Origin of the sequence: Burkholderia sp. 22PA0106 (assembly GCF_047497155.1) — a bacterium.
Lineage (GTDB): Bacteria > Pseudomonadota > Gammaproteobacteria > Burkholderiales > Burkholderiaceae > Burkholderia.
On record NZ_CP163163.1, the window covers coordinates 627,329 to 1,545,494 of the forward strand.

784 protein-coding genes, 9 tRNA genes, 18 pseudogenes and 3 riboswitches (2 of these 814 cut by a window edge) are annotated in these 918,166 nt (G+C 66.2%); of the genes and pseudogenes, 504 read left to right on the forward strand and 307 right to left on the reverse strand.

The annotated features are described in order from the left end of the window. The 5 genes from hpnI to bamE all read left to right on the forward strand — a co-directional run. Positions 1-555, forward strand: the 3' portion of a protein-coding gene (gene hpnI, locus AB4850_RS17770; protein WP_414444327.1) for a bacteriohopanetetrol glucosamine biosynthesis glycosyltransferase HpnI. The gene continues 618 nt to the left of window position 1, outside the view; only the last 555 of its 1,173 coding nucleotides appear in the window; its start codon lies off the left edge, out of view; it ends in the stop codon at positions 553-555. A gap of 190 nt (positions 556-745) precedes the next feature. Beyond that, a complete protein-coding gene (gene hpnJ / locus AB4850_RS17775) occupies positions 746-2,167 on the forward strand; it encodes a hopanoid biosynthesis associated radical SAM protein HpnJ (protein WP_414445540.1) in 1,422 nt (473 codons plus the stop codon). 38 nt (positions 2,168-2,205) lie between these two features. After that, positions 2,206-3,084, forward strand: coding sequence for a hopanoid biosynthesis-associated protein HpnK (hpnK, locus tag AB4850_RS17780; protein WP_414444328.1), 879 nt, complete (start codon positions 2,206-2,208; stop codon positions 3,082-3,084). Next, entirely contained in the window at positions 3,081-4,190 is a 1,110-nt protein-coding gene (locus AB4850_RS17785; protein ID WP_414444329.1) for an HpnL family protein, read from the forward strand. Before hpnK ends, AB4850_RS17785 begins: the two co-directional genes overlap by 4 nt. Before the next feature lie 91 nt (positions 4,191-4,281). Next, positions 4,282-4,854, forward strand: coding sequence for an outer membrane protein assembly factor BamE (gene bamE / locus AB4850_RS17790; protein ID WP_414444330.1), 573 nt, complete (start codon positions 4,282-4,284; stop codon positions 4,852-4,854). Between the two features lie 138 nt (positions 4,855-4,992). Here the strand turns inward: bamE and acnB are convergent, their stop codons facing one another. Beyond that, on the reverse strand, positions 4,993-7,578 hold the full coding sequence (gene acnB, locus AB4850_RS17795; protein WP_414444331.1) for a bifunctional aconitate hydratase 2/2-methylisocitrate dehydratase: 2,586 nt from the start codon (positions 7,576-7,578) through the stop codon (positions 4,993-4,995). A 445-nt stretch (positions 7,579-8,023) separates the two neighbouring features. Here acnB and AB4850_RS17800 point away from each other — a divergent pair, with 445 nt between their 5' ends. The 11 genes from AB4850_RS17800 (at position 8,024) to AB4850_RS17850 (ending at position 19,661) form a co-directional block, all read left to right on the forward strand. Further along, entirely contained in the window at positions 8,024-8,713 is a 690-nt protein-coding gene (locus tag AB4850_RS17800; protein WP_414444332.1) for an ABC transporter permease, read from the forward strand. Continuing rightward, positions 8,710-9,423: an ABC transporter permease gene (locus tag AB4850_RS17805; protein WP_414444333.1), complete on the forward strand. Its 714-nt coding sequence runs from the start codon at positions 8,710-8,712 to the stop codon at positions 9,421-9,423. The genes AB4850_RS17800 and AB4850_RS17805 overlap by 4 nt, the downstream gene beginning before the upstream one ends. A 26-nt stretch (positions 9,424-9,449) precedes the next feature. Next, positions 9,450-10,244 carry an ABC transporter ATP-binding protein gene (locus AB4850_RS17810; RefSeq protein WP_414444334.1) on the forward strand — a complete coding sequence of 265 codons (795 nt, stop codon included), beginning with the start codon at positions 9,450-9,452 and terminating at the stop codon, positions 10,242-10,244. A gap of 1 nt (position 10,245) precedes the next feature. Then, positions 10,246-11,289 (forward strand): GlxA family transcriptional regulator, encoded by a 1,044-nt coding sequence (locus AB4850_RS17815; RefSeq protein WP_414444335.1) that lies wholly within the window; start codon positions 10,246-10,248, stop codon positions 11,287-11,289. Between the two features lie 192 nt (positions 11,290-11,481). Further along, positions 11,482-12,705: an aspartate aminotransferase family protein gene (locus AB4850_RS17820; protein ID WP_414444336.1), complete on the forward strand. Its 1,224-nt coding sequence runs from the start codon at positions 11,482-11,484 to the stop codon at positions 12,703-12,705. Positions 12,706-12,743: 38 nt separating this feature from the next. Beyond that, entirely contained in the window at positions 12,744-13,829 is a 1,086-nt protein-coding gene (gene aruF, locus AB4850_RS17825) for an arginine/ornithine succinyltransferase subunit alpha (protein ID WP_414444337.1), read from the forward strand. Beyond that, positions 13,826-14,860, forward strand: coding sequence for an arginine N-succinyltransferase (gene astA / locus AB4850_RS17830; protein WP_414444338.1), 1,035 nt, complete (start codon positions 13,826-13,828; stop codon positions 14,858-14,860). Before aruF ends, astA begins: the two co-directional genes overlap by 4 nt. A 3-nt stretch (positions 14,861-14,863) precedes the next feature. Continuing rightward, complete coding sequence (gene astD, locus AB4850_RS17835) at positions 14,864-16,327, forward strand: succinylglutamate-semialdehyde dehydrogenase (RefSeq protein WP_414444339.1); 1,464 nt, start codon at positions 14,864-14,866, stop codon at positions 16,325-16,327. 13 nt (positions 16,328-16,340) lie between these two features. After that, complete coding sequence (astB, locus tag AB4850_RS17840; protein WP_414444340.1) at positions 16,341-17,693, forward strand: N-succinylarginine dihydrolase; 1,353 nt, start codon at positions 16,341-16,343, stop codon at positions 17,691-17,693. Further along, positions 17,677-18,747, forward strand: coding sequence for a succinylglutamate desuccinylase (gene astE, locus AB4850_RS17845; RefSeq protein ID WP_414444341.1), 1,071 nt, complete (start codon positions 17,677-17,679; stop codon positions 18,745-18,747). The genes astB and astE overlap by 17 nt, the downstream gene beginning before the upstream one ends. Before the next feature lie 116 nt (positions 18,748-18,863). Next, positions 18,864-19,661 (forward strand): ABC transporter substrate-binding protein, encoded by a 798-nt coding sequence (locus AB4850_RS17850; RefSeq protein WP_414444342.1) that lies wholly within the window; start codon positions 18,864-18,866, stop codon positions 19,659-19,661. Positions 19,662-19,758: 97 nt separating this feature from the next. On the opposite strand, the gene AB4850_RS17855 is transcribed toward AB4850_RS17850, so the two are convergent. Both AB4850_RS17855 and cdpA read right to left on the reverse strand, forming a co-directional pair. After that, positions 19,759-21,291: an HDOD domain-containing protein gene (locus tag AB4850_RS17855; RefSeq protein WP_414444343.1), complete on the reverse strand. Its 1,533-nt coding sequence runs from the start codon at positions 21,289-21,291 to the stop codon at positions 19,759-19,761. A gap of 21 nt (positions 21,292-21,312) precedes the next feature. Then, positions 21,313-23,064, reverse strand: a complete 1,752-nt coding sequence (gene cdpA / locus AB4850_RS17860) for a cyclic di-GMP phosphodiesterase CdpA (RefSeq protein ID WP_414444344.1) — start codon at positions 23,062-23,064, stop codon at positions 21,313-21,315. Positions 23,065-23,344: 280 nt separating this feature from the next. On the opposite strand from cdpA, the gene AB4850_RS17865 reads away from it, so the two are divergent. After that, positions 23,345-23,893, forward strand: coding sequence for a peroxiredoxin (locus AB4850_RS17865; RefSeq protein WP_414444345.1), 549 nt, complete (start codon positions 23,345-23,347; stop codon positions 23,891-23,893). Between the two features lie 93 nt (positions 23,894-23,986). Here AB4850_RS17865 and AB4850_RS17870 read toward each other — a convergent pair whose 3' ends face one another. The 8 genes from AB4850_RS17870 to AB4850_RS17905 form a co-directional block, all read right to left on the reverse strand. Continuing rightward, complete coding sequence (locus AB4850_RS17870) at positions 23,987-24,616, reverse strand: NAD(P)H-binding protein (RefSeq protein ID WP_414444346.1); 630 nt, start codon at positions 24,614-24,616, stop codon at positions 23,987-23,989. Positions 24,617-24,916: 300 nt separating this feature from the next. Continuing rightward, complete coding sequence (locus AB4850_RS17875) at positions 24,917-28,234, reverse strand: efflux RND transporter permease subunit (RefSeq protein ID WP_414444347.1); 3,318 nt, start codon at positions 28,232-28,234, stop codon at positions 24,917-24,919. A gap of 3 nt (positions 28,235-28,237) precedes the next feature. Continuing rightward, a complete protein-coding gene (locus tag AB4850_RS17880) occupies positions 28,238-31,366 on the reverse strand; it encodes an MdtB/MuxB family multidrug efflux RND transporter permease subunit (RefSeq protein ID WP_414444348.1) in 3,129 nt (1,042 codons plus the stop codon). A gap of 22 nt (positions 31,367-31,388) precedes the next feature. Continuing rightward, the gene (locus tag AB4850_RS17885; RefSeq protein ID WP_414444349.1) at positions 31,389-32,750 is read right to left on the reverse strand and encodes an MdtA/MuxA family multidrug efflux RND transporter periplasmic adaptor subunit; all 1,362 of its coding nucleotides are present in this window, start codon (positions 32,748-32,750) and stop codon (positions 31,389-31,391) included. A gap of 294 nt (positions 32,751-33,044) precedes the next feature. Then, positions 33,045-33,857 (reverse strand): IclR family transcriptional regulator, encoded by an 813-nt coding sequence (locus AB4850_RS17890; protein WP_414445541.1) that lies wholly within the window; start codon positions 33,855-33,857, stop codon positions 33,045-33,047. 614 nt (positions 33,858-34,471) lie between these two features. Further along, a complete protein-coding gene (locus AB4850_RS17895) occupies positions 34,472-36,448 on the reverse strand; it encodes a PhoX family protein (protein WP_414444350.1) in 1,977 nt (658 codons plus the stop codon). Between the two features lie 419 nt (positions 36,449-36,867). Then, positions 36,868-37,689, reverse strand: a complete 822-nt coding sequence (locus tag AB4850_RS17900) for an SIR2 family NAD-dependent protein deacylase (protein ID WP_414444351.1) — start codon at positions 37,687-37,689, stop codon at positions 36,868-36,870. Between the two features lie 24 nt (positions 37,690-37,713). Continuing rightward, positions 37,714-38,571, reverse strand: coding sequence for a LysR substrate-binding domain-containing protein (locus tag AB4850_RS17905; RefSeq protein ID WP_414444352.1), 858 nt, complete (start codon positions 38,569-38,571; stop codon positions 37,714-37,716). Between the two features lie 74 nt (positions 38,572-38,645). On the opposite strand from AB4850_RS17905, the gene AB4850_RS17910 reads away from it, so the two are divergent. Continuing rightward, on the forward strand, positions 38,646-39,584 hold the full coding sequence (locus AB4850_RS17910) for a DMT family transporter (RefSeq protein WP_414444353.1): 939 nt from the start codon (positions 38,646-38,648) through the stop codon (positions 39,582-39,584). A gap of 24 nt (positions 39,585-39,608) precedes the next feature. Here the strand turns inward: AB4850_RS17910 and AB4850_RS17915 are convergent, their stop codons facing one another. Both AB4850_RS17915 and AB4850_RS17920 read right to left on the reverse strand, forming a co-directional pair. Beyond that, complete coding sequence (locus tag AB4850_RS17915; protein WP_414444354.1) at positions 39,609-40,802, reverse strand: ammonium transporter; 1,194 nt, start codon at positions 40,800-40,802, stop codon at positions 39,609-39,611. Between the two features lie 251 nt (positions 40,803-41,053). Beyond that, complete coding sequence (locus tag AB4850_RS17920) at positions 41,054-41,389, reverse strand: hypothetical protein (protein WP_414444355.1); 336 nt, start codon at positions 41,387-41,389, stop codon at positions 41,054-41,056. A 190-nt stretch (positions 41,390-41,579) separates the two neighbouring features. Between AB4850_RS17920 and AB4850_RS17925 the strand changes: the two genes are divergently transcribed. The 3 genes from AB4850_RS17925 to AB4850_RS17935 all read left to right on the forward strand — a co-directional run bounded on the left by AB4850_RS17925 (position 41,580) and on the right by AB4850_RS17935 (position 42,919). Continuing rightward, positions 41,580-42,068, forward strand: coding sequence for a hypothetical protein (locus tag AB4850_RS17925; RefSeq protein WP_414444356.1), 489 nt, complete (start codon positions 41,580-41,582; stop codon positions 42,066-42,068). A 129-nt stretch (positions 42,069-42,197) separates the two neighbouring features. Continuing rightward, positions 42,198-42,668 (forward strand): Lrp/AsnC family transcriptional regulator, encoded by a 471-nt coding sequence (locus AB4850_RS17930; protein WP_414444357.1) that lies wholly within the window; start codon positions 42,198-42,200, stop codon positions 42,666-42,668. A gap of 35 nt (positions 42,669-42,703) precedes the next feature. Beyond that, positions 42,704-42,919 (forward strand): hypothetical protein, encoded by a 216-nt coding sequence (locus AB4850_RS17935; RefSeq protein WP_414444358.1) that lies wholly within the window; start codon positions 42,704-42,706, stop codon positions 42,917-42,919. A 40-nt stretch (positions 42,920-42,959) separates the two neighbouring features. On the opposite strand, the gene AB4850_RS17940 is transcribed toward AB4850_RS17935, so the two are convergent. After that, a complete protein-coding gene (locus AB4850_RS17940) occupies positions 42,960-45,257 on the reverse strand; it encodes an FUSC family protein (protein WP_414444359.1) in 2,298 nt (765 codons plus the stop codon). Between the two features lie 162 nt (positions 45,258-45,419). On the opposite strand from AB4850_RS17940, the gene recC reads away from it, so the two are divergent. From recC to arfB, 4 genes are read left to right on the forward strand one after another with little or no spacing between them, the layout of a single operon-like run. Further along, entirely contained in the window at positions 45,420-48,779 is a 3,360-nt protein-coding gene (gene recC / locus AB4850_RS17945; RefSeq protein WP_414444360.1) for an exodeoxyribonuclease V subunit gamma, read from the forward strand. Continuing rightward, positions 48,776-52,510: an exodeoxyribonuclease V subunit beta gene (gene recB, locus AB4850_RS17950; protein ID WP_414444361.1), complete on the forward strand. Its 3,735-nt coding sequence runs from the start codon at positions 48,776-48,778 to the stop codon at positions 52,508-52,510. The genes recC and recB overlap by 4 nt, the downstream gene beginning before the upstream one ends. Beyond that, the gene (locus tag AB4850_RS17955) at positions 52,507-54,840 is read left to right on the forward strand and encodes an AAA family ATPase (protein WP_414444362.1); all 2,334 of its coding nucleotides are present in this window, start codon (positions 52,507-52,509) and stop codon (positions 54,838-54,840) included. Before recB ends, AB4850_RS17955 begins: the two co-directional genes overlap by 4 nt. Continuing rightward, entirely contained in the window at positions 54,837-55,238 is a 402-nt protein-coding gene (arfB, locus tag AB4850_RS17960; RefSeq protein WP_414444363.1) for an alternative ribosome rescue aminoacyl-tRNA hydrolase ArfB, read from the forward strand. The genes AB4850_RS17955 and arfB overlap by 4 nt, the downstream gene beginning before the upstream one ends. 51 nt (positions 55,239-55,289) lie before the next feature. Here arfB and AB4850_RS17965 read toward each other — a convergent pair whose 3' ends face one another. From AB4850_RS17965 to AB4850_RS17990, 6 genes are all read right to left on the reverse strand, one after another. After that, complete coding sequence (locus AB4850_RS17965) at positions 55,290-56,621, reverse strand: EAL domain-containing protein (protein ID WP_414444364.1); 1,332 nt, start codon at positions 56,619-56,621, stop codon at positions 55,290-55,292. 500 nt (positions 56,622-57,121) lie between these two features. Continuing rightward, the gene (locus tag AB4850_RS17970; protein ID WP_414444365.1) at positions 57,122-58,057 is read right to left on the reverse strand and encodes a DMT family transporter; all 936 of its coding nucleotides are present in this window, start codon (positions 58,055-58,057) and stop codon (positions 57,122-57,124) included. A gap of 243 nt (positions 58,058-58,300) precedes the next feature. Further along, entirely contained in the window at positions 58,301-58,657 is a 357-nt protein-coding gene (locus tag AB4850_RS17975; RefSeq protein ID WP_414444366.1) for a hypothetical protein, read from the reverse strand. A 141-nt stretch (positions 58,658-58,798) separates the two neighbouring features. After that, on the reverse strand, positions 58,799-59,011 hold the full coding sequence (locus tag AB4850_RS17980) for a glycine zipper 2TM domain-containing protein (protein ID WP_414444367.1): 213 nt from the start codon (positions 59,009-59,011) through the stop codon (positions 58,799-58,801). Between the two features lie 235 nt (positions 59,012-59,246). After that, the gene (gene thiC / locus AB4850_RS17985; protein ID WP_414444368.1) at positions 59,247-61,178 is read right to left on the reverse strand and encodes a phosphomethylpyrimidine synthase ThiC; all 1,932 of its coding nucleotides are present in this window, start codon (positions 61,176-61,178) and stop codon (positions 59,247-59,249) included. 73 nt (positions 61,179-61,251) lie between these two features. Beyond that, a riboswitch (TPP riboswitch) is annotated at positions 61,252-61,375 on the reverse strand. A gap of 421 nt (positions 61,376-61,796) precedes the next feature. Beyond that, on the reverse strand, positions 61,797-61,979 hold the full coding sequence (locus AB4850_RS17990) for a hypothetical protein (protein ID WP_414444369.1): 183 nt from the start codon (positions 61,977-61,979) through the stop codon (positions 61,797-61,799). Here AB4850_RS17990 and AB4850_RS17995 point away from each other — a divergent pair. Next, on the forward strand, positions 61,978-62,913 hold the full coding sequence (locus tag AB4850_RS17995) for an EamA family transporter (protein WP_414444370.1): 936 nt from the start codon (positions 61,978-61,980) through the stop codon (positions 62,911-62,913). The genes AB4850_RS17990 and AB4850_RS17995 overlap by 2 nt on opposite strands. A 314-nt stretch (positions 62,914-63,227) precedes the next feature. Here AB4850_RS17995 and AB4850_RS18000 read toward each other — a convergent pair whose 3' ends face one another. The 7 genes from AB4850_RS18000 to AB4850_RS18030 all read right to left on the reverse strand — a co-directional run bounded on the left by AB4850_RS18000 (position 63,228) and on the right by AB4850_RS18030 (position 70,808). Beyond that, a complete protein-coding gene (locus AB4850_RS18000; RefSeq protein ID WP_414444371.1) occupies positions 63,228-64,433 on the reverse strand; it encodes an MFS transporter in 1,206 nt (401 codons plus the stop codon). A 294-nt stretch (positions 64,434-64,727) separates the two neighbouring features. Then, positions 64,728-65,552: a phosphodiesterase gene (locus tag AB4850_RS18005; RefSeq protein ID WP_414444372.1), complete on the reverse strand. Its 825-nt coding sequence runs from the start codon at positions 65,550-65,552 to the stop codon at positions 64,728-64,730. A 29-nt stretch (positions 65,553-65,581) separates the two neighbouring features. Beyond that, positions 65,582-66,616, reverse strand: coding sequence for an ABC transporter ATP-binding protein (locus AB4850_RS18010; protein ID WP_414444373.1), 1,035 nt, complete (start codon positions 66,614-66,616; stop codon positions 65,582-65,584). A gap of 32 nt (positions 66,617-66,648) precedes the next feature. Next, positions 66,649-67,584 (reverse strand): ABC transporter permease, encoded by a 936-nt coding sequence (locus AB4850_RS18015; protein ID WP_414444374.1) that lies wholly within the window; start codon positions 67,582-67,584, stop codon positions 66,649-66,651. Further along, positions 67,581-68,402: an ABC transporter permease gene (locus tag AB4850_RS18020; RefSeq protein ID WP_414444375.1), complete on the reverse strand. Its 822-nt coding sequence runs from the start codon at positions 68,400-68,402 to the stop codon at positions 67,581-67,583. The genes AB4850_RS18015 and AB4850_RS18020 overlap by 4 nt, the downstream gene beginning before the upstream one ends. 22 nt (positions 68,403-68,424) lie before the next feature. Next, positions 68,425-69,483 carry an ABC transporter substrate-binding protein gene (locus tag AB4850_RS18025; RefSeq protein WP_414444376.1) on the reverse strand — a complete coding sequence of 353 codons (1,059 nt, stop codon included), beginning with the start codon at positions 69,481-69,483 and terminating at the stop codon, positions 68,425-68,427. 212 nt (positions 69,484-69,695) lie between these two features. Next, positions 69,696-70,808 (reverse strand): substrate-binding domain-containing protein, encoded by a 1,113-nt coding sequence (locus tag AB4850_RS18030; RefSeq protein ID WP_414444377.1) that lies wholly within the window; start codon positions 70,806-70,808, stop codon positions 69,696-69,698. A gap of 711 nt (positions 70,809-71,519) precedes the next feature. On the opposite strand from AB4850_RS18030, the gene AB4850_RS18035 reads away from it, so the two are divergent. The 3 genes from AB4850_RS18035 to AB4850_RS18045 all read left to right on the forward strand — a co-directional run bounded on the left by AB4850_RS18035 (position 71,520) and on the right by AB4850_RS18045 (position 73,646). Then, complete coding sequence (locus tag AB4850_RS18035; protein WP_414444378.1) at positions 71,520-72,722, forward strand: tyrosine-type recombinase/integrase; 1,203 nt, start codon at positions 71,520-71,522, stop codon at positions 72,720-72,722. Positions 72,723-72,801: 79 nt separating this feature from the next. Next, a complete protein-coding gene (locus AB4850_RS18040; protein WP_414444379.1) occupies positions 72,802-73,113 on the forward strand; it encodes a hypothetical protein in 312 nt (103 codons plus the stop codon). Between the two features lie 77 nt (positions 73,114-73,190). Beyond that, the gene (locus AB4850_RS18045; protein ID WP_414444380.1) at positions 73,191-73,646 is read left to right on the forward strand and encodes a hypothetical protein; all 456 of its coding nucleotides are present in this window, start codon (positions 73,191-73,193) and stop codon (positions 73,644-73,646) included. Positions 73,647-73,755: 109 nt separating this feature from the next. Here the strand turns inward: AB4850_RS18045 and AB4850_RS18050 are convergent. The 4 genes and pseudogenes from AB4850_RS18050 to AB4850_RS18065 all read right to left on the reverse strand — a co-directional run. After that, positions 73,756-74,337 (reverse strand): annotated as a pseudogene (locus AB4850_RS18050) (IS5 family transposase); the annotation flags it as partial. A gap of 542 nt (positions 74,338-74,879) precedes the next feature. Continuing rightward, positions 74,880-75,623, reverse strand: coding sequence for a cupin domain-containing protein (locus tag AB4850_RS18055; RefSeq protein ID WP_414445542.1), 744 nt, complete (start codon positions 75,621-75,623; stop codon positions 74,880-74,882). Next, positions 75,612-76,193 (reverse strand): annotated as a pseudogene (locus AB4850_RS18060) (integrase core domain-containing protein); the annotation flags it as partial. The pseudogene AB4850_RS18060 and the gene AB4850_RS18055, both read right to left, overlap by 12 nt. 16 nt (positions 76,194-76,209) lie before the next feature. After that, positions 76,210-77,091 carry a LysR family transcriptional regulator gene (locus AB4850_RS18065; protein WP_414444381.1) on the reverse strand — a complete coding sequence of 294 codons (882 nt, stop codon included), beginning with the start codon at positions 77,089-77,091 and terminating at the stop codon, positions 76,210-76,212. A gap of 106 nt (positions 77,092-77,197) precedes the next feature. Here AB4850_RS18065 and AB4850_RS18070 point away from each other — a divergent pair, with 106 nt between their 5' ends. From AB4850_RS18070 to AB4850_RS18100, 7 genes and pseudogenes are all read left to right on the forward strand, one after another. After that, positions 77,198-77,650 (forward strand): MaoC family dehydratase, encoded by a 453-nt coding sequence (locus AB4850_RS18070; RefSeq protein WP_414444382.1) that lies wholly within the window; start codon positions 77,198-77,200, stop codon positions 77,648-77,650. Further along, positions 77,647-78,522, forward strand: a complete 876-nt coding sequence (locus tag AB4850_RS18075; protein ID WP_414444383.1) for an HpcH/HpaI aldolase/citrate lyase family protein — start codon at positions 77,647-77,649, stop codon at positions 78,520-78,522. The genes AB4850_RS18070 and AB4850_RS18075 overlap by 4 nt, the downstream gene beginning before the upstream one ends. Beyond that, the gene (locus AB4850_RS18080) at positions 78,519-78,911 is read left to right on the forward strand and encodes a cupin domain-containing protein (protein WP_414444384.1); all 393 of its coding nucleotides are present in this window, start codon (positions 78,519-78,521) and stop codon (positions 78,909-78,911) included. Before AB4850_RS18075 ends, AB4850_RS18080 begins: the two co-directional genes overlap by 4 nt. Before the next feature lie 80 nt (positions 78,912-78,991). After that, positions 78,992-80,290: a CitMHS family transporter gene (locus AB4850_RS18085; RefSeq protein WP_414444385.1), complete on the forward strand. Its 1,299-nt coding sequence runs from the start codon at positions 78,992-78,994 to the stop codon at positions 80,288-80,290. 29 nt (positions 80,291-80,319) lie between these two features. Next, positions 80,320-81,483 (forward strand): CaiB/BaiF CoA transferase family protein, encoded by a 1,164-nt coding sequence (locus AB4850_RS18090; protein ID WP_414444386.1) that lies wholly within the window; start codon positions 80,320-80,322, stop codon positions 81,481-81,483. 41 nt (positions 81,484-81,524) lie between these two features. Further along, positions 81,525-82,424, forward strand: a complete 900-nt coding sequence (locus AB4850_RS18095) for an alpha/beta hydrolase (RefSeq protein WP_414444387.1) — start codon at positions 81,525-81,527, stop codon at positions 82,422-82,424. A gap of 226 nt (positions 82,425-82,650) precedes the next feature. After that, positions 82,651-83,476, forward strand: a pseudogene (locus AB4850_RS18100) (IS5 family transposase). A gap of 59 nt (positions 83,477-83,535) precedes the next feature. Here AB4850_RS18100 and AB4850_RS18105 read toward each other — a convergent pair. The 3 genes from AB4850_RS18105 to AB4850_RS18115 form a co-directional block, all read right to left on the reverse strand. Further along, on the reverse strand, positions 83,536-84,588 hold the full coding sequence (locus tag AB4850_RS18105) for a GGDEF domain-containing protein (RefSeq protein WP_414444388.1): 1,053 nt from the start codon (positions 84,586-84,588) through the stop codon (positions 83,536-83,538). Positions 84,589-84,721: 133 nt separating this feature from the next. Continuing rightward, positions 84,722-84,847: a hypothetical protein gene (locus AB4850_RS18110; RefSeq protein ID WP_414444389.1), complete on the reverse strand. Its 126-nt coding sequence runs from the start codon at positions 84,845-84,847 to the stop codon at positions 84,722-84,724. 190 nt (positions 84,848-85,037) lie between these two features. Further along, the gene (locus AB4850_RS18115) at positions 85,038-85,631 is read right to left on the reverse strand and encodes a TetR/AcrR family transcriptional regulator (RefSeq protein WP_414444390.1); all 594 of its coding nucleotides are present in this window, start codon (positions 85,629-85,631) and stop codon (positions 85,038-85,040) included. Between the two features lie 281 nt (positions 85,632-85,912). Between AB4850_RS18115 and AB4850_RS18120 the strand changes: the two genes are divergently transcribed. The 3 genes from AB4850_RS18120 to AB4850_RS18130 all read left to right on the forward strand — a co-directional run bounded on the left by AB4850_RS18120 (position 85,913) and on the right by AB4850_RS18130 (position 88,071). Next, on the forward strand, positions 85,913-86,743 hold the full coding sequence (locus AB4850_RS18120) for an oxidoreductase (RefSeq protein WP_414444391.1): 831 nt from the start codon (positions 85,913-85,915) through the stop codon (positions 86,741-86,743). 76 nt (positions 86,744-86,819) lie between these two features. Next, positions 86,820-87,404 (forward strand): YceI family protein, encoded by a 585-nt coding sequence (locus AB4850_RS18125; RefSeq protein WP_414444392.1) that lies wholly within the window; start codon positions 86,820-86,822, stop codon positions 87,402-87,404. A 34-nt stretch (positions 87,405-87,438) separates the two neighbouring features. Next, the gene (locus AB4850_RS18130; RefSeq protein ID WP_414444393.1) at positions 87,439-88,071 is read left to right on the forward strand and encodes an NAD(P)H-binding protein; all 633 of its coding nucleotides are present in this window, start codon (positions 87,439-87,441) and stop codon (positions 88,069-88,071) included. Positions 88,072-88,074: 3 nt separating this feature from the next. Here the strand turns inward: AB4850_RS18130 and AB4850_RS18135 are convergent, their stop codons facing one another. After that, positions 88,075-89,046: a LysR family transcriptional regulator gene (locus AB4850_RS18135; protein WP_414444394.1), complete on the reverse strand. Its 972-nt coding sequence runs from the start codon at positions 89,044-89,046 to the stop codon at positions 88,075-88,077. Positions 89,047-89,175: 129 nt separating this feature from the next. On the opposite strand from AB4850_RS18135, the gene AB4850_RS18140 reads away from it, so the two are divergent. Continuing rightward, entirely contained in the window at positions 89,176-89,922 is a 747-nt protein-coding gene (locus AB4850_RS18140) for an SDR family oxidoreductase (protein ID WP_414444395.1), read from the forward strand. A gap of 170 nt (positions 89,923-90,092) precedes the next feature. Here the strand turns inward: AB4850_RS18140 and AB4850_RS18145 are convergent, their stop codons facing one another. Together AB4850_RS18145 and AB4850_RS18150 are read right to left on the reverse strand one after the other, a co-directional pair. Beyond that, a complete protein-coding gene (locus AB4850_RS18145; protein ID WP_414444396.1) occupies positions 90,093-90,530 on the reverse strand; it encodes a GlcG/HbpS family heme-binding protein in 438 nt (145 codons plus the stop codon). Positions 90,531-90,628: 98 nt separating this feature from the next. Further along, the gene (locus AB4850_RS18150) at positions 90,629-91,642 is read right to left on the reverse strand and encodes a zinc-binding alcohol dehydrogenase family protein (RefSeq protein ID WP_414444397.1); all 1,014 of its coding nucleotides are present in this window, start codon (positions 91,640-91,642) and stop codon (positions 90,629-90,631) included. A 151-nt stretch (positions 91,643-91,793) separates the two neighbouring features. Here AB4850_RS18150 and AB4850_RS18155 point away from each other — a divergent pair, with 151 nt between their 5' ends. From AB4850_RS18155 to AB4850_RS18225, 15 genes are all read left to right on the forward strand, one after another. Next, entirely contained in the window at positions 91,794-92,717 is a 924-nt protein-coding gene (locus AB4850_RS18155) for a LysR substrate-binding domain-containing protein (RefSeq protein WP_414444398.1), read from the forward strand. A 122-nt stretch (positions 92,718-92,839) separates the two neighbouring features. Beyond that, on the forward strand, positions 92,840-93,754 hold the full coding sequence (gene kdgD / locus AB4850_RS18160; RefSeq protein ID WP_414444399.1) for a 5-dehydro-4-deoxyglucarate dehydratase: 915 nt from the start codon (positions 92,840-92,842) through the stop codon (positions 93,752-93,754). 20 nt (positions 93,755-93,774) lie between these two features. Beyond that, on the forward strand, positions 93,775-95,334 hold the full coding sequence (locus AB4850_RS18165; RefSeq protein ID WP_414444400.1) for an aldehyde dehydrogenase (NADP(+)): 1,560 nt from the start codon (positions 93,775-93,777) through the stop codon (positions 95,332-95,334). Between the two features lie 292 nt (positions 95,335-95,626). Continuing rightward, positions 95,627-96,943, forward strand: a complete 1,317-nt coding sequence (locus AB4850_RS18170; protein ID WP_414444401.1) for an MFS transporter — start codon at positions 95,627-95,629, stop codon at positions 96,941-96,943. A gap of 59 nt (positions 96,944-97,002) precedes the next feature. Next, a complete protein-coding gene (locus AB4850_RS18175) occupies positions 97,003-98,238 on the forward strand; it encodes an LVIVD repeat-containing protein (protein ID WP_414444402.1) in 1,236 nt (411 codons plus the stop codon). Next, positions 98,238-98,933, forward strand: coding sequence for a GntR family transcriptional regulator (locus AB4850_RS18180; RefSeq protein WP_414444403.1), 696 nt, complete (start codon positions 98,238-98,240; stop codon positions 98,931-98,933). The genes AB4850_RS18175 and AB4850_RS18180 overlap by 1 nt, the downstream gene beginning before the upstream one ends. Before the next feature lie 77 nt (positions 98,934-99,010). Then, positions 99,011-99,757 carry an SDR family oxidoreductase gene (locus AB4850_RS18185; RefSeq protein WP_414444404.1) on the forward strand — a complete coding sequence of 249 codons (747 nt, stop codon included), beginning with the start codon at positions 99,011-99,013 and terminating at the stop codon, positions 99,755-99,757. A 203-nt stretch (positions 99,758-99,960) separates the two neighbouring features. Further along, positions 99,961-101,127 carry a porin gene (locus AB4850_RS18190; protein ID WP_414444405.1) on the forward strand — a complete coding sequence of 389 codons (1,167 nt, stop codon included), beginning with the start codon at positions 99,961-99,963 and terminating at the stop codon, positions 101,125-101,127. 28 nt (positions 101,128-101,155) lie between these two features. Further along, positions 101,156-102,010 (forward strand): fumarylacetoacetate hydrolase family protein, encoded by an 855-nt coding sequence (locus AB4850_RS18195; protein ID WP_414444406.1) that lies wholly within the window; start codon positions 101,156-101,158, stop codon positions 102,008-102,010. Positions 102,011-102,107: 97 nt separating this feature from the next. After that, the gene (locus tag AB4850_RS18200) at positions 102,108-103,028 is read left to right on the forward strand and encodes a LysR substrate-binding domain-containing protein (RefSeq protein ID WP_414444407.1); all 921 of its coding nucleotides are present in this window, start codon (positions 102,108-102,110) and stop codon (positions 103,026-103,028) included. A gap of 66 nt (positions 103,029-103,094) precedes the next feature. After that, entirely contained in the window at positions 103,095-103,541 is a 447-nt protein-coding gene (locus AB4850_RS18205; protein WP_414444408.1) for a GlcG/HbpS family heme-binding protein, read from the forward strand. Positions 103,542-103,675: 134 nt separating this feature from the next. Next, positions 103,676-104,779 carry an amidohydrolase family protein gene (locus tag AB4850_RS18210; protein WP_414444409.1) on the forward strand — a complete coding sequence of 368 codons (1,104 nt, stop codon included), beginning with the start codon at positions 103,676-103,678 and terminating at the stop codon, positions 104,777-104,779. 396 nt (positions 104,780-105,175) lie between these two features. Further along, the gene (locus AB4850_RS18215; RefSeq protein WP_414444410.1) at positions 105,176-106,426 is read left to right on the forward strand and encodes a flavin-dependent oxidoreductase; all 1,251 of its coding nucleotides are present in this window, start codon (positions 105,176-105,178) and stop codon (positions 106,424-106,426) included. A 13-nt stretch (positions 106,427-106,439) separates the two neighbouring features. Beyond that, entirely contained in the window at positions 106,440-107,210 is a 771-nt protein-coding gene (locus tag AB4850_RS18220; RefSeq protein WP_414444411.1) for a hypothetical protein, read from the forward strand. After that, positions 107,207-107,572 carry a RidA family protein gene (locus AB4850_RS18225; RefSeq protein WP_414444412.1) on the forward strand — a complete coding sequence of 122 codons (366 nt, stop codon included), beginning with the start codon at positions 107,207-107,209 and terminating at the stop codon, positions 107,570-107,572. The genes AB4850_RS18220 and AB4850_RS18225 overlap by 4 nt, the downstream gene beginning before the upstream one ends. Before the next feature lie 68 nt (positions 107,573-107,640). On the opposite strand, the gene AB4850_RS18230 is transcribed toward AB4850_RS18225, so the two are convergent. Continuing rightward, entirely contained in the window at positions 107,641-108,126 is a 486-nt protein-coding gene (locus AB4850_RS18230) for a DoxX family protein (protein WP_414444413.1), read from the reverse strand. 394 nt (positions 108,127-108,520) lie between these two features. On the opposite strand from AB4850_RS18230, the gene AB4850_RS18235 reads away from it, so the two are divergent. The 3 genes from AB4850_RS18235 to AB4850_RS18245 are packed head-to-tail and all read left to right on the forward strand — an operon-like array spanning position 108,521 to position 110,987. Beyond that, entirely contained in the window at positions 108,521-108,733 is a 213-nt protein-coding gene (locus tag AB4850_RS18235) for a hypothetical protein (protein ID WP_414444414.1), read from the forward strand. After that, positions 108,721-109,206, forward strand: a complete 486-nt coding sequence (locus AB4850_RS18240) for a hypothetical protein (RefSeq protein WP_414444415.1) — start codon at positions 108,721-108,723, stop codon at positions 109,204-109,206. The genes AB4850_RS18235 and AB4850_RS18240 overlap by 13 nt, the downstream gene beginning before the upstream one ends. Continuing rightward, positions 109,203-110,987 carry a YadA family autotransporter adhesin gene (locus AB4850_RS18245; RefSeq protein ID WP_414444416.1) on the forward strand — a complete coding sequence of 595 codons (1,785 nt, stop codon included), beginning with the start codon at positions 109,203-109,205 and terminating at the stop codon, positions 110,985-110,987. Before AB4850_RS18240 ends, AB4850_RS18245 begins: the two co-directional genes overlap by 4 nt. A 101-nt stretch (positions 110,988-111,088) precedes the next feature. Here the strand turns inward: AB4850_RS18245 and AB4850_RS18250 are convergent, their stop codons facing one another. Both AB4850_RS18250 and AB4850_RS18255 read right to left on the reverse strand, forming a co-directional pair. Continuing rightward, positions 111,089-111,568, reverse strand: a complete 480-nt coding sequence (locus tag AB4850_RS18250) for a hypothetical protein (RefSeq protein ID WP_414444417.1) — start codon at positions 111,566-111,568, stop codon at positions 111,089-111,091. Between the two features lie 114 nt (positions 111,569-111,682). Continuing rightward, positions 111,683-112,246 (reverse strand): annotated as a pseudogene (locus AB4850_RS18255) (methyl-accepting chemotaxis protein); the annotation flags it as partial. A gap of 38 nt (positions 112,247-112,284) precedes the next feature. Between AB4850_RS18255 and AB4850_RS18260 the strand changes: the two are divergent. From AB4850_RS18260 to pelG, 10 genes and pseudogenes are all read left to right on the forward strand, one after another. Next, positions 112,285-113,250 (forward strand): annotated as a pseudogene (locus AB4850_RS18260) (LysR family transcriptional regulator). Between the two features lie 332 nt (positions 113,251-113,582). After that, entirely contained in the window at positions 113,583-115,547 is a 1,965-nt protein-coding gene (locus tag AB4850_RS18265; protein ID WP_414444418.1) for an acyltransferase family protein, read from the forward strand. A gap of 76 nt (positions 115,548-115,623) precedes the next feature. Next, entirely contained in the window at positions 115,624-116,055 is a 432-nt protein-coding gene (locus AB4850_RS18270) for a hypothetical protein (protein ID WP_414444419.1), read from the forward strand. Positions 116,056-116,560: 505 nt separating this feature from the next. Continuing rightward, positions 116,561-119,386, forward strand: a complete 2,826-nt coding sequence (locus tag AB4850_RS18275) for a sugar ABC transporter (RefSeq protein WP_414444420.1) — start codon at positions 116,561-116,563, stop codon at positions 119,384-119,386. After that, positions 119,376-123,341 (forward strand): tetratricopeptide repeat protein, encoded by a 3,966-nt coding sequence (locus tag AB4850_RS18280; protein WP_414444421.1) that lies wholly within the window; start codon positions 119,376-119,378, stop codon positions 123,339-123,341. The genes AB4850_RS18275 and AB4850_RS18280 overlap by 11 nt, the downstream gene beginning before the upstream one ends. Positions 123,342-123,414: 73 nt before the next feature. After that, positions 123,415-123,957, forward strand: coding sequence for a penicillin-binding protein activator LpoB (locus AB4850_RS18285; protein ID WP_414444422.1), 543 nt, complete (start codon positions 123,415-123,417; stop codon positions 123,955-123,957). A gap of 58 nt (positions 123,958-124,015) precedes the next feature. Next, complete coding sequence (locus tag AB4850_RS18290; RefSeq protein ID WP_414444423.1) at positions 124,016-125,425, forward strand: PelD GGDEF domain-containing protein; 1,410 nt, start codon at positions 124,016-124,018, stop codon at positions 125,423-125,425. Continuing rightward, positions 125,418-126,449 (forward strand): tetratricopeptide repeat protein, encoded by a 1,032-nt coding sequence (locus AB4850_RS18295; RefSeq protein WP_414444424.1) that lies wholly within the window; start codon positions 125,418-125,420, stop codon positions 126,447-126,449. Before AB4850_RS18290 ends, AB4850_RS18295 begins: the two co-directional genes overlap by 8 nt. Further along, positions 126,446-128,086 (forward strand): GT4 family glycosyltransferase PelF, encoded by a 1,641-nt coding sequence (gene pelF, locus AB4850_RS18300; RefSeq protein WP_414444425.1) that lies wholly within the window; start codon positions 126,446-126,448, stop codon positions 128,084-128,086. The genes AB4850_RS18295 and pelF overlap by 4 nt, the downstream gene beginning before the upstream one ends. Continuing rightward, a complete protein-coding gene (gene pelG, locus AB4850_RS18305; RefSeq protein WP_414444426.1) occupies positions 128,086-129,459 on the forward strand; it encodes an exopolysaccharide Pel transporter PelG in 1,374 nt (457 codons plus the stop codon). Before pelF ends, pelG begins: the two co-directional genes overlap by 1 nt. A gap of 45 nt (positions 129,460-129,504) precedes the next feature. Here pelG and AB4850_RS18310 read toward each other — a convergent pair whose 3' ends face one another. Continuing rightward, positions 129,505-131,157 carry a bifunctional aspartate transaminase/aspartate 4-decarboxylase gene (locus AB4850_RS18310; RefSeq protein ID WP_414444427.1) on the reverse strand — a complete coding sequence of 551 codons (1,653 nt, stop codon included), beginning with the start codon at positions 131,155-131,157 and terminating at the stop codon, positions 129,505-129,507. A gap of 89 nt (positions 131,158-131,246) precedes the next feature. Beyond that, complete coding sequence (aspT, locus tag AB4850_RS18315) at positions 131,247-132,938, reverse strand: aspartate-alanine antiporter (protein WP_414444428.1); 1,692 nt, start codon at positions 132,936-132,938, stop codon at positions 131,247-131,249. A gap of 569 nt (positions 132,939-133,507) precedes the next feature. Here aspT and AB4850_RS18320 point away from each other — a divergent pair. Beyond that, positions 133,508-134,119, forward strand: coding sequence for a PolC-type DNA polymerase III (locus AB4850_RS18320; RefSeq protein WP_414444429.1), 612 nt, complete (start codon positions 133,508-133,510; stop codon positions 134,117-134,119). 23 nt (positions 134,120-134,142) lie between these two features. Here the strand turns inward: AB4850_RS18320 and AB4850_RS18325 are convergent, their stop codons facing one another. The 3 genes from AB4850_RS18325 to AB4850_RS18335 form a co-directional block, all read right to left on the reverse strand. Further along, positions 134,143-134,637, reverse strand: a complete 495-nt coding sequence (locus AB4850_RS18325; RefSeq protein WP_414444430.1) for a hypothetical protein — start codon at positions 134,635-134,637, stop codon at positions 134,143-134,145. Positions 134,638-134,710: 73 nt separating this feature from the next. Then, positions 134,711-136,477: a tannase/feruloyl esterase family alpha/beta hydrolase gene (locus AB4850_RS18330; RefSeq protein WP_414444431.1), complete on the reverse strand. Its 1,767-nt coding sequence runs from the start codon at positions 136,475-136,477 to the stop codon at positions 134,711-134,713. Between the two features lie 115 nt (positions 136,478-136,592). Further along, entirely contained in the window at positions 136,593-137,306 is a 714-nt protein-coding gene (locus AB4850_RS18335) for a GntR family transcriptional regulator (protein WP_414444432.1), read from the reverse strand. A 158-nt stretch (positions 137,307-137,464) separates the two neighbouring features. Here AB4850_RS18335 and AB4850_RS18340 point away from each other — a divergent pair, with 158 nt between their 5' ends. From AB4850_RS18340 to AB4850_RS18350, 3 genes are all read left to right on the forward strand, one after another. Beyond that, a complete protein-coding gene (locus tag AB4850_RS18340) occupies positions 137,465-138,526 on the forward strand; it encodes a proline racemase family protein (RefSeq protein ID WP_414444433.1) in 1,062 nt (353 codons plus the stop codon). A 144-nt stretch (positions 138,527-138,670) separates the two neighbouring features. Beyond that, positions 138,671-139,786, forward strand: coding sequence for a branched-chain amino acid ABC transporter substrate-binding protein (locus AB4850_RS18345; RefSeq protein ID WP_414444434.1), 1,116 nt, complete (start codon positions 138,671-138,673; stop codon positions 139,784-139,786). 233 nt (positions 139,787-140,019) lie between these two features. Further along, positions 140,020-141,132, forward strand: coding sequence for a porin (locus tag AB4850_RS18350; RefSeq protein ID WP_414444435.1), 1,113 nt, complete (start codon positions 140,020-140,022; stop codon positions 141,130-141,132). 1 nt (position 141,133) lies between these two features. Here the strand turns inward: AB4850_RS18350 and AB4850_RS18355 are convergent, their stop codons facing one another. The 3 genes from AB4850_RS18355 to AB4850_RS18365 form a co-directional block, all read right to left on the reverse strand. Next, the gene (locus AB4850_RS18355) at positions 141,134-142,078 is read right to left on the reverse strand and encodes an ornithine cyclodeaminase family protein (protein WP_414444436.1); all 945 of its coding nucleotides are present in this window, start codon (positions 142,076-142,078) and stop codon (positions 141,134-141,136) included. A 40-nt stretch (positions 142,079-142,118) separates the two neighbouring features. After that, positions 142,119-143,567 carry a short-chain fatty acid transporter gene (locus AB4850_RS18360; RefSeq protein ID WP_414444437.1) on the reverse strand — a complete coding sequence of 483 codons (1,449 nt, stop codon included), beginning with the start codon at positions 143,565-143,567 and terminating at the stop codon, positions 142,119-142,121. Between the two features lie 81 nt (positions 143,568-143,648). Next, positions 143,649-147,071 (reverse strand): molybdopterin-dependent oxidoreductase, encoded by a 3,423-nt coding sequence (locus AB4850_RS18365; RefSeq protein WP_414444438.1) that lies wholly within the window; start codon positions 147,069-147,071, stop codon positions 143,649-143,651. A 93-nt stretch (positions 147,072-147,164) separates the two neighbouring features. Here AB4850_RS18365 and AB4850_RS18370 point away from each other — a divergent pair, with 93 nt between their 5' ends. The 4 genes from AB4850_RS18370 to AB4850_RS18385 all read left to right on the forward strand — a co-directional run bounded on the left by AB4850_RS18370 (position 147,165) and on the right by AB4850_RS18385 (position 151,446). After that, on the forward strand, positions 147,165-148,076 hold the full coding sequence (locus tag AB4850_RS18370) for a LysR family transcriptional regulator (RefSeq protein WP_414444439.1): 912 nt from the start codon (positions 147,165-147,167) through the stop codon (positions 148,074-148,076). Positions 148,077-148,158: 82 nt separating this feature from the next. Next, positions 148,159-148,851, forward strand: a complete 693-nt coding sequence (locus tag AB4850_RS18375; RefSeq protein WP_414444440.1) for a hypothetical protein — start codon at positions 148,159-148,161, stop codon at positions 148,849-148,851. Between the two features lie 428 nt (positions 148,852-149,279). Continuing rightward, positions 149,280-150,167: a M48 family metallopeptidase gene (locus AB4850_RS18380; RefSeq protein WP_414444441.1), complete on the forward strand. Its 888-nt coding sequence runs from the start codon at positions 149,280-149,282 to the stop codon at positions 150,165-150,167. A gap of 55 nt (positions 150,168-150,222) precedes the next feature. Continuing rightward, on the forward strand, positions 150,223-151,446 hold the full coding sequence (locus AB4850_RS18385; protein WP_414444442.1) for an aspartyl protease family protein: 1,224 nt from the start codon (positions 150,223-150,225) through the stop codon (positions 151,444-151,446). Between the two features lie 30 nt (positions 151,447-151,476). On the opposite strand, the gene AB4850_RS18390 is transcribed toward AB4850_RS18385, so the two are convergent. Then, positions 151,477-152,844, reverse strand: a complete 1,368-nt coding sequence (locus AB4850_RS18390; protein WP_414444443.1) for an LLM class flavin-dependent oxidoreductase — start codon at positions 152,842-152,844, stop codon at positions 151,477-151,479. A gap of 190 nt (positions 152,845-153,034) precedes the next feature. Between AB4850_RS18390 and AB4850_RS18395 the strand changes: the two genes are divergently transcribed. Together AB4850_RS18395 and AB4850_RS18400 are read left to right on the forward strand one after the other, a co-directional pair. Then, positions 153,035-154,399: an MFS transporter gene (locus AB4850_RS18395; RefSeq protein WP_414444444.1), complete on the forward strand. Its 1,365-nt coding sequence runs from the start codon at positions 153,035-153,037 to the stop codon at positions 154,397-154,399. 28 nt (positions 154,400-154,427) lie between these two features. After that, complete coding sequence (locus tag AB4850_RS18400) at positions 154,428-155,045, forward strand: carboxymuconolactone decarboxylase family protein (protein ID WP_414444445.1); 618 nt, start codon at positions 154,428-154,430, stop codon at positions 155,043-155,045. Positions 155,046-155,073: 28 nt separating this feature from the next. Here the strand turns inward: AB4850_RS18400 and AB4850_RS18405 are convergent, their stop codons facing one another. Continuing rightward, entirely contained in the window at positions 155,074-155,979 is a 906-nt protein-coding gene (locus tag AB4850_RS18405) for a LysR family transcriptional regulator (protein WP_414444446.1), read from the reverse strand. A gap of 124 nt (positions 155,980-156,103) precedes the next feature. Between AB4850_RS18405 and AB4850_RS18410 the strand changes: the two genes are divergently transcribed. From AB4850_RS18410 to AB4850_RS18455, 10 genes are all read left to right on the forward strand, one after another. Further along, complete coding sequence (locus AB4850_RS18410) at positions 156,104-157,003, forward strand: amidohydrolase family protein (RefSeq protein WP_414444447.1); 900 nt, start codon at positions 156,104-156,106, stop codon at positions 157,001-157,003. Positions 157,004-157,259: 256 nt separating this feature from the next. After that, the gene (locus AB4850_RS18415; protein WP_414444448.1) at positions 157,260-157,481 is read left to right on the forward strand and encodes a tautomerase family protein; all 222 of its coding nucleotides are present in this window, start codon (positions 157,260-157,262) and stop codon (positions 157,479-157,481) included. Continuing rightward, positions 157,478-158,296 carry a 2-keto-4-pentenoate hydratase gene (locus tag AB4850_RS18420; protein ID WP_414444449.1) on the forward strand — a complete coding sequence of 273 codons (819 nt, stop codon included), beginning with the start codon at positions 157,478-157,480 and terminating at the stop codon, positions 158,294-158,296. Before AB4850_RS18415 ends, AB4850_RS18420 begins: the two co-directional genes overlap by 4 nt. Beyond that, entirely contained in the window at positions 158,293-159,060 is a 768-nt protein-coding gene (locus AB4850_RS18425) for a 2-keto-4-pentenoate hydratase (protein ID WP_414444450.1), read from the forward strand. The genes AB4850_RS18420 and AB4850_RS18425 overlap by 4 nt, the downstream gene beginning before the upstream one ends. Positions 159,061-159,116: 56 nt before the next feature. Then, positions 159,117-160,079 carry an acetaldehyde dehydrogenase (acetylating) gene (locus AB4850_RS18430; protein WP_414445543.1) on the forward strand — a complete coding sequence of 321 codons (963 nt, stop codon included), beginning with the start codon at positions 159,117-159,119 and terminating at the stop codon, positions 160,077-160,079. Then, a complete protein-coding gene (dmpG, locus tag AB4850_RS18435; protein ID WP_414444451.1) occupies positions 160,076-161,119 on the forward strand; it encodes a 4-hydroxy-2-oxovalerate aldolase in 1,044 nt (347 codons plus the stop codon). The genes AB4850_RS18430 and dmpG overlap by 4 nt, the downstream gene beginning before the upstream one ends. Positions 161,120-161,383: 264 nt before the next feature. Further along, positions 161,384-161,578 (forward strand): hypothetical protein, encoded by a 195-nt coding sequence (locus AB4850_RS18440; protein ID WP_414444452.1) that lies wholly within the window; start codon positions 161,384-161,386, stop codon positions 161,576-161,578. 3 nt (positions 161,579-161,581) lie between these two features. Continuing rightward, the gene (locus AB4850_RS18445; RefSeq protein WP_414444453.1) at positions 161,582-162,883 is read left to right on the forward strand and encodes an ATP-grasp domain-containing protein; all 1,302 of its coding nucleotides are present in this window, start codon (positions 161,582-161,584) and stop codon (positions 162,881-162,883) included. Then, entirely contained in the window at positions 162,880-163,977 is a 1,098-nt protein-coding gene (gene serC, locus AB4850_RS18450; protein ID WP_414444454.1) for a 3-phosphoserine/phosphohydroxythreonine transaminase, read from the forward strand. The genes AB4850_RS18445 and serC overlap by 4 nt, the downstream gene beginning before the upstream one ends. Before the next feature lie 235 nt (positions 163,978-164,212). Beyond that, the gene (locus AB4850_RS18455; RefSeq protein WP_414444455.1) at positions 164,213-164,656 is read left to right on the forward strand and encodes a GNAT family N-acetyltransferase; all 444 of its coding nucleotides are present in this window, start codon (positions 164,213-164,215) and stop codon (positions 164,654-164,656) included. A gap of 45 nt (positions 164,657-164,701) precedes the next feature. Here the strand turns inward: AB4850_RS18455 and AB4850_RS18460 are convergent, their stop codons facing one another. From AB4850_RS18460 to AB4850_RS18470, 3 genes are all read right to left on the reverse strand, one after another. Then, positions 164,702-166,123, reverse strand: a complete 1,422-nt coding sequence (locus AB4850_RS18460; RefSeq protein ID WP_414445544.1) for a glycosyltransferase family 2 protein — start codon at positions 166,121-166,123, stop codon at positions 164,702-164,704. Between the two features lie 110 nt (positions 166,124-166,233). Next, the gene (locus AB4850_RS18465; protein WP_414444456.1) at positions 166,234-166,839 is read right to left on the reverse strand and encodes a cytochrome b; all 606 of its coding nucleotides are present in this window, start codon (positions 166,837-166,839) and stop codon (positions 166,234-166,236) included. 78 nt (positions 166,840-166,917) lie between these two features. Beyond that, complete coding sequence (locus tag AB4850_RS18470) at positions 166,918-167,364, reverse strand: CHRD domain-containing protein (RefSeq protein ID WP_414444457.1); 447 nt, start codon at positions 167,362-167,364, stop codon at positions 166,918-166,920. Positions 167,365-167,681: 317 nt separating this feature from the next. Here AB4850_RS18470 and AB4850_RS18475 point away from each other — a divergent pair, with 317 nt between their 5' ends. Beyond that, entirely contained in the window at positions 167,682-168,257 is a 576-nt protein-coding gene (locus AB4850_RS18475) for a DUF3455 domain-containing protein (RefSeq protein WP_414444458.1), read from the forward strand. 360 nt (positions 168,258-168,617) lie between these two features. Here the strand turns inward: AB4850_RS18475 and AB4850_RS18480 are convergent, their stop codons facing one another. Further along, a complete protein-coding gene (locus tag AB4850_RS18480) occupies positions 168,618-169,025 on the reverse strand; it encodes a PRC-barrel domain-containing protein (RefSeq protein ID WP_414444459.1) in 408 nt (135 codons plus the stop codon). A gap of 278 nt (positions 169,026-169,303) precedes the next feature. Here AB4850_RS18480 and AB4850_RS18485 point away from each other — a divergent pair, with 278 nt between their 5' ends. Beyond that, positions 169,304-169,960: a TetR/AcrR family transcriptional regulator gene (locus AB4850_RS18485; protein WP_414444460.1), complete on the forward strand. Its 657-nt coding sequence runs from the start codon at positions 169,304-169,306 to the stop codon at positions 169,958-169,960. A 194-nt stretch (positions 169,961-170,154) separates the two neighbouring features. Next, positions 170,155-170,562, forward strand: coding sequence for a VOC family protein (locus AB4850_RS18490; RefSeq protein WP_414444461.1), 408 nt, complete (start codon positions 170,155-170,157; stop codon positions 170,560-170,562). A 92-nt stretch (positions 170,563-170,654) separates the two neighbouring features. Here AB4850_RS18490 and yghU (AB4850_RS18495) read toward each other — a convergent pair whose 3' ends face one another. After that, the gene (yghU, locus tag AB4850_RS18495; RefSeq protein WP_414444462.1) at positions 170,655-171,536 is read right to left on the reverse strand and encodes a glutathione-dependent disulfide-bond oxidoreductase; all 882 of its coding nucleotides are present in this window, start codon (positions 171,534-171,536) and stop codon (positions 170,655-170,657) included. A 568-nt stretch (positions 171,537-172,104) separates the two neighbouring features. Here yghU (AB4850_RS18495) and AB4850_RS18500 point away from each other — a divergent pair. Further along, entirely contained in the window at positions 172,105-173,118 is a 1,014-nt protein-coding gene (locus AB4850_RS18500) for a zinc-dependent alcohol dehydrogenase family protein (protein WP_414444463.1), read from the forward strand. 132 nt (positions 173,119-173,250) lie between these two features. Here AB4850_RS18500 and AB4850_RS18505 read toward each other — a convergent pair whose 3' ends face one another. Then, positions 173,251-174,762 carry a CoA-acylating methylmalonate-semialdehyde dehydrogenase gene (locus AB4850_RS18505; protein ID WP_414444464.1) on the reverse strand — a complete coding sequence of 504 codons (1,512 nt, stop codon included), beginning with the start codon at positions 174,760-174,762 and terminating at the stop codon, positions 173,251-173,253. Positions 174,763-174,884: 122 nt separating this feature from the next. Here AB4850_RS18505 and AB4850_RS18510 point away from each other — a divergent pair. Next, positions 174,885-175,817: pseudogene (locus tag AB4850_RS18510) on the forward strand (LysR family transcriptional regulator); the annotation flags it as partial. 294 nt (positions 175,818-176,111) lie between these two features. Here AB4850_RS18510 and AB4850_RS18515 read toward each other — a convergent pair. Further along, positions 176,112-178,658 (reverse strand): mechanosensitive ion channel family protein, encoded by a 2,547-nt coding sequence (locus tag AB4850_RS18515; RefSeq protein WP_414444465.1) that lies wholly within the window; start codon positions 178,656-178,658, stop codon positions 176,112-176,114. A gap of 411 nt (positions 178,659-179,069) precedes the next feature. Here AB4850_RS18515 and AB4850_RS18520 point away from each other — a divergent pair, with 411 nt between their 5' ends. Further along, positions 179,070-180,002 carry a hydroxymethylglutaryl-CoA lyase gene (locus tag AB4850_RS18520; protein ID WP_414445545.1) on the forward strand — a complete coding sequence of 311 codons (933 nt, stop codon included), beginning with the start codon at positions 179,070-179,072 and terminating at the stop codon, positions 180,000-180,002. A 19-nt stretch (positions 180,003-180,021) separates the two neighbouring features. On the opposite strand, the gene AB4850_RS18525 is transcribed toward AB4850_RS18520, so the two are convergent. The 6 genes from AB4850_RS18525 to AB4850_RS18550 form a co-directional block, all read right to left on the reverse strand. Next, the gene (locus AB4850_RS18525; protein ID WP_414444466.1) at positions 180,022-180,834 is read right to left on the reverse strand and encodes a putative hydro-lyase; all 813 of its coding nucleotides are present in this window, start codon (positions 180,832-180,834) and stop codon (positions 180,022-180,024) included. Positions 180,835-180,870: 36 nt separating this feature from the next. Continuing rightward, positions 180,871-182,202, reverse strand: a complete 1,332-nt coding sequence (locus AB4850_RS18530) for an MFS transporter (RefSeq protein WP_414444467.1) — start codon at positions 182,200-182,202, stop codon at positions 180,871-180,873. Between the two features lie 69 nt (positions 182,203-182,271). Continuing rightward, the gene (locus AB4850_RS18535) at positions 182,272-183,066 is read right to left on the reverse strand and encodes a LamB/YcsF family protein (protein WP_414444468.1); all 795 of its coding nucleotides are present in this window, start codon (positions 183,064-183,066) and stop codon (positions 182,272-182,274) included. Further along, positions 183,056-184,006 (reverse strand): biotin-dependent carboxyltransferase family protein, encoded by a 951-nt coding sequence (locus tag AB4850_RS18540; RefSeq protein WP_414444469.1) that lies wholly within the window; start codon positions 184,004-184,006, stop codon positions 183,056-183,058. The genes AB4850_RS18535 and AB4850_RS18540 overlap by 11 nt, the downstream gene beginning before the upstream one ends. Continuing rightward, positions 184,003-184,818, reverse strand: a complete 816-nt coding sequence (gene pxpB / locus AB4850_RS18545) for a 5-oxoprolinase subunit PxpB (protein ID WP_414444470.1) — start codon at positions 184,816-184,818, stop codon at positions 184,003-184,005. Before pxpB ends, AB4850_RS18540 begins: the two co-directional genes overlap by 4 nt. A 59-nt stretch (positions 184,819-184,877) precedes the next feature. Continuing rightward, entirely contained in the window at positions 184,878-185,312 is a 435-nt protein-coding gene (locus AB4850_RS18550) for a VOC family protein (RefSeq protein ID WP_414444471.1), read from the reverse strand. Positions 185,313-185,463: 151 nt separating this feature from the next. On the opposite strand from AB4850_RS18550, the gene AB4850_RS18555 reads away from it, so the two are divergent. Then, entirely contained in the window at positions 185,464-186,333 is an 870-nt protein-coding gene (locus tag AB4850_RS18555; RefSeq protein ID WP_414444472.1) for a LysR family transcriptional regulator, read from the forward strand. Between the two features lie 212 nt (positions 186,334-186,545). Then, positions 186,546-186,872, forward strand: coding sequence for a DUF4148 domain-containing protein (locus tag AB4850_RS18560; protein ID WP_414444473.1), 327 nt, complete (start codon positions 186,546-186,548; stop codon positions 186,870-186,872). 233 nt (positions 186,873-187,105) lie between these two features. On the opposite strand, the gene AB4850_RS18565 is transcribed toward AB4850_RS18560, so the two are convergent. Further along, positions 187,106-188,413, reverse strand: coding sequence for an MFS transporter (locus AB4850_RS18565; RefSeq protein WP_414444474.1), 1,308 nt, complete (start codon positions 188,411-188,413; stop codon positions 187,106-187,108). 497 nt (positions 188,414-188,910) lie between these two features. Between AB4850_RS18565 and AB4850_RS18570 the strand changes: the two genes are divergently transcribed. Then, a complete protein-coding gene (locus tag AB4850_RS18570) occupies positions 188,911-189,354 on the forward strand; it encodes a MarR family winged helix-turn-helix transcriptional regulator (protein WP_414444475.1) in 444 nt (147 codons plus the stop codon). Positions 189,355-189,372: 18 nt separating this feature from the next. On the opposite strand, the gene AB4850_RS18575 is transcribed toward AB4850_RS18570, so the two are convergent. From AB4850_RS18575 to AB4850_RS18595, 5 genes are all read right to left on the reverse strand, one after another. Then, positions 189,373-191,652: a molybdopterin cofactor-binding domain-containing protein gene (locus AB4850_RS18575; RefSeq protein WP_414444476.1), complete on the reverse strand. Its 2,280-nt coding sequence runs from the start codon at positions 191,650-191,652 to the stop codon at positions 189,373-189,375. Between the two features lie 82 nt (positions 191,653-191,734). Then, positions 191,735-192,415, reverse strand: coding sequence for an isochorismatase family protein (locus AB4850_RS18580; RefSeq protein WP_414444477.1), 681 nt, complete (start codon positions 192,413-192,415; stop codon positions 191,735-191,737). Positions 192,416-192,440: 25 nt separating this feature from the next. Further along, entirely contained in the window at positions 192,441-193,481 is a 1,041-nt protein-coding gene (locus tag AB4850_RS18585; protein WP_414444478.1) for a 2,5-dihydroxypyridine 5,6-dioxygenase, read from the reverse strand. 47 nt (positions 193,482-193,528) lie between these two features. Then, positions 193,529-194,365, reverse strand: a complete 837-nt coding sequence (locus AB4850_RS18590; protein WP_414444479.1) for an alpha/beta hydrolase — start codon at positions 194,363-194,365, stop codon at positions 193,529-193,531. 11 nt (positions 194,366-194,376) lie between these two features. Then, positions 194,377-195,129 carry an Asp/Glu racemase gene (locus tag AB4850_RS18595; protein ID WP_414444480.1) on the reverse strand — a complete coding sequence of 251 codons (753 nt, stop codon included), beginning with the start codon at positions 195,127-195,129 and terminating at the stop codon, positions 194,377-194,379. A 288-nt stretch (positions 195,130-195,417) separates the two neighbouring features. Between AB4850_RS18595 and AB4850_RS18600 the strand changes: the two genes are divergently transcribed. From AB4850_RS18600 to AB4850_RS18655, 12 genes are all read left to right on the forward strand, one after another. Continuing rightward, entirely contained in the window at positions 195,418-196,569 is a 1,152-nt protein-coding gene (locus AB4850_RS18600) for an FAD-dependent monooxygenase (RefSeq protein ID WP_414444481.1), read from the forward strand. Positions 196,570-196,693: 124 nt separating this feature from the next. Continuing rightward, positions 196,694-197,197 (forward strand): (2Fe-2S)-binding protein, encoded by a 504-nt coding sequence (locus AB4850_RS18605; protein WP_414444482.1) that lies wholly within the window; start codon positions 196,694-196,696, stop codon positions 197,195-197,197. Further along, entirely contained in the window at positions 197,187-199,667 is a 2,481-nt protein-coding gene (locus AB4850_RS18610; RefSeq protein WP_414444483.1) for a c-type cytochrome, read from the forward strand. Before AB4850_RS18605 ends, AB4850_RS18610 begins: the two co-directional genes overlap by 11 nt. An 80-nt stretch (positions 199,668-199,747) precedes the next feature. Further along, complete coding sequence (locus tag AB4850_RS18615; protein ID WP_414445546.1) at positions 199,748-200,728, forward strand: XdhC family protein; 981 nt, start codon at positions 199,748-199,750, stop codon at positions 200,726-200,728. Between the two features lie 110 nt (positions 200,729-200,838). Beyond that, positions 200,839-201,111, forward strand: coding sequence for a hypothetical protein (locus AB4850_RS18620; RefSeq protein ID WP_414444484.1), 273 nt, complete (start codon positions 200,839-200,841; stop codon positions 201,109-201,111). A 115-nt stretch (positions 201,112-201,226) separates the two neighbouring features. Then, positions 201,227-202,540 (forward strand): Nramp family divalent metal transporter, encoded by a 1,314-nt coding sequence (locus tag AB4850_RS18625; protein WP_414444485.1) that lies wholly within the window; start codon positions 201,227-201,229, stop codon positions 202,538-202,540. Positions 202,541-202,673: 133 nt separating this feature from the next. Further along, the gene (locus AB4850_RS18630) at positions 202,674-203,669 is read left to right on the forward strand and encodes an alpha/beta hydrolase (RefSeq protein WP_414444486.1); all 996 of its coding nucleotides are present in this window, start codon (positions 202,674-202,676) and stop codon (positions 203,667-203,669) included. 125 nt (positions 203,670-203,794) lie between these two features. Further along, a complete protein-coding gene (locus AB4850_RS18635; RefSeq protein ID WP_414444487.1) occupies positions 203,795-204,181 on the forward strand; it encodes a Fur family transcriptional regulator in 387 nt (128 codons plus the stop codon). Between the two features lie 131 nt (positions 204,182-204,312). Further along, positions 204,313-204,933, forward strand: coding sequence for a 6-pyruvoyl trahydropterin synthase family protein (locus tag AB4850_RS18640; RefSeq protein WP_414445547.1), 621 nt, complete (start codon positions 204,313-204,315; stop codon positions 204,931-204,933). Next, positions 204,930-205,490 (forward strand): carbonate dehydratase, encoded by a 561-nt coding sequence (locus AB4850_RS18645; protein WP_414444488.1) that lies wholly within the window; start codon positions 204,930-204,932, stop codon positions 205,488-205,490. The genes AB4850_RS18640 and AB4850_RS18645 overlap by 4 nt, the downstream gene beginning before the upstream one ends. Next, the gene (locus tag AB4850_RS18650) at positions 205,480-206,928 is read left to right on the forward strand and encodes a dihydroorotase (protein ID WP_414444489.1); all 1,449 of its coding nucleotides are present in this window, start codon (positions 205,480-205,482) and stop codon (positions 206,926-206,928) included. Before AB4850_RS18645 ends, AB4850_RS18650 begins: the two co-directional genes overlap by 11 nt. 226 nt (positions 206,929-207,154) lie before the next feature. Continuing rightward, positions 207,155-208,276: an NAD(P)/FAD-dependent oxidoreductase gene (locus tag AB4850_RS18655; RefSeq protein ID WP_414444490.1), complete on the forward strand. Its 1,122-nt coding sequence runs from the start codon at positions 207,155-207,157 to the stop codon at positions 208,274-208,276. A 54-nt stretch (positions 208,277-208,330) separates the two neighbouring features. On the opposite strand, the gene AB4850_RS18660 is transcribed toward AB4850_RS18655, so the two are convergent. The 4 genes from AB4850_RS18660 to AB4850_RS18675 all read right to left on the reverse strand — a co-directional run bounded on the left by AB4850_RS18660 (position 208,331) and on the right by AB4850_RS18675 (position 212,254). After that, positions 208,331-209,605, reverse strand: a complete 1,275-nt coding sequence (locus AB4850_RS18660; protein ID WP_414444491.1) for a citrate synthase — start codon at positions 209,603-209,605, stop codon at positions 208,331-208,333. A gap of 47 nt (positions 209,606-209,652) precedes the next feature. Beyond that, positions 209,653-210,045, reverse strand: coding sequence for a VOC family protein (locus AB4850_RS18665; RefSeq protein ID WP_414444492.1), 393 nt, complete (start codon positions 210,043-210,045; stop codon positions 209,653-209,655). A 46-nt stretch (positions 210,046-210,091) separates the two neighbouring features. Then, positions 210,092-211,378 (reverse strand): MFS transporter, encoded by a 1,287-nt coding sequence (locus tag AB4850_RS18670; RefSeq protein ID WP_414445548.1) that lies wholly within the window; start codon positions 211,376-211,378, stop codon positions 210,092-210,094. Positions 211,379-211,483: 105 nt separating this feature from the next. Continuing rightward, positions 211,484-212,254 carry an SDR family oxidoreductase gene (locus AB4850_RS18675; protein ID WP_414444493.1) on the reverse strand — a complete coding sequence of 257 codons (771 nt, stop codon included), beginning with the start codon at positions 212,252-212,254 and terminating at the stop codon, positions 211,484-211,486. A 290-nt stretch (positions 212,255-212,544) separates the two neighbouring features. Between AB4850_RS18675 and AB4850_RS18680 the strand changes: the two genes are divergently transcribed. Next, entirely contained in the window at positions 212,545-213,507 is a 963-nt protein-coding gene (locus AB4850_RS18680) for a 2-hydroxyacid dehydrogenase (RefSeq protein ID WP_414444494.1), read from the forward strand. Positions 213,508-213,543: 36 nt separating this feature from the next. Here the strand turns inward: AB4850_RS18680 and AB4850_RS18685 are convergent, their stop codons facing one another. Continuing rightward, positions 213,544-214,503 (reverse strand): LysR family transcriptional regulator, encoded by a 960-nt coding sequence (locus AB4850_RS18685; RefSeq protein WP_414444495.1) that lies wholly within the window; start codon positions 214,501-214,503, stop codon positions 213,544-213,546. 98 nt (positions 214,504-214,601) lie between these two features. On the opposite strand from AB4850_RS18685, the gene AB4850_RS18690 reads away from it, so the two are divergent. Together AB4850_RS18690 and dctA are read left to right on the forward strand one after the other, a co-directional pair. Beyond that, positions 214,602-215,768, forward strand: coding sequence for a mandelate racemase/muconate lactonizing enzyme family protein (locus AB4850_RS18690; protein WP_414444496.1), 1,167 nt, complete (start codon positions 214,602-214,604; stop codon positions 215,766-215,768). Positions 215,769-215,948: 180 nt separating this feature from the next. Further along, the gene (dctA, locus tag AB4850_RS18695; RefSeq protein WP_414444497.1) at positions 215,949-217,310 is read left to right on the forward strand and encodes a C4-dicarboxylate transporter DctA; all 1,362 of its coding nucleotides are present in this window, start codon (positions 215,949-215,951) and stop codon (positions 217,308-217,310) included. A 22-nt stretch (positions 217,311-217,332) separates the two neighbouring features. Here dctA and AB4850_RS18700 read toward each other — a convergent pair whose 3' ends face one another. Both AB4850_RS18700 and AB4850_RS18705 read right to left on the reverse strand, forming a co-directional pair. Further along, positions 217,333-218,280: a hypothetical protein gene (locus tag AB4850_RS18700; protein ID WP_414444498.1), complete on the reverse strand. Its 948-nt coding sequence runs from the start codon at positions 218,278-218,280 to the stop codon at positions 217,333-217,335. Between the two features lie 100 nt (positions 218,281-218,380). Continuing rightward, complete coding sequence (locus AB4850_RS18705; protein ID WP_414444499.1) at positions 218,381-218,857, reverse strand: OsmC family protein; 477 nt, start codon at positions 218,855-218,857, stop codon at positions 218,381-218,383. Positions 218,858-218,963: 106 nt separating this feature from the next. Here AB4850_RS18705 and AB4850_RS18710 point away from each other — a divergent pair, with 106 nt between their 5' ends. Further along, entirely contained in the window at positions 218,964-219,605 is a 642-nt protein-coding gene (locus tag AB4850_RS18710) for a GntR family transcriptional regulator (protein ID WP_414444500.1), read from the forward strand. A 105-nt stretch (positions 219,606-219,710) separates the two neighbouring features. Here the strand turns inward: AB4850_RS18710 and AB4850_RS18715 are convergent, their stop codons facing one another. From AB4850_RS18715 to AB4850_RS18760, 10 genes are all read right to left on the reverse strand, one after another. Further along, complete coding sequence (locus AB4850_RS18715) at positions 219,711-220,889, reverse strand: MFS transporter (protein WP_414444501.1); 1,179 nt, start codon at positions 220,887-220,889, stop codon at positions 219,711-219,713. A 265-nt stretch (positions 220,890-221,154) separates the two neighbouring features. Then, the gene (locus AB4850_RS18720; RefSeq protein ID WP_414444502.1) at positions 221,155-221,592 is read right to left on the reverse strand and encodes a hypothetical protein; all 438 of its coding nucleotides are present in this window, start codon (positions 221,590-221,592) and stop codon (positions 221,155-221,157) included. Between the two features lie 108 nt (positions 221,593-221,700). After that, on the reverse strand, positions 221,701-222,726 hold the full coding sequence (gene zapE / locus AB4850_RS18725; protein WP_414444503.1) for a cell division protein ZapE: 1,026 nt from the start codon (positions 222,724-222,726) through the stop codon (positions 221,701-221,703). A gap of 144 nt (positions 222,727-222,870) precedes the next feature. After that, positions 222,871-223,698, reverse strand: a complete 828-nt coding sequence (locus tag AB4850_RS18730; protein ID WP_414444504.1) for an ABC transporter permease — start codon at positions 223,696-223,698, stop codon at positions 222,871-222,873. A gap of 19 nt (positions 223,699-223,717) precedes the next feature. Beyond that, entirely contained in the window at positions 223,718-224,977 is a 1,260-nt protein-coding gene (locus tag AB4850_RS18735) for an ABC transporter permease (protein ID WP_414444505.1), read from the reverse strand. 88 nt (positions 224,978-225,065) lie between these two features. Continuing rightward, positions 225,066-226,139 (reverse strand): ABC transporter substrate-binding protein, encoded by a 1,074-nt coding sequence (locus AB4850_RS18740; protein WP_414444506.1) that lies wholly within the window; start codon positions 226,137-226,139, stop codon positions 225,066-225,068. Then, positions 226,139-227,326, reverse strand: coding sequence for an ABC transporter ATP-binding protein (locus AB4850_RS18745; RefSeq protein ID WP_414444507.1), 1,188 nt, complete (start codon positions 227,324-227,326; stop codon positions 226,139-226,141). Before AB4850_RS18745 ends, AB4850_RS18740 begins: the two co-directional genes overlap by 1 nt. Before the next feature lie 80 nt (positions 227,327-227,406). Continuing rightward, on the reverse strand, positions 227,407-228,561 hold the full coding sequence (locus tag AB4850_RS18750; RefSeq protein WP_414444508.1) for an aromatic ring-hydroxylating oxygenase subunit alpha: 1,155 nt from the start codon (positions 228,559-228,561) through the stop codon (positions 227,407-227,409). A 101-nt stretch (positions 228,562-228,662) separates the two neighbouring features. Continuing rightward, entirely contained in the window at positions 228,663-229,601 is a 939-nt protein-coding gene (locus tag AB4850_RS18755) for a LysR family transcriptional regulator (protein WP_414444509.1), read from the reverse strand. A 175-nt stretch (positions 229,602-229,776) separates the two neighbouring features. Further along, positions 229,777-230,571: a phytanoyl-CoA dioxygenase family protein gene (locus tag AB4850_RS18760; protein ID WP_414444510.1), complete on the reverse strand. Its 795-nt coding sequence runs from the start codon at positions 230,569-230,571 to the stop codon at positions 229,777-229,779. A 71-nt stretch (positions 230,572-230,642) separates the two neighbouring features. Here AB4850_RS18760 and AB4850_RS18765 point away from each other — a divergent pair, with 71 nt between their 5' ends. The 7 genes from AB4850_RS18765 (at position 230,643) to AB4850_RS18795 (ending at position 236,534) form a co-directional block, all read left to right on the forward strand. Further along, a complete protein-coding gene (locus AB4850_RS18765; protein WP_414444511.1) occupies positions 230,643-231,674 on the forward strand; it encodes a LysR family transcriptional regulator in 1,032 nt (343 codons plus the stop codon). Between the two features lie 136 nt (positions 231,675-231,810). Next, positions 231,811-232,638 (forward strand): transporter substrate-binding domain-containing protein, encoded by an 828-nt coding sequence (locus tag AB4850_RS18770; RefSeq protein WP_414444512.1) that lies wholly within the window; start codon positions 231,811-231,813, stop codon positions 232,636-232,638. 19 nt (positions 232,639-232,657) lie between these two features. Further along, positions 232,658-233,308 carry an amino acid ABC transporter permease gene (locus tag AB4850_RS18775; RefSeq protein ID WP_414444513.1) on the forward strand — a complete coding sequence of 217 codons (651 nt, stop codon included), beginning with the start codon at positions 232,658-232,660 and terminating at the stop codon, positions 233,306-233,308. Positions 233,309-233,347: 39 nt separating this feature from the next. Further along, positions 233,348-234,010, forward strand: coding sequence for an amino acid ABC transporter permease (locus tag AB4850_RS18780; RefSeq protein ID WP_414444514.1), 663 nt, complete (start codon positions 233,348-233,350; stop codon positions 234,008-234,010). Positions 234,011-234,024: 14 nt separating this feature from the next. Further along, positions 234,025-234,888 carry an amino acid ABC transporter ATP-binding protein gene (locus AB4850_RS18785; RefSeq protein ID WP_414444515.1) on the forward strand — a complete coding sequence of 288 codons (864 nt, stop codon included), beginning with the start codon at positions 234,025-234,027 and terminating at the stop codon, positions 234,886-234,888. Between the two features lie 70 nt (positions 234,889-234,958). Continuing rightward, the gene (locus AB4850_RS18790) at positions 234,959-235,681 is read left to right on the forward strand and encodes a class II aldolase and adducin N-terminal domain-containing protein (RefSeq protein ID WP_414444516.1); all 723 of its coding nucleotides are present in this window, start codon (positions 234,959-234,961) and stop codon (positions 235,679-235,681) included. Positions 235,682-235,853: 172 nt separating this feature from the next. Continuing rightward, positions 235,854-236,534, forward strand: a complete 681-nt coding sequence (locus tag AB4850_RS18795; protein ID WP_414444517.1) for a flavin reductase family protein — start codon at positions 235,854-235,856, stop codon at positions 236,532-236,534. A 21-nt stretch (positions 236,535-236,555) separates the two neighbouring features. On the opposite strand, the gene AB4850_RS18800 is transcribed toward AB4850_RS18795, so the two are convergent. The 3 genes from AB4850_RS18800 to AB4850_RS18810 all read right to left on the reverse strand — a co-directional run bounded on the left by AB4850_RS18800 (position 236,556) and on the right by AB4850_RS18810 (position 239,395). Further along, positions 236,556-236,924 (reverse strand): NUDIX hydrolase, encoded by a 369-nt coding sequence (locus AB4850_RS18800; protein ID WP_414444518.1) that lies wholly within the window; start codon positions 236,922-236,924, stop codon positions 236,556-236,558. Between the two features lie 127 nt (positions 236,925-237,051). Then, positions 237,052-237,735 (reverse strand): HAD family hydrolase, encoded by a 684-nt coding sequence (locus AB4850_RS18805; protein ID WP_414444519.1) that lies wholly within the window; start codon positions 237,733-237,735, stop codon positions 237,052-237,054. A gap of 403 nt (positions 237,736-238,138) precedes the next feature. Then, positions 238,139-239,395 (reverse strand): MFS transporter, encoded by a 1,257-nt coding sequence (locus AB4850_RS18810; protein ID WP_414444520.1) that lies wholly within the window; start codon positions 239,393-239,395, stop codon positions 238,139-238,141. Between the two features lie 146 nt (positions 239,396-239,541). Here AB4850_RS18810 and AB4850_RS18815 point away from each other — a divergent pair, with 146 nt between their 5' ends. After that, the gene (locus AB4850_RS18815) at positions 239,542-240,414 is read left to right on the forward strand and encodes a LysR family transcriptional regulator (RefSeq protein ID WP_414444521.1); all 873 of its coding nucleotides are present in this window, start codon (positions 239,542-239,544) and stop codon (positions 240,412-240,414) included. Between the two features lie 257 nt (positions 240,415-240,671). Here the strand turns inward: AB4850_RS18815 and AB4850_RS18820 are convergent, their stop codons facing one another. Continuing rightward, complete coding sequence (locus AB4850_RS18820; protein WP_414444522.1) at positions 240,672-241,247, reverse strand: flavin reductase family protein; 576 nt, start codon at positions 241,245-241,247, stop codon at positions 240,672-240,674. 715 nt (positions 241,248-241,962) lie between these two features. On the opposite strand from AB4850_RS18820, the gene AB4850_RS18825 reads away from it, so the two are divergent. The 5 genes from AB4850_RS18825 (at position 241,963) to AB4850_RS18845 (ending at position 264,127) form a co-directional block, all read left to right on the forward strand. Continuing rightward, positions 241,963-242,550, forward strand: a complete 588-nt coding sequence (locus AB4850_RS18825) for a VOC family protein (protein WP_414444523.1) — start codon at positions 241,963-241,965, stop codon at positions 242,548-242,550. 120 nt (positions 242,551-242,670) lie between these two features. After that, the gene (pabB, locus tag AB4850_RS18830) at positions 242,671-244,263 is read left to right on the forward strand and encodes an aminodeoxychorismate synthase component I (protein ID WP_414444524.1); all 1,593 of its coding nucleotides are present in this window, start codon (positions 242,671-242,673) and stop codon (positions 244,261-244,263) included. A gap of 141 nt (positions 244,264-244,404) precedes the next feature. Then, a complete protein-coding gene (locus tag AB4850_RS18835) occupies positions 244,405-261,603 on the forward strand; it encodes an amino acid adenylation domain-containing protein (RefSeq protein ID WP_414444525.1) in 17,199 nt (5,732 codons plus the stop codon). Beyond that, positions 261,600-262,826, forward strand: coding sequence for a cupin-like domain-containing protein (locus AB4850_RS18840; protein ID WP_414444526.1), 1,227 nt, complete (start codon positions 261,600-261,602; stop codon positions 262,824-262,826). Before AB4850_RS18835 ends, AB4850_RS18840 begins: the two co-directional genes overlap by 4 nt. After that, the gene (locus AB4850_RS18845; protein WP_414444527.1) at positions 262,823-264,127 is read left to right on the forward strand and encodes an MFS transporter; all 1,305 of its coding nucleotides are present in this window, start codon (positions 262,823-262,825) and stop codon (positions 264,125-264,127) included. Before AB4850_RS18840 ends, AB4850_RS18845 begins: the two co-directional genes overlap by 4 nt. A gap of 196 nt (positions 264,128-264,323) precedes the next feature. On the opposite strand, the gene AB4850_RS18850 is transcribed toward AB4850_RS18845, so the two are convergent. Further along, a complete protein-coding gene (locus tag AB4850_RS18850; RefSeq protein ID WP_414444528.1) occupies positions 264,324-265,493 on the reverse strand; it encodes an alpha-hydroxy-acid oxidizing protein in 1,170 nt (389 codons plus the stop codon). A gap of 420 nt (positions 265,494-265,913) precedes the next feature. Between AB4850_RS18850 and AB4850_RS18855 the strand changes: the two genes are divergently transcribed. The 3 genes from AB4850_RS18855 to AB4850_RS18865 all read left to right on the forward strand — a co-directional run bounded on the left by AB4850_RS18855 (position 265,914) and on the right by AB4850_RS18865 (position 268,310). Next, on the forward strand, positions 265,914-267,191 hold the full coding sequence (locus tag AB4850_RS18855; protein ID WP_414444529.1) for a PLP-dependent aminotransferase family protein: 1,278 nt from the start codon (positions 265,914-265,916) through the stop codon (positions 267,189-267,191). A gap of 96 nt (positions 267,192-267,287) precedes the next feature. Continuing rightward, a complete protein-coding gene (locus AB4850_RS18860) occupies positions 267,288-267,884 on the forward strand; it encodes an anthranilate synthase component II (protein WP_414444530.1) in 597 nt (198 codons plus the stop codon). 93 nt (positions 267,885-267,977) lie between these two features. Then, positions 267,978-268,310 carry a DUF2322 family protein gene (locus tag AB4850_RS18865; RefSeq protein WP_414444531.1) on the forward strand — a complete coding sequence of 111 codons (333 nt, stop codon included), beginning with the start codon at positions 267,978-267,980 and terminating at the stop codon, positions 268,308-268,310. Positions 268,311-268,542: 232 nt separating this feature from the next. Here the strand turns inward: AB4850_RS18865 and AB4850_RS18870 are convergent, their stop codons facing one another. Continuing rightward, complete coding sequence (locus AB4850_RS18870) at positions 268,543-269,283, reverse strand: HAD family hydrolase (RefSeq protein ID WP_414444532.1); 741 nt, start codon at positions 269,281-269,283, stop codon at positions 268,543-268,545. Positions 269,284-269,762: 479 nt separating this feature from the next. On the opposite strand from AB4850_RS18870, the gene AB4850_RS18875 reads away from it, so the two are divergent. Continuing rightward, a complete protein-coding gene (locus tag AB4850_RS18875) occupies positions 269,763-270,956 on the forward strand; it encodes an MFS transporter (protein WP_414444533.1) in 1,194 nt (397 codons plus the stop codon). A gap of 178 nt (positions 270,957-271,134) precedes the next feature. Here the strand turns inward: AB4850_RS18875 and AB4850_RS18880 are convergent, their stop codons facing one another. The 3 genes from AB4850_RS18880 to AB4850_RS18890 form a co-directional block, all read right to left on the reverse strand. Beyond that, complete coding sequence (locus AB4850_RS18880; protein ID WP_414444534.1) at positions 271,135-272,766, reverse strand: DUF2242 domain-containing protein; 1,632 nt, start codon at positions 272,764-272,766, stop codon at positions 271,135-271,137. 206 nt (positions 272,767-272,972) lie between these two features. Continuing rightward, a complete protein-coding gene (locus AB4850_RS18885) occupies positions 272,973-273,398 on the reverse strand; it encodes an Hsp20/alpha crystallin family protein (protein WP_414444535.1) in 426 nt (141 codons plus the stop codon). A 21-nt stretch (positions 273,399-273,419) separates the two neighbouring features. After that, positions 273,420-273,914, reverse strand: coding sequence for an Hsp20/alpha crystallin family protein (locus AB4850_RS18890; protein WP_414444536.1), 495 nt, complete (start codon positions 273,912-273,914; stop codon positions 273,420-273,422). 535 nt (positions 273,915-274,449) lie between these two features. On the opposite strand from AB4850_RS18890, the gene AB4850_RS18895 reads away from it, so the two are divergent. Together AB4850_RS18895 and AB4850_RS18900 are read left to right on the forward strand one after the other, a co-directional pair. Continuing rightward, entirely contained in the window at positions 274,450-276,315 is a 1,866-nt protein-coding gene (locus AB4850_RS18895; protein WP_414444537.1) for a phosphoenolpyruvate carboxykinase (GTP), read from the forward strand. Positions 276,316-276,496: 181 nt separating this feature from the next. After that, a complete protein-coding gene (locus AB4850_RS18900) occupies positions 276,497-277,417 on the forward strand; it encodes a 3-hydroxyacyl-CoA dehydrogenase NAD-binding domain-containing protein (protein ID WP_414444538.1) in 921 nt (306 codons plus the stop codon). Positions 277,418-277,471: 54 nt separating this feature from the next. Here the strand turns inward: AB4850_RS18900 and AB4850_RS18905 are convergent, their stop codons facing one another. Further along, positions 277,472-278,320 carry a LysR family transcriptional regulator gene (locus AB4850_RS18905; protein WP_414444539.1) on the reverse strand — a complete coding sequence of 283 codons (849 nt, stop codon included), beginning with the start codon at positions 278,318-278,320 and terminating at the stop codon, positions 277,472-277,474. Between the two features lie 199 nt (positions 278,321-278,519). Here AB4850_RS18905 and mdcA point away from each other — a divergent pair, with 199 nt between their 5' ends. From mdcA to AB4850_RS18960, 11 genes are all read left to right on the forward strand, one after another. Continuing rightward, complete coding sequence (gene mdcA / locus AB4850_RS18910) at positions 278,520-280,166, forward strand: malonate decarboxylase subunit alpha (protein WP_414444540.1); 1,647 nt, start codon at positions 278,520-278,522, stop codon at positions 280,164-280,166. A gap of 77 nt (positions 280,167-280,243) precedes the next feature. Further along, positions 280,244-280,561: a malonate decarboxylase acyl carrier protein gene (gene mdcC / locus AB4850_RS18915; protein WP_414444541.1), complete on the forward strand. Its 318-nt coding sequence runs from the start codon at positions 280,244-280,246 to the stop codon at positions 280,559-280,561. Next, positions 280,558-281,481, forward strand: a complete 924-nt coding sequence (locus AB4850_RS18920) for a biotin-independent malonate decarboxylase subunit beta (RefSeq protein ID WP_414444542.1) — start codon at positions 280,558-280,560, stop codon at positions 281,479-281,481. Before mdcC ends, AB4850_RS18920 begins: the two co-directional genes overlap by 4 nt. Continuing rightward, complete coding sequence (gene mdcE, locus AB4850_RS18925) at positions 281,468-282,184, forward strand: biotin-independent malonate decarboxylase subunit gamma (protein ID WP_414444543.1); 717 nt, start codon at positions 281,468-281,470, stop codon at positions 282,182-282,184. The genes AB4850_RS18920 and mdcE overlap by 14 nt, the downstream gene beginning before the upstream one ends. Next, positions 282,159-282,896 (forward strand): malonate decarboxylase holo-[acyl-carrier-protein] synthase, encoded by a 738-nt coding sequence (gene mdcG, locus AB4850_RS18930; RefSeq protein ID WP_414444544.1) that lies wholly within the window; start codon positions 282,159-282,161, stop codon positions 282,894-282,896. Before mdcE ends, mdcG begins: the two co-directional genes overlap by 26 nt. Continuing rightward, positions 282,893-283,759, forward strand: coding sequence for a triphosphoribosyl-dephospho-CoA synthase MdcB (mdcB, locus tag AB4850_RS18935; RefSeq protein ID WP_414444545.1), 867 nt, complete (start codon positions 282,893-282,895; stop codon positions 283,757-283,759). Before mdcG ends, mdcB begins: the two co-directional genes overlap by 4 nt. Beyond that, positions 283,756-284,688, forward strand: coding sequence for a malonate decarboxylase subunit epsilon (mdcH, locus tag AB4850_RS18940; protein ID WP_414444546.1), 933 nt, complete (start codon positions 283,756-283,758; stop codon positions 284,686-284,688). Before mdcB ends, mdcH begins: the two co-directional genes overlap by 4 nt. A gap of 183 nt (positions 284,689-284,871) precedes the next feature. Next, complete coding sequence (locus AB4850_RS18945; RefSeq protein WP_414444547.1) at positions 284,872-285,435, forward strand: hypothetical protein; 564 nt, start codon at positions 284,872-284,874, stop codon at positions 285,433-285,435. A gap of 93 nt (positions 285,436-285,528) precedes the next feature. Beyond that, positions 285,529-286,383 (forward strand): alpha/beta fold hydrolase, encoded by an 855-nt coding sequence (locus tag AB4850_RS18950; RefSeq protein ID WP_414444548.1) that lies wholly within the window; start codon positions 285,529-285,531, stop codon positions 286,381-286,383. A 99-nt stretch (positions 286,384-286,482) separates the two neighbouring features. Next, positions 286,483-287,112 (forward strand): glutathione S-transferase family protein, encoded by a 630-nt coding sequence (locus AB4850_RS18955; RefSeq protein ID WP_414444549.1) that lies wholly within the window; start codon positions 286,483-286,485, stop codon positions 287,110-287,112. 141 nt (positions 287,113-287,253) lie between these two features. Next, positions 287,254-287,460 (forward strand): hypothetical protein, encoded by a 207-nt coding sequence (locus AB4850_RS18960; RefSeq protein ID WP_206127117.1) that lies wholly within the window; start codon positions 287,254-287,256, stop codon positions 287,458-287,460. 171 nt (positions 287,461-287,631) lie between these two features. On the opposite strand, the gene proP is transcribed toward AB4850_RS18960, so the two are convergent. Beyond that, on the reverse strand, positions 287,632-289,113 hold the full coding sequence (gene proP, locus AB4850_RS18965) for a glycine betaine/L-proline transporter ProP (protein WP_414444550.1): 1,482 nt from the start codon (positions 289,111-289,113) through the stop codon (positions 287,632-287,634). Between the two features lie 595 nt (positions 289,114-289,708). Between proP and AB4850_RS18970 the strand changes: the two genes are divergently transcribed. Further along, positions 289,709-290,041 carry a YnfA family protein gene (locus AB4850_RS18970; RefSeq protein WP_414444551.1) on the forward strand — a complete coding sequence of 111 codons (333 nt, stop codon included), beginning with the start codon at positions 289,709-289,711 and terminating at the stop codon, positions 290,039-290,041. 22 nt (positions 290,042-290,063) lie between these two features. On the opposite strand, the gene dnaQ is transcribed toward AB4850_RS18970, so the two are convergent. From dnaQ to AB4850_RS18985, 3 genes are all read right to left on the reverse strand, one after another. Then, the gene (dnaQ, locus tag AB4850_RS18975; RefSeq protein ID WP_414444552.1) at positions 290,064-290,795 is read right to left on the reverse strand and encodes a DNA polymerase III subunit epsilon; all 732 of its coding nucleotides are present in this window, start codon (positions 290,793-290,795) and stop codon (positions 290,064-290,066) included. 80 nt (positions 290,796-290,875) lie between these two features. Further along, a complete protein-coding gene (gene rnhA, locus AB4850_RS18980) occupies positions 290,876-291,325 on the reverse strand; it encodes a ribonuclease HI (RefSeq protein ID WP_414444553.1) in 450 nt (149 codons plus the stop codon). After that, positions 291,322-292,134, reverse strand: coding sequence for a class I SAM-dependent methyltransferase (locus AB4850_RS18985; RefSeq protein ID WP_414444554.1), 813 nt, complete (start codon positions 292,132-292,134; stop codon positions 291,322-291,324). Before AB4850_RS18985 ends, rnhA begins: the two co-directional genes overlap by 4 nt. Before the next feature lie 19 nt (positions 292,135-292,153). Here AB4850_RS18985 and gloB point away from each other — a divergent pair, with 19 nt between their 5' ends. The 8 genes from gloB (at position 292,154) to AB4850_RS19025 (ending at position 302,804) form a co-directional block, all read left to right on the forward strand. After that, complete coding sequence (gene gloB / locus AB4850_RS18990; protein WP_414444555.1) at positions 292,154-292,960, forward strand: hydroxyacylglutathione hydrolase; 807 nt, start codon at positions 292,154-292,156, stop codon at positions 292,958-292,960. A gap of 295 nt (positions 292,961-293,255) precedes the next feature. Continuing rightward, entirely contained in the window at positions 293,256-294,827 is a 1,572-nt protein-coding gene (locus tag AB4850_RS18995; protein ID WP_414444556.1) for a transglycosylase SLT domain-containing protein, read from the forward strand. A gap of 144 nt (positions 294,828-294,971) precedes the next feature. Then, a complete protein-coding gene (locus AB4850_RS19000; RefSeq protein ID WP_414444557.1) occupies positions 294,972-296,219 on the forward strand; it encodes an MFS transporter in 1,248 nt (415 codons plus the stop codon). 341 nt (positions 296,220-296,560) lie between these two features. Continuing rightward, a complete protein-coding gene (gene carA, locus AB4850_RS19005; RefSeq protein WP_414444558.1) occupies positions 296,561-297,706 on the forward strand; it encodes a glutamine-hydrolyzing carbamoyl-phosphate synthase small subunit in 1,146 nt (381 codons plus the stop codon). A gap of 23 nt (positions 297,707-297,729) precedes the next feature. Next, positions 297,730-298,407: a leucine efflux protein LeuE gene (leuE, locus tag AB4850_RS19010; RefSeq protein WP_414444559.1), complete on the forward strand. Its 678-nt coding sequence runs from the start codon at positions 297,730-297,732 to the stop codon at positions 298,405-298,407. Between the two features lie 51 nt (positions 298,408-298,458). Beyond that, complete coding sequence (gene carB / locus AB4850_RS19015) at positions 298,459-301,713, forward strand: carbamoyl-phosphate synthase large subunit (protein WP_414444560.1); 3,255 nt, start codon at positions 298,459-298,461, stop codon at positions 301,711-301,713. A gap of 117 nt (positions 301,714-301,830) precedes the next feature. Beyond that, a complete protein-coding gene (greA, locus tag AB4850_RS19020; protein ID WP_414444561.1) occupies positions 301,831-302,307 on the forward strand; it encodes a transcription elongation factor GreA in 477 nt (158 codons plus the stop codon). A gap of 14 nt (positions 302,308-302,321) precedes the next feature. Further along, positions 302,322-302,804, forward strand: a complete 483-nt coding sequence (locus tag AB4850_RS19025; RefSeq protein WP_414444562.1) for a DUF4149 domain-containing protein — start codon at positions 302,322-302,324, stop codon at positions 302,802-302,804. Between the two features lie 101 nt (positions 302,805-302,905). On the opposite strand, the gene AB4850_RS19030 is transcribed toward AB4850_RS19025, so the two are convergent. Then, the gene (locus tag AB4850_RS19030; protein ID WP_414445549.1) at positions 302,906-303,454 is read right to left on the reverse strand and encodes a YhbY family RNA-binding protein; all 549 of its coding nucleotides are present in this window, start codon (positions 303,452-303,454) and stop codon (positions 302,906-302,908) included. Between the two features lie 226 nt (positions 303,455-303,680). Between AB4850_RS19030 and AB4850_RS19035 the strand changes: the two genes are divergently transcribed. From AB4850_RS19035 to phoR, 11 genes are all read left to right on the forward strand, one after another. Then, positions 303,681-304,343 (forward strand): RlmE family RNA methyltransferase, encoded by a 663-nt coding sequence (locus tag AB4850_RS19035; RefSeq protein WP_414445550.1) that lies wholly within the window; start codon positions 303,681-303,683, stop codon positions 304,341-304,343. Between the two features lie 168 nt (positions 304,344-304,511). Then, positions 304,512-306,401 (forward strand): ATP-dependent zinc metalloprotease FtsH, encoded by a 1,890-nt coding sequence (ftsH, locus tag AB4850_RS19040; RefSeq protein WP_414444563.1) that lies wholly within the window; start codon positions 304,512-304,514, stop codon positions 306,399-306,401. Between the two features lie 155 nt (positions 306,402-306,556). Further along, positions 306,557-307,363, forward strand: a complete 807-nt coding sequence (folP, locus tag AB4850_RS19045) for a dihydropteroate synthase (RefSeq protein WP_414445551.1) — start codon at positions 306,557-306,559, stop codon at positions 307,361-307,363. 24 nt (positions 307,364-307,387) lie between these two features. After that, complete coding sequence (gene glmM / locus AB4850_RS19050; RefSeq protein ID WP_414444564.1) at positions 307,388-308,743, forward strand: phosphoglucosamine mutase; 1,356 nt, start codon at positions 307,388-307,390, stop codon at positions 308,741-308,743. A gap of 562 nt (positions 308,744-309,305) precedes the next feature. After that, the gene (gene pstS / locus AB4850_RS19055; protein WP_414444565.1) at positions 309,306-310,337 is read left to right on the forward strand and encodes a phosphate ABC transporter substrate-binding protein PstS; all 1,032 of its coding nucleotides are present in this window, start codon (positions 309,306-309,308) and stop codon (positions 310,335-310,337) included. A 112-nt stretch (positions 310,338-310,449) separates the two neighbouring features. Beyond that, positions 310,450-311,430 (forward strand): phosphate ABC transporter permease PstC, encoded by a 981-nt coding sequence (pstC, locus tag AB4850_RS19060; protein ID WP_414444566.1) that lies wholly within the window; start codon positions 310,450-310,452, stop codon positions 311,428-311,430. After that, a complete protein-coding gene (pstA, locus tag AB4850_RS19065) occupies positions 311,427-312,323 on the forward strand; it encodes a phosphate ABC transporter permease PstA (protein WP_414444567.1) in 897 nt (298 codons plus the stop codon). The genes pstC and pstA overlap by 4 nt, the downstream gene beginning before the upstream one ends. A 15-nt stretch (positions 312,324-312,338) precedes the next feature. Further along, positions 312,339-313,187, forward strand: a complete 849-nt coding sequence (gene pstB / locus AB4850_RS19070) for a phosphate ABC transporter ATP-binding protein PstB (protein ID WP_414444568.1) — start codon at positions 312,339-312,341, stop codon at positions 313,185-313,187. A 16-nt stretch (positions 313,188-313,203) separates the two neighbouring features. After that, on the forward strand, positions 313,204-313,908 hold the full coding sequence (gene phoU / locus AB4850_RS19075; RefSeq protein ID WP_414444569.1) for a phosphate signaling complex protein PhoU: 705 nt from the start codon (positions 313,204-313,206) through the stop codon (positions 313,906-313,908). Positions 313,909-313,939: 31 nt separating this feature from the next. Continuing rightward, a complete protein-coding gene (gene phoB, locus AB4850_RS19080; RefSeq protein WP_206127137.1) occupies positions 313,940-314,641 on the forward strand; it encodes a phosphate regulon transcriptional regulator PhoB in 702 nt (233 codons plus the stop codon). A gap of 78 nt (positions 314,642-314,719) precedes the next feature. Beyond that, entirely contained in the window at positions 314,720-316,033 is a 1,314-nt protein-coding gene (phoR, locus tag AB4850_RS19085) for a phosphate regulon sensor histidine kinase PhoR (RefSeq protein WP_414444570.1), read from the forward strand. Positions 316,034-316,145: 112 nt separating this feature from the next. Here the strand turns inward: phoR and ppk1 are convergent, their stop codons facing one another. After that, on the reverse strand, positions 316,146-318,209 hold the full coding sequence (gene ppk1, locus AB4850_RS19090) for a polyphosphate kinase 1 (RefSeq protein ID WP_414444571.1): 2,064 nt from the start codon (positions 318,207-318,209) through the stop codon (positions 316,146-316,148). A gap of 19 nt (positions 318,210-318,228) precedes the next feature. Beyond that, the gene (locus AB4850_RS19095; protein WP_414444572.1) at positions 318,229-318,504 is read right to left on the reverse strand and encodes a hypothetical protein; all 276 of its coding nucleotides are present in this window, start codon (positions 318,502-318,504) and stop codon (positions 318,229-318,231) included. Positions 318,505-318,552: 48 nt separating this feature from the next. On the opposite strand from AB4850_RS19095, the gene ppx reads away from it, so the two are divergent. Then, positions 318,553-320,067, forward strand: coding sequence for an exopolyphosphatase (gene ppx, locus AB4850_RS19100; protein WP_414444573.1), 1,515 nt, complete (start codon positions 318,553-318,555; stop codon positions 320,065-320,067). 93 nt (positions 320,068-320,160) lie between these two features. Here the strand turns inward: ppx and AB4850_RS19105 are convergent, their stop codons facing one another. From AB4850_RS19105 to AB4850_RS19120, 4 genes are all read right to left on the reverse strand, one after another. Further along, positions 320,161-320,601: a hypothetical protein gene (locus tag AB4850_RS19105; RefSeq protein WP_414444574.1), complete on the reverse strand. Its 441-nt coding sequence runs from the start codon at positions 320,599-320,601 to the stop codon at positions 320,161-320,163. 214 nt (positions 320,602-320,815) lie between these two features. After that, entirely contained in the window at positions 320,816-321,262 is a 447-nt protein-coding gene (locus AB4850_RS19110; protein ID WP_414444575.1) for a hypothetical protein, read from the reverse strand. A 29-nt stretch (positions 321,263-321,291) separates the two neighbouring features. Continuing rightward, entirely contained in the window at positions 321,292-323,100 is a 1,809-nt protein-coding gene (locus tag AB4850_RS19115) for a S10 family serine carboxypeptidase-like protein (RefSeq protein WP_414444576.1), read from the reverse strand. 484 nt (positions 323,101-323,584) lie between these two features. Then, entirely contained in the window at positions 323,585-323,905 is a 321-nt protein-coding gene (locus AB4850_RS19120) for a hypothetical protein (RefSeq protein WP_414444577.1), read from the reverse strand. 183 nt (positions 323,906-324,088) lie between these two features. On the opposite strand from AB4850_RS19120, the gene AB4850_RS19125 reads away from it, so the two are divergent. The 3 genes from AB4850_RS19125 to AB4850_RS19135 all read left to right on the forward strand — a co-directional run bounded on the left by AB4850_RS19125 (position 324,089) and on the right by AB4850_RS19135 (position 325,844). Then, positions 324,089-324,385: a hypothetical protein gene (locus AB4850_RS19125; protein ID WP_414444578.1), complete on the forward strand. Its 297-nt coding sequence runs from the start codon at positions 324,089-324,091 to the stop codon at positions 324,383-324,385. A gap of 73 nt (positions 324,386-324,458) precedes the next feature. Beyond that, entirely contained in the window at positions 324,459-324,794 is a 336-nt protein-coding gene (locus tag AB4850_RS19130) for a chemotaxis protein (protein WP_414444579.1), read from the forward strand. Between the two features lie 141 nt (positions 324,795-324,935). Continuing rightward, positions 324,936-325,844 carry a BON domain-containing protein gene (locus tag AB4850_RS19135; protein WP_414444580.1) on the forward strand — a complete coding sequence of 303 codons (909 nt, stop codon included), beginning with the start codon at positions 324,936-324,938 and terminating at the stop codon, positions 325,842-325,844. Between the two features lie 19 nt (positions 325,845-325,863). Here AB4850_RS19135 and AB4850_RS19140 read toward each other — a convergent pair whose 3' ends face one another. After that, entirely contained in the window at positions 325,864-326,847 is a 984-nt protein-coding gene (locus tag AB4850_RS19140; protein ID WP_414444581.1) for a sigma-54 interaction domain-containing protein, read from the reverse strand. A 387-nt stretch (positions 326,848-327,234) separates the two neighbouring features. On the opposite strand from AB4850_RS19140, the gene AB4850_RS19145 reads away from it, so the two are divergent. The 4 genes from AB4850_RS19145 to AB4850_RS19160 all read left to right on the forward strand — a co-directional run bounded on the left by AB4850_RS19145 (position 327,235) and on the right by AB4850_RS19160 (position 332,366). After that, positions 327,235-328,629, forward strand: a complete 1,395-nt coding sequence (locus AB4850_RS19145) for a sigma-54-dependent transcriptional regulator (RefSeq protein WP_414444582.1) — start codon at positions 327,235-327,237, stop codon at positions 328,627-328,629. A gap of 106 nt (positions 328,630-328,735) precedes the next feature. Beyond that, a complete protein-coding gene (locus tag AB4850_RS19150; protein WP_414444583.1) occupies positions 328,736-331,084 on the forward strand; it encodes a PAS domain-containing protein in 2,349 nt (782 codons plus the stop codon). A 204-nt stretch (positions 331,085-331,288) separates the two neighbouring features. Then, positions 331,289-331,696, forward strand: coding sequence for a BON domain-containing protein (locus tag AB4850_RS19155; protein ID WP_414444584.1), 408 nt, complete (start codon positions 331,289-331,291; stop codon positions 331,694-331,696). 49 nt (positions 331,697-331,745) lie between these two features. Then, a complete protein-coding gene (locus AB4850_RS19160; protein WP_414444585.1) occupies positions 331,746-332,366 on the forward strand; it encodes a DUF4142 domain-containing protein in 621 nt (206 codons plus the stop codon). An 86-nt stretch (positions 332,367-332,452) separates the two neighbouring features. Here AB4850_RS19160 and AB4850_RS19165 read toward each other — a convergent pair whose 3' ends face one another. Continuing rightward, positions 332,453-332,971: a PRC-barrel domain-containing protein gene (locus AB4850_RS19165; protein ID WP_414445552.1), complete on the reverse strand. Its 519-nt coding sequence runs from the start codon at positions 332,969-332,971 to the stop codon at positions 332,453-332,455. Between the two features lie 42 nt (positions 332,972-333,013). Further along, positions 333,014-333,244, reverse strand: a complete 231-nt coding sequence (locus AB4850_RS19170) for a hypothetical protein (protein WP_414444586.1) — start codon at positions 333,242-333,244, stop codon at positions 333,014-333,016. Positions 333,245-333,983: 739 nt separating this feature from the next. Here AB4850_RS19170 and AB4850_RS19175 point away from each other — a divergent pair. Continuing rightward, positions 333,984-334,841 carry a MipA/OmpV family protein gene (locus AB4850_RS19175; RefSeq protein WP_414445553.1) on the forward strand — a complete coding sequence of 286 codons (858 nt, stop codon included), beginning with the start codon at positions 333,984-333,986 and terminating at the stop codon, positions 334,839-334,841. Positions 334,842-334,943: 102 nt separating this feature from the next. After that, positions 334,944-335,474 (forward strand): DUF3005 domain-containing protein, encoded by a 531-nt coding sequence (locus tag AB4850_RS19180; protein ID WP_414444587.1) that lies wholly within the window; start codon positions 334,944-334,946, stop codon positions 335,472-335,474. A 73-nt stretch (positions 335,475-335,547) separates the two neighbouring features. Here the strand turns inward: AB4850_RS19180 and AB4850_RS19185 are convergent, their stop codons facing one another. Next, entirely contained in the window at positions 335,548-336,318 is a 771-nt protein-coding gene (locus AB4850_RS19185; RefSeq protein ID WP_414444588.1) for a DUF4397 domain-containing protein, read from the reverse strand. Positions 336,319-336,729: 411 nt separating this feature from the next. Between AB4850_RS19185 and AB4850_RS19190 the strand changes: the two genes are divergently transcribed. The 3 genes from AB4850_RS19190 (at position 336,730) to AB4850_RS19200 (ending at position 338,662) form a co-directional block, all read left to right on the forward strand. Then, positions 336,730-338,184, forward strand: coding sequence for an RNA polymerase factor sigma-54 (locus tag AB4850_RS19190; protein ID WP_414444589.1), 1,455 nt, complete (start codon positions 336,730-336,732; stop codon positions 338,182-338,184). 76 nt (positions 338,185-338,260) lie between these two features. Then, positions 338,261-338,449 (forward strand): DUF3008 family protein, encoded by a 189-nt coding sequence (locus tag AB4850_RS19195; protein ID WP_414445554.1) that lies wholly within the window; start codon positions 338,261-338,263, stop codon positions 338,447-338,449. Positions 338,450-338,500: 51 nt separating this feature from the next. Beyond that, a complete protein-coding gene (locus AB4850_RS19200) occupies positions 338,501-338,662 on the forward strand; it encodes a DUF1328 family protein (protein WP_013697398.1) in 162 nt (53 codons plus the stop codon). Positions 338,663-338,750: 88 nt separating this feature from the next. Here the strand turns inward: AB4850_RS19200 and AB4850_RS19205 are convergent, their stop codons facing one another. The 5 genes from AB4850_RS19205 to AB4850_RS19225 all read right to left on the reverse strand — a co-directional run bounded on the left by AB4850_RS19205 (position 338,751) and on the right by AB4850_RS19225 (position 343,758). After that, positions 338,751-339,362 (reverse strand): superoxide dismutase, encoded by a 612-nt coding sequence (locus AB4850_RS19205; protein ID WP_414444590.1) that lies wholly within the window; start codon positions 339,360-339,362, stop codon positions 338,751-338,753. A gap of 63 nt (positions 339,363-339,425) precedes the next feature. After that, the gene (locus tag AB4850_RS19210) at positions 339,426-339,902 is read right to left on the reverse strand and encodes a hypothetical protein (RefSeq protein WP_414444591.1); all 477 of its coding nucleotides are present in this window, start codon (positions 339,900-339,902) and stop codon (positions 339,426-339,428) included. A 160-nt stretch (positions 339,903-340,062) separates the two neighbouring features. Continuing rightward, positions 340,063-340,965, reverse strand: a complete 903-nt coding sequence (gene yghU / locus AB4850_RS19215; RefSeq protein WP_414444592.1) for a glutathione-dependent disulfide-bond oxidoreductase — start codon at positions 340,963-340,965, stop codon at positions 340,063-340,065. A 56-nt stretch (positions 340,966-341,021) separates the two neighbouring features. Continuing rightward, positions 341,022-343,109: a pyridoxamine 5'-phosphate oxidase family protein gene (locus AB4850_RS19220; RefSeq protein ID WP_414444593.1), complete on the reverse strand. Its 2,088-nt coding sequence runs from the start codon at positions 343,107-343,109 to the stop codon at positions 341,022-341,024. A gap of 31 nt (positions 343,110-343,140) precedes the next feature. Beyond that, positions 343,141-343,758, reverse strand: a complete 618-nt coding sequence (locus AB4850_RS19225) for a glutathione S-transferase family protein (protein WP_414444594.1) — start codon at positions 343,756-343,758, stop codon at positions 343,141-343,143. Between the two features lie 236 nt (positions 343,759-343,994). On the opposite strand from AB4850_RS19225, the gene AB4850_RS19230 reads away from it, so the two are divergent. Together AB4850_RS19230 and AB4850_RS19235 are read left to right on the forward strand one after the other, a co-directional pair. After that, positions 343,995-344,876: a LysR family transcriptional regulator gene (locus AB4850_RS19230; RefSeq protein WP_414444595.1), complete on the forward strand. Its 882-nt coding sequence runs from the start codon at positions 343,995-343,997 to the stop codon at positions 344,874-344,876. A 159-nt stretch (positions 344,877-345,035) separates the two neighbouring features. After that, positions 345,036-345,782: a glucose 1-dehydrogenase gene (locus tag AB4850_RS19235; protein ID WP_414444596.1), complete on the forward strand. Its 747-nt coding sequence runs from the start codon at positions 345,036-345,038 to the stop codon at positions 345,780-345,782. Between the two features lie 219 nt (positions 345,783-346,001). Here the strand turns inward: AB4850_RS19235 and AB4850_RS19240 are convergent, their stop codons facing one another. Next, positions 346,002-346,643: a TetR/AcrR family transcriptional regulator gene (locus AB4850_RS19240; protein ID WP_414444597.1), complete on the reverse strand. Its 642-nt coding sequence runs from the start codon at positions 346,641-346,643 to the stop codon at positions 346,002-346,004. Between the two features lie 71 nt (positions 346,644-346,714). Between AB4850_RS19240 and AB4850_RS19245 the strand changes: the two genes are divergently transcribed. Next, positions 346,715-347,446, forward strand: coding sequence for an SDR family oxidoreductase (locus AB4850_RS19245; protein ID WP_414444598.1), 732 nt, complete (start codon positions 346,715-346,717; stop codon positions 347,444-347,446). Between the two features lie 67 nt (positions 347,447-347,513). Here AB4850_RS19245 and AB4850_RS19250 read toward each other — a convergent pair whose 3' ends face one another. Together AB4850_RS19250 and AB4850_RS19255 are read right to left on the reverse strand one after the other, a co-directional pair. Next, the gene (locus AB4850_RS19250; protein WP_414444599.1) at positions 347,514-347,930 is read right to left on the reverse strand and encodes a hypothetical protein; all 417 of its coding nucleotides are present in this window, start codon (positions 347,928-347,930) and stop codon (positions 347,514-347,516) included. A gap of 97 nt (positions 347,931-348,027) precedes the next feature. Beyond that, positions 348,028-348,945, reverse strand: coding sequence for a LysR family transcriptional regulator (locus AB4850_RS19255; protein WP_414444600.1), 918 nt, complete (start codon positions 348,943-348,945; stop codon positions 348,028-348,030). Positions 348,946-349,076: 131 nt separating this feature from the next. Here AB4850_RS19255 and AB4850_RS19260 point away from each other — a divergent pair, with 131 nt between their 5' ends. From AB4850_RS19260 to AB4850_RS19290, 7 genes are all read left to right on the forward strand, one after another. Further along, positions 349,077-350,162, forward strand: coding sequence for a 12-oxophytodienoate reductase (locus AB4850_RS19260; RefSeq protein ID WP_414444601.1), 1,086 nt, complete (start codon positions 349,077-349,079; stop codon positions 350,160-350,162). Between the two features lie 106 nt (positions 350,163-350,268). Further along, positions 350,269-350,988, forward strand: coding sequence for a FadR/GntR family transcriptional regulator (locus tag AB4850_RS19265; protein ID WP_414444602.1), 720 nt, complete (start codon positions 350,269-350,271; stop codon positions 350,986-350,988). A gap of 116 nt (positions 350,989-351,104) precedes the next feature. Continuing rightward, positions 351,105-351,872: an SDR family oxidoreductase gene (locus tag AB4850_RS19270; protein WP_414444603.1), complete on the forward strand. Its 768-nt coding sequence runs from the start codon at positions 351,105-351,107 to the stop codon at positions 351,870-351,872. Positions 351,873-351,948: 76 nt separating this feature from the next. After that, entirely contained in the window at positions 351,949-353,241 is a 1,293-nt protein-coding gene (locus AB4850_RS19275; protein WP_414444604.1) for an MFS transporter, read from the forward strand. A 52-nt stretch (positions 353,242-353,293) separates the two neighbouring features. Further along, entirely contained in the window at positions 353,294-354,541 is a 1,248-nt protein-coding gene (locus AB4850_RS19280) for an enolase C-terminal domain-like protein (RefSeq protein ID WP_414444605.1), read from the forward strand. 162 nt (positions 354,542-354,703) lie between these two features. Continuing rightward, a complete protein-coding gene (locus AB4850_RS19285) occupies positions 354,704-355,135 on the forward strand; it encodes a hypothetical protein (protein WP_414444606.1) in 432 nt (143 codons plus the stop codon). A gap of 519 nt (positions 355,136-355,654) precedes the next feature. Next, positions 355,655-355,867, forward strand: coding sequence for a hypothetical protein (locus AB4850_RS19290; protein WP_414445555.1), 213 nt, complete (start codon positions 355,655-355,657; stop codon positions 355,865-355,867). Between the two features lie 65 nt (positions 355,868-355,932). Here the strand turns inward: AB4850_RS19290 and AB4850_RS19295 are convergent, their stop codons facing one another. The 4 genes from AB4850_RS19295 to AB4850_RS19310 form a co-directional block, all read right to left on the reverse strand. Beyond that, the gene (locus tag AB4850_RS19295; RefSeq protein WP_414444607.1) at positions 355,933-356,736 is read right to left on the reverse strand and encodes a transglutaminase-like domain-containing protein; all 804 of its coding nucleotides are present in this window, start codon (positions 356,734-356,736) and stop codon (positions 355,933-355,935) included. Between the two features lie 64 nt (positions 356,737-356,800). Next, positions 356,801-357,037 carry a hypothetical protein gene (locus AB4850_RS19300; RefSeq protein WP_414445556.1) on the reverse strand — a complete coding sequence of 79 codons (237 nt, stop codon included), beginning with the start codon at positions 357,035-357,037 and terminating at the stop codon, positions 356,801-356,803. Between the two features lie 126 nt (positions 357,038-357,163). Further along, the gene (locus AB4850_RS19305; protein ID WP_414444608.1) at positions 357,164-357,883 is read right to left on the reverse strand and encodes a Crp/Fnr family transcriptional regulator; all 720 of its coding nucleotides are present in this window, start codon (positions 357,881-357,883) and stop codon (positions 357,164-357,166) included. A 222-nt stretch (positions 357,884-358,105) separates the two neighbouring features. Beyond that, positions 358,106-358,414, reverse strand: a complete 309-nt coding sequence (locus AB4850_RS19310) for a hypothetical protein (protein ID WP_414444609.1) — start codon at positions 358,412-358,414, stop codon at positions 358,106-358,108. Positions 358,415-358,695: 281 nt separating this feature from the next. On the opposite strand from AB4850_RS19310, the gene AB4850_RS19315 reads away from it, so the two are divergent. Beyond that, complete coding sequence (locus tag AB4850_RS19315; protein WP_414444610.1) at positions 358,696-359,637, forward strand: Crp/Fnr family transcriptional regulator; 942 nt, start codon at positions 358,696-358,698, stop codon at positions 359,635-359,637. 62 nt (positions 359,638-359,699) lie between these two features. On the opposite strand, the gene AB4850_RS19320 is transcribed toward AB4850_RS19315, so the two are convergent. Then, positions 359,700-360,173, reverse strand: a complete 474-nt coding sequence (locus AB4850_RS19320) for a PRC-barrel domain-containing protein (protein WP_414444611.1) — start codon at positions 360,171-360,173, stop codon at positions 359,700-359,702. A 1,286-nt stretch (positions 360,174-361,459) separates the two neighbouring features. Between AB4850_RS19320 and AB4850_RS19325 the strand changes: the two genes are divergently transcribed. Continuing rightward, positions 361,460-362,872, forward strand: a complete 1,413-nt coding sequence (locus AB4850_RS19325; protein ID WP_414444612.1) for a sigma 54-interacting transcriptional regulator — start codon at positions 361,460-361,462, stop codon at positions 362,870-362,872. Positions 362,873-362,926: 54 nt separating this feature from the next. Here AB4850_RS19325 and arsH read toward each other — a convergent pair whose 3' ends face one another. Genes arsH through AB4850_RS19345 form a run of 4 tightly spaced genes read right to left on the reverse strand, consistent with a single transcriptional unit; the run spans position 362,927 to position 365,543 of the window. Continuing rightward, positions 362,927-363,676, reverse strand: a complete 750-nt coding sequence (gene arsH, locus AB4850_RS19330) for an arsenical resistance protein ArsH (RefSeq protein ID WP_414444613.1) — start codon at positions 363,674-363,676, stop codon at positions 362,927-362,929. After that, positions 363,642-364,076: an arsenate reductase (glutaredoxin) gene (arsC, locus tag AB4850_RS19335; RefSeq protein WP_414444614.1), complete on the reverse strand. Its 435-nt coding sequence runs from the start codon at positions 364,074-364,076 to the stop codon at positions 363,642-363,644. The genes arsH and arsC overlap by 35 nt, the downstream gene beginning before the upstream one ends. A gap of 20 nt (positions 364,077-364,096) precedes the next feature. After that, complete coding sequence (gene arsB / locus AB4850_RS19340; protein WP_414444615.1) at positions 364,097-365,167, reverse strand: ACR3 family arsenite efflux transporter; 1,071 nt, start codon at positions 365,165-365,167, stop codon at positions 364,097-364,099. A gap of 52 nt (positions 365,168-365,219) precedes the next feature. Beyond that, entirely contained in the window at positions 365,220-365,543 is a 324-nt protein-coding gene (locus AB4850_RS19345) for an ArsR/SmtB family transcription factor (RefSeq protein ID WP_414444616.1), read from the reverse strand. 41 nt (positions 365,544-365,584) lie between these two features. Between AB4850_RS19345 and AB4850_RS19350 the strand changes: the two genes are divergently transcribed. After that, on the forward strand, positions 365,585-365,722 hold the full coding sequence (locus tag AB4850_RS19350) for a hypothetical protein (RefSeq protein ID WP_414444617.1): 138 nt from the start codon (positions 365,585-365,587) through the stop codon (positions 365,720-365,722). A gap of 182 nt (positions 365,723-365,904) precedes the next feature. Here the strand turns inward: AB4850_RS19350 and AB4850_RS19355 are convergent, their stop codons facing one another. The 3 genes from AB4850_RS19355 to AB4850_RS19365 all read right to left on the reverse strand — a co-directional run bounded on the left by AB4850_RS19355 (position 365,905) and on the right by AB4850_RS19365 (position 369,489). Next, the gene (locus tag AB4850_RS19355; protein WP_414444618.1) at positions 365,905-366,123 is read right to left on the reverse strand and encodes a hypothetical protein; all 219 of its coding nucleotides are present in this window, start codon (positions 366,121-366,123) and stop codon (positions 365,905-365,907) included. Between the two features lie 550 nt (positions 366,124-366,673). Continuing rightward, a complete protein-coding gene (locus AB4850_RS19360) occupies positions 366,674-367,030 on the reverse strand; it encodes a hypothetical protein (protein WP_414444619.1) in 357 nt (118 codons plus the stop codon). Between the two features lie 1,595 nt (positions 367,031-368,625). Next, positions 368,626-369,489: a DUF1983 domain-containing protein gene (locus tag AB4850_RS19365; protein WP_414445557.1), complete on the reverse strand. Its 864-nt coding sequence runs from the start codon at positions 369,487-369,489 to the stop codon at positions 368,626-368,628. Between the two features lie 371 nt (positions 369,490-369,860). Here AB4850_RS19365 and AB4850_RS19370 point away from each other — a divergent pair, with 371 nt between their 5' ends. The 7 genes from AB4850_RS19370 to AB4850_RS19400 all read left to right on the forward strand — a co-directional run bounded on the left by AB4850_RS19370 (position 369,861) and on the right by AB4850_RS19400 (position 374,934). Further along, on the forward strand, positions 369,861-370,091 hold the full coding sequence (locus AB4850_RS19370) for a hypothetical protein (protein WP_414444620.1): 231 nt from the start codon (positions 369,861-369,863) through the stop codon (positions 370,089-370,091). Positions 370,092-370,218: 127 nt separating this feature from the next. Next, on the forward strand, positions 370,219-370,650 hold the full coding sequence (locus AB4850_RS19375; RefSeq protein ID WP_414444621.1) for a dATP/dGTP diphosphohydrolase domain-containing protein: 432 nt from the start codon (positions 370,219-370,221) through the stop codon (positions 370,648-370,650). Between the two features lie 14 nt (positions 370,651-370,664). Continuing rightward, the gene (locus AB4850_RS19380) at positions 370,665-370,838 is read left to right on the forward strand and encodes a hypothetical protein (protein WP_414444622.1); all 174 of its coding nucleotides are present in this window, start codon (positions 370,665-370,667) and stop codon (positions 370,836-370,838) included. 419 nt (positions 370,839-371,257) lie between these two features. After that, a complete protein-coding gene (locus AB4850_RS19385; RefSeq protein ID WP_414444623.1) occupies positions 371,258-372,262 on the forward strand; it encodes a hypothetical protein in 1,005 nt (334 codons plus the stop codon). After that, complete coding sequence (locus AB4850_RS19390; protein WP_414444624.1) at positions 372,255-373,580, forward strand: DNA-directed RNA polymerase; 1,326 nt, start codon at positions 372,255-372,257, stop codon at positions 373,578-373,580. Before AB4850_RS19385 ends, AB4850_RS19390 begins: the two co-directional genes overlap by 8 nt. Before the next feature lie 898 nt (positions 373,581-374,478). Continuing rightward, complete coding sequence (locus AB4850_RS19395; RefSeq protein WP_414444625.1) at positions 374,479-374,643, forward strand: hypothetical protein; 165 nt, start codon at positions 374,479-374,481, stop codon at positions 374,641-374,643. A 105-nt stretch (positions 374,644-374,748) separates the two neighbouring features. Next, positions 374,749-374,934, forward strand: a complete 186-nt coding sequence (locus AB4850_RS19400) for a hypothetical protein (protein ID WP_414444626.1) — start codon at positions 374,749-374,751, stop codon at positions 374,932-374,934. Between the two features lie 46 nt (positions 374,935-374,980). Here AB4850_RS19400 and AB4850_RS19405 read toward each other — a convergent pair whose 3' ends face one another. From AB4850_RS19405 to AB4850_RS19420, 4 genes are all read right to left on the reverse strand, one after another. Next, a complete protein-coding gene (locus tag AB4850_RS19405) occupies positions 374,981-375,568 on the reverse strand; it encodes a hypothetical protein (RefSeq protein WP_414444627.1) in 588 nt (195 codons plus the stop codon). A 72-nt stretch (positions 375,569-375,640) separates the two neighbouring features. After that, entirely contained in the window at positions 375,641-376,087 is a 447-nt protein-coding gene (locus tag AB4850_RS19410; RefSeq protein WP_414444628.1) for a lysozyme, read from the reverse strand. Between the two features lie 107 nt (positions 376,088-376,194). Continuing rightward, positions 376,195-377,661 (reverse strand): DUF6538 domain-containing protein, encoded by a 1,467-nt coding sequence (locus AB4850_RS19415; protein WP_414444629.1) that lies wholly within the window; start codon positions 377,659-377,661, stop codon positions 376,195-376,197. A 102-nt stretch (positions 377,662-377,763) separates the two neighbouring features. Further along, positions 377,764-377,840 (reverse strand) — tRNA-Pro (locus AB4850_RS19420). Positions 377,841-377,949: 109 nt separating this feature from the next. On the opposite strand from AB4850_RS19420, the gene AB4850_RS19425 reads away from it, so the two are divergent. The 3 genes from AB4850_RS19425 (at position 377,950) to AB4850_RS19435 (ending at position 379,822) form a co-directional block, all read left to right on the forward strand. Further along, the gene (locus AB4850_RS19425) at positions 377,950-378,408 is read left to right on the forward strand and encodes a SixA phosphatase family protein (RefSeq protein WP_414444630.1); all 459 of its coding nucleotides are present in this window, start codon (positions 377,950-377,952) and stop codon (positions 378,406-378,408) included. A 161-nt stretch (positions 378,409-378,569) separates the two neighbouring features. Then, complete coding sequence (locus AB4850_RS19430; protein ID WP_414444631.1) at positions 378,570-379,388, forward strand: GNAT family N-acetyltransferase; 819 nt, start codon at positions 378,570-378,572, stop codon at positions 379,386-379,388. Between the two features lie 221 nt (positions 379,389-379,609). After that, positions 379,610-379,822 carry a hypothetical protein gene (locus AB4850_RS19435; protein ID WP_414444632.1) on the forward strand — a complete coding sequence of 71 codons (213 nt, stop codon included), beginning with the start codon at positions 379,610-379,612 and terminating at the stop codon, positions 379,820-379,822. Positions 379,823-379,837: 15 nt separating this feature from the next. Here AB4850_RS19435 and AB4850_RS19440 read toward each other — a convergent pair whose 3' ends face one another. From AB4850_RS19440 to AB4850_RS19460, 5 genes are all read right to left on the reverse strand, one after another. Further along, complete coding sequence (locus tag AB4850_RS19440; RefSeq protein WP_414444633.1) at positions 379,838-381,220, reverse strand: MATE family efflux transporter; 1,383 nt, start codon at positions 381,218-381,220, stop codon at positions 379,838-379,840. Between the two features lie 10 nt (positions 381,221-381,230). After that, positions 381,231-381,554, reverse strand: coding sequence for a DUF2288 domain-containing protein (locus tag AB4850_RS19445; protein ID WP_414444634.1), 324 nt, complete (start codon positions 381,552-381,554; stop codon positions 381,231-381,233). A 156-nt stretch (positions 381,555-381,710) separates the two neighbouring features. Continuing rightward, the gene (locus AB4850_RS19450) at positions 381,711-383,321 is read right to left on the reverse strand and encodes an acyl-CoA synthetase (protein WP_414444635.1); all 1,611 of its coding nucleotides are present in this window, start codon (positions 383,319-383,321) and stop codon (positions 381,711-381,713) included. A 350-nt stretch (positions 383,322-383,671) separates the two neighbouring features. After that, positions 383,672-384,370, reverse strand: coding sequence for a peptidoglycan DD-metalloendopeptidase family protein (locus AB4850_RS19455; protein WP_414444636.1), 699 nt, complete (start codon positions 384,368-384,370; stop codon positions 383,672-383,674). 215 nt (positions 384,371-384,585) lie between these two features. Further along, positions 384,586-385,494 (reverse strand): aldose epimerase, encoded by a 909-nt coding sequence (locus AB4850_RS19460; RefSeq protein ID WP_414444637.1) that lies wholly within the window; start codon positions 385,492-385,494, stop codon positions 384,586-384,588. A 568-nt stretch (positions 385,495-386,062) separates the two neighbouring features. On the opposite strand from AB4850_RS19460, the gene AB4850_RS19465 reads away from it, so the two are divergent. The 7 genes from AB4850_RS19465 (at position 386,063) to AB4850_RS19495 (ending at position 392,412) form a co-directional block, all read left to right on the forward strand. Continuing rightward, a complete protein-coding gene (locus tag AB4850_RS19465; protein ID WP_414444638.1) occupies positions 386,063-386,893 on the forward strand; it encodes an undecaprenyl-diphosphate phosphatase in 831 nt (276 codons plus the stop codon). Between the two features lie 216 nt (positions 386,894-387,109). Further along, positions 387,110-387,186: transfer RNA gene (locus AB4850_RS19470), tRNA-Arg, on the forward strand. Between the two features lie 302 nt (positions 387,187-387,488). Continuing rightward, complete coding sequence (locus tag AB4850_RS19475) at positions 387,489-388,469, forward strand: hypothetical protein (RefSeq protein ID WP_414444639.1); 981 nt, start codon at positions 387,489-387,491, stop codon at positions 388,467-388,469. A gap of 145 nt (positions 388,470-388,614) precedes the next feature. Beyond that, positions 388,615-388,899, forward strand: a complete 285-nt coding sequence (locus AB4850_RS19480; RefSeq protein ID WP_414444640.1) for a hypothetical protein — start codon at positions 388,615-388,617, stop codon at positions 388,897-388,899. A gap of 154 nt (positions 388,900-389,053) precedes the next feature. Continuing rightward, the gene (locus tag AB4850_RS19485; RefSeq protein ID WP_414444641.1) at positions 389,054-390,508 is read left to right on the forward strand and encodes a DUF3987 domain-containing protein; all 1,455 of its coding nucleotides are present in this window, start codon (positions 389,054-389,056) and stop codon (positions 390,506-390,508) included. Positions 390,509-390,694: 186 nt separating this feature from the next. Next, a complete protein-coding gene (locus AB4850_RS19490; protein ID WP_414444642.1) occupies positions 390,695-392,005 on the forward strand; it encodes an inovirus-type Gp2 protein in 1,311 nt (436 codons plus the stop codon). 89 nt (positions 392,006-392,094) lie between these two features. Continuing rightward, complete coding sequence (locus tag AB4850_RS19495) at positions 392,095-392,412, forward strand: hypothetical protein (RefSeq protein ID WP_414444643.1); 318 nt, start codon at positions 392,095-392,097, stop codon at positions 392,410-392,412. Here the strand turns inward: AB4850_RS19495 and AB4850_RS19500 are convergent. From AB4850_RS19500 to AB4850_RS19515, 4 genes are all read right to left on the reverse strand, one after another. Then, complete coding sequence (locus AB4850_RS19500; RefSeq protein WP_414444644.1) at positions 392,403-392,786, reverse strand: hypothetical protein; 384 nt, start codon at positions 392,784-392,786, stop codon at positions 392,403-392,405. The genes AB4850_RS19495 and AB4850_RS19500 overlap by 10 nt on opposite strands. Before the next feature lie 97 nt (positions 392,787-392,883). Next, positions 392,884-394,263, reverse strand: a complete 1,380-nt coding sequence (locus AB4850_RS19505; protein WP_414444645.1) for a helix-turn-helix domain-containing protein — start codon at positions 394,261-394,263, stop codon at positions 392,884-392,886. Positions 394,264-394,620: 357 nt separating this feature from the next. Beyond that, entirely contained in the window at positions 394,621-395,457 is an 837-nt protein-coding gene (locus AB4850_RS19510) for a hypothetical protein (RefSeq protein WP_414444646.1), read from the reverse strand. Between the two features lie 155 nt (positions 395,458-395,612). Beyond that, positions 395,613-396,977: a hypothetical protein gene (locus tag AB4850_RS19515; protein WP_414444647.1), complete on the reverse strand. Its 1,365-nt coding sequence runs from the start codon at positions 396,975-396,977 to the stop codon at positions 395,613-395,615. A 222-nt stretch (positions 396,978-397,199) separates the two neighbouring features. Between AB4850_RS19515 and AB4850_RS19520 the strand changes: the two genes are divergently transcribed. Further along, positions 397,200-397,541: a helix-turn-helix domain-containing protein gene (locus tag AB4850_RS19520; RefSeq protein ID WP_414445558.1), complete on the forward strand. Its 342-nt coding sequence runs from the start codon at positions 397,200-397,202 to the stop codon at positions 397,539-397,541. Here AB4850_RS19520 and AB4850_RS19525 read toward each other — a convergent pair. From AB4850_RS19525 to AB4850_RS19565, 9 genes are all read right to left on the reverse strand, one after another. Beyond that, positions 397,519-398,157, reverse strand: a complete 639-nt coding sequence (locus AB4850_RS19525; RefSeq protein WP_414444648.1) for a hypothetical protein — start codon at positions 398,155-398,157, stop codon at positions 397,519-397,521. The two genes, AB4850_RS19520 and AB4850_RS19525, sit on opposite strands and share 23 nt — an antisense overlap. Then, positions 398,157-398,450 carry a hypothetical protein gene (locus tag AB4850_RS19530; RefSeq protein ID WP_414444649.1) on the reverse strand — a complete coding sequence of 98 codons (294 nt, stop codon included), beginning with the start codon at positions 398,448-398,450 and terminating at the stop codon, positions 398,157-398,159. Before AB4850_RS19530 ends, AB4850_RS19525 begins: the two co-directional genes overlap by 1 nt. After that, entirely contained in the window at positions 398,447-398,830 is a 384-nt protein-coding gene (locus AB4850_RS19535) for a hypothetical protein (RefSeq protein ID WP_414444650.1), read from the reverse strand. The genes AB4850_RS19530 and AB4850_RS19535 overlap by 4 nt, the downstream gene beginning before the upstream one ends. A gap of 109 nt (positions 398,831-398,939) precedes the next feature. Then, positions 398,940-399,749, reverse strand: coding sequence for a DUF4942 domain-containing protein (locus AB4850_RS19540; RefSeq protein WP_414444651.1), 810 nt, complete (start codon positions 399,747-399,749; stop codon positions 398,940-398,942). Positions 399,750-399,820: 71 nt separating this feature from the next. Continuing rightward, a complete protein-coding gene (locus AB4850_RS19545; RefSeq protein ID WP_414444652.1) occupies positions 399,821-400,729 on the reverse strand; it encodes a hypothetical protein in 909 nt (302 codons plus the stop codon). Further along, positions 400,726-401,652, reverse strand: a complete 927-nt coding sequence (locus tag AB4850_RS19550; protein WP_414444653.1) for a phage capsid protein — start codon at positions 401,650-401,652, stop codon at positions 400,726-400,728. Before AB4850_RS19550 ends, AB4850_RS19545 begins: the two co-directional genes overlap by 4 nt. Positions 401,653-401,687: 35 nt before the next feature. Continuing rightward, complete coding sequence (locus AB4850_RS19555; RefSeq protein ID WP_414444654.1) at positions 401,688-402,683, reverse strand: YqaJ viral recombinase family protein; 996 nt, start codon at positions 402,681-402,683, stop codon at positions 401,688-401,690. A gap of 72 nt (positions 402,684-402,755) precedes the next feature. Next, positions 402,756-403,721, reverse strand: coding sequence for a DUF932 domain-containing protein (locus tag AB4850_RS19560; protein ID WP_414444655.1), 966 nt, complete (start codon positions 403,719-403,721; stop codon positions 402,756-402,758). A gap of 100 nt (positions 403,722-403,821) precedes the next feature. Next, positions 403,822-404,163, reverse strand: coding sequence for a hypothetical protein (locus AB4850_RS19565; RefSeq protein WP_414444656.1), 342 nt, complete (start codon positions 404,161-404,163; stop codon positions 403,822-403,824). Between the two features lie 1,066 nt (positions 404,164-405,229). Between AB4850_RS19565 and AB4850_RS19570 the strand changes: the two genes are divergently transcribed. From AB4850_RS19570 to AB4850_RS19580, 3 genes are read left to right on the forward strand one after another with little or no spacing between them, the layout of a single operon-like run. After that, positions 405,230-408,181 (forward strand): type VI secretion system Vgr family protein, encoded by a 2,952-nt coding sequence (locus AB4850_RS19570; RefSeq protein WP_414444657.1) that lies wholly within the window; start codon positions 405,230-405,232, stop codon positions 408,179-408,181. Then, a complete protein-coding gene (locus tag AB4850_RS19575) occupies positions 408,181-410,628 on the forward strand; it encodes a phospholipase D-like domain-containing protein (RefSeq protein WP_414444658.1) in 2,448 nt (815 codons plus the stop codon). Before AB4850_RS19570 ends, AB4850_RS19575 begins: the two co-directional genes overlap by 1 nt. After that, positions 410,628-411,650 (forward strand): T6SS immunity protein Tli4 family protein, encoded by a 1,023-nt coding sequence (locus AB4850_RS19580; protein WP_414444659.1) that lies wholly within the window; start codon positions 410,628-410,630, stop codon positions 411,648-411,650. Before AB4850_RS19575 ends, AB4850_RS19580 begins: the two co-directional genes overlap by 1 nt. Before the next feature lie 171 nt (positions 411,651-411,821). Here the strand turns inward: AB4850_RS19580 and AB4850_RS19585 are convergent, their stop codons facing one another. After that, the gene (locus tag AB4850_RS19585; RefSeq protein WP_414444660.1) at positions 411,822-412,469 is read right to left on the reverse strand and encodes an ATP-binding protein; all 648 of its coding nucleotides are present in this window, start codon (positions 412,467-412,469) and stop codon (positions 411,822-411,824) included. A gap of 229 nt (positions 412,470-412,698) precedes the next feature. Here AB4850_RS19585 and AB4850_RS19590 point away from each other — a divergent pair, with 229 nt between their 5' ends. Then, positions 412,699-413,739 carry an HNH endonuclease gene (locus AB4850_RS19590; RefSeq protein WP_414444661.1) on the forward strand — a complete coding sequence of 347 codons (1,041 nt, stop codon included), beginning with the start codon at positions 412,699-412,701 and terminating at the stop codon, positions 413,737-413,739. Positions 413,740-413,998: 259 nt separating this feature from the next. On the opposite strand, the gene AB4850_RS19595 is transcribed toward AB4850_RS19590, so the two are convergent. From AB4850_RS19595 to AB4850_RS19605, 3 genes are all read right to left on the reverse strand, one after another. Next, positions 413,999-415,948 carry a Z1 domain-containing protein gene (locus tag AB4850_RS19595; RefSeq protein WP_414444662.1) on the reverse strand — a complete coding sequence of 650 codons (1,950 nt, stop codon included), beginning with the start codon at positions 415,946-415,948 and terminating at the stop codon, positions 413,999-414,001. Further along, entirely contained in the window at positions 415,945-416,385 is a 441-nt protein-coding gene (locus AB4850_RS19600) for a hypothetical protein (protein ID WP_414444663.1), read from the reverse strand. Before AB4850_RS19600 ends, AB4850_RS19595 begins: the two co-directional genes overlap by 4 nt. 321 nt (positions 416,386-416,706) lie before the next feature. Beyond that, positions 416,707-417,438, reverse strand: coding sequence for a hypothetical protein (locus AB4850_RS19605; protein ID WP_414444664.1), 732 nt, complete (start codon positions 417,436-417,438; stop codon positions 416,707-416,709). A gap of 862 nt (positions 417,439-418,300) precedes the next feature. Here AB4850_RS19605 and AB4850_RS19610 point away from each other — a divergent pair. The 4 genes from AB4850_RS19610 to AB4850_RS19625 are packed head-to-tail and all read left to right on the forward strand — an operon-like array spanning position 418,301 to position 424,915. After that, positions 418,301-419,374, forward strand: coding sequence for a DNA cytosine methyltransferase (locus AB4850_RS19610; protein WP_414444665.1), 1,074 nt, complete (start codon positions 418,301-418,303; stop codon positions 419,372-419,374). Positions 419,375-419,390: 16 nt separating this feature from the next. Further along, positions 419,391-422,417: an ATP-binding protein gene (locus AB4850_RS19615; RefSeq protein ID WP_414444666.1), complete on the forward strand. Its 3,027-nt coding sequence runs from the start codon at positions 419,391-419,393 to the stop codon at positions 422,415-422,417. Then, complete coding sequence (locus tag AB4850_RS19620; RefSeq protein ID WP_414444667.1) at positions 422,410-424,488, forward strand: response regulator receiver domain; 2,079 nt, start codon at positions 422,410-422,412, stop codon at positions 424,486-424,488. Before AB4850_RS19615 ends, AB4850_RS19620 begins: the two co-directional genes overlap by 8 nt. Positions 424,489-424,495: 7 nt before the next feature. Then, on the forward strand, positions 424,496-424,915 hold the full coding sequence (locus tag AB4850_RS19625) for a very short patch repair endonuclease (protein ID WP_414444668.1): 420 nt from the start codon (positions 424,496-424,498) through the stop codon (positions 424,913-424,915). 586 nt (positions 424,916-425,501) lie between these two features. On the opposite strand, the gene AB4850_RS19630 is transcribed toward AB4850_RS19625, so the two are convergent. The 3 genes from AB4850_RS19630 to AB4850_RS19640 all read right to left on the reverse strand — a co-directional run bounded on the left by AB4850_RS19630 (position 425,502) and on the right by AB4850_RS19640 (position 428,822). Continuing rightward, on the reverse strand, positions 425,502-426,893 hold the full coding sequence (locus AB4850_RS19630; protein ID WP_414444669.1) for a tyrosine-type recombinase/integrase: 1,392 nt from the start codon (positions 426,891-426,893) through the stop codon (positions 425,502-425,504). Positions 426,894-427,122: 229 nt separating this feature from the next. Continuing rightward, positions 427,123-427,269, reverse strand: a complete 147-nt coding sequence (locus tag AB4850_RS19635; RefSeq protein WP_414445688.1) for a hypothetical protein — start codon at positions 427,267-427,269, stop codon at positions 427,123-427,125. Positions 427,270-427,457: 188 nt separating this feature from the next. Beyond that, a complete protein-coding gene (locus AB4850_RS19640; RefSeq protein WP_414444670.1) occupies positions 427,458-428,822 on the reverse strand; it encodes a hypothetical protein in 1,365 nt (454 codons plus the stop codon). A gap of 607 nt (positions 428,823-429,429) precedes the next feature. On the opposite strand from AB4850_RS19640, the gene AB4850_RS19645 reads away from it, so the two are divergent. The 4 genes from AB4850_RS19645 (at position 429,430) to AB4850_RS19660 (ending at position 436,228) form a co-directional block, all read left to right on the forward strand. Beyond that, positions 429,430-430,698 carry a DUF3443 family protein gene (locus AB4850_RS19645; protein WP_414444671.1) on the forward strand — a complete coding sequence of 423 codons (1,269 nt, stop codon included), beginning with the start codon at positions 429,430-429,432 and terminating at the stop codon, positions 430,696-430,698. Positions 430,699-430,790: 92 nt separating this feature from the next. Next, positions 430,791-430,982, forward strand: coding sequence for a hypothetical protein (locus tag AB4850_RS19650; protein ID WP_414444672.1), 192 nt, complete (start codon positions 430,791-430,793; stop codon positions 430,980-430,982). 29 nt (positions 430,983-431,011) lie between these two features. Beyond that, positions 431,012-433,195, forward strand: a complete 2,184-nt coding sequence (locus AB4850_RS19655) for a phosphocholine-specific phospholipase C (protein WP_414444673.1) — start codon at positions 431,012-431,014, stop codon at positions 433,193-433,195. Between the two features lie 477 nt (positions 433,196-433,672). After that, a complete protein-coding gene (locus tag AB4850_RS19660; RefSeq protein WP_414444674.1) occupies positions 433,673-436,228 on the forward strand; it encodes a di-heme oxidoredictase family protein in 2,556 nt (851 codons plus the stop codon). An 86-nt stretch (positions 436,229-436,314) separates the two neighbouring features. Here the strand turns inward: AB4850_RS19660 and AB4850_RS19665 are convergent. After that, positions 436,315-437,079: pseudogene (locus tag AB4850_RS19665) on the reverse strand (sodium:solute symporter); the annotation flags it as partial. A gap of 12 nt (positions 437,080-437,091) precedes the next feature. On the opposite strand from AB4850_RS19665, the gene AB4850_RS19670 reads away from it, so the two are divergent. From AB4850_RS19670 to AB4850_RS19700, 7 genes and pseudogenes are all read left to right on the forward strand, one after another. Continuing rightward, on the forward strand, positions 437,092-437,322 hold the full coding sequence (locus AB4850_RS19670; protein ID WP_414444675.1) for a cupin domain-containing protein: 231 nt from the start codon (positions 437,092-437,094) through the stop codon (positions 437,320-437,322). A 141-nt stretch (positions 437,323-437,463) separates the two neighbouring features. Further along, entirely contained in the window at positions 437,464-437,748 is a 285-nt protein-coding gene (locus tag AB4850_RS19675) for a hypothetical protein (protein WP_414444676.1), read from the forward strand. A 785-nt stretch (positions 437,749-438,533) separates the two neighbouring features. Further along, complete coding sequence (locus AB4850_RS19680) at positions 438,534-439,991, forward strand: PLP-dependent aminotransferase family protein (protein WP_414444677.1); 1,458 nt, start codon at positions 438,534-438,536, stop codon at positions 439,989-439,991. A 24-nt stretch (positions 439,992-440,015) separates the two neighbouring features. Next, positions 440,016-440,144 (forward strand): annotated as a pseudogene (locus AB4850_RS19685) (transposase); the annotation flags it as partial. Positions 440,145-440,179: 35 nt separating this feature from the next. Further along, positions 440,180-440,308, forward strand: a pseudogene (locus tag AB4850_RS19690) (IS3 family transposase); the annotation flags it as partial. A gap of 63 nt (positions 440,309-440,371) precedes the next feature. After that, positions 440,372-440,686: a transposase gene (locus tag AB4850_RS19695; protein WP_414445559.1), complete on the forward strand. Its 315-nt coding sequence runs from the start codon at positions 440,372-440,374 to the stop codon at positions 440,684-440,686. Beyond that, positions 440,683-441,504 (forward strand): IS3 family transposase, encoded by an 822-nt coding sequence (locus AB4850_RS19700; RefSeq protein WP_414444678.1) that lies wholly within the window; start codon positions 440,683-440,685, stop codon positions 441,502-441,504. The genes AB4850_RS19695 and AB4850_RS19700 overlap by 4 nt, the downstream gene beginning before the upstream one ends. Positions 441,505-441,649: 145 nt before the next feature. Here AB4850_RS19700 and AB4850_RS19705 read toward each other — a convergent pair whose 3' ends face one another. Both AB4850_RS19705 and AB4850_RS19710 read right to left on the reverse strand, forming a co-directional pair. After that, a complete protein-coding gene (locus tag AB4850_RS19705) occupies positions 441,650-442,012 on the reverse strand; it encodes a hypothetical protein (protein ID WP_414445560.1) in 363 nt (120 codons plus the stop codon). Positions 442,013-442,325: 313 nt separating this feature from the next. Then, positions 442,326-443,180, reverse strand: a complete 855-nt coding sequence (locus AB4850_RS19710; protein WP_414444679.1) for an NAD(P)H-binding protein — start codon at positions 443,178-443,180, stop codon at positions 442,326-442,328. 189 nt (positions 443,181-443,369) lie between these two features. On the opposite strand from AB4850_RS19710, the gene AB4850_RS19715 reads away from it, so the two are divergent. Then, a complete protein-coding gene (locus AB4850_RS19715; RefSeq protein ID WP_414444680.1) occupies positions 443,370-443,786 on the forward strand; it encodes a winged helix-turn-helix transcriptional regulator in 417 nt (138 codons plus the stop codon). 229 nt (positions 443,787-444,015) lie between these two features. Here AB4850_RS19715 and AB4850_RS19720 read toward each other — a convergent pair. Further along, positions 444,016-445,115, reverse strand: a protein-coding gene (locus AB4850_RS19720; RefSeq protein WP_414444681.1) for an IS3 family transposase whose coding sequence is annotated in 2 segments (ribosomal slippage) — positions 444,016-444,863 and positions 444,863-445,115 — 1,101 coding nt in all. Because the reading frame shifts where the segments join, the coding sequence is not laid out codon by codon here. Between the two features lie 75 nt (positions 445,116-445,190). Next, positions 445,191-445,661: an AAA family ATPase gene (locus tag AB4850_RS19725; RefSeq protein WP_414444682.1), complete on the reverse strand. Its 471-nt coding sequence runs from the start codon at positions 445,659-445,661 to the stop codon at positions 445,191-445,193. Here AB4850_RS19725 and AB4850_RS19730 point away from each other — a divergent pair. Then, a complete protein-coding gene (locus AB4850_RS19730) occupies positions 445,648-445,890 on the forward strand; it encodes a hypothetical protein (RefSeq protein ID WP_414444683.1) in 243 nt (80 codons plus the stop codon). The genes AB4850_RS19725 and AB4850_RS19730 overlap by 14 nt on opposite strands. 45 nt (positions 445,891-445,935) lie before the next feature. Here AB4850_RS19730 and AB4850_RS19735 read toward each other — a convergent pair whose 3' ends face one another. From AB4850_RS19735 to AB4850_RS19745, 3 genes are read right to left on the reverse strand one after another with little or no spacing between them, the layout of a single operon-like run. Then, on the reverse strand, positions 445,936-446,766 hold the full coding sequence (locus AB4850_RS19735; RefSeq protein ID WP_414444684.1) for an oxidoreductase: 831 nt from the start codon (positions 446,764-446,766) through the stop codon (positions 445,936-445,938). Between the two features lie 15 nt (positions 446,767-446,781). Beyond that, entirely contained in the window at positions 446,782-447,783 is a 1,002-nt protein-coding gene (locus tag AB4850_RS19740; protein WP_414444685.1) for an alpha/beta hydrolase, read from the reverse strand. Positions 447,784-447,837: 54 nt separating this feature from the next. Then, positions 447,838-448,152, reverse strand: a complete 315-nt coding sequence (locus AB4850_RS19745; protein WP_414444686.1) for an EthD family reductase — start codon at positions 448,150-448,152, stop codon at positions 447,838-447,840. A gap of 107 nt (positions 448,153-448,259) precedes the next feature. Between AB4850_RS19745 and AB4850_RS19750 the strand changes: the two genes are divergently transcribed. Beyond that, on the forward strand, positions 448,260-449,129 hold the full coding sequence (locus AB4850_RS19750) for a LysR family transcriptional regulator (protein ID WP_414444687.1): 870 nt from the start codon (positions 448,260-448,262) through the stop codon (positions 449,127-449,129). Between the two features lie 122 nt (positions 449,130-449,251). Here AB4850_RS19750 and AB4850_RS19755 read toward each other — a convergent pair whose 3' ends face one another. The 5 genes and pseudogenes from AB4850_RS19755 to AB4850_RS19775 all read right to left on the reverse strand — a co-directional run bounded on the left by AB4850_RS19755 (position 449,252) and on the right by AB4850_RS19775 (position 453,239). Continuing rightward, on the reverse strand, positions 449,252-449,935 hold the full coding sequence (locus AB4850_RS19755) for a M24 family metallopeptidase (protein ID WP_414444688.1): 684 nt from the start codon (positions 449,933-449,935) through the stop codon (positions 449,252-449,254). A gap of 41 nt (positions 449,936-449,976) precedes the next feature. Then, the gene (locus AB4850_RS19760) at positions 449,977-451,032 is read right to left on the reverse strand and encodes an FAD-binding oxidoreductase (RefSeq protein WP_414444689.1); all 1,056 of its coding nucleotides are present in this window, start codon (positions 451,030-451,032) and stop codon (positions 449,977-449,979) included. A gap of 151 nt (positions 451,033-451,183) precedes the next feature. Then, positions 451,184-452,089 (reverse strand): LysR family transcriptional regulator, encoded by a 906-nt coding sequence (locus tag AB4850_RS19765; RefSeq protein WP_414444690.1) that lies wholly within the window; start codon positions 452,087-452,089, stop codon positions 451,184-451,186. 146 nt (positions 452,090-452,235) lie between these two features. Next, positions 452,236-452,550 (reverse strand): annotated as a pseudogene (locus AB4850_RS19770) (MFS transporter); the annotation flags it as partial. A gap of 71 nt (positions 452,551-452,621) precedes the next feature. Next, entirely contained in the window at positions 452,622-453,239 is a 618-nt protein-coding gene (locus tag AB4850_RS19775) for an amino acid synthesis family protein (protein ID WP_414444691.1), read from the reverse strand. Between the two features lie 330 nt (positions 453,240-453,569). On the opposite strand from AB4850_RS19775, the gene AB4850_RS19780 reads away from it, so the two are divergent. Beyond that, a complete protein-coding gene (locus AB4850_RS19780; RefSeq protein ID WP_414444692.1) occupies positions 453,570-454,349 on the forward strand; it encodes an SDR family oxidoreductase in 780 nt (259 codons plus the stop codon). Positions 454,350-454,433: 84 nt separating this feature from the next. On the opposite strand, the gene AB4850_RS19785 is transcribed toward AB4850_RS19780, so the two are convergent. Both AB4850_RS19785 and AB4850_RS19790 read right to left on the reverse strand, forming a co-directional pair. After that, positions 454,434-455,933 (reverse strand): MmgE/PrpD family protein, encoded by a 1,500-nt coding sequence (locus tag AB4850_RS19785; protein ID WP_414444693.1) that lies wholly within the window; start codon positions 455,931-455,933, stop codon positions 454,434-454,436. Positions 455,934-455,962: 29 nt separating this feature from the next. Beyond that, positions 455,963-456,544, reverse strand: a complete 582-nt coding sequence (locus AB4850_RS19790; RefSeq protein WP_414444694.1) for an MmgE/PrpD family protein — start codon at positions 456,542-456,544, stop codon at positions 455,963-455,965. 130 nt (positions 456,545-456,674) lie between these two features. On the opposite strand from AB4850_RS19790, the gene AB4850_RS19795 reads away from it, so the two are divergent. The 5 genes from AB4850_RS19795 (at position 456,675) to AB4850_RS19815 (ending at position 461,836) form a co-directional block, all read left to right on the forward strand. Continuing rightward, complete coding sequence (locus tag AB4850_RS19795; protein ID WP_414444695.1) at positions 456,675-457,388, forward strand: GntR family transcriptional regulator; 714 nt, start codon at positions 456,675-456,677, stop codon at positions 457,386-457,388. Positions 457,389-457,483: 95 nt separating this feature from the next. After that, complete coding sequence (locus AB4850_RS19800; protein WP_414444696.1) at positions 457,484-457,948, forward strand: response regulator; 465 nt, start codon at positions 457,484-457,486, stop codon at positions 457,946-457,948. A 131-nt stretch (positions 457,949-458,079) separates the two neighbouring features. Then, a complete protein-coding gene (gene kaiC / locus AB4850_RS19805; protein ID WP_414444697.1) occupies positions 458,080-459,756 on the forward strand; it encodes a circadian clock protein KaiC in 1,677 nt (558 codons plus the stop codon). Between the two features lie 156 nt (positions 459,757-459,912). Beyond that, entirely contained in the window at positions 459,913-460,191 is a 279-nt protein-coding gene (locus tag AB4850_RS19810; RefSeq protein ID WP_414444698.1) for a circadian clock KaiB family protein, read from the forward strand. Continuing rightward, positions 460,184-461,836 carry a response regulator gene (locus AB4850_RS19815; protein ID WP_414444699.1) on the forward strand — a complete coding sequence of 551 codons (1,653 nt, stop codon included), beginning with the start codon at positions 460,184-460,186 and terminating at the stop codon, positions 461,834-461,836. The genes AB4850_RS19810 and AB4850_RS19815 overlap by 8 nt, the downstream gene beginning before the upstream one ends. Before the next feature lie 53 nt (positions 461,837-461,889). Here AB4850_RS19815 and AB4850_RS19820 read toward each other — a convergent pair whose 3' ends face one another. Continuing rightward, on the reverse strand, positions 461,890-462,792 hold the full coding sequence (locus AB4850_RS19820; protein WP_414444700.1) for an SDR family oxidoreductase: 903 nt from the start codon (positions 462,790-462,792) through the stop codon (positions 461,890-461,892). A gap of 420 nt (positions 462,793-463,212) precedes the next feature. Between AB4850_RS19820 and AB4850_RS19825 the strand changes: the two genes are divergently transcribed. Continuing rightward, positions 463,213-463,488 (forward strand): hypothetical protein, encoded by a 276-nt coding sequence (locus AB4850_RS19825; RefSeq protein WP_414444701.1) that lies wholly within the window; start codon positions 463,213-463,215, stop codon positions 463,486-463,488. Between the two features lie 111 nt (positions 463,489-463,599). Here AB4850_RS19825 and AB4850_RS19830 read toward each other — a convergent pair whose 3' ends face one another. Together AB4850_RS19830 and AB4850_RS19835 are read right to left on the reverse strand one after the other, a co-directional pair. Next, entirely contained in the window at positions 463,600-465,927 is a 2,328-nt protein-coding gene (locus AB4850_RS19830; RefSeq protein WP_414444702.1) for an FdhF/YdeP family oxidoreductase, read from the reverse strand. Positions 465,928-465,959: 32 nt separating this feature from the next. Beyond that, positions 465,960-467,045, reverse strand: a complete 1,086-nt coding sequence (locus AB4850_RS19835) for a catalase family protein (protein ID WP_414444703.1) — start codon at positions 467,043-467,045, stop codon at positions 465,960-465,962. A 305-nt stretch (positions 467,046-467,350) separates the two neighbouring features. Here AB4850_RS19835 and AB4850_RS19840 point away from each other — a divergent pair, with 305 nt between their 5' ends. Further along, entirely contained in the window at positions 467,351-468,502 is a 1,152-nt protein-coding gene (locus AB4850_RS19840) for a DNA topoisomerase IB (RefSeq protein ID WP_414445561.1), read from the forward strand. Between the two features lie 195 nt (positions 468,503-468,697). Then, positions 468,698-469,396, forward strand: coding sequence for a YoaK family protein (locus AB4850_RS19845; protein WP_414445562.1), 699 nt, complete (start codon positions 468,698-468,700; stop codon positions 469,394-469,396). 128 nt (positions 469,397-469,524) lie between these two features. Here AB4850_RS19845 and AB4850_RS19850 read toward each other — a convergent pair whose 3' ends face one another. Then, on the reverse strand, positions 469,525-470,211 hold the full coding sequence (locus AB4850_RS19850) for a GntR family transcriptional regulator (RefSeq protein WP_414444704.1): 687 nt from the start codon (positions 470,209-470,211) through the stop codon (positions 469,525-469,527). Positions 470,212-470,399: 188 nt separating this feature from the next. Here AB4850_RS19850 and AB4850_RS19855 point away from each other — a divergent pair, with 188 nt between their 5' ends. The 14 genes from AB4850_RS19855 (at position 470,400) to AB4850_RS19920 (ending at position 486,406) form a co-directional block, all read left to right on the forward strand. Continuing rightward, entirely contained in the window at positions 470,400-471,737 is a 1,338-nt protein-coding gene (locus AB4850_RS19855; protein ID WP_414444705.1) for an MFS transporter, read from the forward strand. A 74-nt stretch (positions 471,738-471,811) separates the two neighbouring features. Further along, positions 471,812-473,008, forward strand: a complete 1,197-nt coding sequence (locus tag AB4850_RS19860; RefSeq protein ID WP_414444706.1) for a mandelate racemase/muconate lactonizing enzyme family protein — start codon at positions 471,812-471,814, stop codon at positions 473,006-473,008. Between the two features lie 136 nt (positions 473,009-473,144). Beyond that, positions 473,145-474,350: a porin gene (locus tag AB4850_RS19865; RefSeq protein WP_414444707.1), complete on the forward strand. Its 1,206-nt coding sequence runs from the start codon at positions 473,145-473,147 to the stop codon at positions 474,348-474,350. Positions 474,351-474,978: 628 nt separating this feature from the next. Next, the gene (locus tag AB4850_RS19870) at positions 474,979-475,365 is read left to right on the forward strand and encodes a hypothetical protein (RefSeq protein ID WP_414444708.1); all 387 of its coding nucleotides are present in this window, start codon (positions 474,979-474,981) and stop codon (positions 475,363-475,365) included. Positions 475,366-475,388: 23 nt separating this feature from the next. Further along, on the forward strand, positions 475,389-476,888 hold the full coding sequence (gene mqo, locus AB4850_RS19875; RefSeq protein ID WP_414444709.1) for a malate dehydrogenase (quinone): 1,500 nt from the start codon (positions 475,389-475,391) through the stop codon (positions 476,886-476,888). A 225-nt stretch (positions 476,889-477,113) separates the two neighbouring features. Further along, a complete protein-coding gene (locus AB4850_RS19880) occupies positions 477,114-478,526 on the forward strand; it encodes a cytochrome ubiquinol oxidase subunit I (RefSeq protein WP_414444710.1) in 1,413 nt (470 codons plus the stop codon). After that, positions 478,523-479,512 (forward strand): cytochrome d ubiquinol oxidase subunit II, encoded by a 990-nt coding sequence (gene cydB / locus AB4850_RS19885; protein ID WP_414444711.1) that lies wholly within the window; start codon positions 478,523-478,525, stop codon positions 479,510-479,512. The genes AB4850_RS19880 and cydB overlap by 4 nt, the downstream gene beginning before the upstream one ends. A gap of 25 nt (positions 479,513-479,537) precedes the next feature. After that, entirely contained in the window at positions 479,538-480,998 is a 1,461-nt protein-coding gene (gene fumC, locus AB4850_RS19890; RefSeq protein ID WP_414444712.1) for a class II fumarate hydratase, read from the forward strand. A gap of 76 nt (positions 480,999-481,074) precedes the next feature. After that, complete coding sequence (locus AB4850_RS19895; RefSeq protein ID WP_414444713.1) at positions 481,075-482,415, forward strand: sensor histidine kinase; 1,341 nt, start codon at positions 481,075-481,077, stop codon at positions 482,413-482,415. A 56-nt stretch (positions 482,416-482,471) separates the two neighbouring features. After that, positions 482,472-483,161, forward strand: a complete 690-nt coding sequence (locus AB4850_RS19900; RefSeq protein ID WP_414445563.1) for a response regulator transcription factor — start codon at positions 482,472-482,474, stop codon at positions 483,159-483,161. Between the two features lie 991 nt (positions 483,162-484,152). Continuing rightward, positions 484,153-484,644: a hypothetical protein gene (locus AB4850_RS19905; protein WP_414444714.1), complete on the forward strand. Its 492-nt coding sequence runs from the start codon at positions 484,153-484,155 to the stop codon at positions 484,642-484,644. Positions 484,645-484,838: 194 nt separating this feature from the next. After that, entirely contained in the window at positions 484,839-485,246 is a 408-nt protein-coding gene (locus tag AB4850_RS19910; protein WP_414444715.1) for a hypothetical protein, read from the forward strand. A gap of 221 nt (positions 485,247-485,467) precedes the next feature. Continuing rightward, positions 485,468-486,028: a hypothetical protein gene (locus AB4850_RS19915; RefSeq protein WP_414444716.1), complete on the forward strand. Its 561-nt coding sequence runs from the start codon at positions 485,468-485,470 to the stop codon at positions 486,026-486,028. A gap of 21 nt (positions 486,029-486,049) precedes the next feature. Further along, a complete protein-coding gene (locus AB4850_RS19920) occupies positions 486,050-486,406 on the forward strand; it encodes a BON domain-containing protein (protein ID WP_414444717.1) in 357 nt (118 codons plus the stop codon). A 120-nt stretch (positions 486,407-486,526) separates the two neighbouring features. Here the strand turns inward: AB4850_RS19920 and AB4850_RS19925 are convergent. The 3 pseudogenes from AB4850_RS19925 to AB4850_RS19935 form a co-directional block, all read right to left on the reverse strand. Further along, positions 486,527-486,799 (reverse strand): annotated as a pseudogene (locus tag AB4850_RS19925) (OmpA family protein); the annotation flags it as partial. 113 nt (positions 486,800-486,912) lie between these two features. Continuing rightward, positions 486,913-489,879 (reverse strand): annotated as a pseudogene (locus AB4850_RS19930) (YadA-like family protein); the annotation flags it as partial. A 150-nt stretch (positions 489,880-490,029) separates the two neighbouring features. Then, a pseudogene (locus AB4850_RS19935) lies at positions 490,030-490,551 on the reverse strand (ESPR-type extended signal peptide-containing protein); the annotation flags it as partial. Positions 490,552-491,370: 819 nt separating this feature from the next. Here AB4850_RS19935 and AB4850_RS19940 point away from each other — a divergent pair. Both AB4850_RS19940 and AB4850_RS19945 read left to right on the forward strand, forming a co-directional pair. Further along, positions 491,371-491,901 carry a TlpA family protein disulfide reductase gene (locus AB4850_RS19940; RefSeq protein ID WP_414444718.1) on the forward strand — a complete coding sequence of 177 codons (531 nt, stop codon included), beginning with the start codon at positions 491,371-491,373 and terminating at the stop codon, positions 491,899-491,901. Between the two features lie 101 nt (positions 491,902-492,002). Continuing rightward, positions 492,003-492,779, forward strand: a complete 777-nt coding sequence (locus AB4850_RS19945) for a substrate-binding domain-containing protein (protein ID WP_414444719.1) — start codon at positions 492,003-492,005, stop codon at positions 492,777-492,779. Between the two features lie 103 nt (positions 492,780-492,882). Here the strand turns inward: AB4850_RS19945 and AB4850_RS19950 are convergent, their stop codons facing one another. The 3 genes from AB4850_RS19950 to AB4850_RS19960 form a co-directional block, all read right to left on the reverse strand. Continuing rightward, positions 492,883-493,791, reverse strand: coding sequence for a LysR family transcriptional regulator (locus tag AB4850_RS19950; RefSeq protein WP_414444720.1), 909 nt, complete (start codon positions 493,789-493,791; stop codon positions 492,883-492,885). A 238-nt stretch (positions 493,792-494,029) separates the two neighbouring features. Then, a complete protein-coding gene (locus AB4850_RS19955) occupies positions 494,030-495,058 on the reverse strand; it encodes a methionine synthase (RefSeq protein ID WP_414444721.1) in 1,029 nt (342 codons plus the stop codon). A gap of 30 nt (positions 495,059-495,088) precedes the next feature. After that, entirely contained in the window at positions 495,089-496,081 is a 993-nt protein-coding gene (locus AB4850_RS19960; RefSeq protein WP_414444722.1) for a DUF1852 domain-containing protein, read from the reverse strand. Positions 496,082-496,345: 264 nt separating this feature from the next. Here AB4850_RS19960 and AB4850_RS19965 point away from each other — a divergent pair, with 264 nt between their 5' ends. The 6 genes from AB4850_RS19965 (at position 496,346) to AB4850_RS19990 (ending at position 503,939) form a co-directional block, all read left to right on the forward strand. Next, positions 496,346-497,836, forward strand: coding sequence for a sensor histidine kinase (locus AB4850_RS19965; RefSeq protein ID WP_414444723.1), 1,491 nt, complete (start codon positions 496,346-496,348; stop codon positions 497,834-497,836). Then, complete coding sequence (locus tag AB4850_RS19970; protein ID WP_414444724.1) at positions 497,821-499,200, forward strand: sigma-54-dependent transcriptional regulator; 1,380 nt, start codon at positions 497,821-497,823, stop codon at positions 499,198-499,200. Before AB4850_RS19965 ends, AB4850_RS19970 begins: the two co-directional genes overlap by 16 nt. A gap of 149 nt (positions 499,201-499,349) precedes the next feature. After that, on the forward strand, positions 499,350-500,201 hold the full coding sequence (locus tag AB4850_RS19975) for a hypothetical protein (protein ID WP_414444725.1): 852 nt from the start codon (positions 499,350-499,352) through the stop codon (positions 500,199-500,201). Positions 500,202-500,268: 67 nt separating this feature from the next. Next, positions 500,269-500,859 carry a hypothetical protein gene (locus AB4850_RS19980; protein WP_414444726.1) on the forward strand — a complete coding sequence of 197 codons (591 nt, stop codon included), beginning with the start codon at positions 500,269-500,271 and terminating at the stop codon, positions 500,857-500,859. Between the two features lie 113 nt (positions 500,860-500,972). Next, positions 500,973-502,208 carry an MFS transporter gene (locus AB4850_RS19985; RefSeq protein ID WP_414444727.1) on the forward strand — a complete coding sequence of 412 codons (1,236 nt, stop codon included), beginning with the start codon at positions 500,973-500,975 and terminating at the stop codon, positions 502,206-502,208. Positions 502,209-502,427: 219 nt separating this feature from the next. Continuing rightward, positions 502,428-503,939, forward strand: coding sequence for a diguanylate cyclase (locus tag AB4850_RS19990; protein WP_414444728.1), 1,512 nt, complete (start codon positions 502,428-502,430; stop codon positions 503,937-503,939). 39 nt (positions 503,940-503,978) lie between these two features. On the opposite strand, the gene AB4850_RS19995 is transcribed toward AB4850_RS19990, so the two are convergent. Then, on the reverse strand, positions 503,979-505,871 hold the full coding sequence (locus tag AB4850_RS19995; RefSeq protein ID WP_414444729.1) for a methyl-accepting chemotaxis protein: 1,893 nt from the start codon (positions 505,869-505,871) through the stop codon (positions 503,979-503,981). A 444-nt stretch (positions 505,872-506,315) separates the two neighbouring features. Further along, entirely contained in the window at positions 506,316-507,767 is a 1,452-nt protein-coding gene (locus tag AB4850_RS20000) for a PLP-dependent aminotransferase family protein (protein ID WP_414444730.1), read from the reverse strand. Between the two features lie 169 nt (positions 507,768-507,936). Between AB4850_RS20000 and AB4850_RS20005 the strand changes: the two genes are divergently transcribed. The 8 genes from AB4850_RS20005 to AB4850_RS20040 all read left to right on the forward strand — a co-directional run bounded on the left by AB4850_RS20005 (position 507,937) and on the right by AB4850_RS20040 (position 514,736). Further along, positions 507,937-508,350 (forward strand): RidA family protein, encoded by a 414-nt coding sequence (locus AB4850_RS20005; protein ID WP_414444731.1) that lies wholly within the window; start codon positions 507,937-507,939, stop codon positions 508,348-508,350. A 15-nt stretch (positions 508,351-508,365) separates the two neighbouring features. Further along, positions 508,366-509,196, forward strand: a complete 831-nt coding sequence (locus AB4850_RS20010; RefSeq protein WP_414444732.1) for a transporter substrate-binding domain-containing protein — start codon at positions 508,366-508,368, stop codon at positions 509,194-509,196. Positions 509,197-509,253: 57 nt separating this feature from the next. Further along, complete coding sequence (locus tag AB4850_RS20015; protein ID WP_414444733.1) at positions 509,254-509,907, forward strand: amino acid ABC transporter permease; 654 nt, start codon at positions 509,254-509,256, stop codon at positions 509,905-509,907. Then, positions 509,904-510,551: an amino acid ABC transporter permease gene (locus AB4850_RS20020; RefSeq protein ID WP_414444734.1), complete on the forward strand. Its 648-nt coding sequence runs from the start codon at positions 509,904-509,906 to the stop codon at positions 510,549-510,551. Before AB4850_RS20015 ends, AB4850_RS20020 begins: the two co-directional genes overlap by 4 nt. Positions 510,552-510,553: 2 nt before the next feature. Continuing rightward, the gene (locus tag AB4850_RS20025) at positions 510,554-511,330 is read left to right on the forward strand and encodes an amino acid ABC transporter ATP-binding protein (protein ID WP_414444735.1); all 777 of its coding nucleotides are present in this window, start codon (positions 510,554-510,556) and stop codon (positions 511,328-511,330) included. A gap of 93 nt (positions 511,331-511,423) precedes the next feature. Further along, a complete protein-coding gene (locus tag AB4850_RS20030; protein ID WP_414445564.1) occupies positions 511,424-512,977 on the forward strand; it encodes a gamma-glutamyltransferase family protein in 1,554 nt (517 codons plus the stop codon). A 171-nt stretch (positions 512,978-513,148) separates the two neighbouring features. Beyond that, complete coding sequence (locus AB4850_RS20035) at positions 513,149-513,784, forward strand: YbhB/YbcL family Raf kinase inhibitor-like protein (RefSeq protein ID WP_414444736.1); 636 nt, start codon at positions 513,149-513,151, stop codon at positions 513,782-513,784. Between the two features lie 22 nt (positions 513,785-513,806). After that, complete coding sequence (locus AB4850_RS20040) at positions 513,807-514,736, forward strand: helix-turn-helix transcriptional regulator (protein WP_414444737.1); 930 nt, start codon at positions 513,807-513,809, stop codon at positions 514,734-514,736. Positions 514,737-514,765: 29 nt separating this feature from the next. On the opposite strand, the gene AB4850_RS20045 is transcribed toward AB4850_RS20040, so the two are convergent. Further along, positions 514,766-515,659: a LysR family transcriptional regulator gene (locus AB4850_RS20045; protein WP_414444738.1), complete on the reverse strand. Its 894-nt coding sequence runs from the start codon at positions 515,657-515,659 to the stop codon at positions 514,766-514,768. A gap of 105 nt (positions 515,660-515,764) precedes the next feature. Between AB4850_RS20045 and AB4850_RS20050 the strand changes: the two genes are divergently transcribed. Further along, on the forward strand, positions 515,765-516,172 hold the full coding sequence (locus AB4850_RS20050; protein WP_414444739.1) for a DoxX family protein: 408 nt from the start codon (positions 515,765-515,767) through the stop codon (positions 516,170-516,172). A 147-nt stretch (positions 516,173-516,319) separates the two neighbouring features. Here the strand turns inward: AB4850_RS20050 and AB4850_RS20055 are convergent, their stop codons facing one another. The 5 genes from AB4850_RS20055 to metC form a co-directional block, all read right to left on the reverse strand. After that, positions 516,320-517,489 carry a porin gene (locus AB4850_RS20055; RefSeq protein ID WP_414444740.1) on the reverse strand — a complete coding sequence of 390 codons (1,170 nt, stop codon included), beginning with the start codon at positions 517,487-517,489 and terminating at the stop codon, positions 516,320-516,322. A gap of 166 nt (positions 517,490-517,655) precedes the next feature. Next, positions 517,656-518,426 (reverse strand): amino acid ABC transporter ATP-binding protein, encoded by a 771-nt coding sequence (locus AB4850_RS20060; protein ID WP_414444741.1) that lies wholly within the window; start codon positions 518,424-518,426, stop codon positions 517,656-517,658. Then, positions 518,423-519,073, reverse strand: coding sequence for an amino acid ABC transporter permease (locus AB4850_RS20065; protein ID WP_414444742.1), 651 nt, complete (start codon positions 519,071-519,073; stop codon positions 518,423-518,425). Before AB4850_RS20065 ends, AB4850_RS20060 begins: the two co-directional genes overlap by 4 nt. Positions 519,074-519,076: 3 nt before the next feature. After that, on the reverse strand, positions 519,077-519,913 hold the full coding sequence (locus tag AB4850_RS20070) for an ABC transporter substrate-binding protein (protein ID WP_414444743.1): 837 nt from the start codon (positions 519,911-519,913) through the stop codon (positions 519,077-519,079). A gap of 41 nt (positions 519,914-519,954) precedes the next feature. After that, positions 519,955-521,127, reverse strand: coding sequence for a cystathionine beta-lyase (gene metC / locus AB4850_RS20075; protein WP_414444744.1), 1,173 nt, complete (start codon positions 521,125-521,127; stop codon positions 519,955-519,957). A 102-nt stretch (positions 521,128-521,229) separates the two neighbouring features. Here metC and AB4850_RS20080 point away from each other — a divergent pair, with 102 nt between their 5' ends. Continuing rightward, positions 521,230-522,177 carry a LysR substrate-binding domain-containing protein gene (locus AB4850_RS20080; RefSeq protein ID WP_414445565.1) on the forward strand — a complete coding sequence of 316 codons (948 nt, stop codon included), beginning with the start codon at positions 521,230-521,232 and terminating at the stop codon, positions 522,175-522,177. A gap of 20 nt (positions 522,178-522,197) precedes the next feature. Here AB4850_RS20080 and AB4850_RS20085 read toward each other — a convergent pair whose 3' ends face one another. Then, positions 522,198-523,175 (reverse strand): alpha/beta fold hydrolase, encoded by a 978-nt coding sequence (locus tag AB4850_RS20085; RefSeq protein ID WP_414444745.1) that lies wholly within the window; start codon positions 523,173-523,175, stop codon positions 522,198-522,200. Between the two features lie 111 nt (positions 523,176-523,286). Here AB4850_RS20085 and AB4850_RS20090 point away from each other — a divergent pair, with 111 nt between their 5' ends. Beyond that, positions 523,287-523,709 (forward strand): RrF2 family transcriptional regulator, encoded by a 423-nt coding sequence (locus AB4850_RS20090; protein WP_414444746.1) that lies wholly within the window; start codon positions 523,287-523,289, stop codon positions 523,707-523,709. 159 nt (positions 523,710-523,868) lie between these two features. Here the strand turns inward: AB4850_RS20090 and AB4850_RS20095 are convergent, their stop codons facing one another. Further along, positions 523,869-524,555 (reverse strand): GntR family transcriptional regulator, encoded by a 687-nt coding sequence (locus tag AB4850_RS20095; RefSeq protein WP_414444747.1) that lies wholly within the window; start codon positions 524,553-524,555, stop codon positions 523,869-523,871. A gap of 135 nt (positions 524,556-524,690) precedes the next feature. Here AB4850_RS20095 and AB4850_RS20100 point away from each other — a divergent pair, with 135 nt between their 5' ends. From AB4850_RS20100 to AB4850_RS20110, 3 genes are read left to right on the forward strand one after another with little or no spacing between them, the layout of a single operon-like run. After that, positions 524,691-526,070 (forward strand): MFS transporter, encoded by a 1,380-nt coding sequence (locus tag AB4850_RS20100; protein WP_414444748.1) that lies wholly within the window; start codon positions 524,691-524,693, stop codon positions 526,068-526,070. Beyond that, positions 526,067-526,456 (forward strand): carboxymuconolactone decarboxylase family protein, encoded by a 390-nt coding sequence (locus AB4850_RS20105; RefSeq protein ID WP_414444749.1) that lies wholly within the window; start codon positions 526,067-526,069, stop codon positions 526,454-526,456. Before AB4850_RS20100 ends, AB4850_RS20105 begins: the two co-directional genes overlap by 4 nt. Continuing rightward, on the forward strand, positions 526,453-527,364 hold the full coding sequence (locus AB4850_RS20110; protein ID WP_414444750.1) for an NAD(P)-dependent oxidoreductase: 912 nt from the start codon (positions 526,453-526,455) through the stop codon (positions 527,362-527,364). Before AB4850_RS20105 ends, AB4850_RS20110 begins: the two co-directional genes overlap by 4 nt. A gap of 21 nt (positions 527,365-527,385) precedes the next feature. Here AB4850_RS20110 and AB4850_RS20115 read toward each other — a convergent pair whose 3' ends face one another. Further along, positions 527,386-527,511: a hypothetical protein gene (locus AB4850_RS20115; protein WP_414444751.1), complete on the reverse strand. Its 126-nt coding sequence runs from the start codon at positions 527,509-527,511 to the stop codon at positions 527,386-527,388. Positions 527,512-527,650: 139 nt separating this feature from the next. Between AB4850_RS20115 and AB4850_RS20120 the strand changes: the two genes are divergently transcribed. Next, positions 527,651-527,989: a hypothetical protein gene (locus AB4850_RS20120; RefSeq protein ID WP_414444752.1), complete on the forward strand. Its 339-nt coding sequence runs from the start codon at positions 527,651-527,653 to the stop codon at positions 527,987-527,989. 97 nt (positions 527,990-528,086) lie between these two features. On the opposite strand, the gene AB4850_RS20125 is transcribed toward AB4850_RS20120, so the two are convergent. Then, complete coding sequence (locus tag AB4850_RS20125; protein ID WP_414444753.1) at positions 528,087-528,482, reverse strand: MerR family transcriptional regulator; 396 nt, start codon at positions 528,480-528,482, stop codon at positions 528,087-528,089. An 87-nt stretch (positions 528,483-528,569) separates the two neighbouring features. On the opposite strand from AB4850_RS20125, the gene AB4850_RS20130 reads away from it, so the two are divergent. Beyond that, complete coding sequence (locus tag AB4850_RS20130; RefSeq protein WP_414444754.1) at positions 528,570-529,478, forward strand: alpha/beta fold hydrolase; 909 nt, start codon at positions 528,570-528,572, stop codon at positions 529,476-529,478. Positions 529,479-529,586: 108 nt separating this feature from the next. Here the strand turns inward: AB4850_RS20130 and AB4850_RS20135 are convergent, their stop codons facing one another. Then, entirely contained in the window at positions 529,587-530,846 is a 1,260-nt protein-coding gene (locus AB4850_RS20135; RefSeq protein ID WP_414444755.1) for an MFS transporter, read from the reverse strand. 141 nt (positions 530,847-530,987) lie between these two features. Beyond that, on the reverse strand, positions 530,988-531,155 hold the full coding sequence (locus AB4850_RS20140) for a hypothetical protein (protein WP_414444756.1): 168 nt from the start codon (positions 531,153-531,155) through the stop codon (positions 530,988-530,990). Between the two features lie 206 nt (positions 531,156-531,361). On the opposite strand from AB4850_RS20140, the gene AB4850_RS20145 reads away from it, so the two are divergent. Next, complete coding sequence (locus tag AB4850_RS20145; RefSeq protein WP_414444757.1) at positions 531,362-532,150, forward strand: HAD-IIB family hydrolase; 789 nt, start codon at positions 531,362-531,364, stop codon at positions 532,148-532,150. On the opposite strand, the gene AB4850_RS20150 is transcribed toward AB4850_RS20145, so the two are convergent. The 3 genes from AB4850_RS20150 to AB4850_RS20160 all read right to left on the reverse strand — a co-directional run bounded on the left by AB4850_RS20150 (position 532,147) and on the right by AB4850_RS20160 (position 536,689). Further along, the gene (locus AB4850_RS20150; RefSeq protein ID WP_414444758.1) at positions 532,147-532,647 is read right to left on the reverse strand and encodes a DUF2591 domain-containing protein; all 501 of its coding nucleotides are present in this window, start codon (positions 532,645-532,647) and stop codon (positions 532,147-532,149) included. The two genes, AB4850_RS20145 and AB4850_RS20150, sit on opposite strands and share 4 nt — an antisense overlap. A gap of 100 nt (positions 532,648-532,747) precedes the next feature. Then, positions 532,748-535,549, reverse strand: coding sequence for a DNA ligase D (gene ligD, locus AB4850_RS20155; RefSeq protein WP_414444759.1), 2,802 nt, complete (start codon positions 535,547-535,549; stop codon positions 532,748-532,750). A gap of 24 nt (positions 535,550-535,573) precedes the next feature. Then, complete coding sequence (locus tag AB4850_RS20160) at positions 535,574-536,689, reverse strand: Ku protein (RefSeq protein ID WP_414444760.1); 1,116 nt, start codon at positions 536,687-536,689, stop codon at positions 535,574-535,576. A gap of 633 nt (positions 536,690-537,322) precedes the next feature. Between AB4850_RS20160 and AB4850_RS20165 the strand changes: the two genes are divergently transcribed. The 6 genes from AB4850_RS20165 to AB4850_RS20190 all read left to right on the forward strand — a co-directional run bounded on the left by AB4850_RS20165 (position 537,323) and on the right by AB4850_RS20190 (position 546,686). Then, complete coding sequence (locus AB4850_RS20165) at positions 537,323-540,901, forward strand: response regulator (RefSeq protein WP_414444761.1); 3,579 nt, start codon at positions 537,323-537,325, stop codon at positions 540,899-540,901. Between the two features lie 16 nt (positions 540,902-540,917). Further along, the gene (locus AB4850_RS20170) at positions 540,918-541,808 is read left to right on the forward strand and encodes a CheR family methyltransferase (protein ID WP_414444762.1); all 891 of its coding nucleotides are present in this window, start codon (positions 540,918-540,920) and stop codon (positions 541,806-541,808) included. After that, positions 541,808-542,419 (forward strand): chemotaxis protein CheB, encoded by a 612-nt coding sequence (locus AB4850_RS20175; RefSeq protein WP_414444763.1) that lies wholly within the window; start codon positions 541,808-541,810, stop codon positions 542,417-542,419. Before AB4850_RS20170 ends, AB4850_RS20175 begins: the two co-directional genes overlap by 1 nt. Continuing rightward, positions 542,419-543,546 carry a response regulator gene (locus AB4850_RS20180; RefSeq protein WP_414444764.1) on the forward strand — a complete coding sequence of 376 codons (1,128 nt, stop codon included), beginning with the start codon at positions 542,419-542,421 and terminating at the stop codon, positions 543,544-543,546. Before AB4850_RS20175 ends, AB4850_RS20180 begins: the two co-directional genes overlap by 1 nt. A 19-nt stretch (positions 543,547-543,565) precedes the next feature. Beyond that, a complete protein-coding gene (locus tag AB4850_RS20185) occupies positions 543,566-545,959 on the forward strand; it encodes a PAS domain S-box protein (protein ID WP_414444765.1) in 2,394 nt (797 codons plus the stop codon). A 190-nt stretch (positions 545,960-546,149) separates the two neighbouring features. After that, entirely contained in the window at positions 546,150-546,686 is a 537-nt protein-coding gene (locus tag AB4850_RS20190; protein ID WP_414444766.1) for a type 1 glutamine amidotransferase domain-containing protein, read from the forward strand. A 32-nt stretch (positions 546,687-546,718) separates the two neighbouring features. Here the strand turns inward: AB4850_RS20190 and AB4850_RS20195 are convergent, their stop codons facing one another. Then, positions 546,719-547,525, reverse strand: a complete 807-nt coding sequence (locus tag AB4850_RS20195) for a hypothetical protein (protein ID WP_414444767.1) — start codon at positions 547,523-547,525, stop codon at positions 546,719-546,721. Here AB4850_RS20195 and AB4850_RS20200 point away from each other — a divergent pair. Then, on the forward strand, positions 547,488-547,886 hold the full coding sequence (locus AB4850_RS20200; protein ID WP_414444768.1) for a VOC family protein: 399 nt from the start codon (positions 547,488-547,490) through the stop codon (positions 547,884-547,886). The genes AB4850_RS20195 and AB4850_RS20200 overlap by 38 nt on opposite strands. A 23-nt stretch (positions 547,887-547,909) precedes the next feature. Here AB4850_RS20200 and AB4850_RS20205 read toward each other — a convergent pair whose 3' ends face one another. Next, a complete protein-coding gene (locus AB4850_RS20205; RefSeq protein ID WP_414445566.1) occupies positions 547,910-548,260 on the reverse strand; it encodes a winged helix-turn-helix transcriptional regulator in 351 nt (116 codons plus the stop codon). An 83-nt stretch (positions 548,261-548,343) separates the two neighbouring features. On the opposite strand from AB4850_RS20205, the gene AB4850_RS20210 reads away from it, so the two are divergent. Beyond that, positions 548,344-549,159: an SDR family NAD(P)-dependent oxidoreductase gene (locus tag AB4850_RS20210; protein ID WP_414444769.1), complete on the forward strand. Its 816-nt coding sequence runs from the start codon at positions 548,344-548,346 to the stop codon at positions 549,157-549,159. A 44-nt stretch (positions 549,160-549,203) separates the two neighbouring features. Here AB4850_RS20210 and AB4850_RS20215 read toward each other — a convergent pair whose 3' ends face one another. Next, entirely contained in the window at positions 549,204-550,181 is a 978-nt protein-coding gene (locus AB4850_RS20215) for a GlxA family transcriptional regulator (protein ID WP_414444770.1), read from the reverse strand. Positions 550,182-550,258: 77 nt separating this feature from the next. On the opposite strand from AB4850_RS20215, the gene AB4850_RS20220 reads away from it, so the two are divergent. Then, the gene (locus tag AB4850_RS20220) at positions 550,259-551,104 is read left to right on the forward strand and encodes a DJ-1/PfpI family protein (protein ID WP_414444771.1); all 846 of its coding nucleotides are present in this window, start codon (positions 550,259-550,261) and stop codon (positions 551,102-551,104) included. Positions 551,105-551,257: 153 nt separating this feature from the next. Next, positions 551,258-552,433 (forward strand): porin, encoded by a 1,176-nt coding sequence (locus AB4850_RS20225; protein ID WP_414444772.1) that lies wholly within the window; start codon positions 551,258-551,260, stop codon positions 552,431-552,433. Between the two features lie 24 nt (positions 552,434-552,457). Here the strand turns inward: AB4850_RS20225 and AB4850_RS20230 are convergent, their stop codons facing one another. Then, positions 552,458-553,402 carry a LysR family transcriptional regulator gene (locus AB4850_RS20230; protein ID WP_414444773.1) on the reverse strand — a complete coding sequence of 315 codons (945 nt, stop codon included), beginning with the start codon at positions 553,400-553,402 and terminating at the stop codon, positions 552,458-552,460. Between the two features lie 242 nt (positions 553,403-553,644). Between AB4850_RS20230 and AB4850_RS20235 the strand changes: the two genes are divergently transcribed. Further along, positions 553,645-554,955, forward strand: a complete 1,311-nt coding sequence (locus AB4850_RS20235) for an MFS transporter (protein WP_414444774.1) — start codon at positions 553,645-553,647, stop codon at positions 554,953-554,955. Further along, on the forward strand, positions 554,952-556,160 hold the full coding sequence (locus tag AB4850_RS20240) for a M20 aminoacylase family protein (protein ID WP_414444775.1): 1,209 nt from the start codon (positions 554,952-554,954) through the stop codon (positions 556,158-556,160). Before AB4850_RS20235 ends, AB4850_RS20240 begins: the two co-directional genes overlap by 4 nt. A gap of 69 nt (positions 556,161-556,229) precedes the next feature. Here the strand turns inward: AB4850_RS20240 and AB4850_RS20245 are convergent, their stop codons facing one another. The 3 genes from AB4850_RS20245 to AB4850_RS20255 form a co-directional block, all read right to left on the reverse strand. After that, entirely contained in the window at positions 556,230-556,811 is a 582-nt protein-coding gene (locus AB4850_RS20245) for a hypothetical protein (RefSeq protein WP_414444776.1), read from the reverse strand. Positions 556,812-556,871: 60 nt separating this feature from the next. Further along, positions 556,872-557,390 (reverse strand): hypothetical protein, encoded by a 519-nt coding sequence (locus tag AB4850_RS20250; protein ID WP_414444777.1) that lies wholly within the window; start codon positions 557,388-557,390, stop codon positions 556,872-556,874. 265 nt (positions 557,391-557,655) lie between these two features. Next, positions 557,656-558,081, reverse strand: coding sequence for a hypothetical protein (locus AB4850_RS20255; protein WP_414444778.1), 426 nt, complete (start codon positions 558,079-558,081; stop codon positions 557,656-557,658). Positions 558,082-558,132: 51 nt separating this feature from the next. Between AB4850_RS20255 and AB4850_RS20260 the strand changes: the two genes are divergently transcribed. Genes AB4850_RS20260 through AB4850_RS20280 form a run of 5 tightly spaced genes read left to right on the forward strand, consistent with a single transcriptional unit; the run spans position 558,133 to position 565,807 of the window. Next, the gene (locus tag AB4850_RS20260; protein WP_414444779.1) at positions 558,133-560,520 is read left to right on the forward strand and encodes a poly-beta-1,6 N-acetyl-D-glucosamine export porin PgaA; all 2,388 of its coding nucleotides are present in this window, start codon (positions 558,133-558,135) and stop codon (positions 560,518-560,520) included. A 29-nt stretch (positions 560,521-560,549) separates the two neighbouring features. After that, positions 560,550-562,634 carry a poly-beta-1,6-N-acetyl-D-glucosamine N-deacetylase PgaB gene (gene pgaB / locus AB4850_RS20265; RefSeq protein ID WP_414444780.1) on the forward strand — a complete coding sequence of 695 codons (2,085 nt, stop codon included), beginning with the start codon at positions 560,550-560,552 and terminating at the stop codon, positions 562,632-562,634. After that, complete coding sequence (pgaC, locus tag AB4850_RS20270; RefSeq protein WP_414444781.1) at positions 562,631-563,884, forward strand: poly-beta-1,6-N-acetyl-D-glucosamine synthase; 1,254 nt, start codon at positions 562,631-562,633, stop codon at positions 563,882-563,884. The genes pgaB and pgaC overlap by 4 nt, the downstream gene beginning before the upstream one ends. After that, a complete protein-coding gene (locus AB4850_RS20275; RefSeq protein WP_414444782.1) occupies positions 563,877-564,437 on the forward strand; it encodes a Biofilm PGA synthesis auxiliary protein PgaD in 561 nt (186 codons plus the stop codon). The genes pgaC and AB4850_RS20275 overlap by 8 nt, the downstream gene beginning before the upstream one ends. Positions 564,438-564,454: 17 nt before the next feature. Continuing rightward, on the forward strand, positions 564,455-565,807 hold the full coding sequence (locus AB4850_RS20280; protein WP_414444783.1) for a hypothetical protein: 1,353 nt from the start codon (positions 564,455-564,457) through the stop codon (positions 565,805-565,807). 168 nt (positions 565,808-565,975) lie between these two features. Here the strand turns inward: AB4850_RS20280 and AB4850_RS20285 are convergent. Then, positions 565,976-567,031, reverse strand: a pseudogene (locus AB4850_RS20285) (TolB family protein); the annotation flags it as partial. A 554-nt stretch (positions 567,032-567,585) separates the two neighbouring features. Between AB4850_RS20285 and panS the strand changes: the two are divergent. Beyond that, positions 567,586-568,512, forward strand: a complete 927-nt coding sequence (panS, locus tag AB4850_RS20290; RefSeq protein WP_414444784.1) for a ketopantoate/pantoate/pantothenate transporter PanS — start codon at positions 567,586-567,588, stop codon at positions 568,510-568,512. A 38-nt stretch (positions 568,513-568,550) separates the two neighbouring features. On the opposite strand, the gene AB4850_RS20295 is transcribed toward panS, so the two are convergent. Then, a complete protein-coding gene (locus AB4850_RS20295; protein ID WP_414444785.1) occupies positions 568,551-569,432 on the reverse strand; it encodes a LysR substrate-binding domain-containing protein in 882 nt (293 codons plus the stop codon). A 144-nt stretch (positions 569,433-569,576) separates the two neighbouring features. Between AB4850_RS20295 and AB4850_RS20300 the strand changes: the two genes are divergently transcribed. The 26 genes from AB4850_RS20300 to AB4850_RS20425 all read left to right on the forward strand — a co-directional run bounded on the left by AB4850_RS20300 (position 569,577) and on the right by AB4850_RS20425 (position 595,871). Continuing rightward, positions 569,577-570,713 carry a muconate/chloromuconate family cycloisomerase gene (locus AB4850_RS20300; protein WP_414444786.1) on the forward strand — a complete coding sequence of 379 codons (1,137 nt, stop codon included), beginning with the start codon at positions 569,577-569,579 and terminating at the stop codon, positions 570,711-570,713. Positions 570,714-570,744: 31 nt separating this feature from the next. Further along, complete coding sequence (gene catC, locus AB4850_RS20305; protein ID WP_414444787.1) at positions 570,745-571,035, forward strand: muconolactone Delta-isomerase; 291 nt, start codon at positions 570,745-570,747, stop codon at positions 571,033-571,035. A 64-nt stretch (positions 571,036-571,099) separates the two neighbouring features. Then, positions 571,100-572,047, forward strand: a complete 948-nt coding sequence (catA, locus tag AB4850_RS20310; RefSeq protein ID WP_414444788.1) for a catechol 1,2-dioxygenase — start codon at positions 571,100-571,102, stop codon at positions 572,045-572,047. Between the two features lie 375 nt (positions 572,048-572,422). Continuing rightward, positions 572,423-573,583, forward strand: coding sequence for a porin (locus AB4850_RS20315; protein WP_414444789.1), 1,161 nt, complete (start codon positions 572,423-572,425; stop codon positions 573,581-573,583). 23 nt (positions 573,584-573,606) lie between these two features. Then, entirely contained in the window at positions 573,607-574,554 is a 948-nt protein-coding gene (locus AB4850_RS20320) for an extracellular solute-binding protein (RefSeq protein ID WP_414444790.1), read from the forward strand. A gap of 25 nt (positions 574,555-574,579) precedes the next feature. After that, positions 574,580-575,398, forward strand: a complete 819-nt coding sequence (locus AB4850_RS20325) for a molybdate ABC transporter permease subunit (protein ID WP_414444791.1) — start codon at positions 574,580-574,582, stop codon at positions 575,396-575,398. A gap of 103 nt (positions 575,399-575,501) precedes the next feature. Next, positions 575,502-577,088: a methyl-accepting chemotaxis protein gene (locus AB4850_RS20330; RefSeq protein ID WP_414444792.1), complete on the forward strand. Its 1,587-nt coding sequence runs from the start codon at positions 575,502-575,504 to the stop codon at positions 577,086-577,088. 337 nt (positions 577,089-577,425) lie between these two features. After that, positions 577,426-578,358, forward strand: coding sequence for a hypothetical protein (locus AB4850_RS20335; RefSeq protein WP_414444793.1), 933 nt, complete (start codon positions 577,426-577,428; stop codon positions 578,356-578,358). Positions 578,359-578,903: 545 nt separating this feature from the next. Next, positions 578,904-579,614, forward strand: a complete 711-nt coding sequence (locus tag AB4850_RS20340; RefSeq protein WP_414445567.1) for a beta-ketoacyl synthase chain length factor — start codon at positions 578,904-578,906, stop codon at positions 579,612-579,614. Then, the gene (locus AB4850_RS20345; RefSeq protein WP_414444794.1) at positions 579,598-580,389 is read left to right on the forward strand and encodes a lysophospholipid acyltransferase family protein; all 792 of its coding nucleotides are present in this window, start codon (positions 579,598-579,600) and stop codon (positions 580,387-580,389) included. The genes AB4850_RS20340 and AB4850_RS20345 overlap by 17 nt, the downstream gene beginning before the upstream one ends. Next, positions 580,364-580,663: an acyl carrier protein gene (locus AB4850_RS20350; RefSeq protein ID WP_414444795.1), complete on the forward strand. Its 300-nt coding sequence runs from the start codon at positions 580,364-580,366 to the stop codon at positions 580,661-580,663. The genes AB4850_RS20345 and AB4850_RS20350 overlap by 26 nt, the downstream gene beginning before the upstream one ends. Before the next feature lie 3 nt (positions 580,664-580,666). Next, on the forward strand, positions 580,667-580,918 hold the full coding sequence (locus AB4850_RS20355) for an acyl carrier protein (RefSeq protein WP_414444796.1): 252 nt from the start codon (positions 580,667-580,669) through the stop codon (positions 580,916-580,918). Further along, a complete protein-coding gene (locus AB4850_RS20360) occupies positions 580,915-581,550 on the forward strand; it encodes a hypothetical protein (protein WP_414444797.1) in 636 nt (211 codons plus the stop codon). Before AB4850_RS20355 ends, AB4850_RS20360 begins: the two co-directional genes overlap by 4 nt. Then, the gene (locus AB4850_RS20365; protein ID WP_414444798.1) at positions 581,547-583,301 is read left to right on the forward strand and encodes an AMP-binding protein; all 1,755 of its coding nucleotides are present in this window, start codon (positions 581,547-581,549) and stop codon (positions 583,299-583,301) included. The genes AB4850_RS20360 and AB4850_RS20365 overlap by 4 nt, the downstream gene beginning before the upstream one ends. Beyond that, positions 583,298-585,004, forward strand: a complete 1,707-nt coding sequence (locus AB4850_RS20370; RefSeq protein ID WP_414444799.1) for a glycosyltransferase family 2 protein — start codon at positions 583,298-583,300, stop codon at positions 585,002-585,004. Before AB4850_RS20365 ends, AB4850_RS20370 begins: the two co-directional genes overlap by 4 nt. Next, positions 584,991-586,562, forward strand: a complete 1,572-nt coding sequence (locus AB4850_RS20375; protein ID WP_414444800.1) for an HAL/PAL/TAL family ammonia-lyase — start codon at positions 584,991-584,993, stop codon at positions 586,560-586,562. The genes AB4850_RS20370 and AB4850_RS20375 overlap by 14 nt, the downstream gene beginning before the upstream one ends. Next, the gene (locus AB4850_RS20380; RefSeq protein WP_414444801.1) at positions 586,559-586,987 is read left to right on the forward strand and encodes an acyl-CoA thioesterase; all 429 of its coding nucleotides are present in this window, start codon (positions 586,559-586,561) and stop codon (positions 586,985-586,987) included. Before AB4850_RS20375 ends, AB4850_RS20380 begins: the two co-directional genes overlap by 4 nt. Continuing rightward, a complete protein-coding gene (locus AB4850_RS20385) occupies positions 586,978-587,652 on the forward strand; it encodes an outer membrane lipoprotein carrier protein LolA (RefSeq protein ID WP_414444802.1) in 675 nt (224 codons plus the stop codon). Before AB4850_RS20380 ends, AB4850_RS20385 begins: the two co-directional genes overlap by 10 nt. After that, positions 587,652-590,063: an MMPL family transporter gene (locus tag AB4850_RS20390; RefSeq protein WP_414444803.1), complete on the forward strand. Its 2,412-nt coding sequence runs from the start codon at positions 587,652-587,654 to the stop codon at positions 590,061-590,063. The genes AB4850_RS20385 and AB4850_RS20390 overlap by 1 nt, the downstream gene beginning before the upstream one ends. Continuing rightward, the gene (locus AB4850_RS20395) at positions 590,060-591,262 is read left to right on the forward strand and encodes a beta-ketoacyl-[acyl-carrier-protein] synthase family protein (RefSeq protein ID WP_414444804.1); all 1,203 of its coding nucleotides are present in this window, start codon (positions 590,060-590,062) and stop codon (positions 591,260-591,262) included. The genes AB4850_RS20390 and AB4850_RS20395 overlap by 4 nt, the downstream gene beginning before the upstream one ends. 1 nt (position 591,263) lies before the next feature. Beyond that, complete coding sequence (locus tag AB4850_RS20400; RefSeq protein WP_414444805.1) at positions 591,264-591,761, forward strand: beta-hydroxyacyl-ACP dehydratase; 498 nt, start codon at positions 591,264-591,266, stop codon at positions 591,759-591,761. Continuing rightward, on the forward strand, positions 591,758-592,483 hold the full coding sequence (locus AB4850_RS20405) for a 3-ketoacyl-ACP reductase FabG2 (protein ID WP_414444806.1): 726 nt from the start codon (positions 591,758-591,760) through the stop codon (positions 592,481-592,483). The genes AB4850_RS20400 and AB4850_RS20405 overlap by 4 nt, the downstream gene beginning before the upstream one ends. Next, positions 592,483-593,715, forward strand: coding sequence for a beta-ketoacyl-ACP synthase (locus tag AB4850_RS20410; RefSeq protein WP_414444807.1), 1,233 nt, complete (start codon positions 592,483-592,485; stop codon positions 593,713-593,715). Before AB4850_RS20405 ends, AB4850_RS20410 begins: the two co-directional genes overlap by 1 nt. Beyond that, positions 593,712-594,959, forward strand: coding sequence for a beta-ketoacyl synthase N-terminal-like domain-containing protein (locus AB4850_RS20415; protein ID WP_414444808.1), 1,248 nt, complete (start codon positions 593,712-593,714; stop codon positions 594,957-594,959). The genes AB4850_RS20410 and AB4850_RS20415 overlap by 4 nt, the downstream gene beginning before the upstream one ends. 39 nt (positions 594,960-594,998) lie before the next feature. Further along, positions 594,999-595,424: a signal peptidase gene (locus AB4850_RS20420; RefSeq protein ID WP_414444809.1), complete on the forward strand. Its 426-nt coding sequence runs from the start codon at positions 594,999-595,001 to the stop codon at positions 595,422-595,424. A 12-nt stretch (positions 595,425-595,436) separates the two neighbouring features. Then, on the forward strand, positions 595,437-595,871 hold the full coding sequence (locus AB4850_RS20425; RefSeq protein WP_414444810.1) for an excinuclease ABC subunit A: 435 nt from the start codon (positions 595,437-595,439) through the stop codon (positions 595,869-595,871). 63 nt (positions 595,872-595,934) lie between these two features. Here AB4850_RS20425 and AB4850_RS20430 read toward each other — a convergent pair whose 3' ends face one another. Next, on the reverse strand, positions 595,935-596,654 hold the full coding sequence (locus AB4850_RS20430) for a class I SAM-dependent methyltransferase (protein WP_414444811.1): 720 nt from the start codon (positions 596,652-596,654) through the stop codon (positions 595,935-595,937). Positions 596,655-596,765: 111 nt separating this feature from the next. Between AB4850_RS20430 and AB4850_RS20435 the strand changes: the two genes are divergently transcribed. Beyond that, entirely contained in the window at positions 596,766-598,019 is a 1,254-nt protein-coding gene (locus tag AB4850_RS20435; RefSeq protein ID WP_414444812.1) for an NAD(P)/FAD-dependent oxidoreductase, read from the forward strand. A 52-nt stretch (positions 598,020-598,071) separates the two neighbouring features. Here AB4850_RS20435 and AB4850_RS20440 read toward each other — a convergent pair whose 3' ends face one another. Next, a complete protein-coding gene (locus AB4850_RS20440; RefSeq protein WP_414444813.1) occupies positions 598,072-598,248 on the reverse strand; it encodes a DUF1328 family protein in 177 nt (58 codons plus the stop codon). Positions 598,249-598,528: 280 nt separating this feature from the next. Between AB4850_RS20440 and AB4850_RS20445 the strand changes: the two genes are divergently transcribed. After that, positions 598,529-599,089, forward strand: coding sequence for a lipocalin family protein (locus tag AB4850_RS20445; protein WP_414444814.1), 561 nt, complete (start codon positions 598,529-598,531; stop codon positions 599,087-599,089). Between the two features lie 94 nt (positions 599,090-599,183). Then, entirely contained in the window at positions 599,184-599,999 is an 816-nt protein-coding gene (locus AB4850_RS20450) for an alpha/beta hydrolase (protein ID WP_414444815.1), read from the forward strand. Positions 600,000-600,037: 38 nt separating this feature from the next. On the opposite strand, the gene AB4850_RS20455 is transcribed toward AB4850_RS20450, so the two are convergent. The 4 genes from AB4850_RS20455 to AB4850_RS20470 all read right to left on the reverse strand — a co-directional run bounded on the left by AB4850_RS20455 (position 600,038) and on the right by AB4850_RS20470 (position 603,656). After that, positions 600,038-600,832, reverse strand: coding sequence for a sulfite exporter TauE/SafE family protein (locus AB4850_RS20455; protein WP_414444816.1), 795 nt, complete (start codon positions 600,830-600,832; stop codon positions 600,038-600,040). A gap of 83 nt (positions 600,833-600,915) precedes the next feature. Next, entirely contained in the window at positions 600,916-601,461 is a 546-nt protein-coding gene (locus tag AB4850_RS20460) for an OsmC family protein (protein WP_414444817.1), read from the reverse strand. Between the two features lie 188 nt (positions 601,462-601,649). After that, positions 601,650-602,369: an MBL fold metallo-hydrolase gene (locus tag AB4850_RS20465; protein ID WP_414444818.1), complete on the reverse strand. Its 720-nt coding sequence runs from the start codon at positions 602,367-602,369 to the stop codon at positions 601,650-601,652. 384 nt (positions 602,370-602,753) lie between these two features. Then, on the reverse strand, positions 602,754-603,656 hold the full coding sequence (locus AB4850_RS20470; RefSeq protein ID WP_414444819.1) for a LysR family transcriptional regulator: 903 nt from the start codon (positions 603,654-603,656) through the stop codon (positions 602,754-602,756). A 101-nt stretch (positions 603,657-603,757) separates the two neighbouring features. On the opposite strand from AB4850_RS20470, the gene AB4850_RS20475 reads away from it, so the two are divergent. The 6 genes from AB4850_RS20475 (at position 603,758) to AB4850_RS20500 (ending at position 610,607) form a co-directional block, all read left to right on the forward strand. After that, entirely contained in the window at positions 603,758-605,449 is a 1,692-nt protein-coding gene (locus AB4850_RS20475) for an FAD-dependent monooxygenase (RefSeq protein ID WP_414444820.1), read from the forward strand. A 155-nt stretch (positions 605,450-605,604) separates the two neighbouring features. Continuing rightward, on the forward strand, positions 605,605-606,963 hold the full coding sequence (locus tag AB4850_RS20480) for an MFS transporter (RefSeq protein WP_414444821.1): 1,359 nt from the start codon (positions 605,605-605,607) through the stop codon (positions 606,961-606,963). A 40-nt stretch (positions 606,964-607,003) separates the two neighbouring features. Beyond that, positions 607,004-607,861 carry a fumarylacetoacetate hydrolase family protein gene (locus tag AB4850_RS20485; protein ID WP_414444822.1) on the forward strand — a complete coding sequence of 286 codons (858 nt, stop codon included), beginning with the start codon at positions 607,004-607,006 and terminating at the stop codon, positions 607,859-607,861. A 22-nt stretch (positions 607,862-607,883) separates the two neighbouring features. Then, a complete protein-coding gene (locus AB4850_RS20490; protein WP_414444823.1) occupies positions 607,884-608,816 on the forward strand; it encodes a VOC family protein in 933 nt (310 codons plus the stop codon). 85 nt (positions 608,817-608,901) lie between these two features. Beyond that, complete coding sequence (locus AB4850_RS20495) at positions 608,902-610,038, forward strand: porin (RefSeq protein ID WP_414444824.1); 1,137 nt, start codon at positions 608,902-608,904, stop codon at positions 610,036-610,038. Between the two features lie 146 nt (positions 610,039-610,184). Continuing rightward, positions 610,185-610,607 carry a TerB family tellurite resistance protein gene (locus tag AB4850_RS20500; RefSeq protein WP_414444825.1) on the forward strand — a complete coding sequence of 141 codons (423 nt, stop codon included), beginning with the start codon at positions 610,185-610,187 and terminating at the stop codon, positions 610,605-610,607. Between the two features lie 34 nt (positions 610,608-610,641). Here the strand turns inward: AB4850_RS20500 and AB4850_RS20505 are convergent, their stop codons facing one another. Then, positions 610,642-611,361: a GntR family transcriptional regulator gene (locus AB4850_RS20505; protein ID WP_414444826.1), complete on the reverse strand. Its 720-nt coding sequence runs from the start codon at positions 611,359-611,361 to the stop codon at positions 610,642-610,644. Between the two features lie 173 nt (positions 611,362-611,534). Between AB4850_RS20505 and AB4850_RS20510 the strand changes: the two genes are divergently transcribed. From AB4850_RS20510 to AB4850_RS20540, 7 genes are all read left to right on the forward strand, one after another. After that, a complete protein-coding gene (locus tag AB4850_RS20510; RefSeq protein ID WP_414444827.1) occupies positions 611,535-612,749 on the forward strand; it encodes a pyridoxal-phosphate-dependent aminotransferase family protein in 1,215 nt (404 codons plus the stop codon). 141 nt (positions 612,750-612,890) lie between these two features. Continuing rightward, the gene (locus tag AB4850_RS20515; RefSeq protein WP_414444828.1) at positions 612,891-614,174 is read left to right on the forward strand and encodes an MFS transporter; all 1,284 of its coding nucleotides are present in this window, start codon (positions 612,891-612,893) and stop codon (positions 614,172-614,174) included. A 60-nt stretch (positions 614,175-614,234) separates the two neighbouring features. Further along, positions 614,235-615,023 carry a 2-keto-4-pentenoate hydratase gene (locus AB4850_RS20520; protein ID WP_414444829.1) on the forward strand — a complete coding sequence of 263 codons (789 nt, stop codon included), beginning with the start codon at positions 614,235-614,237 and terminating at the stop codon, positions 615,021-615,023. A 188-nt stretch (positions 615,024-615,211) separates the two neighbouring features. After that, positions 615,212-616,762 carry a methyl-accepting chemotaxis protein gene (locus tag AB4850_RS20525; protein WP_414444830.1) on the forward strand — a complete coding sequence of 517 codons (1,551 nt, stop codon included), beginning with the start codon at positions 615,212-615,214 and terminating at the stop codon, positions 616,760-616,762. Between the two features lie 116 nt (positions 616,763-616,878). Further along, entirely contained in the window at positions 616,879-617,613 is a 735-nt protein-coding gene (locus AB4850_RS20530) for a gluconate 2-dehydrogenase subunit 3 family protein (RefSeq protein WP_414444831.1), read from the forward strand. A gap of 2 nt (positions 617,614-617,615) precedes the next feature. Then, positions 617,616-619,397, forward strand: a complete 1,782-nt coding sequence (locus AB4850_RS20535; protein ID WP_414444832.1) for a GMC family oxidoreductase — start codon at positions 617,616-617,618, stop codon at positions 619,395-619,397. Positions 619,398-619,411: 14 nt separating this feature from the next. After that, the gene (locus AB4850_RS20540; protein ID WP_414444833.1) at positions 619,412-620,710 is read left to right on the forward strand and encodes a c-type cytochrome; all 1,299 of its coding nucleotides are present in this window, start codon (positions 619,412-619,414) and stop codon (positions 620,708-620,710) included. A gap of 83 nt (positions 620,711-620,793) precedes the next feature. On the opposite strand, the gene AB4850_RS20545 is transcribed toward AB4850_RS20540, so the two are convergent. Beyond that, on the reverse strand, positions 620,794-621,879 hold the full coding sequence (locus AB4850_RS20545; RefSeq protein ID WP_414444834.1) for an acyltransferase family protein: 1,086 nt from the start codon (positions 621,877-621,879) through the stop codon (positions 620,794-620,796). Positions 621,880-622,128: 249 nt separating this feature from the next. Here AB4850_RS20545 and AB4850_RS20550 point away from each other — a divergent pair, with 249 nt between their 5' ends. Beyond that, a complete protein-coding gene (locus AB4850_RS20550) occupies positions 622,129-624,090 on the forward strand; it encodes a methyl-accepting chemotaxis protein (RefSeq protein ID WP_414444835.1) in 1,962 nt (653 codons plus the stop codon). A gap of 35 nt (positions 624,091-624,125) precedes the next feature. Here the strand turns inward: AB4850_RS20550 and AB4850_RS20555 are convergent, their stop codons facing one another. Continuing rightward, positions 624,126-624,854, reverse strand: a complete 729-nt coding sequence (locus tag AB4850_RS20555) for a GntR family transcriptional regulator (protein ID WP_414444836.1) — start codon at positions 624,852-624,854, stop codon at positions 624,126-624,128. Between the two features lie 173 nt (positions 624,855-625,027). Between AB4850_RS20555 and AB4850_RS20560 the strand changes: the two genes are divergently transcribed. The 4 genes from AB4850_RS20560 to AB4850_RS20575 all read left to right on the forward strand — a co-directional run bounded on the left by AB4850_RS20560 (position 625,028) and on the right by AB4850_RS20575 (position 630,419). Further along, positions 625,028-626,368 (forward strand): MFS transporter, encoded by a 1,341-nt coding sequence (locus AB4850_RS20560; RefSeq protein ID WP_414444837.1) that lies wholly within the window; start codon positions 625,028-625,030, stop codon positions 626,366-626,368. A 48-nt stretch (positions 626,369-626,416) separates the two neighbouring features. Then, positions 626,417-627,691, forward strand: a complete 1,275-nt coding sequence (locus AB4850_RS20565; RefSeq protein ID WP_414444838.1) for a glucarate dehydratase family protein — start codon at positions 626,417-626,419, stop codon at positions 627,689-627,691. 260 nt (positions 627,692-627,951) lie between these two features. Then, positions 627,952-629,094, forward strand: a complete 1,143-nt coding sequence (locus AB4850_RS20570; protein ID WP_414444839.1) for a mandelate racemase/muconate lactonizing enzyme family protein — start codon at positions 627,952-627,954, stop codon at positions 629,092-629,094. Between the two features lie 38 nt (positions 629,095-629,132). Further along, entirely contained in the window at positions 629,133-630,419 is a 1,287-nt protein-coding gene (locus AB4850_RS20575; RefSeq protein WP_414444840.1) for an MFS transporter, read from the forward strand. Positions 630,420-630,453: 34 nt separating this feature from the next. Here the strand turns inward: AB4850_RS20575 and AB4850_RS20580 are convergent, their stop codons facing one another. Both AB4850_RS20580 and AB4850_RS20585 read right to left on the reverse strand, forming a co-directional pair. Continuing rightward, on the reverse strand, positions 630,454-631,263 hold the full coding sequence (locus tag AB4850_RS20580; protein ID WP_414444841.1) for a TlpA family protein disulfide reductase: 810 nt from the start codon (positions 631,261-631,263) through the stop codon (positions 630,454-630,456). A gap of 42 nt (positions 631,264-631,305) precedes the next feature. Next, complete coding sequence (locus tag AB4850_RS20585; protein ID WP_414444842.1) at positions 631,306-631,701, reverse strand: GNAT family N-acetyltransferase; 396 nt, start codon at positions 631,699-631,701, stop codon at positions 631,306-631,308. 208 nt (positions 631,702-631,909) lie between these two features. On the opposite strand from AB4850_RS20585, the gene AB4850_RS20590 reads away from it, so the two are divergent. From AB4850_RS20590 to AB4850_RS20605, 4 genes are all read left to right on the forward strand, one after another. Further along, on the forward strand, positions 631,910-632,572 hold the full coding sequence (locus tag AB4850_RS20590) for a GntR family transcriptional regulator (RefSeq protein WP_414444843.1): 663 nt from the start codon (positions 631,910-631,912) through the stop codon (positions 632,570-632,572). Further along, positions 632,556-633,803 carry a dicarboxylate/amino acid:cation symporter gene (locus AB4850_RS20595; protein WP_414444844.1) on the forward strand — a complete coding sequence of 416 codons (1,248 nt, stop codon included), beginning with the start codon at positions 632,556-632,558 and terminating at the stop codon, positions 633,801-633,803. Before AB4850_RS20590 ends, AB4850_RS20595 begins: the two co-directional genes overlap by 17 nt. Positions 633,804-634,000: 197 nt before the next feature. Next, a complete protein-coding gene (locus AB4850_RS20600; protein ID WP_414444845.1) occupies positions 634,001-634,834 on the forward strand; it encodes an autoinducer binding domain-containing protein in 834 nt (277 codons plus the stop codon). A gap of 610 nt (positions 634,835-635,444) precedes the next feature. Next, the gene (locus tag AB4850_RS20605) at positions 635,445-635,771 is read left to right on the forward strand and encodes a hypothetical protein (protein ID WP_414444846.1); all 327 of its coding nucleotides are present in this window, start codon (positions 635,445-635,447) and stop codon (positions 635,769-635,771) included. 85 nt (positions 635,772-635,856) lie between these two features. Here AB4850_RS20605 and AB4850_RS20610 read toward each other — a convergent pair whose 3' ends face one another. Continuing rightward, complete coding sequence (locus tag AB4850_RS20610; RefSeq protein ID WP_414444847.1) at positions 635,857-636,999, reverse strand: TDT family transporter; 1,143 nt, start codon at positions 636,997-636,999, stop codon at positions 635,857-635,859. Positions 637,000-637,228: 229 nt separating this feature from the next. Here AB4850_RS20610 and AB4850_RS20615 point away from each other — a divergent pair, with 229 nt between their 5' ends. From AB4850_RS20615 to AB4850_RS20635, 5 genes are all read left to right on the forward strand, one after another. Further along, on the forward strand, positions 637,229-638,161 hold the full coding sequence (locus AB4850_RS20615) for a LysR family transcriptional regulator (protein ID WP_414444848.1): 933 nt from the start codon (positions 637,229-637,231) through the stop codon (positions 638,159-638,161). A gap of 359 nt (positions 638,162-638,520) precedes the next feature. After that, complete coding sequence (locus tag AB4850_RS20620) at positions 638,521-638,877, forward strand: DUF4148 domain-containing protein (protein ID WP_414444849.1); 357 nt, start codon at positions 638,521-638,523, stop codon at positions 638,875-638,877. A gap of 95 nt (positions 638,878-638,972) precedes the next feature. Next, positions 638,973-639,764, forward strand: coding sequence for a response regulator transcription factor (locus AB4850_RS20625; RefSeq protein ID WP_414444850.1), 792 nt, complete (start codon positions 638,973-638,975; stop codon positions 639,762-639,764). A 426-nt stretch (positions 639,765-640,190) separates the two neighbouring features. Beyond that, complete coding sequence (locus AB4850_RS20630) at positions 640,191-641,669, forward strand: catalase (protein ID WP_414445568.1); 1,479 nt, start codon at positions 640,191-640,193, stop codon at positions 641,667-641,669. 115 nt (positions 641,670-641,784) lie between these two features. Further along, entirely contained in the window at positions 641,785-642,396 is a 612-nt protein-coding gene (locus AB4850_RS20635) for an ankyrin repeat domain-containing protein (protein ID WP_414444851.1), read from the forward strand. 88 nt (positions 642,397-642,484) lie between these two features. On the opposite strand, the gene AB4850_RS20640 is transcribed toward AB4850_RS20635, so the two are convergent. Further along, positions 642,485-643,690: an MFS transporter gene (locus AB4850_RS20640; RefSeq protein ID WP_414444852.1), complete on the reverse strand. Its 1,206-nt coding sequence runs from the start codon at positions 643,688-643,690 to the stop codon at positions 642,485-642,487. A 111-nt stretch (positions 643,691-643,801) separates the two neighbouring features. Between AB4850_RS20640 and AB4850_RS20645 the strand changes: the two genes are divergently transcribed. Then, entirely contained in the window at positions 643,802-644,791 is a 990-nt protein-coding gene (locus tag AB4850_RS20645) for an AraC family transcriptional regulator (RefSeq protein ID WP_414444853.1), read from the forward strand. 13 nt (positions 644,792-644,804) lie between these two features. On the opposite strand, the gene AB4850_RS20650 is transcribed toward AB4850_RS20645, so the two are convergent. Next, the gene (locus AB4850_RS20650; protein WP_414444854.1) at positions 644,805-645,722 is read right to left on the reverse strand and encodes a LysR family transcriptional regulator; all 918 of its coding nucleotides are present in this window, start codon (positions 645,720-645,722) and stop codon (positions 644,805-644,807) included. A 109-nt stretch (positions 645,723-645,831) separates the two neighbouring features. Between AB4850_RS20650 and AB4850_RS20655 the strand changes: the two genes are divergently transcribed. Then, positions 645,832-646,224 (forward strand): tautomerase family protein, encoded by a 393-nt coding sequence (locus AB4850_RS20655; protein ID WP_414444855.1) that lies wholly within the window; start codon positions 645,832-645,834, stop codon positions 646,222-646,224. Positions 646,225-646,399: 175 nt separating this feature from the next. Continuing rightward, entirely contained in the window at positions 646,400-647,443 is a 1,044-nt protein-coding gene (gene mgrA, locus AB4850_RS20660) for an L-glyceraldehyde 3-phosphate reductase (RefSeq protein WP_414444856.1), read from the forward strand. A gap of 78 nt (positions 647,444-647,521) precedes the next feature. Here mgrA and AB4850_RS20665 read toward each other — a convergent pair whose 3' ends face one another. Beyond that, on the reverse strand, positions 647,522-648,100 hold the full coding sequence (locus tag AB4850_RS20665) for a class I SAM-dependent methyltransferase (protein WP_414444857.1): 579 nt from the start codon (positions 648,098-648,100) through the stop codon (positions 647,522-647,524). Between the two features lie 454 nt (positions 648,101-648,554). Between AB4850_RS20665 and AB4850_RS20670 the strand changes: the two genes are divergently transcribed. From AB4850_RS20670 to AB4850_RS20715, 10 genes are all read left to right on the forward strand, one after another. Beyond that, entirely contained in the window at positions 648,555-651,752 is a 3,198-nt protein-coding gene (locus AB4850_RS20670) for a type VI secretion system Vgr family protein (RefSeq protein WP_414444858.1), read from the forward strand. Positions 651,753-651,818: 66 nt separating this feature from the next. Next, positions 651,819-656,513, forward strand: a complete 4,695-nt coding sequence (locus AB4850_RS20675) for an RHS repeat-associated core domain-containing protein (protein WP_414444859.1) — start codon at positions 651,819-651,821, stop codon at positions 656,511-656,513. Beyond that, positions 656,503-656,901, forward strand: a complete 399-nt coding sequence (locus tag AB4850_RS20680; RefSeq protein ID WP_414444860.1) for an SMI1/KNR4 family protein — start codon at positions 656,503-656,505, stop codon at positions 656,899-656,901. Before AB4850_RS20675 ends, AB4850_RS20680 begins: the two co-directional genes overlap by 11 nt. A gap of 631 nt (positions 656,902-657,532) precedes the next feature. Further along, on the forward strand, positions 657,533-657,904 hold the full coding sequence (locus tag AB4850_RS20685; protein WP_414444861.1) for a hypothetical protein: 372 nt from the start codon (positions 657,533-657,535) through the stop codon (positions 657,902-657,904). A gap of 314 nt (positions 657,905-658,218) precedes the next feature. Continuing rightward, complete coding sequence (locus tag AB4850_RS20690; RefSeq protein WP_414444862.1) at positions 658,219-658,422, forward strand: hypothetical protein; 204 nt, start codon at positions 658,219-658,221, stop codon at positions 658,420-658,422. A 363-nt stretch (positions 658,423-658,785) separates the two neighbouring features. Continuing rightward, positions 658,786-659,241: a hypothetical protein gene (locus tag AB4850_RS20695; protein ID WP_414444863.1), complete on the forward strand. Its 456-nt coding sequence runs from the start codon at positions 658,786-658,788 to the stop codon at positions 659,239-659,241. 390 nt (positions 659,242-659,631) lie between these two features. Continuing rightward, positions 659,632-660,063: an SMI1/KNR4 family protein gene (locus tag AB4850_RS20700; RefSeq protein ID WP_414444864.1), complete on the forward strand. Its 432-nt coding sequence runs from the start codon at positions 659,632-659,634 to the stop codon at positions 660,061-660,063. Between the two features lie 167 nt (positions 660,064-660,230). Further along, on the forward strand, positions 660,231-660,572 hold the full coding sequence (locus AB4850_RS20705; protein WP_414444865.1) for a hypothetical protein: 342 nt from the start codon (positions 660,231-660,233) through the stop codon (positions 660,570-660,572). 498 nt (positions 660,573-661,070) lie between these two features. After that, positions 661,071-661,499, forward strand: coding sequence for an SMI1/KNR4 family protein (locus tag AB4850_RS20710; protein ID WP_414444866.1), 429 nt, complete (start codon positions 661,071-661,073; stop codon positions 661,497-661,499). Between the two features lie 452 nt (positions 661,500-661,951). Further along, positions 661,952-662,407, forward strand: coding sequence for a nuclear transport factor 2 family protein (locus AB4850_RS20715; protein ID WP_414444867.1), 456 nt, complete (start codon positions 661,952-661,954; stop codon positions 662,405-662,407). Between the two features lie 115 nt (positions 662,408-662,522). On the opposite strand, the gene AB4850_RS20720 is transcribed toward AB4850_RS20715, so the two are convergent. Then, positions 662,523-663,782 carry an MFS transporter gene (locus AB4850_RS20720; RefSeq protein ID WP_414445569.1) on the reverse strand — a complete coding sequence of 420 codons (1,260 nt, stop codon included), beginning with the start codon at positions 663,780-663,782 and terminating at the stop codon, positions 662,523-662,525. Positions 663,783-663,890: 108 nt separating this feature from the next. Further along, complete coding sequence (locus tag AB4850_RS20725) at positions 663,891-664,928, reverse strand: ABC transporter substrate-binding protein (RefSeq protein ID WP_414444868.1); 1,038 nt, start codon at positions 664,926-664,928, stop codon at positions 663,891-663,893. A 133-nt stretch (positions 664,929-665,061) separates the two neighbouring features. Between AB4850_RS20725 and AB4850_RS20730 the strand changes: the two genes are divergently transcribed. Together AB4850_RS20730 and AB4850_RS20735 are read left to right on the forward strand one after the other, a co-directional pair. Then, positions 665,062-665,727: a response regulator transcription factor gene (locus tag AB4850_RS20730; protein WP_414444869.1), complete on the forward strand. Its 666-nt coding sequence runs from the start codon at positions 665,062-665,064 to the stop codon at positions 665,725-665,727. Continuing rightward, positions 665,714-667,105 (forward strand): sensor histidine kinase, encoded by a 1,392-nt coding sequence (locus AB4850_RS20735; protein ID WP_414444870.1) that lies wholly within the window; start codon positions 665,714-665,716, stop codon positions 667,103-667,105. Before AB4850_RS20730 ends, AB4850_RS20735 begins: the two co-directional genes overlap by 14 nt. Before the next feature lie 85 nt (positions 667,106-667,190). Here the strand turns inward: AB4850_RS20735 and AB4850_RS20740 are convergent, their stop codons facing one another. Then, positions 667,191-668,807 (reverse strand): acid phosphatase, encoded by a 1,617-nt coding sequence (locus tag AB4850_RS20740; protein WP_414444871.1) that lies wholly within the window; start codon positions 668,805-668,807, stop codon positions 667,191-667,193. A 201-nt stretch (positions 668,808-669,008) separates the two neighbouring features. Between AB4850_RS20740 and AB4850_RS20745 the strand changes: the two genes are divergently transcribed. After that, positions 669,009-670,415, forward strand: a complete 1,407-nt coding sequence (locus AB4850_RS20745) for a cytochrome-c peroxidase (RefSeq protein ID WP_414444872.1) — start codon at positions 669,009-669,011, stop codon at positions 670,413-670,415. 109 nt (positions 670,416-670,524) lie between these two features. Continuing rightward, positions 670,525-671,028: an NUDIX hydrolase gene (locus AB4850_RS20750; protein ID WP_414444873.1), complete on the forward strand. Its 504-nt coding sequence runs from the start codon at positions 670,525-670,527 to the stop codon at positions 671,026-671,028. Between the two features lie 86 nt (positions 671,029-671,114). On the opposite strand, the gene AB4850_RS20755 is transcribed toward AB4850_RS20750, so the two are convergent. Beyond that, complete coding sequence (locus AB4850_RS20755; RefSeq protein WP_414444874.1) at positions 671,115-672,833, reverse strand: glutamine--tRNA ligase/YqeY domain fusion protein; 1,719 nt, start codon at positions 672,831-672,833, stop codon at positions 671,115-671,117. Between the two features lie 226 nt (positions 672,834-673,059). Between AB4850_RS20755 and AB4850_RS20760 the strand changes: the two genes are divergently transcribed. Next, on the forward strand, positions 673,060-673,269 hold the full coding sequence (locus AB4850_RS20760) for an ornithine acetyltransferase (RefSeq protein ID WP_414445570.1): 210 nt from the start codon (positions 673,060-673,062) through the stop codon (positions 673,267-673,269). A 417-nt stretch (positions 673,270-673,686) separates the two neighbouring features. Here the strand turns inward: AB4850_RS20760 and AB4850_RS20765 are convergent, their stop codons facing one another. Next, complete coding sequence (locus AB4850_RS20765; RefSeq protein ID WP_414444875.1) at positions 673,687-674,907, reverse strand: CaiB/BaiF CoA transferase family protein; 1,221 nt, start codon at positions 674,905-674,907, stop codon at positions 673,687-673,689. 293 nt (positions 674,908-675,200) lie between these two features. On the opposite strand from AB4850_RS20765, the gene alaS reads away from it, so the two are divergent. After that, a complete protein-coding gene (gene alaS, locus AB4850_RS20770) occupies positions 675,201-677,825 on the forward strand; it encodes an alanine--tRNA ligase (protein ID WP_414444876.1) in 2,625 nt (874 codons plus the stop codon). Between the two features lie 125 nt (positions 677,826-677,950). Here alaS and AB4850_RS20775 read toward each other — a convergent pair whose 3' ends face one another. Further along, a complete protein-coding gene (locus tag AB4850_RS20775; protein ID WP_414444877.1) occupies positions 677,951-678,895 on the reverse strand; it encodes a LysR family transcriptional regulator in 945 nt (314 codons plus the stop codon). A 132-nt stretch (positions 678,896-679,027) separates the two neighbouring features. On the opposite strand from AB4850_RS20775, the gene AB4850_RS20780 reads away from it, so the two are divergent. Continuing rightward, positions 679,028-680,446, forward strand: coding sequence for an aldehyde dehydrogenase family protein (locus AB4850_RS20780; protein ID WP_414444878.1), 1,419 nt, complete (start codon positions 679,028-679,030; stop codon positions 680,444-680,446). A 101-nt stretch (positions 680,447-680,547) separates the two neighbouring features. Here the strand turns inward: AB4850_RS20780 and AB4850_RS20785 are convergent, their stop codons facing one another. Both AB4850_RS20785 and AB4850_RS20790 read right to left on the reverse strand, forming a co-directional pair. Beyond that, positions 680,548-681,621, reverse strand: a complete 1,074-nt coding sequence (locus tag AB4850_RS20785) for an aldose epimerase family protein (RefSeq protein WP_414444879.1) — start codon at positions 681,619-681,621, stop codon at positions 680,548-680,550. Further along, positions 681,618-682,841, reverse strand: coding sequence for a XylR family transcriptional regulator (locus tag AB4850_RS20790; protein WP_414444880.1), 1,224 nt, complete (start codon positions 682,839-682,841; stop codon positions 681,618-681,620). Before AB4850_RS20790 ends, AB4850_RS20785 begins: the two co-directional genes overlap by 4 nt. A 303-nt stretch (positions 682,842-683,144) precedes the next feature. On the opposite strand from AB4850_RS20790, the gene xylF reads away from it, so the two are divergent. The 5 genes from xylF to AB4850_RS20815 all read left to right on the forward strand — a co-directional run bounded on the left by xylF (position 683,145) and on the right by AB4850_RS20815 (position 688,827). Then, positions 683,145-684,173, forward strand: a complete 1,029-nt coding sequence (gene xylF / locus AB4850_RS20795) for a D-xylose ABC transporter substrate-binding protein (protein ID WP_414444881.1) — start codon at positions 683,145-683,147, stop codon at positions 684,171-684,173. Positions 684,174-684,286: 113 nt separating this feature from the next. Continuing rightward, positions 684,287-685,861, forward strand: coding sequence for a D-xylose ABC transporter ATP-binding protein (gene xylG / locus AB4850_RS20800; protein WP_414444882.1), 1,575 nt, complete (start codon positions 684,287-684,289; stop codon positions 685,859-685,861). Continuing rightward, positions 685,858-687,060, forward strand: a complete 1,203-nt coding sequence (locus AB4850_RS20805) for a sugar ABC transporter permease (RefSeq protein ID WP_414444883.1) — start codon at positions 685,858-685,860, stop codon at positions 687,058-687,060. The genes xylG and AB4850_RS20805 overlap by 4 nt, the downstream gene beginning before the upstream one ends. Before the next feature lie 97 nt (positions 687,061-687,157). After that, positions 687,158-687,925: an SDR family NAD(P)-dependent oxidoreductase gene (locus AB4850_RS20810; protein WP_414444884.1), complete on the forward strand. Its 768-nt coding sequence runs from the start codon at positions 687,158-687,160 to the stop codon at positions 687,923-687,925. Then, positions 687,922-688,827 carry an SMP-30/gluconolactonase/LRE family protein gene (locus AB4850_RS20815; protein ID WP_414444885.1) on the forward strand — a complete coding sequence of 302 codons (906 nt, stop codon included), beginning with the start codon at positions 687,922-687,924 and terminating at the stop codon, positions 688,825-688,827. Before AB4850_RS20810 ends, AB4850_RS20815 begins: the two co-directional genes overlap by 4 nt. A 319-nt stretch (positions 688,828-689,146) precedes the next feature. Here AB4850_RS20815 and AB4850_RS20820 read toward each other — a convergent pair whose 3' ends face one another. Then, positions 689,147-690,115: a LysR family transcriptional regulator gene (locus tag AB4850_RS20820; RefSeq protein WP_414444886.1), complete on the reverse strand. Its 969-nt coding sequence runs from the start codon at positions 690,113-690,115 to the stop codon at positions 689,147-689,149. A 121-nt stretch (positions 690,116-690,236) separates the two neighbouring features. Here AB4850_RS20820 and AB4850_RS20825 point away from each other — a divergent pair, with 121 nt between their 5' ends. Further along, positions 690,237-691,820, forward strand: coding sequence for a YbfB/YjiJ family MFS transporter (locus AB4850_RS20825; RefSeq protein ID WP_414444887.1), 1,584 nt, complete (start codon positions 690,237-690,239; stop codon positions 691,818-691,820). 149 nt (positions 691,821-691,969) lie between these two features. Further along, entirely contained in the window at positions 691,970-692,506 is a 537-nt protein-coding gene (locus AB4850_RS20830; protein WP_414444888.1) for an NUDIX domain-containing protein, read from the forward strand. 30 nt (positions 692,507-692,536) lie between these two features. Here the strand turns inward: AB4850_RS20830 and AB4850_RS20835 are convergent, their stop codons facing one another. Beyond that, a complete protein-coding gene (locus AB4850_RS20835) occupies positions 692,537-692,875 on the reverse strand; it encodes a YbjQ family protein (protein ID WP_414444889.1) in 339 nt (112 codons plus the stop codon). Between the two features lie 330 nt (positions 692,876-693,205). Here AB4850_RS20835 and AB4850_RS20840 point away from each other — a divergent pair, with 330 nt between their 5' ends. Continuing rightward, the gene (locus AB4850_RS20840) at positions 693,206-693,643 is read left to right on the forward strand and encodes an acyl-CoA thioesterase (RefSeq protein ID WP_414444890.1); all 438 of its coding nucleotides are present in this window, start codon (positions 693,206-693,208) and stop codon (positions 693,641-693,643) included. A 40-nt stretch (positions 693,644-693,683) separates the two neighbouring features. On the opposite strand, the gene AB4850_RS20845 is transcribed toward AB4850_RS20840, so the two are convergent. The 8 genes from AB4850_RS20845 to AB4850_RS20880 all read right to left on the reverse strand — a co-directional run bounded on the left by AB4850_RS20845 (position 693,684) and on the right by AB4850_RS20880 (position 702,898). Further along, on the reverse strand, positions 693,684-693,824 hold the full coding sequence (locus AB4850_RS20845) for a hypothetical protein (RefSeq protein ID WP_414444891.1): 141 nt from the start codon (positions 693,822-693,824) through the stop codon (positions 693,684-693,686). Between the two features lie 151 nt (positions 693,825-693,975). Next, positions 693,976-694,824 (reverse strand): 5-deoxy-glucuronate isomerase, encoded by an 849-nt coding sequence (gene iolB, locus AB4850_RS20850; protein ID WP_414444892.1) that lies wholly within the window; start codon positions 694,822-694,824, stop codon positions 693,976-693,978. Positions 694,825-694,835: 11 nt separating this feature from the next. Beyond that, on the reverse strand, positions 694,836-695,756 hold the full coding sequence (gene iolE, locus AB4850_RS20855) for a myo-inosose-2 dehydratase (RefSeq protein ID WP_414444893.1): 921 nt from the start codon (positions 695,754-695,756) through the stop codon (positions 694,836-694,838). After that, positions 695,753-697,744: a 3D-(3,5/4)-trihydroxycyclohexane-1,2-dione acylhydrolase (decyclizing) gene (gene iolD, locus AB4850_RS20860; RefSeq protein WP_414444894.1), complete on the reverse strand. Its 1,992-nt coding sequence runs from the start codon at positions 697,742-697,744 to the stop codon at positions 695,753-695,755. Before iolD ends, iolE begins: the two co-directional genes overlap by 4 nt. 11 nt (positions 697,745-697,755) lie before the next feature. After that, complete coding sequence (locus AB4850_RS20865; protein WP_414444895.1) at positions 697,756-699,732, reverse strand: bifunctional 5-dehydro-2-deoxygluconokinase/5-dehydro-2-deoxyphosphogluconate aldolase; 1,977 nt, start codon at positions 699,730-699,732, stop codon at positions 697,756-697,758. 12 nt (positions 699,733-699,744) lie between these two features. Then, positions 699,745-700,554: an ATP-binding cassette domain-containing protein gene (locus AB4850_RS20870; RefSeq protein ID WP_414444896.1), complete on the reverse strand. Its 810-nt coding sequence runs from the start codon at positions 700,552-700,554 to the stop codon at positions 699,745-699,747. Positions 700,555-700,566: 12 nt separating this feature from the next. Next, positions 700,567-701,712 carry an ABC transporter permease gene (locus AB4850_RS20875; RefSeq protein ID WP_414444897.1) on the reverse strand — a complete coding sequence of 382 codons (1,146 nt, stop codon included), beginning with the start codon at positions 701,710-701,712 and terminating at the stop codon, positions 700,567-700,569. 109 nt (positions 701,713-701,821) lie between these two features. Then, on the reverse strand, positions 701,822-702,898 hold the full coding sequence (locus AB4850_RS20880) for a sugar ABC transporter substrate-binding protein (protein WP_414444898.1): 1,077 nt from the start codon (positions 702,896-702,898) through the stop codon (positions 701,822-701,824). A 194-nt stretch (positions 702,899-703,092) separates the two neighbouring features. On the opposite strand from AB4850_RS20880, the gene AB4850_RS20885 reads away from it, so the two are divergent. From AB4850_RS20885 to AB4850_RS20925, 9 genes are all read left to right on the forward strand, one after another. Next, on the forward strand, positions 703,093-703,971 hold the full coding sequence (locus AB4850_RS20885) for a MurR/RpiR family transcriptional regulator (RefSeq protein WP_414444899.1): 879 nt from the start codon (positions 703,093-703,095) through the stop codon (positions 703,969-703,971). Beyond that, a complete protein-coding gene (iolG, locus tag AB4850_RS20890) occupies positions 703,964-704,983 on the forward strand; it encodes an inositol 2-dehydrogenase (protein ID WP_414444900.1) in 1,020 nt (339 codons plus the stop codon). Before AB4850_RS20885 ends, iolG begins: the two co-directional genes overlap by 8 nt. 11 nt (positions 704,984-704,994) lie before the next feature. Next, complete coding sequence (locus AB4850_RS20895; protein ID WP_414444901.1) at positions 704,995-706,032, forward strand: Gfo/Idh/MocA family oxidoreductase; 1,038 nt, start codon at positions 704,995-704,997, stop codon at positions 706,030-706,032. Positions 706,033-706,167: 135 nt separating this feature from the next. Next, on the forward strand, positions 706,168-706,395 hold the full coding sequence (locus AB4850_RS20900) for a sulfurtransferase TusA family protein (RefSeq protein ID WP_414444902.1): 228 nt from the start codon (positions 706,168-706,170) through the stop codon (positions 706,393-706,395). 485 nt (positions 706,396-706,880) lie between these two features. After that, positions 706,881-707,336, forward strand: a complete 456-nt coding sequence (locus AB4850_RS20905) for a hypothetical protein (protein ID WP_414444903.1) — start codon at positions 706,881-706,883, stop codon at positions 707,334-707,336. Between the two features lie 206 nt (positions 707,337-707,542). Beyond that, positions 707,543-708,247 (forward strand): response regulator transcription factor, encoded by a 705-nt coding sequence (locus AB4850_RS20910; protein ID WP_414444904.1) that lies wholly within the window; start codon positions 707,543-707,545, stop codon positions 708,245-708,247. Further along, entirely contained in the window at positions 708,244-709,620 is a 1,377-nt protein-coding gene (locus tag AB4850_RS20915; protein ID WP_414444905.1) for a FecR domain-containing protein, read from the forward strand. The genes AB4850_RS20910 and AB4850_RS20915 overlap by 4 nt, the downstream gene beginning before the upstream one ends. Positions 709,621-709,668: 48 nt before the next feature. Then, positions 709,669-712,050 (forward strand): CHASE2 domain-containing protein, encoded by a 2,382-nt coding sequence (locus AB4850_RS20920; RefSeq protein WP_414445571.1) that lies wholly within the window; start codon positions 709,669-709,671, stop codon positions 712,048-712,050. A gap of 55 nt (positions 712,051-712,105) precedes the next feature. Next, positions 712,106-712,750 carry a DUF4136 domain-containing protein gene (locus AB4850_RS20925; RefSeq protein WP_414444906.1) on the forward strand — a complete coding sequence of 215 codons (645 nt, stop codon included), beginning with the start codon at positions 712,106-712,108 and terminating at the stop codon, positions 712,748-712,750. Between the two features lie 87 nt (positions 712,751-712,837). On the opposite strand, the gene galU is transcribed toward AB4850_RS20925, so the two are convergent. Together galU and AB4850_RS20935 are read right to left on the reverse strand one after the other, a co-directional pair. Then, a complete protein-coding gene (galU, locus tag AB4850_RS20930) occupies positions 712,838-713,719 on the reverse strand; it encodes a UTP--glucose-1-phosphate uridylyltransferase GalU (RefSeq protein WP_414444907.1) in 882 nt (293 codons plus the stop codon). 88 nt (positions 713,720-713,807) lie between these two features. Next, positions 713,808-716,678 (reverse strand): valine--tRNA ligase, encoded by a 2,871-nt coding sequence (locus AB4850_RS20935; protein ID WP_414444908.1) that lies wholly within the window; start codon positions 716,676-716,678, stop codon positions 713,808-713,810. Positions 716,679-716,888: 210 nt separating this feature from the next. Between AB4850_RS20935 and AB4850_RS20940 the strand changes: the two genes are divergently transcribed. Continuing rightward, positions 716,889-719,270, forward strand: a complete 2,382-nt coding sequence (locus AB4850_RS20940; protein WP_414444909.1) for a UvrD-helicase domain-containing protein — start codon at positions 716,889-716,891, stop codon at positions 719,268-719,270. Between the two features lie 2 nt (positions 719,271-719,272). Then, entirely contained in the window at positions 719,273-720,106 is an 834-nt protein-coding gene (locus tag AB4850_RS20945; RefSeq protein WP_414444910.1) for a 5'-methylthioadenosine/adenosylhomocysteine nucleosidase, read from the forward strand. Positions 720,107-720,192: 86 nt separating this feature from the next. Here AB4850_RS20945 and AB4850_RS20950 read toward each other — a convergent pair whose 3' ends face one another. Next, entirely contained in the window at positions 720,193-721,446 is a 1,254-nt protein-coding gene (locus tag AB4850_RS20950; protein ID WP_414444911.1) for an MFS transporter, read from the reverse strand. Between the two features lie 346 nt (positions 721,447-721,792). Here AB4850_RS20950 and AB4850_RS20955 point away from each other — a divergent pair, with 346 nt between their 5' ends. Then, positions 721,793-723,451 (forward strand): methyl-accepting chemotaxis protein, encoded by a 1,659-nt coding sequence (locus AB4850_RS20955; protein ID WP_414444912.1) that lies wholly within the window; start codon positions 721,793-721,795, stop codon positions 723,449-723,451. A 409-nt stretch (positions 723,452-723,860) separates the two neighbouring features. Then, complete coding sequence (locus tag AB4850_RS20960; RefSeq protein ID WP_414444913.1) at positions 723,861-725,474, forward strand: ABC-F family ATP-binding cassette domain-containing protein; 1,614 nt, start codon at positions 723,861-723,863, stop codon at positions 725,472-725,474. 338 nt (positions 725,475-725,812) lie between these two features. On the opposite strand, the gene AB4850_RS20965 is transcribed toward AB4850_RS20960, so the two are convergent. Genes AB4850_RS20965 through AB4850_RS20980 form a run of 4 tightly spaced genes read right to left on the reverse strand, consistent with a single transcriptional unit; the run spans position 725,813 to position 730,758 of the window. Then, the gene (locus AB4850_RS20965; RefSeq protein ID WP_414444914.1) at positions 725,813-726,730 is read right to left on the reverse strand and encodes an efflux RND transporter periplasmic adaptor subunit; all 918 of its coding nucleotides are present in this window, start codon (positions 726,728-726,730) and stop codon (positions 725,813-725,815) included. 13 nt (positions 726,731-726,743) lie between these two features. Further along, entirely contained in the window at positions 726,744-726,947 is a 204-nt protein-coding gene (locus AB4850_RS20970) for a DUF1656 domain-containing protein (RefSeq protein WP_206129043.1), read from the reverse strand. Then, positions 726,944-729,151, reverse strand: coding sequence for an FUSC family protein (locus AB4850_RS20975; protein WP_414444915.1), 2,208 nt, complete (start codon positions 729,149-729,151; stop codon positions 726,944-726,946). The genes AB4850_RS20970 and AB4850_RS20975 overlap by 4 nt, the downstream gene beginning before the upstream one ends. An 11-nt stretch (positions 729,152-729,162) precedes the next feature. Further along, the gene (locus AB4850_RS20980) at positions 729,163-730,758 is read right to left on the reverse strand and encodes an efflux transporter outer membrane subunit (protein WP_414444916.1); all 1,596 of its coding nucleotides are present in this window, start codon (positions 730,756-730,758) and stop codon (positions 729,163-729,165) included. A 218-nt stretch (positions 730,759-730,976) separates the two neighbouring features. On the opposite strand from AB4850_RS20980, the gene AB4850_RS20985 reads away from it, so the two are divergent. Both AB4850_RS20985 and AB4850_RS20990 read left to right on the forward strand, forming a co-directional pair. Continuing rightward, the gene (locus AB4850_RS20985) at positions 730,977-731,918 is read left to right on the forward strand and encodes a LysR family transcriptional regulator (RefSeq protein WP_414444917.1); all 942 of its coding nucleotides are present in this window, start codon (positions 730,977-730,979) and stop codon (positions 731,916-731,918) included. Between the two features lie 122 nt (positions 731,919-732,040). Continuing rightward, entirely contained in the window at positions 732,041-732,199 is a 159-nt protein-coding gene (locus AB4850_RS20990) for a hypothetical protein (protein ID WP_414444918.1), read from the forward strand. 170 nt (positions 732,200-732,369) lie between these two features. Here the strand turns inward: AB4850_RS20990 and AB4850_RS20995 are convergent, their stop codons facing one another. From AB4850_RS20995 to wrbA, 4 genes are read right to left on the reverse strand one after another with little or no spacing between them, the layout of a single operon-like run. Continuing rightward, a complete protein-coding gene (locus tag AB4850_RS20995; RefSeq protein WP_414445572.1) occupies positions 732,370-733,251 on the reverse strand; it encodes a metallophosphoesterase in 882 nt (293 codons plus the stop codon). Between the two features lie 55 nt (positions 733,252-733,306). Beyond that, on the reverse strand, positions 733,307-734,728 hold the full coding sequence (locus AB4850_RS21000) for an FAD-binding oxidoreductase (RefSeq protein WP_414444919.1): 1,422 nt from the start codon (positions 734,726-734,728) through the stop codon (positions 733,307-733,309). A gap of 20 nt (positions 734,729-734,748) precedes the next feature. Continuing rightward, entirely contained in the window at positions 734,749-735,240 is a 492-nt protein-coding gene (locus AB4850_RS21005; protein WP_414444920.1) for a DUF2069 domain-containing protein, read from the reverse strand. After that, positions 735,240-735,845, reverse strand: a complete 606-nt coding sequence (gene wrbA, locus AB4850_RS21010; RefSeq protein WP_414444921.1) for an NAD(P)H:quinone oxidoreductase — start codon at positions 735,843-735,845, stop codon at positions 735,240-735,242. The genes AB4850_RS21005 and wrbA overlap by 1 nt, the downstream gene beginning before the upstream one ends. 81 nt (positions 735,846-735,926) lie before the next feature. Between wrbA and AB4850_RS21015 the strand changes: the two genes are divergently transcribed. Then, positions 735,927-737,264 carry a YihY family inner membrane protein gene (locus AB4850_RS21015; RefSeq protein ID WP_414444922.1) on the forward strand — a complete coding sequence of 446 codons (1,338 nt, stop codon included), beginning with the start codon at positions 735,927-735,929 and terminating at the stop codon, positions 737,262-737,264. Between the two features lie 33 nt (positions 737,265-737,297). Here AB4850_RS21015 and AB4850_RS21020 read toward each other — a convergent pair whose 3' ends face one another. Then, positions 737,298-737,618 (reverse strand): Mpo1-like protein, encoded by a 321-nt coding sequence (locus AB4850_RS21020; RefSeq protein ID WP_414444923.1) that lies wholly within the window; start codon positions 737,616-737,618, stop codon positions 737,298-737,300. 201 nt (positions 737,619-737,819) lie between these two features. Here AB4850_RS21020 and AB4850_RS21025 point away from each other — a divergent pair, with 201 nt between their 5' ends. From AB4850_RS21025 to aroC, 3 genes are all read left to right on the forward strand, one after another. Beyond that, on the forward strand, positions 737,820-738,290 hold the full coding sequence (locus AB4850_RS21025) for a CBS domain-containing protein (RefSeq protein ID WP_414444924.1): 471 nt from the start codon (positions 737,820-737,822) through the stop codon (positions 738,288-738,290). 166 nt (positions 738,291-738,456) lie between these two features. Beyond that, positions 738,457-740,391 (forward strand): MFS transporter, encoded by a 1,935-nt coding sequence (locus AB4850_RS21030; protein ID WP_414444925.1) that lies wholly within the window; start codon positions 738,457-738,459, stop codon positions 740,389-740,391. A gap of 105 nt (positions 740,392-740,496) precedes the next feature. Next, on the forward strand, positions 740,497-741,597 hold the full coding sequence (aroC, locus tag AB4850_RS21035; protein WP_414444926.1) for a chorismate synthase: 1,101 nt from the start codon (positions 740,497-740,499) through the stop codon (positions 741,595-741,597). 87 nt (positions 741,598-741,684) lie between these two features. On the opposite strand, the gene AB4850_RS21040 is transcribed toward aroC, so the two are convergent. Further along, positions 741,685-743,358, reverse strand: a complete 1,674-nt coding sequence (locus AB4850_RS21040) for an electron transfer flavoprotein-ubiquinone oxidoreductase (RefSeq protein WP_414444927.1) — start codon at positions 743,356-743,358, stop codon at positions 741,685-741,687. A 170-nt stretch (positions 743,359-743,528) separates the two neighbouring features. On the opposite strand from AB4850_RS21040, the gene AB4850_RS21045 reads away from it, so the two are divergent. Continuing rightward, positions 743,529-744,305, forward strand: coding sequence for an SDR family oxidoreductase (locus AB4850_RS21045; RefSeq protein WP_414444928.1), 777 nt, complete (start codon positions 743,529-743,531; stop codon positions 744,303-744,305). 27 nt (positions 744,306-744,332) lie between these two features. Next, a complete protein-coding gene (locus AB4850_RS21050; protein WP_414444929.1) occupies positions 744,333-744,764 on the forward strand; it encodes an acyl-CoA thioesterase in 432 nt (143 codons plus the stop codon). Positions 744,765-744,804: 40 nt separating this feature from the next. On the opposite strand, the gene AB4850_RS21055 is transcribed toward AB4850_RS21050, so the two are convergent. After that, entirely contained in the window at positions 744,805-745,350 is a 546-nt protein-coding gene (locus tag AB4850_RS21055; RefSeq protein ID WP_414444930.1) for a LuxR C-terminal-related transcriptional regulator, read from the reverse strand. 220 nt (positions 745,351-745,570) lie between these two features. Between AB4850_RS21055 and AB4850_RS21060 the strand changes: the two genes are divergently transcribed. From AB4850_RS21060 to AB4850_RS21125, 14 genes and pseudogenes are all read left to right on the forward strand, one after another. After that, a complete protein-coding gene (locus AB4850_RS21060; protein WP_414444931.1) occupies positions 745,571-746,275 on the forward strand; it encodes a CoA transferase subunit A in 705 nt (234 codons plus the stop codon). Position 746,276: 1 nt separating this feature from the next. Next, on the forward strand, positions 746,277-746,918 hold the full coding sequence (locus AB4850_RS21065; RefSeq protein ID WP_414444932.1) for a CoA transferase subunit B: 642 nt from the start codon (positions 746,277-746,279) through the stop codon (positions 746,916-746,918). 179 nt (positions 746,919-747,097) lie between these two features. Next, positions 747,098-748,101 (forward strand): annotated as a pseudogene (locus AB4850_RS21070) (alpha/beta fold hydrolase); the annotation flags it as partial. An 81-nt stretch (positions 748,102-748,182) separates the two neighbouring features. Next, entirely contained in the window at positions 748,183-748,536 is a 354-nt protein-coding gene (locus AB4850_RS21075) for a RidA family protein (protein WP_414444933.1), read from the forward strand. Positions 748,537-748,572: 36 nt separating this feature from the next. Next, positions 748,573-750,807, forward strand: a complete 2,235-nt coding sequence (locus AB4850_RS21080; protein ID WP_414444934.1) for a RelA/SpoT family protein — start codon at positions 748,573-748,575, stop codon at positions 750,805-750,807. Positions 750,808-750,886: 79 nt separating this feature from the next. Next, positions 750,887-750,963: transfer RNA gene (locus AB4850_RS21085), tRNA-Val, on the forward strand. Between the two features lie 248 nt (positions 750,964-751,211). Beyond that, on the forward strand, positions 751,212-753,119 hold the full coding sequence (gene thrS / locus AB4850_RS21090) for a threonine--tRNA ligase (protein ID WP_414444935.1): 1,908 nt from the start codon (positions 751,212-751,214) through the stop codon (positions 753,117-753,119). 49 nt (positions 753,120-753,168) lie between these two features. After that, positions 753,169-753,693, forward strand: coding sequence for a translation initiation factor IF-3 (gene infC, locus AB4850_RS21095; RefSeq protein ID WP_414445573.1), 525 nt, complete (start codon positions 753,169-753,171; stop codon positions 753,691-753,693). A 191-nt stretch (positions 753,694-753,884) separates the two neighbouring features. Beyond that, positions 753,885-754,082 (forward strand): 50S ribosomal protein L35, encoded by a 198-nt coding sequence (rpmI, locus tag AB4850_RS21100; RefSeq protein ID WP_006052501.1) that lies wholly within the window; start codon positions 753,885-753,887, stop codon positions 754,080-754,082. Positions 754,083-754,111: 29 nt separating this feature from the next. Next, a complete protein-coding gene (gene rplT / locus AB4850_RS21105; RefSeq protein ID WP_004192938.1) occupies positions 754,112-754,471 on the forward strand; it encodes a 50S ribosomal protein L20 in 360 nt (119 codons plus the stop codon). A 148-nt stretch (positions 754,472-754,619) separates the two neighbouring features. After that, a complete protein-coding gene (gene pheS, locus AB4850_RS21110) occupies positions 754,620-755,633 on the forward strand; it encodes a phenylalanine--tRNA ligase subunit alpha (protein WP_206127167.1) in 1,014 nt (337 codons plus the stop codon). A gap of 75 nt (positions 755,634-755,708) precedes the next feature. Next, positions 755,709-758,138 (forward strand): phenylalanine--tRNA ligase subunit beta, encoded by a 2,430-nt coding sequence (gene pheT, locus AB4850_RS21115; protein WP_414444936.1) that lies wholly within the window; start codon positions 755,709-755,711, stop codon positions 758,136-758,138. 87 nt (positions 758,139-758,225) lie between these two features. Continuing rightward, positions 758,226-758,615: an integration host factor subunit alpha gene (locus AB4850_RS21120; protein ID WP_414444937.1), complete on the forward strand. Its 390-nt coding sequence runs from the start codon at positions 758,226-758,228 to the stop codon at positions 758,613-758,615. A gap of 58 nt (positions 758,616-758,673) precedes the next feature. Continuing rightward, the gene (locus AB4850_RS21125) at positions 758,674-759,081 is read left to right on the forward strand and encodes a MerR family transcriptional regulator (RefSeq protein ID WP_414444938.1); all 408 of its coding nucleotides are present in this window, start codon (positions 758,674-758,676) and stop codon (positions 759,079-759,081) included. A 91-nt stretch (positions 759,082-759,172) separates the two neighbouring features. Here the strand turns inward: AB4850_RS21125 and AB4850_RS21130 are convergent, their stop codons facing one another. After that, entirely contained in the window at positions 759,173-761,350 is a 2,178-nt protein-coding gene (locus tag AB4850_RS21130) for a hypothetical protein (RefSeq protein WP_414444939.1), read from the reverse strand. A gap of 425 nt (positions 761,351-761,775) precedes the next feature. Here AB4850_RS21130 and AB4850_RS21135 point away from each other — a divergent pair, with 425 nt between their 5' ends. The 3 genes from AB4850_RS21135 to bamC all read left to right on the forward strand — a co-directional run bounded on the left by AB4850_RS21135 (position 761,776) and on the right by bamC (position 763,581). Next, positions 761,776-761,952, forward strand: a complete 177-nt coding sequence (locus tag AB4850_RS21135; RefSeq protein WP_414444940.1) for a Flp family type IVb pilin — start codon at positions 761,776-761,778, stop codon at positions 761,950-761,952. Positions 761,953-762,089: 137 nt separating this feature from the next. After that, positions 762,090-762,166: transfer RNA gene (locus AB4850_RS21140), tRNA-Pro, on the forward strand. A gap of 212 nt (positions 762,167-762,378) precedes the next feature. Beyond that, entirely contained in the window at positions 762,379-763,581 is a 1,203-nt protein-coding gene (bamC, locus tag AB4850_RS21145) for an outer membrane protein assembly factor BamC (protein ID WP_414444941.1), read from the forward strand. 738 nt (positions 763,582-764,319) lie between these two features. On the opposite strand, the gene AB4850_RS21150 is transcribed toward bamC, so the two are convergent. The 3 genes from AB4850_RS21150 to AB4850_RS21160 form a co-directional block, all read right to left on the reverse strand. Then, positions 764,320-764,574, reverse strand: a complete 255-nt coding sequence (locus tag AB4850_RS21150; protein WP_414444942.1) for a DNA-binding protein — start codon at positions 764,572-764,574, stop codon at positions 764,320-764,322. A gap of 157 nt (positions 764,575-764,731) precedes the next feature. Next, the gene (locus AB4850_RS21155) at positions 764,732-764,989 is read right to left on the reverse strand and encodes a hypothetical protein (protein WP_414444943.1); all 258 of its coding nucleotides are present in this window, start codon (positions 764,987-764,989) and stop codon (positions 764,732-764,734) included. A gap of 241 nt (positions 764,990-765,230) precedes the next feature. Further along, positions 765,231-765,944 (reverse strand): YdcF family protein, encoded by a 714-nt coding sequence (locus tag AB4850_RS21160; RefSeq protein ID WP_414444944.1) that lies wholly within the window; start codon positions 765,942-765,944, stop codon positions 765,231-765,233. A gap of 203 nt (positions 765,945-766,147) precedes the next feature. On the opposite strand from AB4850_RS21160, the gene AB4850_RS21165 reads away from it, so the two are divergent. Further along, positions 766,148-766,465, forward strand: coding sequence for a hypothetical protein (locus AB4850_RS21165; RefSeq protein ID WP_414444945.1), 318 nt, complete (start codon positions 766,148-766,150; stop codon positions 766,463-766,465). A 780-nt stretch (positions 766,466-767,245) separates the two neighbouring features. Here AB4850_RS21165 and AB4850_RS21170 read toward each other — a convergent pair. Next, a pseudogene (locus AB4850_RS21170) lies at positions 767,246-767,495 on the reverse strand (transposase); the annotation flags it as partial. A 399-nt stretch (positions 767,496-767,894) separates the two neighbouring features. Between AB4850_RS21170 and AB4850_RS21175 the strand changes: the two are divergent. From AB4850_RS21175 to truB, 9 genes are all read left to right on the forward strand, one after another. After that, a complete protein-coding gene (locus AB4850_RS21175) occupies positions 767,895-768,797 on the forward strand; it encodes a LysR substrate-binding domain-containing protein (protein WP_414444946.1) in 903 nt (300 codons plus the stop codon). 64 nt (positions 768,798-768,861) lie between these two features. Beyond that, the gene (locus AB4850_RS21180) at positions 768,862-770,052 is read left to right on the forward strand and encodes a pyridoxal phosphate-dependent aminotransferase (protein ID WP_414444947.1); all 1,191 of its coding nucleotides are present in this window, start codon (positions 768,862-768,864) and stop codon (positions 770,050-770,052) included. Between the two features lie 288 nt (positions 770,053-770,340). Then, positions 770,341-771,330: an SMC-Scp complex subunit ScpB gene (scpB, locus tag AB4850_RS21185; protein WP_414444948.1), complete on the forward strand. Its 990-nt coding sequence runs from the start codon at positions 770,341-770,343 to the stop codon at positions 771,328-771,330. Positions 771,331-771,392: 62 nt separating this feature from the next. Next, on the forward strand, positions 771,393-773,147 hold the full coding sequence (gene rluB, locus AB4850_RS21190) for a 23S rRNA pseudouridine(2605) synthase RluB (RefSeq protein ID WP_414444949.1): 1,755 nt from the start codon (positions 771,393-771,395) through the stop codon (positions 773,145-773,147). Between the two features lie 296 nt (positions 773,148-773,443). Then, complete coding sequence (gene rimP / locus AB4850_RS21195; RefSeq protein ID WP_414444950.1) at positions 773,444-773,905, forward strand: ribosome maturation factor RimP; 462 nt, start codon at positions 773,444-773,446, stop codon at positions 773,903-773,905. After that, complete coding sequence (gene nusA, locus AB4850_RS21200) at positions 773,902-775,377, forward strand: transcription termination factor NusA (protein WP_414444951.1); 1,476 nt, start codon at positions 773,902-773,904, stop codon at positions 775,375-775,377. The genes rimP and nusA overlap by 4 nt, the downstream gene beginning before the upstream one ends. Positions 775,378-775,470: 93 nt before the next feature. Then, positions 775,471-778,437, forward strand: coding sequence for a translation initiation factor IF-2 (gene infB, locus AB4850_RS21205; RefSeq protein WP_414444952.1), 2,967 nt, complete (start codon positions 775,471-775,473; stop codon positions 778,435-778,437). 110 nt (positions 778,438-778,547) lie between these two features. Continuing rightward, positions 778,548-778,916, forward strand: a complete 369-nt coding sequence (gene rbfA / locus AB4850_RS21210; protein ID WP_414444953.1) for a 30S ribosome-binding factor RbfA — start codon at positions 778,548-778,550, stop codon at positions 778,914-778,916. A gap of 27 nt (positions 778,917-778,943) precedes the next feature. Further along, the gene (truB, locus tag AB4850_RS21215) at positions 778,944-779,885 is read left to right on the forward strand and encodes a tRNA pseudouridine(55) synthase TruB (RefSeq protein WP_414444954.1); all 942 of its coding nucleotides are present in this window, start codon (positions 778,944-778,946) and stop codon (positions 779,883-779,885) included. 102 nt (positions 779,886-779,987) lie between these two features. Here the strand turns inward: truB and AB4850_RS21220 are convergent, their stop codons facing one another. The 4 genes from AB4850_RS21220 to AB4850_RS21235 all read right to left on the reverse strand — a co-directional run bounded on the left by AB4850_RS21220 (position 779,988) and on the right by AB4850_RS21235 (position 784,954). After that, a complete protein-coding gene (locus tag AB4850_RS21220; protein ID WP_414444955.1) occupies positions 779,988-781,550 on the reverse strand; it encodes a DHA2 family efflux MFS transporter permease subunit in 1,563 nt (520 codons plus the stop codon). A 13-nt stretch (positions 781,551-781,563) separates the two neighbouring features. Beyond that, positions 781,564-782,799 carry an efflux RND transporter periplasmic adaptor subunit gene (locus AB4850_RS21225; RefSeq protein ID WP_414444956.1) on the reverse strand — a complete coding sequence of 412 codons (1,236 nt, stop codon included), beginning with the start codon at positions 782,797-782,799 and terminating at the stop codon, positions 781,564-781,566. Between the two features lie 61 nt (positions 782,800-782,860). Further along, entirely contained in the window at positions 782,861-784,378 is a 1,518-nt protein-coding gene (locus tag AB4850_RS21230; RefSeq protein ID WP_414444957.1) for an efflux transporter outer membrane subunit, read from the reverse strand. 51 nt (positions 784,379-784,429) lie between these two features. Further along, entirely contained in the window at positions 784,430-784,954 is a 525-nt protein-coding gene (locus AB4850_RS21235) for a MarR family winged helix-turn-helix transcriptional regulator (protein ID WP_414444958.1), read from the reverse strand. A 326-nt stretch (positions 784,955-785,280) separates the two neighbouring features. Between AB4850_RS21235 and typA the strand changes: the two genes are divergently transcribed. The 6 genes from typA (at position 785,281) to AB4850_RS21265 (ending at position 795,029) form a co-directional block, all read left to right on the forward strand. Continuing rightward, positions 785,281-787,101 (forward strand): translational GTPase TypA, encoded by a 1,821-nt coding sequence (gene typA / locus AB4850_RS21240; RefSeq protein WP_414444959.1) that lies wholly within the window; start codon positions 785,281-785,283, stop codon positions 787,099-787,101. A 323-nt stretch (positions 787,102-787,424) separates the two neighbouring features. Then, entirely contained in the window at positions 787,425-790,295 is a 2,871-nt protein-coding gene (locus tag AB4850_RS21245) for a 2-oxoglutarate dehydrogenase E1 component (RefSeq protein ID WP_414444960.1), read from the forward strand. 135 nt (positions 790,296-790,430) lie between these two features. Beyond that, the gene (gene odhB, locus AB4850_RS21250; protein ID WP_414444961.1) at positions 790,431-791,702 is read left to right on the forward strand and encodes a 2-oxoglutarate dehydrogenase complex dihydrolipoyllysine-residue succinyltransferase; all 1,272 of its coding nucleotides are present in this window, start codon (positions 790,431-790,433) and stop codon (positions 791,700-791,702) included. 86 nt (positions 791,703-791,788) lie between these two features. After that, positions 791,789-793,219, forward strand: coding sequence for a dihydrolipoyl dehydrogenase (gene lpdA, locus AB4850_RS21255; RefSeq protein WP_414444962.1), 1,431 nt, complete (start codon positions 791,789-791,791; stop codon positions 793,217-793,219). Positions 793,220-793,341: 122 nt separating this feature from the next. Beyond that, on the forward strand, positions 793,342-794,439 hold the full coding sequence (zapE, locus tag AB4850_RS21260; protein ID WP_414444963.1) for a cell division protein ZapE: 1,098 nt from the start codon (positions 793,342-793,344) through the stop codon (positions 794,437-794,439). A gap of 134 nt (positions 794,440-794,573) precedes the next feature. Further along, positions 794,574-795,029, forward strand: a complete 456-nt coding sequence (locus AB4850_RS21265; protein ID WP_414444964.1) for a transposase — start codon at positions 794,574-794,576, stop codon at positions 795,027-795,029. A gap of 74 nt (positions 795,030-795,103) precedes the next feature. Here the strand turns inward: AB4850_RS21265 and AB4850_RS21270 are convergent, their stop codons facing one another. The 4 genes from AB4850_RS21270 to AB4850_RS21285 all read right to left on the reverse strand — a co-directional run bounded on the left by AB4850_RS21270 (position 795,104) and on the right by AB4850_RS21285 (position 800,765). Further along, the gene (locus tag AB4850_RS21270) at positions 795,104-795,565 is read right to left on the reverse strand and encodes a DUF2147 domain-containing protein (protein ID WP_414444965.1); all 462 of its coding nucleotides are present in this window, start codon (positions 795,563-795,565) and stop codon (positions 795,104-795,106) included. Positions 795,566-795,755: 190 nt separating this feature from the next. Further along, positions 795,756-797,438 (reverse strand): ShlB/FhaC/HecB family hemolysin secretion/activation protein, encoded by a 1,683-nt coding sequence (locus AB4850_RS21275; RefSeq protein WP_414444966.1) that lies wholly within the window; start codon positions 797,436-797,438, stop codon positions 795,756-795,758. 133 nt (positions 797,439-797,571) lie between these two features. Further along, positions 797,572-798,918 (reverse strand): collagen-like triple helix repeat-containing protein, encoded by a 1,347-nt coding sequence (locus tag AB4850_RS21280; protein WP_414444967.1) that lies wholly within the window; start codon positions 798,916-798,918, stop codon positions 797,572-797,574. A gap of 38 nt (positions 798,919-798,956) precedes the next feature. Further along, the gene (locus AB4850_RS21285; RefSeq protein ID WP_414444968.1) at positions 798,957-800,765 is read right to left on the reverse strand and encodes a collagen-like triple helix repeat-containing protein; all 1,809 of its coding nucleotides are present in this window, start codon (positions 800,763-800,765) and stop codon (positions 798,957-798,959) included. Between the two features lie 643 nt (positions 800,766-801,408). Here AB4850_RS21285 and AB4850_RS21290 point away from each other — a divergent pair. The 15 genes and pseudogenes from AB4850_RS21290 to AB4850_RS21360 all read left to right on the forward strand — a co-directional run bounded on the left by AB4850_RS21290 (position 801,409) and on the right by AB4850_RS21360 (position 815,462). After that, the gene (locus tag AB4850_RS21290) at positions 801,409-801,579 is read left to right on the forward strand and encodes a Flp family type IVb pilin (RefSeq protein ID WP_414444969.1); all 171 of its coding nucleotides are present in this window, start codon (positions 801,409-801,411) and stop codon (positions 801,577-801,579) included. 100 nt (positions 801,580-801,679) lie between these two features. Further along, a complete protein-coding gene (locus AB4850_RS21295; protein ID WP_414444970.1) occupies positions 801,680-802,180 on the forward strand; it encodes a prepilin peptidase in 501 nt (166 codons plus the stop codon). After that, positions 802,177-802,647, forward strand: coding sequence for a TadE/TadG family type IV pilus assembly protein (locus AB4850_RS21300; protein WP_414444971.1), 471 nt, complete (start codon positions 802,177-802,179; stop codon positions 802,645-802,647). Before AB4850_RS21295 ends, AB4850_RS21300 begins: the two co-directional genes overlap by 4 nt. 100 nt (positions 802,648-802,747) lie before the next feature. Beyond that, on the forward strand, positions 802,748-803,689 hold the full coding sequence (cpaB, locus tag AB4850_RS21305) for a Flp pilus assembly protein CpaB (RefSeq protein WP_414444972.1): 942 nt from the start codon (positions 802,748-802,750) through the stop codon (positions 803,687-803,689). 67 nt (positions 803,690-803,756) lie between these two features. After that, positions 803,757-804,035: pseudogene (locus tag AB4850_RS21310) on the forward strand (pilus assembly protein N-terminal domain-containing protein); the annotation flags it as partial. Between the two features lie 120 nt (positions 804,036-804,155). Further along, a pseudogene (locus tag AB4850_RS21315) lies at positions 804,156-805,214 on the forward strand (type II and III secretion system protein family protein); the annotation flags it as partial. A 75-nt stretch (positions 805,215-805,289) separates the two neighbouring features. After that, the gene (locus AB4850_RS21320) at positions 805,290-806,558 is read left to right on the forward strand and encodes a fimbrial protein (RefSeq protein WP_414444973.1); all 1,269 of its coding nucleotides are present in this window, start codon (positions 805,290-805,292) and stop codon (positions 806,556-806,558) included. A 5-nt stretch (positions 806,559-806,563) separates the two neighbouring features. Beyond that, the gene (locus AB4850_RS21325) at positions 806,564-807,907 is read left to right on the forward strand and encodes a CpaF family protein (RefSeq protein WP_414444974.1); all 1,344 of its coding nucleotides are present in this window, start codon (positions 806,564-806,566) and stop codon (positions 807,905-807,907) included. After that, positions 807,900-808,892 (forward strand): type II secretion system F family protein, encoded by a 993-nt coding sequence (locus AB4850_RS21330; RefSeq protein ID WP_414444975.1) that lies wholly within the window; start codon positions 807,900-807,902, stop codon positions 808,890-808,892. Before AB4850_RS21325 ends, AB4850_RS21330 begins: the two co-directional genes overlap by 8 nt. 8 nt (positions 808,893-808,900) lie before the next feature. Continuing rightward, positions 808,901-809,890, forward strand: coding sequence for a type II secretion system F family protein (locus tag AB4850_RS21335; protein WP_414444976.1), 990 nt, complete (start codon positions 808,901-808,903; stop codon positions 809,888-809,890). A 28-nt stretch (positions 809,891-809,918) separates the two neighbouring features. After that, the gene (locus AB4850_RS21340) at positions 809,919-810,770 is read left to right on the forward strand and encodes a pilus assembly protein (protein WP_414444977.1); all 852 of its coding nucleotides are present in this window, start codon (positions 809,919-809,921) and stop codon (positions 810,768-810,770) included. A gap of 23 nt (positions 810,771-810,793) precedes the next feature. Continuing rightward, positions 810,794-811,399 carry a DUF3613 domain-containing protein gene (locus AB4850_RS21345; protein ID WP_414444978.1) on the forward strand — a complete coding sequence of 202 codons (606 nt, stop codon included), beginning with the start codon at positions 810,794-810,796 and terminating at the stop codon, positions 811,397-811,399. Positions 811,400-811,413: 14 nt separating this feature from the next. Continuing rightward, a complete protein-coding gene (locus AB4850_RS21350) occupies positions 811,414-813,267 on the forward strand; it encodes a TadG family pilus assembly protein (RefSeq protein WP_414444979.1) in 1,854 nt (617 codons plus the stop codon). A 19-nt stretch (positions 813,268-813,286) separates the two neighbouring features. Beyond that, complete coding sequence (locus AB4850_RS21355) at positions 813,287-814,684, forward strand: sigma 54-interacting transcriptional regulator (RefSeq protein WP_414444980.1); 1,398 nt, start codon at positions 813,287-813,289, stop codon at positions 814,682-814,684. A 49-nt stretch (positions 814,685-814,733) separates the two neighbouring features. Further along, positions 814,734-815,462 carry a DUF2968 domain-containing protein gene (locus AB4850_RS21360; RefSeq protein ID WP_414445574.1) on the forward strand — a complete coding sequence of 243 codons (729 nt, stop codon included), beginning with the start codon at positions 814,734-814,736 and terminating at the stop codon, positions 815,460-815,462. Between the two features lie 56 nt (positions 815,463-815,518). Here AB4850_RS21360 and hfq read toward each other — a convergent pair whose 3' ends face one another. From hfq to AB4850_RS21385, 5 genes are all read right to left on the reverse strand, one after another. Then, complete coding sequence (hfq, locus tag AB4850_RS21365; protein ID WP_414444981.1) at positions 815,519-816,088, reverse strand: RNA chaperone Hfq; 570 nt, start codon at positions 816,086-816,088, stop codon at positions 815,519-815,521. A 318-nt stretch (positions 816,089-816,406) separates the two neighbouring features. Further along, entirely contained in the window at positions 816,407-817,336 is a 930-nt protein-coding gene (locus AB4850_RS21370; RefSeq protein ID WP_414444982.1) for a DUF1571 domain-containing protein, read from the reverse strand. Positions 817,337-817,368: 32 nt separating this feature from the next. Beyond that, complete coding sequence (locus AB4850_RS21375; protein WP_414444983.1) at positions 817,369-819,123, reverse strand: AMP-binding protein; 1,755 nt, start codon at positions 819,121-819,123, stop codon at positions 817,369-817,371. Positions 819,124-819,228: 105 nt separating this feature from the next. After that, positions 819,229-820,026: a TetR/AcrR family transcriptional regulator gene (locus AB4850_RS21380; RefSeq protein ID WP_414444984.1), complete on the reverse strand. Its 798-nt coding sequence runs from the start codon at positions 820,024-820,026 to the stop codon at positions 819,229-819,231. 213 nt (positions 820,027-820,239) lie between these two features. Beyond that, complete coding sequence (locus AB4850_RS21385; RefSeq protein ID WP_414444985.1) at positions 820,240-821,460, reverse strand: MFS transporter; 1,221 nt, start codon at positions 821,458-821,460, stop codon at positions 820,240-820,242. A gap of 341 nt (positions 821,461-821,801) precedes the next feature. On the opposite strand from AB4850_RS21385, the gene AB4850_RS21390 reads away from it, so the two are divergent. Together AB4850_RS21390 and AB4850_RS21395 are read left to right on the forward strand one after the other, a co-directional pair. Then, positions 821,802-822,428, forward strand: coding sequence for a ParB-like protein (locus AB4850_RS21390; RefSeq protein ID WP_414444986.1), 627 nt, complete (start codon positions 821,802-821,804; stop codon positions 822,426-822,428). Position 822,429: 1 nt separating this feature from the next. Next, positions 822,430-824,181: a SulP family inorganic anion transporter gene (locus tag AB4850_RS21395; protein ID WP_414444987.1), complete on the forward strand. Its 1,752-nt coding sequence runs from the start codon at positions 822,430-822,432 to the stop codon at positions 824,179-824,181. A gap of 67 nt (positions 824,182-824,248) precedes the next feature. On the opposite strand, the gene AB4850_RS21400 is transcribed toward AB4850_RS21395, so the two are convergent. Further along, positions 824,249-824,335 (reverse strand) — tRNA-Leu (locus AB4850_RS21400). Positions 824,336-824,531: 196 nt separating this feature from the next. Further along, positions 824,532-824,618 (reverse strand) — tRNA-Leu (locus AB4850_RS21405). A gap of 236 nt (positions 824,619-824,854) precedes the next feature. Here AB4850_RS21405 and AB4850_RS21410 point away from each other — a divergent pair. The 13 genes from AB4850_RS21410 to AB4850_RS21470 all read left to right on the forward strand — a co-directional run bounded on the left by AB4850_RS21410 (position 824,855) and on the right by AB4850_RS21470 (position 837,240). After that, on the forward strand, positions 824,855-825,922 hold the full coding sequence (locus AB4850_RS21410; protein ID WP_414444988.1) for an NAD(P)H-dependent flavin oxidoreductase: 1,068 nt from the start codon (positions 824,855-824,857) through the stop codon (positions 825,920-825,922). 139 nt (positions 825,923-826,061) lie between these two features. Then, the gene (locus AB4850_RS21415) at positions 826,062-826,433 is read left to right on the forward strand and encodes a hypothetical protein (protein ID WP_414444989.1); all 372 of its coding nucleotides are present in this window, start codon (positions 826,062-826,064) and stop codon (positions 826,431-826,433) included. Between the two features lie 35 nt (positions 826,434-826,468). Then, positions 826,469-826,861 (forward strand): hypothetical protein, encoded by a 393-nt coding sequence (locus AB4850_RS21420; protein WP_414444990.1) that lies wholly within the window; start codon positions 826,469-826,471, stop codon positions 826,859-826,861. Positions 826,862-827,214: 353 nt separating this feature from the next. Then, positions 827,215-827,754, forward strand: coding sequence for a diacylglycerol kinase (locus tag AB4850_RS21425; protein ID WP_414444991.1), 540 nt, complete (start codon positions 827,215-827,217; stop codon positions 827,752-827,754). A 12-nt stretch (positions 827,755-827,766) separates the two neighbouring features. Continuing rightward, positions 827,767-828,612, forward strand: a complete 846-nt coding sequence (locus tag AB4850_RS21430; RefSeq protein WP_414444992.1) for a hypothetical protein — start codon at positions 827,767-827,769, stop codon at positions 828,610-828,612. 37 nt (positions 828,613-828,649) lie between these two features. Further along, complete coding sequence (locus tag AB4850_RS21435) at positions 828,650-829,414, forward strand: hypothetical protein (RefSeq protein WP_414444993.1); 765 nt, start codon at positions 828,650-828,652, stop codon at positions 829,412-829,414. A 48-nt stretch (positions 829,415-829,462) separates the two neighbouring features. Continuing rightward, complete coding sequence (locus AB4850_RS21440; RefSeq protein WP_414444994.1) at positions 829,463-830,218, forward strand: aspartyl/asparaginyl beta-hydroxylase domain-containing protein; 756 nt, start codon at positions 829,463-829,465, stop codon at positions 830,216-830,218. A gap of 493 nt (positions 830,219-830,711) precedes the next feature. Beyond that, positions 830,712-832,595 carry a fatty acyl-AMP ligase gene (locus tag AB4850_RS21445; RefSeq protein ID WP_414444995.1) on the forward strand — a complete coding sequence of 628 codons (1,884 nt, stop codon included), beginning with the start codon at positions 830,712-830,714 and terminating at the stop codon, positions 832,593-832,595. Continuing rightward, on the forward strand, positions 832,592-833,572 hold the full coding sequence (locus AB4850_RS21450; protein WP_414444996.1) for an NAD-dependent epimerase/dehydratase family protein: 981 nt from the start codon (positions 832,592-832,594) through the stop codon (positions 833,570-833,572). The genes AB4850_RS21445 and AB4850_RS21450 overlap by 4 nt, the downstream gene beginning before the upstream one ends. Next, entirely contained in the window at positions 833,572-833,820 is a 249-nt protein-coding gene (locus AB4850_RS21455) for an acyl carrier protein (protein ID WP_414444997.1), read from the forward strand. Before AB4850_RS21450 ends, AB4850_RS21455 begins: the two co-directional genes overlap by 1 nt. Then, entirely contained in the window at positions 833,817-835,004 is a 1,188-nt protein-coding gene (gene spt, locus AB4850_RS21460) for a serine palmitoyltransferase (RefSeq protein ID WP_414444998.1), read from the forward strand. The genes AB4850_RS21455 and spt overlap by 4 nt, the downstream gene beginning before the upstream one ends. Beyond that, on the forward strand, positions 835,001-836,401 hold the full coding sequence (locus AB4850_RS21465) for a lipopolysaccharide biosynthesis protein (protein ID WP_414444999.1): 1,401 nt from the start codon (positions 835,001-835,003) through the stop codon (positions 836,399-836,401). Before spt ends, AB4850_RS21465 begins: the two co-directional genes overlap by 4 nt. Then, positions 836,398-837,240 (forward strand): hypothetical protein, encoded by an 843-nt coding sequence (locus AB4850_RS21470; RefSeq protein ID WP_414445000.1) that lies wholly within the window; start codon positions 836,398-836,400, stop codon positions 837,238-837,240. The genes AB4850_RS21465 and AB4850_RS21470 overlap by 4 nt, the downstream gene beginning before the upstream one ends. Before the next feature lie 42 nt (positions 837,241-837,282). Here AB4850_RS21470 and AB4850_RS21475 read toward each other — a convergent pair whose 3' ends face one another. The 7 genes from AB4850_RS21475 to AB4850_RS21505 form a co-directional block, all read right to left on the reverse strand. After that, positions 837,283-838,791 carry an efflux transporter outer membrane subunit gene (locus AB4850_RS21475; protein ID WP_414445001.1) on the reverse strand — a complete coding sequence of 503 codons (1,509 nt, stop codon included), beginning with the start codon at positions 838,789-838,791 and terminating at the stop codon, positions 837,283-837,285. Further along, positions 838,722-841,844: an efflux RND transporter permease subunit gene (locus AB4850_RS21480; protein ID WP_414445002.1), complete on the reverse strand. Its 3,123-nt coding sequence runs from the start codon at positions 841,842-841,844 to the stop codon at positions 838,722-838,724. Before AB4850_RS21480 ends, AB4850_RS21475 begins: the two co-directional genes overlap by 70 nt. A gap of 10 nt (positions 841,845-841,854) precedes the next feature. Then, positions 841,855-844,989, reverse strand: a complete 3,135-nt coding sequence (locus tag AB4850_RS21485; protein WP_414445003.1) for an efflux RND transporter permease subunit — start codon at positions 844,987-844,989, stop codon at positions 841,855-841,857. After that, a complete protein-coding gene (locus AB4850_RS21490) occupies positions 844,986-846,293 on the reverse strand; it encodes an efflux RND transporter periplasmic adaptor subunit (RefSeq protein WP_414445004.1) in 1,308 nt (435 codons plus the stop codon). The genes AB4850_RS21485 and AB4850_RS21490 overlap by 4 nt, the downstream gene beginning before the upstream one ends. 2 nt (positions 846,294-846,295) lie before the next feature. Further along, a complete protein-coding gene (locus AB4850_RS21495) occupies positions 846,296-847,438 on the reverse strand; it encodes a dATP pyrophosphohydrolase (RefSeq protein ID WP_414445005.1) in 1,143 nt (380 codons plus the stop codon). Continuing rightward, positions 847,435-848,190: a hypothetical protein gene (locus AB4850_RS21500; protein ID WP_414445006.1), complete on the reverse strand. Its 756-nt coding sequence runs from the start codon at positions 848,188-848,190 to the stop codon at positions 847,435-847,437. Before AB4850_RS21500 ends, AB4850_RS21495 begins: the two co-directional genes overlap by 4 nt. Before the next feature lie 1,021 nt (positions 848,191-849,211). Further along, positions 849,212-849,298: transfer RNA gene (locus AB4850_RS21505), tRNA-Leu, on the reverse strand. Between the two features lie 222 nt (positions 849,299-849,520). Here AB4850_RS21505 and rnr point away from each other — a divergent pair. The 6 genes from rnr to AB4850_RS21535 all read left to right on the forward strand — a co-directional run bounded on the left by rnr (position 849,521) and on the right by AB4850_RS21535 (position 856,831). After that, on the forward strand, positions 849,521-851,992 hold the full coding sequence (rnr, locus tag AB4850_RS21510) for a ribonuclease R (RefSeq protein WP_414445007.1): 2,472 nt from the start codon (positions 849,521-849,523) through the stop codon (positions 851,990-851,992). 155 nt (positions 851,993-852,147) lie between these two features. Further along, positions 852,148-852,897, forward strand: a complete 750-nt coding sequence (rlmB, locus tag AB4850_RS21515; RefSeq protein ID WP_414445008.1) for a 23S rRNA (guanosine(2251)-2'-O)-methyltransferase RlmB — start codon at positions 852,148-852,150, stop codon at positions 852,895-852,897. 83 nt (positions 852,898-852,980) lie between these two features. Beyond that, a complete protein-coding gene (locus AB4850_RS21520) occupies positions 852,981-853,826 on the forward strand; it encodes an N-acetylmuramoyl-L-alanine amidase (protein ID WP_414445575.1) in 846 nt (281 codons plus the stop codon). A gap of 138 nt (positions 853,827-853,964) precedes the next feature. After that, positions 853,965-854,660, forward strand: a complete 696-nt coding sequence (rpiA, locus tag AB4850_RS21525) for a ribose-5-phosphate isomerase RpiA (protein ID WP_414445009.1) — start codon at positions 853,965-853,967, stop codon at positions 854,658-854,660. 341 nt (positions 854,661-855,001) lie between these two features. Further along, positions 855,002-855,715 (forward strand): FadR/GntR family transcriptional regulator, encoded by a 714-nt coding sequence (locus tag AB4850_RS21530; protein WP_414445010.1) that lies wholly within the window; start codon positions 855,002-855,004, stop codon positions 855,713-855,715. A gap of 126 nt (positions 855,716-855,841) precedes the next feature. Further along, positions 855,842-856,831, forward strand: coding sequence for a Gfo/Idh/MocA family protein (locus AB4850_RS21535; protein WP_414445011.1), 990 nt, complete (start codon positions 855,842-855,844; stop codon positions 856,829-856,831). Between the two features lie 48 nt (positions 856,832-856,879). Here the strand turns inward: AB4850_RS21535 and AB4850_RS21540 are convergent, their stop codons facing one another. The 7 genes from AB4850_RS21540 to AB4850_RS21570 all read right to left on the reverse strand — a co-directional run bounded on the left by AB4850_RS21540 (position 856,880) and on the right by AB4850_RS21570 (position 862,486). Further along, a complete protein-coding gene (locus AB4850_RS21540) occupies positions 856,880-857,539 on the reverse strand; it encodes an amino acid ABC transporter permease (RefSeq protein ID WP_414445012.1) in 660 nt (219 codons plus the stop codon). Between the two features lie 122 nt (positions 857,540-857,661). Further along, positions 857,662-858,456, reverse strand: coding sequence for a cystine ABC transporter substrate-binding protein (locus AB4850_RS21545; protein WP_414445013.1), 795 nt, complete (start codon positions 858,454-858,456; stop codon positions 857,662-857,664). A 111-nt stretch (positions 858,457-858,567) separates the two neighbouring features. Then, positions 858,568-859,596, reverse strand: coding sequence for a quinone-dependent dihydroorotate dehydrogenase (locus AB4850_RS21550; protein ID WP_414445014.1), 1,029 nt, complete (start codon positions 859,594-859,596; stop codon positions 858,568-858,570). A 135-nt stretch (positions 859,597-859,731) separates the two neighbouring features. Then, a complete protein-coding gene (locus tag AB4850_RS21555) occupies positions 859,732-860,583 on the reverse strand; it encodes an arginyltransferase (RefSeq protein WP_414445015.1) in 852 nt (283 codons plus the stop codon). Positions 860,584-860,883: 300 nt separating this feature from the next. Beyond that, on the reverse strand, positions 860,884-861,627 hold the full coding sequence (gene aat, locus AB4850_RS21560) for a leucyl/phenylalanyl-tRNA--protein transferase (protein WP_414445016.1): 744 nt from the start codon (positions 861,625-861,627) through the stop codon (positions 860,884-860,886). Between the two features lie 9 nt (positions 861,628-861,636). After that, positions 861,637-862,182 (reverse strand): NUDIX hydrolase, encoded by a 546-nt coding sequence (locus AB4850_RS21565; RefSeq protein ID WP_414445017.1) that lies wholly within the window; start codon positions 862,180-862,182, stop codon positions 861,637-861,639. Positions 862,183-862,409: 227 nt separating this feature from the next. Further along, positions 862,410-862,486: transfer RNA gene (locus AB4850_RS21570), tRNA-Met, on the reverse strand. Positions 862,487-862,635: 149 nt separating this feature from the next. Here AB4850_RS21570 and AB4850_RS21575 point away from each other — a divergent pair. Both AB4850_RS21575 and AB4850_RS21580 read left to right on the forward strand, forming a co-directional pair. Further along, the gene (locus AB4850_RS21575) at positions 862,636-863,133 is read left to right on the forward strand and encodes a heme-degrading domain-containing protein (protein WP_414445018.1); all 498 of its coding nucleotides are present in this window, start codon (positions 862,636-862,638) and stop codon (positions 863,131-863,133) included. A 5-nt stretch (positions 863,134-863,138) separates the two neighbouring features. Continuing rightward, the gene (locus tag AB4850_RS21580; RefSeq protein ID WP_206125903.1) at positions 863,139-863,477 is read left to right on the forward strand and encodes a DMT family transporter; all 339 of its coding nucleotides are present in this window, start codon (positions 863,139-863,141) and stop codon (positions 863,475-863,477) included. 53 nt (positions 863,478-863,530) lie between these two features. Here AB4850_RS21580 and AB4850_RS21585 read toward each other — a convergent pair whose 3' ends face one another. Next, on the reverse strand, positions 863,531-863,959 hold the full coding sequence (locus AB4850_RS21585; protein ID WP_414445576.1) for a hypothetical protein: 429 nt from the start codon (positions 863,957-863,959) through the stop codon (positions 863,531-863,533). Between the two features lie 368 nt (positions 863,960-864,327). Between AB4850_RS21585 and ssuD the strand changes: the two genes are divergently transcribed. The 8 genes from ssuD (at position 864,328) to AB4850_RS21625 (ending at position 873,023) form a co-directional block, all read left to right on the forward strand. Next, on the forward strand, positions 864,328-865,485 hold the full coding sequence (gene ssuD / locus AB4850_RS21590; RefSeq protein WP_414445019.1) for an FMNH2-dependent alkanesulfonate monooxygenase: 1,158 nt from the start codon (positions 864,328-864,330) through the stop codon (positions 865,483-865,485). Between the two features lie 14 nt (positions 865,486-865,499). After that, positions 865,500-866,315 carry an aliphatic sulfonate ABC transporter permease SsuC gene (gene ssuC / locus AB4850_RS21595; protein WP_414445020.1) on the forward strand — a complete coding sequence of 272 codons (816 nt, stop codon included), beginning with the start codon at positions 865,500-865,502 and terminating at the stop codon, positions 866,313-866,315. Then, positions 866,312-867,301, forward strand: coding sequence for an ATP-binding cassette domain-containing protein (locus AB4850_RS21600; RefSeq protein ID WP_414445021.1), 990 nt, complete (start codon positions 866,312-866,314; stop codon positions 867,299-867,301). Before ssuC ends, AB4850_RS21600 begins: the two co-directional genes overlap by 4 nt. A 45-nt stretch (positions 867,302-867,346) precedes the next feature. Beyond that, positions 867,347-867,562, forward strand: a complete 216-nt coding sequence (locus AB4850_RS21605) for a TOBE domain-containing protein (RefSeq protein ID WP_013697841.1) — start codon at positions 867,347-867,349, stop codon at positions 867,560-867,562. 143 nt (positions 867,563-867,705) lie between these two features. Beyond that, positions 867,706-867,903, forward strand: coding sequence for a hypothetical protein (locus tag AB4850_RS21610; protein WP_414445022.1), 198 nt, complete (start codon positions 867,706-867,708; stop codon positions 867,901-867,903). Between the two features lie 38 nt (positions 867,904-867,941). Further along, positions 867,942-868,202: a hypothetical protein gene (locus AB4850_RS21615; RefSeq protein ID WP_414445023.1), complete on the forward strand. Its 261-nt coding sequence runs from the start codon at positions 867,942-867,944 to the stop codon at positions 868,200-868,202. A gap of 954 nt (positions 868,203-869,156) precedes the next feature. Continuing rightward, positions 869,157-871,208 carry a hypothetical protein gene (locus AB4850_RS21620; protein ID WP_414445024.1) on the forward strand — a complete coding sequence of 684 codons (2,052 nt, stop codon included), beginning with the start codon at positions 869,157-869,159 and terminating at the stop codon, positions 871,206-871,208. A gap of 75 nt (positions 871,209-871,283) precedes the next feature. Then, a complete protein-coding gene (locus AB4850_RS21625) occupies positions 871,284-873,023 on the forward strand; it encodes a hypothetical protein (protein ID WP_414445025.1) in 1,740 nt (579 codons plus the stop codon). 121 nt (positions 873,024-873,144) lie between these two features. On the opposite strand, the gene AB4850_RS21630 is transcribed toward AB4850_RS21625, so the two are convergent. The 3 genes from AB4850_RS21630 to AB4850_RS21640 all read right to left on the reverse strand — a co-directional run bounded on the left by AB4850_RS21630 (position 873,145) and on the right by AB4850_RS21640 (position 875,599). After that, a tRNA-His gene (locus AB4850_RS21630) sits at positions 873,145-873,220 on the reverse strand. Positions 873,221-873,315: 95 nt separating this feature from the next. Continuing rightward, the gene (dusA, locus tag AB4850_RS21635; RefSeq protein WP_414445026.1) at positions 873,316-874,305 is read right to left on the reverse strand and encodes a tRNA dihydrouridine(20/20a) synthase DusA; all 990 of its coding nucleotides are present in this window, start codon (positions 874,303-874,305) and stop codon (positions 873,316-873,318) included. A gap of 319 nt (positions 874,306-874,624) precedes the next feature. Continuing rightward, positions 874,625-875,599: an AraC family transcriptional regulator gene (locus AB4850_RS21640; protein ID WP_414445027.1), complete on the reverse strand. Its 975-nt coding sequence runs from the start codon at positions 875,597-875,599 to the stop codon at positions 874,625-874,627. A 93-nt stretch (positions 875,600-875,692) separates the two neighbouring features. Between AB4850_RS21640 and AB4850_RS21645 the strand changes: the two genes are divergently transcribed. Continuing rightward, positions 875,693-876,526, forward strand: coding sequence for an oxidoreductase (locus AB4850_RS21645; RefSeq protein ID WP_414445028.1), 834 nt, complete (start codon positions 875,693-875,695; stop codon positions 876,524-876,526). A 143-nt stretch (positions 876,527-876,669) separates the two neighbouring features. Here the strand turns inward: AB4850_RS21645 and AB4850_RS21650 are convergent, their stop codons facing one another. Together AB4850_RS21650 and AB4850_RS21655 are read right to left on the reverse strand one after the other, a co-directional pair. Further along, positions 876,670-876,981, reverse strand: coding sequence for a hypothetical protein (locus tag AB4850_RS21650; protein WP_414445029.1), 312 nt, complete (start codon positions 876,979-876,981; stop codon positions 876,670-876,672). Beyond that, complete coding sequence (locus AB4850_RS21655; protein ID WP_414445030.1) at positions 876,978-877,454, reverse strand: winged helix-turn-helix transcriptional regulator; 477 nt, start codon at positions 877,452-877,454, stop codon at positions 876,978-876,980. Before AB4850_RS21655 ends, AB4850_RS21650 begins: the two co-directional genes overlap by 4 nt. A 176-nt stretch (positions 877,455-877,630) precedes the next feature. On the opposite strand from AB4850_RS21655, the gene AB4850_RS21660 reads away from it, so the two are divergent. The 4 genes from AB4850_RS21660 (at position 877,631) to AB4850_RS21675 (ending at position 880,878) form a co-directional block, all read left to right on the forward strand. After that, positions 877,631-878,068, forward strand: coding sequence for a PaaI family thioesterase (locus AB4850_RS21660; protein WP_414445031.1), 438 nt, complete (start codon positions 877,631-877,633; stop codon positions 878,066-878,068). Positions 878,069-878,199: 131 nt separating this feature from the next. After that, positions 878,200-879,087, forward strand: a complete 888-nt coding sequence (locus AB4850_RS21665; protein ID WP_414445032.1) for a neutral zinc metallopeptidase — start codon at positions 878,200-878,202, stop codon at positions 879,085-879,087. 221 nt (positions 879,088-879,308) lie between these two features. Then, a complete protein-coding gene (locus AB4850_RS21670; RefSeq protein ID WP_414445033.1) occupies positions 879,309-880,376 on the forward strand; it encodes a permease in 1,068 nt (355 codons plus the stop codon). Between the two features lie 79 nt (positions 880,377-880,455). After that, positions 880,456-880,878, forward strand: a complete 423-nt coding sequence (locus AB4850_RS21675) for a hypothetical protein (RefSeq protein WP_414445034.1) — start codon at positions 880,456-880,458, stop codon at positions 880,876-880,878. A 122-nt stretch (positions 880,879-881,000) separates the two neighbouring features. Here AB4850_RS21675 and AB4850_RS21680 read toward each other — a convergent pair whose 3' ends face one another. Together AB4850_RS21680 and nodI are read right to left on the reverse strand one after the other, a co-directional pair. After that, on the reverse strand, positions 881,001-881,837 hold the full coding sequence (locus AB4850_RS21680) for an ABC transporter permease (protein ID WP_414445035.1): 837 nt from the start codon (positions 881,835-881,837) through the stop codon (positions 881,001-881,003). Between the two features lie 6 nt (positions 881,838-881,843). After that, a complete protein-coding gene (gene nodI / locus AB4850_RS21685) occupies positions 881,844-882,758 on the reverse strand; it encodes a nodulation factor ABC transporter ATP-binding protein NodI (RefSeq protein WP_414445036.1) in 915 nt (304 codons plus the stop codon). A 218-nt stretch (positions 882,759-882,976) separates the two neighbouring features. On the opposite strand from nodI, the gene AB4850_RS21690 reads away from it, so the two are divergent. Further along, entirely contained in the window at positions 882,977-883,474 is a 498-nt protein-coding gene (locus tag AB4850_RS21690) for a universal stress protein (protein ID WP_414445037.1), read from the forward strand. An 87-nt stretch (positions 883,475-883,561) separates the two neighbouring features. On the opposite strand, the gene AB4850_RS21695 is transcribed toward AB4850_RS21690, so the two are convergent. From AB4850_RS21695 to lexA, 3 genes are read right to left on the reverse strand one after another with little or no spacing between them, the layout of a single operon-like run. Next, positions 883,562-884,200: a DUF2939 domain-containing protein gene (locus AB4850_RS21695; protein ID WP_414445038.1), complete on the reverse strand. Its 639-nt coding sequence runs from the start codon at positions 884,198-884,200 to the stop codon at positions 883,562-883,564. 39 nt (positions 884,201-884,239) lie between these two features. Further along, positions 884,240-884,563 (reverse strand): hypothetical protein, encoded by a 324-nt coding sequence (locus AB4850_RS21700; protein ID WP_414445039.1) that lies wholly within the window; start codon positions 884,561-884,563, stop codon positions 884,240-884,242. 42 nt (positions 884,564-884,605) lie between these two features. Continuing rightward, positions 884,606-885,253, reverse strand: coding sequence for a transcriptional repressor LexA (gene lexA / locus AB4850_RS21705; protein WP_414445040.1), 648 nt, complete (start codon positions 885,251-885,253; stop codon positions 884,606-884,608). Positions 885,254-885,524: 271 nt separating this feature from the next. On the opposite strand from lexA, the gene AB4850_RS21710 reads away from it, so the two are divergent. The 15 genes from AB4850_RS21710 (at position 885,525) to AB4850_RS21780 (ending at position 906,163) form a co-directional block, all read left to right on the forward strand. Then, the gene (locus AB4850_RS21710) at positions 885,525-886,559 is read left to right on the forward strand and encodes a sulfate ABC transporter substrate-binding protein (protein ID WP_414445041.1); all 1,035 of its coding nucleotides are present in this window, start codon (positions 885,525-885,527) and stop codon (positions 886,557-886,559) included. Between the two features lie 184 nt (positions 886,560-886,743). Continuing rightward, positions 886,744-887,637 (forward strand): sulfate ABC transporter permease subunit CysT, encoded by an 894-nt coding sequence (cysT, locus tag AB4850_RS21715; protein WP_414445042.1) that lies wholly within the window; start codon positions 886,744-886,746, stop codon positions 887,635-887,637. Beyond that, positions 887,634-888,560, forward strand: a complete 927-nt coding sequence (gene cysW, locus AB4850_RS21720; protein ID WP_414445043.1) for a sulfate ABC transporter permease subunit CysW — start codon at positions 887,634-887,636, stop codon at positions 888,558-888,560. Before cysT ends, cysW begins: the two co-directional genes overlap by 4 nt. Before the next feature lie 13 nt (positions 888,561-888,573). Further along, complete coding sequence (locus AB4850_RS21725; RefSeq protein ID WP_414445044.1) at positions 888,574-889,635, forward strand: sulfate/molybdate ABC transporter ATP-binding protein; 1,062 nt, start codon at positions 888,574-888,576, stop codon at positions 889,633-889,635. Between the two features lie 90 nt (positions 889,636-889,725). After that, positions 889,726-890,655: a CysB family HTH-type transcriptional regulator gene (locus AB4850_RS21730; protein WP_414445045.1), complete on the forward strand. Its 930-nt coding sequence runs from the start codon at positions 889,726-889,728 to the stop codon at positions 890,653-890,655. Between the two features lie 369 nt (positions 890,656-891,024). Beyond that, the gene (locus tag AB4850_RS21735) at positions 891,025-891,981 is read left to right on the forward strand and encodes a sugar ABC transporter substrate-binding protein (RefSeq protein ID WP_414445046.1); all 957 of its coding nucleotides are present in this window, start codon (positions 891,025-891,027) and stop codon (positions 891,979-891,981) included. Between the two features lie 9 nt (positions 891,982-891,990). After that, a complete protein-coding gene (locus tag AB4850_RS21740; protein ID WP_414445047.1) occupies positions 891,991-893,616 on the forward strand; it encodes a sugar ABC transporter ATP-binding protein in 1,626 nt (541 codons plus the stop codon). After that, the gene (locus tag AB4850_RS21745; protein ID WP_414445048.1) at positions 893,613-894,653 is read left to right on the forward strand and encodes an ABC transporter permease; all 1,041 of its coding nucleotides are present in this window, start codon (positions 893,613-893,615) and stop codon (positions 894,651-894,653) included. Before AB4850_RS21740 ends, AB4850_RS21745 begins: the two co-directional genes overlap by 4 nt. Before the next feature lie 25 nt (positions 894,654-894,678). Beyond that, positions 894,679-895,785 (forward strand): LacI family DNA-binding transcriptional regulator, encoded by a 1,107-nt coding sequence (locus tag AB4850_RS21750; RefSeq protein ID WP_414445049.1) that lies wholly within the window; start codon positions 894,679-894,681, stop codon positions 895,783-895,785. Then, positions 895,782-896,723: a ribokinase gene (rbsK, locus tag AB4850_RS21755; RefSeq protein ID WP_414445050.1), complete on the forward strand. Its 942-nt coding sequence runs from the start codon at positions 895,782-895,784 to the stop codon at positions 896,721-896,723. The genes AB4850_RS21750 and rbsK overlap by 4 nt, the downstream gene beginning before the upstream one ends. A gap of 880 nt (positions 896,724-897,603) precedes the next feature. After that, on the forward strand, positions 897,604-899,526 hold the full coding sequence (locus AB4850_RS21760) for a PrkA family serine protein kinase (RefSeq protein WP_414445051.1): 1,923 nt from the start codon (positions 897,604-897,606) through the stop codon (positions 899,524-899,526). A 114-nt stretch (positions 899,527-899,640) separates the two neighbouring features. Beyond that, positions 899,641-900,906, forward strand: a complete 1,266-nt coding sequence (locus tag AB4850_RS21765) for a YeaH/YhbH family protein (RefSeq protein WP_414445052.1) — start codon at positions 899,641-899,643, stop codon at positions 900,904-900,906. A 6-nt stretch (positions 900,907-900,912) separates the two neighbouring features. After that, the gene (locus AB4850_RS21770; RefSeq protein WP_414445053.1) at positions 900,913-902,592 is read left to right on the forward strand and encodes a SpoVR family protein; all 1,680 of its coding nucleotides are present in this window, start codon (positions 900,913-900,915) and stop codon (positions 902,590-902,592) included. A 166-nt stretch (positions 902,593-902,758) separates the two neighbouring features. After that, positions 902,759-904,579 carry a DUF4153 domain-containing protein gene (locus AB4850_RS21775; RefSeq protein ID WP_414445054.1) on the forward strand — a complete coding sequence of 607 codons (1,821 nt, stop codon included), beginning with the start codon at positions 902,759-902,761 and terminating at the stop codon, positions 904,577-904,579. A gap of 276 nt (positions 904,580-904,855) precedes the next feature. Then, a complete protein-coding gene (locus AB4850_RS21780) occupies positions 904,856-906,163 on the forward strand; it encodes an MFS family transporter (RefSeq protein WP_414445055.1) in 1,308 nt (435 codons plus the stop codon). 208 nt (positions 906,164-906,371) lie between these two features. On the opposite strand, the gene AB4850_RS21785 is transcribed toward AB4850_RS21780, so the two are convergent. Then, a complete protein-coding gene (locus AB4850_RS21785) occupies positions 906,372-907,676 on the reverse strand; it encodes a M23 family metallopeptidase (RefSeq protein WP_414445056.1) in 1,305 nt (434 codons plus the stop codon). Positions 907,677-908,153: 477 nt separating this feature from the next. On the opposite strand from AB4850_RS21785, the gene AB4850_RS21790 reads away from it, so the two are divergent. Next, the gene (locus AB4850_RS21790; protein WP_414445057.1) at positions 908,154-908,777 is read left to right on the forward strand and encodes an RNA polymerase factor sigma-70; all 624 of its coding nucleotides are present in this window, start codon (positions 908,154-908,156) and stop codon (positions 908,775-908,777) included. A gap of 85 nt (positions 908,778-908,862) precedes the next feature. Here AB4850_RS21790 and AB4850_RS21795 read toward each other — a convergent pair whose 3' ends face one another. From AB4850_RS21795 to AB4850_RS21805, 3 genes are read right to left on the reverse strand one after another with little or no spacing between them, the layout of a single operon-like run. Further along, on the reverse strand, positions 908,863-910,170 hold the full coding sequence (locus AB4850_RS21795; protein ID WP_414445577.1) for a cobyrinate a,c-diamide synthase: 1,308 nt from the start codon (positions 910,168-910,170) through the stop codon (positions 908,863-908,865). A gap of 14 nt (positions 910,171-910,184) precedes the next feature. Next, the gene (gene cobO / locus AB4850_RS21800) at positions 910,185-910,787 is read right to left on the reverse strand and encodes a cob(I)yrinic acid a,c-diamide adenosyltransferase (protein WP_414445058.1); all 603 of its coding nucleotides are present in this window, start codon (positions 910,785-910,787) and stop codon (positions 910,185-910,187) included. Positions 910,788-910,842: 55 nt separating this feature from the next. Further along, positions 910,843-911,346, reverse strand: a complete 504-nt coding sequence (locus tag AB4850_RS21805) for a cobalamin biosynthesis protein (protein ID WP_414445059.1) — start codon at positions 911,344-911,346, stop codon at positions 910,843-910,845. A 79-nt stretch (positions 911,347-911,425) separates the two neighbouring features. Beyond that, positions 911,426-911,651, reverse strand: a riboswitch (cobalamin riboswitch). A gap of 461 nt (positions 911,652-912,112) precedes the next feature. After that, a riboswitch (cobalamin riboswitch) is annotated at positions 912,113-912,381 on the forward strand. A 176-nt stretch (positions 912,382-912,557) separates the two neighbouring features. Between AB4850_RS21805 and cobW the strand changes: the two genes are divergently transcribed. The 3 genes in view from cobW to AB4850_RS21820 are tightly spaced (at most 16 nt apart) and all read left to right on the forward strand, a layout consistent with a single transcriptional unit that may run on beyond the window. After that, positions 912,558-913,628, forward strand: coding sequence for a cobalamin biosynthesis protein CobW (gene cobW, locus AB4850_RS21810; protein ID WP_414445060.1), 1,071 nt, complete (start codon positions 912,558-912,560; stop codon positions 913,626-913,628). A gap of 16 nt (positions 913,629-913,644) precedes the next feature. Continuing rightward, positions 913,645-917,517: a cobaltochelatase subunit CobN gene (cobN, locus tag AB4850_RS21815; RefSeq protein WP_414445061.1), complete on the forward strand. Its 3,873-nt coding sequence runs from the start codon at positions 913,645-913,647 to the stop codon at positions 917,515-917,517. Continuing rightward, positions 917,514-918,166: the 5' portion of an ATP-binding protein gene (locus AB4850_RS21820; protein WP_414445062.1), read on the forward strand. It continues 415 nt past the right edge of the window; only the first 653 of its 1,068 coding nucleotides appear in the window; the start codon lies at positions 917,514-917,516; its stop codon lies off the right edge, out of view. Before cobN ends, AB4850_RS21820 begins: the two co-directional genes overlap by 4 nt.

A 918,166-nucleotide genomic window follows, 5' to 3' on the forward strand; every position in this document is an offset into this window, starting at 1 on the left:
ACGCTGGCGCTCACGCGCGACACGCTCGAACGGATCGGCGGGCTGGCCGCGCTGAAGGACGAGCTGGCCGACGACTACTGGCTGGCCGCGCTGCCGCGCCGTCACGGGCGGCGCACCGCGCTGTCCGAGGTCAACGTGGTGACCGACGTGACCGAGTCGGGTCTCGTCGGGCTGTGGCGGCGCGAGACGCGCTGGCTGCGCACCATCCGCTCGTTGAAGCCGGCGGGCTTCGCGAGCCTGATCGTCACGTTCACGGTGCCGTGGCTGGCGGTGGGCGCGCATCTGGCGGCGCGGCTCGACGGCACGTTCACGGGCGCCGTCGCGGTGGCGGTGGTGACTTGCGGCGCCGTGGCGCGGCTCGCGATGCATGCGCGCGGTTCGGCGTCGCGGGGCGTGTTCTGGCGCGGGTTGCCGCTCGTGCCGGTGCGCGACACGCTGCTGCTGCTCGAATGGTTCGCGGCCGCGTTCGGCTCGCACGTGCACTGGCGCGGCGCGCGGATCACGGTGGCAGGCGCCGGGCGCGCCACGATGGTGGAGGGCGGCGACGGACGATGACACGGGCGGGCATGCGGTGCGGTTCGATCGCGCCCGCACCGCATGCCGGACGCCATGGCGCCGCCCGCGTTCGCGCGGGCGGCGGATCGACGAGGATCGACACACAAGGGCGCGCGAGCCGGCCGGCGTCGTGCGGGTTGAACGAACATTGATCGTATCGAGACGAATCATGCAAGCACATGTTGCCCCGCTGAAAACCCTGTTCCTGCAAGCGCCGTCGTATGACGGCTTCGACGGCGGCGCCGGCTCGCGTTATCAGGCCAAGCGCGAAATCCGCTCGTTCTGGTATCCGACCTGGCTCGCGCAGCCCGCCGCGCTGGTGCCCGGCAGCCGCGTGCTCGATGCGCCGGCCGATGAACTATCGGTGGAAGACACGCTGAAGATCGCCGTCGAATACGACCTGGTGATCATCCATACCAGCACGCCGTCGTTTCCCACCGACGCGACCTTCGCGCAGGACCTCAAGCAGCGCAAGCCGTCGGTGCTGGTGGGCATGGTCGGCGCGAAGGTGGCCGTCGATCCGCACAACTCGCTGACGGCCTCGGACGCGATCGATTTCGTCTGTCGCGAGGAGTTCGACTACACGTGCCGCGACGTGGCGGATCGCAAGCCGTTCAGCGAGATCCTAGGCCTCAGCTATCGCGCCGCCGACGGCTCGATCGAGCACAACGGCCCGCGCCCGATGATCGAGGAGATGGACGAGCTGCCGTTCGTCGCGCCCGTCTACAAGCGCGACCTGAAGATCGGCAACTATTTCATCGGATACCTGAATTACCCGTACGTCTCGATCTACACGGGCCGCGGCTGCCGCTCGAAATGCACGTTCTGCCTGTGGCCGCAAACGGTGGGCGGCCACCGCTACCGCGTGCGCTCGGTCGAGAACGTGCTGGCCGAGGTGAAGTGGATTCGCGACAACATGCCCGAAGTGAAGGAGATCATGTTCGACGACGATACCTTCACCGACTTCAAGCCGCGCGTGGAGGAAATCGCGCGCGGCCTCGGCAAGCTCGGCGTGACGTGGTCGTGCAACGCGAAGGCCAACGTGCCGTACGACACGCTGAAGGTCATGAAGGAGAACGGCCTGCGCCTGCTGCTGGTGGGCTACGAATCGGGCGACGACCAGATCCTGCTGAACATCAAGAAGGGCCTGCGCACCGACATCGCGCGCCGCTTCAACGAGGATTGCAGGAAGCTCGGCATCAAGATTCACGGCACGTTCATCCTGGGCCTGCCGGGCGAAACCAAGGACACGATCAAGAAGACGATCGAATACGCCAAGGAAATCAACCCGCACACCATTCAGGTGTCGCTGGCCGCGCCGTATCCAGGCACGAAGCTTTATGAGCAGGCCATCGAAAACGGCTGGATGGAAGAGAACAAGACCATCAACCTGGTCAGCAAGGCGGGCGTGCAACTGGCCGCGATCGGCTATCCGCACTTGTCGAAGGACGACATCTATCACGAGCTCGAACACTTCTACCGGGCGTTTTATTTCCGGCCGTCGAAGATCTGGGAGATCGTGAGCGAGATGCTGACGAGCTGGGACATGATGAAACGCCGTTTGCGCGAGGGCGTAGAATTCTTCCGTTTTCTGCGGGCACACGAGGCTTGAACGGAGTGAAGGAAGGAAGTTCGGGAAGGGCGCTGATCATGACGGCCGACGATTTCGGTCTGCATCCGCGCGTCAATGCCGCCGTCGAGCGCGCGCATCGCGATGGCGTGCTCGCGGCGGCCAGTTTGATGGTGGCCGCGCCGGCCGCGCGCGATGCGGTGGAACGCGCGCGGCGTTTGCCGTCGCTCGCGGTGGGCCTGCATCTGGTGCTGGCCGACGGCGCGGCGATGTTGCCGCCGGGCGAGATTCCGGCGCTGGTCGGGCCGGACGGCCGCTTCGGCGGCGCGATGGCGCGCGACGGCTGCCGGTTCTTTTTCCTGCCGTGGGTGCGCGCGCAACTGCGCCGCGAGATCCGCGCGCAATTCGAGGCGTTCGCCGCGACCGGGCTGGTGCTCGATCACGTCAACGCGCACAAGCATTTCCATCTGCATCCCACCGTGCTGGCGATGATCGTCGAGATCGGGCGCGACTACGGCTTGCGCGCCGTGCGGCTGCCGTTCGAGCGCGGTGCGCCGGCCTGGCTGCGGCCGTGGATCGCGCTGGTGCGCGCGCGGCTCGACCGCGCCGGGCTGGCGCATAACGACTACGTGGTCGGCATCGCGCAGACCGGGCGGATGGACGAGCGCGTGCTGCTCGACGCGATCGCCGCGATGCCGGCGCGCGGCGTGGGCGAGCTGTACTGCCATCCGGCCGAGGCCGATGTGGAGGCGGGCGATGCGCCGGTCACGGCGTCGATGCGCGGCTACCGGCCGGCGGCCGAACTCGATGCGCTGCTGTCGCCGCGCGTGGCGGCCGCGCTGGCCGAGGCAGGTGTCGCACGCGGCGGGTTCGCGGCCGTGTTCGGCGGCGCGGGCACGCTGCGCGGCATCGATGCGGGCGGCGCGCATGCCGCCCCGGCAGCGGGTGCGACACGATGATCAAATGGATTCGCCGGCTCGGCTGGCCGGTTGGTATCGCGCTGTTGCTCGTGACGGTCGTGCATCAGGGCTTCGGCGACGTGATGCGCATCATCGGCCGCGCCGGCTTCGTCCTGCTCTGGCTCGTGCCGTTCCATCTGGTTCCGCTGCTGCTCGACGCGCAGGCCTGGCGCCTGCTGCTCGATCGCCGTGCGCCGCTGCCGTTTCTGTGGTGGATCGCCACCATCCGCGAGGCCGTGAACCGGCTGTTGCCGACGGTGGGCGTGGGCGGCGAGATCGTCGGCATCCGGCTCGCGCGCTGGAAGGTGCCCGATGCGAGCTTCGTGACGGCCTCGGTGATCGTCGAGGTGCTGATCACCGTCAGCGTGCAGTACGCGTTCTCTGCCATCGGCCTGGTCATGCTGCTGGCGCTGACCGACACGGGCGGGGGCGGCAGCGCGCGGACCATCGCGCTGGCGCTGCTGCTGTCGCTGCCGATTCCGGCCGTGTGCTTCGTGCTGTTGCGGCGCGGCGGGATCTTCCACACCATCGAACGCTTCGCGGGCAAGCTGCTCGGCGATACCAGCGCGCTGCTGCAAGGCATCGACGGCAAGCGGCTCGATGCCGACATCACCGGCCTGCTCGAGCGCACCGGGCTGCTGGCGCGCGCGTTTCTGCTGCAACTGATCGCCTACATCATCGGCGCGCTGGAAATCTACTGGGCGCTCGAATTGCTCGGCCATCGCGTGCCGGTGGGCGGCGCGATCGCGATCGAGGCGATGATCCAGGCGGTGCGGCACGCGGCGTTCATGGTGCCGGGCGGGGTAGGCGTGCAGGAGGGCACCATCGTCGTGCTGGCGCAGTTGTTCGGCGTCGATCGCGAGACGGCGTTTTCGCTGGCGCTGGTGCGGCGCGCGCGCGAGCTGCTGTTCGGCGGGCTGGCGCTGGCGTCGTGGCAGATCGTCGAGATCGGCGTGACGCGGCGCGAGCTGCGTGAATCGAAGCACGAGGCGAACGCGCCGCAAGCCGGCGAGGATGACGATCAAGGCGGCAACCGGCCCGCCGCGGCGGAGCCGGGCGCATCCCGCGCGCAGCGCGAGCAAAACCGCGAGCCCGAGACGCGCTAACCGCTACCAACCCGATTTGTGAACAGTGCGCAGACGCGCGTATGCTTCCACGGTGCCCAGTTCGGTGCGTTCGCGCGCATCCGTGTTCCCCATGATTGCATCTGTTTTCCGGCCGGCGCGGCCATGGCTGGTGGCCGCAACCGTCGCCGCGACCTGTCTGCTCGGCGGCTGCGACAACCGCCAGGAGGACGCCGTCGTGCATCGACTCAAGCAACTGTTCCGCTCGATCCAGCCCGCGCCGCTGCTGCTGCGCAAGCTGAAGGCCGGCGTCTCGACCGAGGACGAGGTGCGCGCGCAGCTCGGCAAGCCCGAAACCGAGCGCCAGAACCTCGACGGCTCGAAGCGCCTCGAATACCCGCGCGGGCCGATGGGCGACGAAACCTACATGGTCGACATCGACCGCAACGGCCTGTATCTCGGCGCGACGCAGGTGCTGACGGCCGACACCTTCGCGATGATCCGCCCCGGCATGACGCAGGATCAGGTCCGCCAACTGCTCGGCAAGCCGACCGAGGTGGCGCGCTACCCGCTCAAGCCCGAAACGGTATGGAGCTGGCGCTGGCGCGAGGACGGCGTCAACCAGGATGCGTTCTACAACGTGCATTTCGGCGACGACGGGCTGGTGACGACCACCTCGCGCTCGGACCTGATGCGGGGGCGGTAGGGCGGGGGCAGGCACGGCCTGCCTTGCCACCGGTTACCGGCCGCCCAATGAAAAATGGCGCCGCGGGTTCACACCCGCGGCGCCATTTTTATCGACGCGATGCTGCGGCGGGTCGCCCCGCCGCCGCCCGACGTGCCGTCAAGCCTTGACGGTGTCGGCCACTTCCTTGAAATCTTCGATCTGGTCGAAGTTCATGTACTGGTAGATCTTGTCGCTGTTGGCCGTCAGCACGCCCATGTCGGCCATGTACTCTTCCTTGGTCGGGATCTTGCCCAGACGCGAGCAGATCGCGGCCAGTTCCGCCGAGCCCAGATACACGTTGGTGTTCTTGCCCAGACGGTTCGGGAAGTTGCGGGTGGAGGTGGACATCACGGTCGCGCCTTCGCGCACCTGGGCCTGGTTGCCCATGCACAGCGAGCAGCCCGGCATTTCGGTGCGCGCGCCGGCCGTGCCGAACACGCCGTAGTGGCCTTCCTCGGTCAGTTGCTTCTGGTCCATCTTGGTCGGCGGGGCGACCCACAGCTTGACCGGAATGTCGCGCTTGCCTTCGAGCAGCTTCGACGCCGCGCGGAAGTGACCGATGTTGGTCATGCACGAACCGATGAACACTTCGTCGATCTTCGCACCGGCCACGTCCGACAGCGTCTTCACGTCGTCCGGATCGTTCGGGCAGGCCACGATCGGCTCGTGGATGTCGGCCAGATCGATTTCGATGACGGCCGCGTATTCGGCGTCCGCATCCGGTTGCAGCAGTTGCGGGTCGGCCAGCCATTGCTGCATGGCGTCGATGCGGCGTTGCAGGCTGCGCGGGTCCTGGTAACCCTCGGCGATCATCCACTTCAACAGCGTGACGTTGCTGTTGAGATACTCGATGATCGGTTCCTTGTTCAGGTGCACCGAGCAACCGGCGGCCGAGCGCTCGGCCGAGGCGTCCGACAGCTCGAATGCCTGCTCGACCTTCAGGTCCGGCAGCCCTTCGATTTCCAGGATGCGGCCCGAGAAGATGTTCTTCTTGCCTTGCTTGGCGACGGTCAGCGTGCCGGCCTTGATCGCGTACAGCGGGATGGCGTTGACCAGGTCGCGCAGCGTGACGCCCGGCTGCATCTTGCCCTTGAAGCGGACCAGCACCGATTCCGGCATGTCCAGCGGCATCGTGCCGGTGGCGGCCGCGAAGGCCACCAGGCCCGAACCGGCCGGGAAGCTGATGCCGATCGGGAAGCGGGTGTGCGAATCGCCGCCGGTGCCGACGGTGTCGGGCAGCAGCATGCGGTTCAGCCAGGAGTGGATCACGCCGTCGCCCGGACGCAGCGCGATGCCGCCGCGCGTGCTGATGAAGTTCGGCAGGGTTTGGTGCGTCTTGACGTCGACCGGCTTCGGATAGGCGGCCGTGTGGCAGAACGACTGCATGACGAGATCGGACGAGAAGCCCAGGCAGGCCAGGTCCTTCAGTTCGTCGCGCGTCATCGGGCCGGTGGTGTCCTGCGAGCCGACCGAGGTCATCTTCGGTTCGCAGTACGTGCCCGGGCGCACGCCCTGGCCTTCCGGCAGGCCGCAGGCGCGGCCGACCATCTTCTGCGCGAGCGAGAAACCCTTGCCGCTGTCGGCCGGCTGTTGCGGCAGGCGGAACAGGGTGGACGGGGCCAGGCCCAGCGCTTCACGCGCCTTGGCCGTCAGGCCGCGGCCGATGATCAGCGGAATGCGGCCGCCGGCGCGCACTTCGTCGAACAGCACGTCGGACTTGACGGTGAATTCGGCGATCACGGCGCCGTTCTTCAGGGCCTTGCCGTCGTACGGGCGCAGTTCGACCACGTCGCCCATTTCCATCTGCGACACGTCGAGTTCGATCGGCAGCGCGCCGGCGTCTTCCATCGTGTTGTAGAAGATCGGAGCGATCTTGCCGCCGAGACACACGCCGCCGAAACGCTTGTTCGGCACGAACGGGATGTCTTCGCCCGTGAACCACAGCACCGAGTTGGTGGCCGACTTGCGCGAGGAGCCGGTGCCGACCACGTCGCCCACGTAGGCGACCAGGTGACCCTTTTCCTTCAGCGATTCGATGAACTTGACCGGGCCGCGCTTGCCGTCTTCTTCCGGCGTGATGCCGGGGCGCGCGTTCTTCAGCATCGCCAGCGCGTGCATCGGGATGTCCGGGCGGGTGGTGGCGTCCGGCGCCGGGGACAGATCGTCGGTATTGGTTTCGCCGGTGACCTTGAAGACCGTGATGGTCAGGCTTTCCGGCACTTCCGGGCGGCTCGTGAACCATTCGGCGTCGGCCCAGCTTTGCAGCACGGCCTTGGCGTGAACGTTGCCCTGGTCGGCCAACTCCTTCACGTCATGAAACTGGTCGAACATCAGCAGGGTTTTCTTCAGCGCGTCGGCGGCGGTGGCGGCCACGGCTTCATCGGCGAGCAGCTCGATCAGCGGCTGGATGTTGTAGCCGCCCAGCATCGTGCCGAGCAGCTCGGTGGCGCGCTCGCGCGAGATCAGCGGGCTGGCGGTCTCGCCCTTGGCCACGGCGGCCAGGAAGCCGGCCTTCACGCGGGCGGCTTCGTCCACGCCGGCGGGCACGCGGTAGGTGATCAGTTCGACGAGGGTTTGCTCTTCGCCTGCGGGCGGGTTCGCCAGCAGTTCCACCAGTTCGGCGGTTTGCTTGGCGGTCAGCGGCAGGGGGGGGATACCGAGCGCGGCGCGTTCGGCTACGTGAGCACGAAAGTTTTCTAGCATGGGGGGACCTGCTGATAGGGCGTTTCAGGGCGAAGGCCTCTTTCAGGCGCTCCGAGGCTGCTACGGGTGCTGCTTCGCCCGGGATTCTAGTCGTTAACCGCTTTTGCGTCAAACGTCTTATATCTTATATAAGAGTTGAGGGTGAAGACGCGTCCCCATTCCCCGGCCGGCCGGCTTTGCCGGCCCCGTGCTATCGAAAAAGCGACCCGAAACGTGCAAAAACGCACCGCCCGCATCCGGCCCCGAGCCTGACAGGTGGCTTGCCGGGAAGGCGTGAGCCCCGGCGTCGCGGGGCGTTGCGCGATGCGTCGGGCATCGTGGTGCGATGTTGCGTTGCAGCATGGTGCCTGGCCCCGGTTTGTGGCTGTTTTTTTCGCCTGCAACCATCCGCTCCACTCGAACGCCGCCCGCCGGCTTCCCAACCGACCCACTTCAGGAGACGCGCGTGTTCCTCTACGGATTCGGCCCCCTCATCTGGGCGGGCACCGTGCAGACGATCGAGCTGTCGGTGCTGTCGCTCGCCGCCGCCGTGGTGCTGGGCCTGCTCGGCGCGCTCGCCAAGCTGTCGCCGCAGCGCGGCCTGCGCGCGCTCGGCACCGGCTACACCACGCTGATCCGCTCGGTGCCCGACCTGGTGCTGATGCTGCTGCTGTTCTACAGCATCCAGATCTGGCTCAACGACATCACCGATCTGCTCGGCTGGGACCAGATCGACATCGATCCGTTCGTGGCCGGCGTGCTGACGCTCGGCTTCATCTACGGCGCGTATTTCACCGAGACGTTTCGCGGCGCGTTTCTGTCGGTGCCGCGCGGCCAGCTCGAAGCGGGCGCGGCCTACGGCATGAGCGGGGTGCGCGTGTTCGCGCGAATCCTGTTTCCGCAGATGATGCGCTTCGCGCTGCCCGGCATCGGCAACAACTGGCAGGTGCTGGTGAAGGCCACCGCGCTGGTGTCGATCATCGGCCTGGCCGACGTGGTCAAGGCCGCGCAGGACGCCGGCAAGAGCACGTTCAACATGTTCTTCTTCATCCTCGTCGCGGCGCTGATCTATCTGGCGATCACGACGCTGTCCAACCTCGTGCTGCGGTATCTGGAGCGGCGCTATTCGACCGGCGTGAGGCACGCGGAACTATGATCGAGATCATCCAGGAGTTCGGCCGCGCGTTTCTGTACTGGGATGGGCAGCGCCTGTCGGGCCTGGCGGTCACGCTGTGGCTGCTGACGGCGTCGGTGGGCATCGGCTTCGTGTGCGCGATTCCGCTCGCGGTGGCGCGCGTCTCGCGCAAGCGCTGGGTGTCGATGCCGGTGCGCGCCTATACCTACGTGTTTCGCGGCACGCCGCTCTACGTGCAGTTGCTGCTGATCTACACGGGCATGTACAGCCTCGAATTCGTGCGCGCGCATTCGCTGCTCGATGCGTTCTTCCGCAGCGGCTTCCATTGCGCGATCCTGGCCTTCGCATTGAACACCTGCGCCTACACCACCGAGATCTTCGCGGGCGCGATTCGCGCCACGGCGCACGGCGAGGTGGAGGCGGCGCGCGCCTACGGCATGAGCCCGTTCACCGCCTACCGCCGCGTGATCCTGCCCTCGGCGCTGCGCCGCGCGTTGCCGCTGTACAGCAACGAGGTGATCCTGATGCTGCACGCCACCACGGTGGCGTTCACCGCCACGGTGCCCGACATCCTCAAGGTGGCGCGCGACGCGAACTCGGCCACCTACATGGCGTTCCAGTCGTTCGGGATCGCCGCCCTGATCTATCTTGCGGTATCGTTCGCACTCGTCGCGGCGTTTCGCCGGGCCGAGCGCCACTGGCTCGCGTATCTCGCGGCCGGACGTCATTGATTCGTATCCATTCCGGGAGACGCCAGTTGGCCGACATCACCCCGCCGAACCCCGCCAGCAAGCTCGCGGCCATCGATATCTACAAGCGCTACGGCGACAACGAAGTGCTGAAGGGCGTCTCGCTCGACGCGAAAGCGGGCGACGTGATCAGCATCATCGGCGCCAGCGGCTCGGGCAAGAGCACCTTCCTGCGCTGCATCAATTTCCTCGAACGGCCGAACGCGGGCCAGATCATCGTCGACGGCGAAACGGTCCGCACCAAGGCCGATAAAAGCGGTGCGCTCGACGTGGCCGATCCGAAGCAACTGCAGCGGATTCGCACCAAGCTCGCGATGGTGTTCCAGCACTTCAATTTGTGGGCGCACATGAACGTGCTGGAGAACGTCATGGAAGCGCCCGTGCACGTGCTCGGGCTGTCCAAGCGCGAGGCCGAGGCGCGCGCTCGCGAGTACCTGGAAAAAGTCGGCTTGCAGCCGCGCGTCGAGAAGCAATATCCGTCGCATCTGTCGGGCGGCCAGCAGCAGCGCGTGGCGATCGCCCGCGCGCTGGCGATGCATCCCGACGTCATGCTGTTCGACGAACCGACCTCGGCGCTCGATCCGGAACTGGTGGGCGAAGTGCTGAAGGTCATGCAGAAGCTGGCCGAGGAAGGCCGCACCATGATCGTGGTCACGCACGAAATGGGCTTCGCGCGCAACGTGTCGAACCACGTGATGTTCCTGCATCAGGGCCGCACCGAGGAGCAGGGCCATCCCGCCGAGGTGCTGGCGCGCCCGCAGAGCGAACGCCTGCGCCAGTTCCTGTCCGGCAGCCTCAAGTAAGGTGGCGGCGATCGGCCGCGCGGGCGGCGCCGCGCGCACGACGCAGGTGGCGATCGTCGCGTTGCCGCCGGTGTCGATGTCGGGCGTCGGCCCGATCGTCGATGCGCTGGCGCTGGCCAACGAGATCGAAGGGCGCGCGCTGTACCGCTGGCAGGTGTGTTCGTGGGACGGCAAGCCGGTGCCGCTCGCGGGCGGCGCGCAGTGGCCGGCCGATGCGGCGTTCAACGACGCGATCGCCTGCGACTGGCTGATCGTGCACAGCGAGCGCTTCCAGCAATTCGCCGACTACCGCCTGTTCCTCGCCAGCCTCGCGCGCGTGGGCCAGCGCACGCCGCTCGTCACGGGCATTCATCACGGCGTGTGGTGGCTCGCGATGGCGGGGCAACTGGCCGGCTATCGCGTGGCGGTGAACTGGGAAACCTATCAGCAGTTCGCCGAGCAGTTCGAGCGCACCATCGTCACCCAGCAGATCTTCGAAATCGACCGCGATCGCGCGACCTGCGCGGGCGGCCAGGCCAGCCTCGATTTCATGCTGGCGATGATCGGCCGCGATCACGGCCCGGCGCTGCCCGAGCGGATCGCCGACGCGCTCGGCTGCGCCGCGCCGAGAAGCGCCGAGACACGCCAGCGGATTCCGTTCGTGACCGCGCCGGGCGAGCGCCATCCGCGCCTGAACGATGCGCTGCAACTGATGGAAGCGAACGTCGAGGACCCGCTCACCACCGACGAGATCGCCGAGCTGGTGGGCATCTCGCGGCGCCAGCTCGAACGGCTGTTCCGCCAGTATCTCGGCGCGATGCCGTCGAAGTATTACCTGAACCTGCGGCTGCTGAAGGCGCGCACGCAATTGCAGCGCACCAGCAAATCGGTGGTGCAGGTGAGCCTTGCCTGCGGCTTTTCATCGGCCGCGCATTTCTCGAATGCCTACCGCGAACGCTTCGGCGTGACGCCGCGCGAGGATCGCCGCGCGTGGCTCGAAAAGCAGCACGGCGGCACGAGCGAACCGCGCGCGGGCGCGCTGGTCGAACGCGACGACGATCGGTGAGCGCGCCCGTGAATGCACCGTGACCGCATCGTGAATACGCGCGCCGGCACGGCGAGCGAACTGCGTTCCCGCTCTCCGCGCGTTTCGCGATGCGCAACCGGCCAAGCCGATAGAACCCGTCGCAAATGCGCAAGACGTCTCGCGCCCCGTTGCCTACACTGAACCCTGTGATTGCCGAACCAAGGAACCGCCATGACCCGCGATAACGTGACCCGACAGACTTTCGATGACGTGATGGTGCCGGTGTTTTCGCCGGCCGCTTTCGTACCCGACCGCGGCGAAGGCTCGCGCGTGTGGGACACCGCCGGCAAGGAGTACGTCGATTTCGCGGGCGGCATCGCGGTGACGGCGCTCGGCCACGGCCACCCCGAAGTGCTGAAGGTGTTCGAGGAGCAGGGCCGCAAGCTCTGGCACATCGGCAACGGCTACACCAACGAGCCGGTGCTGCGCCTCGCGAAGCGCCTCGAAAGCCTGACCTTCGCCGATCGCGCGTTCTTCGCGAACTCGGGCGCGGAAGCGAACGAGGCCGCGCTGAAGCTCGCGCGCCGCGTGGCGTTCGACCGCTTCGGCGCCGATAAATACGAAATTCTCTCGTTCGCGCAGTCGTTCCACGGCCGCACGTTCTTTACCGTCAGCGTGGGCGGCCAGCCGAAGTATTCGGACGGTTTCGGCCCGCGCCCCGAAGGCATCCGCCATCTGCCGTACAACGACATCGAAGCGGCCCGGGCCGCGATCGGCCCGCGCACCTGCGCGGTGATCGTCGAGCCGGTGCAGGGCGAGGGCGGCGTGATCCCGGCCGATCCGGCGTTCCTGAAAGCGCTGCGCGAAGCGTGCGACGCGCACGGCGCGCTGTTGATCTTCGACGAGGTGCAGACCGGCGTGGGCCGCACCGGCCACTTCTACGCCTACATGGATACCGGCGTCACGCCCGACATCCTGACCACCGCCAAGGCGCTCGGCAACGGCTTCCCGATCGGCGCGATGCTGACCACCACCGAGCTGGCCGAGCATTTCAAGGTGGGCGTGCACGGCACCACCTACGGCGGCAATCCGCTGGCCTCGGCGATCGCCGACAAGGTGGTGGAACTGGTCAGCAATCCCGAGCTGCTGGCCGGCGTGCACGAGCGCGGCGAGCGCATTCGGGCCACGCTGGCCGCGCTCGATGCGAAGCACGGCGGCCTGTTCCGCGAGGTCCGCGGCAAGGGCCTGCTGATCGGCGCCGAACTGACCGAGGCCTTCGACGGCCGCGCCAAGGATTTCGTCAACGCGGCCGCCGCGCACGGCGTGATCATGCTGATCGCCGGCCCGAACGTGCTGCGCTTCGTGCCGTCGCTGGTGATTCCGCTCGACGTGCTCGACGAAGGCCTCGCGCGCTTCTCGCGCGCGGTCGACGAAGTGGTCGGCGCGAGCCGCTGACCCCACCCGCCCGGCCCACCCCGCTCACAGGAACGACGATGCTATTCGTACGCCCCGGCAGGCTTGCCGACCTCGACGCGCTGGCGCAGATGGCCCGCACCGCGCGGCCGGTGCTGCACTCGCTGCCGCACGACCGCCGCGCGCTGGAAGCGCGCGTGGCACTGTCCGAGGATTCGTTTCGCGCCGACGCCGATTTCCCCGGCGAGGAGTTCTACCTGTTCGTGCTGGAAGACAGCGAGACGGGGCGCCTGCTCGGCACGGCCAGCATCGTCGCCGCGGCCGGCTATTCGGAGCCGTTCTACGCGTTCCGCAACGACGCGCTGATCCACGCCTCGCGCGAGCTGCATGTGAACCGCAAGATCCACGCGCTGACCATGTCGCACGAGCTGACCGGCAAGAGCCGGCTGGGCGGCTTCTATGTCGACCCGGCGCTGCGCGGCGATGCCGCCGCGCACCTGGTGTCGCGCGCCCGCATGATGTACATCGCCGCGAGCCGCCGCCGCTTCACGCCGGAAGTGTTCTCGCTGCTGCTCGGCGTGACCGACGAGCACGGTGCGTCGCCGTTCTGGGAAGCGGTGGGCCGCAAGTTCTTCCATCGCGATTTCGCCGATATCGAAGTGGAATCGGGCGGCCGCAGCCGCACGTTCATCGCCGAGGTGATGCCGGTGTATCCGATCTACGTGCCGCTGCTGCCCGAGGCGGCGCAGCGCGTGCTCGGCGAGCCGAACGAACACGGCCTGCTCGCCTACGACATCCATCTCGAAGAAGGTTTCGAGCCGGACCGCTACGTCGATATCTTCGATGCCGGCCCGGTGCTGACCGCGCAAGTCGATCGCACCGCCTGCGTCACGCACAACGTCGCGCGCACGGTGCGCAACGCGGCCGGCGCGGCGGCGGGCGCCACGCACTTGGTGGCGGCCGGCGAGGGCGAGGCGTTTCGCTGCGTGCTGGTCGACCTGCCCGATGCCGCAACGGCCCACGCGATGGAGGCGCCGCTCGACGCCGCCGCGCGCGCCGCGCTCGGCGTGGTGGACGGCGGCTCGGTGCGCTGCGTGCCGCTGCATCGCCGCGACGAGGCCACTTCAACCCACGGGGCCACCCCGCTTTCGGGAGACCCGCGATGATCGTGGTTCGCGTGGTACAGACAGGCGACGTCGATGCGCTGGTGGCGCTCGCGCAGGAAACCGGCCCGGGCCTGACCACCTTCAAGCCGGACCGCGACGCGCTCGCGGCGCGCGTCGAACGCGCGCGCCGCACGCTCGACGGCACCGCCACGGCCGCCGAGGCCGGCTACTTCTTCGTGATGGAAGACACCGCCAGCGGCGACATCGCCGGCGTGTGCGGGATCGAAACCGAGGTCGGGCTCGCGCAGCCGTTCTACAACTACCGCGTGGCTACCGTGGTGCACGCGAGCCAGGATCTCGGCGTGTGGACCCGCATGTCGCTGCTGAACATCTCGCACGACCTGACCGGCTATGCCGAAGTCTGCTCGCTGTTCCTGAGCCCGCGCTATCGCACGGCCGGCGTGGGCGGGCTGCTGTCGCGCTCGCGCTTCATGTTCATCGCGCAGTTCCGCGAGCGCTTTCCCGAGCGGATCTGCGCCGAGCTGCGCGGCCATTTCGACGAGGCCGGCAGCTCGCCGTTCTGGCGCGCGGTGGGTTCGCACTTCTATCAGATCGATTTCAACGCCGCCGATTACCTGAGCTCGCACGGCCGCAAATCGTTCCTGGCCGAGCTGATGCCGCGCTTTCCCGTGTATGTCGATTTGCTGCCGCAGGACGCGCAGGATTGCATCGGCCTCACGCACCGCGACACGCTGCCGGCCCGCAAGATGCTCGAAGCCGAAGGCCTGCGCTACCAGAACCACGTCGATATCTTCGACGCCGGCCCGGTGCTCGAATGCCACGTGTCCGACCTGCGCACGGTGCGCGACAGCATCGTGGTGCCGGTCGAGATCGGCGAACCTGCGGCGGCGGCGGAAGGCGGCCCGCGCGCGCTCGTGTCGAATACCTCGCTCGCCGATTTTCGCGTCGGCGCGGCGCCGGGCGCGGTGGCCGACGGCCGCTTCGTGCTGAGCGCCGCCGACGCCCGCGCGCTCGACGTTGCGGCAGGCGATCCGGTGCGCGTCTACGCGCTGAAATCCCAACCGAGATAACACATGTCCGAACTCTTCATCGATGGCGACTGGGTCGCCGGCAGCGGCCCCGAATTCGCCTCGCGCAACCCCGGCACCGGCGAGACCGTCTGGCGCGGCGCGAGCGCCTCGGAGGCCGATGTCGGCTGGGCCGTCGCCAGCGCGCGCCGCGCGTTCGCCGACTGGTCGGCGCTCGCGCTCGACGCGCGCATCGCGATCGTCCAGCGCTTCGCCGCGATCCTCGAGGAGCGCAAGGAAGCGCTGGCCGCCGCGATCGGCCGCGAAACCGGCAAGCCGCTCTGGGAAGCGCGCACCGAAGTCGCGACGATGGCCAACAAGGTCGCGATCTCGATCACGGCCTATCACGAGCGCACCGGCGAGAAACGCACGCCGATGGCCGACGGCACCGCCGTGCTGCGGCACCGCCCGCACGGCGTGGTGGCCGTGTTCGGCCCGTACAACTTCCCCGGCCATCTGCCGAACGGGCATATCGTGCCGGCGCTGATCGCCGGCAACACGGTGGTGTTCAAGCCGTCCGAGCTGGCGCCGGGCGTGGCGCGCGCCACCGTCGAGGCCTGGCGCGACGCCGGGCTGCCGGCCGGCGTGCTGAACCTGGTGCAGGGCGAGAAGGACACCGGCGTGGCGCTCGCCAACCACCGCCAAATCGACGGCCTGTTCTTCACCGGCAGCTCCGACACCGGCACGCTGCTGCACCGCCAGTTCGGCGGCCGGCCCGAGATCGTGCTGGCGCTGGAGATGGGCGGCAACAATCCGCTGGTGGTGGGCGAGGTGGCCGATCTCGACGCGGCCGTCCATCACGCGATCCAGTCGGCGTTTTTGTCGGCGGGCCAGCGCTGCACCTGCGCGCGCCGGATCTTCGTGGCCGACAACGCGCAGGGCGACCGCTTCCTCGCGCGCTTCGCCGAGGTCACGGCCGCGATCCGCGCCGATCGCTACGACGCCGATCCGCAGCCGTTCATGGGCGCGGTGATCTCGGCGCGCGCGGCGGCGCGGCTGGTCGAGGCGCAAACGGCGCTGCTCGCGGCCGGCGCGCGGCCGGTGATCGCGATGGCGCAGCGCGACGCGGCGCTCGGCTTCGTCAATGCCGCGATCCTCGACGTGACCGAGGTGCGCGACCTGCCGGATACCGAATATTTCGGCCCGCTCGCGCAGGTGATCCGCTACCGCAGCTTCGACGAGGCGATCGCGCTGGCCAATGACACCGCCTACGGCCTGTCGGCCGGGCTGCTGTCCGACGATGCCGGTGCGTGGGCGCATTTCCAGCGCAGCATCCGCGCCGGCATCGTGAACTGGAACCGGCCGACCAACGGCGCATCGTCGGCCGCGCCGTTCGGCGGCGCGGGGCGCTCGGGCAACCACCGGCCGAGCGCGTTCTACGCGGCCGATTACTGCGCGTATCCGATGGCCTCGGTCGAGAGCGAGCAACTGCAGATGCCGGCGAGCCTGTCGCCCGGCCTCCATTTCTGAGCGGACAGCAACGATGAACGCAACGCGCAACGCCATCGAGGCGAATTTCGACGGGCTGGTCGGCCCGACCCACAACTACGCGGGCCTGTCGTTCGGCAACGTGGCCTCGCTGAACAACGAGAAATCGGCGGCCAACCCGAAGGCGGCGGCCAAGCAGGGGCTGCGCAAGATGAAGCAGCTCGCCGATCTCGGCTTCGCGCAGGGCGTGCTGCCGCCGCAGGAGCGGCCCTCGCTGCGCCTGCTGCGCGAGCTGGGCTTCTCGGGCAAGGACGCCGACGTGATCGCCAAGGCCGCCAAGGAAGCGCCCGAACTGCTGGCGGCGGCCAGCTCGGCCTCGGCCATGTGGACGGCCAACGCCGCCACCGTCAGCCCGTCGGCCGACACCGGCGATGGGCGCGTGCACTTCACGCCGGCCAACCTGTGCAGCAAGCTGCACCGCGCGATCGAGCATGTCGCCACGCAGCGCACGCTCGCGACGATCTTCGCCGACGAATCGCGCTTCATGGTGCACGACGCGCTGCCGGGCACCCCGGCGCTCGGTGATGAAGGCGCGGCCAATCACACGCGGTTTTGCGCCGGCTACGGCGAGCCGGGCGTGGAGTTCTTCGTCTATGGGCGCAGCGAGTACCGGCGCGGGCCGGAGCCGAAGCGCTTCCCGGCCCGGCAGACCTTCGAGGCGAGCCGCGCGGTCGCGCAGCGTCACGGCCTGGCCGACGCGGCCACCGTCTACGCGCTGCAGAACCCCGACGTGATCGATGCCGGCGTGTTCCACAACGACGTGATCGCGGTCGGCAACCGCGACACGCTGTTCTGCCACGAACTGGCGTTCGCCGAGCGTCACACCGTGTACGACGCGCTGACGGCCGCGCTGGCCGAGCGCGGCGCGCGCCTGAACGTGATCGAGGTGCCCGATGCGGCGGTCGGCGTGAGCGATGCGGTCGGCTCGTATCTGTTCAACAGCCAGTTGCTGACGCGCGCCGACGGCGCGCAGGTGCTGGTGGTGCCGCAGGAGTGCCTGGAGAACGAGCGCGTGGCGCGCTATCTCGAGGCGCTGGAGGGCGGCAACGGCCCGATTCGCGAGGTCAAGGTGTTCGACCTGCGCGAGAGCATGAAGAACGGCGGCGGCCCGGCCTGCCTGCGCCTGCGCGTGGTGCTGACCGAGGCGGAGCGGGCGGCGGTGGGCGCGAACGTCTGGATCGACGACGCGCTGTTCGCCTCGCTCGACGCGTGGATCGAAAAGCACTACCGTGACCGGCTCGCGCCGGCCGATCTGACCGATCCGGTGCTGCTCGACGAATCGCGCACGGCGCTCGACGAACTGACGCAAATCCTCAAACTCGGCTCGCTCTATGACTTCCAGCGCTGATCGCGGCGGCGCGCCCGCCTGGCTCGACGATTTCCTGGCGTTCACGCTGGCGGGCGGCGAGCCCGACGAGCGCGAGGGCGTGTGCGCGGACGGCATGATCCGCTTCGCGTGGCGCGGCGAGGGCCTGCTCGAACTGGCGCCCGAGGTGCTGTGCATGTCGGCGGCCAGCACGCCGGCCTGCGTGCTGGTGTCGGCCGGCGTGCACGGCAACGAAACCGCGCCGATCGAGCTGGTATCGGCGCTGGTGCGCGACCTGACGCGCGGCGCGCTGCCGCTCGCCTCGCGGCTGCTGGTGGTGCTCGGCCATCCGGGCGCGATGCGCGCCGGCACGCGTTACCTCGACGACGACCTGAACCGCCTGTTCAACGGCCGCCACGCGCAGCGCGCGGACAGCCGCGACGCCCCGCGCGCCGCGGTGCTGGAGGCGGCCGCGCAGCGCTTCTTCGAGGGCGCGCCGGCGGTGCGGCAGGCGCGCTGGCATCTCGACCTGCATACGGCGATCCGCGCCTCGGCGTTCGAGCGTTTCGCGCTGCTGCCGCATATCGGCGAGCCGCCCGCGCGCGCCATGATCGACTGGCTGGGCCGCGCCGAAATCGCCGCGGTGCTGCTGCATACCGAGCAGGGCAACACCTATTCGCAGTTCACGGCCAGCGCCTGCGGGGCGCTCGCCTGCACGCTCGAACTGGGCAAGGCGCGGCCGTTCGGCCAGAACGACCTGGCGCGGTTCGCCGCGGCCGATGCCGCCGTGCGCGGGCTGGTGTCGGGCACCGCGTTCGCGGCGCACGAGGTGCCGCCGGCGCCGCCGCGCATCTTCACGGTGATCGGCCAGATCACCAAGCAGAGCGAGGCGTTCGAGCTGTTCGTGGCGAACGACGTGCCGAACTTCACGCCGCTGCCGCGCGACACGCTGGTGGCGCGCGACGGCAGCTACCGCTACCAGGTGTCGCACGACGAGGAGCGGATCGTGTTTCCGAACCCGTCGGTCAAGCCGGGCCTGCGCGCGGGGCTGATGGTGGTGGATACCACCACGGCCACGCTGGCCGCGCTCGACTAGACAAGTTGGTGCCGTGTTCGCGCGCGGCGTTACAATCGCGGCCTCGCGGCCTGGTGGTGTTGCCGGCCGCGCCGTTTGCTGAACAATCCATCCCGACTACCGAGGAGAACCTTTCGATGAAGTTGAACTGGCGAAACATGGCCGCATGCGCGGTGGCGACGGCCGCCGCGATGTCCACCCTGTCCGGCGCGCACGCCGCGGAACTCAAGCAGATCCGTTTCGGCGTCGAGGCCTCGTACGCGCCGTTCGAGTACAAGACGCCGGACGGCAAGCTGGCCGGCTTCGACGTCGACGTCGGCAACGCGGTGTGCGCCAAGTTGAAGGTCAAGTGCGTGTGGGTCGAGAACGATTTCGACGGCCTGATCCCGGCCTTGCAGGCACGCAAGTTCGACGCGATCAATTCGGACATGACGATCACCGACCAGCGCAAGAAGGCCGTGGCCTTCACCGATCCGATCTATTCGATCCCGAACCAGTTGATCGCCAAGCAGGGCAGCGGCCTGCTGCCGACGCCGGCTTCGCTGAAGGGCAAGCGCGTGGGCGTGCTGCAGGGCACGATCCAGGAGTCGTACGCGAAGGCGCGCTGGGCGCCGGCCGGCGTGGAAGTGGTGCCCTATCAAACCCAGGATCTGGCCTACGAAGACCTGAAGTCCGGCCGCCTCGATGCGACGTTCCAGGATTCCGAAGCCGCCGCCAAGGGCTTCCTGTCGAAGCCGCAGGGCGCGGGCTTCGCGTTCGCCGGCGATCACGTGGTGGACGCGCAGATCCTCGGTTCGGGCGTGGGCTTCGGCATGCGCAAGAACGACGCCGACCTGTTGACCGCGGTCAACGGCGCACTGAAGGCGCTGAAGGCCGACGGCACGATCGACACCCTGGCGAAGAAGTATTTCAGCGTGCCGGTGGTGTTGAAGTAACGCCGGTGTAGCGACGAGTACCGACGATAAAAAACCGGCCGCACCCGCAAGGGGGCGGCCGGTTTTTTCATGGCCCGGCTTGGCGCGGTGCGCGCGCTCAGTGCGATTCGGTCTCGGGCGGCGCGAAGAAGCGCGCCAGTTCGGCGCCCATGCTGTTGAGCACGGCCATCTCGCGATGCGCGATGCGTTGCGTCTGCTGCGAGCCCGACCAGTCGCCGTACAGCAGCGCGACGCAATGCTCGCCGCTGCGCACCGGCAGCAGCACGAAGCCGTGCACGTCGTGGAACGCGTCGCGATACCAGGCCGGCAGGCGGCGCAGCATCTTCGGATCGCGCGCGTCCTCGATGAAGATGCCGACCGAGTTCGAGATCGCGAGATGGAACACGTCCGGCTCGAAGGTCTCGTGGAAACGCAGCCGGCCGAGCGCCGTTTCGATGCCGTGGCCGAAGCCGAGCCGGGCGATGAAGGTGCCGTCGTCGCCGCGCACGAACATCACGGTGCGGCTCAGGCGCAGGCCGGCCAGCACGCTTTCGGAGGCCAGCGCGAGCACCGGCTCGCGGCGATGTTCGGGCGGCAGCGCGCGCAGGTCGGCCAGGCCCGAATCGAGCGTGGCCTGCGGTTCGGACGCGGCGCGTTCGAGCGCGGCCGCGTTGCTGCGCAGCGCGATGATCTCGCGCAGCACGGTGTCGCTGGTTTCGTCGTGGGTCAGTTCGCGCGCGATCTTGACAAGCGCGTCCGATTCGATGCCGAGCGCGGTGCCGAAGCGGTGCGCGAGCGTGGTCAGGCGCGTGTCGCGCAGCGTCGGCGTGACGCCGGGCGCGGTCATCGCGGCGGCCACCTCGGTGGCGCATTCGCTGACGGCGCGCAGCCAGCGCACGCGTTCGGCGTCGCCTTCGTCGCCGGGGCTGTCCGGAATCACCGGCGCGCGGGCGGCTTCGGGCTCGTCGGCATCCTCGTCGTGCTCGGACGGCGCGGGCGCGATGCTGAAGCGGATCACGTCGGGCAGCCGCCAGCGCACGGCGGCCTCGCGGGCGATCTCGTCGAAGCTCACGCCGAGCACGTCGAGGCAGGCGGCGGCCTCGTCGCAGCCTTGCTTGGCGGCGCGGTGGCGGATCGCCTCCCATTCGCCGTCGAGATAATTGACCACCAGCAGCTTGCCGACCTGCCGCATCAGCGTGCAGACCACGGCTTCCTCGCCGGCGCGCAGGTCGGCGTCCTCGGTCAGACGGCGCGCGACGCAGCCCGACAGCAGCGCACGGTTCAGTTCGAGCCGGGCGTCGATGCGCTGCGAGGCGCCCTGATGGAAGTGGTCGACCAGCTTCAGGCCCACCACCAGATGGCCGACCGCATCGATCCCGAGCACCATCAGGGCGCGCGTGACGGTCGTGATGTTGCCGCCAAAGGCGATATACATCGCCGAATTGGCCAGCCGGATTACCTTCTGCGTCAACGCGAAGTCCGACAGCACGACGCGCACCAGCGCCGAGAAGTCGAGATTGTCGTTATCGATCGCGGCCATGGTGGCGCGCAGCGAATCCGACAGCATCGGAAAATCGCCGCGGTCGTTCATGCGCGCCCACAGCTTGTCGAGCAGCGCCGCTTTCGGCAGGTGTTCGGTCAATGTCGTCATACGATTAAAAACGCTCGGCCGTCAGGCCGGTTCGCGCAGGTAAAGCAGCCGATCCTCGAAACGCTGCGCCAGTTCGTCGGACGGCAGCGCCCGGCAGACGAGCCAACCCTGAATGTGATCGCAGCCCATCTCGGTCAGCAACTCACGTTGCGCCTCGGTTTCGACGCCTTCGGCCACCAGTTCGAGATCGAGCGTTTGCGCAAGTCCAACGACGGCCGATACAATCGCGCGATCGTTGCGCGACGTCAATAGATTTTCTACGAAACTCCGGTCGATCTTCAAGCGAGCCAGTGGGAAACGTTGCAGATAGGCGAGGCTCGAGTAGCCGGTGCCGAAATCGTCCACCGCGAAACGGATGCCGAGCGAGGCGATTTCCTCCAGCAGCGTCTTGGCGCCGACCGGGTCGTGCATCAGCAGGCTTTCCGTGATTTCCAGCACGATCCGCTGCGGGCTGATGCCGGTCAGCGCCACTGCCTCGCGCACGCTCTGCACGAAGCGCGGGTCGCGGAACTGCTGCGGCGACACGTTCACGGCCACGTATTCGAGCACCAGGCCTTGATCGTCCCAGGCCACGATCTGCATGCAGGCGGCTTTCAGCACCCAGTTGCCGAGGTAATGAATCAGCCCGATCGATTCGGCCAACGGGATGAACGTGGACGGCGGCACCAGGCCCAGCACCGGGTGCTGCCAGCGAATCAGCGCCTCGACGCCGGCCACAGCGCCGGTACGGCTTTCGGTGATCGGCTGGAAGTGCAGCGAGAATTCGCCGTTGCGCACGCCGTCGTACAGATCCGATTCGAGCTTGAGGCGTTCGGCGTCGGTCGGGTCGGCCGCGCTCTGGTGGAACGCCAGCGTGTTGCCGCCGAGCGATTTCGCCTGGGTCAGCGCGTGATCGGCGCGGCGCAGCAGCGGGCTGTGATGCTGGGCGTGGCTGCGCAGGCCGGCCAGCGAGCGCTCGTCCGGATACAGCGCGATGCCGACGCTGGCCGACAGATGCACCGATTGGCCGTCATAGCGGTAGGGCGGCTGGATCGCGGCCTGCAAACGCCGCGCCAACGTTTGCGCTTGGTCCTGAGCCAGCGCCCGGTTCGTCGAACTGAACACGATCGCGAACTTGTCGCTGGCCACGCGGGCCAGTTTCTCGTCGCCGGTGATCGCGGCCTTCAGGCGCTGGGCGGTGTCGCGCAGCAGCGTATCGCCGGCGTCGTAGCCCAGCCCGCGGTTGATCCGCTGGTAATCGTCGAGATCGAGCAGCAGCAGGGCGGCGCAGGTGCCATGCTCGTCGGCCACGCGTTGCGCCTCGATCAGGCCCGGGATCAGCGCCGACAGGTTGTCGAGCCCCGTCATCGGATCGTGGTGCATCTCGTAGGTCAGCCGCGCCTCGATCGCGCGCCAGGCCGACACGTCGAATGCCGCGATCGCATAGCCGTCCACACCCGCATGGCGGCTGCGCACCGCGCGCAGTTCCACGTCGAGCGGATAGGTCAGCGACTTGACGATGCACACCGTCGCTTTCTCCACATGGCCGGTTTGCTGCGCGCGGGCAAGCAGCGCATCGAGCGTCGCGGTATCCTGCTCGGCAATCAGATCGCGAAGCGTCAGCGTGTGCAGGTAGTCGCGGTGATAGCCGATGAAACGCAGGCTGGCGTCCGAGACGTAAAGGAATCGCAGGTCGCGATCGAGATGGGCAAGAAAATCGACCGGACCGACGGTCTGTTCGAGCCAATTGCGGACGGTATCGTCGTCCCGTGGTGCGTTGGCGCGCGACGGCATCAACGCGCCGCTGGACCACGCAAGTCGGCGCAGTGCGCGGAGGGCGTGATGCCAGGCGCTCTTCCGAGGCGACGTGTTCCTGATGGCTTCCATGTTTCTCGCTGGCTGGGTGAGGCTGGAACCCCGTGGTTCCGTTGCAATAACGGCTAACGGTACGGATTCTTTAGCGAGTCTGCGGTACGGATTTGTCTACCGCCCCATTTCACTTGCCGGAATGTTTGGCGAGTGGATCGGGGCGAATTCGGGAACATCTTGGACTTTATTGAAAATGAGGAACGAAATGAAGCGGAAAATTCTCTCGACCATCGCGGTGGCCGCGCTGGCGATGCACACGCTGGCGGCGCACGCCGTGCTGAAGGCCGGCGATGCCGCGCCGGACTTCAAGACCGAGGCGTCGCTGGGCGGCAAGACCTACTCCTATTCGCTCGACGAGCAGCTGAAGAAAGGCCCGGTGGTGTTGTATTTCTACCCGGCCGCGTTCACCACCGGCTGCACCATCGAGGCCCATGCGTTCGCCGATGCGGTCGATGACTACAAGAAATACGGCGCGACCGTGATCGGCGTGTCGGCCGACAAGATCGACACGCTGAAGAAGTTTTCGGTCAGCGAATGCCGCAGCAAATTCCCGGTGGCGGCCGATCCGGACGCGAAGATCATCCGCGAATACGATGCGAAGCTGCCGGCCGTCGATCGCGCGAACCGTGTGTCCTATGTGATTTCACCGGAAGGCAAGGTGCTCTACGAGTACACCAGCATGTCGCCGGACAAGCACGTCGAGAACACCATGAACGCCGTCAAGGCCTGGGCGGCGGCGCACAAGACGCAGTAAGCGCGCCGGCTTTTTCGACTCGCGCTGGAAACGACAACGGCGGCCGATTCGGCCGCCGTTTTTCGTGGCGATGGCCCCCGGGCGGGGGCGGCGTCAGGTGCGCAGCGCCTGTTCGATCGCGACGCCGCCGCCGACGAAGCCGATGGTCTTGCGCGAGATGCCGAGCTTGATCGCCTCGATGGCGGCCCAGGCCACGTCCTGGCGCGCCACCGGCGTGGCGTCGTCCTGCCAGCGGTCGGTCAGGGCGATCTTGCCGACGCCCGGGTCATCCGACAGCGGGCCGGGGCGCAGGATCACGTAATCGACGCCCGAGGCCGCCACCCGGTCGTCGCCCTCGCGCTTCATGCGCGAGTAGTGGGCGAGCGCGGCGGGGCCGCTGTCGGGCTGGTAGGCGGTCAGCGAGCTGATCACCACGAGCTTCTGCAGGTTGTGCGCGCGGGCGTATTCGGCTGCGCGGCCGGCCGCGTCGCGGTCGATCGCGGCTTCCTGCGCCTCGCCTTCCGATTCGGCCGAACCGGCCGCGAAGATCGCATGCGACACGCCGCGAAACGCGGCCGAGAAATCCGTGTTCAGGTCCGCCACCACGACGCGCGCGCCCGGCATCGTGAAATCGGGCCGGCGCGCGAGCGCCGTCAGTTCGAAATCCCGCTGCTTGAGCAGCAGGTCCGCGAGCGCATGGCCGGTCCGGCCGCTGGCGCCGATCAGCAATACCTTCATCGACATGGAACCGCTCCTTGGATGACGCTGCACCGGCGGGCCCAGCCGGCCGGTGCGGGATTGACCAGTGTATGCCGATTTCGTACCCGGCCGCAGGGGGGCGGCATGTATCGGCCGATCGGCCGGATGTGACGCAGGGCAAGGCCGGATCGTTTGCCATCTTACAGAATGCCGACGAACAATCGACGGCGATCGCGCGCAGCTTCGGGAAAAACGCGGCGCGGCAAGCCCGAAACGGCGACGGGCCGGGCATCGATTGCCCGGCCCGTCGCCGTTGCCGCCCGAACTGCGTGGGAGCGTTCGCGTTTATTCGCTCGCGCCGGCCGGTTGCGGCGGCGGGTTGCGCCGCGCGCGGCGCCGTTCGGCCGCCAGGCGGACCCGGTCCATGTACAGATACACCACCGGCGTCGTGTAGAGCGTCAGCACCTGCGAGACGATCAGCCCGCCGACGATCGCGATGCCGAGCGGGGCGCGCAGCTCGGCGCCGTCGCCGTGCCCGAAGGCCAGCGGCAGCGCGCCGAGCAGCGCGGCCATGGTGGTCATCATGATCGGCCGGAAGCGCAGCCGGCACGCCTCGTAGATCGCGTCGAACGACGATTTGCCCTGGCGCGACGCCTCGATCGCGAAGTCCACCATCATGATCGCGTTCTTCTTGACGATGCCGATCAGCAGGATCACGCCGATCAGCCCGATGATGCCGAACTCGGTCTTGAACAGCAGCAGCCCGAGCAGCGCGCCCACCCCGGCCGACGGCAGCGTCGACAGGATGGTGATCGGGTGAATGTAGCTCTCGTACAGCATGCCGAGCACGATGTAGATCGCGGCGATCGCGGCGGCGATCAGCAGCAGCTGATCCTGCAGCGCCTGCTGGAACGCCTGCGCGGTGCCCTGGAAGCTGCCGGTGATGGTGGCCGGCATGCCCAGCTCGGCCATGGTCTGGTAGATCACGCGGGTGGCATCCGACAGCGCCACGCCGGGCGGCAGGTTGAACGCGATGGTGGTCGCCACGAACAGGCCCTGGTGGCTGACCGACAGCGGCGTGGTGGCCGGCCCGAAGCTGGCGATCGACGACAGCGGCACCATGGTCGATTTCGAGGTGGACACCGCCGCGCCCGACGACGCGCTCGACTTGCCGGTGGAGGCGATCGAGTTCAGCGCCGCGTTGCGGGCCGAATCGGAGGCGATCGCCGCGGCGCTGGTGGTGCTGGCGCCCGCCGTGCCGGTGCCGGCGCTGCTGCTGGTGCTCGCCGTGAACGTGCCCGCCGCCGCGTTGGTGGTGGCCGCGCCGTTGGCGGTGCCGCCGGTGGTGCTGACGTACACCTGCTTGAGCATCTCCGGGTCCTGCCAGTACTTCGGCGCGACCTCCATCACCACGTGATACTGGTTCAGCGGGTTGTAGATGGTCGACACCTGGCGCTGGCCGAACGCGTCGTACAGCGTGTTGTCGATCTGCGCGGGCTGGATGCCGAAGCGCGCGGCGGTGGCGCGGTCGATGGTGACCATCGATTCGAGGCCGCCCTGCTGCTGGTCGGAGTTGACGTCGGCCAGCTCGGGCCGCTTCTGCAGCGCCTCGGTCAGCTTTGGCCCCCACTGGTACAGCTCGGCCGTCGAATCGCCGAACAGCGTGAACTGGTATTGCGCGTTCGACTGGCGCCCGCCCACGCGCAAGTCCTGCGCAGCTTGCAGGAAGGTGCGCGCCCCGGCCACGCGCGCGAGCCGCGGCCGCAGCCTGGCGATCACCTGGTCGGCCGACAGCTTGCGGCCCGGCTTGTCCTTCAGCGTGATGAACATGAAGCCCGCGTTGGTCGCGCGCCCGCCGCTGAAGCCGGCCACCGTCGCGACGTCCGGATCGGACTGCACGATCTGCATCATCTCGGTGAACTTGACCTTCATCGCCTGGAACGAGGTGGACTGGTCGGCCTGGATGCCGCCGATCAGCATGCCGGTGTCCTGCTGCGGGAAGAAGCCCTTGGGGATCTTCACGTAGAGCAGCACGTTCAGCGCGACGGTGGCCACCAGCGACAGCACGATGATGCGCGGATGGCGCAGCGCCCACACCACCGAGCCGTCGTAGCCGCGCTGCAAGCGCCCGAAGCCGCGTTCGAGCCAGCGGCCGACGCGGCCTTCCTCGCGCTTGGCGGTTTCGTTCGGCGGCAGCAGCCGCGCGCACATCATCGGCGTGAGCGTGAGCGAGACCAGCAGCGACACGAAGATCGCCAGCGACAGCGTCAGCGCGAATTCGCGGAACAGCCGGCCGATGATGCCGCTCATCAGCAGGATCGGCAGGAACACGGCCACCAGCGAGAGGCTGATCGACAGCACCGTGAAGCCCACCTCGCGCGCGCCGTCGAGCGCGGCCTGCATCGGCGTCTTGCCGTTCTCGATGTGGCGCGAGATGTTCTCCAGCACCACGATCGCGTCGTCCACCACGAAGCCGGTGGCCACGATCAGCGCCATCAGCGAGAGGTTGTCGATCGAGAAGCCGAGCAGGTACATCGCGCCGAACGTGCCGATGATCGAGATCGGCACCGCCACGCTCGGGATCAGCGTGGCGCGCCAGTTGCGCAGGAACAGGAACACCACCATCACCACCAGGCCCACCGCGATCAGCAGCGTGTGCTCGGTGTCGGTCAGCGAGGCGCGGATGGTGCGCGAGCGGTCCATCACCGGCGCCACGTTGATGTCGGCCGGCATGCCCGAGGTCAGTTGCGGCAGCGAGGCCTTGACGCGGTCCACCGCGTCGATGATGTTCGCGCCCGGCGAGCGATAGAGGATCACCAGCACCGCGCGCCGGCCGTTGGCCAGGCCGATGTTGCGCAGATCCTCGACCGAATCCACCACGCTGCCCACGTCGTCGAGCCGCACCGCGGCGCTGTTGCGGTAGGCCACCACCAGGTCCTTGTACTGCGACGCCTGCGAGGCCTGGTCGTTGGTGTAGAGCTGGTAGTGGTTCGGGCCGAATTCGATGGCGCCCTTCGGGCTGTTCGCGTTGGCCGAGGACAGCGCCGCGCGCACGTCCTCCAGGCCGATGCCGTAGTGGAACAGCGCCTGCGGCTCCAGCTCGATGCGCACCGCCGGGTTGGCCGAGCCGGACACGTCCACCTCGCCGATCCCCTCGATCTGCGAGAGCGCCTGCTGCAGCACGGTGGAGGCCGAATCGTAGAGCTTGGCGGGCGAGGCCGTGTCGGAGGTCACGGCCAGCACCATGATCGGCGAATCGGCCGGGTTGACCTTCTTGTAGGTGGGGTTGCTCTTGAGGCTGGCCGGCAGGTCGGCGCGGGCCGCGTTGATGGCGGCCTGCACGTCGCGCGCGGCGCCGTCGATGTCGCGGTCCAGCCCGAACTGCAGGATGATCCGCGCGGTGCCGACCGAGCTGGTCGAGGTCATCTCGGTGACATCGGCGATCGAGCCGAGATGGCGCTCCAGCGGGCTGGTCACGCTGGTCGCGACCGTATCGGGGCTCGCGCCCGGCAGCGACGCGGACACCGAAATGGTCGGGAAATCCACCTGCGGCAGCGGCGAGACGGGCAGCTTCGCGAACGCGAACAGGCCCGACAGCGCGATCCCGAGCGCGAGCAGCGTGGTCGCGATCGGGCGGTGGATGAAGAGGCGCGACAGGTTCATCGGTTACGCGCCCGTGCCGTTGTTGCCGGAAGTGTCGCCCGTGGCCGGCCGGCGGCGCTCGAAGGCGCGGCGCACGCGGCGCGCCAGCGAATCGAAGCCGAGGTAGATCACCGGCGTGGTGAACAGCGTCAGCACCTGCGAGACGATCAGGCCGCCGGCGATCGCGATGCCGAGCGGCTTGCGCAGCTCGGAGCCCGCGCCCGAGCCGACGATCAGCGGCAGCGCGCCGAGCAGCGCGGCCAGCGTGGTCATCAGGATCGGCCGGAAGCGCAGCAGGCAGGCCTGGTAGATCGCCTCGCGCGGCGACTTGCCCTCCACGCGTTCGGCCTCCAGCGCGAAGTCGATCATCATGATCGCGTTCTTCTTGACGATGCCGATCAGCAGCACGATGCCGATGATGCCGATGATGTCCAGATCGTGCCCGGTGACGATCAGCGCGAGCAGCGCGCCCACCCCGGCCGACGGCAGCGTCGACAGAATGGTGATCGGGTGGATGTAGCTCTCGTAGAGCACGCCGAGCACGATGTACATCGTCACGATCGCGGCCAGGATCAGGAACAGCTGGTTCGACAGCGACGACTGGAACGCCAGCGCGGCGCCCTGGAAGCGCGTCTGGAACGAGGCGGGCAGGCCGATCGCCTTCTCGGCCGCCTCGATCGCCTTGACGCCCTCGCCGAGCGAGGCGCCCTGCGCGAGATTGAACGACACCGTCGCGGCCGGGAACTGGCCGAGGTGGGTGACGAGCAGCGGCGCGGCGCGTTCGTGGAACGTGGCGATCGACGACAGCGGCACCTGGCCGCCGCCCGCCGACGGCAGGTAGATGCCGTTCAGCGAATCGGCGTAGTGCTGCATCTGCGGCTCGGCCTCGAGAATCACGCGGTACTGGTTCGACTGCGTGAAGATGGTCGAGACGATGCGCTGGCCGTACGCGTCGTACAGCGCGTTGTCGACGGTGGCCGGCGTGATGCCGAAGCGCGCGGCGGTGGCGCGATCGATCTCGACGTACACCGACTTGCCGTTGGCCTGCAGATCGGTGGCCACGTCGGCCAGTGAAGGCTCCTGCTGGAGCTGGCGCATCAGCTTCGGCACCCAGGTCGCGAAGTCGTCCGGGTTTGGGCTGGTCAGCAGGAACTGGTACTGGGTCGGGCTGACCGTGGAGTCGATCGTCAGATCCTGCACCGGCTGCATGTAGAGCGCGATGCCGGGCAGGTTCGACACCTGCTTTTGCAGGTCGCGGATGATCTGCGTGGCCGAGTCGCTGCGGTCGTCGCGGTTCTTCAGGTTGATCAGCATCCGCCCGCTGTTGAGCGTGATGTTCGAGCCGTCCACGCCGATGAACGAGGTCAGGCCGTCCACGTTCGGGTTCTTGAGGATCTGCGCGGCCAGCGCCTGCTGGCGCTCGGCCATCGAGCCGTACGACACGGCCTGCGGCGCCTGGGTGATGGCCTGGATCACGCCGGTGTCCTGCACCGGGAAGAAACCCTTCGGAATGAACACGTAGAGCAGGGCGGTCAGCGCCAGCGTGAGCACCGCCACCACCAGGGTGGACGCCTGGCGCTCGAGCACCCAGCGCAGCGCCGTGCCGTAGCGCGCGATCACCTTGTCGATCACCTTGTGCACGCGCGTCTCGAAGCGGTGCTCGCCCATCGGCGGCGTGTGGCGCAGCAGCTTCGCGCACATCATCGGCACCAGCGTGAGCGACACCACCGCCGAGATCACGATGGTCACCGCCAGCGTGATCGCGAACTCGTGGAACAGCCGGCCCACCACGTCGCCCATGAACAGCAGCGGGATCAGCACCGCGATCAGCGACACCGTCAGCGAGATGATGGTGAAGCCGATCTGCCGCGAGCCCTTCAGCGCGGCTTCCAGCGGCCCTTCGCCTTCCTCCACGTAGCGCGCGATGTTCTCGATCATGACGATCGCATCGTCCACCACGAAGCCGGTGGCGATGGTCAGCGCCATCAGCGAGAGGTTGTTCAGCGAGAAGCCGGCCATGTACATCACGGCCAGCGTGCCGATCAGCGACAGCGGCACCGACAGGCTCGGGATGATGGTGGCGTAGATGTTGGCCAGGAACAGGTACATCACCAGCACCACCAGCACCACCGCCAGCGCCAGTTCGAACTGCACGTCGCGCACGGCGGCGCGGATCATGGTGGTGCGGTCGGTGACGATCTGCACGTCGAGCGAGGCGGGCAGCGTTTCCTGGAGCTTGGGCAGGATCTGCTTGATCGCGTCGACCGTCTGGATCACGTTCGCACCGGGCTGGCGCTGCACGTTGACGATGATGGCCGGTTCCGAATCCACCCAGGCGCCGAGCTTGGTGTTCTCGGTGCCGGCGATCACCTTCGCTACGTCGGTCAGCATCACCGGGCGGCCGTTCTTGTAGGCCACCACGGCGGTGTTGTACTGATCGGCGCTGGTCAGCTGATCGTTGGCGTTGATCGTGTAGGCGCGCGTCGGGCCGTCGAAGTTGCCCTTCGGCGTGTTGACGTTCAGGTTCGAGATGGTGGTGCGCAGGTCGTCGAGGTTCAGCCCGTATTGCGCGAGCGCGAGCGGGTTGGCCTGAATCCGCACGGCCGGCCGGTTGCCGCCCGACAGGCTCACCAGGCCCACGCCCGACACCTGCGAAATTTTCATCGCGAGGCGCGTGTCGGTCAGGTCCTGCACCTGCGAGAGCGGCAGCGTTTTCGAGGTGATCGCGAGCGTGAGGATGGGCGCGTCGGCCGGGTTGACCTTGGCGTAGATCGGCGGCGCGGGCAGGTCCGACGGCAGCAGGTTGCCGGCCGCGTTGATGGCGGCCTGCACTTCCTGCTCGGCGATGTCGAGCGGCAGGTCGAGGCTGAACTGCAGCGTGATGACCGAGGCGCCCGCCGAGCTTTGCGAGGACATCTGGTTCAGCGACGGCATCTGCCCGAACTGGCGCTCCAGCGGCGCGGTGACCGAGGAGGTCATCACCTCGGGGCTCGCACCGGGGTAGAACGTCTGCACCTGGATGGTCGGGTAATCGACCTCGGGCAGCGCGGCCAGCGGCAGGAAGCGCAGCGAAACCAGGCCGGCCAGCATGATCGCCGCCATCAGCAAGGCGGTGCCGACCGGGCGAAGAATGAATAGACGGGATGGATTCATCGATCAGGCGTGGTCTTGGGCATCATTGCGCGGCGGATTGGGATGCGCCGTGATGGCGGTGGCCATGGGCGCCGGACGCGCCGGAGGCGCCGTGGGCATGCGCGCCCGATGCGCCCGATGCGGCGGCGGCGCCCGATGCACCTTGCGGATGCGCGGCCGGAATCGTGATCTTCGCGCCTTCGCGCAGGCGATCGACGCCGTCCGTCACCACGCGCTCGCCCACCTGCACGCCCTGGGCGATGCTGGTGCGTTCGCCGTCCACCGGGCCGGGCTTGACCTTGCGGACCGTGACGGTGTTGTCCGGCTTGACGATATAGACGAACTGGCCGATCGAGCCGGTCTGCACGGCGGCGGTCGGCACGATCACGGCGTCGCGCAGGGTGTCGACCAGCAGCCGCGTGTTGACGAACTGATTCGGGAACAGCAGGTTGTTCTTGTTGGCGAACGTGGCGCGCAGCTTCACGGTGCCGGTGGTGGTGTCCACCTGGTTGTCGAGCGTTTCGAGCGAACCGGCTTCCAGCGGCACCGTGTTGTTGCGGTTGTAGGCCGTGACCGACAGCGTCTGGCCCGCGTTGACCTGCTTGAGGATCTGCGGAAGGTTGTCTTCCGAGGTGGTGAACAGCACGCTCATCGGCTGCAACTGCGTGATCACGACGAGGCCGTTGGTGTCGCCGGACGTCACGTAGTTGCCCGCATCGACCTGGCGCAGGCCCACCCGGCCCGACACCGGCGCCGTGATGCGTGCGTAGGTCAGGTTCAGCTTGGCCGAATCGATCGAGGCCTGGTCGGTCTTGACGGTGCCTTCGTATTGCTTGACCAGCGAGGCTTGCGTGTCGGTTTGCTGCTTAGAGATCGAATCCTGCGCGAGCAGCGTTTGATAGCGCTGCAGGTCGAGCCGCGCGGTGGCGAGCAGCGCCTGGTCGCGGGCGAGCGTGCCCTGGGCGGTTTCGAGCGAGACCTGGTAGGGGCGCGGGTCGATCTGCGCGAGCAGGTCGCCCTTCTTGACCATCTGGCCTTCGGTGAAATTCACCGATTGCAGATAGCCGGAGAGCTGGGTCTTGACCGTCACGTTGGCCAGCGGGGTGACGGTGCCGAGCGCGGACAGCACGATCGGCATTTCGCCGCGGGTGGCGGTGGCCACCTGCACCGGCTGCGGCTGGTTGGCGAAATCGGCCGGGCCGCCGTGACGGCGGCCTCCCGTCTGGCCTGCGGCCTGGCCGTTGGCGGGCGCGTCGGCCTTCTTCCACGGATGCCACCACAGCAGCGCGCCGCCGATCACGACGAGCGCGGCCACCCCGATCGCGATCGGACGGCGCTTGCGCGGCGCCGGATCATGCGGCGGAGGAGCGGGGGAGCGAGGCGTTTGGGATTCCGGATTGTTCATGTTCGATCTGACTGACGCTGGCGTGAGCGGGCGTGGGAGGCGCCGCGCGAGACCCGCCGCCGGGGCGGGCCGCTGGGACGGCGAAAGAGCGGAGCGCCCATGCGGGCGCGAGGTTGCATGATGCTACGTGCGACCCGGGCGATCGTCTAGCGAACTTTCTTTCAACGGTTTACTGGGGTAACCACTTGTATATCGCGATGACCCGCCGGTGACGTGCCGATGACGTGTGCGTGACGATTCGACGGTCGCGCCGGCCGGCCGCTCGCCGTGATCGGCCCGGCCCCGGCAGGCCGGCTAGCGGCGCGGGGCCACCGATCCGCCGATCTCGCGGGCGATCCTGGCGACGCACTCGAGCAGGGCCGGCACGGCGGTCTCGAGCAGCGCCTCGGCCGAATGCTGCATGGCCGCGCCGCCGCAGTTGACCGCGTAGCACTGGCCCGACGGGCCGACGAAGCCGGCCGCCACCGCGTTCAGCCCGTCGCGCCATTCGCCGATTGCGATCGCATAGCCGTTGCGCCGGGTGTCGTCGAGCGCGGCGTCGAGCCGGGCCTGCGCCAGCGGCCAGTCGTCGCCATGCGCGGTCTGCAGGGCGACCACCAGCTCGCGGCGCTCGCTGTCCTGCAGCGCGGCCAGGTAGGCGCGGCCCACCGCGGTGCGGACGATGTCCATCCGCGAGCCCACTTCGAGCCGCGTGACGAGCACCGCCGAGCGCGGCCGGATCACGTCGATCGCGACCATGTCGAGCCGATCGCGCACCGCAAGGTGAACCGACAGCGAGGTACGCTCGGCCAGTTCGATCAGGAACGGTCGCGAGCGGGCGCGGATATCGAAGTTGCGCAGGTAGCCGTTGCTTAGTTCGAGCACGGACGCGGTCAGCACGAAGCGTTCGCTGTCGGGCAGCCGAAACAGGAAGCCGGCGCCCACGAGGGTGGCGGTGATGCGCGAGACGGTCGGTTTGGGAATACCTGTTATTTCTGTCAGTTCGCGGTTGCTGACCGGTGCATCGGCGGCGGCCACGCAACGCAATACGGCGAGCCCTCTGGCGAGCGCCGAAATCTCATCCGTCGAGGATTCGCGATCTTTCGCGGCGCTTGCCGCGTTATTCATTGTCGACACGAAGGCCTCTCACTTTTCTGAAACAAAATTTCATATTTGCAGAAATAGTACGACAATTATCGAATCGTGCATGTTTTACCGACAACGTATCATGCGATGACAGAGTGTCGGATGTCCCCGGTTTTGAAGGGTTTTCTCCCAAGCTTGTGTCGCAAAATTCACAATTGCGCCGTATTTTTCTCTTGACTTGGGATCGGGAAACGGAAAAAATGTGCCTGAATTTCGAAACAACGTTTCGTCAGTTTTACCGATAACGATGTTTCGATGCAGTCTCTCAGGTTCTAGCACGGCCCTCGGAATGGCTAGAACTTTTTAAGCGCCACGGTCACCCGTGGCGCTTTTTTTTTGCTTCATTAATCCGGCCCCATTTGTTCAAATAGTGGGATTTTTGCCGAAAAATGGCGGCCCGGATGCGTTAAACGTCGCCTGTCTGATATGCCAGCTTAACCCGGGCCGCTCGGGGCCGGACCGGGGGGCGCCCGCAGGCGGCCGCCATGCCGGGCGCGGCGCCATAAAAAAACGCGCTGCAGGGAAGGGCAGCGCGTGCAGAAAACGGCCCGAAGGCCGTGACGGATGAAACCGGATTTCGCGAAGCGCGGCGGCCCTCAGGCCTTGGCGAGCTTGATGCCGGTGGCTTCGGCGGTCAGGTAGCCGACGCTGGCGCCGAACCGATCCTTGAAGTTGGCGCGCACCAGCGGGTCGAGCGTGGCCTTGACCTTGTCGTGCAGCGGCGATTCCCAATCGCCGACGTGCTGGAAGTTGCTCATGATGTAGGTCCAGCCGTTGATCTCGTCCACCGCGTGCAGGCCGGTGGATTCCGCGCCGGACGGGCAAGACAGCACGCGCGACAGCGTCTTGGTGTCGACGTTGTAGGCCCACAGGAAGTTGTTGACGTGCATCCCGGAATCCTCGCCGATGAACAGCGTGCGCAGCTTTTCCGAGAACTTCAGGTTGTCCGGGTTGGCGATCCGGTCGGCATTGGCCGTGTTGCCGAGCGCGTCGGCCGTGGCCAGATCCTCGCCCACCAGCGCCGCCGGGGCGCTCATGTCGACCGGCACCCAGGCGCTGTCGATCGCCGTGCCCGAGGTGTCGCTCTGGCCGCCCTTCAGGTTCAGCGCGTAGACGGCGCCCGCCGAGATCTTCTTGTCCACCGCCACGTCGCGCGACACCGCGTTGCCCTTGACCATCGAGGTCTCGATGCGCGACATCGCCGTGTACACCACCTTGTCCTTCGCGTTGACGGTGGTGCCTTCGAGCTTGGTGAAGCCCATGCTGGCGCCGATCAGCGCCGCGTAGCGGTGCGTTTCCAGGAACGCGGCCGCTTTTTCCATGCCCGGCTTGATGCGGATCCAGTTGAACTTGCCGCTGAAGTGGATCTTCGTGTACGACGCGTCGCCCGGATCGGCGGTGGCCAGATCCATGATGTCGCTCGCCTTCAGCGTGTTGGCCAGCGCCTCGATCTCGGCGCTCGTCGCGTGGCCGATGCGCAGCCAGCTCAGCGTGGCCGCGCCCGCGCCGGCCGAGGCGGTTTGCGTCCACTTCGCCACGTAGAGCGTGCCGGCCGACAGGTCCGCGGCCTTGTCGGCGATGAACATGAACAGGCCGCCGTTGGTGGCGTCGTCGCCCATCATCACCGTGCGCTGGTCCGGCATCACCTGGATCAGCTCGTGCGAGATCCGGCCGAGGCAGTAGTGCTTCCTGATCGAGCCGGTGCCGTCCGGGTTGACCGTCACTTCCGGCAGGTGGCCGTAGTGGTAGGGGTTGGCGGTCGTCGTGCTGCCGAACGTGTTCTGGCTGTACGCCAGGAATTGCGCGTCGGTGGCGGCCACGGTGGCGTCCGGCTCGTATTCCTCGCTCGACAGGTGGGTGTTCCACGGCGACAGGCTCGCGCCGCAGGTGATCCACAGGCCATGCGCCTTCGAGGTGTCGACGTTGTGGTACTTGACCAGCGTCAGCGCGCCGGTGGCGGCGTCCTGGTCGAGCGTCAGCACGGCGATCGGCGAGGGCAGGCGGCCGTAGGTCGAATCGCCGTTCTGGTTGCGCGTGGTGTATTCGAACTGCACCACCGCGAACACCGGCTTGCCTTTCACGCCGGCCACGCTGGCGTTGGCCAGCGTCAGCAGCGAACTGCCGTCCGGGCAATCCGAGTAGAACTGGCGTTCGCTGCCGGCCTTCGAGGTATCGATGATCGGCTGATTGTTGATGTCGTAGTAGCCGCCCGCGAGGATCGTGCCGCCGCTGCCGTTCGGCACCCGATCGCCGGTCGCGAAGAACGGCTTGTAGGCCAGCTTGTAGTTTCGCGCGCTGCCGTCGGAGAACGACACCGACAGCGTCGAACCCACCGTGGTGGTCGCCATCGCGGCCGGATCGGCCAGCGTGGGCGCGGCCATCGAGGCGAACGTCGCCGCCGCGAAGCTGGCTGCGGGGGCGTTGCCGGCGCCGCCCGTCGTCGGGCCGTTGTCGTCGTCGCCGCCGCAGCCGCTGAGCAGGGCGGGGAGCGCGAGGCCGCCGAGCGGCAGCATCGGCGCGCCGACGAGGATCTTCAGCGCCTGGCGGCGGGAGGTTTTGGGCTGCGCGGTCATGGGTGTCCGGTTCTCGTGTGGGGTCGATGTGGGGCGCTTCCGGGTCTTCCGTTACGGATTGGAAGATTGATGGAAGGTTTTTGTAATACGAGGCGGAGTGTAGGCGGGGTGTGTGAAAGTTTTTTGAATGCTTGTTGTTTGTGTTTTGGAATATTTGATTTGACGAGGGGAGAGCGGAGGGGGCGGCTTTGGCGTCGAGGGATGGAGCGCTGGATTCCGGCGAGCGCGACGGCGAACATCGTCCGGTTGGCGAGCTCGGCGCGGTTGTCTTGCCTGGCGGCGCGATGCGGGACGAGCGGTGGCGACAGGTGTGTCGGGGTGATCGCACGCGCTTCGAGCGAGGCGGCTTGCCTCGCCTCGCCGCGTGGCGCGGCGCGATGCGAGGCAGGGGGGCGGGCCGATTCGCGCCGCCGTTGCGCTCAGCCGTTCAGCCTCTCGTCGATCCGCCGCAGCGTCTCGGCCGCGCCGCCGGCAATCCCGATGCCGTGTTTCGCCGCGATCATCGGTTCGCGCGGGTTGATGCGAATCACGCGCGGGCCGTGGCGTTCGCTGAAACGGCGCACCGTCGGCAGCGCGCCGCCCGCGCCCAGTTTGACCACCACCCGCCTCTCGACCCGTTCGAGCCAGCGCGCGAGGCGCTGCGCTTGCCGGGCGGTGTCGCGTTCGAGCCAGTTCCCGTCACCGAACATCAGGATGTTGGGCCGCGCCAGCGCGCCGCAGTGCGGGCAGCGCGGCATCGCGTTCGTCAGCAGGCAGCGTTCCGTATCGACCTCCGGCGCGAACGCATCGGCCGGCCAGATCGCGCCGGTGCACGCGTCCATGCATTGCAGCCGGTGGATCGTGCCGTGGCATTCGACGACGCGTTCGGCGCCGAAGCCGGCTTGCTGGAATTGGCCGTCCACGTTGCTGGTGAACACGAACGCGCCGTGTGCCATCGCCGCGCCCCAATCGCGCAGCAGCCCGAACCCGGCGTGCGGCACGGTGGCCCGGTACAGCGCCAGCCGGTGCCCGTAGAAGCCCCAGCTCAAGCGCGGCTCGCTCGCGAAGCCGGCCGGGTTCGCGATCGCCTCGAACGCCGTGCCGTGCAGCGCCGGATACGCGCGCCAGAAGCCTTCCGTGCCGCGAAAGTCGGGCAGGCCCGAATCCACGCCCATGCCCGCGCCGGCCGTGACGAGCAGGCCGTCGGCCGCGCGAATCCAATCGGCCGCCTGCGCGATGAGGGTGTCGTCGTCGTGATTCATCGGGCTCTCCTGATCAGCGGAACGTCATAGCCGGAACTGCTGGCGGAAGGTGGCGGCCAGCAGATCGATCGCTTCGCCGGCTTGCTCGCGGCCGGCCGGATCGCGCATCAGCACCACTTCGTGATCGCCGATCGGCGGCAGCGCATCGAGCACGCGCATGCGGCCGGTGACGCGCGCGCGATCGACCAGCGTCACGCCGAGCCCCGATTCGACGCAGGCCTGGATCGCCTGGCTCGACGGGCTTTCGATGATCACGCGCCACGGCGTGCCGGCCTGCTTGAGCGCGGTCATGATCGCCGCGCGGTACGGGCACGGCTCGGCATAGAGCGCCAACGGCAGCGGCTGCGCGGGATCGACCGCGAACCCGCTGCCGGCCACCCACACCGGCGTGGTGACGGTCAGCACGTCGGCCGGCCGCACCGACTGGATCGGCTGCACCACCAAGGCCAGGTCGAGCTGGCCGCGCGCCACCCGCTCGCGCAGCTCGAAACTCGGCGCGGTGCGGATTTCGAGCACCACGTTCGGCCAGCTTGCCGAGAAGCCCGGCAGCAGATCGCGGATCACGTGGGCCGCGTATTCGTCGGGCACGCCGAGCACGATGCGCGCGGCCACCGTGCGGCCGCGAATCTCATCCAGCACGCGATCGTGGGCGCTGAGCAGTTCGCCGGTGCGCGACAGCAACCGCTTGCCGAGCGCCGTCAGCGTGACGCGCTGGTTGTCGCGTTCGAGCAGCCGGCCGCCGGCCACCGCTTCGAGCCGCTGGATATGGATGCTGACCGCCGCCGGGCTCTTGTGCACGAATTCCGCCGCCGCGCGGAACTTGCCGAGGCGCGCCACCGCGTGGAAGGTGCGCAGCAGTTCGATGTCGAGGATGCTGTCCATGATTCCGGTTTATTGAACGACTCGGCCAGTATATTTTGATTTTCGAATCCACGCGCGACGCTTAGGCTGGGTGCATGACTTCGACCCGATCCCCCTGCGCCGCCGCGAGCGTGCCTTCCGTCCCGCCACCGGCCGCGTTTCTGCTTCCGTTGCCGCTGCTCGAATGCCTGATGGTGGTGGCGTGGAGTTCGGGCTTCGTCGGCATCCGCTTTTCGGCCGATTACGCGCCCGTTTATCTGGTGGTGTTCTGGCGCTGCATCGCGTTGTCGATCGGCTTGTTCGGTTTCGTTGCGCGCGAGATCCGCGCGGCGTCGCGAGCGGCGCTGCTGCGCGAGGCCGCGATCGGCGCGCTGGCGATGGCCGGCTACCTGGCCGGCGTGGCGAAGGGGATCGAGCTGGGCGTGTCGGCGGGGCTGTCGGCGCTGATTGCCGATCTGTTGCCGATCGGCACCGTGCTGATTGCCACGTTCGTGCTGCGGGAACGCAGTTCGGGCCGGGTGTGGGCGGGCTTGGCGCTCGGGCTGGCCGGCGTGTCGATGGTGAGCCGCGACACGTTCCGGGTGGGCGCTGCGCCCGTCTGGGCGCTCGGCTTGCCGGTGGCCGGCATGGTGTCGCTGGCGGCGGCGGGCATCTGGCGCAAGCGGCTGTCCGCCGCCGCGCATGCGCCGTCGTTGAGCCCGATGGCCGCGTTGTGGGTGCACGGCGTGGTGACCGCGCTGATCTTCGCCGTGTTGCAGGGCGCGCGCGGCAGCCTGATGCCGGTGGCGAGCGCCGGCTTCGCGGCCGGCGTGGCGTGGACGGCGATCTTCTCGACGCTCGGCGGCTACGGGCTGTATTGGGCCTGCTTGCGGCGCGCGTCGCCGGCGCGGGTGTCGAGCGTGCTGTTCCTGAGCCCGTCGGTCACGCTGGTGTGGGCGTGGGGGATGTTCCACGAGCCGCTGACCTGGCGGATGTTGCTCGGGACGTTCGTGGCCGGGGCGGGGGTGGTGTTGATCGCGCGGCGTGGGAGGTAACGGTGGGCTGCCCCGTACCCCCGCTCAATCCCGTTCGGGCGTGGCCGTAATGCGATGGATCGACAGGTCGGCGCCGTCGAATTCGGCTTCCCGGTCGAGCCGCAGCCCGATGGTCGCCTTCAGCGCGCCATAGACGATCGTGCCGCCAACCAGCGCCACCGCGATGCCGCCGACCGTGCCGAACAACTGCGACACGAACGACACGCCGCCGAGGCCGCCCAGCGCCGGCTGGCCGAACACGCCGGCCGCGATGCCGCCGAGCGCGCCGCACAGGCCGTGCAGCGGCCAGACGCCGAGCACGTCGTCGATGCGCCAGCGGTTCTGCACGCACGTGAACATCACCACTAACAGCGCGCCGGCCGCGGCGCCGGTGGCGAGCGCGCCGAGCGGATGCATCACGTCGGAGCCGGCGCACACGGCCACCAGCCCGGCGAGCGGCCCGTTATAGGTGAAGCCCGGATCGTTGCGGCCCGCGAGCCAGGCGGCCAGCGTGCCGCCGACCATCGCCATCAGCGAATTGACGGCCACCAGGCCGCTGATCTTGTCGAGCGTCTGCGCGCTCATCACGTTGAAGCCGAACCAGCCCACCGCCAGCACCCACGCGCCGAGCGCGAGGAACGGGATGTTCGAGGGCGGGTGCGCGGCGATCCGGCCGTCCTTCGAATAGCGGCCCTGGCGCGCGCCGAGCAGTAGCACGGCCGGCAGCGCGATCCAGCCGCCGAACGCATGCACCACCACCGAGCCGGCGAAATCGTGGAACGGCGCGCCGAACGCGTGCGTCAGCCAATCCTGGATGCCGAAGCGGTCGTTCCAGGCAATGCCTTCGAAGAACGGATAGATCAACCCGACGATCACCGAGGTGGCGATCAACTGCGGGTTGAACTTGGCGCGCTCGGCGATGCCGCCCGACACGATCGCCGGGATCGCCGCCGCGAACGTCAGCAGGAAGAAGAAGCGCACCAGCGCATAGCCGTTGTGCCGGGCCAGCGTGCCGATGTCGTCGAAGAACTCGATGCCGTAGGCGATCGTGTAGCCGATGAAGAAATACGCGATCGTCGACACCGAGAAGTCGACGAGGATCTTCACCAGCGCGTTGACCTGATTCTTCTTGCGCACCGTGCCCAGTTCGAGGAACGCGAAGCCGGCGTGCATCGCCAGCACCATGGCTGCACCGAGAAGGAGAAATAAGGTGTCGGTGGCCGATTTGAGACTGTCCATCCTGTTGCCCGTGTTTGCGCGAAAAGGGGGCATTTGAGCAAGATTCGGGCCAATCAGGGGAATCAATGCGTGAATTCGGTGCGAAACCGCACCGGATCGGGGTGCCGGGGGGGTGCTGGCTTTACGATCGATGCGTGAGGCGGGCGAATTCTTCCGGCTGCACGTACGTGGTGCCGGCGAATGGATTGTGGTGGTGCGTGTGTGCCGCTAAATGGTGCGTGCGTTGGTGTGTACGGCAGGGGCGCCGGCGCTCAATGCGCCGAGAAAATGCGCCGCGGGCGCAGCAGCCGCCAGCCGCAGCACGCGCAGCCGAGCGAGAGCGCGATGCAGGTCACGGCGATCAGCAGCAACGGTGCCGGCGGCAGGTCGAACGGGGCGCTCCAGCCGAACGGCGCGATCATGCCTTGCGCGACGATCACGCTGGCGATCCAGCCGCCGATCACCGCCAGCACGAGCCACAGCGTGGCGTGCCGCCGCCGTCGCCGCTCGGTGGCATCGGGTGAGCGCCGATGCACATGCCGGCAAAACGAGAGCGTCGCGCCGAGCGTGACGAGCAACACGATCAGCCAATCGAGTTCATTGATCATGGAAACGACCGCCGCACAAATTCATGGTGCGATCGACTATAGGTAGCGCACCGCGGGCCGCCTATGGGTTCAATCCGAAAGATTGTCCGATTTGTCTGAAAGGGAATGTAATCCTGACGTGGCGCTAGCTCGCCGCCGTCGTATCATCGCGATTCCCGCATCGAGAGGGCGCGTTGTCGCGCCAACCAACATGAAGCATCCCTTTCGGTTTTCCTTCCTTGCCCCGGTTCGTCATGCCGCGCCCCGGCGCAGCAGCCTGACGGCGATCGCCGCCGCCGCCCTGGCGGCCGGCATGCTGGCCGGTTGCGACAAGCCGGCGGACTCGAACGCGTCGACGCCGGATCACGCAGCTAGCGCCGTGGCCGATGCGGCCGCCCACGCGGCCAAGAAGCTCGATCAGGCCGCCAGCTTTGTGGACAGCCAGATCGCCGCCGCCAAGGCCGGCGTGGCGTCGGCCGCTTCGGCCGTGCCGCCCGTGTCGGCCAGCGACGTGGCGTCGGCCGCGCAAGCGCATTTGAAGAGCGCCGCCGCGAACGCGTTCGGGCTGGCCGCCTCGGCCGCCGGCACCGGCCTCGAATCGGCCGGCCGCAAGCTCCAGCAATGGAGCCGGGATAACGCGCCTGCGTCGTCTTCCTCGTCCACTTCGTCGTCCGATACCGAGAAGTCGGCGAACAACTGAGGTTCTGGCAAACGCGCCGCGTACGTATTTATCCCGGTCGACGTTGCCAATAAAGTTTTCATAATGTTCCCCGTATAGTATTCGGCGTAGAAAAATTTTCTACGCCAACAAGACCAACAGGAACGGGGAATGGACCATATCGATCGCAAGTTGCTGGAACTGCTGCAAGCCGACTCGACGCTGCCGATCGCCGAACTGGCCCAGAAGGTGAATCTGTCGCAAACCCCATGCTGGAAGCGGATTCAGCGGCTCAAGGATACGGGCGCGATCCGTGCCCAGGTGGCGTTGTGCGATGCGCGCAAGCTCGGCGTCGGCACCACGGTGTTCGTCGCGGTGCGCACCAATCAGCACACCGAGGAATGGGCGCGCACCTTCATGCAGGTGGTGTGTGATATCCCGGAAGTGGTCGAGGTGTACCGCATGAGCGGCGAAACCGATTACCTGCTGCGCGTGGTGGTGGCCGACATTGCCGATTACGATCGCGTCTACAAGCATCTGATCCGCGCCGTGCCGCTGTTCGACGTCAGTTCCTCGTTCGCGATGGAGCAGATCAAGTACTCGACGGCGCTGCCGGTGCGCAGCGGCACCGCAGCCGTATGAGCCCGTATAGGCCGGTATAGGCAAACAGGCAGGCCATGAACCAGCAGCCCAGGAAGAACCCGGTACGCGGCGTGTCCGTGATGATCGTCGTGATCGTGCTCGCGGTGATCGGCGTGGTGCTCTACAACGCGATCTCGGAGAAGCGGGCGTACGACACGGCGCATGGGGGCGAGGCGGCTTCCGGCGAGGCGGCATCGGCCGTGGCGGCTTCCGCGTCCGTGGCGTCGGCCGCATCCGGCGCAGGCAACTGAGCGCCGCGCCGCCGGGCAGGTACGTCGGAGGCTCGGCCGATCAGGCCGGCAACCGGATCACGCTCGCATCCTTGCGGATCAGCAGCGACGACGCCAGCATCTGCTTGCACTGGTGCGCCAGCACCTTGAGGTCGTGCGTCAGCTCGGTGCCGACCTGGTTCGACTTCTCCGCCTCCACCACCATCGAATCGAGATCGCGCGTGAGCTGCCTGGTCAGCTCGCCCTGATTGCCGGGCGGCGCCACGCCGGCTTCGGCCTGTTCGAGGTTCTCGCGCACCTGGGCCAACCCGTTCTGCAGCGCCGCGTAGGTGTCGGGCGCGCTGTCGCCGGTGGCGTTGCGCAGCAGCGGCGCGGCGGCGGTGATCTGCGCGCCGAGCACGTGCGCCTGCACCAGCAGGTCGTTCAGCTCGGGCACGAAGCGTTGCTGGGCCTTCGGTTCGAGCATCATGCGCTGGAATGCCTGGCCGAGATTGGCGAACGCGATATGCACGTTCTTGCGCGCGAGCCGATACGGATAATCGCTTTCGAGCGGCGAGGCCTTCGGGTTTTCCGCCGCGCTCGCCACCGCCTGCACCACCGCCGCGCCGTCGACCGCCGCCACCGATGGCGCATCCTGCGCCTTGCCGCTCCCGGCCCGCCAGGCTGCCTCGAAATACTTGCGCGTGTTGCCCAGCACGTCGTCCACCAGCTTGCCCATCGCGCGGTATTCCCAGTAAGGGAACAGGCGGCTCGCGGCGATCGCGATCATGCAGCCCACCACGGTGTCGATCATGCGTTCGCCGATGATGCGCATGCCGCCCGGCGCGAGCAGATGGAACATCAGCAGCACGTAGGACGACGTGAACACCACGCTGGCCGCGTAGTTGAACAGCAGCAGGCTGTAGCTCATCACCATCGAGCCGAACATGATCGCGATCAGCAGCGGCGGCGATTTCACCGTGTAGATCAGCGCGATGCTGATCGCGCAGCCGAGCAGGGTGCCGACGATCCGCTGCGCGTTGCGCTGCTTGGTCAGCGAATAGCCGGGCTTCAGGATGATGATGGTGGTCATCACGATCCAGTAGGCGTTGGTCAGCGGCAGCAGGCGGCCGAGCCAGAACGCCACCGCGACGGCCCCCGTCACGCGCAGCGCATGGCGAAAGCTCGGCGAGCCGAAATTGAGGTTCGAGAAGATCAGCATCGGCGAGAGCCGGCGGCGCTGCAGGAAGCGCGCGAGGGTCTGGTCGATCTTCAGCTCGGTTTGCGCGACGTCCGGCGTGGCGGCCAGCGTGCGCCGCATCTTGTCGATCAGGCGCGTGGCGCTCCAGATGCGCCGGAACGTGGCCAGCACGGCCGCATAGGCTTCCGGGTTGGTTTCCGGGAAGTTCTTCTTGCGCATCAGCTCGATCTCGTATTCGATCGCGCGCAGTTCGGCCTTCACGCTGGTGCGGGTTTGCGGCGCGCGGTTCTGCAGCACGGCGAGGCCCACCGTTTCGAGATCGGCGGCCGCCTTGCGGATCAGGTCGCGATAGAACAGCAGCATGTCCGATTCGCCGAACGTGCTGCGCACGAGCGGGTAATCGGTATGGGCGCCGACGAACATCTCGTGCAGGTCGACGCTGTTGATGAACAGGTTGAACATCAGCGTGCGGGCGCGGTCGAGCTTGCCGCCGCGCAGCTTCGGCAGGTTGCGCAGCACGATGTCGCGCGCGGTTTCCTGCGATTCGACGGCCGCCACCTGCTTGACGACGAGGTTGCGGTAGCACTCGTCGAGATCGGCTTCGAGATCGTAGAAATCGGCGCGCGCGAGCAGGTAGCCGGCCAGCGCGAACAGGCTGTCGGCCAGCGCCTGCTGCTCGATGCGGCGCGCCTGCCAGCGCGACACGAGCGTGGCCCAGTAGGTGTACCAGAGGCCGCCGGCGAGAATCCAAGCGGCGTTGATCAGCGCCTCCATGGGCGTGAAACTTTCCTCCAGTGTCATCACCATCATGAACAGCGTGGCGAAGCTGATTTGCGGCCAGCGGTTGCCATACACCACGATCAGCGACAGCACGAACGTGAGCGGCACGATGGTCAGCCACAGCGCGAAGATGTTCGGCGTGGCGAGGCCCGTGGCCAGCGCCGACAGGAAGCCGATCACGCTGCACGCGAGCATTTCGTTGTGCTTGTACTTGAGCGGGCCGGGCATGTCGACCACGCAGGCGCCGAGCGCACCGGTGGCGATCGTGAAGCCGAGATCGCGATCGTTGAACACGATCAGGCACAGCACCGCCGGCAACGACACGCCGACGGCGATCCGCAGGCCGCCGAAGAAATACTGGCTGTACAGGAACTTCTTGATTTCGATCGAATAGCGCATCGAGGACAGTTGGCGAACAGCGCGGGCAGGCGGACGAGTCTATCGTATTTCGTCGCCCCGAAAAGCTGGCTGTTTGGCCGAATATCCGTGCGGCGGTGCGTTTGTTATCCTTGGCGCTTCCTGCGTGGCCCACGGCCGCGTACCGTCACCGCCGCCGCCCGCATGCTCCACCTCTTTTTCTCGAACCGTCACGAAACGCTGGCCGATGCGCTGATCGACCATCTCGCGTCGCATCCCGGCGCGGCGGGGCCGTGGGCCGCGCAGCAGGTGATCGTGCCGAGCGCTGCGCTGCGCCGGCGGCTCGAACTCGATATCGCCGCGCGGCACGGCATTTGCGCGAACGTCCAGTTCAACTATCTCGCGCAATGGCTGTGGGCGCAGATCGGCCAGGTGCTGCACGTGCCGCCGCGCTCGCCGTTCGCGCCCGACCGGCTCGTCTGGCGGTGTTACCGGCTGCTGTCGAGCCGCGCGGAGCAGGGCGGCGAGGCCGCGCCGTGGCTCGCCTCGCCGCGCCTCGCCGCCTATCTCGCGGCGGCGGATGCGCCGATGCGCTACGAGCTGTCCCATCGGCTCGCCTCGGTATTCGATCATTACCTGACGTACCGGCCCGAGTGGCTGGCGGCCTGGCGCGACGGCGGCTCGATCTTCGCATTGGAAGGCACGCCTTCGCGTGGCGCCGAGGCCGCGCGCGACGACGAGCACTGGCAGGCCGCGCTGTGGCGCGCGCTGGTGGCCGAGCTGGCCGACGACGGCGAGCCGCCCGCGCATCGCTTCCTGCGCGAGGCGCCGTCGCTCGCGCCCGACGCGCGCACGCTGGCCGCCTGGCCCGACGCCGTCAGCGTGTTCGCGCTGCCCACCATGCCGCCGCTGCACGTGGCGCTGCTGCGCGAGCTGTCGCGCTGGATCGACGTGCGGATCTACGCGCTCAATCCGTGCCGTGAATTCTGGTTCGACATCGTCACGCAGGCGCGCGCCGAATCGCTCGACGCGGCGGGTCAACTCGATTACCAGCAGGTCGGCCATCCGTTGCTGGCCGAATGGGGCCGCCAGACGCAGGCGCAACTGCACATGCTGCACGAGCTGACCGAATCGGCCGCCGCCACCGATGCGTCGCGCTTCGAGGCGTTCGAGGCCGACAGCTGGCTCGCGCGCATCCAGAACGCGATGCTCGACCTGCGCCCCGAGGCCGAACTGGGGCCGCCGCCGGCCGCGCGCGGCATCGAGGTGCATGTCTGCCACAGCCTCGCGCGCCAGCTCGAAGTGCTGCACGACCGGTTGCTGGCCGCGTTCGCCGAGGATCCGACGCTCGCGCCGTCCGACGTGGTGGTGGCCGTCGCCGATCTGGCCGCGGCCGGCCCGCTGATCGACGCCGTGTTCGGCACCGCCGCCTCGCAGGAGGCCGCGCGCGTGCCGTATCGCATTACCGGGTTGCCGCCGTCGCAGGCCAACCCGGTGGCGCGCGTGCTGCTCGACTGGCTCGCGTTGCCCGAGCGCGAGGTGGGCGCGCCCGAGCTGATCGAATGGTTGCGCGTGGATGCGGTGGCCGCGCGCTACGGCATCGACGCGGCCGCGCTCGAAACCGTGCAGACCTGGCTCGCGGCAGCGGGCGCGCGGCGCGGGCTGGCGGCAGCCGAGCCGCGGCCCGGCACGGTGGCCGATCCGGCCGTGCCGGTGCAGCGTCACACCTTCGCCGATGCGCTGGCGCGGCTCTTTCTCGGCTATGCGATGCCGGACGGCGCGGCGCCGGTCGGCGCGTATCTGCCGATCGACGGCCCCGAGGGCGGCGAGGCCGAACTGCTCGGCCGGCTCGCGCGCTTCACCGACGATCTCGACTGGTTCGCCGGCCGAATCGCGGCCGAGGCGACGCCCGGCGAATGGAGCGAGATTTTCGCCGACGCGCTCGCGCGCTTCTTCGATTCGGGCGCGGCGTGGTCCGATGCGCTGTCGGGCGTGCGCGACGCGCTCGACGCGTTGCTGGCCACCATCCGCGAGGGTGCGCAGGACCTGCCGATGCCGGCCGCCGTGGTGCGCGCCGGGTTCGCCGCCGCGCTCGACGATCCGGCGCGCGGCGGGGTGCCGTGGGGCGGCGTCACGTTCTCGTCGCTGACCAGCCTGCGCGGCCTGCCGTATCGCATGGTGTGCCTGGTCGGCATGGACGACGGCGTGCTGCCGAGCCTCGCGCGCGCCGACGAGTTCGACCTGATGGCGGTGTTCGCCAAGCTCGGCGACCGCCAGCGCCGCGACGACGAGCGCAACCTGTTCCTCGACCTGCTGCTGGCCGCGCGTGACCGGCTGGTGGTGACCTACACGGGCCGCAGCATTCGCGACAACGCGCCGCTGCCGCCGGCCGCGCTCGTCGACGAGCTGCTCGACTACGTGGCCGAGGTCACGGCCGGCCCCGATGCCGCGCCGGCCGATATCGAGGCGGCGCGGCGCGCGTTCGTGACCGAGCATCCGCTGCAGCCGTTCTCGGCCGATTACTTCGAGCGCGGTGGCAGGCTCTATTCCTACGATGCCGAGCGTGCGGCGCTGGCCGGGCAACTGGCGCGCGGCGAGAGCCGCGAGGCGCCGCCGTTCTTCGCCGCGCCGTTGCCGGCCGAAGCCGATGCGCCGGTGGCGTTCGGCGATTTCGAGCGCTTCTGGCGGCACCCGGCGCGCGCGTTGCTGCGCGACCGGCTCGGCGTGGCGCTGTTCGACGCGCAGGCCGAATTGATCGACAGCGAGCCGTTCGCGCTCGACTACGCGGGCAGCGACGCACTGGCCGCGCGCGTGCTGCCGCTGTTCGTCGAAACCGAAGGCGCGAGCGTGGCCGAACTGGCGCGGCGCGTGGCCGACGCCAGCCCCGAGATGCCGGGCGGCGCGACCGGCGCGGTCTGGCGCGAGCAGGCGCTCGGCGGCCTGGAGCGGCTCGCCTGCAATGTGCGGCAGGCGCTCGAAGGCGGCGCCGAGCGGCGGCCGTTCGCGCTCGACATCGCGCCGGCCTGGCCTGACGGCGAACTGCCGTGGTTCGGGCCGTTCGACGCCGGGCTGGCCGCCGACGCACAGGCCCGCCCGCTCGCACTGCACGGCACGCTGAACCGGCTCACGCCGCTGGGTCAGGTCATCTATCGCTACGCACGGCCCGGGGCGCGCGATCATCTGTCCGCGTGGCTCGCGCATCTCGTCTATTGCGCGATCGATCCGGGCGGCCCGCGCCGTACGCTCTGGTTCGGCAGCGGCGAAGGCTTCGAATTCGCGCCGGTGGCCGATCCGCATAAGCATCTCGCGCCGCTGGCCGCGCTGTTTCGCGCCGGCCGTCGCATGCCGCTGCGCTTCTTTCCGAAGAGCGCCTGGGCGCTCGTGTCGGACGGCGAATCGAAGGCGGCCGGTGTCTGGATCAACGAGCGTGTGGCCAGCGAAGCCGACGACGCCGCGCTCGCCACCGCCTGGCGTGGCGCGAACCTCTCGCTCGACGCGCCGTTCCCGGCGCTCGCGCATCTCGTTTTCGATCCGCTCGTCGAGCATTTGAGGAGCGGCGCATGACGCAGCACGCCATCGCTTCCGTGCCCGCGGCGCAGGAACTCGACGTATTCGCCTGCGCGCTGGCGGGCGTCAACCAGATCGAGGCGTCGGCCGGCACCGGCAAGACCTGGAACATCTGCGCGCTGTACGTGCGGCTGCTGCTCGAACACGACCTGAACGCCGACCAGATCCTCGTCGTCACGTTCACCAAGGCGGCCACGGCCGAGTTGCACGAGCGGATTCGCGGCCGTCTCGCGCAGTTGGCCTATGCGCTCGAATGCGACGACGACGGCGGCGATCCGTTCATCGCGAAGCTGTTCGCCACCACGCTCGGGCCGGGCAGCGAGATCGATCGCGAGTTGGCCGGCAAGCGGATCAACCGCGCGTTGCGCGCGTTCGATCAGGCGGCGATCCACACGATTCACGCGTTCTGCCAGCGCGCCTTGCAGGAAGCGCCGTTCGCAGCGGCCATGCCGTTCGCGTTCGAGATGGAGGCCGACGATGCCGCGCTGCGCTTCGAGCTGGCCGCCGATTACTGGCGCACGCGCGTCGAGCCGGCCGCGGCCGCGCAGGCGGGTTTTGCCGCGTGGCTGGTGGCGAATCGCGCCGGACCGGACGCGCTCGACGCGCAACTGGCGCGGCGGCTCAAGAAGCCGCTGGCCGCGCTGCGCTTCGACGGGCTGCCCGATCCACAGGCCGACGCCGCCGATGCCGACACGGCGCTGCGCGCGGCCCATGCCGCGGCTGCTTCGTTCTGGCAGGCCGAGCGTGCGGCCATCGCGCAAACGCTCGATGTTGCGCAGGCCTCGCTGAACCAGCGCTCTCACAAGCCCGAAGCTGTGGCCGACGCGCTGGCCGCCTGGGCCGCGTATTTCGGGGCGATGCCCGAAGCCGGCGCAGCGCCGCCCGCGCCGCTGACGAAGCCGGCGCTCAAGCTCACGCGCACGGCGCTGGAGAAGGCAACCAAGAAGGGCGGCGCGACGCCCGCGCATCCGTTCTTCGACGCGGCCGAGGCGCTGGAGTTGGCGCTCGCGGCGGCCGAGACCGCGCAGCGCGCCCGTTGGCTCGCGCTGATCGCCGACTGGCTGGCCGAGGCACCCGCGCGGCTCACGGAAAAAAAGCGCACGCGCCGCGTGGTGTCGTTCGACGATCTGCTCGCGAACCTGCATCACGCGCTGGTCGCGCATCCGTGGCTGGCCGATACGCTGCGCCACCGTTATCCGGCCGCGCTGATCGACGAATTCCAGGATACCGATCCGCTGCAGTTCGAGATCTTCGACACGATCTTCGCGCCGGCTGGCCCGCTGTTCCTGGTGGGCGATCCGAAGCAGGCGATCTACAGCTTCCGAGCCGCCGACCTGCATACCTATCTGGCCGCGCGCGAGCGGGCCAGCGCGCGCTACACGCTGGCTGTCAATCAGCGTTCGACGCCGGCCGTGGTCGATGCCTGCAACCGTGTGTTCATGGCGAACCCGCGCGCGTTCGTGCTCGATGGCCTCGATTACGAGCCGGTGCGTGCCGGGGAGCGTCGCCGTGCGCCGTTTTTCGACGACGCCGATCCGCAGGCGGGCGCCGGCGATTTCCGGATCTGGACGCTGCCTGAGGGCGACGACGCGCTGTCCAAGCGCGATGCGCAGCGGCACGCCGCGCAGGCTTGCGCCGCCGAGATCGCGCGGCTCATGCGCGGCGCGCGCGACGGGTCGGTGCGGCTCGGCGAGGCGGCGTTGACGCCGGCCAATATCGCGGTGCTGGTGCAGACGCACCGGCAGGGCAGCCTCGTCAAGCGGATGCTGGCCGCGTGGGGCATCGGCAGCGTCGAGCTGGCGCAGGCCTCGGTGTTCGCCACGCTCGATGCCGAACAACTCGAACGCGTGCTGGCCGCGATCGACGCGCCCGGCGACCTGCGCCGCTTGCGCGCCGCGCTCGCCACCGACTGGTTCGGCATGGACGCGTCCGCACTGTGGCGGCTCGAACAGGGCGAGGCCGGCGAGGCCGATGCCGACGCGATGAGCTGGGTCGAGCGCTTCTCGCGCTACCGGCTGATCTGGCGCGAGCGCGGCTTCGCCGTGATGTGGCGCAGCTTCGCGCGCGAACTGCGGATCGCCGAGCGGCTGATCGGCGGCGCGGACGGCGAGCGGCGCGTGACCGACGTCAACCATCTGGCCGAATTGACGCAGGCGCGCGCCTCGGCGCAGCCCGGCATCGCGCCGACGCTGCGCTGGCTGGCCGCGCAGCGCGCGGTCGGCGGGGGCGGCGAGGATGCCCAACTGCGGCTCGAATCGGATCGCAACCTCGTGCAGATCGTCACCGTGCACAAGTCGAAGGGGCTCGAATACGCGGTGGTGTTCTGCCCGTTCCTCAACGACGGCCGCCTGCACGAGCCGCGCGAGGAAGCGCTGCCCGATGCGCGCGAGTATCACGACGACACCGGCGCGGCCGTGCTGCATTACGGCTGCGACGAGGCGGCCACCGAGATGGCGGCGGCGCAGGCGCGCCGCGAGCAGGCCGCCGAGCGCGCGCGGCTGGTGTACGTGGCGCTGACGCGGGCTGTTTACCGCTGCTATCTGGTGGCCGGTGTCTATCAGTCGGCCCGCTCGACCAAGGAGGCGCGCCGCAGCGTGCTGAACTGGCTCGTGGCCGGCGCCGGCTACGGCTTCGATGCGTGGCTCGAGAAGCCGCCCGAACCGGAAGAACTGTCGCAGCGCTGGGCCGAACTGGCGAGCGGGCCGATCTCGATCGCACCGTTGCCGGTGGTGTCGTCGCGCTCGCCGCTCGCGGCCGGGCACGATGCCGAACGGCTCGGCGGCGCGCGGCAGGCGGCGCGCTTCCTGCGCGACGCGTGGCGGATCGCGAGCTTCAGTTCGCTGACGGCGTCGCTGGCGCGCGAGCAGGAGGGCATCGCCACGGTGCCCGACGAGGCGTTGCGGCCCGATCACGATGCGCTCGCGGCGGCCGTCGCCCTCACGCCGCGCATCGACGCCGGCGTGGGGGCAACGGCAGCCACGCCGCCCGAGCCCGACGATATCGTCGCGTTCCCGCGCGGCGCGGCGGCCGGCGAATGCCTGCACCTGCTGTTCGAATTGAGCGATTTCGGCGCGCCGGCGGGTTGGCCCGAGGCGGCCCGGCGCGCGCTGCACGAGCGGCCCGTCGAAGCCGAGCCGGAACTGGCGAAACGGCTTCCCGCGATGATGCTGCGCATGGTGGCCGACGTGGTCGCCACCGAACTGGTACCGGGCCTGCGGCTCGATGCGATCGATCCGGCGCGGCGGCTCAACGAAATGGAATTCCTGTTCCCGGCCGTGTCGCTCGATTTCGCCGCGCTGCGTGCGCTGCTCGTCGCGCACGGCCATCCCGACGTCGCGCTCGAAGCGGGCACGCTGGCCGGTTTCTTCAAGGGCTTCATCGACATGATCGTCGAGCACGACGGCCGGTTCTGGATCGTCGACTGGAAATCGAACCACCTCGGCGCGACGGCCGACGCCTACGGGCCGGCCGCGCTCGACGCGGCGATGGCCGATCACGCGTATCACCTGCAGGCGCTGCTCTATACGGTCGCGCTGCATCGCTATCTGCGCGTGCGCTTGCGCGGCTATGACTACGACACGCATATGGCGGGATATCTGTATTTGTTCGTGCGCGGCGTGCGGCCGGGCTGGGTCAGCGGTGGGCTGGCAGCCGGCGTGCATGCGCGGCGGCCGTCGCGCGAACTCGTCGAGGCGCTCGACGCGCTGATGGGCAAGGAGCGCGCATGAAGGACCTGACCGAACCGTTCGGCTTCGTCGGCGGGCTGGCCGAGCGGCTGCCCGAGCCGGCCGATTTCGGGCTGGCGCTGGCCGAGGGCTTCGCGCGCCGGATCGGGATGCTGTCGCGGCGGCTCGGCGCGTCGTCCGATGCGGCGCGCTGGGCCGCGCGCGCGGCGTTCGCGGCCAGCCGGGCGACCGCGGCCGGGCACGTCTGCATTTCGCTCGGCGCGCTCGCGCAGCGCTACGACACCACGCTCGATGCGGTGCGCGACGAACTGGCCGCGAGCGGCGTGGCCGCGTTCGGCCGCGCCGCGCCGGGCGCCGATTGTCCGCTCGTGATCGATCCGGAAGGGCGGCTCTATCTGGCGCGCTATTTCGATTACGAGACGCGTCTGGCCGATGCGCTCGTGCTGCATGCGCGGGCCGGCGCGGCGGATGCCCCGGCGGGCGGGGCGGGCACCGAGCCGCAAGCGCTGCGTGCGAGCCTCGACCGCTTTTTCGCCGCGCCGCGCGCGGGCGAGATCGACTGGCAGCGCGTGGCGGCCGTGGTGGCGCTGGGCGGGCGCGTGACGATCGTCAGCGGCGGCCCCGGCACCGGCAAGACCACCACCGTGGTGGGCGTGATCGCCTGCCTCCTGGAGATGCAGCCGGCGCTGCGCATCGCGCTGGCCGCGCCCACCGGCAAGGCCGCGCAGCGCATGCAGGAAGCGTTGCACGCGCGCGCCTCGAACCTGCCGCCGGAGCTGGCCGCGCGCCTGCCGCAAACCTCGTTCACGCTGCACCGGCTGCTCGGCTGGCTGCCCGGCGGGCGCTTTCGCCATCATCGCGACAATCCGCTGCCGTACGACCTCGTCGTGATCGACGAGGCGTCGATGATCGACGTCGCGCTGGCCGCGCATCTGTTCGACGCGCTGGCGCCGGGCGCGCGGCTGGTGCTGCTCGGCGACAAGGATCAGCTTGCCGCCGTCGAGGCCGGCGCGGTGTTTGCCGAATTGAGCGCGCGGCCGGCGTTCAGCGCGGCCGGTTGCGAGCGGATCGCGGCGGTGCTCGGCGTCAGCGCGGCGGAGTTCGTCGCGGCGTTGCCGGGCGAGGCGAGCAAGCCGGATTGGGCGAACGATTCGGTGGCGCAGGCTGCCGTGCCGGTGCGTCGTGTCGCGGCGCGCAAGGCGGCCGATGCGGCGGTGGTCGACAAGCCGGCGCAAGGCTCGTTGTTCGATTTCGACGACGATGTGGTTGCTTCCGCTGCCGAAGCGCCACGTCCCGACCTGCCGGATACGGACACCGTGTTCTCCGGCGCGCCGCTCGACGCGTGGATCGAACCGGCGGAACTGTCGTGGCTCGATACGTGGCAGATCGACGAGGCGCATCCGGGGGCGTCCGGAGCGATGCGCAGCGAGCCGGTGCCTGAGGCCGGACTCGAACCGGCCACGCTGCAACACGCGCATCGAACCGCGCTATCCCCCCTCGCCGACAGCGTCGTCTGGCTCGAACGCAACTACCGCTTCGGCCTCGATTCTCCGATTGGCCGCCTGTCGCTGGCGATTCGCCGTGGCGATGCGCAGGCCGCGCTCGACACGCTCTCGACCGACGCCGATGCCGCCGCGCGTTTCGACGCCGACGGCGGCGACGCACTCGCCGCCGCCACGCTCGACCGTCTCGCGGCCGGGTTTGCCGCTTACGGCGACAGCCTGGGCGACGCGCTCGCCGCCGCCGAGCCGGACCCGCTGCCGCTGTTCGACGCGCTGAACCGCTTTCGCGTGTTGTGCGCGACGCGCAGCGGCGCACGCGGTGCCGACGAGATCAACCAGCGGCTGGCCGCTCTCGTACGCCGCCGCGTGCGCGTGCCGCTCGCGGTCGGTGCGCACTGGTTCGCGGGGCGGCCCGTGATGGTCACGCGCAACGATTACGCGCTCGGCCTGTTCAATGGCGACATCGGCATCGCGCTGCCCGACCCGCGCGGCGCGTTGCGCGTGTGGTTCCGTGGCGCGGACGGCGAGTTGCGCGCCGTCTCGCCGGCCGCGCTGCCGCCGCACGATACGGCGTTCGCGTTGACGGTCCACAAGTCGCAAGGCTCGGAATTCGACGAGGCGGCGCTGGTGTTGCCGGCCGCGTTCGGGCGGGTGCTGTCGCGCGAGCTGGTCTATACCGCGATCACGCGGGCGCGCCAGCGCGTGCAGGTGATCGGGCCGCGCGCCGTGCTGGCGCAGGCGATCGCCACCCGCACCCAGCGCGATTCGGGCCTGGCCGCGCGCATGGCCGACGCGGCCGCGCGCTTCACGCAGGCCGGCTTTGCGCAGGCCGGCACGCGCGAACCCGTCGACGAGGAGGCGCCGCGATGATCCGCTATACGCTCGATCCGGCCGAGATCGAACTGTCGGCCGTACGTGCCCAGGGCGCGGGCGGGCAGAACGTCAACAAGGTGTCGAGCGCGATTCATCTGCGTTTCGACATCCGTGCCTCGTCGCTGCCCGACATTCTCAAGGAGCGCCTGCTTGCGCTGTCCGATCAGCGCATCACGCGCGACGGCGTGGTGGTGCTGAAGTCGCAGGAATACCGCACGCAGGAACAGAACCGCGTCGCGGCGCTGGCGCGGCTCGATGCGCTGATCGCGGACGTGGCCGTGGTGCGTCGCGCGCGCATCGCCACGCGCCCGACGCGCGGCTCGAAGGAGCGGCGGCTCGACGCCAAGAGCCGGCGCGGCGCGGTGAAGGCGGGCAGGGGGAAGGTCAGCGATTGAGGGCGGGACGCGCAGCAGCGGCGGGGCGATGCGCCGCCGCCGGCATGCCGCTTAGTGGGGCTTGCCGGAACTGAGCGCGTCGACGGTTTCGTGAAGGCCGCCGTGATCGGGCACGAACTCCGCGCAGACCACCACGCGCACCGGGCCGTCCGGCGGCACCGGCACTGCCACGGCGGCGGTCCAGGCGTCGCGGCCGGCCGTCAGCGAGTGGTGCGGGCCGGCCACGATCACGCGGCCCGGCGTTTCCACGGCGCGTTGCCAGACGGGCAGCCGCGACCAGTTGCTGCCGATTTCGGGAAACAGCGGCGCGAGGCGCGCGGCCTGGGTGGGCGACACGGCGCCCGGCGGAGTGATCGACGGCGCCGGTTGCACGCCGTTCTCGTCGGTCACGAACACATGCCGGATCGCGTGCATGGCCAGCAGCGGTTCGGCCGCGGCCGACAGGTCGCCATTGCCGAGATAGGTGTGCGCGGCGTCCAGCAGGCGGTTTTCGAGTTCCTCGTAACCGGGGCCGGCCGCGAGCGCGCGTTGCGAACGTTCGGCGCGCCGCTCGGCATGGCGCTGCCAGGCCGCGTCGACGCATTGCGTGCCGCCGTGGCTCGCCCGTTCGAGCGAGCCGTCGGGCAGGCCGAACAGGAAGCCCTGCACGAAATCCACGTCGGCATCCATCATCACCTGCAGCGCCTGCTCGGTTTCGATGCCCTCGGCCAGCACCAGCGCGCCGGCCTGATGCAGCATCGTGACGAGGTGGCGGATGTTGCGTCGCGCGTCGCCGGGCTGCTGCGCGCGCTCGACGAGCGAGCGGTCGAGCTTGACGATGTCGGGGCGCGCCTGCCAGACCCGGTCGAAATTCGAGAAGCCGGTGCCGAAATCGTCGACGGCGATCAGGAAGTCGCGGTGCTGGATGCGGTCGATGGTGCGCGCCAGCGCGGCTTCGTCGCGCACCGGCTGCTCGGTCACCTCGAGCACCACGCGGGTGGGCGGCAGCGCGAAGTGCGCGCACAGCTCGTCGATCGATTCGCGTTGCGCGCTGCCCGAATCGAGCATCTGCGGCATCACGTTGAGGAACAGCCAGCCCTGGCCGGTATCCTGCGCGGCGAAATTCGCGGCGTGCAGGCAGCGCGTCATGCGGTCGAGCAGCGGGGCGTCGTTGCGGGTGTGGGCGAGCGCGAACAGTGCTTCGGGTTCGAGCGATTCGTCGGGCGAGGCATGGGCGCGGACCAGCGCTTCGTGGCCGACGATGCGGCGGTGCGTGATCGACAGGATCGGCTGGAACACGCTGCTCAGGCGCATGCCGCGATAGTTCGCGCACCAGCCGCCGGCGCCGTCTGAAACGAGCAGGCTGACGAGATGTTCAAGCGTCAGTTCGGCGGACGGTGGCATTGCGCGTAGCTTCGGTGAGGCGGACGCGGTGCGATCCGGAGGGGATCGTCGGCGCACCGCACGGTGTCGTATGAAACGTCGGAATAGGCTTGCGGCGCGCTCGAATAGTGGGTTTCCCTGATCTGCGGCGGCTCGCGCTCACGTACTCTACACCGAATGAATGACCACGGAAAATGCCGTACGCCCCGAATTGTGACAGGATTCGCACGGCCCTCGGTACGGTCCCGCACGGCCGAAATCGAGGAGCCTCTGGAATTCGTCGGATTCGCCGCACGCAAACGATTGGAGTGGCGCCGAATCGGCTGAAATGCGCCGGGATGCTGCCGCAGGGCCGGCTCGGATGGCCGATGGCGAGCGTGGTGCGCCGCCGACAGGTGGGGCGCGAAAAGACGACTTTCCAGATCGATGCCGATGGTGACGCCCGCGGCGGTGATGCCGGCGTGCCGAACCGGCCGAAACTGTCAGCCGACGCAACCCTCCCCGCATCCCCCTCGCGCCGCTTACCCCAACGGATCGCGCGCCGGCCCGAACCCCGGAATCCGCTTGATCGCGCCGGTGGCGAGCGCGGTGCCGAGCAGCACGACCGCGCAGCCGGCCAGCATCATCGGCGCGACGATCTCGCCGAGAAACAGCGCGCCCCACAGGATGCCGAAGATCGGGATCACGAACGTCACCGTGATCGCGCGCGACGGGCCGACCTTGGCGATCAGGTAGAAGAAGATCAGATAGGCCACGCCCGTGCACAGGATGCCGAGCGCCACCACCGCGCCCCAGGCCTGCGCCGACGCGGGCGCGGCCGGCCACGAGGCGAGCGCGAACGGCACCAGCAGGAACGTCGCGCCGGTCATGGTGCCGGTGGCGTTCAGCAGCGGATCGACGCCGGACAGCTTGCGCTTGGTGTAGTTGGCCGCGATGCCGTACAGCAGCGTCGCGCCGAGCGCGGCGGCCGCGGCCAGCAGCGTGGCCGAGGCGTTCGCGCCACCCGTCGCGCCGTCCGGCGCGAACACCTGATCGCCGACCAGCAGCAGCACCCCGCCGAAGCCGATCACCAGCCCAAGCGTGCGCGGTGCCGACAGCCGCTCGCCGAGCCACAGATAGGCAACCAGCGCGGCCCACAGCGGCGCCGTCGCGTTGATGACCGAGGTGATGCCGGCCTGCAGCGTCAGTTCGGCGAACGCGAACAGGCAGAACGGCGCGGCCGAATTGAGCAGGCCGCACACCAGCAGCGGCCAGGCGTGGCGGTGCAGCGTGCGCCAGACGGTAGCCGGGCCGAGCCGCACGAGCGCGAGCACGATCAGGAACAGCGCGCCGAAGCCGACCCGCAGCACCATCAGCGGCGCCACCCCGAATTCGGCGACGCCGACGCGAATGAACAGGAACGACGCGCCCCAGAGCGAGGCGAGCAGGAGCAACAGCGAGAGTTGGCGGGTGGACATGGCGTGGTGGGCAGTGAGCGAGGAATGCGAGGCAGGGTAGCCCCGCCCGCGCGCCCGATGTTACACGCCGGGATGAAACGGCAAGAAGCGGAAAATGATGCGAACGAGCTGGCCGTCAGTGCGCGATGTCACCATCCGGCCGGATCGGCCCTGTCGGAATCCTTGCGCGCGCAGCGATCGGCGGCACGCGCACGACTGCCGAGGCGTCGTCTCGAAGACGGACAAACCCGCCTGCGCCGACGATCAACGCCGGCCGTGCCAACCGCCGCCCCAACCTCGCCCGCCCCAGCCCCGTCCACCCCAACCGCCTCCGAACCCGAAGCCGAGCGAGATCGACGGCGCCCAGAAGCCCGAATAGGCCGGGTAGTAGGCCGGGGCCGGATAGGCGGGGTAGTAGGCCGGATAGGCCGGTGCGACATATGCAGGGGCAGGCGCGACAACGGGCGCCGGATAGGTCGAAGCCGGCGCGGCGATCGGCGCAGCTTCGGTCTGCACCGGTGCGGCAGCGTAATAGCCGCCCGGATAGTAGCCGTACGGGTAATAGCAGCCGGCGAGGGAAACGGTGGCGAGGCCGGCGGCGACAAGGATGCGGGTTTTCATGGCGAGCCTCCGCACGGAGGCGTCCTGGTCGAAGAAAGATAACCGGAGCTTAGGCCTGTGAAAGATGAAACGTTGTGTGAAACGGTAACGGCAGATTTCATCCTGCGCCGAAAACAGGCCGCTTCACACAGCGCCCCGGCGTTACTTGCCGACCTGGTTGCCGATCAGGCCACCGGCGGCTGCGCCGCCCAAGGTCGACAGCGCGCTGCCGCCGATTGCTGCGCCCGCCACACCACCCACGCCGGCGCCGATCGCGGTGTCGCGTTGGCGCGTGCTCATCGAATCGCAGGCCGACAGGCTTGCGATGGTGGCGATCAGGATGGCGCCGATGCCGGCTCGTCGAATCGCGTTCATGGCTGTGTCCTCGCAGAAGGGAAGGGTCGGGGCGCGCGGTGCGTCGATGCAGGCATGTGGCTCACCGGTAGTTCGCATTCGCGCGCGACATTACCAATCTAGGCGAGCGCGCCCGACCTTGCTGTAAGGACTTGTTAAGCCGTTTTGTCCGGCGTAATCAAATGTATCGCGGCGGGCACGCGGCTTGCACTGGCCTGTTGAAAGGCCGTGCGACCCTGGCCCGCCGCGAACCGCCTTACTGGCGGTGATAGATCTCGGCGCCGGTCTTCACGAACTCGACGGCCTTGACCTCCATCCCCTTCTTCAGCGCCTCGTTTTCCGTCAGGCCCTGCTTGGCCGCGAAGTCGCGCACGTCCTGCGTGATCTTCATCGAGCAGAAGTGCGGGCCGCACATCGAGCAGAAGTGCGCGACCTTGGCCGAATCCTTCGGCAGCGTCTCGTCGTGGAATTCGCGCGCCTTGTCCGGATCGAGGCCGATGTTGAACTGGTCTTCCCAGCGGAACTCGAAGCGCGCCTTCGACAGCGCGTTGTCGCGCACCTGCGCGCCCGGGTGCCCCTTGGCCAGATCGGCCGCGTGCGCCGCGAGCTTGTACGTGATGATCCCTTCCTTCACGTCGGCCTTGTTCGGCAGCCCGAGGTGTTCCTTCGGCGTGACGTAGCAGAGCATCGCCGTGCCGAACCAGCCGATCATCGCCGCGCCGATGCCCGACGTGATGTGGTCGTAGCCCGGCGCGATGTCGGTCGTCAGCGGCCCGAGCGTGTAGAACGGCGCTTCGTCGCACCATTCGAGCTGCAGGTCCATGTTTTCCTTGATCAACTGCATCGGCACGTGGCCCGGGCCTTCGATCATCACCTGCACGTCGTGCTTCCAGGCGATCTGCGTCAGTTCGCCGAGCGTCTTCAGTTCGCCGAGCTGCGCTTCGTCGTTCGCGTCGTAGATCGAGCCGGGGCGCAGGCCGTCGCCGAGCGAGAAGCTCACGTCGTAGGCTTTCATGATTTCGCAGATGTCCTCGAAGTGCTCGTACAGGAAGCTCTCCTTGTGATGCGCGAGACACCACTTCGCCATGATCGAGCCGCCGCGCGACACGATGCCGGTCATCCGGTTGGCCGTCAGCGGCACGTATTGCAGGCGCACGCCGGCGTGGATCGTGAAGTAATCCACGCCTTGCTCGGCCTGCTCGATCAGCGTGTCGCGGAAGATTTCCCAGGTCAGGTCCTCGGCCTTGCCGTTGACCTTTTCCAGCGCCTGGTAGATCGGCACCGTGCCGATCGGCACCGGGCTGTTGCGGATGATCCACTCGCGCGTTTCGTGGATGTGCTTGCCGGTCGACAGATCCATCACCGTGTCGCCGCCCCAGCGGATCGCCCACGTCATCTTGTCGACTTCCTCGCCGATCGACGACGTGACGGCCGAATTGCCGATGTTCGCGTTGATCTTCACGAGGAAGTTGCGGCCGATGATCATCGGCTCCGATTCCGGGTGGTTGATGTTGGCGGGAATGATCGCGCGGCCGCGTGCGATCTCGTCGCGCACGAATTCCGGCGTGATCTCGGTCAGCGCCTGCTCGCCGAACGCGGCGGCGCCGAACGCCTGGCCACGGTGCTGGCGGCCCATCATGGCGGCCAGCTTGGCGCCGTTCGGGCCGCTCGTCTTCAGGCTTTCGAGATATTCGGCGCGGCGCTGGTTCTCGCGGATCGCGATGTATTCCATTTCCGGCGTGATGATGCCCTGGCGCGCGTAGTGCATCTGCGTGACGTTCCTGCCGGCCGCGGCGCGGCGCGGGTTGCGGTGCAGGCCGGGGAAGCGCAGCTCGGCGGTGGCCGGGTCGGCCGCGCGCTCGAGGCCGTATTCGCTCGACAGGCCGTCGAGCGTTTCGGTGTCGCCGCGCGCCTCGATCCAGCCCTGGCGCAGCGCCGGCAGGCCCGAGCGGATGTCGATGGTGGCGTCCGGGTCCGTGTACGGGCCGGACGTGTCGTACACGTAGATCGGCGGATTCTTCTCGCCGCCGAAGCCGGTCGGGGTGTCGGCCTGCGTGATCTCGCGCATCGGCACGCGGATGTCCGGCTGCGAGCCGGTCACGTAGACCTTGCGCGAATTCGGCAGCGGAGCGACGGCGGCGGCGTCGACGCGGGCGTCGGCGGACAGGAACTTCGGATTGGCATTCATGCGTTCATCTCCTGATGTGGGGCGCTAAGCAGGAGACGAAATAGGCGGCAGGCTGGCCGGAAGGACGACGGATGGCGCAAGCCCGTACGCTTCCCTGCGCTGGCATTATCCAGATCAGGTTCAAAGGGTATTTCTCACCCGCGAAGCGCGAAATCCCGAACGCCGGACCGCGCAACGCAGGACCCCCGCGTTAGCAGGCCGAACGATACACCTGGACGGCCGAGGTTTCAACCGGTCGGGATACCGATTGCCTCCGTGGCAGGCCATCGAGGCAGGCCCCTGGCCGCTGGCAGCCGCAAATGGCCGGAAAACGCCGGGGGCGATTCGGCGCCGGCGGTGCGGCGTTGGCGGTGGGCGTCGTGGGTTGGCGCTGTCTGGCGCTGTCGTTTGGCGGCTGATTCCGGTCGTTTGACGGCAACTGCCGGGCGGCTGTGTCGCGCCGAAACGTCAGCGCCGCGCATTTCCTGATTGACCCCGAATTTCGTTCGTGGCGTTCATGCATAATGCTTTCGACGCGCTGCCGGTCGCAGCGCTCCCGCGCTGCCGGGCCAGTTCGACTTCCTTCGGTTCCGTTCTCGACGACATGCCGTCCCGCCTGTTTTTCCCTGCCGCTCCGGCTCATTGCCGGCCGCGTGCGCACGCTCGTTCCCTTCGTTCCGATCGTTTTGCGGCGCCGCTCGCCGAGGCCCCGGCCGCGCCGTCGGTGCCGCCCGCGTCCGGCGCGCCTCGACCTTGTTTCGCGTCGTCGTCCGTCGCCTCGTCGTCCGCGCCGATCGCCACGTCCGCGTCGAGCTGAACCATGACCCCGTTCGATCGACTGCTCGCCCTCGCGGGGCGTATCCGCTTCCGTCTGCCCGAAAGCCGCGGCGGGCGCGTCGCGCTGGCTCTCGCGTTCATCTATTTCGTGTGGGGTTCCACGTATCTGGCGCTCCATATCGCGCTGGAGGCGTTCCCGCCGTTGCTGCTGTCGGGGATGCGCAACGGCATCGCCGGCATCGGCCTGTTCGTGTTCGCGATGCGCCGCAAGCCGGCGATGCCGTCGCTGATCGAGGTTCGCAACGCGGCGATCGTCGGCACCATGCTGGTGGCCGCGTCGTCGGGGCTGATCGCGCTCGGCATGCGCACCGTCAGCAGCGGCTCGGCGGCCGTGATGGTGGCCACCGTGCCGCTGTTCGCCACCGTGATCGCCGCGATCGCCGGGCGTGCGGTCGCGCGCGGCGAGTGGGTGGCCGTCGGGCTCGGCATGGTCGGCATCGTGATCCTCAATTCGGGCGGCCCGTCCACGCCGGGCTCGACGCTCGGCAGCATCTCGGTGCTGTGCGGCGGGCTGTTCTGGGCGGGCGGCGTGCATTTGTCGAGCCGGCTCAAGCTGCCGTCGGACCTGTTCCTCTCGACCGCGCTGCAGATCGGGCTGGGCGGGCTGGCGTCGTCGACCGCGGCGTTCTTCCTCGGCGAGCGCAGCGTGCATTTCGCCGCGCTGCCGACGCTCGCGTTCCTGTACCTGATGATCTTCGGCACGATGATCGCGTATGTGGCGTACGGCTACCTGATCCGCAACACCAGCCCGGTGCTGGCGAGCAGTTGCATGTACGTGAATCCGATCGTCGCCGTGGCGCTCGGCGCGCTGCTGCTCGGCGAGCCGGTGACGACCGCCACGGTGATCGCCACGCTGGCGATTCTCGGCAGCGTGGGCTTGTCGTTCGTCTGCGATCCGGCGCGCAAGCCGGCGCGGTGAGGTGAGGGGGCTGCCGGCCGGTGGGGCGGTGGCGTGCGTGCGGGGAGCCGTGCGTGACCGGGGGCGGGCGCAGGGCGTGTTGCGCCGCCAGCGCAGATAGTGTCCGCAGCGCTCTATCCGAACCGCTTGCGCCCGTGGTATCCGCAGTGCTTCATCCGAACCGCTTGCGCCCGTGGTGTCCGCAGCGCTCTATCCGAACCGCTTGCGCCCGTGGTGTCCGCAGCGCTTCATCCGAACCGCTTGCGCCCATGGTGTCCGCAGCGCTCCATCTGCACCGCTCGCGTCCGTCATGCCCGCGTCGCTCTATCCGCGCCTCAATCCGTATGCCGCGCGCCGCGATGATGTATCGCGCCGGCCAGCACCGCGAACGCCAGCCCGACCGCGCACACGCCGCTCCAGCCGGCCAGGTGCCATGCCTCCACGCCGGCCGACGAGCCGAGCGCCCCGCCGATGAAGTAGCAGACCATGTAGACCGTGTTGACGCGGCTGCGCGCCTCGGGCTTCAGCGCGTAGATGCGCGATTGGTTCGAGATCTGCGCGGCCTGCACGCCCACGTCGAGCACGATCACGCCGATCACCAGGCCGATCAGGCTGCTCGCCGACACGGCAAAGATCCCGAACGACACCGCCACCAGCCAGATCGACAGCGTGATGACCGCGCGCGGCCCGCGCCGATCGGCCGACTTGCCCGCATAGGGCGCGGCCAGCGCGCCCGCCGCGCCGACGATGCCGAACAGGCCCGCGATCTGCGGCCCGTAGTGGAACGGCGCGCCGGCCAGCAGCAGCGTGAGCGCGGGCCAGAACGCGCTGAACGCGCCGAACATCGCCGCGCCGGTGGCTGCCGCGTAGCGCAGCCCGCGCAGCTCCACGGCCAGATGCCAGAGCGAGGCCAGCAACTGCGGATAGCGCAGCGTCGAGGTGGGCGTGCTGCGCGGCAGGCGCAGCAGCACCGCCACGGCCACCGCCATCAAGGCCACCACCGACGCCACGAACACCGCGCGCCAGCCCAGGTATTCGCCGATGAAGCCGGCCGCCGTGCGCGCCAGCAGGATCCCCATCAGCAGCCCGCTCATCACGGTGCCGACCGCCGCGCCGCGCTCGGCCGGCGGCGCGATCTCGGCCGCGAACGGCACGGCCTGCTGGGCGATGGTGCCGAGCACGCCGATCGCCAGGCTGGCCGCGGCCAGCACCGGCAGCGCGGGTGCCGCGGCGGCCACCAGCAGCGCGACCGACAGGCCCGCGATCTGCAGCAGGATCAGCTTGCGGCGGTCGAAGCGGTCGCCGAGCGGTGCGAGCAGCAGCATGCCGGCCGCGTAGCCGAGCTGGGTGGCGGTCGGCACCACGCCGATCCAGTTGGCGTCGGCGGGGAACGCGTTGCGCAGCGCGCCGAGCAGCGGCTGGTTGTAGTAGATGTTGGCGACCGATACGCCCGCGATGGTCGCGAGCAGGAGCAGCAGGCCGCGCGAGTAGTGGCGGTGGGCGTCGGACGGCGAAGCGGCGGAGCGGGACGAGCTGGACATGGCGAGAGCGGATCGAAGCGTGGCGGCGCCGGGGCGATGAGACGCCGTGCGCGCAAAGCATGCATGCGCGCCGGCCCGGCCGGCAAAGGCTGCCGATCATACCGGAGCGGCATGAACTCTGCCGACGCGGCGATTTGGCTGCGCGGTGGCGTTGCGCGCCTTCCGGACCGGCGCCTTCCGGACCGGCGCCTTCCGGCGCCGCGCTGCAACGCGCCGAGACGCCGAGACGCCGAGACGCCGAAACGCCGAAACGCCGAAACGCCGAGACGCCGAGACGCCGAAGCCCCCCACGCGTCAGTCGATCAGCGCCCCCGCCGCGTCGTAGAACGGGTGCGGCCCATCACTCTCCTCGACATAGACATGATGGGTAACCAGCCCCTCGGCCGGATCGTAGCGATGCACGGCAAAGGCCGGCGGCTCGATCGCGAACGCGGCCGCGGCGTCGCGGCGCAGGTCGAACGCCACCTGATGGGCCGGCGCGGGCACCGTCGACGCGATGGTGCCGCCGAAGCGCGCGAACAGCGTGCGATGCACGTGCCCGCACAACACACGCTCGACGTTGGCGTGGCGACGCAGCAGCGCGTCGAGGCGGCGCGACGCGTCGGGGTCGAGCCGTTGGCGATCCATGTGATCGATGCCCGAGGCGAACGGCGGATGATGCAGCGCGACGATCACCGGGCGCCGCGCGGCCGCGTCGAGTTCGTCGGCGAGCCAGCCGAGCCGCGCCGGGCACAGCGTGCCGCCGCTCACGCCGGGCGTCTGCGAATCGAGCGCGATCAGGCGCAGCGGGCCGAGATCGAGCGCGTACTGCACGAATTCACCGCCCTGCAGTTCGGCGCGCTCGTCGAACACGCGCCGCAGCGCGCCGCGTTCGTCGTGATTGCCGATCAGCAGGTAATACGGAATTTCGAGCGGCGCGAGCAGCCGTTTGAGGTGCTGGTATTCCTCGTCGTGACCGAAATCGGTCAGGTCGCCGGTGATGAGCACGGCGTCGGGGCGCGGTGCGAGCGCGTTCAGGCGCGCGATGGTGCGCGCGAGGCTGGCCGCGGTATCGACGCGACGGTAGGCGAGCGCGCCCGGGCGCTTGATGTGCAGGTCGCTGATCTGGGCGAGCAGCATGGTGGGTCCTGGGGTGTGGCGAAGTGGAATCAGGGGAGTGCGATCAGGCCTTCGGCGGCGATCGTCAGGCCGACGGCCGTGCCGCGCGCGAGCGCGATGCGCCCGGGCACGTCGATCACGAGCGCGTCGGGCGCGGCGTGTTCGATGGTCAGCCGGGTGCGTTCGCCGAGAAACGCGCAGGCCGCCACCATCCCGCGCAGATGCGTGGCGGGATCGTCGGGATCGGACAGTCGAGCGTCTTCTGGGCGGAAAAACAGTTCGGCCGCCGGGCGAACGCCGGGCACCGCGCCGCCGGCCGTGTGCAGCGCGCCGTCGCGCCAAACGCCCGCGAGCCGGTTCAGCGTGCCGATGAACTGCGCGACCGTGCGGTTGGCCGGCTGGTAGTAGATCTCGCGCGGCGTGCCGATCTGCTCGATGCGGCCCGCGCCCATCACCACGATGCGGTCGCCCAGCTCCATCGCCTCGGCCTGATCGTGCGTCACGTAGACGGTCGTCACGCCCAGCTCGCGCAGCAACGCGTTCATGTCGCGGCGCAGCGTGTCGCGCAGCTTCGCGTCGAGCGCCGTCAGGGGCTCGTCAAGCAGCAGCACGCGCGGACGCACCGCCAGTGCGCGGGCCAGCGCGACGCGCTGGCGCTGGCCGCCCGACAGCTCGGTCACCGGCTTTTCGGCGTGCGCGGTCAGTTGCATCATCGCCAGCAACTCGTCGACGCGCACGCGCAGCGTGGCCGAATCGGTGCGGCGGATCTTCAGGCCGTAGCCGACGTTGCCGCGCACCGACAGGTTCGGGAACAGCGCGTAGTTCTGGAACACCATGCCCACCTGGCGGCGCTCGATCGGCAGCGCGGTCACGTCCTCGTCGCCGAACGCGATCGTGCCGCCCGCGTCGGGCGTGTCGAGGCCGGCGATCAGGCGCAGCGTGGTGGTCTTGCCGCAACCGGACGGGCCGAGCAGCACCACGGTCTCGCCCGCGCCGATCGCCAGGTCGAGCGGTTCGAGCACGCGCGTGGCGCGGAAGGTCTTGGCGCAGCGCGTCAGCGTGACGGGGATCGAATCGAGCTTCATCGGCGGGCAGGGCAGGGGAGCATGGGTTGCATTCAGGCGGACGGCTCGCGCGCGGCCTCGGCGGGCGATCGGGCCGATGCGCTCGACGCGTCGCCCACGCGCGTGCCGGTCGCATCGACGCCGAGCCATTGCATCGCCACCAGCAGCGGCAGCGTCATCAGCAGGAACAGGATCGTGTAGGCGCTGCCGACCTCGATGCGCAACGACGCGTAGGTATCGGCCAGCCCGACCGGCAGCGTCTTGGTGTCGGGCGTGTGCAGCATCCAGGTCAGGTTGAATTCGCCGATCGACAGCGTCAGCACGGCCAGCGCGCCGGCCACGATGCCGGGGCGCAGGTTCGGCAGCACGATGGTCGCGAAGCGCGTCGGGAACGATGCGCCGAGGCTGGCCGCGCCTTCCTCCAGCGTGCGCAGGTCGGCGCGCGCGGCCACCGCCGCCACGGCGCGCACCATGAACGGCAGCGTGAACACCACGTGCCCGGCGACGATGAACCACAGGCTGGTGCGGAACGCCGTGAAGCCGCCGTACACGCCCAGCAGCGCCAGCGCCGACGCCAGCCCCGGCAGCGCGACCGGCAGCACCAGCGCTTCCTCGACCAGCCGCGCCGCGCGATGGCGGCTGCGCGCCAGCGCGTAGGCGGCCGGCACGCCGGTGGCGAGCGTGACGGCCAGCGTGGCCGCCGCCACTTCGAGCGAGAGGAACACCGAGTCGTGATACTGCGTCCACACCTGGCCGAGCCAGCGCAGCGTGAGGCCGCTCGAGGGGCCGCGCAAATAATTGACGGTCAACCCGGCCAGCACCGACATCGCCACCGGCACCAGCAGGAACGCGCACAGCGCGAGCGTGACGGCCCATTGCGCACCGGCCGCTACGGCACGGCCCGACGGCAGATGCGGCAGATGCGGCAGACGCGGCAGCCGCCGTCCGAGACGTGCCGCCGAATGTTGCGTGGGTCGCGGCGCGTTCATGCCGCCGCCGCCGTCTGGCCGGTCAGGCTGCGCGCCACGGCCAGCACCGCCCACGTCACCAGGCCGAGCACGATCGACAGGCCCGCCGCCGTCGCCACGTTCGCGTTCAGCGTGAACTCGGTGTAGATCGTCATCGGCAGCACGTCGAGCTCGGTGGCCAGCGTGAACGCCGTGCCGAACGCGCCCATCGAGGTGGCGAAGCAGATCGCGCCCGAGGCGATCAGGCCCGGCGCGAGCGCCGGCAGCACGATGTCGATGAACACGCGCCACGGCGACGCGCCGAGCGAGCGCGCCGCTTCCTCCAGCGACGGATCGAGCTTCGAGGCCGCCGCGATCACCGTGACGATCACGCGCGGAATCGAGAAATACAGGTAGCCGACGAACAGGCCCGCCACCGAATAGGCGAACACCCACCGGTCGCCGGTCAGCCTGGCCGACAGCACGCCGATCAGGCCTTGCCGCCCGGCCAGCATGATCACCATGAAGCCCACCACCACGCCCGGAAACGCCAGCGGGAAGGTCAGCAGCGCGACCAGCAGGCGCTTGCCGGCGAAGCGGCGGCGCGCGAGCAGCAGGCCCGACGCGGTGGCCAGCGCCAGCGTCAGCGCCGTGACCGCAGCCGACAGCGCGACCGTCGAGGCCAGGCTCGTCATGTAGCGCGCGTCGCCGAGCAGCGCCAGGTAGGTGGCCACCAGATCGTCGCCGGCCGACACGCGCGCGAGCACCGCCATCGGCAGCAGCCAGAACGCCGCGAACACCGCGAGCGCCGGGGCGACCAGCGCGATGCGCCAGCCAGCGGGGAACGTGAGATCGCGCATCGTGTGGCCTCGCTCCGCCCGCTTACCGCAGCGCCTGCAGGTACTGCTGGCCGAACGCCTGCTGGCCCGCCGCCAGCTTGTTCAGATCGACCTTTTTCGCGCGTGCGTAGTCGCTCGCCGGCAGGAATTTCGCGGCGGCCGCCGCGCTGATCGTCTGCGCGCGCACCGGGCGCACGTAGGCGTCGGCCCATTGCTTCTGGCCGTCGTCGGACAGCACGAAATCGAGCACCTTCCGGGCGTTCGCCGCGTGCGGCGCGTTCTTCACCAGGCTCATCACGTAGGGCACCGTGATCGTGCCTTCGGCCGGGATCACGAACGCCACGTTGGCGCGGTCCTTGTATTCGGCGCGATAGGCGTCGAAATCGTAGTCGATCAGGATCGGGATCTCGCCCGACAGCACGCGCGCATAGGACGTCTGCTTCGGCACGATCGGCCGGTTCGCCTTGAGCTTGCGGAACCAGTCGAGCGCGGGCGCGAAGTTGTCGAACGAGCCGCCGAGCGCCTGATTGACCGCCACCGCGCCCACGTAGCCGACGAACGCGCTGGACGGATCGAGATAGCCGACCATCCCCTTGTACTCGGGCTTGAGCAGGTCGGCCCACGAGCGCGGCACCGGCCGGCCGTCGAGCGCGTCCTTGTTGACGAAGAAGCCGAGCGTGCCCGAATGGATCGCGAACCAGTAGCCTTGCGGATCTTTCATGTCGGCGGGGATCTGATCCCAGTGCGCCGGCTTGTACGGCTCGACCAGGCCCCGGGCCTTGGCCTGCATCGCGGCCGACACGCCGAGGTACACCACGTCCGCCACCGGGCTTTTCTGTTCCGCGAGCAGTTGTGCGAGCGCCTGGCCCGAGTTCTTGTTGTCGGCCGGCACGCGAATGCCCGTCTTCTGCCGGATCACCGCGATCTGCGCCGCCCAGTCGGCCCATTCGGGCGGGCAGTTGTAGCAGATCGCGGTGTCGTCGTCGCGCGCGGCGGCCGGTGTGATCGCAGCCAGCGAACCGAGCGCGGCCAGGGCCGCCAGCGCGCAAGCGGCGCGGCGCAGCGCGGTCGACAGCGCGCGCGGGAAGCGTGGGCGAAACATCAAGCAAGTCTCCTGACGGGGGCGAGGGCGTCGGTATGCCGGGCGACATGCGCTGCCGGGAATGGGGCAGCGGGCGGTACGTGCCGCGCGCTCGATGCGTGGCGCTGGCGGGCGCCGCCGTGTGCCGGGACCGATCCGATCGGTATGGATACCGAAGCGAAACGGCGGCGCGAATCGGGCAGGCGAGGCAGGGGGAACATGGCGCTGCGGCCTCAGGCGTCCGGCGCGGCGCCGAGCTTGCCGACGTTGGCGCCGGCGTTCGCTTCGGCGTTCGTTTCGGCGTTCGTTTCGGCGGCGCGGCGCGGCAATCGCGCCGCCGGCGTGCCGGGCAGCGTGGCGATCGAGCCGCCGTCGCGCAGCGTGTGCGGCAGCGTGAGCGCCGGCTTCTCGTGGGTATTGCCGGCCAGCCGTTCGGCCAGCCGCCGCCAGGCCGAGCGCCCGATCTCGCGGTTCGGCGAGGCGACGCTCGCCAGCGACGGCGCGAGCAGTTCGCCGATCGCCAGGCCGTCGAAGCCGAGCACCGAGAAATCGTCGGGCACGCTGAAATTCGCGCCGCGCAGGCCGCGCATGACCACCATCGCGAGCAGGTCGTTGCTGCAGAAAATCGCGGTCGGGCGCGTGGCTTCCGAGGTCAGGTGCGCGAGCACCGCGTCGGGCAGGACCGGCGCGTTGAAATCCACCTCGAGCACCGGCAGCGGCGTCAGGCCGTGATCGGCGAGCGCCTGCGTGTAGCCGAGGTGGCGCTGCTTGGCGCGATCCGACGCCGACAGCGAGCCGGCCAGCATCAGCACGCGGCGATGGCCGCGCGCGATCAGCCGGCTCACGCCGTCGTAGGCCGCGAGCCGGTTGTCCACCGCCACCGACGGGCGGTGCGGCGTGTCGTTGTGCATCAGCACGTAGAGCTGGCCATCCGCGTCGAGCGCATCGAGCAGCGGGTGGGCGTGTGCGTCCGCGACCGTCAGGATCAGCCCTTCGACGCGCTGCGAGCGCAGCGTTTCGATCGCATGCCGTTCGCGCGCCGTGTCATACTCCGTGCTCATCACGATCAGCTTGAAGCCGGCCTGCGAGGCGAGTTCGTCCAGCCCTTGCAGGCACTCCGCGAACACCGGGTTCGCGAGCGTCGGCAACATCACCCCCACCAACTGCGTGCGTTCGCTGCGCAACTGGCGGCCAAGCGGGTTCGGGCGGAATTGCAGCGTGTCGATCGCTGCCCGGATGGTCGCCAGCGTGCCGGGGCTGACGGTGTGCGGCGCATTGATCGCGCGGGACACCGTCGCGATCGAAAAACCGGACAGGGCTGCCACATCCTTGATGGTCGAAGTCATGGAATCTCGCGGATGTAAACGTTTACATTTCAATTATCGGCAGCGATTGTGACGCTTCCGTGACGGTTGGCCGATCCTTGCGCGCTGTTGTTTTTGCGCTGCGGCATGGATGGCGGCAGAGCGCTGCGAAGTCGTGCCGGACCAGTGGTAGAATGCGGACCGCCCTTTCAGCCGGGGTGATGAAATTGGTAGACATAGCGGACTTAAATGATTGAGTGCCCGGTCGGAAACGGCTGGTGCAGAACCCCTCAAATTCGGTGAAACCCCTGGCGCGCAACGGTGTGCCGAGGCAACGCCGAGCCAAGCCCGATTGTCGCGTGCGCGACGCTCGGGAAGGTGTAGAGACTAGACGGGGGGCGCCTAAGGTCACGCGTGCGGGTTACGCGCGCAGACGACGGCGAAGGCATAGTCCAGCGCACGAACGGCCGCGTCAAGCGTAGCCGGCTTTGAAAGAAGCAGTGTGACGAAAATCCGCCGCCTTTATTGGCTTGCCGGTTCGAGTCCGGTCCCCGGCACCAGATCGCAGTTCGATGTGCGTCGATGAAGTTCAGAAACCCGTGAAAGCGTCAGGCTTCACGGGTTTTTTTATTCCGGCGACATCCAGTCCCGTCCGTGCAAATCCGGGGGCATCAGGGGGCACTTCCGGGGGAACATCGTTCGTCTACCTATGCCCCCGTCGTAAAATGCCCCCATAGGGCTGGAAGGTGCTTTATGCCGTTGACAGACATCGCTATCCGCAAGGCGGCCCCGCGCGAGAAGTCGTATCGCCTCGCTGACAGTGGAGGGATGTATTTGGAGATTTCTCCTGCGGGCGGAAAGTACTGGCGGCTGAAGTATCGATTTGCGCAGAAAGAAAAGCGGCTCGCGTTGGGCGTGTATCCCGATGTGTCACTGGCGGCGGCGCGTGAAAAAAGGGATGAGGCCCGAAAGAAGCTCGCCGCAGGCGTGGACCCAGGGGAGGCCAAAAAGGCGGACAAGCGCGCGGCGGTATTAGCGGCTTCTAACTCGTTCGAATCCGTCGCTCGAGGCTACATGAACGAGCGTAAGCCGTATGTCACTGAGGGCTCATGGGCCAAAACGATGTCTCGTTTCGAGAAGGACGTCTTCCCCTGGATCGGTAAGCGGCCGATATCTGAGCTCACTCCCCCCGAGATCTTGCAGGTCCTGAAACGAATTGATAGCCGAGGTGCACGGTTTACTGCTCATCGTGTTCGAGGGGAGATTGGGCGTGCATGTCGGTATGGGATCAAGGAAGGGTATTGCACGACCGACCCGGCTCGTGATCTTGTTGGCGCAATTCCGCCAGCACAGACGACCCACTTTGCGTCTATCACTGAACCGCGCAAGGTGGCGGATATGCTACGAGCGTTTGATGGCTTCTCAGGCACATTCCCTGTCCTGTGTGCGCTCAAGCTTGCTCCCCTGCTATTCACTCGACCTGGCGAGTTGCGCAAGGCTGAGTGGGCGCAGTTCGATCTGGACAAGGGCGAGTGGCGATATCTCGTCACGAAGACCAAGACGGAGCATCTGGTCCCGTTGGCTCGCCAAGCTGTTCAGATTTTGCAAGAGCTTCGCGCGCTCACAGGTCATAGTCGATATGTGTTTCCGGGTGCGCGATCGGCCTCGCGCCCAATGAGCGATGCTGCCGTGAATGCGGCGTTGCGGAGGTTAGGCTATGACACACGAACCGAAATCACCGGACACGGTTTTCGCGCGATGGCGCGAACAATTCTTCATGAAGAATTGGAGCAAAAGCCAGAGGTAATCGAGCATCAGCTAGCGCACTCCGTTCCCGATAACCTTGGCAAAGCGTACAACCGAACGAAATTCATCAAGGAGCGAAGAGCAATGATGCAGAAGTGGGCTGATTATTTGGAAAAAATCAAGGCAGATACCGGTGCGCAAACCAAATGACTTGATGTTGAAGTATTAGTGCCTCGAAGTTATCCCATTTTGGAATGGAGAGGTGCAGACCTAACGAGGCGTGGTTGACATGATAGAAAAGAAGCCAGCATTTTTATTGGAAGCGGAAAGGAAGTTAAAAAGCATTGGAGATTTTATAAAGAAATTTGGTGGGGGGAAGTTAAAATTCACTGTTGAAGTGTATAGAAATGAAAAAGACGAGCCACTTGTTGTAGTAATGGAGGCCTCGCGACATAAAAGTGGCGAATTTAATATACGGCATAAACCAATAAAACGTATCGGCCCTCTTGATTCAAATGTCGATCTGTTGGAAAAGTTAAAACTATTGAAGCGTCCGTCCAAGCTTACATTTCACAAAATTCTCTCGACGAAGATTGGCTAGACTGGATCGATAGCCTAAGAAAGGTCATGAAATCCGGTTGTTCAACTGAATACCTAGAGTACCGAAGTCCAATTTCCATGCGTGCCATCATGTCGTACGGATATGACGCGCATTTCTTTGCACCGATCATGGCGATGGCCCATGTCATTGAGGGAACCGAGGCCTTGGAGCGGAATGACTTGGAACAGGCATCTCACAGCGTTGATCGCGGTGTCTATTGGTCGTCTGACGAGATGTTCATTCCTGAGCCGGCGAAGCGTTTCTCCGCGCGTGCGGGTACGGGTGGGAGCGGCAAAGCCGCACGGTATGAACCTGTAATAAACAAGGTCGCTGAGCTTCTAAATGAATTTCGGTCGGAGATGCCGAACTCTCAAAGTCGGATCATTAATGCCATTGCGAACAAGCTAACGAGGGAGCATGCCGAACTCGTTGAAAGTTGCGGTCTCACAACAGGAAATCTCGAGAAGACGATCAGGGGCTGGTTGAAAAAGATGCCCGAGCGATTTGGAAATCTAATCGAGCCAAAAAAGTAGATCGCCCGGATCTCGTGCCGTATAACCCCTCATATGAGGGGATTTTTATGTCTTGGCGTTGATCCTGTAACCCAGGACGCAGCGTCACGCTAGAGCGTGTTATGCACTTTCAAAAATACTGGACAGCGCGAGCGAGCATCAACGAGACAAAGACGACGAAGTGCAAGCCAGCCAGGGTTTCGGGCAGACGCTCGTAATCACGCGCCAGCCTGCGAAAGCGATTGAGCCAGCCGAAGCTGCGTTCGACCACCCAGCGTCGTGGCAAAAGCACGAAGCCTTTCTTCGCCTCGGGTAGCTTGACGACCTGCAACTCGATGCCTTCGGCGCTCGCGGCGGCCGCCGCATCCTTGCCGGTGTAGCCTTGGTCCGCGGAAGCGAGTTTCACCGTTTTGCCCGTCGCTTGCTGGACTTGTTGCGCTAGTTCCTGAACCTGAGCGCGCTCTTGCTCGTCGGCCAGTGTGATGTAGACGGCTAACAGATGTCCCAATGTGTCGACAGCGATATGCGTTTTGCTGCCACGCTTGCGTTAGTAGCCGTCGTATCCTGCGCGCGGACCGCTCTCGCATGTGGATTGAAGCGTGTGCCCGTCGAGAATGACGGCGCTGGGCTGGCCCTCACGCGCTTGCGCCACGCGAATGATCGAGCGCAAATCGTCGGTCATCACTTCAAAACACCCGGCGCGAAGCCATCGCCATGTAGAAAGGGGCCGTCTAGGGGGATTGATGGACGGCTTTCGGTTGCGGATTCAACCCGTTGATGCAACACAAACGCTCAACTTCGATTTCCCGTATAGCGGGGGCGCCACTGCGACACTGAAGTTACGAAAGCACCCCCGATTCGGAACGGACGTTATCTTGTCCGTGAGTAAAGGCCAATTCGTATGCCAAGTCGATAGCTGCAGCGTGTTGGTCCGATTCGATGACAAACAGCCGCAGCGCTTTACCGCGACTCAACCAGCAGACTATAGCTCTACGACTCTTTTTATCTCCCCCGCACGCTCCTTCATTGCGAGCACGCGCAAGGCAAATCGTATAGTCGTAGAAGCAGCCTTCTATCAGGAAGGTAATCGCCCAATGATCTTTCCAGTCGAAGAACTGAACTGGAAGAACTGAAACAGACGACGTATGACCAACCGAAAGAAGACATGGGCGCGCGGACGAGTACCAGGCCCATTTTAATTGTCGGTCGGTGCGACCGCTTCATCGCTGCCGTTCCGAACGTACCGAGTGACGGTCAGTAGATTGCGTACACTTTCCGTACCGGCTCGATGATGTCCCACCGCCCGGTCCATCCAGGCGGCAAGATAACGAAATTACCCGCGCCAATTTCGACCACCTCGCCCGATGCGTGGTCTGTCAGGTTGGCACGCCCTGAGACGATGTACGTGAATTCGGTGTCGGTCCGATCAGGGACGGTAGCAAATGGGCGCCGAGGAGAAGAGCGACGTCGATCGCAATCCATGCTGCGCGCTCGGACGTTCCAGCGCCGCGCTCGACGCCCGCGATGACCGACACGGCAGCGGATGTGCCTGAGGCGAGTAGCGCGACGCACGAAGCGAGAATTCGAATGGAGATCGCTGAGGTCTGGTTGGATGCCTGCGAAGCAGGGTAAGTCGGAATAGTCATGTCGGGCCTCTCTCGCGGTTGACACCCGCGCCCCGTCGCCAAACGGGGTGTGCGGGCCAACAGAGCAGGGTTGGCGAACCGGCAGAAAGGCACCGCAAACCGGCGGACGCGAACGTCCCCCCGCGCTGAAGCCCGCCCGTGGTAGGCGTACGACGACATCGACATGACAAACGCCGCTAACGCGGCTACGCGCGGTTCCTGAACAGGTTGAGGTTGCCTCGCAAATTCGGACAACAGGATAAGTGGATCGGCCGAGACCGGAGCCGGAGTTAATGCAGGCAAAGGAACCGAGGATATTGGAGTTGACTCCGTACAGCGGACACGCCATCACACTAAGGATTTCTGAACCCATCGAGCGCCGGAACTCGCGAGGCGAACGGTATTTCAGCGCGCTATGGGGATGCTTCTCGTTGTAATGCTCGAACGCGATGGCCAGGTTGCGTGCAGCAGTCACTGCGTCCGGCTTTGGCATGAAGGCGACGTAGTCGCGCTTCATTGTCTTCACGAAGCTCTCGGCCATTCCGTAGCTTTGTGGGCTGCACGCCGGCGTGGTCAATGGCTTCAGGCCGATGGTCACCGCGAACTGGCGCATATCGTCGGTCGCGTAGCCTGAACCGTTGTCGCTCAGCTACTCGATTTCAGACGGCGTATGCAGCGCATTCCCAAACCGATTTTCCACTGCGACCAGCATCACGTCAGGCACGATGTCGCCGCCGTGGCCTGCAGTGGTTGCTGCCCAACTCATCGCTTCAAGGTCACAGCAATCGAGCGCGAACGTCACGCGCAGTGGCTCGCCGTTGTCGCAGCGGAACTCGAAGCCGTCCGAGCATCATCGCTGATTGCTACGTGCGACGGCGACCTTGCCGTCGTGTCGACGTTGAGGACGAGGTGAAATCGCTCGACGCTGCATCAGCAAGCCTGCAGGCTCGATCTTCCTCCTATGCGAGCATCGACAGCATCGAACATACCGCGCCGGATACGACATCCGGCCGCCAGGCCGCCGCCACCTTGAGTTCGAGATGCTCGGACTTGTCGGACAGATCCCGGTATACCACGCCCGGATGCGGGCTGCTGCGCACTTGCGCCGGCAGCAACGCGACGCCGAGCCCAGTGGCCACGAGGCTGACCATGCTCGACATCTGCCACGCTTCCAGCACGATCCGCGGGCTGAATCCCGCCTTTTCGCAGGCGAGCAGAAATTTCGCGTGCAGGCTCGGGATCTTGTCGGCGGGGAAGATCATGAAGGCATCGTCGGCCAGATCCTTGAGCCGCAAGGTTTTCGCGTTCGCGAGCCGATGATCCTGCGGCAGCACCGCGATGAACCGCTCGGTTGCGATGGTGCGCATGGCCATGTCGGCCGCGTTGTTGAGCGGCAGCCGGACGATGCCGAGATCGATTTTCTGGGCGCGAAGGCTCTCGATCTGCTCGGTCGAGGTCAGCTCGCGCAGATCGATGTGGATCGACGGAAACCGCACGCGGAAATCGCGCAGGATGCGCGGCAACAGCGCGTAACTCACGGATCCGACGAAACCCACCGTCAACGTGCCGGTCACCCCTTGATCGGCGCGCCGCGCCGCATCGATCGCCCGCTGCCCGCGCGCCAGCAGCTCGCGAGCCTCCTCGAGAACCACCGCCCCCGCCGGCGTCAGCGCGACGAAGTGCTTGTTCCGGCTCAGCAGCGGCACGCCGACCAGTTCCTCCAGATTCTTGATGGCCTGGCTGAGCGGCGGCTGCGCCATATGCAGCCGGATCGCGGCCTTTCCGAAGTGCAATTCCTCCGCAACCGCGACGAACTGGACGAGCAAGCGAGGAGGAATCATGGTGAGACGTTTTGCATATCAAAGTGTCAAGTTTATATATTGGACGAGTTTCACGGCTTGATCCACTCTTGCGGCTGATACGAATGACGATAGCGCGGGAGACGAGATGGCAGGACTTTTTTTCGAAGAGTTCGAGGTTGGCAGGACGTTCGAGCACGGATGGTCGAGAACCGTCACGGAATCGGACAACATGCTATTTAGCTGCCTGACGCTGAACGTCCAGCCGCTGCACATCGACGCCGAATTCGCGTCGAAGACGGAGTTCGGCAAGCCGCTGGTCAACAGCCTGTTCACGCTGGGCTTGCTCATCGGCATCACCGTCAACGACACGACCCTGGGAACGACGGTGGCCAACCTCGGTTTGCGCGAGGTGACGTTTCCCGCACCCGTGTTCCACGGCGACACGGTGCGCGCCCGCACGACCGTGCGCGCCGTTCGGCCGAGCCAGTCGCGCCCGAACGCAGGCCTGGTCGAGTTCGAACACGTCGCCACGAAACAGACAGGCGAGATCGTCTGCACCTGTACGCGAACGGCCGTGATGCTTCGGCGGGTGGCATGATTCGCTCGCTGCTGTTCGTGCCGGCCGACAGCCCGCGCAAGCTGGAGAAGTCGCTTGGCAGCGCGGCGGATGCGCTGATCTTCGATCTCGAGGATGCGGTCGCGCCGGGCAACAAGGCCGAAGCGAGAGCGTGTCTCGCGGCGTTTCTCGCCGAGACGCGCCACGCCGTCGGCAAGCGCGTCTTCGTGCGCGTCAACGACCTGACGACCGGCCTGACGCTGGATGATCTGGCCGCGACGATGCCGTTTCGCCCCGATGGCTACGTGCTGCCCAAAAGCCGCGGCGGCGACGACGTGCGAACGCTGGCGCTGTATCTGGATGCGTTCGAGAAAGCCTGCCCGGGCGCATCGGGCACGACCGAAATCATCGCGATCGCTACCGAAACCGCCACGTCGGTATTCGGCCTGAATAGCTATCGGAACGCGTCGCCGCGCTTGTCCGGCCTGATGTGGGGCGCGGAGGATCTGTCGGCCGACCTGGGCGCGCGGACCGCGCATGTCGATGGGCAATGGCTGCCCGCGTTCGAGCTCGCCCGTTCGATGTGCCTGTTCGCCGCCGCCCACGCGGGCGTGACAGCGATCGACACCGTGCCCACGGAAATCCGCAACGCCGATGCGTTGCGCGCGGAATCGGAGCGCGCGCGGCGCGACGGCTTTACTGCGAAAGCGGCGATTCATCCGGCACAGCTTACCGTGATCAACGCGGCGTTTTCGCCGTCGGCGGAAGAACAGGCGTGGGCCACGCGGGTGTTGGACGCGTTCCAGTCCGGCGACGGCGTGGCCACGCTCGACGGCCGCATGCTCGACCGCCCCCATCTCAAGCTCGCGACGCGCATCCTGGCTGCGAGCGCCATGCAAGGAGTCTCGCCATGACCGACAAACGATACTTTGTTCGACTGAACGATATCGAGGGATATCACCCCGCCAACCACGTCGGCACGCTGAACCGGCGCCTGATCGGCCCCGAAACGGTCGGCGCGAAACAGCTCGAAATGCTGCACGGAACGATCGAGAAAGATAAGGGCGCCTTGCCGCATGCGCATCCGGGCATCGAGCAGGTCTGCTATGTGCTCGAAGGCCGCGCGATCGCCGAAGTCGACGGCCAGCGCGCTGAACTCGGCCCCGGCGATTGCTGCTACTTTCCGGCCGATGCGATGCACGTGTTCACGGTCGTCAGCGACGAGCCCGCGAAAATCCTCGTGATCTATTCGCCGCCCTACGAAGAAAATCCGGCGCGCGTGATCCGTCCGGCAAGCGCCTGATCGCCTGGCGCACCGCACCTCGATACGACGCCGGCCTCGCCGCTTGCTGCTCGATATAAAAAGCACTGGAAGGAGACACCATGCTTGCGTTGACTGGCGTCATAGCCGTACTCACGCTGTTCACCCTGATTCTGACGAAACGGATGTCGCCGCTCGCCGCGCTGATCACCGTGCCGATCGTGGCCGCGCTCGTCAGCGGGTTCGGTTTTCAGACCGCGAAGTTCGTCGTGAAAGGCGTCGAGAGCGTGTCCTCGGTGGTCGGCATGTTCGTGTTCGCGATCGTGTTCTTCGGGATCGTTACCGACGCCGGCATGCTCGATCCCATCATCACGCGGATTCTGCGCATGATGCGCGGGCGGCCCACGCACATCCTGATGGGCACGGCGCTGCTCGCGCTGCTGATCCATCTCGACGGCTCCGGCGCGGTGTGCTTTCTGATCACGATTCCCGCAATGCTGCCCGTGTACGAACGCATGAAGATGGACAAGCGGCTGCTGACCTGCATGGCCGCGCTGGCGGCCGGCGTCAACTTTCTGCCTTGGACGGGCGTGATGATCCGGGCGTCGGTGGCGCTGCATATCCCCGCCACCGAGATTTTCCAGCCGATCATCGCGGTGCAGGGCGTCGGCCTGATCTTCGTGTTCGTCACCGCGTATCTGCTCGGGAAACGGGAAGAGCGCCGGCTCGGGCTGGTGTTCGACGGCACGGCGTTCGAGATGCCGAAGCGCGAGCTGACCGACGAGGAACGGGCGCTGCGCCGCCCGGCGATGTTCTGGCCGAACCTGCTGCTGACCGTCGCCGTCATGGCCGTGATGATCAGCGGCAAGGTGGAGCCGGTCGTGATGTTCATGATCGGCACCGTCGTCGCGCTGTTCCTGAACTATCCGGACGTCGACGAGCAGCGCCGCCGCATCGACGCCCACGCGAAAGCGGCGCTGATGATGGCGAGCGTGTTGCTGGCCGCCGGCGCGTTCACGGGCATCATGACCGGCACCGGCATGCTCAAGGCGATGGCGAACGCCGCGGTGCAGTTCATTCCGGCCGGCCACGCGGGGCACATTCCGTTCGCGATGGGCCTGATCTCGATGCCGCTCAGCCTGATCTTCGACCCCGATTCGTTTTACTTCGGGATCCTGCCGGTCATCGCCGACGCCGCGCAGCAACTGGGCGTGGCGCCGATCCAGGTCGCGCAGGCCGCGTTGCTCGGGCAGATGACCACCGGCTTTCCCGTCAGCCCGCTGACGCCGGCCACGTTCCTGCTGGTCGGGCTCGCGGGCATCGAGCTGTCGGAGCATCAAAAATTCGCCATTCCGTTTCTGTTCGCGGCCACGGTGGTGATGACGCTCGCCTGCGTCGTGCTTGGCGTGTTTCCGCTCTAGAACGGTGTCCCAGGAACGAAGGAAACAACATGAAGACAATGTTTGACGATGAAGGGCCGCGCGCGACCGGGCCGCTTGCCGGGGTTCGCATAGTGGACATGACGTCGGTGGGGATGGGCCCGTACGCCACGCAGATCCTCGGCGACATGGGCGCGACGGTCGTCAAGGTTGAATCGCCCGAAGGCGACGTGTTTCGCCATACTGCACCCGCGCGCCATCCCGCGATGGGCGCGGCGTTCCTCAATCTGAACCGGAACAAGCGCGTGATCCGGCTCGACCTGAAGGCGGAAGCCGATCTGGCGACGCTCAAGGCGCTGATCGGCGCCGCCGACGTGTTCGTGTCGAACGTGCGCCCGAAATCCTTGCGGCAGCTCGGCCTCGACCATGCGTCGCTGCAGCAGGCGAACCCGCGGCTGATCTATTGCGGTGCCTACGGTTATTCGGAGGTAGGGCCTTACGCCGGCCGGCCCGCGTTCGACGACATCATCCAGGCGCAATGCGGATTGGCGGCGTTTCAGGGCGCCAACCATCACGACACGCCGCAATACGTGAACACGATCATTGCGGACAAGGTCGCGGGGCTCACGATCGCCTACGCGATTCCGATGGCGCTGTACGAACGCGAGCGTTCGGGGGCGGGGCAGGCGATCGAGGTGCCGATGTTCGAGACGCTCGTGTCGTTCGTCGCGGTCGAGCAACTGGCCGGGAAGACGTTCGTTCCGTCGGTGGGTGATTCGGGCTATGCGCGCGTGATGTCGCCGCATCGCCGCCCGTACCGGACGCTCGACGGCTACATCGCGCTGCTTCCTTACACCACCGCGCAGTGGCAACGGTTCTTCACGCTGGCCGGGCAGCCGGAACTGGCGGACGAGCCGAAGTTCTCGAATGCCGTCAAGCGAAGCGAAAACATCGATGTGTTGTACGCGGCTCTCGCCGACATCGTCGCGACACGGACTACGGCGGAATGGCTGGCCTTGCTCGAGAAGGTGGACGTTCCGCATGCCGAGATCGCAAAATTCGACGATCTGATTGATGACGTTCATCTGAACGCGACCGGGATGATCTACGAATACGAGCATCCAACGGAAGGGCGACTGCGCGGAATCGGCATTCCCACGCGGTTCTCGCGGACGCCGGGGAACATACGGAGTGCCGCTGAACCGTTGCACGCCGAGAACGACGCGGACTTGTAGACCAGTTTTAGGCACAAAACCATACACTGAAGGAGGCTCAAATGAGCAGAGAACAGCGCCGCGCGATCGATGCGATGTTGCGAAAGGCACCGCAGGATTTCAATCTTCTGCCGGTGGAGCAAATGCGGGAAGGTTTTGCCCGACTAATGGGCAGGTTCCCTGTTTCCGACGAGGTCACGCAGGTGCCCATCGAACTCGCCGGCCGCCCGGCCGTGCTGGTCGAGCCGAAATCCGGCGCGCGCCCGGGGACGATTCTGTATTTTCATGGTGGCTCGTTTTCGCTCGGTTCACCGCAGACGGCGATGAGCTTGACCGCCGAACTCGTGCGACGTACCGGCGTGAGGGCGATGTCGATCGACTATCGGCTTGCGCCCGAGCATCCGTTTCCCGCAGGCATCGAGGATTGCCTCTCTGCTTATCGGAGTTTGTTGGATGATGGCGCCGATGCGGCTTCGATCGTGTTTGCGGGAGATTCGGCGGGAGGCGGCCTGGTCGTGACGACCAGCTTGAGCGCGCGCGACGCTGGGTTGCCGCTACCGGCCGCGCTCATCGCGTTTTCGCCGGGCTTGGACCACACCCGGTCAGGCGCGACCATGATCAGCAAGTCAGGCATTGATCCATTGCTGACGCGTGAAGGCGTGGAACACACGGGCGCCTTATACCTTTCGGGCCAAAACCCCGAGATTTCGTTACTCGCGCCGGCCGTTCATGCCGATCTGAGCGGCTTGCCGCCGGTTTTGCTTCAAGTCGGCACGAATGAAATTCTGCTCGATGATTCCGTGCGATTCGCGGCACGGGCCCGCGATGCCGAGGTCGATGTGATTCTCGACGTTACCGCTGATGTGCCGCACGTTTTCCAGATGTTTACCGGTATGCTCGACGAGGCCGGTTACGCGCTCGACCGGGCAGCACTTTTTATTGTGCAGCACCTCGCGGAGTAAGTTCGGTAGCCCATCGATGCACAGATCGTGCACGCGCATAGCCGTGTATTACGCGCAGTTAGAGATCACCGCATGGGTGTCGCAATCTACTGGCATGAGCAGGCAACACCCGTGCGCGTTCTGGCCCGCTACGCAACTTAGAAGCTGTTGCGAAATTAGGTTTTGGGTCTGTTAACTTTTCCGACTTGGTGTTAACTTTCTGTCTTGTTTTGCCCGACAGGAAGCGATGCCGAAAGAACTGATAGACGACGAATTGTGGTCACTCATCGAACCGCTGCTGCCGGTGCGAGCACCACGCAATCGCCAGTATGCAGGCCGCAAACCGACACCCGACCGCGCGGTGCTGGCAGGCATTGTGTTCGTGTTGCGCTCGGGCATTGCGTGGAATCTACTCCCGCAAGAAATGGGATGTGGTTCAGGCACGGCTTGCTGGCGACGGCTTGCTGGCGACGGCTCGTGGCGTGGCAACAGGCCGGCGTCTGGCAACGCATCCACGAAACGTTGCTGGCCGAGTTGCGTCGCCGTGGCGAAATCGACCTCTCGCGTGCGCTCGTCGATAGCTCATCGATCCGCGCCGTACTGGCGGGAAAAAAACCGGCCCGAATCCCACGGACCGGCGCAAGCTCGGCAGCAAACACCACCTCATCGTCGACGCGCAAGGCATCCCGCTCGCGGTCATCCTGAGTGCAGCAAACCGTCACGACATTACCCAGCTTGATGCGCTGGTCGATGCCATTCCACACATCAGGGGCAAGCGGGGACGTCCGCTGCGCAAGCCGCAAATCATACAAGGCGACCGGGGCTACAGTTCTGAGCCCCATCGGCAGCGCTTGCGTGAGCGCGGCATCACGCCGATGCTCGCAAAAATCGGCGCGCCACATGGCAGTGGACTGGGAAAAACACGTTGGCCAGTGGAGCATTCGATTGCCTGGTTGCACTCGTTTCGACGGCTCAAAATTCGTTATGAACGCTACGCTCATGTACACGAGGCCTTTATGTCTTTGGCTTGTGCCTTGATTTGCTGGACACGTCTCAAATCTCTGGATAACTAATTTCGCAACAGCTTCTAAAGCGTTGCGCTACTCGAGGGCGGGGGAACGTCGCGTCGGCATCAACGCGACTGAAGCTTGAACCCTTCGCCACCGATGCCCGCCCGATCCACTGCCGCGATGCGGTTGCGTCCCTGATCCTTGGCCTGATAAAGCTGCGCATCCGCCAAGTTGATGAACGCCGTGACGTCGATGTTTTCGGTCGGCACCACGGTGGCGACCCCGAAGCTCGCGGTGACGCGCTGCTGGTGCGGCGAGCGCAGATGCGCGATGGATTCCTCCGCGATCAGCGTGCGGCAGCGCTCCGCGATACGCACGGCGTCGTCGGCGTGGGTGTCGGCGAGCACGAGCGCGAATTCCTCGCCACCAAACCGGCCCAGGAACGCGTTCGGGCCGGCGGCTTCGCCGAGCACGCGCGCCAGGCGCTTCAGGCATTCGTCGCCTTGCAGGTGGCCGTAATAATCGTTGTACGACTTGAAGAAATCGATGTCGATCATCACGAGCGAGAGCGGCTTTCTCGATGTCGCGGCGCTCGCCCATTCGCGCGCCACGACCGTGTCGAACATGCGACGGTTGCCGATCCCGGTCAAGCTGTCGGACAACGAGAGGCGCTCCAGCTCGCGCTGGAGTTCCGCGACTTTTTCCTCGGTACGCTTGCGCTCGCTGATGTCGAACATGAAGCCGATCAGCGCGTCGACGTCGCCATTCTCCTTGCGCACGACGTGAACCACGTCGCGAATCCATACGTAGCCGCCGTCCGCGGTCAGCGCGCGATAGTCCGCCTCGTGATCCGCGCCCGCTTGCGACTGCGCGACGCAAAAATTCACCACGGCGTCGCGGTCTTCCGGATGCATGCGCGCGGCCCAGTCCTCCACCGTTTTCCATGTGGACGGCGCGTAGCCGAGCAGCTTTTCGATCTGCGGGCCGATGTACGCGAACTGCATCGTCGCCCAGTCGATCTTCCAGGGGATCGCCCGGGTCGACTCGAGCAGCGTGCGATACACGGCGGGGTTGTCCTCGCCGGGCTGGCTTCCGGGCGAGGCAAGGCTCTCTTCGTGGCGCAGAAATGCAGCTTGAAGCGGGCTGCCGGCCGGGTCTTTCTCTTCGTGGCTCATTGTGATCGTTCAATACCGTGAAAATATTTTATCGGCCGGTACGGCGCTGCCTTGAATGGCCGCGGCCCGTGCAGGGAAGGCTGCTTCGATACGCTTTGCACGAAAGCCAGGTGCCCGGCCGGTCGGGAGGAGGTCAGTCACTGTCGGTGCCGCGCATGTTGCCATCGCGTTCGGGATCGGGGGCGATCAAGACATGGCACAACTCGTCGAATTCCTTATCGCTAATTGATTTGACGATTTCAACCGTGATTTCTTTCATGGCTAGCCTCCGATCGGTACTCTCGCAGGTGCCACAGCAATGACGGCGTAACGAGCCGATGGGTCGGGGGGAGGTCACACGGGGAATGTCGTTCAGCCGATTGCTTGATCGGCGACCAATGTCCGCCGCTGATCAACACACCAGTCTGGGCATCCTGGCTACCGAGATTCGCCGAGTTCGGAGCACGCCTTCACTGCTCAGCGAGAAGATCGAACGCCTCGTCGATGTAGTGTGTCAACGGATGTGCCGCTTCATCCCGCCGCCAGTTCTCCTTGGCGAACCTGAGCGTACCCATCGCCATCATCGCGGTCAGGCGCAAGGCCGGCCGCCGGGCCGGATCGGGCCATCGTTCGTACATCGCCTCGGCCAGCACCTCCTCCAACTGAACGTGAAGCGCTTCCTTGCGTAGCCGAAGCGTTTCAATCGACCGCAAGATGCGATCCGCCATGACGGATTCCTTGGTCTCATACATTGAGGCCAGGATCAGGAAGGTCTTCCGGGCGGCGTCGATCGGCCGCTGCTTCGGTGATTGCTCCAGGAAAGTCGGGCGCAGAAGGCGCGGGATATTGCCGCTCTCATGCGCCAGCAGGACATCCTCTTTCGACTTCAAATAGGAGAAGAACGTGCGCCGCGAGATGCCCGATGCCGCCGCAATGGCATCGAGCGTCGTCGCCTCGTAGCCGTTTTCCACGAAGAGCCTGAGCCCCGTTCGGGCGATCAGATCGAGGGTCAACTGACGCTTGCGTTCACGCAGGTCGTTCTGGATGTTATCTATGTCAATCATCGTTGTCACTCTGACAGCCGCCGAGATACGGCATTGTCTAATCGGTACGCGAGCTTTCCGCCCACCGGATTATGCCGTAGCCACCCCCCGCCGCTCTGGCGCGGATCGCTGACGAACGAACAGGTGTCGCAACGACGGCCGCCAGGCCGCACGAACGCCACTGACGTCCGAAGCGCGTCGCCACGCCCGGATGCCGTTCCTCGGAGGGTCGATTGCCCTTGACGAATTTGCACTCAGTGCATATATTGCACTGAGTGCAAATTTATTGCGGAGTCGATAACATGGCGTCGTCGAAGGTTTGGTTCATCACGGGGACATCGAGCGGATTTGGCCGTGTCTGGGCGGAGGCTGCGCTGCAACGCGGCGATAGGGTGGTTGCCACGGCACGCGACGTGGGGGCGCTCGATGAGCTCGTCAAGGCTCATGGCAATGCGATTCTGGTGCTGCCGCTCGACGTGACGAATCGCGATGCGGTGTTTGCAGCGGTCGGTCAGGCACATCGGCATTTCGGGCGTCTGGACGTCATCGTCAGCAACGCCGGCTATGGCTACATGGGCGCCATCGAGGAGTTGGAAGCCGAGCAGGCCAAAGCCAGCTTCGACACCAATGTGTTTGGCACGCTATGGGTCATTCAGGCCGCGCTGCCGATCTTGCGGGCACAGCGCAGCGGGCATCTCCTGACGGTGTCGAGCATCGGCGGCGTGATCGCTTTCCCGACGGGGGGCACGTACACCGCCACCAAATTTGCCGTCGAGGCCATCTCGGAAGCACTCGCGGCCGAAGTGGCTGCATTCGGTATCAAAGTCACGATCCTGGAACCAGGCCACTTCACCACCGGGTTTCGCGCAGCGGTGCAATCCCCGCCGGCCATCGACGTCTACAACCCCATCCGCCAGGCCATACGCTCGTCGTTCAAACCCGAGGATTTTGGCGATCCGGCGGCCACCGCCGCGGCGATCTTCAAAGCCGTGGACGCGGATGAACCTCCGCTTCGCCTGGTGCTCGGCTCGACGACGATCGCGAAGTTCAAGGCGGCCTACCAGGCGCGCCTCGGCAACTGGGACAAATGGGAAGCCGTATCCAACTCGGCGCAAGGCACGCTGCACGCGTAATCAAGCCGTTCCGGAACGTTCGATCGAAGCCTTGAACGCCGTTCCGAATTCCAATTCATTGAAACGATCCACCGCCATGCCCCTCTCGCTCAAGCCGCTTTTTGCGGCGGCCCTGATCAGCGCCGCGCCGTTTGCTTCCGCGTTCGCGGCCGACACCTATGCCCTCGACCCGGCCCATACGCAGGCGATCTTCACGATCGACCATCTCGGCTTCTCGACCATCACAGGCTCGGTTCACGAGCTTGAAGGCACGCTGCTGCTGGACACGGCGAAGCCGGAACACAGCACGGTCGCGGTGACCCTGGGCGCGGACAGCGTCGACACGGGCTTTGCCGCGCGCGACAAGGTGTTGCAGGGGCCGATGTTCTTCAACGTCGCACGGTTTTCAACAATGACGTTCAAGAGCACGCACATCGAGATGACGAGCGCCAAGACGGCGGACATCCAGGGCGACTTCACCTTGCTCGGGATCACCAGGCCGCTGGTCCTCAAGACCACGTTCAATCGACGGGCGCAGGATACGAACGGAACGAACGTCTACAAGGCCGGCTTTACCGCAACCACGACGATCAAACGTTCCGATTTCGGCATGAAGGCCTATGTGCCCGAGGTGGGCGATGAGGTGCGCGTCACCATCAACTTCGAGGGAATCAAGCAATAATCCGGCGATGCTTGCCGACTGGGAGGGACCGAAGATGAAACTGCTGCTGCTGGGCGCGACAGGATTGGTGGGAAGCCGAACCTTGACGCTGGCGCTGGCCAACCCGGCGTTTTCCGAGGTGATTGCGCCAACCCGGCGAGCGTTGACGCCGCATGACAAACTGGTGAACCCGGTCGGGCCGCGCCTGGAGGCGCTGGTTCCAACGCTCATGTCGCATCGGCCCGACGCGGTGATCTGCGCATTGGGAACGACCCAGGCAAAAGCCGGTTCGAAGCAGGCGTTTCGTCATGTCGATCACGCACTGCCCGTCGCCATCGGCGAAGCCGCGCATGCGGCTGGCGTGAAGACCTACGCGATCGTCACTGCCATGGGCGCATCGGCGAATTCCATGAGCTTCTACTACCGGACCAAAGGCGAGGTCGAGAGGGACATCCGGAACATCGGATTCCAATCGCTCACGATCTGCCGCCCCAGCCTGATTGGCGGCGCGCGACATGAAGCAAGGCGTGCCGAGCAAGCCGCGCTGACACTGTTTCGATTTCTCGCCCCGATCCTGCCGAAAAAGCTTCGGGTCAATCCAGCCGAGGCGATCGCGGCTTCGTTGCTCGATGCCGTCATCGCGGCAAAGAGCGGATGTCGCTGGATCCCTGCCGAAGCGATGAGCTGAATCTCATCGTCGCCGCGATTTTCCTCGGCCTTTCGCTTCCAGCGTGGCCAGTTCCTTTGCATCCAGGACGTATTCGTTCGATCCGGCCAGCCGCTCCACGGTCAGATCGACAAACGCACGAACGCGTGACGGCTGCGCCGTCCGGCTGCCGTAGTAGACGTGAACGCCCATGTGGTCCGTGACATGGTCCACCAGCAGCGGCACCAACTGCCCCGATCGAATCAACGGCGCCGCCGACAACCCGGACAACAAGCCGATGACATGACCCGCGAGCACCGCTTCGGTCTCGAGCTGGGCGTCGTTGGTCGAGAGCGTAGGGGAGAGGTCATGGGAGATCACTTCCCCACCCACCTTGAGAAGCCAGGGCAGCACGCGGCCGCTTCCGGGGTGCCGGAACACGCTGCATCGGTGCGAGGCCAGTTGCTCGATCGAATCGGGCGCGCCGTGCCTCGCCAGATAGGCAGGGGCCGCGCAAACAATGAGCTGCATGGCGAACAGTCGGCGAACGGCCACGCCATCCTCGGGCGCCGAGCCAATCCGGAAGCCGACATCGGCCCGGTCCTGCACCCAGTTGCCGATGCGGTCGTCGAGTTTGATGTCCGGCTCGACGTCGGGGTGGCGGTGACAGAACGCGTCGACCAGGGGCCACAGCAGCGGCAGGAACGAGTATCGGGGCGCGACGATGCGCAACGGGCCGGCAATCTCGTCCTTGGCGGTGCGAATCCGATCGACCACACGTTCCAATGCCATCAATGCCGGTTGAGCGGCCTCGAGGAACTGCTGCCCTTCGTAGGTCAGTGCAATGCTGCGGGTCGTTCGATGGAGCAGGCGCACGCCGAGGCGCTCCTCGAGGTTCGCGAGCGACTGGCTCGCGGCTTGCGGACTGATGCCTTGCGCGGCGGCAGCGCGCCGGATGCTGCCGAGTTCGATCGCCTTCGAAAAGGTCTCGATGGCGCGAAAGTCGATGAGGGACATGGGGTGCTTCCTGAAAGGTGTCGGCGGGCAGTGTCAACTTTAACTTGATAATGGATCAACACGTACACGGCTAGTGCTTTGACAATGCGCTCTCCACAATGGGGCCTCACCGATCAACAGGAGCGTTCCATGAGCGACAACATCCAGGGCAAGGTCATCGTCATCACGGGTGCCAGCAGCGGTCTCGGCGAGGCGGCGGCGCGCCTCTTGAGCGCGCGGGGCGCGCACGTCGTGCTCGGCGCGCGGCGTGCCGAGCGTCTGCAGGCATTGGCCGAAGCGTTGAATCATCCGCAACACCGCGCGCTGGCCGTTGCCGCCGACGTCACCGTGCGCGACGACGTCAAGCGTCTCGTCGACACGGCGGTGGACGCATTCGGGCGCATCGACGTAATGATCAACAACGCGGGGCTCATGCCGCTTTCGCCGCTGGAACGACTGAAGGTCGATGACTGGGATCAAATGATCGACGTCAATCTGAAGGGCGTGCTGTACGGTGTCGCGGCGGCGCTGCCGCACATGCAGCGCCAGAAGGGCGGACAGTTCGTCAACGTGGCGTCGGTAGCCGGCCACAAGGTGATGGTCAACGGGGCTGTCTACAGCGCGACCAAGCACGCCGTGCGGGCGCTGTCCGAAGGGCTCCGGCAGGAGACGAAACCCTGGAATATCCGCACCACCATCGTGTCGCCGGGCGCGGTGGACAGCGAGTTGAAGGGCAGCGTGACCGAGCCGGACATCGCGCAAGGCATGCGCGACTTCTATCAGGCCCATGCCATCTCGGCCGATTCCTTCGCGCGTGCGGTGGCCTTTGCCATCGAGCAACCCGCCGATGTCGACGTGAACGAGATCGTGTTCCGGCCAACCCGTCAGATTCCCTGACCAGGCCCCGCTGGGCCGGCCAGCTTTTCATCGGCATCTTCGAGCCATCGTTTACGGTTTGCAGCACCCGCCGAGAGACGCCGCTCGCCGTTGCATCGGCAGGGCATGCGAGCGCATCACGCGGTGAATGCGCTGGCCGTCGAGCGGTGCCGGTCCCGCCGCGCGACGGATTACGCCGTTGCGTACCCGAGCGCCTGCAACGCGACGATGCACGCTTCGCGATCCTGCGCATGGTTGCCGCCCGAAATGCCGAGGCCGCCGATCAGCTTGCCATCGATCGAGATGGGAAACCCGCCACCCACCGGCGTCAGTCGCGGACGATGCTGAAGATAGGCCGCACCCGGCTCTTTCAATACCTCGATCCAGACGTTCGTGTCGATGCCGAACGTGGCGGCGGTCCATGCCTTGTCGATGGCAATGTCGGCAGCCAGAAACGAGCTATTGTCGGTGCGCTCGAACGCACGAAGGTGGCCGGCCGGATCGGTGATCGCGATGGCCGGCTCGAAGCCGATCGCCTCGGACGCCTTGCGTGCGGCGTCGATCAGCGCGGCAGCGGCTTCGCGCGTGATCACGGAGGTGGTGAAGAACGGAGGGGGCGTGGTGGTCATGTCGAGCCTTGCGAGGTGAGGGACGATGACGCATCGAGCGATGCCGCTCGATGCGCGGTGGTGTGTCGAACGCGTTGAACGAGAAGCCGCGCCGCGCATCAGCGCGCGGCGAGCACGGCCTTGCCGATCATGCCGCCGGTTTCCACCCAGGCATGCGCCTGCTTGAGGCCGGCGGCGTCGATGCCGTCGATGCGGCGCGTCATGGTGTGCTTCAGATCGCCGCGATCGACGAGTTCCGCAACCCGGCGAAGCAGCGCGTGCTGACGCGCGAGCGTGGCGGTTCCGAAGATCGAGCGCGTGAACATCAATTCCCAGTGGATCGAAATCGATTTGGACTTGAACGCCCGGATGTCGAGGCTGTCCGGATCGTCGATCAGCGCAAACTTGCCTTCGGGGCGAAGCACGCCGGCGATCTGTTTCAGATAGCTCGCGCTGTCGTTCAGCCCCACCACGTAACTCACCTCGTCGATCCCGAACGCCTTCAATTGCGGCGCCCAGTCTTGCTGATGATCAAGCACGTGGTGCGCGCCCTGGGCGCGTACCCAGTCGCGGCTGGCGTCGCGCGATGCGGTGCCGATCACCGTCAGCCCGGTCAACTGCCGAGCGAGTTGGGTGAGGATCGAACCCACTCCGCCGGCCGCGCCGACGATCAGCAGCACGCCGTTCTCGGTGGGATCGGCGGCATGCGCCTGAAGGCGGTCGAACAGCAGTTCCCATGCGGTGATCGCGGTCAGCGGCAGCGAGGCGGCTTCGGCGAAATCGAGCGTGGCCGGCATCGGGCCGACGATGCGCTCGTCGACCGCCTGCAGCTCGCTGTTGCTGCCGGGCCGCGTGATGTCGCCGGCGTACCAGACGCGATCGCCCGGTTTGAAGCGCGTGGCGAGCGGGCCGGCGGCGCGAACGATGCCCGCCGCGTCCCATCCGATCACGCGAGCGGCCCCTTCGGGCACATCGCCGCGCTGGCGAATCTTGGTATCGACCGGGTTGACGGACACGGCTTTGACTTCCACGAGGAGGTCGTGGTCGCGCAGCGCCGGTGTGGGCAACGTGATGTCTTCCAGCGCTTGCGGGTGCTCGATGGGATGGTTCTGGTAGAAGCCGACAGCTTTCATGAAAATATCCTGCGAATAGGGGCGGGCAACGTGAAAGCCTTGACTGGCAAGGCTTTCAGCGTCATTGGGTGATGTCGGGTTTGATGGTATCGTTGGCGGATATTCGGAAAAACACCCGAAATGACCAAATACTTTCGTTAATTCGACGAAAATGATTCGCCTCGACGACGTTCAGATTTTTGTCCATACGGCCGAGCTGGGCAGCTTTTCGGAAGCGGCGCGGCAGCTCAATATCGCGCCCGGCCATGCGAGCGCATGCGTGCAGCGGCTGGAAAAAGCGCTGAATGCGCGCTTGTTCACGCGCTCGACGCGCAGCATGCAACTGTCCGATGCCGGCGAACGTTATCTGCCGCACGCGCGCTCGATGCTCGGTGCGCAGATGCAGGGCGAACAGGCCTTGTCGACCGGGCGCGCGGTATTGAGCGGCCCGTTGCGCGTGTCGGCGTCGTCCGACTTCGGCCGCAACCTGTTGCTGCCATGGCTGGATGAATTCCAGCATCGGCATCCTGGGCTCTCGTTGCAGGTGCGCATCAGCGACCGTTCGGTGGACCTCGTGCGGCAGCCGCTGGATATCGCGATCCGCTACGGCGCGTTGCCGGATTCGTCGCTGCTGGCGATGTCGCTGGTGGACGGCAATCGCCGTGCGCTGTGCGCGGCGCCGTCGTATATCGCGCGTCACGGCAAGCCGGCGAACGTCGAGGATTTGCGGCGGCACAATTGCCTGCGCTTCGTGTGGAGCGAGCAGGTGCATGAACGGTGGCGGTTCACGCTGCCGGGTGGCGATCGCACCGTGGCCGTGACGGGCAACCGCATCAGCGACGATGCCGACGCCGTGCGGCGCTGGGCGATTGCCGGGGAAGGCCTGATCTACAAGTCGCGACTGGATTTGATTCCCGATCTGGCGGCCGGCCGCTTGGTCGAACTGCTGCCGCATGACCACTGCGAGCCGTCGCCCTTGCATCTGCTGTGCGCGCATCGCGCGCAACTGACCCCGGTCATCACGCAACTGCACGGTTTCCTGCGGCAGCGGTGTGCGGTGTTGCGCGATAGTCATCCGGTGCTCGGCGCAGGGTGAGCCGCGCCGGGCGACGTCGGTCGATGCGTGATCCAGTAAAGGTATCAATCCATTCAGTGATTGAAATGTACGGGCATCGATAATCTTTCTAAAGTCGTCTTCATTATCACGGAGACGGCACCATGACCCGATATACCCACCAGGAACTGCGCGACACCTTGAGCGCAGGCCTGCTTTCCTTTCCGATCACGCATTTCACCCCCGACTACGCATTCGACGAAGACGCGTATCGCGCGAACCTCGAATGGCTGTCCCGTTACCCGGTGGCCGGGCTTTTCGCTGCCGGCGGCACCGGCGAATTCTTCTCGCTGACCGCCGCCGAGGTCGATCGGGTCGTGCGGGCCGCGGTCGAAACGGTTGACGGCAAGGTGCCGATCATCGCGCCGGCGGGCGGCGGCACGGCTCAGGCGATCGAGCATGCGCAGGCAGCGCAGGCGGCCGGCGCCGACGGCATCCTGCTGTTCCCTCCGTATCTGACCGAATGCGATGCCGCCGGCGTCGCCGCGCATGTGATCCGCGTGTGCGAGTCGACTCGCCTGGGCGTGATCGTCTACAGCCGCGCGAACGCGATGCTCGACGATGTGGCCGTCGCGCAGATCCTCGAGCGGTGCCCGAACCTGATCGGCTACAAGGACGGCGTGGGCGACATCGACCGGATGACGCGCGTCTACAACCGCTTTGGCGATCGCCTGACCTATATCGGTGGCCTCCCGACCGCCGAGACCTATGCGCTGCCGTATCTGGAGATGGGCGTCACGACTTACTCGTCGGCGATCTTCAACTTCCTGCCGGAATGGGCGTTGAGCTTCTACGCCGCCGTGCGCGCCCGCGATCACGCGTTCATTCAGCGCGAACTGCACGATTTTGTGCTGCCCTATACGCTGATCCGCAATCGCCGGGCCGGCTATGCCGTGTCGATCGTGAAGGCGGGCATGACGGCGGTCGGCCGCTCCGCCGGCCCGGTGCGCACGCCGCTTGCGGATCTCAAGGAAGACGAACTCGCGTTGCTCAAGAACCTGATCGGGGCGCGTCGGTGATGCGGGCGCTGACAGGCAGCATGTTGATCGGCGCCGACGCCGTACGCGGCGAGACCGGCGAGCATCGCGCGACCGATCCGGCCAACGGCGCGGTGCTCGAACCGGCCTACGGGCTGGCCGGGAAGGCCGAGGTGGAGCAGGCCTGCGCACTGGCGTGGCAGGCGTTCGACGTCTATCGCGAGACGACGTTGCAGCAGCGCAGTGCGTTTCTGCAGGCCTGCGCCGACGAGATCGATGCGCTGGGCGACTCGCTGATCGAGCGCGCGATGCAGGAAACCGGCTTGCCGCGCGGGCGGCTCGAAGGCGAGCGCGCACGCACAACGGCGCAACTGCGCCTTTTCGCCGATGTCGTGCTCGACGGCGGCTGGCTGGAGGCGCGCCTCGATCCGGCGCTCCCGGCGCGTACGCCGCAGCCGCGCAGCGACTTGCGCCAGCGTCACATTCCGATCGGGCCGGTGGCGGTATTCGGCGCAAGCAATTTCCCGTTGGCGTTCTCGGTGGCGGGCGGCGATACGGCGTCCGCGCTGGCGGCCGGCTGCCCGGTGATCGTGAAGGCGCACAACGCGCATCCGGGCACGGCGGAATGGGTGGGCGGCGCGATTGGGCGTGCGGTGCAACGCACCGGCATGCCGGCCGGAACGTTTTCGATGCTGTTCGGCTCGGGCCGTCAGGTCGGCACCGCCCTGGTGGCCGACCCGCGCATCAAGGCCGTCGGATTCACGGGCTCGCGCAGCGGGGGAGTCGCGCTGATGAAGGTGGCGGCGGCCCGTGCCGAGCCGATTCCGGTCTACGCGGAAATGAGCAGCATCAATCCCGTTTATCTGCTGCCCGGCGCGTTGCGCACGCGCGCGGATGCGCTCGGGCAAGCGTTCGCCGCGTCGCTGACGCTCGGCGCCGGCCAGTTCTGCACCAATCCCGGCCTGCTGCTGGCGGTGGCGTCGCCCGATCTGGAGCGCTTTGTCGCGACGGCTGCCGCCGCGCTCTCGGGCAGCGCCGCGCAAGTGATGCTGACGCCCGATATCAGTTCCGCCTACGACGCCGGCGTGGCCGCGCTGCTGGAGCATCCGGCGGTCACCGTCCTGGCGCGGGGGCTGCCCGGCAGCGGGCCGAACCGATGCCGCGCCACGTGGTTCGCGACCGACGCCGACGCCTTCCTCGGCAGCGACGCGTTGCAGGCGGAAGTCTTCGGTGCGTCGTCCCTGCTGGTTCGCTGTCGCGACATCGCACAGCTCGTGGCGCTGACCGAGCAGTTGGACGGCCAGCTCACCGCGACGTTGCAGATGGACCCGGACGACACCGGGATCGCCCGTTTGCTGGTGCCGGTGCTCGAACGCAAGGCCGGCCGGCTGCTCGCGAACGGCTGGCCGACCGGCGTCGAAGTCTGCCATGCGATGGTGCACGGCGGCCCGTATCCGGCGACCTCCGACAGCCGAAGCACATCGGTCGGCTCGCTGGCGATCCGGCGCTTTCTGCGCCCGCTCTGTTACCAGGATTTCCCTGCCGAGCTGCTGCCGGCGGCGCTTGCCGACGACAACCCGCTCCAGCTTCGCCGGCTGGTCGACGGCCAGACGCACCGCTAGTTCACCGCCACCATCCGGGCGGCCCGCGTGGCCGCTCGCCGGGCCGCCATGCCTTGCGGGGTGGCCCGGTCCGGCCTGTTTCGCCGCGTTTCGCGGCACGCAACCGATCGTCCAATCAACAGAGGGAGGCGGTGAAGCACACGCAAAATTGAAAATATATTTTGTACTGTTGATGTTTACGATGATATATTTTTTAACTAAATACCGAGCAATATATAAATATAGACGCATGTCCACGATCATCGAATCGTCGGCCGCGGGCAGCCGGTATTGGCAGAGAAGAGAGGAGACAATGAGAACAGTTGACGCTTTTGTTTCGGACACGCTGGACTCGGCCGCGATCACGCCGACGCACGTCAAGGTGATCGCGCTCGTCGCGGCCGGCTACTGCCTGGATGTCATTGACTATGCAATTTTCGGTTCCTTCATTCCCGACATGCTGCACCAGCATTTCGCCACGCAGGCCCAGCTCGGCTGGGTCGGGGGTGCGCAGTTGTTCGGGCTGGCGATCGGCACGTTCGCGCAGGGCCAGTTCACCGACCGGTTCGGCCGCAAGGCCGTGTATCAGTTCAATCTGCTGCTGTTCGGCCTGGCAACCATCGCCAGCGCACTGGCGCCCAGCGTGATGTGGCTGATCCTGGCGCGCTTCGTATCGGGGCTCGGGCTGGGGGCGGAGCAGCCGCTGGCGTTCACCTATGCGGGTGAGTACGCGCCGAAGGACATCCGTGGCCGGATTCTCGCCCTGGTGCACTTCATCGGCGGCGCGCTGGTCTGGCCGCTGGCGTTTCTCGTCACGCTGTACTTCCGCGAGTCGATCGGCTGGCGGGGGATCTGGGGGGCGATCGGCGTGGCGGCGCTGGTGCTGTTCGTGCTGCGTTTCGCGCTGCCCGAATCGCCGCGCTGGCTCGCCGCGAAGGGGCGTGGCCGCGAGGCGCTGGCGATCCTGAAGAAGATGGGGCTCGGCGAACCGGCCGAAGAGCTGGCCGACGTGGCGCACGACACGAAGGCCGACCCGTTCGTGATGGTGTGGAAGAACTACCGGGTGCGCCTGCTGGCCGCGATGGTCTGCTTCAGCGCGTTCTTTTGCGTGACGATCGGCCTCGGCACCTGGTTGCCGAACATCATGAACAGCCAGGGCTTCACGATCACGAAATCGCTGTCGTACACGTTCGGCATGACGCTGGCCGCACCGTTCGCGAGCCTGTTCATGATGTTTGCGCTCGACCGGTTCGGGCGCCGCCGCACGGCCTTCATCACGTTCCTGTGCTCGGGGGTGTTCGCGGTGGCGTTCGCCAATGCGGGCACCAATCTGCAGTTGATGGCGGCCGGTTTCCTGATGATCTTTTTCTACCAGGTGGGCGGCAACACGATGCAGATCTTCGCGTCCGAGGTGTTCCCCACCCAGGCGCGTGCGTCGGGCTTCGGCATGGCCGCGGGCATCGGACGTCTCGCGACCGCGGGGTTCGTGCCGGCGCTGCCGCTGATCCAGCACGGGTTCGGCCTCGGGGCGGTGTTCGGCTGCATCGCCGGCTTGATGGTGATCGCGGCGTCGGGGCTGCATCTGATCGGGCCGGAGACGCGCCAGCGCTCGCTCGCGGAGATCGCCTGAATGCCGTTGAACCGCACGCCGCGGATGTTCTGTTCCAGTGACTTGACGAGAGGTTGACGATGCATCCCATTTCCCGTTCTTCGAACGTGACCTTCCTGGGCCACACCGATCAGGGCAAGCGCCCGGACGGCGTTCAGATCATGGTGGATCGCGGCCATGCCTATATCGGCCACATGTTCAGCGACGGCATTTCGGTGATCGACGTCGGCAATCCGAAAGCGCCGAAGCCGGTCAACTTCATCGCCTGTGCGAAGAACACGCGTGCGCATCATCTGCAACTGCATGACGGCCTGCTGCTGGCGGTCAACAGCGCGAACGTGTGGGCGCTGCAGCAATACAAGAGCCAGGACGACTATTTCACGAATGCGATCGACGACAGCTTCACGCGTCGAGAACGGCCGTTCGAGGCGGGGCTGCGGATTTACGATGTCGGCTCGGACCCGGCCAACCCGCGTGAAATCGGCTTCTGCCCGGTGGGCGGCATCGGCCTGCATCGGCTCTGGTGGACGGGCGGGCGCTACGCCTACGCGTCCGCGCATCTGAGCGGCTACTCGGATTTCGTGCTGGCGATCTTCGACGTGGCCGACCCGACCAAGCCGACGCTCGCCGGCCATTGGGCGCTGCCGGGCATGCATCGCGATGGCGACGAAACCCCGGCCTGGCCCCCGGGCAAGCGTTGGGCGCTGCATCACGCGATTCCCGCCGACGGCAAGCTGTACGGCGCGTGGCGCGACGGCGGGCTGACGATCCACGATCTGTCCGATCCGGTGGCGCCGAAGCTGCTCAATCACACGGTGATGTCGCCGCCGTTCGCGGGCGGCACCCATACGCCGCTGCCGTTGCCGGGGCGCGGGCTGGCGATCATCGCCGACGAGGCGATGAGCTCGAACTGCGCCGCGGGGCTGGCGCATACGTGGGTGTTCGACGTGCGCGAACCGGGCCGGCCGATCTCGATCGCCACGCTGCCGCAGCCGGAGGAACTGAACTACTGCGCGGTCGGCGGCAAGTTCGGCCCGCACAACCTTCACGAGAACCGCCCCGGCGCGTTTCAGAGCGAAAACCTGATCTTCGCGACTTGGCATAATGCTGGCGTTCGCGTGTTCGATATTTCCAATGCTTTCAGGCCGCGCGAGGTCGGGCATATCGTGCCGGGCGCGCCGCTCGAGGTGGTGGACATCCGGCCGGGCGCGGTGCAGGTCACGCAGTCCGCCGACGTGTTCGTCGACCGCAACGGGCTGATGTACATCACCGACACGAATGCAGGCCTGACCATCGCGCAGTTCGAGGATATTTGATGTTGCCTTCGCAAAGTTCCAAACCCGCCACCAGTTTCACCCGCACGAGCGCCGTCTATCGGGTGCTCCGGCAGGACATTCTGTGCGGCAAGCTGACCCCGTCGGCCAAGCTCCTGATCGACGAGATCAGCCAGCGTTACGGCGTGACCAGCACGCCGATACGCGAGGCGCTGAATCAGCTCGTGATCGAGGGCTTCGTGCAGAAGGTGGACCAGAAGGGATTTTTCGTGGCACAGGTATCGCGGCGCGAACTGGTCGAGCTGACCAACACGCGCTGCTGGGTCGAGACCGTCGCGCTGCGCGAGGCGCTGGCCCACCGGACGATGAAATGGGAAGAGCAACTGATCCTGGCCGGGCATCGGCTTTCACGAACCGATCGCTCGGCCAATTCGGAAGTGTTCGAGGAGAACGCGCCGTGGGAAGACACGCACAAGCAGTTTCACATGGCGCTGCTCGCCACGTGCCCGTCGCGCTGGTTGCTGGATTTCTGTTCGCTGATGACCGACCACGCGGCGCGCTACCGCTTTTTGTCGATGAGCCTCGCTTATCCGGCACGTGACGTCACGAACGAGCACAAGGCCTTGATCGACGCGGCAATCGACGGGCCGCCGCAAGGTGCGATCGACATGCTGGTGGCGCATTACCGTGCGACGGCCGACATCATCCTGCAATCGAATCTCGATTTGCCGGAGTAGACGAAGCAATGCCGGCCGGGTGCTTCGACCCGGCCGGCAACCCTGACAACGCAATTGACAAACGATAGGAAATTAGGATGACGAAGCGAATTGCCATTGTGACCGGTGCCGGCAGCGGCGTGGGCCGGGCCGTTGCCACCGCACTGCTGCAGGACGGCTATGCCGTCGCGTTGGCCGGCCGCCGGCGCGACGCCCTGGAGGAGACCGCCAGCCTGGCCGGCGGCGAAAGCCTGGTGGTGCCGACCGACGTGTCCCGGCCCGATGAGGTGCAGGCGTTGTTCGACCAGGTCGCATCGACCTACGGCCGCCTCGACGTGCTGTTCAACAACGCCGGCACCGGCTCTCCCGCGACGAATTTCGGCGACGTGACGTTCGAGCAGTGGACCAAGGTGATCGACGTGAACATCCACGGGATGTTTCTGTGCGCGAACGCCGCGTTCCGCATGATGCGGGATCAATCGCCGCGCGGCGGCCGGATCATCAACAACGGTTCGCTGTCGGCAACCGTCGCGCGCCCCGGCTCGGCGCCCTATACCACGTCCAAGCATGCGGTGACGGGGCTGACCAAGGTGATCGGGCTGGACGGCCGCAAGTTCGACATCGTCAGCTCGCAGGTCGACATCGGCAACGCCGCCACGCCGATGACGGCCCGCATGGCCAACGGCGTGCTGCAACCGAACGGCACCACCGCCGTCGAGCCCACGATGGATGCGGCGAACGTCGGCAACACGGTCTTGTTGATCGCCAACATGAGCCTGGATGCCAACGTGCCGTTCGTCACGGTGATGGCGTCGCAGATGCCGTCGTTCCTCGGCCGCGGCTGAGTCGAGCTTGAGTCGGGACGCGGCGGCGATGCCGCGTTCCGGCATGACGTGACGTGATGGGCGCGACGAACCTGCCGCGGAAAAATCGAAATAAAAGTTAGGAGTGCAATGTTTCAGGCGATGTAACGACGATACGACAACTAGGAGGAGACAAGCAATGCGCAAGACAATCTGGATTTCGGCGTGTGCGTTCCTGATGGCCGATGGCCGATGGCGCGTATGCGCAAAGCTCGGTGACGCTCTACGGCATCGTGGATAACGGCATCGGCTATCAGAGCAGTGCCACCACGCTCGGTTCCACCAGCGGTGGCCGTTCGCTCGTCAAGATGACGACCGGGGTGTTTGCTGCCGATCGCGTCGGCTTCAAGGGCAGCGAGGACCTGGGCGGCCAGACGCGGGCGATCTTCACGCTGGAGCAGGGGTTCAATGGCGCGAACGGCGCCGAGTCGACGGCCGGGCTCGCGTTCAACCGGCTCGCGTTCGTGGGCTTGACCAACCCCAGATACGGCACCGTCACGGCGGGGCGCGAATATTCGGCGTACTACACGATGCTGCAGCCGTACAGCCCGGAGCCGCGGCTGACCGGTTACTACGCGGCGCATCCCGGCGACATCGACGGCACCGATACCGATTATCACGAGAACAACGCGATCGTCTACACGTCGCCGAATTACCGCGGGCTGACCTTCAGCGGCGAGTATTCGTTCGGCGGGGTAGCGGGCAGCACCAACGCGGGCTCGGCCTGGAGTGCCGGCGCGCAATATGTCAACGGCCCGATCGGGATCGCGGCGGCGTTCTGGCGCATCAACAATGCAACGCCCGGCGGCGGTGCGTGGAGCCCGTCGTCGGCCACCTCGAACAACGGCGCCCAGATCGGCGTCTCGGCGATCAACGTCGGCTACCAGACCGCTCAGGCCCAGCAGCGGGTGGCCGTCGCGGGCGGCTATGCGTTCAATCAGGCGTGGGACGTGTCGTTCATGTATTCGAACACGCAGTACATTCCCGGCACGCATTCGTCATTCACCGATACCGCCATCTTCAACACGGTCGGTGCGGTGCTTCACTACAAGCCGTCGGCCGTGGTGGATCTGACGGCGGGCTATGCCTACACGCGCGCGACCACGGCCAATCGCATCGCGTCCGCCGCGCGATATCAGCAGATCAATTTCTCCGAGGTCTACCAGTTGTCGGTACGCACCTCGCTGTACGCGCTGGAGGGATTCCAGCGCGCGAGCGGTCAGACGCTCGGCATCAACGGCGCGGGCGACATCGTCAATGCGGTCGCTTCGATCGGCGACGGTGCCAACGCCCAGCCGGCGTCGTCGCGCAGCCAGATCGTGGCCGGCGTCGGGCTGATGCACCGGTTCTGATTCAAGCGGATATTTCAAGGACATTCTCATGAAGATCATCAGTTTCAAGCGCGCAGGAATCGAATCATTCGGTGTACTGATCGAATCGGGCATCATCGACCTGGCGCCGCACGCATCGAAGGTCGGCGCGACGCTCAGGCAGGCGCTGTTGCGGGGCAGCCTCGCCGAAATCGGCGAGATCGCCGTGCGTTCGCAGGCCGATTTCGGCATCGGCGACATCGCGTTTCTGCCCGTGATTCCCGACCCGCAAAAGATCCTGTGCATCGGCATCAACTACGTCGCGCACGTGAGGGAAACGGGCAAGGCAATTCCCGACAAGCCGACCATCTTCACCCGTTTCGCCGATTCGCAAACGGCGCACAACGCGGCGATCGTGCGCCCGCGCGTTTCGGAAAAACTCGATTACGAGGGCGAGCTGGCGGTGGTGATCGGCCGCCCGGCACGGCATGTCAGTGCGAAAACGGCGCTCGATTACGTCGCGGGCTACGCCTGCTACAACGACGGCAGCGTACGCGACTGGCAACGTCATGCCAGCCAACTGACGCCCGGCAAGAATTTTCCGGGTACCGGCGGCTTCGGCCCGTGGCTCGTGACGGCCGACGAGCTGGGCGACCCGTCGGCGCTGACCGTGACGACGCGATTGAACGATGCAGTCGTCCAGCACGCGCCGACCGACGATCTGATCTTCGATATTCCTGCACTGATCGAATACATCAGCACCTTTACGCCGCTCGCGCCGGGCGACGTGATCGTCACCGGCACGACCGGCGGCGTCGGTGCGTACCGGCAGCCGCCGCTGTGGATGAAACCGGGCGACGTCGTCGAGGTCGAGATCTCGAAGATCGGCATCCTGCGCAACACGATCGTCGACGAGCCGATCTGACCGTGTGCGCAGCGGCATCCGTCGTGCGGGGCGATTCCGTGTGCCACCGGCGTTGCGCACCTGCGTGCGAGGGTGGCGAGGGAAAAGGAGAGTGACTGTGTTCGATCTGACCCAACTGCGCTGTTTCGTGACGGTGGCCGAGGAGTTGCATTTCGGCCGCGCCGCGTTGCGGCTGCACATGACGCAGCCGCCGCTCAGCCGGCATATTCAGTTGATCGAGCATGAGATCGGCACGGCGCTTTTCAACCGGACCAACCGGACCGTGAGCCTGACCTGCGCCGGACGCAGCCTGCTCCCGGAGGCGCGAACGATCCTGCGGCTCGCCGAACGGGCGCGTTCGGCGGCACTGCGCACCGGCTTGGGTGAGGCGGGCCGCATCACGATCGGTTTTACCGCCACCGCCGGTTACGAATTCCTGCCGGAGATGCTGGGGTGCCTGCGGCTCGGCTTGCCGGACGTCGATCTCGAGCTGCGCGAGATGGTCAGCCGCGCGCAGGTGGATGCCCTCGACAACGGCCAGCTCGACATCGGCCTGCTGCGGCAGTTGCCCGCCGATCACGACGACATGCGAAGCCTCTGCGTCGCGCGCGAATCGCTGGTGGCGGCGTTGCCGCTCGATCATCCGCTTGCCCGGCGCGACGCGCTGCATCTGCGCGATTTCGACGGGCGGACGATGGTGATGTATGCGCCCGACGATGCGAAGTATTTCCACGATCTCGTTCGTCACGTGTTCGCGCATACCGGTGCAATGCCTGTCTATCGTCAGCACGTGAGCCAGGTCCTGTCGATGCTGGCCGTGGTGCGATCCGGCCTGGGCGCCGCGCTGGTGCCGGAAACGGCGAGCCATCTGTCGTACGAGGGCGTCGTGTTTCGCGAGGTCGCCGGCATCGACCCGGTCCGCTCGGTGGAGCTGCATCTCGCATGGAAGGCGGGGAACGACAACCCGGCGCTTCACAAGGCGATGCCGTTGATCAGGCGGATCGATTTGCGCACGCAGGCTGTTGCGTTGCAGGCCTGAAGGGACGAGCGGCCGTTGCGCTGAACGTATCGATGGGAGGATTCAATGAAGCGATTGGCATCGGTCATGGCCTGGGCCGTGATGGCATGCGCTCCGGCGGCTAACGCGCAGTTTGTCGACACCCCCGTGCTCACGCTGGCCGGCGCGCAGGGGTTGATCGACGCTGCGTTGGCCTATGCGCACGATCACCATTGGCGTCAGTCGATCGCGGTGATCGACGCCGGGGGCAACCTGATGTGCTTCGTGCGCATGGACGACGCGCAACTGGCCGGCGTGAAGATGGCGCTGGGCAAGGCGAAGACGGCGCTGTTGTTCCAGGAGCCGAGCAAGGGCTTTGCCGACCGGGTCGCGGCGGGCCGCCTGAATGTGCTTGCGCTGCCCGACATGGTGCCCGCCGATGGCGGCTTGCTGCTCGTTCACGACGGCAGGATCGTCGGCGCGATCGGCGTCAGCGGTGCGGCGCCCGAGCAGGATGGGCAGACCGCGGCGAACGCGGCGGCGTCGTTGCGATAGGGCGTCGGTGCGCGTGCGGCATGAGGCCGGGTTGCCGCCGGCTGCACGACAGGAACCCGGCCGGCGCGTCGCATGCCGGCGAACGTGAGCGCGGGCAACGACCCGCATCGAAACAACAAGACTGGAGACACACGATGTTGAAGAAATGGTCGAGACTCGATCTGCAACCGGCCGCGCCGCCCTGCGGCTGCGGGCTGCCCCATCCTCATTCCCATTCCGGTGCGAGCCGGCGCGGCTTCCTGGGCGCGGCGGCGGCGCTCGGCATGGGGCTCGCGCTGGGCCGCCACGCCTGGGCACAGCCGGCGCAGGCGTTGCGCATCATCGACGTGCATCACCATTACACGTCGCCGGCGCTGCTGGCGATGATGCGGGGGCGGCGCACCCACCAGGCCTTCAACGAAGGCTGGACCGTGCAGAAATCGCTCGATGCGATGGATGCCGGCGGCGTCCGGATGGCGATTGTCTCCACCAGCGATCCCGGCATCTTCTTCGGCGATTTCGATCAGGCCAAGGCGCTCGCCCGCGATTGCAACGAGTTTCAGGCGCGCATGGCGGCCGATCACCCGGGCCGCTTCGGCATGTTCACCACGTTGCCGCTTCCCGATATCGACGCGACGCTTGCCGAGATCGCGTATGGCCTCGATACCCTGAAGGCGCAGGGCGTGGGCATGATGACGAGCTACGGCGACAAGTATCTGGGCGATCCGGTCTTCACGCCCGTGATGGAGGAATTGAACCGGCGCCGCGCGACGGTGTTCGTCCATCCGCTTCAGCCGGCATGCTGCACGAACGTGGTGCCCAAGGTGCCGGATGTTGTGGTCGAGTACGGCACGGAAACGTCGCGCACGGTGGCAAGCTTGCTGATGAATCACGTGACCATTCGTTATCCGAACATTCGCTTCATCTTTTCGCACGGTGGCGGTGACGTACCGTATCTGACGTTTCGATTCGCGCGCATGGTCTCGGGCGATCCGGTTTTGATGAAAGCGGAGCCGGCCGGTGCGGTTGCGTTGATTCGGAAGCTCTACTTCGATACGGCACAGGCGTGGAATCAGTACACGCTGCCGTCCTTGATGGCGTTGATGCCGAGCGATCGGATCCTGTTCGGCTCGGATTTCCCGGCGGCGTCGCCGCTGGATACGGCGAACGGGCTGAAGGCGTCGAACATGAGCGCGGCGCAATTCGAGAAGATCGGATGGGAGAATGCCTTGGGCATTCTTGCCAATGTCAAAGCCTGAGTGGCTTCGGCCTGCTGGAAAAACGTCGGCCTGAACATGCCTAGGCCGACGGCCGATCTCCCTGAGCGGTGAACGGCATGGCTTTCGTGTTCGCTCGAACCCGAAGGCCGAATTCTCTGCCCTCCAACCTGGCCCTCTCCTCGGTCAGGGCCGCCGTCCTGCCTGCGCCACGGCCGCAAGCCCGCGTTTGCGCCCCGGCCATGCCGAGCGAGCCGCGACGATATGCCGATTCCGTTCTGACGGCAGCCTCCCATCTTCTCTGTATTCCAGACCTTCAGTCATCCTGACTTAACCGATTGCTCATATCAGACGCGCTATTTGTCAATGGTTTTTTGATGTCGGTCACGTAAACTTCCTGCCTATTACAGACAAGCCGGATATCGGAGGAGCAGGCAGATGAAAGTCATCGTCGTAGGCGGTGGAATCGGTGGGCTCACGACAGCCTTGAGCCTGCAGGCCGCCGGCCTCGAGGCGCAAGTCTTCGAGGCCACGTCGAATATCGCGGCGTTGGGTTTGGGCATGCACCTGCAACCCGATGCCGTGCGCGAGCTGACCGAGCTGGGCCTGGATCGGGCACTGGACTCGCAAGCCGTGGCGATCGAGGAACTGGCGTTCTATACCAAGCGCGGCCAGCGCATCTGGACCGAGCCGCGCGGCCGCCTGGCCGGCTACCGCTGGCCGCAATACGCGATCAACCGCGGCACGCTGCAGATGATCCTGCTCGATGCGGTCGAAAGCCGCCTGGGCCGTGACGCGGTGCATACCGGCCATCGCCTGGCGTCGTTCGAACAGGACGAGACCGGCGTGACCGCCCGCTTCGTCGACAGCCAGACCGGGGCGCCGCGCGGGTCCGCCCGGGGCGACGTGCTGATCGGCGCCGACGGTGTCCACTCGGTGGTTCGCCGGCACTTCTATCCGGATCAGCCGCTGCAATTCGGCGGGCAGCTGATGTGGCGATGCGCCGTGCCGGCGAATCCGTTCCTCACCGGCAAGACCATGATCATCGCCGGCCACCGCAACCAGAAGCTGGTGTGCTATCCGATGCTGAACCTGCCCGACGGGCGCGTGATGCTCAACTGGATCACCGAGCTCGGCCAGAGCGGCGACGGGCCGCCGCGCGAGGAGTGGAACCGCAAGGTCGACAAGGCCCGCTTCGCACATGCGTTCGACTCCTGGCGTTTCGACTGGCTGGATGTGCCCGGCCTGATCGCGTCCGGTGTCGATGTCTTCGAATTCCCGAAGGTGGATCGCTGGACCTTCGAGCGCGTCTCGCTGGTCGGCGACGCAGCCCATCCGATGCACCCGGTGGGTTCGCAGGCCGGCTCGCAGGCGGTGGTGGACGCACGTTCGCTGGCGTTCCATCTCGCCACCTGCCGCAACGATCTGCAGGAGGGCCTGCGCCGCTACGAAGCGGAGCGTCTGCCGCCGATGCGCGAGATCGCCACCCAGAACCGGACCCTCGGGCCGGAACTGGTGATGGACCTCGCCGAAGAGCGCGCGCCGCAGGGCTTCACCGACATTCATGACGTGATCGGCGCAACGGAGCTGAAGGAGCGGGCGGATGCGTTCAAGCGCCTGGCCGGCTTCGCGGTCGAGGCGCTGAACCAGCGGGCGTCCTATACCCCCGAGCGCGATGCGGTTCGTTGAGGAGCGCGCCACGATGAATCGAGCGACCGATCTGGCCTATGTGCGTTACCAGGTCACCGACCTGGTGCGAATGGAAGCATTCCTGACCGATTTCGGCATGGTGCCGGCCTTGCCCTGCGACGGCAGCCGGCTGCTGATGCGCGGCAGCGGCGATGCCCCCTATATCTACGAAGCCGTGCTGGGCGACACCTGCCGCTTTCTCGGCGCCGGCTTGCGCGTGGCATCGCACGAGGATCTGGCGCGCCTGTCCGCGCTGCCCGGCTCCAGCGCCATCGAGCCGGTAGGCGAGGTGCCTGACGGCGGCGAACGGGTGCGCATGCGCATGCCCGATGGTTTCGAGATCGACGCGCTGCACGGCGGCGCGGCGCACGGCCGGCCCAGCGAGGCGGCCGACCTCGGCTTCAACAGCGCCCGTCACAAGGCGCGCAGGAACCAGGCCGTGCGCGTGGCGCGCGAGGCCTGGGTCGATCATCACTGCATGCCGGTGCTCGGCACGCCCGAGCCGGGGGTGCACCACTGCTCGTTCGAGATGGATGGCCTGGACGCCGTGATGTGCGCCCACGACTTCCTGATGGAACGCGGCTACACCCTGGACTGCGGCGTGGGGCGCCACCTGTTGGGCAGCCAGATTTTCGATTACTGGCGCGATCCCTTCGGATTCCGAATCGAACACTACACCGACGGCGATGTCGTCAATCACGCTCACCAACCCAGCGTCTTCGCCGGTACGGCGGACGAGACAACCCAGTGGTGCGCCAAGCCGCCCAAGGATTTCTTCGAATGACGATTCAACGCATCACCAGCGCCGAGGTGACCGAGCCGGCGCCGCACACCTGGTCGAACTGCCTGAAGGTCGGCGACACGGTCTACGTGGCCGGCCTGACCGCCCGGGACAAGCAGCTGAAGCCGGTCGGCGGCGGCGAATACGAGCAGTCCCGGCTGATCTTCGAGCGCATCCGGCATCTGGTGCTCGCCGCGGGCGGCAGCACGAGCGACGTGGTGAAGATCAACATCTACATGACCCGCATCGGCGCTGCGGCGGGCACGTCGCAGTGCCCGCGACGCAACGGCAGGGTCGAGCGCGCGATCCGTACCATTGACCGGGTTCAGTCCTGCAACCGCTCGGCGGGCGCATCGATCGCCTAGAACGGGACCCCGGCTCGGGCACTCGCGTTAGCGGCTCGGCCGGCCGGTGGTATTGAAGGACGGGGCCTTCATTCAACTCCCCGCTTACGCCAAAAGCGTCCATCCACGGAGTAGGGCCCGCCGCCACGCGCGGCAACGTAAGCGGCTAGCATGCCCATCAGCACGGGATACTCGATGCCGCGATCGAGCCAGGGCCATGTCGGCCCGAGCGCCAGGCAGATCCCGATCATTTCAGCGCAGAAGAGCAGGGCCGCCGCGCGCGTGTACAGCCCAACGGCGAGCAGCAGCGCGCCTGCGGTTTCCTGCAGCATGATCAGGTCGGCGATCTGCGGCGCGAATGGCAAGCCGAGAACGTGGTGGATCAGGTGGATCGACGCCGCCATCGGATCGCTCATCGAGCCATGCGAACTGTTGAGCGCCTTGGGCAAGCCATGCGTGAAAAGAATCAGGCCGAATGCCACGCGCAGCATGGCATAGGCCGGAACCTCGTACCTTTCATGACGGCTGTTCGAATCCGTTTTTCTTCCGGGGAACGAAGAGGGGGTTGGCTTCATGATTCGCCCTGTTGGGTATTGGCCGATTCAAGGTGGAGGAGGTGGCTTCGGGGGAAGTGGCCGGTGAATTGTTTAGTTTTCCCGACGATCGATCAAGTTTGCGAAACGGATAGCTGAATTCAACCGCGCTCAATAATTCATTCCGGAAACCTGTCGAGCCCGCATATTCCTAAATGGGCGATAAATATCTTTGTTAATTATGCGCTAATGATGGATTTGCGAGCGAAATACCATCCGCGAAAACCCGGTGATCGAGCCTCGGCGTGATCAATCGCAATCTAATAAATCCGGCGTCTTTACACCTGACATTGCCCGGGTCAGAATCCGCACCCGAATTCGAAGACTGAAAGAGAGAGCAATATGCCGTATCTCTCTTCGTGGCTATGGAATATGAATGTCGAGAAACAGGCAAGTCTGGCGAGATGTGTTGGGCCGCTTTTGTTTTTTGCTCGCTGCTGTCGAAGTCGATCAAAGTATTTCGCAACTCCATTTTTTATTTAATCACCATAACGAGATGGTTGTGCTGAATGGGGCGGGCGTTGATGTATTGGGTCGCTGGTGTGCATGGTGGGCCGGCGACTCCATGCTGGGCAAGTGGGAAGACTGAAAGTTCATAAAACAATTTACGGAGTGAATACGGTGTGCAATTCAGATAAGAAAATTACGCATCTCATCATCGACGCGCAATCATCAATACAAGCTAAAGACGAAAAATGCGCCCGTCGCATGGCGCGGGGAACGAAGCAGATTGGCGCGGCCGCCTGTCTCGCCGTGTCGGGCGTGCTTTCCGGTTACGGGTCCGCTGCCATGGCCGCTGGGCCTGCGTTTATGGGCTACGAATACAACGGCGCGGATTACTGCGTAAATGCGGGCGCCACGAGCTTCGCTTCGGGCTGCTCTCTTTGGAGTTCCAACGTTACCGGTTTTACCGGCAGCGACATTGCCTATTTGAGTGGCAGCGCCGCAGTCACGGCCGGGGGGTATGGGCAGGCACCAATAATGCCGGTCTCTGGTACGGCGCGGGGCCCACCGGCGGTGGCGCGGGCACGTCCCGGTTCTATGTCGACAGCGCCGGCGTGACGATGCAGGGTGGGGCGATCAACCTGATTTCCAGCACCGGCGTCAATGTGGCCAATCAGAAGGTCCTCAACGTGGCGCCCGGCACGATTTCGGCAACCAGCACGGACGCCATCAGCGGATCGCAACTGTTCGCCACCATCAACGGCTCGGGCACCAAGTACTTTCGTGCCGAGTCGGCGGGAGCCGGCAGCCAGGCGACGGGTACGGACAGTGTCGCCATCGGTCCGCTTGCGGTTGCGGCCGGAGCAGGCAGCCTGGCCGCCGGGAACGGCGCACAGGCTCAAACGGCCGACGCGCTTGCACTGGGAGCCCAATCGGGCGTGTCCGTCGCCGGCGGCGTTGCGATCGGCTCGGGCTCGGTGTCCGATCGCGCGATCGCCCCTGGCGCAGGTTCGATCTCAGCCGGCATCCAGTCGGTGCCGTTCAACACGTCCGATGGCACGCTGCTCGGCGCCGTTTCGTTCGGGAGCGCAAGCGGCAGCACCTACCGGCAACTCACCCATGTCGCTGACGGCACGCAGGCGCACGATGCCGTGACGGTCAGGCAGTTGACCGGCGCATTGCAGTCGTTTGTCGTTACGCCGATGCAGTACTTCCATGTGAATTCGACGGCCGCAGACTCGCTGGCAGTCGGCGATCAATCGGTCGCCGTCGGGCCGACAACTGTCGTGAACGGAAGCAGCGGCGTCGGCATCGGCAATGGCGCCATCGTGGGGCAGCAGGCCACGGGCGGCGTAGCCATCGGTGAGGCTGCAAACTCGGGGGATGCCGATGCGATCGCGTTGGGCAGTGGCGCGAATGCAAATGGCGCCCAGTCCATTGCCCAGGGCGCCAACGCGAGTGCGGGCATGGCGGGCAGCGTGGCGATCGGTTCGGGCGCAACGAGCAGCGCGGCCGATGCGCTCGCGCTGGGTTCCGGCTCCAGCGCCACGTTGGCGAATAGCGTAGCCATCGGCGCGGGTTCGCGGACGACAGTCGGTGCCTTGACCAGCTACATCGCTTACGGGTTGAGCAGTCCGCAATCGTCGGTCGGCGAGGTCAACCTCGGCAATCGCCAGCTCACCGGGCTCGCGGCAGGCAGCCAGGGGACCGATGCGGTAAACGTGTCGCAATTGGAGGCCGTGCAGAGCCAGTTGACCACGTTGATACAGGACTCCACCGGTAAAGGCGGAAGTTTCAATTCCAGCCCGGCGGAGGGTGCCGGCGCGGCGACCGGTTCGAATTCCTCCGCGGGGGGCGCGAATGCCGTTGCGTCCGGGCCGGGCAGTACGGCGGTGGGCAACGACTCGCAAGCGTCCGGCAACAGGGCGACGGCGATCGGGAGCGGCGCCACGTCGAGCGGCAGCAACTCGGTGGCGTTGGGCGCCGGCAGCAATGACGGCGGGCGTGCGGACGTGGTGTCGGTGGGCGCCTCCGCGAGCAGCACCCGACAGATCGTCAACGTGGGCGCCGGTACCGCACCCACCGATGCAGTCAACGTGCAACAGCTGAACTCGGCCGTCTCCCAGGCAAACAGCTACACGGATAATCGGATTCGAGGGCTGCGCCGTGATGCGGATGGCGGCACGGCGAGTGCGATGGCGGTTGCAGGCCTGCCCCAGCCCTCCCGGCCGGGCATGAGCATGGTGTCCATTGCGGGCAGCGTTTATCGAAGCCAGTCAGGGCAGGCAATCGGCATCTCCACCATCTCGGAGAACAATCACTGGATCTACAAGGCCGCTGTCACGACCAATACACGCAGCGACTATGGCGCCGTCGTCGGTGCGGGGTATCAGTGGTAAGCAACGCAGTTGCGGCTGAACCGTGACCGTGCCCTCTCGGAGGGAGCGGTGATCATGGAGCAAGGCCCGCCGCCGCAACGGCGGGCATGATGCGGCCGCTTCTATTCGCCCGAGAACCTGGCCAGCAGCAGCCCGTTGATGACAAAAAACGCGGTATGCGCAAAGGCGAAATAGAGCATGCCGGGCACCGAGATCACGCGGCTTCCGGCAATGCCCTGTCCGATCGAGGGCAGGATGATCAGCGCATTGGCGAGCCAGACCGCGGCCGCATAGAGAAGGCTCTTGAGGATCGGCCGTACGGCCGGTCTGGCGTTGAATTGCACGTTGAGTTGCGCGTAAAGGAGCGCCATCGCGATGCCGACGACAACGTGAAAGGCCTGCTGAAAAAGCCAATTCCCCGATAACCCGTTCCCCGGTACATGCTGCGTCCGGTTCAATAACGTGAGCAAACCGCCGCGAGCGGTAACGAGGCCGAAACTGTCGGCGACAGCCAACAGCGCGACGTTGATCATGATCGCGATGGTGCCCGCGGCCAGGGCGGCAATGAATGAGCGATACGGCGTAAAGCGGGATGGCGACATGGTGCGAGCCTTTCACGGTGTTGGGCGCGGTCGGTCCGACACGCTCGCACGGTAAACACCGGCAGTCCCGCTTTATTCCCCGATCGATGAATTGCCCTGGCGCCGCGTGCCGCGTCAGGCATCGGGCAGGCTGAACTCGCCGACCCAGTCCGACAGCCCATGCGCCTGCTCGTTCAAGGTCGCGGAAGCCGCGGCGGATTCCTCGACGAGCGCCTTCATGGCGTCGCCCGCGGCCGAGATGCGCTCCGACCCGGCCGACACCGTCGCCTCCGACCGGGAAATGAGCCGCTTGATGTCCTGCGCGGCGCTGCTGCAGCGTTGCGCGAGCGTGCGCACTTCCCCGGCCACCACGGCAAAGCCGCGGCAGTGTTCACCGGCGCGCGCGGCTTCCACGGCCGCATTCAGCGCGAGGATATTGGTTTGAAACGCGATGCCGTCGATCACGGCGATGATCTCGATGATTTTCGACGAGGAGGCGGCGATGTCCTGCATCGTCTCCACCGCGCTGTGGACCACGAGCCCGCCACGCGTTGCCGCGTCGCTGGCCGATTCGGCCAGGCGGCGCGCGGCCTCGGCTGCCGACGCGGAATTCTTCACGCTGGCCGTCACCTGCGTCAGCGAAGCCGAGATTTCAAATTGATACTGAAGGCCTTGCGCATGGCTTTCGGATCGCCATGAACGCGCTTCCACGGAAGGGAATGGACCATGCCCATCACATGCCCATCAACGACTTCAGTCGCTCGCGACGCTCGCGAAGGCCGTGGAACTCGGCAGCACCCGTCAGGCTGCGCTGGCCCAGGGCGTCACGCCCCAGGCGGCCAGTCAAACCATCGCGCAGCTGGAGCAGCGTCTCGGGGTGCGCCTGTTGCACCGGACGACGCAACCCTTTCGCCGACGGAGGAGGGGCAACGCTTGCTGGAACACGCTGGCCGCCCTGGCCGCGCTGGAAAGCGCCTTGATGCTGGCGCGGGAGTCGAAGGAAGAGATTGCCGGCCCGCTGCGCATCGCCGGGCCGAAATCCTCGTTCGGCCCGATCCTCATGCCGCTACTCGATGCGTTCTGTCGTGCGCATCCCGGCATCCGGCCCGACGTCCAGCTCGATGACGCGATCGGCGATTGGGTGCTGGATCGCGTCGATGTCGGCTTCCGGTTCGGCGCATCGGCCAGGGAAGGCGTGATCGGCCGGCAGTTGTTTCCGATCCAGATGATCGTGTGCGCAACGCCCGGCTACTTGAAGGCGCATGGCGCGCCGTCCACGCTCGACGATCTGGCGGCGCATCGCTGCAGCGTGTTTCGGCATCCGGTGACGGACAAGGCGTCGCCCTGGTATCGACGGTGGACGGCAAGCTCGAACATCGTCACCTGTCGCCCACGTTCGCGATGAACGATACCGATCTGGAAGTGCGGGCCGTGCTGTCGGGCCAGGTCATCGGGCAACTCGCCAATTTTCTGGCTACGGCCCATATTCGGGCAGGGCGGCTGGTGCCGGTTCTGCTTCGGCACGTGCGCGCGCACACCGGCTGCATCTGTATTACGGAAATCGAAACGCGATGCCCCGACGCGTGCGCGCGTTTCTCGATCTCGCGTTCGAGCGGCGGCATGATTGCCGTGATTACGTGCTGGCTGACAAAGAGCTTGCGCGATTTGGGGAGCGGCCGAAGCGGTCGCGACTATCTCCGTAAAAGCGTTCCGAGGATTGCTGACGGCCGTCATTCAGCAAGGTGTCATGGCAAGGAAATCACCAGTCGGCCCAGGCGAGCAATCGAATGGCGCTTGGCATACATCAATCGACGCAGGACGATTCAGCGTTGCTCATCGCCGCGACGCGATAAAAAATGATTTGAGGCCGCGATTCGGAAAATCGGCTTGTATCGCTGTCGCGAAGTTTTCAATTCTTGCGATGAAAATTCGACGACACGATGTGAAGTGCTCGGTAATGCGCGGATAGAATGTCGCCTCCTGCCGGGGGCGGGAGCCCGAGACCACGGGCTTGTATATAAAGCGCATAAAAAAAATGAACGTCGGTTCCCGCCATGCCGCGCCTGAGTCGGCGCACAGCTTCGCCTTGAAGTACCGCCCTGACATCGACGGATTGCGTGCGGTGGCCGTCACACTGGTCGTACTGTTCCACGCGTTTCCGTCCGCACTGAAAGGCGGCTTCGCGGGCGTCGATATTTTCTTCGTCATCTCGGGCTTCCTGATCGGCAACATCATTCTGTCCGAATTGGCCGCTGGCTCGTTCAGCCTGGCCGGTTTCTATGCGCGGCGCGTAAAGAGAATCTTCCCGGCCTTGCTGTTGGTCCTGATAGGGTGTTTCGCGTTCGGCTGGTTCGAGTTGCTGGCCGACGACTTCAAGCTGCTCGGCGCGCAGATCGCCGGCGGTGCAGCCTTCGTCTCGAACTTTGTCCTCTGGCACCAGGCTGGCTACTTCGACACGCTGTCGGAGAAAAAGCCGCTCCTGCACCTTTGGTCGCTTGCGATCGAGGAACAGTTCTATCTGGTATGGCCGCTGATCCTGATGCTGATTCACCGGCTGCGTCGCAGCGCCGGCCAGGCGATTGCCGCGGTTTGGGTGCTGTCGTTCGGATATAACGTCTTGACCGTGCAGCATGACGATGTCGCGGCGTTCTACTCGCCTCTGAGCCGCTTCTGGGAACTGATGACGGGCTGCGCCCTGGCGTGGCTCACGGCCGATGGGCAAGGCCGGCTCACGCGTTCCAACGAGCTTGCATCGTGGTCGGGCGCAGCGCTGATCGGTGCTGCCGTGCTGCTGCTCGACGATGCGAAGCCGTTTCCCGGCTGGTGGGCGCTCCTGCCGACACTCGGCGCGGCCCTGGTGATCGCCGGTGGCCCGTCCACGGTGCTCAACCGCGGCCTGTCGCGCCGCGCCGTCGTCTGGGTGGGCCTGATCAGCTATCCGCTGTACCTCTGGCACTGGCCGCTGCTGGCCTTCGCTCGCATCATGGCAGCCGGTGTGCCGTCGTGGCCGTTGCGCGCCGGCATGGTGGTGCTGGCCGTCGTGCTCGCGGCATTGACCACGTTCGCCATCGAGCGTCCGATTCGTCGCATGAAGTTGCGCGGTGCGTGGCATGTACTGGTGCTCTGCGTGCTGATCGCCGGTATCGGCGTGGCGGGTTATCTGGCGTACAAACGTGACGGCATGGGCTTCCGAATGTCCACCATGGCGAACCGGTTCACCTCGACGGATTTCGACATGAAGACGGCGTGGCGCGAGCATTCGTGTTTCCTCGAGGGCGACGACAAGAGCGTATTCCCAGCAGCATGCGACGGACACGGCAAGGGGCCGCTCGTGGTGCTCTGGGGCGATTCCTTCGCTGCCGCTCTTTATCCGGGCCTGGTTGACCTCCAGCGGCACTATCGATACCAGCTGGCCCAATACACTGCGTCCGGTTGCCCGCCATTGCTGCCCGGCGACGCCGATCACGCCCGTTGCGCCGAGGTGCACAAGCTGTCGATCGAGGCGATCCGGCGCGGCAAGCCTGACCTTGTGATCCTCGACGCAAACTGGACCGCGTCGGATCTGTTGAAGATTCCGGCCACGGTGACCGTGCTGCGCGCGGCCGGCGTGCGCCATATCGTCCTGGTGGGCTCGGTGCCGCATTGGCAGGACTCGCTGCCGAACGTCTATTGGGCCTATTGGCGCGCAAACGGGCACGCGATATTGCCGGCGCGATCGAAGTTCGCCCTGCAGCCGAACTTCGACATCGTGAATGCGCAGGTACGTGCGGTGGCGGCCGAGACGGGTGTCGGTTTCGCCGACTCGTTCGACGCGATGTGCAACGAGCGGGGCTGTGATACCCGCGTCGGTGAGGGGAAGGGAGAGATTTCGGCGTTCGACACCGGGCACCTGACGCTGGGTGGCGCGGTGATGATGATCAACGCAGTGGCCGGGCAACTGTTGATTCCGTCGATCGCGGCAACGATTACACCGGGTGGCGCGCAATCTTCGAGAGGCTGACAGTCAGGCGAGGATAACGTAGAACTGCAACAATACGCGGGCTCGCGTCAATGCGATTGATTCATGCGGAGTCGGCATGCATTTCCGAGAAACTGGCGGTCTCGGCGTGCTCTGGAAGCGATCGGAAAGCCTCGGTCGTTCACTCATCCTGGCAATCGACGAGGGCCGTTCGCGGCAATACATGACAAGGAAAACCTTGAAGCTGATCACCATGCTCGGCGCGCTTGCAATCGTGTCCGCGACGACCGCGGCACATGCCGAGAGTCTTGCGGCGATCACCGGACTTAACGACGACTATTTACGATATGTAGGCAGCGTCGGTGGAACAAACCTCGTATCCGATTTGGGTGGACCACGCTGCAGTCGATTTGGACTGGGTGCTCCTGAAGACCTGAATCTGGTGACATCTTTCTCGCTGGGGTCAGACGACGATGCAACCAGTGCGATCAGCGTCAAAACCGCGCCGTTTTCTCGTCCCAGGTCGCCGATGGCTTTGCCTCGCTGCTGACCACAAGGCGAGATCGGCGCGATAGGCAAGCACCTTGGCGATGTCATCCGCATGCGCTGCCGGAGCGACACGCCCAATCCTGAGCGGATCGTCGCTGCATAGATTGGGCAATCCCACACCATGATTATGTATTGGCTAACAAATAGCTTTCGAGATGCGCGTTTCGATCGAAGCGTCCGCGAGATTGAACCGATATATGCCGGCGCCAAAACGAGACTATCGGGACAGATCAATTCGTCTAGGGAGAAAACCAGAAAACGTTTGCGGGAATTCCAATATGTGGTTTAAAAAAACCAATCAATCCGTATCCGTTGGAATTAAGCCCCAATCGACGCATGAACGAAGAAATACTGCGTAAGATTTGGTGAATCAAGTTAAAATCCGCGCCGTTTCATCGATGCGACGCCGTGGCAACGGCAGCCTGTCGCAGCGATTTCCCGCTTCGAACACTCGCGAACCCAGAATGACATTGCGCTTTCATGCGCGGTGCAATCCGAAGACCTGCATGCGAAATCAAACCGACCTGTCGGGCGCTGCATTGTGCGCGCCGTGGCGGCAGTGGAACGCGCAACGCCGCGCCGTGTCGCGTGCGTTGTGTATCGGCCTGTCGTGGCTGCTCATTGGTGCGATCAATGCGCCCACTCGGGCGATCGCCCAGTCGGCCCCCGCGCGCGTCGAAATGCCGGCGGCAGCGCAGCCGCTCCCGGCCGCCGGTGATACGGCCACCACCCACCGTCCCAATCTGGCCTTCTACTTCGGCGCCAATCCGCCGGTCGACGCCTTGCAGGCCTTCGACGCGGTGGTGGTGGACCCCGCGCGCGGTTTCGATCCGCTGGCCCATCCGCTCGCGCACACGCTGTGGATGGCGCGCACCACGGCCGAGGCCGGCGAAGCGCCGGCGCAGTTCGTGGCACGCGCCATCGAGCCGTTGTGGCAGCGTGGCTATCGCGGCTTTCTGCTCGACTCGCCGGAAGCGCTCGCCGCCGTCGCCGCGATTCGCGCGGCGCACCCCGACGCGCGGCTCGTTGCCGGCGGCCCGGATGCCTTGCAGGCCGCCATGCCCATCGCGCGGGAACTCTACGCGGTGGTCGGCGATTCGCTGGTGCATGGCCTGAACGAGACCGGCGCGTTCCCGCTCGATGTACCGCCCGCGCTGCGCGACAGCCGCGCGGCGGCCGCCCGCGCGTTCACCGCGCAAACCGGGGTGCCGGTGGTGTCGATCGAATCCTGCGCGCGCACCGATCGCACCTGCGCGCGCCAGACCGCCGAAACGGTGCTGGCGCTCGGCGTCGAGCCGTACGTGACGAGCCCCGCGCGCGACATCGTGGGCATCGGCGCGATCGAGGTGCTGCCGCGCAAGATCCTCGTGGTGCAGGATCACAACCCGAAGCAGCCGCTCGACGGCAGCATCGGCGTGCGCGATCTCGCCACGCCGCTGAACTATCTCGGCTACGACGTGCAATACGCGGATTTCGCCTCCGGCCTGCCGAACGACATCACGCCCGACCGTTACGCGGGGGTGGTGGTGTGGCTGCAGGGCACGGGCGTGCCGAACACGCGCGCCTGGGAGCGCTGGATCGCCGCGCGCGTGGTCGACCACGTGCCGGTGGCGTTCCTCGACCAGCTCGGCTTCGATCCGGCCGGCCCGCTCGGGGCGGGGCTGGGCCTGCAGACGGTGGCCGGGCCGTTCTCGGGGCCGGTGAACGTGATCGCCCGCGATCCGATGATCGGTTTCGAAATCAATCCCCGCAACGACCCGCGCGACTTGCTCGGCGTGCACGTCGGCGCGACGGGCCATGCACTGCTGCGCCTCGGCGTGAACGGTGGCGAGCTGGACCCGGTGGCGATCCTGCCGTGGGGCGGCTACGCGCTCGCGCCGTACACGGTGGTGTCGCTCGACGGTGTGGAGATGGAGCGCTGGGCGATCCAGCCGATGTCGTTCCTGAGCGCCGCGCTGCGGCTGCCGGCGCTGCCGTCGCCGAGCGTGACCACCGAAAACGGCCGCCGCCTGCTGATGACGCACGTGGATGGCGACGGTTTCGCGTCGCGCACCGAGTTTCCCGGCCCGGACTATTCGGGCGAGGCGCTCTACGAGCAGATCTTCTCGCGCTACAAGATCCCGATGACGCTGTCGGTGATCGAGGGCGAGGTCGGCCCGGCCGGGCTGTATCCGAAGATCTCGCCTCGGCTCGAAGAGATCGCGCGCAAGATGTTCGCGCTGCCGTGGGTCGAGATCGGTACGCACACCTACTCGCACCCGTTCCAGTGGGAAGACGTGGACGGCAGCACCGGCGCGAAGGTCGATCGCGGCGGCGGCGACGCGGCGTTCTCGCTGAACATCCCGGGCTACAAGTTCAATATCGACCGCGAGATCACCGGCTCGATCGACTACATCAACGCGAAGCTCGCGCCGCAGGACAAGAAGGTGGTGGTGCTGCAATGGTCGGGCGACTGCCAGCCGCCCGGCATCGTGGTGCGCAAGGTGTACGAGGCCGGCGTCTACAACTTCAACGGCGGCGACACGGTGATCACGCGCTCGCAGCCGACCTGGACGGCGATCGCGCCGATCGGCGTCGACAAGGGACCGGACGCGTATCAGGTCTACGCGCCGAACCAGGACGAGAACGTCTACACCAACGATTGGCAAGGCCCGTTCTACGGCTTCGACCGCGTGCTCGAAACCTTCTCGATGACCGACAGCCCGCTGCGCTTCAAGCCGATCGACATCTACTACCACATGTACAGCGGCACCAAGGTGGCGTCGCTGCGCTCGCTCGACAAGATTTTCGCGGCCGTGCTGAAGCAGCCGCTGTTGCCGGTGCACGTGACCGACTACATCCGCAAGGTGCTCGACTGGCACACCTTCGCGGTGGCGCGCCAGACCGGCACGCGCGACGGCTGGCTGGTGCGCGGCAACGGCATGGTGCGCGAGCTGCACTGGGCCGGCAGCGAGGTGCCCGACCTCGCGCACGCCTCGGGCGTGACCGGCTATGCGCCCGGCCCCGACGGCAACTACCTCCACATCGACGACGGCGCCGCGCGCTTCACGCTTGCGCCGGCCGCCGCAGCCGCAGCGCCGCAACGCCCCTACATCGCGGTGGCCAACGGCTTCGTGCGGCACTTCCGGGTGACGCCGCACGGCCTCGCGTTCGAATTCGGCGGCTACTACCAGCCGTTCGTCGAACTGGCGAACGCGCAGCGTTGCAGCGTGCGGGTCGTCGGCCAGCCGGTCGCGACGCACGCGGACGGCGCGCTGCTGCGCTTCGACACGACCGGCGTGGCCGGTTCGCGCGTCACGTATCAAGCCGTCGAGATCGATTGTGGCCGCTGACCGCCCGCGCATCGCCCCGCCGTGGCTCGTGCTGCTGCTGGCGGCGGGGGCGGTGGCGATCCTCTATACGGCGTGGCCGCGCGAAGCGCTGCGCGAGCGGATCGCCTCGACTGCCGGCCCGAGCGAACTGGGCGTGGCGTATCAGGAGGCCTGGCTGCGCGTGCAGCCCGACAACGTCGAGCTGCTCAAGACGCTCGGCGAGCAATACGAGCAACTGGGCCGTCGTGAGGATGCCGAACGGATCGCCATGCGCATGGACGCGCAGCCCGACGCGCGCCTGCATCGCGCGGCCACGCTGCTGCGCCTGAACGTGGACGAGCAGCAGGCGTTTGCGTTCCCGCCCGGCGATCCGCGCCGCGCCAGCGCGATCGCCTCGCTGCGGGCCCGGCTCGCGGCGGTGGCGGGCGATGCCTGGGACACCGACGAACTCATCGTGCTGGCCCGCAACGCGGCCGCGCTCGACTTGCCGGCGCTGGCCGCGCAGTTCTACGAGCGCCTGGTGCGGCAGGACGCGCCGAACCGTCGGCGCTGGAATGCCGAGGTCGCGAAGTACGGCTTGTGGGGCGGCGATTACCGGCGCGCGGCGGCGGCGTGGTTCAGCCTGCAGGCCGATGCGACGACGCGCGCCGAACAGCGCCGCTGCTTCATCGCGGGCGTGGCCGCGCTGCGCGCCGGCAATCATCTGAACGAGGCGCTGGCCGCCGCTCAAGCGCACCTCGGCGGCCTCGCCGACGATCGCGACACGTTGATCGTGCTGCTCAATCTGGCTCGGGCCGCGCAGCGTCCCGATCTCGTCGATCAATACGCGAAGACGCTGCTCGGCTTGTCCGGGCAGCAAGTGGGCCGCGCGGACGTGGGCCGGATCGAGCGCGCCGCGCTGCGGGTTGCGTCGATGCAAGCGACAACGTCGCGCCGTACGCACGCGGCGGCGTTCCTCTACATGGACGGCCCGGTCGGCGAGGGCTGGCCGCGTGCGCGGCGCATCGCGACGCGGGCGGGCGAGGTGCGGATCGTGCGGGTTGCGGCCACCACTGGGCAGGCACCGGCCGACGGCGGTGCTGCCACCGCACCCGCCGCCAGCCGCGCCTCCGACGATCTGCCGAGCCTGCTCTACCAGTCGTTCCTCGAATCGAACGACCTCGCCAACGCGCAGAAGGTCGCCACCGATCAAGTGGCGAAGACTCCGCATTCGGCGCTGTGGCTCAAGCGTCTCGCGCAGGTCGCCGAATGGAACAACGCGCCGCTGCTCGCGCTGCATACGTGGCTCGGCTACGCGCAGGCGTCGAACGATCCGTCCGGCTGGTCCAATGTGCTGCGCCTCGCGCCGATGCTGCACGACGATGCCAGCTACGTCGTGGCGCTCGTGCATGCGTCGGATGCGGCGCCGAACGACATGCGGCTGGTCGATACCACCACCGCCACATTCGAGCGGCTCGGCCGGCCCGAGGACGCGCTGGCCTTCCTGCACGCGCGCCTGCGCACCGCCGGCAGCCACGCGCTTGACGAACGCATGGCGCTGCTCGCCGAGCGCGCCGGCCACGACGACGAGGCGCTCGGCATCTGGCGCAAGCTCCAACAGGCGGAACCGGGCAACACGTCCTACGCGCTGCACGGCGCGAGCATCCTGTATCGCCAGGGCCAGTACGCCCCGGCGCTCGCGATGCTGCAGGCCGCGCAGCCGGGCGCGGCCGACGCCGATACGCAGTTCTGGCGCAACGAGGCGCAGCTCGCGCGCCTGCTGCAACAGGACGGCATCGCCGACGCGGCCTACCGGCATCTGCTGGCCAGCGGCGTGGCGACTCCGGACGACCTGAGCGCGATGACGTACTTCTACGATCCGTACCCGCTCGACGCGGGGCGCACCTCGCAGCTTCAGTTCGAGCGCGATCACACGATGCGCGCGTTGCAGGAAGCGATCTACTACTACACGCTGGCGCGCGCGATGGATCGCGTCGATGCGCTGCTCAAGAGCCTCTCGCCGGAGGATCGCGCGCGCGCCGAACAATCGCCGGGCGTGCTCGGCGCGCGTGCGGAGTTTTACCGCGAAACCGGCGCGCCGCTGGCCGCGCTCGCCGACCTGCGCCGCGCGGTCGATCTGCCGGGCGCGACCGACGACGTGCGCGCCGCGCTGATCTGGACGCTGGTGGATTACGGCAGCGACGCCGAGCTGCGCAACATGATGGTCGCGTGGCGCTCGCGCGCGTTGCAGGACAGCGCGCTGTGGGGGCCGTTCGCGGCGGCCGAGATGCGCATGAACCGGCCGGCCGCCGCGCTCGATCTGCTGCGGCGGCAGGGCGCGTCGATGTCGCGCGATCCGCTGTGGCTGCTCACGCTCGCCGAAGCGCACGAGGATGCCGGCGACCCGGACCTGGCGTGGTCGATCCGCCGCAAGGTCTGGCTGCAGATGGCGCAGGACGTGAAGGCCGAGACGGCGGGCGGCGGCGCGGCGCGCGCGCTGCGGGCACGCCGCGCCGGGCAGGACCCCGAGCGGCGCGACGAGCTGCGGGGCCGCCGCGTGCTGCTGGCCGACATCTTCGAGAACGGCGACGCGGCGGCGGCCTTGCTCGGCCAGTTGCTGAAAGACGACGGCGGCGCCGACACCATGGCCGCGACGCGCCGCACGCTGCTGGGCGACACGCCCGGCTTGCCGCCCGAACCGGCCAGCCATGCGCTGGACCAGGCGGCGGCCGCGCGTCTGCGCTCGGCGGTGGCGATCGATGTGGCGATCGCCTCGGCGCTGTCCCACGACGCCAGCCCGCTCGCGACGCGCTGGCTGGCGCGGCAATACGCGAGCCGCCTCGCGCGCCCGGCCGATTCGCAACTGACGCTCGCGCTGGCCGAGGGCGACACCGCCACCATGCAGCGGCTCGTCGACCAGCGCGGCTCGCGGCTGCCGATCGACGGCCGCATCGACGCGCTGCTCGCGCTCGACCGCCCCGGCGAAGCCGAGCAGCTCGCGTTCGACGGCCTGGCCGGCGCGCCGCGCAACGCCTTGCTGCACGAGCGCCTGGTCGATACCGCGATGGCGTGGCCGCAATCGCTCAGTACGGGCGTCGAAAGCCAGGTCGAGCATCCGCTCGATACCGTCGAGCATCGGATCGGCGGCAGCGTGAAGATCGGCGACAACCTGATGGTGGGCGTGACCGCGCTGGAGCGCTTCCAGCGCAGCGCCGATCAAACCCAGTTGGTGAACGTGCCGGGCGTGGACCGCTCGGTCGATGTCCACCTGCGCCGCCAGACGCGCAACACCGCGGTGCAGTTGACGCTGGGGCGGCGCGAGGGCCTCGACAGTTTCAACACGGTCAGCGTGTCGGGCGAGCTCGGCCGCAATTCGCCGGTAGGGCTGACGGGCAGCATCGGACGCAACCAGCGGGCCACCGAATCGCAGTTGCTGTCGGTGGGCGGCATGAAGGACAACCTGATCGGCGGCGCGCGCTGGACCCTCTCTCAGCGCCTGCTGGTGACGGGCAGCGTGGAGGCGGACCGCTTCTACAGCCAGGCGCGCAATTTTCTGGGCAGCGGCGTGCTGACCTCGGGCGAAATCGAATACAAGCTGCGCCTGGATTACCCGGATTTCACGCTGCGACTGAGCGGTGCGCGCGGCCGATACTCGGCCACCGGCACCGCGGACCCGTTGCTCGCGCGGCTGTCGCCGGCCGCGCTCGGGCCGTTGACCGCCGCCGGCGCGATGCCGCCGACCTATGCGCAGTACGGGCTCTCGTTCGGCTTCGGCACCGATCTGCTCGATCGCTACACGCATCGCTGGCGGCCGTTCCTCGATATCGGCATCGTGCACGATTCGGTGCAGGGCTGGGGGCCGCAGATCACGGCGGGCGCCGCCGGCAGCGTGTTCGGCGGCGATCACGCGGTGTTCTATCTGGAGCGCGAAAGCGTGTCCCAGGCCGGCTCGGAACCGGTGACGGTGATCGGCGGGCGCTACAGCTGGTTCTATTGACGCGTGCGCCGGCCTGGGCCGTGCGCGCCGAACGAATGACGACATGAAACGAAGGAGCAGGGCAATGAGTGGAATGGAACGAAGCAAGCGGGCCCTCTCGTGGTGCGCGGCGGCGGCCACGGCAACGCTGCTGCTGGCGGGCTGCGGCACGCTGAAGGGTACCGCCGCGCCGGCCTTGCAGGCACACGATGCGGTGGCGGTCGGGGCGATCGCGAACTACACCGAAACGCCGTCGGCCGGCCAGAGCGCGGCGTCGATCGCGGCCAACGTGCTGCGCGCCGACGGCCTCGCGGACGTGCGCTTCGCGCCGGACGACGCGGGTTCGAGCGCGCTGTTCGACACCGCGCAGCGCAGCGACGGCCAGCAGAAGCTGGCGTGGGCGCAGTCGCAGCAAATTCGCTACGTGCTGTCCGGCTCGGTCGAGGAATGGCGCTATAAAACCGGCGTGGACGGCGAGCCGGTGGTCGGCCTCACGTTCGAGCTGACCGACGTGAACACCGGCAAGGTGGTCTGGAGCGCCACCGGCACGCGCAACGGCTGGAGCCGTTCGAGCCTCGCGGGCGTGGCCACCGGGCTGATCGCGAAGGTGCTCGCGCCGCTCGCGCCGCGCCGTTGAGGCCGGGTGCGCCACGCGTTCGCCCTCGCGCTTCCGAACTCATGAAAAGGAACCGGCCGTGAATCCCGCCGCGATGCAATCCGCCGCCGACGCGTCGAAGACGCGCAGCTCCAACGCGCTGGGCCGTCTCGGCCCGATGCGCCGGTTTATCGCGCCGGCCGTCGCGCGGCCGTTCGCGATCGTCGAGGCCGCCGGGTTCGTCGCGCTGGTGCTGGCCGTGAGCCGCCTGTGTTCGCCGCACGATCCGCTGCTGTTGCAGGCGGGTTTTCCGTGGTTGTGGTTCGCGCCGATGATCGTCGCGCTGCGCTACGGCACGCTGCTCGGGCTGTTCGGCGGCGCGCTGATGGTGGCCGCCTGGAAGCTCGGCTATCCGCCGGGCGCGCCGTGGCCCGTGATGATGTTCGCGGGCGGCCTGCTGCAGACGGTGATCGCCGGCCATTTCGGCGACACCTGGGGCCATCGGGCGCGGCGCGCCTCGACCATCAACGACTATCTGAACGAACGGCTTGTCGCGATCACCAACAGCCACTACCTGATGCGCCTGTCGCACGAACGGCTCGAAAAGGATCTGCTGTCGAAGCCCACCACGCTGCGCGACTCGATCACCGAACTGCGGCGCCTGTCGGTCAGCGCCGAGCCGCGAGGCCCGGCCGAGGCCCCCGCGCCGCTGCGCGCGCTGCCGTCGGTGGCGGGGATGCTCGAATTCGTGGCGCAGGTGTGCCAGATCGAGATCGGCGCGGTGTTTCCGGTGCGCGACGACCGGCCCGCGACCGAGGCGGTGGCGCATGTCGGCGACGCGTTCTCGCTGGTCGCGAGCGACGATCTGGTGCTGCACGCGCTGCGCACCAGGAGCGTCGCGCACTTGCGCGGCGAAAGCGCCGACATCGCGCAAACCGATTACCTGGTGTGCGCGCCGCTGGTGAGCGCCGACGGCGAGGTGATCGCGCTGCTGGTGGTGCGGCGCATGCCGTTCCTGTCGCTGAACTTCGACAGCCTGCAACTGCTGCTGGTGCTGCTCGCGTATTACGCCGACGGCGTCGAGCATGCGAGCGTGGTGCGCGGCATTCTCGCCGACGTGCCGGGCTGCCCGTACGACTTCGCGCTCGATCTCGGCCGCCTCTCGCGCTTGCAGCGCGACGCGGGCATTGCGTCGTCGCTGGTGGCGCTGGCGTTTCCGCGCGGCGAGGAGGGCGATTCGCTGTTCGAGCACGTGCTGCGCCGCCGCCGCGCGCTCGACCTGATGTGGCCGCTGCAGACCGCCTCGCATTCGGTGCTGGTGAACCTGATGCCGGCCACCGATACGACCGGCGTCGACGGCTACCTGGCGCGGATCGAAAACAGTCTCGACGCGCAGTTCGGGCTCGACATGGAACGCGCGCATATCGGCGTGCACACGCTGCACCTGGGCGCGCTCGAACCGGGCGCGGCCTTGCAGCGCCTGCTCAAGCGCAGCGGCGCCGATGTCTAAGCCCGCCGCCTTCGTCTCCCTGGTCGCCTTCCTCGCAGGCGTGCTGCGCGCGCTGGCTTGCCTGCTGGTGGAGGCGCTCGCCTGGTGGGCGTGCGAGCGGGCCGGCGCGCACCTCGATCCGTTCCTGGCCGGCCTCGCGTTGCAGGCGCTCGCCGCCGCCGTGCAGGCCTGGCTGCTGCGCCCGATCCTGCCGGCGCGCTACCGCGAGCCGCGCCGCGCGACGCTCTGGCTGCTGTGGGCGCTGCTGATGTTCATGCCGCTCGCGGGCGGCCTGCTGGTGCTCGCGAGTTGCGCCTGGGCGGCGTGGTTTCCGGCCGAGCGCGAGAACGACCGGCTCGCCGAGGTGGGCCGCCCCGAGTTCATCACGCATCTGGTGTCGCGCGTCGCGCACGGCGGCGGCGCGCGCTTGCAGGCACGGCTCGTCAACACGCAGGTGTCGTCCACCGACCGGCTGACCGCGCTGGTCGCGATCCAGAGCATGCCGACCCGCACCACCGGCAGCCTGCTGCGCGAATTGCTGGCCGATCCGGTGGAGGACGTGCGGCTGATCGCGTACGGCACGCTCGATCATGCCGAGAACGAGATCATGCAGAAGATCTACGCGATGGGGCAGGCGCTTGCGAAAGCCGCAACGGATGCCGAGCGCTACGCGCTGAACCGGCAGCTTGCCGAACTGTATTTCGAACTGATCTACCAGAGCCTGGTGCAAGGCGCCGTGTACCGGCACACGCTGGCGCAGGCCGAACGGTACGCGCGCGCCGCGCTCGAGGTGGACGAGCGCGATGCCGCGCTGTGGCTGATCCTCGGCCGTCTCGCGCTCGCCGAGGGCCGCCCCGACGATGCGGGCGTGGCGATGGCGCGCGCGCTCGAACTCGGTTTTCCACGCGAGCGCCTGACGCCGTGGCTCGCCGAGGTCGCGTTCCTGCGCGGCGATTACGCGCTCACGCGCGAGCTGCTCGCCTCGCTCGGCAACGCCGCGGTGCTGCCGACGCTCAAACCGATTGTCACCTACTGGTCCCGATGAATCCGTCCCTGAACCGGCGCGCCGCCGAAGCCGATGTCTGCCTGCTGCTGGAGGGCACGTTCCCGTTCGTGCGCGGCGGCGTGTCGAGCTGGGTCAACGAGATGCTGCGCGCGTATCCGCACCTGCGCTTCGCCGTGGTGTTCATCGGCAGCCGCGAGGAGGATTACCAGGGCGCCGCGTACGCGCTGCCCGACAACGTCGTGCATTTCGAGGCGCATTACCTGTACGCGACGGCCGCCGGCGTCGAGCACAAGCCGCGCGAGGTCGCGGGCGACCCGGCCGCGTTCGCGCAATCGGCGCGGCTGCACGAAGCGCTGCGCGGCGCGAACGGCCGGCAGGGCGCGGGCGGCGACAGCAGCACGAGCGTGGCCGCGTTGATGGCGCAGATGGCGCCCACGCTCGGCGCGCACGGCACGCTCAACGAGAAGCAGTTCTCGACCAGCCGCGCCGCCTGGGATTTCATCGTCGATCAGTACGAGCGGCACTGCACGGACCCGTCGTTTACCGATTACTTCTGGACCGTGCGGATCATGCACAAGCCGCTGTGGCAACTGGCGAACGTGGCCGAGCAATTGCCGCCGGCGCGCGTGTATCACACGGTGTCCACCGGTTACGCCGGCTTTCTCGGCACGCTGCTGCACTACCGCAGCGGGCGGCCGCTGCTGGTGTCCGAACACGGTATCTATACGAAGGAACGCAAGATCGATCTGTTGCAGAGCCAGTGGATTCGCGACAATCGCGGCGCGTTCGAGCGCGACATCTCGCGCATCAGCTACTTCCGCGAGCTGTGGGTGCGCTTCTTCGAGGCGCTCGGCCGGCTCGCATACGACGCCGCCGACGAGATCGTCGCGCTGTACGAAGCGAACCGGCTGCGCCAGATCGCCGACGGCGCGCCCGCCGCGAAAACCCGCAGCATTCCCAACGGTGTCGATGTGGCGGCGCTGGCGCCGCTGGTCGAGCGACGCATCGACGGCCCGCGCCGCGTGGTCGCGCTGATCGGCCGGGTGGTGCCGATCAAGGACATCAAGACCTTCATTCGCGCGATGTTCGTCGCGTCGCACAGCATGCCGGACATCGAAGGCTGGATCGTCGGCCCGGAGGAGGAAGATCCGGCCTACGCGCTCGAATGCCGCGCGCTGGTCGAGAGCCTGGGGCTGGCCTCGCGCGTGAAGTTTCTCGGCTTTCAGCGCATCGATGCGGTGCTGCCGAAGGTCGATCTGATCGCGCTGTCGTCGATCAGCGAGGCCTTGCCGCTGGTGGTGCTGGAGGGCTTCGCGGCCGGGGTGCCGTCGATCACCACCGATGTCGGCTCGTGCCGCCAGCTGATCGAGGGCTACGGCGACGAGGATCGCGCGCTCGGCAGCGCCGGCGCGGTCGTGCCGATCGCCGATCCGGCGCAATTCGCGCGGGCCGCGCTGGCGCTGCTCGATGACGACACGCGCTGGCGCGCCGCGCAGCAGGCCGGCCTCGCGCGGGTGCGCCGCTACTACACCAAGGCGCAGATGACGGAGCGCTACGCCGCGCTCTACACCCAGCTCGCCGCCGCGCCCGATGCACGGCCGGCGGCGGGCGCGGCGGACGCAATGGGCGGCTGCCCGGTGCCGCATGGCGCCAAGCCCGCGAAGGAGAGCCGCTGATGGCCGGGATCGGTTTCGAGTTGCGCAAGATCCTGCGCAAGGACAGCTTGTTCGGCGCCGCGCGCGCCTATGCGTACGCGGGCCTGATCAGCTCGGGGCCGCTGATTTTGTCGATCTTCGGCATCCTGCTGATCGGCGTGATGAGCCTGGCGGTGGTGATCCCGAAGTTCGCGATCGTGCAGTTCCAGGTGTCGGTCACCTACCTGATCGCCTTGAGCCTGATCCTCACGGGGCCGTTGCAGCTCGCGTTCACGCGCTTCATCTCGGATCGCCTGTTCGAGAAGCGCGACGATCTCGTGCTGTCGAACTACAACGGCGTGGTGCTGGTGACGACGCTGGCCGCCGGGCTGTTCGCCAGCGTCGCGATGGCGCTCGGCTTTCGCGGCGAGACGCTCGCGTATCGCGTGCTGATGGTGGTGGGCTTCGTGGTGTTGAGCAACATCTGGATCTCGGTGATCTTCCTGTCGAGCGTCAAGCAGTACCGGCAGATTCTCTACACGTTCATGGCCGGCTACGGCTGCACGGTCGGGTTCGCGCTGTTGCTGAACCGGCACGGGCTGGCGGGCCTGCTAGGCGGTTTCGTCGCCGGGCACGTGGTGCTGCTCGCCGGCCTGTCGGGGCTGATCTACCGCGGCTATCGCGGCGGCCGGCTGATCTCGTTCGAGGCGTTCGACCGGCGCTTCGCGTATCCGTCGCTCGCGATGGTCGGTTTTCTGTTCAACCTGGGCGTGTGGATCGACAAGTTCATGTTCTGGTATTCGGCCGGCACCAGCGCGCCGGTGATCGGGCCGCTGCGCGCGTCGGTGATCTACGACATGCCGGTGTTCATCGCCTACGTGTGCGTGATGCCGGGCATGGCGGCGTTCCTGGTGCGTATCGAAACCGATTTCGTCGAGTACTACGATGCGTTCTACGACGCGGTGCGCAAGGGCGCGACGCTGCGCCATATCAACGACATGCGCGACATGATGGTGAGCAGCGTGCGCTCGGGCCTGTACGAGATCGTCAAGATCCAGGCGATCGTGCTGCTGCTGATCGTGGCGTTCGGCAGCAACCTGCTGCAGGCGCTGCACATTTCCACGCTCTACATGCCGCTGCTGACGGTCGACGCGATCGCGGCCAGCCTGCAGGTGGTGCTGCTCGGCCTGCTGAACGTGTTCTTCTATCTCGATGCGCGCGGCACGGTGCTGCGCCTGTGCGCGGCCTTCGCGCTGCTGAACGGGGTGCTCACCTGGGTCACGCTGCAGATGAGCCCGAACGCGTACGGCTACGGTTTCGCGGCCACCTTGCTGGTGCTCGTGGTGGTGGCGGTGCTGGTGCTCGACCGCAAGTTCTCGCGGCTCGAATACGAAACCTACATGCTGCACAACTGAGCGCGGGGCGGGTGAGGCCCGCCGCCGCGCGCGCGTGCGCCGCGCTTACTTGACCTTCCCGCTATCGAGCTTCTTGCCGGTATCGGCGTTGAAGCGCTCGACGTATTCCTCGATCAGCTTGCGCAGCGCGCGGCCGATCTGGCGATAGTCGGATTCGTTCAGGTTCGCGAGCGACACGCGCCCCGACGGGTGCGCGGTGCCGAAGCCGCGCCCCGGCAGCAGCACCACGCGCGCGTCGCTGGCGAGCCGGAACAGCAGATCCGACGGCTCGGTGTTCTTGAACAGCCAATCCACGAACTCGCGGCCGAACGCCTGCTCGCCGAGGAATTCGAGGTCGAGGATGGTGTAGTAGTCCACCTGGTTCGGATCGTCGTCGGCGAACGAAATGCCCACTTCCTCGTACAGCGCGCGCTTGCGGCTGCGGATCAGGCGCTTCAGCGCGTTCTTGTACGCGTCGGGCGTATCCATCAGCGAGAACAGCGAGAACAGCACCATCTGCACCTGCTGCGGCGTCGACAGGCCCGCCGTGTGATTGAGCGCCACGGTGCGGCTGTCGGCCACCAGCCGGTCGATGAACTTGAGCGAATCGGGGTCGGTCGTGATCGATTCGTAGCGCGTGTGCAGCTCGCGCTTGACCGCCTTCGGCAGTTCGCCGATCAGGCGATCGAGCACGTTGTCGCGATGCGTGGCGATGGTGCCTAGCCGCCAGCCGGTCGCGCCGAAATACTTCGAGTACGAATACACGAGGATCGTGTTCTTCGGCGCGAGCGCGAACAGGGAGACGAAATCGTCGGCGAAGGTGCCGTACACGTCGTCGGTCAGCAGGATCAGGTCGGGCCGCGCCTCGACGATTTCCGCGAGGTAGCGCAGGCTCTCGTCGCTGATCTTCACCGAGGGCGGATTGCTCGGGTTGACGAGGAAGAACGCCTTCACCTTCGGGTCGCGCAGCTTGTCGAGTTCCGCGTTCGAGTATTGCCAGTTGTTCTCGACCGACGCATCGAGATGCACGACGTTCAACTGGTAATCGTTGAGCTTCGGAATCTCGATGTACGGCGTGAAGATCGGCATGCCCAGCGCGATCGTGTCGCCGGGCTGGATCAGCCGGTTTTCGCGCATCGTGTTGAAGATGTAGGTCATCGCGGCGGTGCCGCCTTCCACCGCGAACACGTCGAACTCGCCCACGAACGGATGCTTGCCGATCATCTCGCGGCGCAGATACTGCCCGACGATCTGCTCGGACAAACTCAGCATGCGGTCCGGCACCGGGTAGTTCGAGCCGAGGATGCCCTCGCACATCTCGTACAGGAAATCGCTGGCGGACAGGCCGAGCTGATCGCGCACGTACGACACCGCGCCGCGCAGGAAGCCGATGCCGGGCTTGTCCTTTTCCTCGCGCAGAAACAGTTCGAAGCGCTCCACGATGCCGTCGCGCTGCGGAAAGCCGCCCACGCCCTCCGGCATGTAGGCGAACGAGCGCTCGGATTCGCGCATCGCGAACAGGCCGAGCTGCCAGAAGCCGTGACGCGGAATGGTGGCGAGGAAGTTCGGGTTGCCGCGCCCGGCGTTGAGCATCGCGGTGTTGGCGGGGCGTTCGACGGCGGCGCCGCCGGCCGCCTTGATCAGTTCGTCCTTCAGTTCGAACGGGCTCAGTGCCGCGAGCTTTGCCCGGTCGTCGGATTTGCGCTTGTCTTTGGCCATGATAAGGACTCCATCGTGAGTGGTCGCTCGTGGTTGCTTCGGTAGCGGCCGGCGCGACACACGTTGCGGGATGATGAAAACCGGATGCGCTATACCAGCCCCACCACCAGCGGGCCGAGCAGCGTCAGCAGCACGTTCGCCACGGCATAGGTGATGGCGAACGGCACGGTGGGCACGGCGCTTTCGGCCTTGTCGAGAATCCCGCCGAAGGCCGGGTTCGCGCTGCGCGAGCCGCTCAGCGCGCCGGCCAGGATCGCCGCGTTGCGGTAGCGCAGCACGTAGCGGCCGAACAGCATGGTCAGCAGCAGCGGGAACAGCGTGACGAACACGCCGAGCAGGAAGATCGTCACGCCGCTTTCCTTCACGGTGGCCACGGCGCGCAGCCCCGAATTGAGCCCGACCACCGCGACGAACACGGCCAGCCCGAAATCCTGCAGCAGCCGCGACGCGGCCGACGGCATCACGCCGTACATCGGATGCTTGCCGCGCATCCAGCCGAACAGCAGCCCCGCGAGCAGGCAGCCGCCGCCGGAGCCGAGCGTGAGCGGCACGCCGCCCACGTTCGCGACGATCAGCCCGAGCAGCAGCCCCACCACCAGGCCCACGCTCATGTAGATGAAATCGGTCTTGTTGGTGTAGGGCAGTTCGTAGCCGGCCGCATCGACGGCGCGCTTGGTGTCGCCCGGCGAGCCGTAGAAGGTCACGACGTCGCCGTGCAGCAGCGCCGTGTCGGGCAGCAACGGCAGAGGCTGGCCCGCGCGCGTGACGGCCGAGACGAACACGCCGTGGCGCAGCTCGCGGTCGACGTTGGCGCGCACCGCGGCGATCGTGGTGTGATTCATGCCGCGGCGCGTGAACACGCATTGGCGCGTCTGCATCACCACGCCGAAGCCGTCGGCGTCGGCGCCGGCCAGTTCGTCGCCGATGGTGCCGGCCGCATCGATGATGCCCTCGCGCCGGCCCACCAGCAGCACCACGTCGCCGGCTTGCAGCGCGAGGTCCGGCCGCGGTTCGAGCGCCTTGCCGTCGCGCCGGATCTTCTCGATGGTGAGCAGATCGCGATGCGCCACTTCGATCGCCTGCACGGTGCGCCCGGCGGCGGCGCGCACGCGATACACCCGGCCGACCAGTTCGGGCAGCGCGGCCACCTGGCCGGCAGCGGGGGCGGCGTGGCCGCCGGCCAGCTCGCGCTCGGCGTCGAGCGCGGCCTCGCGCAGGCCCTGGCCCATGAATTTCGGCAGCACGTTCACGCATACGATGATCGCGCCGAGCGAGCCGAACACGTAGGTCACGGCGTAGCCGATCGCGACATCGGCCTGCATCGATTTGACCTGATCGGCCGGCAGGCCGAGCCGCGCGATCGCGTCGCCGGCCGTGCCGATGATCGCCGATTGCGTGAGCGCCCCGCCGGCCAGCCCCGCCGCGAGCCCCTTGTTCAGATGGAACAGCTTCGCGCACACCAGCACGGTCAGCAGCGCCGACACGGCCAGGAACAGCGCCATCGCGATCTCTCGCAGCGAATTGCGGTTCAGCGAATTGAAGAAGCCGGGCCCGGAGTCGTAGCCCACCGCGTAGATGAATACCGCGAACATCACGGACTTGATGCCGTCGTCCACGGTCACGCCGGCCTGGCTGATCATCACGGCGGCAAGCAGGGAGCCGCCCACGCCGCCGAGCTGGAACTTGCCGAAATTGATCTGCCCGACGAAGTAGCCGACGGCCAGCGAAAGGAATAATGCGATCTCGGGAGATTTTTGAAAAATGTCGTGTAACCAAGTCATCGGAACCTCGCGTGCTTGAAATAATTACCAGAACATTCGATGTTTCGCCGGTTGCGGCATTGACGGGTTGCTGACGCAGGATAGCCGTAAATCGGGAGCGGTTTATTGCCGATTCGCTTTCGTGAAGCCTTGGATTTCAGGGCGGCTGCCCAAGCGTCGCGGGCATTCGCAAGTCGTTGCAGTAAAACGAGAAAAATAATGTGCGCCAGGCCGCTTGGCGAATCAAGTTTCAGGAATGCGCCGATATCGATTTTTCTTTGAATGATGCGTTTATCGAGATGACAGTTTGAATTGCTGAAACAGTGAGTGGCGTATGCGCCGTTACTCTCGGATTTTGCATGACACGTTTGCACCGGGAATCGCGCAGGCAGGTCGGCGGCATTGGCGGATTGAAACGGTGAGCGCGCTTCGCTCGGGCGCGAACGGCGCGCGCGCCGGCACCGGTGCGACCGATTCGCCTGCCGGCCAGGATGAGCAGGCAGCCAGGCATCAATTTGCTATCCTCCACGGGGTTCGTTTTTCGCGACCCGCCGCCGCCCCGCTCAACCCCGCCGTCTCAGCCAGGAACCATGCAAACCGTAGCCGTCCTCGACTTCGAAACCACCGGCCTGTCCCCCGCCCAGGGCGACCGCGCCACCGAAATCGCCGTGATCCTGTTGCGCGACGGCGAGATCGTCGACCGCTACCAGAGCCTGATGAACGCCGGGCGGCGCATTCCGTCCGACGTGGTCGCGCTCACCGGCATCACGAACGACATGATCGCGTCGGCCCCACCGGTGGCCACCGTCATGCGCGAGGCGGCGGCGTTCGTCGGCCGCCATCCCGTGGTGGCCCACAACGCGGCGTTCGACCGGCGCTTCTGGCAATCGGAGCTCGAGCAACTCGGCGAGTCGTCGGCGCACGAATTCGCCTGCACGCTGCTGGTGTCGCGGCGCATCTATCCGCACGCGCAAAGCCACCGGCTGTCGAATCTGGCCGACATGCTGCGCCTGCCGAAAACGGGCCGCGCCCACCGGGCGATGGTCGATGCGGAAATGGCGGGGCATTTGTGGTGCCGTCTGCAACGCGACATGGCGCAGACCTACGGGCTCAGTCGCGTCGATCACGCGCTGATGGCGCGCTTGCAGAAAACCAGCAAGGCGAATGTCGCGACGTTTCTGGGGACGATGGGCGGGCGTTGAGGTGGTTGGGGCGGTTGGGGCGCTTATCCTCGCACCCGCGCGTTCGCGTTTCCCATCCGTCGCGACAGCCGCCATGCGAACGTCATGCCCGCCTCGACGAAATAAAGCAGTGCGAGGCCGCCAAACACGAACACGATCAGGTCGAGCGGGCTGAACTCGTGTCCGCCATGACGCCGCACGATATCGCTGATCTCGGCATACGAGAGCGGGCTGATCGCGAACAGCCCGCCGATCAGGCAGAACAGCGTCTTGACGATGCCGCGCCGGGTCGAGCGCCACGGTGGAACCAGCGCGCGGCACAGCCCGACGCAGCCCGAGGTGGCCGTCACGAGCGCGGCGACCGATATCACGCAAGGTCCGATCCCATCGTCGCCGGTCGAGCGCAACGCACCGACCAACGTGTAGCCCGCGAAGATCCACACGCAGACCAGCAGCAGCGCCGACGGCAAGCTGCCGCCCATGCCATACAGGCAGCCCCGGGCGAAGATCACTAAATCGTGCACGTCTCGACGTGTCATGCCCGCTGGCCTCGGATTCATTTTTTCGTTATTCAAGCCGACCGAATCGCGTCGGCGGCGTCCCGCGCGCGCCTCACGACATCGCGCACACGAAACTGCTCGCCCGGTTCACATTGCCCCGGCCGACGTAACGCGGAAACCCCGGATACCGGCACAGCGGCCGGGTTCGGCCGTTGGTGGCCGGCAGGATGTCGGTGGCGAGCAGCGTTTCCGGCGAGATGTCGTGCGACACCCAGCGGTCGAGCGCGCCGAGCATGTCCACCGACGGGATGAACACGCCGTTGCCGTGCTGAAAGCCGGGCGCCATGTAGAAGCGCATGAACCCGTCCACGCGCGCCTGCCCGTAGCGCGCGACCAGCCCGTCGTAATAGGCGATCGTCTGGTTCGGGCTGATCACCTCGTCGGCCAGCCCCTGCATGGTGATCAGCTTGCCGCCGCGCGCGATGAAGCGCGACAGGTCCGGGTTCATCGCGCCGATCGTCTTCGACAGCGACACGAGCCGCGCCTGGTAGCGCCCCGGGCGCATGACGTCGAACTGGAACGCGTCGAAGGCGGTGTCGCGCGTGACGAAGTAGCGGATATACGCGTCGCCCTGCGCATACAGGTAGCCGTTCTCGTGGAACTCGGGATTCGATTGCGGATGCGGCGAGTGTGCCAGCCCGAGCCCGCTCGTGAAGCGGGTGCCCTGGAACACGTTGTAGCCGCGATAGCCGCCGACGTTCCAGGCGAGCGGGTAGGGCAGGCGCAGCCCGTCGCGCAGCAGTTCGAGCGTCGCGAGCTGCGGCTCGGTCAGGCAGCCGCCGCTGGCGCTCGCGCCGTGCGCCGTGGTGCCGGAACTGGCGACGATCCCGCTCGCCAGCGGCGCGGCGGTGGCCGACGCGGCCGAAGCCGCTGCCACCGCCGACGCAGGCTGCGCCGGGCAGCGCAGCGAATCGATGATCTCGGGCTCGCGGGTGCGGCACGCTTCGACATCGCTGACGATGCCGTCGGCCACGCCGTCGAGCGCATCGCACACCTGCAGCGTGCGTTCGTACACGCGCTCCAGCAGCCGGGGCGGCACGAAGCCGCCCGGCCTGCGGTATTCGGCATGGCCGAGCGCCACGCCCATCAGGCGCACGCCGGTGAAGTTCAGCGCGGGCGCGTTGGCGATCACGCCGTCGTAGTCGTCGGGGTAGCGCTGGATCACCGTGTAGGCCTCGCGCCCGCCGGTGGAGCCGCCCGCGAAGTACATCCTGTCGGGCGAGCGGCCGTAGCCGCGCACGATCAGCGCGCGCGCCACGTCGTGCACCTTCTTCAGGTGCGCGTAGCCGAAGTTGGTGACGGCCTCGTCGAGCAGGCCGAAGGTACCTTCGCCGGGGTTGCCGATATGGCCGGAATCGTCGCCGAACGTGGCGTAGCCCTGCGCGAGCGGGGCGATGTCGGGCGAGAACGGCGTCGGGCCGGTGCCGGTCACCACCACGCCGTTGTAGCCGCCACCGCCGAATTGCAGCGCGCGGCGGTTCCAGCGCGCGGGCAGGTTCAACTCGAAGCGGATGTCGGGCGTGCCGGCCGTGGTCGCGCGGATCACGCCGGTCAGCCGGCAATAGTCGCCATCCTGGTTGCCGACGGCGGTCGCGCCGATCGGCGTGGCGGTCTGCACGATCGCGCCGTCGGTCGGCAGCCCGATCCCGCTGGCGGGAATCTGCACGCCGGCCAGGTCGAGGCAATGGCGCGGCTGGGGAGGCTGAGGGGCGAGGTGCTGCGCGGCCGCGGAGGAACTGGCGGCGAGCGTCGCGGCGGCGAGGGCGAGTGCGAAGACGATCCGATGAGCGGGGCGCGGGCGCGCCGGATGCTGGTTCATTGCCGCGGACACGGGTTGGTGAGGGAGCGAGGCGTCAATATGACATAGATCAGGGCCAGATTCGACCGCCCGAGGCAGGCGCTGTGGCGCGCGTGCATCGCCCGCTCGCGACTGCCTAGCGCTTCTGCCCGCGCGGCTCCAGCAGGCCGCTGGCCACTTCCACGATCTGCTGCATGGCGCGCTGCAGGTGTTCGCGCAGCAACACGGCGCCGCGCCGCGCATCGCGCGCGCGGCTCAGTTCGATCATTTCGAGGTGCTCGCTGCGGGTGTTCTCGCGGATCGGCACGTTGACCACCTGGAACCGGAAGTAGCGCTCGTTCAGGTCGTTCAGCCGGCGCAGCGTGTCGATGGCCAGGTCCAGCCCGGACGGCGCGTAGAGCGTTTCGTGGAAGCGCCAGTTGAGCTGCCCCCAGGTGGTTTCGGTGGCGTGGTCCATCTCGTCGACGATCGCGCTCGCGGCGGCGTAGGTGGTTTCGTCGGAATGCGCCATCGCGCGCGAGAAGATCCACGGTTCGAGCCGGATGCGGATCTCGAAGGTTTCGCGCACCTCGTCGGCCGAAATCCCGCACACATACGCGCCCTTGTGCGGAAAGATCGTCACGAAACCCTCGCCCTGCAGCCGCGTGATCGCCTCGCGCACCGGCACGCGGCTGATGCCGAGCTCGTCGGCCAGCGCCTCCTGGCGCAGCGGGTCGCCCGGCGCGAGTTCGCCGCGCAGGATCTTGCCACGGATGATTTCCACCGCCTGCTCGACGATGGTGGTACGGACCAGCTTGCCGGAAGCGGCGGGGGACGTGGCGGCGCCACGGCGATCGGAAAGGTCTTGCATACGGATGGGGGAGCCTTGAATTCAGACGAAATCATGCCATAGCACCCGGTGCTTGACAGTAAAAATCGACTACAGCATATTGGATACAATAGTCAGTGTTCGATATCCGAGGCGATCGGCGCCTGGTCGAGCGCTGTCAGTCAGTGAGGAATTCCGTCATGCGTTGGAACAGGACATTCACGGTGGTCAACTGCCACGCCGAGGGCGAGGTGGGCAACGTCGTCACGGGCGGCGTGTTCGACGTGCCGGGCGCGACCATGTTCGAGAAGATGATGTACCTGGAGGAGCACCGCGACGACATCCGCCGCATCGCGCTGTTCGAGCCGCGCGGCTCGGCCAACCAGAGCGTGAACATCATCCTGCCGGCCACCGACCCGCGCGCGCAGATGGGCTACGTGATCGCCGAATCGACCGAATACCCGGCGATGTCCGGCTCGAACACGATGTGCGTGGTCACCGTTTTGCTCGAAACCGGCATCCTGCCGATGGTCGAGCCGGTCACGGAGCTGGTGCTCGAAGCGCCGGCCGGCCTGATCTCGGTGCGCTGCGAGTGTTCGGGCGGCAAGGTCACCAAGGTCGAGTTCACGAACCAGCCGGCGTTCGCCAACCATCTGGACGCGATGATCGAGGTGCCCGGCGTGGGCACGCTGAAGGTGGACGTGGGCTACGGCGGCATGACCTATGTGATCGTCGATGCCGAGGCGCTCGGCTTCGGCGTGACGCCCGACGAGGCGCGCGAATTGTGCGAACTGGGCCAGATCATCAAGTCGTCGGCGGCCGAGCAACTGCCTTCGCCGCACCCGCTCAATCCGCTGATCAAGGGCATCACGCAGACCGAATTCGTCATGCCGCTGCGCCGCGAGAACGGCGTGCTGACCTCGCGCAACACGGTGATCGTGTCGCCGGGCCGCTGCGACCGCTCGCCGTGCGGCACCGGCACCTCGGCGCGGCTCGCGGTGATACACGCGAAAGGGCAGATCGCGGTGGGCGAGACGTTCGTGCACGAGTCGATCATCGGCTCGCGCTTCGAGAGCCGCGTCGAATCCACCACCGTGCTCGGCGACGTGCCGGCGGTGGTGCCGGTGGTGTCGGGGCAGGCCTGGATCAGCGCGATCTCGCAGGTCGGCGTGGACCCGACCGACCGCTTCCAGACCGGCTTCACGCTGTCGGACACCTGGCTGGAGGCGGTGGACGACAAGCTGATCAAGTCCCGCAAGTAAGCCGTACCGCAACGCCGCTCGCGGCGTTGCTCCAGGCGATGTGTTCAGACGATTTGATCAGGAATACGAATGGACGGCGCGCGTTGGCGCCGGCAGTGCCCGCTTTCCCCGACAACCCGATGGCATTCACCCGCAGGACAGGACATGAAAACACTTACCCGCTTGGTTGCAGCATGTGGTCTTTTCGCGGTATCCGTGGCGGCGCTGGCCGACACCACCGTGACGCTCGGCCTGTCCGGCCCGCTGACCGGCGCGCAGGCCGGCAGCGGCAAGGATAACGAGAACGGCGCGAAGCTCGCGATCGCCGATCTGAACGCCAAGGGCCTAACGGTCGGCGGCCAGAAGGTGCACCTCGTGCTCGATTCGGAAGACGACCAGGGCGACCCGAAGGTCGGCGTGCAGATCGCGCAGAAGCTGGCCGACAGCCATGCGCTCGCGATCCTCGGGCCGAACAACTCGGGCGTGGCGATTCCGGCCGCGCGCATCTATCAGTCGGCCGGCGTCGCGATCCTGCCGGTGGCGTCCAATCCGGCGCTGACGGCGCAGGGCTACAACACGGTGTTCCGGATCGGCGCGAGCGATGCGCAACTCGGCAGCTCGATGGCCGATTTCGCGCAGGACAAGCTGAAGGCCAAGAAAGTGGCCGTGATCGACGATCGCACCGCGTACGGGCAGGGCATCGCGCAGGAGTTCATCACCGAGGCGAAGCGGATCGGCCTGACGGTGGTGGCGCGCGAGTACACGAACTCGAACGCCGTCGATTTCCGCGCGATCCTGACCAAGCTCAAGGAGCAGGCGCCGGAAGCGATCTTCTACGGCGGCTACGCGGCGCAGGCCGGCCCGATGCTCAAGCAGATGCGTTCGGCCGCGGTGTCGTCGAAGCTGCTCGGCGGCGACGGCATCTGCTCGGCCGAACTGGCGCAACTGGCCGGCGACATGTCCGCCAACGCGTTCTGCGCGCAAGGCGGCTCGTCGATCGAGAAGACCCCGGCCGGGCACGCGTTCGTCGAGCGCTACAAGGCCAGCTATCACACCGAGATGCTGGTGTACGCGTCGAACTTCTACGACGGCGTGATGATGATCGCCAAGGCGATGGAGGCCACCGGCACCACCACCGATCGCGAGAAGATCCGCGCGTATCTGGCCGGCATCAGTTACGACGGCATCGCCGGGCATTACGCGTTCGATGCGAACGGCAACCTGAAGGGTGCGCCTACCACCGTCTACACGTTCCGCAACAACCAGCTCACGCCGTATTGATGACGTAGTGGCATGACCCTGCCGCGACGTCACGCAATCGTCACGAAACCGCGCCGGTTCTTGACGATTTCTTGAGGACCCCAAAAATAGAATGCGACTGCGAAGACAAATCATTCTTGATGGCGGTGAGCGAGATGGCGGCAGGGGAAGCGGGAATCGAACGAGGCGCGCCCACGCGCCCGGTGCGGAAACAGTTCGGATGGCGTAGCAAATGGTTTTCGAACCGCCTGTTGATGGCGGGCGCGTGTTCCGCCGGGTGCATGGCGGCGCATGCGCAGAGCAGCGTCACGCTGTTCGGCGTGGTGACGGCGGGCGTGTCGTATACGAGCAATGCCGGCGGCAAGTCGCTCGTGCGCGAAACCAGCGGCGATCTGCAAGGCAGCCATTGGGGCTTCGTCGGCAGCGAGCCGTTGAGCGAATCGACGCGGGCGATCTTCCGGCTCGTCAACGGCTTCAACACCGGCACCGGCGCGGCCACACAGAACAACCGCCTGTTCGGCTATGAATCGTGGGTCGGCCTGGCGGACCGGCGCGCGGGCACGCTCACGGTGGGCCGCCAATACGATTCGGTGGTCGATTTCCTCGCGCCGATCCACAAGCCGGTGGTCGACAACCTGGCCGCGCACGTGTTCGACAACGACAACCTGAACCACGGTTTTCGCGTCAACAACGCCGTGAAGTACAGCTACGGTTCGATGGACACCTGGAAAGTCAGTGCGTTGTACGGTTTCTCGAACGACGCCGGCGCGGCGGCCAACGATCGCGTGGCCAGCGTCGGCGCGGCCTGGAACCTCGGCAGCGTGCGGGTGGCCGCGGCCTGGCTGCGGCTCGACACCGATGCCGGCCCGGCCAACGCCGACGGCGCGGTCACGCTGAGCGACCGCACGTTCGTGGCGCAGCGGCAGAGCATCTACGGCGTCGGCGCGCGTTGGCGTGCCGGGCGCGCCACCGTCGACGCGCTCTGGACGCATTCGCAGTTCGATCACCTGCAAACCATCAACGGCATCGGCTCGCTCGGCATCGCCACCGGCGACGCGAGCGCGCATTTCGACAACTTCGAGCTGAACGCGCAATACCGCTTCACGGCGGCCTTGAGCACCACGCTCGCGCTGACCTACACGGCCGCGCAGATCACCAGCAAGGCGCAGACGCACCGGCCGAACTGGTTCGAGCCGTCGCTGCTGGTCGACTACAACCTGTCGAAGCTGACCGACGTTTACGCCAGCGTGCTGTATCAGCATGCGCACGATGGCGGTTCCGGGCTGACGGCCGACATCAACCGGCAGCCGCTGGCCTCGGGCAACACGCAGATGGTGATCGCGGCGGGCTTGCGCGAACGGTTCTGAATCAGGCAGCGGCCGGCGCGTGGCGCGCATAGACCAGCGCCGCCGCCGCCAGATCCTCCAGCGCCGTGCCCACCGCCTTGAACACGGTGCGCTCGGCCGCGTTCGCGCGTCCTTGCGCTTGCCCACGGCACAGCGTTTCCAGCGTCGGCCATTGTTCTGGATTCCCGATCACCTTGCGTTCGAGCGGCCCGAGCAGGTCGCCCGATTTCTGGAATGCCTCGGGCGTATCGACGAACAGGCTGGCCTGCGCGAAGCAGGCGTCGTCGGCCTCGCGCATGGCCGGCGTGAAGCTGCCGATCAGGTCGAGATGCGAGCCCGGCGCGAGCCATTCGCCGCGCACCACCGGTTCGGTGGCGAGCGTCGCGCAGGTGACCACGTCGGCGCGCGCGACGCTGGCCGGCAGGTCGTCCACCACGCGCGCCGCGAAGCCCAGCGCGTTCAGGTGCGCGACGAGCCGCGCCGAGGCGGCCGGCACCGCATCCCACACGTCCACTTCATGAATCGGCAGCACTGCGCGGTACGCTTCCGGCACCAGGCTGCCGACGCGCCCCGCGCCGAGCAGCGTCATGCGCGTGGCGTCCGGCCGCGCGAGATAGCCGGCCGCCAGCGCCGAGGCCGCCGCGGTGCGGCGCGAGGTGATCTCGTTGCCGTCGAGTTGCGCGAGCGGCGCGCCGGTGCGGCCGTCGTACAGCACGTAGGTCGAATGCAGGCCCGGCAGGCCGAGCGCGGCATTGCCCGGGAACACGTTGACCGTCTTGATGCCCAGATAGCCGCCGTCCTGCCAGGCCGGCATGATCAGCACGGTGCCGTCGCCGCCCTCGGCGGCGATCTTGTGGTTGTGGCGCAGCGGCACGTGGCAGCCGGCCACGAACATCGCGCGCAACGCGTCGATCAGCTCGGGGAAGGGCAGCGCATCGCGCGTGGCGATCGAGTCGAGAATTTTCATGGTTGTGGACGTTCGGAAGTTCGGAAATTCGAATCGGGTTTCAGGGCATCACGGGCGGGTGGTAAGCGAGCGTCGGCGCGAGCACCCACAACATGAACACCACCAGCGGCACGTGCACGATCAGTTGCGTGAACGTGAAGCCGACCACGTCCTTGGCGCGCAGGCCGAGCACGCCGAGCAGCGGCAGCATCCAGAACGGGTTGATCAGGTTCGGCAGCGCCTCGGCCGCGTTGTAGACGGTGACGGACCAGCCGAGGTGCACCTGCAGCGCCTTGGCCGCCTCGATCACGTAGGGCGCCTCGATGATCCACTTGCCGCCGCCCGACGGCACGAAGAAGCCGAGCACGGCCGAATACACGCCCATTACGGCGGGAAACGACGCCTGCGACGAGATCGCCACGAAGAAGTGCGCGAGATGTTCCGACAGCGGCAGCCCGCCCGGCGCGGCGGCCTTGGTCAGGATGAACGCGATGCCGCCGTACAGCGGAAACTGGATCAGCACGCCGGCCGTGGACGGCACCGCCTTCGACACCGCGTTCAGGAAGCGGCGCGGCCGCCAGTTCAGCAGCATGCCGAGCAGGATGAACACGAAGTTGTAGGTGTTCAGGTTCGAGATCGCCAGCAGCGGGTTCTTCGTCGTGAACTCGTGGCCGACCCACACCAGGCCGAGCAGCACGATCAGGATCGTCACGAGCGGGCTGTATTCGAGCCATTCGCCGGGGCGGCCCGGTTTTTCGAGGTGGGTATCGATGTCGTCGAGCGACACGCCCAGGTCCTGCGCCGTGCGTGCGCGCTCGCCGACCGGTGCGGACCACGCCGCGATCAGCAGCGAGACGATCGTCAGCGCGGCCACCATCAGCATCGATTGCGGCAGGAAGATCGTTTCGGAGAACGGAATGACGCCGGTGATGGCGAGCAGCGTTTTCGGCAGGCTGTCGGGGTTCGCCTGCAATTGCGCGGCGGCCGAGCTGAGGCCGAGCGCCCAGGTCGCGCCCATGCCGAGGTAGGCGGCCGCGCCGGCCGCGCGGTAATCCATGCGCAGGCCGGTGCGGCGCGCCAGCGCGCGGGCCAGCAGGCCGCTGAACACCAGGCTGATCGCCCAGTTGAACAGCGAGGTGCCGATGCTGACGAACGCCACGAACATCACCGCGCCGCGCGCCGTGCGCGGCAGTTGCGCGAGCCGCGCGATCACCTTCGAGGCCGGCGGGGACACCGCCACCACGTAGCCGGAGATCGCCACCACGGCCATCTGCATCGTGAACGGGATCAGGCTCCAGAAGCCGTCGCCGAACGCGATGCCCACCCGCTGGGCCGGCGCGCCGACCGCCAGCGCGCCCAGCGCGACGACGATCACGGCGATCGCCGCGAAGATATACGCATCGGGGAACCAGCGTTCGGCCCAGCGCGTGACGCGCGCGGCCAGCCGTTCCAGCGTGTTGCCGTGGGCCGTGGCGGCCTCGGGCGGTGTGGCTCGTGCGAGCTTGTCCATGGTGAATTCCCCCTTGCGTGGTTTTGGCTGTGTGGTTGCGGCGGTGCGGTTATTTAGTGCTTCGGTGCTCCGGTGGCGTGCTTACGCCTCCAGAACCAGATCCGACAGCGGGATCGCCTGGCAGGCGAAGCACATGTCGGGTTCGTCGGGCGCGTGCCCCGACAGGTGATCGGTGCTGCCGCGCGCCACCCGCACCGCGCAGCTTTCGCACTGGCCGACGCGGCAGCCGCTGGGCAGCGCCACGCCGAGGCCTTCGGCGAACGCCAGCAGGCTGCCGTGCGCGGGCGTCCAGCGCGCGCTGCGGTTCGAGCGCGCGAACGTGATCGTGAAGCTCTGCGAAGCATCGCCGCGCGGCATGGCCGGCGAGCGGAACGCTTCCTTGAAGATGTCGAACGCGGGCACGCCGCGTGCGGTGAGGCCGTCGATGATCGCGCTCATCATCGGCTCGGGGCCGCACAGGTAGAAGCGCGCGCGGCGCTCGATCAGCGCGGCGTCCACCACGCCGGCGTCCAGATAGCCGGTGCGTTGATAGTCGATACCGGCGATGTCGATGACGGGCCGCGGATGCGCGTAGCAATCGATCACGCGCAGCGTGGGCAGCGCCTCGCGCAACGCGTCGATGCGCTGCCGGAACGCATGCGCCGCGCCGTGGCGGTTCGCGTAGAACAGCCACACCTCGGGCAGGGCGCGCCGCGCGCCGGCCTGCGCCAGCGATTCCAGATACGACACGAACGGCGTGATGCCGATGCCGCCGGCGAACAGCACCACCGGCTGGCGCGAATGCAGCGGCAGCACGAACGTGCCGCCGGGCGCGCGCAACTGCACGGCGTCGCCCTCGGCGAGCGCGCGATGAATATGGCTCGACATCGCGCCGCGTTCCTGGTGGCGCACCGAGATCGTGTAGCTGCGGCGGCCCGCCTGTTGCGCCGCGCCGACCAGCGAATAGGCGCGCGTCGTGCCGCGTTCGCCGAGCCCGGCGACGTGCACGGTGACGTGCTGCCCCGGCCGGTAGTCGGGCAGCGCGCCGCCGTCGCGCGCGGCCAACGTCACGCTGCGCACGCCTTCGGCTTCGTCGTGCAGGTGCGTCACCACGAAATCGCGCCAGCCGCTCCACGCGCGGCGCTCGCGCTCGAACGCCGGATCGGCTTGCAGGTCGCAGGCCAGCGCGCGCATCGGCATCGAGCCGGACAGCGGATCGTATTGCCGGCCCGACACCAGGTTGCTGAAGTTGCTGTTGAGCGGGCCGCGCGCGTCGAAGCCCGCGTAGCCGAGTTCGTCGCAGGCCTGCCACCAGCCGTATTCGGCGATCAGCACGTCGTCGGCCAGCGCCGGCTCCACGCGCGCGACGAAGCGCGCCGCGCCGTGCTCGGTGCGCAGCACCACCCAGTCGTCGTTGACGATGCCCTTGCGCGCGGCCAGCGTGGCGCTGATCTCGACCAGCGGATAGGGCGCGCGCTTGCGCAGGCGCGTCACGCCGCGATGCTGGCTGTGGCAGTAATAGCCGTTCTTGGTCGAGGTCAGCACGTACGGGTAGGCCTCGCGATCCAGGCGTGCCCCGGCGGCGAGCCCGGCCGGTGGCACGTAGGCCGGCACGGGCGGATAGCCGTGACGCAGCAGCTTCTCCGAATACAGCTCCACGCGCAGCGTTTCGGTGCGAAAGCCGCGCGGCCCGTCGGCGCCCGGCTGCGCGTATTGCCGTTCGCGCTGCGCGAGCGGGCGCGCGATGCCTTCGGGGTGTGCGCGCAGCGTCGCCACGTCGAGGCCGAGCGGCGCGAGCATGTGGTTCCAGCCGGCCTCGATGCTGCCGCCGAAGAACGCCTCGCCCATGCCGAGCCGCGTGGCCAGCGCGAACACGATGTCGTAGTCGGCTCGGCTTTCGCCGCGCGGCGCGACCATGCGCTGGCGCAGTTGCACCAGTTCCACCGCGCGCTCGTCGATCTCGAAGCCGATCCGCAGGCCCTCGCGTTCCCACGGTGTGTTGATCGGCAGGAAGATGTCGGCGTAGCGCGACGACGGCGTTTCGTACAGATCGCAGTGCACATGAAATTCGAGCTGGCTCAGCGCCGCGTGGGCCGTTTGCGCGTCGGGCTGCGACACCAGCAGGTTGGTGCCGAACGCGAACAGCGCGCGCACCTTGTACGGCTCGCCGTCGAGCATCGCGCGATACATGTCGCGCGCGGTCACCCAGCCCTGCGCGGGCGGGCCGAGCGGGCGCTCGTCGAGGCCCAGCGCCTTGGCGCGCTGTTGCGGCGGGCACAGCGCATAGGTGCTGACCGCGTTCGACGGCTGCTTGACGTACTCGCGGTTCGCGCCGCGCCGGTCGAACGCGCCGGTCAGCGCGTAGAGCGTGGCGATGGCGCGCTCGGTCTGCGTCGCGTTGGTGTGCTGGCCCACGCCCGACCACGCGTGATAGGCGATGCGGGCGCCCGGCGCGAGCAGCGCGGCGGCGCGTTCGAGCGCGTCGGGCGGCACGCCGGTGAGCGCCTCGACATGCTCGGGCGTGAACGCGTCGAGCGCGCGCGCATAGCAGGCGAAGGCCGGCTCGCACGGGATCGACGCCACCGCGTAGGTGCCGTCGAGCGCGAAATCGGCCGGCGTGGTGGCGGCTTCCTCGCCGAGCGCTTCGGCGCGGCCTTGCCTGGCGTTCCAGATCAGATGGCGGTTGGCCGCCGCGTGCGGATCGAGATCGCGCTCGCGCAGGAACCGGCCGGTGTCGCGGCGCACCAGCAGCGGCGCGTTGGTCCAGGTGCGCACGAACGCGTCGTCGTAGGCGCCGCTGGCGATCAGTTGCCGCGCGATGCCCATCGCCAGCGCCGCGTCGGTGCCCGGTTGCACGCGCAGCCACACGTCGGCCTCGCGGGCCAGCGCGGTCGGGCGCGGGTCGACCACGATCAGCTTCGCGCCGTTGCGGCGGCCCGCGGCGATCGCGTCGGCCTGCGCGAGCCAGGTATTGGCCGGGTTGGTGCCCCACAGCAGGATCACCTCCGCGTGCCGGTAATCGGCGGTGGGCATGCCGCAGCCGAACGTGAACGCGTGCGCCACGTCCTTGTGCCAGTTGCAGATTTCCGTCGCGTAGCAGATATTCGGGCTGCCGTACGACCAGATGAAGCGCTCGACCCAGTCGATGCTGTCGCTCATCGGCGTGCCGCTCGGGGTGGTCACGCCGAACGCCACCGATTCCGCGCCGTGCTCGCGGCGCAGGCTGCCGAGCCTGTCGGCGATCGCGTCGAGCGCCTCGTCCCAGCCGATCCGCACCCAGCCGGGGTCGGCCGCATCCTTCGGGGCGGTGCGGCGCATCGGATGCAGCACGCGGTGCGGGCTGTGCACCAGTTCCGGCGCGGATTTGCCTTTCAGGCACATCGCGTGGCCGGTGGGGTGCTCGCGGTCGGGGCGAACTTCGGTCAACTGATCGCCGCGCACGACGTTGATCGTGCCGCAGCGCGACCGGCAGAGCGTGCAGTAGCCCTTCTTTTCCTGCGTGGGAGGTGCGGTATCGGGTTCCATGCGACGATCCTACGAAACCACAAACGCCGCCAAATTCATCTTTTTGATCCGGCAATATCGTTTTTTTCAATATCTCGACGCCGGGAGCGCGCCATGCCGAGACAGATCACGCTGCGCCAGATCGACTACTTCGTATCGGTGGCCGATACCGGGCAGATCTCGCAATCGTCGAACCTGTGCAACGTCTCGCAGTCGTCGATGACGATCGCCCTGCAGAACCTGGAGGACGCGGTGGGCGTGCCGCTGCTGTCGCGCCACGCCAAGGGCGTGCGCCTGACCGATGCCGGCATGCGCTTCCTGCGCCACGTGCAGCAGGCCCGCCAGTCGGTCGACGAAGCCGTGGTGGCGGCGCAGGAGGAACCGGGGCAGATCGCCGGCCTGGCGCGGATCGGCATGACGGAAACCATTTCTGCCTATCTATTGCCGGCCATCATGTCGGTCGTCACGCGCCGGTTCCGCAACCTCCAGGTGGAGGTGGTCGAACGCGACCGGGAGACCATCGAACAGCAATTAATCGAAGGAGAACTGGACGCGGCGCTGTTGCTGGTGTCGAATACGGCTCTCCACGACGATTTGAAGGGCGAGACGATGATCCGCTCGCCGCGCCGCCTGTGGACGCCGCCCGACCACCCGCTGCTCGAAGCGCAGCGCGTCACGCTCGAAGATGTCGCCCAAGAGAATTTCCTGCTGCTCGACATGGACGAGCACGTCCAGACGGTTGCCCGCTATTGGGGCAAGTTCGGCGTCGCGCCGCGCGTGCGGATGCAGAGCAAGTCGATCGAGGCCGTGCGCAGCCTGGTGGCGCTCGGCGAGGGCGTGACGATCCTGTCGGACCTGGTCTACCGGCCGTGGTCGCTGGAAGGCAGCCGCATCAGCCGGCGCGACCTGAGCGTCGAGGTGCCGACCATGGATGTCGGCGCGGTGTGGCGTCGCGACGCCGTGCCGAGCCGCCAGGTGCGGGTGCTGCTGGATCTGTTCCGCTCGTGGAAACGAACCGGCCCATAGGCTTGTGCGGATGGCCGCCGGGCCGGGCAGGGTGCATCATGTCGGTCTGTGTACCGGTATCGAACGATTGAATTGACGAAAGATGAAGAAAGCAAAACCCAAACTGACTCGCCAGGATGCCGAACGCCTTTTTGCCGGGCTGCCGGGCGCCGGCCTGAGCACCGGCACCGGCACGCGTTCGGCGAGCAAGCCGGTCAACCCGTTTGGCCCGAGCCCGATGTCCACCAACCCGCTCACGCCGGTTCAGCGGCCTGACGACGAAAGCCGCCTCTGGAAGGACAACCTGATCACGCTGCCGATCGCGATCGAATTGCCGGCCGGCTATACGTCGGTGTCGCAGGTGCATGCCGCGATCGTGCGCGCCTGGCGCGTGCGGTGGGTGCGCGAGGCCGGGCACGAGGTGGTGGCCGAGTTCCCCGAGGGCTGGAAAGCCGTGCGCCCGCCCTCCGGCCCGATCGAGCTGCGCGATGCGTCGAACGCCGTGCGCGCCGTGTACGGCTGGTCCGAGGATGCCGAGGTACGCATTTTCACGCGCTACCAGGTCGAAACCCAGTCGAACAGTTCGAGCGGCATGGGCAGCCTGCTGATTCGCGACCGCGCGACCGGCAAGATCCTCGAACGCTCGTCGATCTGGTCGGCCATGACCGGCAACCGGCACCCCGAGTGGCAGCGCCTGTCGGGCTGGCTCGCCGAGCATTTCCCGCAACACCGCGATCCGTTCCGCTACTGGGACGATTGCGAAGCCGGCGCGGCCGAGAGCACCCAGCCGGCCTGATTCTCTCCGGCGTTGCCGGACAACCCATGGCTTGAAACGCCCGAGGCATTGCCGGCCTGCGGGTTTCCTATTGCCGGTGTCGATGCACCGGGATGACGGGCTTGCCGTATCCGCTTGTGTGCCCTCGACAATTACGCTGTAATAGCGCGCATTCCGATTTGTGCCGCGATTCAGCGTCACCGGATTATCAGAAAATCAAACGAATCGCATGCGTCCGGAACCGGCCTGTTGCCGGGCACATGAAATTTCGATGAAACAGCGCGGCGCGTTCAATCAAGCACGGATCGCCGCTCGGGGGTAGTCCGGAATCCGCTCGCCCATACGGGACGGGCTCTCCCGCGCGCGTGGGATCGATATCGGATCGATATCGGGCCGATGCTTCGCGTCGTTCGCTGTCTGTAAAACAGCCTGGAACCTGGAGAGAACCGATGTCGAAGCTTGCCAATCAATTCCGTAACAAGCGCGAGAAGCCGTATCACTGGGCGATGCTGATCTGCGGCGTGTTGTTATGGTTTGCCATTTACGTATCCGTCGTCGCGGCGATGGACAGTCCGAAACACCGGGCCTTCGCGGTGATGTTCGTGCAATACGCGATCATGTTCGGCATTTTCCATTGGCTGGCCGGTGCCGCGTATCGCGCCACCGCCTACGGCAACATGGTGCTGATCGGCCCGAAGCAGTTTCCGCGCTTGCACGCGATGGTGGTGGAGGCCTCGGAGGCGATCGGCCTGGCCGTGCCGCCCGAAACCTTCATCTACAACTCGAACGGCGTGTTCAATGCGTTCGCGCGGCGGCTGTTCGGCGGCGGGCGGTATGTGTTCCTGACGTCGGCCCTCGTGGAAGCGAACGACGACGCGCAGGTGCGCTTCGTGATCGGACATGAAATCGGCCATCACGCGGCCGGCCACCTGAACCCGTGGCTCAACATGATCAAGCTGCCGGCCCACCTGGTGCCGTTCCTCGGCAAGGCCTATTCGCGCTCGCGCGAATATACGTGCGACCGGATCGGCACCTATCTGGCGAAGGATGCGGCTTCCTCGCGCAGCGCGTTGCAGATGCTCGGCTGCGGCTGCCGCCGCCTGAACGCCGAGATGGATTGCGAGGCGTTCATCGCGCAGGAGCGGATGGTGCCGCCGATATTCGGCTTCCTGACCGAAATCAACCGTTCGCATCCGCGTTTGACGCGCCGGGTCGCCGCCATCAACGCCGATGTTGCCGGCCGAGGTTATGCCGCGGCTTCACGGCAAACGCGAGCGCAGGCCTCTGCCGGGTTCGATCGCGAGCCGTCGCTCCATGCCGGCCACGACACGCTCTAAAATCGCCCCATCTCGTCCACCGACGACACACTGCTGGAACTGAAGGAGGCGCGCCATGCGGTCGACTCGAGTCACCCGGACTTCCCACCGTCGCGCGTCGCGCGCATTCGCAGGCATTACGCTCATGTGCGCGGTCGGGCTTTTCGCGGCGGGGTGCGGCGAACACGCCGACCCGCAGCGCGACGCCACGACGCCCGCGCTGAGCGTGCGGTTCAAGGCGAACAGCGGGTTCGTCGTGCCCGTCTCGATCGCGGGAAAAACCTATAACTTTCTCGTCGACACTGGCGCAAGCTTTACGTTTATCGACAACGGGCTCGCTCAGTCGATCACACGACACGCGAGCGACGATCAGATTCCGATCGTGTTCCGGAAGTCGATACTGGAGAAAGGCCTGGGGACGGCGGACGGCGTGCTTGCCCCGGAGCGCATTCAGCTATGGCAGCCGCTGCCAATCAGGCTGGGCAACTACGAGGTGTCGGGCAACTATCCGTGGATCGGTCACGATCTATCGTTGGCGTCGGAGGCAGCCGGCATACGGCTCGATGGCATTGTCGGCATGGAAATCTTTCGCCAGCTGACTTGGCTGGCCGATAACCGCAGCGGCATATTGACGGTCTGGCGCCAGCCACCGGCCGGCGAGCGCTTCGCCCATTGCGTTCCCTACGAGGATAGCTTCGGCCGGGCGCCCGGTGTAAGGGTCGACTTTCACGATGATTGGATGATTTTCATGTTCGATACCGGCGCAACGCATTCGATCGTGTCCGGGCCGACGCTTGCGAACTTGGCGAACCACAAGGCCGTTACGTCTCTTGGCGACGTCATGTCGTCGACCGTTACGGCGGGCGGCCGTTCCCAGTTGAGCGATCACTTCGTGAACAAGCTGTTATTCGACGATCAGCCCATTGGCAGTCTGCGCGTCAACCAAGGCAACGAAAACATGCTCGGCATGAATTTCCTCGAGCGGTTTGATCGTTATATGTTTGTACCGAGCACGATGGAATTCTGCTACGACGCAAGCCACTTCACCCAAGATGAGCCGCAACCGTTGCGCGACATCGCGATCCGTTTTATCAACGGGCATGTCGAATTGTTTTACAACGAACCGAAGCAACTTGGCCGTTACGGCCTCGAGAATGGTGACGTCCTCGTTGAAATCAACGGCAAACGCGTTGAGGCAGCGGCGATCGAAGATGCGCGTGGCCAATTGAGCACCACCCCCGCAGGCTCGCTCAACATGACGATCGAGCGAAATGGCTTGCGCCGCACCGTCAAAATTTGACGGACGCGAGGCTTGGGTGGACCGCCCGCGCTATCGCGCCACGCGGTAGCTCGCACCCACATGCGGCGCGCTCAGGCGCGCCGAACCGCCCAGCAGCTTTTCGCGCAGCGTGCCCGCTTCATAGCGCGTCTTGTAGGCGCCGCGCCGCTGCAACTCGGGCACCAGCCAGCGAACCACATCCTCGAACGTGCGCGGCGACTCGACCCAGGCCAGGTTGAAGCCGTCGAGGTCCGCGTCCTCGGCCAGCGCCTGCAGTTCGTCGGCCACCTGCGCCGCATCGCCCACCACCACCGCGCCGCGCCCGCCGATCGCGACGAACTCCACCGCGTCGCGCACGGTCCAGACCTTCTCCGGATCGAGCTTGCTGAACGACGCCAGCGCCGATTGGCCGGCATCGGTATCGACATAGGCCAGCGTGTCGTCGGGGCGGTAGCGCGACAGATCGATGCCGGTCCAGCCCGACAGCAGCGCCAGCGCGCCTTCGTGATCGGCGCGGGCGCGACAGGCGGCGTGGCGCGCCTGCGCCAGCTCGGCGGTTTCGTCGACGATGACCGTCAGCATGGCGAACAATTTCGCGCTGTCGGGCGCGCGGCCGGCATCGGCCAGCGCCTGCCGGGCGGCCCGCGCGGAGGCCTGCAGGCCCTTGCGGGTGGGCGCGCCCAGAAAGATGCACTCGGCGTGCTCGGCCGCGAAGCGCGTGCCGCGCGCCGAGCCGCCGGCCTGGAACAGCAACGGCGTGCGTTGCGGCGACGGCTCGCACTGGAACACGCCCTCGCTGCGGAAATGCGGGCCGTCGTGGCGGATCGCATGAATGCGCGACGGGTCCGCATACACGCCGCGCTCGCGATCGCGTTGCACCGCGCCGTCTTCCCAACTGCCTTCCCAGAGCTGGTAGCACACCGACATGAATTCGTCGGCGCGCTCGTAGCGCGCGTCGTGCGCGCGCAGTGCGTCCTGGCCGAGATTGCGCGCCCCGCTTTGCAGATACGAGGTGACGATGTTCCAGGCCACCCGGCCCCGGCTCAAATGGTCGAGCGTGGTGAAGCGGCGCGCGAGCAGGTACGGCGATTCGTAGGCCACCGATACCGTCAGGCCGAAGCCGAGGTGCTCGGTGGCGTGCGCGAGCAGCGGGATCAGCACGGCCGGATCGTTCATCGGCACCTGCGCGGCCGAGCGCAGCGCGGCTTGCGGGCCGTCGCCGAACACGTCGTACACGCCGATCACGTCGCCGAGGAACAGGCCGTCGAACAGGCCCGCTTCGAGCGTCTTGGCGATCTCCACCCAATACGCGGTGTCGAGATAGCCGAACGAGGCATCGGCCTCGGCGGTCCATTGCCCCGGCGCGAGATGCGCCACGCAGTTCATCATGAAGGCGTTGAAGCGGAGTTGACGTGGCATCGCGGAAAGCGCCCGTGGCTGGCTGGAAAACCAGCGATTCTAGGCGGCGGCGCGCGCCGCCGACATCGCCGGTTCGGCATATCGTTATCGCCGCGAAACTGCAAAGCAAAGCAGAAATTATCGTTAGGTTGACGAAAGTTTCGATGCTTTACTGGCCGGCTTTTCCTGTCTCCTGCCGCCCGGCCGAATCATGTCGACTCCCTCCGCCACCTCGCGCAGCCCGAAATCGGGCGCCGCGCGCGTCGGCTTTGCCGCGTTCATCGGCACCACCATCGAGTGGTACGACTTCTATATCTACAGCACCGCGTCGGCGCTGATCTTCAGTCATGCATTCTTTCCGCCCAGCACCAACCCGCTGGCGGGCATCCTCGGCGCGTTCGCGGCCTACGGCGTGGGCTTTTTCGCGCGGCCGGTGGGCGCGGTGATCGCCGGCCACTTCGGCGACCGCATCGGCCGCAAGCGCGTGCTGGTGTTCTCGCTGGTGCTGATGGGCGTGGCCACGGTGCTGACCGGGCTGCTGCCGACCTACGCCACGGCGGGCCTGCTGGCCACCGTGCTGCTGGTCGCGCTGCGGCTGCTGCAAGGCATCGCCACCGGCGCGGAGTGGGGTGGGGCGTCGCTGTTGTCGGTCGAACATGCCAGCGCACGCACGCGCGGGCTGCTCGGTTCGTTCACGCAGGTCGGCTCGGCCGCCGGCATGTTGCTCGCGTCGGGCACCTTCCTGGGCGTGCGCGCGTGGCTCGCGCCCGAGGCGTTCTCCGACTGGGGCTGGCGCCTGCCGTTCCTGTTCAGCGTGGTGCTGGTGGCGGTGGGGATCTTCGTGCGCACGCGCATTCGCGAGCCGGAGCCGTTTCTCGCCGCGCAGGCCGAAGGCCGGCTCAAGCGCCTGCCGGTGGCGGAAGTGTTTCGCCATCATCGCCGCGCGCTGCTGGTCACGATCGGCCTGCGGCTGCTGCAGCCGGCCATGTACGCGATCGTCACCACCTATGCGATCAGCTATCTGAACCTCAAGCGCAACGGCGCCTCGTATGCGCTCGGCGCGGTGATCGTGGGCTCGGCGGTGGCGATCGTCGCCACGCCGCTGTGGGCCGCGCTGTCGGACCGGGTCGGCCGCCGACGGCCCGCGATCTGGGCGGTGGTGGGCATTTCGCTGCTGGTCTGGCCGTTCTTCTGGTTCCTCGATCACGGCGACCTGCGTTATCTGCCGCTGGTGTTCGCGATCGAGCTGGCCGTGTTCGACGCCGCGATCTACGCACCGGGCGCGGCCTGGTTCGCGGAACAGTTTCCGGTGGAGGTGCGCTACAGCGGCATCTCGCTCGGCTACCAGATCGGCACGCTGATCTCGGGCGGCCTGACGCCGTTCGTGGCGGCGGCGCTGCTGGCTGTGGGCGGCGGCTCGCCGTGGCTGATTTGCGCCTATATTTCAGCGTTGGGCGTGTTGAGCCTGGTCGCGGTGCTGGCTGCGGCGGACCCGGCCCGGCGCGCGGCGGGTGGTGGTGCGGGTAGTGACGCAGCGCCGGTTCGCGGCGAGGCCACGCTGGCCGGCCCGCGTTGATTCCCCTTTCCAACAGGACTTGTTGATCATGAGCGGTTCACGCCTGCATGACGAAGAAGCGCGGATTCTCGGCGCGCTCGAACGGCAGCACGCCGGCCCGAAGGCGTTTCGCGCGATGTCGGCGCCGGTGTGGCGCGCGGGGCAACTGTCGGAGAAGGACAAGCATCTGGTGGCTGTCGCGATCGCGCAGGTCACGCGCTGCGCGTTCTGCATCGAGCATCATGCGGCGCTCGCGCGGCGCTGCGGTGCGAATGAACAGGAAGCGCTGGCGGTCAGCTACCTGAGCGCCGCGCTCGAATCGCTGGGCGACGCGGCCGTGTCGCTCGATGGCGGCCAACTCGCGATCGAAGACGAAGCGGCGCTGCGCGGCAGCGACATCGCCCGCGCGCGCCTGCGTTTCGCGCAGGCCGTGTTCGATACCGAAGCATTGACGCCGGGGCTGGTGTGGGTGGCCGCCGCCGCTGCGGCCTACACGCAATCGAACGAGCCGCGCCGGCAGGTTTTCCACGATGCCGCGCTGGCCACGCCCGGCAACGCTGCGGCGCTCGACGAAGCCTATGCGATCGCCGTCGTGCTGCGCGCGGGCGCGGTGTACGCGCACACGTTGCACGTGGTGGACGCGTTTCGCGAGCCGGGCGCGGCCTGACGCTGAGCCCGGCACCGCCCGGCGGCGCTCAATACGCCACGCGCATGCTGCGCGTGCGCGTGCGCCGGATCAGGTCGAGAAACGCGAGCAGGATCGGCGAACTTTCCTGCTTGCGGTACAGGCAGCTCAATTCGATGTCGCGCAACTGGCTCGACTGCAACGGCCGATAGACCACCCCGGGCAGGCGCAGGTTGGCCGCCGATTCGGTCGTCACGCACACGCCGAAGCGGCTCGACACGAACGCGATGCACGTCACCACGTCCTCCACCTCCTGCTCGACGCGCAGCGCGACGCCCTCGGTGCGAAACGCCGCCGCCACCTCTTGCGCGAGGCCGTGCACGGGCGCGTTCGGGTAGAGGATCATCGGTTCGCCATCGAGGTCGCGCAGCGTGATGCGCTTTTTCGCGCACAGCGGATGGCCTTCGTACAGCGCCACCAGGAATTTCTCGCGCTGCACCCAATCCACGCCGATATCGGGTTCGTCGGGCACCAGCCGGTTGAAGCCGATCGTGATGCGCCGCTCGCGCAGCGCGGCGATCTGCTCGGCTTTCGACAGGTTGCGGATGCTGATCTTCACGTTCGGCCGCTCGGCATGGAATTCGGCGAGCAGGCGCGGAATGACGTTGAGGATGCCTGAACTGAAGATGCCCACGTCGAGGCTGCCCACGTAGCCCTGGCCGGCCAGCCGCGTGCGCTCCTCGGCGCGGCGCGACAGCGACAGGATGTTCGGCACCTCGGCCAGCAGCGCGTGGCCGGCCTCGGTCAGCTCCGCGCCCTTGGTGGTGCGAACGAACAGCGGCGCGCCGATTTCCTCCTCCAGCGCGCGAATGTGCCGCGTCAGCGGCGGTTGCGCCATATGCAGCTTCTCGGCGGCCCGGCTGAAATTCAGCTCCTCGGCCAGCGCCAGAAAGTAGCGCATCTGCTTGATTTCCATCCCGCCTCCTTGCACGCGGCCGATACCATTGCGGTATCGCTTTGCCGTTTTGCCGTATTGAAACGCAAGATCGGGGCGGCGGCAAGCCGGCTGCGCCGAGCGGCTTCCGTATACGATGAGCGCCATGCCGCCCACCCGCGCCGGGGCGCTTGCGCCCCCGGTTTTCCTTCCCCGAGCTTGCCTGCCCGACACGATGAACCTGTTCGACGAACTGAAAATCGATTGCCATAACCACGTTTTCGATCCGCGGCGCTTCCCGTATTCGCCCACCACGCCGTACCGGCCGAGCCAGCAGGAGATCGGCACCGCCGCGCAGTTCACGCGCGTGCTCGATGCATGCGGCGTGCGCCACGCGCTGCTGGTCGGCCCGACCAGCGGCTACCGCACCGACAACCGCTGCATGCTCGACGCGATCGCGCACGGCGGCGGCCGCTTCAAGGGCGTGGCGGTGGTGGAGAACGACATCGCGCCCGGCGCGCTGCTCGCGCTGCGTGATGCGGGGGTGGTGGGCGTGGCGTTCAATCCGGCGCTCGAAGGGCTGGGGGTGTTCGACGATGCCGGCGCGCTGTTCGCGATGCTGGCCGATCATGGCCTGTTCGCGCAGATCCAGGTGGCCGGCGATCAGTTGCCGCACCTGCTGCCGCTGATCGAAGCGACGCGTGCACGCGTGCTGATCGATCATTGCGGCCGCCCCGACGTGGCGCACGGCGTCGGCCAGCCCGCGTTCCAGGCCTTGCTGCGGCTTGCGGAAACGGGCCGCGTGACGGTGAAATTGTCAGGTATGCAGAAGTTTTCGCAGCTTTCGCATCCGTATCAGGATGCGCACGCGTATCTGTTCGCGCTGCTCGACGCATTCGGCCCGGAACAGTGCGTGTGGGGCTCGGACTGGCCGTTCCTGCGCGCGCCCGAGCGGATGGACTACGCGCCGCTGCTGGCGCTGTTCGGCGAACTGGTGCCGGACGCGGCCGTGCGCCGCCGGATTCTGTGGGACACGCCGCGCCGGCTGTTCGGCTTCGGGGAATGAAGCCATACGTATCTGGTATGGATTCGTTAAAAATGGGTATTGGACGGTATCCAAGCCCGCCACATATGATGCGTTCCATCGAGACGGCACGCCCGCCGGCCGCCGTTCTACATGGAGACCCGCATGCGCATCGGCAATCAACAGGACGTCACGCGCGCCGTGCTCGCGCCGGGTTCGATCGTGCGCTTGCCGCCGACCCACACCGCCGTCTGACCGATTTCCACTCATTCCCCCCGCTGTCGAACCGAGACCCATCATGCCGATTGTTCATATCTCCCTCATCGAGGGCCGCGACGAGGCCGCCATCAAGGCCTGCGTGAAGGCCGTCGCCCAGACCGTGCACGCAACGCTGGGCGCGCCGCTCGACACCATCCGCGTGTACGCCACCACCACGCCCGCCAGCTTCTGGGCCGTCGGCGGCCAGACCAAGGACGAAATGCCTGCGCCGAAGCCCGACGTTCAGGAGAACGGACAATGACGCCCGAGGCGATCCGCCAGGCCGCCGACGCGCTGGCCGACGCCGCCCGCACGCGGCGCGCGATCGCGCCGCTGCGCGAGACGTTCGAGGGGCTGTCGATCGACGACGCCTATGCGATCCAGCGCGTCAACACCGAGCGCCGCCTGGCCGAAGGCCGCCGCCTGGTCGGCTGCAAGATCGGCCTGACCTCGGTGGCGGTGCAGAAGCAACTGGGCGTGGATCAGCCCGATTTCGGCATGCTGTTCGACGATTTCGGCTTCGGCGACGGCGAACCGATTCCGGCGACGATCCTGATGCAGCCGAAGATCGAAGCGGAAATCGCGTTCGTGATCGGCCGCGACATCGCCGTGGACAACCCCGGCCAGCTCGACGTGCTCGATGCGATCGACTACGCGCTGCCGGCGCTCGAAATCGTCGGCAGCCGCATCGCCGACTGGAACATCCGCATCGCCGACACGATCGCCGACAACGCATCGTCGTCGGCCTACGTGCTCGGCACCCGCCCGCGCAAGCTGTCCGAATTCGACCTGCGCCTCTGCGGCATGGCGATGGAGCGCCGCGGCGAGCCGGTGTCGGTGGGCGCGGGCGCGGCCTGCCTCGGCAACCCGATCAACGCGGTGGTGTGGCTCGCGCGCACGATGGCGCGGCTCGGCACGCCGCTGAAGGCCGGCGACCTGGTGCTGTCGGGCGCGCTTGGGCCGATGGTGCCGGTTGCGCCGGGCGACATCTTCGAGGCGCGCATCAACGGGCTCGGCGCGGTGCGCGCCGTGTTCGAATCCGATTCCACCGCATCCGCGAGCGAGGCCCGCCAATGAGCCAGATCACCGAATACGCGAGCCTGCTCGACGACGCCGCGCGCGAGGCGCGCGAGATCGAGCAGTTCGACACCGCCCACCGCCTGTCGCTCGACGACGCGTATCGCATCCAGGCCGCCTCGATCGAGCGCCGCCTCGCACGCGGCGAGCGCCGGGTCGGCGTGAAGATGGGCTTCACGAGCCGCGCGAAGATGGTGCAGATGGGGCTGTCCGACGTGATCTGGGGCCGCCTGACCTCGGCCATGCAGATCGAGGAGGGCACCGCGATCGATTTCTCGCGCTTCGTGCACCCGCGCGTCGAGCCGGAAATCGCGTTCGTGCTCAAGCACGCGCTCGACGGCGACGTGACCGGCCCGCAGGCGCTGGCTGCTGTCGAGGCGATTGCGCCCGCGCTCGAAATCATCGATTCGCGCTACCGCGATTTCAAGTTCACGTTGCCCGAGGTGATCGCCGACAACGCGTCGTCGAGCGGTTTCGTGATCGGCGCGTGGCGCGATCCGAAAACGGATTTCAGCAACCTGGGCCTGACGCTCAACATCGACGGCCGCGTGGTGCAGGTCGGCTCGACCGCCGCGCTGCTCGGCCATCCGCTGCGCTCGCTGGTGGCCGCCGCGCGCCTGTCGGCGCAGGCCGGCGAGCCGCTGCAGGCCGGCTGGATCGTGATGGCGGGCGGCGCGACGCCGGCCGAGTGGATCGCACCGGGGCAATACGTGTCGGTCGAGATGGAGCAGCTCGGCAGCGCCGGGTTCCATGTGAAGCGTTGAATGCGATGCCGGCGGTGGCGAAAGAAAGGCCGGCCGCCGGCGAACGGGAGTGAATGATGAATCGCAAGGTGAAAGTGGCCATCATCGGGCCGGGCAATATCGGCACGGACTTGATGATCAAGGTGATGCGCAACAGCCGGCACCTCGAAATGGGCGCGATGGTGGGCGTCGATCCGAACTCGGACGGCCTCGCGCGCGCGGCCCGGCTGGGCGTGCCGACCACGGCGAAGGGCCTCGACGGGCTGCTCAGGCTCGACGTGTTCGCGCAGATCGACGTGGTGTTCGACGCCACCTCGGCAGGCGCCCATGCTCGGCATGACGAAGTATTGCAGGCGCACGGCGTGCAGGTGATCGACCTGACGCCGGCCGCGATCGGCCCGTACGTGATTCCGGCGATCAACCTCGAAGCCGAGAACGCGTCGAACATGAACATGGTGACGTGCGGCGGGCAGGCCACGATCCCGATCGTGGCGGCCGTGTCGCAGGTGGCGAAGGTGCATTACGCGGAGATCGTCGCGTCGATTTCGAGCAAGTCGGCCGGCCCCGGCACGCGCGCCAATATCGACGAGTTCACCGAAACCACCCGCGCCGCGATCGAGAAGCTCGGCGGCGCGGCGCGCGGCAAGGCGGTGATCGTGCTGAACCCGGCCGAGCCGCCGCTGATCATGCGCGATACGGTGTTCGTGCTGTCCGAGGCGGCCGACACGGCGCGCATCGAGCAGAGCATCACCGAGATGGTGGCGCGCGTGCAGGCCTACGTGCCCGGTTATCGCCTGAAGCAGCGCGTGCAGTTCGACACGATCCCGGCCGACCAGCCGCTCAACGTGCCGGGCCTCGGGCTGCGGCACGGCATCAAGACCTCGGTGTTCCTCGAAGTGGAGGGCGCCGCCCATTACCTGCCGTCGTACGCCGGCAACCTGGACATCATGACCTCGGCCGCGCTCGCGTGCGGCGACATGATGGCCCGCCGCCGGATCGAAGCCGGCATCTCGCGTGCACTGAAGGAGACCGCGCAATGAGCGTCAGCGACCGCAAGCTTTATATCTCGGACGTCACGCTGCGCGACGGCAGCCACGCGATCCGCCATCAGTACAGCCTCGAGAACGTGCGCGCGATCGCCGCCGCGCTCGACGCGGCCGGTGTGGACAGCCTCGAAGTGGCGCACGGCGACGGCCTCGAAGGCTCCAGCTTCAACTACGGCTTCGGCGCGCACAGCGACGTGGAATGGATCGCGGCGGCGGCCGAGAGCGTGACGCGCGCGAAGATCGCCACGCTGCTGCTGCCCGGCATCGGCACCACGCACGACCTGCGCAATGCCTACGACGCCGGCGCGCGCGTGGTACGCGTGGCCACGCACTGCACCGAGGCCGACGTGTCGCGCCAGCATCTCGAATACGCGCGCGAGCTGGGCATGGATTCGGTCGGATTCCTGATGATGAGCCACATGACCACGCCGCAGAAGCTGGCCGCGCAGGCCAAGCTGATGGAAAGCTACGGCGCGAGCTGCGTGTACGTGGTCGATTCGGGCGGCGCGCTCGGCATGAACGACGTGCGCGAGCGGTTCCGCGCGTTCAAGGACGTGCTGAAACCTGAAACGCAAACCGGCATCCACGCTCACCACAACCTGAGCCTCGGCGTGGCGAACTCGATCGTGGCGGTGGAGGAAGGTTGCGACCGCATCGATGCGAGCCTGGCCGGGATGGGCGCGGGTGCCGGCAACGCGCCGCTGGAGGTGTTCGTGGCGGCGGCCGCGCGGCTCGGCTGGAATCACGGCTGCGATTTGTACGGCCTGATGGACGCGGCCGACGACCTGGTGCGGCCGTTGCAGGATCGCCCGGTGCGGGTCGATCGCGAGACGCTCGCACTCGGCTATGCCGGCGTGTATTCGAGCTTCCTGCGCCATGCCGAGGTGGCCGCCGCGAAGTACGGCCTGAAGACGGTCGATATCCTCGTCGAGCTGGGCCGCCGCAAGATGGTGGGCGGCCAGGAGGACATGATCGTCGACGTCGCGCTCGACCTGTGTGCGCGTGCCGAGGCCGAGGCGCATGCGCCGGTATGACCGCCGCATGACGCATCCCGTGTAAGACACGATTGCGCAAATCTTCCTGCGAATTTTTCTGTTGTAACGCCGAAGTTAAGCATCCGTTAAGCCCCGCCCCCGCATGCTGGTCGCCGACCGGAGCGGGGCACTCGCGCCACGCCGCGCACGCCTCCCCGCCCGGATTTCAGCACACGGTGCCCGGCTCGCCGCCGCGCGCCGGGCCGTCTCATGGGGAATTGCCGGATGTCGAATGTGCCTCTCAAACCGGCGCGTCGCGGCGCGTTGACGCTGGTTGCCGGCCGGCGCGATGCCGGGTGCCGCGCCGCGCACCGGATCGCGCGCCTTGTGCAGGACGATCCACCGCCTGCCATGCCTGATATGCCTGATGCGGCGTTGCCGCCGCGCTGGTTCGAGGAATGGATCGGTTATGTCGGCGACCGCGCCGACGTGGCGCCGTCGCCGAAGCGGAGCGGCTGAACGATGGCGCCGAACCTCGAAGATGCCACCGAGGGCGCGGGCGAGCCGTACCGCCCGCTCGGGCTGGCAGAGCTGTTGCGCGCGGCCGGGCAGGGGCTGGACCTCACGCCGCTCGGCGCGCAACTGGTCCGCTATCTGGAGACCCGCGACGAGCCCGATGCGCTGCTCGAACTCGCGCTCGTGCTCGAACTGAAGTACCAGCCCGAGGCGGCCGCGCAGGTGCAGCAACTGGCGCTCGCGAATCGTCAGCACTACGTGCTGCCGCGCGCCGCGTCGCCCGGTGCGCCGCGCCTGCTGGTGCTGAAGACGCCCGGCGACCTGATCGCCAACACGCCGTTCGAATGCCTGATCGAGCGGGCCGATCTGCACGTGGACGTGCTGTACGTGGACGACGCGCTGCCGCTGCCCGCCGCGTTGCCGCCGCATGACGTGCTGCTGGTGGCCGCCTGCGCGTCGGACGCCAACGCGCCGCGCCTCGCGCGCATGGCGGCGCTGGCCGCGCGCAGCCCGCGCCCGCTGATCAACGCGCCGCAGCGCATCGGCTCGACCGCGCGCGAGGCGGCGTTCGCGCTGCTCGGCGATCAGCCCGGCATCCGCATGGCCGAGACGGTGCGCGTGCCGCGCGAACGGCTGGCCGAGGCCGCGCGAGACGGTGCGCCGGTGGCCGGCCTGAACGCCGCCTATCCGCTGATCGTGCGGCCGGTGGGCTCGCACGCGGGGCGCGGGCTGGTGCGCATCGATGCGCCGGCCGACTTCGACGCGTATCTGCAAGCTATGGCGGACGAGGCGTTCTATGTCGCGCCGTTCGTCGACTACCGCAGCGACGACGGCCTCTACCGCAAGTACCGGATCGTGATGTGCGATGGCGTGCCGCTCGTGTGCCACATGGGGATTTCGTCGCACTGGATCGTCCATTACCCGTACGCGGAAATGGCCGGCGACACGTCGCGGCGCGACGAGGAAGCGCATTGCTTCGCCAGCTTCGATGCCGATTTCGCGGTGCGCCACCGCGAGGCGTTCGCGCGCATCGCGGTGCGCACCGGCCTCGATTACGTGGGCCTCGATTGCGCCGAGACGCGCGACGGCGCGCTGCTGATCTTCGAGACGGCCACCGCGATGGTGGTGCACGACATCGACGATCCCGCGCTGTACCCGTACAAGCTGCCGCAGATGCAGCGCGTGTTCGACGCGTTCCTCGCCATGATCACACGGCGCGCGGCCTTGGCCGATGCCGACGGTTTCATCGGTTCTCCTGACGTTCCCGAATCTCCAGAATCTCCCGAATCTCCTGACGCACGAGCATGACGAATCCCAACGCCCTCAATTTTTCCGGCGGCCCCGGCGCGCTGCCCGAGGTGGTGCTGGCCCAGACGCGCGACGCGATCGTCGCGCTGCCCGACACCGGCCTGTCGATCCTCGGCACCAGCCATCGCTCCGAATGGTTTCGCGCGCTGCTGCTGGAGGCCGAACGCAACCTGCGCGAGCTGCTGGGGCTGTCCGACGACTACGCCCTGACGTTCCAGCAGGGCGGCAGCAGCCTGCAGTTCGCGATGATCCCGATGAACTTCGCCACGCCCGACCATGCGCCGCCCGAATACGTGGTGTCCGGCTACTGGAGCCGCCGCGCCGCGCGCGATGCCGCCAGCGTCGGCCCGGCCACGGTGGCGTGGGACGGCGAGGCGCGCGGCTTCGTCGATCTGCCCGACCTGCGCGCGCTCGCGCCCGATCCGCACGCGGCCTATCTGCACTACGTGTCGAACGAGACGGTGGAGGGTTTGCAGTTCGACGCGCTCGATACCGAACTGGCGGTGCCGGTGATCGCCGACATGTCGTCGGATTTTTTGTCCGCGCCGCTGCGCATGGATCGCTACGCGATGCTCTACGCGCATGCGCAGAAGAACCTCGGCCCGTCGGGCGTGACGGTGGCGATCGTGCACCGCTCGCTGCTGGCGCGCGTGCCGGCCAGGCTGCCGGCGATGCTCGACCATCGCATCCATGTGGCGCACGGCTCGAACTACAACACGCCGCCGGTGTTCGCGATCTACGTGCTGACGCTGGTGTCGCGCTGGCTGCGCGACGAGGTGGGCGGGCTGGCGGCGATGGGCGAGATCAACGCGCGCAAGTCGGCGCGGCTGTTCGCGACGCTCGACGCGCTCGGCGACGCCGTGTCGATCCACGCCGCGCCGCGCTGGCGCTCGCACATGAACGTGGCGTTCTCGTTCAAGGACGCCTGGATGGACGACGCGTTCGTGGATTACGCGGGGCGCTACGGGATCGTCGGGCTGGACGGGCACCGCTCGATCGGCGGGCTGCGCGCGTCGCTCTACAACGCGGTGACGGAGGAGGCGGTCGAGACCTTGTGCGAGGCGCTGCTGACGTTCGGGCGCACGCGGCTTTGAGCGGGTAGGGGCGTGGTGACAGTGCAAGCGGCGTAAGCGACGTTGCCGCCTCGGGGTGAGGCGTTATCGAATCGAAACGGATGCCGTGGCGTCGGCATGCCGCGCGAGCCGGTGCATGAGCGGGCCGGGCGTGGCAGTATGAGCGCGCCTCGCATTCATCGCGATGACACGACCGAGCCCAGGCGCCGCGATGCGGCAGCCGGGCCGTCCCACCGTTCGACGCCATCTCATCCGCATGACATCGCAATCCGCTTACACGATCCGGCTGGCCGACGGCCAGCACGACGCCGCGCGCGCCTGGCTCGCGCAACACCTGAACCAGTACAACGACGCGCAATCGGGCCAGCCCGACAACACCCCGCTCGACCTGATCGTGACCGACCCGGCCACCGGTGCGGTGCTCGGCGGCCTGACCGGCCGCACCTCGCTCGGCGTGCTGTTCATCGACATGTTCTATCTGTCCGAGCCGTTGCGCCGGGGCGGCGTGGGCAGCGAACTGCTGCGGCAGGCGCAGGCCGAGGCGCGCCGGCGCGGCTGCGAGCACGCGGTGCTCTACACCATCTCGTTCCAGGCGCCGCGCTTCTACGAGAAGCACGGCTTCACGGTGTTCGGGGAGATCCCGTGCCAGCCGGCCGGGGTGTCGCGCTACTTCATGCGCAAGGCGCTGCGCGACGAATGAGGCTTGAGGCGTGAGGCGTGAAGCCCGCGTCGCGCAGGGGAGGGCTTACTTCTTGTCGCCCACCAGCCCGGTGCGCTCCTGCACGCCCCAATGGCGGTTGCCGCGCAGGAAGTAGAGCCAGCCGAGCGCGGCGCCGGCATGGCGCAGCACCTGGAAGCTGAACGGTTCGAACACCGAAGCGACGAACGCGATCGCGAGGCTCGACTGTTCGCGGTAGCCGGTCCAGCGCCGATACAGATGGATCGACCACAGGTGGAACGCGAAATCGATCGCGATCTTCGCGCCGATCACGCCCGAGATCGACAGCGCGGTGTGGAAGCGGTGCTCGCAGAGGAACACCAGCAGCAGCGCGATCGCGGTCAGGCCGTAGATCGGCTGCAGCGTGTCGAGCGCCTTGACCGGCAGCATCAGCAGGCCGAGCTGGCCGTAGCGGCGGTTGCCGGTCATGTCGCGGTTCCAGTACTGCGTCTGCAGGAAGCCCGCGAACCAGCGGCGGCGCTGACGCAGGAACGCGCGCAGCGTGCCCGGCGCATCGGTGTGTGCGTGGGCGTCGCCGATCACGCGCACCCGCCAGGTTTCGCCCTGCTCGACGGCGTAGCGGCGCAGCCGGTGAATCAGTTCGTAATCCTCGACAAGACATTCGCCGTCGAAGCCGCCCACCTTCAGCACCGCGTCGCGGCGGAAGCACGCGAACGCACCCGAGATCAGCAGCAGGCTGTCGGCGCGCATCCACGCGAAGCGCGACATGAAGTTGCGGATGTACTCGTAGGTCTGGAACCACTGGAAGAAGCGGCCCGACAGATCGCGCGCGCAGATCGGCGTCAGGATGCCGGTGGCGGCCACCAGCTCAGGCTCGGCCACGAACGCGCGACGCATCGCGGCGCAGGCGTCGGGCGCGAGCCGCGTGTCGGCGTCCACCGTCAGCACGGCGTCGGTCTCCACATGCAGCAGCGCGGCGTTCAGCGCGGCGGCCTTGCCGCCGTGCGGCACGCGCAGCCAGCGCAAGGTGGGATACAGCGTGCTCGGCGCACTCAGTTCGCCGTCGGGCGCCTGCACGAGGCCGTATTGCTGGGTCAGCACGGCGATGGTGTCGTCGGTCGAGCCGTCGTCGGCGAACACGATCTGGTGCAGCGGCTCGGTCTGGCCGAACAGGCCGTCGAGCGTGACCTTGATGACGGGCGCTTCGTTGTAGGCGGCCACCACCACGCCGAGCGTGGGCTGCGGCTGGCCCGGGACGGGCTGCGCCGGCGCATGCACGGCCGACAGCTTGCCGGCCAGCGGCCAGATCTTGACCGCCACGAACGCGAGCAGCAGCGTGTCGTAGATCACATACGCGATGCCGACCGACCAGGACACCAGGCCCGGCAGCAGCGCGCGCGTGATCAGCAGGATCCACACCGCCATCGCGCCGCCGTGGATCAGCACGCTGATCAGGGTGGTGCCGCGCGGCGTGAGGCGCGGCGACATGCGGGTGCGGGCCAGGTCGAGCGCCTCGCGCGCGGCGGCCGTCACGGCGCGTGCGGCGGCGGCGCGGGCCGACGCGCTCTTGGCGACGGTCAGGGCAGACGAGGGCGTGCTCACGGCAGCATCCGGCGCAGGACCGATTCGCGATCGAACAGCTCGTGCTTGAGCGCGCCGAGCACATGCATCGCCAGCACCACGTAGAGCGCGTAGGCGGCCCAGGTGTGCATCGTGCCGAACAGCCCGTGCAGATAGTTCTTCAGGTCGGGCTGCAGGTTCTCGATGAAGCCCAGGCGGAACCACGGGATCACGTAGTACAGCGACATCGGGTGGGTGGCCGCGCCGTCCCAGGCCGAATCATGAAGCCAGCCGGTGATCGGCATCGCGAACATCAGCACGTACAGCAGGATGTGCGCGAGGTGCGCGGCGCGCAGCTCCCAGCGGCGGAACCAGCCCGGCAGCGCGGGCGGGCGGTGCGACACGCGCCACAGCACGCGCAGGATCGCCAGGCCGAGCACCGTGATGCCGATCGACTTGTGGATGTCGATGGCCGGGCGCACCCAGCCGTCGGGCATCCAGTCGGCGCTGATGGCGATCGCGACGTTGCAGAGGATGCCGAGCGCGATCAGCCAGTGCAGCGCCATCGCGGTGCGCGTGTAGCGCGGCACGCTGGGCGAGGCTTCGACGGCCGGGCTGGCGGAGGACGGAGCGCGTGAATTCATGGGTGAGGCTCTGGTGAAGAGGGTCGTAGCGCGCCCGCCGCCCGCATCGAAGCGGGCGGCGGCCGGGAATGCCGATGATCAGGACTTGCTGGTGGCGACCTGGCCGCGAATTTCGCCGCCCGGGTTCTTGGCCGTGTGCACGTTGAAGTACCAGCGGCCGGCCAGCAGGTCGGCTTCCTGCGCCGGGGTCAGCGTGGCGTGGCCTTCGATCGGGCTCGGCAGATCCTTGGTGGCGATCGGGATCACCACGCCGGCGTTCTTGCCGACCGGCGCCGGGCCGTGGAAGTGGGCCATCGTGGCCGGGCCGGTCAGGTCCGAATAGTCGACGTGCCAGGTCAGTTGCTTCGAATCGGTGTCGTAGCTGCCCATCAGCATGCCGTGGCCGTCGCTCTGCTTCGGCGGCACTTCGGTGGCGGCGGCCAGATCGGCGTGGACTTGCAGCGTTTCGGCCTGGGCCGACAGCGAGGCGGCCAGGCCGAGGGACAGCGCGGCGATCGTCAGGGCACGGCGGGAGATCAGTTTCATGGCGGTTTCGTCAGGTCGTATGCGTTGAAGAGTGGCGGTCGTCATCGTCGTCCGCTCCCTTGCTTAACGCATGGGGGTGGGGGCTTATTCCATCGGAATGCAAAAAAATCATCGAACCGTTCGCATGACGAATCGTCAGCAATGGAAAGCACTTCGTAAGTGCTTCGCCACCAGGCCAGCCGCCATGCGCGCACATGATACGCGCGGCGCCGCACGGCTGCATAAGCTGTACGGAAGATGGAATAGCGAGGGGGGCTCAGGCGTTCTGGAAGGGCAGGCTGGCTCCCACCATTCATTTACAACGACGAGGTTTTTCCATGTGGCATTCGATGGCAGCTCAGGTAGCGGTGCGGGGGCGTGCGGCGCGCTTCGCGATGGCGTTCGCGGCGCTGGCGGCGCTCGGCGCGTGTGCGGCGCCGCAATCCGGGGGGCAGGGCGCATCGGTCGCGCCGGTGGCGGCGGCGCCCGCTTCGCTCGAACCGCCGGGCGGCGGCGCGCCGGCGCTGACGCTGTTGGCGTCGGGCGTGCAGATCTATGCCTGCGAGTTCGACGCGCAGCATCGGCTGGGCTGGGTGTTCAAGCGGCCGGCGGCCACGCTCTACGACGCGAGCGGCCAGGCGCGCGTGCAGCACGGCGCGGGGCCGTCGTGGGCGGCGGCGGATGGCAGCCGGATCGTCGGCCGCGTGCTGGCGCAGCAGCCGTCGGCCACGCCGGGCAGCATCCCGCAACTGCTGCTGGAAACGCACGACACGGGCGGCGCGGGCCTGCTGGCCGGGGTGCGCCATGTGCAGCGGCTTGCCACGGTGGGCGGCGCGATGCCGGCCGCGCCGTGCGCGACCGAGCATCAGGAAGGCAGCACGCCGTATCTGGCGCGGTATGCGTTCTATCGATGAGCCTTGCGGGCGGGGGCGCTGAGTCAGATGGAGGGCGATGGGCGGCGGCGCGCGACGGGCAGTCTGCGGTAGGCGATAGTCGGCTGGCGGTAGGCGGTAGACGACGGTGCGCGGCAGGCAGTACGGGTGGCCGGGCAGCAGGCGAGGGTGCGCGACGAGCGAGGGCAGCGGCACGCGACAGGCGATCAGCGTGGCCGGGCAGCAGGCGAGGGTGCGCGACGGGCGAGGGCCGCGGCACGCGACAGGCGGTAAGCGCGGCCGGGCAGCAGGCCGCTGTGCCTGGCAGGCGGCAGGCCGCGATGGGCGGTAGGCGGCAGGCGACGGGCGCGGCGCGCGATAGGCGCTCTGCCCGCCGCCGGTTCAGGCGCGCGAGCCGAAATGGCGCTCGATCGCCTGCGCCCAATCGCTGTCGCGAGCGGACGGCGAACGATCACGGTCGAACCCGGGCGCGTCGAACACGCGTTCGGCCGGCGCGTCGATGCTCAGGCCCTTGCCTTCGGTGTCCGCCGACATCAGCGACCAGGGCACGGCGATCAAGTGGTCGTGCCGATCGTCGGCCGTGGCGATCAGTGCGTGGGTGATGCGACCCTCGCCCAGATCGACGAGCAAGTCGCTCAGGTGGCCGACTGCGGTGCCGTCCGGCGCACTGATGCTTGCGCCTTCGAGCGTGTGGACGGCGAGCGGCAGCGCGCCGCTCGAATCGGTTTCGCGATAGCCGGCAAGCGGACCGCTGTGGGTGCCGGGCGTGGGGCTGGGCGTCGATTTCATGGGGAATCCTCCGTCAAGGGGGCGGATGACGTCGTCGTGGCGAGGTCATCCACCGAAGCGGAAAGGGGCCGGGGCAAGCCGGGCCGAGAGGTCGAACGCCCTGAAGGTGCGCAAGCCGCGTGCCGCGTCCCGGCGCATTGTGCGACGGGCCTGCGAGCGGGGCGGCGCGCGTTTTTACAAGGCGGCGAGGCTTTTGTACCTGGCCCTGGTTCGGGCGCATTTTCGGCCGCGCCCGCCTTTGTACAATGCGCGTGTCCCGACCTGTTCCCCGCCGCGCCATGACCGATCGCCAGCCCCGCCCCCGCCTGCAACCGCGCAAGACCCCGACCCAGCCGCGCGCAGCCGAAACGGTGGCCGCGATCGTCGAGGCCGCCGCGCAGGTGCTGGAGGCGCGCGGCCTGGACGGCTTCAACACCAATGCGGTGGCCGAGCGCGCGGGCGTCAGCATCGGTTCGCTCTACCAGTATTTCCCGGGCAAGGACGCGCTGACGGTGGCGCTGATGCAGCGCGAAACGCAGTGCTATCTCGACGAGATGGACGCCGCGCTGGCCGAGCCGGACGGCATCGCGGCGCTCGGCCTGCTGCTGGCCGCGACGGCGCGCCAGCAGTTGCAGCGGCCGAACCTGGCGCGGCTGCTCGACGAGCAGGAGGACAGCCCGGCGCTGCGCGATGCGGTGGAATGCGTCGGGCTGGAAGCGCCGATGACGACGATCCTGCGCCGCGTGCTGCCGGCGGGCGAGGGCGGGAGCCCCGGCGCGCTCGACCGTGCGGCGGCCGATCTCGGCGAGATCGTGCAGGCGCTGACCGATAGCGCCGGGGCGCGTGGCGAGCGCGATGTGGCGAGTTTGGAGCGGCGTTTGCGTGCGGCGGTGTTCGGGTATCTGCGCGAGCTGGATTTGATCGAGGGGCGGGGGAAAGCCGGGCGTGAAACCTGAAGCACGCCGCCGAATGTGAGCAAGCGCGAGGCCGACGAAGCGGCCCGGCGCATCAACGCGCCCTGCCGCGCGGGCCGCGCCACCCCGCCCGCCGCGCGCCGATGCGAGTAGCCGGCAACACGGGCCGGCTCGTATTCTGAACGGGTCGGCGGTACGGCATCGGGCCACCGCCATCGCACCCGCAAGGCATCGACATGACCGACGTGACCCGCAGCATGAAACTGAACCACCTGAGCTTTCCCTCGTCCGACACGGCCGCCACGGCGCGCTTTTTCGAGCGCTACCTCGGCTTCACGATCGCCGGCACCTGGGATCGCTCGTACATCCTCAAGCGCCCCGGCTTCGACGTCGTGATCGACGACGCCGGCGACGAAACGCTGGCCTGGCCGCGCAACTTCCACACCGGGTTCGAACTGCCCGACCTCGACGCCGTCGAGTCGCTCTACGCGCGGCTCAAGGGCGAGGGCGTGGCGATGGAGACGGCCGTGTTCAACAACGGCCGCGGTTCGCGCTTCTTCTGCCGCGCGCCGGGCGGCGTGATGTTCGAGCTGAACACGCGCGCCGATGCGTCGGACGAATATCGCGGCACGTTCGACGAGTAAGGCAGCAACGAAACCACGAAGCCATACGAAAGGGCGGCGCATCCGGCATCCGCCGATACACCGCCCTTGCTTCGTCATCCTGCCGTTCGTACTTAGCGCGTAACCGATTTAACCGGCGTGAACGGCGCGAAACGATCCAGATCTGCGCTGGCGTGGCGCTCATGCTGCTGGTCGGCCGGCTCGCCGCGCACGCTGTTCACGCGACGGCCGCGCTTGACGGCCGGCCGCTCGGCGATCTGCATGGCCCAGCGGCGCACGTGGGTGTATTCGACCACGTTGAGGAATTCGCCCGCACCGTACAACTCGCCGAGCGCGAGGCAGCCGTACCACGGCCAGATCGCGATGTCGGCGATCGAGTAGGCGTTGCCGGCGATATACGGGCGTTCGGCCAGCAACTGGTTCAGCACGTCGAGCTGGCGCTTGGTTTCCATCGTGAAGCGGTCGATCGGATATTCGAGCTTGTCGGGCGCATAGGCGTAGAAGTGGCCGAAGCCGCCGCCGAGGTACGGCGCCGAACCCATCTGCCAGAACAGCCAGTTCAGCGTTTCGGCGCGCGCGGCCGGTTCGCTCGGCACCAGCGCGCCGAACTTGTCGGCGAGGTAGAGCAGGATCGAGCCCGATTCGAACACGCGCACCGGCTGCGCGCCGCCGTGATCCACCAGCGCGGGAATCTTCGAGTTCGGATTGGCTTCGACAAAGCCGCTGCCGAACTGATCGCCGTCGCCGATGCGCACCAGCCAGGCGTCGTATTCGGCGCCCGTGTGGCCGAGCGCGAGCAGTTCTTCCAGCATCACGCCGATCTTCACGCCGTTCGGCGTGGCCAGCGAATAGAGTTGCAGCGGATGCGTGCCCACCGGCAGCGGCTTGTCGTGGGTCGCGCCCGCGACCGGGCGGTTGATGCTCGCGAAATGGCCGCCGGATGGCGCGCGCTGGGTCCAGACGGCCGGGGGAACGTAGACGGAATCCTGGCTCATGCAATCTTCTCCGAAAGAGGCGGCGGCAGCCCGCACGCATGGCGTGGGGCGGGTTGGTGGTGGCGGCGCGCGCGGCGAATCAGGCGGCGCGGGCGTTCCGCCGGGACCGTTACTGTAGTCAAGTTTCGGCAATCTCGCCGGAGGCGGCTGCGGGCCGCTACGGGGTGGAGGTCCGCCGCGTTCGATGGCGGCCGAGCAGCGTTTCGCGAGGCGGTTCATCATGTGCCCCTGGCCGCGCGCGGCGGCCGTGCGAATTTCAGCCGTGAATCGCGGTCGTGAACCGCGGTCGTGACTAGCAGTCGTGACTCGCAGCCGTGAACCGCGGTCGTGACTCGCAGCTGTGAACCGCAGCCGTGAACCGCAGCCGTGAACCGCATCAGCGATATACAGCGACGAATCACCGCTGCGATTCACCGCCATATTCCGCCTCCGCCGCGCGTGTTCCGTGACCCATCACAGGAACCCTCCGCATGCTTACGCTGCCTGCTTCGCTTCAATCGCGCGCCGCCTTGACGCCGCGTCCGCTCACCTCGCTCGTTCTCGGCGGCCGCCGCATCGGGAGGTTCGCATGAAGGCCGCCGTCCTGCGCGCACCGGGCGGGCTCGACCGCATCGAGATTCGCGACCTGCCCGATCCCGGCCAGCCGGGGCCCGGCCGGATTCGCGTCCGGCTGCACGCCACCTCGCTGAACTTCCACGATTTGATCGTCGCCAAGGGCGGCATGCCGGCCGACGACGGCCGCGTGCTGATGTCCGACGGCGCGGGCGTGGTGGAGGCGGTGGGCGAGGGCGTCGACGAATTCGCGCCGGGCGACGCCGTGGTGTCGCTGTTCTTCCCGCATTGGGCCGACGGCGCGGCGTTCGGCGCCGTGGGCAACTTCGCCGGCACGCCCGGCGACGGCGCGGACGGCTTCGCGACCGAGGTGGCGGTGCGCCCCGCGCAGGCCTTCACGCACGCGCCGCGCGGCTGGAGCCACGCCGAAAGCGCCACCATCACCACGGCCGGGCTGACCGCCTGGCGCGCGCTGGTGGGCGACGGCGCGCTGAAGGCCGGCGACACGGTGCTCACGCTCGGCACCGGCGGCGTGTCGATCGCCGCGCTGCAGATCGCCCGCGCGATGGGCGCGACCGTGATCGTCACGTCCTCGTCCGACCAGAAGCTGGCCCGCGCCAGCGCGCTCGGCGCGCATCACACCATCAACTACCGGCAGACGCCGGGCTGGGGCGCGGTGGCGCGCGAGCTGACCGGCGGGCGCGGCGTGGACCACGTGATCGAGCTGGGCGGCCCGGGCACGCTCGCGCAGTCGATCGACGCGGTGCGGGTGGGCGGCCATATCTCGCTGATCGGCGTGCTGACCTGCATGCAGGGCGAGGTGCCGACCGCCGCGCTGATGGCGAAGCAAGCGCGGCTGCAAGGGCTGATCGTCGGCAGCCGCCGCCAGCAGCAGGATTACGTGCGCGCGCTCGAACGCAACGCGATCCGCCCGGTGATCGACCGCAGCTTCGCGCTCGACGCGCTGGCCGAGGCGTTCCGCTGGCAGGAGCAGGGCGGGCATTTCGGCAAGATCGTCGCCGAGTGGTGATCTTTCCCGCGCCGGCGTCCGAGCCGATGCGGCGAACGTGAAAAAGCCGGCGATCGCGTGCTGCGATCGCCGGCTTTGTTCATGGCGGCATCACTGTGTGGCCGCCCCGATCGAGGCAGCCATGCGACGCGCTTACTTCGCGGTCGGCATCGCGAACTCCGCGCCCTTCTCGATGCTTTCGTTCCAGCGCTGCATGATCGACTTCTGGCGCGTGTAGAAGCGCACGCCTTCCTCGCCGTACGCATGCATGTCGCCGAACAGGCTGCGCTTCCAGCCGCCGAAGCCGTGCCAGGCCATCGGCACCGGGATCGGCACGTTGATGCCCACCATGCCCACTTCGATGCGGCGGCCGAATTCGCGCGCCACATGGCCGTCGCGCGTGTACACCGCCACGCCGTTGCCGAATTCGTGCGCGTTGATCAGGTCGATCGCCTCGCCGAGATCCTTCACGCGCACGCAGGCCAGCACCGGGCCGAAGATTTCTTCCTTGTAGATGCGCATTTCCGGCGTGACGTGGTCGAACAGCGTGCCGCCCGTGAAGAAGCCGTTTTCGTGGCCTTCGACCTGGTGACCGCGGCCGTCCACCACCAGCGTGGCGCCTTCCTCGACGCCCAGGCCGACATAGCCCTCGATGCGCTCCACGGCCTGACGCGTGACGATCGGGCCCATTTCGGATTCGGCGTTCATGCCGTTGCCGATCTTCAGCGCGCGGGCGCGTTCGGCCAGGCGCGGCACGATCTTGTCGGCCACGTCGCCCACCAGCACCGCCACCGAGATCGCCATGCAGCGCTCGCCGGCCGAGCCGTAGCCCGCGCCGATCAGGCCGTCGATGGCGGCGTCGAGATCCGCGTCGGGCATCACCACCATGTGGTTCTTCGCGCCGCCCAGCGCCTGCACGCGCTTGCCGTTCTTCGCGCCGGTTTCGTAAATGTAGTTGGCGATCGGCGTGGAGCCGACGAAGCTGACCGCCTTCACGTCGCGATGCTGGAGCAGCGCGTCGACCACTTCCTTGTCGCCCTGCACGACGTTGAACACGCCGTCCGGCAGGCCGGCTTCCTTGAACAGCGCGCCCATGAACAGCGAGGCCGACGGATCGCGCTCGCTCGGCTTCAGGATGAACGTGTTGCCGGCGGCGATCGCGACCGGGAACATCCAGCACGGCACCATGCACGGGAAGTTGAACGGCGTGATGCCGGCCACCACGCCGAGCGCCTGGCGGGTGGTCCAGTTGTCGATGCCGGTGGAGACCTGCTCGGTGTAGTCGCCCTTGAGCAGTTGCGGGATGCCGCAGGCGAATTCGATCACGTCGATGCCGCGCGAGACTTCGCCCTGCGCATCGCTGAACACCTTGCCGTGCTCGGCCACGATGATCGCGGCCAGCTCGTCGCGGCGCTGGTTCATCAGTTCGAGGAAGCGCAGCATGACGCGCGCGCGGCGGATTGCCGGCGTGTTGCTCCAGCCCGCGAACGCGCGCTTGGCCGATTCGACGGCCGCATCGACGTCGCGCGTGTCGCCCAGGCGCAGCGTGCGAGCCACCTCGCCGGTGGCCGGGTTGTAGACGGCCTGCGTGCGCGTGCCGTGGCTGGCGGTGCGCTGGCCGTCGATGAAGTGTTCGACGTCGGTGCGATCGGTGTACGGATTCATGGGCTCCTCCTGGGTGGATTGCCGGGCGTGGCCGGTCAGTGCTGTGCAGTGTAGGAGCCGCGCCGCCCGATGGATATACACTGCCGATGAAATCATTGTTTAAATTTCTGAACAATCACGCGATGAACATCGACCAAATCGAGAGCCTGTGGGCTCACCTGCACTGGCTCACGGTGCTGGCCGACCAGGGCAGCTACACGGGCGCGGCCGGGCGGCTCGGCGTCAGCAAGGCCGCGGTCAGCCTGAAGATCGCCGAGCTGGAGCGCGCCGCCGGCGTGCCGCTGGTGCAGCGCACCACGCGCAGCGTGCGGCTGACCGAGGCGGGGCTGCGCTTGGTGGAGGAAACCCGGCCGCTCTACGAACGCATCGCGCAGAGCTTCTCGGGCGTGCGCGACACGGCCGAGGTGGTGCGCGGCAGCCTGCGCGTGAGTGCGCCGGTGGCGCTGGCGCGCCAGCACCTGGCGCCGCGCCTGGCCGAATTCAGCCGCCGCCACCCGGAGGCGCGCGTGCAGCTCGACGTGTCGGACCGGCTCGTGTCGCTCGCCACCGAGGGCTTCGATCTGGCGATCCGCCACAGCGCCGCCGCGCCCGATACGCACGTGGCCTGGAAGCTGTGCCGCACGGTGTCGGTGCTGGTGGCCACGCCCGGTTATCTGGCGAAGCGCGGCGCGCCGGCCCGGCCCGAGGATCTGGTCGGGCACGATTGCCTCTATTACCCGCGCAGCCACGGGTCGACGGCCTGGAGCTTCGAGCGGGCCGGCACGCGCCGCACGCGCGCGGCGCGCGTCACCACGCCGATCGCCGGGCCGCTGTGTGCCAACAACAGCGAGGTGCTGCGCGATGCGGCGCTCGACGATCTCGGCATCGCGCTGCTGCCCGATTTCTCGGCCGTGGCCGCGCTGCGCGCCGGCACGCTGGTGCGCGTGCTGCCCGAGTGGCGGCCGGTGGGCGTGTTCGCCGAGCAATTGCTGGCGGTGCGTCCTTACGCGACGCATGTGCCGCGCGTGGTGACGGCGTTTGTCGCGTATCTGCGCGAGGCGTTCGCGCCGGGTTTCGGGGTGGAGGCGGAGGGGGAAGCGAGGGAGGGCCGGGACGCCAGGGAAGCGGAGGGCGACGCGAAGGGCGCCAAGGAGGCGAAGGGCCCCAAGGATGACGCGAAGAGCGCCAAGGAGGCAAAGGGCGCCAAGGCCGACGCCAAGGAAGGCAAGGAGGCCAGGAACGCGAAATACGCCAAACGCGCCGCCCCCCGTGCCTGAAATGGCGAGGGGCGCACCGCGATCCTGCGCGGTGCGCCCCTCAAGTTCGTTACCTCATCGTCAGGCCCCCGCTCCATCGCGGAGGCCGTCCGTTCAACTGCGCGTCGGCGGCGGCGCGTCGAGCGGCGAGCCGGCCGCCTGGCCCGATTCCTTGTCGGCGGGCGTGTCGGGATCGGCGTCGGGCGGAATCGCGCCGTCGTGCGATTCGCGCGTCAGCACGTTGCGCTGCGGGTTGGCGATGCGGATGCCGCGCTCGCGGAACGTCTCGGCGATGCGGCGGTTGAACTCGCGCTGCACGCCCCAGCGCGTGGTGTCCTTGCACTGGATCTGCCCCGACAGCGCGATCGACGCGCCGTCCACCGAATCGACGCCCCAATAGCTGAAGTCCGACAGGATGCCGTCCTTGTATTGCGGATCGACGCGCAACGCCGCGCCGATCTCCTTGAGCGTGGCCACGGCCGCGTCGAGATCCTCGCCGTACTGCACGCTGACCTTGACCGCCGCGTTGCCCAGCCCGCGATTGGTGTTGTTGACGGTGGATACCGAGCTGAACGGCACGGTGTGCAGCGAGCCGTCGCCGGCGCGCAACCGCACGGTGCGGATCGACAAATATTCCACCGTGCCCGACACGCCCGCCAGCGTGACCCAGTCGCCGACCTGCATGGCGTTTTCCATCAACAGGAAGATGCCGGTGATGAAATCCTGCACGAGCTTTTGCGAGCCGAAGCCGAGCGCCACGCCGAAGATGCTCGCGCCGGCCAGCAGCGGCCCGACGTTGACGCCCAGCTCGGACAGGCCGGTCAGCACCACCACCAGCAGGATCAGGATGAACAGCAGCGAGCGCAGCATCGGCAGCAGCGTGCGCAGGCGCGCGGCGCGCACCAGGTTGCCCTGCCGGGTCCAACTGTCGAGGCGGCGCTCGATGCCGATGTTGGCCGCCTCCCACACGAACAGCGCCACCACCGCCGCGATCGCGATCGTCACCAGCGCCGAGGCGAGCCGGTGGACGATGGTGCCCGATTCGAACGCGCGCAGCACCGGCACGCCCCAGATCTGCAGCAGCGCGATGATCGTCACGACGGCCACCACGCCCGAGACGATCTGGCGCAGCAGCGGGTAGTAGCGGTACGCATGGCGATGCACCACCGTGCCGCTGTCGGCGTCGCGCCGCTCGAACAGCCGGGCCAGCGCGCCGAACACCAGAATCGCGACGATCCGCATGCCGATCATGACCGCGATCGAGCGGCCGCCGAGCGAGATCAGGACGTGATAGCCGTTGTGCACGTCGAGCGCCCAGACGAACCACAGCGCCATCACCACGAACACCGTGACGGGCGCCCAGGCATCGGCCAGCGCGTTGCCGAGCAGCGCCAGCGACGGCTGCCCGGCGCAGTGCGCGCGAATCCGCGCGGCCACCGGCCGGCTGCATTGCAGGATCAGGATCGATACCATGACGTGGCCGATCAGCGCCACCGCCTTGAGCAGCGCCAGGTGCCCGGCCTCGCTGAGGCCGAAGCTCGCGGCGGTTTCCACCGCGGCCGCGCAGCCGCCCACCACCAGCCCGATCCGGCGAATCCAGTGCTGCGTGAACGCGGCCCAGCGATCGTCGATATGGAGCAGGCGCAGGTGCGGCGCATCGGGCTGGAAGAACAGCCGCGAGACGATCGCCACCATCCGGCAGATCACGTAGATGTCGATCAGCGAACTGACCGCATTGGCGGGCGGCGTGTCGTCGTCGGTCAGCGCCGACATCGTGAGCGTGGCCACGCCGACGAACACCAGCACCGGCACCGAGCGCAGCGCCAGGCTGATCAGCGCGCGCGGCATGCGGCGCAGCGCCGAACTGTGGCGCAGCGCGTGGCCGCGCCCTCGGCTGGCGTGGGCGATGTGCTGCGGGTCGAGCGAGGCGTTGGCGGCGGTGGCGGATACGTCCGCGTCGTTGGCGCCGAGCGCGGCGCGGTCCGCCTGCGCGCGCGCTTCGACGCGAGCCTCGGCCTGCGCCTCGGCGGCTGCGCCGGAGGCGTTCGAGGCCGCGGTGCTGTCGGCTTCGTCGTCGTGAGGGTCGTGGCCCGCGCGGCGTGCGGCGAGCGCGGCCAGCGCACGCCGCAGCAGCCGGCGCGCCAGCCATTCGACCGCGAGCGCCGGCAGCAGCGCCGCGAGGATCAGCTTCACGAAATCGAGGAATTCGGCGCGCTCGGTGCCGTGCGTGAGCTTGGCATGCCACCAGCTGCCGACCGAGCCGATGTCGAGCAGCGAATGCATCGAATCGCGCAGCGCGCCGCCGATCTGCGCGGCCCAATGTGCGCCCTGGCGCACCAGTTGCGACGCGAGGCCGTTGGTTTGCAGCGCCGCGGGCGTGGAGGCCGCGGCGGCGGCCGACGCGGCCGAACCGGCGCTGGCCGCCGATGCCGCACTGGCGGGCACGGGCGTGCTCAAGGCGCCGGCTGCCGCGATCGCGCGCAGCGTGGCTTCGAACTGCGTACGCTGATGCACGTTCTCGAGCACCGAAAGCGCTTGCTGGGCCTGCTGCGGGGTGAGCGGCGGCACGGCGTCCGAGTTTGCGGATGCCGGGGCAGGGGCGGCGGCATGGGCCGCCGAGACGACAATGGCGAGCAGCCAGCCGATCAGGATCTGTCGCATAGGGTGTGAATGGGGCACGCGGCACGGCGGCCCGTCTGGAAGGCGGTGGCAGGACGTTAACATGATTGCGTCCGGACCCGTTTGGTTCCGCACGCAGCGCGGGGCGTTCGGGCGGCCGGCGATGAAAGGAAATCGTCAGAATTGTCGAGCACGCGCGAGAACGCGCTTCGTTGCTTCGCTTCGCTGCCTTGCCCCGGCCGCTGTCACCATGACAGTGCGCCACTGTCGCCGCGAACCGTGCCTTGCCGCGCGGGCCGGGCCGGACGATAGTCGGTGCGCGGGGCCCGGCGCGCCCGCCGATGACCGACATGCCAACGACACGATCCGGAGGACGACACCATGCAACCCGACCATCCCCAACCGCGCGACTCAACCGCGCCCGGCGCACGCCGCGTGCCCGACGCAAGCGGCGTGCCGCTTCCGGCGCGCGTGAAGCTCGTCGAGGTCGGCCCGCGCGACGGCCTGCAGAACGAAGCCGCGTTCGTTGCGACCGCAACCAAGATCGGCCTGATCGAACGCCTGCTCGACGCGGGCGCCAGGCATATCGAGGCCGCCTCGTTCGTGTCGCCGAAATGGGTGCCGCAGATGGCCGACGGCGCGCAGGTGCTCGCTGGCGTGGCCAACGCGGCGGGCCGCGGCGATGCGGTGCTGTCGGCGCTGGTGCCGAACCTGCGCGGGCTGGAGGCGGCGCTGGCGGCGCGCTGCGACGAGGTGGCGGTGTTCGCGGCGGCGTCCGAAAGCTTCTCGCGGGCGAATATCCAGTGCAGCATCGCCGAGAGCCTCGCGCGCTTCGTGCCGGTGATCGAGCAGGCGCGGCAGGCCGGCGTGCCGGTGCGCGGCTACGTGTCGTGCGTGCTCGGCTGCCCGTACGAGGGCGAAGTGGCCCCGGCTCAGGTGGCCGCCGTGGCGGGCGAGCTGTACCGGATGGGCTGCCACGAGATCAGCCTCGGCGACACCGTCGGGCGCGGCACGCCGCTGGCCACCCGGCGCATGCTCGACGCCTGCGTGCGCGAGGTGCCGGTGGCCGCGCTGGCCGGGCACTTCCACGACACCTGGGGGATGGCGGTGGCGAACGTGTTCGCGGCGCTGCAGGCCGGGGTGGCCGTGTTCGACGCGTCGGTGTCGGGGATCGGCGGCTGCCCGTATTCGCCGGGCGTCACCGGCAACCTGGCGAGCGAGGACCTGGTTTATCTGTGCGATGGGCTGGGGATCGAAACCGGCATCGATCTGGGGCGGCTGGTGGCGGCCGGCGAAACCATCTCGGCCGCGCTCGGGCGGCCCGGCGTGTCGCGGGCCGCGCGGGCGTGGCAGGCGCGAAGCGCGGCGGCGGTGGCCTGCGCGTGAGGCGGGCGCCTGCGACCCGTCACACCAACCGCAACGCCTCCACGCGCGGATCGCACACCAGCATGTAGCCCGGCGCGTGCGTGATGCAGATCGACGGCCGCGCCTCGATCACGGCCGCCTGCGGCGTGACCCCGCAGCCCCAGAACACCGGCTGCTCGCCGGCGCGGATCTCGGTCGGTTCGCCCTCGTCGGGGCGGCTCACGTCGGCGATGCCGATCGCGGCCGGATCGCCGACATGGAGCGGCGCGCCGTGCGCGCCCGGCAGCTTCGCGCACACCTCGAACGCGATCGCGGTCTCCTCGGCCGTGTAGGGCCGCATCGACACCACGGTCGGCCCGCGAAACGGCCCGACCGGCACGGTCTGCAGCGCGCTGCGATACATCGGCACGACCTTGCGCTCGTCCACGTGGCGCACGCGCAGCCCGGCCTGTTCGAGCGCGAACTCGAACGACAGCGAACAGCCGATCACGAAGCCGACGAAATCGTCCTGCCACAGCGCGCGGATCTCGCGCGGCTCGTCCACCAGCACGCCGTCGCGCCAGACGCGATAGCGCGGCAGGTCGGTGCGCAGGTCGAGATCGGCGCCGAGCGCGGGCAGGTGCGGGTCGCCCGGCTCGGTCATGCCGATCAGCGGGCACGGCACGGGGTTGGCGCGGCAGTAGGCGGCGAAATCGTTCGCATAGGCGGCGGGCAGGATCACGAGGTTGCCCTGCGCGTGGCCCGGGGCCGCGCCGCTGGTGTTGCCGTCGTAGCCGGCGCGAAACGCCAGGCGCGCGCCGTGCGGCGTGTTCAGGGCCGCCTCGGGCGGGGGCGGGGAAGCGATCTCGGTCATGGTCTCCAGCCGGGTGGCGTCGAGGGGTGGGTCGGATCAGTCGAGCGCGGCGTTGGCCGTCTCGCGCATCGCCAGCAGCGCCACGCCGCCGATCAGCATCGCGCCCACCAGCAGGAACGCGGGCGACATCAGGTTGCCGGTCGCGCCGATCAGCGCGGTGGCGAGGTAGGGCGTCACGCCGCCGCCGAGCATCGCGCCGAAGTTGAAGCTGAACGCCATGCCGGTATAGCGCACCCGCGTCGGGAATTGTTCGGCGTAGGTCGGGTAGCCCACCGATTGCACGGCCGGCATGGGCAGCGCCACCACGAACATCGCGAGCGCGGCCAGCGCGAAGCTGTGCCGGTTCATCAGCACCATCATCGGGAAGATCAGCACCACGTAACCCACGAAGCCGGCGATCAGCACGCGGCGCCGCCCGATGCGGTCCGACAGCCCGCCCCACAGCGGCATCATGACGGCCATCGCCAGGCTGATGCAGGCCATCAGCGCGAACACGCTCACCTTGTCGTACTTGAGGTAGGTGGTCAGGTAGATGTTCATGAACACGAAGCCGACCCAGTAGCCCGCGTTCTGGCCGAACGAGATCAGGAATACCTTGAGCAGCGCCGCGCGATGCCGCGCGAACACCTCGGCGAGCGGCGCCTTGGCCGGCTCGTGGCGCGCGGCGGCCTGGCGGAACGCCACCGATTCGTCGACGCGCTTGCGGATCAGCGCCGACAGCAGCACGAACGGGATCGCCATCAGGAACGGAATGCGCCAGCCGCCCGCATGCATCTGCTCCGCGCCGACGAACGCGGTGGTCAGGCTGCAGACGATCGCGGCCAGCGCGCCGCCGATCGCCACGCCCACCGGCGTGAACGCGCCGTAGAAGCCGCGCCGGCCGCGCGGTGCGGATTCCGCCAGATAGGCCGCCGCGCCCGTCACTTCCGCGCCCGAGAAGAAGCCCTGCGCGAGCCGCGCCGCGAGCAGCGCGATGGGCGCGGCCACGCCGGCGGTGGCCGCGGTGGGCAGCAGGCCGACCGCCGCGGTGGCGACGCCCATCCCGATCACCGTCACCAGCAGCACGGCGCGCCGGCCGACGCGGTCGCCGAACCGGCCCAGCACGACGCCGCCGATCGGCCGCATCAGGAACGCGCTGCCGAAGATCGCGAGGATCGACAGCAGCGCGGCGGTGGGGTTGTCGGCCGGAAAGAACAGCGGGCCGATCAGCGCCGCCATGTAGCCGTACACACCGAATTCGTAGTATTCGATCGCCGTGCCGGCGGCCGCCGCCAGCGCGGCCTTGCGTGCGATCGCGCGGGCGGTGGCGCCGGATGCGTCCGGTTCCAGCGGCGCCGCCTGAAGCTCTGCCGTGCTTGCGTTCAACATCTGGACTCCTGATTAATGGCTGGCCGGCATGTCGGTATGCCGGCGTGGGGATCGAACGAAGCGATGAAACTAGTGCGTGATGGCGAGCGCGCCGTGAGGATCGAATGCCGGCGGCCGCACCGCGATGCCGGCCGCGTCGAGCGCGGCGCGAATCCGCTGCGCGAACGCGGCCGCGCCGGGCTGGTCGCCGTGGATGCAGAGCGTGTCGGGTTCGATCGGGATCGCCACGCCGTTCACGGAATGCACCACGCCGTCGTGCAGCATGCCGAACACCTGGCGGATCGCGGTGTCCGCATCGGTGATCAGCGCGCGCGGGTCGCCGCGCGGCGTCAGCGAGCCGTCGTCCTGGTAGGTGCGGTCGGCGAACACTTCCTGCGCGACGCGCAGGCCCGCGTCGCGCGCGGCGTCCACCATCACCGAGCCGGCCAGCGCGTAGAACACCAGCGCGGGGTCCACATCGCGCACCGCCGCGCAGATCGGCTCGGCGATCTCGCGGCGGCGCGCGGCGAGGTTGTAGAGCGCGCCGTGCGGCTTGACGTGCGCGAGCCGCGCGCCGGCCGCCTCGGCGAACGCCTTGACCGCGCCGACCTGGTAGACGGTGATCGCGTACAGCTCGTCGGCGCTCAATTGCATGTCGCGGCGGCCGAAGCCGGGCAGATCCGGGAAGCCCGGATGCGCGCCGATCGCCGCGCCGGCCGCGCGGGCCGCCTGCACGGTGCGCGCGATGGTGCGCGGGTCGCCGGCGTGGAAGCCGCAGGCGATATTGGCCGAGCTGACGTGCGGCAGCACCGCGGCGTCGTCGCCGAGCCGGTAGATGCCGAAGCTCTCGCCCAGGTCGCTGTTGAAATCGAGTTCAGTGCGCATGGCCTTGCTCCCAGGCGGCGAAGCCGCGTGCCTGCGCGAGCGCGAGGCGCTGCGCGTCGGCCAGTTCGATCCGCTCGAAACGCAGCGCCTCGCCGGGCGAGGCTTGCGCGAGGCGCGGCAGGTCGACCGCGCACACCTGCGCGATCTTCGGGTAACCGCCGGTGGTCTGGCGGTCGGCCATCAGCACGATCGGCTGGCCGTCGGGCGGCACCTGCACGGTGCCGAACGCGAGCGCTTCCGAGGCGGCCTCGAACGGCGCGGCCAGCGCGAGCGGCGCGCCTTCGAGCCGGTAGCCCATCCGATCCGATTGCGCGGACACGCGATAGGCGGTGCCGAGCAGGGTGGCGTGCGCGTCGCTGCTGAAGCGCGCCCATTCGCGGCCGGCCACGATCCGCAGCGGCTCGCCGGCCTCGCGCAGCACGCCGTCGGCGAACACCGGGCCGAAGCCGTCGCGTTCGCGGAACGACGGATAGCGTTCGCGCATCGCCAGCGTGTCGCCACGGCGCAGCGCGCGGCCGCGCAGGCCGCCGTAGCCGGCGCGCAGCGCGGTGCTGGCGCTGCCCATCGGCGTGGCCAGCGCGAAGCCGCCGCGCACCGCCAGATACGCGCGCACGCCGCTGCGGCGGCGCTCGAAGCCGAGCGTGCTGCCCACCGGCGCGACCGTCGCGCGATCGCGCGGCAGCGGTCGGTCGTCGAGCCAGGCATCGAGATCCGCGCCGCATACGGCGATCACCGCCGCACGATGAAAGCGCAGCGTCGGGCCGGTCAGCGTGATTTCGAGCGTGGCGTCGCCGGGCGCGTTGCCGACCAGCGCGTTGGCGAGCCGGTGCGCGTGTTCGTCCATCGCGCCGTTGGCCGGCACGCCGAGATGCTGGTAACCGGTGCGGCCGAGATCCTGAAAGCTGGACAGCGCGCCGGGGCGGATCACTTCGATCGTCATGCGGCTTTCCTCGGGGCGTGTTCGTTGGCAGCCCGAAACGTGTCTTCGTCGATCGGCACGAAGCGCACGCGGTCGCCGGCCGTGACGAGGCAGGGCGCGTCGCGCTCGGCGTCGAACAGCGCGAGCGGGGTGCGGCCGATCACGTTCCAACCGCCCGGCAGCATGGTCGGATAGATCACCGATTGCCGGTTGGCGAGACCCACCGAGCCGGACGCCACCGAGGTGCGCGGCGTCGCGCGCCGCGCCACCGCCAGCGCCGGATCGAACAGGCCGAGATACGGGTGGCCCGGCGCGAAGCCGAGCATCATGACGTCCACCAGCGTGTCGCTGTGCAGGCGAATCAGTTCGGATTCCGACAGGCCGCACGACTGCGCGACGCCCGCCAGATCGGGGCCGTGCAGGCCGCCGTAGCACACCGGAATCTCGACGATGCGGCTCGACGCGTTCGCGTGCCGCGCGGCATCGGCCGTGGCGTCGCCGCCTTGCCAGGCCGCGTCGAGGCACGCGCCGATCAGCCGCTCCACCACTGCGTACGGAGAGGCATCGGCGCGCTTGAACGGCACCCGTTCGAGCGCGTAATGGATGCCGACCGTGGCCATCGCCGGCACGATATCCACCACGAACGGCAGGCGCGCCTGCGCGATGGCCGCCGCCGCATGACGCGCGGCCAGATTGGCGCGGCGCAGGTCCGGCGCGTGCAGATCGACCATCAGCAGGCGCTCGCCCGAGGGCGCGAGCGTCCAGCGAACCTCGGTCAACGGCTCGGCGGCGGCCGGGGCGGGGCGATCGTCGTCGTCAGTGGGGCGGGTCATGGCAGCGGCCGGATGCGTGGGAAAACCGGCGAGGGCGCACCGCCCCCGCCGCGTCGCGCTTACTTGGCGAACAGCGATTCGATGTTCGCGAACGCCTTGAATTCGAGCGCGTTGCCCGACGGGTCGAGGAAGAACATGGTGGCCTGTTCGCCCACTTCGCCCTTGAAGCGCACGTGCGGCTCGATGATGAACTTCATGCCGGCGGCCTTCAGCTTGTCGGCCGCCGCTTCCCATTGCGCCATCGACAGCACGGCGCCGAAGTGGCGCACCGGCACGGCGTCGCCGTCCACCGCGCTGGTGTGGCGATGGCCGCATTCGTCGGGCGCGAGGTGGGCGACGATCTGGTGTCCGTAGAAATTGAAGTCCACCCATTCTGCCGAGCTGCGGCCTTCGGGGCAACCGAGCAGCTCGCCGTAGAACTCGCGCGCGCTGGCGATGCTGTGAACCGGGAACGCCAGATGGAACGGCGGCTGGGAAAGGGTCGTATCGCTCATGGCGTATTCCGTATCGAGCCAGTGGGGGAGCGTGCCGGCGGCGGATTCGCCAACCGTGTCACGCGGCATGAGAAACAGTCTAGGTATGACAAAATTCGCTGGAAAACGATATATTTTGTGACTTACCTAAAATTTTTTTGATCAATCGACCATGATTCGCGAGCTGAAAACCTTTCTTTCCGTGGTGCGCTACGGCACGTTCGCGCGCGCCGGTTCGCAGGTCGGGCTGACGCAATCGGCGGTCAGCGCGCAGATCCAGCGGCTGGAGGACGAACTCGGCTTCGCGCTGTTCGACCGCACCGGGCGCTCGGCCACGCTGAACGCGGCCGGACGGCGCACCGTGGAGCGCGCCGAGGAATTGCTGGCGGCCTACGCGCGGCTCGCCGACGAGGGCGGCGCCGAGCAGGACACCGGCTTGCTGCGGATCGGCGCGATCGCTTCGGCGCAGACGCTGCTGCTGGTGCAGGCCATCGCGCTGTTTCGCGAGCGCGCGCCGGGCTGGCGCGTGCGGGTGATCCCGGGCGTGTCGCTGAACCTGCTCGCGCAGGTCGATTCGGGCGAGGTGGACGGCGCGGTGCTGATCAAGCCGCCGTTCGCGCTGCCGGCCGAACTGCGCTGGCGCGCGCTGACGCAGGAGCCGTTCGCGCTGCTCGTGCCGCGCGCGCAGCGCCACGACGATTGGCGCGCCCTGCTCAAGAGCGAGCCGTTCGTGCGCTACGACCGCAATTCGTTCGGCGGGCGGCTGGTCGAGCGCTGGCTGCGCAAGCAGCGCATCAACGTGCAGGACGTGGTGGAACTCGACGAACTGCAGGCGATCGTCGAACTGGTGGGGCGTGGAGTAGGGGTGGCGCTGGTGCCGCAGGCCGCGGCGTTGCGGATTCCGAAGACGGTGGCGGTGCTGCCGCTCGACGGCGAGGTGCCGGCGCGCGAGATCGGCTACGTGGAACGCGCGGCGGGCGAGCGGCCGGCGGCGGTGACGACGTTCGCCGAATGCGTGGCGGCGGCCGCCGCCGATGCGTGATGGTCGAAAGCTTTGAAAGGGCGGCGCGTGCAATGGCTCGGGCCGATCGGGCTGGGAGCCTTACTACATCGGGCCTTGCGCTTTATTGTTCTGAATCGAGGAACTCTGTAATCACGATTTAGGTGTTAACCCTAGGGATCGACCGGCCTACACTTCGTCCATCGGTTGAGCAACACAGTCGACCGAATGCACAAACCCAGGAGGTATCGATCATGAAGAACCTTATTCAAGCTGTTGCCGTTGCCGCCGCGCTCGTCGTGCCCGTTGCTTCATTTGCCCAGGCCCAATCGAACGGCCCCGTGACGCGTGCCGAAGTGCGCGCCCAACTGGTGCAACTGGAAAAGGCCGGCTGGCGTCCCGGCGTCGGCGCCGATCCGAACTACCCGGACGACATCCAGGCCGCGGAACGCAAGGTCGCCGCGATGAACGGCGGCGACACGAGCGGCTACGGTGGCGTGAGCAACCGGGTTCAATCGGGCAGCCCGGCCGGCCGTGGCGTCTCGAAGGCGGACTGGAACGCGATGTACGCCCATCCGTAAGCGAAGCGGAATATGTCGCGGCAGGCGCTCCCCGATCGTTCAGTCATGCGAAATGATCGGGTTCGAGGCGCCGCGCGACGTGCGGTGAAAGGCGGTAACCGAAGTCCCCCGTTGTACCTGTCGTCCCTGTCGTTCCCGTAGCGAAACGGTGTAGTACGTGTGTGTGGTATCGGTGGTTGAAGTGAGAGTGTGTTGTGCGGGCGGCGAGCTTTCGCCGCCCGTTTTTTATTCGATCAGCGGTTCACGAGCTGCTTCGGATAGGCGAGCGCCAGCGCGCAGCCCACCAGCATGCAGACGGCGAAGCCGTACAGCCCGGCGCTTTGCGAATGGAACGTGTCGCGCAGCCAGCCGATGAAGTAGGTGCTGCCGAAGCCGCCCAGGTTCGCCAGCGAGCAGGCGAACGCGATGCCGCCCGCGGCCGCCGCGCCCTTCAGGAACATCGACGGCAGCGACCACACCACCGGCATCGCCGCCGCCGCACCGGCGTTGACGAGCGAGAACAGCACCAGCGTCATCAGCGTGCCGTGCGAGGACGACGCCGCGATCGCCAACGACACGGCCGCCACGGCGAACGGCACCACGATGTGCCAGCGGCGCTCGCGGGTGCGGTCCGAGCTGGCGCCGCAATACAGCGTCGCCAGCACGGCCGCCGCGTTCGGGATCACCATCAGCCAGCCGATTTGATAGGTGTCCTTCACGCCGGTGTCGCGCAGGATGGTCGGCAGCCAGAAGCTGACGGCATACAGGCCGAGCAGCACGCACAGGTCGATCATGCCGAGCGCCCAGACCTTCGGATCGGTGAAGGCGCGCGCCAGTGCATGGCTCTTGTTGCCTTCCGGATCGCTGTCGAGGTTCGCGCGCAGCGCCTGTTTCTCGCCGGTTTCGAGCCACGGCGTGGATTCGATCGTGTTCGGCAGCCAGCGCAGCACGGCGAAGCCGAGGATGATCGACGGCAGCGCTTCGAGCAGGAACAGCCACTGCCAGCCGCCCATGCCGTGCACGCCGTCGAACGAGCGCATGATCCAGCCCGAGATCGGGCTGCCGATCATGCTCGACAGCGGCAGGCCCACCATGAACAGCGCGACGATCCGCGCGCGGCGCGCGTCGGGATACCACTGCGTCAGATAGAGCAGCACGCCCGGCAGGAAGCCGGCCTCGGCCGCGCCGAGCAGGAAGCGCACGATGTAGAACTGCATCGGCGTGTGCACGAACAGCGTGGCGCCCGACAGGATGCCCCAGGTGATCATGATCCGCGCGATCCAGAGCTTGGCGCCCACGCGTTGCAGCACCAGATTGCTCGGGACTTCGAACAAAATGTAGCCCGCGAAGAACAGCCCCGCGCCGAGCCCGTAGATGCTGTCGCTGAACTTCAGCGCATCGAGCATCTGCAGCTTGGCGAGACCGATGTTGATGCGGTCCAGGTAGGCCGCGAAATAGCAGAGACAGAAGATCGTGACGAGGCGAATCGTGACCTTGCGGTAGAGCGCCGCGTGCTGCGCCGTGTCGGCCGACAAGGCCGCGTTCGGATGAGTGGTTGACATGGGACTGCCCCTGGTCGAATAGGTCGGGTTGGGTGGAAGCCGGTCGCCGCGGTCACTTGCGCGATGACGCCCGGATTCTGTATATCACGCCATTTAATGAGCGTACACACTACAAAATTGCCCGGCTTCGAGGTGCTCGTCGAAGCCGTTTCGGAAACGCTTGTCCGTCGCGGGATGCCCTGAATTGCTAGGTGTTTTCATCCATGCCGGAACGGTGCGGCGCGCACGGAAAGTGCCCATTCCGTTGCACTCCGATTGTGCGGTTACGCATGAAAATGAAGCGTGTACATCATGAATTGATGTGTGGGGAAATCATGCATCTTTCGTGCCTGCCCGCAGGTCGAAATACGGCGATCGCGCTGGCGCGGCTTGAAATGCGGCTCGGCGATGGGAGGTTTGATCGATTCGAAGTGGCGCGCCGGTTTGCCCGAAAATCCAAAAGTCGAGGGTGTACACTTGCCGTCTTTCGATTTCGGGCCTTCGGGCCGCTGCCGTTCATGTCGTCCTCCAAAGATTCGTATGACTTTCACGACCAGATCGGCCACCTGTTGCGGCGCGCGTATCAGCGTCATGTCGCGATTTTCCAGGAGGCGATTCCGGATTCCGACCTGACCGCGGCGCAGTTCGTCACGCTCTGCACGGTCAAGGAAAAGAAGGGCTGTTCGCTGAACGACATCGTCAAGACCACGGCGATCGATCAGGCGACCATCCGCGGCGTGGTGGAGCGGCTCAAGGCGCGTTCGCTGATCGAGGTGATGCCCGATCCGAGCGACGGCCGCAAGCTGATGGTGCGCGCGACCGCTTCGGGCTCGGCGCTGATCGATCGCACCGTGCCGTTCGCCAAGCAGGTGACCGAGCGCACCTACGGCGCGCTGAACGTGGGCGAGCGCGTCGCGCTGCAATACCTGCTCGACAAGATGCTGCAGGGCGACGCCGAATAAGCTTCGCGCCTTCTCGAATCAGCGCGCCGGCGTCGTTTCGGCCTCGATCAGGCGGCCCGCCGCGCGCAATCCTTCCCGTATCGTTTCCGCATTGAACGGCGGCGCGCAGAAGCGCACGCCGGTCGCGTCGTGGATCGCATTGGCGAGCGCGGCGGGGCCGGGCACCGACGCCGATTCGCCCGCGCCGAGCGGCGGCTCGCCCTGGCGCGGCATCAGCACCACGTCCACGGCCGGCAACTCGGGGAACGTCAGGATCGGATAGCTGGCCCATTCGCGCGTGGCCACCTTGCCGTCGACGAAGCGCACGCGCTCCTTCAGCGAGCGGCTCAACACCTGGATCACGTTGCCGTGGATCTGATGGCGCACGCCGTCGGGGTTGATCATCGTTCCGGTGTCCTGACCGACCGTGATGCGCTCCACGCGCACCTCGCCCGTCATGCGGTCCACCGTCAGGTCGACGATCCACGCCGACCACGCCGCGCCGAACCCGGGAAAGCGGCTGTGCACGTAACGTGCGTAGGCGATGCCGCGACCGTGCACGATGCGCTCGCCGGACGGCGCCGCATTGCGTGGCCGCGCCACCCAGCCCGCGCGCGTGGCGATCGCCTGCAGCAGTTCGGCCGCGCGCGTGTCGGACAGATGGCGCAGACGGAATTCGAGCGGATCGACGCCGGCCAGCGCCGCGCATTCGTCGGCGAACGCATCGTGCGCGAACGAGTTCGGCAGCGCGGACACCCCGCGAAACCACGACGAGCGCACCAGCGGCGCGAGATCCTCGCAAACGAAGCGGCGGTTCGGGCTGTCGTACGGCGACACGGCGGTGCGGTCGCCCATCTCGAACACGCGCGGCGTGGCCGGCACCGCGCCGGTCAGCAGCGAGGCCAGCAGCGGCGCGTCGTTCGACGGGTAGCGCGTGGTGAAGTCGTAGCCGAGCAGGCGGCCGTCGCGGCTCACGGTGCCCGTCACGTTCACCACCTGCCCGGTGCCCTTCGGTTCCCACAAATGTTCGTCGGCGCGCGTCAGTTGCACGCGCACCGGCCGGCCGGTGGCTTGCGACAGCAGCAGCGCGTCGCCGCACACGTCGTCGGCGCCGTTGCGGCCGTAGCAGCCGGCCGCTTCCATCCGCACGATGTCGATGTCGGCTTCGTCGCGGCCCGCCAGCGTGGCGAGGTCGTAGCGCAAGGTGACCGGGTTCTGCGTGCCGGACCACACGGTGATGCGGCCGTCGCCCGGCGCGCGATAGTCGGCCAGCGCGCACGACGGCCCGATCGAGCCGTGAAGCTGGTACGGCCACACATAGGTGCGCGACAGCGTGATCGTGTCGGCTTCGTTGCGTACGGCCTCGACGTCGCCTTCGTCGAGCAGCGGGCGGCGCGTGGCCGGCGCGGCGGCGATCGCCGCGCCTGGATCGCTCAACGAGGCCAGCGGCGGCAACGGGTGCCAGCGCGCGCGCAATTCGCGCGCCGCGCGGATTGCCTGCTCCTCGCGCTCGGCCACCACGCCCACGAAATCGCCGCGCGTCACGATGGCGACGATGCCGGGCAGGTGCGCGACCGATTCGCGCTCGACGCCGGCCAGCAGGCGGCCAACGAACGGGCCGCTGTCGAGGCCGCTGTAGGGCGGCCGGATCACGCGGCCGTGCAGCATGCCGGGCACGCGCATGTCGTGCACGAACGTCAGTTGGCCGGTGGCCTTGGCCGGCAAATCCACGCGCGGCGCCGAGCGGCCGATCACGCGATAGGTGGCGGGGTCCTTGACGGGGGTCTCGAGGTCGAGTTCGAGCGCGAGGCGCGCGCCGGCCACGAGTTCGGCGTAAGCGAGGCGCGGCGCGTCGGCATCGTTCGGATTGCCGACGAATACGAAGCCGCGGTCGGTATTCAGCGTGTCGAGCGGCGCATCGAGCCGCGCGGCCGCCAGTTCGAGCAGCTTGCGCCGCGCCTGCGCCGCGGCCGCGCGCAGCGGCGTGGCCGAGATCTGGATGGTGGCGCTGGCGATGGTCGGCCCCTGATTCGGCGTCGCGGCGGTGTGGCCGAGCTGCATCGAGACCTGGGCTGGAGCGAGATCGAGCTCTTCAGCCACGATCTGGCCGAGCGAGGTGCGGATGCCGGTGCCGAGATCGACGTGGCCGTTGAACGCGAGGACGCGCCCGTCGTCGAGCACGGCGACGAACACTTCCGGCACGTCGGGCGTGTAGGACGACAAGCTGCCGGGTTGGCCGGGGGCCGGCTTGACGGGCGGAGCGGGGCGGCGGATCACGGCCAGGCAGCCGTCGCGTGCGAGCAGTTCGGAACGGTTCACGGGCGCGGAGTCCGCTGAAGAGGGGAAAGGCGGCGGGCGCGTGCGCCCGCATCCGGCAATCTAGACGGCCAAAAACGGCCGGTCAACCGCGCGCGGCCTGGGCCGATTGGGCGGCCTGGGCGGCATCGATCGCGGCGATGGCGTCGTCGAGCGGCAGCACGGCCGCGTACTTCTGCGCCATGTCGAACAGGTTGGCCTCGTGCGGCGCGATCGCGCGGTCGCCCACGCAATCGGCGAGCACGAACGGCCGGAAGCCGAACGACATCGCATCCACCACGCTGGCGCGCACGCAGCCGCTGGTCACCGCGCCGGCCACCAGCAGCGTGCGCACCGCGCGCTGCGTGAGCCACGGCGCGAGCTGCGTGCCGAAGAACGCCGACGGCACCTGCTTGCGCACCACCAGTTCGCCGGCGGCCGGGGTCAGTTCCGGCACGATCTGGCTGTTCGGGTGATCCTCGTGCAGCGTGGCCATGCCGGGCACCTTCAGCGAGAACACGTTGTCGTCGCTGCCGTCGCTGGCGTAGACGATCCTGCTGTGCGCCACCGGCCAGCCGCGCGCGCGGGCGATCGCGAGCGCCTGCTCGGTGCGGGCAATCGCGGCCGGGATGTTGCCGCCGCCGAACGTGGCCGGATCGGCGAAGCCGACCACCAGGTCGACGATCAGCAGGCCGACGTTGCCGGCCGGCGCGAGCGGCGTGCCGAAACCCTGCTGGCGATAGACGCCGCTTTCGGCGTGATGCGACAGTTCAAGTGAGCTGGACATGCTTGGGAATCCTCGATAAAGCGGTTCAGGCGGCCGGGAACAGCACGCGGCCGTCGCGCACCACGACCTGATCGTCGAGCTGGACGGTGCAGTGGCGCAGCGGGATGTCGATATGGCAGGTGGTGGTGCGACTGCCGCCGCCCTCGTTGTTCGGCCCGAGCGAGAACAGGAAGTTGCCCTCGAACGCGCGCGCATCCATGCCGATGGTGGCCTCGCGGTCGTACAGGCCGAGCGTCGACCAGCGCGCGCGCGGCTGCAGGCCCCAGCCGATATGCGAGATCGCGTAGCCTTCGGGGTCCTTGAAGGTTTCCATGTAGTCGCGCAGCAGCGCGGCGTCCACGCCGCCTTCGATGCGCGTGGCGTAGCCGTTCTCCACGGTCAGCGCGATCGGTTCGGATACATAGTGCTTCTGCGGCAGCAGGATGTCGCCGCGGTCGATCACGATGGTGCCGTGCGCGGTGCGGTCGTTCGGGTAGGTCAGCGCGAAGCCGCTCGGCCAGTGATCCCAGCGGCCCGGCTCGTCGACGAAGCCGTATTCGGCGGTCGGCGGAAAATCGCCGAGCGGGCACACCAGCGCGGTGCCGGCCGGCGAGCTGACGCGCATCTCGCGCGACGCCGAGATTTTCGCGGCGGCGGCCAGCACGCGCGTGCGGTCGGCCTCGGTCGGCACCATGCGCATCAGCACCTCGGGCGGCTCGACCGCCAGCAGGATCTTGGTGCCCGATTTGAGGATGTCGTGTTGTTCGGGAGAGAACAGCAGCGTCATCAGGTCGAGCACCAGGTCGCTTTCCTTCAGCGCGGCGATCGCGGCGCGATTGCCGGTGAGCGGCGTGGTGCCGAGATAGGCCAGCGAATCGCGGCTGAACGCCTTGTCGCCGTTCACCGGCGGCAGGTCGAGGCGGTTCACGATCGCGCCCATCTGCTGCGTGGCGATCAGCGCGCATTGCAGCGTTTGCGGATGGGTGGCGGTACTGGTCAGGATTGTGACGGTCTGGCCCGCTTCGAGGCGGGACAGCGTCAGCACGTGTTTCCACGCGTCGATCAGTTGGGCGTCGTTAATCGGCATGGTCGGCTCCGTTGCAAGAGGTCGGGCGGTTCGGTGTCGTCGGGCGCTCAGGCGGTCGCCGCGAGCGGTGCGCCGAGGAAATCGCCGAAGGCCGCGTAGAAGCCGGCCGCGTTGTCCCACGGAATCATGTGGCCGGCGTCGGGCACGCGCACGTGGCCCATCGCCGGCGTGGCGCGTTGCAGCTCGGCCACGTCCTCGTCGCGCACCACGTCGCCGCGCTCGGCGGTGATCAGCAGCGACGGCACGCGCAGTTGCGCGGCGTCGGCGTGGAAATCATCGGTATGGAATCCTTCGTAAGAGGCCAGCATGGCGCGCTCGTCGCAGGTGTGCAGCCATTCGGCGCGCAAGCGGCGTTCCGCTTCGGTCCAGGTGGGGCAGAACGCGCGCATGCCTTCGGCGTCGGTGCCGGCGCGGGCCAGCGCCATCGAGTCGACGTACCACGGCAGCTTGCCCGGGTACTCACGGCGGCCCGGGCCTGACACGGGCGGATCGACCAGCACCACCGAGGCGAGGCCATGCTCGATATGCAGCGCGGCGCGCGCGGCGATGCGCGCGCCCATCGAATGGCCGACCAGCGCAAAGCGGTCCAGCTTCAGCGCGGCAGCCAGCGCCGCCACGTCGTGCGCCTGCGCGTCGAGGCTGTAGTCGAGCGTGTCGGAGGCCGACGACAGGCCGCGGCCGCGCACGTCGAGCACGTAGGTGTCGAAACGCGCGCCGAGCACTTCGCCGACGAAGCCCCAGGTGATCGCCGGGCTGGTGATGCCGGGAATCAGAATCACGGCCGGGCGGCCGGCGCGCTCGCCGGTGGCGCCGCCGTAGCGCAGGTAGTGCTGGCGGATGCCGTTGGCATGCACGTTCGCGCCATACAGGAAGGTCGAGGTCATCGCGGCTCCGTTCAGTAGGCGCCCGACAGCAGCGCGCCGGCGCCGGGCACGATCGGTTCGAGATCGAGTTCGCGCAGGATCGAATAGGTGGTGGCGATCGCGGCGGTGATCACCGGCTTGCCGGTCATCGCCTCGACCTTGGCCACGGCCGGCAGCGACGGCATCTGCACGCAGGCCGACAGCACGATCGCATCGGCGTCCTGATAGGGCAGCGACTTGACGATGTCGGGCAGGCGCGCCGGATCGTGGCGGCCCACGTCGAGGTTGTCGGGGATTTCGAGCGCGCGCCAGGCGATCACTTCGTAGCCCTCATTACTGATGTAGTCCACCACCAGTTCGGTCAACGGCTTCATGTAGGGCGCCACCACCACGATCTTCTTCGCGTCGATCACCTTCAGCGCGTCGACCAGCGCGCCCGCGCTGGTCAGCACCGGCGCCTGCGCGCCGTTCTCGGCGGTGTGACGCGTCAGGCGCTCCTGCGAGACGCGGTGATAGCCGTGGCCCATGGCCATGATCGCGACCAGGCACGCATAACCGAGCACGTCCACGCGTGCGTCGGACAGCTCGACGGCGCAGCGGTCCGATTCGGCGTCCATCGCGGCCAGTTCCTCCTTGACCACCTTCTTCATGCGCATCCGGCTCGAATGGAACGTGAAGCGCTCGGGGCGGATCGATTCGCGCAGCCGCAGCATCGCGGGAATTTCGGTTTCCATCGTGGTGTTCGAGCTCGGCACGATCTGGCCGATGCGGAAGGTTCGGGTCATCTTGGCTCCTTGGGCGTTGAGCGGCAGCGGCGCGGGGGCGGTTGCCGAAAGTGAAGCAAAGTCTAGCGTGTACGTTTGAATTTCACAACGTATCAAAAACCTTCCGAACCCCCGGGAAATCCCTTGTATGTAGCATGGATGTGCATTATTGGTGCGGGACATGCTGCGCGGCGGTGCCTGAAAATTTTCGCTTGTGCGAATATTTTGCAGTGTGTACGCTTGATTTAACCCTAACCCATCCGCCGCCGCGACGGTCCTGCCGCCGGCCACTCAGAACAGGAGATTCCGATGAAGCAACCCCGTATCGCGATCGTGGGCGCCGGCCTCGGCGGCACCGCCGCCGCCGCGCTGCTGCAACGCAGCGGCTATGACGTGAAGCTCTACGAGCAGGCGCCGTCGTTCTCGCGCCTCGGCGCGGGCATCCACCTCGGCCCGAACGTCATGAAGATCATGCGCAAGATCGGCTGCGAGAACGCCCTCGAAGCGATGGGTTCGCATCCCGATTTCTGGTACAGCCGCGACGGCATCACGGCCGAGGTCATGTCGCAAATCCCGCTCGGCGATTTCGCGCTGAAGACCTACGGCGCGAGCTACCTGACGGTGCACCGCGGCGATTTCCACGCACTGATGACGCAGGCCGTCACGCCGGGCACGATCGTGTTCGGCAAGAAGCTCACGACGATCGAGGACACCGGCAGCGACGTGCGCCTGACGTTCGACGACGGCACGGTCGAGACGGCCGACATCGCGATCGGCGCGGACGGCGTCAACTCGCGCCTGCGCGAGCACCTGCTCGGCGCCGAACCGCCGCGCTACACGGGCTACGTCGCGCACCGCGCCGTGTTCCCGGCCTCGCTGCTGAACAACAAGCCGTACGACATGTGCGTCAAGTGGTGGTCGGGCGACCGCCACATGATGGTCTACTACGTGACCGAAGCGCGTGACGAGTACTACTACGTAACCGGCGTGCCGCAGGCCGAGTGGCCGGCCGGCGTGTCGATGGTCGACAGCAGCCGCGACGAGATGCGCGAGGCGTTCGCCGGTTTCCACTCCGACATCCAGCATCTGATCGACGTGTCGCCGTCGATCACCAAATGGCCGCTGCTCGAACGCGATCCGCTGCCGCTGTGGAGCCGTGGCCGCCTGGTGCTGCTCGGCGACGCCTGCCATCCGATGAAGCCGCACATGGCGCAGGGCGCGGCGATGGCGATCGAGGATGCCGCGATGCTGGCGCGCTGCCTCGACGAAGTGGGCGTGGCCGATTACACCAACGCGTTCGCGCTGTACGAGGCGAACCGCGCCGCGCGCGCCTCGAAGGTGCAACTGGTGTCGCACAACAACACCTGGCTGCGTACCAACGAGGATCCGGCCTGGGTGTTCGGCTACGACGTGTTCGACGTGCCGCTCGAAGCGCCTGCCAAGGAAGCCGTGGCAAGCTGAACGGCACGGCTTCGCCCCGGCCGGAATTTCGGCGAGGTATAACGGCATCGCGCGGCCCGGCCGCGCGAGCTTGCCTGCCGGTTCGCGCCCGTCGCGCGCGTCGGCATCTTGAATCGGGTCAGTCATGTCGCATTCCGGCCAATCGGCGGGGCCGCTCGCGCTCCGCGTCAACGGCGACGAGCGCAGCGCGCCCGGCGCCGCACCCGATACGCCTCTCCTGCTGGTGCTGCGCAACGATTTCGAGCTGAACGGCCCGAAATACGGTTGCGGCCTCGGCCAGTGCGGCGCGTGCACGGTGCTGGTCGACGGGCAGGCCACGCGCTCGTGCGTGGTGCCGGCCGGCGCGGCCTGCGGCCGCGAGGTCGTCACGCTCGAAGGGCTCGGCACGGCCGAGGCTCCGCATCCGATCCAGCGCGCGTTCATCGACGAACAGGCGGCCCAGTGCGGCTACTGCCTGAACGGCATGATCATGAGCGCCAAGGCGCTGCTCGACCGCAATCCCGCCCCCGACGACGCGGCGATCCACGACGCGCTGCGCTTCAATCTGTGCCGCTGCGGCACCCATCTCGAGATCGTGCGGGCCGTGCATCGCGCGGCGCGCTATCTGCAACACGACCATGAACGGTGATCCGGCAGTCCGTCACGAAGGCGAGGGCGAGCACGAGGTGGCGAGCGTCGCCGGCCCGCGCCCGGCTGTCGCGAACCAAGCGTCGGCGCGTGCGTTGCCGCTCGTCTCGCATCGGCGCGCCGAATACGGCTGGCCGGCCGGCGATGGCCTGAGCGCGACGCTGTCGGTCGATGCGGGCCTGTCCGCGCAGGGCACGCTGGCGAGCTGGCAATACCGTGCACGGCTCGCGTCGGCCGATGGCGATGCGCGTTCGCGCCCGGTGCCGGCGAGCGGCACGGGCGAAGACGTGCCGCTGCCGTTCGTCTATCGTCATGCCGAGGCGCGCGTCGAGGTGGAAGACCCGGCGCGGCGGATTCCGGCCCATGCGCACGCGTTCGCGCGCGAATCGGGCGTGGACGAATGCGCGACCGAGTTGCACGTCGATCCGGTCGAACTGCGGCTGCGCCATCTCGATCCGGTTGGCGATGCCGGCGCGCACGAAGTGATCCGCATGGTGACCGAGCGTGCGCAATGGCAGGCGCCTGCGGCCACGTTGCCGGCATCGCCCTGGTTGCGCGGGCGCGGTTTTGCGTTCGACGGGAAACGACAGATCGCGTCGGGCGATGCCGATGTTTCAGATAACGAACTATCCAATCCGGTCCGCCCGCTCGATACACGCCCCGACTGGGCGGCCTGGGTCGTCGACATCGACGTGAACCCCATGACCGGCGACATCGCGCTGCGCCGCGTGGTGGCCGGGCAGGGTGCCGGGGAACCTGGCGCGGACGGCGCGCGCGGCGCGGGTTTGGCCGCCGCGCAGATCGAGGCGGCGGTCTCGCGCGTGCTCGGTGTGCGCCATACGGCGCGCAGTGCTTACGACGAAAGCGCGGCCGAAACGGCACTGGCTCACGAACTGGTAGCTGCACCAGCGGGTGAGGCCGACGTCTCGCAATTGGCAACCGAATTCGCCGCGTTGGACGACACCGAACGCGAGCGCGTCGAACGCGCCGCCGCGCCGGCCGCCGCGGCGATCGCCAACGCGCTCTACGACGCGACGGGCGTGCGCTTTCGCGCGCCGCCGTTCGATGCGCGCGCGGTTCGCGCGGCGCTGGCCACGCACGAGGGCTATCGCGCCGTGGTGAGCCGTCAACCGTCGGCGCAGGCGCGCTGGCGGCGCTGGCTCAAGGGCGGCGGCATCGGCGGCGTGGTGGGCGGCCTGATCGGCCTGGCCGGCGCGCTGCTGCCCGGCCCCGCGCCGATCGCGCCGATTCCGGCCGGCTCGGCTTCGGGCGCTCAGGTCTGGAGCGCCGACACGATCGAACGCGGGCGGCTGGTGGCGATCGCGGGCGATTGCGCCGTCTGCCACACCGCGCCCGGCGGGCGCACCAACGCGGGCGGCTTTCCGCTCGAAACGCCGTTCGGCACGATCTATTCGACCAACCTGACGCCCGATCCGGAAACCGGCATCGGTTCGTGGTCCTATCCGGCGTTCGCGCGCGCAATGCGCGAGGGCATCTCGCGCGACGGCCGCCATCTGTACCCGGCGTTCCCGTACACGGCGTTCGCCAAGCTCAGCGAGCCGGACTTGCTGGCGCTCTACGCGTATCTGATGTCGCAACCGGCCGTGAAGGCCGCGCCGCCGGCCACCCGGCTACCGTTCCCGATGAACCAGCGCCGCCTGGTGGCGGGCTGGAACTGGCTCTATCACGACGACGCGGCGTATGCGCCCGACCCGGCGCGCTCGGCGCAATGGAATCGCGGCAAGTATCTGGTGGATGGCGCGGGCCATTGCAGCGCCTGCCATTCGCCGCGCAATGCGCTCGGCGCGGAAAAGGGCGGCTTCGCGTATCTGACGGGCGGCAGCGCCGAGGGCTGGGACGCGCCCGCGCTGGTGGCCGCCTCGCACGCCGCGCCGGTGCCGTGGACGGAGGACGCGCTGTTCCGCTACCTGCGCACCGGCTTTTCGCCCGAGCACGGCGTGGCGGCCGGGCCGATGGCGCCGGTCGTGGCGGGCCTGGCCGAGCTGCCCGAGGGCGACGTGCGGGCGATGGCGCATTACCTCGCGTCGCTGTCGCCGCATGTGGACGACGCCACCGCCACGGCCGCCGCGGCCGCGGTGGCCTCGCGCGGCGCGGAAACGGTATCCACGCTCGGCATGGAGAACGGCCGGCGCACGTTCGAGGCGGCCTGCGCGGTCTGCCACGCCGAATCGGGCGGGGTGGGGCACTTCGGCGTGCGGCCGCTGATGGGGCTGAACACGAGCGTCAGCCACGCCAACCCCGACAACCTGCTGCGCGTGCTGCAGAACGGCATCGCGCAGCCGGCCACCGCCGCGCTCGGCTACATGCCCGGCTTCCGCGACGAATTCGACGACCGCCAGATGGCCGAACTCGCCGCCTACATCCGCAAGCGCTACGCGCCGGACCAACCGGCGTGGCGCGATCTCGAAGCGGCATCGGCGCGGATTCGCGCACAAGGAGCGGCACATTGAACGCGGCGGACCGGTTTCTCTCCACCGACGGCCGGGGCCACCACGACGGCACCGGCTGGCATGGTTCGGAGCGCGAAGTATTGGAGACGGCCGGCGCGTGGCGCGCGGCCGGCCATGCCGTGTGGCTCTACACGGTGGTGCGCACCTGGGGTTCGGCGCCGCGCCCGGTCGGCGCGATCATGGCGATGCGCGGTGACGGGCGGATCTGCGGTTCGGTGTCGGGCGGCTGCATCGAGGACGATCTCGCCGAATCGCTGCGCCGCGACGGGCCGCCCGGCCCGCTGCCGGGCGTGGTCGAATACGGCCTGAACGCCGACGACGCGCATCGCTTCGGGCTGCCGTGCGGCGGCACGCTGCGGCTGGTGCGCGAAACGCTCGGCCCGGCCAGCGGGTTCGACGCGCTGCTCGACGCATTGCGCGCCGGGCAGGTGGTGGCGCGCACGCTCGATCTGGCCAGCGGCCGCGCGACGCTGGCCGCGATCGACGGCGATGCCGCCGCGCCCGCGTTCGACGGCCGGCAACTGGTCGCGCCGTTCGGTCCGGCCTGGCGGCTGCTGCTGATCGGCGCGGGCGAACTGAGCCGCTACGTGGCCGCGATGGCGGTGCCGCTCGGCTATGCCGTCACGCTGTGCGACCCGCGCGACGATTACGCGACGCCGCCGCTGCCGGGCGTGTCGCGCGTGCGCACCATGCCCGACGACACCGTGCTGGCGATGCATCCCGACGCGCGCACCGCCGTGATCGCGCTGACCCACGATCCCAAGCTCGACGATCTCGCGCTGATCGAGGCGCTGCGCACGCCGGCCTTCTACGTGGGCGCGATCGGTTCGCGCCGCAACAGCGACGCGCGTCGCGAGCGGCTCAAGCTGTTCGATCTCGACGATGCGCAGCTTGCGCGGCTGCATGCGCCGGTCGGGCTTCACCTGGGCGGCAGCACGCCGCCCGAGATCGCCGTGTCGATCGTCGCCGACCTGACCGCACGCCGCCATCGCGTGCCGGTGGCCGGCTTGCGCGATGTCGAAGCGGGCAAGGCGGGGCAGGCGATGCTTCGGGATGCTTGAGGTTGACGGGGCCTTCCCTTTAAGCTCGATTTAATTCGGGATGCATAGCATGTGAGTCATGCGGCGCGCGACAGCGCGTCCCCCTTGGCCCACAGCAGCGGCGGTACGCCATGATCAAACAATTCGACTACCCACTCGGCGATGAAACGATTGCCCTGTGCGCCAGCTTCGGCGCCGGGCCGGGCTTGCAGCGCGTGCTCGTGAGCCGGGCCGATTCGATGGAAACGCTGGTGGTGCTCGACGCGCGCGGTTGGTCGGGCATCCTGAAGCTCGCCACCGAGACGCCCGAAGGCCTGCTCGACGACGCGATTCGCAAGGTCGGCAGCGAGCAACTGATCGAGCGCGCGATTCGCAGCCGCGCCGTGGTCGAAGCGCAACTCTAGCCGCCGCACCCGGCCGGGGCGAACGATCCCGGCCGGTTTTTTCCAGCCTCAGTACAATGCACCGGGTTCGCCGTGCCGTCTGGCCGGCGTGTGCGCCTCTTATCCTGCCGACCCGATGCCGCTGCCCACCATTCCGACCGCCCCGTTCTGTCCTGCCGAAGTGAAGGGCAGCATCACCATCGATGCGCGCGCCCCGTGGTTCGCGCGGCTGCGCCGCTTTTTCGGGCCGGGCCTGCTGGTGGCGATCGGCTATATGGACCCGGGCAACTGGGCCACCGACATCCAGGCCGGCTCGCAGTTCGGCTATTCGCTGCTGTGGGTGGTGGCGTTCTCCAGCCTCGCCGCGATCTTCCTGCAGATGCTGGCCGCCCGGCTCGGGCTGGTGGCGGGCCGCGATCTCGCGCAGATCAGCTACGAGCGCTACGGCCCGTTCGGCAAATGGCTGCAATGGGTCACGGCCGAAATCTCGATCATTGCCTGCGACATCGCCGAGGTGCTCGGCTGCGCGCTCGCGTTCAAGCTGCTGCTCGGCGTGCCGCTGGCCTGGGGCATCGTGCTGACGGCGCTCGACACGCTGATCGTGCTCGGCATGCAGGGCAAGGGCTTTCGCCAGATCGAGGCGATCGTGCTGGGCCTGATCGGCACCATGGCGTGCTGCTTCGTGGCGCAGGTGGCGATGGTGCCGACCGACTGGCACGCCGTGGCGGCCGGGTTGATCCCGGGCGATCCGGGCCACGACCGCAAGGATGCGATCGTGCTGGCGCTCGGCATCGTGGGCGCGACCATCATGCCGCACAACCTCTACCTGCATTCGTCGGTGGTGCAGACGCGCCGCGTGACGGGCGGCGCGCGCGGCCACGTGCTCGACACGCTCGCGATGGTGCGGGTGGATACCTGGTGCTCGCTGCTGGTGGCGATGTGCGTGAACGCGGCGATCCTGATCCTCGCGGGCGCGGCGTTCCATGCGGCAGGTCACACCGGCGTGGCCGACATCGAGCAGGCCTATCAACTGATCACGCCGCTGGTGGGCGGCGCCGCCGCGATGCTGTTCGGCGTCGCGCTGCTGGCCTCGGGGCAAAGCTCCACGCTGACCGGCACGATCGCCGGGCAGGTCATCATGGACGGCTTCCTGCACGTCAAGATCCCGTGCTACCAGCGCCGCCTGATCACGCGCGGGCTCGCGCTCGCACCGGCGCTGGCCGGCGTGCTGCTGCTCGGCGACGGCTCGGTCGGCAAGCTGCTGGTGTGGAGCCAGGTGCTGCTGAGCCTGCAATTGCCGTTCGCGATGTGGCCGCTGATCCGTTCGGTCAGCGACGCGAAGCTGATGCAGGGGTATGCGATCGGGTGGGGCGCGAAGCTGTTCGCATGGGCGCTGTTCGCCGTGATCTGCGGCACCAACCTGCTGCTCGTGACGGGCGTGGTCGGCTGAGCAAAGTGGTCCATCGGCCCGGGCGATATGTGGACCTTCGCGCCGGGCCGTGCTGCGTCGATCATGGCGGCGCGGCGGCTGCGTGCCTGCGGTTGCCGCTTTCGCCACCGCGCAGCACCGGAGCCTTGCCTCGATGTCCTCGTCCGCCTCTTCATCCGCTTCTTCGTCCGCTTCTTTGTCCGCTTATTCGCCGGATTCCTTGATCCGCCCCGACGTGGCCGCCTTCCTCGGCGGCCTGCACGGCGCCGCGCTGCAACCGGCCGGCCTCGACGCGCTGCGCGACGGCTACGCCGCCTCCAAATCGGTCACCGAATTGCCGGTCGGCACGCTGGCCGTGTTGCGCGAGGTCGCGATCCCGGGCCCGGCCGGCCCGATTCGCGCTTGCCTGTTCGACCGCCGCGCCGAGCGTGCGCCGGGGCCGCTGCTGGTGTTCTTCCACGGTGGCGGTTTCGTGATGGGCAGCGTGCAGACCCATGCGAGCCTGTGCGCCGAATTGGCACGCACGCTCGACCTGCCGGTGCTGTCGGTCGACTACCGGCTCGCGCCCGAGCATCCCTGGCCCGCTGCGCCCGACGACGCCGAGGCGGCCGCGCGCTGGGCCGCGGGCAGCCCGGCCGAACTGGGCCGCGAGGTGCGCGCTTTGCTGCTTGCCGGCGATAGCGCGGGCGGCAATCTCGCGATCGTGACGGCAATGCAATTGCGCGATCGGCCCGCAGCCGTGCCGGCGATTCTGCAATTGCTGTTCTATCCGCTGGCCGATCCGGGTCGCGTGACGGCGTCGCTCGACCGGTTCGGCGACGGCTATCTGCTGACGCGCGGCAGCCTCGCGTTTTCCGCCAACGCCTATCGGGCCGACCTGGCCGACGTGCGTGCCGCACCGATGCGCGGCGATCTGACCGGCATGCCGCCGGCCGTGGTGATGACGGCCGGCGCCGACCCGATCCGCGACGAAGGCCGCGCCTACGCCGCCGCGCTGGTGGAGGCGGGCGTGCCGGTGGCGTTTCGCGAGGCGGCGGGCAATATTCACGGTTTCGCGACGCTGCGGCAGGCGATCGGTTCATCGGCGGGCGACGTGGCGCAAGCGTTGGCGGCGGCGCGCGCCTTGATCGAGAGCCCGCCGACCACCTGAACCAAGATAAGGCATACGAAACGGTATGCCTCGACGCGCCGCTTTTTGCTTGTGAAATGATACGTTATATCGTAACATTTTCAGCCATCGAGACTCTGGCCGCATCCGGTCGCCCCTAATCCGCCATGTCGCTGACCCGGAAGCAGCAACTCGTCCTCGACGCCCTGCGGCGCGCCGGTACGCCGCTCGGCGCATACGCCTTGCTCGACCGGTTGCGCGAGGCGGGCTTCAACGCGCCGGCGCAGGTCTACCGGGCGCTGGCGCGGCTGGTCGAGGCGGGCGAGGTGAGCCGCCTCGAAACGCTGAACGCCTACCTGCCGCGTACGGCGGTGCGCGGCGATGCGGTCAGCGTGTTCACGATCTGCGAGCGCTGCAGCCGCATCGGCGAATACGCCGACGCATCGCTCGGCGAGCGCCTTGCGCACCTGACCGGCCGCCACGATTTCGTGCCGAGCCACGCGGCGATCGAGATTCGCGGGCGCTGCGTCGATTGCACGGCCGACGCGGACTGATTCGCGCCGCTTCCGATTCACCTTTTCTTGCCCGCTTTCATGTCGAACCTTGCGATGCCTACTGATTCGTTATGCGAATCATTTTCGACGTGTCGGCGTTTCGCTTCACCGGCCCCGACGTGGGAGCCCCGATGCTGATCCGCAAGCTGTTCCGCTTCGAGAACGCCCATATCGTGCGCGGCTGCACCACGCAGCGCTGCGCGACCTCGATTCACGGTCACTCGTATCGCGTCGAGCTGCTGCTGGAGGCGCACGCGTTCGACCGCGGCCAGATGGTTTATGACTTCGGCCTGCTCAAGGGCGGCGTGCGCGAACTGATCGACGGGTTCGATCACGCCATGACGCTCTGGCGCGGCGACGACCCCGATTACCTCGATACGATGCGCCGCCATTCGGCTCGTTGGGTGCTGCTGCCAGTGTCGCCGAGCGCCGAGCAGTTCTCGCGCGTGTTCTTCCTGCTGGTGGACGCGATGCTGGCCGCCACCGACATGGCCAACGGCGAGGCCGACGTGCGGCTGCACTCGGTGATCGTCCACGAGACCGATACCGGCTACGCGCAGTGCTTTCGCGACGACGCCCACAACTCCGCGATGGGGCCGATCGATCTTCGGGACATCGAATTTTCCGAGGCGGTGCGCGCCGAGTGGCGTGACCCGCAGTGGTTCGCCCGGCTGCTGCACGGCGAGCGCACCGCCAATCCGCCGCCGGCCGCGCCCCTTCATCGTTCGACATCGAGGCTTACGCAACCATGATCCGCAAGAACCCGCGCGGCGACCTGCCGCGCATCCACCCCGACGCCTTCGTCGATTCCACCGCCATCCTGTGCGGCCTCGTGATCGTCGAGGCGAACGTCTTCATCGGTCCGTATGCGGTGATTCGCGCCGACGAGATCGATGCGAACGGCGAGATCGAGCCGATCGTGATCGGTGCGCATTCGAATATTCAGGATGGCGTGGTGATTCACTCGAAGTCCGGCGCGCCGGTGCGGATCGGCGAGCGCACCTCGATCGCGCATCGAGCCATCGTGCACGGCCCGTGCGAGATCGGCAACGGCGTGTTCATCGGTTTCAACAGCGTGCTGTTCAATTGCGTGGTGGGCGACGGCTGCGTGGTGCGCTTCAACGCGGTGGTGGATGGCTGCAAGCTGCCGCCGTATTTCCATGTGCCGTCCACCGAGCGGATCGGCCCCGAGACCGATCTGGCCTCGTACCCGCAGGTCACGCCCGACGCGAGCGAGTTCTCCGAGGACGTGGCGCGCACCAACAACGCGCTGGTGCGCGGCTACAAGCAGATCCAGAATGAATTCTGACGTGACGTTGCTGCCCGCCGCGAAGCGGGCTCGCGCTACGCACGCATCGAGCGCGTCGAACGCCGTGGCCGAGCGCCGCGACATCGCCGAGCGCCTCGCGCGGCGCCATGCCGACCTGCTGATCGAGGGCGGCACGGTGCTGACGCCGAACGGCGCGGAACGCATCGACATCGCCTGCGTGGCCGGGCGCGTGGTGGCGCTCGGCGATCTCGCATCGAGCTGGCACGCCGACGACCGGCTCGCCGCCGGTGGCTTGCACGTGCTGCCTGGCGTGATCGACACGCAGGTGCATTTCCGCGACCCGGGCCTCACGCACAAGGAAACGCTGGAGGCCGGCACGCGCGGCGCGGTGCTCGGCGGCGTGACGGCCGTGTTCGAGATGCCGAACACGCAACCGCTGACGCTGGAGGCTTCCGACTTGCGCGACAAGCTCGAACTGGCGCGCGGCCGGGCCTGGTGCGATCACGCGTTCTATCTGGGCGGCTCGGCGATCAACGCCGAGCGGCTGGCCGTGCTCGAAACGCTGCCCGGCTGCGCGGGCATCAAGGTGTTCATGGGCAGCTCGTTCGGCAACCTGCTGGCCGACGACGATGCCGTGCTGCGCCGGATCGTGCGCAACGGCCGCCGCCGCATGGCGGTGCACGCGGAGGACGAAGCGCGGTTGCGCGCGCGGCGCGCGCTGGTCGAGGCCAGCGGCGACGTGCGCGATCATCCGCACTGGCGCGACCCCGAGAGCGCGCTGATGGCGACGCGCCGCGTGGTGGCGATGGCCGCCGAAACCGGCCGCAAGCTGCACGTGCTGCATGTGTCGACGGCCGAGGAGATGGCGTTTCTCGCGCAGCACAAGCGCCGCGTCAGCGTGGAGGTCACGCCGCATCATCTGACGCTCGAAGCGCCGGGCTGCTACGAGCGGCTCGGCACGCTCGCGCAGATGAACCCGCCGGTGCGCGACGCTTCGCATCGCGAAGCATTGTGGCAGGCGATCCGCGACGGCGTGGTGGACGTGATCGGCAGCGATCACGCGCCGCATACGCTGGAGGAAAAGGCGCGGCCGTATCCGGTTTCGCCGAGCGGCATGACCGGCGTGCAGACCTTGCTGCCGGTGATGCTCGATCACGTCGCGCACGCTCGCTTGAGCCTGCAGCGGCTCGTCGATCTGACCAGCGCCGGGCCGGCGCGACTGTTCGGCATCGAGGGCAAGGGGCGCATCGCGCTCGGCTACGACGCCGATTTCTCGATCGTCGATCTCGGTGCGCGCCGCACGATCCGCGACGACTGGATCGCCAGCATATCGGGCTGGACGCCGTACGACGGCATGGCGTGCCAGGGCTGGCCGGTCGCGCCGGTGCTGCGCGGCCAGCCCGTGATGCGCGACGAGATGTTGGTGGGCACGCCTGCGGGCCAGCCGCTCAAGTTCCTCGACCAGCACGCCGGCTGACCATCATGCCAGCCGGCGGGCGTCGCCTTTCAGGCGGCGCCCGTTTTTCCTTTCGCAGTGCTTTCCGTTTTTCGGCACGGCACCGAAGCACGGCGGTGCTGCGCTATCCTCCTGTCTGCCGATAACGAAATGCCGGCCCGGCCATCATGCCCGCGCCGCCCGCCCTGCCTGCGGGTGAGCGACGCGCAGGCGCGGGACGGAGCGGGACGAACCGGGAGCGGGCGGAATGACGGAGACGGTGGAGTGCGTCGTGATCGGCGCGGGCGTGGTGGGGCTGGCGGTAGCGCGCGCCTGCGCCGAACGCGGCTGGGAAACGGTGATCGTCGAGGCCGAGACGGCGATCGGCACCGGCACGAGTTCGCGCAACAGCGAGGTGATCCACGCGGGCATCTATTACCCGGCCGGATCGCTGAAGGCGCGGCTGTGCGTCGAAGGGCGGCGGTTGCTGTATGCGTATTGCGAGGCGCGGCAGGTGCCGTACCGCCGTTGCGGCAAGCTGATCGTCGCCACCCGCGACGCGCAGCGCGATGCGCTGGCCGCCGTCGAGGCGGCCGCGCGCGCCAACGGCGTGACCGATTTGCGCCGCATCGACGCCGCCGAAGCGCGCGCGCTCGAACCCGCGCTGCACTGCGTGGCCGCGCTCGAATCGCCGTCGACCGGCATCGTCGACAGCCATGCGCTGATGCTCGCGCTGCTCGGCGACGCCGAGCGCGCCGGCGCCGCGATCGCGTATTGCTCGCCGGTGATCGGCGGGCAGGTGCTGCACGATGGCGGCCACGCCGTGATCGAACTCGAAACCGGTGGCGCCGAACCGATGCGCCTGCGCGCGCGGCGCGTGATCAACGCGGCCGGCCTGTATGCGCAGGCCGTGGCCGGGGCGCTGCACGGCCTGCCACCCGCATCGATTCCGCGCGCGCGGTATGCCAAGGGCAACTATTACTCGCTGTCGGGGCGCGCGCCGTTCTCGCGGCTCATCTACCCGGTGCCGGAGCCGGGCGGCCTGGGCGTGCATCTGACGCTCGATCTGGCGAACCAGGCGCGTTTCGGGCCGGACGTCGAATGGATCGACACGATCGATTACCGCGTCGATCCGGGCCGCGCCGCGCGCTTCTACGAGGCGATCCGGCGCTACTGGCCGGCGCTGCCCGACGCCGCGCTGCAGCCGGCCTATTCGGGCATCCGGCCCAAGCTCGACGCGCCCGACGGCGGCAGCGCCGATTTCATGATCCAGTCGGCCCGCGAACACGGCGTGCCCGGCCTCGTCAATCTGTACGGGATCGAATCGCCGGGGCTGACTGCTTCGCTCGCGATCGCGGACGAGGTGCTGGCGCGGCTCGATGTGGCTTGATGCAGCGTGAGGTTGGTGCACCGGTTGCAAGGGCACCGAAGCAATCGCTTGCCCTCAGCCCGCCGTCTTCAGCTTGAACACGCGGTTCTTCTCCAGCGTGCCGGCCGTATAGGCCTTGTCGTCGACGGCGGCGGGGCGCAGGTGCTCGTCTTCCAGCGCCGGCCCCGTATAACGCCCGCGCGGCCGGATCACCTTGCCCACCCGCAACTGCTCGATGCAATGCGCGAGCAAGCCCACGCTGCGCGCGATCGAGAACAGCCCGAACGCGGCATCGGCCGGCAACTTCAGTTGTGCTGACAGAATCGCCAGCGCCACGTCGATGTTCGGCTTGAGGCCGGTCAGCGCCGTGACCTTGTCGATGAACGCGCCCAGTTCGCGCGGCGGATCGAGCCGGCTCAGGAGCGCTTCGGCGCGCGGGTCGCCGTCGGGGTAGAGATGATGGCCGAAGCCCGGCACCGGAATCGCCGAGCCGAGATGGTGGCCCACCACGTGTTCGGCGCCGAGCCGTTCGACGTCGTCGAACACGGCCCGCACGCGCCGCGACGCGTCGCCGTGCAGCGGGCCGGACAGCGTGGTCAACCCGGTCAGCAGGCAACCGGCCAGCGGCGCACCGGTGGATGCCGTGATGCGCGCGGCGAACGCCGAGCTGGTGATCTCGTGATCGGCCACCAGCACCATCGCGCGCCGGATCAGGTCGGCGCCGGCCGCGTCCTGGCCCCAGCCCGCCGCGAGCCGTTCGTGGGTCCGGCCCGATGCATTGCCATCGCCGCGCTTGGCATCGACGCGGGCATTAGCACTTGCGCCGAACGCCAGCGACACGATCGCCACCAGGCGCCCCGCCTCGGCGTGCAGCGCGCTGTCGAGGCGGCCCAGCGTCGAATGCCCGTTGGCGGCCAGCGCGGCCAGCGTGGTGAACGCGCAGCGCCGCCCGCGCTCGCCGTCCGGCAGCGCCGCATCGTCGAACGCGAACGACACGGCGGTCGGCGAATTCCACAGCAGCGCGGCGGCGTCTTCCAGCGTGGCGCTGTCGGCCAGTTGAATGCAGTCGCGGCCGCGATACCACGGCCGGCCGCGCGAGAACGTGGTCAGGCCGCTGTAGATGCACGGCTCCGCGCCGAAGATGGTGCCGGCCGCGAGCGCGGCGCGCTTGCGGCCGACCTGCTTCTTGCGGCACAGCGCGATCACGTCCTCGGCCCGGTACAGGCTGCGGCGCGGATCGTGCGGGTCCTGCATGACGGCGATGTTGCCGCGGCTCGCGTAGGCGTAGACGGTTTGCGCCCGCACGCCGAGTTGGCGGGTCGCTTCGGCGAGAGTGATCCAGTTCGACATGGCGGCGTGCAGAGGCTTGAGAGGATGCGCCCGACTATAGACCGCTCTCAGTCGAATGTCATTTCCGCCGGGCGGCGTTCGAGAATCTCCACCACGATCTGGCCCGGCGCCTTCACGAAGCAGCCGCGCACGCCGGCGCGTATCTGCTTGATCGGCTCGACGATCTCCGCGCCCTCGGCCAGCAGGTGCGCGAACGCGGCGTCCAGGTCATCCACCCGGACTCCGAAATGATCGATGCCCTCGCGCGCCGCGCCCGGTGCACCGCTGTCGGCCGGCGCTTGCGCGAGCTTGGTGATGAACAGGTTGATGTCGCCGAGGCGCAGGTCGACGCGGCCGGGGCGGCGCACGATCTCGGCGCTCAGGCAGCGCGCGAACCAGGCGGCGGTGGCTTCGGCGTCGGTGGACGCGAGCTGGAGGTGGTCCCACTTGAATTCGATCATGGTGCGGAGCAGGTCGTGAGAGTGACGATAGGGATCAGAGTCAGGATCAGAGTTCGATGCGCGAGAGCTTGCCGAGCAGCAGCGAGTACGACAGCGTGCCGAGCAGGCAGATCGCGCCCATCAGGTTCAGCGCCCAGAAGAAGTTGCCGGTGTGCTGCGTGACATAGCCGATCATCAGCGGCGTGGTGACGGCCGCGATATTGGCCGCGAGGCTGGTGATGCTGCTGGTCAGGCCTACATATTGTTTCGGCGCGATCTCGGACACCGCGGCCCACGACATCGAACCGATGCCCTGCGCGAAGAACGCCACGGTCAGGATCGCGATCACCACTTCGTTCGAATGCACGAAGTTGACCAGCGCGACCGAGGCGCCGAGGAACGTGCCGATCACGAGCGGGGCCTTGCGCGCGGCCGACATCGACACGCCGCGGCGAATGAAGAAATCCGACAGGAAGCCCGCGATCAGGATGCCGAGCGTCGCGCCGACGAACGGCAGCGCCTGGAACAAGCCCACCTTGATCATCGACATGTGGCGCTCTTCGACGAGGTAGGTCATGAACCAGGTCGTGAAGAACACCAGCAGCGTGTTGTTGCAGAACTTGCCGAGGCAGATCGCGAGGATCTGGCGGTAGCCGAGCAGGCGCAGCGCCATGCGCCAGTCGAAGCGCGTGCGCGGCGGCTGCGCGGTGCGGCCCTCGTTGATGTGTTGCAGTTCGGCCGCATTGACCGAGCCGTGCCGCGCCGGGTCGCGATAGAGGCGATACCAGATCGCGCTGAACAGGATGCCGAAGCCGCCCGTCACGAAGAACACGGCGCGCCAGCCGAAGGCCGTCGAGATCCACAGCAGCAGGCCCGCGAACAGCGGCGTGCCGATGTACTGGCCCATCACGTAGACGCTGGTGGCGAAGCCGCGCTCCTGCACCGGGAACCACAGCGTGACGGCGCGCGCGTTCGACGGAAACGCCGGCGCTTCGAGCGCGCCCATCGCCAGGCGCGCGCCGAGCAGCATCCGGTAGCCGTTCGAGAAGCCCTGCGTGAGCGTGGCGAGCGACCAGCCGAACAGCGACAGCGCATAGGCCACGCGCGAGCCGAGCACGTCGGCCAGGATGCCGGCCGGCAGCAGTGCGAACGAATAGGCCGCGCCGAACACGGCGAACAGTTCGCCCATCTGGATTCGCGTCATGCCGAGATCCTTCGAGAGCGCCGGCGCGACGATGCCGAGCGCGGAGCGATCGACGTAGTTGAGGATGGTGGCCACCAGCAACATCGAGAGGATCGAATAGCGGACCTTGGTGCGTTTCGCGGCGCTCGTGCGGCTGGCGTAGTCGTGCATCGCCACCGGTGCGTCCTCGGCTGTCTTCATGTCGTGTCTCCTGTTCGTGAGCCGGATCTTGTTGTCGTGGGTCCGGCTTTGAGGCTTGGCTTTGCTGCGCGCCGTTCAGCCGCGGCCGACGAACGGCATCGCGCTGGCCATGATCGTCATGTTCAGAATGTTCGCCTCGAGCGGCAGCTTCGCCATCTGCACCACGGCATCGGCCACGTGCACGACGTCGAGGCGCGGCTCGGGCGCGACGCGGCCGTCGGCCTGCAGCACGCCCTGGTTCATGCGCTCGGTCAGCGAGGTGGCCGCGTTGCCGATGTCGATCTGGCTGCAGGCGATGCGATACGGGCGGCCATCGAGCGCGAGCGACTTGGTGATGCCGAGCACCGCGTGCTTGGTGGCCGTGTAGGCGATCGTGTTCGGGCGCGGCGAGTGCGCCGAGATCGAGCCGTTGTTGATGATGCGCCCGCCCTGCGGGTCCTGCTGCTTCATCAGGCGCCACGCGGCGCGGGCGCACAGGAACACGCCCGTCAGGTTGGTGGCCAGCACGTCGTTCCAGAATTCGAGCGTGTAGTCGTCGAGCGGCACGGCGCCCGCGTTGCGGCCCGCATTGTTGAACAGCACGTCGAGGCGGCCGAATTCGGTGGCGATCGCGGCGAAGCTGCGCTCGACCGAGGCTTCGTTGGCCACGTCGGTGGGGAACGCCCGCGCCCGGCCGCCGGCCGCGTCGATCAATGCTTCGGTTTCCTGAAGGGCCTCGGCGCGGCGGCCCAGCAGGGCCACCGTGAAGCCGGCGCGGGCCAGCGCCACGGCGGCGGCCTGGCCGATGCCGGAGCCGGCGCCGGTGACGGCGGCGATACGGGGGCGGGCTTGCGTGTCTGGGTGCATGTGGCGATCTCGTCGATGGTCGGTAGGGACGAGAACAGAATTGCATCCGCCCGGAAGCACCGGCAATCTTGATTCTTCCAATCAACATGCTGCGGCTTGCCGGGGCGTGCCGTCATCAGGGTTTTCCTGAGCCTCGGGCCGGACGTGCAAGGCTTGCAGTCGGGCGGTGCCGCGCCACGGCGGGTTCCGTGCACGGCATGTCGCCCAGATGTTGATCGATAGAATCAACATTGACCTTCGCCGAACCGGCCTCGTAGGCTGTGCCCGGATTTCGACCAAAGGAAAACACCATGTCCGCCCAACCCAACCCGAAGCTGCTGGTTGCCCGCCGCGTGCCGGCCGCCGTGGCCGATCGCGCCCGCACCGAGTTCAACGCATTCGTGACCGACTCCGACATGGATGCCGCCTCGGTCGTCGATTTCTGCACCCGGTATCAGACGCCCGCCGTGCTGATCGGCAAGAAATCAGGATTGCAGAAGGAACACATCGACGCGCTGCCGCCGAGCGTGAAGATCATCGCCAACGCGAGCGCCGGTGTCGATCACATGGACGTGGCGGCGGCGCTCGCGCGCGGCATCGCCGTGAGCAACGCGCCCGACGCGCTGACCGAATGCACGGCCGATTTCGCGATGCTGCTGGTGCTGGCCGCGTGCCGGCGTGCATCGGAGTACGAACGGATCGTGCGGCAGGGCTGGGGCAAGTCGTTCGGCATGACCGAGATGCTCGGCATGCGCGTAAACGGCAAGACGCTCGGCGTGGCCGGCTTCGGCCGGATCGGCCGCGCGATGGCGAAACGCGCGCGCGGTTTCGGCATGCATATCGCCTACACCGACATGCGGCAGGCCGATGCGGCGGTGGAGGCGGGCGCGCAGTTCTATCCGAGCCTCGACGCGATGCTGCCGCATTGCGATGTGCTGACGCTGCACGTGCCGGGCGGCGGCGCGCCGCTGATGACGGCGCGCGAGTTCACGCTGCTGCCGAAGGGCGCGGTGTTCGTCAACGCGGCGCGTGGCGGGCTGGTGGACGAGGATGCGCTGTATGCGGCGCTCGTTTCGGGGCATCTGTTCGGCGCGGGGCTGGATGTGTACCACAACGAGCCGAACATCGACTCGCGCTTCGCCACGCTCGACAACGTGTTCCTGACCCCGCACATGGCCAGCGCCACGATCGAGACGCGCGACCAGATGGGCTACACCGCGCTCGACAACGTGGCCGCCGTGCTCGACGGCCGCGCCGCGCCGAACCGGCTGTAAGGACTTCCAAGCATCGGGATGGGCCGCGCGTGCGGCCTATTTCCGTTTGCGCGCCGGTTTCCTGGCCTCGGCGCGCATCTGCGCCAGTTCGATCGGCACGAACGGCGCCTGGAAGTGATCGACGAGGAAATCGATGAACGCGCGCGCCCGCGTGGTTTCGTTGCGCTGGCCCGGGTAGTAGACGTACAGATCGGCCGACGGCAGCACGAGCTCGGGCAGCACCAGTTGCAGGCGCCCGCTTTGCAGATACTTGGCCAGATCCCATTCCGAGCGGATCAGGATGCCGTGCCCGTCGAGCGCCCAGCGCAGCACGATGTCGCCGTCGTTGCTCGACAGCGAGCCGTTCACCTTCAGCGCTTCCAGATGGTCGTCCTGGATGAACTTCCACACGCCGTAGGCATCGTCGTTCTGGGTATGGATGATGCAACGGTGCGCGATCAGGTCTTCCTTGCGGGTGGGCGTGCCGCAGCGCTCCAGGTATTTGGGCGAGGCGCACAGAAAGCGCCGGTTGCTCATCAGCCGCCGCGCGCGCAGCCGGCTGTCGGGCAGCTCGCCGAAGCGGATCGCCATGTCGAAGCCGCCTTCCACCAGATCGACGGGGCGATCCGTCACCACGAACTGCACGTCCACGTGCGGATAGCGCTTGGCGAACTCCGAGACGAGCGGCGCGATGGTGGTACGCCCGAAGCCGAGCGTGGCGTTCACGCGCAGCCGCCCGTGCGGATCGGCCGGCGTGCCGGCGATCGCGTCCTCCATTTCGCGCACCTGATCGAGAATGCGCGCCGCGTAGCGCGCGTAGGTTTCGCCTTCCGGGGTCAGGCTCACGCTGCGCGTGGTGCGGTTCACGAGCCGCGCGCCGAGCCGCTCCTCGATGATGCCGAGCCGCTTGGTGGCGGCCGGCGGCGTCAGGCCCATCGAGCGTGCCGCGCCCGACAGGCTCCTGAGCTTGGCGAGCTGCACGAAGAACGCGAAATCGGAGGTGGAATCGGTTTTCACTTTCGGTGAATGATGAAATGAAACAGGGTGAATTCTAGCGCGGGATGGCGGCGCTATGATGCGTCGTCCGTTATTCGTGCCTGCCAGGAGACATCCGCATGAGAATCGTCGAAATCCGGGAAAAAACCGTCCCGATCAGCTCCCCCATTCGTAATGCCTACATCGATTTCAGCAAGATGACGCTGAGCCTGGTGGCGGTGGTGACCGACGTGATCCGCGACGGCAAGCCGGTGATCGGCTACGGCTTCAATTCGAACGGCCGCTACGGCCAGGGCACGCTGATGCGCGAGCGCTTCATTCCGCGCCTGCTCGAAGCCGATCCGGCCTCGCTCGTCAACGATGCCGGCGACAACCTCGATCCGCACAAGATCTGGGCCACGATGTTCCAGAACGAAAAGCCGGGCGGCCACGGCGAGCGCTCGGTGGCGATCGGTACGATCGACATGGCCGTGTGGGATGCGGTGGCGAAGATCGAAGGCAAGCCGCTGTTCCAGTTGCTGGCCGACCGCTACGGCAACGGCCAGCCGGATCGCAAGATCTTCGTGTACGCGGCCGGCGGCTATTACTACCCGGGCCAGGATCACGGCAAGCTCAAGGACGAGATGCGCAGCTATCTCGACCGCGGCTACACGGTGGTCAAGAAGAAGATCGGCGGCGCCTCGCTCGACGAAGACCTGCGCCGCATCGATTCGATCCTCAGCGTGCTCGGCGACGGCCAGAAGCTGGCGGTGGACGCCAACGGCCGCTTCGATCTCGACACCGCCGTGCAGTACGCCAAGGCGCTGTCGCAATACGACCTGTTCTGGTACGAGGAGCCGGGCGACCCGCTCGACTACGAGCTGCAGGCCACGCTGCGCAACTACTACGACAAGCCGATCGCCACCGGTGAAGACCTGTTCTCGATGCAGGATGCGCGCAACCTGATCCGCTACGGCGGCATGCGCGCCGACCGCGACTGGCTGCAATTCGACTGCGCGCTGAGCTACGGCCTGGTGGAATACCTGCGCACGCTGGAAATGCTCCATCAGCACGGCTGGTCGGCCAAGCGCTGCATCCCGCACGGCGGCCACCAGATGTCGCTGAACATCGCGGCCGGCCTCGGCCTCGGCGGCAACGAATCGTATCCGGACCTGTTCCAGCCTTACGGCGGCTTCCCCGACGGCGTCAAGGTCGACAACGGCTACATCACGATGCCGGACCTGCCGGGCATCGGCTTCGAAGGCAAGGCGGATCTGATCGTCGAGATGCGCAAGCTGGCCGAGTAAGCGCAGCCACCGGGCAAGCGCCGCGCGGCAAGCGCGGCGATTCATGCAGCACATCGCGAGGGGCGCGTCACGGTTGCGGCCCCTCGCGACGATAACAATACGAAAACAACACCAGCGGCGCACGGCGTCATCGCGCGTGTGCCCGACCCAGTCAGACGACGGCATGCCCAGGAGACAGCCATGCTCGTAACGAGAATCCGCAAGTCGCTATCGCGTTTGTATGTCCAGGTCCTGATCGGTATCGTTGCCGGCGTGATCGTGGGCCACTTCTATCCCGACATCGGCGCGCAATTGAAGCCGCTCGGCGACCTGTTCATCAAGCTGATCCGCATGGCGCTCGCGCCGATCATCTTCGCCTCGGTGGTGGTGGGCATCGCGCGCATGAACGACCTGCACGTGGCCGGGCGGGTCGGCGTGAAGGCGCTGCTCTATTTCGAGGTGGCCTCGACGTTTGCACTGCTGATCGGTCTGGTGGTGGTCAATGTCGTGAAGCCCGGCGCCGGCATGAACATCGATCCGGCGCAGCTCGACGCCGCCTCGATCGCCACCTACACCCACGCGGCGCAACAGCACGGCATGCTCGAATTCTTCATGAGCATCGTGCCGGGCAGCATCGTCGGCGCGTTCGCCAAGGGCGAAATCCTGCCGATCATCTTCTTCTCGGTGATCTTCGCGATCGCGCTGGCCAAGCTCGGCCCGCGCACCGCGCCGCTGGTCGACATGCTCGACATGTTCCTGCAGGGCATGTTCGGCGTGGTGCGGATCGTCATGGTGGCCGCGCCGATCGGTGCGTTCGGCGGCATGGCGTTCACCATCGGAAAATACGGCATCGGCACGCTGGCATCGTTCGGAGAACTGATGCTGTGCCTGTACCTCACCTCGATCCTGTTCGTCGCGCTGGGCCTCGGCCTCGTGATGCGGCTGTGCGGGCTGTCGCTCTGGAAATATCTCCGCTACATCAAGGACGAGCTGCTGATCACGCTCGGCACGGCCTCCACCGAGGCGGTGCTGCCGCAGATGCTGATGAAGATGGAGCGCCTGGGCTGCGCGCGGCCGGTGGTCGGCATGGTGCTGCCGACCGGCTATACGTTCAACGCGGACGGCACGGCGATCTACCTGACGATGGCCGCGCTGTTCGTCGCGCAGGCCATGAACATCCACCTGTCGCTCGGCGATCAGCTATTGGTGCTCGGCGTGCTGCTGCTGACCTCGAAGGGCTCGGCCGGGGTGGCCGGCGCGGGCTTCGTGGCGCTGGCCGCCACGCTGGCGACGATGCGGCAGATTCCCGTCACTGGGCTCGTGCTGCTGCTCGGCGTGGACCGTTTCCTGAACGAGGCGCGTGCCGTGACGAACCTGATCGGCAACGGCGTGGCGACGGTGGTGGTGGCGCGCTGGGAAGGCGCGCTCGATCTCGACCGGGCGCGCGCGGTGCTCGACCGGCGCTATCACGAGGAGCCCGAAGCATCGGCCGCCGAGCCGGGCGAAGCGGAAGCGGGGCGCGGCACGCCGGGTTTGCCGGCGGCGCATCACGGCGTGCATTGAGCGATGCCTCGCCGCGGCGCGGTCAGTGCGGCTTGCGGGCGAACGTGAAGCCGGTGCCGCCGCAGCACAGGCTGTCGCGCAGGAACACCTGGAAGGTCTTGCCGATCACGTCGTAGTTCACCGTCGCGAGCGCGACATCGTCGCCGTAGGCATTGAAGCTGCCCGACAGCGCGGGCAGCCAGTCGGGCCGGTCGCTGGCCAGCAGGTACAGATGCTCGTCGTGCACGGTGGCGGTGGGCGACAGGCCCTTGAGGTCGTCGGCCGCCGTGCCGCCGTGCGGCTTGCCGATGTCGTACTGCATGCCGGCGTCGCGGTACGGAATCGTCAGCACCGTCTTGCCGTCGACGTTCAGGCGCGTGGTGAGCGCGGCATCGACGGTGATCGTCATGCTGTCGAGGCGTTTGCGGTCCGCCGCCGTCAGCTTGACGGTGGAGAACTCGCGGCGCGCGTTCTCGATTCCCGAGACGTTCGACGTCCAGCCGCCTTTCACCCGCCAGGTATCCCACATGCTGTTGGCGCCGCCCGAGCCGCTGACGGTGTCGAGCGCATAGGTGCCGACCGCCTGTGTCAGCAGCTCGCGCTTCGAGCCGATCACGGTTTCGGCGGTTTGATGCGCGTTCACCGGCAGACGGCGCGCGCCGTCGGCCGAGGTCCAGGTGCCGTCGAACGTGCCGCCGTTCAGCTTGCCGGTGAACGTGCCGCTGCGCTTGCCCGAGGACGGCGTTTCGTCGAGTGTGAGGTTGCCCGCCGCGTCGATCTTGCCGTTCAGGTAGAGCTTGTTCTGCTTGCCCGCGTAGTGGTAGTTGCCGGTCAGCGTGCCGTCGACGTTCTTCAGATCCATCGTGAACGCGTAGCGGCCGCCGATATGGCCGGCCAGGGTCTTGTGGAAATACTGCGTGTCGGCGTGGGCCATCACGGAGAACGTGGCGGATGCGAGCAGGGCGGCGAGCGACGGGATCGGACGGAGCATGGCGGCAGGCGAAGGGAAGGAGCGGCGATTGTGACATGCGATGTGCGCCGTCGCGCCGCGCCGCTTCGCTTGCCGCTACCGGCTCGCGCTCATGCAGCGCTCACTGCGCCGCCACCTCGATCGTCGCCTCGCACCGGATCGGGAAATTGACCGAGTTCGCCACATAGCATTTTTCATGCGCCGCGTGATGCAGCGCATGCGCGCGTTCGGCATCGTCGCCGGCGCGGATCGTCACGCGCGGACGCAGCACGATTTCAGTGAAGCACCCTTGCTCGGGGCTGTCGAGCATCGTGCCTTCGGCGTCGTCCTCGTAGGCCAGCACGCGGATGCCGGCATCCGCGCACAAATGCAGATACCAGAGCTTGTGGCAGGCCGAGGCCGATGCGAGCAGCAGATCCTCCGGGTTCCAGCGCGCCGCGTCGCCGAGAAACGCCGCGTCGGCCGAGCCCGCGATCTCGGGCTTCGTGCCCGAGCGGATGGTGTGATCGCGGCCATAGTCGCGATAGCCCGAGGTGCCGCTGCCGCGATTGCCTGTCCACTGCACCGCCACGCGGTAATGGTGCTTGCCGTATGCCATCGAATCCTCCCGCCGGGTTGAAAAGCCATGGTGTCCGAATCGGCGTCATTGTGTCACCGGAATCCCATTTGGTATACCATTATTCCAAATTGAACCCGGAGCCAGGATGGAAGCGAAACTCGATTCGACCGCCGACGTGATCGCGGCGTCGCTGCGCGAACTGATCAACAGCGGCGAGCTGGCGAGCGGCGCGCGGCTGGTCGAGCGCGATCTGGCCGAGCGCTTCGGCATTAGCCGGATTCCGCTGCGCGAGGCCGTGCAGCAGCTCGAACACGAAGGGCTGGTGGAAAGTTTCCGCAATCGCGGCGCGGTAGTGCGCATGCTCGATGCGCACGACGTCGAGGAAATCTACGGGCTGCGCGTGCTGCTCGAAGGCGATGCGATCTTTCGCAGCGTCAAGCGCGCCGACGACGAAGCGCTGGCGCGTGCCGAGCTGGTGCACCGGCTGCTGGGCGAGGCCGGCAGCGCGCTGCGTCAGGGGGAGTTGAACCGCGAGTTCCACGAACTGCTGTATGCGGGCTGCGGCAACGGCCGCCAGTTGCAGGCGATCCGTGCACTGCGCGGCCAGGTCGAGCGCTACGAGCGCTTGCAGAACCGGCTGCTGGCCGAAACGCCGTCGTTCCAGGTGGAACACGAGGCGATTTTGCAGGCGTGCCGCGAGCGCAATGCGCGCGGCGCGCGCGCGATGACGGCTGCGCATCTCGAATCGGCCAAGGCGATCGTGTTGCGGGTGGTGGCGGCGTCCTGAACGCAGGCGGTAGCGAGTGAACAGGGCCGCCACCCGTTTCGTGCTGCGGGGTGATGGCGGTGTCCTGAACGCAGGCGGCTGCAAGCGAACGCAGCCGCCACCCGTTCATTCGACCGCCGCTTCCGTGGCGTCGCCCGAGCGCACCACGCGCGTGCGCATCATCGCGTTGCCGATCGCGCCGGCCGCCATGATCGCGGCGGTGGCGAAGAACGTCGAGCGCATGCCGTAATGGCCGCCGAAGTAGCCGCCCGCGAGCGGCCCGGCCACCTGCCCGACGTATTGCGACGAGGTGGAATAGCCGAGCATGGTGCCGGCCACGGCGGGCGGCGCGTTGTGGCGAATCACGCTGGCCACGCACGGCAGCAGGCCGCCGAGCGCGATGCCCATCGCGAAGCGCAACGCGACGAGCTGCCAGCCCTGCGTGACGAACGCCTGCGGAATCAGCAGCACGGCCGACGCCGCGAGGCAGCCGACGATCACGTTCCAATGGCCGATGCGGTCGGCCAGCTTGCCGAGCCGCGAGGCCGACAGGATGCTGCCGAGCGCCGCGCCCGACATCACGAGGCCGGCGACGAACGTGACCTGCTGCGCGGGCACCAGTTGCGCGACGTACACGGTGATGATCGGCTCGATCGACATGTTGGCCAGCATCAGCAGCGCGCCCGTGACGAGCATGGCCACCACCGGCCGTTTATCGGGCAGCGCGGCCCAGCCCGGCTTGTCGGCCGCGCCGCGCCCGGCCGCGGCGGGGCGGTCGCGCTTGATCAGGAACACGGTGGCGAGGAACGCCACGCCGATCGCCGCGCCGGAGAACTGGAACGTGGCGCGGATGCCGATCACCGACGGCAGCCAGCCGCCGAGCAGCGGGCCGGCGATGCTGCCGGCCATGATGCCGGACGACAGCACGCCGAGCGCCCAGCCGCAGCGCGCCTTCGGCGTTTGCGTGGCGACCAGCACGGTGGAGCCCGACGCATAGCCGCCCAGCAGCCCCACGGCCAGCCGCAACGCCACGAGCTGCCAGACGTCGTGCGCGATGCCCATCAGCGACATCACGATGGTCATGCCGAGGCTCGCGCGGATCAGCATCAGCTTGCGGCCGTAGCGGTCGGCGAGTCGGCCCCACAGTGGCGCGGTGAGCGCGGCTGTGAAGAACGTGGCGCCGTACGCCACGCCCGACCATTGGACGATCGCGGCCGGGTCGTGCACGCCGAGCTGCTCGACGTAGAGCGGCAGGAACGGCAGCAGCAGCGTCATCGAGACGATGGTGGTGAACGAGCCGAACACGCAGACGGCGAGATTGCGGCGCCAGTGCGCGTGGCCGTCTTCGGCGGGCGCCGGCGCGGCGGGGGAACGGAACGGCTCATCGCGGTGCCTCGGTATCGTGGGAGTCGGTGGACGTCGTGGCGGGCCGCCGCGGGTGGGCGGCGGCAACGCGCTGACGATCCTACGCCGCGTGGCGGCGCGCAAACAGACGTCCGGGGATACCGGTATCGGCACTACCTGCCTGCATGAAGGCGGGGTAGGGCCGACGAATGCAACGCGGGCCGCTTCAGTCGGCCATCTCCTCGTTCGCGCCGAGCAGCGCGGCGGCCACGCCGATCACGAACGGGGTGTCCTCGTCGTCGCTGCGCAGGTTGGCTTCGGCGTCGAGCGCTTCCTCGATGCCGCGCCGTGCGGCCAGCCGCGGCAGCGAGGCCAGCAGGGCCGGATCGTGGCGGGCGCGCAGGCCCGGATCGTTGAACGCACGCTCCTCGATGGCCAGCAGCATCGCCCAGCTCGGGCCGCGCAGCTCGCCGAACGGGCTGCCGCGACGCGGGCCGAACGCGCGGCGCGCGAGCGCGACGAGCACTTGCTGGAGATCCTGCGTGGCGCGATGGCGCAGGCGCAGCGATTCCATCTGCTCGAGTTCGTAATCGTCGACCAGCCAGTCGGAATCGGGGCGTGCGGCGGGTTGGCTGGCTTGGCTCAGGTCGGACATCGTCGTCATGAAAGCCCTCTTCGGGTGATCGGGTACTGTAAATATATACAGTCTTTTTGGCGCTTGCAATCGCGGACGCGATTTACCCGGCAAGCGTTGACGAAGATGGGGGCGGAGTCAGGCGTTCCGTGTGGCGCGCATTTCGCTGATGCGCGACCACATCCGTTCGATGCCGTGCACGTCGGGCCGCGCGCCGGTGCGCGGTTCGAAATCGGCGTCGTGCAGGAAGACCAGCAGGCCCTGGTGGTCGTAGACGATATCCACGAGCCAGACGAAGCGTTGCAGCACGGCGCGCGGCGTCTCGGCGTCGAGCGCGACGGCGTCGAGGATCAGCACGCGGTAGCGCGCGGCCAGGTCGAGGTAGTCGAGATGCGAGCGGGCTTGCGCGCAGAGCGCGTCGAAGTTGCACAGCAGCGTGTGCGTACCGGCCGCACGGGCCGCGAGCGGGCGGTTGGCGATCGGCACGATCGTGTCGCGCGCGGCGATCGCATCGCCGTGGCGGGCGAACAGCGCGGCGATGGTGGTGTCGTCGTGCGTGAATGCCGACGCAGCCGTTTCAGCCGCCGCCGCGCCCGCCGGCTCGCGCACGCGCCGGTAATCGACCGCGCCCTCGAACGGCAGCATCAGGCAGTGCGCGTTCAGCAGCGCGATGGTCGGCTCGAAGCGGTGGTGGAACTCGGGGTCGGGCAGCAGCCCGGCCGGCGGCTGGTTCGACGTGAACAGCAGATAGACGCGCCGCGCGATCGCCACCCGCAGCAGCGCGGCGAGGATCAGCGCGTCGGCGATGTCGTGCACGTGGAACTCGTCGAACCACAGCAGGCGGCTCTCGCCGAGCCATTGCGCGAGCACGTCCCCGAGCTTGTCGTCGGACGGCGGCGCGGCCACCAGCCGGCGGTTCACGTCGCGCAGGAATGCATGGAAATGGGTGCGCACGCGCGGGCCGGGCCACGCTTCATGGAACAGCGCGGCCAGCAGGCTCTTGCCGCGCCCCGGCGGGCCGTAGCAATACGCGCCGATGGTCGCCTCGGGCAGCCGGCCCGCGAGCAGCGCGTCGAGTTGCGCGGCGGCGGCCGACTGGTCGGCGTCGAGCGTCAGGCGGCGGCGGGCGAATTCGGCGGTGAGCCAGGCGGGCAGCGTCGGCATGAAGGTCGGCGGCCGCTCGGGCCGCACGCGTGTGGAAAACGGCCGACAGTCTGCCACAGCCGGCGCCGGCGAGGCCTGCTCGAAGCCACCGAAGCCACCGAAGCTTCCGCCGCCTCCGCCGTCCCCGAACCCTCCGGGCCTTGCTTACTCCACAGCCGCCGCCGCCGAAGCCCGCGCGCGCCCGTGCAGCCAGTTGATCGACGAGAACAGCGCGATCGCGAACACGATCAGCACGGTCGCCACGGCCAGGATCGACGGGTCGATCTGGTCGCGAATGCCGCTCCACATCTGGCGCGGCACGGTGCGCTGGTCGGGGCCGCCGATGAACAGGATCACGATCACCTCGTCGAACGAGGTGGCGAACGCGAACACGCCGCCGGTCGCCACGGCGGGCAGGATCAGCGGCAACGTCACGCGCCGGAACGTCACCCACGGCGGCGCACCGAGCCCGGCCGAGGCGCGCAGCAGGCTCTGGTCGAACGACAGCAGCGAGGCGGTCACGGTGATCACCACGAACGGCGTGCCGAGCGCCGCATGCGCGAGCACCACGCCGGTATAGGAATTGACCAGGCCGAGCGGCGCGAAGATCAGGTAGAAGCCGGCCGCCACCACCACGATCGGGATGATCATCGGCGAGATCAGCAACGGCATGATCAGCGAGCGCAGCGGAAAATTCTCGCGCGCCAGCCCGAGCGCGGCGAGCGTGCCCAGGCTGGTGGCGATCAGCGTCGAGACAATCCCGATGCCGATGCTGTTGGCGAACGCGCGCTGCCAGTCGGCGCTGCCGAAGGCCTGCGCGTACCAGCGCAGCGAGAAGCCCTCCATCGGGTACGAAAAGTAGGAGCCCGAATTGAACGAGAGCGGGATGATCACCAGGATCGGCGCGACCAGAAACGCCAGCACGAGCGCGCAATGCAGGCGCGTGCCGAGCTTCGCGAGTCGCACCGACGCAATGCTGTTGGTCAGTTGCACGAGGGGCCTCCGTGGGCGTTCAACCGAAGCGCAGCCGGTCGACGCCGACCAGCCGGTTGAAGATGAAATAGAACACCGCCGTGAAGATCACCAGGTAGGTCGACAGCGCGCCGGCCAGGCCCCAGTTCAGCAGGTCGTTGGTCTGCGAGGCGATCAACTGGCTGATCATCTCGTCGCCGGCCCCGCCGAGCAGCGCGGGCGTGATGTAGTAGCCGAGCGCCAGCACGAACACCAGGAAGCAGCCCGCGCCCACGCCGGGCAGCGTCTGCGGCATGTACACGCGCACGAACGCCACCACCGGATGCGCGCCGAGCGATTGCGCCGCGCGCAGGTAGATCGGCGGCACGCTTTTCATGACCGAATAGATCGCCAGGATCATGTAGGGCAGCAGCACGTGCGTCATGCCGATCAGCACGCCGGCGCGGTTGAAGATCAGTTGCAGCGGCGCGTCGATCAGATGCAGCGACAGCAGCACCTGATTGACCACGCCGCTCGGCTGCAGCAGCACGTACCAGGCGGTGGTGCGCACCAGCAGCGAAGTCCAGAACGGCACGATCACGAACAGCATCAGCCGGTTGCCCTGCTTCGGCGGCAGGTTCGCGAGCATCCACGCGACCGGGTAGGCGAGCAGCAGGCACAGCAGCGTGACGGTCGCGCTGATCGACACGGTGCGCAGGAACGCGGCGCGGTACACGGCGCTGTCGGCCGGTACGTGGGTGACGGCGCCCGACGGCGAGACCTGCGCGTCGATGCCGTTGAGCAGATAGTCGGGCGTCCAGGCGGAAGCGGCGCGCTTGAGCAGGCGCCAGGTCTCGGCTTGCCCCCAGCGTTCGTCGGCGTCGAGCAGCACCGGCTTCCATGCGGCAACCGTTTCGTTCTCCTTCACACGGCGCGCCGATTTCAGCAGCAGGCTGCGGAATTCCGGCTGATAGAAATTCATGCGCCGCGCCACTTCGCCGAGGCTGCCGCTCTCGGAGGCTGATTTCAACCCGGCCGCCAGCGCCGCGAAGGCCGGCTCGCCGGGCACGCCCTGGCCGTCCCAGCGGTCGAGCACCTGGGTGAGCGCGGGCATCGCGCGCGGCACCTCGGGGTTGCGCACGCCGCGCGCGAGCAGGATCGCGATCGGCGCGATGAAGGTGGCGAGCAGGAACACCAGCAGCGGCAGCGCGAGCAGCAGCGCCTGCAAGGCGGCCTTGCGGCGCGCCTGCCGGTATTTTTCGACGCGGCCGGCCGCGAGCGGGGCGCCGGCCGGTGTCATCGGCTGCGGGGATAGCTTCATGGTTGGGACTCCTGCGCGTCGCGCGACCAAACGAGACGAAATGGGACGAACCGCGACGCGCCGTGTTACATCGTCGGCAGAACCTCGCTTACTGCGTCAGCCAGACCTGGAAACGCTTGTTCAGCGCGTCGCCGTTGTCGGCCCAGAAGTTCGCGTCGATCTGCAGCGGGCGCTTGAAGTTGGCAGGCGCCGTCGGCATGTCGGCCAGCCGCTCCTTGTCGATCAGCGGCAGCGAATCCTTGCGCGGCGGCGCATAGGCGATGTACTTCGTCAGGTCCGCATAAGCCTTCGGCTGCGAGGAGAACACGATGAACTGCTTGGCCAGCGCCGCATGCTTGGCGCCCTTCGGCACCGCCCACCATTCGTAGTCGTACAACTGCGCGTCCCAGACGATCTTGAACGGCTTCTTGTCCTGATGCACGGCGCTGTCGATCCGGCCGTTGTAGGCCTGCACCATCGACACGGCGCCGTCCGCCAGCAACTGCGGCGCCTGCGCGCCGGCTTCCCACCAGACGATGCTCGACTTGATGGTGTCGAGTTTCTTGAACGCGCGATCGACGCCGGCCGGCGTGGCAAGCACCTTGTAGACATCCTTCGGCGCCACGCCGTCGGCGATCAGCGCCCATTCGAGCGTGACCTTCGGCGATTTGCGCAGGCCGCGCTTGCCGGGGAATTTCGTCAGGTCGAAGAAATCGGCGATGCTGGTCGGCGGCGTCTTCAGCTTGCTCGTGTCATAGGCATACACCGTCGACCACACCATCGCCGCGACCGCGCATTCGCGCAGCGAGCCGGGCAGGAAGTCGCTGGTCTTGCCGATCGTCTTGCTGTCGAACTTTTCGAGCAGGCCTTCGTCGCAGGCGTTGATCGCATCGTTGGTTTCCATGTCGATCAGATCCCAGGTCGGGTTCTTGGCCTGCTCCATCGCCTGCAGCTTGGCGAGGCCGCCGTCGTACGACTCGGTCGTGAACTGCGTGCCGGTCTTGGCCGTGAACGGCTCGAACCACGCGTGGCGCGCGGCCGATTCGTAGGCGCCGCCGAAGGTGACGACGGACAGCGTGTCGGCCGCGTGCGCCGGCACGGTGGCGAGCGCGGAAACGGCGGAAACGGCGACAGCGGCCGCCGCGGCGAGGCGGCTGCGGACAACGGTGCGTGTGGTTTTCATCAGTTGACTCCGGGAGCGAGGGGCAGGGCAGGGGAAGAAGACGGGGACGCGGCGGCGGCGTCGGCCACGGGCTGGCGCGGCGCGGCCGCGGCGGCCAGCACCTTGCAGTCGTCGCGGCGCCAGGCGATCGCGGCGGCGGAGCCGACCGGCGGCAGATCGACGAGCCGGGTGTTCGCCACCTTGACGACCAGCATCTGGCCGTCGGGCGTGCGCGCGTGAATCCGGTGGTGGTCGCCGCAATACACCACTTCGTGCACGTTCGCGAGCACCACGTTGGTATCGTCGGGCGGCGTGGCGAGCGTGGCCGCGTCGGCCAGCCGGGCGCGTTCGGGACGCAGCGCCAGCATCGCCGTGTCGCCGGCTTCGACGCCGCTGCCGCAGCGGCCGCGAATCGCGGTGCCGTCGGCCAGCGCAAGCGTGGCGAAGCCGCCGTCGATGGCGGCCACCCGGCCCGTCAGGCCGTTGTTCTCGCCGACGAAGTTCGCGACGAACGCGTTCTGGGCGTCTTCGTAGAGTTCGCTGGGCGAGGCGGCCTGCTGGATGCGGCCGTCGGAGAACACCGCGACGCGGTTCGACATCGTCAGCGCCTCGGCCTGATCGTGCGTGACGTAGACGATCGTCAGCGCCAGTTCGCGATGCAGCCGCATGATTTCGTACTGCATGGTTTCGCGCAGCCGCTTGTCGAGCGCGCCGAGCGGCTCGTCCATCAGCACCACGCTCGGCTCGAACACCAGCGCGCGCGCCAGCGCCACGCGCTGCTGCTGGCCGCCCGACAATTGCGCGGGCCGGCGCGCGGCCAGATGCGACAGCTCCACCATTTCGAGCGCGCGCAGCGTGCGCGCCTTCTGCTCGGCGCGGCCGACCTTGCGCACCGACAGCGGAAACGCCACGTTCTCCGCGATCGTCATGTGCGGAAACAGCGCGTAGTTCTGGAACACCATGCCGATGTCGCGCTGATGCGGCAGCTTGTCGTCGAGGCGGCGGCCGTCGAGCAGGATCGAGCCGTCGGTCGGCGTCTCGAAGCCGGCGAGCATCATCAGCGTGGTGGTCTTGCCGGAGCCGGACGGCCCGAGCAGCGCGACGAATTCGCCGCGCGCGATGTCGAGATCGAGCCCGTCCACCACGGATTGCAGGCCGTCGTAGGACTTGCTGACGCCGACGAACGAAATATAGGGTTGGCTGGCCATCGTCTGACTGTGAGGGCTGGACGGCCTCGCTTGCGCGCGGCCGGGGTTCATCGGGACGTCGTGTTTGCGGTGCCGCCGCTTCAGGCGGCCACGCGCGAGGCGAGGTAACGCGCGAAGTCGTAGTTCGGCCGTTCGAGGTGGCTCAGGTGGCCCGGCGCCGCGAGCGGTGCATGAACGCCGCGGAACACCGCTTCCACGCCGCGCCGGTCCTCGGCGTTCACTTCATCGAGCAGGGCCTTCAGCGTCGCCATGTATTCGCCGGCCTTCGGGTCGGCGATGAATTCCGGCGCGAGCCCGCCGCCGAAGCGGATCTGCACGCGATCCACGCCGAGCGGCTGCAACACCAGGTACCAGAAATAGCCGGGCGTCAGCGTGATCAGGTGGGTCGGGTAGATCGCCAGCAGCGCGGTGGTCTTGCGCCAGTGGCCTTCGAGCCGCGTGTTGTCGGGATGCGCGTTGCCGATCGGCAACGACGCTTCCTTGGTGATCCAGTGGTAGTTGAAGGCCGGCAGCCCCGGCGGACATTCCATTTCCTCGAGCTTCGAATGCGGCCCCACCGTGGCCCGATGCAGCATCGGCAGGTGGTAGCTCTCCATGAAGTTTTCCGCGAGGATCTTCCAGTTGGTGTCCCAGGTGTGCTCCTCGTAGAAGGTCTCGACGTAGGCGCTCATGTCGTAGTCGGCCACCAGCGCGTCGAGTTCCTTCAACTGCTCGGCCACGGCCGGCGCGTCGGCGTTCAGCGTCAGGTAGATCCAGCCCTGCCAGACCTCGCAGCGCACCGCCGGCAGCCGGTATTGATCCTTGCAGAAGCCGGGCTGGCGATCCATCAGCGGCGCGCCGCGCAGCGCGCCGTCGAGGTCGTAGTTCCAGGCGTGATAGGGGCAGACGATACGGCGCGTGTTGCCGCGCCCTTCGAGCAGCACCGACATCCGGTGCAGGCAGACGTTCGACATCGCGCGCAGCGTGCCGTCCTCGCCCCGCAGCACCGCCACCGGCTGGCCGCCGATGTCGGCCGTCAGATAGTCGCCCGGGTTCGGCAGCGCGCCGGCGCGGCCCACGCAGAGCCAGTCGTGACGGAAGATGGCTTCCTGCTCGCGGTCGAGAAAGGCCGGCGAGGTGTAGACGGCGGGCGGCATCGCGCGTGCGTCGCCGAACTCGCGCTCGCAGTTCGCGCGCAGGTTCCGGACGATCTCGTCGAGGCTGGACGGGCCGGGGGCGGGCGTGGTGCGGTTCATCTGACCTCCGAAGCGGCTGCGGCGCTATGCAATGGTCACGAATCTAACAAGTCAAATTGACAGCCAAAATATTCTTTTTGGATGTAACAGCCAGTTTTTTCCTATGCAGCGACGGGCACCTGGCCATGCAATTCGGGAATGCATTGTTCGCAGAACTGAGCGAAGCGCGTGATCAGCTGGCGCGGCTTCATGCTGCGCGACATGGCGATGCCGAGCGTGGTCGCCATCACGGTATCGCGGAAGGGACGGATCACGAAGGTGGCGCCGTCGACGGTGCTGGTCGAGCGCAGCGGAAAGTTCAGGATGCTGAAGCCGAGCCCGTTCGCCACCATCCCGCGCACCACTTCGGGTTGCGCCGAGCGGTAGGTCGGCACCGGGCGGCGGCCCAGCGGATCGAACAGCGCGGCGAAATACTCGCGGCTGTGCGGCAGGTCGAGCTGCACATAGGGCTCGTCGAGCAGGTCCGCCAGCGCGACCTGCCGGCCGCGCGCGAGCCGGTGCTGCGGCGGCAGCAGCGCATAGGGCGGCAGCGAGACGACCGGCGTGAAGGCGATGTCGTCGGTCAGATCGAGGCTGTAGGTCAGCGCGATGTCGAGCGTGCCGTCGGCCAGCGCGTTCAGCAGATCGTCCTGATGCGCCTCCGAGGTGCGAAAGCCGATGCCCGCGTTGTCGGCCACGAAGCGGCTCATGATCGCCGGCAGCACCGGCGGCGCGAGCGACACCAGGCAGCCGAGCGAAATGGTGCCCGACATGCCGCCATCCATCTCGCGCGCGGTGGTTTGCAGTTCCTCGGCATTCTTTAGAAGATTGCGCGCCTGCCCGAGCATGTCGCGGCCGGCGGGCGTCAGCGACAGGCCGCTCGCATGGTGGCGGATGAACAACTGCACGCCGAACGAGGCTTCGAGCTCGGCGATCGAGGTGGAGATCGACGGTTGCGAAATATGCAGTTGCCGTGCGGCGGCCGTAAACGACAGCATTTCGGCTGTCACGACGAAATAGCGCAACTGGCGCAGCGAATACCGCAACGAGATGGTTTCCATGACGCCGGCTCCGGTCGGACCACGATCTACGGGAAGAGGGTGCGCCGACCGTGCGGCGACAGCGTCATTCTGCATAGCCAAAAACCATGCGGTGCATATTTGAAATGTGTTTTCGTCCGGGAAGGCCGCGACGTACATTTTTTCGCGAGGCGGCCGGCATGACGGGCGGGCCGGTTCAGCCCACGAACGGAAACGCCTGTTCGGGCAGCGGGTCGCCATGCCTGAGCGTGGCCGCCAGTTCCGGATAGGGCGGCGAGGTTTCGCCGCCGCGCTCGACATACACGGCGTCGTCGCCGAGCCAGCGCCACGACACCACGCGCCGCGAGCGCTGCGACGACGCGTTGCCGGGTGCGCCGTGCACGGTATGGAAATCGAATGCGATCGCGTCGCCCGGCTCCAGATCCCAGCCGAGGATCGTGTAGGCGTCCCGATTGCCGTCGATGTCGGGCATCGGTTCGAGCCGCGCCGAATCGTGGTCGTAATCGACGCCGCTGAACTTGCGCGGCCGGAACAGCTTGCCCCAGCGGTGCGAGCCGGCGACGAACTCGACGCAGGTGTCGCGCGGCACCGGGTCGAGCGGAATCCACAGGCTGACCGACTGCGCGGCGCTCACACAGTAATACGGTTCGTCGTGATGCCAGGGCGTGATGCGCTCGGAACCGGCTTCCTTGACGAGCACGTGCTCATGGAAGATCCGCGCGCGGCGCGAGCCCATCAACGCGCGCGCCACGGCCGCCGCCGGGCCGGCCTCGACGAAGCGGCGGAACGGCGCGATGCGCTGCCAGTTGCAGTAATCGCCGAAGAAGCGGCCGTGCTCCCGGCCCGGCGAATAGTTGCGGAAATACGGGCCGGGCTCGCGCTCGTTCTGCGCGACGCCGTCGCGCAGCGTGTCGATCCAGTCGGAGAAGGCGCCGCGCACCACCACGGCGCCGTCGCGCGCAAAGGCCTGTCGGGTTTCATCGGTCAGCATGGGGTCGCTCCACAAGCGGGAAGGTGATCGGTGAGGCTGATCGTGGCACGGAACATTCGGGAGAAACGACGATGAAATTTATCCGCGATGACGAAGAAAATCATGGCTTGCCGATCGACGCCGCGGCCGGGCCCTGGGTGGCGGCCGGCGCCAAGTTCACGCTGCGCCAGCTCCGCTACTTCGTGGCGGCGGTCGAGCATGGCGGCGCCGCGCAGGCGTCGCGGCGGCTGTTCATCGCACAGCCGTCGATCGCCAGCGCGATTCGCGGGCTGGAGGAACGCTTCGGCGTGCAGCTGTGCATCCGCCATCACGCGCAGGGCATCACGCTGACGCCGGCCGGCGAGCGCTTTCATCGCGACGCGGTGGCGCTGCTGCGCAGCGTGCACGCGTTCGAGCAGAACGCGCTGGCCGGGCACGAACTGGCGGGCGGCGAGATCAGCGTGGCCTGCTACGAGCCGATGGCGCCGTGGCTGCTGCCGCGTTTGATCACCGGGTTTCGCGCGCGGCATCCGGGCGTGCGGTTCCGGATCGGCGACGGCGAACAGCCCGAGCTTGTCGAGGCCTTGCGCAAGGGCCGCTACGATCTCGCGATCGTCTACGATCAGGCGCTCGGCGACGATCTCGCGCGCACCCCGTTGCGCGCGAGCGGGCGGCCCTACGTGCTGCTCGCGGCCGATCATCCGCTCGCCGCCTGCCCCATGCTGACGCTCGCGCAACTGTGCGACGTGCCGATGATCCTGCTCGACGTCGAGCCGAGCCGCCGCTATTTCCTCGGCCTGTTCGAGGCGGCGGGGCTCGCGCCGACGGTGGCGTTCGCCTCGCCGTCGATCGAGATGGTGCGCGGCCTGGTCGGGCACGGCGCGGGCTTCGCGCTGCTCGTCACGCGTCCGGCCGCCGACCTCACCTACGACGGCCGGCGCGTGGTGGCCCGGCCGCTGGCCGGGCGTCTCGCGTCCACCACGATCGTGGCCGCGACGCTGGCCGGCGCGCCGCCCACGCCGCTCACGCAGGCCTTCATCGAGTACTGCGCGCAGGCGCTGGCCGGGCATGACGACGCGCCGCAAGGCGAGGGCGCCGCGCTGGCGAGCGTCGAGGCTGCATAGCCAAAAGCTTGCGCCTACATCGAAAAACCATATTTTTCTCGCGATATTGGCCGAATAAATTGGTCTCGCGGTCGACACGGGCCGGTGCCGGCGCACCGTGCCGCGGCCTTCGTCCAATTCATTCGGAGAGCGTCTCATGTTTCGTTTCAGTCATTGGAAATCGCTGTTGCTCGCGCTGACGCTGAGCGCCGGCGCCGTCGCCGCGCATGCCGACGATCTGCTGGCCCGCGTGAAGCAGCACGGCGAGCTGGTGGTCGGCACCGAGATGCAGTTCGCGCCGTTCGATTTTCTCGAGAACGGTCAGCAAGCCGGGTTCAACAAGGATCTGTTCGCCGAGGTCGGCAAGCTGATGGCCGTGAAGGTGCGCTTCGTCGATCTGCCGTGGGAGAGCGTGCTGCCGGGGCTCGACGCCGGCAAGTTCGACATGGTGGCGGGGCCGCTGACGGTGACCAAGGCGCGCATGGGCCGCTACGCGTTCACGCTGCCGATCGCCGACGGCACCGACGCGCTGCTCAAGCGCGCGGGTGACGGCAGCCTCGAGCAGTCCTCCGATATCGCCGGCAAGGTGGTGGGCGCGGGCAAGGGCAGCGCGCAGCTCGATCAGTTGAAGGCCTACGTGGCGACGCTGCCGAAACCGCCGACCGTGCGCGAGTACGTCGACAACAACCAGGCCTACGCGGATCTCGCCGCCGGGCGTCTCGCGGCCGTCGCGAATTCGCTGACCAACGTCGCCTATGTCGCCAAGCAGCGCCCGGCGATGTTCGCGGTGGTGCAGCCGGCCTTCGGCGCGAAGGTCTACTTCGCCTACTGCATGCGCAAGGATGCCGACAGCGCGCCGCTGAACGCCGCCTTCAACGCGGCGCTCGTCACGCTGAACCGGAACGGCACGCTCGCGGCGCTGCAGAAGAAGTGGTTCGGGGTGGCGGTGGACCTGCCCTCGACGATGCCGGCGCCGAGCTTCTGAGCGCGACGGGCGGGCCGCCATGTTCAGCCTGACCACCTTCCTCGCGGGGCTGCCGCTGCTGGCGCATGCGGCCCTGATGACGCTCGGCGTGTCGGCCGCCGGCCTCGTGCTCGGCTTCCTCATCGGGCTGGCCGTCTGCTGCGCGCGGCTCGCGCCGTGGGCCGCGCTGCGGATCGCGGGCACGGTATACGTGCGTGTTTTCCGTGGCGTGCCGTTGCTCGTGCAACTGTTGCTGGTGTTCTATCTGCTGCCGTTCGTCGGCATCAATGTGTCGCCGGGCGTGGCGGCGGTCAGCGCCGTCTCGCTGTGCGCGGCGTCCTACGTGGCCGAGATCCTGCGCGGCGGCTTCGAAAACCTGCCGTCGGGGCAGATCGAGGTCGCGCGCATGCTCGGCATGTCGGCCGCCGATCGTCTCTGGCGCATCCAGGTGCCGCAGGTGGTGCGTCTCACGCTGCCTTCGCTGACCAACGAGATGGTGCTGCTGATCAAGGCGTCCTCGCTGATTTCGGTGGTCGGCGTGGCCGAGATCACGCGCACCGCGCAGAACATCGCCGCGAGCACCTATCAGCCGCTGGAGGCCTATGCGGCCGCCGGCCTGATCTATTTCATCCTGTGCGGCGCGCTCGCGCTGGTCGCGCATGGCGCCGAGCGGCGCCTGCGCGCCGGCTGAACGCCGCGTCACGCCACCCCACGCCACGGAGGCTCGCGCATGTCGACGTTCGACCCCGCCGTCATCACCCACAACCTGCCGCAGATCGGCGGCGGCCTCGCGATCACGGTGGGCGCGTGGATCGCGAGCGTCGCGATCGGCCTGGCGCTCGGCTTCGCGGCGGCGCTCGCGCAGCAGCTCGGCGGGCGCGGCGCACGTGCCGCGATTCGTGTGTACATCGAATTGTTTCGCGGCACGCCGTTCCTCGTGCAACTGTTCCTGCTGTACTACGGCGGCCCGGCCTTCGGGCTCACGCTCGATCCGCTGCCGGCCGGCATCGCGAGCCTTGCGCTGTACGCGGGTGCGTATTTCACCGAGGCGTTCCGCTCGGGGTTCGCCGCGATTCCGCCAGGGCACCTGGAGGCCGCGGCCTGCCTGGGCCTGACGCGCTGGCAGGCGATCGTGCGGATTCAGTTGCCGCAGATGCTCGCGCTGATCCTGCCGGCGCTGACCAACCTGACGATCGTGCTGAGCAAGGAGACGGCGGTGCTGTCGATCGTCACGGTGCCCGAGCTGACCTTCGTGCTGACCGGCATCGGTTCGGCGAGCTTCGCGTTCGTCGAGACGCTGCTCGCGCTGTCGGTCTGTTATCTGTTGCTGGTCGAACTCGCGACGTGGGCCGGTGCGCTCGCCGAGCGGCGTATCGGCCGGATGTTCGCCTGACCCCGGAGGCACGCATGCGCGTACCCGATGATTCTTCTCCACCCGACGCAGCCGCGCCGCCGATCGCCGTCGACGGCCTGTACAAGCGCTTCGGCCACACCGACGTGCTGCGCGGCGTGGATCTGCGCATCGCGAAATCGGAAGTGGTCTGCATCGTCGGGCCGTCCGGTTCCGGCAAGAGCACGCTGCTGCGCTGCCTGGCCGGGCTCGAAACCTATGACCACGGCGCGGTGCGGATCGAGGGCGAGCTGCTCGGCTACACCGAACGCGACGGCGCGCGTGCCCGCGCCTCGCAGGCCGAGATCAACCGTGTGCGCCGCAACGTCGGGATGGTGTTCCAGCAGTTCAACCTGTGGCCGCACATGAGCGCGCTCGGCAACGTGCAGGAGGCGTTGCTGCGCGTGCGGCGCCTGTCGCGCGACGAGGCCGCGCGCCGCGCCGCCGCGATGCTCGAGATGGTCGGGCTGTCGCATCGTGCCGACGCGCGCCCGTCGAAGATGTCGGGCGGCCAGCAGCAGCGCGTGGCGATCGCGCGCGCGCTGGCGATGGAGCCGACCATCATGCTGTTCGACGAGCCGACTTCGGCGCTCGATCCCGAACTGGTGGGCGAGGTGCTGCAGGTGATGAAGCAGCTCGCGCGCGACGGCATGACGATGGCCGTCGTCACGCACGAGATGGGCTTCGCCGCGCAGATGGCCGACACCGTCGTGTTCATCGACCAGGGGCGCATCGCCGCGCAGGGCAATCCGCGCGAATTGTTCCGCCGCTCGGAGAACCCGCGGCTGCGCCAGTTCCTGCAGAACTACGTCGATCGCAATGCGTTCTGGTCCGGCGACGAGGCGGCGCCCGCTGTTGCGGCGGTTGCCGATGGCGCCTGAACAGCGCGGCGCCGGCTTCGGCGATTCCTCCGTTTGCCCCGATTTTCCCGATTTCACCGAGCCCCCCGTCATGACCGAAACCCAGCTCCGTATCGATCTCGCCGCCGCGTTCCGCTGCTTCGCCCGCCTGGGCATGCACGAGGCGGTGGCCAATCATTTCAGCGTCGCCGTCTCGGGCGACGGCCGCCGCTTCCTGATGAACCGCAAATGGCAGCATTTTTCGCGGATCAAGGCCAGCGACCTGGTGCTGCTCGACGCGGACGATCCGTCCTGCGTGGCCGACGGCAGCGTCGATCCCACGGCCTGGGCGATCCACGGCCAGTTGCACCAGCGGCTGCCGCAGGTGCGGGTGGCGATGCACCTGCATCCGATCTACGCCACCGCGATCGCGACGCTCGCCGATCCGACCATCCTGCCGATCGAGCAGAACACCGCGCGCTATTTCCGGCGCGTCGCGCTCGATACCTCGTTCTCGGGCATGGCCGATTCCGACGACGAGGGCGCGCGCCTGGTCGCGATGCTCGACGGCAAGTCGCGGCTGATGATGGGCAATCACGGCGTGCTGGTCACGGCCGAGACGATCGGCGAGGCGTTCGATGACCTGTACACGCTCGAACGCGCCTGCCAGATCCTCGTGAACGCCTATGCGACCGGCCGCCCGATCAACGTGCTGTCGGATGCGGTGGCGGAGCGCACGGCGCGCGACTGGGAAGGCATCCGCGATTTCTCGATCGCGCATTTCGAGGAGATGAAGAAGATCCTCGACGACGAATCGCCGTCCTACCGCGATTGAGGGCGACGGGCGAGGGGGCGAGAGGGCGGCCAGCGGACGTCGGGACGGAGACGGTGGCGGGCGCTGCAGGCCGGCGGCGATTCCGGTAGTGTTGCGGTCAACTGTGCGACGGCCATCCGGCCGCCGCCGATCTCATCGCCACCCGTCACCGTCATCCTTGCCAGGAGCTTCCGTGTCCGCCTCCGACGATTCCTACCACTATTACGAACCCGCCTCGGGCCACGGCCTCCCGCACGATCCGTTCAACGCGATCGTCGGGCCGCGCCCGATCGGCTGGATCTCCAGCGTCGACGCCGAGGGCCGCCCGAATCTCGCGCCGTACAGCTTCTTCAACGGCTTCAACTACCGCCCGCCGATCGTCGGCTTCGCCAGCCTCGGCTGGAAGGACAGCGTCGCCAATATCGACGCGACCGGCGAGTTCGTCTGGAACCTGACCACCCGCGCGCTCGTCGAGCAGATGAACATCAGCTGCGCGCCGCTGCCGCGCGGCGTGAGCGAGGCCGACGTGGCGCGGCTCGAACTGGCGCCGTCGCAGCGGGTGCGGGCGCCGCGCGTGGCGGCCAGCCCGGTGCATTTCGAATGCCGCAAGACGCAGATCGTGCGCCTGGCCGATGCGGCCGGCGGCGAGCTGGGCACCTGGCTGGTGCTGGGCGAGGTGGTGGCCGTGCATATCCGCCGCGAGCTGCTGCGCGACGGCGTGTATCGCACCGCCGAGGCACGGCCGGTGCTGCGCGCGGGCGGGCCGGGCGACTACGCGGTGATCGAGCCGGCCTCGATGTTCGAGCTGCTGCGCCCGCAGTCGCCCGAGGAAGCCGAGCAGATGGGCCAGGCGTTCGGGCACAGCGGCAATTGAGCGGCAACTGAGCGGGCGTGTTCAGCGCACCGACATCTTCTGCACGAGTTCGATGATCTTGCGGGTCGGCACGCTGACCGCGAGCGAGGCGAAGCGGGTGCGGCCGAACCAGCGCGCGCCGGTGATCTCGTTGCTGGCGATGGCCTTGCGGCCGCGCGGCACGTCGGCGATGAAGACGTGATGGCGCTTGTTCAGGCCGCCGAACTGGAACGCGTAGTGCAGCACCAGGCCGTCGAGATGGGTTTCCTCGTACAGCTCGCGGGCGGCGGCGTCCAGCGGGCTCTCGCCGGCGTGGATCGTGCCGCCGGGCAAGGCCCAGCGCGAACGCGGGCGGGTGACCAGCAGGATCTTGTTGGCGCGGCGGCACAAGACGGTGGCGCGTTCTTTCATCGTTATTCGTTCGGTCTGGCGACGGCAGCCGGCCGGGTGGAAGCGCCGGGTTGTTGCATGGCGCCGCTGCGTGTTGCGCGGCGGCGCGGGTATCGGTCAGCGGTCGGTGCGGGCTGCCGCGTGCGGCTTACTGAAACAGGTCGAGCACCGGCCAGCCGCGGGCGGCCGCCACGGCGCGCAGTGGTGCGTCCGGGTTGGTCGCGACGGGATCGGTGACCTGTTCCAGCAGCGGCAGGTCGTTGATCGAATCGCTGTAGAAATAACTGCGCGAGAACGTGTCGAGGCGGTGGCCGAGCGAATCGAGCCATTGCTCGGTGCGCGTGATCTTGCCTTCGCGGAACGACGGCACGCCGACCGGCGCACCCGTGTAGCGCGCGGCCGGGTCGCCGCCCTCGGTGGCCAGCTCGATCGCGAGCAGGTGTTCGAAGCCGAGCGCGCGGCCGATCGGTTCGGTCACGAACGCGTTCGAGGCCGTGACGATGCAGCACAGGTCGCCCGCGTCGCGGTGCTGCGCGATCAGGCGGCGCGCGGCCGGCAGGATCGCCGGCTCGATCACGTCGGCCATGTAGCGTGCGTGCCAGCCGTCGAGCTGTTCGCGCGAATGGCGGGCCAGCGGCGCGAGCGCGATGCGCAGGTAGCCGTCGAGATCGAGCGAGCCGGCCGCGTAGTCGCGATAGAGGCGATCGATCGAGGCCACGTGATCGGCCGCGCCTTCGATGCCTAGGCGCGCGAGAAAATGCGCCCACGACTGGTCACTGTCGAGCGGCAGCAGGGTGTGATCGAGATCGAACAGCGCGAGGTGACGGCTCATGGACTTCCTGACGACGAGGGCGGACGGCGCGGCAGGCAATGCTGCGGCGGCCCGTGACCGGGCGAGCCGAAAATCCTAACGACAAATGCCCGAATCGGCAAATCAGCAAATATCTGCAACCGGCCGTCATCCGCCTGTCATGGCGGTTTGGCGGGCCGGCACGTGGCGCTCGGCGGCACGCTGGTATTGGCGGTGTGGGATTTTGTGGCGTTTGGGCGGGCTGCGCGCTTGCGTTGGAACGTGGCGGCAGGTTTTTCGGTAACCGTTGTTTCAGCGCCGCAGATCGGCGGGTGGGTGGTGGCACGGCCGAAGCCGTTGCAGCAGCGGAAATGAAAATCGGGCACCGCATTCTCGATGCGCGTGCCCGATTTTCAGAGGATGTGGCCGGCGCGGCCAGCGGCGTTCAGCTCCGCGACGCGGCCCCGCCCGCCACGGCCGTCGCGCGCTGCGTGACGCGCGCCAGATACGCCACGCACAGCAGCGCGGCCGCCAGCAGCGCCAGCCCGTAGCCGGCCACCGCGTGCCAGCCGCCGTCCTGCCAGAACTGGCCGCCCCACGAGCCGAGCACGCTCGATCCGAGGTAATACGACAGCAGATACAGCGCCGACGCATAGCTCTTGCCGCCCTGCGCGAGCAGGCCCACCCAGCTGCTGGCCACCGAATGCGTGATGAAGAAGCCGATCGTCAGCAACGCGATGCCGACGATCACCACCGCCAGCGCACCGTCCAGCGTCAGCGCCACGCCCACCGCGCTGGTCAGCACGCCGCACACGATCACCGGCGCGCGGCCGAAGCGGTCGGCCAGCGCGCCGGCCGTCGACGAGGCCACGATGCCGAACACGTAGGCGCTGAAGATCAGGCCGGTGCGCGTGGCGTCGAGCGAGAACGGCGGGGCCATCAGGCGGAAGCCGGCGTAGTTGTAGACCGTGACGAACTCGCCCATCGCCAGGAAGCCGATCGCGAACACGGCCGGCAGCGCGACGTGCGCGAGCTGGCGTCGCCACTGCGCGACATGCTCGCCGAGCCGCACCCCGGCGCGCGGCGCGAAATGGCGCGAGGCCGGCAGCAGCAGTGCGAAGCCCACCGCCACGGCCAGATCGATCGCGCCGATCCATTGCATCGCGGCGCGCCACGACATGCAGTCGCTCAACACGCTCATGCCGACCCGGCCGATCATCCCGCCGAACGCCGTGCCGCCGACGTAAAGGCCCATCGACAGCCCGAGCCCGCGCGGCTGGATCTCCTCGGCCAGATAGGCCATCGCGGTGGCCGGCACGCCGCCCAGCACGAAGCCTTCGAGCGCACGCGCGACCAGCACGCCGGACCAGCTCGGCATCACGGCCGCCACCAGGTTCAGCACGGCGGCCAGCGCCATCGACACGAATATCAGCCGCCGCCGGCTCAGGCGTTCGGACAGCGCGCTGGCTGCCAGGATCGAGAACGCCAGGAAGCCGGTGGCCAGCGACAGCGCCAGCGAACTCTGCGCCGCGCCGATCGAGAAGCCTTGCGAGAACAGCGGCAGCAGCGGCTGCACGCAGTACAGCAGCGAGAACGTCGAGAAGCCGGCCAGGAACAGCGCGAGGCTGATGCGGCGGTATTCGGCGCTGCCGGGGGCGACGCGGGTGTCGGCGTCGGAGGGAAGGGCGGTGGCGGTATTCATGAGGCGGGACCGGGGACATGACGACAGCCTTGATTGTCCGCGTGGCTAGTTATACTGTCCAATATATGAAAAGGATCAAAGAAAGACGTTTCACAGATATCTCACCGTACCCCCTCGACCGCCTCGACCGCCAACCCGCACCGCCCATGGAACTCCGTCATCTCCGCTATTTCCTCGCGATCGCCGAGGAACTGAACGTCACGCGCGCGGCCGAGCGGCTCGGCATCGGCCAGCCGCCGCTCAGTCAGCAGATCCGCAATCTCGAACGCGAACTCGGCGTCGACCTGTTCCGGCGCACCGCGCATGGCGTGCTGCTGACCAGCGCCGGCGAGGCGTTTCGGGTGGAGGCGGTGCGCGTGCTGGAGGATGCCGCGCGCGCCCGGCGCGCGGCGCAGCAGGCCGGCAACGGTGAAACCGGCAGCCTGCGGCTCGGCTTCACGGCATCGGCCGTGTTCAACCCGGTGGTGCCGGCGTTGATCCAGCGGTTCAAGGCCGCCTACCCGGGCGTGGACGTGACGCTCGACGAGGCGAACTCGCCGAGCCTCGTGCGCCGCTTGCTCGACGAGCGGCTCGACGCCGTGTTCGTGCGGCCCGGCGCGGTGGCGGTGGCCGGCGTCGCGCTGCGGCCGTTCCCCGACGAGCCGATGAAGCTGGTGGTGCCCGCCACCCATGCGTTCGCGAAGCGGCGGCGCGTGGCGCTGGAGGCGCTGGCCGACGAGGCGTTCGTGCTGGTGCCCGGGCCGGCCGGCGCGACGCTCTATGCCGAGATCGTCGACGCGTGCCGACGCGCCGGCTTCGCGCCACGGCTCGCGCAGGAAGCGCCGCAAATCTCGTCGGTGATCAATCTGGTGGCGGCCGGGCTGGGGTTGTCGATCGTGCCGGCCGCGTTCGAGCAAGTGCGCGTGCAGGGCGTGCGCTATCTCGACATCGACGGCGTGCCGGCCGTCGCGCGCCTCGCGCTGGCCACGCGCGAACGCGAGCGCGAGGCGGTGGTCGCGAACCTGGTGGGCTTGCTGTAGGGCGGCGAGCGTCGCCGGCCGCATGCGCAGCGGCGTGGCGGTCTGGAGGGCCGGAGATTAGGCGGCGCGGAAGCCCGGAAGCCTGGAAGCCGGAAGCCGGAAGCCGGGAGACCCGGAGGCTCAGAGGCTCAGAGGCTCAGAGACGCGGAGGCTCGGAGGCTCGGAGACTCGGAAGCCCGGAAGCCCGGAAGCCCGGAAGCCCGGGGACCCGGCACACGGAAGCCCTTGGCGCCCGGAGGCGCCGCAGCTCGCCAGCGTCAGAGCGGCTGGGCTTGCGTGATGCCCGAGGCGCGCACGAATTTGCCCGCGCCCAGATGATGGATCGTGTGCAGCGCGGCGTTGGCGTCGTCGAAATGCCAGTGGCCGTTCGCGAACACGCGGCTGTCGGCGGCGGCCGAGACGACTTCGCAGAAGCAGGTGTCGTAGGCGTCCTCGGTGTGGCGCTCGGGGATCAGCCGGCATTCGAGCCAGGCCGCGCAGTTCGTTTCGATCACCGGCACGCCGAGCTCGGGGCCGGGGCGCGCATCGATGCCGTAGCGCGTGAACTTGTCCTCGTCGCGGCCGCTGGCGCTGCCCACCGCGAACGTCAGGTCGAGCGCGGCGAAGCCCGGGATCACGATGCCGAACACGCCGCTGGCCGCGATCAGCTCGCGCGTGAAGGTGTTCTTGTCGATCACCACGGCCAAGCGCGGCGGCGTGAATTCCACCGGCATCGACCACGCGGCGGCCATCACGTCGCGGCGCTCGCCGCTCAGGCTCGTGACGAGCACGGTGGGGCCGTGGTTCAGCAGGCGGCTGGCGTGGTCGAGCCGGACGGGAGCGAAATGGGTCATGTGAGGTGAGCGCGGTAGGGGGAGCGGAGGATTCTACCGGCGCGGCACGCGGCGCGCAGCAACCCGAACCCGCGGCCGGATTCGCGAATCGTCAGGTCCGGTTTATTCTCGCCCCGATTCCGGAATTCTTATTTTGATATGCGCTGAAAATGCTCATGAAAACTCAAGAAAAATGAGTAAAGCCGAGTGAATGTAAATGTCATGTTATTCAATTTCCCTCATTTGAAACGAGATGCTTCCGGAGTGGACAAGGCGCGCGCGCCGCACGGGCACGGCGTGGCGGCCGCGAGGGGTGCCTCGTTGCCCTGAGCGGCGCCTTGTCCCGCTTGGCGCAGCGCCGAACAATCGGCATCGACCCGGAGCGCGGAGCGGGTCGCGGGCAGGCGCGGCGGGCTCCCGATTCGACGCCGGCCGTCGTGTTGACAGTTCGAATTTGAAACGGTTGAATGCATCGCTAATGAAAATACGAGAGGGCAAGGATGTTCGCGAGAAAATCTTGTCGTTTGCGTTTTGTTTCATATCGAATTGGCAATTCGTCATTTGATAAGGGAATGAAACGCCGGATCGCGGCAGCCGCGCGTCTCGTTGTCCTCTTCTCTCCCGACCTGCATTTCCGGTCACCTCTTAGCCGCCACCCGCACCGGCTTACCACGCCGACGCAGGTATGCATTCGTGCGCGCCGATCGAGCGCGCTCCCGTTTCGCAGGACGCCCCTATGAATGCAGGTATTCCGCAATCCCTTCGCGCCGCTGCCTTGACCGCCGCCTCGACCGATCCGTCGACCGATTCGTCGACCGATCCATCCGCCCGCGACGCCGAACCGGCAGACCTTTCCTTTCAACGCATCGATCACATCGCGCTGGCCGTGCGCGATCTCGAGGACGGCATCCGCCTGTTCCGCGACGTGCTCGGCTTCGAGCTGAAGCAACGCCGCCACATCAAGGGCGCGCGCACCGGCATGGTGTCCGCCGAGATGGAGATGAACGGCATCCGCTTCGTGCTGTGCCAGGGCACCGAACCGGAGTCGCAGGTCTCGAAGCTGGTGGAGCACCACGGCGTGGGCATCGCGCACGTGGCGATGGAAGTGCGCGACGTGAGCGCGGCTGTGGACAGCCTGAAGGCGCGCGGCCTCGGCTTCGACACCAACGTGATCGAGGGCGGCGGCCTCACGCAGGCGTTCTCGTCGCGCTGCGCGAACACCGGCATGAGCTTCGAGCTGATCCGCCGCAATGGCGAGGCCGGTTTCGTCGAGGACAACGTGCAGGACCTGTTCGATCAGCTCGAGCAATCGGGCAAGTACTGATCGCACGCGCTCCCTCGCGTCTCGCTTCACCGTGATCGCGGCCTTCGACCGCGCCCGGCCTTCGCGCCGCGCGCGCGGCGGCGGCTGTTCCCTGTCAGCGGTACATCGAAAGGATTCATCATGGATCGCCTCCAGATCCAGTGCCGGGCGCTGGATATCTGCCCGGATGCGCTGCATGCGTTTGGCCGCGTGTTCCCGTCGTCGAAGAGCCGGTTCCTGTTCGAGAGCAGCGTGGTGGTGCCGGGTTTCTCGCGATTCACGTTCATGGGCGACGCGCACGGCCCGCTCGGCGAAACCGTCACCTACGATCTGGCCGCGCGCTCGGTCACCATCGAGCGCGCCGGCGGCACCGAGGTGGCGCAGGTCGACAGCCTGTTCGACTGGCTCAAGGCGCGGCTCGACGCGCACCGCATCGAGGCCGCCGCCGAGCTGCCGTTCGACTTCAACCTCGGCTACGCGGGCGTGTTCGGCTACGAGCTGAAGGGCGAGACCACCGGCTCGCGGGCGTGGCGCTCCGATACGCACGACGCGGCGTTCATCTTCGCCACGCGGCTGGTGGCGATCGACCATCTCGAACGCAAGACCTGGCTGCTGCACCTGAGCGGCGATGCCGAAGGGCGCGCGCAGGCCGACGCGTGGATCGAGCGCACCCAGGCCGCGCTCGAGGCGAGCGTCGAGCTGCCCGCTCCGGCCAGTTCGGCGGCTTTGGCGGCTTCGGCCGCGCGCAGCGAGAGCGCGCCGCGCCGCAAGCTCACGCTGGCCGAGGTCGAAGCATGGATCGCGAAGCACGCCGCGATGCGCCACGACCGGCCCACCTATATCGCGAAGATCCGCGAGGCGCTGGCCGAGATCGTCGACGGCGAGAGCTACGAGATCTGCATGACCAACCTGATCACCTTCGCGTTCGAGCACCCGGCCTTCGATCTGTACCGCACCATGCGCGAGCTGTCGCCGGCGCCGCACGCGGCCTATTTCGACATCGGCGGCTTCGCGCACGTGGGCGCGTCGCCCGAGCGCTTCCTCAGCGTCGATCGCCACGGCCATGCCGAGGCCAAGCCGATCAAGGGCACCCGCCCGCGCGGGCGCAATCCCGACGAAGACGCGGCGCTGATCGCCGAGCTGGCCGCCAGCGAGAAGGATCGCGCCGAGAACCTGATGATCGTGGATCTGCTGCGCAACGATCTCGGCCAGGTCAGCCGGATCGGCTCGGTGCACGTGCCGAAGCTGTTCGACGTGGAGACCTATTCGCACGTGCACCAACTGGTGTCGACCGTGCGCGGCACGCTGAAGGCGGGCGTGTCGGGCGTGGACTGCCTGCGCGCCGCGTTCCCCGGCGGCTCGATGACGGGCGCGCCGAAGCAACGCACGATGGAGATCATCGACCGGCTCGAAGGCGGCGCGCGCGGCATCTATTCGGGCGCGCTCGGCTGGTTCGGGCTGTCGGGCGCCTGCGATTTCAACATCGTGATCCGCTCGGTGACGCTGCATGGCGGGCGCGCGCAGCTCGGCGTGGGCGGCGCGATCACCGCGCTGTCCGACCCGGCCGAGGAATTCGACGAGACGATCGTCAAGGCGCGCGGCGTAATCGAGGCGGTGGAGCGCCTGGCGGCCGAGGACGCCGCGCTCGCCACGCAGGGCGTGGGCAAGCGCGCGACGCCGCCCGCGCAGCGGCCCGGCGCGACGCGCCGTTCCGCCGACGCCACCGCGCTCTGACGGCGGCCGGCGCAGCCTCGCGCGTCGTGTCCATCGGGCCTGACGTGCATGACGTGAACAACGCGCACGCGACAACATGAAACGCCGCGCGGCCGCTTCGTGCATCACGAACACGGCCGCGCGGCACGAAGGAGAGACAGCTTGAACCACACAGTCCTGCCGGGCGACAGCCTTCCGCTCACCGCCGCGCAACGCGAAATCTGGTTCGATCAGGCCGTGCACGGCGACGCGCCGGTCTACAAGATCGGCGGCTACACGCATATCGCGGGGCCGGTGGAGGTGGACCGGTTCGAGCGCGCGGTGAACCTGCTGGTGGCCCGGCACGACGCGCTGCGGCTCGTGCCGGTGACGGGGGCGCAGGTGAGTGCGGGGGCGGGTGAATCCGGCGGCCAATCCGGTGACGATGCCGACGGCGTGCCGCGCCAGGTGATCGCGCCGGTCATGACGGTGCGGGTGCCGCTGCACGATTTCTCCGGCGAGGCCGATCCGGCCGGCGCCGCGCGCGACTGGGCGCGGCAGTGTCTGGCCGAGCCGTTTCCGCTGGACGGCGGCGCGCCGCTGTTCCGCTTCGCGCTGGCGAAGATCGACGACGCGCGCTTCCTGTTCACGCTGAATTTCCATCACCTGATCGTCGACGGCTGGGCGATCGGCCTGCTGGTGGATTCGCTCGCGCGCATCTACACGGCGCTGTCGAACGGCGAGTCGCCCGATCTCGATGCGCCCTCGTATGCCGAGTTCGTCGAGCAGGACCGCGCGTTGCGCGACTCGCCGCAATTCGAGCGGCACCGCGCGTACTGGCTCGACAAGTACCGCACCACGCCCGATCCGCTGTTCGCGCCGCGTTTTCGCGAGCGCTACGCGGGCGGCGTCGCGCCGGCCGGGCATCACGCGCTGTGCCTGCCGCGCGCGTTCTACGAGCGGATCGAGGGCTTCGCGCGCGAGCACGCGTCCACGCCGTTCCACGTGATGCTGGGGCTGCTGACCGTGTATTTCGCGCGTACCGCGCAGCGCGACGATCTGGCGATCGGGCTGCCGATCCTGAACCGCTCGAACGCGCGGATGCGGCAGACGGCCGGCATGTTCACCGGCGTGAGCGCGGTGCGGCTGCAATTCGATCCGGCACTGCGCTTCGACGCGCTGCTGAAGGCGATCGCGCAGACGCTGAAGCAGGATTACCGCCACCAGCGCTTTCCGATCAGCGAACTGAATCGCGCGCTCGGCCTGTTGCAGGCGCAACGGGCCCAGGTGTTCGACATCTCGGTGTCGTACGAGCGCGACGATTACGACATGCGCTTCGGCGACGCGCCGGCGCAGGTTCACATGTTCTCGAACGGGCATGAGCAGTTGCCGCTGGCGCTGCATATCCGCGAGAACCGCTTCGACGAGAACGCGTGGGTGCATTTCATGTACAACCGCGCGTATTTCGAGGATGCCGACATCGAGGCGGTGGGCGCGCGTTTCTCGCATCTGCTCGAGCAGGTGCTGGAGGACGGGCAGATTCCGGTGGCGGCGCTGCAATTGCCGACGCCGGACGAGGTCGGGCAATTGGCGGCGTGGAACGACGCAGCGCAGCGGGCGGCGTTCGCGCAGGATGCGCCGATTCATCGCCTGTTCGAGGCGCGGGTGGCGGAGCGGCCCGAAGCGGTGGCGGTCGAGTTTGGGGCGCAGCGGCTGACTTACGCGGAGTTGAACGCGCGCGCGAACCGGCTCGCGCATGCGCTGATCGCGCAGGGCGTGCGGGTGGATGATCGCGTGGCGATCTGCGTGGAGCGCGGGCTCGGGATGCTGGTGGGGATTCTCGGCGTGCTGAAGGCGGGGGCGGGATATGTGCCGCTCGATCCGGCCTATCCGGCCGATCGACTCGCCTACACGCTGCGCGACAGCGCGCCGGTGGCGGTGCTGGTGCAGGCCGATACGCGCGATGTGCTGGTGGCGGTGGAAGCACCGGTCATCGATATCGACGTGGCGACGGCGGAAGGTGCCATCGACAACCCGGATGTTGCCGGTTTGAGCGCGGATAGCCTTGCCTATGTGATCTACACATCGGGCTCGACCGGTCAGCCGAAGGGCGTGATGATCGAGCATCGCAACGTCACGCGGTTGTTCTCGGCGACGGATGCCTGGTACGGGTTCGATCACACCGATACCTGGGCGTTGTTCCATTCGTTCGCGTTCGACTTTTCCATATGGGAAATATGGGGGGCGCTGCTGCACGGCGGACGCTTGGTGGTGGTGCCGAAACTGGTCAGCCGATCGCCGCAGGAATGCTATGCACTGCTGTGCGAAGCGTGCGTAACGGTACTGAACCAGACGCCGAGCGCGTTCCGTCAGTTGATCGCGGCGCAGGCGGAAAGCAATCGGACGCATCAACTTCGTTACGTCGTGTTTGGCGGCGAGGCGCTGGAAGTGGGCATGCTGCGCCCGTGGTACGACGACGCGCGCAATACGGCCTGCCAGCTTGTGAACATGTACGGCATCACCGAAACCACGGTGCACGTGACGTACTGGCCGCTGCAGGCGAACGGCGGCGGCACGCCCGCGAGCATCGGGCGGCCGATTCCGGATCTGTCCGCGTATGTGGTGGACGCGAACCTGAACCCGATGCCGATCGGCGTGCCGGGCGAGCTTTGCATCGGCGGTGCGGGCGTCGCACGTGGTTACCTGAATCAGCCGGAGTTGACGGCGAAGCGCTTCATCCGCAATCCGTTCGGCACGAACGAACGGGATCGCCTGTATCGCACGGGCGATCTCGCGCGGTTCTTGCCCGATGGCACGCTGGAATATCTCGGCCGGATCGACACACAGGTGAAGATTCGTGGCTTCCGGATCGAACTGGGTGAAATCGAATCGGCGCTGTCCGCGCTGGATGGCGTGCGTGAAGCGTTGGTCATCGCGCGCGAAGACGAACCGGGCGACAAGCGGCTGGTGGCCTACTACGTCATCGATCCGGACCAGACGCAAACCGATAGCGCCACGTTGCGTACCGGCCTGAGCCGCACGCTGCCGGACTTCATGCTGCCGTCCGCGTTCGTCGCGCTGGAGCGGTTCCCGCTGACGGCGAACGGCAAGGTGGATCGCGCCGCGCTGCCGAAGCCTGCGCAATCGGTCGATACGCGGCATTACGTGGCCCCCCGCACCTCGATCGAGGAACGTCTTGCGGCGATCTGGGCGCAGGTGCTGCGTCTGGATCAGGTCGGCATCCACGACAATTTCTTCGCGGCCGGTGGCGATTCGATTCGCGCCGTGTCGGTGCTGTCGAAGGCCAAGGCACAGGGGCTCGACTTCGCGCTGGTGGACCTGTTCACACAGCAGACGATCGCGAACCTCGCGCAAGCGCTCTCGACCGACGACGTGAGCGCCTCGCACGCCAGCGACGCGCTCACGCTTTCCGAAGCCGATCGTGCGCGCCTGCCAGCCGACATAGAGGATGCCTATCCGTTGACCTTCCTGCAGCGCGGGATGGTGTACCACAATCAGCAGGCATCGGAAAACGCGGCGCTCTATCACGACGTGTTCAGCTATCACTTCGAGGTGCCGGCCTGGAACGAAGCCGCGTTCCGTGCCGCGCTCGCGGCGCTGGTGGCACGCCATCCGGTGCTGCGCACGGCGTTCGATTTCGATCGTTTCGACGAACCGCTGCAACTCGTGCATGCCACGGGCGAGGTGCCGCTGACGGTGATCGATCAGTCCGCGCTCGAACCGGCGCAGCAGGACGCCGCGATCGACGCCTTCATCGAGGCCGAGCGCAAGACGCGCGTGGCGCTCGACGCCGCGCCGCTGCTGCGCGTGTTCGTGCACGTGCGGGGCGAGCGCGAGATCCAGTACACGCCGAGCTTCCACCACGCGATCCTCGACGGCTGGAGCGTGGCGTCGCTGAACACCGAACTGTTCGATACCTACCTGTCATTGCTGGCGGCCGAACCGGGCCAATTGCGCGTCGCGCCGCCACCGCTGGCACGCACGCCGCGCAGCGCGGTGGAGGCCGAGCGGAGCGCGCTGGCCTCGCCACGACACCGCGAATTCTGGCGGCGTTATCTGTCCGGCTATTCGTTCAGCGGCCTGCCGCCCGCCGAAGCGGGCGCCGGCCCCGATGCGGTGCGCCCGGAACTGAGCGTGGTGGTGAGCGAGGCGCTGCGCGGGAAGCTGCGCGGCGTGGCGAACGCGCTCGGCGTGCCGATGCGCAGCGTGCTGCTCGCGGCGCATTTGCGCGTGCTGGCGATGATCTCGGGCAAGACCGACGTGACCAGCGGCCTGGTGTCGAACGTGCGTCAAGAACAGGACGACGGCGAGAAGGTGCTGGGCCTGTTCCTGAACACGCTGCCGATGCGGCTCGACGTGGTGGCGTCGAGCTGGGCCGAACTGATCCGCAGCACGTTCCGCAGCGAACTCGAGGTGATCCGCCACCGTCACTATCCGTATTTCCAGCTTCAACTCGACAACGATCGCGCGGCGCTGTACGAGGTGGCGTTCAACTACGTGAACTTCCACGTCTACGAATCGCTGGCCCGCAACGAAGGCTTCGCGCTGCGCCGTTGGCACGGCTTCGAGGCGACCAATTTCGGCCTGCTCGTGAATTTCGCCGACATGGCGGACGGGCTCACGGTGGACGTGAAGATCGACCCGACGCGGCTGTCGCGCGAGCAGGGCGAGCGTGCGCTCGGTTACTACCTCGCGGCGCTCGATGCGATCGCGGCCGATGTGGAGGCCGCGCATGAGCGGGCGGATCTGCTGTCGGCGGCGGAGCGGCGGCAAGTGGTGGAGGCGTGGAATGCGGACGCGCGCGAGGCGGCGTTCGAGCAGGACGCGCCGATTCATCGCTTGTTCGAGGCGCGGGTGGCGGAGTGGCCCGAGGCGGTGGCGGTCGAATTCGGGGCGCAACGGCTGACTTACGCGGAGTTGAATGCGCGTGCGAACCGGCTCGCGCATGCGCTGATCGCGCAGGGCGTGCGGGTGGACGATCGCGTGGCGATCTGCGTGGAGCGCGGGCTGGGGATGCTGGTGGGGATTCTCGGCGTGCTGAAGGCGGGGGCAGGGTATGTGCCGCTCGATCCGGCCTATCCGGCCGATCGACTCGCCTACACGCTGCGCGACAGCGCGCCGGTGGCGGTGCTGGTGCAGGCTGATACGCGCGATGTGCTGGTGGCGGTGGAAGCACCGGTCATCGATATCGACGTGGCGACGGCGGAAGGTGCCATCGACAACCCCGATGTTGCCGGTTTGAGCGCGGATAGCCTTGCCTATGTGATTTACACATCGGGTTCGACCGGTCAGCCGAAGGGCGTGATGATCGAGCATCGCAACGTCACGCGGCTGTTCTCGGCGACCGATGCCTGGTACGGGTTCGACCACACCGATACCTGGGCGCTGTTCCATTCGTTCGCCTTCGACTTTTCCGTGTGGGAAATCTGGGGCGCGCTGCTGCACGGCGGGCGCTTGGTGGTGGTGCCGAAGCTGGTCAGCCGATCGCCGCAGGAATGCTATGCATTGCTTTGCGAAGCGGGCGTGACGGTGCTCAATCAGACGCCGAGTGCGTTCCGTCAATTGATTGCGGCACAGGCGGAAAGCGGGCAGACGCATCAACTTCGTTACGTCGTGTTTGGCGGCGAAGCGCTGGAAGTGGGCATGCTGCGTCCGTGGTACGACGACGCGCGCAACGCCGCCTGCCAACTCGTGAACATGTACGGCATCACCGAAACCACGGTGCACGTGACGTACTGGCCGCTGCAGGCGAACGGCGGCGGCACGCCCGCGAGCATCGGGCGACCGATTCCGGATCTGTCCGCGTACGTCGTGGACGCAAACCTGAACCCGATGCCGATCGGCGTGCCGGGCGAGCTTTGCATCGGCGGTGCGGGCGTCGCACGTGGCTACCTGAATCAGCCGGAGTTGACGGCGAAGCGCTTCATCCGCAATCCGTTCGGCACGAACGAACGGGATCGCCTGTATCGCACAGGCGATCTCGCGCGGTTCCTGCCGGACGGCACGCTGGAATACCTCGGACGAATCGACACGCAGGTAAAGATTCGTGGCTTCCGGATCGAACTGGGTGAAATCGAATCGGCGTTGTCGGCGCTGGATGGCGTGCGCGAAGCGCTGGTCATCGCGCGCGAAGACGAACCCGGCGACAAACGGCTGGTGGCCTACTACGTCATCGATCCGGACCAGGCACAAACCGACAGCACCGCATTGCGTACCGGCCTGAGCCGCACGCTTCCGGACTTCATGCTGCCGTCGGCGTTCGTCGCACTGGAGCGGTTCCCGCTGACGGCCAACGGCAAGGTGGATCGCGCCGCGCTGCCGAAGCCGGTGCAATCGGTCGATACGCGGCATTACGTGGCCCCCCGCACCTCGATCGAGGAACGTCTTGCGGCGATCTGGGCGCAGGTGCTGCGTCTGGATCAGGTCGGCATCCACGACAATTTCTTCGCGGCCGGTGGCGATTCGATTCGCGCCGTGTCGGTGCTGTCGAAGGCCAAGGCACAGGGGCTCGACTTCGCGCTGGTGGACCTGTTCACACAGCAGACGATCGCGAACCTCGCGCAAGCGCTGTCGACCGACGACGTGAGCGCCTCGCACGCCAGCGACGCGCTCGCACTCAGCGAAGCGGATCGCGCGCGGCTGCCGGCCGGCGTCGAGGATGCCTATCCGTTGACCTTCCTGCAACGCGGGATGGTGTATCACAACGAACAGGCGGCCGACGATGCGTCCGTCTACCACGACGTATTCAGCTATCGCTTCGGCGTGCCGGCCTGGAACGAAGCGGCATTCCGCGCCGCGCTCGCGGCGCTGGTGGCGCGCCATCCGGTGCTGCGCACGGCCTTCGATTTCGAGCGCTTCAGCGAGCCGATGCAACTGGTGTTCGCCACCGGCGAGGTGCCGCTCGCCACGATCGATCTCGGCATGCACGACGAAGCGGAGCAGGAACGCCGCATCGTCGAATTCGTGGAAGCCGAGCGCAAGACGCGCGTGGCGCTCGACGCCGCGCCATTGCTGCGCGTGTTCGTGCATGTGCGGGGCGAGCGCGAGATCCAGTACACGCCGAGCTTCCACCACGCGATCCTCGATGGCTGGAGCGTGGCGTCGCTGAACACCGAACTGTTCGACACCTACCTGTCGCTGCTGGCGGCCGAACCGGGCCAATTGCGCGCCGCGCCGCTGCCGCTGGCACGCACGCCGCGCAGCGCGGTGGAAGCCGAGCGCAGCGCGCTGGCCTCGCCGCGACACCGCGAATTCTGGCGGCGTTATCTGTCCGGCTACACGTTCAGCGCCTTGCCGCCGGCCGAGCCGGAGGGCGATCCGGCCGCGCCGAAGTTGCCGCTGATTGCAACGATCGACGAACCGGTGCGCGAGCGCCTGCGGGGCGTGGCCAATGCGCTCGGGGTGCCGATGCGCAGTGTGGTGCTTGCGGCGCACCTGCGCGTGCTCGCGATGATTGCGGGCAAGACCGACGTGATCAGCGGCCTGGTGTCGAACGTGCGCCAGGAGCAGGATGACGGCGAGAAGGTGCTGGGGCTGTTCCTGAACACGCTGCCGATGCGGCTCGACCTCGTGGCTTCGAGTTGGGCCGAACTGATCCGCAGCACGTTCCGCAGCGAACTCGAGGTGATTCGCCACCGCCACTACCCGTACTTCCAGCTTCAACTCGACAACGACCGCGCGGCGCTGTACGAGGTGGTGTTCAACTACGTGAACTTCCATGTGTACGAGGCGCTCGAGCGCAACGCGGGCTTCGAGGCCCGCGGCGGCCACGGCTTCGAGGCGACCAACTTCGCGCTCGGCGTGAACGTGTCGGACACGGCCGCCGCGCTCACCGTCGAACTGAAGATCGACGGCGCGCGGCTCGCGCCGGCCCAGGGCGCGCGCATCCTCGGCTATTACGTGGCGGCGCTCGATGCGATCGCCGCCGATCCGCAGGCCGATCACGCCCACGCCAGCTTGCTGTCCGCCGCCGAGCGCGACCAGTTGCTGCGAACGTGGAACGACACGGACGTGCTGTTCCCGCGCGAGGCCTGCCTGCACGAGCTGGTCGAGGCGCGCGTGGCCGAACGTCCCCACGCGATCGCGGTGGAGGACGCGCACGAGCAACTGAGCTACGCCGAGCTGAACGCGCGCGCCAACCGCCTCGCGCACCGGCTGCGTGCGCTGGGCGTGGCGCCCGACGATCGGGTGGCGCTGTGCCTCGAACGCAGTGCCTCGATCGTGGTGGCGATCCTGGCCGTGATGAAGGCCGGCGGCGCCTATGTGCCGCTCGATCCCGCCTATCCGGCCGAGCGGCTGGCCCACATGCTGGCCGACAGCGCGCCGGTGGCGGCGCTGACCGACAGCCGCTCGCGCGCGCGGCTCGCGGGCCTGCCCGACGCGGTGCCGGTGCTCGAACTCGACACGCTGGCCGCGCTGCGGGAGGACGACCCGGCCGGCAATGCGAACCTGCCCGCGCAGGCGGTCGGCCTGAGCGCTCGCCACCTGGCCTACGTGATCTACACCTCGGGCTCCACCGGCACGCCGAAGGGCGTGATGGTCGAGCATCGCGGCCTGGTGAATCTCGCGCAGGCGCAGATCGCCTGCTTCGGCGTGCAGCCCGACAGCCGCGTGCTGCAATTCGCGTCGGCCAGCTTCGACGCGAGCATCGCCGAGATCGTGATCGCGCTGTGCGCCGGCGCGGCCGTGCATGTCCCGCCCGACGCGATCCGTCACGACCGGGTCGCGTTGTGGCGCTATCTCGACGCGCACGCGATCACCCACGCCACCTTGCCGCCCGCGCTGCTGCAGGACGGCGAGGGCCTGCCCGAGATCGACGCGCGGCCCACGCTGGTGCTGGCCGGCGAGGCGCCCGGCGCGGCGCTGTTCCGCGCGCTGGCGGCCCGGGCCGTGCTGTTCAACGGCTACGGCCCGACCGAGAACACCGTGTGCGCGACCGTCTGGCCGTGCCCGCCCGACTTCGACGGCGACACGCCGCCGATCGGCCGCCCGGTGGGCAACGTGCGGCTCTATCTGCTCGACGCGCATGGCCAGCCGGCGCCGCTCGGCACCGAGGGCGAGCTGTATGTGGGCGGCGTGGGCGTGGCGCGCGGCTATCTGAACCGTCCCGAGTTGAGCGCGCAGCGCTTCCTGGCCGATCCGTTCCACGATGCGCCGGGCGCACGCATGTACCGCACCGGCGATCTCGCGCGCTACCGGGCCGACGGCTCGCTGATCTTCCTCGGCCGCAACGACGATCAGGTGAAGATCCGCGGCTTCCGGATCGAACTCGGCGAGATCGAGGCGCGGCTGGCCGAGCGCGACGACGTGCACGCGGTGGCGGTGATCGTGCGCGAGGACACGCCCGGCGATCGCCGCCTGGTGGCCTATTACGCCGGCCCGGCCAGCGTGGACGCGCTGCGCGCGCACGCGGCGGACCGGCTGCCGCGCCACATGGTGCCGGCCGCCTGGGTGGCGCTCGACGCGCTGCCGCTCACCGTGAACGGCAAGCTCGATCGCCGCGCGCTGCCGACGCCGGACGACTCCGCCTACGGCCGTCGCGACTATGCCGCGCCGCAGGGCGAGGCCGAACGCGCGCTGGCCGCCGCCTGGGCGGAAGTGCTCGGCGTGGCCGAGGTGAGCCGCCACGACAACTTCTTCGAGCTGGGCGGCCATTCGCTGCTGGCGGTGCGGCTGGTCGGCCGGCTGCGCGAGGCCGGGCTCGATACCGACATCCCGGCGCTGTTCGGCGCGCCCACGCTGGCCGATCTGGCCGCCACGCTGCGCGTGGCCGCCGAGTTCGAGATTGCGCCGAACCGGATTCCGGCCGGCGCGAGCCGGCTCGAGCCGTCGATGCTGAGCCTCGTGGACCTGACGCAGCGCGAGATCGACGCGATCGTGGCCGGCGTGCCGGGCGGCGCGGCGAACGTGCAGGACATCTATCCGCTCGCGCCGTTGCAGGAAGGCATGCTGTATCACCATCTGGCGCAGACCGTGGGCGACGCCTACCTGTCGCGCGTGCGCTTCGGCTTCGAGACGCGCGAGCATCTGCTGCGCTTCGCGGGCGCGTTGCAGGCCGCGGTGACGCGTCACGACGTGCTGCGCACCGGCATCGCCTGGGAAGGCCTGCGCGAGCCGGTGCAGGTGGTGCGGCGAGCGGCGACGCTGTCGGTCGAGGAAGTGGTGGATCTCGACCCGGCCGGCGACATCGGCGAGCAGTTGCAGCAGCGCCACGATCCGCGCCATTACCGCCTCGACCTGCGCCATGCGCCGCCGATGGCGGTGCGCTACGCGCACGATCCGGTCAACGGCAACTGGGTGCTGCTGCTGCTCACGCATCACATCGCGCTCGATCACACCGACATCGCGATCCTGCTGCGCGAGGTGGCGGCCTGGCTCGACGGCAGCTGGCACGCGCTGCCGCCGCCGCCGCCGTTCCGCGACCACGTGGCCCGCTCACGGCTGGCCGGGCGCGGCCCGGCCAGCGAGGCGTTTTTCCGCGAGATGCTCGGCGACATCGACGAGCCCACGCTGCCTTACGGCCTCGCCAACGTGGACGGCGAAACCGACGCGAACGGCGAACGCACGCCGGTGCGCACCGCCGCCGTGGAACTGGCGCCCGAGCTGGCCGCGCGGCTGCGCGAGCAGGCTCGCCAACTGGGCGTGAGCGTGGCGAGCCTGTTCCACCTCGCCTGGGGGCACGTGATCGGCAAGCTGTCCGGCCGCGAGGACGTGGTGTTCGGCACCGTGCTGCTTGGCCGCTGGCAGGGCGGCACGCGCGCCGAGCAGGTCATGGGGCTGTTCATCAACACGCTGCCGGTGCGTGTGGAGGCGGGCGCCGCCGGCGTGCGCGACGCGGCGCTGCGCACCCATCGCAGGCTGGCCGACCTGATGGGCCACGAACATGCGTCGCTGGCGTTCGCGCAGCGCTGCAGCGGCGTGGCCGCGCCCGCGCCGCTGTTCAGCGCGCTGCTGAACTTCCGTCACAGCGCGGACGGCACCGTGATCGACGGCGGCGCGATTCCGGGCTGGCAGGGCATCGACGTGGTCGACGGCGAGGAACGCACCCATTACCCGTGCGCACTGAGCGTGGACGATCTGGGCGAGGGCTTCCGCCTGACCGCGCAACTCGTCGCGCCGCACGATGCGGCGCGCGTGTGCGCCTATCTGGCGCGCAGCGTGGCCAGCCTGGTCGCCGCGCTCGACGACGCGCCGGCCACGCCGGTGCGCGAGCTGGCCTGGCTGCCCGAGGCGGAACGCCGGGAGCTGATCGAAGGCTGGAACGCGACCGACGCGGCGTGCCCTTTCGATATCGGCGTGCACACGCTGTTCGAGCAGCAGGCGGCGCGCACGCCGCACGCGCAGGCGCTGGCCGACGGCGCGCGCACGCTCGATTACGCCGGGCTCGACGCGCGCGCCAACCGGCTCGCGCGCCGGCTCGCCGCGCTCGGCGTGGCGCCGGGCGAGCGCGTGGCGATCCTGCTCGACCGCTCGATCGAGCTGGTGGTGGCGGAACTGGCCGTGCTGAAGTGCGGCGCGGTGTACGTGCCGCTCGACCGCAACGCGCCCGCCGATCGGCAGGCCTTCATGCTGGCCGATTGCGGCGCGCGCTGCCTGCTGACGCTGGGCGGTCAGGCGGTGCCCGAGGTGGCGCAGGTGCGGCGCATCGACCTGGACGCCGCATCGGCCGGGCACGAAGTCGAGCACGACAGCGCGCACGACAGCACACCGGCCCCGTCGCATCCGGGCGGCGGCGATCGTCCGGCCTACATCATGTACACCTCGGGATCGACCGGCACGCCGAAGGGCGTGATCATCGCGCATCGCGGCATCGCGCGGCTGGTGATCCACAACGGCTATGCGGAATTCGACGCGCGCGACCGCATCGCCTTCACGTCGAACCCGGCCTTCGACGCCAGCACGATGGAGGTGTGGAACGCGTTGCTGCACGGCGCGTGCCTCGTGATCGTGCAGCACGACGACCTGCTGCAGGCGCCGCGCCTCGCCGCGCTGCTCACGCGCGAGCGCGTGAGCGTGCTGCATCTGGTGGCGGGCCTCCTCAGCGCCTACGCCGACGCGCTCGCGCCGGTGTTCCCGGCGCTGCGCTACCTGCTCACCGGCGGCGACGCGGCCGACGTGCGGGCGGTGCGCCGCATCATGGAGCACGCCGCGCCGCAGCATCTGGTGCACTGCTACGGCCCGACCGAATCGACCACCTTCGCCACCACCTATCTGCTGCGCGCCGGCGCACCCGCGCCCGAGCGGCTGCCGATCGGCCGGCCGATCGCGAACACGCGCGTGTATCTGCTCGATGCGCACGGCGAACCGGTGCCGGCGGGCGTGCCCGGCGAGCTGTACGTGGGCGGCCAGGGCGTGGCGCTCGGCTATCTGAATCTCGACGCGCTGACGGCGGAGCGCTTCGTGCGCGACCCGTTCTCGGCCGATGCCGACGCTCGCCTGTACCGCACCGGCGACCTGGCGCGCTACCTGCCCGACGGCAACATCGAATACCTGGGCCGCAACGACAGCCAGGTGAAGATCCGCGGCTTCCGCGTGGAGCCGGGCGAGATCGAGGCACGGCTCGCCGCTTACGGGCTGCGCGACGCGGTGGTGATCGCCCGCGAGGATTCGCCGGGCGAGAAGCGGCTGGTGGCGTATCACCTGGCCGCCGACACCGATGCGCCGTGCGACGTCGAGGCGCTGCGCGCCTGCTTGCGCGAGAGCCTGCCCGACTACATGGTGCCGTCGGCCTACGTGGCGCTTGCCGCGCTGCCGCTGACCGCCAACGGCAAGCTCGACCGCCGCGCGCTGCCCGCGCCCGACACGGCCGCGTTCGGCGGGCGCGACTATGCCGCGCCCCAGGGCGAGGTGGAAGCGATGCTGGCCGCCATGTGGTGCGAACTGCTCGGCGTGGCGCAAGTGGGCCGCCATGACGATTTCTTCGCGCTCGGCGGGCATTCGCTGCTGGCCGTGCGCGTGATCGGCCGGCTGCGCGAGCGCTTCGGCGAGGCGGCCACGCTCGGCGCGCTGTTCGAGGCGCCGGGCCTGGCCGCGTTCGCGGCGCGTCTGGGTGAGGGCGCGAAATCGGGCGCGGCATCGGGCGGCGACGGGCGTGCCGTTGCCGCCGCGCGGTTCGCGCCGTCGGCATCCGCCGCCCGCCGCGCGGCCGGCGCGACGTTTCCGCTGTCCTACGTGCAGGAGCGGCTGTGGCTGATCCAGCAGCGCGACGGCGGCCGCGCCTACAACATGAACGGCGCGCTGGTGTTCGACGGGCCGCTCGCGCCGGCTTCGCTGCAGGCCGCGTTCGACGCGCTGGTGGCGCGCCACGAGACGCTGCGCACGCGTTTCGACATCGCGCCCGGCGCCGACTTGCCGGCGCAGTTCGTCGACGCGCCGTACGCGGTGGCGCTGCCGGTGCACGACCTCGACGAGGCCGCGCTGGCCGCCGCGCTCGATCGCCATGCCGGCATCGAGTTCGACCTGCAGCGCGGCCCGCTGCTCGACGTGCGCGTGCTGCGGCTCGCGCCGCAGCGGCATGTGGTGTCGATCGTGATGCATCACATCGTGTCGGACGGCTGGTCGCTCGGCGTGTTCGTGCGCGATCTGCGCGCGCTGTACCTGGCCGACCGCGCGGCGCGATCCGGCGCGGCCCCGGCCGATGCAAGGGGAGAGACAAGGAGCGAGGCACTCGCACCGCTGGCCGCGCACTATGCCGATTACGCCTGCTGGCAGCGCGAGCAGGATCTCGGCGCGCATCTCGCGTACTGGCGCGCGGCGCTCGACGGCCATCGCGAGCCGCTCGATCTCGCCGTGCCGGGCACCCCGGCCGACGCGGCGCACGGCCCGGCCGGCGTGCTGCGCCGCACGCTGCCGCCGGCGCTGGCTGCGCGGCTCGCGCAACTGGGCCGGCAGCGCGGCGTGAGCCTGTTCACGCTGTTCCTGGTGGCGCTCGCGGTGCTCCATCATCGCCAGAGCGGGCGCGAGGACCTCTGCATCGGCACCACCACGGCCGGCCGCGACGACCCGCTGCTCGAACCGCTGGTGGGCTTCTTCATCAACATCCTGCCGCTGCGGCTCGACCTGTCCGGCGAGCCGGACCTGGCCGCGCTGCTGGCGCAGGCCGGCCGCCGCGTGCTGGACGCGCTCGAACATCAGGCGCTGCCGTTCGAGCACATGCTCGCGGCCGTGCCGGCGCTGCGCCAGCAGGACGGCCGCTCGCCGGTGCCGGTCATGCTGCGCCACCAGAACGTGCCGCCGGTGGCCACCGACGACTGGGGCGACGGCCTGCGCATGACGGTGCAGCAGGAAGTGGTGAACCGCCAGGCGCAGTCGGATCTCGACCTGGAAATCTTCGGGGACGGCAACGGGCTCGAACTGGTGGCGAACTTCGACAGCCTGCGTTTCGATGCCACCCAGATCGGCTTCATGCTGACCGTGCTGGAGGAACTGCTCGAACGCATCGCCGACGCGCCCGACGCGCCGCTGGCCGCGCTGCGCGCGCCGACGCCGGCCGAGCGCGCACGGGTGGCGGCGAGCAACGATACCTGGGCCGGCTTCGAGACGGCCGACGTGAACACGCTGTTTGCGCGGCAGGTGGCGTTGCGGCCCGATGCTCTGGCCTGCATCTACGAGGACGGCGAAGGCGGGGAAGGGGCCAGCGCCAGCTTCGCCGAACTCGACCGCCTCGCCGATCGCATCGCCCACGCGCTGCGGCGCCGCGGCGTCGCGCCGGGCGCGCGCGTGGTGCTGCATTACCCGCGCTCGATCGATTTCGTCGCCGCGATCCTGGCCGTGTTCCGGCTGGGCGCGACCTACGTGCCGATCGATCCGGGCTATCCGGCCGCCTATGTGCGCCGCACACTCGACGACGCGCAGCCGGCCGCGATCGTGACCACCGCCGCGCTCGCGCCGTCGTTCGCCGATGCCGGCTGCGCACTGCTGCGACTCGACGTGGCGGTCGACCTGCGCGACGGCGACGCGGCGACGCCGGGCATGCCGGACCGCTTTTCGACCCGCTCTTCGACCCGCTCTTCGGCCAGCTTCCCGGCCCACGCCACGCAGCCCGACGATTTGGCCTACATCGCCTACACATCGGGCTCCACCGGCCAGCCGAAGGGCGTGATGGTGCCGCACCGGCAGGTGACGAACTGCCTGCAGGCGCTGTGGACGCGCACGCCGTTCGCGCCCGGCGAGGTGGTGGCCCAGAAGACCTCGATGTCCTTCGTGCCGTCGATCAAGGAAATGCTGTCGGGGCTGCTCGCGGGCGCGCCGCAGGTGATCTTCGCCGACGCGCTGGTAAAGGACGCCCCGGCCTTCGCGGCCGCGCTCGAACGGCACCGCGTGACGCGCCTGAACCTGGTGCCCTCGCATCTTGCCGCGCTGCTCGAACACGCGCCCCGGCTCGGCGCGCTGCGCCACGTCACGACCGCCGGCGAGCCGCTCGCGCGTCATCTGGCGGTGCGCTTCGCGGTGCGGCTGCCGAACGCGCGGCTGCACAACAATTACGGCTGCAGCGAGCTGAACGACATCACCTACAGCGAGGATCGCGCGCTGGCCGTGCATCATGCGGTCGCGCCGGCCGGCCGGCCGATCGCCAACTGCCGTGTGCACCTGCTCGACGCGCAACTCGCGCCGGTGCCGATCGGCGCGGTGGGGCAGATCTACGTGGAAGGGGCGTCGGTCGGCCCCGGCTACTGGAATCGCCCGGATCTCACCGCCGAGCGTTTCGTTCGCCATCCGGAAACCGGCGCGACGCTGCTGCGCACCGGCGACATTGGCCAGTGGCTGGCCGACGGCCAATTGCTGCACCTGGGCCGCGAGGATTTCCAGATCAAGGTGCGCGGCCAGCGCGTGGAGTTGCCGGCCGTGGAGCTCGAACTCGGCGCGCATCCGGGCGTGGCGGCCGCTGCCGCGATCGGGCGCGAGCTTGGTGCGGCGTCCGGCGACGTGCAACTGGTGGCGTTCTACGTGCCGCGCGCCGGCGTGGAAGTGGATGCCGGCAGCCTGCATGCGTGGCTCTCCGAGCGGTTGCCGGGGCCGCTGGTGCCGAGCCGTTTCGTGGCGCTCGCGGCCTTGCCGGCGCTGCCGAACGGCAAGCTCGACCGGCTCGCGCTGCGCGCGATCGATCCCGCCACGGTGGAGGCGGCGGGCGCGGTCGGTGTGGGCCAGGGCAGGCACGTCGCGCCCGAGGGCGAACTGGAGACACTGCTCGCCGAGATCTGGCGCGACACGCTGGGGCTCGCACGGGTGGGCCGCCACGACAATTTCTTCGCGATCGGCGGCCATTCGCTGATGGCGGCGCAGGTGGCGGCGCGCGCCGGTGAGCGCACCGGCGTGAAGCTGTCGGTGCGCAGCATCTTCGACACGCGCACGGTGCACAAGCTCGCGTTGCTGATCGAGGCGGCGCGCTCCGCGCCGCGCGAATTCGCCGGCCGCCAGTCGAACGACGCGCGCGAGGCCTGGGTGGCGTTTCACGCCGACGGCGGCGAACGCCCGCTGTTCCTCACGCACACGCTGCAGGGCTATTCCTGGTACTTCGAGCACCTGGCCTCTCACATCGACGCGTCGATTCCTGTTTACGGGCTGCCGCCGCTCGCGCTCGGCGAGGCGCAACCCCGCACGCTGGAGGCGATCGCGGCGCGCTTCGTCGGCCTGATGCGCGAGATCCAGCCGCGCGGCCCGTATCGCGTGGCGGGCTGGTCGTTCGGCGGCCTGATCGCCTACGAGATTGCCACCCAGATGCTCGCGCAGGGCGAGGAGATCGAGTTCCTCGGCGTGTTCGACACCACGCTGCCGCCGAACCTGCTCGGCCGGGCCGGTCATGCCGATCGTGCCGATGATGCCGACGCGCCGGCCGGCTTCGACGCGCAGCGCGTGGCGCTGGTCACGCTGTACGCGTTCGCGATGAACAACTTCACGGATTTCGATCCGTCCAGCATCGATTTCGAGGGCGCCGGCGACATCGACGCGCTGATCGACATGCTGGTGCGGGCGATCGAGGCGCGCCGCGAGGCGGGCCGGCCGCTCTGGCACCTGTCGTACGACACCGCGCGCGAGAACCGGCTGTTCCTCGAACGCCTGGTGGCGCACGGCGCGGCGATGGCCACCTGGCGGCCCCGCCGCGCGCCGGTGAAGCTGCACGTGTTCGCGGCCAGCGACGCGTCGCTCACGCCGCTCGAAGGCCACCACGCGCTGCCCGAGGCGCTCGGCTGGGAGGCCTTGATCGCGCGCGACGAGATCGAGGTGCTGCCCGTGCCGGGCAATCACGAAACCATCATCAAGCTGCATGCCGACGTGCTGGGCGAGGCGATCGGCGGCATTCTGAACCGCCGGCTCGCGTTGCTCGACGACGCGGCCGAACCCTATCGAGGAGAGACACGATGATCGCACGCGTGACGCGCGAGGCATTCACGAACGACGGCTGGCTGGCGCGCAACGAGCCCGTCATCATCACCGGCGCGCTCGACGACTGGCGCATCGACGAGCGCTGGACGCCCGAGGCGCTGGCCAATATCGCGCAGACGCGCCGCATCACGCTGAGCACGGCCGGCGACGGCCAGTACCGGCTCAAGCCGTCGCACGACATCCGCCGCTCGAACGCGTTCGAGAACACCGAGGTGGAGTTCGGCGTGGCGGCGCGGCGCATGCTCGACGCCGATGCCGACGAGCATGTGTACGTGATGCAGCAGCCGATTCCGCAGATGCTGCCCGAGCTGCTCGACAACCTGGTGGTGCCGGAATGGATCGCGTCGAGCCGGCCGATGATCAACCTGTGGTTCGGCCGGCGCACCTCGTCGCAACTGCATTTCGACTACTCGAACAACCTGTTCGCGCAGTTGTACGGCAGCAAGGAATTCGCGCTGTTCGCGCCGGACCAGACGCCGCGCCTGTATCCGTATCACCACGACGCGGCCACCGCGCACCTGTCCAACGTCGAGCCGGACCAGCCGGACCTGGCGGCGTATCCCGACTACGCGCGCGCCGAGGCGATCCGCTTCACGATCCATGCCGGCGAGCTGCTGTACATGCCGGTGTTCTGGTGGCACCACGTGCGCGCGCCGGAGGTATCGGTGTCGGTGAACTTCTGGTGGTATCCGTCGCTGGAGCAGATCCTCGGCGCGTCGAACGCCACGCGCGCGCTGCCGGGCTTCTATGCCGGCGACCGGCTCGCCGAGTTTCGGATGGGCTTTCTCGATCCGGCCGGGCTCGATTTCGCGGCGGCCAGCGCGCTGTTTCTCGAACGTGGCCGTAATTGGGGCGCGGGCCTGTTCGCGATCGCCGCGCTCGATGACTGGGGCCGACGGCACGCCGTGGGCGAGGCGGTTGGTGCAGCCGGCGCGGCCGACGCGGCCGACGCGCGCGCGCCCGGCAGCCGCCTGAGCCAGCTCGCCGAGGATCTGCAGCCGGTGCGCGCCGCGCTGCTGACCGATCCGGCGCTGTCGCCCGAGCGGCGCTCGGCGATCGTGGACAGCGCGGCGCTCTCGGCGCTGCTGGCCGAATCGCACGACGACGCGCGCATCGAGCCCGCGCGCGTCGCGGCGCTGCTCGACGCGCTGCGCGCCTGTGAGGGCGAGGGCGTGGGCCGTTCGCTCGCCGCCGCGTCATGAGCGTGCCGGAACTGACCGGTTCGGCGCGCGGCGGCGGCGGTTCGGGTGCCGCGTTCGGCTTCATCTTCGCCACCGCGGTGATGAACACGATCTCGTTCGGCATCGTGCTGCCGGTGCTGCCGAACCTGATCAAGCAGTTCTCCGGCGGCGACACCGCGCTCGCGACCGAGTGGAGCACGTTGTTCGGCGTGGTGTGGGGCGCGATGCAACTGGTCTGCGGGCCGCTGCTCGGCGCGCTGTCCGATCGCGTCGGGCGGCGGCCGGTGCTGCTGATTTCGCTGTTCGGGCTGGCCGTCGATTCCTTCGTGATGGCGCTCGCGCCGAACCTCGCGTGGCTGTTCGCCGGGCGCGTGCTGAACGGGCTGACCTCGTCGAGCCTCGCCACCGCGAACGCCTACGTGGCCGACGTCACACCGCCCGAGCAACGCGCGCGCGCGTTCGGCCGGATCGGCGCGGCGGTGAGCCTGGGCTTCCTGGCCGGGCCGGCGCTCGGCGGCCTGCTGGCCGGCATCGATCTGCGCCTGCCGTGCTACGTGGCCGGCGTGCTGTCGGCGCTCAATTTTTTGTACGGGCTCGCGATCCTGCCCGAATCGCTCGCGCCCGAGGCGCGCACGGCCCGCCTCGACCGGCGCAAGCTCAATCCGTTCGGCGCGCTCGCGTTCCTGAAGGCGCGCGGCGATCTGCTCGGGCTGGCGGCGCTCGCGGTGCTGTTCGCGCTGGCGTGGATGGTGGGGCCATCGATCTTCGTGCTGTACGGCGGCTATCGCTACGGCTGGACGCCGGCCGCGATCGGCCTCGTGATGATGGCGAGCGGCGGCCTCGGCACGCTGGTGCAGGTGGCGCTGGTGGGGCCGATCGTGAAGCGTGCCGGCGAGCGCGGCGCGCTGCTGATCGGCGCGGCGGCCGGCGCGCTCGGCTACCTGGGCTTCGGGCTCGCCTCGGCGGGCTGGGGCTACCTGCTGGCGATGCCCGTCTACGTGTTCTTCAACCTGTTCATGCCGGCGCTGCAGGCGCTGATGTCGCGTCGCGTGGACGAAGCCGGGCAGGGGCAGTTGCAGGGCGTGATGCAGGCCTTCGTGGGGCTCGCGTCGATCGTCGGGCCGCTGGTGTACGGGCTCGGTTTCGCGTGGTCGATCGGGCCGCGCGTGGCGCGGCCGATGCCGGGGCTCGCGTTCTTTCTGGCCGCCGCGTTGATGGCGGTGGCGTTCGCGGCGGCGTGGCGGGTGGCGCGCGGGGCGGGGCAGGGTATCGAGCAGGGCATCGATAGCGGCGAGCCGCGCGACACGATGCATGCCGGATAGCACGTCGATTTCGCGGTCTGCTCGATGGGCGCCGCGATCGCGCCGCTCGATGCCGCCGGCCCGGTGCCGGATGCGCTCGATCCGGCCGACGGGAGGCGAGCCTGGCAGGGACGATCGATTCGAATTCCGCTCTGCAAGCGTCGCTCGTGGCATGCGCGGCTCATGGCAAGCGCGGCTCATGACACGAGCCGCGCGCTCACGCGGCGGCGCTTGCCCCCGGCGCTTTCACATGCGCGGGCGACAGCTCGGCCACGCTCCGGCAGCCGAGCATCGCGAGCGTGCGGTCGATCTCGTCCTTGAGGATCGCGATCACGCGCGAGGCGCCGGCCTCGCCGGCCACGGCCAGCCCGTACAGCGTGGCGCGGCCGAGCAGCACGGCATCGGCGCCGAGCGCGAGCGCCTTCACCACGTCGGCGCCACGGCGGATGCCGCTGTCCATCAGCAGCGTGCCGCGCCCATCGACGTGCTCGCCGGCATCGCAGGCGCGGCGCGTGGCGGCGAGCACGTCGATGGGCGCGATCGCGTCGTCGAGCTGGCGCGCGCCGTGGTTCGACAGGATCACCCCGTCGGCGCCGAGTTCGAGGCAGGCGCGGGCATCGTCGGCGGCGAGGATGCCCTTCACGAGCAGGCGATGCGGCCAGCGATCGCGCAGGCGGCGCAGGTCCTGCCAGTTGAAGCTCGCATCCATCTGCCGCTTGAGCAGCGCGGCCTTCACCTCGACGCTCGCGCCGTCGTCGGCGCCCACGTTGGCCAGCGTCGGCACGCCGCCGTTGGCGAGCAGCGCGCACGACCAGCGCGGATGCAGCAGGCCGTCGAGCAGCACGCGCGGCGTGTAGCGCAGCGGCAGCGCGAAGCCGTTGCGCAGGTCGCGCTCGCGCTTGCCGTTCAGCGGCACGTCCACGGTCACCACCAGCGTGCGATAGCCGGCGCGGGCGGCGCGCTCGGCCAGGCTGTCGGCGAGCGCGCGATGCATCACGTAAAGCTGGAACCACGGCTCGCCGCCGGCCTCGCCGGCGAGCCGTTCGAGCGTGACGTTCGAGGCGGTGGACATCGCGAACGGCACGCCGGCCTGCGCCGCCGCGCGCGCCAGCGCGATGTCGCCGTCCGGCCAGATCAGGCCGTTCAGCCCGGTGGGCGCGATCACGAACGGCGCGGCCTGCGGCTTGCCGAACAGCGTGGTATCGAGCGTGCGCGTGCTGACATCGACGAGCCGGCGCGGCACGAAGGCGATGCGCGAAAACGCGTCGCGATTGCGATCGAGGCCACGCTCGTCCTCGGCGCCGCCATCGAGGTAGTCGAACACGCGGCGCGGCAGGCGGCGGCGGGCGAGGCGGCGAAAATCTTCGACGTTGACGGGATCGGGCATCGGCGGCAGGCGTGGTGGCGGCCCATGCGGCGCGACGACGAACGTGTCGCTCGGGCGGGGCGGGCGCGAAAGCGCACGAGTGTAAACGCTTTGCGCCTGCACGGGCGCGCCTGCGGCCGGCTCGCTTCGCATTGGCCGCCAATGCGAAGTGCGCGAACCGCCGGCGCGTGCGACTTAATCAAGAAAAATCAGCAAACGATTCATGGAGAAATGGCGGTGCTATCGTAGCCGCGATCGTCGATGGCCCGCGCCGGCAACGCCGCGCGCCGTCCCGCGAACACAATCATCGGGCGCCGCGCGAATGAAGCTCGGGCGGGGCGCACCGGGCACCGGACTCGTGATGGCGCGTCGCGGCGGGACACCCCTGTCGCGCACGCCCTGGCGCTGTCCCGGTCGCTGTCAGATACAGGAGAGAGGGCCTTGTCGACTCAAGCCAATGCCGGAGCCTCGCGGCTCGCGGTGATGAATTTCCTCAACGAAGCCGCCAACGATTATCCCGATGCGATTTCGTTCGCGTCGGGCCGGCCGGCCGAGCAGTTCTTCTCGCTGGAGGGCTGGCTCGCCTCCGTGCCCGACTATCAGGCGCACGTGGCGCGCGAGGCGGGCCGGGATCTCGCGTTCGCGGGCCGGCGCATCGCCCAATACGGCCGCACGGCCGGCATCATCAACGCCCTGGTGGCCGAGCAGCTGCGCGTGGACGAGGGCATCGACTGCGACCCGCAGCAGGTGATGGTGACGGCCGGTTGCCAGGAAGCGCTCGCGCTGATCGTGCCGGCGCTGTGCCGCGCGCCCGGCGACGTGATGCTCGCGCGCAATCCCACCTATATCGGCATCACCGGCGTGGCCGATTTCGCCGGCATCGAGATCGTGCCGGTGGCCTGCGCCGACGGCGAGCGCTGGGAGCAGGCGCTGGCGCGCACCGCGGCCGCGCTGCGCCGGGTGGGCAAGACCGCGCGCGGCTTCTATCTGACGCCCGATTTCGACAATCCCACCGGCACCGTGCTCAGCGAAGCCGAGCGGCGCTCGATCATCGCCGGCTGCATCGAGCACCGCATCGTGGCGCTCGAGGACAACCCCTACGGCATGTTCCGCTTCGACGGCGACGCGCCGCCGCTGATGACGTCGCTCGATCCGGCCGGCTGCGTGATCTATCTCGCCACCTATTCGAAGACGCTGTGCCCGGCCGTGCGCATCGGCGCGGCGGTGCTGCCGAAGCGGCTGTTCGGCGACGAGGCGGCGGCCGAGCGGTTGCGCGCCGAACTCGCCGAGCGCAAGAGCTTCGTCACCGTCAACACGAGCCAGGTCACGCAGGCGCTGGTGGGCGGCGTGCTGCTGCGCGAGGGCGGCAGCCTGCGCAGGCTCGTCGAGGCGCCGCGCGCGTTCTATCACCGCAATCGCGACACGCTGGTGGCGGCGCTCGAGGCGCGGCTCGGCGGGCGCGACGGCATCGCCTGGAATCGCCCCGACGGCGGCTTCTTCCTCGGGGTGACGCTGCCGTTCGATTTCGGCCAGCGCGAGACGGTGGAATGCGCGCGCGATCACGGCGTGATCGTGATGCCGATGACCTTCTTCTCTCTCGACGGCGGGTATCGCAACGCCGTGCGTCTTGCCTTCAGCAATGCCGAGCCGGCCGCGATCGAGGCCGGCGTGGAGCGCTTCGCGCGCTATCTCGACGCGAAGCTGCACGCCCCCGGCTGATCGGCCTCGCGCGGGCGCGCCCCGAGCGGGGGCGTCGCCGCGCGTGGCCGTGTCCCTTTCGTGTCCTTCACCACTCGTCTACAGGACCGTGCGCAGATGTGCCAGACCCTCATCATCGACAACTTCGATTCGTTCACCTACAACATCTTCCAGCAGATGGGCGAGGCCTGCGGCGTCGAACCGACCGTCGTGAAGAACACCGCGCGGCTCGACGAGATCGATTTCTCGCGTTATGACTGCATCATCGTGTCGCCCGGGCCGGGCACGCCGGCGGTGCCCGCCGATGTCGGCATCAGCGCGGACGTGATCCGCGACAGCACGCTGCCGCTGCTCGGCGTGTGCCTCGGCCATCAGTGCATGGCGCACGTGCACGGCATGGAGGTGGTGCACGCGCCCGAGCCGATGCACGGCCGGGTCAACGTGATCCGCCACGACGGGCGCGGCGTGTTCGCCGGCCTGCCCGAGGCGCTGTCGATCGTGCGCTATCACTCGCTGGTGGTGAAGGCGGTGCAGGAGCCGTTCGAGGCCTGCGCGTGGGGCGACGACGGCGTGATCCACGGCATCCGCCATCGCACGCGTCCGCTGCACGGCGTGCAGTTCCATCCGGAATCGATCTGCACCGAAGGCGGCATCGACCTGTTTCGCAACTTCCGCGACATCGCGCTGGCCCACAAGCGCAAGCAGGCCGCCTGAATCGCCGTCGATCGCGACATGCGCTGGCGCCCGGACCCGGGGGATCGGCTAAGATACGGCCCGCCCATCATTACCGAACCAGCGGAGTACGCCGTGATTCAACCGACCCCCGTCTTCAAGGACAACCTCGCGCAACTGCCGGCCATCGACGGCATCGAACGGATCGACCTCGTCGATGCCGGCGGCAGCGTCGTGTCGACGATCGAAAACAAGCCGGGCAAGCAAGGCTCGCTCGCGGTCTATCACTACCTGCAACAGGCGTTCGGCAAGCTCGACGCCGCGGCGGCCGAGCATGGCCTCGCGGTGTTCGGCGAGCACACGGCCGACGCGCGCAACCGGCCGGGTGCGCACCCGAACGTCGATCGTCTGCTGGAGGTGGCCGGCGGCGCGCCCGCGCTGCGCATCGATGTGATCGCCGCGGCCTGAGCGGCTGCGCGGCGCGAGGCTCGGCGGGTTTCAGCCTGACTGCCGAGCGCTTCGCGCCGTTTCGATTGCAGGGCTTCGGCCCGACCTCCGGGGGCTTTGCGCCGCCCCGGTTGCAGGGCTTCGTCCGGACCTCCGAGGGCTTGGCGCTCCCTCCGGGTTGTTTGGCCCTGCCGCCACGGCCCGTTGCGTGCCGCCCGCCGAGCGCGGCGGCCGTTCCCGCCCGAGGTTTCTCTTACGTTGCCGACCCGGCCGTGGCCGACGCCTCGCTCGCCGCGCCGAATTCGCCGTCGAGCCAGCGCTGCACCACGCCCGGCAGTTCCGTCATCCGTTCGAACGTCACATGCACGCCGATCGCGAGCAGCGCCGCGCGCCGTTCGTCGGGCGCGTGCGCGCTGCCGGTGAAGCCGAGCACCGTCATGCCGGCCGCGAGCGCGGCGCGCGCGCCGGTCACGCTGTCCTCGATCACGGCGCAGCCCGACGGCGGCACCTGCAAGGTGTCCGACGCGGCCAGGTAGACGTCGGGCGCCGGCTTCGGGCGCGCCACGCGCTCGCCTGTGAACAGGCGGCCGCCGAACACCTCGTCGAGGCCGACGCGCTTGACCACGCGCTCGACGTAATCGAGATCGCTGTTGCTCGCGCAGGCCAGCCGCAGCGCGATCGACTTGAGCGCCTCGACGGCACCCGGAATTTCGGGCGCGTGGGCCGCGTTGGTGCGGATGTCTTCGCGGATCGAATGGATTTCGTCCTCGCTGATGGTGCGGCCGAGCGTCTTGCCGGCCTCGGTCAGCACCACGGCGGTACGCATGCCGAGCAGCGGGCGGATCGCGTCGTGGACGCCTTCGACCTGCCAGAGCGCCTCCAGGCGTTCGATGACGATGCGCTCGGCAATCGCCTCGCTGTCGACGAGCACGCCGTCGCAATCGCTGATCAGGGCACGGTCCGCGCGCAGCGGGGAAGGGGTGGGGGCTTGCATGGGGTTCTCCTGCGGTAACCGGCCATGATACCGGCAAGGCCGTGCTGCCGGCTCGCCGGCTGCCGGCAGGTTCTTGTCCCGGCGCGACTTGGTCGGGAGATGGTGCATTGCACTAGATCATTTGCTCTTTTATAAATCAAAAGATCGTGTCTTGATTTTTGGATGAAATCGATGGTGTCGTGTCATCCGGAGCGCGAGGTGTCAGATTCGGCAATAAATCGATGTTTTTGCTGTAATGACGAATAAATAGGCCGATATACAGGTAATCAATGCGATTTCATCGCGTCCTGATCCCATCCGGCTCAAGCAATCGGCGTCAGAATTTGCACGATGAAAGTGCGTGATTCTTGACTGACAGTCAAGGCTCTTTCCCGGTTCGGCGGCTTTTTGCAGGGCAGCATTGCGGGCACACTGCGACCACGTCGAATAGCGGGTGCAGCCGGCCCGCGCTTTTATTGCGCCTTTACAGGACCGCCGTCATGAACGCTTCCTCCTCTCCCGCCGCGTCGGCGCCGAGCTCGACCTTGCCGCTGCTGGCGCTGGCCGTCGGCGCGTTCGGCATCGGCACCACCGAGTTTTCGCCGATGGGTCTGCTGCCGGTGATCGCCGACGGCGTCCACGTCTCGATTCCGAGCGCCGGCATGCTGATCAGCGCCTACGCGATCGGCGTGATGGTCGGCGCGCCGATCATGACGCTGCTGCTCGCGCGCGCCTCGCGCCGCACCGCGCTGGTGTTGCTGATGAGCATCTTCACGATCGGCAACCTGCTGTCGGCCATCGCGCCCGACTACACCACGCTGCTGCTCGCGCGGCTCGTGACCAGCCTGAACCACGGCGCGTTCTTCGGCATCGGCTCGGTGGTGGCGGCCTCGCTCGTGCCGCGCGAACGCCAGGCCAGCGCGGTGGCCACGATGTTCATGGGGCTCACCATCGCCAACGTCGGCGGCGTGCCGGCCGCCACCTGGCTCGGCCAGATGATCGGCTGGCGGATGTCGTTCGTCGCGACCTCCGGCCTCGGCGTGCTGGCCATGGCCGGGCTGCTCGCGGCGCTGCCGAAGGGCGAGGCTGGCCGCATGCCCGACGTGCGCGCCGAACTGGCCGTGCTGACGCGCCCGGTGGTGCTCGGCGCGATGGCCACCACGGTGCTCGGCGCGGGTTCGATGTTCACGCTCTACACCTATATCGCGCCGGCGCTCGAACACCTGACGCACGCGTCGCCGGGCTTCGTCACGGCGATGCTGGTGCTGATCGGCGTGGGCTTCTCGATCGGCAACGCGGCGGGCGGGCGGCTGGCCGACCGGTCGCTCGAAGGCAGCCTGATCGCGTTTCTGTTGTTGCTGATCGTGGTGATGGCGGCGTTCCCGGTGCTGGCCACGACGCAGGTGGGCGCGGCGCTGGCGCTGCTGGTCTGGGGCGCGGGCGCGTTCGCCGTGGTGCCGCCGCTGCAGATGCGCGTGATGCGCGCCGCGTCCGAAGCGCCGGGGCTGGCGGCGTCGGTCAATGTCGGCGCGTTCAATCTCGGCAATGCGCTCGGCGCGGCGGCCGGCGGCGCGGTGCTGTCGTCGGGGCTGGGGTATGCGGCCGTGTCGCTGGCGGGCTCTGGGATCGCGGCGCTCGGGCTGTTGCTGGTGCTGTCGCAGATGCGTCGCCGGCCGAGTCCGGCCGCTTGCTGAACGTGCTGGCTTGAGTATTGGCCCGCGTGCGGTGCGCCGCGCGTGAGACGAGGTTGCAGAGGGTTGGTTTGTTCTGCCCTGACGGCGGTGCGTGCTACGCGCCGCCGTTTTGCTTTTTGGCGCGGACGAGCGCGGGGCGAGGAGCGGGGAAGGCGCGAGGGCCGTGATGCAGGGGGGCTTACTGACCCGAGGCGGCGGAAGCGGGAGCGGCCGGGGCGGCGGTTGGTGCCGAGGCGGGAGCGGTCGAAGCGGCGGTCGCGGTTGAGGCAGCCGACGTGGTCGAAGCGGCGGCCGAGGTTGAGGCAGCAGACGTGGTTGAACCAGCGGCCGGGGTTGATGCGGCAGACGCGGAAGTGGCCGAAGCGGCAGCCGGTGCGGAAGCGGCTTGATTTGCGGTGGCGGGTGACGATGCGGCGCTGGCCGGGGCCGCGGCGGACGCGGCAACGGCCGCGCTGGGGCTCTGCGTCGGTGCCGAGGCTGCGTTGACGTTCGATGCGGCAGCGGCCGCCTGAGCAGGCGCGGCCGTGGCCGGTGCGGGGGTTGATGCCGCGGCGGTGGCAGCGGCAGGCGCCGATGCAGCAGTCGTGGCCGCGGTAGATGCCGATGCAGCGGCCGGAGCCGCTGCGGGTGCGGCAGCCGCCGCGCTCGACACAGGAGCCGGGTTGGCGCTCGGCGCGGCTGCGGGATGCGAAGCCACAACCGGCGCGGTCGTATTCGATGCTGCCGGTACAGCAGCGGCAGCCTTGACCGGCGCGGCCTGCGGTGCCGGCGCGTTGGCCGCGGCATGGCCGTTCGGAGCGATCGTTGTCGCGGCGCCCGGCGTCAGATTGACCTCGCCTTGCGTCGGCACGCCGGCCGCGCCGACCTGATTCGCTGCCGACGCGTTCATGCCCTGCGTAGCCGGCACGGCCGTGGCCTGCGCCGCGCCGCCGTTAGGCAGCGCGGACGTGCCCGTCGAGGCCACCACGGCCTGCGCGCCGGGCGCAACATTCGCGCCTGCGGCCGGCGCCGTCGGGGCCGCCGCCGCATGATTCGACGCTGCTGCCGCCGCAGGCACCAGCACAGCCTCGGGCGCTACCGACGAAGATGACGACGAAGAAGGCGAAGCGGACGGCGAAGCGGACGGCGAAGACGCCGGCCCCGTCGGCTCGGCCGGCGTGCGCATCTTGACCGGCCCGGTATCGCCCGGGCCACCCGTGCCCGGCGCCGGTTCCGGCAGCGGCGCGACCGGCTCCTGCTCGGCGGCCTTGGCCGCCGCCTTGCCGTGCTTGGCCGGATTGACCTTCAGGAAGTGATCGACGAGCTTGAAGAAGCGGTCGTAGAACACGCCGGCCGGAATCGTCTCGCTGGCGATCTTCACCATCGAATCGTCGCTCGACCCGATCGGCAAGGACAACGAACCGAGCACCGACAGGCCCACGCTGGCCGACGTGCTGGTCTTCTTGAGCGTGTAGCGATCCTGCACGGCGTTCACGTAGGCGATGCTCGAACCCGAATCGGGATCCGAATCGACGCAGACCACGTGAAATTCGATCACCACGTGCGAATCGCTGGCCGGCTGGAAGTTCTTGCTGCCGTCGACGGTGTCGGGCCGCGCCAGGTTGGTGGTGTAGCCCTGGCTCAGCAGCGCGCGGCGCGCGGCCTCGCAGGTGGCCGACGACGTGTCGTGGAAGGTGTGCGTGTACGGGCTGCTCGACGCGTCGAACTGCTCCTGCGTGTACAGCGGCTTGGGCGCGGACGAGCAGGCCGACAGCAAGGCCGTGGTCGCGAACGCGCAAGTCAGGGAAATCAGGCGAAGTCGAGTGTGCATGGCGTCGGGTAGTGGGAGGGACGCACCGGCCCGGCACCGCGCGATGCGACCCCGGGCCGCTTGCGTGACCGGCCGCTATTATAGTTTCCCCTGATGCCAGGCTGCATTTGCCGCGCGAACGCGCAGGCGGCGCAGACGAAAAACGACACACGAAAAAAATCCCGCCCAACCGGGGCGGGATCGTGCTGCATGGGCTGCGATATCGCTCAGGCCTGGCCCGTGGCGATCTCGATCTTGCGCGGCAGCGCTTCGGCGCGGCGCGGGATGCGCAGCGTCAGCACGCCGTCGCGCAGGTTCGCGTCGATGCGCGCGGTGTCGAAGTGCGGGCTGACCGCGAAGCTGCGCAGGTAGCGCGGCGTGCGCCGTTCGGCATGCTGCACGCGCAGGCCGGCCGTTTGCGGCAGATCGGCCTGGGCGTCGATGGTCAGGCGGCCGTCGTGCACGCGCACGTCGAGGCCCGCTTTCGCGACGCCGGGCAGGTCGGCCCACAGCGTGATGCCTTGCGCGTCCTCGGTGATATCCACCGACGGCGTGACGCTCGGGCCGCGGCGCGGCGTGTCGTGGGCGCCCGGTCGGGCCGGTGCGGTGGCGTCGGCGGCGGGGCGGTCGATGAGTTCGGGAGTGGTGGTCATGGCGATGGTCCTCGCAATCATTTACTGAACGTGAATCGAACGCGGCTGCGCGGCAGCGCGCTTCGCGATACGGATGTGCAGGCAGCCATTGTCGTAGCGCGCCTCGATGTTGCCGGCGTCGGCATTCGACGGCAGTTCCACCGCGCGGCGGAAGCGGCCGCTGAAGCGTTCGCGCGACAGCGGGCGAGCCGCTTCGGCTTGCGCGGTTCGGGCGGCAGGTTCCGCGCCAGATGATTCGGCATCCGAAACATTATTGGACGAAAAAGAAACGCCGGGCGATGCGGTGCTGCGTTCGCCGCTGATGGTCAGGAGTCCTTTGTCGATGGTCACGTCGAAATCGCCGGCCTGCATGCCCGGGGCGAAGGCGACGATCTCGATCGCATCGTCGTTCGCGCCGACGTTGATCGGCGGGAAGGTGTCGAAGCGGCTGCCGCGCGAGGCGGCGAAGCCCGACATCTGCCGTTGCAGCCGGTCGAGTTCGCCGAACAGGTCGGCGCCGAAGCGATACGTGGTCATGGTTCGAATCCTCTCGAAGATCGATCGGCATGGACGGTGCGCGAAGGGCGCGGGCCATGCGATGCGGGGTCAACCGGCGGTGCGGAACGCAACCGCCTCATGGCTCCACAAATAGGAACGTTGCGCACGAATTCAAGGGGGATTTTTCAAACCGATGCTTGCGGGTGCATCGATCGCCGGCGGCGTCCCAGCTGCCCGCTGGGGTCGCGCCCCGCTTCAGGGGCATCCCTATCGGGATCATCCCTAGCAGCGGCGTCGTGCCATCCCAAACTTTGGAATCGCGATGGTATGCTGCCCCACTCTCGAATACTGAGGTCTCGCATCGGCAATGCCGATTCCCGTGATCGTTGCAACTCCCGATATCCGTGAAGGTTTCGCCGCCGGCCGCGCTGCCGCGCCGCACCGAAACCCGCCTGCGCCAGCAGCGTCCCGCGATCGCGCGAGGCGTGCGATGCGCCGCGCCCCGCCGCGACCGCGCTGACGCGCAGGCCTCACGCACACCGTCTTCCTTTTCAACACCTATCCGGAGATTTCCATGACCCGAAACCAAGCGGTCGAGGCCACGCATTCCCTGTCGCTCGATGTGCCCGAGTACGTTCGCCATCGCGGCCTGATCGACTGGGTCGCGCGCATCGCGGCGCTGACCGAAGCCGACAAGGTGGTGTGGTGCGACGGCTCGCAGGAAGAATACGATCGCTTCTGCGAACAGATGGTCGCGCAGGGCACCATGATCCGGCTCAACCCGGCCAAGCGCCCGAACTCGTTTCTGGCGCTGTCCGATCCGTCGGACGTGGCACGCGTGGAAGATCGCACGTTCATTTGCAGCGAAGCGCGCGACGATGCCGGCCCGACCAACCATTGGGTCGCGCCGGCCGAGATGCGCGGCACGCTCGACGGCCTGTTCCGCGGCGCGATGCGCGGCCGCACGCTCTACGTCGTGCCGTTCTCGATGGGGCCGCTCGGCTCGCCGATCGCGCATATCGGCGTGGAGCTGTCCGACAGCCCGTACGTGGCCGTCAACATGCGGATCATGACGCGCATGGGCCGCGACGTGTATCGCGTGCTCGGCGAGGACGGCCATTTCGTGCCGTGCGTGCACAGCGTCGGCAAGCCGCTTGCGGCCGGCGAGGCCGACGTGCCGTGGCCGTGCAACGACACCAAGTACATCGTGCATTTCCCCGAAACGCGCGAGATCTGGAGCTACGGCTCGGGCTACGGCGGCAACGCGCTGCTCGGGAAAAAGTGCTTCGCACTCCGGATCGCCTCGACGATGGGCCGCGACGAAGGCTGGCTCGCCGAGCACATGCTGATCCTCGGCGTGACCGCGCCCGACGGCACCAAGCGCCATATCGCGGCGGCGTTCCCGTCGGCCTGCGGCAAGACCAACTTCGCGATGCTGATCCCGCCGGCCGGCTTCGACGGCTGGAAGGTCACGACGATCGGCGACGACATCGCCTGGATCAAGCCCGGCCAGGACGGCAAGCTCTACGCGATCAACCCGGAAGCCGGCTACTTCGGCGTCGCGCCGGGCACCGGCGAGAAGACCAACCCGAACGCGCTGGCCACGCTGCGCGAGAACGTGATCTTCACGAACGTCGCGCTGACCGACGACGGCGACGTCTGGTGGGAAGGCCTGACCGACACGCCGCCCGCGCATCTGCTCGACTGGCAGGGCCAGGACTGGACGCCCGCGATCGGCAAGGAAACCGGCCGCAAGGCCGCGCATCCGAACGCGCGCTTCACGGCGCCGGCCTCGCAATGCCCGTCGATCGACGCCGACTGGGACAACCCGGCCGGCGTGGCGATCGACGCGTTCGTGTTCGGCGGCCGCCGCTCGACCACGGTGCCGCTCGTGACCGAGGCGCGCGACTGGACCGAGGGCGTCTACATGGCCGCCACGATGGGCTCCGAAACCACCGCGGCCGCGGCCGGCAAGCAGGGCGTGGTGCGCCGCGATCCGTTCGCGATGCTGCCGTTCTGCGGCTACAACATGAGCGACTATTTCTCGCACTGGCTGAAGCTCGGCAGCCAGCTCGCAGCGTCGGGCGCGACGTTGCCGAAGATCTACTGCGTGAACTGGTTCCGCAAGGACGCCGACGGCCGCTTCGCGTGGCCCGGCTTCGGCGAGAACATGCGCGTGCTGAAGTGGATGCTGGAGCGCATCGATGGCCGGGGCGAGGGCGTCGAGCACGCGCTCGGCCTGACGCCGCGCTATCAGGACATCGACTGGGGCGGCATGGCGTTTTCGGCCGAACAGTTCGAGCAGGTGGCCTCGGTCGATCGCGACGCATGGCGCGAGGAACTGGCGCTGCACGACGAGCTGTTCGACAAGCTGAAGACGCGCCTGCCGCAGGCGCTGGCCGACACCAAGGCGGCCTTCGAGGCACGGCTCCAGGGCTGACCGGGTAGCAGGCTTGCCCGGATTCCCCTGAAAAAACGCCACGCGAACCCGGTTCGCGTGGCGTTTTTCATTGGCGCGGAGAATCGGCGGTCCGCCGCAGCCCAAGGCGATCCACAGCCGTTCGATGCGACAATCGTCGCCGTCATTCATTGAACGAATTCGCTACCGGAGACCGCATCCCATGGATATTCAACGCATTGCCGTCGTCGGCGCGGGCGTGATCGGCGCAAGCTGGACCGCCTTCTATCTCGATCAGGGCTTCGAGGTGGTCGTGACCGACCCCGCGCCCGACGCGGCCGAACGGCTCGACGTGGCGCTCGTGCGCTTCATGGGCGAGGCGCGGCTCGCGGCCTGCCGCGCCAAGCTGCGTTTCGTGGCCGATCTCGACGCCGCGCTCGACGGCGTGGATTTCGTGCAGGAAAACGGCCCCGAGCGGCTCGACGTCAAGCGCGAGCTGTATCGCCGCCTGGATGCGCGCCTGCCGGCCGAGGCGCTGGTCGCGTCGAGCTCGTCGGGCCTGCGCATGTCCGATATCCAGACCGCCTGCGAACGGCATCCCGAGCGCTGCCTGATCGCGCATCCGTTCAATCCCCCGCACCTGATTCCGCTCGTCGAGCTGGCCGGTGGCGAAGCCACCGCGCCCGAGGCGATCGCGCGCGCCAAGCGCTTCTACGACGGGCTCGGCAAGGTCACGATCGTGCTGAACAAGGAGATGCCCGGCCACGTGGCGAACCGGCTGGCCGCCGCGTTGTTCCGCGAGGTGTATCACCTGGTGGGCGAGGGCGTGGTCAGCGTGGCCGACGCCGACAAGGCCGTGTCCTGGGGGCCGGGCCTGCGCTGGGGGCTGATGGGGCAGGGCCTGACCTATCACCTGGGCGGCGGCGACGGCGGCATGGCGCATTTTCTCGACCATCTGTCGGGGCCGATCACGAGCTGGTGGGACGATCTCGGCGCGCCGGCGTTCAACGAGGACGTCGATCGCAAGCTGATCGAGGAACTGCGCGAGATCCAGGGCGCGCGCTCGATCGCCGAACTCGGCGCGGAGCGCGACCGGCTGCTGGTGGAATTGATCGAGGCGCGCCGGCGCAGCTTCCTGCCCTGATCGAAACCGAGCCCGCGCGCGAATGAAGGCAGGCCGTCGTAGCGACGGCCCGCCTCAGAACTCCGCCGCCGCCGCCACCAGCGTGGCTTCGAGCGCGAGCGTCGAACGCGACGCCGAGGCGGGCCGGTCGATCACGTATTCGAGGTCGCCGAGCGCGGGCAGGCCCGCTTCGAGCTTGGCCAGGCCCTGCGGGATCACATAGCCGGCGAACGCCGACACGCCCAGCCCGGCCGCCGCGGCCGCGCGCAGCGCCGCGATGCTGCTGCTCGATACGGCAATCCGATAGGGGCGGCCGATCGCGTTCAGGGTTTCGAGCACGCGCTGGCGCGACACGCTCGGCTCCGGGTGCAGCGCCAGCGGCAGCACCGGCTCGCGCCCGGTGATCGGCGAGGCCGGCCCGGTACACCAGTACAGCGGCTCGGTGCGGATCACGCGGCCGCGCCGGCTGCCGGCGATGCGCTTGGCGAACACCAGGTCGTGGCGGCCCTCGTCGAGCGCGTGGAACAGGTCGCCCGACAGCCCGGTGGTGATCTCCAGTTCGACTTCCGGGTTGCGCTGGATGAAGCTGACCAGCGCGGCGGGCAGGTGGGCCGACGCGAAATCCTCCGACATGCCGAGCCGCACCTTGCCCGACAGCGGCGGCCCGCACACCGACATCACCGCTTCGTCCATCAGTTCGAGAATTCGGCTCGCGTAGCGGTGCAGCGCGTCGCCGTTGGCGGACAGCCGCACGTTGCGCGTGTCGCGCTCGAACAGCGGCCGGTCGAGCAGCTCTTCGAGCCGCCGGATGTGCTGGCTGACGGTGGATTGCGAGAGATTGACGCGCTCGGACGCGGCGGTGAAGCTGCCGGTCTGGGCGACGGCGACGAAACTGCGCAGCAGTTCGGGCGATAACGAACGCATGGTGGAATCCAGATGAACGGCGGCAGCGGCGCGCGGGCGCGGCCCGGCTGGGCCGTCGCAGCAGTTTACGGCAAGACGCCCGAGGGCGGCGCGCGATCGATTGGCGCGGCCTCTGAGTGGCATTGGGCAACTTCATCAATGGCCCGCGCGGCGCGGCATACAATCGCCGGCACCGGATACGCATCGCAGGAGAGACGCAATGACGGGATGGAATCAGGCGCGGCAGGCCCGCGACGCACGCCTCGCGGCGGGCGCGCCGCTCGCGCGTGGCAAACGGGTGGCGGCCGAGGACGCGACGGCGCTGCTCGAAGCGGTGCTGCGCCCCGGGGACCGGGTCTGCCTCGAAGGCGACAACCAGAAGCAGGCGGACCTGCTGGCCACGGCGCTCGCCGAGGTGGACAGCGCGAAGATCCACGATCTGCACATGGTGCAATCGGGCGTCGTGCTGCCCGAGCACCTCGACGTGTTCGAGCGCGGCATCGCCCGGCGTCTCGACTACGCCTACTCGGGCCCGCAATCGCAGCGCATCGCCAAGCTGCTGTTCGGCGGGCGCATCGAGCTGGGCGCCGTGCACACTTACCTCGAACTGTTCGCGCGCTACTTCATCGATCTGACGCCGCAGGTCGCGCTGATCGCGGCCGTCAGCGCCGACGCCGACGGCAATCTCTACACCGGCCCGAACACCGAGGACACGCCCACCGTGGTGGAGGCCACCGCGTTCAAGGACGGCATCGTGATCGCCCAGGTCGATCGCATCGTCGATCGCGTGCCGCGCGTCGACATTCCGGGCGACCGCGTGCATTTCGTGGTGGAGGCCGGGCGGCCGTTCTTCGTCGAGCCGCTGTTCACGCGCGACCCGGCGGCGATCACCGAAACCCAGATCCTCACCGCGATGCTGGCGCTCAAGGGCATCTATCAGCCCTACGGCATCAAGCGCCTGAATCACGGCATCGGCTTCAACACGGCGGCGATCGAACTGCTGCTGCCGACCTACGGCGAACGCCTCGGCCTGAAGGGCAAGATCGGCACGCACTGGGCGCTCAATCCGCATCCCACGCTGATCCCGGCGATCGAATCGGGCTGGGTCGAACAGATCCACTGCTTCGGCTCCGAAGTCGGCATGGACAACTACATCCGCGCGCGCTCCGACATCTTTTTCACGGGTTCGGACGGCTCGCTGCGCTCGAACCGCGCGTTCTGCCAGACGGCCGGGCTCTACGCCTGCGACATGTTCATCGGCTCGACGCTGCAGATCGACCTGGCCGGCCATTCGTCCACCGTGACCGAGAGCCGCATCGCCGGCTTCGGCGGCGCGCCGAACATGGGCAGCGACGCACGCGGGCGCCGCCATTCGAGCGAGCCCTGGCTGAAGGCCGGCGCCGAGGCCGATCCGCACACGCCGGCCGCGCTGCGGCGCGGGCGCAAGCTGGTCGTGCAGATCGGCGAGACGTTCGGCGAGAAGAACGTGCCGATGTTCGTCGAGAAGCTCGACGCGCTGCGGCTGGCCGACAAGCTCTCGCTCGATCTCGCGCCGATCATGGTGTACGGCGACGACGTTACGCACGTGGTGACCGAGGAGGGCATCGCGAACCTGCTGCTGTGCCGCGACGCCGACGAGCGCGAGCATGCGATTCGCGGCGTGGCCGGCTATACGGACGTGGGCCGTGGCCGCGACCGCAAGATGGTCGAGCGGCTGCGCGAGCGCGGCGTGATCCGCCGCCCCGAGGATCTCGGCATCGATCCGCTCGATGCCGACCGCCGCCTGCTCGCGGCGCGCTCGGTGAAGGACCTCGTGCATTGGTCCGGCGGCCTGTATTCGCCGCCGTCACGCTTTCGCAACTGGTAAGCCCTGCCGCGCGGGGCGGCAGTCGAGCCCCCGTGCGCGTTTCGGCCGGCCCCGAGCGGGCTGGCGGGAGAGATCGAATGGAACAGCTCAACTATCTTCACACCGCGCGTGAACGTGCGGGCGGGGATGCGGCGTCGGCGCTGGTCGGCGTGGTCGCGTCCGGCAATCTCGAAGTGCTCGTCGAGCGTGTGCTGCCCGGCGCGGCCTGCGAGATCGATATTCAAACCGCCGCCACCGGCTTCGGCGAGGTGTGGCAGGCCGTGGTCGCCGATTTCGTCGAGCGGCGCTCGCCGGGCGGCCTGCGCTTCTCGATCAACGACGGCGGCGCGCGTCCCGATACGGTGGCGCTGCGGCTTGCCCAGGCGGTCAGGGCGATCGAGGGAGGCCAGCGATGAGCGGATTCGACCTCGCCACGGCCGGCGCGAGCTGGTACGAAGCCTCGGCGCGGCAACGCATCGACGGGCTCGTCGACGCCGGCAGCTTCACCGAATTCATCGGCCCGGCCGAGCGCGAAATGAGCCCGCACCTGCCGCTGTTCGCGCTGCCGCGCCAGTTCGACGACGGCATGATCGTCGGCCGCGCCGCGCTCGACGGCCGCGCCGTGCTGGTGGCCGCGCAGGAAGGCCGCTTCATGGGCGGCGCGTTCGGCGAGATCCACGGCGCGAAGCTCACCGGCCTGCTGCGCGCCGCGCGCGAATCGGCCACGCCCGTGCTGATCCTGTTCGATACCGGCGGCGTGCGTCTGCAGGAAGCCAATGCGGGTGAGCTGGCGATCGCCGAGGTGATGCGCGCGCTGGTCGATGCGCGCGAGGCCGGCGTGCCGGTGATCGGGCTGATCGGCGGTCGCGCCGGCTGCTACGGCGGCGGCGGCCTGCTCGCGGCGTGCTGCTCGGCGCTGGCGGTGTCGGAGCCGGGCCGCATCAGCGTGTCCGGGCCCGAGGTGATCGAAACGAATCGCGGCGTCGAGGAATTCGACTCGAAGGATCGCGCGCTGGTCTGGCGCACCATGGGCGGCAAGCATCGCCGGCTGATCGGCGGCGCCGAGCGCTTCGTCGACGACACGCTGCCGGCGTTCCGCGCCGCCGCGCTCGATTTGCTCGCGGTGCGCCACGGCTTCGACCTCGCGGTGCTCGATGCCGAGCAGACGCGGCTCGAAGCGCGCCTCGCGGCGTTCGGCGATTGCGCCGACGCACGCGACGTCTGGCGCCGGCTCGGGGCGACCGATGCCGAGGCCGACGCCATTCCCGCCATGCCCGGCGACGCCTTCGCCGCGCTGGCCGACCGCCTTCAGGAGACGCGCGATGACGCTCGATGAGATTCTCGGTTCCTTCGACCACGATGTCGCGGTGCGCGACGACGGCCTGCTGGCCGGCCGCGCCACCGTCGAAGACCGCACGGTGGACGTGATCGGCGTGTCGGGCGGCACGTTCGTCGGCGTGGACGAAGCCTTGTGGCTGTCGGCGCGCGTGCTCGATGTGGTGCGCCGTGGTGATCGCACGCCGATTCTCGTGCTGGTGGACAGCGCGAGCCAGCGCATGAGTCGCCGCGACGAATTGCTCGGCCTCAACGAATGCCTGTCGCATCTGGCCAAGAGCCTGATGCTGGCGAGCCTGCGCGGCCATCCGACCGTCGGCCTGCTGTATGGCGGCACGGCGGCCGGCGCGTTCATCGCGACCGCGCTCGCCACCCGCGTGCTGGTCGCGCTGCCGGGCGCGGAGCCGGCCGTGATGGATCTGCCGTCGATCTCGCGCGTCACCAAGCTGCCGCTCGACGTGCTGCAGGAGATGGCGAAGTCGACGGCCGTGTTCGCGCCGGGCCTCGACAATCTCGCGCAAACGGGCGCGGTCGATGCCGTGCTCGATCCGGCGCAGCCGCTCGGCGCGCAACTGGCGCCGTGGTTCGATACGCCGGCCGATCGCGCCGACGGCCGCGACCGCCTCGGCGCGGAACGCGGCGGCCGCCCGGCTGCCGCGCGTATCGCGCAACGCGTCCATGAACTCGCCCGCTCGGCCGGCTGAGGCCGGCTTGATCCGTCACAGCGTCGTGCGCGTCGCGCCCGATGCGTGGCGCGACGTGCTGGCGGCCCACCCGGCGCTGGCCGACGCGCCGCCCGTGGTGCGGGAGTGGGCCGCGCGCGGCTGGCCGCTGATGGTGCGGCGCGCCGGGCCGTGCGATGCCGGCGCGGCCGGCGTGCCGCTCGGCTTGCCGCTGCCGCCGTCGCTGGGCAAGCGCCGCATCGGCGTGGTGGTGCCCGAGTCGGCGATCGTCTCGGTCGAACCGCCACCTGCCGTTGCGCGGTTGCGCGAGGCCGCGCCGGCGCACTGGTGCGCCACGCTCGATCGGCTCGACGCGATCGCGCGGCGGCATCGCCTCGGTTGCCGCGCGTTCGGCAGCCTGGCCTGGCAGGCCCTGACGGGCCTGACCTATCTGTCTCCCGGTTCCGATCTCGATCTGCTGTTCGATGCGCCCATCGGCGCGGATGCCGAGGCGGCGCTCGCGGCGCTGCTCGACGATGTCGCGGCGCTGGCCGATGGTGCCGATGGCGCCGATAGCGGCGAGGCCCCGATGCGCATCGACGGCGAAGTGATTCGGGCCGACGGCGCGGGCGCCAACTGGCGCGAACTGCGTACGGCGCTGGCAGAGCGCGGCGAGATCGTCGCCAAGACCTCGGCCGGTGTGCTGCTGCTGTCGCCGCGCGAATTTCTCGACAGTGCGAGGGAGGCAGCATGATTCAGCCGATGCGGATGCCTGCGTTCGAAGCGAAGCCGTCGCCGCGCGAGGCCGCGGACGCGATTGCCGAATTCGCCGAGCATTGCCTGCGGCTCGAAGTGCGGACCTGGCCGAAACCCGGCCTCGTCAGCCATGTCGATCAGGGCAGTCACCACGACATGGATGCCGCCACGTTCGCGCGCAGCGCCGCCGCGATTCGCCCGTTCCTGGCCGAACTGGCGCGGGCCGGCGCGGCGCGGGCGGAGATGGCGGCGCTGCGCCGGATCGGCCTGCGCGCCGAGCACGCGATGCTGGCCGCCACCGGCGGTGTGAACACCCATCGCGGCGCGATCTTCGGGCTCGGCCTGCTGTGCGCGGCGGCGGGCTGGCGAGCGACCGCTGAACCGGTGCCGGCGCTCACGCTCGGCGCCTGCGTTGCCGCGCAATGGGGCGACGAGATCCTGGGCGGCCCGCGTCCGTCGGACAGCCACGGCGAGCGGGCGATCCGCCGCTACGGCGTCGGCGGCGCGCGCGGCGAGGCGGCCAACGGCTTTCCGGCTGTCTACGCGATCGGCGTGCCGGCCTTGCGCGCCGCGCGGGCGCTGCGCCCCGGCCACGCCGAGGCGGCGCGCGTGCAGGCCTGCTTCGCGCTGATCGCGGCGCTCGACGACACCAATCTGCTGCATCGCGGCGGCGAGGCCGGCCTGGCGTTCGCGCAGCAGGCCGCTCGGGATTTCCTGGCACGCGGCGGCGTGGGCGCCGACGACTGGCGCGAGCAGGCCGCCGCCGTGCATCGCGCGTTCGTCGCGCGGCGGCTGAGCCCCGGCGGCACGGCCGACCTGCTCGCGATGAGCCTGTTCGCCGATGGGCTCGATCCGCAATGACGCTCGCGCTCCTGTGCTCCGGCCAGGGTCATCAAGGCCCCGGCATGTTCGACCTGATCGGCGACGATCCGGCCGCTGCGCCGCTGTTCGCGCACGCGTCGCGCTGGTTCGGCGGCGATCCGCGCGCCTGGGTGCGCGAGGCCAGTGGCGATGCGCTGCGCGAGAACGGTGCGGCGCAGCGCCTGTGCACGCTGCATGCGCTGGCCGTGTACGCCCGGCTCGCGCCGCTGCTGCCTAGGCGGCGCTGCGTGGCCGGCTACAGCGTGGGCGAGATCGCCGCATGGCATGTGGCGGGCCGGTTCGACGCGCGCGATGCGCTCGACCTGATCGCCGCGCGCGCCGATGCAATGGATGCGGCAAGCGCGGGCAACGAAGGCATGCTGTTCGTGCGCGGCCTCCCGCGCGCGACGCTCGATGCCTTGTGCGCCGGGCACGACGCCGCGGTCGCGATCGTCAACCCCGGCGAGGCCTGCGTGCTGGCCGGCACCACCGAGGCGCTGGCCGCGCTGGCCGGCGAGGCGCAGGCGCATGGCGCCTCGCGCGTGGTCGAGGTGCCGGTGCGGATCGCTTCGCACACGCCACGGCTGGCCGCCGCCGTGCCGGTGTTTCGCGCCGCGCTCGGGCAGGCGAGCGTCGGGCGTGGCGCGGCCGGCACGCGGCTGTTCAGCGGCATCGACGGCGCCGTGGTGCTCGATGTGGGCGATGGCCTCGACAAGCTCGCGCGACAGATCGCCGAGCCGGTGGAGTGGGCCGCATGCCTCGCGGCCTGCGTCGAAGCCGGCGCAAGCGCGTTCCTCGAACTGGGGCCGGGCCGCGCATTGGCCGAGATGGCTGCCGGCGCGTATCCGGCGATTCCGGCGCGCAGCGTGGCCGATTTCCGCTCGTGGGACGGGCTGGCCGCGTGGCTGGCGAAGCTCGACGCGGCCTGAATTCCTCAAGAACGGCACGGTTCGCCCGCCTTCGATAATCCTCCGATCAATCTGACCAACGGCGCGTTTCGCGTCTGACCCAGCCGCGATTTTCCACGCGGCGAACGCGCGTTCGTCGCCGCCGCGCCACGCTTCTCAGAAACCACTTGCGGGGCCGATCGGCGTGACTACAATACGCGCCCGATGAGACCACACGCCTACCTGACCGCGCTGTCCTGCGCGGCGCTCGCCCTTGCTTCGCCAGCCGTTTTCGCGCTGCCCGCGCCCTTTGTCGGCGGGGAGGCGGGCGCCTATTTCGCGCATGTCGGTGACGCCTTCGGCGTGGCGGCCGAACTGGTGAACGGCGCACGCCGGCGCGTGCTGGTGGCCGGGTATGCCTCGGTGTCGCCGGCGCTGGCCTCGGCCTTGTGCGAGGCACGCCGGCGCGGCGTGGCGGTGCGCGTGGTGCTCGACCGCTCGGCGCCGGCCGCGCGCTACAGCGGCGCGGCGTTTCTGGCCGAATCGGGCATCGACGTGGCGTTCGCGCGCCGGGCCGGCGCGACGCGCACGCCGTTCATCGTGGCGGACGACGCCGTGGCGATCGACACCGCCGTCACGCCGCCCGCCCGCGGCCGCGGCCCATCCACCGCCGGTGATGGCGCCATGACCGTGCGTGCGCTGAACGTGTTTCGCGACGTGCCGCAACTGGCGCAGGCCTATACGCGTACGTTCTGGCAGTGGTATCGCGTGGCCGCCGGGGCGCGCTGACGCGTAACCCAAACACCTCAAACCGCGCAGCGATCGAGGTAGCGGCCCGCGTCGTTCGCTTGCACAATAGCCGCTTCCACGACGAGGCAGACGATGGCGATCACGGTCGAAACTCTCCAGTTCGCGGCGCGCGACGGACGACCGTTGACGGGCTCGCTCTATCTTCCCCACCTGAATCCTGAACGGGCGGTGCTGATCAACAGCGCGCTCGGCATGCCGCGCGTGCGCTACGACGCGTTCGCGCGCAGCCTGGCCGAAGCCGGGTTCGCGGTCCTCAGCTACGACAATCGCGGCATCGGCGGTTCGCGCACGGCGGTGGCCGACACCGATCGCGTGACGCTGCGCCAATGGGGCGAAGCCGATCTGCCCGCCGCGCTCGATTGCCTGGCCACCCACGCGCCCGCGGCGCGCCTGTTCGCGCTCGGCCATGCGACGGGCGGCCGCCTGCTGGGCCTCGCGCCGAACCTCGGGCGGCTGGCCGGCATCGCGACGGTGGCCGCCGGCACCGGCTATTGCGGCGATGCGCGTGGCGCGGCGGGCATCGCGCTTGCGTTCGCCACCTACGTGGCGTTGCCGCTGGCCGGCCGCTTCATGACGCGCGTGCCGGGGCGCCTGCTCGGCGCCGAAGCCGACGTGCCGGCCGGCATCGCGCTCGATTGCGCCGCCGGCGGGCGGGGGCCGGGCGGCCGCGTGGCGGCGGCGGGCCGGGAAATGCGCGCCGGCTTCGATGCCTATCGCGGCCCGCTGCTGGCCTATGCCGTCGAGGACGACCCGTTCGCGCCGCCCGCCGCCGTGGCCGCGCTGCACCGGCGCTTCACCGCCGCGGAGGTCGAATTCCGCACCCTCGCGCCGCACCCGGGCCAGCGCCCGATCGGCGCGGTCGGCTATTTCCGCGACGACAATCGCGCGCTTTGGCCGTCGCTGGCCGCCTGGTTCGGCGCACGCTGAACGGGCGGTGCGCCCTATCTCCTCACGATCGACGCTGGCGCGATGCGACGCGAGGCTGCTACAGTCGTCGGTCCCGCCCTCAACCAGAGTGAGTGTCAGATGAAGCTGATTGGAATGCTGGATTCCCCGTACGTTCGCCGCAGCGCCGTGTCGGCCAAGCTGCTCGGGCTGTCGTTCGAGCACCTGCCGCTGTCGGTGTTTCGTCATTTCGACCAGTTCAAGGCCGTGAACCCGGTCGTGAAAGCGCCGACGCTGCTGACCGACGACGGCACGATGGTGCTCGACTCGTCGCTCATCGTCGACTATCTCGATCACCTCGTCGAGCCGTCCAAACGGCTGATGCCCGACGACGCGGCCGCGCGGTTGCGCTCGATCGAACTGATCGGCCTCGCGCTCGTCGCCGCCGAAAAGACGGTGCAGGTGGTGTACGAGAACAACATGCGCCCCGACGAAAAGGTGCATCGGCCGTGGCTCGACCGCCTGGTCGAACAGGTCGACGCCGCTTACGGCGCGCTCGAGAAGCGCATTCTCGGCACCACCGGCTGGCTGCTCGGCGAGCGCATCACCCAGGCGGACGTGACGGTGGCCGTGGCGTGGCGCTTCACGCAGGCGGAGCGCGCCCACCAGCGCGATCTGGCGCCGTTCGATGCGCAGCGCTTCCCGACCATCGCCGCGCTGTCGGCGCGCGCCGAGCAACTGCCGGAGTTCGTCAGCACGCCGCCCGACTGAGCCGAGCGGGAGCGGCAAACCTAGGGTTGCCACCGATTGTTCGCGCAGGCAAACAACTGACTTCGTGTGCAGCCCATTTATCCGCGGGCTGCCGGTTCGTAGAATTCGTCGGGTCAGTTCATCGTCCCGTCGGAGCCCGTCATGCGAACCCTCATCGAAAATCGTCTGTATCACCCGTCCGTCGTGCTGCCGATGGTGTCGCTGATGCAACTGATGGTGACGCACGACTTCAACCTGAGCCAGGTCGGGTTCGTGGTGGCCGGGCGCGGGATGCGGGCCGTGGTCGAGCGTTCGCGCTCGTTCGTGACCTGCATGGCCTGCCGGCACGGCGGTTGCACGGCGCATTGAAGCGCGCCGCGTCACCCGGCGCCGGACACGCCCACACCCCCGCCTCGGCGGGGGTGTTCGTTTTTGGGCGCCCGGAAATGACAACGCCGCGCCGGCTCTGGCGAGCGGGCGCGGCGTCGGGAACGGCGGGGGGCTTGAGCCGGCTGAAGTGGCTCAAGTGGCCGAATTGGCTTAAGCGCGGGCCGCCGATACGCTATGGTAGGCGTCGTTGTTATCTTCTTCCGCCTGTTCGCGCAGTTCGCGAACCAGCGCATGCGCCTCGCGACGCGATGCCACGGCCGGCGGCGAACCGGCCAGCGGCTGGCGAGCCGTTTCCCGCAGGGCCAGCACCGAGATCGCACCGATCACGGCTGCGCCCATCAGGTAGTACGCCGGCATCATCGGGTTGCCGGTGCGTTCCACCAGCCAGGCCGCGACCAGCGGCGTCGTCCCGCCGAACAGCGACACCGAGATATTGAAGCCGATCGCGAGCGCGCCGAAGCGGATCTCGGTCGGGAACAGCGCCGGCAGCGCCGACGGCATCACGCCGCAGAAGCACGACAGCATCACGCCGAGGATCATCAGGCCACCGAACACCGGCAGCATCTCGCCCGTGCGGATCATCATCAGCGCGGGGATCGACAGCACCAGCAGGCCCACGCAACCGGCCAGCATGACCGGCTTGCGGCCGACCACGTCCGACAGGCGGCCTGCACCGATCGTCATCGGGATCATCAGCACCATGACCAGCAGCACCAGCGCCAGGCCGTGCGTTTCGTTGAAATGCAGCGTCGACGACAGGAAGCTCGGCAGATATGACAGCACCATGTAGTCGGTCACGTTGAAGATCAGCACGAGGCCCACGCACAGCAGCATCGCGTTGCGGTGCTTGACGAGCATGTCGAGGAATTTGACCTTCGGCATGGTCTTGTCCTGCGCCTCGCGCAGTTCGGCCTGACGCTTGAAGGCCGGGGTTTCCTCGAGCTTCATCCGGATATACAGGCCGATCAGACCGAGCGGGCCGGCCACCAGGAACGGCACGCGCCAGCCCCAGGAGGTCAGCGCGTCGTGCGGCAGCACGGCCGTGAGCAGCGTGACCACGCCCGCGCCGAGCACATAGCCGATCAGCGTGCCGCATTCCAGGAAGCTGCCCATGAAGCCGCGGCGCTTGTCGGTCGAGAATTCGGCGATGAAGGTGGCTGCGCCGCCGTATTCGCCGCCGGTCGAGAAGCCCTGCACGAGGCGGGCGACCAGCAGCAGGATCGGGGCCAGGATGCCGATCGAGTCGTAGCTCGGGATCAGGCCGATCGAGAACGTGCCGAGCGCCATCAGGATCATGGTCATGGCGAGCACGCGTTGGCGGCCGATGCGATCGCCGAGCGGGCCGAACACCATGCCGCCGATCGGGCGCACCACGAAGGCGGCCGCGAACGTGCCGAAGGTGGCCAGCAACTGCGCGGACGGGTTGCTCGACGGGAAGAACACCTGGCCGAGCGTGACGGCGATGTAGCTGTAGACGCCGAAGTCGAACCATTCCATCGCGTTGCCGATGGCCATGGCGCGCACGGCGCGTTTCAGCAGGGATTGATCGACGACGGTGATGTCGTTGACGGTGACGGGGGCGTCGCTGGACGACGCGGAGACAGCGGAAGGGCTGACGTGTGATGCAGTCAAGGTGAAGGCTCCTTTGACAGCGGACGATGCGCGTTGCCGGAAGGCGCGAGCATCGCCACGGTTTGCCGAGGAGCGCAGCGGCGTGGCAGCACGGAACGTCGGGCGCACGAAGACGCCGAGATCGGACGGGGCCGCGTGCGGCGCGCCAGTGGCCGCCGCGTCGATGCGCTCATGAGATTGCCGCCGGGCTGGCCTGACAAGGGGGACCGACGACGACCGGTGCGCGGCGTGGCGCCTGCGACCGGAAACGAACCCTGGAAAGGGCGCTGAAACGAAGCAGGTGGGCCGAAAATGGCTGCCTGCCCGTGATCGATATTTCGTGCGACGAGACGGTGGCGGGAGTTCCGCGAACGCTCGCTGCTCAAACAGAATGAACGAAATAGATAAATGAAAGAGTGGCTATAGTACCACGATCGCAGGAGATCGTGCAAATTGCCGCCCCAGCCCCGCCCGGTGGGGGATTGGCGGGAGATAATCCGGCCGGTGCCGGCACGGCGCTGGCGATGCGCGCGGGCGCGTTGCAGCGTTCGTTCCCGTTCGGTTTCCCCGTCAATGTCGGCCGCCGCGAGTGGCCCTCGAATCCGTTTCCCGACCCATGCCCGACCTGATCAAGATCGCCGGATTGTTCGTTCTCACCGCCCTCGCCGAGATCGTCGGCTGCTATCTGCCGTGGCAGGTGCTCAAGGAGGGGCGCAGCGCTTGGCTGCTGGTGCCCGCGGCGGTATCGCTGGCGCTGTTCGCGTGGCTGCTGACGCTGCATCCGTCGGCCGCGGGGCGGACTTACGCGGCCTACGGCGGCGTGTATATCGCGGTGGCGCTCGGCTGGCTGCGGGTGGTCGACGGCGTGCCGCTGACGCGCTGGGATGCAGCCGGCGCCGTGCTGGCGCTGGCCGGGATGGCGGTGATTGCGCTTCAGCCGCGCGGCTGAAGGCGGGCGAGGACGCGGCGGGTCAGGCCGCCGGCGTGGCCGGTTCGGCTTCCTTGCGCCAGACGCAGGTGCCCTTGACCGACTTGTCGAGCTCGTCGAGCTGAGTTTGGTGCGCGGCCAGTTCCTCGTCGCTGGCGGTCAGCACCGGCAGCGCGAGCGACGCCAGCGCGACGCGCGAGCCGCCGCCCGCGCCGCCTTCGTCGTCGCCATCGCCGAGCATGTCGATCACCAGGCTTTCCTGGCCGCGCGTCATCGCCAGATAGACCTCGGCCAGCAGCTCCGAGTCGAGCAGCGCGCCGTGCAGCGTGCGGTGCGCGTTGCTGATGCCGAAGCGGTCGCACAGCGCGTCGAGCGAATTGCGCTTGCCGGGGAACATCTGCTTGGCCTGCACCAGCGTGTCGATCACGCCGTCGCACTGCTTGAGCAGCGGCGGCAGCTTCAGGCGCTCGAATTCGGCGTCGAGAAAGCCGATGTCGAACGGCGCGTTATGGATGATCAGCTCGCCGCCGCGCACGAAATCGCAGATCGCGTTGGCGACTTCGGCGAATTTCGGCTTGTCGCTGAGGAATTCGGTGGTCAGGCCGTGCACGGCCAGCGCGCCCGGATCGCTGTCGCGCTCGGGGTTCACGTAGAAGTGCAGATTGTTGCCGGTCAGCCGGCGGTTCAGCATTTCCACGCAGCCGATTTCGATGATGCGGTCGCCGGTGCGGGCATTCAGGCCGGTGGTTTCGGTGTCGAGGATGATCTGGCGCATGTCGGTGATTCAGTGAGGCCGGCGCGCGGGCCGGCGGTAACGAAGACGAAGCGGCAGGGGAGCGCGGCGCGTGCCGCCGCTCAGGCCTGCTGCGAAAGCGAATCGACGCCGCGATTGGCGAGCGCGTCGGCGCGCTCGTTCTCGGCGTGGCCGGCGTGGCCCTTGACCCAGCGCCATTCGATCTCGTGGCCGGCGACCAGTTCGTCCAGCCGCTTCCAGAGATCGGCGTTCTTGACGGGCGTCTTGGCGGCCGTCACCCAGCCTTTTTTCTTCCAGCCGTGAATCCATTCGCTGATGCCTTTCTGCACATATTGCGAATCGGTATGCACGACCACCTGGCAGCGGCGCTTGAGCGCTTCGAGCGCCTTGATCACGGCGAGCAGCTCCATGCGGTTGTTGGTGGTGCCCGGCTCGCCGCCGAACAGTTCCTTTTCCTGGTCGCCGAAGCGCAGCAGGGCGCCCCAGCCGCCGGGGCCGGGGTTGCCCTTGCAGGCGCCGTCGGTATAGATATCGATCGTTTGCAACGTCATGAATGCTCTTGATGAGTGGTAGGGGCCGCGGCCGGTGCGAGCGCGGGCGCACGCGCCGGCTTGCGAACCCGGATCGGGCCGACCGGGCGAATCTCGCGCACCCGCTTGACGGCCGTGACCATGTAAACAGCGCCGAAAATCGGCCACCAGCGGTCGCCGGCCGCTTCCATGAAAGCGTAGCGCGACATCCACTTGTCGGTGACCAGCGGCGGGCGGTAGCAGCCGAAGCGGCCGCGCTCGATGTCGAAACCGAGCAGCTTCATCCAGTCCTTGAGGCGGATGAAGGCGATCGGATCGCGCGCGCCCGGCACGAACGGGCGTTTCGCGATGCGGCCGAACGATTGCCGCGCGCCCCACAGGCTCAATGAATTGAAGCCGGTGATCACGAGCCGGCCTTCCGGCATCAGCACGCGCTCGGCTTCGCGCAGCAGGCCGTGCGGATCGGCCGTGAATTCGAGCGTGTGCGGCATCACGATCAGATCGACGCTCTGCGATTCGAACGGCAGGTCGAGCAGGTCGCACCAGACGGTGCTGCGGCCGACCGGCGCATGATGCGGGCCGGGCGGGTCGCCGGCCCACGGAAAGCGGAACGGCGCGCTGGCGCCGCTGGCCGGATCGAGCACCAGCCCGCGGCCGGGCATGCGGTTCTCGCGCAGGGAATCGAGCTGGGGCAGGCCCAGCTGCAAGGCGTGGAAGCCGAACACGTCGGACACCACGCGGTCGAGCTGGGCCTGTTCCCACTCGAGCACGTAGCGGCCGGGCGGCGAAGCGCTCCAGGCGGGCCAGTCTATAATCGGACGGTCTGACATATCGATTGAGTGCGCGCCCATGAACGAGCTGGAATACGTGCCGGTACCGGCATTCGATGACAACTATATCTGGCTCGTGTCGGATGGCAGCGACGCGATCGCCGTCGATCCGGGCGACGCCGCCCCGGTGCGTCGGTATCTCGATGCGCGGGGCTGGCGGCTAGCCGCTATTCTACTCACCCACCATCATGCCGACCACGTCGGCGGCGTCGCCGCGCTGCTCGGCGACCCGAAGCAGGGCGGCCCGGTGCCCGTCTACGGCCCGGCCGGCGAGGACATCGCACAAGTCACGGTGCCGCTCGCGGGCGGCGCGCGCGTGACGATCGGCCGGCCGTCGCTCGAATTCACGGTGCTCGACGTGCCGGGCCACACGCGCGGCCACATCGCGTTTTACCAGGCCGCCGGCGCGGCGAACCGCGCGCCGCACCTGTTCTGCGGCGACACGCTGTTCTCGTGCGGCTGCGGCCGGCTGTTCGAGGGCACGCCGGCGCAGATGCTGGCCTCGCTCGACGCACTGGCCGCGCTGCCGGGCGAAACCCAGGTGCACTGCGCGCACGAATACACGCTCTCGAACATCCGCTTCGCGCTCGCGTGCGAGCCCGACAACGCGGCGCTGGCCGCCTGGCGCGACGACGCCCAGGCGCGCCGCGCGCGCGGCGTGCCCACGCTGCCCACCACCATCGCCCACGAGCGTGCCGTCAATCCGTTCCTGCGCGCCGACAGCCCGGCGATCGCCGCGACGCTCGAGGCCGAGCTGCACGAGGCGCCGGCCGACCGGCTGGCCGCCTTCACGATGATGCGCGAGTGGAAGAACCGCTTCCGCTGATCGTTCCGCTATCCGCTGCCGCTGTTCCCGACCCGTCTTCGCGCGGGGTTGCCGCCTCGCGAGGCCGGCGGCCCGCGCGCAACAATTCTCAATGTTTCGCTGGCGCGAACCGGCGCATGATCGGGCGAAGGCCATCAGAAACTACCTGATTCGACTCAGCCAATGCTCAAGCTGAATCTGGAGAATGCGCCCCAAATACCGGATTTATTGGCATTTTTCGGCGTTTTTATTGACGCGATGCTCGGGCCACCTTACTATCGCCTGCAATTTTCAGCCGTTGGAAGCCGAGATTTACATGCGATTTCTGATCAGTGCGATGTTGGTCCTGTTGCTGGCCGCTTGTGCGAGCCCCGGGCCTGACGTCCCCGCCGCCGCCGCCGCTTCCAATCCGCAGGCCGCCTCCGATTTTCTCCGCAAGTCCGCCACCTCGAAGGAAACCGTCGACGTCGACAAGCAGTCGGTCGGCGATCTGACGACCAAGGATTCCGATCTGTGGGCGCGCATTCGCCGTGGTTTCCAGATGCCGGACCTGCAGAGCGACCTCGTCGACATGCAGACCACCTGGTACACGGAGCGTCCCGACTACGTGCAGCGCATGACCGAGCGCTCGCAGAAGTACCTCTATCACATCGTCGAGGAGCTCGAGGCGCGCAACATGCCGACCGAGCTGGCGCTGCTGCCGTTCATCGAATCGGCGTACAACCCGCAGGCGCTGTCGGTGGCGAAGGCGGCCGGCATGTGGCAGTTCATTCCCGGCACGGGCCGCACCTACAACCTCAAGCAGAACATGTGGCAGGACGAGCGGCGCGACGTGCTGGCCTCGACCAGCGCGGCGCTCGATTATCTTTCGCGCCTGCATGACATGTTCGGCGACTGGTATCTGGCGCTGGCCGCGTACAACTGGGGCGAGGGCAACGTGCAGCGCGCGATCGCGCGCAACCAGGCGGCCGGCCTGCCGACCGACTATCAAAGCCTGCGCATGCCGAACGAGACGCGCAACTACGTGCCGAAGCTCCAGGCGGTCAAGAACATCATCGCGAATCCGCAGCAATACGGCCTGACGCTGCCCGATATTCCGAACCACCCGTATTTCGTGACGGTCACCACGTCGCACGACATCGACGTCAAGATGGCCGCCCAGTTGTCGGGCCTGTCGCTCGAGGAGTTCAAGGCGCTGAACCCGTCGTTCTCGAAGCCGGTGATCGTCGGCGCGACGCAGCCGCAAATCCTGCTGCCGTTCGACAACGCATCGCAGTTCGAGAAGGGCCTGAAGTCGTACGGCGGCCAGCTGTCGTCGTGGACCACCTACACGGTGACCGAGCGCGCACGCCCGGCGGCGATCGCCGAGAAGATCGGCGTGGACGCCGATACGCTGATGGCCGTCAACAAGATTCCGGCCGGCATGCGCCTGAAGCCCGGTTCGACGATCGTGGTGCCGCGCGCCGATGACGACGACGAGGACATCAGCGCCGATGTGGCCGAGAACGGCGCGCTGGCCATGGAGGCGGATGTGCCCGATACGCGCAAGATGCTGATCCGGGTGCGCCGCAAGCAGACGATGGCGTCGCTGGCCGGTCGCTACGGCGTGTCGGTCGGGCAGTTGCATGCCTGGAACCGCACGCGCCGCGACATGGTGATGCCGGGCCAGACCATGGTGCTGCATGTGCCGGTAGGCCGTGCGGTGCCGGCCGAGCCGGGGCCGGAGCGGATCGCCACTACGACGGGCGGCGCGCGCATCGAGCGCGCCAGCCTGCGCTCGGGCGGCAAGGTCGTGCGCCGCGCGCCGGTTAAGGCCGCCGCCAAGCAGCCGGTTCGCAGCAGCAAGCCGGCCGCCAAGTCCGCCTCGCGCAAAACCAACAAGAAATAACGCGAATCGGTCGCTGCGCGCGAGGGGCTTTCGCCCGATTCGCCGCGCGTCGCTTATGATCCCGCTCCCACGCCGTCACCGAGGTGACGGCGTTTTCGTTTGGCCTGGCCGTTCGCGAGCGCGGGCGGTGGTTTCGAGGTGCCTATGTCGTCCATCAAGCTGCGCGTGTTCGTGCTGTTCTCGCTCGGTTATTTCGTGTCCTATGTGTTTCGTGGCGTCAATCTCGGCTTCGCGCCGCTGATCACGCACGACCTCGGGCTGTCGGCCGCCGATCTCGGCCTGCTGACGAGCCTGTATTTCCTGGGTTTCGCCGGCGCGCAGATTCCGGCCGGCGTTCTGCTCGACCATTTCGGGCCGCGCCGCGTGACGGCGGCGATGCTGCTGTTCGCGGCGGCCGGCATCGGCGTGTTCGGTATGGCACACGGCATCGGGGCGATGATGGCCGGCCGGTTGCTGATCGGGGTGGGGGTGTCGGTCTGCCTGGGCGCTGCGTTCAAGGCGATCGCCGAGCAGTTCGCGCTGGCGCGCCTGCCGCTCGTCAACGGCTTCGTGATGGCGGTGGGCGGCTTCGGCGGCGTGGCGGTCGGCTCGCCGCTGGCCTGGACGCTCGGCTTCATGGGCTGGCGCGCCGTGTGCGCGGCGCTGGCGGTGTTCACCGTGGCGGTCGCGGCGCTGATCTGGCTCGGCGCGCCCGATGCGGCGCGCACCCACCGCCAGGCCAGCATCGCGAGCCAGTTCAAGGGCACCTGGCACATCCTGTGCAGCCCGGCGTTCTGGAAGATCGCGTCGTTCTCGGTGGTGACGCAGGGCGTGTTCTATGCGATGCAGTCGCTGTGGGTGGGCGCCTGGATGCGCGACGTGATGGGCTTCGCGCCGCACGAGGCGGCGGCGCTGGTTTCGGTGATCGGCCTCGCGATGATGGCCGGCAGCGTGGGCACCGGCGTGGCGGCGCGCTGGCTGGAAGGTCACGGCGTGTCGGTCTATGCGTTCTGCGGGATCGGCATGGGCTGCTTCGTGCTGACCCAGATCGCGATCATGCTCGGCGCGCCGCTGCCGGCGGTGGTGCTGTGGGCCGCCTACGGCGCGTTCGGCGGCATCGGCATCCTCAGCTACGCGATTCTGGCCGAGCATTTCCCCGTTCACTTGATCGGCCGTGCGAACACCACGCTGACGCTGGTGATCTTCGTGCTGATCTTCGGTTTCCAATTGGGGGTCGGCGCGGTGCTGTCGCAATGGCCGACGCAGGGCGGACATTACCCGCGCGCCGCCCATTTGGTGGCGTGGGGCGTGCTGGTGGTGCTGCAGATCGCCGGCGCGATCTGGTACGTATTGCCGGGGCAGCCGGGGCGGCCGGGGCGGGCGCGAACCGGCGTCGAACCGGGCGCATCGTGAGCCGGGGCGGGCAGGGCGGGTGTTCGGGGCGGCCTGTCAAACCCCTGTCACACAATGCCGGGTAAGTCAGATTTGAGATAGTCAGGGTTTCACGCTATAATTTGAAGGTTTGCGCAATTCAACCCCGCACCCTAGCGCCTACCTCCAAATCCCCGTCTTCCGCCGCCTGCCGCCCGGCACGCGACGCCGCCGAATGCAGCCCGCGCTTTTAGCCAGCGCGCGCGTTCCTGGCGCGTCTTCCGGGTGAGCCGAGCGAGCGCCGGCGACCGCCTCCCGAGAGGCGAACCGGCCAGCGGCAGGTCGACAGGTCGGCAGCAAGGGTGTCCCCCAAGGAGCCTCCCGTGTTGCCGTCTTTTTCTCCCGCTTTGCTCGCTCTCGCCGACGGCACGGTGTTTCGCGGTTATTCGATTGGCGCGCCCGGCCATACGATCGGCGAAGTCGTGTTCAATACCGCGATCACCGGCTATCAGGAAATCCTGACCGACCCGAGCTATGCGCGGCAGATCGTCACGCTTACCTATCCGCACATCGGTAATGTCGGCGTGAACCGCGAAGACGTCGAAGCCGCCAAGGTTCACGCAGCCGGCCTGATCATTCGCGACCTGCCGGTGCTCGCCTCGAACTTCCGCATGGACCAGACCCTCGACGCCTACCTGCGCGCCGAAGGCGTGGTCGCCATCGCCGGCATCGATACCCGCAAGCTGACCCGCGTGCTGCGCGACAAGGGCGCGCAGGGCGGCTGCATCCTGGCCGGTTCCGACGACGAAGCGAAGGCGATCGAGCTGGCGCGCTCGTTCCCGGGCCTGGCCGGCATGGATCTGGCCAAGGTCGTCTCGACCGATAAACCGTTCGCCTGGAAGCAGACCGAATGGCGCCTCGAAGGCGGCTACGGCGAGCAGACCGCGCCGCGCTACAAGGTCGTCGCATACGACTTCGGCGTGAAGTACAACATCCTGCGCATGCTGGCCGAACGCGGCTGCGACGTGACGGTGCTGCCGGCCCAGGCCAGCGCGGCCGACGCGCTCGCGCTGAATCCGGACGGCGTGTTCCTGTCGAACGGCCCCGGCGATCCGGAACCGTGCGACTACGCGATCGCGGCGACCAAGGCATTCATCGAGCGCGGCGTGCCGACCTTCGGCATCTGCCTCGGCCACCAGATCATGGGCCTCGCGGTCGGCGCCAAGACGCTGAAGATGAAAACCGGCCATCACGGCGCGAACCACCCGGTCAAGGATCTGACCGACGGCCGCGTGGTGATCACGTCGCAGAACCACGGCTTCGCGGTCGATGCCGATTCGCTGCCGGCCAACGCACGCGCCACCCACGTCTCGCTGTTCGACGGCACACTGCAAGGCTTCGAGCTGACCGACAAGCCGGCGTTCTGCTTCCAGGGCCACCCGGAAGCCTCGCCCGGCCCGCACGATATCGGCTACCTGTTCGATCGCTTCACGGCGTTGATGGACAAGGCCAAGGCGCACGGCGCCTGAGCGAAGAACGGAGACGGCGCATCATGTTCGGTCATGCACTCGGGATCACGGATTTCTGGACCTACGTCGTGGGCGTGGTGTTCATCATCCTGCTGCCCGGCCCGAATTCGATGTACGTGCTGTCGCTCGCGGCGCAGCGCGGGGTCAAGGCCGGCTATCGTGCCGCGTGCGGCGTGTTCGTCGGCGACACCGTCCTGATGGTGCTGTCGGCGGCCGGCGTCGCGTCGCTGCTGAAGGCCAACCCGCTGCTGTTCTCGGTCGTCAAGTACGGCGGCGCCGGTTATCTGTTCTACATCGGGTTCAACATGCTGCGCAGCGGCTGGCAGGCCTTGCGCGCCGCGCGCAACGGCACGCCCGTGGTCAACGCGCCGGCCGCCAACGCCCGCCCGGTGGACGGCGAACGGCCGTTCCGCAAGGCGCTGATCGTCAGCCTGCTGAACCCGAAGGCGATCCTGTTCTTCATTTCGTTCTTCATCCAGTTCGTCGATCCGACCTACCGGTATCCGGTGGTGTCGTTCGTCGTGCTGGGCGCGATCTCGCAGTTCGCGAGCTTTTTGTACCTGAGCACGCTGATCTTCGCGGGCGCGCGTCTTGCCGAACAGTTTCGCCGCCGCCGCAAGCTCGCGGCGGGCGCGGCGAGCGGCGTGGGCAGTCTGTTCATCGGCTTCGGCCTCAAGCTCGCCTTCGCGACGCTCCGATGACCGACTCTGCCGCCGCCACGCATTAACGATTACCTATTGAATATTCGAGCCATGCCAAAACGCACAGACATCAAGAGCATCCTCATCATCGGCGCCGGCCCGATCATCATCGGCCAGGCGTGCGAGTTCGACTACTCGGGCGCGCAGGCATGCAAGGCGCTGCGCGAGGAGGGCTACAAGGTCATCCTCGTCAACAGCAACCCGGCGACGATCATGACCGACCCGAACACGGCCGACGTCACGTACATCGAGCCGATCACGTGGGAAGTGGTGGAACGCATCATCGCCAAGGAGCGCCCGGACGCGATCCTGCCGACCATGGGCGGCCAGACCGCGCTGAACTGCGCGCTCGACCTGCACCACCACGGCGTGCTGGAAAAGTACTCGGTCGAGCTGATCGGCGCCTCGCCGGAAGCCATCGACAAGGCGGAAGACCGCCAGAAATTCAAGGACGCGATGACCAAGATCGGCCTCGGTTCGGCCAAGTCGGGCGTCGCGCATTCGATGGAAGAAGCGTTGCAGGTGCAGGCGGAAATCGCCGCGCTGACCGGCAGCAGCGGTTATCCGACCGTGATCCGTCCGTCTTTCACGCTGGGCGGTTCGGGCGGCGGCATCGCCTACAACCGCGAGGAATTCGAGGAAATCTGCAAGCGCGGCCTCGACCTCTCGCCCACCCGCGAGCTGCTGATCGAGGAATCGCTGCTCGGCTGGAAGGAATACGAGATGGAAGTGGTTCGCGACAGCGCGGACAACTGCATCATCGTCTGCTCGATCGAAAACCTCGACCCGATGGGCGTGCACACCGGCGACTCGATCACCGTCGCACCGGCCCAGACGCTGACCGACAAGGAATACCAGATCCTGCGTAACGCGTCGCTCGCGGTGCTGCGCGAGATCGGCGTCGACACCGGCGGCTCGAACGTCCAGTTCTCGATCAACCCGAAGGACGGCCGCATGGTCGTCATCGAAATGAACCCGCGCGTGTCGCGTTCGTCGGCGCTGGCCTCGAAGGCCACCGGCTTCCCGATCGCGAAGGTCGCGGCGAAGCTGGCGGTCGGCTACACGCTCGACGAGCTGAAGAACGAAATCACGGGCGGCCAGACGCCGGCCTCGTTCGAGCCGACGATCGACTACGTCGTCACGAAGATCCCGCGTTTCGCGTTCGAGAAGTTCCGCGAGGCCGATTCGCGCCTGACCACGCAGATGAAGTCGGTCGGCGAAGTGATGGCGATCGGCCGCACGTTCCAGGAGTCGTTCCAGAAGGCGCTGCGCGGCCTCGAAGTCGGCGTCGACGGCCTCGACGAGAAGACCACCGACCGCGACGAGATCGTCCGCGAGATCGGCGAGCCGGGCCCGGATCGGATCTGGTACGTCGGCGATGCGTTCCGCGTCGGCTTGACGGCCGAGCAGATCTTCGAGGAAACCGCGATCGACCCGTGGTTCCTGGCTCAGATCGAACAGATCATCCAGAAGGAAGCGGCGCTGCGCGGCCGCACGCTGGCCAGCCTGTCGAAGGAAGAGCTGTTCTTCGTGAAGCAGAGCGGCTTCTCGGACCGTCGCCTGGCAACCCTGCTCGGCGCCAGCGCGGCCGAGGTGCGTGCGCGCCGTCTCGAACTGAACGTGCGCCCGGTCTACAAGCGCGTGGATACCTGCGCGGCCGAGTTCGCCACCAAGACGGCCTACATGTACTCGACCTACGAGGAAGAGTGCGAGGCGCAGCCGACCAACAACAAGAAGATCATGGTGCTGGGCGGCGGCCCGAACCGGATCGGCCAGGGGATCGAGTTCGACTACTGCTGCGTGCACGCGGCGCTCGCGATGCGCGAGGACGGTTACGAAACCATCATGGTCAACTGCAACCCGGAAACCGTCTCGACCGACTACGACACGTCCGACCGCCTGTACTTCGAGCCGCTCACGCTCGAGGACGTGCTCGAAGTGGTCGACAAGGAAAAGCCGGTCGGCGTGATCGTGCAGTACGGCGGCCAGACGCCGCTGAAGCTCGCGCTCGATCTCGAAGCCGCGGGCGTGCCGATCGTCGGCACCTCGCCGGACATGATCGACGCCGCGGAAGATCGCGAGCGCTTCCAGAAGCTGCTGCAGGGCCTGGGCCTGCGCCAGCCGCCGAACCGCACCGCACGCGCCGAAGACGAAGCGCTCGCGCTGGCCGCCGAAATCGGCTACCCGCTGGTGGTGCGCCCGTCCTACGTGTTGGGTGGCCGCGCGATGGAAATCGTCCACGAGCCGCGCGACCTCGAACGCTACATGCGCGAGGCCGTCAAGGTGTCGCACGATTCGCCGGTGCTGCTCGACCGCTTCCTGAACGACGCGATCGAATGCGATGTCGATTGCATCTGCGACGGCGAAGCCGTGTTCATCGGCGGCGTGATGGAGCACATCGAACAGGCGGGTGTCCACTCGGGCGACTCGGCGTGTTCGCTGCCGCCGTACTCGCTGTCGCCGGAAACCGTGACCGAGCTGAAGCGTCAGACCGGCGCGATGGCCCGTGCGCTGAACGTGGTCGGCCTGATGAACGTGCAGTTCGCGATCCAGCAAGTGCCGCAGGCGGATGGCTCGAAGGAAGACGTCATCTACGTGCTCGAAGTGAACCCGCGCGCCTCGCGCACGGTGCCGTACGTGTCGAAGGCCACCAGCCTGCCGCTCGCGAAGATCGCGGCGCGCGCGATGGTCGGTCAGAAGCTGGCCGACCAGGGCGTGACGAAGGAAGTCGTGCCGCCGTACTTCAGCGTCAAGGAAGCGGTGTTCCCGTTCGTCAAGTTCCCGACCGTCGACCCGGTGCTCGGACCTGAAATGCGTTCGACCGGCGAAGTGATGGGCGTTGGCCAGACCTTCGGCGAAGCGCTGTTCAAGTCGCAGCTCGCGGCCGGTTCGCGTCTGCCGGAGTCGGGCACGGTGCTGCTGACCGTGATGGACGCCGACAAGCCGAAGGCCGTCGAAGTCGCACGCATGCTGCACGACCTCGGCTACCCGATCGTCGCCACGCGCGGCACGGCTGCCGCGATCGAGGCGGCCGGTGTGCCGGTCAAGGTCGTCAACAAGGTGAAGGACGGCCGTCCGCACATCGTCGACATGATCAAGAACGGCGAGATCGCGCTGGTGTTCACGACGGTCGACGAGACGCGCACGGCGATCGCCGATTCGCGTTCGATCCGCATGAGCGCGCAGGCGCAGAAGGTGACGTACTACACGACGATGTCGGGCGCGCGCGCCGCGGTCGAAGGTTTGCGCTACCTGAAGGACCTCGAAGTCTATGATTTACAAGGTCTTCACGCTCGCCTAAACTAAGTCGTCGGGTTTTCCCAGGCACTCACAGGCCGCGGTTAGGCGGCGTTTCCGGTTCACCGGAAATGCGCTTAATCGCGGTGATTTTTTTTACGCCCGTTTTTTGTTATTGAGCCGTTTATGAGCACCATTCCGTTGACCAAGCGTGGCGCCGAACAACTGCGCGAGGAGCTGCAGCGCCTGAAATCGGTCGAGCGTCCGTCCGTGATCAATTCGATCGCCGAGGCACGCGCGCAGGGCGATCTGTCCGAAAACGCCGAATACGACGCCGCGAAAGAAAAGCAGGGTTTCATCGAGGGTCGGATCGCCGATCTCGAGTCGAAGCTGTCGGCGGCGCAAGTCATCGACCCGTCCTTGCTCGACGCGGAAGGGCGCGTCGTGTTCGCGGCCACCGTCGAACTCGAAGATCTCAAATCGGGCGACACCGTCAAATATCAGATCGTCGGCGACGACGAAGCCGATATCGACCACGGCCTGATCTCCATCAGCTCGCCGATCGCGCGTGCCCTGATCGGCAAGTCGGAAGGTGACGTGGCTGCGGTGCAGGCCCCGAGCGGCGTGCGCGAGTACGAGATCATCTCGGTCAGCTACATCTGATCGGGGGCGCTTCGATGCGCAACGCGCCCCGATTGTTCCGTTTTCTCTCCACCGTCTGGGTCGGCAGCCTGCTGACGATCGGCTATGCGGTTGCGCCGGTGCTGTTCACCACGCTCGACCGCGTCGCGGCGGGCGGCGTGGCGGCACGCCTGTTCCGGATCGAGGGCCTGATCGGTGTGGTCTGTGGCGTCGTCATGCTGCTGATCGCGAACGCACGCGTGCGAGCGGGCGAGCGCAACTATCGCCGGCTGCGCGTGATCGTCGGCGCGATGCTGCTGTGCGTGCTGCTCGGGTATTTCGCGATCGAGCCGTTCATGGACGCGATGCGTCTGGCCGCGCAGGCGGCGGGCACCGATGTCGGCCATTCGGAATATGCAAGCCGCTTCGGCATGCTGCACGGCGTTTCGAGCCTGTTCTATCTGGTCGAAAGCGTGCTCGGTATCTGGCTGGTGTGGCGGCTGTCCGCAGCGGGCGAATCGCGTACCGCGGATGCCTGAATGCCGTGCAGGCGTTGGGATGCATGATGCTCCGCGCCTGACGGCACCGGCCGCCGGGCATGCCTTGCGGCTTGCTTGCCCGGCCGGGGGCTGCCCGATACTTACTTGTCGTTCTGGAACGGGCGCTTCGTGCTTTGCTGGCGCTTCTTGGCGCGCTTGACCGTACCACCCGCCGTTACGCGCTCGTTGCCGCGCACGACCACCTTGGTGGCTCGCGGCTTGCGAACCGGGCTGGCATCGGGCGAATGCTTGACGACCTTCACGACGCGCGGCGCGCGGCCACCCCGGCTTTCCGGCTCGCCGGCGGCGCGCTGCATCGCCGCTTCGCGAGCGCTCGGCGGCCCGCGGCGGCTGCGAGGCGGCGCCACTTCGGCCTGCTCGGGGCGCCAGATCACCAGCAGCTTGCCGATATGCTGGATCGGCGCGGCGTTCAGGCGGTCGCAAATTTCTTCGTAGATGGCGATGCGGGCGTCGCGTTCGTCGCCGAACACGCGGATCTTGATCAACTGGTGCGCGGCCAGGTGGACCTTGATCTCGGCCAGCACGGCGTCGGTCAGGCCTTCGGCGCCGATCAGCACGACGGGCTTCAGCGCGTGGGCTTGGGAACGCAGCGCGGAGCGCTCGACAGGGGAAAGCGAAAGGGCGGGCATCGGAACTCTTGAATCAATAGATCGGCGCGCCGCGTGAGCGCGCTCGAAAACCACGTAAAATCGCTGCGGGACCGCCATCGAGGCGTCTGCCGCGCGAACAAGACGCGTATTATCCGCCAAAAGCGCGAGCTGACGGAACCATTGCACGATCGACGCCATTCATTGGGTGCTTCGATCGGCGAACGGTCCCGGCTCTGTGGTATTTGGCCGACATTTTTCCTCCTGCATGGCAAAGAACCGATTCAACCATTCGTGGCTGCACGACCATATCAACGATCCGTACGTCAAGCTGGCGCAACGGGAAGGCTATCGCGCCCGCGCGGCCTACAAGCTCAAGGAAATCGACGAGCAGGACAAGCTGATCCGCCCCGGTCAGGTGATCGTCGACCTGGGTTCGACGCCGGGCAGCTGGAGCCAGTACGTGCGCAACAAGCTCGCGCAGGGCAAGCAGCGCGACGCCCAGCGTGACGGCGGGATCGACGGCACCATCATCGCGCTCGACATGCTGCCGATGGAGCCGATCGCCGACGTGCACTTCATCCAGGGCGATTTTCGCGAGGATGTGGTGCTGCACCAGCTCGAAGAAGTGCTGCAAGGCCGCGCCGTCGACCTTGTAATTTCGGACATGGCACCCAATCTGTCGGGCGTGGCGACTGCGGATGCGGCCCGGATCGAACACGTTTGCGATCTCGCGCTCGAATTCACACAGAACCATCTCAAACCGGATGGCGCCCTTTTGGTGAAATGCTTTCACGGCACGGGCTACAGCCAGATCGTCGAGAAGTTCAAGCATCAGTTTCGTACGGTTGCACCGCGCAAGCCGAAAGCCTCGCGCGATAAATCGTCGGAGACGTTTATTTTGGGTCGGCATCTGAAACATCCGCGCTGACGGATGCGGCAGGCGCCGCAGGCCAGCCGGGAGCCTTGCCGGTCATGGGATTTGCCTATCGAAGCGTTTGGCGAAGCTTATGGCGATGGGCTACGGACTGGATTAGAATGCCCCAGGAGCGCTGCAAGAAAAATGTAGGCGCTTGTCTATGAGTGAAGGAGTGGTGCTTTGAACAACAATATGTTATCGAAAGCGGCAGTGTGGCTCGTGATCGCACTGGTGCTGTTTACCGTGTTCAAGCAATTCGACAAGCCCCGCGTCCAGGAAGGTGTGTCGTATTCGCAGTTCATGGACGACGCCAAGGGCGGCAAGATCAAGAACGTGATCGTGCAAGGCCGCAACCTCACCGTCACTCCGGCAGAAGGCCAGAAATACCAGATCGTGTCGCCCGGCGACATCTGGATGGTCGGCGACCTGATGAAGTACGGCGTGCAGGTGAGCGGCAAGGCTGACGACGAACCGAACGCGCTGGTGTCCGCGCTGTATTACCTCGGGCCGACGCTGCTGATCATCGTTTTCTGGTTCTACATGATGAGGCAGATGCAGGGCGGCGGTAAGGGCGGGGCATTCTCCTTCGGCAAATCGCGCGCGCGTCTCATCGACGAGAACAACAACGCGGTGACCTTCTCCGACGTCGCGGGTTGCGACGAAGCGAAGGAAGAAGTGTCCGAGTTGGTCGACTTCCTGCGCGATCCCCAGAAATTCCAGAAGCTCGGTGGGCGCATTCCACGCGGCGTGCTGCTGGTCGGCCCGCCGGGTACCGGCAAGACCTTGCTCGCCCGCGCGATCGCCGGCGAGGCAAAGGTGCCGTTCTTCAGCATCTCGGGTTCGGATTTCGTTGAAATGTTCGTCGGTGTCGGCGCGGCACGTGTGCGCGACATGTTCGAGCAAGCCAAGAAGCACGCACCGTGTATCGTGTTCATCGACGAAATCGACGCGGTCGGCCGCCATCGTGGCGCCGGCATGGGCGGCGGCAACGACGAGCGCGAGCAGACGCTGAATCAGATGCTGGTCGAGATGGACGGCTTCGAGGCGAACTCGGGCGTGATCGTGGTGGCTGCAACGAACCGCTCCGACGTGCTCGACAAGGCGCTGCTGCGTCCGGGCCGTTTCGACCGCCAGGTGTATGTCGGCCTGCCGGACATTCGTGGCCGCGAGCAGATCATGCGCGTTCACCTGCGCAAGGTGCCGATCTCGAACGACGTCGACGCGGCCGTGCTGGCACGCGGCACGCCGGGCTTCTCGGGCGCCGATCTGGCGAACCTCGTCAACGAAGCGGCGCTGTTCGCCGCGCGTCGCGGCAAGCGCATCGTCGAAATGCAGGATTTCGAAGACGCCAAGGACAAGATCTTCATGGGCCCGGAGCGCAAGTCGGCCGTGATCCGCGAGGAATCTAAGCGTGCCACGGCTTACCACGAAGCGGGTCACGCCGTGGTGGCCAAGCTGTTGCCGAAGGCCGATCCGGTCCACAAGGTCACGATCATTCCGCGTGGCCGTGCGCTGGGCGTGACGTGGCAGTTGCCCGAGCACGACAACGAAACGTATTCGAAGGATTACCTGCTCGACCGTCTCGCGATCCTGTTCGGTGGCCGTGCGGCTGAAGAACTGTTCATGAACCTGATCAGCACCGGTGCATCGGACGACTTCAACAAGGCGACGCAAACGGCGCGCGCGATGGTCACGCGCTTCGGCATGACCGATGCGCTCGGGCCGATGGTGTATGCCGACGACGAAAACGAAGGCGGCCCGTTCGGCAAGGGCTTTACGCGTGCGATCTCGGAAGCGACGCAACAGAAGGTCGATTCCGAAATCCGCCGCGTGATCGACGAGCAGTACAAGCTCGCACACCGCCTGCTCGACGAGAACCGCGACAAGGTCGAGGCCATGACGGCCGCGCTGATGGAGTGGGAAACGATCGACGCCGATCAGATCAACGACATCATGGCGGGCCGCCCGCCGCGCTCGCCGAAGAGCAGCGGCAACGTGCCCCCGGCCAGCGATCCGTCGGGTGGCGCGGGTGCCGAAGTCAAGCCGGGTAGCGCGACTGCGCCGGCATAATCTCGAAACGAGATCTCATGAGCGGGCCGGTGTGATTCACACCGGCCCGTTTTGTTTCTGCTTCCGGATTTTTCGTGTTGACCGATATCGCTTCCATCGCGCCGCCGCCTTTGCAGTGCGGCCGTTTCACCCTGACGTTCGACCGCCCGCTCGTGATGGGCATCCTGAACGTCACCCCCGATTCCTTTTCCGATGGTGGCCGCTACGTGGCCCGCGACGCCGCGTTGCGCCAGGCCGAGCAGATGCTGGCCGATGGCGTCGATCTGATCGACATCGGGGGCGAATCGACACGCCCGGGCGCGCCGCCCGTGCCGCTCGACGAGGAACTGGCGCGTGTCGTGCCGATCGTCGAGGCGCTGCACGGCATGAACGTGCCGCTCTCGATCGACACCTACAAGCCCGACGTGATGCGCGCGACGCTGGCCGCCGGCGCGGACCTGATCAACGATATCTGGGGCTTCCGGCAGGCCGGTGCGATCGAGGCGGTGAAGGACAGCAACTGCGGGCTGTGCGTGATGCATATGCTCGGCGAGCCGCAGACGATGCAGATCGGCGAACCGGACTATCTTGACGTCGTCTCGGAGGTGAGACATTTTCTGACTGTGCGCGCCGCGGCATTCGTCGCGGCCGGGATCGCGCCGTCGCGGATCAGCGTTGATCCAGGGTTCGGGTTCGGCAAGGCGACGGTCGAGCACAATTACGCCTTGCTGGCGCGCTTGCCGGAAACGGCCCCCGTGCGGCCGGACGGGCAGCGTTACCCGGTGCTGGCCGGCATGTCGCGCAAATCGATGCTCGGCGCGCTGATCGGCAAGCCGCCCGCCGAGCGCGTGGCCGCGAGCGTGGCGGCGGCCGTGTGCGCCGCCGAGCGGGGAGCGGCCATCATTCGCGTCCACGACGTCGCCGCGACGGTGGATGCGCTGAAAATCTGGCGCGCCGTGCGCGAGGCGGCACGGCGCGCGTAAGTACACATAAGGAGGATTGCATTCATGGGACGTCGTTATTTCGGTACGGACGGCATTCGCGGCGAAGTCGGCCAAGGCCCGATCACCCCCGAATTCGTGCTGCGGCTCGGCTATGCGGCCGGCAAGGTGCTGGCGCGTTCGAACGCACGCAGCACGGCCGGCCGCCCGACGGTACTGATCGGCAAGGACACGCGTGTCTCGGGCTACATGCTCGAGGCGGCGCTCGAAGCGGGCTTCTCGGCGGCGGGTGTCGACGTGATGCTGGCCGGCCCGATGCCCACGCCGGGCGTCGCCTACCTGACGCGCGCGCTGCGCCTCGCCGCCGGCGTGGTGATCAGCGCTTCGCACAATCCGTATCACGACAACGGCATCAAGTTCTTCTCGGGCGACGGCAACAAGCTGCCCGATGAAACCGAAGCCGAAATCGAATCCTGGCTCGACAAGCCGCTGGCCTGCGAGCCGTCCGACGGCCTGGGCAAGGCACGCCGGCTCGACGACGCGAACGGCCGCTACATCGAGTTCTGCAAGAGCACGTTCCCGGCCTCGTACGACCTGCGCGGGCTCAAGCTGGTGGTCGATTGCGCGCACGGTGCGGCGTACCAGATCGCGCCGCACGTGTTCCACGAGCTGGGCGCGGATGTCGTGCCGATCGGCGTGAAGCCGAACGGCTTCAACATCAACGACAAGGTCGGCGCCACGGCGCCCGATGCGCTGATTGCCGCCGTCAAGGAAAACGGCGCGGATCTCGGCATTGCGCTCGACGGCGACGCCGACCGCCTGCTGGTGGTCGACTCCACCGGCCGCCTGTTCAATGGCGACGAGCTGCTCTACGTGCTGGTGCAGGATCGCATGGCCACCGACGGCAAGGTGCCGGGCGCGGTCGGCACGCTGATGACGAACCTGGCCGTGGAAGTGGCGCTGCAGAAGCTCGGCGTGCCGTTCGTGCGCGCGGCCGTCGGCGATCGTTACGTGCTCGAGCAATTGCGTGAACGCGGTTGGCAGCTCGGCGCGGAAGGCTCGGGCCACATCCTGTCGCTCGACCGTCATTCGACCGGCGACGGCATCGTCTCGGCGCTGCTGGTGCTGGCCGCGCTGACGCGCGGCGGCAAGACGCTGGCGCAACTGCTCGACGGCGTCGAGCTGTTCCCGCAAACACTGATCAACGTGCGCATGAAGGCCGGCGCGGACTGGAAGGGCGACGCCTCGATCCAGGCCGCGATTGCCAGGGCCGAGCGAGAGCTGGGTGAAAGCGGGCGCGTGCTGATCCGCGCCTCGGGCACCGAGCCGGTGCTGCGCGTGATGGTCGAGGCGCGCGGAGCCGCGGATGCGCAGCACCATGCCGAAACGATCGCCGCGGCGGTCCGGGCCGCGACGGCCTGACAGGCCAGTCGGACGAAAGGCAAGGGCGGCGCGGGGCGTCGCCCTTTATTATTGGTCCGACGGCGCACCGTGATGGCGCGCCACCTTGTCGCACGGCAGCGGATCGGATGCAGGCGCGTTGAGCTCTCCTCATTGCTCGGATGAAAACGTTTACCCGTGCGCGCCACGCCTTTGCCGTTCGATCCCGATTTTCTCCGTAATTGCCCGAAAAAATCGTTTGCATCGGCAAAAATCTTCCGTTTCGTGACATTTCGACTACTGTGGATGAGCGCTGCCGCTCGGGCCGGACGGCGTTGAACAATCGTGCCGTTCGATGCGCGATTTCGATGCATTCGCGGCATCGGCCCGCTCGACCTCCCTTCGCGAACCTCGCCGGGCAGCCGCCGCGAAGCCTTGCCGGATGGGACATCCGCGTCGAGGCCCGCCGGCCGGGCAGGGCGGCTCACAGCTTTCGGTCTGTCATGTTGCTGTCACATCAGGTTCATCAATTGTCACATTACTGTCATGGGTACCCCCTAATCTTCGCGGTGCCGTAGTCATCCGCTCACACACTGGAGGTCTCATGAAGTTGATGCAAACTGCGTTCGCTGGTCTGGCTGGCGCGCTCTTCGCTGTTGCCGCCCACGCAGCCGACATCACCGGCGCCGGCAGCACGTTCGCCGCACCGATTTACACGAAGTGGGCAGCCGAGTACAAGAACGCTGCCAACGCTCAGGTCAACTACCAAGGCATCGGTTCCTCGGGTGGCCTGAAGCAGATCATCGCCAAGACGGTCGACTTCGCAGGTTCGGACGCTCCGCTGAAGGACGACGAGCTGGCCAAGGAAGGCCTGTTCCAGTTCCCGACGGTCATCGGCGGCATTCTGCCGGTGGTGAACATCCCGGGCATCAAGGCAGGTGAAATCGTTCTGTCGGGCGAAGTGCTCGGCGACATCTACCTGGGCAAGATCAAGAAGTGGAACGACCCGGCCATCGTCGCGCTGAACCCGAAGGTCAAGCTGCCGGATCTGGACGTCGCCGTGGTTCGCCGCGCTGACGGTTCGGGCACCTCGTTCATCTGGACGAACTACCTGTCGAAGGTCAACGCCGAGTGGAAGTCGAAGATCGGCGAAGGCGCAACGGTCAACTGGCCGACGGGTACGGGCGGCAAGGGCAACGACGGCGTCGCGGCCTTCGTGCAACGCCTGCCGGGCTCGATCGGCTATGTCGAATCGGCCTACGCCACGAAGAACCACATGATCTACACCAACATCAAGAACGCGTCGGGTAACGTGGTGGCGCCGGATGCCAAGACGTTCGCCGCCGCCGCTGCCGGCGCGGAATGGACGAAGTCGTTCTACCAGATCCTGACGAACGAGCCGGGCAAGGACGCATGGCCGGTCGTCGGCGCAACGTTCGTGCTGCTGCACACGAAGCAGGACAAGCCGGAGCAAGGCGCGGAAGTGCTGAAGTTCTTCGACTGGTCGTTCAAGAACGGCGAAAAGGCTGCAACGGATCTCGACTACATCTCGCTGCCGAAGTCGGTGACGGATGAAATCCGCAAGCAATGGAAGGTGAAGGTGACCGACGCAGCCGGCAAGCCGGTCGCTCAGTAAGCTTCATTCGCAGCAAGCAAGTCGTGGTCGCGCCGTCCGGCATGTGTCGGGCGGCGCGGTGCAGTATCGGCGGGGCGGCATGCGCCGCCTGCCACTGAACAATCAGGCACCCATGTCCGACATTCCTCTCTCGTCACGTCCCGCCGCAGGCCAGATGCGCGCGCCGGGCCGGCTCGGCGATGTCATCTTCGGCGGTCTTGCGCGCATTGCCGCGATCGTGACCCTGCTGGTGCTCGGCGGCATCATCGTGTCGCTGCTCATCGCGTCGTTGCCGACTATCGAGAAGTTTGGCCTCAGTTTCCTCTGGCGGTCCGAATGGGACCCCAACGCCGATGTCTACGGCGCGCTCGTGCCGATCTACGGCACGATCGTCACGTCGATCATCGCCCTGTTGATCGCCGTGCCCGTCAGCTTCGGCATCGCCCTGTTTCTCACCGAACTCTCGCCCGTGTGGCTGCGCCGCCCGCTCGGCATCGCCATCGAATTGCTGGCCGCCATTCCGTCGATCGTGTACGGCATGTGGGGCCTGCTGGTGTTCGCGCCGATCTTCGCGGAATACTTCGAAGGCCCGCTCGGCAAGCTCGTGAAACCCATCCCGGGCCTCAACGCGATCTTCGCCGGTCCGGCGATCGGCATCGGCCTGCTCAGCGCCGGCGTGATCCTGGCGATCATGATCATCCCGTACATCGCCTCGGTGATGCGCGACGTGTTCGAGGTCACCCCGGTCCTGCTGAAGGAATCGGCGTACGGCATCGGCTGCACGACCTGGGAAGTGATGTGGAAGATCGTGCTGCCCTTCACCAAGACCGGCGTGATCGGCGGCGTGATGCTCGGCCTCGGCCGCGCGCTCGGCGAGACGATGGCCGTCACGTTCGTGATCGGCAACACCAACCTGCTCAACGATATTTCGCTGTTCTCGTCGGGCAACAGCATTACCTCGGCGCTCGCGAACGAATTCGCGGAAGCCGCACCGGGCCTGCATACGTCGGCACTGATGGAACTGGGCCTGATCCTGTTCGTGATCACCTTCGTCGTGCTGTCGGTTTCGAAACTGATGCTGCTGCGTCTCCAGAAGTCGGAAGGCAAGAAATGAGCGAACGCGTCCTGAACATGCCGGGCGGCCAGTCCGGCCCCGCACTCGAGGCGATGCGCACCAGGCTGCAGGCTCGCCGCAAGCGCACCAACGCCGTTGCATTGACCTTCTCGCTCGCCGCGATGGTGTTCGGTCTGGTGTGGCTGGTGTGGATTCTCTACACGACGCTGCGTCTCGGCATCGGCGGCCTGTCGATCGACCTGTTCACGCAGTCGACGCCGGCCCCGGATACCGACGGCGGCGGTCTTGCCAACGCCATCGTCGGCAGCCTGATGATGGTTGCCCTGGGTACGCTGGTGGGCACGCCGATCGGCGTGATGGCCGGTGTCTACCTGGCCGAATACGGCCAGAAGAACCTGCTGGCGAGCACGATGCGTTTCATCAACGACATCCTGCTGTCGGCGCCGTCGATCGTGATCGGCCTGTTCGTCTATGCCGTGGTGGTGGCGCCGACCGGCCGCTTCTCGGGCTGGGCGGGGGTGATCTCGCTGGCGCTGCTGCAAGTGCCGATCGTGATCCGCACCACCGAAAACATGCTGAACCTGGTGCCGATCGCGCTGCGCGAGGCCTCGTTCGCGCTCGGCACGCCGAAGTGGCGCATGGTGCTGACCATCACGCTGCGCGCGTCGATCGCCGGCATCATGACGGGCGTGCTGCTCGCGGTTGCACGGATCGCCGGCGAAACCGCGCCGCTGCTGTTCACGGCGCTGTCGAACCAGTTCTTCTCGCTCGACATGAGCCACCCGATCGCCAACCTGCCCGTCACGATCTACAAGTTCGCGATGAGCCCGTTTGCGCAGTGGCAATCGCTCGCCTGGGCGGGCGTCTTCCTGATCACGCTGGGCGTGCTGGGACTGAACATCCTGGCGCGCTCGATCTTCTCGAAAAAGTAACGGCGGAGCAATCCGATGAATATGGCAGAAAGCCACCTGAATCCGATCCAACTCGGCAAAGCGCCCGCCGGCGCCAGCGCAGCACCTGGCCAGAGCCCGCTTGCAGCGCCTGAAGCGAAGATCGAAGTCAACAATCTGAACTTCTTCTACAACAAGTTCCATGCGCTGAAGAACATCAACATGCGCATTCCGGAAGGCAAGGTGACCGCGTTCATCGGGCCGTCGGGCTGTGGCAAGTCCACCTTGCTGCGCACGTTCAACAAGATGTACGCGCTGTATCCGGAACAACGCGCCGAAGGCGCGATCGTGATGGACGGCGAGAACCTGCTCGAATCGAAGCAGGACATCTCGCTGCTGCGCGCGCGCATCGGCATGGTGTTCCAGAAGCCGACCCCGTTCCCGATGTCGATCTACGACAACATCGCGTTCGGCGTGAAGATGTTCGAGAAGCTCACGCGCTCGGAAATGGACGATCGCGTGGAGTGGGCGCTGACCAAGGCCGCGCTGTGGAACGAAGTGAAGGACAAGCTGGGCCAGAGCGGCTACGGCCTGTCGGGCGGCCAGCAGCAGCGCCTCTGTATCGCGCGCGGCATCGCGATCCGCCCGGAAGTGCTGCTGCTCGACGAGCCGTGCTCGGCGCTCGACCCGATCTCGACCGGCCGCATCGAAGAGCTGATCGCAGAGCTGAAGAGCGACTACACGGTCGTGATCGTCACGCACAACATGCAGCAGGCCGCACGTTGTTCGGACTACACAGCGTATATGTATCTGGGCGAGCTGATCGAATTCGGCGATACTGAAAAAATCTTCATCAAGCCGGCCCGCAAGGAAACGGAAGATTACATCACCGGCCGTTTCGGTTGATGACGGAGCAAGAACAATGACCGATAAGCATCTGTCGAGCCAATTCGACGCCGACCTGAACGCGGTGTCGTCGAAGGTTCTCGAAATGGGCGGCCTCGTCGAGGCGCAAATCACCGAGGCCATCCACGCCCTGAACGAATTCGACCGCGAAGCGGCCGAGCGCGTGATCGCCAACGAAGACATCCTGAATCAGATGGAAGTCGACATCGACGAAGAGTGCGGCAACATCATCGCGCGCCGCCAGCCGGCCGCGCGCGACCTGCGCCTGCTGATGTCGATTTCCAAGACCATCACCAATCTCGAGCGCGCCGGCGACGAAGCCGAAAAGATCGCCAAGCGCGTGCGCCGTCTCGCCGACGAGCCGATCGCGCGTGGCGTGAACATCGCCGAGATCAAGGTGTCGGGCGAAATGGCCGTGACGATCCTGCGCCGCGCGCTCGACGCGTTCGCGCGCCTCGACACGGTGGCCGCGGCCCAGATCGTCAAGGACGACAAGGAAATCGACCAGGAATTCCGCGCGTTCGTGCGCAAGCTCGTGTCGTACATGCAGGAAGATCCGCGCACGATCTCGGTCGGCCTCGACTTCCTGTTCATCGCCAAGGCGATCGAGCGCGTCGGCGACCACGCCAAGAACATCGCCGAATTCATCATCTACATCGTCAAGGGCACCGACGTGCGGCACAAGCCGCGCGACCTGCTCGACCGCGAAGCCAACAGTTAATCAGCCAGGATAAGGACGGATAGAGGTGCCGATGCCCAGCAACATTCTCGTCATCGAAGATGAGCCCGCGATTTCCGAACTCATTTCGGTGAACCTGCAACACGCGGGCCATTGTGCGATTCGCGCGTACAACGCGGAGCAGGCGCAAAACCTGATCAGCGACGTGCTGCCTGATCTGGTCCTGCTCGACTGGATGCTGCCGGGCAAATCGGGCATCGCGTTCGCGCGCGAACTTCGCAACAACGAGCGCACGAAGCACATCCCGATCATCATGCTGACCGCGCGCGGTGACGAGCAGGACAAGGTGCTGGGTCTCGAGATCGGCGCGGACGACTACGTCACCAAGCCGTTCTCGCCGAAGGAACTGATGGCGCGCATCAAGGCGGTGTTGCGCCGCCGCGCGCCGCAGCTCACCGAGGACGTGGTGTCGATCAACGGCCTGCGCCTCGACCCGGCTACGCACCGTGTCGCGGCCAGCGCCGAAGGCAACGAGATCAAGCTCGATCTCGGTCCGACCGAGTTCCGCCTGCTGCATTTCTTCATGACCCACCCCGAGCGCGTGCACAGCCGCACGCAACTGCTCGATCAGGTGTGGGGCGATCACGTATTCGTCGAGGAACGGACGGTGGACGTGCATATCAAGCGCCTGCGCGCGGCCCTCAAGCCGGCAGGGTGCGATGCTATGATCGAAACCGTTCGTGGCAGCGGCTACCGCCTCGCGAAACACGCTTGATGCAATGCGGCGCGCGATTCGGGCGATCGCCCGCGCGCCGCGGCCCGGCTCACTCCCGTTCTCTTTCGAGCGCCAACCATGAACATCATCTGGGCGCGCTTTCTGGTCTCGCTCGTCCTGCTCGCGCTGGTTTCCGCGCTGGCCGGCGCGCTGATCGGCATGCGCGCGGGTCTCGCGGTCGCGATCATCCTGCTGACCGCGCAGGCGTTCTTCAGCACCTTCCATACGCAGCGCCTCTGGCGCCTGCTCGACGCGCCGGTGTATGGCGAAGTGCCGAGCGCGCCGGGCATCTGGGGCGAAATCTACTACCGCCTGCACAAGCTCGCGAAGCAGTGGCATTCGCAGGTGCGTCAGGTCGAGCAGCAGCACTCGCGCTTCATCCAGGCGATCCAGGCTTCGCCGAACGGCGTGGCGATGCTCGACGACCACGACCAGATCGAATGGTGCAATGCGATCGCCGAGCTGCATTTCGGGCTCGATTCGAAGCGCGACCTGCGCCAGCACATCACGCATCTGGTTCGGCATCCTGATTTCGTGCGTTACCTCAATGCGCAGCATTACGACGAAATGCTTGTGATGCGCGGCATGGGCGAGGGGCGTCAGCACGTGATCGCGGTGCAGGTATTTCCGTACGGCGACAACCGCAAGCTGCTGCTGACGCAGGACATCACCGAGGTCGAACGCACCGACGCGATGCGCCGCGACTTCGTGGCCAATGTTTCGCACGAACTGAAGACGCCGCTGACGGTGCTGTCGGGCTTCCTCGAAACGCTGCGCGAGCTGCCGGTGTCGGAGGAAGAACGCGCGCGCTATCTCGACATGATGGAGCAGCAGGCGTCGCGCATGCGCAAGATCGTCACCGACCTGCTGGTGCTGGCCAAGCTCGAAGGCGAGGGCAAGCCGCCGACCGACAAGCCGGTCGACATGGACGACGTGCTCGGCCATCTCGAGGATGTCGCGCAATCGCTGTCGGCCGGCCATCACGAGATCTCGTTCGAGATCGACGAAGCGCTGACGGTGACGGGCGCGGAGACGGAAATCTTCAGCGCGCTCGGCAACCTCGTCACGAACGCGGTGCGCTACACGCCCGAGGGCGGCAAGATCCGCGTGTGCTGGCGGCGCGACGGCTCGCAGGCGGTGTTTTCGGTGAAGGACAGCGGGTTCGGGATTGCGGCGGAAGAGTTGCCGCGGCTGACCGAGCGTTTTTATCGCGTCGATCGCAGCCGTTCGCGCGATACCGGCGGCACGGGCCTGGGCCTCGCGATCGTCAAGCATGTGCTGCAACGCCACGACGGCCAGTTGTTGATCCAGAGCGAGGAAGGGCGCGGCAGCACGTTCACGGCGCGCTTTCCGGCGCAGCGCACGGTGGCGCGGCGGCGGCACGAAGTCTGAGCGCATTCGCAGGACAACGGATCGACACCGGTTGCCACCGCCATGAAAAATGCCACCCGCGAGGGTGGCATTTTCGTTCGAGCCCGACGCACGCCCTGGCGCGCTTCCGGCTTCAGCCGCCGAACTTCTCCAGCAGCCCGAGTTGCGCGCTGCGCGAGGTCTTGCCGGTGCGGCGGCGCTTGTAGTGGCCGTCGCTCTGCATCAGCCACGCCGATTGATTGTCGCCGAGCAGCACCGACAGCCCTTCGGCGATCACGCGACGCTTGAGCTTGCGATCGTGGATCGGGAACGCCACTTCGACGCGGCGGAACAGGTTGCGGTCCATCCAGTCGGCGCTCGACAGATAGACTTCCTCGGCGCCGCCCGCATGGAAGTAGTAGATGCGGTGATGTTCGAGGAAGCGGCCGATGATCGAGCGCACCGTGATGTTCTCCGACAGGCCCGGCACGCTGGGCTGCAACGCGCACACGCCGCGCACGATCAGATCGACCTTCACGCCGGCCTGCGAGGCCTCGTAAAGCTCGGCGATCACCGACGGTTCGAGCAGCGCGTTCATCTTCGCGACGATCCGCGCGCGCTTGCCGGCGCGCGCGTTGGCGATTTCGCGGCGGATGCCCTCGATCATCTTCGGATGCAGCGTGAACGGCGATTGCCACAGCTCGTGCAGCCGCAGCTCGCCGCCGATGCCGGTCAACTGCTGGAACACGTGATGGACGTCCTCGCAGATCCTCGGCTCGGCCGTCATCAGCCCGAAATCGGTATAGAGGCGCGCCGTGCGCGGATGGTAGTTGCCGGTGCCGAGGTGCACGTAGCGGCGCAGCAGGTTCTTGCCGCCGCGCTTCTCGCGGCGCACGATCAGCACCATCTTGGCGTGGCACTTGTGGCCGACCACCCCGTACACCACGTGCGCGCCCACGGCTTCGAGCCGCGACGCCCAGTTGATGTTGGTTTCCTCGTCGAAGCGCGCGAGCAGCTCCACCACCACCGTCACTTCCTTGCCGTTGCGCGCGGCTTCCATCAGCGCGTCCATCAGCGGCGAATCGGTGCCGGTGCGGTAGATGGTCTGCTTGATGGCGACCACGTTCGGATCGCGGGCGGCCTCCTGCAGCAGTTGCAGCACCGGCTGGAAGCTTTCGTACGGATGGTGCAGCAGGATGTCGGCGCGATCGATCGCCGCGAACATCGACGCCGCGTTCGTGACTTCGGCCGGCGTGGACGGCGTGTGCGGCACGAACTTCAGTTCGGGCAGATCGACCAGGTCGGGCAACTGCATCAGCCGCACCAGGTTGACGGGGCCGTTCACGCGGTAGCAATCGCGTTCGCTGAGGTCGCTCTCGTCGAGCAGGCGGCGCACGATGTGGGCGGGCGTGTCGGCCGACACTTCGAGCCGCACCGCGTTGCCGAGGTGGCGCGCGGGCAGTTCGCCCTGCAGCGCGACGCGCAGGTTGGTGATTTCGTCCTCGTCGACGAACAGCTCGCTGTTGCGCGTGATGCGGAACTGGTTGCAGCTCTTGACGACGAGCTTCGGGAACAGCTCGCCCACGAAGCGCTGCATCAGCGAACTGAGCAGCACGAAGCCGTGACGGAAGCCCGACAGCTCCTGCGGCATGCGCACCACGCGCGGCAGTGCGCGGGGCGCCTGCACGATGCCGAGCAGCGCCTGGCGGCCGAATGCGTCGCGGCCTTCGAGTTCGACCACGAAGTTCAGGCTCTTGTTGAGCACGCGCGGGAACGGGTGCGCCGGATCGAGCCCGATCGGCGTCAGCACCGGCAGCAGTTCGTCGAGGAAGTAGTTGCGGGCCCAGTCGAGCTGCGCCTCGCTCCAGCTGTCGGTGCCGTGAAAATGAATGCCTTCGGTTTCGAGCGCCGGGATGATGGTCTCGTGCAGCATCGCGTATTGCTTGTGGACCAGGCGTTGCGCGCGCTGCACCACCAGGTCGTACACATGCTGCAGCGACATGCCGTCGGGCGACGGTGCGCCCGGGTTGTCGCGCATCTGCTCCTGGAGCCCGGCCATGCGGACTTCGAAGAATTCGTCGAGGTTGCTGCTGGTGATGCAGATGAAACGCAGCCGTTCCAGCAGCGGAACGTGCGGATCGGCGGCTTGCGCGAGCACGCGCTCGTTGAAGCCGAGGATGCCCAGTTCACGGTTGAGCAGCGGGTAGCGGATGGACATCGGCAGCGTGGAGGGCTGGTCAGGTGCGGAGGGAAGGAAGGGGTGCTCGGAAATTCTCACGGTTTAATGACATATTGATGACGTATTTGACCTTCTTTTCGAATGATACGTCCTGGCATTCCATGATTTGATGACGTATTGATGACAATGCAGGATGGTTCAGCAAATAATACGTCGGCAATCGGCAAATCTCATCGTCTGTTTCAAACGAAACCATTCGCCGGCGCTGCAATTGCCTGCGATGATCCGACACCGCGGCGGCGACAGCATTTAAAATGCTGCGTTTGAATGTCATGGTTTGGCGTAGCGGCGGCTCGCCTGCCGAGAACGGAGCAACTACCCGATGGTCACATCCCCGCAACTACTCGCCGCCGTCGATCTCGGTTCGAACAGCTTCAGGCTGATTGTCGGCCGCGTCGAGGAAACGCCTGCGGGCAGCCAGATTTACCCGGTCGACGCCCTGCGCGAGCCGGTTCGCCTCGCGGCAGGCCTGTCGCGCGACAAGATGCTCGATCGCGCCTCGCAGGAGCGGGGCTGGGACGCGCTGAAGCGTTTCGGCGAACGCCTGCGCGATTTCCACCCCGATCACGTGCGCGCGGTGGCCACCAATACGCTGCGCGTCGCCAAGAATGCCGGCGAATTCCTGGTCGAGGCCGAAGCGGCGCTCGGCTTCCCGATCGAAGTGATCGCGGGCCGCGAGGAAGCGCGGCTGATCTACGCGGGCGCCGCGCACTCGGTGCCGGCCAATGCGGGCAAGCGGCTGGTGGTCGACATCGGCGGCGGCTCGACCGAATTCATCATCGGCCAGCACTACACGCCGATCGTCATGGAAAGCCTGTATATCGGCTGCGTCAGCCACAGCCGCCAGTTCTTCCCGGCCGGCAACGTCGACGAATACACCATGCGGCAGGCCGAACTGGCCGCCAAGCGCGAAATCCAGATCATCTCGGGCGAATACAAGAAGGCCGGCTGGGATCAGGCGATCGGCTCGTCGGGCACGGCGCGCGCGCTGGCCGAGCTGGTCGAGGGCAACGGCTTCAACGATGCCGGCATCACGCACGGCATCTCGCGCGGCGGGCTCGAACGCTTGAAGCGCGCGCTCATCAAGGCCGAGAACGTCAACCGCCTGAAGCTCGTCGCGCTGAAGCCCGATCGCATTCCGGTGCTGGCCGGCGGCCTGTCGATCATGCTCGCGGTGTTCGAGGAACTGGGCGTCGATTACGTGGACACCACCGACGGCGCGCTGCGGCTCGGCGTGCTGTACGACCTGCTCGGCCGGGCGCAGCACGAGGACATGCGCGCGGTGACGGTCGAGGGCTTCACGCGCCGCTATGGCGTCGATCGCGCCCAGGCCGACCGGATCGCCTCGCTGGCCACGAGTTTCTACGACCAGCTCGAACAGACCGAGGAACTCCGTCGCCCGGAAGATCGCACGTTCGTGGGCTGGGCCGCCGCGTTGCATGAAATCGGCCTGTCGATCTCGCACAGCGCCTATCACAAGCATTCGGCCTATATCGCCAGCAATGCCGACATGCCCGGCTTCTCGCGCACCGATCAGGCCCGCCTGGCGGCGCTGGTGCTCGGCCATGCGGGCAAGCTCGGCAAGCTCTCGCAGTCGCGCGACGTCGAATGGCCGCTGCTGTTCTGCCTGCGCCTCGCGGCGCTGCTGTGCCGTCGCCGAACCGATGCCGGCTTGCCCGAGATTTCGGTGTCGGACGCCAAGAAGGGCGGCTACGAGGTGCGGCTGCCGGGCAGTTGGGTCGAGCAGAACCCGTTGACCGACTACAGCCTGAGCCAGGAAGCGGCGGAGTGGGAGAAGGTCGGCATTCCGTATCGCGTGGTGTACACGGAGGCCTGAGCGCCGGGCGCGCAGTGCGCGTTCGATGAAAAAGCGGCTGCATGCGTCGGGCATGCAGCCGCTTTTTTCATGTGGCCGAGGCCAGCGCCGCGCTCAGGGCGTGCAGACGATGGCGGTCAGGAACGGGAATGCGGCCTTCACGGTGGCGGTGCTGCCGGCGGCGCGCACCTTGGCCTCGACACTGCTTTTCGAGCCGCGCACCACCACGCCGTAGCCCCATTGGTCGATCTGCGCGCCGTCGCCGTGCTGGAACAGCGGATCGTTCTCCTGGTAGCCGAGCACCACGTAGACCGAAAAGCCGTAGGCCGTCAGCGGGTGGACGGTATGGAATGCGTTCATCGAATTCGCCTCGACGTGCATCGGCTTGGTGTCGATGTCGCCGGCTTCGGCCAGCGGCGCGACGAATTTGTGGCCGTTCCACGAGCAATCGAGCGCAGCGTCGAGCGCTTTCGGCTCCGCGGCGAAGGTGGGCGAGGTGGCAGTCAGCAGGGCGGCGCAGGCTAGGCCGGCGGCCGCGAGGTGGTGTGCTTTCATACGGCGCAAGTCGGTGATGTTGTTGTTCTGGTGGCGAGAAAGCCGGTGCGCATGCAGCCGGCCCGCCGCAGCCGGTTGAGCCTGATCGCCGGCGCGGCGTGTTTCGATCATAGCGAAAACGCGACGGCGGCGCAGCGGTTTGCCGTTGCCTTGTGATGTGGCGCCCAGGCAGAGGCCGCGCGGCGCATGGCGGCCAGCTGCCGCCCTCTGCCGCCTATTGCGGCTCGCGTTGCAGATACTGCCGGACCTGTTGCAGGCTCACGCGCCCGCTGTGGGCTGTGTCGATCTGGTCGAAATGGCGCGCGATGAACGGCAGGCCGTTGGCCCGGGCCTGCGCCGCGGTGATCGTCCGGCCGTCCGACAGCGCGGCATTGGTGGCCAGGCTCGCGGCGAGCCGCGAGCGGGCCTGCCGGGCCAGATCGCTGCCGGTGGTGGCCGAGGCGGGCGCGGCAAGCGGCTGGCGCGGCCGGAACGGGCCATCGACGCCGCCTTGTAGCAGCGCCGGGGTGGACACGGCCTGCTGCGCGGCTGCGGCGGCGGGGCCGGCGGGCAGCGCCAGCGCGGGGGCCGCCACGACCGCCAAGGCCCGGGCCGCCAACGAAACGGCGCGGCCCAGTGCCGCGAATGACATACCGCGCGGAATCGGATGCGGATGGAGCATGGCGTGTCTCGTCGAGAAGGGGAGCGGCATCAGCGGGCCGCGATCGCGGTGTCCGAGGTTCGCGCGGCGGCCGGGCTTTCGTCGGGCCAGGGCGCGGGCAATTGCGCGAGCGACAGCGCGTTGGCGATCGGCCGGTTCGCGAAGAACGCGGCCAGATCGGCACGCAGGCGGGGCCGCGCGTCGTTGTCGAGATAGATCATGTGGCCGCCCGGGTAGAACGTCATCTGCAGGTTCGGCGCGATGCCGGGCACGGTCTGCAAGCGCGCGAGCTGGTTCTCGGTCAGGAAATACGGCGTGGCCAGGTCGTGATAGCCGTTGGCCGACAGCACCTTCAGCTGGGGATCGAGCTGGAGCGCGGCGAGCAGGTCCGGGATGGTGTCGGGCACGGCTTGCCCGGCGTGGCTGAAATCCCAGCCGTTGATGACGGCGTTGTTCAGCGTGGCGTAGGTCGCGTTCGGCGCCTGATAGCCGAGCTCGTTCGGCAACTGCGCGGCCAGCACGGTGGTGAACGGCTGCGAAACGAGGATGTCGGACGGGTCCGAATCCGCCTGCAGGCGCGGGTCGCCGCTCGGCAGGATCACGCGGCCGTCGTAGCGGCCGATGGTCGAGCCGGGCACCAGCGCGCGGCCGTAGAACTTCGTGCCGAAATACGCGCTCAGCGAGGCGAACGACAGCCTGGTTTGCGTCGACCATTGCGACAGCGTGTTGATGTCGGGGTAGGTCGGCGTGGGCACCAGCGACGTGCCGGCGAAGAAGAAGCTCGGGCCGTATTGCGCGAGCTGCGCGTATTGGGCGGTCGCGAAGGCCTGCATCTGCGACGCGAATTGCGCCGGGTCGGCCGGCGCGGGCGACACCTGGTTGAAATAGGCGGCCACCTGCGCGTAGCCGAGGAAGTAACCGATCATCCCGTCGGTCGCGGCCTTCAGCGCCAGCGACGCGCTGGCCGTGTTGCCGCCCGTGATCGCGTAGGTTTCGCCGGGGTCCGCGAAGTAATTGAGGATCGACGATTGCAGCACGATGCCGCTCAGGTTCACGCCGGCCGATTCGAGCGCCAGCGCCAGCATGTTGGTGCGCGGCGTGCCGTACGACTCGCCGTACAGGTACAGCGGCGCGCTGGTGCGCTGGTTGACGGCGATATAGCGGCGGATGAAGTCGCGCATCACGGCCACGTCGGCATCGGTGCCCCAGAACGTCCGGTTGGTGTTCGGCGCGATGGCTTCCGAGAAGCCGGTGCCGGGCGGATCGATGAACACCATGTCGGTGGTGTCGATCAGGCTGTCGTCGTTGGCGACCAGCGGGAAGTCGGGCCAGTTCGTCATGAGCGGATCGGGCGTGGCCACGCGGGTGGGCGCGAACGCGCCGAGCCGCAGCCACACCGACGACGAGCCGGGGCCGCCGTTGTAGAAGAACGTGACGGGGCGCGGCTGGCCGTCCTGGCTCGGCGCGGTGTAGGCCACGTAGGACAGGCTGGCCTCGGGCGTGCCGTCCGGGGCCAGCGCGCTCAGATGGCCGGTGGTCGACGTGTAATCGACGCTCTTGCCGTTGCCGGCCCACTGGCGATGCATGACCGCCGCCGATTCGTTGACTTGCCACAGGTTCAGGCTGGCGCCCGCGCCGGTGGCGTATGCGGTGTTGTCGATGAAGGCCTGGTTCGAAACGGCGCCGAGCGCGCTGGGGCTGCCGTTGTTGTCGTCGCCGCCGCAGGCCGCCAGCGCCAGTATGGCGGCCGCCAGGAGGCCCGCTCCGATATGCCGGATCGCGCGCGATCCGCTGCGGGCTCCCGTTCCCGAAATCGATTTCGACGTGTTTCCCCGCCCCGTGTTGTCGCTTGCTTTCATCCCTGTTCCCTTGCCGGAAAGTCGATGCAATTCGGACTTTTATTTGCCGATTTGACGATGGATTTATTCTTTTTCTTGTTAACGGCGGGGATGGCGGGGAATGCAGCGCAGGAAAGAAAAATAGTGCAGCCAATCGAAATTTGAAAAGGATCGTATGGATTGTTATTGGCGAATTGGCGGGTAAACGGGAAAGGGAAAACCCGCGAATTAAAACCGAAGACGATTATCGACAGGGTTGCGCTTCGGCGCGGAACGGCTGCCGGGAGGGATGTCGGGCGCGGCGGGAGAGGGCGCAAGGCACAACCGATCGAAGCCGCCACGATCGGAACATGAACCGAACGGATAATCGCCAGGCATGGCTTCGGGCGGCGCCGCCCGATTCATCGTCCTGCAATCGGGTTTCGAATCGATTTCAACCGGACACGCCGAGCCGTTCGGCGCGCGGCGCAAGCTCGTGCCGAATCGCATTGCGCCGCGCCGAACGTCAATCGCGGTGCAGCCGTTGCAGATAATGCTCGCAGCGCGCGCGCAGCGCTTCCATCTGCGGCGAGCCTTCGTCGGCGAGCAGGCCGTCGGCGAGGCCCGGGCCGCTGCCCGAGGTGGCCACGTCGTAGATCTCGTTGGCCAGGCCGCGCGCGGCCATCGCGATGCGAATCCGGTCGAGCCACTCGCATTCCACGCGATGGCTGTCCAGCCACAGGCGGGTGGCCGCCACGATACGGTCGGGCGGCATCCAGCGCCCGGTCTGGATGCGTGCGACCAGTTGGCTCGTCACGAGGTAACGGAGCAGGTCCACTTGTGTCACGCGTCAGTCCTCCATGCTTGGCCGGGCTCCGGCGGCGACGCCGGCCCGGTACGCCGCGTCGGCCGAGAGGGCCAGGGATGCGGCGGCGTATCCATTCCCTTCAGCAACGGCCATGCCAGCCGGGCAGGCCGCGCGCGGCACATGTCTTGCGGCTCATGGTGTCCATCCACGACCGGAGGGTTTATGCAACACGATCTGACACGACCCCTGACACGACCCGTATGGCGCGCGTTCGCCATGGGCGCGCTGTGTGCGGGGCTGCTCGCGGCGGCGGGCTGCTCGAAGCAGAGCGATAGCGGCAGTGCCGGCAGCGCAGCCAGTGCGCCGGCCGCATCGAGCGATACGTCGCAACCGGGTGCGGCCAGCGGCGTATCGCCGGCCCCGATGACGGCGCCGGGCGCGGCTTCCGACGCCACGGGCGCATCCGATTCGTCGGGTGCCGCCGGTGCGTCGCCGGCCTCGGCCGCGTCGGGGGGCTGATCCCCCGTCCCCGCCGGCCACCGCGTGCGGCCGGCGGGTTTTCGCATTGGATTAACCAGGACCGGGAGGCTTTATGAGCAGTACCTTGAACCCCGACAACGAACCGCTCGATCCGTCGGGCGGCAACGGCAACGATGCCGACGCGCTCGGCCCGAGCGATTCGTCGGACAGCGGCAGCGACACGCGCGGCGCGAAACGCCGCCCGTTCGACGTGGACGACGAGCTCGACGCCCATGCGCTCGAACGCGGCGCGGCGGCCGGCGCGGCGGGCACCGACCGCGCCGGCACGGGCGAGCGCGCGTCGGCGGACGGCGATTCGAACTTCGTCGACAGCGCCGACATCGAGCCGGACCGCACCGGCCGGCTGGCCGACAGCGACGACGCGGAGCAGGACGACGACGCGCCATGAGCGCCGACGGCCGGCGCCCGCGCGCGGCGCCATCGCCGTCGATCCGGCAAATCTTTCAATATCGTTTGAAGTAAATGATGAAAAACGGTGACGCCGGCCGAATCCGCGCCGGGGTCACCCAACCGATCGAGGAGGTATGCGATGCAACGACGCCATCCGAATCGCTCGCGAGACATGCGCGGGCCGGCGAACTGGCAGGAGCGCAATGAACGGGCTTACTGGGGCAGCGACGAACGCGACATCGATTTTCAGGACGCCCGCGAGCGCCTGCCCGCCGAGCGTTTCGACGCGCGGCGCGAGCGCGGCGAGCACGACGCCCGGCACGATGCGGGCGAGGCACGGCGAGCGCGCGGTGCGGCCGATGAAGGAGGGCGGGAGCGTGATGCCCGGCGCGACCCGGTACGCGTCGGCGGCGGCCCCGCGCGGCCGGCCGCGCCCAGCGAACGCGAGCATGGCGGCCACGCGGGCGAGCACGCTGCGCGCCGCGACGCGCGCTACGGCGATGCGCCACGGCACGAGCGGCACGAGCAGAGCGAGCAGCACGCGTGGCAAGGCGGTGGCCACGGCGCGCCGTCGCACGCGCGCTACGATCCGCCGCCCACCTATCACCCGCGCCACGCCGAGCGCCGCGCGCAGCCCCTGCGCGGGCCGAAGGGCTACACGCGTTCCGACGAGCGGATTCGCGAGGATGTCTGCGAGCGCCTGGCCTTTGCCATCGATATCGACGTGAGCGAGGTCAGCGTGGCGGTGGAGGCGGGCTGCGTGCGGCTCGACGGCACCGTGCCCGAGCGCTGGATGAAGCACGAGATCGAGGATCTGGCCGATAGCTGCGTGTGGGTGCGCGACGTGGACAACCGCGTGCGCGTGGTGCGCGGGCGCATGCCCGACGACGTGCCGCAGTCGGCGGCGCGTGGCGGATCGGGTTCGGGGGACGCGCCGCTGGCCGGCCCCGATCCCGCCGCGCAGCCGTCCGGTGCGATCGGCCCGGCTGGCCCGGCGCAGCCCGATGCCGCCACCGTCGCGCCGGGGCCTGACGACCGCCGGCATTGAGCCGGGCGGCGGCGCGCCGTCAGCGGCGCGCGCTTTCCTCGAGTTCCTGCTCCAGGCCATGCTCGCGCATCAGCGCGAGCCGGTTGTACAGCGTCTTGAGGCTGATGCCGAGCGCCTTGGCGGTGCGCGGCTTGTCGCCCTCGAAATGACGCAGCGAGGCGACGATAAAGCGCTGTTGCGCATGCGCGAGCGTGGCGCCGAGCGGCAGCGACATCACGTTGTCGCGCACGTCGACGCGCGGCGGCACCTGGCGCGGCAGGTCGAGTTCGATCTGGTCGTCGGACAGGATGAAGGCGCGTTCGATCGCATTGCGCAGCTCGCGCACGTTTCCGGGCCACGGATAGGCGCGCAGCGCCTTGAGCGCCTGCGCCGACAGTGCCTTGTCGCTGCCGTGCTGGGCGTTGAGCCCGGCCACCAGGTCGCGCGCGATGTCCTCGACGTCGCCCTCGCGGTGGCGCAGCGCCGGCACATGCAGCGCGAACGCGGCTAGCCGGTAGAACAGATCCTCGCGCAGCCGGCCGTCCTGGATCGCATCGACGGGATTGTGATGGGTGGCGGCGATGATCCGCACGTCGAGCGGGATCGTGTCGGTGCCGCCCACCCGCATGATGGTGTTCGATTCGAGCGCACGCAGCAGCTTGACCTGCATGTCGCGCGGCATTTCCGCGATTTCGTCGAGGAACACCGTGCCGCCCGCCGCGGCTTCGAACCAGCCGATGTGCTGGGCGGCCGCGCCCGTGAAGCTGCCTTTTTCATGGCCGAACAACTGCGATTCGGCGAGTTCGGCCGGGATCGCGCCGCAATTGACGGCCACGAACGGGCCGCCCGCGCGGGTGCTGGCATCGTGCAGCAGGCGCGCGGCGATATCCTTGCCGGCGCCGCTTTCGCCGACGATCAACACGCTTGCGCGGGTTGCGGCAACCTTCTCGATTTTCGACAGCAGCGCCTGGATGCGCGGCGAGGAGCCGGCCAGACGGCGGCCGTCGCTGGATGTTTTCGACATGAATGTTGGATCTCGGGTGGAAGAGCGTGTCTCCGTACACGGTCCCCGTGAAGCGTGTAATTTTTATAAGATAAGCGCAAGCGTAGCCGAATCTGCCTGCGGTTCATGAATTGAAAATTCCAATACGCTTGGTATGGTCGGATAGAAAAAAACGATAATGGCCGGGTGCGACAGGTTGTCCTCTATACTCCCCGGACGCCAAGTCGACAGGCCGGGCCAAGCGGCCGATCCGGTGCCCCGGTCGGCGTTACCAAGATCGACAGCGTCGTGCCGTCGGTCACCCTTTCCGGGCGTCATCGGGTTGTTCAGCGCCCGGTGCTCCTGCTGCACGCTGCCCGGCGCGAGGCCTCGATGCCCGCCGGAGCGTTGTTCCGAGACGGAGCGTCAATGCCCTATATTCTCGTCGTCGAAGACGACGCCGACACCCGCGAGATGCTTTCGGTGCTCGCGCAAACGCAGCAACTGAGCTGCGACACGGCGGCGACACTGGCCGAAGCGCGCAAGCTGCTCGCCACCCACACGCCCGACCTGATCCTCTGCGACCTGATGCTGCCCGACGGCAGCGGCATGGATCTGTTCGAAGAATTGCCGAAGGGCGTGCACTGCGAGATGGTGCTGACCACCGGCCACGCCAGCCTCGAAACCGCCATCGACGCGCTGCGCCGCGGCGCCACCGATTACCTCGTCAAGCCGCTCAACATGCAGCGGCTGAACAGCATCTTCGCGCGGGTGCCGCGCACCAGCGTGCTGCACGAGGAGATCGCCTCGCTGCGCGGCGAACTGAAACGGCTCGGCCGCTTCGGCCGCATGCTCGGCAATTCGCCGCCGATGCAGGCCATGTACGACGCGATCAGCCGCGTCGCGAGCACCGAGGCGTCGGTGCTGCTGATGGGCGAATCGGGCACCGGCAAGGAACTGGCCGCGCAGACGATCCACGACCTGAGCCTGCGCCGCAAGGGGCCGTTCCTCGCCATCAACTGCGGGGCGATCGCCGCGAACCTGGTGGAGAGCGAGATGTTCGGCCACGACCGCGGCAGCTTCACGGGCGCGGATCGCCAGCACAAGGGCTTCTTCGAGCGCGCCGACGGCGGCACGCTGTTCCTCGACGAAATCACCGAAATGCCGATGGAGTCGCAGGTCAAGCTGCTGCGCGTGCTCGAAACCGGGCGGCTGACGCGGCTCGGTTCGTCGCGCGAGTTCGACGTGGACGTGCGGATCGTGGCGGCCACCAACCTCGACACCGACGCGGCGATGGCCAACGGCAAGCTGCGCCCCGATCTCTATCACCGCATCAACGTGTTTCCGATCACGCTGCCGCCGCTGCGCGAGCGCGGCGAGGATATCCCGATGCTGGCCGCTGCGTTTCTCGAACGGCTCAACGAGGAGAGCGGCCGCGGCATGCATTTTGCTGCTCCTGCACTGGCGGCGTTGTCCGGCTACCAATGGCCGGGCAACGTGCGCGAGCTGCGCAATTTTGTGCAGCGCGCCAGCATCTTCAACGACGGCGACGTGATCGATACGCTGCCGGCGCCGATCATGACCGAGGTGTCGGGCGAGGTGGTGGCCGACGACGACACGGTGTCGGTGGCGTTCGGCACCACGCTGGAGGAGGTGGATCGGCGCGTGATTCTCGGCACGCTGGCGCAATGCGGTGGCGTCAAGACGCATGCGGCCGAGGTGCTCGACATCAGCCTCAAGACAATCTACAACCGCCTGGCGCAGATCGAAGGCGGCGACAAGAGCGACAGGACGGATACGGCAGCGGACAAGGCGCCGTCGTGAGCGCAGCGCGCCACGGCGTGCCGCCGTGCCGCGAAACCTGCGCAGCGACCCGCCCGGATGGTAAGGGATGCGTCCGGCCCAAGCGGTGCGGACGGGAGCCGATCAGATGAATCAACTCGAAGCAGGCTGGATGCGCAATGGCGTGATCGTTGCGGCACTCGTCGCGATGCCGACCGTGCTGCAGTCGCTGCTCGTCCATTTCGGCGGCCCGAACATGCCGCTGGTGCTGTACTACCCGTTCATCGCGGGCATCGCCTGGACCGTCTCGTTCGGTGCCGGCCTGGTGGCGTCGCTCGTCGGCGCGCTGCTGATCTGGCTGCTGTTCGTCAGCGACCCGCAGGCCTATCCGATATCCGGCGCCATGCAGGCGCTGGAAATCGGCATGTTCCTGCTGGTGTCGGGGGTGGTCAGCGCGGTGGTGGCGGCGCTGCGTCATGCCCGGCTCACCAACGATGCGCTGCGCCGCCGCGAAGCCGCGCAGCGCCGCGACTACGAAACCACGCTGGCCTCGCTGACGCAGGGCGTGATCGTCACCGATCCGGCGGCCCGCATCACCTATCTGAATGCCGCGGCCGCCGCGCTGACAGGCCATGACGCCGACGCCGCGCGCGGCCAGCCGTTCCACGACGTGTTCCATGCCTACGACGGCGACGACCAGCGCGTGCGCTCGGTCCAGCTCGACCGCGTGCTGGCCGGTGGCGAGGGCGGCGCGGCCGACCTGCAATGGCTGAGGCCGGCGGGGCAGGCCGCGCGGATTCCGGTGTCGATGTCGGTGTCGCCGCGGTGCGATGCCGACGGTGCGCGCGGCGGCGCGGTGCTGGTGCTGCGCGACGTCAGCGCCGATCAGGAACGCACGATGGCGAACCGGATGCTGCGGCGGCTGGTGGATGCCTCGACCGACGCGATCATCGGGGTGGGCGTCGATCGCCTGATCACGAGCTGGAATCCGGCCGCCGAGCGCATGTTCGGCTATGCCGAGGCGGATGCGCTCGGACGCGACGTCGGCATGCTGGTGGCGCCGCGCTGGCAGGCGCGGCATCCGCTGACCGTCGCCGTGGCCGAGATGCGCGAGGCCGTGGCCGGGCTCGACCTGCTGTGCCTGCGCGCCGACCGCACGCGGTTTCGCGCGACGCTCGGCGCCTCGCCGGTGTTCGACGAAGCCGAACGCTGCGTGGCGCTGTCGCTGACGCTGCGCGACACGCGCGTGCAGCGCCGCCGCGACCGCCGTGCCGATCACCGGCTGCGCGGCGCGCGCGATGCGCGGCGCCTGGCCGACACCTCGAACCGGCTCAAGGACGAGCTGCTGGCGGTCGTCTCGCACGAGCTGCGCACGCCGCTGAACGTGATCTACGGCTGGGTCGAGGTGATGCGCAACCCGATCGACGGCGCGCTGCAACGCCAGGCGATCGACGCGATCGATCGCAGCGCGCGTTCGCTGTCGCGGATGGTGGCCGATATTCTCGATGCGTCCTCGCTCGCCACCGGCAAGCTGCGGCTCGATCCGATGCCGGTGGATCTGGTGCGGGTGATGAACGATGTGGCCGTCTCGTTCGAAACCACCGCCGGCAGCGGCGGCGTGCAGCTCGACACGCATTGCACGTTCGACACCTGCATCGTGTCGGGCGACGCCGAGCGGCTGCGGCAGATGCTGTCGAATCTGGTGTCCAACGCGTTCAAGTTCACGCCGCGCGGCGGCCGCGTGACGATCGGGCTGACCCGCGAGGATTCGCGCGCGCTGCTGACGGTGAGCGACACCGGGCAGGGCGTGCCGGCCGATTTCCTGCCGCACGTGTTCGAGGCGTTTCGGCGGGCCGAGGGCTCGCCTGCGTCGTCCAAGCGCGGGTTGGGGCTGGGCCTGTCGATCGTGCGGCACATCGCCGAGCTGCATGGCGGCGGCGTGCGCGTGACGAGCGCCGGCCTCGATCTCGGCACCCGTTTCGAAGTGGCGCTGCCGGCCGGCTGGCAGACGCCGGACGCCGTGCTGTGGGCGAGCCGCGACAGCGACACGACGCTGACGCGCGAGCGGCTCGACCTCGCCGGCCAGCGCATTCTTCTGGTCGACGACGATGAAACCTCGCGCACCAGCCTGGCGGCCGCGCTCGCCACGCTCGGCGCGGCGGTGGTGGTGGCCTCGTCCGGGCGCGACGCGCTGGCGCGGCTCGACGCGGCGCGGCCCACCATCGTGCTGTCCGATCTGGCGATGCCCGACGGCGACGGCTTCTGGCTGCTCGATGCGCTGCGCGGCGACGCTCGCGCCGCCGCGAGCGCCCCGGTGCTGGCCGTGACGGCGCATGCCGGGCAGGCCGACGAACGGCGCGTGCTGTCGGCCGGGTTCAACGGCTATCTGTGCAAGCCGGTCGATGTGCAGACGCTGGCGCGCGAGATCCTGCGCGCAACGCAGGCGCCGCTGCGATCACTGACGTCTCCGTCCTCGTCTTCCACGATGGACAAATGAGGGCCGGCGGCCACGTTGCACGGCTGCCGCGTTCTTCCCGCGTTCTCCCGCTTCTGTTCCCCGCTCCGTAAATCTTGCAATCAGCTTGACGAAAAGCACCGTCGCGCCCGCTTCGCCTTGTCCGGCGTGGCGGGGCGGCCGGGTACGCGCGTTGCGTGCCTCCCGATATCGCCGGCCCGTCCGGCCCGATTCCTGGAGGTCACGATGAAGCACCGCACCGAAGGTCAACGCCCGCATCGTTCATTGAACCGCCGCCGTGTCGCTCCGCGCTCCGCGCGCGGCCTGCTGGCGATCGCCCTGACCGCCGCCACCGCGTTCTGCGCGACCGCCTCGCTCGACGCGAACGCGGCCGCCAGCGACGAGGTGGCGTCGGCCACGCATTCGGCCGGCGCGTCGATGCGCGACATGACCCTCACCACCAAGGCGAAGGCGGCCCTGGTCGGGACCGATGGGCTGTCGTCCGGCGATGTTCACGTCAGCACCAAACAGGGCCGTGTCACGCTGACCGGCAGCGTGCCCGACGAGGCGCAGAAGCCGCTCGCCGTGCAGGCCGTCAAGAGCGTGAAGGGCGTGCGTTCGGTGCAGGACCAACTGACGATCCTCGCGAAGTAAGCGCGACGTCGTCATCCAGCCGCAGTCCGATTTCACGAGGAGAGCGAGGATGAGTCGAGTCACGACACGCCTGCGCGCGGCCACGCTGGCCGTCGCGCTGGGCGCGGCCTGCGCCGCTTCGGCCCAGACCGACCCGAACCCGGTGCCGCACAACCCGCCCGCCGCCAGCCCGAGCGTCGGCGCCGAAATCGTCAAGCCGGCCTCGCCGGTGGGCGACAGCGAGATCGCCAAGCGCCCGCAGGGCATCGATCCCGAATTCGTCGACAAGGCCGCGCTCGCCGGCAAACGCGAGGTGCAGGCGAGCCAACTGGCGATCGAGCGCTCGGAATCGCCGGCCGTGCGTGTGTTCGCGAAGAAGATGCTCGACGATCACGGCCGCGCCAACGAGCAGTTGCGCACGCTTGCCGCGAAGGAGGGCGTGCCGGCGCAGGCCGCGATGATCGTCGATCCCGACATCGACGCGCTGCGCAACAAGCACGGCCACGATTTCGACGTGGCCTACGTGGCGATCGCCGGGCCGGGCGCGCACCGGCAGGCGATCCGGCTGTTTTCGGCCGAGGCGCGCGGCGGCCATTCGACCGAGTTGCGCGCGTTCGCACAGGACAGCCTGCCGATGCTGCACCAGCATTTGGGCCTGGCCCAGAAGCTCGCGCGCGAAGTGGGCCGCTGAAGCCCCCGGTTGCCGCGCCCGCATCGCGCGGACAAAAGAGAGCGTCCCCACACGGGACGCTCCTTCAAACATGACCGCCTGATCGATCAATGGCGACCGTCGCGCGGCTCGGGCCGGTTCGGCGCGCTTTCGTGCGGCGGGGCGTCGATGTCGAGCCCGGTATCCACATCGAAGTGACCGATATCGTCGGGGTCCCAGCCGGTGGCCGCGGCGGCCGGCTGGTTCGTCGCGGGCGGCTCGGCCCAGGCCGGGTCGGCGAACGACGGCCAGTGATGGCGATCGAAGCCGGGCATCGCGCGCACCTGCTGCGCGGTGGCGGCCAGCACGAAACACTTGCGATCGGTATCGAGCGTCAGCGCATGCCACGGCACGGCGATCAGCTTGTCGCCGATGCCGAGCACGCCGCCGCTCGACAGCACCGCATAGGCGATGCGTGCGCCGCGCACGTCGAGCATGATGTCCTTGATGTGACCGACGTGCTCGCCGTCGGTCGCATACACGCGATTGCCGTCGAGCGTCGCGGCGGCCATCACGTCCGGGCCGGGGCCTGCCGACGGGTCGGCTCGTCCGACGATGCGTTCGCCGGTGCGGGTTTCGGAATGCAGATTCATCATCGACCTCCTTGCTGAAAGGGCTGCGCGCCTTGCTCAGGGCGAGCCCGGTTCGCCGCGGTCCGGCGGCTGGTGGGCCGGCACGGGATCGATCCGCGTCACGCCGCCGGTGGCCGGCGGATCGCTGGCCGGGAAGGTGTCTTCGAGCGCCTTGTCGATCTGTTTCTCGTCGCGGCGCGTCGTGCTGCGTTCCGCGCCGCGCTCGTTCGGCGCCGGCTTGCTCCCGGCGCCCTCGGTTCGCGAAGCGGGGTGGGTAAGGGATGGCATCGCAGGTCCTCCGGTAGGTTCGTGATTCTGTGGCGCAAGCTCCATGCCGGCCCGCTTGCCGGCCTGCCATCACGGCGTCACGTCGATGACTGTCTCAAAACTGAAAAATTTTCAGTGCCGGATGTAAGGAATGCCCACGAACCGTCGACCCGGTCGCGGCTTGCGGGTGCGACTCGGGCTGCCGGCCTGATGGCGCGGGTGTCAGCGCGCATGGCATGCGAATTGCAGTAATGCCCGCTGTCTTGCATCCGGAGGACCGACCGTGGCGCTTGTTTCCGCTTCGTTTGCCCAGTTCGCCGTGTACGGTGCATCGCGATTCGCCGGTCGGCCTGCCGGCATCTCGCTGCATCGTCCCGAGCCGACTCACCCCGCGATCGATCCCGACCCGCCGCCCGACGAGGGCGACCCCGGGCCGACCGATCCGCCGACGCCGCGACCGCCCGAGGGCGATCCGCCGTCGCGCGAACCGCCCGAGCGCGTGGGGAGGTGGCGGGCGGGTTGCCGGCGAGACGGAGGCGGACCGGGGGCAGACCCGAGGCAGACGAAAGGGAGCGGTTCGTGCGTGGCGAACCTGCTTGCTTGCCGGCACCCGCAACGCGCGTGCCGCGAGTAACATGGGCAACGGCACCCGCGCAGCAGCGGGGCGGCACGCTCCCGGAAGAACCGATTACATAAAGAGGATGAGCTGATGATTCGACGCCGTGCCGTTTCCGTTTCCCTGTCTGCGCCCCGCCCGGTGATGTTGCCGCGCCGCGCGATCGTGCCGTCTCGGCTCACCGTGTTCGCCGTCTGCTGCGCCGCTGCCGTCTCGGCTCGCGCGCAGACCCCGTCACCGCTCGGCGAATGGCAGTATTCGGCCGGCGTCACGCTCCAGAAGGTGTTCGATCCGAAGCCGCCCGAGCAGTGGTCGGTGCGTTTTGGCGCCGCCTCCTCGTTCCAGCCGCGTTATGAAGGCTCCGACCAATACCGCGTGAAGGCCGGCCCGAACTTCGACGTGCGCTACCGCGACCTGTTTTTCCTGTCGACGGGCGAGGGGCTCGGCGTGAACTTCGCGCAGGGCCAGAACTGGCGCACCACGCTGTCGATCAACTACGATCTTGGCCGCCGCTCCGCCGACGATCTCGGCCACCTGAACGGCCTGCCCAACATCAATCCCGCACCGCTGATCAAGCTGTCGGGCGACTACGTGATCTCGAAGAACCTGCCGATCGTGCTGCGCGCCGATGTGCGGCGCAGCATCGGCGGCTCGAACGGCTGGGTGGGCGATCTGTCGGCCTACATGCCGCTGCCGGGCAGCTCCGAGAAGTTCTTCTGGTTTGCCGGCCCGACCGTGTCGTTCGCCGATTCGAACTATATGAACAGCTGGTTCGGCATCAACCAGCAGGCATCGACACGCAGCGGCTACCGGCCGTATTCTGCGAAAGCAGGCCTGAAATCGTACGGTGTCGGCATGACGATGGTGTGGTTCGTCCGCAAGCACTGGTTCGTCACGGTGGATGGCGCGCTGGAGCAATTGGTGGGCAGCGCACGCAACAGCCCGCTCACGCAGCGCTCGACCAACGGTGTGGCGGACGTCTCGGTCAATTACCAGTTCTAAGGATTGTCCGGCGTCGTCTCGCCAACTACTGCTGATGCTGCATCCATGCCTGCCGCGCGGTTTGCCCCGCGCGGCGCAAGGCACCCCGACCAGGAGGAGACAATGGAACAGGCACGGAATCATTCGCACACCGAAGCCAATCCGGTGAAGACGCCCGCGCCCGCGATCGGCGGCGCGCCGGTAGCGGCCGGCGATCGCAGGCTCACGCCCGAACGGATCGCCTCGAAAACGCCCACCGGTTTGCCGGCGATCGATCGCGAGCGCTATGCGCAACGTGAACACGGCGATCCGGTACGCCGCGCGGCGAGCCGCATCGTCACGCTCGACAACGCGAACATGGGCGCGTCCGACAGTTGCGTGGACGTCGACGGCAAGAGCTTCGATGCGCATCGCGACGCGCCGCTCTGGCATGACAACGAGATCCACTCGAACGCCTCGCTCGACGACAGCGTGGTCACGTCCGACGACGGCCTGGCCGGTTTCGCGAGCCGCCGTGGCGACGGCTCGCCGGCCGTGGAAACGCGGCTCGGCTGGCAGGTCAGCGCGGCCGGCATCATCGATGCGGGCCGCACCTATGGCGCGCGCACCGAGCGCGTGATCCGGCTCGAACCGTCGGACGCCGCCAAGCGCTGACGGCGCGTGCCGCGCCGCCGATACGAAAACGCCGCCGGCTCGCGCCGGCGGCGTTTTTGCGTGAGCAGCCGGTTTATTGCGGGCCGAGTTCCTGCGCGGACGCATCGGCCTCGTTGCCCTGCGCGATCAGCACGTGGATGTCGTTCGGCACCACGTCGCTGATGCCGCCGGCCGGAATCGTCAGCACCAGCCAGTCGGCGTTGTTGGCCAGCGAGACGGCCGGGGTGGTCAGGATCGGCGTTTTCGAGCCGGCGGTCGTGACGATCACCTGATAGCTGCCGCCCGACAGATAGAGCGAATCCTGCGTCGAGGCCGGCACCGCGTTCTGATACGAAACGTTCGCCAGCGTCGGGTTGCTCGCGCTGATATTGGTGCTGCCCGCATTGACCACGTAGATGTCGAGGTTCTGCGCGTTCGGCGACGCGTTGAAGCCGCGCACGCGCGCCTTGTCCGACAGCAGGCCCTTGGCGTACGGATCGTCGATCTCCGCGATCGAGTTCGACGTGCTCGGCAGCGCGATCGTCGTGTAGTGATGGCCGTTCACGGTCGAGAAGGCCTGCGAGGCGATCGCGGTGTTGCTGCCGGTGGAGTTGTACGAGGTGGTCTGGTTGCCGGTGTCGAGATCGGCGTAACGCGTCACACCCTTGTAGGCCACGTTCGCCGTGTTGAGCTTGCTGTTCAGGTAGTAGTCCAGATTGGGGCCGAGCGGCACGGCGTTGATGAAGCGCGCCTGCGGCTTCGCGGTGCCGATGATGGTGCCGATGTCGTTGCCGTCGTTGCCGCCGCATGCGGCCAGCATCGCCACGGCCGATGCCATTACCGCGAGGGTACGAATTGCCTTCATGTCTTGTTCTCCGATCTGATTGGATTCTGTGCTTGCGCGTCGCCGGGCGCGATGCGCGCGACGACGTGCGGCCAGCGGGCCGAAGCCCGGCGGCGAACGCATTTTTCGATGCCCCCTCGCCGCGCCCGCGCGGTCGGCGGGCGATTCCATCCAGCAGAACTCGTGCCCGCGCGTGATCGCGCGGTCGCGGGCGCGCCACCGATACGCGTGCTTCGCGTCACGCAACAGCGCATTGCATGGCGTGTCGTGCTCACGGTCCAAATCTTGCGAACCCGCTTGTAAAAAATGCCTTGTCGGCGGTGACGCGTGTTGCGGCCTGCAGGTCGAGCCCTTGTCCATCAAGGCTCGAGCAACCTGGTACGAATGTTGCGAAAGTCGGGACAGGATCAATCAATCGACGAGGAGCACCCGATGTCCACGCTCGCGCTACAGATGCGACAACACTTGACGCTGACGCCGCGGTTGCAACAGTCGCTTCGGCTGCTTCAGCTATCGTCGCTCGAATTTCAGCAAGAGTTGCGTCAGGCGCTCGACACCAACCCGTTCCTGGAAGACGTTCAGGTATCGGGCGACGACGACACGCGCACGCCGTTCGATCAAGCCGAACAGGCCGCGGAATCCGCCGAATCGGCCGATGCGCCGAACCTGGTGACCGCGGAGGAAGGGCCGCGCGACAACGAGATGTCGTACACCGCCGAGACCTCGATGCGCGGCAGCGCGATGCGCCGCTCGGGCGACAGCTACGACCTGGAGCCGTCGGAGCGGATCGTGATGGAGCCGTCGCTGCATGAGCACCTGCACGAGGCGCTGTGCCTCTATCCGCTGAACCCGCGCGACCGCGCGGCGGCGCGCACGTTGATCGACGCGCTCGACGACGATGGCTACCTGCGCCAGACGCTTACCGAGCTGGCCGAGACGGTGGCCGATTCCGATGTCTGCTTCAACGAGCAGGAACTGACGGTGGCGCTGCGGCTGGTGCAGTCGGTGGACAAGCCGGGCCTGGCCGCTCGTTCGTTATCCGAATGTTTGCTGCTGCAACTGAACGCGATGCCGGCCGGCCGCCCCGATGTGGAGTGCGCCAAGACCATCGTCGAACATCATCTCGAACGCTTGGCTCGTCGCGAGACGGCCGAGATCCAGCGCCGCATCGGCTGCGATACACGCACGCTGCGTGCGGCCTGCGCGCTGGTGCGCAAGCTCGATCCGCGCCCCGGCAATCATTACGGCAGCGCGAGCGGCGACTACGTGGTGCCCGACGTGATCGTGCGCCAGGTGAATGGACGCTGGGTCGTGACGGTCAACCCGGCCGTGATGCCGCGCGCGCGCGTGCACAAGCTGTATGCCGAGCTGTTTGCGAAATCGAGCGAATCGGTGCAGTCGCCGCTCGGTCAGCAGTTGCAGGAAGCGCGCTGGCTGATCCGCAACGCGCAGAAGCGCTTCGATACGATCCAGCGCGTCGGCGAATGCATCGTCGCGCGGCAGCGTGATTTCTTCCGCTACGGCGCGATCGCGCTGAAGCCGCTGGTGCTGCGCGACATCGCCGAGGAGCTCGATCTGCACGAGTCCACCATTTCGCGCGCCACGGGCAACAAGTACATGGCGACGCCGCACGGCGTGTTCGAGTTCAAGCATTTCTTCCCGCGCAAGCTCGAAGCGGCGGGGCGCGGTGCCTGTTCGGCCGCGGCGGCGAAGGTGCTGATCCGCGAAATGATCACGGCCGAGGCGGCCGGCGAGCCGCTGTCGGACGTCACGCTCGCGCATCGGCTGGCGGGGCGCGGCGTGGTGCTCGCGCGGCGCACCGTCACCAAGTACCGGCAGGCGATGAAGATCCTGCCGGCCGAACTGCGTCGTCGCGTGCCGATTTGAGCACGCGTTTCATCGCGGTACGTGCAGTTCTAATTTCCCATCCCATCCATCAGTCATGCTGAACGAGGAGGCGGCCATGAAAGCGAAATCGCAAGCGCAACAGCACGCGGCCGGCGCGGCATTGTCGGCCAAGCGTGGAGATACACGGGTCAAGGATCTGAAGGGCGCGTCGCGCGACATGCACGACTCGATGAGCGAGCGCGAACTCGAGGACATGGCCGCGACCCGGACCAAGGACAAGCCGCAACACAAGAGAACGTCGTGACGGCCTGAGCGCTTCACGACATGGGAATCGTTTTTCAACCTGGAGGTAGACATGCTTCGCTACGCAGTGATCTTTTTTATCATCGCCATCATCGCGGCGGTCTTCGGTTTCGGCGGCATTGCAGCCGGCGCCGCTGAAATCGCCAAGATATTGTTCTTCATCTTCGTCATCATCTTCATCGTGACGCTGCTGCTTGGCGTGATTCGAAGATAACGAAGCAGTCGACAAACGAAACGGCCGCCAGCGATGGCGGCCGTTTTTCGTGGTGCGCCCGATCCGTGCGTGCGGGCGGGCGCGTGGATCAGCCGAGCGCGGCGTCGTAGCGGCGCGCGACCTCGGCCCAGTTGACCACGTTGTAGAACGCCGCGATGTATTCGGGGCGACGGTTCTGGTACTTCAGGTAATACGCGTGTTCCCAGACGTCGAGGCCTAGGATCGGCGTGTTGCCCGTCATCAGCGGGCTGTCCTGGTTGCCGCTGCTCTCCACCACCAGCTTCTTGGCCGGCGTCACGCTGAGCCAGGCCCAGCCGCTGCCGAAGCGCGTCAGCGCGGCCTTCGTGAACGCATCCTTGAACGAATCGAAGCTTCCGAGATCGGTGTCGATCGCGGTGGCGAGACGGCCTTGCGGCGCACCGCCGCCGTTCGGCGTCATCACGCTCCAGAACAGGCTGTGGTTGGCGTGGCCGCCGCCGTTGTTGCGCACCGCGCCGCGGACCGCCTCGGGCAGCGATTCGATGCCCGACACCAGTTCCTCGATGCTCGGGAACGGCAGGCCCGCGCCTTCGAGCGCCGCGTTGACGTTGTTCACGTAGGCCTGGTGATGCTTCGAGTAGTGGATCTCCATCGTCTGCGCGTCGATGTGCGGTTCGAGCGCGTCGTAGGCGTAGGGCAGCGGGGGCAGGGTGTAGGGCATGGTCGGCTCCGGGTGGTGATGCGGTGGGTTCGGCGGGTTCGATGGCTTGGGTCGGGCGGCTGGCTATTGGCGCGTCAGCGCATGCACCGGGCCGGCCGCGCCGAGCTGGCAGGCGCTGCGGGCGGCGTCGTCGTCGGGATGGCCCGCGACGTAGTGCGTCAGTTCGGCATAAGTGCGGCGGCAATGGCGTTGCGCGGCGGTTTGCCAGCGGATCGGCAGCGCCGCGCCGTTCACCGTGTCGCAGAGGCGCGCGTGCGCGGCGCACAGATGGCGGCATTGGTCGCAGTGGCGGCCGAGCCGCGCGTAGGTGTCGGCCAGGTTGTGATGCGCGACCACCCACGCGGCCGTGCCGGCTTCGGCGTCGCCGACGCGGCCGTACATGGCGTCCGCCACCGCGACTGCCGCATCGTAATGGGCGAGCGCGGCGGCGTAGTCGCGTTCGTCGAACGCGCGGTTGCCCCAGGTGATCGAACGCCGCCAGCGCGCGAGCTCGTCGCGGTCGTCTGCGCGGGAGGGTGGGGCGGCGGTGGCGGTGTGCATGACGTTCCTCTCGGGTCCTCGGATGGGGCAGGCTTGGTGCTGCTTTATGAATGCGAATGATAATTATTTTTATTTAAATAGTCGAATGGGCGGGTGGAATGACCCCACGGCGGGTGGGGTGGTGAGTCCGGTGGATTCCGGACGCGGGGCCGTGGGCGGTTCAGCCTGGGTTCGCGGATGAGGGCGGGTGGTCGTGTCGAGCGGGCAAATCGAAATCGCTGGCGTCGTGACGCTCGCGCAACCACGTGCCGGGTGCGCCCGAGGTGCGGTTGACGATCCGGCCGCGCGCCACGGCCGGACGCGCGGCGATCGCGTCGTACCAGCGCAGCAGATGCGGGTATTGATCGACCGCCAGGAATTCATGCGTGCCGTACACGCCGTACAGGCTGCCCGGATACCACGGCCACACGGCCATGTCGGCAATCGTGTACTGGTCGCCCGCGAGGAACGTGTGCGAGGCCAGATGCGTATCGAGCACATGCAACTGGCGCCGGGTTTCCATCGCGTAGCGGTCGATCGCGTATTCGATCTTGATCGGCGCGTATGCATAGAAGTGGCCGAGGCCGCCGCCGACGAACGGCGCGGCGCCCATCTGCCACATCAGCCAGTTGAACGTGGCGGTGCGCGCGCGCGTCTGGGTGGGCAGGAACGCGCCGAAGCGTTCGGCGAGGTAGACGAGGATCGCGCCGCTCTCGAACACCGGGATGGCCGGCTCGACCGAGCGATCGACGAGCGCCGGGATCTTGGCGTTCGGATTGATCTCCACGAAGCCGCTGCCGAACTGGTCGCCCTTGAAGATATCGACGAGCCACGCGTCGTACTCTGCGCCCGCGTGGCCCGCCGCGAGCAGTTCTTCGAGCAGGATCGTGACCTTCTGGCCGTTCGGCGTGCCCTGCGAGTAAAGCTGAAGCGGATGCCTGCCGACCGGCAACGCTTGCTGGAACCGCGCGCCCGAGGTCGGGCGATTGATGCTGCCGAACGCGCCGCCGGTATCGGCCTTCGGGCTCCATACCTTCGGCGGCAGATAGCCGGCGGGCAGGTTGCGGGAGGGATCGTCGTTCATCGTTTGCTCCTTCGGATGCAGGTCGGATTCGAGGAATGCGGTGGCGGCGCGCCGAATCAGAGGTCGAGCGACACGCCTTCGCGGTCGAGCGAGCCGTCGAGATGCGGGCCGGGGTGCGGCGTGGCGCAACAGATCAACGCCGTGCCCGGCGCGATCTCGTGGCCGGGCGGCTCGGCGTAATCGACCGACCCGCCGACGATGCCGACCGAGCACGTGCCGCACAGCCCGACGCGGCAACTGGACAGCGTCGGCACGCCCGCCGCCTCGGCCAGATCGAGCAGCGAGCCGTGCGACGGCCGCCAGCGCGCGGTCTTGCCCGATTTCGCGAACGTGACGACGATCGATTCCTCGGCGTCGTCGGCCGGTGCGTGCGCCTTGCGGCGCGCGACCGAGGCGGGGCCGAAGCTCTCGAAATGGATCGATGCGTCGGGCACGCCGAGGTCGGTGAGGCCGTCGTAGAGCGATTGCATGAACGCGGCCGGGCCGCACAGGTAGAACTGGTAGTTGTCGAACGGCAAGATTGATTTCAGCAGCGCGATGTCCACCACGCCTTCGCTGTCGTGCGTGTGGCCGAGCGTGTCCTCGGGGCGCGGCCGGCTGTAGCGCACGTGGGCGTGGAAGTTGCCGTGGCGCGCCTGCTTGTCGTTCAGGAACGCGCGGAACGCGTGCGCGTGGCGCGCGCCATGCACGAACCAGATCGCCGCGTGATGCAGCGTGCGGCCCTGGTTGACGAGCAGGCTGTCGACCATCGCGATCATCGGCGTGATGCCGACGCCGGCCGAGATCAGCACCACCGGGCGGCGCGGGTCCGCCTCGAACCGGAACGTGCCGCGCGGCGCCATCGCGTCGATCACGGTGCCCACCACCGCGTGGTCGTGCAGCCAGCCCGAGATGCCGCCCGCGCCTTCGCGCTTGACGGTGATGCGATAGCTCGCGCCGCCCGGTGCGCTCGACAGCGTGTAGGTGCGAGTGGCCGGCTCGCGCCAGCCTGCGGGCTGCACGCGGATCGGCAGGAACTGCCCCGGCGTGTAGGCGGCGAGGCCCGGGCCGTCGGCCGGCTCCAGGTGGAACGAGCGGATTTGCGTGGTTTCGTCGACGATGCGCGCGATGCGCAACGGCCGCCATGCATTGCGCAGGCGCTCCGCTTCGAGCGTTTGCGCGACGTCGCGCCAACTGCCGGTGCGCGCCAGCAGCGGCGAATCCTCGGGCGGCGAGAAGTGCGCGGGCAGGCTCGCCTCGACGCGCACCACCTGCTCGATGTGATAGCGGACCAGCCGCTGCGCGCCGGCGAACGCGCGCACTTCCGGGCCGTCCCAGATGATTTCGGCGCGGGCGGCCAGATACACCAGGTCGCCGTGCTCGAAATCGATGAACAGCAGTCCTGCACGATTGTCGAGCTGCCAGTTGCCAAGCGTGTTGAAGATGAAATTGCCGACGAACTCGGGCGCGGTCAGCGTGGCGTCGTCGTCGACGCGCACGAAGCCGGGCCGCCCGCCGCGATGCGAGACGTCGGCGCCGCGCGCGACGCCCGCGCCTTCTTGCAGGTTCGACGACGCCACGAAATAGGTATCGGCGCGCTCGATGATGGCGCGCACCGGCGCGTCGAGGCGTGGCTGGCGATGCACCGGCGTCGCGGCGGCCTGCAGCGGATCGCGGTGAAACGTCGGCTCGCGCCCCTGGATGTACTGCGGGCAGATGCCGAGCGTCTGGCGCACCGCCACCGTGAAGGTGTCCGTGTCGAGAGCGGAAATCGTGCCGAAGAACCGGTTGCGCCGCCGCGTATGAAGCTGCACGCCGAGCATGGCGATCTCCGCGCCGAGGCGCAGGTTGTCGGCGAGCGGATCGCCGTGCAGCGGCCGGGCCTGCACGGCGACCGTATGGGCGTCCACGGCGTCGAGAAAGCCGGTGTGGCCGAGCAGGATCGACGCCCACGGCCGGCCTTGCGCATCGACCGAGCCGACGAAGATATACGGCAGCAGTCCGAAGAATTCCCGATGCTGCCCGGTCAGGTATTCCCGCACGACCTGCCGACCCGTCACCGCCATCTTCTCGCGCACGCCCACGCGCTCCTGCACGGCCAGCTCGCCTTCGTGAAACGGCGATGCGTCCAGGCCCCAGCCCGGCGACGACGAGTTATTCGACATGATCGGCTCGCGGTCGCGGCGGGAAGGAGCGTCAGGCCGCCGCGCGCAGGCCGACGGCGTTGCGGGCGAACGGCACGAAGCCGGGCAGCGCCTCGATGCGCTTGAGCCAGGCGTTGACGTTGGCGTAGCCGGAGATATCCACGTTGCCTTCCGGTGCGGCCGTGATGTAGCTGTACAGCGCCACGTCGGCGATGCTCGGTTGCGCGGAGGCGATCCACGCGTGGCCGTCGAGTTCGGCGTCGATCAGCTTGAGGATGTCGTGCGAGCGCTTGATGACTTCCTGCGCGTCGAGCTTCGCGCCGAACAGCGTGATCAGCCGCGCGGCGGACGGGCCGTAGGCGATCTCCCCCGAGGCCACGGAGAGCCAGCGATGCACCCTGGCCGCGCCGAGCGCGTCCTCGGGCAGCCAGTCGGTCTTGCCGAGGTGCTTGGCCAGGTAGACCAGAATCGCGGCCGAGTCGGCCAGCACGGTGCCGTCGTCTTCCAGAACCGGCAGTTGTCCGAAACGATTCAGCTTCAGAAATTCGGACTGCTTGTGTTCGCCTGCAGCGAGCGAGACGTTGACGATCTCGACCGGCTGGTCGAGCAGCGAGAGGAACAGCCGGATGCGATGCGAGTGTCCGGACAATGCGTCGTAGTAGAGTTTCATGCGTGCAATCTCGTGTGCAATTTCGTTAGGCCCCGGCGGCCAGTCCGCCCGGATGACTGAAGCGTAAGGAGTCGCATCGTTCGGCGGAACGGCCAATCGGTGGAATGCACTCTTTTGTTTTTTCGAATGCTGCGCGCGTAACGGGCCGGCGCCGCCCGGATATCATGCGGCGGCCGAAACAATGCTTTGCGCCGGGGCCACCCGGAGAGGGGAACATCATCGACCGCTTTCACGCCATGACCGTCTTCGTGAAGGTTGCCGAGGCCGGCGGCTTCGCGGGCGCGGCGCGCCTGCTCAACGCGAGCCCGCCCACCGTCACCCGCACCATCGCCTTGCTGGAGGACATGCTGGGCGCGCGCCTGTTCGTGCGCACGACGCGCTCGATCAAGCTCACCGAAATGGGCGAGCGCTACCTCGACGATTGCCGCCGCATTCTCGCGGAAGTGCAGCAGGCCGAGGCGGCGGCCGCCGGTTCGTATTCGGCGCCCACCGGCACGCTCACCGTGTCCGCGCCCGTGCTGTTCGGGCGCATGCATGTGCTGCCGATTCTCAACGCGTTTCTCGAACGTCATCCGAAGCTCGTCGGCCATGCGCTGTTCGTCGATCGCATGACGCATCTGGTCGAGGAGGGCATCGACGTGGCCGTGCGCATCGGACATCTGCCCGATGCCAGCTACGTGGCGCGCATGGTCGGCACGGTGCGGCGGGTGGTGTGCGCGTCGCCCGATTATCTGCGCCAGCATGGCGTGCCGGAGCGGCCCGACGAGCTCGCGCGCCACCGCGTCGTCGGTGCGACGGCGGGCTGGGCCGCGGGCGAATGGCGCTTCGGCATCGCGAGCGATATCGTGGTGCGGGTCGGCCCGGCGCTGTTTTGCAATACCAACGATGCCGCGATTGCCGCCGCCGAAGCGGGCATGGGCGTGACGCGCGTGCCGGATTACCAGATCGCCGCGCAGTTGGGCTCGGGTGCATTGCAGGCCGTGTTGAGCGAGTTCGAGGAGCCGGCCATGCCCGTGCATGTCGTGTATGCCGAGCGGCTGCACACCCCGGCGAAGATTCGGGGCTTCATCGACCTGGCGGTCGAGCGCTTGCGAAGCGACCTCGGTTACGGCGGGTAGCGCGCGGCGCGGCCGATCCGTTTCCGATTGTTTGCGAAACCCGGCATCTTCATTCGGCTCGATCCGCTTTTTCCGGCGCCCGAGCGCGCGTAGATTCGTGGACATCCCCGGTGCGCCGCCGTCCTGGCAGCGCCCGGTCTACCGCAAATGAGGATCGGAATGGCCAAGCTCGAAGGAAAAGTGGCACTCGTCACGGGTGCGTCGAAGGGAATCGGTGCGGCGATCGCCAAGGCGCTGGCCGCCGAAGGCGCGGCGGTGGTGGTCGGTTACGCCAGCAGCCGGGATGGCGCGGAGAAGGTCGTGAGCGAGATCACCGGTGCAGGCGGGCGCGCAGTGGCGGCCGGCGGCGACGTGTCGAAATCCGCCGAGGCGGCCAGCCTCGTGCAAGCCGCTGTCGATACGTACGGCTCGCTCGATATCGTCGTGAACAACTCGGGCGTGTATGCGTTCGGCGCGCTCGAAGACATCACCGAAGACGAATTCCATCGTCAATTCAACACCAACGTGCTCGGCTTGCTGCTGGTCACGCAGGCCGCGTCGAAGCATCTGGGCGAAGGCGCCAGCATCATCAACATCAGCTCGGGCGTGACGCGCATCACGCCGCCGGCCACCGCCATCTACACGGGCACCAAGGGTGCGGTGGATGCGATCACCGGCGTGCTGGCGCTCGAACTGGGCGCGCGCAAGATCCGCGTCAACGCGATCAACCCCGGCTATGTGGAAACCGAAGGCACGCATACGGCCGGCATTTCGGGTTCGGGCATGGATGCCGAGTTCATCGCGAAGACGCCGCTCGGCCGGGGCGGCCGCCCGGACGACATCGCCGATATTGCCGTGTTCCTGGCTTCGGACGATGCGCGCTGGCTGACGGGCGAGAACCTGCTGGCGGCGGGCGGGATGCGTTGAGCGGAATTGAGTTGAACTGAGCAATAGCGGGCAGGCGAACCCCGCCTGTCACGCGCCGTCGCGGGCCTGCCGGCTTATCGGCCGGAGGTTTCGTGGCGTAGCAAGAAAAAACCCGGTGGCGCTTCATCGCCAACCGGGTTTTACGCCTGTGGCTGCGCTTCGCAGTTTGACGTACCGATCCGAACAGGTTGTACGCACAACCTGTTCGTGAGGCATCATTTATTTCCGGTTTGCCGCACCGAGCCGATCCAGATACGCGCGGCACATCAGGATCACTTGCGCCTGCACCGCACGCGCTTCGTCGTCGGGCAGGCCGCGCTCGAACACGCTGCGCACCGTGCCGAAGATGGTGTTGAGCAGCGTCAGGTTGACGATCGCCAGATCCGGAAACACCGCATCGGCCGCGCTGGCAAACATCGCCGCCGACGCCGCATCGACGCGCCGGGCGAACGCCTCGACCAGCGGCGCGTTGTCGAGATCGACCACCGAGCGATACAGCACGCGCGTGACGTCGGGCCGTTCCATCTTGGTATCCCAATACGTTCCCACCAGCACCTCGATCATCCGGCCGATCGGCTCGCCGTGCTGCGCCTGGCAGGTGCGCTCGATCTTCTCGGCCAGCGCCTCCAGATAGTGTTCGTTGAGGCCGTAGAACAGCGCCTGCTTGTGCGGAAAGTATTGATACAGCGTGCCGACCGACACGCCGGCCCGATCCGCCACCTTGGTGGTGGTCAGGCGCTCGGGGCCGTCGGTCAGCAAAACCTGAATGCTGGCTTCGAAAATGGCGTGCAGCGTGACCGTCGAACGCGCCTGGCGCGGCTTTCTACGGGGCGTGAGACGGATGGGTGTGGCGGACGGCATAAGCGAATTCTCAGGCAGGACGATTCTTTATATCGTGTTCGTGTCCGAACCGAACAGATCAAGGATGGCAGATGACAGACCTTAACCGCATTGCACTCGTGACCGGCGCCAACAAGGGCATCGGTCTGGAAATCGCGCGCCAGCTCGGGCAGGCCGGCGTGTTCGTGATCGTCGGCGCGCGCGATGCCGGCCGCGCGCAGGCGGCGTTCGCCGACCTCGCCTCGCAGGGCGTGCGCGCCGAAGCGGTATCGATCGACCTGAACGATCACGCCAGCATCGCCGCCGCCGCCGAGACGATTCGCGCGCGGCACGGCCGGCTCGATATCCTCGTCAACAACGCGGGCATCGTCGATGCCGAGGACGGCGCGCCGACCGCCGCGTCGCCCGATGCCGCGCGCCGCATCATGGACACCAACTTCATCGGCACGTTGAGCGTGACGCAGGCGATGCTGCCGCTGCTGCGGCAAGCGCCGCGAGCGCGCATCGTCAACCTGTCGAGTGCGCTCGGCTCGCTGACGCTCAACGGCGATCCGTCCTCGCCGTATTACAACGCGCGGTTGATCGGCTACAACGCGTCCAAGGCTGCGCTCAATATGCTGACCGTGCAATTGGCGGAAGAACTGAAGGGCACGCCGATCGTCGTCAATTCGGTGAGCCCGGGCTACGTGAAGACCGATCTCACCGGCCATCAAGGTTTCCTGAGCGTCGAGGAGGGCGCGAGAATCCCGGTGAAGTATGCGCTGCTCGGCGACGATGCGGTGTCCGGCACGTTCGTCGAGGCCGGCGGCACGACGCCCTGGTAAGCGTTGGCGGGTGGGGCGAGGATCGCGCGCGGGCGGCGATGTTGCCTCGGCGCGCCGGGCGCGTGCTTCAGGCGTTCGGCGCGATGTCCTCGTAGTTCCAGTATTCCGGTGCGATCCATTCGTGCAGCGTCGGATACACGGCCTCGCGGAACAGCGCGACCGCCGGGAACGGGCGGAACGCGACGGTGCGTTCGACAATCCGTCCATGTTCGTCGTCCACGATGATTTCCAGGCTTTCGAGCTTGCGCCCCGCGATGCTGCCTTCCCAGCGCAGCAGGGTGGTACGGGCGTCGAGCCGGTATTCGCCCGTGAAGCGCCCGGCGCGCACGCCCGACGATTGGGCGAACACCTGCGCCACGCGCTCGCGGCCCGTCACGGCCTTCGTGAAGATGGGGCTGTGAAACGCCACCTGCGGCGCCAGCAGCGGTTCGACGTCGGCGGCCGTGTGCGGGCCGGCTTCGCGCAGTTTTCTCAGGGCATGCATGGGAACTCCCGGTTTGGTCAAAACGGGAATGCTAGGGGGCGGTGCGCGGGGGATTGAGCGCCGATGCGCTCAGAGCGTCTTGTCGTGACGGTACGAATCACGCAGGGCCGGCCATCTGCGCCGACAACGCGCCATAGATGCCGCAGAACCAGTCGATGAACACGCGCGTCTTGCGCGGCAGGTGGCGGTCGGGGCGATAGATCACATGCACCGGGCGCGGCGAGACTTCGTATTGCGCGAGGATTCGCCGCAAGCCGCCCGATTCCAGTTGTGGGCGCAACGAATAGAACGAGCCGCACACAATGCCCAGGCCCGCCACGCCGCAGGCGACGTAGGCATCCGCGTCGTCGACCGTCACCACGCTTTTCATGCGCAACGCGTGCGGGTTGCCGTCGACGGAGAAATCCCACGGCTGCACGCGGCCCGTCACTTGCGAGATGTAATGCACGCCGATGTGTTGCTGCAAGTTGTCGAGCGTGGCCGGCTCGCCGTGGGCGGCCAGATAGGCGGGCGACGCGCAGACGATGTTCCAGGCGTCGCCCGCCCGCTTCGAGACGACCTCGTCGCTGATCACGTTGCCGACGCGAATCGCGCAGTCGAGCGATTCGCCGACCAGATCGACAGGGCGGTCGGACACCACGAGATCGATCGTCACGTCGGGATACGCGGCCACGAACGCGGGCAGCGCCGGAATCAGCACGCCTTTCGCGACCGAGCCCGGCAGGCTCACGCGCACCCGGCCGCTCGCGCTGCGGCGCGACCGGCCGACCCCGGCTTCCATCTCGTCGATGTCGTCGAGCACGCGCACGCAGCGTTCGTAGTAGGCGCGCCCGTCGTCGGTGAGCCGCACGCTGCGCGTGGTGCGATTGAGCAGGCGCACGGCCAGATGTGCCTCGAGCGATTGCACGAGGCGCGACACCGAGGGCGCTGGCAGGTTCAGCGCCAGCGCCGCCTTCGAGAAGCTGCCGGTGTCGACCACCTGCACGAACACCTTCATGGCGAACAGCCGGTCCATTTTCGTTTTTCCCCGACGCGAACGAGCGGCGATTATGTCACTTTCCGCTAATACGCTCCGAGCGTTTCCGTCATCGATCATCGCGCGCCCGGCCCGCATGCTCGGGCTTTCCGTCCTCGACGAGATCGACCATGACCTCCCCCTTGTTCCAGCCTTTCGACCGCGCTCGGCTTGCGCTGCGCAACCGTATTGTGATGGCGCCGATGACGCGCCGGTGCAGCCCCGGCGGCGTGCCTGGCGCCGACGTGGCCGCCTATTACCGCAGCCGCGCGGCCGGCGGCGTGGGCCTGATCGTGACCGAGGGCGTGACCGTCGATCGCCCGGCCGCGTCGTTCGACGCGAACATTCCGAACCTGCACGACGCCGCGAGCCGGGCCGGCTGGCGTGCGGTGGTGGACGGCGTGCACGCCGAAGGCGCGCGCATCGCGGCCCAGCTCTGGCACGTCGGCCTGCAGCGCGGGGCCGGCGCCGGCCCGCATTCCGACGCAATCAGCGAGGGACCGAGCCGCGCGGCCGACCACACGGCCGCGATGTCCGACGCCGACATCGCGGACACCATCGACGCCTTCGCGCGTGCCGCCGTCGCGGCGCGCGAGGCCGGCTTCGACGCCGTCGAGGTGCATGGCGCGCACGGCTATCTGATCGACCAGTTCGCGTGGCCGGTCACAAACCGGCGCGCCGACGCCTACGGCGGCGACGCGGCCGGCCGCACGCGCCTCGCCGCCGAGGTGGTGCGCGCGATCCGCCGCGAGGCCGGCGCGCTGCCGATCCTGTTCCGCTTTTCGCAATGGAAGCTGCAGGACTACGGCGCGCGGCTCGCGCATACGCCGCAGGAATTGGAGCAGCTCCTCGCGCCGATCGTCGATGCCGGCGCGGATCTGCTGCATGCCTCCACGCGCCGCTACTGGCAGCCCGAATTCGACGGCTCGCCGCTCGGGCTCGCGGGCTGGGCGAAACAGCTGACCGGGCTGCCGACCATCATGGTCGGCTCGGTCGGGCTGGAGGGCGGCGACGTGGTGGGCGCGTTGCGCGAAGGCGAGCACGCCGCGACGGTCGGCCCGCTCGCGCCGGTCGAGGCGCGCCTCACGGCAGGCGAGTGCGACCTGGTCGCGGTGGGACGCGCGCTGATCGCGAACCCGGACTGGGCGAACCTCGTGGCGGCGCAGCGCCTCGACGCGTTGCGGCCGTTCGACAAGGGGCTGCTGGCGACGATGTGACTCGCCCGAACGGCACATGCGCTCCGGCTTCGGGACAACCCGGATTGCCGCAGCCGGTTCCCATCCGTATCTTTCTACATCATACGTATGATCTAGAGAGTCATTCATGGCAACCCTGCACCGGCAGGTACTGAACCAGATGGGCGAGCAGATCTGCTCCGGGCAACTCGCTCCGGGCGAGGTGCTGCCGTCCGAGGACGAGCTTGCCGAGCGGCTCAAGGTGAGCCGCATCACGATCCGCGAGACGGTCAAGTCGTTGTCCGCCAAGGGCATGCTGCAGGTGCGGCGGCGCTACGGCACGATCGTGCTGCCGCGCTCGCAATGGCAACTGTTCGATCCCGACGTGATCCATTGGCGCGCCCGGGCCGGCACAGTGGACGACGCGCTGATCCAGGACCTGATGGAGCTGCGCCTGATCATCGAGCCGAACGCGGCCAAGCTTGCCGCGAAGCGCGCCACCGATGCGGACCGCATCGCGATCCGGCGCGCGTATCAGGCGATGGCGCGCGCCGTGGCCGGCGACGGCGACTACGTGCCGGCCGACCTGGCGTTTCACGGCGCGATCCTGACCGCCTGCCACAACCAGTTCGTCCAGCAGATGCAGAACGCGCTGTCGTCGATCCTCGAAACCAGCTTCGCGCTCAGTTCGGAGATCGCCGGCGGCCCGGCCCGCTCGCTGCCCATGCACGAAGCGCTGTGCATCGCCATCGAGAACGGCGACGAAGCGGCTGCGGAGGCGGCGTCGCTCGTGCTGATCCGGCGCGCCGAGCAGGACTTCGAGGATCGCGCGGCGCTGCATCGGGCCGTGGGCGGCAAGCCCGCCTGAGCCCCCGAGCCCTGTAAGCCGCCCGAGCGGCGATTCGGCATTTCACGTCATCGCGGCCGGCAGCGGCCGCGAGGGGCGCACTCGCGCCCGACCTTCGACTATCGAGAGGATTCCTCATGACTTCTTTGTTCGATCTGAGCGGCCGCACAGCGCTCGTGACCGGTTCGGCGCGCGGCATCGGCTACGCGCTGGCCGAAGGCCTCGCCACCGCCGGCGCGCGCGTGATCGTGAACGGCACGCAGGCCGACACCGTGGCCGCCGCGGTCGGCCGGCTTGCCGAGCGGGGCTTCGACGTGCAAGGCCGTGCGTTCGACGTGACCGACGAGCAGGCCGTGGCCGACGCGTTCGCGCAATGGGACCGGGACGGCGTGCCGATCGACATCGTGATCAACAACGCCGGCATCCAGTTTCGCAAGCCGCTCGTCGAGCTGGCGCTCGGCGACTGGCAGCGCGTGATCGACACCAACCTGACGAGCGCGTTCATCGTCGGCCAGCAGGCGGCGCGGCGCATGATCGCGCGCGGCACGGGCGGCAAGATCATCAACATCGGCTCGCTGACCAGCGAGGCGGCGCGCGCGACGGTGGGCGCCTACACGGCGGCGAAGGGCGGCATCAAGATGCTGACGCGCGCGATGAGCGCCGAATGGGCGCAGTCGAACATCCAGGCGAACGCGATCGGCCCCGGCTACATCCTGACCGACATGAATCAGCCGCTGGTGGAGAACGCGAGCTTCGACGCGTGGGTCAAGAGCAGCAACCCGACCCAGCGCTGGGGCAAGCCCGAGGAACTGGTCGGCACCGCCGTGTACCTCGCCTCGGCGGCGTCGAGCTACGTGAACGGCCAGATCATCTACGTCGACGGCGGTTGGCTGTCGGTCCTGTAAGCAGCACCTGAACCCCGGCCGCCCACACCAACAACACCAGACGGGCGGCGGCTCGCACGCACCTACCGGAGACATCATGGACAGCGACAAACCCGTGGCACCCCAAAGATGGTGGTATCTGATGCCCATCATCTTCATCACCTACAGCCTGGCCTATCTCGACCGCGCGAACTACGGCTTCGCCGCGGCGGCCGGGATCGACAAGGATCTCGGCATCACGCACGGCATGTCGTCGCTGATCGGTTCGCTGTTCTTTCTCGGCTATTGCCTGTTCCAGGTGCCGGGCGCGATCTACGCGCAGCGCAACAGCGTCAAGAAGCTGATCTTCGCGAGCCTGATTCTGTGGGGGCTGTGCGCGGCGGCGACGGGGATGGTCAGCAATATCCCAATGCTGATGGTGCTGCGCTTCGTGCTCGGCGTGGTGGAGGCGGCGGTCATGCCGTCGATGCTGATGTACATCAGCCGCTGGTTCACGCGCTCCGAACGCTCGCGCGCGAACACCTTCCTGATCCTCGGCAACCCGGTCACGGTGTTGTGGATGTCGGTGGTGTCGGGCTATCTGGTGCGCAGCTTCGGGTGGCGCGAAATGTTCGTCCTCGAGGGGCTGCCCGCGCTCGCCTGGGCCGTGGTGTGGTGGTTCACGGTCAAGGACCGTCCGGCCGATGCGCCGTGGATGAGCCAGGCGGAAAAGGCCGAACTCGATGCGCGCCTGAAGGCGGAGCAGGCCGATATCGCGCCGGTGCGTGATTACAAGGCCGCGTTTCGTTCGCCGGTGGTGTTGAAGTGCTGCGCGATCCATGCGCTCTGGAGCATCGGCGTGTACGGCTTCATCATGTGGCTGCCGTCGATCCTGAAGGCGGCCTCGACGATCGACATCGTGTCGGTCGGCTGGCTGGCCGCCGTGCCGTATCTGGCCGCGATCATCCTGATGCTGCTCGCGTCCTGGTTGTCGGACAAGACGCGCAATCGCAAGCTGTTCGTCTGGCCGCTGCTGCTGATCGGCACCATCGCGCTGGTGGCGTCGTATCTGGTCGGCGGCTCGCACTTCTGGATTTCGTTCGTTCTGCTCGTGATTGCCGGCGCGACGATGTATGCGCCTTACGGGCCGTTCTTCGCGCTGGTGCCCGAACTGGTGCCGAGCAACGTGCTGGGCGGCGCGATCGGCATCATCAATTCGAGCGGCGCGCTCGGCGCGTTCCTCGGCTCGTGGGTGGTCGGCTACCTGAACGGTGCGACCGGCAGCCCGTCCGCGTCGTACATCTTCATGGCGGTGGGGCTGCTGGCATCGGTGATCCTGACGATGACCATGCCGGCTCGCGCCGAGCCGCGCCCGGCCGAGCCGTCGGCGGCCTCGCTCGGCCGTACCTGATGCACTTGGCGCCTCGCGTCGCATTCCTCATTCTCTGGATTTCCGCATACCCATGACCACCCTGATTACCGATGTGAAGGTCATCCTGACCGCACCCGAAGGGATCAACCTGATCGTCGTCAAGATCGAGACCAACCAGCCCGGGCTGGTCGGGCTCGGTTGCGCGACGTTCGCGTACCGGCACCTCGCCGTGCAATGTCTCATCGAAGCGTATTTGAGGCCGCTGCTGATCGGCCGCGATGCCGAGGCGATCGAGGAGCTGTGGCAACTGATGCACCAGAACGCGTACTGGCGAAACGGCCCGATCGAGAACAACGCGATCTCGGGCGTGGACATGGCGTTGTGGGACATCAAGGGCAAGATGGCGAACCTGCCGCTGTATCAGTTGTTCGGCGGCAAGTGCCGCGAGGGCGTGCCGGTGTACCGGCATGCCGACGGCCGCGATCTCGGCGAGCTGTGCGAGAACATCCAGAAGTATCGCGAGCAGGGCATCACGCATATCCGCTGTCAGAGCGGCGGCTATGGCGGCGCGGGGTTTGGTGCGGCGCCGGCTGGCGCGCCGCACGGCTCGGCCGACGGCATCTATCTCGACAGCCGCAAATACATGCGCGAGACGCTGAAGCTGTTCGACGGCATCCGCAGCCGGATCGGCTTCGATGTCGAGCTGTGCCACGACGTGCACGAGCGCTTGAAGCCGGTCGAGGCGATCCGCTTCGCGCGCGAACTGGAGCCGTACGAGCTGTTCTTCCTGGAGGACGCCATCGCGCTGGAGGAGGGCGAGTGGCTCCGCCAGTTGCGCGAGAAGACCACGACGCCGCTCGCGCAGGGCGAACTGTTCAACAATCCTTACGAATGGCGCTTCCTGATCACCGAGCGGCTGATCGATTTCATCCGCGTCCACCTGAGCCAGATCGGCGGCATCACGGCCGGCCGCAAGCTGCAGATCTTCGCCGAGCAGTTCGGCGTGAGAACGGCGTGGCACGGCCCGGGCGACATGTCGCCGCTCGCGCACGCGGCCAATATCCATATCGATCTCGCGTCGCGCAATTTCGGCGTGCAGGAGTGGTCGGGCACCGAGCCGCCGAACTTCGTGATCCAGCAACTGAAGGGGCCGCGCGAGGCGCTGTTGGCGGTGTTTCCGGGGCTGCCCGAATTTCGCGTCGGGCATGTGTATGCGAACGACAAGCCGGGCCTGGGCGTCGATATCGACGAAGCGGAAGCCGCGAAATATCCGTGCGAGAACACGGTGACGACGTGGACGCAGACGCGCTTGAAGGATGGCGCGCTGCAGACGCCTTGAGGGGGCGAGGGGAAACCCGATTGCATGGGGCGCGACTCGGCGCGGATGCTATAGTGGCTGCTCAGTATTCTGCCGTACGCGTTGCGGCGCAATGTTGTCAGTAACCATTGCGCCCGCGCCGTTGGCCATCGTCGTGGGTGCTCCAGCCATTGGAGAACGAACATGTTGACGACCCACGACTACCACCTCATCGAAGAACGGATACCCGAGGCCTGGGCGTTGAGCCGAGTGACCTCGGCCGGGGCGGCGATCGGCAATGCCGTCTATCCGACGCCCGCCTACGCACTGGCCGACGCGGCGAGCCACGATCCCCATGCCGAGTTCGAAATTCACCTGCGCGCCGACGACCCACAGGTGGACGTCCAGCTTCGCGATGCCTTGCTGATATTGCGCGACGCAGGCATGACCCACGCACGCCAGGTCTATTCCGTGTCGGAGGCGAAGCTGGCCCGGATCGGCTTGACCGATGCGGGATTCGCCGCGCTGACGGCTCGCTCGCCGTATCTCGGCGCGCCCGCTGCGGTGATCAAGTGGACGGCCGACGACGAGATCAATCTCGAACTGGCGGTGGTGGTGCAGGGCGATGCGCCCTGACTGCGGCCATGGACGGATTTCGGCCCGGCCTCGATGGGTTGTCGTTGCCGTGTGCCGGGGTCGTGCCAGGTCGAAATTCCGCCGCCCCATGCCGCAGATTGGAATGACTTTTTCCCTTCACGGCAGCTGCCGGATCGACCAGGAAATTTAGCTATACAAATCAATCAAGGCGCGTAGCATGAAGCGCTGAAGGTGGCGCTTTTCTCCGTGATTCGGCGCCATCCGCACGCCACCGATCCCGAACCGCGATCCTGGTGGTGGCTTGACCCACCGCGTTTTTGCGGCCTCCCTGCCTTGCGTCGAACGTCCATGCCGGCGTGACTTCCGCTTCAGGATCTCGGTTTCGCCGGTGCTGGCGAGTCTCGGCACGACTTGAATTTCCCTATTCCGGCCAGCGTGCCGGAGATGCCGGAGTGCGACATGAGCCCATTCGACCTGCAGTGCTCGATTCAATACGATGTCCCCGGTTTCGTCGACCGCCACCTGCCCGTCCAGGCGGGCGCCATCGAGATCATCGGGCTGTCTTCGCCGCGCCGATTCCGTGTCGACCCGACGCCTCGCCATGCCGATGGCGAGTACATGGCGCATGCGCGCATCCGGTCCCATCGCGCGGATGGCAGCGAATACGACGTTTATCTGAGTGGAGATCTGGCGTGCTTCGACAGTCGCGACGATGCGATCGCCTATGCCCGCAATTGGGCTCATGTCTGGTTGCACACGACCTATGGCTGAAGCGCCCCGGCGTGCGCTCGCGCCGCCGCATCGCCGCGTGGCATGCCGCGCGAGGCGCGGCGTGATCACGCCTCGTCGCAATGCACCTCGAAGTGCGTCAGTTCCGCGGTGCCGAACGCATTGCTGATGGCCACGTCGGCGGCATCCCGGCCGTAGGCCATCAAGACCCGGCCGATGCGCGGCGTGTTGTTTCGCGGGTCGAACGTCTGCCAGCCCCCTCCCACATACGCCTCGAACCAACCGGCGAAATCCATCGGCGCGGTAACGGGCGGCAAGCCCACGTCGCTGACATAGCCGGTGCAGTAGCGCGCCGGAATATTCATGGCCCGGCACAGCGCAACACCCAGATGCGCGAAATCACGGCACACGCCCTTGCGTTCGCGATACGCGTCCAGCGCGGTTTTCGTGGGCCGTGCGTGATCGTGGTCGAATTCGATGTGCTGGTGCACGAAGTCGCAGATCTTCAGCACGGTGTCGCGTCCGGGCACGCATTGGCCGAACAGGCGCCAGGCGGTTTCGACCAGCAGGTCGGTTTCGCAATAGCGGCTGCCGAGCAGGAACACCAGCGTTTCATCGGGCAGTTGCTCCACCGGATGGCCCCAATCGTTGCTGGGGCGCGTCTCCATTTCGCCGGACACGTTCAGCAGCGCGGTGGTGCTCAAATCGAGGCGCCCGACCGGCGCCACGATCCGGCTGCACAGGTTGCCGAAGCCGTCGCGATACTGGTGGAGCGGCAGCGGCGGATGAGTGACGAGCACATCCGGCACGACGATATCGTTCGCGTGCGAGAAGTGCGTGTTCAGCATCAGCATCATCGGCGTGGGTTGCGAACACGTGTATGACAATTGGTATCCGACGCGGAGTTTCATGAGTGTTCCTTGGCTGGGCGGGGTGGTGGGGCCGGCGAGCCGCGTGGCCGGCGGGGCGCGAAGCTCAGTCTGCCGGCCCCAGGATCACGTCGATCGCGGCCTGGCCGGCGACCTCGGCGATCAGGTAAGCCCAGCGTTCGGTAAACGGGCCGTTGCGCAGCGCGATGCGGCGCCCCTCGACGCCGCTCATCGCCAAGCTTGCGCCGCGTCCGATCTGGACGCTCACATCGAACGTGTCCTGTTTGGCCGGCGTCAATTCGACATGAATCTCGAAGTTGCGATACGCGATGGTTCGCTGCATGAAGACCTCTTTCAGGGGATCGGCAACCACGCGCTCGCCGCGCGCGAGCTCGATCGAGTCCTGCGCTTCGCAGCGTGCGGCATGGCTTGGGAGAAGCGGCGCACGGCGCGTGCCCGCTCCCGCGCGCTATTGCGTATTCGGGTCGAGTCGTAGCTTGTCGTACTCGCGCTTGACGACGCGATAGCATTCGCACACTCGGTTTTCCAGGCCGGGGCGGTCCAGCACTTCGATATGCCCGTAGTTATAGCGGATCAGGCCCGCGTCCTGCAGCTTCAGCGCGGCCCCGGTGACGCCCGAGCGGCGCACGCCCAGCATGTTCGCGATGAGTTCCTGCGTCATGCGCAATTGGTTCGACGGCAGACGGTCGAGGCTCATCAGCAGCCAACGGCACAACTGCTGATCGATGGAGTGGTGACGGTTGCAGACGGCGGTCTGCGCCATCTGCGTAATCAGCGCGTGGGTGTAGCGCAGCAACATCTGTTGCAGCATGCCGCCACGCTGGAATGCCTGGCCGAAGAGGCGTGCGTCCATCCGATAGGCGCGCCCGGCGCTTTGCACGATCGCTCGGCTCGGCGTGGTATCCACGCCCATGAACAGCGACACGCCGATCATCCCTTCCTTCCCGGCGATTGCGATTTCTGCCGATGAACCGTCTTCCATCACGTACAGCAGCGACATGATCGCGGTGGTCGGGAAATACGCATGGGATTGCCTGCTGCCGGATTCATGCAACAAGGTGCCGAGCGGCAGATCGACGAGCGATAGATGTGGGGCGATGTCCTTCCGTTCGTCTTCCGACAGTGCAGCGAGCAAATAGTTGTCCGTGAGGCGAGGGGGAAGGGGCATGAACCGATCCTGGTGGATGCTGGATTGACTGCCGAGGGCCCACCGCGGTGCGCATGCTCGCCGACACGCGATCATGTTCCGGGGGCCGGCCAGGGAGGCGGAAGGACGACACCAGTGTGCTCGGGCATGCGCCCGAACTCTGTACGGTGTGCGTGAATGGCGGCTGCGCGGCCGAGGCCGCGCCAGCGCGACGTCAACTGGCCTGATGCGCGTGCGTGCGGGCTATTTCGGAGGCTGCGCGGCCGGGGCTGCTGCCGGCTCCGCATCGGGCGCCGCATCCGGCAACAGCAGCGTAACGATCTCGCGGAATTGGGACGTGCAGCGCAGCGTGTCTTCGCGCGAGTTCAAGTCGATGGCTTCGAGCAGGCCGACGAACGCGCCGAGGAAGGCATCGGAGAGCGGAGTGGGCCGTCCATGCTCGCGCAGATGCGCCGCGTAGGCAAACACATCGCGGACAAAATCGAGCTGGGATGCGGAGAATTCGTCGTCGGTGATCGGTGCGGGAACGGCTGCAACGGTCTGCTGAGACAACGAGGCGGGCAAACGGAAGTACGATCGGGGATCGCTCATGCATGAATCTCGAGGTATGCACGAACGGTATGTGCGCGCGAAAGCGGCGTGGTGACCATAGGCGCATGTACTATATATGCCCCACGCATTTGACACGCCAATAGCACAATTTAATTGTGCTCAAATCAAGGCGCGAAGTCAAATGTATTTGACACTATTTTGATGATCGACTCATGCAATTCGATTGGGTTGGAACGTTCGATGAATTGAAGCGCAGGGGCCGATTCGCCAGCGATGCCCAAGTGGCGGAAAGTCTCGGGCTGACCCGCGCGCAGATTTCGGCCTGGCGCAACGGCAAGAGCGACCTCGGCGTGTTGACCAAGATCCGCATTCTCGATGCGCTTGGCCATGACACGTTGCGATCGTCGGTGCAAAGCCTGCTGCCGAGCCGCGATTACCACGAACAGGCACAACTGCAGCAACGTCTGGTCGAGCGGGTGCTGCGCTACGAGCAGGACGATCGTGCGCCGCACGACGCCGACGAGCCGTCGATGCAGCTCAATCACTTGCTGGCCGCGCTGCCCGGCGACGAGCGGCGCCGTATCGAGCCGCATCTGACGCCCGTCACGATGCCGCTCGGGCATGTCGTCTATGAATCGGGCGACCATCTCAGCCATATCTACCTGCCGACCACCGCGATCATCTCGATGCTCTACGTAATGGAGAACGGTGCGTCGGCCGAGATCGCGGTGGTGGGGCGCGACGGTCTCGTGGGGGTGGCGCTGTTCATGGGGGGCGAGACGATGCCGAACCGCGCGATCGTCCAGAGCGGAGGCGACGCGTTCAAACTCAGCGGGCAGGTCGTCAAGGATGAGTTCGCGCGCGGCGGTGCGGTGCAGCGCCTGTTCCTGCGCTACACGCAGGCGCTCATCACGCAGATGGCGCAAACGGCCGTCTGCAACCGGCATCATTCGATTTCGCAGCAGTTCTGCCGCTGGTTGCTGCTGAGTCTCGACCGGCTCGATTCAAGCGATGTGCAGATGACGCAGGAGCTGATCGCCGACATGCTCGGCGTGCGTCGCGCGAGCGTGACGGAAACCGCGAGAAAACTCCAGGAGGCGGGCCTGATCCGCTACTCGCGCGGCAAGATCGAAGTGCTCGATCGCGCCGCGCTGGAGCGTCATGTGTGCGAGTGCTATCAGGTGGTGCGCGAGGAAAGCGATCGGCTGCTGTCGCCACGGTGATCGCGGCGATGGTCGGCGTGCGGCAGCCCGGCATGGCCCGGCATCGCCCGGCTCGCTGCCGCTCACCGCGGCCCGGGCGGATCGTCCGGCAGCGTCGGCTCCGCGGCGAGCCAGTACGGGCGGCGCTGATAATGCGCGTGCACCTGCCGTCCCCACTCGGGATCCGCCATCGACGGCCACGCGTTCTTGTCGAACGCGGGCGCGTTTTTCACGCTTTCCGCGGTCATGGCGAGCCGAAAGCACTTCTCATGGGCATCGAGCGTCAGCGCACTCCACGGAATGGCCCGAAGCGTGTCGCCGATGCCGAGAAAGCCTCCGCTGGACAACACCGCGTAGGCGATCCGCCCACCACGCACGTCCAGCATGATCTCCGAAATCTTGCCGAGTTCCTCGTTGTCGCTCGACATGAGCTTGTCGCCACGCAGCGTGTCGGCCGCCATCACGTCCGGGCCGGGGCCTTCACCGCTCTCGCCGCCGATGATCGCCGTGCCGTCCGGCGTTGAAGCAGAGGGTTGGGCCGGATCGATTATCGTCATGACGTTATCCTGAATAAATGATGGAAGATGCCGTACGGCGGAACTGTCGGGCCGGCCGGGGTATCGGCGCTCGAACGGCATGAACCCTTGATGCCCACAATGCGCGCATCGACTGAACGAATCGGTACGGCATCGTACGAAGTGGTGGCGGCCGACCGTGATCGTTTTCGCTTGCGGCGATCAAACCATGCATGCCGTTGTGAAGCGGCCAGCGAAAATAATCGATTGGACGGAATCCCGGCCACGGCGAACAGGCCGGAAAATGTACCGAGACGGGGTGGCCACCCGCGCTGACGCGGATGTTTTTACCAATGCGTCAATCCAAAGGTGCGATGGAAATCGGCGTGCAAAAATTCTCATGCCGAATCGATAAGTCAATTCCAGGTGAGATACGATGTTTTTGGTAAGGATCATATGGTTTATATATGGTCGATGGATTTTCGCGATCCCGGATTAATCGTCAAATGAGTTTGACGTTCTGCTGTTTTTACTCACGCCATTCAATTGGCTTGAGATCTTTGATAAAGGTAAACACGGAGGGCATGCTTGCCCCACGTTCAACTGGCGGAACGTCTCGTGTCGGCTCCCATGTAGGCCGTGAGACTGCGCCTGGAGGCGGGTTTGGCCGCTATTCGCGCGAGGAATCGAGGTGGCCCACGCGAGCGCTCGTACCCGTTGCAATGAGTATTCGGCAACGATCGCATCGCGGCTTCGTGCCGATAGTTGGGAAATGAAAGAGGCGCAGCCCTACCGGTCATACCATGCTTCGATGATCCGGAATTCACCCGGCGCCTGCCGGAAAATTCGTCACGACGGTAAATTCAACGCACGGATACGCGCCCGGGTTTGATCGGGCGGTCAAATGGCGAACCGGCCGTATCGTCGTGCGAGCAAAAATCAGCATTTACCGTACAGACCGGCCAGAGAAAAAAAAGCACATTGCGCGAACCGAATGCGGGGCAGTCTCCGCATTGAACGGGCGTTATTGCCTATCCGCCATTCGTGAATTTTTCATGTAATGGCCGACAGGGCGGCGCCTTGATTTGGCGTGTCGAGGCATACCGATGCAAGTCGATGACGACGAGGCTTTGTTTTCATCGTGGCCGCCGTGATTGGCGCGGCGACGATCGCAGGTTTGTGTATACCGGCAGATGATGAACCGTATCAGCACCTTTAATTTTTTATCGACCATTTTCGACACGTCGCGATAGCGCGGAACGTTATCGACATGTGCTCGGCCTCGCCCGTCTTTACGCGAAGCCGTGCAATTACCTCTCCAAGGCGGCATGCAAAATCCTCGACGTGTCGATTCTCCGCTCGTGTCTCTCGCTTCGTCGTCTCCGGCCAGCCTGCCGACCGATGAGGCGTCAAGCGCGCCGGCCGTTCGTCGGTGTCTTTATTTGGCACGAGATCCGGATGCGGCGCTGGTGGCGTACCTCGCGGCACGACACTGGGACGTGTCGCTCGCGATCAGTTCGAAACCCGTGCGTCGTCGCGAGCGGCCCGGCGCCGTGCATGCCGGCATCGTCGATCTCGACGGCTTCGACACCCACGAAGCCGCCGCGCTCGAGCCGATGCTGCGGAGCAAGCAGATCGGCTGGATTGCGCTGGTGGATCCGCTGCGGCTGGCCGAACCCGAAGTGCGCCAACTGATTCACCGCTATTGCTTCGATTACCTGACGCGGCCGTCGACCTACGCGGCGGTCGATCATGCCGTCAACCGTGCATCGTGGATGGCGGATTTGCGTGAGCATGACTGCGCGCCCGATGGCGCCAACGTCGGGGGCCATGGCATGGTGGGCGCGAGCGAGGCGATGCAACGCCTGTTTCGCTCGATCGAGAAGGTCGCGAAGGCCGATGCGCCGGTGTTCATCTCGGGCGAATCGGGTACCGGCAAGGAATTGACGGCCCGTGCGATCCACGCCCAATCGGGGCGAAGCAAGGCGCCGTTCATCGCGATCAATTGCGGTGCGATACCGCCACATCTGTTGCAGTCCGAATTGTTCGGCTACGAACGCGGTGCATTCACGGGCGCGAACCACCCGAAGATCGGGCGGATCGAGGCTGCCGACGGCGGGACGCTGTTTCTCGACGAGATCGGCGACTTGCCGTTCGAAAGCGGCGCGAGCCTGTTGCGCTTCCTGTCCGATAAAAAAATCGAACGCCTGGGGGGGCACGCTTCGATTCCGGTCGATGTCCGCGTGATCACGGCCACGCATGTCGATCTCGACGCCGCGATCGATGACGGGCGCTTTCGAGCGGACCTGTTCTATCGTCTATGCGTGCTTCGGATCAACGAACCGCCGTTGCGTGAGCGCGGGGGGGATATCGAATTGATCGCGTATCACATCCTGCAGAAGTTTCGCGGCGACGCCGAGCGCATGATTCTCGGCTTCACGGGCTGCGCGCACCAGGCCATGCACGCCTATTCCTGGCCCGGCAATGTGCGCGAGCTGATCAACCGAATCCGGCGCGCGATCGTCATGGCCGACAGCAGGTTGATCTCGGCTGCGGACCTGGGCCTCGACCAGTTCATCACACCGGTGCCGACCACGCTCGCGCAGGCGCGGGAGGGGGCGGAAAAAAGCACGATCGAAGCCGCGTTGTTGCGGCACCGGAACCAGCACATCAAGGCGGCGAGCGAACTCGGCATTTCACGCGCGACCTTGTATCGGCTGTTGAACTCGCACGGCCTGTGACATGTCCGGCGCGTGCGAGCCGGCCCGAGACGAGATGGCGGCCAACGCGGTGGCTCAAATACGGCTCTGGTTCACTCGCTGCATCAGTTCGGCGGCGCTTTCCTTGCGTTCGCTGTAGCGATCGACCAGGTACGGGCCGACATCGCGCGTCAGCAAGGTGAACTTCACCAGTTCTTCCATCACGTCCACGACACGATCGAAATAGGCCGATGGCTTCATGCGGCCGGCCTCGTCGAATTCCGCGAAGGCCTTCGCCACCGACGACTGGTTCGGGATGGTCAGCATCCGCATCCAGCGTCCGAGCACACGCATCTGATTGACCGCGTTGAACGACTGCGAGCCGCCGCTCACCTGCATGACCGCGAGCGTCTTGCCCTGCGTCGGGCGCACTGCGCCGACCGAAAGCGGAATCCAGTCGATCTGCGATTTCATGATGCCGGTCATCGCACCGTGGCGCTCGGGCGAGCACCAGACCATGCCCTCCGACCACAGCACCAGGTCGCGCAGTTCCGCCACCTTGGGGTGTGTGTCAGGCGCATCGTCGGGTAGCGGCAGGCCGCTCGGATTGAACGTGCGTACCTCGGCGCCCATCGCCGTGAGCAGGCGCGCGGCCTCTTCACTCAGCAGGCGGCTGAACGAGCGCTCGCGCAGCGAGCCGTAGAGCAGCAGGATGCGGGGCGGATGCGAGGCAGCCTCCGCGACCTGCAAGCGCCGGATATCGGGCACGAGGAACGATGCCGCGTCGACTTGCGCAAGGGCCGTCATGAGTTCAGTTGCGGGGGCTGACACGGTTGCCCTCCGCATCGATGACGGCTTCGCCGTCTTCCTTCGTGAACGCGCCGCGCTGCGCGTCGGGCAGGATCTCGAGCACGACTTCGGACGGGCGGCACAGCCGCACGCCGATCGGCGTCACCACGAACGGACGATTGATCAGTATCGGATGCGCCATCATCGCGTCGTACAACTGGTCGTCGGTCAGTGCCGGATTGTCCAGGTGCAGTTCCGCATGGGGCGTGCCTTTCTCGCGCAACGCCTCGCGTACGCTCAGTCCCGACCGCGCGATCAGCTCGACGAGCGTCTCGCGCGACGGCGGGCTTGTCAGATAGTCGATGACGATGGGGTCGATGCCCGCGTTGCGGATCATCGCGAGGGTATTGCGCGAGGTGCCGCAATCCGGGTTGTGATAAATGGTGACTTCGTTCATGGCCTTGTTTTTCGTAACGTTCAGGCACGCTCGTACCAGTGCTTCGACCGGTTGACGATGTGCACCACGAGCAGCATGACCGGCACTTCGATCAGCACGCCGACCACCGTCGCGAGCGCCGCGCCGGAGTTGAAACCGAACAGGCCGATTGCGGTGGCGACGGCCAGCTCGAAGAAGTTCGATGCGCCGATCAGCGCGGACGGGCCGGCGATGCTGTGTTTCTCGCCGACCGCGCGATTGAGCCAGTACGCCAGCGCGGAGTTGAAGAACACCTGGATCAGGATCGGCACGGCCAGCAGCACGATCACCAGCGGCTGTTTCAGGATGGCTGTGCCCTGGAAGGCAAACAGCAGCACCAACGTGGCGAGCAGCGCCGTGATCGACCACGGGCCGATCTTCGCCATCGCCGCTTCGAATGCCTCCGGGCCGCGAGCCAGCAGCACCGCGCGGATGAATTGCGCGAGCATGACCGGAATGACGATGTAGAGCACCACCGACGAGAGCAGCGTCGCCCACGGCACGGTGATGGCCGAGATGCCGAGCAGCAGCCCGACGAGCGGTGCGAACGCGACCGCCATGATGCTGTCGTTGAGCGCGACCTGCGAGAGCGTGAAGAGCGGGTCGCCGCCCGTGAGGCGGCTCCAGACGAACACCATCGCCGTGCAGGGCGCGGCCGCCAGCAGAATCAGCCCGGCCACGTAGCTGTCGAGTTGCGCGGCGGGCAACATCGGTGCGAACAGGTGCTTGATGAAGAGCCATGCGAGGAACGCCATCGTGAACGGCTTGACCAGCCAGTTGACGACGAGCGTGACGCCGATCCCCTTGAGATGTTGCCGCACCTCGTGCAGCGAACCGAAATCGACCTTGATCAGCATCGGGACGATCATCACCCAGATCAGCACGCCGACCGGCAGGTTGATCCGGGCGTATTCGATGCGCCCGATCGCCTGGAAGACGCCGGGGAGCCACTGGCCGAGCAGGATGCCCGCGACGATGCACAGTGCGACCCAGACGCTCAGATATCGCTCGAAGAAACCGATCGCGGGCTTCGAGCCGTTGTTGCGCACGCTGGCGATGTGGGGGGTGTTCATGGTGATTCGAGTGGGCGGGGTGGGGCCTGCGCCGTTTCGTGGGCGATCTCGTTCAACATGGGCACGACGTTGCACCGGGGCCCAGGCAAGCCTGCCCCTGGCAGCAGTTCTCGGTCAGGAAACCGAGAACGGCGTTCATCTGCGAATAGGCGGCCCGGTAGATCAGGGTGCGGCCGTCGCGTTCCTGCGTGACCAGCCCGGCCTGCATCAACTCCTTCAGGTGAAACGAGAGCGTGGCATTGGGCACGTCGAGCCGGGCCGCCATGCTGCCCGGCGTCAGCCCTTCCGGCCCGACGACAACCAGCATGCGGAACACGCGCAGGCGCAATTCGTGGGCGAGCGCCGCGAGGGCGCGAATGATGTCTTTCTCTTCCATATTTCCAATATATTCGAAATGTATGGACGAGGCAAGAAGGCGTGGACAGCCTTCGCGTGGCCCGAGGCGGCGTGATTCTGCATGCGAGGTCGCAGGCAATCCTCTTCAAGGGCGGCCCTGCCGATGTCGACCGTGCCATCCTGGTCGTCATCGGCGTGCCGGAGATGACGATGGCCTAGAAGGCAAGCGATGCCGCGATGGTGACGGACGTGTATTCGGGGGAGGCGGTCAGGGCACGCATCGAGAGCGTGGAGGGTGCCGCCCGTCATCGTGAAGAGGGTAACGGCTTCGTTCCGAGGTGTCGGGCGCCGCGTATTCGGCGTGAGGGGGCCGCGCCGGTCACGACGGCGCCGACGCAGAATCAATGCCGTGAGTCGATATCCGCCAGGCTTGCGAGCGCGGAGCCGCCGTCGATGCGGGCGGCGCTTTCAACGGCGAAGGTTTTCTCACTGAAAGCGATCAGCTTGAATCCGCTTCCCGCGGCTCGCGGGACGGTGATGCCCCAGTGCCAGGCGCCATCCTGCTCGAAGACGTGCAGAGCGGGGGGCGACAGGCTGGGTTGAGGCGAATACGTCGTCATGGCGTGCTCTCCCGTTGGCGGCGCCTGTGAAGCAATGTCGCGGTAGACGCCAAGTCAGTCTACGAGCATTTTTGTTGCGTCGCAACATTCCAGGTGCTTTAAACCGGCTTCACGGATTGATCCGAAGCCTGAAACGAAGAAGGGGTTACACGCTTGTGGCGTGTAACCCCTTCGTATTTCGTGGTCGGAGCGATAGGATTCGAACCTGAGATTTATTCAATAAAATCAATAGGTTGCCTATCTGACACACCTCTGGTTACGTACCGGTGTACCTGCAAGACTGAGGCTCTACTTTACCACGCGGGGCGGCTACTTTGCCGTCCCCAATACTCCCGCCTTCCACGCGCGCAGCGCGGCCTTGTCCGCCCAATCGCAGGATTCCACTACTGCGCGCTCATTCACAATCCCAAGCATCAAACCGTAGACCGTGCTGTCCGCTGGCCGGGGCGCATGTGCGCAATCCTTCAGTAGACTGTCAGGAGGCGTCTGAATCGTCGGTACTGTCGAGCAACCGGCGAGGGCGACCCCGAGCAGCGCCGCAGCAAGCACCTTACTTAGCTTCACTTGCGGGACTCCCGTAGATGGCTTGCCAGTACGATTCAGGAACAGCCGTGGAAGCCACTTGCGGGGCGGCTGCTGCCGCTGCCGCGATGTTCTTAGAGGCTTGGGCTTGCCGTACCTGCCCGGCCGCTTGTGCGGATTTCTGCGCGTCCATCGCAGCCGCCAGCCCTTGCGCCTGTTTCTTCGCCGCATCCGCCGTAGCTTGTGCCGTGGCGAGGGCCGCCCGGACAGTGACAAGTTGCGCTGCTTGGTGTTCGTAGATCGCGTAGCCCGCCGACACCGCGCCGACGAGAAGGACGAAGCCCATCACCGAAGCGATTACCTTCGCCTGCAACGTAGCGAACATTACCGGTCTTCCTTATCGATGGGCGGCTGCTCCCCGAGCGCGTCAAACAACGTCCGATCCCGGTTGAAAATCCACCGCTTGACTGCGACCGCCGTACGCCAGAAGCGAGGCAGAGCACACCAGAGGTAGACAAGCGTGAGAATGAACCCGGCTGCGCTCACTAACTGGCTAAACGGGAACGTACCGATAGTGATGGCCGCTGCGGAAGCGACGTTAGATGCCCCGGCTTTTTCTGCGACGGTCGAGGCGTGGTCGAATAGACCCATTAGCTATTTGTCTCCGTGGTAGTGCTCGTGTGGGTGTCTGCTGCGGGGACCGAATATGTAGACGGCATATCTACGAGGGTGCCCCCTGAGAAGGTGTAGCGATTACCGTTAGCGCTACTGTCGCCGGGTGCGGCGGCTACGAGGGCAGTTTGCGTACTCACGAGAGGGTCTTGGGCAGGGTCCGGAACACCGGGAAGCGGAACGACTTGGACATACAAAGCGGTCTTGCCTGCCTTATATGTGGAAGCGTCAACGAACGACGCGACTTGAACCATTGTCGTAGCACCGACGTAATCGATTTGGATATTCTGTACAACGTGATAGCTAGCCGCAGCACCCGAAGACGGGGCCGTGTAGTTAGCCTGAATTGGCATGGATTTCCTTATGTTGGTGTCACGCCAGTGGCGTTAGATGTAGCCGGAAAGATCGACCACGAGGAATTGCGATACCGCGCCGGTAGGCGTGCCCGTGGCGAGGCTGAATTGCGAGCCGTGGTAGCTGATAAGCGTTGATTGCGTGCGGACCGCAGAATTTAGAAGACGGCTACCCGCGCCCCCGCCAGGGCCAGGAACTGCGGCATATGCGGGACGGAGGGGTACGCACCCGTAGTTTCCGGGAGGCATACCGACACCCCCTCCCTGTGTTGTACCAACCACCATATCAATCAAGCCAACGATACGTAGCGGCTTGTAGTCCGAGGAGTAGACCAGAGTGCCGGACGCGTTCCAAACCGCGAGGCCAAACGCCGATGTCGCAACTTGCGGTTGCTTGTCGAATACGAACCATCGGAACGTGAACGGGGCGGCTACAGCGGAAGTTCCCGCGAAGGTATAGGTAAAGGTGCTACCGGACTGCGTACAGTTGATAACACCCGCCCACCCGTTAGGGGAGTAGATGACCATAAGCGGCGTATTCGCGGTTATGGTTAGCGTGGTGGTGGACGTAGTTGTGTTTTGGAGCGTGAGAAACCCCGATTGTGTGTACACCAAATTGATTGTGTTGCTGTCAATCTGGTAGTAACCGGAGTCCCCCACAACCTGCAAACCGTAGTCGGCTATCAGTACACTCCGTAAAATAGGATGCCGGGAGTCATCGCGTTATTGGTGGACCATGTCATCGTGTTCCCCGAAAAAGACACCGTGGGTACTGAGCCAGTGGCAGAGGTCGCTTGGAACACATAAAACGATCTTCCTTGCGTGAGATTTGCATCTGCCAAGCTACCGGGTGCGGTGACATACACCGCCCCGACAATGCGCGCGAGGGAGTCGGCTGTATCGAGCGTGATCGTGCCGCTTGCGTCCCACACCTGTAATCCGTAGAGGGTAGCCATTAACCGAGGTATCCCAACTTGACGCGAAGGGTTCCGCTCGAATCGTAGACCTGCTGCCCGTTACCGTTGATGATCGTTCTCCCACCGCCCGCCTGTGCGTTAATTTCGAATGTCCCTCCCTTGTCGAGACGCCAGCCTGCCGAGCCTGCAACGTAGTTATCCGATGCGATGTAGCTACCAATCATCGCGCTGGTGATTGTCCCGGCTCCAATCAATGCCGAATTCATGTAAACCTGTCCATTCGATACTGCGAACGGTGCGACAGTCGTTGTTCCATTCGGATCGATAATCGCGAACTGAGACGCGGACACGAGGACACTGCTTTGAATAACCCCGCCGCTTGAGTTGACGCCTACGCCGATGCCCGCGATGTACGTCCGTCCGTCGCTAGTTACCTGGGTCTTGATCGTGTAGGACGCGCTCAAGCTACCGCTTAGGGAAGACAGAGACTGACTGACGGTCTGCACTGCTGCGGCGTTCTGGTTCGCCTGCGCCTGCACCGTGCCAATCTGAGATGCATTGGACGTGTCCGCAGAAGCCCGAGTGCTAGCCTCATTGGTGATCGCAGTATTAAGACTTGCGTTCGCCGTAGACAGAGAGCTACTAAGCGCAGTAATTTGGTTGACTAGGGAGTAGTCCCCGTTTGAGCGTGCGGTAGCTTCAGTTTGAATCGAACCCGCAACGCTACCAATTCCGGTGCTGGTAGACGTGGATAGCGTGGTCAACTGCGAAGCTAGCGAGGAGTCTGCCGCGCTACGAAGTTCGGACTCCTGAGAAATCTGAGCCGAAGTAGAAATCACTGCGTTGACAAACGAAGTTGACACTTGCGTACCCGCGCTTCCACTGCCAGGACTGCAAAGCATGGTCACGGGGCCGTCTGACGGTCAACTCGAAAGAACACAAGGCCAATCTGCTGATTAGCTAAGGAGACTGCTTGCTTGTCTATGTCGTAACCGTGCGAGGCCGCATCGTCGGCACGTACAAGACGTCGGCGTGTGCGTACGCAGCCGTCGATAACGAGGTTCGCGAGGGAACACCACGTGACCTTGTGACGGTGACGGGATGTCCGCTGTCGGAATGATTCCTACGATTTACCACTGCGGGTGGATCGCAGCAGAGGAGGGGCACGAGGCGAGTTCGTGTCCTTTCGCAGAAGCAACACTTGCACGCGCTGAATGGGTCCAGGGCTTCAATGCCTACCTGTTGGCAGTGCGCGCTTACATCGAGGCTGAAATTGCGTAAAGAACTGTTGTTGCACGCCGCAGAAGAAGCAGTGGAACTATCGCAAGCCCTGCTCAAGCTTGCTCGTGGGGATGGTCCAAAGAGCGCAGTAGCGGATGAGGCGGCGGACATCACGGCCCTAATCGTCCTTGTTGGTGAGGCGGGCGTGATTGAGTCAGGAAGATTCAATCGTCGTCATCAAGCAAAGCTGACCAAATTTCGGAGGAAGTATATTGGACGCTAATCGTTGGCCTTGGCAGCAACCCTGCGCATGGATTCCCGCCGATCCCGATAACTACCGTGGACCCGCGATCCGAGTCTATGGAGCGGACGGTAGTTTGCGCGTGGCGTGTGGTGCCGATCTGGAAGGCGTGAAGAACCCGAACCCCAAAGACTCCATCGGCTCATCGAAGTTGCCGTTCCACCTGTGGCCGGAAACTGCGTCCGCTCTTGGCGCGCTCGCGCTGCTGGACGGTGCGTTGAAGTACGGCCGCTCGAATTATCGCGCCGCGCCGGTCCGTGCGTCGATCTACTACGACGCTGCGCGGCGGCATCTTGCTAAGTGGTTCGAGGGTGAGGAGACGGACCCGGATAGCGGCGTTCCCCATCTCGGGCATGTTTTGGCCTGCCTTGCGATCCTTGTTGATGCAGGCGCGGCCGGGACGTTGATCGATGACAGAAACGCACCGGGCGGATATTTGCAATTGATTGCAAACCTGACGCCTCACGTCGCCAGACTGCAAGCCTTGCACAAGGACAAGAACCCGAAGCATTGCACCATCGCGGACAAGTCGGCGGATTGAGCGGGGCAAGCCAAGTGCTGCAAATCGCAGCCTATCGAGCCTTCTATGACCTGATCGCCTGCGCCTTAGAGACACACAATCCTGAGCGGGCAAACCAGCGAGTTGCTGAGGCGCGGGAGTACATGCCGCAGGCCGACGTAAACCGGCTAGTTTCCGAACTCGAAGGCGACTACTACGAGTTCACATGATCACTGTTGCGTGTTCGCCACGCGGTGTACCACAACTTGTTGTGGAGGAAGCGGAACGGCGAATGATGGAAAATGATCCCGAATGATCCAAAGTGATCCAGAATGAAATTCTAGGATTCTGCATGGGCTCCAAATTTTTCCGTGTCAAGGCCGACAGCCCAAATTTTCCGTTTTGTCTCTTTTGCCGGTGTGGCTTATGCTCCTTTCCGAACGACAGTCACATGTCGTTTGGTGAGGTCGGAGAGGCTAGTTAGCCCTCTATGTCTATGTAAGGACTGCTATGCATATCGTCAAACCGGAAGTGCTGTACCTCGTGCTGTCTGCAACTTATGCGTTGATGGCGTGGGTGCATATCGCGAGCAACAACGTTTAAACACGGAACCCGCCTGCGGAACAGGCGGGCTTTTCATCGGGGGTGAATGAGTACAATCAATGAGTATCAAAGCCTTCGAGAAAAGGCGAATGCGGTAGAAGTAGACAGCATCCCCGAATGTGCTCCGTATGCGCGAAAGCACATCGAAGGGCTAACGGAGCGTGGGCAGGCTGCGTTGGTGCAGCGCCAGCTTGTACGAGAGGCAAAATCGAGCAGGCGAACGCGAGACTTCGAGAGCCTTGAAAAGCACTCGGAAAATCTCCAAGAGGCGCGTTTTAGAGAAGGCCTTGCGGCATTCGTCCAGGCGCTCAAAACCGGCCGGGAAGCGTACGGCAGGCGTGAGCCTATCCGACACTACGGGCAGGCAAAGAATCCCGTCAACGGGCTTCCTGTGGAGCGGCAGGCAGTGCTTGCGTGGGAGGCAGTGTGCTCGATGCTCGGGCGTATGGCGACGCCGGACCGCCCGCTTGATGTGCAGACGCTTGCGGGAAAGTTGGCCCGTCGCCTCAAGGGCGCGTGCAACCTACCGGAATACGGCGTGCTCGGGTACGAGCGCGCGGCGCTGGTCCTGCTCGATCATTTCGCCAACGCAACGGGCTGGATTGAGGAGGTTCCGGGCGAGCGGCTGATTGGCCGAGTCCAGCAATCCCCGAACACCTATCGGCTTACGGAGAAATTCCTGTCCGACGTTCTAGGCGGTGGGTTAGCTGCGGACTTCGCGGAGCGCCGACCGATGCTTGTTCCTCCGGTGCCTTGGACAGAGACGGCAACCCACGGCGGCTACCTGCATAACGGCGTGCAGGCTGTTCGTGGCGTTAGCGAGGCGATTGGATCGCCTGAGATTGTGGCAGCGTTGAACGCGCTTCAGGCTACGCCGTTCCGGGTTAATCGGCGGTTGTTGGATGTTGCACGCTCATTTCGGACGAACGCAGAGGACTTCGGCGGGGTTGTGATCGCCGGGCAGTACATCGAGACACGGCACGACAGAGAAGCCAACGAATCCCGTTCGAAGATGATCCGCAGCGCGCTTACCTTAGCGGCTGGTGAGTGAACTTGAGAACGAGGACGAGTTTTACTTCCCGTGGGATTTGGACTGGCGCGGCCGGATGTACCCCGCCACCACAATCATTAGCCCGCAGGGTTCCGACTTATGCAAAGGGCTGCTTGAGTTTGCGGACGGTACGCCGCTAGGCCGCAACGGTGCGCGCTGGCTGGCTATCCATCTGTGCAATCTCGCAGGCCAAGACAAGATGTTGATTGACGGGCGGAAGGTGCAGCGCACGCCCGACGAGCGCGCCGCTTGGACGGAAGCTAATGAGGAAACCATCTTGCGCGCTGCATCGGACCCACTTGCGCATCGCGAATGGCAGACGATGGATAAGCCTTGGCAATTCCTCGCCGCGTGTATCGAGTGGGCAGGCTATAGATCGGAGGGCGACGCGTTCCGAAGCCGCATTGCTGGCGCGCTCGATGGAAGCTGTTCCGGTGTGCAGATGCTTGCAGGGATGACGCGCGACGCCAGCGCGGGCGCGATGGTAAACCTTGTGCCTGCGGAGCGAGGCGACGACTACTACGGACGCATGGCCGACGCGTTGATAAAGCGCCTCATTAATCTCGTTCGCTACGCAGACTCCGAAACGATGGCGCACTTGACCTTCTGGCAAGAGTTCAAGATTGATCGGGACTTGTTGAAAGCCCCTAGCATGACGAAGGTTTATAGCGCAGGCACCTTCACGTTTGGCGAGCAGGTAGCGAAGAAGACCGGGGCCGACGAACAGGAATGCATCTGGTTGGCTGCGCAGATTAATCGGTGCTTTGCCGATGTCGCGCCGGGGATGCTTCAAGCGATGGAGTACGTACAAGGCGTGTCGGATGTCCTGACTGCTGCGGGGCATACGCTTCAATGGCTAACGCCTGCGGGGCTGGCGGTTGAGCAGGCGCGTTACTGCCGCAAGACGGTAGAGCTAACCCGTGGTACGAAGGGCAAAGACGCCCGCCGGTACGATTTCACCATTGAAACTTACCAACTCAACAAGCGCGCGCAGCGGGCGGGCGTATCCCCGAACTTCGTACACGGGGTTGATGCGGCCCACATGGTCTACGTCATCAACGATCTGCATGCGCGAGGCGTGCGCAATTTCTGGATGATTCACGACTCTTTCGGCGCACCTCTGGCGCAGTGCTCGAATGTGTTCGACGCATCACGCGAGCAGTTCGCCCGGTTGATGTCCCGTGATCTTCTAGCCGAGTGGACGGAGCACGTAACCGCAGTGCTTACCCCGGAGCAGAAAGCGCAGCTTCCCCCGTTGCCGGAATACGGCACCCTCAATATTGAACAAGTAAAGGAATCGATCTATGCGTGGTTCTAACGTTGCTTAACACGTTGCTTGCGTGGTTCAAAGCTACCCGCTTTCACGAGTCTGTATCTCACTGCATCGAGGGCTTCATAATCTTCCTGCCCTGTGCGGTCATCGCCCGTAGCTGGTGGATGGCCGCTATGTGCGTCGTCGTCTGGTATTGGTCCCGCAAGAAGTTGGAGTGCGAGACAAGCGAGGGCGCTACATCGCACGTCGATACCTGGGCGGTAGGGTGGTTCCCGTGGCAATGGGGCCGCTACCGCGTACTTGATGTGATTCTTCCGGCCGCGTGGTTCTCACTGCTGGCCTACTTCCTTTCCTGCTTCTTCTCGTTCGCGGCTATGTCCTTTTGGATTAGCTGACGCAACTACCAATTCCCCGTTATGAGTGCCCCTGATTAGCTAGGCGAAGGAGCGACGTGTAAAAACGTCGCTCTCTATCCGCAACCAAGATCGCGGCCGAAGCCATTTGACCAATCGCGACACGGCAAGGCACCACTACGACGCCATCGCGATCCGACCAAAGTAGCTCCGTGGTGCTGAACGCGGCAAAGTACCCACCGAGAGGCGCGGGCAGACCGATACGGGCGCAGTATCGGCGGGTCAACGCGAGGGCTGCGAAGTCCGCCGACGCCCAATCCCGGCCGCCGTCGTACTGCATGATTGCAGAGCGCTCGTAGAAGAACTCCCATGCATTCTCCGGGTCGTCCGTCATGGTGTGCACTGTATAAATGTACAGTATCGAGGCCAGGCAGTCAGGCGTCAATTCTGCCCTGTTTGTTCCCGGCGGCCGTGTATGATGGGATCGAAAGTATTTGCAAAGTGATCCAAAAGGGGCTACTATTCTGTTCATGGGCGACGCACTCGCGTAACCCGACAACCCCTAGAGGATGATTGAATTGGAAAAGACCTTGGACACGATCAAGATCGAAGCTGAGATTGGCAAGCTGATGGCGGAAACGGTGAAGCTGAACGCCGAAGCCGCCAAGATGACCCGCGAAACTCGGTGGTATCCGATCATTTGGGCTACGGCGTTCGCGGGCACCGCCCTTGCCCTTGCCCGAATCCTTCACTAACAGAATCCGGCCCGCGCAAGCGGGCCTTGCTCTATGCGCTACGAACCACCATCCGCCGCAGACCTTCGCGCCCTCAAAGACTCCCTAGACAAGACTAGCGAGGAAATGGCCGAACTGTTCGCGCTCGCGGGCGGCCAGCAATGGCGCAAATACACGGGCGGCGAGTCTCCCCGAGTGATGGGTGAGGACAGGCTTTTCTATGCATCTGCACGGCTCGCGCTGACTGCGGACGAACTGGAACGGGTCTACGCCAAGATGCGCGAGATAGGCGCGACCGTCGATCCCGCGTAAGTCAAACAATAGCCCCGCGAGAGCGGGGCATTTTGCTGGCTGTCAATCAGTGCGCTCCGGCCTTCTGTAAATGTTGCAGGCAGAAGTCAATTGACATTAGCAGGCGGTCATGACTTTGATGAAGTACGGGCGCGTACATGGCTAGCTGCTTATTAGCAAGGTCTAACATTTGTTGGTTGGCGGCTGATACTTCGCGAAATAAAAGCAGGGCGGCGTTTTCATGGCGCTCTACAAATATGTTGTTCAACCTATACGAATCAAGTAATCCTTTCGCGTAGGTGTAGGTTTGGATCAGCGTCTTTCTTAATGTGTCATCTTTAATATGACCTAGAAAATCGGCGTGGCTATGATAGACCGGGAAGTAATCGCCTGTGACCGGCCAGTAGTAGACAAAGGGTGTATTTGCGTCGTATTTAACTAGCTCCCCTCCTGCCGTCGCCATATATACGGCCCGCAGCGTTTCCAACTCGTCATGTAAAGCTTGTAACACTGCGGCGTGACGAGATGCCTCCTTGATGTGCTCAGTCTTAGCGTTGTCCGACATTTGCAATTTGGCCCCGAGTAGCGTTGCGCCTCCGCCTACCAACGCGCCAAAGAGGCCGGACCCTACAGAAATCCAATCAATATCCGGCATGCTAGCCCCCGTAGTTTTGTTCGAATAATACCCGATATAACTAAGGCGGCGGGTGTTAAAGCTTCATATTCCCTACGTGCTTAAGCACGCCCTCTCCTCTGCTGCACGGCGCTTCACTAGCCCCGGTAGTACGATCTGCTTTCCTTTGACCGTCCCCTTATTCCATTTAGGTAGTTCCCGGCATGCGTCCGCGTGGTCGCCTGCGTTGAGCTTCCGCAGCAACGTACTGCCTGCGAAGTTGCCGGACCCGAGGTTAAACACAAAGTCCGTGTATGCGAGTTTTTCGCCAGCGGACAATGGGACTTTTGCAAGCCGCTCGACGGCTGCTTGTGCCGACGCAATATCTTTGCCTAGCAGGTAGCTACACACGTCGTCAGAATAGGTTGCGCCCGCCTTCAGGGGCTTCCCATCGGGTCCAGTGTAGGCGTGTCCTGCGCAGACCGTTACCTTGCCTGCCGGGTCCGTATAAACCGTGTTCTTGACGCCCTCAAAACCAGAAGTAAAAAGGGCGGCTGTCACCGCTGCTGCGCCTGCTACCTTCGCAACGATAGACGCGTTGATTTTCGCTATGCGATTCTCCAAAAGAAAGGGCCGCTAGTGCGGCCCGTGGTGCTTTACTGAGGTAATCAGTTTCGGTAGGTGTCTGGATAGCTCAACCGGTTGAGGGCGGTGAGCATGGTTTGTAGGGATACGAGGGTATAGCTAACGCGCCCCGCCGATCCTTGCGCGGCGTGTCCCGTGATCGCATCTGCCGTTTCGGTGCCCACGTCCTTAGCGGCGAGTGCGGAGCGAATCCAGTGCCGGAATTTGTGCGTACCTTCCAAGCGACCAGCGGGCAGCTTTGCGTCTGCACGGAACGCCTTGAACCACTTACTAGCGGCGTCGGATGCACTTCTGCGGCCGGAAAAGGAAGTCATTGCGGCTACGTCCGGCAATGTACCGTCCATAACTCGGGATACCCAACCACTGAACCACGGATCATCCAGTAGATGAGCGGCGAGGGGGACAACCCGTTCGGACTCTTTCGTCTTTACAGTCCCGGCCTCAGCGGTAATGCGGATCGCCGCAATCCCGTCTTGTGTCAGAAAGTCGCCCCGGCGAAGTTGCGCTAGCTCGCCAATACGCGCCCCCGTGTGCAGCAGCAGAAGCAGCAAGGCGCGGCCGTCGGTAGGCTTAACGTCCATCCACTCCGGGACAGCATCCATACCACCAGAAAACAGCGGGTGTCCGTAGATGGTCAACAGTTGCGCAGCAGTCCAAGGCCCGCGTGTAGCCGCTCCTACCGACTTGTCAAAAGTCAGGTCCATTGGGTTGCGGTCTATTAGGTCGTCTTTGACCGCAACGTTAAGCAAAGCGGTGACACTAGCGGCGTGGTTCGCGGCCGTCTTGGCCTTGAATTTGCGCGCGGGTGTATCGAGGAGGTAGGCAACGAACTTCGCCCCGTGAGCCTTTGTGAGTTGCCGTAAAGGAACGACTCCGCACGCTTCTTCGAACAAGGCGATAGCTTTGTTGGTCGTATCTATCGCGGGGCGCTTGGGCGCGTTGCGGCGAGTCCACGAGGGAATCACATGGCGCAGGTTCCAAATCCCCTGGGGGGCATCTAGGCGCGTCACTTCCCGTACCACCGTGGCAGGCTTGATAGGCGCATGCGCGCCCGTTATGGCCCGCGCTTGGGCAGCGACTTGGGATAGCGCCAGTTGCTCAGTAGACGGGAGGCCGGACGCCTCTAGCAGCCTGTCCGTGGACTTTTTGGCGCGGCGCTGGCCTGCCCTGACGGCCTCGTGATACTCCGGGTTCGCCGCCTGCTCCGCTTCCCACCCGTCCGCATTTTCCTGCTCCGTTTGGGAGAGGTGGAAGCTGGCGAAATTCTCGGGAGGCGTCCATTCCTTGTCCGTGACACCTCGCAGCGCTGCAAATTCCCGGTCCGTTCGGGCGGTCATTTCTGAGGCGCGCGTCTTGGCCGTCGCGTAATCGGTGGTGCCGAGCGACAACAGAATTTCTTTCCGGGGGTAGTGCGGGAGGAGGTCTACAGGGACTTTGCGGCGGAAGTAATAGACGTTTCCGCGCTTTTGGGTGTTGGGTATCACTTGCATGGCTCCCGGACTATATCACTAGGTACACTTGTTAGGTACACCGGGTGATACGTCCGTAAGCCCTTGATTTAAAGGAAAATCCTTATAAATCAAGCGTGTAGGTGGTCGGAGCGATAGGATTCGAACCTACGACCCTCTGATCCCAAATCAGATGCGCTACCAGGCTGCGCTACGCTCCGACAAGCCAAAGATTGTGCCTCATTGCGCCACTCGGGTCAATCCCCTGTACAGATGTCATTGAAGGCGCGTTAGCATGGAGGTCCGATCGACTCGCCGAGGTTCATCAGGATGCATCTGATTCTATGGCGTCACGCCGAAGCGGAGGACTACGCCGCCAGCGATCTCGCCCGCCAATTGACCGTGCGGGGCCGCCGCGATGCGAATGCGGTTGCGAAGTGGCTGAGGCCGCGGCTCGAAAGCAGCGCCGTGATCCTCGCGAGCCCGGCGGTGCGCACCGTGCAGACGATCGAGACGCTCACGGATCAATACCGCACCGTGCGCGAACTGGCGCCGGGCGGCAGCGTGGCCGACGTGCTGACGGCGGCCGGCTGGCCGCAGGGCATCGCGCCCACGGTGGTGGTGGTCGGCCATCAACCCACGCTCGGTGCGGTGGCGGCGAAGCTGCTGTCGGGTATCGACGACAGCTGGTCGCTGAAAAAAGGCGGGCTGATCTGGCTGCAAAGCCGCTCGATCGAGCGTGCCGGTCAAGCCGTCCTGAAGGCCGCAATTTCACCGGAATTGGCCTGAATCCGGCGCAATTCGGCCCCTAGATACCTTTCTTCCGACTTTCTGCTAAAGTCATTTGGACGACATGTCACCCAACTGACACCGATTTGCCATCCAAGCGTCACGGCCGGTTACTACATTGGCGACCATGTCGTTCCAATCCTTACGACCAGGAAAGCCTGATGCGAGATCTGCCGACGCCCACGCTCCCATTTGCTTCGCTGCCGCTTGATCAGTCGCGTCGCCGTTTGCCGCGCGCGGCCGAAACGGTCACGTCTGAATTCCGCTTGCGCGCCGCTTGGGCGCGTACCGAAGACGAACTGCGCGAAGCCCAGCGCCTGCGTTACCACGTGTTCGCCGAAGAGATGGGCGCCTCGGTCAGCGGCCCCGCTGGCCTCGACGTCGATCCTTTCGACGCTTACTGCGATCACCTGCTGGTCCGCGACCTCGACACGCTCAAGGTCGTCGGTACCTACCGGGTTCTCCCGCCGCATCAGGCCGCCCGTATCGGCCGCCTGTACGCGGAAGGCGAGTTCGACCTGTCCCGCCTCGCGCATCTGCGCTCGAAAATGGTCGAAGTCGGCCGCTCGTGCGTGCATCGCGATTACCGCAGCGGCGCCGTGATCATGGCGCTCTGGGGCGGTCTGGGCACCTACATGATGCAAAACGGCTACGAAACCATGCTCGGCTGCGCGAGCGTGTCGATGGCCGACGGCGGCCACTACGCGGCCAACCTGTACGCGTCGCTCAGCGACTCGCTCACGGCGCCGGAATACCACGCCTTCCCGCACACGGCGCTGCCGGTGGACGAGTTGAAGACGGGCACGAAGGTGCTGCCGCCGCCGCTGATCAAGGGTTATCTGCGTCTGGGCGCGAAGATCTGCGGCGCACCGGCCTGGGATCCCGATTTCAACTGCGCCGATTTCCTGACGCTGTTCCGCCTCTCGGACATCAACGCCCGCTACGCCCGCCACTTCCTGGCCGAGCCGATCGCACGCTGATCCTCCCGGCACGCGCCAAGTCGAATACCGAAACGGCACGACGATCCGATCGTCGTGCCGTTTTTGTTGCCGCCGCCACGAGCGGGCAGCGAACGCGCCGTGCACGAATCACGCATCTGGCAACCCGGCGCACGAGGCTGGACGCGCCGGTTTCCGCTAGACTGCTGCGTCGCGTGCGCGGTGCGTCGTGCGCCGCGCGGTGTTTCGAATTCGAGGTGAGGATGTTCCGTTTCGTAATGGCCGCGCTCGTCGCGGTAATGTTGAGCGCCTGCGTGGATCAATCGGCGTCGAGCGACGGCTCGCGCCATCACGGCAAGCCGCCGGAAGATCCGGCCGACTATCACGGCGTGCCGACCGACATGACGCCGCCGACGATGCTCGATGCCCCGGCGTCCTCGGGCATGCCGGCCGCACCGGCCGCCGCGTCGCAGTAAGGCCGCCGTTCGGCCTCAGCCCGCCGCGCTGCCGATCCGGCGCGCGAGCGCGGGCATTCGCAGCGACAGCGTGACGCCGCGCGCAAGCATGAAGATCGACAGCGCGAGCCACAGGCCGTGATTGCCGAGCGGCCCGGCCAGCGCAAAGCTGGCCGCGAGGAACACGGCCAGCGAGATGGCCATCGCGATCATCAGCGTGCGTGTCTGCGTCGCGCCGATGAACACGCCGTCGAGCAGAAACCCCCACACCGACACCAGCGGCAGCACGGCCGCCCACGGCAGGAAGCGTGCCGCCATCTCGCGCACGGCCGGCTGATCGGTCAGTTGCGCGACGATCCAGTTGCCGCTCAGTGCATACACGAGCGTGAACACCGCCGAGCATCCCACCGCCCATTGCAGCGTCAGGCGCACGGCCGCGCGGAACGTGTCGCGATCGCGCGCACCGGCGGCCGCGCCGACCAGCGCCTCGGCCGCATGGGCGAAGCCGTCGAGCGCGTAGGACGTGAAGGTCAGGAAATTGAGCAGCAGCGCGTTGGCCGCGAGCGTGGCGTCGCCTTGCTGCGCGCCCCGATGCGCGAACCAGCCGAACGCCGACAGCAGGCACAGCGTGCGCACGAAGATGTCGCGATTGAGCACGAGGAGCCGCTTGAGCGCGGCGCGCTCGAAGAACGCCGCCCGGGTCGGCAAGCCGAACCCGAGGCCGTGCCCGCTCCCGCGACGCGCCAGCAACGCGATCGCGCCCAGCACGAAGCCGGCCAGATCGGCCGTCGCGGTGGCCGCGCCGATGCCGGCCACGCCGCCGTCGAAGCGATACACGTACGCCACCACGGCGACGATGTTCACGACATTGATGAACGCTTGCAGCACGAGCGCCAGCCGTACACGTTGCACGCCGAGCAGATAACCGAGGATCGCGTAGTTCGCGAGCGCGAACGGCGCGGCCCAGATGCGAGCCTGCGCATAGGCCTGGGCGTTGGCACGCACCGCGTCGCTGCCGCCGAGCAGATGCAGGGCGATCGCGATCAGCGGGCCGTTCAGCGCCAGCACGAGCAGGCCCAGCACGGTGGCCAGCGCCAGCGCGCGCCACACGGCGAGCCGGATGCCGGCCTGATCGCCCGCGCCGAACGCCTGCGCGACGAGGCCGGTGGTGCCCATCCGCAGGAAGCCGAAACCCCAGTACACGAAGCTGAAGAACAGGCTGCCGAGCGCGACGCCGCCCAGCACCTGCGGGCCGTCGAGGTGGCCGGCCACGGCCGTGTCGACCGCGCCGAGGATCGGCTGCGTCAGGTTGGCCAGCACGATCGGAATCGCGAGGCCGAGCACGCTGCGATGGTCGACCGGCGTGCGGCCGGGCGCGGCGGTGGTCGAAGAAGCGGGAGAAGCCGGGGACGCGGACATCGGCAGGCCCTCAGGTGCGTTCCTGCACGCAGATCCACGGCGATACGACCACGGCCCACAGCTCGGGCGTGCGCGTGGCGTAATCCTGGGCGAGTTCGGCGGGCATCCGTGCCACATGGCCAGCCGACAGCCAGCGCGTGACCTGTTCGGTATCGTCGGAGGCGACCGCTTCGGCCACGCTGACGAGATCGAGGTCGCGCGCCACCGACAGCAGCTTGCCCTGCGCGAAGAAGCGTTCGAGATCGCACCAGTCGATCTTGGCGGTTTCGCCGAGCAGTTGGCGGTAGAGCGGGCTGGGCGTGTCGCCGGCGGACGGAGGGATCGATGCGGTCATGGTCTTGAACGGGGGCGCCCGGCCGGGGTGACGGCCGGGTGCGGATTGCAAGGCGGGGTGAGCCGCGATTCTAGCCGATCCGCCGGCGCGCCCGTTCTGCCTGTGGCAACGCGGTCATGCCCATGTCTGCCGCCGTGCAGCCGTGCAGTGGCCTGTTCACAGGTCGCGCAGCGCGCGCCGGATGATCTTCCCGGTGGCCGTCAGCGGCAGCCCGTCGACGAACGCGATCGCGCGCGGGTATTCATGCGCGGCCAGGCGCGTGCGCACGTGCTGCTGCAATTCACGCACCAGCGTCTCGTCGGCTGTCACGCCGGGTTGCACGACCACGAACGCCTTCACGATCTCGGTGCGGGTCGGATCGGGCACGCCGATCACGGCGGCCATCCGCACGGCCGGGTGGCGCAGCAGGCAATCCTCGATCGGCCCCGGGCCGATCCGGTAGCCGGCGCTCGTGATCACGTCGTCGTCGCGGCCGACGAAGCGGATGAAGCCGTCCGCGTCGGCGACGCCGCGGTCGCCGGTCAGCAGATACTCGCCCGCGAACTTCTCGCGCGTCGCGTCGGGGTTGCGCCAATAGCCGAGGAACATCACCGGGTCGGGCGCCCGGATGCCGATCGTGCCCTCGGTGCCGGGTGGCACCGGCTGGCCGGCCGCATCGACGATCTCGACGCGATGCCCGGGCGCGGCCTTGCCGATCGCGCCGGGGCGCGGCGCGAACAGTGCGCTGCACGAGGCCAGCACGACGTTGCACTCGGTCTGCCCGTAGAACTCGTTGAGGGTCACGCCGAACACCTCGCGGCCCCAATCGAGCAGCTCGGTGCCGAGCGATTCGCCGCCGCTCGCGACCGATTCGATCACGAGCGCATGCCGCTCCCGTGGCCGCGCCACGCCGCGCATCAGTTTCAGCGCGGTGGGCGGCAGGAACGCATGGGTCACGCCGTGGCGGGCGAGCAGGGCGAACGCGGCCTCGCCGTCGAACTTCTCGAAACGGCGCGCCACCACCGTCACGCCGTGATGCCAGGCCGGCAACAGCACGTCGAGCAGGCCGCCGATCCAGGCCCAGTCGGCCGGCGTCCAGAACACGCGGGCGCCGCGCGGAAAGCCGTTCTGCGACATCTCCACGCCGGGCAGATGGCCGAGCAGCACCCGATGCGCGTGCAGTGCGCCCTTCGGCTTGCCGGTCGTGCCCGAGGTGTAGATGATCACGGCCGGATCGTCGGCCGAGGTATCGACGGGCAGGTAGGCGTCCGATTCGCCGGCGAGCGCGGCGTCGAACGACAGCGTGCCGTCGGGCTCGCCGTCGGTGCAGTAGACGGTGCGCAAGGCCGGCAGCGCGGCGCGCAGCGGCGCGATCTTGGCCGCGCCCGCGCAATCGGTGACGAGTGCCGCGGCGCCGCTGTCGGCCAGCCGGAATTCGAGCGCGTCGGCGCCGAACAGCGCGAACAGCGGCACGGCGATCAGGCCGGCTTTGTAGGCGGCCAGATGCGCGATCGCGGTTTGCGCGCCTTGCGCGATGAAGATGCCGACGCGATCGCCGCGCACCAGGCCGGCACGCGCGAAGTGATGGGCGAGGCGATTGGAGGCCGCTTTCAGTGCGTCGAACGTATAGTGCGTGACGGTGCCGTCCTCGCGCTCGTCGATCAGCGCGAGCCGACCGCTGCCGTCGGCCCAGCGGTCGCACACGTCGACGCCGATGTTGTAGCGCTCGGGAATGCGCCACGCGAACGCGGCAAGCAGTGAAGGGTAATCGTCGGCTTCAGGCAGCATCGGCGCTCCGGGCGACATCGCAACAGACGGATTGCCGAGATTACACCGTATCGTCACGGCCTTCGCGCGATAGTCGCACTTCACGAGCGATGATGTGCGCCACGGCGGCGATGCCGGTTCCCGCGTACTATCGCTCGTTCAACGAATCGAAATGAAACATGGTCTGGCTTTGGATTGCCACGGGATTCAGCGTGCTCGGCATCAGCGCCGTCGTGTTGTTTGCGACGCGCGTTGATCCGTTGTCCGGCCGCGTCAGCGGCCGGTATCGCAAGCGCTGAGCGGTCTCGTTCGTCAGCAGGGCGGCCTGGCGGCCGCTGCCGGAATGCGCGCCGCGCGATGCGGCGCGTGCATCAGCGCGCGGGCAGGTAGCGCGCCGGGTCGATCGACCGGCCGCCGTAACGCAACTCGAAATGGAGCGCGACGCGGTCGTTGTCGCTGTCGCCCATCTCCGAGATCTTCTGGCCTTGCGTGACCGCCTGGCCTTCCTTCACGAGCAGCACGCGGTTGTGCGCGTAGGCGGTCAGGAAATCCGCGTCGTGCTTGATGATCACGAGGTTGCCGTAGCCGCGCAGCCCGTTGCCCGCATACACCACCGTGCCCGCCGCTGCCGCCACCACCGGCGTGCCGGCCGTGTTCGCGATGTCGATCCCCTTCGAATTGCCGCCATCGAACGAGTGCACCACCGTGCCGGCCGCCGGCCAGATCAGCGAGATCGAGACGTTGGGGCGCGGCGGCGCGACGGCGGCTGCGGGCGGGGGCGCCGAGCTGCCGCCACCGCCACCGGTGGTGCGCACCGGCGCGCTGCTCGATGCCGTGCCGCCCGGCGGTGCGACGCGCAGCACCTGGCCGACTTCGATCGCATTGGGATTCGAGATGGAGTTCCAGCGCACGAGGTTCGAGACCGGCTGGCGGTTCGAGCGGGCGATCTTCGACAGCGTGTCGCCGCGTTCGACGCGATAGAAGCCGGGGCCGACCGGCGCGGAACCGCACGCGGCCAGGACAACGGCGAGTGAAGCAAGGACGAACCCTCGGGCGGCTTTGACCAACATGAAACCTCGCAAGACGGCGCGGCGCGGGGCGCGGCGGCGGGATACAAAACCGGGGATTTTACCGGGTTCGCGGCGCGCGGCGCCGATTTGCGGGTTCGATCGCCACACGAGGCATGCGCGGCGTCACGGCGCGGCCGTTCAGAAGCGGCGTACGGCCGCGCCGTGAGGCTGCGCGCGGCACGTGGCGCCCGGCGCAGGGCCGCGCGCCGTGTGGTTCAGTCGAGCTTCGCGACGCTGATGCGCAGCGAGGCCGTTTCCGTCGCGCCGGGCGCGAGCATGCGCAGGCCGAGGCCGTTGTGGATGGCGTCGGGCAGGCCGAGCCACGGCTCCACGCAATAGAAATCCGATTCCGGCTTCTCGGTCCAGGTTGTCACCGTGTACCACTCCACCGAACCGGGGCGGTTCAGATCGATGTCGATGCGGCGTTTGCGGCCCGGCATCGTGATGCGCAGCGGGCGGGCCGGCACGCCTTCGAGGCAGTGGAAGCGGTCGAGGATGCGTGCCTCGTCGAGCGTATAGCGCGGCTCGCCGGCGACCGGCGCGCTGATCGAACCGTCCGCTTCCTGGAAGCGGCGCTGCGTCGGCGGCAGGTCGATCGAGGTTTGCGCGCGCTCGCCGTGCGGCAGCGCGAAGTAGAAGTGATGGCCGGCGTAGTAGGGCAGCGGGGCGTCGCCGAGGTTGCGCGTGGTCAGTTCGACGTCGAGCGTGTTGGCGTCGGCGAACTGATAGCGCGCGTCGAAGCGGAACGCGAACGGGTAGCCGTCGCGCGTCGCGTCGCTCGATTCGAGCGTCATGTCGATGCCGCGGCCGTCCGCATCCACGTGCGCCGCGAACGGCAGGTCGCGCGCGAAGCCGTGCATCGGCAGGTCGCGCACCACGCCCGCCGCGTCGCGCCAGCGGCCGACTGTATTGCCGACACGATGCCGGCCCAGGAACGGGAACAGCAGCGGGTTGCCGCCGCGCACCTTGGCCGGCGCGCTCCAGTCGGCCTGCTCGGGCCAGAAGATGACCGGCTCGCCATCGATATCCCACGACAGGAGACGGCCGCCGGCTTGCGGCGCGATGCGCAGCCGCGACGGGCCGTCGACGAGTTCGATGATGTCCTGCTGCTGGAAGATGGGCATGGTGTCCTTCGATCGGCGTCAACACAACGGGCGGACAGCATAGCGGACGCGGCGCGCTTGCGCGAGTGGCGAGGGCGCGCGAACCGCGGCGGGTTATCGGCAAAAATCGGAAAAACTTGCCTAGGGGAAACCCATGTGGGGAAATTGCGGGTGGCAGTCTGTCGGTTTGACCGCATAATTGTGCCGACCGGTTACTTTTCGTTACACCGCATTCGAATCAGGAGTCAGCAGCATGGATCTGGCAATGGCAATGGGAATCGCCCTGTTCGGCATGTTTACCGGCAGCACGCTGCTGTTTTTCTACCAGCTCGGCCGCTGATGCCAAAACCGCTGCGGGCCAGCCTCCGCAGCGCTTCCAGGCCCGCCGTCCTCCGGACCGCGGGCCTTTTTGTTTCCGAGTGCATTTCAATTTCCTGACAATTTTGACGGCTCCGTCGATGAAAGCCGCGAAGTGCGGCCCGGCGACTTGGCGCACGGAATGCTGCTGTGCATAATCAGTGCGCTGCCGGATTCTCCATCCGGTGTATCGAGCGCTTTTCCCATTCATCATCGACAAAAGGACCGACGCGTGAGCCTCTGGTTTCTGGTATTTCTGAGCGTCCTGCAGGGCGTGACCGAACTTTTCCCCGTCAGCAGCCTGGGTCACACGCTGCTGGTGCCCGCATTGATCGGCATGCATATCGACAAGCATGCGCCGCAGCTGCTGCCGTTCCTTGTTGCACTGCACCTCGGTACCGCGATCGCATTGCTCTGGTATTTCCGCAAGCGTTGGTGTGCGCTCGTGCGGGGCTTCTTCGCCTCGTTCGCCGGCCGTCCCAACGACGACGCGCACATGATGTGGGCACTGATCATCGGCACGATTCCGGCCGGGCTGGTGGGGCTGTTGCTCGAGAAGAAGATCGAGCACGTGTTCCACGACCTGCGGATCGTGGCCGGCGCGCTGATCGTCAACGGCGTGCTGTTGTGGTGGGGCGATCGCCTCCAGCGTTCGCGCGCGCATCGTGCGCCGGAGCGGCTCGGGTTCGGTCGCGCGTTTCTGGTCGGGCTGGCGCAGGTTGGCGCGTTGATCCCGGGTTTTTCGCGCAGCGGGCTGACGATGATCGCCGGCAATGCCGCCGGGCTGACGACCGAAAAGGCCGCCGAGTTTTCGTTCCTGCTTGGCACGCCGATCATTCTGGCGGCCGGCGTGCTCGAACTGCCGAAGCTGTTTCATGCGCCGGATCAACTGGCCGATGCCGCGCTGGGTGGTGTGCTGACGGCGATTGCCGCTTATCTGAGCATTCGTTTCCTGATGCGCTATTTCGAAGGGCGCGGGCGTCTCGCGTCGTTCGGCGTGTATTGCGTGCTGGCGGGGTTGTTCTGTCTCGGCTGGTTCGCGTTCCATGCGCAGCCGGTCTGATTCGACCTTGCCCGGTTCGGGCTGGTCGCGCGGTAGCGATCGGGTATAATCTTTGGCTCGGAATTCGTCGGGAAGCGGTGTTGGCGCTTCGCTCGGGGGTTCCGATTCGAGGTGACGGGCGGTGCGTTCCGGTGGTGTTGGCGTTTGGGCCGGGATGTGCGGTGGTTGCTTCGCTTCTTTCTGGCGGTGCCGGTTTCGGCGCCGCCTGTCTCATGACCGCCCTTAGCTCAGACGGATAGAGCAACGGCCTTCTAAGCCGTAGGTCACACGTTCGAATCGTGTAGGGCGGACCAGTAAAATCAATGGGTTACGAATGTTTTTATAAGGTGGGTGCTCGTTGGTTTGGCTTCGTGTAACCGCTGTGTAACCGGATTCGGTCCACTCAGATCCACGCCAATCATTGCCTTGGGTTCGGCTAGTCAATCTAGTAGCTCGGTGCTCGACCACGAACAATTCGTTCTCTTTGGTGCTGGATTCAATCGTGGCGATCTCCTTTGTCGCCATCTTGCTGTACGCTCCCGTTTTTTAACCCTATCGCGAAGGATAGCCGTGTGGCTGTCAAATTTTAGCGAGCCGGGATAGTGAAGATTTGGACATGGACGAGCAAGAAAAAAATCCTCGGTTGAGATTTTTCAAGGACCTATCGCCAGAGGCGCAGGCAGCGCGCCGCGCGGACCTGGATATATTGGAGTCAGATGATGGCGTCCAAGCGGGGTCAGGAAACCTGCTTGCCTTGGCAGAAGCAGCGGCTCGACTCGGATGCACGCTGAACGATTTGCTGGATGAGGCGCTGGGCGACGAATGCGAAGGCCGGACTATATATGCGCCAGTGCTTGATGAGGCTCTGTATGCTTGGCCGGTGACGGACAGAGGAATGCCCCACTCAAAAGTCATAGGCATGGCTTTCCCCATTTTTCGTGAGAGGTTCGCCAGTAAGGATATGGGCATTCTGCTCAAATCGGATATCGAGCAAATGAAAAAAGGGGCTCCTGTAATTCCCGATGGCTATATCTTTCCGAATATCACGCTACGTTGTATCGACGCTTGGGAGGCTGAGCAAGCCAGCAGCATCGTTCTTGAGCGGATGCGGGAACAAGCCAAGACCGTTGCTTGGATTCATCCATCCAAGCTGAAATCGGAGCGTGGCGATTGGCCTTTGCCGACTCGTTATCTGAGTGTCGACATGCTCATGGTCGATGCCGAGGGGATTCCAGAACCACGTCCTCTAACCATTGCGCAGTTAGCGAGTGCTTTTGAGCTCTATCTAGGAAAGACTCAGACCAAACGAACAGTATCGGACTGGGTCAAAATTTTTAAGAAGCCGAATAAAAAGATTCTGTCGGCGAAAATTCCGACGACTCAAGGCAAAGAGGGTGAGTGGAAGCCTGTCGAGGCAGGCCTCGCTTTGCACGAACACTATGAGTATTCCTGGCCCGACTTGAACCGGGCATTCCGGCAGCACGAATTGTTGAGGCTCTGGTGGTCTGAATGGATCAAAGCAACTACACCGCGCGGTAACGATAAGGTTGACGTTTTTGAGAGAGGAACCTCTCCAACTTCTCCCTTTGATTTGTGATTTTTGTTAAAAATCAATGACATAGCTTGCCTCGGTTAACGGGGAAGTTCGGACGCAGGGAATACTCTGTCCCGCATCAACGCAGATCAGCGTTGATGTGCGGACCGGCCTCCGCAGCAAGGCCGAGCAACACGGAGTTTTCCCCATGACGTTCGCAAAAACGACACCGCTTGAAATTGGCAAAGGCGTTCCTACCGAAGTCTTCGCCAGCAACAACCACATCCAGCCGCAAACCCCACGCAAGCAATACTGCTTAACCGGCAGTTACTTCGGCGTGGTGCCCACCAAGCTCGCCAATGGCCGTTTGCTATGGCCGAATGTGATCGTCACCAAGCGTGATGGTGCAATCTCGGCCAACGACGACACCCTCATCCGCCAGGGAGGCGCGTCTCCTACACCCACTCCCGTACCACCGAAGTCTATTGGCTAAGCACTCAGGCAGCCGCATCGGCACCTCGTCGGTGCGTGCACCCAGTCGTTCCTAGAAATACCCTCGCTCTTTAACAATTTGACTCTCCGCGCAGCGGAAAGGAGACTGCGTGACTCACGCATCTTCAAGGTCGCTTACCGTCCATGGAAGTCGCATGGATGATGATCGCGACTTAATCGGAAATGCGGTGCAGGTTCCGTGTTTCCCCCATGATGCATTGCCTGGTCTGTTGGGCGATGTGTTGCGCGAGCGATCGGCGATGCCAAAGGACGATGCCATCTGTGCATCCGTATTGGAAGCCGTCACGTCCCTGGTTGCCTCAGGGGTGGCGTTGTATGAGAAGCCAGACGGAGGCACTGGACCTCTAACGTCATTCGGTGTCTTGCTGGCCTCCTCAGGAGCGGGCAAGAGCTTTCATCATGGAGTGCTCACAGAGGCCGTGTCTCGATGGTGCGCCAAGCTCGCGGAACAAACTCCCATGAACCAATCTCAGCAGGAGGCAGCACATTGCGTGTGGCTTGCGCGCGTAAATGCAATTAAAAAAGTTATTAAGGAATGCGTAGTTGATGGTGAGGAGACGAACGCGATCGAAAGATTGTTGGCAGAAGAGCTAGAGAAGGAGCCACGCTCTGTAGTCGTACCAACTCTTCTACAAGACGATGCTTCCATGCAAGCGGTACTACGCAGCCTAGAGCATTGGCCCGTCTCTGGGTGGATTGTTGATGAGGGCGCGGTGGCACTGGATATGCTCCGCCCCAAGGACTTCTCCACCATGGCCAATCTCTTCGGCGGAAAAATGATCGTGCACAGTCGTGTGCGTGAACCACACAAGGAAATCAGAGGCTATCTGACGACCTTGTTCATGATTCAGCCAGGGTTGTTCAGTGCGTTCTGCAAGAAACGTGGTAAGCAACTGAAGGCGAGTGGTCTGGACGCTCGCTTCCTTTACCACGTTGTCCTCGATGCATGGATCGGATCAGAAAGTCCTGGCTATGCCATCACGGGCCACGCCCATAAGCAGTACGGCGATCGCGTTACTGAGATGCTGGACGAACTTCACGAACGTATCCGTTCCGGCAGAAAAGAACTCCCCTCAGTGACATTCAGCTGCCGTGCGAAGGCGTTGCTACACAATATTCACAATCGGAACCTCAGGCTAATGTCGCGCCGCGAGCTCGACCATTGCCGTGATTTCCTGGCCAAGCTGACTGGGCACATTGCCCGGATGGCTGCCAAGAATCATGTGTTCCTAGGACGTGACGGCGACGTGTCCGTCGATCTGGTGGAAAGTGCGGAGCGGGTTTGCTTGTACCATTTCGAGGCCTACAAATGGATGCACAGACCGCTTGATCTTGAACCGCAAGGGGTTCGCGACGCAGCAGCACTTGTGCAATGCCTACGTGACCATGGTACTAGGTCGTTTGCTTGTCATCGTTTCGGTGTGGTTGCGATGGGTATCGGCATCACGACGACGCGACTGCGTCGTGCCATCGCAGAGTTGAATCACCAAGGCCGGATTCGTATGGTGACGTTTGGTGGAAAGCCGTTCGTGGAAGTGTTGCCGCCCGTTGGCCGGCTGGATGATGTTCTCGGCCCGGGTGGTGTGTAGTCTCTGAAGCACGTTGACTGATATGCGAGGACGTTTCTGCATATCAGGATAGTCCGTCATCTGGGGTCTCCCCGACCCAATTTCCCGAAAGACCTTCTGATCTTGCCGCGTGAGCGGTGGGATCAGACTTATGGTTTTTATAAGGATTACTTAACTAATCTATGTATCTTACCAAGGAATCTAACTATGGAAGAATCTGCTGTGAAAGATGATGGTGCCCAATGCACCATCGATACAGATCGTGAGCATGGGTGCGTCATGCCTCATGTCACCGATAGTGGAAAACGTGTTGTGAGCGAAGATGAGCTTACCCATGTCAATGGGATCGTTGAGAACCTTGATCGCAACATGGGCGCTGTCTATGGTCTTGACGGTAAAGGGTATCGAGTAGGTGTGAGCGTCAAGCTGCTTAGCGCTCAGATCGAGTTCATGCATTGCGTCATCGATACTGATGCGCTTCCGTATGAGATCAAGCGCAATGCTGACGGTTCTGTCTGTATCGTCAAAAACAAAATGGCAAAGTACGTCGAGCTGCTGCCAGAGTTTGAGCGGTTGGTGCTCGATGGATTAGCGTTGTCTCCTGACCTCGCCTTGTTTCATCGTGTCTATGCCAAGCATGCCATCAGTTGGCACCTTGTCACATCAAAGAGGTTGACAACTCAGTATGCAGAACGATGCAACGCACTTGTGTTGACCCTGCGTGCGGAGGGGGAGCGAATCGGCATCAAGCGTCTGTTGCGAAACTGGCGGCGTAATGCTGACGAAAACGCTAAACGACTGACACGCTATCTCAATGCCTTGCATGATCGTCACGCTCGCTTGATGGTGATCCGTCTTGACTTGATGTACCGCCAGACTGCGTGCTTTGACCTTGAGCAAGCGATGCGATGGAACGAAGTACTCATGGCTCGCAACTATCGGGAGCGTGACGCAGTATCCCGAGGCAAGCCTTTCGATGATGAAGGTGATGATCTGCCACGTGTGGATATCTTCACCGTGACGGAGGACTGGCGGCACTTCAAGGACAACATGCGTGGCAAGCCATCGCTTTTCCGGCACATGATCGGCTACGTTTGTTCGATTGAGTTCTCGAGCACGGGCGGGCATCACCTGCATGTGGCGTTGATCTTCGACGGCTCGCAGGTCAAGCAACATGAGTGGTTGGGTGACTCGATCGGTGACTACTGGGTCGAGACCACAGGTGGGCGCGGCTACTACCACAACTGCAATCGTGGATCCTACAAGTACCTCGGCGTCGGTCTGATCGATCATCATGATGCGGTGAAGCGCGGGCACCTGATGCGTGCGCTCATGTACTTGGCGAAGAAAGATCAGTTCGTTCGTGTGAAGGCATCTCCGAAGTCCAAGACATTCATGACGGGACATTTTCCAAAGGCGCTATCTGGTCGCACTGGCCGGCCGCGTACCAAGGGCTTGGTTGCCTTGCCAGACGAGGCGCCGGACGGAGGCGATAACTTGGAGGTGGAAGCCGCGTAGGAAGTTTTCAGGCATCCGAAATGGTTCGCCGGAGTAATTGGAACCATTTTGGATATGCGATTTTTTGTGCTCGCCGAGAGTAGCTCACTATGAATTTCACCACAGACACCGAACAGCAAGCCATCGACGAACAGAGCTTGTTCGACGCATTGGAGGCCCTACGCCCCAGTGACCTTGACCAACGAAAGCAGAAGTTCGAGAAGGCCTATCCGTATATCCTGAAGAAGCTATCTGAAGGTATCAAGGATAGTGACATCATCAAGCTGCTGTCAGCGCGGGGCATCTTGCGATCGCGCAACACTTACACCAAATGGATGGATGAGATCAAGGCGAAGCAAGCACCTGTGACGGCACCGTCACAGGTGCGTCAGGCCATGGAACGAATGAACGCGGAGAGTCAAGGGTAGTACCAGGCACGTTCCGCTACTTCACGGAACGTGCCGCTTTGTGCATGTGTGCCGGCGTCAAGATAGCGCGGGCTACCGGCGACAGCAACCTGGATCTCGGCACCCGAAAACGTTGCCATGAGCTTATAGTGTTTGCCGCCACGGGATAGCTGCAGCAGCATCCCTGGCCATTTGTTACGCATCGTGCGCAGTAGCTGTTGTTGGTATTTCTGTATTTTCATAGAAAAATTCCCGTGATTTTTAGGCCCCTGAGGTATTACTCTCCGGGGGCAGGCACTATCGCCGGTTAGGTTTAATTTGCTCGGCGGATTGTTTCCACGGCCACCGCCAGAAGGGTTACCCGTTTTACTCGGAGCGTTTTCGAGATAAGACATTGTCGTTTTCCTTTTGCTGGTCCCGTAAATTGAAGACGAGCAAACCCGAGCACGGGACGTAAAGGCCCGGGCTGCTCAAGAAAAATGGGAGATATCTCTATGCGACCGGAGGCGACGGGTCTACCACGTCGTCACGCCGTGCGATCTCGCGATTGAGGTGCCGCTTGATGCGCTCCAGCGCGTGCTCCACACTTTTGAGTCGCCAGGGAACACGGCGTACTGTGTCGGCTAGGGACTCAACCAGTTCAATGCGCAATCTGGGGACGAACAGATCATCGATGTAGCCTCGCTCGGCGGCCAAGCGCGGCGGGGCGTCAAGGCTCACAAGGATCGCATTCCCCCGAGCCTGAAATTGCCAGTGCTTGAGTGGCCAGTCACCCATCAAGGGCTGTATGATTTCCAGCAAATCGGCACAGAGCCAGCTTGTTGCCGCGTCATGGCCGGATCCGTCTTTCACGAAGGCAGGCAAGCGCTCCAGATACTCGTTCAAACAACCCTGGGTGAGGGTAGCCAAAACAGTTTGGGCATTCTCTTTGTGCCGTTCGATTTCCTGACGCGTCGGCAACTTGTAGATGGCCAGCTTCAGGTTGGCAAGATCGCTTGGCCCCAACTCCTGTAGATCAAAGCCATTAACGTAGTTGGCATATTCTGAGAACTGCTTCGGCAACTTCTGAATAAAATAGTCATCCATCCAAGTCGGTTTCGTCCAAAGAAGGCCTGTCGCGGAGGGCTGACAACGGGCGAAACTTAAGTTTTGAGCCAACTCAGGAATCCGTGGATGGGGAAACTGGATGCGGAACCAGACCGAGTCTTGCGTAAGGGTAACTCGCATATCGCTCTCAGAAAAGTCCAGACATTCCTGTGCATAGCGCTCGACCAGTGACATTAATTGGACAGTGCCGTGAATGATGGCCGAATTAATGGGCAGCGTAGGCCCATTGCAGATCAATATCCAATGGCCATGAGCACTGGCGGGTTGCTGTAGTTCGGAAATGCGGTATCCCAAGAGTTGAGAAAGCCGCTGAAATTCTTTGGCGTCTTGGCTCAGCTGCGCATATTCAAGATCAGCTGCCAAACGCTGTGCGAGTCGCGATACTGCGTCAGTCGGCTTCTCATCAGAGTGCAACTGACCGGCCAAGGTGTCATTGCCTGTAGCAAGCTGCTCATGAATCCGAGCCTTAATTTCCTCAATCCGACTTGGCTGGGCGTCAGGTTCCGCGCCGCGAAGGATTGAAAGCGTGACGCCCAACACGTCTGCCAAGATTGTTGCGGTTTGAAGTGAGAGCTTGCCATCCCGTTCCCAACGGTGCGCAATATTCTTCAGTGATGCGGGGTCCAGGCGCTTGTCCCGCCGTTCGGACACGTGTTTAGCCAAATCGGTCTGAGTCCAGCCTTTACTTTCACGCAACTGGCGCAAACGGTTTGGAATGATCTCGATGGCGGGCGGGCGGCCCACGGCGCGGTTAGGTGTTTTCATAGACGAGATTACGCCAGAATCAATATTGGATAACAATAATCATAAAGTCATCAAATATTCGAGAGTCGTCAGAAATCGCTGGTTAGCCATGGTGCTCGGAGGTCATCCTGATGGCTGCGGATCGTCGATTGTGGCCAGATTACCCAGCGACTTCAGTAGGTTGCCCAATGTTCGGCGCGCTCTACGCAAGATCACGATGACCAGGTCAGCGATGACGAGCGGCAAGAGAGTTGCTCGGTGACCGAATAATGCTGGCTGACCGCACCCACGTAATACGAATGAAAAAAATAAGGCTACCTACCTCGTGAGAGGTGGGTAGCTTGTGGACCGCTGTATTGTCGATCAGGAACCCGACGACTACTGACCGGGCGCAATGTTATCGGGCACATCGAGCACATAGTGAACATGATCGTCACCTCGATGGCTGATCAAATCCCCTATCGTTTTTTGCCAATCCCGGTTGAGTTGAGCTGTGCTGCCGTCTTGTTTGGTGAATTCGACGCCTGACCACGCCGGCACGACCGAGTCATCACGCACAAACCACTGGAATATCTCGATGACCTTGATCACGCCACCATATGCCCTGTCGATTTGCGCCAGCGCGTCTTTCTCCTGTTGCTCGAAGCGTGCGCGTTCCTGCGGCAAGCTGGTGAGCGTGTTTTGCGCATCAGCAAGATGCTGCTGTGCTTGTTCGACAGCGCGTTGTGTCCCTTCAACATCGCCTTGATTCACCATGGCTTGACGCAGGGCACTGGGGTCGGCTGAAGCGGCCGCGCTCGATTTTGCTGCGTCGGCTTGTGACTGCATTTGCGCAAATTTGCTTTGGGCGTCGGTCAATGCCTTTCCCCAAAATTCCGGGTTTTGGTTGGCCTGCTCGGTGGTCTGGTCAAGACCGTGCAAGTAGCCCTGAAAGTCGTTCTGCGTGTCGAGGATTTTTTTCTGACGATACGCGGCAATCAATGCTGCACCGTCTTTTAGATCGCAACGATATTGCACGACCGATCGCCCAGTATCGTCCTTGAATGTGTGCCATTCATCGCGTTCGCACGAACTGCGATTCGACAAAGCGGTCTCGTAAGTATGGGTCGAATCTTGTGGAACGATTGCCGTCTTGACGGTATCGATTTCAGAGTGACCGCAGCCGCTCAGTGCGATGCTCAGCAATGCAGTTGAGGTAAGCGTGATGAATTTCATGTTCATTGTCAAAAAAATGGAATTGGCCTGGTGGGGGCTCGTGTAGTTGCGCCCGCCAGATACTGAGAGCGCAGTCGGCTCCAACAAGCAGCCGCTGCGCGAGCAAGATGCCGCACCGTTCAGTGGAAACGTTGGGGGGACGGCCAGCAGAAGACTTACTGCGACAGGCCGATCGTGATGTATTTGGTATTGATGTCGAACATCAGCGGATCGTCGCTCGTGCCGGGCGTGGTCGTGCTGTTCACGGTGATATAGACGTACTTCGTGATGCCGTTGGCCGTGTACTTGTATGCCTTGGCATGCTCGATGGAGTGATTTTTCGTGTCAGCGAGGCCATCGACCGTGAACGCTTGTGCGATGTTGCTATCCGGCGTGTCCTGATTGCCGTTCTTATCGGTAAACGTTACTGCGCCGTTCGCGAATACCGACGTACCCGAATTCGCGCAGTCCTCGTATTCGTCGAAGGTTTTGCCATTCAACTCGCCCGGATCGGTCACTTCCGTCAGATCGCTCGACACGTAGGCGTACTGCCCTGGCTGGCCAGTGATGAATGCCCCGACACCATTGGCCGGCCCCGTGCAGAGCTGGCCGACGCGATTTCCGAGCAACGACACGGCGGCGGTGAACTTTCCGGCATCGGTGAACGAGGTCACATTTCCGTCTGCGTCGATCTTGGCCTTGGCCGTATATTGGCCACGATTCGGATCGACAATGGCGATACCGAACGTGCCGTCCAGGTTGACGGACGAACCGATTTGGATCGACACGGGGTCTTGCTGGTAGGTGAGGCCCGTCGTATAGGTCGTCGCGACGTAGGCCTGCTGCGTCAGCGCTGTGCCACGGGCTGTTTTCACTGCAGCATCCGATTGCGACAGGCCCGCGGCGGTCAGCGCCACGCCGTAGCGTTCAAGCAGGTTGTCACTCGAGTCACCCTTTTCGGCCTTAAAGCTGGTTGTAAGCGGATTGAACCCGTTCGGAAGCGACGGTTTGCCGGGCAGTGTCGAAAGCGCGGTTTGGAGTGTCGCCAGCGCATCGGCCAGGCTACTGCTTGTGATCGTGCCGGACAGGTCGCCGTTCTTCACTGCGTTGAACCACGTTTCCGGGTCGCCCTTGCCGAGCACGCCGACTTCGAGATCGGTCAGCGGAGTGATGTTGGTCGTGCCAGACGCGGCGGCGACCGAATGCAGTGGGGAGGCCAGGGTCGTCCCGTTTGCCTGTCCGCTCGACACGCGCACGGCACACGGGTAATCCGTGCGCTTGAGCGAGACGGTCCAGCTCCCGTCGGAACCTGTCGTAGTCGAAGCCGCCGTGCCCGACGCGCACTTGAGCGATACCGAGCCGCCGACGATGGGTGAGCCGATCGCTGCCGTACCGCTCGTGGTGACGGTCTGCGTATTGTCGGCGGGGCTACTGGCTGACGCATTGTCGCTACCACCGCCGCCGCACGCGGCGAGCGCTGCGCACAACGATGCGCCGAGCGCAAGTTGGGTGATCCCCATGTTAACTGCGGTCTTCTTCATTGCGAGTTTTCCTTTCTGGTTGTGGTGATGCGGTGATTTCCGCCATCGGTGGTCTAGTACAACTGCTTCTGTTTGTAGAGTTTACTCGTCATAAATGGGTGCGCGTCTGGCATGAGGTATCTGGCCTCATTTCCCTATAACGGCAGGAAAATTTGTTTTTGAAGTGTAAACACTACACTAAACGATGAGTCTATAGCGTCGTGAATTAGTCGTCAGGCGGGCATCCTGCCCAGCATGACTTCTCGACGCCCAGAAACCGTTACACGCACGCCGGCACCGATCACGGTGGCCCTCGGCCGTCGTATCAAGCAACGCCGGCATGCCGTGGACAAGTCGCAGGAAACGCTGGCCTTCGAGGCTCACGTTGATCGGACATACATTTCGGCCATCGAGCGCGGCATTGCGAATCCCTCAGTGGAGACGCTGGCGAATATCTGCCACGCGCTGAACATCACGCTGTCCGGCCTGTTCGAGCCGCTGGATGGTGTATCGCTCGCACCGACCGGCGAACGCCGGGCGAATGCAGCGACTCCACCCGAGATCAAGCGCAGCCGGCTTCGGTAGTGCGGGCGCCTAGCCTACGGATCGATACCGCTCCGCCTAGCTTGGCCGACGTGTCACCTTCGGCGGTGATATACGAGGCGTGCGGTTCATGGAATTCCAGCCGCGCATTGCACGCGGCCAGTATTGGCGCGGCTCCCGCCGGATCGAGCAGCAGGAGTGCCTGGGGGATGGCATCGCGCTCTTCGATCCCAACGACCAGCGTGGCATGCTGGTCCCCGGATCGGCAGTTGGCGATCCACACCACGACAGGCCATCCTGTCGCGAATTCCTGAGCGCAAGTGCGTGGGAGTTCGTCCGCCAGGCCTCTGAGCTGAACGGGCTGAACGCCCGCATTGAGTTCCCAGACGAAAGCAGCAAATTCCGAGGGCGTCAGGCCGTGGAGGTAGTGCGGCCAGGCCTGACCCCAGAAATGCGCGGCGGGCCCACTCGCGTAGCGGCGCACGTTGACCGGATCGGGCAAATAGCCGAGCATTGCCAGTGCCATCGCCGCGCAATGCAGGGCGCTACCGGCGTGCCAGTCCCCCTGCTGGCTGAAAACCGGCTGACGGGTATTGTCCAGCATCAACTGAGTGCTTGGATACAGTGCCGGGTGCAGTTTCTGGATCAAGGTGGGCATCAATAGTCCTCGGGCAGCAGGACGGTGGTGACCGAACGGTCAGCTTCGGTGATGACCCAGACTTTGCTTCCGCCCGGTATCACGTAGCTTGATAGCAGGCGCTTGCCTGCGAGCAAGGCCAGTTCGTTTTCGGCGATGTCCTCAGCTTCAAGGTCGCCCCAGTCCCCGGCGCAATGTCGATCCAGCAAGGCTGACGGCGAAAGTCCGGCCTGTTCCAGCATGGACTGGGCGGCCGGTGTGATGGCCATCCTTCCCATCGGGAAGTAAGGCCGATGGTGTGCTTGTTTGCTCATGCGGCGACCCTCGTCCGGTAGGTTGCGGCGGGCCACGCCGGATAGCGGCAACGGGCGGCCGGTTGAGGGCTGGAAACGCGGTCCGATATCGCTTCCGCAAGCAACTCGAACGTGGTCTGCGAGCGGTTCCATTCGGTGACGACGAGGATGCGCGCACCGTCCGGCAACGGATAGATCGACAGCAGACGCAGGCCGGCGCCAATCGACAGGTCGTTCTGCGTCCGGTCATCGTCGGAGACGACGCCCCAGTCGCCAGCGATATGCCGTAGCAGGACGCTGATGACAGGAATCTGGTGAGCGCGCAGCGCTTGGAGGGCTTGGGTCCCGACCAGCAGCCGGCCAGGATGAAACAGCGGTTTGAGACGGATGGATGGGTTCATGGTTTGAGTCTCTGGAATGCGGGCGAGCACGGGCCTCCGGGCGGAGCCAGATGCGTGATCGCTGCAGGGAAGGGAAAGACCGTCGCAGGACGCGACAGGTAAAGCGGAATTACCGGACGTCGGACGCGAGCGCGTTAGGGTAGTGTTTTGCGAGTATCTGGTTCATCTTCTCGACCAGATCGGGCCGCTTGAACGTCAGGTGCCCGTTGCCGTTCTTGAACCAGCGCAGATGCAGGTAGCCGTTTTCAGCATCGGTGAGTCGTGCCTGTCGCGCATCGGACAGCAGCGTGTAGATGCCGTGCCGGTGATCAGGCTCGGGTTTGCCGTCCAGCACGCTGAATACGCGGATCAGGTCGTCCAGTCCGTCCGTTCCATGATGGTTCGGAAAGCCATTACTGAGCAGGCAGGTCACAATGATCCGTTTGCCGAATTTGAAAGGCTGGTTGGTCCTGTAGTTCCAGGACAGCTTCTGGAAGCACTGGATCACGCCGCGTTCGAACATATCGCCGCGCGCACCGTAGAGTTGCGTGAACGTGGCCTCGATATTGGCGGCGGTCAGTTCCGGCACGTCGCCCTCGCTGATCTGACGGCCCCACTGTTCGCGCGCCTTCGCGTCCATGAAGGTGCGCAGGCCCGATTCCTTCAGCAGATAGTCCCAGCCGTGCGTGTCGATGACGCGCACGATGGCGCTTTCCGCATCGGCCCGGACGGTATATGGCCCGGTGATCGTGGGCCGGCCGCGGCAGCCGTAGCTTTCGTCCAGCACCGTCCGGGGAAAGCCCAGATGGGCTGCTCCAGCAAGCTGTTCGGCTTCAGCCAGCAGATCAAGTGCGGCGCGCACGCGCTCGACGACGGCCGCGCGCTGATTGGCGAGATTGGTGATGCTCAGGCTTTTGACGAGATCGGTTGCAGTATCCATAGTCCTCCTGGGGCATGGCATCAAGCGGTTACGGAAAGGGGGAGGAAAGTGCTGGGCGTGAGATCCAGCGCTTATGCCATCGTGTTGTGTTCGTCGATCTGACGGCGCAGTACGGCGGCTTTCGCCTGCGAGCAGCGCAAATGACGGCGGATGCCGGAAACTGTGGGCTTCACGAGGCCTGCCTGAACGTCCCGGATGAGCTTCGTGATTTCCGTTTCAGGTTCGAAGATGGCCAGCGGTTCGGGCACGGGCGGCGCGACTGGAGCGGCGGAGAGGATTGCGGTGGCCGGCGTGGCATCTCTGGCGGGTAACAGCGCAATCCACCACAGCAGACACGCCATGCCCTCGAGTACGGCGGCAAACACCAGTCCGGCCAGCAGATCGAGCTTCGTGCCCGCCGAGCCGAAGAGCGCAGCGAGACGTCCCGTGACCGGATCGGTACGCACGGCCTCGCGGCTTGTTTCGGCTCGATCCTCGATGGTCTGATCCCGCCGGATGTCAGCGGCTTCGGCGTCCAGCGCATCGAGTTGCGCCGCCAGTCCGGCACGACGCCCGCGCAGTACCTGGCAGTCGCTGAAGCAACGACGGGCGTTGTCACGAGCCAGTTGCGCCGTGACCGATGCGCGATCCGCCATGACTGCGATGAGGCTCCGGTGCGGCAGAGCATCGATGACTGGCAAGGCGGCTACCCGGATGTCGCCGGCGTGGGACTGCGACATCAGGAAGAATGTCGCATGGCCGAAAGACGCCGCCGCCATGCAGCCACACCAGAGCAGTACACCCGTCCTGCGCACGGCAGGCGGAGCGGATCGACACAGCGCTGGCAGCAGATGGGCGCCGCTGACCAGCACGATGCCAAGCGCAATCCACACGAGCCGTTCCGATAGCCACCCGCCACGCTGCCAGCCGGCCAGTACCGACATGCAGACGGCCGTACTGGTTGACACGACCGCCAGAGCGAGCGCGATTAGGCGGATCATGCGGCTTTCTCACCGAGTAACGCGGCGCGCTGGTCGAGGCGACCTTTCAGGCTGGACGTGACGGTTGTTGCCGTCGCCCGGGTATCGTCATGACCGCCATCGTGACTTCCATCGTTACCGGATTCGGGTGGATAGAACTCTGCTGCGACCGCCGCGCTTTCCTCTATACTCTCCTCGAACGCGCCATTACTGAAGCCGGCACGCGCAGCGGCATCGAGCGCCATCTGGTCGAAACCTGCCGCGCGGCGACGCGTATCCAGCTCGCGCGCTTCGGTGATCGCCGCTTCGAGCGTGTGGCCGGGACGCACGCCGAGATCCACGTAATAGATCGCGCTCCGGTAGCTCTGTGTGGTCGACTTGCCACGCAGCTTCAGTTCGAGCGGCAGGCACGCCAGCAGATTGCCCGATACTGCCGAGAAGTAATGCAGTCGGGCAGCGAGCGTGCGGATCGAGTTAAAGCTCGTGGTTCTGAACAGAAAGCCTTCCATTTCGCCGCTGTCGCCGATCAGCACGTTTAGCCGGCCATAGGGCTTGCAGGCACCGCCCTGGCCGAACGCGCAGGTATCCGGCGAAGGGCATGGCAGTTCTTCGACGCCAGCATCCGTCGCACGCCGGCATGTCTTGCCGTTGCCGACGCAGACTGGTCGCCCCGTATCGCGGTCGAAGCACGAATACTCTGCGCGCAGATTCAGGTCGGGATCGTTGAACATGAGGCGCACGGGAATCGCGCGCAGCTTGCCGGTGGTGGCCTTGCGCAATTCTTCGTTGAGCGGGTGCAGCATCCATTCACCCCGCTGCTGAACCTGCGTGGTGATGGTGAACTGGTCGTCTTTCTCTGGCAGGCGCTTGCCGTTCTTCTCGACAACGCGCCCGATGGAAATACGACCAACAACTGGCGGCGTAAGTGCAAGTCCTTTGAGCATGACACATCTCCTGGATGTAAACAGTGGTGAAGCAATCAGGTCGAAACGAGAAACCGGCGCGTGCCCGGCTTCGTAGTCGCGTACTGCGCGGCAAGCTCGGGATGGTCGGCCAGCAGTTGCTTGAGGTCGACGCCCGTGCCGTCCTTGCTTCGTTTGAACGAGACCGACCCCGTCTCGAACTGCGCCCGGTCTGCCTCTCGCATGGCCTGCGCGATGGTCTGTTTCAGGTGGGCTTCGATAGTCTGTCGGGACTCGATCTCGGCTCGCACGGACACCAGATCGGCAAACGTGGCCGACAGTGCACGGTCATCCGTGAAATTGACCGTGCCGCCCGTGCCCGGATACAGGCAACGTAGCGCGCGATCTGCTGAGTCAGAACCGTCAGCCGGGGGCGGCGTGTCGGTTTCAACGTACTGCCAGAATGCGGCTTCGAGTTCGATCAGGCGAGCGATCAGCGCGTCGTCGCGCTTGATGCGATGTACGTCGAGCTTCTGGCCGCAGAGCAGCACGGCCACGTCGACCGCCTGCTTGCCAGACACGGCGAGCTGATGCTGAACCTGCAACTGCACGTATTCGGGCACGCCGTCACGCCAGAGCCGCGCGCCGAATTCGCCGGCCGTCTTGCATTCGAGAATCTGCACTTCTCGCATGCCGACGACTTCGCGGTCGAGATTGGCGAGCATCCACGGGATCGTCGGGTGCCGGAGCACGGCATTGATGCGCCTGACGCGATTGCCGGTCTGCTTTGTGTAGGATGCGGCAACAATCGGTTCGAGTAGCGTGCCCCAGTACACCGGTTCGGTCGTATCGTCGGGATTGGGTTTTGGCAGGTTCGCGTCCCGGCCTGTTTTCTCCAGCCACAGTTCGAGCTGCGATTTGTACGGATTGAGCCCCACAGCAGCGGCTGCGTCACTGCCACCTATCCCGTTTCTTCTCACCTCAAGCCAGTCTGCGCGCGAGAGCGATTTCGTGTCGACAAGCCTCAGTGCAGGCCGATGCCGGTCGCGTCCGAGCGATTCAGGCAACGTCATTTGTCACCTCCTGAAATAACGATGCCCGGCTGGACCCATGCCAGCCGGGCATCAATGAGTCATGGGTTGGCGTCATGCGATCAACCGGATCGCTTCGTCCCAGGCTTTCTGCTTGAGCGTTGCGCCCGTTCCGAACCACGCGGCATCGCGTCGGTGGTCATCGCTGCGCGCGCGGCGGTGATGATCGGCAAATTCCGTGATGGCGTTCACCAGTCCCCAGGCAGTGCCGGATGCCGAGGCCAAGGTCGCGCCCATACCCTTGCCGGTATAGAGCGCTTGCACGGCCTTGATCGCGGACTCATTGGTGGCGGGCATAAGCTGGCCGGCGCCGACCGGGTAGGTCAGCACGCGACGGAAGAAGGTTTCGGCGGCGGTGTCGTTGACTTTGCAGTCAGACAAGGCTTTCATGCGAGCCATAAAGCCATCCCAGCTAGAGATCGCGATGCCGAGCTGGCGCTTCACCGCCTGCGCGTCGAATTGCGAACGATGTGGCACCTTGATCACGCCCGAACTGTCGCCGAGCGCAATCGAGAGCGTGTTGTTGCAGACCACCCGAACGGAGGTGAACTGTGCAGTGGTCGCCAGCGTGCCGTCACATGCCGTCGCCAGCAGCAGATAGCCGTTTACCGTGTCTTTGCCCTTGAGCGCCACCGACTGACCGGTACGAGCCAGCGCCCAGAGCTTCTTGCCGTCCTTGAGGACGCCAGCGGTTTCGAGTTCGAAGCCGCCGACTTCGGTGAGGTCCCGATAGAATTCGAGCACGTCGCGTGGCTGCACCACCTGATAGCGCGACGAGACGACGGACAGCGGGGCCTTCGTGTCCGAGCGGTACAGCACTTTCTGTTCAGGGAACGCGTGGATCGAGCCGAGGTTGGTGCCGGCGTTGCCCGATACATAGCGCACGTCGGCGGATTCGATCTGCCAGTCCATGCCAGCTTGCCTGGCCCAGACTTCGATCGGTTGCTTCGGTGCGAGCGGGTTGCCGAGGCCGTGCCACGGGGTTTCGCCGGCATACGCCATGGTTTGTACCAAATGCATGGAAAATCTCCTGATAGGGAATGCGCAACAGAAAACAAAATGCCTACAGCCCCGAAGGGCTGTAGGCATTGAGCAGGTAAGGGTAGGCAGTCAGGGCGCGTCAACGATCAGACGGCTTGCTGAAGGTATGGCCGCAATCCAGGCATTCGAAGTTGTCGAGCACATGAACGTCGATGTGCTCGCCGACGGCGGAACCTGCCGCACAGCCCGCGGCGCCTCCGAGCAGCGCGCCCATCAGGGCACCGGCTAATCCGCCGAAGATCGAACCAACAGGTCCGGCTACCATACCGAGCACGGCGCCGGCCTCAGCACCACCGAGCGCGGCGGCGGCACTGCCGGCAGCACCGGCGGCGGCCCCGACGGCTCCGCCGGCTTTACGGGCATAGTCTCGAGTCGTGACGCGCTGCGAGCCGCAGCGGGCACAAGAAAGCGAATGTGTCATATATCAACCTCATGAAGATTCAGGGCAAACGGATTTGCCCAGGCATTCCGAATGGATGCTCTCTAAGGTGATATATTGGCCAAATATTCTTGAATTCTTGGGATTGTTAATATGTCCTCTAATGTTAATCGGCTTTGGGAAATGTCGATGACAACGAGCCCCAGAATTGTTTGAGTATTTTCCGTCGCGTAGGCCATCAGTTTGAAGGAGGCATCACTGGCGGAAGGTCGCAGCGAGACACGTGCGTTTCCGAACATCTCTGCCGTTCATTGCCACGAACCCAAAGCCGTTGGCTTTCTCAAGGATGGCAGAAAATTTTGGGACTGTCGGATTGTGTGTGGCTGAACAGCTACGCGCGCTGGCGTTAAATGAGATTGACGGCGCATGGGGCGTGGCCTGTAGTGGATGATCCGTACAGAGGAGTTTCCCGCTCGTTGGTGAATAAGTAGCTTTGAGGGTACTGTCGATCTGACCTGTCGATTCCTATAATGAGCTTGCCCATATGGCTCGGTTACTATCTTGCATCTTGAAATTGTAAGAGTTTGCTTGCAAAGAATCTTTGAGTTCTCTGTTTTGATATGATTTTGGGTGTCGGACCAGAATTTCCAGAATTCGTCCTCGGATGGTCCGATTTTTGAGGGCCCGGCAGGCCTCTCTCAGTCTTTCGCCGGGCTTCTTTCTTTGAGGTGATGCACGAATCGTGCACTTCGGATGAGGTTTCTTGAGAGAAATTCACCTGCTGTAAAGAAAAGGTTGTGTTACCCGTAAATCGTTGCTGGCGGTTCTCGTCGGTGGAGAGGGGCACGTTTTGTCAGAAATCTCCCGTCAATGCTTTCTAGAGCTATTGGCTCGTGTTCAAGTCGCCGTTGATTGAAATATCATAGCGGCAAGTTTCGATCGTTGGTCCGATGTTGTAATCGCTTGCAGCGGACCGTGACAGCGTTCGACACCCAGAGGATAGCCACGACCGGCCCTAGTCGCTATCCTCGCCGATACATGTAACGGGCAGCCGTCCCGGTGAGAGAGCGTCCTGCGGGGCACGACATGAACAAGAACTAGACAGCACATGAACTTGACCGATTTGATTCAGGCGCTTCGCGGCGGGCTGATCCAGCAAGATCGTCTACTGAAGACGGACGTTCCGTCACTGCCCGACAACGCGCTCGTGCCACGCCGCGCCGTGACCTATTCGGAGCTTGAGCGAGACTTCGGTGTCACGATCGACATGGTGTCGACGGCAAGCGACATTGAACTGAAAACGCTGATTGCGCAGCCGATGACGCTGTGGATTCAGCAAGCGGACAAGTCCTACTTGCCGATCAACGGCTACATTCATACGGCCCGCCGACTCGGCGCGGAGGGCAGCCAAGCAAGCTATCAATTGGCTTTCGCCTCGTGGATGCACTTCCTGAGGTTCCGTCGCGACATGCGGTATTGGCAGGATCAAAGTGTCGACGCCATCATGACGGATGTGTTCAATGCCCATCCGCAGGCGAGCGGGCAGTTCCAGTTTGCGCTGTCGAAGCCGTTGCCGTCTCGTTCTTATTGCCGCCAGAGCGAATCTGACTGGGATTTTGTCCATCGCCTGATGGAAGAAGAAGGGCTCTTTGGCTTCTGGAGGCAGGGCAAGGACGGCAAGTCACATACGCTGGTCGTGACCGATGACGTTCATTCGCTCGACGAGATATCGGGCAATCCTGTTGGGTTTTACAGATCCGGCACGGGCAGCGAGGCGGACGCGTTCACGCAGTGGTCGGGTTCGCGGACATTGCAGAGCTCGGTGCATACGACGCGTACGTTCGATTACAAAGCACCGTCTTCCATCGCCAACCCCAAAGGCACCACCCTGCCCACCATGGCGGGGCAGGGCAATCTGCCGGAGCAGACGGAGGTCTACGAATACACTGGCGCCTACACGTACGGCCGCCAGGATCGCGGAGAACATCTATCCAAGATCCGCTTGGAAGAATGGGAGTCACGCGCGAAGCGGTTCTTTGCGGCAGGCGGCGTGCGCGGCATTGACGCAGGATTACGGTTTGAATTGAGCGGTCATCCGGAGCACGATCGCGATCCTGCCGGTCAGCGCGAGTTCGCGGCGATCAAGGTTTGGCGCTACATCGAGAACAATCTGCCGCTGTCGGATCACGAAACCAGCTTTCCGCATAGCTTGCAAACCGAGCTGGCACAAGCGAAGGCCGGGTACTCAGGCGCGTCGATTACGCACGACGACGGCTCGGCGGGATTCTATCTAGTGGAAGTCGAGGCGCAGCGCACCACTGTGCCGTACCGCAGCCCGTTCGAACACAAGAAGCCCAAGATGCACATGGAGACAGCGATCGTCGTCGGGCCTCAAGGGGAGGAGGTGTACACGGACGAACTGAACCGGGTGAAGGTGATGTTTGTCTGGGACCGGCAGAATCCAGGAGACGCGGGCGCGTCATGTTGGGTTCGGGTTGCGCAGTCAGACACGGGCGATGGTTACGGCGGAGTCCATATTCCGCGCGTTGGCGAAGAGGTCTTGATCGGCTATGTTGGCGGAGATTGCGATCGACCGATCGTGCTCCACCGCGTCTACAACGGCTCGGTAAAGCCGCAGTGGCACAGCAACGGCATCCTGTCGGGCCATCGCTCCAAGGAATACGGTGGCAGCGGCTACAACCAGATGGTGATGGACGACGCGACGGGCCAGAATCGCGTCCAGCTGATGAGCAGCAGTGCGAGCAGCCTGCTGCATCTCGGCTATTTGATTGACCACAGTGGCAACTCGCGCGGTGCTTATCTCGGTAGTGGCTTCGATCTGCGTACCGACGATTATGGTGCGGTGCGTGCGAGTCAGGGCTTGTACATCACCACTCATCCCAAGGCGGCCAACAGCCAGCCGCTTGACGTGAAAGAAACGCAGCAGCAGCTCGTCAATGCCGAGAGCATCGTCGAGTCGCTCTCGGAAGTGAGCGTGCAGCACCAGGCCGAAAGCTTGCAAGACGCCCACGACGCGATGCGTGCGCTGAACGATGCGACTAAGAACAGCGTGAACGGTGCGCTTGGCGCTGGGGGCAATACGGCAGGAGGCGGGACTGGCAGCGCCAATGCGTTCCAGCAGCCGGTGATGGTGTTCGGCAGCCCGGCTTCAATCGGCTTGTCGTCGCAGCAATCGGTGCACGTTGCAGCAAGCCAGCACGTGAATCTGGTGAGCGGGCAGAGCACACACGTTGCTACAGGCAAGTCGTTGATCGCAAGCGTTGCCGAAAAGCTCAGTCTGTTCGTGCAGAACGCGGGCATGAAACTGTTTGCAGCCAAGGGGAAAGTGGAAATCCAAGCCCACTCGGACGATATCGAACTAACCGCGCAGAAGACGGTGAAACTACTGTCAGCAACGGAAAAGATTGAAACGGCCGCCAAGCAAGAAATCCTTCTGACATCCGGTGGTGCATACATTCGCATCAAAGACGGCAACATCGAAATTCATGCACCGGGCAAGATCGATATCAAGGGTGCACAGCATTCGTTTAACGGACCGGTGCGCAAGAACTATCCGTTGCCCAACTGGCCGCAACCCGAAACGCAAGGGCCGGTCAAATTCAACATGCTTCTCGCTGACACACCTGGCCCTGACGGATACCCTCATATCAACACTGCATGGCGGATGGTCTCGGCACCCACGGCGGATGAAGCGCTGATGTCCTCGGACTCGATCCTGACCGGCCGAAGCGACACCAGCGGCAAACTGGCTCTTTCCGACGCCGACGAGAAAACGCTGCACGAGGCATATAACAAAACGCCGGGGCAGGTATGGCTCGTCTACGCCGGACAGGTACGCTCGCTGTCGCTCAGCCGTGAATCGGGCGACTGGTCCGAGAGCGATAAATTCTACGAAGCCATCGACGCGATGGGCTACAGCGACCAACCGTTTTCCGCTCAACAAACCGACGTGGACCAATCCTTCGCTCAATGGGCGCGGCAAGAGTTAAAGGTCAATGACGGAGATGGTGTGCTGGGCAAATTGAAAGGAGATGCGTGATGGCCGACGTTGTCGCCCGTGAAACCCCGACAGACAAGCTCTTTAACGATGACGTCCTGTCGCTCAGACAAATCGTCGACAAGGCGGGCGCCGCGTACAAGGCATTCGCGACGGAGAACGTGTGGGTAGGCGTCGGGCAGCCTTTTTCCCTGCCTCGAACCGGGAATGCACTAAAAGCCTTTACCACGGGCAAAGCGTATTTCAGCGATCTCGCGTCCGCCATTCAAGCCGCTGCTCACACGGTCTACATTGCCGGATGGCAAGTGAACTGGGACGCTGAACTTGCACAAGGCGTGCGTCTCTTCGATGTTCTGCTGAAGGCGGTAAAAGGCAATCCGCAGCTCAAGGTTTATGTCATGCCTTGGATGCATTCGCCACCGGTGCAAACCTACGACAATCAGACCAAATCGGTTCTCGAGGCCATCAACGAGATTGTCGGGCGCACGTGCGTGTGGGTCACGCTCGCCTCGTCCCTCGCCGACGACGACAGGAGTTTCTTCAGCCATCACCAGAAACTCGTCGCGATTGACGGAAAGACGGCTTTCATTGGCGGCATGGATCTGGCGTACGGACGTTTCGACGATGCGACCTACGACCTCAAGGCGAATGCCGAAAATCGGCAGGCTTTGAATCGTTACAACGGCTGCATTCCTCACCTCGGACATGTGCCGAAGGAAAGTCTTATCGATCCGGATTTGTTGACGGGCGCACTGGATAGCCATCCGACCTTATGGGGATTTTTGCCATCCAATCGTGAGGATACGCTCAAGAAGATCGAGGCCGGCGGTTACCAGATTGCGTACGGAGATGAAACCCCGTATGTGTCCGCTACGACTCACCCAACCGGCCTGCCGTCCAATGACAGTACACTCGACGCCAGCAGGCAACCCCGCATGCCTTGGCAGGATGTCCATTTTCGTATTGATGGCCCGTCGGCAAGCGATGTGGCGCGCAACTTCGTCGTGCGCTGGAATAGCGAAGGCGGAGCCAAACATGCACGCCTGGATTTGCCGCCCGAGCCGGCAGTGCAGCCCGGTGGATGCAAGGTTCAGGTGCTGAGAAGCGCGCCAGCCGGAATGCGCCTGGCTGAATTCAATGGCTTGCACGGTATCGACAAGGCTTCCCAATCGCCGCCTGACGGCAAGCAATGTGAAATTGCGCTAGCGATGCGCAATCTCATCACCAAGGCCACATCTTTTATCTATATCGAGAATCAATTTTTCGTCTCGGGGTTTGGCACAGACCATACCAACCCCGATACCACTACGGGCGACGTCGCGTCGTCACAGCCGCTATCCGGACCTGGAGCACAGGTCAAGGGGAAAGGATTCAGCGAGTGGGCAACCCGGAGAAGTTCAAAACATCCGGAAGAAGCGCCCAAGAATTTCATCTGCGAAGCGTTGGGGCATCGGATCGGCCGGACTATTATGTCCGGTGTGAAGGAGCATTTTCACGTCATCATTACCCTGCCGGTGCATCCGGAGGGCATGCTGAATAACGAAAGCATCATGACGCAGGTTCACTGGACGATGCAGTCGCTCGTGTTCGGCACCTTCAGTCTATTGAATCGCGTTCGACGCTTTCTTAAAGCCAAGGAGCTGCGCGACCAGAAAGCCTCGGACTGGAACAAGGTGTTGAACGATCCCCACGACAAGCGATATGAAGACATCGCCATCGAAAAATGTCGCGACTACGTGACCCTGTTGAATCTGCGAAACTGGATCAAGCTGGGTGAGCGTTATGTGACGGAACAGATATACGTCCATACCAAGATGATGGTCGTGGACGATCTGTTTGCGCTGGTCGGCAGTGCAAATATCAATGACCGTAGTCTGCTGGGCTCGCGCGATTCTGAAATCGCCGTTCTGGTTGCCGATAGTGCAATGGAGAAACACGACATTGATGGAAGTGGCCACGTCAAGGTAACGCGGACATTTGCGCGGAATCTGCGGCAGGAAGTCTGGAAAAAATTGTTTGGAATTACGGGTAACGTCCGGCCGGCGCATCAGCTGATAGGTGCGATCAATCAGCCTGCTAATCCAGCGAGCTGGAAGATGATACAGACGGTGGCAGACGCAAATCAGAAGTTATATGAAGCGGCGTTTGCCTTTATTCCGCGCAATCGGGCGTTGGCAGATTCGCCAGACGAGCAAGGCGATTTCGCGTCTATCTGGCCGACATGGAATCCGGAGACAAAATCGACCGGGGGCAAGATGCCTTTCGACGACGCTTTCTGGGCGAAGCCGCAGCACGAGAAGGCCGCAGCCAATTTGTCCCAGCTGACGGGATTCATTGTCTCCCTGCCTATCGAGTGGACGAGGGGCGAGAACAACAACCTGGGTTTTGCCACGTCGCTTGTTGCGGAGAATTACCAGATGCCAAAGCCGAACGCTTATGAACAGGATGCGTCGGCGGCCGATGCGAACAAGGGCGGAGAACTTGGCTGATGAGACAGTTTAGAAGTCGCTGGAATTTGATCGCACTTGCGTCGTTGCCATGTGCCATCCAATCGGTGTCGTCTCCCGCCATGGCGGATGCACTTCATGAATGTGTCGGCCGCTATGAATTGACGATTCCTGGCGATGCCGATGTTGCGCTGACCATGCCCGCCGCGTTCGTGAAGCCCCAGGAAAATCCAATCCGGTTTCCCGACGATCAACCGGCTGTTCACTCGGTTTTTATTTATGACGGTACCTTCCGGATAACCGGATCGATGTCGCATGCCGACTTCGGCTTGACCCTGAGCGGAATCAAGGCGCGGGTGGCGTCGAGCGATGAGAACGGCAGGTTCGAGTTGATGCCAGCGGGACGGCCAGACGCACTTGCCTGGGCGGGCAATCGTGCGGCCGGGTTCTACCTTTATGAGAATGGTCGGGCAATCAGCTTTCGGGAATCATCGTCGGACCCTTCGTTGGCGAAGCAACGTACTCAAGCAGTGCTAAAGGGTCTTTCCGCCAGAAATGCCGACGAAATTCCGAAAACCGATGGTGTATGCCTGCCGGGCATGTTCGTTGCCGATAACGGGAATGACTCGGCCCGCAAAGTGGGCGTAACGTTTCGTTTGAAGAGTCATCCCGACGTCACGATTTTTTTTCTTGACGAGAAAGCGTTGGCAGAGGATCCCAAGCTGACGTCTAAACAGAAAAGCGAGTTTGTGTGGGGTTATGAATACGGAATCGGCAAGAGGATCAAGCTTGTTGGTGCCGCGCCTTATCGGACCGTCGAGCTAGATGGCCGGGAGGGTGTTGAGACATCGGCAATCATCACGCGCGATGACGGTTCGACAGATTATGGGTATCTCGCTACGGTGCAAGGAGATTTTAATGCACCGGTTGATACGCCTAATCTGCTTCTTTTGGTCGAGAGAAATGCGAAATATGCAAAGGGGAATGCCCCTGTGACGGCAGACGAGCTTGCTCTGATAGCGAAGGATATTGCGTCGTCGATAAAACGGCGGTCGACTCAATAGTGGGAGAATGTTGGGGCCGGTGTGGATGGCGACGGTGCCGGTCGTTGGCAAAGTCCGGCTGTGAAGGAGTCGGTGCGGATTTCGGTGATGGTGATCAGCCGTTTCGGCGAACGTGATCAGTCTGGAAGGTGGTGTTGCGCGGTCAATGGATTATAGCGAAGGTGATCACGATCAGGATGCGGAGGACTGCTTGGCGTTGGTCTTCCGCATCGATTCGCCCTTCAACGGTAGCTTGTGGGCCTGATGGACGAGCCGGTCGAGGATCGCGTCGGCGAGCGTCGGGTCCTGCAGCCAAGCGTGCCAGTGTTCCAATGGCAGTTGGCTGGTAATGATAGTGGAGCGCGTGCCAACGCGATCGTCGAGCACTTCGAGCAGATCGTTTCGGGCACTCTGATCGAGGTCCTGCAGGCCCCAGTCGTCGAGCAGGAGGACGTCCATCTTGGCGAGCCGCCGCGTGAAGCTGCCGTCGCCGTGCGCGATCTTCAATTCCTCGAATAGCCGGGCAACGCGGACGTACATCACGGAGAAGCCTTGTCGGCAGGCCTGCTGACCGAACGCGCACGCAATCCACGTCTTGCCTGCTCCGGTCGGTCCCGTCAGGATGTAGTGCTCGAGTGCAACGTTCTTTTGTTCTTCAGAGTACTTCGGCTTTGCGCGAACATACTCCTTCTGCAAATCGCCATGCCTCTCAAATTCTTCGCACCATGCCTTGAGAGAATTCTTCGTCGGGTAACCCAACTGACGGATCGTCGCCTTGATGCGCTTACCGAGCTTCAGGTACAGCTCGACCGCACGAACGCGGTCTTCGTATGAATACATGGACTACCTCCAAAGTAGTCCAAGATTTTGTCCGCATCCCCTCCGATCCCGCGGCGTTAGAGTTGCGAGGCGTCCGGGTCGCTCGAGCTGCTTAGCGCCGACTGCTTTGTGATTCAAACCGGCTGCGGGCAATGAGAAAATGAAGATGTGGCAAACGAATAAGCGGTGTGTCGAGTCCCAGCTGGGGATTGCTGGATCAGACGAGGAAACCATCTAAGGAAAAATGAGAATGCTAAAATCTCCTCGGGCGTGGTCTTTACTCGCGTTGAGCGATGAAAGGCGGCAGTACGGCGGGAATACAGGTTACGGCGACCAGCTCACGAGCGTCTATCGCTACGACGCCGCAGTACAAAATCATAAGCAGCTTGCGGAAGGGGACCTGGTACTGATCAGGGACTCCGATCACCTCGTGGGTCTTGCGCAGATCGAAAAGATCACCTCGTCGACGGTTAGCAAGATGCGTCAACGCTGTCCAGCGTGTGGCAAAGTGACTATCAAGCTCCGCAAAAATTCGACGCCCCCGTGGCGATGCAGCGTCGGGCATGAGTTCGAAGTACCAACCTCGGAAACTATTTCTCTGGTCGGCTATGAAGCCCGTTACGGGCAAACGTTCGTTGCTACCCCGGGTGCGATTCCAATCGCCGATATCAAGGCGGCGGCGAGGCGGCCCAGTGACCAACTCTCGATCGAAGAAATCGACGTTTCAAGTCTGGAGGAGCGTTTGAGCCAGACGTTTCCGCAAACACGTGAGTTAATTGCTCGGTTTTCGGCTAGCTGCACACTGGGGCAGATGGATGCGGTCAAACCTGTCGAAGAAACGTCGAAGGGGGAGGCCACGTCGTTTATTGCGTCCATGTGCGACAGTCGAGAGAGCATACTCCGGGCGATCAAGGTGAGGCGTGGACAGCGTACGTTTCGCGACAAGCTCATCAAGCGCTACGGCGGTCGCTGTGTCGTGTCGGGGTGTAGCGTTCTTGACATCCTTGAGGCCGCCCACATCAGCCCATACCTTGGTGTCGCAGACAATCATGCGCAAAACGGATTGCTGTTGAGAGCCGATCTTCATACCCTGTTCGATTTGAACTTGATGGCGATCGAGCCAGACAGCCTTGTTGTCAAGTTTCACCCCAAGGTCCGTGCCGATGGATACGCACAGTTCGACGGCACGGCGCTTCAATTCGATGAGCACTCGATGCCTGCAGCAGAGCCCATTACCCGACGGTGGGGTGTATTTTTGAAAGGGTTGGAGCAGACGCCGGGGTCACAGTAAGCTGCTTAAAGTCACGTCCGGCCGACTGCTGCGAGGAAAGAATCGAGATGGCGCTGGCCTGACCTCTTGACGTGCGAGTAGCTTACTTCTCACTGGGTACGATCTCCACTGCCGGTCGTCCGCGGCGCGGCGGCATCGACAAGGGCGATGCGGTCAGTTGCTACGATTGAAAAGAATGCTTGCACAACAGGCGTCGGCTAACATGCGTTTTTAATAGGCTCGTGAATGACCGATATTCTTGCGCCGAAACGAGAGCGTGTCAGATAGCGAAGGCGAGCGCGTAGCGACCGGATGGGAAACGGATCTGGGGCCACCAGGAGGCCTGATGCTTGCCGTAAGCTTTTGTCCGTATCATGAACACCGTCAAGCGGTCATTTGGCACGGTAAGTGCTTCCCCTCCGGTCAAGACGCCTTGTGTCTCGCGTCGTCTCTCGCGCAGATCGCGGTCCCGATCGACATAGACGTAGCCCACGTCATGCTCCAGAATTTCGGCGCATTGTTCGAGCGACTCAGAGACTGCGAGGGGATTCCATACGCGCTCGGAGCTTTCCGGGTCCGGGGCGGTCAGCCTGATGAGTTCCTTTATATCGGCGATTGGGAACGTGGCGTGGCTTTTGTTCGCAATGCCAGACAGTAACTTGTCCAGCTTTGGCGTATGCTTGGCCCCGGCGTCGTCTCGTAGGACTTGAGCAGGATTGTAGGTGCCGCCGCCTGTATAGACACCGACGGCGCCGGGGACCAATACGTTTCGTCGCGTCGCCTGGAGGCCGTTTGCCAGATAAACGCCGCGGAATTCTTCGCCAGAGTTCTCTGCTATGAGGTTCCGCAGGCTGCGCTCCATCTCGTTAATGGCACGGAAAACGACGTGCAATTCGGGCGGCAACCAGAGTCGAAGCAATCCGATATCTTTGCGGCGATAGCCGTACATGCGTGCATGCTGGAGCACTGTATCTGCCTGCGGTGTGCGCGGATGGCGCCCGTAGTAACTCACGAGCAAGTTCTTGATGGTGACGCCGCGCCCAAGCTTGTTGCCCCCGACGAACAGGTTGTAGGGCGCATGCAAGGCGACGTCCTCATCGGTTTCGCCATTCACAAGCTTGACGGTGATGCCCGGTGAAAGGAATTCGATTTTCTCAAGCAGTCGATCAAAATTCGCTGTTGCCAACTGTTTGTGAGTGCCCGCGAGATCCTCGAAAGCCTTGCGCAGGCGCGCGATGAGTTTGGCGTTCTTCGCCTTCAGCCCGGACGCCAGGTCCGCCTTGTAAATGCGTAACAGGTCGACGATGTGCTTGTGGTCACTAGTCCGCGTGCTCACATGGCACAGGAACGCGCATTTCTGATCAGGGCTTGCTTCGCGTTTGAATGTCGCGCCGATCATGAAGGTGTCCAGTGCCGACAACAACGAAACGGGTATCTGACTGCCCGGCGAAGGCTGCGATCCGGCGGACAGAGTCGTGAGATCCGTCAGGGGAAACTCGCGAACGAGTTCGGCACCGTGCTTCGAGAAAAAATCGTCGCCGCCGACGTAGTCGATGCCGGGGTGGCTTAGTACGGTGAACTTAGGTCGAAACGCATGCTTGCCCTCTTGAAGAAATAGAGCTCCGGGAGTGGCCGTCACCTGCAGGTAGGTGTTCTTGTCGAAGAACCCGCGCAGTTCCTCTATCTGACCATTAATCCTGCTACGCGTACCGTCATTCTTGCGAGCCTTGGTGTTTAAGCTTGCTTGATCTGCTTCGTCATCAATAACCAGGCATGAAAGTCCGCGGAGGCCAGCGCCCTTGAAGTTTTCGATCAACGTATTCAGGATACTGCCGTTCTTCGTCACCACGATGGCGCAGGTGCCTCGCTTGACACGCTGAAGAAAAGCATCGTTGTCACGCAGGTCCGCTTTTCCGAGGATGTCCATGCCTGGAAACGCTTCTTGAATTCGCCCTCGCGTCTGTTCGTATAACGGGTCAATGTCGGATGTCAGAACAATGAGTGTGCGGTATCCCTCGTCCGCACCCATCGCGCCGGTCACAGTTAATACGCCGGTCTTGCCACTTTGTACGAGGCCGTAGATCAGGCCGTTCGTCTGCTCCTTACCGCCGCTCAACGGGTTGACCCACTTACCGACAACCTCCCGTGCCGTCTGGGCGATATCATCGACTTCGTGTCCGTTACTCACCTGCTGGCGCAGCAGGTTGAGTATCTCGTCGGTATGCTTCATCGTGCCTTATCTCCCCGTCTACGTAGAAGGTTGGACCAGTCGGCCGGCGCAACCTTGCCCGGCAAGGTGCCATCGGGACCACTGATTTCGAAACGTTCGCGGTGGTTGCGGCGACAAGATACACCAAGCGCCGCGTCCCGCATTGACGCGATGCAGGCATAATCGCTATACGGCAGTGCAGCAATGCCGTCCGCTCCGCAAATTAAGCCAATCACCAGCGGCATCATCTCTGACCGCGCGTGGAGAAGGCGTTGCTCTTCTGGCACAAACGTGAAGTTCCACGGACTGCGCTTGGCAGTGGAATACTTTAAATGGACCTGCAGCACCCCGTCAAAGACGAACAACGGCGGAGCGTAGGCGACACTCGTACTGTTCGATCCGCGAATGAGTTGATGAAGGGCAGCGCCTTCGTAAAACTCCTGCTTCTGAATTGGCATTGGGTGCCTTTTTCCAGCGAGTGAGTAGTCTCGGTACGGCGGCCAAACCAAACGGGACGAACACGCTGGCACAGGAAGGTTGCTCTCTTGCATTCTGACTGAGCACAACTAGTGATGCCCCCACACTTGTTGGTTCGTCCTGCTCACAGGCTGCGCTGCATAGTATCGCTGCTTGCTGGTGTCTCTACTTCCCGAGCCGCGGCGACCGGATGGCACTGAGTCCGATCAAATTTTCTTACGCCGTGCCGATCTGATGCCATACAGGCAACGGGCGCAACCTCGATATCCTGGCGAAAGGCTCGCGGGGCGCTGCCGGTCTGGCTAAAGGCACCATATGACCTCGCACGCCAGATACTCACTGATGACTAGCTTTATTCTGACCGCATCGCCATAGTCGATGGCATGATAGCGGTACCGTCCGTCCTGTACATCCACCCAGTCATTAATTAGCAAATCAACCGCTTTCTTTTCGTCATTACCGGACTGAAGTGTGAACTGAGCAACAAGCCATCGCTGCATTCCGCGAGACCCGATCTCTCCGTAGCTCTCAACGACCTGACTTGACTCAAATTCGTCCCGTTGCGCATCATCCATTAATGCTAGAGGATACCACCAAACAGAGGATGGTTCATGTCTACAAGGCTGACTCAACTCATACGCGGCGTGCCCTCTGGCCAACTTGACGACGATGTTTTTGATTCTTTCTGGTTCAATTGCGAATTGGACTTGACCATCCACACAAGTCTTCGCGGCCTCAATTCTGGCGCGTAATGCTGGCGTGCGGCTCAAAATGTTCGCCACCCCGGAGCGTTTTATGCTGTTCGGTTCAGTGGACCCGGTGATCACTGATTCGACGAGGCATGCCAAGTATTCTTCGTCCAATGAAAAACCGTTATTGCAGGCCCTACATGCCCCGATAACCGGGAGGTTCTCGGGAAAAGGCGCGTCCAAAAACACTCGTGACGGAACATGTTCACGGGTATTATCGAGGCCGCCACAGTAGATGCATCCGACAATTAGGCGGTCATCTGCGAAGTTCTTTAATTGATCCAATTGTGTCTCCACCGACTTGGCCGAGCAGAAATCACCATTTGATAGCTGTGGTATTCGACGCATTCGTCGGATCTGATTCCGAAACGTCAGCGACGCGCGAATAGAACGACCGTATGATAGCGTACAATTGCGTCCGCGTCATGCTCAAACGCCCACAGGCTGTTTCACTTGCCAACGTCTCCCCACAAAATGGCAGCAAAGCCTGTTGTAAATAGCTTATATCTATTTAATATTATAATTTCATAGTAATCTTCGGCTGCAGCAGCGAGCGCCATAGCGTTGCCGCGATGTCCTATCTAGACGCAGTTGTTGACACGGCCATGGGTTTGGGCGATCGGCGGCCCTGCTGTGTCTACCGATAGGATGGTTCCCGCTGACCAAGGTAAATTGGGGAGTGGGACCGTCTGCCGAGCAATTGACATGCTTTCAATATTATTTCGGGTCAAATCATCAGGTCGCGGGTTGAATCGAGAAGCGGTCAGGCCGAGCGGTCCGATGGGCTGGCATTACGCACGTTTCGAGCGCGCTGGCGCGGTGGTTCAACGAGGCGCCTGCCGATGGGCGTTCCGGAAGGTGCGGACAAGTGCGGAAGCATGGCCGCTAAGTTGGCTAATGTCGCGTTCGTGCCGGAGCCGGGAGCAGGGAAGTCTGCGGTCGGACAAGCCTCCGATAGGGCTATCGAGCCGAGTTCGGACGGATGGCCAGGTAGTTGAAGCGCGTCTAATGGCAGCAGGCTCTTGACGCTCCATCTATGCCCGCTCTGCGCTAGAATAGCATGCTAAAAATCAGATCACGATGCCGTCAGTGCGTCCGCATTGACGCTTTTTCGTGATCGAAAGACGGCTCTTTTACAAGAATTTCGATGGCAAAACGGATACTCAATTGTGTTGACCTTTTTGCGGGGGCAGGGGGGTTTTCGCTCGCCGCTCGCGAAGCTGGCCTGCGGGTCGAGGCCGCGGTCGAACTTAATCCTAAAGCCTGCGATACCTATCGCACCAACCTTGTTCGTCCGAACGGCGCGAAGCTTTACGAAGAAAATATCTTGTCATTTGATCCGAGTGAGTTGACGGCAGCGCATTTCTCTGAAGGAAAAGAATGCGACGTCGTCCTCGGAGGGCCTCCCTGCCAAGGCTTTTCTGTTCACCGAATTAATGACGCGGGTGTCGACGATCCGAGAAATAGGCTTATCCATCGATACTTTGAATATGTTCAGGAACTCCGTCCCAAAGTATTTTTGATGGAGAATGTCCCGGGCATTCTTTGGGATCGGCATAAAAAGTTTCTTCTAGACTTCTACAAGATGGGCGCGGAGGCTGGCTATAACTTAGCTGAACCGGCAGTAATCGATGCACGTGATTACGGTGTTCCTCAACGGCGAAAACGCGTGTTCGTTCTTGGTATCCGGGATGACATAACGCTCGATCTGGAATGGCCTCCGAAGCGAACCCATGGCGACAAAAAGGATCGTGCTCGCGATCTGTCGTTGGCGGCATGGGTGCCTGCTGCAGAGATATTCAGAAAGCCAGTCGCGAAGGACGATCCAAATGACGTGCATATGCAGCACAGTCAGGAAATTGTGGACGCATTCAAGTCAACGCCCCCAAATGGTGGTAGCCGGAAGGATTCCAATCGCATACTTGCATGCCACGCCGATCACGATGGTCATAAAGACGTATACGGGAGGATTGACCCGCGTGAGCCTGGACCTACCATGACAACGGCTTGTATCAATCCGTCGAAAGGGAGGTTCGTTCATCCGACCCAGCACCATGGAATCACTGTTCGACAGGCTGCGCGGTTTCAGACGTTTCCCGATAGTTTTGTGTTTATGGGTGGACTAATGGCAGCGGGGCAGCAGATCGGGAATGCTGTTCCCGTAGAACTCGGAAAAATTCTCCTGAATTCGATAAGACGAGCACTGAACGCAGTCATTTAAAGGCATAGAACGACAAATGATAACCGCCGTCGCGTTTCAAACCCGGGCTAGGACGATCGATCATCTCGGTCGCGAACAGATTGCGGACTGTCCGACCGCAATTACCGAGCTCTGGAAGAACGCTTTTGACGCCTATGCGCGCTCCGTGGAGTTACACATATTTGATGGCGATATCTGTACGGCCGCCTTGGTAGACGACGGTCACGGGATGTCTCGTGAAGAATTCGAGCAGAAGTGGCTCGTGGTTGGTACAGAATCGAAGGCTACTAACTCAGATGTGCCGGCAGCGGACCGGAACGGGCTGGGGATCCGGCAGCGGCAAGGGCAAAAAGGAATCGGGCGGCTTTCGGCAGCGGCGCTGGGTCCGCTGATGCTGCTCGTCTCAAAACGAAGCAATACTCCGTTCGTCGCGTCGCTAATTGACTGGAGATTGTTCGAGAACCCGTTCCTTTTCCTCAACGACATCCGGATTCCCGTTGTTGAGTTCGCAACGAAAGACGAACTTCACACGCTATTGCCCCGGATGTTCGACAGGCTGATGGGAAACATATGGGGAGACGGCGAGGACTCTGACCGCACATTGCGGTTGACGCGTGCGTGGGCTCAGCTGGACGCACTTGAGCAGAACACGAATCGGTCGCCGTCGACGCGCGAGGCAGTTGAGACTGTCCTTATCGATGCGAATTTTACGGATCGTCAATTGGAGCGATGGCCGGTTTGGTCCGGCGAATCCGAACACGGAACCGCAATGCTGGTTGCCGATGCCGCGTTTGATCTTCAGGCGCAGCTTCACACAAACATAGCCCGCTCAGATGAGCAAGCTGCTGAGCAAGCGCGCATGCGTTTCAGCCGCACTCTCATCAACTTCACCGATCCGTTTTCTGGGAATGCCGAATCATCAGCGGATGCATCGCCGGAGATCAAGGTCGATGATTTAGACGATTCCGGGCAAGATATTTTGCCGGAAGACCGGTTCAGATATTCATGCACGGCATGGGAGGGCAGTTTCCCACGGCATATCGTGTCGGACGAGAAAATATTCTCTCTGCATGATCTGATGCAGCTTGAGCACGTGCTGGACGGCGAAGTTGACGAACTCGGTACTTTCCGAGGCAGAGTAAAGGCGTTTGGACGCTGGCTGGACAATACTGTCACCATTACCGCCCCTTTCTCGGTACCCACGAGAAGTGATGCTCGGGTCGGCGCATTCACCGTGCGGGTTGGTACGTTTGAGCAAGTTGCGTCAAGTTCTACGCACGAGGCGGCTGTTCACGAAAAACTCGTCGAACAGGCGCAACGATACTCCGGTTTTATGGTTTATCGTAATGGTTTGCGTGTTCTACCGTATGGACGTGAAGATAACGATTTCTTCGAAATTGAGCATCGGAGGGGGCGAAATGCCGGTCGAGAGTTCTGGTCAATACGACGGATCTTCGGGCGCGTGTCTCTCTCTCGATACACGAATCCAAACCTCAAAGATAAGGCGGGGCGCGAGGGGTTTATCGACAACAAGGCAGCAAAGGTTTTTCGCGATCTTGTTATTAACACGTTGATGCAGACAGCGAGACACCATTTCGGTACCTCATCCTCGCTTCGTCAGGAGATCCTCCCGCAGATCCAGGCCGATCGCGCAAAGCAGCGAGCCGAGGAGGAGCAAAAGAAGGTCCGAACGCGAAAACGCAAAGAATTCCGGAAAAACTTGGACATGTTCCTTCCGGAAATTAAAGTGATTCGTGCGCAGCTCGAAGAGCTCGCGACGCTCGCGAAGCACGAAAATCTGCCTAAGGACGAATCGAGTCTGCTCGCAATGCGCAGCACGCTGGAGGATCTGAAAAATCGGCAGGCCGAAATGTCGCTTGGCTCGGCACCGTCGAAGTTAGGTTCTCTTGAGGAAAGCTACAAGGAGTATCGCTCCAATGCTGCGAGGGTTAGTGATCTTACGGCGCGTCTGCGGGATACGCTTAGCGTAGCAATCGACACGGTTAAGCCAAAGTCCTCGCATGATATTGCTTATGCCGAATTGAGCAGGAACGCTGCATTCCTTCAGGGTCGTTTGCGTAAATGGTCGGCGGAAGCGAAGCAGCTTCTCAGTGCGGAGATGAGCCGACTGGGGAACCTCCTGGACGAACGGAACAAGGCATACCACGCTGCTGCGCTGCCGTTTCTGGCCAGTCTGGATTCCGGGGATTCAACGCTGACTGAAACGCTGAGAAAGCTTGAGTTTGAGAAAGAGCGGCACGACACGGACAATTCGGAGAAGTTTGAGGCGTACATCTCTACGTTGAAGAATCTTCAGGATGACGTGAACGTAGAGAATCTCGTAAATTTCGCGCTAAATGAGTCGGCTTCGACGCGAGAAGAGATCCAGCGCCTTAACGCGCTAGCACAGTTAGGAATTACGGTTGAAATTATTGGGCACGAAATCGAAGGCTTTGACGGCGCGATCGCGGACGGGCTTCGACGCCTGCCCGAGGAGTTAAGAGGGACGGCAGCCTATCAAGCTATTAAGACGGGGCATGAGTCACTCTCTGACCGTCTGAGATTCCTATCACCCCTCAAGCTTTCAGGCGACCGGTCCAGTAAATGGATTTCTGGGTACGAAATAGCTGAGTTTTTAAGAAGTTTGCTTGGGTCGACGTTTCTGGAAAACGGCATAGTACTCGAGGTGACCAAAGAGTTTGAGCATTTTTCGGTTTATGATCAATTTGCACGCGTGATGCCCGTGTTTGTGAATATAGTAAATAATGCAATTTACTGGGTTTCACGTATCCCCTCCGGCGAGCGGCGCATTCAACTGAGCGTGTCTGATGAGACTGTTCTGATCGCGGATACAGGGCCTGGTGTAGACAAGGAGGACGAGAACAATTTGTTCTCGTTGTTCTTCACGCGAAAGATTCGCGGAGGGCGCGGTGTGGGTTTGTATTTGAGCCGTGCAAACCTCGCTGCCGGCGGACACGCCATTTTTTACGTTGTCGATCAAAATACTAAGAAGTTGCCTGGTGCTAACTTCGCTATCAAATTCAACGGGGCTAAGTATGAGTGAAGCGCTGGAGCAGGAATACGGGAATCTCGTTCGCGAGGTGTACATCGCTCCGATTCGAAGTGTGATCGTTGTCGACGATGATTTCCCCACGTTGGATGGTCTGCTTGCAGCACAGTCCCTCGAAACAACGAATTCTGCAAAGGCGCAAGCCGTCGAAGCGATGAATCCTGCAGAAACGCAAGCCCCAGGCTCGGTTAAGAGTGCCGCAGGCGAAAGTGGCACAGTTCCTCAAGCGTCACGACACGTGGATGCCGGAAAAGCGGAGAGGGAAAAAGTAAAAAAGGAATTGCGCCAAGAGGAAGTGGAGCGCGTCCGGCAACTGGTTGAACTCTGCCGAAATCGACCGCGGCCCTGGTTGGTCGACGTGCATGACGGCAAGGAGGTCAATGCAGAAGACGAACTGAAAATCGCTCCGTACCTTCACCACAGCGATTTGATGATCCTGGATTATCACCTTCTCGGGGTTGACCAGGGAGGGGACAGAGCTATCGGAATTATGCGAAAGCTTGCGGAGAATGATCACTTCAACCTTGTCATCGTGTACACACGAGGTTATGAGGGAAATATTCAAACCGTTTTTGACGAAATCGTTACCGGCCTGGTTCATCGCCAAAGGCAGGGGATTGACGACGCGCTGAAGGAGGCGCTCCAACCGTTGATTAACGAGTGGGAGGATGAGACTGGCGAAGATGTATCGGCCACATTGAGCCACCTGGTTGATCGCAAGGAATATCTCGAAGAGCTGCGAACCCCAGGCTGGATCATGATGAATACGGCCCTGCGAGGTCGGATTGTCGACTTGATTCGCACCTGTCCCCCGGATATCAAGAAGCAGGTTAAAGAAATTGGCGAGGGGAGCAACGTCAGGCAGGTGCGCATTGAACCAAAGACGCTTGTGGCTTGGGCATTAGCGTCGCGCCATTCCGTTATGGCGGCGGGGATGTCGCCTGTATCCCTCGGTCAAGTCGCATTCGATTTTGCGGACGATGTAAACTGGATTCGTACTAAGAGTCTCTTTGTAACGGTGGTGAACAAACACCAAGAGCCTGCCAAACTCGTCGACGTTCTGGAGCGAGCCTTGAATGCGTGGTGTCCGGTTCCTCACCAGCTGCTGATGAGCAAGATGCGCGCGCAAATGGATGAGCGGGGGGTGATCGCGGAAGGCGAGGTTCTAACCGATAAGTTCGTGCAGACTGGTTGGCTCATGGAAACTGTGGACGGACACGGCGATCGTGACCGTGCAGTGCGTCATTCGGTTGACCGCCATTGGGAGGCCTTGGGCGACAAAATGAGGGCTGACATCGAGCCGTTTGCTCACCGGCTTTTTCACAATCTGCAACAACGAGGAAAGGAAGACGTCTTTAAGCGCTTTGGCGTAAAGGATGTCAAGCCGGACAGTAGCGAGGTGTTCACCCATCTCAACTACTTCTACAGTACAAAACCTGTTGATAGATCCCATCTGACGACAGGTCATGTTCTGGAATTGCAATCACCGGAGCGGGATACTGGCCCGCAGTATTGGGTTTGTCTGTCGCCTGCGTGTGATCTGGTTCCGGGCCAAAAGACCGGCGGATGGCGAGCGCGTTTAGGCAACTATTTGCCTTTCATCGCTGTTTCCCTGATGAAAGTTAGTGCCGAAACGGCATTGGGCCGAATAAACGAAAATGCGTTCCTGTTTATCAGAACGAGTGGTGGAATAGAGGCGTTCACTTTTTATCCAAATGCTGAACCTACGAATGTTCCTTCGTGGGAGCAAATGTTCGCCGCGGATGCGGGACGGTTTATTGAAGGCGATACGACTATCAAGATAGGACGGACTCGGGACGACCAAGACAACCTTCAAATTGTCAATCACATTGCAAAGGTTGTTTGCCAGCTACGGTACGAGTACGCCCTGAATCTTCTACAGCGACTGGGTGGCTCTATGTCTCGTATTGGGTTGGATTTCAGAAAGCAGGCACAAGTCGGCAGTGCTGTGCAAATCGTGCCCGCTGCAGTGAACACCGCTGGTGAAGCTGTGGCGAACTCGCCGGTCATGACAGTCGCTACCGGCGATAACGCGGCTGCCTAGGCGGGCTGTGATCGACACCGTTTCCCGGGACCAGCGATCAAGGAATATGGCCGCTGTTTCCAACAAGGACACTCTCCCCGAGATTTTGGTGCGGCGTGCGTTGCATCGCCTCGGGTATCGGTTCCGATTGCATCGGAGTGATTTGCCCGGAACGCCCGATATCGTATTGCCGAAGTACAAGCTTTGTATCTTCGTCCATGGGTGTTTCTGGCATCGCCACGCGGGTTGTAAGCGGGCAAGCACGCCGTCAACCAACGTGGAATTCTGGAAGCGGAAGTTCGAGAACAACGTTAATAGGGATGCCGCGACGGTTGATCGTTTGACCAAGATGGGATGGCGCGTCGAGGTGATTTGGACATGTCAGACGTCGCGATCGGAAGACCTGATGAAAGTACTAAATGGATGTCTCTCAGGCACCAAACCTTGATTATGTGTATTGGTTTGACCGTGTCTTGCGGTGGCCGGACATGAAGTCATACACTGAGCAGAAGCAAGTCATCGTACGGTTGTGGTACCGCGCGCGTTGCGTTTCGCGACATCGCGTTCGGGCACTTCTCTGAAGGCGAGGGCTTGAGTGCGTCGCTTCTTGCGGACCGGCTCGCCGTGTTTTGCCGTTCTGCGGGGTAGGTCTGTAACTGTACGTCGCCACATTGAGCAATCCCTTATGGGCTGGCCCTGTACAGCCACAATGAGAAACCCGCCTGTGATCAAACTACGTGAATTGGAGTGCTGGCGCTGGCTGGCTTTGGTCGGATTGGGTTGGAAAATGTTTGACGGAATCGATGACGGTATTGCCAACACCAATTGTCTCGAGGTACCTCCTCTTCGAGGCCGCTTTAGCAGAGTTGGTACTGAATCTCCGTTGCGGTCCGCGGAGCGGCAGTAAGTGCTGGTGGTATTTTTCGGTATCGTTGGCGGTATCGTCGCCATATGAACTAGTTGCATCCTTGTCCAGATAAGGTTGCAGCCGTTGGGTTGACAATCGAGTGGGGATTGTTCAGGCCTGAGCGGCATTATAAATTTTCGCCGGAAAAATCGATCCCTGCTTGCTCAAGCATCCACATCTCGATCGCATCATGCCATTTCCGAAGAAGGTCGATCGGGCGCCGACGATAGTGCTTCTCCGCAATCGCTGATGGTCGGTGACCTTGGATTTGAGCGACGACTCCCGTCGGTACTTCAACCCACTCGGACAAGGTGCCGAACGAACGCCGGAGCCCATGCAAGCTGAGATGAGGTAGATCGACGCTTGCTAGTGCCTTGTTATGTGCGATCCGCGGTTCCGCCAATTTGCCATCCTCAGCCTTCTTGCTCGCAAATACCCATAGAGAAGGAGACCACTGCTTTCCTTGGGTTTCGAGCTCTCTGGCTTGGCGCCGATTCGGAGGCAGTTCGTTGAGATGCTTGAGGTGCTGCAGCAACTCAGCGAAATACAACGATAGGGGAATAGTGCGTCCCCCAGTTCCCTCGACCTTGTCGTTCAACGTTATGCTGCGCCAGCGGAAGTCAACGTCTGTCCATTTCAGGGATGCCAGTTCTTCGCGCCGCGCACCCGTAATCAAAAGCCCCTGAAGGTATGCTGAGATGACGGGATTGGGTATGGCCCTGACAGCGCTGAACCAAGATGCCAACTGCTCTCGCTGCAAGCAATCCCCCTCTTTCGCGCGTTGGCGAGGGATGGTGTCCTTCACTGCCGGGTCGGTACAGCAATCAGCATTCGTCGCTGCACGAAACTGCTCCGACGTTGCACTCCATCGGATGAACGCACGAAATTTTCGATAGGCGTTTGTTGCCATCGTCTTCCGCGTAGCTTGCTGACTGCGGAACCAAGTCTTCACCACATTGGCATTGATTTGCGAGAGAGGCATCTCGAGCAACGGAGCAAGAGGACCGGCGACACTGACGCCTTGGCCGCGCTTTTTCGGAATCCCACCAGGGTCAGCTGCCTGAAGGTGATCGGCGCGATGCCGTTCCCCCCATTTTTCGTGGGGAGCATCTAGGTACGCGTTCCAAGCAGTGCGCGCGAGTAGGGATGTCCGTAGTAACTCTTCTTCCGCCGCTTTCCGAGCAAGAGCCTCGCGTTCGAGACGTTCAGTACGCGCTCTGGCTTGGCTCTCTTTTTCTGCGGCCGCAACCTCGCGAGGGTCTTTGCCTTCACTCACGAGCGTTTGCAGACGTCGGGCCTCAGCCTGAGCCTTTTCTATTGTGAAGCTTCGTGGATCGCCGATCGTTATCCGAACGGTCTTGCCATGTACTTTCGACTGGAAAATGTACGACTTGACGCCGTTCGATGTAACGCGGAGCCCTAGGCCCGGCGCACGGCTGTCCCAGAGAAAGGCCTGCGGTTTGCCGTCAGGGCATTGGTGGGCGTCGACTCGTGCGACGGTGAAGTTGACCTTGGACATCGTGGGGTGGGTTTCCTAGTTTCCATGTAACCGCCATGTAACCAAATTCTAGGATTTTTTATCAATTTAGGTCAACGTCGATTTTTCGATGTTATCTGAAAAATTGTTTTTTTTCAGTTAGTTATGGTGTTATCTCTATGCCGATCCATATCGAAGAACTCAAAGACCTTCTGCCTTCTAAGCCGTAGGTCACACGTTCGAATCGTGTAGGGCGGGCCAGTCTAAAGCCTTATGCAGCAAGGGTTTCAGGCGATTCCTTGCAAGTATCATCGACCGTCTTCCCGCCCAACTGCGCCCAAAACGTGACCGTGGTGCCCAGTTCGGCCTGCTTCAACGCGAAGGCAATCTGCTCTTCCGTGTACCTCGATTTCTTCATGCAAACCTTCCGCCCGTCAGGGCTTCAAATTTGCCAGAAATCTCCAGTCCTCGCCGCTACGGTTTTTCGGGAGGAGGTCACAGGAAGGCGCTGCTCGGCCAGCTCCAGATGTAATCAGCACGTTGCCGATGCGGGCGGGCGTTCGCCGGGATTTCCGAATTTCGCGCGAGCGCCCGGCGCCTCGCTGCTCAGGCTTTCTCGAAGCCGAAGGTCACTTCCCGATAGAACTGGCCGAATTGCTGCATCGTCATGCTGACCTGGGCCTGGCCGTCGTAGTGGATTCCTCCCTTCGACGTGCCGGCCGTCTTGAAGTTGCCCCATGGATTACGCAGGGTGATCCGGTTGGCGCCGGCGTCGTAGCCGACGACGGTCCATTCGTGCCCCGAGACCAACGCGCCGGCGTCATTGTTGGCGCAATAGGCGATCACGGGCTTGCCGTCGGCGAAGGCCTGCGTGATTCGCATCCCGATCGCGGACGATCCGGCCTGGTCCTTGGCGGCCGACGTGCCGGTCAGCAGGTAGAGGGCATAGATGGCGGGGGAGCCCGTCACGGCCTTGCTGTGCGAGGCATAGGCGGGTGGATGGCCGCCGGCGGCCATGCCGGGATAACCGAGCACAATGGCGGCCTCGAGTATTCGCGCCCATTTGGCCTTGTCGTGGACCTGGGCGGTGATCAGCTCGTCCTCGGTCACCCTGACGGGATGTTGCGGATCGCCGGCGAAGCTCACGGTGAAGCTGCCGTCCGCATTCTGGCGGATGGCCCTGGAGAGCGCCGCCTGGCCCTTCGCGGTGATCGCCGTCGCCACCAGGGCTGCCTGGAATACACAATCGCCGTACTTGCCCTGGTCGACGCCGGTCAAGGCGCTGTCGGCGATGTCCTGCGGCGAAAACGGCGATCCGCCGGCGGCGATCGGCCCGTGGTTCGGGCCGGCGGAACCCGATGCCCTGGACCATCGCTTGCCGTCGAAGGAGGCGCTCGCCAAGGCGGCGCCTTCACCCTTCCAGACCGCGTAGAGCTTCGAATCGGAGACGGATAGCGCCGGGCCGCCCAGGCTGGTGGCGCCCGCAATCGCGGCTTGCGGCGACCAACTGGTGCCGTTGTAGACCGAATACCAGACCCGCTGATCGGCGTGGTTTCCCTTCCAGGCCGCGTAGAGCTTCCCGCCGAAGGCGGCGAGCGAGGGCGGCACGGCGCTGTTCGCATTGGGGACGGCGGCCTGCAGCGACCAGCTCGAGCCGTCGAGCACGGCATATTCGAGGTCGCCGCCCGGGCCGGGGTTGCGCCATAGCGCATATAGCTTGCCGTTGAACCAGGCGGTGGCGGGATCGACGCCGGCCGCCGGCTCGAGCGAAAGGCTCTGGGCATGCGCGCCCGCGCTGATGAGCGCGCCCAGCAGCAGGCCCGCGCCGGCCCTTCGGCTGCGCCTGCGTGGCGCACTCGCGTCGATCGAATCCGAATCGTATCCGGCCGCCCGGCGCCAGGCGGCGCGAACGCGTTCGGTCAGCGCGAGCAGCCTGGAAGGAAGGGCGTGGCGAGAATCATGACAGCGCATCTTGGGTTTCCGAAAGCATGATTGGGGCGGGAGTCCAACGTCTCAGGCCACCATAGGGATGGAAAACGCGGCAGGCGAGGATTCGATTCGGAATGCAGAACAAGCATGATTCGAAACATCCGATCGATAGTCGATGCCGCGAGTGGATGGGGAGCGATGGGACCGATTGGCGGGCTCGTCGAAAGGAGGCGATGTCCGACATCGATCAGCGCCTGTTTCATTTTCCACGGCGAGTCTGATTGCCGTCAGGCATAGAAAGGGAATTCTGAATCGACACACGGGAATCGTTTCCCACGCTGCTATGCCGACCAAAGGAATACAGGGAAAATATTCGAAAACATCGATGTTTCAAGTCCCGAATTTCATTATTTTTGAGTTTTCGAATCGGGATGTGCCGCTAGTATCAATCGCGCGAAACGTGGCGAAAGTGCTGCGTTTCGCCAGTCAAGGTGTCATCGTCGATGGATGACGGACAATAATTAAGAACAACTAATCATAATCAAGAGGGGGAGGCTATTCAGTCTCGTCGGAATCGTCGCCTGCCAACCGGTGCGCGCGATGCCGAAACCCTGTGGGCACAAGAAATTTCGACGACATCTGAAGAATCATGAACATGCTGAAACCATTGCGGTACGTCTATATCGCCACAGCGGTGCTGCTGGCATCGTGCGGCGGCGACAACGACCCGGGCTCCTCCGTGACAGCGAAACCCGTGCCGGCGACGTACGCGGACAACACCCAGCCGGTCCGGCTCGACCGGCCGACCATCCACACCGCGAATACCACCGTGCAGGCAGGCCACAACCGCTTGCTGACGTCGGTGACGCTCTGCTCCGATGCGGCGGGAACGAATTGCCAGACCATCGACGACATCATCGTCGACACCGGCTCGGTCGGGCTGAAGATCTTCGATTACGCGCTGGCAGATGGCGGTGCCTCGTTCACCGACGAACGCGACGCGAACGATAACCCGCTATCGACGTGCGCTGTTTATGGCAGCGGTTATGCGTGGGGGAGGATGAAGATCGTCACGCTGAAGATGGCGGGCGAGACGGCGCAAAATCTGCCGATCGCCGTGATCAACGGCGCGGCCACGCCGGCGGACGACGCCACGGTGGACCAGGGCCTGTTGCCGGTACCCACCCAGTGCGCCACGAGGAACGGCGTGCAGCAACGTCGGAAGCTGCGGGATAGCAACGGCATCCTGGGCGTCGGCGTGCCGATCTCGGATTGCGCGGGGTGTGCGGTGTCGACGACCTACTATTCCTGCCCGAGCGCAGGGGGATGCCAGCCGACCTTCATTCCCCTGAACATGCAGACGACCCAGCCGGTCGCGAGCTTCGCCACGGACAACAACGGCCTCATCATCCGACTGCCGAGCATCGACAAGTTCAGTACCGCGCCGGTCGCCGGGCAAATGGTGTTCGGCATCGGCACGCAGCCCGACAACCAGCCCCAGGGCGTAACCGCCTTCGCCCTGAACAACAGCGGGCGATCGGTGCTGAACGTCAACGGCTCGACCAATCCGGTGCTGGTCGACAGCGGTACGGACAGTTACGTGATTCCCGCGCCGGTCGCGACCAATTCGCAAAATCGTTATGTGCCGCCGGCACCGACCAACGTGGCCGCGACCTTCCTCTCCGATGGCGCGACCGGCGATGGCCCGAGCAACCAGCAGGCAATCAACATCAATCTGATCGATCCCACCGGCGCCATCGCGGCCGACGCGGTGGTGATCGACGGCATCGGCTCGCCGCCGTCGAGCGCCACCGGGACCTTGTACCTGGGGCTGCCGTTCTTCCTCGGAAGAAGCCTCTACCTGGGCTTGACCGGTCACCAATCCTCGCTGGGCGCCGGGCCGCTCATCGCCTTCTGATCATGAGCGTCGGCGCGGCGGGCGCGAGTGCCTTGCATGCCGCGCCGACGCCTGGCGTCTCGCGATCCATCTACCTCACCCGGTGTACCGACATGAAGACAACCCTGATGACGCTGCGGCGTTGCATCGTCTCGGCGGCCGACACGCTGTCGCCCTGCTTGTGGATCGGCACGGCGATGGTGCTGGCCACCCTGACGCTGACGGCTTGCGGCAGCGACGATGGCGGGGACGCCGCTGTCAATCCCGCGCACGCCGCGCCGGTCAAGCTCGACTGCGCTCCCTGAGCGGCGTTTCCTCTTTTATCGCAGCCACCATGACCCAGTTCAATCGTCGTCACTTCCTCAAGGCCATCGGCGCCGGCGCGGCGCTCGGCGCGCTGCCGGCCTCGATCCGGCGCGCGCTCGCGATTCCGGCGAACAACGCAACCGGGACCCTGGCCGACGTCAAGCACATCGTGATGATCATGCAGGAGAACCGCAGCTTCGATCATTACTACGGCACCATGCCGGGCGTGCGCGGTTTCAGCGACCGCTTCACGATTCCCACCGCGAACGGCAGCATCTGGACTCAGACCGGCGTCGGCGGCAAGCCGGTGCAGCCGTATCACCTCGACCCCAGCCTCGGCGATGCCTATGTCGTCGGCGGCGATCACAGCTGGCAGAGCATGCATGCGGCCTGGAACGCCGGCCTCATGTCGGCCTGGCCCCAGGCGAAGAAGAACGATGCCTCGATGGGCTATCTCGATGCCGGCGAGCTGCCGTACTACCGGGCCCTGGCCGGCGCCTTCACGATCTGCGACGCCTACCACTGCTCGGTGCTCGGGCCCACCTATCCGAACCGCCTGTTCTGGCAGAGCGGCAGCAATGGCGTGAGCCTGGGGCAGGGAGCGGTGATCGCGACCGAGACTTTCTGGACCTTGACGGGCGGCACGCCCGAGCAAGGCCTGACATGGACCACCTATGCCGAGAGTCTGCAGGCCGCCGGCGTTAGCTGGAAGGTGTACGAGTACGGCAAGAACACGACCGGCGGCAGCCTGAACGCCGCCTTCCGCGCCTATCGGCAGGCCAATGCCGATCTCGCCGCGCAAGGCTCGCCGGTGGCGCAATATTCGTCGGCGCTGGAGGCGCTGTCGCCGCTCTACAAGGGCTACGGCAACACGATGTCGACCGATCAAGGATTCCTGGCCGACATGGCGGCGGACATCGCGGCAGGCACGCTGCCGCAAGTGAGCTGGGTGATCGCGCCCGAGCCTTACCAGGAGCATCCGGCGGTGTCCGCGGCGCCGCAGGGCGAGTGGTATGTCGAGCAACTGCTGGACGTACTGACCGCCAACCCCGAGGTCTGGAGCCAGACGGTACTGCTGATCAATTACGACGAGAACGATTGCTTCTTCGATCACATGCCGCCGCCGTGTCCGCCGTCGCCGGACGCCGGCACGGGCGGATACCACGGCGGCTCCACCGTCTCCACCGACGGCGAATACCTGACCATGGGCTCGTTCCCCGGTGAGACCTCGCCGTTCGGCCCGGACGGCAACGTGGTCGGAGCCGGGATGCGCGTGCCGATGCTGGTGGTGTCGCCATGGAGCGTCGGCGGCTGGGTAAATTCCCAGGTCTTCGATCACACCTCGCCGTTGCAGTTCATCAACCGGGTGTTCGGCGTCGCGCCGTCGAACATCACGCCGTGGCGGCAGGCGGTGATGGGCGACATGACCTCGTGCTTCAATTTCGCCTCGCCGAACGCGACGCTGCCGACGCTGGTCGCGGCGCCGACGCGCGCGGCGGCCGATGCCGTGTACAAACAGCAGCGCGTCGCGGCCCAGGTGCCGGTGCCCGCGCTCGGCTCGGTGCCCTTGCCCGTGCAGCCGCTGGCGGGGCTGGTGCCGTCGCGCGCCCTGCCGTACAACCTGCACACCAGCGCGGTGGTCGATCCGACCGGCGGCGTGGTGACGCTCGAATTGTCGAACACCGGCACCCAGGCCGCGGTTTTCCATGTCTACGACAAGCTGAACCTGACGACGCCTCCGCGACGCTACACGGTCGAGGCGGGCAAGCAACTGTCGGATGCATGGAACGCGGCGGCCAACACGCCCTCGCGCGAATACAGCCTGTGGGTGCTCGGCCCCAACGGTTTCAATCGGCACTTCGACGGTAACGTCCAGGCGGTGACGCAGGGCGCCAATCCCGAGGTCCGGGTCTGCTACGACCACGCCAACAACCAGCTGCAACTGACGGTCACCAACACCGGCACCGAGGCGGCCGGGTTCGCGATCACTGCCCAGGCCTATCGTGGCGACGGACCCTGGAGCGGGACCGTGGCGCCGGGCCAGCAGGCCGAGTGGTCGTGGTCGCTGGATGCCAGCCATGGCTGGTACGACTTCACGCTCGCGAGCGCCGACGGCAAGTTCGCGCGCGGCTTCGCGGGTCGTCTGGAGACCGGCAAGGACAGTTACTGCGATCCGGCCATGGGTGTTGTGGTCTCGACCACGACAGGCTGATCGGTCGGCGCGCATCGCCGATATCTCGTTGCCTGCGCATCGACTGGTTGTTCCGAGTGCTCGCCGTCCGGCGAGTGCTCGACGCGGCCTGCCCGTGAAGGCGAACCGGCAGGTGCCTCGCGGGCACGGCGTATCGTCCGGGATTCGCCGCCTGGCTTCGAGCGGATGCCCGCCCGCCGGCAAGAAGGCCGCGACCCTCGCGCTGTACCGATAACAGCAGGAAAACAGCCCGGCGCCTGCCTATGCTGTATCGATCGGGATCGTCCGTTCCGCCCCTGGCGCCGGCCTTTTGCGGTGCCGATGATGCGGAGCCTTCGATTGCATTCCGATGGATGTGGCGGCTGCAACGATCGCAGGCATTAAACAACGTCCTGCACGCGCGCGGGGGCGCATCGGCTTGCTTCATGTCGTGTCTCCCCTCTCGTGATGCCGGGACCTCCACCGCGTCTTATCGATACCTCGAGGGAGGGATACGAGATGAAACTGCATTTCCCCGATGCCGCCGTACCGCGGCTGCGCGCGACCACCGGCTGGCTGGGCCTGCTGGTCGCGATCGCATCACTGAGCGCGTGCGGCGCCGACGACGGCGGCGGTTCGGCTGCCGGCGGCGCGAGCACGCTGGCGGCCTCCGCCGATAGCTCCTCGCCCGGCGTCGACCTGGTCGCCGATCCCGAGCCGGCTTTGCCGGCCGCGCATGTGATGGCGCAGGCGATATCGCCGCCGGCGGGACCCGCCGTGCCGCTGTCGCCGCAGGCCACTTCGCCGCTGAAGTTTCCGACCGATGGCACCGGCATGGTGCCCTTGTGGCCCGATTCCCAGCCGCCGCTCGAAACCACGCAGTTCAGCCTGCCCGACGGCACCCTGGTCACGCGCTTCGGCCTGGTGGGCCGGCATCGTCATGCACGCGAGCGCGGCGAGGGGTGGGCCGAGATCGGTTACGGCGTGAACGAGACGGTCGACGCCAAGGGCAATCCGGTCGACAAGGGTCCCGGCAACTACCTGAACTTCGTCAAGAACTACTTCAAGAACCGCACCTGGGGCGTGGAGATCATCGACAACAGCCGCGTGGCCGGCGTGCTACGTCCGACCCTGCGCATCAACAACTACTTCCAGGAAGCGCAGCGGGCCGGCGGCCGGTCGTTCTTCCATCGCTTCGACGCGCCGACCGTGACGGGCTTCGGCTGGATGTCGCCGGGCAAGCTCAAGGATGCCTCTCTGTATGGCGTGAACGCCGCCAACTGCCCGGTGGTGCCGCGGCCGCCCAACGGTGCGCTGCTGCATCCCGATACGGTGCTCAACGACGGTTGCAGCGCGACGGTCGATGCCTTCCCCGGTCACGACGCGCTCAGCTTCGATGCCAACGGCGTGCTTGTGCCGAGCAAGACCGTGCGCGGCGCCACGCAGTTCTACGACTACGCCGTGACGAACGGCGTGACCGGTATCCCGGTGGCCGGCACCAACATCCCGTCCCGGCCGCTCAAGCCGGGCGACGTGGTGGAGGTGACCCAGGCCTTCTTCTCGACGCCCGAGGCGATGCAGGCGGTGGGCGACAACGGCGACTTCCACTACTACACCACCGAGCTGACCTACGTGGTGGGAACTGGCCTGCGGCCCTGGTACGGCGTCCAGCCGCGCCTGAACAACGCGCCCCTGCCGCCGGAAACGTTGCAGGGAGGGACCGGTTCGGTGTCCTACGACTATAGCGACGGCAGCGAATTCATCTTCCAGCAGGCGCAGTCCGACGTCGGCATGCAGGACATGCAGCGCTTCACCGAAGGGCGGCGTCTCCTGCACAGCAATATGACCACCGGCCAGCACAACGAGCCGGGCAACGACGTCGACACGGCCGTGATCGGCTTGCAGGGCGGCAGCTTCAATCAATCGTCGTGCTTCGCCTGCCACGTCAACAACGGGCGCAGCCCGGCGCCCTGGACGCCGAACCAGCGCCTGGACCAGATGGGCATACGCGCGGCGATGGTCGATGCGAGCGGGCAGCAGGTGCCGGACCCGTACTACGGCCTGACGGTGCGCATGAGCGGCAACGGACCGAAGGGCACGCCGGTGGACCTGGGCCACAGCGTGCGCGTCGCGGGATTCGATACCCGCACGGTGTATCTGGCGGACGGCACGCCGGTGCAGTTGCGCAAGCCGAAGCTGGCGTTCGACGGCCCGACGCCGCAGGTGGTCTCGCTGCGCGCGGCCCAGCCGATCATTGGCATGGGCCTGCTCGAGGCGATTCCCGAGGCCGACATCCTCGCGCGGGTTCGCACCGTGCCCGACGCGGACGGCGTGAAGGGCACCGCGAACTTCGTGTTCGACCCGGACACGGGCGTGGTGCGCCTGGGCCGCTTCGGCTGGAAGGCATCGAAGTTCAGCCTGCGTCACCAGGCGGCGTCGGCGCTGCTGGAGGATATGTCGGTGACCAGCTCGGTGTACCCGAGCCTCGACTGCCTGAACGGCCCCGCGACATGCAAGTCCGGCAGTGCCGCCAAGGGCCTGGCCGACGGCGACCTGCTGTCGATCTCGCGCTACCTGGCGCTGGTTGCTGTGCCGGCGCAGCGCAGCGTGCCGAGTGGCTTTCCGAAGGGCGTGGCGCCGCTGCCGTATCTCGATGTCGACCAGGCCAAGGTGGCGGCCGGCGCCGCGGTGTTCCGTTCGCTGCGCTGCGTGAGCTGCCATACCGCCGAGATGAAGACGGGGTCCGGCGACGAGTTCCAGGAGCTGCGCGACCAGACCATCCGGCCCTACACCGACCTGCTGCTGCACGACATGGGGCCGGGGCTCGCCGACAGCTACGCCGAGGGCCTGGCCAGCGGCACCATGTGGCGGACGCAGCCGCTATGGGGCATCGGTTATACCGATCTGGTGATGGGCAAGCAGGGCAATGCCGGCTACCTGCACGACGGCCGCGCCCGCACGCTGACCGAGGCCGTGATGTGGCACGACGGCGAGGCCGCGCATGCGCGCCAGGGCTTCGCGGCGCTGTCCGCGTCGGATCGCGATGCCTTGCTGAGCTTCCTGAAGTCGCTTTGATGCCACGATGGCGGTACGCGGGCGCGTGGCCCGCGTCCGCCATTTGCCTGGAGCGCGGCCGCCCGAGGGCGGCCGTCACGCATTCCCGACCATGCCATCCAGGTACCGGTGGCGATGCCGGCCGCCCAGCCGGCCAGCAGGCCGCGATGATCGATCCGTCGCGCATACAGGCCCAGCACGATCGCGGGCAGGGTCTGGATGATCCAGATGCCGCCCAGCAACTGCAGCTGGATGGCGTAGGTGAGCGGCTGGCCGATGATGAAGGCGAGCGCGCCGATCTTCATGACCAGCGAGACCCGCTTGGCGACCCGGTTTTCCTGCTCCTGGCCGATGCCTTCGTTGAAGAAGGCCTTGTGGATGTTGCGCGTGTAAAGGTTGGCGGCGGCGATCGACATGATCGCCGCCGGCACCAGCGCGCCGACGCCGATCGCCGCGAACGCCACGCGGGCTAACCACGACGGGAAGAAGTGCAGGAACAGCGCGGGTACCGCGAAGCTCGCGCCGAAGGTCTTGAAGTACGGCGCTCGCCTCCGGCATGTCCTTCACGCCGGAGGCGAGCGCCATGAAGCCGAGCAGCGCGAGCAGGCCGAGCACGAAGGAGTAGGCGGGCAGCACGCCATGGTGCGGCGCAGGGTGTTGGCGGACTTCGACGACTGCACGGCCGTGATCGAATGCGGATACAGGAACAGGGCGAGCGCCGAGCCGCTCGCGAGCGTGGCGTAGGCGCTGTAGCCGTTGAGGCTCGAGGTGTCTGGCGCCTTGAGCAGCAGCCTGGCGGGCGGCACGGCGTCGAAGATGTGGCCGAAGCCGCCCATCTGTTCGCGCAGCTCACGCGGGATTTGAATGCTCGCGGGCTCGAAGTCATGCTGGTGCGGTTGCCGCCTTCGCCGACGCTCGGCCAGCTTCCGATCGTGACCGGCGAGGCCTTGCTGTTCGTTGTATCGGGGAAGATATCGCTGGTTCTCGATCAGGATGACTTTGACCTGCATGCCGGAGACAGCCTGCATTTCCGGTTTACGCAATCGCACGGATGGCTCAACCAGGAATCGAGCGAGGCGCTGGTGCTGTGGGCCAGCGTGCCGAGGCTGGTCTAGCCCGCGGCGAGACCGTATGTTCCGGCGGCTCATCGTCGTCGGCTTGCCGGCCAGCCTGGCCGGTTCGGCCCACGAGCCTGATGTGAGTGAATCGATGCTGTCGTCCCCCGAATCCTGATCTATTGTCCGCAGCCGTCGCGCATGCATCCGCGCGTCGCGGCCATGGGGCGGCGCAGCCTCCAGCGGCTTTCGCGCCTGGGCCTGCTGCGTCATCTGCGCCAATTGGATCACATGATCGCGGGCAATCTCGAATGGACGCACGAGATGTCGCGTCACTGTGAGTCACCGTGGCGACCGATCAGCATCCTGGATCGCACACCGTATCCGGCCGACGCGGACGCGCGGATCGGGCGGCCTGCCCCGGACATTGCCTCGATCGCTTGGTGGTGGGATCAGGTGTCGAGCGGGAAGATGGTCTGGCGATAGGCAGGACGTCGTGTCATCACACGAGCTTCGGTGCGCCCTCGTCTTTCACGATATGGCCGACGATGCCCGGCCGTGAGTGCACGCTTGTCGACATCGGCCAATTCATATCAAGAAATCATCTGATATATGGGTCAGGCCTTCTTGAGGAAAAATAATATTTCTGTTCGCTTTGTGCGGTGATTCATTCTGAATCAGGACGCGCGGCTGGCTTTTCCGCAATCATTTCCTTCCTCAAGTTCGTCGCAGAATTCTCACTAGCCGGCGAGCTAGTGAAGATAGCGATGAGTATCATGTCGGACTACGAAATAAATCCATTTGATTGTGAAATTTTCGTCAACGTCGGGCGGTTCGAAAACGTTGACTCAAGATGGTCCATGGCACGATCTCACGCTTCGCGCAGAGCGTCTCGCGTGCGCGAAAGTCTGAGGATTGTCCCCGCCGAGCCATATCCCGCACAGCATGCCGGCATGTGCCGTGTTTAGTGAATGAATGCCGATGTATACGCGCGCGGAGGGATTGCCGCATGACGATTGGGTCGCCGCGATGAGCGGGGCTCATGCCGCGCGAGGATGAATTCTCCGGTATCCGAAGCCGCGGCGGTAACGCCTCTCGCCATCGCGCCATTGTCGTGCCTTCGTCGCCAACGACGGAGCAATGCAATGCCGGGAATTGACTTCACAAGGGAAATGAAGCCACGCAAACAGTGGTGAGGCCGCCGCATTGGCAGGCTTGATAACGATAGATAAACGACGACGTCGACAGCGTTTTAAAAAACAGAGGTCAGTATGTGGGATCGAACTACTCGCTACGGCGAAATTGCCAGCCAGATGCGAGACGAGATTGGCTCGGGCATCTTCCAGCCCGGGGACAAGTTGCCTTCGATCCGCGCTTTATGCAAGCGGTTCCAGGCCAGCAGTGCCACGGTCACGCATGCGCTGTATCTGCTGGAGGATGCCGGCATGATCGTGGCGCGGCGGCGTTCGGGTTTCTACATCTGCGACACCCCGCATGCAACCGGCCGCGCGCGGCAGTCGCCTCGCGAGCTGGTGCCGGAGGCGAACCTGTCGGCCAGGCGGGCGCTGCTGCAGAAGCTCGACCGGCACCTCGACCGCGACCAGCCTCTGCTGTTCGCCAAGCTGAATCCGGAGTTGTATCCGGTGGTGCCCCTGCAGCGCATCATGACCGACCTGGCGCGCCGCAACCCGGAACTGTTCACGACCGGCTACCGGACCGGCGACACCACGCTCGAGACGTTGCTGGCGCGTCGCGGGCGGGTCATGGGATGCGACTGGTCGGCCGAGGACGTGACGATCACGCTGGGCGGCGACGAGTGCCGCCGTTTCCTGCTGCGCCTGCTGACGCGACCGGGCGATATGGTCGGTGTCGCGTCGCCGTGCGAGCTTCGGCTGCTGGAGGAACTGGATGCGCTGGGTCTGAAGGTGCTGGAGATCCCGGCGCATCCGCAGCATGGCTTGTCGATCGATACGCTGGATTTCGCGCTGAGCCGCGAGAAGTTGGCGGCCTGCGTGCTGTCGGCGAACTTCCCGCACCCGACCGGCTACCTGATGAGCGATGACGCGAAGCGACGCACGGTGGAGTTGCTGGAGAAACACCAAGTGCCGCTGATCGAGGACGATCGATGCGGCGACCTGTATTTCGGCAAGAGCCGGCCGCTGCCGTTCAAGGCTTTCGATCGAACCGGGCGGGTGCACTACGTGACGGACTTCGGGCACCTGATCAGCCCCGGGATGTCGATCGGCTTCGCGGTGACGGCCTTGCAGGAGAAGCTGGAACTGATCGCGCGGCCGCCGGCCCTGTTCCAGCACACGATGGCGAGCTTCATGTCGAGCGGCTTGTTCGAGCCGCATCTGCGGCGGCTGCGGCACACGCTGGCGGATTACGCGCGTCAGTACCAGGAGGTGGTGCGGCGGCACTTCCCGATCGAGGCACGCGGTATCGAGATAGCGGGCGGACACTGGATGTGGGTGGAGATGCCGAGCGGCTTCGACACGACGAAGCTGCTCAGGCGGGCGATGGAAGCGGACATCGCATTCGTACCGGGGCAACTATTCAGCATGGACGGTCGCCTGCACCATTGCCTGCGGCTGAACATGGGCATGCCGATGACGGAGCGCATCGAGCGGAACATCGCCTCGCTGGGTGCCATGATCGCCGAGCAGATGAGGGTGACCTGCGTTAGGAATCTTGAACCAATCCGAGAGCGAGTTTTGCCGCAAACTTGACCCTGAACCAGGAGGCGGTTTGCCATGAAACGCAAGCGTTTTTCGATCGAACAGATTGTGGCGGTACTGAAGCAGGCGGAACTGGGGATGCCGGTGGCGGATCTGAACCGCCAGGTCGGTATTTCGGAGCAGACGTTTTATCGCTGGAAAAGCAGTACGCAGGCATGCAATCGGATCAGGTACGCGAGGTGCGATATGGCTATCGGCGCGTCCACGTGCTGCTGCGCCGCGACGGTTGGCAGTTGGGCAGGAATCAGGTGTATCGACTGTATTGCGAGGAACAACGGCAGTTGCGCTCGAAATTGCCGAAGCCTCGCAAGATGGTGGTCATGTACCGACCCAGTGAAAACCTGCTCACGTCATTAATGGATGAAAAGACGATGAGCATGAAGATGGACGAAGACATCAAACGATGGACGGCCAAGCGCAAGAGCGCACTGGTGATGGACATCATTCAGGGCAAGACGACGGTTGCCGAAGCCAGCCGAACCTATGACCTGTCACCCTCCGAGGTCGAGAACTGGGTGGACGACAGCAAGCGAGGCATGGAGAACGCGCTTCGCGCCAATCCGCTGGACGTCAAAGAGCAGTACGAGCGGCAGATCAAGGAGCTGCAGGAGGCCTACGGTGAAGCCACGCTGGAGTTGCGCGCCAGAAAAAAATTGCAGTCCCTGCTGGGCGAGGACGAGAAGTGATCGAAACGATCCAGCAGGGACTGAAAGAAGAAGGCGTAGTCGTTTCGATTTCCAAGCTCTGCAGGTGGTTCGATGTGCCGCGCCGAACCGTGTATTACCGGCCAGTCAAGGCACAGCCGGTCGTGCAAGCGCGTTTCTCGGAGCCGATCAAGGCGATGATCGAGGAGTCACCGTCGTTCGGCTATCGGACCGTGGCACACCTGTTGGGCTTCAATAAGAACACGGTGCAACGTGTGTTCCAGTTGATGGGCTGGCAATTGCGCAAGCGGCCGGTTGGCTTTCGGCCACGCGTGCAATCGATGCCATCGGTTGCGCTCAAGCCAAACGAGCGCTGGTCGACCGACATGTGCCGCGTCTGGGCAGGACGAGATGGCTGGGCAACCTTGGCCTTGGTCATCGATTGCTACACGCGCGAGTTGCTGGGCTGGAACCTGTCTCGAAGCGGCAAGGCGACGACTGCGGCCAGCGCGCTGGAGCACGCGTTGATTGCCCGGTTCGGCACGCTGGGTCGGGTATCGACGCCATTCCTGTTGAGGAGCGACAACGGCCTGGTTTTCACGAGCCGAACGTACATGAAGCTGGTGCGCGATTACGGCCTGAAGCAGGAGTTCATCACGTCGCATTGCCCGCAGCAAAACGGCATGGTGGAGCGGGTGATCAGGACGCTGAAAGAGCAGTGCGTACACCGGCAACGCTTCGAATCGCTACAACATGCGAGCCGAGCCATCGCCGACTGGATTCAGTTCTACAACCACCGGCAACCGCATCAATCGCTGAAGATGAAGACCCCGGCCGAGGCGTTTGTTTTAGCCGCTTAACCTGAGCAGGTTTGGCTGGGTCATTACAGGGTTGCCTTCTGCCGCTCGCGCGTTGGCCATTAATGCGATCGATGCTAGTGTCGCAGCCACAGCGTGAAGTCGTTTTTTTTCTCATTTTTACTCCAGTTTATTTAAGATTTGGTGATTAGCGTGATTTATTCAAAGCGCGTGAATCTTTACGGCCCCGAACAATCAGCCCAATAGGCAGGCCGAGCGCGAACATGTGAATTAGTAGAGCGGGCATGTATGGCATCGGCGTGACCGACGCGGGGGTCGCAAATGCACTAAGCGGCAATACGACAAAACCCATAAAAAAGAACACACTGGCACCAAGCAACGGTCCGCTCACCAGCACCCATTGATTTACTATGGGCAATCGCCAAGCGACGAGCGCGTAAGCCACAGCTGGAACAATCGCCACGAAAAAGTGAAGCAAGGTACCTAGAATCAAGCCCTGGATGCCAGCATAGGCGGCCAAGCCCATCAGACTGCTTCCGGCCAACTGCATTTCGGGCACCAGCCCCACTCCTCGCGCCAACTGTAATACTAAGACCGGTACGAGTACGATAACGCCGGTAAGAGCGCCTGCAACGAGCCCCTTGGTAACCGCCAAGAGCAACCCATCATGTGAGCGCATTGTGAGCTTTGCCGCGTCTCGCGTCGAGCTACTACTTGTCATTTCGGTATCCAAATTAATTATGTTGAAATTGTGATCGAGGGTCTGACGAGGTGCCGTCGGCACACAAAACACGACACTTGCACTCACTTCACCCGTGCCTTCGCTTCCGCTTAATAAGCACCTGCGGACGCGGCGGCGATTTTCAATTCTTCAATGCTGCCGCGACGGCGTTCGCCAAGGAGGTTGTCGGACGGCCGATTAGACGTGATAGCGTGCCGCTGTCCTCGTACAAAGCGTCGCGGGACGCTGCAGCATCCGCATCGGCTAAAAGCGCAGCGAGATCGGCCGGCAGCCCGACGTTTGTCAAAATATTTGCATAGTCGTTTTCAGCCAGATCATTGTAGTTGACCGCCTTACCCGATTGCCGGGCGACTTCAGATGCCAGTTCGGCAAGGGTGAAGGCGGAGTCCCCAGCGAGTTCGTAGGTCTTCCCGGCCAGTGCGTCGTTCGTAAGCGCCGCAGCCGCAGCTTCGGCATAGTCCAAGCGCGCTGCTGAGGAGAAGCGTCCCGTTTTAGCTGCACCAATAAAGGCGCCGTGTTCCAGCGCCGCAGGCAGGGACATCAGATGATTTTCGATGTACCAACCGTTGCGGAGGATGACGGCGGGAATTTCGGAGGCCGCAATGACTTCCTCCGTGAGCCGATGTTCAACGGCCAGCCGGGCAGGCGAGGCATCCGCATGCAGCATGCTCGTGTACGCGAGCAACGATATTTCGGAGTGCTGAGCTGCATCGATGACGGCCCGGTGCAATGGAAGGCGGCCAGAGACCTCCGTCGAAGAGATCAACAGAAGCTTGTCTACGCCGACCAGGGCTGTCGCGAGTGTGTCGGGACGGGTGTAGTCAGCCTCACGCACCGTAATGCCTCGTTCGACGAGATCGCTTGCCTTGGCAGGGCTTCGAACTGCAGCAACGATCTGCGCAGCCGGCACAGTTTTCAATAGCGCCTCGATCACAAGGCGGCCGAGCTGCCCGGATGCTCCGGTGATTGCGTACATGGACATTCTCCCTAATTGAGTGATGGACTTGCATCTAGTGTAGGGTTGGAAATATCTCTTGGAAACCATCTACCCGTTGGTTATGATCATTTACAAGTACCCAATTGGAAACTGTCTGGGAGACTGATGATGAGCTTGAGGTTGCGGAAGAGAGTCGAGGTGTTGCCTGGTTGCCCGATGTCGAAATGCATGGCCTTGTTGAGTGGGGTTTGGACGCCCGAACTAATTTGGTGTGTGAGTCGAGGGCCGCGTCGGTTCTCGGAATTGCAGCGCGACAATCCTACGATCACTGCAAAGGTGCTCAGTGGCAGATTGCGAGATCTGGAAGGACGAGGCGTGATCCGCAGGAATGTGATGGCGACATCTCCGCCCTCTGTCGAGTACGAGCTGACGTCGCTCGGACAGGAATTGTTGCCGGCGATTACTTCGATTGTGGAGGTTGGATCGCGTTTGCTGCTTCGTGATTCCTCTAAAGAAATGCGGCAACGGTATCTGGGGGCTGCGGAACAAGGCGTGGCGGGCGAGCTGTCGTCTGACGTGGCCAGGAACGAAACGGATGAATCCGGTCAAATGTCCGATCGCTCAAACACTGGGCTATTCCTATGATATTGGGCAATGGCTGTAAGCGCCGCGAAGGAAATGGTTCGCAGTCCTTCCAGTGCACTCAATAGAGCGGCTTCAGTAGCCGCAGCACCGTCGCTATCGTCAGCTTTGTGCGCAGATTCAGTATCGGTCGCCGTATCAAACAGCGGCATGCGCCTGGTGACGTTGGTGGTATCTGGCGTACAGCGCCGTCGCGCTCCGAGTATGACCTGCGGCGGAATTTTGTAGCCACTCAAGCAGTGAGTCGAGTGTCGATGTTATCGGATTCCAGCCACGCTCGACGGACCGTAGCAGGAGGTTGGTAGCGATGCGCGCTGGGCGGACGCCTTTCGTTGTAAAACTGGCGCCATTGCTCTATCAGCACCTTGGCCTCAGCTCGGCTGCGAAACCATTCGCGGTTCAGCAACTCGTCGCGAAGTTTGCCGTTGAAGCTCTCGACGAATCCGTTCTGCCAAGGGTTGCCCGGAGCGATAAATGCAGGGCCGACACTTGCATCACGCAGCCACCGCATGACGCGAGCAGCGGTGAATTCCGCGCCGTTATCCGATCGAACATACATTGGCTTTCCATAGAGTCGCATCAACCTGGACAGCACCAGAATCACGTCTTGCGAACGCAAGCTTGCGCCGACCTCGATCGCCAGGCATTCCCGTGTGTATTCGTCGATCACGCACGGCATTTTCAAGACGCGTCCGTCCACCAACTGGTCGTGAACGAAGTCGTAGCTCCAGACCGAATTGGGCCGGGTCGCGCCGGGTAAGCGAATATCGCTGCCACAGCGCCGTCTGCGCGGACGACGCCTCGGGATGTTCAGCTTCAAGGCCTTCCACATTCGGCGGACGCGCGACTCGCTCAACGACAGCCAAGCCGCAATACGGCGATATCCAAAGCGCGGCACCACCTGAGAGACCGTAATGAGTTGCTCACCCAGGCGACGATCCTTCGCCGGCTGTTTGGGTTTGTAGGCTGGCACCCGGCGGCTCAATCCCAGGTAACGACATGCCTTGCGTTGCGACAGCCCCCGTAGGGTCAGGACTTCCAGCGCTTCGCGCCGGCCCGTCGGGGTCGTCATTTTTTTCGGCTGAATTCCTTCAAACCATCGATCACCAACAGTTGTTCGGCGATCAATCGCTTGAGGCGATCGTTCTCGGATTCGAGCTCTTTGAGTCGACGGGCCTCGGGCACGTCCATGCCGCCGAATTTGTTCCGCCAGCGGTAAAACGTCTGCTCCGTGATGTTGTGCCGCTTGCACAGATCTTTCACCGGTTCCTCGTGGCTCTCGGCTTCCCGCAGGATGCGGATGATCTGTTCGTCGGTGTGGCGCTTCTTCATCGAGTTCTCCTTGGTCGATAGGATAAGAGAACTCACTGACCGTTTGGCTACACGATTCGCCTCAGGTCACATTCGCTATTTTCTAAACAAGGTCACGCCGGATTCACGACAAAACGTTCGCACGGCATGCGCGGATGTCATGCGCACTTTCGGCAAGCCGATATCGTCGAACATCGCCGCGTAGCGCGCTCGATTGGCGCGAGTGGTGACGGCAATGTGGCGAACCATTTCCCATCGCAGCTTGTCTTCGGCCCCTGCAAGCGCTCCGGGGCGATCTCGTTCGAACAAGGTTCTCCGCAGATATCGGAGCAGGCTGATCGCGGTCGGCGTGTCGATGAGGATGAATCCCGTTGCGCGTTGCAATCGCTGAGGAAGACACACCGAGTAGTTGCCTTCCATTACCCAGTTATCCTCAGCAATGGCCCGATCATGCAGAGCGATGAACTCCCGTTGCGGGCGGGGTTGCCAATGGGTATCAGGCTGATGAAAAAGCTGGTCGAGATGGATGACGGGCAGTGCAAACGAGCGGCCGATGGCGCTGGCCAACGTTGATTTGCCACTGTTCGACGGCCCCATGATACATATGCGCGAGCCCAGGTCTGCGATGGAGATTGGCGACATGTGGAAGCTTGTGAAGATGGCGCGGCCGTTCGGCATGCGCGACCGCGCGATCATACTCCGAGCGGCGTTGCGTGGCGCCGATGCTGCTTCGGCGAGCCCTTGCCGGAATGCCTTGGCACGTTTGGATGCAACGGGGGCATCGAAACCCGGATGAAATCGAAGCGTCCCTGTACGCCACCAACACGGTGCTCGCCCGGTTTCAACCGAAGTCGGTGGCAATGGCGATCCGACGCCATGCATCGGTGTCCTCACGGAACGCCGCCAGTTTGCGATCGACGACGCTGTAGGCGACCGGCCCCAAGGGCAGGTGCAACGGCGGAGCGTCGCTATCGACGGCTCGCAGAATGACATCGATCGCCTTGGCCGGATCGCCGGCTTGCCTGCCATCGTTACTGTCGCGGTAGGCGCGCCGCTGGCCTGAAGTTTGGTCGTAGTCGCCGATCCGGTGTTTCGCCAGCGTGATCGAGCGCCCCAGGAAGGCCGTGCGGAATGGGCCGGGCTCGACGATGACGACGCGCAGGCCGAAGGGCCGTACTTCCTGATCCAGCGCTTCGGACAGGCCCTCGACGGCGAACTTGGTGGCGGCGTAATAGCCCGAGCCGGCCGCCCCCGAGATCCCCGCCGTCGAAGACAAATTGACGATGCGCCCACCGCGCCGCTGACGCAGCATCGGCAATGCCGCACGGGTCACTTCGATCAGCCCGAACACGTTGACATCAAACATCGGTCGGTACTCGTCGGCGACCGCTTCCTCGATCGCGCCGAACAAGCCGTAGCCCGCATTGTTGACCAGTACGTCCAGCCCACCGAAGGCTTGCGCCGCCAGCGCCACGGCAGCCCGAGCCTCCTCCGGTCGTGTCACGTCCAGCGCACACACCCGCACCGTGTCCGGAAACTGCTGCGCCAAGGTTCGCAGCGTTTCGGGGTCGCGGGCGGTGGCCACCAGTTGGTCGCCTCGCGACGCGATAGCCTGGGCGAGATGTTGACCCAAACCACTGGAGCAGCCGGTAATCAGCCAAGTCTTTTTCACGGTTTTCCCCCTCGCTCAGTTCCGTTGTTCCGTATGTTCGATGAGCCACTTCAACACCGGCGCCAGCGCCTCATCGGAGTTCTTCTCGTAGATGAGCCCGTGACCGTTGCCGAACACGCCGTGATCGGGCAGATGCAGCAATTCGGCTTCGCTGCCGGCCGCCTTGAGTTGCTCGATCGCCGGCTGGCTGGCGGCGGCGAAGGCCGAGGCTTCGGCGGTGACGGCAACGATCGGCAATCCGGCGAGCGCGGGCAATCGGTGCGTGCCGGGCGCGGCCGCGCGCAACGCGTCGGGCGAAGCGGCCGGCGGTTCCCAGGTCAGCGGCGCCGCGGCGAGGCCCCACGTGAGCGAGCCGATATTGGGAATCGTCGCAAAGGGCGGCCCCATGGGCTCGACGGCGACGATCGCCTTGACCAGCCCAGGCCGGCGGTCTGCCACCAGCCAACCCACCGGCCCCGACGCCGAATGCGTCAGGAGGATCGCCGGGCCGATTCTGTCCAGCAACTTCGCGATCCGATCCGCTTCCATGTCTTCGGAAAACGCGAGGTCCGCGGGAAGCGGGCCATAGCCGGCGATGAATTCATCCATTGCCGTTTCGTTGTCCCGAGCAAAGGGCCACTGAGTGTGTTGCCCCTCGTATTCGGCCGGGAAGTAGATATGGCGGCCGTGTTCGTAGGAGAACGGCGCCCCCATGGAGCCCATCGTCTCGGTGTGGAACGGCGAGCGGCCTTGCCCTGGACGGTCGGCGACAAGCACTGCGTAGCCGGCCTCCACCAGGCGCTGCGCCCAGCCGGGCCGGCCATCCGGCGTGTCGAACCACTCGGTTCCCTGATAGCCGCCACCATGCAGAAGTACGATCGGCCAGGGGCGCGTCACCTCGTCCGGCGTTTCCCACTCGACGAAGAGCGGGCCGCGTTGGTAGGTCTGTCCATTTCGTTCGATCCGATCGCCCGAAATCCACATATGCCCGCGACGCACAGTACGCGGGGAAGCATTTTTCCAGAAAGCCACGGTCATTTTCCTGTCTTCAAGAGTGAGGGGCGCACGAGGTCCGGCATTGCCTCGACCCGCTCAAAGTGGAGCGACGCGAAAGCGTGTCGGGCGCAAGTCGGTGAATTTCGGAACGTCGGCCATGACCTCCGGGGTTTCCGGAGATCCAAAGGCGGCGTCGATTGCCACTGCGTCGCGAAAGCGACATTCACAAATCACCAGCGTGCCGACGTGCGTCAACGGCGGAAAGAAAGCCGTGACGTCCTCGAGACCGTGGCGCTGCCATGCCTGCATGACGAGCGGGAGGTGCTGCTCGACGTAGTAGCGTCGATCGAAGCGACTGTCCGGCGTGCCCTCGTAGGTCACGTACACGATAGGGGGGCCAAGGTGCGCCATGACGATTTCCTTTATTTCCATTCGAGGGTGCGTAGTCTCGCTCAACTCATTATTGTTCGGCAATCGAATATAATGAACGGAGTCCGTTCAAATATGTGGGTGTTGGTATGGAGTGGGGCGACGTCAGGATCTTTCTCGCAATAGCGCGTACCGGCACGCTGGGCGCCGCCGCACGCGCGCTGCACCTGAGCCACCCGACCATGGGACGACGGCTTCGTGTCCTTGAGGAATCCACGGGGCAGGTGCTTTTTCAGCGAACCACGGACGGCTTTGTTCTGACCGAGGAGGGCGCCGCGATCCTGCCGCTCGCGGAGCAAATGGAAGAGAGCGCGCTGTCCATGGAGCGGCGGCTGGCCGGCAAGCAGCGGAAGCTGGAAGGCACGCTCAGGGTGTCGGCGGCCGATTGGTTCGGCGCCTATGCGTTGCCGCCGGTGATTGCCGAATACTCGCGCGAATACCCGCTTGTCGACATCGAGATCCTCACCGGAACGCGCTTGTTCAATCTGGCTCAACGCGAGGCGGATGTCGCTTTCCGTATCGTCCCGTTCGAGGGGCCGGACATCGTGCAAAAGCGGCTGCTTCGTATGCGATACGGGGTCTACGTCGCGACCTCCAGCGCCGATCCGGTCGATGGCGACGGTGCGGGGAATCGTTTGATCGCGATGGACACCTCGACGGGTACGTTCCCGGACATCGATTGGCTGAAGCGACGTTTTCCGAATGCCAGCGTGGTATTGCAATCCAATAATCGCAATGTCCAGGCGCAGATGTGCGGCGAAGGGGTGGGTATCACGGTACTACCCCGGCCTGTCGGAGACCAGAACCGCGCCATCCGCAGGCTGGATCTGGATGACGACCCGCCGCCCAGAGAAATCTGGATGGGCTACCATCGCGATCTCAGCCGATTGCATCGTCTTCGCGCATTCGTCGATCTCGCGATCAAGCACCTGGCGCATTCGTCGTTCGATGCTTCTTGATGCGTATCGATCCAGAACGCTGAAGCTGCGCGCCTGGCCTCACCGGTCAACACCTCGGTCATCGAATTGACGGAGATGTTCGACCCGGACGATGGACAGCGCATTCGCGCCGCGCCGCGCCATCAATCGAAATACGAATCGTCGAGCAAGGTATCTTCGAAGAAGGCGCCGAAGCGGCCGTCCCGATCACGGATGTGGATCTCCAGCACCCAGATCTCCTGGGATGGGCAAAACTCGATGCCCGACAAGGGGACGTTGACGATGGCCTTGTGCGGAAAATCGGCAATGCGGTGGCCCGGCAAGTCGAAATTCAACACCCAGTTTCGCCGTTCGGCGCTGGCTTTCGCGAAGTCGTACAACTGCTTGCCCGAGGCCCCCGTGGCGAGCCAGTGGCGGCGCACTTCGTGAAAGATCGCCTTGACGTCGGCCGCGCAGCGCGCCATTTCCGCATTCGCGCCGGTCACGAACGTGTCGCCGCCATCGCCTTCCCAGTGTTGCCAGCAGGGCCCGATATCCACCAGGAAGATATCGTCTTCCCCGAGCACGATGTCGGGATCGTCCGGCGTGCCGCCGATCTGCACGGTGTTCCTTCCGAACCGCACGTACACGTCGTGCCAGCCTCGCAGCAGGCCCATTTCGGCCAGGATGTCCTTCGCCGTCTCGATTGCTTCGGACTCCATCATGCCGGGCTGCATCGCGGCGGCGATCGCCTGCACGGCACGACGGGTGTGCTCGCGCGCGACGAGCATCTGTGCCGCGTCGTAATGCGATCCCACGGCTTCAAGCGGATTGTGTGGCTGGTTCATGAGCGGCTCGTTTCAGGTTGGCGACCGGATCGACGATCCGGTCAGAAGTCTTGTGGGGGAATACGCAGCTGCAAGCCCTCGTAGCGGGCGTCGACTTTCAACTGGCACGACAGCCGGTCGCACGGGCCACTGGCCGGCAGCGCCGCCAGCAGGCGCCGCTCGGCCCGGGACATGACGGGCAGCCGAGCCAGGTCGGCCTCGTCGAGGGAGACACGGCAGGTGCCGCAGGACTGATTGCCGCCGCAGATCGCCTGGACGAGATGCTCGGCGACGAGCGAGCGCATCAGCGGTTCTCCGGCCCGGCAAGGCACGGCATGGCGGGCACCGTCCGGCAATAGCACCGACAGGATGATCGGCGCGTCGGACGCGCGTGCGGCCGCATCCGCATGGGGCTCGGAGGGCTCGAATGCGTCGAAGAAAAATCTGTCCTCCGGCAAGCCGCATGTCGTCATCAGACGCTCGCGCGCCATGCGCACCATGATGGGGGAGCCGCAGGCGAACACATACGCCTCGCCGAGATCGGGATGGTCGGCTGCCGCGATATCCTGCACGAAGCCCCGGGCTCCGGCCCAATCCGGAGCGCCCTCCCGCAGCACCGGCACGAAATGAAAATGGGCGCACTCTTGCTCAAGGGCGCGCAGTGCCTGCGCCACGTAGAAGTCCTCGGGCCGATCGCCACCCCAGTACAACCACACCTCGTTGCGGGGCGCGCTCCTCGCGTGGCGTTCGATCATCGCCTTGAGCGGCGCGATGCCAGTTCCGGTCGCCAGCAGGATCACCTTCGCGCGAGCGTCGGCCGGCACGCTCCAAATGCAGTCGCCGTATGGGCCCGACAGCGTCAACGTGCTGCCGATCTCGATCCGCTCGCGCAGCATGTGCGAGAACGCCCCATGCTCGTGCAGGCGGATGTGCAGTTCGATCGCCCCGTCGGGGCGGCACGGCGAGGCCATCGAGTACGAGCGATGCTGGTCCGTGCCCGGCAGCGCGATGCTCAAATACTGGCCCTCCTGATAATGGAACGCCGCATTTTCCGGGAGTAGGTTGAGGATCACGACGGATTGCCCGCGAAATTCGAGACTCTGGACCTGCGCCTGCATGATTCCCCCATGTCGATGTCCATCTCGCTGCCCGGCGTGTCGGCCGGGCTTCGGATGTGACGCGACTATACAAAGCGCCGACATCGAGCTGAAGTACCATTTGACGCGGCCGCCGCTGGACCACTATGCCGGCCGGCAGACACCGGCGCCCTCATCGGATGCGCGCGATGTGGCTGGCCAGATACTCGGTGACTTCCTCGAATACCGCCCCGACGTGTGGAAGAATCAGGAGATCGTGTTGCACACTGACGAAGAGCGGAATTTCCCGGCAAGCCCTTTCGACGTACCTCGTCAAGCCGAGTTCTTCCGCCCGTGCATAGGAGGGCAGCATGACGATGCCGAGTCCGGCTTGAGCGGCCTGCATTTGCGAGAACATGCTGGTGGAGCGAAACCCGAAGGTCGGATTCGACACGACGCCGTCCATCCATCGCGCGCTCGGCAGGTACGAAGGGTCGTCGATATAGCCGATGAAGGTTTCGTTTTCGAGCGCCCGCGGGTCTGCCGATTGATGTTCGTCGAGATATTGCGGGCTGGCGTAGAGGTAAAACGGCACGTCCGCCACCTTGCGCTTGACGAGCGACGTGGACGACGGCTCGAAAAAACTCACGAAGATATCCGCTTCTCGTTTTGCGACATCGACATAACTCGATGTCGTGACGAGGTTGATCTGAACGCGCGGATGATGATCTCGCAACCGCTTGGCGGCACGCGCGATCAGAAGTGAACCCACGCCTTCCATCGACGCTATGGTCACGCGTCCGGACATGGCCCGCCCCTGAGCGGTGAGGCCCTGGATCTCGTGCAGCGTCGCCTCCATTCGCTCGACTCGCACGAAAACTTCCTGGCCCAGCGCAGTGAGTACCAGCCCAGTTCGGCTGCGTCGAAAGAGTGCCTCGCCTGTGCTGTACTCGACCTGCGCGAGACGCCGGCTGATGGTCGATTGATCGACCCCGACCTTCTTCGCCGCGGCGGCAAGCGAGCCGCCGCGCGCGGCTTCGAGCAATGTGCGCAAATGATCCCAGCCGAGCTGATCCAGAGGGAATGCCTTGGTCACCATGAATGTAATCGGCTCGTGCGAAGTGGTCCCGCTGCCAAACTTACTCTATTCACCGGGCAGCCTCAATCGGCAACGCAGCACGCTGCGAGACATTCACCGCATGTCGGTCAGGCAGCGGCTCGGCTTGCTTGGGTATCCTTCAGAAACAATGCGCCGATGATGAACGTCATGATCGCGCCGGCGATCGGATAAGTCAGGCCTGCGTAGATGTCGCCGAGCCGCCCGAACAGCACCGCGCCCAGTGGGCGAACGATGAAGCCGGCGGCAAAGGCGAGCAAGGCGAAGATGAACGCGGACGTGGGATCGAGGCCCGAAAAGAACTGCCTCGCGACGAGGTTTGCCAGAGAGCCGTAGAGGAAGAAATCGTAGTATTCGATGACGGCGCCGACCGATGAACCGATGATGATCGTGCGAATTTCGGTGAGTCCGTGCGCTTGCCTGGCAGCGGTGGGTGTCGCCATGGTGTCTCCTGTCTAGGTTTTTTTGACCCGAGCGCGCACCGCAGCGTGACTGCGGCGCGCCGAATCCGGTCTTACTTGCGCGCGGCCCGAATGTCGGCCACCACCTTTGCCACCGCTTCGGCGCTCGCGCCGCGAACGCGCGCATTGATTCTCACGGTTCCGAAGCCGACGAACAGCACGAGTTCGTCGGGTGCCGGCGCACCCGGGACGGCGAGCGTGATGCCGTCCATTGCGTCGTAATCCCATGCGTCGTCGGCACCGCCGAAGATCATGTCGATCGACGACCCTGCCGCGCCGCTCTTGGCGTTGCCGGGAATCAGCGCGGGGCCCGCGCCGAGGCCGGTGCGCATGGCGAGGCCCAGGCGCGGGTGGATGAGCGCGGCGCCGTGTTCCGATTCGCCGAGGGTGCCGACCAGCGCGGCCTTTCCATAGGCGCGCGGGCGCTCGGCATCGGTAAAGCGGCTCAACGCACGCGTGGTCAGCAGCGCGCCGATCTCGACGGAAAGTGCGGTGAGTTGCGCGAGGTCGTCGTTCGATGCGGCGCCCAACCCCGCAAACGGATTTTTGAACACGGCGGCGGCCACCACATGCCGCGATGGGCGGCTCGCTCTTTCGCCTCCCTCACTGAGCGTGTCGCGCTCGAAGACGTGAAATTGACGAATCGGGAAGGGGGCGGCTGGACTGTTCATGTGCACTCCGTATTGATGGTTTGGATTCGGCCCATCGGGCTGTCATCAAGTTAGCGGGCTCCCGGCGTGCAGTCACTTGGCAATAGTGCAAGGCGGCTTGCATTTTTTCTTGTGGCTTCACCGGCGTCTTCGACGAGGCTCGCCGAATCCGTCCGGCCGGGCATTCGCATGAGGTGTGGCGGCGTCGCCTGTCGATCGTGCCATTTTCGCGTTGGCCCTCTGATTGCCGATATCGGCTAGGCTGATGATTTGCGTGGACGTCGGATGAATGACGCCCTGACGCCGTCGATCCGTGCATCGGCGGCACGACGATCTCGAAAGGAGCATGGGATGGAAGCGAGGCTGGATGAGCGGGTCGCCGTCATCACGGGCGGCAGCAAGGGAATCGGCTTGGCGATCGCCGCGCGCATGGCGCAAAGCGGCGCCGACGTGGCGTTGCTGGCGCGCGATCGCGCGTCGCTCGAGCGCGCGCGCCAGGCCGTGTCGGCGATCACGGAACGGCGCGTCCACATCGTCTCGTGCGACGTCATGAAGGCCGACGAGATCGCGGCGGCGTATGGCGACGTGATGAGCGCGTTCGGCCGGATCGATATCGTGGTCAACAACGCCGGCATCTCGCAGACGGGCCCGTTTGCCTCGATCACCGACGAGGTGTGGCAGGCCGATCTCGATCTGAAGCTGTTCGCCGCGATACGCCTGACGCGTCTCGTCTGGCCGCAAATGGTCGAGCGTCGCTGGGGCCGCGTGATCAACGTCCTCAATATCGGCGCGAAGGCGCCGAAGGCGGCGTCCGCTCCGACCTCGGTGTCGCGCGCGGCCGGCATGGCGTTGACGAAGGTGCTGGCCGGCGAGGGCGCGCCACACAACGTGCTGGTCAACGCGCTGCACGTGGGCCTGATCGAGAGCGACCAGTGGCTGCGCAAGCATGCGCAGTCGGGCGCCGGTTCGTACGAGGCGTTCCTGGCGGAGATGGGGAAAGGCGTGCCGCTGGGGCGCGTCGGCAAGGCGGAGGAATTCGCGAACCTGGCGTGCTTCCTTGCCTCGGACCTGGCGAGCTACGTGACGGGCACCTCGATCAATGTCGACGGGAATCTGTCGCCGGTCATGTAGCTTCCCCGGTGGCGATCCCTCGCGTGACGGTCGAGCGTGAAAGCCGGCGCGAGCTCGCATGCCAGGGCGCCGCGCGCCCCGAGGCTAGCGCGGCACCGCCGCCAGCGCGAGATCGCCCGCGTTGTCGAGTTGCTCCACCCGCCAGCACATGTCGATCAAGGCGCGCGTTCGATCGGCCGGCAGAATCCCGTCGGCAAGATCCGAGAACTTCCGTTCGAGCTGTTGGTTCGTCATCGGCACCTGCGTGCTGCCGATCGCATGCTCGATGAACTTGTGCAGCTTGCGGCCGTCCTTGAGCGTGATGCTCATGTCCACCTGCTCGGGCCCGATCGACGGATCGATCGTCGTGTGGACCTTCTCGCGCAGCGCGATGGTTTGCGGATCGAGCACCTTGGCATCGCTGAACTGCTTCTCGCCCGCGGCGCCGTCGATGATCGCGATCGCCACCGCATGATAGATGCTGAACTTGCCTTCCAGCCCGGTGCGCGGCGTGGTCTTGCCGGTCAGTTCGAGCACCAGCGGGTGCACGCGCAGATCGACGCTGGCGATCTGGTCGGCGCGCAGATGGTTCGCGTTGCGCAACTGGATGGCGGCGTCGAGCGCGGGATGAATCACGATGCCGCATGCAAACGGCTTGTAGGTGTTGAGCGTCGATTCCCAATGCGAGCCGAGCCCTTCGGTGATCTCGCGATAATCCTGCTTGGTGCTGATCGCGTTGGCCCAGCCGCGCTTGGCCTCGATCATGCCGTCGGAGCTGGTGTAATCCTGCGCCGCGAGGATCGCGGCAAACATGCCGTTGGCGGCGGCGCGGCCCGGGTTGAAGCTCTTGTTCATCGAGCCGAACGATTCGCGCAGGCCCACCGGCTGCGAGGCCGCCAGCCCGAGCGCCCACACCGTCTGCTGCACGCTCAGGCCCATCAGCTTCGCCATCGCGGCGGCCGAGCCGAACACCCCGCAGGTGCCGGTGATGTGCCAGCCCACGTCGTAGTGGTTCGGATACACGGCGTTGCCGATCCGCAGTTCCGTTTCGATACCGAGCACCAGCGCGGCGAGAAAATCCTTGCCGGCAACCGGCCGATATTGCGCATACGCGAGGATCGCCGACGCCACCGGGCCGGCCGGGTGGATGATCGTCTTCAGATGCGTGTCGTCGTAATCGAAGATGTGGCTGCTCACGCCGTTGATGAACGCCGCATTCATGATGTCGAAGCGTTCCGTACGGCCCAGCAGGCTCGCTTGCGGCGGCCCCGAGAACGGCGTGAGCGCCGCCACGGCGCGCTCGACCGTGGTGTCGTGAGATCCGCCCACGGCCACGCCCACCCAGTTCATCAGCGTGCGCACGCCTTCCCGGCGCGCATCGGCCGGCAGATCCGCATAACCGGTTCGGTGAATGAATTCGGCCAGAATGCGCGTCACCCGGGGCGGTTGCGTGCCGGGATTTCCCGCGGGCCCGTTGCCGGCAGGCGTCGAAGCGGCGGATGCGCCGCCGGTGCCTTGCGCCAGGGCGCCGGTTCCCGCGGTGGCCGAAGCGAGCGCGCCCAGCGCGCCGGTTTTCAGGAAATAGCGACGATCGATGCCTGTCATCAGTGTGTCTCCTCGTGTTGGATGGCCGGTCAGGCCGAGATCAGCGGACCGAGTTCGCGGAGGTCCGCGAGTGTTTCGAGGTGCTCGATCTTGTCGATCAGCGCGGCCGTCCTGGCCGCGCCGAGCACCGGCTGCATCAGGTCGCGTGCCTTCGCGGCGACCGCTTCGCCTGATAACGGGTTCTCCTTGGTGACCGGTTCGAAATCGTCGGTTTCATCCGAGTGGGCGCACATTGCGTTGGCCAGCGCGGCGTTCACGATGCTGGTCTGGATGCGGGTGCCGATCACGCTCGCCTGCGCGGCGCCGCCCAACGAGCCGACGTACTTCGCGGCCAGCATGCCGGGGCGCATACGCGAACCGGACACCATCGCGCCGAACGTGTCGAGTATGCGGTGCTTGCAGGCCAGCACGACGGGGCCGGGCAGCGGCATGTCGCGCGCCTGCGCCATGTAACGCGCCAATTGCGCGGTGATGTGGCCGTCGGCGCCTGCCGGCGCGGCGGCATCGCCGGCCGCGGCGAGCACGGCGCGTGCACTGCCGCACGACAGCGCGGCGAGCGCGCCCGCCGATTGCAGAAAGCGGTGGCGCCTGAGGAGGGATGGCTCGGACATGCTTGTCTCCCGATTTTTATAACTGTCGACAGTTGATCGATATAATCAAGCCGGCGATCTGCTTGGTGCAGATTTTAATGCAATGAATACAGACTATTTGGCACGATACCAGACATGGTCAGTTACCGTCATGAGTGAAAATGTCGACACTATGGAAGCCGAAGCCAACGACGAATCGTTTCGAGTCAGGGAAATCATCGACTGGATGGCGCGCGAGATCATCGAGGCGCGCCTGCTGCCGGGGGATGACCTGAACTCGGTCGATCTGGCGCGGCGCTTCAAGGTGAGCCGCACGCCGGTGCGCGAAGCGCTGTTCGTCATGAGCCGGTCCGGGTTGGTCGATTGGCCGTCGCGCAAGCGCCCGCGCGTCGCCGCAATCCGGCTCAAGGACGTGCGCGAGCTGTATCAGTTGCGAGCGATTCTCTACGGGCAGATTTCGACCGCCATCGTGGAGCAGGCCGGCGACGAGGCGCTGGAGCGCTTGTGGGCTGCGCATCGGAAGCTGGCCGACGCGGCGGCGCGTGGCGATGTGGATGGCTACTTCTGGGCGAACGTGGCGTTCCGTGACGAGGAGTTGCGCGCGTGCGGCAACGGCATCTTCCGCGAGGTGCTGGAGTCGATGCGCCTGCGCGTGAACCGGTTGCGCCGGCTCAGTACCTCGCTGCCGGGGCGCCTGCAGCGCTCCTGTGCGGATCACGAGCGCTTGTGTCAAGCCTATCGGGAGCGCGACGGCGTACTGGCGGCGGCGCTGAATCGCTCGATCGTGCTCGGCGCCCTGCAATCGATCGAACAGGCGTGGGACAGCCTGCCGTTCGCCGAACGGCAGGCGCAAAGCGGCGACTGAGTGCGGGCTCGATTCGTGCTGGACCGGTAACCCGGCTGCCGCCGGTTTTTCCTTGGCTGCGTCCGATGCCGATAATTCGTATCGGCATGACGTTAATGCGCCAGAATCTCACTTTTTCCATTATGCAAAGCGCATTGCCGAAACCGGGCGATGCGCAACAAACAGGTCAACAAACAGGTGACAGCATGCGGGTGCTATTGGTCGACGATTATTTGGACGGACTATCGGTCATGGAGGCGTATCTGACCATGAAGGGCTTTGAGGTTTCGACGGCGATCAATCCGGTCGATGCGATTTCCGTCGCCGGGCAATTCGAGCCCGATGTCGCCATCCTGGACATCGGTTTGCCCGGGATGGACGGCTATGCGCTGGCGGGCGTTCTGAGAAGTCAGCCACGGCATGCGAATCTCCGGCTGTTTGCACTCACCGGGTACGGCCAGTCCGGCGACGGCAACCGTGCCGCCGCCGCCGGCTTCGAGCGCTATTTCGTCAAACCCATCGTGCTGTCCGATTTGGCGGAGGCACTCGCCACGCCCGAAGGAAAGCGTGTCGGTCAGTAAGCGCGCTCGGCGTTCGACAGGGGGCGTTGACGGAAACGGCGGCGAGTCGCCGCCGTTCGCCCCATATGGTGCGACAATGAGCTTCCGATGTCCTCTCGCTCCCCATAACGTCCACTTATCAAAGGCCAGCGTTGGCAACCTTTCATCCATCAGGAATCCCAAAGACCCCGACCGGGATCGCCGGATTTGATCAGTTGACCCACGGCGGGCTGCCGCGCGGGCGATCGGCGCTGCTGTGCGGCGCTGCGGGCTGCGGCAAGACCTTGTTCGCCATGACGTTTCTGGTCGAAGGGGCCACTCGGTATGACGAACCGGGCGTTTTCGTCAGCTTCGAGGAGCGCTCGGAGGATCTGGCCGCCAACGTGGCGTCGCTCGGCTATGACGTAGCCGAGCTTGCCAATCAGAACCGGCTTCTGATCGACCATATCGAGCTGCGGCCATCGGAAACCGACGAGACGCCGGATTACGATCTGGAAGGCCTGTTTATCCGCCTGGATGTCATGATCCGCAAGGTCAAGGCCCGGCGCGTCGTGATCGACACCATCGAAACCCTGTTTGCGTCGTTCAACGATGCAAGCATGCTTCGCTCCGAGTTGCGCCGTCTGTTCGGCTGGTTGAAGGAGCGTGGCGTGACGGCCATCGTCACGGGCGAGCGGGGCGACGGCACGCTCACGCGCTACGGCATTGAAGAATATGTGTCGGATTGCGTGATCGTGCTCGACAACCGGGTGCGCGACCAGGTCACCACGCGCCGGCTGCGCGTGGTGAAGTATCGGGGGTCTGCCCATGGCACCAACGAATACCCGTTTCTGATCGATGCCGAGGGCATTACCGTTTTACCGATTACTTCGGCGAGCCTGGATCATCCCTCGCCCGAAGAGATCCTCCCCACGGGCATAGCCGGCATTGATCGGATGCTCGACGGGGGCGGGATCTATCGCGGCTCGAGCGTCCTCATTTCGGGCCTCGCGGGCACCGGTAAAACCACGTTTGCGGCGGCCTTTGCGCAAGCGAGTTGCGAGCGTGGCGAACGGGTCCTGTTTTTCGAATTCGAGGAGTCGCCCGCTCAGGTCATCCGCAACCTACGCTCGGTCGGCATCGATCTGGGCAAGTTCCTGGGCGACCAGTTGCGTTTCGAATCGGCGCGTCCCAGCCTTTTCGGGCTCGAGATGCATCTCGCGCGCATGTATCGGGACATCGAAAAGTTCGATCCGTCCCTGGTCGTCATCGATCCGTTGTCCGCGTTCCGCGGGCTGGAGGATGAAGTGCATGCGGTATTCCTCCGCCTGATCGACATGCTGAAGGCGCGTGGCACGACATGCGTTTTCACGAGCCTGGTCGATGTGGCCACGGCCGTCTCGGTCAACGACCGAAGCGTGTCGTCCTTGATGGATGTCTGGGTCGCATTGTTTAACACCGAGGCCAACGGGGAGCGAAACCGCACGCTCTATGTGCTGAAGGCTCGGGGCATGGCGCATTCGAATCAGATCCGCGAATACACGCTGAGTTCGGAGGGAATCGAGCTGGTGCCGGCGTATATCGGTGCAGGCGGCGTGTTGACCGGGGCCGCGCGGGTTTCGCAGGAGTCCAGGGAGCGCGCCGAAGCCGCGGCGCGAATGGAAACTGCGCAACGGGCGCACCGTGAGGCAGAACGCAAGCGCCAGGCGATCAAGCGGCAGATCGCCGAACTTCAGGCCTCTCTGAATGAGGAAGACGAAGAAGCGAGCGCACAAGATCAGGTCACGCGCATTGCCGAGGAAACGGCGAGCGAAGATCGCGAAACCCTCGCGCGACGGCGAGGTGCCTGACGTGAGAATGACCCTATCGTTCCGCGGGTGGCGCCCGACGGGCGTCTTTTCACAGTTGTATGGCATTCGCTTACCGCGCAACGTTCGACACGATACGAAAGGCGCCATGTGACCCATTCGACCGCTGTACCCGGCCCTGATCCGGAGCGGTATGTCTTGAAGCTTTACGTCACCGGCAGCACGCCGCGCTCCGCCCGGGCGATCGAGAATGCGGGCAGACTTTGTGCGACGGTGCTGGCCGGCCGTGTCGATCTGCAGATCATCGATCTGTACCTCGATCCGGAGGCGGGCATGGAGGATCAGATCATCGCCGTTCCCACGCTCGTCAAAGTCTTTCCGCTTCCGGTACGCCGCATCATTGGCGATCTGTCCGATCGCGACAAACTTTTAAGTGCACTCAGCCTGCCACTTTCCGGAGTCGACAAGCATGCCTGACCGCGAGTACGACGATCGCGAATCCAAGCTGGCAGATCTGACCAACGAAGAACTTCGGGCCAGATTGCAGGAGGCGGAGGAAGCGCTCGATGCAATCCGAAGCGGGGCGGTCGACGCCGTCGTCGGCGAGCAGAATCAATCGGCGCGCCTCTACACGCTGGTGAATGCGGACCGGCTCTACCGCGAACTCATCGAGCAGATGCAGGAGGGCGCGCTGATGCTCTCCGCCGATGGCTCGGTGTTGTATGCCAACCGCGTGGTCGCCGAACTGCTGGGAAAGCAACACGCCGCCATCGTGGGGCAGGCGTTCGCCCGGCATCTCGATGCCGCCGCGCTTCCCGATTACGCCAGCTTCCTGGCGACCGGAAGCACCCGGCCGGCGCGCCGTGAATTCGAACTGATCAATGACAGCGGCACGGCCATTGCCGTCTCGATTTCGCTGAGCCCGTTGCTTGTCAGCGATCTGGCGGACCAGATCATCGTGTGTGCGGTGATCACCGATCTGCGCGAGCAACGGCAGGCGGAGGCGCAGCGGCGCCAGTCGCAGAAGATGGAAGCGGTCGGCCAGTTGACCGGCGGGCTCGCGCATGATTTCAATAATCTGCTGCAGGCGATTCACGGCAATCTCGAACTGATTCAGCACATGGCCGCCGATGCGGAGAAAGTGCAGAAATGGGCGCAGAATGCGGCGCGCTCGGTGATGCGCGGGGCAAAGCTGACCGCGCAGTTGCTGGCTTTTTCCCGAACCCAGCAGGTCGCGCTGTCTTCCGTGGTGGTGGACGACTTGATCACCGGCATGTCGGAGATGCTGACGAGAAGCCTGGGAACCGGTATCGACATCACGTTCGAGCTGCACGCATCCGCCACCCCGGTCGTGGCCGATTCCACACAGCTCGAACTCGCGTTGTTGAATCTGGCAATCAACGCCCGAGACGCCATGCCGGAAGGGGGCGCGCTGGTCATCGCTTCGCGCGTGGTCGAGATTGGCGGCGATCCCGAGTTGACGCGGGGCCGCTATGTCGAGATCGGCGTCACGGACAACGGTCACGGCATGCCCGATCATGTCCGTGCCAAGGCATTCGAGCCGTTCTTCACGACCAAGGAAATCGGTGCGGGTACCGGGCTTGGATTGGCGCAGGTGTTCGGCATTGCCCGTCAGGCAGGCGGAACTGCACGAATCGAAAGTGAAAGCGGAATCGGCACCAAGGTGACCATCCTCCTGCGACTGACGGAACCGGCGGTGGTGGCGAGCTCGACAAGCCGAGAGAAGGCATCCGCCTATGCGACCGAGCCGAAATATGTTCTGGTGGTCGACGATGACGACGCCATTCGGACCGCGCTTGTCGACTCGCTGGAAATGCTCGGCTACATCGTCGATGTCGCAGCCGATGCACCGGCGGCGCTGCAATCGCTGGATCGGCGGCAGCACGATATCGTGTTGCTGGATTACGCGATGCCACGTGTCACGGGCGGGGAGCTGGCCGTCGCGATGCGTCAGCGCTCGCCCCGCTTGCCCATCGTGTTTATCACGGGATTTGCCGACAAGCTCGATTTCAGCGCGATATCCGGCCCCGAGCCCGCGGTGCTTCTGAAGCCGTTTCCACTGGAAATCCTGGCAAGCACGATCGCACGGATGTTGGTTTGACGTCGGCACGACGCATCGAGGCGTGCCGAGATCGGAATCGGCGCTTCGGCCGATCAGGGCAGGTGATTGCCGCCGGTCACCCCATAAACCTCCCCGGTCACATAACTCGATTCCTGCGAGGCGAGCAGCACGTAGATCGGCGCAAGCTCGGCCGGCTGGCCGGGGCGCTTCATCGGCGCTTCTGAGCCGAATACCTCCACCTTCTCCTGCGGCTGGCCGCCGCTCGGTTGCAGCGGCGTCCAGATCGGCCCCGGCGCGACCGCGTTGACGCGCACGCCCCGGTCGATCACCTGTTTGGCGAACGCGTGCGTGAAGGCCGTGATCGCGGCCTTGGTCGACGCGTAATCGAGCAGCCCGGGGCTCGGCTGGTAGCTCTGGATCGAGGTGGTGTTGATGATCGTGCCGCCGCGCGGCAGATGCGGCAGGGCCGCCTTGCAGAGCCAGAACATCGCGAACACGTTGGTGCGGAACGTGGCTTCGAGTTGCGCGGTGCTCAGGTCGGCGATGTGCTCGACGTACACCTGCTTGCCGGCGACGTTCACGAGGATGTCGAGGCCACCGAGCGCGCGCACGGCATCGTCGACCAGCTTCGTGCAGAACGCCTCGTCGCTGATGTCGCCAGGCAGCGCCACGGCCTTGCGGCCGGCTTCCTCGATCAAGCGGACGACCTCGCCGGCATCGGCCTCCTCATCATGTAAATAGTTCAAGGCGACGTCGGCGCCTTCCCGCGCGAAGGCGATCGCGGTGGCGCGTCCGATGCCGCTGTCGGCGCCGGTGATCAGCGCGCGACGGCCCTTGAGGCGTCCCGCGCCGCGATAGCTCTGCTCCCCGTGATCGGGCTTCGGATGCATCTCGCGGGCCAGGCCCGGCGCGGGTTGCGGCTGTCTGTCGAAGTCGGGCCGCGGATATTGCGTGAGCGGGTCCTGCATGGTGGTCTGATCGGGTTTGTCGGTCATGAGAGCGCTCCGTGTTCTGTTGGCAAGGCGGGACGCGAGGTCCGGTGCGTCTGTCGATGTCAGCAACAGTCGTGCCATCGTGATCGACGGTTCACCGTTTTGCGGCGCAGGTCCGGCCGGATCGAGCATGTCGCGATCGCGGCACGATGCTTGCGCATTCATCTGCGCAACCTGCGCGAGGAAGGCGGCCGGCCCCTGCCGGTGCGCCGCGCGCATGCACGGAGGAACAGCGCGATGGCGACAGTCGGAGATTTCATCGTCGAACGGCTTACGCAGTGTCGTCGCCGATACCGCGCGGCAGGTGCTGGCGTCGGTACTGCTGGAGGGAAAGCATGATGGCAAATCGTAACGAGGCGTGTGTCGATGCGGCGTGGGTTCGGCATGGCGCAGGCAGTGAGTCGACCACAAAGGAAATTCATCATGGGTAAGAAGGGCAGTGAAAGTGTGCAGACACTGACGCAACCGGTTGCGCTTGTCGAACTGAGCGAGAAGCTTGCCGACTTCGTGCGAACCGGCAGCCTCGACACGCGTTGTGCCACGAAATTGCTGGATCGGCTGGAGAAGGAGGCCGCAGCCGTGGTCGACCGAGATGCGGCGTCGGAGGACGCCTTGAAGCCCGCCCTGAAAGCGTTGAAGCACGCGATCCGTGATTCGGATGCCGGCACCTTCGTGAAGGCGAGCGCCGCGCTGCGCTGATCGGCCCGCACGGTTGAACGCGGATGCGGTGCGGCCTGCACGCCGGCATCGTGGGCGGGCGGCCGCCGGCGGGCGGTCATGTGCCGTTCCTCGCCGGCGCCGCCATCGCCGTCACCCCGCCGCGATGATCCGCACCGGGATCGACTTCGCCCCCGGCACCTTGCTGCCCTTCGCGTGATGCCAGAGCGGCAGCAGCGGATTGCATTCGGGGTAATAACCGGCCACGCAGCCGCGCGGAATCTCGTACGGCACCACCTTCAGGCCGGCCACGCGCCGCTCGACGCCGTCATGGGCGATGGTTTCCAGCGTCACGCGCTCGTCCGTGCCGATGCCATGCGCGGCGATGTCGTCGCGATGCATGAGCAGCACCATCCGGTCGCCGTAGATGCCGCGAAACCGGTCGTCGAGGCTGTAGATCGTGGTGTTGAACTGACTGTCGCCGCGCATCGTCATCAGCCGCAGCGCGCCTTCGCCGGCCGGCATGTCGGGGTCCTCGCCGAGCGATTCGGGCACCGCGAATTCGGCCTTGCCGCTGGGCGTCATCCAGCGCCGTTCGCGTGCCGGCAACGGGCGCGCGAAACCGCCGGGCGTCCACATGCGCGCGTCGAAATCGTGAAAGATCTCGGGGTAGGTGAGGGCGATCGCCTCGCGGATCAGCCGGTAGTCGTTGCGCCAGGCATCCCAGGCCACGGTGCTGCGCGCACCGAGCGTGGCCGTGGCGATGCCGGCGACGATGAACGGCTCGGAGCGCAGCGTCTCGCCGGCCGGTTCGGCCACGCCGCGCGAGCCGTGCATGCGCCCGGTGCTGTCCTCCACCGACACCGCCTGCTCGCCGCCCGCCTGCCGGTCGATCTCGATGCGGCTCAGGCACGGCAGCAGATAGGACACCGCGCCGGGCAGCAGCGCGGTGCGGTTCAGCTTGGTGGCGACGTTCACGGTCATCCGCAGGCGCCGCCAGGCCGGCTCGATGCGATCGCGATCGGGCACCGAGCGCACCAGGTTGCCGCCGAGGTTGAACACGGCATCGACGCGCCCGTCGATCATTGCCTCGAACGCTTCCACCACGTTCATGCCGGTCTCGCGCGGCGGCTCGAAGTGGAACTGGCGGGCCAGGATGTCGAGCGGCGCCAGCGCCGGTTTTTCGGTGATGCCGACGGTGCGCTGGCCCTGCACGTTCGAGTGGCCCCGGATCGGCGAGACGCCGGCCCCGGGCTTGCCGAGATTGCCGCGCAGCATCAGGAAGTTGCAGATCATGCGGACGTTCTGCACGCCGAGCCGATGCTGGGTGATGCCCATGCCGTAATGCACGATGACCGCGTTGGCGCGGCAATACAGGCGGGCGGCGCGCTCGAGTTCGGCGCGCGCGAGGCCGCTTTCGCGTTCGATCGCGTGCCATGGGGTCTCGCGCACGTAGCGCGCGAACGCGTCGAAGCCGTGCGTGTGCGCATCGATGAAGGCCGTGTCCAGCACGCGCGGCGCACCGGCGGCGCGCGCCGCGTCGTCCTCGGCGATCACGGCCTTGCACAGGCCCGTCAACGCAGCGGTGTCGCCGCCGATGCGCAGCGTGTGGTATTGCGTCGAGATCTGCGTGTCGCCCGGCGTCAGCATCTCGCGCGGCGATTGCGGATTCGCGAAGCCCACCAGGCCCGGTTCGCGCAGCGGGTTGAAGGTGACGATCGGCACGCCGCGACGGCGCGCGTCCTGCAAGGGGTGCAGCATGCGCGGGCTGTTGGTGCCGACGTTGTGACCGAAGAAGAACATCAGGTCGGTCTGCTCGAAATCGTCGAGGCCGATCGTGCCGACGCCCGCGCCGATCGCCGCCTGCAGGCCGACGCTGCTGCTTTCGTGGCACATGTTCGAACTGTCCGGCAGGTTGTTGGTGCCGTACTGGCGCGCGAACAACTGCAGCATGTACGAGGTTTCCAGCGAAGCGCGGCCCGAGGTGTAGAACACCGCGCGATCGGGCGGGGTCGCGTTCAGCTCGCGGCCGATCTCGTCGAAGGCCTGCTGCCAGCCGACCGGCAGATAGCGGTCGCTGGCCGCGTCGTAGCGCAGCGGCTCGGTCAGCCGTCCGGCCGCTTCGAGATCGTGGTCGTGCCAGCCGGCCAGTTCGGTGACGGTGTGGGCCGCGAAGAACGCGGCGCCCACCTGTTTCGACGTCATGTCCCACGCGGTGGCCTTCGCGCCGTTTTCGCAGAATTCGAACGGATGCGGGCCGGCCGGCTTGGCCCACGAGCAACTGACGCACATGAAGCCGTCGGGCTTGTTCTGCCGCATCAGCGCGGCGCCGCCCTTGCGCACCGCGTGCTCGCTCGCCAGGATCGCGACGACCGCCTTCATCGATCCCCATCCGCCCGACGCATGCGGATAGGCCGCGTTGCGGCGTTCGGGATCGGTGTCGGGGGCGTCGCGGGTGGTGGGTTCGTCGGTATCGTGCATGGTCTGGGCTCCGGATTCGTGGGTCGTGTGCTTCAGCCGTGCACCGGGCAGCCGTTGAACGTGCCGCGATACGCCGCGGACGTTTCGTAGGCCGCCCGGCGCACGCGCATCACGCCACCGAGCGGGCGATGCGCGGCGAGGCCGTGCCACGGGCTGAAGCTCATGCCGTCGTCGATCGCCGTCGAGCGCGCGTCGGTCCAGGCCGGCTGCGGCGCCACCCGGATCGTCGCGACCGTGACATACGGGCTGACGTCCTCCGGCCACGCGACCGAGGCGTCCTCCACGGGCATCGTTTCGATGTCGGTCGCCAGTTGCACGCGCAGCTCCCATTCGCCGCCGTGCCGCGCGAAGAAGGCCACCACCTCCTCGCGCAGGGCGTCCGGGCGGCCCCTCAGGTCGATCGGCGCATCCTTCAGCGCGACCAGCTCGGGCGAGACGGGCACCACGGCCAGCTTCGCGAAATACGGCCCGTACAGGCACGGCGCGCAGGTGTAGAAGGTCTCGCCAAGGATGTGCGTGGCCGGATGGCCGCCCAGGTTCGTCAGCGTCGCGCTGCTGCCGCCGACCGCCTCGATCACGCGTTCGGCGCCGCGCATCACGGCCGACAGCGCCTTCTTGCCGCCCGGCGCACGGTCGGTCGTCTTCGACAGCATCTTCAGGCTGCGCACGAAGGCCTTCGGGGTGGGGGCGGAGAAGGCCGGCGCATTGACCATCACGAAATCCTGCGTGGCATGGGCCTCGCTGCCGGGCAGTCGCGCGCCGTCGACCTGCGCGATCTTCAGCGCCAGGCCGCGTGGCGTGGAGACGGCGTCGTCGAGCACGTCGCCGGGATTGGTCGACAGGCGCAGCGTCACCGGATAGGTGCCGCCCTTGCGCGCGAACACGCCGTGCGCGAGCTCGGGCGGCAGATCGGCGGCCACCGTCAGTTCGCCTTCGAGCAAGCCGTGGCTTTTGGCATGCACGCTGCGCACGGCATGCGCGTAGTCGTGCGACGTGATGTCCTGGATGTGGTTCAGGGCATCGATCAGCTCGCGCGTGGTATCGGCTTCATCGTCGGGGATCTGCTCGAACAGCGGGTCGAACGGCAGGGGGTGGATCGTCAGCGCGGTGGGGGTCATCGATGGCTCCGTCAGTGGGGTGGGCGCTTTGCCTTGCGCAATCGCCGTACCCACGCCGGTCGTTGCACGCCCGCCAGTCGGGCATCGAATTTGCTCGATGCCGAAGATTCATCGCTCGCGCGAAGGCCCCCCATGATCGGCTCCGTCGGACGATCGCGGCAGTCCGGGCCGGCCGGCGCGCCGGTTGGCGCTTTTGTACACGGTGCTTGCAAATTGGTCGCCTGCCGCGTCCGACGTTTTCCATCGGATTCGCCATTGTGGGAGCCGATTGCGTGCCGCGAACCACACGAGACCCGGAGGATGCAATGACAGGCACACCAGACCCACAGGCACGCGTCGGGCCGCTGCGCCATGTCGACGACCGTCGGCCCGGTCTGACGCGGCGGCGCATGCGGGGTCGCTTCGTCTATTTCGACGTGGATGGCGGGCGCATCCGCGATGCCGACGAAATCGCGCGCATCGACGCGCTGGCCATTCCGCCGGCCTATGCGGACGTGTGGATCTGTGCCGACCCGCGCGGCCATCTCCAGGCGACCGGCCGCGATGCCCGCGGTCGCAAGCAGTATCGCTACCATCCGCTGTGGCGGGAACTTCGGGATGCCAACAAATATTCGCGGATGACCGCGTTTGCGCGGGCCTTGCCGCGTATCCGCTCGCGCGTCACGCGCGATCTGCGTCGGCCCGGCATGCCGCGCGACAAGGTGGTGGCGACCGTGGTGCGTCTGCTCGATACCACGCTGGTGCGGATCGGCAGCGCCGAATACGCACGGGACAACGCGTCCTACGGGCTGACCACGCTGCGCAAGCGCCACCTGAAGATCGCGGCCGGCGAAATGCGGCTGCGTTTTACCGGCAAGAGCGGGGTGGAGCACGACGTCACGATCGACGATCCGCGCCTGCGGCGGATGTTGCGGCGCTGCGCGGAGCTGCCCGGCCACGACCTGTTCCAGTACGTCGACGACGATGGCCAGCGGCACACGGTCGGATCGGCCGACATCAACGCCTATCTGCACGAGGCGAGCGGCGCGGATTTCACGGCGAAGGACTATCGCACGTGGGCAGGCAGCGTTCACGCGCTCGGCGCGCTGCGCCGGATCGAATGGATCGACGCGGCGCAGGCGCGCAAGCAGATCGTCGAGACGGTGCGGGCGGTGGCCGCGCTGCTCTACAACACGCCCGCCGTGTGCCGACGCTGCTATATCCATCCGGTGGTGCTCGACGCGTTCGAGGCGGGCGGGCTGGCGGCGCTCGGGCCGTGCCGTGCGCGACGCGGGTTGAGGATCGACGAGGTGGCGTTTGCGGCTTTGCTGGTCAAGGCCGCGGGAAGCGCGGTATCGAAACCGGTGCAACGGCCGCGAAGACGGGTTGGCGCGTCGGATGGCAGCAAGGTGGCTGGCCATGAGGCCCATCGATCCGCCTCGACGCGCGGCAAGCGCATGAGCGCGTCGCACGCCTGATCGCCGGGCCGTCTTGCCGCGCGTGTCGGGGCCGACGCTACGAGGCGCCGTGGTTCAGCGGGTCATCGTCATCGGTGTCGTTGAATTTCCCAAGCGTGATACCCATCCCGTTTCGAGGACACGCGGGAGCTTGACCTGCAATTCTTCGCTGCTACCATGCGCGGCAACATCATGAAGGAAACAGGAACGAGCAAGATGAATCTGGATACGGCAGGCAAAAGCCGCAGCGTCGCCACCCTCTTGACGCTGTCCGGAGGTTTTCTCGACGCTTATGCCTATGTTGGCCACGGCGGCGTGTTCGCAAATGCAATGACCGGAAACGTGGCACTCCTTGGCATCCAGATATCAGCCGGCAACTGGGTTCAGGCGCAACGGCACGTCCCGCCACTCGTCGCCTTCGTACTCGCGGTATTCGTCGTCCATCTGTTGCGACTCGACATCGTAGCCAACGTGATTCGGCGTCCCGCCCTGGTCTGCCTTCTGCTCGAGATTCTTTTTCTGACGGTAGCCGCCAGTGGCGTGTGTGGACGCGCGGAACTGTGGTTGATCCCGGGCATCACGTTCGTCGCCACCATGCAGACCTTGTCGTTTACGCATGTCGAGAATCTTGCGTACTCTTCAATGATGACGACCGGCAACCTCCGCGGCGCGGCGAAAAGTCTTCTCGAAGGACTCATTCCACGATACGACAGGTTGGCGCTGCACAACGCATCGTTGCTCGGCGGCGCGAGCTTGAGCTTCTTCGCCGGTGCCGTGTTCGGAGGGCTTGCCACCCGGCTGATGCGCGATATGGCGTTGTGGTTTGCCGTTGCGCTTCTGTTGGGCGCACTTTTCCGGATGGGGCAACTGGCGCGCAGCGGCGCCAGCGGCGGGGAAAATCAGGCAGGGAATTGATAATCGCCCCGTTTCGTGCGCAAGCATGAATCTGAATGCCTGCGCACGAGACGGGGACGTCCATTACGGTGTGTCGGATGTGAAAATGCAGCCGATGGTCTCGATCATCATCGTTTCGGACTGCGTATTCAACCGGCCATGCGCTTGGCCAGGCTCATCTGTTCGATGAGATGGCGCCCACCCCCTTCGATATGCCGGGCAACGACCTCGGCGGCGCCGTCCGCATCCTGTGCGCGAATTCGCTCGATCAATTCGCGATGGTCCCGAATGACCGCTTCGCGCCGGCTCAGAGAGCTGGGATAGCGCCGGCTGATCGCACGCAAGAGTTCCCGGTGCCGGCACACTTCGGCAGCCAGGCGGTTGTAATGGCGGGCGTAAATGATGTCGTGAAACTTGGTGTCGAGACGCCCATGCCTGGCCAGATCGCCGAAGTTCAAACGCTCGATCTCTGCCTGCACCGCTTCCAGTTGATTGATGTCGGCGAAATCGACAATCGAAACGAACCAGCGTGTCATCGCGGGTTCGACCAGCATCCGCACTTCCATGATGTCGCGAACGAAGTCCTCGTCGACCGTGCGAACGCGCGCCCCTCGATTGGCCTCGATCAGGACCAGCCCTTCTCCGCGCAACTGCTGGAGCGCCTCGCGGATCGGATTGGTCGAGACGCCGTACTGAGCGGCAAGGTCGCCGACCTTCAGTCGCTGGCTGGATTGGAGGTGGCCGGCAATGATGTCGTCCCGGATCTGCTCATACACCCCCACCTGCTGATTGAGCGCCATTTCCCCCGCCTTTCCGTGTCGATGCGCGTTTTTCATGACGCGCAGTCTACTCCGGCCAGTGGAGCAGTCAACGGACTTCATACGTCAAATTTATAAAATAATGTACGATCCTGGCGAAATTGACACGTAAAAACGCGCATGGAAGTATCCGTCCAGTCCCATATCGTCGCTGATTCTGGCGAATGATCGGACAAGAACTCGCATAGCAATAAATGGAGACGGTCATGCTTCAATCGAAGGAGCCGCAGGTTCCCGGGCGCCGTTGGCGTGTCGGCTCGGTGCTGGCGCTGGGTGTTCTTATCAACTACTTCGACCGGGTGGCCATGCCCGTTGCAGTGCCACAGTTGCAGCATGATTTCAATCTCAATGCCGGTCAGCTCGGATTGCTGCTGTCCGCATTCGCCTGGACTTACGGCAGTCTGCAAATTCCGACAGGAATGGTGCTCGATCGCTTCGGCGTCAAGCATGTCGGCCGAATCAGCGCCGGGTTATGGGGCGTCGCATCGATCATCACGGCGCTTGCGAGTGGATATTGGAGTCTCTTTGTTGCCCGCATGTTGCTCGGCATTGCGGAAGCACCGGCTTTCCCCGCCAGTTCAAAGGCGACAGGCTATTGGTTTCCTCGCCATGAACGCGGGCTTGCGACCGCGATTTTCGATGCGTCACAGAAGTTCGGCAATGCTGTCGGCGTGCCTTTGGTGGCGTTCGCCATTTTCCATTTCGGCTGGCGTGCCGGTTTCATGCTGACGGCGGTTTTCAGCTTTATTTATTTCGCGATTTTCTGGATCGTTTATCGCGATCCCGGCGAAGACAGCCGGCTCAGCGATATCGAGCGTCGCTACATTCAAGCAGGAGGGGGCAGCAAGGAGGGTGTCGAGGCATCCAGCGCCGGCGCAATGCTCGCCTATCTGCTGCGATCGCGCAAAGTGTGGGGGCTGACCATTGGCTTCGCGGCCTACGGATATTCGATGAATCTGTTCACGAGCTGGCTGCCGGCCTACCTGGTGCACACGATGCACGTCAATATCCTGCGCTCGGCGACCTTCACCATGATTCCGTGGAGCTGTGCCACGCTTGTCGACCTGGCGATCGGCGGCTGGGCGATCGACTTCTTCATCAAGCGAGGTCACGACGAAACCGTGGTTCGCAAGACCGTGCTGATTTGCGGAATGCTGATGGGCCTCATGGTGTTCGGCGCGGTATTCACGGTCGATCCTTTCTGGGCGCTGTTCTGGATCACGCTTTCCTTGTGCGGGCTTGCCAGCGCCGCGCCCGCCGGTTGGTCGATCCCCTCGCTCATCGCTCCGCGCGGCGGCAACGGCACGGTCGGCGGAATCATGAACTTCGGCAACAGCATCATGGGCGTGATTTCGCCGACCCTGACCGGCCTTATCGTGATGGAAACCGGATCATTCAACTCCGCGTTCGTCGTTGCCGGCGTCGTGCTGTTGATTGGAATCAGCGCATACGTGTTCGTACTCGGTCGAATCGAACCCGTGCCTGATCTTGTCGCGTCGAGTCAATCAGAGCGATCCGGCTCTGCCTCATTGAGCGAGCGCTGAAGCATTGGCAGGTTGCCGCAAACAAAGCGACAGCCTGGCATACCTGTCCGTTTTCAATTCCCAGAGATTCAAATATGAAAATCACCGATTTGCGTTGCGCGATCATCGGCAAGCACCCTGTCGTGCGCATCGTCACCGACGAAGGCATCTACGGGCTCGGCGAAGCCGAGCATACGAAGCCGTACCTGAAACCCTTCGTGCTGCATTTTCGCGATGCACTGCTCGGCGAAGATCCGACCAACGTCGAACGGGTCATGCTGAAGATCCGCCAACGCGGTTCGTTCAAGCCGTATGGCGCGGCGGTCAGTGCGATCGAACACGCGCTGTGGGACATTGCCGGCAAAGCAGCCGGTGTGCCGGTGTACAAGCTGCTGGGAGGTGCGGTACGCGACAAGGTTCGTGTCTACAACGGCTCGATCCGGATACCGCGTACGGGCGACCGCCCGGAGGATTATGCGGCCGGTCTCAAATGGATGATGGAACGCCCGGAGAAGTTTTCCCTGATCAAACAAGGCATCGGTTTCCATTCCACCATGAAGACCACCGTGCCCGATTTCCACTATGGCCCTGGCCAGACCTCGACATTCCATGGCGCGCTGCATCAAGGGCAGATGAGCGAGCGTGGGATGGCGCATCTGATCGACTGCGTGGCGGCCATGAAAGAAGTGGCGGGGGATAAGGTTTCGCTGGCGCTCGATTGCGGCCCGGGATGGTTTTTGCCCGATGCGATCCGCTTCGCACGTGCCGTCGAAAAATACAACCTGATGTGGCTCGAGGACATGCTGACCGGCGACTATGTGCCGTGGGTCAATCCGCAAGCCTATCGGGAACTGACCACCTCGACAACGACGCCTATCCACACCGGCGAACAAATCTACCTGCGCCACAACTTCAAGGAACTGATCGAGACACAGGCGGTGCGAGTCGTCGGCCCCGATCCTGCCGATGTGGGCGGTATCGCCGAGCTGAAGTGGGTGGCCGAGCACGCCTACATGCATTCGATCATGATGGCGCCGCACGGCACCGCCAACGGATTGTTGGGGCTGGGTGCCCTGATCAATGTGTGCGCGACCTTGCCCGCCAACTACATCGCCTTCGAATACCCGAGTGCCTCGGACCCGTGGTGGAACGACATCGTGATCGGTCTGCCGAAACAGGTCGTGAAGGATTCGATGGTCGATCTGTTACCGGCCCCGGGGCTCGGCCTGGATATCGATGCCGAAGGTGCGAGGCCGTATCTGCGCGACGAAGACGCCGGTTTCTTCGACTGACAGGATTGCCGTCGACGACGGTATCCGTGTCATGGCTTCCGACCTCCGCATCACTGATTTTCATGAAGCTGGCTGATCCATTCGAGCGTTTTTTCTCGATAAATAGTTAGTCATACATACAAAAATTGGAGACGTGGTGAAGCATTTGAAATCGAATGTGGCAGCCGGATCGCTCATCGGCTTCGCGGTGCTTGCAGCTCATGGTCAAAGTAGCCTAACGCTTTATGGAAACGTTGACGCTGGCGTGCAGTACATGAGTGACGTCGGGGTTGCCCGGAACACCGGTTCTGCCGGAACGCCCGTCGTTCTTGCAAGCAAGCCGCGCTTTGCTTTCCTGAGTGGGGGTGCGATGTCGAACCGCTGGGGGTTGAAGGGCATCGAGGATCTCGGCGCTGGGCTTGCGGCCATTTTTCAGCTTGAAAATGGCTTCAACAGCGGCACCGGTGCGTACGTTCTGAGCGGCACCGAGTTCAATCGAGCGGCCTTCGTCGGCCTGTCGAGCCGGCGTTTCGGCACCCTCACGTTCGGCAGGCAGGCCGATGCGATTTCCGGCCTGTTGGTTCTGTATGGGCCGGGTTTCGCGGGGGGCATCAGTACCTATGCCGGCGACCTGTCGAACTACGACACCAGCAATCGAGTCAACAACGCCGTGAAGTACCGGACGCCACTGTACGGAGGCTGGAGTGGCGAAGTGTTGTACGGGTTTGGAAACACCGCGGAATCACTGAACGCCGAGAGCGCGTTCGGCGTGGGCTTCAATTACGTCAAGGGGCCGCTCGCCGGCGGCATCGCTTATCTGCGGATGGACAACAGCGGCGCGACGGGCAATACGTGGTCCGGCTCCGCCGACGGCAATTTCGGCTCGGCGGTCACCACCGGCTTTGTCGGCGCGCGGGCAGTCCAGATCGTGGATTCGGCGGTGAACTACGTGTTCTCCAAGTTGACCGTGGGGGTGAATTACGGATTCACGCAGTATCGGCCGTCGGCGGTTTCACTGTTCAAGCGCATTGTCGGCTACAACTCGGTGGGTGTGGGCATGCGCTATGCATACAGCCCCCAAATCATTGTTGCGGGCAACTATTCCTACACGCGCGGGCAATCCGTTGCCGCAGACGCGCCACTGCCTCGTTACCAGAACCTGGGCGTCTCGGCCATTTATTTATTGAGTCGTCAAACCTCGATCTATGTATTGGGAGGTTATCAGAATGCGAGTGGCTCGACCTTGGATGCCTATGGAAATGTCGTTAATGCGGTGGCCTCGATTGGCGATATCGCGAATAGTTTTCCGGCCGGATCGCATAATCAGGTCGCACTCCGGATCGGAATATTGAATAAGTTTTAGGGTGTGGCGGCTGTAACCTGGTGGTGTCAATAATCAAGTATTCCGCCAAAGAGAAATAACAGGTTATTTCGCGCTCCGTGAAAATCTTCCTGCATCGTTCATTCGGCATGGCACGACGAACCGCGTTTCGCGTGCATTGCCGAGCACCGCTTTCATCGGCCCCGGCCGTGCTCGCGTCGGGCTGCGCGGTCATGAGCGTCGGGCGTTCTTCCGCGCTCGGACGCAGGTAGGGTTTCCTCATTTCCATTCCCTTCCTTATCAAGAGTATTGAACTTGATAATTAACCATTGGCTTAAGAAAATTGTTTAAGCACTCCATGAAGAGATGCGGGGAATTGTGGGTGGGCAGTTCGGCAGGGAAGATTGGTGTGATGAATCCGCTTTGAAGCAATTCAAGGTAAACATCGAAAGGTAATTACTAAACTCGATTTGAATTGATCTGCTATCTACTGAAGATAGGAACTAAATGGATGAGAAAAAATGAGGAAGCCCGTAGGTGAAAAATGTTTAACTTTCGAAAGGATGCTTTTAAAATTCCGCTGCTGTATTGTCCGCTTTCATGCCTTTTTCCTTTATAGGATTGCGCATCGAGCAAAAATTATTTAACAGAATATTGGGTGGAGAGTGCAATGATCAGATGTGTTCGAATCTGGACCGGCAGTGATGGCGACTCGCTGTTCGAGGAAGGCTTGATTGATCTCCCGAAGGGAGAGCGGGGCGACGTGCTGAGTGAAACCGTCGACGTGGTGTCCATCTCGTTTCGCGAGACACGTGCGGGTGGGGCTTTCGAATGGCACGACGCACCTGCTCGCCAATTCGTCATCACGCTGAGCGGGACGCTCGAGTTCACCACGCGATCGGGTGCGACATTCACCATCGCGCCAGGCGATGTGCTGCTTGCCGAGGACACGACGGGAAGCGGCCACCGCTGGAGGCTCGTCGACGACGAGCCGTGGCGGCGCGCGTATGTGATCTTCACACCGTTCTCCACCCCCTGTTTCGTAAAGAAAGACTAGTCATCTTGTCGACGGAGTTTCAGATGAGTATTGAGAATACATTTAGGAATGCTGATGTCGTTCTGATCGGCGCCGGCATCATGGGCGCAACTGTCGGTACGGTGCTGAAGGAACTCGATCCGTCACTGTCGGTGGTGATGTTCGAAACCTTGCACGACTGCGCGCTCGAAAGCTCGGATGGTTGGAATAATGCGGGCACCGGGCACGCCGCCAATTGCGAGTTGAATTACACCCCCGAGTTGCCCGATGGCAGTGTCGACATCGCCAAGGCGCTCGAAGTCAATGTTCAGTTTGATACGTCTCGGCAGCTGTGGGCCCACCTGGTCAAAACCGGGAAAATAGCCGATCCCGCGGCGTTCATTCATGCCTGCCCGCATATGAGTTTCGTCACCGGCGAGGCGAATCGGAAATTCCTGCGCGAGCGCTTTCGAGCGATGTCCTCGCATCATTGCTACGCCGGCATGGAGTACAGCGAGGACAGCAAGCAGATTGCCGAATGGGCGCCGTTGCTGATGGAGGGGCGCGATCCGGCAACGCCGTTGGCCGCGACCCGCATGGCGACCGGCTCCGATGTCGACTACGGCGCGCTGACCCATCTGCTCGTGGCGCAACTGGCCGGCCAGTCAGGATTCTCGGTGCATTACCAGCATCGCGTCGTGGGCCTGGCGCGTCACGAAAGTGGTGCCTGGCAGGTCGAGGTGGAAAATCGCGAAACGGGCGAAATCAGCATCACGCTGGCGAAATTCGTATTCATCGGCGCCGGCGGTGCATCGATCGAACTGCTGCAGAAATCGGGCATTCCGGAAGGACACGGTTACGGCGGGTTTCCGGTCAGCGGGGTGTGGCTGCGCTGTGACGTCGATGCCGTTGCGCAACGTCACCACGCCAAAGTCTACGGCAAGGCGGCCCATGGATCGCCGCCGATGTCCGTACCGCATCTGGACACCCGGGTGGTCGGCGGCAAGCGCTCGGTTCTGTTTGGGCCTTATGCCGGGTTCTCGACCAAGTTTCTCAAGGAGGGCTCCTATTTAGATTTGTTCAAGTCGGTGCGGCCCGCCAACATTCTTCCCATGCTCGACGTTGCGCGACACAGCCTGCAACTCGAAGAGTATCTGGTCGGGCAGATCGTTCAGACGCCGCATCAGATGTTCGAAACCCTGCAAGGCTTTTATCCCGGCGCCAGAGAGGAAGACTGGACCGAGGCGGTGGCTGGGCAACGTGTGCAGATCATCAAGGCCAATGGCAAGGGCGGCGGTGAACTGGAGTTCGGCACGGAACTCGTCGCGTCGCAAGACAAGTCGATCGTGGCCTTGATGGGCGCATCGCCCGGCGCGTCGACGGCGGCTCATATCGCGCTCGAAGTGCTGCGTACCTGCTTCTCCGATCGAATGACGGATGGCGATTGGCTGCCGCGCCTGAAGCAGATCATCCCGACTTATGGGATCGATCTGAAGCAAGACGGAGAGGCATGCCGAGAAATCCGCGCCCATACCGCGGCGGTGCTCGGGCTGGAAAACGTCTGACGCGGCAGTGTGCATGAGTTTCGACCCGGCCGATGAACTGGCAACGCATTCCATTCGCACTGCGAATGTTCTTCGCGCCGGGGAAAGCAATGATGCCGGCTACCGCAATATCGATATCAATCAACGCAGACGTAGGTGGCGCTCGCCACGAATCTACGTGGACACAGCACGACTCGCCTCTGCTCGGGCGGCTGTCCGGCTGAAAATCGGCTCAAGGAAAGCCACATGAACCTCACCGCACTCGTGCTGTCGCGAATCCAATTCGCGGCGACCGTGTCGTTTCACATCATTTTTCCAGCTTTCACGGTAGGGCTGGCTGCGTGGCTCTGTGTGCTGGAGGGGATGTCGCTGACGACAGGGCGTCCAACCTATCGGCGTCTGTTCGATTTCTGGCGCGGCATATTCGCGGTTGCGTTCGCGATGGGTGTGGTGTCGGGCATCGTCATGGCGTTTCAGTTCGGCACCAACTGGAGTGAACTCTCACGGCGAACCGGTGCGATCCAGGGGCCGCTGCTGGCATATGAAACGTTCAGTGCTTTCGCGTTGGAGGCGAGCTTCTTCGGCATGGTGATGTTCGGCCGGAACCGCTTGCCTCGATGGCTGTACTTCTTTTCCTGTTTGATGATGGCGCTCGGTACGACCTTGTCCTCGTTCTGGATCATGGTCAACAACAGCTGGATGCAATACCCGGTTGGTTTCGTGATGGACGCGAAGGGTGTTTTCACGCCGACCGACTGGCCGGCCATCATCTTCAGTCCAGTGATGCTCGTGCGCTTCCCGCACATGCTGCTCGCTGCCTATCTCACGTCGGCGTTCTGCATCGCCGCCACCGGCGCGTGGCACGCCCTGAAGGGGCAGTTCGAAGCCGAGTCGCGCACCATGATGCGCATGTCGCTTGGCCTGGCTGCCGTGCTGGTGCCGTGTCAGTTGCTGTTCGGGCACCTGGTCGGCGACTATACGCACGATAAACAGCCCACCAAGTTCGCAGCGATAGAAGCGCGCTGGCACGACGAGCAACCGGCGGCGGAAGTATTGATCGCCTGGCCCAACGAGAAGACCGAATCGAACGATTACGCGATCAGCATCCCTTACCTGGGTAGCCTGATCGGCTCGATGAGCCTCACGTCAAACGAGGTCGGGCTGACCGATTGGCCGAAAGCGGATCGCCCCCCGGTGGCAATCCCATTCTTCGCATTCCGAATCATGGTCGCGTGTGGGCTGCTGATGCTGGCACTCGCCTGGTACGGGAGTTGGCAGGTGGTACGCAAGCGTGCTCAGGTCAGCCGTTGGTTGCTCTGGACGATTTTCCTGTCCTTTCCTGTTGGCTTCATCGCGACCTTGACGGGTTGGTTCACCGCCGAAGTGGGTCGACAACCCTGGACGGTGTTTGGTCAATTGCGTACCGCCGATGCGGCCACGCCGACTTTGAGCAGTCCGGAAGTCGGCGCCACATTGATCCTCTTCTCGGTCATATACAGCGTGATCTTCCTGTTCGGCACGATCTACATCTATCGCTTGCTCAAGCGTGGCCCAGCCGGTGTTTCTGCACCGGCAGCAGCGGGAACGAACCCGAAACGTCCTTTATCGCTGGCGAGCGAGGGCGTCGATTCGAATCGCAAATCGGAGACGCTCGCATGATGCTCGATTTCTGGGTTGCGGTGCTTGTTCTGACCACGTTTCTGTACGTATCGCTCGACGGTTTCGACTTGGGCGTCGGCATGTTGCTTCCATGGGTTCGAGACGCGTCGGAGCGGGACCGCATGCTGGCGTCGATCGCACCCGTGTGGGATGGCAACGAGACCTGGCTCGTCATGAGCGCGACGGTCATGTTCGCGGTATTCCCACTGTTTTACGCGACGTTGTTGTCGGCCTTTTATTTGCCTCTGATGGTCATGTTGGCCGGGCTGATTTTCCGAGGCGTTGCCTTTGAATTCCGTGACCGAAGCACGCGCACCCGGCCGTTGTGGGACAAGGGATTCATGATCGGATCCTACGTCGTGGCTTTCATGCAAGGCACGACCGCGGGCGCGCTGGCAAATGGCTTGCCGATGAGCGGGCCGAATTACATCGGCGGCGCTTTTGGCTGGCTGTCGCCCTTTGCGCTGTTCTGTGGTTTGGGCTTGTGTTTGGGATACGCGCTGATCGGCGCCGCCTGGCTCGCCTACAAGTCGCGCCGCACCACGCAACAATTGGCCTTTCGAATGCTGCCTCGCCTGCTGGTGGGTGTATTGGGATTTCTTGCGGTGGCGTTCGTCGCGACCTTGCTCAGAAACACGCCCCTCATGCAGCGCTGGATCGATCACCCGACACTGTTTCTGTTTCCGATTGAAGCCCTGGTGATCAGTGCGTTGATGGTAAGAGCCATCGGCGCGCGTCGGGAGTTTGCACCGTTCCTTCTCACCGTGGCGTTGTTTGCGGTTGGGCTCGGTACGTTCGTCGCATCGTTCTATCCGTACCTGATTCCGTTCGCCATGACGACCACCGAAGCCGCAGCGCCACCGTCGAGCCAGTCGTTTCTGTTCTGGGGGGCGGGTGTCTTCGTGCTGCCGATCACGATTTTATACACGATGTTCATTTACTTCACCTTCAAGGGGAAGGTGCAAGTGAATGGTGAAGAGTACTGACCTTCTCTATCAAGGAACACTGAACATGACGAACGCCAACCTCGGCCGCCCCGTCCTGGCGGATATTGCAATCGGCCTCAATGCCTCGGGTACCCGCGAGGAATTCGACAGCATGGGAAAGGTCTCGGTGCCCGCCGAAAAATACTGGGGCGCGCAGACGCAGCGCTCGCTCGAGCATTTCTCGATCGGCGACGACCGGATGCCCAAGGCGGTCTATCACGCCTATGGCACGGTGAAGAAGGCATGTGCACTGGTCAACCAGGCGGCCGGGCGGCTGCCTGACTGGAAAGCCCAGGCCATCGTTCATGCCGCCGACGAAGCGATCGCCGGCCGGCTCGATGCGCATTTCCCGCTTTATGTTTGGCAGACCGGGTCGGGCACCCAGTCCAACATGAACGTGAACGAAGTGCTGTCGAACCGTGCGATTCAATTGCTGGGCGGCACGCTCGGCACGCAGCAGCCGGTGGGCCCCAACGACGACGTCAACATGGGCCAGTCATCCAACGACAGTTTCCCCACCGCGATGCATATCGCCGCCGTCACCGTGATCGACGAGCGTCTCGTGCCGGCCCTGAGCCGGCTTGCCGCCACCATCGAACGCAAGGCGAGCGGATGGATGAACGTGATCAAGGTGGGGCGTACCCATCTGGAAGACGCGACGCCGCTGTCGGTCGGGCAGGAATGGTCGGGGTGGGCCGCGCAGCTGCGGACCTGCATCGCGGAGATCGAACGCAGCCGCGAAGGGCTCTACGAACTGGCGCTCGGCGGCACCGCGGTCGGCACCGGCCTCAATGCGCCGGCGGGATTTTCGAAGAATGTGGCGGCGAAGATTGCCGAGCTGACGGGAAAGCCGTTCGTGACGGCGCCGAACAAATTCATGGCGCAGGGCTCGCTGGACGCCATGGTGCGCGCCTCCGCGGCGCTGCGCGGCGCCGCGGTGTCGCTCATGAAGATCGCCAACGACATGCGCTGGCTGGCGTCGGGCCCGCGTTGCGGGCTGGGGGAACTCACGCTGCCTGCCAACGAACCCGGTTCGTCGATCATGCCGGGCAAGGTCAATCCGACTCAATGCGAAGCGATGGTCATGATCTCGATCCAGGTGATCGGCGAGGACACGGCGGTCGCCTTTGCGGGGAGCCAGGGCAATTTCGAGCTGAACGCGATGCGGCCGATCATCATCAACAACTTCCTGCATTGCGCGACGATTCTCGCCGATGGCTGCGAAAAGTTCCGGACCTATTCCGTGGAAGGCACCGATCTCGATCACGACAGGATTCAGGCTTACCTGGACAACAACCTCATGCTGGTGACGGCGCTGTCGCCGGTGATCGGTTATCAGAACGCCGCGCATATCGCCGAGGATGCGCAGGCCACCGGTTCCACGTTGAAGGCCGCGGCGCTCAAATCGGGCAAGGTCAGCGAATCCGATTATGAAAAATTCATCAACCCCGCCGCCATGATCGGTGAGGGCACCGGGGGGGCCTGATAAACGGTGCTCACTTCGTTGCCTCCCGATCAGGACGGAGTGTGGCGGGTTGGCTTCGCGACTTACGACCATGTTCATGCTCAAATCGCTTCGTAACCAACTCGTCCTCGCCATTGGCGTGATGATCAGTTTGTTTGCGTTGATGCAAGGCGCGAGCTCGTACCACTTTTCGAAAGCCGGTACGGCCGCGCTGCTCGACCGGCGCATGGCCTCTCTGGCCGTCCGCCTTCGGCTCGATTTCGACACGCGCAGCGTGACGTTCTTTCGGGTTTCCACGCCCCCGGACAAGCATGATCTCGTCATCGTCGTATGGAAAGACGACGAATCGAAACCCGTCTATTCCAACAACCCGGATTTGCTGTTGCCGCGTGACGCCCGGCTCGGTTTCACCAACCCGACTCTGTTCGGAGAGAAGTGGCGGCTCTACACGCGCAGCCGCCCCGGCCAGCGGGTCCAGATTGCGCAACGGATGTCGGTACGAGCAGAAATGGAGACGCGGTTGGCGACCTGCTCGCTCTGGCCGATCGTCGTGCTGATTCCATTCGTTTGGATCGCCGTGCCGATCGTGGTGAGCCGGTCGCTGCGACAGGTGAATCGGCTTGGCAATACGGTATGCGCGATCGACGTGAACTGTCTGGAAGCGTTGCCGCTGACTCGGGTGCCCGATGAACTGCTGCCGTTCATCCGTTCCATCAATCTGATGATCGAACGTCTCGCTCATTCGATCGAAACCGAGCGCCAGTTTATCGACAACGCCGCCCACGAACTGCGAACGCCCATCACGGCCTTGCAATTGCAGGCCGACAATCTGCAACACGAGATCGGATTGGGCAGTCTGGAGCGCTTTCGCGAACTGCAAAGCGGCATTACACGCAGCAGTAACCTGATTTCTCAACTGCTGAGATTGGCTCGTGCCGATACGCCCCTGTTGGGCAAGTCGATGGCATCGGCGATGGCGAGCATCGACGTTGGCCCGACCATCGTGAATGCCATTGCCGATGTGTTGCCGACGGCAATACAACGACGCATCGATATCGGCGCAGACGAAATGACCGATGCGCGAGTGCGGATGCTCGAGCTGGATATCGACACGGTGGTCCGGAACCTGGTCGGGAATGCCGTGCGGTATACGCCGGACGGCGGCAGGATCGATGTATCGACCCACGTACGGGGCAAGACGGTCGATATCACGGTCAAGGACAGCGGGCCGGGCATCGATCCCAAACTGCTGCCGCGCGTATTCGATCGTTTCTTTCGCGCCGATGTCGGCGGCGACGGCAGCGGCTTGGGTCTGGCGATCGTCAGAGCCATCGTGACTCGCTACGACGGGACGGTGCAGCTGCACAATCGCAGCGACGGGCAGTCCGGGATCATCGCCATGGTGAGCTTGCCGATGGAACGTGATGGCGCCGCCTGAGGCCCCACCGATTCTGCGGCGTTCGGCCGTTCATGGTGTTTTTGAAGGTAATGGAAATGCGAGTTTTGCTAATCGAAGACGATGTACAGATCGGTCAAGGCCTGCTGCGCGCATTGAAGAATGCCGATATCAGCGTGGACTGGGTACGTGATGGGGTGGCCGGGCTACGTGCCACCGACGACGCGGAGTACAGCGTCGTGCTGCTCGATCTGGGTTTGCCCGGCATGGACGGCATGGAACTGCTGAAATCATTGCGAAAGGCGGGTAATGCCGTGCCGGTTCTGATCCTGACAGCGAAGGATGATCTCGATTCACGGGTCGAAGGCCTCGATGTCGGGGCAGACGACTATATGTTGAAGCCGCTTGCGGTTCCCGAACTGCTGGCACGAATTCGTGCCGTGATCCGGCGGAAGGCGGGCTATGCCTCCTCGCGTCTCGGCAACGAATCCTTCGGCCTCGACATGGACAAACGCACACTGACGTGCAACGGCAGCACGTCGGTGTTGTCCGCACGCGAGTTCTCGTTGATGTTGGCGTTTCTCGAAAGGCCGGGAACGATCCTGTCGCGCAGGCAGTTGGAAGACCGCCTGTATGGCTGGGGAAAAGAGGTCGAGAGCAATGCGATCGACGCCCTGATTCATTCGGTGCGAAAGAAGTTCGGTGGGTCCGTGATTCGCAATGTGCGCGGACTCGGGTGGACCGTGATGCTCGACGATGTCGGCAACGACCTGGCGTTGGTTCACTGACGCACCGCCTGGATCGCTCATTCTGCGCTCATTCTTCAACGCTACGATATGTTGTATCGACGCACTGTCAGGGCAGTGAGCGATCCTTGAAGCGTGAGTTTTTTTGAGGATCGTATCGCTGGGTACGGCCCTGGGCATGTCATCGCTGAAGCATGATGGGTGGCGATCAATCGATTGATCAGGATAACGATTGATTGAAAAGGCGCGATGCGTCGTGATGCGGTGTGTAGATGAACCTTCCAGAAGCACTGATTTTTACAACTCGACATTCCATGCTGAAACGCATTTCTATTGCGGCGCTGCTCTGTAGCCTGAGCTTGAGCCTTGTCGGATGTGTGGTCGCCCCTGTCGGCCAGGCCGTCTGGGTTCCGGCTCATTACGATTCGTGGGGCTATTGGCATCATGGCTATTGGCGCTGACGTGCTCTGCTGATCCACACCGAACTTCATCTTCGAAACTAAAAAATGCAAAAATTTTCATTCAAGGCTTGTGCCCTTGCTCTGTGTTCGGCACTGCTCTCCGTCTGCTTCTCGCAGTCCGCATTGGCGCAGGCCGTGGTCGTGGCTGCGCCTCCACCGCCTCCGGTGGTCGTGGCTGCGCCTGCGCCCTTGGTGGTCGCGGCTCCTGCCGTCGCTGTCGTGGAGCCGCCCCCGGTTTTCTGTCACTGGGTACGCCGTCGCGAACCCGACAATGGCTATTACGGTTGGCACTGGCACAGCTTTCGTGTTTGCGATTGATCGGTGCGCACGGATCGTAGCGTGAACCTTTCCCCAAGGCAGGGCGAGTAATTCACCTGAATGCGTGCCGGACAGTGCATCGGGATGGGGCGTGGCTCACTCGCACTGTGGCTCAAAAAATTGATCAAGAGAGGAGGTGATTCACGATCGAGTAAATGATCGTAATTTCCCGGGGAGAGGGTTGAAGGATTGGGTATTTTTGATGTGCCGGGACGATATATTTATTTGACGTGAAAGTATAAAGGGGTGTTGCGATGAGGTTTGCTCTTCGTGGAAAGGTGCCAATTTTAAACGGTAAATCGCCGATTTCCGCAAAAATTGCCGCGATGATTCTGTTTGTGTTTTATCTTCCGTTGCCCATTCTTTTTGTGCAAATGCTTTGTGGGTACCACGATTTCGAGTCGCTGAACAATTTTCAGTCTTCCGAAAAGATGTCGGCTGCGGCGCTGGGTGCCATCGTGTTCTTTTTGTTGACGATAGTGCTGGTTTGGGTGGTCGTGAAGGGTTTTTTGCTGGTCGAGTTGTTTTCCAGGCAGCGATGGGCAAAAAATGTTCTGTCTGTCATTTTGGTTATGAAGATGTTGGCGATTTTCCTGGCGTATGCCGTTCACCCGGAGGATGCGTCGCTGGCCCCCAGTAACAATATCGATTGCATCGCGGAGGTCGTGGCGGTGATCCTGCTGGCGACGCCAAGGAGCATTGCCTGGTTTCGATTCAAAAAGCCGAATAACGTCGAGCTTAATTGAAAATATAGTTGGAAACCAAAGATCGACAAGACGATTTGTGAAATTCGAGGGCTGTTGGTGGTCCATTTCGTGATCTCGCAGTATCAACGACGCTGTACTGCTGTCGCCGTTGATTTCCGGTGATGCGCGAAATGGTCGGTTATTTATGTAGTTATTTGGATTTGATGATGAAATCAATCTTGACGTCTTTCGGAATGTCGCTCCTCGTGCTCGCATCGTCAAGCCATGCGGCAACCATCGAGGCAACTCGAACCCCGTTCAACGGCACTGATATCAGCGGCGTTTATCAGTGCGCCGGCAACGATATTCACGACGGCGATTCGCACAGCACCATGATCCTCCAGCTCGACGCGAAATATAGTTCGGGCAAGTTCGGTGCGTACAAGGTGACGGTCGATGACGTCTACGTCGGATCGATTGTTTCGAACGGGAAGCAATTGGCCATGGACTTCGCGAATAAGGATCTGTCGAAGCACGACTTCGGCGTGGCGCTGGCTACGGTGAATACCGCGTCGAGCGGAAAGGTCACCATCAAGAAGTTCTACTACGAGCCGCAATACATGGGGGGCGGCAACGGCATCGAGACTTGCACGTCGAAGTAAAGTATTCATGGGTTGGCAAGATGCCGGCCTGGCACGCTGAAGTGTTTGATCATTTCGGCGTGCGAACAAAAATCATGCTCGTCAAAAAATCGCAAGCTAGTTAAAGAATGAGGAATTTCCGATTGGAGTCGAATCATTTTCCAGCCGGTGCAGTCGGCCGTCGGCGCCATGCACTGGGGATGCGTCGCAGTTATCGTCTGGTGACCGGGATGGCGGCTGCCATGCTGATCCTGTCCGGTTGCGGCGGCGATAACGATAGCTGCCTGAGTGACGGCTCCTGTTACCAGGTCGGCGGTGTTCTCGATGGGCTGCTTCCATCGAGCAGCCTGGTTGTACAGAACGACGGCGCCGACAACCTGACGCTGACTGCCAACGGCAGCTTTCTCTTTTCGAATCCGGTCGACAATTCAAGCGACTACAACGTGACCGTGCTCACGCAGCCCACGGGGCAGACCTGTTCGATCATCGATAACGATGGGTATGGCCCGGGGCCGGGAGACGATAACGTCGCTATCTCGTGCACGCCGAACCGCTATACGATCAGCGGGACAGTGGCCGGCCTGACTCCGGGCAACGTGCTCATCCTGCAGAACAACGGCGCGGACACCGTGACCCTTGCGGGAAATGGCGGCTTCTCGTTCGGCACGCCCGTGGGCTATTCCAGTTCGTATTCGGTCACGGTGCTATCTCAACCTCACGCGCCGGTGCAAAACTGCACGGTCGCGAATGCGGCTGGCGCGGTTGCGGGATTGGTTACCAACATCGTCGTCACGTGTATCTAGGTTGGATAGGCGAAAATCAATATGAAAGCATTTAAAAACCTGAGAGTCATATGCGGCATAGCCTGTGTCGGCGTCGCCACTCAGATCACTTGGGCACAGGAAAGCAATATCGCATCGGCCACGCCTTCGGACTCGAGTCGCCACGGCAGAAGCGTAGCGGAACGGAGAAACCCGAATTTGGCACTGGCCTTGCATAATGCGCTTTCGCAAGTTCCGGGACTCGATGTGTCCGGCATCAACGTGAAGGTGAGAGGCCAGGTCGTCACGTTGGCGGGTGACGTCGCGCAACCCGGCCAGATCACGCTGGCCGGTGCCGCGGTGCAAGGCGTGGCGGGTGTGAGCACGGTTCACAATCTTCTGATTTCGAGCCCTCGATAGTCTTGTATCGCGCGCCGGTCGATGCGTTTTCGGGCGGCTTGCCGCTTTGTCCGCTCGCCCTCATTCTCGACGGGGCCGGCGGACGTCCTTGCCGGCTCAAGGATCGACACGGGTTTGCCCCGCATCGCATTGGAAAATCAACGATGTCGGATTCGAGCCGTCGCGCAATGTGCGCACCGAATCGACGGTGCGTACGGTTCGATCACCACACATCTTGCGAGCGGCCTTCGTGCAGGTCGACGGCCCGGCCAGCAAGCCGCCGCAATCCACCTGGAACGTTTGCACGCCACCACGCGGCTGCAGTTCGAACGCGCTGTAGGTCGGACCGGAAGCCGTCGAGCACCCGGTGATGGCCGCTGAAAAGAGCGCGAGCGTAAGCGTAAGTTTGTTCACAGCTAACTCCTTCAAACCGAATTGGATTGCGTCAAGCCACGGGCCGCATGACGAACTCGTCTCGCCTGCGTCGCGGCAGCTCGCCGAGCTGCCGCGACGGTTCCGGCAAGCCCTTACTTCCACTGATAAAGCACGCCTGCGCCGATCACCTTTTGACCGCCGCTGAAGCCGCCATTGATCGAGGCCTTCAGGTTCTCGCTGATGCGAGCCTGCATGTTGACCGCCATCGCCTTCTGGCCCTGGAACGTCGAGGTGCCGACACCCATCCCGAAGTTGGCGTCGCGATCGATCTGCGGGATCGACGCCATCGCGCCGACCGCGGCAATCCCTTGTCGGGCCATCTGGTCGGTCTGTTGCAACTGCGAGCCCAGCGAATTGATTTGCCCCTGCTGCCCCGACAGCGCCGTCGACATCGTCGTCTGCACTTGCGTCAGCTGATTCACGTTCACGGCATCGGTGCCCTGCGTACCCGGCGCAACGTTCGTGACTTGGCGTTGCTGCGTATCGCTGCCCACCGACACCACGTTCGAACGACCGCCGTCATTCGAATTCGCACCGATCGCCACCGAATTGGAACCGGCCGTGACGGAGGGCCTGTCGCTGCCCGTGCCGTTCATGTCGACTGCCACGCCGGTGGTGTTCACCGAACGTGTCTGATTGGTGTTGATCGACGTTGACAGCTGGTTCAGCGTGTTGTTGATGTTCGTCACGCCGGTCGACAGCGAGGCGACGTTGCTGTTGGTCGTGTTCAGCCCCGTCGACAGCGAGCTGATCGAAGCCGAGGTCGACGTGGACAGCGACGCGACATTGCTGTTCGTGCTGCTGAGGCCGGTCGACAACGAGGTGACGGAGGTCGAGGTGGAGGTCGACAGCGAGGCCACGTTGCTGTTGGTGGTGTTGAGACTCGTCGACAGCGAGCCGATGCCGGTCGACAACGACGAGATGTTCGACACCATCGACGTCGACAAACTGTTGACCGCCAGGTTGGTTGCGTTGAGCTGGCTGCCGTTCACCGCATCCGTGCTGGTGGTGGATACCCGGCCCGCGGCAACATTCGTGATTTGGCGCTCCTGTCCCGGCTGTCCGACGCTCAAGACTCCTACAGGAGTTCCACCCGAGAACGTGTAGGCCAGGCCGCCAATCGTGGCGCCTTGCGTGCCGACCGGCGCACCCGTCATTGAATTCGCGCCAATCGCGATCGAGTTGGCGACATTCGCGGTGGCGTTTGAACCGAACGCAAGGGAATTGATGCCGCTTGCCGTCGCGCCTGAACCGAACGCCTCCGCGCCCTTGGCGCTGGCAAGCGCATTGCTGCCGAATGCTGTCGCCCCTTCACCATTGGCGAGCGCGCCCTGACCGATGGCGATCGCACCGGTCGAGGCGGCGCTTGAACCGTCGCCGACCGCGACACTGCTTGCGCCCGCCGCGCTGGCATTCACGCCGGCTGCAAGTGAATTGATGCCCGTTGCGCCGTCATTCTGATAGTTGCTCGCCGGCGTGCCGTTGTCGTTGACACTGTAATAGTGCGTCTTCGCTGCGTTGATCGAAGTCGAGGTCGACGTGGACAACGACATGATCGAACTGTTTGCCGAGCTGAGGCCGGTAGACAGCACCCCGATGCCGGAGGAGGTCGAGGACGACAGCGAGGCGACGTTGCTGTTGGTGCTGCTGAGGCTCGACGACAACGACGACACATTGCTGGTGGTCGAGGACAGGCCGGTGGACAACGATGAGACGTTGCTGTTGGTGGTGCTCAAGCCACTGGACAGCGAGACAACGTTGCTGGTGGTCGTCGACAGGCCCGACGACAGTGACGACACATTGCTGTTGGTGGTGCTCAAGCCGCTCGACAGCGAAGCGACATTGCTGGTGGTGCTGCTGAGGCCCGACGACAACGACGACACATTGCTGTTGGTGCTGCTCAAGCCGCTCGACAGCGAGGCGAGATTGCTGGTGGTGGTCGACAACCCCGTCGACAAGGAACCGATGCCGGTGGAGGTGGAGGACGACAACGAGGCGACGTTGCTGTTGGTGCTGCCGAGGCCAGACGACAGCGACGACACGTTGCTGTTGGTCGAGGACAGGCCGCTCGACAGCGACGACACATTGCTGTTCGTGCTGCTCAAACCACTCGACAGCGAGGCGACATTGCTGGTGGCGGTGGACAACCCCGTCGACAAGGAGCCGATGCCGGTCGAAGTCGAGGACGACAGCGAGGCGACGTTGCTGTTGGTACTGCTGAGTCCCGACGACAGCGACGACACGTTGCTGTTGGTCGATGAAAGACCGCTCGACAGCGACGACACATTGCTGTTCGTGGTGCTCAAACCGCTCGACAACGATGCGACATTGCTGGTGGTGGTCGACAGCCCCGTCGACAAGGAACCGATGCCGGTCGAAGTCGAGGACGACAGCGATGCGACATTGCTGTTGGTACTGCTGAGTCCCGACGACAACGACGACACGTTGCTGTTGGTCGATGAAAGACCGCTCGACAGCGAAGCCACATTGCTGTTCGTGCTGCTCAATCCACTCGACAGCGAGGCCACATTGCTGGTTGCGGTGGACAACCCCGTCGACAAGGAGCCGATGCCGGTCGAAGTCGACGTCGATAACGAAGTAATACTGCTATTGGTTGTACTAATCGTTGAGTAAAGCTCCGAGCCGTTGATGGCATCCGTGCTGCTTGCCGTAATTCTCCCGGCGGCCACGTTCGTGATGGTTCGCTCGGCGCCGACAGCCCCGACGCTGACCGTAGAGGAGGGCGTCGTGCCTGCAAACCCTCCGTAGGACACGCTTCCAACCGTGGCCGAACTGGTGCCTACCGCCGCCGTCGTTACCGAACCACTCCCCAGTGCGACGGCATTGGCGTTGGATGCGGTCGCGCCATTTCCAATCGCCAAGCCGTTGGCTTGACTGGCTACCGCCATTGAACCTGCCGCGATGGATTCATTACCCGACGCACTGGCACCATTGCCCAGCGCGAGAGAATTTCGGCCTTCGGCCGTCGTGTTGAAACCTATGGCCACCGAGTTGCTGCCATAGGCCAGGGCATTCTCGCTGATCGCCACCGCATTCGAACCAAAGGCGGTGGCATAAGCCCCCAGCGCGGTGGCACCGCCCGACTCCGCCGCGGCGTTGGCGCCCAACGCGGTGGAATTGAGCGCGCTCGCCGTTCCGCCAGCGCCCACGGCGGTCGACCCCAGGCCAGTTCCTCGTGCTCCGTTGCCGACCGCAACGGAGTTGCTTTCGGATGTGACGGCATTCACGCCGATGGCGCTGGAGCCACTGCCGCTCGCGGTTGCCCCGGGCCCCAGGGCGGTCGCATACCCGCCCGATGCGTCGGCACCGGCGCCATAGGCCGCGGCATGCTCGGCGCTTGCCGTCGCCCCGAAACCGGAAGCGATGGCGCTGCCGCCACTGGCGGTTGCCGTGCTGCCAAGCGCCACCGAATAATTGCCGCCGGATGTCGCGCTCGGGCCGATGGCGACCGAGTAGCTGCCGCTGGCCGTCGTCGCGGTCTGGGGCGTATTCACCCCGATGGCGATCGACGAGGCACCGGTTGCGACGCCATTGCCTGCAGCGTATTGAGCATGCGATACGTTGATCGAGGCTGCGGACAGCACGACACATGACACGGCAGCCTTGACGATCGCAGACTGATTGGCCTTGCCTCGTGACTGCGTGTGTTCGGATGCCGCCACCCAGGTTCCGAGGGTGGCGTTCCAGATTGAGCGGTATATGCGATTCATGGTCGGCAGCCTTTTAAAGAGATGCGCAATAGGGCGTCTGATTTTTCAGACAAATCAATCACCAGATTGCGGTAATCTCGGAATTGACGAGCTCAGTTTATTTTTGGTAACCATGAACATGTGAAAATCACTGCAAACATGTTTTTCCAATGTTTAAAATTAAATGTCTTTCATTTGTGAATTTAACTATTTTTAAAGATATTGCCAATTTCATTGGATATTCGGTGCGGCGTGCAATCCTCACACCAAATCACCGGTTGTTTGGTAATGGGTCGTCATTGCTCTGATCTTGAAAGGTGCCGTAAGAATGTGATATCCGAGGCCAGGCAAGGTTTCTGATCCCGGTCCCCGGGTCTCGGCATTCCCGGAATTTTCGCGGGCCGGCGTTGTTAAAAAATTGAAATGGCGCTTGCGGATAATCATCAAAGCCCGCCGGGCCGATGGGGTTCGGGCTCATGTCCGCAAATCTGAACCATTTTCCCGTGATCGAAGCCTTGAACAGGCGTCAGATGTGTCGTTCGCTACGTAGCCGAATCCATAATCCAAAAAGTCGAAAAATAACTATTTTGATTATTTGAAATGAGGTGTGTTTGCAATCAGGTGGATGGGGCTGAACCAGGCGTTGCGGCACGAGGTAGAAAGGCGGGCAGTGGCGCGGCAACGCCGCGATCGGCACCGCCTGGCACACCGAAGCAGGCTTGCGGACGATCCCGGAATCGAGACGATGGAGCATGAATCTGCTCCGATCGGTCATGGGCCGCGGGGCCACGGCGCGATACCTTCCGAACGTTCCCTTTCCGATTCACCAAGGACAACGCGATGAAGTTTCGTTCCATGGTTTCGCGCTGCGCCACGATCGCGGCGCACGTGCTGGCCGTCACCGGCGTCGCACTCGCCGCGTCGAGTTGCGCTCATGCCGGAGAGATCGTGAATCTCGGCGAGCTGTCGTTGCAGACGCTGTCGGGCAAGACCGAAAAACTGGCCCGCTATCCGGGCGAAGTGGTGGTCGTGAATTTCTGGGCGCCGTGGTGCGCGCCATGCCGGCGCGAGGTGCCCGATTTCGTCGCACTCCAGAAGAAGTACGCCGGCAAGGTGCAGTTCCTGGGCATCGCGCTCGATGAAGCTGCGCCGGTTGCCGCATTCGCCAAACGCAATGGCATCAACTATCCGGTCTACCTGGCGGGCGGCCCGGGCATCGCGATGCTGCTCCAGGAAGGAGATACGCACGGCGGCGTGCCGTTTACGGTCGTGCTCGACGGCAATGGCGAGAAAGTGGCGTCGACGTTAGGGCAGGTGGACCCGCAACGAATGACGGCCCTGCTCGACAAGCTGACCTCGAAACCGCACTGACCGCACTGACCGCACTGACCGCACTGACCACGACTCACACGCCGATCGCTTCAACCCGGCCGCTGCCGGCGGCCATCACGATCACTCTCAGGGGACCCAGCTTGAACAAGACCTTAGGCGCCGTTTTCACGATCTGCGCGGCGTTGTGCGCGGGCCATGCGATGGCCCAATCCGCCACGTTGCATGTTTATGGCGCGGGCGGCCCCGCCCCCGCGATGAAGGAGGCCGCGCAGGCGTTCGAGAAACAGACCGGCGTGCATGTCGAGGTCACGGCCGGCCCGACAGCCGGCTGGATCGACCACGCGCGCGCGGATGCCGACCTCGTCTACAGCGGCTCCGAGACGATGATGTCCGATTTCGTCGTGGCGATGGGCGACCAACTGACGCCCGATGCGCCGGTGCCGCTGTATCTGCGGCCGATGGCGATGCTCGTGCGCAAGGGCAATCCACGGCATATCGGCGGCCTGGGCGATGCATTGAAGCCCGGGGTTCGCGTGCTGGTGGTCAACGGTGCCGGGCAGAACGGCGTGTGGGAGGATGTGGCGGGGCGGCTTGGCGATATCGGCACCGTGAAGGCGCTGCGCGCCAATATCGTCAGCTATGCGCCGAACACGGCGGTCGCGCGTCAGACGTGGATCGACCACCCCGATATCGACGTCTGGCTGGTGTGGAATATCTGGCGGACCTCGAACCCGTCGCTGGCGGACCTGGTTGCGATCGAACCGCGCTACGTGATCTATCGGGATGCCGGTGTCGCGATCACGCGCAGGGGCGCGGACGTGGCGGCATCCTCGCAGTTCGTGGCGTTTCTGCAATCGCCGCAGGGCGCGAAGATCTTTGGCCGGTGGGGATGGCTCGCCGGGCAGCCTGCGCAGTGACGTCGAGATCGCGTGGGCCGATCGAGGCGGACAGGATGTCGCCGATCGACGCGGCGACTTCGTCAGGACAGCTTCATGAATCCAAGCCGTCATGCCGTGCGCATCAGCGTGCGAATCGCGCTGTCTGCCAGTTCAGGTCCTTCGCGAAGTCGATGAACGACGCGAGATAGTCCACCGAGGCGTCCGCGTCGCGCGTGCCGAGGAAGATCTGCTTGGCGATGCCGTTCTTGCCGAGCTTCACCGGCACGACCGGCACGCGGTCCGCATATTCCTCGGCGAGCCAGCGCGGCAGCGCCGCCACGCCGCGCCGGTTGGCCACCATCTGCAGCATGATGTCGGTCGTCTCGATCGCCTTGGTGCGGCGCGGCACCACGCCGGCCGGGCGCAGGAAATGCGTGTAGATGTCCAGACGATCGGTCTCGACCGGATACGTGATCAGCGTCTCGTCGATCAACTGCTCGGGCTTCACGTAACGCGCGTCGGCCAGCGGATGATCTTCCGCCACCACCAGCACCTGCTCGTAGTCGAACACCGGATCGAAGCGCAGCCCCGGGCGCGCGAGCGGATCGGGCGTGACCAGCACGTCGATGTCATAGCCGAACAGCGCCGCGATGCCGCTGAACTGGAAGCGCTGCTTCACGTCCACATCCACGTCGGGCCAGCGCGTCAGGTATGGCGACACCACCTTCAGCAGCCACTGGTAGCACGGCGCGCATTCCATGCCGATGCGCAGCGTGCCGCGCTCGCCGTCGGCATATTGCTTCATGCGCGCCTCCGCATGCTCGAATTGCGGCAACAGCCGTTCCGCGAGCGACAGCAGATAGTGCCCCGCCTGCGTGAGCCGCAGGCCGCGCCCCTCGCGATCCCAGATCGGCGTGCCGAGCTGTTGCTCGATCTTCTTCACGGTGTGGCTCAGTGCCGACTGCGTCAGGAACAGCGCCGCAGCGGCGGCCGTGAGCGAGCCCTGCCGCTGCACCTCGCGGATGATGACCAGATGAATGCGTTCGAGCATGGGTGTTCCGTTCTACAGGCAATGAGGAATTCTAATCGAGGCGATCGGGCGCATCGCGGCGGCCCGCCTCGTGCCTGAAGAACGTGGCGCGGATCGACAATAGCGGCATGCGGTATTGCGGCAAGGACGAACCGGAGCAGGGCGGCGGTCGAGGCCGCGCCTTGCTCCGGTTGCAAGCCGATATCAGGCCGATATCAGGCCGATATCAGGCCGATATCAGGCCGATATCAGGCCGATATCAGGCCGAGAGTTCCGCCCGGACGATTTCCGCGCCTGCGCTCAGGGCATTCAGCTTGCCGGTCGCCACGTGGCGAGACAGGGGCGCCATGCCGCAGTTGGTGCACGGATAGAGCTTGTCGGCATCGACGAACTGAAGCGCCTTGCGCAAGGTATCGGCGACTTCCTCCGGCGTTTCGATGGTGTTCGATGCCACGTCGATCGCCCCCACCATCACTTTCTTGCCTCGGATCAGTTCGATCAGATCCATCGGCACGCGCGAGTTGTGACATTCCAGGGAAACCAGATCGAGATTCGAGGCCTGCAGCTTCGGGAAGATTTCCTCGTATTGCCGCCACTCCGAGCCCAGCGTCTTTTTCCAGTCGGTATTGGCCTTGATGCCGTAGCCGTAGCAGATATGCACGGCGGTTTCGCATTTGAGCCCTTCGATGGCCGTTTCCAGGGCGGCAATGCCCCAGTCGTTCACCTCGTCGAAGAACACGTTGAACGCGGGCTCGTCGAACTGGATGATATCGACGCCGGCCGCTTCCAGCTCCCTGGCTTCCTGATTGAGGATCTTGGCGAACTCCCAGGCCAGCTTTTCGCGGCTTTTGTAATGGCTGTCGTAGAGCGTATCGATCATGGTCATCGGGCCGGGCAGCGCCCATTTGATCGGCTGTTGGGTTTGCCGGCGCAGGAACTTGGCATCGTCGACGAAAACCGGCTTCTTGCGGGCCACGGCGCCCACCACGGTCGGCACGCTCGCATCGTAGCGATTGCGAATCCTGACCACCTCGCGCTTCTCGAAATCGACGCCTTCGAGATGCTCGATGAACGTCGTGACGAAGTGTTGGCGCGTTTGCTCGCCATCGCTGACGATATCGATGCCTGCCTGCTGCTGATCGTTCAAGGACACGCGCAGGGCGTCCTGCTTGCCTTCGACCAAGGCCTCGTCCTGCAGCTTCCACGGCGACCAGAGTTTTTCCGGTTCCGCCAGCCAGGAGGGTTTCGGCAGGCTGCCGGCAGTCGAGGTGGGCAACAACGTTTTCATGATGAATGACCTGGTGTGTTGATTAATGAATCAAAGCGCGTAATCGGCGGACCATTGCTCGAGCATGGCCTGGTAGGGCTTGATGAAGTGCGCCTCGGCAAACTTGCCCTGCTCGACCGCCAGGCGGCTGCGTTCTTCGCGGTCGTACACGATCCGGGTCAGGGAATGATCCGGGTGCTGCAAGCTCGGCTGATACTGGTTTCCGGCCGCGGAATTGGCGTTGTAGATTTCGGGCCGGTAAATCTTCTGGAATGTTTCCATCGTGCTGATGGTGCTGATCAGCTCGAGATTGGTGTAATCGTTGAGCAGATCGCCGAGAAAATAGAACGTCAGCGGCGCGGCGCTGTTGGGCGCCATGAAATGGCGAGCCTGCAGCCCCATTTTTTCGAAGTACTGCTCGGTCAGCGAAAGCTTGCCTTGCTGGTATTCGATGCCCAGCACCGGGTGCCGATTTGCCGTCCGATGATAGGTGCTGTTGCTCGACACGCTCAGGCAGATCACGGGCGGCTTGCTGAAGTGTGCTCGGTACGCGTCGGAATTCACGAAGCGTTTGAACAGCTTGCCGTGCAGGTCGCCGAAATCGTGTGGAATGCCGAATTCGGCTTGATTTTTGTTGTGTTCGAGCAGGCGCACGCTGAAATCGTAATCTCGCACGTAGGAGGAAAAATTGTTCCCCACGATGCCTTCGATGCGTTCGCCCGTTTTTCGATCGACGATATTCGTTTTCAATACTTCGATCATCGGGAATGCGCCGCCATTCTCGCCATTCTCGCCCGAGTCGATATTCATCTCGACCGAAATGATGTCCAGCTCGACGCCATAGCGATCGCCGCGCGGGTTGTCCCAGTGCGCCAGCGCATTGAAGCGCCGGTCGATCATGCTCAAGGTGTTGCGCAAATTCTCCTGACGCGCGTCGCCCCTGGCCAGATTGGCGAAGTTGGTGGTGATGCGGGTGTTTTCGGCGGGATGGTAGTTTTCATCGAAGCGAATGCTTTTGATGAAGAATGTGAAGTCGTGGTTCATCGCGATTCAAATCCTGGTTCTTGATATGCGGTTTGATATGTTTTGAATTTAAATGAATCGAATTTATGTAATTAATGCTGAAGCGCATTCTATCGTGGAGTAATCGATGAGAAAAAGTGATTTGATTTCATAGATCGATTATTTATCTTCATGTGTCGATGCGCGACGAAAAACGACAGGTGCCTGGTGTACCATTTCTCGCCCGCCGCATGCAGGCGTGAGTTTTGCTCGGAAATTTTCTCCCCGATTTCTCGCAGGCCCTTCATGCCGAGACCGTCGTTCTCCACTCAGCTCTACGCGTTCTGGATTCTGGTCGCCGGCCTTTGCATTCTGCTCACGGCGGTCGTGTGGCTGATGCTCTCGTCGGCGCTGGGGGAGCGCGTCGCCCAGGCCCGGCAGCAGGCCGTGACGGCCTGCGCCGCGGTTGCGTCGCGCTACGACCTGTCGATGCAGCGGCCCGGTGAAACCGATGTCGATCTGATGCACGCCGTGCTCGACCTCGTTCTGATCCGCACGGAGGGCATCGAGGGCGGCTTCTGGTCCTCGGCGTCGGCCCCCGGCGCGCCGGCCGGCTTTCTCGCCTACGCGTTTCCGACCTACGAGGGCAGTGGCCTCAAACGCGACGTGCCCGAGGCCGAAACCCCACTGATTCTTCGCACGCTGTCGAACGTCGCGCGCCTCGGTCAGATGCGCGCCGACGTGGTGGAAGGCGGCGGCGATGCGGTGGTCGCGGTCGCTTGCCCGGTGCCGCGTCATGCCGGGTTGCTCGCCTGGATGCTGACGCGGGCACGGCCGCCGCTCGGGCCATACGGGGAGCGCGCGGCGGCCATCCTGGCGACGATGCTGGCCGTCATCGTGGCGCTCGCGGTGTTGCTGGCGATGGCGCTCAGGCGCTGGAAGCGCAAGCTCACGCGGCTCGAACAGGCGTTGGCGCCGGACGGCGGCCTCGAACGCGGCACGCGCATCGAGCGGCTTGGCGAACCGGATCTCGATCACATCGTCGATGCGCTCAACCGCTATGTCGAACGCGCGGATCGCCTGCAACGCGAGGCCAACGCGCTGAGTGCGAAGCTCGGGCAGGCCGAGCGTTTCGGCGCGCTGGGCAAGATGGCCGCGCAGATCGCGCATGAAATCCGCAACCCGGTCGGCGCGATGCGCCTGAAGGCGGAGAACGCGCTGGCGGGCGACGCCGCCCGGCGTGAAGCCGCGTTGAAGATCATCATCGAGCAAATCGGGCGCGTCGAATCTCAACTCACGAGCCTGCTTGCGCTGACCCAGCCGATTACCGTCCGCGCACGGGAGGTCGACCTGCACGCGTGGCTCGCGGCGCTGCTTCATGCGCACGAAGCGCGGGCGGAAAGCCGGCAGGTGACGTTGCAGATGGAAGTCGCCGCCGGCGCCGGCGCCACGCATCCTGTCTTCGATGCCGCGCAACTGGCGCGCGCACTCGACAATCTGATCGTCAACGCGCTGCGGCATGCGCCGTCGGGCAGCCACGTCAGGGTCAATGCGTGCGCCGTCACGCGCGAGGGTGAAGCGCGCCTGCGGCTCGAAGTGGTGGATGAAGGCGCGGGCGTGAGCGACGGCGATCGCGAGCGGATCTTCGAGCCGTTCGTCACGGGGCGCCCCGACGGATCGGGGCTGGGCCTGGCCGTCGTGCGCGAGATCGCATCGGCGCACGGCGGCGGCGCGTGGCTGGCGGCCCCGGCCGAATCGACCTGTTTTGTCATCGAGGTGCCATGGCGACCATCCTGATTATCGACGACGACGATGCGTTCCGCGACGGCCTGGCCGAGACCATCCAGGACCTCGGCTACCGCGCGATCGAGGCGCGCTCCGGCGAAGACGCGATCGCGCGGCTGCGTGAGGCAGCGACACCCGTGTGCATCTTTCTCGACTTCCGGCTGCCGGGCGCGGACGGTCTTGCCGTGCTCAAGACGCTGCGGGACATGCCCGAGTTGCAGGCGGTGCCGGTCGTGATGCTGACGGCGTACGCCACCAGCGACAACACCATCGGCGCGATGCGGCTGGGCGCGTTCGAGCATCTGACCAAGCCGGTCGGCCGCGACGAGATCGCCGCGCTGCTCGCACGCATCGTCGCGACCCGTGTCGATGCGTCCGCCTTGCAGGCAATCCCCCGGTTCGCGGACGACACGCCGTCTCGCGATCCGCAATTGCTCGGCATCAGCGAGGCCATGCGCGACATCCAGAAACAGCTCGGCCGTGCGGCCGGCACGCAATCTACCGTTCTGATTACCGGCGAGACGGGCACCGGCAAGGAGGTCGCGGCGAGCGTGCTGCATCGCGCGTCGGCCCGTTCGGATGGCCCGTTCATCGCGGTGAATTGCGCCGCGATCCCGCCGGATCTGCTCGAGAGCGAGCTGTTCGGTCATGCCAAGGGCGCGTTCACCGGCGCCCATGCGGACCGGCGCGGCTGCTTCGAGGCGGCGCACGGCGGCACGCTCTTTCTCGATGAAATCGGCGACATGCCGCTCGCGATGCAGGCGAAGCTGCTGCGCGTGTTGCAGGAGCGGCAGGTCGTGCCGTTGGGAAGCAACCGGCCGTTGACGGTCGATGTGCGGGTGGTGGCCGCCACGCATCGCGACTTGGCGGCGATGGTCGCGGCCGGCACGTTCCGGCAGGATCTGTCGTATCGGTTGAGCGTGATCCCGCTGCATATGCCGCCGTTGCGCGAACGCGTGGCCGACATCCTTCCGCTGGCGGAGCACTTCCTCACGGCTGTCGCCGGCGGCCCCGAGGCCGCGCGCAAGCATCTTTCCGCGGACGCCCAGCGCCTGCTCGTGGGCTTTGGCTGGCCCGGCAACGTGCGCGAGCTGGCCAACGCGATCGAGCGTGCCCACGCGCTGGCGCCGGCGAGCGTGCTGACCCGGGATGATTTCGCATTCCTGTTCGATTCGGCCGCGAGCGACGCCACTGCGATCCCCCCGGCCCTGATCGACCTGCCGCTGACCGATGCGCTCGCGACGCTCGAGCGTGCGCTGATCGCCCGCGCGCTCGCGCTGGCCGATGGCAATCGGGCCGAAGCCGCGCGCCGGCTCGGCATCAGTCGCCAGTCGCTCTACACACGCCTCGCGAATCTCGGCCTGTCCGACGCCTGACGGTATGAATGTGTCGGGAAACCGGACAGCGGCTGTCCGGTTTCCCGACATCGCCATCCCGCATCGGCGCGTGGGCGCCTGTCCGCATGGGACTTCCCGGCATGGCATGGAGCTTGCAAAAGAAGCGCCATGTCTTCAAGGAGTGGATCATGCCAGCGAATCCGAAGCCCTCATGCAGCCGCCTTGCCACCCGCATCCTGAGCGCCGCGAGCCTCGCCGCGCTCGTCGTGGCGAACCCCGCCTCGGCGGCCCAGGCCGACACCGGGCGGCCCGTCGCGCCGCCGCCCCCAGCCGCGACCGGCGCGCCGCCGCCGGCCCCTGCGCTCGATGCCGCCACGGCGGCACCGCCTGCGCCTGTCCCCGCGCTCGGCGCCCCCACGGCAGCGGCGCCCGTGCCTGCGCCGCCGGTGCGCGCCCCCGGGCGGCCCGGCGCCAGCGATGCGCCCGCGACCGCGCAAGGCGTCGTGGCGCGCTTTCTGATCAACCCGGATGGCGAGGTCGACAGCCTGTTGACACGTGACGGCACGCTGGTCCGTTTCCCGCCGCACCTGGGTGAGCAGCTTGTCTCGATGGTGCGCCCGGGCGACGACGTGCGGATCGGCGGATCGCGCGATGCGGGCGGCGCGCTCACGGCGCAGCGCATCACCGACCTGCGCAGCGGTCGGCAACTGGTGGATCAGCCGCCGTTGCCGGGCAACCCGCCGCCACCGCCCGATCTGCACGGCGCGGCGCTGTCGCGTCTCGATGCGCAAGGCCAGGTGGCGCACGTCACGACCACGCCGCGTGGCGAGCCGGACGGCGTGATCCTGGCCGACGGCACCGTGATTCGCATGACGCCGCCCATCGCCCAGCAATTTCCCGCGCTCGTGCAAACCGGCGCGACGGTATCGGCGCAAGGGTACGGCACGCGCACCCGATACGGCACGGCGCTGCAGGCCACCGCATTCGGCGCGCCCGGCGAGCTGACGATGCTCTACGATCGCGCGCCGCCCGCGCCTTGAGCGAGGTGCGATACCCCCTCACGAACCGCATTCCGGTTTCCCTCACCGTCGAACAAGGAGTCACGACATGCATTGGATCGATCCCGAGAGCCTTCCCGAAGTTCGCGGCAAGGTCACCCGTTTTCTTCTGAACGCCCATGGCGAACTGGATGGCCTGGTGTTGGGCGCGCGTTCGCCGCAGCAGGTCCCGCCGCAGCAGGTCCATTTCCCGCCGCACTTGTCGCGGCAGGTTGCACGCTCGATTGCCGTGGGCGACGAGGTGCGCGTGCGTGGCGTGAAGGCACGCGGCGCCCCCTTGCTCGCCGCCGTTTCGATCACGACGACGGCCGGCAAGCTGATCCTGGACGAAGGCCCGCATCACGACGGCGAGAAGCCGCCGTGCCCGGAAGCCGGGCGCAGCCCGATGGAGGCGAGCGGCGAAGTGCTGTTGTCGCTCTACGGCCCGAAAGGCGAGTTGCGCGGTGCGCTGTTGAGCGACGGCACGTCGCTGCGCATGCCGCCGCACGCCGCTGCCGAACTGGCGTCGTACCTTGCGCCGGGCGCGCACGTCCAGGCGTGGGGGCAGGGCGTGACCAACCGGCACGGGCGAACCGTCGAGGTCGACGAAATCGCCGAACTGGTCGATGAGGACACCGTCGCGTCGGCGCTCGACGCATAGCGGGCACGTGCATGTCGAGCCGGGTTCGTTGCGGATCGGCATGCATCGTGCGCCGGCCTTGTGTGGGTCGATGCCGGTCACCCGCATGGGAACGACCATGAGAGGAGCGAGCGATGAATCCGCTTTACGCGCTGGAAGGGCTCAACTTCTTCATGGCCGATGTCCAGGCCGGCATCGGCCCGTTTCTCGGCGTCTTTCTGCAGGCGCGTGGCTGGCACGCCGACGCGATCGGCATGGTGATGACGCTCGGCGGCATCGCGGGCATGCTCGCCACCTCGCCGGCCGGTGCGCTGGTCGACGCCACCCGTCACAAGCGCGGCGTCATCGTGGCGGCGGCGGTGATGACGACCCTCGCCTCGCTGGTGCTGTGGGCGGCCCACGCGTACTGGATGGTCGCGGCATCGCAAATCCTCACGGCGGTGACGGGCGCCGTACTCGGGCCTGCCGTGGCGGGGATGACGCTCGGCATCGTGCAGGCGCGCGGTTTCGATCGGCAGTTCGGGCGCAACCAGGTGGCCAATCACGCGGGCAACGTGGTCGGTGCGGCGCTGTCGGGGTGGCTGGGCTGGCGTTACGGTTTCGGCGCGGTGTTCGCGCTCACGGGCGTGTTCGGCGTGATGGCGATGATCGCCACTTTGCTGATCCCGCGCGATTGCATCGATCACGAACGCGCCCGAGGCTTGAGCGCGGGTTCGACCACGCAGGCGCACGAGCCGGCGAGCGGCTTTCGGGTGCTCCTGACATGCCGCCCGCTGTTGCTGCTGTCCGCCGCGCTGGCGATGTTCCACCTCGGCAATGCCGCGATGCTGCCGCTCTATGGCCTTGCGGTGGTGGCCGCTCACCAGGGCGACCCGAGCGCGTTCACCGCGCAGACGATCGTGGTGGCGCAACTCGTGATGGTGTTGGCCGCCTGCGTGGCGAACCGGCTGATCCGGCGCATCGGATACTGGCGCGTGATTCTGATCACGTTGCTGGCGCTGCCGCTGCGCGGGCTGGCGGCGGCGCTGTTCATTTCCGCCTGGGGCGTGTGGCCCGTGCAAGTGCTCGATGGCATCGGCGCGGGGCTGCAAGGCGTCGCGGTGCCGGCGCTCATCGTGCGGCTGCTGCAGGGCACCGGGCGCGTCAACGTCGGGCAGGGCGTGGTGATGACCGTGCAGGGTGCCGGCGCGGCCCTGAGCCCCGCGCTCGGGGGCGTGCTCGCGCAGCACTTCGGCTACGCCACGGCATTCCTCGCGCTGGGCGCGGTGTCGATGGGTTCGCTCACGCTGTGGATGGTGTTCGGCACGTCCTTGAGGCAGGCATGCGGCGTTCATGACGATCCCGACCGCCCGAACTCGCTCGCGACATGATGCGGATTTCGTTGCGGGCGGTTGCCGAACCTCGGCGTTCCGACACGCGATAAGTCATACGAAACATATCCCTGCCGCCCTGACCGCAACCGTTTGCGCGCAGGCGCTGCCGATTCGCATCGTCCGCCGACCTCGATTTCCCGGCCCGCTTGCCGTTAACAAGGATTTCCCGCCGCTTTGCGTAGTGCATTGCATCGGATTGTCCTTACGAGCGTGAGCATGCCAGCCTCCACACCCATCGAGAAAATTGCCGACTGGGCGGGACGAAACCATCTCGTCGTCGGTGCGCTGGGCACGCTGATGTCGCTCGCCGCGCTGAGCCTGAACGCCATGACGCTCTGGGCAATGAGAACCGGGGTCGTCGAGCATGCGCACGAAAGCTCGCTCAACGTCGCCGCCGTGCTGGCCAGCGAGATCGGCCGGACCGTCGAAACCTCCAACAACGCCTTGGTGGTGCTGGCATCCGATCTCGGCAGGCCCGAGATCCAGCGCATGGATGCCAGGCTGCGGCACGATCTGCTGTTTCAGCGCGGGCCCGCCCAATACGTGACCGGCATCGGCGTGACCGACCGGAACGGCCACGTGATCGACGGTTGCTGCAGCTCGACGCACCAATGGGATTTCAGCGACCGGGACTATTTCACGGTGCATCGCGACGCCGCGAACGTCGGCCTTTACGTCTCCGAACCGTATCGTGCCCGCGTGCGCAACGGCATGGCGTCGATCGCGTTGTCGCGCCGCATCGAGCTGCCGGACCACACGTTCAACGGCATCGCGGTGGTGGCCATCGATATCGCGTATTTCGATCAGTTGCTGGCCCGGCTGAACGTCGGGAAGAACGGCATCAGCGCGATCGTGCGCGCGGACGGCACCATCCTGGCCAGAAATCCGCCGCTGGGCGGACACCAGATGGTTCGCCTGAGCGCGTCGAAAACATTCGACCGCATGCTCAAGCAGGATTCGGGGTTCTATACGGACTACTCACGTATCGACGGCACCCGGCGGCTCTATACGTATCAGCACGTGCCCGGTACGCCGCTGATTGCCGTCGTCGCCCCTGCGGAACGCAGCGTTCTCGCCGGCTTCATGCGCATGTCATGGTCGGTCGGCGTGTCGGCCTCGCTGATCTGCACGCTGTTCTGCGCCGTGGTGTGGCTGCTCGCGTTCGCGTTGAAAAACAACCTGCGCAAGCAGCGGCTGCTGACCGATCTCAGCCGCACCGATCCGCTCACGGGCCTGCAAAACCGCCGCGCGCTCGACATTGCGCTGGCCAACGAATGGGAGCGCTTGCAGCGCAACAACGGTGGCGACGGCGGCAGCCTGTCCGTGCTGTTCATCGACGTCGATCACTTCAAGCAGTACAACGACCGATTCGGGCATGCGCAGGGCGATACGGCGCTGCGCTTCCTGGCCGAATGCATTCGTGCCCACACGCAGCGGCGTGCCGATATCGTCGCGCGTTACGGCGGCGAGGAATTCGTCGCGGTGTTGCCGAACACCGATGAAAGCGGCGCCGCAACCGTGGCCGAGGCGATCCGTGCGGAAGTGGAGCGCAACCGGCTTGCCGATTTCGTCGAGTCGACGCCGCCATTCACGGTCAGCATGGGTTACGCGACCGGGCATCGCGGCCGCCCGGCATCGATCGATGAACTGACGCAATCGGCGGACTCGGCGCTGTATCGCGCCAAGCGCGAAGGCCGGAACCGCGTGTGTTGCGCTCAGGAAGCGTAGCGTCCCCGGCCCGGGTGGGCCGGGGTTGCGGCGCAGCGCTTAACGCTCCAGGCGGAACAGGCTGACCGTCTCGTGAAGCTGCTGCCCCTGCGCGTTCAGCGATTCCGAGGCCGCCGCGATTTCCTCGACGAGCGCCGCGTTCTGCTGGGTCGATTGATCCATGGTGGAAACGGCGGTGTTGATTTCGTCGATCGCGCGCGTCTGCTCGTGCGCGGCCGCCGCGATATCGGTGGTGATGGCGGCCACGCTGCGCACTGCGCTGTTCAGTTCGGTGATCGTCTTGCCGGCCACGGCGATTTGCGAGGCGCCCGTGCGCACGTTGCCCACCGACGCTTCCAGCAGGCCCTTGATTTCCTTGGCCGAGGCCGTCGAGCGCTGCGCGAGGTTGCGCACCTCGGTGGCCACCACGGCGAAGCCGCGGCCGCTTTCGCCCGCGCGCGCCGATTCCACGGCCGCGTTGAGCGCGAGGATATTGGTCTGGAATGCGATCGATTCGATGATCCCGACGATACCGATGATGCGCTCCGATTCGCTGACGGCCGCTTCCATGGTTTTCGCCGCGTCGGTCACGGCCTCGTCGCCACGCCGCGCTACGCTGACCGCGTCGGTGGCGATGGTGTTCGCATGCTTGGCGCGATCGGCCGCCTCGCGCACGGTGCCGGCCAACTGTTCCATGCTGGCGGCCGTTTGCTGTATCGAGGCGGCCTGCTGCTCGGTGCGCGCCGACAGGTCGATATTGCCGGCCGACACTTCGCGCGCGGCGGTCTGAAATTGCGTGCTGCTCGACGCCACCTTGATCAGCACGCCATGCAGCTTTTCGACAAAGGCATTGAAGCGTTGGGCCAACTGCGCGACTTCGTCCTTGCCGGCCACCGGCAGGCGCGTGGTGAGATCGCCGTCGCCCTCGGCGATCTCGTGCATCGAGCCGGCCAGCGCGCGCAGCGGCACCGTGATGCGGCGGCTCAGGATCACCGTGAACAGCAGGGCCGCGCCGAGCACCAGCAAGCCGGTCAGGAACAGGATCGCGGCCAGCCGGTTCGCGCCCGCCATCATTTCGCTGCGCGGTTCGAGTGCGTAGTAGCGCCAGCCGTTCTTCGGCGAGGTGTAGGCGTAAGCCTCGTAAACAGTGGAGCCGAACCGCACCGCGCTGCGGCCGTCGGTGGCCGAGGCGAGTTGCTGGTAGCCGTCGCCGAGGCCGGCGAGATCCTTGAATTCGTGCGTCTTGTCGCGCGGATCGATCAGCACCTTGCCGTTGTTGTCCGCCACCAGCAGGTAGCCGGTGTCGCCGAAACGGATGCCGCTGGTCAGGCTGGCGAAACCGGTCAGCGACAGGTCGCCTTCCAGCACGCCGATGATCGCGCCGTTCGCGCCCTTGACCACCTTGGCGAACGGAATGATCGCGCCGCCGGAACCGGCCGCGCTGAGGTACGGGGCGGGGCGTACCACGTGATCGGGGTCCGTCATCGCCAGCTTGTACCAGGGCCGCTCGCGCGGGTCGTAGTGGTTGCCGTTCATGCTCTCGATCGGCCACTGGACGTAGCCGCCCGTTTGCGTGCCGATGTCGAGGTAGCGCAGGTCGGGATGCGCGTCGCCGAACTGCTTGAGCAACGCAAAGATGGTCTGCTCGACCCCGCCGTTCTTGTCGGGCGTCATCATGCCGCCACCGGCCAGGTAGTTGGTGATCGAAGCGTCGGCGGCAAGCAACTGCGCCGTGCCGACCAGATAGCCGAGGTTCTGCTCGACGCCCTTGAAGGTGCCGTCGAGCGATTCGTCGGCCTGGGCGATGCGCGACTGGCTCGACTGCTCGAAGTTGCGGGCCGCTTCGGTCCGGACGTTGATCACGCTGACGGCCGTCAGGGCGGCGATACTGAGCGCGAGCGCCGCGCCGAAGGAGAGGCCGATCTTGAGGCCCACGGAGTTGGAAAGGGTCATCGGCATCGGGGCTGGACAGAGAGCAGGGCGGGATTTGACGTACTTGTCGGCAGCCTGGGCCGGTTCTTTAATCGCGCAGACGGAAACCGTCCGGATGCGACGAAATCTGTCGGATTTTGGCGGTATTCATCATCCGTGGTTGGTTGAATCGGGCGCTGTTCGCTCGCGATTCGTCGGATTATTGCCGCGCTGCGTTGCCATGCGTCGCGGAGAACGTCATGGCAACCCTGCTTGGGCGTGTATCGGGCGTTGGGGTGGGCGACGTCGGAGGTGGTCGCCAGCGGCGGTTGATCGCTTCCGCTTGGCCTGGCACCTCGGGCCGCCGTGTTCCGGCTCGCTGCATCCCACTCACTCCCCGCGCCGGAACGGCATCGCGGCGGCCGGCCGCCCGAGCAATTTGGCCGAGCACCTCGGGCCGCCGCGTTCCGGCTCAGGCCATCCGCCTCACGCCCCACGCCGGAACGGCGTCGCCGCAGCCGGCTGCCCGAGCAATTGCGCCAGCCCGGCCAGCGCCCGGCGCAGGCTGTCGCGATCGGGGGCCGCGTTGTGGCACACGCGCACCAGCGTGCTGCCCGTGAGCGGCGTGGCCTCGAACAGATCGTAGGGCGTCACGCCGATCCCGGCCGCCTCGGCGGCGCGGGCGAAATCCTGCCCGGTGCGATGGCTGCCGGTACGCAGTCCGAAATAGAACGCGCCGGGGCGCGTCACGATCGCCGCCGCCGGCAGCGCCGCCGCGACCAGCGCCTGCCGCGCGCGCGTTTCCTCGCGGATCGTCTCGACGATCTGCGCCATCTCGCCCGATTCCAGCACGTCGCGAGCCATCGCCGCATTCAGCGGCGAGGCCATCAAGGTGGTCGCGCGCAAGGCCACGCCGAGCGCATGCACATAGGGCGGCGGCGCGGCCACGAAGCCGATCCGCAAGCCCGGCCCGATCAGCTTCGACAGCCCCGTCACGTAGAGGGTGCGCTCCGGCGCGAGCAGCGCCAGCGAGGGCAGCGCCTCGTCGGGCATCCAGCCGTACACGTCGTCCTCGACGATCAGCAGGTCGCGACGCCGGCACACCTCGACGATCTCGCGCCGGCGCGCGGCGCTCATGGTGGCGGTGGTGGGGTTGTGCAGGGTGGGGCAGCAGAACAGCACCTTCGCGCCCGAGCGCTGGCAGGCGGTATCGAGCGCGTCCGGCAGCAGGCCCTCGGCATCCATGCGCACGCCCACCAGCGAGCGCCCCGTCAGCGCGGCGGCCGATTTCAGGCCGTAGTAGGTCAGTTCCTCGGTCAGCACGATGTCGCCGGGCCGCGTCAGCGCGCCGAGCGCGAGCAGCAGGCCATGCTGCGCGCCGCAGGTCACGACCAGCTGCTCCGCCGTGGCCGGCACGCCGCGGCTGTCGAGCCAGCGGGCCGCGGCGGTGCGGTGCGTGAGGTGGCCCGCATCCACCTGGGTGGCGAGCAGGCGCGCGGCGTCGTCCACGCGCAGTTGCGCGCGCAGCAGCGGATGCGCGCCCGCCATGCCCGGCGCGTGCTCGGGAAAGTTGTGCGAGAGATCGATGAAACCCTGCGGCTGCGAGTGATCCCACAGCGAGGCGGGGCTGTCCATCGAGGCCGGCAGCGTCAGATAAGTACCGCGCCCGACCGTGCCCTTGATCAGGCCCATGCCGCGCAATTCGTCGAACGCGCGCGTGACCGTGCCGAGGTTCAGTTGCAGCAGTTGCGCCAGCTCGCGCTGCGGCGGCAGGCGATCGCCGGCCTTCAGCGTGCCGTTGATCAGCGCCGCCTTCACGCCGTTCGCGATCGCCAGATAGCGCGGGCCGCGCGCGATGTCGATCGCCACCAGCCAGGGCGGTTTGACGCCGCCGGCAGGGCGATTCGGATTGTATGGATCATTGTCATGGTTGCTCATGGAAATCCCCGATTCGATGCGTGAATTGCACCAGTTTGTGGCGGCACCAATGCTGTGATTGGGACAATTTGCGCGAGTATAACGGAGAAAAATAGGACAATTTGTTCTGTTAATCAAACTGGCACAGGGCTTGCAAAAGGAAGCGCATCACCATCCTGGAGCCTGTCCCATGTCGCAGTCCCCCATCGCCTTTCACATGATCGCCGGCGGCCCCACGCCGGTGGCCCCGTTCAGCCACGCCACGGAAGCCGACGGCTTCGTGTTCGTGACGGGGCAGATGCCCGACAGCCCCGGCGCGCCCGGCGTGCTGCCCGAGGGCATCGAAGCCCAGACGGCCAACGTCATGGCGAATCTGCGCACCGTGCTCGCCGGGCTCGGCCTCGACTTCGCCGACGTGGTGGTCGCACGCGCCTTCCTGACGCGTTTCAGCGAGGACTACGCCAAGTTCAACACCACCTACCAAAGCTATTTCGAGCCCGGCCGCCTGCCCGCGCGCACTTGTGTCGGCGTGACCGGCCTGGCCTACGACGCACTCGTCGAAATCGACTTCATCGCCCGCCGTCGCGCGGACGCCACCCGCTGATTCAAGGAGATTCCCATGTTGCTGAAGAACTGGTTTGCCACTGCCGTTGCCGCCTGCGCGGTGTTCGCCGCCGGCACGCACGCGGCCGCTGCGCTGACGCTGGAACAGATCCAGGCCAAGGGCGTGATGACGGTCGCGACCGAGGACGATTTCCGTCCGTTCGAATTCATCCAGGACGGCAAGCCCGTCGGGCTCGACAACGCGCTGCTCGACCAGTTGCGCAAGACGGCGGGCTTCAGGATCGAGCAGAACATCATCCCGTGGTCGGGGTTGCTGCCGGGCGTGACGACCGGCAAGTACGACGTGGCGCTGACCTCGGTGGTGGTCACGCCGGAGCGGGCCAAGACGCTCGATTTCACGATGCCGGTGGCCGATGCTACGCAGTACTACGTGGTGCGCAACGGTGAAACGCGCATCAAGTCGGTGGCCGATCTGGCCGGCAAGGTGGTCGGGGTGCAGGCCGGCGGCGGCTCGTACGCGGCGCTTGCCGACCTGAGCAAGACGCTGGCCGCGCACGGCGGGCAACTGGGCAAGGTGGTGCAGTACGCGTCGTTTCCGGAGGCGTACCAGGATCTGTCGAACGGCCGTCTCGACTACGTGATCAACGGCGTGGTCAATCTGACGAGCCTGATCCACGAGCACCCGGACCGGTTCCGCATGGGCACCGCCGTCGGCGCGCCGACCTACGCGGCCTGGGCCGTGGCCAAGGGCAACACCACGCTGCTGCGCTACCTGAACGGCTTCCTCGCCAAGACGCGCGCGGACGGCTCGCTGTACGCGCTGCAGCGCAAGTGGCTGGGCACCACCTTCGAATCGATGCCGCTGTCGGCAACCGGCGGCAACTGACGCGACCCTCACCGGACACGCCGTGCGGCCGTCACCGGCTGCGCGGCCGACTTCACCATGACGACAAGCTCCTATCTGGCCTTGCTGCAGGGCGCGGGCGTTTCGCTGCTGCTGGCGCTGTGCGCCGTGGCGGTGGGCATCCCGCTCGGCCTGCTGCTGGCGCTGGCCCGCTGGCGGCGCGTGCCGGTGCTCGGCCGCGCGATCGCCGCCTATGTCAGCGTGATGCGACCCACGCCGGTCGTCACGCTGTGCCTGCTGGTGTTCTTCGTGATGCCGGCGGCCGGCCTCGACCTGCCGCCGATGGCGGCCGCCGCGCTGGCGCTCAGTCTGAACACCACGGCGTTCAACTGCGAGATCTGGCGCGCGGCGCTGATCGCGTTGCCGGCCGACCAGCTCGAAGCCGGCGCGGCGTTCGGCTTCTCGGGGTGGCAGACCCTGATGCGCATCGTGCTGCCGCAACTCTGGCGCGCGAGCCTCGGGCCGCTCGTCAGCGAGATCACGCTGCTGCTGAAGATCACGCCGGCGGCCTCGGTGATCGGCATCGTCGACATCACGCGCGCGGCGGGCCGCATCGGCGCCGATACCTATGACCCGCTGCCGCCGTTCCTAGCCGCCACCGTGCTCTACACGCTGATCATCGCGCTGGTGGTGCAGGGCCAGCGCATGCTGGAACGGCGCGCGGCCCAACGTTACGGATATCACGCGTCATGAACAGCCTGACTTCGCTGTGGGCCTCGCGCGCCATCCTGGCGTCGGGCGCGGCCACTTCGCTGGCGCTGGTGGCCCTGTGCCTGGCCATCAGCCTGCCGCTCGCGCTGCTCGGCTACGTGCTGCTGCGCGAGGGGCCGCAGCCCGTCGCGCGCCTGGTGCGGCTGCTGGCCGACCTGATGCGCTGCGTGCCGTTCCTGCTGTTCGCCTACGTGGTGTATTACGGCCTGCCGGCCATCGGGCTGCGCTTCGACGCGCTCGGCGCCGGGCTGGCGTCGCTGGTGATCTACCACGGCGCCTATTTCGTCGAGATCCTGCGCGCGGCGCGGCTCGCGCTGCCGCAGGACACGCTGACGGCGGCCGACGCGTTCGGCTTCACGCGCCGCGCGCTGTACCGGCGCATCGTGTTTCCGCAATTGCTGGCGGCGGCCGCGCCCGTGCTCGTCAACCAGGCGGTGATGGTGATCAAGGACAGCGCGCTGCTGATGATCATCACCGTCGAGGAACTGACGTTCGCGGCGAACTTCGTCAGCAGCAATTATTTCTCGCCATTCGCCCCGTTTCTGCTGGCGATGCTGGTGTACTGGCTGATGTCGCTGCTGACCGATTGGACGGTCGGCCGGCTCGGCCGCTCTCCTTCGAGGTGACCATGAAAGCAACGGCTTCCGCGGCGATCCGCGTGCGCGGGTTGTGCAAGGACTACGACGGCGTCGAGATCCTGCGCGACATCAGCTTCGACGTGCCGCAGGGCACCACCACCTGTCTGCTGGGCCCGAGCGGCTCGGGCAAATCCACGCTGCTGCGCTGTATCAACTGGCTGGAAGTGCCGGGCCGGGGCACCGTCGAGGTCGGCGGCCAGCCGATGGGCCGCACCGGCGAGGGCGCCGCCGCGCGCCCGATGTCGCGCGGGCAACTGGCCGCCGCGCGTGGCCGGATCGGCACGGTGTTCCAGAACTTCGCGCTGTGGCCGCACATGACGGTGTTGCAGAACGTGATGGCCGCGCCGCTCCACGTGCACGGGCGCGCGGCCGACGAGGCGCGCGGAGAGGCGCTGGCGCTGCTGGCGCAGGTCGGGCTGGCCGACAAGGCCGACGTCTACCCGCATCGGCTGTCCGGCGGCCAGAAGCAGCGCGTGGCGATCACGCGCGCGCTGGCGATCCGCCCCGACGTGCTGCTGTTCGACGAGCCGACCAGCGCGCTCGATCCGGAGATGGTGGGCGAGGTGCTCGGCGTGATGCGGGCGCTGGCCGGGCAGGGCATGACCATGCTGATCGTCACGCACGAGATGGGTTTCGCGCGCGACGTGTCTGATCAGGTGGTGTTTCTCGATGGCGGCAAGCTGGTCGAGACCGCCGCGCCCGACGCGTTCTTCAGCCAACCGCAAACCGAGCGCGCGAAGAAATTCCTCGCGCGCTACACGGCCTGAATCGCTGGTGCATGCTGTGGCTTTTCTTGTTCCGATCCTTCGTTCCCGACCATGACCTTCGACCGCCCCGATCCTTCTCCCATGACGCATGGCATGGCCGTCGCGCCGCATCCGCTCGCGGCCGAGAGCGCGCGCTCGGTGCTGCGCGAGGGCGGCAATGCCGTCGAGGCGATGATTGCGGCCGCATCGACCATCGCCGTGGTGTATCCGCACATGAACGGCATCGGCGGCGACGGCTTTTGGCTGATCGCGCGCCCCGGCGAAGCGCCCGTCGCGATCGATGCGTGCGGGGCCGCCGCGCAGGCGGTCGCGCCGCAGGTGTATGCCGAGGCGGGGCTGTCGAGCATTCCCCATCGCGGCCCGCTGGCGGCGATCACCGTCGCCGGCACGGTGTCGGGCTGGCAGGCGGCGCATGCGTGGTCGATGCAGCACCTCGGCGGCCGGCTGCCGCTGCGGCGCCTGCTCGGCGAGGCGATCGGCCATGCCGCCGACGGCTTCGCGGCCAGCGAATCGCAGGTGCGCTGCACCGAACGCAAACAGGCCGAGCTGCGCCACGTGCCGGGCTTCGCGGCGACGTTCCTGCCGCCCGGTTTGGGCGCGGGCGCTCGGTTCCGCCAGCCGCGCCTGGCCGACACGCTGACCCAACTCGCGAGCGCCGGCTTCGACGATTTCTATCGCGGCGATCTTGCGCGCAGCCTCGCCGCGGACCTGCAGGCGGCCGGCGCGCCGGTGACGCTCGACGACCTGACGCGCCACACCGCGCGCATGGTGCGGCCGCTGGCGCTTTCGCACAGCACGGGCACCGTGTACAACCTGCCGCCGCCGACGCAGGGCGTGGTGTCGCTGCTGATCGTCGGCCTGCTCGACCGGTTGCTGCAGGCCGGCATGGACCCGCTCGGCCCCGAGTACGTGCATGCCTGCGTCGAAGCCACCAAGCTCGCGTTCGCGATTCGCGATGCGCACGTGACCGACCCGCGCTTCATGACGGTCGATCCGCAAGCGCTGCTCGATCCCGCGCATCTCGACCGGCTCGCGGCGCGCGTGCGGCCCGGGCAGGCCGCGCCGTGGGGGCAGGGCATGGGGCCGGCGGATACCGTCTGGCTCGGCGCGATCGATCGCGACGGCGTGGCCGTCAGCTTCATCCAGAGCATCTATCACGAGTTCGGCAGCGGCGTGGTGCTGCCCCGCTCGGGCGTGCTGTGGCAGAACCGGGGTTGCAGCTTTTCGCTCGATCCGGCCTCGCGCAACCCGTTGATGCCGGGCCGGCTGCCGTTCCATACGCTGAATCCGGCGCTGGCGCGGTTCGACGACGGCCGAACCCTGGTGTACGGCACGATGGGCGGCGACGGGCAGCCGCAAACCCAGAGCGCGATCTTTTCGCGCATCGCGCAGTTGGGGCTGTCGCCTCTCGACGCGCTCGATGCGCCGCGCTGGCTGCTCGGGCGCACCTGGGGCGAATCGAGCGATTCGCTGAAGCTGGAGGCGCGCTTTCCGGCCGCCACCGTCGAGGCGCTCCGGGCGTACGGCCACCCTGTCGAACTGCTGCAGGACTACGACGAGACGATGGGGCACGCCGGCGCGATCCTGCGCGACGCCTCGGGCGCGTGCACGGGCGGGCACGATCCGCGCAGCAGCGCTGGGCGGTGAGCGGTGATCCGTGGTGTGCGGCTGGCATGCTTCAGCCAATCAAATTGATCGGATCGGCGTGATTTTTGATTCGATGTGCGCTCATCGGGGCGGGCGGTCGTTTCTATAATGGCGGCGTGCCGGCACACGCTCGACCTTTCTTCCACCCACCCCGCATGGGACGAATTTCATATGCAATTGATCAGCCAGAGTTTCCAGGACGGCCAGGCCATTCCGGGCGAATTCGCGTTCGCCGTTCCCGATGCCGCGTCCCACGTCGCGCTGTCGGCGAATCGCAACCCGCATCTCGCCTGGCACGATGCGCCGGCCGGCACGCAATCGTTCGTGGTGGTCTGCCACGATCCCGACGTGCCGAGCCGGGGCGACGACGTCAACCAGGCGGGCCGCACCGTGCCGGCTTCGCTGCCGCGCGTCGATTTCTTCCACTGGCTGCTGCTCGACATTCCGGCCGGCACCACGGAGATCGCGGCGGGTTCGCAGTCGGACGGCGTGACGCCGCGCGGCAAGCCGGGGCCGACGAGCCCGGCCGGGTTGCGGCACGGCATCAACGATTACACGGGCTGGTTCGCCGGCGACGCGCAGATGAGCGGCGACTACTACGGCTACGACGGCCCGTGCCCGCCGTGGAACGACACGATCGTTCACCACTACATCTTCACGGTGTATGCGCTCGGCGTGCCGGCACTGGAGATCGACGGCGCGCTCACCGGCGCGAACGTGCGTGCGGCGCTCGATCGGGCGCCGGTGCTCGGCAGCGCACGGATCACGGGCCTCTACAGCCTGAATCCGGCCGTGCCCGCGCGGTAACGGCATCGGGACGCATCGCGCCATGGCCCGCATATCGCCTGACGACGGCAGCGTCGCCAACGTCGCCAACGTCGCCAACGTCGCCAACGACGCCAACGACGCCAGCGCCGCCAGCGCCGCCAGCGCCGCGCTCGCCGACTGGCCCGCGCCGTCGGGCGCGCCGATCGCCCGGCGTGGCTTGGGCGCGCTTGCGCAGCCCTGCCTGACCACGGCGCAGCACACGCCGCGCTTCGTGTTTCAGGAGGCGACGGCGGTGTTGATCGTGTCGGGCCGGCTCGATCTCGACGACGGCCTCACGCGGATGACGATCGACGCACCGGCCTCGCTGTTGCTGGTCGAAGCTGGCATCGGCGCGGACCTGGAGAAGACGCCCGGCGGCGCGGCGCGCTGCTTTCGTTCGGTATTCCTGACGTTTTCCGCCGCGCTGCTCGACGCGTTCGAGCGCAGCCGCCCGGGCGCAGCCGCGGACGCCGCGCACGACGCCGCTTTCCGATCGATTCCCCTGGACGACGATCTGGCGGCGTCGCTGCGTCAGGTCGCCGGCAGCATGACGAACGCCGCCCTCAGCGACGAGCGCCTGCGCTACCGCCTGCTGGATCTGCTTGCCGCGCTGGACGAACGCGGCTTCCGTTTTCGCCGGATCGACCGGCACAGCACGGCCGCCCAGGTGCGCACGCTGATCGGCGACGCGCCGGCACGGCACTGGACGGCGCACGAGGCCGGCAAGGCGCTGGCGATGAGCCCCGCCACGCTGCGGCGGCGTCTTGCCGCCGAGAACGCGCGCTTCGAGGATCTGCTGATCGAAGTGCGCATGCACCACGCGATGCTGCTGGTGCAGACCACCACCTGGGGCGTCGCGCGCATCGCGGAAGCCTGCGGCTATCAATCCCGCGCGCGGTTTTCGCAGCGGTTCCACGCGCGCTTCGGCTGCCTGCCGTCGGTCGTTCGATAGGGCGCGGCCGCTTACGTACGGGGGGCGGCTTACGCACGAGGGGGCGCCAGCCGCGCGTGCAAGGCGCCGATCTGCTGCGCGACGTGATCCATGAACGCCCGGATCCGGCCGGCGCCGCGCAGATGCGGATGGGTCAGCAGCCACAGCTCCGGGGACAGCGCCTGCGGCGGCTGTTCGAGCAACGTCAGGTTCGTGCCGTGCGCCATGAAGCAGGGCAGCGCGGCCACGCCGGCGCCGCTCTCGGCGAGCCGGCGCAAGGCCACGAACGAATCGGCCGTGGCGACGATGCGCTCGCCGCCGATCCGCTCGCGCAGCCACGCGTCGAGCGGCGCCTGCGCGAGATGGCCGTCGGGCAGCAGCCACGCCGGCGCGGCGGTGTCGCGCCGGCTGGCCTTGATCCGGTGACGCGGCCGCGCGGCATACAAGCCCCAATCCATGCGCGCGACGGCCCTGCCGACCCAGGCGGGCGGCGGCTCGCGCGTCGGGCGCAAGGCCACGTCCGCCTCGCGGCGGTCGAGATCGAGCCGCGCGTTGGTGATGCGCATTTCCACCGTGATGGCCGGATAGCGTTCGTGGAACGCCTGCAGGATGTCGGGCAGCAGGCCGTCGGCCAGCGAATCGGTGGTGGTGAAGCGGATCGGGCCGGCCAGGCCCGTGACTTGCCCTTCCACTTCGCGCCGGATGCCGGTCAGCGCGCGTTCGAACGCCTCGCCGATATCGATGAAGCGCAGGCCCGCCTCGGTCGCCACGTAGCCGGTCTGCAGACGGTCGAACAGCGCCGTGCCCACCTCCTGTTCGAGCACCTGCAAGCGCCGCAGCACGGTGGCGTGCGACACCCCCAGCGTGCGCGCCGCGCCCGCCGCCGAGCCGCCGCGCGCCATCGCCAGCAGATAGCGCAAATCGTTCCAGTCGAGGTCGTTCATGGGTGCCTGTTCGTTTTTGGCGATGCAATGTCCAAATATAGCTATTTTCGAACAGGGCGGTGCGTTTCACACTGAGGCCTCTTTCTTGTCGAGGCGATGCCCATCATGTTGGAAACCAGGACGGCTCCGTATGGAGCGTTGTTGCTGCGCGTGCTGCTCGGTGTGCCGTTTCTCGCGCATGTCGGCGTGAAGCTGTTCGTGTTCACGGTGCCGGGGTTCGTCGGCTATTTCGGCTCGCTGGGCTTGCCGCCCGTGCTGGCCTATCTGACGATCGCGCTGGAATTGTTCGGCGGGCTGGCGCTGATCTTCGGCGTGTATGCGCGCTGGGTGGCCGTGCCGCTCTTTTTCGAGTTGCTGGGCACCATCGCGGTGGTGCACGGCAAGGTGGGTTGGGAATTCAACGACAAGGGCGGCGGCTGGGAGTATCCGGCGTTCTGGGCCACGGCGCTGCTCGTGCTGATGTTGCTGGGTGATGGCGCGCATGCGCTGCGGCCGTCGCGTCCGATTCGATGAGGCGATGCGAGGCGGCGGCCGACACCCGCGCTTGCGACGCGACGCGCGTCGGCCGAGCGATCGGCTCGAGCGCGGCGTGAAACCGGCCGCGACCCGTTCGCGCCGCGCATCAACGGCATGTCGCGCGCGCCGCGCCCTCCGCACGCGTCAGAATTTATGACGAATGCCGATCGCCGCCAGTGCCTGCGAGTCGGCACCCGAACTGATCCCGTACGAACCGATCGATGCATCGGCCGCAATCGTTCTGCCGGCGGCGTTCAACGTGCTGCCGCCTGCCTTTTGATAGGCCGCGAGCGCGTAGAGGTCGGTCTGCTTCGACAGCGCGTAGTCGTAGCCGAGGTTGACCTGGTGATAGTGCGCCGAGGCGGCCCCGCTCGATTTCGTGTAGTTGTAGCCGAAGCCCGCGCGGGAGGTGGGCGTGAACGTATAGGCGGCCAGCAGCGCGCCCGAGTTGAAGGTTTCGTCCTTGCCGAACGTGGAGAGGGTGTCGCGGCCGTACCGGATGTTGCTGTACGACACGCCGAGCGTCAGCGCGCCGAGGTTGTAGCGCGCGCCGGCCCGTGCGATCTGCATCGATTTGGCCGAGGCGTAACCCGTATTGATGACGGTGTTGAACAGCGTGTCGGCCGAGCCGCTCCAGGCGCGCACGCCGTTGGCGGCCGTGCGCCCGCCGTTTGCGTAGAAATAGCCGGCTGCTAGCGCGAACGGCCCGCTCGCGTAGCTCGCCCCCACGCTGTAGGTCTGCCCGTCCGATACGCTGCCGGCCGTGCCGCCGAACGCGTACATCGCCTCGATGTTGAAGCCGTGCAGATCGGGGCTCGCATACTTGACCGAGTTGTTGATGCGGCTGCTGTTGTCGTAGTTGTCGATGTCGCCCGGGGTGGCGAACGTGCCGCTGAAATACGCATCGCCGGTCAACGGCTGCACCAGGTCGACCACCGGGTCGTACTGGCGGCCGAGCGTCAAGGTCCCCCAGCTCGGGCTGCTCAGGCCGACGATCGCCTTGCGCCCGAATTCGCGGCCGCCCTGGTTCAACGTGCCGGTGCCGGCATTGAAGCCGTTCTCGAGCTGGAAGATGGCCTGCAAGCCGTTGCCGAGCGCTTCCGAGCCGCGCAGGCCCCAGCGGCTGCCCGACATGGTGCCGCTCGAAAAGCGCACGAGCGAACTCTGGTTGATGCCGCCCGTGCCGGCGCTGTTGTGAACGTAGGCGATGCCGGCGTCGACGATGCCGTACAGCGTGACCGTGCTCTGGGCGTGGGCGGCGGTGCCGGCGGACATCAGGCCGAGCGCGGCCAGCGAGGTGACGGTGCGTTTCATGGTGGTGGCTCCTGGGTCGTGTGGTGTGTGGGCAAGCAGGCGGATCGATCCGTGCGGCGCGGGCGCCGGACGTGACGATCCCCGCGAACGGGCGCGTGGGTTTTCAGGGGTTCGGAACATGCGGCGGCCGTCGTCCCGAGGGAGGCGGCCTGTCGCGTGGTGTCGATCAGGTTTCGATGAGATGCAGGAACTGGCGCACGCGCGGGTTGCCCGCGCCGTCGAAAAACGCGGCGGGATCGGTGTCCTCGACCACCACGCCGCCGTCCATGAACACGACGCGGTCGGCCACGTCCCGGGCGAAGCGCACTTCGTGCGTCACGACCAGCATCGTCATGCCGTCGTTGGCCAGCTCGCGCATCACGGCGAGCACGTCTTCGCGCAGGGCCGGGTCCAGCGCCGAGGTCGGCTCGTCGAACAGGATGACCTCGGGTTCCATCGCCAGCCCGCGCGCGATCGCGACGCGCTGTTTCTGGCCGCCCGACAGACGGCCCGGATAGGCGTCGGCCTTGGCGGAGAGGCCGACCCGTTCGAGCAGCCGCATGCCGCGCTCCACCGCCTCGGGCTTCTTCATCTTCTTGACGCTGACGAGGCCTTCGATCACGTTGTCGAGCGCGCTGCGGTGCGGGAACAGGTTGAACGATTGAAACACCATCGCGCTGCGCTGGCGGATCGACCTGATCCGTTTCTGGTCGTCGCGCGTCAGCCCGGCCGCGCCCGAACACGCCACGTCGATGCCGCACACCGATACCGAGCCGGCATCCGGCACTTCGAGAAAATTCAACGAACGCAGCAGCGTGGTCTTGCCGGACCCGGACGGCCCCATGATCACGACCACCTCGCCGCGCGCGACGCTGAAATCGACGCCGCGCAGCACCGCGTTGTTGCCGAACGATTTGACGAGGCCGCGCACGGCGACGGTCTGGATATCTCGGTTCATTGGAAGCGCCTCGACAAACGATTCTCGAGGATCGTCTGCACGATCGTCAGGATCTGGTTGATAAGCCAATAAATGAGGCCGACCATCAGGAACATCTCCATGTAGCGGAACGTCGAGGCGCCGACCTGATCGGCCACGCGCGTCAGTTCGACGACCGTGATGGTCGAGGCCAGCGAGGTGTCCTTGATCAGCGCGATCATCCGGCTGCCGACCGGCGGGATCGCGATGCGCAGCCCTTGCGGCAGGATCACCCGCGTCATCGCCTTCCAGTAGCCCATGCCGAGCGACATCGCCGCTTCCCACTGGCCCCGGTCCACCGCGTTGATGCCGGAGCGGAAGTTCTCGCTGAGGTAGGCGGCGGAAAACAGCGTCAGCGCGAGCAGGGCGGCCGGCACCGGGTCGAGCACGATGCCGTAGCGCGGCAGCCCGAAGTAGAGCAGCAGGATCTGCACGAGCAGCGGCGTGCCGCGAAAGATCGAGACATAGGCGAACGCCACGGCGCGCAACGCCCGGTAGCGCGACAGCCGCGCCAGCGCCACCAGCAGGCCCAGCGTGGAGCCCAGCACGAACGACGACAGCCCGAGGAAGATCGTCATCAGGACCGCGCTCTTGAGCAGCGGCAGCGACCGCATGAACAACTCCAGCATCGCTTACTCCTTCTGGGCTTTGGCCTTGGCGATCGTGCCGACCATGTCGTAATCGGCGCCGACCCATTTCTTCGCGAGCCGTTCGATCGTGCCGTCGGCCAGCATCTCGGCGATGGCCTTGTCGACCGCGTCGCGCAGCGCGGGCTGGTTCTTCTGCAGCGCCGGCGCGGACAACTGGTAGATCAGCGGTTCGCCGACTTCCTTGACCGGAAGGTGGTTGACGTTCGCATACTTGAGGCCGCCGAAGTGCGAGATGATCACCGCGTCGATGCGCCCGCTGCCGAGGTCGTTGAACACCAGGCCGCCGTTGTCGTAGGTGCGGATGTCGGAATCCGTCAGGTGCGAGCGCGACCACGATTCGTTGGTCGAGCCGGTCGTGACGCCGACGCGCTTGCCTTTCAGGTCGGCGCGCCCCTTGATCGTGGCGTTGTCGGCGCGCACGAAGATCCGGAAATCCTCGACGCCGTAGGGCGCGCCGAAATCCACCTGCTTGCCGCGTTCCGGCGTGGGCGTCAGGTCGTTCATCACGAGATCGTACTTGCCGGATTTCAATCCCTCGACGAAGTTCTTGAACGAATCGGCGACGAACGTCACCTTCGGCACGCCGATCCGGCGAGCGACTTCCCTGGCGACTTCCACGTCGTAGCCGGCGGCCTGATTGCGATCGTCGAGCAGGCTCCACGGCGGGCTGCTTTGCGTGTTGGCGACGCGCAGCGTGCCGGCGGCTCGGGCCGCCGCCAACTGATCGGCCGCCTGTGCCGGCATCGCGGCAATCGACGCCGCGCCGAACATGACGCAAACGGCGAGCCGCGCCGCACGGAACCGAATGGCTGTTTTCATCGGGGCACCCCTGTTATCGTTGGTCGGATGGGCCGTGCACATCACGCCGCCGTGGCGTTTTTCGCGCCGGCGAACGCATCGAGGCCGGCGCGCAGGTCGTCGATCAAGGTGTCGACGGGTTCGAGGCCGATCGACAGACGGATGATTGGCTGGTCGGTCAGCGGGAACGGGCGGTCGGCCTGCAACGGTGCCGGGTAGTACGCCGCCAGGCTGTGCACGCCGCCCCAGCTCGCACCGATCGCGAAGTGCTGGAGCGCGTCGAAGAACGCGGTGAACGCGGCTTCGGGTGCCGGCTCGAGAATCAGCGAGAACAGGCAGCCGTTGCCCGCGAAGTCGCGCTTCCAGATCGCGTGTCCCGGATCGGATTCCAGCGCGGGGAAAAGCACGGAACGCACCAGCGGATGCGCATCGAGCGCGCTCGCCACCTGCAGGGCGGCCGCGCTTTGCGCCGCGAAGCGAACCTGCAGCGTTTCCATGCCGCGCAGCACCAGGAAGCAGTCGTCCGGGCTGGTTTGCTGCCCGAGGATGCTCTGCGTTTCGCGCAGCGTCGCGTAGTGGCCGGCATCGTTCATGCTGATCGAGCCGGCCAGCAGGTCGGAGTGCCCGCCGAACAGCTTGGTGGCGGCCTCGATGCTGAAATCCACGCCGTGTTCGAGCGGTCGGAATGCCAGCGGGCTGGCCCAGGTGTTGTCCATCATCGTCATCACGCCGTGGCGCTTCGCTACCGCGACGATGGCGGGGATATCGGGCATTTCCATCGTGACCGTGCCCGGCGATTCCATGCAGATCATCTTGGTGTTCGGCTTCAGGTATCGCTCGATGTCGGCGCCGATCGCGGGCGGATACAGCTCGACGTCCACGTTGAAGTGGGCCAGCCATTTCTGCGCGAAGGTCTTCAGGGCTCCGTAACATGCGGCGGACACGAGAAGATGATCGCCGCCGCGCACGAACCCCATCACGGTCGTCATCAGTGCGGATTGTCCGGACGGGGTGACCACGCAGTGCCGGCCGCCTTCGAGGGCGGCGATCCGGTGCTCGAGTTCGCGGGCGGTAGGGGTGCCGGTGATGCCGTAACTGAAGCCGTCGGGCTGGCGCTCCTTGCGGCGCGCGAAATCGGCGAGCGAGTCGAACACGACCGTGGAGGCGCGCATGACCGCGGGCGAGAGGCTGCGGAACGGTTCGGAGCGGCGGGTAGCTTGGGTGTTTTTCGTCATGAGGTTCGGGTTACGTTGGGCTGCGAATGCGATGAACGAAGTTTACTTACGCCCCGGTTTCGGTCAGCATCGGAAATAATTAGGTCTATAAGCGGTGGTTATATGGGTGTGCGCGACATCGAAGTGTTCCGGGCCGTGATGAATGCCGGCAGCACGAGCAAGGCGGCCGGTTTGCTGGAGATTTCGCAACCGGCGGTGAGCCAGGCGATTCGGCGGCTCGAGGCGATGGCCGACTTCAAGCTGTTCGAGCGCGTGCGCAGCCGGCTCGTGCCGACGCAGGAGGCGATTGCGTTGATGCGCGACGTCGATCGCTATTTCGTCGGCTACGAGGTGATCGAGCACCGCATCCGCAGCCTGCGTTCATACGGGCTCGGCCGCCTGGCGATCGCGTCGTTGCCGGCGCTCGGCACCGGGTTTCTGCCGCGCGTGATTGCGGGCTTCGATGCGGCCGGGCGTGACGTGCAGATTTCCCTGCAGGTGATGAGTTCGCGCGAAGTGCACGAGAAGGTGTCGGCGGGGGAGGTGGACTTCGGCTTGATGTCCGACGAGATGTCGATGGCGGGCCTGGAGCATTCGGCTTTCGTGCGGATGCCGGGCGTGGCCGTGATGAGCCGCGAACACCCGTTTGCGGGGCGCGCGGCGGTCAAGGTGAAGGACCTGGCGAGCACGCGGTTCGTGGCCCTGAACCCCGAGGACAGCACGCGGCGCAGGCTCGATACGCAGTTGCGGGCGCTCGACGTGACGCTCAGGCCGCTTGTCGAGACGCCTTATTCGCACACGATCTGCGAACTCGCGCTGGCCGGCGTGGGGTTGGGGATCGCCCATCCGATCGTCGCGCTCGATTTTGTCGAGCGTGGCCTGGTCGTCAAGCCGATCGACGCGGACGCGGTGTTCACCGGCGTTCTCGTGTTCCGGCCCGGCACGCCCCTGGCCGAGAACGCGCGGCAGTTCTTGAGCCACATGCGCGTGCAGTTGAGCCGTGACCAGAAGGCGATCGAATCGGCGATGGCGTCGTCAGCGCAGGCATCCGGCGGCACGCGGCGCAAGTAGCCTGCATGCCGCCTCGTCAGTCACGCATCGAGCCCGCGCGCAAACTCGATGATCGCCGCCGACAGTGCCTCGGGACGCTCCTGCGAGACCCAGTGCCCGCACCCGGGAATGATCCGGCTCGCTTGCAGCCGAGGCACGAGCGACGGCATGCCGGCGATGATGTCGCGCATGCCGGGGATGCTCAGGCCGGGGTCGCGTTCGCCGGCTAGGAACAGCGCCGGAACCTTGACCTGCGGATCGTCGTACTGGCGTTCGAGCGCCCAGTTCGCATCGAGGTTGCGGTAGTAGTTCAGGCCGCCGCGCCATCCGCTGCGGGCGAACGCCTGGACGTAGGCCTCGAGATCCGCCTCGTCCAGCCAGGCGGGGAGCGCGGACGGCATCGGCAGCGCGGCGAGCATGCCCTGCGTGCGCGAGACCATCGCGAACGGGTTCGGCGTTGCCTGGCCGGCGTCGCGCGGCCCGGCGTCGCCGGAGGCCCAGTACAGGATTTTCAGCAGCGATTGGCGCGGATCGCGCTCGAGTTCGGCCTCGGCCGGCCCCTCGGGCTGAAAGTACAGCGCGTAAAGCAGCGCGTCCGCGGTTTGCGGAAAGATTTGCGTGGGCGGCACGGGCGGCGGCGCCATCATCGGCACGCCCAGTGCCACCACGCCGCGAAACCGGTCGGGCCGCGTCGCCGCGGCTTGCCAGGCCACCGTCGCGCCCCAGTCGCTGCCGACGATGATGGCCCGGGGCACGTCCAGCGCATCGAGCACGCCGACCATGTCCGCCACCAGATTTCGGATGCCGAACGCATCGACCGCGTCGGGGCTGTCGGTCTGCCCGTAGCCGCGCAGGTCCGGCGCCACCGCGCGGAACCCGGCCCGCGCGAGCGGCGCCAACTGATGGCGCCACGCATGCGAGGTCTCCGGGAAGCCGTGACACAGCAGGATCATCGGCCCATCGCCTTGCTGCACGATATGCATGTCGATACCGTTGGTGCGGATCCTGCGCGCGTCCATTTCAAGCATCTCGATCGCTCCGGTCGTTGATTCCGTAACATCATAAGTTTCGCTTTGTGCTATCGTCAACCGTCCGAATGACCTTGACCGCATTTGATCGGGAGACGCCCGTTGCGACACGACACCCGCCTCGCGCGCATGTTGCATGTGCTGGTGCACATGCATCTGCTCGACGGCAATGAGAACTCCGAAACGATTGCCTTGATGCTGCAGACCAATGCCGTGGTGGTGCGGCGCGTGATGGGCCGGTTGCGCGAGAGCGGGCTGGTGACGTCGACGGGCGGGCGGGGCGGCGGGTGGAAGCTGGCCCGGGCGGCGCACGCCATCACCGCGCGCGATGTGCTGCTGGCGCTCGACAGCGGGTCGGTGTTTGCCATCGGCCCTTCCGCCGATCACCCCGATTGCCCGGTGGAGCGGGCCGTCAATGCGACGCTGGGGCGGGCGCTCGATTCGGCGCAGGCGCGGCTGATCGATGAACTGGGCGACACCACGCTGGCGGAACTGGCCGCGCAGGTGATGCAGTCGCAAGCGTGAGATTTGCCGGGGGCGGTTTTCGGCTATCGGCGGCCATCGGGCGTGGCCTGAACGAATGACCTGTGGCGGCGGTCGGCCGGAGAGCGTGACCGCCACGGAACGTCAACGGGATAGGGCCGGCCTCGACGGGCGCAGCCTCGCTACCCCGATGATTCCCACTCACCCCGCGGCAACCGAATCCGTTTGCTGCGCCCGCTCGCGCAAAATGCGCAGCGCCACTTCCGCGGCCGCCCGGATATGCGCGCGGCACGCGGCGGCCGCAGCCGGGCCGTCGTGACGATCGATCGCCTCCATTACCCGGCCAATTTCCTCGACCGTCTGCGCGAGGCGCCCGTCGCTCGACAGCGACAGGGCGCGCAACTGCGAGTTGCGCGTCAGCAGCCGGTCGAGCATGCCCTTGATGAGCTGGTTGCCGCTGCCGCGCGTCAGCACGTCATAAAACCGCCGCTTCAGTTCGAGCAGCTTGTGGCGATCGACGTCCGAGGCGCGCAGCTCCTCGAAAATCCCCTTCAATTCGGCACGGTCCTCGCTGCCGGCGCGCATCGCGAAGCCTTCCCCGGCCACCGCTTCCAGCGCGGCGCGGATCTCGTAGATATCGGCGGCTTCCTCCACCGTCAAGCTGGCCACGAACGGCCCGCGATTGGGGTGAACCTGCACCAGCCCCTCCGCCTCCAGCAGCCGGATCGCCTCGCGCACCACGCTGCGACTGGTGCCGAAGGTTTCGCACAGCAACCGGTCCGGCAGATGGTCGCCCGGCAGGAATTTGCCGGCCGCAATGGCGGCGCGCAGGCCGTCCTCGACCTGCTTGCGCACGGAAACCGGGGTGATTTTCAAAGACGTCGTCATCGCTTCCTCGTAGGTGACAGCCGAAATTTACCACACGCCTCGAATTTGACAGATTGACGGACAATTTTTCGTGTGTCATTCTTCGTTAACTGACAGATTGACGGATTGTCAGACAATCAAGAATCGGAGGAGACAATGAGTACACTCAGTTCGCGGCTGGATGCCCTCCCGCTGACCCGGTTTCACAAGATGGCGATGGGGGTGCTCGCGTTTGCGTTCTTCTTCGAACTCGCCGACCTGAACACGTTCGGCTACGCAGCGCCGGCCATCGTCGCCCAGTGGCACATTCCGCTGCATGCGGTCGCGCTGATCACGTCGGTGAGTTTCGGCGGCATGTTCATCGGCGGCGCGTGCGGGGCCATGCTGGCCGATCGCCTCGGGCGAAAGCGCGCGTTCGTGTCGAGCATCATCGTGTACACGGTGTTCTCGCTGCTGAACGCGGCGTCGTGGGACATCTATTCGCTCGCTACCTTCCGTTTCCTGACCGGCATCGGCCTGTCGGCCATGACGGTGATCGCGAACGTCTACATCAGCGAGTTCTTCCCGGCGCGCGTGCGCGGCAAGGTAATGAGCACGATCTTCATGCTCGGGCTGATGGGCATTCCGGCCACCGCCTGGGTCGCGCGGCTGGTGGTGCCGATGGAGCCGTGGGCGTGGCGGCTGGTGTTCGTGTGGGGCAGCCTGGGCTTGCTGGTGCTGCCGTTTGCGCTGCGGCTGCTCGAATCGCCGCGCTGGCTGATGCTGAAAGGGCGCATGCAGGAAGCCCGGATCGCCGTGGACAAGCTGGAACGCGCGGCCGGCACGGTAATCAGTGATCCGAACGAATCCCTGGCCGCGATGCCGGTGGAAACCGGCACCGCCCGCGCCGAGCCGGTGGCCGTGCGCGACCTGTTCGCGCCGGGCTACCGCGCGCAGACGATCGGGCTCACGCTGATCTGGGTGTTCCAGACGCTGGGCTTCTACGGTTTCGTGGCGTGGGTGCCCACGCTGCTGGTGGCGCGCGGTTTCAGCGTGGCGCATTCGCTGGAATACGCGAGCCTGATCGCCATCTGCAACCCGATCGGGGCCTGGCTCGGCACGGCGGTGGTCGAGCGCTTCGAGCGCAAGTGGGTGGTGGCCGTCGATGCCGTCGTGATCGCGGTGAGCGGGGTGGCGTACGGGCTCGCGCCGTCGCCGCTGTTCATCGTGATCTTCGGCGCGCTCGTGACGCTCTCGATCCAGTTGATGAACGCCACGCTCTATATCTACACGCCCGAATCGTATCCGACGCGGCTGCGCTCGCTGGGCACCGGGTTCTGCTATGGCATAGGACGCCTGACCAATGTGGTCGGCCCGTTCATCGTCAGCGCGCTGTATGTGAGCGCGGGCTACCTGAGCGTCTTTTCGTATATCTCGGCGTGCTGGCTCATGGTGGCGATCGTCGTCGCCCTGGTCGGCCCGCGTACGACCGGCCGGTCCTTGGAATCGGTCACCCCCTCTGAATCGATAGTTCTCAACAAAGGAGTTGAATCATGAAAGAAGACGACGCACTGTTCCAGAAAGGCATGCCGATTCGCCGCGAGGTGCTTGGCGCCGCGTACGTCGATGCATCGATGGAGAAGGCCGACGACTTCATGATGTCGTTCCAGCGCGCCACGACCTCGTGGGCGTGGGGCTGGGCCTGGGGCGACGCCACGCTGGACCGCAAGACGCGCAGCCTGATGCAGATGGGCATCCTGACCGTCGCTGGACACACCGACGAGCTGAAGCTGCACGTCAAGGGCGCGCTGAACAACGGCGTGAGCGTCGAGGAAATCAAGGCGGCGCTGCTGCATGCGACGGCGTACTCGGGCATCCCCTACGGCCTGAAGGCGTTCAAGGCGGCGCACGAGGTGCTGGTGGCCGAAGGGGCGTTGAAGTGAGCGCCGGGGGCTTCGGCAAGGTCGCGTTCGTCGGCATCGGCAACATGGGCTGGCCGATGGCGGCGCGGCTGGTGGAAGGCGGGTTCGAGGTGGCCGTGTTCGACGTGGCGCCCGGCCGCGGCGAGCGCTTCGCCGCCGAGGTGGGCGGCGCGGCGCCGGCCACGCTGGCCGATACGGTGCAGGGCGCGGATGCCGTCATCACGATCCTGCCGACCAGCCGCCATGTCGAAGAAACGTTGCTGCCGCTCGCCGACACGTTCGCACCGGGCGCGCTCGTGATCGACATGACCTCCGGCGTGCCGACCGTCACCCAGGCGCTCGCCGCGAAGCTGGCCGCGGCCGGCCACGCGATGATCGACGCGCCGGTGTCGGGCGGCGTGTCGCGCGCGCTCACTGGCGAGCTGGCCATCATGACCGGCGGCGAGCAGCAGCATGTCGAACGCGCGATGCCGTTGCTGCGCCGGATGGGCACGAGCGTGACGGAAGTGGGCGGGATCGGCGCGGGGCAGGCGATGAAGGCGCTGAACAACCTAGTGTCGGCCGGCGGCTTTCTGATCGGCGTCGAGGCCTTGTTGATCGGCCAGCAGTTCGGCCTCGACACGGAAAAGATGGTCGACGTGCTCAATGCCTCGACGGGCATGAACAACAGCACGCAAAAGAAGTTCAAGCAGTTCGTGCTGTCGCGTGCGTTCAACAGCAATTTCGGCCTGGATCTGCTGGCCAAGGATGTCGGCATCGCGCTGACGGTGGCCAGCGAAGGCGGGGTGTCCGCGCCGTTTTCGTCGTTGTGCCGCGATTTGTGGGGCGCGGCCGTCAATACGCTCGGGCATGGCAAGGATCACACCGAGATGGCGCGGTTCAGCGAGTTGCTGGCGGGCGTCGAGTTGGGCGGTGAGCGCGGCGAATAGGCGGCGCGGGTTGTGCCTCGATCAAGATGGCCGGCAGTCGTTTGGACTGCCGGCCATTTTCATGTGGCTGCCGATCGTGACGAACAGCGTGATGTTCTCGCGCGCCGTGCCGGCGATCTCGCGTGCGAAGCCGGGAAACACGCTCATGTCCGGTGCCGGTTTGAAACGAAAATGCGCGGATTCCAGCATCGGCTTTTCCCGCCGCCGGTGGGCCGGGATTGCCATTGACGGTACTTGAAATCATGCTATATCTTCGCTTTCGATCAACCTGAGAGATTAAAACAACGTGAAAACCATTCCCTTGCTTTTGCTCGCACTGGCCGTGGTCGCCGCGCCGGCCTCGGCTTATGCCAAAACCGGGCGCTGCCTGCTGCAGGTGAATCAGAAGGTTTATCTCGACGGGCCTTGCGAGGTCAAACTCGAGGAGCACGGCACGTTTTCGATCGGAGCCGGGGGCAAGCATCCGGCCAAGTATTTTGCCTACGTGCTGATGGACGACGAGGGCGCGCACGGGTATTGGAACGAGGAGCCGGGCGCCACGCATGCGCATTCGGATCTGGGCATCCTGAAGCGCGACGGCGCGTGCTGGGTGAACGACACCGCCAAGGTGTGCGCGTATCAGTAATCGCGGTTTTTTCGATTCACTACCGTTTCCTCTTCCACGGCCTGAACCCTTGCTTCGGTTCAGGCCGTCGGTCAAACCGGGTTCAGATACCCGCGCCTCATTCGACCGGTGGCACCGCGCCTTCCAGCAGCGTCTTGATCAATCGCGCACGACGCTTTTCCAGATCGGCGATCTGGCGGTCGATCGCTTCGAGCCGTTGCCGTTGCGCGCCGGTGATCTGGTCGCATGAACGTGCGCCCTCGATCAGCAGCATGCAATCGGGAAAGCCGCGAATGTCGTCGATCGTGAAGCCGGTGGCGATCATGCGCTGGATCTGCCGGACCTGCGTGACGGCTTTCTCGGGAAACATCCGATAACCGTTGCCGGCGCGCACCGACGCAAGCAGGCCGTGATCGTCGTAGTGCCGGATCGAGCGCACGCTCGCCTCGGTGCGTTGCGACAGGTCGCCGATGGTCAGCCAGGCGGGGGCGGCAGGTAAGGGCGGATTTTTCATGAAGGGCAGCCTAGCACGAAGCGCTTGACTCTCACATCAGTGTGAGGGTTGAGACTGAGCGGCTCGTCAACCTTCACAGGAAAGCGCATGTCCACCCGACTCTTCCATCGTTTGCTGCTGGCCGGCCTCTGGGCCGTGGCCCTGATCGCGTCGTCGCCGGCCGCCAGGGCCGCGTCGGCCAGTTACACCGTCACCTCGCCGGACGGCGTCAAGCTCGCGGTGCAGGAAAGCGGCAACCCCGACGGCCCGCCGATCGTGTTCGTGCACGGGCTGCTCGGCAGCCACCTGAACTGGGACGCGCAGGTCGGCAGCCCCGACCTGCGCCCATACCGCGTCATCACCTACGACCTGCGCGGGCACGGCTTGTCCGACAAGCCCGCCGGTGCCGAGCCATACCACGACGGAGGCCGCTGGGCCGACGATCTCGCGGCCGTGATCGCCGGCTCGCATGCGCGCAAGCCGATCGTGGTCGGCTGGTCGCTGGGCGGCGTGGTGATCTCGAACTACCTCGCCAGGTACGGCGATCGCGCGATCTCGGGCGCGGTGTATGTGGACGGCGTGGTCGAACTCGCGGCGGGGCAGATCGTCAGTCATCCCGAGGTCTACCGGGACATGACCGCGCCCGATCTGAAGACGCATCTCGATGGCGAGCGCAGCTTCGTCGCGCTGTGTTTCAACCGCGCACCCGATGCGGCGACGTTCGACCGCTTGCTGGCCAATGCCGCGATGGCGTCGTGGGACATGCAGCGCGCGGTGCCGTCGATGACGGTGTTCGCCGCCGGCGGCCTCGGCCGCGCACGCGTGCCGTTGCTGTTCCTCTATGGCGGACAGGACGCGCTGGTCGACACCCGGGCCACGCTCGCGCGCGCGGCCGAGCTCAATCCGCGCATCGTCACCGAGGTGTACCCCGACTCGGGGCACGCGCCGTTCGCCGACGAGCCGGCGCGTTTCAATCGCGATCTGGCCGCGTTCGCCGGCTCGGTGTTCGGGAAATGACGGTGTGACCGATCAGCGCTTTTTCCCCGCCCGGCCGGCTGGCGCGGGCCGAAGCACGGCCAGCGCCTCGGCGGCGGCTGCCGCCGTCGCCTGCGCACGGCATCTTGCTCACAGTTCCGGCGCGCGGCTGTCCGATTCCGCCTCGCGGCGGCCTGCCCGCTGCATGCGCCGCATTCGTTTCGACAACGCGAAACCCGCGCCGAGCGCGAGCGGGATGCCGACGATCCAGGGCAGGCGCGGCGACACCCCGTACACCAGCGTGCCGATCGCCGGCCCGAGCGTGTCTTCCAGATCGTTGACGACCGAGCCGGCCGCCATGTACACGGCGCGCCGATGCGGCGGCGCGAGCGCGCCGAGCGTGGCCGGCACCAACGGCCCGAGCAGCATCTGGTTCAGCGACAGCAGCGTCATGCCGACCGCCAGCCCGGCCACGCCGCCGAGCAGCAGGATCGCCGCGAACGCGGCGGCCAGCGCGAGCGCGCTGCTCCAGACCAGCGCGCCGCCGTCCACACGGGCCAGCCTGCCCGCCGTCGCCACCTGCAACCCGGCCAGCAGCGCCGCACCATACGTGAACAGCCAGCCGACCTGCGCGGGCGTGAGCAGCCCGGTGTCGTGCGCGAACAGCGGCAGCACGGCCGGCACCCAGCCCGCGCAGATCTCGACGCACAGCAGCCAGCCGAGCATCGATGCCAACTGCCGGTCGCGAAACGCCGGCAGCAGGCCGGCGAGGCCCGGCTCGTTGTCCTCGTCTTCCTCTTCGTTGTGATGGCTGCCGGGGTGACGCGTTTCGGGCATCCATGCGAGCACCATCAACGCCCCGGCCAGCAAGGCGCCGGCCGCCCCGAAGAACACGCCGCCGAGCGCTGGCGCGGCGAGCATCGCGCCGGTCGCCGGCCCGGCAATCCGGCCGAGGCCCGAGACGCCGCGCGCCCACGCGAACGCCTGCCGGTGCCGGGCCGGCGCGACGACATCGGCGATCACGGTCGAGACGGTCGGATGCAGTGCGCATTCGGCCACGCCGATCGCGAGCAGCACCGCCGCGATCTCGATGGCGCCCTGGCAGAACGGCAGCAGCATGAAGCCGCCGCCCACCCCGAGCAAGGACGCAAGCAGCACGGGCCGGCGGCCCCAGCGGTCGGCCGCGCCGCCGAGCCACGGCGTGGCGATCAGTTCTCCTGCCGAATAGCAGGCCAGCAACGGGCCGACGAAGCGCGACGACACATGGGCCACGTGCTCGGCCCACAGCGCGAGGAAGGGCAGCATCACGCCGTCCGCGAAGCCGATGCAAAAGCCGAGCGCCAACGCGCAACGGGCCGAAGCCGGGAGGGACGACAGAAAGGCGGGAAAGCCGTAAGAGCGGATGTGCATACGCGAATCTCGAGCGCATGGGTTCCTCGGCGAGGCGAACGTGCCGGAACCCGATTGCGCGTTGATTGACGTAAACGCTTACGGCAAGTGGACAGGACGTCTCACTGCAGTCGCGCAGCGTACGTGGCGGAATCGGCCGTGTCAACGCGCGGCGGGTGGCTCGTGACGGCGCGTGATGGCGCGCGACGGGCCGGCGTAGGCGAGGAAAACGCGAATGTCGCGGCCCGATTCGCCGTCGTGCGCGCCGATATCCAACCGGCCGGCGCGCGCCGAGGCGCTCGGCGCAAGGCCGTCGGCGAAGCTGCCCACCGGCGCTCGGCAGGGCGCGCAATGCGAACCCTCGCGGCGATGGCTGGGCGCGGACGCGTGACGGCGACAAATTCGTCGCATTGCGGCGGACAAGCGCGCCGCGCGCCGCCGTTATCGACGAATCGCGATATGCATTCGCGCAATTCGACGAAGCGCCGGCCCGCTAGCCCGTCATAATTTGCGGCCATTCCTGCCCACCGGCCATCATGCAACCCCTTTCCGACGCCCGCGCCGATCAATTCTCGGCCGTCCGGTTCGTGCTCACGGACATGGACGAAACGCTGACCTACCAAGGCCGGCTGTCCGCCGACACCTATACGGCGCTGGCGCAACTGGAGGCGGGCGGCATTCGCGTGGTGCCGGTCACGGCGGCGCCGGCCGGGTGGTGCGATCAGATGGCCCGGATGTGGCCGGTCGACGGCGTGATTGCGGAGAACGGCGGCCTGTTCCTGCGGCGCGGCGCGCACGGGCACGAGGTCGAGCGCCGGTTCTGGCACGCGCCCGACCGGCTCGAACCGGTGCGCGCGCAACTGCAGGCGGTGGCGCGAGCCGTGCAACGCGCCGTGCCCGAGGCGCGGGAAGCCGACGATCAGGCGTTCCGCCTGACGAGCCTCGCCTATCGCCGCACGGGCGAGGCCGCCGACCGCCGCCTCGTCGAGGCGCTGCGGCAGGCCGGGGCGGATGCGACGATCAACAACCTCTGGGTGCTCGGCTGGATCGGCGGCTACGACAAGCTGACGATGTCGCTGCGCGTGCTGGCCGACACCTATGGCCTGGACGCCGACGCCGCCCGCGCGTCGGTCGCCTATTCGGGCGATTCCACCAACGACGCGCCGATGTTCGCGTTCTTCACGCACACGGCCGGCGTCAGCACGGTGGTGGATTACCTGCCGCACCTGCCGGTGGCGCCGCGCTGGATCACGCGCGGGCCGGGCGGTGCGGGCTTCGTGGAGTTCGCGCAGGCGATCCTGCGTTCGACCGGCCGGGCGGGCTAGGGGCGCGGCAGCGCGCCGATCTCGTGCGTGTCGCGCGGCGCATCGCGGCGCTGGCCGCCGTGCGGCAGCGGCGCGCCGGCTTGGTGCGCTGTCACTTGCCCGTTTTGCACGACGTGCGGCTCGCCGGGCACCGGCCCGACCGTGTCGCCGAAGCGTGCGCGGACAAACGCCCGCAACAGCGCCACGCGCAAGGTCGGGCCTTCGCCGTGGGCGGCGAGCGTCAGATCGGGCAAGCCCGCGAAGCGCGCTTCGACGCGGGTGACGCCGTCGTCGAGGCGGGTCGCGCGCAGGTCGGCGACGCGCTCGAGCACGGCGGCGGCATCCGCCCAATCGGTGGACGCCGACACGCGCTGGTCCATTCGCGAGAAATCGCCGCTGGCGACGGTGGCGACGATCTGCGGTTCGGTGGCGACGAACACCAGCGGGCGGTCGTCATGCGCCAGGGCGCGCAAGGTCCAGTAGTCGAGTTCTCGGGCATCGAGTCGGTCGGTTTGCATGGCAGGGGTCCGGGGCTGGAAACAGGGCGGTGAGGGGGATGCGGAACGTGCCGCAGCATTCATGCCCGCGCCCGCATCGATGCGGGCGCGCCGCCCGGCCTCAACCCGAACCGGGCGCGAGCCGCTTGCGCATCGCGGCGGTCAGCCGTTGCCGCACGTCGCCGTAGCCGTCCCACGGGTCGCGTTCAAGCGCCGCGAGCCGCGCGGCGACGTTCGCGATGGTCCATTGCGCGCCGCCGCGCGTCGCCGGCACCTCGTCCCAGGCAAGCGGCACCGATACGCCGAGCCCGGGCCGCGCGCGCGCCGAGTAGGCGGCCACGGTGCTCGCGCCGCGCCCGTTGCGCAGATAGTCCACGAAGATCAGGCCCTTCCGGTGCTTCGGCCCCATCGTCGCGGTGAAGCGTTCGGGCAGCGTCGCGGCCAGGTGCCGGGCGACGTCCTGCGAAAAATCGCGCGCGTCGTCCCACGACGTGTGGCGGCTGATCGGCGCGACCACGTGCAGGCCCTTGCCGCCGCTCGTCTTGCAGAACGATTCGAGCCCGAGTTCGTCGAGCAGCGCGCGCACCAGCCCCGCCGCGTCGGTCATCGCGCGCCACGGCAGCGACGGGTCCGGGTCGAGATCGAACACGAGCCGGTCGGGGCGCTCGATCCGGTCGATCGAGGCGTTCCAGGTATGGAATTCGATGGTGTCGAATTGCGCGGCGTGGATCAGCGCGGTTGCGTCGTCGAGCGTGATCAGCGCGTCGTGGCCGGGGTCGAGCCCGGGATGCCGCGTGACGAACGTCATGCCTTGCCTGCCTGCGTGCTTCTGAAAGAACGACGGGCCGCCGACGCCCTTCATGTACCGCACCAGCGACACCGGCCGGCCGTGCAGTTGCGGCAGCAGCCACGGCGCGAGCGCCGCGTAATAGCGCACCAGGTCGAGCTTGGTCGCGCCGCTGTCGGCGTCGATCACGCGCTCGGGGTGGGTGATGCGCACGCCGTGAAGGTCGGCGTCGTTGCGCTGTTTCGTCATGGTTCGTCGGTCCGGGGGCGTGGCGGAGGGCGGCTTGCCGGGTGCGCGCGGTGCGGGTGTCGGCGCGGGCGCGGGTGTTTCGCGGACGATCCGCGAAGCGGGCTTGTCGTCGCGCAGCGCGACGAACGCCGCCTGACGCACGAGGCCGTCCGCCGTCCAGTTCGCGAACTCGCATTCGGCCACGAGCGTGGGCGCGACCCAGTGCACGGCGCCGCCGCCGCGCGGTTTCGGCGGTGTCGCGAACGGCGTGCGCGCCCGCTCGACGGCCTGCAGTTGGCGCACCAGCGACGCGAGCTGGCGCCGGTCGAAGCCGGTGCCGACGCGGCCCGCATAGCGCAGTTTCGCGGTGCTTTTGCGCTCGCCCGGCACGTCGAACACGCCGAGCAGCAGCGCGCCGAGGCCTTCGCGGCTGCCTTGCGGATCGGTGTAGCCGCCGATCACGAACTCCTGCCGCTGCCGGCATTTCAGCTTGATCCACGCGTCGCCGCGCCCGGCGCGGTAGCGGCTGCCGCCGCGCTTGCCGATCAGGCCTTCGAGCCCGGCCTCGGCCGCCGCCGCGAGCAGTTCGGCCGGCTCGCCGTCGAGCGTCGGCGAGAGCCGCAGATGGGGCGACGCCGCTTCGCCGAGCCGCTGCGCGAGCAGCGCGCGACGCGCATCGAGCGGCAGATCCTGCAAGGCGCGGCCATCCAGATGCGGCACGTCGAACAGGAACAAGGTGATCGCGCCGTCGTCGCCGGACGACAGCGCCTGTTGCAGCGCCGCGAAGCTCGGTACGCCGTTCGGGTCGGCCACTACCGCCTCGCCGTCGAACCAGGCGTTGCGCACCGGCAATGCGGCGAGGGCTTCGCACTGCGTATGAAATTTCGCGCTCCAGTCGTTGCCCTCGCGCGTGTAGATTTGCACCGAGCGCCGCCGGCCGCTGCCGGCGATGCGGATCAGCACGCGGTAGCCGTCGAATTTCATTTCGTAGCGCCAATCGTCGCCGGGAGGGGGCGCATCGACGAGCGTCGCGAGCTGGGGAGTGAGGCGCTCGGGCAGGGCGGCGCGGCGGCCTGCGGGGGCGGTGTTCGGCGAGGGCTTGGCATGGCGCTTCGCTTTGGCGGTGGTGCCCGGTGTGGCGTGGACGGCCTCGCTCGGCGTGGCGTTCGACGAGACTTTGGCGCTGCGGTTTGCCTTGGCGGTGGTGCCCGGTGCGGCGCGGACGGCCTCGCTTGTTGCAGCGCTCGGCGAGGCCTTGGCGCGGCGATTCGTCTTCGCGGTGGTGCCCGGTGTGACGTGAGCCGCCTTGCTCTTTGCAGCGCTCGACGAGGCCTTGGCGCGGCGCTTCACCTTGTTGGCGCTGCCCGGCACCTCGCTCGCCGCCTCGTCGCGGGCCTTGATCAGCAGCCACGATGCCTGCTTGCCGTGCCCGATCGAGCGCGTGCGCACCAGCGACCAGCGCCCGTGCAGCGTGCCGCCTTCGAGCGCGAATGTGAGCTTGCCGTCGCGGTAGCCGCGCCGCGCGCCGGCCTGCCCGCCGTCCGGAATCCAGTGGCCGGCGTCGTCGATCCGCACGCTGCCGGCGCCGTAATGGCCGGCGGGAATGTCGCCCTCGAACGCGCCGTAATCGAGCGGATGATCCTCGACCTGCACGGCGAGCCGCTTGACCGAAGGGTCCAGGCTCGGCCCCTTCGGAATGGCCCAGGATTTGAGCACCCCGTCGAGTTCGAGCCGGAAGTCGTAATGCAGATGCCGCGCGTGATGCTCCTGCACGACGAACCGCAGCGCAGCCGGGGCGGCGCGGGCGGCCGGGGCCGGGCGGGCCGAGCGCGCGGGCGCGCCGCTCGGTTCGGGCGTCGCGTCGAAACGGCGCTTGCGGCGGTAGTCGGCGAGCTTGCGGGTCGGCATCGGCGCTCCGGTATCGGTTCGGGCTCAGGCGGCCCGGCGCTTGGGCGCGTTGCCGCGAGCGGCCGCGGCGGCCTTCGGTTTGGCGGCGGCCGTTTTCTTCGCGGCGGGGCGCTTGGCGGCAGCCTGTTTCGTCGCCGTCTTGCCGGGGGGCTTCTTTTTCGTCGATGCCGATGTCGATTCCTTCGGCGCGCGCTTGCCGGCCGGGGCGGCTTTCCCGGCGGCCTTGGCGGCCTTCGCCGCCGCCTTCTTGCGAACCGGCTTGTCGTGATTGTCGCGATTGTTGCGACCGCCGCCGCCGTCGCTCGCGGCGGCCTCGGGCCGCGCCCCGCCGTTTGCCTGCCGCCCGCGCTTGCCGCTCAGGCTGCGGCGCAGCAGCTCGGTCAGGTCGAGAACGTTCGACGGCGCGCGCGGCTTGCCGGCGGCGGGGGTTTCGACCTTCTTCGATTTGCCGGCCTTGATCTTGCGTTCGACGAGCGCCAGGATGTCGTCGCGAAACGTGTCGCGATAGGCGTCCGGCGACCAGTCGCCCGACATGTCGTCGATCAGCTTGCCGGCCATCTGCCGCTCGCGGGCGCTGACGCCGGCCTTCCGGGCGCTGGCCCGGCCGGCCGCGAACTCGTCGAGCGGGCGCAGTTCGTTATCCCAGCGCAGCAGGTCGAGCGCGAGCACCGCGCCGACCGGAATCAGCGCCGCCAGATGCTGCCGCTCGTGGATGACCACGTGCGCGATGCCGATCTTGCCGGTATCGACGAGCGCCTCGCGCAGCAGCGCATAGACCTTCTCGCCGTTGCGGTCGGGCAGCAGGTAATACGGCGTATCGAGATACAGGAACGACACGGCGGCGGCCTCGACAAACGTCACGATGTCGATCGAGCGCGTCGATTCGGGGTTCGCGGCGCGGATCTCGTCGTCGCTCAGCACGACGTAGCGTTCCTTTTCGTATTCGTAGCCGCGCACGATGTCCTCGCGCGGGACCTCGCGGCCGGTGCGCTTGTTCACGCGCCGGTAGCCGACCGGGTCCATCGAGCGCTGGTCGAGCAGGTGAAACGACGGCTTGACGGTGCGCGTGGCCGGCACCAGTTGCACCGGCACATGGACCAGCCCGAAGCTGACCGCTCCTTTCCAGATCATGGCAGGCATCGCGTGCTCCGTGAGTGATTCGGATGGCGAAGGGCTTTCCGCCGTGCCGCATTCCCGCTTGCCGCGCGCGGGGCGGCCCGAGTTCGGGTTTTCGCAGGATGGATCGAGATATCCGCAAGAGGCGTGCCGTGCGGCGGGGAGGGCCGGTCGGCAGGCCGATTCGCGGCGGTCCGGCCGCGGCGGCAGCGCACCCGTGCGTCGGAGCATCCGGTTGGCCCGGCGATTCGCGCGGTCCGGCCGGCCGGCGTCACGCAAATCCTGCTGCCGGTTTGTAAAAAAGCGAGCCGTGGCGAGGGCCGATGTCGCCTGCCGGCGCGACGCAGCCGGGCCGGCGGCACCGGGGCGGCCGGGCGGCCGGGCGACCGACGCGCAGCGACCGGGCAGAAAGCCGCCCCGAAGCCGACTCAAAGCCGCCCCAAAAATCGACCCAAACCCGGCAAGTCGCAGCGCCGCCAACCCCCTCCACCGCGCCCCACAGCGAGATCGCAGTTTCGCGAGCGATCCATGCCCTGTAAAGTGCGGGTGCGCTACCCGCCGACCCGTTCCCGCACGCCCGATTCCCGCGTCCGCTCATCCGGACGAAGTCGAGGCATTTGCCGGCCGATGCGCGGATTAAAAAGCACAAAGGACCCAATGACCGAAGCTCTCGACCCGCTCACTTTCCGCAAGATCATCCAGCGCAATATCGCGTTACCGCTCGGTATGGGCCTGGTGAGCGTCGCGGTGTTCATCGGGCTGGTGTTGTATCTGACCTCCACCATGAGCTGGGTCGAGCACTCGGAGCGGGTGATCGGCAATGCCAACGAAATGATGCGGCTGGCGGTCGAACGCCAGGCGTCGATGCGCGGCTACCTGATCACCGGCGACGAACGCTTTCTATCGCCTTACGAACTCGACGAAGGCCGCTTCCAGGCCGAGATCGACGGGCTGGTGAAACTGGTGGCCGACAACCCGCCCCAGGTCGAGACGCTCAAGCGCATCCAGGCGATCCAGACGCGCTGGAACCGCAACGCGGACGACATCATCGAGCTGCGCCGCAAGAACCTCGATTACAGCGGCGCGGTGCGTTCGAGCCGCGGCCAGCAGGAGTTCGACGAAATCCGCCGCGAGTTCGCGGGCTTCCTCGACGTCGAACTGGCGCTGCGCCAGCAACGCGGCGACGCCGCCCGGAGCCTGACGGCGGTGCTCGTCAGCGTGTTCGTGCTGTTCAGCGTGCTGGTCAGCGCGTTCCTGGCGTGGCGCGGCCGGCGCGAGTTGCTCGAACTGTCGCGCACCTATGACGACGCGCTGCGCCAGCAGGTCGAACACACCGACGTGCTGAAACGGCAGGTGTGGGTGCGCTCGGGCCAGCGCCTGCTTGCGGAAAAGATGGTCGGGCAGAGCAGCGCCGCCTCGGTGGGGCAGGCCACGCTCGATTTCCTCGCGCACTACCTCGACGCGTTCGTCTCGGCGCTCTACGTGCGCGACGCGACCAGCGGCGAGCTGCGCCGGGTCGCCACGCACGGCTTCAGCGCGGATGCCGCCGCCGGCGGCGCCCGCAGCTTCCGCGACGCCGAAAGCCTGATCGGCCAGGCCGCCACGTCGCGCCGCACGGTGGTGCTCAAGGACATTCCCGACAACTACCTGATGGTGACGTCGGGCCTCGGCGGCAGCGCGCCGCGCGGCCTGGTGGTGCTGCCGGTCACGAGCGACGATGCGGTCAACGGCGTGGTCGAAATGGCCTTCATGCGCGATATCGAGGCGCGCGACCTCGAATTCCTGGAACTGATCGCCAACAGCACGGGCGACTTCCTCGCCGCCGCGCAATATCGCGAGCGCCTGCAGGACACGCTCGCGGAAGCGCAACTGCTGAACGAGGAAATGCAGGTCCAGCAGGAAGAACTGCGGGTGGCCAACGAAGGGCTGGAGGAGCGCGGGCGGGCGCTGACCGATTCGCAGGCGCGGCTCCAGTCGCATCAGGCCGAGCTCGAGCAGACCAACACGCAACTCGAGGAATACGCGCAGCGCCTGGAGCGGCAGAAGGAAGAACTCGTGACGGCGCAGGAGTCGATCTCGGCCAACGCGGCGCGACTCGAACAGACCAGCCGCTACAAGTCCGAGTTCCTGGCCAACATGTCGCACGAGCTGCGCACGCCGCTGAACAGCTCGCTGATTCTCGCGCGGCTGCTGCAGGAAAACCGCGGCGGCAATCTGACCAAGGAACAGGTCCATTACGCCGAAACCATCCACAGCTCGAACAGCGACCTGCTGAACCTGATCAACGACATTCTCGATCTGTCGAAGGTCGAGGCCGGGCAGGTCACGATGGAACCCGAGTGGGTGACGCTCGAACCGGTCATGCAGTCGCTGCGCGAGATGTTCGAGCCGATCGCGGCCGCCAAGCCGCTTGCGCTGACGATTTCGCGCGCGCCCGGCGCGCCGGCGACGATCGTGACCGACAGCCAGCGGCTCGTGCAGATCCTGCGCAACCTGCTGTCCAACGCGCTGAAGTTCACCGAGCACGGCGAGGTGGCGCTGACCATCTCGGCGGACGCGTCGGGCCAGATCCGTTTCGACGTGCGCGATTCCGGCATCGGCATCGCCGCCGACAAGCTCGAAATGATCTTCGAGGCGTTCCAGCAGGCCGACGGCTCGACCAGCCGCCACTACGGCGGCAGCGGCCTGGGCCTGTCGATCTCGCGCCGCTTCGCGGAATTGCTGGGCGGGCGGATCGGCGTGGCGAGCGAACTCGGCGCGGGCAGCGTCTTCACGCTGTGGCTGCCGGCCGAGGCGGCGTGGACGGTGGATGCAGAAGGCACGCCGGACGCCGGCGCGCTGCATTCGGCACGTGCGCTGCGCGATGCGGTGCCGATGCTGGCCGACGCACCGGGCCTGGCCGCCACGTTCGGCGCGGCCGGTTTCACGACCGGCGCATCGGGCGCATCGAGTACATCGAGCACGCCGTCGCTTGATCCGCACGAGCGGGCCGTGACGGCCGCCGCCTCGGCCACGGCGGCGCAATCGATCGCCGACGACCGGCATGACCGCCAGCGGCCCGGCCGCCTGATCCTCGCGATCGAGGACGACCTCGTGTTCGCCGGCATCCTGCGCGATCTCGTGCACGAACTCGATTTCGATTTCGTGCATGCGGCCGACGGCGGCTCGGGCATCGCGCTGGTGCGCGACATGCAGCCGACCGCCGTGCTGCTCGACGTGGGCCTGCCCGATCATTCGGGGCTGACCGTGCTCGAATGGCTGAAGAACGATTCGCTGACGCGCCACATCCCGATCCATATCGTGGCCGCCACCGATCACACCGCGAAGGCGCTGCACCTCGGCGCGGTGGGCTACACGATGAAGCCGGCGGCGCGCGCCACGCTCGAATCGGCGATCCGCCGCCTCGAAGGCCGCCTGCAACATCGCCTCAAGCGCGTGCTGGTGATCGAGGACGACCTGGCGATGCGCGAGAGCATCCGCGTGCTGCTCGGCAACGAGACCACCGACATCGTGGCGGTCGATACGCTGGCGCGCGCCATCGAGCAGCTCGACGGCAACGAGTTCGATTGCGTGGTGACCGACCTCGCGCTGCCCGACGGCACCGGCTACGACCTGCTCGAACGGCTCGCGACCGACCCGGCGCGCGCGCTGCTGCCGGTGATCGTCTACACCGGCCGCACGCTGTCCGCCGACGAGGAGCACCGCCTGCGCCGCTATTCGAAGTCGATCATCATCAAGGGCGCGCGCTCGCCCGAGCGCCTGCTCGACGAGGTGACGCTGTTCCTGCACAGCGTGGAATCGACGCTCGCGCCCGAGCAGCAGCGCATGCTGCGCACGGTGCGCCAGCGCGACGACGTGTTCGAGGGCAGCGCGATCCTGCTGGCCGAGGACGACGCGCGCAACATCTTCGCGCTGTCGCACGTGATCGAGCCGCTCGGCGCGAAATTGTTCATCGCGCGCAACGGCCGCGAAGTGCTGGAGGTGCTCGAACAAGGGCACAAGATCGACCTGGTGCTGATGGACGTGATGATGCCGGAGATGGACGGCCTGGCCGCCACGGCCGCGATCCGCCAGGACGTGCGCTTCCTGCAGTTGCCGATCATCGCGCTGACCGCCAAGGCGATGGAGCACGACCGCATCCGCTGCATCGAGGCGGGCGCCGACGATTACATCTCGAAGCCGATCGACATCGACAAGCTCGTGTCGCTCTGCCGGGTCTGGCTGCGGCAACGCTGAGATGGACATCGACCGCATGAACCCCATCGATCCCGTCGATCCCGCCGCGCCGAACGATCCGGCCGGCCCCGCCGCGCCGGACGCCGAGCCGCGCCTGTCGGATTTCGATCTCGAACTGAAGCTGCTGCTCGACGCGATCTACCTGAAATACCAGCACGATTTCCGGCATTACTCGATGCCGTCGCTGCGCCGCCGTCTCACGCAGGCGCTGACGGAGTTCGGCCTGCCGAGCCTGTCGCAGTTGCAGGATCGCATCCTGCGCCGCGAGGAGGATTTCACGCGGCTGTTCCAGTTCCTGACGATCCAGGTCAGCGAGATGTTTCGTGATCCGGCCTATTTCCGCGCGCTGCGCGAACAGGTGCTGCCGATCCTGCGGACCTATCCGTCGATCAAGGTGTGGGTGGCCGGATGCAGCAACGGCGAGGAGCTGTGGTCGATGAAGATACTGTTCGAGGAGGAGGGGCTCACCGAGCGCACGATGTTCTATGCGACCGACATCAACCCCGATGCGCTGGCGCGCGCCGAAGCCGGCATCTACACGCTCGACCGCATCGCGGGGTTCTCGCGCAATTACCTGGAAGCCGGCGGCAAGCGTTCGCTGTCGGACTACTATCACGCGGCCTATGGCGGCGCGCGTTTTTCGACCCAACTGCGCGACCGGGTGGTGTTCGCCGATCACAGCCTGTCGACCGACGAGGTGTTTCTCGAGGCGCATCTGGTGTCGTGCCGCAACGTGCTGATCTACTTCGATCGCGCGTTGCAGGATCGCGCGCTGGCGCTGTTCGAGCGCACGCTGGTGCGGCGCGGCTTTCTCGGCCTCGGCATCAAGGAAAGCCTGCGCTTCTCGGGGCAGCACCCGGCGTTCGAGGATTTCCGCGAGCGCGAGCGCATTTACCGGAAACGTTGATGACCTCGTGCGCAGCTTCCTTTCCCTCCGAGCCCGCACCGCGCGCCTACGAGGCCGTGGTGATCGGCGCGTCGGCCGGCGGCGTCGAGGTGCTGGGCGTGCTGCTCGGCGCGCTGCCGCCGGATTTTGCGGCGATCGTGATGGTGGTGGTGCACTTGCCGGCCAATGCGCAGAGCCATCTGGCGCAGGCGCTGGCGCGCCATTGCCGGCTGCCGACGATCGAGCCCGATGCCGGCGAGCCGCTGCGGGGCGGGCACGTTTATCTGGCGCCGCCCGATTACCATATGCTCGCCGCCGACGACTGCACGGTGGCGCTGTCGGTGGATGCCCGGGTGGGGTTCTCGCGGCCGTCGATCGACGTGCTGTTCGAATCGGCCGCGTATCGATTTCGCAGCCGCCTGCTGGGCTTGCTGCTGTCGGGCGCCAACGACGACGGCGCGGCCGGCCTGGCCTGCATTCGCGCCGCGGGCGGCACGGCCTGGGTGCAGCAACCGGAGACGGCGGAGGCGCCCACCATGCCGCGCGCGGCGATCGCGCGCGGGGCCGCCGACGCCATCCTTTCACCGCTCGCGATGGCCAACCGGCTGGCGAGTTTGCCTGTTTACTCCTGATGCACACCATGGCTTCTGTCAACATTCTCATTGTGGACGACATCGCCCACAACATCACGGCGTTGCAGGCCCTGCTTGCCCGGGATGGCGTCAACCTGCTGGTGGCGCAATCGGGAACCGCGGCGCTGGAATTGCTGCTGGTGCATGACGTCGCGCTGGCGCTGCTCGACGTCAACATGCCCGACATGAACGGCTTCGAGCTGGCCACGCTGATGCGCGGCAGCTCGCGCACCGCCCACGTGCCGATCATCTTCCTGACCGCCACCTCGGAAGAGGCGTCGCGCACGTTTCGCGGCTACGAGGCCGGCGCGGTCGATTTCCTCTACAAGCCGATCAATGCGGCGATCCTGAAGGCGAAGGTCGAGGTGTTCGTGCAGCTGGAGCGGCACAAGCGGCTGCTGGCCGAGGAGTTGCAGACCACCCGCGACCTGCTCGAAGCGAACGAGATGCTGATGGCGGTGCTCGGCCACGACCTGCGCACGCCGCTCGGCGCGGTGCTGGCCTCGGCCGAATACCTGCTGCGCGATCCGGCCGGCACGCAGACGGCCACCGTGGCGAACCGCATCAAGACCAGCTCGCTGCGCATGGCGCGCATGGTGCATCAGTTGCTGAACCTGGCGCGCCTGCAAGGCGGCCGGCTGCAGATGCAGCGGCAGCCCGCGCAATTGGGCGCGCTGTGCCGCGCGGTGGCGGACGAATTCCGCACCAGCGAGGGCGGCGACCGGATCGTCGTGACCGAGCGCGGCGATTGTGCCGGCGTGTGGGATGGCGACCTGCTGTGGCAGGCCGTGTCCAACCTCGTCAGCAACGCGCTGCAATACGGCGCGGCGGACAGCCCGGTGACGGTCGATGTGGATGGCGAGGCCGCGGGCCGGGTGGTGGTGAAGGTGCGCAATCGCGGCGTGATCGCGGCGAACGTGGTGCCGCACCTGTTCGAGGCCTTCGGGCCGGGCGCGGCCGGCTCGCCCAAGCGCGCGGGCCTGGGCCTCGGCCTGAACATCGTCCAGAAGGTGATCCAGATGCACAAGGGCACGGCGCGCGTGGAGACGCACGAAGCCGATCACACCACGTTCCGTCTCGATCTGCCGCGCTTCGACGAAGCCGGCGAGCTTCGGCCGCTGGTCTAGATCCAACGCGAATCCAATCATGACAAGTACAACGACCTATCAAGCCGGTCCGGCGGGGGACTGGGAGCGCCAATGGGTGCAGACGACCGGGGATTACTCGATCTGCACGCTGGCGCCGGACGGCCGCATCCTGAGCTGGAATCGCGGCGGCGAACGCATTCACGACTGCCGGAGCGCCGATATCGTCGGCCGGCACTTTTCCGGGTTCTATCCGGAGCACGACCGCGCGGCCGGCGTGCCCGGCCGTGCGCTGGCCGAGGCCGTCGAACACGGCCACCATGCCGGCCTCGGCTGGCGCCTGCGCAGCGGCGGCGCGCCGTTCTGGGCCAGCGTCGTGATGACCGCGCTGCGCGGCGACGACGGCACGCTGCTGGGCTTCGTCGAGGTCGTGCGCGACCTCAGCGACGAGAAGGCGGCCTACGACGCGGCGCTCGAGAACGAGCGCCAGTTCCGGCTGCTGGTGCAGGGCGTGGTGGATTACGCGATCTTCATGCTGTCGCCCGACGGCCGCGTGGTGAGCTGGAACCCGGGCGCCGAGCGCATCAAGGGCTATACGGCCGGGCAGATCGTCGGCTCGCATTTCTCGCGCTTCTACACGCCCGAAGATGTGGCGGATCGCGTGCCGGAGCGTGCGCTCGCGACGGCGCGCGACGAAGGGCGCTTCGAGGCGGAAGGCTGGCGCGTGCGGCGCGACGGCAGCCGCTTCCTCGCCCATGTCGTGATCGACGTGATTCGGCACGACGACGTGATCGTGGGCTTCGCCAAGGTGACGCGCGACATCACGGAGCGCCGCAAGGCCGCCGAGCAGCTCGACCAGGCGCGCGCCGCGCTGTTCCAGTCGCAGAAGATGGAGGCGCTCGGCCAGTTGACGGGCGGCGTCGCCCACGATTTCAACAACGTGCTGCAGGTGCTGCGCGGCAATCTCGATCTGCTCACGCATCGCCACGAGCACGACCCGTGGACGCTCGAACGGCTGCAAAAGGCGATCGACGCGACCGAGCGCGGCTCGCGGCTCGCCGCGCATCTGCTGGCGTTCGGCCGGCAGCAGGCGCTGCAACCGCTGGTGGTGAGCCCCGAGCGCCAACTGCGCGAGATGGACGCCCTGCTGCGCCGCACGCTCGGCGACGCCATCGAGATCGATACGGTGGTTGCGCCGGGCCTGGGGTATGCGATGCTCGATCCGCACCAATTCGAGAACGCCGTGCTCAATCTCGCCGTCAACGCGCGCGAGGCGATGCCCGAGGGCGGCAAGCTGACGCTCGAACTGTCGAACGAGACGCTCGACGAGGGCTACGTCGCGGCCGAGCCCGACGTGCTGCCGGGCCAGTACGTGATGCTGGCCGTGACCGACAACGGCGTGGGCATGTCGCACGACGTGCTGGCCCGCGCGTTCGATCCGTTCTTCAGCACCAAGCCGGAAGGCATCGGCACGGGCCTGGGCCTCAGCATGGCCTACGGCTTCGTCAAGCAGAGCGGCGGGCATATCCGCATCTACAGCGAGGTCGGCTACGGCACCACCGTGAAGGCATATTTCCCGATGACGTACGAGGCGCTCGCCGCCGCGCCGTGCGCCGCGCCCGAGACGCCGCAGCAGGGCAGCGAGACGGTGCTGGTGGTGGAGGACGACCTGTCGGTGCAGTCCACCGTGATCGACACGCTGACGGGGCTCGGCTACGAGGTGCTGAAGGCCAGCGACGCGCATCAGGCGCTGGCCGTGATCGGCAGCGGCGCGCGCATCGACGTGCTGTTTACCGACGTGGTGATGCCGGGGCCGTTGAGCAGCCCGGAGATGGCGCGTCTGGCCAAGCAGCAGTTGCCCGCGCTCAAGGTGCTGTTCACGTCGGGCTACACGCGCAATGCGATCGTGCACGGCGGCCGGCTGGACCCCGGCGTCGAGCTGTTGAGCAAGCCGTACAGCCGCCAGCAACTGGCGACCCGGCTGCGCCGGCTGTTGAGCGCGGCTGGCGAGGCGGCGGCACCGGCGGCGCCGGTGATGGCGAGCGAGCCGATCGCGGTGGAACCGGCTGCATCGCCTGCACCGGCCTTCGACGCGGCCGCCGCGAAGCGCGTGCTGGTGGTCGACGACGATATCGATTCGCTGGAGGCCACCGCCATGCTGCTGGAGATGAATGGCCTGACGGTGCTCAAGGCCGACCATCCGCGCAAGGCGCTCGAGCTGCTCGAAACCGAGCCGTGCGGCGTCCTGCTGACCGATCTGGCCTTGCCCGACATCGACGGCATGGAACTGGCGCGTCTGGCGTTCGCGCGGTATCCGGGCATCGGCGTGATTTTCGCGTCGGGCCACGCCGTGTCGCGGATGCAGGCGTTCGATTTCGCCTGGACCGCGTTGCAGAAGCCGTTCGATGCGGACCAGTTGTTCGACGCGGTGGAGCGGATCGTTCGAGGCGCGTGACGGCTGTTGGGCGTTCGGCGGCTGGGGTCGGGTCCGCTGAACGCCGCCGGGTAAATTCTGCAAGCCGTGTAGCAATCACCCGGGGCGCGTCGCCCGCGCCTCGTGCCCGCGTCGCGTTTGCCGGGCACCGTCGTTGCTCGATATGTCGTGACGGCCGATACGGAGCCGCAAACGAGAACAGGAGCACGTCATGGCAAACGCACTCGACCAACGCAAGATCGCGATCCTCGCGGTGGACGGATTCGAGGAAGTCGAACTGACCGAGCCGCAGCGCGCGCTGGCGGCCGAAGGCGCGCAGGTGCACGTGATTTCGACGCAGCACGGCGAGATCCAGGGTTTCCGGCACGTCGACAAGGGCGCGCGCGTCAAGGTGGACCGCACGTTCGACGAGGCGAGCGCGGCCGACTACGACGCGGTGGTGTTGCCGGGCGGCGTCGTCAACGGCGACGCAATCCGCATGGTGGACGAGGCGCGCCGCTTCGTGACCGAGGCCACCCGGGCCGACAAGCCGATCGCCGTGATCTGCCATGGCGGCTGGCTGCTGGTGTCGGCCGGCGTGGTCGGCGGACGCAGGATGACGAGCTGGCCGAGCCTGCAGGACGACATCCGCAACGCGGGCGGCACCTGGGTGGATGAACCCGTGGTGCGCGACGGTTCGCTGATTTCGAGCCGCAAGCCGGATGATCTGAAGGCTTTCAATGCGGCGCTGATCGACAGCCTCGCCTGAACGCGGGCGGGGCCGGTCGATTCACGGCTGATTCACCGCGCCTCGTTCACGCGCCCGTTGCCGAACATCGTCCGGTAATAGGCGCGCCCGGCCGCCAACGGCGCATCGAAGTCGAAACCGCGTGCGAGCATGTTTTGCAGGTCCGCATGCGCGATCTTCATGACGTAGCCGGATTCGGTCGCCACCAGCCGGCAGCGTGCGCCGTTCGCCACCGTCCGGTTGAACCATTGCCCCGCCTCGCCGCGCCCGGCGCGTTCGGCCCGGCCGTCGTGTTCGACTGCCCAGCCGCCGTCGAGCAGTATCCAGTCATCCGAAGCGTTTTCGCTGCCGCCGGCGCGGCACGCATCGACGACGGACCCTTCCCGCACCTGCCATTCCTTCGAATGCGCGATCACCCATTGCAACTGCTCGGTCGACAGCGCCGTGAAGAACGGCGTGCGGCGCAGCAGGAACAGGTAGGTGACGGACGGTTTCATCGACATCTGGCCGGCCGCATCGGGTTCGGCCTGCGCATGGCATCCCGCCGTCGAGGCGAGCAGCGTGGAGGCAAGGCACAGGGCGAACAGGGGGCGAAGTCGCAGGAGAAGCAGGGCGATGGGCTTGGGCATGGCGGGCGGTTGGGTGGCGAAGTCGCATCGCATGATGGGCCGGCCCGCGCCGCGTGTCATTGCCGTGCGCGAAGTTCTGAATTCAACCGGCGCGAATGAAGCGTGCGTTGCCCGGTTGCCGTGCTGCTGACAGCACGGTGTCAGCAGCCTCCTCGTAGCATGCGCCGACACATCGACTTCAGGAGGAAACCCCATGGACTTCGTCTCGACCCGCATCATCACCGACGACATTCGCCGGCTGGTCGGCTTCTACGAAACGCTCGGCCTCACGGCCACCTGGTACACCGACGATTTCGCCGAACTGGCGTCGCCGTCGTGCACGCTGGCGGTCGGCAGCAAGCGCACCATGGACCTGTTCGGCGCGGGCGCGGCCACGCCCGGCAGCAACCGCGCGATGATCGTCGAGTTTCGCGTGGACGACGTCGACGCGGCGTTCGCGCGGCTCGAACCGCATCTGGCCGACATCGTGCAGATGCCGGTCACGCAGCCGTGGGGCAACCGCTCGGTATTGTTTCGGGATCCCGACGGCAATCTCGTCAACCTGTTCACGCCCGTGACCGAGGATGCGATTCGCAAGTTCGCGAAGGCTTGAGCGGTGAGTTCGCCATGCCGTGCTCACGCCGGATGGCGCGCCGAGAACTGCCGCGCGGCAATCAGCACCGGCAGCAACTGCCGGCCCCGCTCCGTCAACTGATATTCGACGCGCAACGGCTTCTCGCCGAAATCGATGCGCTCGATCAGGCCGTCGGCCGCCAGTTCGCGAAGGTGCTGGGTCAGCATCTTCTGCGAGATGCCGGGCAGGTCGCGTTTCAACTGCAAGGTGCGCAGCGCCGGATCGGCGTAGAGCCGGAACAGGATCGGCAGCTTCCAGCGCCCGTGGATCATGCGGATCACGCGCGCGACATGCGCGACCGAGCCGTCCGGGCCGAGGCAGGCCTCGCGCGCTTCGGGCGAGATGGGGGCCATGGGCACCGAAAAGTGCGTACTTGTTTCGTTCACTCGTGCTCCCTATCGTGGCGTCTTCGTTGACGAAGCGTGAGGGATAGGCGATGGATTTGCAATTGCGCGGCAAGACGGCGCTGGTGACGGGAAGCAGCAAGGGCATCGGCGAGGCGCTGGCCAGGACGCTCGCGCGGGAAGGGGCGTTGGTGGTGGTGCATGGCCGCGATGCCGGGCTGGCCGCGCGCGTGGCCGGCGAGATCGCCGGGCAGGGCGGCCGGGCCGCGTTCGTGACGGGCGACCTGACGGACGACGACGCGGTGCGGCGGCTGGTCGACGATGCGCAGGCCCGCGCCGGACGCATCGATATCCTGATCAACAACGCGGGCGGCTCGGGCGGCTCGCGTGACGATTGGAACACGACGCAGGCCGGCGCGTGGGCGTCGGCCTACGACCGCAACGTGCTGGCCGCGGTGCGCGTCGCCACGCGGCTGCTGCCGGCGATGCGCGCGGCCCGCTGGGGGCGCGTGATCAATATTTCGAGCCTGGCCGCGACCATCCCGCCGCCCAGCGCGCCCGACTACTCGGCCAGCAAGGCCGCGATCAATGCACTGACCTCGTCGATGGCGAAGGCCGTGGCGGCCGACGGCGTGACGGTCAACGCCGTTTCGCCGGGCACGATCCACAGCGCCGCGCTCGATGCACGGTTTCGCGAGGTGGCCGCCGAGCGCGGGCTGGCCGAGCGCGACGGCGCGTGGGAGGCGATCGAGCGGGCCGTGCTGCCGAGCTTCGCGCAGGTGCCGATGGGGCGGGTCGGGCGGCTCGACGAGATCGCCGACGCCGTGGCGTTTCTTGCCAGCCCGCTCGCGGGCTACATCACGGGGGTGAATCTGCGGATCGATGGCGGGTTGTCGCCGGGGTTGTAACGCACCGCCACCAAGCACATGCATTGGCTTCGCGCTGCTTGCGACTACGACGCCTCGTGCTTCTCGCTGAAGCGCTGCCGCCACTGCGTCGGCCCGATCGAGAACTGCCGGACGAACGCATTGCGCAGGCGCTCTTCGCGGCCGAAGCCGGTGCGTCGCGCCACTTCCGACAGCGAATACGTGGTGGAGGTCAGCAGCGATTGCGCGCGTTCGAGGCGCAGGCCTTGCAGCGCCTTGCCGGGCGGCATGCCGATCTTCTCGGTGAAATGGCGGATGAAGGTGCGTGGCGACATGCCGGCCTCGTCGGCCAGGTCGGTCACCTTCAGCGGCCGGTGCAGGTTCTTGCCGAGCCAGTCGAACAGCGTGCCGAAGCCGTCGGCGGTTTGCAGCGCCAGCGGCGTGCTGAATTGCGCCTGCCCGCCCGAGCGCCGCATGTACACCACCAGCCGCCGCGCGGCGAGCGCCGCCAGCGCGTTGCCGAAATCCGCCTCGACCATCGCCAGCGCGAGATCGATGCCGGCCGTCACGCCGGCCGAGGTCCAGACCCGGCCGTCTCGCACCCAGATCGGATCGGGCTGCACCTCCACCGACGGGAATTCCCGCGCCAGCGCCGCGCACGCGCGCCAGTGGGTGGCCGCCTTGCGCCCCGCGAGCAACCCGGCCTCGGCCAGCAGGAACGCGCCGGTGCAGACCGAACACACCCGCTCGGCGCGCTCGGCCAGCGCCCTGACTTGCCGCACGATCTCGGGCGACTTGCGCGCCGCCTGCACGCCCGGGCCGCCGGGGATCACGAGCGTGTCGAAGCGCCCGTCGGGCAACGGCTCGGTCAGCACCGTCATGCCGCCTTGCAGCCCGCGCGGGCCGCCATCCTCGGACACCACGCTGCATCGGTAACGCTCGACCATCGCCTCCTCGCTGGCGGTGTCGAAGGTCTGGAGCGGGCCGGACACGTCGATCGGCTGGGCGCCGTCGAACACGAAAATCACGATCCGGCGAGGGGGCGGGGAGGCAAGGGCGGGCATTGGCAAAAAATACGCGTTTTCTGTCTTTTTTGCCAGTAAGCGGGCTGATTCAATGGCGTCACCACTCGGAGGATTCCATGACCCCATCGCTCGAACTCGCCCCCCAAACCCGAACCGCCGGCCTGCTGCTGTTCCCGGACATGACGCAACTGGACTTGACCGGCCCGCTCGAAGTGCTCGGCCGGCTGCCCGGCTGGCGCGTGGAAATCGTCGCGCCGAGTCGCGCGCCGGTGCGCACCGACAAAGGCCTGGTGATCCAGCCCGACGCCGATTTCGCCGGCGCGTCCGCCTACGACCTGTTCGTCGTGCCGGGCGGCCCCGGCACGGACGAGGCGATGCTCGATCCGCAGATCGTCGGCTTCGTGCGCGAACGCGCGCTTGCCGCCAAGTACATCTTCGGCATCTGCACCGGTTCGCTGCTGCTCGGCGCGGCCGGCCTGCTGAACGGCCGCCGTGCGGGCGGCCACTGGCAGGCGCGCGGCCTGTTGAGCCGGTTCGGCGCGATCCCCAGCGACCAACGCCTGACGATCGACGGCAACCTCTACACGTCGGGCGGCGTCACGGCCGGCATCGACATGGCTCTGCGCGTGGCCGCCGAAGTGGCCGGCGAGGACGTCGCCCAGCAGATCCAGTTGCAGATCGAATACGACCCGGAGCCGCCGTTCCAGGCCGGCACGCCGTTCGTCGCGCCGCGCGCGATCGTCGAGCGGGCGTTGCAGGCCACGGCGGTGCGCCGCGCGATTCGCGCGGCCGCCGTCGAAAAGGCGGCTCGCGGCAGTGGCGGGCTGAGGCATATGCCGTCAACAGGGCGCGGCCATGTCTCCACGCCTACGCCGAAGCTGCGCGCCGTCGAGCGCGCTCGACAATCAGACCGTGGAATTGAACCCCGCGCCGGAGGTGTTCCGGATGACGTGAAGCCCTAGCGCCGTCATGCCGCGCTATGCCCGCGAGGCATAGCGCACCCAGTTTTTAGGTAATACCCGCGATTTTTGATCGCCACTACCATCCCCTTTCCTGAAATCGTCAGGAATAACTAATCAGTAGTTCTATACGAATTCGATCAAGGGGATTGGAGCATGAAGAAGCTGTTGATCACCATCGCGGTGCTGGGCGCGATGACGGAAGCCGCGCATGCGCAGGGCAGCGTGACCTTGTACGGGATTATCGACGAAGGCATCAACTACACGTCGAACGCGGGCGGCCATTCGCTGTACAACCTGTCGTCGGGGATGCTGCAGGGCAGCCGGTTCGGCCTGCGCGGCGAGGAGAACCTGGGCGGCGGGCTGAAGGCGGTATTCACGCTGGAGAACGGCTTCGACGTGAACAGCGGCAAGCTCGGGCAGGGCGGCCTGATGTTCGGCCGGCAGGCGTTCGTCGGGCTCGCCAGCGAGCGCTTCGGGCGCGTCACGTTGGGCCGGCAATACGATTCGGTGGTCGATTATGTCGGCATCCTGAGCGTGGCCGATGCATGGGGCGGCACGATCGCAGCGCATGCGGGCGACATCGACAACTTCAACAACTCGTATCGCACCAACAACACGGTCAAGTACGTCGGCCCGCGCTACGGCGGCTTCACGTGGGGCGGCACCTACAGCGTCGGCGGCGTGGCGGGCAGCGTGTCGCAGAACCAGATCTGGTCGCTCGGCGCGGGCTACGCGGGCGGGCTGGTCACGTTGGGTATCGGCTATCTGAACGCGCGCACGCCGTCGAACCTGGGCGGCCTGTTCGGCAACAGCACGTCGGCTGCCACGCCGGCTGTCGTCAGCAATCCGATCTATTCCGGCTACGCGTCCGCCAATTCGTACCAGGTGATCGCGCTCGGCGGCACCTATGCGATCGGCGCGGCCACGCTCGGCGCGACCTACTCGAACGTGCGCTTCCTCGACCTCGGCGGCAACGGCGCCACCGGCTTCCGCGCGGGCGGCAGCGCTACTTTCAACAACGCGGAACTGAGCCTGCGCTATCAACTGACGCCGGCGCTGCTGCTGGCCTCCGGCTTCGACTACACGCGCAGCAATGCGGTGACGCTGGCCAACGGCGCGAGCAATGCCGGCGCGCGTTACTACCAGGGCGAGATCGGTGCGGACTACGCATTGTCGAAGCGGACCGACGTGTATTTTTCGGCCGTGTATCAGAAGGCGTCGGGCCACGATTCGACGGGCAAGGATGCGGTGGCGGCGCTCACGAGCCTGAGCGCTTCGTCCACCGATCATCAGGCCGCCGTGCATCTCGCGATCCGCCACAAGTTCTGATCGCGGACCGCCGGGCGCCGCCTCTCAGGCCGGCACGCCGGCCTGCTGCGGCGCTTCGCCGGCCCATGTCGCATACGGGTCGAACGGCACGCGCGGTTCCATGTCGCGGATGAAGCGTGCGAGCGGCCCGTTCAGTTGATCGCGCTTCCAGACGAATTCGACCGGGTAGGTCAGCGTTAGCTCCGGGTGCGCGATCAGCGCGGTGGACGACGGGCAGCAATGCAGCGCGCTGTCGGGCACGATCGAATAGCCGAACCCGGCGGCCACCAGCCCGAGAATCATGGTGGTGTCGCCGCCGACCTGCACGATGTTCGGCGTGAACCCGGCAAGCTGGCATTGACGGATCAGGAAGTCGTAGTAGGCGGGCGAGGTGTCGCGATCGAACCAGACGCACGGCAGTTGCGCGAGATCGGACAGCCGTTCGGGCACCTCCATCGTGATGCCGCCCCGCTTCGGCACGGCGATGCGCAGCCCGCAATCGAACACGGTGATGGCGTCGAAGCGCGTGTCGCGCACATCGCGCCAGCCGAGAAAGCCGCCGTCGAGTTCGCCGTTGGCCAGCGCCGTCAGTTGCAGGGACGACAGCATCGGTTCCACCCGCAGCGAGATGGCCGGTTGCGCTTCGCGAAACCGGTTGAACTGCGAGAGGATCGCCGGGTGCCAGCTATAGGCGGGCGACAGCCCGAGCCGCAGCGCGCCCGCGCTGCCTTGCGCGACGCGCAGCGCGCGTTGCCGCGCCGACTGAAAATCGATCAGCAGCTTTCTCGCATCCAGCGCAAATTGTTCGCCCGCCGCCGTCAGCTCGACGCCGCGCGCGCTGCGCGAAAACAGCGGCGCGCCCAATTCCTCTTCCAGATCGCGGATCTGCCGGCTCAAGGCCGGCTGCACGATGTGCAACTGCCGCGCGGCGGCCGCCACGCTGCCCGAATCGGCCACCGCGAGAAAGTAACGAACGTGTCGGATATCCATGTGAAATGCGGGAATCGAAGTGCTTGAAGAAATGCCTGGAGTCTTGCATGCCAAAAGCATTCCGGCCAGCCGGGAGCGACCCGCGACCCGCCGCGCGCGGCGGGTCGAAAACCCTTGCCGGATCGGCGTTTTCCCTCGGGGTATGCCTTTCGGGTATCCCCGCTATTTTTGAATAGTATGGCGGCGGCGAGGGGGGCGGACGGTAGATTGAGGCCTATTCCAACATCGACAGAACCGCTCCCATGAACCGCTCCGGTGCACTCCACGACCCAGCCGCGTCCTCCGAACGCAGGACCTTTGCGGCCGCCTCGGTCGGCAATCTGCTCGAAATCTACGACTTCATTGCCTACGGCATTTTCGCGGTGCCGATTTCGCGCACCTTCTTCGCTACGCAGTCCGAATTCAGTTCGCTGCTGCTGACGTTCATGACGTTCGCGGTGGGCTTCGCCGCACGCCCGTTCGGCGCACTGGTGCTGGGCCGCTATGCGGACCGCGCCGGCCGCCGCCGCGCGTTGAGCCTGACGCTGGTGCTGATGGCGGCCAGCACGCTGGTGCTGGCGGTCTGCCCGTCGTATGCGTCGATCGGCGTGGCCGCGCCGGTGATCGTGGTGTGCGGACGCCTGCTGCAAGGCTTTTCGGCCGGCGGCGAGATCGGCGGCTCGGTCGCGCTGCTTATCGAGAACGCGCCGCAGCAGCGGCGCGGCTTCGCCTCGTCGTTCCAGCAGATGTCGCAGGGCGGCGGCGTGATGCTCGCCGGGCTGGTGGGCATGGCGCTCACGCACCTGTTCAGCGATGCGCAGATCAACGCGGGCGCGTGGCGTCTCGCGTTCGTGTTCGGCGTGCTGATCGGGCCGGTGGGCTGGTACGTGCGCCGCTCGATTCCGGAAACGCCGGCGTTCGAACGCGCCAGCCGGCAGCGCGCCGAGGCGCTGGTGCCGCAACTCGTGCAATACCGCTGGCGGCTGATCGGCGGCGTCGCGATCATGGTGTTCTGGACCATCGCGACCTACGTGTCGAACTATTTCACCACCTACTCGGTGCGCGAGCTGCACATGAGCCTGTTCGACAGCTACCTCGGGCAACTGGCGTACGGCGTCACGATGGTGGTCGCGTGCCCGCTGGTGGGCCTGCTGTCGGACCGGATCGGCGTGCGTCGCCCGATGCTGTTCGGCGCGCTGCTCACGGCGCTGGGCGCGTATCCGATGTTCCTGTTCCTGGCCCGGCACCCGGATCGCCTCTCGCTGATGGCCGTGCAATCCGTCATCGCGCTGTTGCTGGCCTGCTACGCGGCGTGCGCCTCGAACGTGCTGGCCGGCGTGTTTCCGGTGCGGTTCCGCGCCACCGGCGTGGGCCTGTCGTATGCCACCGGCGTGACGCTGTTCGGCGGCCTGACGCCGCTGATCGTCACCACCCTGATCAACGCAACCGGCGACAAGCTGGTGGTGGGCTACTACCTGGCCGCCGCCGCGCTCGTCAGTTGCATTCCGGTCGCGCTGTCCGCGCGCGCCGGCTCGAATTCCGAACAACCGGCGCATGGCGCCCTGACCGAATGACCTTCCTGAACGACCCGCGCCTCGGCGCCATCGAATCCGATCTGATCCGTATCCGACGACATCTGCATGCCCACCCCGAACTGCGCCACGAGGAGCAGCACACCGCCGACTACGTCGCGCGGCTGCTGACGAGCTGGGGCATCGACGTGGAGCGCGGCATCGGCGGCCACGGCCTGGTGGGCGTGCTGCGCTGCGGACGCGGCGCCCGCTCGATCGGCTTGCGCGCCGACATGGACGCGCTGCCGATCCACGAGCTGAACCGCTTCGCCCATGCCTCGCGCCATCCCGGCAAGATGCACGCGTGCGGCCACGACGGCCACACCGCCATGCTGCTCGGCGCGGCGCGCTACCTGGCCGAGCAGCGCGATTTCGACGGCACCGTCAATTTCATTTTCCAGCCGGCCGAGGAGGGCGGCGCCGGCGCGCGCCTGATGATCGAGGACGGCCTGTTCGAGCGCTGCCCGATGGACGCCGTGTTCGGCGCGCACAACTGGCCCGGCATCGCGGCCGGCAGCTTTGCGTTGCGGCCCGGCCCGATCATGGCGTCGAGCAACACGTTCGCCGTGGAGCTGACCGGCGCCGGCGCGCACGCCGCGCAGCCGCATCGCGCGGCCGACCCGGTGGTGGCCGCCACGGCGCTGGTGCAGGCGTGGCAGAGCGTGGTCGCGCGCAATATCGATCCGAACGAGGCGGCGGTGCTGTCCGTCACGGAGATCCATGCCGGCAGCGCGATCAACGTGATTCCGGGGCACGCGACGTTGAGCGGCACGGTGCGCGCGTTCAAGCCCGAGGTGCTCGACCGCATCGAGCAGCGCATGCGCGAGCTGGCACGGGGCATCGCCTCGGCCTACGAGATGCGGCTCGATTTCACGTTCGACCGCATGTATCCGGCGCTCGTCAATCATCGCGACGAGACGGCCTTCGCGGCCGGCGTGCTCGAATCGGTGTTCGGCGCGGCGAGCGTGGATGCCGAGGTGGCGCCGCAGATGCCGTCCGAGGATTTCGCGTTCTACATGCAGCATCGGCCCGGCTGCTACGTGTTCATCGGCAACGGCGACGGCTCGGAGCACGGCCAGTGCGGTTGCGCGATTCCGCTGCACAACCCCAATTACGATTTCAACGATGCGCTGCTGAAGCCGGGCATGGCGTGGTGGGTGTCGCTGGTGAAGGCGTGGTTGCCGAAGGTGGCGGCGAAGGCGGCCTGAGGCCGTTGGAACGAACCGGGCATGACCGGCGCGGCCTGAGCGTGCGGCACGCCGCCGATCCCGTCGGCCTCAGTGCCGATACAGGTTCGCAAAGAACGGATCGGGAGCGGGCGGGCGCGCCGGCACGCGATAGGCGACGCGCTGGATCGGGCGGCGCGGCGCGGCGTGAAGCCGCGTCGACACCTTCCAGCTGCGCACTGCCGCACGCGGCGCCGCGTGCGGGCGTGCCGCCGCCAACGCCACGGCGGGCGCGGCGGCCAGCGTGGCCGCCGCTGCCGTGCTCATCACCGACGGCGTGGCCGACACCTGCGCCAACGCCGCATCGCCTTGCAGCGCTCGCGCGGCCTCGCTGGCCTGGCCCATGCATTCCCATTGCCGGGCCTGCGCGCAATCGAGCGCCTGTGCCAGCAACAGCCCGGCCGGCGCGTCGCCCACCAGGAGCGGCGGGGTCGCGCTGACCGTGCCGATGATCGGCTCGCCATCCGACGTAGCCGGCGCTTCGGTCTCCGAAGAATGCCAGAAGGCGTGCGTCGGGTTGTAGCGCAGCCCCGCGCTCAATGCGATCAGATAGAACACCAGACTCAACGCGACGGTCCAGCCGATGCGCGGCGCGCTGACGAGCGAGATGCGCGGTTGATCGGATGTGCTCATGGTTGTCTTGCCTCCTCGTGGGGTGTCCCTGCTTGGGTCGAACGGCGCGAAGCCGGTGCGTTACCAGGTGATGCGTGCGTCGAGGTCGCCGGTCTTGACGATGTCGAACTTCATGGCTCCCTGGTAGGTGGCCTCGACGCGGTATTCCGCATCGGGCAGCGAGAACCGGCAATTCGGCCCGGCCGCGACGAAATCCATCAGCACGCGGCCATGGCGGCGCACCTTGACGGCCACGTCGGACGGCGGCGCAGCCGTGTTCGAGGCGGCGAAATTCACGCCGAGGTTGAACGGGTGCTGCGGATCGGGCGCATGCACCTGCTTGTCGATGTCGGCGTTGCCGCAGACGTAATAGAGCATCGGCCGGGGTGTCTTGGCGCTTGCCGGGCCGGGCGTCGACGAGGCTGCCGGGGGCGTTGCGGCTGCCACGGCCGGGGGCGGCGTGATCGTGGCCGGTTGCGCGCCTTCGCCTACCGGGTGGGCGATCTGCGCGCCCGCCGGCAGGACGGATGCCGCCAAGGTGGTGGCAAGACACCACTGGCTTGCACGCACCCAATTAATTCTCGTGATGAATGCCGCCATTGGCTTCTCCGTCGTTAAAGAGCAATCAGGATACGGACGAGAAGAATGAAATGCAAACATCATAGGCGGCTCAGTAAATATTTCTAATTTGAATCCGGAATAAGAATTAATGACCGATGAAGCTGAAGCCGATCAGTAATCGATTCTGATTGTAACCGGGGTAACGAGATGAAACGTTTCGGGAATCGTTTCAATCCCGCCGATTAGAATGTTTTCCTGTATCGGTAGTGGCATGGTCGTTTGAATATGCTTTAAAAGAGAATCTTTAAAGCTTGTTTGACGATTTGCCGTTATTGGCGGCTGCTTTCATCCAAGCTGAGCCGCATCCCCATCGACGTTCCAGAAGTCGATGACGCGCCGCGTCGGCGCTTCCTGTCCGGCCTTTGCGCTCTTCGTGCGACGGCCGGTTCCCTTGGCGTTCGCCATTATGTGGCGATTGCGATTCGTTCGAATCGGCGGGGATTATTCGCCAATCGCGATGAAAGCGTAAGGGTGTGGACTGATAAAAAACCAGGCTGACTTTATATGACGACAAACTCGATATATCGAATCCCGCAAAAAAGCATGGTCGATGCCGGTCGCCCCTTTGTTGCCTGCCGTGATTTTCCTTGATTCGTGAAGATGTTGAGATTTTGTCAAATTTCAATGCAATGACCTGATTCGCCGTTTGCCGGTGATAGGTCATTTTCACCGATCGCGTGCCTGTTTTACCGACGGAACGCTTTAAAGGGAAATCGTATCGATGATCGAGTTCAAGCGTTTGCGCGTGCCGCCTCGCCGGTGGCCGCTGGGTGCCTGTGCGCCCGCGACGGTCGTGCCGATGGTGCTGTTGTCGGCCTATGCGACGTTGGATGGCGGGGAAGCGTGCGCGCAGGAAGCGCCGCCTTCCAGGCCGGTGGTTTTCATGGTCGAGATGCCGGACGATCCGGCCAGCTCCGTGCCGGCCGGCCGGCCAATGCCGGGCAATGCGCTGGTGCAGGAACCACCGCGTCGCAAGGCGGAGCCGCAAGCGCCGGCTGCCGGGGCCAACCTCGGCACGGTCGGCAGCGGCATGCCGCCCGTGGTCCACGCCGTGCCGATGCCGGAAGACGGTGCGCCCGGCCCGACGCTCGCGGCAGGCAACACGCTCGGCAGCACGCTCGCACCGAGCCCCGCCCCCACGCCGGAACCGCCTCCGCCGCCCTCGCAATCGGTGCCGGAAGCCGTGGCGAAATTGTCCGAATCGTCCGAAACCTCGGCATCGCCCGACGAGAACCTGCGCAAGCAGGTGCTGACGCTGGCCACCGGCGGCGGGGCGGTGCGTGCGCTCGTGCTGGCCCGGGCGCGGCCCGACGTGTTCTCGCCGGTCGATCTCGCGCGCATCGAGGAACTGAGCATTCGCCAGGAAGTGCGCGGCGGCCGCGCCAAGGTGCGCGAGATGACCAGCGCCGACCGCTTCGATGCGCTCGACCGCGCGATCCGCGAGGCCGAGGCGTTCGACCAGCGCCTGCCTGCCACGCCCGACTACGCGCCGATTCGCGCGTCGCTGGCAGGCGACCGCGCCGTGGCCTATGCCGCGCATGGGCGCATGAAGGATACGGTGGCGGTGTTCGAGACGATCCCGCCCGGCAGCGACGTGTCGATCGACGCGCTGGCGGCGGTGGGCGACGCCTATGCCTATCTGCAACGGCCCGACAAGGCCGAGTGGGCCTACCGCCGCGCCATCGCGCAGTTCACCGCGCCCGCGCCCGATGCGGCCACGCTCGGCTATCAATACGGCGCGCACACGCGCCTGATCGACTTGCGCGAGGACCTGTTCTACGCGCTGACCGATCAGAACCGTTACGTGCAGGCGCAACAGGTGCTGGAAGACATGCGGCGCGCGTTGCCGTCCGCCGCGAAGATCAACCAGTGGGACCCGGCCAACGACGACTACCTGCGCTATTACCGGCTGCTCGCGCAAAGCCGCATCTACATGGGCCAGACGAGCACCGGCATGGCCGGCCTGCAACGCCTCGAGGAGCAGGTGCCGTTCAGCGCCGAGGTGCGCGACGCGCAAGCCGACGCGATGCTCGGCAATTCGCAGACGCGACGCGCGCGCGACACCTACGCCGGCACGCTGACCGATCACCCCGACGACGTGGAGACGATGGCCGGGCTGGGCCGCGCGTCGCTGGCGCTCGGCGATTACCGCCGCGCGCACCAGATCGACGACACGTTCGGCACTACCTTCCCCGAAAGCGGGGCGGTGCGCGCGTTCAAGCGCGACTACGCCGCGTATCGCGCGCCGGTGCTGTCGATCGAGGTGAACGGCGAGCACGGCAATTCGGAGCTGGCCGACAACGAGTTCAGCATCGACACGATGCTGTATTCGCCGCCGATCCTCGACAACTGGCGCGTGTTCGGCCACACCTACTACGGCCACGCGAACACCGATATCGGCAATATCAGCCGCACGCGCACCGGCATCGGCGGCGATTACCGCAACGGCGGGCTGTCGATCACCGGCGAGGCCACGCGCTCGCTCGGCGCGGACGGCCGGATGGGCGCGAACGGCGAGGTCAACTACGCATTCAACGATTACCTGTCGGCGAGCGCGTCGGTGGATACCGATTCGAACGCGCTGCCGTGGAAGGCCTACCTCGATCACCTGTGGGGCAAGACCGCGCAGTTCAGCTTCAACTTCACCGATACCGACCGCCGCTCCGCCTCGCTCACATATTCCGCCGCGCGCTACAGCGATTCGAACTTCAACCAGGAGATCACGCTGAGCGGCACGCAGCGCGTGTTCACCGCGGCCAACCAGTTCGTCAACCTGACGATGAACCTCGGCACCGGCAGCAACACCATCGCCAACGCGAACTACTACGCCCCGGGGCGCGACTACACGGCCGAACTGGTGGCGATGCATCAGTGGTCGCTGTGGCGCAGCGGCGAGAAGGGCCTGCAGCAGCGCATCTACCTGACCGCCGGCGCGTACAACGAGCGCGGCTTCGGCACCAGCCCCGAGCTGGGCGCGCGCATCGAGCACGTCTGGAGCTTCAGCCACAACGTTGCGCTCACCTACGGCCTCGGCTTGCTCAGTCATGCGTACGACGGCTCGCGGGAATTGTCGGCGACGGCTTACGGCTCGCTCACGGTGCCTTTCTGAGCGCCTGTCTCGAACGGAGAACGATAACGATGGAATCCAGACGACGGTTCATTTGCAGCTGCATCGGGGCGCTGGCCGGCTGCACGCTGTTCCCGAGGCTCGCCCCGGCGCGCCTGATCGACCTGCTGCCGCCGGCGGATGCGGCCGACGGCCTGACGTTCCGCACGCTGTGCTTTCACGACATTCGCGACAACCTGCAGGAAGAGTTCGCCACCAACAACGTGACCGATCCGTACGCGGTGGACACCGGCACGCTGACCTCGATCTTTTCCTGGATCGACGCGAACGGCTATCACCCGGTCAGCCTCGGCGCGGTGCTGGCCGCGCGCAGCGGCGGCAAGCCGCTGCCGGCGCGCGCCGTGCTGCTGACGTTCGACGACGGTTTCCGCAGCCATCACGAGAAGGTGCTGCCGCTGCTCAAGCAGTTCAACTACCCGGCGGTGATGGCGATCGTCACGTCGTGGGTGGATACCCCGGCCGATACCGGCGTGCGCCTGTCCGACACGCTGGTGGTGCCGCGCGACACGTTCATGTCGTGGGACGAAGTGAAGGACGTGGCCGATTCGGGCCTCGTGGAACTGGCCTGCCACACCCACGACCTGCATCACGGCGCGATCGCCAATCCCCAGGGCAACGAACTGCCGGCGGCCACCTCGCACCTGTATCTGCGCGATCGACAGCGCTACGAAACCGATCAGGAGTTCGAAACGCGCGTGCGCACCGACCTCGGCCGCTGCATTCGCCAGGTCAAGGCGCATACGGGCTTCACGATCCGCTCGATGGTCTGGCCGTACGGCGCGCAGAACCTGACGGTGCGCACGGTGTCGGCCCAGCTCGGCATGCAGACCCAGTTCACGCTGGAATCCGGCCCGAACACGCGCGACGTGCCGCTCGATCGCATGCGCCGGATTCTCGCCACCTACGACATCGACGTGGGCGGCCTGGAGCGCTCGATGCGCGAGCCGTGGCAGAACCGTGGCCGCGTCAATCCGGTGGAGCGGGCGGTGGTGGTGTCGCTCGACGATGTGTACGACCCGTCGCCCGAGCGGCAGGAGAAGAAGCTCGGCGACCTGATCGAGCGGATCTTCCGGCTGCGCCCGAGTTCGGTGTATCTGCAGGCGTTTTCCGACCCGTCGCGCTCGGGGCTGGCCGAGGCGGTGTATTTCCCGAACCGGCACCTGCCGGTGCGCGCCGATCTGTTCAGCCGCGCGGCCTGGCAATTGAGCACGCGGGCGCGCGTGTCGGTGTATGCGTGGCTGCCGGTGCTGTCGTTCGCGGTGCCGCCCAAGCTGGCCGGGCGCGTCGAGTTCGTGACCGCGATCGACGGCGGCAGCCCGCCGCCCGGCGCGTCGGGCGTGCGCCGCCTGAGCCCGTTCGATCCGGCCGCGCGCGCGTTCGTGCGCGAGATATACGAGGATCTCGGCCGCTATGCGGCGTTTTCCGGCGTGCTGTTCGGCGAGGACGCCATGCTCGGCGACGCCGAGGATGCGGGCCGCCACGCGGGCGATACCTACGTGCGCTGGGGCCTGCCGCGCGAGGTCGGGCAGATCCGCGCCGATCCCGCGCTGGCGCGGCGCTGGGGCGAACTGAAGACGCGCCACCTGATCGAGTTCACGCAGGAATTGCAGCAGATCGTGTTCGACAGCCAGAACAGCGGCGAGGTGCTGACGGTGCGCGCGATCTTCCCGGATGTACTGCTCGATCCGCAGGCCGGCGGCCGCTACGCGCAGGATTACGCGGCATTCCTCGGCGATTACGATTTCGTCGGCCTGCTGGCGATGCCGTCGCGGCAGGGCATCGGCTCGGTCGATGCGTGGCTCGGCAAGCTCGGGGGCACCGTGAAACAGGTGACGGACGGCCCGCGCCGCACGGTGTTCATGCTGGAGGCCGTCGATTCGCGCAGCGGCGCGCGCGTGCCGGGCAAGCGGCTGGCCGAGCAGATGGCGAAGCTGCGCGAGGCCGGCATGGTCAGCTACGGCTACTACCCCGACGATTTCGCGCACGACCAGCCCGAGGCGCTCGCGCTGCGCGACGTGATGTCGGTGCGCGCGCGGCTCGATCCGACCTCGATCAACGCGTTGCTCAGTAGTGCCAAGGCCCCGGGAGCGAAATGATCCATCTCGTCATCAACCGGCTCCAGGATTTCATCTTCTTCTACCCGTTCTTCATGTCCTACCTGTGGATGATCGGCGGGACCGTGCATTTCTTCGTGCTTGAACAGGGCCGCGAGCGCTCGCCGGAAGCGCTCGCGCGAGCCGGGATGCCGAAGGTGGCAGTGATCGTGCCGTGCTACAACGAGGAGGCCAACGCGCGCCGCGTGTTCGGCCATCTGGCGGCGCTCGACTATCCGAACTACGAGATCATCGCCGTCAACGACGGCAGCCGCGACCGCACCGGCGAGGTGCTCAACCAGCTGGCCGCCGAGATTCCGCGCCTGACGGTCGTGCATCACGCCAAGAACGAAGGCAAGGCGATCGGCCTGACCACCGCCACGGTGGTGACCGACGCGCCGTTCCTGATGTGCATCGACGGCGATTCGCTGCTCGACAAGGATGCGATCAGCTGGATGCTGGAGCACTTCATCGCCGATCCGAGCGTGGGCGCGGTGACGGGCAACCCGCGCATCCGCACCCGCACCTCGCTGCTCGGACGCATGCAGGTGGGCGAGTTCTCGTCGATCATCGGCCTGATCAAGCGCACGCAGCAGGTGTACGGGCGCATCTTCACGGTGTCGGGCGTCAGCACCATGTTCCGCAAGAGCGCGCTGGCGGACGTCGGCTACTGGAGCTCGGACATGCTGACCGAGGACATCGACATCAGTTGGAAGCTGCAATGCAACGACTGGCGCGTGGCCTACGAACCGCACGCGATCAGTTGGATCCTGATGCCCGAGACGCTGCGCGGCTTGTATCGGCAGCGGCTGCGCTGGGCCAAGGGCGGCGTGCAGGTGCTGCTCAAGTACGCGCCGCGCCTGCTGCACCGCTCGCAACTGATGATGTGGCCGATCTTCATCGAATACCTGCTCGGCATCGCGTGGGCCTATTCGATGTCGCTGATGCTGGTGCTGGCGCTGATCAACACGATCCACCCGTTGCCGCCCGACTGGCAGGTGTCGCTGATCCCGCGCTGGCACGGCATGTTGCTGGTGGCGACCTGCGTGTTGCAGATCTTCGTCGGCTGCCTGATCGACCGGCGCTACGACGAAAAGCTGATGCTTTATCTGATGGATTCCGTCTGGTATCCGATTGCCTTCTGGCTCATCAACATGGTCACGACGGTCGTGGCCTTGCCCGCGGTCGTCCTCGGACGCCGCGGCAAGCGCGCGATTTGGACCAGCCCCGATCGAGGTATTCAACATGACTGATTCGCCCGTCATCGACCTTTCGCTGCGCGCGCCCCGCAAGATCATCGCCGATTGGGGCGTCGTGCGCGGCGTGGTGCTGGTTGCGTGGTTTCGTCTGGTGCGGCCGGCCTGCGTCGGCACCATGTGGGCCGTCATCACGCTGTATGCCTACCGCTATCTGCTGCCGTTCGATCAGGGCGATCTTTCGTGGCCCGAACTGATTTCCTACGTGGCGATCATCGGCACGATGGGCGCGGCGCTGACGACCTGGATGATCCTCGCGCACGTCGCGCATCCGTTCACGTCGAAATCGCGCATGCAGCGCCTGCTGCGGCGCAAGCCGCGCGTGACGGTGGCGCAGCCCGCGCTGTTTGCCGACACGGCGTCGCGCGACTGGGACCCGGAAGCGCGCGTGTTCGTGGCCTCGCACGACGCGAGCGGCATGATCGCGGCGCTGCGCCCGCAGCCGATCCCCGTGGCGTCGAGCGATGACCGCGACACGAAGGTGCCGGCCTCTGCGGAGCCGGCCTATCGCGCGCGGGTCGCGTACAAGATGGGCACGCCGCGCGAGTGAGCATGACGGCACGGCAGATGAACGATAGGCGTCGCCGCGCAAGCGGGGGCGTACGCATTGCGCGAGCCTGCCTCGGCGCGGCGCTCGTGTTGAGCGCGCTGGCACGCCCGGCCGTGGCCGCCGACGTCGCCACAGCAGAGCCGCTCGATGCTCATCGCGTACCGGCCAGTGCCGTGGTTGCCACTACCACCACCACCGAACCGATCGATGCTCACCGCGCGCCGGCCGGGGCCGTGGTGGCGGTGCCCGCGCCCGGCTTCGGCGACGAGCGGCGTTTCATGCACGGCATCGCCACGGCGAGCGCCGGTCATGGAAACCACTGGGTGTTCTTCAGCAGCTCCGGGCTGCCGCCGCGCGGCGCGAACGCCGACGGAAGCTGGCCGCACGACGTCTACGTCGGCCGATGGGCGCCGGGGCAGGCGGCGCTGGCCGGCGTGCATCGGTTCATCGGCCGCCCCGAGGCGCAGGAGCCGGTGTCCGTCGCGCAAAACACCGACGGCCGCCTGTTCGTCACGTTCGAGGACGGCTGGAACGCGCCGCGCAACGTGAGCCAGCGCTTCGGCGTGTATCGCGACGACCTCACGCCGATCGTTCCGTACCCGAGCGAGGTGGAATCGGGTGGCCATTCGGGCCACGTGGCCGCCGTCGGCCGCCGCTTCGTGGTGTTCTATTCGGAAGGCTGGGTGCAGGGCGGCGGCATCGACAACCTCGGCTCCGGCGACGGCGTGGCCGCGAAGGTGTACGACGGCGCGGGCACGCTGCAGCGGCGCGTCGAGGTCATGCCGCACGGCCGAGAATGGTGGCCGATGATCGCCGGCTCGCCGTCGCGCGCATTGCTGGTCTGGCAGAAATTCATCCCCGGCGACACCATCGCACGCCTGCGCTACGCGCTGCTCGACCCGGCCACCGGCCAGTTCGTGCGCATGCCCGGTTCGCTCGACGATCTGCGCGTGCAGTACTACACCTATGCCGCCGAATGGGTGCCCGCCGTCGGGCGCTTCGTGCTGGAGGCCACGCTGGCCGACGGCCGCACCACCGTCATGCTGATCGACGAGGCCGGGCAGGTCACGGCGCGGCTGGCGTGTCTGCCGGCGTCGGTGCGCGAGGCCGGCGTCGTGGTCGATGGCGCGAACGCCTACGTGCCCACACGCGACGGCCGGCTGATGGCGCTCGCGCTGACCGGCGACTCGATCACGCTGCACGGGTTGATGCCCGCGCCGTTCGCATGGGGCAACACGGGCGTGACCGGCATCGCGAACGGCCCCGCGTCGCTGCATATGGTGTCGCTGTCGCCGTCGGGCCTGCGCGAAGCCGATTTCGACACGCGCCAGGCCGTGCCGCCGGCCGAATCGGACCGATGCGGCCCGTAGCGGCGCGCGACATGCTTCAGGGAAAAAGTAGCGAGGCACGCGCCGGAAGCGGATTCCGGCGCGTGCCTCGTGGATGCGGCCGCGAGCGCCCGCTGGCACGATGCCCGGCTTACGCCCGATGCACGCGACGGCGCGGCGTCAGCGAGGTCTGGCTTACGCCCGATGCACGCGACGCCGTGGCGTCAGCGAGGTCTGGTTCGTCGCGTTGCCGCCGAAGTAGCTCGGCCCGAGCTTGGCGCGGCTCGTGTCGGCATTGACGCCGAACGGCGTCAGGCTCCAGCGCCGGCCGGTGACGGTGTCGCCCAGATAGAGCTGATAGCCGCCGGCCGTGGTCGACGAGAAGAACAAATAGTTCGTGCCGCTCACCGGCGCCGGATCGGAGTTGTTGCTGATGCAATCGTTCAGCGCCAACTGATCGGGCGTGGAGGCCGGGTCCGGCGTCTTCGCGTAGATCTGGTCGAGTTGCCCCTTGTTCTTCCAGCGCGTGTAGAACACCGTGCCGTCCGCGCGCGCGATCGGGTAGTACGCCTGCAGGCCGGCCGGATGATCGTAGGTGCTGGTCACGCCGGTGCCGAGCATGCGCTTCATCAGGCCCATCTTCGCGCCGGTGCCGCTGGCGTAATACACGGCGCTGGCATCGGGCGCGAGAAACGGCATCGAATATTCCGAGCCGGCCGGCACGTTGGTCAGGCTCGCCACCGACGTGAACACCGGGCCGGTGCTGGTGTACGACAGCGTGGCCAGCTTCACGTCGCCGTTCTGCTTGAACACGATCGATTTGCCGTCGGCGCTGAACTTCGGATCCTCGTTGCGCGTGGCGCCCGTGCTGTTGGTCATGTTGATCGGCGCGGCGTTGCCGCCGAGCGCGAGCATGAACACGTTCCAGGCGTTGTTCGCGACGCCCATGAACGTCAGCCACTTGCCGTCGGGGCTGAATGCCGCGTTCATCGGGTCGGAGATCCCCCACGACGGCTGGCTCAGGCGGGTCAGCGTGTGAGCGGAAAAGTCGTACAGGTAGAGCTGGCTGGTGCCGTCTCCGTAATCGACATAGCTGTGATACACCAGCTTGCCGGTCAGCGAAGCGGGAAACGAGGCGTTCGATTGCGCGCGCGGATTGCTGATGCAGGCCGCATCGGCGGGACTGCTGCCGAACGCACCCGCGAGGCCCGTGAGGCCGAGGGCCATCCCGGTCGCAACCCCGGCGACTCGGTGGATGAGTTTCATGATTTCGATATCCGAATGAATATCGCATCGGTCGAATCGGTGCGCCGCGAGCGACGTGCCGATGGGTGCCGGTGCGTCTTGGTCTAGGGACGAACTCGGGGCGGGAAAGGGTGGCGTTGCCGCTCATCGGCGGCTTGGTGTTCCTTCTCTCGCGACATCATTGGACACAGTCTAGAAGCCGGGGCGACCGGTCAATGTTGCGAGAAAGGATGGAAATCGCGGGTATATCGCGGCTTTGGCAGGCGGAATCGGGAACAATTTCCGGTTTGGCGTAGCCGTGGTGCCCGTCGCACCTGCACGCGGCGGCGCCCGCCAGTGGGACGCGCGCCGGTCAGGCATCCGAAGAACCCAATGGCCGGGACTTTCGCCCGTGCAAGGTAGAATCGCCGGTTTTTGCGCCGTCGCCCGGGCGTGCGCCCGTCTCACGAAGCCGGGCGCTAGGCGATCGGCGGCGAACCCGCCGCCGGCCCGCGCGAGCGTTCGCGCAGCGTGACGCCGCTGCCGGCGCGTCTTTCGACACTCGACACCAACAAGATCGACCAAGGATTTTCATCATGCTTGCCCGGGTAACCCGACTCTTTCCGCTGTGGGCGGTGCTGATCTCGCTCGCCGCGTATTTCACGCCGGCCACCTTCACGCCGGTCGCGCCGCACGTCACGACGCTGCTCACGCTGATCATGCTGTCGATGGGCGTCACGCTTTCGATCGCCGATTTCCGCCGCGTGTTCACGCGCCCCGCGCCGGTGATCGCCGGCATCGTGCTGCACTACCTCGTGATGCCGCTGGCCGCCTGGGCGCTGGCGAAGATCCTGCGCATGCCGCCCGACCTGACCGCCGGCATGGTGCTGGTGGGCAGCGTGGCGAGCGGCACCGCGTCGAACGTGATGATCTATCTGGCGCGCGGCGACGTGGCGCTGTCGGTCACCATCAGCGCGCTGTCCACGCTGGTGGGCGTGTTCGCCACGCCGCTGCTCACGCGCCTGTACGTGGACGCGTCGATCGTGGTGGACGTGCACGGCATGCTGATGAGCATCCTGCAGATCGTCGCGCTGCCGATCGTGGTGGGCCTGATCGTCAATCATCTGTTCCGTCGCACGGTGAACGCGATCGAGCCGTACCTGCCGATCGTGTCGATGGTCGCGATCCTGCTGATCATCTCGGCGGTGGTGGCCGGCACGCGCAACAGCATCGCGTCGGTCGGCATGATCGTGATGGTGGGGGTGGTGCTGCACAACGCCATCGGCCTGCTCGGCGGCTACTGGGGCGGGCGCCTGCTCGGCTTCGACGAAGCCGTGTGCCGCACGCTCGCGATCGAGGTCGGCATGCAGAACTCGGGCCTCGCCGCCACGCTCGGCAAGCTGTATTTCACGCCGATCGCCGCGCTGCCGGGCGCGCTGTTCTCGGTATGGCACAACCTGTCGGGTTCGCTGCTGGCCGGGTATTGGGCGGGGCGTCCGGCCAAGGGCTCGACGCGCGACTGAGCGCGCGTGGCTGATCCGCCTGGGCCGGCGCTGGCGGGCTAACGATAGACGTCCGCGATCAGCTGCTTGACCAGCTCGATATAGCGCGAGTTGTCGTTCAGGCGGTGATTGAGAATGACCGGCGAGGTGACGCGTTCGTCGTCGATCAGGCGGTAATGCACGTCGTGGCGCATCTGGCAGGCCGATTGCGGAATCACGCACACCCCGAACTCGGCCGCCACCAGCCCGAGCGCGGTCTGGATCTCGCGCACTTCGAGCACCTCGTTCAAGGCCACGCCATGCCCGTGCATGGCGCTGAGGACCTGATCCGCGAAGCCGGGCCGCGGTTCCTTCGGGTAGACGATCAGCCGCTGCCCGGCAAGCTCCCCGATCGGTATCGGCTGCGTGCTGCCCGCCATCGGCGAGGCGCGCGGCAGCGCCACCGCCAGCCGTTCCTCCAGCACCACGGCGCCCGCCACGCTCGGGTCGCTGTGCGGCACGCGCCCGAAGCCGATATCGATGCGGCCGGCCTTCAGCGCCTCGATCTGCTCGATCGACATCAATTCCACCATCTGGATATCGAGTTCCGGCGCACGCGCGCGCAGCTTCTGCAACACCTGCGGCAGCCCGCCGTACAGCGTCGAGGCCACGAACCCGATCGACAGCACGCTGCGCTGGTGCAGCCCCACGCGCCGCGTGGCGGCCTGCATCTGCTCGGCGCGCCCGAGCAACTGGATCGCCTGCTCGTAGAACAGCCGCCCCGCGTCGGTCAACTGCACCGGCCGGCTGTTGCGGATCAGCAGCGGCACGCCGAGTTCCTCTTCCAGCAACTGCATCTGCCGGCTCAATGGCGGCTGCGCGATATGGAGTTGCGCGGCGGCGCGCGTGAAGTTGCGCTCGCGCGCGACGGCGACGAAATAACGGAGTTGACGGAGATCCATGCCGGTGTGCGAGCCTCGCGGCCCGGTGCGGGAAAAGGCGGTTCCATATCTTAAAGGTATCGAGCGGGATAAAAAAGGTGTTGGACGCTGCGCCGCGCCGCGCCGTATAAATCGTTCACTGTCCTTTTTCCTGCCTGATCCGCCATGACTTCCGTGACCGTCGAACGCGTCGAAACTTCCCTTGTCGATCTGCCCACCATCCGGCCGCACAAGCTGTCGGTGGCCACCATGTACGGGCAGACCTTGATGCTGGTGAGGGTGATCTGCAGCGACGGCGTGGTGGGCATCGGCGAGGGCACCACCATCGCCGGCATGGCCTACGGGCCGGAAAGCCCCGAGACCATGAAACTGGCGATCGACGCCTATTTCGCGCCGGCCATGATCGGCCGCGACGCCACGCGCATCCAGGCGCTGATGGCCTACCTCGGCAAGCTCGTCAAGCTCAATCACTTCGCCAAGAGCGCGCTGGAAACCGCGCTGCTCGACGCGCACGGCAAGCGGCTCGGCGTGCCCGTCAGCGAATTGCTCGGCGGACGCCGCCGCGAGCGCGTGCCGGTGGCGTGGACGCTGGCCTCGGGCGACACCGCGAAGGACATCGACGAGGCCGAGCGGATGCTGGCCGAGCGCCGGCATCGCATCTTCAAGCTGAAGATCGGCGCGAAGGCGCTTGAAGCGGACATCCGCCACGTGGCCGCGATCAAGCAGGCGCTGGGCGAGCGTGGCTCGGTGCGCGTCGATGTGAACATGGCCTGGAGCGAGACGCAGGCGGTGCGCGCGATTCCCGCGCTGGCCGAGGCCGGTTGCGAACTGGTGGAGCAGCCGGTGGCGTCGCCCGCCGCGCTGGCGCGGCTGATGCGCCGCTTCCCGGTGGCGCTGATGGCCGACGAGATCCTGCAAGGCCCCGAGAGCGCGTTCGAGATCGCCCGGCAGGGGGGCGCGGATGTGTTCGCGATCAAGATCGAGCAGAGCGGCGGCCTGTTCGCGGCGCAGCGCGTGGCGGCGGTGGCCGATGCGGCCGGCATCGAGCTGTACGGCGGCACCATGCTCGAAGGCGCGTTCAGCACGGTGGCCTCGGCGCACCTGTTCGCGAGCTTCGCGAACCTGCAATGGGGCACCGAACTGTTCGGCCCGCTGCTGATCAGCGAGGAGATCCTCACCACGCCGCTCGACTACAGCGATTTCGAACTGACCGTGCCGAGCGGCCCCGGCCTCGGCATCGAACTCGACGCAGCCAAGCTCAAGCGCTTCACGCGCGACGGGCTGATCAAGGTCACGCGCTGAATCCCCCGCACACTCCAACAGGAACGAGACGATGCTTTTCCACGTACGCATGGATGTCAAACCGCCGGCCGACATGCCGGCCGAGCAATTCAACGCGATCAAGCTGCGCGAGATGGCGTATTCGCAGGAGCTGCAACGCAGCGGCAAGTGGCGGCATATCTGGCGGCTGGTGGGCGAGTACGCCAACGTCAGCGTGTTCGACGTCGAAAGCAACGCCGAGCTGCACGAGATCCTGATGGGCCTGCCGCTGTTTCCCTACATGACGATCTCGGTGACGCCGCTGTGCCGCCACCCGTCGTCGGTGCGCGAGAACGACGCCTGACGCGCGCCAAACGTCGTACGGCCGCCTGGCCCGATCCCCTCAATATCACAACAGAGAGACGATCATGAACCCTCAAGTTTTTCACACCCCGCAAGCGCAGGACCTGCTGAAGGCCGCCTCGAATCTCGATGGCGGCAAGGGCACGGGCCACGGCAGCGCGCGCGCGCAGCAAGTCATTCATCGGTTGCTCGGCGATCTCTTCAAGGCGATCGACGAGCTGGACATCACGGCCGACGAAGTCTGGGCCGGCATCGCCTACCTGAACAAGCTCGGGCAGGATGGCGAGGCGGCGCTGCTGGCGGCCGGCCTCGGCCTCGAAAAGTATCTCGACATCCGCATGGACGCCGAGGATGAGCAGGCCGGCCTGACCGGCGGCACGCCGCGCACCATCGAGGGGCCGCTGTACGTGGCCGGTGCGCCGGTGCGCGACGGCATGAGCCGGATCGATCTCGATGCCGACGCCCACGCCGGCCCGCTCGTGATCCACGGCACCGTGACCGGCCCGGACGGCAAGCCGGTGGCCGGTGCGATCGTCGAATGCTGGCATGCGAATTCTCATGGTTTCTACTCGCATTTCGATCCGACCACCGCGCAGAGCGAATTCAACCTGCGCGGCGCGGTGCGCACCGGCGCCGACGGCAAGTACGAGTTCCACACGCTGATGCCGGTCGGCTACGGCTGCCCGCCGCAGGGCGCGACGCAGCAATTGCTGGACGCGCTGGGCCGCCACGGCAACCGCCCCGCGCACGTCCACTTCTTCGTGACGAGCGAGCGCTTCCGCAAGCTGACCACGCAGTTCAACATCGAGGGCGATCCGCTGATCTGGGATGACTTCGCGTATGCCACGCGCGAGGAACTGATCCCGCACATCGTCGAGAAGACGGGCGGCAAGGCGCTTGGCCTGAAGGCCGACGGCTATCGGTCGATCGAGTTCGACATCGCGCTGACCGCGCTGCCGCAAGGCGGCGACAACCAGATCGTCAGCCGCCCGCGTGCGTCGGCGACGGCATAACGAAAGCTTCGAGCGGGAATCGGCAGGAACAAGCAGGAACAAGCGGGGGCCATGCCGGCAGGCATGGCCCCCGCTTCGCATTGGGGCATCCGGATCCCGTTTCGATGTGCGCGCAACGTCTTGCAACTGTGTTTCCCGGGCACGCCGCGAACTGTATTCGGAAAGCGTTGCGTTTGATCGACGTTGGCGGTCAGGGCGTCTTTACGCGTCGATAACGGATCGCTATATTTCGCCAGCCATAACGCGCCACCACATTTTCACGCGCGATGGATCGCTCCCGCACGAGCGACAGCCTGTGCGGCCTGCGACGAAGACCACGTCGATCGGGCCTCATGCGGCGAACTGCCCCACACGATAATCAGAAAGGATCAAGACATGAAGAAGACGACCGCGACCGTCCTGCTCGGATGCGTCGGCGTGACCGCGCACGCGCAAAGCAGCGTGACGCTGTACGGCATCATCGATTCCGGCGTTACGTACGTGAACCACGCCGCCACGGCCACCGGCACCAGCAAGAGCCTGGTCAAGTTCGGCGACGGCGTGGCGCAGGGCAGCCGCTGGGGCATTCGCGGCAGCGAGGATCTCGGCTCGGGCCTCAAGGCGATCTTCGTGCTCGAAAGCGGCTTCAGCTCGGGCGACGGCACGCTCGGCCAGGGCGGCGCGCTGTTCGGCCGCCAGGCGTCGGTCGGCCTGTCGAAGGAGAACGTCGGGTCGCTGTCGTTCGGCCGTCAATACTCGCTGTCGACCGAGTACATCGGCGGCAACTACACGATGGGCAACCAGACGGTCGCGGGCAATTACGCGTTCCATATCAACGATCTCGACCAACTGACGTCGAGCCGGATCAACAACTCGGTCAAGTTCAACAGCGCGAACTTCGCGGGCTTCACGTTCGGCGCGTTGTACGGTTTTTCGAATCAGGCAGGCGCGTTCGCCGGCCAGCCCACCACCACCACGCAAGGCTCGTCGAGCACCTACAGCTTCGGCCTGAACTATGCGCAGGGGCCGTTCGCCGCGGGCGCCGCGTACACCGCCATCCGCTTCCCGAACGGCGCGACGCCGGCGTTCAGCGTGACCGCCGCAAACGTCAATACGGGCGGCCTGCACGAGCTCGAAACGCTCGGCATCGGCGCGCGCTACCTGATCGGCGCGGGCACCGTGTGGGGCAACTGGACCCACACGCGCTTCGTGCCGATCGCGGGCCGCGCCTCGACGATGAACAACTACGAAATCGGCGGCAAGTACGGCCTCACGACCGCGTTGAACGTCGGCCTCGGCTACACGTTCCAGGAACTGACGGGCGGCTTCGCCGGCCACTGGAACCAGTTCAACAGCGCGGTGGACTACGCGCTGTCCAAGCGCACCGACGTGTATCTGGTCGGCATCTATCAGCGCGCCTCGGGCAGCAACACGATCGGCGGGCGCGTGGTGCCGGTGCAGGCCGAGATCGGTTCGAGCTCGAGCTTCATCGGCAATTCGGGCGGCGGCGCGAACAACCAGCTCGCGGTGCGCGTCGGCCTGCGCCACAAGTTCTGATGCCGGGCGCCGCTGCAATGCACATGACTCGACGCGCCGCGGCCCGGCGGCTCATCGGCGGGCTCGGAATCGGCCTCGGGCTCGCCGTGGCGCTCGGCGCGGCCGGCGCGGCGCACGCCGAACCGGCGCTGCGCGTGACCTATGCCGGCTCGATGGGCGTGGTGATGGACAAGGGCCTCGGCCCGGCGTTCGCCAAGACCGCCAATCTGCAGTACGAAGGGCAGGGCGAGGGCGCCTACGGCATGGCGCGCCTGCTGGCGTCGAAGAAGATCGTCGCGGACGTGTTCGTGTCGATCACGCCCGGCCCGATGCAGATCCTGAAGGATGCGAACCTGATCGACCAGGCGGTGCCGGTCGCCAGCACCAGCATGGTGATCGCGTTCAATCCGAAGAGCGCGTTCGCCAGGCAGCTCGAAGCCAGCCGTCATGGCGGCGAGCCTTGGTGGAAGGTGCTCCAGACGCCCGGCCTGCGGTTCGGCCGGACCGATGCGCGGGTCGATCCGCAAGGGCAGAACATCGTCTTCACGATGATGCTGGCCGCGAAGTATTACGCGCAGCCCGAGCTGGCCCGCCAGGTGTTGGGCGATACGGACAATCCGCAGCAGGTGTTCGGCGAGGGCGGCTTGCTGACGCGCCTCGAAGCGGGGCAGGTGGATGCCTCGTCCGGCTACGAAAGCGCGACGATCTCGGCCGGGCTGCCCTATATCGCGCTGCCCGACGAGATCAACCTGAGCAATCCGAAGTATGCGAAGGATTGGTACGCCAACGTGTCGTTCCCGATCACCGATCCGTCGGGCCGGCCGAAAACGTTGCGCCCGCAACCGTTGGTGTTCTACGCGGCGGTGCTGAAGAACGCGCCGAACCCCGAGGCGGCGCGCGGTTTCGCGGCGTTCCTGAACAGCGCGGCGGGCCAGGCGATCTTCCGCCAGAACGGTTACGGCGCGCCGAAGGGCGAGGCGCTGTATCCGTGACGGTCGCCTCGTCGGGCGCGTAGCGATGCCGGCTTGGGTCTCGGCGCGGCTGCCGCTGCGTTTGCCGTTGCGTCATCCCGCCGGCATGGCCTGGATCGGGTTCGTGCCGGCGCTCGCGTTGCTGATGCTGCCACTGCTGTCGCTGATGCACGACACGCGCTGGGGGCAACTGAGCGCGGCGTACGGCGATTGGCATGCGGTGGGCGTGTCGGCGGTGCTCAGTACCTGGGCGATGCTCGCGATCGTCGCGCTCGGGTTGCCGCTGGCGATCTGGCTGGCCCGCACGCGCTCGCGGCTGGGCGCCTGCGTCAACGTGCTGGTGCTGTATTCGCTGCTGATGCCGTCGCTGGCGATGGGGATCCTGCTGGTGTCGGCCTACGGACCGTATGGCACGGCGGGCCGCGCGCTCGGCGCGCTCGGGCTGTCGCTGAACAACAATGCCGGCTCGTTCATCGTCGCGCAGGTCTACGGCGGGCTCGCCTATTTCGTGATCGCGGCGCGCACCGCGTTCGAGAACGTGCCGGGCGTGCTGGAGGAGGCGTCGCAGGATCTCGGCGCGTCGCCCGCGCGCACCTTCCTGCGCATCACGCTGCCGCTCGCCGCGCGCGAGCTGACGACCGGCGCGCTCGTGACCTGGGTGCGGATCGTCGGCGAGTTCGGCATCGTCGCGGTGTTCTCGTATTTCCCGCAGGGCATCCCGGTCAAGCTCTATATCAATCTGCAGAACAGCGGAATCCAGTCCGTCTATGTGCTGACATGGATTCTGGTGGCCGTGATGCTGCCCGTGCCAGTGCTGGTGATGTCGCTGTTTCGCGGCGGGCGGCACGCGCGGACGCGCGGCTGACCCGCCGTTAGTTTTTTGCTATTGCCCTCATTGAGCGAAGGCATTTCGAGCGAATTCCATAGTGTGAGATTATCGGGTCCACATAAATAATAGTGAGGCGAAGATGTTGCTTCTTAAAGACATACGGGTAGGCACGCGGGTGGCAGCGGGATTCGGCGTGGTGTTGTTGATTCTGGTGGCGTTGACCGTCATCGGGATCTTTCGGGTCAACATGATCAACGCGAGTCTGGCGACCATCAACGACGTGAACAGCGTCAAGGAGACCTACGCGATCGCGTTTCGCGGCAGCGTCCACGACCGCGCCATCGCGCTGCGCGACGCGGTGCTGGTGCCGGCCGACGACGTGCCGCGCGTGGCCGCGCACATCGCCGCGCTGAACGAGGACTATCAACGGGCTGCCGCGCCGCTGACGGCGCAGGTGGCCGATCGCAAGCAGGCCTCCGACGACGAGCGCGCCATGTTCGCGCGAATCCGCCAGGACGAGGCGCGCGTGATGCCGCTGATCGCCACCGTGCTGCAGGCGCGCACCGGCGGCGACCAGGCCGGCGCGCAGGACACCGTGCTGAAGCAGGCCGGGCCGGCGTTCGTGCAGTGGCTCAACGACATCAATGCGTTCATCGACATGGAAGAGGCGCTGAACAAGGTGCAGGCCGAATCGGCGCGCCAGGTCGGCCGCACGTTCCAGTTGCTGATGCTGGTGCTGACCGGCGTGGCGATCGTGGTGGGCGCGCTGATCGCCTGGCTGATCAGCCGCGACATCACGCGCGCGCTCGGCGGCGAGCCGGACGAGGTGCGCCACCTCGCCAATGCGATCCGCGAGGGATCGCTGGTGCAGCAGGCCAACGTGAGCCCGGGCGACACCGACAGCATCCTGGCCACCATGGACCGCATGCGCGGCGCGTTGCGCGACGTGGTGGGCAACGTGCGCACGCATGCCGACGGCGTGCTCAGCGCGAGCCTGCAGATCGCGCAGGGCAACGAGGATCTGTCGACGCGCACCGAATCGCAATCGGCGTCGCTGGAGCAGACCACCGCCTCGATGGCGCAACTGACCGGCACCGTCAAGCAGAACTCCGCGAGCGCCAAGCAGGCCAGCGAGCTGGCCACCACCGCCGAGGACGTGGCGGCGCGCGGCAGCGAGAGCATGCGCGACGTGGTCAGCACCATGGACGACATTTCCACCGCGTCGGCCCGGATCGCCGACATCATCTCGGTGATCGAGGGCATTGCGTTCCAGACCAACATCCTGGCGCTGAACGCGGCCGTCGAGGCGGCGCGCGCCGGCCCGCAGGGCCGCGGCTTCGCCGTGGTCGCCACCGAGGTGCGTTCGCTCGCGCAGCGCGCGGCCACCGCCGCGAAGGAAATCAAGGCGCTGATCGAGGATTCGGTCAGCCGCGTGCGGCTCGGCTCGACCAAGGTGCAGGACGCCGGGCAGACGATGGAGGAAATTCTCGGCTCGGTGCGACGCGTGAACCTGATCATGAGCGAGATCGCCGCCGCCTCCGACGTGCAGAACGACGGCATCGAGCAGGTCGGCCGCGCGATCGCGCACATCGACGACGCCACCATCCAGAACGCCGCGCTGGTCGAGCAGGCGTCGGCCGCTGCGGCGGCGCTGCGCGAGCAGGCGCATGCGCTGCATGGGGCGGTGTCGGTGTTCCGGGTGGAGGATGGGCGGTTGGCGGCTTGATGCTCTTGCCGGGCCGGTCTGGTTCTCGGCCCGGTTCGGCTCTTTTTGGCTCGGTGACGGCATGCGGATGCCGCCCGGGCCGGCAATTCCCGCGTCCTGGCCGCTCGGCCTCGCGCTTCGGTGGCGCCCCTTCCGCCCCCGCCATCTCCATGACATCCCCACCCGCCACACTGCATCTTTGCTGCGGCGCGGCTAAACTCACCGCATTGAAGCTGGCCGACGCTGCTTGAACGCGTTCGATGCCATGTTGCAATGCGGCGGATTCCTGTCATTCCGCTTGCGGTTCCCGACGTATTCGCCCCCGGCAGTCCTGTCCGTCCCAATGGAGGAAGTCATCGTGGATGCAAAGAGAAACGGCACGCTGTACGTTCTGCAAACCCGCCCGCCCGCGATCATCGCGCTGTCGTCCGACGGCTCGCACGAAGCGGTCGTCACGAACCTGACGTTCACGCCCGACGGCATCAAGGTCGATGCCGAGAACGGCGTCATCTACTGGTCCAACATGGGCAGCGGCGTTCACCTGATCGATTCCGATCCGGCGGCCGGCGCGGTGCCCCCCAACGACGGCACGATCGAGCGCGCGAATCTCGACGGCAGCGATCACCGCGTGCTGGTGGCGTCCGGCCTGGCCGGCACGCCGAAGGAACTCGCGCTCGACATCGAAGGCGGCCTGATCTACTGGTGCGACCGCGAAGGCATGCGCGTGATGCGCGCGCGGCTCGACGGCTCGGACGTCACGGTGCTCGTCAAGACGGGCGAGTTCCCGGCCGACACCGCCGACGCCATCCGCCACTGCGTGGGCATCGCGCTCGACAAGCCGAACGGCCATCTGTACTGGACGCAGAAGGGCGCACCCGACGCCGGCGAAGGCCGGATCTTCCGCGCCGGCCTCGACCTGCCGGCCGGCGCCTCGCCGGCGGCCCGCCCCGATGTCGTGTGCCTGCTCGACAAGCTGCCCGAGCCGATCGATCTCGACATCGATACGCAGGAAAACGTGCTGTACTGGACCGACCGCGGCGACGACGCGCACGACGGCAATACGCTGAACCGCGCGCACGTCATGCCCGACGGGCTGGTCAATCACGAAGTGCTGGCGCACGGGCTGAAGGAAGGCATCGGGCTGTCGCTCGACGAGCCGGGCCGCCGCGCATTCGTGACGGACCTCGGCGGCAACGTGCTCGAATTCGATATCGACACGACCGAGAAGAATCACTTCACGTCGATCGCGCATCTCGGGCCGTTGACCGGGATCGATTACGTCGACGGCTGAACGGTAGGGTTTTGAAGCGCGACGGCGGCCGACGCCGTCGCGCAAACGCTTGCGATCCGAATACCGTCCCGGTGTTTTCTGGATCCGACATGGGCGCAATGCGATCGCCTCGCATGCTATCTAAAAAATATCGGCCGACCTTATCAATACATTAAAGAACGTCGTCCTTACGCCGATATTCTCCTGGCAAGAACAGAAATTTCTGATTTGCAATACGCGCGGGTTGCGGATGATTGCGTTGCCGTGAGCATCTGTTAGAATCCGCGCCGCACGCGGGAGTCGTGCTGCAAGTATTCTGGAGTGTTAATCGTTCTCATCGGGCCTCGAGATCCGGGAAACGATGTTGCCGATTCGCTGGGAACGCGCCTGGGTGGCCGGAAAACCGGCACGGCATGCGTTTCGCTCGGCGCTCGGCAACGAGCGTTCGGGAATGCTTGGCTTGCAAAGCTGTCATGCAAACAGCGGAAAAACGCGTCAAAGCGTTTCCGAAAAAGGTTTGCAGCAGCACCAAAGACGTTTTGATAAAAATTTTAAAGAGTGCAAAAGTGGCCGATTTGCATTGGACCATGCCGATCACCCGATGGGCGTCGATTTCCGCATCCGATAACGTGGATGTGCGATTCATTGAACCGATGATGCGGCGGCGCCTCAGCGGCCTGTCGCGGCTCGCCTTGCAGGCCGCCGACAACTGCGCAGGCGATCGTGCGGCGCTGCGCATGGTGTTCGCATCGCGCCATGGCGAACTGACCCGCACCACCGCGCTGCTCGACGCCATCGCGAGCGGCGAGCCGGTGTCGCCCACCGCGTTCGGCCTGTCGGTGCTCAATGCCGCGAGCGGCATGTTCGGCATCGTGCGCCGCGACCGCTCGGCCGCCACGGCGCTCTCCTCAGGTAATGAAACGCTCGGCTACGCGCTGCTCGAAGCGCATGCGCAAGCCGAGTCCGGGCCGGCTTGCGCGCCGCCCGTGCTGCTCGTCTACGCCGACGAACCGGCCAACGACCTCAACGATCTCTACGCCGCCCACGACGATATCGCCGACAGCGAAGCGCTGGCGATCCTCATCGACGGCACCGACGCACGCGGCGATCTGCACTGCGAAATGACCGCAGGCGACGGCACCGATGCCGGCGCGGCCGGCGCTGCCTGCGCGACCCAGAGCGCGGCGCTGCGGCACTGCCTGAACGGGCAAGGCGCCGCGATCTGGCGTGGTCGGGATGCGACCTGGCGATGGAGCTGGCATGATCGCGCGGCCTGAGTACGGCTGGCGGCTGTTCGCGACGGGGTTCTGCCTGGCGTTGTTCACGTTGTGCGGCTCGCTGTTCTCGCTGACCGTGATGCTGGTGGGCACGCTGTGGCCGCATCGCGATTCGCGTCGGCGCGCGGTGACGTTCATCATCCATCACTTCTTCCGGGTGCTGGTGGCCGTGCTGCAGGCGATCGGCGTGATGCGGCTCGAGGTGACGGGCGCGGCCCGGCTGCGCGCGGGGCACGCGTCGATCATCGTCGCCAATCATCCGACCTGGCTCGACGTGATGGTGCTGCTGTCGCTGACGCCGAAGGCGTGCTGCGTCGTCAAGCGCGGCCATTGGGGCAACCCGTGCTTCTGGGGCATCGTGCGGGCGGCCGAATACGTCAGCAACGCCGACGCGCTCGAACTCGTCGAAGCCGGCGCCCGCCATCTCGCGGCCGGCTACACCATGATCATCTTTCCGGAAGGCACGCGCAGCCCGGGCGGCGACCGCCTGCACGCGTTCTCGCGCGGCTTCGCCCACATGGCGCTGCAATCGCGCAGCCCGATCCAGCCGGTGCTCATCGATTGCGATCCGCCGGTCTTCACCAAGGCGCGGCGCTGGTATCACGTGCCGCCGCGCGCATTCCGGATGCGCATCCACGCGCTCGATCCGATCGACGCCGACCGCTTGCATGGTGCCGCCGCGACGCCGCTCGCGGCGCGCGAGATCGCGCGTTCCGTCGAGTCGCACATCACCCTGAATCTGATCGAACATGGATACTTTAAAGCTGCAAGTTAAGCGCTTGCTGATCGACTTGCTCGATCTGCAAGACATGACCGTGGACGATATCGGCGATGACGTGCCGCTGTTCACCACCGACGGCATCGGCCTCGACTCGGTCGACGCGCTCGAAGTCGGCATCATGCTGCGCAAACAATTCAATCTGACGATCGCCGCCAACGACGCGTCGACGCGCGAGCACTTTCGCTCGGTCAACACGCTGGTCGCGTTGATCGAGGCTCAGCAGGCGCCGCGCGAGGCGGCCGACATCGTCATGGCCAACGGGGAATGATTCGTGACCGACGCAGAAATCCTTGAGCGCATCCGCGCCATCTTCAACGAGAACTTCGGCATCGATCCGGCCGGCGTGCAACCCGAAACGCATCTGTTCGAGGAACTCGACCTGGACAGCATCGATGCGGTCGACCTCGCCATCAAGCTGCAGGAAATGACCGGGCAGCGCATCAAGCCGGAGGAGTTCAAATCGGTGCGCACGGTGGGCGACGTGATCGCCGCCGTGCACACGCTGCTCGCGCGCGCACGATGAGCGTGAGCGCGCCGGAGCACACGGCGGTGCCGGATCGGCCCGGCCTGCGCGGCATCGCCGTGCGGGCGGCGCTGGCGCTCGGCTATCCGCTCACCATGCTGCTCGCCTGGCGAGGCGTGTCGCCGCGCTATCTGGGCTGCCTGCTGATCGTGATGCTGTGGCTGCGCTGCGGCGGCGACCGCACCTCGGCGGCCGCGGCGCTGAAACGGCTCACGCGGCTCGACTGGTGCGTGGCCGTGATGCTGGGCGCGTTGTCGGTGGCGATCGCGGCGGCCGACAGCGAGTTGCTGCTGCATCTGTATCCGGCCTTCGTCAGCGCGGGCCTGCTGGCGGCGTTCGGCGCGACGCTCGTGAACGGGCCGTCGATGATCGAGCGGTTCGCGCGCCTGCGCTTCCCGAACCCGGGGCCGCACATCGTGCGCTACACGCGCCGCGTCACGCAGGTGTGGTGCGCGTTCTTCCTGCTGAACGGACTGTTTTCCGTATATACCGCGCTGTACTGGAGCCGGGCCACGTGGTCGCTCTATAACGGCGCGATCGTCTATGTGCTGATCGGCGCGCTGCTGGCCGGCGAGTGGCTCTGGCGGCAGAGGGTCGTGATGCCGCGCCATGCGCGAGGCGGCGCGGCATGATCGCATTGCACCAACTGTTGCAGGGCGAGGCGGATCTCGCCACGGTGGTCTGTCGCGACGGCGACGCGGCGCTGACGCTGGCGCAGTTTCGCGCCCGCGTCGCGGCGATCGCGCGTGCGCTTGCGGCCGGCGAGCCCGGTAAGGCTGGTGACGCCGGTGACGCAAGCGAGCCCCGTGATGCCGGCGATGCCGCGCGCCGCGTCGCGATCTGCACGGAAGATCCCTACGATTTCGCCTGCGCGCTGTTCGCCGCGATGGCGCTCGGCGGTGAGGCGGTGATTCCCGCCAGCGCGGCGCCGGGCTATCTCGACGCCCTGAAGCCGGCCTACGACGTGCTGCTCGATGCGGCGTGGCTGGCCGCGCTCGACGACGTAACGGGGGCCGTGCCCTCGATGACGATCGCCGCCGATGCCGCGATCACGCTCTACACCTCGGGCAGCAGCGGCACGGCCAAGCCGGTGCACAAGACGCTGGCCCAGTTCGATGCCGAGGTGCGCACGCTGCAAGGCGAGTGGGGCGCGCAGATCGGTGGCGCGGTGACGCTGTCGAGCGTGCCGCATCACCATATCTACGGCTTGCTGTTCCGCATTCTGTGGCCGCTCGCGGCCGGCCGCGCCTTCGATCGCGCGCTGTCGTTGGAGCCGGCGAACTGGCGCGCGCGAACCGCGGCGTGCGGCGCCACGGTGGTGGTGTCCACGCCGTCGCAGCTTGCCCGCTGGCCGCAACTGCCGGGGTTCGCCGTGCCGGATGCGGCCGGCGCGCCCGCCACGCAACCGCTGCGGTTCTTCTCGTCGGGCGGCCCACTGTCTCCGGACACGGCGCAGGCCTATGCGTTCGCGTTCGACGCGGCGCCGCTCGAAATCTTCGGCAGCACCGAAACCGGCGGCATCGCCTGGCGGCGTCAGGACCGCTCCGCGAGCTGGCAGCCGCTGACGGGCATCGCGGTGCGTCGCGACGACGATGGCGCACTGAGCCTGCGCTCGGCGCACTTGGGCCATGACGACTGGTATCGCACCGACGATTCGATCCGCCTCGACGCGGACGGCCGTTTCGCGCTGACCGGGCGGCTGGACCGCGTCGTCAAGCTCGACGGCAAGCGCGTCTCGCTGCCCGAACTCGAGGCGCGCATCGTGGCGCACCGGTTCGTCGCGCAGGCGGCCGCCACGCGCGTGGATGGCGCGTCACGCGAGCGGATCGGCGTGGTGGCGGTGTTGAGCGACGCCGGCCAGGCGGCGCTGCGCGAACAGGGGCGCCTGGCCGTGGCGGCCGCCTTGCGTCATGACCTCGGCGCCTACTTCGATCCCGTCGCGCTGCCGCGCCACTGGCGTTTCCGCTTGGCGATGCCGTTCGACGCGCGTGGCAAGCTGCCGGCCGCGGCGCTTGCCGCCGCGTTCGCCCCCGCGCCGGAAGGCTATGAGCGGCTGGCCGAATGGCGCGACGCGCAGGGCTGGCATGCCGAACTGCGCGTGCCGCCGACGCTTGCGCATTTCGCCGGGCATTTCCCCGGTTGCCCGATCCTGCCGGGCGTCGTGCAGATCGATTGGGCGGTGCGCATCGCACGCGGCGAGATCGTGGCGTTCGATGCCGTGCAGGCGATCGATCATCTGAAATTCAAGGCGCCGGTGCTGCCCGGCGCCGTGCTGGTGCTGAGCCTCGCGCACGACGCCGAACGCGGCCGCGTGCGCTTCGCGTTCCGGCGCGGCGAGCGCGATTGCACGTCCGGCACGATCGTCTACGCGGAGACGCCATGACGCCCGCGATCTGCATCGTGATCCCGATCTACAACCACGGCGCGGCCATCGGCGGCACGCTGGCGCGGCTCGCCGTACACCATCTGCCGATGATCGTGGTGGACGACGGCAGCGATCCCCCGACGCAAACCACGTTGAACGCACTGGCGGAGCAGTACGCCGGGCGCATGACGCTGCTGCGGCTGCCGGTCAACGGCGGCAAGGGCGCGGCGGTGATGGCCGGGCTGCGCGCGGCGCGGGCGGCCGGCTACACACATGCGATCCAGATCGACGCCGACGGCCAGCACGACGCGGCCGACGTGCCGGCGTTCGTCGCGGCGGCGCGGGCCGAGCCCGACGCCGTGGTGCTGGGCCGCCCGCGCTTCGACGCCAGCGTGCCGAAGGCGCGGCTGTACGGCCGTTACCTGACGCACGTGTGGGTCTGGATCGAGACGCTGTCGCTCGACATCCCCGATTCGATGTGCGGCTTTCGCCTGTATCCGCTCGACGCGGCGTGCCGGCTGATCGACGCCGTGAACCTGCCGACGCGCATGTGCTTCGACAGCGAGATCCTGGTGCGGCTGCACTGGCGCGGGCTGCCGTTCCGCACCATCGATACACGCGTGGTCTACCCCGAGAACGGCGTGTCGCACTTCGACATGTTCTGGGACAACGTACGGATCAGCACGAGCCACACGCGGCTGGTGGCCGGCATGCTGCCGCGCGCGCCGTGGCTGCTGGCGCGGCGGCTGGCCGGTCCGCGCGGCGCGGCGGCGGGCAAGCGCTCGTGGTGGCGCACGCCCGAGCGCGGCAGCCGGCTCGGCATGGCGCTGCTCGCGCTCAGTTGCCGCTGGCTCGGCACGCGGTTCACCGCGATGTGGCTGTATCCGATCGTCGCGTACTTCGTGCTGACCAACCGCGCGGCGCGGCTGGCCTCGCAGGGCTATTTCCGGCGTCTCGAAACGGTGGAGGCCGGCGGCACGTCGCCCGCGCCGGGCTGGCGCAGCAGCTATCGGCACATGCTGAGCTTCGCGCAGTCGGGCTTCGACAAGTTCGTCGCGTGGTCGGGCGGGGCCGGCAGCCTGCGCGTGCGCTTCGACGACACCGACGCGTTCGACGCCTGGGCCGCCAGTGGGCGCGGCGCGCTGGTGATCGGCGCGCACCTCGGCAACCTTGAAATGACGCGCGCGCTGGCGCGGCGCGACGTGAAGGCGAAGGTCACGGCGATCGTCTATACCGAGCACGCGAAGCGCTTCAACAGCGTGCTGGCCAATGCCAACCCGAACTTCAGCGAGCATCTGGTCGAGGTGTCCGACTTCGGCCCCGACACGGCGATCATGATGCAGTCCCGCATCGATGCCGGCGAATTGCTGGTGATCGTCGGCGACCGCGTGCCGCCGCGCGATGGCGGGAAAACCGTCGAGGCCCGCTTCCTCGATGCCGACGCCTCGTTCGCGCAAGGGCCCTACGTGCTGGCGCACGCGCTCGGCTGCCCCGTCTATCTGTTCTTCTGCCTGAAGGAAGGCGCCGACTACCGGCTTTATTTCGAGCCGTTCGCCGAGCGCATCGCGCTGCCGCGCCGCGAGCGCGCCGCGCACGTGGCGCATTGGGCGCAGCGCTACGCGGCGCGGCTCGAACACTACTGCCGCAAGGCGCCTTACCAATGGTTCAACTTCTTCGACTTCTGGGCGCGGCCCGATGGAGAGCCTCGTGGCCGAACATGACCTGAACGTACCCGCTCGCGCCACGGCGCTGCCCGCCGTCGAAATTGGCGGGCGGCACCTGTCGATCGAGGACGTGGTGGCGATTTCACGCGGCGCGCCGGTGGCGCTGTGCGAGCGCGCCGACTGGCGCGCGCGCATCGAGCGCGGCGCGGCATGGCTGCGCGAGTATCTGGCCGGCGGAGGCACCATCTACGGCGTGACGACCGGCTATGGCGACGCCTGCGTGGTGGAGGTGCCGCCCGCGCTGGTCGAGGCGCTGCCGTTGCAACTGACGCGGTATCACGGTTGCGGCATGGGCGCCTGGTTCGACGATGCGCAAACGCTCGCGATCGTCGCCGCGCGGCTCACGTCGCTGGCCTACGGCTATTCGGGCGTGCGCCTGCTGCTGCTCGAACGGCTGGCCGATCTCGTCAATCACCGCGTCCTGCCGCGCATTCCGTCCGAGGGCTCGGTCGGCGCGAGCGGCGACCTGACGCCGCTGTCCTATGTGGCCGCCGCGCTGGCCGGCGAGCGCACGGTGCGCTTCGACGGCAGCGAGCAGGCGGCCGACGCCGTCTGGCATGCGCTGGGCCGCGCGCCGCTTGCGTTGGCGCCGAAGGAAGGCCTCGCGCTGATGAACGGCACGGCCGTGATGACCGGCCTGGCCTGCCTCGCGTTCGCCCGCGCCGATTACCTGACGCGCCTCGTCTCGCGCCTGACGGCGCTGACCACGGTGGCGCTCGACGGCCGCGCCGAGCATTTCGACGCGATGCTGTTCGAGGCCAAGCCGCACGCGGGGCAGGCCGAGGCGGCCCGCTGGATTCGCGACGATCTGGCCGGCCGCGAGGCTTCGGCCGAGCGCCGTCTGCAGGATCGCTATTCGGTGCGCTGCGCACCGCACGTGATCGGCGTGACGCGCGACGCACTGAGCTGGATGCGCCGCGACATCGAGAACGAGCTGAACAGCGCCAACGACAATCCGCTGATCGATCCCGACGCCGGGCGCGTGCTGCACGGTGGCAACTTCTACGGCGGCCATATCGCGTTCGCGATGGATGCGCTGAAGACGGCCGTGGCCAATCTCGCCGACCTGATGGATCGTCAGCTCGCGTTGCTGGTCGACGAGAAATTCAGCAACGGCCTGCCGCGCAACCTGACGGGCGCGACGCCGGCCCGCGCGCCGATCAATCACGGCTTCAAGGCCGTGCAGATCTCCAGTTCGGCGTGGACGGCCGAGGCGCTCAAGCAGACGATGCCGGCCAGCGTGTTCTCGCGCTCGACCGAATCGCACAACCAGGACAAGGTCAGCATGGGCACGATCGCCGCGCGCGATTGCCTGCGCGTGCTCGAACTGACCGAACAGGTGGCCGCCGCGCACACGCTGGCGACCGTGCAGGCGGTGCGCCTGCGTCAGCGGATGGCCCCGCAAGCGACATTGCCGGCCGCGTTGCAGGCGTTCGTCGCCGAGATCGATCGCGGCTCGCCGCTGGTCGAGGAAGACCGGCCGCTCGAACACGAACTGCGCGCGCTGACGGCGCGCCTGGCCGGCTGCGAGCCGATCGGCGCGGAGGCGGCATGAGCGAAGCCCGGCCGGCGATTCGCGCGGCAGCGCCCGTGGAGGTGCCGTTCCATGACGTCGATGCGATGAACGTCTGCTGGCACGGTCACTACCTCAAGTATTTCGAGAGCGGCCGCGCGGCGCTGCTGCGGGCGATCGACTACGACTATCCGGCGATGCAGGCCTCGGGCTACGTGTGGCCGGTGGTCGAGGTGCATCTGAAATACGTGCGGCCGGCCGTCTACGGCCAGCGGCTCGAAGTGCGCGCGACGCTGCTCGAGTTCGAGAACCGCCTGAAGATCGGCTATGAAGTGATCGATGTGGCGAGCGGCCAGCGTCTGACCAAGGGCTACACGGTCCAGCTTGCCGTTGCGGCGGCCACCCAGGAAACCCAGTTCGTTTCGCCGCTGGCGCTGGTTGCCCGCGTGGAGGCGCAATGGGCTTGAGCCGCTTGCATCGTTTCGCGGCGCGGGTCATGGGCGCAGGCTGCGCGGCCGTGATCGTCGCCGCGTCGATTGCGAACGCCGCGCAGGCGGCCGAGACGGCGTCCGCATCCGCATCGGCCGCGCTTGTCAGCACCGTCACGCAGCAGTTGGCGCGCGCCGGCACGATCCGTTCGCACTTCACGCAAACCCAGACGCTCGCCGCGATGAACCGGCCGCTGGTCAGCACCGGATCGATGCTGATCGATCGCACGCTGGGCATCGTGTGGCGCATCGAGACGCCTTACCGCGCGACCTATGCGATCACCGATACCGGCGTGCGCGAGATCGACACGAGCGGGCAGGCCGTGCCGGCGAGTGGCGGCGGGCGCGGCGTGGCGCAGGTGTCGCAGATGATGCGCGGCATGCTGTCCGGCGACCTGTCGGCGCTGTATTCCCAGTTCGAGGTGGAGGCGAGCGGCACGCCCGCGCGCTGGCGCATGACATTGCGGCCGAACCAGCCGCAGGTCCGGCAGGTGCTCGGCGTGTTGCAGATGAGCGGCGGCGAATTCCTGGACACGCTCGTCATCGGCTATGCGAACGGCAACCGCACGACGCTCGAATTCAGCGGCACGTCGCGGGTTGCGGCGCCGTCCGGGCCTGAGCGCACCTGGCTGGAGGCGCGCTGATGAGCACGGCGGGCAAGACGCCGCGACGCGGCCGGTGGTGCGCCGCGTGGCTGCTGGTCGCGCTCGCGGCCGTGCTGTATTGCGCGTGGCGTTTCGTGGCCGGCCCGTCGCCGCTGCAAACGGATCTGCTGGCCTTGCTGCCGGCCAGCGAGTCGAATCCGGTGGCCGAGCAGGCGGTCGGCAAGCTCGGCCAGGCGCTGGGCGGCCGCGCCGTGTTCCTCGTGACCGATGCCGATGCGGCGCGCGCGAAGGCGGCCGCCAAGGCGTTCGGCGCGCAGCTTCGGGCCAGCGGCGCGTTCAGCGCGGTGACCGTCGACGTGCCGCCGTTCGACCCGGCGCGAATCGCCGCCACCTATCTGCCGGCGCGCTTCGGCCTGCTGACCGACGCGGACGCCGCGCAGATCGCGCAGGGCGACGCGGCGGCCCTGTCCGACGCGCTGGCCAGGCGCCTCTACGCCCCGCCCACCGACGCGTTGCCGACCTCGCTCGACGACGATCCGTTCGGCTGGCTCCAGCACTGGCTCGCCGCGTTGCCGCTCGGCGCCGGCCGGCTCGCGCTGGAAGACGGCATGCTGGTGTCGCATCGCGACGGCGCGACCAGCGTGCTGGTGATCGCGCCGGTTGCCGGCTCGCCCTACGAAACCAAGGTGCAGCAGGCCGTGCGGCAGGCGGTGGCCGCCGCCGAACGCGGGCTGGCCTCGGGCTATCCCGGCGTGCGCATCGCGCGCACCGGCGCGGTGTTCTACGCCGACCAGGCGCGCGCCAGCGCCGAGCGCGACGTGCATGTGATCGGCGCGGTCTCGCTGGCCGGCATCGCGCTGCTGCTGCTCGGCGTGTTCCGCTCGCCGCGCCTGCTCGTGCTCGCGTTCGCGTCGACGGCGTTCGGCATCGTCTGCGCGCTGGCCGTCACGATCCTGCTGTTCGGCAAGCTGCACTTGTTGACGCTGGTGTTCGGCGTGAGCCTGATCGGCGAGGCGGTCGATTATTCGATCCAGTATTTCGTCGTGTACCTGTCGAGCGGCGCGCAATGGCGGCCCTGGCGCGGCGCGGCGGCGGTGCGGCCCGCGCTGGCCGTGGCGCTGGCCACCAGCCTGCTCGGCTACGCGATCCTGATGTGGGTGCCGTTTCCGGTGCTGGCGCAGATCGCCTGCTTCGCGATGGTCGGCATCGTGGCCGCGTTCGCCGCTGTCACCGGTTTCCTGCCGCTGATGCTCGAGCGGCCCGCCCGCCGTTCGCCGGCACGTCTGTTCGCGCGCGTCGCGCGCATGCTGGCCGCCTGGCAGGCGCTGCTGGCCGGCCGCCGTGCAGGGTTCGCGGCCGGGCTGCTGGCGCTCGCGTGCGTGCCGGGCTGGCTCGGCCTGCGCAGCGACGACGACATCCATCTGCTGATCCAGCGCGATCCCGGCCTGGTGCGCCAGGAGCAGGCGGTGCGGGACGCGGTCGGCATGCCGGACACCTCGCAGTTCTTTCTGATCCAGGGCCGCACGCCCGACGAGGTGCTGCGCCGCGCCGAAGCCTTGACGGCCGAGGTCGGCAAGCGCGATGGCGGGGCGGGCGGCCTGCTGTCGATCGCGGCGTTCGTGCCGTCGGCCGAGCGGCAGGCGCGCGATCGTGCGCTGCTGGCCTCGCGCGTGTTCGCCGATCCGGCCGCGCTGCGCGCGATGCTGCTGCGGGCGGGGTTCCGCGAGACGGTGGCGGATGCGTGGCTGGCGGCGTTCGCGCAAGCATCGACGGCGAATGCATCGGCCGCGCCGCTGTCGGTCGAGGCGTGGCTCGCCGCGAGCTGGTCGGCGCCGTTCCGGCATTTGTGGCTCGGCGCGGTCGATGGGCCGGCAGGCGGTTACGCCGCGCTGGCGATGCCGGCCCGGATCGATGCGGCCCGGCTCGGCGCGCTGGCCGCCAGTGCGCGCCGCGTGCCCGGCGTGACGTTCGTCGACAAGGCCGCCAGCGTGTCGCGCCTGTTCGGTGCGTATCGCGTCGACAGCGCGCTCTGGCTCGGCGGCGCACTGCTCGTGGTGGGCGCGCTGCTGGCCTGGCGCTACGGCGTGCGCGGCGGCGTCGCGACCACGCTGCCGGTGGCGTTCGCGATCGGCCTCACGCTCGCGGTGTTCGGCTATCTGCGCATTCCGCTCACGCTGTTCAACTGGCTCGCGCTGATGCTGGTGCTCGGCGTGGGCGCCAACTACGCGGTGTTCCTGCGCGAAGGTTGCCGACGCGAGGCGTCGGAGGCCGGCTCGGTCTGGACCGGCGTGCTGCTGTCGGCCGCCACCACGCTGCTGTCGTTCGGCATGCTCGGCGCGAGCGGCATGCCGGCGCTGCGCGCGTTCGGCGCCACGCTCGCGCTCGGCATCGTGTTTTCCGTCGTGTTCGCGCCGCTCGCCGTGCCGCGTCACCAGGAGGTCGGCTCGTGAAGCAGGCACCGGTTTATCTGCATGCGCTCGGCATGGTCAACGCGCTCGGCGCCGATGTCGAGGCGATCGTCGCGGCGCTGGCGAACGGCGCCGGCGCGGCGCTCGAGGCCCGGCCCGGCGTTGATGGCGCGGCAAGCTTCACCGGCCGCGTCGACACGCCGCTCGATCTCGCGCCGCCGCCCGCGCTGGTGCATTACGACTGCCGCAACAACCGCCTGCTGCTGGCCGCGCTGGCGCAGCTCGCGCCCGCCGTCGAGGCGGCCCGCGAGCGCTACGGCCCGGCCCGCATCGGCGTGCTGATCGGCACCAGCACCTCGGGCATCGAGGCGGCCGAACGCGCGTTCGCGCAGCGCGCCGCCGCGCCGGCCGCGCCGGCCGTCGCACCACTGCCGCCCGGCTTCGACTACCGGCAGATGGAAATCGGCACCGCCGCGCCGTTCGTCAAGGCCGCGCTGGGCCTGTCGGGGCCGGCCTACACGGTGTCCACCGCCTGCACGTCGAGCGCCAAGACGTTCGCCGCCGCGCGCCGCCTGTTGCGGCTCGGGATCTGCGACGCGGTGGTGGTGGGCGGCGCGGATTCCTGCTGCGAGCTGACCGCGCAGGGCTTCGCCTCGCTCGAATCGGTCAGCCCGGAACGCACCAACCCGATGAGCCGGCACCGTCGCGGCATCACGATCGGCGAAGGCGCGGCGGTGTTCGTGATGAGCCGCGAGGAAGGCGCGATCCGGCTGGCCGGGGTGGGCGAATCGAGCGATGCCCACCATATTTCCGCGCCCGATCCGCAGGGGCACGGCGCGCGTCTCGCGCTCGGCGAGGCGCTGGCCGATGCCGGCGTGAGCGCCGCGCAGCTCGGCTACGTGAACCTGCATGCCACGGCCACGCCGCACAACGACGCGATGGAAGCCCAGGTGATGGCGCAGGTCTTTCCCGACGGCGTGCCCGCCAGCGGTACCAAGCCGATGACCGGGCATCTGCTCGGCGCGGCGGGCGCGACCGAGCTGGCGTTCGCGTGGCTGACGCTGGCGCGCGGCATGGCGCTGCCGGTGCACGTGTGGGACGGCGAGGCCGATCCGGCGCTGCCACCGCTCGATCTGGTGCAGACGCCCCGGCGGCTCGGCGGCGAGGCGCGTGCTCGCTACGTAATGAGCAATTCGTTCGCATTCGGCGGCAGCAATGCCAGCCTGATCCTGGGGTGTTGAGATGGACGACGGTTTGACGCCGACAACGGCACACGAGGCGGTGCCGCTGCGCGACGTGCTCGACGTGCTGCCGCATCGCGGCACGATGCTGCTGCTCGACGCGATCGTCGCGTGCACGCACGAAGCAGTCGAAGCGCACGCCAGCGTGCGCGCCGATGCCTGGTATGCGGACGCCGACGGCGCGATGCCGGCCTGGATCGGCATCGAATTGATGGCGCAGGCGATTGCCGCGCACGTCGGCCTGCTGGCGATGCGCGACGGCGGCCGCGCGCGGCCCGGCGTGCTGCTTGGCACCAGCGGTTACCGCGCGCATCGCCCGGTGTTCGAGGCGAGCGCGACGCTGTCGGTCACCGCGCGCGAACTGTTGCGCAGCGAGGCCGGCCACGGCGCCTACGAATGCGCGATTCATCGGGACGGCGCGTGCTGTGCCGAAGCGGTCGTCAAGGTCTACCAGCCGGACGATTTTCAGACTTTCATCGAGGGGAGCATCCAATCATGACCCGGCGAGTTCTCGTGACCGGCTCGAGCCGCGGCATCGGCCGCGCCGTCGCGCTGCGTTTGGCCGAAGACGGCTTTGCCGTGACCGTGCATTGCCGCAGCGGCGTGGCCGAGGCGCAGGCCGTCGTCGATGCGATCAGGGCGCAGGGCGGCACGGCCGGCCTGCTGCAATTCGACGTGCGCGAGCGCGCCGCGTGCCGCACGCTGCTCGAAGCCGACGTGGCCGAGCACGGCGCCTACTACGGCATCGTGTGCAGCGCCGGCGTGACGCGCGACGGCGCGTTCCCGGCGCTGTCCGAGGAAGATTGGGACATCGTGCTCGAAACCGGCCTCGACAGCTTCTACAACGTCGTGCACCCGCTGACGATGCCGATGGTGCGCCTGCGCAAGGGCGGCCGCATCGTGACGGTGGCGTCGGTGTCGGGCGTGATGGGCAATCGCGGGCAGGTCAACTACAGCGCGGCGAAGGCCGGCCTGATCGGCGCGACCAAGGCGCTCGCCACCGAACTGGCCTCGCGCGGCGTGACGGTGAACTGCGTCGCGCCGGGCCTGATCGACACCGGCATGCTCGACGACCTGCCGCTCGAACAGGCGCTGAAGACGGTGCCGATGGGGCGGGTCGGCCGCCCCGAGGAAGTGGCGTCGGTGGTGGGCTTCCTGATGTCCGACAGCGCGTCGTACGTGACGCGTCAGGTGATCGGCATCAACGGCGGGATGATCTGATGAAGCGCGTGGTGATCACGGGCATGGGCGGCGTGACCGCCTTCGGCGAAACCTGGCCGGAGATCGAGGCCAGGCTGCGCGCGGGCCGCAACGCGGTGCGCCGCATGGCCGATTGGGATCGGTTCGAATCGCTGCATACTCGGCTGGCCTGCCCGCTGCCGGGGTTCGCGCCGCCCGCCCATTACCCGCGCAAGAAGACGCGCTCGATGGGGCCGGTGGCGATGTACGCGGTGCGCGCGAGCGAACTCGCGCTCGCCGACGCGGGCCTGGCCGATGATGCGTCGATCCGGGACGGGCGCATGGGCGTGGCCTATGGGTCGTCGTCGGGCTCGGTCGAGCCGATCCGCGCGTTCGGCGCGATGCTCGAAACCGGCTCGATGCGCGACGTCACGTCGAACAGCTACGTGCAGATGATGCCGCACACCACGGCCGTCAACGTCAGCCTGTTCTGGGATCTGAAGGGCCGCGTGATTCCGACCTCGTCGGCCTGCGCGTCGGGCAGCCAGGGGATCGGCTACGCCTACGAGGCGATCGCGTCGGGCAAGCAATTGCTGATGCTCGCGGGCGGCGCCGAGGAACTGTCGGGGCCTGCCGTGGCCGTGTTCGACACGCTGTACGCCACCAGCACGCGCAACGACACGCCCGAGCTGACGCCGCGCCCGTTCGACGTGGCGCGTGACGGCCTGGTGGTGGGCGAGGGCGCGGCGACGCTGGTGCTGGAGGAATACGAACACGCGCTCGCGCGCGGCGCGACGATTCACGCCGAGGTGGTGGGCTTCGGCTGCAATTCGGACGGCGCGCACATCACGCAGCCGACCGCTTCGACGATGGCGCTGGCCATGCGCATGGCGCTGCGCGACGCGCAACTCGATCCCGCCGCGATCGGCTATGTCAACGCGCACGGCACCTCGACCGAGCGCGGCGATCTCGCCGAAAGCGAGGCGACCCACGCCGTGTTCGGCGAACGCATGCCGATCAGTTCGCTCAAGAGCTATGTCGGCCATACGCTCGGCGCATGCGGCGCGCTCGAGGCGTGGTGGACCATCGAAATGATGAAGCGCAACTGGTACGCGCCGACGCTGAACCTGACGCAAGTCGATCCGGCCTGCGCGCCGCTCGACCATATCGTCGGCGAGGGCCGCGCGATCGATACGGAATACGTGGTCAGCAACAATTTCGCGTTCGGCGGCATCAACACGTCGCTGGTGTTCCGGCGGGCCGGCGCGCGATGACGGCCACGCAGCGCCCCGCCGCGTCGCGCGTGGTCGTCACGGGGCTCGGCATCGTGTCGTGCCTCGGCAATACGCTCGACGCGGTGGCGTCGGCCTTGCGCGATGGCCGTGGCGGGATCCGCCGCATCGATGCCTGGCGCGCGCGCGGCTTCCGCAGCCAGGTGGCCGGGGTGGCCGATACCGATGCCGAGCCGCCGTTCGCGCGCAAGCACGAGCGCTTCATGGGCGACACGGCGCGCTTTGCCGCGCACGCGGCGCGCAAGGCGATCGAGGATGCCGGGCTCGACCCGGCCAGGCTGGGTTCGCCGCGCGCGGGCGCGATCATCGGTTCGGGCATCGGTTCGATCGGCGCCTACGACGAGGCGATGGTGACGGCCGCCACACGCGGCCTCGATCGCACGCCGCCGTATGTGGTGCCCAAGGCGATGAGCAGCACGGCATCGGCCGGCGTCGCGCAGTTGTTCGGCATCGAGGGCGTGGCCTATACGCCGTCGTCGGCCTGCACGAGTTCGGCGCTGGCGATCGGCCAGGCCATGCAGTTGATTCGCGGCGGGCTGCAGGATGTCGTGCTGGCAGGCGGCAGCGAGGCGCTGCACGACAACATGACGTTGATGTTCGATGCGATGGGCGCGCTGTCGCGCGGCTTCAACGACACGCCCGGGCAGGCGTCGCAACCGTACGGCGTGGCGCGCGACGGCTTCGTGATCGGCTCGGGCGCGGGCATCGTGGTGCTCGAATCGCTCGAACACGCGCAGGCGCGCGGCGCGCGCATTCATGCGGAACTGAGCGGCTTCGGCCAATGCACCGATCACGGCGGCATGGCGACGCCTCGCGCGGCGGGCATCGCGCGTGCGATCCGCGCCGCGCTCGACGACGGCGGCGCGGCCTGCCTGCCCGACTACGTCAATACGCACGCACCATCGACGCCCTTGGGCGATATCGAGGAGCTGCATGCGCTGCGGGCGGTGTTCGGCGGCACGTTACCGCCGTTCTCGTCGACCAAGGCGCTGACCGGTCACCCGCTGGGCGCGAGCGGCGTTCACGAAACGATCTACACGCTGCTGATGATGCGCGACGGCTTCATGGCCGGCGCGGCCGTCGGCGGCGCGCTCGATCCGATGCTCGACGGCCTGCCGCTGGTGCGCGAGACGCGCGAGGCGCGGCTGGCACGTGCGCTGTCGGTGTCGTTCGGCTTCGGCGGCAGTTGCGCGAGCCTGCTGCTGGACGCCTGGCGCGAGGCATGAGATTTCCCTTCCCTTCAAAACAAACGAGAGAGCAACACGATGAAACCACGACTCCATCTGGCGGGCATCCTGATCGCGACGGCCGCGCTGTCGGGCTGCGGCACGGTCGTCCGTTCGCTGCCGCTGACGAACAATGCCACCGCCACCACGCCGGGAGGCGTGACGCTGTATTTCGGCGCGCAGGCGCATCCGGCCGTCAGAAGCCGGATCGGAAGGCGCAACGAATCGGCACGCCTCGCGCGCGGCACCGCCAACGAGCAGGATGTATGCGACAAGGCGCTCGACACGGCGCTCGGCAGCCTGCGCAATTACGCGGCCACGCACGGCGGCAACGCCGTCATCAATGTCACGACGCGCTTCCATGACAATCGTTCGGAATCCGATACGCAGTACATGTGCGGCGTCAGCGGTAGCGCCGGCGCGATTTCGGTGTCCGGCGACGTCGTCGTGCTCGACGCGCAATAAACGGAGCCGGCCATGAAACAACGCATGTTGATGGTCGCCGCCGTGGCGCTGCTGGGCGTGTCGCAGGCGCAGGCGCGCAACGACGTGGGTACGTATCCGATCGACGCGGCGCTGGCCACCGGCGCCGGCAGCGTCGGCACCGATGTCTCGCTGTATTTCGCCGGCCAGCCGCATCCGGCCATCGTCAAGGAGTACGGAGAATTCGACACCAACAAGAAGACCAACGCGTTCGGCAAATCGGATATCGACGCTTGCCGGCACGTGTTCCTGTCGGCCGTGATCGAGCTGCAGGCGCGTGCGCGCAAGGAGGGCGGCAACGCCGTCATCGATATCAAGAGCAACTACAAGAAACAGTTGGTCGCGAGCGCGACCGAGTTCACGTGCGGTGCGGGTGCGGTGGTGGCCGGGGTGGCGCTGACGGGGAACGTGGTGACGCTGAAGAAGTAAGGCGTTGACTGGCGCCCGCGCACCGCTGCGCTCAGGCGGTGCGCGAGCCGCGGCATGCGGCGCTCAATCGGGCTTGCGCGCTGCGACGTTGACGAGCGTTTCGCGGCGTTTGCCCGGCTTCGGGCGATGCAGGCCGAGCCGTTCGAGCAGGCCGAAATCGGTGGCGCGGCTCCACCAGAGGTAGGGCAGCGAAACGTTTTGGCTTCCGAACGAAAAGCCGGCGTCGCGCAGCATCGCGAGATAGCCGTCGGCACTTTTCTGCACCTGCATCGGGTGGCGGAACAGCAGGCGGATCACCCACGACTTGATGTAGGCCTCGGTCGATTCCGCGAACAGCAGCAGGCCGCCGGGTTTCAGCACGCGCCGGAATTCGGCCAGTGCGCTGTCCTGGTCGACGAGGTGGTGGAAGGTCTGGTGGCAGAACACCAGGTCGACGCTGGCGTCGGCGAGCGGCACCTGGGCGCAATCGCCGTCATGCAGTTCGATGGCGGCGTGGCAGTGGCGCGCCGCTTCGGCCGCGTGGGCGAGCGATTCGCGATGGCAATCGATGCCGACGATGCGGCTCGGCGCGAAGGCGTTGTCGAGCAGCCGGAACGATTTGCCCTGGCCGCAGCCGACGTCGAGGATCACCGGCGCGTTCGGCAGCGGAGCGGGCGCAAGCCGTGCGAGATCGTCGATCGCCACGCGCAGGACGTGGTGTTCCCAGGTATGGGTGCGCAGGAACCAGACGCCGAAGGCGGTTTCCGGGACGTAATTGACGGTGTGCGTGTGGAGTGACGACATGGCCTCTCGTTGGTATGCGTTATGTGTCGGTCGGCCATTGTAAGTGGCGCTGCGAGATCGTGGCGTGAAGATTCGTCGTGACGGATTCACTGAAACGAACAGGTTATCAATATGAATGAAACAGTATCTTCGCGCGTCTCGGTCGACGTCGCGATCATCGGTGCGGGGCCGTCGGGCGCGGTGGCCGCCGCGCTGTTGCGCCGGGCCGGGCGCTCGGTGCTGGTGCTCGAACGCCAGCATTTTCCGCGCTTCTCGATCGGCGAAAGCCTGTTGCCGCAGAGCATGCATTACCTCGAAGCGGCCGGCATGTTGCAGGCCGTGATCGAGGCGGGCTTCCAGTTCAAGAACGGCGCGTACTTCGTGCACGGCGAGCGGGAATCGTCGTTCGACTTTCGCGAGAAATCCTCGCCCGGCTGGGGCACCACCTATCAGGTCGAGCGCGCGGTGTTCGACGATCTGCTGATTCGCTGCGCGGCCGAGCAGGGCGCCGAGGTGCGCTTCGGCCATTCGGTGCGCGCGTTCGTGCCGGGCGAGCGGCCGCGACTCGACGTGGTCGACGAGGCCGGCACGGCCTACGAGGTCGATGCCGGGTTCGTGCTCGATGCGAGCGGCTTCGGCCGGGTGCTGCCGCGCCTGCTCGATTTGGAGGCGCCGACGCGGATGCCGACGCGCGCCGCGCTCTTCACGCACGTGGCCGATCGCCTGCCGGCCGGCTCGACCGATCGCAACAAGATCTGCATCGCCGTGCATCCCGAGCGTCGCGACGTATGGTTCTGGATGATTCCGCTGGCGAACGGCCGCTCGTCGGTCGGCTGCGTGGCCGAGAGCGCGTTTCTCGAGGTGCCGGCCGCCGAGCGCGAGGCGACGCTGCGCGAGCTGATCCATACCGAGCCGACGCTGGCGCGGCTGATCGGCGACAAGCCGTTCCTGATGCCGGTCAACCACATCGGCGGTTACGCGGCCAACGTGGCGAAGCTGCATGGCCCCGGCTATGCGTTGCTCGGCAATGCCGGCGAATTCCTCGACCCGGTGTTTTCGTCGGGCGTGACGATCGCGCTGCGTTCCGCGCATCTGGCCGTCGATACGCTCGAACGGCAGCGGCGCGGCGAGGCGGTCGACTGGTCCCGCGACTACGACGTGGCGCTGCGCAAGGGCATCGATGCGTTCCGGGCGTTCGTCGAGCGCTGGTATACGGGCGAATTGCAGGACATCGTGTTCTACGAGGACAAATCGCCGGAATTGAAGCGGATGATCTGTTCGGTCCTCGCGGGCTACGCGTGGGACGAGACCAACCCGTTCGTGCGCGAGCCGGCGCGGCGGCTCGATGTGCTGGTGCGGCTGTGCGCGCCCGAGATGGCACGGTAAGCGGTACTGATCATGTGGATCGGGCCTGGCGCCGTGCGCCAGGCCCGCATGGCTATTTCACGACCCGTTTCGCCACCACGACCCCGATCACCAGGAACACGATGCACAGCAGCAGGAACAAGCCGAACAGCAGCTTGGCGATGGCGGCCGACCCGGCGGCAATGCCCGTGAACCCGAACAGCCCCGCGACGATCGCGATGACGGCAAAAATCAGTGCCCATTTCAACATGATGGTGTGCTCCCGTTAGAGTGGTGGCCCCTTTATGCAATTGCCGCGCCAACTCGGCCGGATTGCCCGCCGGGCCTTGCGCCAAGCGGTATCGCGACACATCACACGCCATGCTTCGCGCCACCCACGCGACGTACCGGGAGGTAAATACTACAAACGGTGCGCGACCCTCTTATAAAAATGCCCAGCTTTCCGGCTGCGCATCCCGTTGCGCCCCGGCCGGCCGTGCTGGTATCGAATCTGCTTCAGGATTCCAGATCAATTCCGTGAGGACATCCTGATGAACCGTTCCCTGGTGCGCTTCTCCACGCTGGCCGTCGCGGTATCGGCCGCGGCCTTGCTGCTGAACGGCTGCGCCGGCTTCGGCGGCGGCAAGCGCGGCAACGCGGCGGTGCCGCAGCCGGCCAAGCCGGTCGAGCTCGATCGCTATCTCGGCCACTGGCATGAGCTCGCGCGTTACGAGAATCGCTTCGAGCGCGGCTGCGATGGCGTTACGGCCGATTACGCGCTGCGCGACGACGGTTTGATCGAGGTGATCAACGCATGCGGCCGCGGCGCGAACGGCAAGCCGCGTTCGGTGCAGGGTCGTGCGAAGCTGGTGCCGGACAGCGGCGGGGCGAAGCTCAAGGTGTCGTTCTTCGGGCCGTTCTACGTCGGCGATTACTGGGTGCTCGATCATGCGGACGACTACACCTGGTCGATCGTCGGCGAGCCGTCCGGGCGCTTTCTGTGGCTGCTGACACGCGATGCGAATCCGTCGACGCTGTTGCGCCAGCAATTGGTCGCGCGCGCGGCGGAACTGGGCTACGACATCTCGCTGCTGCGCATGACGGCGCAGTGAATCCGGTGCGGTGAATTACCGCGTAATAATCGCAACACGTCGAAAAACCGGCCAACTCCTTATACTGGCGCGTTTTCAACCTGACGAACGCGTGATGGCTGCCAAGCGGATTCTTGTCTCTTGCCTGCTGCTCGCCGCCGGCGCCTATCTGGCTGCGGCGGCGGCCCTGTATCTGCTGCAGGATCGGATGCTGTTGCCGTCCACGCCGCATGCGGAAGACCCACGCGACATGCCGCACCCGGGCGAGCGTATCGAGCGCTGGGAAATCGGCGGTCAATACGCGGGCTATATCGTCACGCCGGACGGCGCGGCGCCGCGCGGCACCGTGATCGTCTATCACGGTAATGAGGAATCCTCCGAAACCAAGCTGCCGCTCGCGAACGTGTTCGTGCAGGCGGGCTATCGCGTCGCGATCGTCGAGTATCCGGGGCATGGCAGCCGCCCCGGCGAGCGCACCATGCGCGCGGCGCTGGCCGCGTCGCGCGACGCGCTGGCGCAGACGCTCGCGAGCTGGCCCGGGCGGGTCTGGCTGGTCGGGGAATCGCTCGGCGCGGGGATGGCGGCGCGGGTGGTGCAGGGCCACGAGAAGGCGCTGTCCGGCGTGGCGCTGATCACGCCGTGGGATACGCTGGCTTCGGTGGCCGGCGAGAAGTATCCGATGTTCCCGGTGCGCTGGATGCTGCACGATCGCTTCGATTCGGTCGCCGCCGTGTCCGATTACCGCGGCCCGCTGGTGGTGATCGGCTCGGTGCGCGACACGCTGATTCCGGTCGCGCATGCCGAGCGCCTTGCGAGCCGGCATCCGGGCAGCCATCTGATGCTGCTGCCGGAGGCCAATCACGACACCTGGTTCGACAACATGAGCGCGCCGCACTGGCAGCAGGTGATGCGCTGGCTCGACGCGGCCTGATCGCGGCCTGATTGCCGGCGTCGGCCGTGCGCCTCGCGTTACAGCAGGTCGCGCGCGAGCCACCACACCGCCACGGCCACCACCAGAATCGAGAACGTGACCTGGGTCCACTGCCACGGCACGCGGCCGGCCACGTTGCGGCCCACCACCAGCCCGCCGACGGTGGCCGCGATGAAGATCCCGCCGTACTCGGGCAGATGCACGCCGCCCGCCAGCGCGCCGGCCGCCGTGATCGAGCTGACCAGGGCCACCACCATCAGCGAGGTCGACGCGGCGACGCGAATATCCACATCGGTGAACTGCCGCAACGCGGGCACGATCACGAAGCCGCCACCCACGCCGAGCATGCCGGTGAGCAGGCCCGCGAACGCGCCGGTGCCGGCCAGCGACAGCGTGCAGGCCAGCGTCCAGCGAAAGCGCCCGGTGGCGGGGTCGACGTGGCACGGGCAGCGCCGGGCGGCCCCCTGTGCCTGCTGCTTGGCGAATACCGGCAACAGCATCCGTACCGCCACGATCAGCATGATCACGCAGAAGCCGATCACCAGCAGGTGGGTAGGCAGCACATGGGCGGCGCGCAAGCCGAGCGGCGCGAACAGCGCGCCGGCGGCGGCCATCACGGCGGCGGCCCGGTAGCGCACGGTGCGCTGGCGCAGCGCGGCCACGGTGCCGACGGCCGCGGCCAGCGCCACGGCGATCAGCGAAATCGGCGTGGCGTCGCGGTTGGCGATGCCGAGGCCGAGCACCAGGAACGGCATCGCGAGCACGCCGCCGCCGGCGCCCGTCATGCCCAGAATGATGCCGACCACGGCACCGCAAATCAGACCAGTCAACATGAAAACGCTCGGTGCGAGGCGAAGAGGCGAAGGAGGGCGCGGCCGGGCCGGCGCGCCGTATCGGCGGGCCGGCCCAAGCCGGATCAGCTTGCCGTGGCGATGCTGAACGGAATCGGATTGCGCATGGTGTTGGCCACCGGCGAGCAATAGTTCGCATGGCTGACGATATCGTCGAGTTCCTTGCGCGAGGCATCGCCTTCGATCACGACCTTGACGCGAATCTCCTGGAAACCCATCTGCGACGGTTGCCGATCGGCGCCGCCGGCACCCCAGGCTGCCGTGTTGCCGATATCGCCTTCGAGGAAGATCTCGAGGCGCGACAGGCGCACGTTGCGATGCGTGGCCACCGCGGTGATGCCGACCGACAGGCAGCCGCCCAGCGCCGACAGCGCCACTTCGCCCGGCGCCGGCACGGTGTTCTCGCCCATCAGGTGCAGCGGCTCGTCCACCACCACGGGGTTGTGATCGCCGACGAAGCTCCACGAACGGAACTGGCCTTGCAGCACCGTGTGAACCTTGTTGGTGCCGCGGCGTTCCGGGTTGTCGCGGCTGGCGGCGGCGAATTTTTCGAGGCCGTCGCGATCGATCGGGCGCAGGTAGGTTTGAACGGCTTCGTGGGTCGTGCTCATGAGGAATCTCCTTGGATTGACAGGCAACGCAACTGAATGGCGGGTGACCGGTGCCGGTCCGCATGCCGCCGTGTGCGGCATGGATTCACTGTACCGGCGGGGCCTGAGCTTCGACATGCTCCGCCGGCGCAACGACATGCCCGATCGTCTCGTTCGCAGGGCGGGCCAGTCTAGGCACGAGGCGTCTCTCAACCTTGCCACGCCGGTTTGTTGCCGGGCTGCCCGCACGCGAGGTTGGCGGGCACGGCCACGTCCATCATCTTCGGGTGCGGCAGGTTCAGCGATTCCATGATCTGCACGTACTGCGCCTGCGTCTTGCCGGCGATGCGCGGATTGAAGCGTTTCTCCTCGCCGATCGACGACGCATTCCAGCCCTTGTAGTCGTGCGCCGGATAGACGGTGGTGGTGTCGGGCAGCGTGAACAGGCGGTTGACGATCGAATCCCACGAGCGTCGCGGGTCGCCGTTCTGGAAATCGGTGCGGCCGCTGCCGCGAATCAGCAGCACGTCGCCGGTGAACACGGCGCGTGGGCCGTCGTTTTCGAGCACGAAGCTGAACGATTCGTCGGTGTGGCCGGGCGTGTAGAGCGCGCGCAGGCGCACGCCGTCGATGTCGATCAGTTCGTCGTCGTGAACATGCGTGCTCACGCAATGCGCCTTCGAACGGTCGCCCATCACGGTCACGCATTGGGTGGCGTCGCGCAGATCGCCGAGCGCGGTGACGTGGTCGGCGTGCACGTGGGTGTCGATCGCCTGCACGAGCCGCAGGTCCAGCTCGGCGATCGCCTTCAGGTACTGATCGAGCTGCTCCTTGACCGGATCGATGATCAGGGCTTCGCCGCCGCTGCGCGAGGCGAGCAGGTAGGTGAAGGTGCAGGATTGCGCGTCGAAAAATTGTCGAAAAATCATCTCGGGACCTCTCTGCTTCGAATGCCCTGGGGCGTGGGGGCGGCGGGCGGGGCGGCGCGGGTTGCGGCGCGCCAGTCTCGAGCTTAACGGCACGGCGAGCGGGGGCGAATGCCCGGCAGGATCAAGAGCATGCGCGTTTGACTCACGATACCGGGGCCGGCCTCGGGCGCGGCGCGATGTGAAGCCCGCGGCGCGTATTCGCAACCGTTGCATCGGCATGAGCGCGCAGCGCTTGTGCTCCATGCGCGGAGAGGACGGTCGGCCCCGAGCGCTACAACGTCGGGCGGTGGTCGTTCCAGCCGTGGCCGTGACCATGCTCGGCCACGGCCTGCTTGCCCGCCCGCGGCGATACCCACACCTGCCAGTCCCCATGAACGCCGCTCATCAATCCGGTTGCTTGAGCGTGTCCGCCACCAAGCGCCGGAACCACCGATGCCCCGCGTCGTTGTGATGGCGCGCGTGCCAGAACTGCTGCACGGTCAGGTCGGGCAGCGCGATCGGCAGCGGAAACACGTCCACCTGCGCGAGACGCGCGAACAGCGCCGCAAGCTCGTCGGGGATGGCCGCGATGTAGTCCGAATTCGCCACGAGGCTCGGCACCGCGAGCAGGTACGGCACATCCACGCCCACCATCAGCCGTGCCCCATGGCTGCGCAACTCCTTCTCCAGCAACTGGTTGGTCAGCGCCAGCGTGCCGGCCACCACGTGCTTGCGCTCGATGAACTCGGCGAGCGTCATGCGCCGTTTGCCGCGCGCCTTGCCGCGTTTGACGATGCCCACCAGCGAGCGCCGGAACAGCGGCTGGCGGTGCAGGTTGTCGCCGAGCTTGCCGAGATAGCCGATCGCGAGATCGAGCGCGCCGTCCTGCAACGCGCCGGCCAGCTCGGGCGACGGCAACTGGATCGGCTTGAGCGCAGCGCCCGGCGCCTGCTCGCGCAAGGCGGCCAGCAGGCGCGGCAGCAGCACGATCACGCCCATGTCGCTCAGACACACCGAGAACGAACGCGTGGTGGTGGCGGCATCGAATCCCTTCGCACTCCAGATTTCCTCCTGCACCACGGCCAGCACGTGCGCCACGCCCTGCGCCAGCCGTTCGCCCACCGGCGTGGGCGCCATCACCGCGCCCGCACGCACGAACAGGTCGTCCTGGAACAGCGTGCGCAGCTTGCCGAGCGCATGGCTGACGGCGGGCTGCGTCAGGCCGAGGCGGTCGGCGGCGCGCGACACGCTGCGTTCCTCGGCAAGCGCTTGCAGCACGTACAGGAAGTTCAGGTCGGGCGTGTTCATGTATGCAGTGAATTCATTCCGGATATGAAATTCATTGTATAGATTTATAGAGATAAGCCGTTTACTTTCACATCCAGCTTAGAAAACACCAGGAGACGGCAGTGCTGGATTGTGACGTGATCATCGTGGGCGGTGGCCCGGTCGGGCTTTTTCTCGCCGCTGAATTGGGCCAGCGCGGCGTCGGCGTCGAGCTGTTCGACGCGAAGCCGGGCACCAGCCGGCACCCGGCCGCGAACGCCAACAGCGCGCGGACGATGGAGCACTTTCGCCGCATCGGCATCGCCGCGCGCGTGCGGGCGCTGGGGCTGCCGGCCGACTATGCGCCGGACGTGGCCTATTTCACCTCGATCGCCGGGCATGAGCTGGCGCGGCTGCATCAGCCCAGTTCGCGCGAGGCCGTCGAATGGGCCAAGGGGCATGCGTTCACGTGGCCCACGCCCGAGCCGCCGCACCGCTGCTCGCAGCTTTACGTGGAGCCGGTGCTGCTGGAGGCGGCGCGCGGCCACGACGGCTGCCGCGTGCATTTCTCGGCGCAGGTGACGGGCTTCGAGCAGGACGACGATGCCGTCACGGCCCGCGTCGAACTCGACGCCACCGACGATCGCCCGGCCGCCACGCGCACCGTGCGCGCGCGCTACCTGATCGGCTGCGACGGCCCGCGCAGCCTGGTGCGCAAGACGCTCGGCATCCGGCTGGCCGGCATGGCAGGCGAGAAGCGCGAATTCATGGGCGGCCAGATGGACGCCGTCTACTTTCACGCGCCCGATCTGTATCGCGCGAGCGGCCACCCGCCGGCCTGGCAGTACTGGACGTTCAGCCCGACGCAGCGCGCGCTGGTGATCGCCGTGGACGGCGCGGGCCACTTCATCATGAACGTGCAGCTGCGCGACGGCGAGGCGGCCGATGCACAGAGCGTGCGCGGCCGGATCGCGGAGGCGATCGGCGCGGACATCCCGTTCGAGATCAAGAGCCGCTCGGCCTGGACGGCCGGCTTCGCGCTGGTGGCCGAACGCTTCGCCGAGCGGCGCGTGTTCCTGGCCGGCGACGCCGCGCACCTGTTCACGCCGACCGGTGGCCTCGGCTACAACACCGGCATCGACGACGCGGCCAACCTGGCCTGGAAGCTCGAAGCGATGGTCAAGGGGCTGGCCGGCGAGGCGCTCGGCGCGAGCTACGAGGCCGAGCGGCGGCCCGCCGCGTTGCGCAACACCGCGTTCGCGCGCGGTTTCGCCGACAGCATCGGGCACGTGCGCCTGCCGCCGGTTGCGTATCAGGCGGGCGAGGCCGGCGAGGCGGCGCGCACGGCGATCGGCGATTACCTCGCGTTCCACGCGACCGGCGAATTCGTGATTCCTGGCGTGCATCTGGGCACGCGCTACGACGCGTCGCCGCTGGTGGAGGCCGAGGCCGGCACGCCGCCGCCCGACGCCGCCAATCTCTATCTGCCGACCGCGCGCGCCGGGCATCGCGCGCCGCATGTGTGGCTGGCCGACGGCCGTTCGCTGTACGACCGCTTCGGCCCGGGCTTCACGCTGCTCTGCACGCGTGCGCCGGGCGCCGGGTTCGATCAGGCGGCCGTGCAACGCGCCGCGCTCGCGCTGCCGCAGCTCGCCGTGCTGCGTATCGACGAGCCCGAGCTGGCGCAGGCCTACGAGGCGGCCTACGTGCTGATTCGCCCCGATCAGCATGTGGCGTGGCGCGGCGATGCGCTCGACGCCGGCTTCGAGGCCGCCGCGTGGCGCAGCGTCGGGCACCGGCATCGCGAGCCGGCCGCCGCGCTCGCGGCGCAATAGGGCGGGGCCGGGATTCGGCGTGATGTCGTTCAGTCATCCTGTCGATTTTTCGTTGTGCCGCTGTGCCGCTGTGCCGCTGTGCCGTTCTGTCGTTCCGCCGGGCAACTCGCGCCCGTGAAAAAAATAGCGAATCACAATTCATCGGAGACACCACCATGCAAGCGCAATCCGTTGCCCCACCGGGCGTTGCCGACACCGTGCAGCGCTCGCCGCTGCAAACGCTCACGCTCGTCCTCTGCTTCCTGGTCGTCGCGGCGGACGGCTTCGACGTCGCCTCGGTCGGCTATGTCGCGCCGCTGCTGAAGGCGGCGTGGTCATTGAGCCCGGCCCAGCTCGGCCCGATCTTCGGCGCGGGCCTGTTCGGTCTGACCGTCGGCAGCTTCGTGTTCGGGCCGCTGGCCGACCGCATCGGCCGCAAGCGCGTGATCACGATCTCGCTGGTGCTGTTCGGCATCGGCAGCCTCGCGTGCGCCTACGCGCCGTCGGCGGCGTGGCTGGTGGCGCTGCGTTTCCTGACCGGCGCGGGCCTGGGCGGCGCGATGCCGAACGCGATCACGCTGTCGTCCGAATTCAGTCCGGCGCGCGGACGGGCGATGCGCGTCACGCTGATGTTCTGCGGCTTCACGCTCGGGCTGGCCTGCGGCGGCGCGGTGGCCTCGCTGCTGCTGCCGCGCTTCGGCTGGCAGGGCGTGTTCGTGTTCGGCGGCATCTGCCCGTTGCTGCTCGCGCCGGTGATCTGGCGATGGCTGCCCGAATCGGTCCGCTTCATGGCCGGCAAGCCGCGCTATGCCGACGAAGCGCGCCGCGTGATGGCGCGCCTCACCGGCGACGGGAACACGCCGCTCGACGCCGCAACCGCCGGCGAAGCCGCCCCGCACGGCGCGGATCGCCCGCGCGAAAGCGCGGTCGGCGTGCTGTTCTCGGCCCGCTACCGCACCGGCACCTTGCTGCTCTGGGTCGCGTTCTTCTGCACGCTGTGGGTCTATTACCAGGTCAGCAGCTGGCTGCCGACGGTGATCACCAGCGCCGGCATCGACGCGGCCCACGCGGCGCGCGTCGGCGCGATGCTGCCGCTCGGCGGCACGATCGGCTCGCTGGTCAACGCGCGGCTGATGGACCGCATGAATCCGTTCTTCGTGCTGACCGGCTCGTACGCGGTAGCCGCGCTCGCCATCGCGCTGATCGGCGCGACGCTCGGCTCGCCGTCGCTAGTCTGGGCGACGGTGTTTCTGGCCGGCTTCGGGCTGTCCGGCGCGCAGACCGGCGCGAACGTGCTGGTGGCCGGCTTCTACACCACGGCCGCCCGCGCCACCGGCGTGAGCTGGGCGCTCGGCGTGGGCCGCATCGGTTCGATCATCGGCTCGATGACGGGCGGCCTGTTGCTCGCGGCGTTCCATTCGCCCACGGCCGCGTTCGCGGTGTTCGCGGCGCCGGTGGGGGTGGCCGGGCTCGCGATGCTTGTGAACGGCTGGCTCTATCGCACTCATGGTGACGCCCGCGCCTCGCGCGCGTGACGGCACTTCTCACACTCTCCCTGCAAAAAAGGAACGAAACATGCGGTTGGTGAATTTCATGTTGGATGGACGCGCGACGCTCGGCGTGCGCGAGGGCGACCAGGTGCGCGTGCTTGGCCACGAGCCGCTCGAAACGCTGCTGGCGCGCGGCGTGGATCTGGCCGAGTGGGCCGGTGCGCAGTCGGGTGAACCGGGCGGGCAACGCATTTCCGCCGAGGGCCTCGAATGGCTGCCGCCGTTGCAGCGGCCGCCGAAGATCCTCTGCGTCGGCCTGAACTTCGCCGATCACACCAAGGAGAGCAACTACGATCAGCCATCCTATCCAACGCTGTTCCTGCGCGTGAACACCAGCCTCGTCGCGCACGAGCAGCCGATGATCCGCCCGGCCGTGGCCGACTCGGAAGGGCTCGATTTCGAGGGCGAGATTGCCGTGGTGCTGGGCAAGGGCGGCCGCCACATCGCGCGCGAGCAGGCGCTCGATTGCGTGGCCGGCTATGCGTTGTTCAACGACGGCTCGGTGCGCGAATACCAGTTCAAGACGCCGCAATGGACGGTCGGCAAGAACTTCGATGCGACCGGCGCGTTCGGCCCCGATCTGATCACGCCCGACGAGCTGCCGTCCGGCGTCAAGGGGCTGCAACTGGAGACACGCGTGAACGGCGCGGTCGTGCAATCGGCGAGTACCGACGACATGGTGTTCGACGTGGCGTCGCTGATCAGCATCATCAGCGAGGCCATCACGCTGGAGCCGGGCGACGTGATCGTGTCGGGCACGCCGTCGGGCATCGGCTGGGCGCGTACGCCGAAGCTGCTGATGAAGGCGGGCGACGTGTGCGAGGTCAGCGTCGAGGGCATGGGCACGTTGCGCAACGTGATCGCGGATGAAGCGGCGCGCTGAACCCGAACCGGGAGAAACGAGCATGAGCGGAGCCTTGTCCCCCGCGCCGCGCGCGGGCGTGCATTCGATCGATCACTTCGCGCTGAACGTGCCGTCGATCGACGAGGCCGAGCGCTTCTTCGGCGCGTTCGGTCTGACGGTGACGCGCGCCGGCGCGCGCGCCGATGAACTGGAAGTGCGCGCGGCCGACGGCTGGCGCTGGGCGCGCGTGCTGCCGGCCGCACGCAAATCGCTGGCCTACCTGAGCTTCAACTGCTTCGACGGCGATCTCGACGCGCTGCGCGAGCAGGCCCGCGCGGCGGGCGCGCGCTTCGCGGCCGGGCCGGACGCGGCGGGGTTCTGGTTCCACGATCCGGACGGCAACCTGATCCAGGTGAAGGCCGGGCCGAAGACGAGCCCGGCCGCGAAGGCGCCGCGCGACGTGGCGGGCACGCCGGCCGACCGGCGCGGCAACTGCACGCGGCGCGAGGTGCGGACGGTGCGGCCCGCGCGGCTGTCGCACGTGCTGCTGTTCTCGCCGGACGTGCTCGGCGCGATCGATTTCTATCGCGACGCGCTCGGCCTGCGGCTGTCCGACAAGTCGCTCGACCTGATCGCGTTCACCCATGCGCCGCATGGCAGCGATCACCATCTCGTCGCGTTCGCGAAGAGCGGCGCACGAGGCTGGCATCACGCCGCGTGGGACGTCGACGACGTGAACCGGGTAGGCGAGGGCGCCGCGCAGATGGCCGCGGCCGGCTACGCGAAGGGTTGGGGCACGGGCCGGCATGTGCTCGGCTCGAACTATTTCCATTACGTCGAGGACCCGTGGGGTTCGTTCTGCGAGTACTCGGCGGACATCGATTACGTGTCGGCCGGGCAGGCATGGCCCGCCGGTGATTTCGCACCGGAGGATTCGCTGTATCTCTGGGGGCCGGCGGTCCCCGAGAACTTCACGCGCAACAGCGAGGCTTGACGGAGGCAGGCGCAAACGCATTCGCAACACCCGCAGCACCCGTAACACCCGCAACACCACAACAATCAAATAGACGGATGGAGACATGAAGGTCAAGACGATCATGGCGGCCTGCGCGCTCGCGCTCGGCTGCGGCGCGCACGCGCAAAGCAGCGTCACGCTGTACGGCATTCTGGATACCGGCGTGGAGCTGGTCACGCACGCCGGCCCGACGGGCGGGCACGTGGTGCGGATGCCGGGCATCACCGGCTCGGTGCCCTCGCGCTGGGGCGTGCGCGGCACCGAGGATCTCGGCGGCGGCTACGCGGCGACGTTCGTGCTGGAGGACGGCTTCAACGTGCGCTCGGGCGACGTCAATCAGGGCGGCCGGCTGTTCGGGCGGCAGGCCTGGGTGGGCGTGACGAACCGCTACGGCACGCTGAGCTTCGGCCGGCAATACACCATGTCGTACTGGGCGATCCTCGATTCGGACCAGCTCGGCCCCGACATCTACGGCGGCGTCGGCTCGATCGATTCCTACATTCCGAACGCGCGCAGCGACAACACCCTCGCCTACAAGGGCAGCTTCAGCGGCGTCACGCTCGGCGGCACCTATTCGTTCGGCCGCGATTCGGCCGGCAGCGGCAATTCGCCGGGCCAGGGCACTTGCGCGGGATCGCTGCCCGGAAACTTCAACGCGTGCCGTCAATGGTCAGTACTCCTGCGGTATGACGCGGATCACTTCGGCGTGGCGGCGGCCTACGACGAGCAGCGCGGCGGCCCCGGCGCGGCGGCCAACCTGTTCAACGGCACCGCCGCGATCGCGCTGACCGACAGCGGCGACAAGGACCTGCGCATGCAGTTGAACGGCTACCTGAAGGCCGGCGCGTTCAAGCTCGGCGCGGGCTGGCTCGGGCGGCGCGTGGAAGTGGCCGGGCCGGGGCTGGCCGGCGTGCGCAGCGACATCTTCTATGTGACGGGCTCGTACCTGGCGACGCCGACCGTGATCGTCGATGGCGGCATCTACCGTACCGTCGACAGCGCGCAGGACACGCGCGCGACGCTGGCGGCGCTGCGCGGCACGTATCTGCTGTCGAAGCAGAGCAGCGTCTATCTGCAAACCGGCTACGTGTTCAACAGCGCGAAGGCGCGCTACACGCTGAGCCAGGGCGGCCCGGGCACCACGCCGAACGCGGGCGTGGGCCAGCTCGGCGTGATGGCCGGCATCCGCCACAACTTCTGAGGCCGCCCGCGCCGCACTCGGGGGGCGCGGAAGGTTCGGTTTTTACGAACTGAAGCGTATTGAAATGCTGGTTTTTCCGATGCCGTGATTCGCCGATACTGGCGCATCTTCAACCACGCGGATCGAACCGCAACGGAAATCACGCCATGCGCAGCTATCGTCGTAACAGTCCTCAAGCCGCCGCCCGTATCGTCGCCCTGGTGATGATCGCGGACGGCCACGTCGACGCCAACGAGGAGCGGATGCTGGCGCGGCTCGGCGTGATCGCGCGGCTGGGCCTGCGCCCCGGCGAGTTCGACAGCGTGGTGCAGGCCTTGTGCGAAGACATGGAAATCGGCAGCGGCAGCGGCTTCGACGCCACGGCGCACGCGCCCTTGCTGGCCGAGGTCGACGATCCGGCGTTGCGCCGGGTGGTGCTGCGAGCGTGCCTGGCGGTGGCGTCGGCCGACGATTATCTGGCCGACGGCGAAGTCGCCATGCTGGCGGCGATCTTCGATGCGTGGGTGGTGCCGGCGCCGACGCCGACGCCGGTGCAGGGCATGGCTCGCACGATGGCGGTGGCCGCGTAAGCGCGCGGCAAGCGTCGCAACACCGGCGGCCGGCTCAGGCGCGGCCGCCCGCCGCGCTGGCCTGCGCGGCGGCGTCGAGTTGCAGCACCGCGTCGCGCTTGTCGAGCAGGTGGCGGCGAAGGATTTGCGCGAGCCGCGCGCCGTCGCGCGCTTCGAGCGCCTCGATCATGTCGGCGTGGTCGTGGATCGCGCGATCCCATTTCGCACTCTGGAAGTTCGAACGAAACCGCAGCGCCTGCAGCTTGCGGTTGATCGCGAGGTAGGTTTGCCGCAGCGCCGCGTTGCGCGCCGCCACGTTGATCAGATCGTGAATTTCGCGGTTGCGGCTGTAGTAGCCGGCCAGGTCCTGCCGCGCGCGGCAGGCCAGCATCGCGTAGTGCAGCGCCTTGATCGTGTCGATCTCCTCGGCCGTGATGCGATCGCAGGCCAGTTCGCCCGAAAACGCCTCCAGCCCGCTCATCAACTCGAAGGTCTCGCGAATCTCGGCCTCCGACATCTTCGACACCGACGCGCCGCGGTTCGGCGCGATATCCACCAGCCCCTCCGCTTCGAGCACCTTCAGCGCCTCGCGCAGCGGCGTGCGCGAAATGCCGAGCATCTCGCAGATCTCCCGTTCGTTGAGCTTTTGCCCCGGTTCGAGCGTGCCTTCGACGATGAAGTTGCGCAGATGCTCGACCACCGTGTCGTGCAGGCGTTGCCGCTCGACCGGAGGCAGCACGGCGCGCGGAGGGGAGGCGGGGGTGTCATTTTGCATACAAAAAACGGATAAATCGTCAAGGCACCGATTTTACACGAAGGCCATCCCGCCATAATTTTGAGAAATGTCTCGAAATGTACGCGGGTAAACCACGTGCAGATTGCGGTTGTGGTTCGCCGCTTGGGAGGAATATAGTTTTTTGCATGCAAAATTCAACCAGGAGAACACGCATGCTCAAGCTGGATTTCCATCCCTCTGGCCGCCACTTCCTTCAGATCCCGGGGCCGAGCCCGGTGCCGGACCGGATCCTGCGCGCGATGAGCTACCCGACCATCGACCATCGCGGCCCGGAATTCGGCGCGCTGGGCCTGAAAGTGTTGAGCGGCATCCAGGCGATCTTCAAGACGCGTCAGCCGGTGGTGATCTACCCGGCGTCGGGCACCGGCGCGTGGGAGGCGGCGCTCGCCAACACCATGAGCCCCGGCGACACCGTGCTGATGTACGAGACGGGCCAGTTCGCCACGCTCTGGAAGCGCATGGCCGAGAACCTCGGCCTGAAGCCCGAATTCATCGGCGGCGAGGACGACTGGCGGCGCGGCGTGGACGCGAACCGGATCGAGGCGCGGCTGCGCGAGGATCGCGAGCACCGCATCCGGGGCGTCTGCGTGGTCCATAACGAAACCTCCACGGGCGTGACCTCCGACATCGCCGCTGTGCGCGCGGCCATCGACGCGGCCGGCCACCCGGCGCTGCTGCTGGTCGACACGATCTCCGGGCTGGCCAGCGCCGATTACCGGCACGACGAATGGGGCGTGGACGTCACCATCTCCGGCTCGCAGAAGGGCCTGATGCTGCCGCCGGGCATCAGCTTCAACGCGGTGTCGCAGAAGGCGCTGGCCGCCAGCGCGGATGCCAAGCTGCCGCGCAGCTTCTGGGGCTGGGCCGAGATCATCGAGATGAACAAGGGCGGCTACTGGCCGTACACGCCGAACACGAACCTGCTCTACGGCCTGTCGGAAGCGCTCGACATGCTGGCCGACGAGGGGCTCGACCAGGTGTTCGCGCGCCATCAGCGGCTCGCGCAGGCCTGCCGCCACGCCGTGCAGGGCTGGGGCCTGGAGATCCAGTGCGCCGATCCGGCCGTCTACAGCCCGGTGCTGACCGGCGTGCGGATGCCCGATGGCGTCGATGCCGACGCGGTGCGCAAGATCGTGTACGAGCGCTTCGACATGTCGCTCGGGGCGGGGCTCGGCAAGCTCAAGGGGCAGATGTTCCGCATCGGCCACCTCGGCGACTGCAACGACCTGACGCTGATGGCCACGCTGGCCGGCTGCGAGATGGGGTTGCGGATCGCCGGTGTGCCGCTGGCGGCCAGCGGCCTGCCGGCCGCGATGGATTACCTGGCCGCGCAAGCCGTGCGCACCCCGCTCAAAGCGGCGGCCTGAGCCCGGCGCCGGGCCGGGCGGCGCGCGCGGCACGCTGCGCACCGCACCGGCCACGCCCATTCCGTGATTCGCCTCGCGCAACGCACGCGGGGCAGGCAGTGTCGTGGCGGCAAGACCTATTCCAACATTCGGAGACACACGATGAAACGGTATCGATTGACGAGCGCGACGAACGTCGTGCTCGTCATGTTGTGCGTCATGTATTTCATCACCTACCTCGACCGCGTCAACGTCAGCACCGCGGCGGTCGGTTTCGGCAAGGAGTTCGGCCTGTCCCACACCGAGGTGGGGCTGGTGTTCTCGGCCTTCGCGTATCCCTATCTGGTGTTCCAGATCATCGGCGGCTGGGTCAGCGACCGCTTCGGCGCGCGCAAGACGCTGATCGCGTGCGGCGCCGTGTGGGGCGTGGCGACCTTGCTGACCGGCATGGCGGGCGGGCTCGTGTCGCTGCTGGCGGCGCGGCTCTTGCTGGGTTTCGGCGAGGGCGCCACGTTCCCGGCCGCCACCGCCGCGATGTCGCGCTGGGTGGCGAAGGATCGGCGTGGCTTCGCGCAGGGCATCACGCATGCGGCGTCCCGCGTGGGCAATGCGCTCGCGCCGGCGGCGGTGGTGCTGATGATGGCGAACTTCGGCTGGCGCGCGGCGTTCTTTCTGTGCGGCGCGCTGAGCCTGTGCTGGGTGATCGGCTGGTGGCTGACCTACACCGAGCAGCCGCGCGACCACCCGCGCATCACCGAGGCCGAACTGGCGATCCTGCCGCCGCCGAAGCCGCGCGCGACGCGCGTGCGCTGGGGCGCGCTGTTTCGGCGGATGCTGCCGGTCACGCTGGTCTATTTCTGCTACGGCTGGACGCTGTGGCTGTTCCTGAGCTGGATCCCGCAGTTCTTCCTGCATCACTACCACCAGAACCTGCAGACCTCGGCGCTGTTCTCGTCGGTGGTGTTCCTGGCGGGCGTGCTCGGCGACACGGTGGGCGGCGTCGTGACCGACCGCATCCTGCGCCGCACCGGCAGCCTCGCGCGGGCGCGCAGCGGCATGGTGTCGGTCTGCATGCTGCTGACGCTGGTGGTGATGGTGCCGCTCGCGTTCGTGCACGGCATCGGGGCGGCCACCACCTGCCTGGCGCTCGGCTTCTTCTTCGCCGAGATGACGATCGGGCCGATGTGGGCGATTCCGATGGATATCGCGCCGGAATTCTCGGGCACCGCCAGCGGCATGATGAACACCGGCTCGGCGCTGGCGGCGATCGTCTCGCCGGTGATCGGCGGCGCGCTGATCGACCGCTTCGGCAGTTGGGAGCTGCCGTTCTACGTGAGCATGGCGCTGATGGCGGTGGGCGTGGTGTGCGCGTTCCGCATGCACCCGGAACGGCGCTTCGACAACGCCGAACCCGATGCGGCCGTCGCCTCGCATCAAGGCGTCTGAATCGGGGCATTTGAGCGTGCGTTTCTTTTTGTTTTGAAATCCAACCAGGAGCATCGACGCGTGAGTCTTTCCCTCGAACCCCGGCAGCGCGGCGCGGCGGCGCCGCTCGCCCGGGCACTGGCCGCCGCCTGGCGCGACGGCACCCGGCTCGACCCGGCGCAGAGCGCGGGCGTGCTGCCCGACGCGCAAGCGGCCTACGATACCCAGCACGCCGTGCTCGCTGCGCTCGGCGCGCAGGTCGGCGGCTGGAAAGTGGGCGGCAAGGGCGCGGACGGCCCGGCGCAAGGCGCGCCGCTGCCCACCATCGCGCTGCATCCGAGCGGCGCGCGGCTCGCGCGCGATCCGGCCGCGCCGTTCGGCCTGGAGCTGGAAATCGGCTTTCGCTTCGGCCGCTCCTTTACGCCGCGCGCCGAATGCTACAGCGAGGACGAGGTGCTGGCCGCGATCGCCTCGATGGTGCCGACCATCGAGGTGGTCACGAGCCGCTGGGCCGGCTGGCCCGAGGTCGATCGCTTCGCACAACTGGCCGATTTGCAGAACCACGGCGCGCTGATCGTGGGCGAGCCGGTGCCGTACGACGCGGCGTATCCGTTCGTGTCGCCGGCGCTGTCGTTCAGGTTTTCCGGCGAGCCGGCGGCGCCCGCCGCCACCGGCAGCAACCCGGCCGTCGACCCGCGCCGCCTGCTGACCTGGCTGGTCAATCACAGCGCCGTCGAGCGCGGCATCGCGGTCACGCCGGAGCAGATCGTGACGACCGGTTCCTATATCGGCATGGTGTTCCCGGCGGGGCCGGGCCTGGCCGAAGGGCGCTTCGACGGGTTGCCGCCGATCCGCCTGGAAGTCGCCTGAGCCTTGCCGGACGGGGGATTCGGCCGTTTCGCGGTGGCTTTGGCGGCACCACGCGACGTGCCGAATCGCTAGCACGTTTGCGGGATTTATTAAATCAGATGAAACGCTAAAGTTAATTAAGCGATCGCCGTAAACGTTCTCATGCGTGGCCGTTAACGACACAGTGTGTACCCCCGGAGAACAACAAAATGAAGTTTGGTAAAGCAGGCTTTTCGCTGCAAACGCGGATAGCCCTGACGATGTGTTTTCTTGCCGTTCTGATGGTTGCCATCGGTGCATTGGGCTTGCTCGGCACGATCCGGGCCAACCATGCCAATCAGGACACCTACGAGAACAAGCTGACCGCCGCGACCAACATCGGCAACGCCGAGATCTACATCGCCCGCACGCGCCTCGTGCTCGACCGCCTGGCGCTGCACCCCGACGATCCGAAGGCGCAGGAGCAGATCGAGCGCGCCACCGGCTTCTTCGCGAAGTCCGACGAGTGGTGGCAGACCTTCGTCAAGCAGCCGCACGAAAAAAGCGAAGCCGACCTGATCGACGAGGCCACCTCGCGCCGCGCCACCATGCGCGACGCGGTGGCGGGCTTCATCGATGCGATCCGCGCGCACGACGCCGCGCGCATCGACACCATCGCCATGACGCAGCTCTCCGCGCTCTACAACGCGATGAGCGCGGCCAACGACAAGGTCAAGGAGGCGCTCTACGCGAACGCCAAGACCAACTACGAGGCCGCCGAGGCGAGCTTCCGCGTGTATTCGGCGCTGTCGATCGCGATGATCGCGATCGGCGTGATCGCGGCCGGCTTCAGCTGGTTCTCGCTGCGCCGCGCCATCATGAGGCCGCTCAACGACGCGCTCTCGCACTTCGAATCGATCGCGCAGGGCGACCTGCAGCGCCGCATCGACGTGCACGCCGACGACGAGATGGGCATGTTGCTGCGCGGCGTGGCCGCGATGCAGACGAGCCTGGCCGGCACCGTGCGCGAGGTGCGCAGCAGCACCGAATCGATCGCCACGGCCACCCAGCAGATCGCCTCGGGCACGCTCGACCTGTCGGTGCGCACCGAGGAGCAGGCCGCCTCGCTGGAGGAAACCGCCGCGAGCATGAGCGAGCTGACCGCCACCGTGAAGCAGAACGCCGAGAGCGCGCACACCGGCCGCCGTCTGGCCGACAACGCCTCGAGCGTGGCCGCGCGCGGCAACGACGTGGTGGAGCGGGTGGTGGGCACGATGGGCGGCATCGACAGCAGCTCGCGCAAGATCTCGGACATCACCGGGATCATCGAGGGCATCGCGTTCCAGACCAACATCCTGGCGCTGAACGCCGCGGTGGAAGCGGCGCGCGCCGGCGAGCAGGGCCGCGGTTTCGCGGTGGTGGCCAGCGAAGTGCGCAGCCTCGCGCAGCGCTCGTCGGCCTCGGCGAAGGAAATCAAGGAATTGATCGGCGAATCGGTGCAAACGATTGCCGAGGGCAGCGAACTGGTGGCCGACGCGGGCCGCACCATGCAGGAAGTGCTGGGCGCGGTGCGCGACGTGGCGACCATCATGAACGAGATCGCCGCCGCCGCCGAACAGCAGCGCATGGGCATCGAGCAGGTGGACACCGCCGTCAGCCAGATGGATTCGATCACGCAGCAGAACGCGGCGCTGGTCGAGCAGGCGACCGCGGCGGCGCAGGCCCTGAGCGAGCAGTCGACCCGCATGCGCGGCCACGTCGAGACGTTCAAGCTGGCCTGACCGGCGCGAACGCAGCGTTTTCGCAGTTGTTGATGGGCCGCGCAACGCACGCGGCCCCGAAATACCGACGCAGTACCGCTTGCAGTGCCTCTCTTTCTCCACAACACGATTCGACAATGACGACAGCGAAAGATCGCAGCCGGCGGAGCTTTCTCAAGGGCTCCATCGCGATTGCACCCATAGCCGTGGTCGGGATCACCGGCGCCGTGGCGAGCAGCAGCCCGCCCACGCCCGCGCCGGGCCTGCCGCCCGCCGACCGGCCCACCGTCGAGCACTACACCCCCGGCTATTTCACGCCGGAGGAATGGGCGTTCGTCAACGCCGCCTGCGACGTGCTGATCCCGAAGGACGACATCGGTCCGGGCGCGGTCGAACTCGGCGTGCCGCAGTACATCGACCGCCAGATGCAGACGCCGTACGGCGATGCGGCCCGCTGGTACATGCAGGGGCCGTTCTTCAAGGTCGAGCCCGAGTTCGGCTACCAGTCGAAGCTCACGCCGAAGGAGCAATACCGGCTCGGCATCCGCGCGATCAACGCCTACAGCCGCGCGCATTTCGGCGGCAAGGCGTTCGCCGACCTGGGCCACGCGCAGGGGACCGCTTTCATCAAGAAGATCGAATCGGGCGAGATCAAGTCCGACGACTTCAACTTCAAGGGATTCCTGAACGGTTTCCTGCTGAAGAACGTGATGGAAGGCTATTTCGGCGATCCGTCCTACGGCGGCAACAAGGACATGGCCGCCTGGAAGATGATCGGCTACCCCGGCGTGCGCGCCGACTACCTGGAGTTCGTGGGCGAGGCCAAGCCTTATCCCTACGCGCCCGTCAGTCTCTACGGCAAGCGAGGATAAGCATGGCGAGCATCAAGAAAAAGCCGGTCGACTGCGTGATCGTCGGCTTCGGCTGGACCGGCGCGATCATGGCGATCGAACTGGCCAACGCGGGTTTGAACGTGGTGGCGCTGGAGCGCGGCGACGCACGCGAGACGGTGCCCGATTTCGCGTATCCGCAGATCGTCGACGAGATCAAGTATTCGGCGCGCAACGCGCTGCTGCAGAACCTCTCGAAGACCACCGTCACCAACCGCCACACGAAAGACCAGACCGCCGTGCCGTATCGGCAGATCGGTTCGTTCAAGCCGGGCGAGGGCGTGGGCGGCGCGGGCTCGCACTGGTCGGGCGTGCAGTCGCGCGTGATGCCGGACGAGCTGCGCTACAAGAGCCACATCACCGAGCGCTACGGCGCGAAGTTCATCCCCGAAGGCATGAACCTGCAGGATTGGGGCGTGACCTACGACGAGCTCGAACCGAGCTTCGACCGCTTCGAGCGCGTGTGCGGCACCTCGGGCGTGGCGGGCAATCTCGACGGCAAGCCGACCGGCGTGGGCAACCCGTTCGAAGGCCGCCGCAGCGGCGCCTATCCGTTGCCGCCGCTGACCGACCACCCCACCGGCAAGCTGTTCGCGGCCGCCGCCAAGGGCCTCGGCTACCAGCCGTTCGCGCTGCCGGCCGGCAACGCGTCCGGCCCGTACACCAACGAATACGGCTGCCAGCTCGGGCCGTGCAACTTCTGCGGCTTCTGCAGCGATTACGGCTGCCTGAACTATTCGAAGGCCTCGCCGCAAACGGCGATCATCCCCGCGCTGCTGCGCAAGCCGAATTTCGAGCTGCGCGTCAATTCGCACGTGATCAAGGTCAACACCGACGCGAGCGGCAAGCGCGCGACCGGCGTGACCTATATCGATCACGAAGGCAACGAGGTCGAGCAGCCGGCCGAGATGGTCGTGCTGGCCGCGTTCCAGTTGCACAACGTGCACCTGATGCTGCTCTCGAAGATCGGCCAGCCGTTCAATCCGGACACCAACGAAGGCACGGTCGGCCGCAACTTCTGCTACCAGCTGCTGAACAGCGTGAACATGTTCTGGGACAAGGACACGTACATCAACCAGTTCATGGGCGCGGGCGGCGGCGGCCAGGCGATCGAGGAGTTCAACGCGGACAACTTCGATCACGCGCAACTGGGCTTCATCGGCGGCGGCATCATCTGGGGCCGCCAGACCGGCAACGGCCCGGTGCGCGGCATTCCGCTGCCCAAGGGCACGCCGAAGTGGGGCAGCGAGTGGAAGCAGGCCGTCAAGGACAACTTCCTGCACACCGGCCGCATCGAATCGCAGTGCAGCAACATGGCGTATCGCAATTGCTTCCTCGATCTCGATCCGAATTATCGGGATGCCTACGGTTCGCCGCTACTGCGCCTGACGCTCGACTGGCAGGACAACGACCTGCGCGCCTCGGAATACGTGGCCGGCAAGATGATGGAGATCGGCCGCGCGATGAATCCGAAGTCGATCTCCGGCCGCATCCTGAAGCCGGGCACGCACTGGGACACGCGCGCGTACCAGAGCACGCACATCAGCGGCGGCACGGCGATGGGCGCCGATCCGAAGACGAGCGTGGTCAACAAGTACCTGCAAAGCTGGGACGTGCCGAACCTGTTCGTGATGGGCGCGAACGTGTTCGCGCACGGCCTCGGCTATAACCCGACGGGGCTGGTGGGCGGTCTCGCTTACTGGGCGGCGAGCAACATCCGCTCGCAATACCTGAAGAATCCCGGCGCCGCCATGGTGCAGGTCTGAGCGAGCGACAAGACATGCGGAAAATCATTACTGGAGTGGTGGCGGCCGGCGTGGTGGCGGTCGGCGCCTTGTGGGCATTCGCCTCGGTCACGCCGGGCGCGAACCTCGATGCGGCGCTCGCCACGCGCCGCGGCGACGCCGTGCACGGCGCGTATCTGGCGCGGGCCGGCGACTGCATCGCCTGTCACACGGCGAAGGGCGGCACGCCGTTCGCGGGCGGCCTGCCGTTCGCGACGCCGGTCGGCACGATCTATTCGACCAACATCACCGCCGACCGCGATCACGGCATCGGCGGCTACACGTTCGACGAGTTCGTGCTGGCGATGCGCGAGGGCGTGGCCAAGGGCGGCAAGCATCTGTACCCGGCGATGCCGTTCACGTCGTATGCGAAGGTGTCGGACGCGGATCTGCAGGACCTGTACGCGTACTTCACCACGCAGGTGCCGGCCTCGGCGCAGCCGAACCGCGCCTCGGCGATCCCCTGGCCCTTGAGCGTGCGCTGGCCGCTCGCCTACTGGAACCGCGCGTTCCATGACGATTCGCGCTTCGTGGCCGATGCCGCGAAGAGCGTCGAATGGAATCGCGGCGCCTATCTCGTGCAGGGCCTCGCGCACTGCAGCACCTGCCACACGCCGCGCGGCGCGGCGTTCCAGGAGCTGGACGTGAGCGGCAAGAGCGATCAGTACCTGGCCGGCGCGTCGCTCGACGGCACCGCGCCGATCAACCTGCGCTCGTCGGCGGGTGGCGGGCTGGAGGCCTGGTCGGTGGACGACGTGGTGGCGACCCTGAAGACGGGCCGCAATCCGCATTCGTCGGTGTCCGGGCCGATGGGCGAGGTGGTCGAGCACAGCACGCAGTATCTGAGCGATGCGGACCTGAAGGCGATGGCCGTCTATCTGAAGAGCCTGGGCGCGCCGCCGCAAACCGCGTCGTTCCATCCCGACGACGCCACCGTCAAGGCGATTCTCGGCGGGACGGTGCAGGGGCGCGGCGCCGAGGTGTATCTCGACAGTTGCGCGGCCTGCCACCGCGTGAACGGCAAGGGCGCATCGGGCGTGTTCCCGTCGCTCGTCGACAATCCGATGGTCACGCAGGCCAACCCGGATTCGCTGATCGCCGTGATTCTGGCCGGTTCGCGCCTGCCGTCGACGCAGACGGCGCCGTCGCGGCTGGCGATGTCGGGTTTCGGCTGGCGTTACAACGACGAGGAGATCGCGCAACTGGCGAGCTTCGTGCGGTCGAGCTGGGGCAACCAGGGGCCGGCGGTCACGGCCAAACAGGTGGCTGCGGTGCGGGCGAAGACGGGCGGTTGAGGTTGGCCTGATTGGCCTGATGGTCTGATCGGGCCTGAAACGGGCCTGAACCGGGCGAAGGCGCTGCGCGAGCAGCGCCTTTTTCATGGCCGCCGCGACGCGCCGGTGCGACGCACGGGCAGGCGCGCGTGCAGCGCGTCGAAGCCGCGCAGCAGCGCGCGCTTGAACGGGCCGGCCAGCGGCTTTTCCACGACGACGTGCACGCCGAGCGCGAACCCGATCGCCAGCAGCAGCACGCCCCAGAACAGCAGCGTGCGGTCGATCGACGGCGAGGCCGCATTGAACAGCATGTAGCCGACGTTCTGGTGGATCAGATACAGCGGGTAGCTGATCGCGCCGAACCACACCCAGCGCGTGCCGCCGAGCAGCGGCGTGCGGCGCAGCGCGAGCCCGAGCATGACGGCGAAGAACGCGGTCATGACCGCGCCCACCACGTCCAGTCGAATGCCGGCGCCGAAGTTCTCGTTGAACGACGCCAGCAGCAGATGCTCCTGATACAGCGACAGCGCCCAGGCCGCGCCGACCAGCAGCAACCGCGAACGGTTCGGGCCGTGCTGACGCATCAGGTAGCACGCGGCCCCGCCGATGAACAGGCCGGCGTAATCGGTGATCAGGAAGCCCTTGAGCTTGATGAACGGGAACAGATCGACCAGCACCACGCCGATCAGCCAGACGAACAGCCAGCGTTCGGCGCGATGGATCTGCCCGACCAGCAGCAGGATGCCCACCAGCAGATAGAAGCGCAGCTCGGTGCCGAGCGACCAGTACGCGCCGTCGATCGGTTGCAGGCCGAAGCCGCCGCCGAGCCGGATCAGGTTGACGAGATATTGCGGCCAGCTTGCCGTGAAGCGCTCGCCGCCGAGCGCCAGCGTCACGAGGAACGTCACCGTGCAGCAGGCCCAGAACGCCGGCAGCAGCCGCGCGGCGCGCGACGCGACGAATTTGCCGAAGCGCGCCTCGCCGGCCGTCATCAGGATCACGAAACCGCTGATCATGAAGAACAGGTGCACGCCGAGGAAGCCGTACTGCGCGACCGGCTCCAGCGCCGGATAAAACATCCCGGTCAGGCCGTCGGCGGCATGGCCGCGGAACGCGTAGTGAAAGAACACGACGGCGAGGGCGGCGAGGAAGCGAAGCAGATCGAGTTCGGGAATGCGGTGGGACTTCACGGGCGGACGCGGTTGGAATCGCAGTGGCAGGGGCACGCCGGAGCGTGCGAGGTCGGGATCGGGCGGCGGAATTGTAGCCTACCGCCTTGCCCTGCCGAGCCGCCCGGATCATTGCAGAAAACCCTAAAGATTCCTTACGAATTGCCGATAAGCGCTTACGCCGCGGACTGTATTCGTGTTTCCGCCCGGCATTGTGCTCGAACCCCACGGTGCCGGGCGGCGACCTCTTTTTGGGATAACTCGTCCGATATGACTCTATTTGCCATGCGCCGCACCAGCATCGGGGTGCGGCTTGCCCTTTTTTCCTGCCTGCTGTTCGCGCTGAGCCTGGCCGCATTCGCCTGGGCGCTGACCCGCACGGCCGGCACTGAAGTGACCGACCAGGTGCTGCGGCGCATCGCCGAGAAGGACGCCTCGATCGCCGACACGATCGCGCTGTTCGACAAGGCGCTGATGGCCGAGGTCGGCCGCTCGATGACGCAATTCGAGGGCCTTTTGCCCGGGGCGTTTTCGATCGACCCCGCGCAAACGATTGACATCCAGGGCGCGGCCGCGCCGACGCTGAAAACCGGCGATCGCGTGCTCGATCTCGATTTTTCGATTCCCGACGATTTCCTTGCGCGCAGCGGCGCGATCGCGACGGTGTTCGCGCGGCGCGGCGACGATTTTCTCCGCGTCACGACCTCGCTGAAGAAGGCCGACGGCACGCGCGCGATCGGCACGCTGCTCGACCGCAAGGGGCCGGCCTGGGGGCCGGTGTCGAACGGCCGGGTGTATACAGGCCTCGCCGCGCTGTTCGGCAAACGTTACATCACGCAATACAAGCCGATTCGCGACGCGAGCGGCCAGGTGATCGGCGCGCTGTTCGTCGGCGTGGACGTGGGCGCGGAGATCGCGGCGATCGAGGACGGCATCCGCCGCCAGAAGATCGGAGAAAGCGGCTATTTCCTGGCGATGGATGCCTCCGACGGCCCCGATCGCGGCAAGTTCATCGTTCACCCGAACGCCGAGGGCAAGCACGGCGACGAAGCCGGCGCGCCGTTCGCGCGGATGCTGGAGATGAAGCGCGGCCAGCTCGAATACCGTTCCGCCGACGCGCTGTTCGGCGAAGCGGACGCGCGCGACAAGTACGTCGTATTCCTCACCGTGCCCGAATGGCACTGGCTGGTGGCCGGCATCGCGCCGCGCGACGAGGTGACGGCCGACGTGACGGCCACCCGCGACCGCTTCCTGCTGGTGGGGCTGGCGCTGGTGGCGCTGTTCGGCCTGCTGTTCGTGTGGGCGGTGCGGCGGCTCGTGAGCCGCCCGCTCGACGAGGCGGCGCGGGCCTCGGAGCGGCTTGCGGCGGGCGACCTGAGCGTGCGCATCGCGCAGGGCCAGCACGTGCGCGAGGACGAGATCGGCCGCTTGATTCGCGCGATCGACGGAATCGGTGACGGCCTCGCGCGGATCGTCGCGCAGGTGCGCGAGGGCGCGGCCGTGATGTCGTCGCGCACCGGGCAGATCGCCTCGGGCAGCGGCGACATCGCCGAACGGATCGCCGCGCAGGCCGGCAACCTGGAGCGCACGGCGGCCAGCATGGAGGAACTGACGTCCAACGTGCAGCAGAACGCCGATCACGCCGCGCAGGCCAACCAGCTCGTGTCGGGCGCGTCCGATGCGGCGCGCGCGGGCGGCGAGGCGGTGGGCCGCGTGGTGTCGACGATGGACGAGATCGGCCGCTCGTCGAACCGGATCGCCGACATCACGAGCGTGATCGAAAGCATCGCTTTCCAGACCAATATCCTGGCGTTGAACGCGGCCGTGGAGGCGGCGCGCGCCGGGGAGCAGGGCAAGGGCTTCGCGGTGGTGGCGGGCGAGGTGCGCGCGCTCGCGCAGCGCAGCGCGGCGTCGGTGCGCGAGATCGAGGCGCTGGTGGCCGAATCGGGCGCGACCGTCGAGCGCGGCGCGCGCATCGCGGGCGAGGCGAGCGCGGCGATGCAGGGCATCGTCGAGCGCGTGGGGCAGGTGCGCGTGATCATCGGCGAGATCAGTCAGGCCTCGCGCGAACAATCGCAGGCGATCGAGCAGGTCAATATCGCGGTGACGCAGATCGGCGAGGCCACGCAGCAGAACGCGCAGGTGGTGGACGAGGCGCAGCGCGAGGCGCTGGGCCTGCGAGGCGAGGCGGAGCAACTGGCCGAGGCGGTCAGCGTGTTCAAGCTGACGTAAGCCAAGCCGCGCCCGGGGCGGCGCGAGCTGCCCGCTCAGTTCTTCAGGAATCCTCCGAAGCGGGCGCGAATATCGTCGACCTGCGAGAGCGTGCCCGACAGATGCGCGCGCAGCGCCTGCTGCGCGCCGTCGGGGTCGCCGGCGGCAATCGCCGCGACGATCGCCGCGTGCTGCATCAGCACGCGCTCGGTCTTGCCGGGAATCGGCACATGCAGGTTGCGCAACCGGTCCAGATGGCCGCTCTGCTTGCGCACCAGCGCCCACAAACCCGTCACGTCGGCCGCCTCGTACATCAGGCGGTGAAACGCCTGATCGGCGTGCACGAATTCCACGTAGTTCTCGCGCGCCGCATGCATGCGCTGCAGCTCGATGCTGTCCTCCAGCCGCGCCACCAGCGCGGCGGGCGTGGCGCTGGCGAGCCGGTGCACGATCTCCAGCTCGATCGAGCGCCGCAGGAACAACTGCTGGCGCGCCAGCGTGACGTCGATCGAACTGACGACCGTGGCGTGCTGCGGAAAGATGTCCACCAGGCCTTCCTCTCCGAGCCGGATCAACGCGTCGCGGATCGGCGTCTGGCTCAGGCCGTACAGCGCGGCCAGTTCGGCGCGTTGCAGCACCGTGCCCGGCGCGATCCGCATGTCGACGATCAGCTCGCGCAGATGCTCGAACACCTGCGGCGCGGCATGGCGCGAACGGTCGAAGGACGGAGCGATCAGCTCGGGCAGGGCGGCGGCGGTGGGCGGGGCGGAAAGCGTCGGAGTCATGGTCGAAAGCGGAAAACATCGGCCGGGCGTCGTCGCGACGCCCCGGCGGCAGCCGCCACGATACCAAACTCCCGCTTCATTGACGCACTAATGTTTTAGTGTTTTAATCCGCAAAACTCGGCGTCGGGCAGTTCGAACCGGCCGGCCGCCGACAGACAACATCAGGAGACACCGTGGAAACTGCGAAGCATCCCGCCGCACCGGGCGAACCCGCGCTCGCGCCGGCCTCGCCGCTCGGGCAGGCGGTCGCGAAGATCGAGCGCCGCGTGCTGCCGCTGTTCGTGATCATGTTCATCGTCAACTACATCGATCGCGTCAACATCGGCTTCGTGCGCGAGCATCTGGCCGCGGACATCGGCATCGGCGCGGCCGCCTACGGCCTGGGCGCGGGCTTGTTCTTCGTCGGCTACGCGATCTTCGAGGTGCCCTCCAACCTGCTGCTCGCGCGCTTCGGCGCGAAGGCCTGGCTCACGCGGATCATGCTGACCTGGGGCATCGCCGCCACGGCGATGGCCTTCGTGCAGGGCGAAACCTCGTTCTACGTGTTGCGCTTCCTGCTCGGCATCGCCGAGGCGGGTTTCTTCCCCGGAGTCATCTATTACTTCACGCAGTGGCTGCCGGCCGGTTCGCGCGGCAAGGCGATGGCGGTATTCCTGAGCGGCTCGGCGCTCGCGTCGATCCTGGCCGGCCCGGTGTCGGGCGCGCTGTTGAGCATCGACGGCTTCGGCCTGCACGGCTGGCAGTGGATGTTCGTGATCGAGGGCGCGGCCTCGATCGTGCTGTGCGCGGTGGTCTGGTTCTGGCTCGATTCGCGTCCGGCCGACGCGCGCTGGCTCGCCGACGCCGAGCGGCGCGCCGTGACCGACACGATCGCCGCCGAGCAGGCCGAGCGCGAGCGCAACCGGCCCGCGCACACGTCGCCGCTCAAGCTGCTGGCCGACCCGAAGATCGCGCTGTACTGCTTCATCTATTTCGCGGTGTCGCTGACGATCTACGGCGCGACGTTCTGGCTGCCGAGCATCATCCGCAAGATGGGCCACTACAGCGATTTCCAGGTGGGGCTGTTCAATTCGATCCCGTGGATCGTGTCGATCGCGGCCATGTACGGCTTCGCCACGCTGGCCTCGCGCTTTCGCAATCAGCAGTTGTGGACCTCGATCGCGCTGGTGATCGCGGCGCTCGGCATGTTCGTGTCGACGTTCGGCGGCGCGTCGTTCGCGTTCGTCTCGATCTGCTTCGCGGCGGTGGGCTTCAAGGCGGCGTCGTCGCTGTTCTGGCCGATCCCGCAGGGCCACCTCGATGCGCGGATCGCGGCCGGCGTGATCGCGCTGATCAATTCGATCGGCAACCTCGGCGGCTTTGTCGCGCCGACCGTGTTCGGCCTGCTCGAACAACACACCGGCTCGATTCGCGGCGGCCTCACGGGCCTGTCGATCACCTCGCTGGTGGCGGTCGGCGCGGTCTGGATGACGCGCGCCGGGCGCCAGCGCGCGCTGGCGCGTCGCGCCGGCTGAACGATCGATCGAAGCCAGGCCTCGCTCACTTTATTGTCAGGAATCCCCATGAAAATCACCCGAGTCACCGTTACCCCGATCGCCTTCAAGGATGCGCCGCTGCTGAACGCGGCCGGGATTCACGAGGTCTATGCGCTGCGCTCGATCATCGAGATCGAAACCGACACCGGTCATATCGGCCTGGGCGAAAGCTATGGCGATGCGCCGGCGCTGGCGGTGCTCGACGCGGTGAAGGGCGAGCTGCTCGGCCTCGATCCGTTCAAGCTGAACCGGTTGCGCGAGATCGTGCGCGCTGTGGTGTCGCGCCTGTCGCCGGCCAGCTCGGCCGGCGCCGAACTGGCGCCCGGCTCGCACGCGAGCAAGGCGGTCAGCAACGCCTATTCGGCGTTCGAGGTGGCCTGCCTCGACGCGCAGGCGCGCTACCTGAACGCGCCGCTGGTGGACCTGCTCGGCGGCGCGGTGCGCAAGGCCGTGCCGTTCAGCGCCTATCTGTTCTTCAAGTACGCCGAACATATCGACAGCCCGTATCCGGCCGACGGCTGGGGCGAGGCGCTCGGCGAGGCGCAGATCGTCGAGCAGGCGCGCCGCATGATCGACGGCTACGGCTTCGAGAGCATCAAGCTGAAGGCCGGCGCGCTCGAACCCGAGCACGAAGTGGCCTGCGTCAAGGCGCTCAGGCGCGCGTTCCCGAACGCGCCGCTGCGCATCGATCCGAACGGCAACTGGTCGCTCGACACGGCGCTGCGGATGGCCGAACTGCTCGGCGACGATCTGCAGTACTACGAAGATCCGACGCCGGGCCTCGAAGGCATGGCCGAACTGCATCGCCGCACCGGCATGCCGCTCGCGACCAACATGGTGGTGACCGATTTCGACGAGTTCCGCCGCAGCGTCGCGTTGAACAGCGTGCAGATCGTGCTGGCCGACCATCATTACTGGGGCGGGCTGCGCGACACGCAGCAACTGGCGCGCATGTGCGACACGTTCGGCGTGGGCGTGTCGATGCATTCGAATTCGCACCTCGGCATCAGCCTGATGGCGATGACGCACGTGGCCGCCTCGGTCGAGAACCTGTCGTACGCCTGCGATACGCATTACCCGTGGCAGGAGCCGGACGAGGAAGTGGTGAAGGGCGGCAAGCTGCCGATCGTCGGCGGCTGCGTGGCGCTGACCGACGAACCGGGCCTGGGCCTCGAAATCGACCGCGAGCAACTGATGAAGCTGCACGAGCTGTACCGGACCTGCGGCATTCGTCAGCGCGACGACGTCGGCCAGATGCGCAAGTACAAGCCGGACTGGACGAACCGGAAGCCGCGCTATTGAGGCGGATCGTAGCGGGTGTGTTGGCAAATGAAATACGACATCGTACAAGTTGAACGCATCGATCATCAGCTTTCACGCACGTTTCAGGCAATAAACGGACTGACGATTGCACTAAACGAACCCATGACGTACGATGACGGACAATTAACCTGAGCCGGAACCGATCCAGCCTGGCCGGGCGTCGATCGCCCGCGCTCCCTGTCCGCCGCCCGGCGGGCAGGGTGGAGACAGTATCGGTCCGGCGGTTTCGAGACTTGCCCGTGAAAATCGCCGCCGTCGAAGTCCTCCGCCTGTCGCTCGCATTCGATGCGGGACGCCGTCCCGCCTCCGATACCGAAGCCGCTTCCGATACCTACAACGCCGCCGACCGCTCGCTGCGCCGGATGGAGACGCTGCTCGTCAAACTGACCGACGACGCCGGCCGCATCGGCTGGGGCGAAGCGTTCGGTCACCTGATCAATCCGGTCACGTTCGCCGCGCTCGAAGGGCCGGTGGGGCGCTGGTTCCGCGGCGCGGAATTCGAGCCGACGCTCGACGGCATCGCGGCGCTGCGCGAGCGCGCCGATCACGCGCTGCATGCGTTCGGTCGTACCGGCCCGGTGCTGTACGCGCTGTCGGCGATCGACACCGCGCTGCACGATCTCGCCGCGCAAGCGGCCGGCTTGCCGCTGTACCGCTGGCTCGGCGGTCATCGCGACACGATCGACGTGTACGCCAGCCTGGTCAGCTACGAGAACGAACCCGATGAAGTGGCGCGCCACGTGCGCCGCGCCTGGGACGAAGGCTTCCGCGCGATCAAGCTGCACGAAACCGAACAGGACGCGATCGTGGCCGCGCGCCGCGCGTTGCCGGCGGCTGGCCGATTGATGGTGGACGTGAACTGCCCGTGGAGCGCGACCGAAGCGGCGCAGCGCGTGGACGCATTGCGGGAGGTGGGGCTGGGCTGGATCGAGGAGCCGGTGTGGCCGTGCGACGACGTTGCCGGCATCGCGCGGGTTCGCGCGCTCGGCGTGCCGGTGGCGGCCGGCGAAAACGCCTCGGGCGTGGCTGGCTTTCGCGAGCTGTTCGAGCGCGGCGCGCTCGACGTTGCACAGCCGAGCATCGCGAAGATCGGCGGCCCGACCGGCATGCGCGCGGTGATCGCGCTGGCCGGCAGCTACGGCGTGCGCGTCGTGCCGCATTGCTTCTATTACGGCGCGGGCCTGCTCGCCACGGCCCACGTGGTGGCCACGCTGCCCGACGACGTCGCGCTCGAAATTCCGTATCTCGACTGGCCCGAGCGCCTGCACGCCGCGCAGCGCCCCGGCGCGCGGCTCGCGCTGCCCGACACGCCGGGCCTCGGCTTCCAGCCCGACGAAGACCTGTTGACCCGCAACCTGATTGCCCGCGCCACGCTCGACTGACACGCCGGCCGCCTCTCATAACGATCAAAGGAGACACGATGAAATTTCGCTACCGCTGGTGGGTGGGCGCACTGCTGTTCGGCGCCGGGATGCTCAACTACCTGGACCGCGCCGCGCTGTCGGTGGTCGCGCCGATCATCAAGCGCGATCTCGGCATCAACGATGCGCAGATGGGCGTGCTGTTCAGCAGCTTCTTCGTCGGCTACTGCCTGTTCTGCTTCGTGGGCGGCTGGGCGGCGGACCGTTACGGCCCGCGCCGCGTGTTCGCGGTGGCGGCCGGCATCTGGTCGCTGTTCTGCGGCGCCACGGCGCTGGCCGGTTCGTTCGCTCACCTGATGATCGTGCGCGTGGCGTTCGGCATGGGCGAGGGGCCGATGGGCACCACCACCAACAAGTCGATCTCGAACTGGTTTCCGCGCAGCGAGGCCGGGCGCGCGGTGGGCTGGACCAACGCCGGGCAGCCGCTCGGCGCGGCCATCGCGGCGCCGATCGTCGGGCTGGTGGCGCTGCAGTTCGGCTGGCGCATCTCGTTCGTGGTGATCGCGCTGCTGGGCTTCCTGTGGCTCGCCGCCTGGTGGACGCTGTTCCGCGACGATCCGGCCACCCACCCGCGCGTGACGGCCGAGGAGGCGCGTGAAATCGTCGCCGACCGCGCCGTGGAGGCGATCCCCGAGGCCGGCCAGCAAGCCGGCCACGAGCGCGGCCTGTTGCGCTATCTGCTGTCGCGCCCGGTGCTCGGCACGGCGCTCGCGTTCTTCAGCTTCAACTACGTGCTGTATTTCTTCCTGTCGTGGTTGCCGAGCTATCTGACCGATTACCAGCACCTGAACATCAAGCAGATGAGCGTGGTCGGCATCCTGCCGTGGCTCGGCGCGACGGTGGGCTTCGCGATGGGCGGCACGGTGTCGGACCGGATCTACCGGCGCACCGGCGACGTGCTGTTCGCGCGCAAGATCGTGATCGTGGTGGGGCTCGGCGTGGCGGCGGCCTGCGTGCTGCTGGCTTCGCAGGTCACCTCGCTGGTGGCGGCCGTGACGCTGATCGCGATCGCCAGCCTGTTCGCGTTCATGGCGCCGCAGGCGTGCTGGTCGCTGCTGCAGGAAATCGTGCCGCGCCAGCGGGTGGGCGCGGCCGGCGGCTTCGTGCACCTGCTCGCGAACCTGGCCGGCATTCTGTCGCCGAGCCTGACCGGCTGGCTCGTGCAATACGGCGGCGGTTATTCGAGCGCGTTCGTGCTGGCTGGCGCATCGGCGCTGGCCGGCGCGGTCATCCTGATGGTGGCGGTGCGCGCCTCGGCCGTGGAGCGGTTGCGCGGCGCGGTATGAGTCGTGCGACGCGCGCCTCGGGCTTCGGTCGGACTCAATGCCCGAAGCGCGCGCCGATCACCTCCTCGAGGCGGGCCGCGGTGATTTCGCCGACATGCGATTCCACCAGCCGGCCGTTCGCATCGAAGAACAGCGTGGTCGGCAGGCCACGCGAGCCGTAGGCGCGCATCGCGCTGCTGGCCGGGTCGAGCAGCACGTTGCCGAAGTGCAGGCCCTGGCTGTCGAGAAACGCGCGCACCGTGCGCGCGTCTTCCCCTTGATTGATCATCAGGATCGCGACGTTGGCATGTTCGCCCTGCGCGCGTGCCAGCACCGGCATCTCGCGCCGGCACGGCGGACACCAGCTTGCCCAGAGATTGACCACTACCGGTTTGCCGGCCGTCAAGGCGGGCGTGACGGGCGCGCCTTCGAGCGTGCTCAGATGCAGCGAGGCCAGTTGCGGCGCATCGCGCTGCAGCGTGACGACCAGACCTTGCGCGAGGCCCCACGCCACGATGCCGGCCGCGAGGCCGCCGAGCACCGGGCGGCGCAGCGCGGGCAGGCCGCGCAGGCGCCAGCCGAGAAACGCGAGCGCGGCGAGCACACCGGCCCAGCCGAGGAAGCCGCCATCGCCGATTGCCGCGATCGCGCGCGGCGTGGCGGCGTACTGAGGCCACCAGCGCACGACATAGGCGAGGCGCGCCGCCACCAGCGCGATCAGCAAACCATCGAGCAGCAGCGCCGCGGCGCGCTTGCCGCCGTGCACGCGCTCGCGCCGTTGCAGGCCGAACGCCACCAGCCCGGCCAACAGGGCGGCGGCCGCGATCGACACCACCTGCACCGAGAACGGCCCGACGCTCGTCATGGCCGATGCCCGCCGTTGCCATGAATCGATCGGATGGCCATCTCAGATCGCCATCGACATTCGGAAGAACAGCAGGTCGGGCTTGGAAGCCAGCCGCAACGGCTCGGAGTCGCACACGAAACCGAGCCGTTCGTAGAAGCCTTTCGCCGAATTGCGCGCCGTGCACCACAAGAACCGGCCGCCGCGCTCGCGCGCGTGGTGCGCGCCGAGGTTGACCAGCAGCCGGCCGAAACCGAGGCCGCGCAGCGATTCGTCGATCGCCATGCCGCGCAATCGCCAACCGTTCGGCGCCTGCGCATCGCTGTCTTCGCGACATACCGACGCAACGCCGACGATCTGCCCGGCGCGTTGCACACCGAGATGCAAGGTTTCGGCGTCGAGATCGCCGGCCAGACGCGACGCCATTTCGTCACCGTCGAGCAGCAATCGGGCGCGCAACGGAACTACTTCGTCAGCCGAAACGCTGAGAATTTCAAAAAGTGAAGCGTGAGTCATCATCCGAAATCGTACCGGGAAAAACCTTCATTCTGATATGAAAACCCGTCAAATCTGACGGTTGATCGGCGAATTGCGACGGCGTATCCTCGTCGCGGGCCGATTGCGACAACGGATTGCGACAACGTGAAGACAATACTGCGATCTCAGGATGGAAGAAAAAATACATTCCGACGCTGACAATGCGTACGACGAAATTCGAACACGAATTCTTGACGGCAGGCTTGAACCAGGGCAAAAAATTTCTCATCGCGGGTTGGCGAACAAACTCGGCATCGGGCAGATGCCGGTACGTAGCGCCTTGCAGCGTCTCGCCACCGAAAACCTCGTGACGGTGTTCGACAAGCGCGGCACGTTCGTGACCGATCCCACGCACGACGATCTCCAGCAAATCTACGAAGTGCGCCTTGCGCTCGAAAGCACGGCGGCGTATCTGGCCGCCTGCAAGGGGCCGACGCCCGCGCTTGCCGCATCGGCGGAACGCGTCATGCGGCTGCTCGAAAGCGGCGAGGCCGACATCATGGCCGAACAGCGGATCGGCTGGGTATTTCACCAGGAAATGTTTCTGGCCGCGCAAAACGAGCGGCTTCACAACTTTTACAAACTGCTCAAGGCGCAAACGCTGGCCTTGAACGAATTGCCGCGTCAGGACCACGCAACGGTCCGGCGCGGCTCCATGGAGCACTTGGCGATCTATGCCGCGATCCGCGACGGGCAACCCGAAGCGGCGCGCATGCATATGTGGAATCACATCGTCGATGGCACACCCGCACGAATTCAACTGATACGGGCCGCACATGAATCAAAGGAATAACAAGTCCTCCCTGCCGATGTGGATGATCGTGGCGCTGGTTCTGGGCGCGGTCGCCGGTGTGGCCGCGCCGCGCTTCGCGGCGGACGTCGGTTTTCTGTCGGTCATGTTCGGCCACGCGATCAAAATGGTGGTGATGCCGCTGATCCTGCTGTCGGTGACGGTCGGCAGCTTTCGCGCCGTCGAGCAACGCCGCCACCTCGGCCGCACGGCCGCCATCACGGTCGTGTTCTTCATCGTCATGACGGCGCTGTCGAGCGCGCTCGGCCTGGGCCTGAACTGGATCTTCCGGCCCGGCCTGGGCGCACCGCTGACCGAATCGGGCGCGCTGCCGCAGCATCTGGCGTCGAGCATCGACTGGCTCGGCTTCATCACCGACATGATTCCGCAGAACCTGGTCGCCGCGCTGGCGTCCGGCAATGCGATCCCTGTGCTGGTGTTCGCGGTGCTGCTCGGCACCGCGCTGGGCGCGGCGGGCGAGGCCGGGCGTCCGGCCATCACGCTGTTCTCGTCGCTGCTGGCGGGGCTGTTCAAGATGGTCGAATGGATCGTCGCGCTGTCGCCGCTGGCGATCTTCGCGGCCGTGGCCGGCCTGATGAGCAGCCGCGGCGTGTCGGGGCTGATGCCGCTGGTGCGGCTGCTCGGCATCGCCTACCTCGGCATGGCGATCCTCGCGCTGCTGCTGACCGCCATCGTGATCGCCACCGGCCAGCGTCCGCTTGCCGTGATCCGCAAGGTCAGCGAGCCGCTGATTCTCGCGTTCACCACGCGCTCGTCGGAAATCACGTATCCGGTGCACCTGAAGAAGCTGACGGAAATGGGCGTGCCGCAATCGGTGGCCTCCACGATCCTTCCGCTGTCCTACATTTTCAATCGCGACGGCGCGGTGCTCTACACGGCGCTGGCGGTCGGCTATCTCGCCGATGCGTATCACATCGTCTGGAGCTGGCCGCTCGCGCTGACCATCCTGGTGCTGACCATCATCACGATCGACGGCGCGGCCAACGTGCCGTCGGGCGCCATCGTGGCGATCACGATCGTGCTGGCGGCGGTCGGCTTGCCGGCCGAAGCCGTGCTGCTGATTCTCGGCGTGGATGCGTTTTTCGACATGGGCCGTACCGCGCTGAACGTGTATGCGAGCACGGTGGCGATGACGGTGTCGATGCGGCTGTCGAGGGGCGAGCGCGACGCGGCGGTCGACCCGGTGGACGGCGGCGCGGGTCAGCCGACCTGAATTCCGCGGCAACGAGGGGGCCGGCGCAGGCGGTTGCGTCGGCCATCCTGCTGTTTCGATGAAGTTGGGTAGTCACGCAGCGGTGCCTCGTCGAGCGCGATGGGGCACCGCGTTTTTGCAGCGCAGGGGCGGGCAATCTGCGATCACAGTTTTGCGTCGTGACAGGCGGCGGCGCGGGAAGCACAAGGAGCAAGGCGTTGGCAAACAGGGAAGGCGTACCGTTCGACGAGCCGCGTGGCCGCGCCGCGCAGAGCGTTGGCGCGCGATCGCCGGCGAGCGCGTCGGTCATGGCGCTGGCGAGTTTCGAGGCCGACGATTGGGCGCTGTTCGACGAATTCGAGCGCGCGCCGCATTTCGAGGCCGTCCGCGCGATCGCGTCGCGGCTCGTGCGGCAGCTCGGTGGCGAACGTTTCGCGTTCCTGCTGATGCCGGCCGAGGGGGCGCCGCTGCGCGCCGCCGACGAGCTGGCGTTGACCGACGCCGAGCCGGGCTGGCTCGGCACCTATCGGGCGCGGCGCTGGTTCGAGGCGGACCCGGGCGTGGCCTATGCACGCCGCACCTCCACGCCGATCGTGGCCACCGGCATCGCGGCACTGACGGAAGGCCAGCACGCGCTACGCGAACACGATGCAGCGCACGGCTTTCGCGCCAAGCTGATCGCGCCGGCGCATCTGCCGACGCAGGGCTTGAGCGGCGTGCTCTACGTGGGGATCGACGCGAGCCCGCGCGAGGGCGAGGCGGCGTTGCATGCGAAGCGCATCTTCTACCGGCTGCTCGCCAGCGAACTGCTCGACTGGCTGGCGCGGCAGATGCGCCGCAATGCGGCGCGCTCGCTGGCGCTGACGGCGCGCGAGACGCGCATCCTGAAGCTGCTGCGTGGCGGCCAGACCGCGAACCAGATCGCCGGGGAGTTATGCGTGGCGGTGCCGACCGTCTACGGGTATTACAAGCGCCTCAATGAAAAATTTTCCGTCAATCACATTTCACTGACGGTAAAGCGCGCGACCGCACTCGGCCTGCTCGATCCGTAAATCGAATGTGCGAGTTTTGAGCGTTGGCGCACAGGACAATAAAAATCGACCGAATATCATCGATTCACGAGATCCAGGACGTGTCGGAAAATATCTTATTTTCGATGCGTGCATATTTTCAAGATTTGATGGAGAATGGCGCCGGCCCATGTGCCATGGGCCGTTCCGCATCCCTTGGCTGACCGCGCGGTATCGATAATCGATGCGGCGCGGGTTCATCCTTTAGCCGGTGCGGTGGCGATACCAGGTAATCGTTTCCAATAACAAAATGGCGTTGATGCCGTGGAAGAGTTAAAGCCGGCGGCTTGGCTTGATTGATTCCGCGATATTGAAAATAAGCCATGCATTCGATGTGCGGGCTCAACCCCGTCAACACGCAATGCCCGGCTTGCTTCACCGGAAGCAGCCGCCGTTGCACTTCGATAGCGAGAGGCCATGAATCCTTTATTTCACGAACCACACCGCAGCCGTGCCGTGACCGTCGAGAAACGCGGTCCGGCGCCGAGTGCATGGCTCGTCGTTTGAGGCGACGAGCGGCAACCGCAGCAGGAATTCGGGCACAAGGCGGCTTCGTCAGCGAAGCCGGCCGGGAAGAAAGGAGCGAGGGCAGATGAACGCGCAGCAGATGCGGGCGGTGAAAACGGGCGTGGCGGGAGACATGAACGGCGCGGCGGCGGGGCGCATGACCAAGGACGAGATGCGGATCGACGTGCTGTTCGGCCGGGTCCACGCTCAGGAGGCGCTGTTGAAGGCCATGATGGAGCAGTGCCGCGATCGCGAAGGGCTGCTGCGCTGCCTCGAAGCCGAAACCGAGCAGATGGGCCAGGCGTTGCGCGACAGCGATTGCTCGCTGCTGATGTACGCGGCGTTCATGGAGCACACGGCCGCGCTGCGCGACAGCATCGCCGCCGAAACCGTCTGCACGGACGGCGACTGAACCGCATCCGCGCCCAGGCGCGAGCGGATCGGCCCCGATGTGCCGGGCGCCGATCCGCATCATCCCCGGATTCATTCGATTCGCTTCAGGCCTGCGTGCTTGCCAGGCATGGCGCGCGGAACATGCGCCCCGCCACCAGCCCCCGCAGCGTGCGGGCGAGCACGACGATCCACAGCATGCCGAGCAGGCAGGCGAAACCGGTGCCGAGCTGCGTGAAGCCGTCGAAGCCGGTCACGTGCGCGAGGTTGAACGTCGCCAGCGTGTACACCCCGATCGGAAACGTGAATCCCCACCAGCCCAGATTGAACGGCAGCCCCTCGCGGCGATAGCGCCACATGAACAGCAGTGCGCAGGCCAGCCACCAGAGGCCGGCGCCCCAGAGCAACAGCGCACCGAGCACCCCCACGTCGCGGGCGACGGCGGCCACCGATTGCAGCGCGGTGCCGGCGAAGGCTTGCGCGGCGGCGTGGCCGAGCGTGATCAGGCCGAGCGCGCCGGTGCCGATCGGGCCGAGCGTGAGGAAGCTCGTCACGCCCAGTTCGCGATGCGGCAGCTTGTGGATCACCAGGCGGAACAGCACGATCGTCAGGATCGAGAACGCGAGCGGCACCGAGATCGCCCACAGCACGTAGCCCGCCCCCACCACCCAGCGCGCCGTCTCGACGTTCAGGTGCGGGGCCAGCACCGCCGCGCTCGATGCGGCCACCTCGGGCGCGACGATCGGCAGCAGCAGCGCGGCGGTCAGGCGTTCGAGGCTGTGCTCCTGCACCGTGAACACCAGATACGGCACGCCCACGGCCACCGCCACCGACAACACCGCATCGAACCCCCACAAGCCGAACGCGACCGAGGTGGCGGTATTGCCGTCGTGGGCGCCGCCGAACAGCACGATGCCGTTGACGATCGGTGCGAGCCCCATCGGCAGGGTGCCGAGGAACAGCGACTGTATCGGGTGACGGAGCATCGGCCGCACCGTTTCGCCGAACAGCACGAGCCGGCCGACGAACATCGCGGCGAACAGCGCGTAGAGCGCGATATCGATGCGCCAGAGCCAGCCGGCCAGCAGCGGCTTGAGCGGCGATGCGCCCGGCAGCGCGTTCAGCACGAGGAAGACGACGCCCGTGCCCATCGTCACGGCGAACCAGTTCGGCGTGAACTGACGAATGTTTTCGAGCCAGGCCGGACGGGCGGCGGCCAGCGGGGCGGGTGAGGCAAGACGGCGTGTCATCGTGGGCTCCGCGGAGGTCTGGAGAAGATGAAACGAGTCTAGTGACGCGACATGGATATAAAAAATACATATTAACGATCGATGCGATGCTTTTTTGATATGCTTTCCGGCACGCTTTTTTCTCGAACCGGGAATAAACGGCGCGCCACGGTGTTTGCCTGCGAGGGCGACGAACGGCGCGACCCTGCCGGCCGTCCACCCCTGTCACCGCGTTCCGGCACTCGACCCGATGAATTTCACGCATTTGCTGGCGTTTTACGAAGTGGCCCGCGCCGGCAGCGTCAGCGCGGGCGCCGAGCGGCTGCATGTCAGCCAGCCGGCCGTCACGCGCGAGATTCGCGAGCTGGAGGCGCGGCTCGGCCTGGTGCTGTTCGACCGGCTGCCGCGCGGCGTGGCGTTGACCGAGGCGGGGCGCGTGCTGTTCGATCACGCCGCGCAGATCTTCGCGCTGGCCGACGCGGCGCAGGCCGAACTGCACGAGATGGCGGGGCTGGGCGCCGGGCAATTGAAGATCGGCGCGAGCAATACGCTCGGCGTCTATTGGGCGCCCGATCTGCTGTCGCGCTTTCATGCGCAATACCCGCGCGTCGCCATCGAGCTGGCCGTCGCCAACACCGAACAGGTGGAGGCGGGGCTGCGCGAGATGCGCTTCACGCTCGGCTTCGTCGAGGGGCCGTTCGACGCCGCGGTGTTCGACGCCCGGCCGATCGGCGCCGACGAGATCGCCGTGGCGGCCGCCGCGAATCACCCGCTGGCGGGCCAGCGGCTCGATCCGGCCGTGCTGGCCGATCGCGCCGTGATCCTGCGCGAGCCGGGCTCGGGCACGCGTGCGATCGTCGAGGAGGCCTATGCGAAACTCGGGCTGCCGATCGTGCCGCGCATGTCGGTGGGCGACACCGAGGCGATCAAGCGCATGCTGATCGCGCAGCCGGCGCTGGCCTATCTGTCGGTGCTCAGCGTGCGCGACGAGATCGCGCGCGGCGACCTGCGGCTCGTCGAGGTCGATGCGCCGCGCATCGAGCGGGCGCTGCATATGGTGTGGTTGAAGGGGCGCTCGCTGTCGCCGGCCGCGCAGGCGTTGATGGCGCTCGTGCCGCCCGCCGAGGCGCCATTGCCTTCGCTTCTTCCTGCTTCCAAACGCCGCCGCAAGCCGGCCGCCTGAACCCGTTTCGCCATCTTCCCGCGCCGGCCGCCGGCCGCGTCCGTTCCTTTCTGATCCCCGCGGTGACGTTCACGAATTTTTTCGTGCGCCGCATGTAACCCAACTCCCGCACCGCACGATCTATTCATTGAGCGACGCGTTCGCGACGCTCGGAAACACCGGCGATCAAAGTTTTTTGCATCGAGCCGGAATATTCGCATCGAGGCGGTGTTAGCACATCTGACAGGCCTTGATTTGCGAAGCGGACAGGCCTGACGAACCGAGGGAAATCCTCAAATTGATCAGGATGCCGAATGTTATTCGGGCGATACGAAACGCACCGATCGACGCATCCCCAACCTTTATCTGGAGCACTGACCATGAACAAGCTGACCACTCTCGCCATCGCACTTTGCGCCATCACGATCCCGTCGCTGTCGTTCGCACAGACGCAGGCGCCGCTGACGCGCGCCCAGGTCGTCGCCGAACTCGTGCAACTGGAGCAAGCCGGCTACAACGCGTCGGCCGGCGAAGACACCGACTACCCGACGAAGCTGCAAGCCGCCGAAGCGAAGGTGGCCGCCGAGCAGGTGCAACAAGCGCAACAGGCACAAGAAGCACAGCAAGCGCAACAACCGCAACGCGCCGCGATGCCGAAGACGCAAACCTCGGCCTCGATGAGCAACGCGGATTGCGTCGGCCCGGCCAGCTTCTGCAACACGTACTTCGGCAGCTGAGCCATGAGGCCGGTGTCGAAGCGTCGCGCGGGCGCATCCCGCCCGCGCGTGCCGAACCGCAGGACCGAACCCGTGCAACCGATGGGAGGCCGCCGATGAGCCATATCCTCGTGATCGAACCCGACGATGCGCAATACCGGCAGATCGCGGCGGTACTCGGGCAGGAAGGCTTGTGGCCGCAACAGGCGGTCACGGCGCGCGACGCGCTGCATCGCGTGACGGGCGGCGGCTATACGCTGGTGATCGTCGCGCACGACATTGCCGACGTCGACGGGCCGACCATCGTCAGCGCGATGCGCGCAACCGGCGTGAGCGTGCCGATCCTCGCGACCGACGCAAGCGGCAGCATCGAGCGCTGCGTGCGGATGCTGAAGGCCGGCGCCGACGACTATCAGCCCTGGCCGATCGACTTCGATGAGTTGGGTGCCCGTACGCTGGCGCTGCTGCGGCGGCAATCGCGCGCGCCGTTGCCGGCTGACCCGTCGGCCAGCGCGCAGTTGCACGCGGCGGGGATCGTGCTGGACCGGATTCGACGCATCGTGTTCGTCGATTCGACGCTCGTGATGCTGCGCCCCACCGAATTCCGGCTGCTCGAATTCCTGATGCAGAACCAGGATCGTGTCGTCACGCGGCGCATGATTCTCGAGGCCGTATGGCAGCATCATTTCGATCCGGGCACCAACCTGATCGAGGTGCATGTGAAGCAGTTGCGCGGCAAGCTCCACGACCCGAACGGCAAGCGCTTCATTCGCACCGTGCGCCGCGCGGGCTACTATTTTTCGGGCGATGGCGAGCGCCAAGGTGCGGTCGACGCGGAACCGGAGCACGGCGCGGCCACGCGCGCGCGCACCGATGAGACGCGGATGACGGACAGCCTGCACGCCTGACAGAAATACGAGTGAATTATTGCCGATGTGCGATTGCACCCGGTAAAAATCGGCAATTGCAATTGATGCGACGCAGTAATTAATTATCAGAAAATGGCTATCACGATTTTTAAAATCGTGCTTTGAGTTGCAGGGAAATATCGGATTGCTGATCAATTGAGGGTTGCTTGAGGAAGGCTGCGAGCCTTATCCGGAAAGGGTTTGAAGGCGGTCATGAACGACCGTGGCCAGCCGATCCGGGCATCTGATTGAGCATCGCTATTTCCGCTATTGCGAATTCCAATTGGAGCGTTTTGCTTCGAATAAATAGCATCCATTTCGTCCCGATTTGCCACATCCCCAGTGGTATCACTTCCTCACGGAGACGAAATGAAGAAGCAAAACAATCAGTCGCGTTGGGCGATTCCGGTGGCTGTCGGCCTGCTGATGTCGTCGTCGGCGTTTGCCGCGAACCTGACGCGCGATAACGGTTCGCCCGTCGGCGACAACCAGAATTCGCAAACGGCCGGCCCCGCCGGCCCGGTCCTCCTGCAGGATTCCCATCTGATCGAAAAGCTGCAGCGCTTCGACCGCGAGCGGATTCCCGAGCGCGTCGTGCATGCGCGCGGCACCGGCGCGTTCGGCGAGTTCGTGGCCGATGCGGATATCTCCGATCTGTCGCGCGCCAAGGTGTTCGTGCCCGGCGAGCATACGCCGGTGTTCGTGCGCTTCTCGACGGTGATGGGCTATCGCGGCTCGCCCGAACAGGCGCGCGACCCGCGCGGCTTCGCCACCAAGTTCTATACGAGCGAGGGCAACTGGGATCTGGTCGGCATCAACCTGCCGATCTTCTTTATCCGCGATGCGATCAAGTTCCCCGATTTCGTTCACGCCAACAAGCCGAGCGCGGTGACCGGCGTGCAGGATGCGAACCTCGCGTTCGACTTCTTCGCGCACGCTCCCGAAGCGACCAACATGCTCACGCGCCTCTACAGCGACGAAGGCATGCCCGATTCGTACCGGCGCATGGACGGCTTCGGCGTGCATGCGTTCAAGCTCGTCAACGCGCAGGGCCAGGTGCATTACGTGAAGTTCCACTGGAAGAGCGAGCAGGGCATGGAAGGGATTCGTCCGAAGGACATCCCGGCCTCGATCGGCCGCGACTGGAACCTGATGTCGAACGATCTGTACGGCGCGCTCAAGCGCGGCGACGATCCGAAGTGGGACCTGTATATCCAGGTGCTGAACCCGGACGATCTCGACAAGTTCGATTTCAATGCGCTCGACGACACCAAGGTGTGGAGCAACGTGCCGGAGCGCAAGATCGGCACGATGGTGCTGAACCGCGTGCCGGACAACTACTTCGAGACGACCGAGGAATCGGCGTTCGCGCCGTCGCGCATGGTGCCGGGCATCGAGCCGTCGGAAGACCGCATGCTGCAAGGGCGGATGTTCTCGTACGCCGACACGCAGATGTACCGCATCGGGCCGAACTTCAACTCGCTGCCGATCAACCGCCCGCGCGTGCCGGTCGTCAACAATAATCAGGATGGCTTGATGAATGCGGGCGACCGCAAGGGCGAGGTCAACTACGAGCCGTCCACGCTCGGCGAGATCCCGCAGGACCCGCAATACAAGTACGTGCAGACGCCGCTGCACGGCACCACCCAGCAGGCCGCGATCCACAAGACGATGAACTTCGGCCAGGCCGGCGAGTACTACCGCTCGCTGTCGTCGCAGGGCAAGGCGGATCTGGTGACGGCGCTGTCGGCCGACCTGAACCACGTCACCAACGACGACAACAAGATCACCATGCTGTCGTACTTCTACAAGGCCGATGCCGATTACGGCAAGCGCCTGGCCGCCGCGACCCACGCCGATCTGTCGCGCGTGCAGTCGCAAGCCGCGTCGCTGAGCGACAAGTAAGCGGCGTGCCGGTGCCGCCTCGCGCGGCATCGGCAGGGCAGGCGGGCGCATCGGCCATGCGCTCGCCCGCCGGCTCGTGCATCGCATGCCCCATTTCCCGACGGAGCCTTATGACATGCCCTTCCGCAGCATCGACTCCCTCCGCTTCAAGGCCGCGCTCGCCGCGCTGCTGCTTTCGCTCGGCGCCTGCACGGCGCCTGTGCTCCACAAGCCGGAGCCCGGCGCTGCGGTGCCGGACGTTCATCATTACGACGACGACTGGTTCGCCGCGGCCCGGCTTGGCCGTACCGACATCCTCGACGCGCTGCTCCAGGCGGGGTATCCGATAAACGCGACGACGCGCCAGGGCTATACGGCGCTGATCCTGACGGCCTACGATGCGCAGCCGCAGGCGATGGATTTCCTGCTGTCGCACGGCGCGAACGCCTGCGTGGGCGACCGCAACGGCAACACCGCGCTGATGGGCGCGATCTTCAAGGGCGAACTCGACACCGCGCGGCGCCTGATGAACACGCCGTGCGCGATCGATCAGGTCAACCATTCGGGCGAGACGGCGCTGTCGTTCGCCGCGTTGTTCGGGCGGCTCGACCTGCTGCCCGAGCTGGTCAAGCGCGGCGCGAACCCGGATCACGCCGACGCGCGCGGCACCACGGCGTTGCGGCTCGCGCAGGCGCAGGGCAACGATGCCGCCTATCACGCGCTGCTGACGGTGGGCGCGACGCGCTGAACCGGCGGGCGGCTGCCCGAATGAAAACAGGCCGCACGCGCTCGCCGGAACGAGACGCGTGCGGCCTGTTCGGCCCGCGCAGTGCGGCTTACCTGGCTTGCTTCAGTTCGCGCCGCACCGGCACGCCGGCCACGATGGTTGCGACTGCAACGATCAGCACCACGGCCGCTGCGACGAACACGCCGGTCGCACCGCGCGAATCGAACACCACGCCGCCGGCCGCCGCGCCCAGCGAGATCGCCAGCTGCACGGCCGCCACGATCAGGCCGCCGGCGCTTTCCGCCTCGTCGGGCACGGTGCGCGTGACCCAGGTGGTCCAGGCCACCGGCACGCCGCCGAACGCCGCGCCCCACAAGGCCACCAGCACCGCATCGACCAGCGGCAGCCGGCCGAACAGCGACAGCGCCACCCCGAGCACCACCATCAGCGCCGGCATCGCGATCATCATCGGCCGCAGCCCGCGCTCGAGCACGCGGCCCGCCACCGGCGTGAACAGGAAGTTCGCCACGCCGTAGCCGAGCAGGATCATCGACAGCGCGTTGACGCCCACGCCGGCCACGTCTTCGAGGAACGGGCGCAGGTAGGTGAAGAACGCGAAGTGGCCGGTAAACACCAGCGTGACGGCGAACATGCCGATGCCGACGGTCGGCCGGCGCAGCACGTCGATCAGCGTGCGCAGGCGCGTGGTGCCGCTCGGCGCCATCGAAGGCAACGTGGCGAACTGGGCCGCGAACGCGATCGCGCCGATTGCCGCCGCTGCGTAGAACACGTTGCGCCAACCGATCAGGTGCCCGAAATAACTGCCGAGCGGCGCGGCGGCGATGGTCGCCACGGCCACGCCGCTGAAGATGATCGACAGCGCGCGCGGCACCATCGCGGCCGGTACCAGCCGCATGGTGGTGGCGGCCGACATGGTCCAGAAGCCGCCGAGCGCGATGCCGAGCAGCACGCGCCCGATCAGGATCGCGCCGAAGCCGCTGGCCGAGGCCACCATCACGTTCGAGGCGATCAGCATCAGCGAGAACGCCAGCAGCACGCGGCGGCGGTCGATTCCGCGTGTCGCCACGGCGGTCAGCAGGCTGGTGACGAGCGCCACCGCGGCGGTCACGGTGACGGCCTGGCCGGCCGTGCCTTCGGTGATGCCGAGGCTGTCGGCGAGCGGCGTGAGCAGGCTCGCGGGCAGGAATTCGGCCGTGACGAGCCCGAACACGCCGAGCGACATCGCATACACGGCGCTCCATGCGGGATGGGCGACGGGGATCGCGGTGTCGGGGGTGGGGGTGGCGATTTCCATGGGTGTGTAGCGTCCGCTCAGGGTTTACGACGAGCGCACAGATTACGGATCAGCGGGATGACGGTCTATGACATACAATCCGCAAAACTTGATCAATCGTCCGAAACAACGATGCCCGAACTCCGCGGATTCGACCCCGACAGCCACGATCTCGTCAGCGAGCTGCTGCTCGGCATGCGCCTGAAGGGCGTGCAATACCGGCGCATTCACGTCGCGCCGCCGTTCGGCATGCGCCTGAACAACGCGCCCGATTGCGCGCAGTTCCACTTCGTCGGGCGCGGCACGGCGCTGCTGCGCGCGGCGAGCGGCGAGACCATCGAGCTGCGCGCGGGCGACGCCGTGCTGATGCCGCACGGCGGCCTGCATTCGTTGCTGTCGGCGCCGGATGTTCCGTGCACCGAGATCACCGAGTTCGATTCTTCGAAGTTGTGCGAAACGATCGCGGCGATCAACGCGATGCACGAGGATCGGCTCGCGAGCGGCGAGGTGGCCGACGACGTGCTGATCTTCAGCGGCTGGATGGAGCTGGACCTCGGCGGGATGCAGCCGCTGGTCGCGTCGATGCCCGAGATCATGCATGTGGGCACGCTGCTCGAACGCTACCCCGAGCTGCGCGCGATGCTCGATGCGATGGAGCGCGAATCGTGTCTGGAGCGCGCCGGTTTTGCGGCGGTGCTGGCGCGGCTGGCCGACGTGGTGGCCGCGTTCATCGTGCGCGGCTGGGTGGAGTGCGGCTGCGGCGATGCCGAGGGCTGGGTGCAGGCGCTGCGCGACCCGCGCCTGGGCCGCGCGATCGTCGCGCTGCATCGCGAGCCGGGCCGCAACTGGACGGTGGCCGAGCTGGCCGCCGAGGCTGGCAATTCGCGTTCGGTGTTTGCCGAGCGCTTCGTGGCGGCCACCGGCATGACGCCGGTGCGCTACCTGACCGAGCTGCGCATGCGGCTGGCCGCGCAGTGGATCGCGCGCGACCGCGAACCGATCGAGGCCGTGTCGTATCGGCTCGGTTACGGTTCGCTCGCCGCGTTCAGCCGCGCGTTCAAGCGCACCATCGGCCGGCCGCCCGGCGCGGTGCGCGCGCAGGGCGAGGGCGTGGCGGGCTGAGGCAAGCCTCGCTTCAGCGGCCCTTGCCCTGCCGCGCCTGATCGGCGAACGACGCCGCGACCGATTCGGTCAGCACCGCCACCGCGCGCTTGAAATTGCCGAGTTGCGGCGCAAACACCAGCCAGATGTCGAGCTTCAGGTCGAAATCGCCGGCCTCGATCACGCGCAACTGGCGGCGCCACGGGCTGGCTTTCAGCACGGCGTGCGGCACCAGCCCGAGGCCGAGCCCGCTGGCGACGAGCCGCAATTGCATGTCCGTGTCATAGGTATCCACGCCGAGCCGGAGCGCGTGGCCCTGGTCGGCCAGCGCGCGTTCGAGCGCGGCGCGATAGCCGCATCCGTCCGGGTTCAGAATCCATTCGTGCGCCGCCAGCGATGCTATCGCGGCGCGGCGCTCGGCCAGCGGCTTCGCGGCGCTCTGCACGACCTTCACGTCGAAGCGCGCGACGCGGCTGCCGGCCAGGCCGTCCGGCAGCGGGGCGTCTTCCGGCAACATCAGCATCGCCGCGTCGAGCGCACCGCGCTCGATCCTGTCCTGCAGGCGCGTGCTCCAGTCGGTCAGCAGCTTCACCTCCAGCGCCGCGAAGCGCTGCTTCATCGCCACCACCGCATCGAACATCACGATATCGGCCAGCACCTGCGGCAGGCCGAAGCGCAGCGTGCCCACCGGCGCGGCGTCGTCGCGCGCGATGTCGTGCAGCTGTTCCAGCGCGCGCAGCAGCGGCACGGCCTGCTCGTAGATGCGGCCCGCCAGCGCGGTGGGGCGCGGCGGCTTGGCGTTGCGGTCGAACAGCGTCGCGCCGAGCATCGCTTCCAGGCGCTGGATGCGCTTCGACACGGTGGATTGCGACACGTACAGGCCGGTGGCGGCGCGCGTGAGCGAGGCCGCGTCGATCACCGCGATAAACGATCTGAGTTCGTCAATCATCATTCCGATTCGTCATGTTGATGATGAATATCATTCTCTTGTGGAAACATGGCCGTCAGCCTACTCTGAACATCCGCTGCACGCCAGTGCCGCATCCTCCACGGAGAATCTCATGCCCCTCGCACGAATCAGCCTGTCCAAGGACACCTCGCCCGAAGTCGTCAAGGCGATCAGCGATACGGTGTACGAAGCGATGACCACCGTCGCCAACGTGCCGCCGAACGACAAGTTCCAGGTCATCTCGCGGCACGCGCCCGACGAGCTGATCTACCCGGCCGACGGCTATCTCGGCGTCACGTACACGCCGAGCATCGTGTTCATCCAGGTCACCTGGAACGCCGGCCGCACGGTGGAGGTGAAGAAGGCGTTCTATCGCGCCGTGGCCGACGGCATTCACGCGAAAACCGGCCTGCGCAAGGAAGATGTCTGGATCAACCTGGTGGACGTCGCGCGCGAGGACTGGTCGTTCGGCAACGGCGAGATGCATTACGCGCCGAAGGATTGAGCGGCGCGAGAGCAGCGCACAGGTCCGCCGATCTATTTCGAAAATAGATCAATGCGATCTGCAGAATCCATTTCCCTGAACTGCCGGCTGTCCCTACACTTGGCGTTTTGCAGGCGACCCGCCCGGTTTCGCAACGGCGAAGCCGGGTAGTCCCACGGTTCAGGAGAGACGACCCATGACGCAGTATCTGGCTGATTCGAATCGATACAAGGACGCGATGCCGTACCGTCGCGTTGGCCGCAGCGGGATGGTGCTTCCCGCCATCTCGCTGGGCCTCTGGCAGAACTTCGGCGGCGTAGACGTGTTCGAGACGGGCCGCGCCGTGCTGCGCCGCGCGTTCGATCGCGGCGTCACGCACTTCGATCTGGCCAACAACTACGGCCCGCCGGCCGGCTCCGCCGAGGAGAATTTCTCGCGCTGGCTGGCCGCTGATTTCAAACCGTATCGCGACGAACTCGTGATCTCGACCAAGGCCGGCTGGCAGATGTGGCCCGGCCCGTACGGCGGCCCGACCGGCACGCGCAAGCACCTGATCGCGAGCTGCGAGCAGAGCCTGCGCCGCATGAAGCTCGATTACGTCGACATCTTCTATTCGCATCGCGTCGACGCGAACACGCCGCTCGACGAAACGATGGGCGCGCTCGTGCAACTGCATCGGCAGGGCAAGGCGCTGTATGTCGGCATCTCGTCGTATTCGCCGGAACTGACGCGCGAAGCCGAGAAGATCCTGCGCGCCGAGGGCGTGCCGCTGTTCATTCACCAGCCGAACTATTCGATGCTGAACCGCAGCATCGAGCACGGCCTGCTGCCGACGCTCGAGGAATTGGGCGTGGGCTGCATCGGCTTCTCGCCGCTCGCGCAGGGCTTGCTGACCTCGAAATATCTGAAGGAGGTGCCGGCCGACGCCCGCGTGGGCCGCAGCGGGTCGATGAACGCCGGCATGCTCAACGAGCAGAACCTGGAGCGCATCCGTGCGCTGAATGCGATCGCGGAACGGCGGGGCCAGACGCTCGCGCAGATGGCGATCGCCTGGACGCTGCGCGACCCGCGCGTGTCGTCCACGCTGATCGGTGCGCGCACGGTGGCGCAGCTCGACGATTCGCTCGACGCGGTCAAGCAACTGACGTTCACGGCCGAGGAACTGGCCGAGATCGATCGTCACGCGCAGGACGGCAACGTCGATCTCTGGAAGGTGTCGTCGGGCATCGGCGCAAGCTGAACGACAACGGCGGCCGGTTGCCGCCGTTCAATCGCAGGATGGAGGCGGGCGGCGCGAGCGATTTCGCGCCGCCCGTTTTCATTTGCGTGAAATTCGGTAAACAGCGGCCGGCGGCAGGTTGCGGATCACGCGGCCCACGCAGGTCGCCTTCAGGCCCAGCGCGTCGAGCGTGGCACGCGGAATCGGGCAGCGAAACCCGTAGGTGAACTGAAAGAACGCACCGTCTTCGCGCAGATAGTGGAATGCGCCTCCCAGGATCGCGGCCACCTTCGGCTTCGGCATCGACAGCAGCGGCAGGCCGCTGACCACCGAGCCGACCGATTGCGGCAGCGCCACGCCGAGCGATTCGAGCCTGGCCGCGTCGCCGATCACGATCTTCGCGTCGGGAAAACGCTGGGCCAGCAGCGCCGCGAAACGGTCGGTGTTGTCGACCAGGATCAGGTCGCGCTGGGCCACGCCGCGCCTGAGCAGCGCCTTGGTGAAGACGCCGGTGCCGGCGCCGAGTTCGAGCACGGGGCCGTCGGAGCCGGTGATCTCGCGTGTGATCAGGCGGCCTAGCGGCTCGCCGGACGGCGCGATCGCGGCGACGTTCAGCGGATTCTCGAACCAGGACCTCAGGAAGAACAACAGATCGGACGATGCGCTTCGGAGTCGCATGTGGCGAACACCTCGTGAGAAGGTGAGCGCAAGGCGCGCGCACCGGAACGGTAGAGGAAACGCGACGGCTGCCCGCGCGGGCGCGCCGGAAAAGCAAAACGACTCGTAGTGTTGCATCGTTTTGTGGCCGAAAAAAGGCTCGTCATAGTTCGTTTCATTTTCTTGGGACGAACCGGCCGGATCTGTCCGACCCGTAAGGCCGATGCCATCTTGGCGTCATGAATCGCCGATCAAACCGGGTAATCACGACGAGAAAAAATTACTCGATTCATATCTCGATCATTTTGATTCGGCATGAATTGCCTGTTATCGAATAATCGATTTGTTGAAAGAAGGTGAAATCTCGATTGTCATCGGCATGGCGTTCACGATTGACTAACTCGCCGGTTACAATCGCCAATCGATTGATCAGACGCTTTCCGAGAGCACTGGATAAGAACAAGGGCGAACCACCATGAACGTGCAGGATATCGCGGGGGCGATACAGGCCGGTGTGATTCAGCAGGACCGGCTCGTGAAACTCGATACCCCGCTCGGGGCCGATAAACTGGTCATACAACGCGTCGTCGGCCGTTCGACGGTGGGGCGCGATTACACCTTTACGCTCGACGTCGTTTCCTCCGACGACGACATCGCGTTGAAATCGCTGATCGCGCAAGCGGTCACGCTGTGGATTCAACAGGCCGATGCCAGTTATCGGCCGATTCAGGGCCATGTATTCACCGCGCGCCGGCTCGGCGCCGACGGCGGCCTGACCACGTATCAATTGACTGTCAGCGCGTGGCTGCATCTGCTGCATTTTCGGCGCGATCAGAAAATCTGGATCGACAAGAGCGCCGATGCGATCGTCACCGATATTTTCAATGCGCATCCCGAGGCGCAGGGGCATTTCCGTTTCGCGCTGTCGCAACCGGCCGCGAATCGTTCCTTTACGCGGCAAAGTGAAACCGACTGGAATTTCGTCCATCGGCTGTTCGAGAGCGAAGGCTGGTTCGGTTATTGGGAGCAGGGCAGCGACGGTAAATCGCATACGCTTGTCGTGACCGATGCGATTGCATCGTTGCCCGAACTATCGCCGGCTACCGTCAACTTCGCACGCATGGCGACCGGTGCCGAAACCGATGCGCTGACGCAGTGGTCCGGCACGCGCACGCTGCAGAGCGTCACGCTGACCACGCGCACGTTCGACTACAAGAACCCGTCGGTGCCGGCGAACCCGAAAGGCACGCAGACGCCGACCATGGGAAACCAGGGCGCGCTGCCCGATCAGCTCGACGTGTACGAGTACACCGGCGGCTATACGTTCGGCGACCAGTCGCACGGCGACAAGCTCTCGCAGGTCCGCATGGAGGAATGGGAGTCGCAGGCCAAGCGCTTTCACGGCGCGGGCGGCGTGCGTGCGCTCGATGCCGGCCGCCGCTTCACGCTGGCCGATCACCCGGTGCACGACGGCGACCCCGCCGCGCAGCGCGAATTCGCCGCGATCGAGGTGGCGTGGTGGATCGAGAACAACCTGCCGGTGACCGGCGCGCCGCACTTTCCGCACAGCCTCGAAGCCGCGCTGGCCGAGGCGCGTGCCGAGGACGCGGCCGAGCAGGTCGCGCACGACGATGGCTCGGTGGGGTTCTATCGCGTTGCGGTCGAGGCGCAGCGGACCAACGTGCCGTATCGCAGCCCGGTCGAGCATCGCAAGCCCGAGATGCATCTGGAGACGGCGATCGTGGTCGGCCCGGATGGCGAGGAGGTGTATACCGACAAGCTGAACCGCATTCGCGTGCGTTTTGTCTGGGATCGCGTGAACCCCGGCGACCAGGGCGCGTCGACGTGGGTGCGCGTGGTGCAATCCGATACCGGCGGCGGCTACGGCGGCGTGCATATGCCGCGGGTGGGCGAGGAAGTGCTGATCGACCATATCGGCGGCGATTGCGATCGGCCGATCGCCGTGGCGCGGGTCTATAACGGCCAGGCCACGCCGCAATGGCACAGCAACGGCATCCTGTCGGGCCATCGCTCGAAGGAGTATGCCGGCAGCGGCTACAACCAGATGGTGCTCGACGACGCCACCGGCCAGAACCGCCTGCAACTGATGAGCAGCAGTGCGAACAGTTTGCTGCACCTCGGCTACCTGATCGACCAGAGCGGCAATTCGCGCGGCGGGTATCTGGGCAGCGGGTTCGATCTGCGTACCGACGATTACGGCGCCGTGCGTGCGACGCAGGGGCTGTACGTCACCACGCATCCGAAGGCCGCGAACAGCCAGCCGCTCGACGTGCGCGAAACCCAGCAGCAACTGGTGGGCGCGGAAAGCCTGGTCGAATCGCTGTCGTCCGTCAGCGTGCAGCATCAGGCCGAAAGCCTGCAGGATGCGCACGACGCGTTGCGCGAGTTGACCGACGCGACGCAGAGCAGCCGCAGCGGCGCGGCTGCCTCGGGCGGCAACACGGCCGGCGGCGGCACCGGCAGCGCCAACGTTTTTCAGCAACCGGTGATGGTGTTCGGCAGCCCGTCCGGCATCGGCATCTCGACGCAGCAATCCGTGCATCTGGCCGCCGCGCAGCACATCAATCTCGTCAGCGGGCAGAGCACCCACCTCGTCGCCGGCAAGTCGTTGATCGCGAGCATCGGCCAGAAACTGAGCCTGTTCGTGCAGGGCGCCGGCATGAAGCTGTTCGCCGCGAAGGGCAAGGTCGAGATTCAGGCGCAGGACGACAACGTCGAGGTGACCGCGCAGAAAACCGTCAAGCTGCTGTCCGCCACCGATTCCGTGCAGTTGGCGGCCGACCAGGGCATCTTGCTGACCAGCGGCGGCGGCTATATCCGGCTGTCGGGCGGCAACATCGAGATCCACGCGCCGGGCACCGTCGACGTGAAGGGCGCGTCGCATACGTTCGCGGGGCCGGCCAGCATGGGTTATCCGCTGCCGTCCGCGCGGCCCGATCAGCCGGGGCAACTGGAATTGCTGCATCAGTATGCGAACGGCGAGGCCGTGAAGGGCGGGCTGTTCTCGGTGCTCGACGCGAACGGCGGCGTGCTGCGCCAGGGCGCGCTCGACGCGAGCGGCAAGGCCGTGGTGAGCGGCTTGCCGCCCGGCGTGGTGCAGGTGGCGTTCGGCAAGGACCCGCGCGTGCAGAGCGACAAGGCCAGCGAATTCGCACCGCCCACCTGGCCGGCGGCCGCCGATACGGCGAGCGCCGATGCGGGGCCGGCCGCGCAATCGCGGCTCGGGTCCTTGCTGCCTTCGGCGGGGGCGCTGCCTTCGTTGGCGTCGTTGGCGTCGGTGGCGAAGACGGCGAGCAGCGTGGCCGGTGCGGTGGGCTCGGCGTCGTCCGGCGGGGTGGGCGGCATGCTCGGTGCGGCTGGTTCGCTTGCGTCGAAGGGGCTCGGTGCGATGGGGGGCAGCAGCGGTGCGCTCGGCAATGTCGCCGGGTTGGCCGGCATGGCCGGTTCGGTTGCTTCGGGGGGAACGTCCGCGCTCACGGGCGCGATCGCTTCGAAGGGAATGGGCATGGCGCAGCAGGCCCTGGGCAGTGTCCTGCCGTCGGGAGCGCAGGGCGCGTTGGCGCAGGCCGGTGCGCTGAAAAACACCGCGCAGCAGCTTGGCGGCCTCGCACAAAGTGCGAAGGGCGCTGCCGCCGCGTTGAAAATGGTGTGACGCAGGTCGCATGACCCGTTTCGATATTTCGCATTCCGATAAAAATATTCATAGAACCATTCGATCATGACCGCTCCGGCCGTTATCCAACCGTTGCCGACCGATGTTTTCGTGTCGCCGCTCATCAAATTCCATCCCGAGGACGTCGCGGCGAACCTCAAGGACCTGGACAAGTGGCTCGGCGATCTGAGCGGCGGGGTGGTCACGCTCGCTCGTGTCGAGATGGTGGCGCGCAACGTGCCGGTGCTCGCCAACATCTTCGCCGCCGTCGATCTGATCAACGACATCCGCGCGATGATCAACCACGGCGACAAGCCGATCGACATGTTCGACTGGTTGAACCTCGGCCTCGATCTGATCGGCATCATTCCGCTGCCGCCCGGCACCGCGCAGGTGCGGATGGGCGCGCGGCCGTTGATGGCGCTGATGCGCGAGGAGCTGGTCAAGAACGGCAAGGCCGCGGGCGAGGCCGCGCTGAACATGATGCGGGACAGCGTGATCGCCGTGATCGCGGACGGCTTGCAGGCGCGCTACGCGGGCGAGATCGAGACCTTCCTGAACGAAGTGCGCAAGGATCTGACCTTCGTGCTGAACAAGGCCGCCGAGTACATGACCACGCTGATGAACGGTCTCGCCGACCTGTTCGCGCACGCGGCCGGCGAAAACTACAGCAGCAGGAACAACGTCAACAATCTGAAGCGGGAAGGGAAGCAGGCGCTGCACAACGTGGTGTATCAGCCGGGCGCCGTGCTGGGCAATATCGGGTCGCTGCTGGTGAACGGCGTCAAGATCGTCGCGAAGGGCGAGATCAATCTCGCCACGTCTGCGGTGAAGATGGTGGATCCGCACGCGAGCGAGCACCTGATGGCGGTGGCGAACGGGCTGCGCCAGAAGATTCCCGCCATGCAGAAGGCCGTCAAGTCGCTCGACGGCAACGCCGTCGGCAAGATCGGCTGGCTGATCGAGGCGGGATTGGCAGGCGTCCTCGAATGGCGCAAGCGGCATTCGAAGACGCAGACTTCGGCGGTGAAATCGCAGGGCTCGACCAAGGTCGAGGCGCGGCGCGGGGAGGGGGCGGTCGAAAAGCAGAACAAGACGGGGCCGGCGGAACATCCGGGCGTCAGTTGCTGCAATCTGTCCACGCCGGTGAAAACGCCAGCGGCCGCTTCGGGGAACTCGATCGGCTTCGCGCTCGGCGACGAGCGCATCGATCACGACGATTTCATCATCGATGGGCCGATCCCGATTGCCTGGGTGCGCACCTATCGCTCGTTCTTCGACGCCAACGACGAGCGCGGCGAACTGGGGCCGCGCTGGACGACGCCCTACACGACGCGTATCGATGTGCACGCAACGAAGCTGGTGTACCACGATGCGGAGGGGCGCAGCGTCGATTACCCCTTGCTCGATATTGGTGTCGCGCACGACGATCAGGCGGAAGGTTTGACGCTGCTGCGTGTCGATGAACGCTGGCTCACCGTGACGCGCGGGCACGACGAACTGGAAGCGTACGAGCGGGACGGCGATCGCTATCGTCTTTCCTTCATCAAGGACCGCGCCGGCAATCAGTTGACGTTCGATTACGACGCCTTGGGGCAGTTGCACCGTTTGATCGTGCCGCATCGTCAGGTCGCGTTCAGGTTCGATTCGCACGGGCGGATTGCGGAGATCTTCGAGCATGACGCCGAGGGCGAGCGTGTCGGCCGGTTGGCCGCCTACGAGTACGACCAGGAAGGCGATTTGATCGCGGCGTTCGATCGCTATGGCAACCGCCGCGAGTATCGGTATCAACACCATCTGGTGACGCGCTACACCGATCGCACCGGTCGCGGCGTGAATCTCGAATGGGATGGCACGCACGCGAAGGCGCGTTGCTTCCGCGAATATCGCGACGACGGCAGCGATGAAGTCACGCTCGCCTGGCACCCGAATTTCCGCATGGTGGCCGTGACCGATGCGCTCGGGAACGTTACGCGGCACTACTTCGACCGCAAGGGCTACACGTTCCGCGTCATTCATCCGGACGGCGCCGAAGAGTGGATGTATCGGAATGCGAACGACAAGCTCGTTCAATACACGCATCGCGACGGCGGCAAAGAGTTCTTCGATTACGACGCGCGCAGCAATCTGGTTCGCCATCAACGTGCCGACGGTTCCGTCATCAGCATTGAGTACGACGCGAAGGATCAGGTCGTCAAGACGATCGATCCGCACGGACATGCGTGGGAGCAGGAGTACGACGAAGCGGGGAATGTCGTCGTCGCGAAGGACCCGCTCGGCTACGAGACGAAGTACAAGTACAACGAGCAGGGTTTGCCGACCACGGTGATCGACGCGAAGGGCGGCGCGAAAACCTTGAGCTATGACGCGGGCGGGCGGCTCCTGTCGTATCGTGATTGCTCGGGAAAGACCACGAAGTGGGCTTACGATGCGGCCGGACGGCTGGTGGAAGCGACGGATGCGTCCGGCGCCGCCACGACGTTTCAATATGCGGCGAACGGGCAGCTCGATGAAGTGCGTTCGCCGGCTGGCGTCGAGCGGATTCAATACGACTCCGAAGGGCGCTTGCTGCAGACGATCGATCCGATGCAGCGGGCCACGCGGTATTCCTACGACGTGGGCGGGCGCGTGGCGTCGCGGGTGGATGCGCTCGGCCAGCGGCTCAGTTATGGCTACGACCGGCTCGGGCGATTGGTGCGACTCACGGATGCGAACGAGGCTTCGTATACGTTCCGGTATGACCCGGTCGGGCGCTTGCTGGAAGAGGTCGAGTTCGATGGGAAATCGACGCAATACGTTTACGACGAGGCGAGCGGCGATCTGGCCTCAATCGACGAAGCGGGCCGTGTTACGCAGGTTGAACATGATCGTGGCGGGCGCTTTGCGAAGCGGGCATGCGGCGATGAATCGGAATCCTTTGCTTATGACGCGACCGGGCGTTTGATCGAGGCGAGCAATCGGTACAGCCGGGTGCAGCGTTTTTTCGATCCGGTCGGGAATCTTGTACGGGAGCACCACGCCTACGATGTATTTGGCGTGAAGCGCAGTTACGTGTGGCATCACGGTTATGACGAACTGGGCAACCGTAAGCAGACCGTACGGCCTGACGGGCACACGATCGACTGGATGATGTACGGCTCCGGGCATGTGCACGGGCTGCTTGTCGACGGGGTGGATCGCGTTCAACTCGAACGCGACGATCTGCATCGCGAAGTGAAACGGACGCTGGCGAGCCGGATCGGGCAAACGACGGTCTTCGATCCGGCCGGGCGCATCGAGCGACAGACCGTGCAACGCGACAAGGCACCGGGGGCGTTGAGTACGCGGCGTTATCGCTACGACGCGGCCGGGCAACTGACGCAGATCGAGGACAGCCGCAAGGGCGCGACAGATTACCGATACGACCCGGTGGGGCGGTTGATCGAATCGATCGGGCCGGGGCTTCGCGAGCGGTTTGCGTTCGATCCGGCAAGCAATATTGTTGATCCGGGTGCGCCGGAAACGGCGCGCACTCGAAGCGAGTATCTGGGCCGGCATGAGAGTACGTTGCCGGCGTCGGTGCCTAAGGTGCTGGGGAATCTGCTCAAGGACTATGCGGGCACGCACTTTGATTACGACGCGCAGGGGAATCTGGTTCAGAAGCGTTCACCGGCCGGTGTGCAGCGGTTCGAGTGGGATGCGTTCAATCGGATGCGGGCGGCGGATGTCGAGGAGACTTCCCGGCGGAGTGCGTCGCGCTATTTCTATGACGCGCTGGGGCGGCGGATCGGGAAGGAGGTGAACGGCTCGCGGACAGTGTTCGGCTGGGATGGCGATACGCTGGCGTATGAGTCGAATGATGCGCGCAGCATGCACTATGTGTATGAGGCGGCGACGTTCGTGCCGATGGTGCAGTATGTGTCGGAGCCGGTGGAGGGAATCGAGACGCCGGTGGTTCATGCCGATGCGCGGTATGTGCCGGAGGAGGATCCGCTTCAGCGCGTGCCGGTGGCGCAGAGCGAAGCGCGGGTGATGTTCTATCACTGTGATCAGATCGGCACGCCGTTGATGATGACGGATGAGGCGGGGGAGGTGGTTTGGGAGGCGGCGTATAAGGCTTGGGGAGAGGCTCGGGAGGTGATTGGGCGGGCTTCTGGGGCGGCTGGGGTGGGTTTGGTTACGAACTCGCTGCGGTTTCAGGGGCAGCAGGTTGATGATGAGACGGGGCTTCATTACAACCGGCATCGGTATTACGATCCGGTGTTCGGGCGGTTCGTTAGGAAAGACCCAATCGGACTCTTAGGAGGCACCAACGTATATCAATATGCTCCGAACCCGATAGGTTGGATTGATCCGTTTGGCCTGGCATGCCGCAGGCCGGGCGGATACCACGTGAACGATGCAGATCAACACGGTAACCTTAGTCCCCAAGCGAATCGGGCGCCAGGTAACACGAACACGGTAGCCGACGGACTGGTGCAGTCGCATCATCCGATTCAGCAGGAATGGGCAAAACAACAGGTTTTCCCTAACGGGACTTATAGCTCACGAACTGCGCCGGCGGTTTTGTTGCCAAGCACGTCGGGATCTGTCCACGCCCAAATCTCTGGTATGCAGCGTGCTTTTCGAAATCAATATGGATTTAGTACTGATGTAAATACGGAGTTTAATGAGGCTGCTCGGCAGATGAGGGCGGCGGGCGTTCCAGAGAATGTCGTGAGACGAGCGATGCGGCAAAATTACAAATATTTCGATTGTTTGGGAGCTTTCAATGCTAAATAAAGCGGACCTTGATCAGCACTTTGAGCTGAGATTTCCGGCGGCCTCTAACGAAATTAACGTTGCTGAGGCGAAGGTTGGTCTATCTTTTCCTAAAGAGTACGTTGATTTTCTTCTAATCACTAATGGATTAAACTCAAGCGGTTGTTTGGCTCTTCATGAGATAGAAATTCTGCCCGAGAGAAATTTTGAATATGAAGTTCAAAAATATCTTCCTGGCTATTTCATGATTGGTGATGATGGTGGTGGGCAGGCGATTCTTATAAATTCGGCTGCAGAGATATTTGAAGTGGGAATGGGGGTGATGAACTTGAAATTTTTGGAGAAATCGGCTGATTCATTGGTCGATCTGTTAATAAATTTCAACGGCTTGACCCTTGGGGAGAGGTAAGTCTTAAGCCATATTTAGTGCGCCACATCACCGATGGCGACTTGAGCGAGCGACACGCACTACGTGTGATCGGCATGAGGGGCCTGTGCTTAATTTCGTGTTCGATGCATATTTTGCCCCAATGATGACATATGCCTCGTAAACCGGAAGCCGAATCGGTGGAGCTGCCAATGGCACAGTTCGGCAATGGCCAGAGAAGCGTTGGCCGAACGGGTGCTGGGCGGTGAGATGAGCCATCATCTCGGCTATCTGCTTGACGCTGCCAAGCCGGCGGAGACAAGCAACCAAAGCAACTCCAATCGTGGCACGACGGTCTTCACCAACGATGGCCCGTCCGCATCCAGGTCCCTCACAACCTCGGCGACAATTCTCAATCGCTACTCATTCCTAAGCACGGGCGATGCTTTACTGGCTTCGATGACAAGACTTTCGAGATATGCATGCGAAGCTAGTCCATGTGGGGCGCTCGCGGCATGACGGCACATGAAGCTCAGGATTTTCTGCTTAAGCATTCCGGTGCCGAGGTGTCGCCGGACTGCATCAGTTTCGTCACCGATGATGCGCGAGCTTATTTTTCAGAGATCGGCTCTGATGTAGGGGGCGAGACAAAATCCCTCAAAGAGAGGATGAAATGGATAAGAAATTTAATGGTGAGGCGTATGCGCTTGTGTCCGAATTTGTAAATTATATAAATGTTATGGACAAAGAAAATCTTCGTGATAAATTTGGTATCACGAAACCTATTTTTGATGAAATATGTGAATGCTTGTCTGAATATTTTCTGACAAATTCTATTGTGAGTTTGGTGCTCGAAGATGTGGCGTTTTCGGGGAAAATCGGTTCAAGGCCGTACGTTGATTTGTATGAAATGAATGATTTTGGTGTGTGGGGACTCGAATGTGTTATTTGGGTTGATGGAAAAATAACTGAGCTTATTCTTCATGTTGAGTTGTTTAAAAAAGGTAGTGGCCTTGATTTTCGGTATAAATATATCGGATCGTGATTTCCATGTTATAACAACGTTTAATGTTATGAGGTTGCATGAGCAGTTTTTTGGTTTTCGGTGTTTGACTTGGCTAGACGGAGGAGTGTTAGGGAATCTTGTGTGGGAGCACCACGCCTTCGATGTATTTGTCGTGAAGCGTAGTTACGGCCTGATGGGTACACGATCAACTGGATGATGTACGGCTCCGGACATGTAGATGGGTTGTTCGTCGATGGTGTGGATCGCGTGCAACTCGAATGCGATGATCTGCATCGATCAAAGGCTTATAAACCTGCATTGCAGGTTAAGCGTTGTCCGTAACGGGAGAGATAATGATTGTCGAATCGATTGACATAGAAGCGAATGGAATTGTTTTGGTGGATCCATCTGTACTTCACGATACTCTGGGGTGGACTCCAAGGTCCGGCGAGGTGCGTGATCTCATGAGTGAATTCTTTAATTCCAACCTTGGTGATTTGGTGATAAAGGCCGGGGCCATTGTGCCTCTTTTGTCTATCGATGATGGGGGGGTATGAAGTAGTTTGCAGAAATAGGAGTGATCGGGACGCATTGAAGGAGCTGGTGATAGTTAAGAATGGTAGCTTTCCTCTGGTGGTGAAGGAAAATGCTATGTTTTACGATTTAGAGGCCCTCATGCACTGGCCCCCGCAGAGCGGCGGGATTGACGCAAAATTGAGGCCCGGCATGTATTCGGTGAATATTAATGGATTTCGAGAGGTCGAATCCAATAAGATAATTAGATCTGGTTACGAGTTTGTTTGCGAGTCTGTTGATCGGTTGATTGAGTCGACGGCGGAGATTGATGCCTATATGCGCGTTTTCTATTAATTTGGTTTTTGCATTAATTCCAGTGGCGGTTGAAGAGCTGGGGTGAGGAAATGTCAGATAATTTTAATTTCGATCATTGGCGAGAACGTTTGCACGTATGTGACGATTTCGGAGATGAAGCTAAATCCGATGAATTTTGGGGCCTCTTGGATGAAGCTGAAAAGAATATGGGTTACGATGTCGCAGTAGAGCTTCTTAAAACTTTCTCTGATGTCGATGACTTCGGGGTGCAAGAACGAACTAGAAATGTGCTTGAAGCATCTGGGCGAGAAATTTTCTATCCTGCTCTTGTTCGGGAATTGCATGGAATTATTGAAAGATCTCCTAAAAAGCAATGGGCCGTTACTTTGATTGGAATTGAGGTCGACTATGGGGACTTTAATTTATTGATAAGTTATGTAAATAAGGCGTCGGAGGATGTTAGGCGTGAAATTATTTTGTTTCTCAAATCTGATGATGTTCTGTCTGAATATCCGGATGTGTCTAGGTATTTGACGGATGCGTGAATAATGTGGGGAAAGGCCGCTTAAGCAATCTCATTGGTGATTGTTGGTTTGGAATGGCTTGTTAAAATATTCGGAAATTTCGTCAAATTGGATGTGCCAAAAAGGAGCTGTCGATGGTAGTGAAATTGATGTGATTTATATGCAAGCAGGATATAGGTGTGGGTGGTTTAATTCGGATGGCGGTTAATTAAATTTTGACTATGTTCTCGGTGATGGCCTGGGAGAGAAGGCGGATATTTCTGTGTCTGCATATTGAAATTAAACAAAAATTTTCATGGGGTGATTGAAAATAGATGCGGCCTCCAGAGTGACTTGGTTCCAGCTAAATGGTTAAATCGATTGCGTCGATTTTTTGAAAAATCGGAGGTGTTGAGGTGTCGGAAATTATTGATGAGCTTATCGAAAAATTCTGATTTTGGAGTTGGGGTCGTAATTTCCGGTCCCGTTTTGCAAGAAAAGATACATAGTGCTGAGTTGATGCTTGGAGTGGATTTTCCCAATTCGTATAAGATGTATTTGGAAAAATATGGCGCTATTGACGTTGATGCTCGATCATTTGCGGGGCTGACCTCAAATAATGCTGGTGACGACGGTAACGTTGTTGCATTCACAAAGTATGCTCGCGAGGAGTATCAATTGCCGGTTCAATATATCGCTCTCGATTTTCAGGATGGCGATGCTTTTTTGTGTATCGACACGCAAAAGAAAGGGACGGATGGTGAATTCCCGGTTGTTTTAGTAAATCCAATTGATGGGGCGCAGATGGGGTATGCCGCTGCCGAGAACTGGATGGATTGCCTGGAAGAATATTTGTCAAGTTGACGTTGTATGGATCGTCGGAAGGCGGTTATGAGAGAGTCCGCGCGTTGGGGTACTTGAACGTACATTTCCGATTTTGGTGGACGCAGTGTAATAACATTAGCCAATTTTTTTGAAAACGCTGGAGGGGGTATTATTTTTATCGAAATATATGAAAGGTAAGGGCAGAAATGGAAAAATCGAACCCGAAAGATTTTCTTAAAATTCAGAAAGAAACATGCAGGCGCTTGGGTTTTCCAGATTCCTTTCCTGGGGAGATGGTTGCTGTTGCAATATCGACGCTTGGAAAAATGCCAGTATATGGAACGCGGATTATTTTGCCAGACGAAGAGGGTATTAGCTGGTTCTTTCACTGTGGTGAGTATTCCGACGCGACTGATTTTTACAAGCTGGTGCATGTGGAGCATCTGTCAGAAATGCTTCCATCTGTGTTGAAATATTTGCGACTGCCGCCACGATCAAGGTTCATTATTGATGATCAAGGGTATGAAGATGTATGGATGTTTAAATAATTAAAATGAGTTCGGTTAATAATAACTGTGTTGTGATGCTTGCTAGTGGATTTTTTGTTGATTTCTATTTGAGGTTTTGATCAACTTCGTTAGAAATCGGTTGCTGTGAAAAAATCGATAATCGGGTGTTATTCTTTAATTATATTGTAGAGGCAGGTGTCAATTTGCCATGTATTTGGCTTTTTGTTTTCAGGTGTTGGTAGTTCTGTGCGATCCGGTAAATTGGGCTCCGTGTGCTGAGCATGAATTTATTCACATGTGTTGAGTTCAATGCGAAGTTGCCTAAAAAGGAAGGAACAAATGACGCTGGCCAGCAAGTCAATATATAAACCCCACAGGAACGATAGCTTGCACACGGACTTCGTTTTGAAGACGACACCGGCCGCGATGTTCGCATACCCAATGGGTGCTGGTCGGCAAAGATGCCGAGTTCTGGGCCGCCGGGGACCGGAAAAGTGAGTCTCCCGAGGGCTGGCTCTTTACCTTAAGTGAGAAGTAATGGCTAGAGCGCGAGTAATTGGCACAACACTAGATGCGATCCACTTAGCTGAGGCGGAATTGGCTCGATCCTTGCCTAAATCGTTCTCGGATTGGCTTCTGTACAACAACGGCAGAGCATTGGGAGCTTTGGCTGTGTTTCCTGCATTCGATGCACGCGATCCCCGCAAAACGTGGGAGTCGATAGTTCGTCACTTCAACGCAGATTGGCAAGAGTGGCTAGATAACTTCTCAGATAGTCATATTGACTTTTCTCAATTGTTACCGTTTGCGGAATTTGGAGCGGGAGATTATTACTGCTTCGATTATGGGATGCTTGGCAACCTCGGAGAGCCTGTCGTCGTTCTCTGGTCGCACGAGACAGGGCAAACGTCAGCGATTGCTGATAGCTTCGCAGCCTTCCTGACCACGCCCGGCCGACCTGGATAACGATGAAGAAAGCATCTTGGGGCTGCGTCGGCGGCCTTTATTGTTTCTGGGCGCTGAAACCCCGAATCTCCCAATGTCCGAAAATGGTCTAATTTCTCTCCGCTTGGGGAAAACGCAGCGGCGGCTGCCGGTCTACCGGCGGCTAGAAAAGCGTTTCCGCGATCCCCGGCGCATATCGTCGTTGCTGAATTTCGGCGATCGCACGAGATCCGTCGCATCTATTGGACCTATCCGCATTTGGACCCGCTGGTTGATTTTCAACCCGTCGCGAACACGGAAATTCTGACGGCCCCCACGAGGGTTTCTAACCGCCTTGCCCACAAAAATGCGCACAGGTCCCCAGTCGCTCGAACCCCCTCATTTCACCCCATCCTGAAACATCCACCCCCACCCATCCCCTAATCTCCGCTTCACCCCCACCGCAAGCGTGCATTCCCATGCACCCACCGCCCATGCTCACCCCAACACCCGCGCCGACCGAAGCCCAAATCCGCCACATCCACACCCAATGGCACGCCGCGATCACTTCCCGCGACCTCGAAGCCCTGATGTCGCTCTACGCCGACCACGCGCACTTCGAATCCCCGTCGGTTCTAGCAATCACATCCACAAAAGGCACCCTCACCGGCAAACCCGCCATCCGCAACTTCTTCGCCACCGGTTTCACCCAACTCGCGAACACCTTCACCGATTGGTACCGCACCGGCGATTTCTTCGCGAACGGCCGCCAGCTCGTCTGGGAGTACCCACGCGTGACCCCCACCGGCCAACAAACCGACCTCGTCGAATTCATGGACATCGAAGACGGCCTGATCGTCGCGCATCGTGTCTATTGGGGCTGGCGCGGCCTGCAATCGCTGCTCGCAGTCGCGACAGTCGCGGCAGTCGAAGCAAACCGCCAGGCCTGACGCAAAACGGGCCGGCGCATGTTCCCATGCAACCGGCCCGCATTACCTTCAGTCATCCGAACCCAACCTCGGCGCGCGATCCAACCCACGCCCGAGGAAACGCGACCTCACACCATCAAGCCCGCACAGCCCCACCAGCCCGCTCGGTCCGCGCCCATCCCACAAACGCCCCCACACCCAACACCGTCAAGCACACGATCGGCACGATCATCGGCCCGAACGCAGACCCGGTCAGCTTCCCGGCCAGCGGCATCAAATTCTGGCTGAAGAACCCGCCAAGATTCCCGATCGAGTTGATCGCCGCCACGCTGGCCGCGGCCCGCGCGCCGGTGAAATAGCGCGGCGGCATCGACCAGAAGCACGGGTAGATCAGCGGAATGCACGCGCCACCGAGCACGAGCGCGACGAAGCGCAACGGTGTGGTCGGCAGCACGAGGCTCAACACGAAACCCACCGCGCCGAGCGCGGCCACGATGCCGATGGTGCGCAGCAGGCTCTTGGCGCGCTTGAGCTTCGGCGGCAGCCAGATCAGCAGCACCACGGCCAGCGCCCAAGGCAGCATGCTCAACAAACCGTTCGTTGTGCTGGACACCCCGAACGACTTGACGATGGTCGGCAGCCAGTAGGTCACGCCATACAGCGACGTCGACATCATCATGTACGTGGCGGCGAACAGCATCACGCGCGGGTCGAGAAACGCCTTCCACGGCTGCGAATGCTCGGCATGCGGCGGCGCCTCGCGTTCGAGCGCGGTGGCCACGAGCTGCTTTTCGTGCTCGGACAGGAAGCGCGCCTCGCGGAACGACGTGGGCAGCAGCCAGAACACCAGAATGCCCACCACCACGGCGGGAATCCCGGTGGCGATGAACACCCACTGCCAGCCCTCCAGCCCGCCGATGCCGCTCAGGCTCAACAGCCAGCCGCCCACCAGCGAGCCGAGCATGTTGGCCAGCGCGCTGCCGAGCGTGAAGATGCCGAGCACGCGCGCCCGGTAGCTCTGCGGAAACCACAGCGTCAGGTAATAGATCACGCCGGGATAGAAGCCGGCCTCGGCGATCCCGAGCACGAAGCGCAGCCCGCTGAAGATCGGCATCGAGGTGGTGAAGCCCATCGCGACGGTGATCAAGCCCCAGGTCAGCATGATCCGCGCGAGCCAGACGCGCGCGCCGAACTTGTGCAGCGCGAGCGTGCTGGGCACCTCGAACAGCAGGTAGCCGATGAAGAACAGCGAGGACGCCAGGCCGAACGCGGATTCGGAAATATTGAGGCTGTGCGCCATCTGCAACTTGGCGAAGCCGACGTTCTGACGATCGATGAACGAGATCAGGAACATCACGACGAGGATCGGCATCAAGCGCCACGCGATCTTCGACATGACGCGCTGCTCGTCACCGGCGGCAGCGAGGGAAGGGGAGGCAAGGGTCACGCTGGGCTCCTGTTTGAAGCGTGTTGCTGAAATGAATCGCAATGCGAATTTATTAACTCAACGCGTCAGATACGCATCGAGCTGGGCCGTGAACATCTCGTTCCAGGTTCGCGGCCGGGTCTTGATGGTGCCCACGCCATGCAGGAAATCGACGAACTCCATGAGCCGGTCGGGCACCACGGCGTAGCGGGTTTCGGGCATGCCGAGCATGGCGACGATGTCGTCGGCGGACACCCGCAGGCCCGACGACGACACATAGATCGCGGCGGCCTCGCGCGGATGCGCGGCGATGAAGCGGTTGGCCTCGTCGAGCGCGCCGATGAACGCGGCGGCCAGCCCCGGCTCGGCGTCGATCACGCTCTTGGGCGCGAACACCACGTCGAGCGTCAGCGGGCCGAGCGCCTGCACGGCATCGGTCACACGATGAATGCCCGGCTGGCGCAGTTCGAGAATGGAGAACGGCGGCGAGCCGAAATGCGCGGTCACGCCGCCGTCACGCCGGATCAGCGCGTCCATGGCCTGCGGATGCGGCAGGTTCACGGTGATCGGGTCGAGCTTGGCGAAATGCGGCAGTCCGAACTGTCGCGCGGCGATCATCTGCAACACGACTGCAGCCAACGATGTATGGATGCCGGGCACGGCGATCCGGTCGGCGGGCGTGAAATCGGCCAGCCCGCGAATGCGCGCCTGGTTGGTGTTCAGCGACAGCGAGGTGGCCGACAGCCCCGCGATGCCGATCACCTCGACGTTCGGAATGCCGCGCGCCCGCGCCCACAGCTCGATGAAGCCGGGCGCGCCGGCGCCGGCGAAATCGAGCGTGCCGGCCATCATCGCGTCGTTCACGGAATTGCCGCCGTCGAGCAGCACCCATTCGGCCTTGACCTGATCGAGCCCGCGCCGCACGGCATGCGCCTCGAACAGGCGCTGCCGTTCCATCACGAGCAGCGGCAGGTACAACACGCCATAACCCTTCGAAATCCTGACGGTTCGGCCACGCGACAGCGAAAACGCCCGCGCCTGGCGCGCGAGCGGCGCGGCAGCGACGGCAAGGCCGGCGGCGAGCAGCGCGCGCCGGCCGGACGACGGCGTGGGCATCGTGCGGTCTCCTCCGAAACGGCCGTGGCGGCCTCTTGACGAACTGGCATGGAGGTTAGCGGGCGAACCTGAGAAAATGCTGAGATCCGTCCCCCGGGAATACCCGTAATCCACCTTATCGGCAGGACTCACCATGCGCATTCTGGTCGTCGAGGACGACGCGGAAATCGGCGAAGCGATCGGCAGCCGTCTGACGCGGCTCGGCCACGCGGTCGATCTCGAACGCGACGGCGCGGCGGCCAGCAGCCTGCTCGGCGTCGAGGCGTTCGATCTGGTCGTGCTCGACGTGATGCTGCCGTCGATGGACGGCTTCGCGATCCTGCGCCGCCTGCGCGCCTCGGGCAGCACCACGCCGGTGCTGCTGGTCACGGCGCGTTCGGCGATCGACGATCGCGTCGGCGGCCTGGGCCTGGGCGCCGACGACTATCTCGTCAAGCCGTTCGACTATCGCGAGCTGGACGCCCGCGTGCAGGCGCTCCTGCGCCGCAACAGCGGCCACGCCAGCGACGTGCTGCGCTTCGGCGGCCTGGCGATCGATCGCAGCAGCCGCCTGGCCGAACTCGACGGCCAGCCGTTGCCGCTGTCGCGCCAGGAGTTCGCACTGCTCGAGATCCTCGCGAGCCGTCCGCAGCGCGTGTTCTCGAAGGACGAACTGCTGAACCAGTTGTTCAGCTTCGGCCGCGAGCCGTCGGCGAATGCGGTCGAGCAATACGTGACGCGCGTGCGCAGGAAGCTGCAGGGCAGCGACGTCGAGATTCGCACGGCACGCGGGATGGGCTATCAGATTGCGACGCGCTGACTGGTTTCCGAAAACGCTGTTCGGCCGCACGCTGCTGTTCATCGCGTGCGTGGTGCTGTCGGGCGCGGCCGCGCTCGCGCTGGCGGCGCGCTATTACGCGGGCGTCGCGGCGGAGCGCGCCTACGATCAATTGCTGTCGGGAGCGGCGATCCAGGTGGCCGAGAACCTCTACGTGCAGGGCGGCGTGCTGGCGCTGAACCCGCCGGTGGCGGCGCTGTCGTCGCTGTCGCGCTACGACTTGGTCTATTACAAGGTGGTCGATTCACGCGGCGTGGTAGTGGCCGGCTACAACACGCTGCCCGACGCGGCGAACGTGGCGGCCGCGCAGCGCGGCACGCAGTTCGCCTCGCGCAACTACGAGCGGCAGGCGGTGCGGATCGCCACCATCGCGCGCTACATGCCCGAGGAACGCACGCCGGGCTGGGCGCTGGTGACGATCGCGCAAACCACCCACGCGCGCGAGCAGTTGACCAACGACATGAGCCTCAAGGTGTGGACGCTGATCGGCCTGATGACGGCGCTGGCGATCGGCGCGAGCGCGCTGGCGATCCGGCGCGGCCTGCTGCCGCTCGCGCAGATCGAATCGATCATCGCCGCGCGCGATCCGGCCGATTTGCGGCCGGTGGTGATCGATACGCCGAGCGAGATCGCGGCCATCATCGGCGCGATCAACGGCCTGATGCGCCGGCTCGGGGAGCGCGTCGCCACCATGCAGCGCTTCATCGCCGACGCGGCGCACCAGATGCGCACGCCGCTCGCGCGGCTCGACGCGCAGATCGAAATGTTGAGCAACGAAACCGACGCCGCGCGGCAGCGCGCGCGTCTCGACACGCTGCGCGCGACCTGCTCGGACGTCGGCCGCCTGACCGGGCAGTTGCTGAACCACGCGATGGTGATCCACCGCACCGAGGTCGTGCCGTTGCAGCCGGTGGATCTGGCCGCGCTGGCCCGCGAGGTGCTGGGCCGCACGATCCCGCTGGCCGACGAGCGCGACGTGCAGGTGTCGCTCGACGCGCGCCTGAGCGACGCGACCATCCAGGGCGACGCGATCAGCCTGCAGGAAGCGCTGTCGAACGTGCTGCACAACGCGCTGCATCACGGCGATGCGAGCCAGATCGACGTGAGCCTCGATGGCACGCGCGAGCGCGTGATGCTGACCGTCACCGACAACGGCTCGGGCATCGCGCGCGAGCACTGGGATGCCGTGCTGCGCCCGTTCGTGCGGCTCGACGGCAGCGGCGCGCAGCGTCGCGACGGCTCGGGCCTGGGCCTCGCGATCGTCAAGGAGGTGATGGACGCACACGGCGGCCAGGTCACGTTCGCGTTGCCGGAGCAGGGCGGTTTTTCAGTGATCCTGACGTTTGTGCGCCAGGCATGAATGGCATGAATGAAAAGGGGCGGCCGAAGCCGCCCCGTCATGCGCGACCCGCGCAACACGGGTCAGGCGCTGCGATTGCCGATGCTTAGTTGGTCGACAGCGTCAGGGCGGCGGTCAGGTCGCCCATCGCCGCCGCGCCGTTGGCGGCCAGCGCGTTGTCGCGCACCGTCAGGCCATGCAGCTTCGGCAGGCTGTAGCGGCGCGTGATGAAGCGCAGGATCGAGGCCGTGTCGTATTGCGTGTGGTCGACGAAACCCTTCTTCGCGAACGGCGACACGATCAGCGCCGGAATCCGCGTGCCCGGGCCCCAACGGTCGCCCTTCGGCGGCGCGGCGTGATCCCAGAAGCCGCCGTTTTCGTCGTACGTCACGATCACGACCATGTTGTTCCACTGCGGGCTCTTCTGCAGGTGGGCGATCACGTCGGCGATGTGCTGGTCGCCCGACGCCACGTCGGTGTAGCCCGCGTGTTCGTTCAGGTTGCCCTGCGGCTTGTAGAACGACACTTGCGGCAGCTTGCCCGCGTCGATCGCCTTGATGAACTCGGAGCCGTTGATGCCGCCGTCGAGTACGTGCGCCGCGCGTGCCGCGGTACCCGGCGCCAGGTCCTTGTAGTAGTTGAACGGCTGGTGGTGGTACTGGAAGTTCGCCTTCGCGATCGTGGTGCCGTCGGCCGCGGCGGCCGGCGTGGTGCCTTGCGCGTTGCTCAGCGCCGCGCCGAACGCGCCGCCGTACCAGGCCCACGACACGTTGGCCGTGCTCAGCAGGTCGCCGATCGTGGTTTCCGTCTGCGGCGGCAGGGTGGTGGCGACGGTCGGGTCGGCCAGCGTCAGCGTGGCGTCGGTCGCCGGGGCCTTGTTGCCGCTCGGCTGATACGGCGGCTGCATCGTGTTGACCGCGTAGAAGTCCGGCGTCAGGTTGCCCGAGTTCAGGAACTTCGGCACGCCCGTCAGCGCCGAGGCCGGCGAGGTGGCCGGATCGACCGTCAGCGACACGCCGTCGGCGTTCACCGTCGAGATCGACTTGGAGGCCACGCTGTTGTTGGCGTTCGGGTAGACCGGCGCGCAGGCGCAGATCAGGTATTGGTGGTTCAGGAACGAGCCGCCGAACGCGCCCATGAAGAAGTTGTCGGCCAGCGTGTATTGCTGGGCGATCTTCCACAGCGGCAGCTTCGATGCGTCGGTGTTGTAGTGGCCCATCACCAGGCCGCCCGAATCCGCCCAGGCCGCGAACATGTTGTTCTTGCCGCCGTTGATCTGCATCTGGTTCTCATAGAACCGGTGATACAGGTCGCGCGTCGTGACGTTCAGCCCCGTGTTGAAGCCGGCCGTGTCGTCGATCGCGAACGGCGCGTTCGGCAGGTTGGCCGTCATGGCTTCGGTCACCGGCACGGCCGCGCCGGCGGCGGTCAGGCCGCCCCAGATCCTCGGCAACGTGGCGAGCGGGGTGCCGTCGCGGTCGAGCTGAACGGCGTCGGCGGCCTTGATGTTGGCTGTGCCGTTCGCGCCCGGGAAGGCGCCGTAGAGGTTGTCGAAGCTGCGGTTTTCCGCGTAGATCACCACGACGTTCTGCACCGACGCGAGCGTCTGGGCAGCCGGCGGGGTGGTGGTCTGCGTGGTGTTGTCATCGTCGCTGCCGCAGCCTGCCAGGAAGGCGGCCGCTGCAAGCGCGATGGGCGTAACGCGGATCAAGGTTTTCTTCATTCGTTGTCTCTCTGTCGCACATGTACCGTAGGAGCCGGCGGAATCCTCGTATGACGAATGACAGCCGGCCGATCGGATTATGTAAGTAATGTTTGACGGCTAAATGTAGTAATCCTTTCGTTTGCCTGTCGATTCAAAGTCACGTGATTGACATTTGACTGTCATACGCTCGCGCCTTCCTTTCTTGTCTTTCGGAATGTCATGCGCAGCCTGTCACAAGACCTCGCCCGGCCCCGGCCGCTTCGTCACCCGTTCGTCGCCCGCGCGGCCGTCATTGCGTCGATGCTGGTCGCGGGGCTGTTGAGCGGCTGCGACCAGCACGCGCCGGGCTCGGCGGGCAATGCACCGGCCGCCTCGGGCGCCGCTGCCTCGGTTGCGTCGGCTGCGCAAGCCGCCGCGCCGCGGGCCGCGAGCGACGAGATCGTGGTGGCGAACCAGCCGCAGACGCGCGCGCAGGTTTATGCGGCCGTCAAGAAGATGACAGTGCTCGGTAAGCAGATGTTTTTCGATCCGTCGTTGTCGGGTTCGGGCAAGCTGGCGTGCGCGTCGTGCCACAGCGCCGAGCATGCTTTCGGTTCGCCTAACGCGCTGTCTGTGCAATTGGGCGGCGACGATCTGCATCAGCAGGGCTTCCGCGCGGTGCCCACGTTGATGTATTTGCAGAAGGTGCCGCCGTTCACCCGGCACTTCCACGATTCGGACGAAGAAGGCGACGAGAGCGTGGACGCCGGCCCGACCGGCGGCCTGACCTGGGACGGCCGCGTCGATCGCGGCGAGCAGCAGGCGCGCATTCCGCTGTTGACCCGCTTCGAGATGAACAGCACGCCCGAGAAGGTGGCGAAGGCCGTGCGCGCCGCGCCGTATCTGGCCGATTTCCGCGCGACGTTCGGCGACAAGGTGCTCGGCGACGACAAGGCCACCTTCGAGGCGGTGTTGCAGGCGCTCGGCACCTACGAGCAGACGCCCGAGGTGTTCACGCCGTACAGCAGCAAGTACGACGCGTTCCTCGATCACAAGGCCACGCTGACCGAGGCCGAGATGCGCGGCCTGGCGCTGTTCAACGACGAGCGCAAGGGCAATTGCGCGAGCTGCCACATCAGCCAGCGCTCGCTCGACGGCCAGCCGCCGCAGTTCAGCGATTTCGGCCTGATCGCGATCGGCGTGCCGCGCAATCGCGCGCTGGCGGTCAACCAGGATCCGAAGTTCTATGACCTCGGCGCATGCGGGCCGGAGCGCCAGGACCTGAAGGGCGAGGACGAATACTGCGGGATCTTCCGCACGCCCACGCTGCGTAACGTGGCGCTGAAGAAGGCGTTCTTCCACAACGGCATCTATCACTCGCTCGAAGAGGTGATGCGCTTCTACGTGCAGCGCGACACGAACCCGGAGAAGTTCTATCCGGTGCGTCACGGCGTGGTGCAGAAGTTCGACGATCTGCCGAAGCGCTATTGGGCCAACATCAACACCGAGCCGCCGTTCGACCGCAAGAAGGGCGAGAAGCCGGCGCTCGACGAGGCCGAGATCCAGGACGTGATCGCGTTCCTGAACACGCTGACCGACGGCTATCAGGCCGGCGGCGCGGGCAAGGACAAGCTCGCCGCGCGCTGAAACCGCCGCGGCGGGCCGGCTCCGATCGTCGAAAATCGGCATGGTATGCTCGCCGGCGAGGCGCATGCGCGCCTCGTCCCGCTCATCCGAATGCCGAGGAGAACCGACGATGGGGGCACCCCTTGCGAACCTGAAACCGGCGGCAGGGCGGCCGCGACAGGCAGCGCGCACGCTGTCGTGCGGCGTCGTGCTGCTCGATCCGGCGGGCCGCGTGTTGCTTGCGCACGCAACCGAAACCACGCATTGGGACATTCCGAAGGGCGCGCGCGATCCGGGCGAAGCCGAGCGCGACGCCGCGCTGCGCGAGCTGTTCGAGGAAACCGGCATCGTGCTCGCACCCGATCGCCTGATCGAACTCGGGCACTTCGCCTACCGTACCGACAAGGATCTCTACCTGTTCGCCGCGCGCCTGCGCGATGCCGAAACCGATCTGTCGGCCTGCCTCTGCACTTCCATGTTTCCTAGCCGCGCGACGGGGGCCTCGATTCCCGAGATGGACGCGTTCCGCTGGGTCGAGGTGGCGCAGGTGGCCGAGTACGCGAGCCGCAGCCTCGCCAAGGTGTTCGCGAGCACGCTGTCGCTGACGGCGCTGCATCGGCGGTTGCCAGCCTGAGTGCCACGGCGGCAGCCGTTGACGGCGGACGAAAAAAACCGGCCGAGGCCGGTTTTTTGCATCGAGCGCCGGGTGAACGGCGTGGCTTACTTCGCGGTGCCCCAGCTATCGCGCAGCGGCACGATCCGGTTGAACACCGGCTTGCCCGGCTGGGTGTCGTAGCGGTCGGCGACGAAGTAGCCGTGACGCTCGAACTGGTAGCGCGCCTCGGGGGCCGCGTTCTCGGCGCCCGCGTCGCCCGGTTCCAGGTAGGCGTTGACGATCTTCTTCGAATCGGGGTTCAGCGCTTCCAGATAGTTGCGCCCGCCCGCATCGGGATGCGCCTCGCGGAACAGGCGGTCGTAGATCCGCACCTCGGCCGGCACCGCGTGCGCGGCGCTGATCCAGTGGATGTTGCCCTTGACCTTGTAGGTGTTCGCGCCTTCGGTGCCCGACTTGCTGTCCGGGAAGTAGTTGCAGTGCACCGCCGTGACCTTGCCTTGCTCGTCCTTGTCGAAGCCCGTGCACTCGATCACGAAGCCGTAGCGCAGGCGCACCTTGTTGCCCGGGAACAGGCGGAAATAGCCCTTCGGCGGCACTTCCTGGAAATCCTCGCGCTCGATCCACAGCTCGCGCGAGATCGGGAACGTGCGCTGGCCGCGCTCCGGATGATGCGGATGCACGGGCGCCGTGCAATCCTCGCTCTGGCCTTCCGGGTAGTTGTCGATCACGAGCTTGAGCGGGTCGAGCACGGCCACCGTGCGCGGCACCTTCTCGTCGAGATCGTCGCGCAGCGCGCCTTCGAGCACGCCCATGTCGATCCACGAATCGACCTTGGTCACGCCGATCCGGTCGCAGAACAGGTGCAGGCTTTCCGGCGTGAAGCCACGGCGGCGGATGCCGACGATGGTCGGCATGCGCGGGTCGTCCCAGCTGTCGACGTGGTTCTCGTTGACCAGTTGCAGCAGCTTGCGCTTGCTGGTGATCGCGTAGGTCAGGTTCAGGCGCGAGAATTCGATCTGTTGCGGCAGCGGGCGCGTGAAGCGGCCGGCGTCGGCCAGCTCGTTGAGCACCCAGTCGTACAGCGGGCGGTGATCCTCGAATTCGAGCGTGCACAGCGAATGCGTGATGCCTTCGAGCGCGTCCGAGATGCAGTGCGTGTAGTCGTACATCGGGTAGATGCACCACGCGTCGCCCGTGCGGTAGTGATGCGCGTAGCGGATCCGGTAGATGACCGGGTCGCGCATGTTGAAGTTCGGCGAGGCCATGTCGATCTTGGCGCGCAGCACATGCGCGCCCTCGGGGAATTCGCCGGCCTTCATGCGACGGAACAGGTCGAGGTTTTCCTCGGGCGAGCGGCTGCGGAACGGCGAATCCGTGCCCGGCTCGGTGGCCGAACCGCGGTTCGCGCGCATGTCCTCGGCGCTCTGGCTGTCGACATAGGCGCGGCCGCGCTCGATCAGCAGCTCGGCGAACTGGTAGAGCTGGTCGTAGTAGTCGCTCGCGAAATACTGGTGATCCTTGCCGTCCTTCTGCCAGTCGAAGCCGAGCCATTGCACCGCGTCGATGATCGAGTTCACGTACTCGACGCTTTCCTTTTCCGGGTTCGTGTCGTCGAAGCGCAGGTGGCACACGCCGCCGTAGTCGCGCGCGACGCCGAAGTTCAGGACGATGCTCTTCGCATGGCCGATGTGCAGATAGCCGTTCGGCTCCGGCGGGAAGCGCGTTTCGACGCGGCCGCCCCACTTGCCCGAGCGGTTGTCGTCGTCGATGGTGTTGCGAATGAAATTGGATGCCGCGGGGGCGTCGTTGCGTTCGGTGCTCATGCGGGAACTGGAAGAAGTGGGGCGCGCGCCGGGTGCGCCGCCCGAAACCGTCGATTCTACCTGACGCGGGCGCGGAGCGAGGCGCGCGCGGCGGCGGGCGAGGCCTTCTGTTTCAGTCGTAACGGGAGGTAAAACGCGTTGTCGAGCGGTGAGCGGCCTTTTTAAGATAAGTCACCCGGTTCGAAGCCGCATGAACTCCAAGGGGAATACCAACATGAACACGAAAATGAAAACCACGCACTTCCTGATCCGCGCAACTGTCATCGCCCTCGTCGTCTCCAGCCTCGGCGCCTGCGCCGTGACGCGCACCCAGCGCAACGCCGGCATCGGCGCGGCAGCGGGCGGCGCACTGGGCTACCTGATCACGGGCGGCCCGATCGGCACCGTGGCGGGCGCGGCCGGCGGCGCGCTGGTCGGCGCGAACGTCCATCGTTGATGCCTGGGGGCGGCTTCGCTCGATGCCTGATGCGAGCGGCCCCGATCTCCGAACCCTCTGACGATTGAAGCCGCCCGCCATCCCGGCGCGGCGAGCGTCCGGACAACACGTTCCAACAGGTTTGCGGGCCGGCGGCAACGCTGGCCCGACCGGCTTCCGCTCTACCGGGCGGGAGCCGCCCGCGTTGCCCGCAACGGCGACGCAAAAGACGGCAACGTCGAGCTGCAGCAACAGGCATCAGGGAGAAATCCGGCATCGGAACTCTGGCGATTCGGCGCGAGCCGGGTGCGGAGGGAAGATTTGCCGGTCAGACAGGACGCCGCGGGAGGCCACTCACCGCGGTGCGGCGCCGGGACACGCGAGCAGCGTGCCCCGGCGTTTTTTATGCGCGGCGCGCTCGCCGGCGCGCTCACCGGCTCATAGCGCGCCCTTGTCGCGCAATGCGGCGATCGCCGCGTCGTCGTAGCCGAGCAGCTCGCGCAGCACTTCATCGGTGTGTTCGCCGAGCAGCGGCGGGGCGCTGCGCGCCTCGGGCGGCGTCGCGCTCATCTTCACGGGATTGCGCACCAGCTTGACGGGCGTGCCGCTCGGATGCGGCAGTTCGACCTGCAACCCGCGCGCCACCACCTGCTCGTTCTCGAACACCTCGCCCAGATCGTTGATCGGCCCGCACGGCACGCCGGCCGCCTCCAGCGCGGCGATCCACGCGTCCTTGCCGCGCTCGCGGGTCATCTCCGAGAGGATCGGCACCAGCACCGGGCGGTGCCGCACGCGCGACGGATTGGTCGCGAACCGCGGGTCGTCGGCCAGTTCGCCGCGCCCGCCGGCCTCGACGAACTTGCGGAACTGGCTGTCGTTGCCCACCGCCACGATGATCCAGCCGTCGCTGGTCTGGAACGTCTGGTACGGCACGATGTTCGGGTGAGCATTGCCCCAGCGCGTCGGCGGCTGGCCGCTGGCGAGGTAGTTGGTGTTCATGTTGGCGAGCAGCGCCACCTGCACGTCGAGCAGCGCCATGTCGATGTACTGGCCTTCGCCGGTGCGGTCGCGGTGCGTCAGCGCGGCCATGATCGCGACCGCCGAATAGAGCCCGGTGGCCAGGTCGGCGATCGCCACGCCGGCCTTCTGCGGGCCGCCGCCCGGCTCGCCGTCGCGCTCGCCGGTGATGCTCATGAAGCCGCCGAGGCCCTGGATGATGAAGTCGTAGCCGGCGCGGTGCGCGTAGGGGCCGGTCTGGCCGAAGCCGGTGACCGAGCAGTAGATCAGGTCCGGCTTCACGGCGCGCAGCGCGTCGTAGTCGAGGCCGTATTTCTTCAACTGGCCGGCCTTGTAGTTCTCGATCACCACGTCGCTTTGCGCGGCCAGCTCGCGGATCACGCGCTGGCCCTCGGGCGAGGCGATGTCGACCGTCACCGAGCGCTTGTTGCGGTTCGCGGCCAGGTAGTAGGCGGCCTCGCGCGTGTCGCTGCCGTCGGGCGCGCGGTGGTAGGGCGGCCCCCAGTGGCGCGTGTCGTCGCCGGCGCCGGGGCGCTCGATCTTGATCACGTCGGCGCCGAAATCGGCGAGCGTCTGCGCGCACCACGGCCCGGCGAGCACACGGCTCAGGTCGAGCACGCGGATATGACTCAAGGCTCCCATCTGCTGTCTGTCTCCCTTGTCGAATCTGGCTGCGCCCGCGGCTGCCGGCCCGGGCGGCGGTCGTCGCATCTTAAAGCGAATCGCGCGGCGGCGGCGCGGGGGATGCGCTGCGGCGGCTTCGCGGCGCGCCCGGGCAGGCGTGCCGGCGCGCCGCCAGGGGCGCGGGCCTGCTGCCTTCGGGTCGCGATCCCGTATAATCGTCGGTTTCCGAAACCAGCCGCCGTTCGCCCGTTTCCCCGGCGCGCGGCGCCGATAGCCACAGAGCCTGTCTGGCAGGTCCGTTCCCGCACGCTATGAAAGCCGCCGAAATCCGCGAGAAATTCCTCAAGTTCTTCGAATCGAAGGGCCACACGATCGTTCGTTCGTCGAGCCTCGTTCCGGGCAACGACCCGACGCTGCTGTTCACCAACTCGGGCATGGTGCAGTTCAAGGACGTGTTCCTCGGCACCGAATCGCGCCCGTATTCGCGCGCGACCACCTCGCAGCGCAGCGTGCGCGCGGGCGGCAAGCACAACGACCTCGAAAACGTGGGCTACACGGCCCGTCACCACACGTTCTTCGAGATGCTCGGCAACTTCTCGTTCGGCGATTACTTCAAGAAGGATGCGATCCACTACAGCTGGGAGCTGCTGACCTCGGTCTATCAGTTGCCGAAGGAAAAGCTGTGGATCACCGTCTATCACGACGATGACGAAGCCTTCGACATCTGGAACAAGGAAGTGGGCGTGCCGGCCGAGCGCATCATCCGCATCGGCGACAACAAGGGCGCGCGCTTCGCGTCGGACAACTTCTGGCAGATGGGCGACACCGGCCCGTGCGGCCCGTGCTCGGAAATCTTCTACGACCACGGCCCGGATGTGTGGGGCGGCCCCCCGGGCTCGCCCGAGGAAGACGGCGACCGCTACATCGAGATCTGGAATCTCGTGTTCATGCAGTTCAACCGCGACGCGCAGGGCAACATGACGCCGCTGCCGAAGCCGTCGATCGACACCGGCATGGGCCTCGAGCGGATTGCCGCGGTGCTGCAGCACGTGCACAGCAACTACGAAATCGACCTGTTCCAGAACCTGATCAAGGCCGCCTCGCGCGAAACGGGCGTGAGCGACCTGACGAACAACTCGCTGAAGGTGATCGCCGATCACATCCGCGCGTGCTCGTTCCTGATCGTCGACGGCGTGATCCCGGGCAACGAAGGCCGCGGCTACGTGCTGCGCCGCATCGTGCGCCGTGCGATCCGCCACGGCTACAAGCTCGGCCGCAAGGGCGCGTTCTTCCACAAGCTGGTGGCCGACCTGGTCGCCGAGATGGGCGCCGCCTATCCGGAGCTGAAGGAAGCCGAAGGCCGCGTGACCGACGTGCTGCGCCAGGAAGAAGAACGCTTCCTCGAAACCATCGATCACGGCATGACGATTCTCGACGCCGCGCTGGCCGATCTCGACGCGAAGGGCGGCAAGGTGCTCGACGGCGAACTGGCGTTCAAGCTGCACGACACCTACGGCTTCCCGCTCGACCTGACGGCCGACGTGTGCCGCGAGCGCGAAGTGACCGTCGACGAGCCGGCCTTCGAGGATGCGATGACGCGCCAGCGCGAGCAGGCCCGCGCGGCCGGCAAGTTCAAGGCCACGCAAGGCCTCGAATACTCGGGCGCCAAGACCACCTTCCACGGCTACGAGCAGATCGCGTTCGACGACGCGAAGGTCGTCGCGCTGTACGTCGGCGGCGCCGCGGTGAACGAGGCGAAGGCCGGCGAGCAGGCGGTGGTGGTGCTCGACCACACGCCGTTCTACGCGGAATCGGGCGGCCAGGTCGGCGACCAGGGCGTGCTGGCCAATGCGGCCACGCGCTTCGCCGTCGAGGACACGCTGAAGGTGCAGGCCGAGGTGGTGGGCCACCACGGTGAAGTGGCGCAGGGCGTGCTGAAGGTGGGCGATACGGTGCGCGCCGAAATCGACATCGCACGCCGCATGCGCACCGAGCGCAACCATTCGGCCACCCACCTGATGCACAAGGCGCTGCGCGAAGTGCTCGGCAGCCACGTGCAGCAGAAGGGTTCGCTGGTCGACGCCGACAAGACCCGCTTCGACTTCGCGCACAACGCGCCGCTTTCGGATGACGAAATCCGCAAGGTCGAGGCGATCGTCAATGCCGAAATTCTCGCGAATGCGCCGGGCGTGGTGCAGAACATGTCGTACGACGACGCGGTCAAGGGCGGCGCGATGGCGCTGTTCGGCGAAAAATACGGCGACGAAGTGCGCGTGCTCGATCTCGGCTTCTCGCGCGAGCTGTGCGGCGGCACGCACGTGAGCCGCACCGGCGACATCGGCTTCTTCAAGATCGTGGTGGAAGGCGGCGTGGCCGCCGGCATCCGCCGCGTCGAGGCGATCACGGGCGACAACGCCGTGCGTTTCGTGCAGGAACTCGACGCGCGCCTGAACACCGCCGCGGCCATGCTCAAGGCCCAGCCGGCCGAGCTGACGCAGCGTATCGGCCAGGTGCAGGATCAGGTCAAGTCGCTCGAAAAGGAACTGGCCGCGCTGAAGTCGAAGCTGGCGTCGAGCCAGGGCGACGAACTGGCGCAGCAGGCGGTGGACGTGAACGGCGTGCTGGTGCTGGCCGCCACGCTCGACGGCGCCGATTCCAAGACGCTGCGCGAGACGGTCGACAAGCTCAAGGACAAGCTCAAGCACGCCGCCGTGGTGCTGGCGGCGGTGGAAGGCGGCAAGGTCAGCCTGATCGCCGGCGTGACGGCCGAGGCCAGCAAGAAGGTCAAGGCGGGCGAACTGGTCAACTTCGTCGCGCAGCAGGTCGGCGGCAAGGGCGGTGGCCGCCCCGACATGGCACAGGCAGGCGGCACCGAGCCGGCCAACCTGCCGGCCGCGCTGGCCGGCGTGCAGGCCTGGGTGGCGTCGAAGCTGTAACGCCCCCGGCGCGTCGCGCCCGCTGGAACCAGCCGCGAGCCGCGAGGTTCGCGGCTTTTTTACGTCTGCGTGCGTCGCGTCATGCGCTCGCCATGCTCCGCGTCATGCGCTCGCCATGCTCCGCGTCATGCGCCGCCCGGCCCGGCCATCCAGTCGCCGGGAAGCACGGCCGTGCCCTCGTCGCGCATCGTCTGCACCAGTTCGATCAGCGCGCGCAGGCGGGCCGGCACGAAGCGCCGGCCGGGGTAGTAGAGCCGCAGCCCGCCGAACGGCTGGCACCACGCCTCCAGCACCGGCACCAGCGCGCCGCTGGCGAGCGCGTCGGCGATGAACCATTCCGAGATGAAACCGAGCCCCAGCCCCGCCAGCACCGCCTGGCGGATCGCGCGCGTCTCGCTGAACACCATCCGCGTGGGCATGTTGACCTGGAACTTGCGGCCGTCGCGCTCCAGCTCCCAGTGATAGATGCCGCCGTGCCCCATGCGCATCGCGATGCGCTGATGCGCGATCAGGTCGGCCGGCTCGCGCGGCGTGCCGTGGCGCGCCAGATAGTCGGGCGTGCCGACCACCAGCATGCGGATGTCGCCCGTCAGCGGCACGGCGATCATGTCCTGCGGCACCGATTCGGCGAGCCGGATGCCGGCGTCGAAGCCCTCGGCCACGATATCGATGAGCCGCAGGTCGGTGGTCACGTCCACCCGCACCTCCGGATAACGCCGCAAGTATTCGCTCAGCAGCGGCTGCACCAGCATCACGGTCGATTCGGGCGGCGCGTTCAGGCGCAGCGTGCCGCTCGGCATGTCCGGGCCGCTTGCGGCTTCCTCGCCGGCGCGCCGGATCTCGGCCAGCGCGGGGCCGACGCGCTCGACGTAGCGCTGCCCGGCGTCGGTCAGCGCCACGCTGCGCGTCGAGCGGTTGAACAGGCGCACCGCCAGCCGTGTCTCCAGCCCGGCCACGGCGGCGCTGACCGCCGTGCTCGACATGCCCAGCTCGCGCGCCGCCGCGCGAAAGCTGGCGTGACGGGCCACGGCCAGCACCACTTCGAGTTCGGTCATGCCGGTGCGATGCATCGAGTGTCCTGATTTTCGGGATGAGCCATGCATGATAGGCCGTCTTATCGAAACAGTCGCGCTTCCCTAGACTGGCATCCATGCAAGCGGCGCCCGCCTGGCGCCGCTCGGCCCCTCACACGGAGAACGCACATGCAACGGATCGAGCACCTTTATATCGATGGCGAATTCGTCCTGCCGCACGGACAGGAATGGTTCGACCTGACCAACCCCGCCACCGGGCAGACGATCGGGCAGGTGCGCCTGGGCGACGAGCACGATGCGCACCGCGCGATCGAGGCGGCCCACGCCGCGTTCCCGGCCTGGTCGCGCACCTCGCGCGCGCAGCGGCTGGCCGCGTTGCGCCGCATCCACGAACAGGTGGCGGCGCGCGAGGCGGCGTTGCTGGAGGCGATCGTGACCGAGTACGGCGCGCCGTCGTCGCGCGCGCGCTGGATGGCGGCCTATCCGGCCCAGACGGTGCAGGCCGCGATCGATGCGCTCGAAGCGTTCGCGTTCGAGGAGACGGCCGGCGCGGCGCGCGTGGTGATGACGCCGGTGGGCGTCGCGGCGCTGATCACGCCGTGGAACAGCAATGCCGGCTTCATCTGCAACAAGCTCGCCACCGCGCTGGCGGCCGGCTGCACGGCCGTGATCAAGCCCAGCGAGATGAGCGCGTGGCAGACGCAGATCGTGCTGGAGGCGCTGCATGCGGCCGAGCTGCCGCGCGGCGTGGTCAATGTCGTGAACGGGCGCGGGGACGTGGTAGGCGAGGTGTTGAGCCGCGACCCGCGTGTGGCGAAGATCTCGTTCACCGGTTCGTCGGCGGTCGGGCGGCGCCTGATCGAAGCGGGCGCCGGCTCGATCAAGCGCGTGACGCTCGAACTGGGCGGCAAATCGCCGACGCTGGTGCTCGACGATGCCGATTTCGACGAAATCATGCCGACCGTCCTGCAGGCCGGCTTCATGAACAGCGGCCAGGCCTGCATCGCCGGCACGCGCATCCTGGTGCCGCGCGCGCGGCTCGCCGAGTTCGAACAGGTGGCGGCCGACGCGGTGGCGCGCGTGAAATCGGGCGATCCGCGCGAGGCCGATACCGAGATCGGGCCGATGGTCAGCCGCCGCCAGTGGGAGCGCGTGCAGGGCTATATCCGGCTCGGCACGGAAGAAGGCGCGCGCCTGCTGGCCGGTGGCGAGGGGCGGCCGGATGGGCTGTCGGCGGGCTGGTTCGTCAAGCCGACGCTGTTTTCGGGCGTACGCAACGACATGCGGATCGCGCGAGAGGAAATCTTCGGGCCGGTGCTGTCGATCATCGCCTACGAAGACGACGAAGACGCCATCGCGATCGCCAACGACACCGATTACGGCCTGAGCGCGCTGGTGCTCGGCCGCGACCGCGAGCGCTGCGAGCGCATCGCGCTGCGGATCGACGCGGGGCGGGTGCTGGTCAACACGCTGAACCACGAGCCGCGCGCGCCGTTCGGCGGCTTCAAGCACTCGGGGCTCGGGCGCGAGATGGGCAAGTGGGGGCTCGGCGCGTATCTGGAGCCGAAGACGCTGATGGTGGGATAGCGGCAAGGGTGGTGCGCCAAGGCCGGGGCGGCGTGGCCGGTGGCGCCTTTTCCGGTGTCGTCTCACTCGAGGACGTTGCGGCTAGCCACGCACACCGCGGCCTAGCCCGCCACCGCCACGCGATACCGCGTCTCCTGCCGATACACCTGGCCCGGGCGCAGCACAACCGCCTCGGCCGCCTCCGAATTGACCTGGTTCGGGAACGCGCCGGCCTCCAGGCACAGCGCGCTGCGCGGCGCATGCGCGCCCGCCAGCGCGTTGCCGGTATAAAGCTGCAGCCCCGGCTGGTCGGTCAGCACCGTCAGTTCGCGGCCGCTGCCGGGATCGTAGACGCGCGCGACGGCGCGCACGCCGCCGCTGCCGGCATTCGCCTCGCGCAGCGCGAAGCAGTGATCGAAGCCGCCCGCCAGCGCGAGCTGTGCGTGCGGCCAGCCGAGCCGTGCGCCGAGCGGCGCGCTCTGGCGGAAATCGAACGCGGTGCCGGCCACGCTGGCGAGCCGCGTCGGGATCATCCGCGCATCCACTTCCAGATACTGATCCGCGTCGATCGTCAGGACGTGCCCGTCGATGTCGGCATGCGGGCGTCCGCTCAGGTTGAAATACGGGTGACTCGTCAGTTGCAGCGGCGTGGGCGCGTCGCTGCGCGCCTCATAGCCGATCGACAGCGTGCCGTCGTCGTCGAGCGCGTAGCGCACCTGCACCTCGACGTTGCCGGGGAAGCCGCCGTCGCCCTCGGGCGAGACCAGCCGCATCACCAGCGCGTCGTCGAGCATGTCGGTGTCCCACAGCGCCCGGTGAAAGCCGCTCAGGCCGCCGTGCAGGCACTGCTCGCCGTCGTTGCGGTCGAGCGTGTGGTCGATGCCGTCGAGCGTGAAACGCGCACCGGCGATGCGGTTCGAGCAGCGCCCGACCAGCGCGCCGAGATAGGCGTGCGAATCGAGGTAGGCGGCCGGCGCGTCGAAGCCGAGCAGGATCTCGCCGAGCCGGCCGCTGCGGTCGGGCGTCTGCCACGACACCAGCGTCGCGCCGAGATCGCTGATCGCCACGCGCATGCCGTGGGCGTTGCGCAGCGTGAAGAGGCGCACCAGGTCACCGCCGGGCAGGCGGCCCCACGGCCGCGACGAGACGCTGTGGCCGGCCGGCCCGAAGGCCGGCGTCGATTGGATTGCGCTCAAGCGTGGCCTCCGGACAGCGTGCGTTCCTGATATTCGCGCGGCGTGCAGTCGAGTTCGCGGCGGAACACCGCGTACATGTATTGCGTCGAGGTGAAGCCGCAGCGCACCGCCACCTCGGCGGTGGCCAGCTCGTGCTGCGTGAGCAGCTGCTTGGCCGCGTCGAGCTTGTGGCGCAGGATTTCCTGATGCACGGTGCAGCGCAGCTCGCGGCGGAAGTGTTCCTCGAGCGACGAGCGCGACACGCCCACGTAGTCGGCCACCTGTTCGGTGCGGATGCCCTGGCACGCGTACTGGCGGATGAAGTGCCGCGCGCGCATCACATAGGGGCTCGCGAGCGGCTGGTGGCGCGTGGAGGCGAGCACGTTGATGCCCACCGGCGGCACCAGGATCTGGCGGCCGGCGAAGCGCGCGCCGCCGAGCATCTGGTGCAGCAGGTGGGCGGCGGTGCGGCCCATCTCCTCGGTGCCCTGGATCACCGACGAGAGCGGGATGCGCGAGAGCGTGCGCGTGAGCGGATCGTTGTCGATGCCGATGATGGCGATCTCCTCGGGCACCGCGAGCCCGGCCGACACGCAGGCCTGCAGCAGGTGCCGCGCGCGCGCGTCGGTCACGGCGATCACGCCGACCGGCTTGGGCAGCGCGCGCAGCCAGTCGATCAGTTGCCGGGTGGACTGGTGCCAGGTGGGCGCGCTGGTGGACAGCCCGCGGTAGATCTCGTGCTCGATCGGCAGCGCCGGCGCATCGTGGCGGCGCAGACGCGTGTAGACGAGCTCGCGCTGCTGCGCCCAGCGGTTCTCGTCGGCGGGGGGCAGGCTGTAGAGCGCGAAGTGCTCGAGCCCGGCCTCGATCAGGTGCGTGTAGGCGAGCGCGATCAGCTTGCCGTTGTCGGTGGCCACGTAGGGCAGGCCGGCCGGGTAGTGCGTCGCGTCCTCGTAGGACGAGCCGACCGCCACCACCGGCAGCGGGCAACCGCGCAGCGCCGCGTCCACGGCCGGGTCGTCGAAGTCGGCGATGATGCCGTCGCCGTCGAAGCGCTCGATGCCGGCCAGCCGGCAGCGGAAGTCGTCCTCGAGGAACAGGTCCCAGGTCACGCGCGTCGAGCGCATGTAGTCGCCGATGCCGGCGATCACCTCGCGGTCGTACACCTTGTTCGCATTGAACAGCAGCGCGATGCGGTGCGCGCGCGCGGACGGCGGCGGATCGGCGGATGGACGTTGCATGGACGGTCTCCTCGCGAGGGCTCGGCGGGCGTCTCTCGCATATCGAAATCACGGGCGTCAGGGCGGCCCGGGTGTCGCGGCCCGCCCATTCTAGTGGCTGCCGGCCGCGCCGTTGCCGCGATCGCCTCGGGCCGGCAAGAAATGTTAAGGCGGTTGGGCAATTTCGTAATTGCCGCTCGGCGGCCGGCGCATGCACCATGCCGCTTGTCGTCGGGCCGGCCGTGCCTGATCACCGCCCGGCCGATCGGGCGCCGGCGTCCCGCGACCCACACACAAGAACCAGTACGAAATGGAGACAGAGACATGCCCTCGAATCGCCGTCGTTCCGTCCTGAAATCGTTGGTCGCCGCCTCCGTGCTGGCGAGCGTCTCGCTCGCGGCGCCGCTCGCCCACGCGAGCAAGGATCGTCCCGAGATCGGCTTCTGCATCGACGACCTGCGCGTCGAGCGCTGGTCGCGCGATCGCGACTACTTCGTCGCGGCCGCCGAGAAGCTCGGCGCGAAGGTGTCGGTGCAGTCGGCCGACGCGAGCGAGGAGCGCCAGATCTCGCAGATCGAGAACCTGATCTCGCGCGGCGTGGACGTGATCGTGATCGTGCCGTTCAATTCGAAGGCGCTGACCAACGTGGTGGCCGAGGCGAAGAAGGCCGGCATCAAGGTGGTGTCCTACGACCGGCTGATCCTCGACGCCGACGTGGACGCCTACATCTCGTTCGACAACGAGAAGGTCGGCGAGCTGCAGGCGCAGGGCGTGGTCAACGCGCGTCCGAAGGGCCGCTACTTCCTGCTCGGCGGCGCGCCCACCGACAACAACGCGAAGATCCTGCGCGAAGGCCAGATGAAGGTGCTGCAGCCGGCGATCGACCGCGGCGACATCAAGGTGGTCGGCTCGCAGTGGGTGCCCGAATGGAGCGCCTCGACCGCGCTCGGCATCATGGAGAACGCGCTGACCGCGAACGGCAACCAGATCGACGCGGTGGTGGCCTCGAACGACGGCACCGCGGGCGGCGCGATCCAGGCGCTCGCCGCGCAGCATCTGGCCGGCAAGGTGCCGGTGTCGGGGCAGGACGCGGACCTGGCCGCCGTCAAGCGGCTGGTGGCCGGCACCCAGACCATGACCGTCTACAAGCCGCTCAAGCTGATCGCGGGCGAGGCGGCCACGCTCGCCGTGACGCTCGCCAAGGGCGGCAAGCCGGCCTTCAACGCGCAGTACGACAACGGCAGGAAGAAGGTCGACACGCTGCTGCTGCAACCGACGCTGCTGACCAAGGGCAACGTCGACGTGGTGGTGAAGGACGGCTTCTACACGCAGGCGCAGATCGGCTCGCACTGAGGCGACGCGCCGGGCTCGCCCCAGTGCGCGCCGCGCGCGGCGGCGCGAGCCCGGCCCACCCGAACCCACGAACCCCCGGACACGAACAAGGACGGCGCATGTCGGATATCCGCATGTCGGAACCCCGCACCCGCGAACCCCTGCTGGAGATGCGCGGCATCGTGAAGACCTTCGGCGGCGTGAAGGCGCTCGACGGCATCGACCTCGTGGTGCGGCCCGGCGAATGCGTGGGCCTGTGCGGCGAGAACGGCGCCGGCAAGTCCACGCTGATGAAGGTGCTCTCGGGCGTCTACCCGAGCGGCACCTGGGACGGCGAGATCCGCTGGGAAGGCCGCCCGCTGCAGGCCGCCGGCATTCGCGACAGCGAGCGCGCCGGCATCGTCATCATCCACCAGGAACTGATGCTGGTGCCGGAGCTGTCGGTGGCGGAGAACCTGTTTCTCGGCAACGAACTGACGCTGCCGGGCGGGCGCATGCACTACGCGGCGATGGTGCGCCGCGCCGACGCGCTGCTGACCGGCCTCGGCATCGAGGGCATCAACGTGGCGCTGCCGGTGATGCACTACGGCGGCGGCCACCAGCAACTGATCGAGATCGCCAAGGCGCTCAACAAGCAGGCGAAGCTGCTGATCCTCGACGAGCCGTCCTCGTCGCTGACGGCCGCCGAGACGCGCATCCTGCTCGACATCGTTCGCGACCTGAAGGCGCGCGGGATCGCCTGCGTCTACATTTCGCACAAGCTCGACGAAGTGCAGGCCGTGTGCGACACGGTCACCGTGATCCGCGACGGCAAGCACGTGTCGACGCAGCCGATGCAGGGCATGTCGACCGAACGCATCATCGCGCAGATGGTGGGCCGCGAGATCACCAACCTGTTTCCGCGCGAGCCGCATCCGGTCGGCGAGATCGTGTTCGAGGCGCGCAACGTGACCTGCCTCGACGTCAACAACCCGCGCCGCAAGCGCGTGGACGATGTGTCGTTCGCGGTGCGGCGCGGCGAGATCCTCGGCGTGGCGGGGCTGGTGGGCGCGGGGCGCACCGAGCTGATGCAGGCGATCTTCGGCTCCTATCCGGGCGCGAGCGAGGCGCAGGTGCTGCTCGACGGCGCGCCGCTCCGGATTCGCGCGCCGCTCGACGCGATCCGCGCCGGCATCGCGATGGTGCCCGAGGACCGCAAGCGCCACGGCATCGTCCCGCAACTGAGCGTCGGCCACAACATCACGCTCGCGGTGCTGCAGCGCTTCACGCGCTTCGGCCGGATCGACGCGGCCGCCGAGCACGACACGATCCGCGTGGAGATGCGCCGGCTGTCGGTGCGCGCCGCGCACCCGATGCTGTCGATCGCGAGCCTGTCGGGCGGCAACCAGCAGAAGGCGGTGCTCACGCGCATGCTGCTCACCGAGCCGCGCGTGCTGATCCTCGACGAGCCCACGCGCGGCGTGGACGTGGGCGCGAAGTACGAGATCTACAAGCTGATCGGCGATCTCGCCAAGCGCGGGATGGCGATCGTGATGGTGTCCTCGGAGCTGCCCGAGGTGCTCGGCATCGCCGATCGCGTGATCGTGATCGGCGACGGCGAGCTGCGCGGCGATTTTCCCAACCACGGACTCACCCAGGAACAGGTGCTGGGCGCGGCGATCCGGCCCGCGCGGCGCGACACGACTCAACCCGAGGCAGGCATCGCATGACACCCGAGACGACCACCCAGGCCGCCGACCGCGCGGCTCGCCCGGCGGGCGCCACCGGCACCGCGCAGCAACTGCGCCGGCTGTTCGCACGCTACAAGATCCTCGCGCTGCTGATCGCGGTGGCCGCGATCTGGCTGCTGTTCTCGCTGCTCACCCACGGCGCGTTCATCACGCCGCGCAATCTCTCCAACCTGCTGCGGCAGATGTCGATCACCGGCATGCTGGCCTGCGGGATGGTGTTCGTGATCATCGCCGGCGAGATCGACCTGTCGGTGGGCTCGCTGCTCGGCCTGCTCGGCGGCGTGGCGGCGATCCTCGACCAGGTGCTCGGCTGGCCGATCGTGGCCACCGTGCCGGTGGTGATGGTGCTGGGCGTGGTGGCGGGCCTCTTCAACGGCTGGTGGTCCACCTATCGCGGCGTGCCGTCGTTCATCGTCGGCCTGGGCGGCATGCTCGCCTATCGCGGCATCCTGCTCGGCATCACGCACGGCGCGACCATCGCGCCGGTCTCGGACGGCTTCGTGCTGATCGGCCAGGGCTACGTGCCGCCGCGCATCGGCGACGCGATCGCGCTGCTGATCGTCGCGCTGCTGGTGGTCGTGACGGTGCGCCAGCGGCGCGCGCGGCGCCGCTACGAACTCGGGGTCGCGCCGCTCTGGCAGGACATCGCGAAGCTGGTCGCGGCCGGGCTGATCGTGGCCGCGTTCGTGGCCACGCTCGACAGCTACGGCGGGATTCCGGTGCCGGTGCTGCTGGTGCTCGCGCTGCTCGGCATCTTCTCGTGGGTGGCCACCCAGACCGTGTTCGGCCGGCGCATCTACGCGGTCGGCTCGAACCTGGAGGCCACGCGCCTGTCGGGCATCAACACCGACCGCGTGAAGCTGGCGATCTTCGGGCTGATGGGGCTGATGTGCGCGTTAGGCGGCATCGTCAACACCGCGCGGCTCGCGGCCGGCTCGCCGTCGGCGGGCAACATGGGCGAGCTCGACGCGATCGCCGCCTGCTTCATCGGCGGCACCTCGATGCGCGGCGGCGCGGGCACCGTCCACGGCGCGCTGATCGGCGCGCTGGTGATGGCCAGCCTCGACAACGGCATGTCGATGCTCGACGTGGACGCCTACTGGCAGATGATCGTCAAGGGCGGGATTCTGGTGCTGGCCGTCTGGGTCGACGTGGTGTCGCGTGCGGGGCGCCGCTGAGGGCGCGCTGCAGGCAACGCCTGCAACGCCGGCCGCCGCGCGGCCGGACGAGGATGCTTTCTTCAATGGTCTGCTGACCGGTTCTTCGGGATTTTTCATGACTTATGCCATCTATCCGAGCCTGGCCGGCCGTCACGTCGTGGTGACGGGCGGCGGCACCGGGATCGGCGCGGCGATCGTCGCGGCGTTCGCCGCGCAGGGCGCGCGCGTGAGCTTCATCGACATCGCGCGCGACGAATCGGCGGCGCTCGTCGCCTCGCTCGGCGGCGTACCCGTGCCGCCGGCGTTCCACTACTGCGATCTGCGCGACATCGAGGCGCTGAACGCGACGTTCGCCGCGATCGCGGCCGAGGCGGGGCCGGTGGAGGTGCTCGTCAACAACGCGGCGAACGACGACCGCCATCGTCCCGGCGAGCTGACGGCGGCCTACTGGGACAGCCGCATCGAGGTGAACCTGCGCCACCAGTTCTTCTGCGCGCAGGCGGTGCTGCCGGGCATGCGCTCGCTCGGTCGCGGCGTGATCCTGAACCTCGGCTCGATCTCGTGGCACATCGCCGAGACGGGCCTCAGCATCTACATGACGGCGAAGGCCGGCATCGAGGGCCTGACGCGCGGGCTCGCGCGCGATCTCGGTGAGTTCGGCATCCGCGTGAACTGCATCGTGCCGGGCGCGGTGCGCACGCCGCGCCAGATGAAGCTGTGGCAGTCGTCCGAGAGCGAGGCGAAGCTGGTGGCCTCGCAGTGCCTGCACGAGCGCGTCGAGCCCGAGCACGTCGCGCGCATGGCGCTGTTCCTCGCCTCCGACGACGCCGCGCGCTGCACCGCGCGAGAATACTTCGTCGACGCCGGCTGGTTCGGCGGATGACGCCGGCCCTCGTACCCGACGGCGCCCTCGACTGCGTCTGGCCGGTGGCGGCCACGCTCGGGGAGGGCGCCTGCTGGGACGCCGCCGCGCGCCGCGTGCTGTTCGTCGACATCAAGGGCCGGCGGCTCTATCGCCACGACCCGTCGGATGGCGCCCGCGAGAGCTGGGAGGCGCCGGGGCAGATCGGCTTCGCGCTGCCGTGCGCGGACGGTACGCTGATCTGCGGCGTACAGGGCGGGCTGTTCCGCTTCGAGCCGGGCAACGGGCGGTTCACGCGCGTGCTGCCGCTGGAGGCCGACCTGCCCGGCAACCGGCTCAACGACGGCTACGTCGATGCGGGCGGCCACCTGTGGTTCGGCTCGATGGACAACGCCGAGGCCGCGCCGACCGGGCGGCTCTATCGCGTCGGCCAGGACGGCCGCGTGGCCGCGCACGACGCCGGCTACGTGATTACCAACGGCCCCGCCGCGAGCCCCGACGGCCGCACGCTTTATCACACCGACACGCTGCGGCGCCTGGTGTACGCGTTCGATCTCGGCGACGACGGCGTGCCGCGCCGCCGCCGCGTGTTTGCCAGGATCGAGGGCGGCGGCCATCCGGACGGGATGGCCGTGGATGCCGAGGGCGGCGTCTGGATCGCGCTGTTCGGCGGCGCACGGATCGAGCGCTATGCGCCCGACGGCCGGCTGCTCGGGCAGGTCGCGTTTCCGTGCGCGAACGTCACCAAGCTCGCGTTCGGCGGCGACGATTTGCGTACCGTCTACGCGACCACGGCGACCAAGGGCCTGAGCGAGGCCGAGCGGCAGGCGCAGCCGCTGGCCGGCGGCCTGTTTGCGTTTCGCGCGCCGGTGGCGGGGCTGCCGCCGGCGGTCTGCACGGTGCGTTTCGACGCCGAGGGATGAGAGACGGCGCGCGGGGCGGGCGGCGGTGCGCCGGCGATGTGCGCGCCGTGTCCCGCCGCGCGTCCGACCTGCCGCAGCCGGGTTCGATCCATCGGGTTGGTGATGCCGGGCGGCCGACGGCGCGCCCGGCCGCGATACGCGATAACGCGTTCGCGGAGCGCCGTGCGGCCTGAAGCCGGCCCGCGTTCGCTCGTGCATGCGGGCGGCCCTGCAAGCCAGCCGAGCCAGCCGAGCCAGCCGAGCCAGCCGAGCCAGCCGAGCCAGCCGAGCCAGCCGAGCCAGCCGAGCCAGCCGATCGAGGCGGCCGGGCAGCCGCCGTTCAGGTGGCCTGCGCCGTACGCGTACGTCGAACCTTCGCCGTGGGCCGGGGCGCCGCCGCCGGTTCCGGATCGACGGCCCGCGTCGGCGCGACTTCCGCGCCATGCGCGACGAGCGCCTCGCGCAGCGCGGCCAGCGCCGCCGAAGCATGGCCGCGCCGCCAGACCAGCAGCGTGTCGACCGGTTGCAGATCGGCCACCGGATGCACCGACAGCGTGTCGGTGACGGGCGACATGTCGAGCACGTTGCGCGGCGCCAGCGCGACGCCGGCGCCGGCCGCGACGCAGGCGAGGATCGCATGGTACGAACCCAGTTCGAGCACGCGCGCGGGCTTGCTCGCCTGCGCGGCGTACCAGCGCTCGATGTAGCCGCGATAGGCGCAGCCGCGCTCGAACGACACCAGCGTCGGCACGCGCAGGTCCCGCGCCGTCGCCACCGGCGGATGATGGCGCGGCGCGATCAGCACCAGCGGCTCGCGATAAATGGGTACCGCCTCGAACAGCGCGGCGTCGAGCATGTCCGGCTGTGGCGGCGTGGCGACCAGCACCGCGTCGAGTTCGAACGCGCGGACCCGCTCGATCAGCCAGTTCGTGACGCCCGTCACGAGTTCGAGCCCGACCTCGGGCCAGCGCTGGTGATAGCGCGCGAGCACGTCCGGCAGCCGGCTCGCGGCCGTGCTCTCCATGGTGCCGAGCCGCAGCCGCCCGTGCGGACGATCCTCGCGCACCGCGTGGCGCGCCTCGTCGGCCAGCGCGAGCAGGCGCTCGGCGTAGGGCAGCAGCGTCTCGCCCGCCGGCGTCAGCACCAGCCGCCGGCCGTCGCGCACGAACAGCGCCGCGCCGAGTTGTTCCTCCAACTGCCGGATGCGGGTGGTCACGTTCGACTGCACGCGGTTCAGCTTCGCCGCCGCGCGCGTGACGCCGTTTTCGCGCACCACCGCGCGGAAGATCGCGAGCGCCGCCAGATCCATGATTCTCTCCAGGAGAACGAAAGGTTCTCGATTATTCATTTTTCGAGATTGACTGGTCAAGCTAGGATGGGCCGATCCGTGTCGCGCCGTCCGCGCGGCCGCCACATTGCATCCGACCCGAATGAATCGTTCCGCTTCCTGCCTGTCGTCGTCCACTTCATCGTCCGGGTCGTCCGCGTCGTCGGTGTCGGCGTCGGCGCCGCGTTCGACCGCCGCCCCCGGCCCAGGCGCTGACGCGGGCCGCCTTGCCGATCCGCGCCTGATCGCGTTTGCCTGCGCGGCGGCGCTGGCGGTGGCGCTCGGTGTCGGCCGCTTCGCGTTCACGCCGCTGCTGCCGCTGATGCTGGCCAACGGCACGCTCGACATCCGGCACGGCGGCTGGCTCGCCTCGGCCAACTACGCAGGCTATTTCTTCGGGGCGGTCAGTTGCGCGGCGCTGCGCGTCGATGCCGCACGCATGGTGCGCGGCGGCCTGGTCGCGACGATCGCGCTGACCGCCGCGATGGGCGCGCTGCACGGCTTCGCGGTGTGGCTGCCGGTGCGCTTCGTGGCCGGCGTGGTCAGCGCGTGGACGTTCGTGTTCGCGTCGCAGTGGGGCATGCGCCGGCTCACCGAGCTGGGTGCGCCGCAATGGAGTGGCGCGATTTTCACGGGGCCGGGCGGCGGGATCGTCGTGACCGGGCTGATCGGCGGTGCGTTGGCCGGGCGGCGCGCGGAATTCGGCTGGCTCGGGTTCGCGCTGCTGTCGGTGCTGCTCGCGGCGTGGATCTGGCGCGTGATCGCGCCGAGCGCGGCATGGGGGGCGGTGGCGCGGCGGCCTGCGCAGGCAGGGCAAGCGGTGGCGGCCGGGTCGGCCGGACGAGTGGGGCAGGCGCAGTCGAGTGGACAGGCGGGGCAAGCGGGGGCGGCCGGACAGGTGGGGCAAGCCGGGGTGGCTGGACAGGCGGGGCAAGCGGGGGCGGCCGGGCAGGTGGGGCAAGCCGCGGCGGCCGGGCAAGTGGGGCAAGCCGGACAGGCAGGATCGGAAGGGCAGGCAGCGCAAGCGAGTCATGCCGGGCAAGCAACGCAAGCCGCTCGAATCACCCACGCCGCACTACCCGATGCGCGCCACCCGGCCGTGCGCCGCGACGCGCGGCGGCTGATCGTGCTGTACGGCGCGCCGGGCTTCGGCTACATCATCACGGCCACGTTCCTGCCGGTGATCGCGCGCGGCGCGCTGCCGCCCGGTTCGCCGTGGCCCGACCTGTTCTGGCCGATGTTCGGCGCGGCGCTGATGGTGGGCGCGCTGCTCGCGTCGCGGTTGCCGGCCGGCTGGGACAACCGGCTGCTGCTCGGCCTGTCGTGCGCGGTGCAGGCGCTCGGCATCGTGTTGGGCATCGCATGGCCGACGGCGGCCGGCTTCGCGCTCGGCAGCCTGCTGCTCGGCCTGCCGTTCACGGCGATCACGCTGTTTGCGATGCGCGAGGCGCGGCGTTTGCACGGCGAGGCGGCGGCCGGGCTGATGGGCTATGCCACGGCGTCCTACGGGCTCGGGCAGATCGCCGGGCCGCTGGTCGCCGCGCCGGTGGCGGCGCGGGCCGGGTCGTTCACGCCGGCATTGTGGATCGCGGTGGCGGCGCTGCTGGCGGGCGCGCTCGGTTTCGCGGCCTGGGCGATCGTCGCGCGGCGCGAGGCGGCGGCCCGGGCCGGCCTGCCGGACGCGTAACGAAACGACGCTCCCGAGCCCGCATCGGCGGCCGTCGCGGCCTCCGATGCAAACCGCCCAAACTCGCTAGAATGTGCGCTTCGTCTTTCCCCCAACGATGGCGCGCGACGGTTTCCCATGCCGCTCGCCGTGCCGCAAGCGCTCCCCCGATGACCACTGCCGAACACCGTTTCTGTCCGCGCTGCGCGACCCCGCTCACCACGCGCGCCGACGCGCTGCACGAGGGCGGCCGCGTCCGCCAGGTCTGTCCCGACGCGGCCTGCGGCTACGTCCACTGGAACAACCCGCTGCCGGTGGTCGCGGCGATCGTCGAGATCGACGGCAAGATCCTGCTCGCGCGCAACGCGGCCTGGCCGGAAGGGATGTTCGCGCTGATCACCGGCTTCCTCGAAAACGGCGAAACGCCCGAGGAAGGCATCGCCCGCGAAGTGCTGGAGGAAACCTCGCTGCGGGCCGATTCGGTGGAACTGGTGGGCGTGTACGAATTCATCCGCAAGAACGAGCTGATCATCGCGTATCACGTGCGGGCCAGCGGCGAGATCGCGCTGTCGCCGGAGCTGCTCGAATATCGGCTGGTCGAGCCGCCGAACCTGCGGCCGTGGCGCGCCGGCACCGGCTACGCCGTGGCCGACTGGATGCGTGCACGCGGGCTCGACGTCACGTTCGTCGACCGCCCGGGGCAATGACGGTCGGCAACGAGCCATGACGCCCGGCGTTCAGCCCGCGATCGGCGTGGCGCGCACCGCCGTGCCGTAGCACAGCACCTCGGTGATGCCCGAGCCGATTTCCGTGGCGTCGTAACGCATGCCGATGATCGCGTTCGCGCCGAAGCCGGCGGCCTGCGCGATCATCTTCTCGTACGCGTCCTGCCGCGCGCGCTCGCACAACGAGGCGTAGAGCGAAATATTGCCGCCGAACACGGTCTGGATCGCGGCGCCGAACGAGCCGATGATCGAGCGCGAGCGCACGACGATGCCGCGCGCGATGCCGAACGATTGGTCGATGCGATGGCCGGGCAGGTCGAAGGCGGTGGTGATCAGGTGGTGGTCGGGCATGAGAGGTCTCGTGGCGAAGGGTGGAAGGGGGGCAGCGGCGAGCCGAGCCGCGTGCAGCCGCGTGCAGCCGCGTGCAGCCGCGTGCAGCCGCGTGCAGCCGCGTGCAGCCGCGTGCAGCCGCGTGCAGCCGCGTGCAGCCGCGTGCAGCCTGCACTCGAACTGCTTGGACGCCGGCCGCCCCTTGGAATTTCACGCGATGTGTGTTTTTCTGTGCGGCACGCGAGGCGGGCCGTGCGCCGCATCGTCGCGCGAACGCGCCGCGCTGTAAAGCCGAGCGCGTCGCCGCCTGCCGATCCCGCTTCCTTCCCCCCGACCTCGACTCCGCCGCCCATGTCCGCCAAGCCCGAACTGCTGCCGCGCAGCGCCTACCCTCACTTCCTGTCGATCACCACGCGCTGGATGGACAATGACGTCTACGGCCACGTCAACAACGTCGTCTATTACAGCTACTTCGATACCGTCGTGAACGAATACCTGATCCGCACCGGCGTGCTCGACGCGGAGCGCGGTGAAACGATCGGCCTGGTGGTCGAGACGCAGTGCAACTATTTCGCGCCGCTGGTGTTCCCGCAGAAGATCGACGCGGGCCTGCGCGTGGCGAAGCTCGGCACCTCCAGCGTGCGCTACGAGATCGGCCTGTTCGCCGAAGGCGAGGCGTCGGCCGCCGCGCAGGGGCATTTCGTGCATGTCTACGTGGGCCGCGACAGCCGCTGCCCGGTGCCGCTGCCCGACGCATTGCGCGCCGCGCTCGCGCCGCTGGCCGCCTGAAGCCGCGGGCAGGCGTCGGCCGTGGCGCGGCCGATGGGCATCAACTAACGGCTGTAGTCACGATTCTGCCGGTAGCCGGCTCGACGCCGACCGAGGTGGATTTTCCCGCCGGCTTGGCGTGCTCGATTTCGCACACATGAGCTTCCTCATGCCCGATGCCTGCGCCGATGTCGCGGTTCATGCCGGTGGCCGGGCCGACACCGAGGCGGCGCCTTCCGCTGGCTCGACGGACTCGATTCCGCACACGCGAGCTTCCTCGTGCCCGGTGTCTACACCGATGCGCTGGCCGACCATGCACGGCCAGCCACCGGCCATCAGGCCAGCGAGCCATCTCACCCCGCCTTGGCCGCCTGCGCGGCCGCATCGCGCTTCGCGATCCAATCATGCTCGGGATCGTTCTTGAAATGCCAGACGCGCGTCGGCCCGGCCATCACGTTGAGGTAGTAGGAGTCGTAACCGTACGGCACCACCACCGGGTGATAGCCGCGCGGCACCATCACCACGTCGTGATCGGACACGGCCATCGACTGGTCGATGTCGCGCGCATCGGTATAGACGCGCTGGAACACGAAGCCTTGCGGCGGATTCACGCGATGGTAGTAGGTCTCTTCCAGGAAGCTCTCGACCGGCACGTTGTCGGTGTCGTGCTTGTGCGGCGGGTAGCTCGACGAATGGCCCGACGGCGTGCGCACCTCGACCACCAGCAGCGATTCGGCCGGCTCCGTCTGCGGAAGGATGTCGCACACGTAGCGCGTGTTCGCGCCGGTGCCGCGCACCGAGCGTGTCATCTCGCCCGGCTCGATGCGGCGCGGCGGATAGCGGCCGGTGCCCGGCGCGCTCGCCACGCCCAGTTCCGCATCGCGCGTGGCCGTGATCGTCACGCGCACGCCGGGCGGCAGGTACAGCGCGGCGGGCGGGCTGTCCTCGAATACGCTGTCGCGTGCGCCGAGCGCGTCCCAGCGCGTGCCGTCGTCGCTGGCGATATCGACCCGGCCGGCCAGCACGACGATGCAGGTTTCGCGCTGCGGCTCGTGCAGCGCCAGCGATGCGCCGGCTTTCAACCGATGAGCCGAAAAGCCCACGTGCCGCCAGTGGGCCGATTCGGGCGTGACCGTCGCGATCGACGGGCCGGCGGCCGTGCCCTTGACGAGCAGGTCCTGCGCTTTCGTGGGGGTGTTCATGTTGGCGTTCATCACGCGGCCTCCTTGCGTTGCGACGCGAGCGGCGCATCGACCAGCGCGCGCAGCGTCCGGTAACCCAGCTCCGCATAGGCGTAGCTCGGCGCGATCACCGGGTCCTGCTCGGCCTCGACCACCAGCCAGCCCCGGTAGCCGTGTCGCTTGAGCCGGTCGATGACGGCCGGGAAATCGACGCTGCCGTCGCCCGGCACGGTGAACGCGCCGTTGATGACCGATTCGAGAAAGCTCCAGTTGCGGTTGCCGGCCAGCCGGATCACCTCGGGGCGCACGTCCTTGCAGTGCACATGGCAGACGCGGCCGATATGCCGCTCCAGCACGGCGAGCGGATCGCCGCCGCCGAACGTCACGTGGCCGGTGTCGAACAGCAGCCCGAGCGCGTCGCCGGTCAGCGCCATCAGCCGGTCGATGTCGGCCGGCGCCTCGACGTAGGCGCCCATGTGGTGGTGATAGGCGGTGCGCACGCCCTGGCTCAGCGTGTAGCGGGCGAACGCATCGAGCCGCTGCGCGTATTGCTCCCATTGCGCGTCGGTCACGAAGCGCGGGCGCTGGTAGAGCGGCACGTCGGGCGAGCCCTGGATCGAGGCGGCCACCTCGCCGTACACCATCACGGTCGCGCCGTTGCTGGCCAGCAGTTCGAGATGCGGCCCCACCGCGTCGATTTCCTCCTGCACGCCGCGCTCGGCGAGCCGGCCCGAATACCAGCCCGAGACGAGCGCCAGGTCGTAGCCGCCGAGCAGATCCTGAAGCGCCTTCGGCTCGCGCGGAAACTTGTTGCCGAGCTCGAAGCCGGCGTAGCCGATCTGCTTGCCTTCGGTGAGCGCCACCGCGAGCGGCGTCTCGCCGCCGAGCGAGGGCAGGTCGTCGTTCATCCACGACAGCGGGTTGACGCCGATTCGAATGTCGTAATCGCTCATGTCGATGATTCCGGGGAAGAAGGTTCGTGAGACGCGGGTTCGTGAGACGTGCCGGCGCGTGCGGCCACCTGCTGTTCGTAACGGGCGCGCGCCTCGCGCACGGCGGCGCGCGGCGACACCTCGGGCACCGCGACTTCCCACCACCAGCCGCCGTCGGCCGTGGTGCGCGTGGCGTCGGTGTCGATGCAGATCACGGTGCTGCGGTCCGCCGTGCGGGCGCGCGCGAGCGCGGCATCGAGCGCGTCGAGGCTGTCGACGTGCTCGCCGTGCGCACCGAGCGCGCGCGCATGGGCGGCGAAATCGATCTGCGGCGCGCCGGCCGGCCCTTGCACGCAGTCCTCGATCATGTTGTTGAACGGCGCGCCGCCGCAGGCCTGCTGCAAGCGGTTGATGCAGCCGTAGCCGCGGTTGTCGAGCACCACCACGATCAGCCGCGCGCCGAGCATCACCGAGGTGGCGATCTCGCTGTTCATCATCAGATAGCTGCCGTCGCCGACGAACACGATCACCTCGCGCTCGGGCCGCGCGAGCTTGACGCCGAGGCCGCCCGCGATTTCGTAGCCCATGCACGAATAGCCGTATTCGACGTGATAGCCGCCCGGCACGGCGGCGCGCCACAGCTTGTGCAGTTCGGCCGGCAGCGTGCCGGCCGCGCAGACGGCGATGTCGTTGGCGGCCGAGGCGGCCAGCGAGCGTTGCACCGCGCCGATCACGTCGGCGTCGTAGGGCAGTTGGCCCGGTTGCGGCGGCGCGTGGGTCAGCGTCTGCACGATGTCGCGCCAGGCCGCGGCCAGCCCGTGCGCGCGCTCGGTCCAGCCCGGCTCGGCGCGCCAGCCTTCGAGGCGCGCCGCGAGCGCGTCGAGCGCGAGCCGCGCATCGGCCTCGACGGCCGTGGCGCGATGCTTGAGCGCGTCGAACGGGTTGGCGTTGATGCCGAGCACGGCGGCCTGCGCGAACAGCGTGTTCGAGCCGGTCGTGAAATCCTGCAGCCGGGTGCCGACCGCGAGCACGCAATCGGCCTCGGCGGCCAGCGCGTTGGCGCCCGGCGCGCCCGTCACGCCGAGCGCGCCCGCGTTGAGCGGATGGTCCCACGGCAGGCAGCTCTTGCCGGCCTGGGTTTCGGCCACCGGGATGCCGTGCCGTTCGGCGAACGCGCGCAGCGCGGCGGCGCCGCCCGCGCTGTAGAGCGCGCCGCCGCCGGCCACCAGCAGCGGCCGGCGCGCCGTGCGCAGCGTGTCGAGCGCGGCGTCCAGCTCGGCCTCGATGGGCGCGGGCGCATGAAAGCGCACCACGCGCGGCGCGAAGAACGACACCGGGTAGTCGTAGGCCATGGCCTGCACGTCCTGCGGCAGCGCGAGCGTGACGGGGCCGCACAGCGCGGCGTCGGTCAGCACGCGCAGCGCACGCGGCAGCGCGTTCAGCAACTGCGCCGGATGGACGATCCGGTCGAAATAGCGCGACACCGGCTTCAGCGCGTCGTTGGCCGACAGCCCGCCGTCGTGGAAATCCTCCACCTGTTGCAGCACCGGGTCGGGCGCGCGCGAGACGAACACGTCGCCGGGCAGCAGCAGCACCGGCAGCCGGTTCACGTGGGCCAGCGCGGCGGCCGTCACGAGGTTGGTCGCGCCGGGGCCGATCGAACTGGTGACGGCCATCATGCGACGCCGGAAATGCGCCTTCGCGTAGGCGATGGCGCTGTGGGCCATCGCCTGCTCGTTGTGGGCGCGGTAGGTCGGCAGCACGTCGCGCGCCTGGTACAGCGCCTCGCCGAGCCCGGCCACGTTGCCGTGGCCGAAGATCGCGAACACGCCGCCGAACAGCGGCTCGGTGCGGCCGCTGCCGTCCTCGGCCGGCACCTGCTGCGCGGCGAGATAGCGGACCAGCGCCTGCGCGACGGTCAGGCGCACGGTCGCGCCTTCGGTGCTGCCTTCGATGCCGGCCACTGCGCCGGCCTGCGCCGGATCGGATTCGATCGCTCTACGGTTCATCGTGATCCCTCCTAGGCGACCCGGCGGGCCGCGACCTCGCCGGCACGCGCATCGCGCCAGGCGCCGATCAGCGTCTCGAAGATGGCGCGCACCCGCGCGATCACGCCCGCGTCGTCGATCTCGCCGGCCAGCCAGGCCCGGCTCGGTTCCCAGAAGATCGTGCGGCCGACCGTGAAGCCGCGACAGGTGTTCGACGCGGCCGCGGCCGCGAAGCCGCCCACCAGTTGCTCGACCGGCGCGGACAGGCCGAGCAGCACCACGCCGAGGCAATACGGATCGCGCTCGGCGATCAGGCGGTCGACGTCGCGCCATTGCGCCGCGTCGAGCGGTTCGAGCTTCCACCACTCGGGATGGATGCCGAGGTTGTAGAGCCGCTTGAGCGCGCGATAAACCACGTCGGGGCCGTCGGGCAGATCGGCGCGGCGCGGCGGAATCACTTCGAGCAGCAGCGCGTGGCCGCTGGCCTGCACGGCGTCGTACAGCGCGCGCAACTGCGTTTCCTGTTCGAGCCGAACCGCCAGCGCGTCGTCGGGGTGATAGCGCACCAGGCACTTGGCGATCTGTTCGGCCGGCCAGGTTTCGAGCGTGGAGCCGACCGAGCGGCCATGATCGAATTCGAGCGGCAGCGAGCCGGGCAGTTCGACCGGGCGGCCGACCCACCAGCCGCGTCCGGTCGCGTCGTTGAGCGCGTCCTGGCCGTAGCGGTCGTCGATCAGCACGCCGATCTGGCCTTGCAGGCCGAGTTCGGTTTCGGTCTGCGCGACCGCCTCGACGAACAGCCGCTTCAACTCGGCGATCCGCGTGAGCGGCGCGCCCGTCTGCTGCGCCAGCTCGAAGAACTGGTTGCGATGGTCGAACGCAAAGCCGAGCACCTGATCCCATTGGCGGCGCGGCGGGCTGACGCGATGCAGGCGCGCGAGCGCCGGATCGAGATCGGGGCGGCGCATGCGTTGCGGGTCGCGCGCGGCCTCGCTCAGGAAGTGCGTCAGCTCGGCCGGCGTGGGCATCGCGGGCGAGCAGCCGTGGCGCGACACCACCAGCGCGCCGCAGGCGTTCGCGGTGCGGGCCGCCGCTTCGAGCGGTGCGCCACGCAGCCATTGCGACAGCAGGCCCGAGGCGAACGCGTCGCCGGCGCCCAGCACGTTGAGCACCTCCACTTCGACGCCGCCGATCAGCGTCAGCGCGTCGAGCGTTTTCGGCACGGCCGCCTCGACGATCGAGCAGCCGAGCGGCCCGCGCTTGACCACCAGCGTGGCGCCGGTCACGCGGCGCACCATCTCCAAGGCATCGAGCAGCGTATCCTTGCCGCCCGCGATGCGGAATTCCTCCTCGGTGCCGATCACCAGATCGAACAGCGGCAGAATCCGCTGCAAATGCGCGGTCACGCCCTCGTTGGCGATGAAGCGGGTTTCGCCGTCGGCCTTGCCGGTCAGCCCCCACAGCACCGGCCGGTAATCGATGTCGAGCACGGTGCGCACCTGATGGCGGCGCGCGTAGTCGAGCGCGCGGCGGCTCGCGCGGTTGACCTTGTCGGTGGAGAAGTGCGTGCCGGTGATCAGCAGCGCCTTCGAGGAGGCGATGAACGTTTCATCGATGTCGTCCTCGTCGATCGCCATGTCGGCGCAGTTCTCGCGATAGAACACCAGCGGGAAGCTGTCGCGATCCTTGATGCCGAGCAGCACCAGCGCGGTCAGGCGCGCCTCGTCGGTGATCAGCTGGCGCGTGTCGCAGCCTTCGCGCTCCAGCGTGTCGCGCACGAAGCGGCCCATGTGGTCGTTGCCCACGCGCGCCAGCATCGCCGATTTCAAACCGAGCCGCGCGGTGCCGAACGCGATGTTGCCGGACGAGCCGCCCAGGTATTTCGCGAAGCTCGTCGCGTCTTCCAGGCGGGCGCCGATCTGCTCCGCGTACAGGTCCACGGCGACGCGGCCGATGCAGATCACATCGAGCGCCCGGTTCTGCGCGAAGGAAAGGGGGGAGTGAGCCATGTCGGTTCCTGGTTAGATCACGGCGCCGTCGAGTTCGGCGACCATCTTCTGCATTTCCGCGCCGCCGGCCATCATGTCGAGCACCTCGTCCTTGCTGATGGTGTCCTTGGTGAAGGTGCCGAGCGAGCGCCCGCGGTTGAGCAGCGTGAACGAATCGCCGATCGGGTAGGCGTGGTGGACGTTGTGGGTGATGAAGATCACCGAGATGCCCTTGGCGCGCGCGGTGTGGATCAGCTTGAGCACGTTGAAGCTCTGCTTGACGCCGAGCGCGGCGGTCGGCTCGTCGAGGATCAGCACGCGCGCGCCGAAATGGATGGCGCGCGCGATCGCGAGACACTGGCGCTCGCCGCCCGACATGGTGCCGATCGGCTGATGCGCGTCGCGCACGTGGATGCCCATCTCGGCCAGCTTGCCGCGCGCCACCTCGGCGGCCAGGTCGAGATCCATCACGTCGATCAGGCCGAACAGCTTGCGGGTGGGCTCGCGGCCCATGAAGAAATTGCGCGCCACCGACAGCAGCGGCACCAGCGCCAGATCCTGATAGACGGTGGCGATGCCGAGGTCGAGCGCGTCCTTGGGCGATTCGAAGCGCACCGGCTGGCCGTCCACCAGGTAGCGGCCCTCGGACGGCGCGTGCACGCCGGCCAGCGTCTTGATCAGCGTGGATTTGCCGGCGCCGTTGTCGCCGAGCAGGCAATGCACCTCGCCGCGCCGCAGTTTCAGGTTGATGTCCGACAGGGCGATCACCTTGCCGAAGAACTTGCTGACGCCGTCGAGTTCGAGAATCGTGTCGTGCGCGGACGCACCGGAAGGCTGGGACATGAGTCGGCTCCGTTACGCTTGCGCCACGCGGCGGCGCACATAGTGGTTGAACAGCACGGCGATCAGCAGCATCACGCCGAGGAACACGCGGAACCAGTCCGAGCTGATGTTGGTGTAGGTGATGCCGATCTGCACCACGCCGAAGATCAGCGCGCCGAACGCGGCGCCCACCACCGAGCCGTAGCCGCCGGTGAGCAGCGTGCCGCCGATCACCGCGGCGATGATCGCCTCGAACTCCTTCTGCAGGCCGCGGTCGGCCGCCGCCGAGCCGATGTCGGCCACCTGCAGCACGGCGAACAGGCAGGCGCAGAACGCGGTCAGCACGAACAGCAGGATCTTCACGCGGCGCACCGGCACGCCCACGTTCTTGGCCGCGTTGGCGTCGCCGCCCACCGCCAGGATCCAGTTGCCCCAGCGCGTCTTGGCCAGCACGAACGCGCCGATCGCCGTGACCGCCAGCCACCACAGGATCACCTTCGGCACGCCCGGCACCAGCGGGTCGCCATTGTCGAGCAGGCCGCCGACGCCCAGGTGCGCGAGCCAGCGGAACAGGCCGTGGAACGCCACGCCCTGGAACAGCGCATGGGTGAGCGGATCGGCGTGGGCGTAATCGCCGAGGCCCGAGATGATGGTGCGATCCGCGAACATCACCGACAGCGCCAGCGTCAGGCCGCGCAGGATGAACATGAACGCCAGCGTGACGATGAACGACGGCAGCCGGGTGCGCATCACCAGATAGCCGTTCAGGGCGCCGAGCGCCATCGAGCCGGCGAACGCGAAGATCACGGCGGCCCAGATCGGCCAGTGGAAATAGGCGGTGGGGATCGCGACCATCATGCCGGCGAAGCCGATCATCGAGCCGATCGACAGGTCGAACTCGCCGGCCACCATCAGCAGGCAGGCGCCCACCGAGAGGATGCCGAGATAGGCCGCCACCTGGGACCAGTTCATGATCCCGTCGAGGTTGAACATGCCCGAGCCGCCCGCGCCGATCGCGAAGATCGCGAACACCAGCACGGCGCCGGAAATCGCGGCGAATTCGGGACGATTGAGAAAGCGCGAGAACCAGGCCTCGCCGCGCAGCCGCTCGTCGGCGCGCGCGCCGGGCTGCGGGGTTTCCTGGGACTGCGCTGTCAGTTGCTTGCCGGCTACACCCATGATGTCTCCTTGATGCCGCGGCGCGTGGGAAAGCGGGCAAACGCAAGCCCGACGCGCCGGCACGAAAGCGCGGCAGCACGCCGCGCGGTCAACGTTGTCCTGCCGTGCCTCAGCGGTACTGGCCCGCGTATTTCACGACCTTGTCCAGGTTGTCCTTGGTGATGAAGCCGGGGCCGGAGCGGATGTTCTTCGGGCCGTAGGACGGTTGCAGCCCGTAGGTCGCGAGGCGCGCCTGGAATTTTGGATTGGCTTCGAGGATCTGGCGGATCTTCACCGGGTCGGTGGTCTTGTCCTTCTTCACGATCGCGAGCACGGCCACCGGGATGTAGCCCTGCAAATACGGCTGCTGATCGATCGCGAACTGGATCGTGCCGGCGCGGATCGCCTTGGCGATGTCGTCGGAGAAGTCGAACGTCGCGAAGTAGACCTTGCCCGACAGCCCCATCTGTTGCAGCGCCTTGAGCGTGGCGGCGGCCGGCACCGGGCCGAGCGTCAGCACGGCCTGGGTCTTCGGATGGTTGCGCAAGTAGGCGCTGACCTTCGATTGAATTTCGGTCGGATCGGTGCCGGCGTCGATCGTGGAGGCCTTCATGTCCGCGCCGATCGCATCGGCGAAGCCGCGGCAGCGCTCGAACGACACCGGGTTGGTGGCCAGGTGGTTCACGCACAGGAACGACTTGACGCCCGCGGCCTTGGCCTTTTCGCCGGCCGCCTGGCCCGCCACGTATTCGGGCTGGCCCACGTGCATGATCGCGCCGAGCTGGGTGCTCTGTTCCTCGGTGCCCGAGTTGATGGTGACGAGCGGGATCTTCTTGGCGGTGACCTTGCCGATCGAACTCTTGAGCACGTCGAAATCGGCGATGGTGGTGATCACGCCGTCGTAGTCGCGCGCGGCGGCCTGTTCGATCAGGCGCGACATGTCGGCGATGTCGCCGTTGGGAGGATTGCGGTAATCGGTCGTGACGTTGAAATCCGCGTCGGCCTGCTTGATCGCGTTCTTGATGGTGTTCCACCACGAATCGGAATCGGGCGCGTGACTGATCAGGACGAATCGGGCATCGGCTGCCTGCGCGGGCAGCGCGGCGGTGCCCAGGCCGGCCGCGACGGCCAGCGCTGCCGCAAGCGTTCTCAGGCTCGCCGTGACGCCGGACGAGCGAAAGCCGGCCTTGCCATTGCAAAGTCTCATGTCTCCACCTGTGTCGGTTCTGTTATGGGTCGAACGTTGCCGTTCACGAGCAAGATTAGGTCAAGCGCCGGGCGATTGCAAAGAAAATTTTATTTCAACTTGAAATGGAAAATGTGTTCCATTTTGAGAGGGCGCTGCCTATACTCGGCCCACGACATCAGCACCGGTTTGGCGCGCCGCGCCGCCGCACATTCATGGACGACACCACGCAACCCGACACCACGGTCGACGCGCTGCTGCAGCGCATCACCGATACCTACGACACGCTGCCGCGCCAGCTCAAGCGCATCGCCTCGTATATCGACGAGCACCGTTCGAGCGTGATGATGGATCGCACCAGCGACATCGCCGAGCGCTGCGGCGTGCATCCGTCGGCGGTGGTGCGCTTCGCGCAGCGTTTCGGTTTTTCCGGGTTTTCCGATTTGCAGGCGGTGTTCCGCGAGGCCTACACCGAGCGCAACCCGAGCGTGCAGAGCTATCAGCAGCGCATCCGCACGCTGATCGACGACGAGGCCGGCGCGCTGTCGGAGCCGGCCGTCGCGCGGCAGTTCATCGACGCGGCGCGCGCGGGGCTCGACGAACTGGCGGCGGGCCTCGACGACGCGCAGTTCGACGCGGCGGTCTCGATGCTGGAGAAGGCCGACAACATCTACGTGATCGGCGTGCGCCGCTCGTTTCCGGTGGCGAGCTACATCGTGTATGCGCTGCAGCACACGGCCAAGCGCGTGCATCTGGTGTCGGGCATCGGCGGCATGTACCGCGAGCAGATCCGCAGCGTGCGCAAGGGCGACGTGGTGATCGCGATCAGCTTCGCGCCGTACGGCAAGGAAACCCAGTACTGCCTGCGCGCCGCGCGCCACAACCATGCGAGCACGCTCGTCATCACGGACAGCCGGCTCTCGCCGCTGGTTCGCGAGGCGAGCGCGCATCTGCTCGTCAAGGAGGGGAGCGCGTTCGCGTTCCGTTCGCTGACGAGCACCCTCTGCCTGTGCCAGGCGCTGTTCATCGCGCTCGCGTACCGGCTCGAATTGAACGTGGAAGAAGTGAAGGACACTGGAGGATACGATGACTGAAGCAGCTCCGACGATCGACGTCGCCGTGTTCGGCGCCGGGCGTATCGGCCGCATTCACGCGGCCAATCTCGCACGCCAGCCGGGCGTGCGCCTCAAGTACGTGATCGATGTCGATCCGGCTGCCGCCGCGGCGCTCGCCGCCGAACACGGCGCGCGCGCGGCCGATGCCGACGGCGCGCTCGGCGACGCCGCGATCGGCGCCACGGTGATCTGTTCGAGCACGGATACCCATGCCGACCTGATCGTCGCGTCGGCGCAGGCCGGCAAGCACGTGTTCTGCGAGAAGCCGGTCGATCTCGCGCTGGCCCGTGCGCGGGCCTGCGAGGCGGCCGTGACGCAGGCCGGCGTGGTCTGCATGATCGGTTTCCAGCGCCGCTTCGATCCGACCTTCGAGGCCGTCAAGGCGCGCATCGAGGCGGGCGAGGTGGGCACGCCCGAGATGCTGATCGTCACGAGCCGCGACCCGGGTGCGCCGCCGGTCGGCTATATCCAGCGCTCGGGCGGCATCTTCAAGGACATGCTGATCCACGATTTCGACATCTTCCGCTGGATTCTCGACGACGAGGCCGACACGCTGCACGCCACCGGCAGCGTGCTGACCGATCCGGCGATCGGCGAGGCGGGCGACGTCGACGCGACCGCCGTGACGATCCGCACGCGGCGCGGCCGGCTCTGCCAGATCAATACGTCCCGACGCGCCGCCTACGGCTACGACCAGCGCTTCGAGCTGCTCGGCAGCGGCGGCATGCTGCAGGCCGGCAACGTGCGGCCCACCGAGGTGACCGCCTACACCGCGCAAGCGGTGTCGAACGACCTGCCCGAGGCGTTCTTCCTCGAACGCTACCGCGTGGCCTATGCGCGCGAGATCGCGCATTTCTTCGCGGCCGTGACGCGCGGCGAACCGGTGCGCACCACCATCGGCGACGGCGTGAAGGCGCTCGAGCTGGCCGAGGCGGCCACCCGTTCGTGGCGCGAGGGCCGCGCGGTGCGGCTGTCCGAAGCCGTCGCCTGAGGAGCGCCGCGATGATTTCCCAGACTCAAGCCGCACCGGTGCGGATCGGCATCGCGGGGCTCGGTCGGCTCGGCCGCCGCCATGCGGAAAACCTCGCGCGCCGCGTGAACGGCGCGCGGCTCGTGGCGGCGTGCAGCCCGGTGGCCGAGGAGTGCGCGTGGGCCGCCGACACGCTGGGCGTGTCGCGCGTATGCGAGGACGTGGCGGGGCTGATCGACGACCCCGAGGTGGACGCGCTGTGGCTCGTCACGCCGTCCTCGCTGCACGCCGACCAGATCGTGGCGGCGCTGCGCGCGGGCAAGCACGTGTTCTGCGAGAAGCCGCTGTCGCTCGATCTGGCCGAATGCGAGCGCGTGATCGCCGAGGCGAACGCGCGTCCGCACCTGCAGGCCATGATCGGCTTCATGCGCCGTTTCGATCCGAGCTACCGCGATGCCTACCAGCGCGTGGTGCAGGGCGCGATCGGCCGGCCGTTCCTGGTGCGCTCGCAAACCACCGACCAGAACGATCCCGACGGTTTCTTCGTGCGTTTCGCGCCGAGTTCGGGCGGCATCTTCCTCGATTGCTCGGTGCACGACATCGACGTGGCGCGCTGGCTGCTCGGCCGCCCGCGCGCCACCCGCGTGTTCGCGGCCGGCGCCGTGGCGCTGCACGAGGGCCTGCGCGCGTGCGGCGACGTGGACAACGGCGTGGCGATCTGCGAATTCGAGGGCGGCGCGCTGGCGATGTTCTACGCCTCGCGCACCATGGCCCACGGCAACGATTCGCACTCGGAGGTGATCGGCACGGCCGGCGCGATGACGATCGGGCGCATTCCGCGCGCGAACCGCGTCGAAATCTATGACGCGGGCGGGGTGCGTGCCGCGTGCACGCCGACGTTCTTCGACCGTTTCGAGCAGGCGTTTCTGATCGAGGCGCAGGCGTTCGTCGACGCCGTGCGCAGCGGAGCCGACTCGGGCGGCGCGACGCTGGCCGACGCGCTGGAGGCGACGCGCATCGGCCACGCGATGCGCGAGGCGCTGCACACCGGCCAGGCGGTGACGCTGTAATGCCGTAATGCGCCGGGCGGGCGCGCCGGTTTGGCCATGCGCGGCTGCATGGCGGCCGGCGGGCGCGCCCGCGCTGCGGTAAAATCGCGCCTTCACTCCGCGCCTTGCCGGCGCGTCACTCGAAGGTCGAAGCCGATGGAAGTTCACAAGGAAGTGGATGCGCGCGGGTTGAACTGCCCGCTGCCTATCCTGCGCGCCAAGAAGGCGCTTGCCGATATGGAAAGCGGCCAGATTCTCAAGGTGCTCGCCACCGACCCCGGTTCGCAGCGCGATTTCGCCGCGTTCGCGAAGCAGACGGGCAACGAGATCGTCGAATCGACCTCCCAGGACAAGACGTTCGTGTTCCTGATGCGCCGCCGCTGATTCGGCGCCGCACGCGTGAAACATGCCGCCCGGGCTTCGGCCCCGGCGGCATTTTTCATGGCGTGGCGGTTTGCGCACGCCGCCAGGACGGCGCGCAAGTTTCGTAATGAAGTTAAGGATCGCGCCGCACATCGCGTTGAACCGTCACCGAATGCGGTAACACGTCGCACCCATTTTCATCGGCATCGCAATCGCGGGCCGATTGTCGGCCGGTTATCGGACGGTGAATTTATACGAAACCCACATTGCGCGCTGGCGGCGGATTTCACGCCCAGCAAGCCATTGCGGCGAATCCTGCGATTGAAAATGCGGCGATTGCAAGAAAATCGGCCGGCGATCCGCAATGCGCGGTATCGAATCGAGAAGATTGTCTCGTCGATTATTAACGATCTAACAATGTTTAAACGAAGTTTGATCGTGTGCTCCTTATACTGCACTGCAACGCTTGACACGAGCGGCGGGAAACGCTGCACCAGGGAGAGAGCATGTTCTTCAGGCCCGGAACGGTCCGGATTCCGTTTGCCGCACCGCTCAAGGCGCGCGATCGGGTGGCCGCGATGCAGCGCATCGGGCTCGACCCGTCGCGCGACCGCCATGCGCGCGCCGCGCTCGAAGCCTACGCCGACGCCTGCGCGGCCGACATGCCGTGGTTGGCCGAATGGCTCGGCGGGATGCTTGGCCAGCCGGCGCCGGCCGTGACGCGCTGCGCGCCCACCGTGATTCGCGTGTTCGACCAGGCGCATGCCTGGGCGGCCGAGCAGCCCGATTACGCGCGCACCGCCTGGGAGCATGTGCGCGGCCAGCTTCACGCGGCGCTGGCCGAACGCGCGGCGCCTGCCGATGGCGATGGCGGCAGCGGCAGCGGCAGCGACGCGGCCGAGCGGCGCGCAGACGATGACGCACGCGGTGAACAGGACGAGACGGCCACGCCTTCGGGCTAGGCGCGCCAGGCGGAACCGATCGAAAGGACGCCCCGAAACGCTCGCGAGCCGCCAGATGGCGATCGCAGCCTCGGTGAACGTCCTGATTTTGAGAAAAGAAGCGATCCAGACACAATGGCGGCACAGCGTCGCATCGTGTCGAGTCGTGCCGGTTTCGACCGGAAAAGCGAGGGGCGGCAGCCGCCGCCGCCGCACTGCGGGGTGCTATGAGAATTGCTGTATTGGATGACGACGAAGCGCAAACCGATTTCGTCAGCCAGACGCTGACCGCGGTCGGCCATACCTGCTATGCCTTCAGCGAGGGCAAGGTGCTGAAGAAGCGCCTGCAGCGCGAAACCTTCGACCTGCTGGTGCTGGACTGGAACGTGCCGGACCTGTCGGGCGAGGAACTGCTGAAGTGGGTGCGCGAGCAGCAGGTCGAGCACCGGCTGCCGATCATCTTCATGACGAGCCGCGACGACGAGGCCGGCATCACCGCGATCCTGAACGCCGGCGCGGACGATTACGTGGTCAAGCCGGTCTCGGGCGGCATCCTGCGCGCGCGCATCGGTTCGCTGCTGCGCCGTGCCTATCCGGCCCGTTCCGAATCGATCGTGCGCGAGTTCGACAGCTATCGGTTCGACACGAACCTGAAGCAGGCCTTCGTCGGCGATCAGCCGGTCAGCCTGACGCAGAAGGAATTCGACCTGGCGCTGCTGCTGTTCCAGCACGTCGATCAGCCGCTGTCGCGCGCGCACATTCTCGATCTGGTCTGGAAGCAGGCCACCGATATCCCGTCGCGGACCATGGATACCCACGTCTCGATGCTGCGCACCAAGCTCGCGCTGCGGCCCGAGAACGGCTACCGGCTCGCGCCGATCTACGGCTACGGCTACCGGCTCGAACGGCTGCCACTGGACGCCGCCGAATGACGGGCGCGCCGGCCGCGCGACGCGGCGGATTGCGCGCGATCGCGATGGGGTGCGTGGCTTTGTGCGGCTCGCTCGCCGCCGCGGGCGCGGCCGCGCAGGCGACAGCGGCGGCGGGGCGCGGGGTGGGCGCCACCGTGCCGTACGTCACGCACGACGGCGACACGCTCTACGCGATCTCGCAGCAGTATCTGCAAGGCGCCGACGACTGGCGGCAGGTCGCGCGCCTGAACGGCGTGCCCGCGCCGAAGCGGCTGCAACGCGGCCTCGCCATCCGGTTGCCGGCCGCGCGACTGCGCACGGTGCTGCTCGCAGCGCGTCCGGTGGCGATGCACGGCGCGGTCGAGCGCGCCGGCCGCACCACGGCGTTCGGCCCGCTCGCGGCCGACGCGACGCTCGGCGAAGGCGACCGGCTGCGCACCGGAGCGGACGGCTTCGTCACGCTCGAGCTGACCGACGGTACGCATCTGAGCCTGCCGCCCGACAGTGAAATCGGCCTCACCGCGCTCCATCGCACGGTGCTGACCCAGACGCTGTCGCGCATCATCGACCTGAAACGCGGCTCGGTCGACAGCGACGTCACGCACATGAAGCGGCCCGACGACCGGTTCCAGATCCGTTCGCCGTCGGTGGTGGCCGGCGTGCGCGGCACGCGCTTTCGCGTGAACTACGACGCGCTCGGCGATGCGCGCACGCGCGTCGAGGTGCTGGCCGGCACGGTCGGTGTCGGGCCGGCGCGACGCCTCGATCCGACGCTGGTGCATGCCAATTTCGGCAGCATCGCGGCGGCCGACGGGCAGGTCGATACGCCGGTGCCGCTGCTCGACGCGCCTACGCTCGTCAAGCCGGGCCGCGTGCAGGACGCGGTGCAGGTCGGCTTCGATCTGGTGCCGCCGGCGGGCGGGCAGGCTTACCACGTGCAGATCGCGAGCGACGCCGGGTTTCTCGACGTGCTGCGTGAAATGCGCGTCGCGACGCCGCAGGCGCGCTTCGACGGCGTGCCCGACGGCAGCTATTTCGTGCGGATCGCGGCGATCGACGCGAACGGGCTGGAAGGGCAAGTCCGCACCTACGGTTTCGAGCGGCGGCGCTTCGACCTGCATGCCGAGGCCGGGCCGGCCAGCGGCGGCTATGCGTTCCGCTGGATGCCCGGCCGCGCGGCGGCGGGCGTGACCACGCGTTACCGGTTCGTGCTGTCGGCGTCGGCGGATCTGTCGAACCCGATCGTCGATCAGCCGGGGATGGCCGACACCCGCATGGTGATCGCGCATCTGCCGCCGGGCGACTACTACTGGAGCGTGAGCGCCGAGCAGTTCGACGGCGGTCGTTTCTACGAGAAGGCGGGCACCGTCAACAGCTTCACGCTGGCCCGCTGACGCGCGACGATGAAGCTTGCCGAAGGTTTGCTGCCCGAGTCCGGGTCCGTGCCCCCCTCGGGCCTCGCGCCCGATCCCGGCCCGCGCCGGCGGCGTCCGCTCGGCCGGCGCTTCCTGATCGAATGGCTTGCGATCGGCTGCCTCGGCGTGGCGGCGGTGTTCGCCGGCGTGTTCTGGCAGGCCACGGCCGGCGTGGATCGGCTCGTCTACGACCGCCTGCTCGGCGCACGCAGCCTGGCGCTCGATCCCGACATCGCCGTGATCGAGATCGACAACCCCAGCATCGAGCGGCTCGGCCGCTGGCCTTGGGCGCGCGATGTCCATGCGCGGTTGCTCGACGCGCTCGCGCGCGCCAGGCCGGCCGCGGTGGCGTACGACGTGCTGTTCGTCGAGCCGTCGGCCGACGATGCGGCGTTGGCCGCGGCGCTCGCGCGCGTGCCGACCTGGCTGCCGGTGCTGCTGAGTGCCGAGAACGCGGCCGGCGCGCGCGACGTGACGCCGCCGGTGCCGGCGCTGGCCGAACGCGCGGCGGGGCTCGGCCACATCAACTTCGAGGTGGACCCGGACGGCATCGTGCGCAGCGTCGCGCTGACCGAAAGCGACGGGCGGCGCGACTGGCCGCAATTGATGCTGTCGGCGGCGCGCGGGCTGGCGCCGGCTTCGCCGCTGATCCATGCGCCGCTGCCCGAGGCGGACCGCTATCTGATTCCGTTCAGTGGCGCGACGCCGCGCTATCCGGCGTATTCGCTGGCCGACGTGCTGGCCGGCAAGGTGCCCGACGCCGCGCTGCGCGGCAAGCTGGTGCTGGTCGGCGTGACGGCCTCGGGGCTCTACGACCGCTTCGCCACGCCGATTTCGGGTGAATTCGGCCCGTTGCCGGGCGTCGAGCTGCACGCCACCGTGCTCGACATGCTGCTGACCGGCCGCGCCATCTCGCCGGCCTCGCGCGGCTGGCTGTTCGCCGCCTCGCTGCCGCCGCTGGCCGCGCTGCTGGCCGGCATCCTGCTGCTGTCGCCGCGACGCGCGCTGCTGCTGGCGGTGTCGCTGACGCTGGCCTGCGTGGCCGCCAGCGCCGCGCTGCTGTCCGGCGCGCGGCTCTGGCTCACGCCCGCGCCGGCGATCCTCGGCCTGATCGTGGTGTATCCGGTGTGGAACTGGCGGCGGCTCGAAATGACGATGCGCTACCTGCGCGGCGAGCTCGAACGGCTCGCGGCCGAGCCGCATCTGTTGCCGGAGGCGCCGCGCGACCCGGCCGCGCGCGGCCGCTTCGGCGGCGACGTGCTGGAGCGTCAGATGAACCTGATGGCGCAGGCCGCGCAGCGCGTGCAGGACATGAAGCGGTTCGTCTGGGACAGCCTCGACAGCATGCCCGAGCCGATCTTCGTGACCGACGTGGCCGGCATCGTGCTGATCGCCAACCACGCGGCCAAGTGCTATTGCGCGCGGGTGCGGGTGGCCGCGCCGGAAGGGCGGCCGCTGCGTGCCGCGCTCGGCGAGCTGGCCTTCGTCAAGACGGTGGCGCATCCCGAGCACGAGGCGGCGCTGCGTGCGGCCTGGCCCGACGCGCTCGATCCGACGCGCGGCCAGGCCCCGGCGCTGCTCGAAAGCGGCCTGGAAGTGCGTGATGTCGACGGCCTCGACCATCTGCTACGCTACGCGCCGTGTACCAATGCCGAGGGGCGCGCGAGCGGCTGGATCGCTGGGCTGGTGGACGTCAGCACGCTGCACGCGGCCGAGCGGCAGCGCGAGGAAGCGCTGCATCTGCTGTCGCACGACATGCGCTCGCCGCAGGCGTCGATCCTCGCGCTGTTGCAGTTCGAGCGCCAGCGCGCCGATGCGCCGGCCGCGCAGGCCGAATTGTTCGGCCGCATCGAGCGTCATGCGCGGCGCGCGTTGTCGCTGGCCGACGAGTTCGTGCATCTGGCCCGCGCGGAATCGCAGACCTACCGGATCGACGTGACGAATTTCGCCGATCTGCTGATCGACGCCAGCGACGAGGTGTGGCCGCAGGCGCAGGCCAAGCGAATCCGCATCGACGCGCAGGTCGGCGCCGAGCCTTGCTGGATCGGCGCCGACCGCTCGCTGATGACGCGCGCGCTGGTGAACGTGCTCAACAACGCGGTCAAGTACAGCCCGGCCGATACGCTGATCACGTGCCGCTTCACCGCCGAGCCGTCGCCGCCGCGCGTGACCTGCACGATCCGCGACCAGGGCTATGGCATCGCGCCCGAGGATCAGCCGCATCTGTTCGAGCGGTTCCGGCGCTTTCACGCGAGCGAGCGGCCCGAGGTGACGGGCGCGGGGCTCGGCATGGTATTCGTCAAGACGGTCGTGATGCGCCACGGCGGCAGCATCGCGGTGGATAGCGCGGTGGGCGCCGGCACGGCGATCTCGATCACGCTGCCGCGGCTCGACGAGCCCGGTGAATGAGCGCGGCGGCGCGACGCAACAGAGGCTTCCAGCAAGCCACGCGAGGAGAACGGGAATGAAAACGATTCGGGCGATGGGAATGATGAGCGCCGGCTTCGCGGTGGCGCTGCTGGCCGGGTGCGCCGCGCCGACCACCGGCGTCAGCGTGACCGGGCAGCCGGCCGGCTTCGGCACGGCCGGGCAGACCTACGAACTGACGCGCACCGATGCGCAGGACGGCAACGCGCAGTACGCGCGCGTCGAGACGCTGGTGCGCGACGCGTTGGCGCACGACGGCTATCGGCAGGCCGACGCGGGGCAGGCGGCGCGCTACCGGCTCGCGATCGCCTACGCGACGCAGCCGGCCGAGCTCGCGCTCGGCGCGCCGTGCCCGATCAACAGCGGGCCGTGCTCCGATGCGCCGGGCTTGCGCGTCGACGGCTCCGCGCCGTTTCCGCTGCCGTTCGGCAAGCCGGTCTACCGGCATCTGCTGACGCTGCGTTTCGTCGATCGCCGCACGGGAGCCACGGCCTATCAGGTCACGGCCGCCGCGCGCGACCGCCAGCCCGATGCGCTCGCCGCGATGCCGCTGCTGGTGCGCGGCGCGCTGGCCAAGCTGCCGTTCGACGACGCGCGCGGCTGGCTGGTGAAGACGCGGCCCGATCCGGCGGGCGGCCTGCCCGGGGTGGTATCGGTCAAACCGGCTGCCGCTGCGCAGTAAGCCGGGGCCGCACAGTAAAAAACGCCGCATGAAGCGGCGTTTTTCATGCTGCCCGCGTTGGAAAACGCGGTTGAACAGGGCGGGGCTTTACACCGACTGATGCGTGCCGCGTTCGCGCAGGTATTGCTCGAACTCGTCGCGCACTTCCGGGTGGCGCAAGGCGAACTCGACCGTCGCCTTCAGATAGCCGAGCTTGCTGCCGCAGTCGAAGCGCGTGCCTTGATACTTGTAGGCCAGCACTTGTTCGTCGGCGAGCAGCGCCTCGATCGCGTCGGTGAGCTGCAGCTCGCCGCCGGCGCCGGGCTTGATCGAACGCAGGTGTTCGAAGATGCGCGGCTTCAGGATGTAGCGGCCGACCACGCCGAGGTTCGACGGCGCGTCTTCGGGCGCCGGCTTCTCGATGATGCCCGACAGCTTGATGATCGAGTCTTCCCACTCCTTGCCGTCGACGATGCCGTACGAGCGCGTTTCGCTCGGGGGGATCTCTTCGACGCCGATGATCGAGCTGTGATAGTGATCGAACGTATCGACCATCTGCTTCATGACGGGCGGCTGCCCGTCGAGCAGGTCGTCGGCGAGGATCACGGCGAACGGGTTGTCGCCCACCAGCTTTTCGGCGCACAACACGGCGTGACCGAGGCCGAGCGCTTCCGGCTGACGCACGTAGAAGCAATCGACGTTGGCCGGCTTGATGCTGCGCACCAGGTCGAGCAGCTTTTCCTTGCCGCGCGCTTCGAGTTCGGCTTCGACTTCGTACGACTTGTCGAAGTGATCCTCGATCGCGCGCTTGCTGCGGCCGGTCACGAAGATCATTTCCGTGATGCCGGCCGCGATCGCTTCCTCGACGGCGTACTGGATCAGGGGCTTGTCGACGACGGGCAGCATTTCCTTCGGGCTTGCCTTCGTCGCCGGCAGAAAGCGGGTGCCGAGGCCGGCAACCGGGAATACCGCCTTAGTGACTTTCAGCATGTGATCGACCTTTCATCTGGGGTTGTATCGTCCGTGCCGCCCATGTTGATTGGGCTGGCACGGTCCGTGCAAGCGGCCTTACCGTTTGTTACGCCGGCAGCCGCGCAAGCTGCGCCGCCAGTTTTTCGAGCGTGACGCGGAATTCCGCGATGCGCTTTTGCTCCTGTTCGACCACGGCCGGCGGGGCTTTCGCGACGAACGCCTCGTTGCCGAGCTTGGCTTCACACTTGCGGATTTCGTTCTCCAAACGCGCGACTTCCTTCGACAGGCGTTCGCGTTCGGCCTTCACGTCGATCTCCACCTTCAGCACCAGCTTGCTGGCGCCGACGATGGCGATCGGCGCGCCCTGGCCTTCGGCGTCGAGCGTGGCTTCGTCGGCCACGATCGTCACGTCCGACAGGCGCGCCAGCGCCTTCAGGTACGGCGCGAAGCCGGCCAGGCGGTCGAGATCGCCGGTGGCGAGCAACGGCACGCGGGTGGCCGGCGAGAGGTTCATCTCGCCGCGCAGGTTGCGGCAGGCGTCCACCACGGCCTTCAGGTCGGCGGCCCATTGCTCGGCCGTGTCGTCGAGCTTCGAGAGATCGGCGACCGGGTAGGCCTGCACCATCAGCGAGGCTTCGCCCTCGGCCTGCCCCGCCGGGTAGCGCCCCGCGAGCGGCGCCACCTTCTGCCACAGCGCTTCCGTGATGAACGGGATCACCGGGTGCGCGAGGCGCAGCACCGTCTCGAGCACGCGCAGCAGCGTGCGGCGCGTGGCCCGCTGCTGCTCCGGCGTGCCGTTCTGGATCTGCACCTTGGCCAGCTCGACGTACCAGTCGCAGTACTCGTCCCAGACGAACTTGTAGATGCTGTTGGCGATGTTGTCGAAGCGGTAATCGTCGAAGCCCTTGGCGACGTCGGCTTCCACGCGTTGCAGCAGCGAGACGATCCAGCGGTCCGCCGCCGAGAAATCGAGGTAGCCGCCGGGGCCGCAATCGCCCGCGCCGCACAGTTCCGGCTTGGCGGTGCCGCAATCGTGGCCTTCGCAGTTCATCAGCACGAAGCGCGTGGCGTTCCACAGCTTGTTGCAGAAGTTGCGGTAGCCCTCGCAGCGCGCCAGGTCGAAGTTGACGTTGCGGCCGAGCGTGGCCATCGACGCCATCGTGAAGCGCAGCGCGTCGGTGCCGAACGCCGGGATGCCGTCGGCGAATTCCTTGCGGGTTTTCTTCTCGATGCTGGCGGCCTGCTTCGGATTCATCAGGCCGGTGGTGCGCTTGGCGACCAGGTCTTCCAGCGCGATGCCGTCGATGATGTCGAGCGGGTCGAGCGTGTTGCCCTTGCTCTTCGACATCTTCTGGCCTTCCGCGTCGCGCACCAGGCCGTGCATGTAGACGGTGTGGAACGGCACCTTGCCGGTGAAATGCGTCGTCATCATGACCATCCGGGCAACCCAGAAGAAGATGATGTCGAAGCCGCTGACGAGCACCGAGGACGGCAGGAAGTGCTGGAGTTCGGGCGTTTCGTTCGGCCAGCCGAGCGAGGAGAACGGCACCAGCGCCGACGAGAACCAGGTGTCGAGCACGTCCTCGTCGCGCCTGAGCGCGCCGCCGTAGCCGGCGGCCGCGGCCTTGGCGCGCGCGCCGGCCTCGTCGCGGGCGACGAAGATCTCGCCGTTCTCGCCATACCACGCCGGGATCTGGTGGCCCCACCAGAGCTGGCGCGAGATGCACCAGTCCTGGATGTTCTCGAGCCACTGGTAGTAGGTGGTGGTCCAGTTGTCGGGCACGAACTTGATGCTGCCGTCGCGCACCACGTCGAGCGACACCTCGGTGATCGACTTGCCCGGATGGAAGCTGCCTTCGGGCGCCGGCTTGGTCATCGCGACGAACCACTGGTCGGTCAGCATCGGCTCGATCACCACGCCGGTGCGATCGCCGCGCGGCACCATCAGCTTGTGCGGCTTGACCGAATCGAGCGCGCCGAGCGCTTCCAGATCGGCCACCACGCGCTTGCGCGCCTCGAAGCGGTCGAGGCCGCGATAGGCGGGCGGCGCGTTGTCGTTGATCTTCGCGTCGAGCGTGAGGATTTCGATCTGCGCAAGCTGGTGGCGCTGGCCGACCTGGTAGTCGTTCTGATCGTGCGCGGGCGTGACCTTCACCACGCCGGTGCCGAATTCGCGGTCGACGTAATCGTCGGCGATGATCGGGATCTCGCGGTCGCACAGCGGCAGGCGCACCGACTGGCCGATCAGGTGGCGGTAGCGCTCGTCTTCCGGGTGGACCATCACGGCCACGTCGCCGAGCAGGGTTTCCGGGCGTGTGGTGGCGACCGTCAGGTGGCCGTCGCCCGAGGCGAGCGGGTAGTTGATGTGCCAGAGGCTGCCGTTTTCTTCCTCGCTGACCACCTCGAGATCGGACACGGCCGTCATCAGCACCGGGTCCCAGTTGACGAGGCGCTTGCCGCGATAGATGAGGCCCTGCTCGTAGAGCTGCACGAACACTTCGCGCACGACCGACGAGAGCTTGTCGTCCATCGTGAAATATTCGCGGCCCCAATCGGTCGAGGCGCCGAGCCGGCGCACCTGGTTGGTGATCGTGGAGCCCGATTTTTCCTTCCACTCCCACACGCGCTCGACGAACTTCTCGCGGCCGAGGTCGTGGCGGGAGATCTTCTGCGCGTCGAGCTGGCGCTCGACGACGATCTGCGTGGCGATGCCGGCGTGATCGGTGCCCGGCACCCACAGCGTGTTGTCGCCGCGCATGCGGTGATAGCGGGCCAGGCCGTCCATGATGGTCTGGTTGAACGCGTGGCCCATGTGCAGGGTGCCCGTGACGTTCGGCGGCGGGAGCTGGATCGCGAAATCGGGTTTGGCCGGGTCGAACGCCGGGGCGGCATAGCCGCGCTTTTCCCATTCCGGCCCCCAATGGGATTCGATGGTCTGGGGCTCGAAACTCTTCGCCAGCGTGCTGTCGTCGCTCATGGTTGGAAATGCCTGAAGGAATGCGTGATTGATGCGGAAACCGTGAATTATAAATGGATGCGCATCGCCCGGGAGCGCGAGGGCGCGCACGGGCTCGCCGAGGCAGCGCAAATCGCCGTGCCGATGCGCCGGCGCCAGCGCGGCGGCGCTATCCGCAACCGCTCTATAATGTCCGGCCTGTCTGACCTCCCACCGTCCGCCTCCCGCTTTATGCCCGATCTGCTCGCGAACCTGAACCCCGAACAATATGCCGCCGTCACGCTGCCCAACGAGCCCGCGCTGATCCTCGCCGGTGCGGGCAGCGGCAAGACACGCGTGCTGATCACGCGGATCGCCTGGCTGATCCAGCAAGGCCTCGCGTCGCCGCCCACCGTGCTGGCCGTCACGTTTACGAACAAGGCCGCGCGCGAAATGCTGACGCGGCTGTCGGCGATGATGCCGATCGACACGCGCGGCATGTGGATCGGCACGTTCCACGGGCTGTGCAACCGCATGCTGCGCGCGCATTACCGCGACGCCGGGCTGCCGCAAACCTTTCAGATCCTGGACACGGCCGATCAACTGTCGGCGATCAAGCGCCTGATGAAGGCCTCAAACATCGACGACGAGAAATATCCGCCGAAGAACGTCCAGTACTTCATCAACAACGCGAAAGAGCAAGGGCTGCGCCCGGACAAGGTCGAGGCCACCGACAACTTCAACCGGATGTTCGTCGAGCTGTACCAGGCCTACGACCAGCAATGCCAGCGCGAGGGCGTGGTCGATTTCCCCGAGCTGCTGCTGCGCTGCTACGAGCTGCTGATGTTCAATCCGCCGCTGCGCGCGCATTACCAGTCGCGCTTCCGGCAGATCCTGGTGGACGAGTTCCAGGATACGAACAAGCTGCAATACGCCTGGCTCAAGCTGCTGGCCGGCTCGGAAAACGCGATCTTCGCGGTGGGCGACGACGATCAGTCGATCTACGCGTTCCGTGGCGCGAACGTCGGCAACATGCGCGACTTCGAGGATGAATTCCGGGTCCGCAATCTGATCAAGCTCGAACAGAACTACCGCTCGCACGGCAATATCCTCGATGCGGCCAATCACCTGATCGCGCACAACTCGCACCGGCTCGGCAAGAACCTGCGCACCGATGCCGGGCACGGCGAGCCGGTGCGCGTGTACGAGGCGGCCACCGATTCCCAGGAAGCCGGCTGGATCGTCGAGGAAATCCGCTCGCTGATCACCACCGGCATGGCGCGCAGCGAAGTGGCCGTGCTCTATCGCAGCAACGCGCAGTCGCGCGCGATCGAGCACACGCTGATGACGGCCGGCATCGCCTATCGCGTGTATGGCGGCCTGCGCTTCTTCGAGCGCCAGGAAATCAAGCACGCGCTGGCCTATCTGCGCCTGATCGACAACCCGAACGACGATACGGCGTTCGTGCGCGTGGTCAATTTCCCGACGCGCGGCATCGGCGCGCGCTCGATCGAGCAGCTTGCCGATGCGGCGCGGCTCTACAACTGCGCGATGTCGGCCGCGATCCCTTATGTCACGGGCAAGGCCGGGTCGAGCCTCGGCGCGTTCGCGAACCTGATCGCGAAGATGCGTGCCGAGACGGCGCGGATGAGCCTGCCCGAGACGGTCGAATATGTGGTGCGCGTGAGCGGCCTCGGCGCTTTCTACGAGGGCGAGCGCGAAGGGCAGGATCGCCTCGAAAACTTGCAGGAACTGGTCAACGCGGCCACCGCGTTCGTCGGCGAGGAGGGTTACGGGCTCGATGCGCCGGCGCGTGCGGTTCCGCTGCGCCCCGGCGCGAGCGCGGCGCCCGAGATCGCCGTGGCGGGCGACGCGGCCGACACGGTGCTGGCGCCGGCCGAGCTGGGCGACCCGGCCCAGAACCCCGACACCATGACGCCGCTGGCCGGCTTCCTGTCGCACGCCTCGCTGGAGGCCGGCGACAACCAGGCGCAGGCCGGCCAGGATGCCGTGCAACTGATGACCGTGCATGCGGCCAAGGGCCTCGAATTCTCGGCCGTGTTCATCACCGGCCTGGAAGAAGGCCTGTTCCCGCACGAGAACAGCGCGCTCGAATCGGAGGGGCTGGAGGAGGAGCGCCGGCTCATGTACGTGGCGATCACGCGCGCCAAGGAGCGGCTATACATGTCGTTCGCGCAAAGCCGCATGCTGCACGGCCAGACGCGCTACAACATCCGCTCGCGCTTTTTCGACGAGCTGCCGCAGCACGTGCTGAAGTGGCTGACGCCGCAGGTCGAGGCCGGCAGCCGCTGGGGCGGCCGTGCGGACAACGCGGGCTATGGCCGCAACTGGTTCTCGCGGCCGGGCGGCGGTAGCGGCAGCAGCAGCGGCGGCTCGCGCGAGACGGTGGTCGACGCGGCCGTGACGGCGCCGCTGCCGGCGTTCGCCAACGAGAAGCGCGCGGCCGGCAACGGCTTCCGCGTCGGCCAGGCGGTGTTTCATACCAAATTCGGCGAGGGCAAGGTCACGGCCCTCGAAGGCGAAGGCGCCGATGCGAAGGCGCAGGTCCGATTCAAGCGGCACGGCGAGAAATGGCTCGCGCTGGCCGTCGCAAAACTCCAGCCGGTGGAATGATCATGACGTCTTCTCTGAGCTTCGACCGCAGCCGGCCGCTCGGCATCCTCGCCGCGCTGCCGCAGGAATTGGGCGATCTGGTCGCCGCGATGCGCGCCGAGGGCGCGGTCGAGACGATCGCGCTCGGGCAGCGCGAATACCACGTCGGCACCGCCTACGGCGTGCCCTGCGTGGTGACGCTCGCACGCGTCGGCAAGGTGGCGGCCGCCACCACGGCCACCGCGCTGATCCATCGCTTCGATGTGCGCGCGATCGTGTTCGTCGGGGTGGCCGGCGGCGTGTCGCGCGAGGTGGCGGTGGGCGACGTGGTGGTGGCGCAGGCGCTGTTGCAGCACGATCTCGACGCCTCGCCGATCTTCCCCCGCCACGAAGTGCCGCTGCTCGGCATCACGCGCTTCGCGGCCGATGCGGCGCTGTCGGCGCGGCTGCATGCGGCCTGCGACGCGTTCGTGGCCGAGCACGGCGAAGCGCTGAAGGCGCGCTTCCGGCTGCGCGGCGCGCGCGTGCATGCGGGCCTGATCATCAGCGGCGACCGGTTCGTGTCGAGCGAGCCGGAAGTCGTCGCGTTGCGCGAGGCGCTGCCCGATGCGCTGGCCGTCGAAATGGAAGGCGCGGCGCTGGCGCAGGTCTGTTACGAATACGGCGTGCCGTGCGCGGTGGTGCGCACCATCTCCGACACGGCCGACGACCACGCCACGGCCTCGTTCACGAATTTCCTGACTGAAATCGCCGCAGCCTATTCGTCGGAAATCCTGAAGGGGTTCCTGATCGGGCTGGCCGGCGCGCCGCTTGCGGCAACCGGCGAGTCCGATCCGGCGAGTGCGTTGCCGGCCTGAGAACGCCGGCCGGTTCGCGGCGCGAGCAGACGAAAAAAAGCCCGGTTCTGAACCGGGCTTTTTGCATTCGGGAAGGGCGAGGCGGCTTACGCGGCGGCCGCCGCCCGTTTCGCCTTCTTGCCCTCGACGTCGGGCAACAGCACCGTCAGCACGCCGAGCAGCGGCAGATAGGCGCAAAGCTGGTAGACGTACGACACGCTGGTCGCATCGGCGATGTCGCCGAGCACCGCCGCGCCGATCCCGCCCATCCCGAACGCGAGGCCGAAGAACAGGCCCGCCACCATCCCGACCTTGCCCGGAATCAGCTCCTGGGCGTAGACGAGGATCGCCGAGAACGCCGAGGCCAGCACCACGCCGATGATCACGGTCAGCACGCTGGTCCAGAACAGGTTTGCGTGCGGCAGCATCAGCGTGAACGGCGCGACGCCGAGGATCGACACCCAGATCACGACCTTGCGGCCGATACGGTCGCCGATCGGGCCGCCGATCACGGTGCCGGCCGCCACGGCGGCGAGGAAGATGAACAGGTGCAACTGCGCGGCTTGCACGCCGAGATGGAAGCGATCCATCAGGTAGAAGGTGAAGTAGCTGGTGATGCTGGCCAGGTAGAAATACTTCGAGAACACCAGCATCATCAGCACGCCGAGCGCGAGCAGGACCTGCTTTCTCGACAGCGTGGCATGGCGCTCGCCGGCCTTGCGCTTCTTCAGCGACGGCTGACGGCTGTACCAGCGGCCGATTTGCGCGAGCACCACGATCGCCACCAGCGCGGCCACCGACACCCACGCGATGCTGTGCTGGCCGTGCGGGATGATCACCAGCGCCGCGAGCAACGGCCCGAGCGAGGTGCCGGCGTTGCCGCCCACCTGGAACAGCGACTGCGCGAGGCCGTGGCGTCCGCCCGAGGCCATCCGCGCCACGCGCGACGATTCCGGATGGAACACCGACGAGCCGCAACCCACCAGGGCGGCCGCCACCAGCAGCACGCCGAAGCTCGGCGCGACCGACATCAGCAGCAGCCCCGACAGCGTGAAGCCCATGCCGACCGGCAGCGAATACGGCAGCGGCCGCTTGTCGGTATAGAGGCCCACCAGCGGTTGCAGCAGCGAGGCGGTGATCTGGTAGGTCAGCGTGATCAGGCCGATCTGCGCGAAGGACAGCGAGAAGTTGTCCTTCAGCATCGGATAGATCGCCAGGATCAACGACTGAATCATGTCGTTGAGCAGGTGCGAGAAGCTGATCGCGCCGAGCACCGGGTAATCGGTGCGGGCGGGCGCCGGCGCTGCGGTGGCGCCCGGCGTGTTGGGCAAGGGCTGAGCGGTATCGAGGCTGGTTTGCATGGCGAACGAGCATTGGGCGGCGGGGCCGCGCGGTGTAATGGGAATTCGTAACAGCGTCACCGGAGTGTAAATTGGCTCACTCGGATTGTCAGGCCAAGTTTTGTCGCGATTCGGACATCCTGGCGGGCTCGATTCGGTGCAGCGCGCGCACAAGATTTTTATTTGCACGAATAAAAATTGCCTCCTATCAGGACAGACCCGTACTCAAGAAAAAAATCCGACCTGCCGACAATTCCTTATCCGTGACGACACGCGCGGAATGGTCCGTGCCGCAGATCCGCGGCTGGCGGCCGTACGGTGATGCCGGAGCCGACATTTCCGGCAGCAGAATGAGTACGGGGGAAGGATGATGGGAATTTCGCTGCGCGCACGGCCGGCGACGGCAGGCATGACGTCCGGCGCCGCCGCGTCGGCCGCTTCGACACGGGGCACGCGGGCGCCGGGGCGGGCCTGGTCGGTGCGGGCGACGCTGTATGCGGCGTTCGCCGTGGTGCTGGTGGGCACGCTGGCGATCGGCCTGTTCTCGCTCTGGCAGATCAGCCGGCTCGACGAATCGATCCGCTCCGTCTACGAACAGGGCCACGTCGCGAGCCAGGCGGCCGAATCGGTGCGCGGCCACGTGTTGCGCGCGAGCCGTGCGCAGAAGATGCTGCTGACGGCCACCACGGCCAAGGAGCGCGACGATCTCGGCAACGACATCACGGGCGACCTGAACGGCATCACGACCGAACTGGCCGTGCTCGACCGCTACGCCGACGCCGGCGACCGCGCCGCGCTCGACAGCTTCGCCAAGTCGGTGAAGGACTGGAGCGGCCATCTGAGCGACTTCGTCACGCTGGTCAAGCAGCAATCGCTGGATCTGTCGCAGATGAACTGGCAGGTCGGCACGCAGGACGTGAGCCTGCTGGTCGAAACGGGCAAGCTCGAAAAGCAGGTCGATACGCTGGTCGCGGCGCGCGGCGAAGCCGCCAAGGAAACGCGCGACGCGTCCACGGCGCGCTTCCACGCCTCGCTGCTGATGATCGCCGTGATGACGGCCGGGCTGATCGTGCTGGCGATCCTGATCGCCTCGTGGGTGGTGCAGCGGCTGGGCGCGCAACTAGGCGGCGAACCGGCCACGGCAAAGGTGATCGCGGCCGGCATCGCGCGCGGCGACCTGACCCAGCCGGTCAAGCTCAGCAAGCGCGATCGCGACAGCGTGCTGTTCGCGCTCGATGCGATGCAGCGCGAACTCGGGCAGACGGTGCGCGAGATCGCGGCCAGCGCCGAGGCGATCGCGTCGGCGTCGAGCGAAATCTCCACCGGCAATCTCGATCTGTCGCAGCGCACCGAGCAGCAGGCGGTGGCGCTGGAGCGCACTTCGTCGAGCATGTCGCAACTGACTTCCACCGTGCACCAGAATGCCGAGAACGCGCGGCAGGCCAGCGCGCTGGCGCAGAACGCGTCCGACGTGGCCGAGCAGGGCGGCGAGGTGGTGGGCCGCGTGGTCAGCACCATGAACGAGATCGACGCGAGCGCCCGCAGCATTCGCGAGATCATCGGCACGATCGAGGGCATCGCGTTCCAGACCAACATCCTCGCGCTCAACGCGGCGGTCGAGGCGGCGCGCGCGGGCGAGAACGGGCGCGGCTTCTCGGTGGTGGCGAGCGAGGTGCGTTCGCTCGCGCAGCGCTCGGCCACGGCGGCCAAGGAAATCCGCCAGTTGATCGGCGCGTCGGTGGATCGCGTGGCGAACGGCGCGCAACTGGCGACCGATGCCGGCCGCACGATGGAGGACGTGGTGCGCGCGGTGCGGCGCGTGACCGACATCATCGGCGAGATTTCGGCCGCATCGACCGAACAGAGCGCCGGCATCGACGAGATCGGCCGCGCGGTCGAGCAGATGGATTCCGGCACGCAGCAAAATGCGGCGCTGGTCGAGCAGGCCGCCGCGGCGGCACGCTCGCTCGACGAGCAGGCGCAATCGCTGAAGGCGCTGGTGGGGCACTTCCGCGTGGCGGGCTGAGACGCGAAGCGCCGGGCGCCCGCTTCGTCCGTTTCCGGCACCAACGAAAAACCCCGCGATGCGTCAGGCAGCGCGGGGTTTTTCATTTCACCATGACTCCGGCACCGAACTTCGCTGGACTACGCCGAAGCCCGGTACGGCAGGTTGATCAACCGCTCAGGCGAAGCATCGGTACCCAATCGCCCGCTTCGAGACTCACGTAGTATCGCCGGGGTTGGCAAGCGCGCCTGCTTCTGCCTTTGTGGACAGCACGACTTTGCGCGCTGTCGCAGATGTTTTTAAAATTGCGCTGCGACCACACATTACCGAGGTATTCGTCATGCGTCCTTGATGCCGCCGTCTATACGACGGCCAGTCTCCACCTACCCCCACGAACAGGGGGAGTTCTTGGCATCCTTGGAAATGACACATGACGAGTCCCTATCTTTCGCTGGAAGGCGTGTCTTATATTCTGCCGGACGGCAGGACGCTCTTCTCCGAACTCGACGAACAGCTTGACCACCATCCCACCGGTCTGGTCGGGCGCAATGGCGTCGGCAAGACGGTGCTGGCGCGCATGCTGGCGGGACAGGTGCAGCCGACGGCTGGGCGCTGTGTGCGCTCGGGCAGCGTGTATTACTTGGCCCAGCAGGTATCGCTTCCGGCGGGGGGCACCGTTGCGGGCCTGGCAGGGGTGCAGGCCACACTCGATGCGCTGCAGCGCATCGAAGCGGGCAGCAGTGAGGCCGAGGATTTCGATGCCGTGGGCGACCGTTGGGATGTACGCCTGCGCCTGCAGCACGAATTGGAACGCAATGGCCTGGGTCATCTCGATGCTTCCACGCCTGTCAGCGCACTCAGTGGCGGCCAGGCCATGCGCGTCACGCTGATCGGCGCCTTTTTGTCGGATGCCGATTTCCTCATTCTGGACGAACCCAGTAATCATCTCGACCGATTCAACCGCGAGGCGTTGATCGAGCAGTTGCAGCGTTGGCCGCGCGGGCTGCTGGTGGTGAGCCACGACCGGCAATTGTTGGAGACAATGGCGCGAATCGTGGAATTGTCGTCTCTGGGACTGCGCAACTATGGCGGCAACTACACCTTCTACGCGCAGTGCAAGGAGCAGGAGCGGCAGAACGCCATCCAGCAGCTCGAACAGCGCAAGCTCGAACGCCAACGCGAAGAACAGTCCCTGCGCGAGCAGCGCGAGCGCCAGGAACGGCGGCAGGCCCGCGGCAATCGGCATGGGCACGAAGCCAATCAAGCCAAGATCCTGCTGGACCGCCAGAAGGAACGCAGCGAGAGTTCGGCGGGAAAGTTGCGCCAACAGCATGCGGCCACCCGGGAGCGACTCGCCCAGCGCGTGCACGAGGCCGCGCAACAGGTCGAAGAAGATTGGGCGATCGTGGTGCACTCTTTGCCGGTCGCCGCGCCTTCGCAGCGACGAGTCGCGGAACTGGAAGACGTGGAACTGCCCTTTGTTCCGGCTGCCACGCGCCGCATCAGCTTGATGTTGGCCGGGCAGCAGCGTGTCGGCGTTGTCGGACCCAACGGCTGCGGCAAGTCCACCTTGCTCAAAGTGCTCGCCCGCCAACTTCAACCCTTGTCCGGGATATGCAAGATTTCTGTAGAGGGTGTCTATCTGGACCAACGGCTGGCCAACCTGGAGCCGCAGCGTACAGTGCTGGAGCAGATGCTGGGAGCCAACCGCATGGCCACCGAAGGCGAACTGCGTATGCGCCTAGCGCAGCTCGGCCTGGATGCCCGGAAAATCACGGCGCCTGGCGGTTCGCTCAGTGGTGGGGAACGCCTGAAGGCGGCGCTGGCATGTGTGCTTTACGCCGACCCGCCGGCGCAACTGCTATTGCTGGACGAGCCCAGCAACCACCTAGACCTGCCTTCGGTGCAGGCGCTGGAGGCCATGCTGCGCGGCTATCGAGGCGCTTTGATGGTGGTGTCGCACGACGATCCATTCATGAATGGCCTTGGCTTGACGGATCGCTTGACAGCGACCGAGCAAGGCTGGCGGATGGCGTCATGGTGAGGTAGGTGCGGTACCGATGGGCGCCGCGCCTGACGTTGGGGCCGCGCAGGATGGCCTTGGGGCCGCCGATCACAGGCTGTCGGGTAGCCCCGGGGGGCGCTTGCTCCAGTTCATGGGCCAACCCGATCAATGTGTCGTCGCGCCCCGCTCGCGAGAAAAAATGGCTGCCGATGGGCAGGCCAAAGCGCCTATGCGGCACCCGGCTCCAAAAGCGGCGAGAGCCAAGCAACGGCCGGAATCCGGCTTAACCTGTCGCCCCATAAGATCTTTCGCCCCGCTGCATGCCTGCTTGAAAGATTCGATAGCGGACATTTTCATGGCAGCCGGGGCGGCGAGGTTCAGGAATGCGCGGGCGCGGCGGTGGCCGGACTCTTCCGTTCGGCGCCCGCCTGCGGCTTGCCCTCGTCGACGATCACCGTGCAGGTGGTGCCGGCCGACAGCACCACGCCGTCCGGCACTTCGTCGATATGGATGCGCACCGGCACGCGTTGCGCGAGGCGCACCCAGTTGAAGGTCGGATTGACATCGGCCACCAGATCGCGGCTTTGCGGGTTGTCGCGGTCGTAGATGCCGCGCGCGAAGCTGTCGACATGGCCCTTCAGCACGCCGCCGCTCATCAGCCGCATCTCGGCCTTCGCGCCGAGCTTCACGCGCGGCAGCTTGGTTTCCTCGAAGTAGCCGTAGACCCAGAACGAATGGCTGTCGATGATCGCGAGCTTGGCGTTGCCGGCTGTCGCGTAGTCGCCCTTGAACACGTTCAGGTTGGTGATGTAGCCGTCTACCGGCGCGATCACCCGCGTGCGTTCGAGGTTCAGCTTGGCGGCGTCGAGCGCGGCGTTGGCCTGCTGGAGCTGGGCGGCGGCGCCCGAGGCGGTTTGCGCGGCGTTCTCGCGGTTTTCCTTCGACACCACGGCGGCGTCGAGATCGGCGCGGCGCGCGGCGTCCGCACGCTTCATCTGCAACTCGGACTGGCGCGCGGCCACGGCGGCCTTGGCCTGCTCGACGGCGATTGCGTAATGCGACGGGTCGATCTGCATGATCAGGTCGCCCTTGTGCACGAACTGGTTGTCGCGCACCGGCAGCTCGACCACGGCGCCCGACACGTCCGGCGCGACGTTGACGATTTCGGCGCGCACCCGGCCGTCGCGGGTCCACGGCTCGTCCATGTAATGGACCCACAGCCGGTGTCCGATCAGGATCGCGACGACGAGGATCACGGCTGTCGCGACGAAGCCGAAAAGTTTTTTGAGGAGCATGGTTCGATTCATTTCAACGGTAGACGGCGAGGCTCAGGCCGCCGCAGATGCAGACAAGCAGGCTGGCGCGGAACAGCGAGGGATGCCAGACCAGCCGGTACAGGCCGGTGGCGGCCAGCACCCGGTCCAGCGCCCAGGTCAGGATGGCGCCGAGCACGAACAACAGCACGACGGTCGGCATGTACGCGTCGAATACGGCGATTTCACGCGGCATCATGATGGGGCTCCCGGAGTAGGCGGCGCGGCGTTGCCGTCGAGCGCCGCGAGCGGCGAGTCACGATCGAGCAGCGCGGTGCGCACGAGATGCAGGTGACTGAGGATGCGTTGCAGGCGCTGGCGTTCCTCGGCCGGCGGCGCGAACGTGTCGAGCGCCTGGTGGGTGGCCGCGATGGCGTCGATCGTCGCGGCCAGCGCGGCGTCGAAGCGCGCCGGCTTCGGCCCGGCGAACAGCGCGCAGACCTTGCGGCGCATGGTGCGGATCGCGACGCGCCACGGCATCGAGGCCGCGTAGCGCGGATCGTCGGGCAGGCCCTTCAGTTCGTGGCGCAGGTCGATGATCGCGTTGCCGGTTTCGAGCACCGCGAACATCCAGCGCAGCGCGTCGCGCTGCACGCCCGGCTGGTCGGCCGACAGCGTGTGTGCCTGGAACATCAGGTCGCGCGCGCCGCTCTCGAAGCGGGTGCGCAGCCCGGTCAGACGGCCCTCGCAGGCCTGCACGACCTGCCGGCGCAGGTCGGCGAGCAGGTGGCGCTTGAGCCAGGGCGCGGTGGGCGGCATCAGCACCCCGAACGCGATCGCCACCACCACCATGGCCAGCACGATCGCCAGGCCGTTGTTGATGAAGTCGGTCGGGTCGTAGCGCGTGATGTTGTCGGGGCCGGCCAGGAAGCTGAAGAAGATCAGGTAGCCCATGCCGTGCGCGCCGGTTTTCGGCTTCATCGTCAGCCAGATGCCGATCGACAGCAGCGGGGCGAGCGCGACGCAGAGCATCACGAAGCCGTCGATGCGCGGGTAGATCACGAACATCAGCAGCGAGCCCATCGCCACCCCCAACGACGCACCCATGGCCATCTGCACGGCGGTGGTGCTCGGGCGTGGCGACGACGAGGCCAGCGCGCAGACAGCCGCCGAGTTCAGCACCAGCATCACGCCGCTCGGCCAGGTGCTGTGGATCCAGAACCAGCCCAGCAGCATCATCACGACGCCGGTGCGCAGGCCCGCGATCAACGCGGCGGTCAGGTTGGTCTTCGGCTCGAAATGTTCGATCCAGCGCTCGCGTTCGTGCGTCTCGCTGGCGAGCGACCCGTAGGTGGCGGCGTAGTCGTGCACGTCGCTGATGAAGCGGTAGAGCAACTCGGCGGCCGTGTCGAAATCGAGCAACGGGAACTCGGGCTGCCGTTCGAGCTCGGCACGGGTGGCGCGCAGCCGTTGCGGCAGTGCGTCGCGATAGGCCAGCAGCGGCTCGGTCACGCGCGTGGCTTCGGCGGCGGTGAGCACCGGCCGTCCGTCCGGTTCGAGCAGCGGCGCGATTTCGCGGAAGTACGGCTCGATCGCGGCGATCACGGTCGTGTCATGCGCGGCGCGCAGCCGGTTCATCAACTGATGCAGCGCGTGAAAGCGGCTCGATGCGGTCATGAACTCGCTGTTCAGGCGCGTGAGCCGCCCGTTGCGCTTGCGCGATTCGTGATTCTCGAACACGGCCATGCTGCGCGCCGATTCGAAACCGATCACGTCGGCCACGAAATTCGTGTGCACCTTCTCGATTTGCGCGCGGTCGAGCTTGCCCGACAGCGCCGACGTCACGTAATCGACGAACGACGAGAAGCGGCGGCGCACTGTGGTGCGCATCTGCTGGCCCGTGTAGCGCGGGAACAGCAACGCGCTGACCAGCCCGGCCGAGACGATCGCCACGACGATTTCGGCCACCCGCGTGAGCGCCGTCATGAACGCCGTGTCGGGCTGCTGCGAGGCGGGCAGGCCGATCAGCGCGGCCGTGTAGCCGGCCAGCAGGAAGCCGTAGCTGCGGAAGTTGCGGTTGCGCGCGGCGCCCGCGTTGCAGATCGCCACCCACAGCGACACGGCGCTCAGGAACAGCCAGGGCTGCTGCGGGAACAGCGCGACGAAGGTCAGCGTGGCCACCAGGCCCACGAAGGTGCCCGTCAGGCGGTAGAAGCTCTTGGCCAGCACCGCGCCGCTTTGCGGCTGCATGACGATGAACACGGTGGTCATGGCCGTTTTCGGCGCGGGCAGGTCGAGCACCATCGACACGCCGATCGCGAGAAACGCGGCCGTCAGCGCCTTGACGAGGTAGAGCCAGGCGTTGCCGTCGGTGCGCGCCCAGTCGGCGAACGTGGCGGCCAGCGCCGCGAACGGGTGGCGGCCAGGCGGCGTGGCGGTGGGGGAGGACGGGGAGGCGGACATGGTCGGCGCCCTCAGTCGGCCGCAGGCGCGGTGGCGCTGCGGGTGGCGGCGGCCGGGCGGGCCATGGTGGCGCGGGCCGCTGCCGGGTTGGCGGCGGTGTCGGCGCCGGCCGGTTTGCCGGATGCCGTGGCGGCAGCGCCGCCCGCTGCTGCGAGCGGCGCTGCGGCCGCTGCGGCCGTTGTGGCCGCTGCGGCCTTCGGCGTGTCGGCATCGTGCGGCCCGTTTTCCGGCGTATCGAGCCCGCCGCCGAGCGCGGCCATCAGCGACGCATGGGCAGCCAGCCGTTCCGCCTCGATGCGCGTCTGGCTTTCCTGCGCGCGCAGCAGTTGCGACTGCGAGACGAGCACGTTCACATAGTCGGTCAGGCCGCGCTTGAAGCCCTGGTGCGAGAGGTCGAAGCTGCGCCGCGTCAGCGACACCGAGCGCGCGGCGTCCTTGCGCTGCGTGTCGAGCGAGCGGATCCGCACCACGTTGTCGGCGATGTCCTTGAGCGCCGACACCAGCGTCTGGTTGTAGTGTTCGACGGCCTCGTCGTAGCCGGCTGCGGCCCCGCCGAGTTGCGCGCGCAGGCGGCCGCCCTCGAAGATCGGCAGCGTGATCGCCGGGCCGGCCGTCCAGCCGCCGTTCATCGAACGCAGGAAGCCGGTGAGCGCCGAGCCCACGCCGAAGCCGCCGAGCGAGGCCATCAGATCGACGTTCGGGTAGAACTGCGCCTTGGCCACGTCGATGCCGCGTGCCTGCGCGTCGACCATCCAGCGCGCGGCCACCACGTCGGGGCGGCGGCCGATCAACTCTGCAGGCAGCGCCGAAGGCAAGCTGGCCGGCGTTTCCAGCGACAGCGCCGGGCGCGTGAGCGCCTCGGCCGCGCCGGGGCCCTTGCCGGCCAGCGCCGCCAATTGATGGCGGCCGAGTTGCACCGCTTCCTCGTAGCTGTCGATCTGGCGGGAATAGTCGGGCAGCGGCGATTCGGCCTGGCTCAGTTCGAGCTGCGTGCCGATGCCGGCGCGCAGCCGCTTCTGCGCCAGCTCGACGAGTTCGTGCTGGCGGTCGTAGGCTTGATGGGCGATATCGAGCAGCGCGAAATTCTTCGCGAAATCGATATAGGTGCGCACCACGTTGACCTCGAGTTCGAGGCGCGCGGCGCGTTCGTCGGCCGCTTGTGCGCGTGCTGCATCGAGCGCACGCTCGGCGTTGTTCTTGTCCTTGCCCCAGAGATCGAGGTGATAGGACAGGTTCAGCGTGCCGGTGTTGTTCCAGGTGTTGCTGTTCGAGAGCGTGCCGGGGCCGTAGAAGTAGTCGTCGGGCCAGTGCTCGCGTTCGAGCGACAGCCGGCCGTCGACCTGCGGCAATTCATCCGCATGGGCAACGCGCGCGGCGGCCTGCGCCTGGCGCACGCGCGCCTGGGCCGCCGCCAGCGACGGATTGCCGGCCTGCGCGGCGGTGATCCAGCCGTCCAGTTGCGGATCGCCGTAAGCGCGCCACCAATCGGCGCTGGGCCAGCCTGCATCGCGGTTCGCCGCCCGGATCGCCGATCCGGCATCGAGCGCGGACGGATCGACGCGCTTCGATTGCGGTGCAACATTGCCCATGCTTGCGCATCCGGCCATTGTTATTGAGATTGCAAGAACCGCGAGTGCAAGCGTCCCTCTTGTTGCCCGAGACTGCACGATTTTCTCCCGTTCTGATATAGATGACTGGGAAGTGATTATATTTTTTCAGTTATTGGTAGATAAGCCCGTAAGGGTGCAAGGCATTTTTACGAAATCCAAGATAATATTGCCGGGGCTTTGTGCAACAATCTGCCCGCAATCAAGGGGGAATCAGTATGGATACGCTTCAGAACATGCGTGTGTTCGTCCGCGTGGTCGATGCGGGTAGTTTTACTGCGGCCGCCCAGCAGCTCAATTCGACCACCGCCTATGCATCGCGCGCGGTGTCGGATCTGGAGTCGCATCTGCGCACGCGGCTATTGAACCGCACCACGCGGCGGATCGCGCTGACCGAGGCCGGCGAACGTTATCTGCAGCGTTGCGAGCAGATCCTGGCCTATGTCGATCAGGCCGAAGCCGAGGCCAGCGACGCCCACGCGCGCCCGTCCGGCAAGCTCAAGGTGCATTGCATGACGAGCCTCGGCCAGCATTACGCGGTGCCGATGATCGCGCGCTACCGGCAGCGCTATCCCGAGGTGCAGGTGGATCTGACGCTCGCGCAGCGCCTGCCCGACCTGCTCGACGAAGGGTTCGACGTGTCGATCGTGATCGACCGCAACCTGCCTGATTCGGGCCTGGTCTCGCAGCGTCTCGGCGAAACCTTCAGCGTGGCCTGCGCATCGAGCGACTATCTCGAACGGCACGGCGTGCCGCGGGTGCCGCAGGATCTCGACGCGCATACCTGCCTCGGGATGGTCGCGCCCGGTTTCCAGTGGGACGAATGGACGCTGGTCGGGCCCGATGGCGAGAAAAGCCTGCCGGTGGCGTCGCCGCCGTTCCGGGTCAACGTGGCCGAGGCCTTGTCGGTGGCGATCCGCGAGGGGATGGGGATCGGCGTGCTGCCGCTCTATACGGCCATTACCGGCCTGCGCAACGGCGATTTCGTGCGTGTGATGCCCGAATACCGCTCGCACGTGATGAACATTTACGCGTTGTATCCGTCGCGCCAATATCTCGACGCGAAGATCCGCACCTGGGTCGATTTCATGCGCGAATCGCTGCCGGCCACGCTCGAGGCCGACATGACGGCGCTCAAGCAATTCACGCGCGAGACCTGATGCGTCGAATCGTTGGGCGCTCACACTTCTTTTCGGTCTCGCAACATTTTTTTACGCTTGAAACGCGCAGGGTTTGCTACTGTTGAGTCATTGGATGTCGGACTGACTGACGGAGAAAATCGATGAGCGCGCACTGGGTGATGTTGGGTCTCGCGGCCGTGACCGGCTGGATGGGTATCGTGGGTGCACGCGACCTGCTGCGCGCGAAGCAGCGCCAACTGGTGCCGGTGCGGGTTCGGCGCCCGGACGACGCGCAAGCGCGGCGTTCTTCGCGGTATTGAACCGGGTCGGCAAGCCGGCGGCATGAACGCCGGCTTTTCCGTGGCATTTTCGCGGGTAGGCAGCGGGCGGTTGTTACCGATTGCTACCGGCGTGACGATTTTCCGCGATCGTTTGCACTCGATCGCAACACGGGCGTGCTTGTTGCACGCCCGTTGTCGTTTACGGCGCGTTACAGCCGTTCCAACGAGGTGGCGTGTGTGGTGTGCGTGGCGTTTGGCAGCGTCACCACCTTGTCCCATGCGAACGCGGGATTTTCGCGTTCACCCGTTTTCCGTCGAATGTAGCCGCGCGGGTTGCAGACCACGCGCGTACCGGCCGCCGTCTCGTAGTCGAACGAGGTATGCGTGTGGCCGTGGATCCACAGTGCGGCCGGCGGCGCCACCAGGGGCGTCAGGTCGCTGATGAAACCGGCCGAGACGATCTCGTTCGCGTAGCGTTCGGCCAGGCTGGCGCGATGCGGTGCGTGATGCGTCACCACGATCGTCTGCCCCGCCCACGGTTTGGCCAGCTCGGCTTCGAGCCAGGCGCGCGCGCCGCAATGCAGGGCCAGCGTGTCGGCCGGCGTCAGGGCGCGCGATTCGCCGGGGCCCGGGCTGCCGCCGCGTTCCGTATCGCCGGCCGCGGCCCAATCCACTTGAATCACACCGTTGAAATCGAACATCGTGCGGGCGCAGGCCGTCATTGCATTGGTGAGCGTGGCCTCGTCGTTGCCGAACAGCGCGAAATCGGTCCAGAGCGTCGTGCCGAGCACGCGAAAGCGGCCGTCCGGTGAGACGTGGACATCGCCGTTCAGGTAATGGACGTTGTCGAGCGCGCGGGCCGTGTCGCGCATCGCGGCTTCGAGCGCACCGAACGCGCCGTCGTAATACTCGTGATTGCCGGGCACGTAGATCACCGGCACGTCGGGATCGAAGTTCTCGGCCGCCCAGCGCAGGCCCTCGGCGTGATTGTGGATGTCGCCGGCCAGCACGACGAGATCGGCGGCGGCGCCGGGAATCGCTTCCGGCATGTTGCCTTCGAGATGCAGGTCGGACAGCACGCGCACGCGGATCGACATGAAAGCTCCTGCTTGGGGAAGTTCGGTGTGAGAGGCCGCGTTGGCCCGCTTACCGCAACACCTTCCCCGGATTCATCAACCCGAGCGGATCGAACGCCTGCTTCAGCGTCTTCATCAACCCGATTTCCACCGGCGACTTGTAGCGCTGCGCATCGTCGATCTTCAGTTGCCCGATGCCGTGTTCGGCGCTGATGGTGCCGTGATGGCGGTGCACGTTGTCGTACACGACACGGTTGATCGGCGCCTGGAATTCGGCGAGGAAGGCCCGGGCGTCGCCGCCCTCGGGCGTCTGCACGTTGTAGTGCAGGTTGCCGTCGCCGAGATGGCCGAACGTCACCATGCGCGCGCCGGGCGCGACCTGCTGGATGGCGGCGTCGGTTTCGTCGATGAAGCGCGCGATCGACGAGATCGGCACGGCGATGTCGTGCTTGACGTTGAGGCCTTCGTCGGACTGCGCGAGCGAGATATGTTCGCGCAGATCCCAGAACGCGCGCGACTGCGCGAGGTTTTCGGCCACCACCGCGTCCACCACGAGGCCGGCGTCGAACGCTTCGGCCATCATTGCCTCGAACAGCGCGCGGGCGTGATCCTCGCTCTCGTTGTCGGACAGTTCGAGCAGCACGGTTTGCGCGTGCGGCGTCGCGAACGGGTAGCGCAACTGCGGATAGTGCTTGCCGACCAGCCGCATGCAGAAATCGGACATCAGCTCGAAACCGGTCAGCAGCGGGCCGGCCGCGCGCTGTGCCAGCGACAGGAAATCGAGTGCGGCATGCGGCGATTCGAGCGCGGCGAGCGCGGTGACTTGCGCCGCCGGGCGCGGATGCAGCTTCATGACGGCGGCCGTGATGATGCCGAGCGTGCCCTCGGCGCCGATGAACAGGTCGCGCAGGTCGTAGCCGGTGTTGTCCTTGCGCAGGCCGCGCAGGCCGTTCCAGATATCGCCCTGCGGCGTGACGACTTCGAGGCCGAGGCACAGCTCGCGCGTGTTGCCGTAGCGCAGGACGGCGGTGCCGCCGGCGTTGGTGGACAGGTTGCCGCCGATCGTGCAACTGCCCTCGGCGGCCAGGCTCAGCGCGAACAGGCGGCCGGCTTCCTGTGCACGTGCCTGCACGTCGGCCAGGATCACGCCGGCTTCGACGGTGATGGTGTTGTTGTGCGCGTCGAGTTCACGGACGCGGTTCAATCGCGCCACGCTGAGCACAGCCTGCGAGCCGCTGTCGTCCGGCGTGGCGCCCCCGGCAAGACCGGTGTTGCCGCCTTGCGGAACCAGCGCGATACGGTGTTCGACGGCCAGCTTCACGACGGCCGCCACTTCTTCCGTGGTGCCGGGACGCAGCACCGCGCAGGTCGCGCCGTGGTAGCGCTTGCGCCAATCGGTGACGAACGGCGCGGTGTCCTGCGCGTCGGTCAGCACATGGTCGGCGCCGATCGCAGCGCGGCAGGCATCGAGGAAGACGGGGGAGGTGGTCATCGCGAGTGTCTCGAATTCGGTCAGGAGGGGCGGCGCGGCGGGCGTGTCGCCGACTGCGGGCGCCGCGCGGCATGGGCCTCATTGTCGGCCGGTTCGGCTCGGGCTGCGCCGGAGGCCGTGCCGATCTGCCGGGCAGCCAGTTCGGCGGCACGCTTGAACGGCGCCACATACGCAATCGTCGCCACGAAAAAGCCGAGCGCCAGCACGCATTCGACCCAACCCAGCCGAGCCGACAGCCCGCGATCGGTCATGCCGCGCACCACGCCCTCGGCAAGGTACAGCAGGATCAGCATCGACGCCCACTGCAGCGTATAGAGGCGCCGCCGCCACACCCCCGGCAGCATCAGCGCGAGCGGCACGGCCTTCAGCATCAGTGCCGAACCGCCGGGGCGCAGCGGTGCGAGCCAGACTTCCCACGCCACCGACAGCACGATCAGCGCGGCCAGACAGCCGGCCGCGGCGAGCGCGAAGGCGGGGCGGCCGGCGGGCGGCGCGGCGCGCGGGGCGTCCATCAGGCGGCGTCGAGCTTCGCGGCGGCGCGCGCGAGACGGGTGCCGAGCGCCATGGCCAGCGCCTTCTCGTCGGCCGAGATGCCGTGGCGCGTGCCCGGCTGGCCGCCGTGTGCGTGATGCGACGCACCGTATGGCGTGCCGCCGCCGTCGGTGGTGCTCAGTGCGCTCTCGGTAAACGGGATGCCGACGATCAGCATGCCGTGGTGCAGGAGCGGCAGCATCATCGACAACAGGGTGGATTCCTGGCCGCCGTGCAGGCTGCCGGTCGACGTGAACACGCAGCCGGGCTTGCCCGCCAGCGCGCCGGCGAGCCACTGCGGCGTGGTGCCGTCGAGGAAATACTTGAGCGGCGCGGCCATGTTGCCGAAGCGGGTGGGCGAGCCGAGCGCGAGGCCCGCGCATTCCTCGAGGTCGCGCAGTTCGGCGTAGGGCGGGCCGTCGGACGGGATATCGGGTTCGCTGGCTTCGCAGACGGTGGAAACCGGTGGCACGGTGCGGATGCGGGCCTGCATGCCGGGTACGGCGTCGACGCCGGCCGCGATCGCCAGTGCGAGATCGCGCGTGGCGCCGTGGCGGCTGTAATAGAGCACCAGGATGTCTTTCATAGGTCCCTTGAGTGAGCGGCTATTATAGGGGGTGCGACCGCGGCGCAGCCGGCGGAGCAGGCCGTCGGAAGGAGAAAGCCGTTGCCGAAGTTGAGTGTGGATCTCGACACCATCAAGCGTCTCGCGCGCTTCGCCGCCCGCCGTGGCGCGGAAGATCGCATCCCGCAGGTTGCGGGCAGCCTGACGTTCACCACGATCCTCGCGCTGGTGCCGCTCGTGACGGTGGCGTTCGCGCTGTTCACGGCGTTCCCGATCTTCTCGTCGTTCCAGTCGTCGCTGCAGGGCTTTCTCGCCGATCACCTGATGCCGGCGCAGTTCAACAGCCAGATCTTCAAGTACCTGAATCAGTTCTCGGCGAAGGCCAAGGGGCTGACCACGGCCGGCCTGATCGTGCTGGTGGTCACGGCCGTGATGACGATGATGACGGTGGAATCGGCGTTCAACGTGATCTGGCGCGTGCGCAAGTCGCGGCCGTTCGCGCAGCGCGTGCTGGCGTACTGGGCCATCATCACGCTCGGCCCGCTGCTGTTCGGCGTGAGCCTGTCGATCTCGTCCTATTTGTTTACCAAGTCGCTGGCCTTTGCGGGCGCGCCGGATTCGGTCAACTCGTTCGAATGGCTGCTGACGATCGCGTCGCTGCCGCTGACGGTGCTGGCCTTCACGCTGCTCTATGTCTTTTTGCCGAATTGCACGGTGGCCTGGCGCGATGCCGTGGTGGGCGGGATCTGCGCGGCGATCGCCTTCGAGCTGGCCAAGCGCGGCTTCGGTTACTACGTGCGGCGGATTCCGACCTACACGGCCGTGTATGGCGCGTTTGCGGCGGTGCCGCTGTTCCTGTTGTGGATGTATCTGAGCTGGCTGATCACCTTGGCCGGGGCGATGCTGACCTCGGCGCTGCCGGTGATCCGCATCGGCCAGTTTCACCGGGTCGACTATCCGGGCAGCGATCTGCTCGATGCCGTCGCGCTGCTGGCGCGTCTGGCCGACGCCCAGGATGCCGGAAAACCGGGCCATTCGGCGGCGCGGCTGGCGGTGATGGTGCGCTGTGGCATGGAAACCGCGCAGCGGCTGCTGTCGGCGATGGAGGATCGCGAGTGGGTCGCGCGGCTGGAGGGCGGGAGCAGCGCGGCGTCGCGCTACATCCTGCTGGCCAACCCGGAGAAACTGACGGTTTCCCAACTGTTCGACGCGTTCGTGGTCGATCGCGACGAGCTGCTCTATCAGGCCCAGCGCGGCCGCGCGGCGATCGACGGCACGCGCCTGATCGCGGCGCTGACGGGCGAGCCGCTCGGCGCGACGCTGGCCGACCTGCTGACCCGGCGGGACGTGACGCAAGCCGACGAAGCGGGTGAAACCGGCGGCCCCGGCGGCGAACCGAGTGCCGGCAAGACCGCCGCGCCGCCACCTGAAACGGCCTGAATGTCCCGAATCTGTCTCGAATCCGCGGCTGCCTTACAGCCGCACCCGCCCGATGCAGATGTCCTTGAACATCACCCAATCGCCCATCAGGCTGTAGACCGGATGCCGAAACGTGGCCGGGCGGTTCTTTTCGAAGAAGAAGTGGCCGACCCAGGCGAACCCGTAACCGCACACGATGGCCGCCGGCAGCCAGCCCCAATGGCCGGTGGCGACCGCCATCGCCAGGCAGCCGATCACGCCGAGGCTGCCGGCGAAATGCAGCCGCCGCGACACGCGGTTGCTGTGCTCGCCGAGATAGAACGGGTAGAACTGGGCGAAATTCGCGAAATCCTCGCCTTGGGCGGTGCGTGTCATGGCTGTCTCCCGGGCGGGCGGCATGCCCGTCTCGTCATGGCGGCCATTGTGCGGCTCGCGGCGGCAGGCCGCAACCGGCGGCTGGACCGCCCCCGGCACCTGCCGTAGGGGCTTGCCGGGCGGGCCTCGCGCTTTCCTTTTCGATGGGGTTTCCGATAGGATCGAAAACCAGTTATGTACCATCCAGTTTTGGGGGCAAGAATGCGCGTCAGCGATATTCTGAAAGTCAAGGGCAACACGCTGTACACCGTGACGCCTGATATGCCGCTGCGCGAGGCAGTCGATACGATGGCGGAGCGCGATATCGGTTCGCTCGTCGTGATGGAGTACGGCGATCTGGTCGGAATCCTGACGTTCCGCGAGATCATCCTGCGCCTGAAGGCCAATGGCGGCGCGATCGGCGATGTCCAGGTCCGCAAGGTCATGGACGATCCGCTCACCTGCACGCCGGAAACGGACGTCAACGAAGTGCGCCGGATGATGCTCGAGCGCCATGCGCGCTACATGCCGGTGCTCGAGAAGCGCGTGCTGATGGGCGTGATTTCGTTCTACGACGTCGCGAAAACGGTGGTCGAGGCGCAGAGCTTCGAAAATCGCATGCTGAAGGCGTATATCCGCGATTGGCCGCCCGAGCCGGACGGCGAAGTGCATCAGGCACCCGCGGCGAACTGATCCGGGCTCACCGAAGCAAGGCAGCCTGCCAAGGCCGGCTGCCCGTCACACCGGATGCGCAGGACGGGCCGCGCATCTTCCCACGGCCGGTACGCGAACGCGTGCCGGCCGTTTTCGATCCGACACACCGACCGCGTGCGGCGTCGATGCCGCGCGCCCCGAGCGCATGAGCGATTCCAATACGACAACCACCACGCGGCGCAACGAACGCCATTCGCACTCGTCGCAATTCGGCCTGCTTCGCCAGCGACGCTTCGCCCCCTTCTTCGCCACGCAGTTCTTCGGCGCGCTGAACGACAACGTCTTCAAGATCGGCTTCACCTCGCTGATCACCTACCAGAGCACGAAATTCAACGGCGTCGATCCCAAGACGGCCGCGTTCCTGATTTCGGCCGTGTTCATCCTGCCGTTCATGCTGTTCTCGGCCACCTCCGGCCAGATCGCCGACAAGTACGACAAGGCGCGCCTCACGCGCTTCGTCAAGACCTTCGAGATCGCGCTGATGCTGGTGGGCGCGGCCGGCTTCGTCACCCATGTCGCCTCGCTGCTGTATCTGTGCACGTTCATGATGGGCATGCACTCCACGCTGTTCGGCCCGGTCAAGTATTCCTACCTGCCGCAGCATCTGAGCGACAAGGAACTGGTGGGCGGCAACGGGCTGGTCGAGATGGGCACCTTCGTCGCGATCCTGATCGGCACCATCATCGGTGGCGCGGCGGCCGGCATCGACGGGCGCGGCGAGCTGCTGCTGGCCGTCAGTTGCGTGGTGATCGCCGTGATCGGGCGGCTGGTGGCCTCGGGCGTGCCGGTGACGCCGGCGCCGCAGCCGGATCTGAAGATCAACTGGAATCCGGTGTCGGAAACCTGGCGCAACCTGAAGCTGGCCGGCCAGAATCGCACCGTGTTCCTGAGCCTGCTCGGCATCTCGTGGCTGTGGTTCGTCGGCGCGACGTTCCTGACCTCGTTCTTCGGGTTCGCGAAGGACGTGATGTCGGCCAACCCCGACGTCGTGACCGTGCTGCTGGCCACGTTCTCGATCGGGATCGGCCTGGGTTCGATGCTGTGCGAGAAGCTGTCGCGCAACCGCGTCGAGATCGGCCTGGTGCCGCTCGGCTCGATCGGCATCAGCGTGTTCGCGATCGACCTGTACTTCGCGAGCCACGCGTTGCCGGCGCACACGCACCTGTTGAACGTCGGCGAATTCCTCGCGCAGCCGGCGCACTGGCGCGTGCTGGCCGACCTGTTCCTGCTCGCGATGTTCGGAGGCTTCTACAGCGTGCCGCTCTACGCGCTGATCCAGAGCCGCAGCGCGCCGACCCACCGCGCGCGCATCATCGCCGCGAACAACATCCTCAATTCGCTGTTCATGGTGGCGTCGGCGTTGATGGCGATGGGCCTGACGCATGCGGGCGTCGGCATTCCGGGGCTGTTCCTCGTCACGGCGCTGCTGAACGTGGTGGTGGCCACCTACATCTATTCGCTGGTGCCGGAGTTCCTGCTGCGCTTCGTGGCCTGGGTGCTGGTGCACACGTTCTATCGCATTCGCCTGGTGCATGCCGAGCGGATTCCCGAGGACACGGGGGCGGTGCTGGTCTGCAATCACGTCAGCTATGTGGATGCGCTCGTGATCGCCGCCGCCAGCCCGCGCCCGATTCGCTTCGTGATGGATTACCGGATCTTCCGCACGCCGCTCGCAAGCTGGGCGTTTCGCCATGCCAAGGCGATTCCGATCGCGCCGCGCCACGAGAATCCCGAGATGCTGGAGCGTGCCTATGCGGCCTGCGAAGCGGCGCTCAAGGACGGCGATCTGGTCTGCATCTTCCCGGAAGGCAAGCTCACGCGCACCGGCGAGATCAACACGTTCCACCACGGCGTGACCGAAATCCTGCGCCGCGCCGACGTGCCGGTGGTGCCGATGGCGCTGCGCGGGCTGTGGGGCAGCTGGTTCTCGCGGCACAGCGATGCGCGCTGGCCGCGGCCGGTGCAGAAGGGCGCGATGAGCCGCCTGACGCTGGCGGTCGGCGAGCCGATCGAGTCCTCGGCGGCCTTGCCGGACGTGTTGCAGAAGGTGGTGACCGAACTGCGCGGCTTGCGGAAATAGGGCGCGAATAGCGTGCAATCGGGCGTCGGCGGAGCCGCGCACCCTCGACAGGCGGGGCGGCTGGCATAATAGCGGTTTCCCCGACTTTCTCCTGGAACGGCTCCCATGTCCGGCAATACCCTCGGCAAGCTCTTCACTGTCACGACCTTCGGCGAATCGCACGGCCCCGCGATCGGCTGCGTGATCGACGGCTGCCCGCCGGGGATGGAACTGACCGAAGCCGACATCCAGCTCGAACTCGACCGCCGCAAGCCTGGCACCTCGCGCCATGTCACGCAGCGCCAGGAGCCGGACTCTGTCGAAATTCTCTCTGGCATCTTCGAGGGGCGCACCACCGGCACGCCGATCGGGCTGCTGATCCGCAACACCGATCAGCGCAGCAAGGATTACGGCAACATCGTCGAAACCTTCCGCCCCGGTCACGCCGATTACACCTACTGGCAGAAATACGGCATCCGCGATTACCGCGGCGGCGGCCGTTCGTCGGCGCGCCTGACCGCGCCGATCGTCGGCGCCGGCGCGGTGGCCAAGAAGTGGCTGCGCGAGCGCTTCGGCATCGAGGTGCGCGGCTACATGAGCGCGCTGGGCGCGATCGACGTGCCGTTCGTCGACTGGTCGCATGTGCGCGAGAACCCGTTCTTCGCGCCGAACGCCGAGATCGTTCCGCAGCTCGAGGATTACATGGATGCACTGCGCAAGGACGGCGATTCGATCGGCGCGCGCATCGACGTGGTGGCCTCCGGCGTGCCGGTGGGTTGGGGCGAGCCGCTCTACGACCGCCTCGATGCCGATATCGCGCACGCGATGATGGCGATCAACGCGGTGAAGGGCGTCGAGATCGGCGCGGGTTTCGCAAGCATCGCGCAGCGCGGCTCCGAGCACGGCGACGAGATCACGCCGCAAGGCTTCGTCGGCAATCACGCGGGCGGCATCCTGGGCGGCATCTCGACGGGCCAGGACCTGACGGTGTCGATCGCCATCAAGCCGACCTCGAGCATCCGTACGCCGCGCCGTTCGATCACGAAGGCCGGCGAGGAATCGGTCGTCGAAACCTTCGGCCGTCACGACCCTTGCGTCGGCATCCGCGCCACGCCGATCGCCGAATCGATGCTGGCGCTGGTGCTGATCGATCACGCGCTGCGTCATCGTGCGCAGTGCGGCGACGTTCACACGGCCACGCCGAAGATCGCGCCGGAAGCGCCGTAAGCCTTCGGGCACCGCCATGAAAAACGGGCCTCGCGATTCGATTCGCGAGGCCCGTTTCGTTTCCGGCGTCAGGAACGCCGGTGGTGCTTACATGTTCGGATAGTTCGGGCCGCCACCGCCTTCCGGCGTCACCCACACGATGTTCTGCGTCGGATCCTTGATGTCGCAGGTCTTGCAGTGGACGCAGTTCTGCGCGTTGATCACGAGGCGGTCGCTGCCGTCGTCGTTCTTCTGGAACTCGTACACGGCAGCCGGGCAGAAGCGCGCTTCCGGGCCGGCGTAGGTATGCAGGTTCACGTTGACCGGCACGCTCGGGTCCTTCAGCGTCAGGTGGGCCGGTTGGTTCTCCTCGTGGTTGGTGTTCGAGATGAACACCGACGACAGACGATCGAACGTCAGCTTGCCGTCCGGCTTCGGATACACGATCGGCGTGCATTGCGAGGCCGGCTTCAGCATCTCGTGGTCGGCGTGCTGATGATGGAGCGTCCACGGCACGTTGCCGCCCAGCAGCTTCTGCTCGATGCCGACCATCAGCGTGCCCAGATACAGGCCCTTGGCCATCCACTGCTTGAAGTTGCGCGCCTTGTACAGCTCCGTGTAGAGCCACGACTGCTTGAAGGCTTCCGGATAGGCCGTCAGCTCGTCGCGCTCGCGGCCGGACTGCACGGCCTCGAACGCGGCGTCGGCGGCCAGCATGCCGGTCTTGATCGCGGCGTGGCTGCCCTTGATGCGCGACGCGTTCAGGAAGCCGGCGTCGTCGCCGACCAGCGCGCCGCCCGGGAACACCGTTTTCGGCAGCGACACCAGCCCGCCCGCGGTGATGGCGCGCGCGCCGTACGACACGCGCTTGCCGCCTTCCAGGAACTTGCGGATTTCCGGGTGCGTCTTGTAGCGCTGAAATTCCTCGAACGGCGACAGATACGGGTTCGAGTAGCCCAGGCCCACCACGAAGCCGACCACCACCTGGTTGTTGTCCATGTGATACAGGAACGAGCCGCCGTAGGTGTCCGAGGCGAGCGGCCAGCCTGCCGTGTGGATCACGAGGCCCGGCTTGTGCTTGGCCGGATCGATTTCCCACAGCTCCTTGATGCCGATCCCGTAGGCCTGCGGATCGGCGTTCGCGTTCAACTGGAACTTGTCGATCAGTTGGCGGCCCAGGTTGCCGCGGCAGCCTTCGGCGAACAGCGTGTACTTGGCGTGCAGCTCCATGCCGAGCTGGAAGTTCTCGGTGGGCTCGCCGTCCTTGCCGATGCCGAGGTTGCCGGTGGCCACGCCCTTCACCGAACCCTCTTCGTGATAGAGGATTTCGGCGGCCGGGAAACCCGGGAAGATCTCGACGCCGAGCGCTTCGGCCTGCTGACCGAGCCAGCGCGTGACGTTGCCCAGGCTGATCACGTAGTTGCCGTGATTCTTGAAATTGTCGGGCAGCGCCCAGTTCGGCACGGACTTCGCGCCGGTTTCGCTGAGGAACAGGAAGCGGTCTTCGGCCACCTCCACGTTGAGCGGCGCGCCTTTTTCCTTCCAGTCGGGGAACAGCTCGCCGATCGCGCGCGGGTCCATCACGGCGCCCGACAAGATGTGCGCGCCGATCTCCGAACCCTTCTCGAGCACGCAGACGTTGATTTCGCCGCCTTTTTCCGCCGCGAGCTGCTTCAGGCGGATGGCCGCCGACAGGCCGGCCGGGCCGCCGCCGACGATCACGACGTCGTATTCCATCGACTCTCGGGGGCCGTATTGCTCGATCAGGCTTGTGGGGGTCATGAGCGTTCCTCTAACCGTTAGAATGCTTTTTAATTGGGAGCGTATTGTCGATCAAATAAAACGGTTGCCGCAACAGAATGCGGCTAGATTAGCACGATCGTTCTATTTATATGATAAGGTTCCTGCCCGGCAGCAAGCCGCATGCCGGGCTATCCAGCAAGGGAGTTGTGATGGGTCGTTCGATCAATCTGGAAGGCAAGGTGGCGATGGTGACTGGCGCGTCGAGCGGGCTGGGCCAACGCTTCGCGCAGGTGCTCTCGGAGGCCGGCGCGAAAGTCGTGCTGGCGAGCCGTCGTATCGAGCGCCTCAAGGAACTGCGCGCGCAGATCGAGGCAGCCGGCGGCGCGGCGCACGTCGTGTCGCTCGACGTGACCGATCACCAGAGCATTCGCGCCGCGGTGGCGCACGCCGAAACGGAAGCCGGCACGATCGATATCCTGGTCAACAATTCCGGTGTGTCGACGATGCAGAAGCTCGTCGACGTGACGCCCGAGGATTTCGGCTTCGTGTTCGACACCAACACGCGCGGCGCGTTTTTCGTCGCGCAGGAAGTGGCCAAACGGATGATGATGCGCGGCAACGGCCACGGCAAACCGCCGTATCGCATCATCAATATCGCCTCGGTGGCCGGCCTGCGGGTGTTCCCGCAGATCGGCCTGTATTCGATGAGCAAGGCCTCCGTGGTACACATGACGCGCGCGATGGCCAGCGAATGGGGCCGGCACGGCATCAACGTCAACGCGATCTGCCCCGGCTACATCGATACCGAAATCAATCACGACCTGTGGGAAACCGAGCAGGGCCGCAAGCTGCAGTCGATGCTGCCGCGCCGGCGCGTCGGCAAACCGCAGGATCTCGACGGCCTGCTCCTGCTGCTGGCGGCCGACGAGTCGCAATTCGTCAACGGCTCGATCATCTCGGCCGACGACGGGTTCGGGCTCGCATGAAGCGGCGGTCTGCTGGAAGAAAGTGAAATGAGCGAATACGTTCCCGTTTTCGAGATGTCGATGCCGATCCGGTGGGGCGACATGGATGCGTTCGGCCATGTCAACAACACGGTCTATTTCCGCTACATGGAGCAGGCCCGGATCTCGTGGTTCGAGGCGCTCGGCATTGCGGGCGGCAACGGCGAAGGGCAGGGGCCGGTGATCGTCACGGCCTCGATGGAGTTCCTCAAGCAGTTGCACTATCCGGGCGACGTGATCGCACGCATGACCGTTGCCAAGCCGGGGCGCAGCAGCTTCGACACCGGGTTCGAGCTGGCCCGGGCAGACGATCCGAGCCATCTGTACGCGCGCGGGAACGCGCGCTGCGTCTGGGTCGATTACGCGCTCGGCAAATCCACGCCATTGCCGCAACTGCTGCGCGATACGATCGAAGCGGCGCTGCGCCAGCGCGTCGAGTAAGCGGCAGGGCGCGTGCACGGCGCATCCGCGCGCCGCTCCGTTATTGGCCGAGCAGCCGCTGCAGCAGCTCGGCCGTGTTCGCCGTGCCGTACTTGCGCATCAGCCGCGCGCGGTAGATATCGACCGTGCGCGAGCTGATGTCCAGCACGCGGCCGATCTGCTTGCTGGTCTTGCCGGTGGCCAGTTGCGCGGCGATCTCGCGCTCGCGCGGCGTCAGCTCCACGGCCACGCGCCGCGTCGCGCTCAAATCCTCGAAGGTCCACACGCCGTCGGCGAGCGGCGCCGCGCGGTCGAGCGCGCGGCCCGTCACATGGCACCAGAACAGCTCGCCGTCGGCGCGCTTCATGATCCGTTCGTCCGCATAGCAGCCGGTTGCACTCATCACCCGGGTGATGCGCTCGCCGATCCGCTGGAATTCGTCCGGCGACGGATAGAGCACGCGGTACGACTGGCCGATCAGGTCGGTGCGGCGGCAGCGGAACATCGCCGCGAGCGCATCGTTGCAATCCTCGATCACGCGGTCGCGCGACAGCACGAGGCCGATCGGCGCAAGGTGGAAGGCAGTCTGGTAATCGAGTTCGGGCATCGGGCGGTGTTGTCGGGCGTTCGCGCATGGTGGTGAACGCTTATGTATTTTTGCGTATTGTGCCGTATTGGCTGCCCATCGTACCCTTTCCGGCAAATCACTCGACGGAAGTGCCGCGTTGTCAACGCGGGATCATCCGAGGGTGTCTAGAATGACGCGGCAGGTTCGACACGCGTCGCGAACCGGTTCGACTGGTTTCCATAGAGGAAGGGACAGAAAGATGAACAAGATCTACCCAAGCGCGGCTGCCGCGCTCAAGGGCATCGTCGCGGACGGGCAGACCTATGCCGTCGGCGGCTTCGGCCTGTGCGGGATCCCCGAGGCGCTGATCGCCGCGCTGCGCGACACTGCCGTCAAGAACATCACCTGCATCAGCAACAACGCGGGCGTCGACGGCTTCGGCCTCGGCCTGCTGCTCGAAACGCGGCAGATCAAGAAGATGATCTCGTCGTATGTCGGCGAGAACAAGGAATTCGAGCGCCAGTACCTGTCGGGCGAACTCGAGCTCGAATTCACGCCGCAGGGCACGCTGGCCGAGAAGCTGCGCGCCGGCGGCGCGGGCATCCCGGCGTTCTTCACCAACACCGGCTACGGCACCGTGATCGCGGAAGGCAAGGAAACCCGCCAGTTCGGCGAGAACCACTACGTGCTGGAGCCGTCGCTGACGGCCGATGTCGCGCTCGTGAAGGCCTGGAAGGCCGACAAGTCGGGCAACCTGATCTATCGCCGCACCGCGCGCAACTTCAACCCGATGTGCGCGATGGCCGGCCGCATCACGGTGGCGGAAGTCGAGGAAATCGTCGAGAACGGCGAGCTCGATCCCGATCACATCCACACGCCGGGCATCTTCGTGCAGCGTCTCGTGCTGAACGCGACGCCGGAAAAACGTATCGAACAACGCGTCGTGCGCGCGAAAGGAGACTGACATGGCCTGGAATCGTGACCAGATGGCTGCGCGCGCGGCCAAGGAACTGCAAGACGGCTTCTACGTGAACCTCGGCATCGGGCTGCCGACGCTGGTGGCCAACCACGTGCCGGCGGGCGTCGAAGTGTGGCTGCAGTCGGAAAACGGGCTGCTCGGCATCGGGCCGTCGCCGACCGAAGAGGAAATCGATGCCGACCTGATCAACGCGGGCAAGCAGACGGTGACCACGCTGCCCGGTTCGTCGATCTTCTCGTCGGCCGATTCGTTCGCGATGATCCGTGGCGGCCACATCAACCTGGCGATCCTCGGCGCGATGCAGGTCAGCAAGAAGGGCGACCTGGCGAACTGGATGATCCCGGGCAAGATGATCAAGGGCATGGGCGGCGCGATGGACCTGGTGGCGGGCGTCAAGCGCGTGGTGGTGCTGATGGAGCACGTCGCGAAGGGCGATCAGCACAAGATCCTCGACGAATGCAATCTGCCGCTGACGGGCGTGGGCGTGGTCGACATCATCATCACCGATCTCGGCGTGATCGAAGTGACGCCGGACGGCCTCAAGCTGATCGAGCTGGCCGACGGCGTGAGCGTCGACGAGGTCAAGGCCAAGACGGGTGCGCCGCTCGACGTCAGCGCCGTGTCCTGAGCGAAGCGGGGTGGCCGCCCGAGCGGTTGCACCGATTCGACGAACGCCCCGTGGCTCGCGCCGCGGGGCGTTTTTGCTTGCAGGCCGGAGCGCGGTCACATCGCTGCGATCGAGCGGCGCATCGATGACGCGGGCGTGACAGGCGCATGAAGCGTCACGGGCTTCGGTGCCGAGCGTCGCCGCATGCGTGGAACGAAGCGGTTTACAATCGAGCGCGTCTGCGCGCGGGCCGTCCCGGCCCGCCGGTCCGCCGGCCTGGCCGGCCCAACGCGAGGACGCATCGATGTCCGATTCCTTCCCGTCTTCCGCCTCGCCGCGCGAGCGCCATGTGCAATGCGCGAGCCCGGCAGGTCTTCATCGTCTTGCCTATACCGAATGGGGTGATCCCGATAATCCGCGCGTGCTCGTGTGCGTGCACGGCCTGACGCGCTCGGGCCGCGATTTCGACCGCCTCGCCGCCGCGCTGTCCGACCGCTACCGCGTGATCTGCCCGGACGTGGCCGGGCGAGGCCGCTCCGGCTGGCTGGCCGATCCGCGCCTGTATGGCCTGCCGCAATACGTGGCCGACATGGTCACGCTGATCGCGCGGCTCGATGTCGAGCGCGTCGACTGGTTCGGCACCTCGATGGGCGGCCTGATCGGCATGGTGCTCGGCGGTCTGCCCGATACGCCGATCGCGCGGATGCTGCTCAACGACGTCGGCCCGCATATCGAACCCGATTCGCTCGCACGGATCGGCGAGTATCTCGGCAAGGACATGCATTTCGATACCGAGCAGGCCGGCATCGATCATCTCGCGGCGCTTGCCGCGTCGTTCGGCCCGCTGACCAGCGACGAATGGCGCGAGATCAACGCGCCGCTGCTGGCGCACGATGCGGCGAGCGGCGGCTGGCGCGTGCGTTACGACCCGCGCATCGCCGAACCGTTTCGTGCCACCACGCCGGAGCAGCTCGAAGCTGGCGAGGCGGTGCTGTGGCTCGCCTTCGAAACGTTCGCAGGGCCGCTGCTGGTGGTGCGCGGCGCCGGGTCGGATCTGCTGTCGGCGGCCACCGTCGCCGAGATGACGGCACGCGGGAAGGCGGTGTCGAGTGTCGAGATTGCGGGCGTGGGCCATGCCCCGGCGTTCCTCGACCCGGCACAGATTACGATCGCCCGCCGATTTTTCGAGCAAGACGCGTCATAATATGCAGTTCGGCCGCAGGTTCCCGGGCGCGTACGCCCGAGCTGCCGGCCGAACCTCATTCATTTCTTTCCGGGAATTTCCATGGCAGTCATTCGTCATCATGTCGGCGCGCGTCTTTCCGAAACCGCCGTGTATAACGGTACCGTCTATCTGGCCGGCCAGATCGCCGAAGACACGGCGCAGGACATCAAGGGCCAGACGCTCGAAGTGCTGGGCCACATCGATCGCCTGCTCGCCGAAGTGAACAGCGACAAGGCAAACCTGCTGTCGGTGCAGATCTACATCACCGACATGGTGAACTTTCCGGCGATGAACGAAGTGTGGGAATCGTGGGTCGTGCAGGGCGCCACGCCGCCGCGCGCCACCGTCGAAGCGAAGCTGGCCAATCCGGCCTGCCTCGTCGAAATCGTGGTCGTCGCCGCTCAAAAGAACTAACTACACTGCTTCTCCGATGCCTTTGCCGGTCAGCCGATGAACGTCGATCCCGCTTCCAACGCCGCCGCGTCCCCCGAGTTCGATGACGTGCTCGCGTTCGTGCGCGAGCACGCGGGCGATGCCTGTCTGTCTTCGGGCGAGCGGCTCGTCGATCACGCTGCCGGCATCGTCGCGCTGATGCGCACGCTCAATGTCGATCCGCACGCGGTGCAGGCGGCCGCGCTGTTCCCGCTGACGCCGCATCTGAACGATCCCGAGAAGGAAATCGCCGAACGCTTCGGCGATGAAGTCGCGAAGCTGGTGAGCGACGTGCGCAAGCTGTTGCGGCTTGGCACGGTCAGCCTGCTGGCCGCGCGCCAGGTGCCCGAAGGCAACCGCGACGCGCAGGCCGAACGCCGCGCGCAGATCGAAGCGCTGCGCAAGATGCTGCTCGCGTTCGCGCAGGATATTCGCGTGGTGCTGATCCGGCTGGCCTCGCGGCTTCAGTCGTTGCGCTATTACGCAGCCGCGAAGCGCCAGCCGCCGCCCGATGTTGCGCGCGAAACGCTCGATATCTATGCGCCGCTCGCGAACCGGCTCGGCATCTGGCAACTGAAGTGGGAACTGGAGGATCTGGCGTTCCGCTTCGAGGACGCCGTCACCTACAAGCGCATCGCCAAGCTGCTCGACGAAAAACGCGTCGAGCGCGAAGCCTATGTGACGCAGGCGATCGCGCGGCTCGAACAGGAATTGGCGGCCGCGCAGATCCCCGCCGAAGTCAGCGGCCGGCCGAAACATATCTACAGCATCTGGCGCAAGATGCGCGGCAAGGAGCTCGATTTCTCCGAGCTGTACGACGTGCGCGCGTTTCGCGTGATCGTTCCCGACATCAAAGATTGCTACGCGGTGCTGGGCATCGTGCATCACCTGTGGCAGCCGGTGCCGAGGGAATTCGACGATTACATCTCGCGGCCCAAGCCGAACGGCTACAAGTCGCTGCATACGGTCGTGATCGGCGATGATGGCCGTGCCTTCGAGGTGCAGATCCGTACCCAGGAGATGCACCGTTTCGCCGAATACGGCGTGGCCGCGCACTGGCGCTACAAGGAAGCTGGCGCACGCGGCTACGGCGGTCAGTTCTCGGCCGGCGACAAGTACGACGAGAAGATCGCCTGGCTGCGGCAACTGCTGGCCTGGCGCGAGGAAGTGACCGACGGCGAGCCCGAAGAGGCCGGCAACGAAGCTTGGGCGCAACTGCGCGAAACCTCGCTCGACGACGACCACATTTACGTGATGACGCCGCAGGCACGCGTGATCGCGCTGCCGCACGGCGCCACGCCGATCGATTTCGCGTATCACCTGCACAGCGAACTCGGCCACCGTTGCCGCGGTGCCCGGGTGGACGGTTCGATGGTGCCGCTCAATACGCCGCTCGCCAACGGGCAGACGGTCGAGATCGTCGCGGTGAAGGAGGGCGGCCCGTCGCGCGACTGGCTGAACGCGCAACTCGGCTACCTGCAGAGCGGGCGGGCACGCCAGAAGGTGCGCGCGTTCTTCAATCTCAGCGATCAGCAGGAAATCATCACGCGGGGCCGGGCGCTGGTCGAAAAGACCTTGCAGCGCGAGGGCAAGACATCGGTCAGCCTCGACAGCCTGGCGGCGAAGCTCGGTTTCAAGGCGCCCGAGGAACTGTTCGCGGCGGTCGGCAAGGAAGAGTTCAGCCTGCGTACGGTCGAGCATGCGCTGTCCGATGCGCCGCCGCCCGAGCCCGACATCGAGGCGCCGGAGCAGTTCGAGAAGCGCAGCAGCGGTGCGAGCGTCGCACATGGCGCCTCGACGGGGGTGCTGGTGGTTGGCGTCGATGCGCTGCTCACGCAGTTGGCACGCTGCTGCCGGCCGGCGCCGCCCGATCCGATCAGCGGCTTCGTGACGCGTGGCAAGGGCATGTCGATCCATCGCAGCGATTGCGCGATGTTCCGCCGCATGTCCGAGCGCGCGCCGGAGCGCGTGCTGCAAACCACCTGGTCGGCCGATGTGCTGGGCGGGCGCGGCGCGTCGGTGTATCCGGTCGACCTGATCATCGATGCCAGCGATCGCCAGGGCCTGCTGCGCGATATTTCGGAAGTGTTCGCGCGCGAGAAGATGAACGTGATCGGCGTGAAAACGCAGAGCCGGCGCAATGCGGCGGTCATGCAATTCACCGTGGAAGTGTCGAATTCGGCGCAGGTGCAGCGTGCCTGCACGCTGCTCGGCGACGTGTCGGGCGTGGTGCGCGCGACACGCAAGGCCTGACGAATGGGGGCGGCATGATCACCGCACCGCACAATTTGCTTGCCAGAGTCGAAAAAGGTCCATATACTCTCGTTTCTCTAGGCTCGTAGCTCAGTTGGTTAGAGCACCACCTTGACATGGTGGGGGTCGTTGGTTCGAATCCAATCGAGCCTACCAACGATATCGGCTTCAGCAGGCAGCATCAGTCTGAAGCGGCAGTAGACATTTTCTCTACGCACAAGGCAAATACCGTGATGACATCGCGAACGTTGACCGGAACCACTTCGGAACGACGCTAGTCGAGGAACGTATTCGCCTGTAGTTTGGATGCATCGAAATGCGGCCCCTCGAAAGCGGGGCCGCATTTTTTTTGTCGTTTTTTAACGCATTGCCTGCCGCGTCCTGTCGGCATCACGGAGATTGCTATGGTTTCGATACGCCTGCCCGATGGCTCAGTTCGACAATACGAGCATCCGGTGACAGTTGCCGAAGTGGCTGCGTCGATCGGCGCCGGCCTCGCGAAGGCCGCGCTCGGCGGCAAGCTCGACGGCGAGCTCGTCGACACCTCGACGCTGATCGACCACGACGCGTCGCTGGCGATCGTGACCGACAAGGACGCAGACGGCCTCGACATCATTCGCCATTCGACGGCCCACTTGCTGGCCTACGCGGTGAAGAGCCTGTATCCGGAAGCGCAAGTCACGATCGGGCCGGTCATCGACAACGGCTTCTACTACGATTTCTCGTACAGCCGCCCGTTCACGCCCGAGGATCTCGAGAAGATCGAGAAGCGCATGCAGGAACTCGCGAAGAAGGACGAGCCGGTGTCGCGGCGCGTCGTGTCGCGCGAGGAGGCCGCCGAGTATTTCCGCGGTATCGGCGAGAAGTACAAGGCCGAGATCATCGAATCGATCCCGACGAGCGACGACATCAAGCTTTACTCGCACGGCGGGTTCACCGATCTGTGCCGTGGCCCGCACGTGCCGTCCACCGGCAAGCTCAAGGTCTTCAAGCTGATGAAGGTCGCAGGCGCCTACTGGCGCGGCGATTCGAAGAACGAGCAACTGCAGCGCATCTACGGCACGGCCTGGACCAAGAAGGAAGACCAGGAAGCCTATCTGCACATGCTGGAAGAGGCGGAAAAGCGCGATCACCGCAAGCTCGCCAAGCAACTCGACCTGTTCCACATGCAGGAAGAGTCGCCGGGCATGGTGTTCTGGCATCCGAAGGGCTGGACGCTCTGGCAGCAGATCGAGCAGTACATCCGCCGCCGCCTGAACGCGGTCGGCTATCTCGAGATCAAGACGCCGATGATCATGGATCGCTCCCTGTGGGAAGCGTCGGGTCACTGGCAGAACTATCGCGAGAACATGTTCACGACCGAGTCGGAAAAGCGCGACTACGCGATCAAGCCGATGAACTGCCCGGGCCACGTCCAGGTGTTCAATCACGGCCTGCGCTCGTACCGCGACCTGCCGCTGCGTTACGCGGAATTTGGCTCGTGCCACCGCAACGAGGCGTCGGGCGCGCTGCATGGCCTGATGCGCGTGCGCGGTTTCGTGCAGGACGACGCACACATTTTCTGTACCGAAGACCAGTTCATTTCGGAATCGATCGCGTTCAACGAACTCGCGATGAGCATCTACAAGGATTTCGGGTTCGATCAGATCGCGATCAAGCTGTCGCTGCGTCCCGATCAGCGTGCCGGCACCGACGAAACCTGGGATCGCGCCGAACAAGGCCTGCGCGACGCGCTGACGGCCTGCGGCCTCGAGTGGGAAGAATTGCCGGGCGAGGGCGCGTTCTACGGGCCGAAGATCGAATACCACATCAAGGACGCGCTGGGCCGGTCGTGGCAGTGCGGCACGTTGCAGCTCGACATGGTGCTGCCGGAGCGCCTCGGCGCCGAGTACGTGGCGGAAGACAACAGCCGCCGCCGGCCGGTCATGCTGCACCGTGCGATCGTCGGTTCGATGGAGCGTTTCCTCGGCATTCTGATCGAGCATCACGCTGGCGCAATGCCGTCCTGGCTGGCTCCGGTGCAGGTCGTGGTGATGAATATCGCGGAAAATCAGGCCGAATACGTACAGGCCGTAACCCAATCGTTGCAAAAACAAGGGCTTAGAGTTGAGGCCGATTTGCGCAACGAGAAGATTAGCTATAAAATACGTGAGCACACGCTTGAAAAAGTGCCGTACCTGCTGGTGGCGGGCGAAAAAGAGCGTGAAGCACAAACGGTAGCCGTGCGTGCCCGTGGCGGCGTCGACCTTGGCGTAATGCCGGTCGAAGCCTTCGTTGAGCGTCTGCAGCAGGATCTGCGGGCGTTCAAGTAACCGCCCTGGCAGCGCGGCTCGTTTTTTTAATTTTTAGAGGAAACGTAACATCGCTACTGATAAGTCGTCGCATCGCATCAACGGTGAAATCAATGCGCCGGAAGTGCGTCTGGTCGGGGTCGATGGGGAACCCATCGGTATCGTGAAACTCGCCGATGCCTTCCGCAAGTCGGAAGAGCTGGATGTTGATCTGGTGGAGATCGCGCCGCAGGCCGTTCCCCCCGTTTGCCGTCTGATGGATTACGGCAAGTTCAAGTACCAGGAATCCAAGAAGCAGCACGAAGCGAAGCTGAAACAGAAGGTCATCCAGGTCAAGGAAGTCAAATTCCGTCCGGGTACCGACGACGGCGATTACAACGTCAAGCTTCGCAATCTGTTGCGCTTCCTTGAAGACGGCGACAAGACTAAGATCACGTTGCGTTTCCGCGGCCGTGAAATGGCTCACCAGGAAATCGGCATGCGCGTGCTCGAACGTCTGCGCACCGATCTCGATGAAGTGGGCCAAGTCGAGCAGATGCCGAAGATGGAAGGGCGCCAGATGATCATGGTGCTTTCTCCGAAAAAGAAGAAGTAATGCGCGAACCGCCGTGCCTTGCACGGCGGTTCGTCAAGCAGTGCGGCGGGTGGCCCGGCCAGGGCGGCTCGCCAAACATGACGGCGCACGGGCAGTGTGTGCGCCGTACACAAGTGGATTGGGGTTTCAAAGGGCGGTTCAGGGCGCAAGCCGGCCGCACACCCACGTCCATCTAATAAACTGGAGTTGTTATGCCTAAGATGAAGACCAAGAAGAGTGCTGCAAAGCGCTTCGTGGTGCGTCCGGGCGGTACCGTCAAGCGCGGTCAAGCCTTCAAGCGTCACATCCTGACCAAGAAAACCACGAAGAACAAGCGCCACCTGCGCGGTTCGACGGCCGTTCATGATTCCGATCTGAACTCCGTCCGCGCCATGCTGCCGTTCGCGTAACCCCTAACTGATACTCCAAGGAGAGAAATATGCCTCGAGTCAAACGTGGGGTAACCGCACGGGCCCGCCACAAGAAGATCATCAACCTGGCCAAGGGTTATCGCGGTCGTCGCAATAACGTCTATCGCATCGCCAAGCAAGCGGTGATGCGTGCTGGTCAGTACGCCTATCGCGACCGTCGCAACAAGAAGCGTGTGTTCCGTGCACTGTGGATCACGCGTATCAATGCGGCAGTTCGTCAGCACGACATGACCTACAGCGTGTTCATCAACGGCCTGAAGAAGGCTTCGATCGAACTCGACCGTAAGGTTCTGGCTGACATGGCGGTGTTCGACAAGGCTGCTTTTGCCGCGATCGTCAAGCAGGTGAAAGCCGCCGTTGCAGCCTAATTGCGAAATTAGCACTGCATGGTCAGTTGCAGCGAGGCTCCGGTAGTCACGGCCGCTGCAGCGAAAACGGGGCTCATCCGAGCCCCGTTTTTGTTGGATCGAGCGTTTTGCTCGCCGAGAACGATTGACGTTGGAAATGATGGGATCAATGGATCTGGACCAGATTGTCACTGACGCGAAGCAGGCCTTCGAACAGGCTGCCGATATCACCACGCTCGAAAACGAGAAGGCACGCTTTCTCGGCAAGTCGGGTGCGCTGACCGAGCTGTTGAAAGGGCTTGGCAAACTCGATCCCGAAGCGCGCAAGACCGAAGGCGCGCGCATCAACGTTGCGAAGCAGCAAGTGGAAGGCGCGCTCACCGCGCGACGCCAGGCGCTCGCCGACGCACTCCTGAATCAACGCCTCACCTCCGAGGCCATCGACGTGACCCTGCCGGGCCGCGGCGCCGGTGCGGGCAGCCTGCACCCGGTGATGCGCACCTGGGAACGCGTCGAACAGATTTTCCGTTCGATCGGTTTCGATGTGGCCGACGGCCCCGAAATCGAAACCGACTGGTACAACTTCACCTCGCTGAACAGCCCGGAAAACCATCCGGCCCGTTCGATGCAGGACACGTTCTACGTCGACGGCAAGGACGCCGAAGGGCGTCAACTGCTGCTGCGCACGCATACGAGCCCGATGCAGGTTCGCTACGCGCGCATGAACAAGCCGCCGATCAAGGTCATCGCGCCGGGCCGTACGTATCGCGTCGACAGCGATGCCACGCACTCGCCGATGTTCAATCAGGTCGAAGGCCTGTGGATCGAAGAGAACGTCAGCTTCGCCGACCTGAAGGGCGTCTACACCGATTTCCTGAAGAAATTCTTCGAGCGCGACGACATTCTCGTGCGCTTCCGTCCGTCGTATTTCCCGTTTACCGAACCGTCGGCCGAGATCGACATGATGTTCGAACACGGCAAGAACGCCGGCAAATGGCTCGAGATTTCGGGCTCGGGCCAGGTGCATCCGACGGTCATCCGCAACATGGGTCTCGACCCGGAGCGCTACATCGGCTTCGCGTTCGGCAGCGGCCTCGAACGGCTCACGATGTTGCGCTACGGCGTGCAGGATCTGCGCCTGTTCTTCGAGAACGATCTGCGCTTCCTCCGCCAGTTCGCGTGAGCCGGCTGCGCGGCGCGTCAGGCGACGCCCGCCGCGCGACCGACCCGATCTAACCTGTTTCGAACGTAGACACCCATGCAATTCCCTGAATCCTGGTTGAGAACCTTTGTCGATCCGCAATTGACGACGGACGAGCTGTCGCACGCGCTGACGATGGCCGGCCTCGAAGTCGAATCGCTGCGCGCCGTCGCGCCGGCGACGTCGCGCATCGTCGTCGGCCGCGTGCTCGAAGTGGTCAAGCATCCGGACGCGGACAAGCTGAACGTGTGTCAGGTCGACGCCGGCACCGGCGCGACGCTGAACATCGTCTGCGGCGCGCCGAACGTGGCGCCGGGCATCAAGGTGCCGGTCGCCCTGGTGGGTGCCGAGCTGCCGCCGGCCGAAGAGGGTGGCAAGCCGTTCCTGATCAAGCTGTCGAAGCTGCGCGGCGTCGAGAGCCAGGGCATGCTCTGCTCGGCACGCGAACTGAAGCTGTCGGAAGATCACAGCGGCCTGATGATCCTGCCGGAAGATACGCCGATCGGCCAGGACATCCGCGAGACGCTGAACCTCGACGACACGATCTTCGAAATCAAGCTGACGCCGAACAAGGCGGACTGCCTGTCGGTTTACGGCATCGCGCGCGAAACCGCCGCGATCACCGGCGCGCCCCTGAAGGCGGTGGCGTTTGCGCCGGTCAAGGTCGAGTTGAATGAAACGCTGCCGGTGCGCATTTCCGCGCCCGACCTGTGCGGCCGCTTCTCGGGTCGCGTGATCCGCGGCGTGAACGCACGCGCCAAGACGCCGCAATGGATGGTCGAGCGCCTCGAGCGCGCGGGCCAGCGCAGCGTGTCGGCGCTCGTCGACATTTCGAACTACGTGATGTTCGAGCTGGGCCGTCCGTCGCATGTGTTCGATCTGGACAAGATCCACGGCACGGTGGACGTGCGCTGGGGCAAGCGTGGCGAAACGCTCAAGCTGCTGAACGGCAATACGATCGAACTCGACGAAACCGTCGGCGTGATCGCCGATGAAGGTCAGGTCGAGAGCCTGGCCGGCATCATGGGTGGCGACAGCACGGCCGTGTCGCTTGACACGGCCAACATCTACCTCGAAGCGGCTTTCTGGTGGCCGGACAGCGTGCGCGGCCGCGCGCGCAAGTACAACTTCTCGACCGATGCCGCGCACCGTTTCGAACGCGGTGTCGATTACTCGACCACGGTCGAGCATCTCGAGCACATCACGCAACTGATCCTCGACATCTGCGGCGGCCAGGCCGGCCCGGTCGACGATCAATCCGTGAACCTGCCGGTGCGTGCGCCGGTAGCCATGCGCGTTGCGCGCGCGAATCGCATCATCGGCGTACCGATCGACGCGCAGGAAATCGGCGGCATCTTCACGCGCCTTGGCCTGAGCTTCACGCGCGACGGCGACACGTTCCTCGTGACGCCGCCGCCGCATCGCTTCGACATCGAGATCGAGGAAGACCTGATCGAAGAAGTCGCGCGCATCTACGGTTTCGAAAACATTCCCGCGCGTCCGCCGGTGGCGATCAGCGAAATGCGCGCGACCAACGAAACGCAGCGTTCGATCCACACGATTCGTCATGCGCTGGCCGCGCGCGACTACGCGGAAACGGTCAACTTCAGCTTTGTCGATGCGGATTGGGAACGCGATTTCGCCGGCAATACCCAGCCGGTACGCTTGCTGAATCCGATCGCGAGCCAGTTGTCGGTGATGCGCACCACGCTGTTCGGCAGCCTCGTCAATGTGCTGCGTCACAACCTGAACCGTCGTGCCGAGCGCGTGCGCGTGTTCGAGACGGGCCGCGTGTTCATCGCCGATGCGTCGGTGGCCGCGGGCGAGTTGACGGTCGAGGGCTATGCCCAGCCGAAGCGCGTCGGTGCGCTGGCCTACGGCCCGCAGCTCGACGAGCAGTGGGGTGTCGCGACCCGTCAGGTCGATTTCTTCGACGTGAAGGGCGATGTCGAGGCGCTGCTCGCGCCGGCCGTTGCGCGCTTCGTGAAGGCCGAACACCCGGCGCTGCATCCGGGCCGCAGTGCCCGCATCGAGCTCGACGGCAAGACGGTCGGCTGGGTCGGCGAACTGCACCCGCGCCTGATGCAGCAATACGAGCTGCCGCACGCCCCGATGATGTTCGAGATCGATACCGATGCGCTGATCGCGCGTGCGCTGCCGGCACCGTCCGACGTATCGAAATTCCCGCCGGTGCGTCGCGACATCGCCGTTGTCGTCGATCAAAAAATCGAGGTGCAGGCCTTGTTCGACGCGATGAAGGATGCGCTCGCCAGCGAGCCGTGCAAGTTCGTTCAGAAGGTTGTACTCTTTGACGAATTTCGTGCAAAATCAAACACTTCCGGTGGTTTGGCCGCGCACGAGAAAAGCCTGGCATTCCGCGTCACCTTGCAGGACCCGGCCGGCACGCTGCAGGACGAAACGGTCGATCTCGCGATCCAGGCCCTCGTTGGCAGCATGCAGGTTCACGGCGCGCGTCTGCGCGGCTGAACCGAGCCGCCGGGATACGCGGGAGCCGGCCGGGGGCACGAGGCTCCGGTCGGTTTTGACCAGGGATAATGCGCAAGTTTTGCAGATATGAATGACATGAACTCGAGTGAATTCGAAGCCCTCCTGACGGCGCAGCGCAGCGCCCTGAACCGCGATGTGGCGCCGGCGCAGTCCGGCGAAACGCCTACGCTGACCAAGGCGGAGCTGGCCGAACTGCTGTTCGACAGCGTCGGGCTCAACAAGCGGGAAGCGAAGGACATGGTCGAGGCCTTCTTCGAAGTGATCCGCGATGCGCTCGAGAACGGCGAGAGCGTGAAGCTGTCCGGTTTCGGCAATTTCCAGTTGCGCGACAAGCCGCAGCGTCCGGGGCGCAACCCCAAGACGGGCGAGGCGATTCCGATCGCCGCACGCCGTGTCGTCACGTTCCACGCGAGCCAGAAGTTGAAGGCGCTCGTCGAAAACGGCGCAGAAGGCTGACCTGCACGCGCTTGCGTGCTGCCGCGCGGCTTCCGCGCTTACCGACGGTTGACTGACGATGACATCGACGGTTGAGAAAGTCGTGTTGCCCCCGATTCCCGCGAAGCGCTACTTCACGATTGGTGAAGTCAGCGAGCTATGCGGTGTGAAGCCGCATGTGCTGCGTTATTGGGAGCAGGAGTTTACGCAGCTTCGCCCGGTGAAGCGCCGTGGCAACCGTCGCTATTACCAGCACCACGAGGTGCTGTTGATCCGGCGGATTCGCGAGTTGCTCTACGAGCAGGGGTTCACGATCAACGGGGCACGCAATCGGCTCGATTCGCATGCTTCGGATCGCAGCGCGATGCCCACCGAGCAGGAGGCGCTGTTTCCCGCGGCAGAGGAAGCCAGCGTTGCCGAAGGCGTGGATGTCGACCAGTTGCGGCGTGCGCTGCTTGCCGTGATCGACGTGCTCGAACGCAAGTAGGCAGCGCGGCCGTGGTGGCCAGGTCAAAACAAAGCCCGCAGGCAAGTGCCTCGCGGGCTTTTTTCATGATGCGGTGGTCTGGCGTGATGTGTTACGGCGCGAGCGGGTTGGTCTTGCCGAGGTCGACGAGCAGCGTGCCGTCGGCCGCCATGCGCACCGAACCCTTCGATACCTGCGCGCGATAGCCGTACAGATCGAATTGCATCGGCCCTTGCTGCGTCGTGTTTTCGATCAACGCGCGCAGGTTGGTCTCCAGCACGTTGAACATCTTCATGTCGCCGCCTTCCATCCAGATATAGCTGGCGGCGCTGGTGCCGGGCTTCGGCAGCGGTGGTGCATCGGGCGCACGATTGAAAGTGAGCCGCAGGCCGTTCGCTTCGACCCTGGCCTGGGTCAACTGGCCTTTCAGCGCCGGTGGCGGGAACACCGTGTACTGATCGAGCACGAGCGCGTCGCCGCGCAATTCGGCACCGCGCCGGCGCAGCGGCGTCAACGAGGCGAGCTCGATGCCGAGCGCGCGCAGCAGCTTCGCCTGCGGCACGCCGAGCACGGAGACCTGGGTGGGCGTGTAGGCGATATGGCGGCCGTCGAGCACGGCGATCGTGCCGTTCATCGAGGTCGGCAGCCAGACACCGGGCGGCACGTGATTCCAGAGCCGGATGCCCGCCGTCACGCGCAGGTTCGTGCCGTCGGGTGCAAGCTTCAGGTCGTTCAGCGCGCGGGGCGTGTAGTCGAGCAGGTAGTCGTTGAACAGCGCGTTCATCGCCGGCCACGGTTCGAGCACCGACCCGCCGAGAATCTTGATGTCGTATTGGTTCGGATCGTCGAGGTCGACCGGTTCGCCGGGGCGGCACGGCACCATTTGCGCGTCGAGCCGGTCGACGTGGAAGCCGATGTTGCCCGAGATCGTGAAATCGACGTTGCGCAATTGGATCGACGTGATCTTGTTCGATACGTGACGTTCGTCGGCCGGGGCGGCGTTGGCCGTGTTCGGGGCGGCCGCCGTGCCGCCGCCGGCCAACGCATCGGAGAACCAGCGTTGGCGCGCGTCGCGCAGCGACGCTTGCTGCGCGTCGGCGAAGCTGTCGTTCAGGCGCGCGCCGGCCGCGCCGATCGCATTGGCCGGCGGTTTCGCGCCCGCATAGGACGGAATCCTGATCGTCATCGCGCCGCTTGGCGCGAAATTGAAGTAGCCGGTCGAAACCTGGTCGCGGTAGTGATACAGATCGAACACGAACGGCGCGGCGCGCGTGGCGGGCTGGGTTGGCGCGATCAGGATGTCGGCGTTCATCGGCATCGAGCGCATGAACTTCACATCGCCACCGCGAATCAGCATCGCCTGCTGCGGTGCGCCGTCGGGCATCGCGAAGCCGGCGTGCGTGCCGTCGTCGAAAGCCAGATCGAGGCCGGCCGGCGTGATGCGCAGCGCCACCACGGTCAGCTTCAGTTGCGGCGGCGGCATCAGCTTGTCGACCTGCATGACCAGATCGTCGCCCGTCAGTTTCGCGATTGGCGTATCGATCTGCAGCAGATCGGCCAGCTTGACGTTGGCCGCACGCATCACGGGATTGGCGTCGAGCCCCTGCACGCGCACCGTGCTCGGATGGAACACGAGCTGCGAGCCGGCGCGCACCGAGAGCGTGCCGGTCAGCGAGAACGGCACCCAGCCGCCGCGCTTCATTTCGCCTTCCAGATGAATCGTGCCGTCGCCGGCCGACACCTTCAACTTGCGCAGCGGCGCGTTCCGATAGCCGAACAGATAGTTGTTGAAGACGGCGGTGAGCTTGGTGTCGTCGAGCGTGACGATGCCGCGATGCACGTCGATGGCGAACGTCGACGGATCGTCGAACACGATCGGCGCACCCACTCGGGACGGCACGAGCGTGGCCGATAGCTGATGCACGTAGAAACCGAGGTCGCCAACGATGCGGAAATCGACGTCGCGCAGCATCGTGATCGCGCCGTTCTGGCCGGAATCTCGCAACGTGACGGGGCGCGGCTGGGCGAGATGGATCGAACCGAGCGACGGCACGGTGCGTGCGATCTGCTGTTCGCGTTGCAGTTGCGCGGCTTTGTCGCGATCGAGCGTCGGTACCGTGGCATTGGTGTCGGTGCGGGCGTCGGCCGACGGCTCCGCACAGCCGGCGGCCAGCAGCAAGGTGGCGATCGCAAGCGCGGCGACCGGCCGCGACAGGCCATGCCAACTCGCGCGACGCGCAAGCGCAAGCGCAAAACGCGTGCGATGAGCACGCGATGCCGATTTCCGCATAGTTATCGTCTCCCTGTCGGTCGGCCCGTGGTGCGTGGCTGCTGCCCGGGCCGAGATGTCGGTGCGATCCGACTACGTGAAAGTCTGGCATAGGCGAGCTAGAGAAGCCGTACCAAACACACGGCCGCCGTGCTGCGACGCGGCGGAGCGAGTCGTCGCGCGAACGGCGGGCGGCTGTCGGCGAAAATTCAAACGCGGAAATTCAAACAAGCGTATGAGTTGTGTTGTGTGCGGAGGCGCGCCGACCAAAAAACATGGGCGTGGCACGATTTCGGCGCATCGAACGATGCCGATGCCTGCCGCGAATTGGGAATGTGACGAAATCGCGCGACAAGCGTGACACTTTTTCGTTGCCGCCACGGACTCGTCATTTTGTGCGAGGTATGATTTGCATCAATAAAGATATAAGACCACGCAATTGGGGAATGAACATGAAGGGTTTGATGGCGCGCTTTCTGGCGGATGAGTCAGGGGCGACCGCCGTGGAATACGGCTTGATGGGTGGTGCCATCCTTGCGGGGATGGCGATGGGGATGCGTTCGATCAGCGATGCGACCGCTAGCGCATTCGTCTACGTCGCTTCTCTTTTCCCTCATTTTTGAAACGTTTGCGTGCCGCGTTGCGGCTGCGGGATGGTGGTTTGCCATGCCTGGCAGGATGCGTTGCGCGGGCGACCCCGCAAAAAAGTGCTCGATGATGGTTCTGCGCAGACAAACTGTCTGATATACTTTCGTTCTTTCGGGGCGTAGCGCAGCCTGGTAGCGTACCTGCATGGGGTGCAGGTGGTCGGAGGTTCAAATCCTCTCGCCCCGACCAAGAACAAAGCCCGCATAACCAAAAGGTTATGCGGGCTTTTTGGTTTTTTCTCGGCCCTGACTCTCTAACTTGCTCACAGATTTACCTCCCGCATCCCGTCATCGGCATAAACGACCCTCAGCTTTTTGCACGTGACGGCGTGACCCCGGTAAAATGCGCGGTTGATCCACGGAAAAGTGCCCGTGGCCTCTAGCCGGAAGGATTCCCTGAACATGTCTGATCTTCGTCTTATCAAGCGGTTTGCGGTTGTGCTGGCAACCGGTGCGTTCGTGGCAGGGTGCAGCTCGCCGTCGCCCACGAAAATCGACTACAAGAGCGATTCCCGGACCAAGGAGGTATCGCTCGCGGTGCCGCCGAACATGATGGATGAAACGGCCGACCAGCGCTCGCTGCCGCCGGCCGGTGGCGAAACCTCGCTGTCGAGCCTGCAGCAAACGCAGCAGGTCGCGCCGCAAACCGATACGGCCGTCGTGCCCGTCACGCCGGGCATGCATCTGCAACGCGATGGCACCGAAAGCTGGCTCGTCATCGACGCCCAGGCGCCCGCCGAGGTCTGGCCGCAAGTGCGCCGCTTCTGGCAGGAGCAGGGTTTCCTGTTGGTCATCGACCAGCGAGACAAGGGGGTCATGGAAACCGACTGGAACGAAACGCATCCGTCGGTTGGCGAGGGCCTGATTCGCGGTGTGATCTCGAAGGCGATGGGCAACTCGTATGTCACCGCCGAGCGCAACAAGTACCGCACGCGCCTCGAAAGCGCGCCGGGCGGCGGCACCTATGTGTTCGTCAGCCAGAAGGGCATGCGCGAAGCGCTGACCGGCACGAATAACGATTCGAGCAAGTGGGAAACGAAGCCCAACGATCCGGCGCTCGAAGCCGAATACCTGAAGCGCCTGATGGTGGCGCTCGCACAGAACGATACCCGCGCCAAGACGGGCGGTACGACCATCACAAGCGCCTCGGCACCCGCTACGGGCAAGGGCGGCGATGCCGCGGCGGCATCGGTTGCGGCACAGAACGTCGCCAATGCAGCCGCACCGACGTCGCGTGACAACGCCGGGAACGATTCCGATACGGTGCCGGGCGACGTGACGCTGCCGGAGCCGTACGATCGTGCGTGGTTGCGCGTCGGTTTGGCGCTCGACCGTGCCAACTTCACGGTGGACGATCGCGACCGCACGAAGGGCCTCTACTACGTGCGCTACGTCGATCCGAAGGATTTGACCGCGGCCGAGCAGGGCTTCTGGAGCCAGTTGTTCCACGGCAAGAAGGAAAAGACGGCAAAGCAGTATCTCGTCAATGTGAAGGCGTTGACGCAGGATCAGACTCGCGTTGCCGTCGTCGATGCCAACGGTGGCGTCGATTCGACCGGCCCGGGCCGTCAGATCATGACGCTGCTCGTGAATCAACTGCGCTGATCGCTGCGTCGCAGCGCGTTGTACAAAGCCCGCCGCCTGGCGGGCTTTTTCTTTGGCGCGCCGGAAACGATATGAGGAATGACGGGGCGTTACGTAACGTTACCCGGTAACGGGACGGATCAGTCCACTTATGATTCCTGTGTGAATAAACGTTAAGCGATTTAAATCAAAGGCTTATGATGATTTTATGGCTTGGCACAGAAGCTGCTTTAAACCATTCGGATGATGTTGCCTTCGCACATCGTGCGTGGCGTGACGTGGAGCGGTTTGACGCCGCATTCGTCGTCGCGGTCATCGTCATCGTTTCGGTGCGCCCCCGCGCCGGACAGGCTTGATGGCTCATGCGCGAGCATGAGCCCCGTTGGCCCCGTCGCCTATCCTCGTAGGGCGACGGTTTTGCCCGCGCTTTATTTAAGCGCGGGCAATTTTTTTTGTGGGGCCTCAATTCGATGGGAGCACGAAGGCCGGGGCAGGCTGGTTTCTATGGAGCGGATTTTTCGAGAGAGGAGCCGAAGCATGCCGGAGATTGCCGTCGTCGCCGCGAATTGAGGCTGATGCGTTGCAATGCGACCGGCACCGCGATGACAGGCGAGGCGCGTCGCTTTGTATTATTCGAGCGATAGGGACGCGATGGGGCACTCGCGGCACGTTGAATCGTCGGAGGTGAGGGTGATGCAGCGCATCGCGTGAGGCGATGCGGCTTGCGGGCGGCAGGGCGCCGCCCGGCGCAATACGGAGTCAGTGCGCGTTCGGTACGTCGAGGATCAGGATGATGGTCCAGTCCGCGTCGCCCTCATGGTGATATTGGCGTTCCACGACGATAAACGGTTGCTGTTTGCCTTGCGGCCCGAGAAACAGCACGTCACCTTCCATCGGCAGGCATTCGATCGGCGGCAGCGCGAGATAGGCCTCTTCCGAGCCGCGCGGCATCAGTTGCTTGATCTTGTGCGTTGCCGCTTCGGTCCATTCGATGTCGAGTTCGATATTGCTCATTCTGTCCTCCGCACCAGGGTGCGCACGGTTGGATAACTTGGGTGCGCGACTTTAGCACAGCGCGTGCCGTACGCCGTACCATGAAAAAAGCCGAACCCGGAAAAACCGGATTCGGCTCTTGGCGGCCGCGCTGGCGGAAACTGTCGCAGCGTGCCGATTACTGGCTAGCCGCTTCCGGCTTGGCAGCCTTCTTCGCCGCGTGGTGATGCTTCTTCACTGCGTGATGATGCATCGGCTGTTCTTCTGCAGCAGCGCGCTGGGCATCCTGTTGCTGTTGAATGGCCTGAGCGCGTTGTTCGACTTCGGCGATCTTGGCCGGATCGGTGATCGTCGTGATCGTCGTGCTTTCTTGGGCGTGGGCTGCGCCAGCCAGAGCCGACATCGAAACCAGAATAGCCAGGGACATTTTCTTCATTGCTCTACCTCCGCTAAGTGGTGATGGGACCCGAGTTTGCCGATCCGTCCGGCATTGCAACCGAGTGAGCCGAGTGTAGCAAAAGTGACGGATCGGTGCACTTCCGGCCAGGAATGGTGAGCCGGCGTGTCGCGGTCGCGACAATCGGGGTGCGCGATGCCGTCCGGACATCCGCGCGCCACAAGGCTGTGCGCACGATATGGGGTGGCGTGGCGTGGGCAATGCCGGGTATCGCATCGAATCAGAACCAGCCCAGCCACCGATACGCGTAAAATTGAATGATCCCGGCGATCTCGTGCAGCGCGCGAGATGCCACGACGAAATTCGATGCATGGGGCCAACCGCATTCGGCGCGAAGACGGTTGGCGTACACCGGTTGCGGTGTGATGTCGAAGCGCGCGAAATCGAGCAGGGCACGGCGCATCTGGTAGGACGACGTCACCAGAATCGTTGCGTCGTAATGTTCGGCGAGTAGGATGGGAGCCGTGAATTTCGCGTTTTCGTAGGTCGTGCGGCTGCGCGGCTCGAGAATCAGGTCGTGGCTGTTCACGCCCTGTTCGCGCAGCAACGGTGCGTAGAACTCGGCTTCGCTGATGCCGTGGTGGTGAGGGTCTCCACCGGTCACGATCATCGTGCAATGCGCGGCAATTCGTTGGCAGACCGAATAGACTTGCGCGGCGCGGGCGATGCGGGCCAGCGCATCGCGGGGCGGCACGAGCGTGCCGTCGCGGCGGTCGATGCCGGCGCCCAGCACGACGATCGCGGTGCGGCCGCTCATCACGGGCGGATCCACGGGTTCGACGCCGGCTTCGGCAATGGCCAGGAGCGGCACCACGAGCCAGCCGCTGGCCAGTCCGGCGAGCAGCACGAACGCGGTAGTCGCAAGCACGAATCGGTGCTTGCGCAAGATCGCGGTGGCTGCAATAAGCATCACAAATGAAACGAACAGAATCAATTTGAATGGGGTAAGGTAACTGTTTGCCCGGTTGAGTTCGATCCGGTCGAGGCGCCGCGAAATGTGGCGCGGAGCGGATAGGAAGGCGCAGGGGGATCAGGGGTAATGTCCGTCCGCCTGTCGTTGCGTGGCGGCGCCGGCTCATGAAGCATCGGGCCGGCGGGACCGCCTGCAGGATCGCTGTACTTTGAGAAAGAGTCCAGATGGCCACGTATTCCAACGAAGCAGTGCTCGATGCCTTGCGGCGCGTGCAGTACCGGCAGGTTCCCTGGGCGCGACGCCCGAACGTCTTCGAGTACCTTCGCAATCTCGGACTAATGGACACGGTGCGCCAGAAGACCGTCGCACCGGCGCCGGGTTTCCACGCCCCGGTCGATATCGCGATACTGACCGACACCGGCCGCGCCGAATTCACTCGACTTGAACGCGCCGAGCGGTCGACCGCCTGGGTGGATCGCCGGATCGACGATTACGTACTGAGCGACGCGAGCGCCGTTTCGATCCTCGAAAGCCGGCTGTAGCCAGCGGAACCGGAATCATCCAGTCGAGCAAAAAAACGCCCGTATCGCGAGATACGGGCGCTACCGGGTACATTGCTGTTGCCAGGCTGTGCTCATGGCTAAGGTCTGACTGCCGCTGTCGCGCGCAGTTCCTGAATTTCCTGAAATTTCCACGCAGGTGCGGTTAGTGACGCGGTGCAAAACCGGTCGGACGTGGGGCGCTGCCGTTGCGAACGCGTGCATTGCTCGCGATATCGCCACGCAAGTCGCCTCGCGGGACGATATTGGGCGATGCGGCTGGCGGTGACGGCGGTGCATGACTCTGGCCTGCTTGCCCCCTATGGCCAGACGGCGGTTTGGCGTGCTGATCGGCCAGCGCAAGTGGGGTGAGCGCCAGGGCAAGCACCACGCTCGCGGTGGCGAGCGACGAGCGGCTTGGCATGGTTGGGCTCCCTTCAAGCCGTCAAGGCGGCCTGTTGACCTAGCCTTACGGTAGGGGCGGGAGCACTCGCGCGCTGTAAGCATTGGTAAAGAGATGTATCGCCGTCGCGAGCATGCCAGGCTCGCGAATCACGCCGACGCCGCGAGGCGGCAGGATGTCGGCGTGTGAGACTTCAGGCGGCAACCGCGGCCGCCTGCAATCGTCTGGACGATTACGCCATCTTCACCGGTGCGCGCCACGATTCCGGATTGGTCCAGAATGCGCCACGCAGGCGATCGCGGCTCGGGGGGCGGGCGGCTTGACCGCGCTGGCGCCGATCCGGCCGCGCAGCGAGACTTGACGGCCGCTGGTGCCGAGGCGCTTTACCACTTCGGCGAGCGTGCCATCGGCCTGCCACTCGTCGAAGCGCCGACGGCAGGTCGGCGGGGACGGATAGCGCCCGGGCAGCTTCGACCAACCTTCGCCCGTCGACAGCACCCACAGAACGGCGTTCACGACCGAACGTGCTTCCACGCGGGGGCGACCACGACGCTCACTGCGTGCGGGTTCCGCGCAGAACAGTCCTTCGACCAGCGCCCATTCGTTATCCTTCAAATCGTCGAACAGCATCATGTCCTCACCTCAGCGAAGCTAACTCCGGTGCGCTGCCCTGCGCCGCGCACTCTTCAAGCACCCGATCCGCATCGGATGCCAGGTGGGGGTTCCGTATCCTCCGTTGCATCCGAAGGTTTCCGCTACCCTGTACGCGACTTAACGCATGAACCGTGCCAAGTCTGTGGCTATCCCCTTGAGAGCCCCACCGCACCGAGGCTATGGCCAAGTCAGCTAGGGGCGTATGAGACGCCAAAATGCCCCTGCGGCAAATCGGGACAATCACCAATCTTGTGCAATCCGGCCCGCGCGGCGTGCGTCGGGTCGTTCGCTGCACCGCACCGACACATAGCGGACCGGCGGCGGATGATGCCCCTACAATTGCGCATCGAAGTGCGGGATTGATGAGGACAAGCGATGAATATCACCTTGCGGCAGTTACGGGTGTTTATCGAGGTGGCGCGGTTGCGCAGCTTCAGCCGGGCCGGCGACGAGATCGGCCTGACCCAGTCGGCGGTCAGCCGCTGTGTGCGTGAGCTCGAAGGCGAGATCGGCCTGAAGCTGATCGATCGCACCACGCGCGACGTGCAGCTCACCGACGCCGGCTCGAACCTGGTCGCCAGCGTGTCGCGGCTGCTCGGCGACCTGGACGACGCCCTGCGTGAAATCCGTGAAATCGGGGAGCAACGGCGCGGCCGTGTGGTGGTGGCGGCCAGCCCGACGATCGCCTGTCGGCTGATGCCTCGTGTCGTGGCGGACGCCGAGCGGCAGTTCCCGTTCGTGACGCTCGGCTTGCGCGACGACGTGCAGAGCGATGTGCTGCGCAAGGTGAAATCGGGCGAAGTCGATTTCGGGGTGGTGATCGGGCCGCTGCCGGGTACCGATCTGGTGTGCGAGCCGCTGATGACCGATTCGTTCTGCCTGGTCACGCGCGCCGATCATCCGCTGGCCGCCGGCGAGAGCGTGCCCTGGGCTGCGCTCGACGGTCAGCGCCTCGTGCTGCTCGACTATGCGTCCGGCAGCCGGCCGCTGATCGATGCGGCATTGAGCCTGCACCGCGTCGGCGCGTCGGTGGTGCAGGAGCTGGGTCATTCGGCCACCGTGTTCGGGCTGATCGAGGCGGGTATCGGGGTCAGCGTGCTGCCGTGGCTGGCCTTGCCGCTGCCGGCCGGGTCGTCGCTGGTGGCGCGGCCGTTGACGCCGCGTGCCGAGCGCACGGTCGAACTGGTGCGGCGGCGCGACCGCTCGCTGTCGCCGGCCGCCGAGGCGATCTGGGGGCTGGTCGGCGAAATGCCGGCGCGCGCCGAGGATCTGGTCTGACGCCCTTTTGCCGTGCGGGCCGCTACACTGGCGGCACTGACCGACTGACTGACGAGGAGGGGGCTTGAACGCTGTCGACAATGCAACGGGGCGCGCACCGGATGTGCGCATGACGGTCGAATCGCTGCGGCCGTCGCTGATCCGCGAGGTGGCGAATTCGGGATTCGGGGTGGACGGCGTGCTGCCGTTCTGGTTCGGCGAATCCGATCGCGTCACGCCGGCCTTTATCCGCGATGCGGCCAGCGAGGCGCTTGCGCGTGGCGAAACCTTCTACACCCACAACCTCGGCGTCGCGCCGTTGCGTGAAACGCTGGCCGGCTACGTGTCCGCGCGGCACGGGGCGACACGCGCCGAGCATATCGCCGTGACCAGTGCCGGCGTCAACGCGCTGATGCTGGCGGCGCAATTGCTGGTGGGCGCGGGCGATCGCGTGGTGGCGGTCACGCCGCTCTGGCCGAATCTCGTGGAAATTCCGAAGATTCTCGGCGCAGAAGTCGAGTGCGTGCCGCTCGGCTATGGCGAACATGGCTGGCAGCTCGATCTGGACCGTCTGCTGGCGGCGCTGACCCCCGACACGCGCATGCTGTTCGTCAATTCGCCGAACAACCCGACCGGCTGGACCCTGTCGGCCGCAGAGCAGGCCGTCGTGCTCGATCATTGTCGCCGGCACGGCATCTGGATCGTGGCCGACGAGGTATACGAGCGGCTGGCCTTCGGGCCGGACGGCGCGCCGTCGTTCCTCGATCTGGCGTCGCGCGACGAGCGGGTGATCGTCGTCAACTCGTTCTCGAAGGCCTGGGCGATGACCGGCTGGCGGCTCGGCTGGCTGGTGACGCCGACCCGCACGCTGGACGCGCTATCCAAGCTCGTCGAGTACAACACCTCGTGTGCGCCGAGTTTCGTGCAGGCGGCCGGCGTCGCGGCGGTGCGCGACGGCGAGCCGTTCGTCGCCGAATTCACCGGCGCGCTGCAACGCGCTCGCGATCACCTCGTCAACGCCCTGAACGGCCTGCCCGACGTACAGGTGAAAGCGCCCGACGGCGCCATGTACCTGTTCCTGCGCCTGCCGGGCGCGCACGACAGCCTCGATTTTTGCAAGCGGCTGGTGCGCGAGGCGGGGCTTGGGCTGGCGCCGGGGCGGGCGTTTGGCGACGAGGGCGAGGGCTTCGTGCGCTGGTGTTATGCCTGCGATGTGGCGCGACTCGACGCCGGAGTCGAGCGCCTCGATGCATTCCTGCGTCGCGCCGGCCGCTGACGCGAGCAGCGCGTCCCGCCCGGCCGTCGTGGCGGGCGGGACGATTCGTAGCGGCGAGTGGCTTTACGCGTCGCCGGAATGTGCGTAAGATGGCGACCATTCACGCGGTTCCATCACGGTTTCGCGCTGTTCCGTCCGGTCAGGGTCAGGCATCAAGCAGGTTTCGCCACCCCCGGTTCGTGCTCCCATCAATATGACCGATCAGAATCGGGCGAGCGCGTCTTCTGTTCCTTTTCGTCTGTTTCATTTTGATCCGGTTCGTTTGACCAGAGGGTCTGGCCTAGCTGCATGAATACCCAAGAGGCGAAGATCGTCCTTGAGACTGCTTTGATCTGTGCGCAGGAGCCGCTCAAGCTGGGCGACCTGCGCAAGCTCTTCGCCGACAGCGTGTCGGCGGATACAGTCCGAACGTTGCTCGAAGAATTGAAGGAAGCGTGGTCCGGCCGCGGCGTTGAACTCGTCGCGCTGGCGACGGGCTGGCGTTTCCAGAGCAAACCGGCCATGCGGGTCTATCTGGACCGTCTGCACCCGGAGAAGCCGCCGAAGTACTCGCGTGCCGTGCTCGAAACCCTTGCGATCATCGCGTACCGGCAGCCGGTCACGCGTGGCGATATCGAAGAAATCCGCGGTGTCACGGTCAATACCCAGATCGTGAAACAGCTGGAAGATCGCAACTGGATCGAGGTGATCGGCCATCGTGACGTACCCGGCCGTCCGGCGCTCTATGCGACGACCAAACAGTTTCTCGACGATCTCGGCCTGAAAGCACTCGACGATCTGCCGGCGCTCGAAGAGCCAGCCGCGCATCTGGAAGCGAGTCTGCTCGCCCAGGCGTCGATGGAGTTTGCCGATGGCGAGGCGCTCGATGTCGTTGCCGTTGCGGCCGACGAGGTGCAAGCGGACGTAGTCGCTCAGGGTATTGCGGACGAAACCATCAGCCCGGATGCGGGCGATGCAGCGCTCGGCGAGGCCGTCGGCGGCACCCATGAAAACGAAATGCCGGCAGACGAGGCTAAGGCCATCGCGTCTGCCGATCGCCAGATCGATGCAACCGATGCGGAACCCGTACGGCCTGCGTTGGTCGAGAACGAAGTAAGCCGTGTCGTCATCGACGCCGGCGAGGCAGCGCGCGACGAAGATGCGCAAGCGGGCCGCGATACCACGCAGTCTGGCGCAACCCCGGTGCATGGGCTTGCCGCCGCTGACGAATCCATGGGTGACGTAACGCCCGGCGATACCTCGCCGGACGAAGACGAACCCGCGCAACGCCGCGCTTGACGCGGCCATATAGAGATTGCCGCGCCCGCGACGGGCGCGAGACCTGACATTTCGAGGTTGTTTTGACAGATACCCACGACACTGATTCGTCCGAATCCGGGCATGCCATGCGGGCATCGCGCGCCGACGACGCTCCCGAGCAATCGGCGCAAGATGCCGGCGGCGAAGATCGTCCCCGCCGCGGCCTGCGTCGCGGGCCGCGCAGTTTGATCGCGCGCCGTCGCGCGGCGACCAAATCGAAGACCGATTCGACGGCGGAAGGCGCGGAATCCGCACCGGCCGAAGTCGCCTCCAGCGAGGCGCCGGCCGCGGCACCCGCACCGCGCGCGCCTCGTGCGCCGCGCAACAAGGATGGCGCGCCGAAGGCGCCCCGCAAGACCGCCGTCAAGCGCGATGGTGCGGCAGCGCCGCGTCAGGGGCAAGGCCAGGGCAAGCGTGGCGCAGGCGCCGCGCCAAATGCACGGGCCGCCGAGGGCGCCGCTTCGCCCACCGACGACATCTTTTCGTATGTCACGTCGCCGGCGTTCGATGCCGACAATTCGGCGGGCGGCAACGGCACGGGTGCGCCGATGCTGCGCCGTGGCCAGCAGGCAACCAAGCGCGTGCTGACGCCGGAAGACGATGCGCCGAAGTTGCATAAGGTGCTGGCCGAGGCCGGCATGGGTTCGCGTCGCGACATGGAAGAGCTGATCGTCGCGGGCCGCGTGTCGGTCAATGGCGAACCGGCCCACATCGGCCAGCGGATTCTGCCGACCGACCAGGTTCGGATCAACGGCAAGCCGGTGCGCCGCAAGCTGCAAAGCAAGCCGCCGCGCGTGCTGCTGTATCACAAACCGACCGGTGAAATCGTCAGTCATGCCGATCCGGAAGGTCGCGCCTCGGTATTCGACCGCCTGCCGCCGATGAAAACGGCGAAGTGGCTCGCGGTCGGCCGGCTCGACTTCAATACCGAAGGCCTGCTGATGCTGACGACGTCCGGCGATCTGGCGAACCGCTTCATGCATCCGCGCTACAGCGTCGAGCGTGAATATGCGGTGCGCGTGGTAGGCGAACTCAACGAAGCCTCGCGCCAGAAGCTGCTGCACGGCGTCGAACTCGAAGACGGCCCGGCCAATTTCCTGCGCATTCGCGATGGCGGCGGCGAAGGCACCAATCACTGGTATCACGTCGCACTGGCCGAAGGTCGCAACCGCGAAGTGCGTCGCATGTTCGAGGCCGTCGGCCTGATGGTGAGCCGGTTGATCCGCACGCGTCACGGCGAAATCGCGCTGCCGCGCGGCTTGAAACGTGGCCGCTGGGAAGAGCTCGAAGAAACGCAGGTGCGCAAGCTGATGGCGACCGTCGGCCTGAAGATCGCCGCCGATGAAAAGGGCGGCAAGCACGGTGCCGTGGGCGAACGTCGTCAGCCGGATCCGATGGAAACCTCGATGGGCTTCATCACCCGCGATCCGGTGCTGACGACCCACGGCCAGCTCGACCAGCCGCGCCGCGGCGGCCGTCGCGGTGCGCCGGGTGGTGGTGGTTTCGGTGCGGGCACGGGCGGCTACGGCGGTCAGCCGGGCAGCGGCTACGGCGGCGGCAAGCCGGGCGGTAACCGCCGCGGCGGCAGCGGTGGCGGTGGTGGCGATGTCGATGGCAACCGGATGTCGTACGGCGCGAACGGCAGCAAGCGTGGCGGCAGTGCCGGCGGCGGCAGTGGTGCCAAGGGGCCGCGCAATGGAAATGGCAGCCGTCCCGAAGGCGGTGGTTCGGCGGGCGGCGCACGCGGTGGTCAGCAACGGCCGCAGCAGCAGCGCAACCGCTCGCGCGGGCGCTGATCGGCGGCGGCCCGGCCGCCGGCCGCCGTCTGACTACGATGTGAGGCCGGCCCGGCGGGCCGGCTGATGAGGCGATACTTTGCGTTTTTATTTAAAAACGCTATAATCGCAAAGTCGCTGGGCGTACGGATTTGTTGTGCGGCCTAGGTGCGACCACCAGAGGTAAGAAGATGGGCGTTTCGCCCATTTTTTTTTGCTGAAACGGTTGGGCATCTCGGGTAGCGCTTCCTGCGCCGGCAAGGCGCGCGTCTGCGGGTGAATCGCGAACGGCGAGCGCGAACACCTGAGAGGACACTGTGCAACTGACGGAATTGATTGAAACCACGGTCACCGCGCTCGGCTACGAGCTGGTCGATCTCGAGCGCACCGGGCGCGGCATGCTGTGTATCTATATCGACCAGCCCGCCGGCATCGCGATCGACGATTGCGAAAAGGTGACGCGTCAGCTGCAGCACGTATTGACGGTCGAAAACATCGATTACGAACGGCTCGAGGTATCGTCCCCGGGCCTCGACCGGCCGCTGAAGAAGCTCGTCGACTTCGAGCGATTCGCCGGGAGCGAAATCTCCGTCACCCTGAAAAAACCGCTGGAAGGCCGCAAGACCTACCGCGGCATTCTGCATGCGCCGAACGGCGAAACGATCGGTTTGGAATTCGAGAGGAAGAAGGGCGAGGCGGTCATGCTGGATTTCACGCTGGCCGACATCGACAAAGCCCGCCTGATTCCGCAAGTTGACTTTAGGAGCCGCAAACAATGAGTCGCGAAGTGTTGATGCTGGTGGATGCGCTGGCGCGCGAGAAAAACGTCGACAAGGATGTCGTGCTGGGCGCGCTCGAAGCTGCGCTGGCCTCGGCTTCCAAGAAGCTGTTCGACGAAGGCGCCGAAATTCGCGTCCATATCGATCGCGAGAGCGGCGAACACGAAACCTTCCGTCGCTGGCTGGTCGTGCCGGACGAAGCCGGCCTCCAGGAGCCGGATCGCGAAATCCTGCTGTTCGAGGCACGTGAGCAGAAGGCCGAAATCGAAGTCGGCGAATATGTCGAGGAGCCGGTGCCCTCGATCGAATTCGGCCGGATCGGCGCACAGGCCGCCAAGCAGGTGATTCTGCAGAAGGTTCGCGACGCCGAGCGCGAGCAGATCCTGAACGACTACCTCGAGCGCGGCGAAAAAATCATGACCGGTGCGGTCAAACGCCTCGACAAGGGTAACTTCATCGTCGAATCGGGCCGCGTCGAAGCGCTGCTGCGTCGCGATCAACTGATCCCGAAGGAAAACCTTCGCGTCGGCGATCGCGTTCGCGCCTACATCGCCAAGGTCGATCGCACCGCACGCGGTCCGCAGATCGAACTGTCGCGCACGGCACCCGAATTCCTGATGAAGCTGTTCGAGATGGAAGTGCCGGAAATCGAGCAGGGCTTGCTTGAAATCAAGGCGGCAGCTCGCGATCCGGGCGTTCGCGCAAAAATCGGCGTGATCGCCTACGACAAGCGGATCGATCCGATCGGCACTTGCGTCGGCATCCGCGGTTCGCGCGTCCAGGCCGTGCGCAACGAGCTGGGTGGCGAAAACATCGACATCGTGCTATGGTCGGAAGATCCCGCTCAGTTCGTGATCGGCGCGCTCGCGCCGGCAGCCGTCCAGTCGATCGTCGTCGATGAAGAAAAGCATTCGATGGATGTCGTCGTCGACGAGAACGAATTGGCAGTCGCGATCGGCCGTAGCGGCCAGAACGTGCGTCTGGCCGGCGAATTGACCGGCTGGCAGATCAACATCATGACGCCGAACGAATCCGCGCTGAAGCAGGGCGAGGAACGTGATCGTCTGCGCAGCCTGTTCATGGCGCGTCTCGATGTCGACGAGGAAGTGGCCGACATCCTGATCGACGAAGGCTTCACGAGCCTTGAAGAAATCGCCTACGTCCCGCTGAACGAAATGCTCGAAATCGAGGCGTTCGACGAGGAAACGGTGCACGAACTGCGCAATCGCTCGCGCGACGCACTGTTGACGATGGCGATCGCCAACGAGGAAAAGGTGGAGAATGCTTCGCTCGACCTCAAGAGCCTCGATGGCATTACCTCGGAATTGCTGGCAAAGCTGGCGGAGAACGGCGTGCAGACGCGCGACGATCTCGCCGAACTGGCCGTCGATGAGCTGGTCGAGATGACCGGCGTGGAAGAAGAAGCCGCGAAAGCGCTGATCATGAAAGCACGTGAACATTGGTTCCAGTGAGAAATGACCATGGCGCACTGATATTTGGCGGCCGGAAGGCCGCATGACACGATGTTAACCGCAAGGAATCGGTCCTTGCATTAAGAGGAATGAATGGCGAGTAACAACGTAGCCCAATTTGCCGCGGAACTGAAAATGCCTGCTGGTGTGCTGCTCGAGCAGCTGCAGGCGGCAGGCGTCCAGAAAGCGAGTGAAGACGATGCGCTGTCGGAAACCGACAAGGCGCGTCTGCTCGATCATTTGCGTAAATCGCACGGCTCGTCCGACGCCGACAAGCGCAAGATCACGCTGACCCGCCGGCATACGTCGGAAATCAAGCAATCCGACGGGACGGGTAAGGCTCGTACCATTCAGGTCGAGGTGCGCAAGAAGCGGACGTTCGTGAAGCGCGACGATGTCGCGGAAAACGGCGTCGACGGCGATCAGGACCAGGTTGACGACGTGGCAGCCGACGCGGAGCTGAAGCGCCGCGAGGAAGAGGCCAGCCGCGAGGCGGAACTGCTCGAGAAGCAGGCTCAGGAACTTCGCGAGCGCCAGGAACACCTCGAACGCGAAGAATCCGAGCGCCGTGCACGCGAAGAGGCTGCGGAAGCCGAGCGTCGCCGTGCCGAGGAAGAAGCTGCCTCCAAGCGTGCAGCCGCAGCGGCGCAACAGCAGCAGGCAGCGGCCCAGCAGGCCGCCGAGCAGGAAGCGGCGCGTGTGCAGCAGGCGCAAGCGGCGCCGGCAGTGGCTGCCGCGCCGCAGGCTGCCGAATCGTCCTCGCAAGACGAAGAACGTGCGGCCGCCGAACGTGCGGCCCAGCGCGAAGCGGCGAAGAAGGCCGAAGATGCGGCGCGTGAAGCTGCCGACAAGGCGCGCGCCGAACAGGAAGAAATCCGCAAGCGCCGCGAAAAGGCTGAAGCCGAAGCGCGTGCGATTCGTGAAATGATGGCAACGCCGCGTCGTGCGCAGGTCAAGGCCGTCGAGCCGCCGAAGCCGGTCGAGCCGCCGAAGGCTGCCGAAGCCAAGGGCACGCTGCACAAGCCGGCCAAGCCGCCAGGCGAAGCGGGCGCACGCCCTGCCGTGGCGAAGAAGCCGGCGGCGCCGGCGACCACCACCACCACGGCAGCGCCGGGTGCGGGTGACCGCAACAAGAAGCCGGGTGCAGGCAAGGGCGGTTGGCAGGACGATGCCTCGAAGCGCCGCGGTATCAAGACGCGTGGCGATTCGAGCGGTGGTGTCGATCGTGGCTGGCGTGGTGGCCCGAAGGGGCGCGGCCGTCACCAGGACAGCGCTTCGTCGTTCCAGGCGCCGACCGAGCCGGTCAGCCGCGAAATCCATGTGCCGGAAACCATTTCGGTGGCGGATCTCGCTCACAAGATGTCGGTGAAAGCGTCCGAAGTCATCAAGGTCATGATGAAGCTCGGTCAGATGGTCACCATCAACCAGGTGCTGGACCAGGAAACGGCGATGATCATCGTCGAGGAACTGGGTCACCGTGCCTTGGCGGCCAAGCTCGACGATCCGGAAGCCCTGCTGGTCGAAGGCGAAGTGGGCGTCGATGCGGAGCAACTGCCGCGTCCGCCGGTCGTTACCGTGATGGGGCACGTCGACCACGGCAAGACCTCGCTGCTCGACTACATCCGTCGTGCCAAGGTGGCAGCCGGTGAAGCGGGCGGGATTACGCAGCACATCGGTGCGTATCACGTCGAAACGCCGCGCGGCGTCGTCACGTTCCTCGATACCCCGGGTCACGAGGCCTTCACGGCCATGCGTGCACGCGGTGCGAAGGCGACCGACATCGTGATTCTGGTGGTGGCGGCCGACGACGGCGTGATGCCGCAGACGAAGGAAGCTATTGCACACGCCAAGGCGGGCGGCGTTCCGATCGTCGTGGCGATCAACAAGATCGACAAGCCGGATGCGAATCTGGACCGCGTCAAGCAGGAACTCGTCGCCGAAGGCGTCGTGCCGGAAGAGTACGGTGGCGAATCGCCGTTCGTGCCGGTTTCGGCGAAGACGGGCGCCGGTATCGACGATCTGCTCGAAAACGTGCTACTGCAGGCCGAAGTGCTGGAATTGAAGGCACCGATCGAAGCGGCTGCCAAGGGCATCGTGATCGAAGCGAAGCTCGACAAGGGCAAGGGCCCGGTCGCAACGGTGCTGGTGCAGTCGGGTACGCTGTCGCGCGGCGATGTCGTGCTGGCGGGTTCGGCCTACGGCCGTGTGCGTGCGATGCTCGACGAAAACGGCAAGCCGACCAAGTCGGCAGGTCCGTCGATCCCGGTCGAAATCCAGGGTCTGTCGGAAGTGCCGGGCGCGGGCGAGGAAGTGATCGTGCTGCCGGACGAGCGCAAGGCGCGTGAAATCGCCCTGTTCCGTCAAGGCAAGTTCCGCGACGTCAAGCTGGCCAAGCAGCAAGCGGCCAAGCTCGAAAGCATGCTCGAACAGATGGGCGAAGGCGAAGTACAAAACCTGCCGCTTATCGTCAAGGCCGACGTGCAGGGCTCGCAGGAAGCACTGGTGCAGTCGCTGCTCAAGCTGTCGACCGCCGAAGTGCGCGTGCAGATCGTGCACGGCGCAGTGGGTGGCATCAGCGAAAGCGACGTCAACCTGGCCACGGCCTCGAAGGCGGTCATCATCGGCTTCAACACGCGTGCCGATGCTCAAGCCCGCAAGGTCGCCGAATCGAATGGCGTCGATATCCGCTACTACAACATCATCTATGACGCAGTGGATGAGGTGAAGGCGGCGATGTCGGGCATGCTTGCACCGGAAAAGCGCGAAACCCAGACCGGTACGGTCGAAGTGCGCCAGGTCATCAAGGTGCCGAAGATCGGTCTCGTGGCCGGCTGTATGGTCACGGACGGCGTGGTCAAGCGCTCGTCGTCGGTGCGCGTGCTGCGCAACAACGTGGTCATCTTCACGGGCGAGCTCGATTCGCTGAAGCGCTTCAAGGACGACGTGAAGGAAGTGAAGCAAGGCTTCGAGTGCGGTATGTCGATCAAGAACTTCAACGATATCGTCGAAGGCGATCAGTTCGAAGTGTTCGAGGTCACGGAAGTCGCTCGGACGCTGTAAGGCCGACGTGAACGCTGATGGGCGGGGCAGGCGTGGGCCTGTCCCGCCCATTTTCATGGCGACGGCCGGTGTGCCGTCGCCCGTTCGATGAACGGAATGACGGATTTACCATGACGAAGAAACGTACTTCTCCCAATCGCAACGTGCAAATCGCCGATCAGATCCAACGTGATCTGTCGCAGTTGATCATGCGCGAAGTGAAGGACCCCCGGATCGGTATCGTGACAATCCAGAGCGTCGAGCTGACGCCGGATTACGCGCACGCGAAGGTGTACTTCACGGCGCTGACGGGCGACCCCCACCAGACGCAAGATGCGCTGAACCACGCGGCCGGCCATTTGCATAATCTGCTGTTCAAGCGCCTGCATATCCACACGGTGCCGACGCTGCATTTCCACTACGACCAGACCATCGAAAGGGCTGTCGAGATGTCGCGCTTGATCGAACAAGCGAATTCGACGCGCGCGAAAGACGACTGAGTCCGGCTGCCGAATCCGATTTTTGCCATGACGACTGCTCCCCAACGCCCGCCGCGCGTGCCGCGCCGCATGCTCGACGGCGTGCTGCTGCTCGATAAGCCCATCGGGTTGTCCAGCAACGATGCCCTGATTCGCGCCAAGCGCCTCTATCTGGCGAAAAAGGCCGGCCACACCGGCACGCTCGATCCGCTTGCCACGGGCCTGCTGCCGCTCTGTTTCGGTGAAGCCACCAAGTTCTCGCAGGATCTGCTCGAAGCCGACAAGACTTACGAAGCGACGATGCGGCTCGGGATTCGCACGACCACCGGCGACGCCGAGGGCGAGGCGATCGAGACGCGCGAGGTCGTTGCCGACCGTGCCGCGATCGAGGCTGTGCTGCCGCGCTTTCTCGGCGAAATCGTGCAGGTGCCGCCGATGTACTCGGCGCTCAAGCGCGACGGCAAGCCGCTTTATGAATACGCGCGTGCCGGTCAGACGGTCGAGCGCGAGGGCCGGCAGGTAACGATCCATGTGCTCGATCTGCTGGCGTGCGAGCTGCCCGACGTGACGTTTCGCGTGACCTGCAGCAAGGGCACCTATGTCCGCACGCTGGCCGAGGACATCGGCGAAGCGCTGGGCTGCGGCGCGCATCTGGTCGCGCTGCGGCGCACCGGTGTCGGTGCGCTGACGCTCGAACATGCCGTCACACTCGATGCACTGTCCGATGCGCCGGCCGTCGAGCGCGATGCTTGGCTGCAGCCGGTCGACGCGTTGCTGTCCACGTTCGCGCGTGTGACGCTCGATGCGGACGAAGCAAAGCGCTTCCGTCATGGCCAGCGTTTGCGGCTTGCGGCCGCACATGAAATCGGCGCGGAAGAGGGCGCGCGCGTGCGCGTCTACGACGAGGCGAATCAACTGCTCGGCGTTGCGCGCCTGACTGACGGCGTGCTCGCGCCGGAACGGCTGGTCGTCAGCGGCGAGGCCGCCTGATAGCGCGAACCGTCAACACAGCGCGGCACAATGCAATGAAAAACGCCCGGTCGATCGACCGGGCGTTTTCTTTGGTACGCAGCACCTCGATGCGCGAATATTTCAGTGTGCGGCTGACGCCGCCGCCCCCGAATCGCCACCGCCCCCGGCTTTTTCCGGCTTGGTAATCCAGACCAACCCGATCAACACCACGAAGATTGCGGCCGACAGATAGAACAGGTCGTTCACCCCGAGTTGCGCAGCCTGTTGCGTGGTCATCTGGTTGATCAGGCCATATGCCTGCTGATCGCTGAGCCCGAGGCTGTTCATCTGCGCGACGGCTTGATTGAACACCGGGTTATAGACGTTGGCCTGCTCGACGAGCTGCGCGTGGTGGAAGTTGTTGCGATGGTCCCAGGCCGTCTGGAAGATCGACGTGCCGATCCCGCCGCACATGATCCGCACGAAATTCGACAAACCGGATGCCGCGGGAATGCGATGGCCGGGCAGCCCCGACAGCGTGATCGACACGAGCGGAATGAAGAAGCCGGCCATTGCGATGCCCTGGATGAACGTAGGCGCCATCAGCGACCATTCGTCGACGCCGGTCGTGTAGCCCGAACGCATCCAGAAGCAGAGCCCGAACACCAGAAATGCGGCCGTTGCGATATAGCGCGGGTCGGTGCGCGGCAGGAACTTGCCGGTGATCGGCGACAGGATGACGGCGAAGAAGCCGACCGGTGCCAGAACCATCCCGGCGTCGGTGGCCGTGTAGCCGATCTGCGTTTGCAGCCAGAGCGGCAGCAGCACCAGATTGCCGAAATACAAGCCGTAACCGACCGACAGCGCGACCGTACCGCCCGTGAAATTGCGCGTGCGGAACAGCGACAAATCGACCACCGGATGCTTGGCCGTCAATTCCCAGATCACGAAGAACGCGAGCGCGATCACGGCGGTCAGCGCCAGCGCGATGATCATCGGTGAGGCAAACCAGTCGAGATCCTTGCCCTTGTCGAGCATGACCTGCAACGAGCCGACCCAGATCACCAGCAGCGCGAGGCCCACGCCGTCGATCGGCGCCTTGCGCGTGACCGATTCGCGGCTGCGATAGATCATCCACGTCACGATCGCGGCGACGATGCCGACCGGGATGTTGACGTAGAAGATCCACGGCCACGAATAGTTGTCCGAGATCCAGCCGCCCAGAATCGGCCCGGCCACGGGCGCGATCAGCGTGGTCATCGACCAGAGCGCCAGCGCCATCGGTGCGCGGGCGCGCGGATAGCTCGACAGCAGCAGCGATTGCGACAGCGGGATCATCGGCCCTGCCACGGCGCCCTGGATCACCCGCGAGACCAGCAGAAACGGCAGCGTCGGCGCCAGTCCGCACAGCCACGACGAAAGCACGAACAGGATGATCGAGGCGAGGAACAGGCGCACCTGGCCGATCCGATCGGTCAGCCAGCCGGTCAGCGGCACCGAGATCGCATTCGCGACCGCGAACGACGTGATCACCCAGGTGCCCTGATCCGACGACACGCCGAGGTCGCCCGAGATGGTCGGGATCGCGACGTTCGCGATCGAAGTGTCCAGCACGTTCATGAACACCGCGAGCGACACCGCAATCGTGCCGAGCACGAGTTGGCCGCCTTTCAGCGGCGCATGGGCTTGAGGAGGTGTGGCCATGAGCGCTCCGCGCTTACATCGATTTCGACGTGGACGGGTGGCCCGTTGCGGCAGGTGCCGCAGCGGACGCGCGCGACGTGCCGGCGCCGCCGGCATTCTCGGCGATGATCCGCGCGATTTCGGCGTTGGCTTCGTCGCCGTACTTCGCGAACACGTCGGTCTGGTAAATCGTGTTCTGCACGTTGCCGAGCTGGCCACCCTGGTCGTTCTGGATATCGACGTCGACCTGCATCGACAGGCCGATACGCAGCGGATGCTGTTCGAGCTCCTTCGGATCGAGCGCGATACGTACCGGCAGGCGCTGCACGACCTTGATCCAGTTGCCGGTGGCGTTCTGCGCCGGCAGCAGCGAGAACGCCGAACCGGTGCCGGCCGAGAAGCCCACCACCTTGCCGTGATACTTGACCGACGAGCCGTAGATGTCGGCGCTCAGTTCGACCGGCTGGCCGATCCGCATGTGCGTGAGCTGGACTTCCTTGAAGTTGGCGTCCACCCACACTGCGTTGAGCGGCACCACCGACATCAGCGGCGAGCCCGGCGCGACGCGCTGGCCGACCTGCACCGAGCGTTTCGCGACATAGCCGGTGACCGGCGCCGGCAGCGTGTTGCGCGCGTTGTTGAGGTAGGCGTCGCGCACCTTCGAGGCGGCGGCGAGCACGTTCGGATGATCGGCGATCGTGGTGTTCGCGGTCAGCGCACGGTTCGAGGCGAGTTGCTGCTGCGCGGCGTCGACCGAGGCCTGCGCGGCCTTGACTGCATCACGCGCGTGCGAGATTTCTTCCTGCGAGACGGCGCCCGTCTGTGCGACGGCCGCACGGCGGCGCAGGTCGTCCTGAGCCTTGGACAGATCGGACTGGCGCAGGGTGACCTGGGCGCGATATTGATCGTCGTTGACGAACAGGCCGCGCACCTGGCGCACCGTCTGCGCGAGATTGGCCTCGGCCTGTTGCAGCGCGATCTGCGCGTCGGCCGGGTCGAGCTTGACGAGCGGCGAGCCGGCCGTGACGGTTTGCGTGTCGTCGGCGTTGACCGCGATCACGGTGCCGGTGACCTGCGGCGTGATCTGCACGACGTTGCCGTTCACGTAGGCGTCGTCGGTTTCCTCGTGGAAGCGCGCGACGAGGAAGTAGTAAAGCCCGTAGGCAACCGCGGCAATCACGATGATGACGGCAAGCAGCAGCATCATCCGATTGCGCTTCGAGTTGTTCGGCTGGGATGCGCCGGCTGCGTTCTGTTGAGGGTCGCTCATGGCGATGTTCTCCGTCGATTCTTGTCGGTGTGCGAGTGGTATCGGGCGAGGGTGGCGAGCATCAGTTCGATGCCTGCTGGCGGCTGGCTGTGGCGCCGCTGGCCGCGGGCGGCTCGGCCGCGAGTGGCGTCTGCGTGGCGTCGAAGCCGCCGCCGAGCGCCTTGATCAGGCCGATCTGCAGGTCTCGGCGCCGCATCACGAGATTCGTGACGGACTGTTCCGCGGACAACCGGTTGATGTCCGCGCTCAGCACCTGAAGCTGCGGCGACAACCCGGCCTTGTAGCGGATCACGGCGAGATCGTAGGCGTGCGTCGAGGCCTCGAGCGCGCGTCGCGCGTCGCCCATCTGCTGGTCGGCCGAACGGATCGATGCCACCTGCGTGGCGACGTCCTCGAGCGCGCCGATCAGCGTCTGGTTGTAGTCGGCCACGCTGAGGTCGTAATCCGCGTACTTGCCCTTGAGCTGCGCGCGCAGGGCGCCGCCGTAGAAGATCGGGATATGCACGGCGGGGCCGAACTGGGCCTGACGGCTCGCGAACTTCAGAAACTGGCCCCAGCCGAACGCGTCGAAGCCGAAACCGGCCGCAAGGTTCACGTCGGGGAAGAACTCGGCCTTGGTTTCCTTGACGTCGGCGAGCCGCGCCTCGACCTGCCAGCGCGCCGCGACGATGTCGGGCCGGCGCGACACGAGATCGGCGGGAATGTTGTCCGGCAGCGTGACGGCGCCGGCCGGTTGCAGCACCGGCACGGCGATGGCGAGGCCGCGGTCCGGGCCCTTGCCGAGCAGTGCGGCCAACTGATAGCGCACCGTGGCGATCTGGCCGTCGAGTTCGGACAGCGTCGATTGGCTGGTCGCCACGTTGCCGCGTGCCGTCTGGCGTTCGACATTGGTATCGAGCCCGGCGCCCACGCGCCCTTCGGTGATCTTGCCGACTGTCTCGCGGTTGCCGATCTCGCGCTGGGCGATGTCGCGCAATGCATAGAGCTGGGCGAGCTGGTTGTAGGTGCGTGCGATTGAGGTGGCGAGCGTCACGCGCGCCTGCTGGAACTCGGCCTGCGCGGCTTTTTGCTGCGACACGGCCGACTTCAGGCGCGCCTGGTTCTTGCCCCAGAGGTCCAGATCCCACGAGGCGCTGACCAGCGCGTTGTTCTCGCTGAACCAACTGCCGCCGTAAGGCGGCGGGAACAGGCCGTTGCCCGAATAAAGCTCGCGCGTCCACGAATACTGGCCATCGATTTTCGGGAACAACGTGGCGCGCGACGACTGGATGTAGGCCGAGGCCTTGGCGATGCGCGCCTGGGCCTGGGCAATCGTGGGGTTGTCCGCCAGCGCTTCGTCGATCAGCTTCGGCAGCTGTGCGTCACCGAACTGGCTGGCCCAGTCGAAGCTCGGCCATTGGCCGCCCTGGGCGGGCAGGCTCTGCGCGCTGTCGAACTGCGCGGCGGGCGCGATCTGCTTGTCGCTATGGATGCCCATGTAATTGGCGCAACCGGCGAGCGCGAACGCGGCAAGCGCCGCCGCGATCGTGCCGTGCACCGGCCGCGTTACCGTCCCCGGCCCTCGATGGATAGTGGACATTGCAAGGATTTCCTTATGTCGATCCGTCTGGAATTGTTGTTGTGGCACGTTTTACTGCGCCGGATTGCCCGTGCCGCCGGCACCACCCACCGCGCTCTCGCCGCAGTAGTTGCTGAGGATCCGACGCAACATGCTTTTCAGGAATCCGACTTCCTCTGGCGTGAAGCCGGCCAGCAAAGTATCGAGCACGCTGATGAAGATTTCGGGCATGCGTTCGGCCAGCTCGCGTCCCTCGTCGGTCAGTTCGAGCTGGACCACGCGTCGATCCTCGTGGCTGCGAACGCGTGACAGCAGCCCGCGCTTTTCGACGCGATCGAGCAGTCGCGTCACCGCGCTGGCGTCGATCGCATATTCGCGGGCCAGTTCGGCGGCGGTCGAGCACTTGCCGACCGCGAGCATGAACAGCATGCTGGCCTGCGTGCCGGTGATGCCGAGTTCGGTCTGCGTGCGCTGGGTGACGAGGTTGGTCATCAGCGAACGCACGCGGGAAAGCAGATAGCCCACGCTGTCGTTGATCGGGTAGGCCGCCAGCGACAGGCCGGGAGGAGGGCGTGAAGGGGAATCGGAATCCGACATGGCCGCTGTTTCTGCAATAGTTGACTAGGCAGCAGTATAGGTGCGAATGTTTGCCGCGGCAAATAATGCATCCGGGTTACGCGGCCGGCAATCGGGGCGGATACGGAGAGGGCGCGGTGCGCGCCCGGACAGGCGGCCCTGACTGCGCGGCGATGGCGTTTGCGCGACAGTCGAGTGTGCAGTGCAGCGAAGCGCTCAGCTTGCGACATGTGGGCATGCTATAATCCTTGGCTTTCCAGGATGCAATTTGCAGCTGCGCGCGTGAGGCTTGATCCAACACGCGCCTTTTTGCGTGTCCGATCATCAGGTTTCGAAATCAGGTTTCTATGACCCGCGCCCTTCGCAATATCGCCATCATCGCCCACGTCGACCACGGCAAGACCACGCTCGTCGACCAACTGCTGCGCCAGTCCGGCACCTTCCGCGAGAACCAGCAGATGGTCGAGCGAGTGATGGACTCGAACGACATCGAAAAGGAACGCGGGATCACGATTCTCGCGAAGAACTGCGCGGTCGAGTACGAAGGCACGCACATCAACATCGTCGATACCCCGGGCCACGCCGACTTCGGCGGTGAGGTCGAGCGCGTGCTGTCGATGGTCGATTCGGTGCTGCTGCTGGTCGACGCCGTCGAAGGCCCGATGCCGCAAACCCGCTTCGTCACGAAGAAGGCGCTGGCGCTCGGCCTGAAGCCGATCGTCGTGGTCAACAAGATCGACCGCCCGGGCGCACGGATCGACTGGGTCATCAACCAGACCTTCGATCTGTTCGACAAGCTCGGCGCCACCGATGAGCAGCTCGACTTCCCGATCGTCTACGCATCGGGCCTGAACGGCTATGCCTCGCTGACCCCGGAAGCGCGCGACGGCGACATGCGTCCGCTGTTCGAGGCCGTGCTCGAGCACGTGCCGGTTCGCCCGGCCGATCCGGATGCGCCGCTGCAGCTCCAGATCACCTCGCTCGACTTCTCGACCTACGTCGGCCGTATCGGCGTGGGCCGCATCACGCGTGGCCGCATCAAGCCGGGCCAGCCGGTCGTGATGCGCTTCGGCCCGGACGGCGAGGTGCTGAGCCGCAAGATCAATCAGGTGCTGTCGTTCACGGGCCTGGAGCGTGTGCAGGTGGAATCGGCCGAAGCCGGCGACATCGTGCTGATCAACGGTATTGAAGATGTCGGTATCGGTGCGACGATCTGCGCCGTCGACACGCCGGAAGCGCTGCCGATGATCACCGTCGACGAACCGACGCTGACGATGAACTTCCTCGTGAACTCGTCGCCGCTGGCGGGCCGCGAAGGCAAGTTCGTGACGAGCCGCCAGATCCGCGACCGTCTGATGAAGGAACTGAATCACAACGTGGCGCTGCGTGTGCGCGACACGGGTGACGAAACCGTGTTCGAAGTGTCGGGCCGTGGCGAGCTGCACCTGACGATTCTGGTCGAGAACATGCGTCGCGAAGGCTACGAGCTGGCCGTGTCGCGTCCGCGCGTGGTGCTGCAGGAAGTCGACGGCGTGAAGCACGAGCCGTTCGAACTGCTGACGGTGGACGTCGAAGACGAACACCAGGGCGGCGTGATGGAAGAGCTGGGCCGACGCAAGGGCGAAATGCTCGACATGGCGTCGGACGGCCGTGGCCGTACGCGTCTCGAGTACAAGATTTCGGCACGGGGCCTGATCGGCTTCCAGAGCGAATTCCTGACGCTGACGCGCGGCACGGGCCTGATGAGCCACATTTTCGATTCGTACGCACCGGTCAAGGATGGCTCGGTGTTCGAGCGCCGCAACGGCGTGCTGATCTCGCAGGATGACGGCGCAGCCGTGGCCTACGCGCTCTGGAAGCTGCAGGATCGCGGCCGCATGTTCGTGAAGCCGGGTGACGCGCTGTATGAAGGCATGATCATCGGCATCCACAGCCGCGACAACGACCTGGTCGTGAACCCGATCAAGGGCAAGCAGTTGACCAACGTGCGCGCGTCGGGCACCGACGAAGCGGTGCGCCTCGTGCCGCCGATCCAGATGTCGCTGGAATACGCGGTCGAATTCATCGACGACGACGAACTCGTGGAAGTCACGCCGCAGTCGATCCGCCTGCGCAAGCGCTTCCTGAAGGAACATGAGCGCCGTCGCGCCAGCCGCGAAACCGAGTGATCGAACCCTCGCGAAGCTGCGACGACGATCAGGAAAAAGCCGCCTTCGGGCGGCTTTTTCGTTGCCGGCGCCGTGATGCGTAAAACACTATTGCGGGACTTATCGAAAATCGCCCCTTTCTGCCATGAAAGCCCATGGGCCTTGGCTCTCACGGGTGCGACATTCCGCCCTTCATTGTTGCGTAGTGTGCTATGCTGCGCGCACAAAGTTTTCGGTCCTTCCAAGCAAGACTTGATTCGCAATCCGCCAAACGGTCAGGCCGTGTCGCGGAAGGTTGAGCAACCCGCTATTCCTCGAGAAGCTCGAAGAAAGGTGAGCGTAAAATGTCAGATGTCATGAAGCAGTTTCAGCTGAACTCCTATCTGTTCGGCGGCAATGCTTCGTATGTAGAAGAGCAGTACGAAGCCTATCTGGACAACCCGGCATCGGTGCCGGACAACTGGCGCGAGTATTTCGACGCGTTGCAGAATGTCCCGGCAACGGATGGTTCGAATGCCAACGACGTTGCCCATTTCCCGATCGTCGAGTCGTTCGCTCAACGCGCGAAGGCCAACGCCTTCATTCCGCGTGACAGCGGCAACGGCGGCAATCTGGCAACGGCTCGCAAGCAGGTTCACGTCCAGACCCTGATCAGCGCGTACCGCTTCCTCGGCTCGCAATGGGCCAATCTCGACCCCCTGAAGCGTCGCGAGCGTCCCGCCATTCCCGAGCTTGAGCCGTCGTTCTACGACTTCTCCGAAGCCGACCTCGACCAGACCTTCAGCGCCAGCAACCTGTATTTCGGTTTCGAGCAGGCTTCGCTGCGTGACATCGTCAAGGCGCTGCGCGACACGTACTGCGGCACGATCGGCGCCGAATACATGTATATCGGCGATCCGGAGCAGAAGCGCTGGTGGCAGGAGCGTCTCGAATCGACGCGCGCCACGCCGAACTTCACCGCCGAGAAGAAGAAGCACGTGCTGAACCGCCTGACGGCCGCCGAAGGCCTCGAGCGCTACCTGCATACCAAGTTCGTCGGCCAGAAGCGTTTCTCGCTCGAAGGCGGCGAAAGCTTCATCGCGGCCATGGACGAAGTGGTCCAGCATTCCGGCTCGAAGGGTGTCCAGGAAATCGTCATCGGCATGGCCCACCGTGGCCGCCTGAACGTGCTCGTGAACACGCTCGGCAAGATGCCGTCCGACCTGTTCGCCGAATTCGAAGGCAAGCACGTCGACGATCTGCCGGCTGGCGACGTCAAATATCACAAGGGTTTCTCGTCGGATGTCGCAACCGAAGGCGGCCCGGTCCACCTGTCGCTCGCGTTCAATCCGTCGCACCTTGAAATCGTCAACCCGGTGGTCGAGGGTTCGGCGAAGGCACGGATGGACCGTCGCGGCGACGCCGACGGCCTGCAAGTGCTGCCGGTGCAGATCCACGGCGATGCGGCCTTCGCGGGCCAGGGCGTCGTGATGGAAACGCTGAACCTCGCGCAAACGCGCGGTTACGGCACGCACGGCACGCTGCACATCGTCATCAACAACCAGATCGGCTTCACCACGTCGGACCCGCGCGATGCGCGCTCGACGCTGTACTGTACCGACGTGGTCAAGATGATCGAAGCGCCGGTGCTGCACGTGAACGGCGACGATCCGGAAGCGGTGGTGCTCGCGGTGCAGATCGCGATCGACTACCGGATGCAGTTCCACAAGGATGTCGTGATCGACATCGTCTGCTTCCGCAAGCTGGGTCACAACGAGCAGGACACGCCGGCGGTCACGCAGCCGCTGATGTACAAGAAGATCGCACAGCACCCGGGCACCCGCGCGCTGTATGCCGAGAAGCTTGTGCAGCAAGGCGTGATCGGCGCGGAAACGGGCGACGAATACGTCAAGGCCTTCCGCAAGGCGATGGACGATGGCCACCACACCATCGATCCGGTGCTCTCGAACTACAAGAGCAAGTACTCGGTCGACTGGGTTCCGTTCCTGAACCGCAAGTGGACGGATGCAGCCGACACGGCCGTGCCGCTTGCCGAACTGAAGCGCCTCGGCGAACGCATCACCACGGTGCCGGAAAACTTCAAGGTTCACCCGCTGGTCGAGCGCGTCATCAACGATCGCCGCAAGATGGCGAGCGGCGAGCAGGCGCTGGACTGGGGCATGGGCGAACACCTTGCCTACGCTTCGCTGGTCGCATCGGGCTATGCCGTGCGTCTGACGGGCCAGGATTCGGGCCGTGGCACGTTCACGCACCGTCACGCGGTGCTGCACGACCAGAACCGCGAGCGCTGGAACGACGGCACGTACGTGCCGCTGCAGAACATCTCGGAAGGTCAGGCGAACTTCAATGTGATCGACTCGGTGCTGTCCGAAGAAGCGGTGCTCGGTTTCGAGTACGGCTACTCGACCGCCGAACCGAACACGCTGGTGCTGTGGGAAGCGCAGTTCGGCGACTTCGTGAACGGCGCGCAAGTCGTGATCGACCAGTTCATCTCGTCGGGCGAAGTGAAGTGGGGCCGCGTGTCGGGCCTGACGATGCTGCTGCCGCACGGCTATGAAGGGCAGGGTCCGGAGCACTCGTCCACGCGTATCGAGCGTTTCCTGCAACTGTGCGCGGATCACAACATGCAAGTGGTCCAGCCCACCACGCCGGCTCAGATCTTCCACTTGCTGCGCCGCCAGATGATCCGCCTGTTCCGCAAGCCGCTGATCGTGGCAACACCGAAGTCGCTGCTGCGTCACAAGGAAGCGGTGTCGGATCTGTCGGAACTCGCGAAGGGTTCGTTCCATCCGGTGCTGGGCGAGACCGACGAATCGATCGACGCGAAGAAGGTCAAGCGCGTGATCGCCTGCTCGGGCCGCGTGTATTACGACCTGGTCGCCCACCGTCGCGAGGCGAAGGCGAACGACGTCGCGATCATCCGTATCGAACAGCTCTATCCGTTCGCGCACAAGCAGTTCGAAGCGGAAATGAAGAAGTACGACAATGCGACCGAAGTGGTCTGGGTGCAGGACGAGCCGCAGAATCAAGGCCCGTGGTTCTACATCGAACACCACCTGAAGGAAGGCATGAAGGACGGTCAGAAGCTGGCATACAGCGGCCGTCCGGCTTCGGCCTCGCCGGCGGTCGGTTACTACGCGAAGCACTATGAGCAGCAGAAGGCCCTGATCGAAGGGGCATTCGGCCGACTCAAGAGCGCGTCGATCGCAAAATAAGCGGACATCACGAACCGGGAGCGCGTCCAAACGCGTTCCCGGTTTGTTTCGTCGCGCGCGCAGCGAATCTGACGCGAGCACGAACTGTCCTCGGCATCCCGACATTACCCAGATCAAGCATCCAGGAAACAAGTCATGGCTATCGTAGAAGTCAAAGTCCCCCAGCTTTCGGAATCGGTTTCGGAAGCCACCATGCTGCAGTGGAAGAAGAAGCCCGGTGAAGCTGTTGCTCAGGACGAAATCCTGATCGAACTCGAGACCGACAAGGTCGTGCTGGAAGTGCCGGCACCGGCAGCCGGCGTGCTGTCGCAAGTGCTGCAAAACGACGGCGATACGGTTGTCGCCGATCAACTGATCGCCACGATCGACACCGAAGCCAAGGCTGGCGCCGTGGCAGCGGCTGCCGGCGAAGCGGAAGTGCGTCCGGCTCCGGTGCCCGTCGCCGTGGAAGCCGCGCCGGCTGCTGCTTCGGGGTCGAGCAACACGTCGGCCTCGCCGGCTGCCGCCAAGCTGCTGGCCGAGAAGGGCGTCGATCCGAGCCAGGTCTCGGGCACGGGCCGCGACGGCCGCATCACGAAGGGCGACGCGCTGGGCGCGAACGCCGCACCGGTGAAGGCTGCTGCCGCACCGGCCGCCGCCGCGCCGAAGAAGGCCGCAGCGCTGCCGGACGTCAAGGTCCCGGCCTCGGCCACGACCTGGCTGAACGATCGTCCGGAACAACGCGTGCCGATGTCGCGCCTGCGTGCGCGTATCGCCGAACGTCTGCTCGAATCGCAGCAAACCAACGCGATTCTGACGACGTTCAACGAAGTCAACATGCAGCCGGTCATGGACCTGCGCGGCAAGTACAAGGACAAGTTCGAGAAGGAACACGGCGTGAAGCTGGGCTTCATGTCGTTCTTCGTCAAGGCGGCGGTTCACGCTCTGAAGAAGTACCCGCTCGTGAACGCGTCGATCGACGGCAACGATATCGTCTACCACGGCTACTTCGACATCGGTATCGCGGTCGGTTCGCCGCGTGGCCTGGTGGTGCCGATCCTGCGCAATGCCGACCAGCTGAGCCTGGCCGACATCGAGAAGAAGATCGCCGAATTCGGCCAGAAGGCCAAGGACGGCAAGCTGTCGATCGAGGAAATGACGGGCGGTACGTTCTCGATCTCGAACGGCGGCGTGTTCGGCTCGATGCTGTCGACCCCGATCATCAACCCGCCGCAGTCGGCCATCCTCGGCGTGCACGCGACGAAGGAACGCCCGGTCGTCGAAAACGGCCAGATCGTAATCCGTCCGATCAACTACCTGGCGCTGTCGTACGACCACCGCATCATCGACGGCCGCGAGGCCGTGCTGTCGCTGGTCGCGATGAAGGATGCGCTGGAAGATCCGGCACGCCTGCTGCTGGATCTGTAAGCCTCGCTTTTCCGTATTGAATCGCTCCGTTCGCGCGGCGCACGCATTGCGTGCCGCCGCGCGTCGGGCAACAGAGAAGGATAGTCATGTCCAAGGAATTTGACGTCGTCGTGATTGGCGCCGGCCCCGGCGGCTACATCGCTGCGGTGCGTGCAGCCCAGCTCGGCAAGACGGTTGCCTGTATCGAGAAGTGGAAGAACCCGGCCGGCACGCTGAAGCTCGGCGGCACCTGCCTGAACGTCGGTTGCATCCCGTCGAAGGCGCTGCTGGCCTCGTCGGAAGAATTCGAAAACACCTCGCATCACCTGGCCGATCACGGCATCACGGTTGGCGAAGTGAAGATGGACACCGCCAAGATGCTGGCCCGCAAGGACGCCATCGTCGAGAAGATGACGGGCGGTATCGAGTTCCTGTTCAAGAAGAACAAGATTACCTGGCTGAAGGGCCATGGCAAGTTCGCGGGCAAGACCGACGCGGGCGTGCAGATCGAAGTCAGCGGCGAAGGCGAGACCGAAGTCGTGACGGCAAAGAACGTCATCATCGCTACCGGCTCGAAGGCGCGTCACCTGCCGAACCTGCCGGTGGACAACAAGATCGTCGCCGACAACGAAGGCGCGCTGACGTTCGACACGGTACCGAAGAAGCTGGCCGTGATCGGCGCCGGCGTGATCGGCCTCGAACTGGGTTCGGTCTGGCGCCGCCTGGGCGCCGAAGTGACCGTGCTCGAAGCGCTGCCGGCGTTCCTCGGTGCCGCTGACGAAGCGGTCGGCAAGGAAGCCGCGAAGCTGTTCAAGAAGCAAGGCCTCGATATCAACCTCGGCGTGAAGATCGGCGACGTGAAGGCCTCCGACGCCGGTGTGTCGATTGCCTATACCGACAAGGACGGCAACGCCAAGACGCTCGACGCCGACCGCCTGATCGTGTCGGTCGGCCGCGTGCCGAACACCGACAACCTCGGCCTCGAAGCCATCGGCCTGAAGGCCAACGAGCGCGGCTTCATCGACGTGGATGACCACTGCCGCACGGCCGTGCCGAACGTGTTCGCGATCGGCGACGTGGTGCGTGGCCCGATGCTCGCGCACAAGGCCGAAGACGAAGGCGTGCTGGTGGCCGAAGTGATCGACGGCCAGAAGCCGCACATCGACTACAACTGCATTCCGTGGGTGATCTACACCTCGCCGGAAATCGCCTGGGTCGGCAAGACCGAGCAGCAGTTGAAGTCGGAAGGCCGCGAGATCAAGGCGGGCAAGTTCCCGTTCTCGATCAACGGCCGTGCGCTCGGCATGAACGCACCGGAAGGCTTCGTGAAGATCATCGCCGATGCCAAGACCGACGAAGTGCTCGGCGTGCACATCATTTCGGCCAATGCGTCCGACCTGATCGCGGAAGCCGTGGTGGCGATGGAATTCAAGGCGGCGTCGGAAGACATCGCCCGGATCTGCCATCCGCACCCGTCGCTGTCGGAAGTCGTGCGCGAAGCGGCCCTCGCCGCCGACAAGCGTTCGCTGAACAGCTGATCGACGCGGCCGCGAGGCCGCCATACGGCGCCGTGCCGGCATGTTGCCGGGGCGGTGCCGCCGTTTGATGCCGAAGGCGGGCGGGAGTTTTCCGCTCGCCTTTGGTTTTTCTGGCTTGCATGATGAACGTCACCGAATACTACGAGCGCGAACTTGGTACGCGCGGCTATCAGGCCGACACCGCCCAACGCACCGCGATCACGCGACTGCAACACTGTTTCGACGAGTGGGTCGCCTACAAGGCGCGGCGCTCGAATGCATTCAAGAAACTCGTCATCCGGCCGGAATTGCCGAAGGGCGTGTATATGTGGGGCGGCGTCGGTCGCGGCAAAAGCTTCCTGATGGACAGCTTCTTCGCGGTGGTGCCGGTGCAGCGCAAGACGCGCCTGCACTTTCATGAATTCATGCGCGAAGTGCACCGCGAGCTCGAAGAACTCAAAGGGCAGGCCGATCCGCTCGACGAGCTGGCGCGCCGCATCGCGAAGCGCTATCGCCTGATCTGCTTCGACGAATTCCACGTGTCCGACATTGCCGATGCGATGATTCTGTATCGCTTGCTCGACCGACTGTTCAGCAACGGCGTGCAGTTCGTGATGACCTCGAACTACGATCCGGATCTGCTGTATCCCGACGGGCTGCATCGCGACCGCATGCTGCCGGCCATCGCGCTGATCAAGCAGAAGCTCGATGTGATGAACGTCGATGCCGGCGTCGATTACCGCCAGCGCACGCTGACGCAGGTGAAGATGTACCACTCGCCGCTTGGTGCCGAAGCCGACCGCGAATTGCGCGATGCGTTTGCGCGGCTGGCCGCGGTGCCCGACGAAAGCCCGATTCTGCGTATCGAGAAGCGTGAGCTGAAGGCGCTGCGCAAGGCCGATGGCGTGGTCTGGTTCGACTTTGCGACGCTGTGCGGTGGCCCGCGCTCGCAAAACGATTATCTGGAGCTGGCATCGCGCTTTCACGCGATCGTGTTGTCCGATGTGCCGCAAATGTCGCCGCGGATGGCGTCCGAGGCACGCCGTTTCACCTGGCTGATCGACGTGCTGTACGACCACAAGGTCAAGCTGCTGATGTCGGCCGAGGTGCGGGTGGAAGATCTCTACGTGGAAGGGCCGATGGCGAACGAGTTCAGCCGGACCGTGTCGCGCATCGTGGAGATGCAGTCGCAGGAGTACATCGAAACGCCGCGACGTGTGGTGGATACTTCGCTGACTTGATCGAAGCGAGCCGGGGCGAGTTCGCGTGAGGGAATGACCGATTCAACTCATTCGGTCATTTTCAGAATCGTCCAATATCCAGCGAGTGAGCGTCTCGTTATCGTACGTCATGTTCCTGTAATCGGAGTGGTGACATGACGCCGTACCGAGACATAACCGATATCGAGTGGCAGCGGGTTGCCGGTCTGCTGCCCGAATTGCGCCCCCGGAAGGAATTGCGAGGGCGTCCACTTGCCGATGCGCGCAATGTGCTGAACGGCGTGCTGTGGGTGATTTTCAGCGGCGCATCGTGGTCTGCCATTCCGCGCCGTTATCCTGCGTACCAAACGTGCCATCGCCGCTTCATGCTCTGGTATGAATCGGGCACCTTGCGTGCCGTGCTGAGCGAATTGTTCGGCTCCATCAGCGATGATCTCTACGAAACCGTCACTATCCGCATGCGTAAGCACACGCATTCGCGGGCAGCGGAATTGCGTCATGCGATTTTGCCTAACCGGGTTCGCATGCCGTGTGTCGATCAACCCTTCCTGCCGGAGCCGCACGCACTCGCATCGTCTCCTTTGCAGCCGCCGCATCCACTGGCGGCGTGATCAACACGATATATCAAGAGCAATAGCAGCGGCGCCCGTGTTTGACCGTGCGCCGCGTTCTGCTTGACGCTCGCTCAGGGTTGGCGAACCCAGGTCTGCGAACGGCCGAGCAGCGATACACCGATATACCCGCGCACAACCAGCTTTTGGCCACCATCCTCAAGCGTCATCTTGCACTTGTAGACCTTGCCATTCTCGGGGTCGAGAATGTTGCCGCCGTCCCAGTGGTCGCCTTCCTTCTTCATCGCCTTGATGATCGTCATGCCCTTGATCAATTGATCCTTGCGCTCGTCGGTACAGGCCGTGCAGCGCCGATCCGGCGTGTCGTTATCGCCGAGGCCCTTCATCACGGTGCCGGTCAGATCGCCGTTCGAATCCTGCGTGATCTGAACGAGTGCCTTCGGCTTGCCGGTGTGATCGTCGATCGTTTGCCAGGTGCCGAGCGGGCTGTCGGCTTGAGCGAATGCGCTCATGGCGGACATGAGCAGGGCACCGCCGACGGCGAGCTTGCGCAGCGAGAGATTGAAGCGGGTCATTGTCTTCCTCCTTGAGTGCATTATCTTTTTCTGTCGAACTCTGCGTCGTCTGCGCTGAATGCCTGCAAAACAGCTTCGCACGATCGTTCGAGAACCTCTGCGCAGAATACGTGAAAGCCGTCGCTGCGTTTGATAGAGGTGCCTCTAATCGAGCCGGCTCGCGTTCGGCGCGCGAGCCGGCGCATCAGGCTTATTGCAGTTGATAGGAGAACGACGCATTGATACGCGGGCTGCGCGATGCGCTTTCGATCGGTGCGTCACCCACCGCCTTCGCCACGTTGAGGTCGAGGTTGTAGTGCTGGCCGTCCGATACGCGTACGCCGATGCCGACCGACGACAGCCGGTTCGGTTGCGGCGTGCCCGCATGCAGGTATACGCGCGCCATGTCGTACGCGATGTATGGCGTGATCGACTTCAAATAGGCATAGCCGACCGTGAACTGACGGTTGATTTCCGCCGACATGCCCCAGCCCGAATCGCCCGATGCCTCGCCCGGCTCGTACCCGAGCGCGAAGCGCTGGGCACCGAACGCAATCTGCTCGGTGGTCGGCAGCGATACCGCGCTGTACTGGCCCGTCAACTGCACCGTGGTGCCGATCTTGTACGGCCATTGGTTGGTCTGCACCAGCGTGCCGCCGGTGCGCACGAACGTGATCGAGGCCGGGTTGGTCTGCGTCGAGCCGGCGATATTGGTTTCGGCCGATTTCGATGCGCCGAGGATGTCGAAGGCCTTCGCCACGTTCAGGCTGAGCTTGGTGACCGAACTCGGCCGGATCGTCGTGTAATCCATCTGTGCCTGCAGCACGCGCACCTGCGAGCGAAGGCCGATGTATTGGCCGCCGAGCTGGTTTTGATAGTTGTCCTCGCTATGCGACGCGTAGCCGGACACGGTGGCGAGCAGGCTGCGCTGATTGTTGAGCAGGATCGGGTACGACGTCGACACGCCGATCTTGTCGTTGATCACGGTGCGTTTCACATAGGAGGGCAGGCCGGGGTTGTCGGTCGGATTGCCGCGGTAATGGCTGGCATCGACGCGCGCGATCAGGCCGTTGCTGCCGATCGGCACCGAGCCGCTGGCCGCCACATAGGTCACGTTGTTCGGCCCCTTCGGCGCCAGCGCCGAGATGCTCAACTGTTCGCCGAGCGAGGTCAGGCCGCTTTCGGTGACGGTGAACACGCCCTGCACGCCGGGCGTGGTGGTAGCGATGCCGCTGCTGACGTTGATCGGCTTGCGTGACACATCGAGTGTCATGGTGGTCGCGCCGTCGGTGTTCTGCGGCGGCGGCACGTTGGCCTTCACGGTGATGCCGGGCAGCAGGCCGAATGTATTCACGTAGCGCTCGAATGTGTCCTTGCGCAGCGGCCGGTCAGCCGTGATGTGCGCCGCGACCGCGCGCAGCTTCGATTCCATCGGGCCGGGCTTGCCGGTGATCTGCACGTCGGAGACGTAGCCCTCGACGATCGTCACGCGTACCACGCCGTCCTCGAACGTTTGAGCGGGCACGAACGCGAACGACAGCGCGAAACCGCGTTCCTGGTATAGCTTGGTCACGCCGTTTGCGATTTCGATCAGTTGTCCTATCGTGATGTCCTTGCCGACCAGCGGCGTGAATCGTGAGGACACCAGATCGAAGGGTACCGATTTGACACCTTCGACGCGGATCGTCGACGGCGTGATATGGCGAGCCAGCAGCTCTTGCACCTGTTGTGCCTGCGGCTCGACCTGCACGGTGACGGTGGAGCGCTGCGGCACATTGATTTGCGGCAGCGATTCGAGCGGGTTGCCGGCGGGGCGGGTTTGCGCCTGCGCGGGGCCAGCGGCCGTCGCGGCGAGCGCGAACAGCATCGTCCAAACCTGATGGGTGGATCGCATTTTCGGTGAGTCCTCGTAGGCCAGCTTTTAGTTTTGTACTGCGAACGGGCGGCCTCGATGTGCCGCCCGCTCATTGCAACCTGTGAAGACCGTCCGCGCTTCCCGCCAGCGCGGACGGATACCGCCTGAACCCTTACTTGCCAACGTTACCCAACGTGCCGAGCAGCCCCGTGACCGGCGCAAGCAGGCCCGTCGTGCCACCGCCGGTTGCGCCCGCCGCACCCACCGTGGAGGTCAGCGAACCAACCAGCGAGGTGACCGGCGACAGCAGCGAGCCGGCTCCCGATGCGGCCGTGCCGCCCGTCACGCTGCCGAGCGAACCAGTTGCAGTATTCAGTAAACCGGTAACCGGCGCGAGGGGATTTGTACTACCTGTGCCGCCCGCGCCACTGGTGACCGAACCGAGTGCGCCGGTGACGGTCGACACGAGGCCGGTGACCGGAGCGAGCGGGCCGCTGGCGCTGCCGCCGGTGGCGCCGCCGAGCGAGCCGAGCAGGCCCGTCAGCGGATTGCTCGCCGTGCTGCCCGAGGCGGAGCCGTTCGCGACGCTCACGCTCGAACCGCCGACCAGGCTGGTGATCAGGCCGGCCACCGGGTTCGCGCCGTTGGCGCCCGACGCGTTGACCAGGCCGCCGGCATTGGTGACGGTGTTGCCGAGCGATTGCACGAGCGTGCCGACGTCGCCGACCAGCGGTTGCGACGACGCGCCCTTGACCTGCGTGCCGGCCGAACTGACCGCGCCGCCCAGTTGCGCGAGCAGGCCCGAGACGGGGGCGCCGAGGCCGGTGGTCGAGCCGATCGTCTGCGTGGTCTGGCCGACCGTCGTGACGATCGGCGTGATGGCCGAGCTGATCGGTTGCGTGACCGCCGTGACCTGCGACGACGACAGCACGTTGCCAAGCGACATGCCGCCGGCCTGCACGCCATTCGCCACCGTGTTCAGCAGCGAGCTGACCGGCGTGGTGATGGGCGAGAGCGCCGAGAGCTGGCCGGTGCCGAGCGAGTTGACGGTCTGGCCGAGGCCCGCGACTGCCGTGCCGGCGCTGCTGACCACGTTGCCGAGGCCGGCTACCGTGGTGCCGACCGGATCGCTTGTCGTGCCGATCTGGCCGAGGCCGTTGGTCAGGGCGTTGGCGGCCGAGCCGACCACCGTGCCGACGCCGGACACCGTGCTGCCGAGGCCTTGCGTGACGCCGCTGTTGACACCGGGGATCGTGACCGAGCCGACCGTGGTGCCGAGGTCGGTGACGGTCTGCGCGGCCGTCGTCAGCACGCCGGTTGTGCCGCTGGTGCTGGTGCCGCTCGACGTGCCGCTGGACGTGCCGGAGGTGGTTTGCGGCGTGTTGTTGCCGTTGCTCGCTTGCGAGGTCATGTCGCTGCCGCCGCAGGCAGCCAGCGCGGACAGGGTGGCGGCCGCCACGACGCTCAGCGTGAGACGCCAGGCGCGGTGGGCCGACGGGGAGATTTGGATCGGGTTCATGGTTGGACTCCTCTGACGCTATTTATCGTGAGTGGTGCTTACTTCTTGCCGCCGCCGAGCAGGCCGCCGACGAGCGAGGTCACGGGGGAGAGCAGGCCGCCGCCCGTTCCGCTCGTGGAGGTGGCGTTGCTCGAGCCGGTCAGGCCCGCCACCGCCGTGGTGGCCGTCGAGGTGGCGCCGCTCGTGGCCGTGCCGCCCGCTGCCGATCCGAGTGCGCCCGTCACGCCGGATACGAGGCCCGTAACCGGTGCGAGCAGGCCGCTCGCGCTGCTGCTTCCCGACGTGCCGCCGGCCACGCCGCCGAGCGCGCCCGTCACGCTCGATACCAGGCCGGTGACCGGTGCGAGCAGGGCGCCTGCGCCACCGCTGGTGGTGCCGCCCGTTGCGCCGCCGAGTGCGCCGGTGACCGTCGAAACGAGGCCGGTGACCGGTGCCAGCAGGGCGCCCGCGCCGCTGCCGGCCGTGCCGCCGGTCGCGCCACTGAGCGCGCCCGTCACGGTGGAGACGAGGCCCGTCACCGGGGCCAGCGGGCTGCTGCCTGCCGAGCTGCCACCCAGGCCGCCGAGTGCGCCGGTGACGGTGGAAACGAGGCCCGTAACCGGAGCCAGCGGGCTGCTGCCTGCCGAGCCGCCGCCCAGGCTGCCGAGTGCTCCGGTGACGGTCGACACCAGGCCCGTGACGGGGGCGAGCGTGCCGCTGCCGCCCGACGTGCCGCCAAGGGTGCCCAGGCCGCCCAACAGGCCCGTGACCGGTGCCAGCGGGTTGGTGCCGTTGCCGCCGGTCAGCAGGCCGCCGAGCGAGGCGACCGTGCTGCCGGTGGCCGCGACCGTCGAGCCGAGGCCGGCGGTGATGGCATTGCCGCCACCCGTGGCCGCGATCGCCGCGCCGGCCGTCTTCAGGCCGCCGCCAAGGGTGCCGAGCAGCGAATTGACCGGGGCGCCGAGGCCGGTTGCGTTGCCGATCGTCTGCGTGGTGTTGGCGACCACCGAGGTGATCGGCGTGATCGCCGAGCTGACCGTCTGCGTGATCTGCTGCACCGGGCCGGTAGTCAGCGCGTTGGTCAGCGTCGTGCCGCCGTTGGCGACTGCGCCGCCGATCGTCGATACGAGGCCGCCGACCGTCGAGGTGATGGGCGCCAGCGGCGAGAGCGGGCCGCTGCCGAGGCTCGAGACGAGGGTGCCGGTGCCGCTGACGGCGTTGCCGAGTTGCGAGACCACGCCGCCCGTCGAGCCGAGCGTGGTGCCGAGCGGGTTGGAGGTCGAGCCGAGTTGGCCGAGGCCGCTCGCGAGACCGTTGCCGAGCGTGCTGACGGCGCCGCCGACGCTGCCGACCACGCTGCCGAGTGCTTGCGTCGGCGCGCTGCCGAGGCCGGGAATCGACTGGTTGGCGATCGTCGAGCCGACGCCTGCGACGGTCGTGCCGAGGCTCGACACCACGTTGCTGGTGTTGGCCACCACCGTGCCGAGTGCGTTGACCGAGCTGGTGCCGGAGCTGGTGCCCGAGCTGCTGCCCGACGAGGACGAGGAAGACGACGAGCCGCTGGTCGAACCGCTCGACGAGCCGCTGGTGCTACCCGACGACGATCCCGAGGTGCCCGACGAACTCGACGTGCCGCTCGTGCCCGACGATCCGCTGGTACCGGAAGAGCCACTGGTGCCCGACGAGCCACTGGTGCCCGACGATCCGCTGGTGCCCGAGGTGGTTTGCGGCGTGTTGTTGTCGGAGCCGCCGGTGCCCTGGCTCAACGAACCGGAGCCGCCGCAGGCGGAGAGGGAAAGCATGGCTGCCACGGTGGCCGCGATCAAAGTCGTCCGGAACGTGCCATGAGTGATCGTTTGGGTGTCCATTTTGTCCTCGCAGTGCTGTTGTGTGATGTGTGTTGCTGCGAAGATCACTCTGCAACACCCGTGCCATGCGATTCGATTAACGATTCGGTTGCTTTCTCGACTGCCCGGAAAGCCTTGTCGTGCGGTGGTTTAACGATTGCTGAAAACGATTTTTAATCGAATCCAATGGAGCCTGGGAAACCGGCTAAATCACGTTCCGTAACGTAACGTCACATCATTTCCGTTACGCCCGGTTCGTAACGTGGTGCCGCAGCGCCATTCAATCGAACGATTGTTTTACTGATGATTTAGATAGGTACGTCTAACCTATCGTTAGCCCTTATGGGTAAGGCTCGGAAAGATAGTAAAAATTGCCTTGGGGGCTGGACGGATCGGCAAGAAAAATCATAAAAAAAGTTGGAAATAAAAGTTCTTGGGATTAAGATTCGATCGTGCGTGTACGGAACCGCACAGACAACGCGAAGTGGAGGTGCCTATCGAAACAACTGCAAGATTGTTAATCGGCATCAAAATATGTTAAGAGCTCCTGAAAAAACGAGCTATAAAGAAATGGCCGAAGCCGGACGTCAGAGCTGGTAACGGTTAGGTGGCCCGATATGCATATCGCATGAGGCCAACGAAACTCAAGGCACGAGGGATTACCATGAATGCACTTATCAATCGCTTCCTCAAGGAAGAAGACGGGGTGACCGCTGTCGAATACGGCCTCATCGCAGGCCTGATGGCGGTGGCATTGGTCACTGGAGTCGGCATACTTTCCGGCGGGCTGAGCGGCGCTTTCTCGTATATCGCCGGCAAGCTCCCTGGGGGTTAAGCGTCCGGGCGACAAGCCCGCGAGATCTTCATCTTTGTCATTCCGTGTGCGGGTCGTCTACCCGGCGCCCGCACTCTTCGCGCACGCTTCGGAAATTTGAATGATCCTGCTCTTTAGTGTCGGGTTTTTCCTGGCCTGGGCAATGATGGTTGCAGTCGGCGATTTTCGTTATCGGCGTATTCCCAATTCCTTGGTAGTTTCAGGATTGATATGTGCCATTGTTTTTGCCGCTGCCGGGTATAACCCATTTGGTATAACGCTGGTCGGTGCAATAATCGGCGCCGTTGTTGGCTTTGTTGGATTGTTGCCGTTTTTTGCCCTGCGCTTGATGGGGGCGGCAGATGTCAAGGTGTTTCTGACGCTCGGTGCGTGGTGCGGATTGCGAATGATGTTCTGGTGCTGGATTTTCGCGAGCCTGGTTGCATTGATTCACGCGCTTGGAATCATGTATTGGACTCGAACGCCATTAGGTGAATTGTGGCGAGGTGGTAAACCCGCATTGGCGTTGGGTGGACATCGCGGATCGCCTTACGCTGCGTTTCTGGTCATGCCCGCGGCAGCGGCATTGATACTTTATATCGTAACGGGGAATGTGCGATGAAATCGAGGGTCTGCGCGCCGCGTCGGCGGAGCAACCGCGGTTCGATGTCAGTTGAGTTCGCATTGATATTCCCGCTGTTTTTCATGGTGTTGTATTCGGTCGTGACTTACGGCCTGATTTTCGCCGCCCAACAGAATCTGACGCTGGCCGCTACCGAAGGCGCGCGTGCCGCGTTGAACTATCAGGTCAGTACCACGCCGCAGGCGGCGTTGGGCGCACGCGCCGCCGCCGCATGCACGGCAGCAACCAATCTCGTCGGCTGGCTGTCGGGTGCGCAATGCACCTCGACGCCCGCAGGCACCTGCTCCTACGACGCCTCGATGTACTGCATCAAGGTGACGTTGTCCTACCCCTATTCAACCAGGCCATTGATCGCGCCGCTGCCGTTGGTCGGCATGCTGTTGCCGGTCCCGGCCGCGCTGATCGGCTCGGCCACGGTCCAGATCAGTCCGGTCAACATCATTTAGGAGCACGTGGAGGACCGCGCCGATCGTCAAATACGGGGAGATCGGCGGCAGTACAGGCAGGCGCAGGACATTTCATGGATCGACTGTTCGCATAACAACCATGGCCAACAATCTGACGAAAATATTCGCGGTGGCGCTGATCGCCATCGCCGTGCTGCTCGGCATCTACGCGTGGGTGCTCGGCCGCCGGCCCGCGCCGATTGTCGAAAACAACGTTCAGCAGGCGGCGGCGAAGCTGTTCCCGGTCGTGGTCGCCGCGCATCCGCTCAAGGCCGGCCAGGCGATCGCGGCCGACGGCCTGAAGGTGCAGCAGGTCGCCGGCCTGCCGCAAGGCACATTCGCCGATCCGGTCCAGATCATCGGCCGGGTGCCGATCGCGGATATCCCCGAGCAGGCCGCCGTGGTCGAGAGCTCGCTGTCATCGGGCATGGCCGACCTGATCGCGCCAGGCGAGCGCGCCGTGGCGGTCAAGGTCGATGAAAACAACGCGGTCGGCAATCGCGTGCGGCCCGGCAATTTCGTCGACGTGTTCGTCAACCTGAAGCGCGATGCGGCGTCCGCCATGTCCGTGACCGGAAGCGGCAACGGCAACGGCAACGGCCCGGAGATCGCCAAGACCCAGGCAAAGATGCTGCTCTCGAAGATCCGCGTGTTGGCCTTCGGCGATGCGACGACCGCACGCGACCAGTCGCCCGGCGCGATGGGCGGCGTGCGTACCGCGGTACTCGCGGTGCCGACCGAACAGATCGATGCACTGACCCTGGCCGAAGCCACCGGCAACCTGACGCTTGCGCTGCGCAGCCCGCGCGACGAGGCGGTGGCGACGCAGACGGTGGCGATGCGCGTCGCGGCCAATGCCGACAAGGACCCGTCGGCGCGGGCCGCGGCCGGCATGTCCCTGTCCGAGCTGTCGCGCGGCGTGGCCGATACGACGCCGGCTCCTATCGTGCGCAAGGCGCCGCCGCGCGTGGTGGCGCGCAGCGCGGAAAGCAGCAGCATCGAAGTGATACGGGGCGGGCGGGCCGAGTCGGTCGCCTATTGAGTGGTAGTGAGTACGCGGTACTGGTTGCAACCGACACGGAGAGGCCCGGCTGCGGGCCTCCGACACAATGAAAAAGAAACTGATTGCATTGGCCATTGCATTGAATGCATTGACGTTGTCGTCCGTGGCAAGCGCAGCCGGCCCGGACGCGAGCGTCGACGTCGCGGTTGGCGCGCAGCGGCCGATCGCGGCCGGGCGCACCTTGCAGCGCGTAGCCGTCGGTGATCCGGCGGTGGCCGACGTGCTGATCATCAAGGGTGGCGGTGTGCTGCTGATCGGCAAGAGCGCCGGGACCACCAACGTGATGCTCTGGGAGCGCGGGCGCAACGAGCCGTCCACCTACACCGTGCACGTGACGAGCGGCGCGGCGAATGCGTTGCTCAACGATGCGTCGCCGCGCGTCGATACCTACGGCGACACCACCGTGATTTCCGGCTCGGGGACCACGCTCGAGGCGCATCAGCGCGCGGTGGATGTGGCGAACGCGGCAGCGGCCGCGCGGGCTGCGGCACAGCGGCAAGGCGCCGCCGGGCAGGGCGGCGCAGCGGGCGGCGCGGGCCGTGGCAGCGGCGCATCGCGGGGCGGTGCGGGAGCCGGTGGCGGAGCAGGCGGCGGCGTGGCAGCGGGCAGCGGCCCGCAGGTGGTCGACGCCTCGACGATCAGCGGCAAGAACGTGGTGCAGGTCGACGTGCGGGTGGTGGAATTCAGCCGCGCGGCGATCAAGGAAGCGGGCCTGAACCTGTTCAAGTCGAACAACGGCTTCTCGTTCGGCTCGTTCGCGCCGAGCTCGCTGCAGACCATGAACTACAGCCCGTCGTCGGGCCTGGCCGTCACGGCGGCCTCGCCGATCACGGCGGCGTTCAACCTGGTGGTGGGCTCGACCTCGCGCGGCCTGGCGGGCAACCTCTCGGTCATGGAGCAGAACAACCTGGCCCGGATTCTCGCGCAGCCCACGCTGGTCGCCCTGTCGGGCCAGAGCGCGAACTTCCTGGCCGGCGGCGAGATTCCGGTGCCGGTGCCGCAGTCGCTCGGCACCATCTCGATCGAATGGAAGCCCTACGGTATCGGGCTGACGGTGACGCCGACCGTACTCGGTCCGAACCGGATCGCGCTGAAGGTGGCGCCGGAAGCGAGCCAGCTCGATTTCCTGCACGCCATCACGATCGACAGCATCACGGTGCCGGCGCTGACCACCCGTCGCGCGGACACCACGGTCGAACTCGGCGACGGCGAAAGCTACGTGATCGGCGGCCTGATCGATCGCGAAACGACGTCGAATGTGAGCAAGGTGCCGTTCCTCGGTGATCTGCCGATCATCGGCGCCTTCTTCAAGAGTCTGAGCTATCAGCAGAACGACAAGGAACTGATGATCATCGTGACGCCGCATCTGGTGTCGCCGATCGCGGCCGGCGCGGCGTTGCCGGCCACGCCCGGCGAACGCTCGGAGCAGCGCGACGGGCCGGTCTGGCGGTCGTTCCTGGGCGGCATGCTGGTGCCGGATGCGGCTCCGGGGTTCTCGAAATGAGCGCGCCGGAGGTGGGGAATGTGAACGGCCGGATGCGGTGCACGTTCGCGCACCGTTTTACGGGGAGTGTTCAACATGAACGCGAGAACGCAATCGTTGGCTGAGCCTGCCGTCACCGATCATTTCATCTGCGCCTCGGCGCGCGGCGAGCACGTCAGGTGGCTCGGGCAGACGCTTGTGTCCACCGGCGCGGTCGAGGCGTCGCCGCTCGACGCGGCGGTGCTGATCCAGCGGATCGGCGGCCTGAATCCGGCGCTCGTCTTTATCGATTTCGCCGGCGACCACGCGGCCGCGAGCACGGCGGTGTCGGCCGTGCGCACGGCGTATCCGGGCCTGCCCGTGATCGCGCTCGGCACCTTGACCGAGCCCGAGAGCGCGCTGTCGGCGCTGCGCGCCGGGGTGCGCGATTTCGTGGATCTGTCGGCGCCGGCGGAAGAGGCGCTGCGCGTCACGCGCGGGCTGCTCGACAACCTCGGCGAACCGACCAGCCGGCACGGCAAGGTGCTGACGCTGCTCGGTGCGCGCGCAGGGATGGGCGTCAGCACGCTGGCGACGAACCTGTCGGTGCTGCTGCAGCGCAAGGTGGCGGCGCAGAACCGCCGCACCGCGCTGGTCGATCTCGGCTTGCCGGCCGGCGACGGCGCGCTGTTCCTCAACACGCGCTGCGAGCTGCATTTCGTCGAGGCCGTGCGCAACCTGCGCCGCTTCGATCGCACGTTCGTCAATACCGCCTTCGCGCATCACACGAGCGGCGTGGCGCTGACCACGCTGCCGCCGAACCTTGCCGATCTGCGCGAGGTGTCGGCGGCCGCCTGCGCGGGCCTGTTCAATCGGCTGCGGGCGTTCGTCGATCAGCAGGTCGTCGATCTCGGCGGCTTCACGAATCGCGAGTTCATCTCGCAGATCGTGTCGCTGAGCGACGAGGTCTGGCTTGTCTGTGATCAGGGCATCGCGTCGGTCGTGTCGGCCGTCGAATTGCTGGGCGATCTGCGCGAGAAGGGCGTCAATACCGAGCGCGTCAAGCTGGTCGTCAATCAATACGACGCGGGGATCGGCCTGCTGCCGGCGCAGATCGCCGAGCGACTCGACGTGCCGCTCGCGGCGACGCTGCCATCGCGTCGCGTCGCGATCGGGCATGCCGCGAACCAGGGCAAGCTGATCGTCGAGGCGGCCGAGCGCGATCCGTACGTGAAGGCGCTCGACGGGCTGATCGAGCGCCTGACGGCGAGCGCCGCGGGCACCATGGGCACGGCAGGCACGGCGTCCGGCGAGGCAGTCGCGCCGCCAGCGAGCGGCCTCGCGGCGCTGAAGCGTTTCATTCAATCCTCCACGAAGCGGTCGTAAGCGAGATGGCACACGACGACATCCAATTTGCCGACGGCGCCGCGCCGTTTTCCCAAACGCAGCAGTTCCACGACATCAAGAACGCGGCGCACGAGCATCTGCTGACCCGGATCGAGGAGCTCGGCTCGGAGTTCGGCCGCTGGTCGCGCCAGGCGATCAACCAGTTCGTCGATCTCGAGATCGACAGCTTCGTGCGCCTGCGCCGGATTCCGCTCAACGAGAGCGAGGTGCGCGAGATCGGCGAGGCGCTGACCAAGGAGCTGGCCGGCTTCGGACCGATCGAGGACCTGCTGGCGGACCCGCTGGTGGAAGACATCCTGATCAATGGCTACAACGATATCTACGTGTCGCGCCGCGGGATTCTCGCCAAGCTGCCGATCCGCTTCACCGACAACGCGCATTTGCTGCGCATCGTGCGCCGCATCCTCGCGCCGGTCGGCCGCCGGCTCGACGAATCGAATCCGATGGTCGATGCGCGCCTGCCCGACGGCGGCCGTGTCAACGTCGTGATCGAGCCGCTGTCGCTGGAAGGGCCGGTGGTATCGATCCGGAAATTCCGCAAGGACCCGCTCAAGCCGTCCGACCTGCTCGAGAACGGCACGTTCAACGACGAGATCGCCACGTTGCTGGAAGCGGCCGTGCAGGGACGCTGCAACGTCCTGGTGTCGGGTGGCACGAGTTCGGGCAAGACCTCGCTGCTGAACGCGCTGGCGTTCTACATCCCCGAGACCGAGCGTGTCGTGACGATCGAGGACACGGCCGAACTGTCGCTGAACCACCCGCATGTGGTGCGCCTCGAAAGCCGCCCCGGCAGTTTCGACGGCACCGGCGTGGTGTCGATCCGCGACTTGCTGCGCAACACGTTGCGGATGCGTCCTGATCGGATCATCGTCGGCGAAGTGCGCGGCGGCGAAGTGCTCGAAATGCTGCAGGCGATGAACACCGGCCACGACGGTTCGATGGGCACGATCCACGCAAGCTCGCCGCGCGAATGCCTGTATCGCCTCGAAATGCTGGCGGGCTTCGCGGGCTTTCAAGGCACCGAATCGAGCCTGCGCCGCCAGATCGCCAACGCGATCGATTTCATCGTGCAGATCGGCCGCTTGTCCAACGGTCGCCGCCGGATTCTGTCGATCACCGAAGTGACGGGCATGGCCGACAACATCGTCGCGACCCAGGAACTGTATCGCTACGAGGCGCGCGTCACGCCCGAGGGCGAGGAAATCGATCATTGGGAATCGCTCGGCATTCACCCGCATTCGCCGAAGCTCGCGCGGTTCCGCAACGTGCTGATCGGCAACATGGGCGGCGCCGACGGTTTCGGCCGTAACGGAGGCTTCAATGTCTAGCGGCGTGCTCTGGTCGCTGTCGTTCGCGCTGATCCTGGCGGCTGCCGGCGTCTGGCTGTGGCGCGGCAGCCAGGTGCGCGAGCAGAGCGCCAGCACACGGCGCTTCTTCGACAGCCGGCTCGACGTGGCGAAGGCTGGTGTGGCCGCGGCGCCTCGGCCATCGGCCGCGCCGTCGCGCGCGACGGCCGGGCAGCAACAGGCCGCGCGCGCGTCCACGCCGCAGCAAGGCATCGCGGGGTGGCGTGCGAAGGTCGGCGAGGCGCTGCGCGGCATCAGCGATCGCGGCGGCCTCGACGAAGTGCGGACGCTGCTGCTCGTGATGGTGGCCGTGGTCGTGATGCTCGCGCTGCTGGCCAGCGCGAGCGGCGGTTGGGTGGCGTTCTTCGCGGCGCTGCTCGGCGGCCTGGTGTTGATCGTGTTGTGGGTGGTGCGGCGGATTTCGGTGCGCCGCCTGAAGATCGTGCGACAACTGCCGTCGTTTCTCGACGGCATGGTGCGTCTCGTCACGCTCGGCAACAGCGTGCCGGCCGCGTTCCAGGGCGCGCTCGGCACTACCGAAATGCCGCTGAGGCTCTGTCTCGACCAGGTGTCGCGCATGTTGCGCACGGGTGTCGAGGTCGATCGCGCGATGGTGCATATCGCGAAGCAATACCGGATTCGCGAATTCGAACTGGTCGGCTCGGTGCTGCGCCTGTCGGTGAAATACGGCGGCCGTGCCGATGTGATGCTGGAGCGCATGGCGACGTTCATGCGCGACTTCGAGGCGGCCGAGCGCGAGTTGCGCGCGATGTCGGCGGAAACGCGGCTGTCTACCTGGGTGTTGGGCTCGCTGCCGATCGCCGTCGGCAGCTTCGTGATCGCGACCAACCCGAAATACTTCACCTCGATGTGGATGAACGATACGGGGCGCCTTGTGTTGTACGTGGCCTTCGCGCTGCAGGCGTTGGGGGTGTTCCTGCTGTATCGAATGGCGCGGCTCAGGTAGGGGGCGACATGGATGCAAATCGTCTGGGGGCCTTGGCGCTGTTGCTTGGCGCGTTCGGGGTGCTGCTGCTCGCCGGGGTGGCGATCGTGCGCATGCTGCTCGCGCAGCGCAGCGACCGCGTATTGGCGAAGGCGCTCGATCAGCGCGTGGCTGCCGGCCGCGCCGCGGCCGAGCGCGCGAGCGGTTCACCCGATCCGAAGCTGGCCACCGCGCCGTCGCTGACGGGGTTCGTGGCGTGGCGCGCACATATCGAACGGGTCGGCATTCGCTGGCTCGACACCGGCCTTGGCAAGCAACTGGTGGCCGACGAAGATCGCGCGATGCTCGATCAATGCGGCTATGCCGATGTGCGCTCGCGCGGCCTGTTCCTGATGGCTCGGATCGTGGGCGTTGCGGTGCTGGTGCTGGTGTCGCTGCCGTTCGTTTTTCATAAGTCGGCGTCGACCTGGATGGGCGTGATGTTCTTTGCGGTGGCCGCCGGCTACATGCTGCCGAAGATCTACGTGCGCCGCCGCGCCGGCGCACGCCGCGAAAGCGTGGGCGAGGAAATGCCGCTGTTCGTCGACATGCTGCGCCTGTTGCAAGGCGTGGGCCTGTCGCTCGACCAGAGCATGCAGGTCATTTCGAACGATTTCCGGACCATGCTGCCGGTGCTGTCGTGGGAGTTGAGCGTGGCCCAGCGCCAATTCGCGGCGGGCCGCACCCGTGAGCAATCGCTGGCGCGCCTGACGCACAGCTTCGACAACGAGGACTTGCGGTCCATCGTGCAGTTGCTGATTCAAGTGGACAAGCACGGCGGCGCGGTGCAGGAGCCGTTGCGGCTGTTCGGCGACCGGCTGCGCGAAGGCCGGCGCGCCACGCTGCGCGAGCGGATCGGCCGGCTGACGGTGAAAATGACGGGCGTGATGGTCGTGACGCTGCTGCCCGCGCTGCTGATCGTGACGGCCGGCCCCGGCATCATGACGGTCGTCAGCGCATTGGCGAGCATGCGGCATTGAGCGCCATACGGCCAAGGAGCCAAGCACAATGAAACGAACCCAAGGGCGCATCGCGCTGGCGGGCCTGCTGGTGACGCTGCTGACCAGCGGCTGCTCGCTGTTCAAGGATTCCAACTACGGCGTCGGCGCGCAGGCCGAGCGGGCCGCGATGATGCAGGCCGCCGCCGACAAGACCGATCCGCCGGACACGCCGGGCATGTATCTGGGCCTGATCGACCGGATGCAGCAGCAGGGGCTGTATTACGCGTCGCTGGCGCATATCGACCAGTACGAGAAGCAGTATGGCTCGACGCCCGACACCAAGCTGCTGCGCGCCGATGCGTTGCGCGCAACCTCGCAGTACGACGCGAGCGAGCAGGTCTACACGCAATTGCTGAACACGCCAGCCGCGTCCCGGGCCTATCGTGGCCTCGGCCTGATCGCCGGCGCACGCGGCGATTTCCCGCGCGCTGCCGGGCTGCTGACGCAGGCGAGCGAACTGGCGCCGACCGATGCCTCGATGCTGTCCGATCTCGCCTACGCGCGCATGCGCGCGGGCGATCTGGCCGCCGCGCGCGTGCCGCTGATGAAGGCCGCCGAACTCGACCAGAAGAACCCGAAGACGTTCGGCAACGTCGCGCTGTTTCTCGTCGCCACCGGGCATCTGGACGAGGCGAGCGGGCTGATGGACCAACAGAAGATGACGCCGCAGGTGCGCGCCGAGATCCGCGACGACGCGGCGCGCGTGACGGCCGCGCAGCGCACGCGTCAACTGACGGTAGTGCCACCCGGGCCGACGCTCGCGCAGAACGCCGTGCGCCGCGATACCGGCCAGCCGATCGCCAGCAACGACGGCTTCGATCTGGCCGCGCCGCTGCTGCAACGATTCTCACAAAAATGACGACGATAGCTACGGAGCCGACGATGCGACAGATCCTCACCCGCCGGGCCCAGGCGGACGCATGGCGTACCGCTCCCGCGCTCGCCGCGCTGGCGGTGGCATGCGCCGCCGCGTTCGGCGCGCCGGCCGCGTTGGCGCAACAGCCTGCTGACCCGGCCTTGGCCCAGTTGCAGCAGCAATTGCTGCCGATGCCCGATTCACAACTGCAAGTGCCGGCGGCCCAGCCTGCGGTGCAACAGGTGCAGGCCGCGCCGCAGGCGCTGCCGACGGTCGCGCCGCAACAACCGCCGCCGCAAGCCGCGTTGCAGCCGCCGGCGCAACCTGTGATCGCGCCGGCACCGCCGCTGCCGGCACCGGTTGTGGCAGCCGAGCCGCCCGCCAAGCCACCGCGCACCTCGACCCGCGCCTCGGATATCGGTTCGAGCACGGAGGCCTGGCTCGAACTGCAGCGCAGCAATCGCGCCGCGTCCGATAACCCGCACCCGTTCGAAGGGGCGGCGGCGTCCTACGCGTATCAGCGCTACCTGGATTCGTTCGGTACGCCGATTCCGGCTTGGTTCGGTTCGTCGCAGGCTGCTCAGGGGAGCAGCGGCGGCGGGTCGTCGTTCGGCAGCGGGCAGTCGCAATAATCGTCGAGGTCGCCATGAGATCCACTCAATCCCGTCGTCCCGGCCGCCAGGCCGGATCCGGCACGATGGACGGCGCGCTCGCCGGCCGGCGCCGGGAACGTGGCGCGTTCGCGACGATGACGCTCATCTTCATGACGGCGGCCATTGCGATCCTGGGCATGCTCGATATCGGCAACGTGTTCTTCCAGCGCCGCGACATGCAGCGGATCGCCGACCTGGCCGCCATGGCGGGCGTGCAGCGGGTGGACAACACCTGCTCGATGTCTCCGGGCGTGGCGACCCTGAGCGCCACAAAGAACGGCCTGAACGCCGGCAAGGGCGACACCATCACGGTCAATTGCGGGCGTTGGGACCCGACCTTCTATGCCGGCCCGAGCTATTACTCGGCCGGCGCGAACGCCGGCTCGTCCGGCGACGTCAACGCGCGCCAATGGAACGCCGTGCAGGTGAAGGTGACGCGCACGGTGCCGTACTTCTTTCTCGGGCCGTCCCGTCTCGTGCAGGCCAGCTCGACGGCGCGCGCCACGGCGATCGACGTGTTCTCGGTCGGCGCGACGCTTGCGCAGCTCGGCGGCACCAGTTGCTCGGGCACGCCGGCTTCGTCGAGCGCAAACCCGGGGCTCGTCAACGGCTTGCTGAGCGGGCTGCTCGGATCGGCGTCGGGGCTGAACCTGAGCCTCGTGTCGTATCAGGCGCTGGCCTGTACCAACGTGCGGCTCGCCGACCTGGCCGCCGCGGCCGGCGTCGGCACCATCAGCCAGTTGCTGGCGCTGAAGCTGTCGCTGTCGCAGTTCCTGAGCCTCGTGGCCAATGCCGCCCAGCAGACCAGCGTCGCCAACGCGAACCTGCAGGCCAGCCTCGGCGCGCTCCAGGCGCTGGTCAAGGCGAACGTGAACGGCGGCAACGTCAACCTCGGCGGCGCGAACGGCCTGCTGAACGTCGCGCTGGCCGACACGCAATCGGCTGCCTCCGCCACCGTCAACCTGCTCGACCTGATCATGGTGGGCGCCGAGGTCGCCAATTCGAACAACGCGGTGGCCGTCAACGTGCCGTCGGTGAACCTGGGTGGCTTGACCGGCACGCAGTTGCAGGTGCAGATCATCAGCCCGCCGTCGATCGGCATCGGCGAGGGTGGCATCAATCCGGCAACGGGTACGTGGCGCACTACGGCGTCGACGGCGGCGGTGGGCCTGTACCTGGTGGTCAATCTCGCGTCGGTCAATATTCTCGGGATCGGCGTCAATATCGGCCTGCCGCTGTATCTGCAGGTCGGCACCGGCAAGGCCGTGCTCAACGCGACAAATTGCGGGTCGACGCTCGCCACCAGCACCGCGACGATCACCGCCACGCCGGGCATCGCCAATCTTTGCATCGGCACCCCGCCGCTCAACAGCAAGGGCTTGATCAGCTTGTCGTCGACGTACAGTTGCAGCGCACCCGCGTCGCTGGCCAACGTCAACATCGCGCCGCTCGGGCTCGGTCTGGTGAATGTGAACGCGAGCATCAAGAATGTCTCCGTGCAGGCAAACGGCGCGTCGCAACAGCATGTGTTCCCCGGCAACGTCGGCACCGACGCCGATTACTGGACCTCGAACTCGAATGCGCTCGGCTCGCTCCTGGCCAGCGCGCTGTCGCAACTATCGGCGTCCAGTATCAACGTCTCGCTCACGCTGGCCGGGGTGTCGCTGCCGCTGCCGACGGGCCTCATCTCGCAACTACTGAGCCTCGTCACCTCGTTGCTCGGTCCGATCCTGCAATCGCTCGACGCCATTATTGTTCCGCTGCTGAACCTGCTGGGTGTGCAGGTGGGCGCGGCCACCGTCCACCATATGTCGCTGACCTGCGGCGTGTCGCAAACGGTCTACTGAACGCATTGACTGGTATCCGATGAGAAATTCACCTGCAATCGAGGGGCTCGACCTCTACGTCTGGGAGGGCAAGGCGGACATCGTCGACCGTGTCGCGCGTTGCATGGCCAGCTTCGACGTGGAGGTGATCCGCGCCGACAACGTGGTGCTGTCGTCGGAACGCGCGGCGGCGCGCCCGTCGCTGGCGATCATCAGCGTCAGCATGATCGAGAGCGGCGCGGCCTTTCTCAGCGAATGGCAGGCCAATATCGGCATGCCGGTGGTGTGGGTGGGCGCAGCGCGCGGCGGCGGTACCGACGCGGCCTCGTATCCGCCCGAGTATTCGCACATCCTGCCGCTCGACTTCACCTGCGCCGAGCTGCGCGGGCTGGTGTCGAAGCTGGTCGCGCAGCTACGCGCGCATGCGGCGCAAACCTCCGCGCCGGCCATGCTGGTCGCGCATTCCGAGCCGATGCATGCGCTGCTGCAGGAGGTCGACACCTTTGCCGATTGCGACACCAACGTGCTGTTGCACGGCGAAACCGGCGTCGGCAAGGAGCGCATCGCCCAGTTGCTGCACGAAAAGCATTCGCGCTACCGCCACGGCGAATTCGTGCCGGTCAACTGCGGTGCGATTCCGGACGGCCTGTTCGAATCGCTGTTCTTCGGCCATGCAAAAGGGTCGTTTACGGGCGCAGTGGTGGCGCACAAGGGCTATTTCGAGCAGGCGGCGGGCGGCACGCTGTTCCTCGATGAAGTCGGCGACTTGCCGCTCTATCAGCAGGTCAAGCTGCTGCGCGTGCTGGAAGACGGCACGGTGCTGCGGGTCGGCGCGGTGGCGCCGCTGAAGGTCGATTTCCGGCTCGTCGCGGCCAGCAACAAGAAGCTGCCGCAACTCGTGAAAGAGGGCGCGTTCCGCGCCGACTTGTATTACCGGCTCGCCGTGATCGAGATCAGCATTCCGTCGCTGGAGGAGCGCGGCGCGGTCGACAAGATCGCGCTGTTCAAGTCGTTCGTGGCCGAAGTGGTGGGGGAGAGCCGCCTCGCCGCGTTGCCCGATCTGCCTTACTGGCTGGCCGACGCGGTGGCCGATACTTATTTCCCTGGGAATGTGCGCGAGTTGCGCAACCTGGCCGAACGGGTGGGCGTAACCGTGCGCCAGACCGGTGCCTGGGATGCGGCGCGACTGCAGCGCCTGGTGGCCCACGCGCGTGCGGCGCAGCCGGTGCCGGCCGAGAGTGCGGCGGAGGTGTACGTCGACCGCAGCAAGTGGGATATGAGCGAGCGCAACAGAGTGATTGCTGCGCTTGACGCGAACGGCTGGCGCCGCCAGGATACCGCCCAGCACCTCGGGATCAGCCGAAAAGTGTTGTGGGAAAAGATGCGGAAATACCAGATTTTCGACGAAGAGCCCGAAGCGCGTGAAAGTGAGGGATAATGCGAAAATTGTGGTTAGAAATACAACTAATCTGTGCAGGATTCTCTACATGAGCCATAAACGGGTTTTGGGGCGCGCATTTGTTGCTGGGTTGTGGGTAGTAGGGGGGCTTCAGGTCGTACAGGCGCAGGGCTTGGCGGGCAGTGACGACGCCGCCCCCGTTGCGTCGTCGCGCGGCGGCGTGGTGAACTCGGCGCCGGCCGCGTCGAGCGCATTGCCGCCTACCTCGGCTGGCGCGCAACAAGCTTCGCCTGCCACCGACGGCACCACGCAAAGCACGGTTGACGAGCTGCAACAGCAGATCCAGGCCCATTCCCTGACCGAAATGCGTACGGCGTACAACGGCAGTTATGGCGCCAGCCTGCTGTTCAGCATCAAGGATTCGACGTATTACGTTGCCTTGTTCCAGCAAAAGGCGTTTTGGCGCGTGCTCAAGACGACGAACGAGGCACGTGCCGAAGCCGTGTTTCGCGATTTCTCAAAGCAGGCCGAATCGCTGTCCGCCACGGAATTGCAGGCCGCTCGCCTCGAAGCGCAGAAGTCGCAAACGGACAAGCAGATCGCCGTGGTGCAGGATCGAGCGAACCGCCTGCAGGCCGATTTGACGATCGCTCGCGAGCAGCAGGCGGCCGTCAACAATCGCCAGAAGGCGACACGCAGCGAGGCGGCATCCTTGCAGTCGCAGCGCGATGCATTACAGGCTCAACTGCGCCAGTTGCAGATGCAGGTGCGTTCCTTGCAACGTCAGGCCGACGCCGGGTTGCCGGGCAACCAATAAGGTTTTTGCGGGCCGGATGAGAAACGGGCAAGCCGAGAGGCTTGCCCGTTTTGCGTTTACTCGCCGCTGCCGCTACTGCCGCCGCCGGTGGGGCCAAGCGGGCGCCGACGGCGCGTGACGATGACGGTTGGGCTGCTGCTGCGCTCGGTCGGCGTGGACACGCCTTCATGCGATTCGCGCGGATAGTCGTTGCGGGGGGCGCTGTATTCGCGCGGGGCGTTGTAATCGCGAGGCTCGCGCGGTTCGCGGTGTTCGCGCGGCGGGTAGCCTTCGCGGCCTTCGCCACGCGATTCGCGCTGGCCGCCGTGCGAGCCATAGGGGCTGTGGCCACCGCCTTCGCGGGGCGGTCGGCCGCCACCGTGACCGCCACCACCGGTGCGGGGGCCGCTGCGACCGCCGCCGCCAGGGCGCGAACCGCCCATGTCGAGCTGGATCGTCGAGATCGCGCGTTTGTAGATGCCTTGCAAACCGACGGGCGTGCGCAGCATCACCAGGTACTGGTCGAACGACTCGATACAGCCCGTCAGCCGAATGCCGTTGACGAGATAAATTTCTACGCGCTTGCGCTCTTTGCGCGCTGCGTTGATGAAGTCGTTTTGCGGATGGGATTCTGCAGGATTGGCCATTGAGAAGCGGCTTGAGCCGGCGTCAGATGAGGGTTTTGCTTGGATGCACCGCGCTATCTGGCGAAGCGCTTGAGCGGGATTCTACCCTGTTCAATTGAGATACGTGCGGGCGCGTTTGTGTCTAACCGTTACCCACTATAGACCTTGCAGCGGTCGAGGGCGATTTGGCTGGATGGCCGAGGCAGGTTGCCTGGACAGGATAACGACGGGGCTTTGCGATCGCGGAACCGGCTTGCGATGAGGTCGCGGCGGCGGCGAGGCAGGATTGGCGCGACGGGCGCGGCCAACGGTCGCGCCTTGCGACCGGGCCGCCAGCGCTCAGTATTGGTAATCGGGGTTCTTCGGATCGAACGTGCTGTCGTCGAAGCTTTTCGGCGCAATCTTCTCGAATACGATTCGTTCGAAGAGGGTTCCGTCGTTGTCGTAAGATTCGACGGTCCGGAAGTAGGGATGGCGCAGGTCGAGGCCGAGCGTCTCTTTTTTTGCGTAGAACTGGGGGCGGCCGGTCGGCGTTTCGTAAGTCAGCGCGACCACGCGCACGCCGTCGATCGTCTTCGCCTCCACGTGGGTTGGGCGACTTACGCCGGCCGCCTCGTATTTCCTGCCCTCGCTCAGATACAGCCCCGTGATGTATTCGGTGCCGAGATCGCGGATCGTGTGGTTCGACTGCCCGCGTGCCAGCACGCCCGTCAGCGACGTCCACAACGGGATCTTGCCGAGCAGCCCGCCCAGATGGCCGTACATCTCGTCCTTGCGCTTGGTCTCGTCGTAGATCGCTTCCTGGCCCGAATGCGGGCCGTCGGGCAGCCACTTCGCGTAGACCCGCAGCGGCTCGCGCGTGATTCTGACGAGCATGTGATCGGGGCGACTCGCCCACGAAGTGCCGATCCGCTCCTGGCGCGTCATCGTGAATTCGTAAGACGGATAGCCGTTCGGACCGGCCGCGATATACGCCGGCACCGTCATCGGGTCGAGCGCCGTGAACAGGGCGGTGAGCGTCGCATCGTCGAGCTTGTCGAGCGCGCCGTCGCGCGCGGCCGTTTTCAGCCACGCGGCCTGCTGCGCCATCGGTTGTTGGACGACCCGCGCCAGTTCGGGCGGCAGCGCTGCCGCAGTGGCGGCCGTGCTCGATGCGTTTTGCGCACTGGCAGGAACGGCGAGCACCACCATGGCGGCGGCAAGGGCAACGGACAGGGCGCAAGGCAGTGCGACGCCACGGATGCGGCGCAGGGGCAGGCTCGACGGCATGCAGATCTCCTCTCGTGGGTGCGGGTGCCGGATCAGTGCGGCGCGGCTGGCTTGAGCTTCGCGAGCTCCTCGTCGCGCAATGCGCGGCGCAGGATCTTGCCGACGTTGGTCTGCGGCAGCGCGTCGCGGAACTCGATCGCCTTCGGCATCTTGTAGCCGGTCAGGTTCTTGCGGCAGTGCGCGAGCACCTCGTCCACGGTCAGCGACGCATCGCGCCGCACCACGAACGCCTTGATCCGTTCGCCGTGCGTGGCGTCGGGTACGCCGATCGCGGCGGCCTCGCTGATGCCCGGGTGCATCACCAGCACTTCCTCGATCTCGTTCGGATAGACGTTGAATCCGGACACCAGAATCATGTCCTTCTTGCGATCGATGAGCCGTACGAAGCCGCGCTCGTCCATCACGCCGATGTCCCCGGTCGCGAGCCAACCGTCGTCGTCGAGCACCTTGGCCGTTTCGTCGGGGCGCAGCCAGTAGCCGCGCATCACCTGCGGGCCGCGCACGCACAGCTCGCCGGCTTCGCCGATGCCGGCCCAGGTGCCGTCCTCGAGCCGCATGCGCACCAGCGTCGATGGCGCCGGAATGCCGATTGAGCCGCTGAAATCGTGCATGTCGTGGAGGTCGACCGGGTTCATCGTCACGATCGGCGAGCATTCGGTCAGCCCGTAGCCCTCGACGATCGGGCAGCCCGTCACCTCCTTGAAGCGGTCGGCCACGGCGCGCTGCATCGCCATGCCGCCGGCCATCGCGAGCTTGAGCTGCGAGAAATCGCGCGCGCGGAACTCGGCGTTGTCGAGGAACGCGTTGTAAAGCGTATTGATGCCGGTGATGCCGGTGAAGGTTTCCTTGCGCAGGATCTTCATCATCATGGTGGTGTCGCGCGGGTTGGCGATCAGGATGTTGCGGCCGCCGAGGCCCATGAAGATCAACGCGTTCACGGTCAGCGAATAGATGTGATACAGCGGCAGCGGCGTCAGCACCGTTTCGATGTCGCCCGACACCTGGTCGGCGATCCAGGCCTTTGCCTGCAGCAGGTTGGCGATCAGGTTGCCGTGCGTGAGCATCGCGCCCTTCGCGACGCCGGTGGTGCCGCCCGTGTATTGCAGAAACGCGAGATCGTCGCGCGTGAGCGGCACCGGCTTCGCCGGCGCGGCGGCCCCTTTCGCGAGCGCCGCGCGCAGCCGTACCGCCCGGGGCAGGCCATAGGCCGGCACCAGCTTCTTGACGCGCTTCAGCACGAAATTGACGAGCCGGCCCTTGGCGTTGAAGCCCTCGCCGAGCAGGTCGCCGAGCGCCGTGACCACCACGTTGCGCACGCGGGTTTCGGGCAGCGCTTCTTCGAGCGTGTGCGCGAAATTCTCGAATACGACGATGGTTTCCGCGCCGCTGTCCTTGAGCTGATGCGCGAGTTCGCGCGCGGTATAGAGCGGATTGACGTTGACGACGATCGCGCCAGCCTTCAGTACCCCGAATAATGTGACGGGATACTGGAACGAGTTCGGCAGCATGATCGCGACGCGGTCGCCGGGCTTCACGCCGAGGTCGCGTTGCAGGTACGCGGCGAACGCATTGGCCTTGCGCGCGAGCGCGGCGTAGGTCAGGCGTGAACCGGCGCTGATGTAGGCGACCCGATCGGCGAAGCGTGTGGTGCACTCGTCGAAGTAGTCGTCGAGCGAGGCGTATTGCGTGAGGTCGATCTCGTGCGGCACACCGCGCGGATACGAAGGAAACCAGATGCCGTCGGTGTTCGGCGCCGGCGCGCCGAGTTGGGCCGCAAGGGCGTTCATCGCATGTCTCCAGAGTCGTTGTAATCGGTATCGGCCGGGAAGCCGCCGGCCCGCGCGGGTTCGCGCGTGTTGCTGATGAAGCGGGGTGATGCGCCGCGCGGCGCGTCAGCGCGGCTGTCGTGCGTGAAGCTGGGTGCCGGCCGAAGCGCCGAACGGCCCGACGGACAGCTCGCCGCCGCCCGGCCCGAGGCTCATGCCGCGTTGTGCGTCGTCGAGCACCGCTGCGAAAATCGACATCTGCGACGCATCGGGCATCGGTGCCTTCAGTGCGGCGACGATCAGCGACGACAGCCGCGCGATCATCTGCACGTCGTTCATCGTGCGGCCCTGTGAGAAGTCGTCGAGCAGGCTGTCGGTTTCAGCGCCGGCGAGCGCGCCGGACAGCGCACCGATCGCGTAGTGCAGCCGCCAGCCGAGTTCGCTGCGCGGCAGCTGCGGCAGCGCGCGTTGAAACGCATCGAAGAAACGGCCCGCGACGCTGGCGTAATGCGCGGCCAGAAAGCTGCGCACGAACGTGGAGGGGTCGGTGTAGGCACGGCCGATCAGCCGCAGGAACGCGCGGCCGCCGCGCTGCGGGTCGCGCGACGCCTGCAAGGCCGGGATGAACATCGCGCCGAGCACGTGCTCACAGGTGATCGAGTTGCCGAGCTGGGCCTCGAAGCGATCGAGGATGCGCAGCCGTTCGTCGTTGAGCTGATCGAGGCGACGCGACAGCATCGCGTGGATCAGGGCTTCCTTGCTGCCGAAGTGATAGTTGACCGCGGCGAGATTGACCGCGGCGCGCGACGTGATCTGACGCATCGACATCGCTTCGAAACCATGTTCGACGAACAGATCTTCTGCCGCGTCGAGTATGCGCGCCTTCGTGCCGCCGGGTTGCCGGCTGGCCTGACGAACCGCCATGTACGCCTCCGTTGATCGCTGTTTCGCATTACGAACGAACGATTCAAATCTCCAATTGAAACGAGCGTTTTTTCGTAACGATAAAAAGTGCGGAGGGAGGCGGCAAGCGTTGTGTGTGGGCAGATTCCTCTAGAGGCGATGTGCGAATGCAGCATCGCCGGGCGGGAAGCGCGATGCGTCGCGCTTCCCACGATGATGCACTGCGGCCGAGGCTTAGTGGCTCGCCGCGACCTGCGCGGCGCTTTGCGTCATGTCGATGCCGCGCCGTTCGCGGCTGAACAGGATCAGCACCGCGATCACCACGGCGACGGTGCCGCCGACCAGGGCGAGCGCGTGGCCGTAGTTGTTGCCGTTGTCGATCGCGATCTGCGCCTGCATCGCGGCGTTGCCCGATGCGAGCAGGTTGCCGAGCTGATAGATGAAGCCGGGGAACGTCGCGCGAATTTCGTCGGGCGAGATCTCGTTCAAATGCACGGGGATCACGCCCCACGCGCCCTGTACCGAGATCTGCATCAGGAACGCGCCGGCCGCGAGGGCGATCGGGCCGCTCGAGAAGGCCCACAGCGGCAGCACCGGCAGCGCGATCAGCGAGGCGATGAAGATCGCGCGGCGGCGGCCGATCTTTTCGGAGATCGAACCGAAAGCGAGGCCGCCGACGATCGCGCCGATGTTGAGCACGATCGTGATCCACGACACCGTGTGCGGATCGAAGTGATGCTGTTCGCGCAGGAACGTCGGGTAGAGATCCTGCGTGCCGTGCGAAAAGAAGTTGAACGCCGTCATCAGCACCACGGCGTAGACCGACAGCTTCCAGTTCTGCTTGAGCGTGGCGACGAGGCTCGGGCGCGGACGTTTCTCCATCTGCTTCCAGGCCGGCGATTCCGGCACCTGCGCGCGGACGTAGACCACCAGCAGCGCGGGCAGCACGCCGATCATGAACATGCCGCGCCAGCCGATGTACTGGTAGAACAGGCCGAACACGATCGAGGCCAGCAGATAGCCGCTCGGGTAGCCGGCCTGCAGCAGCCCGGACACGATGCCGCGTGATTTCGCCGGCACGGTTTCCATCGTCAGCGCGGAGCCGACGCCCCATTCGCCGCCCATCGCCACGCCGAACAGCGCACGCAGCACGATCAGGGCCATCAGGCTCGGTGCGAAGCCGGAGGCCAGTTCGAGAATCGAATAACAGGCGATATTGATCATCAGCGTCGGACGACGGCCGAAACGATCGGCAATCCGGCCGAAAATCAACGCGCCGAGCGGGCGCATGGCGAGCGTAAGCGTGATGGCGAAAGCGACAGCCGGGATTTTTGTATTGAATTCCGCCGCGATATCTTTCAGTACGAATACCATCAAGAAGAAATCGAACGCATCAAGCGTCCAGCCGAGATAGGCGGCGATCGTTACGTTTCTTTGTTCCCGGGTCCAGCTCATGAGGCAGGCCTCCTTGGTCGTCTGCGCCACGGCTGTCGCGGTCGCCCGGCTGGCGCGGGGCGCGGACGGCGGTTCAGTGTACGCCGGGGAATTGCGATCGCGTTCCGTTTTGTTCCGGGCTCCGGATTAATCCCTAGATGAATTAACGTTCGAAATCCGAATATCGCGGAATCAGAATGCTGAATGAAAGAAATGTATTGAAATCGAATGCCTCGGATTTCGATATTTACAATATTGATTCGTGAATCGGCGTCGACCGATTCATGATTGCTCACAATGTCGTGCGCACAGGCGTCGCGCGCGACGGTATCGTGGCGATGATTCGTTATTGGAGACCGATCATGGCGCTGGGCACCGATGTCCATCTGATTCCCGCCAAACTCGATGCGCTGAAGCCGACCCAGATGACCGTCGGGTTTCGCGAGGTCGAGGCGAAGCGCAAACACTGGCAGTCGCTCGGCAAGAAGGCACGGCGCGACTCGATCGAACTGCACTGGTTTCCGGCCGTGCTCGGGCCGGGCAATGCGCTGTATATCGTCGATCACCATCACCTGGGCCGGGCGTTGCTGGAAGAGGATGTGCGCGACGTGAAGGCGATGTTGTTGAAGGATCTGTCCTGGCTCGACGACACGATCTTCTGGCGGATGATGGAGCACAACCAGTGGGTGCATCCGTTCGGCCCGGACGGGGCGCGTCACGGCTACGACCGCCTGCCGGGCGCGCTGACCGGCCTCGGCGACGATCCGTATCGCAGCCTCGCCGGCGAATTGCGCACGTCGGGCGGCTACGCGAAGGACACCACGCCGTTCAGCGAATTCCTGTGGGCCGACTACTTGCGCACGAAAATCCCGGTGCAGCGGATCCGCAAGCATTTCGCGAAGGCGCTCGACGAAGCGCTGGCGCATGCGCATGCCGCGGACGCGCGCTATCTGCCGGGTTGGTCCGGCGTGTATACGCCGAGGCCGTGAGATGAGCGAGGAGCGTCAAGCGCCGCCGGCCCGGCCCGAGGCCGCCGCGAACCTCGCGGCGAGCACGCCGTCGCCCGTGCAGCCGGTGCAGGAAGCGGCGCCGGGCGGCGCGGCCCACTTCGCTTCGCTCGGCGCGCCGGCCATGCCGCGCGGCGAGCGAAGCTGGCGCGACGCGCTGGCCGGGCTGTCGATCGCCGGCTTGCTGATTCCGGAGGCGGTGGCGTATGCGGGGCTCGCGAATCTGCCGCCGCAGGCCGGGTTGATCGCGTTGCTGGTGGGGCTGGTGGTGTATGCGGCGCTCGGCAGCAGCCGGTTCGCGATCGTGTCGTCCACATCGTCGTCGGCTGCGGTGCTGGCGGCTACCGTGTTGTCCGAAACCGGCGCATCGCCGGCCGCGCAACTGGCGCTGGCCGCCGCGATGGTCGCAACCACCGGCGTGCTGTTCCTGATCGCGGGCGCGGCCCGGCTCGGCGGCATGTCGGATTTCATCGCGCGGCCCGTGCTGCGTGGTTTCACGTTCGGGCTGGCGCTGACGATCGTCATCAAGCAACTGCCGAAGATCCTGGTCGTGCCGGTGCATCACGGCGATACGCCGCATGTCTTCGTCGATCTGCTGCGCGGTATGCCGCTTGCGAATCCCGCCAGCGTGGCACTCGGCGCCGTTGCGCTGGCCTTGCTGTTTGCACTCGGCAGCCGCTCGCGGGCGCCGGCCACGCTGATCGTGATCGTGCTCGGTATCGCGGCCGGCTACGGCATCGATTGGTCGGCCTATGGGATTGCCGTGGTCGGGCGGATCGACCTGGCGCATGTCACGTTCGGCCTGCCCGCGCTCGATCGGGCCGCCTGGAGCCAGACGGTCGAGTTGGGCGTTGCGCTGATGTTGATCCTTTACGCCGAATCGTATGGCTCGATCCGCAGCTTTGCGCTCAAGCATGGCGACGCCGTATCGCCGAATCGCGATCTGATCGCGCTCGGCTGCGCGAACCTGATCTCGGGGCTGCTGCACGGGATGCCGGTCGGCGCCGGCTATTCGGCCAGTTCGGCCAACGAGGCGGCCGGCGCGCAAAGCCGGCTGGCGGGGGCGTGTGCGGCCTTCGTGATCGGGCTGATCGTCTGGCTGCTGCTGCCGCAACTGGCGCGCACGCCCGAGCCGGTGTTGGCCGCGATCGTGATCTTCGCGGTCAGTCATTCGCTGCATCCGGCCGTGTTCCGGCCGTATTGGCGATGGCACCGCGACCGCCTGCTGGTGATCGCCGCGATTCTCTCGGTGCTCGTGCTCGGCGTGTTGAACGGGCTGCTCGCGTCGATTGCCGCGAGCCTGCTGCTGACGGTGCGCCGCTTGTCCGAGCCGAAGCTCAGTGAGCTGGGGCGTTTGCGCGACAGCCGCGATTTTGTCGATGTGGCGATTCATCCCGATGCCACGCGGGTGGCGGGGATGCTGATCGTGCGGCCGGAAGGGCCGTTGTTTTTCGCGAATGCCGAGCGCGTGCTGGGGCGCGTCCGTCAGCTTGCCGCGGCCGGAAGTGCGAAGGTGGTGGTATTGAGCCTGGAAGAATCGCCGAATCTGGACGGCACGGCCGTCGAGTCGCTGAAGACGTTCGCGGCCGAATGCGAGGCGCGTGGCTGGCGGCTCATGCTGGTGCGATTGAAACCGGACGTGCTGACCGTGTTGCGGCGAGCGTGTGATGACGACTTGCGGGAAGAGGCGCTGTCGGAGTTGAGCGTGGATGAGACGGTGGCCCGGCTCGGATGAGCGGGGCGCGGCCCGGGTTGGCCTGGGAATGAAAAAAGCCGGCACGAGGCCGGCTTTTCAAAACTTGTGGTGCCCAGGAGAGGACTCGAACCTCCACGATGTTGCCACCGCTAGGACCTGAACCTAGTGCGTCTACCAATTCCGCCACCTGGGCACAAGTTGCTGCTGCATCAAGCAAGACCGCAATTATAAAGGGCGCGGCCACCCTGTCAACTCTTTTTTCGGGACAGAACTCATTTCTGTCATCGACTCATGGGTCATGCCTGCACCGCGATCGGTGGGGAAGGCCATGCGTTCCCTCCCGACCGGAAATGAAAAAAGCCGGCACGAGGCCGGCTTTTCAAAACTTGTGGTGCCCAGGAGAGGACTCGAACCTCCACGATGTTGCCACCGCTAGGACCTGAACCTAGTGCGTCTACCAATTCCGCCACCTGGGCACAAGCTGCTCATGCATCAAGCAAGAACGCAATTATAGCGTGCCAGAGCAGCATGTCAACAATTTTTGCGATTCCAGTGGTGGGGCAGGGTTGGGGACGGTACCGTGCCGATTCCCGCTGCGCCGGCCCGCGCTACGGTACGATGGCGTGCGGCATCGGGCATCCGGGCGTGACGGCGCACAAGTGTCCCACGGCCGGCGATGCCATCAATTGCACCCCGAATGGAGAGCCGAATCATGAGCAACGGTCGCGACCAGGACCGCAGAATTCTCGACCTGTTCGGCATCGAACTGCCGATCGTTCAGGCGCCGATGGCGGGGGCGACCACGCCCGAGATGGTGATCGCCGTCAGCGAGGCTGGCGGGCTCGGTTCGTTGCCGTGCGCGATGCTGTCGGTTGAGCAGATGACGGCGGCGCTGGCGCAGATTCGCAGCGCCACGCGCAAGCCGATCAACGTCAATTTCTTCGTACACGCCGATCCCGCGCCGGACCCGGCCGGGCAGGCCGCCTGGCGCGCGGCGCTCGCGCGTTACTACGTCGAACTGGGGATCGATCCGGCCGATCCGGTGCCGTCGTCGAACCGCGCGCCGTTCAATGCGGCGTATTGCGAGGTGGTCGAGGCTTATCGCCCCGACGTCGTCAGCTTCCATTTCGGCTTGCCCGCGCCCGCGCTGCTCGAACGTGTGAAGCGCACCGGCGCACGCGTGATCGCGTCGGCCACTACCGTCAAGGAAGCACGCTGGCTGGCCGAGCGCGGCGTGGATGCGGTGATCGCGATGGGCTACGAGGCGGGCGGCCATCGCGGCAATTTCCTGTCGAGCGAGATGAGCACGCAAGTGGGCACGCTGGCCTTGGTGCCGCAAGTCGTCGATGCGGTGCCGGTGCCCGTGATCGCGGCCGGCGGTATCGCCGACCCGCGCGGCGTGCGGGCCGCGTTCGCATTGGGCGCCTCGGCCGCGCAGGTCGGCACGGCTTATCTGCTGACGCCCGAAGCGAAGGTCAACGCGTTTCATCGCGAGGCGCTGCGCACGGCCGGCGAGGACGAAACGGCGCTGACCAACCTGTTTACGGGGCGTCCGGCACGCGGCATCGTCAATCGCCTGATGCGCGAGATCGGGCCGTTGTCGGAGCTCGCGCCGGCGTTCCCGACTGCGGGCGGTGCGCTGATGCCGCTGCGTGCCGTGACGGAAAAAACCGGCTGCGCCGATTTCAGCAACATGTGGTCGGGGCAGGCGGCGCGGCTGGCGCGCGAAATGTCGTCGGCCGCGCTGACGCGTTATCTTGTGGGCTTGGCGAGCGCATGACGTCGCGGCAGGAACGGCCTCGTTGCGTCGGGCCGGCCGGGTTGACGGTCGGCATGCGCGTCACGTAAGTTTCGATGACAGTTCATCGAAGCGACGGTGTGCCCCATGGCGTGCCCCGTCGCTCTCTCCGGGAGCTTTCATGGAACAGGCTGTTGAGCGCCGTCCGTTCAGGTTCGTGAGGCGGGTTGCCGCCGTCGCCGCGACGGTCGCTGCCGTGGTGGTCGCGCTGCAGCTCGCATCCGATTTCTCGGATCGTCACCCACTGGCGGCCGGTTCGTGCCAGCCGGGCTCGGTCGATTCGCAGCGTCAGGTGCTGGTCAATTATTTCAAGGCCGGTGCGGACAAGGACAAGACGTTCGAACTGCTGCCCGGCGCGATCTGGGACGAACACAGCCAGATCTGGACGATCCTGCTGCGGCATACGGACAACGATGGCACGCGCGCAACCTATGTCGCACGCATCACGTGCGACGGGCATGCGGATTTGTCGGTGCTGAACGGGGAGAGCTGACGCGCGGCGGGAAGGGGAGCGGCGGGTGCGCCGAAATGAAGAAAGCCGGCGCAAAGCCGGCTTTTCAACATGTGTGGCGCCCGGCAGAGGGATCGAATTGGATGATCTGGAACAACACTCATTACGCTTCAGACGTGTTGTTTGGCAAGTTCAGCAATTGTGTGAATCTGGCGATGGCACGTCCGTGGCATTTTGTCGTTCATCGTCATCGGGATCATCTCCAAATATTTCGTCTTGAAAACCAGCAGCATAGGTTGATGGTCTGGATCGGTTTTAAATCAACGCGATCCCTGCGCGTGGATCAATTCTTGGTCAATATAAACAGCGGGATTGGCGAGGCGGATCAATTGTCCTGGAGAAATTGCTGGGATGCGTTTTATAGGTTGCCTGACACGATGGATTCGAGGAATTCACGGCTCAACGATTAAGGATTAACCTTTGTGCGACAATTAACCACTTCCTATGGCGTGCGCGGGCCGGAATTAAATACATTATTTACCGAATCGTAGAATTCTATTGTTTATTAAAGCATATACGATCAGGTCTCTTGTCTCTAGAATTTTGCGGATAGTCGATTGGTTTAAATCATTGAATTTCAGAATTAAATTCAGCCAGATTTATCTGCAATACAACTTTTTAGTCTGTCCCGATGGCGCGCTGCCACACACGCAGTGCAAGGAGTCGATTCCGGTATCGGTTGGGCGAATCGTTGAAACGGCACCGAGGTGTCCCGCGTTGTGATCAACGCGCCCTCGGGTACACGAAGAACGGAGAGAACGACGTGCAGAGCTTCAAGGAAGGATCCAAGTTCCCACCGATCACCCGCAGTGCCGAGGGGGCTGCGGGCCGCTTCCCGTCTGCGAATTCGCCTCGGTCCACCGAGAGCCACATGTCGCCTGGCTCCTGCGATCCGCTGCCGTTCAATCCGTACAAGGGCAACCGCGGGTTCACGCGCGGGTGGCACGCACTCAAGAACTCGATTGCGGGCGTGCGAGTCGCATTCCGGGAGGAATGCGCGTTCCGTCAGGAGTTGGCGATCGCGGTGGTGCTGGTGCCGATCGGAATTGCTGTCCCGGTCGAGCCGGTCGCACGCGTGTTGCTGCTTGGCTCGTTGCTGCTGGTGCTGATCGTCGAGCTGCTGAATTCGAGCGTCGAGGCCGCGATCGACCGTATCTCGCTCGAGCGCCACGAGCTGTCGCGCCGAGCCAAGGATCTCGGCAGCGCCGCAGTGATGATCGCGCTGCTCGTGTGCGTGATGACGTGGGCTCTGATCCTCGCACCGGCATTGGGGCCGCTGCTCATGCGCTGGCTGCACGCGTAGCCGGTGGTGGGCATGACGAATGCCGGAAGCGGGCGATACGGCCCGCTGCAAGCCGGCAGCAACATGTTTGATTCCCATGATCAACTCACCGGTGTTTTCTTGTCGCACGAACAGACATCAGGCGTGAATCACGCGTTGCAAGCATCCGAATGCCTCGACCATCAAAGGCGGTTGCGGGTCATCGCATTGACTGGCTGTGATGGTTCAGGCAAGTCGACACTGGCCACGAGCCTCGTTGCCCAGCTTCGCCAACAAGGCCCGACGGTACAAATCTATCTGGGGCAGTCATCGGGACACATCGGCGGTTGGATCGGCACCGTTCCCATCATCGGGCCATTGCTCGAGCGCTACCTGCTTCGTCAATCGGAACGGGTCCATGGTCGCCTTGCAGGGGCCCCCGGCATTGTCCCGGCGTTCGTTATTTACCTGCTCTCGTGCTGGCGTGCGCTGAAATTTCGCCGCATGCTCGCGCAGTCTCGCCGCGGTGTGCTGGTGATAACCGACCGCTATCCTCAAGTGGAAGTGCCTGGCTTTCGTTTTGATGGCCCCCAGCTTGCAAAGACGAGCGGAGGGAGTTGGCTCGTGCGTCGGCTCAGGGCTCACGAGCGGCGACTCTACCGATGGATGGCCGCGTACATCCCGCTGCTGGTGATCCGGCTCAATGTCGACGCCGACACAGCCCATGCTCGCAAGCCCGACCACAAACTTGCGGTGTTGCGCGAAAAAGCCGCGATATTGCCGCGTCTCACATTCAATGGCGCGCGCATCCTCGATCTCGATTCACGGGAACCGCTCGACACGATACGGGACGCCTCACTTCGCGCCGTCTCGAAGGCCTTGCGCCGATGCCAACCCTAGCAGGGCCATTGCCCGAGCCTTCACGCTTATCACCCTGATGCAAAAATCGACCATCGAGACACCCGCCGAGCCTCTCCTTCCGACAGCAGGATTGATCGCAGTAGTGGGCTGCGACGGCACCGGAAAATCGACGCTGACGGCGGATCTCGCAAGGACATTCAATCTGGAAACTCCCGCCAAGCGCTGCTATCTGGGGCTGGTCTCGGGTGAGGCAGGAGACCGTATCAAGCATTTGCCGCTCATTGGCGTCTGGCTCGAGCGTCGCTTGGCGGCCAAGTCCGAGCAGGCCCAGGACATGCGGAACAAGCGGCCTGCGATCTGGGCCGCATTGATCATGTATGGGCTTTCGCTGTGGCGTGCCGCCCACCTGTGGCGAGCGCATCGTCTTGCGCGGCGCGGCACCCTGGTCATCACCGATCGGTACCCGCAGGCCGAGGTCTCGGGGTTTCATTTCGATGGCCCGGGCCTTGGCGTGGAGCGTAGCGGCCAAGGGTGGTTGGGCAAACTCGCGGCGCGCGAACAGCGCTTGTATCGGCGGATGGCAATGCATCGTCCGGCACTGGTGATCCGACTTGGCATCGACGTCGACACCGCCCACGCGCGCAAGCCCGATCACAGCCTGGCCGAACTGAGAAACAAGATCACGGTCATGGCCGAACTTCAGTTCGACGGCGCAGCAATTCTCGATCTGGACACGCGCGTGCCTTACGCCGAGGTGCGGGAAAAGGCCCTGCGAGCCGTTCTTGCCACTACCGCGACAGACCAGGACCGTAAGCCGAACGTGGCAGACCGCCCGGCATGACCAAGGTTTGCCGCGATCCATGCCGTTTCATCGCAAAGAGCCCTGAATATGAACGCTGCCCCAATCACTGCTCGACCACCGCTGTGGCGTCGCTTCCTCATGGGCGCCGGGAAACGCTTTTTGCGCTGGAACGGGCGCTTTCAATCCCGTCATTCGCTCGTGCCTACGACGCCGGTGATCAGCAACGACGCGTTTGACTGGGTGCCTCAGCTCGAAGGTGCATGGCGCGAGATTCGCGAAGAGCTCGAGCACCTGCTTGAACATCCCGAGGACATACCTGCGTTTCATCAAGTCTCGCCCGATCAAAAACGCATTTCCAAGGGGGACAACTGGAAAACCTTCGGCTTTTATGTCTATGGCAATCGTGTGGACCAGAACTGCGCATTGTGCCCGCGTACGGCGGCAGTGCTGGACGCGCTGCCAGGCATGCGCAGCGCCATGTTTTCGATTTTGCAGCCGCACTATCACATCGTTCCGCACCAAGGCCCGACGCGCGCGGTCATTCGCGCGCATCTGGGGCTGAAAGTGCCTGAGGACTGGCGCAACGTCTGGATTCGCGTCGACGATCAGTTCCTTCATTGGCACGAGGGCAAGGTCGTGCTGTTCGACGACAGCTACGAGCATGAGGTGCGCAACGACACCGACGAACTTCGCGCCGTGCTCTTTATCGACATCGAACGGCCAATGGACCGCATCGGGACAATCTGCAATCGCTTGCTTCTGCGATTGATTCGGGCAAGCCCATACGTCAAGCAGCCGTTAAAAAATTTGGCGGCCTTTAACCAGAATCACGGTAAAAACTGAATTGCTATTTTTCAAACCAAAACTCCGCGCAGGTCTACGCGCGGATTCGGATGGCGGTCGATACCGACAGCCATGGCTTTCTCAAGCGCCACTCAACCTAAGGAAGACGGCTTCTTGGGTGAGCATATTGGCGTGCAAGCGATCTATGTCAGAGTAATGAATCATTCTCCGATTTAGCAAAGGAGTTTTAAGCTTATTGTTTTGGATTCAATCGCGTGGCGTAAGGATAATGTGGCTCTTCGGCGGATAAAAAATCTGAATTTTTAAAATGTGCAAAAAGATTGGCGTCTCCGCGAATCGATTCACGTTTGTGCAGGGGACTCTGGCCGGCATTTCGGATCGGAAGCACGCCGATTTCCCGGGGGCAACGTGCCGGAAGGCATGGCTGCGGCAAATGATGATCGAACCAAGAGAGTCTTTGTGTCCTGAGATACGTCGGGCCGCTTGAAACTCCATGACGGCATACGATTTTTGAAACGGAATAAACAAGCTGATGAACCCAGATGCAGATGAGCACGTTGTGGAGCAACCAGAGTTGCCGACACCAACCCTGAATGCTATTCCGTTGCGTCTTGCCGACGCAGGCTTTACCAATCTTGCCGATGCGCTGGACTATGCAGCCAAGGGTGTGACGGGCGCCAACTTCTATGCGGGCGGCAAGCTTGTGACGGTTCTGTCCTATAGCGCGCTTCGGACGCAGGCTCTCGAATTGGCTGATCGGTTGGCCACGCTGCGTTTGCAGCGCGGAGCGCGGGTGGCGATCCTGGCAGAAATCGAACCGGATTTCCTGCGATTCTTTTTCGCTTGTCAGTACGTGGGGCTGGTGCCCGTGGCGTTGCCCTCGGCGATCAATCTCGGCGGCCATGCGGCCTACGTGCGGAAGATTCGCGACATGCTGCAGGCTTGCGGTGCATCCGTTGCCGTTGCGTCGGATGCGTTGCAGGACTTCCTTGGCGAAGCCGCAGAAGGGTTGGGCTTGACCCGGTGCGGAACCCCCGAGTCGTTCAAGCAGTTGCCTATGGCTGATGTCGCATTGCAGGCCAATGGCGCACAGGAATTGGCTTATCTGCAATTCACCTCGGGCAGCACGGGCAAGCCGAAGGCGGCCATGATTACGCAGCGCGCGCTGCTTGCCAACTTGCGCAGCTCGCTGGGCTCAGGTGGCCTGGACATGCGCCACGACGACCGCGTTGTGTCGTGGCTGCCGTTTTATCACGACATGGGGCTGGTGGGTTGCCTGCTGACGCCCGTTGCAAGCCAGCGCTCGATCGACTATCTCGACACCCGCGAATTCGCGATGCGCCCACGCCGTTGGCTGGATCTGATGAGTCGCAACCAAGCCACCATTGCGTACAGCCCGCCGTTTGGTTACGAGTTGTGTGTCAAGCGCGTGCGTCCCGCCGATATCGACACGTACGATCTCTCGAGCTGGCGCGTCGCGGGCATCGGAGCCGAGCCGATTCGTCCGGAAGTGCAGACGTCTTTTGCCAGTCTGCTGGAGCGCGCGGGATTTAATGCACGCGCTTTCGTGCCGTCCTACGGCATGGCCGAAAATACGCTGGCGATCAGCTTCTCGCCCCTGAGCAAGGGGGTGGCAGTCGACTGGGTCGATCCGGTCGAGCTGGCAGAGAACCTGCGCGTCAAAGCGGTTCCGGCAGGCACCGGCCGTGCATTCGTGCGCTGCGGCGCGCCGTTGCCGGGCCATGGTTTTGATATCTGCGACGCAACTGGCCACTCGTTGCCCGAGCTTCATGTCGGCCGGATCCGGGTGCGCGGCCCGAGCCTGATGTCAGGGTACTTTGAGCGCCCCGAGCAGACCTCGGAGGTGCTGTCGGAAGACGGCTGGCTCGACACGGGTGACTTGGGCTATCTGGTCGATGGTCAGATTGTGGTGACCGGCCGTTGCAAGGACATGATCATCATCAATGGGCGCAACATCTGGCCACAGGATATCGAGCGCATCGTTGAACAGCAGCCCGGCCTGCGCGCACAGGATGCCTCGGCATTCGGCACGCCGGGTCTCGATGGCGCCGAAATCGCGGTGGTCGTGGTGCAGTGCAATTTCGACGACCGACAGGCGCGCGAAGCGCTTGTGCATGACGTGAGGCGCGACATCTACGAGGTGCTGGGAATCACGTGTGTTGTCGAACTGGTGCCGAGGCACACGCTTCCGCGTACATCGTCGGGAAAGCTGTCGCGCTCGGCAACGCGCAGCGAATATCTTCAGAGGCAGTCGCAATCGACAGTAGACGAGGCTGCGGACGCACGCGCCCGGGTGTCGCAAGACGCTGACGATCAGCGGGCGCCGCGCGCTCGTCTGGCCGGGTCGGCAATGGCTGCCAAGAAATACGTCCGTACGTCTACGGCCGCGCAATGAACGGCAAGGCCGGCACGAAACATCCGGTCGTCGCGCTGACCGGTGCCACCGGGTTCATCGGCGCTGCGTTGCTGCCCAAGCTGGCGTCCAGCGGATACCGGGTGCGTGCGTTATGCCGGCCGCGGCCCGGGCGCATCCTGCAAAGCACGTCCAATCTGGAGTGGGTGCCCGGCGATCTCGACGATCACGCCGCGCTGGAGGCGCTGGTGGACGGCGCCGATTCGGTCATCCACTGCGCAGGGGCGGTACGCGGCGCGCGTCGTGCCGATTTCGACCGGGTCAACGAAAGCGGCGTGATCAACCTGGTGCAGGCGGCAGAAAACGCGCCTGGCTGCCGACGTTTTCTCCTCCTGTCTTCTCTCGCCGCACGTGAACCGCAATTGTCCGATTACAGCGCGAGCAAGCGGCGCGGGGAGCGTGCGCTTGCCGCCAACGCGCACCGGCTCGACTGGACGGTGCTCCGACCGCCTGCTGTCTATGGCCCGGGTGATCGAGAAATGGTGGCGCTGTTTCGCGGCATGGCGCGTGGCTGGGCGCCGGTGCCGGGTGCCGCGCGCGGCCGTTTTTCGCTGATTTACGTGACGGATCTTGCCCGTGCCCTGGTCGCCTGGCTGGCTGCCGATGTGGGCCATGGCCAGACCTACGAACTCGATGATGGGCACGCCGGCGGTTACGGCTGGCATGCGGTGCTGGACATTGCGGCGCGCACCTTGCGTGGCGGTACGCCGATTCATCGAGTGCCGGTTCCCATCGTGTTTTTTCGGCTCGTCGGCTGGGGCAATCTCGCCGCCGCGAGGTTTTTCGGCTACGCGCCCATGTTGACACCCGGCAAGGTGCGCGAAGTGACGCATGCCAACTGGGTATGCGATGGCAGTGCGTTTGCGCAGGCGACCGGCTGGCGGCCTGCCTACGGGTTTGAGCGTGGCCTTGCGTGCACGTTGGGCAAACCCGATACCGTCCTGGAAAGGGGGAGCTAATGCAATACCACTATGTTGTTACGCGATTGATCGATCTTCTGACGCCGCTTGCAAATGGGCGGCTGGTTGTCGATGAGGACACGGAACTGGCCAGCCACCTGGCGCTTGACTCGGTGCAGGTCATCGAGCTTGTAGCGGTCGTGGAGGATGAGTTCGATATCTCTATCTCGATCAATGCGATTGCCGAGGTCAAGACGGTGCGCGAGTTTGCGCTCCAAATCCAGAAGATCGTGAACGCGAATCGATGAAGAAAAATTCCAGGTTTCAGGCCGTCCAGGCCATTCGTGCCGAATTTGCAGCGCTCGGTATCGACCCTTTCGGCGTGCAGATCGAACAGATCCTTTCGCCGACCGAAGGGATGATCCGGGGGCGCCGCACAATCCTTGCCGGCACCAACAACTATCTCGGGCTGACTTTCGATCCGGACTGCGTTGCAGCGGGGTGCCACGCATTGAAAACCGAAGGCACCGGCACCACGGGCTCGCGGTTGGCTAACGGCAGCTACGCCGGGCATCGTGCGCTCGAGACCGATCTGGCCGGTTTCTATGGCAAGCGCGAAGCCATTGTGTTTTCCACCGGTTATCAAGCCAACCTCGGCACGATTTCGGCGCTGGCCGGCGTGGATGATACGGTGCTGATCGACGCCGACAGCCACGCCAGCATCTATGACGGGTGCCGCTTGAGCGGGGCGAATACCATCCGTTTCCGCCACAACGACGCCGCCGACCTGGCCAGACGCCTGCGTCGCCTGGGTGACGACGCCGCAGATGCATTGATCGTGGTGGAGGGTGTCTACAGCATGTTGGGAGATCGTGCGCCCATGCGTGAATTCGTCGACGTCAAGCGTGAATTTGGCGCCACGCTGCTGGTGGACGAGGCGCATTCGTTGGGTGTACTGGGTGAAAAAGGGCGAGGTGTTGCCGACGAAGCCGGTGTGCTCGCAGACGTAGATTTCATCGTCGGCACGTTCAGCAAAAGCCTCGGCAACACGGGGGGATTCTGTGTCAGCGATCGCGCGGAAATGGCGCTGCTGCGCTATGCGAGCCGGCCATACATCTTTACCGCATCCCTGCCGCCGGCGACGATTGCGGCAACACGGCAGGCATTGCACAAGCTTGCCCAAGGCGATGCTCTGAGAAGTCGCTTGAATGAAAATGCGAAACGGTTGTACGCCGGCCTCGAGGCGCAGGGCTGGAGGCTCGGTGCGCCGGCCAACGCGGTGGTTGCGGTGATCGTGGGTGACAGGGCGGAGGCATTTCGCCTGTGGGATCACCTGCTGAAGCGTGGTGTCTACGTCAACCTGATGGTGCCACCGGCGACACCCGGAGAAGATTCGCTGCTGCGTTGCAGTATCAGCGCTGCCCATACGCCGGCCCAGATCGACGCGATTTGTGCCGCGTTCGCCTACGGGATGGCTGCCTGTGCGTCATGAAAGCAGTCAATCAGGAATTCGAAGGGGCAGGAAAACCCGGTAAGTGGCTGACCCGGGGCATGAAACGATGGTTTTCGGATGGTGCGTTTCGCGTCATGCTGCGCAACACGTGCTATCTGGGTTCCAGCAATGTCGTCGGTGCGTTGCTCGGCTTGCTGGCGCTTTCGTGCGCGGGGCGAGGCATGACACCGGCGTTATTCGGCACACTGGTCATCATTCAAGCTTATGCCAAGAGCGTGAGCGATTTCGTCAAATTCCAGACGTGGCAGTTCGTTGTGCAGTTTGGCACGCCGGCGCTCAATCGCCGGGACATCGACCGGTTCCGCGATGTCACCGGTTTTTCGTTCGGCCTCGACTTGGCGAGCGGAGCGGTTGCCTTCGTGGGTGGCGCCGCGCTGTTACCGCTGATCGGGCGGGCGATGGGGATCGACTCGGCGGATTTCTGGTTGGCCTTGGCTTACTGCACCTTGATCCCGTTCATGACCGCGGCGACCCCGACCGGCATCCTGCGTGCGATCGACCGCTTCGACCTGATCGCCGTCCAGGATGCCGCCACCCCGATGCTGCGTGCACTTGGCGCCTTGATCTCGTACTTTGCAGACCTGGGGTTCGCCGGGTTCATCGTGACGTGGTACGTATCGAGCCTGGTCGGCAGTGGCGTGCTCTGGCTATTCGCCGTGCAGGAATTGCGCCGGAAAAAAATCGACCATGCGCTGCGGCCGAGGCTCTTCGGGCCGGCCCGACGCATCAAGGGCGCCTGGAATTTCGTGTGGACCACCAATTTCTCCCATTCGATCTGGGCAGCCAGAAACGCCGGCAGTAACGTCGTGGTCGGATTGATGCTTGGGCCGGTAGCCGCGGGGCTGTTCAAGATCGCCACAACGTTGTTCGATGCCGCGAGCAGCCCGGCGGCACTCATGCAGAAAAGCTTCTATCCGGAGATCATGCGACTCGATCCGGCCAGCAGCGGGCCCTGGAAGCTTGGCCTTCGCTCGGCGATCACCGCGGGTGGGCTCGGCATCGTGCTCGCGCTGGTGATGATCGTCGCCGGCAAACCGCTGATCTCGGTGGTGTTCGGGCAACAATATTTGACGGCCTACAGGCTGCTGCAGGTCATGATGGCCGCGGTGGTGGTCGCCATGGTCGGCTTTCCGCTCGAATCGCTGCTCTATATGGCGAGGCGCCAGCATGCGGCGCTGGTTGCGCAGGCATCGGCTGCCGTTGTCTACGTGCTGCTGCTGGTCGTGTTCACACACTACCTCGGCGTGATGGGTGCAACGCTGGCGTTCGTTGCAGGCCACGGCCTGGAGGTCGCGTTTTCATTGGTTCCAACCCTGGCGGCCTGGCGTGGGCGGCATACGCTTGCTGTTTACCACCATGAGGAGGGGCGGAAATGATCGGCAAGGGCGAGGCAGGATGGGCTCGAGCTTCATCCGGTGAACTCCGGAAATTGCTCGCCGCAGTTGACGCCGACGATACCGTGGACACGCATGTCGCCCTGCCGGAACGACTCGTCGTGGCTTGCTCGGACGATCTGATGCGGCGGTGTTTCGGGCTGTGCTTCCAGTTCTGGGAAGAGGGCGTTGCACGCTCGGATCTCCTGCGGCTTATCTGGAAACTGCAGCACGTAAAAGAGTGGAGCGAGGATGAGCGCACCGAATTCAAGCAGATCCGGGCAAGGTACAAGCATCTGCGGTTTGCTCAACAACTTTATGGAAAGTGTCACCGAAGAGATTCGGTGTTCGGCTGGACAACCGTCACGATGGGGCATCTGCAGGACGCACTGCGCGGCGGCGATCGCGCCGCGACGGCGCGGTACGCCAGCAGGTTGCGACTGTTGCTGGCAAGGCCCAGCTGGATGATGACGGTGTACGCTCTCGCACACACTCGTCTGGACGATGCATCAGGATTTCTCGCGTATCGGCGTGGCAGGATGCGACGCCTGAAAGAAACGCTGACGCAAGCCGTATTCACGGGCGATGAATTTCACGAGATGCGCAAGATCGTCAGCGAGCAGGTGTCCTATTACGACACGTTGAGATCGCTCGATCGGGCCGAAGACACTGACTTCCGTACGTCGCGATTTCTTGCCGCCATCAATGGCCTGATGGGAGCGAGGCACGATGAGATGGTTGCCGAATCCCAGTCGGGCCAACGCGAGTACCAGGCACGCATGCCGCTCGACCCGGAAATCAGGGGGCGCCTCGACATGCTGGTCGCGCGCTATCCCCTTTAGGGGCCGCCCGTCGTCTCATGAACTGCACGCTCATGTCTGCCCTTATGGGCGGCAACTGGCGGGCGCCACCTCACCGACGACAGGCTGCGCCACAGGTGACTGCCGGACCATCGCTTCCTCGACATGCGTATCCGGCTCCGCGTCGGCGTGCCAGCCTCCGCCCAGCGCCTTGACGAGATTCACGCTGGTATTCAGGCGCTCGAGACGAAGTTGCAGTTCGGCCCGACCCGTGTCGAGCGATGCGGACTGCGCTTCCACGATCGCAGGATAATCGGCGACCCCCTTCTGATACTGATTGCGCGTGACCCGCTCGGATTTGCGCGCAGCGCTTGCCGCCATCGATTGCGACCCGGAGGTACTGGCCAGGTTGTCGGCGGCGACGAGGTTGTCTTCCACTTCGCGAAAGGCATCGAGTACCGTTTGCCGGTAGTTGGCGACCGATTCGGCGTAGGCTGCCCAGGCCTGACCGACCTGCGCCTGCAACCGTCCGTTCGTGTAGAGCGGCGCGTGGAGATCCACGGTCGCGCGAGGCCCTTTGAGAACCCCGAGGCCGGCGGCGAGGTTGACCGTCGGCAGGGTCTCGGCCTTGCTCACCCCGACGCGGGCGCTGGCGGCCGCCATCCGCCGTTCGCTGGCGGCAACGTCCGGGCGTCGGTGGAGCAGGGTGGCGGGCAGGCCTGCGGGAATCACGGGCACATCGATTTGGAATGGCGCCGGCGCAATGGCGAAGTCGGCCGGCGGCTTGCCTGTCATGACGGCCAGCGCATGTTCGAACTGGGCGCGGGATGTTTTTGCATTGGCCAGTTGCAATTGCACCACGCTCTGGCGCGCCAGCGCCGCCGCGACATCGGCCGCGGACGCAATCCCTTGGGTGGACTGGTTGCGCACCATCCGCGCCCACTGATCGTCGACGTCGAGGGCCTGTTGCAGCAGGTCGATGACGGCGTCGGTTTCGCGTACGGCAAAGTAGCTTTGCACGACCTGCGCCTGCATCGACAGGGTGGCTGCGGCCAGATCGTCCGCGCTGGCCTGGGCGCTGGCCTTGTGAGCTTCGATATCGCGGCGGATACGGCCCCACAGATCCAGTTCCCAACTGACCATGAGGCCGAAGTCGATGCCATTCTTGCGCCCGGACCGGAAGCTGCCTGCACCGACACTCGGCGCCAGTGCGCTGGACGCGATCAGGGAGAGTTGCCGGGCTTCCCGAACGCGCGCGTCGGCGGCCGCGAGCGACTGATTGCTCGCGCTGACCTGTTGCACCAGAGTATCGAGCGTCGGGTCGCGATAGATTTGCCACCATTTGCCGTCATCCGGCGCGATGGCGGCACCCAGCGTCGGGGCGGGATTGGCCTCCTTGTAGCGGGCGGGCGAATCGAAGGCGGGGCGTACATAATCGGGGCCCACCATCGTGCAGGCGGCAATGCCGCTCACGGCACCCGCGATGAACAGGGCACGGACACACAGGGCACGGCGTCGCACGCTCACCGGGTTGACCTTGCGCGGTTGTCCGGCAAGCCCGCGTTGCGGCGGGGGCGATGATTGCGCAGCCATTTTTCTGTCCATCTGCCAAGCCGATCGAGATAGAGGTAAACGACCGGGGTCGTGTAAAGGGTCAACAACTGACTCATGATCAGGCCACCGCCCATCGCGATGCCCAGCGGTCGATGCATCTCGGTGCCATCGCCATGCATGATCGACAGCGGAATCGCGGCCAGCATGACGGCGAGCGAGGTCATGAGAATCGGGCGGAAACGCTGCATGCCTGCCTGCCGGATTGCCCGGTGCGCGGAAAGCCCGGTCTTGCGCCGGGCCGCACGCGCAAAGTCCACCAGCATGATCGCGTTTTTCATCACGATACCGATCAGGGCGAAGATGCCGATCAGGGCAATGACGTCGAAGTCGGTGCGGAACACGATCAGGGCGAGCACCGCGCCCACCCCGGCGGAAGGCAGCGTCGACAGGATCGTCAACGGATGGACCCAGCTTTCGTACAGCATGCCCAGAACGATGTAGAGCGTCAGCAACGCACCGAGAATGAGGGCAGGTTGGCTTTGCACGGCCTGTTTGAATGCCCCTGCCGACCCCTGGAAACTCCGGTGGATCGACGTCGGCATCGCCAGCTTGTCCATCGCGCGCTCGATCGCCCCTGTGGCTTGCGAGAGCGACACGCCTGGCGCCCGGTTGAAGGAGAGCGTAGCTGCCGCCGACTGTCCGAAATGATTGATTTCCAGCGGCGCCTCCTGCTCCTGAATACGCGTGAATGCGGACAACGGCACGCCCCGTCCCCCCGCACCTGGGACCTCGATACGATCGAATGCCTGCGACGATTGCGCGTAGTGTGGCGCCACGCCCATCACGACCGGAACCGGATACAGGTTCGGCGGCATCATGACCGTCGCCGCGTGCCGCCAGGCGAATGCGTCATGCAGGACGCCATCGATTCGGGCGAAACTGACGCCGAACTGCGCCGCGGTGTCACGCGCGACGCGCAGCGAGGTCGAAAGGCCCGATCCCTCGTCGTCCGCATGAACGTTGCGCAGTTCCGGCAGGGCATCGAGTGCGCGCACGATACGCGGCATCCACGCCCGCAGCAGATCCGGGCTGTCCGCCTGCAACGTGTATTCGTCCGAGGAGCGGCTGCGACGCCCACCGATGCGAACGTTCTGAACCGCATTCACGCTGAAGGTGGCGCCCGCCACATTCGCGAGCCGGTCGTTCAGGCGTGCGGCCACCTGATCGGCGCTGGCGCTTCGTTCCGAAAGTGGCTTGAGGCTCGCGAACAGCGAGCCGGAATCGTGATCGAGATAGGCGGCGACATCGGCGACGGCCGGGTCGGCGCGTACCGTATCGGCGAACACGGCCAGCCTTTCCTTCGCAATCGAAAATGAGGCGCTGCCGCCGACACCGAGATCGCCTGCGAGCTCGCCGGTGTCCTGACGCGGGAAAAAGCCTTTGGGAACGGCCACGTAAAGACCGATGTTCAGGCACACGACACCGAGCAGGATCATCAGCGTAAGAAACGCGTGCCGCAGCGACCATCGCAGGCTGAGATCGTAGCCGCGCTGGAGTGCAGCGAACCCGCGATCGCTCCAGCGGTACAGGCGCCCGCGCTCGCTTTCGGGCCGTGCCGGCTGCAGCCACACCGCGCACAGGGCGGGCACGATGCTCAACGAAACCAGTAGCGAGAACCCGATCACCACGGCCAGCGTGACGGCGAATTCCCGCACGTACAGGCCGACATAGCCCCCCATCAGCAGCAGCGGGATGAACACGGCGACCAGCACGGCGCTCATCGTCAGTACGGTGAGGCCGACTTCTCCCGCGCCCCGGCGTGCCGCCAGCCGAGGCGGTACGCCGTCTTCCACGTGACGCGCGATGTTTTCCGTCACCACGACCGCATCGTCCACTGCGAAACCCACGGCAATGGTGAGCGCCATCAACGACAGGAGATCCAGGCTGTAGCCCAGCATGGACATGACGATCAGCGTGCCGATCAGCGAAACCGGCACCGCGACACTGGCAATCAGTGCCATGCGCAGGCCGCGCAGGAATACCAGCATCACGAGGACCACCAGCACGATGGCCCCGGCCAGCGTGTGTTCGGCTGCGCGCAGCGACGCCCGCACCGTCGTGGCCCGGTCGACGATCGCGCTCACCTCCATGTCGCCGGGCAGCGAGGCACGCAGCGCGGGTAGACGATGCGCGATGCCATCGACCACCGCGACGGTGTTGGCGCCGGATTTGCCGCGAATCAACGCCAGTACCGCGGGCCTTCCGTTGGCAAGCCCGGCATTGGCCGGGTCACGCACCGAATCGACAATCCTGGCCAGATCGTCGAGGCGCACGACCGATCCGTCCCGATGGGCCACGATCATCGACTGCAACTGATGGATCGTGTCGAGCCGATCATCGGTTGCCAACTGCCAATGGCGATCGCCGATATCCAGCGCGCCAACCGGTTGACCCGACACCGACGACGCGACTGCGCGGCGTAGCTGCTCGAAGCCGATGCCGCGCTGCCTCATCGCATCGGGGTCGAGCTCGATGCGCAGCGCCGGCATCGAGCTTCCGACCAGTTCCACCTGGCCGACGCCGTCGACCTGCGACAGGATCTGGCTGAATGCCGTCGAGGCGGCCGCATACATCTGCGCCGGCGTTGCGCTTTGCGAGGTCAACGCCAACACCATGACCGGCGCGTCGGACGACGTGAGGATGCGGTAGCTCGGGCTGCCGGGAAGATCAGGAGGCAACGCAGCGCGGGCAGCGTTGATGGCGGCCTGAACATCGCGTGCCGCGCCGTTCACGTCGCTCGACAGATCGAACGTCAACCGGATATTGGTGGCCCCGGCGGTACTGGACGAGGACATCTCGGTCAGCCCGGCGATGCGCCCGAGCGTGCGTTCGAGCGGCGTTGCCACGGCCGCGGCCATGGTGGTCGGACTCGCGCCGGGCAATTGTGCCGACACCCGGATGGTCGGCATATCCACTGCAGGCATGGGCGCGACGGGCAGCCGCCACCACGCCAGTAATCCGGCCAGCACGATGCCGAGACACAGCAGCGAGGTGGCCACCGGGCGATTGATGAAGGGCGTGGAGAGGTTCATGCCGGCTCGATCACGAATGCTCTGCCGCCGTCGTGGCACGCGCGTGCGCGCCACGGCGTGCGAAACGCTTTTCGAACGCGAGATAGATGACCGGCGTGGTGAACAGGGTCAGCAGTTGGCTCACCGCCAATCCCCAGAAGATGCCCACGCCCAGCGGATGACGAAGCTCGGCGCCCACACCGCGTCCGAGCATCAACGGCAGTGCGCCCAGCATCGCGGCGAGTGTCGTCATGACAATCGGCCGAAACCGCAGCAGACACCCCTGCACGATGGCTTCGCGTGGCGCGAGGCCTTGCCGGCGTTGTGCGTCCAGTGCGAAGTCCAGCATCATGATTGCGTTCTTCTGGACGATGCCGATCAGCAGAATGATGCCGATGATCGAGATGGCATCAAGCTCGAACCCGCCCACGATCAGTGCCAGCAATGCGCCGATTCCCGCCGGAGGCAGGGTCGACAGAATGGTCAAGGGATGGAAATAGCTCTCGTAAAGCACCCCCAGCACGATATAGACGGTGATGACCGTGGCGAGGATCAGCCATGCCTGCCCGCCGCCCGAGGCTGTGAACGCCTGTGCCGCGCCCTGCCAGCGCGCGGTGATGCTTGCCGGAATGCCGAGCTTGCGCTGCGCCGTGTCCACCGCCTCGAGCGCACGACCCAGCGCGACCCCGGGCGCCAGATTGAACGAAATCGTCGCGGCGGGCTGCTGATCGATTCGCATGATGACGAGCGGTGCGACGCGCTCGCTTACCGTGGCAATGGACGTCAGCGGAACCAGGGCCCCAGGCGAGTTGCCCGCCGCACCGGCCGCATGATTTGCCGCGTCAGGCGGGACGAGATAGATGCCGTTCAACGCGTCGGCAATCGTGTTGCCCCTGGGCTGCATTTCAAGCATCAGCCGACGCTGGTCCGCCAACGTGAGCAGGGTACTCACCTGACGCTGCCCGAAGGCGTCGTGCAGTGCGTCACCCACCGCTGCCGTTGCGATGCCATAGTGGCTCGCGAGATCACGATCGATGGTGACGGACGCCTCAAGGCCGTGATCCTGCTGGTCGGCGCTCACGCCTGTCAGATGCCGGTTGCCTCGCAACGATTCGACGAGTCGCGGCGTCCATTGTGCGAGCTGTGCCGGATCTGCGCCCAGCAACGAGAGTTGGTATTGTCCGGCGCTCACCTGATCATCTATCGTCAGATCGGGCACCGGCTGCAGATAGAGCCCGATGCCATCGACACCCCGGGCGGCGGCAAGGCGGCGCATCACCTCGCCGAGCTTGTCGCGCTGTGCCGATGGTTTCAGGTGAATCAGGATCCGGCCTTGGTTGAGCGAAGGCGTACCGTCACCGACCCCGATGAACGAAGCGATGCTGGCAACGGCCGGGTCCTGCAGGATCACCTGGGTCAGGGCCTGCTGGTGTTTGGCCATCGCTGAAAACGAAACCGTTGGCGAAGCTTCGGTGGTGGCCTGGATTTCACCGGTGTCCTGCACGGGAAACAGCCCCCTGGGGATCGCCATGTAGAGCACGACGGCCAGTGCCGTCATTCCTGCGACTGCGGCGAGGGTCGCCGTCGGATGCGCCAGTACGCGCTCGAGCGCGCGCGCATAGGCTGCGAGCACCCGCTCGATCAGGGCTCTGCTGGCACGGGTGACGCCACGTTGCGCCGATTCCGGCATGCGCCGCAGGAGCCGGGCACTCATCATGGGCGTCACGGTGAGCGAAACCACGCCCGAAATCAGAACCGCGACCGCCAAGGTAAGTGCGAATTCGCGAAACAGACGTCCGACCAGCCCGCCCATGAAGAGCAGGGGGATCAACACCGCAAGCAGCGACAGCGTCAGGGAGACCACGGTAAACGCGATCTGGCGCGAGCCGGCCAATGCCGCCTTGATCGGGGATTTTCCTGCTTCGATGTGGCGTGCGATGTTCTCGATCATGACGATCGCGTCGTCGACCATGAACCCGGTCGCGACAATCAGTGCCATCAGCGTCAGGTTGTTGACTGAAAACCCCGCCAGATGCATCACCGCGAAAGTCCCGATGAGGGACAGCGGCACCACCACGGCAGGGATGGCGGTGGCCGTTCCACTGCCGAGGAACAGGTAGATCACCAACACGACCAGCAGCACGGCGAACACCAGCTCGAGCTGCACATCGTGCACCGCGGCCCGAACGGTATCGCTGCGGTCGCTCAGAATGGCGAGGTCCACCGCCGCGGGCATGGCTGTTTCGAGTTCGGGCAACAGGTGCCGGACCTGGCCTACTACGTCGACCAGATTGGCACCCGGCTGGCGCTGGATGCGTACGATGATGGCAGGTGTCTGGCCGGACCATGCCGCCAGACGCGCATCTTCCGGACCGTCGGCCACCCTGGCGACATCGCCCAGGCGCACTACGGCACCGTGCCGGTCAGCCACGATCAGGCGTCGAAATGCATCCGCGCTATCGACCGGATCGCTGATGGCGATCGTGGCGGACCGGCTTGCTCCTTCGAGGATGCCTTTTGCCTGATTCGAATTGGCCGCTCCGATTGCCGTGCGCAGATCGCTCAACGTCAGGCCGAACGAGGAGAGCGCTGTCGGATCGGCCTGTACCACGATGGCGGGCTGCTGACCTCCTTCGACACTGACCGTGCCGACGCCGCCGACCCGGGAAAGCTTGGGCAGCAGGCGGGTATCCACGAGACCACGAAGCGCCTGCAACGACAAGGTGGGCGACGTCACGGCGAGGGTCATGACCGGCGTGTCGGCCGGGTTGACCTTGCGATAGATCGGCGGCTGCGCCAGGTCGGCGGGTAGCGCGAGCATCGAGGCATTGATCGCGGCCTGCACTTGCTGCTCCGCCACGTCGAGCGGCAGCCGGAGATCGAACCTCAAGGTGATGGTGGACATGCCGGTCGAACTGCTGGACGCCATCTGGCTCAGGCCGGACATCTGGCCCAGTTGCCGTTCCAGCGGGGCCGTGATGTTCGATGCGACGACCCGGGAGCTCGCACCCGGATAGACGGTGACCACCTGAATGGTCGGAAAGTCGATCTCGGGCAGGGCGGACAGCGGCAGCAGCCGGTAGGCAAACAATCCTGCCAGCAGGACCGCGATAGCCAGTAACGAGGTCGCAATCGGCCGCAGGATAAAGGGGCGCGACAGGTTCACGGGCGAGCGGCAGCGTCGGGTTGAGGTCTCGGGTGCATATCCTGCGCCGCGCCGCGTCGTATAGCGCTCGCCGGGACGGGACGGCATTCGGGCAGACCACCCGCCGACGTCTGCGAATGCCCAGCCTGCGTCGTGACGTTCATCGCGGTGCCTGCGCGCAGCCGGTCTGCGCCCTCGACCACGACCTTCGTGCCTGGCGCGAGACCTGCTTCGATGGCGGTGGACACGGCATCGCCAGGGCCCACCTTGACCTGCACCACCGCGGCCGTTTTATCCGCCTTGACGACATAGACGAACGGGCCGGCAGCACCGTGCTGAATGGCGTCGGTGGGCACCAGAACCGCGTTTGGCAGCACCTGGTCGGGCAATTTCACGGTGACGAACTGATTGGGCAGCAGCGTCCCTTCGGTATTGGCGAACTCGGCCTCGAGCTTGACCGTACCGGTGGCCGGATCGACCTGGTTATTGGCCGCTCGCAGACGGCCCGTCCCGAGCGGAGACCCCAGCCCGTCGACATAGGCGTCAACCGGGATGCAATCGCCTTTGTGGAGCCACGCAAGCACACGTCCTGCCGAGGCAACGGGGATCGCGAACGTGATCGTGCTCGGTTGCGACTGGGTAATCACCGTAATGCCGTTCGCATCGGATGGCCCGACCAGGTTGCCGGAATCGACGCGGCGAAGGCCCACCATGCCGGAGATCGGCGCGGTGATCCGGGTATAGGACAGCTGCAGCCTGCCGGTGTCGACGCGGGCCTGGTTGGTCTTTGCCGCCGCGGCATACTCGCGTACCAACGAGCGCTGGTCGGCGACCCGCTGCGTCGTGATCGAGTCCTGCTGGAGCAGCGCCTGGTAGCGCTTGAGGGTGTCCTGCGCATTGTCGAGCTGGGCCTGGCTGCGCGCGAGGTCGCCCTCGGTCTGCTTGAGCTGTACGCGGTAAGGGCCCGGATCGATTTCAGCCAACAGGTCTCCCGCCTTGACCTGTTCACCGCCTGTAAAAGCGACACGCGTGAGCTCGCCGTCTACGCGGCTGCGCACCACGACGCTGTTGGCGGGCTTCACGGTGCCGGGCTGAGACAGGTAGGTCACCAGCGTACCCTGGTAGGCGAGAGCGGCGGTCACGGGTACCGCCGGGGCGGAGACTGGCTTGCGGTTGTAACGCGCGCCCAGGACCACGCCGAGGATGATGGCGAGGATCACGACACCCATCACCACCAGCCGGCGGCCGGCAGGCAGTTGTCTCCAGTAGCGTGTGGCGTGCGCGAGCAAGTCGCGAAGGGATGCGGAGTCAGGTCTGAAATGCATGATTACGGCAGGGGTTTTTCGTACACGCGATAACGCTTGTAAATCTCGCCGCCCATGGATTCGACGATGTGGCGCATTCCGGCGTTGTTTTCCAGAATCCAGGACATCTCGATGTGCCGTGCCCCTCGGGCAAGCACCTGTTTGACCCCTGCCTCGATCACGAGGAACGCTAGGCAGGGGCCGAGCGGCGTGTCGTGGAACACGCGCCGCACGCCCATCAGCGGCGAACGGACCGTCTTCGGAAAGCGGACTTTCAGGCGCCACAGCAATTTTGCCCAGCCAAACGGCAGCAGCTTGCCGTTCAGGTCCCTGATGGCCTCGTTGAGATTGGGAACGGCCACGACGAACGCCGCCGGTTCGCCATCGACCTCGGCGATCTGGATCAATTCCGGCGCGATCATCGAGCGCAGGTTGCGGCCGAGGTCGGTGAATTCGGCATCGGTAAACGGGACGAAGCCCCAGTTTTCCGACCAGGCATCGTTGAATATGTCCCGCAGTGTGCGAAGCTCTTCATCGAAGCGGCTGAGGTCGAGTGCACGTACCCGGATGCGTTGCATCGACCTGCCGATCAGTCGCTGCATGATCTTTGGGGTAGGGAAGTCCGCGCCGACGATATAGGCCAGCAGGTCTTTGGCCTTGCCATAGCCGCACTGTTCGAGACGCGTGTGATAGTACGGCCGAGCATGTCCCATCATGAACATGGGCGGCGTGTCGAAACCTTCCACCAGCAGGCCCACTTCGTCGTTGATCGACAGGTTGAACGGCCCCCGTACGCGCGCCATCCCTTCCTCGCGCAGCCATTGCTCGGCGGTATGGAGCAGCACGGCGAAGGTTTCTTGCTGGTCTTCGGCATCGAGCATGCCGAAAAAACCGGTCGAATCCGCATGATGTTCGAGGTAGAGCGCATCGACCTGGGCGCTGATGCGTCCCACGGGGCGATTGCCGCGCCACGCGAGCCACGCCTTCCAGCGGGCATGCTCGAACCACGGATTGGTTTTCGCGGAAAGATGCTGGCGACGCTCGAGGCGCAACGGTGGTACCCATGCCGGGTCCGCCTTGAAGATGAGGTTGGGCAGGGCAATGAACTGGTCCAGATCTGCCTTGCTGACAACAGGGGCTACACGCAGTGGGGCGGATGCGCTCAAGAACGAACTCCGGTTATGGGTTGGCTCGCCTGACTGACGGAATATCCGTACTCGGCCATTAATTTTGTGACTGCGGCTGCGGCTTCTTCGAGCACTTTTGCCAGCGGCTGGGTCGTGTCGATATCGACGATCGGCGCGCCGTGGTAGCTCAGCAAAGGTGTCACGGCAATTTTCTCTTTCAGGGTTGCGCGCGAGTGATCCGGCTTGCGTGCACAGGCCGTATCGAGATCGACATTCAGACGCAGTACCAGGTCCGGCCGATAGCTCGTCATCCACGTGAATGCCGCGTGTTCGCGTCGCGCGAGCCAGCGCACGAATGGATTGCCTTTCTGCGCCGAGGGAAATTGCGGCCCATCGTAGGCGCCCGGTATCTTCAGTTGCGGGAAGCGGTCCGAGACCACGATGAGCCCCTGGCGCCGGAGGGCGAGCATGTGCCTGAAGCGCAACCAGCGCCGCAGCACGAACACGCCGATCACCAGGGCCGCCAACACATCGGGTTGCCTGGCGGCATCGATGCGGGTACGCGCTTTCTTGATCTTGCGGCGAAGCAGGCGATCGAGGCTTGCGCCCGCCACCGGAAGGCGCCCAAGCGAGCGCCCGACGTTCCCCGACTGCTTGCCCAGATGGACCATCGCCGCCGGGCCGTACAGGCTGACCCACGCTAAAACGTGCTTGCAGACAGTGGACTTTCCGGCGCCATCGCTGCCGATCACCGCAATCAACGGTGCCGCCCTGGCCGGTCGAGCTTGCATTGGAGGCCTCGTGAAAAATGTATCGTTGTTCCGTCACGCATCGTGTGGCTATGGGCCTGTTGCAAACCGACCGTTCATGCAATTCCGATGCGTTGCCAAATTTCTGATCGGGTTGTGCCAAAAGAGAAAAATAGATTTCGCTTGCAGCCATTCGCGCCTTGGATAAAGCGCATTGGCGCAGCAATGATTTTCCGGTTTGGCGTTATTTCGATCGTCGACAAATCGCGATATTGGTTTGATATGACGCGAAGTTCATTTGGATTGGGTTTGACGCAGTGAGATTTTTTTCATTGGGTAAGGTAAATAGCGCCACGATTTTCATCGGACATTAAGTCGCATATTTGTCGAGGATCAATGTTGCTGTCACGATGTTGCGGCGTGGTGTCCTATTGTCATGAACCTCAAGCACAAACACGTCGCAGCCTTCGCAGGCAGAGCCGGCGGCCCTTGATGGCCTTCGATCAAACCACACGTCCGTGGCTCACCCAGATTGCCATAAGCATACCGAGACGAAAGCCTTTTCAGGATTTCAAAATTTCCGATTGAAATGCTGCGGTGAGCTTAACCCAATAGTGTCGCTTGCCGGAATCCAAGCCTTAATTATTAAGTTTTTCGTGTGACGGAATAATGTCGCATTTTGTCGCATTGCTTTCTTGGCGTACGGAAAATGGACTATATGTGAAATCGCACAATTGTATTGTTGTTGCAATTATATGCGCGGCGCCTCTGGCATCTTAAAATCGGGCGGCCGTTTTCCGGCGGTTGTTTTTCCGCAATTGCAACGGAAAGGAGTAACTACGCTTGGTAATCAGTTCTTTTCTCTGACGGCTTGCTCGGGCAACCCCGACAACCGCGCAGGCACCGATCGAGAGCGTTTCGGTTTGCAGGATGGCGCGCAAGAAGGGGGCTGTAGTCCCGGCTATGCGGCTTTGGTCATTGGATGAAAACGGGCCGCACATAGCAAAAACCCCGCAGCGATAAGGCTTTGCGGGGTTTTTCCAAACTGCGCTGTACTACTTTATGGTGCCCAGGAGAGGACTCGAACCTCCACGATGTTGCCACCGCTAGGACCTGAACCTAGTGCGTCTACCAATTCCGCCACCTGGGCACAAGCTGCTCATGCATCAAGCAAGAACGCAATCATAGCAGGTCGCTAAATCATGTCAACAGCTTTTTGCATCGTGGCGCGTGACGGCCCGCTCATGGCCGATGCACGGCGCTTCGCGGTTATTGGTGCCGTGTCGGGTGATAGAATGACTCGCAACCTGGCGTCCGATCGTTCGAACCGGACAGGTAAGTCCACGCAACGAGAACAACCATCGACAAGCCCTTGAGCAAGTATCCGTATCCCATTCCGAGCCGTGAAGAAATCCTCGGCGTGCTGCGCACGAGCGATGCGCCGCTGGTCGCGAACGACATCGCCGAGGCGCTGTCGATCAAGCGCCAGGAGCGTGAGGGCTTCTTCAGGCGCGTTGCCGCCATGGAACGCGACGGCCAGATCCGGCTCGACAAGAGCGGCCATTACCAACTCACCCATCCGTCGAATTTCGTGGCCGGCCGCGTGCAGGGCCATCGCGATGGCTATGGCTTCCTGATTCGCGACGACGGCCAGGACGACCTGTTCCTGCCGAGCGGCGAGATGCAGAAGGTCATGCACAGCGATCGCGTGCTGGCGCGCATCGTCGGCTACGACCGCCGCGGCCGCCCGGAAGGGCACGTGGTGGAAGTCACTGATCGCGCCAACAAGCGCGTGATCGGCCGCCTGCTCAACGAGAACGGCGCGTTGATCGTCGCGCCCGAAGACAAGCGCATCGGCCACGACATTCTGATCACGCAGAACACCAAGAAGGCCAAGGTCGGCCAGGTGGTGGTGGTCGAGTTGACCGATTTCCCGAGCCGTCACTCGCAGCCGGTCGGCCGCGTGACCGAAGTGCTCGGCGATATCGACGATCCGGGCATGGAAATCGAGATCGCGGTGCGCAAATACGGCGTGCCGCACGAATTCAGCCCGGCGGCCGTGGCGGCAGCGGCTGCGCTGCCCGACAAGGTGCGTCCGATCGATCTGCGCTATCGCGTGGATCTGCGCGACGTGCCGCTCGTCACGATCGACGGCGAAGATGCGCGCGACTTCGACGATGCCGTGTACTGCGAGCCAATGAAGGTCGGCCGTGGCGACGGCTACCGCCTGATCGTCGCGATCGCCGACGTCTCGCACTACGTGAAGCCGGGCGATGCGCTCGACGTCGATGCGCTCCAGCGCAGCACGTCGGTGTACTTCCCGCGCCGCGTGATCCCGATGCTGCCCGAGAAGCTGTCGAACGGCCTGTGCTCGCTGAACCCGGCGGTCGACCGCTGCACGCTGGTGTGCGACATGGTCGTGACGTCGCGCGGCGAGGTGAAGGGCTATCAGTTCTATCCGGCCGTGATTCATTCGGCGGCGCGCCTGACCTACACCGAGGTCGCGGCCGTGCTCGGCAACACCAAGGGGCCGGAGGCGGCACGCCGCGCCGACATCCTGCCGCATCTGCAGGATCTGTACGGGGTGTTCAAGGCGCTGTTCGCGGCGCGCCAGAAGCGTGGCGCGATCGATTTCGATACCACCGAGACCTACATCGTCTGCAATGCGCAGGGCAAGATCGAGCAGATCCTGCCGCGTCAGCGCAACGATGCGCACAAGCTGATCGAGGAATGCATGCTGGCCGCCAACGTGTGCGCGGCCGATTTCATGAAGCGTCACAAGCAGCCGGGCCTGTTCCGCATTCACGCGGGCCCGACTGCCGAGAAGCTCGAGAACCTGCGTTCGTTCCTGCGTGGCATGGGCCTGACGCTCGGCGGCGGTGACACCCCTCACGCCAGCGATTACGCGGCGCTGATGGCGAAGATCCGCGAGCGGCCCGATGCGCAGATGCTGCAGCCGATGCTGTTGCGCTCGATGCAGCAGGCCGTCTACAGCCCGGACAACATCGGTCACTTCGGCCTGGCCTACGATGCCTACGCGCACTTCACGAGCCCGATCCGCCGCTATCCCGATCTGCTTACGCACCGCGCGATCTACGCGATCCTGTCGGGGCAGAAGTACACGCCGAAGGCGCCCGACGGCGTCGAGCTGAACACGGCCATCTCGCCGCGCGCCCGCGCGATGCAGAAGGACGACGATGCTATCCGCAACCGCGTGCGCACCAACACCGCGATCTGGGACGAACTCGGCCTGCACTGCTCGGCCAACGAGCGGCGCGCCGACGAAGCCTCGCGCGACGTCGAAGCCTGGCTCAAGTGCTATTTCATGCGCGACAAGCTCGGCGAGGAATACGGCGGCATGGTCAACGGCGTGACGCCGTTCGGCATCTTCGTGCAGCTCGACACGCTGTTCATCGAAGGGCTGGTGCATGTGACCGAGCTCGGCTCCGACTACTTCCAGTACGACGAGATCAAGAACGAGCTGCGCGGCGAGCGTACCGGCATTCGCTATCGCCTGTCGGATCGCGTGCGCGTGCAGGTCAGCCGCGTCGATCTCGATGCGCGCAAGATCGACTTCCGCCTGGTGCGCGACACGCCGGTGAAAACCGTGCGTGGCGCGGGTCCTGGTCCGGCCGGTGAGCGTGGCGGCGCGCGCGTGCGTGCGATGCCCGGCATCACGAGCGACGACGATGCACCGCCGCCGCCGCGCCGCCAGAAGTCGGTGGCTACCGCACCGGCACCGGCTGCGAAGGAAGCGCATGGCGCACATCCCGCCGCCAAGAAGAAGGGCGGTGCACCGGCCAAGTCGGCCGCCAAGAAGGCGCGCCCGCGCAAGAAATATTGATGCCGCGGCCGGCGTTGCAAGGCGCCGGCCCGTGCATTCGATGCATTGAAGACGCCGCGTTGTCAGGCCGCCAGGCCCGTCACGCGGCGCTTGCGTTTTACCATTCCCGCGACGCATACCATGCGCCTCGCGTTTAGATGAAGGTTGGTCCAGTCATGTCACGTTTGAAGGTTCTCTACGGTTTTCACGCCGTCACCGCGCGCCTGCGCCACGACGCGTCGACGGTTGCCGAGGTGTTGTACGACCAGACCCGGCGCGATCGCCGGATGATCGATTTTCTGGCCACCGCGAAGGAGGCCGGCGTGCGGCTGATCGCGGCCGACGAAACGCGCTTGTGGGGCCTGGCGCACACCGAGCGCCATCAGGGCGTGGTCGCGCGCGTGGAGGATCTGCCGCTCGCGCAGAATCTCGCCGAGCTGCTCGACGGCATCCAGGGCCCGGCGCTGCTGCTGGTGCTCGACGGCGTGACCGATCCGCACAATCTCGGCGCGTGCCTGCGCGTGGCCGATGCGGCCGGCGCGCATGCCATCATCGCGCCGCGCGACCGCGCGGTGGGCTTGAACGCCACGGCGGCCAAGGTCGCCAGCGGCGCGGCCGACACGGTGCCGTACATCACGGTGACGAACCTCGCGCGCGCGTTGCGCGAGCTGAAGGACGCCGGCGTGTGGGTGATCGGCACCTCCGACGACGCCACGGCCAGCCTCTACGAAACCAAGCTGGAAGGCCCGGTCGCGCTCGTGATGGGCGCCGAGGGCGAGGGCATGCGCCGGCTCACGCGCGATACCTGCGACGACGTGATGAACATTCCGATGGCCGGCAGCGTCGAGAGCCTGAACGTGTCGGTGGCGAGCGGCGTGGTGCTGTACGAAGCCGTGCGCCAGCGTCGTGTGGCGGTGGCGAAGTAAGCCGCGTGGTGGCGCGCATCGCGAATCTTTGGGCCGGGCTCGCACCATGGGTGCGGCCGGCGCGTGCGCTCGCGCTGGGTGGCATGGCCGCATTGCTGGCCGCATGCGCGTCGCCCACGCTGGTCGATCGCGGCACCTACGTGGCCGACACGAGTCATCCGGCGCAGGGCGCCGATTCGCGCGTGCGCTTCCTCGTGATGCACTACACCGAGTCGGATGACCGGCGCGCACTGTTCACGCTGACCCACAACGAGGTCAGCGCGCATTACCTTATCCCGAGCCAGCCGGCGCGCCGCAATGGCGAGCCGGTGGTGCTCCAGCTCGTACCGGAAAGCCAGCGGGCCTGGCATGCCGGTGTCAGCGACTGGCAGGGCACCACCGAGCTCAATGCCGCGTCGATCGGCATCGAGATCGTCAATGCCGGGCCGCTCGACGCGCCCACCGATCGCACCTGGCAACCGTATGCACCCGATCAGGTCGAGGCGGTCGTGAAGCTCGCGAAGGACATCGTCACGCGCTACGGCATTCCGCCGACGCGCGTGGTGGGTCACAGCGATATCGCGCCGCAGCGCAAGATCGATCCGGGGCCGGCGTTCCCGTGGCTGGCCTTGTACCGTGCCGGCATCGGCGCGTGGCCTGACGATGCGACCGTCGCCGCGGATCTGGCGGGCCGTGCGCCCGGCGATCCCGCCGATGTGCGCGGGCTGCAGTCGAAGCTGGCGCGCTATGGCTACGACGTGGCCACCGACGGCGTGCTCGACGCCCGCACGCGGCGCGTGTTCGCGGCGTTCCAGATGCATTTCCGGCCAGCCGATTATTCGGGCAATCCGGATGCGCAAACCGACGCGATCGCGCAGGCGCTGCTCGACAAGTACTTCCCCGGCGCGGCACCCTCGGCCACGCCGGTATCGCAACCCGACGCGCCCTGATTCCGGCGGCCCTGCACCCCGCCGGTGCGGCCGCCCGTCGATTGTCGCGCCGATGCCTCGCAGGCGCCCGAAAATCGCCGCCGCGTCGGGCGAGTCCGGTAGACTCGCGGGTTTCGCAATCAGCGCTTCATCCCCACCATGACTCAAGACGAACTCAAACGCCTCGTCGGCCAGGCCGCCGCCGATTACGTGCTCGCCAACGTGCCGGAAGGCTCCGTGATCGGCGTCGGCACGGGCTCTACCGCGAACTGCTTCATCGACGCGCTGGCGGCGATCAAGGGCCGTTATCGCGGTGCCGTATCCAGCTCGATCGCCACCACCCAACGGCTCGAATCGCACGGCATCCGCGTGTTCGACCTGAACGAGGTCGAAGGCCTGCAGGTGTACGTCGACGGCGCGGACGAGATCGATGCGAGCGGCGCGATGATCAAGGGCGGCGGCGGCGCGCTGACGCGCGAGAAGATCGTCGCATCGGTGTCGGGCACCTTCGTGTGCATCGCCGACGCCAGCAAGCGCGTGGCCACGCTCGGCGCGTTCCCGCTGCCGGTCGAAGTGGTGCCGATGGCGCGCACCGCCATCGGCCGCCAGCTGACGGCGCTTGGCGGCGTGCCGGTGCTGCGCGTGGCGAAGGACGGCTCGCCGTTCCTGACCGACAACGGCAACGAGATCCTCGACGTCAAGGGGCTGTCGATTGCCGATCCGCGCGGGCTCGAAGCCACCATCAACGGCTGGCCCGGCGTGGTGACGGTCGGCCTGTTCGCGCAACGCGGCGCCGACCTCTGCCTGCTGGGCGGCGCGAGCGGCGTGGAATCGATCGATTACCGCACGCATTAAATAGGGGTTTAAAACATTAAGGCCAATCGCAATTCAAAAAACCAACGAATTGCATCGGCCTTAATCATCGCAAACGTTTTGCGGTCCTGATAAATCGTCCGACGCGCTTTTCCAGGCCTGTCGGGCTTTTTTTTGAGATACGATGCGTTTAGGAAATCGTAAGAGGGATTACCCTCTCAGGTGTTTTCCAGATAGCGTTGCGACCGCGAACTCAGCAACGTATCGAACATAAGAACAATCGTTTCGCGAGTCGTTTTCAATCGAGAGAGCTGTAAAAGGGGCCAGGCCGGACTGCGGGGGCAGCACGCCAACACAGATATGTAGTAACGGGGAGGTCTCCTATGGAACAAGCAAAAGACAAAGACAGGTCGCTCGTCAGCAAGGTCATGGACGGGTTGGTGACGGGAATCGTGGAAGACAAATACGGTGGCATCCTGCCGCCGCAGGACGTGCTTTCCAAGGATTTCGACGTCAGCCGGACCGTCATGCGTGAAGCACTCTCGATGCTGCTCGCTCGCGACATGCTCGATGTCCGGCCCAAGGTCGGCACGCGGGTGCGGCCGATGCGCGACTGGCGGATGATCGACGAGGACGTCGTGAACTGGCGCTTCCGCGCCAAGCCCGATCCGCAATTCATGCGCGACGTGCTCGAATTCCGCATGCTGATCGAGCCGCGCGCGGCCGGGCAGGCGGCCGAGCGTGCGAATGGCGCCGATATCGCCGGTATTCGCGAAGCCTTCGATGTGTTCCGTTCGCTCGAACCGGGCGAGGCGGGTTACGACGAGGCGGACGAGCGGCTCCACGCGCGGATTGTCCACGCCAGCGGCAATCAATTCTTCCAGCAGATGAGCGCGATCATCAGCGGTGCGCTGCGGCTCGTGCGCGAGCAGACGGCCGGCCGCGAAGGCGCGCCCGAGCGGCTGGTCGAGCTGCATCAGCGCGTCGTCGAGGCGATCGAGCAGCGCAACGGGCGGGCCGCCGAAGCCGCCGCGCGCGAGTTGATCGATCTGACCGACGAGGCTTCGAACGCAGTGCCGATGCGCGCGACGGGCTGAGGCCATCGAGGCGCTCCCGGGGCGGGGCCTCGACGGATGACGCTGCGATGCGCTGGCGGCGGACCGTTATCATGACGGCTCCCCGCCGGTTCGTCCGGCGTTGATTTCCTGTCGAGCTCGATCCCGATGAACGTTCCTTCCTCTTCCCCGATCCGTTTCGGCATCGTCGGCGCCGGTGCGATCGCGCGCCGCTTCGCACAATCGCTGCCGCACGTCGCCGACGCTGCGCTGGCCCACGTCTGGGCGCGCCGTGCCGATGCCGCCGCCGAGTTCTGCGCGGCGCATGGCGGCACGCCGATCGACAGTTTCGAGGCGCTGTGCGCGTCGGACGTCGATGCCATCTACATCGCCACGCTCAACGACAGCCACGCGCGCTACGCCTGCGCCGCGCTCGCCGCCGGCAAGGCCGTGCTGTGCGAGAAGCCGGCCACCGTCAACGCGCGCGAGCTGGACACGGTGCTGGCCGCCGCCAAGGCGGCCGGCCGGCTGTTCATGGAGGCGATGAAGCCGCCGTTCTATCCGCTCTACCGGCGGCTGCGCGAACAGCTCGCGCAAGATCCGGTCGGCCCGATCCGGCTCGTGCGAGCCGGCGGCGCGTTCTCGACGGTGCCTGCCGATCACACCAGCTTCAGCTTCGAGACGGCCGGTGGCGCGCTGCTCGATATCGGCATCTACGAGATGTTCCTGGCGGTGGACTGGCTCGGCGCGCCGCTCGACGTGCAGACGCTCGGCCGGGTTGGCGCGACCGGCGTGGATACCTTCGCGAGCCTGAACAGCCGCCACGAGCACGGCATCGCGCAACTGTTCTGCGGGCTCGACGTGATGGGCCGCGGCGATGCCTTGCTCGGCGCCGAAGGCGGCACCGTGACGATTCACGAGAACTGGTGGAACCCGCAGAAGGCGACGATCCGCTACACCGACGGCCGCGTCGTCGAACTCGACGAGCCATTTTCGGGCGGTGGCCTCAACTACGAGACGGAACACTTCTGCGCGTTGCTGCGCGATGGGCTGACCGAAAGCCCGGTGCTCACGCATGCGCATTCGCGCGGCATGATCGCGATGACCGACGCGGCGCGCCTGGCGCTCGGCGTGCGGTTCGCGGCGGACGAGGGCTGAAAGCGCAACGGGCGCGCAAGTCGCGCGCCCGTTGCGGGATTCAGCGGCTCAAAACCGCCCCGGCAGCGCAAGCCGGCGCTCCCACCAGCGCTGCACCCATTCGAGGAGCTGGCACAGCACCCAGTAGAACGCTGCCGCGGCGAGGTAGAGCGGCAGCGGCTGATACGTCGAGGCGATGATCTCCTGCGCGCTGCGCAGCAGTTCGGTCACGGTGATGACCGACACCAGCGAGGTGTCCTTGATCAGGCTGATCAGGCTGTTCGACAGGCTCGGCACGGCGATCCGCAGCGCCTGCGGGCCGATCACGTAGCGCAGCGTCTGGCCCCACGACAGGCCGAGGCTGTACGAGGCCAGCCACTGGCCGTTCTCGATGCCGTTGATCGCGCCGCGCATGCTTTCCGACATGTAGGCGGCCACGTTGGCCGACAGCGCGATCACGCCGGCCGGCGTCGGGTCGAGCGAGATGCCGAGGCTCGGCAGGCCGTAATAGATGACGAAGATCTGCACGAGCAGCGGCGTGCCGCGCATCAGGCTCACGTAGACGCGTGCGATCGCGTTCAGCACGCGGCTGTGGGCGATGCCCATCAGAGCGAGCACGACAGCGGCGGCGAGGCCGAACACCATCGACAGGACGGCGAACTTGACGGTCAGGATCGCGCCCTGTGCAAGCACGGGCAGCGAATCGACGAGCAGGGAAGTGATCGACATGGTGTGAGGCAAATCAGGCAGGCGCGCCCGGAAACTTGACAAGGCGCCATCATAAACCGACGGAAACAAAGCGAAGGGCGGCACCGTTGCCGATGCCGCCCTTCGTCATGCCGTATTCCGACTTACTTGATCGGCTTCGACACGTCGATGCCGAACCACTTGTCCGAGATCTTCGCGAACGTGCCGTCGGCTTCGAGCTGCGTCATCGCATCGTCGATCGCCTTGGCGAACTTCGGATTGCCCTTCTTGAACGGGATGCCCGACGGTTCGGCCGAGCCGACCGTGGCGCCGGTGCGCAGCGGCAGCGGCGAAGCCTTCAGCAGGTAGGCGAGCATCAGGCGGTCGTTCAGCGCCGCGTCGAGACGGCCGGCAGCCAGGTCGCGCAGATACTCGGGCGCGCCCGGGTAGGTCTTGACGTCGATGCCCGGCACCGATTTCGCCATGTCCATGTAGTTGGTGCCGAGGCCGACGCCGAGCTTCTTGCCCTTCAGGTCGTCGAGCGACTTGAACTCGCGCGTGTCGTCCTTGCGCTGGATCAGTTGCGCGGCCGAGTACGTATAGGCCGGCGAGAAGTCGAGCGCTTCCTTGCGCTTGTCGGTGATGCCGACCTGGTTGACGATCACGTCGAACTTGCCTGCCTGCAGGCCGGCGATGATGCCGCTCCACTCGGTCGTGACGAATTCCGGCTTCAGGCCCAGCTTGGCGGCCACGGCCTTGGCGATGTCGACGTCATAGCCGACCAGCTCGCCCGACGGCGCCTTCGAGTTGAACGGAGGGAACGTGCCTTCCAGGCCGATGCGCAGCGTACCGCGCTGCTTGGCCTGGTCGAGGATGTCGGCCGCATGGGCGGAGGCGGCAACCAGCGTGGCACCGATCAGGCCGGCGCTCAGGAGCTTCTTCAGCGACACAATCTTCATTCTGTTCCCTGTATTGCCCGCAATGGGCGTTGACGATGGCGGCAATCATAGTGAAAACACAATTGCCCGCCAACTATCGTTTGTTTATTTCTATATAACCGTGCCGTGCGCTCAACCGCGTGCGATGGCCTTCACGCAATCGGCGACGAGCGGCGGGCCGCGATAGATGAAACCCGTGTAGATCTGCACCAGCGACGCGCCGGCGGCGAGTTTCGCACGCGCGTCCTCGCCCGAAAAGATGCCGCCAACCCCAATGATCGGCACCGCGCTGCCCAGTTCGGCGTGCAGCTTGCGGACGACTTCGGTGGACGTGTCGAACACCGGGCGGCCCGACAGGCCGCCGGTTTCGTCGGCGTGCGGCATGCCTTGCACGGCGGCGCGCGACAGCGTGGTGTTGGTCGCGATCACGGCTTCGATGCGGTGACGCAACAGCAACGCGGCGATTTCCTTGACCTGTTCGTCGTCGAGATCGGGCGCGATCTTCAGTGCGAGCGGCACGAGCTTGCCGTGCAGATCGGCCAGGCGCGCCTGCTTGTCCTTCAGCGCGGCGAGCAGCGCGTCGAGTTCGTCGGTGCCCTGGAGCTGGCGCAGGTTCTTGGTGTTCGGCGACGAGATGTTGATGGTGACGTAGCTGGCGAACGGGTAGACGCGCTCGAGACAGTAGAGGTAATCGTCGGCGGCGCGCTCGATCGGCGTGTCGGCGTTCTTGCCGATGTTCAGGCCCAGCACGCCGCGATAGCGCGCGGCCTGCACGTTCTTCACGAACTGATCGACGCCGTGGTTGTTGAAGCCCATCCGGTTGATCACGGCGTTCGCTTCCGGCAGGCGGAAGATGCGCGGGCGCGGGTTGCCCTGCTGCGCGCGCGGCGTGACCGTGCCCACCTCGATGAAGCCGAAGCCGAGCGCGGCCAGGCCGTCGATGCAGGCACCGTCCTTGTCCAGCCCGGCCGCCAGCCCGACCGGGTTGCGGAACGTCAGGCCCATCACGGTACGCGGCACGTCCGGCACGTTCGGCGCGAGCAGGCTCGCGAGGCCGGTGCGGCCGGCGGCGCCGAGCATGCGCAGCGTCAGGTGGTGGGCATCTTCGGCATCCATCTTGAAGAGGGACGCGCGGGCGAGCGGATAAAGGGAGCTGAACACGGCGTGAAGGGCGGGGCCGGAAATTGATAACCCGGCATTTTAACCGAACCGGCAGCCTGGCCGGTCAGGAATGCAGGGCGGTGGCAGGGCGCACCGGCAGCTTGTTCGCCGTTGCGCGCCACGGTAGCCGCGGCTTCAGCGCACGCCGCCGTGGCCGCCCGGCAGCGGTGCGCGGGCCAGCGCCGCGTCGACCGGCGGCAGATCCACGGTGGCCGGGTCGAGCGGTTTCCAGCGGCCGTCGATCAGGCCTTCGAGCGGCCGGAAGTTCGCCTTGTAGGCCATCTTCTGGCTCTCGCGAATCCAGTAGCCGAGATAGACATAGGGCAACCTCAGGCTGCGGGCCTGCTCGATCTGCCAGAGGACGTTGTAGGTGCCGTAGCTCTTGTGCGCGTCTTCGGGCTCGAAGAACGTGTAGACCGAGGAAAGGCCGTCGCCGAGGATGTCGATCATGCTGATCATGCGCAGCGTGCCGGGCTCGGGCGTGGCGTTCGGGTCGTCGGGGTTGGCCTGCGGCGCGTCGCGAAATTCGACGAGCCGGGAATTGATCCGGCTTTGCAGCAGGAATTGCTCGTATTGATCGCGGCTGTCGCGATCCATGCCGCCGCCCGCGTGGCGTGCCGACTGGTAGCGCATGTAGAGCGCATAGTGCTCCTCGTCGTAGTGCAGCGGCGAGACCGACGCCACCAGCCCGTGATGGCGGTTCCACATCTTGCGCTGGGTGCGGTTCGGCGCGAACGCGTCGACCGGCACGCGCACCGGCACGCAGGCGCGGCAGCCGTCGCAATAGGGCCGATACGTAAACACGCCCGAGCGCCGGAAGCCGGCCTTGACGAGTTCGGTATAGATGTCGGAATTGATCAGATGGCTTGGCGTCGCGACTTGCGAGCGCGCCACGCGACCATCGAGGTAACTGCATGGATACGGCGCCGTTGCATAGAACTGCAGGGCCGAAAGCGGTGAAAGCGGCAACTCGGTGGGATGAGTCATGGGCAGCTCTCGAAGCGGGAGGATCGCGTCAGCGGGCCGGGCGGAAGCCGCCGGGCCGCGTGGCACGCCGAGCCGGGCCCGAACGGATCCCGCACGCCGGGCCGGTGCGGCGGCACACGACGCGCGTGCTGCGCGCGACGGCCGACGCCGGACACGGCGCATGCGAAAAGGAGATCGTCAGGGTGGGCATCGGATGTCTTGTCGGATAGGGCCGGCCTTGGCGAGCGCCGGCCGGTCGGATGTCGACAAAGGTAACATGAAAATTATCGTGTTGAGGAGTGCCACGCGATGCGCCGCGCATCAGCCGGCGTGCGCGGTCTCGGTCAGCCGGGCCAGCGCGTGCTTGTCGAAGCGCCACGGAATCGCGTGCTCGGCCGTGGCGCGCCGCACGTGCGCGACGAACTCGCGGCGGCCGATTTCGCGGCCGCCGAGCGAGGCGAGATGCGCGGTGTTCTGCTGGCAGTCGATCATCGCCACGCCGTGTGCGCGAACGTGTGCAACCAGCGTGGCCAGCGCGATCTTCGAGGCGTCGGTGGCGTTCGCGAACATCGATTCGCCGAAGAACATCGTGCCGAACGCCACGCCGTACAGGCCGCCCACGCGTTCGCCGTCGAACCAGGTCTCGATGCTGTGCGCGTGGCCCGCGCGATGCAGCGCCGTGTAGGCGGCCACGATGTCGTCGGTGATCCAGGTGCCGCGCTGGCCGTCGCGTGGTGCCTGCGCGCAGGCACGCATCACGGCCGGGAAATCGTGGTCGACGCGCACCTCCCAGCGTGCGTCGCGCTGCACGCGGCGCAGCGTCTTGCGGAATGTGGCGGAGACGCGAAACTCATCCGGCACGAGGATCATGCGCGGATCAGGGCTCCACCACAGCACGGGCTGGCCGTCGGAATACCAGGGGAAGATGCCGCGGTGATAGGCGTCGGCAACGCGTTCGGGCAGCAGGTCGGCGCTGGCCGCGAGCAGGCCGGGTGCGCCGCTGGCCGGGCCGAGCGCCTGCTCGACCGGCGGAAACGGCGTCTCGGGCGTGAGCCAGGGGACCATGCGCGCGCGTCAGCCGTTGCGCAGCGAGCGATAGATGTCGCCGGTATGCACGCCGAACGAACCGGCCTCGCGGTCGGCGAAGAACAACCGCAAGGTCTGGGTGACGGTGGGGAACGCGATGTCGTCCCAGGGGATATCCGCTTCGTCGAACAGGCGGACTTCGAGGCTTTCCTCGCCGGCCTCGAATTCGGGGCCGTTCATGCGCGCCAGATAGAACAGGTGGACCTGATGCACGTGCGGCACGTTGAGCAGCGTGAACAGGTTCTGCACTTCGACGCGCGCGCCGGCTTCTTCCAGCGTTTCGCGCGCGGCGGCCTCGGAGGTCGTTTCGCCCATCTCCATGAAACCGGCCGGCAACGTCCAGTAGCCGTGGCGCGGTTCGATCGCGCGGCGGCACAGCAGTACCTGATCGCCCCAGACGGGCACGGTGCCCACCACATTGCGCGGATTCTGATAATGGATCGTGCCGCACTGGTCGCAGACGAAGCGTTCGCGGTTATCGCCGGGAGGGATGCGCGCGATGACTTCGTGGCCGCAGACTGAGCAGAATTTCATAGGGATGGGGAGCGAAAGGGTGATGCGAGTGTATCACCGCGCACGGCGATTCCAGAAAGGCGCAGGCGTGCTTTTGCAGCGCTTTGCGCGGGCGGCGGCACGAGGCCGGGCGCTGCGATGGCGCTTGTGAAAACGATAGCGGAAAGCGGTGCGCGCGAAGATTTCCGGCGCCGGAAATGAAAATGGGCCACGAGCTTGAAGCGCTGTGACCCATCATCAATACGACTTGGTTGCGGGGATAGGATTTGAACCTATGACCTTCGGGTTATGAGCCCGACGAGCTGCCAGACTGCTCCACCCCGCGTCCGTCAGAAGAATTGAATTATAGGGTGTTCTCGAAAGCGGCGCAAGCGTTTTATCTGTCCCTGTCACCGCACCGTGTGCGCGAGGCGCTGGGCTAGAATCTGTCGGCGGTTCCCGCCCTTTCATTCAACGTCTGTTTCGACGATCTATATGGATATCGCTCACGATCTGCAGTCGATCCTCGTCCAGGAGCACACGCTGGTCTTTCCGCAGTTCGACACGGCCCGCGCCTGGGCGCTCGGCACGCGGCTGCGCGAGATGGCGCTCGCGCGCGGCCACGCCGTTGCAATCGAGATCGGCAGCTTCGGTCTGCCCGTTTTCTGCGCCGCGCTCGAAGGCGCGACGCCCGACAACCTCGCCTGGGTTGCGCGCAAGCGCCGCACGGTCGAGCACTTTCGCCGCAGCTCCTATGCGGTCGGCTTGCGTCTGAAGCAGGCCGGCACCACGCTGGCCGCGAAGCACGGTTTGCCCGATGCCGATTACGCCTCGCATGGCGGCGCGTTTCCGCTGACGGTGGCCGGCGCCGGCGTGATCGGCACGATCGTCGTGTCGGGCCTGCCGCAGCGTCGCGATCATGAACTGGTGGTGGAGGCGCTGAGCGCCGAACTTGGCCACGATTACGCCGCGCTCGCGCTGGCCGGGGAGTAACGACCATGAAATTGCCTGCTTTCGCCTGGCTCGCCATGTCCATCGTGGCCGAAGTGATCGGCACCTCGGCCTTGCGTGCCTCGGATGGATTCACACGGCTGCTGCCGACGTTGATCGTGATCGTCGGCTACGGCTTCGCGTTTTATGGCTTGTCGCTGACCTTGAAGACGATGCCGGTCGGGATCGTGTATGCAATCTGGTCGGGCGCCGGCATCGTGCTGATCACGCTCGTCGCGATCGCGCTGTACGGGCAAGTGCCCGACCTGCCGGCCGTCATTGGCCTCGCGCTGATCATCGCGGGCGTGGTGGTGCTGAACCTGTTCTCGAAGATGCAGGCGCACTGAGCGCCGGCCCGAATCGTGAAGGGAAGGGCGCGCGCTCCGGGCGCGCGCCGCGATCAGTCGTCGTAATCGTCGTCGGACATGAACGCGCGCATGAACACCAGCGCGCCCCAGCCCCAGATCGCATTGGCCGCGAAGCCGATCGCGAGCGGCGAGAGCATGTTGCCGGCCGGCCAGATGCCGCGCAGCGGATCGATCACGAACACGCGCGCCACGGTCGGCACGATGCCGCCGAACACCAGCGCCTGCACCCACGGCGCACGCCGCTCGGGCGACACCCGCAGCAGCCAGGCCATCAAGATCGCCCAGAACGCGCTGATCAGCGCATTGACGATGAAGGTGGGCATGCCCGCCGGCGCGAACGGCTCGACCGAGAAGCCGCCGATGCCGATCAGGCCTGCCGCATGCAGCAGCGCCAACGTCGATTCGCGGAAGAACAGGGCGGCTAGGAAACCGGACAGGAACGGCAGGATGACTTTCTGCATCGGATCAGGCATGAGCGCGCGGGGCGTACGGCCACGTGCGCAAGGTGGGTAGGACTCGGCCCGCCATTATAGAGGGGCGCGTTGGGCTTCGACCGTCCCCGCATCGCGATATTCGCTACAGCAGCGTGTAAATCACGAAAGCGGAAAAACTAAGCTCAAAAAAATCGTTCCGAAACGAAGTGCCCCTCCCTAGACTGAATTCCCAGAGACGGTAGAACCCGTCCTCCCGCGCAATCGCGAGCTCGCCGCTGCGCGGAGCGATCCGGCGAGCCTCATTCCCGGCAGACGATCCTGTTCGACGCCCCGTATGCGTCGAGGGCCTCGCTTTGCCCGAAATTTTCGCAAGAACAGTCAGGCAGGAGCAGCAAATGAATGTGTTCTGGTTTATTCCGACGCACGGCGACAGCCGCTACCTCGGTACCTCCGACGGCGCGCGTGCGGCCGACTACGATTACTTCCGTCAGATCGCCACCTCGGCCGATACGCTCGGCTACGACGGCGTGCTGCTGCCGACCGGCCGTTCCTGCGAGGACGCCTGGGTGGTCGCGTCGAGCCTGATTCCGGCCACCAAGCGCCTGAAGTTCCTGGTTGCGGTGCGCCCGGGGCTGTCGTCGCCGGCGCTGTCGGCGCGCATGGCCGCCACGTTCGACCGGATGTCGGAAGGGCGCCTGTTGATCAACGTCGTGACGGGTGGCGACATCGCCGAGCTCGAAGGCGACGGCGTGTTCGTCGACCACGACACGCGCTACGAAATCACCGACGAATTCCTGCATATCTGGCGCGACCTGCTCGCCAAGTCGCACGACAGCCAGTCGATCGATTTCGACGGCAAGCATCTGCAATCGAAGGGCGGCAAGGTGCTGTATCCGCCGGTGCAGACGCCGCATCCGCCGCTGTGGTTCGGCGGCTCGTCGCCGGCCGCGCACACCATCGCGGCCGAGCATATCGACACCTACCTGACCTGGGGCGAACCGCCCGAGGCCGTCGCGAAGAAGATCGCCGACATCCGCGCCCGCGCCGAGGCGCGTGGCCGCCAGATCAAGTTCGGGATCCGCCTGCACGTGATCGTGCGCGAGACCGAGGAAGAGGCCTGGGCCGATGCCGACCGCCTGATCAGCCGCCTCGACGATGCCACGGTCGCCCGTGCGCAGCAGTCGTTCGCGAAGATGGATTCCGAAGGGCAGCGCCGGATGGCCGCGCTGCACGGCGGCAAGCGCGGCTCGCGCAAGGACCTGGAGGTCTATCCGAACCTGTGGGCGGGCGTGGGCCTCGTGCGCGGCGGCGCCGGCACCGCGCTGGTCGGCAGCGCCGAGCAGGTGGCCGAGCGCATGCGCGAATACGCGTCGCTCGGCATCGACACCTTCATCCTGTCGGGCTACCCGCATCTGGAAGAGTCGTACCGCTTCGCCGAGCTGGTGTTCCCGCTGATCAAGGGCACCACCAACACGCGCCGCGCCGGCCCGCTGTCCGGCCCGTTCGGCGAGGTGATCGGCAATCACTACACGCCGCAGGCGAGCCAGAGCTGAGCGGAGGAATCGAGATGGCAACCCCGACTCTCCAGCGAGCAGGACGCGGCATCGCACGCAGCGGCTGGCGCGCCATCGCGCCCTGGCTGGTGCCGTTCGGCCTCGTGATCGCGTGGGAACTGGCCGCGCGCGCCGGTGCGCTGTCGACGCGCGTGCTGCCCGAGCCGCTCGCCGTGGTGCGCGCCGCGTGGTCCCTGATCCAATCCGGCGACATGTGGGCGAACGTCAAGGTCAGCACCTGGCGCGCGCTGGTGGGCTTCGCGATCGGCGGCGGCGTGGGCCTCGTGCTCGGCCTCGCCACCGGCATTTCGAAGGCCGCCGAGGTGGCGCTCGACTCGACCATCCAGATGATCCGCAACATCCCCGCGCTGGCGATGATTCCGCTCGTGATCCTCTGGTTCGGCATCGACGAGAAGGCCAAGCTGTTCCTCGTGTCGCTCGGCGTGTTCTTCCCGATCTACATCAACACCTATCACGGCATCCGTTCGGTCGACGCGAACCTGATCGAGATGGCCAAGAGCTACGGCGTGAAGGGCTTCGCGCTGTATCGCGACGTGATTCTGCCCGGCGCGCTGCCGTCGATCCTGGTGGGCGTGCGGTTCGCGCTCGGCCTGATGTGGGTGATGCTGATCGTTGCCGAGACGATCTCCGCGCAGTCGGGCATCGGCTACATGACGATGAACGCTCGCGAATTCCTGCAAACCGACGTGGTGGTGGTCGGCATCCTGCTGTACGCGGTGCTCGGCAAGCTGGCCGACGTGCTCGCGAAGTGGCTCGAACGCGCGACGCTGCGCTGGCACCCCGCGTATCAACCGGGAGCCAAGCCATGAACGCGAGCACGCTCAACAACCATTACGGCCCGATCGCCGGCGCCGATATCGATGCCGAGCTCGCGCAGTCGCGCACCGAGGACGCCGCCCGCCAGGACGCCGCCGTGCTCGATCGCGACGTCGGCGGCCACGTCGTGCCGCTGACGCGGCGGCGCGAGGCCGGTGATGTCCGTGGCAATCCGAACGGCAACGCGCCGCTCGCGCGCAGCGGCGATCACTCGGTCGAGCTGCGCAAGGTCGGCAAGCGTTATGGCGAGCGCGCCGTGCTCAGCGATTTCGATCTGTCGATCGAGCGCGGCAGCTTCGTGGCGATCGTCGGGCGCAGCGGCTGCGGCAAGTCCACGCTGCTGCGGTTGATCGCCGGGCTGGAGAAGCCGACCGACGGCGCGCTGGTGAAGCGCAGCGAAACCGGCGAGGCGCTCGACACGCGGATCATGTATCAGGACGCGCGGCTGCTGCCGTGGAAGACCGTGCTGCAGAACGTGATGCTCGGCCTCGGCCGCCGCTCGCGCGAGGATGCGCGCGCCGTGCTGAACGAGGTCGGCCTGCTCGAACGCGCCAACGACTGGCCCGCGCAACTGTCGGGCGGGCAGCGTCAGCGTGTGGCGCTGGCACGCGCGCTGGTGCATCGGCCTCAGTTGTTGCTGCTCGATGAACCGCTCGGCGCGCTCGACGCGCTGACCCGTATCGAAATGCACGCGCTGATCGAACGCCTCTGGCGCGAGCACCGTTTTACCGCGCTGCTCGTGACGCACGACGTGCAGGAGGCGGTGGCGCTTGGCGACCGCATCCTGCTGATCGAGGCCGGCAAGATCGCGCTCGACCAGACCGTGCCGCTCGACCGGCCGCGGGCGCGTGCGTCGTCGTCGTTCGCCGCGCTCGAAGATCGCGTGCTGCAACGCGTGCTGAAGGGCGGCCCGGTGGTCGATGCGCCTGACGCGTTCGAGCCGCCCGCACCCGCAACCCGTATCCGTTGGGCCGTCTGACGCTGCCCAGCCTCCATCGACTGTTATTTTCGGAGCCATACCAACATGAGCATCATCGCCATCAACGTACGCAACCAGTTCAAGGGCAAGGTCAAGGAAATCATCCGCGGGCCGGTGGTGTCCGAGGTCGACGTCGATACGCCGTTCGGCATCGTCACGTCGGTCATCACGACGCGCTCGGTCGACGAGCTGGAACTGAAGGTCGGCGCGGAAGTGGTCGCGCTGGTGAAATCCACCGAGGTGTCGATCGCGCGTCTCTGATGCCCGTGGGGCGGGGCGCAGCGGCATTCCGGAGGCGGGCAACGCGCAAGTGTTGCCCGCCTCTTACGTTCTGAAGCAATCATTGACATTGATTTTCATTTTTCAGTGCTAGGATCAGATCTCTTTCACTGCGGAGAGAGTCGATGGTCCCCGCACTCAGTCCCGATGCAATAGAAGCGTTGAAGTGGGTCGACCGATTTGGCGCCGGCTATCCGGTGCCGACGCAGTTCGGCGCGCTGGTCGATGCGCTGCAGAATGACGGCTACGTGTATCAGAGCCGCCCGGGGCGCGCCGAACTGACCGAAGACGGCAGAACGGCGTTGCCTGAAGAGTTTGATTGATCGATTTGATCGGATTGCTTAGGGTCGGGAGGATGAAAATGGATACGATTTCGATTGGACACAGCCTCGATGCGTACGTCGAGGAGTACAACGCTTATCGGCTCGAAGTGAAGACCGAGCAGGTCGGAGCCGGCGAGAAGGCCCATTACCGCGTGTTGTTCGGCGATGCCGAGGTGATCGGCTGGCGGCTCGTGCATGTCGACGGCGTATGGCTCAGCGAGCGCAGCGTGGTCGATCAGGTGATGTCGATGGCGCGCGGGGCGGTGGATCGCGAGCTGCGGGGGGCCAGGGCCGCCTGATTGGCTGCTGGCTGCTGGCTGCTGGCTGCTGGCTGTTGCGGGTCGGTGTGGGAATGAAAGCCGTCGGGGCTGGCTCCGGCGGCTTTTGCGTTGGTGGGGCGCGGTGACGTTACGTTTTCGTTTGCGATTCACGGCAATCAAATCAGATACCGAAGTGTCTGATTTGATTGAGTCTTGCACGAAAAAAGCTGATCTCTTGCCCACTCGACTGTTCGACCGTGTTCTGCCATGCCTGGTTTTCCTCGCGTTTCACGCTGCGGGCGCCGCGCGGCTCCGCAATCCCTGCTCGGAGCCGAAACGTCCTCGGTGTCCGATTTCGCCCCTTTTGGGAGTTCCATCTGGACAATGTGCCGACGCTGCTGAATCCGATTGCGACAGGCAATCCCTTGCCGATGGCTGTACTGCCGGTCGTCGGCGGCACCGGCAGGCGATCAGGATTGTCAGGATGCAAGCGGCAATGTGAGCACGCCGACCTACGCGTCCTAGAACCTCGTCATTGCGGCGATATGGCCTCGAAATGCAATGCAGCGAGATTGTACGAATGGAATTGCTACGCATGGGCCCGTGGCTGCGTGGAGGATCGCCCGGTGCACGGTTGGTTGGCGCATAGCAATTACCAGACGCCGGTATATACATCGGTGTCGCTATCGGCAAGCGTATGACGTTTGACAGCACCATTTCACCATGTTCCATCGCCGGGGGCACACCGACCTCGGAGGGCCCACATGATGCCGAACTCCGTCGTCGTGGCTGCGCCGGCAAGCGGGACAGGGCTTCGCACTCGTCAGCTTGGAGCAGATCTTCACCGCGCCAGCATAGATTCGGCATGGTGTTCCTTGGAGTGCACAGGCGCCCGGCGACGGCGTGCCGCACGCGTTTGTCGAGACAACATTCAACGGATTGGTGGGCGGCTTGCCAACTCGCCAACGTCCACCATCACGATCACCTGATTTTATGAAACAAACCCGAACGTATGCTGCCGCGATGCGACGGCCGTTGCTGCGCCAATGGCCGCTCCTCGTGTTTGCCGTCGTAACGATGCCGTTCGCACACGCACAGTCCGTCTCCGGACAGGTATCGACGGCCCCAGCCCTCGATACACCGGCCATCGTTGATGCGTTGTCGCTTGCCGGTAAAGCGTCGACCAGCGCGGGGCAGGGGCCGTCGGCCACGTTCAGTTCGGCAACGATTACTGGTGGCACGATCCGCGGCACGTCGATCGATATCGGTTCCACGCTGAAGTCGAACGGCATGAACGTGATGCGCGTCGGTCCGGCGAGCGTTTACAATGCCGCGCTGTTCGTCGGTCCCAACGCCGGTGCGCACTACCCGATCGACAATCCGTGGGCGCTCGGCATCGGCGCCTATGCCGCCAATGCGTTGAATCAGTCGCAGGCGGAGGTGGTGTGCATCGGCGCACTGTCGTGTTTGCGACTTGTCGACGGGAACTACAACGCAGTGGTGGGGCTGCATGCTGCTGGAGCGGATCCGCACGCGAACGACGTGGCAGTGCTCGGCAACGATGCCGCTCGCAACGAGATCGGTGGCGGGGCGTTTACCGCCGTGGGATCCAATGCGGGCCGCAACGGCACGACCGACATGACGGTGGCCGAAGGCGCCGGCGCGCTGCGGGGCAATGCAGTGTCGATCACGTTCGGCGGGGTGGCCACGGTTGGCGATACGATCACCGTACAGTTGACCTGCACGGCGTCTGGTGTGTGCGCAAACAGCCCGAAATCGTGGCCCTACACGGTAAAGGCCGGCGACACGCTGACGTCGATCTCGCAGGCATTCGTGGCGCTGATGAACGCTGCTCCAGTCAGCGAGGTGGGTAACCTCGTTGTGCTGCAGGCGCGCTCGCCGCAAGTCACCAGCGATCCGATTGTCAGCCTCGACTTTACCGGCTCCGTGCACAACGGTTGGAAGGCGCGGGTGACCGTCGCCATGTCCGCCGGCGCCACGGAAACCGCGAGGGTCGGCACCGGCACGAATGCCTCATCGGTGATCGCGATCGGTCCGTTTGCGGTCGACGGCGCAGCGATCCAGCACTACACGAATTCGGTGTTCGTCGGCGGCAGCATCGCACCGCGGCTGATCAATGGTACCGAAACCAGCAGCATCGGCCACTGGGCGAGCTTTTCGCTCCAGAACGGTAGCGGGCAGACGAACGTTGGCGAGCAGTCGCTTTTTTCGAACGTCAGTGGCAACTACAACACGGCGTTCGGAGTGTTCAGTGGCTACGGCACCATCGGCCAGTACAACAGCTTCTTCGGTCCGTACGCGGGCTGGGGCGTCACGACGGGCAACGGCAATTTCATCGGCGGCGAGTACGCAACGAGTACGCCGGCGCGCTCATGCATCACCACCGGTTCATGGAATACCGAGATCGGCTCGGGGGCTTGCGTGGCGAACCCGCGCGCCGACGGCCAACTCAGCATCCAGAACGCGATCACCGGCACCGGCAACCTCGGCCGAGGCTTGGCGATGTCGACAGGGTTCATCGGGATCTACCAGCCGAGTCCGATCGCCGCGCTCGACGTTAAGGCCCACAGCACGTCGGGCAGCGACCTGGCTTTCCGCGTGAACGACAGCACGGACAAGACGCTGTTCTCGGTCAACAGCGCGGGAAACGTCATGCAGGCCTCGCTCGGTGCAGCCGACGCAACAGGGCGGTCTGCCGACATCGGCAGCGAGACTATTTTCACGGCGAGGCGCACGGGCATCTACTGCTTGAGTGCGTTTTCGAACGTGACTATGGCGGCCACGACCAGTTCCACGCTGCCCGCCGTTACGCTCAACTGGGTTGGCGGCGACACACATGCTTCGCAGTCTTACACGACTGAGCCGTCGACCGGTAATTCACAAGGAACATACTCGCAGGGACAGGTGTGTGCATATATTGCAGGCGGCACGGCCGTTACTTATTCCACGAATGGCTATGCGTCTTCAGGTAAAACTGCGATGCAATACGCTGCACATATCCGTGCATACTTCGGCGGAAATTGATCGACACAAGAAAACCGGTACGAATCGCCGACGGTGCACTACGGAATGGCAGCGAATAAAGGGATCCCAAGGACAATGAAGAAGGCACGTTGTAAAAGCTCTGCCGTCAACAAGGCAAAATTAGTGTTGATCATGGCCGCGTCGCTCATCGTTGGATCGGCATCGGCACATTATTCCGGCGGGATTTCGAAGGATTTGACGGCGCGTTTCGAATCGTCCGGTAAAGGGGCTGTCTCGCGCACGATCTCCAACAAATTGCAGGATATCGACAGCGTGTTTGACTTCATGACGCCCGCCCAGATCGCCGATGTGAAATCGGGGGCCGCGTCGGTGGACGTGTCAGGTGCAATTCAGGCCTGCATCGATTTCGAAGGTACGAAGGTGCGGGGGGGCACCTGCGGCATGCCGGCTGGCGTATACCTGATCAAATCGACGCTTAAGGTGGCGAAGCCCTATGTGCGGTTACAGGGAAATGGCAAGGCTTCTACGGTCGTGGCGACGCACACCGACATCGTCGATATCCTCGTCGGAACGAATCCGATCACAGCGATCATCGGCAATGACATTATCGACATCGGTTTCTTCCATTCAAATGTAGTGCCGAAGACGCATCCCGCTATCGTATTGCTTTCGCCGCTGCAGTCGACCATCCGCGCTGCGATTACACATGGCGCGTATGGCATTGCGTTATACGGTGGCCAAGGGGTGAAGCTCGATCAGATCGTGGCGCCGGGAAACTACAATCCGCCCAACAGCCCGGCCTTGAACTCGAATACCGCGATCATGCTTGCCGCGGCGTCGGCTGTGCCGGGCTATACGCTCGGCGCGGATGCAGTCGATTTGCCGACCGAGGTCGAGATTGCGAGCCCATACATCAACGGTCCTTTCATGCAAGGTTGGCAGTACGGCGTGTCGATTTCTGCGGGCGAACATGTCACATTCACGGGCAACTACTATATTGGTCAATCGGTCGTCGACAACGTTCACATCGAGCAGGGGGCCGATAACAAGCTGATCCTCGAGCCGACGCTGGCGCCAGGCGGATACATCGACGGTGCCAGGCGTGCTGGCATCTGGGTCGGCGGTCCGAGCGGCAACGGTTCCCAGTACATCGGGCAACTTGCCATCTACGCTACGGTCAAGGGGCAGTCCGGCTCGGGTCTCGACGGCATAGTGATCGACGGCACGAACCGTGGCGGCACATATCATCAGGCGGTTATTAATGCCACACTCGCGCCGACTCAGGTCAGCGGCTGGGCACGGCACGGCATGAATCTGGCCGGTGGTCTGAACATCAACATCCCGTCGCCCAACGTTTTCGGCAACAGCTTCTCGATGGTCGGCAACGGCAGCGGGATTGTGATCGGGCCGAGTGCATCCGGCGTGCGCGTTAGCGGCGGACGCTCTGGCGGGGGCACTTACGGAACCGGTGTTGGCAATCAAGCCTACGGTATTGAGATAGATCCGGCTTCCACCAATGTGAGGATCGGCGGGGTAGACCTGACTGGCAACCAAGTCGCGACTAACGGCGTGGCCAACGCGGGCACGAGCGACAACCAGATTACCGACAGTCCTGGCTTTAACGGCAACCGCGCGGCTGTCGTGCCGGCGATGCCGGCGTCCGGCACTCGCTTTACGAACCCGTACGGCTCACGCGCGCAGGTGTTGATTTACGGCGGCAAGGTGACGTCGATCGCGCTTAACGGTCAGCAGATGTTTAGTGCGGCGCCGGGTGTGCCAATTTCGGTGGCTCCGGGCGACGTGCTTGGGCTCACGTATTCCACTGCGCCCAATTGGGTCTGGTGGCCGCAATAGAAAACGTTGTCTGTCAGGTTCGGCACCAAAAAAGCCCGCGTGGTTGCGCGGGCTGAGTTCCGAACTTTATTCGGCACAAAACAAAACAGGCGCCGAAGCGCCTGTTTTGACTACAAATTCTTGGGGTGGCTGACGGGACTCGAACCCGCGACAACAGGAATCACAATCCTGGACTCTACCAACTGAGCTACAGCCACCGTTGTTACTGCCTACTTCTGCTTCGTTGCCGTTTTGTTTCAGCAGCGAAGAAAGAGATTATATGGACAGGGCATTGCCTTGTCTAGTCCCCTTTTTAAAAATTTTCGACCGGGGCCGTCAGATGGGTGCGCGCCTCGGCAAAAATCGTCGCGACGTCGCCGCGCGCGAGCCGCTTGCTGTCCGACAACACGCGCCGCCAGCCGCGCGCACCGTGCACGCCGCGATACAGCCCGAGCGCATGACGCACGATCGCGCCAAGATAGGTGCCGCGCGCGATCTCGTCGGCGCAGTAGGCGATCAACCGATCTTCGATTGCCTCGCGCGTCGGCGCGGGGCCGGCCCCGCCATAGAAGCGCGCATCGACCTCGGCCAGCACGTAGGGGTTGTGATACGCCTCGCGGCCGAGCATCACGCCATCGACGTGTTGCAGATGCGCTTCGGCTTCGTCGAGCGTCGTGATCCCGCCGTTGATGATGATTTCGAGTTCGGGGAAATCGCGTTTGAGCTGATAGGCGTAGTCGTACTTGAGCGGCGGGATCTCGCGGTTTTCCTTCGGCGAGAGGCCTTTCAGGATGGCGTTGCGCGCGTGCACGATGAACACCTCGCAGCCGGCCTCGGCGATCGTGCCGACGAAATCGCGCACGAATGCGTAGTCTTCCACCGCGTCGACGCCGATCCGATGCTTGACCGTCACCGGCACCGACACCGCATCGCGCATCGCCTTCACGCAGTCGGCCACGAGCGCCGGCTCGTTCATCAGGCAGGCACCGAACGCGCCGCGCTGCACGCGCTCGGACGGGCAGCCGCAATTCAGGTTGATTTCGTCGTAGCCCCAGGTTTCGCCGAGCTTGGCCGACTTCGCGAGATCGTCGCGCTCGCTGCCGCCCAATTGCAGCGCGACGGGCGCCTCGTCGGGCGTGAACGCGAGGTGGCGCGCGACGTCGCCGTGGATCAGCGCGCCGGTCGTGACCATTTCCGTGTAGAGCCAGGTATGGCGCGAAATCGACCGGTGCAGCGACCGGCAATGGCGGTCGGTCCAGTCCATCATCGGCGCGACGGTAACGCGCCGGGGCGTTGCTTTCATCGAATCTTCCTGCTGAATCAATATCGTAAGTTCGGTTACGCCCGGGCCGGCACCGTCGTTCTGATGGTTTTGTGGGCGCGGGCCGGCAGCGCGGTGCAGCCGGAGCGGATGCGGCAGAGGGTCGAAGCATTTCGATCCCGTGCATCGGTCAAGGGCGACATTATAAGACGACGTGCGGGGCCGCCAAGTCATCAAACGTCGAGATATCAACCCGGATGCACTCGGCATCGAATGAACGTCGAGATATCGCCAGCGATTCCATACCCGTGAATCCCGCTGAAAAATGGCCGGCATGTTCCATGCGCCAAGCCGCCGCAGCTCAATGCGACGACACGAACACCGCATCCTCGAACGCCGCCGGAATCGCGAAACTCTCCCGCATCCGCCGCACTTCGGCCGCTGGCGTCATGCCGAACAGCCGCTTGAATTCCCGGCTGAATTGCGACGGGCTCGTATAACCCACCGCATGGCTGGCCGCCTCGGCGGTCAGATCCTGACGCACCATCAACAGCCGCGCCTGATGTAGGCGCGTCGATTTCAGATACTGCATCGGCGAAGCCTGCGTGATCGTCTTGAAGTGGGTGTGGAAGCTCGGCACGCTCATGCCGGCTTCGCCGGCGAGCTGCGTTACGTCGAGCGGTTGCGCGTAGCCGGCATGGATCAGTCGGAGCGACCTGCCGATACGCCCGAATTGCCCGCGCATTGCCAGCGCCTCGCGCATCGAGCCGCCTTGCGCGCCGGTCAGCACGCGGAAATACAGCTCACGCAACAGGCCCTGACCCAACACGGCCGCTTCGAGCGGCCGGCCGAGCGCTTCGAGCAATCGCAGCACGGAGCCGGCCATCGCGTCGTCGATCGGCGTCGACATCATGCTTTGTGGCGCTTGTGCGGGGGCCGCCGCGTCCTCACCGTCGATCTGAACGGCCAGCTCGGCGGCCAGCGTGAAATCGAGGTGCAGATACAGCGCGAGCAGCGGATGCGACGCGCTCGCCTCGGTTTCCATCGTGAACGGCACGGGCACCGACACGGCCAGATAGTGATTCGCGTCGTACAGATAGAGCTGATCGCCGAAATAGCCGCGTTTGCTGCCTTGGCACACGATCACGATGCCGGGGTCGTACAGCACGGGCGTGCGCGACAGCGGTCGGTCCGAGCGCAGGATTCGCACGCTCGGCAGGGCGGTGAGGTTGTAGCCCTCCGCGGGCGCCAGGGCCTGCAGCAGATCGATCGTGCGCTGACGGACCGGCGAAGCCGCCGCAGCGGCATCCACGCTGGCGCTTCGTTTCGGGTTCATAGTTTTAGGCAAGAAAAATACCGAAATTCGGCTTATTGGATCGATTCGTGGATACTACCATGCAGTCTCCAGTCACGATTCGGGAGTCAAACGATGGCAAGCGGAAAGATCCTGCTCATTACGGGCGTCAGCAGCGGTTTCGGCCGTGCGCTCGCGCAAGAGGCGCTGGCGGCGGGGCACACGGTGGTCGGCACGGTGCGCAGCGCCGAGGCGAAGCGCGATTTCGAGGCGTTGGCCACGCAAGGCGCAGTGGCGCGCGTGCTGGACGTGACCGATTTCGAGGCGATCGACAGCGTGGTGGCCGAGATCGAGGCGACGGTCGGCCCGATCGACGTGCTCGTCAACAATGCCGGCTACGGCCACGAAGGCATTCTGGAGGAGTCGCCGCTGTCGGACCTGCGCCGCCAGTTCGACGTCAACGTGTTCGGTGCGGTGGCGATGATGAAGGCGGTGCTGCCGTTCATGCGCGAACGCCGGCGTGGCCACATCCTGAACATTACGTCGATGGGCGGCTACATCACGATGCCGGGCATCACCTATTACTGCGGCAGCAAGTTCGCGCTGGAGGGCATTTCCGAGGCGCTCGGCAAGGAGGTCAAGCCGTTCGGCATCGCGGTGACGGCCGTGGCGCCGGGCTCGTTTCGCACCGATTGGGCCGGGCGCTCGATGGTGCGCACGCCGCGCTCGATCGCCGATTACGATGCGATCTTCGATCCGATCCGCCAGGCGCGGGAGGAGAAAAGCGGCAAGCAACTGGGCGATCCGCGCAAGGCGGCGCGCGCGATGCTCGATGCGATCGCGTCCGACGATCCGCCGGCCCACCTGCTGCTCGGCAGCGATGCGCTGGGTTTGGTGCGCGGCAAGCTGGCGAGCATGGAGCAGGAAATCGGTGCCTGGGAAACCGTAACGGTCTCGACGGACGGCTGAAACCGGCGCGGCGCGCGGTGGCGGGCCTGTTGCGCCAGCGCTGCTGCCGCCCGCGCAACGGTTGCCGGAATCGTGCCGCTTGTCGTACAATCGCGGTCGTTTTCCCGCACGTCGTCAGCAGTTGCCCAGCGCGGTCCCCATATTCAAATCTGCGGCGGCGAGCAATCAGGAAAACAGGTGCAGGGCGGCTTTTCGCGCCTCACCGCAAAGAATTCTGAAGTGGGTCTAGTTGCAGGCGGCGCCAAGCGAAAGCTTGGTGCCGTTTTTGTTTTTACGCCGGTAACCGCCGGTAAACCAAGGTGCCTCAATATTTTTGGGCGAAAGCCAAAAGTATTGGGGTTCGGTGCCGTTAATAATTTTGGGACAGCTGACTTGCCTCGGCTGCCTTGAGTTTTGCCCGCTTCGCTGCCAGCGAAGCGGGCTTTTTTTATTGCCGCGGCGAAACGGCGCGTCAATGCGCGTCGCCTTGCGCCGGAATCGGCCAGCCGGGGCCGGGCAGGGCTTCGGTTTCGCGCGGGTCGAGCGGCTCGCCGCATTCGGAACACACCATGACCGGCCGCATCAGGTGGCCGCAGCGCTTGTGCCGCAGCAGCACCGGCGGCCCGGCGCCGTCGTCCTTCCAGCGATCACCCCAGGCGGTCAGGGCCAGCAGGATCGGGTGCAGGTCGCGGCCCTTGTCGGTCAGCCGGTATTCGTGGCGCGGTGGATTCGACTGATAGGGCCGCTTCTCGAAGATGCCTTCGTCGACCAGCCGCGCGAGCCGTTCCGCCAGCACATGCCGCGTCACGCCCAATTGCGCCTGGAACGCGTCGAAGCGCCGGATGCCGAGAAACGCATTGCGCAGGATCAGCATGGTCCAACGGTCGCCAAGCACGGCAGCGGTGCGCGCGACCGAACACGGCATCTCGCCCACGTCGTCCCATTTCATCGGCGGCCTCGCTGTTCAAAAAGTGGGTTTGATTATAGAACGCACACTCGAAATCACAATCCTTGCGTCGACAGCCGTTGACAGCCCCAAAATCGGTACAGAATAATGCGTTCTGTTTTGGAACTAACAAAGTCGTTCCGATGTTGTCCCGATCGCCATCCACGAGGAGCTTCCTGATGAAACCGCTCGATTTTTCCGGAATCGACCTGCTGCGCGCAGCCGCGGCGGGTGACGTACCCGCCCCGTCGATCACCGAAACCATGCCGATGCGCCTCGATGCCGTGGAACTCGGCTATGTGCGGATGACGGCGCGCGCCGACGAACGCCACCTGAACCCGCTCGGCGGCGTGCACGGCGGCTTCGCGGCGACGGTGCTCGATTCGGTGACGGGCTGTGCGGTGCATTCGATGCTCGACCGCGGCGTGGGCTATGGCACGGTGGATCTGCACGTGAAGATGCTGCGTCCGGTGCCGCGCGACGTCGAGCTGATCGCGGAAGGGCGCGTGACGCACCTGTCGCGTACGCTCGGCGTGGCCGAAGGCACGCTGAAGACGCCCGACGACAAGATCATTGCGCAAGGCTCGGCCACCTGTTTCATCCAGCGGCCCGAGTAAGGTCTGACTCTGCGCACCGGTGCCATGCCGCGAGTGTGGCGCGGCGTGCCGTCATGGCGCATTCCATTGGCTATACTTCGTGCGTCTCGCGGTGCTTCGTGCCGGCCGCAAACCCGACGAATGGAGCCGCGATGCGCCTCGATGACGAAGCCGAAAGCCGAAATGTCGAAGACCGCCGCGGCGGGTTCGGCGGTGGCGGGCGTGGTGCGACGCTCGGCATCGGCACGATCGTCGTGGCGTTGGCTGCCTCGTACTTCTTCGGCATCGATCCGCGCGTGATCCTGCAGGGCGCGGCCGTGCTGCAAGGCCAGCATGCGGGCCAGGGCCAGACGGCGCCCGCGCCGGCCGCGAACACGCCTTCGCAGGCGAACCAGAACGACCCGCGCGCCGTGTTCACACGCAAGGTACTCGGCAATATCGAGCGGACCTGGTCGCACATCTTTCCCGCTCAGCTCAATCGCGACTATTCGCCGCCGACGCTCGTGATGTTCGAGCATGCGACGCCCACCGCCTGCGGCACCGGGCAAACCGCCATGGGGCCGTTCTACTGTCCGGCCGACCGGAAGGTCTATATCGATCTCGCGTTCTACGACGAACTGCGCCGCAAGTTCGGCGCGGGCGGCGATTTCGCCCAGGCCTACGTGATCGCGCACGAAGTCGGCCACCACGTACAGAAGTTGCTGGGCATTTCCGACAAGGTCGATGCGGCGCGCCAGCGCATGTCGCAGACGCAGGCGAACCGGTTGTCGGTGCGGCTCGAGTTGCAGGCCGATTGCTTCGCGGGCGTGTGGGCCTACAACGCGCAGCAGGCGAACCGGCAACTGATCGAGCCGGGCGAATTCGAGCAGGGTTTGAAGACGGCCTCCGCGATCGGCGACGACACCTTGCAGCGGCGCAGCCAGGGCTACGTGGTGCCCGACGCGTTCACGCACGGCACCAGCGAGCAGCGCGTCGCGTGGCTGCGGCGCGGCATGCAGCGTGGCGACGTGCGCGACTGCGATACGTTTGCGTCGCGCTGAGCCGGCATGAACCGTCCGCCCGCTTCTGTATGCGTACCCGCCAGCGCCGCGCATCGGGCGCCGCTGCAGTGGATTGCGACATGCGTTGCACGTCGCCGAGCGCGTGCCGCATGCGATAATCCCGGCTTCGCCGCATGCCGTTTCACCGCATGGCGGACCCAAACAGCGCGAGCCGACCGAGCCCGCCGACGAGGACCGCCAGCCCGCACGCCACACTCGACATGAACACAAGCCGCTCGACCTCGACCACTCCTTCACCCGCGCTCGGCTGGGCAGTATTCGCCTTGATCGCGATCGCCGGGCTGTTCTACGTGAAGTGGTCGCCTTATTACCACCGCGCCTTTGTCGCAGCCGAACATCATTCGATCGGCCAGTCGATCCTGATGGGTACGGCGGCGCATGCGCCGGTGCCGTCGTGGCCGGCGGCGCTCGATTACGCGTGGGCGTACGGCAAGGCGATCTGGCAGGCGATGGTGCTCGGCCTGTTGCTCGGCTCGGCGCTTCAGGCGCTGCTGCCGGCCCGCGCGATCGCGCGCGTGCTGGGCCGCACCGGCTTCGGCAGCGTCGTGGCCGGCGGCCTGATGTCGCTGCCGGGCATGATGTGCACGTGCTGCGCCGCGCCGGTGGTGGCAGGCTTGCGTGCGCGCCAGGCGTCGCCGGGCGGCGCGGTGGCGTTCTGGCTCGGCAACACGGTGCTGAACCCGGCCACGCTGGTGTTCATGGGCTTCGTGCTCGGCTGGCAATGGACGGCGCTGCGCGTCGTGCTCGGCGTGGCGATGGTGTTCGGGATCGGCTATTGGCTGAACCGGATCGCCTCGGCCGATGCCATGCCCGTGGACGAAGCCGCGCTGGCGCGGATCGCCGCCGGTCAGACGGCCGAAGGCAATCCGTTCGTGCGCTGGATGAAGCTGCTGGCGCGCATGACGCTGCGGCTGATCCCCGAATACATCGTGCTCGTGTTGCTGCTCGGCGCGGCGCGCGCGTGGCTGTTTCCGCACGTCGGTCCCGATGTCGGCAACGCCGTGCTGTGGATCGTCGCTTTCGCCATCGCCGGGATGCTGTTCGTGATCCCGACCGCGGGCGAGGTGCCGATCGTGCAGGCGATGCTGGCGCTCGGCGTGGGCGTCGGCCCGGCGGCGGCGCTGCTGCTGACACTGCCGCCCGTCAGCGTGCCGTCGTTGGCAATGTTGTGGCGCTCGTTCCCGGCCCGCATGCTGGCGCTGATCGCCGTGCTGGTGGTGGGTTTCGGCATCGTGGCCGGCATCGCGGCGGTGGGGCTCGGTTTCTGAGCCGCCCCAGGATTCACCCGAAGATTCGACCGTCGCCGCGACCTCGCGGCGGCATTCCCAGAAGCAATCAGGATTACGCATGAAGCAACCGAAGATTCATCCGAAACTCGAACAGGCGCTGACGCGCGGCGATCTCGCAATCCGTCAGGCCAATTCCGCGCGTGCCACGGCGGTGCTCAATGCGCTCGGCAAGATGATCATCGAGGCCTCGTCGACGATCGGCGTCGAGGCCAGCATCGACATCCCGCAAGGCGATCGCATTTACGATCCGGCCAACGGCCTGTGGCCGCAGCGCATGCGCGTGTCGTTCGACGGCCCGGTCGAGGATGCCGACGAGGAAGAACTGCGCTCGGTCTATCTGCTGGCCGACGATCCCGGCACGGTGTTTCGCGTGGAATGGCATCGCGCCGACGGCAAGCAGGGGCGCCAGGAAGGCGGCCCGATCGCGACGGTGGCGTTCCTGACCGACGTGGAAATGCCCTGGGGCGACGACGACGCCTGATGGGCGTCGGCGCCTCGCGCGACAGGGTGTAACCGAACCGGCGTCTTGCCGGTTTCACGCCGTACCGGCCCCGGTGTGGCGCATCGGCGCATGCTTGAGTCCCGGCATGCGCCGTGTTGCGTTCAGCGCATCATGCGCCGACGGAACAACCAGGCCGACACCACAAACCCGCCCAGTACATACGCCACCAGCACGCCGACGTGCATCGCGACGTCGGTGGCGGGCCGGCCGAGCATCGCCGGCCGGATCAGATCGACGGCGTTGGCCAGCGGCAGCGCATAGGCCGCGTGCTGCGCGATGCCCGGCAACTGCGTGATCGGGAAGAACACGCCCGACAGCAGCAGCATCGGCGTGAGCGCCAGCGTCTGATAGAACATGAAGAAGTCGTAAGACGGCGCGATCGCCGTGACCACCATCGCCAGGCTCGCGAACGCCAGGCCGGCCAGCGCGATCACGGGCAGCGCCGCCAGCAGCGACGGAAACGACGCGTAGCCGAGCCCGCTCGCCACCACCATGATCGCCGTGCCCGACAGCATCGCCTTGCTGGCGGCCCAGATGATTTCCCCGAGCACGATGTCGCCGAGCGAGAGCGGCGTGTGCATGATCGCTTCCCAGGTGCGCTGCACCTGCATGCGCGAGAAACCCGAATACATGGCCTCGAAGCTGGCCGACATCATCACGCTCGACCCCACCGTGCCGGCCGCCAGAAACGCGATATACGACACCCCGTCGACGTGCCCGAGCATCACGCCGAGGCCCATGCCGAGCCCGAACAGGTAGATCATCGGATCGGCCAGGTTGCCGATCATCGAGGCGAGCGCGAGCTTTTTCCAGACGAGATAGTTGCGGCGCCAGACGGCGATCCAGTTGCGCCCGTTGGCGGGCAGGGCGATCGCGAAACGAGCCGGGGCCGAGGGGGCGTGCGTGTCGCGGGCGGGTGTCGAGTGGCCGGTATCCATCGGTGGTCAATCCTGCATGTCGCGGCCGGTCAGCCGCAGGAACACATCTTCGAGATTCGCGGGCCGGTGCAGATAGCGCAGTTCTGTGCGGCCCTTCAGTTTGCGCGTCAGTGGCGCGGGGTCGTCGACGTAGCAGAACACGGTCTCGCCGCTGATTTCGGCGCGCGTCGCATACGGCGCGAGTTCGTCGCGCAGCGCGGCCGGATCGGGGCCGTAGATTTCCACCACGTCGCAGCCGATCTCGCTTTCGATCAACGCCTGCGGCGCGCCCTCGGCAATCTTGCGGCCCGATTCGACCACGCAGAGCCGGTGACACAGCCGTTCGGCCTCTTCCATGAAATGCGTCGTCAGCAGGATCGTCTTGCCGCGCGCGAGCAGCGAGCGCAGCCGCTCCCACATCAGATGGCGTGCCTGCGGGTCGAGCCCGGTGGTCGGCTCGTCGAGCACCAGCACGTCGGGATCGTTGACGAGCGCGCGCGCCAGCGTGAGCCGCCGCTTCATGCCGCCCGACAACTCGCCGACCTTCGCGTCGGCCTTGCTTTCGAGCTTGGCGAATTCGAGCAGCGACGGCACCAGTTCGCGCGCCGCGCGCGCCGACAGCCCGAAGTAGCGGCTGAACACGAGCAGGTTCTCGCGCACGCTGAAATCGGGATCGAGGTTGTCGAATTGCGGCACGACGCCGACGCGCAACCGCGCCTGCCGTGCACGGGCCGGCACCGGTTCGTCGCACAGCCGGATCGTGCCGGAATCGGGGTAGGTCATGCCGAGCAGCATCCTCAGCGTGGTGGTTTTGCCCGCGCCGTTCGGCCCGAGCAGGCCGAAGCATTCGCCGCGCCGCACGTGAAACGACAGGCCGTCGACGACGCGTTTGTCGCCGAAGCTTTTTTTGACATCGTGAAATTCGATCGGAGCAGCGGACATGGGCGCGGAGGCGGGAGGTCGACGAAGGGACGGCACGAAGCGGCCATTCTAGTGCATCGCGTCCCGCTTTCGGCTCGCCGTGCGCGACCGGATCGTGCAAGCCTGCACCGCAATCCGGCATCGGCGAACTATTTGCGTGTCCGCGTTTTCCATCCCTTGCATCCTGAATTGCGGCGCACCATGATCAAATCGTCGACCGATTCTGCATGGAGGCGATCATGTCGAGCTACCAGACCATCCTGCTGTGTTACGACGGTACGCTGGAGGGCCGCAAGGCCTTGCGATGCGGTGCGGATCTCGCGCTGCAATTGAAGGCGAAGACGCATCTGCTGTCGGTCGTCGACATGCGTTCGAGCATCGCCCAGAGCGCGGGCCTGCTGACCGACGTGGCCTGCGGGCGCTTCGAGGAAACCGCGCGCGAGATTCTTCAGGAAGGCGTGGACTGGCTGACCGAGCGCGGCGTGCAGGCCGAGGGCCATTTCGCGTTCGGTTATCCGATCGACGAAATCGCCAACCTGGCGAAGTCGCTCAACGTCGATCTCGTGGTGGTGGGCCATCGCTGCCGCAGCGGTTTGTCGCGCTGGTGGATGGGCGCGGGCAATACACAACTGCTCGACCGCGTGTCGTGCAGCATCCTCGTGGCCTGCTCGTCGGCCGACGAGCAACGCGAGGAGCGGGCAAAGGAACGCGAGGCAGCGGCCAGCGCGGCGGCATGAGGCGTTGAAGGGGCCGACGAGGCCATGATTGAGGCGGCGCGGCTCTGGCCGCCTCGACTCTGCCGCGCGGGCCGCGGCAGTCAACCATCAGCGATGCAGATCGATCGCACTCAGTTTCCATCCGAACAGGCCGCTGCGACGGAAGATCGCCGCGTAGCGCGCATCGCCGGCATTGCGCTGATACACCACCACGAATTCGTCGACCCCCTGATAGGCTGCATTCGCTTGCGGCGCTGCGCTCGGGCCTGGCACGCCGCTGGCCGGTGGTGCAGCGGAGGCGGGCGGTGCAGGGGTGGGTGCAGGAGCAGGCTGATCGAGCGTGGGCGGGTGTTCGCCCGGATCGCCACGCGGCGGCAGCCCGCTCAACAACGCGGCCACGCCTTCCGGCGTGGCATAGGCATCGACGAGCGGCCCGATCAGCGCGGAGCCGATCATCGCGCCGAGCATGGCGAGCGGGTTGTCGTGGCGTTGGAGATCGATGCGACGCATCAACTCGTCGGCCAGTTGCTGCTTGAGGCTGATGCGCAACGCCGGGTAATCGACGTAGCGGCTGATCGCCTGCGCATCGCGCGCATCGACGGCCTGCTTGAGATCGCGCAGGGCGAGATACGGCGAGGCGAACGCATAAATCACCGTGGCCAAGACGAGCAGGGCGACGACGACCGACGCCAGCGGCTTGAGCCAGCCGCGGCGAGGCGAAGAACCAGGGGATAAGGAAACGGGCACGGGGCCTCCGCGTGGATACGGTCAGTATCCAGAGACGGCTCAGACGGCCGAACGTTCCTCGGCGATGCAATCGTCGATCATGCGACACACCGCATCGATCGAGCCGACCATGATGAGCCGCGACGACCCGTGATAGACGCGTACCGGCGCGCGCCGCGCCGGCTCGGCGTGATGGAGCCCGGCATTCAGCGAAACGCGGGCAAAGGCCGGCAGCGCCGATGGCAGCAAGGAAGCCAGCTCGGCCGCCCCGGAGGAGGCCGGTGCGCCGACATCAGCCGCGAGCGGTGCACAGGGCGTGCGACCGCGCAGATGGCGCAGACGACCGAATTGACGGAAAGGCAGCAGACGAGCGAGGCGTTCCATGGCGTTTCTCCAGATCGGGGCAGCGTGGCGGGACGGCGGGAATCAGAGTTCGCCGGACCGGATCAGACCGACGGCAATACCTTCGAGCGCGAACTCCGCGCTGCCGGCCTTCACGAAGATGTTTTCGTAATCGGGGTTCTCGGCAATCAGTTCGAGGCCCGTGGAATGGCGCTTCAGGCGCTTGACCGTGACGTCGTCGCCGAGCCGCGCGACGATGATCTGGCCGTCCTTCGCCTCGGTGCGCTTCTGCACGGCGAGCAGATCGCCGTCGAGGATGCCGGCGTCGCGCATCGACAGGCCGCGCACCTTCAGCAGGTAATCGGGCTTGCTCGTGAACAGCGCCGGATCGCAGGCGTAATGCTGCGAGATGTGCTCTTGCGCCAGGATCGGGCTGCCTGCCGCCACCCGGCCGACCAGCGGCAGCGAAAGCTGCATCAGCCCCGCGTGGGGCAGCGTGAACTGATAGGGGGAATCCTCGAGGCCGAGCAGGCGGATGCCGCGCGACGCGCCGGCGGCCAGCTCGATCACGCCCTTGCGGGCCAGCGCCCGAAGGTGCTCCTCGGCCGCATTCGGCGAGCTGAAACCCAGCTCGGCCGCGATTTCCGCCCGGGTGGGCGGGAAGCCGGTGCGCTCGATCGCGCGGCGGACCAGATCGAATACTTGCTGCTGACGTGCGGTGAGTTTGGTCATGATCAACTGTATGGATAGACAGTGATCTGTATTTTTATACAGTAGTTCGGGAATTTCAAGCGTTACTTGAAGTTCGTCGCTATGACGCCGGTTCCGACGCCATCGAAGGGCGTTCCAGCGCCGGTTTCCACACCTCAACCGTCCGTCGGGCGGTCTTTACCACTTTTTCTTCTAAAAGAATGAATAACGATTATTTTTAATGATGAAAGCTGTTCGCTAGACTGGCCCGACATTGCAAAAAACGATCCACGAACCTTTGGAGATCACCGGGATGGTCAAGCGCAACACGGGGCTGGCAGGCGGCGTTCGCCGTCTTATCGCAACACTGGCGGTCGGCGCGGCGGCGCTGGGCGGGGCCACGCATGCACTGGCGGACACGACGTTGCTGAACGTCTCCTACGATCCGACCCGCGAACTGTATCAGGACATCAACCAGGCCTTCGGCAAGGAATGGAAGGCCAAGACGGGCGAAACCGTCACGTTCAAGCAGTCGCACGGCGGTTCGGGCGCGCAGGCGCGCTCGGTGCTCGACGGCCTGCAGGCCGACGTGGTGACGCTGGCGCTGGCCTGGGACATCGACGCGCTGGCCAACAAGGGGATCGTCGCCAAGGATTGGCAGAAGCGCCTGCCCGACAACGCCTCGCCGTACACCTCGACCATCGTGTTCCTGGTTCGCAAGGGCAACCCGAAGGGCATCAAGGATTGGGACGATCTGGTGAAGCCGGGCGTGTCGATCATCACGCCGAACCCGAAGACCTCGGGCGGCGCGCGCTGGAACTACCTGGCGGCCTGGGCCTACGCCCTGCACAAGCCGGGCGGCAACGAGCAGGCGGCCAAGGATTTCGTCTCGAAGCTCTACAAGAATGCCGGCGTGCTCGATTCGGGCGCGCGCGGCGCGACCACCAGCTTCGTGCAGCGTGATATCGGCGACGTGCTGATCGCCTGGGAAAACGAGGCGTTCCTGTCGCTGAAGGAATTCGGTCCGGACAAGTTCCAGATCGTGGTGCCGTCGGTCAGCATCCTGGCCGAGCCGCCGGTGGCGGTGGTGGACAAGGTGGTCGACAAGAAGGGCGACCGCAAGCTGGCCGAGGCCTACCTGAACTTCCTGTACAGCAAGGAAGGCCAGGAAATCGCGGCGCGCAACTTCTACCGCCCGCGTTCGAAGGACGTGCCGGCCGAGCTGACCAAGCAGTTTCCGAAGCTGAAGCTGTACACGGTGGACGATACCTTCGGCGGCTGGACCAACGCGCAGAAGACGCACTTCGCCGACGGCGGCGTGTTCGACTCGATCTACAAACCGCAGTAACGCTTCCGGCGCGCAGCCGGAAGCCGGCGGCGCGCTCCCGAGGGGCGCGCCGCCACGCAGCAGGACCCGAGGCGGCGCGGCAACACACGGCACGCGTGGCCCGATATAACGCAGCACCCAGCGCGGCCGCCCGGAAATCTCCCGGCGGCCGCGTCTCCCAAGTCAACCTAGGAAGCGCTTTCGCATGACGACGTACACCTTCCGCAAGCCGAGCGCATTGCCCGGCTTCGGCTTGACGCTCGGGATCACGGTGGCCTATTTGAGCCTCGTGGTGCTGATACCGCTTGCCTCCACCTTCCTCAAAACGGCCACGCTGACCTGGGACCAGTTCGTCGCGGCGACCACCTCGGCGCGCGTGGTGGCGTCCTACCGGCTCACGTTCCTCGCGGCGCTCGGCGGCGCGCTCATCAATGCCGTGTTCGGCTTCCTGGTGGCCTGGGTGCTGGTGCGCTACACGTTTCCGTTCAAGCGGCTGGTGGACGCGATCGTCGACCTGCCGTTCGCGTTGCCCACCTCGGTGGCCGGCATTTCGCTGGCCGCCGTCTACGCGCAGAACGGCTGGCTCGGGCAATACCTGGTGCCGCTCGGCATCAAGGTGGCGTTTACGCCGCTCGGCGTGCTGGTCGCGCTGACCTTCATCGGCCTGCCGTTCGTGGTGCGCACGGTGCAGCCGGTGCTGGAGGATTTCGAACGCGAGCAGGAAGAGGCCGCCGCCTGCCTCGGCGCGACGCGTTGGCTGACGTTCCGCCGCGTGGTGCTGCCGGCCGTGCTGCCGGCGCTGCTGACCGGTTTCGCGCTCGCGTTCGCGCGCGCGCTCGGCGAATACGGCTCGGTGATCTTCATCGCCGGCAACGTGCCGATGAAATCCGAAATCACCTCGCTGCTGATCATCACCAAGCTCGAACAGTACGACTACGCCGGCGCGACCGCGCTGGCCGTGGTGATGCTGGTGGTGTCGTTCGCGATGCTGTTCCTGATCAACACGCTGCAATGGGTCCTGCAACGCCGTACCAGCCGCGGCGCAAGCGGCCCGGCGCCGGTTGCGGCCACGGTTGTCACGGCGGGAGGTGCGCAATGAGCCGCCAGACCAATCCGGGCTCCGCGCTGGCCGCAGGCAATGTCGCGCCGCGCGCCACGGCGGCGCGCCGTCACAATCCGGTCAGCGAGTCGCGCGTCACGCGCTGGGTGCTGACCGGCGTCGCGCTGCTGTTCCTGGCCGGCTTCCTGGTGGTGCCGCTCGCCGCGGTGTTCGCGCAGGCGCTGGCCAAGGGCATCGGCTTCTACTTCGAATCGCTGGCCGATCCGGACGCCTGGTCGGCGATCGTGCTGACCGTGACGGTGGCCGCGATCGCGGTGCCGCTGAACCTCGTGTTCGGGGTGTGCGCGTCGTGGGCGATCGCCAAGTTCGAGTTTCGCGGCAAGGCGTTCCTGACCACGCTGATCGACCTGCCGTTCTCGGTGTCGCCGGTGATCTCGGGCCTCGTGTACGTGCTGATGTTCGGTGCGCAGGGCTGGCTCGGGCCGTGGCTGGAAGCGCACGACATCCAGATCATCTTCGCGGTGCCGGGCATCGTGATGGCGACCATCTTCGTGACGTTCCCGTTCGTCGCGCGCGAGCTGATCCCGCTGATGCAGGCGCAGGGCAACGACGAGGAAGAGGCCGCGCGCGTGCTGGGCGCGTCGGGTTGGCAGATCTTCCGCCGCGTGACGCTGCCGAACGTGCGCTGGGGCCTGCTGTACGGCGTGATCCTGTGCAACGCGCGGGCGATGGGCGAATTCGGCGCGGTGTCGGTGGTGTCGGGCCATATCCGCGGCCAAACCGACACGATGCCGCTGCACGTCGAGATTCTCTACAACGAATACAACTTTTCGGCCGCGTTCGCGGTGGCATCGGTGCTGGCGCTGCTCGCGCTCGTGACGCTGGCGCTCAAGTTGCTCGCCGAACGCCGGATGTCGGCCGAACTCGCGAACGCGCGCGCCGCCGCCGCATCGCACTCCTGAAGAGGCACACGAAATGGGTATCACCGTACGCAATCTGCACAAGCAATTCGGCGACTTCACGGCGCTCGACGACGTCTCGCTCGATTTCCCGCCCGGCGAACTGGTGGCGCTGCTCGGGCCGTCCGGCTGCGGCAAGACCACGCTGCTGCGCGTGATCGCGGGCCTCGAGCACGCGGACGCCGGCCAGGTCGTGCTGCAAGGCCAGGACGTGGCCGATGTCGGCGCGCGCGAGCGCCAGGTCGGCTTCGTGTTCCAGCATTACGCGCTGTTCCGCCACATGACGGTGTTCGAGAACGTGGCGTTCGGCCTGCGCGTGAAGCCGCGCAACGAGCGCCCGTCGGAGGCCGTGATCCGCGAGAAGGTGCATGAACTGCTCAAGCTCGTGCAGCTCGACTGGCTCGCGCCGCGCTACCCGTCCGAGCTGTCGGGCGGCCAGCGCCAGCGCATCGCGCTGGCCCGCGCGCTGGCCGTGGAGCCGAAGGTGCTGCTGCTCGACGAGCCGTTCGGCGCGCTCGACGCGAAGGTCCGCAAGGAGCTGCGCAGCTGGCTGCGCCGCCTGCACGACGATCTGCACATCTCGACCATCTTCGTCACGCACGATCAGGAAGAGGCGCTCGAAGTGGCCGACCGGATCGTGGTGCTGAATCGCGGCCACGTCGAACAGGTCGGCAGCCCGCAGGATGTCTACGATCATCCGCAAAGCGCGTTCGTGTACGAATTCCTCGGCGCGGCCAACAAGCTCGACGGCACGGTGCACGGCGACGGCTTCGTGGCCGACGGCGCGGCCGGCCCGATCGCGGTGGATGCCGATTTCGCGGGCCGCGCGCACGCCTACGTGCGTCCGCACGACCTGCAGATCGTCGGCGGCGCCGATGCGCGCTCGGACGGCATCGCCGTGGACGTGCGGCGCGTCGTGCCGCTCGGCGGCGCGGTGCGCATCGAGCTCGAGCCGCGCTCGGGCGGCTCGGTGCTCGAAGCCGAACTCGATCGCGACACCTGGCGCGCGCTGGCGCTCGGCGTCGGCGACGGTGCGCTGGCGGTGCCGCGCCACGCACGTGTGTTCCCGGCTCGTTGAGCCGACAGCAACCATAGCGGCAAGGCGGCCGCGCTCGGGCCGCCGTTTGGTTTTTCATCGATAACGACAACGCCCATGAGAGGCTGACCCATGAATTTCCAGCAATTGCGCTTCGTTCGGGAAGCGGTACGCCAGAACATGAACCTGACCGAGGTGGCGAACGTGTTGTACACGTCGCAATCGGGCGTCTCCAAGCAGATCAAGGATCTCGAGGACGAACTCGGCGTGGATATCTTCATCCGCCGCGGCAAGCGCCTGACCGGCCTCACCGAGCCGGGCAAGGCCGTGCATCAGCTGATCGAGCGCATGCTGCTCGACGCCGAGAACCTGCGCCGCGTGGCGCGCCAGTATGCCGACCAGGACAGCGGCCACCTGGTGGTGGCGACCACCCACACGCAGGCGCGCTACGCGCTGCCGAAGGTGATCCGCCAGTTCACCGACGTGTTCCCGAAGGTGCATCTGGCGCTGCGCCAGGGCAGCCCGCAGCAGATCGCGCAGATGATCCTGAGCGGCGAGGCCGACATCGGCATCTCGACCGAGGCGCTCGACCGCTATCCGGACATCGTGACGTTCCCGTGCTATTCGTGGCACCACATCGTGGTGGTGCCGAAGGATCACCCGCTGGTGGGCCGCGAGAACCTCACGCTCGAGGAGATCGCCGAATATCCGATCATCACCTACGATCAGGATTTCACGGGCCGCTCGCATATCGACCAGGCGTTCACGAAGGTCGGTGCGGTGCCCGACGTGGTGTTGACCGCGATCGATGCGGACGTCATCAAGACCTACGTGGAACTGGGCATGGGCATCGGCGTGGTGGCGGCGATGGCCTACGACGCGGAGCGCGACATCAACCTCGTCGCGCTCGATACCGAGCACCTGTTCGAGGCCAGCACCACGCGCGTGGGCCTGCGCAAGGGCGCGTTCCTGCGCTCGTATGCCTACAAGCTGCTGGAAATGTTCGCGCCGCACCTGACCGAGGCCGAGGTCGCCGCGCAACTGAAGGAAACCGCCGTCTGATCGCGCGCGCCGGCTTGCCTGGCGCGTGCATCGCCCGAACCGCCGCGCAGTCGCGAGAACTGCGCGGCGGTTTGCTTTTTGCGGCGCGGCATACGATTCGCGCGCTTCCCGGAATCAGGGCAAAACCTTGTTGCGCGACGTTCGGCGAACGTCCAGCATAGGCGCTTCCCGGAACCAACAAAAACGGAACGGGAGGCGCGCGCCGCATGTTTCCGGTCATGAAATCGAAAGGCCGGGCGGTGCGAATGTCTTCGTTCCCGTCGCCGCACGACCCGTTTTCGATCGCTGTCCGAATCGAATCGGCAAACGTTTGCTCAACATGAAAACCACACCTTGGGCGCCGGGCCCAGACCTGTGAGGAGAGTACGCATGGATTTCCAGATTCGCCGCCGTGTCCTGGTCGCCGCGCTTGCCGGCGCCGCAGTTGCCGTCGCGCCGCTCGGCGCCTATGCGCAGTCGGCCCACAAGCCGAAGGTCGCGCTCGTCATGAAGTCGCTCGCCAACGAGTTCTTCCTGACCATGGAAACCGGCGCGAAGGATTACCAGCAGCACAACCCGGCGCTGTTCGACCTGGTCACCAACGGCATCAAGGACGAAACCGACACCGCGAACCAGATCCGCATCGTCGAGCAGATGATCGTCTCGAAGGTCGACGCGATCGTGCTGGCGCCGGCCGATTCGAAGGCGCTGGTGCCGGTCGTCAAGAAGGCGGTGGATGCCGGCATCATCGTCATCAACATCGACAACCGGCTCGATCCGGACGTGCTGAAGTCGAAGAACCTCAACGTGCCGTTCGTCGGCCCCGACAACCGCAAGGGCGCGCGCAAGATCGGCGACTACCTGGCCAAGCACCTGAAGGCCGGCGACGAGGTGGGCATTCTCGAAGGCGTGTCGACCACCACCAACGCGCAGCAGCGCACGGCCGGCTTCCAGGACGCGATGAAGGCGGTGGGCGCGAAGGTGGTGTCGGTGCAGTCGGGCGAATGGGAAATCGACAAGGGCAACGCGGTGGCCTCGGCCATGCTCAACGAATATCCGAACCTGAAGGCGCTGCTGTGCGGCAACGACAGCATGGCGATCGGAGCCGTATCGGCCGTGCGCGCGGCCGGCAAGGCGGGCAAGGTGATGGTGGTCGGCTACGACAACATCAACGCGATCAAGCCGATGCTGCAGGACGGCCGGGTGCTGGCCACGGCCGATCAGTACGCCGCCAAGCAGGCCGTGTTCGGCATCGATACCGCGCTGAAGGCGATCGCCGAGCACAAGAAGCAGTCCGACCTGTCGGGCGTGGTCGAAACCCCGGTCGACCTGATCGTCAAGAAGTAAGGGCCGCGCATGGCGACGATTCCCTCTGCCGCGCCCGCGCCCGCGCCCGCGCGGGGCGGGCCGGTGCTCGAGGTGTCGGGCGTCGGCAAGACCTACGCGGAGCCGGTGCTGGCCGACGTCTCGCTGGCCCTGAACGCCGGCGAGGCGCTGGCGCTGACGGGCGAGAACGGCGCGGGCAAGAGCACGCTGTCGAAGATCGTCGGCGGGCTGGTGGTGCCGACGGCTGGCACGTTGAGGCTGGCGGGCGAGGCGTTCGCGCCGGCCAGCCGGTCCGAGGCGGAGGCGGCCGGGGTGCGGATGGTGATGCAGGAGCTGAACCTGCTGCCCACGCTGACTGTTGCCGAAAACCTGTTCCTGAACCGCCTGCCGCGCCGCTTCGGCGTGATCGACCGGCGCCGGCTGCGGGCCGATGCGCACGAGGCGATGGCGCGCGTCGGGCTCGATGCGATCGATCCCGACACGCCGGTCGGCGCGCTCGGCATCGGCCATCAGCAGATGGTCGAGATCGCGCGCAACCTGATCGGCGACTGCCGCGTGCTGATCCTCGACGAACCCACCGCCATGCTGACGGCGCGCGAGGTCGAACTGCTGTTCGCGCAGATCGACCGGCTCAAGGCGCAGGGCGTGGCGCTCGTCTATATCTCGCATCGGCTGGAGGAACTGGCGCGCGTGGCCGAGCGCGTGGCGGTGCTGCGCGACGGCCGGCTGGTGCATGCCGGGCCGATGGGCGAGGTATCGAGCGCGCGGCTCGTCGCGCTGATGGCCGGGCGCGAGGTGGGCGAGCACATCGATCTCGGCGAGCGCCGGATCGGTGCGCCGCGCCTGGCCGTTCAAGGGCTCGCGCGCGGCAACGCGGTGCGCGACGTGTCGTTCGAGGTGCGCGCCGGCGAGATTTTCGGCATCTCCGGCCTGATCGGGGCGGGGCGCACCGAGCTGCTGCGGCTGATTTATGGCGCGGACCGCGCCGAGGCCGGCACCGTGTCGCTCGATACGGCGGGCCAGGGCCTGCAGCCGGTGCGGATCGCCTCGCCGTCGGACGCGGTGCGCCACGGCATCGCGCTGATCACCGAGGATCGCAAGGGCGAGGGGCTGCTGCTGTCGCAGCCGATCGCGGCCAATGTGTCGCTCGGCCAGCTCGGGCGCCTCGCGCGCGGCGGGGTGGTCGATACCGCGCGCGAACACGCGCTCGCGCAGCGCCAGATCGACGCGATGCGGATTCGCACGCGCGGCCCGGCGCAGGCCGTGGGCGAACTGTCGGGCGGCAACCAGCAGAAGGTCGTGATCGGCCGCTGGCTCGCCCACGACATGGCGGTGCTGCTGTTCGACGAGCCGACGCGCGGCATCGACGTCGGCGCCAAATTCGATATTTACGCATTGATGGGCGCGCTGGCGCGCGAGGGCCGCGCGCTGGTGGTCGTGTCGAGCGACCTGCGCGAGCTGATGCTGATCTGCGACCGGATCGGCGTGATGTCGGCGGGCCGCATGACGGCCGTGTTCGAGCGCGGCGCCTGGAGCCAGGACGCCTTGCTCGCCGCCGCTTTCGCCGGCTTCTCGCGCCGCGATGCCACGCCGGCCCCGTTGCCGGCCGTCGCGCCGGGCAGCGCTGCTGATTCGACCCCAGGAATTCATTCATGAACGAACCGATCGTCCCTGGCCGCGAGGCGGCCAAGCCTGCCGCACCGTCCGACAGCGCCGCGCCCGACGCGGTGGCGCCGGCCGCGCGACGCCTGTCCGGCACCCGTCTCGGGCTGTCCAACTATCTCGGCTTGGCCGGCGCGCTGCTGGCCATGATCGCGCTGTTCTCGACGCTGAGTTCGCACTTCCTGACCTACGACACGTTCAGCACGATCGCCAACCAGATTCCCGACCTGGTGGTGATGTCGGTCGGCATGACGTTCGTACTGATCATCGCCGGGATCGACCTGTCGGTCGGCTCGGTGCTGGCGCTGGCGGCCTCGTTCGTTAGCCTGGCCGCGCTGAAGTGGCATTGGGGGCCGCTGCCGTCGGCGTTGCTCGGGATGGTCGCGGCGGCCTTCACCGGCATGCTGACCGGCGCGGTGACGGTGGGCTGGCGGATTCCGTCGTTCATCGTCTCGCTCGGCGTGCTGGAGGCGGCGCGCGGCGTGGCGTACCAGCTCACGAATTCGCGCACCGCCTATATCGGCGACGCCTTCGATTTCCTCTCGAACCCGCTCGCGTTCGGCATCTCGCCGGCCTTCGTGATCGCGGTGGTGGTCATGATCGTGGCCCAATTCGTGCTCACCCGGACGGTGTTCGGACGCTATCTCGTGGGGATCGGTACCAACGAAGAAGCAGTAAGGCTTGCAGGAGTGAACCCACGTCCGTATAAAATCATCGTGTTTGCGTTGATGGGGGCGTTGGCGGGGCTTGCCGCGCTGTTCCAGATCTCGCGTCTCGAAGCGGCCGACCCGAATGCCGGCGTCGGGCTCGAACTTCAGGTGATTGCGGCCGTGGTGATCGGCGGCACGAGCCTGATGGGCGGGCGCGGTTCCGTCATCAGCACGTTTTTTGGCGTGTTGATCATATCGGTGCTCGCGGCGGGGCTGGCACAGATCGGCGCGAACGAACCGACCAAGCGCATCATCACCGGGGCCGTGATCGTCGTAGCCGTTGTGCTCGACACGTATCGCAGTCGCCGGTCGCGTACTTAAAAAGACAGACCAGAGGGCTTCAAGAATGGCGACGATCAAGGATGTGGCGGCCATAGCCGGCGTGTCGTTTACCACCGTATCGCACGTGGTGAACAACTCGCGGCCCGTGTCGGCCGATGTGCGAGCGAAGGTGGAGCGGGCCATCGTCCAGCTCAACTACGTCCCGTCGGCGGTCGCACGATCCCTGAAGGCGCGCTCGACGGCCACGATCGGCCTCGTGGTGCCGAACAGCACCAACCCGTATTTCGCCGAGCTGGCGCGCGGCATTGAAGATCAATGCGTGGCGCGCGGTTACTGCGTATTTTTCTGCAATTCCGACGACGATCCCGTCAAACAGCGCAATTATCTGCGCGTACTTCAGGAAAAACGCATCGACGGCCTGATCATCGCATCGGCCGGCGAGGACGCCGTGCTGGCCCAAACGCTGGCCGATTCGCGCGAGCCGCTGGTGGTGGTCGACCGCAACATCGAAGGCCTGTCGGCCGATCTGGTGCAGATCGACCACGAGCGCGGCGCTTACCTGGCCACGCGGCATCTGCTCGAACTCGGCCATTCGCGCATCGGTTGCATCACCGGCCCGGTCGATACGGCCGTCAGCGCGATGCGCGTGCACGGCTTCATCCGGGCGATGGCCGAGCGCGGCATCGAGATCGTGCCCGGTGCGATCGCAGAAGGCGATTTCTCGTGCCTGGGCGGCTATCGCGCGGCGGGTCAGTTGTTCGGCACGATCAAGCCCACCGCGATTTTCGCCGGCAACGACCAGATGGGCATCGGCGCGCTGCGCGCGGCCGCCGAACGCGGGCTGCGCGTGCCGGCCGACTGCTCGATCATCGGCTTCGACGACATCGAGATGTCGAGCTATACGTACCCGGCGCTGTCCACGGTCGGCCAGTCGGTGCGCGCGCTCGGCGAGATCGCCGCGCAAACGCTGATCGAGCGGATTGCCGCTGGCGCGGCCGCGCCGACCAAGCGCCGGCGCGTGGTGTCGCCGCGGCTGGTGCTGCGCGAATCCACCGCGCCGTATCGCGGCGTGCCCACGGCTGCGGTGGGCCACGCGGTCAATCCGGACGATTCGGCCGATTCTGCGGGTTCGGACGCGGCGTCGGGCGCCGCCGAGGGCGATCGCGCATGAGCGGCACGCCGTCGGGCGGCCGGGCAGGCGGCAAGGTGCTCGTGGTAGGCAGCCTCAACATGGATCTGGTGGTGCGCGCCCCGCGCCTGCCCAAGCCCGGCGAGACGCTGACGGGCCATGGCTATGCCCAGGCGGCCGGCGGCAAGGGCGGCAATCAGGCGGTGGCCGCGGCGCGGCTCGGCGCGCAGGTGGCGATGATCGGCCAGCTCGGCGACGACGCCAACGGCGCGGCCTTGCGGGCCGGCCTGGAGGCCGAGGGCATCGACTACAGTGCGATCGGCGTGAGCCCGGGCGTGCCGAGCGGCGTGGCGCTGATCGTGGTGGACGACGCGAGCCAGAACGCGATCGTGATCGTGGCCGGCAGTAACGGCGAGGTGGGCGTGCAGACGGTGGCCGACCACGACACCCGGTTTGCGGCGGCCGACGTGCTGGTCTGCCAGCTCGAAACGCCGCTGCCGGCCGTGCGGGCCGCGCTGGAGGCCGGGCGGCGTCACGGCTGCGCCGTGGTGCTCAATCCCGCCCCGGTACTCGGCCCGCTGCCCGACGGCTGGCTGCCGCTGGTCGATTGGCTGATCCCCAACGAAGTCGAGGCCGCCGCGCTGACGGGCATGACGATCGCCACGCCCGCCGACGCCGAGGCGGCGGCCCGCAGCCTGATGGCGGGCGGCGCGCGCAACGTGATCGTCACGCTGGGTGCGCAGGGCGTGGTTGCGTTGTTGGCAGGCGGCGCGTCGCAGCACTATCCGGCGCCGAAGGTCGGCGCGGTCGATACGACCGCCGCCGGCGATACCTTCATCGGCGGGCTGGCCGCGCGGCTGGCCGCCGGCGAAGCGCCCGATGCGGCAATCCGCTTCGCGCAGCGGGCCGCATCGATTTCCGTCACGCGCTCGGGCGCGCAGCCCTCGATTCCGCGTCTGAGCGAGGTCGGCACGGGCTGATTGCCTGCGCGGCAGGTCGCAAGCGCTGATCCGAATCCGGCCTCGCGCCGGATTTTTTCATGCGTCGATTTTTTCGGGGCAGATCGTCCGCCGCACCCGGCAGCGAGGACGCCGTATCAATCTTTCAACGATGCGCGTTCGCGGTGCATGCCTGCGCCGGCTGCCGTCGACAATCTTCCCGGTTTGTCTCGCATCGTTCGCGGTGCCCATCCAATCGCATCGCACACGCATCCGAATCGCGTGACGGCAGCGCGTTCGCCTTCACCGTTTTCAAACATGCGAGCCCGTGCAACACGATCGTTCGATCGCGACACAGTCGTTCACATTCACGTACCGGTGTTTACGTGGATGCATGCTTTTTGCAACGTGCCGTGATACAGCCTGAGGGAGGAATTTGTTTCGATGTGCGATGTATGTGGTGCGAGCCGGCATGCGTTTTCATGACACGCATCGACGTGCCGCGAATACTCTTTATTTGGTCGCACCGAGCGCTTGCATTGAACTTATCCTGCAGCAAGCCGACGAAGCCTCGAAACGACGGGCACGATCGCAAAAAATTGTAACGAATGCGGCCGCCGCGTCATCCGTTGCATGGCTTCATCCGTAGAGGAAAGAGGAGGGCGCGCGTCCGGTGCAAGAGACGATTCGACGCAACAGGAGAGGGCGCGTGCGTCGCGTTGCGAAGTTCGGGGAGGACATTGTATGGCAGCAAAAATACGCAGTCCAAGCGGGGTTTTTCTGAGTGCCCGGCAACAACGTTCCGACTGAAGTTTGTTCGTGAAAAAATAAGTAAATGGGTTTAGGATGAAATTGAACGGTCCTGCTTCGACGTGGCTCTTGCGAAGGCAAGATCGTCTTCAGACACAGGCGAGGAGGTAGCATGGATATTTACAGCAGCTTCGCGAACCGCTTCGAGAAAACCCGGGAGGAAGAGCTCTCGCTCGAGGAGTATCTCGCACTCTGCAAGAACGATCCTACGGCGTACGCCACGGCAGGCGAACGCATGTTGGCGGCCATCGGGGAACCGGAGCAAGTCGATACACGAAACGATCCACGCCTGTCGCGGATCTTTGCCAACAAGGTCATCAAGGTCTATCCGGCATTTCGTGAGTTCTACGGAATGGAAGAGGTGATCGAGCAGGTGGTGGCGTACTTCCGTCACTCCGCGCAAGGCCTCGAGGAGAAGAAGCAGATCCTCTATCTGCTCGGGCCGGTGGGCGGCGGCAAGTCGTCGATCGCCGAGCGTCTGAAGCAGTTGATGGAACGCGTGTCGTTCTATTCGATCAAGGGTTCGCCCGTCAACGAATCGCCGCTCGGGCTGTTCGACTACGACGAAGACGGCCCCATTCTCGAAGAGCAATACGGCATTCCACGCCGTTACCTGAAGGGCATCCTGAGCCCGTGGGCCGTCAAGCGCCTGCACGAGTACAACGGCGATATCCGCCAGTTCCGCGTGGTGCGACGCTTCCCGTCGGTGCTGCGCCAGATCGGTATCGCGAAGACGGAACCGGGCGACGAGAACAATCAGGACATCTCATCGCTGGTCGGCAAGGTCGATATCCGCAAGCTCGAACAGTTCGCGCAGGACGATGCCGACGCCTACAGCTACTCGGGCGGTTTGTGTCTCGCCAACCAGGGCCTGCTCGAATTCGTCGAAATGTTCAAGGCGCCGATCAAGGTGCTCCACCCGTTGTTGACGGCCACCCAGGAAGGCAACTTCAAGGGCACCGAAGGTTTCGGCGCGATTCCGTTCGATGGCGTGATCCTCGCGCACTCGAACGAATCGGAGTGGAAGGCCTTCCGCAACAACAAGAACAACGAAGCCTTGCTCGATCGGATCTTCGTCGTGAAAGTGCCGTATTGCCTGCGCGTGTCGGAGGAAATCCGCATCTACGAGAAGCTGATCCGCAATTCGTCGCTGGCCGAAGCGGTGTGCGCGCCCGGCACGCTGAAGATGATGGCGCAGTTCGCGGCGCTCACGCGCCTGCACGAACCGGAGAATTCCAGCCTGTTCTCGAAGATGCAGGTGTACGACGGCGAGAACCTGAAGGACACCGATCCTAAGGCGAAGTCGTATCAGGAGTATCGCGACTACGCAGGCGTCGACGAAGGCATGACGGGGGTGTCCACGCGCTTCGCGTTCAAGATCATGTCGCGCGTGTTCAACTTCGACACCTCGGAAGTGGCGGCCAACCCGGTGCACCTGATGTACGTGCTCGAACAGCAGATCGAACGCGAGCAGTTCCCGCCCGAAACCGAGCAGAAATACCTGTCGTTCGTGAAGGACCTGCTGGCCTCGCGTTATGCGGAATTCATCGGCAAGGAGATCCAGACGGCCTACCTCGAATCGTATTCGGAGTATGGCCAGAACATCTTCGATCGCTATGTCACGTACGCGGATTTCTGGATTCAGGATCAGGAGTTCCGCGATCACGACACCGGCGAGAGCTTCGACCGCGCGGCGCTGAACGCCGAGCTGGAGAAGATCGAGAAACCGGCCGGCATCAGTAATCCGAAGGATTACCGCAACGAGATCGTCAACTTCGTGTTGCGTGCACGCGCGGCCAACGGCGGCAAGAACCCGGCGTGGGTCAGCTACGAAAAGCTGCGCGTGGTGATCGAGAAGAAGATGTTCTCGAACACCGAGGAACTGCTGCCGGTGATCTCGTTCAATGCCAAGGGTTCGGCGGAGGAGCAACGCAAGCACGAGGACTTCGTGAACCGGATGGTCGCCAAGGGCTACACGCCGAAGCAGGTGCGGCTCCTGTGCGACTGGTATCTGCGCGTGCGCAAGTCCTCATGATCCGCATGCTGCATCGCCCGCGCGGCCGCGCCGCGCGGGCACCCTGAGTGGCGCGCCGCACGGCGGATCGTGCGGCACGTCCCGGCGTATCGACTTTCGAGCGGGAGACCGGGAGTGCTTCATCAAATCATCGACCGCAGGCTTGCCGGCAAGAACAAGAGCATTGCTAACCGCGAACGCTTTCTGCGTCGCGTCAAGAACTACATTCGCCGCGCGGTGTCCGACGCCGTGCGCGACCGTAGCATCAAGGACATCAACACCACCAAGAGCATCACGATTCCGCGCAAGGACATCGCGGAGCCGGCGTTTCGTCACGCGCCCGGCGGCCGTCGCGAGATGGTCCATCCGGGCAACGCGGATTACATTCGCGGCGACAAGATCGCACGCCCGTCCGGCGGCGCGGGCGGTGGCGGCAGCCAGGCCAGCAACGAGGGAGACGGTCAGGACGACTTCGTATTCGAGCTGAGTCGCGACGAGTTCATGCAGTATTTCTTCGACGATCTCGAACTGCCGCGCCTGGTCAAGACCCACCTGCTGACCGTGCCGAGCTGGAAGAGCGCGCGCGCCGGTTGGGCGGCGGAAGGCACGCCGAACAATATCGACGTGGTGCGCTCGCTGCGCAGCGCGCTCGGGCGGCGCATCGCGCTCGGTTCGCCGCTGGCGCGCGAGTTGCGCGACCTGGAAGCCGAGCTCGAGACGATGAAGGACGATCCGGCCGACCGGCGCGTCGAGATCGCCGCGCTGGAAGAGCAGATCCACCATCTGCGCGGGCGCATCTGGCGCATTCCGTTCATCGATCCGTTCGATCTGCGCTACGTGAACCGCGTGAAGCAGCCGCAGCCGTCGAGCCAGGCCGTGATGTTCTGCCTGATGGACGTGTCCGGTTCGATGGACGAGCAGCGCAAGGATCTCTCGAAGCGCTTCTTCATCCTGCTGTACCTGTTCCTGAAGCGGAACTACGAGCGCATCGAGGTAGTGTTCATCCGCCATCACACGCGCGCCGAGGAAGTCGATGAGGACACCTTCTTTCATTCGACCGAAAGCGGCGGCACGGTGGTGTCGAGCGCGCTGGAGCTGATGCGCAAGGTGATGGACGAGCGCTATTCGCCGACCGAGTGGAATATCTACGGCGCGCAGGCGTCCGACGGCGACAACTGGACCGACGATTCGCCGAAGTGCCGCAAGATCCTGGAGGCCGACATTCTGACCAAGGCGCGCTATTTCGCCTACATCCAGGTCGCGCCCGAGGAGCAGAACCTCTGGCTCGAATATGCGCAGCTCGCGCTGTCGCAGCCGCACATGGCGATGAAGAAGGTCGAGTTGGCCGCGGACATCTACCCGGTGTTCCGCGAACTGTTCGAAAAGCATGTGGAAACCTGACGCCTTATGACGACACGCGAACCGGACAACGACACGCGCGGCTATTCAACGCGCGGCGAGGGCGGCGACGCCCTCGCGAACCCGGCCGACGCGCGAGCGCAGCCCGCTGCCGCGTCGCCACATCTCGCTGCGCCCGAGAACGGGCACAAGGAGGCGCGCATGAATGCCGCCGATCGCACGCCGCTGCCCTGTCCGTCGGACTGGACCTTCGAGTTGATCGAGGAGTACGACCAGCACATCGCGCAGGTGGCGGAGCAGTACGAACTCGACATCTACCCGATCCAGCTCGAGCTGATCAGCGCCGAGCAGATGATGGACGCCTACGCGTCGGTCGGGATGCCCGTCAATTACCGTCACTGGTCGTTCGGCAAGCATTTCCTGTCGACCGAGAAGAGCTACCGGCGCGGGCAGATGGGCCTCGCCTACGAGATCGTCATCAATTCGAACCCCTGCATCGCGTACCTGATGGAGGAGAACACGCTGACCATGCAGGCGCTCGTGATCGCGCACGCCGCGTACGGGCACAACTCGTTCTTCAAGGGCAACTACCTGTTCCGCTTGTGGACCGATGCGCATGCGATCGTCGATTACCTCGTCTATGCGAAGAACTACGTGGCCGAATGCGAGGAGCGGCATGGCATCGATCGCGTCGAGGAGTTGCTCGATTCGTGCCACGCGCTGATGAACTACGGCGTGGATCGCTACAAGCGCCCGCAGAAACCGTCGCTGTCGAAGGAAGCCGCGTTGCGGCGCGAGCGCGAGGCGTATCTGCAGTCGCAGGTCAACGAGTTGTGGCGCACGCTGCCGGGCCGCAAGCCCGAGGCCGCCGGCGAGGAGGTCGAGGGCCGCTATCCGTCCGAGCCGCAGGAAAACCTGCTGTATTTCGCCGAGAAGAATGCGCCGCTGCTGGAGCCGTGGGAGCGCGAGGTGATCCGGATCGTCCGCAAGGTCGGTCAGTACTTCTATCCGCAGCGGCAGACGCAGGTGATGAACGAAGGCTGGGCCACGTTCTGGCATTACACGCTGCTGAACACGATGTATCAGCAGGGCAAGCTGACCGACGGCTTCATGATGGAGTTCCTCCATTCGCACAGCAACGTGATCTACCAGCCGCCCGTCACGAAGCAGTACTACAGCGGCATCAACCCGTATGCGCTCGGCTTTTCGATGATGAGCGACATCCGGCGGATCTGCGAGAACCCGACCGACGAGGATCGCCGCTGGTTCCCGCAACTGGCCGGCACGCCGTGGCTGCCCGCGCTGCACTATGCGATGCGCAACTTCAAGGACGAGAGCTTCATCGCGCAGTATCTGTCGCCGCACCTGATTCGCGAGATGCGCCTGTTCTCGGTGCTCGACGACGACATGCGCGATTCGCTCGAAGTGTCGGCCATTCATGACGACAGCGGCTATCAGTACGTGCGGCAGGCGTTGTCGAGGCAGTACGACATTCATCATCGCGAGCCGAATATCCAGGTGTGGGCCGTCAACACGCGCGGCGACCGCAGCCTCACGCTGCGCCATTTCATGACCGACAACCGTCACCTGTCGAACGACAGCGAAGAGGTGCTCAAGCACATGGCGCGGCTCTGGCAGTTCGACGTGTATCTGGAAAGCGTCGACGAGTCCGGCACCGTGCGCAAGCGCTACGAGTGCCGGGCCAAGCCGCCTGACGGGCGGGTTTGAGGCGCCAGGGTCCACGAAGGGGCATGCGCGGCCGGCAATGCATCGAGCGTTGCCGGCCGCGCTGTTTTTGCGCCGGTGAAAGCTTTCTGGTAAAACGCATTTCGTCTGAACAATGCGCGACGGCCGGCTTCGCCCGGCCGTTTCCACGACCCACTGCATTTTTCCCATGATCGAAGGATTGACGGATACGCCGGGGCCCGAGCTCGCGCCGGCTTCACGGTGGCGCCTTGCCTGGCGCATTGCGATCGGGCTGATTCAAGGCGTCGCGCTTTATGGCGTGCTCTGCGCGATGCGCGATTTGCCGGGCAATGCGCCGCAGTTGCTCGTGCTGCGACCGTTGCTGCTCGTCGCGTTGTTGATCCCGCCGCTCGGCGTGATAGGGCTTGGCGAGTTGCGCGTGTCGCGGCAAGTGCTCTGGGCCGCGTGGCTGGCGCTGCTGGTGGCGATCCTGGGTTATCACGATGCAGCGCGCATGCTCTGGCCGGTCGGGTTCGATCCCGCGCTGGCCGATGTTCCGCCCACGCGGATGCCGACGTTCGAGATCGGCGTCGTGTGCGCGGTGTTCGTGTTTGTCGCCCATACGTTGATCGCGGCGGGCGAACGATCGCGCACCTGGCTGGCGCCCTACGACGCGTATTTCTCGCTGGCTTGGCGACTCGCGTTGCAAGTGCTGCTGGCCGCGCTGTTCGTCGGCGTGTTCCAACTCGTATTGCAGGCCGGTGCGATGCTGTTCATGCTGCTCGACCTGCATTTCCTGCGCACGCTGCTGCGGCAGCTCTGGTTCGAGGCGCCGGTCAATGCGCTGGCGTTCGCGCTCGCGCTGCACGTCGCCGACGTGCGCGCCGATATCGTGCGCGGGCTGCGTACGCTGCTGTTGACGCTGATGTCGTGGTTGCTGCCGGTGCTCGTGATGATCGTGGCCGGCTTTCTGCTCAGTTGGGCGCTGACCGGTTTCCGGCCTCTGTGGGAGACGCGCTCGACGGCCGGCGTGCTGATCGGCGTGGTCGCGCTCGAAATCGTGCTTGTCAACGCGGTGTTCAAGAACGGCGCCGCGAGCGAGCCGGTGCCGAGGCTGCTGAGAATCAGCGCCCGCGCGGGCAGCCTGACGCTGCCGCTTCTGGTGGCGGCGGCCGGCTACGCGCTGGCGCTGCGCGTCGGCCAGCACGGCCTGAGCGCCGCGCGCGTGCGGGCTGGCGCGCTGACGCTGGTCGCGGCCTGCTACGCGATCGGTTATGCGCGGGCGGCGTTCGACCGGCGCGGATGGCTGACCGCGATGGCGCCGGCCAACGTGCTGACGGCCTGGCTGTCGCTGGCGGTGTTGATCGCGTTGTACACGCCGATCGCCGATCCGGCGCGACTGTCGGCCGACAACCAGGTGAATCGCCTGCTGAGCGGCCGGATCGCGCCGGACAAGTTCGACTTCGCGTTCCTCCGCTACGACGCCGCGAACTACGGCAAGCGCGCGCTGCTGGCGCTGCGCGCCACGACCGACGGCCCGAGCGCGGCGAGCATTCGCGAGGCAAGCCGGAGCATGATCGAGCGCTCGCGCGCGGACGGGGCGATGCTTGCGCCCAGTCGCGCGGGGCTGGCGGCCCACCTCGTGGTGCGCACGCCGGGGCAGGCGGTGCCGGCCTCGTTCCTCGATACCGACTGGCCGCACCGGCAGGACGCGGCGCTGCCGTTGTGCCTGACGCTGGCCGGCGAGACCTGCGACGTGTATGTGGTCGACCTGACCGGCCTGCATACGACGGATCTGCTGCTGATGCAGGCCGGCAGCGATTTCGGCACCGCATTCGGCCGGAATGCCGACGGCGCATGGCAGGCGGTGGCGACGTTCCGGCTGGATGCCGGCTGCACGATGCAGCGCGATGCGCTCGCGCACGGGCAGTATCAACGCGTGGCGCCGCGTGCCTACGACCTCGAGGTGGGCGGCCTGCGCATCGGCATGGAGCCGCCTTATACCCCGCCTGTCCACTGCAAGCGCTGAGCCGTGCATGGCGGCTGGCGGGCCGTCGAGGCTCGGCCGCCGCATGACGCGAAAGCCGCGATCGGATCGAAGCGGAAGAAGGGCGGCCGGCATTCGCTCGACGACCCGCCCCCCGCGCCGCGCCATCAGGGCGAGTCCCGAAGGCACTAAACCTTTCAATTCGATAGAATGCCGCGCGGTGCGCCATCCGCACGCAGCCCGCGCAACCCGGGCCGAGAGCCGGCACGGCCGATCCGCCGCCCGGCATCCCAGCCGATACAACAGGAACTCCCTCTCATGACCGACCTCCATGCCCAGGCCACGATCGATCCGCACGACACCCGCCGTCGTGTGCTCGCGATCGTCGGCGCGTCCTCGGGCAATCTCGTCGAGTGGTTCGACTTCTACGTCTATTCGTTCTGCTCGCTGTATTTCGCGCACGCGTTCTTTCCGAGCGGCAATCCCACCACGCAGTTGCTGAACACGGCCGGCGTGTTCGCGGCCGGCTTCCTGATGCGGCCGATCGGCGGCTGGCTGTTCGGCCGCATCGCCGACCGGCGCGGCCGGCGCAGCGCGATGATGATCTCCGTGCTGATGATGTGCGGCGGCTCGCTGGTGATCGCCGCGGTGCCGACCTACGATCAGATCGGTGCGCTCGCACCGGTCGTGCTGCTGGTGGCGCGGCTGTTCCAGGGGCTGTCGGTGGGCGGCGAGTACGGCACCAGCGCGACCTACATGAGCGAGGTCGCGCTGAAGGGACGGCGCGGCTTCTTTGCGTCGTTCCAGTACGTGACGCTGATCGGCGGCCAGCTGTGCGCGCTGCTCGTGCTCGTGATCCTGCAGCAACTGCTGAGCACCGAGGAGCTGCGCGCCTGGGGCTGGCGCATTCCGTTCCTGGTGGGCGCCTGCGCGGCGCTCGTCTCGCTCTGGCTGCGCAAGTCGCTCGACGAAACCTCCACCAGCGAATCGCGTCAGGCGCGCGGCGCGGGCACCATGCGCGGCGTGCTGAAGTATCACAGCCGCGCGTTCTTCACGGTGGTGGGCTTCACGGCCGGCGGCTCGCTGATCTTCTACACGTTCACCACCTACATGCAGAAATACCTCGTCAACACGAGCGGCATGCACGCCAAAACGGCCAGCAACGTGATGACGGCCGCGCTGCTGGTGTACATGCTGCTGCAGCCGGTGTTCGGCGCGCTGTCGGACCGGATCGGCCGGCGCACCTCGATGCTGTTCTTCGGCGCGCTGTCGGTGATCGGCACGGTGCCGCTGATGCATGCGATCGCCGACACGTCGAGCCCGGTGACGGCGTTCGTGCTGATCACGATCGCGCTGGCGATCGTCAGCTTCTACACGTCGATCAGCGGCCTGATCAAGGCGGAGATGTTCCCGCCCGAGGTGCGTGCGATGGGCGTGGGGCTGTCGTATGCGGTGGCCAACGCGGTGTTCGGCGGCACGGCCGAGTACGTGGCGCTGTGGTTCAAGCAGGCCGGCACGGAATCGACGTTCTACTGGTACGTGACGGCGCTCTGCGCGATCTCGTTGATCGTGTCGTTTTTCATGCGCGAGCCGGCCAAGGAAGGCTATCTGCGCAACGAGCCGTGAACGCGCTGGCCGATCGAGGTGATCGAAGCGGCGCGCGCCATGTTCTTAGCGGTGCGCGGGCGATAACGTTATCGGAAATGCTTGGTTGTCGACACGGGGCGGGCCGCTTAATCTGAACCCGTAGTTCGTGTGACACCTCCTTGACTGGGATTCGCGCCCGCCTTCATGGCGGGCTTTTTTTCGTCGGTACGCCGCGATGGCAGTACCGTCACGAGGCCGCACCGGCGTGCGGCGCCGGCAGCATCTGCAGCGCCGGAGCGGGCGTGCCGAGGCCGGCGCCGGCCGGCATGCCGCCGAGCATCGCAATGCCCACGGCCGGGCCGGCCGCTGCCGCGGCGAACTGCGTGCGCAGGTCGGTGACGTTGCGGCGGAACGCGTCGAGCTGCATCGGCGAGAGCCGGTTGCTGGCGTCGGCCAGCGCGACGATCGGATCGACCGGCTGATCGTCGGCCAGGCGCACCTCGAAATGCAGGTGCGGGCCGGTGGCCGCGCCGGTCATGCCCACCGCGCCGAGCCGCTGCCCCTGCGCGACCTGCATGCCGGCCTTCAGGCCCGGCGCCCAGGCCGACAAGTGCGCGTAGAGCGTCGAGGTGCGATCGGGATGATCAACCACCACATAGCGGCCGTAGCCATGCGGATCGGTGCCGACGAACGCCACCACGCCGTCGGCCGCCGCATTGACGCGCGTGCCGCGCGGCGCGGCCAGATCGACGCCGGTATGAAACAGCCGCAGGTGCGAGATCGGATGGATGCGCACGCCGAACGGCGAGCTGATGCGCGTGGCGATCACCGGCATGGTCAGGGCCGCCGCTTCGAGCGGCGTGCCGTCGAACGTGTAGAACGCGCCGTGGGCGGCGCCGGACGGCTGGAGCCACATCGCGCTGAACTTGCGGCCGGCGATGCGTACGTCGAGCGCCGTCAGTTGCGGGCCTTGCGGCGTGCTCTCCCAGCCGACCCGGTAGCGGTCGCCGGTCAGCGCCGGGGCGTGGGTGCGCATCTGCGCGGGGATCAGGTCGCCGACCTGGATGCGGATCTCGGGCGGCATGTCGAGCTGGCGCATGGTTTGCGAGAAGGTGTGCTCGACCGCACCGACGCGCAGGCCGGTGGCGAGCGGCGCTGCGCCGAACGCGCGGGCGGGCGTGTCGAGCGAGAACGCGTCGGTGGCGTCGCCCAGCAGCGTGGAGCCGGATGCGAAGCGCGAGGCGAACTGGCCGGGCGGCGTGCCGCGTGCCGCGATGGCCGCTTCGAGCTGGTCGGTCACGAAACGCTGCGCGCTCGGGAACGGCGTGGCCGCGAACACGTGCTGCGGTGTGCCGGCCGCGCGCAGGGCGGTGGGCGAAACGGGCTGCGAGATCGCGGGCAGGGTGGCGACCAGGCTGACGGTGGCAAGGGCGCCCAGGGCGCAGGCGGCGGGCATCAGGCGCGCGAACGCGTGCACGCGGGCCGGCCGGGGCGCAACCGGCGCGCCGGCAATGGCGGAAACATCGGAAATCGGGCTCAACGGGCTCCACATCCTCAAAAAGCGGGTTCGGGGCAAACGGGTGTGGGAAAGGGCTGGCTGCGCGACAGGCGCGCGACTCGGCGCGGCCGGGCAGCACTTCGGCAATCGACGCACGGCCGGTGGAGGCGGCCGGGTACGTTCCGTTCGGCCCAACGACGCGGGATGAACCGCTCCGAACGGAGATCCATCGATGAGGGAAAAAAGCCCTGCGGTGAGAATCGACGCTCAGAACATGACAGCGAGAAGTCACGTGCGTTCCGTCAAATCTGGAAATTAATATGGGGTTAGATGAAAATGAGCGAAAGATGCATGATTTTTAAAGAAAACTCTCATTTGACGGGAAGCGGTGCAAATTCATCAATAAGATTGAGAATGATTTGCGTTTGCATTAAATTCGAGGCTTCCCCGGTTTGCGAACCGGCTATCGGATCGTCGGCCTGAGCGTGGTGTCATCGGGCGGGTCCTGTCAGACCAGAGGAGCGCATCGTCATGTTCGACACGATGGATTCGAGGTGGGCGCCCGGGCCGCGCCCGGTGGTGACGATGCGCGCGCGGCGCCCGGCAAACCCCGGCGGCGCGCTGGTGCAGGTGCTGGTGCGGCATCGCGCGATGCTCGTCAATGTCGCGCGCGGCGTGACCGGTTGCGCGAGCCGCGCCGAGGACGTGGTGCACGACGTTCTCGTGCGGCTTGTCGATTTTCCGGGGCAGGACGCGATTCGCCAGCCGCTGGCCTATGTGACGCGGATGGTGCGCAATGCCTCGATCGACGTGTGCCGCCGCCAGTCGCTCGAAACCACCTGGCATGCGGATGAGGCGGCGGGGCTCGACGTGCCGTCGCCCGAGCCGACGCCCGAGGCCACGGCGCTGACGCGCGATACGCTCGCGCGCATGCAGCACGCGCTGGCGCATGTGCCGGCGCGTAGCCGGGCGGCGTTCGAGATGGTGCGGGTGCATGAGGAATCGCTCGCGACGGCGGCCGATGCGCTGGCCGTCTCGCAGACGCTCGTGCATTTCATGGTGCGCGACGTAGTAAGGCACTGTGCCGATTGCCTCGATGCGCTCGATCGCGGCGCGGCGCCGCCGGCGTTCGCGGTCGGAGCGCGGCGGCGTTGAGCGGTGCGGCCTGCATGTGCCGGATTGGCCCGATTGATTCGATCGGCTTGATCCGCCCGATTCACCCGGCCGGCGCGTCGCTCGTTCAAGCGAGCGGCGGCCATTCCCCGCGCAGCATCGCGGCCAGGCAACGCGGATTCGACGGCCAGTACCCGTGCAGGTAGCTGGCGACGATCGACCCGTGCCGATAGATGGCCTCGCCGCGCGCGCCGTCGTCGGGACGCATGGCGACGGCGGCCGGCGTGAGCGGCGTCTGCAGCTTCGAATAATGGAACGTGTGGCCCGTCATGGGCCCGAGCGGCGTATCGAGCCGCTGCATGCCGAGCGCGGTGAAGCGGCGCTGCATCGCGCCCGCGCCGGGCAGCAGGCCCAGCATCGGCGTGGTGACGCCATCGACATCGGTCAGCGTGTCGCATAAATAGAGCAGCCCGCCGCATTCGGCCAGCACGGGCTTGGCCGCCGCGACGTGCGCGGCGATGCCGGCCGCGCTGCGCGTGTTGCCGGCCAGGCGCGCCGCATGCAGTTCGGGATAGCCGCCCGGCAGATAGAGCGCGTCGCAATCGGGCAGCGGTGCGTCGGCCAGCGGCGAGAACGTCGTGACGCGCGCGCCGAGCGCCTCGAGCAGCGCCAGATTGGCCGGATACACGAACGAGAACGCCGCGTCGCGCGCGACCGCCACATGCAGCCCGTCGAGCCGGCGCGGCAAGGGCGCGTCATGCTCGGGTGCGGCAAATACGACGGGAGGCGGCAGCGCGGCGAGCGCCGTCCGGGCGAGCGCATCGGCGGCGCGCTCGAGGCGAGCGTCGAGATCGTCGATGTCGCCGGCCTGATGCAGGCCCAGATGCCGTTCGGGCAACGCGATGGCCGCATCGGTCGGCAGATGGCCGAGCCAGCGGATGTCGTCGGGCAGCGCGGCCTGCAGCAATGTTGCGTGCCGTGCCGAGCCGACGCGGTTCGCCAGCACGCCGTGGAACGGCAGTTCCGGCCGGAACCGCGCGAGGCCGAACGCGAGCGCGCCGAACGTCTGCGCCATCGATTTCGCCGAAATCACCGCGGCCACCGGCACGCCGAAGCGGCAGGCCAGATCGGCGCTGCTCGGCGTGCCGTCGTACAGCCCCATCGCGCCTTCGATCAGGATCAGGTCGGCCTCGGCCGCCGCGCGCGCGAGCAGGGCGCGGCAGCCGGCCTCGCCCACCATGCCCAGATCGAGCGAGTACACGGGCGCGCCGCTCGCGCGTTCCAGGATCATCGGATCGAGGAAATCGGGGCCGGTCTTGAACACGCGCACGCGCCGGCCGAGCCGCCGGTGCAGCCGCGCGAGGCCGGCCGTGACCGAGGTCTTGCCCTGCCCGGAGCCGCCCGCGCTCAAAAACAGCGCGGGGCACGCCAGCATGCCGGCCGTCACGCTCAGAATTCCACGCCGGGCTGCGCCTTCACGCCCTGTTCGCGATACGGGTGCTTGACGAGCCGCATCTCGGTGACGAGATCGGCGGCCTCGATCAGCGCGTCGGGCGCGTGGCGGCCGGTCACCACCACATGCAGCGACGGCGCGCGCGCGCTCAGCACGGCCAGCACCTCGTCGAGCGGCAGGTAGTCGTACTTGAGCACGGTGTTCAGCTCGTCGAGGATCACCATCCGGTATTCACCGCTGTCGATCATGCGGCGCGCCTCGTCCCAGCCTTTGCGAGCGGTGGCGATGTCCTTCTCGCGATCCTGCGTGTTCCAGGTGTAGCCGTCGCCCATCGTCACGAAATCGCATTCGGCGAACGTGTTGAGCAGGTCGCGCTCGGCCGTGTGCAGCGCGCCCTTGATGAACTGCACCACGCCGAGCCTCATGCCGTGGCCGAGCACGCGCACGGCCATGCCGAATGCGGCGGTGCTCTTGCCCTTGCCGTTGCCGGTGTTGACGATCAGCAGGCCCTTCTCGGCGGTGGCCGCGGCCTGCTTCTTCTCGTGGCCGGCGCGGCGGCGTTCGGTCATGCGCTGATGCGATTCGGGATCGGTCTTCATCGGGTGTCGGTCCTTCGGGGTTCGGAATTCGGGGCAAGCAAGGGGAGGGGCGGGCTCAGGCCGGCCCGGCGATCGCGACCGTCACGCCATCGACGATCGTTTTCGGCACCAGCAGCCGGCCCTGCGGCGCGGCGGCCAGCGCGCACGGCTCGCACACGCCGTCGATGCCGAAGCGCGTCTGCACGGCGGATGGACGGCGCGGGCCGGTTGCGGGATCGGTATCGACATCGTCGCGAGGCGCATCGAACGCTTGGGGTGCTTCAGATGCTTCAAGCGCTGGCATGCGCGCCGCGATCGCCTCGCGCGGGATCGCCCGCAGCGGCCAGCCATGACGCTCGCAGCATGCGACCAGGCCCGGCTCGCCGGCTTTTGCGTCGAGCGTGGCGACGCAGGCGATGTGCGCGCGCGACGCGGCCTCGTGGCCGTAAAGCGCGCCGAGGCGCGCGAGCGCGGCGTCGATGGCGGCGTCGATCGCCTCGGCGGGGCGGCCGGCGCGGCAGCCGACGCCGACGGCGAGACGCCATGCGTGCGGGGCGTGGTCCGGAGCGGAACGGGTCATGCGGTGTCGATCAAGAATGCGGTAGCGATGCGGGTTCGCGCGGCGTGCGTCCCTCGCGAACGCCGCGTCGGGCGGGCCGAGGCCCGCCGCTTGCGTCGGCCGGTATCCGGGCTGGCCGCCTCGGGCCGACGCCTTCCCGCCGCGAGCGGCAGTGGCTGTGGTCGGCCCGTGCGAGCGCTTGCGCGCGTCGCCGGCGGCGTACCGTTGCGGGGACAGCACAGGCTGTGCGGCTCGCGCCGCGCCCTGTTTCCCGTTTAACCGCCACCGCGAACGCGGGGGCGGGCACCGAACGCGCGCATACGATAGCACAGCGGTTCCGGGCGGCTTGCGGCTGGTTTTCAGGCCGTCGCTGGGCGGTTGTCGGACTGGCGCCCGCCGGCTTCCGGCTCGTCGGCGGCCGGAAGCCGGCCGTCCGTGTGCCGCTCCGCACCTCGCTCGGTCCCGCCCGACGCCGCTCTGATCGGACACCGTTCCGGCTCGACACCGCGCCCACCCTACGCCGTTTCCGCCTGACGCCGCCGTTCCCGCCCGATGCCGTTCCTGCCCGATGCCGTGCCCACTCGACGCTGCGCCCACCCGACGCTGCGCCCACCCGACGCCGTTCCCACCTGATGTCGCACCCACCTGACGCCGTTCCCACCCGATGCCGTTCCCACCCGATGCCGTTCCCACCCGACGTCGCACTCGCCCGACACTGCCCCCACCCGACATCGTTCCGGCCCCGCCAGCCACCCCGCGTTGCCTTGACGCGTTCCGACGCGACGCCTACACTCGCACGCGTTTTGGTGCTCGCGTGCGGATTCCTGCGCACGCAGTTGAACGGGAAACAGGAGGCCTCGCCGCGACGCGGACGGCGCCCGCCTGTGCTGCCCCCGCAACGGTCAAGCGAATGCATCGCGAACGCGATGCGAGGCCCGCTTCACCGCGCGTCGAAGCTTTCGATGCGCGGCTCGGCCACTGGATGCGAACCGCGTCCGGGAAGGCGAAGCGGCGCTGTCGTCAGCCCGGATACCGGCCAGAACCACGGGACGGCCGCGCGCCGGCGGTCCCGAAACGGGGCGCGCCGCGGGTGGCGGCGCCGAGCCCCAGCCAGCCGTCGCGGCTGGCGCGGCCACCGGCATGCGCAGCGGCGCGGCCCGGCCGTGCCGCGCCCGGCGGCGCACGCCATCGATGCCAGACATCCAGACAGACTCTCCGACGGACGACTTCCCATGCAAATGCGCAAAATTCCCGTAACCGTGGTGACGGGCTTCCTTGGCAGCGGCAAGACCACGCTGCTGCGTCACATCCTCGAAAACGCCTCGGGCCGCCGCATCGCGGTGATCGTCAACGAGTTCGGCGAACTCGGCATCGACGGCGAGATCCTGAAGGGCTGCAACATCGGTTGCGAGGAAGGTGCGGAAGCGGCCGGCCAGCTCTACGAACTGGCCAACGGCTGCCTGTGCTGCACGGTGCAGGAGGAGTTCTATCCGGTCATGGAAGCGCTGGTCGAGCGCCGCGAGCAGATCGACCACGTGCTGATCGAAACCTCGGGCCTCGCGCTGCCGAAGCCGCTAGTGCAGGCCTTCAACTGGCCGTCGATCAAGAACAGCTTCACGTGCGACGCGGTGATCACGGTGGTGGACGGCCCGGCCACGGCGGCCGGCCAGTTCGCCGAGGATGTCGATGCCGTCGACGCGCAGCGCCGCGCCGATCCGAACCTCGACCACGAATCGCCGCTGCACGAGCTGTTCGCCGATCAACTGTCGTCGGCCGACCTGGTGATCGTCAACAAGACCGACCTGCTCGACGCGAGCCAGTTCGAGGCCGTCGAGGCGACGATCCGCGAGGAAGTGCCGGCGCACGTCAAGATCGTGCGCGCGCAGCGCGGCGAACTGGACCTGGCCACGCTGATCGGCCTGAACGCGGCCTCCGAGGACACCATCCACCTGCGCCACGATCATCACGGCTCGGCCGAGGACGCCGATCACCATCACGACGAGTTCGACTCGGTGGTGGTGGAGGCGCGCGTCAGCTCGCGCGAGGCGACCATCGCCGCGCTGCGCGCGCTGGTGGATCAGCACACGATCTACCGCGTCAAGGGCTTCGCGGCGCTGCCCGACACGCCGATGCGGCTCGTGATCCAGGGCGTGGGCGGCCGTTTCGACAGCTACTTCGACCGCAAGCTCCAGGACGGCGAGGGCGGCGCGAGCCGCTTCGTGCTGATCGGCGAGGATCTCGACGCGGCCGAACTGCAGCGCGCGTTCGTGGCCGCGCTCGGCACGGCCGTGCAGGCCGCCTGACGAGGCCGGCCGAACGATGCATTTGCTGCGCACCACGCCCGGCGGTTTCGTCGACGACACGCAGGGCGTGATCCGGATCGATCAGCAGCCGGCCGAGATCGTGATTCTCAGCTCGGCCGACACCACGCTGTCGCTGCTGGCCAGCGCGGTGCCGCTGCTCGGCGCGGGTTTCCCGAGCGTGCGGCTCGCCAACGTCACGTTCCTGCGCCAGCCGGCGTCGGTCGATTTCTACCTCGACGACGTGCTCCAGCACGCGCGTGTGGTGGTGATCGACCATCTCGGCGGCGAGGCCTACTGGCCGTACGGGATCGAGCAGGCGGTGGCGCTGGCCCAACGGCGCGGCCAGCAACTGGCGATGTTCTCGGGCGATCTGCAGGAAGATCCGAACCTGATCGCCAAGAGCACCGTCGATCCGGCGCTGTGCCGCCAATGGTGGCGCTATCTGCGCGAGGGCGGCGCGTTCAACGCGCAGGCGCTGTTGCGCAGCATCGCGTTCCACGCGCTCGGCCACGGCGAGGAACCGGCGCCGCCGCGTCCGCTGCCGGCCGCCGCGCTGTACCACCCGGCCAGCGAGCCGGCCACCCTCGACGATTGGCGCGCGCGCTGGACGCCCGGCGCGCCGGTGGCGGCGATCCTGTTCTACAAGGCGCATTGGCAGGCCGCCAACACGGCCGTGTTCGATGCGCTGATCGAGGCGCTCGAACGCGACGGGCTCAACCCGCTGCCGATCGCCGTCACCTCGCTGAAGGACGCCGTGAGCCGCGAGGTGATCGCGCGGCTGTGCGCGTCCGAGCGCGTTGCGCTGGTGCTCAACACCACGGCGTTCGCGGCCGGGGCGATCGACGCGCCGGCCGCCGTCGAACTGGCCGGCGACGCGCCCGTGCTGCAGGTGATCCTGTCGGGCGGCAACCGCGAGGCGTGGCTGGCCGATCCGCAGGGGCTGCATGCGCGCGACATCGCGATGCACGTGGCGCTGCCCGAAGTGGACGGGCGCATCGTCACGCGTGCGGTCAGCTTCAAGGGGCTGGCCTACCGCTGCCCGCATACCGAGGTGGATGTGGTGCGCTATCAGCCCGACACGGAGCGCATCGCGTTCGTGTCGGAGTTGAGCCGCCGCTGGTGCCGGCTGCGCACCGAGCCGAATCCGGGCAAGCGGCTCGCGCTGGTGCTGGCCAACTATCCGATGAGCGAAGGGCGGATCGGCAACGGCGTGGGGCTCGATACGCCGGCCTCGGCGCTCGGCATCCTGGGCGCGCTCGGTGCGGCCGGTTATACGCTTAAAGGCGCGTTGCCCGAATCGGGCGATGCGCTGATCGCGCGGCTGACCGACGGCGTGACCAACGACGCCGATGCGAGCGCGCTGCGCCCGGCGTTCCAGAGCCTCGCGATGGCGGCCTACCGGCAGCGCTACGACCGGCTGCCGGCCGAGGTGCGCGAGGCGATCGAGGCGCGCTGGGGCACGCCCGAGCAGGAGCCGGCGCTGCGTCACGGGCGCTTTCCGATCGCGGGCTGGCGCTGCGGCAACGTGTTCGTCGGCATCCAGCCGGCGCGCACGCGCGAGGCCAACGATTACGCCAGCTATCACGACGCCGAGATCGTGCCGCCGCACGCCTATCTGGCGTTCTATTTCTGGTTGCGCGATGCGTTCGCGATCGACGCGGTGGTCCACGTCGGCAAGCACGGCAATCTCGAATGGCTGCCGGGCAAGAGCGTGGCGCTGTCCGAGTCGTGCTGGCCGGATTTGATCCTCGGCCCGCTGCCGCATCTGTATCCGTTCATCGTCAACGATCCGGGCGAGGGCAGCCAGGCCAAGCGCCGCGCCCAGGCCGTGATCGTCGATCACCTGATGCCGCCGCTCACGCGCGCCGAGAACTACGGGCCGCTGCAGGATCTGGAGCGGCAGGTCGACGAGTATTACGACGCGCTGATGGTGGACGCGCGGCGCGCCAAACTGCTGCGCAAGACGATCCTCGACACCATCGTCGAGCATCGGCTGCATGAAGAACTGAGCCTTGCCGCGCCGTCGGGCCGCGATGACGAGGACGCGCTGCTCACGCGCGTCGACGCCTGGCTTTGCGAACTGAAGGAAGCGCAGATCCGCGACGGGCTGCACACGTTCGGCCGCTCGCCCGAGGGGCGGCAGCGCCGCGACACGCTGCTCGCGCTCGCGCGCTTTCCGGTGGGCGACGGCCTCGGCGCAAACGCCGGCCTGATCGCGGCGCTGGCGCGCGACCTGCAACTGGGCGCGGCGTTCGATCCGCTCGCGGCCGACTGGGCCGCGGCGTGGGACGGCCCGCGCCCGGCCGAACTGCTGGAGGTTGATGCGACGCCGTGGCGGCATGCGGGCGATACGCGCGAGCGGCTGGAATTGTTCGCGCAGCGGCTGGTGGCGGGACTGGATGACGGGTTGGCCGTGGCGGGTGGCGGGGATGATGGAACGGCGGAAACCGCCGAAACCGCCGCAGCCTCCCGCGCTGCACTCGCCGCGCTGCACGCACACCCGACGCGCTGGCCGCTCACGCTGGCTGTGCTGTCGCGCATCGCCGGCGATCTCGCGCCGCGCCTCGACGCTTGCGGCGCCGACGAACTCGGCCATCTGCTGCGCGGCCTCGACGGCCGCTTCGTGCCGCCGGGGCCGAGCGGCGCGCCGTCGCGCGGCCGCCCCGACGTGCTGCCGACCGGCCGCAATTTCTATTCGGTCGACACGCGCGCGGTGCCCACCCAGGCGGCCTGGACGCTCGGCATGAAATCGGCGCATCAACTGGTGGAGCGCCACCTGCAGGAGCACGGCGACTACCCGCGCGCGGTGGGCCTGTCGGTGTGGGGCACGGCCACCATGCGCACCGGCGGCGACGACATCGCGCAGGCCTTCGCGCTGATCGGCGTGCGGCCGAAATGGGCGCACGGCAGCCATCGCGTGACCGATTTCGAGATCCTGCCGATCGAGATTTTCGACCGGCCGCGCATCGACGTGACGCTGCGCGTGTCGGGTTTCTTCCGCGATGCGTTCGCCAACCTGATGCATCTGTTCGACGCGGCCGTGCAGGCCGTGGCCGAACTCGACGAGCCGGCGCATCAGAACCCGATCCGTGCGCGCGTGCTGCGCGACGCCGAGGCGCTGGCCGCCAGCGGCGTGGCCGCCGCCGAAGCGCGTCGCCGGGCCGGCTGGCGCGTGTTCGGCGCGCGGCCGGGCAGCTATGGCGCGGGCCTGCAGGATCTGATCGATCAGCGCAACTGGCAGACCGACGCCGATCTGGCGCAGGCCTATCAAGCCTGGGGCGGCTACGCGTACGCGCAGAACAGCGCCGGCGAGGCCGCGCAGGACGCGTTCGGCGCGCGGCTCGCGACCATCGACGCGGTGGTGCAGAACCAGGACAACCGCGAGCACGATCTGCTCGACTCGAACGACTACTACCAGTTCCAGGGCGGCATGGCGGCGGCCGTGCGCCATCTGTCGGGGCGTCAGCCGGCGCTGTATCACGGCGATCACAGCCACCCCGACACGCCGCGCATGAACACGCTCAACGAGGAAATCGCGCGCGTGATCCGCTCGCGCGTGGTCAATCCGAAATGGATCGACGGCGTCAAGCGTCACGGCTACAAGGGCGCGGCCGAGCTGGCCGCGACCGTCGATTATCTGTACGGCTATGACGCGACCGCGCGCGTGGTGTCCGATCACCAGTACGCGCTCGTGACCGACGCCTACGTGCACGACGCCGCCACCCGCGCGTTCCTGGAGCGGCACAACCCGCACGCGCTGCACGGCATGTGCGAGCGCCTGCTCGAAGCGATCCAGCGCGGGCTCTGGCAGGAGCCGGGCACGCATCGCGAGCGGATCGAGGCGCACCTGCTCGCAGTGGAACAGCATCTCGAAGGAGCGCGGCGATGAGCCAGCACGACACGCATCCCGGCGGCCTGCCGCCGTTTCCGTTCAGCGCCCTGATCGGGCAGGCCGATCTGCAACAGGCGCTGCTGCTGGCGGCGGTCGATCCGGCGCTCGGCGGCGTGCTGGTCAGCGGGCCGCGCGGCACCGCCAAATCGACGGCCGCGCGTGCGCTGGCCGAACTGCTGCCCGAGGGGCGCTTCGTGACGCTGCCGCTCGGCGCGTCCGACGAGCAGGTCACGGGCACGCTCGATCTGGCCGGCGCGCTCGGCGAGAACGCGGTGCGGTTCGCGCCGGGGCTGCTGGCGCGTGCGCATCGGGGCGTGCTGTACGTGGACGAGGTCAACCTGCTGGCCGACGGGCTGGTCGACGTGCTGCTCGATGCGGCTGCGAGCGGCGTCAACACCGTCGAGCGCGACGGCATCTCGCACACGCACGCGGCGCGCTTCGCGCTGATCGGCACGATGAATCCGGAGGAGGGCGAGCTGCGCCCGCAGTTGCTCGACCGCTTCGGCCTGATGGTGGAACTGGCCAATTGCCGCGATGCCGGCGAACGGCAGCGGATCGTCAAGGCGCGGCTCGCGTTCGATCTCGATCCGCACGGTTTTCGCGCAGCGTACGAGGCCGAACAGGCCGTGCTGGCAGCGCGCATTCA

Excerpts from the sequence above, each read along its gene's own strand:
- AB4850_RS20230 (WP_414444773.1), bottom strand. The coding sequence starts at position 553,402 with ATGGATATCCGACACGTTCGTTACTTTCTCGCGGTGGCCGATTCGGGC.
- AB4850_RS19585 (WP_414444660.1), bottom strand. The coding sequence starts at position 412,469 with ATGTATTCATACGAAGACCGCGTTCGTGCGGTCGAGCTGTACCTGAAG.
- gloB (WP_414444555.1), top strand. The coding sequence starts at position 292,154 with ATGAACGAGCTGGAATACGTGCCGGTACCGGCATTCGATGACAACTAT.
- pxpB (WP_414444470.1), bottom strand. The coding sequence starts at position 184,818 with ATGACCCGCCCCACTGACGACGACGATCGCCCCGCCCCGGCCGCCGCC.
- AB4850_RS20720 (WP_414445569.1), bottom strand. The coding sequence starts at position 663,782 with ATGTCGAAGATCGCGTGGCGCTTGATGCCGATCCTCGTCGTGATGTTC.
- AB4850_RS17880 (WP_414444348.1), bottom strand. The coding sequence starts at position 31,366 with ATGAATCCATCCCGTCTATTCATTCTTCGCCCGGTCGGCACCGCCTTG.
- AB4850_RS19345 (WP_414444616.1), bottom strand. The coding sequence starts at position 365,543 with ATGGAAGAGAAAGACATCATTCGCGCCCTCGCGGCGCTCGCCCACGAA.
- AB4850_RS18350 (WP_414444435.1), top strand. The coding sequence starts at position 140,020 with ATGGCGGGCGCGTGTTCCGCCGGGTGCATGGCGGCGCATGCGCAGAGC.
- AB4850_RS20005 (WP_414444731.1), top strand. The coding sequence starts at position 507,937 with ATGTCGCAGTCCCCCATCGCCTTTCACATGATCGCCGGCGGCCCCACG.
- iolG (WP_414444900.1), top strand. The coding sequence starts at position 703,964 with ATGACTGAAGCAGCTCCGACGATCGACGTCGCCGTGTTCGGCGCCGGG.
- AB4850_RS18250 (WP_414444417.1), bottom strand. The coding sequence starts at position 111,568 with ATGTCGCCATCCCGCTTTACGCCGTATCGCTCATTCATTGCCGCCCTG.
- alaS (WP_414444876.1), top strand. The coding sequence starts at position 675,201 with ATGAAAGCCGCCGAAATCCGCGAGAAATTCCTCAAGTTCTTCGAATCG.
- AB4850_RS19145 (WP_414444582.1), top strand. The coding sequence starts at position 327,235 with ATGCCCTATATTCTCGTCGTCGAAGACGACGCCGACACCCGCGAGATG.
- AB4850_RS21080 (WP_414444934.1), top strand. The coding sequence starts at position 748,573 with ATGAACGTCGATCCCGCTTCCAACGCCGCCGCGTCCCCCGAGTTCGAT.
- AB4850_RS20915 (WP_414444905.1), top strand. The coding sequence starts at position 708,244 with ATGACGGGCGCGCCGGCCGCGCGACGCGGCGGATTGCGCGCGATCGCG.
- AB4850_RS19840 (WP_414445561.1), top strand. The coding sequence starts at position 467,351 with ATGACAGGCACACCAGACCCACAGGCACGCGTCGGGCCGCTGCGCCAT.
- thrS (WP_414444935.1), top strand. The coding sequence starts at position 751,212 with ATGGTTTCGATACGCCTGCCCGATGGCTCAGTTCGACAATACGAGCAT.
- AB4850_RS19210 (WP_414444591.1), bottom strand. The coding sequence starts at position 339,902 with ATGCACACCGCCACCGCCGCCCCACCCTCCCGCGCAGACGACCGCGAC.
- AB4850_RS21750 (WP_414445049.1), top strand. The coding sequence starts at position 894,679 with ATGGCGACGATCAAGGATGTGGCGGCCATAGCCGGCGTGTCGTTTACC.
- AB4850_RS21220 (WP_414444955.1), bottom strand. The coding sequence starts at position 781,550 with ATGGCCACACCTCCTCAAGCCCATGCGCCGCTGAAAGGCGGCCAACTC.
- acnB (WP_414444331.1), bottom strand. The coding sequence starts at position 7,578 with ATGCTAGAAAACTTTCGTGCTCACGTAGCCGAACGCGCCGCGCTCGGT.
- AB4850_RS20220 (WP_414444771.1), top strand. The coding sequence starts at position 550,259 with ATGACCCCATCGCTCGAACTCGCCCCCCAAACCCGAACCGCCGGCCTG.
- rnhA (WP_414444553.1), bottom strand. The coding sequence starts at position 291,325 with ATGACGTTGCAAACGATCGATATCTATACCGACGGCGCCTGCAAGGGC.
- AB4850_RS18195 (WP_414444406.1), top strand. The coding sequence starts at position 101,156 with ATGAAGATCATCAGTTTCAAGCGCGCAGGAATCGAATCATTCGGTGTA.
- AB4850_RS19555 (WP_414444654.1), bottom strand. The coding sequence starts at position 402,683 with ATGACGTTGCCTGAATCGCTCGGACGCGACCGGCATCGGCCTGCACTG.
- aspT (WP_414444428.1), bottom strand. The coding sequence starts at position 132,938 with ATGACTTGGTTACACGACATTTTTCAAAAATCTCCCGAGATCGCATTA.
- AB4850_RS19715 (WP_414444680.1), top strand. The coding sequence starts at position 443,370 with ATGGCCTTGTTGAGTGGGGTTTGGACGCCCGAACTAATTTGGTGTGTG.
- AB4850_RS20645 (WP_414444853.1), top strand. The coding sequence starts at position 643,802 with ATGCCCGAACTCCGCGGATTCGACCCCGACAGCCACGATCTCGTCAGC.
- AB4850_RS20160 (WP_414444760.1), bottom strand. The coding sequence starts at position 536,689 with ATGCCTGCCATGATCTGGAAAGGAGCGGTCAGCTTCGGGCTGGTCCAT.
- AB4850_RS18680 (WP_414444494.1), top strand. The coding sequence starts at position 212,545 with ATGTCCGCCCAACCCAACCCGAAGCTGCTGGTTGCCCGCCGCGTGCCG.
- iolE (WP_414444893.1), bottom strand. The coding sequence starts at position 695,756 with ATGAGCGATTACGACATTCGAATCGGCGTCAACCCGCTGTCGTGGATG.
- AB4850_RS21285 (WP_414444968.1), bottom strand. The coding sequence starts at position 800,765 with ATGGACACCCAAACGATCACTCATGGCACGTTCCGGACGACTTTGATC.
- AB4850_RS21300 (WP_414444971.1), top strand. The coding sequence starts at position 802,177 with ATGAAATCGAGGGTCTGCGCGCCGCGTCGGCGGAGCAACCGCGGTTCG.
- cobW (WP_414445060.1), top strand. The coding sequence starts at position 912,558 with ATGCAAATGCGCAAAATTCCCGTAACCGTGGTGACGGGCTTCCTTGGC.
- AB4850_RS21725 (WP_414445044.1), top strand. The coding sequence starts at position 888,574 with ATGGGTATCACCGTACGCAATCTGCACAAGCAATTCGGCGACTTCACG.
- AB4850_RS18505 (WP_414444464.1), bottom strand. The coding sequence starts at position 174,762 with ATGAATCCGTACACCGATCGCACCGACGTCGAACACTTCATCGACGGC.
- AB4850_RS19780 (WP_414444692.1), top strand. The coding sequence starts at position 453,570 with ATGGAAGCGAGGCTGGATGAGCGGGTCGCCGTCATCACGGGCGGCAGC.
- AB4850_RS21680 (WP_414445035.1), bottom strand. The coding sequence starts at position 881,837 with ATGGATACCGGCCACTCGACACCCGCCCGCGACACGCACGCCCCCTCG.
- AB4850_RS18125 (WP_414444392.1), top strand. The coding sequence starts at position 86,820 with ATGCCCCTCTCGCTCAAGCCGCTTTTTGCGGCGGCCCTGATCAGCGCC.
- AB4850_RS19620 (WP_414444667.1), top strand. The coding sequence starts at position 422,410 with ATGAGTGAAGCGCTGGAGCAGGAATACGGGAATCTCGTTCGCGAGGTG.
- AB4850_RS19960 (WP_414444722.1), bottom strand. The coding sequence starts at position 496,081 with ATGAACCACGACTTCACATTCTTCATCAAAAGCATTCGCTTCGATGAA.
- AB4850_RS17930 (WP_414444357.1), top strand. The coding sequence starts at position 42,198 with ATGGACCATATCGATCGCAAGTTGCTGGAACTGCTGCAAGCCGACTCG.
- AB4850_RS20820 (WP_414444886.1), bottom strand. The coding sequence starts at position 690,115 with ATGGATCTGGCGGCGCTCGCGATCTTCCGCGCGGTGGTGCGCGAAAAC.
- AB4850_RS18220 (WP_414444411.1), top strand. The coding sequence starts at position 106,440 with ATGAATCGAGCGACCGATCTGGCCTATGTGCGTTACCAGGTCACCGAC.
- AB4850_RS20235 (WP_414444774.1), top strand. The coding sequence starts at position 553,645 with ATGAACCGCTCCGGTGCACTCCACGACCCAGCCGCGTCCTCCGAACGC.
- astB (WP_414444340.1), top strand. The coding sequence starts at position 16,341 with ATGAACGCAACGCGCAACGCCATCGAGGCGAATTTCGACGGGCTGGTC.
- AB4850_RS18875 (WP_414444533.1), top strand. The coding sequence starts at position 269,763 with ATGAACGCTTCCTCCTCTCCCGCCGCGTCGGCGCCGAGCTCGACCTTG.
- AB4850_RS20535 (WP_414444832.1), top strand. The coding sequence starts at position 617,616 with ATGGCGAGCATCAAGAAAAAGCCGGTCGACTGCGTGATCGTCGGCTTC.
- AB4850_RS18480 (WP_414444459.1), bottom strand. The coding sequence starts at position 169,025 with ATGAAATCGACGCCCAGCCCCACGCCCGGCACCCACAGCGGTCCGCTT.
- AB4850_RS21605 (WP_013697841.1), top strand. The coding sequence starts at position 867,347 with ATGAGCATCATCGCCATCAACGTACGCAACCAGTTCAAGGGCAAGGTC.
- AB4850_RS18030 (WP_414444377.1), bottom strand. The coding sequence starts at position 70,808 with ATGACTTCGACCATCAAGGATGTGGCAGCCCTGTCCGGTTTTTCGATC.
- AB4850_RS20790 (WP_414444880.1), bottom strand. The coding sequence starts at position 682,841 with ATGCAACGTCCATCCGCCGATCCGCCGCCGTCCGCGCGCGCGCACCGC.
- AB4850_RS19955 (WP_414444721.1), bottom strand. The coding sequence starts at position 495,058 with ATGAAAACGTTGTTGCCCACCTCGACTGCCGGCAGCCTGCCGAAACCC.
- AB4850_RS18900 (WP_414444538.1), top strand. The coding sequence starts at position 276,497 with ATGGATATTCAACGCATTGCCGTCGTCGGCGCGGGCGTGATCGGCGCA.
- AB4850_RS19150 (WP_414444583.1), top strand. The coding sequence starts at position 328,736 with ATGAATCAACTCGAAGCAGGCTGGATGCGCAATGGCGTGATCGTTGCG.
- AB4850_RS20540 (WP_414444833.1), top strand. The coding sequence starts at position 619,412 with ATGCGGAAAATCATTACTGGAGTGGTGGCGGCCGGCGTGGTGGCGGTC.
- mdcC (WP_414444541.1), top strand. The coding sequence starts at position 280,244 with ATGGAACAGCTCAACTATCTTCACACCGCGCGTGAACGTGCGGGCGGG.
- AB4850_RS21390 (WP_414444986.1), top strand. The coding sequence starts at position 821,802 with ATGGCGCTGGGCACCGATGTCCATCTGATTCCCGCCAAACTCGATGCG.
- AB4850_RS21445 (WP_414444995.1), top strand. The coding sequence starts at position 830,712 with ATGAACCCAGATGCAGATGAGCACGTTGTGGAGCAACCAGAGTTGCCG.
- AB4850_RS19445 (WP_414444634.1), bottom strand. The coding sequence starts at position 381,554 with ATGACCGCATCGATCCCTCCGTCCGCCGGCGACACGCCCAGCCCGCTC.
- AB4850_RS18475 (WP_414444458.1), top strand. The coding sequence starts at position 167,682 with ATGTGGCATTCGATGGCAGCTCAGGTAGCGGTGCGGGGGCGTGCGGCG.
- lpdA (WP_414444962.1), top strand. The coding sequence starts at position 791,789 with ATGTCCAAGGAATTTGACGTCGTCGTGATTGGCGCCGGCCCCGGCGGC.
- AB4850_RS19895 (WP_414444713.1), top strand. The coding sequence starts at position 481,075 with ATGCTCAAATCGCTTCGTAACCAACTCGTCCTCGCCATTGGCGTGATG.
- AB4850_RS20640 (WP_414444852.1), bottom strand. The coding sequence starts at position 643,690 with ATGGAAATCGCCACCCCCACCCCCGACACCGCGATCCCCGTCGCCCAT.
- AB4850_RS18355 (WP_414444436.1), bottom strand. The coding sequence starts at position 142,078 with ATGAAAATTCTCGACTCGATCGCCACGCGCGATGCGCTGCCCTTCCCC.
- AB4850_RS21655 (WP_414445030.1), bottom strand. The coding sequence starts at position 877,454 with ATGAAATGGGACGACGTGGGCGAGATGCCGTGTTCGGTCGCGCGCACC.
- nodI (WP_414445036.1), bottom strand. The coding sequence starts at position 882,758 with ATGTCCGCTGCTCCGATCGAATTTCACGATGTCAAAAAAAGCTTCGGC.
- AB4850_RS20245 (WP_414444776.1), bottom strand. The coding sequence starts at position 556,811 with ATGAGCACATCCGATCAACCGCGCATCTCGCTCGTCAGCGCGCCGCGC.
- pheS (WP_206127167.1), top strand. The coding sequence starts at position 754,620 with ATGGATCTGGACCAGATTGTCACTGACGCGAAGCAGGCCTTCGAACAG.
- AB4850_RS21520 (WP_414445575.1), top strand. The coding sequence starts at position 852,981 with ATGGCCGCATTGCTGGCCGCATGCGCGTCGCCCACGCTGGTCGATCGC.
- thiC (WP_414444368.1), bottom strand. The coding sequence starts at position 61,178 with ATGAATGCCAATCCGAAGTTCCTGTCCGCCGACGCCCGCGTCGACGCC.
- rbfA (WP_414444953.1), top strand. The coding sequence starts at position 778,548 with ATGACGAAGAAACGTACTTCTCCCAATCGCAACGTGCAAATCGCCGAT.
- AB4850_RS19595 (WP_414444662.1), bottom strand. The coding sequence starts at position 415,948 with ATGAAGCATACCGACGAGATACTCAACCTGCTGCGCCAGCAGGTGAGT.
- AB4850_RS18645 (WP_414444488.1), top strand. The coding sequence starts at position 204,930 with ATGATCCGCAAGAACCCGCGCGGCGACCTGCCGCGCATCCACCCCGAC.
- AB4850_RS20965 (WP_414444914.1), bottom strand. The coding sequence starts at position 726,730 with ATGCTCCTCAAAAAACTTTTCGGCTTCGTCGCGACAGCCGTGATCCTC.
- AB4850_RS19800 (WP_414444696.1), top strand. The coding sequence starts at position 457,484 with ATGCGCCAGAATCTCACTTTTTCCATTATGCAAAGCGCATTGCCGAAA.
- AB4850_RS20835 (WP_414444889.1), bottom strand. The coding sequence starts at position 692,875 with ATGCCCGACCACCACCTGATCACCACCGCCTTCGACCTGCCCGGCCAT.
- AB4850_RS21230 (WP_414444957.1), bottom strand. The coding sequence starts at position 784,378 with ATGTCCACTATCCATCGAGGGCCGGGGACGGTAACGCGGCCGGTGCAC.
- AB4850_RS20625 (WP_414444850.1), top strand. The coding sequence starts at position 638,973 with ATGAGCCATATCCTCGTGATCGAACCCGACGATGCGCAATACCGGCAG.
- AB4850_RS20670 (WP_414444858.1), top strand. The coding sequence starts at position 648,555 with ATGAACGTGCAGGATATCGCGGGGGCGATACAGGCCGGTGTGATTCAG.
- AB4850_RS21025 (WP_414444924.1), top strand. The coding sequence starts at position 737,820 with ATGCGCGTCAGCGATATTCTGAAAGTCAAGGGCAACACGCTGTACACC.
- AB4850_RS20385 (WP_414444802.1), top strand. The coding sequence starts at position 586,978 with ATGGGCTTGAGCCGCTTGCATCGTTTCGCGGCGCGGGTCATGGGCGCA.
- phoB (WP_206127137.1), top strand. The coding sequence starts at position 313,940 with ATGCCCAGCAACATTCTCGTCATCGAAGATGAGCCCGCGATTTCCGAA.
- AB4850_RS19095 (WP_414444572.1), bottom strand. The coding sequence starts at position 318,504 with ATGACATTCAAACGCAGCATTTTAAATGCTGTCGCCGCCGCGGTGTCG.
- AB4850_RS20740 (WP_414444871.1), bottom strand. The coding sequence starts at position 668,807 with ATGAAGAAAACCTTGATCCGCGTTACGCCCATCGCGCTTGCAGCGGCC.
- AB4850_RS20000 (WP_414444730.1), bottom strand. The coding sequence starts at position 507,767 with ATGAGCAACCATGACAATGATCCATACAATCCGAATCGCCCTGCCGGC.
- AB4850_RS21470 (WP_414445000.1), top strand. The coding sequence starts at position 836,398 with ATGATCGGCAAGGGCGAGGCAGGATGGGCTCGAGCTTCATCCGGTGAA.
- AB4850_RS19280 (WP_414444605.1), top strand. The coding sequence starts at position 353,294 with ATGACCACCCTGATTACCGATGTGAAGGTCATCCTGACCGCACCCGAA.
- AB4850_RS18665 (WP_414444492.1), bottom strand. The coding sequence starts at position 210,045 with ATGATCGAATTCAAGTGGGACCACCTCCAGCTCGCGTCCACCGACGCC.
- AB4850_RS21380 (WP_414444984.1), bottom strand. The coding sequence starts at position 820,026 with ATGGCGGTTCGTCAGGCCAGCCGGCAACCCGGCGGCACGAAGGCGCGC.
- AB4850_RS21535 (WP_414445011.1), top strand. The coding sequence starts at position 855,842 with ATGAACGTTCCTTCCTCTTCCCCGATCCGTTTCGGCATCGTCGGCGCC.
- AB4850_RS20420 (WP_414444809.1), top strand. The coding sequence starts at position 594,999 with ATGAAACCACGACTCCATCTGGCGGGCATCCTGATCGCGACGGCCGCG.
- AB4850_RS18720 (WP_414444502.1), bottom strand. The coding sequence starts at position 221,592 with ATGACGACGATGTCCGACCTGAGCCAAGCCAGCCAACCCGCCGCACGC.
- AB4850_RS18780 (WP_414444514.1), top strand. The coding sequence starts at position 233,348 with ATGTCGACGTTCGACCCCGCCGTCATCACCCACAACCTGCCGCAGATC.
- AB4850_RS20765 (WP_414444875.1), bottom strand. The coding sequence starts at position 674,907 with ATGGGAGCCTTGAGTCATATCCGCGTGCTCGACCTGAGCCGTGTGCTC.
- AB4850_RS17980 (WP_414444367.1), bottom strand. The coding sequence starts at position 59,011 with ATGAACGCGATTCGACGAGCCGGCATCGGCGCCATCCTGATCGCCACC.
- AB4850_RS17975 (WP_414444366.1), bottom strand. The coding sequence starts at position 58,657 with ATGAAAACCCGCATCCTTGTCGCCGCCGGCCTCGCCACCGTTTCCCTC.
- AB4850_RS18270 (WP_414444419.1), top strand. The coding sequence starts at position 115,624 with ATGCATTTCCGAGAAACTGGCGGTCTCGGCGTGCTCTGGAAGCGATCG.
- dnaQ (WP_414444552.1), bottom strand. The coding sequence starts at position 290,795 with ATGCGCCAGATCATCCTCGACACCGAAACCACCGGCCTGAATGCCCGC.
- cobN (WP_414445061.1), top strand. The coding sequence starts at position 913,645 with ATGCATTTGCTGCGCACCACGCCCGGCGGTTTCGTCGACGACACGCAG.
- AB4850_RS18295 (WP_414444424.1), top strand. The coding sequence starts at position 125,418 with ATGTCTAAGCCCGCCGCCTTCGTCTCCCTGGTCGCCTTCCTCGCAGGC.
- AB4850_RS18500 (WP_414444463.1), top strand. The coding sequence starts at position 172,105 with ATGAAGGCCGCCGTCCTGCGCGCACCGGGCGGGCTCGACCGCATCGAG.
- AB4850_RS18395 (WP_414444444.1), top strand. The coding sequence starts at position 153,035 with ATGTCGACTCCCTCCGCCACCTCGCGCAGCCCGAAATCGGGCGCCGCG.
- AB4850_RS21340 (WP_414444977.1), top strand. The coding sequence starts at position 809,919 with ATGAAACGAACCCAAGGGCGCATCGCGCTGGCGGGCCTGCTGGTGACG.
- AB4850_RS21730 (WP_414445045.1), top strand. The coding sequence starts at position 889,726 with ATGAATTTCCAGCAATTGCGCTTCGTTCGGGAAGCGGTACGCCAGAAC.
- AB4850_RS19025 (WP_414444562.1), top strand. The coding sequence starts at position 302,322 with ATGCGCAACGCGCCCCGATTGTTCCGTTTTCTCTCCACCGTCTGGGTC.
- AB4850_RS20880 (WP_414444898.1), bottom strand. The coding sequence starts at position 702,898 with ATGAGACTTTGCAATGGCAAGGCCGGCTTTCGCTCGTCCGGCGTCACG.
- AB4850_RS20085 (WP_414444745.1), bottom strand. The coding sequence starts at position 523,175 with ATGGACGCGCGCAGGATCCGCACCAACGGTATCGACATGCATATCGTG.
- AB4850_RS20755 (WP_414444874.1), bottom strand. The coding sequence starts at position 672,833 with ATGAGCACCGAACGCAACGACGCCCCCGCGGCATCCAATTTCATTCGC.
- AB4850_RS18570 (WP_414444475.1), top strand. The coding sequence starts at position 188,911 with ATGTCGTCCTCCAAAGATTCGTATGACTTTCACGACCAGATCGGCCAC.
- AB4850_RS20940 (WP_414444909.1), top strand. The coding sequence starts at position 716,889 with ATGCCCGATCTGCTCGCGAACCTGAACCCCGAACAATATGCCGCCGTC.
- AB4850_RS18095 (WP_414444387.1), top strand. The coding sequence starts at position 81,525 with ATGAGCAGAGAACAGCGCCGCGCGATCGATGCGATGTTGCGAAAGGCA.
- AB4850_RS20450 (WP_414444815.1), top strand. The coding sequence starts at position 599,184 with ATGGCTGCCAAGCGGATTCTTGTCTCTTGCCTGCTGCTCGCCGCCGGC.
- folP (WP_414445551.1), top strand. The coding sequence starts at position 306,557 with ATGGGCATCCTGAACGTCACCCCCGATTCCTTTTCCGATGGTGGCCGC.
- AB4850_RS20725 (WP_414444868.1), bottom strand. The coding sequence starts at position 664,928 with ATGCCCACGCCGTCGTCCGGCCGGCGCGCGCTGCTCGCCGCCGGCCTT.
- AB4850_RS21450 (WP_414444996.1), top strand. The coding sequence starts at position 832,592 with ATGAACGGCAAGGCCGGCACGAAACATCCGGTCGTCGCGCTGACCGGT.
- AB4850_RS19615 (WP_414444666.1), top strand. The coding sequence starts at position 419,391 with ATGATAACCGCCGTCGCGTTTCAAACCCGGGCTAGGACGATCGATCAT.
- AB4850_RS21615 (WP_414445023.1), top strand. The coding sequence starts at position 867,942 with ATGGATACGATTTCGATTGGACACAGCCTCGATGCGTACGTCGAGGAG.
- catA (WP_414444788.1), top strand. The coding sequence starts at position 571,100 with ATGAACCCTCAAGTTTTTCACACCCCGCAAGCGCAGGACCTGCTGAAG.
- AB4850_RS20350 (WP_414444795.1), top strand. The coding sequence starts at position 580,364 with ATGGATACTTTAAAGCTGCAAGTTAAGCGCTTGCTGATCGACTTGCTC.
- AB4850_RS19850 (WP_414444704.1), bottom strand. The coding sequence starts at position 470,211 with ATGAAAAACGCGCATCGACACGGAAAGGCGGGGGAAATGGCGCTCAAT.
- ssuC (WP_414445020.1), top strand. The coding sequence starts at position 865,500 with ATGGCAACCCCGACTCTCCAGCGAGCAGGACGCGGCATCGCACGCAGC.
- cobO (WP_414445058.1), bottom strand. The coding sequence starts at position 910,787 with ATGAAGACCGATCCCGAATCGCATCAGCGCATGACCGAACGCCGCCGC.
- AB4850_RS18530 (WP_414444467.1), bottom strand. The coding sequence starts at position 182,202 with ATGTTGAACGCAAGCACGGCAGAGCTTCAGGCGGCGCCGCTGGAACCG.
- rlmB (WP_414445008.1), top strand. The coding sequence starts at position 852,148 with ATGTCACGTTTGAAGGTTCTCTACGGTTTTCACGCCGTCACCGCGCGC.
- AB4850_RS20980 (WP_414444916.1), bottom strand. The coding sequence starts at position 730,758 with ATGGCCGGATGCGCAAGCATGGGCAATGTTGCACCGCAATCGAAGCGC.
- AB4850_RS19995 (WP_414444729.1), bottom strand. The coding sequence starts at position 505,871 with ATGACCCTTTCCAACTCCGTGGGCCTCAAGATCGGCCTCTCCTTCGGC.
- AB4850_RS19870 (WP_414444708.1), top strand. The coding sequence starts at position 474,979 with ATGATCAGATGTGTTCGAATCTGGACCGGCAGTGATGGCGACTCGCTG.
- AB4850_RS20145 (WP_414444757.1), top strand. The coding sequence starts at position 531,362 with ATGCAACCCCTTTCCGACGCCCGCGCCGATCAATTCTCGGCCGTCCGG.
- AB4850_RS18660 (WP_414444491.1), bottom strand. The coding sequence starts at position 209,605 with ATGTCGAACTGGATCACTCTCGCCGAAGCGACCCGCCAACTCGGCGTG.
- AB4850_RS18360 (WP_414444437.1), bottom strand. The coding sequence starts at position 143,567 with ATGGACAAGCTCGCACGAGCCACACCGCCCGAGGCCGCCACGGCCCAC.
- AB4850_RS20325 (WP_414444791.1), top strand. The coding sequence starts at position 574,580 with ATGCCGGCTTGGGTCTCGGCGCGGCTGCCGCTGCGTTTGCCGTTGCGT.
- bamE (WP_414444330.1), top strand. The coding sequence starts at position 4,282 with ATGATTGCATCTGTTTTCCGGCCGGCGCGGCCATGGCTGGTGGCCGCA.
- AB4850_RS18140 (WP_414444395.1), top strand. The coding sequence starts at position 89,176 with ATGAGCGACAACATCCAGGGCAAGGTCATCGTCATCACGGGTGCCAGC.
- AB4850_RS21280 (WP_414444967.1), bottom strand. The coding sequence starts at position 798,918 with ATGAACCCGATCCAAATCTCCCCGTCGGCCCACCGCGCCTGGCGTCTC.
- AB4850_RS17850 (WP_414444342.1), top strand. The coding sequence starts at position 18,864 with ATGAAGTTGAACTGGCGAAACATGGCCGCATGCGCGGTGGCGACGGCC.
- AB4850_RS21600 (WP_414445021.1), top strand. The coding sequence starts at position 866,312 with ATGAACGCGAGCACGCTCAACAACCATTACGGCCCGATCGCCGGCGCC.
- AB4850_RS20240 (WP_414444775.1), top strand. The coding sequence starts at position 554,952 with ATGACCTTCCTGAACGACCCGCGCCTCGGCGCCATCGAATCCGATCTG.
- AB4850_RS19000 (WP_414444557.1), top strand. The coding sequence starts at position 294,972 with ATGTCGTCCATCAAGCTGCGCGTGTTCGTGCTGTTCTCGCTCGGTTAT.
- AB4850_RS18635 (WP_414444487.1), top strand. The coding sequence starts at position 203,795 with ATGTCGCTGACCCGGAAGCAGCAACTCGTCCTCGACGCCCTGCGGCGC.
- greA (WP_414444561.1), top strand. The coding sequence starts at position 301,831 with ATGAGCACCATTCCGTTGACCAAGCGTGGCGCCGAACAACTGCGCGAG.
- AB4850_RS18860 (WP_414444530.1), top strand. The coding sequence starts at position 267,288 with ATGTGCCAGACCCTCATCATCGACAACTTCGATTCGTTCACCTACAAC.
- AB4850_RS21640 (WP_414445027.1), bottom strand. The coding sequence starts at position 875,599 with ATGAACCCGAAACGAAGCGCCAGCGTGGATGCCGCTGCGGCGGCTTCG.
- AB4850_RS18045 (WP_414444380.1), top strand. The coding sequence starts at position 73,191 with ATGCGTGCCATCATGTCGTACGGATATGACGCGCATTTCTTTGCACCG.
- AB4850_RS21585 (WP_414445576.1), bottom strand. The coding sequence starts at position 863,959 with ATGCAGAAAGTCATCCTGCCGTTCCTGTCCGGTTTCCTAGCCGCCCTG.
- AB4850_RS20590 (WP_414444843.1), top strand. The coding sequence starts at position 631,910 with ATGGAAGAAAAAATACATTCCGACGCTGACAATGCGTACGACGAAATT.
- AB4850_RS20815 (WP_414444885.1), top strand. The coding sequence starts at position 687,922 with ATGACGCCGGCCCTCGTACCCGACGGCGCCCTCGACTGCGTCTGGCCG.
- AB4850_RS21795 (WP_414445577.1), bottom strand. The coding sequence starts at position 910,170 with ATGCTGGCGTGCCCCGCGCTGTTTTTGAGCGCGGGCGGCTCCGGGCAG.
- AB4850_RS20810 (WP_414444884.1), top strand. The coding sequence starts at position 687,158 with ATGACTTATGCCATCTATCCGAGCCTGGCCGGCCGTCACGTCGTGGTG.
- AB4850_RS20150 (WP_414444758.1), bottom strand. The coding sequence starts at position 532,647 with ATGCAAACCGACCGACTCGATGCCCGAGAACTCGACTACTGGACCTTG.
- AB4850_RS21430 (WP_414444992.1), top strand. The coding sequence starts at position 827,767 with ATGACGAATGCCGGAAGCGGGCGATACGGCCCGCTGCAAGCCGGCAGC.
- AB4850_RS19795 (WP_414444695.1), top strand. The coding sequence starts at position 456,675 with ATGAGTGAAAATGTCGACACTATGGAAGCCGAAGCCAACGACGAATCG.
- AB4850_RS20775 (WP_414444877.1), bottom strand. The coding sequence starts at position 678,895 with ATGCATCGCACCGGCATGACCGAACTCGAAGTGGTGCTGGCCGTGGCC.
- AB4850_RS19975 (WP_414444725.1), top strand. The coding sequence starts at position 499,350 with ATGCCAGCGAATCCGAAGCCCTCATGCAGCCGCCTTGCCACCCGCATC.
- AB4850_RS21775 (WP_414445054.1), top strand. The coding sequence starts at position 902,759 with ATGATCGAAGGATTGACGGATACGCCGGGGCCCGAGCTCGCGCCGGCT.
- AB4850_RS20705 (WP_414444865.1), top strand. The coding sequence starts at position 660,231 with ATGGAAAAATCGAACCCGAAAGATTTTCTTAAAATTCAGAAAGAAACA.
- AB4850_RS20730 (WP_414444869.1), top strand. The coding sequence starts at position 665,062 with ATGCGCATTCTGGTCGTCGAGGACGACGCGGAAATCGGCGAAGCGATC.
- AB4850_RS19630 (WP_414444669.1), bottom strand. The coding sequence starts at position 426,893 with ATGTCCAAGGTCAACTTCACCGTCGCACGAGTCGACGCCCACCAATGC.
- AB4850_RS21455 (WP_414444997.1), top strand. The coding sequence starts at position 833,572 with ATGCAATACCACTATGTTGTTACGCGATTGATCGATCTTCTGACGCCG.
- AB4850_RS20105 (WP_414444749.1), top strand. The coding sequence starts at position 526,067 with ATGAAAGAAGACGACGCACTGTTCCAGAAAGGCATGCCGATTCGCCGC.
- AB4850_RS19965 (WP_414444723.1), top strand. The coding sequence starts at position 496,346 with ATGCCGAGACCGTCGTTCTCCACTCAGCTCTACGCGTTCTGGATTCTG.
- AB4850_RS21265 (WP_414444964.1), top strand. The coding sequence starts at position 794,574 with ATGACGCCGTACCGAGACATAACCGATATCGAGTGGCAGCGGGTTGCC.
- AB4850_RS18410 (WP_414444447.1), top strand. The coding sequence starts at position 156,104 with ATGCCGCCCACCCGCGCCGGGGCGCTTGCGCCCCCGGTTTTCCTTCCC.
- panS (WP_414444784.1), top strand. The coding sequence starts at position 567,586 with ATGCTTGCCCGGGTAACCCGACTCTTTCCGCTGTGGGCGGTGCTGATC.
- AB4850_RS17895 (WP_414444350.1), bottom strand. The coding sequence starts at position 36,448 with ATGACCGCGCAGCCCAAAACCTCCCGCCGCCAGGCGCTGAAGATCCTC.
- AB4850_RS19200 (WP_013697398.1), top strand. The coding sequence starts at position 338,501 with ATGCTTCGCTACGCAGTGATCTTTTTTATCATCGCCATCATCGCGGCG.
- AB4850_RS20655 (WP_414444855.1), top strand. The coding sequence starts at position 645,832 with ATGCCCCTCGCACGAATCAGCCTGTCCAAGGACACCTCGCCCGAAGTC.
- AB4850_RS20865 (WP_414444895.1), bottom strand. The coding sequence starts at position 699,732 with ATGGCTCACTCCCCCCTTTCCTTCGCGCAGAACCGGGCGCTCGATGTG.
- cdpA (WP_414444344.1), bottom strand. The coding sequence starts at position 23,064 with ATGCCGTCGCGCGCCAACGCACCACGGGACGACGATACCGTCCGCAAT.
- AB4850_RS18785 (WP_414444515.1), top strand. The coding sequence starts at position 234,025 with ATGCGCGTACCCGATGATTCTTCTCCACCCGACGCAGCCGCGCCGCCG.
- AB4850_RS20935 (WP_414444908.1), bottom strand. The coding sequence starts at position 716,678 with ATGAGCGACGACAGCACGCTGGCGAAGAGTTTCGAGCCCCAGACCATC.
- AB4850_RS21150 (WP_414444942.1), bottom strand. The coding sequence starts at position 764,574 with ATGAGCAATATCGAACTCGACATCGAATGGACCGAAGCGGCAACGCAC.
- AB4850_RS19155 (WP_414444584.1), top strand. The coding sequence starts at position 331,289 with ATGAAGCACCGCACCGAAGGTCAACGCCCGCATCGTTCATTGAACCGC.
- AB4850_RS19230 (WP_414444595.1), top strand. The coding sequence starts at position 343,995 with ATGACCGTCTTCGTGAAGGTTGCCGAGGCCGGCGGCTTCGCGGGCGCG.
- pgaC (WP_414444781.1), top strand. The coding sequence starts at position 562,631 with ATGATCCATCTCGTCATCAACCGGCTCCAGGATTTCATCTTCTTCTAC.
- AB4850_RS21555 (WP_414445015.1), bottom strand. The coding sequence starts at position 860,583 with ATGACTCATCCCACCGAGTTGCCGCTTTCACCGCTTTCGGCCCTGCAG.
- AB4850_RS20955 (WP_414444912.1), top strand. The coding sequence starts at position 721,793 with ATGATGGGAATTTCGCTGCGCGCACGGCCGGCGACGGCAGGCATGACG.
- AB4850_RS21440 (WP_414444994.1), top strand. The coding sequence starts at position 829,463 with ATGAACGCTGCCCCAATCACTGCTCGACCACCGCTGTGGCGTCGCTTC.
- AB4850_RS21165 (WP_414444945.1), top strand. The coding sequence starts at position 766,148 with ATGGCCACGTATTCCAACGAAGCAGTGCTCGATGCCTTGCGGCGCGTG.
- AB4850_RS18405 (WP_414444446.1), bottom strand. The coding sequence starts at position 155,979 with ATGGAAATCAAGCAGATGCGCTACTTTCTGGCGCTGGCCGAGGAGCTG.
- AB4850_RS18670 (WP_414445548.1), bottom strand. The coding sequence starts at position 211,378 with ATGCACGACTACGCCAGCCGCACGAGCGCCGCGAAACGCACCAAGGTC.
- AB4850_RS18320 (WP_414444429.1), top strand. The coding sequence starts at position 133,508 with ATGCAAACCGTAGCCGTCCTCGACTTCGAAACCACCGGCCTGTCCCCC.
- AB4850_RS21480 (WP_414445002.1), bottom strand. The coding sequence starts at position 841,844 with ATGAACCTCTCCACGCCCTTCATCAATCGCCCGGTGGCCACCTCGCTG.
- dmpG (WP_414444451.1), top strand. The coding sequence starts at position 160,076 with ATGAGCGTCAGCGACCGCAAGCTTTATATCTCGGACGTCACGCTGCGC.
- AB4850_RS19160 (WP_414444585.1), top strand. The coding sequence starts at position 331,746 with ATGAGTCGAGTCACGACACGCCTGCGCGCGGCCACGCTGGCCGTCGCG.
- AB4850_RS18755 (WP_414444509.1), bottom strand. The coding sequence starts at position 229,601 with ATGGAAACCATCTCGTTGCGGTATTCGCTGCGCCAGTTGCGCTATTTC.
- phoU (WP_414444569.1), top strand. The coding sequence starts at position 313,204 with ATGACCGATAAGCATCTGTCGAGCCAATTCGACGCCGACCTGAACGCG.
- AB4850_RS17970 (WP_414444365.1), bottom strand. The coding sequence starts at position 58,057 with ATGTCCACCCGCCAACTCTCGCTGTTGCTCCTGCTCGCCTCGCTCTGG.
- AB4850_RS19650 (WP_414444672.1), top strand. The coding sequence starts at position 430,791 with ATGAAGACAACCCTGATGACGCTGCGGCGTTGCATCGTCTCGGCGGCC.
- AB4850_RS20845 (WP_414444891.1), bottom strand. The coding sequence starts at position 693,824 with ATGAACCGCGACATCGGCGCAGGCATCGGGCATGAGGAAGCTCATGTG.
- AB4850_RS17855 (WP_414444343.1), bottom strand. The coding sequence starts at position 21,291 with ATGACGACATTGACCGAACACCTGCCGAAAGCGGCGCTGCTCGACAAG.
- AB4850_RS21710 (WP_414445041.1), top strand. The coding sequence starts at position 885,525 with ATGGTCAAGCGCAACACGGGGCTGGCAGGCGGCGTTCGCCGTCTTATC.
- AB4850_RS20715 (WP_414444867.1), top strand. The coding sequence starts at position 661,952 with ATGCTCACCCCAACACCCGCGCCGACCGAAGCCCAAATCCGCCACATC.
- AB4850_RS18885 (WP_414444535.1), bottom strand. The coding sequence starts at position 273,398 with ATGACCACCACTCCCGAACTCATCGACCGCCCCGCCGCCGACGCCACC.
- AB4850_RS21785 (WP_414445056.1), bottom strand. The coding sequence starts at position 907,676 with ATGTGGAGCCCGTTGAGCCCGATTTCCGATGTTTCCGCCATTGCCGGC.
- AB4850_RS18090 (WP_414444386.1), top strand. The coding sequence starts at position 80,320 with ATGAAGACAATGTTTGACGATGAAGGGCCGCGCGCGACCGGGCCGCTT.
- AB4850_RS19820 (WP_414444700.1), bottom strand. The coding sequence starts at position 462,792 with ATGACCGACAAACCCGATCAGACCACCATGCAGGACCCGCTCACGCAA.
- arsH (WP_414444613.1), bottom strand. The coding sequence starts at position 363,676 with ATGCGGAGGGCAACCGTGTCAGCCCCCGCAACTGAACTCATGACGGCC.
- rpiA (WP_414445009.1), top strand. The coding sequence starts at position 853,965 with ATGACTCAAGACGAACTCAAACGCCTCGTCGGCCAGGCCGCCGCCGAT.
- AB4850_RS19575 (WP_414444658.1), top strand. The coding sequence starts at position 408,181 with ATGGCCGACGTTGTCGCCCGTGAAACCCCGACAGACAAGCTCTTTAAC.
- AB4850_RS18185 (WP_414444404.1), top strand. The coding sequence starts at position 99,011 with ATGACGAAGCGAATTGCCATTGTGACCGGTGCCGGCAGCGGCGTGGGC.
- AB4850_RS20610 (WP_414444847.1), bottom strand. The coding sequence starts at position 636,999 with ATGACACGCCGTCTTGCCTCACCCGCCCCGCTGGCCGCCGCCCGTCCG.
- AB4850_RS18750 (WP_414444508.1), bottom strand. The coding sequence starts at position 228,561 with ATGAACCGCACCACGCCCGCCCCCGGCCCGTCCAGCCTCGACGAGATC.
- AB4850_RS20445 (WP_414444814.1), top strand. The coding sequence starts at position 598,529 with ATGAACCGTTCCCTGGTGCGCTTCTCCACGCTGGCCGTCGCGGTATCG.
- AB4850_RS18630 (WP_414444486.1), top strand. The coding sequence starts at position 202,674 with ATGTCCTCGTCCGCCTCTTCATCCGCTTCTTCGTCCGCTTCTTTGTCC.
- AB4850_RS20405 (WP_414444806.1), top strand. The coding sequence starts at position 591,758 with ATGACCCGGCGAGTTCTCGTGACCGGCTCGAGCCGCGGCATCGGCCGC.
- AB4850_RS20635 (WP_414444851.1), top strand. The coding sequence starts at position 641,785 with ATGCCCTTCCGCAGCATCGACTCCCTCCGCTTCAAGGCCGCGCTCGCC.
- ppk1 (WP_414444571.1), bottom strand. The coding sequence starts at position 318,209 with ATGTCCATCCGCTACCCGCTGCTCAACCGTGAACTGGGCATCCTCGGC.
- AB4850_RS21675 (WP_414445034.1), top strand. The coding sequence starts at position 880,456 with ATGAAGCAACCGAAGATTCATCCGAAACTCGAACAGGCGCTGACGCGC.
- glmM (WP_414444564.1), top strand. The coding sequence starts at position 307,388 with ATGGGACGTCGTTATTTCGGTACGGACGGCATTCGCGGCGAAGTCGGC.
- AB4850_RS21055 (WP_414444930.1), bottom strand. The coding sequence starts at position 745,350 with ATGCCCGAACTCGATTACCAGACTGCCTTCCACCTTGCGCCGATCGGC.
- iolD (WP_414444894.1), bottom strand. The coding sequence starts at position 697,744 with ATGAACCGTAGAGCGATCGAATCCGATCCGGCGCAGGCCGGCGCAGTG.
- AB4850_RS19740 (WP_414444685.1), bottom strand. The coding sequence starts at position 447,783 with ATGACCGTGGCTTTCTGGAAAAATGCTTCCCCGCGTACTGTGCGTCGC.
- AB4850_RS19235 (WP_414444596.1), top strand. The coding sequence starts at position 345,036 with ATGGCCAAGCTCGAAGGAAAAGTGGCACTCGTCACGGGTGCGTCGAAG.
- cysW (WP_414445043.1), top strand. The coding sequence starts at position 887,634 with ATGAGCCGCCAGACCAATCCGGGCTCCGCGCTGGCCGCAGGCAATGTC.
- AB4850_RS20910 (WP_414444904.1), top strand. The coding sequence starts at position 707,543 with ATGAGAATTGCTGTATTGGATGACGACGAAGCGCAAACCGATTTCGTC.
- AB4850_RS21120 (WP_414444937.1), top strand. The coding sequence starts at position 758,226 with ATGAATGACATGAACTCGAGTGAATTCGAAGCCCTCCTGACGGCGCAG.
- AB4850_RS20250 (WP_414444777.1), bottom strand. The coding sequence starts at position 557,390 with ATGGCGGCATTCATCACGAGAATTAATTGGGTGCGTGCAAGCCAGTGG.
- AB4850_RS17995 (WP_414444370.1), top strand. The coding sequence starts at position 61,978 with ATGACCCCGTTCGATCGACTGCTCGCCCTCGCGGGGCGTATCCGCTTC.
- recB (WP_414444361.1), top strand. The coding sequence starts at position 48,776 with ATGACGCAGCACGCCATCGCTTCCGTGCCCGCGGCGCAGGAACTCGAC.
- AB4850_RS18005 (WP_414444372.1), bottom strand. The coding sequence starts at position 65,552 with ATGCTGCTCGCCCAGATCAGCGACCTGCACATCAAGCGCCCGGGCGCG.
- AB4850_RS20680 (WP_414444860.1), top strand. The coding sequence starts at position 656,503 with ATGCTAAATAAAGCGGACCTTGATCAGCACTTTGAGCTGAGATTTCCG.
- AB4850_RS21370 (WP_414444982.1), bottom strand. The coding sequence starts at position 817,336 with ATGCCGTCGAGCCTGCCCCTGCGCCGCATCCGTGGCGTCGCACTGCCT.
- AB4850_RS18210 (WP_414444409.1), top strand. The coding sequence starts at position 103,676 with ATGTTGAAGAAATGGTCGAGACTCGATCTGCAACCGGCCGCGCCGCCC.
- AB4850_RS20675 (WP_414444859.1), top strand. The coding sequence starts at position 651,819 with ATGACCGCTCCGGCCGTTATCCAACCGTTGCCGACCGATGTTTTCGTG.
- AB4850_RS17890 (WP_414445541.1), bottom strand. The coding sequence starts at position 33,857 with ATGAATAACGCGGCAAGCGCCGCGAAAGATCGCGAATCCTCGACGGAT.
- AB4850_RS17805 (WP_414444333.1), top strand. The coding sequence starts at position 8,710 with ATGATCGAGATCATCCAGGAGTTCGGCCGCGCGTTTCTGTACTGGGAT.
- AB4850_RS19195 (WP_414445554.1), top strand. The coding sequence starts at position 338,261 with ATGAAAGCGAAATCGCAAGCGCAACAGCACGCGGCCGGCGCGGCATTG.
- carB (WP_414444560.1), top strand. The coding sequence starts at position 298,459 with ATGCCAAAACGCACAGACATCAAGAGCATCCTCATCATCGGCGCCGGC.
- AB4850_RS20390 (WP_414444803.1), top strand. The coding sequence starts at position 587,652 with ATGAGCACGGCGGGCAAGACGCCGCGACGCGGCCGGTGGTGCGCCGCG.
- AB4850_RS21490 (WP_414445004.1), bottom strand. The coding sequence starts at position 846,293 with ATGCATTTCAGACCTGACTCCGCATCCCTTCGCGACTTGCTCGCGCAC.
- AB4850_RS19185 (WP_414444588.1), bottom strand. The coding sequence starts at position 336,318 with ATGAAGGCAATTCGTACCCTCGCGGTAATGGCATCGGCCGTGGCGATG.
- AB4850_RS18550 (WP_414444471.1), bottom strand. The coding sequence starts at position 185,312 with ATGAGCGATACGACCCTTTCCCAGCCGCCGTTCCATCTGGCGTTCCCG.
- AB4850_RS20365 (WP_414444798.1), top strand. The coding sequence starts at position 581,547 with ATGATCGCATTGCACCAACTGTTGCAGGGCGAGGCGGATCTCGCCACG.
- AB4850_RS19705 (WP_414445560.1), bottom strand. The coding sequence starts at position 442,012 with ATGCAGTTGGCCGGAAGCAGTCTGATGGGCTTGGCCGCCTATGCTGGC.
- AB4850_RS19580 (WP_414444659.1), top strand. The coding sequence starts at position 410,628 with ATGAGACAGTTTAGAAGTCGCTGGAATTTGATCGCACTTGCGTCGTTG.
- AB4850_RS21620 (WP_414445024.1), top strand. The coding sequence starts at position 869,157 with ATGAAACAAACCCGAACGTATGCTGCCGCGATGCGACGGCCGTTGCTG.
- AB4850_RS19680 (WP_414444677.1), top strand. The coding sequence starts at position 438,534 with ATGTGGGATCGAACTACTCGCTACGGCGAAATTGCCAGCCAGATGCGA.
- AB4850_RS18740 (WP_414444506.1), bottom strand. The coding sequence starts at position 226,139 with ATGAAAACCACACGCACCGTTGTCCGCAGCCGCCTCGCCGCGGCGGCC.
- AB4850_RS20180 (WP_414444764.1), top strand. The coding sequence starts at position 542,419 with ATGCACACCATGGCTTCTGTCAACATTCTCATTGTGGACGACATCGCC.
- AB4850_RS21780 (WP_414445055.1), top strand. The coding sequence starts at position 904,856 with ATGACCGACCTCCATGCCCAGGCCACGATCGATCCGCACGACACCCGC.
- AB4850_RS21040 (WP_414444927.1), bottom strand. The coding sequence starts at position 743,358 with ATGACCCCCACAAGCCTGATCGAGCAATACGGCCCCCGAGAGTCGATG.
- phoR (WP_414444570.1), top strand. The coding sequence starts at position 314,720 with ATGAACATCATCTGGGCGCGCTTTCTGGTCTCGCTCGTCCTGCTCGCG.
- AB4850_RS18400 (WP_414444445.1), top strand. The coding sequence starts at position 154,428 with ATGAGCGGTTCACGCCTGCATGACGAAGAAGCGCGGATTCTCGGCGCG.
- pstC (WP_414444566.1), top strand. The coding sequence starts at position 310,450 with ATGTCCGACATTCCTCTCTCGTCACGTCCCGCCGCAGGCCAGATGCGC.
- AB4850_RS17885 (WP_414444349.1), bottom strand. The coding sequence starts at position 32,750 with ATGAACAATCCGGAATCCCAAACGCCTCGCTCCCCCGCTCCTCCGCCG.
- AB4850_RS18190 (WP_414444405.1), top strand. The coding sequence starts at position 99,961 with ATGGCCGATGGCGCGTATGCGCAAAGCTCGGTGACGCTCTACGGCATC.
- AB4850_RS19900 (WP_414445563.1), top strand. The coding sequence starts at position 482,472 with ATGCGAGTTTTGCTAATCGAAGACGATGTACAGATCGGTCAAGGCCTG.
- AB4850_RS20900 (WP_414444902.1), top strand. The coding sequence starts at position 706,168 with ATGGAAGTTCACAAGGAAGTGGATGCGCGCGGGTTGAACTGCCCGCTG.
- AB4850_RS18655 (WP_414444490.1), top strand. The coding sequence starts at position 207,155 with ATGACGGAGACGGTGGAGTGCGTCGTGATCGGCGCGGGCGTGGTGGGG.
- AB4850_RS20825 (WP_414444887.1), top strand. The coding sequence starts at position 690,237 with ATGAATCGTTCCGCTTCCTGCCTGTCGTCGTCCACTTCATCGTCCGGG.
- AB4850_RS19285 (WP_414444606.1), top strand. The coding sequence starts at position 354,704 with ATGTTGACGACCCACGACTACCACCTCATCGAAGAACGGATACCCGAG.
- AB4850_RS18540 (WP_414444469.1), bottom strand. The coding sequence starts at position 184,006 with ATGACGATCGAAGTGATCCGCCCCGGCGCGCTGTCCAGCTTTCAGGAT.
- AB4850_RS18620 (WP_414444484.1), top strand. The coding sequence starts at position 200,839 with ATGATCAAACAATTCGACTACCCACTCGGCGATGAAACGATTGCCCTG.
- AB4850_RS18130 (WP_414444393.1), top strand. The coding sequence starts at position 87,439 with ATGAAACTGCTGCTGCTGGGCGCGACAGGATTGGTGGGAAGCCGAACC.
- AB4850_RS20030 (WP_414445564.1), top strand. The coding sequence starts at position 511,424 with ATGGCCGTCGCGCCGCATCCGCTCGCGGCCGAGAGCGCGCGCTCGGTG.
- AB4850_RS18180 (WP_414444403.1), top strand. The coding sequence starts at position 98,238 with ATGTTGCCTTCGCAAAGTTCCAAACCCGCCACCAGTTTCACCCGCACG.
- AB4850_RS19530 (WP_414444649.1), bottom strand. The coding sequence starts at position 398,450 with ATGAGCAAACAAGCACACCATCGGCCTTACTTCCCGATGGGAAGGATG.
- spt (WP_414444998.1), top strand. The coding sequence starts at position 833,817 with ATGAAGAAAAATTCCAGGTTTCAGGCCGTCCAGGCCATTCGTGCCGAA.
- xylG (WP_414444882.1), top strand. The coding sequence starts at position 684,287 with ATGTCGGAACCCCGCACCCGCGAACCCCTGCTGGAGATGCGCGGCATC.
- AB4850_RS18995 (WP_414444556.1), top strand. The coding sequence starts at position 293,256 with ATGCGATTTCTGATCAGTGCGATGTTGGTCCTGTTGCTGGCCGCTTGT.
- AB4850_RS19190 (WP_414444589.1), top strand. The coding sequence starts at position 336,730 with ATGTCCACGCTCGCGCTACAGATGCGACAACACTTGACGCTGACGCCG.
- AB4850_RS19695 (WP_414445559.1), top strand. The coding sequence starts at position 440,372 with ATGAGCATGAAGATGGACGAAGACATCAAACGATGGACGGCCAAGCGC.
- AB4850_RS19600 (WP_414444663.1), bottom strand. The coding sequence starts at position 416,385 with ATGCCAATTCAGAAGCAGGAGTTTTACGAAGGCGCTGCCCTTCATCAA.
- AB4850_RS21155 (WP_414444943.1), bottom strand. The coding sequence starts at position 764,989 with ATGAAGAAAATGTCCCTGGCTATTCTGGTTTCGATGTCGGCTCTGGCT.
- AB4850_RS19845 (WP_414445562.1), top strand. The coding sequence starts at position 468,698 with ATGAATCTGGATACGGCAGGCAAAAGCCGCAGCGTCGCCACCCTCTTG.
- AB4850_RS19495 (WP_414444643.1), top strand. The coding sequence starts at position 392,095 with ATGAATTTCACCACAGACACCGAACAGCAAGCCATCGACGAACAGAGC.
- rplT (WP_004192938.1), top strand. The coding sequence starts at position 754,112 with ATGCCTCGAGTCAAACGTGGGGTAACCGCACGGGCCCGCCACAAGAAG.
- odhB (WP_414444961.1), top strand. The coding sequence starts at position 790,431 with ATGGCTATCGTAGAAGTCAAAGTCCCCCAGCTTTCGGAATCGGTTTCG.
- AB4850_RS17900 (WP_414444351.1), bottom strand. The coding sequence starts at position 37,689 with ATGAATCACGACGACGACACCCTCATCGCGCAGGCGGCCGATTGGATT.
- AB4850_RS20115 (WP_414444751.1), bottom strand. The coding sequence starts at position 527,511 with ATGAGCGTGTTTCCCGGCTTCGCACGCGAGATCGCCGGCACGGCGCGC.
- AB4850_RS21045 (WP_414444928.1), top strand. The coding sequence starts at position 743,529 with ATGGGTCGTTCGATCAATCTGGAAGGCAAGGTGGCGATGGTGACTGGC.
- pabB (WP_414444524.1), top strand. The coding sequence starts at position 242,671 with ATGGATCGCCTCCAGATCCAGTGCCGGGCGCTGGATATCTGCCCGGAT.
- iolB (WP_414444892.1), bottom strand. The coding sequence starts at position 694,824 with ATGAACACCCCCACGAAAGCGCAGGACCTGCTCGTCAAGGGCACGGCC.
- AB4850_RS20455 (WP_414444816.1), bottom strand. The coding sequence starts at position 600,832 with ATGTTGACTGGTCTGATTTGCGGTGCCGTGGTCGGCATCATTCTGGGC.
- AB4850_RS20195 (WP_414444767.1), bottom strand. The coding sequence starts at position 547,525 with ATGTCGTCGGTGATGATGCGGGTCGAGACGAAGTCCATGGGGTTTCCT.
- AB4850_RS20950 (WP_414444911.1), bottom strand. The coding sequence starts at position 721,446 with ATGCAAACCAGCCTCGATACCGCTCAGCCCTTGCCCAACACGCCGGGC.
- AB4850_RS18430 (WP_414445543.1), top strand. The coding sequence starts at position 159,117 with ATGAATCGCAAGGTGAAAGTGGCCATCATCGGGCCGGGCAATATCGGC.
- AB4850_RS18960 (WP_206127117.1), top strand. The coding sequence starts at position 287,254 with ATGCGAACCCTCATCGAAAATCGTCTGTATCACCCGTCCGTCGTGCTG.
- AB4850_RS18710 (WP_414444500.1), top strand. The coding sequence starts at position 218,964 with ATGGAAGCGAAACTCGATTCGACCGCCGACGTGATCGCGGCGTCGCTG.
- AB4850_RS19500 (WP_414444644.1), bottom strand. The coding sequence starts at position 392,786 with ATGTCTTATCTCGAAAACGCTCCGAGTAAAACGGGTAACCCTTCTGGC.
- galU (WP_414444907.1), bottom strand. The coding sequence starts at position 713,719 with ATGCTGAAAGTCACTAAGGCGGTATTCCCGGTTGCCGGCCTCGGCACC.
- AB4850_RS20480 (WP_414444821.1), top strand. The coding sequence starts at position 605,605 with ATGCAAGCGCAATCCGTTGCCCCACCGGGCGTTGCCGACACCGTGCAG.
- AB4850_RS18625 (WP_414444485.1), top strand. The coding sequence starts at position 201,227 with ATGCCGCTGCCCACCATTCCGACCGCCCCGTTCTGTCCTGCCGAAGTG.
- AB4850_RS20330 (WP_414444792.1), top strand. The coding sequence starts at position 575,502 with ATGTTGCTTCTTAAAGACATACGGGTAGGCACGCGGGTGGCAGCGGGA.
- AB4850_RS20165 (WP_414444761.1), top strand. The coding sequence starts at position 537,323 with ATGACCGAAGCTCTCGACCCGCTCACTTTCCGCAAGATCATCCAGCGC.
- AB4850_RS20055 (WP_414444740.1), bottom strand. The coding sequence starts at position 517,489 with ATGAAACGCACCGTCACCTCGCTGGCCGCGCTCGGCCTGATGTCCGCC.
- AB4850_RS17915 (WP_414444354.1), bottom strand. The coding sequence starts at position 40,802 with ATGGACAGTCTCAAATCGGCCACCGACACCTTATTTCTCCTTCTCGGT.
- AB4850_RS20470 (WP_414444819.1), bottom strand. The coding sequence starts at position 603,656 with ATGAACACGCCCGACCTGAACTTCCTGTACGTGCTGCAAGCGCTTGCC.
- AB4850_RS18080 (WP_414444384.1), top strand. The coding sequence starts at position 78,519 with ATGACCGACAAACGATACTTTGTTCGACTGAACGATATCGAGGGATAT.
- AB4850_RS20225 (WP_414444772.1), top strand. The coding sequence starts at position 551,258 with ATGAAGAAGCTGTTGATCACCATCGCGGTGCTGGGCGCGATGACGGAA.
- AB4850_RS19035 (WP_414445550.1), top strand. The coding sequence starts at position 303,681 with ATGGCAAAGAACCGATTCAACCATTCGTGGCTGCACGACCATATCAAC.
- AB4850_RS18420 (WP_414444449.1), top strand. The coding sequence starts at position 157,478 with ATGACGCCCGAGGCGATCCGCCAGGCCGCCGACGCGCTGGCCGACGCC.
- AB4850_RS18230 (WP_414444413.1), bottom strand. The coding sequence starts at position 108,126 with ATGAAGCCAACCCCCTCTTCGTTCCCCGGAAGAAAAACGGATTCGAAC.
- aroC (WP_414444926.1), top strand. The coding sequence starts at position 740,497 with ATGTCCGGCAATACCCTCGGCAAGCTCTTCACTGTCACGACCTTCGGC.
- AB4850_RS20425 (WP_414444810.1), top strand. The coding sequence starts at position 595,437 with ATGAAACAACGCATGTTGATGGTCGCCGCCGTGGCGCTGCTGGGCGTG.
- AB4850_RS19570 (WP_414444657.1), top strand. The coding sequence starts at position 405,230 with ATGAACTTGACCGATTTGATTCAGGCGCTTCGCGGCGGGCTGATCCAG.
- AB4850_RS19250 (WP_414444599.1), bottom strand. The coding sequence starts at position 347,930 with ATGCATGCCCTGAGAAAACTGCGCGAAGCCGGCCCGCACACGGCCGCC.
- AB4850_RS20035 (WP_414444736.1), top strand. The coding sequence starts at position 513,149 with ATGCAATTGATCAGCCAGAGTTTCCAGGACGGCCAGGCCATTCCGGGC.
- AB4850_RS20095 (WP_414444747.1), bottom strand. The coding sequence starts at position 524,555 with ATGACGACGTCTTTGAAAATCACCCCGGTTTCCGTGCGCAAGCAGGTC.
- truB (WP_414444954.1), top strand. The coding sequence starts at position 778,944 with ATGACGACTGCTCCCCAACGCCCGCCGCGCGTGCCGCGCCGCATGCTC.
- AB4850_RS19110 (WP_414444575.1), bottom strand. The coding sequence starts at position 321,262 with ATGCTCCATCCGCATCCGATTCCGCGCGGTATGTCATTCGCGGCACTG.
- AB4850_RS19670 (WP_414444675.1), top strand. The coding sequence starts at position 437,092 with ATGCTGGTGCGGTTGCCGCCTTCGCCGACGCTCGGCCAGCTTCCGATC.
- AB4850_RS20830 (WP_414444888.1), top strand. The coding sequence starts at position 691,970 with ATGACCACTGCCGAACACCGTTTCTGTCCGCGCTGCGCGACCCCGCTC.
- AB4850_RS19225 (WP_414444594.1), bottom strand. The coding sequence starts at position 343,758 with ATGAAACTCTACTACGACGCATTGTCCGGACACTCGCATCGCATCCGG.
- AB4850_RS18015 (WP_414444374.1), bottom strand. The coding sequence starts at position 67,584 with ATGAACGCGCCGCGACCCACGCAACATTCGGCGGCACGTCTCGGACGG.
- ppx (WP_414444573.1), top strand. The coding sequence starts at position 318,553 with ATGGTCACATCCCCGCAACTACTCGCCGCCGTCGATCTCGGTTCGAAC.
- AB4850_RS18490 (WP_414444461.1), top strand. The coding sequence starts at position 170,155 with ATGACCGACGTGACCCGCAGCATGAAACTGAACCACCTGAGCTTTCCC.
- mdcH (WP_414444546.1), top strand. The coding sequence starts at position 283,756 with ATGACGCTCGCGCTCCTGTGCTCCGGCCAGGGTCATCAAGGCCCCGGC.
- AB4850_RS21125 (WP_414444938.1), top strand. The coding sequence starts at position 758,674 with ATGACATCGACGGTTGAGAAAGTCGTGTTGCCCCCGATTCCCGCGAAG.
- AB4850_RS20295 (WP_414444785.1), bottom strand. The coding sequence starts at position 569,432 with ATGGATCTCCGTCAACTCCGTTATTTCGTCGCCGTCGCGCGCGAGCGC.
- AB4850_RS17940 (WP_414444359.1), bottom strand. The coding sequence starts at position 45,257 with ATGCGCTATTCGATCGAAATCAAGAAGTTCCTGTACAGCCAGTATTTC.
- AB4850_RS18870 (WP_414444532.1), bottom strand. The coding sequence starts at position 269,283 with ATGCAAGCCCCCACCCCTTCCCCGCTGCGCGCGGACCGTGCCCTGATC.
- cpaB (WP_414444972.1), top strand. The coding sequence starts at position 802,748 with ATGGCCAACAATCTGACGAAAATATTCGCGGTGGCGCTGATCGCCATC.
- mgrA (WP_414444856.1), top strand. The coding sequence starts at position 646,400 with ATGACGCAGTATCTGGCTGATTCGAATCGATACAAGGACGCGATGCCG.
- AB4850_RS18580 (WP_414444477.1), bottom strand. The coding sequence starts at position 192,415 with ATGTCCAGCTCACTTGAACTGTCGCATCACGCCGAAAGCGGCGTCTAT.
- catC (WP_414444787.1), top strand. The coding sequence starts at position 570,745 with ATGCTTTTCCACGTACGCATGGATGTCAAACCGCCGGCCGACATGCCG.
- AB4850_RS18150 (WP_414444397.1), bottom strand. The coding sequence starts at position 91,642 with ATGAAAGCTGTCGGCTTCTACCAGAACCATCCCATCGAGCACCCGCAA.
- AB4850_RS21270 (WP_414444965.1), bottom strand. The coding sequence starts at position 795,565 with ATGACCCGCTTCAATCTCTCGCTGCGCAAGCTCGCCGTCGGCGGTGCC.
- AB4850_RS18815 (WP_414444521.1), top strand. The coding sequence starts at position 239,542 with ATGGAACTCCGTCATCTCCGCTATTTCCTCGCGATCGCCGAGGAACTG.
- wrbA (WP_414444921.1), bottom strand. The coding sequence starts at position 735,845 with ATGAAAGACATCCTGGTGCTCTATTACAGCCGCCACGGCGCCACGCGC.
- AB4850_RS20960 (WP_414444913.1), top strand. The coding sequence starts at position 723,861 with ATGACGAGTCCCTATCTTTCGCTGGAAGGCGTGTCTTATATTCTGCCG.
- AB4850_RS19400 (WP_414444626.1), top strand. The coding sequence starts at position 374,749 with ATGGCCGAACTGTTCGCGCTCGCGGGCGGCCAGCAATGGCGCAAATAC.
- AB4850_RS19180 (WP_414444587.1), top strand. The coding sequence starts at position 334,944 with ATGGAACAGGCACGGAATCATTCGCACACCGAAGCCAATCCGGTGAAG.
- AB4850_RS19940 (WP_414444718.1), top strand. The coding sequence starts at position 491,371 with ATGAAGTTTCGTTCCATGGTTTCGCGCTGCGCCACGATCGCGGCGCAC.
- AB4850_RS19460 (WP_414444637.1), bottom strand. The coding sequence starts at position 385,494 with ATGCCCATCTTCCAGCAGCAGGACATCATCGAACTCGTCGACGGCCCG.
- AB4850_RS18445 (WP_414444453.1), top strand. The coding sequence starts at position 161,582 with ATGGCGCCGAACCTCGAAGATGCCACCGAGGGCGCGGGCGAGCCGTAC.
- arsC (WP_414444614.1), bottom strand. The coding sequence starts at position 364,076 with ATGAACGAAGTCACCATTTATCACAACCCGGATTGCGGCACCTCGCGC.
- AB4850_RS17785 (WP_414444329.1), top strand. The coding sequence starts at position 3,081 with ATGATCAAATGGATTCGCCGGCTCGGCTGGCCGGTTGGTATCGCGCTG.
- AB4850_RS19535 (WP_414444650.1), bottom strand. The coding sequence starts at position 398,830 with ATGAACCCATCCATCCGTCTCAAACCGCTGTTTCATCCTGGCCGGCTG.
- AB4850_RS21530 (WP_414445010.1), top strand. The coding sequence starts at position 855,002 with ATGGAACAAGCAAAAGACAAAGACAGGTCGCTCGTCAGCAAGGTCATG.
- AB4850_RS20020 (WP_414444734.1), top strand. The coding sequence starts at position 509,904 with ATGAACAGCCTGACTTCGCTGTGGGCCTCGCGCGCCATCCTGGCGTCG.
- AB4850_RS20185 (WP_414444765.1), top strand. The coding sequence starts at position 543,566 with ATGACAAGTACAACGACCTATCAAGCCGGTCCGGCGGGGGACTGGGAG.
- AB4850_RS21435 (WP_414444993.1), top strand. The coding sequence starts at position 828,650 with ATGCAAAAATCGACCATCGAGACACCCGCCGAGCCTCTCCTTCCGACA.
- AB4850_RS19765 (WP_414444690.1), bottom strand. The coding sequence starts at position 452,089 with ATGGTGACCAAGGCATTCCCTCTGGATCAGCTCGGCTGGGATCATTTG.
- AB4850_RS18040 (WP_414444379.1), top strand. The coding sequence starts at position 72,802 with ATGATAGAAAAGAAGCCAGCATTTTTATTGGAAGCGGAAAGGAAGTTA.
- AB4850_RS19135 (WP_414444580.1), top strand. The coding sequence starts at position 324,936 with ATGCAACGACGCCATCCGAATCGCTCGCGAGACATGCGCGGGCCGGCG.
- AB4850_RS20870 (WP_414444896.1), bottom strand. The coding sequence starts at position 700,554 with ATGTCCCAGCCTTCCGGTGCGTCCGCGCACGACACGATTCTCGAACTC.
- AB4850_RS20460 (WP_414444817.1), bottom strand. The coding sequence starts at position 601,461 with ATGAGCACGACCCACGAAGCCGTTCAAACCTACCTGCGCCCGATCGAT.
- AB4850_RS20135 (WP_414444755.1), bottom strand. The coding sequence starts at position 530,846 with ATGCACATCCGCTCTTACGGCTTTCCCGCCTTTCTGTCGTCCCTCCCG.
- AB4850_RS18055 (WP_414445542.1), bottom strand. The coding sequence starts at position 75,623 with ATGGGTTCAGAAATCCTTAGTGTGATGGCGTGTCCGCTGTACGGAGTC.
- astA (WP_414444338.1), top strand. The coding sequence starts at position 13,826 with ATGATCGTGGTTCGCGTGGTACAGACAGGCGACGTCGATGCGCTGGTG.
- AB4850_RS18425 (WP_414444450.1), top strand. The coding sequence starts at position 158,293 with ATGAGCCAGATCACCGAATACGCGAGCCTGCTCGACGACGCCGCGCGC.
- yghU (WP_414444592.1), bottom strand. The coding sequence starts at position 340,965 with ATGAACGACGATCCCTCCCGCAACCTGCCCGCCGGCTATCTGCCGCCG.
- AB4850_RS21770 (WP_414445053.1), top strand. The coding sequence starts at position 900,913 with ATGACGACACGCGAACCGGACAACGACACGCGCGGCTATTCAACGCGC.
- AB4850_RS19855 (WP_414444705.1), top strand. The coding sequence starts at position 470,400 with ATGCTTCAATCGAAGGAGCCGCAGGTTCCCGGGCGCCGTTGGCGTGTC.
- AB4850_RS20605 (WP_414444846.1), top strand. The coding sequence starts at position 635,445 with ATGAACGCGCAGCAGATGCGGGCGGTGAAAACGGGCGTGGCGGGAGAC.
- aruF (WP_414444337.1), top strand. The coding sequence starts at position 12,744 with ATGCTATTCGTACGCCCCGGCAGGCTTGCCGACCTCGACGCGCTGGCG.
- AB4850_RS18775 (WP_414444513.1), top strand. The coding sequence starts at position 232,658 with ATGTTCAGCCTGACCACCTTCCTCGCGGGGCTGCCGCTGCTGGCGCAT.
- AB4850_RS18035 (WP_414444378.1), top strand. The coding sequence starts at position 71,520 with ATGCCGTTGACAGACATCGCTATCCGCAAGGCGGCCCCGCGCGAGAAG.
- AB4850_RS21245 (WP_414444960.1), top strand. The coding sequence starts at position 787,425 with ATGTCAGATGTCATGAAGCAGTTTCAGCTGAACTCCTATCTGTTCGGC.
- AB4850_RS18820 (WP_414444522.1), bottom strand. The coding sequence starts at position 241,247 with ATGACCCATTTCGCTCCCGTCCGGCTCGACCACGCCAGCCGCCTGCTG.
- AB4850_RS19115 (WP_414444576.1), bottom strand. The coding sequence starts at position 323,100 with ATGAAAGCAAGCGACAACACGGGGCGGGGAAACACGTCGAAATCGATT.
- AB4850_RS20205 (WP_414445566.1), bottom strand. The coding sequence starts at position 548,260 with ATGGCCCCCATCTCGCCCGAAGCGCGCGAGGCCTGCCTCGGCCCGGAC.
- AB4850_RS18850 (WP_414444528.1), bottom strand. The coding sequence starts at position 265,493 with ATGCCCGATCCCGTCAACGTCGAAGATTTTCGCCGCCTCGCCCGCCGC.
- dusA (WP_414445026.1), bottom strand. The coding sequence starts at position 874,305 with ATGAAAGCAACGCCCCGGCGCGTTACCGTCGCGCCGATGATGGACTGG.
- AB4850_RS18765 (WP_414444511.1), top strand. The coding sequence starts at position 230,643 with ATGAAATTTATCCGCGATGACGAAGAAAATCATGGCTTGCCGATCGAC.
- AB4850_RS21575 (WP_414445018.1), top strand. The coding sequence starts at position 862,636 with ATGGATATCGCTCACGATCTGCAGTCGATCCTCGTCCAGGAGCACACG.
- AB4850_RS19175 (WP_414445553.1), top strand. The coding sequence starts at position 333,984 with ATGTTGCCGCGCCGCGCGATCGTGCCGTCTCGGCTCACCGTGTTCGCC.
- AB4850_RS19775 (WP_414444691.1), bottom strand. The coding sequence starts at position 453,239 with ATGAACAGTCCAGCCGCCCCCTTCCCGATTCGTCAATTTCACGTCTTC.
- AB4850_RS18115 (WP_414444390.1), bottom strand. The coding sequence starts at position 85,631 with ATGATTGACATAGATAACATCCAGAACGACCTGCGTGAACGCAAGCGT.
- AB4850_RS18465 (WP_414444456.1), bottom strand. The coding sequence starts at position 166,839 with ATGAATTCACGCGCTCCGTCCTCCGCCAGCCCGGCCGTCGAAGCCTCG.
- AB4850_RS18970 (WP_414444551.1), top strand. The coding sequence starts at position 289,709 with ATGCCCGACCTGATCAAGATCGCCGGATTGTTCGTTCTCACCGCCCTC.
- AB4850_RS20710 (WP_414444866.1), top strand. The coding sequence starts at position 661,071 with ATGGCTAGAGCGCGAGTAATTGGCACAACACTAGATGCGATCCACTTA.
- AB4850_RS20695 (WP_414444863.1), top strand. The coding sequence starts at position 658,786 with ATGTCAGATAATTTTAATTTCGATCATTGGCGAGAACGTTTGCACGTA.
- AB4850_RS18560 (WP_414444473.1), top strand. The coding sequence starts at position 186,546 with ATGAAGAACCTTATTCAAGCTGTTGCCGTTGCCGCCGCGCTCGTCGTG.
- AB4850_RS20615 (WP_414444848.1), top strand. The coding sequence starts at position 637,229 with ATGAATTTCACGCATTTGCTGGCGTTTTACGAAGTGGCCCGCGCCGGC.
- xylF (WP_414444881.1), top strand. The coding sequence starts at position 683,145 with ATGCCCTCGAATCGCCGTCGTTCCGTCCTGAAATCGTTGGTCGCCGCC.
- AB4850_RS20490 (WP_414444823.1), top strand. The coding sequence starts at position 607,884 with ATGAGCGGAGCCTTGTCCCCCGCGCCGCGCGCGGGCGTGCATTCGATC.
- AB4850_RS19125 (WP_414444578.1), top strand. The coding sequence starts at position 324,089 with ATGCAACACGATCTGACACGACCCCTGACACGACCCGTATGGCGCGCG.
- mdcG (WP_414444544.1), top strand. The coding sequence starts at position 282,159 with ATGAACTCGCCCGCTCGGCCGGCTGAGGCCGGCTTGATCCGTCACAGC.
- arsB (WP_414444615.1), bottom strand. The coding sequence starts at position 365,167 with ATGAACACCCCCCACATCGCCAGCGTGCGCAACAACGGCTCGAAGCCC.
- AB4850_RS19660 (WP_414444674.1), top strand. The coding sequence starts at position 433,673 with ATGAAACTGCATTTCCCCGATGCCGCCGTACCGCGGCTGCGCGCGACC.
- AB4850_RS19455 (WP_414444636.1), bottom strand. The coding sequence starts at position 384,370 with ATGTTGGTCAAAGCCGCCCGAGGGTTCGTCCTTGCTTCACTCGCCGTT.
- mqo (WP_414444709.1), top strand. The coding sequence starts at position 475,389 with ATGAGTATTGAGAATACATTTAGGAATGCTGATGTCGTTCTGATCGGC.
- rbsK (WP_414445050.1), top strand. The coding sequence starts at position 895,782 with ATGAGCGGCACGCCGTCGGGCGGCCGGGCAGGCGGCAAGGTGCTCGTG.
- pelG (WP_414444426.1), top strand. The coding sequence starts at position 128,086 with ATGGCCGGGATCGGTTTCGAGTTGCGCAAGATCCTGCGCAAGGACAGC.
- AB4850_RS19305 (WP_414444608.1), bottom strand. The coding sequence starts at position 357,883 with ATGCCCCTTCCCCCTCGCCTCACGGACAACTATTTGCTCGCTGCACTG.
- AB4850_RS19505 (WP_414444645.1), bottom strand. The coding sequence starts at position 394,263 with ATGAAAACACCTAACCGCGCCGTGGGCCGCCCGCCCGCCATCGAGATC.
- AB4850_RS20190 (WP_414444766.1), top strand. The coding sequence starts at position 546,150 with ATGGCAAACGCACTCGACCAACGCAAGATCGCGATCCTCGCGGTGGAC.
- AB4850_RS19490 (WP_414444642.1), top strand. The coding sequence starts at position 390,695 with ATGGAAGAATCTGCTGTGAAAGATGATGGTGCCCAATGCACCATCGAT.
- AB4850_RS18800 (WP_414444518.1), bottom strand. The coding sequence starts at position 236,924 with ATGAAAGAACGCGCCACCGTCTTGTGCCGCCGCGCCAACAAGATCCTG.
- lexA (WP_414445040.1), bottom strand. The coding sequence starts at position 885,253 with ATGACCAAACTCACCGCACGTCAGCAGCAAGTATTCGATCTGGTCCGC.
- nusA (WP_414444951.1), top strand. The coding sequence starts at position 773,902 with ATGAGTCGCGAAGTGTTGATGCTGGTGGATGCGCTGGCGCGCGAGAAA.
- AB4850_RS19645 (WP_414444671.1), top strand. The coding sequence starts at position 429,430 with ATGAACATGCTGAAACCATTGCGGTACGTCTATATCGCCACAGCGGTG.
- AB4850_RS20555 (WP_414444836.1), bottom strand. The coding sequence starts at position 624,854 with ATGACTCCGACGCTTTCCGCCCCGCCCACCGCCGCCGCCCTGCCCGAG.
- astD (WP_414444339.1), top strand. The coding sequence starts at position 14,864 with ATGTCCGAACTCTTCATCGATGGCGACTGGGTCGCCGGCAGCGGCCCC.
- astE (WP_414444341.1), top strand. The coding sequence starts at position 17,677 with ATGACTTCCAGCGCTGATCGCGGCGGCGCGCCCGCCTGGCTCGACGAT.
- AB4850_RS19540 (WP_414444651.1), bottom strand. The coding sequence starts at position 399,749 with ATGGATACTGCAACCGATCTCGTCAAAAGCCTGAGCATCACCAATCTC.
- AB4850_RS20345 (WP_414444794.1), top strand. The coding sequence starts at position 579,598 with ATGATCGCGCGGCCTGAGTACGGCTGGCGGCTGTTCGCGACGGGGTTC.
- AB4850_RS19270 (WP_414444603.1), top strand. The coding sequence starts at position 351,105 with ATGACTTCTTTGTTCGATCTGAGCGGCCGCACAGCGCTCGTGACCGGT.
- AB4850_RS18385 (WP_414444442.1), top strand. The coding sequence starts at position 150,223 with ATGCGGTCGACTCGAGTCACCCGGACTTCCCACCGTCGCGCGTCGCGC.
- AB4850_RS20430 (WP_414444811.1), bottom strand. The coding sequence starts at position 596,654 with ATGTCGTCACTCCACACGCACACCGTCAATTACGTCCCGGAAACCGCC.
- AB4850_RS21020 (WP_414444923.1), bottom strand. The coding sequence starts at position 737,618 with ATGACACGCACCGCCCAAGGCGAGGATTTCGCGAATTTCGCCCAGTTC.
- AB4850_RS19750 (WP_414444687.1), top strand. The coding sequence starts at position 448,260 with ATGGAGTGGGGCGACGTCAGGATCTTTCTCGCAATAGCGCGTACCGGC.
- AB4850_RS20485 (WP_414444822.1), top strand. The coding sequence starts at position 607,004 with ATGCGGTTGGTGAATTTCATGTTGGATGGACGCGCGACGCTCGGCGTG.
- AB4850_RS18895 (WP_414444537.1), top strand. The coding sequence starts at position 274,450 with ATGACCCGAAACCAAGCGGTCGAGGCCACGCATTCCCTGTCGCTCGAT.
- AB4850_RS20510 (WP_414444827.1), top strand. The coding sequence starts at position 611,535 with ATGCTCAAGCTGGATTTCCATCCCTCTGGCCGCCACTTCCTTCAGATC.
- AB4850_RS21225 (WP_414444956.1), bottom strand. The coding sequence starts at position 782,799 with ATGAGCGACCCTCAACAGAACGCAGCCGGCGCATCCCAGCCGAACAAC.
- AB4850_RS19220 (WP_414444593.1), bottom strand. The coding sequence starts at position 343,109 with ATGTCGAATAACTCGTCGTCGCCGGGCTGGGGCCTGGACGCATCGCCG.
- ssuD (WP_414445019.1), top strand. The coding sequence starts at position 864,328 with ATGAATGTGTTCTGGTTTATTCCGACGCACGGCGACAGCCGCTACCTC.
- AB4850_RS20010 (WP_414444732.1), top strand. The coding sequence starts at position 508,366 with ATGTTGCTGAAGAACTGGTTTGCCACTGCCGTTGCCGCCTGCGCGGTG.
- recC (WP_414444360.1), top strand. The coding sequence starts at position 45,420 with ATGCTCCACCTCTTTTTCTCGAACCGTCACGAAACGCTGGCCGATGCG.
- AB4850_RS18955 (WP_414444549.1), top strand. The coding sequence starts at position 286,483 with ATGAAGCTGATTGGAATGCTGGATTCCCCGTACGTTCGCCGCAGCGCC.
- AB4850_RS18470 (WP_414444457.1), bottom strand. The coding sequence starts at position 167,364 with ATGAAACTGATCTCCCGCCGTGCCCTGACGATCGCCGCGCTGTCCCTC.
- AB4850_RS18340 (WP_414444433.1), top strand. The coding sequence starts at position 137,465 with ATGCGTTGGAACAGGACATTCACGGTGGTCAACTGCCACGCCGAGGGC.
- AB4850_RS19325 (WP_414444612.1), top strand. The coding sequence starts at position 361,460 with ATGCAAAATCCTCGACGTGTCGATTCTCCGCTCGTGTCTCTCGCTTCG.
- AB4850_RS21050 (WP_414444929.1), top strand. The coding sequence starts at position 744,333 with ATGAGCGAATACGTTCCCGTTTTCGAGATGTCGATGCCGATCCGGTGG.
- AB4850_RS17910 (WP_414444353.1), top strand. The coding sequence starts at position 38,646 with ATGACTTCGACCCGATCCCCCTGCGCCGCCGCGAGCGTGCCTTCCGTC.
- serC (WP_414444454.1), top strand. The coding sequence starts at position 162,880 with ATGACGAATCCCAACGCCCTCAATTTTTCCGGCGGCCCCGGCGCGCTG.
- AB4850_RS18120 (WP_414444391.1), top strand. The coding sequence starts at position 85,913 with ATGGCGTCGTCGAAGGTTTGGTTCATCACGGGGACATCGAGCGGATTT.
- AB4850_RS20125 (WP_414444753.1), bottom strand. The coding sequence starts at position 528,482 with ATGAAAAATCCGCCCTTACCTGCCGCCCCCGCCTGGCTGACCATCGGC.
- AB4850_RS20175 (WP_414444763.1), top strand. The coding sequence starts at position 541,808 with ATGACCTCGTGCGCAGCTTCCTTTCCCTCCGAGCCCGCACCGCGCGCC.
- AB4850_RS21500 (WP_414445006.1), bottom strand. The coding sequence starts at position 848,190 with ATGCAAGCTCGACCGGCCAGGGCGGCACCGTTGATTGCGGTGATCGGC.
- AB4850_RS20840 (WP_414444890.1), top strand. The coding sequence starts at position 693,206 with ATGTCCGCCAAGCCCGAACTGCTGCCGCGCAGCGCCTACCCTCACTTC.
- AB4850_RS21175 (WP_414444946.1), top strand. The coding sequence starts at position 767,895 with ATGAATATCACCTTGCGGCAGTTACGGGTGTTTATCGAGGTGGCGCGG.
- AB4850_RS19980 (WP_414444726.1), top strand. The coding sequence starts at position 500,269 with ATGCATTGGATCGATCCCGAGAGCCTTCCCGAAGTTCGCGGCAAGGTC.
- AB4850_RS20780 (WP_414444878.1), top strand. The coding sequence starts at position 679,028 with ATGCAACGGATCGAGCACCTTTATATCGATGGCGAATTCGTCCTGCCG.
- pheT (WP_414444936.1), top strand. The coding sequence starts at position 755,709 with ATGCAATTCCCTGAATCCTGGTTGAGAACCTTTGTCGATCCGCAATTG.
- AB4850_RS18335 (WP_414444432.1), bottom strand. The coding sequence starts at position 137,306 with ATGCAAGACCTTTCCGATCGCCGTGGCGCCGCCACGTCCCCCGCCGCT.
- AB4850_RS19320 (WP_414444611.1), bottom strand. The coding sequence starts at position 360,173 with ATGACGATAATCGATCCGGCCCAACCCTCTGCTTCAACGCCGGACGGC.
- AB4850_RS21335 (WP_414444976.1), top strand. The coding sequence starts at position 808,901 with ATGGATGCAAATCGTCTGGGGGCCTTGGCGCTGTTGCTTGGCGCGTTC.
- AB4850_RS19675 (WP_414444676.1), top strand. The coding sequence starts at position 437,464 with ATGCATCCGCGCGTCGCGGCCATGGGGCGGCGCAGCCTCCAGCGGCTT.
- AB4850_RS18345 (WP_414444434.1), top strand. The coding sequence starts at position 138,671 with ATGAAAACACTTACCCGCTTGGTTGCAGCATGTGGTCTTTTCGCGGTA.
- AB4850_RS21330 (WP_414444975.1), top strand. The coding sequence starts at position 807,900 with ATGTCTAGCGGCGTGCTCTGGTCGCTGTCGTTCGCGCTGATCCTGGCG.
- AB4850_RS18000 (WP_414444371.1), bottom strand. The coding sequence starts at position 64,433 with ATGTCCAGCTCGTCCCGCTCCGCCGCTTCGCCGTCCGACGCCCACCGC.
- AB4850_RS20685 (WP_414444861.1), top strand. The coding sequence starts at position 657,533 with ATGGATAAGAAATTTAATGGTGAGGCGTATGCGCTTGTGTCCGAATTT.
- AB4850_RS18415 (WP_414444448.1), top strand. The coding sequence starts at position 157,260 with ATGCCGATTGTTCATATCTCCCTCATCGAGGGCCGCGACGAGGCCGCC.
- AB4850_RS20315 (WP_414444789.1), top strand. The coding sequence starts at position 572,423 with ATGAAGAAGACGACCGCGACCGTCCTGCTCGGATGCGTCGGCGTGACC.
- scpB (WP_414444948.1), top strand. The coding sequence starts at position 770,341 with ATGAATACCCAAGAGGCGAAGATCGTCCTTGAGACTGCTTTGATCTGT.
- typA (WP_414444959.1), top strand. The coding sequence starts at position 785,281 with ATGACCCGCGCCCTTCGCAATATCGCCATCATCGCCCACGTCGACCAC.
- AB4850_RS21610 (WP_414445022.1), top strand. The coding sequence starts at position 867,706 with ATGGTCCCCGCACTCAGTCCCGATGCAATAGAAGCGTTGAAGTGGGTC.
- AB4850_RS20700 (WP_414444864.1), top strand. The coding sequence starts at position 659,632 with ATGAGCTTATCGAAAAATTCTGATTTTGGAGTTGGGGTCGTAATTTCC.
- AB4850_RS21350 (WP_414444979.1), top strand. The coding sequence starts at position 811,414 with ATGAGATCCACTCAATCCCGTCGTCCCGGCCGCCAGGCCGGATCCGGC.
- AB4850_RS21355 (WP_414444980.1), top strand. The coding sequence starts at position 813,287 with ATGAGAAATTCACCTGCAATCGAGGGGCTCGACCTCTACGTCTGGGAG.
- AB4850_RS19435 (WP_414444632.1), top strand. The coding sequence starts at position 379,610 with ATGTTCCGTTTCGTAATGGCCGCGCTCGTCGCGGTAATGTTGAGCGCC.
- AB4850_RS20580 (WP_414444841.1), bottom strand. The coding sequence starts at position 631,263 with ATGACGAGCGTCGGGCCGTTCTCGGTGCAGGTGGTGTCGATCGCGGCC.
- AB4850_RS17870 (WP_414444346.1), bottom strand. The coding sequence starts at position 24,616 with ATGTCGATGAAGGTATTGCTGATCGGCGCCAGCGGCCGGACCGGCCAT.
- AB4850_RS19405 (WP_414444627.1), bottom strand. The coding sequence starts at position 375,568 with ATGCCGGATATTGATTGGATTTCTGTAGGGTCCGGCCTCTTTGGCGCG.
- AB4850_RS18565 (WP_414444474.1), bottom strand. The coding sequence starts at position 188,413 with ATGTCAACCACTCATCCGAACGCGGCCTTGTCGGCCGACACGGCGCAG.
- AB4850_RS20565 (WP_414444838.1), top strand. The coding sequence starts at position 626,417 with ATGAAAATCACCCGAGTCACCGTTACCCCGATCGCCTTCAAGGATGCG.
- AB4850_RS20045 (WP_414444738.1), bottom strand. The coding sequence starts at position 515,659 with ATGAACGACCTCGACTGGAACGATTTGCGCTATCTGCTGGCGATGGCG.
- AB4850_RS18825 (WP_414444523.1), top strand. The coding sequence starts at position 241,963 with ATGAATGCAGGTATTCCGCAATCCCTTCGCGCCGCTGCCTTGACCGCC.
- AB4850_RS17955 (WP_414444362.1), top strand. The coding sequence starts at position 52,507 with ATGAAGGACCTGACCGAACCGTTCGGCTTCGTCGGCGGGCTGGCCGAG.
- AB4850_RS19450 (WP_414444635.1), bottom strand. The coding sequence starts at position 383,321 with ATGCTGCCTGAAGCCGACGATTACCCTTCACTGCTTGCCGCGTTCGCG.
- AB4850_RS21690 (WP_414445037.1), top strand. The coding sequence starts at position 882,977 with ATGTCGAGCTACCAGACCATCCTGCTGTGTTACGACGGTACGCTGGAG.
- hfq (WP_414444981.1), bottom strand. The coding sequence starts at position 816,088 with ATGGCCAATCCTGCAGAATCCCATCCGCAAAACGACTTCATCAACGCA.
- AB4850_RS19990 (WP_414444728.1), top strand. The coding sequence starts at position 502,428 with ATGCCAGCCTCCACACCCATCGAGAAAATTGCCGACTGGGCGGGACGA.
- mdcA (WP_414444540.1), top strand. The coding sequence starts at position 278,520 with ATGACGGGATGGAATCAGGCGCGGCAGGCCCGCGACGCACGCCTCGCG.
- AB4850_RS18650 (WP_414444489.1), top strand. The coding sequence starts at position 205,480 with ATGAATTCTGACGTGACGTTGCTGCCCGCCGCGAAGCGGGCTCGCGCT.
- AB4850_RS18790 (WP_414444516.1), top strand. The coding sequence starts at position 234,959 with ATGACCGAAACCCAGCTCCGTATCGATCTCGCCGCCGCGTTCCGCTGC.
- AB4850_RS18760 (WP_414444510.1), bottom strand. The coding sequence starts at position 230,571 with ATGCTGACCGATGAAACCCGACAGGCCTTTGCGCGCGACGGCGCCGTG.
- AB4850_RS18590 (WP_414444479.1), bottom strand. The coding sequence starts at position 194,365 with ATGACCTCGACCTTCCTGTATGGCGCGAACGTGCATGCCAACGGCATC.
- AB4850_RS20885 (WP_414444899.1), top strand. The coding sequence starts at position 703,093 with ATGGACGACACCACGCAACCCGACACCACGGTCGACGCGCTGCTGCAG.
- AB4850_RS18375 (WP_414444440.1), top strand. The coding sequence starts at position 148,159 with ATGAAGAAAGCAAAACCCAAACTGACTCGCCAGGATGCCGAACGCCTT.
- AB4850_RS18075 (WP_414444383.1), top strand. The coding sequence starts at position 77,647 with ATGATTCGCTCGCTGCTGTTCGTGCCGGCCGACAGCCCGCGCAAGCTG.
- AB4850_RS18175 (WP_414444402.1), top strand. The coding sequence starts at position 97,003 with ATGCATCCCATTTCCCGTTCTTCGAACGTGACCTTCCTGGGCCACACC.
- AB4850_RS20465 (WP_414444818.1), bottom strand. The coding sequence starts at position 602,369 with ATGATTTTTCGACAATTTTTCGACGCGCAATCCTGCACCTTCACCTAC.
- AB4850_RS18555 (WP_414444472.1), top strand. The coding sequence starts at position 185,464 with ATGATTCGCGAGCTGAAAACCTTTCTTTCCGTGGTGCGCTACGGCACG.
- AB4850_RS20495 (WP_414444824.1), top strand. The coding sequence starts at position 608,902 with ATGAAGGTCAAGACGATCATGGCGGCCTGCGCGCTCGCGCTCGGCTGC.
- pgaB (WP_414444780.1), top strand. The coding sequence starts at position 560,550 with ATGGAATCCAGACGACGGTTCATTTGCAGCTGCATCGGGGCGCTGGCC.
- AB4850_RS19485 (WP_414444641.1), top strand. The coding sequence starts at position 389,054 with ATGGATGATGATCGCGACTTAATCGGAAATGCGGTGCAGGTTCCGTGT.
- AB4850_RS21060 (WP_414444931.1), top strand. The coding sequence starts at position 745,571 with ATGAACAAGATCTACCCAAGCGCGGCTGCCGCGCTCAAGGGCATCGTC.
- AB4850_RS18065 (WP_414444381.1), bottom strand. The coding sequence starts at position 77,091 with ATGATTCCTCCTCGCTTGCTCGTCCAGTTCGTCGCGGTTGCGGAGGAA.
- AB4850_RS18215 (WP_414444410.1), top strand. The coding sequence starts at position 105,176 with ATGAAAGTCATCGTCGTAGGCGGTGGAATCGGTGGGCTCACGACAGCC.
- AB4850_RS19415 (WP_414444629.1), bottom strand. The coding sequence starts at position 377,661 with ATGCAAGTGATACCCAACACCCAAAAGCGCGGAAACGTCTATTACTTC.
- AB4850_RS20040 (WP_414444737.1), top strand. The coding sequence starts at position 513,807 with ATGGCCCGCATATCGCCTGACGACGGCAGCGTCGCCAACGTCGCCAAC.
- AB4850_RS20320 (WP_414444790.1), top strand. The coding sequence starts at position 573,607 with ATGACTCGACGCGCCGCGGCCCGGCGGCTCATCGGCGGGCTCGGAATC.
- AB4850_RS21410 (WP_414444988.1), top strand. The coding sequence starts at position 824,855 with ATGAGCAACGGTCGCGACCAGGACCGCAGAATTCTCGACCTGTTCGGC.
- AB4850_RS20650 (WP_414444854.1), bottom strand. The coding sequence starts at position 645,722 with ATGATGATTGACGAACTCAGATCGTTTATCGCGGTGATCGACGCGGCC.
- AB4850_RS19640 (WP_414444670.1), bottom strand. The coding sequence starts at position 428,822 with ATGCGCTGTCATGATTCTCGCCACGCCCTTCCTTCCAGGCTGCTCGCG.
- AB4850_RS18235 (WP_414444414.1), top strand. The coding sequence starts at position 108,521 with ATGTCGAGAAACAGGCAAGTCTGGCGAGATGTGTTGGGCCGCTTTTGT.
- AB4850_RS20945 (WP_414444910.1), top strand. The coding sequence starts at position 719,273 with ATGACGTCTTCTCTGAGCTTCGACCGCAGCCGGCCGCTCGGCATCCTC.
- AB4850_RS21000 (WP_414444919.1), bottom strand. The coding sequence starts at position 734,728 with ATGACCACCTCCCCCGTCTTCCTCGATGCCTGCCGCGCTGCGATCGGC.
- AB4850_RS19920 (WP_414444717.1), top strand. The coding sequence starts at position 486,050 with ATGAAAGCATTTAAAAACCTGAGAGTCATATGCGGCATAGCCTGTGTC.
- AB4850_RS20530 (WP_414444831.1), top strand. The coding sequence starts at position 616,879 with ATGACGACAGCGAAAGATCGCAGCCGGCGGAGCTTTCTCAAGGGCTCC.
- AB4850_RS18155 (WP_414444398.1), top strand. The coding sequence starts at position 91,794 with ATGATTCGCCTCGACGACGTTCAGATTTTTGTCCATACGGCCGAGCTG.
- AB4850_RS19130 (WP_414444579.1), top strand. The coding sequence starts at position 324,459 with ATGAGCAGTACCTTGAACCCCGACAACGAACCGCTCGATCCGTCGGGC.
- AB4850_RS18275 (WP_414444420.1), top strand. The coding sequence starts at position 116,561 with ATGCGAAATCAAACCGACCTGTCGGGCGCTGCATTGTGCGCGCCGTGG.
- AB4850_RS18905 (WP_414444539.1), bottom strand. The coding sequence starts at position 278,320 with ATGCGTTCGTTATCGCCCGAACTGCTGCGCAGTTTCGTCGCCGTCGCC.
- AB4850_RS20985 (WP_414444917.1), top strand. The coding sequence starts at position 730,977 with ATGGATACGCTTCAGAACATGCGTGTGTTCGTCCGCGTGGTCGATGCG.
- AB4850_RS19590 (WP_414444661.1), top strand. The coding sequence starts at position 412,699 with ATGCTAAAATCTCCTCGGGCGTGGTCTTTACTCGCGTTGAGCGATGAA.
- AB4850_RS18365 (WP_414444438.1), bottom strand. The coding sequence starts at position 147,071 with ATGGAACCCGATACCGCACCTCCCACGCAGGAAAAGAAGGGCTACTGC.
- AB4850_RS21320 (WP_414444973.1), top strand. The coding sequence starts at position 805,290 with ATGAACGCGAGAACGCAATCGTTGGCTGAGCCTGCCGTCACCGATCAT.
- AB4850_RS21540 (WP_414445012.1), bottom strand. The coding sequence starts at position 857,539 with ATGTCGATCACTTCCCTGCTCGTCGATTCGCTGCCCGTGCTTGCACAG.
- AB4850_RS19255 (WP_414444600.1), bottom strand. The coding sequence starts at position 348,945 with ATGGACCGGCTGTTCGCCATGAAGGTGTTCGTGCAGGTGGTCGACACC.
- AB4850_RS18380 (WP_414444441.1), top strand. The coding sequence starts at position 149,280 with ATGTCGAAGCTTGCCAATCAATTCCGTAACAAGCGCGAGAAGCCGTAT.
- AB4850_RS20805 (WP_414444883.1), top strand. The coding sequence starts at position 685,858 with ATGACACCCGAGACGACCACCCAGGCCGCCGACCGCGCGGCTCGCCCG.
- AB4850_RS18145 (WP_414444396.1), bottom strand. The coding sequence starts at position 90,530 with ATGACCACCACGCCCCCTCCGTTCTTCACCACCTCCGTGATCACGCGC.
- pstB (WP_414444568.1), top strand. The coding sequence starts at position 312,339 with ATGAATATGGCAGAAAGCCACCTGAATCCGATCCAACTCGGCAAAGCG.
- AB4850_RS18020 (WP_414444375.1), bottom strand. The coding sequence starts at position 68,402 with ATGCGCGATCTCACGTTCCCCGCTGGCTGGCGCATCGCGCTGGTCGCC.
- AB4850_RS18950 (WP_414444548.1), top strand. The coding sequence starts at position 285,529 with ATGGCGATCACGGTCGAAACTCTCCAGTTCGCGGCGCGCGACGGACGA.
- AB4850_RS19830 (WP_414444702.1), bottom strand. The coding sequence starts at position 465,927 with ATGCACGATACCGACGAACCCACCACCCGCGACGCCCCCGACACCGAT.
- AB4850_RS18135 (WP_414444394.1), bottom strand. The coding sequence starts at position 89,046 with ATGTCCCTCATCGACTTTCGCGCCATCGAGACCTTTTCGAAGGCGATC.
- kdgD (WP_414444399.1), top strand. The coding sequence starts at position 92,840 with ATGACCCGATATACCCACCAGGAACTGCGCGACACCTTGAGCGCAGGC.
- AB4850_RS19260 (WP_414444601.1), top strand. The coding sequence starts at position 349,077 with ATGACCTCCCCCTTGTTCCAGCCTTTCGACCGCGCTCGGCTTGCGCTG.
- AB4850_RS19545 (WP_414444652.1), bottom strand. The coding sequence starts at position 400,729 with ATGATCCGCCTAATCGCGCTCGCTCTGGCGGTCGTGTCAACCAGTACG.
- AB4850_RS21760 (WP_414445051.1), top strand. The coding sequence starts at position 897,604 with ATGGATATTTACAGCAGCTTCGCGAACCGCTTCGAGAAAACCCGGGAG.
- AB4850_RS19240 (WP_414444597.1), bottom strand. The coding sequence starts at position 346,643 with ATGCCGTCCGCCACACCCATCCGTCTCACGCCCCGTAGAAAGCCGCGC.
- AB4850_RS18225 (WP_414444412.1), top strand. The coding sequence starts at position 107,207 with ATGACGATTCAACGCATCACCAGCGCCGAGGTGACCGAGCCGGCGCCG.
- AB4850_RS17925 (WP_414444356.1), top strand. The coding sequence starts at position 41,580 with ATGAAGCATCCCTTTCGGTTTTCCTTCCTTGCCCCGGTTCGTCATGCC.
- AB4850_RS19755 (WP_414444688.1), bottom strand. The coding sequence starts at position 449,935 with ATGAACCAGCCACACAATCCGCTTGAAGCCGTGGGATCGCATTACGAC.
- AB4850_RS19300 (WP_414445556.1), bottom strand. The coding sequence starts at position 357,037 with ATGCAGCGAACCATCGCGTATCGCAACTTCGAGATTCATGTCGAATTG.
- AB4850_RS17820 (WP_414444336.1), top strand. The coding sequence starts at position 11,482 with ATGACCCGCGATAACGTGACCCGACAGACTTTCGATGACGTGATGGTG.
- AB4850_RS20745 (WP_414444872.1), top strand. The coding sequence starts at position 669,009 with ATGCGCAGCCTGTCACAAGACCTCGCCCGGCCCCGGCCGCTTCGTCAC.
- AB4850_RS21005 (WP_414444920.1), bottom strand. The coding sequence starts at position 735,240 with ATGGACGCCCCGCGCGCCGCGCCGCCCGCCGGCCGCCCCGCCTTCGCG.
- fumC (WP_414444712.1), top strand. The coding sequence starts at position 479,538 with ATGACGAACGCCAACCTCGGCCGCCCCGTCCTGGCGGATATTGCAATC.
- AB4850_RS19430 (WP_414444631.1), top strand. The coding sequence starts at position 378,570 with ATGCGAGATCTGCCGACGCCCACGCTCCCATTTGCTTCGCTGCCGCTT.
- AB4850_RS18085 (WP_414444385.1), top strand. The coding sequence starts at position 78,992 with ATGCTTGCGTTGACTGGCGTCATAGCCGTACTCACGCTGTTCACCCTG.
- AB4850_RS21735 (WP_414445046.1), top strand. The coding sequence starts at position 891,025 with ATGGATTTCCAGATTCGCCGCCGTGTCCTGGTCGCCGCGCTTGCCGGC.
- AB4850_RS18310 (WP_414444427.1), bottom strand. The coding sequence starts at position 131,157 with ATGGCCAAAGACAAGCGCAAATCCGACGACCGGGCAAAGCTCGCGGCA.
- AB4850_RS18745 (WP_414444507.1), bottom strand. The coding sequence starts at position 227,326 with ATGGCCAGCCAACCCTATATTTCGTTCGTCGGCGTCAGCAAGTCCTAC.
- AB4850_RS20080 (WP_414445565.1), top strand. The coding sequence starts at position 521,230 with ATGGGTGTGCGCGACATCGAAGTGTTCCGGGCCGTGATGAATGCCGGC.
- AB4850_RS19610 (WP_414444665.1), top strand. The coding sequence starts at position 418,301 with ATGGCAAAACGGATACTCAATTGTGTTGACCTTTTTGCGGGGGCAGGG.
- AB4850_RS21345 (WP_414444978.1), top strand. The coding sequence starts at position 810,794 with ATGCGACAGATCCTCACCCGCCGGGCCCAGGCGGACGCATGGCGTACC.
- AB4850_RS21790 (WP_414445057.1), top strand. The coding sequence starts at position 908,154 with ATGTTCGACACGATGGATTCGAGGTGGGCGCCCGGGCCGCGCCCGGTG.
- AB4850_RS20750 (WP_414444873.1), top strand. The coding sequence starts at position 670,525 with ATGGGGGCACCCCTTGCGAACCTGAAACCGGCGGCAGGGCGGCCGCGA.
- AB4850_RS17990 (WP_414444369.1), bottom strand. The coding sequence starts at position 61,979 with ATGGTTCAGCTCGACGCGGACGTGGCGATCGGCGCGGACGACGAGGCG.
- AB4850_RS18890 (WP_414444536.1), bottom strand. The coding sequence starts at position 273,914 with ATGACCACGTATCGCTTCGGCGCCGACCTGTTCGGCGAACTCGACCGG.
- AB4850_RS20690 (WP_414444862.1), top strand. The coding sequence starts at position 658,219 with ATGATTGTCGAATCGATTGACATAGAAGCGAATGGAATTGTTTTGGTG.
- cysT (WP_414445042.1), top strand. The coding sequence starts at position 886,744 with ATGACGACGTACACCTTCCGCAAGCCGAGCGCATTGCCCGGCTTCGGC.
- AB4850_RS20215 (WP_414444770.1), bottom strand. The coding sequence starts at position 550,181 with ATGCCCGCCCTTGCCTCCCCGCCCCCTCGCCGGATCGTGATTTTCGTG.
- AB4850_RS18770 (WP_414444512.1), top strand. The coding sequence starts at position 231,811 with ATGTTTCGTTTCAGTCATTGGAAATCGCTGTTGCTCGCGCTGACGCTG.
- infB (WP_414444952.1), top strand. The coding sequence starts at position 775,471 with ATGGCGAGTAACAACGTAGCCCAATTTGCCGCGGAACTGAAAATGCCT.
- AB4850_RS20380 (WP_414444801.1), top strand. The coding sequence starts at position 586,559 with ATGAGCGAAGCCCGGCCGGCGATTCGCGCGGCAGCGCCCGTGGAGGTG.
- AB4850_RS19815 (WP_414444699.1), top strand. The coding sequence starts at position 460,184 with ATGCCTGACCGCGAGTACGACGATCGCGAATCCAAGCTGGCAGATCTG.
- AB4850_RS20280 (WP_414444783.1), top strand. The coding sequence starts at position 564,455 with ATGAACGATAGGCGTCGCCGCGCAAGCGGGGGCGTACGCATTGCGCGA.
- AB4850_RS20575 (WP_414444840.1), top strand. The coding sequence starts at position 629,133 with ATGAAATTTCGCTACCGCTGGTGGGTGGGCGCACTGCTGTTCGGCGCC.
- AB4850_RS18805 (WP_414444519.1), bottom strand. The coding sequence starts at position 237,735 with ATGAGCCGTCACCTCGCGCTGTTCGATCTCGATCACACCCTGCTGCCG.
- AB4850_RS20990 (WP_414444918.1), top strand. The coding sequence starts at position 732,041 with ATGAGCGCGCACTGGGTGATGTTGGGTCTCGCGGCCGTGACCGGCTGG.
- AB4850_RS19510 (WP_414444646.1), bottom strand. The coding sequence starts at position 395,457 with ATGAAATTCATCACGCTTACCTCAACTGCATTGCTGAGCATCGCACTG.
- AB4850_RS21275 (WP_414444966.1), bottom strand. The coding sequence starts at position 797,438 with ATGCGATCCACCCATCAGGTTTGGACGATGCTGTTCGCGCTCGCCGCG.
- AB4850_RS19635 (WP_414445688.1), bottom strand. The coding sequence starts at position 427,269 with ATGAAGAAATCGAGGTACACGGAAGAGCAGATTGCCTTCGCGTTGAAG.
- AB4850_RS20505 (WP_414444826.1), bottom strand. The coding sequence starts at position 611,361 with ATGCAAAATGACACCCCCGCCTCCCCTCCGCGCGCCGTGCTGCCTCCG.
- AB4850_RS20975 (WP_414444915.1), bottom strand. The coding sequence starts at position 729,151 with ATGTCCGCCTCCCCGTCCTCCCCCACCGCCACGCCGCCTGGCCGCCAC.
- AB4850_RS21665 (WP_414445032.1), top strand. The coding sequence starts at position 878,200 with ATGCGCCTCGATGACGAAGCCGAAAGCCGAAATGTCGAAGACCGCCGC.
- AB4850_RS18025 (WP_414444376.1), bottom strand. The coding sequence starts at position 69,483 with ATGTTTCGCCCACGCTTCCCGCGCGCGCTGTCGACCGCGCTGCGCCGC.
- AB4850_RS21805 (WP_414445059.1), bottom strand. The coding sequence starts at position 911,346 with ATGACCCGTTCCGCTCCGGACCACGCCCCGCACGCATGGCGTCTCGCC.
- AB4850_RS21375 (WP_414444983.1), bottom strand. The coding sequence starts at position 819,123 with ATGAACGCCCTTGCGGCCCAACTCGGCGCGCCGGCGCCGAACACCGAC.
- AB4850_RS19785 (WP_414444693.1), bottom strand. The coding sequence starts at position 455,933 with ATGACAGGCATCGATCGTCGCTATTTCCTGAAAACCGGCGCGCTGGGC.
- AB4850_RS17920 (WP_414444355.1), bottom strand. The coding sequence starts at position 41,389 with ATGATCAATGAACTCGATTGGCTGATCGTGTTGCTCGTCACGCTCGGC.
- AB4850_RS19245 (WP_414444598.1), top strand. The coding sequence starts at position 346,715 with ATGACAGACCTTAACCGCATTGCACTCGTGACCGGCGCCAACAAGGGC.
- AB4850_RS21545 (WP_414445013.1), bottom strand. The coding sequence starts at position 858,456 with ATGAAGATTGTGTCGCTGAAGAAGCTCCTGAGCGCCGGCCTGATCGGT.
- AB4850_RS18880 (WP_414444534.1), bottom strand. The coding sequence starts at position 272,766 with ATGCACACTCGACTTCGCCTGATTTCCCTGACTTGCGCGTTCGCGACC.
- AB4850_RS18585 (WP_414444478.1), bottom strand. The coding sequence starts at position 193,481 with ATGCCGATTAACGACGCCCAACTGATCGACGCGTGGAAACACGTGCTG.
- hpnK (WP_414444328.1), top strand. The coding sequence starts at position 2,206 with ATGACGGCCGACGATTTCGGTCTGCATCCGCGCGTCAATGCCGCCGTC.
- AB4850_RS21385 (WP_414444985.1), bottom strand. The coding sequence starts at position 821,460 with ATGAGCTGGACCCGGGAACAAAGAAACGTAACGATCGCCGCCTATCTC.
- bamC (WP_414444941.1), top strand. The coding sequence starts at position 762,379 with ATGTCTGATCTTCGTCTTATCAAGCGGTTTGCGGTTGTGCTGGCAACC.
- AB4850_RS18105 (WP_414444388.1), bottom strand. The coding sequence starts at position 84,588 with ATGAGCCACGAAGAGAAAGACCCGGCCGGCAGCCCGCTTCAAGCTGCA.
- AB4850_RS18600 (WP_414444481.1), top strand. The coding sequence starts at position 195,418 with ATGAAGCAACCCCGTATCGCGATCGTGGGCGCCGGCCTCGGCGGCACC.
- AB4850_RS18165 (WP_414444400.1), top strand. The coding sequence starts at position 93,775 with ATGTTGATCGGCGCCGACGCCGTACGCGGCGAGACCGGCGAGCATCGC.
- AB4850_RS19360 (WP_414444619.1), bottom strand. The coding sequence starts at position 367,030 with ATGTTCGCTACGTTGCAGGCGAAGGTAATCGCTTCGGTGATGGGCTTC.
- AB4850_RS21740 (WP_414445047.1), top strand. The coding sequence starts at position 891,991 with ATGGCGACGATTCCCTCTGCCGCGCCCGCGCCCGCGCCCGCGCGGGGC.
- AB4850_RS21670 (WP_414445033.1), top strand. The coding sequence starts at position 879,309 with ATGAACACAAGCCGCTCGACCTCGACCACTCCTTCACCCGCGCTCGGC.
- AB4850_RS20210 (WP_414444769.1), top strand. The coding sequence starts at position 548,344 with ATGGATTTGCAATTGCGCGGCAAGACGGCGCTGGTGACGGGAAGCAGC.
- AB4850_RS18690 (WP_414444496.1), top strand. The coding sequence starts at position 214,602 with ATGAGAATCGTCGAAATCCGGGAAAAAACCGTCCCGATCAGCTCCCCC.
- AB4850_RS21645 (WP_414445028.1), top strand. The coding sequence starts at position 875,693 with ATGGCAAGCGGAAAGATCCTGCTCATTACGGGCGTCAGCAGCGGTTTC.
- AB4850_RS18605 (WP_414444482.1), top strand. The coding sequence starts at position 196,694 with ATGTCGCATTCCGGCCAATCGGCGGGGCCGCTCGCGCTCCGCGTCAAC.
- AB4850_RS20970 (WP_206129043.1), bottom strand. The coding sequence starts at position 726,947 with ATGATGCCGCGTGAAATCGCCGTATTCGACGCGTACATGCCGACCGTC.
- AB4850_RS19440 (WP_414444633.1), bottom strand. The coding sequence starts at position 381,220 with ATGTCCGCGTCCCCGGCTTCTCCCGCTTCTTCGACCACCGCCGCGCCC.
- AB4850_RS18205 (WP_414444408.1), top strand. The coding sequence starts at position 103,095 with ATGGCCTGGGCCGTGATGGCATGCGCTCCGGCGGCTAACGCGCAGTTT.
- AB4850_RS20300 (WP_414444786.1), top strand. The coding sequence starts at position 569,577 with ATGACTTCCGTGACCGTCGAACGCGTCGAAACTTCCCTTGTCGATCTG.
- AB4850_RS20360 (WP_414444797.1), top strand. The coding sequence starts at position 580,915 with ATGAGCGTGAGCGCGCCGGAGCACACGGCGGTGCCGGATCGGCCCGGC.
- AB4850_RS20275 (WP_414444782.1), top strand. The coding sequence starts at position 563,877 with ATGACTGATTCGCCCGTCATCGACCTTTCGCTGCGCGCGCCCCGCAAG.
- AB4850_RS18170 (WP_414444401.1), top strand. The coding sequence starts at position 95,627 with ATGAGAACAGTTGACGCTTTTGTTTCGGACACGCTGGACTCGGCCGCG.
- AB4850_RS21475 (WP_414445001.1), bottom strand. The coding sequence starts at position 838,791 with ATGGCTGCGCAATCATCGCCCCCGCCGCAACGCGGGCTTGCCGGACAA.
- AB4850_RS21325 (WP_414444974.1), top strand. The coding sequence starts at position 806,564 with ATGGCACACGACGACATCCAATTTGCCGACGGCGCCGCGCCGTTTTCC.
- AB4850_RS18845 (WP_414444527.1), top strand. The coding sequence starts at position 262,823 with ATGAGCGTGCCGGAACTGACCGGTTCGGCGCGCGGCGGCGGCGGTTCG.
- AB4850_RS20875 (WP_414444897.1), bottom strand. The coding sequence starts at position 701,712 with ATGGGTGTAGCCGGCAAGCAACTGACAGCGCAGTCCCAGGAAACCCCG.
- AB4850_RS21295 (WP_414444970.1), top strand. The coding sequence starts at position 801,680 with ATGATCCTGCTCTTTAGTGTCGGGTTTTTCCTGGCCTGGGCAATGATG.
- AB4850_RS21065 (WP_414444932.1), top strand. The coding sequence starts at position 746,277 with ATGGCCTGGAATCGTGACCAGATGGCTGCGCGCGCGGCCAAGGAACTG.
- AB4850_RS21075 (WP_414444933.1), top strand. The coding sequence starts at position 748,183 with ATGGCAGTCATTCGTCATCATGTCGGCGCGCGTCTTTCCGAAACCGCC.
- AB4850_RS21395 (WP_414444987.1), top strand. The coding sequence starts at position 822,430 with ATGAGCGAGGAGCGTCAAGCGCCGCCGGCCCGGCCCGAGGCCGCCGCG.
- AB4850_RS18810 (WP_414444520.1), bottom strand. The coding sequence starts at position 239,395 with ATGAATACCGCCACCGCCCTTCCCTCCGACGCCGACACCCGCGTCGCC.
- AB4850_RS18455 (WP_414444455.1), top strand. The coding sequence starts at position 164,213 with ATGACATCGCAATCCGCTTACACGATCCGGCTGGCCGACGGCCAGCAC.
- AB4850_RS20550 (WP_414444835.1), top strand. The coding sequence starts at position 622,129 with ATGACTCTATTTGCCATGCGCCGCACCAGCATCGGGGTGCGGCTTGCC.
- AB4850_RS19860 (WP_414444706.1), top strand. The coding sequence starts at position 471,812 with ATGAAAATCACCGATTTGCGTTGCGCGATCATCGGCAAGCACCCTGTC.
- AB4850_RS18610 (WP_414444483.1), top strand. The coding sequence starts at position 197,187 with ATGAACGGTGATCCGGCAGTCCGTCACGAAGGCGAGGGCGAGCACGAG.
- AB4850_RS20410 (WP_414444807.1), top strand. The coding sequence starts at position 592,483 with ATGAAGCGCGTGGTGATCACGGGCATGGGCGGCGTGACCGCCTTCGGC.
- AB4850_RS19880 (WP_414444710.1), top strand. The coding sequence starts at position 477,114 with ATGAACCTCACCGCACTCGTGCTGTCGCGAATCCAATTCGCGGCGACC.
- AB4850_RS18330 (WP_414444431.1), bottom strand. The coding sequence starts at position 136,477 with ATGAACCAGCATCCGGCGCGCCCGCGCCCCGCTCATCGGATCGTCTTC.
- mdcE (WP_414444543.1), top strand. The coding sequence starts at position 281,468 with ATGACGCTCGATGAGATTCTCGGTTCCTTCGACCACGATGTCGCGGTG.
- AB4850_RS19265 (WP_414444602.1), top strand. The coding sequence starts at position 350,269 with ATGGCAACCCTGCACCGGCAGGTACTGAACCAGATGGGCGAGCAGATC.
- AB4850_RS20515 (WP_414444828.1), top strand. The coding sequence starts at position 612,891 with ATGAAACGGTATCGATTGACGAGCGCGACGAACGTCGTGCTCGTCATG.
- AB4850_RS18010 (WP_414444373.1), bottom strand. The coding sequence starts at position 66,616 with ATGAAGCTCGATTCGATCCCCGTCACGCTGACGCGCTGCGCCAAGACC.
- AB4850_RS18265 (WP_414444418.1), top strand. The coding sequence starts at position 113,583 with ATGAACGTCGGTTCCCGCCATGCCGCGCCTGAGTCGGCGCACAGCTTC.
- AB4850_RS20665 (WP_414444857.1), bottom strand. The coding sequence starts at position 648,100 with ATGCGACTCCGAAGCGCATCGTCCGATCTGTTGTTCTTCCTGAGGTCC.
- AB4850_RS21360 (WP_414445574.1), top strand. The coding sequence starts at position 814,734 with ATGAGCCATAAACGGGTTTTGGGGCGCGCATTTGTTGCTGGGTTGTGG.
- AB4850_RS18840 (WP_414444526.1), top strand. The coding sequence starts at position 261,600 with ATGATCGCACGCGTGACGCGCGAGGCATTCACGAACGACGGCTGGCTG.
- AB4850_RS19105 (WP_414444574.1), bottom strand. The coding sequence starts at position 320,601 with ATGAAAGCACACCACCTCGCGGCCGCCGGCCTAGCCTGCGCCGCCCTG.
- AB4850_RS21415 (WP_414444989.1), top strand. The coding sequence starts at position 826,062 with ATGGAACAGGCTGTTGAGCGCCGTCCGTTCAGGTTCGTGAGGCGGGTT.
- AB4850_RS19835 (WP_414444703.1), bottom strand. The coding sequence starts at position 467,045 with ATGACCCCCACCGCGCTGACGATCCACCCCCTGCCGTTCGACCCGCTG.
- arfB (WP_414444363.1), top strand. The coding sequence starts at position 54,837 with ATGATCCGCTATACGCTCGATCCGGCCGAGATCGAACTGTCGGCCGTA.
- AB4850_RS21745 (WP_414445048.1), top strand. The coding sequence starts at position 893,613 with ATGAACGAACCGATCGTCCCTGGCCGCGAGGCGGCCAAGCCTGCCGCA.
- AB4850_RS21290 (WP_414444969.1), top strand. The coding sequence starts at position 801,409 with ATGAATGCACTTATCAATCGCTTCCTCAAGGAAGAAGACGGGGTGACC.
- AB4850_RS20200 (WP_414444768.1), top strand. The coding sequence starts at position 547,488 with ATGGACTTCGTCTCGACCCGCATCATCACCGACGACATTCGCCGGCTG.
- AB4850_RS20895 (WP_414444901.1), top strand. The coding sequence starts at position 704,995 with ATGATTTCCCAGACTCAAGCCGCACCGGTGCGGATCGGCATCGCGGGG.
- AB4850_RS20170 (WP_414444762.1), top strand. The coding sequence starts at position 540,918 with ATGAACCCCATCGATCCCGTCGATCCCGCCGCGCCGAACGATCCGGCC.
- AB4850_RS20500 (WP_414444825.1), top strand. The coding sequence starts at position 610,185 with ATGCGCAGCTATCGTCGTAACAGTCCTCAAGCCGCCGCCCGTATCGTC.
- AB4850_RS20015 (WP_414444733.1), top strand. The coding sequence starts at position 509,254 with ATGACGACAAGCTCCTATCTGGCCTTGCTGCAGGGCGCGGGCGTTTCG.
- AB4850_RS21580 (WP_206125903.1), top strand. The coding sequence starts at position 863,139 with ATGAAATTGCCTGCTTTCGCCTGGCTCGCCATGTCCATCGTGGCCGAA.
- AB4850_RS18700 (WP_414444498.1), bottom strand. The coding sequence starts at position 218,280 with ATGCTCCGTCCGATCCCGTCGCTCGCCGCCCTGCTCGCATCCGCCACG.
- AB4850_RS18735 (WP_414444505.1), bottom strand. The coding sequence starts at position 224,977 with ATGAAGCTATCCCCGCAGCCGATGACACCGGCCGGCGCCCCGCTCGCG.
- AB4850_RS20260 (WP_414444779.1), top strand. The coding sequence starts at position 558,133 with ATGATCGAGTTCAAGCGTTTGCGCGTGCCGCCTCGCCGGTGGCCGCTG.
- AB4850_RS20525 (WP_414444830.1), top strand. The coding sequence starts at position 615,212 with ATGAAGTTTGGTAAAGCAGGCTTTTCGCTGCAAACGCGGATAGCCCTG.
- AB4850_RS20925 (WP_414444906.1), top strand. The coding sequence starts at position 712,106 with ATGAAAACGATTCGGGCGATGGGAATGATGAGCGCCGGCTTCGCGGTG.
- AB4850_RS19710 (WP_414444679.1), bottom strand. The coding sequence starts at position 443,180 with ATGTACGCAATCACCGGAGCATCCGGGCAGCTCGGCCGCCTTGTGATC.
- AB4850_RS21135 (WP_414444940.1), top strand. The coding sequence starts at position 761,776 with ATGAACATGAAGGGTTTGATGGCGCGCTTTCTGGCGGATGAGTCAGGG.
- cydB (WP_414444711.1), top strand. The coding sequence starts at position 478,523 with ATGATGCTCGATTTCTGGGTTGCGGTGCTTGTTCTGACCACGTTTCTG.
- AB4850_RS18705 (WP_414444499.1), bottom strand. The coding sequence starts at position 218,857 with ATGGCATACGGCAAGCACCATTACCGCGTGGCGGTGCAGTGGACAGGC.
- AB4850_RS19560 (WP_414444655.1), bottom strand. The coding sequence starts at position 403,721 with ATGCATTTGGTACAAACCATGGCGTATGCCGGCGAAACCCCGTGGCAC.
- AB4850_RS18640 (WP_414445547.1), top strand. The coding sequence starts at position 204,313 with ATGCTGATCCGCAAGCTGTTCCGCTTCGAGAACGCCCATATCGTGCGC.
- AB4850_RS20620 (WP_414444849.1), top strand. The coding sequence starts at position 638,521 with ATGAACAAGCTGACCACTCTCGCCATCGCACTTTGCGCCATCACGATC.
- AB4850_RS21130 (WP_414444939.1), bottom strand. The coding sequence starts at position 761,350 with ATGCGGAAATCGGCATCGCGTGCTCATCGCACGCGTTTTGCGCTTGCG.
- AB4850_RS19275 (WP_414444604.1), top strand. The coding sequence starts at position 351,949 with ATGGACAGCGACAAACCCGTGGCACCCCAAAGATGGTGGTATCTGATG.
- AB4850_RS18515 (WP_414444465.1), bottom strand. The coding sequence starts at position 178,658 with ATGCGACAGATCCTGATCGGCTGGCTGCTCGCCATTGTCGTCTCGGCG.
- leuE (WP_414444559.1), top strand. The coding sequence starts at position 297,730 with ATGTTCGGTCATGCACTCGGGATCACGGATTTCTGGACCTACGTCGTG.
- AB4850_RS17965 (WP_414444364.1), bottom strand. The coding sequence starts at position 56,621 with ATGCCACCGTCCGCCGAACTGACGCTTGAACATCTCGTCAGCCTGCTC.
- AB4850_RS19970 (WP_414444724.1), top strand. The coding sequence starts at position 497,821 with ATGGCGACCATCCTGATTATCGACGACGACGATGCGTTCCGCGACGGC.
- rpmI (WP_006052501.1), top strand. The coding sequence starts at position 753,885 with ATGCCTAAGATGAAGACCAAGAAGAGTGCTGCAAAGCGCTTCGTGGTG.
- AB4850_RS17905 (WP_414444352.1), bottom strand. The coding sequence starts at position 38,571 with ATGGACAGCATCCTCGACATCGAACTGCTGCGCACCTTCCACGCGGTG.
- AB4850_RS20370 (WP_414444799.1), top strand. The coding sequence starts at position 583,298 with ATGACGCCCGCGATCTGCATCGTGATCCCGATCTACAACCACGGCGCG.
- AB4850_RS19905 (WP_414444714.1), top strand. The coding sequence starts at position 484,153 with ATGAGGTTTGCTCTTCGTGGAAAGGTGCCAATTTTAAACGGTAAATCG.
- AB4850_RS19170 (WP_414444586.1), bottom strand. The coding sequence starts at position 333,244 with ATGCCATCCCTTACCCACCCCGCTTCGCGAACCGAGGGCGCCGGGAGC.
- AB4850_RS20050 (WP_414444739.1), top strand. The coding sequence starts at position 515,765 with ATGTTGGAAACCAGGACGGCTCCGTATGGAGCGTTGTTGCTGCGCGTG.
- AB4850_RS19515 (WP_414444647.1), bottom strand. The coding sequence starts at position 396,977 with ATGAAGAAGACCGCAGTTAACATGGGGATCACCCAACTTGCGCTCGGC.
- AB4850_RS21030 (WP_414444925.1), top strand. The coding sequence starts at position 738,457 with ATGAGCGATTCCAATACGACAACCACCACGCGGCGCAACGAACGCCAT.
- AB4850_RS19140 (WP_414444581.1), bottom strand. The coding sequence starts at position 326,847 with ATGTCGAAAACATCCAGCGACGGCCGCCGTCTGGCCGGCTCCTCGCCG.
- AB4850_RS20415 (WP_414444808.1), top strand. The coding sequence starts at position 593,712 with ATGACGGCCACGCAGCGCCCCGCCGCGTCGCGCGTGGTCGTCACGGGG.
- AB4850_RS21660 (WP_414445031.1), top strand. The coding sequence starts at position 877,631 with ATGAAACCGCTCGATTTTTCCGGAATCGACCTGCTGCGCGCAGCCGCG.
- pstS (WP_414444565.1), top strand. The coding sequence starts at position 309,306 with ATGAAGTTGATGCAAACTGCGTTCGCTGGTCTGGCTGGCGCGCTCTTC.
- AB4850_RS17935 (WP_414444358.1), top strand. The coding sequence starts at position 42,704 with ATGAACCAGCAGCCCAGGAAGAACCCGGTACGCGGCGTGTCCGTGATG.
- AB4850_RS21565 (WP_414445017.1), bottom strand. The coding sequence starts at position 862,182 with ATGAAATTCTGCTCAGTCTGCGGCCACGAAGTCATCGCGCGCATCCCT.
- AB4850_RS18485 (WP_414444460.1), top strand. The coding sequence starts at position 169,304 with ATGACCGATCGCCAGCCCCGCCCCCGCCTGCAACCGCGCAAGACCCCG.
- zapE (WP_414444963.1), top strand. The coding sequence starts at position 793,342 with ATGAACGTCACCGAATACTACGAGCGCGAACTTGGTACGCGCGGCTAT.
- AB4850_RS21420 (WP_414444990.1), top strand. The coding sequence starts at position 826,469 with ATGAAGAAAGCCGGCGCAAAGCCGGCTTTTCAACATGTGTGGCGCCCG.
- AB4850_RS20070 (WP_414444743.1), bottom strand. The coding sequence starts at position 519,913 with ATGAAAACAGCCATTCGGTTCCGTGCGGCGCGGCTCGCCGTTTGCGTC.
- AB4850_RS19385 (WP_414444623.1), top strand. The coding sequence starts at position 371,258 with ATGAGTACAATCAATGAGTATCAAAGCCTTCGAGAAAAGGCGAATGCG.
- AB4850_RS20435 (WP_414444812.1), top strand. The coding sequence starts at position 596,766 with ATGAATGAAACAGTATCTTCGCGCGTCTCGGTCGACGTCGCGATCATC.
- AB4850_RS20065 (WP_414444742.1), bottom strand. The coding sequence starts at position 519,073 with ATGCTGGAGTTGTTCATGCGGTCGCTGCCGCTGCTCAAGAGCGCGGTC.
- AB4850_RS19030 (WP_414445549.1), bottom strand. The coding sequence starts at position 303,454 with ATGCCCGCCCTTTCGCTTTCCCCTGTCGAGCGCTCCGCGCTGCGTTCC.
- AB4850_RS20760 (WP_414445570.1), top strand. The coding sequence starts at position 673,060 with ATGAAAACCACGCACTTCCTGATCCGCGCAACTGTCATCGCCCTCGTC.
- AB4850_RS19655 (WP_414444673.1), top strand. The coding sequence starts at position 431,012 with ATGACCCAGTTCAATCGTCGTCACTTCCTCAAGGCCATCGGCGCCGGC.
- dctA (WP_414444497.1), top strand. The coding sequence starts at position 215,949 with ATGCTCGTAACGAGAATCCGCAAGTCGCTATCGCGTTTGTATGTCCAG.
- zapE (WP_414444503.1), bottom strand. The coding sequence starts at position 222,726 with ATGCCGACGCTGCCCGCCTGGCTCACCGCCGAATTCGCCCGCCGCCGC.
- AB4850_RS21625 (WP_414445025.1), top strand. The coding sequence starts at position 871,284 with ATGAAGAAGGCACGTTGTAAAAGCTCTGCCGTCAACAAGGCAAAATTA.
- AB4850_RS19825 (WP_414444701.1), top strand. The coding sequence starts at position 463,213 with ATGGGTAAGAAGGGCAGTGAAAGTGTGCAGACACTGACGCAACCGGTT.
- AB4850_RS21235 (WP_414444958.1), bottom strand. The coding sequence starts at position 784,954 with ATGTCGGATTCCGATTCCCCTTCACGCCCTCCTCCCGGCCTGTCGCTG.
- AB4850_RS20100 (WP_414444748.1), top strand. The coding sequence starts at position 524,691 with ATGAGTACACTCAGTTCGCGGCTGGATGCCCTCCCGCTGACCCGGTTT.
- AB4850_RS19475 (WP_414444639.1), top strand. The coding sequence starts at position 387,489 with ATGGACGAGCAAGAAAAAAATCCTCGGTTGAGATTTTTCAAGGACCTA.
- AB4850_RS19910 (WP_414444715.1), top strand. The coding sequence starts at position 484,839 with ATGTCGCTCCTCGTGCTCGCATCGTCAAGCCATGCGGCAACCATCGAG.
- AB4850_RS20630 (WP_414445568.1), top strand. The coding sequence starts at position 640,191 with ATGTCGTCGTCGGCGTTTGCCGCGAACCTGACGCGCGATAACGGTTCG.
- AB4850_RS19205 (WP_414444590.1), bottom strand. The coding sequence starts at position 339,362 with ATGCCCTACACCCTGCCCCCGCTGCCCTACGCCTACGACGCGCTCGAA.
- AB4850_RS20060 (WP_414444741.1), bottom strand. The coding sequence starts at position 518,426 with ATGAACCGAGATATCCAGACCGTCGCCGTGCGCGGCCTCGTCAAATCG.
- yghU (WP_414444462.1), bottom strand. The coding sequence starts at position 171,536 with ATGAGCCAGGATTCCGTCTACGTTCCCCCGGCCGTCTGGACCCAGCGC.
- pelF (WP_414444425.1), top strand. The coding sequence starts at position 126,446 with ATGAATCCGTCCCTGAACCGGCGCGCCGCCGAAGCCGATGTCTGCCTG.
- metC (WP_414444744.1), bottom strand. The coding sequence starts at position 521,127 with ATGACGAAAAACACCCAAGCTACCCGCCGCTCCGAACCGTTCCGCAGC.
- AB4850_RS18675 (WP_414444493.1), bottom strand. The coding sequence starts at position 212,254 with ATGCACCCAGACACGCAAGCCCGCCCCCGTATCGCCGCCGTCACCGGC.
- AB4850_RS18985 (WP_414444554.1), bottom strand. The coding sequence starts at position 292,134 with ATGTCAGACCGTCCGATTATAGACTGGCCCGCCTGGAGCGCTTCGCCG.
- AB4850_RS18920 (WP_414444542.1), top strand. The coding sequence starts at position 280,558 with ATGAGCGGATTCGACCTCGCCACGGCCGGCGCGAGCTGGTACGAAGCC.
- AB4850_RS19730 (WP_414444683.1), top strand. The coding sequence starts at position 445,648 with ATGGCGCTGGCCAACGTTGATTTGCCACTGTTCGACGGCCCCATGATA.
- AB4850_RS17875 (WP_414444347.1), bottom strand. The coding sequence starts at position 28,234 with ATGAACCTGTCGCGCCTCTTCATCCACCGCCCGATCGCGACCACGCTG.
- AB4850_RS20130 (WP_414444754.1), top strand. The coding sequence starts at position 528,570 with ATGTCCACCCGACTCTTCCATCGTTTGCTGCTGGCCGGCCTCTGGGCC.
- AB4850_RS18110 (WP_414444389.1), bottom strand. The coding sequence starts at position 84,847 with ATGAAAGAAATCACGGTTGAAATCGTCAAATCAATTAGCGATAAGGAA.
- AB4850_RS18595 (WP_414444480.1), bottom strand. The coding sequence starts at position 195,129 with ATGACCCGAACCTTCCGCATCGGCCAGATCGTGCCGAGCTCGAACACC.
- AB4850_RS19550 (WP_414444653.1), bottom strand. The coding sequence starts at position 401,652 with ATGCTCAAAGGACTTGCACTTACGCCGCCAGTTGTTGGTCGTATTTCC.
- AB4850_RS18535 (WP_414444468.1), bottom strand. The coding sequence starts at position 183,066 with ATGCGCACTGAACTCGATTTCAACAGCGACCTGGGCGAGAGCTTCGGC.
- AB4850_RS20025 (WP_414444735.1), top strand. The coding sequence starts at position 510,554 with ATGAAAGCAACGGCTTCCGCGGCGATCCGCGTGCGCGGGTTGTGCAAG.
- AB4850_RS19425 (WP_414444630.1), top strand. The coding sequence starts at position 377,950 with ATGCATCTGATTCTATGGCGTCACGCCGAAGCGGAGGACTACGCCGCC.
- AB4850_RS19985 (WP_414444727.1), top strand. The coding sequence starts at position 500,973 with ATGAATCCGCTTTACGCGCTGGAAGGGCTCAACTTCTTCATGGCCGAT.
- AB4850_RS19480 (WP_414444640.1), top strand. The coding sequence starts at position 388,615 with ATGACGTTCGCAAAAACGACACCGCTTGAAATTGGCAAAGGCGTTCCT.
- AB4850_RS18525 (WP_414444466.1), bottom strand. The coding sequence starts at position 180,834 with ATGACCGAGATCGCTTCCCCGCCCCCGCCCGAGGCGGCCCTGAACACG.
- AB4850_RS18370 (WP_414444439.1), top strand. The coding sequence starts at position 147,165 with ATGCCGAGACAGATCACGCTGCGCCAGATCGACTACTTCGTATCGGTG.
- AB4850_RS18070 (WP_414444382.1), top strand. The coding sequence starts at position 77,198 with ATGGCAGGACTTTTTTTCGAAGAGTTCGAGGTTGGCAGGACGTTCGAG.
- AB4850_RS20400 (WP_414444805.1), top strand. The coding sequence starts at position 591,264 with ATGGACGACGGTTTGACGCCGACAACGGCACACGAGGCGGTGCCGCTG.
- AB4850_RS19790 (WP_414444694.1), bottom strand. The coding sequence starts at position 456,544 with ATGTCCGAGCCATCCCTCCTCAGGCGCCACCGCTTTCTGCAATCGGCG.
- AB4850_RS18460 (WP_414445544.1), bottom strand. The coding sequence starts at position 166,123 with ATGTCGCCGCGCCTCACGCCGCGCGGCACCACCCTGATCAGCGTGCTG.
- AB4850_RS18945 (WP_414444547.1), top strand. The coding sequence starts at position 284,872 with ATGAGACCACACGCCTACCTGACCGCGCTGTCCTGCGCGGCGCTCGCC.
- AB4850_RS20905 (WP_414444903.1), top strand. The coding sequence starts at position 706,881 with ATGTTCTTCAGGCCCGGAACGGTCCGGATTCCGTTTGCCGCACCGCTC.
- AB4850_RS19525 (WP_414444648.1), bottom strand. The coding sequence starts at position 398,157 with ATGCCCACCTTGATCCAGAAACTGCACCCGGCACTGTATCCAAGCACT.
- mdcB (WP_414444545.1), top strand. The coding sequence starts at position 282,893 with ATGATTCAGCCGATGCGGATGCCTGCGTTCGAAGCGAAGCCGTCGCCG.
- AB4850_RS20440 (WP_414444813.1), bottom strand. The coding sequence starts at position 598,248 with ATGTTGAAATGGGCACTGATTTTTGCCGTCATCGCGATCGTCGCGGGG.
- AB4850_RS17865 (WP_414444345.1), top strand. The coding sequence starts at position 23,345 with ATGAAGCGGAAAATTCTCTCGACCATCGCGGTGGCCGCGCTGGCGATG.
- AB4850_RS21700 (WP_414445039.1), bottom strand. The coding sequence starts at position 884,563 with ATGGAACGCCTCGCTCGTCTGCTGCCTTTCCGTCAATTCGGTCGTCTG.
- AB4850_RS19950 (WP_414444720.1), bottom strand. The coding sequence starts at position 493,791 with ATGCTCGAACGCATTCATCTGGTCATCATCCGCGAGGTGCAGCGGCAG.
- aat (WP_414445016.1), bottom strand. The coding sequence starts at position 861,627 with ATGGTCCCCTGGCTCACGCCCGAGACGCCGTTTCCGCCGGTCGAGCAG.
- AB4850_RS19355 (WP_414444618.1), bottom strand. The coding sequence starts at position 366,123 with ATGACGACGTATTCGCCTCAACCCAGCCTGTCGCCCCCCGCTCTGCAC.
- AB4850_RS19915 (WP_414444716.1), top strand. The coding sequence starts at position 485,468 with ATGCTGATCCTGTCCGGTTGCGGCGGCGATAACGATAGCTGCCTGAGT.
- ligD (WP_414444759.1), bottom strand. The coding sequence starts at position 535,549 with ATGCCGACCCGCAAGCTCGCCGACTACCGCCGCAAGCGCCGTTTCGAC.
- AB4850_RS19365 (WP_414445557.1), bottom strand. The coding sequence starts at position 369,489 with ATGCTTTGCAGTCCTGGCAGTGGAAGCGCGGGTACGCAAGTGTCAACT.
- AB4850_RS18325 (WP_414444430.1), bottom strand. The coding sequence starts at position 134,637 with ATGACACGTCGAGACGTGCACGATTTAGTGATCTTCGCCCGGGGCTGC.
- AB4850_RS18390 (WP_414444443.1), bottom strand. The coding sequence starts at position 152,844 with ATGCCACGTCAACTCCGCTTCAACGCCTTCATGATGAACTGCGTGGCG.
- AB4850_RS21465 (WP_414444999.1), top strand. The coding sequence starts at position 835,001 with ATGAAAGCAGTCAATCAGGAATTCGAAGGGGCAGGAAAACCCGGTAAG.
- AB4850_RS19745 (WP_414444686.1), bottom strand. The coding sequence starts at position 448,152 with ATGGCGCACCTTGGCCCCCCTATCGTGTACGTGACCTACGAGGGCACG.
- AB4850_RS18285 (WP_414444422.1), top strand. The coding sequence starts at position 123,415 with ATGGAACGAAGCAAGCGGGCCCTCTCGTGGTGCGCGGCGGCGGCCACG.
- AB4850_RS19295 (WP_414444607.1), bottom strand. The coding sequence starts at position 356,736 with ATGAAACTCCGCGTCGGATACCAATTGTCATACACGTGTTCGCAACCC.
- pstA (WP_414444567.1), top strand. The coding sequence starts at position 311,427 with ATGAGCGAACGCGTCCTGAACATGCCGGGCGGCCAGTCCGGCCCCGCA.
- AB4850_RS19565 (WP_414444656.1), bottom strand. The coding sequence starts at position 404,163 with ATGACACATTCGCTTTCTTGTGCCCGCTGCGGCTCGCAGCGCGTCACG.
- AB4850_RS20595 (WP_414444844.1), top strand. The coding sequence starts at position 632,556 with ATGAATCAAAGGAATAACAAGTCCTCCCTGCCGATGTGGATGATCGTG.
- AB4850_RS19760 (WP_414444689.1), bottom strand. The coding sequence starts at position 451,032 with ATGCAGGCGCAGGTCCAGAGTCTCGAATTTCGCGGGCAATCCGTCGTG.